General features: G+C 67.8%; 860 protein-coding genes, 10 tRNA genes, 36 pseudogenes and 1 riboswitch (2 of these 907 cut by a window edge). Of the genes and pseudogenes, 427 read left to right on the forward strand and 479 right to left on the reverse strand.

Annotated elements, in window-relative coordinates:
- From ACHMXA_RS25735 to ACHMXA_RS25750, 4 genes are all read right to left on the reverse strand, one after another.
- Positions 1-1,995, reverse strand: the 5' portion of a protein-coding gene (locus ACHMXA_RS25735; RefSeq protein WP_395316843.1) for an alkaline phosphatase D family protein. The gene continues 3,669 nt to the left of window position 1, outside the view; the window shows 1,995 of its 5,664 coding nt (coding positions 1-1,995); the start codon lies at positions 1,993-1,995; its stop codon lies off the left edge, out of view.
- 29 nt (positions 1,996-2,024) lie between these two features.
- The gene (locus ACHMXA_RS25740; protein WP_395316844.1) at positions 2,025-3,803 is read right to left on the reverse strand and encodes an ATP-binding protein; all 1,779 of its coding nucleotides are present in this window, start codon (positions 3,801-3,803) and stop codon (positions 2,025-2,027) included.
- Positions 3,804-3,805: 2 nt separating this feature from the next.
- Entirely contained in the window at positions 3,806-4,489 is a 684-nt protein-coding gene (locus ACHMXA_RS25745; protein WP_395316845.1) for a response regulator, read from the reverse strand.
- A gap of 140 nt (positions 4,490-4,629) precedes the next feature.
- Positions 4,630-5,025 carry a hypothetical protein gene (locus ACHMXA_RS25750; RefSeq protein ID WP_395321429.1) on the reverse strand — a complete coding sequence of 132 codons (396 nt, stop codon included), beginning with the start codon at positions 5,023-5,025 and terminating at the stop codon, positions 4,630-4,632.
- On the opposite strand from ACHMXA_RS25750, the gene ACHMXA_RS25755 reads away from it, so the two are divergent.
- On the forward strand, positions 5,001-6,428 hold the full coding sequence (locus ACHMXA_RS25755; RefSeq protein ID WP_395316846.1) for a phospholipase D family protein: 1,428 nt from the start codon (positions 5,001-5,003) through the stop codon (positions 6,426-6,428). The genes ACHMXA_RS25750 and ACHMXA_RS25755 overlap by 25 nt on opposite strands.
- An 82-nt stretch (positions 6,429-6,510) precedes the next feature.
- Positions 6,511-7,398: a YihY family inner membrane protein gene (locus ACHMXA_RS25760; protein ID WP_395316847.1), complete on the forward strand. Its 888-nt coding sequence runs from the start codon at positions 6,511-6,513 to the stop codon at positions 7,396-7,398.
- Here the strand turns inward: ACHMXA_RS25760 and ACHMXA_RS25765 are convergent.
- Together ACHMXA_RS25765 and ACHMXA_RS25770 are read right to left on the reverse strand one after the other, a co-directional pair.
- On the reverse strand, positions 7,362-7,583 hold the full coding sequence (locus tag ACHMXA_RS25765; protein ID WP_176662840.1) for an oxidoreductase-like domain-containing protein: 222 nt from the start codon (positions 7,581-7,583) through the stop codon (positions 7,362-7,364). The two genes, ACHMXA_RS25760 and ACHMXA_RS25765, sit on opposite strands and share 37 nt — an antisense overlap.
- 13 nt (positions 7,584-7,596) lie before the next feature.
- Complete coding sequence (locus tag ACHMXA_RS25770) at positions 7,597-8,193, reverse strand: sensor histidine kinase (protein WP_395316848.1); 597 nt, start codon at positions 8,191-8,193, stop codon at positions 7,597-7,599.
- Positions 8,194-8,237: 44 nt separating this feature from the next.
- Between ACHMXA_RS25770 and ACHMXA_RS25775 the strand changes: the two genes are divergently transcribed.
- Positions 8,238-8,642 (forward strand): hypothetical protein, encoded by a 405-nt coding sequence (locus ACHMXA_RS25775; protein ID WP_395316849.1) that lies wholly within the window; start codon positions 8,238-8,240, stop codon positions 8,640-8,642.
- A gap of 315 nt (positions 8,643-8,957) precedes the next feature.
- Here the strand turns inward: ACHMXA_RS25775 and ACHMXA_RS25780 are convergent, their stop codons facing one another.
- Positions 8,958-9,641: a response regulator gene (locus ACHMXA_RS25780; protein ID WP_395316850.1), complete on the reverse strand. Its 684-nt coding sequence runs from the start codon at positions 9,639-9,641 to the stop codon at positions 8,958-8,960.
- A 122-nt stretch (positions 9,642-9,763) separates the two neighbouring features.
- On the opposite strand from ACHMXA_RS25780, the gene ACHMXA_RS25785 reads away from it, so the two are divergent.
- Positions 9,764-10,453 carry a phosphatase PAP2 family protein gene (locus ACHMXA_RS25785; protein ID WP_395316851.1) on the forward strand — a complete coding sequence of 230 codons (690 nt, stop codon included), beginning with the start codon at positions 9,764-9,766 and terminating at the stop codon, positions 10,451-10,453.
- A gap of 4 nt (positions 10,454-10,457) precedes the next feature.
- Here ACHMXA_RS25785 and lpxO read toward each other — a convergent pair whose 3' ends face one another.
- From lpxO to ACHMXA_RS25800, 3 genes are all read right to left on the reverse strand, one after another.
- On the reverse strand, positions 10,458-11,354 hold the full coding sequence (gene lpxO, locus ACHMXA_RS25790; RefSeq protein ID WP_395316852.1) for a lipid A hydroxylase LpxO: 897 nt from the start codon (positions 11,352-11,354) through the stop codon (positions 10,458-10,460).
- A 97-nt stretch (positions 11,355-11,451) separates the two neighbouring features.
- Complete coding sequence (locus ACHMXA_RS25795; protein ID WP_395316853.1) at positions 11,452-12,879, reverse strand: sensor histidine kinase; 1,428 nt, start codon at positions 12,877-12,879, stop codon at positions 11,452-11,454.
- On the reverse strand, positions 12,876-13,559 hold the full coding sequence (locus ACHMXA_RS25800) for a response regulator (RefSeq protein WP_176662845.1): 684 nt from the start codon (positions 13,557-13,559) through the stop codon (positions 12,876-12,878). Before ACHMXA_RS25800 ends, ACHMXA_RS25795 begins: the two co-directional genes overlap by 4 nt.
- 243 nt (positions 13,560-13,802) lie before the next feature.
- On the opposite strand from ACHMXA_RS25800, the gene ACHMXA_RS25805 reads away from it, so the two are divergent.
- Positions 13,803-14,864, forward strand: coding sequence for an alpha/beta fold hydrolase (locus ACHMXA_RS25805; RefSeq protein ID WP_395316854.1), 1,062 nt, complete (start codon positions 13,803-13,805; stop codon positions 14,862-14,864).
- On the opposite strand, the gene ACHMXA_RS25810 is transcribed toward ACHMXA_RS25805, so the two are convergent.
- A complete protein-coding gene (locus tag ACHMXA_RS25810) occupies positions 14,848-15,768 on the reverse strand; it encodes an NAD(P)-dependent oxidoreductase (protein ID WP_395316855.1) in 921 nt (306 codons plus the stop codon). The two genes, ACHMXA_RS25805 and ACHMXA_RS25810, sit on opposite strands and share 17 nt — an antisense overlap.
- Positions 15,769-15,896: 128 nt before the next feature.
- Between ACHMXA_RS25810 and ACHMXA_RS25815 the strand changes: the two genes are divergently transcribed.
- Positions 15,897-16,250 carry a helix-turn-helix domain-containing protein gene (locus ACHMXA_RS25815; RefSeq protein ID WP_176662848.1) on the forward strand — a complete coding sequence of 118 codons (354 nt, stop codon included), beginning with the start codon at positions 15,897-15,899 and terminating at the stop codon, positions 16,248-16,250.
- 99 nt (positions 16,251-16,349) lie between these two features.
- Here the strand turns inward: ACHMXA_RS25815 and ACHMXA_RS25820 are convergent, their stop codons facing one another.
- Genes ACHMXA_RS25820 through ACHMXA_RS25830 form a run of 3 tightly spaced genes read right to left on the reverse strand, consistent with a single transcriptional unit; the run spans position 16,350 to position 17,755 of the window.
- Positions 16,350-16,751, reverse strand: a complete 402-nt coding sequence (locus ACHMXA_RS25820; RefSeq protein WP_395316856.1) for an OsmC family protein — start codon at positions 16,749-16,751, stop codon at positions 16,350-16,352.
- Entirely contained in the window at positions 16,748-17,275 is a 528-nt protein-coding gene (locus tag ACHMXA_RS25825) for a GNAT family N-acetyltransferase (protein WP_395316857.1), read from the reverse strand. Before ACHMXA_RS25825 ends, ACHMXA_RS25820 begins: the two co-directional genes overlap by 4 nt.
- A gap of 12 nt (positions 17,276-17,287) precedes the next feature.
- Complete coding sequence (locus ACHMXA_RS25830; RefSeq protein ID WP_395316858.1) at positions 17,288-17,755, reverse strand: winged helix-turn-helix transcriptional regulator; 468 nt, start codon at positions 17,753-17,755, stop codon at positions 17,288-17,290.
- 128 nt (positions 17,756-17,883) lie between these two features.
- On the opposite strand from ACHMXA_RS25830, the gene ACHMXA_RS25835 reads away from it, so the two are divergent.
- On the forward strand, positions 17,884-19,185 hold the full coding sequence (locus ACHMXA_RS25835; protein ID WP_395316859.1) for a D-amino acid dehydrogenase: 1,302 nt from the start codon (positions 17,884-17,886) through the stop codon (positions 19,183-19,185).
- Between the two features lie 12 nt (positions 19,186-19,197).
- Here ACHMXA_RS25835 and ACHMXA_RS25840 read toward each other — a convergent pair whose 3' ends face one another.
- Positions 19,198-20,283 (reverse strand): Rieske 2Fe-2S domain-containing protein, encoded by a 1,086-nt coding sequence (locus ACHMXA_RS25840; RefSeq protein WP_395316860.1) that lies wholly within the window; start codon positions 20,281-20,283, stop codon positions 19,198-19,200.
- Between the two features lie 361 nt (positions 20,284-20,644).
- On the opposite strand from ACHMXA_RS25840, the gene ACHMXA_RS25845 reads away from it, so the two are divergent.
- The 8 genes from ACHMXA_RS25845 (at position 20,645) to ACHMXA_RS25880 (ending at position 28,897) form a co-directional block, all read left to right on the forward strand.
- On the forward strand, positions 20,645-21,685 hold the full coding sequence (locus ACHMXA_RS25845; protein ID WP_395316861.1) for an ABC transporter substrate-binding protein: 1,041 nt from the start codon (positions 20,645-20,647) through the stop codon (positions 21,683-21,685).
- On the forward strand, positions 21,682-22,215 hold the full coding sequence (locus ACHMXA_RS25850) for a nucleoside deaminase (protein ID WP_395316862.1): 534 nt from the start codon (positions 21,682-21,684) through the stop codon (positions 22,213-22,215). Before ACHMXA_RS25845 ends, ACHMXA_RS25850 begins: the two co-directional genes overlap by 4 nt.
- Before the next feature lie 219 nt (positions 22,216-22,434).
- Positions 22,435-23,265, forward strand: a complete 831-nt coding sequence (locus ACHMXA_RS25855) for an urease accessory protein UreD (protein ID WP_395316863.1) — start codon at positions 22,435-22,437, stop codon at positions 23,263-23,265.
- 116 nt (positions 23,266-23,381) lie between these two features.
- Complete coding sequence (locus ACHMXA_RS25860) at positions 23,382-24,266, forward strand: iron-containing redox enzyme family protein (protein ID WP_395316864.1); 885 nt, start codon at positions 23,382-23,384, stop codon at positions 24,264-24,266.
- Positions 24,260-25,207: a methyltransferase gene (locus ACHMXA_RS25865; RefSeq protein ID WP_395316865.1), complete on the forward strand. Its 948-nt coding sequence runs from the start codon at positions 24,260-24,262 to the stop codon at positions 25,205-25,207. Before ACHMXA_RS25860 ends, ACHMXA_RS25865 begins: the two co-directional genes overlap by 7 nt.
- Positions 25,207-26,301 carry a hypothetical protein gene (locus ACHMXA_RS25870; protein WP_395316866.1) on the forward strand — a complete coding sequence of 365 codons (1,095 nt, stop codon included), beginning with the start codon at positions 25,207-25,209 and terminating at the stop codon, positions 26,299-26,301. The genes ACHMXA_RS25865 and ACHMXA_RS25870 overlap by 1 nt, the downstream gene beginning before the upstream one ends.
- 44 nt (positions 26,302-26,345) lie before the next feature.
- Positions 26,346-27,167: a GNAT family N-acetyltransferase gene (locus ACHMXA_RS25875; RefSeq protein ID WP_395316867.1), complete on the forward strand. Its 822-nt coding sequence runs from the start codon at positions 26,346-26,348 to the stop codon at positions 27,165-27,167.
- Between the two features lie 137 nt (positions 27,168-27,304).
- Positions 27,305-28,897 carry a diguanylate cyclase domain-containing protein gene (locus tag ACHMXA_RS25880; protein WP_395316868.1) on the forward strand — a complete coding sequence of 531 codons (1,593 nt, stop codon included), beginning with the start codon at positions 27,305-27,307 and terminating at the stop codon, positions 28,895-28,897.
- A 34-nt stretch (positions 28,898-28,931) separates the two neighbouring features.
- On the opposite strand, the gene ACHMXA_RS25885 is transcribed toward ACHMXA_RS25880, so the two are convergent.
- Positions 28,932-29,810 carry a LysR substrate-binding domain-containing protein gene (locus tag ACHMXA_RS25885; protein ID WP_395316869.1) on the reverse strand — a complete coding sequence of 293 codons (879 nt, stop codon included), beginning with the start codon at positions 29,808-29,810 and terminating at the stop codon, positions 28,932-28,934.
- A gap of 106 nt (positions 29,811-29,916) precedes the next feature.
- On the opposite strand from ACHMXA_RS25885, the gene ACHMXA_RS25890 reads away from it, so the two are divergent.
- From ACHMXA_RS25890 to metC, 4 genes are all read left to right on the forward strand, one after another.
- A complete protein-coding gene (locus tag ACHMXA_RS25890; RefSeq protein WP_395316870.1) occupies positions 29,917-30,507 on the forward strand; it encodes a hypothetical protein in 591 nt (196 codons plus the stop codon).
- A gap of 87 nt (positions 30,508-30,594) precedes the next feature.
- Entirely contained in the window at positions 30,595-32,178 is a 1,584-nt protein-coding gene (locus tag ACHMXA_RS25895) for a rhodanese-like domain-containing protein (RefSeq protein ID WP_395316871.1), read from the forward strand.
- Positions 32,179-32,238: 60 nt separating this feature from the next.
- A complete protein-coding gene (locus ACHMXA_RS25900; RefSeq protein WP_395316872.1) occupies positions 32,239-33,249 on the forward strand; it encodes a Bug family tripartite tricarboxylate transporter substrate binding protein in 1,011 nt (336 codons plus the stop codon).
- 45 nt (positions 33,250-33,294) lie between these two features.
- The gene (gene metC / locus ACHMXA_RS25905; RefSeq protein ID WP_395316873.1) at positions 33,295-34,503 is read left to right on the forward strand and encodes a cystathionine beta-lyase; all 1,209 of its coding nucleotides are present in this window, start codon (positions 33,295-33,297) and stop codon (positions 34,501-34,503) included.
- A 34-nt stretch (positions 34,504-34,537) separates the two neighbouring features.
- On the opposite strand, the gene ACHMXA_RS25910 is transcribed toward metC, so the two are convergent.
- The 6 genes and pseudogenes from ACHMXA_RS25910 to ACHMXA_RS25935 form a co-directional block, all read right to left on the reverse strand.
- Complete coding sequence (locus ACHMXA_RS25910; RefSeq protein WP_395316874.1) at positions 34,538-35,155, reverse strand: phosphoribosyltransferase; 618 nt, start codon at positions 35,153-35,155, stop codon at positions 34,538-34,540.
- A 98-nt stretch (positions 35,156-35,253) separates the two neighbouring features.
- Entirely contained in the window at positions 35,254-35,682 is a 429-nt protein-coding gene (locus ACHMXA_RS25915; protein WP_395316875.1) for a sel1 repeat family protein, read from the reverse strand.
- Between the two features lie 120 nt (positions 35,683-35,802).
- Positions 35,803-37,973 (reverse strand): annotated as a pseudogene (locus ACHMXA_RS25920) (TonB-dependent receptor).
- Between the two features lie 254 nt (positions 37,974-38,227).
- Entirely contained in the window at positions 38,228-39,031 is an 804-nt protein-coding gene (locus ACHMXA_RS25925) for a class I SAM-dependent methyltransferase (protein ID WP_395316876.1), read from the reverse strand.
- A 126-nt stretch (positions 39,032-39,157) separates the two neighbouring features.
- Positions 39,158-39,364: a YbdD/YjiX family protein gene (locus ACHMXA_RS25930; protein ID WP_093058085.1), complete on the reverse strand. Its 207-nt coding sequence runs from the start codon at positions 39,362-39,364 to the stop codon at positions 39,158-39,160.
- 4 nt (positions 39,365-39,368) lie between these two features.
- Positions 39,369-41,445: pseudogene (locus ACHMXA_RS25935) on the reverse strand (carbon starvation CstA family protein).
- 219 nt (positions 41,446-41,664) lie between these two features.
- Between ACHMXA_RS25935 and ACHMXA_RS25940 the strand changes: the two are divergent.
- From ACHMXA_RS25940 to ACHMXA_RS26000, 13 genes are all read left to right on the forward strand, one after another.
- Positions 41,665-42,072, forward strand: a complete 408-nt coding sequence (locus tag ACHMXA_RS25940) for a type IV pilin protein (RefSeq protein ID WP_395316877.1) — start codon at positions 41,665-41,667, stop codon at positions 42,070-42,072.
- On the forward strand, positions 42,066-42,623 hold the full coding sequence (gene pilV, locus ACHMXA_RS25945) for a type IV pilus modification protein PilV (protein ID WP_395316878.1): 558 nt from the start codon (positions 42,066-42,068) through the stop codon (positions 42,621-42,623). The genes ACHMXA_RS25940 and pilV overlap by 7 nt, the downstream gene beginning before the upstream one ends.
- The gene (locus tag ACHMXA_RS25950) at positions 42,620-43,756 is read left to right on the forward strand and encodes a PilW family protein (RefSeq protein ID WP_395316879.1); all 1,137 of its coding nucleotides are present in this window, start codon (positions 42,620-42,622) and stop codon (positions 43,754-43,756) included. The genes pilV and ACHMXA_RS25950 overlap by 4 nt, the downstream gene beginning before the upstream one ends.
- On the forward strand, positions 43,753-44,325 hold the full coding sequence (locus tag ACHMXA_RS25955) for a hypothetical protein (protein ID WP_176662872.1): 573 nt from the start codon (positions 43,753-43,755) through the stop codon (positions 44,323-44,325). Before ACHMXA_RS25950 ends, ACHMXA_RS25955 begins: the two co-directional genes overlap by 4 nt.
- A gap of 43 nt (positions 44,326-44,368) precedes the next feature.
- On the forward strand, positions 44,369-47,440 hold the full coding sequence (locus tag ACHMXA_RS25960) for a pilus assembly protein (RefSeq protein ID WP_395316880.1): 3,072 nt from the start codon (positions 44,369-44,371) through the stop codon (positions 47,438-47,440).
- Positions 47,437-47,973, forward strand: coding sequence for a GspH/FimT family pseudopilin (locus ACHMXA_RS25965; protein ID WP_395316881.1), 537 nt, complete (start codon positions 47,437-47,439; stop codon positions 47,971-47,973). The genes ACHMXA_RS25960 and ACHMXA_RS25965 overlap by 4 nt, the downstream gene beginning before the upstream one ends.
- 122 nt (positions 47,974-48,095) lie before the next feature.
- Positions 48,096-48,920 carry a DUF6502 family protein gene (locus ACHMXA_RS25970; RefSeq protein WP_395316882.1) on the forward strand — a complete coding sequence of 275 codons (825 nt, stop codon included), beginning with the start codon at positions 48,096-48,098 and terminating at the stop codon, positions 48,918-48,920.
- Entirely contained in the window at positions 48,917-50,308 is a 1,392-nt protein-coding gene (locus tag ACHMXA_RS25975; protein WP_395316883.1) for a DUF5666 domain-containing protein, read from the forward strand. The genes ACHMXA_RS25970 and ACHMXA_RS25975 overlap by 4 nt, the downstream gene beginning before the upstream one ends.
- A gap of 108 nt (positions 50,309-50,416) precedes the next feature.
- Complete coding sequence (locus ACHMXA_RS25980; protein ID WP_395316884.1) at positions 50,417-51,700, forward strand: FAD-dependent oxidoreductase; 1,284 nt, start codon at positions 50,417-50,419, stop codon at positions 51,698-51,700.
- Positions 51,701-51,827: 127 nt separating this feature from the next.
- Entirely contained in the window at positions 51,828-52,565 is a 738-nt protein-coding gene (locus tag ACHMXA_RS25985; RefSeq protein ID WP_395316885.1) for a DUF3348 domain-containing protein, read from the forward strand.
- The gene (locus tag ACHMXA_RS25990) at positions 52,562-55,204 is read left to right on the forward strand and encodes a DUF802 domain-containing protein (RefSeq protein ID WP_395316886.1); all 2,643 of its coding nucleotides are present in this window, start codon (positions 52,562-52,564) and stop codon (positions 55,202-55,204) included. Before ACHMXA_RS25985 ends, ACHMXA_RS25990 begins: the two co-directional genes overlap by 4 nt.
- Positions 55,201-55,863, forward strand: coding sequence for an OmpA family protein (locus ACHMXA_RS25995; protein ID WP_395316887.1), 663 nt, complete (start codon positions 55,201-55,203; stop codon positions 55,861-55,863). Before ACHMXA_RS25990 ends, ACHMXA_RS25995 begins: the two co-directional genes overlap by 4 nt.
- Positions 55,856-56,569, forward strand: a complete 714-nt coding sequence (locus ACHMXA_RS26000; protein WP_395316888.1) for a DUF2894 domain-containing protein — start codon at positions 55,856-55,858, stop codon at positions 56,567-56,569. The genes ACHMXA_RS25995 and ACHMXA_RS26000 overlap by 8 nt, the downstream gene beginning before the upstream one ends.
- 31 nt (positions 56,570-56,600) lie before the next feature.
- Here ACHMXA_RS26000 and ACHMXA_RS26005 read toward each other — a convergent pair whose 3' ends face one another.
- The 3 genes from ACHMXA_RS26005 to ACHMXA_RS26015 all read right to left on the reverse strand — a co-directional run bounded on the left by ACHMXA_RS26005 (position 56,601) and on the right by ACHMXA_RS26015 (position 58,141).
- Positions 56,601-57,128 (reverse strand): YcxB family protein, encoded by a 528-nt coding sequence (locus tag ACHMXA_RS26005; protein ID WP_395316889.1) that lies wholly within the window; start codon positions 57,126-57,128, stop codon positions 56,601-56,603.
- Positions 57,129-57,139: 11 nt separating this feature from the next.
- Positions 57,140-57,679 (reverse strand): C40 family peptidase, encoded by a 540-nt coding sequence (locus ACHMXA_RS26010; RefSeq protein ID WP_395316890.1) that lies wholly within the window; start codon positions 57,677-57,679, stop codon positions 57,140-57,142.
- Positions 57,680-57,853: 174 nt separating this feature from the next.
- A complete protein-coding gene (locus ACHMXA_RS26015; RefSeq protein WP_176662881.1) occupies positions 57,854-58,141 on the reverse strand; it encodes an HU family DNA-binding protein in 288 nt (95 codons plus the stop codon).
- A gap of 249 nt (positions 58,142-58,390) precedes the next feature.
- On the opposite strand from ACHMXA_RS26015, the gene ACHMXA_RS26020 reads away from it, so the two are divergent.
- On the forward strand, positions 58,391-59,236 hold the full coding sequence (locus tag ACHMXA_RS26020; RefSeq protein WP_395316891.1) for a HEAT repeat domain-containing protein: 846 nt from the start codon (positions 58,391-58,393) through the stop codon (positions 59,234-59,236).
- A 61-nt stretch (positions 59,237-59,297) separates the two neighbouring features.
- Here ACHMXA_RS26020 and ACHMXA_RS26025 read toward each other — a convergent pair whose 3' ends face one another.
- The 5 genes from ACHMXA_RS26025 to ACHMXA_RS26045 form a co-directional block, all read right to left on the reverse strand.
- The gene (locus ACHMXA_RS26025; protein ID WP_395316892.1) at positions 59,298-59,933 is read right to left on the reverse strand and encodes a DUF938 domain-containing protein; all 636 of its coding nucleotides are present in this window, start codon (positions 59,931-59,933) and stop codon (positions 59,298-59,300) included.
- A gap of 108 nt (positions 59,934-60,041) precedes the next feature.
- On the reverse strand, positions 60,042-60,863 hold the full coding sequence (locus tag ACHMXA_RS26030; RefSeq protein ID WP_395316893.1) for a class I SAM-dependent methyltransferase: 822 nt from the start codon (positions 60,861-60,863) through the stop codon (positions 60,042-60,044).
- A 205-nt stretch (positions 60,864-61,068) separates the two neighbouring features.
- Complete coding sequence (locus ACHMXA_RS26035) at positions 61,069-61,884, reverse strand: ABC transporter permease (RefSeq protein ID WP_395316894.1); 816 nt, start codon at positions 61,882-61,884, stop codon at positions 61,069-61,071.
- Between the two features lie 4 nt (positions 61,885-61,888).
- A complete protein-coding gene (locus ACHMXA_RS26040; protein WP_395316895.1) occupies positions 61,889-62,737 on the reverse strand; it encodes an ABC transporter permease in 849 nt (282 codons plus the stop codon).
- 119 nt (positions 62,738-62,856) lie between these two features.
- Positions 62,857-63,885 (reverse strand): PotD/PotF family extracellular solute-binding protein, encoded by a 1,029-nt coding sequence (locus ACHMXA_RS26045; protein ID WP_395316896.1) that lies wholly within the window; start codon positions 63,883-63,885, stop codon positions 62,857-62,859.
- A 315-nt stretch (positions 63,886-64,200) separates the two neighbouring features.
- Between ACHMXA_RS26045 and ACHMXA_RS26050 the strand changes: the two genes are divergently transcribed.
- The 4 genes from ACHMXA_RS26050 (at position 64,201) to argE (ending at position 67,541) form a co-directional block, all read left to right on the forward strand.
- Positions 64,201-64,614 carry a RidA family protein gene (locus ACHMXA_RS26050; protein WP_019656931.1) on the forward strand — a complete coding sequence of 138 codons (414 nt, stop codon included), beginning with the start codon at positions 64,201-64,203 and terminating at the stop codon, positions 64,612-64,614.
- A gap of 5 nt (positions 64,615-64,619) precedes the next feature.
- The gene (locus ACHMXA_RS26055) at positions 64,620-65,294 is read left to right on the forward strand and encodes a DUF1028 domain-containing protein (protein WP_395316897.1); all 675 of its coding nucleotides are present in this window, start codon (positions 64,620-64,622) and stop codon (positions 65,292-65,294) included.
- Between the two features lie 67 nt (positions 65,295-65,361).
- Positions 65,362-66,354, forward strand: coding sequence for a LysR family transcriptional regulator (locus ACHMXA_RS26060; protein WP_395316898.1), 993 nt, complete (start codon positions 65,362-65,364; stop codon positions 66,352-66,354).
- Entirely contained in the window at positions 66,351-67,541 is a 1,191-nt protein-coding gene (argE, locus tag ACHMXA_RS26065) for an acetylornithine deacetylase (RefSeq protein WP_395316899.1), read from the forward strand. The genes ACHMXA_RS26060 and argE overlap by 4 nt, the downstream gene beginning before the upstream one ends.
- Before the next feature lie 115 nt (positions 67,542-67,656).
- Here the strand turns inward: argE and ACHMXA_RS26070 are convergent, their stop codons facing one another.
- A complete protein-coding gene (locus tag ACHMXA_RS26070) occupies positions 67,657-68,916 on the reverse strand; it encodes a flavin-containing monooxygenase (RefSeq protein ID WP_395316900.1) in 1,260 nt (419 codons plus the stop codon).
- A gap of 269 nt (positions 68,917-69,185) precedes the next feature.
- Here ACHMXA_RS26070 and ACHMXA_RS26075 point away from each other — a divergent pair, with 269 nt between their 5' ends.
- The 5 genes from ACHMXA_RS26075 to ACHMXA_RS26095 are packed head-to-tail and all read left to right on the forward strand — an operon-like array spanning position 69,186 to position 73,399.
- Positions 69,186-70,316 carry an ABC transporter ATP-binding protein gene (locus ACHMXA_RS26075; RefSeq protein WP_395316901.1) on the forward strand — a complete coding sequence of 377 codons (1,131 nt, stop codon included), beginning with the start codon at positions 69,186-69,188 and terminating at the stop codon, positions 70,314-70,316.
- 5 nt (positions 70,317-70,321) lie between these two features.
- A complete protein-coding gene (locus ACHMXA_RS26080) occupies positions 70,322-71,323 on the forward strand; it encodes an NAD(P)H-quinone oxidoreductase (RefSeq protein ID WP_395316902.1) in 1,002 nt (333 codons plus the stop codon).
- A gap of 5 nt (positions 71,324-71,328) precedes the next feature.
- Positions 71,329-71,943: a glutathione S-transferase gene (locus tag ACHMXA_RS26085; RefSeq protein ID WP_395316903.1), complete on the forward strand. Its 615-nt coding sequence runs from the start codon at positions 71,329-71,331 to the stop codon at positions 71,941-71,943.
- Positions 71,944-71,954: 11 nt separating this feature from the next.
- The gene (locus ACHMXA_RS26090) at positions 71,955-72,446 is read left to right on the forward strand and encodes a type II 3-dehydroquinate dehydratase (protein WP_395316904.1); all 492 of its coding nucleotides are present in this window, start codon (positions 71,955-71,957) and stop codon (positions 72,444-72,446) included.
- Positions 72,443-73,399, forward strand: coding sequence for a 2-hydroxyacid dehydrogenase (locus tag ACHMXA_RS26095; RefSeq protein ID WP_395321375.1), 957 nt, complete (start codon positions 72,443-72,445; stop codon positions 73,397-73,399). The genes ACHMXA_RS26090 and ACHMXA_RS26095 overlap by 4 nt, the downstream gene beginning before the upstream one ends.
- Positions 73,400-73,454: 55 nt before the next feature.
- On the opposite strand, the gene ACHMXA_RS26100 is transcribed toward ACHMXA_RS26095, so the two are convergent.
- The 17 genes from ACHMXA_RS26100 to ACHMXA_RS26180 all read right to left on the reverse strand — a co-directional run bounded on the left by ACHMXA_RS26100 (position 73,455) and on the right by ACHMXA_RS26180 (position 95,476).
- Positions 73,455-74,603, reverse strand: coding sequence for a PIN domain-containing protein (locus ACHMXA_RS26100; protein ID WP_395316905.1), 1,149 nt, complete (start codon positions 74,601-74,603; stop codon positions 73,455-73,457).
- 124 nt (positions 74,604-74,727) lie between these two features.
- Positions 74,728-76,158, reverse strand: coding sequence for a toll/interleukin-1 receptor domain-containing protein (locus ACHMXA_RS26105; protein ID WP_395316906.1), 1,431 nt, complete (start codon positions 76,156-76,158; stop codon positions 74,728-74,730).
- 206 nt (positions 76,159-76,364) lie between these two features.
- Positions 76,365-76,988 (reverse strand): hypothetical protein, encoded by a 624-nt coding sequence (locus ACHMXA_RS26110; RefSeq protein ID WP_395316907.1) that lies wholly within the window; start codon positions 76,986-76,988, stop codon positions 76,365-76,367.
- Between the two features lie 49 nt (positions 76,989-77,037).
- Positions 77,038-77,286, reverse strand: a complete 249-nt coding sequence (locus ACHMXA_RS26115; RefSeq protein ID WP_395316908.1) for a hypothetical protein — start codon at positions 77,284-77,286, stop codon at positions 77,038-77,040.
- Positions 77,287-77,655: 369 nt separating this feature from the next.
- Positions 77,656-78,327 carry a response regulator gene (locus ACHMXA_RS26120; RefSeq protein WP_395316909.1) on the reverse strand — a complete coding sequence of 224 codons (672 nt, stop codon included), beginning with the start codon at positions 78,325-78,327 and terminating at the stop codon, positions 77,656-77,658.
- Complete coding sequence (locus ACHMXA_RS26125) at positions 78,324-79,703, reverse strand: cache domain-containing protein (protein ID WP_395316910.1); 1,380 nt, start codon at positions 79,701-79,703, stop codon at positions 78,324-78,326. Before ACHMXA_RS26125 ends, ACHMXA_RS26120 begins: the two co-directional genes overlap by 4 nt.
- Before the next feature lie 38 nt (positions 79,704-79,741).
- Positions 79,742-80,728, reverse strand: a complete 987-nt coding sequence (locus ACHMXA_RS26130) for a hypothetical protein (RefSeq protein ID WP_395316911.1) — start codon at positions 80,726-80,728, stop codon at positions 79,742-79,744.
- A gap of 76 nt (positions 80,729-80,804) precedes the next feature.
- Positions 80,805-82,043, reverse strand: a complete 1,239-nt coding sequence (locus ACHMXA_RS26135; RefSeq protein WP_395316912.1) for an MFS transporter — start codon at positions 82,041-82,043, stop codon at positions 80,805-80,807.
- Between the two features lie 123 nt (positions 82,044-82,166).
- A complete protein-coding gene (locus ACHMXA_RS26140) occupies positions 82,167-83,105 on the reverse strand; it encodes a DedA family protein/thiosulfate sulfurtransferase GlpE (RefSeq protein ID WP_176662903.1) in 939 nt (312 codons plus the stop codon).
- 129 nt (positions 83,106-83,234) lie between these two features.
- Positions 83,235-84,632 carry a heavy metal sensor histidine kinase gene (locus ACHMXA_RS26145; RefSeq protein ID WP_395316913.1) on the reverse strand — a complete coding sequence of 466 codons (1,398 nt, stop codon included), beginning with the start codon at positions 84,630-84,632 and terminating at the stop codon, positions 83,235-83,237.
- The gene (locus tag ACHMXA_RS26150) at positions 84,629-85,324 is read right to left on the reverse strand and encodes a heavy metal response regulator transcription factor (protein WP_395316914.1); all 696 of its coding nucleotides are present in this window, start codon (positions 85,322-85,324) and stop codon (positions 84,629-84,631) included. Before ACHMXA_RS26150 ends, ACHMXA_RS26145 begins: the two co-directional genes overlap by 4 nt.
- 53 nt (positions 85,325-85,377) lie before the next feature.
- Complete coding sequence (locus ACHMXA_RS26155; protein WP_395316915.1) at positions 85,378-88,551, reverse strand: efflux RND transporter permease subunit; 3,174 nt, start codon at positions 88,549-88,551, stop codon at positions 85,378-85,380.
- Positions 88,548-89,768 carry an efflux RND transporter periplasmic adaptor subunit gene (locus tag ACHMXA_RS26160; protein WP_395316916.1) on the reverse strand — a complete coding sequence of 407 codons (1,221 nt, stop codon included), beginning with the start codon at positions 89,766-89,768 and terminating at the stop codon, positions 88,548-88,550. Before ACHMXA_RS26160 ends, ACHMXA_RS26155 begins: the two co-directional genes overlap by 4 nt.
- Before the next feature lie 4 nt (positions 89,769-89,772).
- Positions 89,773-91,260, reverse strand: a complete 1,488-nt coding sequence (locus tag ACHMXA_RS26165; protein WP_395316917.1) for an efflux transporter outer membrane subunit — start codon at positions 91,258-91,260, stop codon at positions 89,773-89,775.
- 198 nt (positions 91,261-91,458) lie between these two features.
- The gene (locus tag ACHMXA_RS26170) at positions 91,459-92,469 is read right to left on the reverse strand and encodes an aldo/keto reductase (protein ID WP_395316918.1); all 1,011 of its coding nucleotides are present in this window, start codon (positions 92,467-92,469) and stop codon (positions 91,459-91,461) included.
- Between the two features lie 101 nt (positions 92,470-92,570).
- A complete protein-coding gene (locus ACHMXA_RS26175; protein ID WP_395316919.1) occupies positions 92,571-94,136 on the reverse strand; it encodes an alkaline phosphatase D family protein in 1,566 nt (521 codons plus the stop codon).
- Between the two features lie 71 nt (positions 94,137-94,207).
- On the reverse strand, positions 94,208-95,476 hold the full coding sequence (locus tag ACHMXA_RS26180; RefSeq protein WP_395316920.1) for a plastocyanin/azurin family copper-binding protein: 1,269 nt from the start codon (positions 95,474-95,476) through the stop codon (positions 94,208-94,210).
- Between ACHMXA_RS26180 and ACHMXA_RS26185 the strand changes: the two genes are divergently transcribed.
- From ACHMXA_RS26185 to ACHMXA_RS26195, 3 genes are read left to right on the forward strand one after another with little or no spacing between them, the layout of a single operon-like run.
- The gene (locus ACHMXA_RS26185) at positions 95,466-95,591 is read left to right on the forward strand and encodes a hypothetical protein (RefSeq protein ID WP_395316921.1); all 126 of its coding nucleotides are present in this window, start codon (positions 95,466-95,468) and stop codon (positions 95,589-95,591) included. The two genes, ACHMXA_RS26180 and ACHMXA_RS26185, sit on opposite strands and share 11 nt — an antisense overlap.
- A 38-nt stretch (positions 95,592-95,629) precedes the next feature.
- A complete protein-coding gene (locus ACHMXA_RS26190; RefSeq protein WP_395316922.1) occupies positions 95,630-96,205 on the forward strand; it encodes a sigma-70 family RNA polymerase sigma factor in 576 nt (191 codons plus the stop codon).
- A complete protein-coding gene (locus tag ACHMXA_RS26195; protein ID WP_395316923.1) occupies positions 96,192-96,875 on the forward strand; it encodes an anti-sigma factor family protein in 684 nt (227 codons plus the stop codon). Before ACHMXA_RS26190 ends, ACHMXA_RS26195 begins: the two co-directional genes overlap by 14 nt.
- Before the next feature lie 4 nt (positions 96,876-96,879).
- Here ACHMXA_RS26195 and ACHMXA_RS26200 read toward each other — a convergent pair whose 3' ends face one another.
- The 7 genes and pseudogenes from ACHMXA_RS26200 to ACHMXA_RS26230 all read right to left on the reverse strand — a co-directional run bounded on the left by ACHMXA_RS26200 (position 96,880) and on the right by ACHMXA_RS26230 (position 104,501).
- Entirely contained in the window at positions 96,880-98,088 is a 1,209-nt protein-coding gene (locus tag ACHMXA_RS26200; protein WP_395321377.1) for an MFS transporter, read from the reverse strand.
- A gap of 174 nt (positions 98,089-98,262) precedes the next feature.
- On the reverse strand, positions 98,263-98,955 hold the full coding sequence (gene urtE / locus ACHMXA_RS26205; protein ID WP_395316924.1) for an urea ABC transporter ATP-binding subunit UrtE: 693 nt from the start codon (positions 98,953-98,955) through the stop codon (positions 98,263-98,265).
- Positions 98,956-98,966: 11 nt separating this feature from the next.
- A pseudogene (urtD, locus tag ACHMXA_RS26210) lies at positions 98,967-99,846 on the reverse strand (urea ABC transporter ATP-binding protein UrtD).
- Positions 99,843-101,069 carry an urea ABC transporter permease subunit UrtC gene (gene urtC / locus ACHMXA_RS26215; RefSeq protein WP_395316925.1) on the reverse strand — a complete coding sequence of 409 codons (1,227 nt, stop codon included), beginning with the start codon at positions 101,067-101,069 and terminating at the stop codon, positions 99,843-99,845. The pseudogene urtD and the gene urtC overlap by 4 nt, the downstream one beginning before the upstream one ends.
- Entirely contained in the window at positions 101,066-102,613 is a 1,548-nt protein-coding gene (urtB, locus tag ACHMXA_RS26220) for an urea ABC transporter permease subunit UrtB (protein WP_395321378.1), read from the reverse strand. Before urtB ends, urtC begins: the two co-directional genes overlap by 4 nt.
- Before the next feature lie 183 nt (positions 102,614-102,796).
- On the reverse strand, positions 102,797-104,065 hold the full coding sequence (urtA, locus tag ACHMXA_RS26225; RefSeq protein WP_019657838.1) for an urea ABC transporter substrate-binding protein: 1,269 nt from the start codon (positions 104,063-104,065) through the stop codon (positions 102,797-102,799).
- A 115-nt stretch (positions 104,066-104,180) separates the two neighbouring features.
- A complete protein-coding gene (locus ACHMXA_RS26230) occupies positions 104,181-104,501 on the reverse strand; it encodes a nucleotide pyrophosphohydrolase (protein WP_395321380.1) in 321 nt (106 codons plus the stop codon).
- A 101-nt stretch (positions 104,502-104,602) separates the two neighbouring features.
- Here ACHMXA_RS26230 and ACHMXA_RS26235 point away from each other — a divergent pair, with 101 nt between their 5' ends.
- Together ACHMXA_RS26235 and ACHMXA_RS26240 are read left to right on the forward strand one after the other, a co-directional pair.
- On the forward strand, positions 104,603-105,181 hold the full coding sequence (locus ACHMXA_RS26235) for a nucleotidyltransferase domain-containing protein (RefSeq protein ID WP_395316926.1): 579 nt from the start codon (positions 104,603-104,605) through the stop codon (positions 105,179-105,181).
- Positions 105,165-105,593, forward strand: coding sequence for a hypothetical protein (locus tag ACHMXA_RS26240; protein WP_395316927.1), 429 nt, complete (start codon positions 105,165-105,167; stop codon positions 105,591-105,593). Before ACHMXA_RS26235 ends, ACHMXA_RS26240 begins: the two co-directional genes overlap by 17 nt.
- Here the strand turns inward: ACHMXA_RS26240 and ACHMXA_RS26245 are convergent.
- Both ACHMXA_RS26245 and ACHMXA_RS26250 read right to left on the reverse strand, forming a co-directional pair.
- Positions 105,590-107,050, reverse strand: coding sequence for an MFS transporter (locus ACHMXA_RS26245; protein WP_395316928.1), 1,461 nt, complete (start codon positions 107,048-107,050; stop codon positions 105,590-105,592). The genes ACHMXA_RS26240 and ACHMXA_RS26245 overlap by 4 nt on opposite strands.
- 64 nt (positions 107,051-107,114) lie before the next feature.
- The gene (locus tag ACHMXA_RS26250) at positions 107,115-107,519 is read right to left on the reverse strand and encodes a hypothetical protein (RefSeq protein WP_395316929.1); all 405 of its coding nucleotides are present in this window, start codon (positions 107,517-107,519) and stop codon (positions 107,115-107,117) included.
- 202 nt (positions 107,520-107,721) lie between these two features.
- On the opposite strand from ACHMXA_RS26250, the gene ACHMXA_RS26255 reads away from it, so the two are divergent.
- Entirely contained in the window at positions 107,722-108,567 is an 846-nt protein-coding gene (locus tag ACHMXA_RS26255) for an AraC family transcriptional regulator (RefSeq protein ID WP_395316930.1), read from the forward strand.
- A gap of 19 nt (positions 108,568-108,586) precedes the next feature.
- On the opposite strand, the gene ACHMXA_RS26260 is transcribed toward ACHMXA_RS26255, so the two are convergent.
- Together ACHMXA_RS26260 and ppk2 are read right to left on the reverse strand one after the other, a co-directional pair.
- A complete protein-coding gene (locus ACHMXA_RS26260; RefSeq protein WP_395316931.1) occupies positions 108,587-109,639 on the reverse strand; it encodes an alpha/beta hydrolase family esterase in 1,053 nt (350 codons plus the stop codon).
- Positions 109,640-109,786: 147 nt separating this feature from the next.
- Positions 109,787-110,716: a polyphosphate kinase 2 gene (ppk2, locus tag ACHMXA_RS26265; RefSeq protein WP_176662922.1), complete on the reverse strand. Its 930-nt coding sequence runs from the start codon at positions 110,714-110,716 to the stop codon at positions 109,787-109,789.
- A 152-nt stretch (positions 110,717-110,868) separates the two neighbouring features.
- On the opposite strand from ppk2, the gene ACHMXA_RS26270 reads away from it, so the two are divergent.
- From ACHMXA_RS26270 to ACHMXA_RS26305, 8 genes and pseudogenes are all read left to right on the forward strand, one after another.
- Positions 110,869-112,500, forward strand: a complete 1,632-nt coding sequence (locus tag ACHMXA_RS26270) for an inorganic phosphate transporter (protein ID WP_395316932.1) — start codon at positions 110,869-110,871, stop codon at positions 112,498-112,500.
- Between the two features lie 18 nt (positions 112,501-112,518).
- Positions 112,519-113,562 (forward strand): transporter, encoded by a 1,044-nt coding sequence (locus ACHMXA_RS26275; RefSeq protein ID WP_395316933.1) that lies wholly within the window; start codon positions 112,519-112,521, stop codon positions 113,560-113,562.
- Between the two features lie 97 nt (positions 113,563-113,659).
- A pseudogene (locus tag ACHMXA_RS26280) lies at positions 113,660-114,518 on the forward strand (3',5'-nucleoside bisphosphate phosphatase).
- Positions 114,515-115,492, forward strand: a complete 978-nt coding sequence (locus ACHMXA_RS26285) for a DMT family transporter (protein WP_395316934.1) — start codon at positions 114,515-114,517, stop codon at positions 115,490-115,492. Before ACHMXA_RS26280 ends, ACHMXA_RS26285 begins: the two are co-directional and overlap by 4 nt.
- Positions 115,493-115,511: 19 nt before the next feature.
- Positions 115,512-116,147 carry an L-threonylcarbamoyladenylate synthase gene (locus ACHMXA_RS26290; RefSeq protein WP_395316935.1) on the forward strand — a complete coding sequence of 212 codons (636 nt, stop codon included), beginning with the start codon at positions 115,512-115,514 and terminating at the stop codon, positions 116,145-116,147.
- 41 nt (positions 116,148-116,188) lie between these two features.
- Positions 116,189-116,860 (forward strand): site-2 protease family protein, encoded by a 672-nt coding sequence (locus ACHMXA_RS26295; RefSeq protein WP_395316936.1) that lies wholly within the window; start codon positions 116,189-116,191, stop codon positions 116,858-116,860.
- An 18-nt stretch (positions 116,861-116,878) separates the two neighbouring features.
- Entirely contained in the window at positions 116,879-118,213 is a 1,335-nt protein-coding gene (locus ACHMXA_RS26300) for a tryptophan--tRNA ligase (RefSeq protein WP_395316937.1), read from the forward strand.
- A 74-nt stretch (positions 118,214-118,287) separates the two neighbouring features.
- Positions 118,288-118,890: a response regulator transcription factor gene (locus tag ACHMXA_RS26305; protein ID WP_093058637.1), complete on the forward strand. Its 603-nt coding sequence runs from the start codon at positions 118,288-118,290 to the stop codon at positions 118,888-118,890.
- Between the two features lie 161 nt (positions 118,891-119,051).
- Here the strand turns inward: ACHMXA_RS26305 and ACHMXA_RS26310 are convergent, their stop codons facing one another.
- The gene (locus ACHMXA_RS26310) at positions 119,052-120,443 is read right to left on the reverse strand and encodes a HAMP domain-containing sensor histidine kinase (RefSeq protein ID WP_256098840.1); all 1,392 of its coding nucleotides are present in this window, start codon (positions 120,441-120,443) and stop codon (positions 119,052-119,054) included.
- Positions 120,444-120,565: 122 nt separating this feature from the next.
- On the opposite strand from ACHMXA_RS26310, the gene ACHMXA_RS26315 reads away from it, so the two are divergent.
- From ACHMXA_RS26315 to ACHMXA_RS26325, 3 genes are all read left to right on the forward strand, one after another.
- Positions 120,566-120,967: a VOC family protein gene (locus ACHMXA_RS26315; RefSeq protein ID WP_395316938.1), complete on the forward strand. Its 402-nt coding sequence runs from the start codon at positions 120,566-120,568 to the stop codon at positions 120,965-120,967.
- Positions 120,961-121,362, forward strand: coding sequence for a phage holin family protein (locus tag ACHMXA_RS26320; RefSeq protein ID WP_176662932.1), 402 nt, complete (start codon positions 120,961-120,963; stop codon positions 121,360-121,362). Before ACHMXA_RS26315 ends, ACHMXA_RS26320 begins: the two co-directional genes overlap by 7 nt.
- Before the next feature lie 148 nt (positions 121,363-121,510).
- Positions 121,511-122,455, forward strand: coding sequence for an alkaline phosphatase D family protein (locus ACHMXA_RS26325; RefSeq protein WP_395316939.1), 945 nt, complete (start codon positions 121,511-121,513; stop codon positions 122,453-122,455).
- A gap of 30 nt (positions 122,456-122,485) precedes the next feature.
- Here ACHMXA_RS26325 and ACHMXA_RS26330 read toward each other — a convergent pair whose 3' ends face one another.
- The 4 genes from ACHMXA_RS26330 to ACHMXA_RS26345 are packed head-to-tail and all read right to left on the reverse strand — an operon-like array spanning position 122,486 to position 127,179.
- Complete coding sequence (locus ACHMXA_RS26330; protein WP_395316940.1) at positions 122,486-123,601, reverse strand: substrate-binding domain-containing protein; 1,116 nt, start codon at positions 123,599-123,601, stop codon at positions 122,486-122,488.
- A 28-nt stretch (positions 123,602-123,629) separates the two neighbouring features.
- Positions 123,630-124,739, reverse strand: coding sequence for an ABC transporter permease (locus tag ACHMXA_RS26335; protein ID WP_395316941.1), 1,110 nt, complete (start codon positions 124,737-124,739; stop codon positions 123,630-123,632).
- Entirely contained in the window at positions 124,736-126,250 is a 1,515-nt protein-coding gene (locus ACHMXA_RS26340) for a sugar ABC transporter ATP-binding protein (RefSeq protein WP_395316942.1), read from the reverse strand. Before ACHMXA_RS26340 ends, ACHMXA_RS26335 begins: the two co-directional genes overlap by 4 nt.
- A complete protein-coding gene (locus ACHMXA_RS26345) occupies positions 126,247-127,179 on the reverse strand; it encodes an SMP-30/gluconolactonase/LRE family protein (RefSeq protein ID WP_395316943.1) in 933 nt (310 codons plus the stop codon). Before ACHMXA_RS26345 ends, ACHMXA_RS26340 begins: the two co-directional genes overlap by 4 nt.
- A gap of 311 nt (positions 127,180-127,490) precedes the next feature.
- Between ACHMXA_RS26345 and ACHMXA_RS26350 the strand changes: the two genes are divergently transcribed.
- Positions 127,491-128,501 carry a LacI family DNA-binding transcriptional regulator gene (locus tag ACHMXA_RS26350; RefSeq protein WP_395321381.1) on the forward strand — a complete coding sequence of 337 codons (1,011 nt, stop codon included), beginning with the start codon at positions 127,491-127,493 and terminating at the stop codon, positions 128,499-128,501.
- A gap of 316 nt (positions 128,502-128,817) precedes the next feature.
- On the opposite strand, the gene ACHMXA_RS26355 is transcribed toward ACHMXA_RS26350, so the two are convergent.
- The 3 genes from ACHMXA_RS26355 to ACHMXA_RS26365 form a co-directional block, all read right to left on the reverse strand.
- Positions 128,818-129,930 (reverse strand): IS5 family transposase, encoded by a 1,113-nt coding sequence (locus ACHMXA_RS26355; RefSeq protein ID WP_395316944.1) that lies wholly within the window; start codon positions 129,928-129,930, stop codon positions 128,818-128,820.
- Positions 129,931-130,199: 269 nt separating this feature from the next.
- Positions 130,200-130,658, reverse strand: coding sequence for a thioesterase family protein (locus ACHMXA_RS26360; RefSeq protein WP_395316945.1), 459 nt, complete (start codon positions 130,656-130,658; stop codon positions 130,200-130,202).
- Positions 130,659-131,004: 346 nt separating this feature from the next.
- Positions 131,005-131,757 carry an IclR family transcriptional regulator gene (locus ACHMXA_RS26365; protein ID WP_395321383.1) on the reverse strand — a complete coding sequence of 251 codons (753 nt, stop codon included), beginning with the start codon at positions 131,755-131,757 and terminating at the stop codon, positions 131,005-131,007.
- A gap of 163 nt (positions 131,758-131,920) precedes the next feature.
- Here ACHMXA_RS26365 and ACHMXA_RS26370 point away from each other — a divergent pair, with 163 nt between their 5' ends.
- The 9 genes from ACHMXA_RS26370 to ACHMXA_RS26410 are packed head-to-tail and all read left to right on the forward strand — an operon-like array spanning position 131,921 to position 140,321.
- The gene (locus ACHMXA_RS26370) at positions 131,921-132,907 is read left to right on the forward strand and encodes a Bug family tripartite tricarboxylate transporter substrate binding protein (protein WP_395316946.1); all 987 of its coding nucleotides are present in this window, start codon (positions 131,921-131,923) and stop codon (positions 132,905-132,907) included.
- 6 nt (positions 132,908-132,913) lie between these two features.
- A complete protein-coding gene (locus ACHMXA_RS26375; protein WP_395316947.1) occupies positions 132,914-133,813 on the forward strand; it encodes an amidohydrolase family protein in 900 nt (299 codons plus the stop codon).
- On the forward strand, positions 133,810-134,796 hold the full coding sequence (locus ACHMXA_RS26380; RefSeq protein WP_395316948.1) for a Bug family tripartite tricarboxylate transporter substrate binding protein: 987 nt from the start codon (positions 133,810-133,812) through the stop codon (positions 134,794-134,796). Before ACHMXA_RS26375 ends, ACHMXA_RS26380 begins: the two co-directional genes overlap by 4 nt.
- Before the next feature lie 50 nt (positions 134,797-134,846).
- Complete coding sequence (locus tag ACHMXA_RS26385; protein WP_395316949.1) at positions 134,847-135,536, forward strand: RraA family protein; 690 nt, start codon at positions 134,847-134,849, stop codon at positions 135,534-135,536.
- Positions 135,533-136,462, forward strand: coding sequence for an NAD(P)-dependent oxidoreductase (locus tag ACHMXA_RS26390; protein WP_395316950.1), 930 nt, complete (start codon positions 135,533-135,535; stop codon positions 136,460-136,462). The genes ACHMXA_RS26385 and ACHMXA_RS26390 overlap by 4 nt, the downstream gene beginning before the upstream one ends.
- 42 nt (positions 136,463-136,504) lie before the next feature.
- Positions 136,505-137,497 (forward strand): Bug family tripartite tricarboxylate transporter substrate binding protein, encoded by a 993-nt coding sequence (locus ACHMXA_RS26395; protein WP_395316951.1) that lies wholly within the window; start codon positions 136,505-136,507, stop codon positions 137,495-137,497.
- Positions 137,498-137,519: 22 nt separating this feature from the next.
- A complete protein-coding gene (locus ACHMXA_RS26400) occupies positions 137,520-138,482 on the forward strand; it encodes a tripartite tricarboxylate transporter substrate binding protein (protein WP_395316952.1) in 963 nt (320 codons plus the stop codon).
- 13 nt (positions 138,483-138,495) lie between these two features.
- On the forward strand, positions 138,496-139,383 hold the full coding sequence (locus tag ACHMXA_RS26405) for an amidohydrolase family protein (RefSeq protein ID WP_395316953.1): 888 nt from the start codon (positions 138,496-138,498) through the stop codon (positions 139,381-139,383).
- Positions 139,384-139,406: 23 nt separating this feature from the next.
- Positions 139,407-140,321 carry an SMP-30/gluconolactonase/LRE family protein gene (locus ACHMXA_RS26410; RefSeq protein WP_395316954.1) on the forward strand — a complete coding sequence of 305 codons (915 nt, stop codon included), beginning with the start codon at positions 139,407-139,409 and terminating at the stop codon, positions 140,319-140,321.
- A gap of 9 nt (positions 140,322-140,330) precedes the next feature.
- Here the strand turns inward: ACHMXA_RS26410 and ACHMXA_RS26415 are convergent.
- Together ACHMXA_RS26415 and ACHMXA_RS26420 are read right to left on the reverse strand one after the other, a co-directional pair.
- Positions 140,331-141,411: pseudogene (locus ACHMXA_RS26415) on the reverse strand (L-idonate 5-dehydrogenase).
- Positions 141,412-141,447: 36 nt separating this feature from the next.
- A pseudogene (locus ACHMXA_RS26420) lies at positions 141,448-142,405 on the reverse strand (2-hydroxyacid dehydrogenase).
- 166 nt (positions 142,406-142,571) lie between these two features.
- Here ACHMXA_RS26420 and ACHMXA_RS26425 point away from each other — a divergent pair.
- From ACHMXA_RS26425 to ACHMXA_RS26440, 4 genes are read left to right on the forward strand one after another with little or no spacing between them, the layout of a single operon-like run.
- A complete protein-coding gene (locus ACHMXA_RS26425) occupies positions 142,572-143,333 on the forward strand; it encodes an SDR family oxidoreductase (RefSeq protein ID WP_395316955.1) in 762 nt (253 codons plus the stop codon).
- A gap of 45 nt (positions 143,334-143,378) precedes the next feature.
- Positions 143,379-143,678 (forward strand): NAD(P)-binding domain-containing protein, encoded by a 300-nt coding sequence (locus ACHMXA_RS26430; protein WP_395316956.1) that lies wholly within the window; start codon positions 143,379-143,381, stop codon positions 143,676-143,678.
- 5 nt (positions 143,679-143,683) lie between these two features.
- The gene (locus tag ACHMXA_RS26435; RefSeq protein ID WP_395316957.1) at positions 143,684-144,283 is read left to right on the forward strand and encodes an NAD(P)-dependent oxidoreductase; all 600 of its coding nucleotides are present in this window, start codon (positions 143,684-143,686) and stop codon (positions 144,281-144,283) included.
- Between the two features lie 50 nt (positions 144,284-144,333).
- Positions 144,334-144,675 carry a hypothetical protein gene (locus tag ACHMXA_RS26440; RefSeq protein ID WP_395316958.1) on the forward strand — a complete coding sequence of 114 codons (342 nt, stop codon included), beginning with the start codon at positions 144,334-144,336 and terminating at the stop codon, positions 144,673-144,675.
- Here ACHMXA_RS26440 and ACHMXA_RS26445 read toward each other — a convergent pair.
- From ACHMXA_RS26445 to fliE, 25 genes are all read right to left on the reverse strand, one after another.
- On the reverse strand, positions 144,638-146,575 hold the full coding sequence (locus ACHMXA_RS26445) for a glycoside hydrolase family 15 protein (RefSeq protein ID WP_395316959.1): 1,938 nt from the start codon (positions 146,573-146,575) through the stop codon (positions 144,638-144,640). The two genes, ACHMXA_RS26440 and ACHMXA_RS26445, sit on opposite strands and share 38 nt — an antisense overlap.
- 102 nt (positions 146,576-146,677) lie before the next feature.
- On the reverse strand, positions 146,678-147,412 hold the full coding sequence (locus tag ACHMXA_RS26450; RefSeq protein ID WP_395316960.1) for an RNA polymerase sigma factor FliA: 735 nt from the start codon (positions 147,410-147,412) through the stop codon (positions 146,678-146,680).
- 23 nt (positions 147,413-147,435) lie between these two features.
- Positions 147,436-148,236 (reverse strand): flagellar biosynthesis protein FlhG, encoded by an 801-nt coding sequence (locus ACHMXA_RS26455; RefSeq protein WP_395316961.1) that lies wholly within the window; start codon positions 148,234-148,236, stop codon positions 147,436-147,438.
- A 10-nt stretch (positions 148,237-148,246) separates the two neighbouring features.
- Positions 148,247-150,772, reverse strand: coding sequence for a flagellar biosynthesis protein FlhF (gene flhF / locus ACHMXA_RS26460; RefSeq protein WP_395316962.1), 2,526 nt, complete (start codon positions 150,770-150,772; stop codon positions 148,247-148,249).
- A gap of 21 nt (positions 150,773-150,793) precedes the next feature.
- Entirely contained in the window at positions 150,794-152,896 is a 2,103-nt protein-coding gene (gene flhA / locus ACHMXA_RS26465; protein WP_395316963.1) for a flagellar biosynthesis protein FlhA, read from the reverse strand.
- Positions 152,893-154,050 carry a flagellar biosynthesis protein FlhB gene (gene flhB, locus ACHMXA_RS26470; protein ID WP_395316964.1) on the reverse strand — a complete coding sequence of 386 codons (1,158 nt, stop codon included), beginning with the start codon at positions 154,048-154,050 and terminating at the stop codon, positions 152,893-152,895. The genes flhA and flhB overlap by 4 nt, the downstream gene beginning before the upstream one ends.
- A 132-nt stretch (positions 154,051-154,182) precedes the next feature.
- Positions 154,183-154,830 carry a protein phosphatase CheZ gene (cheZ, locus tag ACHMXA_RS26475; RefSeq protein ID WP_395316965.1) on the reverse strand — a complete coding sequence of 216 codons (648 nt, stop codon included), beginning with the start codon at positions 154,828-154,830 and terminating at the stop codon, positions 154,183-154,185.
- 1 nt (position 154,831) lies between these two features.
- Positions 154,832-155,227, reverse strand: coding sequence for a chemotaxis response regulator CheY (cheY, locus tag ACHMXA_RS26480; protein WP_164546721.1), 396 nt, complete (start codon positions 155,225-155,227; stop codon positions 154,832-154,834).
- A gap of 40 nt (positions 155,228-155,267) precedes the next feature.
- Positions 155,268-156,293: a chemotaxis response regulator protein-glutamate methylesterase gene (locus ACHMXA_RS26485; protein WP_395321385.1), complete on the reverse strand. Its 1,026-nt coding sequence runs from the start codon at positions 156,291-156,293 to the stop codon at positions 155,268-155,270.
- A gap of 56 nt (positions 156,294-156,349) precedes the next feature.
- On the reverse strand, positions 156,350-156,994 hold the full coding sequence (cheD, locus tag ACHMXA_RS26490; protein ID WP_395316966.1) for a chemoreceptor glutamine deamidase CheD: 645 nt from the start codon (positions 156,992-156,994) through the stop codon (positions 156,350-156,352).
- Positions 156,991-157,827, reverse strand: a complete 837-nt coding sequence (locus ACHMXA_RS26495; protein WP_395316967.1) for a CheR family methyltransferase — start codon at positions 157,825-157,827, stop codon at positions 156,991-156,993. Before ACHMXA_RS26495 ends, cheD begins: the two co-directional genes overlap by 4 nt.
- A 99-nt stretch (positions 157,828-157,926) precedes the next feature.
- On the reverse strand, positions 157,927-159,222 hold the full coding sequence (locus ACHMXA_RS26500; RefSeq protein ID WP_395316968.1) for an EAL and HDOD domain-containing protein: 1,296 nt from the start codon (positions 159,220-159,222) through the stop codon (positions 157,927-157,929).
- A gap of 28 nt (positions 159,223-159,250) precedes the next feature.
- The gene (gene cheA / locus ACHMXA_RS26505; RefSeq protein ID WP_395316969.1) at positions 159,251-161,350 is read right to left on the reverse strand and encodes a chemotaxis protein CheA; all 2,100 of its coding nucleotides are present in this window, start codon (positions 161,348-161,350) and stop codon (positions 159,251-159,253) included.
- 22 nt (positions 161,351-161,372) lie between these two features.
- Positions 161,373-162,248 (reverse strand): flagellar motor protein MotB, encoded by an 876-nt coding sequence (motB, locus tag ACHMXA_RS26510; protein ID WP_176662962.1) that lies wholly within the window; start codon positions 162,246-162,248, stop codon positions 161,373-161,375.
- A gap of 40 nt (positions 162,249-162,288) precedes the next feature.
- The gene (gene motA / locus ACHMXA_RS26515; RefSeq protein ID WP_176662963.1) at positions 162,289-163,149 is read right to left on the reverse strand and encodes a flagellar motor stator protein MotA; all 861 of its coding nucleotides are present in this window, start codon (positions 163,147-163,149) and stop codon (positions 162,289-162,291) included.
- A 76-nt stretch (positions 163,150-163,225) separates the two neighbouring features.
- Entirely contained in the window at positions 163,226-163,822 is a 597-nt protein-coding gene (gene flhC / locus ACHMXA_RS26520) for a flagellar transcriptional regulator FlhC (protein WP_176662964.1), read from the reverse strand.
- The gene (gene flhD / locus ACHMXA_RS26525; RefSeq protein ID WP_371132118.1) at positions 163,819-164,187 is read right to left on the reverse strand and encodes a flagellar transcriptional regulator FlhD; all 369 of its coding nucleotides are present in this window, start codon (positions 164,185-164,187) and stop codon (positions 163,819-163,821) included. The genes flhC and flhD overlap by 4 nt, the downstream gene beginning before the upstream one ends.
- A 336-nt stretch (positions 164,188-164,523) precedes the next feature.
- Positions 164,524-164,802: an EscU/YscU/HrcU family type III secretion system export apparatus switch protein gene (locus ACHMXA_RS26530; protein WP_176662966.1), complete on the reverse strand. Its 279-nt coding sequence runs from the start codon at positions 164,800-164,802 to the stop codon at positions 164,524-164,526.
- A complete protein-coding gene (locus ACHMXA_RS26535; RefSeq protein WP_395316970.1) occupies positions 164,799-166,109 on the reverse strand; it encodes a flagellar hook-length control protein FliK in 1,311 nt (436 codons plus the stop codon). The genes ACHMXA_RS26530 and ACHMXA_RS26535 overlap by 4 nt, the downstream gene beginning before the upstream one ends.
- A gap of 52 nt (positions 166,110-166,161) precedes the next feature.
- Positions 166,162-166,494 (reverse strand): flagellar protein FliT, encoded by a 333-nt coding sequence (locus tag ACHMXA_RS26540; protein WP_218088050.1) that lies wholly within the window; start codon positions 166,492-166,494, stop codon positions 166,162-166,164.
- A 28-nt stretch (positions 166,495-166,522) separates the two neighbouring features.
- A complete protein-coding gene (gene fliS, locus ACHMXA_RS26545) occupies positions 166,523-166,942 on the reverse strand; it encodes a flagellar export chaperone FliS (RefSeq protein WP_176662968.1) in 420 nt (139 codons plus the stop codon).
- 34 nt (positions 166,943-166,976) lie between these two features.
- Entirely contained in the window at positions 166,977-168,419 is a 1,443-nt protein-coding gene (gene fliD / locus ACHMXA_RS26550; RefSeq protein ID WP_395316971.1) for a flagellar filament capping protein FliD, read from the reverse strand.
- A 55-nt stretch (positions 168,420-168,474) separates the two neighbouring features.
- Positions 168,475-168,828 carry a flagellar protein FlaG gene (locus tag ACHMXA_RS26555; protein ID WP_395316972.1) on the reverse strand — a complete coding sequence of 118 codons (354 nt, stop codon included), beginning with the start codon at positions 168,826-168,828 and terminating at the stop codon, positions 168,475-168,477.
- A 169-nt stretch (positions 168,829-168,997) separates the two neighbouring features.
- Positions 168,998-170,653, reverse strand: a complete 1,656-nt coding sequence (locus ACHMXA_RS26560) for a FliC/FljB family flagellin (RefSeq protein ID WP_176662971.1) — start codon at positions 170,651-170,653, stop codon at positions 168,998-169,000.
- Between the two features lie 179 nt (positions 170,654-170,832).
- The gene (gene fliE, locus ACHMXA_RS26565; protein WP_395316973.1) at positions 170,833-171,150 is read right to left on the reverse strand and encodes a flagellar hook-basal body complex protein FliE; all 318 of its coding nucleotides are present in this window, start codon (positions 171,148-171,150) and stop codon (positions 170,833-170,835) included.
- Between the two features lie 284 nt (positions 171,151-171,434).
- Here fliE and fliF point away from each other — a divergent pair, with 284 nt between their 5' ends.
- The 13 genes from fliF (at position 171,435) to fliR (ending at position 182,849) form a co-directional block, all read left to right on the forward strand.
- Positions 171,435-173,183 (forward strand): flagellar basal-body MS-ring/collar protein FliF, encoded by a 1,749-nt coding sequence (gene fliF, locus ACHMXA_RS26570; RefSeq protein WP_395316974.1) that lies wholly within the window; start codon positions 171,435-171,437, stop codon positions 173,181-173,183.
- Entirely contained in the window at positions 173,176-174,174 is a 999-nt protein-coding gene (fliG, locus tag ACHMXA_RS26575; RefSeq protein WP_176662974.1) for a flagellar motor switch protein FliG, read from the forward strand. Before fliF ends, fliG begins: the two co-directional genes overlap by 8 nt.
- On the forward strand, positions 174,161-175,003 hold the full coding sequence (gene fliH / locus ACHMXA_RS26580; protein WP_395316975.1) for a flagellar assembly protein FliH: 843 nt from the start codon (positions 174,161-174,163) through the stop codon (positions 175,001-175,003). The genes fliG and fliH overlap by 14 nt, the downstream gene beginning before the upstream one ends.
- A 5-nt stretch (positions 175,004-175,008) precedes the next feature.
- A complete protein-coding gene (gene fliI / locus ACHMXA_RS26585; RefSeq protein ID WP_395316976.1) occupies positions 175,009-176,484 on the forward strand; it encodes a flagellar protein export ATPase FliI in 1,476 nt (491 codons plus the stop codon).
- Positions 176,481-176,936: a flagellar export protein FliJ gene (fliJ, locus tag ACHMXA_RS26590; protein ID WP_176662976.1), complete on the forward strand. Its 456-nt coding sequence runs from the start codon at positions 176,481-176,483 to the stop codon at positions 176,934-176,936. The genes fliI and fliJ overlap by 4 nt, the downstream gene beginning before the upstream one ends.
- A gap of 34 nt (positions 176,937-176,970) precedes the next feature.
- Positions 176,971-178,416, forward strand: coding sequence for a flagellar hook-length control protein FliK (locus ACHMXA_RS26595; RefSeq protein WP_395316977.1), 1,446 nt, complete (start codon positions 176,971-176,973; stop codon positions 178,414-178,416).
- 162 nt (positions 178,417-178,578) lie between these two features.
- A complete protein-coding gene (fliL, locus tag ACHMXA_RS26600; RefSeq protein WP_176662978.1) occupies positions 178,579-179,082 on the forward strand; it encodes a flagellar basal body-associated protein FliL in 504 nt (167 codons plus the stop codon).
- Positions 179,083-179,118: 36 nt separating this feature from the next.
- A complete protein-coding gene (gene fliM / locus ACHMXA_RS26605; protein WP_176662979.1) occupies positions 179,119-180,117 on the forward strand; it encodes a flagellar motor switch protein FliM in 999 nt (332 codons plus the stop codon).
- A complete protein-coding gene (gene fliN, locus ACHMXA_RS26610; RefSeq protein ID WP_176662980.1) occupies positions 180,110-180,562 on the forward strand; it encodes a flagellar motor switch protein FliN in 453 nt (150 codons plus the stop codon). The genes fliM and fliN overlap by 8 nt, the downstream gene beginning before the upstream one ends.
- A complete protein-coding gene (gene fliO / locus ACHMXA_RS26615; RefSeq protein WP_395316978.1) occupies positions 180,559-180,984 on the forward strand; it encodes a flagellar biosynthetic protein FliO in 426 nt (141 codons plus the stop codon). Before fliN ends, fliO begins: the two co-directional genes overlap by 4 nt.
- Positions 180,985-181,007: 23 nt before the next feature.
- Positions 181,008-181,739 carry a flagellar type III secretion system pore protein FliP gene (gene fliP / locus ACHMXA_RS26620; RefSeq protein ID WP_395321387.1) on the forward strand — a complete coding sequence of 244 codons (732 nt, stop codon included), beginning with the start codon at positions 181,008-181,010 and terminating at the stop codon, positions 181,737-181,739.
- A gap of 13 nt (positions 181,740-181,752) precedes the next feature.
- Positions 181,753-182,022 carry a flagellar biosynthesis protein FliQ gene (fliQ, locus tag ACHMXA_RS26625; protein WP_176662982.1) on the forward strand — a complete coding sequence of 90 codons (270 nt, stop codon included), beginning with the start codon at positions 181,753-181,755 and terminating at the stop codon, positions 182,020-182,022.
- Positions 182,023-182,063: 41 nt separating this feature from the next.
- Entirely contained in the window at positions 182,064-182,849 is a 786-nt protein-coding gene (gene fliR / locus ACHMXA_RS26630) for a flagellar biosynthetic protein FliR (protein WP_395321388.1), read from the forward strand.
- A 6-nt stretch (positions 182,850-182,855) separates the two neighbouring features.
- On the opposite strand, the gene ACHMXA_RS26635 is transcribed toward fliR, so the two are convergent.
- Both ACHMXA_RS26635 and ACHMXA_RS26640 read right to left on the reverse strand, forming a co-directional pair.
- Positions 182,856-183,809 (reverse strand): hypothetical protein, encoded by a 954-nt coding sequence (locus ACHMXA_RS26635; protein WP_395316979.1) that lies wholly within the window; start codon positions 183,807-183,809, stop codon positions 182,856-182,858.
- Between the two features lie 63 nt (positions 183,810-183,872).
- A complete protein-coding gene (locus tag ACHMXA_RS26640) occupies positions 183,873-184,067 on the reverse strand; it encodes a hypothetical protein (protein WP_395316980.1) in 195 nt (64 codons plus the stop codon).
- Between the two features lie 326 nt (positions 184,068-184,393).
- Here ACHMXA_RS26640 and ACHMXA_RS26645 point away from each other — a divergent pair, with 326 nt between their 5' ends.
- Positions 184,394-184,708 carry a hypothetical protein gene (locus ACHMXA_RS26645; RefSeq protein WP_395316981.1) on the forward strand — a complete coding sequence of 105 codons (315 nt, stop codon included), beginning with the start codon at positions 184,394-184,396 and terminating at the stop codon, positions 184,706-184,708.
- Positions 184,709-184,728: 20 nt separating this feature from the next.
- On the opposite strand, the gene ACHMXA_RS26650 is transcribed toward ACHMXA_RS26645, so the two are convergent.
- The 27 genes from ACHMXA_RS26650 to flgB all read right to left on the reverse strand — a co-directional run bounded on the left by ACHMXA_RS26650 (position 184,729) and on the right by flgB (position 220,441).
- Positions 184,729-185,037 (reverse strand): hypothetical protein, encoded by a 309-nt coding sequence (locus tag ACHMXA_RS26650; RefSeq protein ID WP_395316982.1) that lies wholly within the window; start codon positions 185,035-185,037, stop codon positions 184,729-184,731.
- Between the two features lie 390 nt (positions 185,038-185,427).
- Entirely contained in the window at positions 185,428-186,006 is a 579-nt protein-coding gene (locus ACHMXA_RS26655; protein WP_395316983.1) for a tetratricopeptide repeat protein, read from the reverse strand.
- Positions 186,003-190,361, reverse strand: a complete 4,359-nt coding sequence (locus tag ACHMXA_RS26660; protein WP_395316984.1) for an RHS repeat-associated core domain-containing protein — start codon at positions 190,359-190,361, stop codon at positions 186,003-186,005. The genes ACHMXA_RS26655 and ACHMXA_RS26660 overlap by 4 nt, the downstream gene beginning before the upstream one ends.
- A gap of 494 nt (positions 190,362-190,855) precedes the next feature.
- Positions 190,856-191,890, reverse strand: coding sequence for a GGDEF domain-containing protein (locus ACHMXA_RS26665; protein ID WP_395316985.1), 1,035 nt, complete (start codon positions 191,888-191,890; stop codon positions 190,856-190,858).
- A gap of 77 nt (positions 191,891-191,967) precedes the next feature.
- Positions 191,968-193,995, reverse strand: a complete 2,028-nt coding sequence (locus ACHMXA_RS26670; protein ID WP_395316986.1) for an EAL domain-containing protein — start codon at positions 193,993-193,995, stop codon at positions 191,968-191,970.
- Between the two features lie 168 nt (positions 193,996-194,163).
- Positions 194,164-195,375: a flagellar hook-associated protein FlgL gene (gene flgL / locus ACHMXA_RS26675; protein ID WP_176662988.1), complete on the reverse strand. Its 1,212-nt coding sequence runs from the start codon at positions 195,373-195,375 to the stop codon at positions 194,164-194,166.
- 43 nt (positions 195,376-195,418) lie between these two features.
- A complete protein-coding gene (gene flgK, locus ACHMXA_RS26680) occupies positions 195,419-197,383 on the reverse strand; it encodes a flagellar hook-associated protein FlgK (RefSeq protein WP_395316987.1) in 1,965 nt (654 codons plus the stop codon).
- A 115-nt stretch (positions 197,384-197,498) separates the two neighbouring features.
- Positions 197,499-199,214, reverse strand: coding sequence for a methyl-accepting chemotaxis protein (locus tag ACHMXA_RS26685; RefSeq protein ID WP_395316988.1), 1,716 nt, complete (start codon positions 199,212-199,214; stop codon positions 197,499-197,501).
- A 19-nt stretch (positions 199,215-199,233) separates the two neighbouring features.
- Positions 199,234-200,952 (reverse strand): methyl-accepting chemotaxis protein, encoded by a 1,719-nt coding sequence (locus tag ACHMXA_RS26690; RefSeq protein WP_395321390.1) that lies wholly within the window; start codon positions 200,950-200,952, stop codon positions 199,234-199,236.
- 77 nt (positions 200,953-201,029) lie between these two features.
- Entirely contained in the window at positions 201,030-203,078 is a 2,049-nt protein-coding gene (locus ACHMXA_RS26695; RefSeq protein WP_395316989.1) for a methyl-accepting chemotaxis protein, read from the reverse strand.
- Between the two features lie 16 nt (positions 203,079-203,094).
- The gene (locus tag ACHMXA_RS26700) at positions 203,095-204,789 is read right to left on the reverse strand and encodes a methyl-accepting chemotaxis protein (RefSeq protein ID WP_395316990.1); all 1,695 of its coding nucleotides are present in this window, start codon (positions 204,787-204,789) and stop codon (positions 203,095-203,097) included.
- Positions 204,790-204,812: 23 nt separating this feature from the next.
- Entirely contained in the window at positions 204,813-206,414 is a 1,602-nt protein-coding gene (locus tag ACHMXA_RS26705; protein WP_395316991.1) for a methyl-accepting chemotaxis protein, read from the reverse strand.
- 63 nt (positions 206,415-206,477) lie between these two features.
- The gene (locus ACHMXA_RS26710; protein WP_176662993.1) at positions 206,478-206,999 is read right to left on the reverse strand and encodes a chemotaxis protein CheW; all 522 of its coding nucleotides are present in this window, start codon (positions 206,997-206,999) and stop codon (positions 206,478-206,480) included.
- 74 nt (positions 207,000-207,073) lie between these two features.
- Positions 207,074-208,690: a methyl-accepting chemotaxis protein gene (locus tag ACHMXA_RS26715; protein ID WP_395316992.1), complete on the reverse strand. Its 1,617-nt coding sequence runs from the start codon at positions 208,688-208,690 to the stop codon at positions 207,074-207,076.
- A gap of 146 nt (positions 208,691-208,836) precedes the next feature.
- A complete protein-coding gene (locus tag ACHMXA_RS26720; protein WP_395316993.1) occupies positions 208,837-210,555 on the reverse strand; it encodes a methyl-accepting chemotaxis protein in 1,719 nt (572 codons plus the stop codon).
- Positions 210,556-210,571: 16 nt separating this feature from the next.
- A complete protein-coding gene (locus tag ACHMXA_RS26725; protein ID WP_395316994.1) occupies positions 210,572-210,853 on the reverse strand; it encodes a hypothetical protein in 282 nt (93 codons plus the stop codon).
- Between the two features lie 7 nt (positions 210,854-210,860).
- Positions 210,861-212,429: a methyl-accepting chemotaxis protein gene (locus ACHMXA_RS26730; RefSeq protein WP_395321392.1), complete on the reverse strand. Its 1,569-nt coding sequence runs from the start codon at positions 212,427-212,429 to the stop codon at positions 210,861-210,863.
- Positions 212,430-212,471: 42 nt separating this feature from the next.
- Positions 212,472-212,984 (reverse strand): chemotaxis protein CheW, encoded by a 513-nt coding sequence (locus ACHMXA_RS26735; protein ID WP_176662997.1) that lies wholly within the window; start codon positions 212,982-212,984, stop codon positions 212,472-212,474.
- Between the two features lie 34 nt (positions 212,985-213,018).
- The gene (flgJ, locus tag ACHMXA_RS26740) at positions 213,019-214,002 is read right to left on the reverse strand and encodes a flagellar assembly peptidoglycan hydrolase FlgJ (protein ID WP_395316995.1); all 984 of its coding nucleotides are present in this window, start codon (positions 214,000-214,002) and stop codon (positions 213,019-213,021) included.
- Positions 214,003-214,012: 10 nt separating this feature from the next.
- Positions 214,013-215,104, reverse strand: coding sequence for a flagellar basal body P-ring protein FlgI (locus ACHMXA_RS26745; RefSeq protein WP_395316996.1), 1,092 nt, complete (start codon positions 215,102-215,104; stop codon positions 214,013-214,015).
- 116 nt (positions 215,105-215,220) lie between these two features.
- Entirely contained in the window at positions 215,221-215,946 is a 726-nt protein-coding gene (locus ACHMXA_RS26750) for a flagellar basal body L-ring protein FlgH (RefSeq protein WP_395316997.1), read from the reverse strand.
- Positions 215,946-216,728 carry a flagellar basal-body rod protein FlgG gene (gene flgG, locus ACHMXA_RS26755; RefSeq protein WP_395316998.1) on the reverse strand — a complete coding sequence of 261 codons (783 nt, stop codon included), beginning with the start codon at positions 216,726-216,728 and terminating at the stop codon, positions 215,946-215,948. The genes ACHMXA_RS26750 and flgG overlap by 1 nt, the downstream gene beginning before the upstream one ends.
- Positions 216,729-216,774: 46 nt before the next feature.
- Positions 216,775-217,521, reverse strand: a complete 747-nt coding sequence (gene flgF / locus ACHMXA_RS26760; protein ID WP_395316999.1) for a flagellar basal-body rod protein FlgF — start codon at positions 217,519-217,521, stop codon at positions 216,775-216,777.
- A 36-nt stretch (positions 217,522-217,557) separates the two neighbouring features.
- Positions 217,558-218,778 (reverse strand): flagellar hook protein FlgE, encoded by a 1,221-nt coding sequence (gene flgE, locus ACHMXA_RS26765; RefSeq protein WP_176663001.1) that lies wholly within the window; start codon positions 218,776-218,778, stop codon positions 217,558-217,560.
- A gap of 78 nt (positions 218,779-218,856) precedes the next feature.
- A complete protein-coding gene (locus ACHMXA_RS26770; protein ID WP_395317000.1) occupies positions 218,857-219,543 on the reverse strand; it encodes a flagellar hook assembly protein FlgD in 687 nt (228 codons plus the stop codon).
- A 49-nt stretch (positions 219,544-219,592) separates the two neighbouring features.
- Positions 219,593-220,015, reverse strand: a complete 423-nt coding sequence (gene flgC, locus ACHMXA_RS26775) for a flagellar basal body rod protein FlgC (protein ID WP_176663003.1) — start codon at positions 220,013-220,015, stop codon at positions 219,593-219,595.
- 18 nt (positions 220,016-220,033) lie between these two features.
- Positions 220,034-220,441 carry a flagellar basal body rod protein FlgB gene (flgB, locus tag ACHMXA_RS26780; RefSeq protein ID WP_395317001.1) on the reverse strand — a complete coding sequence of 136 codons (408 nt, stop codon included), beginning with the start codon at positions 220,439-220,441 and terminating at the stop codon, positions 220,034-220,036.
- A gap of 231 nt (positions 220,442-220,672) precedes the next feature.
- On the opposite strand from flgB, the gene flgA reads away from it, so the two are divergent.
- The 6 genes from flgA to ACHMXA_RS26810 all read left to right on the forward strand — a co-directional run bounded on the left by flgA (position 220,673) and on the right by ACHMXA_RS26810 (position 224,568).
- On the forward strand, positions 220,673-221,404 hold the full coding sequence (flgA, locus tag ACHMXA_RS26785; protein ID WP_176663005.1) for a flagellar basal body P-ring formation chaperone FlgA: 732 nt from the start codon (positions 220,673-220,675) through the stop codon (positions 221,402-221,404).
- An 89-nt stretch (positions 221,405-221,493) separates the two neighbouring features.
- A complete protein-coding gene (flgM, locus tag ACHMXA_RS26790) occupies positions 221,494-221,829 on the forward strand; it encodes a flagellar biosynthesis anti-sigma factor FlgM (protein ID WP_395317002.1) in 336 nt (111 codons plus the stop codon).
- Positions 221,826-222,284, forward strand: coding sequence for a flagella synthesis protein FlgN (locus ACHMXA_RS26795; RefSeq protein WP_395317003.1), 459 nt, complete (start codon positions 221,826-221,828; stop codon positions 222,282-222,284). The genes flgM and ACHMXA_RS26795 overlap by 4 nt, the downstream gene beginning before the upstream one ends.
- 4 nt (positions 222,285-222,288) lie before the next feature.
- Positions 222,289-222,723 (forward strand): YadA-like family protein, encoded by a 435-nt coding sequence (locus ACHMXA_RS26800; RefSeq protein ID WP_395317004.1) that lies wholly within the window; start codon positions 222,289-222,291, stop codon positions 222,721-222,723.
- 56 nt (positions 222,724-222,779) lie between these two features.
- Entirely contained in the window at positions 222,780-223,598 is an 819-nt protein-coding gene (locus tag ACHMXA_RS26805) for a response regulator transcription factor (protein ID WP_395317005.1), read from the forward strand.
- 181 nt (positions 223,599-223,779) lie between these two features.
- The gene (locus ACHMXA_RS26810) at positions 223,780-224,568 is read left to right on the forward strand and encodes a 4'-phosphopantetheinyl transferase family protein (RefSeq protein ID WP_395317006.1); all 789 of its coding nucleotides are present in this window, start codon (positions 223,780-223,782) and stop codon (positions 224,566-224,568) included.
- Between the two features lie 14 nt (positions 224,569-224,582).
- Here the strand turns inward: ACHMXA_RS26810 and ACHMXA_RS26815 are convergent, their stop codons facing one another.
- From ACHMXA_RS26815 to ACHMXA_RS26825, 3 genes and pseudogenes are all read right to left on the reverse strand, one after another.
- A complete protein-coding gene (locus ACHMXA_RS26815) occupies positions 224,583-225,392 on the reverse strand; it encodes a hypothetical protein (protein ID WP_395317007.1) in 810 nt (269 codons plus the stop codon).
- 361 nt (positions 225,393-225,753) lie between these two features.
- Positions 225,754-228,072 carry an AAA family ATPase gene (locus ACHMXA_RS26820; protein ID WP_395317008.1) on the reverse strand — a complete coding sequence of 773 codons (2,319 nt, stop codon included), beginning with the start codon at positions 228,070-228,072 and terminating at the stop codon, positions 225,754-225,756.
- A gap of 193 nt (positions 228,073-228,265) precedes the next feature.
- Positions 228,266-228,904 (reverse strand): annotated as a pseudogene (locus tag ACHMXA_RS26825) (BTAD domain-containing putative transcriptional regulator); the annotation flags it as partial.
- Positions 228,905-229,045: 141 nt separating this feature from the next.
- On the opposite strand from ACHMXA_RS26825, the gene ACHMXA_RS26830 reads away from it, so the two are divergent.
- From ACHMXA_RS26830 to ACHMXA_RS26850, 5 genes are all read left to right on the forward strand, one after another.
- On the forward strand, positions 229,046-229,435 hold the full coding sequence (locus ACHMXA_RS26830; protein ID WP_176663013.1) for a cupin domain-containing protein: 390 nt from the start codon (positions 229,046-229,048) through the stop codon (positions 229,433-229,435).
- Positions 229,432-230,247: a class I SAM-dependent methyltransferase gene (locus ACHMXA_RS26835; RefSeq protein WP_395317009.1), complete on the forward strand. Its 816-nt coding sequence runs from the start codon at positions 229,432-229,434 to the stop codon at positions 230,245-230,247. Before ACHMXA_RS26830 ends, ACHMXA_RS26835 begins: the two co-directional genes overlap by 4 nt.
- Positions 230,248-230,686: 439 nt before the next feature.
- On the forward strand, positions 230,687-230,881 hold the full coding sequence (locus ACHMXA_RS26840) for a hypothetical protein (RefSeq protein WP_395317010.1): 195 nt from the start codon (positions 230,687-230,689) through the stop codon (positions 230,879-230,881).
- Positions 230,878-231,372, forward strand: coding sequence for a hypothetical protein (locus tag ACHMXA_RS26845; RefSeq protein ID WP_395317011.1), 495 nt, complete (start codon positions 230,878-230,880; stop codon positions 231,370-231,372). The genes ACHMXA_RS26840 and ACHMXA_RS26845 overlap by 4 nt, the downstream gene beginning before the upstream one ends.
- Positions 231,373-231,479: 107 nt before the next feature.
- Positions 231,480-232,007 (forward strand): hypothetical protein, encoded by a 528-nt coding sequence (locus ACHMXA_RS26850; protein WP_395317012.1) that lies wholly within the window; start codon positions 231,480-231,482, stop codon positions 232,005-232,007.
- A 193-nt stretch (positions 232,008-232,200) separates the two neighbouring features.
- On the opposite strand, the gene ACHMXA_RS26855 is transcribed toward ACHMXA_RS26850, so the two are convergent.
- The 19 genes from ACHMXA_RS26855 to ACHMXA_RS26945 all read right to left on the reverse strand — a co-directional run bounded on the left by ACHMXA_RS26855 (position 232,201) and on the right by ACHMXA_RS26945 (position 244,548).
- On the reverse strand, positions 232,201-233,322 hold the full coding sequence (locus ACHMXA_RS26855) for an acyltransferase family protein (RefSeq protein ID WP_395317013.1): 1,122 nt from the start codon (positions 233,320-233,322) through the stop codon (positions 232,201-232,203).
- Positions 233,323-233,675: 353 nt separating this feature from the next.
- Positions 233,676-234,008: a phage protein NinX family protein gene (locus ACHMXA_RS26860; RefSeq protein ID WP_395317014.1), complete on the reverse strand. Its 333-nt coding sequence runs from the start codon at positions 234,006-234,008 to the stop codon at positions 233,676-233,678.
- A 10-nt stretch (positions 234,009-234,018) separates the two neighbouring features.
- On the reverse strand, positions 234,019-235,635 hold the full coding sequence (locus tag ACHMXA_RS26865; protein WP_395317015.1) for a hypothetical protein: 1,617 nt from the start codon (positions 235,633-235,635) through the stop codon (positions 234,019-234,021).
- 95 nt (positions 235,636-235,730) lie between these two features.
- Positions 235,731-236,000, reverse strand: coding sequence for a hypothetical protein (locus ACHMXA_RS26870; protein WP_395317016.1), 270 nt, complete (start codon positions 235,998-236,000; stop codon positions 235,731-235,733).
- A gap of 37 nt (positions 236,001-236,037) precedes the next feature.
- Positions 236,038-237,966 carry a glycosyl hydrolase family 28-related protein gene (locus ACHMXA_RS26875; protein ID WP_395317017.1) on the reverse strand — a complete coding sequence of 643 codons (1,929 nt, stop codon included), beginning with the start codon at positions 237,964-237,966 and terminating at the stop codon, positions 236,038-236,040.
- Positions 237,963-238,220, reverse strand: a complete 258-nt coding sequence (locus ACHMXA_RS26880; protein ID WP_395317018.1) for a hypothetical protein — start codon at positions 238,218-238,220, stop codon at positions 237,963-237,965. The genes ACHMXA_RS26875 and ACHMXA_RS26880 overlap by 4 nt, the downstream gene beginning before the upstream one ends.
- Positions 238,217-238,627, reverse strand: a complete 411-nt coding sequence (locus tag ACHMXA_RS26885) for a DUF5681 domain-containing protein (RefSeq protein WP_395317019.1) — start codon at positions 238,625-238,627, stop codon at positions 238,217-238,219. The genes ACHMXA_RS26880 and ACHMXA_RS26885 overlap by 4 nt, the downstream gene beginning before the upstream one ends.
- 3 nt (positions 238,628-238,630) lie before the next feature.
- A complete protein-coding gene (locus tag ACHMXA_RS26890) occupies positions 238,631-239,086 on the reverse strand; it encodes a hypothetical protein (RefSeq protein WP_395317020.1) in 456 nt (151 codons plus the stop codon).
- The gene (locus ACHMXA_RS26895) at positions 239,083-239,709 is read right to left on the reverse strand and encodes a hypothetical protein (protein ID WP_395317021.1); all 627 of its coding nucleotides are present in this window, start codon (positions 239,707-239,709) and stop codon (positions 239,083-239,085) included. Before ACHMXA_RS26895 ends, ACHMXA_RS26890 begins: the two co-directional genes overlap by 4 nt.
- Positions 239,710-239,798: 89 nt before the next feature.
- Positions 239,799-240,209 carry a hypothetical protein gene (locus ACHMXA_RS26900; protein WP_395317022.1) on the reverse strand — a complete coding sequence of 137 codons (411 nt, stop codon included), beginning with the start codon at positions 240,207-240,209 and terminating at the stop codon, positions 239,799-239,801.
- Positions 240,210-240,257: 48 nt separating this feature from the next.
- Entirely contained in the window at positions 240,258-241,205 is a 948-nt protein-coding gene (locus ACHMXA_RS26905; protein WP_395317023.1) for a hypothetical protein, read from the reverse strand.
- 65 nt (positions 241,206-241,270) lie between these two features.
- Positions 241,271-241,588, reverse strand: coding sequence for a hypothetical protein (locus tag ACHMXA_RS26910; RefSeq protein WP_395317024.1), 318 nt, complete (start codon positions 241,586-241,588; stop codon positions 241,271-241,273).
- Positions 241,589-241,594: 6 nt separating this feature from the next.
- Positions 241,595-241,822: a helix-turn-helix transcriptional regulator gene (locus ACHMXA_RS26915; protein WP_395317025.1), complete on the reverse strand. Its 228-nt coding sequence runs from the start codon at positions 241,820-241,822 to the stop codon at positions 241,595-241,597.
- A 182-nt stretch (positions 241,823-242,004) separates the two neighbouring features.
- Positions 242,005-242,301, reverse strand: coding sequence for a hypothetical protein (locus tag ACHMXA_RS26920; RefSeq protein ID WP_395317026.1), 297 nt, complete (start codon positions 242,299-242,301; stop codon positions 242,005-242,007).
- A complete protein-coding gene (locus tag ACHMXA_RS26925; protein ID WP_395317027.1) occupies positions 242,298-242,930 on the reverse strand; it encodes a hypothetical protein in 633 nt (210 codons plus the stop codon). Before ACHMXA_RS26925 ends, ACHMXA_RS26920 begins: the two co-directional genes overlap by 4 nt.
- 25 nt (positions 242,931-242,955) lie before the next feature.
- Complete coding sequence (locus ACHMXA_RS26930; protein WP_395317028.1) at positions 242,956-243,384, reverse strand: hypothetical protein; 429 nt, start codon at positions 243,382-243,384, stop codon at positions 242,956-242,958.
- A 130-nt stretch (positions 243,385-243,514) separates the two neighbouring features.
- Positions 243,515-243,946 carry a hypothetical protein gene (locus ACHMXA_RS26935; RefSeq protein ID WP_395317029.1) on the reverse strand — a complete coding sequence of 144 codons (432 nt, stop codon included), beginning with the start codon at positions 243,944-243,946 and terminating at the stop codon, positions 243,515-243,517.
- 148 nt (positions 243,947-244,094) lie between these two features.
- On the reverse strand, positions 244,095-244,235 hold the full coding sequence (locus ACHMXA_RS26940; RefSeq protein WP_395317030.1) for a hypothetical protein: 141 nt from the start codon (positions 244,233-244,235) through the stop codon (positions 244,095-244,097).
- Between the two features lie 22 nt (positions 244,236-244,257).
- Positions 244,258-244,548, reverse strand: coding sequence for a hypothetical protein (locus ACHMXA_RS26945; RefSeq protein ID WP_395317031.1), 291 nt, complete (start codon positions 244,546-244,548; stop codon positions 244,258-244,260).
- A 64-nt stretch (positions 244,549-244,612) separates the two neighbouring features.
- On the opposite strand from ACHMXA_RS26945, the gene ACHMXA_RS26950 reads away from it, so the two are divergent.
- A complete protein-coding gene (locus ACHMXA_RS26950) occupies positions 244,613-245,113 on the forward strand; it encodes a hypothetical protein (protein ID WP_395317032.1) in 501 nt (166 codons plus the stop codon).
- A gap of 54 nt (positions 245,114-245,167) precedes the next feature.
- Here the strand turns inward: ACHMXA_RS26950 and ACHMXA_RS26955 are convergent, their stop codons facing one another.
- The 6 genes from ACHMXA_RS26955 to ACHMXA_RS26980 form a co-directional block, all read right to left on the reverse strand.
- The gene (locus ACHMXA_RS26955; protein WP_395317033.1) at positions 245,168-246,385 is read right to left on the reverse strand and encodes a tyrosine-type recombinase/integrase; all 1,218 of its coding nucleotides are present in this window, start codon (positions 246,383-246,385) and stop codon (positions 245,168-245,170) included.
- Positions 246,386-246,560: 175 nt separating this feature from the next.
- Positions 246,561-246,650 (reverse strand) — tRNA-Ser (locus ACHMXA_RS26960).
- 59 nt (positions 246,651-246,709) lie between these two features.
- Positions 246,710-248,041, reverse strand: a complete 1,332-nt coding sequence (gene serS / locus ACHMXA_RS26965; RefSeq protein WP_395317034.1) for a serine--tRNA ligase — start codon at positions 248,039-248,041, stop codon at positions 246,710-246,712.
- A gap of 145 nt (positions 248,042-248,186) precedes the next feature.
- Positions 248,187-249,152 (reverse strand): threonine/serine dehydratase, encoded by a 966-nt coding sequence (locus ACHMXA_RS26970; protein WP_395317035.1) that lies wholly within the window; start codon positions 249,150-249,152, stop codon positions 248,187-248,189.
- A complete protein-coding gene (gene ispH / locus ACHMXA_RS26975) occupies positions 249,149-250,117 on the reverse strand; it encodes a 4-hydroxy-3-methylbut-2-enyl diphosphate reductase (RefSeq protein WP_176663017.1) in 969 nt (322 codons plus the stop codon). Before ispH ends, ACHMXA_RS26970 begins: the two co-directional genes overlap by 4 nt.
- A complete protein-coding gene (locus ACHMXA_RS26980; protein WP_019656687.1) occupies positions 250,114-250,557 on the reverse strand; it encodes a peptidylprolyl isomerase in 444 nt (147 codons plus the stop codon). Before ACHMXA_RS26980 ends, ispH begins: the two co-directional genes overlap by 4 nt.
- Positions 250,558-250,664: 107 nt before the next feature.
- On the opposite strand from ACHMXA_RS26980, the gene radC reads away from it, so the two are divergent.
- On the forward strand, positions 250,665-251,342 hold the full coding sequence (gene radC, locus ACHMXA_RS26985; RefSeq protein ID WP_395317036.1) for a DNA repair protein RadC: 678 nt from the start codon (positions 250,665-250,667) through the stop codon (positions 251,340-251,342).
- Positions 251,342-251,998 carry a Smr/MutS family protein gene (locus tag ACHMXA_RS26990; protein ID WP_395317037.1) on the forward strand — a complete coding sequence of 219 codons (657 nt, stop codon included), beginning with the start codon at positions 251,342-251,344 and terminating at the stop codon, positions 251,996-251,998. Before radC ends, ACHMXA_RS26990 begins: the two co-directional genes overlap by 1 nt.
- 19 nt (positions 251,999-252,017) lie before the next feature.
- Here the strand turns inward: ACHMXA_RS26990 and ACHMXA_RS26995 are convergent, their stop codons facing one another.
- Genes ACHMXA_RS26995 through fabV form a run of 3 tightly spaced genes read right to left on the reverse strand, consistent with a single transcriptional unit; the run spans position 252,018 to position 254,935 of the window.
- Positions 252,018-253,241: an NAD(P)/FAD-dependent oxidoreductase gene (locus tag ACHMXA_RS26995; RefSeq protein ID WP_395317038.1), complete on the reverse strand. Its 1,224-nt coding sequence runs from the start codon at positions 253,239-253,241 to the stop codon at positions 252,018-252,020.
- Positions 253,242-253,291: 50 nt separating this feature from the next.
- Positions 253,292-253,711, reverse strand: a complete 420-nt coding sequence (locus ACHMXA_RS27000; RefSeq protein WP_395317039.1) for a group II truncated hemoglobin — start codon at positions 253,709-253,711, stop codon at positions 253,292-253,294.
- 27 nt (positions 253,712-253,738) lie between these two features.
- Positions 253,739-254,935 (reverse strand): enoyl-ACP reductase FabV, encoded by a 1,197-nt coding sequence (gene fabV, locus ACHMXA_RS27005; protein ID WP_395317040.1) that lies wholly within the window; start codon positions 254,933-254,935, stop codon positions 253,739-253,741.
- A gap of 193 nt (positions 254,936-255,128) precedes the next feature.
- Between fabV and ACHMXA_RS27010 the strand changes: the two genes are divergently transcribed.
- From ACHMXA_RS27010 to ACHMXA_RS27030, 5 genes are all read left to right on the forward strand, one after another.
- Positions 255,129-255,959 (forward strand): ABC transporter substrate-binding protein, encoded by an 831-nt coding sequence (locus tag ACHMXA_RS27010; protein WP_395317041.1) that lies wholly within the window; start codon positions 255,129-255,131, stop codon positions 255,957-255,959.
- Positions 255,960-256,127: 168 nt separating this feature from the next.
- Positions 256,128-256,823 carry an amino acid ABC transporter permease gene (locus ACHMXA_RS27015; protein WP_395317042.1) on the forward strand — a complete coding sequence of 232 codons (696 nt, stop codon included), beginning with the start codon at positions 256,128-256,130 and terminating at the stop codon, positions 256,821-256,823.
- Between the two features lie 16 nt (positions 256,824-256,839).
- Positions 256,840-257,550: an amino acid ABC transporter permease gene (locus ACHMXA_RS27020; protein ID WP_395317043.1), complete on the forward strand. Its 711-nt coding sequence runs from the start codon at positions 256,840-256,842 to the stop codon at positions 257,548-257,550.
- Positions 257,547-258,290: an amino acid ABC transporter ATP-binding protein gene (locus ACHMXA_RS27025; RefSeq protein WP_176663024.1), complete on the forward strand. Its 744-nt coding sequence runs from the start codon at positions 257,547-257,549 to the stop codon at positions 258,288-258,290. The genes ACHMXA_RS27020 and ACHMXA_RS27025 overlap by 4 nt, the downstream gene beginning before the upstream one ends.
- Positions 258,287-259,297, forward strand: a complete 1,011-nt coding sequence (locus ACHMXA_RS27030; RefSeq protein WP_395317044.1) for an isopenicillin N synthase family dioxygenase — start codon at positions 258,287-258,289, stop codon at positions 259,295-259,297. The genes ACHMXA_RS27025 and ACHMXA_RS27030 overlap by 4 nt, the downstream gene beginning before the upstream one ends.
- Here the strand turns inward: ACHMXA_RS27030 and ACHMXA_RS27035 are convergent.
- The 3 genes from ACHMXA_RS27035 to ACHMXA_RS27045 all read right to left on the reverse strand — a co-directional run bounded on the left by ACHMXA_RS27035 (position 259,240) and on the right by ACHMXA_RS27045 (position 261,679).
- Positions 259,240-259,581: a hypothetical protein gene (locus ACHMXA_RS27035; RefSeq protein WP_395317045.1), complete on the reverse strand. Its 342-nt coding sequence runs from the start codon at positions 259,579-259,581 to the stop codon at positions 259,240-259,242. The genes ACHMXA_RS27030 and ACHMXA_RS27035 overlap by 58 nt on opposite strands.
- A 4-nt stretch (positions 259,582-259,585) precedes the next feature.
- Positions 259,586-260,269 carry an HAD family hydrolase gene (locus ACHMXA_RS27040; protein ID WP_395317046.1) on the reverse strand — a complete coding sequence of 228 codons (684 nt, stop codon included), beginning with the start codon at positions 260,267-260,269 and terminating at the stop codon, positions 259,586-259,588.
- 69 nt (positions 260,270-260,338) lie between these two features.
- Positions 260,339-261,679, reverse strand: a complete 1,341-nt coding sequence (locus tag ACHMXA_RS27045) for an MFS transporter (protein WP_395317047.1) — start codon at positions 261,677-261,679, stop codon at positions 260,339-260,341.
- A gap of 188 nt (positions 261,680-261,867) precedes the next feature.
- Here ACHMXA_RS27045 and cyoA point away from each other — a divergent pair, with 188 nt between their 5' ends.
- Genes cyoA through ACHMXA_RS27085 form a run of 8 tightly spaced genes read left to right on the forward strand, consistent with a single transcriptional unit; the run spans position 261,868 to position 269,439 of the window.
- The gene (gene cyoA / locus ACHMXA_RS27050; RefSeq protein WP_395317048.1) at positions 261,868-262,893 is read left to right on the forward strand and encodes a ubiquinol oxidase subunit II; all 1,026 of its coding nucleotides are present in this window, start codon (positions 261,868-261,870) and stop codon (positions 262,891-262,893) included.
- 1 nt (position 262,894) lies between these two features.
- Positions 262,895-264,898, forward strand: coding sequence for a cytochrome o ubiquinol oxidase subunit I (gene cyoB / locus ACHMXA_RS27055; protein ID WP_176663029.1), 2,004 nt, complete (start codon positions 262,895-262,897; stop codon positions 264,896-264,898).
- Entirely contained in the window at positions 264,891-265,553 is a 663-nt protein-coding gene (cyoC, locus tag ACHMXA_RS27060) for a cytochrome o ubiquinol oxidase subunit III (RefSeq protein ID WP_395317049.1), read from the forward strand. Before cyoB ends, cyoC begins: the two co-directional genes overlap by 8 nt.
- The gene (gene cyoD, locus ACHMXA_RS27065) at positions 265,550-265,960 is read left to right on the forward strand and encodes a cytochrome o ubiquinol oxidase subunit IV (protein ID WP_176663031.1); all 411 of its coding nucleotides are present in this window, start codon (positions 265,550-265,552) and stop codon (positions 265,958-265,960) included. The genes cyoC and cyoD overlap by 4 nt, the downstream gene beginning before the upstream one ends.
- Positions 265,960-266,760 carry an SURF1 family protein gene (locus tag ACHMXA_RS27070; RefSeq protein WP_395317050.1) on the forward strand — a complete coding sequence of 267 codons (801 nt, stop codon included), beginning with the start codon at positions 265,960-265,962 and terminating at the stop codon, positions 266,758-266,760. The genes cyoD and ACHMXA_RS27070 overlap by 1 nt, the downstream gene beginning before the upstream one ends.
- On the forward strand, positions 266,714-268,171 hold the full coding sequence (locus ACHMXA_RS27075) for an ATP-binding protein (RefSeq protein WP_395317051.1): 1,458 nt from the start codon (positions 266,714-266,716) through the stop codon (positions 268,169-268,171). The genes ACHMXA_RS27070 and ACHMXA_RS27075 overlap by 47 nt, the downstream gene beginning before the upstream one ends.
- Positions 268,152-268,703 carry a response regulator transcription factor gene (locus ACHMXA_RS27080; RefSeq protein WP_395317052.1) on the forward strand — a complete coding sequence of 184 codons (552 nt, stop codon included), beginning with the start codon at positions 268,152-268,154 and terminating at the stop codon, positions 268,701-268,703. The genes ACHMXA_RS27075 and ACHMXA_RS27080 overlap by 20 nt, the downstream gene beginning before the upstream one ends.
- A gap of 52 nt (positions 268,704-268,755) precedes the next feature.
- Positions 268,756-269,439 carry a hemolysin III family protein gene (locus ACHMXA_RS27085; RefSeq protein ID WP_395317053.1) on the forward strand — a complete coding sequence of 228 codons (684 nt, stop codon included), beginning with the start codon at positions 268,756-268,758 and terminating at the stop codon, positions 269,437-269,439.
- A gap of 113 nt (positions 269,440-269,552) precedes the next feature.
- Here ACHMXA_RS27085 and ACHMXA_RS27090 read toward each other — a convergent pair whose 3' ends face one another.
- Complete coding sequence (locus ACHMXA_RS27090) at positions 269,553-269,687, reverse strand: SlyX family protein (RefSeq protein WP_395317054.1); 135 nt, start codon at positions 269,685-269,687, stop codon at positions 269,553-269,555.
- Between the two features lie 202 nt (positions 269,688-269,889).
- Complete coding sequence (locus ACHMXA_RS27095) at positions 269,890-270,633, reverse strand: SDR family oxidoreductase (protein ID WP_395317055.1); 744 nt, start codon at positions 270,631-270,633, stop codon at positions 269,890-269,892.
- A gap of 125 nt (positions 270,634-270,758) precedes the next feature.
- On the opposite strand from ACHMXA_RS27095, the gene ACHMXA_RS27100 reads away from it, so the two are divergent.
- The gene (locus tag ACHMXA_RS27100) at positions 270,759-271,655 is read left to right on the forward strand and encodes a LysR family transcriptional regulator (protein ID WP_395317056.1); all 897 of its coding nucleotides are present in this window, start codon (positions 270,759-270,761) and stop codon (positions 271,653-271,655) included.
- A gap of 1 nt (position 271,656) precedes the next feature.
- Here the strand turns inward: ACHMXA_RS27100 and ACHMXA_RS27105 are convergent, their stop codons facing one another.
- Complete coding sequence (locus tag ACHMXA_RS27105) at positions 271,657-273,165, reverse strand: MFS transporter (RefSeq protein WP_395317057.1); 1,509 nt, start codon at positions 273,163-273,165, stop codon at positions 271,657-271,659.
- 112 nt (positions 273,166-273,277) lie between these two features.
- On the opposite strand from ACHMXA_RS27105, the gene ACHMXA_RS27110 reads away from it, so the two are divergent.
- The 3 genes from ACHMXA_RS27110 to ACHMXA_RS27120 all read left to right on the forward strand — a co-directional run bounded on the left by ACHMXA_RS27110 (position 273,278) and on the right by ACHMXA_RS27120 (position 274,851).
- Positions 273,278-274,171 (forward strand): LysR family transcriptional regulator, encoded by an 894-nt coding sequence (locus ACHMXA_RS27110; protein ID WP_395317058.1) that lies wholly within the window; start codon positions 273,278-273,280, stop codon positions 274,169-274,171.
- Positions 274,172-274,240: 69 nt separating this feature from the next.
- Positions 274,241-274,531, forward strand: a complete 291-nt coding sequence (locus ACHMXA_RS27115) for a type II toxin-antitoxin system Phd/YefM family antitoxin (protein ID WP_395317059.1) — start codon at positions 274,241-274,243, stop codon at positions 274,529-274,531.
- Entirely contained in the window at positions 274,528-274,851 is a 324-nt protein-coding gene (locus tag ACHMXA_RS27120) for a type II toxin-antitoxin system RelE/ParE family toxin (protein ID WP_395317060.1), read from the forward strand. The genes ACHMXA_RS27115 and ACHMXA_RS27120 overlap by 4 nt, the downstream gene beginning before the upstream one ends.
- 28 nt (positions 274,852-274,879) lie before the next feature.
- Here ACHMXA_RS27120 and ACHMXA_RS27125 read toward each other — a convergent pair whose 3' ends face one another.
- Positions 274,880-276,802, reverse strand: a complete 1,923-nt coding sequence (locus ACHMXA_RS27125) for an AAA family ATPase (RefSeq protein ID WP_395317061.1) — start codon at positions 276,800-276,802, stop codon at positions 274,880-274,882.
- A gap of 98 nt (positions 276,803-276,900) precedes the next feature.
- The gene (locus ACHMXA_RS27130) at positions 276,901-279,417 is read right to left on the reverse strand and encodes an ABC transporter permease (RefSeq protein WP_395317062.1); all 2,517 of its coding nucleotides are present in this window, start codon (positions 279,415-279,417) and stop codon (positions 276,901-276,903) included.
- A 78-nt stretch (positions 279,418-279,495) separates the two neighbouring features.
- Here ACHMXA_RS27130 and ACHMXA_RS27135 point away from each other — a divergent pair, with 78 nt between their 5' ends.
- The 9 genes and pseudogenes from ACHMXA_RS27135 to ACHMXA_RS27175 all read left to right on the forward strand — a co-directional run bounded on the left by ACHMXA_RS27135 (position 279,496) and on the right by ACHMXA_RS27175 (position 289,408).
- On the forward strand, positions 279,496-279,954 hold the full coding sequence (locus tag ACHMXA_RS27135; RefSeq protein WP_395317063.1) for a hypothetical protein: 459 nt from the start codon (positions 279,496-279,498) through the stop codon (positions 279,952-279,954).
- Positions 279,955-280,062: 108 nt separating this feature from the next.
- Complete coding sequence (gene fdnG, locus ACHMXA_RS27140) at positions 280,063-283,140, forward strand: formate dehydrogenase-N subunit alpha (protein ID WP_395317064.1); 3,078 nt, start codon at positions 280,063-280,065, stop codon at positions 283,138-283,140.
- 3 nt (positions 283,141-283,143) lie between these two features.
- The gene (gene fdxH / locus ACHMXA_RS27145; protein WP_395317065.1) at positions 283,144-284,112 is read left to right on the forward strand and encodes a formate dehydrogenase subunit beta; all 969 of its coding nucleotides are present in this window, start codon (positions 283,144-283,146) and stop codon (positions 284,110-284,112) included.
- A 13-nt stretch (positions 284,113-284,125) separates the two neighbouring features.
- Positions 284,126-284,251: a hypothetical protein gene (locus ACHMXA_RS27150; RefSeq protein WP_395317066.1), complete on the forward strand. Its 126-nt coding sequence runs from the start codon at positions 284,126-284,128 to the stop codon at positions 284,249-284,251.
- On the forward strand, positions 284,248-284,748 hold the full coding sequence (locus ACHMXA_RS27155) for a formate dehydrogenase subunit gamma (protein ID WP_395317067.1): 501 nt from the start codon (positions 284,248-284,250) through the stop codon (positions 284,746-284,748). Before ACHMXA_RS27150 ends, ACHMXA_RS27155 begins: the two co-directional genes overlap by 4 nt.
- A 165-nt stretch (positions 284,749-284,913) precedes the next feature.
- Positions 284,914-285,942, forward strand: a complete 1,029-nt coding sequence (fdhE, locus tag ACHMXA_RS27160) for a formate dehydrogenase accessory protein FdhE (protein WP_395317068.1) — start codon at positions 284,914-284,916, stop codon at positions 285,940-285,942.
- The gene (gene selA, locus ACHMXA_RS27165) at positions 285,942-287,390 is read left to right on the forward strand and encodes an L-seryl-tRNA(Sec) selenium transferase (protein WP_395317069.1); all 1,449 of its coding nucleotides are present in this window, start codon (positions 285,942-285,944) and stop codon (positions 287,388-287,390) included. The genes fdhE and selA overlap by 1 nt, the downstream gene beginning before the upstream one ends.
- A pseudogene (selB, locus tag ACHMXA_RS27170) lies at positions 287,387-289,295 on the forward strand (selenocysteine-specific translation elongation factor). Before selA ends, selB begins: the two are co-directional and overlap by 4 nt.
- A gap of 20 nt (positions 289,296-289,315) precedes the next feature.
- Positions 289,316-289,408, forward strand: a tRNA-Sec gene (locus tag ACHMXA_RS27175).
- 147 nt (positions 289,409-289,555) lie between these two features.
- Here ACHMXA_RS27175 and selD read toward each other — a convergent pair.
- The gene (gene selD, locus ACHMXA_RS27180) at positions 289,556-290,623 is read right to left on the reverse strand and encodes a selenide, water dikinase SelD (RefSeq protein ID WP_395317070.1); all 1,068 of its coding nucleotides are present in this window, start codon (positions 290,621-290,623) and stop codon (positions 289,556-289,558) included.
- Between the two features lie 74 nt (positions 290,624-290,697).
- Between selD and ACHMXA_RS27185 the strand changes: the two genes are divergently transcribed.
- Genes ACHMXA_RS27185 through mnmH form a run of 5 tightly spaced genes read left to right on the forward strand, consistent with a single transcriptional unit; the run spans position 290,698 to position 295,147 of the window.
- Positions 290,698-291,555, forward strand: coding sequence for a putative selenate ABC transporter substrate-binding protein (locus ACHMXA_RS27185; protein WP_395317071.1), 858 nt, complete (start codon positions 290,698-290,700; stop codon positions 291,553-291,555).
- Between the two features lie 10 nt (positions 291,556-291,565).
- Positions 291,566-292,393, forward strand: a complete 828-nt coding sequence (locus ACHMXA_RS27190; protein WP_395317072.1) for a phosphonate ABC transporter ATP-binding protein — start codon at positions 291,566-291,568, stop codon at positions 292,391-292,393.
- Positions 292,394-292,416: 23 nt separating this feature from the next.
- Complete coding sequence (locus ACHMXA_RS27195; RefSeq protein ID WP_176663596.1) at positions 292,417-293,226, forward strand: ABC transporter permease; 810 nt, start codon at positions 292,417-292,419, stop codon at positions 293,224-293,226.
- On the forward strand, positions 293,223-294,026 hold the full coding sequence (gene phnE / locus ACHMXA_RS27200; protein ID WP_395317073.1) for a phosphonate ABC transporter, permease protein PhnE: 804 nt from the start codon (positions 293,223-293,225) through the stop codon (positions 294,024-294,026). The genes ACHMXA_RS27195 and phnE overlap by 4 nt, the downstream gene beginning before the upstream one ends.
- Positions 294,027-294,070: 44 nt before the next feature.
- Positions 294,071-295,147 carry a tRNA 2-selenouridine(34) synthase MnmH gene (gene mnmH, locus ACHMXA_RS27205; protein WP_395317074.1) on the forward strand — a complete coding sequence of 359 codons (1,077 nt, stop codon included), beginning with the start codon at positions 294,071-294,073 and terminating at the stop codon, positions 295,145-295,147.
- Here mnmH and fdhD (ACHMXA_RS27210) read toward each other — a convergent pair.
- The 8 genes from fdhD (ACHMXA_RS27210) to modB all read right to left on the reverse strand — a co-directional run bounded on the left by fdhD (ACHMXA_RS27210) (position 295,075) and on the right by modB (position 301,785).
- Positions 295,075-295,998 carry a formate dehydrogenase accessory sulfurtransferase FdhD gene (fdhD, locus tag ACHMXA_RS27210; RefSeq protein WP_395317075.1) on the reverse strand — a complete coding sequence of 308 codons (924 nt, stop codon included), beginning with the start codon at positions 295,996-295,998 and terminating at the stop codon, positions 295,075-295,077. The two genes, mnmH and fdhD (ACHMXA_RS27210), sit on opposite strands and share 73 nt — an antisense overlap.
- Positions 295,999-296,029: 31 nt before the next feature.
- Positions 296,030-296,320: a hypothetical protein gene (locus ACHMXA_RS27215; protein WP_395317076.1), complete on the reverse strand. Its 291-nt coding sequence runs from the start codon at positions 296,318-296,320 to the stop codon at positions 296,030-296,032.
- Positions 296,320-298,680 (reverse strand): FdhF/YdeP family oxidoreductase, encoded by a 2,361-nt coding sequence (locus tag ACHMXA_RS27220; RefSeq protein ID WP_395317077.1) that lies wholly within the window; start codon positions 298,678-298,680, stop codon positions 296,320-296,322. Before ACHMXA_RS27220 ends, ACHMXA_RS27215 begins: the two co-directional genes overlap by 1 nt.
- Positions 298,681-298,771: 91 nt before the next feature.
- Positions 298,772-299,086, reverse strand: coding sequence for a type II toxin-antitoxin system RelE/ParE family toxin (locus ACHMXA_RS27225; RefSeq protein WP_176663052.1), 315 nt, complete (start codon positions 299,084-299,086; stop codon positions 298,772-298,774).
- Complete coding sequence (locus tag ACHMXA_RS27230) at positions 299,083-299,367, reverse strand: YlcI/YnfO family protein (protein ID WP_395317078.1); 285 nt, start codon at positions 299,365-299,367, stop codon at positions 299,083-299,085. The genes ACHMXA_RS27225 and ACHMXA_RS27230 overlap by 4 nt, the downstream gene beginning before the upstream one ends.
- Before the next feature lie 33 nt (positions 299,368-299,400).
- On the reverse strand, positions 299,401-300,189 hold the full coding sequence (locus ACHMXA_RS27235) for an ABC transporter ATP-binding protein (protein WP_395317079.1): 789 nt from the start codon (positions 300,187-300,189) through the stop codon (positions 299,401-299,403).
- Complete coding sequence (modA, locus tag ACHMXA_RS27240) at positions 300,186-300,935, reverse strand: molybdate ABC transporter substrate-binding protein (protein WP_395317080.1); 750 nt, start codon at positions 300,933-300,935, stop codon at positions 300,186-300,188. The genes ACHMXA_RS27235 and modA overlap by 4 nt, the downstream gene beginning before the upstream one ends.
- Before the next feature lie 166 nt (positions 300,936-301,101).
- Entirely contained in the window at positions 301,102-301,785 is a 684-nt protein-coding gene (modB, locus tag ACHMXA_RS27245; protein ID WP_395317081.1) for a molybdate ABC transporter permease subunit, read from the reverse strand.
- Between the two features lie 105 nt (positions 301,786-301,890).
- Here modB and ACHMXA_RS27250 point away from each other — a divergent pair, with 105 nt between their 5' ends.
- A complete protein-coding gene (locus tag ACHMXA_RS27250; protein WP_395317082.1) occupies positions 301,891-302,163 on the forward strand; it encodes a hypothetical protein in 273 nt (90 codons plus the stop codon).
- Between the two features lie 37 nt (positions 302,164-302,200).
- Here the strand turns inward: ACHMXA_RS27250 and ACHMXA_RS27255 are convergent, their stop codons facing one another.
- The 4 genes from ACHMXA_RS27255 to apbC all read right to left on the reverse strand — a co-directional run bounded on the left by ACHMXA_RS27255 (position 302,201) and on the right by apbC (position 306,552).
- A complete protein-coding gene (locus tag ACHMXA_RS27255; protein ID WP_176663058.1) occupies positions 302,201-302,548 on the reverse strand; it encodes a winged helix-turn-helix domain-containing protein in 348 nt (115 codons plus the stop codon).
- A 103-nt stretch (positions 302,549-302,651) separates the two neighbouring features.
- On the reverse strand, positions 302,652-304,349 hold the full coding sequence (locus ACHMXA_RS27260; protein WP_395317083.1) for an OFA family MFS transporter: 1,698 nt from the start codon (positions 304,347-304,349) through the stop codon (positions 302,652-302,654).
- Between the two features lie 147 nt (positions 304,350-304,496).
- The gene (locus ACHMXA_RS27265; RefSeq protein WP_395317084.1) at positions 304,497-305,441 is read right to left on the reverse strand and encodes a LysR family transcriptional regulator; all 945 of its coding nucleotides are present in this window, start codon (positions 305,439-305,441) and stop codon (positions 304,497-304,499) included.
- Between the two features lie 19 nt (positions 305,442-305,460).
- Positions 305,461-306,552, reverse strand: a complete 1,092-nt coding sequence (apbC, locus tag ACHMXA_RS27270; RefSeq protein ID WP_176663061.1) for an iron-sulfur cluster carrier protein ApbC — start codon at positions 306,550-306,552, stop codon at positions 305,461-305,463.
- A gap of 85 nt (positions 306,553-306,637) precedes the next feature.
- On the opposite strand from apbC, the gene ACHMXA_RS27275 reads away from it, so the two are divergent.
- Positions 306,638-307,834, forward strand: a complete 1,197-nt coding sequence (locus tag ACHMXA_RS27275; protein WP_395317085.1) for a patatin-like phospholipase family protein — start codon at positions 306,638-306,640, stop codon at positions 307,832-307,834.
- Positions 307,835-307,891: 57 nt separating this feature from the next.
- On the opposite strand, the gene ACHMXA_RS27280 is transcribed toward ACHMXA_RS27275, so the two are convergent.
- From ACHMXA_RS27280 to ACHMXA_RS27300, 5 genes are all read right to left on the reverse strand, one after another.
- A complete protein-coding gene (locus ACHMXA_RS27280; RefSeq protein WP_395317086.1) occupies positions 307,892-308,392 on the reverse strand; it encodes a hypothetical protein in 501 nt (166 codons plus the stop codon).
- Between the two features lie 96 nt (positions 308,393-308,488).
- Positions 308,489-309,181 (reverse strand): YceH family protein, encoded by a 693-nt coding sequence (locus ACHMXA_RS27285; RefSeq protein WP_395317087.1) that lies wholly within the window; start codon positions 309,179-309,181, stop codon positions 308,489-308,491.
- Between the two features lie 23 nt (positions 309,182-309,204).
- Positions 309,205-309,915 carry a phosphodiester glycosidase family protein gene (locus ACHMXA_RS27290; RefSeq protein ID WP_395317088.1) on the reverse strand — a complete coding sequence of 237 codons (711 nt, stop codon included), beginning with the start codon at positions 309,913-309,915 and terminating at the stop codon, positions 309,205-309,207.
- A 24-nt stretch (positions 309,916-309,939) separates the two neighbouring features.
- Positions 309,940-310,971 carry an isocitrate/isopropylmalate dehydrogenase family protein gene (locus tag ACHMXA_RS27295; protein WP_395317089.1) on the reverse strand — a complete coding sequence of 344 codons (1,032 nt, stop codon included), beginning with the start codon at positions 310,969-310,971 and terminating at the stop codon, positions 309,940-309,942.
- A gap of 179 nt (positions 310,972-311,150) precedes the next feature.
- A complete protein-coding gene (locus ACHMXA_RS27300; RefSeq protein WP_395317090.1) occupies positions 311,151-311,822 on the reverse strand; it encodes a hypothetical protein in 672 nt (223 codons plus the stop codon).
- 292 nt (positions 311,823-312,114) lie between these two features.
- Here ACHMXA_RS27300 and metG point away from each other — a divergent pair, with 292 nt between their 5' ends.
- On the forward strand, positions 312,115-314,214 hold the full coding sequence (gene metG / locus ACHMXA_RS27305) for a methionine--tRNA ligase (RefSeq protein WP_395317091.1): 2,100 nt from the start codon (positions 312,115-312,117) through the stop codon (positions 314,212-314,214).
- Positions 314,215-314,237: 23 nt separating this feature from the next.
- On the forward strand, positions 314,238-314,444 hold the full coding sequence (locus tag ACHMXA_RS27310; RefSeq protein ID WP_395317092.1) for a hypothetical protein: 207 nt from the start codon (positions 314,238-314,240) through the stop codon (positions 314,442-314,444).
- A gap of 14 nt (positions 314,445-314,458) precedes the next feature.
- Here the strand turns inward: ACHMXA_RS27310 and ACHMXA_RS27315 are convergent, their stop codons facing one another.
- Together ACHMXA_RS27315 and ACHMXA_RS27320 are read right to left on the reverse strand one after the other, a co-directional pair.
- Positions 314,459-316,174 carry an enoyl-CoA hydratase-related protein gene (locus tag ACHMXA_RS27315; protein ID WP_395317093.1) on the reverse strand — a complete coding sequence of 572 codons (1,716 nt, stop codon included), beginning with the start codon at positions 316,172-316,174 and terminating at the stop codon, positions 314,459-314,461.
- Between the two features lie 101 nt (positions 316,175-316,275).
- Positions 316,276-316,752 carry an outer membrane protein assembly factor BamE gene (locus tag ACHMXA_RS27320; RefSeq protein ID WP_395317094.1) on the reverse strand — a complete coding sequence of 159 codons (477 nt, stop codon included), beginning with the start codon at positions 316,750-316,752 and terminating at the stop codon, positions 316,276-316,278.
- Between the two features lie 70 nt (positions 316,753-316,822).
- Here ACHMXA_RS27320 and ACHMXA_RS27325 point away from each other — a divergent pair, with 70 nt between their 5' ends.
- The 7 genes and pseudogenes from ACHMXA_RS27325 to ACHMXA_RS27355 all read left to right on the forward strand — a co-directional run bounded on the left by ACHMXA_RS27325 (position 316,823) and on the right by ACHMXA_RS27355 (position 322,420).
- Positions 316,823-317,029 (forward strand): DUF3460 family protein, encoded by a 207-nt coding sequence (locus tag ACHMXA_RS27325; RefSeq protein WP_176663074.1) that lies wholly within the window; start codon positions 316,823-316,825, stop codon positions 317,027-317,029.
- A gap of 79 nt (positions 317,030-317,108) precedes the next feature.
- Positions 317,109-317,945 (forward strand): ScpA family protein, encoded by an 837-nt coding sequence (locus tag ACHMXA_RS27330; RefSeq protein WP_176663075.1) that lies wholly within the window; start codon positions 317,109-317,111, stop codon positions 317,943-317,945.
- Positions 317,946-317,953: 8 nt separating this feature from the next.
- A pseudogene (gene nadB, locus ACHMXA_RS27335) lies at positions 317,954-319,548 on the forward strand (L-aspartate oxidase).
- A 68-nt stretch (positions 319,549-319,616) separates the two neighbouring features.
- Positions 319,617-320,519, forward strand: coding sequence for a 3-methyl-2-oxobutanoate hydroxymethyltransferase (gene panB, locus ACHMXA_RS27340; RefSeq protein ID WP_395317095.1), 903 nt, complete (start codon positions 319,617-319,619; stop codon positions 320,517-320,519).
- A gap of 25 nt (positions 320,520-320,544) precedes the next feature.
- Complete coding sequence (gene panC / locus ACHMXA_RS27345) at positions 320,545-321,384, forward strand: pantoate--beta-alanine ligase (RefSeq protein ID WP_395317096.1); 840 nt, start codon at positions 320,545-320,547, stop codon at positions 321,382-321,384.
- Positions 321,381-322,019, forward strand: coding sequence for a 7-carboxy-7-deazaguanine synthase (gene queE, locus ACHMXA_RS27350; protein WP_395317097.1), 639 nt, complete (start codon positions 321,381-321,383; stop codon positions 322,017-322,019). Before panC ends, queE begins: the two co-directional genes overlap by 4 nt.
- A gap of 38 nt (positions 322,020-322,057) precedes the next feature.
- On the forward strand, positions 322,058-322,420 hold the full coding sequence (locus ACHMXA_RS27355; RefSeq protein ID WP_395317098.1) for a 6-carboxytetrahydropterin synthase: 363 nt from the start codon (positions 322,058-322,060) through the stop codon (positions 322,418-322,420).
- Between the two features lie 118 nt (positions 322,421-322,538).
- Here ACHMXA_RS27355 and nadA read toward each other — a convergent pair whose 3' ends face one another.
- The 6 genes and pseudogenes from nadA to ACHMXA_RS27385 all read right to left on the reverse strand — a co-directional run bounded on the left by nadA (position 322,539) and on the right by ACHMXA_RS27385 (position 327,056).
- A complete protein-coding gene (gene nadA, locus ACHMXA_RS27360; protein WP_395317099.1) occupies positions 322,539-323,660 on the reverse strand; it encodes a quinolinate synthase NadA in 1,122 nt (373 codons plus the stop codon).
- Between the two features lie 7 nt (positions 323,661-323,667).
- Positions 323,668-324,546, reverse strand: a complete 879-nt coding sequence (gene nadC / locus ACHMXA_RS27365) for a carboxylating nicotinate-nucleotide diphosphorylase (protein WP_395317100.1) — start codon at positions 324,544-324,546, stop codon at positions 323,668-323,670.
- A 25-nt stretch (positions 324,547-324,571) separates the two neighbouring features.
- Positions 324,572-325,630: an NAD(P)H-dependent glycerol-3-phosphate dehydrogenase gene (locus ACHMXA_RS27370; RefSeq protein ID WP_395317101.1), complete on the reverse strand. Its 1,059-nt coding sequence runs from the start codon at positions 325,628-325,630 to the stop codon at positions 324,572-324,574.
- Between the two features lie 43 nt (positions 325,631-325,673).
- A complete protein-coding gene (secB, locus tag ACHMXA_RS27375) occupies positions 325,674-326,138 on the reverse strand; it encodes a protein-export chaperone SecB (protein WP_395317102.1) in 465 nt (154 codons plus the stop codon).
- A 119-nt stretch (positions 326,139-326,257) separates the two neighbouring features.
- Positions 326,258-326,518 carry a glutaredoxin 3 gene (gene grxC / locus ACHMXA_RS27380; protein ID WP_126024726.1) on the reverse strand — a complete coding sequence of 87 codons (261 nt, stop codon included), beginning with the start codon at positions 326,516-326,518 and terminating at the stop codon, positions 326,258-326,260.
- Between the two features lie 155 nt (positions 326,519-326,673).
- A pseudogene (locus ACHMXA_RS27385) lies at positions 326,674-327,056 on the reverse strand (rhodanese-like domain-containing protein).
- Positions 327,057-327,161: 105 nt separating this feature from the next.
- Here ACHMXA_RS27385 and gpmA point away from each other — a divergent pair.
- The 3 genes and pseudogenes from gpmA (at position 327,162) to ACHMXA_RS27400 (ending at position 330,256) form a co-directional block, all read left to right on the forward strand.
- On the forward strand, positions 327,162-327,905 hold the full coding sequence (gene gpmA, locus ACHMXA_RS27390; RefSeq protein WP_093302311.1) for a 2,3-diphosphoglycerate-dependent phosphoglycerate mutase: 744 nt from the start codon (positions 327,162-327,164) through the stop codon (positions 327,903-327,905).
- 127 nt (positions 327,906-328,032) lie between these two features.
- A pseudogene (locus ACHMXA_RS27395) lies at positions 328,033-329,476 on the forward strand (S41 family peptidase).
- Between the two features lie 12 nt (positions 329,477-329,488).
- Positions 329,489-330,256, forward strand: a complete 768-nt coding sequence (locus ACHMXA_RS27400; RefSeq protein ID WP_395317103.1) for a HesA/MoeB/ThiF family protein — start codon at positions 329,489-329,491, stop codon at positions 330,254-330,256.
- Here ACHMXA_RS27400 and ACHMXA_RS27405 read toward each other — a convergent pair.
- Positions 330,253-332,289, reverse strand: coding sequence for an AsmA family protein (locus ACHMXA_RS27405; protein ID WP_395317104.1), 2,037 nt, complete (start codon positions 332,287-332,289; stop codon positions 330,253-330,255). The two genes, ACHMXA_RS27400 and ACHMXA_RS27405, sit on opposite strands and share 4 nt — an antisense overlap.
- A gap of 238 nt (positions 332,290-332,527) precedes the next feature.
- On the opposite strand from ACHMXA_RS27405, the gene ACHMXA_RS27410 reads away from it, so the two are divergent.
- Positions 332,528-332,938: a response regulator gene (locus ACHMXA_RS27410; RefSeq protein ID WP_176663086.1), complete on the forward strand. Its 411-nt coding sequence runs from the start codon at positions 332,528-332,530 to the stop codon at positions 332,936-332,938.
- Positions 332,939-332,978: 40 nt separating this feature from the next.
- Here the strand turns inward: ACHMXA_RS27410 and ACHMXA_RS27415 are convergent, their stop codons facing one another.
- Positions 332,979-333,611 (reverse strand): response regulator transcription factor, encoded by a 633-nt coding sequence (locus tag ACHMXA_RS27415; RefSeq protein WP_019656595.1) that lies wholly within the window; start codon positions 333,609-333,611, stop codon positions 332,979-332,981.
- 131 nt (positions 333,612-333,742) lie between these two features.
- Between ACHMXA_RS27415 and ACHMXA_RS27420 the strand changes: the two genes are divergently transcribed.
- From ACHMXA_RS27420 to ACHMXA_RS27445, 6 genes are all read left to right on the forward strand, one after another.
- Positions 333,743-335,062 (forward strand): CHASE3 domain-containing protein, encoded by a 1,320-nt coding sequence (locus ACHMXA_RS27420; RefSeq protein ID WP_395317105.1) that lies wholly within the window; start codon positions 333,743-333,745, stop codon positions 335,060-335,062.
- A gap of 263 nt (positions 335,063-335,325) precedes the next feature.
- Positions 335,326-335,490: a DUF1328 domain-containing protein gene (locus ACHMXA_RS27425; protein ID WP_013543146.1), complete on the forward strand. Its 165-nt coding sequence runs from the start codon at positions 335,326-335,328 to the stop codon at positions 335,488-335,490.
- A 54-nt stretch (positions 335,491-335,544) separates the two neighbouring features.
- Positions 335,545-335,922, forward strand: a complete 378-nt coding sequence (locus tag ACHMXA_RS27430) for a hypothetical protein (protein ID WP_176663088.1) — start codon at positions 335,545-335,547, stop codon at positions 335,920-335,922.
- Positions 335,923-335,958: 36 nt separating this feature from the next.
- Positions 335,959-336,339: a hypothetical protein gene (locus tag ACHMXA_RS27435; RefSeq protein WP_395317106.1), complete on the forward strand. Its 381-nt coding sequence runs from the start codon at positions 335,959-335,961 to the stop codon at positions 336,337-336,339.
- A complete protein-coding gene (locus tag ACHMXA_RS27440) occupies positions 336,329-336,883 on the forward strand; it encodes a hypothetical protein (protein WP_176663090.1) in 555 nt (184 codons plus the stop codon). Before ACHMXA_RS27435 ends, ACHMXA_RS27440 begins: the two co-directional genes overlap by 11 nt.
- Positions 336,880-337,452 (forward strand): bacterioferritin, encoded by a 573-nt coding sequence (locus ACHMXA_RS27445; RefSeq protein ID WP_395317107.1) that lies wholly within the window; start codon positions 336,880-336,882, stop codon positions 337,450-337,452. The genes ACHMXA_RS27440 and ACHMXA_RS27445 overlap by 4 nt, the downstream gene beginning before the upstream one ends.
- Before the next feature lie 111 nt (positions 337,453-337,563).
- Here the strand turns inward: ACHMXA_RS27445 and ACHMXA_RS27450 are convergent, their stop codons facing one another.
- The 20 genes and pseudogenes from ACHMXA_RS27450 to serA all read right to left on the reverse strand — a co-directional run bounded on the left by ACHMXA_RS27450 (position 337,564) and on the right by serA (position 357,548).
- Positions 337,564-338,061 (reverse strand): BON domain-containing protein, encoded by a 498-nt coding sequence (locus ACHMXA_RS27450; protein WP_395317108.1) that lies wholly within the window; start codon positions 338,059-338,061, stop codon positions 337,564-337,566.
- A gap of 95 nt (positions 338,062-338,156) precedes the next feature.
- A complete protein-coding gene (locus ACHMXA_RS27455) occupies positions 338,157-338,354 on the reverse strand; it encodes a CsbD family protein (RefSeq protein WP_176663093.1) in 198 nt (65 codons plus the stop codon).
- Between the two features lie 123 nt (positions 338,355-338,477).
- The gene (locus ACHMXA_RS27460) at positions 338,478-339,302 is read right to left on the reverse strand and encodes a DUF429 domain-containing protein (RefSeq protein ID WP_395317109.1); all 825 of its coding nucleotides are present in this window, start codon (positions 339,300-339,302) and stop codon (positions 338,478-338,480) included.
- A gap of 4 nt (positions 339,303-339,306) precedes the next feature.
- Positions 339,307-340,188 carry an EamA family transporter gene (locus tag ACHMXA_RS27465; RefSeq protein WP_395317110.1) on the reverse strand — a complete coding sequence of 294 codons (882 nt, stop codon included), beginning with the start codon at positions 340,186-340,188 and terminating at the stop codon, positions 339,307-339,309.
- A 104-nt stretch (positions 340,189-340,292) separates the two neighbouring features.
- Complete coding sequence (locus ACHMXA_RS27470; protein ID WP_176663096.1) at positions 340,293-340,715, reverse strand: BLUF domain-containing protein; 423 nt, start codon at positions 340,713-340,715, stop codon at positions 340,293-340,295.
- A gap of 3 nt (positions 340,716-340,718) precedes the next feature.
- Positions 340,719-341,450 carry a GTP cyclohydrolase I gene (gene folE, locus ACHMXA_RS27475; protein WP_176663097.1) on the reverse strand — a complete coding sequence of 244 codons (732 nt, stop codon included), beginning with the start codon at positions 341,448-341,450 and terminating at the stop codon, positions 340,719-340,721.
- 73 nt (positions 341,451-341,523) lie between these two features.
- Positions 341,524-342,294 carry an endonuclease/exonuclease/phosphatase family protein gene (locus ACHMXA_RS27480; protein ID WP_395317111.1) on the reverse strand — a complete coding sequence of 257 codons (771 nt, stop codon included), beginning with the start codon at positions 342,292-342,294 and terminating at the stop codon, positions 341,524-341,526.
- Positions 342,291-342,767 carry a dihydroneopterin triphosphate diphosphatase gene (nudB, locus tag ACHMXA_RS27485; protein ID WP_395317112.1) on the reverse strand — a complete coding sequence of 159 codons (477 nt, stop codon included), beginning with the start codon at positions 342,765-342,767 and terminating at the stop codon, positions 342,291-342,293. Before nudB ends, ACHMXA_RS27480 begins: the two co-directional genes overlap by 4 nt.
- Before the next feature lie 120 nt (positions 342,768-342,887).
- Positions 342,888-344,696: an aspartate--tRNA ligase gene (gene aspS, locus ACHMXA_RS27490; RefSeq protein WP_176663100.1), complete on the reverse strand. Its 1,809-nt coding sequence runs from the start codon at positions 344,694-344,696 to the stop codon at positions 342,888-342,890.
- Between the two features lie 40 nt (positions 344,697-344,736).
- Positions 344,737-345,369, reverse strand: coding sequence for a DUF502 domain-containing protein (locus ACHMXA_RS27495; RefSeq protein ID WP_176663101.1), 633 nt, complete (start codon positions 345,367-345,369; stop codon positions 344,737-344,739).
- 16 nt (positions 345,370-345,385) lie between these two features.
- Positions 345,386-345,715, reverse strand: coding sequence for an FmdB family zinc ribbon protein (locus tag ACHMXA_RS27500; protein ID WP_395317113.1), 330 nt, complete (start codon positions 345,713-345,715; stop codon positions 345,386-345,388).
- A 105-nt stretch (positions 345,716-345,820) separates the two neighbouring features.
- Positions 345,821-347,272 (reverse strand): sodium:solute symporter family protein, encoded by a 1,452-nt coding sequence (locus tag ACHMXA_RS27505; RefSeq protein ID WP_395317114.1) that lies wholly within the window; start codon positions 347,270-347,272, stop codon positions 345,821-345,823.
- 13 nt (positions 347,273-347,285) lie between these two features.
- Positions 347,286-348,851, reverse strand: coding sequence for a ubiquinone biosynthesis regulatory protein kinase UbiB (gene ubiB, locus ACHMXA_RS27510; RefSeq protein WP_176663104.1), 1,566 nt, complete (start codon positions 348,849-348,851; stop codon positions 347,286-347,288).
- Positions 348,848-349,417 (reverse strand): hypothetical protein, encoded by a 570-nt coding sequence (locus tag ACHMXA_RS27515; protein WP_395317115.1) that lies wholly within the window; start codon positions 349,415-349,417, stop codon positions 348,848-348,850. Before ACHMXA_RS27515 ends, ubiB begins: the two co-directional genes overlap by 4 nt.
- Before the next feature lie 82 nt (positions 349,418-349,499).
- A complete protein-coding gene (locus tag ACHMXA_RS27520) occupies positions 349,500-350,510 on the reverse strand; it encodes a Tim44 domain-containing protein (RefSeq protein WP_395317116.1) in 1,011 nt (336 codons plus the stop codon).
- A gap of 35 nt (positions 350,511-350,545) precedes the next feature.
- The gene (gene ubiE, locus ACHMXA_RS27525) at positions 350,546-351,277 is read right to left on the reverse strand and encodes a bifunctional demethylmenaquinone methyltransferase/2-methoxy-6-polyprenyl-1,4-benzoquinol methylase UbiE (RefSeq protein WP_176663107.1); all 732 of its coding nucleotides are present in this window, start codon (positions 351,275-351,277) and stop codon (positions 350,546-350,548) included.
- Between the two features lie 146 nt (positions 351,278-351,423).
- A complete protein-coding gene (locus ACHMXA_RS27530) occupies positions 351,424-351,837 on the reverse strand; it encodes a gamma-butyrobetaine hydroxylase-like domain-containing protein (protein ID WP_176663108.1) in 414 nt (137 codons plus the stop codon).
- On the reverse strand, positions 351,837-352,280 hold the full coding sequence (locus ACHMXA_RS27535) for an HIT family protein (protein ID WP_395317117.1): 444 nt from the start codon (positions 352,278-352,280) through the stop codon (positions 351,837-351,839). The genes ACHMXA_RS27530 and ACHMXA_RS27535 overlap by 1 nt, the downstream gene beginning before the upstream one ends.
- Positions 352,277-356,156: pseudogene (locus ACHMXA_RS27540) on the reverse strand (DUF3683 domain-containing protein). The gene ACHMXA_RS27535 and the pseudogene ACHMXA_RS27540 overlap by 4 nt, the downstream one beginning before the upstream one ends.
- A 159-nt stretch (positions 356,157-356,315) precedes the next feature.
- Positions 356,316-357,548 carry a phosphoglycerate dehydrogenase gene (gene serA / locus ACHMXA_RS27545; protein ID WP_395317118.1) on the reverse strand — a complete coding sequence of 411 codons (1,233 nt, stop codon included), beginning with the start codon at positions 357,546-357,548 and terminating at the stop codon, positions 356,316-356,318.
- Between the two features lie 274 nt (positions 357,549-357,822).
- Between serA and ugpB the strand changes: the two genes are divergently transcribed.
- The 6 genes from ugpB to ACHMXA_RS27575 all read left to right on the forward strand — a co-directional run bounded on the left by ugpB (position 357,823) and on the right by ACHMXA_RS27575 (position 365,253).
- A complete protein-coding gene (gene ugpB / locus ACHMXA_RS27550) occupies positions 357,823-359,136 on the forward strand; it encodes a sn-glycerol-3-phosphate ABC transporter substrate-binding protein UgpB (RefSeq protein ID WP_395317119.1) in 1,314 nt (437 codons plus the stop codon).
- Between the two features lie 101 nt (positions 359,137-359,237).
- The gene (gene ugpA / locus ACHMXA_RS27555) at positions 359,238-360,119 is read left to right on the forward strand and encodes a sn-glycerol-3-phosphate ABC transporter permease UgpA (RefSeq protein WP_395317120.1); all 882 of its coding nucleotides are present in this window, start codon (positions 359,238-359,240) and stop codon (positions 360,117-360,119) included.
- Between the two features lies 1 nt (position 360,120).
- Complete coding sequence (ugpE, locus tag ACHMXA_RS27560) at positions 360,121-360,972, forward strand: sn-glycerol-3-phosphate ABC transporter permease UgpE (RefSeq protein WP_176663114.1); 852 nt, start codon at positions 360,121-360,123, stop codon at positions 360,970-360,972.
- 3 nt (positions 360,973-360,975) lie between these two features.
- Entirely contained in the window at positions 360,976-361,983 is a 1,008-nt protein-coding gene (ugpC, locus tag ACHMXA_RS27565) for a sn-glycerol-3-phosphate ABC transporter ATP-binding protein UgpC (RefSeq protein ID WP_176663115.1), read from the forward strand.
- Positions 361,984-361,986: 3 nt separating this feature from the next.
- Positions 361,987-362,733 carry a glycerophosphodiester phosphodiesterase gene (ugpQ, locus tag ACHMXA_RS27570; RefSeq protein ID WP_395317121.1) on the forward strand — a complete coding sequence of 249 codons (747 nt, stop codon included), beginning with the start codon at positions 361,987-361,989 and terminating at the stop codon, positions 362,731-362,733.
- 84 nt (positions 362,734-362,817) lie between these two features.
- Complete coding sequence (locus ACHMXA_RS27575) at positions 362,818-365,253, forward strand: DUF3772 domain-containing protein (RefSeq protein WP_395317122.1); 2,436 nt, start codon at positions 362,818-362,820, stop codon at positions 365,251-365,253.
- Positions 365,254-365,263: 10 nt separating this feature from the next.
- Here the strand turns inward: ACHMXA_RS27575 and ACHMXA_RS27580 are convergent, their stop codons facing one another.
- A complete protein-coding gene (locus ACHMXA_RS27580) occupies positions 365,264-365,734 on the reverse strand; it encodes an Lrp/AsnC family transcriptional regulator (RefSeq protein WP_395317123.1) in 471 nt (156 codons plus the stop codon).
- 264 nt (positions 365,735-365,998) lie between these two features.
- Here ACHMXA_RS27580 and ACHMXA_RS27585 point away from each other — a divergent pair, with 264 nt between their 5' ends.
- The 4 genes from ACHMXA_RS27585 to ACHMXA_RS27600 are packed head-to-tail and all read left to right on the forward strand — an operon-like array spanning position 365,999 to position 369,149.
- Positions 365,999-366,925 (forward strand): ABC transporter substrate-binding protein, encoded by a 927-nt coding sequence (locus ACHMXA_RS27585; RefSeq protein ID WP_395321394.1) that lies wholly within the window; start codon positions 365,999-366,001, stop codon positions 366,923-366,925.
- A 27-nt stretch (positions 366,926-366,952) separates the two neighbouring features.
- Positions 366,953-367,849, forward strand: coding sequence for an ABC transporter permease (locus tag ACHMXA_RS27590; RefSeq protein WP_176663119.1), 897 nt, complete (start codon positions 366,953-366,955; stop codon positions 367,847-367,849).
- A complete protein-coding gene (locus ACHMXA_RS27595; protein WP_093198297.1) occupies positions 367,849-368,643 on the forward strand; it encodes an ABC transporter ATP-binding protein in 795 nt (264 codons plus the stop codon). The genes ACHMXA_RS27590 and ACHMXA_RS27595 overlap by 1 nt, the downstream gene beginning before the upstream one ends.
- The gene (locus ACHMXA_RS27600) at positions 368,643-369,149 is read left to right on the forward strand and encodes a GNAT family N-acetyltransferase (RefSeq protein WP_395317124.1); all 507 of its coding nucleotides are present in this window, start codon (positions 368,643-368,645) and stop codon (positions 369,147-369,149) included. The genes ACHMXA_RS27595 and ACHMXA_RS27600 overlap by 1 nt, the downstream gene beginning before the upstream one ends.
- Before the next feature lie 14 nt (positions 369,150-369,163).
- Here the strand turns inward: ACHMXA_RS27600 and ACHMXA_RS27605 are convergent, their stop codons facing one another.
- Complete coding sequence (locus tag ACHMXA_RS27605) at positions 369,164-369,442, reverse strand: hypothetical protein (RefSeq protein ID WP_395317125.1); 279 nt, start codon at positions 369,440-369,442, stop codon at positions 369,164-369,166.
- A 112-nt stretch (positions 369,443-369,554) separates the two neighbouring features.
- On the opposite strand from ACHMXA_RS27605, the gene hemA reads away from it, so the two are divergent.
- The 6 genes from hemA to ACHMXA_RS27635 all read left to right on the forward strand — a co-directional run bounded on the left by hemA (position 369,555) and on the right by ACHMXA_RS27635 (position 375,114).
- On the forward strand, positions 369,555-370,826 hold the full coding sequence (hemA, locus tag ACHMXA_RS27610; protein ID WP_176663123.1) for a glutamyl-tRNA reductase: 1,272 nt from the start codon (positions 369,555-369,557) through the stop codon (positions 370,824-370,826).
- A gap of 96 nt (positions 370,827-370,922) precedes the next feature.
- On the forward strand, positions 370,923-372,011 hold the full coding sequence (gene prfA, locus ACHMXA_RS27615; protein ID WP_176663124.1) for a peptide chain release factor 1: 1,089 nt from the start codon (positions 370,923-370,925) through the stop codon (positions 372,009-372,011).
- Positions 372,008-372,862 (forward strand): peptide chain release factor N(5)-glutamine methyltransferase, encoded by an 855-nt coding sequence (gene prmC / locus ACHMXA_RS27620; protein WP_395317126.1) that lies wholly within the window; start codon positions 372,008-372,010, stop codon positions 372,860-372,862. The genes prfA and prmC overlap by 4 nt, the downstream gene beginning before the upstream one ends.
- A gap of 30 nt (positions 372,863-372,892) precedes the next feature.
- A complete protein-coding gene (gene grxD / locus ACHMXA_RS27625; RefSeq protein ID WP_176663126.1) occupies positions 372,893-373,222 on the forward strand; it encodes a Grx4 family monothiol glutaredoxin in 330 nt (109 codons plus the stop codon).
- A gap of 16 nt (positions 373,223-373,238) precedes the next feature.
- Complete coding sequence (locus ACHMXA_RS27630) at positions 373,239-373,748, forward strand: cupin domain-containing protein (protein WP_395317127.1); 510 nt, start codon at positions 373,239-373,241, stop codon at positions 373,746-373,748.
- A 55-nt stretch (positions 373,749-373,803) separates the two neighbouring features.
- Complete coding sequence (locus ACHMXA_RS27635) at positions 373,804-375,114, forward strand: hemolysin family protein (protein WP_176663128.1); 1,311 nt, start codon at positions 373,804-373,806, stop codon at positions 375,112-375,114.
- A 21-nt stretch (positions 375,115-375,135) separates the two neighbouring features.
- Here ACHMXA_RS27635 and ACHMXA_RS27640 read toward each other — a convergent pair whose 3' ends face one another.
- Together ACHMXA_RS27640 and ACHMXA_RS27645 are read right to left on the reverse strand one after the other, a co-directional pair.
- Positions 375,136-375,822, reverse strand: a complete 687-nt coding sequence (locus tag ACHMXA_RS27640; RefSeq protein ID WP_176663129.1) for a lytic transglycosylase domain-containing protein — start codon at positions 375,820-375,822, stop codon at positions 375,136-375,138.
- Positions 375,819-377,564, reverse strand: a complete 1,746-nt coding sequence (locus ACHMXA_RS27645) for a proline--tRNA ligase (RefSeq protein ID WP_395317128.1) — start codon at positions 377,562-377,564, stop codon at positions 375,819-375,821. Before ACHMXA_RS27645 ends, ACHMXA_RS27640 begins: the two co-directional genes overlap by 4 nt.
- A gap of 145 nt (positions 377,565-377,709) precedes the next feature.
- On the opposite strand from ACHMXA_RS27645, the gene ACHMXA_RS27650 reads away from it, so the two are divergent.
- Both ACHMXA_RS27650 and ACHMXA_RS27655 read left to right on the forward strand, forming a co-directional pair.
- A complete protein-coding gene (locus tag ACHMXA_RS27650; RefSeq protein WP_176663600.1) occupies positions 377,710-378,381 on the forward strand; it encodes an RNA pyrophosphohydrolase in 672 nt (223 codons plus the stop codon).
- Entirely contained in the window at positions 378,326-378,922 is a 597-nt protein-coding gene (locus ACHMXA_RS27655) for a CNP1-like family protein (protein WP_395317129.1), read from the forward strand. The genes ACHMXA_RS27650 and ACHMXA_RS27655 overlap by 56 nt, the downstream gene beginning before the upstream one ends.
- Positions 378,923-378,985: 63 nt before the next feature.
- Here the strand turns inward: ACHMXA_RS27655 and proB are convergent, their stop codons facing one another.
- The 4 genes from proB to rplU all read right to left on the reverse strand — a co-directional run bounded on the left by proB (position 378,986) and on the right by rplU (position 381,959).
- Positions 378,986-380,128, reverse strand: coding sequence for a glutamate 5-kinase (proB, locus tag ACHMXA_RS27660; protein ID WP_395317130.1), 1,143 nt, complete (start codon positions 380,126-380,128; stop codon positions 378,986-378,988).
- An 89-nt stretch (positions 380,129-380,217) separates the two neighbouring features.
- Positions 380,218-381,294, reverse strand: a complete 1,077-nt coding sequence (gene cgtA, locus ACHMXA_RS27665) for an Obg family GTPase CgtA (protein WP_176663132.1) — start codon at positions 381,292-381,294, stop codon at positions 380,218-380,220.
- 71 nt (positions 381,295-381,365) lie between these two features.
- Positions 381,366-381,626 (reverse strand): 50S ribosomal protein L27, encoded by a 261-nt coding sequence (gene rpmA, locus ACHMXA_RS27670; protein WP_093057448.1) that lies wholly within the window; start codon positions 381,624-381,626, stop codon positions 381,366-381,368.
- Positions 381,627-381,647: 21 nt separating this feature from the next.
- Positions 381,648-381,959: a 50S ribosomal protein L21 gene (gene rplU / locus ACHMXA_RS27675; RefSeq protein WP_019656543.1), complete on the reverse strand. Its 312-nt coding sequence runs from the start codon at positions 381,957-381,959 to the stop codon at positions 381,648-381,650.
- Between the two features lie 184 nt (positions 381,960-382,143).
- Between rplU and ACHMXA_RS27680 the strand changes: the two genes are divergently transcribed.
- The 10 genes from ACHMXA_RS27680 (at position 382,144) to ACHMXA_RS27725 (ending at position 391,707) form a co-directional block, all read left to right on the forward strand.
- Positions 382,144-383,136, forward strand: coding sequence for a polyprenyl synthetase family protein (locus ACHMXA_RS27680; protein ID WP_395317131.1), 993 nt, complete (start codon positions 382,144-382,146; stop codon positions 383,134-383,136).
- Positions 383,137-383,186: 50 nt separating this feature from the next.
- Positions 383,187-383,263: transfer RNA gene (locus ACHMXA_RS27685), tRNA-Pro, on the forward strand.
- 117 nt (positions 383,264-383,380) lie between these two features.
- Positions 383,381-385,114 (forward strand): type IV-A pilus assembly ATPase PilB, encoded by a 1,734-nt coding sequence (gene pilB / locus ACHMXA_RS27690; protein ID WP_395317132.1) that lies wholly within the window; start codon positions 383,381-383,383, stop codon positions 385,112-385,114.
- 26 nt (positions 385,115-385,140) lie between these two features.
- Positions 385,141-386,370: a type II secretion system F family protein gene (locus ACHMXA_RS27695; protein WP_395317133.1), complete on the forward strand. Its 1,230-nt coding sequence runs from the start codon at positions 385,141-385,143 to the stop codon at positions 386,368-386,370.
- Positions 386,370-387,335 (forward strand): prepilin peptidase, encoded by a 966-nt coding sequence (locus ACHMXA_RS27700; protein WP_395317134.1) that lies wholly within the window; start codon positions 386,370-386,372, stop codon positions 387,333-387,335. Before ACHMXA_RS27695 ends, ACHMXA_RS27700 begins: the two co-directional genes overlap by 1 nt.
- A gap of 7 nt (positions 387,336-387,342) precedes the next feature.
- Complete coding sequence (gene coaE, locus ACHMXA_RS27705) at positions 387,343-387,954, forward strand: dephospho-CoA kinase (protein ID WP_395317135.1); 612 nt, start codon at positions 387,343-387,345, stop codon at positions 387,952-387,954.
- 69 nt (positions 387,955-388,023) lie between these two features.
- Positions 388,024-389,517: an MBOAT family O-acyltransferase gene (locus ACHMXA_RS27710; RefSeq protein WP_395317136.1), complete on the forward strand. Its 1,494-nt coding sequence runs from the start codon at positions 388,024-388,026 to the stop codon at positions 389,515-389,517.
- Positions 389,518-389,678: 161 nt separating this feature from the next.
- A complete protein-coding gene (locus tag ACHMXA_RS27715; protein WP_395317137.1) occupies positions 389,679-390,746 on the forward strand; it encodes a hypothetical protein in 1,068 nt (355 codons plus the stop codon).
- Positions 390,743-391,498: a cell division protein ZapD gene (gene zapD, locus ACHMXA_RS27720; RefSeq protein ID WP_395317138.1), complete on the forward strand. Its 756-nt coding sequence runs from the start codon at positions 390,743-390,745 to the stop codon at positions 391,496-391,498. Before ACHMXA_RS27715 ends, zapD begins: the two co-directional genes overlap by 4 nt.
- A complete protein-coding gene (locus ACHMXA_RS27725; RefSeq protein ID WP_176663141.1) occupies positions 391,495-391,707 on the forward strand; it encodes a DNA gyrase inhibitor YacG in 213 nt (70 codons plus the stop codon). Before zapD ends, ACHMXA_RS27725 begins: the two co-directional genes overlap by 4 nt.
- Positions 391,708-391,710: 3 nt before the next feature.
- Here ACHMXA_RS27725 and ACHMXA_RS27730 read toward each other — a convergent pair whose 3' ends face one another.
- From ACHMXA_RS27730 to secA, 6 genes are read right to left on the reverse strand one after another with little or no spacing between them, the layout of a single operon-like run.
- Complete coding sequence (locus ACHMXA_RS27730; protein WP_395317139.1) at positions 391,711-393,681, reverse strand: acyltransferase family protein; 1,971 nt, start codon at positions 393,679-393,681, stop codon at positions 391,711-391,713.
- A 59-nt stretch (positions 393,682-393,740) separates the two neighbouring features.
- Positions 393,741-395,708, reverse strand: a complete 1,968-nt coding sequence (locus ACHMXA_RS27735; protein WP_395321396.1) for an acyltransferase family protein — start codon at positions 395,706-395,708, stop codon at positions 393,741-393,743.
- A 7-nt stretch (positions 395,709-395,715) separates the two neighbouring features.
- The gene (locus tag ACHMXA_RS27740) at positions 395,716-396,177 is read right to left on the reverse strand and encodes an NUDIX domain-containing protein (RefSeq protein WP_395317140.1); all 462 of its coding nucleotides are present in this window, start codon (positions 396,175-396,177) and stop codon (positions 395,716-395,718) included.
- On the reverse strand, positions 396,174-397,049 hold the full coding sequence (locus ACHMXA_RS27745) for an ATP-binding protein (protein ID WP_395317141.1): 876 nt from the start codon (positions 397,047-397,049) through the stop codon (positions 396,174-396,176). Before ACHMXA_RS27745 ends, ACHMXA_RS27740 begins: the two co-directional genes overlap by 4 nt.
- Entirely contained in the window at positions 397,046-398,275 is a 1,230-nt protein-coding gene (gene argJ, locus ACHMXA_RS27750; RefSeq protein ID WP_395317142.1) for a bifunctional glutamate N-acetyltransferase/amino-acid acetyltransferase ArgJ, read from the reverse strand. Before argJ ends, ACHMXA_RS27745 begins: the two co-directional genes overlap by 4 nt.
- A 40-nt stretch (positions 398,276-398,315) precedes the next feature.
- Positions 398,316-401,102: a preprotein translocase subunit SecA gene (gene secA / locus ACHMXA_RS27755; protein WP_176663147.1), complete on the reverse strand. Its 2,787-nt coding sequence runs from the start codon at positions 401,100-401,102 to the stop codon at positions 398,316-398,318.
- A gap of 173 nt (positions 401,103-401,275) precedes the next feature.
- On the opposite strand from secA, the gene ACHMXA_RS27760 reads away from it, so the two are divergent.
- Both ACHMXA_RS27760 and ACHMXA_RS27765 read left to right on the forward strand, forming a co-directional pair.
- On the forward strand, positions 401,276-401,584 hold the full coding sequence (locus ACHMXA_RS27760; protein WP_176663148.1) for a hypothetical protein: 309 nt from the start codon (positions 401,276-401,278) through the stop codon (positions 401,582-401,584).
- Positions 401,585-401,644: 60 nt separating this feature from the next.
- Entirely contained in the window at positions 401,645-402,631 is a 987-nt protein-coding gene (locus ACHMXA_RS27765) for an ornithine cyclodeaminase family protein (protein ID WP_395317143.1), read from the forward strand.
- 3 nt (positions 402,632-402,634) lie between these two features.
- On the opposite strand, the gene ACHMXA_RS27770 is transcribed toward ACHMXA_RS27765, so the two are convergent.
- On the reverse strand, positions 402,635-403,771 hold the full coding sequence (locus ACHMXA_RS27770; protein WP_395317144.1) for a pyridoxal-phosphate dependent enzyme: 1,137 nt from the start codon (positions 403,769-403,771) through the stop codon (positions 402,635-402,637).
- Between the two features lie 117 nt (positions 403,772-403,888).
- Here ACHMXA_RS27770 and ACHMXA_RS27775 point away from each other — a divergent pair, with 117 nt between their 5' ends.
- Positions 403,889-404,518 (forward strand): transcriptional regulator, encoded by a 630-nt coding sequence (locus ACHMXA_RS27775; RefSeq protein WP_176663151.1) that lies wholly within the window; start codon positions 403,889-403,891, stop codon positions 404,516-404,518.
- 12 nt (positions 404,519-404,530) lie between these two features.
- On the opposite strand, the gene ACHMXA_RS27780 is transcribed toward ACHMXA_RS27775, so the two are convergent.
- Both ACHMXA_RS27780 and ACHMXA_RS27785 read right to left on the reverse strand, forming a co-directional pair.
- Positions 404,531-405,523 (reverse strand): Bug family tripartite tricarboxylate transporter substrate binding protein, encoded by a 993-nt coding sequence (locus tag ACHMXA_RS27780; protein WP_395317145.1) that lies wholly within the window; start codon positions 405,521-405,523, stop codon positions 404,531-404,533.
- Between the two features lie 19 nt (positions 405,524-405,542).
- On the reverse strand, positions 405,543-406,778 hold the full coding sequence (locus tag ACHMXA_RS27785; protein ID WP_395317146.1) for a pyridoxal-phosphate dependent enzyme: 1,236 nt from the start codon (positions 406,776-406,778) through the stop codon (positions 405,543-405,545).
- 93 nt (positions 406,779-406,871) lie between these two features.
- On the opposite strand from ACHMXA_RS27785, the gene ACHMXA_RS27790 reads away from it, so the two are divergent.
- On the forward strand, positions 406,872-407,792 hold the full coding sequence (locus ACHMXA_RS27790) for a LysR substrate-binding domain-containing protein (protein ID WP_176663154.1): 921 nt from the start codon (positions 406,872-406,874) through the stop codon (positions 407,790-407,792).
- 13 nt (positions 407,793-407,805) lie between these two features.
- On the opposite strand, the gene ACHMXA_RS27795 is transcribed toward ACHMXA_RS27790, so the two are convergent.
- The 3 genes from ACHMXA_RS27795 to ACHMXA_RS27805 form a co-directional block, all read right to left on the reverse strand.
- Entirely contained in the window at positions 407,806-408,528 is a 723-nt protein-coding gene (locus ACHMXA_RS27795; protein ID WP_395317147.1) for a hypothetical protein, read from the reverse strand.
- A gap of 82 nt (positions 408,529-408,610) precedes the next feature.
- Positions 408,611-409,600 carry a response regulator transcription factor gene (locus ACHMXA_RS27800; RefSeq protein ID WP_395317148.1) on the reverse strand — a complete coding sequence of 330 codons (990 nt, stop codon included), beginning with the start codon at positions 409,598-409,600 and terminating at the stop codon, positions 408,611-408,613.
- Positions 409,597-413,274 carry an ATP-binding protein gene (locus ACHMXA_RS27805; RefSeq protein WP_395317149.1) on the reverse strand — a complete coding sequence of 1,226 codons (3,678 nt, stop codon included), beginning with the start codon at positions 413,272-413,274 and terminating at the stop codon, positions 409,597-409,599. The genes ACHMXA_RS27800 and ACHMXA_RS27805 overlap by 4 nt, the downstream gene beginning before the upstream one ends.
- Positions 413,275-413,378: 104 nt before the next feature.
- On the opposite strand from ACHMXA_RS27805, the gene ACHMXA_RS27810 reads away from it, so the two are divergent.
- The 7 genes from ACHMXA_RS27810 to ureG all read left to right on the forward strand — a co-directional run bounded on the left by ACHMXA_RS27810 (position 413,379) and on the right by ureG (position 418,430).
- Complete coding sequence (locus ACHMXA_RS27810; protein ID WP_042578881.1) at positions 413,379-413,681, forward strand: urease subunit gamma; 303 nt, start codon at positions 413,379-413,381, stop codon at positions 413,679-413,681.
- Positions 413,682-413,719: 38 nt separating this feature from the next.
- Entirely contained in the window at positions 413,720-414,319 is a 600-nt protein-coding gene (locus ACHMXA_RS27815; protein WP_395317150.1) for a HupE/UreJ family protein, read from the forward strand.
- A gap of 10 nt (positions 414,320-414,329) precedes the next feature.
- Entirely contained in the window at positions 414,330-414,635 is a 306-nt protein-coding gene (locus tag ACHMXA_RS27820) for an urease subunit beta (RefSeq protein WP_176663158.1), read from the forward strand.
- The gene (gene ureC, locus ACHMXA_RS27825; protein ID WP_176663159.1) at positions 414,635-416,353 is read left to right on the forward strand and encodes an urease subunit alpha; all 1,719 of its coding nucleotides are present in this window, start codon (positions 414,635-414,637) and stop codon (positions 416,351-416,353) included. Before ACHMXA_RS27820 ends, ureC begins: the two co-directional genes overlap by 1 nt.
- Before the next feature lie 95 nt (positions 416,354-416,448).
- Entirely contained in the window at positions 416,449-417,093 is a 645-nt protein-coding gene (gene ureE, locus ACHMXA_RS27830; RefSeq protein WP_395317151.1) for an urease accessory protein UreE, read from the forward strand.
- Positions 417,056-417,763, forward strand: coding sequence for an urease accessory protein UreF (locus ACHMXA_RS27835; RefSeq protein ID WP_395317152.1), 708 nt, complete (start codon positions 417,056-417,058; stop codon positions 417,761-417,763). Before ureE ends, ACHMXA_RS27835 begins: the two co-directional genes overlap by 38 nt.
- 16 nt (positions 417,764-417,779) lie before the next feature.
- Positions 417,780-418,430, forward strand: a complete 651-nt coding sequence (ureG, locus tag ACHMXA_RS27840) for an urease accessory protein UreG (protein WP_176663161.1) — start codon at positions 417,780-417,782, stop codon at positions 418,428-418,430.
- Between the two features lie 23 nt (positions 418,431-418,453).
- On the opposite strand, the gene ACHMXA_RS27845 is transcribed toward ureG, so the two are convergent.
- Entirely contained in the window at positions 418,454-418,633 is a 180-nt protein-coding gene (locus ACHMXA_RS27845) for a DUF3606 domain-containing protein (RefSeq protein ID WP_176663162.1), read from the reverse strand.
- A 252-nt stretch (positions 418,634-418,885) separates the two neighbouring features.
- Here ACHMXA_RS27845 and ACHMXA_RS27850 point away from each other — a divergent pair, with 252 nt between their 5' ends.
- Positions 418,886-420,367: an ATPase domain-containing protein gene (locus ACHMXA_RS27850; RefSeq protein ID WP_395317153.1), complete on the forward strand. Its 1,482-nt coding sequence runs from the start codon at positions 418,886-418,888 to the stop codon at positions 420,365-420,367.
- The gene (locus tag ACHMXA_RS27855; protein WP_395317154.1) at positions 420,364-421,944 is read left to right on the forward strand and encodes an ATP-binding protein; all 1,581 of its coding nucleotides are present in this window, start codon (positions 420,364-420,366) and stop codon (positions 421,942-421,944) included. Before ACHMXA_RS27850 ends, ACHMXA_RS27855 begins: the two co-directional genes overlap by 4 nt.
- A gap of 71 nt (positions 421,945-422,015) precedes the next feature.
- Here ACHMXA_RS27855 and ACHMXA_RS27860 read toward each other — a convergent pair whose 3' ends face one another.
- The 3 genes from ACHMXA_RS27860 to ACHMXA_RS27870 form a co-directional block, all read right to left on the reverse strand.
- Entirely contained in the window at positions 422,016-422,495 is a 480-nt protein-coding gene (locus tag ACHMXA_RS27860; RefSeq protein ID WP_395317155.1) for a hypothetical protein, read from the reverse strand.
- Positions 422,496-422,704: 209 nt separating this feature from the next.
- A complete protein-coding gene (locus ACHMXA_RS27865) occupies positions 422,705-423,319 on the reverse strand; it encodes an ATP-binding protein (protein ID WP_395317156.1) in 615 nt (204 codons plus the stop codon).
- A gap of 343 nt (positions 423,320-423,662) precedes the next feature.
- The gene (locus tag ACHMXA_RS27870; RefSeq protein WP_395317157.1) at positions 423,663-424,820 is read right to left on the reverse strand and encodes a porin; all 1,158 of its coding nucleotides are present in this window, start codon (positions 424,818-424,820) and stop codon (positions 423,663-423,665) included.
- A 201-nt stretch (positions 424,821-425,021) separates the two neighbouring features.
- On the opposite strand from ACHMXA_RS27870, the gene ACHMXA_RS27875 reads away from it, so the two are divergent.
- Positions 425,022-425,690, forward strand: coding sequence for a nuclease-related domain-containing protein (locus ACHMXA_RS27875; protein ID WP_395317158.1), 669 nt, complete (start codon positions 425,022-425,024; stop codon positions 425,688-425,690).
- 87 nt (positions 425,691-425,777) lie between these two features.
- Entirely contained in the window at positions 425,778-428,180 is a 2,403-nt protein-coding gene (bamA, locus tag ACHMXA_RS27880; protein WP_395317159.1) for an outer membrane protein assembly factor BamA, read from the forward strand.
- 84 nt (positions 428,181-428,264) lie between these two features.
- Here the strand turns inward: bamA and ACHMXA_RS27885 are convergent, their stop codons facing one another.
- Positions 428,265-428,426: a hypothetical protein gene (locus ACHMXA_RS27885; RefSeq protein WP_395317160.1), complete on the reverse strand. Its 162-nt coding sequence runs from the start codon at positions 428,424-428,426 to the stop codon at positions 428,265-428,267.
- Positions 428,427-428,598: 172 nt separating this feature from the next.
- Between ACHMXA_RS27885 and ACHMXA_RS27890 the strand changes: the two genes are divergently transcribed.
- Positions 428,599-430,218: an ATP-binding protein gene (locus tag ACHMXA_RS27890; RefSeq protein WP_395317161.1), complete on the forward strand. Its 1,620-nt coding sequence runs from the start codon at positions 428,599-428,601 to the stop codon at positions 430,216-430,218.
- A complete protein-coding gene (locus ACHMXA_RS27895) occupies positions 430,215-430,907 on the forward strand; it encodes a response regulator (RefSeq protein WP_395317162.1) in 693 nt (230 codons plus the stop codon). The genes ACHMXA_RS27890 and ACHMXA_RS27895 overlap by 4 nt, the downstream gene beginning before the upstream one ends.
- 12 nt (positions 430,908-430,919) lie before the next feature.
- Here the strand turns inward: ACHMXA_RS27895 and ACHMXA_RS27900 are convergent, their stop codons facing one another.
- Positions 430,920-431,759, reverse strand: a complete 840-nt coding sequence (locus ACHMXA_RS27900) for a helix-turn-helix domain-containing protein (protein ID WP_395317163.1) — start codon at positions 431,757-431,759, stop codon at positions 430,920-430,922.
- Between the two features lie 103 nt (positions 431,760-431,862).
- Between ACHMXA_RS27900 and ACHMXA_RS27905 the strand changes: the two genes are divergently transcribed.
- Positions 431,863-432,852: a Bug family tripartite tricarboxylate transporter substrate binding protein gene (locus tag ACHMXA_RS27905; RefSeq protein WP_395317164.1), complete on the forward strand. Its 990-nt coding sequence runs from the start codon at positions 431,863-431,865 to the stop codon at positions 432,850-432,852.
- 2 nt (positions 432,853-432,854) lie between these two features.
- Complete coding sequence (locus tag ACHMXA_RS27910; protein ID WP_395317165.1) at positions 432,855-434,177, forward strand: PhzF family phenazine biosynthesis isomerase; 1,323 nt, start codon at positions 432,855-432,857, stop codon at positions 434,175-434,177.
- Positions 434,178-434,203: 26 nt separating this feature from the next.
- Here ACHMXA_RS27910 and ACHMXA_RS27915 read toward each other — a convergent pair whose 3' ends face one another.
- Positions 434,204-435,421, reverse strand: coding sequence for an acyl-CoA dehydrogenase family protein (locus ACHMXA_RS27915; RefSeq protein ID WP_395317166.1), 1,218 nt, complete (start codon positions 435,419-435,421; stop codon positions 434,204-434,206).
- Between the two features lie 250 nt (positions 435,422-435,671).
- Here ACHMXA_RS27915 and ACHMXA_RS27920 point away from each other — a divergent pair.
- The 8 genes and pseudogenes from ACHMXA_RS27920 to ACHMXA_RS27955 all read left to right on the forward strand — a co-directional run.
- A pseudogene (locus tag ACHMXA_RS27920) lies at positions 435,672-435,818 on the forward strand (NUDIX hydrolase); the annotation flags it as partial.
- A gap of 754 nt (positions 435,819-436,572) precedes the next feature.
- Positions 436,573-436,884, forward strand: a complete 312-nt coding sequence (locus tag ACHMXA_RS27925) for a hypothetical protein (protein WP_395317167.1) — start codon at positions 436,573-436,575, stop codon at positions 436,882-436,884.
- Between the two features lie 63 nt (positions 436,885-436,947).
- The gene (gene yccS, locus ACHMXA_RS27930) at positions 436,948-439,176 is read left to right on the forward strand and encodes a YccS family putative transporter (protein ID WP_395317168.1); all 2,229 of its coding nucleotides are present in this window, start codon (positions 436,948-436,950) and stop codon (positions 439,174-439,176) included.
- An 84-nt stretch (positions 439,177-439,260) separates the two neighbouring features.
- On the forward strand, positions 439,261-439,656 hold the full coding sequence (locus tag ACHMXA_RS27935; protein ID WP_395317169.1) for a hypothetical protein: 396 nt from the start codon (positions 439,261-439,263) through the stop codon (positions 439,654-439,656).
- Between the two features lie 187 nt (positions 439,657-439,843).
- Complete coding sequence (locus tag ACHMXA_RS27940; protein ID WP_395317170.1) at positions 439,844-440,542, forward strand: Bax inhibitor-1/YccA family protein; 699 nt, start codon at positions 439,844-439,846, stop codon at positions 440,540-440,542.
- A 31-nt stretch (positions 440,543-440,573) separates the two neighbouring features.
- The gene (locus ACHMXA_RS27945) at positions 440,574-441,116 is read left to right on the forward strand and encodes an Rrf2 family transcriptional regulator (protein WP_176663178.1); all 543 of its coding nucleotides are present in this window, start codon (positions 440,574-440,576) and stop codon (positions 441,114-441,116) included.
- Positions 441,117-441,351: 235 nt separating this feature from the next.
- Complete coding sequence (locus tag ACHMXA_RS27950; RefSeq protein ID WP_395317171.1) at positions 441,352-442,488, forward strand: efflux RND transporter periplasmic adaptor subunit; 1,137 nt, start codon at positions 441,352-441,354, stop codon at positions 442,486-442,488.
- Between the two features lie 10 nt (positions 442,489-442,498).
- Entirely contained in the window at positions 442,499-445,624 is a 3,126-nt protein-coding gene (locus tag ACHMXA_RS27955) for an efflux RND transporter permease subunit (RefSeq protein WP_395317172.1), read from the forward strand.
- A 13-nt stretch (positions 445,625-445,637) separates the two neighbouring features.
- Here the strand turns inward: ACHMXA_RS27955 and ACHMXA_RS27960 are convergent, their stop codons facing one another.
- Entirely contained in the window at positions 445,638-446,540 is a 903-nt protein-coding gene (locus ACHMXA_RS27960) for a DMT family transporter (protein ID WP_395317173.1), read from the reverse strand.
- 147 nt (positions 446,541-446,687) lie between these two features.
- On the opposite strand from ACHMXA_RS27960, the gene ACHMXA_RS27965 reads away from it, so the two are divergent.
- The 3 genes from ACHMXA_RS27965 to ACHMXA_RS27975 all read left to right on the forward strand — a co-directional run bounded on the left by ACHMXA_RS27965 (position 446,688) and on the right by ACHMXA_RS27975 (position 448,505).
- Positions 446,688-447,131, forward strand: a complete 444-nt coding sequence (locus ACHMXA_RS27965; RefSeq protein WP_176663181.1) for an Lrp/AsnC family transcriptional regulator — start codon at positions 446,688-446,690, stop codon at positions 447,129-447,131.
- A gap of 143 nt (positions 447,132-447,274) precedes the next feature.
- Entirely contained in the window at positions 447,275-448,066 is a 792-nt protein-coding gene (locus ACHMXA_RS27970) for a fumarylacetoacetate hydrolase family protein (protein WP_395317174.1), read from the forward strand.
- Positions 448,067-448,133: 67 nt separating this feature from the next.
- Positions 448,134-448,505, forward strand: coding sequence for a hypothetical protein (locus ACHMXA_RS27975; RefSeq protein WP_395317175.1), 372 nt, complete (start codon positions 448,134-448,136; stop codon positions 448,503-448,505).
- Positions 448,506-448,557: 52 nt separating this feature from the next.
- On the opposite strand, the gene ACHMXA_RS27980 is transcribed toward ACHMXA_RS27975, so the two are convergent.
- From ACHMXA_RS27980 to ACHMXA_RS28005, 6 genes are all read right to left on the reverse strand, one after another.
- Positions 448,558-448,917 (reverse strand): hypothetical protein, encoded by a 360-nt coding sequence (locus ACHMXA_RS27980; RefSeq protein ID WP_176663184.1) that lies wholly within the window; start codon positions 448,915-448,917, stop codon positions 448,558-448,560.
- A 106-nt stretch (positions 448,918-449,023) separates the two neighbouring features.
- A complete protein-coding gene (locus tag ACHMXA_RS27985; RefSeq protein ID WP_176663185.1) occupies positions 449,024-449,407 on the reverse strand; it encodes a roadblock/LC7 domain-containing protein in 384 nt (127 codons plus the stop codon).
- A gap of 65 nt (positions 449,408-449,472) precedes the next feature.
- Positions 449,473-449,991: an ATP/GTP-binding protein gene (locus tag ACHMXA_RS27990; protein ID WP_093307454.1), complete on the reverse strand. Its 519-nt coding sequence runs from the start codon at positions 449,989-449,991 to the stop codon at positions 449,473-449,475.
- Between the two features lie 54 nt (positions 449,992-450,045).
- On the reverse strand, positions 450,046-450,822 hold the full coding sequence (locus tag ACHMXA_RS27995) for a hypothetical protein (RefSeq protein WP_395317176.1): 777 nt from the start codon (positions 450,820-450,822) through the stop codon (positions 450,046-450,048).
- A 491-nt stretch (positions 450,823-451,313) separates the two neighbouring features.
- Positions 451,314-453,410, reverse strand: a complete 2,097-nt coding sequence (pilQ, locus tag ACHMXA_RS28000) for a type IV pilus secretin PilQ (protein ID WP_395317177.1) — start codon at positions 453,408-453,410, stop codon at positions 451,314-451,316.
- A 164-nt stretch (positions 453,411-453,574) separates the two neighbouring features.
- Entirely contained in the window at positions 453,575-454,732 is a 1,158-nt protein-coding gene (locus ACHMXA_RS28005) for a porin (protein ID WP_395317178.1), read from the reverse strand.
- A gap of 219 nt (positions 454,733-454,951) precedes the next feature.
- Between ACHMXA_RS28005 and ACHMXA_RS28010 the strand changes: the two genes are divergently transcribed.
- From ACHMXA_RS28010 to ACHMXA_RS28020, 3 genes are read left to right on the forward strand one after another with little or no spacing between them, the layout of a single operon-like run.
- A complete protein-coding gene (locus ACHMXA_RS28010; RefSeq protein ID WP_395317179.1) occupies positions 454,952-456,001 on the forward strand; it encodes a hypothetical protein in 1,050 nt (349 codons plus the stop codon).
- Positions 456,002-456,019: 18 nt separating this feature from the next.
- Positions 456,020-456,790 (forward strand): nuclease-related domain-containing protein, encoded by a 771-nt coding sequence (locus ACHMXA_RS28015; protein ID WP_395317180.1) that lies wholly within the window; start codon positions 456,020-456,022, stop codon positions 456,788-456,790.
- Positions 456,791-456,794: 4 nt separating this feature from the next.
- On the forward strand, positions 456,795-457,484 hold the full coding sequence (locus ACHMXA_RS28020; protein WP_395317181.1) for a response regulator: 690 nt from the start codon (positions 456,795-456,797) through the stop codon (positions 457,482-457,484).
- Positions 457,485-457,521: 37 nt separating this feature from the next.
- On the opposite strand, the gene ACHMXA_RS28025 is transcribed toward ACHMXA_RS28020, so the two are convergent.
- From ACHMXA_RS28025 to nac, 12 genes and pseudogenes are all read right to left on the reverse strand, one after another.
- Positions 457,522-458,364, reverse strand: coding sequence for an ABC transporter substrate-binding protein (locus ACHMXA_RS28025; protein ID WP_395317182.1), 843 nt, complete (start codon positions 458,362-458,364; stop codon positions 457,522-457,524).
- A 46-nt stretch (positions 458,365-458,410) separates the two neighbouring features.
- The gene (locus ACHMXA_RS28030; protein WP_176663193.1) at positions 458,411-459,145 is read right to left on the reverse strand and encodes an amino acid ABC transporter ATP-binding protein; all 735 of its coding nucleotides are present in this window, start codon (positions 459,143-459,145) and stop codon (positions 458,411-458,413) included.
- A gap of 44 nt (positions 459,146-459,189) precedes the next feature.
- Positions 459,190-459,951: an amino acid ABC transporter permease gene (locus ACHMXA_RS28035; protein ID WP_395317183.1), complete on the reverse strand. Its 762-nt coding sequence runs from the start codon at positions 459,949-459,951 to the stop codon at positions 459,190-459,192.
- A gap of 12 nt (positions 459,952-459,963) precedes the next feature.
- Positions 459,964-460,665 carry an amino acid ABC transporter permease gene (locus tag ACHMXA_RS28040; protein WP_395317184.1) on the reverse strand — a complete coding sequence of 234 codons (702 nt, stop codon included), beginning with the start codon at positions 460,663-460,665 and terminating at the stop codon, positions 459,964-459,966.
- A 37-nt stretch (positions 460,666-460,702) separates the two neighbouring features.
- The gene (locus tag ACHMXA_RS28045; RefSeq protein ID WP_395317185.1) at positions 460,703-461,455 is read right to left on the reverse strand and encodes an SDR family oxidoreductase; all 753 of its coding nucleotides are present in this window, start codon (positions 461,453-461,455) and stop codon (positions 460,703-460,705) included.
- 167 nt (positions 461,456-461,622) lie between these two features.
- Positions 461,623-462,387: a LamB/YcsF family protein gene (locus ACHMXA_RS28050; RefSeq protein WP_395317186.1), complete on the reverse strand. Its 765-nt coding sequence runs from the start codon at positions 462,385-462,387 to the stop codon at positions 461,623-461,625.
- Between the two features lie 22 nt (positions 462,388-462,409).
- On the reverse strand, positions 462,410-462,793 hold the full coding sequence (locus ACHMXA_RS28055) for an acetyl-CoA carboxylase biotin carboxyl carrier protein (protein ID WP_395317187.1): 384 nt from the start codon (positions 462,791-462,793) through the stop codon (positions 462,410-462,412).
- A gap of 5 nt (positions 462,794-462,798) precedes the next feature.
- The gene (locus ACHMXA_RS28060; protein WP_395317188.1) at positions 462,799-463,788 is read right to left on the reverse strand and encodes a biotin-dependent carboxyltransferase family protein; all 990 of its coding nucleotides are present in this window, start codon (positions 463,786-463,788) and stop codon (positions 462,799-462,801) included.
- The gene (gene pxpB / locus ACHMXA_RS28065) at positions 463,785-464,441 is read right to left on the reverse strand and encodes a 5-oxoprolinase subunit PxpB (RefSeq protein WP_395317189.1); all 657 of its coding nucleotides are present in this window, start codon (positions 464,439-464,441) and stop codon (positions 463,785-463,787) included. The genes ACHMXA_RS28060 and pxpB (ACHMXA_RS28065) overlap by 4 nt, the downstream gene beginning before the upstream one ends.
- Positions 464,438-465,792: pseudogene (gene accC, locus ACHMXA_RS28070) on the reverse strand (acetyl-CoA carboxylase biotin carboxylase subunit). The gene pxpB (ACHMXA_RS28065) and the pseudogene accC overlap by 4 nt, the downstream one beginning before the upstream one ends.
- Positions 465,793-465,805: 13 nt before the next feature.
- Positions 465,806-466,243: an acetyl-CoA carboxylase biotin carboxyl carrier protein gene (locus ACHMXA_RS28075; RefSeq protein WP_395317190.1), complete on the reverse strand. Its 438-nt coding sequence runs from the start codon at positions 466,241-466,243 to the stop codon at positions 465,806-465,808.
- Positions 466,244-466,376: 133 nt separating this feature from the next.
- On the reverse strand, positions 466,377-467,315 hold the full coding sequence (gene nac, locus ACHMXA_RS28080) for a nitrogen assimilation transcriptional regulator NAC (RefSeq protein WP_176663202.1): 939 nt from the start codon (positions 467,313-467,315) through the stop codon (positions 466,377-466,379).
- Between the two features lie 143 nt (positions 467,316-467,458).
- On the opposite strand from nac, the gene ACHMXA_RS28085 reads away from it, so the two are divergent.
- The gene (locus tag ACHMXA_RS28085; RefSeq protein WP_395317191.1) at positions 467,459-468,697 is read left to right on the forward strand and encodes an aspartate transaminase; all 1,239 of its coding nucleotides are present in this window, start codon (positions 467,459-467,461) and stop codon (positions 468,695-468,697) included.
- A 25-nt stretch (positions 468,698-468,722) separates the two neighbouring features.
- A complete protein-coding gene (locus ACHMXA_RS28090; protein ID WP_395317192.1) occupies positions 468,723-469,394 on the forward strand; it encodes an RraA family protein in 672 nt (223 codons plus the stop codon).
- Positions 469,395-469,507: 113 nt separating this feature from the next.
- Here the strand turns inward: ACHMXA_RS28090 and ACHMXA_RS28095 are convergent, their stop codons facing one another.
- A complete protein-coding gene (locus ACHMXA_RS28095; RefSeq protein WP_395317193.1) occupies positions 469,508-470,443 on the reverse strand; it encodes a LysR family transcriptional regulator in 936 nt (311 codons plus the stop codon).
- Positions 470,444-470,559: 116 nt separating this feature from the next.
- Here ACHMXA_RS28095 and ACHMXA_RS28100 point away from each other — a divergent pair, with 116 nt between their 5' ends.
- The 4 genes and pseudogenes from ACHMXA_RS28100 (at position 470,560) to ACHMXA_RS28115 (ending at position 474,426) form a co-directional block, all read left to right on the forward strand.
- On the forward strand, positions 470,560-471,498 hold the full coding sequence (locus ACHMXA_RS28100; protein ID WP_395317194.1) for a dihydrodipicolinate synthase family protein: 939 nt from the start codon (positions 470,560-470,562) through the stop codon (positions 471,496-471,498).
- A gap of 51 nt (positions 471,499-471,549) precedes the next feature.
- Positions 471,550-472,520: pseudogene (locus ACHMXA_RS28105) on the forward strand (Bug family tripartite tricarboxylate transporter substrate binding protein).
- Entirely contained in the window at positions 472,510-473,220 is a 711-nt protein-coding gene (locus tag ACHMXA_RS28110; RefSeq protein ID WP_395317195.1) for an SDR family NAD(P)-dependent oxidoreductase, read from the forward strand. Before ACHMXA_RS28105 ends, ACHMXA_RS28110 begins: the two are co-directional and overlap by 11 nt.
- A gap of 39 nt (positions 473,221-473,259) precedes the next feature.
- Positions 473,260-474,426 carry a mandelate racemase/muconate lactonizing enzyme family protein gene (locus ACHMXA_RS28115; protein WP_395317196.1) on the forward strand — a complete coding sequence of 389 codons (1,167 nt, stop codon included), beginning with the start codon at positions 473,260-473,262 and terminating at the stop codon, positions 474,424-474,426.
- A 123-nt stretch (positions 474,427-474,549) separates the two neighbouring features.
- Here the strand turns inward: ACHMXA_RS28115 and ACHMXA_RS28120 are convergent, their stop codons facing one another.
- A complete protein-coding gene (locus ACHMXA_RS28120; protein WP_395317197.1) occupies positions 474,550-475,536 on the reverse strand; it encodes a tripartite tricarboxylate transporter substrate-binding protein in 987 nt (328 codons plus the stop codon).
- Between the two features lie 190 nt (positions 475,537-475,726).
- Between ACHMXA_RS28120 and ACHMXA_RS28125 the strand changes: the two genes are divergently transcribed.
- The gene (locus ACHMXA_RS28125) at positions 475,727-476,275 is read left to right on the forward strand and encodes a MarR family winged helix-turn-helix transcriptional regulator (protein WP_395317198.1); all 549 of its coding nucleotides are present in this window, start codon (positions 475,727-475,729) and stop codon (positions 476,273-476,275) included.
- 1 nt (position 476,276) lies between these two features.
- Here the strand turns inward: ACHMXA_RS28125 and ACHMXA_RS28130 are convergent, their stop codons facing one another.
- Positions 476,277-476,621 carry a FlxA-like family protein gene (locus tag ACHMXA_RS28130; protein ID WP_395317199.1) on the reverse strand — a complete coding sequence of 115 codons (345 nt, stop codon included), beginning with the start codon at positions 476,619-476,621 and terminating at the stop codon, positions 476,277-476,279.
- Positions 476,622-476,767: 146 nt separating this feature from the next.
- On the opposite strand from ACHMXA_RS28130, the gene ACHMXA_RS28135 reads away from it, so the two are divergent.
- Positions 476,768-477,214, forward strand: a complete 447-nt coding sequence (locus ACHMXA_RS28135) for a universal stress protein (RefSeq protein ID WP_395317200.1) — start codon at positions 476,768-476,770, stop codon at positions 477,212-477,214.
- 20 nt (positions 477,215-477,234) lie between these two features.
- On the opposite strand, the gene arr is transcribed toward ACHMXA_RS28135, so the two are convergent.
- The 6 genes from arr to ACHMXA_RS28165 all read right to left on the reverse strand — a co-directional run bounded on the left by arr (position 477,235) and on the right by ACHMXA_RS28165 (position 484,161).
- Positions 477,235-477,630, reverse strand: a complete 396-nt coding sequence (gene arr, locus ACHMXA_RS28140) for an NAD(+)--rifampin ADP-ribosyltransferase (RefSeq protein ID WP_395317201.1) — start codon at positions 477,628-477,630, stop codon at positions 477,235-477,237.
- 106 nt (positions 477,631-477,736) lie between these two features.
- Positions 477,737-478,597 (reverse strand): oxaloacetate decarboxylase, encoded by an 861-nt coding sequence (locus ACHMXA_RS28145; protein ID WP_395317202.1) that lies wholly within the window; start codon positions 478,595-478,597, stop codon positions 477,737-477,739.
- Between the two features lie 16 nt (positions 478,598-478,613).
- Positions 478,614-479,804, reverse strand: coding sequence for a 2-methylaconitate cis-trans isomerase PrpF (gene prpF, locus ACHMXA_RS28150; RefSeq protein WP_395317203.1), 1,191 nt, complete (start codon positions 479,802-479,804; stop codon positions 478,614-478,616).
- A 27-nt stretch (positions 479,805-479,831) separates the two neighbouring features.
- A complete protein-coding gene (gene acnD, locus ACHMXA_RS28155) occupies positions 479,832-482,441 on the reverse strand; it encodes a Fe/S-dependent 2-methylisocitrate dehydratase AcnD (RefSeq protein ID WP_395317204.1) in 2,610 nt (869 codons plus the stop codon).
- 29 nt (positions 482,442-482,470) lie between these two features.
- Complete coding sequence (gene prpC / locus ACHMXA_RS28160) at positions 482,471-483,634, reverse strand: 2-methylcitrate synthase (RefSeq protein ID WP_395317205.1); 1,164 nt, start codon at positions 483,632-483,634, stop codon at positions 482,471-482,473.
- Positions 483,631-484,161, reverse strand: coding sequence for an acyl-CoA thioesterase (locus ACHMXA_RS28165; RefSeq protein ID WP_395317206.1), 531 nt, complete (start codon positions 484,159-484,161; stop codon positions 483,631-483,633). The genes prpC and ACHMXA_RS28165 overlap by 4 nt, the downstream gene beginning before the upstream one ends.
- Here ACHMXA_RS28165 and ACHMXA_RS28170 point away from each other — a divergent pair.
- Positions 484,145-485,566, forward strand: coding sequence for a short-chain fatty acyl-CoA regulator family protein (locus ACHMXA_RS28170; RefSeq protein ID WP_395317207.1), 1,422 nt, complete (start codon positions 484,145-484,147; stop codon positions 485,564-485,566). The genes ACHMXA_RS28165 and ACHMXA_RS28170 overlap by 17 nt on opposite strands.
- On the opposite strand, the pseudogene ACHMXA_RS28175 reads toward ACHMXA_RS28170, so the two are convergent.
- Both ACHMXA_RS28175 and ACHMXA_RS28180 read right to left on the reverse strand, forming a co-directional pair.
- Positions 485,563-487,114 (reverse strand): annotated as a pseudogene (locus ACHMXA_RS28175) (amidase). The gene ACHMXA_RS28170 and the pseudogene ACHMXA_RS28175 sit on opposite strands and share 4 nt — an antisense overlap.
- 138 nt (positions 487,115-487,252) lie before the next feature.
- Positions 487,253-488,245, reverse strand: a complete 993-nt coding sequence (locus ACHMXA_RS28180) for a tripartite tricarboxylate transporter substrate binding protein (protein ID WP_176663228.1) — start codon at positions 488,243-488,245, stop codon at positions 487,253-487,255.
- 160 nt (positions 488,246-488,405) lie between these two features.
- On the opposite strand from ACHMXA_RS28180, the gene ACHMXA_RS28185 reads away from it, so the two are divergent.
- Positions 488,406-489,320: a LysR family transcriptional regulator gene (locus ACHMXA_RS28185; RefSeq protein WP_176663229.1), complete on the forward strand. Its 915-nt coding sequence runs from the start codon at positions 488,406-488,408 to the stop codon at positions 489,318-489,320.
- A 4-nt stretch (positions 489,321-489,324) separates the two neighbouring features.
- On the opposite strand, the pseudogene ACHMXA_RS28190 reads toward ACHMXA_RS28185, so the two are convergent.
- From ACHMXA_RS28190 to ACHMXA_RS28210, 5 genes and pseudogenes are all read right to left on the reverse strand, one after another.
- A pseudogene (locus ACHMXA_RS28190) lies at positions 489,325-490,567 on the reverse strand (dienelactone hydrolase family protein).
- A 46-nt stretch (positions 490,568-490,613) separates the two neighbouring features.
- Positions 490,614-491,138, reverse strand: coding sequence for a flavin reductase family protein (locus ACHMXA_RS28195; RefSeq protein ID WP_256098885.1), 525 nt, complete (start codon positions 491,136-491,138; stop codon positions 490,614-490,616).
- Positions 491,112-492,347, reverse strand: a pseudogene (locus ACHMXA_RS28200) (styrene monooxygenase/indole monooxygenase family protein); the annotation flags it as partial. The gene ACHMXA_RS28195 and the pseudogene ACHMXA_RS28200, both read right to left, overlap by 27 nt.
- 13 nt (positions 492,348-492,360) lie before the next feature.
- The gene (locus ACHMXA_RS28205; protein WP_395317208.1) at positions 492,361-493,599 is read right to left on the reverse strand and encodes a styrene monooxygenase/indole monooxygenase family protein; all 1,239 of its coding nucleotides are present in this window, start codon (positions 493,597-493,599) and stop codon (positions 492,361-492,363) included.
- A 32-nt stretch (positions 493,600-493,631) separates the two neighbouring features.
- The gene (locus tag ACHMXA_RS28210; protein WP_395317209.1) at positions 493,632-494,423 is read right to left on the reverse strand and encodes an SDR family oxidoreductase; all 792 of its coding nucleotides are present in this window, start codon (positions 494,421-494,423) and stop codon (positions 493,632-493,634) included.
- Positions 494,424-494,642: 219 nt separating this feature from the next.
- Here ACHMXA_RS28210 and ACHMXA_RS28215 point away from each other — a divergent pair, with 219 nt between their 5' ends.
- Entirely contained in the window at positions 494,643-495,653 is a 1,011-nt protein-coding gene (locus ACHMXA_RS28215; RefSeq protein WP_395317210.1) for an AraC family transcriptional regulator, read from the forward strand.
- A gap of 38 nt (positions 495,654-495,691) precedes the next feature.
- Here the strand turns inward: ACHMXA_RS28215 and ACHMXA_RS28220 are convergent, their stop codons facing one another.
- From ACHMXA_RS28220 to ACHMXA_RS28265, 10 genes are all read right to left on the reverse strand, one after another.
- Entirely contained in the window at positions 495,692-496,999 is a 1,308-nt protein-coding gene (locus ACHMXA_RS28220) for a hypothetical protein (RefSeq protein WP_395317211.1), read from the reverse strand.
- 215 nt (positions 497,000-497,214) lie between these two features.
- Positions 497,215-497,871, reverse strand: a complete 657-nt coding sequence (locus ACHMXA_RS28225) for a Crp/Fnr family transcriptional regulator (protein ID WP_395317212.1) — start codon at positions 497,869-497,871, stop codon at positions 497,215-497,217.
- Between the two features lie 53 nt (positions 497,872-497,924).
- Positions 497,925-498,710, reverse strand: coding sequence for a Crp/Fnr family transcriptional regulator (locus tag ACHMXA_RS28230; protein WP_395317213.1), 786 nt, complete (start codon positions 498,708-498,710; stop codon positions 497,925-497,927).
- A 160-nt stretch (positions 498,711-498,870) separates the two neighbouring features.
- The gene (locus ACHMXA_RS28235; RefSeq protein WP_395317214.1) at positions 498,871-503,523 is read right to left on the reverse strand and encodes a beta strand repeat-containing protein; all 4,653 of its coding nucleotides are present in this window, start codon (positions 503,521-503,523) and stop codon (positions 498,871-498,873) included.
- Positions 503,524-503,625: 102 nt separating this feature from the next.
- On the reverse strand, positions 503,626-505,029 hold the full coding sequence (locus ACHMXA_RS28240; RefSeq protein WP_395317215.1) for a CsgG/HfaB family protein: 1,404 nt from the start codon (positions 505,027-505,029) through the stop codon (positions 503,626-503,628).
- Between the two features lie 27 nt (positions 505,030-505,056).
- Complete coding sequence (locus tag ACHMXA_RS28245; protein ID WP_395317216.1) at positions 505,057-505,599, reverse strand: hypothetical protein; 543 nt, start codon at positions 505,597-505,599, stop codon at positions 505,057-505,059.
- A gap of 52 nt (positions 505,600-505,651) precedes the next feature.
- A complete protein-coding gene (locus ACHMXA_RS28250; protein ID WP_395317217.1) occupies positions 505,652-505,936 on the reverse strand; it encodes a hypothetical protein in 285 nt (94 codons plus the stop codon).
- Between the two features lie 2 nt (positions 505,937-505,938).
- Positions 505,939-507,357 carry an EAL domain-containing protein gene (locus ACHMXA_RS28255; RefSeq protein ID WP_395317218.1) on the reverse strand — a complete coding sequence of 473 codons (1,419 nt, stop codon included), beginning with the start codon at positions 507,355-507,357 and terminating at the stop codon, positions 505,939-505,941.
- Between the two features lie 929 nt (positions 507,358-508,286).
- On the reverse strand, positions 508,287-509,390 hold the full coding sequence (locus tag ACHMXA_RS28260) for a DUF262 domain-containing protein (protein ID WP_395317219.1): 1,104 nt from the start codon (positions 509,388-509,390) through the stop codon (positions 508,287-508,289).
- Position 509,391: 1 nt separating this feature from the next.
- Complete coding sequence (locus ACHMXA_RS28265) at positions 509,392-510,255, reverse strand: FRG domain-containing protein (protein WP_395317220.1); 864 nt, start codon at positions 510,253-510,255, stop codon at positions 509,392-509,394.
- Between the two features lie 263 nt (positions 510,256-510,518).
- On the opposite strand from ACHMXA_RS28265, the gene ACHMXA_RS28270 reads away from it, so the two are divergent.
- The 4 genes from ACHMXA_RS28270 (at position 510,519) to ACHMXA_RS28285 (ending at position 514,742) form a co-directional block, all read left to right on the forward strand.
- Positions 510,519-510,941, forward strand: coding sequence for a very short patch repair endonuclease (locus tag ACHMXA_RS28270; protein ID WP_395317221.1), 423 nt, complete (start codon positions 510,519-510,521; stop codon positions 510,939-510,941).
- Entirely contained in the window at positions 510,941-512,155 is a 1,215-nt protein-coding gene (locus tag ACHMXA_RS28275) for a DNA cytosine methyltransferase (RefSeq protein WP_395321399.1), read from the forward strand. Before ACHMXA_RS28270 ends, ACHMXA_RS28275 begins: the two co-directional genes overlap by 1 nt.
- Positions 512,152-512,811: an Eco29kI family restriction endonuclease gene (locus ACHMXA_RS28280; protein WP_395317222.1), complete on the forward strand. Its 660-nt coding sequence runs from the start codon at positions 512,152-512,154 to the stop codon at positions 512,809-512,811. Before ACHMXA_RS28275 ends, ACHMXA_RS28280 begins: the two co-directional genes overlap by 4 nt.
- A 314-nt stretch (positions 512,812-513,125) precedes the next feature.
- On the forward strand, positions 513,126-514,742 hold the full coding sequence (locus tag ACHMXA_RS28285; RefSeq protein WP_126182947.1) for a beta-propeller fold lactonase family protein: 1,617 nt from the start codon (positions 513,126-513,128) through the stop codon (positions 514,740-514,742).
- 108 nt (positions 514,743-514,850) lie between these two features.
- Here ACHMXA_RS28285 and ACHMXA_RS28290 read toward each other — a convergent pair whose 3' ends face one another.
- Positions 514,851-515,918 carry a phage portal protein gene (locus ACHMXA_RS28290; protein ID WP_395317223.1) on the reverse strand — a complete coding sequence of 356 codons (1,068 nt, stop codon included), beginning with the start codon at positions 515,916-515,918 and terminating at the stop codon, positions 514,851-514,853.
- Positions 515,915-517,825 (reverse strand): terminase large subunit domain-containing protein, encoded by a 1,911-nt coding sequence (locus ACHMXA_RS28295; RefSeq protein WP_395317224.1) that lies wholly within the window; start codon positions 517,823-517,825, stop codon positions 515,915-515,917. The genes ACHMXA_RS28290 and ACHMXA_RS28295 overlap by 4 nt, the downstream gene beginning before the upstream one ends.
- 165 nt (positions 517,826-517,990) lie before the next feature.
- On the opposite strand from ACHMXA_RS28295, the gene ACHMXA_RS28300 reads away from it, so the two are divergent.
- The 21 genes from ACHMXA_RS28300 (at position 517,991) to ACHMXA_RS28400 (ending at position 531,193) form a co-directional block, all read left to right on the forward strand.
- Complete coding sequence (locus ACHMXA_RS28300; RefSeq protein WP_395317225.1) at positions 517,991-518,833, forward strand: GPO family capsid scaffolding protein; 843 nt, start codon at positions 517,991-517,993, stop codon at positions 518,831-518,833.
- 61 nt (positions 518,834-518,894) lie between these two features.
- Positions 518,895-519,914, forward strand: coding sequence for a phage major capsid protein, P2 family (locus ACHMXA_RS28305; protein ID WP_395317226.1), 1,020 nt, complete (start codon positions 518,895-518,897; stop codon positions 519,912-519,914).
- An 81-nt stretch (positions 519,915-519,995) separates the two neighbouring features.
- Positions 519,996-520,916, forward strand: a complete 921-nt coding sequence (gene gpM / locus ACHMXA_RS28310; RefSeq protein ID WP_395317227.1) for a phage terminase small subunit — start codon at positions 519,996-519,998, stop codon at positions 520,914-520,916.
- Between the two features lie 126 nt (positions 520,917-521,042).
- Positions 521,043-521,540, forward strand: coding sequence for a head completion/stabilization protein (locus tag ACHMXA_RS28315; protein ID WP_395317228.1), 498 nt, complete (start codon positions 521,043-521,045; stop codon positions 521,538-521,540).
- Positions 521,541-521,542: 2 nt separating this feature from the next.
- Positions 521,543-521,755 (forward strand): tail protein X, encoded by a 213-nt coding sequence (locus tag ACHMXA_RS28320; protein ID WP_395317229.1) that lies wholly within the window; start codon positions 521,543-521,545, stop codon positions 521,753-521,755.
- 11 nt (positions 521,756-521,766) lie between these two features.
- Positions 521,767-522,306, forward strand: coding sequence for a hypothetical protein (locus ACHMXA_RS28325; protein ID WP_395317230.1), 540 nt, complete (start codon positions 521,767-521,769; stop codon positions 522,304-522,306).
- A 7-nt stretch (positions 522,307-522,313) separates the two neighbouring features.
- On the forward strand, positions 522,314-522,934 hold the full coding sequence (locus ACHMXA_RS28330) for a glycoside hydrolase family 19 protein (protein WP_395317231.1): 621 nt from the start codon (positions 522,314-522,316) through the stop codon (positions 522,932-522,934).
- Positions 522,931-523,278: a hypothetical protein gene (locus ACHMXA_RS28335; protein WP_395317232.1), complete on the forward strand. Its 348-nt coding sequence runs from the start codon at positions 522,931-522,933 to the stop codon at positions 523,276-523,278. The genes ACHMXA_RS28330 and ACHMXA_RS28335 overlap by 4 nt, the downstream gene beginning before the upstream one ends.
- Positions 523,279-523,339: 61 nt before the next feature.
- The gene (locus ACHMXA_RS28340; RefSeq protein WP_395317233.1) at positions 523,340-523,465 is read left to right on the forward strand and encodes a hypothetical protein; all 126 of its coding nucleotides are present in this window, start codon (positions 523,340-523,342) and stop codon (positions 523,463-523,465) included.
- Positions 523,466-523,468: 3 nt separating this feature from the next.
- Complete coding sequence (locus ACHMXA_RS28345; protein WP_395317234.1) at positions 523,469-523,954, forward strand: phage tail protein; 486 nt, start codon at positions 523,469-523,471, stop codon at positions 523,952-523,954.
- A 2-nt stretch (positions 523,955-523,956) separates the two neighbouring features.
- Positions 523,957-524,427: a phage virion morphogenesis protein gene (locus ACHMXA_RS28350; protein ID WP_395317235.1), complete on the forward strand. Its 471-nt coding sequence runs from the start codon at positions 523,957-523,959 to the stop codon at positions 524,425-524,427.
- A gap of 93 nt (positions 524,428-524,520) precedes the next feature.
- Positions 524,521-525,276 carry a phage baseplate assembly protein V gene (locus ACHMXA_RS28355; protein WP_395317236.1) on the forward strand — a complete coding sequence of 252 codons (756 nt, stop codon included), beginning with the start codon at positions 524,521-524,523 and terminating at the stop codon, positions 525,274-525,276.
- Positions 525,273-525,617 (forward strand): GPW/gp25 family protein, encoded by a 345-nt coding sequence (locus tag ACHMXA_RS28360; RefSeq protein WP_395317237.1) that lies wholly within the window; start codon positions 525,273-525,275, stop codon positions 525,615-525,617. Before ACHMXA_RS28355 ends, ACHMXA_RS28360 begins: the two co-directional genes overlap by 4 nt.
- An 8-nt stretch (positions 525,618-525,625) precedes the next feature.
- Positions 525,626-526,510 (forward strand): baseplate J/gp47 family protein, encoded by an 885-nt coding sequence (locus ACHMXA_RS28365; RefSeq protein WP_395317238.1) that lies wholly within the window; start codon positions 525,626-525,628, stop codon positions 526,508-526,510.
- The gene (locus tag ACHMXA_RS28370) at positions 526,503-527,081 is read left to right on the forward strand and encodes a phage tail protein I (protein WP_395317239.1); all 579 of its coding nucleotides are present in this window, start codon (positions 526,503-526,505) and stop codon (positions 527,079-527,081) included. The genes ACHMXA_RS28365 and ACHMXA_RS28370 overlap by 8 nt, the downstream gene beginning before the upstream one ends.
- A complete protein-coding gene (locus ACHMXA_RS28375) occupies positions 527,081-528,211 on the forward strand; it encodes a hypothetical protein (RefSeq protein WP_395317240.1) in 1,131 nt (376 codons plus the stop codon). Before ACHMXA_RS28370 ends, ACHMXA_RS28375 begins: the two co-directional genes overlap by 1 nt.
- 16 nt (positions 528,212-528,227) lie before the next feature.
- Complete coding sequence (locus tag ACHMXA_RS28380) at positions 528,228-528,863, forward strand: hypothetical protein (RefSeq protein WP_395317241.1); 636 nt, start codon at positions 528,228-528,230, stop codon at positions 528,861-528,863.
- A gap of 37 nt (positions 528,864-528,900) precedes the next feature.
- Entirely contained in the window at positions 528,901-530,097 is a 1,197-nt protein-coding gene (locus ACHMXA_RS28385) for a phage tail sheath protein (RefSeq protein WP_395317242.1), read from the forward strand.
- Positions 530,098-530,133: 36 nt separating this feature from the next.
- Positions 530,134-530,658 (forward strand): phage major tail tube protein, encoded by a 525-nt coding sequence (locus tag ACHMXA_RS28390; protein ID WP_126182928.1) that lies wholly within the window; start codon positions 530,134-530,136, stop codon positions 530,656-530,658.
- A 53-nt stretch (positions 530,659-530,711) separates the two neighbouring features.
- A complete protein-coding gene (locus tag ACHMXA_RS28395) occupies positions 530,712-531,056 on the forward strand; it encodes a phage tail assembly protein (RefSeq protein WP_395317243.1) in 345 nt (114 codons plus the stop codon).
- A gap of 8 nt (positions 531,057-531,064) precedes the next feature.
- On the forward strand, positions 531,065-531,193 hold the full coding sequence (locus tag ACHMXA_RS28400; RefSeq protein ID WP_395317244.1) for a GpE family phage tail protein: 129 nt from the start codon (positions 531,065-531,067) through the stop codon (positions 531,191-531,193).
- Positions 531,194-531,226: 33 nt separating this feature from the next.
- Here the strand turns inward: ACHMXA_RS28400 and ACHMXA_RS28405 are convergent, their stop codons facing one another.
- Positions 531,227-532,759 carry a hypothetical protein gene (locus ACHMXA_RS28405; RefSeq protein ID WP_395317245.1) on the reverse strand — a complete coding sequence of 511 codons (1,533 nt, stop codon included), beginning with the start codon at positions 532,757-532,759 and terminating at the stop codon, positions 531,227-531,229.
- Between the two features lie 539 nt (positions 532,760-533,298).
- Positions 533,299-533,868 carry a hypothetical protein gene (locus ACHMXA_RS28410; RefSeq protein ID WP_395317246.1) on the reverse strand — a complete coding sequence of 190 codons (570 nt, stop codon included), beginning with the start codon at positions 533,866-533,868 and terminating at the stop codon, positions 533,299-533,301.
- A 32-nt stretch (positions 533,869-533,900) separates the two neighbouring features.
- Between ACHMXA_RS28410 and ACHMXA_RS28415 the strand changes: the two genes are divergently transcribed.
- Together ACHMXA_RS28415 and ACHMXA_RS28420 are read left to right on the forward strand one after the other, a co-directional pair.
- The gene (locus tag ACHMXA_RS28415) at positions 533,901-534,365 is read left to right on the forward strand and encodes a phage tail protein (RefSeq protein WP_395321401.1); all 465 of its coding nucleotides are present in this window, start codon (positions 533,901-533,903) and stop codon (positions 534,363-534,365) included.
- A gap of 7 nt (positions 534,366-534,372) precedes the next feature.
- Positions 534,373-535,536, forward strand: a complete 1,164-nt coding sequence (locus ACHMXA_RS28420) for a contractile injection system protein, VgrG/Pvc8 family (RefSeq protein WP_395317247.1) — start codon at positions 534,373-534,375, stop codon at positions 535,534-535,536.
- A 137-nt stretch (positions 535,537-535,673) separates the two neighbouring features.
- Here the strand turns inward: ACHMXA_RS28420 and ACHMXA_RS28425 are convergent, their stop codons facing one another.
- From ACHMXA_RS28425 to ACHMXA_RS28440, 4 genes are all read right to left on the reverse strand, one after another.
- Entirely contained in the window at positions 535,674-536,516 is an 843-nt protein-coding gene (locus ACHMXA_RS28425) for a hypothetical protein (RefSeq protein ID WP_395317248.1), read from the reverse strand.
- A gap of 71 nt (positions 536,517-536,587) precedes the next feature.
- A complete protein-coding gene (locus tag ACHMXA_RS28430; RefSeq protein ID WP_395317249.1) occupies positions 536,588-538,741 on the reverse strand; it encodes an SEC-C metal-binding domain-containing protein in 2,154 nt (717 codons plus the stop codon).
- Between the two features lie 89 nt (positions 538,742-538,830).
- On the reverse strand, positions 538,831-540,324 hold the full coding sequence (locus ACHMXA_RS28435) for a serine/threonine protein kinase (RefSeq protein ID WP_395317250.1): 1,494 nt from the start codon (positions 540,322-540,324) through the stop codon (positions 538,831-538,833).
- Positions 540,325-540,889: 565 nt separating this feature from the next.
- Positions 540,890-541,231 (reverse strand): helix-turn-helix domain-containing protein, encoded by a 342-nt coding sequence (locus ACHMXA_RS28440; protein ID WP_395317251.1) that lies wholly within the window; start codon positions 541,229-541,231, stop codon positions 540,890-540,892.
- 78 nt (positions 541,232-541,309) lie between these two features.
- Here ACHMXA_RS28440 and ACHMXA_RS28445 point away from each other — a divergent pair, with 78 nt between their 5' ends.
- From ACHMXA_RS28445 to ACHMXA_RS28515, 15 genes are all read left to right on the forward strand, one after another.
- Positions 541,310-541,537, forward strand: a complete 228-nt coding sequence (locus ACHMXA_RS28445) for a hypothetical protein (protein WP_395317252.1) — start codon at positions 541,310-541,312, stop codon at positions 541,535-541,537.
- 47 nt (positions 541,538-541,584) lie between these two features.
- A complete protein-coding gene (locus ACHMXA_RS28450; protein WP_126182919.1) occupies positions 541,585-541,803 on the forward strand; it encodes a hypothetical protein in 219 nt (72 codons plus the stop codon).
- Positions 541,804-541,849: 46 nt separating this feature from the next.
- The gene (locus ACHMXA_RS28455) at positions 541,850-542,059 is read left to right on the forward strand and encodes a hypothetical protein (RefSeq protein ID WP_126182918.1); all 210 of its coding nucleotides are present in this window, start codon (positions 541,850-541,852) and stop codon (positions 542,057-542,059) included.
- The gene (locus tag ACHMXA_RS28460; RefSeq protein WP_395317253.1) at positions 542,056-542,451 is read left to right on the forward strand and encodes an ogr/Delta-like zinc finger family protein; all 396 of its coding nucleotides are present in this window, start codon (positions 542,056-542,058) and stop codon (positions 542,449-542,451) included. Before ACHMXA_RS28455 ends, ACHMXA_RS28460 begins: the two co-directional genes overlap by 4 nt.
- 107 nt (positions 542,452-542,558) lie before the next feature.
- Positions 542,559-543,176 carry a hypothetical protein gene (locus tag ACHMXA_RS28465; protein ID WP_395317254.1) on the forward strand — a complete coding sequence of 206 codons (618 nt, stop codon included), beginning with the start codon at positions 542,559-542,561 and terminating at the stop codon, positions 543,174-543,176.
- Between the two features lie 4 nt (positions 543,177-543,180).
- Complete coding sequence (locus ACHMXA_RS28470) at positions 543,181-543,549, forward strand: hypothetical protein (RefSeq protein WP_395317255.1); 369 nt, start codon at positions 543,181-543,183, stop codon at positions 543,547-543,549.
- 7 nt (positions 543,550-543,556) lie between these two features.
- Positions 543,557-545,611 carry a replication endonuclease gene (locus tag ACHMXA_RS28475; protein ID WP_395317256.1) on the forward strand — a complete coding sequence of 685 codons (2,055 nt, stop codon included), beginning with the start codon at positions 543,557-543,559 and terminating at the stop codon, positions 545,609-545,611.
- Positions 545,612-545,661: 50 nt separating this feature from the next.
- A complete protein-coding gene (locus tag ACHMXA_RS28480) occupies positions 545,662-545,937 on the forward strand; it encodes a hypothetical protein (protein ID WP_395317257.1) in 276 nt (91 codons plus the stop codon).
- Entirely contained in the window at positions 545,934-546,107 is a 174-nt protein-coding gene (locus ACHMXA_RS28485) for a hypothetical protein (protein WP_395317258.1), read from the forward strand. Before ACHMXA_RS28480 ends, ACHMXA_RS28485 begins: the two co-directional genes overlap by 4 nt.
- A complete protein-coding gene (locus tag ACHMXA_RS28490; RefSeq protein ID WP_395317259.1) occupies positions 546,104-546,730 on the forward strand; it encodes a DUF4406 domain-containing protein in 627 nt (208 codons plus the stop codon). Before ACHMXA_RS28485 ends, ACHMXA_RS28490 begins: the two co-directional genes overlap by 4 nt.
- Before the next feature lie 3 nt (positions 546,731-546,733).
- Positions 546,734-547,045 (forward strand): hypothetical protein, encoded by a 312-nt coding sequence (locus ACHMXA_RS28495; protein WP_395317260.1) that lies wholly within the window; start codon positions 546,734-546,736, stop codon positions 547,043-547,045.
- A 95-nt stretch (positions 547,046-547,140) separates the two neighbouring features.
- Positions 547,141-547,536, forward strand: coding sequence for a hypothetical protein (locus tag ACHMXA_RS28500; protein WP_395317261.1), 396 nt, complete (start codon positions 547,141-547,143; stop codon positions 547,534-547,536).
- Positions 547,536-548,330, forward strand: coding sequence for a DNA-methyltransferase (locus ACHMXA_RS28505; RefSeq protein WP_395317262.1), 795 nt, complete (start codon positions 547,536-547,538; stop codon positions 548,328-548,330). Before ACHMXA_RS28500 ends, ACHMXA_RS28505 begins: the two co-directional genes overlap by 1 nt.
- On the forward strand, positions 548,327-549,121 hold the full coding sequence (locus ACHMXA_RS28510) for a DNA cytosine methyltransferase (RefSeq protein WP_395317263.1): 795 nt from the start codon (positions 548,327-548,329) through the stop codon (positions 549,119-549,121). Before ACHMXA_RS28505 ends, ACHMXA_RS28510 begins: the two co-directional genes overlap by 4 nt.
- Before the next feature lie 131 nt (positions 549,122-549,252).
- A complete protein-coding gene (locus ACHMXA_RS28515; protein WP_395321403.1) occupies positions 549,253-549,384 on the forward strand; it encodes a helix-turn-helix transcriptional regulator in 132 nt (43 codons plus the stop codon).
- On the opposite strand, the gene ACHMXA_RS28520 is transcribed toward ACHMXA_RS28515, so the two are convergent.
- The 7 genes and pseudogenes from ACHMXA_RS28520 to ACHMXA_RS28550 all read right to left on the reverse strand — a co-directional run bounded on the left by ACHMXA_RS28520 (position 549,381) and on the right by ACHMXA_RS28550 (position 555,454).
- Positions 549,381-550,619, reverse strand: coding sequence for a tyrosine-type recombinase/integrase (locus tag ACHMXA_RS28520; RefSeq protein ID WP_395317264.1), 1,239 nt, complete (start codon positions 550,617-550,619; stop codon positions 549,381-549,383). The two genes, ACHMXA_RS28515 and ACHMXA_RS28520, sit on opposite strands and share 4 nt — an antisense overlap.
- A 141-nt stretch (positions 550,620-550,760) precedes the next feature.
- Positions 550,761-550,848 (reverse strand) — tRNA-Ser (locus tag ACHMXA_RS28525).
- 32 nt (positions 550,849-550,880) lie between these two features.
- Positions 550,881-552,144 (reverse strand): annotated as a pseudogene (hemW, locus tag ACHMXA_RS28530) (radical SAM family heme chaperone HemW).
- Entirely contained in the window at positions 552,144-552,749 is a 606-nt protein-coding gene (locus tag ACHMXA_RS28535; RefSeq protein WP_176663252.1) for a non-canonical purine NTP pyrophosphatase, read from the reverse strand. The pseudogene hemW and the gene ACHMXA_RS28535 overlap by 1 nt, the downstream one beginning before the upstream one ends.
- Before the next feature lie 3 nt (positions 552,750-552,752).
- Positions 552,753-553,484, reverse strand: a complete 732-nt coding sequence (rph, locus tag ACHMXA_RS28540) for a ribonuclease PH (RefSeq protein WP_395317265.1) — start codon at positions 553,482-553,484, stop codon at positions 552,753-552,755.
- A 51-nt stretch (positions 553,485-553,535) separates the two neighbouring features.
- Positions 553,536-554,441 carry a PP2C family serine/threonine-protein phosphatase gene (locus ACHMXA_RS28545; RefSeq protein ID WP_176663254.1) on the reverse strand — a complete coding sequence of 302 codons (906 nt, stop codon included), beginning with the start codon at positions 554,439-554,441 and terminating at the stop codon, positions 553,536-553,538.
- 4 nt (positions 554,442-554,445) lie between these two features.
- Positions 554,446-555,454, reverse strand: a pseudogene (locus ACHMXA_RS28550) (serine/threonine protein kinase).
- A gap of 91 nt (positions 555,455-555,545) precedes the next feature.
- Here ACHMXA_RS28550 and ACHMXA_RS28555 point away from each other — a divergent pair.
- The 4 genes and pseudogenes from ACHMXA_RS28555 (at position 555,546) to ACHMXA_RS28570 (ending at position 559,711) form a co-directional block, all read left to right on the forward strand.
- A pseudogene (locus ACHMXA_RS28555) lies at positions 555,546-556,470 on the forward strand (YicC/YloC family endoribonuclease).
- A gap of 23 nt (positions 556,471-556,493) precedes the next feature.
- The gene (gene gmk / locus ACHMXA_RS28560; protein WP_093209718.1) at positions 556,494-557,114 is read left to right on the forward strand and encodes a guanylate kinase; all 621 of its coding nucleotides are present in this window, start codon (positions 556,494-556,496) and stop codon (positions 557,112-557,114) included.
- A 44-nt stretch (positions 557,115-557,158) separates the two neighbouring features.
- Positions 557,159-557,362 (forward strand): DNA-directed RNA polymerase subunit omega, encoded by a 204-nt coding sequence (gene rpoZ, locus ACHMXA_RS28565; RefSeq protein ID WP_007835875.1) that lies wholly within the window; start codon positions 557,159-557,161, stop codon positions 557,360-557,362.
- Between the two features lie 93 nt (positions 557,363-557,455).
- Positions 557,456-559,711, forward strand: coding sequence for a bifunctional (p)ppGpp synthetase/guanosine-3',5'-bis(diphosphate) 3'-pyrophosphohydrolase (locus ACHMXA_RS28570; protein ID WP_176663256.1), 2,256 nt, complete (start codon positions 557,456-557,458; stop codon positions 559,709-559,711).
- A 7-nt stretch (positions 559,712-559,718) separates the two neighbouring features.
- Here the strand turns inward: ACHMXA_RS28570 and greB are convergent, their stop codons facing one another.
- From greB to ACHMXA_RS28650, 16 genes are all read right to left on the reverse strand, one after another.
- Entirely contained in the window at positions 559,719-560,294 is a 576-nt protein-coding gene (gene greB, locus ACHMXA_RS28575; protein WP_176663257.1) for a transcription elongation factor GreB, read from the reverse strand.
- Between the two features lie 56 nt (positions 560,295-560,350).
- A tRNA-Arg gene (locus ACHMXA_RS28580) sits at positions 560,351-560,427 on the reverse strand.
- A 117-nt stretch (positions 560,428-560,544) separates the two neighbouring features.
- Positions 560,545-560,621 (reverse strand) — tRNA-Arg (locus tag ACHMXA_RS28585).
- A gap of 81 nt (positions 560,622-560,702) precedes the next feature.
- Positions 560,703-560,779 (reverse strand) — tRNA-Ile (locus ACHMXA_RS28590).
- Between the two features lie 31 nt (positions 560,780-560,810).
- Positions 560,811-561,818: a heat-inducible transcriptional repressor HrcA gene (gene hrcA / locus ACHMXA_RS28595; protein WP_395317266.1), complete on the reverse strand. Its 1,008-nt coding sequence runs from the start codon at positions 561,816-561,818 to the stop codon at positions 560,811-560,813.
- 23 nt (positions 561,819-561,841) lie between these two features.
- Positions 561,842-562,372 (reverse strand): recombinase family protein, encoded by a 531-nt coding sequence (locus ACHMXA_RS28600; RefSeq protein WP_395317267.1) that lies wholly within the window; start codon positions 562,370-562,372, stop codon positions 561,842-561,844.
- Between the two features lie 508 nt (positions 562,373-562,880).
- Positions 562,881-563,714, reverse strand: coding sequence for a zonular occludens toxin domain-containing protein (locus tag ACHMXA_RS28605; protein WP_395317268.1), 834 nt, complete (start codon positions 563,712-563,714; stop codon positions 562,881-562,883).
- 3 nt (positions 563,715-563,717) lie between these two features.
- On the reverse strand, positions 563,718-564,047 hold the full coding sequence (locus ACHMXA_RS28610) for a DUF5455 family protein (RefSeq protein WP_395317269.1): 330 nt from the start codon (positions 564,045-564,047) through the stop codon (positions 563,718-563,720).
- Positions 564,047-565,435, reverse strand: a complete 1,389-nt coding sequence (locus ACHMXA_RS28615; RefSeq protein WP_395317270.1) for a hypothetical protein — start codon at positions 565,433-565,435, stop codon at positions 564,047-564,049. The genes ACHMXA_RS28610 and ACHMXA_RS28615 overlap by 1 nt, the downstream gene beginning before the upstream one ends.
- Before the next feature lie 205 nt (positions 565,436-565,640).
- Complete coding sequence (locus tag ACHMXA_RS28620) at positions 565,641-565,898, reverse strand: hypothetical protein (RefSeq protein WP_395317271.1); 258 nt, start codon at positions 565,896-565,898, stop codon at positions 565,641-565,643.
- Between the two features lie 403 nt (positions 565,899-566,301).
- A complete protein-coding gene (locus ACHMXA_RS28625; RefSeq protein WP_395317272.1) occupies positions 566,302-567,225 on the reverse strand; it encodes a hypothetical protein in 924 nt (307 codons plus the stop codon).
- Positions 567,222-567,374 carry a hypothetical protein gene (locus ACHMXA_RS28630; protein ID WP_395317273.1) on the reverse strand — a complete coding sequence of 51 codons (153 nt, stop codon included), beginning with the start codon at positions 567,372-567,374 and terminating at the stop codon, positions 567,222-567,224. The genes ACHMXA_RS28625 and ACHMXA_RS28630 overlap by 4 nt, the downstream gene beginning before the upstream one ends.
- Entirely contained in the window at positions 567,371-567,517 is a 147-nt protein-coding gene (locus ACHMXA_RS28635) for a hypothetical protein (RefSeq protein WP_395317274.1), read from the reverse strand. Before ACHMXA_RS28635 ends, ACHMXA_RS28630 begins: the two co-directional genes overlap by 4 nt.
- 115 nt (positions 567,518-567,632) lie before the next feature.
- Positions 567,633-567,863: a hypothetical protein gene (locus ACHMXA_RS28640; protein ID WP_395317275.1), complete on the reverse strand. Its 231-nt coding sequence runs from the start codon at positions 567,861-567,863 to the stop codon at positions 567,633-567,635.
- On the reverse strand, positions 567,860-568,051 hold the full coding sequence (locus ACHMXA_RS28645) for a hypothetical protein (protein WP_395317276.1): 192 nt from the start codon (positions 568,049-568,051) through the stop codon (positions 567,860-567,862). The genes ACHMXA_RS28640 and ACHMXA_RS28645 overlap by 4 nt, the downstream gene beginning before the upstream one ends.
- An 11-nt stretch (positions 568,052-568,062) precedes the next feature.
- A complete protein-coding gene (locus ACHMXA_RS28650; RefSeq protein ID WP_395317277.1) occupies positions 568,063-568,374 on the reverse strand; it encodes a single-stranded DNA-binding protein in 312 nt (103 codons plus the stop codon).
- A 144-nt stretch (positions 568,375-568,518) separates the two neighbouring features.
- On the opposite strand from ACHMXA_RS28650, the gene ACHMXA_RS28655 reads away from it, so the two are divergent.
- The 4 genes from ACHMXA_RS28655 to rapZ are packed head-to-tail and all read left to right on the forward strand — an operon-like array spanning position 568,519 to position 572,251.
- Positions 568,519-568,770, forward strand: coding sequence for a hypothetical protein (locus tag ACHMXA_RS28655; protein ID WP_395317278.1), 252 nt, complete (start codon positions 568,519-568,521; stop codon positions 568,768-568,770).
- A 10-nt stretch (positions 568,771-568,780) separates the two neighbouring features.
- Positions 568,781-569,692, forward strand: coding sequence for an NAD kinase (locus ACHMXA_RS28660; protein ID WP_395317279.1), 912 nt, complete (start codon positions 568,781-568,783; stop codon positions 569,690-569,692).
- Position 569,693: 1 nt separating this feature from the next.
- The gene (recN, locus tag ACHMXA_RS28665; protein ID WP_395317280.1) at positions 569,694-571,376 is read left to right on the forward strand and encodes a DNA repair protein RecN; all 1,683 of its coding nucleotides are present in this window, start codon (positions 569,694-569,696) and stop codon (positions 571,374-571,376) included.
- Positions 571,373-572,251: an RNase adapter RapZ gene (rapZ, locus tag ACHMXA_RS28670; protein WP_176663261.1), complete on the forward strand. Its 879-nt coding sequence runs from the start codon at positions 571,373-571,375 to the stop codon at positions 572,249-572,251. Before recN ends, rapZ begins: the two co-directional genes overlap by 4 nt.
- Positions 572,252-572,263: 12 nt before the next feature.
- Here rapZ and mutY read toward each other — a convergent pair whose 3' ends face one another.
- The 3 genes from mutY to mutM form a co-directional block, all read right to left on the reverse strand.
- A complete protein-coding gene (gene mutY, locus ACHMXA_RS28675) occupies positions 572,264-573,298 on the reverse strand; it encodes an A/G-specific adenine glycosylase (RefSeq protein ID WP_395317281.1) in 1,035 nt (344 codons plus the stop codon).
- Positions 573,299-573,335: 37 nt separating this feature from the next.
- Entirely contained in the window at positions 573,336-575,297 is a 1,962-nt protein-coding gene (locus ACHMXA_RS28680; protein ID WP_395317282.1) for a dynamin family protein, read from the reverse strand.
- A gap of 102 nt (positions 575,298-575,399) precedes the next feature.
- Entirely contained in the window at positions 575,400-576,212 is an 813-nt protein-coding gene (mutM, locus tag ACHMXA_RS28685; protein ID WP_395317283.1) for a bifunctional DNA-formamidopyrimidine glycosylase/DNA-(apurinic or apyrimidinic site) lyase, read from the reverse strand.
- Positions 576,213-576,293: 81 nt separating this feature from the next.
- Between mutM and ACHMXA_RS28690 the strand changes: the two genes are divergently transcribed.
- The 8 genes from ACHMXA_RS28690 (at position 576,294) to ACHMXA_RS28725 (ending at position 582,839) form a co-directional block, all read left to right on the forward strand.
- Positions 576,294-578,153 (forward strand): tetratricopeptide repeat protein, encoded by a 1,860-nt coding sequence (locus tag ACHMXA_RS28690; RefSeq protein ID WP_395317284.1) that lies wholly within the window; start codon positions 576,294-576,296, stop codon positions 578,151-578,153.
- A gap of 1 nt (position 578,154) precedes the next feature.
- Positions 578,155-578,691 (forward strand): lipoprotein insertase outer membrane protein LolB, encoded by a 537-nt coding sequence (locus tag ACHMXA_RS28695; protein WP_395317285.1) that lies wholly within the window; start codon positions 578,155-578,157, stop codon positions 578,689-578,691.
- Positions 578,688-579,569: a 4-(cytidine 5'-diphospho)-2-C-methyl-D-erythritol kinase gene (gene ispE / locus ACHMXA_RS28700; RefSeq protein WP_395317286.1), complete on the forward strand. Its 882-nt coding sequence runs from the start codon at positions 578,688-578,690 to the stop codon at positions 579,567-579,569. Before ACHMXA_RS28695 ends, ispE begins: the two co-directional genes overlap by 4 nt.
- Positions 579,570-579,639: 70 nt before the next feature.
- Positions 579,640-579,716 (forward strand) — tRNA-Gln (locus ACHMXA_RS28705).
- 138 nt (positions 579,717-579,854) lie between these two features.
- Positions 579,855-580,829 (forward strand): ribose-phosphate pyrophosphokinase, encoded by a 975-nt coding sequence (locus ACHMXA_RS28710; RefSeq protein ID WP_081269883.1) that lies wholly within the window; start codon positions 579,855-579,857, stop codon positions 580,827-580,829.
- An 83-nt stretch (positions 580,830-580,912) separates the two neighbouring features.
- Positions 580,913-581,593: a 50S ribosomal protein L25/general stress protein Ctc gene (locus tag ACHMXA_RS28715; protein WP_176663268.1), complete on the forward strand. Its 681-nt coding sequence runs from the start codon at positions 580,913-580,915 to the stop codon at positions 581,591-581,593.
- A gap of 86 nt (positions 581,594-581,679) precedes the next feature.
- Complete coding sequence (gene pth, locus ACHMXA_RS28720; protein WP_176663269.1) at positions 581,680-582,315, forward strand: aminoacyl-tRNA hydrolase; 636 nt, start codon at positions 581,680-581,682, stop codon at positions 582,313-582,315.
- Positions 582,316-582,350: 35 nt separating this feature from the next.
- Entirely contained in the window at positions 582,351-582,839 is a 489-nt protein-coding gene (locus ACHMXA_RS28725) for a hypothetical protein (RefSeq protein WP_395317287.1), read from the forward strand.
- On the opposite strand, the gene ACHMXA_RS28730 is transcribed toward ACHMXA_RS28725, so the two are convergent.
- On the reverse strand, positions 582,836-583,123 hold the full coding sequence (locus ACHMXA_RS28730; RefSeq protein ID WP_395317288.1) for a YfhL family 4Fe-4S dicluster ferredoxin: 288 nt from the start codon (positions 583,121-583,123) through the stop codon (positions 582,836-582,838). The genes ACHMXA_RS28725 and ACHMXA_RS28730 overlap by 4 nt on opposite strands.
- A 104-nt stretch (positions 583,124-583,227) precedes the next feature.
- Here ACHMXA_RS28730 and ACHMXA_RS28735 point away from each other — a divergent pair, with 104 nt between their 5' ends.
- From ACHMXA_RS28735 to ACHMXA_RS28765, 7 genes are all read left to right on the forward strand, one after another.
- Positions 583,228-584,178: an ABC transporter permease gene (locus tag ACHMXA_RS28735; RefSeq protein ID WP_132754111.1), complete on the forward strand. Its 951-nt coding sequence runs from the start codon at positions 583,228-583,230 to the stop codon at positions 584,176-584,178.
- Positions 584,175-585,050 carry an ABC transporter permease gene (locus tag ACHMXA_RS28740; protein ID WP_395317289.1) on the forward strand — a complete coding sequence of 292 codons (876 nt, stop codon included), beginning with the start codon at positions 584,175-584,177 and terminating at the stop codon, positions 585,048-585,050. Before ACHMXA_RS28735 ends, ACHMXA_RS28740 begins: the two co-directional genes overlap by 4 nt.
- 14 nt (positions 585,051-585,064) lie before the next feature.
- Entirely contained in the window at positions 585,065-586,054 is a 990-nt protein-coding gene (locus tag ACHMXA_RS28745; protein WP_395317290.1) for an ABC transporter ATP-binding protein, read from the forward strand.
- Complete coding sequence (locus ACHMXA_RS28750) at positions 586,051-586,884, forward strand: ATP-binding cassette domain-containing protein (RefSeq protein ID WP_395317291.1); 834 nt, start codon at positions 586,051-586,053, stop codon at positions 586,882-586,884. The genes ACHMXA_RS28745 and ACHMXA_RS28750 overlap by 4 nt, the downstream gene beginning before the upstream one ends.
- A 120-nt stretch (positions 586,885-587,004) precedes the next feature.
- A complete protein-coding gene (locus ACHMXA_RS28755; protein ID WP_395317292.1) occupies positions 587,005-588,498 on the forward strand; it encodes an ABC transporter substrate-binding protein in 1,494 nt (497 codons plus the stop codon).
- A 237-nt stretch (positions 588,499-588,735) separates the two neighbouring features.
- On the forward strand, positions 588,736-590,223 hold the full coding sequence (locus ACHMXA_RS28760) for an ABC transporter substrate-binding protein (RefSeq protein WP_395317293.1): 1,488 nt from the start codon (positions 588,736-588,738) through the stop codon (positions 590,221-590,223).
- 168 nt (positions 590,224-590,391) lie between these two features.
- On the forward strand, positions 590,392-591,804 hold the full coding sequence (locus ACHMXA_RS28765; RefSeq protein ID WP_395317294.1) for an amidase: 1,413 nt from the start codon (positions 590,392-590,394) through the stop codon (positions 591,802-591,804).
- Positions 591,805-591,813: 9 nt separating this feature from the next.
- Here the strand turns inward: ACHMXA_RS28765 and ACHMXA_RS28770 are convergent, their stop codons facing one another.
- Entirely contained in the window at positions 591,814-592,440 is a 627-nt protein-coding gene (locus tag ACHMXA_RS28770) for a YitT family protein (RefSeq protein WP_395317295.1), read from the reverse strand.
- Between the two features lie 40 nt (positions 592,441-592,480).
- Positions 592,481-593,341 carry a LysR substrate-binding domain-containing protein gene (locus ACHMXA_RS28775; protein ID WP_395317296.1) on the reverse strand — a complete coding sequence of 287 codons (861 nt, stop codon included), beginning with the start codon at positions 593,339-593,341 and terminating at the stop codon, positions 592,481-592,483.
- Between the two features lie 112 nt (positions 593,342-593,453).
- On the opposite strand from ACHMXA_RS28775, the gene ACHMXA_RS28780 reads away from it, so the two are divergent.
- From ACHMXA_RS28780 to ACHMXA_RS28790, 3 genes are all read left to right on the forward strand, one after another.
- Positions 593,454-593,852: a 4-oxalocrotonate tautomerase family protein gene (locus ACHMXA_RS28780; RefSeq protein WP_395317297.1), complete on the forward strand. Its 399-nt coding sequence runs from the start codon at positions 593,454-593,456 to the stop codon at positions 593,850-593,852.
- 197 nt (positions 593,853-594,049) lie between these two features.
- A complete protein-coding gene (locus ACHMXA_RS28785) occupies positions 594,050-595,420 on the forward strand; it encodes a tetratricopeptide repeat protein (RefSeq protein WP_395317298.1) in 1,371 nt (456 codons plus the stop codon).
- 144 nt (positions 595,421-595,564) lie between these two features.
- Positions 595,565-597,160 carry an amidohydrolase family protein gene (locus ACHMXA_RS28790; RefSeq protein ID WP_395317299.1) on the forward strand — a complete coding sequence of 532 codons (1,596 nt, stop codon included), beginning with the start codon at positions 595,565-595,567 and terminating at the stop codon, positions 597,158-597,160.
- 19 nt (positions 597,161-597,179) lie between these two features.
- Here the strand turns inward: ACHMXA_RS28790 and ACHMXA_RS28795 are convergent, their stop codons facing one another.
- Together ACHMXA_RS28795 and ACHMXA_RS28800 are read right to left on the reverse strand one after the other, a co-directional pair.
- A complete protein-coding gene (locus ACHMXA_RS28795) occupies positions 597,180-597,878 on the reverse strand; it encodes a histidine phosphatase family protein (RefSeq protein ID WP_395317300.1) in 699 nt (232 codons plus the stop codon).
- Positions 597,879-597,909: 31 nt separating this feature from the next.
- Positions 597,910-598,554, reverse strand: a complete 645-nt coding sequence (locus tag ACHMXA_RS28800; RefSeq protein ID WP_395317301.1) for a Yip1 family protein — start codon at positions 598,552-598,554, stop codon at positions 597,910-597,912.
- A gap of 125 nt (positions 598,555-598,679) precedes the next feature.
- On the opposite strand from ACHMXA_RS28800, the gene ACHMXA_RS28805 reads away from it, so the two are divergent.
- Complete coding sequence (locus ACHMXA_RS28805) at positions 598,680-599,387, forward strand: alpha/beta fold hydrolase (RefSeq protein ID WP_176663285.1); 708 nt, start codon at positions 598,680-598,682, stop codon at positions 599,385-599,387.
- A gap of 20 nt (positions 599,388-599,407) precedes the next feature.
- On the opposite strand, the gene pcp is transcribed toward ACHMXA_RS28805, so the two are convergent.
- From pcp to ACHMXA_RS28840, 7 genes are read right to left on the reverse strand one after another with little or no spacing between them, the layout of a single operon-like run.
- On the reverse strand, positions 599,408-600,070 hold the full coding sequence (gene pcp, locus ACHMXA_RS28810) for a pyroglutamyl-peptidase I (protein WP_395317302.1): 663 nt from the start codon (positions 600,068-600,070) through the stop codon (positions 599,408-599,410).
- Between the two features lie 24 nt (positions 600,071-600,094).
- Positions 600,095-600,835 carry a 5-oxoprolinase subunit PxpA gene (pxpA, locus tag ACHMXA_RS28815; RefSeq protein WP_176663287.1) on the reverse strand — a complete coding sequence of 247 codons (741 nt, stop codon included), beginning with the start codon at positions 600,833-600,835 and terminating at the stop codon, positions 600,095-600,097.
- Positions 600,836-600,873: 38 nt separating this feature from the next.
- Positions 600,874-601,872, reverse strand: a complete 999-nt coding sequence (locus ACHMXA_RS28820; protein ID WP_395317303.1) for a biotin-dependent carboxyltransferase family protein — start codon at positions 601,870-601,872, stop codon at positions 600,874-600,876.
- Positions 601,869-602,531 (reverse strand): 5-oxoprolinase subunit PxpB, encoded by a 663-nt coding sequence (gene pxpB / locus ACHMXA_RS28825; protein WP_395317304.1) that lies wholly within the window; start codon positions 602,529-602,531, stop codon positions 601,869-601,871. Before pxpB (ACHMXA_RS28825) ends, ACHMXA_RS28820 begins: the two co-directional genes overlap by 4 nt.
- 6 nt (positions 602,532-602,537) lie before the next feature.
- The gene (coaD, locus tag ACHMXA_RS28830; protein ID WP_126025542.1) at positions 602,538-603,041 is read right to left on the reverse strand and encodes a pantetheine-phosphate adenylyltransferase; all 504 of its coding nucleotides are present in this window, start codon (positions 603,039-603,041) and stop codon (positions 602,538-602,540) included.
- Between the two features lie 43 nt (positions 603,042-603,084).
- Entirely contained in the window at positions 603,085-603,762 is a 678-nt protein-coding gene (locus ACHMXA_RS28835) for an RsmD family RNA methyltransferase (protein WP_395317305.1), read from the reverse strand.
- A gap of 35 nt (positions 603,763-603,797) precedes the next feature.
- Positions 603,798-604,436 (reverse strand): LysE/ArgO family amino acid transporter, encoded by a 639-nt coding sequence (locus ACHMXA_RS28840; RefSeq protein WP_176663291.1) that lies wholly within the window; start codon positions 604,434-604,436, stop codon positions 603,798-603,800.
- A gap of 88 nt (positions 604,437-604,524) precedes the next feature.
- Here ACHMXA_RS28840 and ACHMXA_RS28845 point away from each other — a divergent pair, with 88 nt between their 5' ends.
- Positions 604,525-605,439: a LysR family transcriptional regulator ArgP gene (locus ACHMXA_RS28845; RefSeq protein ID WP_176663292.1), complete on the forward strand. Its 915-nt coding sequence runs from the start codon at positions 604,525-604,527 to the stop codon at positions 605,437-605,439.
- Positions 605,440-605,443: 4 nt separating this feature from the next.
- On the opposite strand, the gene ACHMXA_RS28850 is transcribed toward ACHMXA_RS28845, so the two are convergent.
- Both ACHMXA_RS28850 and ACHMXA_RS28855 read right to left on the reverse strand, forming a co-directional pair.
- The gene (locus ACHMXA_RS28850; RefSeq protein ID WP_395317306.1) at positions 605,444-606,820 is read right to left on the reverse strand and encodes a M16 family metallopeptidase; all 1,377 of its coding nucleotides are present in this window, start codon (positions 606,818-606,820) and stop codon (positions 605,444-605,446) included.
- A gap of 15 nt (positions 606,821-606,835) precedes the next feature.
- The gene (locus ACHMXA_RS28855; protein WP_395321405.1) at positions 606,836-608,230 is read right to left on the reverse strand and encodes a M16 family metallopeptidase; all 1,395 of its coding nucleotides are present in this window, start codon (positions 608,228-608,230) and stop codon (positions 606,836-606,838) included.
- Positions 608,231-608,307: 77 nt separating this feature from the next.
- Between ACHMXA_RS28855 and ftsY the strand changes: the two are divergent.
- A pseudogene (ftsY, locus tag ACHMXA_RS28860) lies at positions 608,308-609,568 on the forward strand (signal recognition particle-docking protein FtsY).
- A gap of 228 nt (positions 609,569-609,796) precedes the next feature.
- Here the strand turns inward: ftsY and ACHMXA_RS28865 are convergent.
- On the reverse strand, positions 609,797-611,605 hold the full coding sequence (locus ACHMXA_RS28865; protein WP_395317307.1) for an ATP-binding protein: 1,809 nt from the start codon (positions 611,603-611,605) through the stop codon (positions 609,797-609,799).
- Entirely contained in the window at positions 611,602-612,333 is a 732-nt protein-coding gene (locus tag ACHMXA_RS28870) for a response regulator (protein ID WP_395317308.1), read from the reverse strand. The genes ACHMXA_RS28865 and ACHMXA_RS28870 overlap by 4 nt, the downstream gene beginning before the upstream one ends.
- Before the next feature lie 185 nt (positions 612,334-612,518).
- Here ACHMXA_RS28870 and ACHMXA_RS28875 point away from each other — a divergent pair, with 185 nt between their 5' ends.
- Complete coding sequence (locus ACHMXA_RS28875) at positions 612,519-612,983, forward strand: DUF962 domain-containing protein (RefSeq protein ID WP_395317309.1); 465 nt, start codon at positions 612,519-612,521, stop codon at positions 612,981-612,983.
- Between the two features lie 98 nt (positions 612,984-613,081).
- A complete protein-coding gene (gene rpoH, locus ACHMXA_RS28880; protein WP_176663299.1) occupies positions 613,082-614,023 on the forward strand; it encodes an RNA polymerase sigma factor RpoH in 942 nt (313 codons plus the stop codon).
- Between the two features lie 58 nt (positions 614,024-614,081).
- Here rpoH and ACHMXA_RS28885 read toward each other — a convergent pair whose 3' ends face one another.
- The 6 genes from ACHMXA_RS28885 to ACHMXA_RS28910 are packed head-to-tail and all read right to left on the reverse strand — an operon-like array spanning position 614,082 to position 619,228.
- Positions 614,082-614,906: a DNA alkylation repair protein gene (locus ACHMXA_RS28885; RefSeq protein ID WP_395317310.1), complete on the reverse strand. Its 825-nt coding sequence runs from the start codon at positions 614,904-614,906 to the stop codon at positions 614,082-614,084.
- A gap of 16 nt (positions 614,907-614,922) precedes the next feature.
- A complete protein-coding gene (locus ACHMXA_RS28890; RefSeq protein ID WP_395317311.1) occupies positions 614,923-615,540 on the reverse strand; it encodes an SCO family protein in 618 nt (205 codons plus the stop codon).
- A 10-nt stretch (positions 615,541-615,550) separates the two neighbouring features.
- Positions 615,551-616,456 carry a heme o synthase gene (cyoE, locus tag ACHMXA_RS28895; protein WP_176663302.1) on the reverse strand — a complete coding sequence of 302 codons (906 nt, stop codon included), beginning with the start codon at positions 616,454-616,456 and terminating at the stop codon, positions 615,551-615,553.
- Positions 616,453-617,676: a heme A synthase gene (locus ACHMXA_RS28900; RefSeq protein WP_395317312.1), complete on the reverse strand. Its 1,224-nt coding sequence runs from the start codon at positions 617,674-617,676 to the stop codon at positions 616,453-616,455. The genes cyoE and ACHMXA_RS28900 overlap by 4 nt, the downstream gene beginning before the upstream one ends.
- Before the next feature lie 18 nt (positions 617,677-617,694).
- Positions 617,695-618,375 (reverse strand): SCO family protein, encoded by a 681-nt coding sequence (locus tag ACHMXA_RS28905; RefSeq protein WP_395317313.1) that lies wholly within the window; start codon positions 618,373-618,375, stop codon positions 617,695-617,697.
- Positions 618,362-619,228, reverse strand: a complete 867-nt coding sequence (locus ACHMXA_RS28910; RefSeq protein ID WP_395317314.1) for an SURF1 family protein — start codon at positions 619,226-619,228, stop codon at positions 618,362-618,364. The genes ACHMXA_RS28905 and ACHMXA_RS28910 overlap by 14 nt, the downstream gene beginning before the upstream one ends.
- Positions 619,229-619,255: 27 nt before the next feature.
- Here ACHMXA_RS28910 and ACHMXA_RS28915 point away from each other — a divergent pair, with 27 nt between their 5' ends.
- On the forward strand, positions 619,256-619,486 hold the full coding sequence (locus tag ACHMXA_RS28915; RefSeq protein WP_176663306.1) for a twin transmembrane helix small protein: 231 nt from the start codon (positions 619,256-619,258) through the stop codon (positions 619,484-619,486).
- Between the two features lie 77 nt (positions 619,487-619,563).
- On the opposite strand, the gene ACHMXA_RS28920 is transcribed toward ACHMXA_RS28915, so the two are convergent.
- The 8 genes from ACHMXA_RS28920 to ACHMXA_RS28955 form a co-directional block, all read right to left on the reverse strand.
- Positions 619,564-620,445: a cytochrome c oxidase subunit 3 gene (locus ACHMXA_RS28920; protein ID WP_176663307.1), complete on the reverse strand. Its 882-nt coding sequence runs from the start codon at positions 620,443-620,445 to the stop codon at positions 619,564-619,566.
- Between the two features lie 72 nt (positions 620,446-620,517).
- Complete coding sequence (locus ACHMXA_RS28925) at positions 620,518-620,736, reverse strand: DUF2970 domain-containing protein (protein ID WP_176663308.1); 219 nt, start codon at positions 620,734-620,736, stop codon at positions 620,518-620,520.
- A complete protein-coding gene (locus ACHMXA_RS28930) occupies positions 620,733-621,359 on the reverse strand; it encodes a cytochrome c oxidase assembly protein (protein ID WP_176663309.1) in 627 nt (208 codons plus the stop codon). Before ACHMXA_RS28930 ends, ACHMXA_RS28925 begins: the two co-directional genes overlap by 4 nt.
- 39 nt (positions 621,360-621,398) lie before the next feature.
- A complete protein-coding gene (locus tag ACHMXA_RS28935; RefSeq protein ID WP_019656111.1) occupies positions 621,399-621,512 on the reverse strand; it encodes a cytochrome oxidase small assembly protein in 114 nt (37 codons plus the stop codon).
- A 25-nt stretch (positions 621,513-621,537) separates the two neighbouring features.
- Positions 621,538-623,178 carry a cytochrome c oxidase subunit I gene (ctaD, locus tag ACHMXA_RS28940; RefSeq protein ID WP_395317315.1) on the reverse strand — a complete coding sequence of 547 codons (1,641 nt, stop codon included), beginning with the start codon at positions 623,176-623,178 and terminating at the stop codon, positions 621,538-621,540.
- A gap of 43 nt (positions 623,179-623,221) precedes the next feature.
- The gene (gene coxB / locus ACHMXA_RS28945) at positions 623,222-624,400 is read right to left on the reverse strand and encodes a cytochrome c oxidase subunit II (RefSeq protein ID WP_176663311.1); all 1,179 of its coding nucleotides are present in this window, start codon (positions 624,398-624,400) and stop codon (positions 623,222-623,224) included.
- Between the two features lie 58 nt (positions 624,401-624,458).
- Positions 624,459-624,935 (reverse strand): DUF2244 domain-containing protein, encoded by a 477-nt coding sequence (locus tag ACHMXA_RS28950; protein ID WP_126025562.1) that lies wholly within the window; start codon positions 624,933-624,935, stop codon positions 624,459-624,461.
- Between the two features lie 224 nt (positions 624,936-625,159).
- Entirely contained in the window at positions 625,160-626,077 is a 918-nt protein-coding gene (locus ACHMXA_RS28955; RefSeq protein WP_395317316.1) for a biotin synthase, read from the reverse strand.
- 41 nt (positions 626,078-626,118) lie between these two features.
- Between ACHMXA_RS28955 and ACHMXA_RS28960 the strand changes: the two genes are divergently transcribed.
- The 3 genes from ACHMXA_RS28960 to ACHMXA_RS28970 all read left to right on the forward strand — a co-directional run bounded on the left by ACHMXA_RS28960 (position 626,119) and on the right by ACHMXA_RS28970 (position 627,762).
- Positions 626,119-626,844, forward strand: coding sequence for a ComF family protein (locus ACHMXA_RS28960; RefSeq protein ID WP_395317317.1), 726 nt, complete (start codon positions 626,119-626,121; stop codon positions 626,842-626,844).
- 32 nt (positions 626,845-626,876) lie between these two features.
- Entirely contained in the window at positions 626,877-627,338 is a 462-nt protein-coding gene (trmL, locus tag ACHMXA_RS28965; protein ID WP_395317318.1) for a tRNA (uridine(34)/cytosine(34)/5-carboxymethylaminomethyluridine(34)-2'-O)-methyltransferase TrmL, read from the forward strand.
- A 130-nt stretch (positions 627,339-627,468) separates the two neighbouring features.
- Positions 627,469-627,762 (forward strand): DUF4148 domain-containing protein, encoded by a 294-nt coding sequence (locus ACHMXA_RS28970; RefSeq protein WP_176663314.1) that lies wholly within the window; start codon positions 627,469-627,471, stop codon positions 627,760-627,762.
- Between the two features lie 39 nt (positions 627,763-627,801).
- On the opposite strand, the gene ACHMXA_RS28975 is transcribed toward ACHMXA_RS28970, so the two are convergent.
- On the reverse strand, positions 627,802-628,272 hold the full coding sequence (locus ACHMXA_RS28975) for a MaoC family dehydratase (protein ID WP_093206665.1): 471 nt from the start codon (positions 628,270-628,272) through the stop codon (positions 627,802-627,804).
- A 78-nt stretch (positions 628,273-628,350) separates the two neighbouring features.
- Positions 628,351-628,971 (reverse strand): ParA family protein, encoded by a 621-nt coding sequence (locus ACHMXA_RS28980; RefSeq protein ID WP_395317319.1) that lies wholly within the window; start codon positions 628,969-628,971, stop codon positions 628,351-628,353.
- Positions 628,972-629,072: 101 nt separating this feature from the next.
- Between ACHMXA_RS28980 and ACHMXA_RS28985 the strand changes: the two genes are divergently transcribed.
- Both ACHMXA_RS28985 and kefC read left to right on the forward strand, forming a co-directional pair.
- Complete coding sequence (locus ACHMXA_RS28985) at positions 629,073-629,846, forward strand: NAD(P)H-dependent oxidoreductase (protein ID WP_395317320.1); 774 nt, start codon at positions 629,073-629,075, stop codon at positions 629,844-629,846.
- Complete coding sequence (gene kefC, locus ACHMXA_RS28990; RefSeq protein WP_395317321.1) at positions 629,847-631,715, forward strand: glutathione-regulated potassium-efflux system protein KefC; 1,869 nt, start codon at positions 629,847-629,849, stop codon at positions 631,713-631,715.
- Between the two features lie 87 nt (positions 631,716-631,802).
- Here kefC and ACHMXA_RS28995 read toward each other — a convergent pair.
- Positions 631,803-632,601, reverse strand: a pseudogene (locus tag ACHMXA_RS28995) (amidohydrolase family protein); the annotation flags it as partial.
- A 102-nt stretch (positions 632,602-632,703) separates the two neighbouring features.
- On the opposite strand from ACHMXA_RS28995, the gene ACHMXA_RS29000 reads away from it, so the two are divergent.
- The 6 genes from ACHMXA_RS29000 to ACHMXA_RS29025 are packed head-to-tail and all read left to right on the forward strand — an operon-like array spanning position 632,704 to position 639,472.
- On the forward strand, positions 632,704-633,477 hold the full coding sequence (locus tag ACHMXA_RS29000; protein ID WP_395317322.1) for a crotonase/enoyl-CoA hydratase family protein: 774 nt from the start codon (positions 632,704-632,706) through the stop codon (positions 633,475-633,477).
- Positions 633,474-635,327, forward strand: coding sequence for a feruloyl-CoA synthase (locus ACHMXA_RS29005; protein ID WP_395317323.1), 1,854 nt, complete (start codon positions 633,474-633,476; stop codon positions 635,325-635,327). Before ACHMXA_RS29000 ends, ACHMXA_RS29005 begins: the two co-directional genes overlap by 4 nt.
- A 32-nt stretch (positions 635,328-635,359) precedes the next feature.
- Positions 635,360-636,124 (forward strand): SDR family NAD(P)-dependent oxidoreductase, encoded by a 765-nt coding sequence (locus ACHMXA_RS29010; RefSeq protein ID WP_176663320.1) that lies wholly within the window; start codon positions 635,360-635,362, stop codon positions 636,122-636,124.
- 41 nt (positions 636,125-636,165) lie between these two features.
- Positions 636,166-637,158 (forward strand): Bug family tripartite tricarboxylate transporter substrate binding protein, encoded by a 993-nt coding sequence (locus ACHMXA_RS29015; RefSeq protein ID WP_176663321.1) that lies wholly within the window; start codon positions 636,166-636,168, stop codon positions 637,156-637,158.
- 27 nt (positions 637,159-637,185) lie between these two features.
- Positions 637,186-638,934, forward strand: a complete 1,749-nt coding sequence (locus tag ACHMXA_RS29020; protein ID WP_395317324.1) for an acyl-CoA dehydrogenase family protein — start codon at positions 637,186-637,188, stop codon at positions 638,932-638,934.
- Between the two features lie 46 nt (positions 638,935-638,980).
- A complete protein-coding gene (locus ACHMXA_RS29025; RefSeq protein ID WP_395317325.1) occupies positions 638,981-639,472 on the forward strand; it encodes a MarR family winged helix-turn-helix transcriptional regulator in 492 nt (163 codons plus the stop codon).
- Positions 639,473-639,496: 24 nt separating this feature from the next.
- On the opposite strand, the gene ACHMXA_RS29030 is transcribed toward ACHMXA_RS29025, so the two are convergent.
- Positions 639,497-640,150: a TetR/AcrR family transcriptional regulator gene (locus ACHMXA_RS29030; protein ID WP_176663324.1), complete on the reverse strand. Its 654-nt coding sequence runs from the start codon at positions 640,148-640,150 to the stop codon at positions 639,497-639,499.
- A 134-nt stretch (positions 640,151-640,284) separates the two neighbouring features.
- Between ACHMXA_RS29030 and ACHMXA_RS29035 the strand changes: the two genes are divergently transcribed.
- From ACHMXA_RS29035 to ACHMXA_RS29055, 5 genes are all read left to right on the forward strand, one after another.
- Positions 640,285-640,722 (forward strand): VOC family protein, encoded by a 438-nt coding sequence (locus ACHMXA_RS29035; protein ID WP_395317326.1) that lies wholly within the window; start codon positions 640,285-640,287, stop codon positions 640,720-640,722.
- A 43-nt stretch (positions 640,723-640,765) separates the two neighbouring features.
- A complete protein-coding gene (locus tag ACHMXA_RS29040; protein ID WP_395317327.1) occupies positions 640,766-641,293 on the forward strand; it encodes an SRPBCC family protein in 528 nt (175 codons plus the stop codon).
- A gap of 17 nt (positions 641,294-641,310) precedes the next feature.
- A complete protein-coding gene (locus ACHMXA_RS29045; RefSeq protein ID WP_395317328.1) occupies positions 641,311-641,730 on the forward strand; it encodes a VOC family protein in 420 nt (139 codons plus the stop codon).
- Positions 641,731-641,765: 35 nt separating this feature from the next.
- Positions 641,766-643,232, forward strand: coding sequence for a DHA2 family efflux MFS transporter permease subunit (locus ACHMXA_RS29050; RefSeq protein WP_395317329.1), 1,467 nt, complete (start codon positions 641,766-641,768; stop codon positions 643,230-643,232).
- A 70-nt stretch (positions 643,233-643,302) separates the two neighbouring features.
- Positions 643,303-643,662 (forward strand): DUF1428 domain-containing protein, encoded by a 360-nt coding sequence (locus ACHMXA_RS29055; RefSeq protein WP_395317330.1) that lies wholly within the window; start codon positions 643,303-643,305, stop codon positions 643,660-643,662.
- Positions 643,663-643,879: 217 nt separating this feature from the next.
- On the opposite strand, the gene ACHMXA_RS29060 is transcribed toward ACHMXA_RS29055, so the two are convergent.
- The 3 genes from ACHMXA_RS29060 to ACHMXA_RS29070 all read right to left on the reverse strand — a co-directional run bounded on the left by ACHMXA_RS29060 (position 643,880) and on the right by ACHMXA_RS29070 (position 647,311).
- Positions 643,880-644,638, reverse strand: coding sequence for a sulfite exporter TauE/SafE family protein (locus ACHMXA_RS29060; protein ID WP_395317331.1), 759 nt, complete (start codon positions 644,636-644,638; stop codon positions 643,880-643,882).
- A gap of 87 nt (positions 644,639-644,725) precedes the next feature.
- Positions 644,726-645,571, reverse strand: a complete 846-nt coding sequence (locus ACHMXA_RS29065; protein WP_395317332.1) for an intradiol ring-cleavage dioxygenase — start codon at positions 645,569-645,571, stop codon at positions 644,726-644,728.
- Positions 645,572-645,709: 138 nt separating this feature from the next.
- Positions 645,710-647,311, reverse strand: coding sequence for an ArnT family glycosyltransferase (locus ACHMXA_RS29070; RefSeq protein WP_395317333.1), 1,602 nt, complete (start codon positions 647,309-647,311; stop codon positions 645,710-645,712).
- A gap of 202 nt (positions 647,312-647,513) precedes the next feature.
- Here ACHMXA_RS29070 and ACHMXA_RS29075 point away from each other — a divergent pair, with 202 nt between their 5' ends.
- Positions 647,514-648,443, forward strand: coding sequence for a LysR family transcriptional regulator (locus tag ACHMXA_RS29075; protein WP_395317334.1), 930 nt, complete (start codon positions 647,514-647,516; stop codon positions 648,441-648,443).
- Positions 648,444-648,576: 133 nt separating this feature from the next.
- Positions 648,577-649,050, forward strand: a complete 474-nt coding sequence (locus ACHMXA_RS29080; RefSeq protein ID WP_176663334.1) for a DoxX family protein — start codon at positions 648,577-648,579, stop codon at positions 649,048-649,050.
- 12 nt (positions 649,051-649,062) lie between these two features.
- Here ACHMXA_RS29080 and ACHMXA_RS29085 read toward each other — a convergent pair whose 3' ends face one another.
- Positions 649,063-649,782, reverse strand: a complete 720-nt coding sequence (locus tag ACHMXA_RS29085) for a Crp/Fnr family transcriptional regulator (protein WP_395317335.1) — start codon at positions 649,780-649,782, stop codon at positions 649,063-649,065.
- 66 nt (positions 649,783-649,848) lie between these two features.
- Here ACHMXA_RS29085 and ACHMXA_RS29090 point away from each other — a divergent pair, with 66 nt between their 5' ends.
- Together ACHMXA_RS29090 and ACHMXA_RS29095 are read left to right on the forward strand one after the other, a co-directional pair.
- On the forward strand, positions 649,849-651,558 hold the full coding sequence (locus tag ACHMXA_RS29090) for an adenylate/guanylate cyclase domain-containing protein (RefSeq protein ID WP_395317336.1): 1,710 nt from the start codon (positions 649,849-649,851) through the stop codon (positions 651,556-651,558).
- Positions 651,559-651,678: 120 nt separating this feature from the next.
- Positions 651,679-652,059, forward strand: a complete 381-nt coding sequence (locus ACHMXA_RS29095) for an alpha/beta hydrolase (RefSeq protein ID WP_395317337.1) — start codon at positions 651,679-651,681, stop codon at positions 652,057-652,059.
- Between the two features lie 9 nt (positions 652,060-652,068).
- Here the strand turns inward: ACHMXA_RS29095 and ACHMXA_RS29100 are convergent, their stop codons facing one another.
- The 9 genes from ACHMXA_RS29100 to ACHMXA_RS29140 all read right to left on the reverse strand — a co-directional run bounded on the left by ACHMXA_RS29100 (position 652,069) and on the right by ACHMXA_RS29140 (position 661,702).
- Complete coding sequence (locus tag ACHMXA_RS29100; protein WP_395317338.1) at positions 652,069-653,133, reverse strand: maleylacetate reductase; 1,065 nt, start codon at positions 653,131-653,133, stop codon at positions 652,069-652,071.
- A 172-nt stretch (positions 653,134-653,305) separates the two neighbouring features.
- Positions 653,306-654,343, reverse strand: a complete 1,038-nt coding sequence (gene rtcA / locus ACHMXA_RS29105; protein ID WP_395317339.1) for an RNA 3'-terminal phosphate cyclase — start codon at positions 654,341-654,343, stop codon at positions 653,306-653,308.
- Complete coding sequence (locus ACHMXA_RS29110) at positions 654,336-655,196, reverse strand: nucleotidyltransferase domain-containing protein (protein ID WP_395317340.1); 861 nt, start codon at positions 655,194-655,196, stop codon at positions 654,336-654,338. Before ACHMXA_RS29110 ends, rtcA begins: the two co-directional genes overlap by 8 nt.
- Before the next feature lie 72 nt (positions 655,197-655,268).
- The gene (locus tag ACHMXA_RS29115; RefSeq protein ID WP_395317341.1) at positions 655,269-655,919 is read right to left on the reverse strand and encodes a hypothetical protein; all 651 of its coding nucleotides are present in this window, start codon (positions 655,917-655,919) and stop codon (positions 655,269-655,271) included.
- The gene (locus ACHMXA_RS29120; RefSeq protein ID WP_395317342.1) at positions 655,916-656,881 is read right to left on the reverse strand and encodes a ribonuclease Z; all 966 of its coding nucleotides are present in this window, start codon (positions 656,879-656,881) and stop codon (positions 655,916-655,918) included. Before ACHMXA_RS29120 ends, ACHMXA_RS29115 begins: the two co-directional genes overlap by 4 nt.
- Before the next feature lie 8 nt (positions 656,882-656,889).
- Entirely contained in the window at positions 656,890-657,540 is a 651-nt protein-coding gene (locus ACHMXA_RS29125) for a zinc-ribbon domain containing protein (protein ID WP_395317343.1), read from the reverse strand.
- Between the two features lie 5 nt (positions 657,541-657,545).
- Positions 657,546-658,085, reverse strand: coding sequence for a hypothetical protein (locus ACHMXA_RS29130; protein WP_395317344.1), 540 nt, complete (start codon positions 658,083-658,085; stop codon positions 657,546-657,548).
- A gap of 36 nt (positions 658,086-658,121) precedes the next feature.
- Positions 658,122-659,351, reverse strand: coding sequence for an RtcB family protein (locus ACHMXA_RS29135; RefSeq protein WP_126025610.1), 1,230 nt, complete (start codon positions 659,349-659,351; stop codon positions 658,122-658,124).
- A gap of 797 nt (positions 659,352-660,148) precedes the next feature.
- Entirely contained in the window at positions 660,149-661,702 is a 1,554-nt protein-coding gene (locus ACHMXA_RS29140; protein ID WP_395317345.1) for an RNA-binding protein, read from the reverse strand.
- A gap of 212 nt (positions 661,703-661,914) precedes the next feature.
- On the opposite strand from ACHMXA_RS29140, the gene rtcR reads away from it, so the two are divergent.
- From rtcR to ACHMXA_RS29180, 8 genes and pseudogenes are all read left to right on the forward strand, one after another.
- The gene (gene rtcR, locus ACHMXA_RS29145) at positions 661,915-663,525 is read left to right on the forward strand and encodes an RNA repair transcriptional activator RtcR (protein WP_395317346.1); all 1,611 of its coding nucleotides are present in this window, start codon (positions 661,915-661,917) and stop codon (positions 663,523-663,525) included.
- Positions 663,526-663,541: 16 nt separating this feature from the next.
- Positions 663,542-663,961: pseudogene (locus ACHMXA_RS29150) on the forward strand (2'-5' RNA ligase family protein); the annotation flags it as partial.
- 111 nt (positions 663,962-664,072) lie between these two features.
- Entirely contained in the window at positions 664,073-664,402 is a 330-nt protein-coding gene (locus ACHMXA_RS29155; RefSeq protein WP_395321407.1) for a low molecular weight protein tyrosine phosphatase family protein, read from the forward strand.
- Positions 664,403-664,425: 23 nt separating this feature from the next.
- Positions 664,426-665,727 (forward strand): SMI1/KNR4 family protein, encoded by a 1,302-nt coding sequence (locus ACHMXA_RS29160; protein ID WP_395317347.1) that lies wholly within the window; start codon positions 664,426-664,428, stop codon positions 665,725-665,727.
- Positions 665,728-665,773: 46 nt separating this feature from the next.
- On the forward strand, positions 665,774-666,352 hold the full coding sequence (locus ACHMXA_RS29165) for an exonuclease (RefSeq protein ID WP_395317348.1): 579 nt from the start codon (positions 665,774-665,776) through the stop codon (positions 666,350-666,352).
- Complete coding sequence (locus ACHMXA_RS29170) at positions 666,349-667,224, forward strand: alpha/beta hydrolase (RefSeq protein WP_395317349.1); 876 nt, start codon at positions 666,349-666,351, stop codon at positions 667,222-667,224. The genes ACHMXA_RS29165 and ACHMXA_RS29170 overlap by 4 nt, the downstream gene beginning before the upstream one ends.
- A complete protein-coding gene (locus tag ACHMXA_RS29175) occupies positions 667,221-668,159 on the forward strand; it encodes an ornithine cyclodeaminase family protein (protein ID WP_395317350.1) in 939 nt (312 codons plus the stop codon). Before ACHMXA_RS29170 ends, ACHMXA_RS29175 begins: the two co-directional genes overlap by 4 nt.
- Before the next feature lie 130 nt (positions 668,160-668,289).
- Positions 668,290-668,520, forward strand: coding sequence for a hypothetical protein (locus ACHMXA_RS29180; RefSeq protein WP_395317351.1), 231 nt, complete (start codon positions 668,290-668,292; stop codon positions 668,518-668,520).
- A gap of 23 nt (positions 668,521-668,543) precedes the next feature.
- Here the strand turns inward: ACHMXA_RS29180 and ACHMXA_RS29185 are convergent, their stop codons facing one another.
- Entirely contained in the window at positions 668,544-668,897 is a 354-nt protein-coding gene (locus ACHMXA_RS29185; RefSeq protein WP_395317352.1) for a hypothetical protein, read from the reverse strand.
- Between the two features lie 56 nt (positions 668,898-668,953).
- Positions 668,954-669,628 carry a TetR/AcrR family transcriptional regulator gene (locus tag ACHMXA_RS29190; RefSeq protein WP_395317353.1) on the reverse strand — a complete coding sequence of 225 codons (675 nt, stop codon included), beginning with the start codon at positions 669,626-669,628 and terminating at the stop codon, positions 668,954-668,956.
- 102 nt (positions 669,629-669,730) lie between these two features.
- On the opposite strand from ACHMXA_RS29190, the gene ACHMXA_RS29195 reads away from it, so the two are divergent.
- Positions 669,731-670,243: a DinB family protein gene (locus ACHMXA_RS29195; protein WP_395317354.1), complete on the forward strand. Its 513-nt coding sequence runs from the start codon at positions 669,731-669,733 to the stop codon at positions 670,241-670,243.
- A gap of 31 nt (positions 670,244-670,274) precedes the next feature.
- Here the strand turns inward: ACHMXA_RS29195 and ACHMXA_RS29200 are convergent, their stop codons facing one another.
- Positions 670,275-670,691 (reverse strand): hypothetical protein, encoded by a 417-nt coding sequence (locus ACHMXA_RS29200; RefSeq protein WP_395317355.1) that lies wholly within the window; start codon positions 670,689-670,691, stop codon positions 670,275-670,277.
- 376 nt (positions 670,692-671,067) lie between these two features.
- On the opposite strand from ACHMXA_RS29200, the gene ACHMXA_RS29205 reads away from it, so the two are divergent.
- Both ACHMXA_RS29205 and ACHMXA_RS29210 read left to right on the forward strand, forming a co-directional pair.
- The gene (locus ACHMXA_RS29205) at positions 671,068-671,646 is read left to right on the forward strand and encodes a DJ-1/PfpI family protein (protein ID WP_395317356.1); all 579 of its coding nucleotides are present in this window, start codon (positions 671,068-671,070) and stop codon (positions 671,644-671,646) included.
- 70 nt (positions 671,647-671,716) lie between these two features.
- Complete coding sequence (locus ACHMXA_RS29210; RefSeq protein WP_126025624.1) at positions 671,717-672,127, forward strand: ribbon-helix-helix domain-containing protein; 411 nt, start codon at positions 671,717-671,719, stop codon at positions 672,125-672,127.
- Between the two features lie 9 nt (positions 672,128-672,136).
- Here ACHMXA_RS29210 and ACHMXA_RS29215 read toward each other — a convergent pair whose 3' ends face one another.
- The 4 genes from ACHMXA_RS29215 to ACHMXA_RS29230 form a co-directional block, all read right to left on the reverse strand.
- On the reverse strand, positions 672,137-673,141 hold the full coding sequence (locus tag ACHMXA_RS29215) for a Bug family tripartite tricarboxylate transporter substrate binding protein (protein ID WP_395317357.1): 1,005 nt from the start codon (positions 673,139-673,141) through the stop codon (positions 672,137-672,139).
- Positions 673,142-673,269: 128 nt separating this feature from the next.
- Entirely contained in the window at positions 673,270-674,475 is a 1,206-nt protein-coding gene (gene pcaF / locus ACHMXA_RS29220) for a 3-oxoadipyl-CoA thiolase (protein WP_395317358.1), read from the reverse strand.
- Positions 674,476-674,506: 31 nt separating this feature from the next.
- Positions 674,507-675,160 carry a 3-oxoacid CoA-transferase subunit B gene (locus ACHMXA_RS29225; protein ID WP_126025627.1) on the reverse strand — a complete coding sequence of 218 codons (654 nt, stop codon included), beginning with the start codon at positions 675,158-675,160 and terminating at the stop codon, positions 674,507-674,509.
- Positions 675,157-675,858: a 3-oxoacid CoA-transferase subunit A gene (locus ACHMXA_RS29230; protein ID WP_395317359.1), complete on the reverse strand. Its 702-nt coding sequence runs from the start codon at positions 675,856-675,858 to the stop codon at positions 675,157-675,159. The genes ACHMXA_RS29225 and ACHMXA_RS29230 overlap by 4 nt, the downstream gene beginning before the upstream one ends.
- Before the next feature lie 138 nt (positions 675,859-675,996).
- Between ACHMXA_RS29230 and ACHMXA_RS29235 the strand changes: the two genes are divergently transcribed.
- Positions 675,997-676,782: an IclR family transcriptional regulator C-terminal domain-containing protein gene (locus ACHMXA_RS29235; protein WP_019656176.1), complete on the forward strand. Its 786-nt coding sequence runs from the start codon at positions 675,997-675,999 to the stop codon at positions 676,780-676,782.
- 123 nt (positions 676,783-676,905) lie between these two features.
- The gene (locus ACHMXA_RS29240) at positions 676,906-678,378 is read left to right on the forward strand and encodes an esterase-like activity of phytase family protein (protein WP_395317360.1); all 1,473 of its coding nucleotides are present in this window, start codon (positions 676,906-676,908) and stop codon (positions 678,376-678,378) included.
- A 16-nt stretch (positions 678,379-678,394) separates the two neighbouring features.
- On the opposite strand, the gene ACHMXA_RS29245 is transcribed toward ACHMXA_RS29240, so the two are convergent.
- The 11 genes and pseudogenes from ACHMXA_RS29245 to ACHMXA_RS29295 form a co-directional block, all read right to left on the reverse strand.
- Positions 678,395-679,408: a Bug family tripartite tricarboxylate transporter substrate binding protein gene (locus ACHMXA_RS29245; RefSeq protein WP_395317361.1), complete on the reverse strand. Its 1,014-nt coding sequence runs from the start codon at positions 679,406-679,408 to the stop codon at positions 678,395-678,397.
- Between the two features lie 99 nt (positions 679,409-679,507).
- On the reverse strand, positions 679,508-680,548 hold the full coding sequence (locus ACHMXA_RS29250) for a branched-chain amino acid ABC transporter permease (protein ID WP_395317362.1): 1,041 nt from the start codon (positions 680,546-680,548) through the stop codon (positions 679,508-679,510).
- Positions 680,545-681,408: a branched-chain amino acid ABC transporter permease gene (locus tag ACHMXA_RS29255; RefSeq protein ID WP_395317363.1), complete on the reverse strand. Its 864-nt coding sequence runs from the start codon at positions 681,406-681,408 to the stop codon at positions 680,545-680,547. The genes ACHMXA_RS29250 and ACHMXA_RS29255 overlap by 4 nt, the downstream gene beginning before the upstream one ends.
- A pseudogene (locus ACHMXA_RS29260) lies at positions 681,401-682,130 on the reverse strand (ABC transporter ATP-binding protein). The gene ACHMXA_RS29255 and the pseudogene ACHMXA_RS29260 overlap by 8 nt, the downstream one beginning before the upstream one ends.
- 76 nt (positions 682,131-682,206) lie before the next feature.
- Positions 682,207-682,926, reverse strand: coding sequence for an ABC transporter ATP-binding protein (locus ACHMXA_RS29265; protein ID WP_176663366.1), 720 nt, complete (start codon positions 682,924-682,926; stop codon positions 682,207-682,209).
- A 1-nt stretch (position 682,927) separates the two neighbouring features.
- Positions 682,928-684,181: an ABC transporter substrate-binding protein gene (locus tag ACHMXA_RS29270; RefSeq protein ID WP_395317364.1), complete on the reverse strand. Its 1,254-nt coding sequence runs from the start codon at positions 684,179-684,181 to the stop codon at positions 682,928-682,930.
- Between the two features lie 50 nt (positions 684,182-684,231).
- Positions 684,232-685,215 (reverse strand): tripartite tricarboxylate transporter substrate binding protein, encoded by a 984-nt coding sequence (locus tag ACHMXA_RS29275; RefSeq protein WP_395317365.1) that lies wholly within the window; start codon positions 685,213-685,215, stop codon positions 684,232-684,234.
- A 60-nt stretch (positions 685,216-685,275) separates the two neighbouring features.
- Positions 685,276-686,739 (reverse strand): aldehyde dehydrogenase family protein, encoded by a 1,464-nt coding sequence (locus tag ACHMXA_RS29280; protein ID WP_395321409.1) that lies wholly within the window; start codon positions 686,737-686,739, stop codon positions 685,276-685,278.
- 157 nt (positions 686,740-686,896) lie between these two features.
- On the reverse strand, positions 686,897-687,904 hold the full coding sequence (locus ACHMXA_RS29285; protein WP_176663369.1) for a hydroxyquinol 1,2-dioxygenase: 1,008 nt from the start codon (positions 687,902-687,904) through the stop codon (positions 686,897-686,899).
- 28 nt (positions 687,905-687,932) lie between these two features.
- Positions 687,933-688,466, reverse strand: a complete 534-nt coding sequence (locus tag ACHMXA_RS29290; RefSeq protein WP_395317366.1) for a hydroxyquinol 1,2-dioxygenase — start codon at positions 688,464-688,466, stop codon at positions 687,933-687,935.
- A 204-nt stretch (positions 688,467-688,670) separates the two neighbouring features.
- The gene (locus ACHMXA_RS29295) at positions 688,671-689,633 is read right to left on the reverse strand and encodes a LysR family transcriptional regulator (protein ID WP_395317367.1); all 963 of its coding nucleotides are present in this window, start codon (positions 689,631-689,633) and stop codon (positions 688,671-688,673) included.
- 159 nt (positions 689,634-689,792) lie between these two features.
- On the opposite strand from ACHMXA_RS29295, the gene ACHMXA_RS29300 reads away from it, so the two are divergent.
- The 16 genes and pseudogenes from ACHMXA_RS29300 (at position 689,793) to ACHMXA_RS29375 (ending at position 706,650) form a co-directional block, all read left to right on the forward strand.
- Positions 689,793-690,902 (forward strand): tetratricopeptide repeat protein, encoded by a 1,110-nt coding sequence (locus ACHMXA_RS29300; RefSeq protein WP_395317368.1) that lies wholly within the window; start codon positions 689,793-689,795, stop codon positions 690,900-690,902.
- 327 nt (positions 690,903-691,229) lie between these two features.
- The gene (locus ACHMXA_RS29305) at positions 691,230-692,396 is read left to right on the forward strand and encodes a murein L,D-transpeptidase family protein (RefSeq protein WP_395317369.1); all 1,167 of its coding nucleotides are present in this window, start codon (positions 691,230-691,232) and stop codon (positions 692,394-692,396) included.
- Positions 692,397-692,819: 423 nt separating this feature from the next.
- The gene (locus ACHMXA_RS29310; protein ID WP_395317370.1) at positions 692,820-693,011 is read left to right on the forward strand and encodes a Flp family type IVb pilin; all 192 of its coding nucleotides are present in this window, start codon (positions 692,820-692,822) and stop codon (positions 693,009-693,011) included.
- A gap of 10 nt (positions 693,012-693,021) precedes the next feature.
- Positions 693,022-693,522 carry a prepilin peptidase gene (locus ACHMXA_RS29315; protein WP_395317371.1) on the forward strand — a complete coding sequence of 167 codons (501 nt, stop codon included), beginning with the start codon at positions 693,022-693,024 and terminating at the stop codon, positions 693,520-693,522.
- Positions 693,523-693,603: 81 nt separating this feature from the next.
- A complete protein-coding gene (gene cpaB, locus ACHMXA_RS29320; RefSeq protein ID WP_395317372.1) occupies positions 693,604-694,599 on the forward strand; it encodes a Flp pilus assembly protein CpaB in 996 nt (331 codons plus the stop codon).
- 41 nt (positions 694,600-694,640) lie between these two features.
- The gene (locus ACHMXA_RS29325; protein WP_395317373.1) at positions 694,641-696,029 is read left to right on the forward strand and encodes a type II and III secretion system protein family protein; all 1,389 of its coding nucleotides are present in this window, start codon (positions 694,641-694,643) and stop codon (positions 696,027-696,029) included.
- A gap of 47 nt (positions 696,030-696,076) precedes the next feature.
- A complete protein-coding gene (locus tag ACHMXA_RS29330) occupies positions 696,077-697,360 on the forward strand; it encodes a histidine kinase (RefSeq protein WP_395317374.1) in 1,284 nt (427 codons plus the stop codon).
- A 4-nt stretch (positions 697,361-697,364) separates the two neighbouring features.
- The gene (locus tag ACHMXA_RS29335) at positions 697,365-698,687 is read left to right on the forward strand and encodes a CpaF family protein (protein ID WP_395317375.1); all 1,323 of its coding nucleotides are present in this window, start codon (positions 697,365-697,367) and stop codon (positions 698,685-698,687) included.
- Entirely contained in the window at positions 698,680-699,684 is a 1,005-nt protein-coding gene (locus ACHMXA_RS29340) for a type II secretion system F family protein (protein WP_176663381.1), read from the forward strand. The genes ACHMXA_RS29335 and ACHMXA_RS29340 overlap by 8 nt, the downstream gene beginning before the upstream one ends.
- Positions 699,681-700,644 (forward strand): annotated as a pseudogene (locus ACHMXA_RS29345) (type II secretion system F family protein). The gene ACHMXA_RS29340 and the pseudogene ACHMXA_RS29345 overlap by 4 nt, the downstream one beginning before the upstream one ends.
- Entirely contained in the window at positions 700,641-701,624 is a 984-nt protein-coding gene (locus ACHMXA_RS29350) for a hypothetical protein (RefSeq protein WP_395317376.1), read from the forward strand. The pseudogene ACHMXA_RS29345 and the gene ACHMXA_RS29350 overlap by 4 nt, the downstream one beginning before the upstream one ends.
- Positions 701,621-702,088 carry a DUF3613 domain-containing protein gene (locus ACHMXA_RS29355; RefSeq protein ID WP_395317377.1) on the forward strand — a complete coding sequence of 156 codons (468 nt, stop codon included), beginning with the start codon at positions 701,621-701,623 and terminating at the stop codon, positions 702,086-702,088. The genes ACHMXA_RS29350 and ACHMXA_RS29355 overlap by 4 nt, the downstream gene beginning before the upstream one ends.
- 37 nt (positions 702,089-702,125) lie before the next feature.
- On the forward strand, positions 702,126-702,614 hold the full coding sequence (locus tag ACHMXA_RS29360) for a TadE/TadG family type IV pilus assembly protein (RefSeq protein ID WP_395317378.1): 489 nt from the start codon (positions 702,126-702,128) through the stop codon (positions 702,612-702,614).
- A gap of 53 nt (positions 702,615-702,667) precedes the next feature.
- On the forward strand, positions 702,668-703,108 hold the full coding sequence (locus ACHMXA_RS29365) for a TadE/TadG family type IV pilus assembly protein (protein WP_395317379.1): 441 nt from the start codon (positions 702,668-702,670) through the stop codon (positions 703,106-703,108).
- Positions 703,109-703,122: 14 nt separating this feature from the next.
- Entirely contained in the window at positions 703,123-705,201 is a 2,079-nt protein-coding gene (locus ACHMXA_RS29370; protein WP_395317380.1) for a TadG family pilus assembly protein, read from the forward strand.
- Positions 705,202-705,219: 18 nt separating this feature from the next.
- Positions 705,220-706,650, forward strand: coding sequence for a sigma 54-interacting transcriptional regulator (locus tag ACHMXA_RS29375; RefSeq protein WP_395317381.1), 1,431 nt, complete (start codon positions 705,220-705,222; stop codon positions 706,648-706,650).
- A 127-nt stretch (positions 706,651-706,777) separates the two neighbouring features.
- Here ACHMXA_RS29375 and ACHMXA_RS29380 read toward each other — a convergent pair whose 3' ends face one another.
- The 7 genes from ACHMXA_RS29380 to ACHMXA_RS29410 all read right to left on the reverse strand — a co-directional run bounded on the left by ACHMXA_RS29380 (position 706,778) and on the right by ACHMXA_RS29410 (position 720,707).
- Entirely contained in the window at positions 706,778-708,388 is a 1,611-nt protein-coding gene (locus ACHMXA_RS29380; RefSeq protein WP_395317382.1) for a TolC family protein, read from the reverse strand.
- Positions 708,385-709,701 carry an HlyD family type I secretion periplasmic adaptor subunit gene (locus ACHMXA_RS29385; protein ID WP_176663389.1) on the reverse strand — a complete coding sequence of 439 codons (1,317 nt, stop codon included), beginning with the start codon at positions 709,699-709,701 and terminating at the stop codon, positions 708,385-708,387. The genes ACHMXA_RS29380 and ACHMXA_RS29385 overlap by 4 nt, the downstream gene beginning before the upstream one ends.
- A 40-nt stretch (positions 709,702-709,741) precedes the next feature.
- Positions 709,742-711,565 carry a peptidase domain-containing ABC transporter gene (locus tag ACHMXA_RS29390; protein ID WP_176663390.1) on the reverse strand — a complete coding sequence of 608 codons (1,824 nt, stop codon included), beginning with the start codon at positions 711,563-711,565 and terminating at the stop codon, positions 709,742-709,744.
- 102 nt (positions 711,566-711,667) lie between these two features.
- Positions 711,668-711,961 (reverse strand): hypothetical protein, encoded by a 294-nt coding sequence (locus ACHMXA_RS29395; protein ID WP_176663391.1) that lies wholly within the window; start codon positions 711,959-711,961, stop codon positions 711,668-711,670.
- Positions 711,958-715,044, reverse strand: coding sequence for a glutamate ligase domain-containing protein (locus ACHMXA_RS29400; RefSeq protein WP_395317383.1), 3,087 nt, complete (start codon positions 715,042-715,044; stop codon positions 711,958-711,960). Before ACHMXA_RS29400 ends, ACHMXA_RS29395 begins: the two co-directional genes overlap by 4 nt.
- Positions 715,045-715,156: 112 nt before the next feature.
- On the reverse strand, positions 715,157-715,660 hold the full coding sequence (gene pal / locus ACHMXA_RS29405; protein ID WP_395317384.1) for a peptidoglycan-associated lipoprotein Pal: 504 nt from the start codon (positions 715,658-715,660) through the stop codon (positions 715,157-715,159).
- A gap of 97 nt (positions 715,661-715,757) precedes the next feature.
- Positions 715,758-720,707, reverse strand: coding sequence for a hypothetical protein (locus ACHMXA_RS29410; RefSeq protein ID WP_395317385.1), 4,950 nt, complete (start codon positions 720,705-720,707; stop codon positions 715,758-715,760).
- A gap of 314 nt (positions 720,708-721,021) precedes the next feature.
- On the opposite strand from ACHMXA_RS29410, the gene ACHMXA_RS29415 reads away from it, so the two are divergent.
- Positions 721,022-721,456: a DUF1841 family protein gene (locus tag ACHMXA_RS29415; RefSeq protein WP_019656213.1), complete on the forward strand. Its 435-nt coding sequence runs from the start codon at positions 721,022-721,024 to the stop codon at positions 721,454-721,456.
- On the opposite strand, the pseudogene ACHMXA_RS29420 reads toward ACHMXA_RS29415, so the two are convergent.
- Positions 721,453-722,410: pseudogene (locus tag ACHMXA_RS29420) on the reverse strand (LysR substrate-binding domain-containing protein). The gene ACHMXA_RS29415 and the pseudogene ACHMXA_RS29420 sit on opposite strands and share 4 nt — an antisense overlap.
- Positions 722,411-722,549: 139 nt before the next feature.
- Between ACHMXA_RS29420 and pcaH the strand changes: the two are divergent.
- Entirely contained in the window at positions 722,550-723,275 is a 726-nt protein-coding gene (gene pcaH, locus ACHMXA_RS29425) for a protocatechuate 3,4-dioxygenase subunit beta (protein WP_019656215.1), read from the forward strand.
- 15 nt (positions 723,276-723,290) lie between these two features.
- Positions 723,291-723,899, forward strand: coding sequence for a protocatechuate 3,4-dioxygenase subunit alpha (gene pcaG / locus ACHMXA_RS29430; protein ID WP_395317386.1), 609 nt, complete (start codon positions 723,291-723,293; stop codon positions 723,897-723,899).
- Positions 723,900-723,990: 91 nt separating this feature from the next.
- Here the strand turns inward: pcaG and ACHMXA_RS29435 are convergent, their stop codons facing one another.
- Complete coding sequence (locus tag ACHMXA_RS29435; RefSeq protein WP_395317387.1) at positions 723,991-724,683, reverse strand: c-type cytochrome; 693 nt, start codon at positions 724,681-724,683, stop codon at positions 723,991-723,993.
- A 161-nt stretch (positions 724,684-724,844) separates the two neighbouring features.
- Here ACHMXA_RS29435 and ACHMXA_RS29440 point away from each other — a divergent pair, with 161 nt between their 5' ends.
- The 8 genes and pseudogenes from ACHMXA_RS29440 to ACHMXA_RS29475 all read left to right on the forward strand — a co-directional run bounded on the left by ACHMXA_RS29440 (position 724,845) and on the right by ACHMXA_RS29475 (position 734,966).
- On the forward strand, positions 724,845-725,699 hold the full coding sequence (locus tag ACHMXA_RS29440; protein ID WP_126023576.1) for a MoxR family ATPase: 855 nt from the start codon (positions 724,845-724,847) through the stop codon (positions 725,697-725,699).
- Positions 725,700-725,703: 4 nt separating this feature from the next.
- Entirely contained in the window at positions 725,704-725,949 is a 246-nt protein-coding gene (locus ACHMXA_RS29445; RefSeq protein WP_019656219.1) for a hypothetical protein, read from the forward strand.
- 28 nt (positions 725,950-725,977) lie between these two features.
- A pseudogene (locus tag ACHMXA_RS29450) lies at positions 725,978-726,531 on the forward strand (GNAT family N-acetyltransferase).
- 54 nt (positions 726,532-726,585) lie between these two features.
- Positions 726,586-727,773 (forward strand): VWA domain-containing protein, encoded by a 1,188-nt coding sequence (locus ACHMXA_RS29455; RefSeq protein WP_176663400.1) that lies wholly within the window; start codon positions 726,586-726,588, stop codon positions 727,771-727,773.
- 63 nt (positions 727,774-727,836) lie between these two features.
- A complete protein-coding gene (locus ACHMXA_RS29460; RefSeq protein WP_395317388.1) occupies positions 727,837-729,786 on the forward strand; it encodes an autotransporter assembly complex family protein in 1,950 nt (649 codons plus the stop codon).
- A gap of 11 nt (positions 729,787-729,797) precedes the next feature.
- Complete coding sequence (locus ACHMXA_RS29465) at positions 729,798-733,874, forward strand: translocation/assembly module TamB domain-containing protein (RefSeq protein ID WP_395317389.1); 4,077 nt, start codon at positions 729,798-729,800, stop codon at positions 733,872-733,874.
- A gap of 92 nt (positions 733,875-733,966) precedes the next feature.
- A complete protein-coding gene (locus ACHMXA_RS29470; protein ID WP_395317390.1) occupies positions 733,967-734,395 on the forward strand; it encodes a hypothetical protein in 429 nt (142 codons plus the stop codon).
- Between the two features lie 211 nt (positions 734,396-734,606).
- A complete protein-coding gene (locus tag ACHMXA_RS29475) occupies positions 734,607-734,966 on the forward strand; it encodes a hypothetical protein (RefSeq protein ID WP_395317391.1) in 360 nt (119 codons plus the stop codon).
- Here ACHMXA_RS29475 and ACHMXA_RS29480 read toward each other — a convergent pair.
- The 7 genes from ACHMXA_RS29480 to oxlT form a co-directional block, all read right to left on the reverse strand.
- Positions 734,963-735,268 (reverse strand): formate dehydrogenase subunit delta, encoded by a 306-nt coding sequence (locus tag ACHMXA_RS29480; protein WP_395317392.1) that lies wholly within the window; start codon positions 735,266-735,268, stop codon positions 734,963-734,965. The genes ACHMXA_RS29475 and ACHMXA_RS29480 overlap by 4 nt on opposite strands.
- A gap of 40 nt (positions 735,269-735,308) precedes the next feature.
- Positions 735,309-736,133 (reverse strand): formate dehydrogenase accessory sulfurtransferase FdhD, encoded by an 825-nt coding sequence (fdhD, locus tag ACHMXA_RS29485; protein ID WP_395321411.1) that lies wholly within the window; start codon positions 736,131-736,133, stop codon positions 735,309-735,311.
- A 19-nt stretch (positions 736,134-736,152) separates the two neighbouring features.
- Positions 736,153-739,032, reverse strand: coding sequence for a formate dehydrogenase subunit alpha (gene fdhF / locus ACHMXA_RS29490; protein ID WP_395317393.1), 2,880 nt, complete (start codon positions 739,030-739,032; stop codon positions 736,153-736,155).
- A 46-nt stretch (positions 739,033-739,078) separates the two neighbouring features.
- Positions 739,079-740,638: a formate dehydrogenase beta subunit gene (locus ACHMXA_RS29495; protein ID WP_395317394.1), complete on the reverse strand. Its 1,560-nt coding sequence runs from the start codon at positions 740,636-740,638 to the stop codon at positions 739,079-739,081.
- The gene (locus ACHMXA_RS29500; protein WP_176663408.1) at positions 740,635-741,144 is read right to left on the reverse strand and encodes a formate dehydrogenase subunit gamma; all 510 of its coding nucleotides are present in this window, start codon (positions 741,142-741,144) and stop codon (positions 740,635-740,637) included. The genes ACHMXA_RS29495 and ACHMXA_RS29500 overlap by 4 nt, the downstream gene beginning before the upstream one ends.
- A 241-nt stretch (positions 741,145-741,385) precedes the next feature.
- Positions 741,386-741,874, reverse strand: a complete 489-nt coding sequence (locus ACHMXA_RS29505) for a gamma carbonic anhydrase family protein (RefSeq protein WP_395317395.1) — start codon at positions 741,872-741,874, stop codon at positions 741,386-741,388.
- Between the two features lie 105 nt (positions 741,875-741,979).
- Positions 741,980-743,260 (reverse strand): oxalate/formate MFS antiporter, encoded by a 1,281-nt coding sequence (gene oxlT, locus ACHMXA_RS29510; protein ID WP_371132134.1) that lies wholly within the window; start codon positions 743,258-743,260, stop codon positions 741,980-741,982.
- A 654-nt stretch (positions 743,261-743,914) separates the two neighbouring features.
- Here oxlT and ACHMXA_RS29515 point away from each other — a divergent pair.
- Entirely contained in the window at positions 743,915-744,079 is a 165-nt protein-coding gene (locus ACHMXA_RS29515; protein ID WP_395317396.1) for a hypothetical protein, read from the forward strand.
- 78 nt (positions 744,080-744,157) lie between these two features.
- On the opposite strand, the gene ACHMXA_RS29520 is transcribed toward ACHMXA_RS29515, so the two are convergent.
- From ACHMXA_RS29520 to oxc, 11 genes and pseudogenes are all read right to left on the reverse strand, one after another.
- Complete coding sequence (locus tag ACHMXA_RS29520) at positions 744,158-745,081, reverse strand: LysR family transcriptional regulator (protein WP_395317397.1); 924 nt, start codon at positions 745,079-745,081, stop codon at positions 744,158-744,160.
- 21 nt (positions 745,082-745,102) lie between these two features.
- The gene (gene pyk, locus ACHMXA_RS29525) at positions 745,103-746,521 is read right to left on the reverse strand and encodes a pyruvate kinase (RefSeq protein WP_395317398.1); all 1,419 of its coding nucleotides are present in this window, start codon (positions 746,519-746,521) and stop codon (positions 745,103-745,105) included.
- A 4-nt stretch (positions 746,522-746,525) separates the two neighbouring features.
- Entirely contained in the window at positions 746,526-747,536 is a 1,011-nt protein-coding gene (locus tag ACHMXA_RS29530) for a 2-dehydropantoate 2-reductase (protein ID WP_395317399.1), read from the reverse strand.
- 49 nt (positions 747,537-747,585) lie between these two features.
- Positions 747,586-748,368 (reverse strand): fumarylacetoacetate hydrolase family protein, encoded by a 783-nt coding sequence (locus ACHMXA_RS29535; RefSeq protein WP_395321414.1) that lies wholly within the window; start codon positions 748,366-748,368, stop codon positions 747,586-747,588.
- 44 nt (positions 748,369-748,412) lie between these two features.
- Positions 748,413-749,312 (reverse strand): succinate--CoA ligase subunit alpha, encoded by a 900-nt coding sequence (gene sucD / locus ACHMXA_RS29540; protein ID WP_395317400.1) that lies wholly within the window; start codon positions 749,310-749,312, stop codon positions 748,413-748,415.
- Positions 749,313-749,346: 34 nt separating this feature from the next.
- Entirely contained in the window at positions 749,347-750,525 is a 1,179-nt protein-coding gene (sucC, locus tag ACHMXA_RS29545) for an ADP-forming succinate--CoA ligase subunit beta (RefSeq protein WP_395317401.1), read from the reverse strand.
- Positions 750,526-750,557: 32 nt separating this feature from the next.
- On the reverse strand, positions 750,558-750,875 hold the full coding sequence (locus tag ACHMXA_RS29550) for a hypothetical protein (protein ID WP_395317402.1): 318 nt from the start codon (positions 750,873-750,875) through the stop codon (positions 750,558-750,560).
- A 236-nt stretch (positions 750,876-751,111) separates the two neighbouring features.
- The gene (gene frc, locus ACHMXA_RS29555) at positions 751,112-752,359 is read right to left on the reverse strand and encodes a formyl-CoA transferase (RefSeq protein ID WP_176663418.1); all 1,248 of its coding nucleotides are present in this window, start codon (positions 752,357-752,359) and stop codon (positions 751,112-751,114) included.
- Entirely contained in the window at positions 752,356-752,802 is a 447-nt protein-coding gene (locus ACHMXA_RS29560; RefSeq protein WP_395321416.1) for a PAS domain-containing protein, read from the reverse strand. The genes frc (ACHMXA_RS29555) and ACHMXA_RS29560 overlap by 4 nt, the downstream gene beginning before the upstream one ends.
- Positions 752,803-752,961: 159 nt before the next feature.
- Complete coding sequence (frc, locus tag ACHMXA_RS29565) at positions 752,962-754,233, reverse strand: formyl-CoA transferase (RefSeq protein ID WP_176663419.1); 1,272 nt, start codon at positions 754,231-754,233, stop codon at positions 752,962-752,964.
- Positions 754,234-754,266: 33 nt separating this feature from the next.
- Positions 754,267-756,097, reverse strand: a pseudogene (gene oxc, locus ACHMXA_RS29570) (oxalyl-CoA decarboxylase).
- Between the two features lie 151 nt (positions 756,098-756,248).
- On the opposite strand from oxc, the gene ACHMXA_RS29575 reads away from it, so the two are divergent.
- Positions 756,249-756,857, forward strand: coding sequence for a Crp/Fnr family transcriptional regulator (locus ACHMXA_RS29575; RefSeq protein WP_056595369.1), 609 nt, complete (start codon positions 756,249-756,251; stop codon positions 756,855-756,857).
- A 129-nt stretch (positions 756,858-756,986) separates the two neighbouring features.
- On the opposite strand, the gene ACHMXA_RS29580 is transcribed toward ACHMXA_RS29575, so the two are convergent.
- From ACHMXA_RS29580 to ACHMXA_RS29595, 4 genes are all read right to left on the reverse strand, one after another.
- Positions 756,987-757,823 carry a cytidylate kinase family protein gene (locus ACHMXA_RS29580; RefSeq protein ID WP_395317403.1) on the reverse strand — a complete coding sequence of 279 codons (837 nt, stop codon included), beginning with the start codon at positions 757,821-757,823 and terminating at the stop codon, positions 756,987-756,989.
- 19 nt (positions 757,824-757,842) lie between these two features.
- The gene (locus tag ACHMXA_RS29585; protein ID WP_395317404.1) at positions 757,843-759,375 is read right to left on the reverse strand and encodes a tripartite tricarboxylate transporter permease; all 1,533 of its coding nucleotides are present in this window, start codon (positions 759,373-759,375) and stop codon (positions 757,843-757,845) included.
- Between the two features lie 34 nt (positions 759,376-759,409).
- Positions 759,410-759,931 (reverse strand): tripartite tricarboxylate transporter TctB family protein, encoded by a 522-nt coding sequence (locus ACHMXA_RS29590; RefSeq protein WP_395317405.1) that lies wholly within the window; start codon positions 759,929-759,931, stop codon positions 759,410-759,412.
- Between the two features lie 114 nt (positions 759,932-760,045).
- The gene (locus ACHMXA_RS29595) at positions 760,046-761,077 is read right to left on the reverse strand and encodes a Bug family tripartite tricarboxylate transporter substrate binding protein (RefSeq protein WP_395317406.1); all 1,032 of its coding nucleotides are present in this window, start codon (positions 761,075-761,077) and stop codon (positions 760,046-760,048) included.
- Positions 761,078-761,329: 252 nt separating this feature from the next.
- Between ACHMXA_RS29595 and ACHMXA_RS29600 the strand changes: the two genes are divergently transcribed.
- Together ACHMXA_RS29600 and ACHMXA_RS29605 are read left to right on the forward strand one after the other, a co-directional pair.
- Positions 761,330-761,404 (forward strand) — tRNA-Arg (locus ACHMXA_RS29600).
- 653 nt (positions 761,405-762,057) lie between these two features.
- Complete coding sequence (locus tag ACHMXA_RS29605; protein WP_395317407.1) at positions 762,058-764,838, forward strand: hypothetical protein; 2,781 nt, start codon at positions 762,058-762,060, stop codon at positions 764,836-764,838.
- Positions 764,839-765,115: 277 nt separating this feature from the next.
- On the opposite strand, the gene ACHMXA_RS29610 is transcribed toward ACHMXA_RS29605, so the two are convergent.
- From ACHMXA_RS29610 to ACHMXA_RS29640, 7 genes are all read right to left on the reverse strand, one after another.
- Positions 765,116-765,445, reverse strand: coding sequence for a hypothetical protein (locus ACHMXA_RS29610; protein ID WP_395317408.1), 330 nt, complete (start codon positions 765,443-765,445; stop codon positions 765,116-765,118).
- Positions 765,446-765,505: 60 nt separating this feature from the next.
- Entirely contained in the window at positions 765,506-766,252 is a 747-nt protein-coding gene (locus ACHMXA_RS29615) for a lysophospholipid acyltransferase family protein (protein WP_395317409.1), read from the reverse strand.
- Between the two features lie 106 nt (positions 766,253-766,358).
- Positions 766,359-767,645: a dihydroorotase gene (locus ACHMXA_RS29620; RefSeq protein ID WP_395317410.1), complete on the reverse strand. Its 1,287-nt coding sequence runs from the start codon at positions 767,643-767,645 to the stop codon at positions 766,359-766,361.
- 139 nt (positions 767,646-767,784) lie between these two features.
- Positions 767,785-768,747 (reverse strand): aspartate carbamoyltransferase catalytic subunit, encoded by a 963-nt coding sequence (locus tag ACHMXA_RS29625; protein ID WP_019656265.1) that lies wholly within the window; start codon positions 768,745-768,747, stop codon positions 767,785-767,787.
- Positions 768,748-769,245, reverse strand: coding sequence for a bifunctional pyr operon transcriptional regulator/uracil phosphoribosyltransferase PyrR (pyrR, locus tag ACHMXA_RS29630; protein WP_395317411.1), 498 nt, complete (start codon positions 769,243-769,245; stop codon positions 768,748-768,750). It lies immediately after the preceding gene.
- The gene (ruvX, locus tag ACHMXA_RS29635; RefSeq protein ID WP_395317412.1) at positions 769,242-769,676 is read right to left on the reverse strand and encodes a Holliday junction resolvase RuvX; all 435 of its coding nucleotides are present in this window, start codon (positions 769,674-769,676) and stop codon (positions 769,242-769,244) included. Before ruvX ends, pyrR begins: the two co-directional genes overlap by 4 nt.
- Positions 769,677-769,687: 11 nt before the next feature.
- On the reverse strand, positions 769,688-770,287 hold the full coding sequence (locus tag ACHMXA_RS29640; RefSeq protein ID WP_093205621.1) for a YqgE/AlgH family protein: 600 nt from the start codon (positions 770,285-770,287) through the stop codon (positions 769,688-769,690).
- On the opposite strand from ACHMXA_RS29640, the gene ACHMXA_RS29645 reads away from it, so the two are divergent.
- Positions 770,288-771,787: a cryptochrome/photolyase family protein gene (locus ACHMXA_RS29645; protein WP_395317413.1), complete on the forward strand. Its 1,500-nt coding sequence runs from the start codon at positions 770,288-770,290 to the stop codon at positions 771,785-771,787. It begins immediately after the preceding gene.
- A 70-nt stretch (positions 771,788-771,857) separates the two neighbouring features.
- Here ACHMXA_RS29645 and ACHMXA_RS29650 read toward each other — a convergent pair whose 3' ends face one another.
- The 6 genes and pseudogenes from ACHMXA_RS29650 to ACHMXA_RS29675 form a co-directional block, all read right to left on the reverse strand.
- On the reverse strand, positions 771,858-778,073 hold the full coding sequence (locus tag ACHMXA_RS29650) for an Hpt domain-containing protein (RefSeq protein ID WP_395317414.1): 6,216 nt from the start codon (positions 778,071-778,073) through the stop codon (positions 771,858-771,860).
- A gap of 186 nt (positions 778,074-778,259) precedes the next feature.
- Positions 778,260-780,566, reverse strand: a complete 2,307-nt coding sequence (locus ACHMXA_RS29655; RefSeq protein WP_176663433.1) for a methyl-accepting chemotaxis protein — start codon at positions 780,564-780,566, stop codon at positions 778,260-778,262.
- Between the two features lie 45 nt (positions 780,567-780,611).
- Positions 780,612-781,144: pseudogene (locus ACHMXA_RS29660) on the reverse strand (chemotaxis protein CheW).
- A gap of 19 nt (positions 781,145-781,163) precedes the next feature.
- Positions 781,164-781,529 (reverse strand): response regulator transcription factor, encoded by a 366-nt coding sequence (locus ACHMXA_RS29665; RefSeq protein ID WP_081271090.1) that lies wholly within the window; start codon positions 781,527-781,529, stop codon positions 781,164-781,166.
- Positions 781,529-781,927, reverse strand: a complete 399-nt coding sequence (locus ACHMXA_RS29670) for a PleD family two-component system response regulator (protein WP_093205631.1) — start codon at positions 781,925-781,927, stop codon at positions 781,529-781,531. Before ACHMXA_RS29670 ends, ACHMXA_RS29665 begins: the two co-directional genes overlap by 1 nt.
- An 84-nt stretch (positions 781,928-782,011) precedes the next feature.
- On the reverse strand, positions 782,012-782,182 hold the full coding sequence (locus ACHMXA_RS29675) for a rubredoxin (protein WP_007838397.1): 171 nt from the start codon (positions 782,180-782,182) through the stop codon (positions 782,012-782,014).
- 111 nt (positions 782,183-782,293) lie between these two features.
- Here ACHMXA_RS29675 and ACHMXA_RS29680 point away from each other — a divergent pair, with 111 nt between their 5' ends.
- The 3 genes from ACHMXA_RS29680 to ACHMXA_RS29690 all read left to right on the forward strand — a co-directional run bounded on the left by ACHMXA_RS29680 (position 782,294) and on the right by ACHMXA_RS29690 (position 785,159).
- Positions 782,294-783,256 carry a bifunctional hydroxymethylpyrimidine kinase/phosphomethylpyrimidine kinase gene (locus ACHMXA_RS29680; RefSeq protein WP_176663435.1) on the forward strand — a complete coding sequence of 321 codons (963 nt, stop codon included), beginning with the start codon at positions 782,294-782,296 and terminating at the stop codon, positions 783,254-783,256.
- Positions 783,257-783,381: 125 nt separating this feature from the next.
- Entirely contained in the window at positions 783,382-784,668 is a 1,287-nt protein-coding gene (gene hemL / locus ACHMXA_RS29685; RefSeq protein ID WP_395317415.1) for a glutamate-1-semialdehyde 2,1-aminomutase, read from the forward strand.
- 5 nt (positions 784,669-784,673) lie between these two features.
- On the forward strand, positions 784,674-785,159 hold the full coding sequence (locus ACHMXA_RS29690; protein ID WP_395317416.1) for a hypothetical protein: 486 nt from the start codon (positions 784,674-784,676) through the stop codon (positions 785,157-785,159).
- Positions 785,160-785,177: 18 nt separating this feature from the next.
- On the opposite strand, the gene ACHMXA_RS29695 is transcribed toward ACHMXA_RS29690, so the two are convergent.
- Positions 785,178-785,621, reverse strand: coding sequence for a hypothetical protein (locus tag ACHMXA_RS29695; RefSeq protein ID WP_395317417.1), 444 nt, complete (start codon positions 785,619-785,621; stop codon positions 785,178-785,180).
- Between the two features lie 132 nt (positions 785,622-785,753).
- On the opposite strand from ACHMXA_RS29695, the gene ACHMXA_RS29700 reads away from it, so the two are divergent.
- Positions 785,754-786,476 (forward strand): TetR/AcrR family transcriptional regulator, encoded by a 723-nt coding sequence (locus ACHMXA_RS29700; RefSeq protein WP_395317418.1) that lies wholly within the window; start codon positions 785,754-785,756, stop codon positions 786,474-786,476.
- Between the two features lie 50 nt (positions 786,477-786,526).
- On the opposite strand, the gene purH is transcribed toward ACHMXA_RS29700, so the two are convergent.
- Genes purH through dusB form a run of 3 tightly spaced genes read right to left on the reverse strand, consistent with a single transcriptional unit; the run spans position 786,527 to position 789,468 of the window.
- Entirely contained in the window at positions 786,527-788,134 is a 1,608-nt protein-coding gene (gene purH / locus ACHMXA_RS29705; RefSeq protein ID WP_395317419.1) for a bifunctional phosphoribosylaminoimidazolecarboxamide formyltransferase/IMP cyclohydrolase, read from the reverse strand.
- A 16-nt stretch (positions 788,135-788,150) separates the two neighbouring features.
- Complete coding sequence (locus tag ACHMXA_RS29710; protein ID WP_093205644.1) at positions 788,151-788,387, reverse strand: Fis family transcriptional regulator; 237 nt, start codon at positions 788,385-788,387, stop codon at positions 788,151-788,153.
- A 16-nt stretch (positions 788,388-788,403) separates the two neighbouring features.
- On the reverse strand, positions 788,404-789,468 hold the full coding sequence (gene dusB, locus ACHMXA_RS29715; RefSeq protein WP_176663440.1) for a tRNA dihydrouridine synthase DusB: 1,065 nt from the start codon (positions 789,466-789,468) through the stop codon (positions 788,404-788,406).
- Positions 789,469-789,642: 174 nt separating this feature from the next.
- On the opposite strand from dusB, the gene ACHMXA_RS29720 reads away from it, so the two are divergent.
- Positions 789,643-790,113, forward strand: coding sequence for a YqaA family protein (locus tag ACHMXA_RS29720; protein WP_395317420.1), 471 nt, complete (start codon positions 789,643-789,645; stop codon positions 790,111-790,113).
- Between the two features lie 15 nt (positions 790,114-790,128).
- Here ACHMXA_RS29720 and ACHMXA_RS29725 read toward each other — a convergent pair whose 3' ends face one another.
- From ACHMXA_RS29725 to ychF, 4 genes are all read right to left on the reverse strand, one after another.
- Complete coding sequence (locus ACHMXA_RS29725) at positions 790,129-790,803, reverse strand: glutathione S-transferase (RefSeq protein WP_395317421.1); 675 nt, start codon at positions 790,801-790,803, stop codon at positions 790,129-790,131.
- A gap of 64 nt (positions 790,804-790,867) precedes the next feature.
- Positions 790,868-791,053 (reverse strand): hypothetical protein, encoded by a 186-nt coding sequence (locus ACHMXA_RS29730; protein WP_395317422.1) that lies wholly within the window; start codon positions 791,051-791,053, stop codon positions 790,868-790,870.
- Positions 791,050-791,571 carry a zeta toxin family protein gene (locus tag ACHMXA_RS29735; protein ID WP_395317423.1) on the reverse strand — a complete coding sequence of 174 codons (522 nt, stop codon included), beginning with the start codon at positions 791,569-791,571 and terminating at the stop codon, positions 791,050-791,052. Before ACHMXA_RS29735 ends, ACHMXA_RS29730 begins: the two co-directional genes overlap by 4 nt.
- A gap of 25 nt (positions 791,572-791,596) precedes the next feature.
- The gene (gene ychF, locus ACHMXA_RS29740) at positions 791,597-792,688 is read right to left on the reverse strand and encodes a redox-regulated ATPase YchF (RefSeq protein ID WP_093205654.1); all 1,092 of its coding nucleotides are present in this window, start codon (positions 792,686-792,688) and stop codon (positions 791,597-791,599) included.
- Positions 792,689-792,894: 206 nt separating this feature from the next.
- On the opposite strand from ychF, the gene ACHMXA_RS29745 reads away from it, so the two are divergent.
- The 6 genes from ACHMXA_RS29745 to rbsD are packed head-to-tail and all read left to right on the forward strand — an operon-like array spanning position 792,895 to position 798,987.
- Positions 792,895-793,848, forward strand: a complete 954-nt coding sequence (locus ACHMXA_RS29745) for a sugar ABC transporter substrate-binding protein (protein WP_395317424.1) — start codon at positions 792,895-792,897, stop codon at positions 793,846-793,848.
- A 38-nt stretch (positions 793,849-793,886) separates the two neighbouring features.
- Positions 793,887-795,488, forward strand: coding sequence for a sugar ABC transporter ATP-binding protein (locus tag ACHMXA_RS29750; protein ID WP_395317425.1), 1,602 nt, complete (start codon positions 793,887-793,889; stop codon positions 795,486-795,488).
- The gene (locus ACHMXA_RS29755) at positions 795,485-796,480 is read left to right on the forward strand and encodes an ABC transporter permease (protein WP_395317426.1); all 996 of its coding nucleotides are present in this window, start codon (positions 795,485-795,487) and stop codon (positions 796,478-796,480) included. The genes ACHMXA_RS29750 and ACHMXA_RS29755 overlap by 4 nt, the downstream gene beginning before the upstream one ends.
- Before the next feature lie 37 nt (positions 796,481-796,517).
- Positions 796,518-797,633, forward strand: coding sequence for a LacI family DNA-binding transcriptional regulator (locus ACHMXA_RS29760; protein ID WP_395317427.1), 1,116 nt, complete (start codon positions 796,518-796,520; stop codon positions 797,631-797,633).
- Entirely contained in the window at positions 797,630-798,595 is a 966-nt protein-coding gene (gene rbsK, locus ACHMXA_RS29765; protein ID WP_395317428.1) for a ribokinase, read from the forward strand. The genes ACHMXA_RS29760 and rbsK overlap by 4 nt, the downstream gene beginning before the upstream one ends.
- On the forward strand, positions 798,592-798,987 hold the full coding sequence (gene rbsD / locus ACHMXA_RS29770) for a D-ribose pyranase (protein WP_395317429.1): 396 nt from the start codon (positions 798,592-798,594) through the stop codon (positions 798,985-798,987). Before rbsK ends, rbsD begins: the two co-directional genes overlap by 4 nt.
- Before the next feature lie 22 nt (positions 798,988-799,009).
- Here the strand turns inward: rbsD and ACHMXA_RS29775 are convergent, their stop codons facing one another.
- Positions 799,010-799,897: an MOSC domain-containing protein gene (locus ACHMXA_RS29775; protein WP_395317430.1), complete on the reverse strand. Its 888-nt coding sequence runs from the start codon at positions 799,895-799,897 to the stop codon at positions 799,010-799,012.
- A 117-nt stretch (positions 799,898-800,014) separates the two neighbouring features.
- Between ACHMXA_RS29775 and ACHMXA_RS29780 the strand changes: the two genes are divergently transcribed.
- Genes ACHMXA_RS29780 through ACHMXA_RS29790 form a run of 3 tightly spaced genes read left to right on the forward strand, consistent with a single transcriptional unit; the run spans position 800,015 to position 803,744 of the window.
- Complete coding sequence (locus ACHMXA_RS29780; protein ID WP_395317431.1) at positions 800,015-801,142, forward strand: FAD-dependent monooxygenase; 1,128 nt, start codon at positions 800,015-800,017, stop codon at positions 801,140-801,142.
- A gap of 56 nt (positions 801,143-801,198) precedes the next feature.
- Complete coding sequence (locus tag ACHMXA_RS29785; RefSeq protein WP_395317432.1) at positions 801,199-801,921, forward strand: DsbC family protein; 723 nt, start codon at positions 801,199-801,201, stop codon at positions 801,919-801,921.
- Positions 801,921-803,744 (forward strand): M61 family metallopeptidase, encoded by a 1,824-nt coding sequence (locus ACHMXA_RS29790; protein WP_395317433.1) that lies wholly within the window; start codon positions 801,921-801,923, stop codon positions 803,742-803,744. The genes ACHMXA_RS29785 and ACHMXA_RS29790 overlap by 1 nt, the downstream gene beginning before the upstream one ends.
- 19 nt (positions 803,745-803,763) lie before the next feature.
- Here the strand turns inward: ACHMXA_RS29790 and ACHMXA_RS29795 are convergent, their stop codons facing one another.
- Positions 803,764-804,360, reverse strand: coding sequence for a DUF2325 domain-containing protein (locus tag ACHMXA_RS29795; RefSeq protein WP_395317434.1), 597 nt, complete (start codon positions 804,358-804,360; stop codon positions 803,764-803,766).
- 135 nt (positions 804,361-804,495) lie between these two features.
- On the opposite strand from ACHMXA_RS29795, the gene ACHMXA_RS29800 reads away from it, so the two are divergent.
- Entirely contained in the window at positions 804,496-805,275 is a 780-nt protein-coding gene (locus ACHMXA_RS29800) for an enoyl-CoA hydratase (RefSeq protein WP_176663455.1), read from the forward strand.
- A 15-nt stretch (positions 805,276-805,290) separates the two neighbouring features.
- On the opposite strand, the gene ACHMXA_RS29805 is transcribed toward ACHMXA_RS29800, so the two are convergent.
- Together ACHMXA_RS29805 and ACHMXA_RS29810 are read right to left on the reverse strand one after the other, a co-directional pair.
- Positions 805,291-806,670, reverse strand: a complete 1,380-nt coding sequence (locus ACHMXA_RS29805) for a hypothetical protein (protein WP_395317435.1) — start codon at positions 806,668-806,670, stop codon at positions 805,291-805,293.
- Entirely contained in the window at positions 806,667-807,335 is a 669-nt protein-coding gene (locus tag ACHMXA_RS29810) for a sigma-70 family RNA polymerase sigma factor (protein ID WP_395317436.1), read from the reverse strand. Before ACHMXA_RS29810 ends, ACHMXA_RS29805 begins: the two co-directional genes overlap by 4 nt.
- A 136-nt stretch (positions 807,336-807,471) precedes the next feature.
- On the opposite strand from ACHMXA_RS29810, the gene ACHMXA_RS29815 reads away from it, so the two are divergent.
- From ACHMXA_RS29815 to ACHMXA_RS29840, 6 genes and pseudogenes are all read left to right on the forward strand, one after another.
- A complete protein-coding gene (locus tag ACHMXA_RS29815; RefSeq protein WP_395317437.1) occupies positions 807,472-808,998 on the forward strand; it encodes a VWA domain-containing protein in 1,527 nt (508 codons plus the stop codon).
- A gap of 54 nt (positions 808,999-809,052) precedes the next feature.
- Positions 809,053-809,129 (forward strand) — tRNA-Met (locus ACHMXA_RS29820).
- Positions 809,130-809,253: 124 nt separating this feature from the next.
- Positions 809,254-809,613, forward strand: coding sequence for a DUF2946 family protein (locus tag ACHMXA_RS29825; RefSeq protein WP_395321418.1), 360 nt, complete (start codon positions 809,254-809,256; stop codon positions 809,611-809,613).
- 127 nt (positions 809,614-809,740) lie between these two features.
- On the forward strand, positions 809,741-810,358 hold the full coding sequence (locus tag ACHMXA_RS29830) for an SCO family protein (protein ID WP_395317438.1): 618 nt from the start codon (positions 809,741-809,743) through the stop codon (positions 810,356-810,358).
- Between the two features lie 39 nt (positions 810,359-810,397).
- Positions 810,398-810,878: pseudogene (locus ACHMXA_RS29835) on the forward strand (copper chaperone PCu(A)C).
- A gap of 266 nt (positions 810,879-811,144) precedes the next feature.
- Positions 811,145-811,648, forward strand: a complete 504-nt coding sequence (locus ACHMXA_RS29840; RefSeq protein WP_395317439.1) for a hypothetical protein — start codon at positions 811,145-811,147, stop codon at positions 811,646-811,648.
- A 63-nt stretch (positions 811,649-811,711) separates the two neighbouring features.
- Here the strand turns inward: ACHMXA_RS29840 and ACHMXA_RS29845 are convergent, their stop codons facing one another.
- Together ACHMXA_RS29845 and ACHMXA_RS29850 are read right to left on the reverse strand one after the other, a co-directional pair.
- Positions 811,712-812,023, reverse strand: coding sequence for a hypothetical protein (locus ACHMXA_RS29845; protein WP_395317440.1), 312 nt, complete (start codon positions 812,021-812,023; stop codon positions 811,712-811,714).
- A 464-nt stretch (positions 812,024-812,487) separates the two neighbouring features.
- Positions 812,488-814,128 carry a long-chain-fatty-acid--CoA ligase gene (locus tag ACHMXA_RS29850; protein ID WP_395317441.1) on the reverse strand — a complete coding sequence of 547 codons (1,641 nt, stop codon included), beginning with the start codon at positions 814,126-814,128 and terminating at the stop codon, positions 812,488-812,490.
- A 121-nt stretch (positions 814,129-814,249) separates the two neighbouring features.
- Between ACHMXA_RS29850 and ACHMXA_RS29855 the strand changes: the two genes are divergently transcribed.
- The 5 genes from ACHMXA_RS29855 to ACHMXA_RS29875 all read left to right on the forward strand — a co-directional run bounded on the left by ACHMXA_RS29855 (position 814,250) and on the right by ACHMXA_RS29875 (position 818,028).
- A complete protein-coding gene (locus tag ACHMXA_RS29855) occupies positions 814,250-814,921 on the forward strand; it encodes a nitroreductase (RefSeq protein WP_395317442.1) in 672 nt (223 codons plus the stop codon).
- Between the two features lie 96 nt (positions 814,922-815,017).
- Positions 815,018-815,782 (forward strand): helix-turn-helix domain-containing protein, encoded by a 765-nt coding sequence (locus ACHMXA_RS29860; protein ID WP_395317443.1) that lies wholly within the window; start codon positions 815,018-815,020, stop codon positions 815,780-815,782.
- A 56-nt stretch (positions 815,783-815,838) separates the two neighbouring features.
- A complete protein-coding gene (locus ACHMXA_RS29865; protein WP_176663465.1) occupies positions 815,839-816,756 on the forward strand; it encodes a DMT family transporter in 918 nt (305 codons plus the stop codon).
- Between the two features lie 51 nt (positions 816,757-816,807).
- Positions 816,808-817,668: a dienelactone hydrolase family protein gene (locus ACHMXA_RS29870; protein ID WP_395317444.1), complete on the forward strand. Its 861-nt coding sequence runs from the start codon at positions 816,808-816,810 to the stop codon at positions 817,666-817,668.
- Positions 817,669-817,677: 9 nt separating this feature from the next.
- Positions 817,678-818,028 carry a hypothetical protein gene (locus tag ACHMXA_RS29875; protein WP_176663467.1) on the forward strand — a complete coding sequence of 117 codons (351 nt, stop codon included), beginning with the start codon at positions 817,678-817,680 and terminating at the stop codon, positions 818,026-818,028.
- 6 nt (positions 818,029-818,034) lie between these two features.
- Here ACHMXA_RS29875 and ACHMXA_RS29880 read toward each other — a convergent pair whose 3' ends face one another.
- From ACHMXA_RS29880 to ACHMXA_RS29890, 3 genes are all read right to left on the reverse strand, one after another.
- Positions 818,035-819,204 (reverse strand): GGDEF domain-containing protein, encoded by a 1,170-nt coding sequence (locus tag ACHMXA_RS29880; RefSeq protein ID WP_395317445.1) that lies wholly within the window; start codon positions 819,202-819,204, stop codon positions 818,035-818,037.
- A gap of 113 nt (positions 819,205-819,317) precedes the next feature.
- On the reverse strand, positions 819,318-820,496 hold the full coding sequence (locus tag ACHMXA_RS29885) for an acetyl-CoA C-acetyltransferase (RefSeq protein ID WP_395317446.1): 1,179 nt from the start codon (positions 820,494-820,496) through the stop codon (positions 819,318-819,320).
- A 46-nt stretch (positions 820,497-820,542) separates the two neighbouring features.
- Positions 820,543-821,325 carry an SDR family NAD(P)-dependent oxidoreductase gene (locus tag ACHMXA_RS29890; RefSeq protein ID WP_395317447.1) on the reverse strand — a complete coding sequence of 261 codons (783 nt, stop codon included), beginning with the start codon at positions 821,323-821,325 and terminating at the stop codon, positions 820,543-820,545.
- 102 nt (positions 821,326-821,427) lie between these two features.
- Between ACHMXA_RS29890 and ACHMXA_RS29895 the strand changes: the two are divergent.
- The 4 genes and pseudogenes from ACHMXA_RS29895 (at position 821,428) to ACHMXA_RS29910 (ending at position 826,648) form a co-directional block, all read left to right on the forward strand.
- Positions 821,428-824,110: pseudogene (locus ACHMXA_RS29895) on the forward strand (LuxR C-terminal-related transcriptional regulator).
- 203 nt (positions 824,111-824,313) lie between these two features.
- Complete coding sequence (locus ACHMXA_RS29900; protein WP_395317448.1) at positions 824,314-825,141, forward strand: AP2 domain-containing protein; 828 nt, start codon at positions 824,314-824,316, stop codon at positions 825,139-825,141.
- A 309-nt stretch (positions 825,142-825,450) separates the two neighbouring features.
- Positions 825,451-826,194, forward strand: a complete 744-nt coding sequence (locus ACHMXA_RS29905; RefSeq protein WP_395317449.1) for an AP2 domain-containing protein — start codon at positions 825,451-825,453, stop codon at positions 826,192-826,194.
- Positions 826,195-826,267: 73 nt separating this feature from the next.
- Positions 826,268-826,648 carry a hypothetical protein gene (locus ACHMXA_RS29910; protein ID WP_176663473.1) on the forward strand — a complete coding sequence of 127 codons (381 nt, stop codon included), beginning with the start codon at positions 826,268-826,270 and terminating at the stop codon, positions 826,646-826,648.
- A gap of 16 nt (positions 826,649-826,664) precedes the next feature.
- Here ACHMXA_RS29910 and ACHMXA_RS29915 read toward each other — a convergent pair whose 3' ends face one another.
- Positions 826,665-827,813 carry an acyl-CoA dehydrogenase family protein gene (locus ACHMXA_RS29915; protein WP_395317450.1) on the reverse strand — a complete coding sequence of 383 codons (1,149 nt, stop codon included), beginning with the start codon at positions 827,811-827,813 and terminating at the stop codon, positions 826,665-826,667.
- Positions 827,814-827,917: 104 nt separating this feature from the next.
- Positions 827,918-829,030 (reverse strand): CaiB/BaiF CoA transferase family protein, encoded by a 1,113-nt coding sequence (locus ACHMXA_RS29920; protein WP_395317451.1) that lies wholly within the window; start codon positions 829,028-829,030, stop codon positions 827,918-827,920.
- A 294-nt stretch (positions 829,031-829,324) separates the two neighbouring features.
- Between ACHMXA_RS29920 and ACHMXA_RS29925 the strand changes: the two genes are divergently transcribed.
- Complete coding sequence (locus ACHMXA_RS29925) at positions 829,325-829,570, forward strand: hypothetical protein (RefSeq protein WP_395317452.1); 246 nt, start codon at positions 829,325-829,327, stop codon at positions 829,568-829,570.
- Between the two features lie 28 nt (positions 829,571-829,598).
- Here the strand turns inward: ACHMXA_RS29925 and ACHMXA_RS29930 are convergent, their stop codons facing one another.
- Entirely contained in the window at positions 829,599-830,468 is an 870-nt protein-coding gene (locus ACHMXA_RS29930; RefSeq protein ID WP_395317453.1) for a UDP-2,3-diacylglucosamine diphosphatase, read from the reverse strand.
- 94 nt (positions 830,469-830,562) lie between these two features.
- Here ACHMXA_RS29930 and ACHMXA_RS29935 point away from each other — a divergent pair, with 94 nt between their 5' ends.
- Positions 830,563-832,305 (forward strand): lysoplasmalogenase family protein, encoded by a 1,743-nt coding sequence (locus tag ACHMXA_RS29935; protein WP_395317454.1) that lies wholly within the window; start codon positions 830,563-830,565, stop codon positions 832,303-832,305.
- Between the two features lie 27 nt (positions 832,306-832,332).
- On the opposite strand, the gene dmeF is transcribed toward ACHMXA_RS29935, so the two are convergent.
- Positions 832,333-833,286, reverse strand: a complete 954-nt coding sequence (dmeF, locus tag ACHMXA_RS29940) for a CDF family Co(II)/Ni(II) efflux transporter DmeF (protein WP_395317455.1) — start codon at positions 833,284-833,286, stop codon at positions 832,333-832,335.
- A 5-nt stretch (positions 833,287-833,291) separates the two neighbouring features.
- Positions 833,292-834,356 (reverse strand): Holliday junction branch migration DNA helicase RuvB, encoded by a 1,065-nt coding sequence (ruvB, locus tag ACHMXA_RS29945; RefSeq protein ID WP_395317456.1) that lies wholly within the window; start codon positions 834,354-834,356, stop codon positions 833,292-833,294.
- A gap of 88 nt (positions 834,357-834,444) precedes the next feature.
- Between ruvB and ACHMXA_RS29950 the strand changes: the two genes are divergently transcribed.
- Genes ACHMXA_RS29950 through ACHMXA_RS29980 form a run of 7 tightly spaced genes read left to right on the forward strand, consistent with a single transcriptional unit; the run spans position 834,445 to position 840,902 of the window.
- Positions 834,445-835,071 carry a CDP-alcohol phosphatidyltransferase family protein gene (locus ACHMXA_RS29950; protein WP_395317457.1) on the forward strand — a complete coding sequence of 209 codons (627 nt, stop codon included), beginning with the start codon at positions 834,445-834,447 and terminating at the stop codon, positions 835,069-835,071.
- Complete coding sequence (locus ACHMXA_RS29955) at positions 835,068-836,834, forward strand: bifunctional alpha/beta hydrolase/class I SAM-dependent methyltransferase (protein ID WP_395317458.1); 1,767 nt, start codon at positions 835,068-835,070, stop codon at positions 836,832-836,834. The genes ACHMXA_RS29950 and ACHMXA_RS29955 overlap by 4 nt, the downstream gene beginning before the upstream one ends.
- Positions 836,831-838,174 (forward strand): phosphatase PAP2/dual specificity phosphatase family protein, encoded by a 1,344-nt coding sequence (locus ACHMXA_RS29960; protein WP_395317459.1) that lies wholly within the window; start codon positions 836,831-836,833, stop codon positions 838,172-838,174. Before ACHMXA_RS29955 ends, ACHMXA_RS29960 begins: the two co-directional genes overlap by 4 nt.
- Positions 838,164-838,610, forward strand: coding sequence for a hypothetical protein (locus ACHMXA_RS29965; RefSeq protein WP_176663485.1), 447 nt, complete (start codon positions 838,164-838,166; stop codon positions 838,608-838,610). The genes ACHMXA_RS29960 and ACHMXA_RS29965 overlap by 11 nt, the downstream gene beginning before the upstream one ends.
- A gap of 47 nt (positions 838,611-838,657) precedes the next feature.
- The gene (locus ACHMXA_RS29970; RefSeq protein WP_395321420.1) at positions 838,658-839,350 is read left to right on the forward strand and encodes a lysophospholipid acyltransferase family protein; all 693 of its coding nucleotides are present in this window, start codon (positions 838,658-838,660) and stop codon (positions 839,348-839,350) included.
- Positions 839,347-840,303, forward strand: a complete 957-nt coding sequence (locus ACHMXA_RS29975) for a phosphatidate cytidylyltransferase (protein WP_093205772.1) — start codon at positions 839,347-839,349, stop codon at positions 840,301-840,303. The genes ACHMXA_RS29970 and ACHMXA_RS29975 overlap by 4 nt, the downstream gene beginning before the upstream one ends.
- Positions 840,300-840,902 (forward strand): YdeI family protein, encoded by a 603-nt coding sequence (locus ACHMXA_RS29980; RefSeq protein WP_395317460.1) that lies wholly within the window; start codon positions 840,300-840,302, stop codon positions 840,900-840,902. The genes ACHMXA_RS29975 and ACHMXA_RS29980 overlap by 4 nt, the downstream gene beginning before the upstream one ends.
- A 10-nt stretch (positions 840,903-840,912) precedes the next feature.
- Here ACHMXA_RS29980 and ruvA read toward each other — a convergent pair whose 3' ends face one another.
- Complete coding sequence (gene ruvA / locus ACHMXA_RS29985; RefSeq protein ID WP_093205790.1) at positions 840,913-841,485, reverse strand: Holliday junction branch migration protein RuvA; 573 nt, start codon at positions 841,483-841,485, stop codon at positions 840,913-840,915.
- 20 nt (positions 841,486-841,505) lie between these two features.
- Here ruvA and ACHMXA_RS29990 point away from each other — a divergent pair, with 20 nt between their 5' ends.
- Both ACHMXA_RS29990 and ybeY read left to right on the forward strand, forming a co-directional pair.
- Complete coding sequence (locus ACHMXA_RS29990) at positions 841,506-842,462, forward strand: PhoH family protein (protein WP_395317461.1); 957 nt, start codon at positions 841,506-841,508, stop codon at positions 842,460-842,462.
- A 1-nt stretch (position 842,463) separates the two neighbouring features.
- The gene (ybeY, locus tag ACHMXA_RS29995; protein WP_019656349.1) at positions 842,464-842,931 is read left to right on the forward strand and encodes an rRNA maturation RNase YbeY; all 468 of its coding nucleotides are present in this window, start codon (positions 842,464-842,466) and stop codon (positions 842,929-842,931) included.
- A 21-nt stretch (positions 842,932-842,952) separates the two neighbouring features.
- Here ybeY and dtd read toward each other — a convergent pair whose 3' ends face one another.
- Complete coding sequence (gene dtd / locus ACHMXA_RS30000; protein ID WP_126184774.1) at positions 842,953-843,396, reverse strand: D-aminoacyl-tRNA deacylase; 444 nt, start codon at positions 843,394-843,396, stop codon at positions 842,953-842,955.
- Positions 843,393-844,310: a cation diffusion facilitator family transporter gene (locus ACHMXA_RS30005; RefSeq protein WP_395317462.1), complete on the reverse strand. Its 918-nt coding sequence runs from the start codon at positions 844,308-844,310 to the stop codon at positions 843,393-843,395. Before ACHMXA_RS30005 ends, dtd begins: the two co-directional genes overlap by 4 nt.
- Before the next feature lie 155 nt (positions 844,311-844,465).
- On the opposite strand from ACHMXA_RS30005, the gene ACHMXA_RS30010 reads away from it, so the two are divergent.
- Both ACHMXA_RS30010 and ACHMXA_RS30015 read left to right on the forward strand, forming a co-directional pair.
- Complete coding sequence (locus tag ACHMXA_RS30010; RefSeq protein ID WP_395317463.1) at positions 844,466-845,029, forward strand: FecR domain-containing protein; 564 nt, start codon at positions 844,466-844,468, stop codon at positions 845,027-845,029.
- An 11-nt stretch (positions 845,030-845,040) separates the two neighbouring features.
- Positions 845,041-845,661 carry an OmpA family protein gene (locus ACHMXA_RS30015; RefSeq protein WP_395317464.1) on the forward strand — a complete coding sequence of 207 codons (621 nt, stop codon included), beginning with the start codon at positions 845,041-845,043 and terminating at the stop codon, positions 845,659-845,661.
- Between the two features lie 38 nt (positions 845,662-845,699).
- Here the strand turns inward: ACHMXA_RS30015 and tyrS are convergent, their stop codons facing one another.
- Positions 845,700-846,908 (reverse strand): tyrosine--tRNA ligase, encoded by a 1,209-nt coding sequence (gene tyrS, locus ACHMXA_RS30020; RefSeq protein ID WP_395317465.1) that lies wholly within the window; start codon positions 846,906-846,908, stop codon positions 845,700-845,702.
- Positions 846,909-847,093: 185 nt separating this feature from the next.
- On the opposite strand from tyrS, the gene ACHMXA_RS30025 reads away from it, so the two are divergent.
- Both ACHMXA_RS30025 and ACHMXA_RS30030 read left to right on the forward strand, forming a co-directional pair.
- On the forward strand, positions 847,094-848,440 hold the full coding sequence (locus ACHMXA_RS30025) for a peptidoglycan DD-metalloendopeptidase family protein (protein ID WP_395317466.1): 1,347 nt from the start codon (positions 847,094-847,096) through the stop codon (positions 848,438-848,440).
- A gap of 10 nt (positions 848,441-848,450) precedes the next feature.
- Positions 848,451-849,579: pseudogene (locus tag ACHMXA_RS30030) on the forward strand (anhydro-N-acetylmuramic acid kinase).
- 1 nt (position 849,580) lies between these two features.
- Here the strand turns inward: ACHMXA_RS30030 and mdtD are convergent.
- The 4 genes from mdtD to rplM form a co-directional block, all read right to left on the reverse strand.
- Positions 849,581-851,008 carry a multidrug transporter subunit MdtD gene (gene mdtD, locus ACHMXA_RS30035; RefSeq protein ID WP_395317467.1) on the reverse strand — a complete coding sequence of 476 codons (1,428 nt, stop codon included), beginning with the start codon at positions 851,006-851,008 and terminating at the stop codon, positions 849,581-849,583.
- A 94-nt stretch (positions 851,009-851,102) separates the two neighbouring features.
- Positions 851,103-851,468 carry an iron-sulfur cluster insertion protein ErpA gene (erpA, locus tag ACHMXA_RS30040; RefSeq protein ID WP_019656358.1) on the reverse strand — a complete coding sequence of 122 codons (366 nt, stop codon included), beginning with the start codon at positions 851,466-851,468 and terminating at the stop codon, positions 851,103-851,105.
- A 181-nt stretch (positions 851,469-851,649) separates the two neighbouring features.
- A complete protein-coding gene (gene rpsI / locus ACHMXA_RS30045; RefSeq protein ID WP_019656359.1) occupies positions 851,650-852,042 on the reverse strand; it encodes a 30S ribosomal protein S9 in 393 nt (130 codons plus the stop codon).
- A gap of 12 nt (positions 852,043-852,054) precedes the next feature.
- A complete protein-coding gene (gene rplM / locus ACHMXA_RS30050) occupies positions 852,055-852,486 on the reverse strand; it encodes a 50S ribosomal protein L13 (RefSeq protein WP_093205810.1) in 432 nt (143 codons plus the stop codon).
- 198 nt (positions 852,487-852,684) lie between these two features.
- Here rplM and ACHMXA_RS30055 point away from each other — a divergent pair, with 198 nt between their 5' ends.
- A complete protein-coding gene (locus tag ACHMXA_RS30055) occupies positions 852,685-853,638 on the forward strand; it encodes a 23S rRNA (adenine(2030)-N(6))-methyltransferase RlmJ (protein ID WP_395317468.1) in 954 nt (317 codons plus the stop codon).
- A 24-nt stretch (positions 853,639-853,662) separates the two neighbouring features.
- Here the strand turns inward: ACHMXA_RS30055 and ACHMXA_RS30060 are convergent, their stop codons facing one another.
- From ACHMXA_RS30060 to ahcY, 4 genes are all read right to left on the reverse strand, one after another.
- Complete coding sequence (locus tag ACHMXA_RS30060; RefSeq protein ID WP_395317469.1) at positions 853,663-854,274, reverse strand: septal ring lytic transglycosylase RlpA family protein; 612 nt, start codon at positions 854,272-854,274, stop codon at positions 853,663-853,665.
- A gap of 62 nt (positions 854,275-854,336) precedes the next feature.
- Positions 854,337-855,161 (reverse strand): methylenetetrahydrofolate reductase [NAD(P)H], encoded by an 825-nt coding sequence (metF, locus tag ACHMXA_RS30065; protein WP_395317470.1) that lies wholly within the window; start codon positions 855,159-855,161, stop codon positions 854,337-854,339.
- 10 nt (positions 855,162-855,171) lie between these two features.
- Positions 855,172-855,948: a TlyA family RNA methyltransferase gene (locus ACHMXA_RS30070; RefSeq protein ID WP_395317471.1), complete on the reverse strand. Its 777-nt coding sequence runs from the start codon at positions 855,946-855,948 to the stop codon at positions 855,172-855,174.
- A gap of 12 nt (positions 855,949-855,960) precedes the next feature.
- Positions 855,961-857,400, reverse strand: coding sequence for an adenosylhomocysteinase (gene ahcY, locus ACHMXA_RS30075; RefSeq protein WP_176663504.1), 1,440 nt, complete (start codon positions 857,398-857,400; stop codon positions 855,961-855,963).
- 67 nt (positions 857,401-857,467) lie between these two features.
- Positions 857,468-857,538: riboswitch (S-adenosyl-L-homocysteine riboswitch) on the reverse strand.
- Between the two features lie 249 nt (positions 857,539-857,787).
- Here ahcY and ACHMXA_RS30080 point away from each other — a divergent pair.
- The 6 genes from ACHMXA_RS30080 to ACHMXA_RS30105 all read left to right on the forward strand — a co-directional run bounded on the left by ACHMXA_RS30080 (position 857,788) and on the right by ACHMXA_RS30105 (position 863,722).
- A complete protein-coding gene (locus ACHMXA_RS30080) occupies positions 857,788-859,776 on the forward strand; it encodes a hypothetical protein (RefSeq protein WP_395317472.1) in 1,989 nt (662 codons plus the stop codon).
- Positions 859,777-859,926: 150 nt separating this feature from the next.
- A complete protein-coding gene (locus ACHMXA_RS30085) occupies positions 859,927-860,574 on the forward strand; it encodes a hypothetical protein (protein WP_395317473.1) in 648 nt (215 codons plus the stop codon).
- Between the two features lie 165 nt (positions 860,575-860,739).
- Entirely contained in the window at positions 860,740-861,243 is a 504-nt protein-coding gene (gene phaP, locus ACHMXA_RS30090) for a TIGR01841 family phasin (RefSeq protein WP_176663507.1), read from the forward strand.
- Positions 861,244-861,259: 16 nt separating this feature from the next.
- Positions 861,260-862,180: an alpha/beta fold hydrolase gene (locus ACHMXA_RS30095; protein ID WP_395317474.1), complete on the forward strand. Its 921-nt coding sequence runs from the start codon at positions 861,260-861,262 to the stop codon at positions 862,178-862,180.
- Positions 862,181-862,232: 52 nt separating this feature from the next.
- Positions 862,233-862,652, forward strand: coding sequence for a poly(R)-hydroxyalkanoic acid synthase subunit PhaE (locus ACHMXA_RS30100; RefSeq protein WP_395317475.1), 420 nt, complete (start codon positions 862,233-862,235; stop codon positions 862,650-862,652).
- Positions 862,649-863,722: an alpha/beta fold hydrolase gene (locus ACHMXA_RS30105; RefSeq protein WP_395317476.1), complete on the forward strand. Its 1,074-nt coding sequence runs from the start codon at positions 862,649-862,651 to the stop codon at positions 863,720-863,722. Before ACHMXA_RS30100 ends, ACHMXA_RS30105 begins: the two co-directional genes overlap by 4 nt.
- A gap of 34 nt (positions 863,723-863,756) precedes the next feature.
- Here ACHMXA_RS30105 and ACHMXA_RS30110 read toward each other — a convergent pair whose 3' ends face one another.
- A complete protein-coding gene (locus ACHMXA_RS30110; protein WP_395317477.1) occupies positions 863,757-863,942 on the reverse strand; it encodes a hypothetical protein in 186 nt (61 codons plus the stop codon).
- Between the two features lie 203 nt (positions 863,943-864,145).
- Between ACHMXA_RS30110 and ACHMXA_RS30115 the strand changes: the two genes are divergently transcribed.
- The 4 genes from ACHMXA_RS30115 to ACHMXA_RS30130 are packed head-to-tail and all read left to right on the forward strand — an operon-like array spanning position 864,146 to position 867,017.
- Positions 864,146-864,334, forward strand: coding sequence for a hypothetical protein (locus ACHMXA_RS30115; protein ID WP_395317478.1), 189 nt, complete (start codon positions 864,146-864,148; stop codon positions 864,332-864,334).
- A gap of 25 nt (positions 864,335-864,359) precedes the next feature.
- Entirely contained in the window at positions 864,360-864,830 is a 471-nt protein-coding gene (locus tag ACHMXA_RS30120; protein ID WP_395317479.1) for a hypothetical protein, read from the forward strand.
- A 60-nt stretch (positions 864,831-864,890) separates the two neighbouring features.
- Complete coding sequence (locus ACHMXA_RS30125; protein ID WP_395317480.1) at positions 864,891-866,519, forward strand: peptide chain release factor 3; 1,629 nt, start codon at positions 864,891-864,893, stop codon at positions 866,517-866,519.
- Positions 866,520-866,564: 45 nt separating this feature from the next.
- Positions 866,565-867,017: a hypothetical protein gene (locus ACHMXA_RS30130; protein WP_395317481.1), complete on the forward strand. Its 453-nt coding sequence runs from the start codon at positions 866,565-866,567 to the stop codon at positions 867,015-867,017.
- Positions 867,018-867,041: 24 nt separating this feature from the next.
- Here ACHMXA_RS30130 and ACHMXA_RS30135 read toward each other — a convergent pair whose 3' ends face one another.
- Genes ACHMXA_RS30135 through ACHMXA_RS30145 form a run of 3 tightly spaced genes read right to left on the reverse strand, consistent with a single transcriptional unit; the run spans position 867,042 to position 869,703 of the window.
- Positions 867,042-867,845 carry an ABC transporter permease gene (locus ACHMXA_RS30135; protein ID WP_395317482.1) on the reverse strand — a complete coding sequence of 268 codons (804 nt, stop codon included), beginning with the start codon at positions 867,843-867,845 and terminating at the stop codon, positions 867,042-867,044.
- Positions 867,846-867,859: 14 nt separating this feature from the next.
- Positions 867,860-868,711, reverse strand: coding sequence for an ABC transporter permease (locus tag ACHMXA_RS30140; protein ID WP_395317483.1), 852 nt, complete (start codon positions 868,709-868,711; stop codon positions 867,860-867,862).
- Complete coding sequence (locus ACHMXA_RS30145; RefSeq protein WP_395317484.1) at positions 868,708-869,703, reverse strand: ATP-binding cassette domain-containing protein; 996 nt, start codon at positions 869,701-869,703, stop codon at positions 868,708-868,710. Before ACHMXA_RS30145 ends, ACHMXA_RS30140 begins: the two co-directional genes overlap by 4 nt.
- A 95-nt stretch (positions 869,704-869,798) precedes the next feature.
- On the opposite strand from ACHMXA_RS30145, the gene ACHMXA_RS30150 reads away from it, so the two are divergent.
- Positions 869,799-870,629 carry an HAD-IIB family hydrolase gene (locus ACHMXA_RS30150; RefSeq protein ID WP_395317485.1) on the forward strand — a complete coding sequence of 277 codons (831 nt, stop codon included), beginning with the start codon at positions 869,799-869,801 and terminating at the stop codon, positions 870,627-870,629.
- Between the two features lie 122 nt (positions 870,630-870,751).
- Here the strand turns inward: ACHMXA_RS30150 and ACHMXA_RS30155 are convergent, their stop codons facing one another.
- Positions 870,752-872,017, reverse strand: a complete 1,266-nt coding sequence (locus ACHMXA_RS30155) for an MFS transporter (RefSeq protein ID WP_395317486.1) — start codon at positions 872,015-872,017, stop codon at positions 870,752-870,754.
- Between the two features lie 89 nt (positions 872,018-872,106).
- Between ACHMXA_RS30155 and ACHMXA_RS30160 the strand changes: the two genes are divergently transcribed.
- Positions 872,107-872,676, forward strand: coding sequence for a TetR/AcrR family transcriptional regulator (locus ACHMXA_RS30160; RefSeq protein WP_395317487.1), 570 nt, complete (start codon positions 872,107-872,109; stop codon positions 872,674-872,676).
- Here ACHMXA_RS30160 and ACHMXA_RS30165 read toward each other — a convergent pair.
- From ACHMXA_RS30165 to ACHMXA_RS30190, 6 genes and pseudogenes are all read right to left on the reverse strand, one after another.
- Entirely contained in the window at positions 872,663-873,649 is a 987-nt protein-coding gene (locus ACHMXA_RS30165) for a tripartite tricarboxylate transporter substrate binding protein (RefSeq protein ID WP_395317488.1), read from the reverse strand. The genes ACHMXA_RS30160 and ACHMXA_RS30165 overlap by 14 nt on opposite strands.
- 132 nt (positions 873,650-873,781) lie before the next feature.
- On the reverse strand, positions 873,782-874,825 hold the full coding sequence (locus ACHMXA_RS30170) for a histone deacetylase family protein (protein WP_395317489.1): 1,044 nt from the start codon (positions 874,823-874,825) through the stop codon (positions 873,782-873,784).
- Positions 874,826-874,864: 39 nt separating this feature from the next.
- The gene (locus ACHMXA_RS30175; RefSeq protein WP_395317490.1) at positions 874,865-875,914 is read right to left on the reverse strand and encodes an ornithine cyclodeaminase; all 1,050 of its coding nucleotides are present in this window, start codon (positions 875,912-875,914) and stop codon (positions 874,865-874,867) included.
- A 145-nt stretch (positions 875,915-876,059) separates the two neighbouring features.
- Complete coding sequence (locus ACHMXA_RS30180; RefSeq protein ID WP_395321422.1) at positions 876,060-876,380, reverse strand: M20/M25/M40 family metallo-hydrolase; 321 nt, start codon at positions 876,378-876,380, stop codon at positions 876,060-876,062.
- Positions 876,334-877,284: pseudogene (locus tag ACHMXA_RS30185) on the reverse strand (amidohydrolase); the annotation flags it as partial. The gene ACHMXA_RS30180 and the pseudogene ACHMXA_RS30185, both read right to left, overlap by 47 nt.
- Positions 877,281-878,267 carry a Bug family tripartite tricarboxylate transporter substrate binding protein gene (locus ACHMXA_RS30190; protein ID WP_395317491.1) on the reverse strand — a complete coding sequence of 329 codons (987 nt, stop codon included), beginning with the start codon at positions 878,265-878,267 and terminating at the stop codon, positions 877,281-877,283. The gene ACHMXA_RS30190 and the pseudogene ACHMXA_RS30185, both read right to left, overlap by 4 nt.
- Positions 878,268-878,389: 122 nt before the next feature.
- Here ACHMXA_RS30190 and ACHMXA_RS30195 point away from each other — a divergent pair.
- Both ACHMXA_RS30195 and ACHMXA_RS30200 read left to right on the forward strand, forming a co-directional pair.
- Positions 878,390-879,082, forward strand: a pseudogene (locus tag ACHMXA_RS30195) (LysR family transcriptional regulator); the annotation flags it as partial.
- On the forward strand, positions 879,015-879,344 hold the full coding sequence (locus ACHMXA_RS30200) for a hypothetical protein (RefSeq protein ID WP_395321431.1): 330 nt from the start codon (positions 879,015-879,017) through the stop codon (positions 879,342-879,344). The pseudogene ACHMXA_RS30195 and the gene ACHMXA_RS30200, both read left to right, overlap by 68 nt.
- A 10-nt stretch (positions 879,345-879,354) precedes the next feature.
- Here the strand turns inward: ACHMXA_RS30200 and ACHMXA_RS30205 are convergent, their stop codons facing one another.
- Together ACHMXA_RS30205 and ACHMXA_RS30210 are read right to left on the reverse strand one after the other, a co-directional pair.
- Positions 879,355-883,839 carry an excinuclease ABC subunit A gene (locus ACHMXA_RS30205; protein ID WP_395317492.1) on the reverse strand — a complete coding sequence of 1,495 codons (4,485 nt, stop codon included), beginning with the start codon at positions 883,837-883,839 and terminating at the stop codon, positions 879,355-879,357.
- Positions 883,840-884,074: 235 nt separating this feature from the next.
- A pseudogene (locus ACHMXA_RS30210) lies at positions 884,075-884,800 on the reverse strand (excinuclease ABC subunit A); the annotation flags it as partial.
- On the opposite strand from ACHMXA_RS30210, the gene ACHMXA_RS30215 reads away from it, so the two are divergent.
- The 3 genes from ACHMXA_RS30215 to ACHMXA_RS30225 all read left to right on the forward strand — a co-directional run bounded on the left by ACHMXA_RS30215 (position 884,697) and on the right by ACHMXA_RS30225 (position 887,695).
- The gene (locus ACHMXA_RS30215) at positions 884,697-884,924 is read left to right on the forward strand and encodes a hypothetical protein (protein ID WP_395317493.1); all 228 of its coding nucleotides are present in this window, start codon (positions 884,697-884,699) and stop codon (positions 884,922-884,924) included. The pseudogene ACHMXA_RS30210 and the gene ACHMXA_RS30215 sit on opposite strands and share 104 nt — an antisense overlap.
- A gap of 369 nt (positions 884,925-885,293) precedes the next feature.
- A complete protein-coding gene (locus ACHMXA_RS30220; RefSeq protein ID WP_395317494.1) occupies positions 885,294-886,406 on the forward strand; it encodes an ABC transporter substrate-binding protein in 1,113 nt (370 codons plus the stop codon).
- 176 nt (positions 886,407-886,582) lie between these two features.
- Positions 886,583-887,695, forward strand: coding sequence for an ABC transporter substrate-binding protein (locus ACHMXA_RS30225; RefSeq protein ID WP_395317495.1), 1,113 nt, complete (start codon positions 886,583-886,585; stop codon positions 887,693-887,695).
- Between the two features lie 113 nt (positions 887,696-887,808).
- On the opposite strand, the gene ACHMXA_RS30230 is transcribed toward ACHMXA_RS30225, so the two are convergent.
- From ACHMXA_RS30230 to ACHMXA_RS30260, 7 genes are all read right to left on the reverse strand, one after another.
- A complete protein-coding gene (locus tag ACHMXA_RS30230; protein WP_019656389.1) occupies positions 887,809-887,958 on the reverse strand; it encodes a hypothetical protein in 150 nt (49 codons plus the stop codon).
- A 196-nt stretch (positions 887,959-888,154) separates the two neighbouring features.
- Positions 888,155-889,849: an MFS transporter gene (locus tag ACHMXA_RS30235; RefSeq protein WP_176663529.1), complete on the reverse strand. Its 1,695-nt coding sequence runs from the start codon at positions 889,847-889,849 to the stop codon at positions 888,155-888,157.
- A 189-nt stretch (positions 889,850-890,038) separates the two neighbouring features.
- Positions 890,039-890,686 (reverse strand): 2-hydroxychromene-2-carboxylate isomerase, encoded by a 648-nt coding sequence (locus tag ACHMXA_RS30240; RefSeq protein WP_395317496.1) that lies wholly within the window; start codon positions 890,684-890,686, stop codon positions 890,039-890,041.
- A complete protein-coding gene (locus ACHMXA_RS30245; RefSeq protein ID WP_176663531.1) occupies positions 890,683-890,949 on the reverse strand; it encodes a DUF1289 domain-containing protein in 267 nt (88 codons plus the stop codon). The genes ACHMXA_RS30240 and ACHMXA_RS30245 overlap by 4 nt, the downstream gene beginning before the upstream one ends.
- Positions 890,946-891,434, reverse strand: coding sequence for a YbaK/EbsC family protein (locus ACHMXA_RS30250; RefSeq protein ID WP_176663532.1), 489 nt, complete (start codon positions 891,432-891,434; stop codon positions 890,946-890,948). Before ACHMXA_RS30250 ends, ACHMXA_RS30245 begins: the two co-directional genes overlap by 4 nt.
- Positions 891,435-891,459: 25 nt before the next feature.
- Entirely contained in the window at positions 891,460-892,098 is a 639-nt protein-coding gene (locus ACHMXA_RS30255; protein ID WP_395317497.1) for a LysE family transporter, read from the reverse strand.
- 29 nt (positions 892,099-892,127) lie between these two features.
- Positions 892,128-892,561, reverse strand: partial view of a hydroxymethylglutaryl-CoA lyase gene (locus ACHMXA_RS30260; protein ID WP_395317498.1) — the 3' portion only. Its footprint extends 487 nt past the window's final position; only the last 434 of its 921 coding nucleotides appear in the window; the start codon falls outside the window, past its right edge; its stop codon occupies positions 892,128-892,130.

Consider the following 892,561-nt stretch of genomic DNA (forward strand, 5'->3'; position numbering starts at 1 on the left):
GCTCAACGCGAAGTCCTGGCCGTCGATGTTCACCCGGCCCGTCATCCGCTCGCGCAGGGAGACGCGCGTGGGCGCGGGTGCGCGGGGCCGGGTCAGGTCGCGGCGCAACGGGCGCTCCGACGCCGGGGGCTGCGGCGAATCGGCCAGCGCCAGGCCCCAGTCCGCGGCCAGCACCGGCACCGCGCGCTCGGCCAGTGCAGCGATGGTGAGCGAGGGATTGATGCCGAGCGAGACCGGCACGATGGAGCCATCGAGCACCGCCAGGCCGGGCACCAGCGCAGCGGCATCGGCAGCGGCGCCGTCGTGGACGCGGCCCCAGCCGTCGACCACGCCGCGCTCGCGCCCGTCTGCCATGCGGCACCCGCCCAGCGGGTGCACCGTGAGCACCGAGCCCGCCGCGTCCACCAGCGACTCGAGGCTGCGAAACGGCGGGAGCGGATTCCAGAGCGGATTGGGCAGCACGCGGCCGCCGAGCCCGTCCGCGCTGTCGTGGGCCGCATGCAGCGCACGCATCTGCGCCGCGAACACCGGCAGGGCCGCGACCTTGTTCCATGCGACGCGCACCTGCGCATCGGCCAGCACCGCGTCGCTGCCGCCATGGCCGATCGGTTCGATGGTGCCGGCGGCGCCGTCGTCGCCCATCATTCCGTAGACCGGCGAGCGGCGCAGCATGTCGTCGTCCACGGCCAGCGGATCGCGGCCCTCGTCCGGCGTGTGAAGCTCGAGGTCCATGTGCGCGAGTGCCTGCAGGGCGTCCGTGGTGGTCACCACTTCGGCCAGCAGGCGGCGCAGCGGCGCGGGAATGGCGAACTCCTCGATCACCAGCGGGCGCTCGCCCTGCTTCGCGCGGGTGCGCAGCAGCCCGGTGATGGTCGGCCCGACGCCGCGCTGCGCCGGCGCGTCGCCCTCGGGCGCGCAGGACAGCGCTTCGTCGTGCTGGCCGGCCGCCGCCGCGATCATGTCGCCGTTGGCCGAGAAACCCGCGCCCAGAGCCTGCGAAACCGGCAGGCCGGCGGCCCTGGAGCGCAGCAGCAGCTCGGTGGAGCCCAGCGTGCCGGCGGCCACCACCACCCGGCGCGCGCGCACCACGTAGGGCCGGCTGTTGTCGCTGCGTGCCTTGCGCCGGTCGGTGAAGAAGAACTCGACCGCGAATCCCGCTCCTCCCGGCAGAGCCACGATGCGATGCGCGGTGCCGCCGGTGAACAGGCGCGCGCCCCGCGCATGGGCCAGCGCCAGGTAGTTGGTGTCCAGCGATTTCTTCGCGCGGTGGTTGCAGCCGCTCACGCAGTCGCCGCAGCGCAGGCAGCGGTGCATCGCCACCTGGGCCGGCGTGCGCGTGCCGTCGGCGAAGGCGATCGCAACATGGGCCTTGCCGCGTTCCGCATGCAGCCGCTCGCCGGCTTTCAGCAGGGAGTCGAGCTTCGACACGCTCTCGGGGATCTGCTCCAGGCCCAGCATGGCCTCGGCCTTGCCGTAGCCTTCCGCCAGCGCGGCGAGGTCGAGGCCCGCGGGCCAGGCACCGCCCTCGAAGGCATCGGGCGTGGCGCGTTCCATCACCGCCGCATTGATGAGCGACCCGCCGCCCAGCCCGTTGCCGAGCAGCGCGTTCACGTCGCCGCCCAGGCGCAGGTCGAAGAGGCCCGACGCGTTGCCGCGTGCGGGCCTGCCGTCCTGCAGGCTGAAGCGCACGTGCCCCGGCAGCTCGGCGAAGGTGGCCGGAAATTCGCCCGGCAGGTATTCGCTGCCGCGTTCCAGCACGTAGACCTTGACCGGCACCGCGCCCGCTGCGCCGCCGGTCGATGCATCCACCGGCAGCCCGCCCGCCAGCCGGGCCGCCGCCACCGCGCCGCCGTAGCCGCTGCCGATGACCAGCACCTCGCAATGCTGCGCGTCGGGCGGTGCCGCGAGGATCTCGCGCACCAGCACTTCGGCGCCCTCCGAGAGCAGGCGATCGCCCGGGGTCTGGTCGTGGTGGCGGCCGCCGTCGTCGTCCATGTTCGGCTCCTCGCGGGGTGTTCGCGGATTCAGGAACGTTCGATGGCCGCGGCCAGCGCGCGGCCGAGCGTCCGGTCGTCCACGGGCTTGCGCAGCAGCGGCAGCGCCTGCCGCCGCGCCGCCTCGAGCACCGCCGGGCCGGTATCCGCCGTGACCATGACGACGGGCAGCGCCGGCCGTGCGCAGCGCCGCCCGCGCAGGCGCTCGGCCGCCTCGAAGCCCGAAACGCCGCCGAGCCGGCAGTCGAGCACCAGCGCATCGGGCTCGTCGATCTGCTGCAGCGCCTCGTCGAGCGTGGAGGCGGCGAGCACGCGGCAGCCCATCGCGCCCAGCGCGTTGAGGTAGGCGCCGCGCACCATCGGGTCGTCCTCCAGCACCAGCACGCAGCGACCGTCCAGGCTCCACGGAGCATCTGCGCCGTCTCCCTCGGCGCCCTCGGCTCCGGGCGGTGCGGCCAGCGGCAGCCGCAAACGGAAGCAGGCACCCGCGCCAAGGCTGGACTCGAGCTCGACCGGCACGCCCAGCAGCTCGGCCACCCGTCGCACGATGCCCAGGCCCAGGCCGTGCCCCGGAGCCGCCGGGGCGCCGGGGCCCGCCGCATGGAGCTGCACCAGGTCCTCGAACACGATCCGGTGGTTCTCGGGCGCGATGCCGGGGCCGCTGTCCCGCACTGTCAGCTCGACCTCGGCATTCGATGCGTCCGCTGCTGCGTCCCGCACGCGGGCCCGCACGTCGACCTGCCCGTCCGCAGGCGAGAACTTGATCGCGTTGTCGATGAGGTTGGCCAGCATGCGGCGCAGCAGGTCGGGGTCGGTGCGCACCGCCAGGCCGGGCGGGCAGTCGGTGTGCAGGCCGACCCGGCGCGCCGCTGCCGCCGCGCCGAAGCTGGCCGCCACGGCGGTCAGCAGCCGGTCGACTCGCACGCGCTGGGGCTGGGCTACGACCACGCCGGCATCGAGTTTCGAGACGTCGAGCAGGGCATCGAGCATGGCGCGCAGCTGCTCCAGGCTGCTGTCGACCACCTCGACGATGGCGCGCGCGTCGGGCGCCATCGCCACGTGCCGCAGCGCGCCCACGTTGAGCGCCATCGCCTGCAGGGGCTGGCGCAAGTCGTGGCTGGCGCCGGCCAGGAAGCGGCTCTTGTCGTTGTTGGCGCGCACCGCCTCGTCGCGGGCGATGGCCAGTTGCGTGCGCTCGAATTCCAGCGAGGTGGCCAGCGCCTGGTTCTCGGCGCGGATGCCGAACGACTCCTCGAAGGTCTGCAGGTTGCGCCGGGCAAAGCGCGTCTGCACGCCGAAGAACATCAGCACCAGCGCGCCCACGCCCCAGCCGAGCCAGCCGCCGGCCATCAGCCACATGGCCGCCGTGGGCACGAAGAGCAGCCCCGCGTAGGCCAGGAAGGCGGGCATCACGGTCGCGCTCGTGGACACGGCACCCGCGCCCCATGACACCAGGATCATCGTGAGGACCGCATCCAGCGTCGGATCGAGCCGGGCCATGAACAGCGCCGCGGAGCCGTTGCACGCGCCGATCAGCACGTTCCAGCGCACGGTGGCGCGCAGTCGCGCGGCGATCGGGCGGGTGCGGTCGGCGGCCATGCGCGCGAGCGCGGCGGCACGCCACTCGCGGCTGGCGATCACCGCCGCGAACCAGCCCAGCACCCACGGCGCCGGAAGGTCGCGCCAGACGATGGCCGCGACGACGGCGGCGGTGAGCAGGATCTGCCAGCGCAAGCCCACGGCCTGCTCGGCGACCACCTGCAGGCGCCGTTCGTCCAGCTCGTCCAGTTCGTCGGATGCGGCCGGCATGCTCAGGCAGCCTCGAGCGCCCATGCAGCCTGCGCGTCGAAGACGCGGCACAGGGCATCGGTGCGGTTGCGCGCGCCGAGCGCGCGGTAGACCATCGACAGGTGCACCTTCACGGTGCCCTCGGCAATCTGAAGCTGGCGCGCGATCAGCTTGACCGGCATGCCCCGCATCGCCAGCGCCAGCACCTGGCGCTGGCGCGGCGACAGCTCGACGCGCAGGAAGCCGGCCAGATCCTCGCGCGGCAGCTCGTCGGGCTCGCGCGCGCGGGTCACGTCGTCGGCCAGCACGAACTCGGCCGGCAGGTAGATCCTGTGGCGCAGCACCACGCGCAGGGCGGCCTCCATGTCCTCGAGCCGGTACGACTTGGGGATGAAACCGGCCGCGCCGGCCTCGATGACCTCGCGCACGCGCTGCGGCGAACTTTCCGCGGACTGCATGCACACGGGCGTGGCCTCGAAATGCGACTTCACGGCCTTGAGCGCGGCCAGGCCGGAGAGTTGGGGCAGGTGGTAGTCGAGCAGCAGCAGGTCGGTGCCGGCGGGGTCGAGCCGGCAGGCCTGTTCGGCGTCCCGCACGGCTTCGAAGTGGAAGGGGCGGCCCGGTTCGATCTCGGCGGCCATGCGCTCCAGCAGGAGGCGGGTGCCGTTCCAGACGATCTCATGGTCATCGACCAGCAGAACCTTCATACGGGCCTCTCGTCTACGGTGGCCCTCCCCGTCCTGATGCAGATTAGCGCAAAGCTTCCCAACAAGCGAGCGCACGCACCTACACCAAAGGCCTAGTCGATCGGCCACCCCGGCACCGCGCCGGAGACTAGGCGCTGCGTTCAATTGTTGCGGCGGGCACCGCGCGGAAGACTGGCCGCCTCCGATGCACCAAGGACCGCCATGAACACCCCGAAGCCTTTTGCCATGCTGCGTGCCGCATGGGAGCCCCTTGCGTGCCGGTTGTGCATCCTGGCGCTGCACCACCCGGTGCTCGCCCGCGCGCTGTGTGCCGCGGCCATGGCCGCGATCTCGCTGCTGGCCGGTTGCGCCGCATTGCCCGGCGACGTGCAGCGGGTCGCGTCGCAGGCGCGCACCGACGTCGAAGACAGTGCGCTCGCACGCATCGCCGCCGCGTCGCTGCCGGGCCTGGACGGCGCGATGGCCGAAGCAACCGTGTCTGGGGTGTCGGGCGTACGCCTGCTGCCCGGTGGTGACCAGGCCTTCGAGGCGCGCATCGCGCTCGTGCAGGCCGCGCGGCATACCGTCGACGCGCAGTACTACGTCGTGGCCGGCGACGCCTCGGGGGCGGCAGTTCCTGCGCGAGTTGCGCGACGCGGCTGTGCGCGGCGTGCGCGTGCGCCTGCTGGTCGACGACCTGTACGCGGGCGGAGACGACGAGATGCTGGCAGGGCTGGCCGCACACGCCAACGTGGAGGTACGTGTCTTCAACCCGCTGCCGGTGCGCAGCGGCGGCCTGCGCACGCGCGTGCTGCTGTCGCTGCACGAGATCGGCCGCGTGAATCGGCGCATGCACAACAAGCTCTTCATCGCCGACAACAGCTTCGCGATCACGGGAGGGCGCAACGTTGCCGACGAGTACTTCGGGCGCAGCAAGCCGGCGAACTTCATCGACATGGACGCGCTGCTGGCCGGGCCGGCGGTGCGCGCGCTGTCGGCGAGCTTCGATGCCTTCTGGAACGGACCGCTGTCGTACCCGTTCGAGGCCATCGCGGCCGGCCAGCGCCCGACGCCGGCCCGTGCCCGCGAACGCTTCGCCGAGCTGGTTCGCGACCTCGGGCGCTTCGTGCCTCCCGCGAACGAGCTCGACGCGCTGGGGCGCGGCCCGGTCGGCGCGCAGCTGGCGCGGGGGCTGGTCGAGCTGGTGCCCGCGAGGGTGCGCGTGGTGGCGGATGCGATGGTGCAGGCCCCGTTCGCGAGCGACGCCGGCGGGAACTCGGGGGATGTCGGAAACGTCGGGGATGCCGGAGAACCGCAAGGCCGCGAAGGCGCGGTGATGGCCGCGAACCTCGATCTTTTCCGCACCGCGCGCTCCGAGGTGCTCGTCGTCTCGCCCTACTTCGTCCCCATGCCCCGGATGATCGAGGCGCTCGCCCACGCGAGCCGCGAGGGCGCGAGCGTGTCGGTGATGACCAATTCGCTCGCCACCACCGACGAGCCGCTGGTGCACTACGGCTATGCGCGCTACCGCAGCGCCCTGCTGCAGATGGGCGCCGCGCTGTATGAACTGATGCCGGCCAGCGAACCGCATCCGGCCTGGAGCGACACCGAAAACGGCCGCGGCTCGCTCGGCCGCCTGCACGCCAAGCTGGCGGTGGTCGACCGGCGCTGGTTCTACGTCGGGTCGATGAACATGGACCGGCGCTCGGCACATTGCAACACCGAGCTGGGCCTGATCGTCGACAGTCCCGCACTGGCCGGCGAACTGGCCGACCTGATCCGGCGCGTGCGCGTGCCCGCGAGCTTCGCCGTGAGCGAAGCGCCCCGGCGCGGCGGCCTGCAATGGAGCTTCCTGCGCGACGGACGCCGCTGGGTGCTGCACCGGGAGCCCGAATCGAACTGGGCCCAGCGACTGCGCTGGTCGATGCTGTCCCTGGTGGTGGACGAAGATTTCCTGTAGCAGGGAACCGATGACAATCGGCCGCAGCGGCAGCGGCCATCGCGCCCGCGAAACCGCCCTGTCTCTCCTCCCTCAGCGATACATGTTTGCCCTGACCCGCCTGACCATCGACCGCGCCAGGAATGAACGCCTGCCGCAGGTCGCCGGAAGCCTCGCGTTCACCACCCTGCTGTCCATCGTGCCCCTGCTGGCGGCGAGCTTCGCGCTGCTCACGCGATTCCATGCCTTCGCGCGGTTCAAGGATGCGCTGCAGGAGTTCCTGTTGAGCAGGCTGCTTCCGGTGGACATCGCGCGCACGGTGCTGAAGTATCTGAACCAGTTCGCCACGAACGCCAGCGGCCTGACCTGGGTCGGCTCCCTCCTCTTGCTGGGCACGGCCATCGCGATGCTGCTCACGGTGGAGAACGCGCTCAACCAAATGTGGAAGATCCGGAAGAATCGGCCGTTCTTCAAGAGGGTCGGCCTTTATCTCGCGATGCTGGCGGTCGGCCCGCCCGTCCTGGGCCTGAGCCTGTGGGCCACGTCGTATCTGCTGGGCATCTCCATGGGCCTGATCGGCGCGCTGCCGCCCTCGCTCGCATTCGTGCTCGACCTCGGGCCGCTGCTGCTCGGCACGGTCGTGCTGACGAGCATGTTCTACCTCGTGCCGAACACCAGGGTTCGGCTGCGCGATGCCTTCGCGGGCGGCCTGCTCGCAAGCATGGCTTTCGAGCTCGGCAAGCGCGGCTTCACCACCTATCTCGTCAAGGTGCCGACGTACAAGGCGCTGTATGGCGCATTCGCGGTGCTGCCCATGTTCCTGCTGTGGGTGTACTTCTCATGGCTGGTCACGCTGCTCGCGGCCATGATGACCGCCAACCTCGCGCTCACCCGGCGGCGACCGGCGGGCAAGTCCTCCCGGGCCCGGTTGCCGCGTCGCCCTCGCTCGGGCCTTCAGGCGAGCAGCAGCGAAGCCTCGTCGCGCCAGTAGTTCACCGCGGCGAGCCACCCCTCCCACACACAGCCATTGCAGCCGCGGCCGCAGCAGGTGGTGGGCTCGGGCGGCGGTGGGCGCAGCGTGAGGCCTTGGGCGTCGAGCAGCGCCTGCACGTGCTCGATCAGCGCTTGCGCGCCGGCGAGGTTGGTGGGTTCCGGCAGCTGGTCGATGGGGTTCATGGTGCAGAGGTCTTCAGGCCGCAAGGTTCAGTTCGAGCCGCATCTTCGCCCCGCCCGATTCGCTCGACCCGATGGTGAGCTGGCCGCCGTGCAGGCGCGCCACTTCGGCCACCAGATGCAGGCCCAGCCCCGCGCCGCGCCCTCGCGGCACCAGCCGGTGGAACGGCGCCACCACGCGCTCGCGGTCGGCCTCGGGAATGCCGGGGCCGGAGTCGAGCACCTCGAAGCCCGAGGGCTCCCACAGCCGCACCTGGATGTCGCAGCCCTGCCCGCCGTGCTCGATGGCGTTCTGGATCAGGTTGCTCAGCGCACGCTCCAGTGAGGGCGCGTCGCCGCGCACCCACAGCGGCTTCGGCGCTTCCACCGACAGCGTGCAGCGGTTCATGATGGCCAGCGGCGCGATGTCGCCCGCCACGCGCTCGCACAGCGCCTTCAGGTCGACCTCCTGCTGGTCGTGCGAGGCGATGCGGTCCAGCCGCTGCAGGTCGAGCAGCTGCTCGGCCAGCGTGGCGAGCCGCGCCGAGGCCTGCATGAGCTTCACCTTGAGCGGGCCGTCCTGCAGCCCCTTCGAGATGTATCTGCAGCGTGGTGATGGGCGTGCGCAATTCATGCGCGGCATCGGCCAGGAAGCGCTCCTGCCGGTCGTAGCCTTCATTGAGCCGGTCGAAGGCGCGGTTCACCGCGTTGACCAGCGGGCGGATCTCGCTCGCCACATTGGCCAGCGGCAGCCGCGTGGTGCGCTCGTGCACGTCGATGCTCTCGGCATGCTCGGCCGTGGCCACCACGCCCTTGAGGCCGCGCTTCACGACGAAGGGCGTGGCCAGGATCACGCCGAGGCAGGTCACCAGCGCCATCGGCGCCACCAGGAACAGGAAGGCAATGGCCGTGCCCTTGAGCGTGTTCTTCACCGTCAGCGGGCTGCCGGTCTGCGTCATCAGGGCCACGGGGCCCGCGCGCGTCTCCACCCGCTCGAAGCGGGCCTTGGGGCGCGTGTTGTCGCTCTCGGGGTCGATGGCCATGCGCTCCATGCCGTCAAGCGAATCGAAGAGCCTGGCGTAGACGGGCGGTACCTCGCCGTTGCGCAGCTCCGAGCCGCGGCTGTCGCGCGCGATGAACCAGAAGGGCGGATCGGCCTCCCGCAGGCGCTGCACCTCCGGCGTGGGCTCTATCGCGAGCTTGCCATCGGGCGCCAGCACCAGCGCGCGCTGGATGGCCTTGATGGTCTCCTGCCCGGTCTCGTCGACCACGCGCCCCAGCACCCAGGCAAGGCCGAGAAAGCCGCCCATCACGAGCACGCCGACCACCACCTGCAGCAGGATCAGGCTCCAGATCAGCCGCCAGCGCAGCGAGAGCAGGCCTTGCCTCATGCCGTGGTCATGCCGCCGGACGCGCCGCGCAGATCAGGTAGCCCACGCCGCGGATGGCGTGGATCTCGACCTGCGCGCCGGCCTTGTCGAGCTTGGAGCGCAGGCGCGACACGTGCGTGTCGAGCGCGTTCGACTGGATCTCGTCCTCGTGGCCGTACACGCGCTCCTGCATCGCCTCGCGCAGCACGGTGCGGCCGCGATGCTCGAGCAGCGCCTCGAGCACGAGCAGCTCGCGGCGCGGCAGCGTGATGCTGTGCTCGCCCACGTGGGCCTGCCGCGTGTGGTGGTCGAAGCGCAGTTGCCCGAGCGTCATGACGAGATTGGCGCGCACCGCCGGGCGCCGCGCCAGCGCGCGCACGCGCGCCATGAGCTCGTCCATCGAGAAGGGCTTGGCGAGATAGTCGTCGGCGCCGCCGTCGAGGCTCAGCACGCGCTCGGCCACGTCGGTCATGGCGGTGAGCACCAGCACGGCGGCGGGAATGCCGTTCTCGCGCAGGAAGGCCACCAGCGAGAGGCCGTCGCCGTCGGGCAGGCCGCGGTCGAGCACGATCACGTCGTGCTGCGCCGAGAGCGCCGCGTCCTCTGCCTCGCGCAGCGAGCCCGCCACGTCGACCACCGCCTGGTTCTGCCGCAGCGCCGAGGCCAGGGCTTGCGCGAGGTCGACTTCGTCTTCGACGAGCAGGATTCTCATGGAGCAGGAAGCAGAAGCGGAAGTACGGAGAAAAGGGAGGCCAAAGGCCGGCCATTCTAGGAGAGGCCCTCTCGCGAAAGGCGCAATGTTCACGCAATGCAGTTGCATAAGCTGGGGCGCCAATGAACTCCCGCACGGCGACTTCCTTCCCCGCACCTTGCGTTCCCTGGTACCAGGCATTGGGCAGTCGCTTCGCCACGCTCTGGGTGGCGAAGATGATCGGCACCACCGTGGGCATCTCGGGCTTCTTCGTCATCTACTTCTGGGTCATGCACAACCCGCCCTCGGAGCCGACCGTGATGCCGCTCATGCTGCTCGACCACTGGGTGGGCGTGAGCGACGAAGCGATGCTTCTCTACGGATCCCTGTGGTTCTACATCTCGCTGCCGCCCGCCTTCGCGAAGGACTGGGCCGGGCTGCGCGCCTGCGCGCGCGATGCGGCGTTCATTGCGGGCGTGGGCCTTGCGGTGTTCTGGTTCTTTCCGACGACGGTGCCGGCATTCGCGGTCGACTGGGCGCAATACCCGTCGCTGATGTTCCTCAAGAACGCCGACGCGGGCGGCAATGCCTTCCCGTCGCTGCATGTGGCCTTCGCGGTGTTCACCGCCGTGCTGCTGGAGCGTCAGCTTCGCGAGGTGCGGGCGCCGTCGTGGGTGCGCGTGCTCAACGTGCTGTGGGCCATGGGCATCGTCTACTCGACGCTGGCGACGCGCCAGCATGTGCTGCTCGACGTGCTCGGCGGCACGCTGCTGGCGGCCGTCGTGAGCCGGGCAGGCACCACGCGCGCCCGGCTGGCATGGAACGAGGCCTGAGCCCTTACCAGAAGATCCAGAGTGCCAGGCCACCGAAGATGGCCCACTTCACGAGGTAGTACACCCGCTTGTCCCACGCCTTCAGGCGCTTGCCGACCACGCGGATCTGGTAGATGTACTTGAAGGCGCGGTTGAGGCCGCCGGTCTTGTCGCCGGCATCGTTGGGCGATGCGGCCGCGGCAAGCAGGTTCTTCGCGAACCAGCGGTTCACCGCGCTGGCCCAGCGGTACTTCAGCGGACGCTCGATGTCGCAGAACAGGATCACGCGGTCGTGGTCGGTCGTGTTCTCGGCGTAGTGGATGTAGGTTTCGTCGAACACCACGGCCTCGCCGTCGCGCCAGTGGTAGCGCTGGCCGTCCACGTCGATGTAGCAGCCCTCGACGCCCGGCGTCCACAGGCCCAGGTGGTAGCGCAGCGAACCGGCGAAGGGGTCGCGGTGGCGCACGAGGCGGCTGCCCGGCGGCAGCTCGGCGAACATCGCGGCCTTGATGGTGCCGATGCCCTTGAGCAGCTCGGTGGTGCGCGGGCAAAGCACGGCGGCCGAGGGATGCGCATCGTCGTACCACTTCAGGTAGAAGCGCTTCCAGCCGCTCTTGAAGAAGGAATTGAAGCCCACGTCGTTGAACTGGCTGGAGGCCTTGATGCTGCCGCCGTTGCGCATGGCCAGGGCTTCCTCGCGGATCACTTCCCAGTTTTCCTCGAGCACGCGCATCTCGGGGAACTCCGCCGGAGACAGGTAGGGCGTACCCGGCACCTTCGAGAAAAGGTACATGAAGACGTTCAGCGGCGCCAGGAAGGTCGAGTGATCGGAGAGCTGCCTGAAGAAGCGATGCCGAACCTGGCCGCGGAAATGAACGTAGAGCGCGCTGAGCGCGAAGATGGCAAGAATGACCCACTTCATGGGAAAGCGTCCTGTAAAGCGCCGGCTAGTGTAATTCCTCGCCCCGATTCGGGCCTGACCGCGTTCCTATGCCCTTTGTCCGTGCACCGGGGAGGTCTCAGCTGCACAGCAGGGGTTGGGGCGCTTCGGCCACGGCCAGCGGCAGCCGCACGGTGGCCAGCAGGCCGCCGCTCGCGGTTTCGCCGAGCCTCACCTCGCCGCCGTGCCGGTCGACCACCGACTTGACGATGGCCAGGCCCAGCCCGCTGCCGCTCTGGCTCTGGTCGGGGTTGCGGAAGAAGCGGTCGAACACCCGCTCGCGCAGTGTGTGCGGGATGCCGGGGCCCTGGTCGGCCACCGTCAGCAGGGCCTGCGATCCATCGCGCGACACGCTCACCACCACCGTGCCGCCGGTCGGGCTGTACTTGATGGCGTTGTTGATGAGGTTGTCGATCATCGAGACCAGGCTTTCGCGCTCGCCGAGCACCGGCACGCTGTCTTCGCACTCGAGTTCCAGCTCCACCCCGCGGGCGCTGGCCAGGCTTTCGATCATGGCCAGCCGGTCCTGCACCAGTCCGTCGAGCGACAGCATGACGGGCAGCGCGCTGTCGGACACCGCGTCGCTGCGCATCAGCTGCAGCAGCTGCCCCACCAGCCGCGCCGCGCGGTCGTTGCTGCGCAGCAGGTTGCCCATGAGCTCGCGCTGGCGCTCGTCGGTGCTCTGCTCCTTCAGCGCCTCCACGTTCACGCGCATCGCGGCCAGCGGGGTGCGCAGCTCGTGGGCGGCGTCGGCGATCAGGCTGCGTTCGCGCGAGGTGCTGTCGCGCACGCGCTGCAGCAGGCTGTTGATGCTCTGCACCAGCGGCTGAAGCTCCTTGTGCGGCGGCATGTACGACAGCGGCGTGAGGTCGGCCGGCCCGCGCTCGGCCGTTTCCTGGCTCACACGGCGCCACGGCCGAAGCGCGAGGCGCACCGAAAGCCATGCGGGAAACACCAGGAACGGCAGGCTGATGACCAGCGGCAGCAGGTAGTAGCCGCGATTGAGGATGGTGACGGTCAGCCGCCAGATGCTGGGCTCGGCCAGCATCACACGGGTGTCCGAAGTGGTCGAAACCAGGGTGCGCGCGCGCCATTCACGCCCCCCCGCGCTCACGGTCTCGATGCGATTGGGCATGGTATTGAGAATGACGGGCACGGCGGCCGTCGAGCGGTAGATGAGCCTGTCGCCCTGCCACACCTGCAGGACCGGCGAGGTGTCGGAGGCCGCATTGCCGTCGCCTACGGCCTCCAGCAACGCGGCATCGAAAGCGGCCAGGGTCTCCTGCTGCCGGGCCGGCCGGTCGGCCGTGTTCTGCGCGATGGCGATCACCGTGTGGAAGATCTTGTCGAGCTTCAGCAGTTCGGGGTCTTCGTAGGAGTCGTACAGCAGCAGCGCGATGACCATGGTCCACAGCAGGGCAACCACGCCCGCCTGCGCGAGCAGCAGGCGCCGCATCAGGGAGGGCTGAATCCAGTTCCTCCATCGCCGCGCCAGCGACAGCATCATTTCTGCGTGCTCCGCGCGAGCGATTGCACGTCGATCACGTAGCCGATGCCGCGCACCGTGCGGATGTAGCCCTGGCCGATCTTCTTGCGCAGGTTGGAGATGTGCACTTCGAGCGAGTTGCTGCCATTGGCCTGGCCGCCGGGCAGTACCTGCTCTTCCATCACGCGGCGCGTGACCACGCGGCCGGTGCGCTTGAGCAGGAGCGCCAGCAGGTCGAACTCGCAGCGCGAGAGCTCGACCGGCTCGCCGTCGACGATCACGCCGCGCGTGGGCTCGTGCATCGCCAGGCCGCGCATGCGGATGGTCTCGTCGTTGAAGCCGTAGCTGCGGCGCGCGAGCGCGCGAACGCGCGACAGCAGCTCGGCCAGCGCGAAGGGCTTGACCAGGTAGTCGTCGGCGCCGTCGTCCAGGCTTCGCAGGCGGTCGTTGAGCGCGTCGCGCGCGCTGAGCACCAGCACCGGCAATATCTGGCGGTCGCGGCGCAGGCGGAACAGCAGGTCGAGCCCGTCGCCGTCGGGCAGGCCGAGGTCGAGCAGAACCATGTCGAAGGTGCCGCCGTCGAGGGTGCGCAGGGCGTCGTCGAGTCTGCGGACCCACACCACATCCATGCCTTGATTGGCCAGCGCGATGCGCACGCCATTGCCGAGGTCAAGGTCGTCCTCAACAAGCAAGAGATTCATGAGCCTCCACGTGAACTGACCACTCCGCTTCCGGAATGTGGCGGAAGTATCTGCCAAGCGCCGAAGCCGCACTTCAGGAAATCTTCATGAAGGCCGAAGCAGTTCTTCAGGTGCGGCCGGGACACTGGAACCATTCCCTGCACACGGAAACGGAACACCCCAGTGAATGGCCTGCCCTCGCTACCCGCACGTACTGCCCGACCGGACCGCTACGGCCTCCGGCGGCGGGACCTCTTTCATGCCATGGCACTGACCGGCGTCGCGGGCCTCGCGGCCTGCGGCGGCGGCAGCCATGGCGGCGTCGGGGTTGGCGGAGCCGGTGGGGTCGGCACCGCCGGCGGCAAGCCCGTCGTCATCGATCGCCGGGTGAAGGTCTCGGCCTCGCCCGAAGTCTCTCTGCAGGTGCGCGACTGGCAGCCGCCCGGCAGCAGCACGGGGCCCGTCTTCGTGCTGCTGGCCGGACTCGGGGGCAATGCGCGCTACTTCGACAGCCTCGCGCCCGCGCTGGCCGCGAGATCACGGGTGATCGCCATCAGCAGGCGCGGCTACGGACTTTCGGACAAGCCGCTGCCGGTGAAGACCGCCACGCAGTACTACGAGGTCGACACGCTGGTCGCGGACCTGAAGGCGGTGCTCGATGCGCTGGGCGTGCGACGTGCGGTGCTGGGCGGCCATTCGATCGCGGGCAACGAGCTCACCAGATTCGCGGGCCTGCATCCGGAACGGACGCAAGGCCTCGTCTACCTGGACACCACCTTCGACTACACCGTCGAGGCCGACAGCGCAGGCGAGACAGTGCCCGACAACCGCCTGCTCCACGAGCCCCGGCCGACGCCGGACGACGGCCGGTCCCTGCAAGCCGCCACCGCCTTCTTCCGGCGCAACTCGAAGAACTGGTGGCCTGCGCTGGAAGCGAATCTGCGCGACGCCATCGACATACGCACCGACGCAAGCGTACGCCTCAATACCCCCGATGAAGTGGAGACCGCCATGGATACAGCCGCACACTCTTTCTCACCCGACTACAAGGCCGTGCATGCGCCATCGCTGGTCGTGACCGCCCTGCCCGCCGACAACCGCGACATGTTCCCGTGGCTGGAGCTGCCGCTCGATGCGAAGACACAGAAAGACGCTGCCGACTACCTGCGCATCTTCCGCCGCGTGGCCATCACGAATTCGAACCAGCTCGTGTCGGCGCTCGATACGCCGAACCGCCTGACGCTGGACAACGCCAGCCACGGCGACTTCATCATGGAGCGCGAGGCCGAGGTGCTGCGCGCCATCCAGTTCATGACATGGGCCTGAGCGACGCCGATGCCTCCTTCGTACGCAGCAGCTTGATCAGCGCCGCGAGTTCCTCGCCGCCCAGGCCGGCCTCGTCCGCCCGCTGGAAGATGCCGGCGGCGAAGGCCGGGAAGCCGGTGTCGATGCCCGAGTCCTGCGCCGACTGCAGGATGCGTCGCGTCGCCTCGACCGAGATGCGCATCGGGCTCTGCGAGATGGCGAAGTCGCCCGACTGGATGACGGAGCCCTCGTGCTGAAGAAAGCCCGCGAAGGTCGGCATGATGCCCGCGACGATGCGGCCGTATTCCGCCACGTCGAAGCCTTCGTGCTCGGCGATGCGCGCGCCGTGGATGAAGCCGAGCATCGTGCCGTAGACGGTGGAGAGCGTGGCGAGGTCCATGGCCGCCGCCGCGCTCGCGGCCTCGCCCAGGTAGACGATGCCGCCGGCCAGCGCCTTCAGCCACGGCTGGGCTTCGTCGAACACCGGCCTGGCGCCAGAGACCAGCAGCGGCGTGTCGGGCTGGGCCATCTGGTCGGGTGCGGCCTGGATCGCGCCTTCGAGATACGCGGCGCCCCGTGCGTTGGCCCACGCCTGCGCATCGCGCGCGTCCTGCGGGCTGCCGGTAGTCAGCTGCACCAGCAGGCGGCCGTCCATGGCGGCGGCGACGCCATCGAGCGCGAAGATGGCCTCGGCCGCGCGGTAGTCGTAGACGCACATCACCACGACACGCGCGGCGCGCACCGCCTCGCTCGCGCTGCGCGCCAGCACCGCGCCTTTCGCGACCAGCGCGTCGGCCTTGCCTGTGGTGCGGTTCCACACGGTCACCCTGTAGCCCTGCTCGAGGTAGAGCCGCGCGATGGTTTCGCCCATCGCTCCCAGGCCCAGAACGGAAACTTCCTTGGTGTCGGTGCTCTTGCTGCTCATGACGATTCGCTCGTTGCGTTTTGTGAAGATGCACGCATCGTAGGAATCGGGCTTCCAAACGGTCAAGTACCTACAATTAAGTTAGGTACTTACCAAAATGTATGTATTACCTGCTGACGGGGATGAAGATGAAATCCAGGAAACCCTACAACTGCGGCATCGGCCCGGCCTTCGACGTGATCGGCGGCAAGTGGAAGGCCGTCATCCTTTGGGAGCTGCATGTGCAGCCGCTGCGCTTCGGCGAGCTGAAGCGGGCGCTGCCCGACATCAGCGAGAAGATGCTGATCCAGCAGCTGCGCGAGATGGAGACCGACGGCATCGTCCACCGCGAGGTGTTCCACGAGGTACCGCCGCGCGTGGAGTACTCGGAGACGAAGCTGGGCGCCACGCTCAACGCGGCGCTCGCGCCGCTGGCCGATTGGGGCGACCGCTATGCGAAGCGCGTGGAGGCCGCGCGGACGCGGGCCGAGGCGGCGAAGTGAGGGCGCGGATAAAGGCCGCGCAGTTCCCTCCGTGCGCTGGGCCTGCGCACGGGCGCACTTGCCGGGCGCTGCATTGACCGGCAAAGCCGGCAAACCGAGTCACTCGGCCCAGCCGGTCTCGATCTCGGTCTTCACCTCGGTCATGAGCTTGTGCACCGGGCACTTGCCGGCCACGCGAAGCAGCTCGTCGCGCTGCGCTTCGCTCAGGTTGCCGCTCAGGCGCAGGCCCGACTTGAGGCGATAGATGCCCTTGCGCTCCTCGCTGTCGTCGCGGTCGACCACCACCTCGATGTCTTCCACCGGGATACCCTTGCGGCGCGCGTAGATCAGCACGGTGAGCGCCTTGCAGGCCGCGAGCGATGCGTCGTACAGGTCGTGCGGCTCTGGGCCGGCGTCGCTGCCGCCGCCTGCGGGCGAGGCATCGACCGGGATCTCGTGGTTGCGGATCTTCAGGATGTGGCGGGTGCCGGTGATGCCGTCGCGGCGGATCGTGATGCTCATGCGTGTTTCCTCGGGGAAGTGGTTGCGGTGAGGGGAGAAAGCGTCTTCACGTAAAGGATGGTGGTGAAGCCGCTGTGCCATTCGAGGTCGGGGTAGCGGTCGGCCTCGCGGTAGCCGAGCGCGAGGTAGAAGCCCTGGCTCTGCGTGTTGAAGGTGTCTGTTTCGAGCCGCGCGAGCTCCACGCCGTCGGCGCGCATGCCCTCTTCCGCGAAGGCCATCAGCGCCCTCGCGATGCCCTTGCGCTGGTGCCTGGCCGGTACGTGCAGGGCGTGCACGAAGTCGTGCTCCCAATGCACCATGCCGACCACCTCGCCGTCGATCTCGGCCACGAAGAAGTCCGGGCCCTTCTCGTCGATGTAGCCGACGGGCGCGCCGCTGTCGCGGTAGGCCTGCGCGGCCTCGGGCGTGAGTTGCGGCAGCCAGGTTCCGGCGAAGGTGTCGTCGAGGATGGCCTTCACCGCGTCGAAGTCTTCGAGGCGCCACGGCCGGATCGTGATGTCGGGTACGTCGTTGTTCGTGCTCATCGGTTCGGCGATTCAGCGGTCCACGGCCAGCATCAGCGTTTCCTTGATTTCCTCCATCACCACGTAGCTGTGCGACTCCGCCGCCACCGGCAGCTTCTTGAGGATGTCGCCCAGCAGGTGGCGGTATTCGCTCATGCCGCTCAGCCGCGCCTTCACCAGGTAGTCGAAGCTGCCCGACACCAGGTGGCATTCGAGCACCTCGGGCATGTGCAGCAGCTCCTTGCGGACCTTGTCGAACACGTCGCCCGACTTGGCCGAGAGCTTGATCTCGACGAACACCAGCAGCGTCTTGTCGAGCGCCTCGGGCGATACGTGGGCGTGGTAGCCGGTGATGACGCCGTCGCGCTCCATGCGCTTGACGCGCTCGGCGCAGGGCGAGGCCGACAGGCCGATGTGCTCGGCCAGTTCGGTCATGGAGATGCGCCCCTGGCGCTGCAGGACGTCGAGGATCTTGCGGTCTATGCGGTCGAGTTCGGGCATTTCACTCCGGCGACAGCCTTGGAAGGTTCTCCGCAGTGTATTCCACTGCCGAATCGAATAAATCAGTGGAATCCACTGCCTGGAGAACTTTAGATTCCCTTCATTCCATCTGAATCGGCGAATACACCATGAAAGTCATCGTTCTCGGCGGCGGCGTGATCGGCACCACCACGGCCTACTACCTCGCCCGCTCGGGCGCCGAGGTCACCCTGCTCGACCGGCAGGCCGGACCCGCCGAGGAAACCAGCTTCGGCAACGCCGGCCAGGTGTCTCCCGGCTACTCCACGCCATGGGCCGCGCCGGGCATTCCGCTGAAGGCGATCAAGTGGATGTTCAAGAAGCATGCGCCGCTGTCGATCCGCCCCGACGGCACGCTGTTCCAGCTGCGCTGGATGGCCGCCATGCTGCGCAACTGCTCGCCCGAGGCCTATGCGGTGAACAAGGAACGCATGATGCGCGTGGCCGAATACAGCCGCGGCTGCCTGCAGCAGCTGCGCGCCGACACCGGCCTGCAGTACGAGCAGCGCACCGGCGGCACGCTGCAGCTGTTCCGCACGCAGGCCCAGCTCGATGCGGTGCAGCGCGACATCGCGGTGCTCGAAGAGTGCGGCGTGCCCTACGAATTGCTCGATCGCGACGGCCTCGCCCGCATCGAGCCCGCGCTGGCCGGCGCGCGCGACCGCCTCACCGGCGGCCTGCGCCTGCCCAACGACGAAACCGGCGACTGCCACCTCTTCACGCGCGGCCTCGCAGAGATCGCACACGGAATGGGCGTGGACTTCCGCTTCGGCCAGACCATCGCCGCGCTCGAAACCGACGGCGGCCGCATCACCGGCGTGCGCACCAGCGCCGGCAAGATCCTCACGGCCGACCGCTACGTGATGGCCTTCGGCAGCTACTCGCGCGCCGCCATCGCCTCGTTGGGCCTGGACATTCCGGTATACCCGGTCAAGGGCTACTCGCTGACCGTGCCGCTCGTCGACGAATCACTGGCGCCGCAATCGACAGTGCTCGACGAAACCTACAAGGTGGCCGTCACGCGCTTCGACAACCGCATCCGCGTGGGCGGCATGGCCGAACTCGGCGGCTTCGACCTGCGACTGAACCCGGCGCGCCGCGCCACGCTCGAGAAGGTCGTAACCGACCTGTTCCCCGGCGGTGACGTGCCGAAGGCCACCTTCTGGACCGGCCTGCGCCCCATGACGCCCGACAGCACCCCCATCGTCGGCGGCACGCGCTACCCCAACCTGTACCTCAACACCGGCCACGGCACCCTGGGCTGGACCATGGCCTGCGGCTCCGGCAAGCTCATCTCCGACATGGTGATGGGCCAGCGCCCCGAGATCCGCACCGACGGCCTCGCGATGGACCGCTACGAAACGGGCTCGTCGCGCGCAGCGCGCCCGAACCCCACGACCGCGCCGGCTTGATGCAGGGGCCGCTCAGGCGGCCTTTGCAATGGGAATCACGGTGCTGTCGTCCATCCCGCGATAGACCTCCGCCTCCCCGTGCTTCGCAAGCAGCTGCATCAGGTGCTTGCGGATCAGCATGCCCGGCCGGTCCGACTCCATCGAGTACTCCACGCCGCGCCGGCGCGTGTCGACCAGCGCGTCGGGGTCGGTCGATTCGAGGATGTCCTTGTCCTCGCGCGTCACGGCTTCGTCGAAGTCGATCAGCATCTGCGCGGTGCAGTCGGCCTCGGTGTCGTTGCGGAAGAGCCACTGGCACAACTGCATGCGGCCGTCGTCGATGGGCGTGAAGCAGTTGATGATGATGTGGCGCACGCCGCTCGGGTACTCGATGTCGAGACGGCGCGAGAACGGCAGGAAGTAGGCGTTGCGCATGTGGCGCGTGGTGATCGGGTCGGTCACGCCGCTGATCGCGTGGAACTTCACCGGGTTGGTCGCCTCGATGACCGTCTCGGCGTAGAAGCCCGAATCGTTCTCCACCAGCTCGTACTTGCTCGGCTTCGGGCTCGCGGCCACGCCGAAGGTGGCGCGGTGCACGAAGCTGAAGTGCGAGTTGTCGAAGGAGTTCTCCAGCGCGCGCATCGGGCTGGTCTGCCACTCCTCGTAGAACTGGAAGATGGTGCGGTAGCCCGGGTCGTCGAACTCCGGAATGGCCGGGATGTCGGCGATGGGCTCCTCCAGCGCCACCCATGCGTAGCCGTAGCGAGCGGTGCAGCGGTAGGCCGTGGTGCGGTACTCGGGCGAGATCTTGCGGTCGGCTTCGTACTGCGGGATGCGGATGACCTGGCCGCTGCGGTCGTAGGTCCAGCCGTGGTAGCCGCACTGGATCGCGCCGGTGCCGCAGGCCTGGCCTTCGCTGTCCACGCACCAGCCCTTGGAGAGCTTGGCGGTGCGGTGGCAGCAGCGGTCGCGCAGGGCGGCGGGCTGGCCGTCGGCATCGATGAAGAGGACGATGTCTTCGCCCAGCAGCCTGAAAGGCTTCGGGCCGTTGACCAGTTCGGTGAGCGGCATGACGGCATGCCAGAACTTGCGGAAGACGGGTTGACGGGTGACGAGCATGCGCGGACTCCTTCTGTGGTCGTGTGGGGACGAACGTGAAAGAGCAATTTCCCGCCGGGATGCGTGAGGCACCGCGCGGCTGAACGCTTCTACTCTGCGCAGACTGCCTTGCAAGTTGCGCGCCCGGATTGTGGCGCTTCGGCCGCGCCGCACCAAGCCCCTTCACAAATACCCGACCAATGCACGACCAGAGCCCTTGGCATGCCTCGTGCATCACCGAGCGCAAGAGTAGAAGCGTTCAGCAGCGCACGCACCACGACTGTGCGCCCGCCCGGAAATTGCTCTTGAAATGCCCGCAGCCCTTCTTCCTTCACCGGGAAAAGGCGACCGGATTCAAGACACGAAGCTTCCGAGGCCCCACATGCAACGTCGATCCTTCCTCGCGGCCAGTACCGCGACCATTGCAGCCATCGCCGCCCCCGCCGTGCTCGCGCAGGGCGGCAAGCTCACCCCGCTCAAGTTCACGCTCGACTTCCGCATCAACGGGCAGACCGCTCCCTTCTTCCTCGCACTGGCCAAGGGCTACTACAAAGACGAAGGCCTGGACGTGAGCATCGACACCGGCGCCGGCTCGGTGGCCTCCATCACGCGCATCGCGAGCGGCGTCTATCAGCTGGGGCTGGGCGACATCAGCTCGCTGGTCGAGTTCAACGCCCAGAACCCCGGCACGCCGGTGGTGCAGGCGGTCTACCAGTACTACAACCGCGCACCGTTCGCGATCATCGGCCGCAAGGACCGCGGCATCACCAGCGACTTCAAGAGCCTAGCGGGCAAGAAGGTCGCGGCCGCCGCCGTCGAATCGACGCGCCGCGCCTGGCCGCTGGTGGCGCGCAAGCAGGGCATGCGCGCCGATGCCTTCCAGTGGCAGACCACCGACTTCAGCGCGCGCGACAACGTCATGGTGCGCGGCGACGTCGATGCCGCCACCTACTTCCACGACTCGGCCGTGTCGCTCTTCGCGCGCATGAAGCCCGAGGAGCTGTCGATTCTCAAGTACGCCGACGCGGGCGTGAACCTGTACGGCAACGCCATCCTCGCGGGCAGCAACCTCATCGCGCAGAACCCGAAGGTGGTGGCCGCCTTCCTGCGAGCGAGCAACCGCGCCATCGTCGAGACCTTCGCCAACCCGGCGCCGAGCATCGCGGCCATGCGGCAGCGCGAGCCCATCCTCGATGAGAAAATCGAAATCGAGCGCTGGGGCATCACTGCCCAGTACGTGGGCGCCGCAGACACGCAGGGCCATGGGCTCGGCGACATCAGGAAGCTCACGCTGGAGCACCAGGTCGACGAGGTTGCCGATGTCTTCGGCCTGAAGGTCAAGCCCGCGTCCGACGCCATCTTCAACACTTCGATGCTCCCATCGCGCAGCGAACGCACTCTTTCCAGATCCTCCAAGGCATGAACGACTCCATCGACAGCAACAGCATCGGCACCTTCTATCCGCCGGAGACCGCCCTCGACGAACGCGACGGGCGCTACCTGCGCAAGGCCATCGTGTGGTCGCACGCGGCGCGGCGCAGGGGCAACCGGCCCTTCGGCTGCGTGATCGTCTCGGCCGCCGGCGAAGTGCTCTCCGAAGCCGCCAACAGCAATGCCGAAACGGGCGACTGCACCGCCCATGCCGAGGTCAACGCGCTGCGCGCACTGGCCGGGCGTGGCCTCTCTCGCGAGGAACTGGCGGGCGCCACGCTCTACGCCTCTGGCGAGCCCTGCGTGATGTGCGCGGGCGCGATCTTCTGGTCGAACATCGGCCGCGTGGTGTTCGGTATCGACGCCGAGCGGCTGCGCGTGTTCCGCGGCGAACGGCAGGACCAGCGCGATGCGGAGCTGTCGTGCCGCGACGTGTTCCGCGCTTCGCCGCATCCGATCGAATGCATCGGGCCGGCGCTCATCGACGAGGCCAGCGCCGCGCACGACGGCGCGTGGAAGTAGCTCGCCCCCAGGCTGCGCGCACTTCGTGTCGCTCCGCCACCCCCCTACCGGGGGCAACACCTGCGGCCCGGCAAAGCCGGTTCCGCGGTAGCACTGGGCTCGCCCCCAGGCTGCGCGCACTTCGTGTCGCTCCGCCACCCCCCTCCGGGGGCAACACCTGCGGCCCGGCAAAGCCGGTTCCGCGGTGTTCCACGAAAACACCCCTACTAGACTCGCCGGATGTCTTGGCACGCCCGTCTCCATCTCTCCTACCAGCACGAATCCGAACGCACCGTCGCCCGCTTCCGCCATGACGGGCCGCTGCGCATCCTGCAGAGCCTGTATCCGGAGGGCGATGCGGTCTGCCACAACGTGCTGGTGCATCCGCCGGGCGGGCTGGTGGGTGGGGACACGCTCGACATCGAGGTCGAGGGCGCCGATGGCAGCCACGGGCTGATCACCACGCCCGGCGCATCGCGCTTCTACCGCTCCGAAGGCGACCTCGCGCTGCAGCGCACGCGCATCCGCCTGGCTGCCGGCGCGCGCCTCGAATGGCTGCCGCTCGAAGCCATCTGCTACAGCGGCTGCCGGGCCGAGAACCGGCTCAGCATCGAGGCCGAGCCCGGCGCCGAGCTGATCGGCTGGGACGTGACCGCGCTGGGCCTGCCCAACGCCGGCCAGCCTTTCGAGCGCGGCACCTACCTGCAGCACATCGAGGTGCCCGGCGTCTGGCTGGAGCGCGGGCGCATCGACGCGGCCGACCACCGGCTGCTGCAAAGCCCCATCGGCCTCGGCGGCCAGCGCTGCCTGGCTTCGCTCTTCTTCGTGGCGGGCTCGCCGATCGCGCGGGCCCGGCGCGACGCCCTGCTCGCGCACGCACGCACGCTGCTCGACGCGAGCCCCCTGGCCGAAAGCGCCGGCGCGACCAGCCCGCACGCCGAAGTGGTAGTGCTGCGGGTGCTGGCGCCCGTGGTCGAGCCCGCGATGCTGCTGCTGCGTCAGGTGTGGCAGGCATGGCGCACGGAGCTGTGGCGGCTGCCGCCGGCCACGCCGCGCATCTGGTCCACCTGAGACTGTTTGACCCTGCCCCCGGCACTCGGGGGTGAATCTGTAGGCGCCGTCTGACGGACAGCCGCCGCGCAAAGGCGCACTCTGGCCCCTTGCCCAGCGGATGACGAGGATCGGCCATGCCTGTTGACGACACCCCGGACACCCTTCACCGCCGATTGGCGCGGTTCAACGCCGCACGGCTGAGGCCCGGCATCCCTTCGCCCCGGTGGAAGAACGACCTGGAACAGGAGCATGCGTGCCGCCTGCTTGAAGGCGAATTCATCGAAGGCCTGCGCGCCTCCGTGCAGGCGGCCGCGTCGGCGGCCTGCGGCAACGCGGCGCATTTCCTCGCCTGGTTCGAGTCGCTGGAACGCACCGGGCCGGGTCAGGGCCATCCGCTTTTCAACTGGCTGGCGCAGGAGGCCACGCTGCCGCAGATGCGTTGGTTCCTCACGCAGGAGGCCGCGGGCGAGGCCGGCTTCGAGGACCTGCTGGCCTATGCCCAGGTCAAGCTGCCGCCGCAGCCCAAGCTGGAGTGCGCGCGCAACTTCTGGGACGAGATGGGGCACGGCAAGCAAAGCGCCATGCACGGCCAGATGCTGGAGCAGATGGTGCGCGAGCTCGACCTGCACCCGGCCATCGACACCACGGTGTGGGAGTCGCTGGCGCTGGCCAACACCATGGTCGCGCTGGCCACCACGCGGCGCTATGCCTTCCATGCCATCGGCGCGCTCGGCGTGATCGAGCTCACGGCCCCCGGCCGCGTGAAGCAGGTGGCCACCGGCATGCGGCGGCTGGGCCTCGGTGGCCGTGCGCGCGCCTACTTCGACCTGCATGCGGCGCTCGACGTGTCGCACTCCCGCGCATGGAACCGCGAAGTGATCCTGCCGCTTGTGGAGGCCGACCCGGCTTGCGGCCAGTTCATTGCCGAGGGCGCGCTGATGCGGCTCGCCTGCGGCGAACGCTGCTTCGAGCGCTACAGCGCCGAGCTACGGCAAGCAGAAGAGGTCGCTGCATGCTGAACGCGGCCGACGTGCTGCGACAGGTGGCGGCCACCGGCTACCGCTTCACCGCGGTCACGCCGCTGACGCACCAGCGCGTGCTGGCGCGGCGCGGACGCGAGCCGGGTGCCACGCTGCGCGACATCTTCGGCTGGAACCTGCCGTTCGAAGCGCGTTCGCTGCCGCCGGAACTGCTGGCCGGCATGGAGCGCGCCGGCATCGTGCGGCGCGAGGGATCGCTGCTGCGCAGCACGGTGCGCATCGCCAGCCTGGGCGACGACCTGTTCTTCCACTCGGCCTATCCCACGGTCGAGGAGAACGCGGTGTTCTTCGGCCCCGACACCAGCCGCTTCGCGCGCTTCATCCGCCATGCGCTGGCCTCGCGCGAGGCGCAGCGGCGGTCTCTTCGCGTGCTCGACGTGGGCTGCGGCAGCGGCGCGGGCGGCGTCGCGGTGGCGCGTGCGCTGGCCGCCACCGGTACGCCCGCGACGGTCGTCATGAACGACATCAACCCGCTCGCGCTGCAGTACACGGCCATCAACGCGGAGGTGGCGGGCGTCGAGGTCACGCTCGCGCAGGGCGATGCGCTGTCGGCCGTCGATGGCGAATTCGATCTGATCGTGTCGAACCCGCCCTACCTCGACGACGCTGCGCAGCGCGCCTACCGCCACGGCGGCGCGCGGCTGGGGCGGGCGCTCAGCGTGCGCATCGCGGCGGAGTCGCTGAAGCGGCTGGCACCGGGCGGGCAGTTGCTGCTCTACACCGGCGTGGCGATGGTCGACGGCGAGGATCCGTTCCTTGCGGAGATGCAGCCGCTGCTCGCGGCACCGGGCCTGGAATGGTCCTACGCCGAGATCGACCCCGACGTGTTCGGCGAGGAACTGGAGCGGCCGGTGTACGCGCACATCGACCGCATCGCAGCGGTGGGCCTTGTCGCCACCCGCGCCGCGGAGGCAGCCTGATGGCCGCCGGACTCGATCTCGGCATCGACACCGCCCGGCTCGCCGTGGTGCGCGAGTGCAGCGTGCTGGAGCGCATGCCCAAGTGGCTCATCTGCGTGCCGCTGGTGGTGCAGTGGCTGTGGCTCTCGGTGCGCTACGGCGGCGCCACCGTGCCCACGGCGGCCAATCCGCACATCACCTCCGGCGGGATGGCCGGCGAAGGCAAGCTCGAATACTTCCGGGGCATGGGGCCGCTGGCGCGGTCGGTCACGGCCGAACACTGCGGCGTGCTCAACGACGGCACGGCCACCGAAGACGCGCTGCGGCAGGCCATGGCCGCCAGCGGCCTCGCGTTTCCCGTGGTCGCCAAGCCCGACCTGGGCCTGTGCGGCTACGGCGTGCGCCTGGTGCCCGACATGGCGGCGCTGCGCGCCTACCTGGCCGCCTTCCCCGCGGACGAAACGGTGGTGCTGCAGCGCTACCTGCCACAGGAAGGCGAGGCCGGCATCTTCTACGCCCGCGACCCCGTCACCGACGAGGGCCGCGTCATCGGGCTGGCGCTGCGCTACTTTCCGCGCGTGACGGGCGACGGCCGCAGCACCGTCGCACAGCTCGTGGCGGCCGACGTGCGCGCCCGCCGCATCGCGCGCTCGCCGCGCCACCAATGCAGCGTGCCGCCGGACAGCGTGCCCGCCGCCGGGCAGCAGGTGCGGCTGGCCACCATCGGCTCGACGCGCGTGGGCGGCCTCTACCGCAACGGCGCCGCGCTCGTCACGCCGGAGCTGGTGCGCGCCATCGACGCCGTCGCGCGCGACATGCCCGACTTCCGCTTCGGGCGCTTCGACGTGCGCTACCAAAGCCTGCGCGAACTCGCCGCCGGGCGCGGCTTCACCATCATGGAAGTCAACGGCGCGGGCTCCGAGGCCATCGAGGCGTGGGACCCCGACATCGGCGTGATCCAGGGCCTGCGCATGGTCTTCGCCAAGCAGCGGCTGCTGTTCGCCATCGGCGCGGCGCAGCGCAGGGCCGGCGTTCGGCCCATCGGCCTGCTGGCGCTCGCGCGGCTCAACCGGCGGCAGAACCGGCTGGTCGACCGCTATCCGCCTTCCAACTGAGCACGTTCCAACCGAGCACCTTCCAACCGAGTCATCGCACGCACATGGACATCACCGCCCCGCACGCCTTGCCCCACCGTTCGCTCACGGCTCTCGCGGCCGAGGCGCCCGTCCTGGAAACCCGCTGGGCCGATTGCGAGGAGGACGTGCGCGACGCGCAGCGCCTGCGCTTCCGCGTGTTCGCGCAGGAGATGGGCGCCCGGCTGACGCCGCCCGAGGGCACGCCGCCCGGGCTGGACGCGGACCGCTTCGACGCCTTCTGCGACCACCTGCTGGTGCGTGCCGTCGATCCGGTGCACGGCCCCGGCCCGCTCATCGGCACCTACCGCGTGCTCACGCCGCAGGCGGCGCGCCGCGCTGGCGGCTTCTACACCGACACCGAGTTCGACCTGGCGCCGCTCGCCCCGCTGCGGGCCAGCGCGCTGGAGCTGGGCCGCTCGTGCGTGGACGCCGACTGGCGCTCGGGCAGCGTGATCATGGCGCTGTGGACCGCGCTCGGGCAGTACATGGTCGACCACGCGCTCGACACCATGATCGGCTGCGCCAGCATCGGGCTGGACGACCAGGGCACGGCCGCGGCGCGGCTGTGGCACCGGCTGTGCCGCACCCACCTGGTGGAGGCGCGCTGGCGCGTGGAGCCGCGCATCGCGCTGCCGCTGGACGCGGAGCCCGACACCGATGCAGACACCGACCTGCCCGCGCCCGCCACGCCGCCGCTCATCAAGGGCTACCTGCGCTGCGGCGCGCGCCTGCTCGGGCCACCCGCGCTCGACGTGGCCTTCAACACCGCCGACCTGCCCCTGATGCTGCGCGTGGACGAGGTTTCGCCGCGCTATCGGCAGCATTTCTTCGGCATTCCGGCGTGAATACGGGCACCTGAGCGGCAGCGCGGCAACGACGCGCGGGAGGGCGCGAGGGACGGCACGCGAAACGGCGCCGAACGGGCAGCAGGAGCGCTTCGGATACAGTCCCGCACCACCCCGCTTCAAGACCTGCCGCCAGCGTGACCTTCCGAAAATCCGTCAACAGTCTGGTTTTCCGTCTTCTCGTCATGGGCCTGGCGATGGCGCTCGTGGGCACCGCGGCCAGCTACATCCAGCTCAGCCGCTTCCTGCGGGAGGAACTGACGAAGTCGGTGGCGACGCAGCAGACGGCGCTGGCCGCCTACGTGGCCCGCGACGTCGACAACTACATCGTCGAGCGGCTGTCCTTCCTGGAGCGCCTGGCGCTCGCCCTGCCGCCCGAGCTCCTGTCGCAGCCCCGGCAACTGCATGCGTGGCTGGCGGAGCGCGGCGCGCTCAGCGACCTCTTCCCGCTGGGCCTGGCGCTCGCCGAGGTGGACGGCAAGCGGCTCGACGACACCGGGCAGATCTCGACGGACACTCCGGAATTCGCCGAGGCATCCGCCGGGCGGCGCGCCGTCGGGCGGCCCCGCGCCACGGCCTCGCAGCATTCGGCCCTGCCCATGGGCGTGCCCGTGCGCAACGCCGCCGGCCAGGTCACGGCGGTGCTGCTCGGCATGGCGGACCTCACGGCCGACGGCCTGCTCGACCACCTTCAGGAAGGGCGCGTGGGCCGCAACGGCGGCATCCTGGTGATCTCGCCGCGCGACCGCCTGTTCGTCGCCTCGACGGATGTCTCGATGTCCCTCAAGCCGACGCCCGCCGACGGGGTGAACCTGCTGCACGACCGCGCGATGGCCGGCTTTCGCGGCAGCGGCACGACGCGCAACGCCAGGGGCATCGACGAGATATCCGCCATCGCATCGGTGCCCAGCGCGGGCTGGTTCGTGGTGGCGCGGCTGCCGGTCTCGGAAGCGCTGGCCCCGGTGGCGCGCATGCAGACCTTCATCCTGCAGCAGCGCGCGCCCGCAGTGACCGCGGTGCTGATCGTTATCGGCCTGATCATGGCCTGGCTGTTGCGGCCGCTCTTCCGCGCCGCCGACCAGGCCGACCGCATGACGCGCGGCGAACTCGCGCTGGCGCCGCTGCGGGTGGTGCGCGACGACGAGATCGGGCACCTGACGCAGGCCTTCAACCGCCTGCTGGCCAAGCTTGTCGACAACCAGGAGGCGCTGGCCCACCTCGCCCACCACGACGCGCTGACCGGCCTGCCCAACCGCCAGCTGCTGCGCGACCGGCTGCAGCAGGCGCTGGCCCACGCCGGGCGGCACGGGCACGAGGTGGCCGTGCTCTACCTGGACCTTGACGGATTCAAGAGCCTCAACGACACCTTCGGCCACGAGGCGGGCGACAAGGCCCTGCGGGAAATCGCCCGCCGCCTGCAATGCCTGGTGCGGCAGACGGACACCGTCGCGCGCATCGGCGGCGACGAATTCGTGCTGGTCGCCACCGGCCTCAAGGCGCCCGCGGAACAGGGCGCACAGGTGCTGGCGCAGCGATGCGTCGACGCCATCGCCGAGCCGCTGCCGCAGGAGCTGGCGGGCATGGCCATCGGCGCGTCGATCGGCATCGCCCTGGGCAACGGAAGCGAAACGCCGCAGGACCTGCTCGCCGCGGCCGACAAGGCGATGTACCGGGCCAAGCAGGGCGGGCGCGGCAGCTACGCGATGACGGGCGCCGCGACCGGTACATAGCGGGCCCGGGGCCGCGCTCCCTTTTCCTTCTTCGCTATGCCGGCATGTCCGTGCGCGGCAGCCGCAGGTGTTTCTTCAGCGTCTCGAACACCTGACGGGTGACCGGGTTCACCACGTGGCTGCGCACGTAGAGGTAGTAGGCCAGGTCGGGCAGCCTCGGCATGCCGTCGCCCGCGCCCAGCACGCGCAGGCCGGCATCGAGCTGCTCCACGCCGCGCGCCGTCACGCCGAGCCCGGCGCGCAGCGCGGCCTTGATGCCGATCAGGCTCGACGAGGTGTAGCGCGGCGTCCAGGCCACGCCCGCCGTGTCCAGCGCCTCGTGGCCGATGCGGCGGAAGATGCTGGGCCCGTCGGCCATGATGAGCGGCACCGGCTTGGTCGGATCGTGCACGTAGCTCGCGGCGCACAGCCACACGGTGGGCGAGTTGCGCAGCACCACGCCCTCGAACTGCGACTGCGCGTCGGCGCGGTTGGAGATGATCATGTCGACCTCGCCGCTCTTGAGGGAGGTCATCAGGTAGGGGCTGCGGCCGATGTGGATGTCGAGCTGCAGCAGCGGCGAGGTGCGCGCCACCTCGGCCAGCAGCAGCGGCAGCATGGTTTCGGCCACGTCGTGCGGCGCGCCGATGCGCAGGTTGCCTTCGAGCTGCCCCTGCCGCAGGCTACGCAGCGCCTCGTCGTTCAGCGCCAGCATGTGGTGCGCGTAGCTGAGCAGCCTCTCGCCGTGCTCCGTCAGCCGCTTCTGCCGCCCCTGCTTGACGAACAGCGGATGGCCGATCTGCTCTTCCAGCCGCTGCATCTGCTGCGTGATGGCCGACTGCGTGCGCCCCAGGTGTACCGCCGCGGCCGCGAAGCTGTGGAGGCTGACGACGGCCGCGAAGGAGCGCAGCAATTCGAGATCGAGCGTGGGCATGCATCAATTTTATTAATGTGTTTACTGCGCTGGCTGGATTGTTGCGTCACGCCCCCGTCACTACAGTGGATGCACACCAAACAGGCAACCCCACTGGAGAAACCGCATGAGCACCCCATCCGAGCAACGCAGCCGGGCCGTCGAGGCGTCCATCGCCGAGATGAAGAAAGCCATCGGCGGCGCTGAAGCCACCCGCGAGAAGCTCGACGTGGTGCTCGAGTCGCTGCAAGGCCTGGCCGCGCACACCGAGTACTGGGGCGCCGCCGACTTCCCACCGCCGGAGGCCGGCGAGCACCAGGCCCGCTACCTGATCGCCGAAGACCCCGACCAGAGCTATGCGCTCTACCTGAACGTGATGCGCCCGGGCAAGAAGATCGTGCCGCACAACCACACGACCTGGGCCTGCATCGCGGCGGTGGAAGGCACCGAGCACAACCGCGTGTACGAGCGCACCGACGACGGCAGCGCGCCGGGCGTGGGCAGGCTGAAGCAGACGGAGCTGGTCGTCGTCGCGCCGGGCAAGGGCATCGCGCTGATGCCCGAGGACATCCACTCGGTCGAGATCCAGGGCGAACAGGTCATCCGCCACCTGCACATGTACGGCCGCGCGCTGGAGACGCTGAACAGCCGCACCGCCTACGACCTGGAAGCCGGCACGTACCAGACCATGGGCATCGGCGTGCAGACGCGCCGCTAGCCGCTCTTACTTTCACCCTTTCCCGTTCTTCATGCGGGCCGCGCTGGCGGCCTCGCAGGACTTCGTTCGTCCCAACGACTCGCTCTCATGACTCTCTTCATCGATCCGAAGACCCTCAAATCCTGGCTGCACGACGGCGGCGAGATCGCATTGCTCGACGTGCGCGAGCACGGCCAGTACGGCGAGGCCCACCTGTTCTACGGCATTCCCCTGCCCTTCAGCCGCCTGGAGATCGACGCGCCGCGCCTGGTGCCGCGCCGCGGCGTGCGCACCGCGGTCTACGACGAAGGCGACGGCAGCGAGGTCGCCGAGCGCGCCGCGGCACGGCTCTCGGCTCTGGGCTACACCGACGTGCACGTTCTGCGGGGCGGCGCCCGCGCATGGAAGGCGGCCGGCTACGTGCTCTTCGCGGGCGTGAACCTGCCCTCGAAGACCTTCGGCGAGCTGGCCGAGGAGGTCTATCACACGCCCCGCGTCAGCGCCGACCAGCTGGCCGACATGCTGGCGCGCAAGGACAAGGTGGTGGTGCTCGACGGCCGCCCCGCCAGCGAGTTCCGCAAGATGAACATCCCCGGCGCCACCTGCTGCCCCAACGGCGAGCTGGCCTACCGCGTGCGCCGGCTGGTGCCCGACACCACCACGCCCATCGTCATCAACTGCGCGGGCCGCACGCGCAGCATCATCGGCGCGCAGACGCTCATCAACCTCGGCCTGCCCAACCCGGTGTATGCGCTGGAGAACGGCACACAGGGCTGGTACCTCAACGACCACGAGCTGGAGCACGGCGGCACGCAGCGCTATGCCGACGACAGCGGCAACACCGACCTACGCCCCGCCGCGAAGGCACTGGCCGCGCGCTTCGACGTGCCCACCGTGAACGCGCAGACCGTGCGCCAGTGGGCCGACGATGCGAGCCGCAGCCTCTTCCTGTGCGACGTGCGCACGCCGGAGGAATTCGCGGCCGGCAGCCTGCCTGGCGCGCAGCACACGCCGGGCGGCCAGCTGATGCAGGCCGGCGACCAGTACTTCGGCGTGCGCGGCGCGCGGCTGGTGCTGTTCGACAACGACGGCGTGCGCGCGCCCACCGTCGCGAGCTGGCTGCGGCAGATGGGGCACGACGCGAGCGTGCTCGAAGGCGGGCTGGCGAGCGGGCTCGCTCTCACGCCGGCTGAAACGCCTGCTGCGCCCGTGCTCGGCACCATCGATGCGAAGACGCTCGCCGCGCGCATCGAGCGCAACGACGTGGCGGTGGTCGACCTGCGCGGCAGCATGCAGTTTCGCGCTGGCCACATCGCGCAGGCGCGCTGGTCGATCCGCCCGCGCCTCGCCGCCGACCTGAAGGGCGAAGCGCGCCAGATCGTGCTGGTGGCCGACGAAGCCGCGCTTGCCGCATGGGCTGCCGCCTCCGAACTCGCCAGCGTCTCGCCCGCGCCACTGCTGCTGTCCGGCAGCATGGCCGCATGGAGCGCCGCCGGCCTGCCGGTGGAAGCAACACCCGCGCTGCCCGCCGACGCGGACTGCATCGACTACCTGTTCTTCGTGCACGACCGTCACGACGGCAACAAGGAGGCCGCGCGCCGCTACCTCGCATGGGAGACCGGCCTCGTCGCGCAGCTCGACGCGCAGGAGCGCGCCGCCTTCCGGCTGCCAGGCACTGCATCGCACGCCTGAGCCACCACCCGTTTCGCTTTCCGTTCGTCCTTGTCAGTTCCCAGCCCCAGGAGTTCCGTCATGCCGTTCGCCAGCCGCATCCCGCACATCGCTCGTATCGCCGTCGCAGCCGCCTGGCTCTCCGCGCTCGCGCTGCAACCCGCCACCGCCGACCCGATGGCGCCGCGCAACGGCTTTCCGTCGCAGACGGTGAAGTTCATCTCGCCCTTCCCGCCGGGCGGCGGCAACGACGCGACGGCGCGCCTGGTCACCACCAAGCTGCCGGAGGTCATGGGACAGCCCGCGCTGGTCGACAACCGCGGCGGCGCGGGCGGCAACATCGGCGCCAAGGCGGTGGCCGACGCGAAGCCCGACGGCTACACCGTGCTGACCTCGCAGGTGTCGATCATGGCCGTGAACCCGTCGCTGTATGCGTCGCCGGGTTTCGATCCGATCAAGAACTTCGTTCCCATCACGCAGATCAACGCCGCGCCGCTCGCGCTGGTGGTGGAGGCGAACTCGCCGATCAAGAGCTTCGCCGACCTCGCCGCCAAGGCCAAGGCGAGCCCCGGCAAGGTGACCTATGCGACGCCGGGCAACGGCACGCTCTCGCACCTGGTGGGCGTGGTGCTCGCGAAGGACAACGGCGTGGAGATGACGCACGTACCCTACAAGGGCGCCGGCCCCGCGCTGACCGACCTGATCGGCGGGCAGGTCGACGTGATGGTCACATCCACCGCCTCGGTGGCCGGCTTCGTGCAGAACGGCAAGCTGCGCGTGCTGGCCGTGACCAGCCCGCGCCGCATCGGCGTGTTCGCCAAGGTGCCCACACTGGAAGAGCTGGGCTACAAGGGCGCACGCTTCGAGGACTGGTATGGTTTCTTCGCCCCCGCCGGCACGCCGCCCGAGCGCATCGCCTTCCTGAACGAAGCCATCGTTCGCACCCTGCACCTGCCCGAGGTGAGCAAGCTCGTCACCGACGGCGGCAGCGAGGTGGTGGCCAGCACGCCCGAGGCCTTCGCGGCGCAGCTGAAGCAGGACATCGAGCGCTGGTCGCGCATCGTCAAGCTTTCCGGTGCGCGCGCCGACTGATTGAAGCAACATAGCGGCCCGACCTCCCTTCGCCTCCACCTCACCATGTCCGACTCGCACAACGCTCCCGCCGACCTGAAGCTCGACACCCGGCTCACCCGCACCGGCAAGACCGCGTCGTACGCCGGCGGATCGCCCGTCAACGTGCCCCTGGTGCGCGCAAGCACCGTGCTGTTCGACAGCGTGGGCGCGATGCGCGATGCACGCACGCGGCGCGACGAAGAGCGCATCTTCAGTTACGGCGCGCGCGGCACGCCCACAGCCTTCGCGCTGGAAGACGCGGTGAGCGAGCTCGAAGGCGCCTACCGCACGCGGCTCTTTCCGACCGGCCTCGCGGCCATCGGCATGGTGCTGCTGTCGTACCTGAAGCCGGGCGAACACGTGCTCATGTCGGACAGCGTGTACGAGCCCACGCGCAACCTGGTGCATTCCTTCCTGGAGCCGTACGGCATCCGCAGCACCTTCTTCGCGGCGGACGGCAGCGGCATCGAGGAACTGTTCGAGCCGAACACGCGGCTCGTGTACGCCGAATGCCCCGGCTCGCTGGTCTACGAGATGTGCGACCTGCCCAGGCTCGCCGAACTGGCGCACGCGCGCGGCGCGCTGCTCGCGGCCGACAACACCTGGGGCTCCGGCGTCCAGTACCAGCCTCTCGCGCTGGGCGCCGACATCTCGACGATGGCGGCGACCAAGTACCTCTCGGGCCACTCCGACGTGATGATGGGCACCGTCGCCACCACCGAGGCCGCATGGCGCCCCCTCAACGAACGCTGCGACGCCTTCGGCATGACCGTCAGCCCCGACGATGCATGGCTGGTGCTGCGTGGCATGCGCACGCTTTCGGCGAGGCTGCAGATGCATGAGCGGCATGCGCTCGAAGTGGCGCACTGGCTGCAGGAGCGGCCCGAAGTGGCGACCGTGTTCTGCCCCGCGCTGCCGCAGCACCCGGGGCATGAGATCTGGAAGCGCGATTGCAGCGGCACGAACGGGCTGCTGTCGATCGAGCTGCAGCCGGGCGTCGAGAACGCGGCGGTCGAGCGCTTCGTCGATGCGCTCAGGCTCTTCGGTCGCGGCTCCTCATGGGGCGGCTACGAGAGCCTCGTGGCCTGGACCAACATGCGCGCCGCGCGCAGCGTCACGGACTGGAGCAAGCGCGGGGCGGTGGTGCGACTGCACGTCGGGCTGGAGGCGCCGGCGGATCTGATTGGGGATCTTGAAAGCGGGTTCGATGCGATGAGCGCAGCGTCGCAGTAGCCCTGCCCGCACAGGTAGCGCTCTGGAGAAAGTGTCAGCGCCACTGCGCCAATATCTCGCGCACTTCCTCGTCGGTCGTCGCTCCGAACGACCGGTACCAGTTGCCGACCGCGACGAAGGGCTCGGGCACGTGCATGCACACCACCTCGTCGGCACGGGGCTCCCGGCCCTTCAGCGCATCGCAGGCAGTTGCGCTGCCCACGGGCACGGCCACGACGACCGGCGCGGCACCAAGCGCCCGTGCCGCGATCACCGCCGCGCGCATCGAAAGACCGGTGGCGAGTCCGTCGTCGACCAGCAACGCGGTCATGCCTCGCAGGTCCAGCGGCGCGCAGTGCTCGCGGTACTCGCGTTCGCGCCGCTGCAGTTCGCGCCGCTCCCGCTTCAGGACGCGGGCCATGCCGGGCGCATCCTCACCCGTCACGTGGATGCCGCCGACCGCGATGGCGCCGGCCGCGTACTCCTCATGCCCCGGCAGGCCGAGCTTGCGCACGACCAGCACGTCCAGCGGCAGGTGCAGCGCACGCGCCACTTCGGCCGCCACCGGCACGCCGCCGCGCGGCAGCGCGAGCACCACGCAGCGCTGCGCGTCGCGGTATCGGTCCAGCAACGACGCCAGTTGCCGGCCAGCGTCGGCACGGTCTCTGAACATGGCATGCCCTCTTCGTGCAAGGCCGGGGGCGGCAGTGTCCCCGGCATGCACATTGTGCGACCGGCACCGTCCACGGGATGCCGGCGCGCCCGCCTCGCTCATCCGCAGGCGAGCTTGCCCCCGGGCGCGGTGCGCAGCCTGTTGAGGAAGGTGAGCTGCACCTTCGCCGTCTCGCTGCCCTGCACCGCCGCGCGGCGCATCCATTCGCCGGCTTCGCAACGGTCGGCCTTCACAGCGGTGCCGTAGAGCGCGGGGCCGGTCATCAGCACCATGCCGAGCATCTCCTGCGCCTCGGCATGGCCTTCGACGGCGGCCTGCCGCAGGTGGTCGAGCATCGCGCGGTAGTCGCGCGCGGCCTGCGCCTCGAGGGCGAGCTGGAAGCGCTGCTCGGCCTGCAGGTCGAGCTCGGCACCCGAGGGGCGCGCCGCGCTGATCGCCGCCACCAGCAACAGCGCGCCCGCCAGCAGGACGCGCAGGCGCAGCGACAGGCCGGTCATCTGGTCGAGGTCGAGTTGTTCGGATGGCATCGATGTACTCCACGAATGATGTTGTCGTGAAGGCATCGTCGCGCCGCGGCGCCGAACGGAAAAGCTGGAATTCGCGCAGGCGGACTCAGCCGCAGACTGAGCCCTCAACCGCATCCGGAATCAGAACTTCGCGGTCAGCATCACCTGCAGTTCGCGTCCCGGGCCCGGCATGATCAGGTTGTCCACGCTGCCGTGCGCCGATACGTAGTACTTGCGGTTGGTGATGTTCTTCAGGTTCGCCGAGATCTCGTAGCGCCCGGTCTTGTAGCTCGCAGCCAGGTCGGCCGTGACGTAGGAAGGCAGCGTGACGAGGTTGCTCAGCGACGCATAGCGCGCGGCCACGTAGTTGACGCCGCCTCCGGCGCTCAGGCCGTTGCCCAGGTCCTTCATGAGCCACACGAAGGCCGAGTGCCGCGGCGTGAGCGGCGCGATCTTGCCCTGCACCGGCATCGCCGGGCCGACCGGCAGCTGCAGCGAACTCACCGTGGCCAGCGACTTGGTCATGCGAGCGTCGAGGTACGCATAGCCCGCGCTGATGTCCCAGCGCCCCGGCAGCTTGCCGGCAAGCGCCAGCTCCATGCCGTTGGTGCGCTGCGTGCCGACGTTGATCTGCCGCGCGGGGTTGGTCGGGTCGGTGTTCTTGATGCCCGAGCGCTCCAGGTTGAACACGGCCGCCGTGAGGTTGAGCGCGCCGTCGAGGAAGTCGAGCTTGGCGCCGATCTCCTTGTTCACCGTGATCTCGGGGTCGTTGGCGGTGTTGCCGGCCGACAGCGCGAAGGTCTCGGCAGAGGGCTGGAACGAGCGGCTGTACGACACGTAGTACGACTGGGTTTCGCTCGGCTGCCACACCACGCCCGCGCGCGGGCTGAACTTGCGGTCGGTGCGCGACAGCGGCGCGAGCGTGCGCTCGAAGGAGGTGTCCTGCCCGAACACGTCGTAGCGGCCACCGACCAGCGCCTTCCATTGCGGCGCGAGCGTGATCTGGTTCTGCGCGTAGAGCGCGGCGGTCTTGAAGGTGGAATTGCTCGGGATCGCGCTGGTGGCGGTGTAGCTCGAAAGCGGCAGCGGCGCCGGCACGGCCACCGGGTTCAGGATGCTCACGCGCTCGTAGCCGGTGGCGGAACTCACCGAGTACAGGCGCTTGTCCTGCTGGCCGAACTCGGCGCCGATCAGCCACTCCTGCCTGAAGCCACCCAGCTCGTTGCGCCAGGTCAGGTCGGTCTGGTTGAACCAGCCGCTTTCGTCGCGGTCGACGAAGCCGCGCGTGCGGCCCACGGTGAGGCGCACCGGGTCGGTGGTGCCGCTGGGCAGCGTGTTGAAACGGTCGAGCTTGTAGCTGTAGTAGCGCGTGGTGTTGCGCAGGCTCAGCGCGTCGCTGAAGCGGTGGTTGAGCGTGGCGGTGAACGACTGCACCTTGGTCGTGGTGGTGTCGTCGCGCTTCGCGAAGGCCGAGCCGTAGTAGGTGCCGATGGGCACGTTCACCGGACGGCCGTTGAGCGCCGGAATGCCGAAGTCGGTGAGCCGCTGGTCGTGGGCGTTGGTGTACTGCAGCAGCAGGTCGGTCTGCGGGCTGAACTGATGGCCAGCGAGGGCGCGATGTTGTAGCGGTCGATGAACTGCTGGTCGCGGTAGCTGCCCGATTTCTCGCGCGCCACGTTGAGGCGGAAGGCCATGTTCTCGCCGATGGGCGTGTTGAGGTCGGCGGTGGCCCGCTTGAAGTCGTGCGAGCCCAGGCCGAGCGACACCTCGCCGAAGGGGCGCTCGAAGATCGGCTTCTTGGTCACGCGGTTGACGAGGCCGCCCGACGAGCCGCGGCCGTACAGCACGGCCGCCGGCCCCTTGAGCACTTCGATGCGCTCGGTGTCGGAGAGATCGCGGAAGTACAGTGCGTCGTCGCGCACGCCGTCCACGAACCAGTCGGCGATCGCGGTGAAGCCGCGGATCACGACCTGGTCGCGCTGGCCGTCGCCCGCGTTGAACGACACGCCCGGCGCGTTGCGCAGCGCGTCCTGCATCGAGGTCGCGCCCTGGTCGCGCAGCAGCTGCGCCGGCAGCACGTTGACGGCCTGCGGAACGTCGCGCAGCGGCGCGCTGCCCTTGGTGGCCGTGCTGCCGACGGACGGCGCGTAGCCGACATCCTGCTCGGAGGTGACGGTCACCTCCTTCAGCGTGGCATCGGCATTCTGGGCCTGGGCCGCGCAGTGGGCAGCGGCCAGGGCGGCGACGATCAGGGACGGGTTGCGCAGGCCAAACTGAAGGCGAAGGCGCGGCGCGCGAGAACGGACGGACATGGCAGGAATTCCCTCAAGGCGATTTGTTTTTGAAATCGCGAAGCGCCACGCCGGCGCCTCCGTCGCTTGGACGGGGAAACCGTGTGTGCCCTGCCTTGAATGAATCTGGGTTGGGTGCCTTCGCCGGCCCGCACCGGCACGGTGGCCGGGGCTTCGGGCGAGGGATCGCATCGCGCGACCCGCGGATTCTAAATAAATGCAACGACGTTCCAGGCCGGCCTTCGGGCAGGCTCCTGCCGCCACCGCGGCGCCGCTCAGCGCGCGCGGGCCCGCGTCAGCAGGTAGCTCTGGTGCACCACGTTGTCGACGTAGTACGGCTCGGCGAGCGCGTCGAACTCGGCCCGCAGTGCCGCCAGCTTCTGCGGATCGTCGGCAAGGCCTTCGACCAGCTTGCGCATCGGGCCGACCGAACGCTCCAGGAACAGGCGGAAGTGGCCGATGCTCAGGGCCGGAAAGTGCATGGTGCCGCGGCCGAAGAACGGCGCGTCGAAGTGCTGCCCCAGGCGCTCCGTGACGATCGCCGGGTTGCCCCATTGCGGTGGCGGCGACGCGCCGGCCGGGGGCGGCGGCGAGTTGCGACCGATGAAGGCGAACATGCGGCCCACGAAGTGCTCGGGCGGCCAGGTGGCGAAGGCGATTCGCCCGCCGGGCTTCAGCACGCGGCGCATCTCGGAGATGGCCACCTCGGGACGAGGCGCGAACATGTGGCCGAACTGGCTCAGCACCACATCGAAGGAGGCATCGGCGTACGGCAGGTTTTCGGCGTCGCCTTCGGTCCAGGCGATGTCGCCGTGCCCGGAGATGCCGGCGTTCTCGCGCGCGGCCTCGATCAGTTCGGGCGTCAGGTCAAGCCCCGTGACACGTGCGCCGCGGCGCGCCGCCGTGACGGCCACCACGCCGGTGCCGGTGCCCACGTCCAGCACCGCCTCGCCCTCGGCGATCTGCGCGAAGCCGACGAGATGCCCCGCCACCGGCGTCGTGAACATGGCGGTCGGCGCAAAGGTCGACCACATCTCGCGCTGCCGGTTCTTGAACTCTGCAAAGGGATCCTGCGACATATCACCCTCCATGCCAGCCACCAGGCTGCGGACATGGAGGGGACTCTAGGCCCGGGGGACGGGCCCGTCCATCCCGCGGGGCGGCGCTTCGATCGGAAAGAGCTGTAACGCAATGCCGCGCCGGGCTCAGCAGCAGCGCCCCTTGCCGGCGCCGTAGCGCGCCTCCAGCCGCTCGCGGAAGAAGGCCTCGTAGCTCATCGGCGGCCGGTCGGGGTGGGTGGCCGCCATGTGGGTCAGGTAGGCGTCGTAGTCGGGCAGCCCGACCATGAGCCGCAGCGACTGCTTGAGCGAGCGCGCGAAATAGCGCCCGGCTTCCGGCAATGCGAGGCCCATGGCTTCAGTGGGCGGCCGTCGCGGCGGCGGCGCCCATGGGTTCGAACGGCGTTTCCTGCGTCGTCGGGCGGTTGGCCGCGCGCGCCGCGAAGCAGGCCTTGATGCTGTAGACCAGCACGCTCAGCACCACGAAGATGAAGAGCGCGCACAGCGCGGCGTCGAGACGGTCGTTGAAGACGATGCGCGACATGGCCTCGGGGGTCTTGGCCGGCGCCACCAGCACGCCGTTGGCGATGCCTTCGGTGTACCTGGCCGCGTGCGAGAGGAAGCCGATCTTCGGGTCGGACGAGAAGATCTTCTGCCAGCCCGCCGTGAGCGTGCACGCCAGCAGCCACGCGGCCGGCGCGATCGCCACCCAGGCATAGCGCTCGCGCTTCATGCGGAAGAGCACCACCACGCCCAGCATCAGCGCCACGGCGGCGAGCATCTGGTTGGAAATGCCGAACAGCGGCCACAGCGTGTTGATGCCGCCCAGCGGATCGACCACGCCCTGGTACAGGAAGTAGCCCCAGGCCGCCACGCACAGCGCGGTGGCGACGAGGTTGGCCGGCAGCGAGTCGGTGCGCTTGAGCGCGGGCACGAAGCTGCCCAGCAGGTCCTGCAGCATGAAGCGGCCCGCGCGGGTGCCGGCGTCCACGGCCGTGAGGATGAAGAGCGCCTCGAACAGGATCGCGAAGTGGTACCAGAAGGCCATCATGGCCTGCCCGCCGATCGCCTGGTGAAGGATGTGGGCCATGCCCACGGCCAGCGTCGGCGCGCCGCCGGTACGCCCGAGGATGGTGGTCTCGCCCACGTCCTTGGCGGTCTGAATCAGCATTTCGGGCGTGATCACGAAGCCCCAGCCCGACACCGTGGCCGCCACCTGCTGCGCGGTGGTGCCGACCAGCGCGCCGGGACTGTTCATCGCGAAGTAGATGCCGGGCTCGATGCACGAGGCCGCCACCAGCGCCATCACCGCCACGAACGATTCGGCCAGCATGCCGCCGTAGCCGATGAAGCGCGCGTGGCGCTCGTTGTCGAGCATCTTGGGCGTGGTGCCCGAGGAGATGAGCGCGTGGAAGCCCGAGACGGCGCCGCAGGCGATGGTGATGAACAGGAACGGGAACAGGCTGCCCGACCACACCGGGCCGTTGCCCTGCGCGAACTGCGTGACGGCGGGCATCTGCAGCGTGGGCATCACGAACACGATGCCGATGGCCAGCGCGATGATGGTGCCGATCTTCAGGAAGGTCGAAAAGGTAGTCGCGCGGCGCGAGCAGCAGCCACACCGGCAGGCTGGCGGCGACGAAGCCGTAGCCCACCAGCATCCAGGTGAGCGCCTTGCCGTCGAAGGTGAAGAGCGGCGCCCATTCGGGGCTCTGGCTCACGGCCTGGCCGCCGAAGATGGCGAGCATCAGCAGCACGAAGCCGATCAGCGACACCTCGCCGATGCGCCCCGGGCGGATGTAGCGCAGGTACACGCCCATGAAGAGCGCCACCGGAATCGTCGCGGCCACCGTGAAGGTGCCCCACGGCGATTCGGCCAGCGCCTTCACCACGATCAGCGCCAGCACCGCGAGGATGATGATCATGATCATGAAGGTGCCGAACAGCGCGATCATGCCGGGCACCGGCCCCATCTCCTGCTTGACGAGGTCGCCCAGCGAGCGGCCGTCGCGCCGCGTGGAGATGAACAGCACGATGAAGTCCTGCACCGCGCCGGCGAACACCACGCCGGCCAGCACCCACAGCAGGCCGGGCAGGTAGCCCATCTGCGCCGCCAGCACCGGCCCCACCAGCGGGCCCGCGCCCGCGATGGCCGCGAAGTGGTGGCCGAACAGCACGTTCTTGTCTGTCGGCACGTAGTCCAGGCCGTCGTTGTGGCGGTGCGCCGGCGTCTTGCGGTTGCCATCCAGGCCCAGCACCTTGTCGGCGATGAAGAGGCTGTAGTAGCGGTAGGCGATCAGGTAGGTGCAGATCGCGGCGGCCACCACCCAGAGGGCGTTGACGCTTTCGCCTCGGGTCAGGGCCACGGTGCCCAGCGCGAACGCGCCGATCACGGCCACGACCAGCCACACCAGATGGCGTCGGATGCTGTGCATGCGGATGTCTCCTTGGAATTGAACCCGGGGAGTTTTGCCGGGCAGGGGCGCTGGCGCATCCGTCGGACCGCGCAAGGCAGGCGCGTGGCTTTGCGTAATGGAAAACCCTGGAGCCCTCCGTGGCGGGCACCGCACACCGGAGCTTTCCGGTCCTTGCATTTCCCACAAATGTGATAAATTCACATAATTAACAATGTGAAACATTCCTTTCGAGCCACGATGAACCAGCATTCGCAGGCACGCAGACGCAGCAGCGGCTTCACATTGATCGAGGTCATGGTCACGGTGGCGATCGTGGCTATCCTGGCCGCCATCGCCCTGCCGAGCTACCAGCAGTACGTCATCCGCTCCAAGCGCTCCGCGGCGCAGGCGCAGATGATGGACATCGCCAACCGGCAGCAGCAGTACCTCATCGCCAACCGCAACTACGCCGACAAGGCGGCGCTCACCGCCAGCGGCTACAGCCTGCCCTCCGAGGTCTCGGCGAACTACGGCTACGACGTCACCCTCTCCACCTCCGGCGCGCCGGGCTACACGCTCACCTTCACGCCGACCGGATCGCAATCGGGCGACGGCAACCTCAGCCTCACCAGCGAAGGCGTGAAATCGCCGGCGGGCAAATGGTGACGCGCCGCTCCATCCGCCGCCAGCGCGGCACCACGCTCATCGAGGTGCTGGTCACGCTGCTCGTGCTGGCCATCGGCCTGTTCGGCCTCGTGGGGCTGCAGGCGCGCATGCAGGCCTCCGAGATGGAGTCGTACCAGCGCTCGCAGGCGCTGATCCTGCTGAACGACATGGCCAGCCGCATCGCGACCAACCGGCGCACGGCGGCCAGCTACGTCACCAGCGCGCCGCTGGGTGCCGCCACCACCTGTCCCACCGCCACCGGCACGCGCCAGCAGGTGGACGCCAAGGAATGGTGCAACGCGCTGCAGGGCGCGGCCGAGGTCTACGGCAACAGCAAGCTCGGCACGGTGATCGGCGGACGCGGCTGCGTGGAGGACATGGGCAACAACGAATACCTCGTCACCGTCGCCTGGCAGGGCCTGGGGCCGATCTCCGCCCCGCCCGACGGCGTGGCCTGCGGCAAGGGCCAGTACGACAGCGGCACCACGTGCACGGACGACAAGTGCCGCCGCACCGTGACCACGCTGGTGCGCATCGGGTCGCTTTCATGAACCGCCCACGCGCCCTGCGGCATGGCCAGCGCGGCCTGACGCTGATCGAGCTGATGGTGGCCATCACCATCACGCTCATCGTGGTGGCCGCGCTGCTCGCGCTCTTTCTCAACGTGAGCAACTCCCAGCGCGAGCTGGAGCGGGTCAACCGGCAGATCGAGACCGGACGCCTCAGCACCTTCGTGCTCGAGAACGAGATCTCCCACGCCGGCTTCTGGGAGAACTACATGCCGGAGTTCGACGACCTCACCGTCACCGGCGCTCCCACGCACGTGCCCACCGGCGCGCTGCCCGACCCTTGCCTGCCCTACTCCGCCGCGAACTGGACCGACGACTACAAGCGCCAGCTGCTGGACATTCCGGTGCAGACCTACGACAGCGTGCCCGCCAGCTGCGCCGACCTGCTGAAGAACAAGAAGGCCAACACCGACATCATCGTGGTGCGCCACGCCGAGACCTGCCTGCCCGGCACGCCCAACTGCGATGCCGACACGACCGGCGCGATGTACTTCCAGTCGTCGCTGTGCGGCACGCAGAAGCCGTCGTCCTTCGACCTCTCGACCGCCGGCTTCGGCAACATGTTCCGCAAGGACTGCACCACCCCTTCGCCCAAGCGCAAGCTCGTGGCCGACATCTACTACGTGCGCGACTACGCGGAGACGGTCGGAGACGGCGTGCCCACGCTGGCGCGCTCGCGTTTCGACCTCGCGGGCGGCACGCTGGCGCAGCAGCCGCCCGTGCCGCTGATCGAGGGCGTGGAGGGCTTCCGCGTCGAACTGGGCCTCGACACGCTGAGCAAGACCGGCGCCGCCGTCGACTACACCACGGCCATCGCATGGGCCGATCCCGCGAACAAGTCCACGCCCGCCAACCGCGGCGACGGCAGCCCCGACGGCAACTTCGTGCACTGCGTCGCCAGCCCGGCCTGCACCGCCGACCAGCTCGTCAACGTGGTGGCCGTCAAGCTGCACGTGCTGGCGCGCAGCTCCGAGGCATCGCCGGGCCACACCGACACCCGCACCTACCAATTGGGCGGCGCCACGCTGGGCCCGTTCAACGACCACTACAAGCGCCACGCCTTCTCCACTTCCGTGCGCCTGACCAACGTCACCGGCCGGAGGGAAACGCCATGAACACACGCGCGCCACTCGCCCGCGGCGCCGGCCAGCGCGGCGCCGCGCTGCTCATCGGGATGATCATGCTGCTGCTGATCACCCTGGTGGTCACCGCTGGCTTCAACCTGAGCAACGCCAACCTCAAGGCGGTGGGCAACCTGCAGGCGCGCAACGAGGCGGTGGCCGCCGGCAACCGTGCGATCGAGGAAGTGGCCACCAGCCTGCTGGTGCCCGGCAGCGACGGCAGCCCGACGCTCGCGGCGCCGCAGCAGACCGTGAGCATGGTGGACATCGACAACGACGGCGTCACCGACTACATCGTGACCGTCGCTCCCCCCGTGTGCGTGCGCGCCACCAAGGCGCTGGACACCGGCGGCGGCGGCACCACGGGCCCGGGCGGCATCACCGGCGGCGCCTCCAGCAGCGGCTCGGGACTCTCGACCCTGCCCGACCAATACAACTCGGTGTGGGACATCAGCACCACGGTCACCGATGCCCGCAACACCAACGGCGCCACCACCGCCGTGCGCCAGGGCGTGCGCGCCTTGCTCAACAAGGCGCAGTTCGAGGCGTTCTGCGCTTCCTAGGCATGCCACCCCAAGACAACCCGACGACGAACAGGCCCGCACCATGACCCGGAAACTTCTCGCTTCGCTGTGGACGGCCGCCGCGCTCGCTGCGTTGACGGCGGGCCCTGCCCGCGCCGAGGACATCGACCTCTTCGTGGGCTACAACCCCAGCGCGGCGCAGGCGCCGAACGTGCTGTTCGTGCTGGACAACACGGCCAACTGGAACCAGCCCTTCACCGCCGAGATGACCGCGCTCGCCTCGGCCTTCGAAAGCCTGAAGGCCAACAAGTTCAAGGTCGGCCTGATGATGTTCACCGAGACCGGCCAGGGCAACTCCAACTCGGACGGCGGCTACGTGCGCGCCGCGGTGCGCACGCTGGACGATGGCACCAAGGTCAAGTACGGCGCGCTCATCCGCAGCCTCGACAAGCTCGGCGACAAGTCCAACGGCGGCAAGGCCGGCAAGACCATGGCCGAGGTCTATCGCTACCTCGCCAGCGGCACGCCCATTGCCGGCAACGGCAAGAACAAGGCCGACTACAGCGGCAACACGAGCGGCACGGCGGCGTCGCAGGCCATCTACGCGCTGCCGCGCAACGCGCTCGGCAGCTTCTCCGCCACCACCTACGTCGGCCCCAGCACCGAGAACTGCACCGGCACCTACGTCATCTACATCAGCAACGGCGCGGCGCAGGACAACAACAACGACAGCCAGATCTCCAACGCCGCCCTGCGCGCCGCAGGCGGCGACACCACGCAGATCGCCCTGAGCCCCAGCGGCTCGCAGGACAACACGGCCGACGAGTGGTCGCGCTTCCTGCAGACCAGCATGGGCGTGAAGGTCTACACCATCGAGGCCGCCAAGGCCACCGGCGGCCAGGGGCCCGGCTGGACCTCGCTGCTCAAGAGCATGGCCACCCAGAGCAAGGGCGAGTATTACGACATCTCGGCCAAGCCCGACCTGGGCGGCGCACTGGGCGCGGCGCTGGACGACATCTTCAGCAAGATCCAGTCGGTCAACAGCGTGTTCTCCTCGGTGAGCCTGCCGGTGAGCGTGAACACCCAGGGCACCTACCTGAACCAGGTGTTCGTGGGCATGTTCCGCCCCGACCAGGACGCCTTCCCGCGCTGGAACGGCAACCTCAAGCAATACAAGCTGGGGCTGGACAGCAGCAACCAGCTGATCCTGCAGGACTCGGTGGGCGCCAACGCGGTGAACAACCAGACCGGCTTCGTCGCGCCCTGCGCGCGCAGCTTCTGGACGCCCGCGCCTAGCGACACAGACGTCTACTGGAGCTTCCGGCCTTCCGGCGACTGCCTGGGCAAGGAAGCCGCCGACAGCCCCGACGGCAACGTGGTGGAAAAGGGCGCCCAAGGCTACATGCTGCGGCGCATCGCCGTGGCCAACCGCAACATGAAGACCTGCGCGCCCGGCAGCTGCACCACCCTCACCTCCTTCGCCGACGGCAACACGTCCATCACCAAGGCCGCTCTGGGCGTCACCGCCGACACCGACCGCACCGCGCTCATCAACTGGGCACGCGGCCTCGACAACAAGGGCGACGAGCGGCCCGACGCGCAGGGCAACCCCGTCACCTCCACCTCGATGCGCCCCTCGGTGCACGGCGACGTGGTGCACTCGCGGCCGGTGGCCATCAACTACGGCACAGACGCCATCCCGCAGGTGGTGGTGTTCTACGGCGGCAACGACGGCGTGCTGCGCGCCGTCAACGGCAACCGCACCGACGCCATCGGCTCGGCCGCCGCGGGCGACGAGCTCTGGTCCTTCATGCCGCCGGAGTTCTACGGCAGCATCAAGCGGCTGTACGACGACACCACGCGCATCAACTTCCCCGGCCTGCCGGTCACCGCCGGCGCCGTGGCACCCAAGCCCTACGGCATGGACGGCCCCGTCTCGGCCTACCGCCAGGGCAGCACCGCCTGGCTCTACGCAAGCATGCGCCGCGGCGGCCGGCTGGTCTACGCCTTCGACGTCTCCACCGCCACCGCTCCCACGCTGAAGTGGCGCAAGGGCTGCCCCAACCAGGGCGACGACATCGGCTGCGACACCGGCTTCGAGGGCATGGGCCAGACCTGGTCGGCCCCCAAGGTGATGCGCGCCAGCGGCTACGGCGGCGGCAACAGCCCGCTGCTGATCTTCGGCGGCGGCTACGACAAGTGCGAGGACGTCGACACCAACAGCGCGGCCCAGGCCTGCGGCACCGGCGCGAAGGGCAGCGGCATCTACGTGCTCGACGCCGACACCGGCGCGCGCCTGCAGATGTTCGCCACCGCGCGGCCGGTGGTCGGCGAAGTCACCGTGGTCACCGACTCCCTGGGCATCGCCCGCATCGCCTATGCCGCGGACCTGGGCGGCAACGTCTACCGCATCGCACTCGGCAGCGGCGCGCCTTCGGGCTGGACCATGACGCAGGTCGCCTCGCTGGGCTGCGACACGGTGACCACCTGCACGCCCAACCGCAAGTTCATGTTCGCGCCCGACGTGGTGGAAGACAACGGCTCCTTCGTCATCCTTCTCGGCTCGGGAGACCGCGAGAAGCCGCTGCGCTACTACAACTCCGCGCTCGGCGTGGCCAACCGCTTCTACATGCTGGTCGACAAGCCCACCGACAGCAGCTGGCTGAGCAGCGAGACCAGCAACTGCGGCACCGGCAACGGCCTGCTGTGCCAGGCCTCGCTGCAGCCCATCACCGACACCTCCACGCCGACCTCCTCCGACCTCGCGACCAGGAAGGGCTGGTACCTCGCCCTGGCCGCCGGCGAACAGGTGGTGACCAGCTCGGTCACCGCCTACGGCGTCACCACCTTCAATACCCACACGCCGACCAACCCCAACACGCAGTCGTGCCGCGCCGACCTCGGCACCGCGCGCGTCTACAACGTGTCGTACGTCAACGCCGCGCCCCAGGGACCGGGCGGCCGCTTCCAGAACGTGGTGGGCGGCGGCCTCGCGCCCTCGCCCGTGGTGGGCCGCGTCCAGCTCGACGACGGCAGCATGCGCGACGTGGTGATCGGCGCCAATCCCGACTCCTTCCTGAGCCCCAAGGGCACATCGCCCAAGGCCGCGTTCAAGCAGCCCAAGGGCAGGGTCTACTGGTTCATCCAGAAGTGAGCACTCGGAGCACCGGCCACATGCGCAACCCCGGCACCGCTCGCGCGCGCGGCTTCACGCTGGTGGAGCTGATGGTCACGGTGGCCGTGCTGGTGGTGCTCATTGCCATCGCCGTGCCTTCGTTCGACAGCATCCGGCTGTCCACGCGCCTGAGCGGCTATGCCACATCGCTGGTCTCGGGCAGCCAGCTCGCGCGCAGCGAAGCCATCAAGCGCAACGCCCCGGTCACCCTGTGCGCCTCGGCCAACGGCACCAGCTGCAGCACCAACGGGCAATGGGAGGCCGGCTGGATCGTGCTGAGCGGCACGCAGGTGCTGCGCGTGGAAAGCGCCGCGGCCTCCGGCTACCTGCTGCGCGAAGCGGGCGGCGCCAGTTCCATCGTGTTCCAGGCCACCGGCATGGGCGCGGGCCAGAGCCGGATCAACATCTGCCGCGCCACCCCCAGCGCCAACCAGTCGCGCGCCGTGAGCATCAGTGCCACCGGGCGCACCAACGTCACGAAGTCGAACGACGGGAGCTGCGCTTCGAGCTAGGACGCCGCCGCCGGAAAGGCCGTTGCGGCGGACCGACGACAATACGCCGCAGCGACGGAGTCCGGATGGCGGCCCGGCCCCTTGTCCAAGAACCCACGAACCCAGGAGCAACGACCGCATTCATGGAACACCGGCTGGATTGGGCCCTCGCAGCCTGCGCTCGCATCCTTCGTCCCGTGGTCCGATTGGCGCTTGCCATGGGCGTCAAGCACCCGCACCTCGAGGAACTGCTGCGCGACCTGCTCATCGAGGAGGCGCAGCGCTCCTGGCGCCAGCAGGGCGTGAAGCGGCCCAACCTCAGCCAGATCTCGGTGACCACCGGCCTGAACCGCAAGGCCGTCACCGCCAAGGTCCGCGCCACCGTCGACCCCCTGCCCCACACCGAACTCTCGGCCGCCGCCAAGACCTTCACGCTGTGGCTGCAGCTGACCACCGAGCAGGAGGCCCTGCGCCGCCTGCCGGTCACCACGGAAGACGACGCGCCCTCCTTCGAGCGCGTGGCGCGGCTGGCCAGCCGCGGCAACATCCACCATCGCACCATCCTGGATGAACTCGTGCGCCTGAACATGGTGGCCGAGGACAACGGCACGGCCGAGCTCACGGCCGACGGCTTCGTGCCGGTCGAAGACCTGCAGTCGATGCTCGCCTTCATGGGCGACAACGGCCGCGACCACCTGCTGGCGGCCGTCTCCAACACCCTGGGCGAATCGCCCCGCGTGCTCGAGCGCGCGGTGTACGCGCGGGGCCTCACGCTGGAAGACTGCGAAAAGATCCAGCTCCTCGCGCGCGAGCGCTGGGCCGGCCTGCACCACGAACTGGCCCGCGAGATGACCGGGGCCGTCGAGCGCGCGCCCGCCGGCAGCAAGGCGCGCATCCGCGTCGGCATCTATACCTATTACGAAGACGACGAAGCCACGCCGAAGAAGAGCGGGCCGCCCTCACGATGAACACGATCCTCACCCTCGCTCCCTCCTTCCGGCTCGCGCACCGCTTCCTGCGCGGCCTGCTGCTTGCGGGCGGCATCGCCATGCTCCTGTCCTGCGGAGGCGGGGGTGGCGGCGGCAGCGGTGCGTCCGGCCTGGGCGCGGCCGGCATGGCCGGCTCCGGCACCTCGACGGCGACGGGCGGCGGCGGTGGCGGCGACACCGGCGGCTCCGGCGCCCAGGGCGACACAGGCGGTACCAGCGGCAGCGCAGGCACCGGCAGTGGCGGCGACGGCACCAGCACCGCCGGCAACACCAACGGCGATGGCTCCGGCGTGGGTTCGGGCGGCACCGGCGTGAGCGCGGACGCCGCCGGCATCGGCGCGGCGGACGGCCTCGGCAGCGTGATCCTCAACGGGCTGCGCTACAACACCGACAGCGCCACCTTCAGCCTCGAAGACACGACCGAACTGCAGATCGGCATGAGCGCGCGCATCGCCGGCAAGGTCGATGCCAACTTCACCAGCGGCACTGCCGCGCAGGTGGTCTCGGCCGCCGAGCTGCGCGGCGCGGTCTCCGACATCGACCTGGCAAGCGGCAGCTTCACCGTCATGGGCAGCCGCGTGACCACCGACAACGCCACCGTCTGGGGCGACGCCAGCGGCCCGGCCGACCTGCTCGACGGCGCGGTGATCCAGGTCTGGGGCCTGCCCGCCGCGCCGGGCACGCTGCGCGCCACGCGCGTCCACGTCGCACCGGCCTCCGCCGAGCCGCTGGCGACCGGCACCGTGCAGAACCTCGACCTTGCCGGCCGGCAATTCACGCTCGGCCTGCTCACCGTCGACTTCGGCCCCGGCCTCGACACCGCCAGCCTGGCCGAAGGCGCCATCGTGCGCGTGCGCGGCACCGTGGCGCCGGTGGCCGACCGCTTCACCGCCACCACGGTCAACGGCTGGTACGCCATTCCCACCGCCGACGGCATCGCGCTGCAGCTCGCGGGCGTCGCCACCGACTTCGTCTCGCTCGGCGACTTCCGCGTGCTGGGCAACAAGGTGGACGCGCGCAACGCCCAGATACCCGGCGGCCAGGCCGGCGCCATCGGCAATGGCGTCAAGGTCGAGGTCGACGGTTTCCTCTCGGGACAGGTGCTCGTGGCGAAGAAGCTGCGCGTCCGCTACGTGCCCGGCATGGGCGGGCCAGCGTCGTTCACCGTGATCGGCCCCGTCGCCGGCTACCAGTCGGCTTCCGACTTCATGGTGCGCGGCCAGCGCGTGAATGCCGCCGGCTCCGCTACCATCTTCGAAAACGGCACCGCCGCGGACCTGGGCAACGGCAAGCGCGTGACAGTCGTCGGAGACCGCGTGGTCGACGGCGTGCTCATCGCCCAGCGCGTCACCTTCGCGCAGCCCTGAATCCGGGCTAAATCCGGGCTGAACCCGGGCTGGGCCCGGCACACTGGGCGGCGCCGTGTAACACAGGCCACGCCGTCCGCGGCGCGACCGGATCGATCGATCGGAGCCATGGACACACAAGCCACCCAAGCGCCCGCATCCTCGACGCCACGCTGCTGCATCGCAGGCGGCGGCCCCGCCGGCATGGTGCTGGGCCTGCTGCTGGCCCGCGCCGGCGTGCCCGTGGTCGTGCTGGAGAAGCACCTGGACTTCCTGCGCGACTTTCGCGGCGACACCGTGCACCCGTCCACGCTCGAAGTGCTGCACGAACTGAACCTGCTGGAAGCCTTCCTGCAGCGCCCGCACGACCGCATCGACGAACTGCGCGGCACCTTCGAAGGCCGCACCGTGCCGGTGGCCGACTTCACCCACCTGCCCTCGCACAGCAAGTTCCTCGTGCTGATGCCGCAATGGGAGTTTCTCGATTTCATGTGCGACGAGGCCCGGCGCTACCCCTGCTTCGAACTCTGGACCGACGCCGAGGCCGTCGGCCTGCTGCAGGACAAGGGCCGCGTCAACGGCGTGAAGGTGCGGCGCGGCCGCCGCGCGGGCCAGCCGCAGGAGGTCGAGCTGCACGCCTCGCTGGTGGTGGCGGCCGACGGACGGCATTCGACGCTGCGCGATGCCGCCGCCCTGCCGCACATCAGCTACGGAGCACCCATCGACGTGCTGTGGATGGCCGTGCCCAGGCTCGCCAGCGACCCGTCGTCCACCGGTGGCCACATCGCGGGCGGCCGCATTCTGGTGACGCTGAACCGCGGCGACTACTGGCAGTGCGCCTTCGTCATCCCCAAGGGCGGCCACGACGCGCTGCAGGCGCGGGGCATCGCAGCCTTCCACGAGGAGATCGGCCGCATCGCGCCCTTCCTCGCCGACAGGCTGCCTTCGGCGCTGCCCGGCTGGGATTCGGTGAAGCTGCTCGAAGTGACGGTGGACCGCCTCGAGAGCTGGTCGTGCCGGGGGCTGCTGTGCATCGGCGACGCCGCGCATGCGATGTCGCCGGTGGGCGGCGTCGGCATCAACCTCGCCGTGCAGGACGCGGTGGCCGCCGCCAACCTGCTGGCCGCCGCGCTGGCCGGCGACGCGAGCGAAAAGGAAATCGACGCCCTGCTGCCCCAGCTGCAGCGGCGCAGGGAACTGCCCGTGCAGGTCACCCAGGCTGTGCAGCGCTTCATACAGGACCGCGTGCTCATGGCCGTGCTCGACGGCAGGCCGGCTGCGGGGCCACGGCGCCTGCCCCTGGCGCTGCGGCTGCTCGCGCGCTGGCCGCTGCTGCGCAGGCTGCCGGCGCGGGCCGTGGGGCTGGGCCTGCGGCCCGAGCACGTGACTTCGCCGCGCTCCACGCGCACATGATGAAAAAACTGGCATTTCGTTACATAGCCGGGGACTCGCGGCGCCCGGCGGGAGGGCTCGGACAGAGGGCCCTGTTGTAGACTGCCGGGTTTTTCGGACCACGCGCATTCGGGCGCTTTCAGGGGGCATGGAGCAAGTTTCAAGGCGCACAGGTTTCAACGGCTCGGCGCTCATTCGCTTGCTTTCAAGGCTTTCCAACGTCGACGCCCGGGAGCCCGCGCAACCCACCGCCGACCGGCTGAGCCAGTGGTTCGGCTGGACCGACGCCATCTCGCTGTCCGCCGCTCTCGACGGTGCTCCGGCAACGCCGCAAACCGGCCTCCGCGCGCCCCGCAACAACGAGGAAAGCGAATGCCAGCGCGTGAAAGCCGCGCTGGCCAATGCCATCGTCGAGGACAACACCTTCGGCGCCGGCAAGGAGGCCGCCTCCGACTTCACCCCCTACAAGCGCCGCTACCTGGCCCGGCAACAGGCCATGGAAGCGGGCGTGGGCTCGCTGCGCGGCAAGCTGCGCGCAGCCATGGCGGTCAAATCGCCGGCCATGGCCCGGCTCGCTTCGGTGGACGTGGTCATGGCGCAGGTGCTCGAGGCGCGCGAATACAGCCTGCTGTCGGCCGTGCCGGGCATCCTCGAGCGGCACTTCGAACGGCTGCGCAAGGCCGCCGAGGCGCAACAAGCGCCCGATGCCGAGGCTGAAGCCTCCGAAACAGACGACAAACCCCACAGTGCCCAGCCCACCGACGAGTGGCTGGACGTGTTCCGCAAGGACGCCCAGGACGTGCTGCTCGCCGAACTGGACTTCAGATTCCAACCGGTCGAAGGGCTGCTCGACGCCCTTCGCACCCAGGCCACCAGGACCTCATGACCCGATTCCTCCACTACGCCGTATTTGTCGCTGGCCTTGCCGTCGTGGGCTGGGTGGGCGCCGGATACATCGGCACCAACCCGCTGGCGCTGGCCGTCACGCTGATCATCGGCGCCTTCTACATCATGGGCGCGCTGGAGCTGCACCGCTTCCAGCAGGCCACGACGAGCCTCACGCAGGCCGCGGCCGAGCTCTCGGCCCCGCCCGAGAGCCTGGGCACCTGGCTCGACCGGCTGCATCCCTCGCTGCGCAACGCCGTGCGCCTGCGCATCGAAGGCGAGCGCGTGGGCCTGCCGGGCCCCGCACTCACGCCCTACCTCGCCGGCTTCCTGGTGCTGCTGGGCATGCTGGGCACCTTCATCGGCATGGTGGTCACGCTCCGTGGCACCGGCCTCGCGCTGGAAAGCTCGACCGACCTGCAGACCATCCGCGATTCGCTCTCCGCGCCCGTGAAGGGCCTGGGCCTCGCCTTCGGCACCTCGGTGGCGGGCGTGGCCGCATCGGCCATGCTGGGCCTGGCCTCGGCGCTGAGCCGCCGCGAGCGGCTGCAGGCCGGCCAGGTGCTCGACACGAAGATCGCCACCGTGCTGCGCGTGTTCTCGCAGACGCACCAGCGCGAAGAGTCGTTCAAGCTGCTGCAGCAGCAGGCCCATGCCATGCCCGAGCTGGTCGGCCAGCTGCAGGCGATGGTGCAGGCCATCGAGCGGCAGAACCAGGCGCTCGGCGACCGGCTCGCGGCCAGCCAGGACAGCTTCCACAGCAAGGCCGAGGCCGTGTACGGCAGCCTCGCTTCTTCCGTCGACCAGTCGCTCAAGCAGAGCCTGACCGAGAGCGCGCGCGTCGCCGGCGCCGCGATCCAGCCCGTGGTCGAAGCCACCATGGCCGGCATCGCGCGCGAGACGGCCGCGCTGCACCAGACCATCTCGAACACCGTGCAGCAGCAGCTCGACGGCCTCTCCAGCCGCTTCGAAACCACCACCGACCGCGTGGCCGACACCTGGAAGACCGCGCTCGCCGAGCACCAGCACACCACCGAGGCGCTGTCGAAGGACGTGCGCGGCTCGCACGACCACTTCGCGCAGACCTTCGAGCAGCGCTCCGCGACGCTGGTCGACAGCGTCTCCGCGCGCCTGGAAAGCACCGTCGGCAGCGTGTCCACAACCTGGGGCGACGCGCTCGCGCGGCACCAGCAGGTCAGCGAGAAGCTGTCGGGCGATGCGCACCAGGCCCTCACCTCCGCCACTGCCGCATTCGAGCAGCACACCGCATCGCTGCTGCAGACCGTGGACCGGGCGCATGCGAAGCTGCAGGCCGAACTCGCGGCGCGCGACGAACAGCGCCTCTCGGCCTGGACGCAATCGCTGGCCGACATGGGCGCCGCGCTGCACCAGCAATGGCAGCAGGCCGGCGCGCACAACGCGAGCCAGCAGCAACAACTGCTCGACACCATGGCGCAGACGGCACGCGACACGATGGCGCAGACCGAGGCGCATGCGAAGAGCACCGTCGCCGAGATCGCCCGGCTGCTGCAGGCCGCGGCCGAAGCGCCGCAGGCAGCGTCCGACGCGATGTCGCAGATGGCGCAGCGCGACGAACAGCGCCTCGCCGCCTGGACGCAATCGCTGACCGCCATGGCCGCGTCGCTGCAGCAGGAATGGCAGCAGGTCAATGCGCACCACGCGGGCCAGCAGCAGCAACTCATCGACACGATGGTGCAGACCGCACGCGACACGATGGCGCAGACCGAGGCGCACGCGAAGAACACCGTCGCCGAGATCTCGCGGCTGCTGCAGGCCGCCGCAGAGGCACCGCAGGCCGCGGCCGATGCGATGTCGCAGATGGCGTCGCGCGACGAAGAGCGCCTTGCGGCATGGACACAATCGCTGGGCGCCATGGCCGCCTCGCTGCAGCAGGAATGGCAACAGGCCAACGCGCACAACGCAAGCCAGCAGCAGCAGCTCTTCGACACAATGGCCCAGACCGCGCGCGACATGTCGGCGCAGACCGAGGCGCACGCGAAGAGCACTGTCACCGAGATCGCGCAGCTGCTGCAGGCCGCGTCGGAAGCGCCACGCGCCGCCGCCGAGGTGGTGACGGAACTGCGCCAGAAGCTCGCCGACAGCATGGCGCGCGACAACACCATGCTGGAGGAGCGCAGCCGCATCCTCGAAACCCTCTCCACCCTGCTCGACGCGGTAAACCACGCTTCCACCGAACAGCGCGCGGCCATCGACACGCTGGTGTCTGCATCGGCCGAGATGCTGGAGCGCGTCGGCAGCCGCTTCACCGAGAAGGCCGAGGCCGAGTCCGACAGGATGGGCGCCGTTGCCGCGCAGATCGCCGGCAGCGCCGTCGAAGTGGCCAGCCTGGGTGAAGCATTCGGCCTCGCGGTGCAGCTCTTCAGCCAGTCGAACGACAAGCTCGCGGGCCACCTGCAGCGCATCGAAGGCGCGCTCAGCAAGTCCATTTCGCGCAGCGACGAACAGCTTGCCTACTACGTCGCGCAGGCGCGCGAAGTGATCGACCTGAGCATCATGTCGCAGAAGCAGATCGTCGAGGACATGCAGCAGATCGCCATGAGGCAGCGACAGCAGCACCAACAGCAGCCGCAGCAGGCGCCCGCGGACAGCGAAGCATGATGGGCACCCGCGAAGACATCGAGGCCGGCTTCGACGAGCCCGGCGTGCCGGTGTGGGCGGTGTTCGGCGACCTCATGGCCGGCCTGCTCGGCGCCTTCGTGCTCATCCTCGTGTGCGCGCTGGGCATGCAGCTGGAACTGGCCTCGAAGCTCGAGACCGAGGTGAAGCAGCGGCAGGCCGAGGCCAAGCGCCTGCAAACGCTCGAGCAGGCCCTGGCGGCGCCGCTTGCCGCCGGCCGCGTGACGCTGACCAACGGCCGCATCGGCATCAGCGGCAGCGTGCTGTTCGCCTTCAACTCGGCGGAGCTGCAGCCCGAGGGCAAGCAACTGCTCAAGAGCCTGGCCGCGCCGCTGGCCACGTACCTCAAGTCGCGCGACGAGATCCTCATGGTGAGCGGCTTCACCGACGACCGGCAGATGCGCGACAACGCGCGCCAGTTCGCGGACAACTGGGAGCTGTCGGCACAGCGCGCACTGACCGTGACGCGCTCGCTGATCGAAGCCGGCGTGCCCTCGTCGGCGATCTTCGCCGCCGCCTTCGGCTCCGAACAGCCGGTGGCGTCGAATGCCGACGCGGACGGCCGCTCGAAGAACCGCCGTGTGGAGATGGCGCCCGCACCGCGCCCTTCATCCAACGCGAGCGCAAAGCCTCGTGACTGATCAGGAGGCAGTCACCACCCGCGACACCGGCGCCATGGTCGCCGCGGCGCTCGCGCGTGGCGACCAGCGCTTCGACCCCGTGCGCTTTCGCGTCATCGAGGCGATGGCCCGGCGCGCGGCCGCGCTCGATGGCGAAGTGCGGCGCATCGTCGACGACAAGGTGATCGCGCTGCTTGCGGTGTATGGCGAGGACCTGGAGAAGGCCAAAGCGGCGGAGATCACGAAGCAACAGGTGCAGCCCGAGCGCGACGCATTCGCGGACCTCATCGAGCACATCGCCAGGCACGCGCCGGCTGCAGATGATGTTCCCGCGGATGTATCTGCAATAGCAGCAGCGAAGACAACGGCACCGGGCAAGGCAGCGCCCCGCCCGCGGTCGTCCCCTTCGGTTGCACCTGCGCCAGCCGCCGAGCTGAAGTCGATCCGCTACTTCAAGAGCACCTGGTCCAGGCTCAGCGCCGACCGCCGGCTGAACCAGTCGCTGGCGAAAGTGCCCCAGAACGCCGGCCCGCTCAACTCGCACCAACTCGTGCACCGCTCGCTCACGCTCATGCGCGACATGTCGCCGGAGTACCTCAACCGGTTCATGGCGTATGTCGATGCGCTGTCGTGGGTCGAGCAGTTGAATGGTGGCGGTGCGGCGAGTGCGGCAAGCCCGCGTGCGGAAGGCTCGACCAAGAAGAGCGTGCGCGGCAAGGCCAGCTGAGGCCGAAGTCAGCCGAAGCAGAGCCCTCACCTCAGTGCTTGTTCTTCAGATGCGAAGTCAGGCGCTCGAACTCGTCGGCAAACGACGCAACGGCGGAGCGAGGAAGCACGACCGCCTGCATTGCATCGGTAAAGAGATAGTGGTTCGCATCGTCTTCCTCGCGAGCCATGAAGCCCGCCCATAGCAGCTCTGACCGCATCGTTGCGGACTGGATCGTCAGCGCGCTGTCCGTGATGCTGACAGTCTGGGGCGACAGAAACGTGCCATTCGGGGCGAGCATGTGCTTGCGCCAGATAGCCTGGGAAACATGGGGCAGCGATATCAGCAGCAAGAAAACGATCACAACAAGGTACGCCATGAACCGGAGGTGTGGCAGCTCGGCGTAGTTGTCCAACACGCGCACAAACGCCGCGACCGTCAATCCGACGCCCATCCATACCGCCGCGCGCAACATGAACAGGGTGGACGACAAACCCGGCTTGCGGCCGAGGCGGCGACCGACGACCTTCTGGAAGCGTGTGAAGTCGGTCGGAGTGAGGGTGAACGATGCTGTCGACATGCTTGCTTGCCTCAAGGCCGCCGCGCCTGAACCACCTGGCGCGACCAGTACACGCCATCGAGCCGGTCGAGCCGGACCACGCCGCCAGTCGAAGGCGCATGCACGAATCGCCCATTGCCCACGTAGATGCCCGCATGCGAGGGCGTCGAAGAGCCGAACAGCACGAGGTCGCCGGTGCGGAGCTCCGACATCGGCACCGGGGCACCGAAGCCCGTCATGCGTGCCACCGTGCGAGGCGGCGATTCACCCACGCTGTTGAGGTACACGTAGCCGATGAGCCCGCTGCAATCGAAGCCGCCGTCCGGCGTGTTGCCGCCGTAGCGGTACGGCGTGCCCACGAGGCCGAGCGCATGGATCGCGATGCTGTTCGATTGCTCGGGCGTCAGCGTGCTGGTGCCGCCCATGACGGGCCCGAGGCCACCGCCCTGCCGCGGCCCCGAAGGGCTCGCACAGCCGATGAACAGAAGGCAGGCCCCTATCGAAAGAAGCCGAAGCAGCCACTGCTGCGATGTGGTGGGGGATGGGGGCGTCGGCACAGGCGCGTCGTACATGTCGGATGGCTGGGCTCGTGAACCTGCACGAACTCTAGCGCGGAATGCGACGGTTTCCTGAAGATGCCGCCCCTCCGCGACCCCGCACTGCTGCGCGGGCGCCACGGAGGGAGGTGTGGAAAAGAGGCCTGCGTGTGCCTCTTCCGGGTCTTTTGGGTCTTTTTTCTTGCTTGCTTACTGTGCGGCGGGCGCGTTGACCGCGTCCTTCAGCGCCTTGCCGGCGGTGAACTTCGGCGCCTTGCTGGCCTTGATGGTCATCTTCTCGCCGGTCGAAGGGTTGCGCCCTTCACGCTCGGGACGGGCAGCCACGGCAAAGGTGCCGAAGCCGATCAGTTGCACCGTGTCGCCCTTGGCCAGCGCGCGCGACAGGTTGTCGATGACGGAGTCGAGCGCGCGCGAGGCGTCGGCCTTGCTCAGGTTGGTGTCGGTGGCGATGGCGGCGATGAGGTCGGTCTTGTTCAAAACGGGTGTCTTTCTTTGGTGGGACGGTGGATGAATGGATTGAAATGAAATCGGTGCGCACTCGGCGCACCGGGCTCGAACTTTAAACGCCCCGCCGAGCGAAGAAGACACGCGCACGCGTTTCAAAAGTGAAACATCGTGATCGATGCACGGGGGTGCACGAAACTTGGACGGCGGGTCCGGTGCGCGCGGAGCGGCCAATGGGAATTGCGTCTGCAGGCGTCAATATGGACAGATAACATCCGTCGCATGAAGAAGACAACAAGAAGCGCCAACAAAACGCGAACCCGGAGGCAGCTGGTTCGCGTCGCACTGCGCCATTGGGGCAGTGATCGGCACTCGCGCGCAATTTTCGAGCTGCAGCAGCGCGGATCGATGCAGACACTTGAGTTGGCTCAAAAGTTGTCGCGCAATGCCAGTTGGAGGCGAAGGGCTCTCGGCCTCTACATCGCTTCTCAACTGCAAAAGCGCACGCACAACGCCGATCTCGGCAGCATCGAATATGCAGTGAACGCGACAAGTGCACTGCTGTTTGCAGGGCTACATGACCCGCACGAAGAAGTGGTATGCGCCGCGGCCTCGGGTCTGGGCCACCGACCGCATCCTCAAGCATTGCCGGAGCTGGTGCAGCTTGCATCACACAGCAACAAGCAACTCAGATGGACTGTTGCAGTCACGTTGGGTCGGTACCCCGAGCCTGCAGCCATAGAAGCGTTGCTACAGCTCGCCCACGACCCCGACGACGACGTTCGAGACTGGGCCACTTTCGGGCTGGGAACATCCCAGGAAGCAGACACACCTCAGATTCGCGACCGACTCTGGAAGAACCTGCACGACCATCACGAAGAAGTGCGCGGGGAGGCGTTGGTAGGGTTAGCGGAGCGAGGCGATACAAGGGTGATCGACTATCTGTCAGAGCATCTGAACGCCAAGTGCCGCGTGTACGAGTTGAAAGCCGCGGAGAAGATTGCGAGCCCGAGGTTGCTGGAAGCGTTACAAGCAATTGCTCGCGACTGTCCCGAAACGGGACTCGATGGCTATTGGGTGCATAGCCTGCAGTCAGCCATAGCTGCGTGCGGTGGGAGCTCCGCCTAGATCGTCTTGTCGGCCAGTGTTGGCCGCGAGATGCACCGTGCCCTTGTGCTTGGCTCGCACTTCATCTTTGAAGGCCGAATACCAGCAGCAGATTGTTCGCCGGCATCGCATGCCGCTCCCGCAACACAAGCCCCGCCCTCCGCGCCTCCACGGCCACATCCTTCAGCCACCGAATGCCCCACTGAGGATTCCGCGCGCGCAGGTCTTCATCGAACGCTATGTTGCTCGGCGCCGTGGGCACATCCTCTTCGATGTAGGGACCGTACGTGATGAGCACCCCGCCGTCGCGCAGATGCCGCGCGGCCCCCTGCATCAGCGCGGCGCATGTGGCCCAGGGCGAGATGTGCAGCATGTTGGCGCAGAAGATCGCGTCGAACTGCTTTTCTTCTTCTACTGCTGCGAAAGCGAAGCCCTCCGATGGCCATCGGGGCGCCATCACGTCGAGCAGCAGCGGCGCGCGCAGATTGGGCAGCGCGGCCTCCGCGACGCGGCTTGCCATTGCGGGCAGCATGCGTGCGTCTGCGTCGGTGGGCTGCCAGGTCCACTTGCTCAACGCCGCCGCGAACCACGCTGCGTGCTGGCCGGTCCCGGATGCGATCTCCAGGGCGGCGCCCTCTTCGCCGAGGATGCCGGTCAACGCATCGAGGATCGGCTGCTTGTTGCGGTCGGCGGCAGGGCTGTGGGGAAGGCTGGACATTGGAATTTGAAGATGAGCGACGAGCGAGATCGGGGGAACTGCAGTTTGTACCCGCAGTTGGCTCAACGGCTGCGTCGCGGGGCTGGCAACACCCGCGCGGCTTGCGCCCTACGCCGCCGCCACGATCACATGCGCCTGGATCTTGCCGGCCACCGGGCCTTCGCCATGGCGGCTGGCGATGACCTGCGCCGCGCGGTCCGTCGCCGCCTGCAGCGCCCCGGCATCGCGCGCCTCGATCTCGTTGCGCAGCGGCGTTCCCTGGCAGTAGGCGGTGGCGACGTCGCGCGCCGAGGGTGATGAGCGGCTCGTCTTCTCGCGCGTGTCGATCTCGATGCTTGTGAAGCCCGCGCGGCTCAGGTCGCTGCGGATCAGCGCCACGTCGTGATAACCGTGCGGAGTGCGCGCCAGGAAGCGCGGAGGGTCCTGCGGAAAGATCTCCGCGACGGCGCTGGTGACTTCGTCGGCAAAGGCGTTGTCCTCGATGCGGTCCCACACGGTGAACACGAAGCGCCCGCCCGGCCTCAGCACGCGGCGCGCCTCGGCATAGCCGGCGGGGCGGTCGGGGAAGAACATAGCGCCGAACTGGCAGAGGACGACGTCGAACGAGTCGTCTTCGAACGGCAGCTTGAGCGCGTCGGCCTGCTGCCATTCGATGTCGATGCTGCTGGTGCTGCCCTGACGGGTGGCGGCGTAGTCGAGCATGGGCTGGTTGAGGTCGGTCACCACGTAGCGCGTGCCTTTGCCCAGCCTGGGCGCCAGCGCCCGCGTGACCACGCCACTGCCCGCCGCTGTCTCGAGCACAGCGCTGGGGGAAAAACCCGCGACCAGCTCGGCCGTATCGGCGGCGTAGGCCTCGAAGATCAAGGGGACCATGAGCGTGTCGTAGAGCCGGGGGATCGAGCCTGCGAAGAGCTTGTCGCTTTCGGTCATGGGATGGCTCCTTGAAAGCTGGGCCTGTGTGGTGCCCTTGATCGCCCTTGGGTGCCCTGTTCGAGTTACCCCTACAGCTCAGATGCGAGCCGTGCCGCCTCGACAGGCGCGCCGCCATATCGGGCATCGGCGGCGTCACACCATGGTGGCCCTGTTCGCGGGCCTAGTCAACGCCGCGGCCCTGCCCCGTGCGCAAGGGCCTCCGTCACTCTTCGATGTTCAGTATCTTGCCCAGGCCGAGGAAGTAGTTGGCCAGGGCCAGCACGGTGGCAGTGACTGCGATGTAGACCACCGACAGCGCCGCCAGCGTCGGGTCGGCGAACTCGCGCACGTAGTTGTACATGGCCACGGGCAGCGTCTGCGTGTCCTGCGTCGTCACGAACAGCGAAGCCGTGAATTCGCTGAAGGACATGATGGCCGCGAACAGCCAGCCGCCGAACAGCCCGGGCGCCAGCAGCGGCACCGTCACGGTCAGCAGCACCTTGAGCGGCGATGCGCCCAGGCTGGCCGCGGCCTGCTCCAGGCGCTCGTCGAGGTTCTCCATCGACACGTACACGCTGCGCATCACGAAGGGCAGCACCAGCATCACGTGGCACAGGATGGCGATGCCCCAGCCGCGCTGCACCGAAGCCTGCGACACCAGGATCAGCAGCCCCAGCCCCAGCGTGAAGTGCGGCACCACCAGCGGCGAATGCAGGATAGCCAGCAGTGTCTGCTTGCCCTTGAACTCCATCCGCTTCGCTGCGATGGCCAGGCAGGTGCCGATCAACAGCGCCAGGATCGACGACCAGCCGGTGATGACCAGGCTGGCCTTGAAGCCGTGCTGGAAGTCGGGGTAGCTGAACACCCGCGCGAACCATTGGAGCGAGTACGACTCGGGCGGGAAGCTGAGGATGGCCTTCTCGTTGAACGCGGCAATGGTGACCACCACCACCGGCAGCAGCACGAAGCCCAGCAAAACGGCGATCAGCAAGGGGCCGGCGATGCGCAGCGGAAGCGGCAGGGCGCTCTTGATCTTCATGGTGTCAGTGCCCTCCGACGGCCTTCAGGCGCTTGGTCAGTTGGCCCAGGGCGAGCAGCGCGGCAGCCGTCAGCAGCAGGCCGACCACGCTCAGGCTCGCGGCCAGCGGGAAATTCATCGACGAGAAGCCGAGCTGGTAGACCAGCGTGGACACCGTCGGCACGCGGCCGCCGCCGATCATCTGCGGCGTGGCGAAGGCACTGAAGGTCCAGGCGAATGCCGTGGTGATGCTCGCCAGGATGCCGGGCATCGACAGCGGCAGCGTGACCGTGAGGAAGGTCTTGACCGGGCCCGCACCCAGGCTCTGCGCGGCCTTCTCGTAGTCGCGGTCGATGTGGGAGATGGCCGTGGCCAGCATCAGCACCACCACCGGAATGGTCACGTGCACCAGCGCCACGAGCACGCCCAGGTGCGTGAACATGAGCTCCAGCGGCCACTCGATCAGGCCCAGACGGCGCAGCACGCCGTTGATGAAGCCGTTGCTGCCCAGCACCGCGATCCAGGAGTAGGTGCGCACGATCTCGCCCAGGAACAGCGGCGTGATCGACACCACGAGGATGAAGGACTTGAGCGCCCGGTTGCGCACGCGCACCAGCGCGTAGGCCAGCGGATAGGCCACGAGCAGCGAGAACACCGTCGTCTCCACGCTCAGCAGCAGGGTGTTGGCGAACGCGGCGAGATAGATCGACTTGGTCAGTCCGCTGAAGTTCTCCAGCGTGAGGCCGCCCACGTCCAGCGAGCCGGGCACGAAGGCGCGGAAGCTGAACTGCAGCACGGCCAGCAGCGACACGGCGATGCCCGCCGCAACAATGACGGCCGGAGATACCAGCCATGCCCGTAGATCGGAACGCATTCCTGCCCTTCCCAACAACATCAACAACAACTTCTTCTTCAGATGCTCGATCGTCGCGGGGAGACCGGCGCGGCACCGGCCGCGCGGGTCTCCCCGGCTTGCATGCCCCCGTGGGGGGATCAGTTCATGATGTTCTCGGTGAACCACTTGCGCCATTCGGCGGTCTTCTCGGCGCGCAGCTTGTTGTCGATCACGATGGCCTGGGTGTCCCACTGCTCCTTGGTAGTGAACACGCCGGGCAGCTTGGCGTCTTCGGCCGAGACCTTCGCGTTGGTGACCACAGGGCTGGCCTTCTTGGAGGCGACGATCTTCGACTGCACGTCGGCCGACAGCGCGATGTTCAGGAACTTGTAGGCCAGGTCGGCCTTGGTCGTGCCCTTCATGATGGCCATCGTGTCCACGCCGAGCACCGCGCCTTCCTTGGGCATCACCACCTTGATCGGCACGCCCTGGCTGGCCATGTAGTACGCGTTCATCGACAGGATCACCTCCACGGGCGTCTCGCCGGTGGCGATCAGCTGCTGTGCGTTGGCGTCGTTGGTGTAGAAGGCCTTGAAGTTGGGCTTGAGCGCCTTGAGCTTGTCCTGGCCCTTCTCCCAGGTGGCGGCGTCGCCGCCCGAGAGCATGGCCGACACCGCGATGATGTGGCTGGGGTCGAAGTCGGGCGCGCTGAGCTTGCCCTTGAGCGCCGGGTTCCACAGGTCGTTCCAGCTTTCGAGCTTGATGCTGGCGGGCACCAGGTCGGGGCGGTAGCCGATGGAGTAGACGTACGCCCAGCTGCCGATGTGGTACGGGCTGATCTTGGCGCGGTCCACCAGGTTGGCGTAGTTCGGAATCTTGGCGGTGTCGATCTGCTCGAACAGGTTGCTGTTCACATACAGCCAGCCCACGTGCGAGGTCGTGAAGGTGATGTCGCTCTCGGGCTTGGAGGCCAGCTTGGCCTTGTTCAAGCGGTCGATGGTGCCGCCCGTCACGTACTTCACGGGCACGCCGGTCTGGCGGGTGAATTCCTTGCCGATGTTGTCGTCGATGAGGTCACGGAAGCTGCCGCCCCAGGTGCTCACCACAAGCGCGTTGTCCTGTGCCCAGGCGGTGGTGCCGCCCAGCGTGACGGAGAGCGCGCACAAAGTCAGAAGCTTGCGAAACATTGATTGAACCTCGATCGTAAAAGTTGAACATCTGCCGGTACTGCGGCTGCAGATGCCCTGAAGCACCTGCAACACACCTTCTGCGTGTGCAGCACCTGCATCACGGGGCCGGATCATAGGAATGGCTTACCGCCGCGGCCTAATCGCCTTTTACGTACAGGTGGCTCAAATTTTCCGAGGGCCCCGGCGCGCGTGCTGCTCGGAAATTCCTAAACGGTCGCACGGAAAAAACAAATGGCGCTAACGGCCGGCGCCGACGACCATGCCGGTCCCGGCGCCATCGGCGTCTCATGCCCCCAGCCCCCTGCAGCGACCATGAAGCACACCCGCATCCGTCCTTTCAACACCAAGGTCACCTACCCGGAACAGAAGCTGGACAACGACCTCTGCCAGGCCGTCGTCGCGCGCGGCCGCACCGTGTTCCTGCGCGGACAGATCGGCCAGAACCTGGAAACCTCCGAGAGCGTGTGCATCGGCGACGTCGCCGGGCAGGCCGAGCAGGCCATGTCCAACATCGCGATGCTGCTGGAGGAAGCCGGCGGCGAACTGCAGGACATCTGCAAGATCACCATCTACATCATCGACCCGCGCTACCGCGAGGCCGTCTACCTTGTCGTCGGCCGCTGGCTCAAGGGCGTGTTCCCGGTGTCCACGGGCATCGTGGTCTCGGCCCTGGCCCGCCCGGAGTGGCTGGTGGAGATCGACGCCACCGCCGTCATCCCCGACTGAACGCCATGACCTTCTCCATCGTTGCGCGCTGCCCCGCCACCGGCCAGTTCGGTGCGGCCGTGGCCTCGTCTTCGCCCGCAGTGGCGTCGCGCTGCGTGCGCGGCCGCCGAGGCGTGGGCGCCGCCGCCAGCCAAAACATCACCGACCCCGAACTGGGCCCTCTGCTGCTCGACCTGATGGCCGCCGGCAACACGCCCGCGCAGGCCGTGGCGCAACTGCAGCAGCAGCGGCCCTTCATCGACTACCGCCAGCTCATGGCCATCGACGCGCACAACCCGCCGGTGGTGTTCACCGGGGCAAACGCGCTGGGTACCCTGGCGAGCGTGGTGGGTACGCACGCGGCCTGCGCCGGCAACATGCTGCGCAACCGCGAGGTGCCGGCGGCCATGCTGGCGGCCTTCGAGAAAGCCGAGGGCGCGCTCGCGGAGCGCCTGATGCAGGCCATGCTGGCCGGCCAGGCGGCCGGTGGAGAAGAAGGCCCCGTGCACTCGGCCGGGCTGCTGGTCTACGAAGCGCAGAACTGGCCCGTGGTCGACCTGCGGCTGGACTGGGTCGAATCCGACCCGGTACAGGCGCTGTACGCCACTTGGAAGATCTACGCGCCGCAGCAGGAGGCCTACATCACGCGGGCACTGGACCCGCGCGCGGCCCCCAGCTTCGGTGTGCCCGGCAATCTCTGAAGCAGGGGTGTCGCTACACTGGCGCGGTCGCTTTCGCGCCGCGCGTGGCGCGCCATCCTGTACCGACATGCTCAACCGCGTTTCCCTGCGCCAGATGGAGTACTTCGTCGCGACGGCCAAGCACGGCAGCATCGCCGCGGCCTCCGCGCAGATCCACATCTCCTCCCCTTCGATCTCCGCGGCCATCGCCCACATCGAGAGCGAACTCAACGTCCAGCTGTTCGTGCGCCATCCCTCCAAGGGGCTGGGGCTCACGGCCATCGGCACGCTGGTGCTGAACCAGTGCCAGGACGTGCTCGAACGCTCCTCGCGCCTGTATGAGATCGCCTCCGACACCGGCGACGTGATGCAGGGCCCGCTGCGCGTGGGCAGCTTCCAGTCGCTGACGGCCATGATCGCGCCGGAGGTCATCTTCGGCTTCGCGCGTGCCTTCGAGCGCGTCGAGATGCAGATGGTGGAGGGCGACCAGGAAGTCCTCATGAACAAGCTGCGGTCGCTGGAGATCGACGTGGCCCTCACCTACGACCTGCGCCTGGACGACGATATCGAGTTCGAAAGCCTCGCCACGCTGCCGCCCTACGTGCTGGTGAGCGAACTGCATCCGCTCGCGCAGCAGAAGGCCGTCACTTTCGAGGAGCTCGCACCGCAGCCCTTCGTGCTGCTCGACCTGCCCATGAGCCGCGACTACTTCACATCGCTTTTCGCCAGCGTCGGGCTCACGCCCAACATCGTGGCGCGTTCGCGTTCCGAAGAGGTGGTGCGCTCCATGGCCGCCAACGGCATCGGCTATGCGCTCTTCAACGTGCGGCCCAAGTCCAACCTGTCGCTGGACGGCAAGCGCCTGGTGCGCGTGCGCCTGGCCGGCAAGAACCGCCCCATGCTCCTGGGGCTGGCCACCTACAAGCCCATGAAGCAGTCGCGGCTGACCCAGGCCTTCATGGACCGCTGCCGCGCCTACATCTCCGACCAGTACATCCCGGGCATGAGTGCGGCCAGCTTCTTCGATCCCCATCCCGTGGCGCCGGAGGCCTCCGACGCGCCACCCGCGCAAAAACCATGACCCCTGAACGCTCCATCAGCGTCTCCAGCCTCTCCAGCGTTTCCCTGCTGGAGACGCTGATCGCCTTTCCCTCCGTCTCGCTCCAGCCCAACGACGGACTCATCGCCGCGGTGCAGGAGATCCTCTCGGCCGCCGGCATCGCCTCCACGCGCGCGCCGGACCCCGAGGACCCGCGCCGCACCAACCTGTTCGCCTCGGTCGGCCCCGAGGGCGTGCCCGGCGTGCTGCTGTCGGGCCATACCGACGTGGTGCCCGTGGAAGGGCAGCCCTGGACCTCGCCGCCTTTCGAGGCCACCCACAGGGACGGCCGCATCTACGGACGCGGCGCGGCCGACATGAAGGGCTTCGTCGCCTGCGCGGTCACCGCCATGGTGGCGGCTGCGGAACGGGCTCTGAAAAGGCCCCTGCAGCTCGCTCTGTCCTTCGACGAGGAGATCGGCTGCGTCGGCGTGCGCCATCTGCTGCGCCGGCTCGAAGGCCACTTGCCCGCGCCGTACCTGTGCATCGTCGGCGAGCCCACGCTGATGCGCATCGGCACCGGCCACAAGGGCAAGGCCGCCTACCGCGCGGTCTGCTGCGGCGAGGCCGGGCATTCGGGCCTGGCGCCGCAGTTCGTCAATGCCATCCACATGGCCAGCGACCTCGTGGCCTCGGCGCGCGAGGTGCAGCGCGAGCTGGCGGAAAGCGGCCCGCGAGAAGAAGGCTACGGCGTGCCCTACTCCACCGTGCACGTGGGCACCATCCAGGGCGGCCGTGCGCTCAACATCGTGCCCAGCGAGTGCACGCTGAGCTTCGAGATCCGTAACGTCGCGCAGGACGAGCCGGCGCGGATCCTCGAACGCATCCTGCAGAACCTGGCCGCACGCATGAAGCGCGAGGCCCAGCATGCCGACGCACCGCTGCCCGAGGTCACGCTGCAGAACAGCTACCCCAGCCTTTCGACGCCGGAAGACGCTCCCGCCGTCGGCCTGCTGCGCGGGCTGCTGCCCGAGGGCACGCCCACCACCAAGGTCGACTACGGCAGCGAGGGCGGCCTCTTCAAGCAGAGCTGGCAGCAGACGCCCGTGCTGGTGTGCGGCCCCGGCAGCATCACGGTGGCGCACAAGGCCGACGAATACGTGGAGCTGTCGCAGCTGCAGGCCTGCGACCACATGCTGGCCGGGCTCGTCGACTTCCTCTGCCGCTGACTGGATAGATGGATCAGCCACGCCGCACGATGCTGCGGTCCGCGGCGCGCAATGAATGACAAAGGCCGCCGGATCGCAGGATCCGGCGGCCTTGTCATTCAAGCAGTTCGCGCGATCAGCTCTTCGCGTACGACATGTAGCCCTGCTGCAGAAGGATGTGGTCGGCGATGTACTTCGCGTCGTGCCACACGCCGTAGATGAACGACGAGGCGCGGTTCACCAGGTTCGGCAGGCCCAGGAAGTAGATGCCGCTTTCGGCCGAAATGCCCCGCTTGTGATACGGCTCGCCGTTCTCGTGGAACGCATTCACCTGCAGCCAGCTGTAGTCGAACTTGAAGCCCGTGGCCCACAGCACGGTGGTGATGCCGGCCTCGCGCAGGTCCAGGCTCAGCGTGGGCTCGGTCAGGCATGCGGGGTCGGGCAGAAGCTCCCAGGCCTCGGGCTCGGGCGGGAACGGCAGGCCGTTCTGCTCGATGTACGCATCGGCTTCGCGCAGCACGTCGAAGTAGGCCTGGTCGCCCTCGGCCACGTTGCGGGCCAGGCCCTCGGCGAAACGCATCACGCCGTTTTCGTAAGACTCCGTCAGGCCCACCAGCTCGATGCCCGCGTGCGCCAGGCGCCGGAAGTCCACCGTGCGCCCACCTTCATAGCCGCTCACGGCAAAGGCCACGTGCTTCTTCTTGGGCTTGATGCGCACCTCGTCCCACAGGCCGAGCGCGCCCAGCCACCAGCAGTAGTCGCGTCCGCGGTAGGAGCGCGGCGGGCGGTAATGTTCGCCCACCGACAGGTACACCTTGCGGCCGGCCTGGCGCAGCTCTTCGGCAATCTGCGAGCCCGAAGCGCCCGCGCCCACCACCAGCACGGCACCATCGGCCAGCTGGCCCGGGTTCTTGTAGGCCGATGAATGCAGTTGCTCGACCAGCGCATCGGCCGGCACGATGGAGGGATAGGCCGGTATCTGGAACGGGCCGGTGGCCGCGACCACGTTCATCGCCTCGATCACGCCTTGCGAAGTCGTCACCTTGAAGCCCTGGCGGCCGACATGGCGCTCCACACGCTGCACCTCCACGCCGGTGCGCACGGGCGCCTTCAGCATGGCTGCGTAGTCCTCGAAGTACTGGGCCATGCGCTCCTTGGGCGGAAAGGCTTCGGGCGAGACGCCTTCGAACTTCAGCCCCGGAAAGCGGTCGTGCCAGGCCGGGCCGTTGGCGACCAGCGAATCCCAGCGCTCCGAGCGCCAGCGCTCCGCGATGCGATTGCGTTCGAGCACGAGGTGCGAAACACCCATGGCCGCCAGATGCTCGCTCATCGCGATGCCGGCCTGGCCTGCGCCGACCACGAGGGTGTTGATTTTCTCCACTGACTCCACTGACATTTGATGTTCCTCAGGATGATCCGCGCCAGCGATGTCGGCCGGGCGGGCCGGCACTGCCATGCACCGATTGGGGGGCGAGTCTGATGAAGGGCACCGCGTTTGAAAATCATGTTTTTCAGACGCAAGGCTTAGGAAAAAGCGAAGCGCGGCCGCAACGCTGCGAAGGCGTTGCGCTCACGCCGGAGGAATCGCCTGTTTCGTTTTTTCCGAGGGGCCGCCTCAATATCTGCAAAGGCCCGATGGCAGCCTGTTGGCTTATCGTTTCGGCCATGAATCCTGTCCCTTCCGAGCACGGCCCCGCTGCGGCCGATGTGGCCGTCAGCATCGAAGGCGTGGTCAAGAAGTACCACGACCAGACCGTGCTGCGCGATGTCTCGCTGAAGATCCGGCGCGGCGAGTTCCTCACCCTGCTGGGGCCTTCGGGCTGCGGCAAGACCACGCTGCTGAACCTGATCGCAGGCTTTGCCGAGGCAGACAGCGGAGAGGTCTTCATCGAAGGCCGCCCCGTCACCAGCGACCCGCCGCACCTGCGCAAGATCGGCCTCGTGTTCCAGAACTACGCGCTGTTCCCGCACATGACGGTGGAGCGCAACATCGGCTACGGCCTGCGCATGCAGGGCGTGCCTACCGACGAAGCGGCCAGGCGCATTCGCGAGGCCATGGCCATGGTCAAGCTCGACGGCCTGGGCCACCGCAAGCCGCGCGAGCTCTCGGGCGGCCAGCAGCAGCGCGTGGCACTGGCGCGCGCGCTCGTCATCCAGCCCAAGGTGCTGCTGCTCGACGAACCCTTCTCGGCGCTCGACAAGAGCCTGCGCGGCTCCATGCAGGTGGAAATCCGCGAGATCCAGCGCCGCCTGGGCCTGACCACCGTGTTCGTCACGCACGACCAGGGCGAGGCGCTGGCCATGTCCGACCGAATCGCGGTGATGTCGGCGGGCGTGATCCGCCAGATCGCGCCGCCGGCCGAGCTCTACCAGAGCCCGCAGGACCCTTTCGTCGCGTCCTTCCTGGGCGACGTGAACATCCTGCCGGCCCACTACCACGGCAAGGGCGCGGGCGACGTGCAGCTGCGCCTGGGCTCGGGGCTCATCAGCCTCTCGCAGGACCGGCTCGTGCACGCCTCGCATGAAGGCGAGCGGCTCGACGTCTACGTGCGGCCCGAACACCTGCGGCTGGAGAACCTGCACCCGGCCTCGGCGCTGAGCGGCACCGTGGTCAACCACGTATTCCAGGGCGACCACATCAACACCTTCGTCGACGTCGACCTGCCGATGACAGCGCGCCAGATCGTCACCGTGCGCAGCCCGGGCCTCACGGCCATGCGGCAATGGCCTGTCGGCTCGGTCGCAGGACTGGCGCTGGCCCCTGAAGGCGTGAGCGTCTTCAGCCCGCAGCCATGAGCGCCATGACCGAAGCTCTGCCCTCCACCATGCAGGCCATCGTGGCCCGCGAACCGGGCGATGCCAGCGTGCTCGTGCTCGCCGAGCGGCCCGTGCCGCGCCCCGGCCCCGGCGAGGTGCTGCTGCGCGTGCTGGCCGGCGGCATCAACCGGCCCGACATCATGCAGCGCCAGGGCATCGCCAAGCCCGCGCCCGGCGTCACCGACGTGCTGGGCCTGGAGGTCTGCGGCGAGGTCGTCGCCTGCGGCCCGGGCGTCGACGCTGCGCTGCGCGGCACGCGACGCATGGCGCTCGTGCCCGGCGGCGGCTATGCGCCCTGGTGCGTGGCTGCGGTGGACCATTCGTTCGCAGTGCCCGCCCGCCTGTCCGACGCAGAGGCCGCGGCCCTGCCTGAAGGACTGTTCACCATCTGGCACAACCTCTTCGAGCTGGGCCGGCTGTCCATGGGCGAGACCGTGCTGATTCACGGCGCCACGGGCGGCATCGGCTCACTGGCGGTGCAGATGGCGCATGCGGCCGGCTGCACCGTCATCGCGACCGCGAGCGACGAAGCCCGCTTCGCCGAACTGAAAGCCATGGGCGCCGACCTCGCAATCTGCTGGCCCACCACCGACTTCGTGCAGGCCTGTATGGACTTCACCGGTGGACGCGGCGTGGACGTGGTGCTGGACATCGTCGGCGGCGACTACGTGCGCCACAACCTGCAGGCCATGGCCTTCGGCGGCCGGCATGTGAGCCTTTCTTTCATGCAGGGCTCCGCCGTCACGGTCGAACTGCTCACGCTGATGCAGCGCCAGCTGAGCCTGCATTCGTCCACCATGCGCCCGCAGGCCCATGCCGAGAAAACGCGCATGGCCCAGGCCATCGCGCGCCACGTGCTGCCTCTGCTCGCCAGCGGACGCATCGCGCCGCGCCTGCATGCGCGGCTGCCGGTGGCCCAGGCCGCACAGGCCCACATGCTGCTGGAGAGCGGCCAGGTGTTCGGCAAACTCGTTCTGGAGCCTTGAGCATCATGCGACTGCTTTACGCCCCCACCTCGCCCTTCGTGCGCAAGGTCATGGTCTGCGCCCACCTGAGCGGCCAGGCCGAACGCATCGAATGGCTCGACAGCGCCGCGCATCCGGTGCGCCGCGACAGCCGCATCGCCGCGCACAACCCGCTGGCCAAGGTGCCCACGCTGATCCTCGACGACGGCGAGTCGCTCTACGACAGCCGCGTGATCTGCGAGTACATCGACAGCCTGGGCAGCGCCGGCATCTTTCCGCTGGCCGGCCCCGCGCGCTGGAAGGCGCTCACGCGACAGTCGATGGGCGACGGCCTGCTCGACGCCGCGCTGCTCGCGCGCTACGAACTCACGGCGCGGCCCACTGAAATGCAGTGGCCCGTCTGGCGCCAGGCGCTGCTGACCAAGGTCTCGGCCTGCCTGGGCACCATCGAGGCCATCGCGCCGGAGCTGGCAACGGCCAGCCCCACCATCGGCGAAGTCGCCATCGGCTGCGGCCTCGGCTACCTCGACTTCCGCTTTCCCGAACTGGACTGGCGCGCCAGCCATCCCGCCGCAACGCACTGGTATGCCGAGTTCGCGCAGCTGCCCGCCATGCAGGCCACCCTTCCCCACGAAGCCTGAGAGCACCCATGATGAGCAACACCACCACGCTTCCTCCTCCCCTCAAGGTCTGGTTCCTCAACGGGCCCAACGCCAACCTCTATGGCCTGGATGCCAACAAGACCTACGGCAGCGACAGCTTTCCAGTGCTGCAGTCGCGCTGCGAGCAGAAGGCCGCCTCGCTGGGCGTGAACTTGCGCTTTCTGCAGAGCAACCACGAAGGCCAGCTGATCGACTGGATCCAGGAGGCACGCGGCGTGGCCGATGGCATCGTCATCAACGCGGCCGGGCTCACCTACACATCCATCGCCATCCTCGACGCACTGCTGGCCTTCCCCGGCAAGATCATCGAAGCCCACATGAGCAACATCTGGAAGCGCGAACCCTTCCGCCACCACTCCTTCATCTCCAAGGCGGCCCATGGCGTGATCGCAGGCCTGGGCGGCGACGGCTACGAGTTCGCGATCGAGGCCGTGGCACGCCTGGTTCGCAGTGCCAGCGCACAGCAGCAGAAGAGCGCCTGAAGATGGCACAGCAGCAGCGCCTCGGCACCCTGGTCTTCTACAGCGACTTCGACGACTTCGGCGCCTGGCAGAAAGCACTGCAGGCGCAGCTGCCCGACCTGCAGGTGGTCCACTCCAGCGCCCTCGAGCGGCCCGAGGACGTGCACTACGCGATGGCCTGGAAGCCGCCCGAGGGCTTCTTCCAGCAGATGCCGAACCTGCGCCTCATCGTCAACCTGGGCGCCGGCGTCGACGCGCTGGTCTCGCGCAGCGACCTGCCGGCCGGCATTCCCATCACGCGCATCACCGATCCGAACATGTCTCGCATGATGGCCGGCTACGTGCTGTTCGCTGTGCTGCGCCACGCGCGCGACATTCCCCACTTCGAACAGGCCCAACGGCGCGGCGAATGGGCCTACCGCCACCCGCGCTCGCCCGAAGAGATCACGGTGGCCGTGCTCGGCCTGGGCCATCTCGGCGCCATGGCCGCGACCGAAGTGCAGCGCCAGGGCTTCAGAACCCTGGGCTGGTCGCGCAGCCAGCGGCTGATTGAAGGCGTTGAATGCTTCTGTGGCATGGAGACGCTGGACACCGTGCTCGGCCAGGCCGACATCGTCGTGCTGATGCTGCCGCTCACGCCGCACACCAAAGGCCTTTTCGACCGCGCACGGCTGGAGCGCCTGCGACCCGGCGCCGCCTTCGTGAATGTGGCCCGCGGCGCGCTGGTCGATCAGGCGGCGCTGACTGCACTGCTGCAGAGCGGGCACATCGGCAGCGCGACGCTCGATGTGTTTGAGCGCGAGCCGCTGCCGGCCGATGATCCGCTGTGGGGCATGCCGCAGGTGCTGATCACGCCGCATCTGGCTTCGGTTGCGATTCCCTCGTCTTCTGCGCGGCAGATTGCTGCGAATATCTTGCGTGTGGCTGAGGGGGAAGAGCCGATGGATGTGGTTGATCCGGGGCGGGGGTATTGAGGGTTTGCTTTGCAGGCCCTGGCAGAGTTAGCGTCACGACACGCGACAGCACAGGTCATTCATCGCTGAAATCCATCTCCGCCTCAAAAGGCTTCACGGAATATCTAGCGTTCGCGATCTCCACTTCAATCTGCCAGCTTTCCGGATCTTGATCAAGATGAACATCAGAACAAGTCAAATAGACCTCTACATCAACCTCCTGCACAACGGTGAACGAGTTGCTTCCGATGCCAACCTCCTCGCGGTCGATTGAATCCCATGCAAAAAATTCAACGCTGATGTCGACATTGACTTTTGCAGCAGCGGTCAGTTCAACTACCCAAGTCGCTGGATCGTCCTCCATGGGCCAGATATTTGGAACGTCACTGATCGAATACTCGATCACCTCGGTTTCATAGACTTCTGCGTCTACTCGTCCTGATCCGCTGTAGACCTCGATTGCATCCCACTCGGAGTTTCCAACGTGATGATTTAGTTCCGCCATCAACTTCGCGCGCAGTGGGGAGTCGGGATCATTTATCGCTGCAGCAATCTTGTTCTTGATTTCCTCTGCATGTTCCGTGGTCGCGGCGAAAAGCGCTGCAAGCTCATCGATCGATCGCACCGAATAAAGACGCTCAGAAGATTTGGCGTACTGCTTCCATCCATCGTCTTGCGACGCAACAACGCCCATCGTATCGTTGTCGCTTGCAAAGCGCTCCAACAACCAGAGCGACATTGCATCAGGAAACTCACTCTTATTGTCGCGACGCTCTGCGAACGGCGGATCTTCGGCAAAGTAAGAGGTGAACAGATCCGCAGCGGCGTCTGATCCTGCAATCGGAAGAATCCCGCCCCTGCAGCGCTCCGCGTACTCACGAATCTGTGTCTGAAACTGGGTCTCGGCGAAAGTACCAACATCAAGAGAAATGAATTTCTCTTTAATTTCGGTCAAGTCCGTATCGACCAAACGTGCCAACTTTTCCGAGGCACTCTGAAATTGATGAATCGCTTCTGCCACAGGACGCATCCGGTGATTAACTATCTCCTTCACAACAACTTCGGTCAACTGAAGGCCCATCAGAGCCGGAAGCTGTCGTGGTAGCTGATGAAGTGCGCCTTGCGTGAAGTTAAATCCCGCCGCCTGAATCAGGTCGGTATCAATCGAAAAAAACGTGATCTTTCCTTCCCAAACTTGCGCTGCGGTTGGTGGAGTGTCTGGCATCGTTGATTCTTGCTAGGTAAGGTTCACACCATCGCGGGCTTCGACTGCCCGCATATGCTTTTTTCTTTGGGTCAAGATGACATAAGGTCAAGGCGGTCTCTTGTTGGCCTCTGGTGTAGTCCTTCTATGGTCGGGTGCAAAGCTCATCGAAACCAGTTAGCAGCTTCGGATCTTCTGAGTTGAAACCTTCACCGTACTGCCGCATCTGCGTCACGAAGTCCTTGAACTTGTCTACATCTTCAACACCAAGGACTGGCGCGAATCTCGCAAAGAAGGCGCGCGATGAGGAACGAGCAAAGACTTCAAAGGGTCGGTGTATGCCGCCCGCGAATACGTGTGTGGCTGGATGCCAGCGGTATCCGTCGGTCAGAAGAGAGCGCAGATACAGAACGAAGTCTGCTTGGAGCACGTCGTCTCGGGTGACCAAAGAGCCATCAGCCCTTTCCAGAAGCATGTCGGCCACGAGATTAGCTCGACGAGATGACAGACGGCGTTTTCGATGATCCATCGACTCCATCTCTCTGGCCATCACGCCAAACGAGTACATGGTTCCGCGTCCGGCAATGACCTTGAGGTGATACGCCTGATCAACCAACGCTTGGACAACATCAAAACGTTGAAGCTTTAGCGCGAGCCCGTTCGTCAGCAGAAATAGCTCGCGACAGACGAGTCGAAAATTATCGAAATCGGTCGTCTGATAAGAGCCTGTGTAGCCTGGTGACCGTTCGTTGTAGGTATAAATATTTTCAAAGAAATGGTGAAGGACATTACCCACTTCAGGATCGCGCGAATGCTTGACTACGACGTTCAAAACTTCCAAAAACTCGTCTCGAAACGGCTTGAACGCTTCAAATGATTCGACCACCTGGTCGTCAAACTCCTTACCAGTCTCTCTCGTGATTCTCAATCGCTCGAAGTGTCTCGCCAAAGTATCCAGATACTCAGTGAACGAGCCCAGAGCCTGAGGTTTTCCAGATCGCATCGCTTCTATTGCTCGTCGCGCATATATCGCGGTGCCCAGGTCGGTTGCCGAGTTCTCCTGAAGGAAAGAGGGGGTTGCGCCGAAAGCGGGTCTCACCTCTGCCGGCTTGTCGTAGATCCAGCGCAATAGCTTTTCAAACTCGTCTGCGTAGCGACTTTCTTCGCTCAGATCAATATAGATCCTGGACTTGTAGTACGTCGGCAAATATGGCTTTCCCTCGTCGTCTCGCTCGCAGACGACTAGAGCGAACTTCCCAACGTCAGTCTGGCTGTAGAGCTCTGGCGAGATGATCTGCGTTTCCGTGCCGACGCCACCTTCGCGGCCATTTGCCCGGTCGACGTACTTCTTGTCGGCAAGAATTAGAACCTTACGGACATCCTGATCGTTGACCATACGCTCCATAAAGTGGATCGAATCAGCGCCAGGTTGCAAATCCCAGATGTCTAGGAGCACATGAATGTTTGCCTCAGTGAGGCGCTTCGCTAGATCGAGCACCCACTGCTGATGGTCGGGACTAGTCCATGAATAGGAGATGAAAACCTTGGGTCGTGAGTCTTGGGCTGATTGCGACACTGACGCCTCCGCGAAGAATGCTAGAACCGATTCTGCCGCAGGGGCGGCCTATCCAGCAAAGGAGGACCATAGCGCCATTGCAGCTCGGCCGACTTCTTGTTTTTGCTCGCACGCTGAACGCTCCGCTCGGAATACATTCAATCTTGGCACACAAGAAGAGCGGACGAGTCCCGTGTCGTGGTCCCGTCCGCAGACGCTTCGAGGCTTCAGAGGCGTTGATCACTCGCAATAGCCGAGAGACAAGCTCTGGCCCAAGCTGCACGATCCAGATCCGGGGTCTTTTCCGGATCGAAGAACCACTCGTAAAAATCGATGGCTACCGCAGGAAATCGGTCATAGTCCCAGGCCGAGTCATCCGAATAGATGATCCCGTCTGTCAGCTCAGCGAGCGATGCAGCAATGATCCCGTACGCAAAATTGATGATGGCCGGCTGGCCGGCGCTGCGCCGGAAGGACCAGTAGTGCCCCGTGGAGAGGCAAGCCTCGATGTGAGTCCTGAGCTCTTTGGCCCGCTGCTCTACTTCGAACAGATCATTCCAGAGCCTTTTGGTCAGTTCATCAATGAGCCTGTAGTCGACGTCCGTCCCACCCAATACCCCAGGGACGGTGATCCACGCGTATTGATCTCTTTCCCAGATCATCTGTGCGTCCAGCGCAATCGCTATCTCGTCATGGCTTCTGTTCCGAAGCACCTGAACCTTCAGTTGCGGCTTGGCGGCAATATGGCGACGCTCGAGTTGCTCGGCTAGCCGGATAGAAGCAAGCTCGATCAGCTTACCGAACGTAGGAACTCTTTGCGTTCTGGGATAGACCTCGAATGTCGTTGACATATCTCTTCCTCACATTTCTAGTTCTGTTTGCCAGAGGGATATTGTCATCTCACGCCCCTCGCTCCTGATTCAGCGCTATCGCCTCCCGCGCCAAATCCGAAGCAATCCAAAGCAGATTCTCCCGATGCGCCTCCCCCGCATCCTGGAACCATCCGTCCCCGGCGCCGTAGAAGCACCAGAGCAGCGAGTTCAACTGCTCCAGCTTGTTCTCCAGAAGACCGGCCGGGTCCCGTGTCGTGGTGGTCGTTGCGTCCGCGGATGCCGGCTTTGCTGCGCCGGCCATAATTCGTTTAGCCATTTGGTGTGCTCGCTTTCCAAAGTAGTTGCACGTCATGTGGTCAGACGGTCAAGGTGTTCGCGCACCTTGGCCGTCGCCTTTTGCGCCTCACGTTCGCGTCGATGCACATCGCACCAACAGCCCGCCGCAAGGCAATGCGGTTTCACTCAAGAGAAGTCTTTGTGTGCTCTGCCCTCCATGCCCACTAGGTGGGTCGTTCAACCACAGGGGCATTCACTGTATAGAAGACCAGGCTGCGCAGAAGTGACTTTCTGCCCAGAACTTGCCGATTCCTTCGCTTGATCGCGAGGCGGCAGCGCCAGTCCACAAAGCGCTGACAGTCGCGGGGTCGATCAGCGAAAAAGAGGCTGCAGAAGCGGCTGCATCAACTCAGGAATCGCGCCCGAATTCGCGCGCATGCTCCACCGCGTACTTGATGAGCTCGGCCTGCCCCTCGATGCCCAGGCGGCGCTTGATGCTCTGCCGGTGCGCCTCCACCGTGCGCACGCTCAGGCCCAGTTCGCGCGCGATCTGCTTGCTCGATTCGCCTCGGCCCAGCGCTGAAAGAATCTCGCTCTCGCGCGGGGTGAGCAAGGGCCTGGGCTCCTGCGTGCGGAAGAGTTTCTTCGACACGGCTGGGCTCAGGAATGTGCCGCCGGCCGACACGGCCTCGATGGCCGCGACGATCTCGGCCGCGGGCGCGTCTTTCAGCACGTAGCCGCGCGCGCCCACCTGCAGGGCCTTCTGCACGTACTCGGGGTTGTCGTACATGCTGAGCATGACGACGTGCGGCGCGCCCTGGCGTTGCAGCAGCAGTGCCGCAAGGTCGATGCCGTTCATGTCCTTCATGCCGACGTCCACCAGCATGAGGTCGGGCCGCACGCTCTCTACCTGCGCGAGCGCTTCGGCGGCGCTGCCGGCCTCGCCGACGATCTCGAGGTTGGGCATGGAGCCGAGCCTTGCGCGCAGGCCGTCGCGCACCAGCGGGTGGTCGTCCACCAGGAAGAGGCGAACCGTCGTCGCAACTGTCGAAGGGGTGGTGGGCGTGGGTTCGTTCGTCATGCTGCTGCCTGTGCCTTCGCGCTGCGGGTCGGCACTTCGGCCTCGATGGATGTGCGCCCGGCGTTGCTGCACATGATGAGCCGCCCGCCGATGGCCTCCATGCGCTCGCGCATGTTGCGCAGGCCGATGCCGCGGCGGGCGTCGAGCTGCACGGCCTGGATGTCGAAGCCGGTGCCGTCGTCGCTCACTTCGAGGCGCACGCCTTCTTCTTCGCTGAAGTTCAGCGCAATGTGCACGTGCTGCGCCCTGGCGTGCTTGCGCACGTTGGTCAGCGCCTCCTGCGTGAGGCGGAAGAGCGCTGTCTTCACCTCGGGCTGCAGCTCGAAGGATTCGCCGCCGACCATCATCGATGCATCGACGCCGCCGCCCTCTTCCCTGAACTCGTCGACCAGCCGCTCCAGCGCGGCGGGCAGGCCCAGGGTGTCGAGCAATGCGGGGCGCAGGCGGTGCGAGATGCGGCGCACTTCTATCAGCGAATCGTTGAGCCGGTGCAGCGCCTTCGCGAGCGCGGGCGGCGGGGGGTGCTGCTGGCGGTCTAGCGATTCGACGGCCGACTCGATCAGCAGCTTGGCCGACACCAGCGTCTGGCTGGTGCCGTCGTGCAGCTCGCGCGCGAGGTGGCCGCGCTCTTCTTCCTGCGACTGCACCACACGGCGTGCGAGCAGCCGCAGCTTGGCTTCGGCCGTGCGGTGCTCGCTCAGGTTCAACAGCAGGCCCGCGGCGCTGACCACGCCGAGGCACAGCGCGGCGATGCCCGCGATCCACAGCAGCGTGGCCGTGACGTTGGCGTTCATCTGCCGGTCGAGGGTGTCCATGGTCGACTGGATGTCGTCGAGGTACAGGCCGGTGCCGACCATCCAGTTCCATCGCGGCAGCGCGGTCACGTAGCCGAGCTTGGGCGCCATCTGCGCGCTTGAAGGCTTGCGCCATTCGTACTCGACGAAGCCGCCGCCTTTTTCCTTCGCGCCCTTGATGAGCTCCTGAATGGTGTAGCGGCCGTGCGAATCGCGCAGCTCCCAGAGGTTCTGGCCCACCAGCTCGGGCTGGCGCGAATGCATGAGGGAGTTGCCCTCCAGGTCGTAGACGAAGAAGTAGCCGTCGTCACCGTAGTTGAGCGCGGCCAGCCGTCGCAGCGCCTCGTTGCGGGTGGCCTCGTCGTCCTGGCCCGATTCGTACAGCGGCAGCAGGTTGCTCACGGCCAGGTCGACGTAGCTGCGCAGCTCGCTGCGGCGCTGCGCCATGTAGCTGTTCTCGATGAGGGCACGTTCGCGCTGGGCGAGGTCATGCTCCTGGTGGCGCACCGCAAGGGCCACCAGCACCAGCGCGATGAGCAGCGGTGCGACGGCAAGCGCAACGATCTTGGTGCGGAGGTTCATCGGGGCGCAAGGCTACCACCGCCGCCTGGCAGGCCCTTTCAGAGCTCGGGGTTCGTCAGCGGCAGCAGGCCGCGGTCGTTCAGGGCGTCGAGCAGCGCCTCCTGGTCGGCGCCGCCTTCGAGGATCAGGTCGAGCCTCTTTCCCGACTCCGGGCGAATGGCGAGAAAGGTGAACTCGTAGCCGATGCCGCTGACACGGCGGCGGCTGATGCGGGCCCGGCGCAGGTCGAACTGCCATTCGCCATCGGTGCTGTGCAGCCGCGAGCCATCAAGCTCGAAGGCGCGCACCCGCGAAGGCGAGAAGGTGCTGATCTGCGAGATGGGAATGGCCCAGACCAGCCACGCGACTATCGGCACGAGCACGCAAAGGCCCACCGCGGTCTTCACGAAGCCCGCGTCCCCCGCGTTGAGGAGCAGCGCAATGCCCACCGCGCCCGCCAGTGCGTACCCCGCCCAGATCCAGGCCCTGAAGCACCGCCAGCAGAAAACCATGGCGCGGCTTTGGAGCTTGCCCCAGCGCGTTGCCTCGATGCTGCTTCTGCGGTCAAGGTAGTGGCTGATGACAGGGGCCAGTTCGTCGACGCACACGGTCAGCAGCAGCTTCCTGAACGGCCGGGTGTGAACGATCAGGTAGTTGTCGCTGTCGGGAATGCCTTCGATGGCCAGCACGTCGATCCAGTCGACATGGCCCAGACCCTGCACGGAGAAGCCGGCTTCGCCGGCGTCGACCTGCGTGCGTCCGCTGAAGAGCTTTGCGCGGCGCTTGGCCGATGGCAGCCAATGCGCTTCGACCCAGAGCCACGCGCGCACGACGACCACCAGGCCCACGAGCCACAGCACGAAGAGCACGGCCATGGCCGCCATGTCGCGCGCGATGCGCCAGCCCGTGGCGTCGGGGTCGAGAATCCACGCGCCCCCGGCGAACATCAGGACGGAGTAGGCCGTACAAAGCAGCAGGATGGGCCAGATGCCGCTGGCATCGACCTGCGTGACCTGAATGGATCGCGAGAAAGCCGGAGAACTCATTGAAGGCAATTGAACGCGAAAGCGGGCGAGTCTACGGCCGCATGCGTCGGCTGCCGGCTACCACCGGCTATCACGGCTACTGGCCAACGGCTGCGGGCGACGGCTGCCGGCGGAATTCGGTCGCGTAATACAGCAGTGCCACCAGCACATACCCGCCCCCCAGCAGGCACAGCCCGCTCCATCCATGAAAGGCGTACACCGCAGCCGCAATGCCCGAGGCCACGGCCGCGCAGATGAAGATGAAGGTCATGAACAGCCCGTTGAGCCGGCCGCGCAACTCAGGGGCGAGCATGAAGAGGCTGCGGAAGTTGAGCACCTGGCACAGCTGCACCGCGCCGTCGAGCAGGATGCCCGCCGCGACCAGGCCGGCCAGCGAGTGGTAGTGCATGGCGACCGCGCCCAGCACGAAGGAGAACAGCGCCACCGCGATGGCGATGCCGGTGGCCGGGCGGGTCAGCCCGCGGTCGACCAGCCGGCCGGCGATGGGCGCCATCAGCGCACCGGCGGCACCGGCCAGCGCAAAGGCCGCGATGCCGCCCTGCCCCATGCCGAATTCATGCGCGAGCGCCAGCGGCACGGCCGTCCAGAAAGCCTGGAAGCCGGAGAACATCATCCCCTGGTACAGCCCGCGCCGGCGCAGTACGGGCGTGTTCCAGACGATGCCCGGCAGCGAGGCCATGGTGCGCGCATAGCCCACCGACGCATGCGGCCGGCGCTGGGGCAGCACGCGCCACAGCACGCCGATGAGCGTGGCCATAAGCACGGCCGACAGCCAGAACACCGCACGCCAGCCCCAAGCCGAAGCCACCAGGCTCGCAAAGGGCCGAGCCAGCATGATCCCGCCCAGCAGGCCGGCCATGATGTTGCCGACCACCTTGCCGCGCGTGGCCTCGGGCGCGAGGTGCGATGCAAAGGGCAGCAGCACCTGGGCCGCGACGGCGCAGGTACCGACCACGAAGGAAGCGGCGAGGAAGGTGATGGCCGAGTTCGACAGCGCGATGCCCACCAGCCCGATCACGGCGCCGAAGAGCGCGCCCACGATGAGCCGGCGGTTCTCGACCACGTCGGCCAGCGGCACCAGCAGCAGCAGGCCCGCGCCGTAGCCGAGCTGGGTGAGCGTCATGATGAGCCCGGCCAAGCCGGCGTGCAGCTGCAGCGTGTCGGAGATGGGGCCGATGAGCGGCTGGGCGTAGTAGATGTTGGCTACGCACAAGCCGCAGGCGACGGCGAAGACCAGCGTGAGGGCCGGGCTGAGGCCCGGTGCGGCGGGGTGGGCGGAATGGGCGGCGCGTGCCGCGGAGGATGGAGAGGACACGGAGGAATCCCGGTTGCGAGAGGTCTGCCCTCGGGTTAACCCGAAGGCCGGGCACCATAGCACGCGGGGCATGTTTCTGCAGGCGTGGGCCTTGGGCAGACCCTCGGAACAATGTCGCCGCCTTCAGTCGACCGTGGTCGGCCGGCCCGAGGCCACCCAGGCGTCGAGCCCGCCGGTCAGCGGCAGGGCTCGCCGCGCACCGCGCGCCAGCAACACGCGCGCGGCCTGCGCGGCCGAAACCTCGTTGGGACAGTTGCAGTACAGCACCACGTCGCGCCCAGCCGCGTGCGACAGGTCGAGGCTGCGCTGCTGCAGCGCCTTGAGCGTGTACGACTGCGCGCCCGGAATGCGGCGCGGATCGACCTGCACGCCGGCCTTGCCGCGCACGTCGATCACCAGCGGGGGCTCTTCGCCGCTGAGCAGTTCGTGCAGCTCTTCCACCGAGATGCGGGGCATGCCCGTGAGCCGCATGAAGGCGCGGCGGCGCCAGTAGCGCACCGCCAGGATCACCAGCAGCACCACGCCCAGCGCGGCGGTGGCCACGCCGCCGGCCTGCGCCATGATGGCCAGCACTTCCTGGATCTGGTTGCGGAACACCCAGCCCAGGCCAAGGAAGAGCCCGGTCCACACCAGCGCCGCGCCCACGTCGAAGCCGATGAAGCGCCGCACCGACATGCCCAGCGCCCCGGCCATCGGCGGCGCCACCACCGAAACGCCCGGCACGAACTTGGCTGCCACCAGCGAGAGCCCGCCCCAGTCGGAGATGAGCGATTCGCCGCGCCGCACGCACGAGTCGGGCGAAAGGGAGATGCGGCACAGCAGGCGCATGAAACGGTAGCCGAAGCGCCGCCCGGCATAGAACCACGCCCCGTCGCCCAGCAGGTTGGCGATGACGGCCGCCACCACGACGCCGGCCACGGAGACATCGCCCGCCGCGAGCAGCGCGCCAGTGAGCACCAGCACCGCCGCGGCCGGCACCGGCAGGCCCAGCCGCGCGGCGAAGCTGGCGGCAAAAACCACCAGGATCGCGTTCTGCACGAGCAGGGACATCAGCTGTGCCATGGCTGCCCTTGTGGCCCGGGTGCGGGTGGAAATTGCGGTGGTTGCGTGCTGTTCATGCCGGCAGCGATTCTCCGGCATGGCCCAAGAACGTACCGGGCACAGGCCATTGCCTGGCGCCTTCAGCCATCGTCAGCCGGTGGCTTTCTCGGGGGAGCGCGCTACGCTGAAGCCGAAGGTATTCAGGCCCCCTTCGCTCGATGCAGAGACCTGCCCGCCATGCATGCTCGCCACCGCCTTCACGATGGCCAGGCCCAACCCATGGCCGTGGTGCTCGCCCCCGTCGTTGCGCGCCTCGTCGACGCGGTAGAACCGGTCGAACAAATGCTGCAGATGCTGCGCGTCGATGGGCTCGCCGGGATTCGACACGGTGATCCAGGTGGCGGCGGCTTCCTCGCGCAGCCTCACGGCGATCTGCGCGCCGGGCTTCGAGTGCTCGATGGCGTTCTGCAGCAGGTTCGACATCGCGCGGCGGAAGAGCGCGCTCTCCAGCCGGGCCTCGGCCTGCACGTCGCCCTCGATGACGACCTGGGCACGCGTCTCGTCGAGCACGAACTCGAAGAACTCGATGGTCTTGCGCACCTCCAGCGCCACGGGCGTGAGCACCAGCCCGGTCGCCACCTCGCCGCGGTCGGCGCGCGCGAGAAAGAGCATGTCGTTGACGATGGAGCGCACCCGCTCCAGGTCTTCGAGATTGGCCTGCAGCACCTCCTGGAACTCGCCCGCGCTGCGCTGGCGCGACAGCGCCACCTGCGTGCTGCCGATGAGGTTGGCCAGCGGCGTGCGCAGCTCGTGCGCCACGTCGGCGTTGAAGGCTTCGAGCTGGCCGTAAGCCTCCTCCAGCCGGCTCAGCGCGCCGTTGAACGCTTCGGCCAGCGCCGAGAGTTCGACCGGCAGACGCTCCACCTGCAGCCGCTGCGAAAGCGTCTTGGGCCGCAGCGCCTGTGCCTCCCTCGACAGCCGCTCCAGCGGCCGCAGCCCCAGCTGCGCGATCCAGTAGCCCGCCGCGGCCACCACCAGCACCGCGCACAGCCCGAGCCCGACCAGCGCGGTCAGGAAGTTCCGGCGCGTGCGCGCATAGGGCTCGGTGTTGCGCCCGACGATGAGCCGCACGGCCGGACGCTGCTCGTAGGGATCGATGTGCACCGACAGGGTACGGAAGGGCCGCTCCTGCCCTGGCAGCTCGATCACGCTGGTGTGTCCGTTGGCCTGGCGCGTGAGGCCGTCGATCTCGGCCAGGCCCTTGCCGTACTGGAAGCGCGGGTCGTCGCTGAGAACCCAGAAGCGCACGCTGCCGTCCTCGGGCGTGAGCGCGTCCATGCGCGCCTGCACGCGCGGCCAGCGCTCGGGGCTGCCGATGGCCTTGATCCAGAACTGCAGGCTCTTGAGGGTGGTGTCGAGCTCCTCGTACTGATGCCGCTCCAGCTCGCGCGCCAGCACGTTGTGCAGCGCGAAGCCGGCCAGCGCGAAGGTCGCGAGCGCCACCGCCGCGAACATCAGCACCAGCCGCGCGGTGATGGAGCGCTTCACGGGGCTGCGCCCTCCCCTGCTCCCTCGCGCAGTTCCATCACATAGCCCATGCCCCGGATGGTGTGCAGCAGCTTGGGGCTGAAGGGCGCGTCGATCTTGTCGCGCAGCCGCTTGATGGCCACCTCGACCACGTTGGTGTTGCTGTCGAAGTTCATGTCCCACACCAGCTCGGCGATGGCGGTCTTCGAGAGGATCTCGCCCTGGCGGCGCGCCAGCACGGCCAGCAGCGCGAACTCCTTGGCGGTGAGGTCGATGCGGGTGCTGCCTCTGAAGGCCTTGCGCGCCAGCAGGTCGATCTGCAGGTCTGCAATGCGCAGCTGCATCGGCTCCTGCTTGCGGCCGCGGCGGTTGAGCGCCTGCAGCCGCGCCAGCAGCTCGAGAAAGGAGAAGGGCTTGACGAGGTAGTCGTCGGCCCCTTCGTGCAGGCCCTTGATGCGGTCTTCGACGCGGTCGCGCGCGGTCAGCATGATGACCGGCGTCTGCTTCACGGCGCGCAGCGCGCGCAGTACCGAGAAGCCGTCCTGCCCAGGCAGCATCACGTCGAGCACGATCACGTCGTAGTCGTGCGTGAGCGCGAGGTGCTGGCCGTCGATGCCGTTGTGTGCCATGTCGACGGCGCAGCCCTGCTCGGTCAGCCCCTTGGAGAGGTAGTCCGCGGTTCTCAGTTCGTCTTCGACTATCAGGATCTTCATGGCGCTTTCTGCCCTCTTGTCTTTGTCTCCACCCCCGCGATCTCAGCCGGTGTTCATCCGTGCACCTCGGCGGGCACGGGGGCCTTGCCTTGCTTCGCTGCCTTGCGGGCCTTGCGCGCTTCCTTGCGGCGCAGGTACCAGTAGTGGGCGCGGTCGAGGTACAGGTAGACCACCGGGGTCGTGAAGAGGGTGAGCGCCTGCGAGAGTATCAGCCCGCCGACCATCGCGTAGCCCAGCGGCCGGCGCAGCTCGGAGCCGGAGCCGTGGCCCAGCATCAGCGGCAGGCCCGAGAGCAACGCGCACATGGTGGTCATCATGATCGGGCGGAAGCGCAGCAGGCAGGCCTGGTAGATGGCGTCGTGCGGCGTCATGCCCTGCTCGCGCTCGGCCTTGAGCGCGAAGTCGATCATCATGATGCCGTTCTTCTTCACGATGCCGATGAGCAGGATGATGCCGATCAGCGCGATCACACTCAGGTCGTAGCCGCCCGCCATCAAGATGAGCAGCGCGCCCACGCCGGCCGAGGGCAGCGTCGAGAGAATGGTCAGCGGGTGTATGTAGCTTTCATAAAGCAGGCCCAGCACGATGTACACCGCCACCAGCGCCGCCGCGATCAGGTAGGGCTGCGAGGCCAGCGAATCCTGGAAGGCCTGCGCCGTGCCCTGGAACGAGCCGGTGAGCGACTGCGGCAGCCCCATGTCGGCCTGTGCCTTGTTGATGGCGTTCACCGCGTCGCCCAGCGCGTGGCCCGGCGCGAGGTTGAACGAGATGGTCACGGCCGGGAACTGGCCCTGGTGGCTGATCGAGAGGTAGGCGGTCTTGCTGGTGTCCACCTTCACGAAGGTCGACAGCGGCACCTGCTGGCCGGTGATGGGCGAGTTCAGGTACAGCTTGCTGAAGAGCGCCGGGTCTTGCTGCAGTGCGGGCGTCACCTCCAGCACCACGTGGTAGCTGTTGAGCTGGGTGAAGTACTGCGCCACCTGGCGCTGGCCGATGGCGTCGTACAGCGTGGCGTCGATGGTGGCCGGCGAGATGCCAAAGCTCGATGCGCGGTCGCGGTCGATGGTGAGCACGGCCGAGGCGGCGGCGTTCTGCTGGTCGGTGGCCAGGTCGGTGATTTCGGGCAGCTGCTTGAAGCGCTCCAGCAGCTTCGGCGCCCAGGTGTTGAGCTCGTCGAGGTTGGCGTCGGTCACCGTGTACTGGTACTGGGTGCGTGATGCGCGGCCGCCCACTCGGATGTCCTGTCCGGCCTGCAGGAACAGGTTCACGCCCTGCACCTTGGCCAGCTGCGGGCGCAGCCGCGCGATGATCTCGTCGGCGGTGGCGGTACGGCCCTCGTCCTTGGGCTTCAGGCTGATGTAGAAGTTGCCGGTGTTGTAGGTGGAGGAGCTGCCGTTCATGCCGAAGCCGGTCACGTCCGGGTCCTTGCGCACCACGTCGGCCAGCTCGACCATGCGGGCGTTCATCGACGCGAAGGAAGCGTCCTGCGCCGATTCGGCGAAGCCCGAGATGAAGCCCGTGTCCTGCTGCGGGAAGAAGCCCTTGGGAATGAACACGAACAGCACGCCCGTGGCCGCCACCGTGGCGATGAAGGTCATGAGCGTGATGAACTGGTGGTCGAGCACCACGTGCAGTCCGCGCTTGTAGGCGCCGAGCATGGCGTCGAAGCCACGCTCGAAGAGCTGGTAGAGCCGCCCGTGCTTGCTGCCGTGCTCGTTCTTCAGAAAGCGCGAGCACAGCATGGGCGTGAGCGTGAGCGAGATCACCACGCTGACCACGATGGTGAGCGTGACCGTCACCGCGAACTCGCGGAACAGCCGCCCCACGATGCCGCCCATGAGCAGCAGCGGAATGAACACCGCCACCAGCGACACCGAGATCGAGATGATGGTGAAGCCGATCTCGCCCGCTCCCTTGTACGCGGCCTCGACCGCCGACATGCCCTCTTCCACGTAGCGGTAGATGTTCTCCAGCATCACGATGGCGTCGTCCACCACGAAGCCGACGGCGATAGTCAGCGCCATGAGCGAGAGGTTGTCGAGGCTGTAGCCCAGCAGGTACATCACCGCCACCGTGCCCAGCAGCGCGAGCGGCACCGTCACGCTCGGGATGAGCGTGGCCGGCACGTTGCGCAGGAACACGAAGATCACGGCCACCACCAGCGCGATGGTCAAGAGCAGCGTGAACTCCACGTCCTTCACCGAGGCGCGGATGGTCTGGGTGCGGTCGATGATGGCGTTGACCTCCACCGTCGGCGGGATCGATGCCTTCAGCCGTGGCAGCGCGGCGTTGATGCGGTCCACCGTTTCGATCACGTTGGCGCCCGGCTGCTTGGTGATTGCCAGCACGATGGAGCGGCCGTTCTGCACGCTGCTGCCCTCGGGCGCGGCGGCGCCAGCGTAGGCCCAGCCGGCGATCTTGGCGTTCTCGGGGCCGTCCACCGCCACGCCCAGGTCGCTCACGCGGATGGGCGCGCCGTTGCGGTAGGCCAGCACCACGTCGTTCCAGGGCTTGGCCTTCAGCAGCTGGTCATTGGTGTAAACGGTGAAGCTCTGGTTGGGCCCGTCGATGGTGCCCTTGGGCGCGTTGACGGTGGCCGATGAGAGCACGGTGCGCACGTCTTCCAGGCCCAGGCCCAGCGCCGCGAGCTTGGCCGGATCGAGCTGCACCCGCACTGCCGGCTTCTGCACGCCGCCGATGTTGACGAGGCCCACGCCCGATATCTGCGAGATCTGCTGCGCGAGGATGTTGTCGGCGTAGTCGTTTACCTCGGTCAGCGGCAGCGTCTTCGACTGCACCGCGAGGATGAGGATGGGCGAGTCGGCCGGGTTGACCTTGCGGAAGGTGGGCGGGCTCGGCAGGTTGGCAGGCAGCTGGCCGGTCGATGCGTTGATGGCGGCCTGCACGTCGAGCGCGGCGGCGTCGATGCTGCGGTCGAGGTCGAACTGCAGCGTGATCTGCGTGGAGCCCAGGCCGCTGGTGGAGGTCATCTGCGAGAGGCCCGCGATCAGCGAGAACTGCCGCTCCAGCGGCTGCGCCACGTTCGAGGCCATGGTCTCCGGGCTTGCACCCGGCAGGCTGGCCGAGACCTGGATCGTCGGAAAGTCGACCTGCGGCAGCGGCGCCACCGGCAGCAGCGGAAACACCGCCGCGCCAACCAGCAGGATGGCCAGCGCCAGCAGCGTGGTGCCGATGGGGCGCTTGATGAATGCGGCGGAGATGCTCAATTGCTGCTCCCGCTGGCAACCTTCTTGCCGTTGGCGTTCTTCGCGGCGGCGGCTGGCGGCGGCTCGACGATGGTGGCGCCGGGCTTGAGCTTGTACTGCCCGTCGATCACCACGCGCTGGCCGGCCTCCAGGCCCTGATCGATCACGGCCGTGCCGTCGGCGATCTGCACCACATGCACCGGCACGTTGGCGACCTTGTTCTCAGCATCGACGGCCCAGACGTAGGTGCTGTCCTGGCCGCGCTGCACCGCGGCGGCGGGCAGCGTGAGCGAGTCGGCCCGGCGGTCGAGCTGCAGCCGCACGTTGACGAACTGGCCCGGCCACAGCGTGTGCTGCGGATTGGCGAAGCTGCCCTTGAGCTGCACAGTGCCGCTGGTGGTGTCGATCTGGTTGTTCAGCAAGATGAGCTTGCCGGTGCCCAGCATCTGCGTGCCGCTGCGGTCGTAGGCCACCACCGAGAGCGGCTGGCTGCTCTGCTGCTGCACGCGGTTGATGTCCTGCACGGCCTCTTCGGGCAGCGTGAACTGCACGGCGATCGGATCGATCTGGTTGATGACGACCAGGCCGTTGGCATCGGCCGCATGGACGATATTGCCCGGGTCCACCAGCCGCGCACCCACCCGGCCGTTCATGGGCGAGGTGATGCGCGTGAAGCTCAGCTGCACCTCGGCGTACTGCACCTGGGCCGCGTCGTTCTGCACGGCGGCTTCGAGCTGGTTGACCAGGGCCTTCTGCGTATCGACCTGCTGCTGCGTAGCCGCGTCTTGCGCGATCAGCGTGGTGTAGCGCTTGAGGTCGGCGCGGGCATTCATCAGCGTGGCCTGGTCCTTGGCCCGCGTCGCCTGCGCCTGCGCGAGCTGGGCCTGCAGCGTGCGCGGGTCGAGCTGGGCGAGCAGCTGGCCGGCCTTCACGTCCTGCCCTTCCACGAAGCCGACCTTGTCGAGCTGGCCGTCGATGCGCGCCTTGACGGTGATGGTCGCCATCGACGCGACGGTACCGATGCCCGAACGGTAGACCTGCACGGTCTGCGGCGTGACGCGCGCGGTGGTCACCTGCACGGGCGGGCTCTTCGGCGCATCGGGCTTGGCTGCGTTGGCCGCGTGGTGGGTCAGCGCCCATGCGCCGCCGCCGAGCACGAGCACCAGGGTGGCGGTAGCGAGCCAGGTGGAGCGTCTCTGGAACAAGGAAGGCGTGGTGGTTTCTGCGGTCGTCGTCATGGCATCAATTCCCGGAAGTCTTCGGTGCGGCATCTGCGGCGGTGCTCCAGCCGCCGCCCGTGGCAGCGATCAGCGAAACGCTGGCCGCCAGCCGGCGGCCGAGCACCTGCGCGGCCGTGCGCTGGTTGGTGAGCGAGAGCGTCTGCGCCGTCACCACGCTGAGGTAGGTGGCGGTGCCGGCGCGGTACTGGCTCAGCGCCAAGCGCTCGGCGAGCTGCGCGGCGCGCACCGCATCGGCCTGCAGCGCCGATTCGTTGTCGAGCACACGCAGGGTGGCGAGGTTGTCTTCCACCTGCTGGAAGCCAGCGAGCACGGTCTGCTTGTATTGCGCGACCGATGCGTCGTAGGCAGCCACCGCCTGGTCGGTGTGGGCCTTGCGCAGGCCGCCGTCGAACACGGTCTGCGCCAGCGCCGCGCCCAGCGACCACACGCGGCTGGGCGTGTTGAACAGCGTGCCCAGCGTGGCCGCGCTGAAGCCGCCGCTCGCGCTGAGCACGATCTGCGGGTAGTAGGCGGCCTTGGCGACGCCGATGTTGGCGTTGGCGGCCTGCACACGGCGCTCTGCGCCGGCGATGTCGGGGCGGCGCTCCAGCAGCTCCGAAGGCAGGCCGGCGGGCGTCACGGGCAACTGCAGGTGCAGCGCGGTGGCGGACGAGAGCGATTCGGCGGTCGGCGGGTTCGACGGTGTTTCGAGCGGCGGCAGCGAGAACGATGCAGGCGCCTGGCCGGTCAGCACTGCAATGGCGTGTTCGAGCTGGCTGCGCTGGGCCTCGAGATCGACCGCCTGCGCCTGCGCGGTCTTGAGCTGGCTCTCGGCCAGCGCCACGTCGGAGCGCAGCACGGTGCCGGCGGCGTACTGGTGCTGCGTGAGCTCGAGCGCCTTGGCGTAGGCGGCGGTGGTGCTGGCGTACAGGTCGCGCTGCAGGTCGATCACGCGGATCTGCAGGTAGTCCTGCGCCAGCGTGGTCTGGATGCTGAGCCGCGCGCCGGCCAGGTCGTCCGCGCTGGCCTGCGCGCCGGCATTGCCGGCCTCGACCGAGCGGCGCACCGCACCCCAGATGTCGGGCTCCCAGCTCGCGGCGAGGCCCAGGGTGTCGGTGGTGCCGAGCTTGACGGTGCCGGTGTTGTTGGTCTGGGCGCGCGTGGCGCCGGCGTTGAGGCCCACAGAGGGAAAGAAGCCCGCACGTGCCGCGGAGGCCAGCGCCTGCGCCTGGCGGTACTGCGCCTCGGCCACGCGGATGTTCTGGTTGGCCGCATTGGCCTGCACGATCAACGCGCTGAGCGTGCTGTCGCCGAAGGCGTCCCACCAGGGATGGTCGGCGTCGATGGTCTGTGGGGCGGCGGTCTTCCAGGGGCCGCCGGTTTCCTTGAAGGCGGCGGGAACGTCCAGCTGCGGGCGGACGTAATCGGGGCCGACGGCGCAGCCCGCGAGGAGCAAGACGGCCAGCGCGAGGGCTGCGCGCGGGAGGGGAGATACGTCGGGAAAGGCCATGATGAGGGCACTCTAGGCACCCCCATCAAACCCCTTGCTGTCGACTAACTGACAGTTTTGACAGTTTCGGTCTTCCTCCCTCCCCCCGCTGGGGGAGGGTTGGGGTGGGGGCACGATGGCGCTCAAGAAAGCGCAGCGCCTGTTCGGAGGCCCGCCCCCATCCCTACCTTCCCCCAGCGGGGGAAGGAGAAAGACCGCTCAGCGCGGTGCGTCGCCCTTGCGGTACTCGGCGGTCAGCTCGTCCAGCTTCTGCTTGAGCGCCGGATCGAGCTTGTATTCAGCCGCCGCGATGGTCGCATCGAGCTGGTCGGGACGGCTGGCGCCGAGCAGCGGCGCGGTGATGAGCGGGTTCGCCATCACCCAGGCCACGGCCAGCGTGGCCAGCGGCACGCCGGCTTCGTCGGCGAGCTTGTGCAGCTGCGTGACGGTGTTGAAGCTGCGTTCGTTCCAGTAGCGGTCTTGATACATGCCGCCTGCGGTGCCGAGGGTGAAGCGGGTGTTCTCCTCGGGCTTGCCGCCGGGCTTGTACTTGCCGGTGAGCAGGCCGCCGGCCAGCGGGTTGTAGGGGATCACGCCCAGGCCCTCTTCTGCGGCCAGCGGCAGCAGCTCCCGCTCGATCTCGCGGAACAGCAGGCTGTAGCGCGGCTGCACCGACACGTAGCGCGTGAGCCTCAGCAGGTCGGACTTGCCCAGTGCGCGGGCCAGGCGGTAGGCCAGGAAGTTCGACACGCCGATGTAGCGCGCGCGGCCCGACTTCACGATGGTGTCGAGCGCCTCCAGGCTCTCTTCGAGCGGCGTCTCGCGGTCGTCCATGTGCAGCTGGTAGAGGTCGACGTGGTCGGTCTTCAGCCGCTTGAGCGACGCGTCGATGGCGTCCAGCAGGTGCTTGCGCGATGCGCCCTGATCCCAGCTGTTGGGGCCGACCTTGTTGACGGCCTTGGTCGCCAGCACGAAACGGCGGCGGCCCGCGGGGCCCTGCTTCTCGAGCCAGTTGCCGATGATCTCCTCGGTGCGGCCCGCCGTCTCGATGGTGCCGCCGAGCGGGTAGACGTCTGCCGTGTCGAGGAAGTTGATGCCGCCTTCGGCCGCCTTGTCGAGGATCTGGTGCGACACGGCCTCGTCGGTCTGCAGGCCGAAGGTCATGGTGCCGAGGGCGAGGCGGGAGACGGTGAGGCCGGTGCGGCCCAGGCGGGTGGAAGGAATGCTCATGGTGTTCGGTTCTCGCTTCAGTGAGGGATGAATGAGATGGGGAGGATGCGGCGGCGGCCATCATAGGCACGGCCGCGCGACCCTGCAGGCGGGTGGGCGTTTCAGCCGGCTTCGGCGTGCACGCCGGGCGCGCCGGGCTCGACCGAGAAGCGCGCCATGGTGCCGACCGGCGAATCGGCCGTCTTCTCGTCTTCCACCGCGCGGAACTCGACCGTGCAGCCGCGCGCATCGAGCGTGGCGAGCGCATAACCGCGCCTGTCGGCCCGGCCATAGCGCAGTTGCGGGTTCTTCGTGAGCATGTTCGCCACGTTGGCGGCACTCGGCCCTTCGGAGGTGATGGCGCCGCCGACGAACTCGGTCGCGACCACCGGGCCCTGCTGCGCGTCGCCGCGCCGCAGGTCGGCGGCCCAGAAGGCGTGCACGTCGCCGCTCGCGACCAGCGCATTGCCGCCGCGCGACTTGTGCTCGGCCAGCGCGTCGAGCAGGCGCGCGCGGGCCGCGGCATAGCCGTCCCAGCCGTCCATCCAGTAGCCGTGCTCGGGGCCGCGCTTGCGGTCGGCCTCGGCCAGCAGCGTGGGCTGGGCGAGCACGGTCCAGCGCGCGGGCGGCGCCGCGAGTTCGCGGGCGAGCCAGGCCTCCTGCTGCGCGCCGAAGAGGCTGCGCCCGGGCGCGAGCCGGTCGGCGCAGTCGGCCAGCGGCGAGGCGCTGCGGCCTGAGAGGCATGCATGGTGCGAGCGGTACTGGCGCCCATCGGTCAGCAGCAGGTCGAGCATGCGGCCGAAGCGGTGGCGGCCGTAGATGAGCGCATCGGGGCCGCGCGGACGCATGCTGGCGGGCACGGGCATGTGCTCGTACCAGGCCTGGTAGGCGGCGGCGCGGATCGCGAGGAACTGCGCAGGGTCGGCCGTGCGCGGCGACTCGTCGTTCGTGTAGTCGTTGGCCACCTCGTGGTCGTCCCAGGTCACGAGCCATGGGAAGGCGGCGTGCGCGGCCTGCAGTTGCGCATCGGCCTTGTAGAGCGCGTAGCGGTCGCGGAACTCGGCGAGCTGCGTCGGAATGCCGCCCTCGTGCCGGCGCACCTGGTGCGATTTGCGGGAGCTTTCGTAGATGTAGTCGCCCAGATGCACCACGAAGTCGAGCGGCTGCGCGGCCATGTCGCGGTAGGCGGCGTAGTAGCCCTGCTCGTAGTGCTGGCAGGAGGCGAAGGCGAAGCGCAGCTGTTGCAGGGCTTCGTCGTCGGCCGGCGTGGTGCGCGTGCGGCCGGCGGGGCTGCGCGCGCCGCCGGCCGTGAAGCGGTACCAGTACCAGCGCGCCTGCGACAGGCCCTGCACCTCGACGTGCACCGAATGCGCGAGCTCCGCCGTCGCGACGGCCCTGCCCTTGGCGACGATGCGCCTGAAGCCCTCGTCGTCGGCGACCTCCCAGTTCACGTCGACGGGCGCATCGCCCATGCCGCCGCCATGCAGCGGCTCGGGCGCGAGCCGCGTCCAGAGCACGAAGCCGTCGGCGCGCGGCACGCCGGAGGCCACGCCCAGCGTGAATGGATAGCGGTCGCCCCATGTCGTACCAGACGGCTGCGCATTCAGCAGCAAGAACGGATGGCCCAGCGATGCGGCCGCGAGGCCGCCGCACAACAGGCGGCGGCGCGAGAGTCTTTCTTCCTTCATCCGGCGCAATGTCGTGCGCTTCGCTCGCTCCTGTCAATCGGGCGGCGCGCAGGTCGATGGCGTGAACCCGACTACGGCCCCACCACCGTGACCCGCGCGGTCATGTACGAATGCACCGAGCAGACGTAGTCGTACACCCCCGGCTTGTCGAAGACGCGGGCGAAGGCCTTGCCAGGCAGCAGCAGGTCGATGCCCGCCGAGCCGTCCTTGAAGGCCAGGCCGTGCGGCGCGCCGTCGTCGTTCTGCCAGCTCACGCGCTGGCCGGCCTTGACGGTGATCTGCGCGGGCTCGAAGGCGAAGTTGCGGATGGTCACGTGCGCCGAGCCGCCGGCGTGCGCGCCGTCCGCAGACGCTGCAGGCGAAGCAGCGGTGGCCGCCGTGCGCTGCAGCGCGATCTTGCGCGGCGCATTGCCCACCTGCACCGTGTGCATCGGCCCGCCCGCGAGGTCGACTACGCTGACGTCGTTGGAGCCTTCGTTGCTCACCCAGAGCTTCCTGCCGTCCGCAGACAGGTCGAGCCAGTGCGGCTGCTTGCCCACGGGGATGCTGCGCACGGCCGTACGCGCGGCGGGGTCGAACAGCATGACTTCGCCGGGCCCCTGCACCACCACCACGCCGCTGGCCATGCCCGCGAAGTGCTGCGCGATGTGCGGCGACACGCCCGTGGGAACCGGCGCGCCCCACTGGTTGTTGGCCGGATCGAGCACCTGCACGGCCGCAAGGCCGGCCAGCGTGAGGTAGAGCGCCTTGCCGTCATGGCTGAACTCGAGGTCGCGCGGCGGCTTGTCGAGCGGGATCTGCGTGACCACGGCGCGCGTCGCCATGTCGATGACTACCAGCGCGAAGTGCCCTGGCTCCTGCGACGCGACGTACGCCTGCCGCCCGTCCGGCCGGATGGCGATGGTGTGCGGCTTGGGCACCGGCACGGTGGCGCTCACGCCATGGGCGGAGGTGTCGACGAAGGCCACGCGGTCGTCGCCGTTGACGGCCACCAGCAGCCACTTGCCGTCGGCCGTCATGGCCAAGCCCTGCGGGCCCTTGCCCACATCGATGGCGCGAGTCACGCGGTCGCCCGCGGTGTCGATCTCGCTCACGGCGGCGGCGCCGGAGCCGCTGACGAACACGCTGCGGCCATCGGGCGTGAGGACGATGCCGTCGGGCCCCGCCGCCACCGGCAGCGTGGCCACGACGCGCTCGGAAGCAGTGTCGATCACGCTGACCGTGCTGTCCTTGAAGTTGCCGACATAGGCCTTGGGACCCGCGGCGAGCGACGGGCCGGCCGAGGCCGCCAGGGCCGCGAAGATGACGAGGATGCGTGCGAAGCCGGGCATGGCGATCATGTTGAAGATCTCCTGGAAGAAGAAAGAAGAAGCAGAATCCGCAGAGGGCATGACGCATGGCATGCCCTGCTTATTCCAGCGGCGCAAAAAGAAAAATCGGAAAGAGCTGGAATAAAACGCCGGACTGCCACGTCATGCAGGAAGAAGGAGCACTTGAGCCTGTCGACCGACCGCACACGCCAGTTCGAAGCCGCCGCGCTGCCGCATCTCGATGCGGCATGGAACCTCGCGCGCTGGCTGCTGCGCGACGACCAGCTGGCCGACGACGCGGTGCAGGAGGCCTACCTGCGCGCGTTCCGCTTCTTCGAGGGCTTGCGCGGCGAGAGCGCGCGGCCGTGGCTGCTGGGCATCGTGCGCAACGCCTGCTACGACTGGATGCGGCAGAACCGGCAGCTGGCCGACCAGGTGGAGTTCGACGAGTTGCGAGACAGCGAGGCGGTTTCAGCGCCCTCCTCGCCCGAAGCCGGCGATCCGGCGCGGCAGTGGGAGCAGCGTGTGCAGGGCGAGCGCGTCAACGCCGCCATCGACGCGCTGCCGCCGGTGTACCGCGAGGTGATCGTGCTGCGCGAGCTGGAGGAACTGCGCTACGAGGACATCGCACGCATCGCGGGCGTGCCGCTGGGCACCGTCATGTCGCGGCTGTCGCGCGCGCGGGCGATGCTGCGCGAGAGCCTGCGCGACGAACGTCCCGGCGATGCGGGAGGAAGGACACGCCATGTCAATGTCTGACGAGGAACTGGGAACGCTGATCCGGCGCCACGCCGTGCGGCACATGCCGCCCGAGGGCCTGGCGGCGCGCATCGCGAATGCGGTCCGCACGGAAGAAGCCGCCGCGCCGGCGCCGACGCCCGCTCCCGCGCGACAAGGCCGCGGGCTGTGGCAGGGGCTGGCATGGTTCGGCACCGGTGCCGCCACGGCCTGGGGCCTAGCGCTCGTGTTGCTGGCGACACCGGCGCCGCCTGCCGACGTGCTCGCCGAAGGCGTCACCGCGAACCATGTGCGCTCGCTGATGGCATCGCACCTGGCCGACGTAGCCTCGTCCGACCATCACACGGTCAAGCCCTGGTTCGCCGGCAAACTCAACTTCTCACCGCCGGTGGTCGACCTCGCCACGGAGGGCTTTGCGCTTGCGGGCGGACGACTCGACTACCTGGACGGGCGCACCGTGGCAGCGCTGGTCTACCGCTCGGGGCCGCACGTGATCAACCTGTTCGTATGGCCGGCACCCGATACAAGAGCGCAGGCGCCGGTGGCTTCGGCGCGGCAGGGCTACCAGCTCGTGCACTGGGCCCAGGGCGGCATGCAGGCCTGGGCGGTGTCGGATCTCAATGCGACGGAGCTGCAGAACTTCGCAGTTCTGCTGCGCGAGCGAACCGCGCCGGCGCCTTCGCCGAAGTAGCGGCTCAGCAGGCGACGGCTGCCGGCCGGCGTGCAGCGGCACGCGCACTCGCCACCGCCCAGCCGAAGATGCCGAGCCCCGCCAGCGCCAGCAGCGCGCCGACCCAGCCGGTCGAAGTCCAGCCCAGGCCTGCCGCGATCGCGACACCGCCGAGCCATGCGCCCAGCGCGTTCGCCATGTTGAACGCCGAGTGGTTGAGCGCAGCGGCGAGCGTCTGCGCGTCGCCCGCCACGTCCATCAGCCGGATCTGCAGCGCCGGGCCGATAGCCACGGTGGTACCGATGAGGAACACGTTGATTGCAGCCGCGACCACGTTGTGGGCCGCGAAGGTGAACACCGCCAGCACCAGCGCCGCGTAGACCATCACGCCGCCGATGGTGCGCATCACCGACTTGTCGGCCAGCCGCGAGCCCACGAGGTTGCCCACCACCATGCCGAGGCCGAAGAGCGCGAGCACGATGGGCACGCCGCCCACCGGCATGCCGGCCACTTCGATCAGCGTGGGCTTGATGTAGCTGAACACCGAGAACATGCCGCCGAAGCCGATGGCGGCGATGCCGAGCGTGAACCACACCTGCTTGCGCTTGAGCGCGCCGAGCTCGCGCCAAGGGCTGGCGCCGGCGGCCGGTGCCATGTCGGGGATGTCGCGGCGAAGCAGCGCGATGGCCACCAGCGCGATGAGGCCCACGAACACGAAGGCCGCACGCCAGCCGAAGAACTGGCCCAGCCACGCCGCGATGGGCACCCCCACCAGCGTGGCGCCGGTGAGCCCCAGCATCACGAGCCCCACGGCACGCGCGCGGCGGCCTGGCGGCGCCAGCGTGGCGGCCACCAGCGCGGCCACGCCGAAGTAGGTGCCGTGCGGCAGGCCGGCGGCGAAGCGCAGCAGGTTCAGCAGCAGGTAATTGGGCGCGATGGCGCTGGCGAAGTTGCCGGCCGCGAACACGGCCATGAGCGCGATCAGCAGCGCGCGGCGGCGCCAGCCGGCGGCCAGCACCGCGAGCACCGGAGCACCGATGACCACGCCGATCGCATAAGCGCTGATGACATGGCCGGCCTGCGGGATGCTCACGCCGATGTCCTTCGCCACCTCGGGCAGCAGGCCCATGATGACGAACTCGCCGGTGCCGATGGCGAAGCCGCCGACGCCGAGCGCGAGCACCGCGCGAAGGAAGTTGGCGGGCGCGCCCGACGGCAGCGTGAAGGAAGAAATGTCTGTGACCGCGCTGTCCTGCGCGGGTGGGGGAGGCGTTCAAGGCCAGGCTCCTGGGAGGGGTGCCCGGCGGCAGCGGGCAAGGCACGATTTTAGGGTAAACCCTGAAACCGCCCGATACGCAGATGCCGAAGACCTTGTACTGGCAGGGCCGCGAAGGCCTCGCCCGTGGGCTCAGATGGCCACCAGCTGCCGCACGCCCTGCGCTTCCATGTCCTTGCCGAGGCCGCGCGCGATGACCTCGCCGCGCTCCATCACGAGGTAGTCGTCCGCCAGCTCCTGGGCGAAGTCGTAGTACTGCTCGCACAGCACGATGGCCATGTCGCCCCGGTCGGCCAGCATGCGGATGACGCGGCCGATGTCCTTGATGATGCTGGGCTGGATGCCCTCGGTGGGCTCGTCGAGGATCAGCAGGCGCGGCTTGGGCGCCAGCGCCCGGGCGATGGCCAGCTGCTGCTGCTGGCCGCCGGAGAGGTCGCCGCCCCTCCTGTTCATCATCTGCTTGAGCACCGGGAACAGCTCGTACAGCTCCGCCGGGATGGGCGTGCCGCCGCTCTTGTAGGCCAGGCCCATGCGCAGGTTCTCCTCGACCGTGAGCCGCGCGAAGATCTCGCGGCCCTGCGGCACGAAGCCGATGCCGGCCCTGGCCCGCTCATACGGCGTGGCCTTGTGGATCGGCTTGCCATCGAGCTCGATGCTGCCGCTCTTGATGGGCACCAGGCCCATGAGCGATTTCAGCAACGTCGTCTTGCCCACGCCGTTGCGGCCCAGCAGCACGGTGACCTTGCCCAGCTTCGCCTCGAAGCTCACGTCTCTGAGGATGTGGGAGCCGCCGTAGTACTGGTGGATGTTCTTGACTGTCAGCATGGTTCGTTCCCTCAGCGGCCCAGGTAGACCTCGATCACCCGCTCGTCGGCCTGCACCTCGTCCAGCGTGCCCTGCGCGAGCACGGAGCCGTCGCACAGCACGGTGACGATTTCGGAGATGGTGCGGATGAAGCTCATGTCGTGCTCCACCACCATCAGCGAGTGCTTGCCCTTGAGCGTGAGGAACAGTTCGGCGGTACGCGCGGTTTCTTCGTCGGTCATGCCGGCCACGGGTTCGTCGAGCAGCAGCAGCTTCGGGGTCCTGCATCAGCAGCATGCCGATTTCCAGCCACTGCTTCTGTCCGTGGCTCAGGTTGCCGGCCAGGCGCGAGACGCTGTCGGCCAGGTGGATGGTTTCGAGCACTTCGGCCAGGCGGTCGCTCTGCGCGGAGTCGAGCCTGAAGAGCATCGACGAACGCACGCCTTTGTCGGTCTTCAGCGCCAGTTCGAGGTTCTCGAACACCGTCAGGTGCTCGAACACCGTCGGCTTCTGGAACTTGCGGCCGATGCCCAGCTGAGCGATCTCGGCCTCGCGGTGGCGCAGCAGGTCGATGGTGCTGCCGAAGAACACGGTGCCTTCGTCGGGCCGGGTCTTGCCGGTGATGATGTCCATCATCGTCGTCTTGCCGGCGCCATTCGGGCCGATGATGCAGCGCAGCTCGCCCGGCGCGATGTCCAGCGACAGCTTGTTGATGGCCTTGAAGCCGTCGAAGCTCACGCTCACGTCTTCGAGGTAGAGGATGCGGCCGTGCGTGACGTCGACTTCGCCCGGCGTGACGTGGCGGCCGAAGTCGGCGGCGCGGCCACCCGATTCGGTGCTGCCGCTCACGTAGTGGATGCCGCTGGCGCGTGCGGCGCGCTCGGCGCCTGCTTCCATCAGGTCGGGCGTCATGCGCGTGCTCCCTTCGCGTCCACCGGCAGCGACGCCAGCGCATCGGGCTCGACGCCCTGCTCCGCCGCGACGGCGCGGCGTGCCTCCTGCACCGGTTCAGGCTGCGACTTCTCTTCTTCCTTCTTCTCCCTGGAGAGCCACTTGCGAACCAGCCCCACGATGCCGTTCGGCAGGAACAGCGTGACAGCAATGAACAACGCCCCCAGGAAGTACAGCCAGTATTCCGGATAGGCCACCGTGAGCCAGCTCTTCGCGCCGTTGACGATGAAGGCACCGATGATCGGCCCGATCAGCGTGGCGCGGCCGCCCACCGCCGCCCAGATGGCGATCTCGATAGAGTTGGCAGCACTCATCTCGCCCGGGTTGATGATGCCGACCTGCGGCACGTACAGCGCGCCGGCCACGCCGCACATGACGGCCGAGATCACCCAGATCGTGAGCTTGTAGGGCAGCGGGTTGTAGCCCGAGAACATCACGCGCGTCTCGGCGTCGCGGATGGCCTGCAGCACGCGGCCGAACTTGCTGCCGATGAGCCACTTCGCGAACAGGAAGAAGCCCAGCAGCGTGGCTCCCGTGAGCGCGAAGAGCGTCATGCGCATCTCCTGCGTGGCGATCGGGATGCCCAGGATGCGCTTGAAGTCGGTGAAGCCGTTGTTGCCGCCGAAGCCCGTCTCGTTGCGGAAGAACAGCAGCATGGCCGCGAAGGTCATCGCCTGCGTGATGATCGAGAAGTACACGCCCTTGATGCGCGAGCGGAAGGCGAAGAAGCCGAACACGAAGGCGATGAGGCCAGGCACCGCGACGATCAGCACCAGCGTGGCGATGAAGCTGTCGCTGAAGGTCCAGTGCCAGGGCAGCGTCTTCCAGTCGAGGAACACCATGAAGTCGGGCAGGTCGCTCTTGTAGTTGCCGTCGCGGCCGATCTGGCGCATGAGGTACATGCCCATCATGTAGCCGCCCAGTGCGAAGAACAGGCCGTGGCCCAGCGAGAGGATGCCGGTGTAGCCCCAGATCAGGTCCATGGCCAGCGCGCAGATCGCGTAGCACATGATCTTGCCGACCAGCGCCACCGCGTAGTCGCTCATGTGCAGCGGGCTGTCCACAGGCACCCACATGTTGAGAACGGGCGCCACTGCGCACACGATGATGAGCGCGACGAAGAAGGCCGTCCAGCCCTTGCCGCTCAGCAGCGGCCCCTTGGTTGGCAACGTTACCTTGCTCATGCCTCAGCGCTCCGGCCTTTCATTGCGAAGATACCCTGCGGGCGCTTCTGGATGAAGATGATGATGAAGACAAGCACCGCGATCTTCGCGAGCACAGCGCCTGCCCAGCCTTCGATGAACTTGTTGAGAATGCCCAGCCCCAGCGCCGCGTACACGGTGCCCGCGAGCTGGCCGACGCCGCCCATCACGACCACCATGAAGCTGTCGACGATGTAGCTCTGGCCCAGGTCGGGGCCGACGTTGCCGATCTGGCTCAGCGCACAGCCGGCCAGGCCCGCGATGCCGGAGCCGAGCGCGAAGGCATAGGTGTCGATGCGCGCGGTGTTCACGCCCATGCACGAGGCGATCGGCCGATTCTGCGTAACGCCGCGCACGAACAGACCCAGGCGCGTGCGGCCGATGAGCCAGCCCATCGCCAGCAACACCAGGGCGGCGAAGATGATGATGCAGATGCGGTTCCACGGCAGCGTGACGTTGCTCAGCATGGTGAAGCCGCCGCTCATCCAGCCGGGGTTCTCGACGCCGACGTTCTGCGCGCCGAAGATGGAGCGCACCAGCTGCTGCAGCATCAGGCTGATGCCCCAGGTGGCGAGCAGCGTCTCGAGCGGGCGGCCGTAGAGGAAGCGGATCACGCCGCGCTCCAGCACTGCGCCCACCAGCGCCGATGCCATGAAGGAAACGGGAATGGCGGCCACCAGGTACCAGCCGAACGCCGCCTCGGGCATGTACTTCTGGAAGATGCCCTGCATCACGTAGGTGGCGTAGGCGCCGATCATCATCAGTTCGCCATGGGCCATGTTGATGACGCCCATCAGCCCGTAGGTGATGGCAAGGCCCAGCGCGGCCAGCAGCAGCACGGAGCCCAGGCTGATGCCGCTGAACACGGCGTTGATGCGGTCGCCCCACACCAGCGCGCCGTCGATGCTCGCGATGGAGGCGACGATGGCGGCCTTGACGTCCGCCTCGGTCTCGTCGGAAAGGCGCTGGTTGAGCAGCAGCTTGGTGTCGGGGTTGCGGTTGTAGCCGAGCTCCTTGGCGGCGACGAGACGCTTGGCCTTGTCGGCGCTGGTGAGCATGCTGGCGGCGCGCACCAGCTCGAGCTGCGCCTTGATCTTGGGGTTGGTCTCGGCGGCCAGCGCCTTCTCGACCATGGGCACGCGCGATTCGTCGGGCTCCTTGAAGAGCGCCTGCGCGGCTTCGGCGCGCACCGCGTCGTCCTTGCTCGTGAGCTTGAGCGCGGCCTGCGCGGCATCGAGCGCGCCGCGCATGAGGTTGTTGTTGACGACGTCCTCGGCGGTGTCGGGCACCTTCAGCTCGGCGCCGGTCACCGGGTCGTAGCCTTTGTCGTCCTTCATCACGAAGACCTTGTCTTCGGTGTACTTGACCGCGTCGTCGGACATGGCCTGGATGAATGCTGCCGTCTTCTCGTCGGCCGTGAGCACGGCCTTGTTGAGCGCGGCGATGCGGGCTTCGGAATCGCCGGAGGCGATGGCCCGGGCTTCGTCGGCGGTCAGCGCGTGGGCGGCCGATGCCATCAGCAGCATGGAGGCCAGTGCGCATTGAAGGGTTCGTCGAAGCATCATGAGACTGGAAGTTGGATTGGCTCCCTCCCCTTCCGGGGGAGGGTTGGGGTGGGGGCACTCGGCGCCTGAACAAGCGCAGTGCTCGGATCGACCGCCGTCAGCCCCCACCCCTGCCCTCCCCCAGCGGGGGAGGGAGAAACACACTTACATTGATTTGCCAGCGGGGTAGTCCGGCTTCTTGTCGTTGCCTTCGATGTACGGGCTCCACGGCTTGGCCTTGACCGGGCCCGGCGTCTTCCACACCACGTTGAACTGGCCGTCGGCCTTGATCTCGCCGATGAACACGCTCTTGTGCAGGTGGTGGTTCTTCTCGTCCATCTTCGAGACGATGCCCGAGGGAGCGGTGAAGGTCTGGCCGGCCATGGCGGCGATCACCTTGTCGGTGTCCGTGCTCTTGGCCTTCTCGACCGCCTGCTTCCACATGTGGATGCCGATCCAGGTGGCTTCCATCGGGTCGTTGGTGAGCGGCTTGTCCTTGTGGCCGGCGATGTTCTTGGCCTTGGCGTATTCGCTCCACTGCTTGATGAAGGCGGTGTTGGTCGGGTTCTTGATCGACATGAAGTAGTTCCATGCGGCCAGGTGGCCCACCAGCGGCTTGGTGTCGACGCCGCGCAGTTCTTCCTCGCCCACCGAGAAGGCGACCACCGGCACGTCCTTGGCCTTCAGGCCGGCGTTGCCGAGTTCCTTGTAGAAGGGCACGTTGGAGTCGCCGTTGATGGTCGAGACCACGGCCGTCTTGCCGCCTGCCGAGAACTTCTTGATGTCGGCCACGATGGTCTGGTAGTCGCTGTGGCCGAAGGGGGTGTACTTCTCGTCGATGTCCGATTCCTTCACGCCCTTGCTCTTGAGGTAGGCGCGCAGGATCTTATTGGTGGTGCGGGGGTAGACGTAGTCGGTGCCCAGCAGCACCCAGCGCTTGGCGCCGCCGCCTTCCTTGCTCATCAGGTAGTCGACGGCCGGAATGGCCTGCTGGTTGGGCGCTGCGCCCGTGTAGAACACGTTCTTCGAGAGCTCTTCACCCTCGTACTGCACGGGGTAGAACAGCAGGCCGTTCATTTCCTCGACCACCGGCAGCACCGACTTGCGCGACACCGAGGTCCAGCAGCCGAAGATGACCGACACCTTGTCCTGGCCGAGCAGCTGCTTGGTCTTCTCGGCGAACAGCGGCCAGTTGGAGGCCGGGTCGACCACCACAGGCTCGAGCTGCTTGCCCAGCACGCCGCCCTTCTTGTTGATGTCGTCGATCGCCATCAGCACCGTGTCCTTCAACACGGTTTCCGAGATGGCCATCGTGCCCGACAGCGAGTGCAGCACGCCGACCTTGATGGTGTCGGCGGCGAATGCGGGCGCAGCAGAAATGCTGGCCAGCGCGACGGCGGCGGTGAGCGCCTTGAGGGTGAAACGACGTTGCATGTTGACTCCTGCTCCGGGGTGGTTGAACCTTTTCGACAGCCTTGGCTGGCGTGGGAGGGAGTCTGCGGAATGCACCACAAAGGGGAAATACGCCGGGTGGCGTACACGGATGTACTCAGGAGGGCGGCACAGGGTACTTGCGGGCGTTGACAAGCATCTTGCTCCGCGCCGCCTCGATCACATCGATGCCGAGCTTTTCGGCAAGCTGAAGCAGGTAGAGGAAGACGTCGGCGATCTCGGTGCCGATCTCTGCGCGCTTGTCCGCCGGCAGGTCGCGGCTCTGGGCTTCGGTGAGCCACTGGAAGTGTTCGAGCAGCTCGGCGGCCTCTACGGAGAGCGCGGAGGCAAGGTTCTTGGGGGAGTGGAACTGCTCCCAGTCGCGGGCCTGGGCGAAGTCGCGCAGGGCCTGGGTGAGCGATTGAAGATCGTTGGTCATGCCGGTCATGGAACATCGGGTTGAAAACCCATTTTGGGCATTAAAATGCCCAAAATGGGTAATATCTGCCTCCTCCGCCGGAACAAGACAAGCCCACGGGCTTGGCTAACGCCCTGTTCACGACAACCCAGCAGCGCGTGATGGGCTATCTCTTCGGTCAACCGGACCGGAGCTTTTTCTCCAGCGAACTGATCAAGCTTACCGGCGCCGGGTCGGGGGCAGTGCAGCGCGAACTCAAGTGCCTGAGCGACAGCGGGCTGCTTGCGACCTCGCGCGTGGGCAACCAGAAGCACTATCAGGCCAATGCGGACTCGCCGATCTTCGAGGAGCTGTGCGGCATCGTGCGAAAGACATTCGGGCTCGCCGGTCCCCTGCGCGAAGCCCTGGCGCCGGTGGCCGACAGGATCGAAGCCGCGTTCGTCTTCGGCTCGGTGGCCAGGAAGAGCGACACGGCTGCGAGCGACATCGATCTGCTTCTGATCAGTGACGAACTTGCGTATTCGGATCTCTTTCTCGCACTCGACGCTGTATCGGCACGCCTCGGCCGTACAGTGAATCCGACCATGTTCACGAGGAAAGAACTCATGCGAAAGCACAAGGACGGCGAATCGTTCGTCACGCGCGTCATGGCACAGCCCAAGCTCTGGGTGATCGGCGACGCGCATGTCCTCCCCACTTGAAAACCTGTGCGGCCCGTCGAAGCCGCTGGCTGCCGAAGCTCCCGACGCGCGCGAATTCGCCGGCCTGATGCGCTCTGGCCAGGCACGTCTGGCAGATGCCCAACTGGCGCAGCTTTCCCTGGAAAGCCGCTTCGATCTCGTCTACAACGCGGCGCATGCCATGTGCCTCGCTGCGCTGCGATGGCACGGGTATCGATCGAGCAATCGCTTCATCGTTTTCCAGGTACTTCCTCACACCCTGTCGCTCGGGCCGGAGGTATGGCGCGTGCTCGCCAAGGGACATGAGATACGAAATCTCGGCGAATACGAAGGAGACATGAACATCGACGAACGCATCGTTCGCGACTTGATCGCCGCGTGCGAGCGGGTGGCGGAGAAGCTGTCGGAACTCCCCTCGTTCTCCGGCAGCTAGGCGGTTCGTGTGCCCCGGCGGTGCAAGACAGCCACCAGCAGCGCCGACACCGTCAGGTACAGCAGCGCCACCCCGAAGGCACTCGCATATGCCCCCGAATCCGGCGCATGGCCGAGCCGACCGTAGAAAAGGATGCCGATCAGCGCCACGCCCAGCGCGTTGCTCGCCTGCTGCACCATCGATATCACGCCCGAGGCCACGCCCGCATGCTGCGGCGGCAGGCCGGCCAGCACGGTGGAGACCAGTGGCGCCATCACCATGCCGAGCCCCGCGCCCTGCACCAGAAGCAACGGCACCATCCACGCCACGAGGTGCAAGTGCCCGGGCCAGACGGCCACGTTGACGAACTGCAGCGCGTGCCCTGCGGCGAGCACAAGGGCACCGAGCGCGATGGGGGGCTTGCCGCCGAAGCGGCGTGCCAGGCGCGCACCTGCCATCGACGTCGCGAAGAAACCGGCCGCCAATGACGTGAAGACGATGCCCGAGCTGAGCGGATCGAGTGAGAGGCCCTGCTGCAGATACAGCGCGAGCACGAAGTACAGCGAGGCGTTGCCCACGTAGAAGGCCAGCGTCGTGAGCAGGCCCGTGCCGAAGCGGGCATTGGCGAGCAGCACCGGAGCCACGAGCGGCGTACCGCCACGCACGGCGAGCCGGCGCTGCTGATATGCAAAGGCTGCGAGCAGCGGCAGCGCCGCCGCAAGGCACAGCCAGCTCCACAGCGGCCAGCCCTGTTCGCGGCCTTCCACCAGCGGCAGCACCACTGCCGCCGAGCCCGCGGCCACCAGCAGCATGCCGACGAGGTCGAGCCTGCTGTTGCCGTTGTTCGCCAGCGGCGGAATGACGCGCGGTGCGAGCATCAGCGCCAGGAGGCCGATCGGCACGTTGATGAGAAAGCAGCTGCGCCAGCCGAGACCCGCCAGGTCGGCATGAATGAGCAGGCCGCCGACCAGCTGCCCGAGCGTGGCACCTAGCCCCAGCGTGAGTCCATAGGCCGCGAAGGCACGCGCCCGGTCTTCGCCGGTGTAGGCCAGGCCGATCATCGCAAGCACCTGCGGCTGCAGCAGCGCGCCGGCCAGCCCCTGCAGCACACGTGCCGCCACCAGCAGTTCGGCGTTCGGCGCCATGCCGCAGGCGGCCGAAGCCAGCGTGAACAGCAGCAGGCCCAGCATGAACATGCGGCGGCGCCCGAACAGGTCGCCGAGCCGGCCGCCGGTGATCAGGCCCGCGGCGGTGGCCAGGCCGTAGCCGGCCACCACCAGCTGCAGGGTGCCCGCGCTCGCCTGCAGTTCGCGCTGCATCGACGGCAGCGCGACGTTGACGATGAAGAAGTCCAGCACCACCAGGAAGGTGCCGCTGAGCATGACCCACAGGCCCAGCCGGCCGGGCCTTGTGGCGCCCGGGCTCTGGCTGCCGGTGGAAGAGAGCGATGCTGCCGAAGCGATGTTTGACTGCGTCATGATGAATCCGAGTGTTGGAAGGAAGCGGCACGAAGGCAATGACCTCGGAGGTCATCGGCCAGGGTCAGGCGGCGGGCGTCGGCAGGATGAACTGGTAGTCCGTGGCAATGCGGCCGTCTTCGGCCAGCACCAGGAACTCCAGCCCGAGCGCGGCCACCGGACCGCCCGCGGCCGGGACCATGTGCCAATGGAACATCACCGCGTCGTGCAGGAAGTGCGCGTCTCCCGCGCGGACGAAGCGAAACCCGGCGTCGCGCACGTTCTTCTCATGCGAGCCGGTGACGCGCTGCTGCAGCGCCTCGTGGCCCTTGGCCTGCAGCGTGCGCACGTAGTGCTCGCCGTCTGGCACCCAGAGGCTGGCGATGGCGGCGCGGCGCGCTTCTGCGTCGGGTTCGTTCCAGACGGCGACGTAGCGGTCGGCGAGTTGGGTGAAGTCGGTGAAAACGGTGAGATCGGTCCTGGTGTTCATGGCCTGCTCCTGCTGGTTCTTGAATGAGTGACGCCGCAGTTTCTGCCGCCGACACTGGACAGTGAATGCCCAGGAGGCCGAAAATCTTGTCCATTCGTCCTCCACTGAAGGAGCCTTCGATGGACCCGCTCGACGACATCTTTGCCGCCATGAGGGTGCAGAGCGCCCTGTATGCCCGCCTCGAGGCAGGCGCGCCCTGGGCGTGAGCCTGGCCGGCGGCGAGAGCGCGCGCTTCGGGCTCGTGGTGCGCGGCGGCTGCCTGCTGGAGATCGAGGGCATGGCGCAGCCGGTGGCGCTGGCGGCGGGCGACTGCTATGTGCTGGCGCATGGCACGCCCTACATCCTGCGCGACCATCCGAACACGCCGACCGTGAGCTGTGCCTCCGTCGTGCGCGACCGCATCGGCGGGCTGGTGGAGCTCGGCGGCACGGGCACGGCGGCTTCGGTGATCTGCGGCTGGTTCCACTTCGACCAGCGCGCCGCGCGCCCGCTGCTCGATCTGCTGCCGGTGCTGCTGCACGTGAAGATGGAGCAGGCCCGCGCTCTTGCGCTGCAAGGCACGCTGCAGCTGCTGGCCATGGAAACCGGCGAGCCGGGCCTTGGGTCCAGCCTGCTCGTGAGCCGGCTGGCCGACATCGTGTTCGTTCAGGCGGTGCGCGCGCACGTCGCGGCCAATGCCGAATCGCAGACGGGCTGGCTGGCCGCGCTGGCCGATGCACGCATCGGCCCCGCGCTGCGCGCGATGCACAAGGAAATCTCGCACGACTGGACGGTGGAGGCACTCGCCGCCGTCGCGAACCTGTCGCGCTCGGCCTTCGCACAGCGTTTTCGCGAGCGGGTGGGACAGGCGCCGCTGGAATACCTGACGCAATGGCGCATGTTCAAGGCCGGCAACATGCTGGGGCAAGGCAACGCTGCCATGGGGGCGATCGCCGCGGCGGTGGGCTACGAGTCGGAGGCGGCGTTCAGCAAGGCCTTCAAGCGCAGCAAGGGGATGGCGCCCAGTGCGTGGCGGGCCGCGGCACGCGAAGGGGCGGTCGCCGCATAGAGCCCTTCCCCGCCCTTCTTCAGGCCTTCTTGAGGCTTCCAGCGGCCTTGAACTGCGCGGCGGCAAAAGCCCAGGTCATGCGGGTGGCGTCGGGCCCCTCGGGGTCGCTGAACAGCAGCTTCGGCGCCCCGCCGCTCCACGAATGGCCCAGCCCCGCGATCTCGCACAGCGTGACCAGCGTGCGCCCCTTGCGCCTGAAGTCGGTCACCCGCATCGCACGGCGCTTGCCCCGTTGCACCTCGCGCGTCAACCCGGGCCGCGCGCCCACGGCAGTGGCCCACACCGCGGCGCTGCTGACGGCATTGCTCGGCGCGACCACCGCATCGGCATCGCCGTGCAGCACCAGCATCGGCGGCAGGGTGGTGAAGACGGCTGCCGCGCCCATCGCCTTGCCGACTGCGGTGGTAGGCATGGGCGGCACGTGCTCGCCGCGCATCGCGCCCAGCGCCGTGGCGGGCGACTTCGCCGCGCCGGGCGCCACGCCCGAATGCATCACGACGGCGCGGAAGCGGTTCGGATAGCGCGTCGCGAGCAGCGCCGCCATGCTCGCACCGGCGGAAAGGCCGGCCAGCGCCACCCGATCGCGGTCGACGGGATAGAGCATGCAGGCCTGGTCGACGGCGGCCATCAGCGTGGCGGCCTCGGCGTCGGCCTTGCCGGAGCGGCGCTCGTACCAGTTCCAGCAGCCCTGCGGATGGGCGATGCGGTCCTGTTCGGGGTAGAGCACCAGGAAGCGCTGGCGCACGGCCAGCGCGTTCATGCGGGTGCTCGCGGCGAAGTCGCGCCCGGTCTGGCCGCAGCCGTGCAGCATGACCATGAGCGGCAGGCGCTCGCCGGGTGCGAGTTGCAGCCCGGCCGGTCGGAACAGGTGATAGACCCGGGCTCCGCCCGCCCCTACCGCCACACCGCTGAGCCAGTCGCCGCGGCCCGGCGGCGGCTTGAGCCGCTTCGCGGTCGCGCGCTGCACCTGCCCCGCCACGCGCTTGCTGTTGCTCAGCGTGAGCCGCGTCAGCGCCTTGAGGTTTCGCTCATAAGCACGGGCAAAAACGGAAGCGGTGGAACGACGGGCCATGGCGCAGTGTGAAGGCAAAGGGCCCACCCTCCAAGAACGCCATCACGGCCCGTTCCAGAAACACCGCGGATCCGGCTGCGCCGGTCCGCAGGTGTTGCCCCTGCAAGGGGGGAGGAGAAGCGACACGAAGTGCGCGAAGCCTGGGGGTTAGTAAATTTCAGGAACGATCATGCTCGCCGGCACGGGCTGGCGCAGGTAGTCGGCATGGCGCACGCGCTCGGGCAGCTCGACCGGCGGATGCGGCACTTCCTGGTAGGGCAGCTGCCCCAGCAGGTGGCTGATGCAGTTCAGGCGCGCCTTCTTCTTGTCGACCGCCTGCACCACCCACCACGGCGCCTCGGGGATGTGGGTGCGCTCGAGCATGATTTCCTTCGCCTTGGTGTATTCCTCCCAGCGGCGGCGGCTTTCGAGGTCCATGGGGCTCAGCTTCCACTGCTTGAGCGGGTCGTGGATGCGGCCGAGGAAGCGCATGTGCTGCTCGTCGTCGGTGATGGAGAACCAGTACTTGATGAGCTTGATGCCCGAGCGCACGAGCATCTTCTCGAACTCGGGCACGGTGCGGAAAAACTCCTCGTACTCGTCGTCGGTGCAGAAGCCCATCACGCGCTCGACGCCGGCGCGGTTGTACCAGCTGCGATCGAACAGCACCATCTCGCCCGCGGCCGGCAGGTGCGCCACGTAGCGCTGGAAGTACCACTGGGTGCGTTCGCGGTCGTTGGGCGCCGGCAGCGCGGCCACGCGGGCCACGCGCGGGTTCAGCCGCTGGGTGATGCGCTTGATGACGCCGCCCTTGCCCGCCGCGTCGCGGCCTTCGAACAAGATGACGACCTTCTGCTTGCTGTGCTGCACCCAGTCCTGCAGCTTGACCAGTTCGCCCTGCAGGCGAAAGAGCTCCTTGAAGTAGGCCTGGCGCGCGGCCTTGTCGGCGGAGGACGCCGCGGTGACCGAGGCGGGGTCGAGGCCGTCGATGTTGCGGTCTTCGATCTCCAGCTCGAGCTCTTCGTCGTAGCTGTCGATCAGGTCGCGGGCGATGCGTTGCATCAGGTCTTCATGGTCGGGAAGTGCGCTCGTCAGCATGATGGGTAGCAGAAGAAAGAATTGAAAAGGGTGTCGAAAAGCATGCTGCTCGCCCCGTATGACGACTACGTGACGGTTTTTGCGCCGTTGACATGTAGTCGTCATATACGGCGAACACCATCTGGAGCCATTCCAACACCCCAGAATCCTCCATGAACACGCTCGCTGCCCCGCATGCAGAGGTGCCGTCCGCGTCCGCCTCGCAGCGGCCGAAGCTCGACGCCAAGCCCGGTCCGCTCACGCTGATCACCTTCGTGGGCCTGCTGGCCGCCGGCCTGCTCTTCACGGCCTGGAGCCTGGTCGGCGACGTCACTGCCTCGGGTGCGCCCGTCACCACCTGGGTGCCCTACATACTTCTTGGCGTGGCACTGCTGATTGCGCTGGGCTTCGAGTTCGTCAACGGGTTCCACGACACGGCCAATGCGGTAGCGACAGTCATCTACACCCACTCGCTGCCCCCCAACTTCGCGGTGGTGTGGTCGGGCCTCTTCAACTTCCTGGGCGTGATGGTGTCCAGCGGTGCGGTGGCTTTCGGCATCATCGCGCTGCTGCCGGTGGAGCTCATCCTGCAGGTGGGCTCGGGAGCCGGCTTCGCGATGGTGTTCGCGCTGCTGATCGCCGCCATCATCTGGAACCTGGGCACCTGGTGGCTGGGCCTGCCGGCATCGTCGTCGCACACGCTGATCGGCTCGATCATCGGCGTGGGCGTGGCCAACGCGCTGATGCACGGGCGCGACGGCACCAGCGGCGTCGACTGGGCGCAGGCCACCAAGGTGGGCTATTCGCTGCTGCTGTCGCCCATGGTCGGCTTCGGCTGCGCCGCCCTGCTGCTGCTGGCGCTGCGCGCCTTCGTGAAGAACCGCGCGCTCTATGAAGAGCCCAAGGGCAGCGAGCCGCCGCCGTGGTGGATCCGCGGCCTGCTGATCCTCACCTGCACGGGCGTGTCGTTCGCGCACGGCTCCAACGATGGTCAGAAGGGCATGGGGCTGATCATGCTGATACTGGTGGGCACGGTGCCGATGGCCTACGCGCTGAACCGCGCGATGCCCGCCGACGAGAACGTCAAGTTCGTGGCCGTGGCCGAGATGGCGCAGAACGCGCTGAACCGCAGCGTGCCGGCTTCGCTGCCAGCCATGGCATCCGCTGCCGCGCGCGACACGCTCTCCACCTACGTGCGCACCCGCGAGTTCACCCCGGCCGTGGTGCCGGCCCTTGCCGCGACGGCCGGCAGCATCGGCACGCAGGTGCGCCAGCACGGCTCGCTGGCCGGCGTTCCGGCGGAGGCCGTCGCCAACGTGCGCAACGACATGTACCTGGCCTCCGAGGCCATCCGCCATCTCGACAAGAGCGGCGCGGCCAGGTTCGACGACGAGACGAAGCTGCGCGTGAACACCTTCCGCCAGGAGCTCGACAGCGCCACGCGCTTCATCCCGCTGTGGGTCAAGGTGGCGGTGGCCATCGCGCTGGGCCTGGGCACGATGATCGGCTGGAAGCGCATCGTGGTCACGGTGGGCGAGAAGATCGGCAAGACGCACCTGAGCTATGCGCAGGGCGCCTCGGCCGAGGTGGTCGCAATGATCACCATCGGCGCCGCCGACATGTACGGGCTGCCGGTGTCGACCACGCACGTGCTCTCATCAGGCGTGGCCGGCACCATGACGGCCAGCGGCTCGGGCCTGCAGCTGTCGACACTGCGCAACCTCGCACTGGCCTGGGTGCTGACGCTGCCGGTGGCGATGCTGCTGTCGGGCTCGCTCTACTGGCTCTTCACCCGCATCTTCTGAACTCGCGCACCTACCATCTTGTCGGCATTCCATGATCTCGCAGCCCAGTCGTACGGGGGCGACGAAGCCGGGCTGATCTGCGGCTACCTCTTCGACGCCCGCGCGGCCGAGCCCGCGCGGGCCATCGACTCGGCCCAGGCCGCGGCCTGGCTGGCACAGCAGCGCGAAAGCGAATGCAGCACAGAAGACCCGCCCTATGTCTGGCTGCATTTCAACCTGAGCAATGCGCACGCCGAACGCTGGCTGCTGCGGCACGCGAACCTCTCCGACACCTTCTACGAGACGCTGCACGAGGGCCTGCCCTCCACGCGCATCGAGCGCGACGACGACTCGCTGATCGCCGTCATCAACGACGTGCACTTCGAATTCAGCTTCGAGCCCTCGGACATCTCCACGCTGTGGATCAGCGTCGGCCCGCGCCTGGTGGTCACGGCCCGCACCAAGCCGCTGCGCTCGGTCGATGCGCTGCGCACCGCGGTGAAGGCGGGCGACGCGCCGCGTTCCAGCACCGAGCTGCTCGAGCACCTGCTGCGCGCGCAGGCCGACGTGCTGGTGAAGATCGTGCGCGGCGTCACCTCGCGCATCGACCGCATCGAGGACGAACTGCTCGCCGGCCGCCTCGACCACAAGCGCGCGCGCCTGGGCGTGCTGCGCCGGCTGCTGGTGAGGCTGCAACGGCTGCTGGCGCCGGAGCCGGCAGCGCTGTTCCGGCTGCTGCAGGGACCGCCGGGGTGGATGTCGGAGCCCGACGCGCAGGCGCTGCGCGGCTCGACCGAAGAATTCTCCGTGGTGCTGCGCGACATGCAGGCGCTGCAGGAGCGCATCAAGCTGCTGCAGGAAGAGATCGCCGCCAACGTCAACGAGGACAACAACCGCAGCCTGTTCGTGCTGACGGTGGTCACTGTGCTGGCGCTGCCGATCAACATCCTGGCCGGCCTGTTCGGCATGAACGTGGGCGGCATTCCGCTGGCGGAGCACAAGCACGGCTTCTGGATCGTGGTGGGGATCGTGATCAGCTTCACCGCGGTGGCGGCCTGGGCGGCTTTTCGCAAGCAGCGCTGAGGCGCATGCAGCGGTGCAGTAATGCTATTTATTTAATAGCATCTTGCGCAGTATCCACGCGCCCGCAACGATGTTCCAGACCCCATAGAATGCGGGGGTGTCCTCCATTCTCAATGCCGATCTTCACTGCCACTCCGTGGTTTCCGACGGCACGCTGACGCCGGAAGAACTGGCAGTGCGCGCCGCCGCCAACGGGGTGGAGCTCTGGGCGCTCACCGACCACGACGAAGTCGGCGGCCAGCACCGCGCAGCGGCCGCGGCCCGTGCCAACGGCATGCGCTACCTCACCGGCACCGAGATTTCCGTGACCTTCGCGGGCGAGACGGTGCACATCGTCGGCCTGGGCTTCGACCCCGACGACGCGGCCATCTCGCAGGGCCTCTACGACACGCGCGGCGGCCGCGGCAAGCGGGCGCAGGAAATGTCCGAGGGACTGGCCAAGGTCGGCATCCACGGCGCCTACGAAGGCGCGCTCAAGTTCGTCGGCAACCCCGAACTCATCTCGCGCACGCACTTCGCACGCTTCCTCGTCGAGCAGGGCCACTGCCGCGACACGCCCGAGGTGTTCCGCAAGTTCCTCACCGAGGGCAAGCCCGGCTACGTGCCGCATCGCTGGGCTACGCTGAAAGATGCCGTGCACTGGATCACCGCCGCCAAGGGCCTTGCCGTGATCGCGCACCCGGGCCGCTACAAGTTCACCGCCAACGAGGAATACGCGCTGTTCCTCGAATTCAAGGCGCATGGCGGCAAGGCGATCGAAGTGGTCACCGGCAGCCACACGCCGGCCGAGTTCGTCGAATACGCCGACAAGGCGCTCCGAGTTCGATTTCGCCGCCTCGCGCGGCAGCGATTTCCACAGCCCCGACGAGAGCCACTGCGATCTCGGCAAGCTGCCGCCGTTGCCCGGCGCGCTCACTCCCGTGTGGGAGCTGCTCGGCGACCGCATCCAGCAGTGAGCCCAAGCCCCGGGACCAGCACCGACAGCGCGGCGACCGTTGCGCTGACCGCCGCACGCGTGGCGCAGCAGCGAAGCCGCGCCAAGGAATCCGAGCGCATCCTCGCCGGCATCGGCCTCGTGATACTGGCCGTGGCCTGCTTCGCGACGCTCGACACGGCCACCAAGTACTCGACGCTGGGCGTGCCCATCCTCATGGGCGTGTGGTTCCGCTATGCGTTCCAGGCGGTGGCGACCACGCTGGTGCTGCTGCCGCTGCGCGGCACGGCGCTGCTGCACACGAAGCATCCCCGCTACCAGGCGCTGCGCGGGGCGCTGCTGCTGGCGTCGAGCATCTTCGCCTTCCTGAGCCTGCGCTACATGCCGCTGGCCGAGTTCACCTCGATCGTGCTGATCGCGCCGCTGGTCATCACGCTGCTGGCGGCGACCACGCTCAAGGAGCACGTGTCGCCGCTGCGCTGGACGCTGGTGGCGGGCGGTTTCATCGGCACGCTGGTCATCCTGCGGCCGGGCGGCGGCGCGTTCAGCTGGGCCGTCTTCCTGCCGCTGGGGCTGGTGCTGACCAACGCCTGGTTCCAGGTGCTCACGAGCAAGCTCGCGCAGACCGAGAACCCGCTGACCATGCACTTCTACACCGGCTGGGTGGGCACGCTGATCGTCTCGCTCGTTGTGCCCTTCGTGTGGACCTCGCTGCCGTCGTGGGAATGGTGGGCGCTGCTGTGCCTCATGGGTTTCATGGGCACGGTGGGGCACTTCATGCTGATCCTGGCCTACCAGCGCGCGCCGGCGTCGACGCTCACCCCTTATCTCTATGCCCAGATCGCGTTCGCCATGCTCGGCGGCTGGATCGTCTTTTCCCACGTGCCCGACAGCTTCTCGCTCATCGGCATGGGGATGATCGCGGTCTGCGGCGCGGCAGGCGCGTGGCTCACGGTGCGCGAGCGCCGGGTGCCCATCGAGCCCGCCGAATCCTGAACAGGAGTCCTTCTTCATCATGGCCCAGTACTTCGAAGTCCATCCAGAGAACCCGCAGCAGCGGCTGCTGAAGCAGGCCGTCACGCTGCTGGAGCGCGGCGAGATCGTGGCCGTGCCCACCGACTCCAGCTACGCGCTGGCCTGCCACCTCGACGACAAGGACGCGGTCGACCAGCTGCGCCGCATCCGCCAGGTCGACGAGAAGCACCACCTCACGCTGCTGTGCCGCGACCTGAGCGAGCTGGCCAACTACGCGCGCGTCGACAACAAGCAGTACCGCCTGCTGAAGGCGGCCACGCCCGGGCCCTACACCTTCCTGCTCGAAGCCACCAAGGAAGTGCCGCGCCGCGTGAGCCACCCGCAGCGCAAGACCATCGGCCTGCGCGTGCCCGATCACAAGGTGCTGCTGGAGCTGCTGTCGCTGCACGGCGCGCCGCTTTTGGCCACCACGCTGATCGCTCCGGGCGAGACCGAGGCGCTGAACGACGCGCAGACCATCCGCGAGCGCTTCGAGAAGCAGATCGCCGCGGTCATCGATGCGGGCGCCTGCCCTTCGCAGCCCACCACCGTGGTCGACCTCACGCCCATGGGCACCGGCGACGACCCGGTCGTGGTGCGCCAGGGGCGTGGCGCGCTGGCCGCGCTGGGCCTCTGAAATCGGGGCTGAGAACCACTCCTGTCTGACACAATCGCCCAGTGGATATTTCCAACCTCATACAGACCGTCCTGATCTACGCACTGCCCGTGATCTTCGCAATCACAGTGCACGAGGCGGCGCACGGCTACGTGGCGCGCCACTTCGGCGACAACACGGCCGAGATGATGGGCCGCGTCACGCTCAACCCGATGAAGCACATCGACCCGATCGGGACCATCCTGATGCCGCTGGTGCTGTACTTCGCGACTTCGGGCGCATTCCTGTTCGGCTATGCCAAGCCGGTGCCGGTCAACTTCGGGCGGCTGCGCCATCCGAAGCGAGACATGATCTGGGTGGCTCTGGCAGGGCCGGCCTCCAACTTCATCCAGGCGCTCCTGTGGGCGCTGCTGCTGGTGTCCCTGGTCGCGGCGGGCGTCACTGAAACCTTTTTCATCAAGATGGCGCAAGGCGGCATCCTGGTCAACCTCGTGATGTGGGCCTTCAACCTGTTCCCGCTGCCGCCGCTCGACGGCGGCCGCGTGCTGGCCGGCCTGCTGCCCAGCGGCCAGGCCCAGATGTTCCTCGCGCGCATCGAGCCATACGGCTTTTTCATCGTGATGGGTCTCGTCCTCGCAGGCATCGTCAGCACATACTGGCTGCGGCCGCTGATGGACGTGGGCTACTTCGTCGTCAACCTGGTGATCACCCCGCTCAAGGCACTGTTGCTTTAAGTATTTCTTCGTCGTTCCATGGCTTCGTCTTCCCAAGCTCCCCTGCGCGTCCTGACCGGCATCACGCCGTCGGGCACGCCGCACCTCGGCAACTATGTCGGCTCGATCCGCCACTCGGTGCGGCAAAGCGTCGCGCCCGGTGTGCAGAGCTTCTTCTTCCTCGCCGACTACCACGCGCTCATCAAGGTGCAGGAGCCGGCGCTCATCCAGCGCTCCACACTCGAGATCGCCGCCAGCTGGCTGGCCTGCGGGCTCGATCCCGAGAAGGTCACTTTCTACCGCCAGTCGGACATCGTCGAGATTCCCGAGCTGACCTGGTTTCTCACCTGCGTCACCGGCAAGGGCGTGCTCAACCGCGCGCATGCCTACAAGGCGCAGCTCGACAAGAACGTGGCCAAGGGCGAGGACCCCGACGCCGACGTGACCGCCGGCCTCTTCATGTACCCGGTGCTCATGGGCGCCGACATCCTGATGTTCAACGCCCACAAGGTTCCAGTGGGCCGCGACCAGGTGCAGCACATCGAGATGGCGCGCGACATGGCGCAGCGCTTCAACCATCTCTACGGCGATCACTTCACGCTGCCCGAGGCCGAGATCGACGACGCCGTGGCCACCCTGCCCGGCCTCGACGGCCGCAAGATGAGCAAGAGCTACGGCAACACGATCCCGCTGTTTGCGCCGCGCGCGCAGCTGCAAAAGCAGATCTCCAGCATCGTGACCGACTCGCGCGCGCCCGGCGAGCCGAAGGAAACCGAGGGCTCGGCGCTCTTCCAGATTTATCAGGCCTTCGCCAGCGCCGAAGAAACCGAGTCGCTGCGCAAGGCGTACGCCGACGGCATCGGCTGGGGCGAGGCCAAGCAGATGCTGTTCGAGCGCATCGACCGCGAAGTGGCGCCGCTGCGCGAGCGCTACGAGGCGCTCATGAACGACCCCGCGCAGATCGAGCGCATCCTGCTCGCCGGTGCCGGGAAGGCGCAGGCCCTGTCGAAGCCTTTCATGGCCAGCCTGCGCCACGCGGTCGGCCTGCGGAACCTCGCGGCTGGCAAGGACAAGGGCCAAGCCAAGGCGGCCAAGGTCGCCAGGCCAAGTTTCAAGCAGTACCGCGAGAAGGCGGACGGGCTTTTCTATTTCAAGCTGTTGGATGCGCGCGGCGAAACCCTGCTGCAAAGCCGTGGATTCGCGTCGCCGCAGGAAGCGGGCCGTACCATCGCAATCCTGCAGGCACAACGCGGCGAAGCATTGGCCGCGCTGGCCGGCCAGCTGGAACCCATCGGTACAGAAAAAATACGCGCCGTCGAAGAGGCGCTGGAGGCACTGACGGAAACGACACCCGGCACAACCTGCGGGAGTTGATCCGGCAACGCCCATCGGCTTATCGGCCGGTGAGCATGACGAGAGAAGACGGTGCGATCACAAAGGAAGAAAACATGAGCATTTATGTCATCGACGACCACCCCCTGATGCGCGACGCGATCGTGATGGTCTTGCGGCGCTTGCGCCCGGCCGAGAACATCGTCGAGCTCGAACGCCTCGACAAGCTCGCAAGCTCCGTGCAGCAGCGTGGCGCGCCCACGCTCTTCTGCCTGGACCTGAAGCTGCCGGACACCAACGGCGTCTCGGGCGTGATCGCGGTCAAGCAGGTCTATCCGAACGTGCCGATCGCCGTGTACTCGGCGGCGCCGTCCGCCGACATGGAAGACGCCTGCATCGAGGCGGGGGCCGACACCTACATCGAGAAGTCGGCCAGCTCCAACGAACTGGCGGCGGCCCTGCGCGGCCTGCTGATGGCCGGCTCGGAAGACGAAGCCGACGAGATGCCCGCCGCCAACAGCGGCAAGCTCTCCAAGCGCCAGACGCAGCTGATCGCCATGCTCGACAAGGGCATGAGCAACCGCGACATCGCGACCGACCTGGAGATCAGCGAGCACACGGTGAAGGTTCACCTGTGGCGGCTGTTCCGCAGGCTGGGGGTGAAGAGCCGCACCCAGGCGCTGCACTACGCGCGCACCAACGGCTTGTTGTCTGGCTGAATTGGGCTAACCCCCAAGGCTTCGCGCACTTCGTGTCGCTGCGCCAACCCCCTTGCAGGGGGCAACACCGAGGACCGGCAAAGCCGGATCCTCGGTGTTCCCGAAATAAAAAACCGCGCCTTGGCGCGGTTTTTTTTTCTTGGGATGGGGCTGGTGCGTGCTTAGCCGCCGGAGGCTGTCACTCGCGCCTGTGCCACCGCCTCGTCGGCATCGTGCAGCGCCACGCGGAACACGCTGCCGCTACCCAGGCGGGAACGCACGCTGACCGGGTGACCCAGCACGTGCGAGAGGCGCGCGACGATGGCCAGGCCGAGGCCGAAGCCGTCGGAGGTGCCGGCGTGGTCGGCGACCTTGTAGAACTCCAGGAACACGTCGCGCAGGTGCTCGGGCGCGATGCCGATGCCGGTGTCCCACACCTCCACGCGCAGGCCGTCGCGGGTCTGGCGGGCGGCGAGCAGCACGCCGCCTTCGGTCGTGTACTTGATCGCGTTGGCCAGCAGGTTGCCGATCATGCGGCGCACGCGGATCGGGTCGGTCAGGAACGAGCCTTCGCACATGTGCACGCGGAAATCCAGGCCGCGGCTCTCGGCCACGGGGCGGTACTGCAGCTCCAGGTCGTGCAGAAGCTCGGGCACGTCGACCCGCTCGACGTGCAGGCGCACCTGGCCCGAATCGATGCGCGCCAGGTCGAACATGGAGTCGAACAGCGCATTCACCGCGTGGGTGGCGCGCACGATCTTCGGCGCGAGTTCGAGCACCAGCTCGGGCTCGTTGCGCAGCCAGTCGGCGTACAGCGAAAGCGCCAGCACCGGCTGGCGCATGTCGTGCGCGGCGCTGGCCAGGAAGCGGTTCTTCATGGCCACGGCCGACACCGCCGCCTGCCGCTGCTGGGTCAGCGACTTGATCAGGATGTGGTTGTGGAACAGCAGCTCCAGGCTGTTGCGCGCCGTCTCGTGGATGTGCCGCCCGGCCCGCAGCAGCAGGAACCAGTGAAGGATCGGCAATATGGGCATCAGGTAGCCGTACTGGAACTGCGGGTGATGCATCGTGATGGACACCAGCCGTATCAGCACCGCCCCCAGCATCGTGATGAACAGCGTGTTGACGTAGCGCTTGAGCAGCGGCGGATGCAGCGCCAGCCCGTTGAGCGGGAAGGTGCCCACGCCGGCCACGATGAGCCAGCTCATGAACTGGTTGACCTGCGGCGTGCGCTCGAAGAACAGCAGCACCGACAGCCCCCACACCACCGCGCTGGTGCTCCAGACGAAGCCGTAGCGCTCGGTGAACTGCTGCTGCGCCGCGGCGCTGCGTCCGGCGTAGCGCAGCGCGTAGACCCGCGCGCCCCAGGCCCGGCAGGCTGTGGCGATCAGGCCGGCCAGGAGCCAGATGAGCAGTTCCCAGCGGGGCACATAGGCCCAGTTCAGGCCGACCATGGCCGGCATCAGCGCGGCGGAGACGAGATAGGAGCCCTTCGCCGAGCGCATCAGGCTGCGGATGAGCTCGCCGCGTACCCACGATTCGGCTTCATCGGCCGAAGCCGGGGCGGGGGTCATGCTGGCGATCGACGCATTGGCCATAAGCCGGCGATCTTAACGGGCAGTCCGCCATTGTTTCTTGGGGTAACAATCGAGAATCAGGTCAACAATCGAGTCTTAACCAGGAAGAATTAACGCGCATGTTGTCCCACGTCTACATCGGTGCGAACGACTTCGAGCGCGCGTTCTCCTTCTATTCGGCGCTCATGGGCGAACTGGGCCTGAAGCTGAGATTCCGGGACGACGGCAAGCCCTGGGCCGGCTGGCAAAGCCCCGACGCGCCCCGCCCGCTCTTCCTGGTGGGTACCCCGTACGACGAACAGGCGGCCTCGCCCGGCAACGGCCAGATGGTGGCGCTGATGGCCGCCGACCGCGCCACGGTGGACCGCGCCCACGCCACCGCGCTGGCGCAAGGCGGCACCTGCGAAGGCCCGCCCGGCCTCAGGCCGCACTACCACGCCGACTACTATGGGGCCTACTTCCGCGATCCCGATGGCAACAAGCTCTGCGTCTGCTGCCACACTCCACCGAATCCATGCTGAACAACCTGACTCCCTTCCTCGTCCACTGGGCCATCACCGGCATCTCGCTGTGGGTCGCAAGCCATCTCTTTCGCGGACTGAAGTTCGACAGCACCGGCGCGCTGATCGTCTCGGCGCTGCTGCTGGGCCTGGCCAACGCCATCGTCAAGCCCCTGCTGATCGTGCTCACGCTGCCGCTGACGCTGGTGACCTTCGGGCTCTTCCTGCTGGTCATCAACGCGCTGATGATCCTGCTGGTGGCCGCGCTGGTGAAAGGCTTCAGGGTGTCGGGCTTCTGGACAGCGCTGTTCGCGAGCATCTTCATCTCGCTGCTGAGCATCGTCATCGGCTCGCTCGTCACCGGCGGCGACCCCGCCGAGAAGGTGCAGATGCCGCAGAGCGGCAACTGGCTCTGAACGGGAACTCGCGGCCTGCGCGCCGGCTGAACGAAGAGCGCGCCTGAGCGCGCTGCGCCATCCCATATTCTGCGGAGGCACAGCGCGCGGCGGCTGCCTATGATCCGCCTCACCCCGGCACCGAGACCGGCGGAACGAGGAGCCCCCCATGAAGATCGCCTTCACGTCGTGCATGAACTTCAAGCCCGGCGCACAGGGTTACCAGCGCGTCTGGAACCGCATCGCGCAGGAGCAGCCCGACTACCTGTTCCTTCTGGGCGACCAGATCTACATGGACTACTTTCCGAACCTGGGCGAGCCGGCAGGATGGACCGCCGCCAAGTTCGCCGACGTGATGCAGGGCAAGTACGAAGCGCAGTGGAACGTTGCGAACTTCAAGGCCCTGCGCGACGCGCTGCGCCAGAAGCAGGACAACGGCGGCGGCGTGTACGGCACCTGGGACGACCACGACTTCGCCTGGAACAACGCGCGCGGCTCTGACGTCAGCGCAGCAGTGAAGCAGCAGACACGCCGGCTCTTCACCAAATACATGCAGATCGGGCAACTGGACAACCCCGCGCACCTCGACCCGGCCGTGGACGGCATCTACTACTCGATCCCGCTGCTGCACCAGCAGCAGCGCATCGGCAAGGCCATCTTCCTCGACACCCGCTGGTACAGCGCCGACCCCGGCGACGCCAGCCCGCTGCTCGGGCAGAAGCAGCTCGACTACCTGAAGCAGGAACTCGCCGGCGAACAGGGCTACGTGCTGATCTGCGCCGGCATGCCCATCCGCGCGACCGGCAACGGCTGGCTGCGCTACCGCGACGACTACGCGAAGTTCCGCGCGATCATCCAGGGGCGCAAGTCGATCTTCCTGACCGGCGACATCCACGAGAACGCCTTCCTGCCGCCGGCCGGCGAGACGAAGATGTTCGAGGTGGTCTCATCGGGCGCCTTCGTCACCAAGTACTACCTCACGGGCGAGCGCGAGAACTTCGGCATCCTCGAATACACGCCCGCGAGCACGGACATCAAGCTCTACGACAAGAAGGGGCTGGAAAAGCACAACGTCATCGACAACGCGACCTTCATGCACCAGGAGATCCGCTGAAGGCCCCCTGGCCTTCCCGCGGGCTGCGGCCTACTTGCCCCAGATCGCCTTGTACTGGTTGCGGTAGCCGTTGTCGGGGTCGAACACGTTCCTCGGCCCGCCGTCCTTGCCGACGTTGCCCACGGTCACCAGGTGCACCTTGGGCACGTAGCCCGACCACTTCTCCTTGGCGAAGGCGCGGTTGAGTTCGTCGACGATCTGCCAGCCCTGCATGTTCAACGGCTCAGGCACGGTGCCGGCCTGGAAGCGCTGGGTGCGGATGCGCTGGTAGGCCGCCTCCGAGCCGTCGCCGGCCGACACCGCCTTGGGCGCGCCGTCGCCTTTCTTGCCGGCGGCCGTGAGCGAGGGGCCCATGAAGTCGAAATACAGGTCGTTGATGGCCAGCGAGTGCGTCCACTTGTCGCCGAAGCGCTGCAGCAGCGCGGTGGTGAGCTGCGGCATGCGGGTGGAGCTCTCGGCGATGGGGCTGTCCTCGAAGCTCAGCACGGTGCAGCCGCCGCATTTCTTGATGACGGCCTCCATCGCCCGCGCCTTGTACAGCGCAATGGCGTACTGCGAGTCGGTGAAGATCACCACGCCGGCCTTGCCGCCTGAATCGGCCACCACCCACGAGGCGGCGACGTCGGCCACGTCGTCGGTCACCGTGGTCACGTTGGCGAAGAGCCCCGCCTTCTCGTTCGGGCCGGGCTGCTCGCCCGAGTGCCAGCCGACCAGCGGAATGCCCGACTTGGCCGCGCCCGCGAAGGCGGCCTTCTGCTCGGTGGTGTCGAAGCCGCCGACCACGATGCCCGCGGGCTTGACGGCCAGCGCCTGGTTGAGCGCGGCCGTGCGCCCGCTCACCGTGCCCTGCCCGTCGATCACGCGCACCGTCCAGCCGATGGCGCGGCCGGCTTCTTCCACGCCTTTGCTGACGCCGACGATGCCGCCGTTCTTCATGTCGCCCGCGACGAAGACGATGGTCTTGCCGGCCGCGGCCTTCGGGCCGGCGGTGGGGCCGTCCCACTTCTCCTTGGTCATGGTCGCGACCTCGACCTTCTTCTTCGCGGCATCGAGAAAGTCGTCGGCCATGGCCTTCGACGCCAGCGCGGCGGCGCACAGCGCCAGCACCGCGGCGGCGACGGTGCGCGCGGGAACACTCTTCTTCATGCTTGTCTCCAGTCGTCGTAGTGGGCCGTCATTCCGACGGCGTTGAGGGAACCGGTTGCGCGTGATCGAGCTGCCGCTCGGCGATGCGCCGCTTGATCGAGCGGTTGCGCCGCTTGATCGAGCGGTTGCGCCGCTGCTGCGCCCAGCCCGCGATGCCGATGGACACCAGCAGCGTCAGGCCGTTGAAGAGCGGCTCCACATAAAAGGCACCGCCGAACTGCTGGATGCCCGAGATGCCGATGGCGAGAATCGCCACGCCCACCAGCGTGCCCCACACGTTCACGCGGCCCGGCCGGATGGTGGTGGAGCCGAGAAACGCGCCCACCAGCGCCGGCAGCAGGAATTCGAGCCCCACGCTCGCCTGCCCGATCTGCAGCCGCGAGGCCAGCAGCACGCCCGCGAAGCCCGACAGGAGCCCCGAGGCGACGAAGGCGCCCATCACATGCCTGCGCACCGAGATGCCGTTGAGCTGCGCCGCCTTCGGGTTCGCGCCGATCACGTACAGCGCGCGACCCAGCGGCGTGAACTCGGTCACCACCCACAGCGTGAGGCTCACCGCGAGCACGTAGAACGCGCCCACCGGCAGCCCCAGCAGGCTGCCGCCCGCGATGCCCACGAAGCCATCGGGCAGCTCGCCCACCACCTGCCGACCGCCGCTGTGCCACATGGCCACGGCATAGATCACGGTGCCCGTGCCCAGCGTGGCGATGAAGGAGTCGATCTGCGCGAGCTCGACCAGCAGCCCGTTGAGCACGCCGAACAGCGCCGCGCACAGCAGCACCACCAGCACCGCCGCCGGCCACGGCAGGCCCAGCTGCGTCTGCAGGCTGATTGCGAGGATGTGCCACAGCACGATGCCGTAGCCCACGGTGAGGTCGATCTTGCCGGTGATCATCGGGATGGTCGCGGCCAGCGCCAGCAGCGCGATCACCGACTTGTCGGCCAGGATCGCGCGGAGGTTGAAGAGCGTCGGAAAGGTCTCGGGCAGCAGCACCGAGAACAGCAGCGCGAGCGCCACCGTGAGCACGACGAGGCCGTAGACCGGCATCGCGCGGCCCAGGCTCTGCGCGAGGGAGACGGCCTCGCCGTCCAAGGACTTGTCGGGCTCCAGCGCCGTGGACTTGATCGAGCTGCTCATACGGGATGTTCCTCGCGCGTCGCCGCGCCTGCTGCCAATGCCAGGAGTCTTTCGACGGTGATCGCATCGCCCGTGAGCTCGGCCGCGATCAGCCCGTCGCGAAAGACGAGCACGCGGGTGCACACGGTCGCGATCTCCTCGAAGTCGGTGGATACGACGATCAGCGCCGTGCCGGCTTCGGCGCGCTCGCGCAGCACGCCGTAGATCTGCCGCTTGGCGCCCACGTCGACGCCCGCGGTCGGCTCCTCGAGCACCACCAGCGGCTTGTCGAGATGGAACCAGCGCGCCAGCACCACCTTCTGCTGGTTGCCGCCCGAGAGCTGCTGCACCTCGGCCGAGGGCGCGGGCGGGTTGATGTCGAAGCGGCGGATGAGCGCGAGCGCGCCCTCGTTCTCGCGGCGCGGCCGGTCGAAGGCCAGGCCGCGGTCGCCGTGCAGCGTCGAATTGGGAAAGAGGTTCTCCAGCACGCTCATCGAGCCGGCCAGGTTCTCCTCGAGCCGCTCGCCGGCCACATAGGCCACGCCGGCGCGAATCGCATCGGCCGGGCAGCCGAAGGCGCAGGCCTTGCCCAGCAGTTGCATGCGCCCGGCCGACAGCGGCTCGCGCCCGAAGATCGCGCGGCTGATGGCCTCGTGCCCCGCGCCGCGCAGGCCCACGAGCCCCAGCACCTCGCCGCGGTGCACGGCCAGGCTCAGTGGGCCGGCGTTGCCGCTGGCCGCACCTTCGAGTTGCAGCACGGGCTCGCCGCGCGCGGGCGCCTTCGCCTTCTGCACCGAGGCCGAGAGCGCCTTGCCCACGATGAGCCCGACGAGCTCGCCTTCGTTGGTGCGGGCGGTATCCTTCACCGCCACCAGCCGGCCGTCGCGCATCACGGCCGCGCGATCCGAAATGGCCATCACCTCGTCGAGCCGGTGCGACACGTACATCATCGCCATGCCCTGCCGGCGCAGTTCGCGCAGCACGCCGAACATGCGCTCCACGTCGCTCATCGGCAGGCTGGCCGAGGGCTCGTCGAGCACCAGCAGCCGCGCCTTCACTTCGAGCGCGCGGCCGATGGCGAGCAGCGATTTCTCGGCGCGCGTGAGCGAGAACACGCGGCGGCCGGGGTCGATGTCGCAGCCCACGCGCGCCATCACACGGCGCGCCGTGTCGCTCGCGGCCTTCCAGTCGATCAGCCCGAAGCGGCGCGGGTAGCCCGTGCCCAGGCCCACGTTCTCAGCCACGGTCATCCACTCGACGAGCCCCAGGTCCTGGTGGATGAAGGCCACCGGCTGCTCGCGCCGGTCGCCGCGCCGCCATTCGGACTGCGGCCGGCCGTCGAAAAGAATCTCCCCGTCGTCCACCGCGTGGATGCCCGCGAGCAGCTTGATGAGCGTGGACTTGCCCGCGCCGTTCTCGCCCAGCAGCGCGAGGATTTCTCCGGCGCGCACGTCCAGCGTGACCTTGTCGACCGCCTGCGTGCCGCCGAAGCGCTTGCTCACGGCCTGGAACTGCAGCAGCGGCGTGCTCATGCGCGCACCGCCCCGCTCGTGTTCAGCCGGATGCGGTAGAGCGACGTCGACGCGCACACGAAGAGCTCGTTGCCGTCGGCGCCGCCGAAGGTGAGGTTGCCCACCTTCTCCGGCACCGCGATGCGCGCCAGGCGCGTGCCGTCGGGATGGTAGACCTGCACGCTGTCGGCGCTGCTGGTGTAGACGAAGCCGTGCACGTCGACGCGGAAGCCGTCGGCCAGCCCCGGGTTCACCACTGCGAACACGCGCGGGTTCGCGAGGTCCTGCCCGCCGATCACGTCGAAGGCCACGATGTGGTGATGCCCCGAGCCGTCGGTGCGCAGCGCGGCGGAGGTGTCGCTCACGTACAGGACGCGCTCGTCGGGCGAGAACGCCAGCCCGTTGGGCTCCTCCACGAAGTCGCTCACCGAGCGCAGCGCGCCGCTTGCCGGGTCGAAGCGGAACACGTGGTTGCGGCCCAGTTCGCTGCGCGCTTCGTGCCCCTCGCGGTCGGAGACGATGCCGTAGGGCGGATCGGTGAACCAGATGCTGCCGTCGCGCTTCACGACGATGTCGTTGGGCGAGTTGAGCCGGCGGCCCTGGTAGCGGTCGACCACCACTTCGTCGGGCAGCGGCTGCAGGCCTTCGCCGGAACCCGCGAAGCGCGTGCGCACGATGGCGCGCAGCCCGTGCGAGCAATGCAGCAGCGCTCCGTCGGCCTCGCGCGTGTGGCCGTTGGTGAACTCCACGCCCTCGCGCCACACGCTCGTGCCGTCTTCGGCGTGCCAGCGCAGCATGCGGTTGTTGGGAATGTCGCTCCACAGCACCGAGCCGTCCTCGCGCATCCACACCGGGCCTTCGCTCCAGACGGCGCCGGTGCACAGGCGTTCGAGCGCACCGGCCCCTTGGGCGACGGGAGCGAAACGGGAGTCGAAGACTTCGATGGTCATGGCCACGGCGCTGGTTTCCCTGAACTCGGGCTCGCAGTGTGGCACCGAAAAGATACCGGTAACTTAGGCTTTTCCCGTAGGCGTCCAGGCCACCATTTCATTCTGCTTTCAAGGCCATTAGCGGTATTCTTCGCTCGAAGATTTCGGTACTGATATGGTTATCGGTATCGCACGTCGCCCGCTCCTCGTCGCATATCCTCGAGCCCGCCTTTTCCCGCCTTCCCCGCCTTCCGAGAGAGAAAGAAAGAAGCGCCTTGCCCCCGACCAAAGCCTCCGCCGCCCCCACTCCAGCCCTCACCCGCCCAGCGACGATGGCCGACGTGGCCGCGCGCGTCGGCGTGTCGAAGATGACGGTGTCGCGCGCGCTCAACCGCAACGCGAGCAGCGACCGCGTGACCTCCGAGGCGCTGCGCCAGCGCATCCTGCAGGCCTGCGAAGAGATGGGCTACGTCATCGACCAGACGGCGCGCACCTTCTCCAGCAAACGATCGGGCTTCGTCGCGGTGCTGATCCCCTCGCTCAACAACTCCAACTTCTCGGAAACCGCGCAGGGCATCACCGCGGCCGTGGAAGCGCGCGGGCTGCAAGTGCTGCTGGGCTACACCGACTACCGCGTGGAGACCGAGGAGCGCCTGCTGCGCGCCATGCTCGCGCGCCGGCCGGAGGGCGTGATCCTCACCGGCGGCTCGCACACGCCGGCTGCGCGCGCCATGCTGCAGGCGGCGGGCGTGCCGGTGGTCGAGACCTGGGACCTGCCGGCCGCGCCCATCGGGCACACCGTGGGCTTCTCGAACGCCGAGGCCGCCGCCGCGATGGTGCGCCACCTGCACGCCAAGGGCTACCGGCGCATCGCCTTCATCGGCGGCACCTCCAACCGCGACACGCGCGGCGCCGACCGCCAGCGCGGCTACGCGAACGCAATCCGCGAACTAGGCCTGCCCGACGGCCGCGTCATCAGCTTCGGCCAGCCGCCGATCTCGATGGCGCAGGGCGGCGAGGCCGTGGCGCAGCTGATCCGCCAGTGGCCCGACGTGGATGCCGTGATCTGTGTCTCCGACCTCTCGGCCTTCGGTGCGCTGATGGAATGCCAGCGCCGCGGCTGGGAAGTGCCCGGGCGCATCGCGATCGCGGGCTTCGGCGACTTCGAAGTAGCGCGCGCCTGCCATCCGCGCATCACCACCGTGGCGGTGGATTGCGTGGGCATCGGCAAGGCGGCGGGAGAACTGCTGCTGCGCGTGATCGACGGCACGCGCGAGGGGCATCGGCCGCCCGCGGAGACGGTGCTGATTCCGTTCCACATCGAGCAGCGCGAGAGTTCCTAGATCGGACAAGGAGACCGCCGGCTGCGGTCGCCCGAGACCGTTCGGCTCCGGGTGATTAAGCGCACCTCCGACGAAGAGTTGCCTGCCATACAGACTGCGTGGGCGTAACGGAGAACTCCTCGGCGTCTAGGCTCTGGACTGGGCCCCCGGTCCAGGCGCAGGGGCCCTAGCAGGCTGTTGAATTTCGCCGAATCGAACTGACCGATGCGGCTGACGCAAGTCCGACAGGTCCAGATTGGCGCCTTCGAACGCCGGCTCGGGTCCTGCGGTTAGCTTCTGCGCTGCTTCAGGAGCCATGTACAGGCCGTTTGCCGCCTCATGGCATCGCTCCTGGCGGCACCCCGCACAATATTCGAGCCATCCGCACGATGTTGCTGGCCGTCATGGTCAGCTTGAAGTGCTGGTCAACCCGTCTGATGCCCCGGTAGACCGTCTGGCGGATATGTCCGATCGTCTTGCCCCAGCCGAAGTGCTCCTCGATGCGCTTGCGCATGGTTTGACTGACCCTATAGCTCTCATGGCGCGTGGTACGCCCGTCAATGGCGCTGCCGCCCTGATGGGCGAGGTTGCTCGCCACGTGCGGCGTCACGCCGCGCTGGCGGCACCCAGCGACGAAGTCGCGCATGTCGTAACCCTTGTCTGCACCCAGCGTCTTGGGGCCACCCCTGGGCAGCGTATCCAGCATCGCCAATGCGGCTGCGCGCTCGCCGTACCCATCCGCATGCGTCACCACGGCGCTCACGACCAGTCCAGATCGGTTCTCCATCAGCACATGCCCCTGGTACGCCAGGATCGCCGCCTGGCTCTTGCCCTTGCGGAACAGCCGCGCGTCCGGGTCTGTCGTACTCCTATGCGTGTCGTTGCTGCGCGGCTTGCCTTTCCAGTCGGCCAAGTTGTTACGCCCGCCACTTCCAGCTCCCTTGTCGGGCGGCTCGCTGCCATCCTTGGTCACGAAGCTCTTGTGGCTGGCCCATGCCTGGATCAGCGTGCCGTCCACCGAGAAGTGTTCCTTGCTCAGCAGCTTGCGCTTGTCGGCCAGACGCATCACCTCGGTGAAGAACTGCTCCACCACGGCGTGCTCAAGCAAGCGATCACGGTTCTTGGAGAACACCGAGTGATCCCACACGGCATCGTCGATCGCCAAGCCGATGAACCAGCGGTACAGCAGGTTGTAGCGAATCTGCTCCATCAACTGCCGCTCGCTGCGTACCGAGAACAGCACCTGAATGAGCATGGCCCGCAGCAGCTTCTCTGGTGCCACCGAAGCGCGACCGCTGTCGGCGTAGACCGAGTTGAACAGCCCGTGCAATCCAGCCAGCGCCTCGTTCACCAGATTGCGGATGGCTCGCAGCGGGTGATCGCCAGGCACGAAGTCCTCCAGCTTGGCCACCGTGAACAGCGCTTCCTGCATCCCGTCCGAGCCTCGCATCGTCTGTACCCCTGTCGTTGCGGTATGAGGCAGCTTATTCGCCATCCATCGTTAGCGAATCAGCATTTGCGCGGACGAATTTCAACAGCCTGCTAGAGATCACGCCGCTGATCGCTGCATGCGAGGCACGGCGGCCCGTGCGTGCGCGCCCGGCACCCGCTCCTCGCCATGCCGCGCCGAAAACAGGCGCGATGCGGCAGCGCCGGGTCAAGCCTGCGGCTGCGGATTGAAGGCCGGCTCGCCGCTGCCGCAGGGGCGACGCTCGCAGATCAGCGCTCCCGCCGCAAACGCGCAAGTACGGCCTCAGGCGCCACCACGCCCTCGCGCCCGAGGATCACCCCCTTGGACGTGCCTTCGGCGACGACACGCTCATCCACGAGAAACTGATGCGACATATGGAAGTGGCGCTCGTCCCAGTGGGTCAACTGCATGACAGCCTCGTAACGCTGGAAAAGCTTGAGCGACTTCTTGTAGACCATGGTGTGCTCGGTGACGATCGGCGCCCAGCGCTCCTTGCGCATCACGCCGGTCAGGCCCGTCCGGATGAACAGGTCAAGGCGCGAGAGGTCCGCGATCGTCAGGTAGCGGCCGTTGTTCATGTGCAGGTTGATGTCCAGGTCGGTCGGCAACGTCATCAGCCGCAGCCGGCTCTCGGCGACACCGACCGGCAGGCGCTCGCGGCGTCGCGAGAGCCACCACACCCACAGCATGCGGAAGATCAGGTTCATGGCGGACGGTCCTTCTCAGCCGATGCGCTGACCGGGACGCTGTATCCCGCCCGAGTCCGCGGTAGCCATCGACATGGCCGTCAACTGCAGGCCCAGCGCCTGCACTCGCCCATACGGCCGCGACCTCACAGTCGCGCCCGAATTTCCTCTCTGCTCCATTACTCACTCCCCTTTTTATTGAGTCAGCGCTTCGACATGAAGCGTGGCGGGCCCTAACTCTTCGATCCGTTGCCGCGAGCGGAATTCTGCACGACCAGTGACTGAACGCTTCAGTTCCACACACTAAAAGTGCCTCCCTAAAACTGATTCGCACCGTCCGGTTCTCGGCTCCGAACCGGGTTCTGGCTCAGGGATGCCACGTCGACACCACCGCAGGCGTCTGCGCCGTTGGCCTTCCCGCGAGCGCATAGGAGAGCTCGTTCGCGGCCTTCATGATCGTCTTCGCATGTCCGATCAGCTTCGCCTTGGGCAACCGGTCCGCGGGACCCGAGATGCACACCGAGCCCAGCAGCGCCCAGCGCAGACCGAAGACCGGCGCGGACACCGTCGCCACGTTCTTCTCGCGCTCGCCAATGGAGTAGTGGTGGCCCTTCTTGCGGATGTCCTCGTAGAGCTTTCCAGGCTCGCCCGAGAACGCGAGGATCACGCGCCCCGGTGAGCCCAGGTCCAGCGGGAGCATCGCGCCCATGCGCGCGTGGTGCCGGATGGGCTGCGGCCCTTCCACGCGCGCCAGGCAGGTCCTGGAGTTTCCTTCGCGAACGTAGAAGGCGGCGCTCTCGCCCGTTGCCTTCGAGAGGGCTAGCAGCATCGGCTCCACCACGCCGTTGGCATCGAAGCTGGCCTGGTAGCGCGCGCCCAGCCAACCCGCCGCGGGGCCGAGCCTCCAGCCGCCGTCGTCGCGCTGCACGACGTAGCCGGCAAGCGCCAGCGTGCGCAGCAGGCGCAGCGCGGTCGTCTTGTGCATCTGGCTGCGCCGCGTCAGTTCTGCGAGCGAGAGGTGCTCGTCCTGCATGCCGAAGGCATCGAGCAGTTGCAGCGCGCGGGTGACGGCAGTGACGCCGCCCGAGGCCTCGGCGTCGGCCTCGCGGGGCACCTCGATCACTTCCTTCCGCGTGGATCCGGTCTTCGAACTTTGTTTCACACAGTGGTCCATGGTCCGTTCAGTGGACCACCATTGTATGGAATGGAACGCCTGCCTAAAGTCGCTTCACGCCTCGCAGCACGGGCTGCAGGCACCCAACGAACGATTCGGAGACAGATCCATGCGCACCCCGAGCCTCGGCTCCATTCCTCGCCGCGCGGCCCTCGGCCTCGCCCTTCTTCTGGCCTCGGGCATTGCGGCGGCGCAGGCCTATCCGGCGCGCCCGATCAAGCTCATCGTGCCGTTTCCGCCGGGCGGCGGCACGGACATCATCGCCCGCGAAGTGGCGAACAAGGTCGCGACCTCCGAAGGCTGGACCATCGTCATCGACAACAAGCCCGGCTCGGGCGGGAACATCGGCGTGGACGCGGCGGCCAAGGCCAGCCCCGACGGCTACACGCTCGTGCTGGGCCAGACCAGCAACCTCGCGATCAACCCGTCGCTCTACGCCAAGCTGCCCTACGACCCGGTGAAGGACCTGGCGGCAGTCGGCCTGGTCGCATCGGCGCCGCTGGTGGTGGTCGTGTCCTCCGCCTCGCCCTACAAGAAGCTCGCCGATGTGGTCGCCGCCGCGAAGGCCAAGCCCACGGCGCTCAACTACGCGAGTTCGGGCAACGGCACCGTAGCCCATCTCGCGACCGAGCAGTTCCAGAAGGTCGCCGGCATCCAGCTCACGCACGTGCCCTACAAGGGCGCTTCGCAGGGCCTGACCGACCTGGTCGGCGGGCAGATCCAGCTCTACGTGTCGTCGGTGCCGACGCTGATCGCGCAGATCAAGAGCGGACAGCTGCGCGCGCTGGCCGTGACCTCGCTGCAGCGCAACAGCGACCTGCCCGACGTGCCCACCATGGTCGAGGCCGGCTACAAGGACTTCGAGGCCGTCACCTGGTTCGGCGTGGCGGGCCCCGCGGCCATGCCGAAGGACGCGGTCGCAAAACTCAACGCCGCCTTCAACAAGGCCCTCGCGACGCCCGACGTGCAGAAAAAACTCGCGGCACAGGGCGCGGAAGTGCTGTCCGGCCCGCCGGAGAAGTTCGCCTCGCTGATCCGCACTGACGGCGTGCGCTGGGGCGCGATCGTGAAGGCATCGGGCATCCGGCTCGACTGACGCGGCATGTCCGGCTCCATTGCGCCCTTCTCGGCCGGGCAGGGATGCGCACCGGTCGAGGTGCCGCCCGGCGCCTGCGACTGCCACGTGCACCTGTACGACTCGCGCTATCCGCCGGCACCGGGCGCGAAGCTGACGCCGCCGGACGCCACCGCGCACGACTACCGCCAACTGCAGCAGCGCACCGGCACCGAGCACGTGGTGTTCGTGACGCCCTCCACCTACGGCACCGACAACCGCCCCCTGCGCGATGCGCTCACCGCCTTCGGCGCACAGGCGCGCGGCGTGGCGGTCATCGACGAGAACACCGGAGACGACGAACTGCGCTCGCTGCACGACTGCGGCGTGCGCGGCATCCGGCTCAACCTCTCGCTCGGCGTCGCGAACAACGCCGCGCAGATCGCACCGCTGGCAAGGCGCATCGCGCCGCTGGGCTGGCACCTGCAGCTGCTCGCGCCGGCGCACCTGCTGGCGCAGCTCGCCGACGTGCTGGAAGACCTGCCCGTACCCATCGTGTTCGACCACTTCGTAAGGCTCGCACCGTCGATGGCCGGCAGGCATGCGGCGCATGCGCTGGTGCTGCGCCTGCTCGCATCGGGCCGCGCGTGGGTCAAGCTCTCGGGCAGCTACATCGTGAGCGAGGAAGGCCCGCCGCACTTCGCGGACGTGACACCGCTGGCTAGGAGCTTCCTGCAGGCTGCGCCGCAGCGCGTGCTGTGGGGCAGCGACTGGCCGCACGCCAGCGCCAGCGCCGGCCACCAGGCCATGCCCAACGACGCGCAGCAGATGGCCCTGCTGGCCGGCTGGACCGAAACGGCGGCCGCCTTGCGCCGCGTGCTGGTCGACAACCCGGCCGCGCTCTACGGCTTCGACAGACAGAACAACGCTTCCACGGAGACAACATGATCCGCATGCACAGGCGCCGCTTCGGCGCATTGGGCCTGGCCGCGCTCGCCGCGGCGTCGATGCCCGCACTCGCACAGGGCCAGTGGCCCACCGGCAGGCCCATCACCTGGGTCGTGCCCTACCCGCCGGGCGGCACCACCGACATCCTCGGGCGCGCCATCGCGCAGCGGCTGGGCGCATCGCTGGGCACGACGGTGATCGTCGACAACAAGGCCGGCGCCACCGGCACCATCGGCTCTGCCTTCGTCGCGCGGTCGGCACCCGACGGCTACACGCTGCTCGGCACCTCGATCGGCCCGCAAGCAATCGTGCCGAACCTGCTGCAGAAGATGCAGTACGACCCCGTCGCAGCCTTCGCGCCGGTGACGCTGATCGGGACCATTCCTCACGTGCTGGTCGTCGGTGCCGCACAGCCGCTGCGCACGGTTGCCGACCTCGTCGCGCAGGCGAAGGCGAAGCCCGAGCAGCTGTCGTTCGCCTCGGGCGGCAACGGCACCATCCTGCAGATGCAGGGCGAGCTGCTGCGCCTGCAGACGGGCACGCGTATGACGCACGTGCCCTACAAGGGCGACACGCCGGCCATCCAGGACGTGCTGGCCGGCCACGCCAGCTTCATGTTCGCGCCGGTGGCCGCGGCGCTGCCGCACATCCAGGGCGGGCAGCTGAGGGCGCTGGCCGTCACCTCGGCCGCGCGGCTGAAGGCGCTGCCGGACGTGCCCACCATGGGCGAGGCCGGCTTCAAGGATTTCGTGGTCGAGCAGTGGCAGGCGCTCTACGCGCCGGCAGGCACGCCCGCGGCCGTGGTCCAGAAGCTCAACGCCGAAGTGGTGCGCCACCTGAAGGACCCGGAGATCGCCGCAATGGCCGACAAGCTCGGCGTCACCCTCGTGGGCAGCACGCCGCAGCAGCTCGCCGACACCCAGAAAGCGGACCTGGCCAAGTGGGCCAAGGTCATCAAGGACGCGGGCATCCGGCCCGAGTGAGCCCCGCCTTTTCCATTTACCCCCAATCCACCACCCAAGAAGGTTTTCCCATGTCATCTCCCCTCCCCGACGTCATCCGCGACTTCGAACGCGTGCCCGCGAACATCGTGGCGCAGGCGGCCGAGTTCCAGCCCGCCATCCTGGCCGACGTGGCCGGCCGCCGCGGCGCGCTGGACGGCCGCATCAAGGCACTGCGCCCGCGCATGAAGCTGGCGGGCACCGCGATCACCGTGGAAGTGCGCCCCGGCGACAACCTGATGATCCACGCCGCCATCGCCATGGCCAAGCCCGGCGACGTGCTCGTCATCGACGGCAAGGGCGACCTCAGCTCCGCGCTCATGGGCACGATCATGATGACCGCCTGCCGGCAGATCGGCATCGCCGGCGTGGTGATGGACGGCGCCTGCCGCGACAGCCTCGAGATCGACGAGATGAACTTCCCCGTCTTCTGCGCGGGCACCAATCCGAACGGGCCGACCAAGAGCATCGGCGGCCGCATCGGGCATCCGGTGTCGATCGGCGGCGTGACGGTGCATGCGGGCGACTTCGTCATCGGCGACGGCGACGGCGTAGTGGTGGTGGAGCGCGAGAAGATCGAATCGCTGCTGCCGCTGGCTGCGAAGAAGGTGAAGGACGAAGCCGCGCGCGTCGCCGCCATCAAGCAGGGCGACACCGCCGCCAAGTGGCTCGATTCCGCGCTGCGCGCAGCGGGCGTTCTGAAGGAAGGCGAAAAACTGTGACAGCCATTCTGGTGACGGGCGCCGACCTGGCGCCGCAGGCGGTGAAGCTGCTCGAAGGCCACGAGCTCGTCTACGCCGGCAGGACGCCGACCGAGGACGACCTCGTCGCGCTGTGCCGCGCGCACGACCCGGTGGCCATCATCGTGCGCTACGGCAAGGTGGGCGCGGCCGTCATGGACGCCGCGCCTTCACTGAAGGTGATCTCCAAGCACGGCAGCGGCACCGACACCATCGACAAGGTGGCGGCTAAGGCGCGCGGCATCGAGGTGGTTGCGGCCGTCGGCGCGAACGCGGCGGCGGTGGCCGAGCAGGCGCTCGCTCTCCTGCTGGCCTGCGCGAAGTCGGTGGTGGCGCTGGATGCGCGCATGCACGCAGGCCACTGGGACAAGGCGACGCACAAGAGCCTCGAACTCGGCGGGCGCACCATCGGCCTGATCGGGCTGGGCGCCATCGGGCTGCGCTTCGCGCGCATGGTCGATGCGCTGGGCATGCGCGTGCTCGGGTTCGATCCGTACGCGAAGAACCTGCCGGCCCACGTGCAGGCCGCCGACCTCGCGACCATCTGGGCCGAGTCCGACGTCATCTCGCTGCACTGCCCGCTGACCGACGAGAACCGGGGACTGATCAATGCGGACACGCTGACGCACTGCAAGCGCGGCGTGATCGTGGTCAACACCGCACGCGGCGGCCTGATCGATGAAGAGGCGCTGCTGGCAGCCGTGCGCTCGGGCCAGGTCTCCATGGCAGGGCTCGACAGCTTCGCAGTGGAGCCGATGACCGCGGGCCACCCCTTCCAGGGCGAGAAGAACATCGTGCTAAGCCCCCACATCGGCGGCGTGACCAGCGACGCCTACGTCAACATGGGCGTGGGCGCCGCGAAGAACCTGCTGCAGGTGCTGGAGCGACAGACGGCGGCGAGCAGCTGAAGGCTTCGCCGCCATCCCGACCAAGAACAAGGAGACAAGAGAATGAAGAGCGGCAAGAAGGGCCTCCGGGCCGGGCTCGCGCTCGCGCTTGGCCTGCCGGTCGCACTGGCGGTCCACATGCAGGCGCAGGCCCAGGCCTGGCCGGCCAAGCCGGTGCGCGTGCTCGTCGGCTTCTCCGCGGGCGGCCCCACCGACGTGGTGGCGCGCGCCTTCGCAGACCATGCATCGCGCGCGCTGGGCCAGCCATTCGTCGTGGACAACAAGCCCGGCGCCAACACGATCCTCGCGGCCGAGGCGGTCGCCGCCGCGCCAGCGGACGGCTACACGCTGCTGCTGGGTGCGACGAACCACACGATGATCCCGGCGCTCTACAGCCAGCGCGTCAAGTTCGACGCGGTGCGCTCCTTCGCGCCGGTGTGCTCGCTGGCCGTGAGCCCCACGGTGCTGGTGGTAGGCCCGTCGATGCCGGTGAAGACCTTCGGCGCCTTCCTGCAGGCGGTGAAGGCCGAGCCGGGCAAGCGCACCTATGCCACGCCGGGATCGGGCAGCTCGGGCCACTTCGCGAGCGCGCAGTTCACGCAGCTCACGGGCACGGCGATGAACCACATCCCCTACAAGGGCGCGGCGCAGGCGGTGACAGATCTCATCGGCGGGCAGGTCGACAGCTCATTCGCCACGCTGGGCTCGGTGCTCGCGCAGGTACAGAGCGGCAAGCTGACCGCGCTGGCGGTGGCCGCGCCGAAGCGCTCGGCGCTGCTGCCCGGCGTGCCGACCTTCGAGGAGTCCGGCGTCAAGGGCTACACGGCCGACGCCTGGTACGGCCTGCTCGCGCCGGCGAAGACGCCGCCCGAAGTGCTGGCCATGCTGCGCCGCGTGGCGACCGAGTTCTCCCAGGCGCCGGCCGCGCAGGAAAAGCTGCGCTCGCTGGGCATGGAGGCCCGCAACACCTGCGGCGACGCTTTCGCTGCGCAGCTCGCGGGCGAGGTCAGGCTCTACGGCGATCTGGCCCGATCGCTCGACCTCAAGACCGAATGAACGCATACGAGAGGAACACACCATGAAAGCCATCCGACGCATGCTTGCCGCATGCATCCTCATCGCGGCAGCAGCGACTTCCGCGCACGCCGCCTATCCGGAGCGCCCCATCACGCTGGTTGTGCCCTACGCACCCGGCGGATCGGCGGATGCGCTCGCGCGCGTGCTGGCCGTGCGCGTGGGCATGAAGCTGGGCACCACAGTAATCGTCGACAACCGGCCCGGCGCCAGCGGCACCATCGGCGCGGGCTTCGCGGCCAAGGCCGCGCCCGACGGCTACACCGTGCTCTACGACGCCACGCCCTACTCGATCAACCCGCATCTCTTCGCGCGCATGCCCTATGCCGCCAACGCGCTGCAGCCGCTCGCGCTCGTGGCGCTGGCGCCCAACATCGTGATCGTGCGCGCCGAATCGCCCTTGAAGACCATCAAGGACCTGGCGGACAAGGCGAAGGCCGAGCCGGGAAAGATCAACTTCGCATCGGGCGGCAGCGGCACCGTGCAGCGGCTCGCGGCCGAACTGCTGCGCCAGCGGCTCGGGCTGGACATGGTGCACGTGGGCTACAAGAGCGGCGGCCCCGCCATCACCGACGTGATGGGCGGGCAGGTGGACTTCATGTTCAGCACCATCGCCGCCTCGTATCCGCTCGTGTCCTCCGGCAAGCTGCGCGCCCTGGCGGTGTCTTCGCCGCAGCGTTCGCCGCGCCTGCCCGAGGTGCCGACCCTCGCCGAGACCGTGGTGCCCGGCTACGAGGCCTACGAATGGAACGGCATGTTCGTGCCCACCGGCACGCCGGCACCCATCGCAGAGAAGCTGCACAAGGCCGTGGTCGAGGCGCTGAAGGAAGAGGAAGTGAAGAAGCGCTTCGTCGACGTCGGCGTGCAGCCGGTCGGCTCAACGCCCGCCGAGTTCGCCGACTTCCTGAAGAAGGAAGATGCGAAGTGGGCGGACGTGATCCGCAAGGGCAACATCAAGCTCGACTGAAGACAACGCACGAATGAACGCCACCTCCATCGCGCAGCCGGTTCCCCACTCGGTGGGCCTGGACCGCCCCGCGCCCGCACTGCCCGCGGGCGCGTGCGACAGCCACATGCACATCTTCGATCCGCGCTTTGCCGCATCGCCGCACTGGAAGCGCCAGCCGCCGCGCGCCGAGGTGGCGGCCTATCGGCTGCTGCAGCAGCGGCTGGGCACCTCGCGCACGGTGGTCGTCAACCCGTCGACCTACGGCACCGACAACGCCTGCACCCTCGATGCGCTCGCGCAGCTGGGCGAACAGGCGCGCGGCGTCGCGGTCGTCGCCGAGGATGTGGCCGACGACGAACTCGACCGCCTCGCGGCGCAGCGCGTCTGCGGCCTGCGCGTGAACTTCGTGACGCCGCAGTCCTGGGGCGTCACCACGCCGCGGATGCTGACGACGCTGGCGCGCAAGGTGGCGCGGCTGGGCTGGCACATCCAGGTGTTCGTGCACCCGGAGCAGCTGGTGGAGCTCGAGCCGGTGCTGGCCGCCCTGCCGGTGCCGCTGGTCATCGACCACATGGCGCGCATCGATCCGGCCGAAGGCGCCGATGCAGCGGCGTTCACCGTGGCGCGGCGGCTGCTCGACGGCGGCAAGACATGGATGAAGCTCTCCGGCGTCTACATGCGTTCGCAAGACGGCGCGCCCGCCTACCGCGATGCTTTCGCGCTGGGCAGGGCGCTGGTCGAGGCCGCACCCGAGCGGCTGGTGTGGGGCAGCGACTGGCCGCACACGACCGAGACGCCGGGAACGGTGGACGACGCCGCGCTCGCCAACGTGCTCGCAGCCTGGTGCGGCGACGAGGCCGTTCGCAGGCGCATCCTCGTCGACAACCCGGCGAGACTCTATGGATTCGCGGCCGCCTGATCCGCGCAGACTAGGAGACCCACATGTACTTCCTGCAAGCGCCCCAGGTGCTGGAGCTCCAGACCTTCACCAGCATGCCAGAGCATTTCCGGCGCCGCGAGCCGAGCGGCTGGGCCGATGCCAACCGCGGCGGCCAGCCGACCGACTCATTCCTCGAAGGGCCGGTGTTCGACGACGCCGGCAATCTCTACGTCTCGGACATTCCCTTCGGTCGCATCTTCCGCATCAACGCCTCAGGCGAATGGACGCTGGTTGCCGAGTACGACGGCGAGCCGAACGGCATGAAGTTCATCGATGCGAACACGCTGCTCGTCACCGACTACAAGAACGGCCTGATGCGCGTGGACGTGCGCACCGGCAGCGTCACGCCGCACCTGCGGCGGCGCAACACCGAGAGCTTCAAGGGCGTGAACGACCTGGTGCTGGACACGCGGGGCAACGTCTACTTCACCGACCAGGGCCAGAGCGGGCTGCACGACCCATCGGGGCGCCTGTATCGCCTGCGGCCCGACGGACAACTCGACCTGCTGCTGTCGAACGTGCCGAGCCCCAACGGCGTGGCGCTCTCGCCCGACGGCAAGGTGCTCTACCTCGCCGTGACGCGAGGCAACTGCATCTGGCGCGTGCCGCTGCTCGCGGACGGCAGCGTCGCCAAGGTGGGCCAGTTCTTCACCTCCTACGGCCCGAGCGGCCCCGACGGGCTCGCGGTCGACACGCAAGGGCGGCTGCTGATCGCCAACCCTGGCCTGGGCATCGTCTGGGTGCTCAATGCGCGCGCGGAGCCGGTCGTGGTGCTGCGCGGCCCGGTGGGAGCCTCGACGACGAACATCGCGTTCGGCGGGCCGGACAGGTCCACGCTGTTCGTCACCGATTCGACGCACGGCAATGTGCTGAAGGCCGAGCTCGACGCGCCGGGCACCCTGCTGCACCGGGGCTGAGCCCGATGCTCAGGCGGCGACGGCCTCCGCCTGCGCCGCATCTCCTGCAAAGTCAATCAGCACCTTCATCGCCTTGCGCCTGTCGCTCGCCAGCTCGAAGGCCTGGCGCGCCTGCAGCATCGGGAAGGTGTGCGACACCACCGGGGAGAGGTCGACGCGCCCTTCGTTGATGAGCTTCACCGCCAGCGCGAACTCGGCATGAAAGCGGAACGAGCCGCAGATGCTGAGCTCCTTCGCCACCACCATGTTCTGCGGAATGCTCACGTCGCCGCCCAGGCCCAACTGCACGACCACGCCGCGCGGACGCATCACCTCCAGGCCGTCGCGCAGCGCGCGCTCGTTGCCGGAGCATTCGAGCATCACGTCGAAGGTGCCTTTATCGGCCGAGTAGCGCGAGACCCAGTCCTTGTCCTGCGCGACGTTGATGGCGTTGTCGGCCCCCATGGCGCGTGCGATGGCCAGCGGCTCGTCGACCACGTCGGTGGCGGTAATCTCGGCCGCGCCGTCGCGCGCGCGCCGCCGCGATGGCGAGCACGCCGATCGGCCCGCAGCCCGACACCAGCACGCGCTTGCCCAACAGCGGGCCGGCGCGCGAAACGCCGTGCAGCCCCACCGAGAACGGCTCTGCCAGCGCGGCCAGCCGCAGCGGCACGTGGTCGGCCACCTTCACGCATTGCGTGGCCTCGCACAGCAGCATGTTGCGGAACGCGCCCTGCACGTGCGGCGTGCGCATCGCGCTGCCGTAGAAGCGCATGTCGAGGCACTGGTTGGGCAGGCCCTCCAGGCAGAACTTGCAGGCGCCGCAGGGGCGGCTCGGGTTGACGGCCACCTTGTCGCCGATGCGCACGTTCTCGACGCCGGGCGCCACCGCCACCACGGTGCCGGCCACCTCGTGGCCCAGCACCATCGGTTCCTTGATGCGCACGGTGCCGAAGCCGCCGTTGTGGAAGTAATGCAGGTCGGAGCCGCAGATGCCGCCCATTCCGACCTTCACCAGCACCTGGCCGGGGCCGATCTCGCCGGCATCCTGTTCGTCCAGACGCAGGTCGTCGGGGGCGTGGATCACGAGGCACATGCAACGCAGGCGCATGGTTCTTTTCCTTCTCTCTCTGTCAGGTGTCAGGTGTCAGGCGACGGGGGTGATCAGGGGCAGGCCCGCGAAATCGGGCCTCGAGGTTGCGGCGCACCAGCTCGCCCATGGCGCGGCGCGTCTGTTCGGTGCCGCTGCCGTGGTGCGGCGTGAGCACCACGTTGTCGAGCGCGGCGAAGCGCGGGTCGATGCCCGGCTCGTTGAGGAACACGTCGAGCGCCGCACCGGCGATCGCGCGCGTCTCCAGTGCCTGCAGCAGCGCGCCTTCGTCCACCGTGGTGCCGCGCGACACGTTCACGAGCCAGCCCTTGGGCCCCAGCGCGCGCAGCACCTCGGCATTCACGATGCCGCGCGTGGCATCGCCGCCGGGCAGGATGACGATGAGCACGTCGCACCATTCGGCCATCGCGGCCAGGCTGGCGAAGTGACGGTGCGGGCTCTCCGCCTTCGGCGTGCGGCTGAAGTAGCCCACCTCGACGTCGAAGCCCGAGAGCCGCCGCGCGATGGTGCTGCCGATGCGGCCGAAGCCCGCGATGCCGACGCGCTGTCCGAAGACGCGCGTGGCCAGCGGCATGGCGGCATTGGCCCATGCGCCGCTTCGCACGAAGGCGTCGCCCGCCGGAATGCGGCGCTGCGCCGCGAGCATGAGGCCCACGGCGAGATCGGCCACGTCGCCGTTGAGCACGTCGGGCGTGTTGGTCACGCGGACGCCCCGCGCGCGGCAGGCGGCGAGGTCGATGGCGTCGGTGCCCACGCCGTAGCAGGCGACCAGTTCCAGCCTGGGCAGCGCCGCGATGAGCTCGGCGCTCGCGCCAAGTTCGCCGCGCGTGGCGATCGCGCGGATCTCCTGCGCGTGCGCGGCAATGAAGGCCTGGCGGTCGGGTGCCTCCCACAGGCGGTGCAGGGTGTAGGACTCGCGCATCGGCGCCATGTCCCACTCGGGGTAGGCGCCCATCATCAGCACATGCGGGGAAGCGGCGGCGGTAGCGGTCAAGCGGGTGTCTCCTGCTGGGGGCAGCGGTCCGAGTCAATTGATACCGGTAACTTTAATCGATGCGCCCCTGCAAAGCCAGCGAAGGTTTTACCCATTGACGAAATCAAAAGATACCGGTAACTTTCTTCGCCAGTCACGCCCCTCACCCAGGACCCAGGAACTCCCCTTGAAACTGTTCGACCTCTCCGGGCGCACCGCCCTCGTCACCGGCTCCAGCAAGGGCATCGGCTTCGCGCTGGCTGGCGCGCTGGGCAACGCGGGCGCCCGCGTCGTGCTCAATGCGCGCGATGCCGCCGCGCTCACCGCAGCCCGCGACGCCCTGCGCGCCCGGGGCATCGCGGCCGAAGCCGCGGCCTTCGACGTCACCGACGCCGCCGCGGTGGAAGCCGGCGTGGCCTCCATCGAAGCCGGCATCGGCCCCATCCACATCCTCGTGAACAACGCCGGCATGCAGCATCGCGGGCCCTTCGCCGAATTTCCGGTCGACGCCTGGCACAAGATCACCACCACCAACATCGACAGCGTGTTCCTGGTGGGCCGCGCCGTCGCGCAGCGCATGATCGAGCGCAAGCGTGGCAAGATCATCAACGTGTGCTCGGTGCAGAGCGAACTGGGCCGCCCGGGCATCGCGCCCTATGCGGCCACCAAGGGCGCGGTGAAGATGCTCACCAAGGGCATGGCGATCGACCTCGGCAAGCACGGCATCCAGGTCAACGGCCTGGGCCCGGGCTACTTCAAGACCGAGCTCACGCAGGCACTGGTGGCCGACGAGGCCTTCACCGCATGGCTCTCGGGCCGCACGCCCGCGGGCCGCTGGGGCGACGTGGAAGAACTGGGCGGCGCGGCCATCTTCCTGGCCTCGGACGCATCGAGCTTCGTCAACGGCCACATCCTGTATGTGGACGGCGGTATCACCGCGAGCCTGTAACACCGTGCCGCGGGCCCAAACCGGCCATCCCGTGAAGGCCTTCGCATGACGAAGACGACCGCCCCGACGACGCGCGTGGCCGTGATCGGCGTCGGCATCATGGGCTCGGCCATTTCGCGCCGGCTGCTCGAATGCGGCCACCGCGTGAGCGTGTTCGACCTCGACGCCGCCAAGGTGGCGGCGCTGGCGGAACACGGCGCGACGGCCGCAGCCACGGCACGCGAGGCGGCGGCCGCGAGCGACTTCGTCATCACCAGCCTCAACTCGGCCGCGGTGGTGGAGCGCGCCATCTTCGGCGACGACGGCATCGCCGCCGCCATGCCCGCGGACCGCAGCGGCTGCTGATCGACATGTCGTCCATCGACCCTCCTTCCACGCGCCGGCTCGCGCAGTCGCTGCGCGAGCGCACGGGCATGGGCTTCGTCGATGCGCCGCTTTCCGGCGGCGCGCCCAAGGCGCTGCTGGGCCAGCTCACGGTGATGGCCGGCGGCAGTGCCGAAGACGTGCAGCGCGCACGCGCGGTGATGGACAGCCTGTGCGCCAACTACACCCACATGGGCGCGAGCGGCGCGGGCCAGACGACAAAGCTGGTCAACCAGCTGCTGTGCGCCATCGGCTTCCAGGCCGTGGCGGAAGCGGTGCGGCTGGCCGAGGCCGGCGGCGTCGATGCGTCGAAGCTGCCCGCCGCGCTGTCCGGCGGACGCGCCGACAGCCAGATCCTGCGCGAATTCGGCCCCAGGATGGCCGCGCGCGACTACACGCCCACCGGCCGCATCGACAACATGCTCAAGGACCTCGAGGCGGTGCAGGCCTTCTCGCAGGGCCAGCGCCTGCCGCTGCCGCTGGCGGGCGCTGTCTCGGAGCTGCATCGCGCCTTCGTCGCGGCCGGACTCGGCGCGCGGGACACGGCCGAGATGATGCGGCAGTTCAGCGGCTACGAGCGCGGCTGAACCGCTCTCGCCTCCTCATCACGCGAACACACACAGGAAAGAGAGAACCCATGTTCATCCGCTGCGCATTCTTCAGGGGCCGGGTCAAGGCCGACATGGAAGAAGCCTTCGACCGCCACGTGCACGACAGGCTGGTGCCGCTGTGGACCCGCTTTCCCGGCGCGCTCGAAGTGCGCGTGCTGCGCCAGCTCGAAAGCGACGTGAGCGACCCCGAGCTGGCGATGGTGCTGTCGATCCGCTACGCAAGCCGCGAGGACATCGCCCGCGCGCTCGAATCGCCGGTGCGCCACGAAAGCCGCGAGGTCTCGAAGAAGCTCTTCGAGATGTTCGACGGCACGGTCTTCCACACCGTGTTCAGCGCCGAGGAGTTCGCGCTCGCGAACGCTTCCTGACGGGCGCCTTCGGCGCCTCTTCTCTCTTCCTTTTCTCCTTCTGCTTCCGCACCGACGCCTTGCCGTCGAGGTCCGCCAGCTCCCAGATCCCGCCGGCCGCCGACACCAGCGCGTGCGCGCTGTTGATCAGCCCGATGTGCGAGAAGGCCTGCGGAAAATTGCCCAGCTGCCGGCGCGCCACCGGGTCGTATTCCTCCGCGTAGAGCCCCAGGTCGTTGGCCAGCGCCAGCAGCCGCTTGAACAGCGCCCGCGCCTTGCGCAGCCTGCCCATGGCGACATACACGTTCGCCAGCCAGAAGCTGCACGCGAGGAACGCGCCCTCCCCGCCGCCGAGCCCGTCCACGCCCTTCTCGGTGCGGTAGCGGTACACCAGGCCGTTGAAGATCAGCTCCTTCTCGATGCGCGCGATGGTGCCCTGCACGCGCGGGTCGTGGATCGGCAGGAAGCCGATCAGCGGCATCCACAGCAGCGCGGCGTCCACCGTGTCGGCGCCGTAGTAATGCATGAACGAATTGGACGCGGCGTCGTAGCCGCGAGCGCAGATCTCGGCATGGATCTCGTCGCGCACCTCCCGCCAGCGCGCGACCGGGCCTTCGAGGCCGAACTCGGTGGCGCTCGCGATGACCCGGTCGAAGGCCAGCCAGCACATGACCTTTGAGTGCACGAAGTGGCGCGGCTCGCCGCGCACTTCCCACAGGCCGCAATCGGGCTCCCGCCACAGCTCCATCAGCTGCTTCGCGATGGCGCGCTCCAGCGGCCAGAGCTTTTCCATGTCCGCCAGCCCGGCCTTGCGCGCCGCATGGAAGGCCGCGATGACGGAGCCGTAGACGTCGAGCTGCCGCTGCCCGTGCGCGCCGTTGCCGATGCGCACCGGACGGCTGCCTTCGTAGCCTGCGAGCCAGCCGAGCTCGAGCTCGGTCAGCGAGCGTTCGCCGTGCAGGCCGTACATCACCTGCAGCTCCTCGGGCGAGCCGCCCACCGCGCGCATCAGCCACCAGCGCCAGGCGCTGGCCTCCTCCACGTAGCCCGAGCCGATCAGCGCGTAGAGCGTGAGCGCCGCGTCGCGCAGCCAGCAGAAGCGGTAGTCCCAGTTGCGCTCGCCGCCGGGCAGCTCGGGCAGCGAGGCGCTGGGCGCGGCGACGATGCCGCCGGTGGGTTCGTAGGTGAGCGCCTTGAGCGTGAGCAGCGAGCGCATCACGGGCTCGCGGAACTCGCCGTGGTAGCCGCAGCGTTCGGTCCATGCGCTCCATTCGGCGACGGTGCGCGCCAGCAACGAATTGGCGTCGCGCGTCACCGGCGGCTTCAGGTGCGAGGGAAACCAGTCGAGGCTGAAGGCGATGGACTGGCCCGCCGACACGGTGAAGTCGGCGAAGCTCGCGAAGTTCTCGTTGGTCAGCGGCACGCCGGAGCTGATGCGCACGGAGTCGGGCCCGGCGGTGGCGAACACCGCGCCGTCGCGCCGGTCCATCCACGGGCACCACTCGCCGTAGTTGAAGCGGATGCGGAACTCGGTGTGCATGGCCACCGTGCCGCGCACGCCCCGCACGATGCGCACCACCTCGTGCGTGCCGTCGAGCGCGGGACGGGGCATGAAGTCGGTGACGACGGCGGTTCCGCCGGGCACGCGGATGGTCGTCTCCAGCACCACCGTGCCCGGCAGGTAGCGCCGCGTGACGCGCGCCTTGGGGTCGGTCGCGCGCATCGACCAGTGGCCGTTGCGCTCGTCGCCGAGCAGGCTGGCGAACATCGCCGCGGAATCGAAGCGCGGCAGGCACAGCCACTCGATGTCGCCGCCGCGATGCACCAGCGCCGCGCTGTGGGTCGAGCCGATGAGCGCGTAGTCGCCGATGGGGCGGTCGCCGTGCAGCTTGACGGAAGGTTGCTTGGAGGTCTTTGGCAAGAGCCCGAGCTTTGCCGCCCGCGCGGGCGCGGCGCGCCAGCGCAGGGCGCGCATCGCTGCCGGACAAGGCCCAATCGGGCGGCGACTGGAGGCCGTCGCCGCCTAGAGCAAGTCCTTGAGCTTGGCGCGCAGCCTGGTGATCGCCTGGCTGTGCAGCTGGCACACGCGCGACTGGCTCACCTCGAGGATGGCGCCGATCTCGCGCAGGTTCAGCTCTTCCTCGTAGTAGAGGTTCAGCAGCAGCTGGTCGCGTTCGGGCAGCGCCGAGATGGCGTCCACCAGCTGGTGGCGGAAGCCGCTTTCCAGCAGCTGCTCCAGCGGGTCGTCGCTGCTGCGGCGGTCCTTGCGCGCGTCCTGCGAATGGCTGTCGAGGAAGGCGTTGTCCGCGTCGTCCTTGGAGAAGTCTTCCACGTACAGCAGCTGGCAGCCCTGGATCTCCTGCAGCAGCGACTGGTAGGCCTCGATGTCCATCTTCAGCTCCTTGGCGATCTCCCCTTCGGTGGGAGAACGCCCGAGCTTGTGGCCCAGCGCCTGTATGGCCTTCTCGATGCCGCGCGCCGACTGGCGCAGGCCGCGCGAGCCCCAGTCGGCGGCGCGCAGCTCGTCGAGCATGGCGCCGCGGATGCGCTGGCTGACGAAGGTCTCGAACTGCGCGCCCCGGTTGTCCTGGTAGCGGCTGGAGGCGTCCAGCAGGCCGAGCATGCCGGCCTGGATCAGGTCGTCCAGCTCCACGCTGGCGGGCAGCTTGGCCATCATCTGCAGCGCGATGCGGCGCACCAGCGGCTGGTGCTGCGCCAGCAGGTGAGATTTATCGATGGTTCCCTGTGCGGTGTACACGTCGGTCCGTCCTTCCCCGGGGCTCAGGCCGCGGCCTGCTGAAGCTCTGCCGCGCGCCACGGCCAGCCGTCCATCTCGCCGGCAATGCGCCGCAGGTCGACGGCCGCATGGCTCGCGGGAAAGGCCTCGGCGATGGTCTTCTTCAGCCGCCAGGCATCGGCGACCAGCGGATCGAAGCGCACCCAGCCGGCAGGCTGCAGCGACAGCGCGAGATAGCGGCTGCCGGCGTGGGCGAGGTTGTTCATGATCTGGCGCGCGGCCTGCGCGTCGACCACGCCGTTGACCAGGAAGCGCATCTGGCTCATGCCGTGCGCGCGCTGCAGGTGCTTGATGCCCGCATAGGCCGAGGTGACCGACGCGGGATGCGGCTGCAGCACCACCAGCAGGTCGTCCGCGCCCTGCGCGAGCGCCGACAGCCGGCCCTCGCGGTCGAAGGCCGCATCGACGATGACGAAGCCGTCGTACCAGAACCTGCGCGGATCGCCGCCGGCGCCACGCACCGCGCCGGGCGGTGCCGGCAGCACGTGCACGCCGCAGGCCGCGCGCGCCTCGGCGCCGTCGAGCGTCAGGCGCCCGCCGGCCACGTCGGCCAGGCTGCCGAGCGGATCGATGTCCCAGACCTCGCATGCCGAGCCTTCGGCCGGACAGTGTTCGTCGAGCAGCAGCACGTTGCGGCCCTGCCCCGCCAGCGCCACCGCGAGGTTCATCGCGATGGTGGTGCCGCCCGCGCCCTGCCCCATGCCGGCCACCGCGACCACGCGCGCCTGCGTCGGCGCGAGCAGGCGTCGCAGGCCGTCCGCCTGATCCGCAACCAGCTTGTTCATTGCGCCACCCTCAATCCTGCTTCTCCAGCTTCTGCGGCTGCGCGGACTCGCGCGGCGCCTGCACGGGCGCCGTCGACTCAGTGCCCAGCGCATCGAGCAGCAGGAAGAGCTTGCCCACGCCCGCATACAGCGCGCTGCCGCTCATGGCGCGGCCGTTGCGCGCCGGACGGCCCATCAGCTGGCCCAGCAGCGCGCGCGCACGGTCGGCCCATTCGCCCTCGGCCTGCAGCAGCCGCCACACGGTGGTGCTCATCTGGCCGGCGATCAGAAGCCGTTTCATGATGTCCGGATCGCCCAGCTCGCCGATGCCGCCCACGAGCTGCACGCCGTCGCGCAGCAGGCGGAAGCAGGGCTCGGCGTCCACCGCCCAGCCCAGCCACTGCGCGAGCTGGCGCGCGGAAACCTCGGGGCCGATGTTCGAAAGCGCGTGCACCTGCGCCAGCACGTTGCCGGTGCGCGCATCCACCACGCGCGTGGCAACGCAGCGCAGCGCCGGCATCTCGTCGCGCGCGATGCCCGCGGCCATGGCGGCCGCGTTGAAGCGCAGCACCACGTCGGCCTGCGACTCGGCGAGCAGCGCGGCCTTGCCGCGGAAGCGCACGGGACGCGCTTCGCCGAACTCGAAGTCCATGCGCGCCAGCGTGTCGGGCGCGCCGGTGCGCATGTCGATCACTGCGGTGGAACCCGGCGCGCGCGCCAGCCAGCGCTGGCCCGCGGCCTGCCACTGCACCATCGCCTCGATGCCGGGCAGCCGCGTCAGCAGATGGACCATCGGGCGATGGCCGAAGTCCTGCTGGCGCAGCCAGGGCACCTGGCGTGCGCCAGGCTTGCGTGCGGCGTCCTTGGCGCCGCGCGTGGCCGCCGTCGAGAGCCACTGGTTGGGCGCCGCCAGCGGCAGGCCCGTGCGGTCCGACAGCAGCAGGCTGCCGTGGCATTCGTAGGCGTCCCCGCCCTCGTTCGACCGAAGCCCGACCTGCCCGCACAGCGCGAGCACATGGGTTTCGCAGGCGGCGGCCACTTCGCCGCGCGCGTGCACCAGCAGGTCCTGCAGCACGGCCTTCTGGCCCGCCCGCTCGTCGGTGGCCTGGCGCCACAGCGAACGTGCGCGCTCGAAGCCGATCTGCGCGCCGGCCAGCGCGCTCGCGGTGGTGGCGAGCTCCTGCGCGTCGTGCGCCATGGCGCGGATCAGGTTCTGGTACTTCAGGCGCAGCAGGTCGGTCTCGCCCTGCGCCTTCTGCACCGCCTGCTGCGAGGCGGCGCCAGAAGCGGCGTCTTCCTGCAGGTCGCCCTCGGCGGGCACGAACAGCGGGCTGTGCTGGCGCGGCTGGAACACGCTGTCCACCAGCTGCGCGCGGTCGGCCTGCATCAGGTTCTCGGGCACTTTCTGGCCGCTGGAGATGTAGTGCACCGGCAGGCGGTGACGGATCACGGTGTCGATCAGCGCGCCCGGGTGCGTGGCCTCGTCCACCTTGGTGAAGATGCAGCCGGCCAGTTCGTTGCCGTGGCGGTAGGCGTGCACCACCTCGTTGAGCGTGTCGCCGTGGCTGGTGGCGTTGAGCAGCAGCAGCTTCTTCACAGGACGCGGGCTCTGGCCCAGCATGGCGATCTGCTCCGGCACGGCGCGGTCGCGCTGGCTCATGCCGACGGTGTCGATCAGCACCATGTGCTTCTCGCGCAGGTCCTGCAGCACCAGGTGCAGGTCGGCGGCGTCCTTCACCGCGTACACCGGCACGTTGAGGATCTGGCCGTAGATGCGCAGCTGCTCGTAGGCGCCGATGCGGTAGCTGTCGGTGGTCACCAGCGCGAGCTTGTCGGCGCCGAAGCGCATCACGCAGCGCGCGGCCAGCTTGGCGGTAGTGGTGGTCTTGCCCACGCCGGTCGGGCCCATCAGCGCATAGACGCCGCCCGCGGCGAACAGCGCGTCCTCGTCCTCATGCACGGGCACGGCGCGGATCAGCTCCGAGCGCACGTAGGCCATGCCCTCGGCGTAGGTGCGGCCGGTGGGCAGCTTCTCGAGCATGGCCTTCGAAAGACGCGCGCTGAAGCCGGCGCCCAGCAGCGTGCGCAGCAGGCGGCCGCGCACCGGGTCGCGGCGCTGCCTGTCGTTCCACACCACGCTGGCAAGCTGCTCCTCGATCATGCCGCGCATGGAGTGCAGCTCTTCGAGCACGGTGTCGGCCGGCGCGGCGGCGGGCGCATGGACCTGCACGGGTGCCTGTGCAGGCAGCGGTGCTTGCATCGAGGCGACCGGCGCCGGGGCCGGAACAGGAACTGGAACCGTCGGCAAGGGAGCGGGCGCCACGCGGGCGACCGGCGCCGCAACGGGCATCGAAGGCACCGCGGCAGCCACGGGCTTCGCAGGCGCGCTGCCCTGAAGCACGCCCTGCACCTCGCCCTCGACCATGGCGACGATCTCCACGCCCTCGGCGGTCGCGCGATGCGTGAGCACGATGGCGTCGGCGCCCAGCGCCTCCCTCACCAGTCGCAGGGCTTCGCGGCTGGTGGCCGCTACGAATTTGCGCGCGGTGGTGCGCACGTCTGTCTGTTGGGGGGGAATTCAACCTCGTCCTCCGATGGCGGTGGTGACCTTGATGGTTCGGGAATCAGGAATCTCTGCGTGCGACAGCACCTTGAGCTGCGGCAGGCTGCGCCGCAGGAAGCGCGACAGCAGCACCCGCAGCGAGTGCTGCACGACCAGCACGGGCGCGAGGCCCATCTGCTCCTGGCGGGTGATGGCGGCCTGTGCCTGGCGCAGCAGGTTGTCGGCGATGCCGGGCTCGATGCCGCTGCTGTTGCCCAGGGCCTGCTGCAGCACGCCGTCGAGCGAGCCGTCCAGGCCGATGACCTGCATCTCCGTGTCGCCCGGGAACAGCTGCTGCGTGATCGCGCGGCCCAGCGCCAGGCGCGTTAGCGTGGTGAGCTCGGTCGGGTCCTTGACGGTCGGCGCGTACTCGGCCATCACGTCGAGGATGGTGCGCATGTCGCGGATCGGCACTTCCTCGTCGAGCAGGTTCTGCAGCACCTTGTGCAGCGTGCTGAGCGACAGCACCTTGGGCACCAGGTCTTCCGTGAGCTTGGGCGCGGTCTTGGCGATCTGGTCGAGCAGCTGCTGCACTTCCTGGCGGCCCAGCAGCTCGGCGGCATGCGTCTGTATCAGGTGGTTCAGGTGCGTGGCCATCACCGTGCAGGCATCGACCACCGTGTAGCCGTACACCTGCGCCTGCTGGCGCAGGCTCGCGTCGATCCAGGTCGCGGCGAGGCCGAAGGCCGGGTCGCGCGTGGGCGTGCCGGGCAGCGAGCCCGTCACCTGGCCGGGGTTGATGGCCATCCACTGGTTGGGGAAGGCTTCGCCGCGCCCGATCTCCACGTCCTTCAGGGTGATGACGTAGGTGTTGGGCTTGATCTCCAGGTTGTCGCGGATGTGCACCACCGGCACCAGGAAGCCCACTTCCTGCGCGATCTTCTTGCGGATGCTCTTGATGCGGCCCAGCAGTTCGCCCTGCTGCGACTGGTCCACCAGCGGAATGAGCCGGTAGCCGACCTGCATGCCCAGCGGATCGACCATGGCCACGTCGTCCCACGTGGCCTCGGCCGTCTCGGCGGAAGACGCGGCGATGTTCGCGGCCTGAGCGGCCGCGGCTTCCTGCGCAGCCTGCTGCTTCGGCTTGCGCTGCAGCAGCCCGCGGCCCAGCCACACCAGCCCGCCCGCGATCAGCAGGAAGGCCAGGTTCGGCATGCCGGGGATCATGCCCAGCAGGCCGACGATGCCGGCCGTGAGAAACAGCACCTGCGGGTTGGAGAAGAGCTGGCCCGTGAGCTGGCTGCCCACGTCCTCGTCGGTGGTCACGCGCGAGACGATCACGCCGGCGGCGGTGGAGATCACCAGCGCCGGGATCTGCGCCACCAGGCCGTCGCCGATGGCCAGCAGCGTGTAGGTCTTGCCCGCGGTGGAAAAGTCCAGCCCGTGCTGCACCATGCCCACCACCAGCCCGCCGATGATGTTGATCACCATGATGAGCAGGCCCGCAATGGCGTCGCCGCGCACGAACTTGCTGGCACCGTCCATCGAGCCGTAGAAGTCGGCTTCCTGCGCCACCTCGGTGCGGCGCTTGCGGGCCACGTCCTCGCCGATCAGGCCGGCGTTGAGGTCGGCGTCGATGGCCATCTGCTTGCCCGGCATCGCGTCGAGCATGAAGCGCGCGCCCACCTCCGCGATGCGGCCCGCGCCCTTGGTGATCACCATGAAGTTGATGAGCACGAGGATGATGAACACCATCACGCCCACGGCGAAGTTGCCGCCCACCAGGAAGTGCCCGAAGGCCTCGATCACCTTGCCCGCCGCGTCGGGACCGGTGTGGCCGTTCATCAGCACCACGCGCGTGGAGGCCACGTTCAGCGACAGGCGCAGCAGCGTGGAGAACAGCAGCACGGCCGGGAAGGCGGCGAAGTCCAGCGCCTTCATCGTGTACATGCTCACCAGCAGCACCATCACCGACATCGCGATGTTGAAGGTGAACAGCAGGTCGAGCAGGAACGGCGGCAGCGGCAGCACCATCATGCTCAGGATGAGGATGATGAGGATCGGCCCGGCCAGCCCCTTGAGCTGCGAGCCCGGGAAGAAGCGCGCGGGCAGGCGCATCAGGTTTGTCATCGCGTTCATGCGGCTTGCTCTGCCGCATCGGCGGCGTTGTATTGAAGGTCTGCGGGAACCGGAAGGTCGGTGGGCGCGCGCGGCGCTTCGCCGCCTTCGGCCTTCCAGCGCCTGAGCTGGTAGACCCAGGCCAGCACCTCGGCCACCGCGGTGTAGAGGCCGGCGGGAATCTCGTCGCCCAGCTTCGTGTGCCTGTAGAGGGAGCGCGCGAGCGGCGGCGCCTCCAGGATCGCCACCTTGTTCTCCTTGGCCAGCTCGCGGATGCGCGCGGCCACGAGCTCGGTGCCCTTGGCCACCACGCGCGGCGCGCGCATGCCGCCTTCCTGGTACTTGAGCGCCACGGCGAAGTGCGTGGGGTTGGTCAGCACGATGTCGGCCTTGGGCACCTCGGACATCATCCGGCGGCGCGCCATCTGCTGCTGCTGGCGGCGGATCGCGGCCTTGATGTGCGGGTCGCCCTCGCTCTCCTTGTGCTCCTGGCGCACGTCCTCGCGCGACATGCGCAGCTTGCGGTAGTAGCTCCAGAGCTGGAAGGGCACGTCGATCAGCGCCACCAGGAAGAGCGTGGCGGCGATCAGCGCGCAATGCTTGGCCACCAGCACCATCGCGTGCGGCAGCGCGTACTGCGCGGGCTGGGCCATCAGCGCCATCAGCGCCTCGATGTCGCGCGACACCACCCACCACGCCACGCCGCCGATGAGCGCCGACTTGGCCAGCGCCTTCACCAGTTCCGCCAGCGCCTGCGCGGAGAACATGCGGCCGATGCCGGCCAGCGGATTGAGCTTGCCGAAATTCGGTGCGGCCGACTTGGTGGAGAACAGCCAGCCGCCGAGCAGCATCGGCGCGAGCACCGCCGCGACGACCATCATCGCGAACAGCGGACCGACCGCCGTCATCGCCTGCAGCGACATCAGCCCGGTCTGGGCCAGCATGTGGGAGGGATCGAAGGCGCTCGCGCGGTCGAACTGGAGGCCGCGGCGCAGCGCGCCGCTCATGCTCGTGCCCAGGGACTGCGCCGTGAACCACAGGCCGGCGCATGCCGTGCCCAGCATGACGAAGGTGGTGAGCTCGCGCGAACGGGCTACGTTGCCTTCCTCGCGCGCCTTTTCCAGGCGCCGCTCGGAGGCGGGTTCCGTTTTCTCGAGATCGCTTTCCTCAGCCATTCATGCTCCGAACCGGCACTGGCGCAATGCGCCTTGCCCATGGCCAAATTATTGGATTCGGCCCCTCGGAACAATCTGCCGATCAGGGGCCTGATACCCCTGCAGTTCGGACAATAGAAGCGACCTCCGGAATCAGAAGCCGAGGCTCTCCAGCAGGTCGTCGACCTGCGCCTGGTCGGTCACGGCATCGGGGTTGCCGGGCTTGATCTGCGGGCCGTTCTGCAAGCTCTGCACGGCCTCGTGGCGCTTCTCGGGCGCCGAGTTGTCGATCAGCACCTGCAGCAGCTGCGTCTCGACGTCGTTGACCACTTCCATCATCTTCTTGATGACCTGGCCCGTCAGGTCCTGGAAGTCCTGCGCCATCAGGATCTCCATGAGCTGCGTGTTGATCGCGCTCGCGCGCTCGGGCACGCCGTCGAGGTAGCCGCGCGTGTCGAGCACCAGCTCGCGCGCATGGTCGAGCTCGATGGGGTTCTTGAACCATTCGTCCCAGCGCTTGCTCAGGCCCTTGGCATCGGTGGCCAGCGCTTCCTGCAGCGGCTGCGCCACGTCGATGGCGTTGAGCGCGCGGTGCGCCGCGCGTTCGGTGGTCTCGGCCACGTAGCTCAGGCGGTCGCGCGCATCCGGAATGGCCTGCGCGGCCCTGGCCACCTGCTTGTCGAGGCCCAGCTCGCGCAGGCCGTCGCGCAGCTGGCGCGTGAGCTGGCCGATGCGGCCCAGCAGTTCCTCGGTGGTGTTGGCGGGTTCAGCGACCACGGCGGCGGCAGTGTTCTGGCTCATGTCACGCGGCCTCCTTGGCCAGCTTCTCGAAGATCTTGGTGATCTTTTCCTCGAGCGTCGCGGCGGTGAAGGGCTTCACCACGTAGCCGTTGGCGCCGGCCTGCGCCGCGGCAACGATGTTCTCCTTCTTGGCCTCGGCCGTGACCATCAGCACCGGCAGCTTCTTGAGCTCGGGGTCGGCGCGGATGGTCTGCAGCATGGTCAGGCCGTCCATGTTGGGCATGTTCCAGTCCGACACCACGAAGCCGAAGTTGCCGCCGCGCAGCTTCTCGATGCCGGCGGCGCCGTCCTCGGCCTCGTCGACGTTGTGGAACTCGAGTTCCTTCAGCAGGTTGCGCACGATGCGGCGCATGGTCGGGAAGTCGTCCACAACCAGGATTTTGATGCTCTTGTCCATCACGATATTTCCAGCTCCAACAAGTCGTTTTCTGTTTCTCTCAAACTCGGTTCGCGCGTTCGCCGAACGTGCGAAGGTGTGCGAGCACGCGGCGGCTCACTTCGCCCAGCGGCGACACATCGTCCACCGCACCCAGCGCGATGGCCTCGCGCGGCATGCCGAAGACCACGCAGCTCGCCTCGTCCTGCGCCAGCGTGTGCGCGCCGGCGCGCCGCATGCGCAGCAGGCCCTCGGCGCCGTCCTTGCCCATGCCGGTCAGGATGATCCCGATGGCGTTCTTGCCCGCATGCTTGGCGGCGGAATCGAACAGCACGTCGATGGACGGCCGGTGGCGGTTCACCGGCGGCTCCTGGTCGAGGTGCGCCACGTAGTTGGCGCCGCTGCGCGCGAGCGACAGGTGGAAGCCGCCGGGCGCGATGTAGGCATAGCCCGGCAGCACGCGCTCGCCGTGCTCGGCTTCCTTCACGTTGATGCGGCACAGGCCGTCCAGCCGCTGAGCGAACGAGCGCGTGAAGCCCGCGGGCATGTGCTGCGCGATCATTACCGCGGGCGAATCGGGCGGCAGCGGCTGCAGCACTTCGCGGATGGCCTCGGTGCCGCCGGTGGAGGCGCCGATGATGATGAGCTTCTCTGTACTCAGCAGCGGGCTGCGCAGCAGCGATTCCTGCGGCGCGTCGCCGCCGGGGCGCGCGGCCGCGGCGGGCCGTGCAGGCAGCAGGCGCGCGCTGGCGGCCGTGCGGATCTTGCCGGCGATCAGCTCGGTGTAGTTGAGCAGCCCGTCGCGCACGCCCAGGCGCGGCTTGGTCACGAAGTCGATGGCGCCCAGCTCGAGCGCGCGCAGCGCGATCTCCGAGCCGCGCTCGGTCAGCGACGACACCATGACCACCGGCATGGGCCGCAGCCGCATGAGCTTCTCGAGGAACTCCAGCCCGTCCATGCGCGGCATTTCCACATCGAGCGTGAGCACGTCGGGGTTGGTCACCTTGATGAGGTCGCGCGCCACCAGCGGGTCGGCCGCGGTGCCCACCACCGTCATGTCGGGCTGGCTGTTGATGATCTCCGTCATCACGCTGCGGATGAGCGCCGAGTCGTCGACGCACAGCACCTTGATTTTCTTGACGCTCACTGGATTCCTTTGTTGTCGGCCGCAGGCGCCGCACGCAGGCCGGACAGCCTGCGCAGCAGCTCGCCCTCCTCGCGCTGCACCTGCCGCACTTCTGTCTGCGCACGCAGCTTGCGCACGATGGCCTTGCCCGTCGCCGGCACGAAGCACACGCGGCGCGCGTGCGGCCCGCGCAAGTCCTGCGCGGCGACCTCGATGCGCTCGTTGTTCAGGTAGCGCAGCACGAAGTCGGCATTGCGGTCGCCGATGTTCAGCGTGGTCATGTTGGCCAGCACCGCGCCGCCGCCGAACACCTTGGCCTTGATCCGGTCGCGGCGCGCGCCCGCGCGCACCAGCTCGCGGATGAGCACGTCCATGGCGTAGGCGCCATAGCGCATCGATTCGACGGCGTCGCGCACGCCGGCGCCGGCACCCTGTTCACCGTCGTCGGGCAGCATGAAGTGGTTCATGCCGGCCACGCCGGCCTCGCGGTCGTGCAGGCATGCGGCCACGCAGGAGCCCAGCACCGTGCTGAGCGCGGTGTTGCTCGAAGTCACGTAGTACTCGGAAGGCAGCAGCTTCACGGCCATCATGCCGACGTCGCGGTCGAAGTAGTGATGGCTGGCCACCGAGCCCGGTGCGGCCGCGCTGGAGGCCGCGTTCATGCGGAAGCACCCGCGGCGCGTGTCCGCGCCAGCTCGTACACGGTCTGCCCCAGCGGGCGGAAGGCCTGGTTGACGAGCGACGCGTTCTCCGAATGCCCCGCGAACAGCAGGCCATCGGGCTTGAGAAGCGGCGCGAAGCGGTCGAGCACCTTCTTCTGCGTCGGCTTGTCGAAATAGATCATCACGTTGCGGCAGAAGATCGCGTCCACCGGCTCCTTCACCGGCCAGGTGCTGTCGAGCAGGTTGAGCCGCGAGAACTTCACCAGCGCCGCGACCTCGGGGCGCACGCGCACCTTGCCCGCGTTCGCGCCCGTGCCCTTGTTGAAGAAGCGCCGCAGCCGCTCGGGCGCGAGCCGGCGCACCTGCTCGGCGGTGAACACGCCGGTGGCGGCCTTGGCGAGCACGGCGGTGTCGATGTCGGTGGCGATCACGCGCGAGGCGGCGGCCTTGTCGCCCAGGGCCTCCATCAGCGTGATGGCGATCGAATAGGGCTCCTCGCCCGTCGATGCCGCCGCGCACCACACGGTGACCGGCTGCTTCGCCTTGCGCACATGGTCGGCCAGCGTCGGGAAGTGGTGCGCTTCGCGGAAGAACGACGTGAGGTTGGTGGTCAGCGAGTTGATGAACAGCTGCCACTCGTCGCCGTCCTGGCGCTGCTCGAGCCAGTCGAGGTACGAGGCGAAGTCGGGCAACTGCAGCTCCCGCAGCCGCCGCGAGAGCCGGCTGTACACCATCTGCCGCTTCTGCTCGCCCAGGGCGATGCCCGCGCGGCGGTGGATCAGTGTCCGTATGCGCGAGAAGTCGTTGTCGGTGAAATGGAACTCTGTCGTCACGGCCAGCCTGGAAGCTTGGCTTTCAATGTACATAGTGCCCACCGTTTCCAATGGACCGATCAGACGCGCGAATGCCCCGCACTTCAGGCCTCCTTCGCGTCATGGTCCACCCGCGGCCGGACTCGCGTCCTGCGCCCACACCAGCGCCGCCAGCTGCGCCGCGTTGACCTGCTCCGGGCTCAGGAACAGCGCCTCCGACAGGCGCGCGGCCTGCCCGTCGTCGCACTCGCAGCTCTCGGCCAGCGCCACGAAGGGGCCGTACAGCCCCCCGCGCGAAAGAATGGCCTGCTGCACCGCCTCGGTGAGCTGCACCTTGCGCAGCACGCCCTCCATGGAAACGCCTAGCAGCTGGTCGAGCAGCGAGAACATGCCGGCCACGAACAGGTTGTCGGCCTCCCCGGCCGGCAGCATGCCCTGCCCGATCAGCTCGACGAAGCGCCCGCGCAGGATGGCCTTCTTCATCATGTAGGGCGAACCCGCCTTGTTGCTGGTGGCCAGCAGCAGCGACAGCCAGCGGTACAGCGGCGAATAGCCGAGCATGGCCACGGCATGGCGCAGCGAATGGATCTCCACCGCCATGCCCACCGCGGGCGAGTTGATGTAGCGCAGCAGGCGGTAGGTGAGCGCGGCGTCGTGCTTGAGCGCGGCCTCGATGACGCGCAGGTCTTCGTTGCGCTGGAGCATCTGCATCAGCTGCACGATCAGCAGCGATTCGGGCTGCAGCGCGTCCTCGGTCTCGAGCACCGGCGGATTGCGGAAGGCACCGTCGACGAACACGCTCACGCGGCGGCCGGCGCAGGCGTCGAAGCCGGCCCAGTCATCCACGCGCGAGGCGACGGGCTCCACCGGCGGATGGCCGAGCTGGGCGTCCTGCCGCAGCCGCATCACGGTGTCGACGTCGTGCGCGCCCACCTCGAAGTGAGTGACGATGGAGCGCAGCTCCGGATCTTCGGGCAGGGCGGAAGCGCCGCACAGCATGAAGCCGAAGCCCTGCTCGCGCAGGAACAGCACGATGGAGCGCAGGTCGGCGTCGAGCATCTCTTCCGCGCCCATGCACAACACCACCTGCTGCGGCGGCAGCGACTGCAGTTCGCTCTGGAAAAGCGCATCGACCGTGACGTCGACGAACAGCAGTTGCGAGCCCAGCAGCCAGCCATCGCCGCCCGGGTTGAGATGCATGGCCAGCGTGTCCATGAGCGCCTTCACGCCCGCGGCGCCGGAAGCCTCCGGGCCGCCCGTGGCGCGCCACCCCATGCGATAGCCGATGACGCGCCGCTGCGCGTCGAGCAGCATGGCGTAGGTCACGTGGCCGCCGGAGCCTGCCTCTGCCTGCGCGGGCGAGCCGGCGCCGGAGGCCGCGTCTTCGGAGGTGCGACGGAAGAAATCGAAGCGCATTCAGCTGTCTCCACCCGGTCGTGTGTCGTCAGATCGCAATGGAGTCGGACCTCCGGGCGGCGCCCGCGAGCGCGGCCGTGCTCGCGGCCTGCGCGCGCTGGATCCGCGGCATGGCGCCCACGTCGATGATGAAGGCGACGCTGCCGTCGCCGAGGATGGTCGCGGCTGAGATGCCGGGCACCTTGCGGTAGTTGGTCTCCAGGTTCTTCACCACCACCTGGTGCTGGCCGAGCAGCTCGTCCACCAGCAGCGCGAAGCGGCTGTCGTCGGCCTGCACGATCACCAGGATGCCCTGCGTGGGATGCGTCTGCGCACCCGCCACGTCGAACACGCGGTGCAGCTCGATGAGCGGCAGGTATTCGCCGCGCACGCGGATCACATGGCCGTCGGCGGTGATGGAATGCAGGTGCTCGGGCAGCGGCTGCAGCGACTCGATGACGTAGCTCAGCGGCAGGATGTAGGCCTCGCTGCCCACCTTCACCGACATGCCGTTGAGGATGGCCAGCGTCAGCGGCAGCACGATGCGGGTGGTGGTGCCCTGCCCGCCGCGCGAGTGGATCTCCACGTGGCCGCCCATCTCCTGGATGTTGCGCTTGACCACGTCCATGCCCACGCCGCGGCCCGAGATGTCGGTGACCTGCTCGGCGGTGGAGAAGCCCGGCGCGAAGATCAGCTGCCACACCTCTTCGTCGGGCATCGATTCGCTCACCAGCAGGCCTTGCTGCATGGCCTTGGCCAGGATGCGCTCGCGGTTGAGGCCCGCGCCGTCGTCGCTCACCTCGATCACGATGTTGCCGCCATGGTGCTGCGCCGACAGCAGCAGCTGGCCGGTGGCGTCCTTGCCCTTGGCCAGGCGCACGTCGGGCGTCTCGATGCCGTGGTCGAGGCTGTTGCGCACCAGGTGCGTGAGCGGATCGACGATGCGCTCGATCAGGCCCTTGTCGAGTTCGGTTTCCTTGCCGTAGGTGTCCAGGCGCACCTGCTTGCCCAGCTTGGCGCTCACGTCGCGGATGACGCGCGGGAAGCGGCTGAACACGTAGTCCATCGGCATCATGCGGATGGACATGACCGATTCCTGCAGGTCGCGCGCGTTGCGCTCCAGGTGGCCCAGGCCGCTGAGGAAGCGCTCGTAGGCCACCGGGTCGAGCATGGTCGCGGCCTGCGTGAGCATCGACTGCGTGATGACGAGCTCGCCCACGAGGTTGATGAGCTGGTCGACCTTCTCCACGTCGACGCGGATGGAGCTGGACTCCTTCGCACCTGCTGGGGACGCCGCCGGCGAGGCCCCCGGCGCGGCGGCGGGCGCCACGGCCGGCGCAGCCTGTGCGACCTGCGCAGCCTGCGGTTTTGCGGCTTCCACCAGTGCCGCCACGGGCGCTGGCGCGGGCGCTTCCACTGCCGCCGCGGCTTGCGCGACGGCCTCGCGCGTGATGTCGATCTGCGACTCGTCGATGACGAAGCAACACACCGCGACGATGTCGTCCGGCGAGCAGGTCGTCTCGAGCAGCACGGTCAGCTGGTCGTTGCTGCGCGTGCGCGACAGCACCTTGCCGAGGTTGGCGAGCTCGCCGGCGAGCAGGTCGCATTCGCTGTCGGACAGGCGCGCGAAGCGGATGCGCAAGGCACCGCCTTCTCCGCCCGCATCCGCCGCTGCCGGCTCGGGAGCGGCCGTCGGCGCGGGTGCAGGAACGGGCGCCGGGGCCGGTGCAGGCGCGGCCGCCTGCACGGCCGCGCTGCCGTCGCCGCTTTCGAGCGCGAGTTGCTGGAGCACGCCACAGATGTGAGCGACCATGTCCGCGTCCGGCTCCTTGCCGGCCTGGTAGGCAGTGAGTTGTTCTTGCAAGGCGTCCTTCGTTTCCAGGAATGCATCGATCATCCGGCCGGTCAGGCGCAGCTGCCCGTGGCGGGCGCGGTCCAACAGCGACTCGAGAACATGCGTGGTGTTGGTCAGGGCGGTGAAGCCGAAAGTCGCGGCGCCGCCCTTGATGGAATGCGCCGCGCGGAATATGGCGTTGAGCTGTTCGCTGTCGGGCGCGTCGACGTCGAGTTCCAGCAGGAGCTGCTCCATCTCCGCGAGCAGTTCGATGGCTTCGACGAAGAAGGCTTGGGTGAATTGGCTGAGGTCCATCTGTCGGGTCGTTGTAGTTATGTCATTCCGTCCTGGCGGCTGCCTTGCCGATCCGCATGCCGACGGGCTCGGTGCTGTTCTCGCGCTCGATGCGCTCCTGCGTGCGGTGGTTGAGCAGGATGATGCTGATGCGGCGGTTGATCGGGTTGCGCGGATCGGCCTTGTCCAGGTGCATGCTGTCGGCCAGGCCGATCACGCGCAGCACCTTGCCCTCGGTCATGCCGCCGGCCACGAGCTCGCGCCGCGAGGCGTTGGCGCGGTCCGACGAGAGTTCCCAGTTGCCGTAGGAGCGGTCGTTGGTGTAGACGATGGCGTCGGTGTGGCCCGACAGCGTGATCTTGTTGGGCAGCCCGTTGAGCGCGGGCGCCAGCTCGCGCAGGATGGCGCGCATGTGCGGCACCACGCGGGCGCTGGCCAGCTCGAACATGGGCCGGTTCTCGGTGTCGACGATCTGCAGGCGCAGGCCCTCGGTGGTGATGTCGATCAGGATCTGCGAGCGGAACTGCTGGAACACGGGGCTCTTCTCGATCAGGTCGTCGAGCTTCTTCTTCATCTCGGCCAGGCGGCTGGCGTCGGCATCCTCCTGGCTGTTCGCCTCGGCGAACCTGACCTCGCCCTCGGCGTGCATCGGATCGGCGCCGCCGCCGGGAATCATGCTGGCGCTGAGGCTGGACTTGTCGCCGCCGTTCAGCGCCACGCGCAGCGGCATGCGGAAGTGCTCGGCAATGCCTTCGCGCTGCTTCGGGCTGGAAATGGAGAGCAGCCACATCACGAGGAAGAAGGCCATCATGGCCGTCATGAAGTCGGCATAGGCGATCTTCCAGCCGCCGCCGTGGGCACCGCCGTGCTTGCCCTTGTGGACGTGCTTGAAGATGACCCTTGGCTTGTCGTCGCTCATGATCGCTCGCTGCTCTGTGCTGGCTCGTGCGATGGGCGCGTCAGCGCGCCTTGACCTCGCGGACGTGGTCGTCCAGCTCGGTGAACGAGGGGCGCTCGGTCGAGAACAGCACCTTGCGGCCGAACTCCACCGCGAGCTGCGGCGCATAGCCGTTGAGGTTGGCCAGCAGCGTGACCTTGGCGCACTGGTAGATCTTCATGCCTTCTTCCACCTTCTGCTCGATCAGCGAGGCCAGCGGCGAGACGAAGCCGTAGGCCAGCAGCACGCCGAGGAAGGTGCCCACCATCGCATGCGCGATCAGCGCGCCCATCTCCGAGGGCGGCAGATTGGCCGAGCCCAGTGCGTGCACCACGCCCATCACGGCCGCGACGATGCCCAGCGCGGGAAGCGCGTCGCTCACGCGCGAGAGGCTGTGGCCGGGCACCTCGGCCTCGTGGCGGATGGTCTCGATCTCGTGGTCCATCAGCGCCTCGATCTCGTGCGCGTCGGTGTTGCCGCTGATGACCAGGCGCAGGTAGTCGCACAGGAAGACGGTGATGCCCTCGTGCGCCAGGATGTTCGGGTAGCGCGTGAAGATCTCGCTCTGGGCCGGGTCCTCTACGTCGGTCTCCAGCTTCATCATGCCTTCCTTGCGGGCCTTGGCGAGCAGCTCGTACAGCAGCGCGAGCAGGTCCATGTAGAGCTGGCGGTTGTGCTTGGAGGTGCGCAGCAGCAGCGGCAGCTCCTTGATGGTCGCCTTGATGGTCTTGCCGTTGTTGCCCGCGATGAACGCGCCCAGCGCCGAGCCGCCGATCATGAGCAGCTCGACCGGCTGGAACAGCACGCCGAAGTGCCCGCCCATGAGGCCGTAGCCGCCGAACACGGCGCCTATCACCACGAGATATCCAACCAGAACCAGCACGCGCTTCCCCTATCGCCCCTCGAGGCGTCGAATCAACAAAGCCGAGCCCGCGGTTCGCGCGGGCCCGGCACTTTTCCTAGACGGCGCCGCCGATGTCCATCACGGGCGTGGGTGCGATCGCAGCCAGCCCGTTGCGGCGCACCTCGGCGCCCTTGCCGGGCTTGCGCGCCTTGCCCGCGCGCGAAGGCGGACGGCACAGCACGCACACGTATCCGTTCTTGTTGTCGTGGGCGTGCGCCACGAAGTGGCCGCCGCAACGGCAGCAGGTGCTCAGCTGCAGCATGTCGCTGTCGAAGAAGCGCACCATGGTCTCGGCGCGGGTGAAGTCGAGCACCACCTCGCCGCCATTGGCCTCGACCTGCTCCGTGTAGAGGCGATACGCCTTGATGAGCGCGGGCAGTTCGTTCTCGTCCGCCTCGTCGAGCATGAAGCGGTAGATGTTGTAGAACATCGACGAGTGGATGTTGGCCAGCCACGTCATGTACCAGTCGGTCGAGAACGGCAGCAGGCCCTTGGGCGGGGAAACGCCCTTGAGTTCCTTGTAGAGGCGGATCAGCCGCTCGCGGCTCAGCGCGACGGCGCCCTCCAGGAACTGCAGGCGCGCGCCGAGCCCGATCAGCTCGATCGCGAGCTGCACCTGGCGGACCTCGCCCAGGACGCTCTTGCTGGTCACGCCGCGCCCGCTGCGCGCATCTGCGCCTGCGAATCGACCTGGGCCTGCGCCAGGCGCGCGGCCATCAGTATCGACATGTGCGCCTGCTGCAGCGCGGGCTCCTTGCCCTCGCCGACCACCGCGAACATCGGGCGGTCGTCCAGCCGGAAGCTGCACAGGAGGAAGTTGGAAGCGGCCAGCTTCACGATCTGGCTGAGCGACATGTTCGCCAGCAGATCGGCCAGTTCGCGGCCTACGCCAAGGCGGAACATCGCCTCGGCCCGGTCCTGCTTGACCAGCTTCTGCGCCAGCAGCATATAGGCCAGATTTATCTCGCCGATTTCTCTCGAAATCACGCCGCTTGCGGTGATGTTGCAGTTTTCCACGTCTGATCCCATTTCCGATTCAAAGCTCACTTCGTGCTCCTAACAATCGTGTATACATTATATACACAAAGTTTTACATGTTGAAGTGTTTTGTATGACAAGGGTCCAAAAAAAGTAGGAGGTGGCTGACAAGCTACAGCTGCATCCCCAGTGAAGCGTGTTGTTTACAGGTGTCAGGCTTTACGGTAACAAAGGTTACCGATGCAACTTTTTTCGGCTGTAATTTATTCGCAAACAACATCGAATTAATAAATGCTATGGGCCTAATTCCACTCAATGAAATTCCACAGCCCGAAATATTCCGATCCATGATTTCACATTGGTCCATATGGTCAATTAGTCGCCTTCGCGACCCTCGAGCCCGTAGATCCAGGCCATCACCTCGGCCACCGCGAGGTACAGCTGCGGCGGGATCTGCCGGTCCAGGTCGACCTGCATGAGCAGCTTCACGAGGTCGGCCGACGAGTGCACGTACAGCCCGTGCTCGCGCGCCTCGCGCATGATCGATTCGGCGACCACGCCGTAACCCTTGGCCACGACGACGGGCGCGCGCGTCTTGTCCGCATACGACAGGGCGACGGCGCTGCTGCGGTTGTCGAGCACTTCTTCGCTCATGCGGGCTCCTTCTGCGCGACCAGCACCTGCTGCAATTGCAGGCCCGCGGCATCGAAGCGCCCGGCGAGCCGACCGGTGTCGCCGCGCAGGCGCGCCATGGTCGAAGCCTCGCGAGCGAACAGATGCGCCTGCACGGCAAAGCCGTCCAGGCTCAGCCGCAGGTCGACCTCGCCGAGCTTCGGCAGCGCCAGCGACACCGTGGTCGACCAGCGGCGCGCGTCCTCTTCGCCGGCTGCGGCGCCGTCATGGGAGCCGGGCCGGGCCTGCTCTTGCTCGACGGCCCAGCTCATCGGCACGTCGGGCCAGGCCTGGCCGTTCCAGCGGAAGACCGAGCTGGCCAACAGGTCGAGTTGCTGGTGCACGAGCGTGACAGCCTGCGGATGGATCACTTCGGCAGGGCGCGATGCCGGCAAGGCCGCGGCGCTGTCGGCCTGGCGCGCGGAATCGGCCATGCGATGGGTGGCCATCGAAGACTCGAGCGTGCCGCCGGGCGACGGCGCGCCCTGCGGCTGGCGATAGGCCGCCTGCACCCGCGCCGCGTCGTTCGCCGCCGCCTGTTCCAAAGGCTGCGGTTTGCCTTGCATGAAAGATCCGTCGGCGCTGCGCGATTGCGCATCGCTGGCGGAAGCCTGTGGCACGGCAGCCTTCGCCGCGCCGGCTCCGTCGCCCTCGTGCGCCGGAGGTTGAGCCTGCGCCTGCGCCGCGAGCGAAGGCAGTGCATCGGGCGAGTCGACGATCGCCGCCAGCGCCGCGGCAGCTGCCGCCGACGACGCGGCCGGCGCACTCGCCTGCGCCTTCGCGGCCACGGCCATCGGCATGGCCCACTGCGCCTGCGGTTCCTGCCTCATCTGCGCGAGCGAGCGGCCACCCGCCGCGAACGACGCCAGGTGCGACTCGTAGAAGAGGCCGCTGTCAGACACGGTCTGCGCCAGCACACCAGCCAGCTGGGCCGCATTCACGGGCTGTCCGCTCGACGGCACCAGCGGGGCCGCGCCGCGCACCGGGCCCGGCTGCGCCTGCAGGTCGGCCAGCACGGCACCGATCACGCGTGCCGCCACCGACAGCCGCGCGGCCATCGAGGGCGCGGCGCCCGCGGCGACATGCGCGGTGCCGCCGGCCGCGGCGCCGGGAATCTGCCTGTCGAGCGCGGCATTGGAAGGCAGCCGCACATCGTTCTCGACCTTGCCGATCGCCACCGCCGGGCCGGGCGCGCCGATCGCGGCCTCGGGCTTGATGCCGAGGACGTCGAGGCGCGGCGCCAGCCTTGCGGCAAGCAGCGCGTCGATCAATCCGGCGAGTGCAGTCATGGTTCGGCTGGTTCAGCTTGTTCGGTGCGTCGGGTCCGGGCGGCGGGCGCGCTCAGTGCGGCGGCCCGTAGGCGCGGCCGAGGTTCTTCTGCTGGGTGAGATAGCCCATGCGGCCGATCAGGTCCTCGAGCTGCGGCTTGATGAGCCCCGACACCTCCGCCTGGTCCGAGCGGATGCGCTCCAGCAGATAGAGCACGTGCTCGACCTGCTGCGCATCCAGAGACTCGTGCGGCTCGATGGCGCGCAGGCGATCCACCATGGCCGAGCAGCGTTCCTCGAGCGCGGGGAGCCGGCCCCATTCCTTGGCATGCGCCAGCACGAGCATCGACGCGATGGTCGCAGCCAGCTCTTCGTAGCAATAAACGACCTCACTGCGGAATGCCATGTTGTCTTGTTTCTCTTTAGGTTGCATTTCAGCTGCGGGCCCGTTCGTCGATCTCCCGCCAGGCGGAAGCGATGTTCTCGAGCAGGCGGTCGGCCTCGTCCAGGGCCTGCGCGTCGTTGTGCAGGTTGGCGCGGAACAGCCGCTGCACGACGTAGTCGTACAGCGCCGACAGGTTGCCCACCAGTTCGGCGCCGGCCTCGCCGGCCGCATCGGCGTCGAGCGCGGCCTTCAGGCCGTTGTCGACGATGCCGATGGCCTTGGAGATCGCGTTGCCCTTGGCCTCGATCTCTCCCGTCGCCATGTGGTGGCGGGCCATGGCGATGGCGGTCTTCGCGCCATCGAACAGCATCACGATGAGCTGGTGAGGCGACGCGCTCATCGCGCTGGTCTCCACGCCGAGGCGCGCATAGGCGCCGGCACCGGTTCGCATGTTGTGGGGGGTGTACATCGGCTGGTGCTCCGGGTTCCGCGTGTCCTGCGTCCTACTTGGACTGCTTCGACATCGCATCGAACTGCTGCGTGAGGTAGTTCTTGGTGTTGTTCAGGTTGTTGATCAGCACGTCCAGGGCGTTGAACTGCTTGCGGTAGCGGTCGACCGTGGCGTCCACGCGCATCTGCATCGCGTCGTACTGGGTGTCGAGTTCCTTGATGGTCGCGGTCACGCCGTCGCTCGCCACCTTCAGGGAGCCCTTGGTCACGTCGTCCACCAGCGCGTCGATCTGCTTGCCGTAGCCGGCCGTGCTGCCGGTGGCGCTGGAGAACAGGTTCGCCACGCCCTTGAGGTTGTTGGCGAGGGCCTTGTCGAGCTTGTCCGAATCCACGGCCAGGGTGCCGTCCTTCTGGAAGGACACGCCGATCTCGGTCAGCACCTTCATGTCGTTCGTGCCGCCGGCCTGCGGCGTGATGAGCGCCTGGCGGATGCGCGTCTGCAGGTTGCGCAGCGTGCTGTCGCCCACCAGCGCCGCGGCCGTCTTGGTGTCGGCGTCGTAGGCGGTCAGCGTCTTGGCGGTGCTCTGCAGGCTGTTGTAGGCCTTCACGAAGTCGTTGATCGCCGTCTTCGCGCTGGCCGTGTTCTCCTTCATCGAGAGGCCCGTCTTCCCGGTGCCCACCAGCGTCAGCGTGGCGCCCTGGATGGCTTCCTTCACGGTGTTGGTCGAGCTCGTGATGTCGATGCCGTTGACGTTGAGCTTCGCGTTCTGCGCCGCCGAAGTCTGCTTCAGGTTCTGCGCGCCGGCGGGGTCGTTGTTCAGCAGGCCCTGCAGCGCCGCGTCGCCATCGACCGCGATGCGCATGCTCGACTTCTCGCCGGTCTGCGTGGAAGTCAGCACCAGCCGGTTGGGCGTGCCGCTGCCGTCGTTCACGATGCTGGCGGTCACGCCCGCGTTCGCGCCGTTGATGGCACTGCGAATGCCTTCCAGCGTATTGTTGGTCGAATCGATGGTGATCGACTTGGCGGGCCGGCTCGCGTCGGCGGTGAAGGTGGCGCCGCTGTACTGGCCGGTTGCCGGGTCGAGCGTGCCGCCGGCGATGGCGCCGAAGTCGATGGTGATCTTGCCGGTGCCGATGGCGGCCTTGGCGTCGGCCTGCCCCGCGCTCACCAGCGTCTGCGACTGCGCGATCTGCGTCACGTCGATGGTGTAGTTGCCCGCCGCGCTCGTGTCGGTGGCGGCTGCCGACAGGATGCCGCTGACCGTGGGCGTGCCCGTCACGCTCTGGAAGAACGTCGGGTCGCCGAGCTTCTTGGCCGCCGCCTGCAGCGTGGCGAGCGCGCTCTGGACCGTGCCGTAGGCCGACAGCTTGCTCGTGTAGCTCTTGGCCTTGGCCTGCAGCGCCACCATGGGCTGCTTCTCGGCCGTCTCGAGCTGCGTGAGCAGGGAGGCGAGGTCGAGATTGGCGCCGACGCCGAGGCTGCTGATGGTTGCCATGTGGTTGCTTTCCTGTCTGTCCTTGATTGAGATTGCCGATGCCCGGGCGCAGGCCTCAGGCCGCGTGGTCCACCAGCAGTCCGTTGCCGTCGTTCATCAGCTTCGCGATGCGCACGACTTCCTCGTTGGGAATCTGGCGGATGACCTCGCCGCTGGCGCGGTCCACCACCTTGACGATGACCATGTCGGTCTCCTTGTCGACCTCGAACCGCAGGCCTACCTCGCGCAGCGCGAGCGACTCGTTCACCTGCCGCACCGCCTGCTCGACCTGCACCGGCGTCGCAGCCTCCTTCGCGTCGTCCTTCTCGGCCGTGGCGGCGCCTGCCGCCACGGCACCCGCGGCACCGCCGACGAGCAGCTGCGTCCACTGGTTGTCCTTCACGGAATTCGCCGACACGGGGTTCAACATCTTTTCCACCTTGATGTGCTGGGTTCGCTGTCCTCTGCGGCCTCGCCCGCGGGGGCATGGCCGCAGAGGACAGCGCAGGCGCTCCCGGCTCGCGCCGAAGGCCTGCGTCGGCCGGACCCCATCCCAAGGGAGGGGCCCGGCTTTTCTCCGACTTCTCAGGTCCTTTCGATCAACGCAGGAGCGACAGCACGCCTTGCGTGGTCTGGTTGGCCTGCGACAGCACCGAGGTACCGGCTTGCTGCAGGATCTGGGCGCGCGTCATGTTCGACACTTCGACCGCGTAGTCGGCGTCCTGGATGCGCGAGCGCGACGAGGACAGGTTGACGACCGTGGTGCCGAGGTTGGCGATCACCGAGTCGAAGCGGTTCTGCACCGCACCCAGGCTGCCGCGCAGCGTGTCGACCTTGGCCAGGGCTGCGTCGAGAGCGGCCAGCGGGTTGCTCGTCTTGGTGCCCTTGCTGGTCGTGTCCGTGGTCAGCTTGCCGGCGGAGTTGACGTATGCCACCGCGCCCACGTCGGCTGCGTACTTGCCCGTGCCGGTCGTCGAGGCCACGGTCACTTCGCCGTTGACTGCGTTGACGTTGTAGCTCGTGGTGTACGACGCGGTCTTGGTCATCTCCTTGTCGTTGTCCATGTACGTGTCGCTGGACTGGCCACCGGCAGCTGCGAACGTCACGGTCGAGGCGAAGATGCCCGAGCCCAGGTTCACCGTCGAGGCGGCGCCGGCAACGGCGGTCTTCACGTCGTCCTTCGACACGGTCTTCGTGTAGGTGAAGCCCGAGTTGGCGGCGGCGCCGAAGTCATAGCTCGTGCCGTTGAGCTTGATGCTGGATGCGCTGGCGGTCGTGTCGCCGCTGGCGAACAGGCCCGACAGCGTGGCGGCCGGGGGAGCACCGACGTTGTTGGTCGTCAGGTTGCCGCCCGAGAGGTAGGCTGCCTGGCCGCCGATGGTGATCGCGCCGGCGCTGTCGACTTCGAAGTTGGTGGTGCCGCTGACACCCGTGAAGGTGCCCGAGAACTTGTTGCCGGCGGTCGGCAGCAGCGTGCCGGCGAAAGCCGTGGTGGGAGCACCGGTGGCAACCGCGACGGTGGTCGTGAAGTTGCCGGCGGCTGCGTCGTACTTGTAGGTGGTCGCGCCCACGACAGCCGTGTTGCCGTCCTGCATTGCGTCGACGGCCTGCTCGGCGGTCACCTTGGCGAAGCTGGTGGTCACGACGTACGGGCCCGTGCCGGTGGCGCCGGCCTTGGTCAGGTCGTTGACGTTGGCCTTGGCGTTGGCGGACACGCCCTTGCCGTTGACGTTGAAGCCGTCCAGGCCCAGGGTCTTGGCGCTGATTTCCTGCAGGTCGATGTCGATGGTTTCGCCATCGTTCGCGCCGACTTGCACGGTCAGCTTGCCGGCGTCTGCCGACAGGACCTTCACGCCGTTGAACTGGGTCTGCTGCGAAACGCGGTTGATTTCGTCCATGCGCTGGCCGATTTCAGCCTGGATCGAGTCCAGGTCGCTGGCCGAGTTCGTGCCCGTGCCGGCTTGCACGGCCAGTTCGCGGATGCGCTGCAGGTTGTTGTTGACTTCGGTCAGGGCGCCTTCCGTCGTCTGGGCGATCGAGATGCCGTCGTTGGCATTGCGGGTGGCTTGCGTCAGGCCCTTGATGTTGGCCGTGAAGCGGTTGGCGATGGCCTGGCCGGCTGCATCGTCCTTGGCGCTGTTGATGCGCATGCCCGAAGACAGGCGCTCGATGGCGCTGTTCAGCGCCGACTGCGACTTGTTCAGGTTGTTCTGCGTGAGCAGGGAGAGGCTGTTCGTATTGATGACTTGCGCCATGTTCGACTCCTGATTGATGAAAAAAGGTTGTGGACTCCGGCTTTCGGCCGTAACGCTGGACCCGCTTCCACTTAGAGACTCAAGCCATCGTTGACTTGGTTATCGGCGGACCCCCGAGACACCTTTAGGGGCATGCGGGAAAAAGTTGCACGGCCCCCGCCACATCACCTTTGCATCGCTCAGGCCTGCAGGTTCATCACTTCCTGGTAGGCGGTCACCAGCCGGTTGCGCACCTGCAGCCCGGTCTGGAACGCGACGTTCGCCTTCTGCAGGTCGACCATCACGTCGTTGAGCGCGACGCCGGGCTTGCCCAGCTCGAAGGACTCGGCCTGCGCATAGGCCTGCTGCTGGGCGCCGCTGATGTTGGCGAGCGAGCGCTTGAGTTCGGCCGCGAAGCCGCCGGCCTCGGCAGGCGCTGCGGCCGACGGCCCGATGCCCGTCTGGACCGCGGTGGTCCGCATCTGCTGCAGGACCGATTCGATGGCGCTGATGGACATGGTGATCCTCTTCCTCTTGTTTGTCTGAACACTTCCGCGTGACTTGACACGGAGGAGCGAAGTCCTCCGGCTGGCCTGCAGCGTATCAAGGGAAGACCCCGATTCAAGCGCGCAACTGAGGGCGAAAACCCCGGCTGTTCGACCATTCGAATTCCGGGTGACTGCTGACAATCGTCCGCGAAACGAACAGGCCGTGGACGACATCACCGGCCATCCGGAATGAAATCTCTACATCGAAATTCCTCTCCCAGCATGGCAACGGCCGCGAAGAAGAAGGTGCATCCATGAGCACGGCTGCGCCCGCGGGCGCGCTGCCCGCGGCAGACAACGGCGCCGCCCCGGCCTCGCTCCTCGAACGCATGCGCGCGCAGCCCCGGCTGCCGCTGATCATCGGCGGCGCGGCCCTGGTGGCCGCCGCGGCCGCGTTCACGCTCTGGAGCCGCGGGCCCGACTACAAGGTGCTCTATACCAATGTGTCGGACCGCGACGGCGGCGCGATCATCGCGTCGCTGCAGCAGATGAACGTGCCCTACAAGTTCGCCGAGGGCGGCGGCGCGATCCTGATCGCGGGCGACAAGGTGGCCGAAACGCGCCTGAAGCTCGCGGCCCAGGGCCTGCCCAAGGCCGGCGGCGTGGGCTTCGAACTGATGGACAACCAGAAGTTCGGCACCAGCCAGTTCGCCGAGCAGATCAACTACCAGCGCGGGCTCGAGGGCGAGCTGGCGCGCTCCATCGAATCCATCGGCGCCATCGAGTCGGCCCGCGTGCACCTGGCGCTGCCCAAGCCGTCGCTGTTCGTGCGCGAGCAGAAGAAGCCCTCGGCCTCGGTGGTGCTCGCGCTGGCGCGCGGGCGCGGCATCGACGAAGGCCAGGTCAGCGCCATCGTGCACATGGTCTCCAGCAGCGTGCCCGACCTCGACGCCAAGAGCGTCACCGTGGTCGACCAGCGCGGCAACCTGCTGTCTTCCGCGCGCGGCACCGACCGCGGGCTGGACGTGAGCCAGCTCAAGTACACGCAGGAGATCGAGCAGGGGTACATCCGCCGCATCGAGGCGATCCTGCAGCCGATCGTGGGCGCGAACAACGTGCGCGCGCAGGTGGCGGCCGACATCGACTTCTCGGTGGTCGAGCACACCGACGAGAAATACAAGCCCAACCAGGACCCGTCGCAGGCCGCCGTGCGCAGCCAGCAGAGCAGCGAGTCGGCGCAGCACGGCGGCGGCCAGCCCGGCGGCGTGCCCGGCGCGCTGTCGAACCAGCCGCCGGTGAACCCGACCGCGCCGATCACCGGCCCGCGGGCGCCCAACGCACCCGGCACGCCGCCGGCCCCGGGAACGCCCGGCGCACCGGGAGCACCGGGAGCCTCCACCGCCTCGACTGCAAGCACCGCCGCAACCGGTCCGAGCAGCACGCGCAAGGACACCACCACCAACTACGAACTCGACCGCACCATCCGCCACGTGCAGCAAGCCGCCGGCGGCGTGAGACGCCTGTCGGTCGCCGTGGTGGTGAACAACCGCGACGCCCTCGACGCGGGCGGCAAGGCGACGAGCCGCGCCCTCACCCCGGCCGAGCTGGAGCAGATCCGCAACCTCGCGAAGGAAGCCATGGGCTTCAGCCAGGACCGCGGCGACTCGCTCAACGTGGTGAACAGCGCCTTCGCACGCGATGCCGACAGCGGCCCCGCGCCCGAGGTTGCGTTCTGGCGCGACCGCGAGAACATCGAGCTCGCCAAGATGGCCGGCCAGTACCTGCTGTACGCGCTGCTCGCGCTCTTCGCCTGGTTCGCCGTGCTGCGGCCGCTGATGCGCAAGCACCTGGCGCCGCCGCCCGCGCCCGTGGTGGCTGCCCCGATCGCCGACGCCGAGGCTCCCGCCGAGCCCGACCCGAATGCACCGTCGCCCGACGAGAGCCTGCGCGAACGCGAGGCCAACCGCCGCAGGGCCGACATGGAATACGCCCACCAGGCCGCCGACAAGGATCCGAAGATGGTCGCGGCCCTGATCCAGCACTGGATGAACAACGATGAGTAGCGAACAGGGAACCCGCAAGAGCGCCATCCTGCTGATGGCCCTGGGCGAAGACCGCGCCGCCGCCGCGCTGCACCAGCTGCCCACCTCCGAGGTGCAGGCGCTGGGCCTCGCGATGTCGAAGCTCAGCTCCGTCTCCAAGGACGAGCTGGCCGCGGTGCTCGCCGAATTCCGCCAGGAAACCGAGCAGCTCTCGGCCCTGCACCTGGGCTCGACCAGCTACATCCGCGCCGTGCTCAAGAAGGCGCTGGGCGACGACCGCGCGAGCAACCTGCTGGAAGACATCCTGCAGCCCGACGAGCCGCGCGGCGGCATCGAGCGCCTCAACGAGCTGGAGGCCGGCGAAGTGGCCGAGCTGATCCGCGACGAGCATCCGCAGATCCTCGCGACGCTGGTCGTGCACCTGGACCGCATGAAGGCCTCGGAAGTGCTCGAGAAGCTGCCGCCGCGCCTGCGCCACGACGTGATCATGCGCGTGGCCACCTTCGGCGGGGTGCAGCCCTCGGCGCTCAACGAGCTGACCGACGTGCTCACCGAGATGCTCGCCGGCCAGGGCGTGCGCCGCAGCCGCCTGGGCGGCGTGCGCACCGCGGCCGAGATCGTCAACCTCATGAGCACGAGCGTGGAGGAAGAAGCCATCGCCCACGTGCGCGAGCAGGACGAGGCGCTGGCCCAGCGCATCGTCGACGAGATGTTCGTGTTCGAGAACCTGCTGGGCCTGGAAGACCGCAGCATCCAGCGCCTGCTCAAGGACATCGAGAGCGACTCGCTCATCATCGCGCTCAAGGGCGCGCCGATGGAGCTGCGCGACAAGTTCCTCAACAACATGTCGCAGCGCGCCGCGGAAACGCTGCGCGAGGACATGGAGCTGCGCGGCCCCGTGCGCGTGTCGCAGGTCGAGACCGAGCAGAAGGCCATCCTGCAGGTCGCCCGCCGCCTTGCGGAGGCCGGCGAAATCGTGATCGCAACGCCTGGCACCGATGAGTTCGTCTGACACCACCGCCAGCGCCTTCGGCGATTCGCGCGAGCGCCTCGCCGCCATCCACGCCGCCGCGCGCCATGCGGCCGGCGGCCCGAGGGTCGCGCGCCCTCTGCCCGCCGCAGTGAACCCGCCAGCGCTCTCCGCATGGGAGCGCTGGGAGATGGGCACCATCGACGGCAGCCCGAAGCCATCCGCTGGCCGCAAGGCCGCCGAGCGCAGGAACGCGCCGCTCCAGCCAACCCAGCCGCCCCAGCCGAAGATCGACCTGGCCGACCTCGCGCGCATCCGCATGGAGGCCCGCATCGACGGCGAGGCGGAGGGCCGCGCCGCGGGCCTCGCCACGGGCCTCGCGGAAGGCCGCAGGACGGGCCACACCGAGGGCCTGGCCACCGGCCTCGCCGCCGCCAGCGCGCATGCGGAACGCCTGCGCGCGCTGGCCCGGTCGCTGCCCGACGCGCTGCGCCGCGCGGAAGAAGAGCTTTCCAGCACCGTGCTCGCGCTCGCGCTCGACGTGGCGCGCCAGGTGGTGCACCGCACGCTGAAGGCCGAGCCCGAATGGGTGCTGCCCGTGGTGCGCGACCTGCTCAACACCGAGCCCGCGCTGCGCGGCGAGCCGCGCCTGCTGCTGCATCCCGACGACGTGGCGCTGGTGAGAAGCAGCCTCGGCGAGGAGATCGAGGCCGCCGGCTGGCAGGTGCGCGCCGACGACGCCATCACGCGCGGCGGCTGCCGCGTGCAGTCGGCCACCGGCGAGCTCGACGGCACGCTGGAGACGCGATGGAAACGCGTCGCCTCCGCGCTCGACGGCGACGCCGACGGACAACCGGCCGAGGCACCGTGACGAGCATGCAGGCCCCCACCGCAGACGCCGCGACCGCCGCCCCCAACCCGCACCTTCAGGCGGTGCTCGGCACGCTGGAGAAGGCGCGCGCCAGCATCGCGCGCTGCGAGACCACCATCGCCTCGGGCCGCCTCACGCGCGCCGTGGGGCTGGTGCTGGAGGCCGTGGGCCTGCAGCTGCCCGTGGGCAGCGACTGCCTGATCGAGCTGCCGCCCGGCCATCCGCAACGGCATGCCGAAGCCGAGGTGGTGGGCTTCGCCGGCGATCGGCTCTTTTTGATGTCGCAGACCGAAGTCGCCGGCCTGCTGCCGGGCGCGCGCGTGTACGCACGGCCCGGCGCACCCGAGCCCGACGAGAAGGGATCGACCGGCAACGCCCACACCAAGCGCCTGCCCGTGGGCGAAGGCATGCTCGGCCGCGTGGTCGATGCGGCCGGCCGGCCACTAGACGGACTGGGCCCGCTCGACGTGGCGCGCAAGGTGCCACTGAGCTCGCCGCCGGTCAACCCGCTGTCGCGCGCGCCCATCGACTCGGTGCTCGACGTTGGCGTGCGCGCCATCAACGCGATGCTCACCGTGGGGCGCGGCCAGCGCATGGGCCTGTTCGCCGGCTCCGGCGTGGGCAAGAGCGTGCTGCTGGGCATGATGGCGCGCTACACCAGCGCAGAGGTCATCGTGGTCGGCCTGATCGGCGAACGCGGCCGCGAGGTGAAGGACTTCATCGAGAACACGCTGGGCGAGGAAGGCCTGGCCCGCGCGGTGGTGGTGGCGGCGCCCGCCGACAACTCGCCGCTGCTGCGCCTGCAGGGCGCGGCCTACGCGACCTGCCTGGCCGAATACTTCCGCGACCGCGGCAAGGACGTGCTGCTCATCATGGACTCGCTCACCCGCTACGCGATGGCGCAGCGCGAGATCGCGCTGGCCGTGGGCGAGCCGCCCGCCACCAAGGGCTATCCGCCATCGGTGTTCGCCAAGCTGCCCGCGCTGGTGGAACGCGCCGGCAACGGCGCGCGCGACGCGAACGGACGCGGCGGCTCCATCACCGCCTTCTACACGGTGCTGTCGGAAGGCGACGACCAGCAGGACCCCATCGCCGACTCGGCGCGCGCCATCCTGGACGGCCACGTGGTGCTCTCGCGCACGCTGGCCGAGGCCGGGCACTACCCCGCCATCGACATCGAGGCCTCCATCAGCCGCGCCATGACCGCGCTGATCCCGTCCTCGCAGTTCGACACCGTGCGCCGCTTCAAGCAGATGCTCTCGCGCTACCAGCGCAACCGCGACCTCATCAGCGTGGGCGCCTACGCGCCCGGCCACGACCTGCAGCTCGACCAGGCGATCGCGATGTACCCGCGCATCGAGGGGCTGCTTCAGCAGTCGATGGACGAGCGCGCGGGCTACGAGGAGTCGATCGCGCACCTCGAGAGCCTGTTCGCGCCCGACGCACGCGCCCCCTCAACGCAAAAACTCCAGAAGACATGACACGCAAGCTCCCCCTCGGCATGCTGATCGACCTGGCGCACACGCAGACCGACGACGCCGCCCGGCGCCTGGGCGCGCTGCAGAACGCGCACCTCGATGCCCGCCAGAAGCTCGAACTGCTGCTGCAGTACCGACAGGACTACCACGACCAGCTCGACGCCCTGATGCGCGACGGCCTGGCTTCCTCGCAGTGGCGCAACTACCGCAACTTCCTCGGCACGCTGGACGGCGCCATCGAGCAGCAGCGCGCCATCGCCGCCCAGACCGAGAGCCGGCTGGACCACGGCCGCACCGACTGGCAGCAGCAGAAGCGCCGCCTGAGCTCCTTCGACACGCTGGCCGAGCGCGTGCGCATGCAGGAAATGATGGCCGAGGCCAAGCGCGAGCAGCGCGACAGCGACGAGCGCGCCGCGCGCAAGTTCTTCGACCGCGCCTCGCACCCGACGCTTTGAGCCACGCCGACCGAATCTCCACGCAGGAACCGACATGACTTCCATGATCACGCCCCCCGTCATGACGAACGCCGCCGCCCAGCCAGCGGCGCAGGCCGGCACGCGCAGCCGCGCCGCCGACGAGGACCAGGGCCGCAGCTTCGGCGCGGCGCTGGAGCGCTCGCGCTCGAACAACACCGGCGAAGCCGCGCAGGAAGGCCCCCAGGACGCCGCCGCGCTGGACCGCAAGCCAACGCGCAAGCCCGACGCGGACGAAGACGCGAAGGACGACGGCACCTTGCCCGCCGACCCGAACCTCGCATTTCTCGCGCCGCCGAACTCGCCGCTGCATGCGCTGACCCTCGCGGGACGCGCCGCCCGGAAACAGGGCGGCGACGGCGCGGCGGATGCAACTGCCGCCGCTGCGGCGACCGCCACCACGGCGAAGGACATTGCACTGGACCCCGCCCTGCAGGCTCCCGCCACGAAGACGCTCGCCGGCGATGCGGCCACCACGGCCATCGATGCCAAGGCCGTCCCAGAAGCCGCAGCCGCCGCGAAGGACGCCGCCGCGAAGCCCGCGACATCGGAGGCATCGGCGCTGCCCGGCACCCAGGCCTCCGCCGCGCAGCCCGACGCCGCCCAGGCCACTTCGCTGCACGAACTCGCCCGCGCCGCCATCGCCGCGCAGACCATGAGCACAGGTTTCGCGAAGCCCGCATCCACGCCCGCCGGCGCCCCCGTGGGCACCGCCGCGATCGGCCGCGCCGCCGGCTCTCGCGCTCCCATGAGCGCGACCACCGCCGAACAGCTCGCGAGCGCCGCGCAACCCGCAGCCGCCGCCGACGCCCAGGCCGACAAGGCTGCCCTTGCCGTGGTGACTGCCGCGGCCTCCGGCAGCGCAGACGGCGCGGACAGCCAGCCCGCCGTGCCGCCCGCCGCGCTCCAGCAGCCGGCGCCGGCGACGACGGCTGCGTCGGAGCACGCGAGCGAGGCAAGCGCCACGGCACGCACTTCCGTGCACACCATCGCCCCCGAAGTCGGCAGCGACAAGTGGGCACCGGCCCTGGGCCAGCACCTGGCGCGCATGAGCACCAGCGGCAGCCACACGGCGGAGCTCAACCTGAACCCCGCGGGCCTCGGCCCGCTCAAGGTCACGCTGTCGATGGGCGACAACCAGGCGCAGGCCATGTTCGTCTCCGCGCACGAGAGCGTGCGCAAGGCAGTCGAGGCCGCGCTGCCGCAGTTGCGCAACTCGCTGTCGGAGCAAGGCATCACGCTGGGCCAGGCATCGGTAGGCGCGGAGACGCGCCAGCCCTTCGGCAACGGCGCCGCGTTCGCGCAGCAGCAGGGCCAGCAGCAGCACGGCGCAGCCCGGCAGCAGGCTGCATCGTCCTACCCCGGGGCGGACCGCACGGTCGCAGGTGCGTCGGCGGCCACGGCAGCCGTGCGCCCGGCCGCACCCGACCACGCACGCTCCGGCGTCGACACCTTCGCCTGAGGCCCGCCAACTCACGCCACACCTTCGCCCCGCGCGCAACGAGGCCGCCGCCCGCCCGGCGCCTTGCAATGAATGGATATGAAACGCCTTTGTGCGCTTGTTCGGCCGTTCGTCCGCGCGGGACTTCGCAAAGAATAGATCGGACAAGAAAACCGCTTCACCATGGCTCCCCCAACAACTGTCGCAACCGCCTCCCTGCCGGCCCCGGCCCGCTCATCGAAGCTGCTGATCTGGATCGTGGTCGCCGTCGGCCTCGCCGCGGCAGCCGGTGCCGCCGCCTACTTCCTTCTTCCCCGCTTCACGGGCGGCGGCGCTTCCGCCGCCGAGGCGCCCAAGCCGTCCGCGCCCGAAAAGCCCATCTTCGTGATGCTGGACCCGCTCACCGTCAACCTGCAGGCCGAGGGCCGCAGCCGCTTCCTGCAGATCGGCATGGCGCTGCGCGTGCGCGACGAGCGCGCCAAGGCGCAGATCGTCGAGTTCATGCCCGAGTTGCGCAGCCGCCTGCTGGTGCTGCTGTCGAACCGCCCGCCCGAGTCGCTGGTCACGCCCGAAGACAAGGCCAAGCTGGCCGGCGAGATCCGCACCGCGCTGAACGCGCCGCTCACGCCCGAGACGCCCGAGCTGGGCATCTCCAGCGTCTCGTTCAACATCTTCGTCGTGCAGTGAGCACCACGTCATCTTTCTCCGGACGACAAGCGATCCATGGCGTATGAACAGGTGCTCTCGCAGGACGAGGTCGACGCGCTTCTGCAGGGCGTCACCGGCGACGTCGACCAGGCGGCTCCCCCGCCACCGCCCAAGGACGGCCTGCCCGCCTACGACCTCGGCGCGCCCGACCGCGTGGTGCGCAACCGCATGCACACGCTGGAGGTCATCAACGACCGCTTCGCGCGCGGGCTGCGCGGCGCGCTGCTGAACTTCATGCGGCGCAGCCCCGACATCTCGGTGGGGCCGGTGCAGATCCAGCAGTTCGGCGAGTTCGTGCGGCACCTGCCGGTGCCCGCGAACATCAACATGATCCACATGAAGCCGCTGCGCGGCACGGCCCTCTTCGTGTTCGACCCGAAGCTGGTGTTCCTCGTGGTGGACAACCTCTTCGGCAGCGACGGGCGCTACCACGTGCGCGTGGAAGGCCGCGACTTCACGCGCACCGAGCAGCGCATCATCAAGCGCCTGCTCGACCTGTCGCTGCAGTGCTATGGCGACGCATGGCAGCCGGTGTTCCCGCTCGACTTCGACTATGTGCGCGCCGAGATGCACGGCAAGCTCGCCAACATCGTCGCGCCCAACGAGGTGGTGATCAACACCACGCTGCAGATCGAGTTCGGCCCCGTGGGCGGCTTCCTGCACGTGTGCCTGCCCTACTCGATGATCGAGCCGATCCGCGACCTGCTCTCGAACCCCATCCAGGACGAGGTCGAGGTCGACAAGCGCTGGGTGACGCAGATGTCGCGCCAGATGCAGTCGGCCGACGTCGAGCTGGTGGCCGACTTCGTCTCCATGCCCTCGACCATCGGCGAGGTGATGAAGCTGCGCGTCGGCGACGTGATTCCCATCGAGCTGCCCGAGACCGTCGTCGCCAAGGTCGGCGGCGTGCCGGTCATGGAGTGCGGCTACGGCACCTCCAACGAGCGCTACGCGCTGCGCGTGCAAAACATGATCTCCCATCAAGACAGCGACCTGAAGAACGAACATGACTGACAACACCTCTTCCGCAGGCAGCGACGCGGACGACTGGGCCGCGGCCCTGGCCGAACAGACCGCCGCGTCGGCAGCGCCGGCCCCGGCACCCGCCGTGGCACCGGCCACCGCGCAGGTCTTCCAGCAGATCCAGGACGCGCCGGCCGCCGCTGCGGCAGCCGCTGCAGCCGCCGCCGCACCGGTGGACATCGCGCGCGTGCTCGACGTGCCGGTGCAGCTCACCGCCGAGATCGGCCGCACGCGCATCACCATCAAGAACCTGCTTCAGCTGTCGCAGGGCTCGGTGGTGGAGCTCGACGGCCTGGCCGGCCAGCCGCTGGACGTGCTGATCAACGGCTATCTCATCGCGCAGGGCGAGGTGGTGGTGGTGAACGAGAAGTACGGCATCCGCCTGACCGACATCGTCACCCCCTCCGAGCGCATGCAGAAGCTCGCGCGGGCATGAGTCTTCCCACCGTGCCCACGCCCGTCCATGAAGTGGCGCCGGCCGCCGTCGGCGGCTCGGGCCTGCTGCAGGCCGGCTTCGGCATGGCGGTGGTGGTCGGCCTGATCTTCCTGTGCGCCTGGGCGGCGCGGCGCTTCGGCCTGCAGCGCCTGGGCGGCGGGCAGTTCGTGAAGGTGGTGTCGAGCGCCGCCGTCGGCCAGCGCGAACGCGTGGTCGTGGTGGAAGTGGCCGACACCTGGCTGGTGCTGGGCGTCACGCCCAGCCAGGTCAACACGCTGCATACGCTGCCGGCGCAGGTACAGCCTCACGCCGCGCCGACGGCATTCGCCTCGACTGCAACTTCCGCCGCGCCCCGCGCGGTGGAGCTCTTCGCGCGCAAGCTGCGCGAATCCATCTCCGGCAAGGCCAGTCCCGCTCCATGAAGCATCCCGCATTGCACCGCGGCGTGCGCGCCGCGCTGCTCCTGCTCGCCGCCGCGCTGCCGGCCGCCGCCTGGACGCAGGGCCTGCCCGGCATCACCAGCACGCCCGGCCCCGGCGGCAGCCAGACCTGGTCGCTGAGCGTGCAGACCATGGTGCTGCTGACCTCGCTCACCTTCCTGCCCGCGCTGCTGCTGTCGATGACCAGCTTCACGCGCATCCTCATCGTGCTGGGCCTGCTGCGCACCGCCATCGGCACGCAGACCTCGCCGCCCAACCAGATCCTGGTGGGGCTGTCGCTCTTCCTCACCTTCTTCGTAATGGCACCGGTGCTCGACAAGGCCTACGACGAGGCCTACAAGCCCTTCTCCGAAAACAAGATCAGCGCCGAGAAGGCCCTGGAGCGCGGCATCGCGCCCTTCAAGACCTTCATGCTCAAGCAGACCCGCGAGGGCGACCTCGCGCTCTTCGCGCGGCTGGCCAAGGTGCCCGAGATGCAGGGCCCCGAAGACGTGCCGCTGCGCATACTGCTGCCCTCCTTCGTCATCAGCGAGCTGAAGACGGCGTTCCAGATCGGCTTCACCATCTTCATACCCTTCCTCATCATCGACCTGGTGGTGGCCAGCGTGCTGATGTCCATGGGCATGATGATGGTGCCGCCGGCTTCCATCGCCCTGCCCTTCAAGCTGATGCTCTTCGTGCTGGCCGATGGCTGGCAGCTGCTCATCGGCGCGCTGGCGCAGAGCTTCTACCTCTAGGGCCCGAGCCGAGATGACACCCGAATCCGTCATGACCATGGGCCACCGGGCCATGGAGATCTCGCTGCTCATCGGCGCGCCGCTGCTGCTGGTGGCGCTCGTCATCGGCCTGATCGTGAGCATCTTCCAGGCAGCCACGCAGATCAACGAGACCACGCTGTCCTTCATTCCCAAGCTGCTCGCCGTGTTCGCGACGCTGGTGGTCGCGGGGCCGTGGATGCTCGACCGCATGCTCGACTACATGCGCGTGCTGTTCTCCGGCATTCCGCTGCTGCTGAACTGAGCCCGCCCCGACGCGCGAGCCGACCTGACGTGACCCCGTCGATCATCTCGGTCACCTCGGCCCAGCTCGAGGGCTGGATGGTGGCTTTCCTCTGGCCCTTCGTGCGCATGCTCGCGCTGGTGAGCACCGCGCCCATCTTCGGCGAGGCATGGGTACCGCGGCCCGTGAAGGTGCTCATCGCCGCCATGCTGGCCTTCGTGGTCTCGCCCACCATCGGGCCGCTGCCCGCGGTGCCGGTGGTGTCCGCGGGCGGCGTGTGGATCATCGTGCAGCAGGTGCTGATCGGCGTGGCCATGGGCTTCACCGTGCGGCTGGTGTTCACCGCCGTGCTGGCCGCGGGGGAATACATCGGCCTGCAGATGGGCCTGTCGTTCGCGTCCTTCTTCGACCCGATGAGCCACGGCAGCACCATGGTGGTGGCGCGGCTTCTGAACATGCTCGCGATGCTGATCTTCCTGGCGCTCGACGGCCACCTGCTGATGGTGAACGCGCTGGCCCAGAGCTTTCACACGCTGCCCATTGCCGATGCGCCGCTGGCCGCCGGGGGCTGGATGTTCCTGGTGCTGGCCGGCGCCGAGATCTTCGCGAGCGGGCTGATGCTGGCGCTGCCGCTCATCACCGCGCTGCTCACGCTCAACCTCGCGATGGGCATCCTGAACCGCGCATCGCCCCAGTTCAGCATCTTCGCGGTGGGGTTTCCGCTCACCTTGCTGGCGGGCATCTTCATGCTGCAGCTGCTGATGCCGAACCTCGGGGCGTTCCTGGAGCCGAGGTTCGGGGAGGCGATCGGCAACGCGCTGAGGTTCACGCAGGGCCTGCGGCCCTGAGCGGAATCAGCGCAGGAGTTCGGGCAGTTCCTCCGTTTCGGCCGATGCGGCCGGCTGATCCGGCCAGTCGACCTTGGAGCGGATCTCGCCCCGTCGCCACTGGGCCAGCCTTTGCGTGTAGCGCGGCGCAATGCGGTCGTAGTTCTCCCAGCTGTCCTGCGTCATCGCTTCGCCCGGCTTGCGCCAGTTGTTGCTGTCGCCGAATATCTCTTCCGTGTCGGGGAGAGCGGCTGCCTCGCCCGGCTGCATCAGGCGGTTCATGTAGGCATGGCAGAACGCCGCGTGCTCCGGGCGCACGTCCTTTTCCCAGAGCAGTCCGTCGAGGCTGGAAGACAGGAAGTCCAAGGGCGACAGCTCCCGTTGGCGCAGCGCATCGAGCCGGCCGGCGGCAAGGCGGTCTTCCCGCAGGATGCCGTTCAATGCGCACCAGCTTGCGAAGAAAGCGTCTTCCACCGAATGCTCCGGCTTGCTGCCGGGGTAGATGGTTGCGTAGGTCTCCTCCTCATCGACGCCCAGCAGCATGACCTCCGGCAGCCCTCCCGAATCGACCGTGACCTTGGCCCGAAGGCCCTCGCGCGGCGGCGGCAGCGTGAAGCGCACCTCCTCGACCATGCCTTCGACGCGCCGGATGAAGCGCGAGCTGAGCGCCGCGTCATCCATCTTCCAGTCGAAGCCGCCAGGCAGCGAGCCACGGAAGTTGGGATAGACGAAGGCATGGGAAACCCAGGTCACCCAGGTTCGCCCCTCCTTGCGCGGCGGGAAATGCGAGCGGGTGCTGAGATTCATGCTGGTGCCGACCTCGATGCCGAGCTTGCGATTGACGATGTCGGGGCTGTTGTTCGGCGTCGCGTTCTTGAACGGCTTCTTGCCGAGGGCTTCGGCCAGACGGACTGCGGCGGGGTCGTCGATGCGCTTGCCGAGGGCGTCGAGGAGCAGAGGGGTCAGGTCTTCGGTGGTCATTCAGGAGAGTGATCTGGTCTTCGGTTCCGTGTTTGCGAGCAATGTGTCGACAGACACAACGCCCTACCGGATTCGCAGTATGCCGATCCAGGCAGCTATCGCGCCAAGCAGCGCACATGGCAGGCTCAGTATCCAGAAGTTGTGACCACAGAGCACCGAGTTCGCAACGCCCGATAGCGAGCAAATCAACATCGGAAGCAGCCATCCTCCAAGCAGGAAGGCCCCAATGAGCAAGGCGATCTCGAGCAGTTTTTTCATTGCTTCAGCAGATGGAGTCGCAGGCCAGGCGGGCATCTCGCCAGTTCGAATCGCCGTAGTCTGCATGGCTATACTGCCTTCGTCACGTCCAAACAGGCGTGATCGGGATTGGCGTCCCGCTGAAATCACTGCGACGCAAGCCGCAGTCACCCGCAGGGTCTGCGGCTTCGTCGTTCGTGCCTCCAGTTTTGGCGGCTCGACGGGCGGGCGCGAGCCCGGCCGGTTTCACGCAAGTGGTTTCCCGGTACGCCAACTCGTCGAGCCGCCGCCCTCAATTGGCGTTGAGTGCGGCTGTTTCAGCAAACCGAAACCCTTGGAGGCCTTTCATGGCTGCATCTGCTCGCGCGTCCGCACGCGCCTCTTCCTATCCCGAATCATCCGAAGCCGCCAGCGTTGAATCTCTTGCGCTGCAGGCATGCGATGACATCGACAACTTGCACGAACTGCAGCGCGCGTACGCAGGCCTGGAGAAGCTCATCGTTTCACAGAACGTGAACGATACGGAAGAGATCCATCCGACGCGCACCGAACTCGGAGCGCTGGTGCGGGTGGTCAATGAGGAGTTGAAGCGGCGGATCGAGTCGGCTGACTCTGCGCTTCAGTCGTTGCGTGCTGCCTTGAATGAAGGCGATACGCGATGAACACTTTCAAGGGTACTGATTTATTCAGACGAATGGATCAACCAGCCTACCGATTCAATATCACCAGTTTCAACAAGATCCTGTGCGACTTTTCTGATCACTGCTTGCGAGATTTCTTGTACCACGATCATGTTCTTGGCCCAGACATACAGTCCGCTTGCGCACTCTCCCGTATTCCCCCAGTGAGCCATGAGTGTCACAAGATTGGAGACGGTGAAAAAGGTCAAACTGAATGCACGACCATCAATCAGCTCTATCCGAACATCGATGTTGTCGTCCAGTGTCGGCTCAGTAAGACCAGCAGGGAAATGAAGAGAAAAATCAGTCATCTCCATCCGATCCACGAAGAGAAGAGCTACGCATCCGGCGCGTCACTTCTCGTTCGAATCCACGGCGAGTCAAGATCTTTTCTCTCCGCATCCCAATCCGGCTGAAGGTCCAGTTGTGACCTGAGACTGGGGTCGTCTTCGAGTACATGGCCGATGCCCACCACCCGGTAATTTGAGGCATTGTCTTCGTGGTCTTCTCCGCAAACGAAGCACCAATCCCCGTCTTTTCTGCTGACCAAGAGTACGGGCCTTGTTCCTTCGAAGACATGAATGCAGACGTACGATTTTAAATTTCCGGGAATCATGATCATGTGTGTTCGAGACGACTTCCCGATGAATTGAATAAGCGAAGGTCCTTCTTTTGCTTGGGCAAACTACAACAGCGCTTTCTCAATGCATGTAAGACCGCATCAGGTATTCGGCTTGCTTTAATCCCTTTTCGGCTGCTTGCCTCAATAATCCGATGGCCTCCTCGGTTGCTTGACCATCGCGAAGTATACGGGTCGCGTATAGATAAAGCGTTTCAGGGTGTCCTTGCTCAAAAGCGCGCCGATACCAATTCGCAGCTTCGATTGGGTCGACAGGATATGCGTACTGCCCGGTCTCGTAGTACCAAGCCAAGTGATGCTGCGCTTCGCCGCAGCCACCGGCCGCCGCTCGTTCCAACCAGTAGTTTGCGCGCTCGATATCCAATGGCAGCAGATTGGCAAATCGGTAGTTCTGCCCGACATCCCATTGCGCTTCAAGGCTCCCTTGTTCCGCGAGTTCCTCATGCCGCGCCAGCCATCGAGCGCTTCGCTCCAAGTCCTGCGGTACGCCTTCACCATCGTGGTACCAGAGCGCCGTCATGAAACAAGCTGCCGGCTCACCGCTTTCGGCGCACTCCTCCATCAAGCGCAACGCATCCTCTGGTTTTCCGATGTCATACGCTTGCATCGCGGCGATAAATCGCGCTGAGTGATTTTTCAATCGCTTCCTCGTCCATAGAAGCCCTTCCCCCCTGTTCGGATGCCCAACAAGCGAAGGGATTGATTTGTTGTGGGCAGCCCCCGATGGAAGATCTGCCGATTCACTCGGTCGAAGAACTTCTTTTGGGGCTCTGTCAAGGTATCACACGCCCTTTGCATCTGCTTGCTGCTGTTGAAGATTTCCTTGTCGTCGGGCGCCAACGGCTTCCATGTCTCTGTTGAGATCCGAGCTTCGCGACCTTGCGAGTCACGCAGATGGATGTGATAACTCTCGCCCGGTCCATGCTTGGCATGTTCATTGCCACCGGCCTGCGGCCCGGGGTATGCGTCCATTGTGACGCCACCACTCCTATAGAGCTCATACAGACCAAAAGGATCCATATGGGTCAGCGGATTTGCATCGGCATAGCTGAACCGATTCCAACCTCCGTCGAGTCCAATCGGGTCCGGCTGGCTGTATCGCCCCGTCCTCGCGTCATAGCTTCTGAAGTAGTTGTAGCTCAGCCCCGACTCTTCGTCCGCATACTGCCCTGGGTACCTCAGGTTGAACCTCACCTCTGCAATGTTGGTCGTGCCCGGGTTGGATGTCGTCTCCGTGTTGGCGAACCTGTTCCTTGCCGTTGTGGGCTTGTCCTCCCCGAAGGCGCTGTAGCCCCACTGCCAGACCGCCTGGCCATCGGCGTTGCTCAGCTTCCTTGGCGTGTTCAGGTGATCGCTGTGCACCGCATACGTGGCACCATCGATGACGGCCGCAATCGGCATCGGCCCATTGCCCGTGGGCAGGTAGATGTACTGGCTCTGCCCTGCACTGTTGGTGCCGCCGCTGCCCACCTCGGCGATCAGCGTGCCCTGCTCGTCATAGGTGTAGGCATAGCCCAGCTGCTCGGCCTGGTTGTTGGCCGGGCTCCACAGCTTCGTGAAGAACGCGATCAGGCTGGCCATGAAGCCCGGATCGGCCTCGTCGCCCTGGCTCGGCGGGTACAGCGGCTCCGTCTTGAACACCCGCTGGCCCAGCGCGTTGTGCGCATAGCGCGTGGTCGGGCTCACATCGGTCGCGCCCGTCGTTGCTGCCGCCAGCCTGCCTTCAGCATCGTAGGTGTAGCTGCGCAGGCCATCGGTCAAGAGGTCGCCGTTGGCGTTGTAGCCGTAGGTGACGCTGGTGTTGCTTGATCCGTTTATTGTTTGCGTGAAGCCCGTGAGTTGGTTGCTGCTCGAGCCGACCGTGTAGGTGCGGTTGGTCGTCTGGCCGTTCAGGACCCGGGTGCTGCTGGATCGGTTGCCGTTGGCGTCATAGTCGAACCCAGCCGTGTTACCCGTGGCGTTGAAGCTGATGATGCGCCCCACGCTGTTGTAGCCCACGCTCCAGGTGACGTTCGCATTGGCGATGGTGCTGTGGGTCGGGTCGGTGTCCCCGGGCAAGTACAGGTTCTGCGTCAGGCTCGTGATGCGGCCCGCAGCGTCATAGCCGTAGCTGCTGAACTCGGTGCTCGTGAGCCGGCCCGCGGTGTCGTAGCTGCGGCTGGCTGCGAGTTGCGGGCTGCTGGTGGTGAAGGCCCAGGTCCATGCGGTAGGCTGGCCCAGCGGGTTCCAGGCGATGCCGCTGACCAGCGGGTTGCCGTTCCAGTTCAGGCCCGCGAGGCGGCCCGTGGCGTCGTAGACGTGGGAGAGAGTTCCGCCGTTGGGATAGCCGACGCTCGCCAGGGTGCCGTTGGGGTTGTAGGCGTAGCTGACCTGCTGGACGCTCCCGTTGGCGAGGGTCTGCTTCTTGAGCGTGATGCGCCCGAAGGCATCCCGGGTGTACTCGGTGGTGCCGCTGCGGTCGAGGATCTCCGACAGATATCCCTTGCTGTTGGCCGTGAGGTCGTAGCGCAGGGTGGTGGTCTTGCCGTCGGCGAAGACCAGCCCGGTGGGACGGCCCAGGGCGTCCCGGGTGATGGTCGTGGCCTGGCCCAGGGCATCAGTGACCTGGCTGGGCAGACCGAGGTTGTCGTACTGGGTGCTGGCGCCGCCTGTGTCGGCGCTGCTCTCGGTGGTGGCGTTGCCCTGGGCATCGCGGCCATAGGCGGTGACCACGCCCTTGAAGTCCTTGGCCTCGGTGACGGCGTCCAGGGCGTTGTACTTCAGGGTGGCGCTGGCGTTGGCTGCGTCGGTGACAGAGACCACGCGGCGCAGGTTGTCCCTCGCGAGTTGAGTGCTCTGGTTCAGCCCGTTAGTGGTGCGGCTGAGGTCACCGTTGGCGTCATAACCGAAGGATTTCGCCTGGTTCGGGCCTTCGGTCATGGTGTAGACGCGGTTGAGCAAATTCATGGTGCGCGCGACATTCCAGGCCACGGCGCCAGCACTGTCCTTGATCTGCTCGGCGGTACGGTTGCCCATGCCGTCCAGGGTGTGGGTGCCCGATTCGCCTCGGTTGTTGCTCCAGCCGGTCAGGCGATGGGCGGCGTCGTAGGCGTAGGTCAGTACAAGGCCGCTGGGCAGCGAGACGGTCTCGACGGTGCCGTAGGGCTTGTAGGTGAGGACGGTGGTCTGGCTGCCGATGCTCTGGGTCAAAAGTCGATCGCGAGGATCGTAGGTGTAGGTGGTGATCAGGCCATTCGGAGCGGTCGAGCTGACGACGCGGTTGGCAAGGTCATAGCCATACTGCGTCACATGGCCCAGGGCGTTCGTGGACGTGAGGACGTTGCCTCGGGGGTCGTAGGTGTAGCTCGTCACCGCGCCGTTGGGGTCGGTGGCGGTGTCGACCAGCTGCTGGGCGTTGTACGTCCACTGCCAAGTCTGAGCCTTGTTGTTGATGGTGTTGGTGAGCGTCCGGGTGAGGACATTGCCGACGGCATCGTGGGTGAAGGAGATCCTGCGGCCTGACTCGGTGATCTGTATGGGGAGGCTGAAATCAGGATGCCACTGGGTAGTGGTGGTCTGGGCCTCCGGCCTGCCAAATGCTCGGACCACCGCGAGCGGGAGACGGCGGGTGATGTCCCAGCTTGAAGTGGTTACCGAGCCTTTGAAATCACTCTCGGAAGTGACCAAGCCATTGGCGTCCTGAACTCGGTATGCAGCGTCGTTGCCGCCGCTGCCGGAGGGCCATGAGCCGCCGGTCACGACCAGCTTCCCCTTCGTTGTGCTGTAGCTGTAGCTGCGGCTCCAGCCCAACGGATCAACCACCGTCGCTGAACCCCAAGAGGGATAGCTCACTTGGTAGCGATTGACGGCGCCGGCCAACTGTGTCTCGATGGCACGGCCTTGCGAGTCATAACTGAAGGTGGCGAAACGCGCGCCCGTTTCATCCAGGATGCCCGTCAGGGCCTGTGGGTACGTAGCATTCTCGTAAAGGTAAGTACGAGTCTTTGCGTCTGGGTAGGTCACCACCGAGAGGCGACCTTCGGGGTCGTAGGTGTAGGCGATGCTGCGCAAGTCGGGCGTGACAACCGACACGAGCAAGCCCGCACCGTTGTAGCCCAGTGTCAGCGTGCGCCCAAATGGGTTGGTGACCGTGATCAGCTGTCCGGCAGCATCATAGGTGTAGGAAGTGATCTGCCCATTTCGCTGGGTGAGCGCCTGCAGCTTCCCATCCGCAGCAAACAACAACGTAGCGTCGTCCTCGGCACGCCGATATGCCCAGGTACCGTCGACCGCCTGCACCAGACTGTCCGCACTGTTCGAAGTAGTCCAGACCGACGAGCCCGGAGCCTTGCTGAATGCACGCAGCGTTCCGTCTGCGTTGTTGATGGCTACGGAGATTGGATTGACTGCCGGCGCGAACCGCAGCGCCGTCGTGTGGTTGTGCGCCCACGCCCTGCCCAACGAGCCTGCTGGCCGGCTTGTGTCTGCACCCCAAGTGCTTCGGTACGTGCGCCGGAACGACAGCGGTGCTGGGCCGTTGTCGCCGTAGTCGAGGTCTGACCGGTACTTCTCTGCGGTGGCCGGCAAGATAGGGGCGCCGAATATCTCGCCATCGGCCGCACTGACGACGTCGTTACGGCATAGCGGCGGCTCGGGCGCGGCGGGCTTGCCGGTGATGGGGTCGACAAGGGAGGGATCCGTCGGGGGATCCGATACTTCTCGCCACTGTCTATCCAGATAGAGGGTCGTCTGGCTATAGAACACCCCCGCGGTAGAAGCGTCCCTTTCCACCGCAGTGCATTGGGTGTCGGCACCGGACGCAATCGAACTCACATACGTGTAGACGCTGCCGTTTACGGATGCGGAAGCGCCAACCATCTGCGCGCATGCTGCCGAAGCAGTGCGCTGCACGTCACTGTGCTTGCTGCCAAGCCATCCATTGCCAAAGGCCTGATACGTGTACGCCTGGGCAGCGAACGAATAGGGAGCGCCAAGGCAGCACGCCGCGACGAGCAAGCGGAAAAGATGGGGTAACCCGCCCCAAAGATTGCGAGGCTGCTGACGAGCAGCCCCACATGATTGGCCTCTGCTGAGGGTTCGACGCCATTTGTCCGAAAAAACCTCAAAGGCCCATCTCGTCGATCGAGACGACGTCCGTGAAACTGCGACCAAATCGCAGATTCTTTGCAATGCCCCCTGCAAACACATCACTCACCCCTCCCTCGTGCTTTCTCATTGGTGCGCCTGAACATCTAACGGCACCTTCGCGAGCCGTGACGATCAGCATTTTCCCGAGCAATCGATAACCCGCTCAGGCTCCCCAAGCTGCCCACTCTGTACAGCGACTCCAGGTTAGCGGAAAGGCTACGCGCACACAACGACGGCTTGATGGCATGCGCACAGGCGACACCTGGGAAATGGTCATGCCGGAGGAAGGTTCGACTTCGGGTTCCGTTGAAGGCGACGCACTATGGGGTTCGCGGCATGTCTTACCGCACCACTGTCGAAGGTCAGCCTACGACATGCAGGGCGAACCTGTCCTTCCCCATGCGCTTCGCCTCGTACAGCGCCATGTCGGCTTCGCGCATCAGCTCCGATGGAATGCGATGGCGGCCCAGATCGGATATGCCCACGCTGACCGTGACGAGGCGGCCCTCGATGCGGATGCCGCGCACCTGCTCCAGGATGCGCGCGGCCATCGACTGCGCATGCGCCGTGCCGCCGCCCGTCAGCATGATGCCGAACTCCTCGCCGCCGAGCCTGCCCAGGGCATGGCCGAGCGCGGCCTCCCTGAGCACGGCCGCGACGCGCTGCAGCGCCAGGTCGCCGGCCGCGTGCCCGAAGTCGTCGTTGATCTTCTTGAAGTCGTCCACGTCGATCATCAGGAAGCATCCGTCGCCGAGCCGGCCCTGCTCGTGGAGTTGCTGGACGTCGGCCAGGAGCTTGCGGCGGTTGCACATGCCGGTGAGCACGTCCTTGTATGCGAGCTGTTCGAGCTCCTGCCGCAGCCTCAGGCTCTCGCGGTGCAGCGTCGCGAAGATGACGTTCATCAGCAGCCCCATGGTGATGGTCCCGCAAGGCATCAGCAAGGTCCAGCCGGAATCCAGGCCATGGGGTGTGCCCACCCACTCCCCCCTTCCCATGATCAGCCATGCCCCCGAACTCGCCAGCGCCGACAGGCTCAACCGCGAGAAGAGCGGCGCGCCCACCACAGAGACGATCACGCTCATGGAGACCGCCCACACCTCGCGATCGGGGCTCTGCGCCATGAGCATGGAGAAACCCAGGCACAGCAGCCAGACGGAGATGATCGAGAAGAAAGAGAGGAACCGGGTCGCGCAGCTTCCGGCGATGGACAAGGCCACGCAGCATGCAAGCAGCGCCAGGTGCCAGGTCACGTATTGGTAGCCCGGGTCGGCGAGCCACCATGCCGCGCCCCAGAACACGAATCCGATCACCTGGACGCCCACGGAGATCGGCTTGATGAGCCGGAGAAAGTCTTTCAGCCGGGCCCGCTCGTCGACGGATGGGTAGCAAACGATCATGATCGAAGACCTGCAACCTGTTGGTTCACGCCGCTCGAGCGGTCCGGGGGCAGTGGGAGGGCGACTGCCCGTTCTTCTCAGGCCCGTATGGGTCCCGGGCTCCTGAGCGTTCCGTCCGCGCAGAACGCGCCCCTGCGGCGGGCCATCTGGATCAGCTCCTCCATCGGAATCGCCCTCGAGAACAGGTACCCCTGGCCGAAGAGCACACCCATCTCCAGCAGCACCGCGGACTGGGCCTCGGTCTCCACGCCCTCCGCGACGAGCGCGGCGTTGTAGCGGGTCGCGCTCTCCAGCGCGAGCGCGACGGCCTCGCGCATGCGCGGCTGGTCGATGCGCGCGATCATGCTGTGGTCGATCTTCACTTCGGTGAAGGGAATGGTCGCCAGGGTGGTCAGCGCGGAATAGCCGGTGCCGAAGTCGTCCAGCGACAGGCCCACGCCCGCGCGCTGCAGCACCACGATGTTGGCGCGCACCGTTTCCACGTCGGGCACGTGGCCGCTTTCGGTGATCTCGATGAACAGAAGCCGCGGCGGCACGCTCAGCAGGTCGAGGAAGGCCAGCACGCGATCGCCGAAGCGCGGAAGCGTGAGGGTGGTCGCGGAGATGTTGACGGCCAGCGGTATCGGGTAGCCGGCCGCGAGGCAGCGCTTGATGTCGCGCGCGACCACCTCCAGGGTGCACCACTCGAACTGCGACAGCAGCTGGTGGCGGGTCGCGATCTCGATCACGTAGGGCGGCGCCAGCGGCTGCTCCTTCACCGACTGCGCCCGCAGCAGGGCTTCCGCCCCGCACACGTGGCGCGTCATCAGGTGGAACTTGGGCTGGTACTGCATCGGCGGGTTCGCCGTGTGGATCCAGTCGATCAGCTGGCGGCGCACGTCCTCGTCCTTGTCGGACTGCTCCGCGAACGACGAGTGGAAGTAGCGGACCATCTGTTCGTTGCTCTGCAGCGCCAGGCTCAGGTCGCGCAGGATCGAGGCGACATTGACCTGCGGCCCCATCCGCGCGTTCGAGACGCCGATGCGCAGCTGCAGCTGCATGTAGGCCGCATGGGTGTTGCGCAGCGCCGCCATCGCTTCCGCCTGCACCCTCAGCGCCATCTGCTCCTGCTCCATCCACTCCAGCGACACGCCCTGCAGCACCACGATCAGCGAAGAATCGCTGAACTGATAGCTCCGGGGCTTGAAGCCTTCCAGCATCCGGCCGGCCGGCCCTTGGGTGAGACTGAAGGAAAGCTCGCCCCAGAAGTGGTCGGTCCAGTCATGGCCGAGCGCGCGCACCATCTCCTTGAGATTGGCGACCTGGAAGGTCATGAGCACATGCTGCCTGGCGTCGGCCCTCAGCAGCTCTTCGAGGAATTCCCCGAGCGCGAGCCGGGTCGGAAGCCCGGTCAGCAGGTTGGTGTGCGACATCGAAAGCGCACGGGCGTGGGACTCGCGTTCCCTCGCATCCCTGCGAAGCAGGGCGAGCATGCACCCGATGATCAGCAGCGACAGCGCACAGCCGAGGATGCGGAGCGCGAAGACGCGCGCGTTGATGTGCGCAGGAACCAGCGCGAGCACGTGAACCAGCCCAGTGGAGAGCATCGAGAACGCCACCCGCACCAGCCATGCGTTGCGCACGTCGCGCCAGCCGAAGGAGGTGATCGGCTTGTAGCCGATGCGGTAGTGCATGACGATGCCGCCGAGCACCAGCATGGACATATCGAGCACGAAGGCAGGCGCCTGGTGCGCTCCCCCGAAGAGAAACCGGCCGCCCACCAGCAGCGCCCAGCAGATGCCCCCGCCGCGCCAGCCGCCCAGCAGGCCCGCCATGAAGAGCAGGTCCGAGCCGATGTACGGCTTGGACGGCAGGTTCATCAGCTGGAACGCCATCGCAAGCAGCACGAAGCCGGTGAGGCCCAGCGTCCAGCCGTAGAAGCTGGCGCGCGCGTGCAGCATCGCCTCGGACACCTTCGAAACCCTCGAAAGCATCAGCACCAGGCTGAAGATGCCCAGCATTGCTGCGGACTGCATCAGCAGAATGGGATAGTTGGCCAGCTCGGCCTTCCACGCGGAAAGAACGAATTCCCACACGCTCATGCTCCCCTGGTTTTCTTGCGTCATGCTGCCCGCGCCTTCGCGGACACCTCACCTGCTCCTCGTGCCTGCGCTTGCAGCCCTGCAGCGAGGCACCCGTCTTGCGCCTCCGGCTCCGGCGCTCGAGGACTTGTTCTTGTTTTCCTGTTTCTTCGAACGCTGTCCGGCCGGCTCCTCGGCGGCCCTCTTTCTCCGCTACAGGTAGTTGAACAGCGAGATGCTGTTGAGCCGCGCGAAGGTCATCTGCGTGGCCTGCAGCGAGGACTGGCGCTGGTAGAACTCCGAGATCGCGGTGTACGGGTCCAGGTCTTCGATGGAAGACAGATAGGACTCTTCCTGCAGCTTGCGGCCCGCGCCGCCCGAATCCAGCGAATCGATCTCGGCCTGCCGCGACCCGACCGAGGACAGCACCGTCAGCACGTTGTCGTGCGCGTTCGTCACCTTCACGTTGGCCGTGCTCAGCGCGTTCTGCAGCTTGGCCTGCGCGGCCGCGCCGCCACCGGCCAGCGGCGTGCGAAGCGCGCTCACCAGCTCGCCGATGGCCGCGAACACGTCAGTGCCCGCGTTCTTCGCGGTCGACACGTCGAAGCTGTCGCCAGCGGCCGGCTTGCCCGTGATCTTGACCTGAACGCCGCCGAAGCTGATGGGCGTATCGGGCGAGAAGGTGCCCGTGGCCGCGACCACCGGGGGCGTGTCCTTGGTCATCACCGTGTAGTCGGTGGCGGTGAAGGAGATGGTGAAGTCCTTGCCGTAGTTCGGCGCGGTGGCATCGGTCACGCTGACGGAGCCGAACACGCCGGTGCCGGTGTTGGCCGGGGCGCCGGACGCCACGTAGCCCGCGCTGCCCTGCACCGACTGGAAGACGGTGCGGCCGTCGTCCGAGGTGGGCATCTGCCGCGCCACGTCGACCTGCATCAGGCGCTGGCCCTGGTCGCCCACGTACTGCACGCCGCCGCCGGCCGCCGCCACGAAGGGCGGCGTGCCGCTCTTGAAGCCCGCGAACAGGTACTGGCCGTTGCTGTCGGTCGAGTTGGCGATGCCCATCAGCTGGTCGTAGCTGCTCTGGATGGCGGTGGCGATCGATGCGCGGTCGGCATCCGACAGCGCGGCGCCGCCGGCCTGCACGGTCAGGGTCTTGATGTTCTGCAGGATCGAGGTCACCGAATCGAGGGCGTTCTCCTCGTTGGACAGCGACAGCGAGGCGCGCTGGCGGCTGGTGGCGTACTGCGAGATCTCCGAGAGCGTCTGGCTCACGCCCAGCGCGCGGGCCGCGCCCACGGGGTCGTCGCCGGCCGAGAGGAACTTGGAGTTGGTGGCCAGCTGCTGCTGGACCTTGAACAGCTTCTGCTGCTGCTGGCCCATGGCCAGCACGTTCTGGTCGTAGAAGGATTGGGTGCTGATGCGCATCGCTTTGCCTTGGCTTGGTGGATCTTCCGGACGGACTCCGGGCTCAGCGGCCGATGCCGAGGATGGTGTCGAAGATGGTCGAGGCGGTCTGGATCACCTTCGCGTTGGCCTGGTACATCTGCTGGAACATCAGCAGGTTGGCGGTTTCCTCGTCCTGCACCACGCCCGAGATGGAGTCGCGGCTGGCCTTGATCTGGCTGGTGACGCTGTCCTGCGTGGTGGCGGCCACCTTGATGGCCATGGCACGGTTGCCGACTTCGCTCACGATCTGCGAGTAGGCGCCGTTGAAGGTGGCCGTGCCGTTGGACATGAGGGTCTTGCGCTGCAGGGCACCCAGCAGCAGCGCGTTGCTGCCGTCCGACACGCCGGAGCTGTTCTTGCCGATGGTGAAGGTGTCGCCGTTCGAGGGCGCGCCGGTCATGGTGACGCTGACGCCGTCGAAGCTCATCTTCGCGCCGGCGGTGTAGGGCACGGGCGCGCCGGCCGCATAGGTGGTGCTGGTGCCGTTGGCCAGCGTGACGGTCACGGCCGATGCCGCGGGAAAGCCCGTCAGGCTGCCGGTGGCGGCGTCGAAGCTCAGCGTGAGGTTCGCGGCCAGGGGCGTGGCGGGGTAGCTCGCGTCCACGGTGGCCGCGCCCAGCGCGCCGGTGCCCTTGTTGCCGGCTGCGTTGCCGGTGACGATGGGCGATGCCGCCGCCACCTTGGAGGGGTCGCGCGTGAGCACGTCGAGGTCGCGCGCGCCGGTGCGCGTGGGCTGGATCAGGAACGAATCGCCCGCCTGCGCGGTGCCGCTGGCGGCCGCGAGGCTCACGCCGTCGAAGCTGATCGGGAAGGTGGTGAACGCGCCCATCGACTGCTTGTCCGACAGGCGGGTGACGTTGTAGGTGAGCGTGCCGGCCACGTTGGTGACTTCCACGCTGTAGTCGCTGGCCGTGAGCTGCGAGGCGTTGGAGATCGAGGCGCCGATCTCGAGGTTGCCCGTGTTCCTGGCGTTGGAGAGCGCCGCCGGCACGGACTGCGTGAAGAAGTCCTTGCCCAGCGCACCGCCCAGGTCCACGCCCAGCTTGTGCTGCGCGTTCACTGCATCGGCCACCGACATGGCGAGGCGGCCGATGGCGTTCTGCGTGGGAATGAGCGTGTCGCGGCGGAAGGACAGCAGGCCGCCCAGCACGCCGCCGGTGATGACGCCGTCCGACAGCTCGGCGGTGGTGCCCGCGAAGCCCTGCAGCGCCACGACCTTGCGCGACGGATCGGCCGCGGAGCTCACCGCCGCCATGGTGGATGCGTAGTCGCCCACCACCAGCGACTGGCCGGAGGCGATGAACACGTTGTATTTGCCGTTGTCCTGCTGCAGCACCTTCACGTCGACGACCTGGCTGAGGTCGCTCACGAGCTTGTCGCGCTGGTCGAGCAGGTCGTTGGGCGGCTGGCCGCCGGCCATGGCGCTGATCTGGCTGATCTGCTGGTTGAGGCTGGCGATCTTGCCGGCGTAGGTGTTGATCTGGTCCACGCTGCCGACGATCTGGTCGTTGATCGAGGAGTTCAGGTCGGACAGGTACTGGTCGGTCGAGCGGAACTTGCCGGCCAGCGCCTGCGCCGAGCTGATCATCTGCTGGCGCGCGGCCGGGTCGGCCGGCGTGTTGGCCACGCCCTGGACGCTGGTGAAGAAGCTCTGCATCAGCGGCGCGATGCCCGAGGTCTTGTCGGCCAGCAGCGTGTCGATGCGGCTGACCTGCGTGCCGTTGGTGGCGAGCGCGGCCGAGGCCGACTGCGCCATCGACAGCTGCGCGGTCAGGTAGCGGTCATAGCTGCGCGAGACGGTCGTGACGTTGGCGCCCGAGCCGATGAAGCCCGAGCCGCTGGAGATGGCGGCGCCGGTGGCGACCTCGGCCACCTGGCGGCTGTAGCCGGTGGTGTAGGCGTTGGCGGTGTTGTGGGCGGTGGTCATCAGCGCGGTGCGCGCGACGCCCAGGCCGCTCAGACCCGTGTAGAACAGACTTCCGGACATATGGCTTTACCTGTCGATGCGGTGTGTGGGTTGCAGTGGCACCGGTCGCTCGATCTCTTCGATGCGATCCGACGCCTTGGTGTCTATATCGGCAGGTGCCGCCGAAAGTTGAGTGTCAGAACTCGGTCCAGTCGCCCTTGGCGTCGCCGGCCATGGCGAGCTGCGGCGCGGCCTTGGCCTGCTGCCGCACCGGCAGGGCCTTGGCGGGGCGTTTCGGGGCAGGCTTTGCAGGCTTCGGGATCGGCGTGATGCGCGTGAAGCCCGGGCGCGTGGTGGCGACGGCGTTGGCGTCGAGCTTGAAGACGCTGACCGCGCGCACGAGGCTGCCAGCCTGTTCCTGCAGCGACTGGGCCGCTGCGGAAGCCTCTTCCACGAGGGCCGCATTCTGCTGGGTGACCTGATCCATCTGCGTGATGGCCTGGTTGATCTGCTCGATGCCCGAAGTCTGTTCCTGGCTGGCTGCTGTGATCTCGCCCATGATGTCCGTCACGCGCTTCACGCTGCCGACGATCTCTTCCATCGTGCGGCCGGCTTCTTCCACCTGCTTGCTGCCTTCCTCGACCTTCTCGACCGAGTCGCCGATCAGTGTCTTGATTTCCTTGGCTGCTGCTGCCGAGCGTTGAGCCAGGCTGCGGACTTCCGAGGCCACCACGGCGAAGCCACGGCCCTGCTCACCAGCGCGGGCGGCTTCAACCGCAGCATTCAGCGCGAGGATGTTGGTCTGGAACGCAATGCCGTCGATCACGCCGATGATGTCCACGATCTTCTTGGACGAGGCATTGATCGACCCCATGGTGTCGACCACCTGGGACACCACGTTGCCGCCCTTCACCGCAACCTCGGACGCCGACACGGCGAGCTGGTTGGCTTGACGCGCGTTGTCGGCGTTCTGCTTCACGGTAGAGGTCAGCTCTTCCATCGAAGCCGCCGTCTGTTCCAGCGAGCTCGCCTGTTCTTCCGTACGCGACGACAGATCCTGGTTGCCCGCCGCAATCTGCCCCGAAGCCGTGGCGATCGTGTCCGTGCCCATGCGCACCTCGCCCACCACCTTGGCCAGGCTGGCATTCATCTCGCGCAGCGCGTGCATCAGCTGCCCCGTCTCGTCGCGGCTTTCCACGACGATGTTCGCGCTCAGGTCGCCGGCGGCCACCGTCTCGGCCACCTCCACCGCGTGGCCCAGCGGGCGCACGATGCCCCGCGTCAGGCGCCAGGAGAACAGCGCGCCCAGCACCAGCGCAATGGCCGACAGCACCAGCAGCGTGGTCTCGCCGTTCGAGTGCTCGGCCTCGATGTCCCGCGCCAGCTCGTCGATGCGGTCGCGCTGGTACGACGCGATCTTCGCCACGGCTTCCTCGTAGACGGCGAGCGCGGGCGCGAACTGGTTGTCGGCCATCTCCATGGCCTCGTCGTTCTTTCCTTCGGCCTTGAGCTTGTTGATCTTGCCGATGATGGTCAGCACGAGCCCGCGCGGCTCCGCCACGCCGGCATACAGCTTCTTCTCTTCCGGGGAGTTCAGCAGTTCCTCGAGCTTCTTCTGCACCGGGTTGATCTGCGCCGACTTGTCGGCCCGGGCCTTCTCGAAGTAGGCGACGACCTTGGGGTCGGTGGCCTTGACCATCGCGAAGGAGTTGGCGATGGCCGGCCCGAGCAACACGGACCACTGGTTGGCCAGGCGCTCCTTGACCAGGGCATGCTGCATCACTTCTTCGGTGGCTTTGCCCACGCTCTTCAGGCGCAGCACGCCGGTGGTGGCGATGACCGCCATCAGGAGCAGCACCAGCGCGAAGCCGAGGCCCAGCCGGGTGCCGATTTTCAGGTTGCTCAGGTTCATTTGACTTCCTTCTCCGGTTTCAGAATTCCGTCCAGTCGCCCTTGGCGTCACCGGCCATGGCGAGCTGTGGTGCAGCCTTCGAGTCCTGCCGCTTCGGCAGGGCCTTGGCCGGGCGTTTGGGGGTGGGCTTTGCAGGCTTCGGGATGGGCGTGATGCGCGTGAAGCCAGGGCGCGTGGTGGCCAGGGCGTTGGCATCGAGCTTGAAGATGCTCACGGACTGGACGAGGGTGCCGGCCTGTTCCTGCAGCGACTGGGCTGCTGCGGAAGCCTCTTCCACCAGCGCCGCGTTCTGCTGCGTCACCTGGTCCATCTGCGTGATGGCCTGGTTGATCTGCTCGATGCCCGAGGTCTGTTCCTGGCTCGCGGCGGTGATCTCGCCCATGATGTCCGTCACGCGCTTCACGCTGCCCACGATCTCTTCCATCGTGCGGCCGGCTTCTTCCACCTGCTTGCTGCCCTCTTCGACCTTCTCGACCGAGTCGCCGATCAGCGTCTTGATTTCCTTGGCTGCTGCTGCCGAGCGTTGAGCCAGGCTGCGGACTTCCGAGGCCACCACGGCAAAGCCACGCCCTTGCTCACCAGCGCGGGCGGCTTCAACCGCAGCATTCAGCGCCAGGATGTTGGTCTGGAACGCAATGCCGTCGATCACGCCGATGATGTCGACGATCTTCTTCGACGAGGTATTGATCGCACCCATCGTGTCGACCACTTGCGAGACGACACTTCCACCCTTCACCGCCACTTCCGAAGCGGACACGGCGAGCTGGTTGGCTTGACGCGCGTTGTCGGCGTTCTGCTTCACGGTCGAGGTCAGCTCTTCCATCGAGGCTGCCGTCTGCTCCAGGGAGCTCGCCTGCTCCTCGGTGCGGGAAGACAGGTCCTGATTCCCCGAGGCGATCTGCGCCGATGCGGTGGCGATCGTGTCGGTGCCCGTGCGCACCTCGCTCACGATCTTCACGAGGCTGTCGTTCATGCCCTTCAGTGCGTCGAGCAGTTGCCCGGTCTCGTCCGTCGTGTGTGCCTCGATGCGGCTGGTCAGGTCTCCCGAAGCCACGGACTGGGCGACCTTCACGGCTTCCTCCAGCGGCCGGGCGACGATGCGCGCGATCCACAGCGCCAGCCCCAGGCCGAGCGCCACGGCGCCCACCAGCAGGCCGATCACCCAGAGCCTGGCCTGCGCATGCACCGCGTCGGCGGTCTGGCCCGCGCGGACGGCGCCGGCCAGGTTCACCTGCGTGAGCCTGTCCAGCGCGGCGTTCATCTCGCGGCTGAGCTGCAGCGACTTGCCGCGAATCATGCCGCTCACCTGGTCGGTGTCCTGCGTGTGGGAGACGGCAATGATCTTCTTGTGCTCCAGCTCGTACTGCGACAGCAGCTTCGCGAACACCGGGTAGACCTCGCGCTCCTCGGGCTCCGAGATGAACGACTCGTATTCGGCGCGCTTCTTCTGCAGTGCCGCCCACGAGGCGTCCATCGCCTTCTCGTACTCGGCCATCTCGTTGAACGAACCCGACAGGGCGTGCGCCATCTCCTGGTTGCGGAAGCCCGAAACCATGCCCTTGAGTTCGAGCAGCGAGCGCGTGGCGGGCAGCCAGTTGGTCGAGAGGTCGGTCGACATCTCGTGGACCTTGCCCAGCTGCAGCACGGAAATCGCGCCCAGGCAGGCCGTGAGCACGAGGACCGCGACGAACGACACGAGAAGCTTGGTCGCGATCTTGAGGTTGTAGAAGGTTTTGATGATCTTTCCTTGGGGGCCGCAGCCCGATAGCTTGTTGGCGCGTGTTGGCGTGTGTTGTTCGTGCGTGCTCGCCGGGCTCAGAACTCGCGCCAGTCGCCCGCATCGGCGGCCGCCAGCCGCGGCCGCGCGGACAGCGACGGTTCGGCGCGCGCGGGGCGGCGCGGTTCTTCGTCCAGCTTGAAGATGCTGACGGCCTGCACGAGGCCGCCGGCCTGTTCGCGCAGCGAATGGGCGGCGGCCGAGGCCTCCTCGACGAGCGCCGCGTTCTGCTGCGTCGCCTGGTCCATCTGCGCGATGGCCTGGTTGATCTGTTCGATGCCGGAGGTCTGCTCCTGGCTCGCGGCGCTGATCTCTCCGATGATGTCGGTCACGCGCCGGACGCTGCCCACGATCTCTTCCATGGTCCGTCCGGCCTCGCCCACCAGGGCGGTGCCCGCGTCGACCTTGCCGACGGAGTCGTCGATCAGGCCCTTGATTTCCCTGGCCGCGGCCGCCGAGCGCTGCGCGAGGCTGCGCACTTCGGAGGCGACCACGGCGAAGCCCTTGCCCTGCTCGCCGGCTCGGGCTGCTTCCACGGCCGCGTTCAGCGCGAGGATGTTGGTCTGGAACGCGATGCCGTCGATCACGCCTGTGATGTCCACGATCTTCTTGGACGACGCATGGATCGAGGCCATGGTGTCCACCACCTGACCCACCACCTCGCCGCCCCTGAGCGCCACCCCGGAGGCCGACAGCGCCAGCTGGTTGGCCTGCCGCGCGTTGTCGGCGTTCTGCTTCACGGTGCCGGTGAGCTCTTCCATCGATGCGGCCGTCTGCTGCAGCGAACTGGCCTGCTCTTCGGTGCGCACCGAGAGGTCCTGGTTGCCGGCCGAGATCTGGCCCGAGGCGGTGGCGATGGCATCGGTGCCGGCGCGCACGCCGCTCACCACGCCGGCCAGGCTCTGGCGCATGCTTTCCACGGCGCGGGTGATCACGCCCATCTCGTCGCGGCGCTCGGAAGCCAGCCGCCGCGACAGGTCGCCGCGGCCCAGCGCCTGCACATGCTCGCTCAGCAGGCCGAGCGGCCGCACCGTGCGGCGGATGAAGACGATCAGCGCGATGCCCAGCACCAGCGCCGCCAGCACGATGCAGGCCGCGATCCATGCCATCTGGCGATAGAGCACGGCCAGCACTTCCGACGCAGGAAACTCCGCCACCACCAGCCAGCCCGCCGCTTCGCTCCTGGCCACCGAGGCATAGCGCTGCTGGCCCTCGGCCGGGGCGAGCACCGGGCGCGCGTCGTCGATCCACATTGCGTCGGCGGCCGAGATCCGCGACAGCCAGGCTGCTGATGCATCGTCCTGCAGGAGCTCGGCCATCTTCCTGCCCGCAGCCGTGGGATGGAAGACCAGCGTTGCCGCACCGCCGGCGCCCGCCGGGTCGACGATGTAGAGCCCGCCGGTGTCGAAGATCCGCGTTCCGCTCACGGCTTCGCCGAAGGAGGCCTGCTGCCGGGAGATGTCCAGGCCGATGTAGAGCACCGCCACGACGCGGCCGCCTGCGTCGCGCACCGGCTCGTAGACGGTCATGTAGGGACGCCCGAAGAGCGTGATGCGCCCTACGAAGCGCTTGCCTTCGCGCAGCACGGGATACGCCCCGCTCTTGCGGTCCAGCAGCGTGCCGACGGCGCGCTCGCCGTTCTCCTTCTTCACCGAGGTGGTGACGCGGCGGAAGTCGTCGCCCTGCGCGATGAATACGGTGGCATTGGCGCCGGGGAAATCGCGCGCGAAGGCATCCACTTCGGCGATGCGCGACGCGTCGATGGGCGTGCCGTCGCTGCTCAGGGTTCCCTGCCCCGTGTTGTCGAGCACGAGGCTGGATGCGAACTGGCGCCGGAAGACGCCGAAGGCGTTCTCCGCCGTGAGGCGCATAGTCTGGTCGAAGATGTCCAGCGAACGGGCGATGGCCTCGGCCTTCGCATTGGCGTACTGGGCAGCGCTGCGCTTCTGCTGCGCGGAAGCCATCGCGTAGAAGACCGCCAGCACCAGCGTCGCCACCAGCAGCATGCCGCCGGCCGCGGCCAGGGTCATGGTGCGGGCGAGCGGAACGAAGGCGTGCTCGCGCCTTGCGGGGTTCGCGGTATTCATGAAGAGTGCTCCCGGCTCAGAACTCGCGCCAGTCACCGGCACTGGCGACCGCCAGTTGCGGCGCGGCGGGCAGCGATGGAGCGGCACGCGCGAGGGCCGGCGCCTCGGCCTGCGCGCGGGAAGCGACTTGCTGGTCTTCACCCAGCCTGAAGATGCTGACTGCGCGCACGAGAATGCCGGCTTGCTCCTGCAGCGACTGGGCTGCGGCCGAGGCTTCTTCCACCAGTGCCGCGTTCTGCTGGGTGACCTGATCCATCTGCGTGATCGCCTGGTTGATCTGCTCGATGCCCGAGGTCTGCTCCTGGCTGGCTGCCGTAATCTCGCCCATGATGTCCGTCACGCGCTTGACGCTGCCCACGATCTCTTCCATCGTGCGGCCGGCTTCTTCCACCTGCTTGCTGCCTTCTTCGACCTTCTCCACAGAGTCGCCGATCAGCGTCTTGATTTCCTTGGCTGCTGCTGCCGAGCGTTGAGCCAGGCTGCGGACCTCGGAAGCAACAACTGCAAAGCCGCGCCCTTGCTCACCAGCGCGCGCGGCTTCGACAGCCGCATTCAGCGCCAGGATATTGGTCTGGAACGCAATGCCATCGATCACGCCGATGATGTCGACGATTTTCTTGGACGAGGCATTGATCGAGCCCATCGTGTCGACCACCTGGGACACCACGTTGCCGCCCTTCACCGCGACTTCCGAGGCAGACACGGCCAGCTGGTTGGCCTGCCGCGCGTTGTCCGCGTTCTGCTTGACCGTCGAGGTCAGCTCTTCCATCGAAGCCGCCGTCTGCTCCAGCGAGCTGGCTTGTTCTTCCGTACGCGACGACAGGTCCTGGTTGCCCGACGCGATCTGGCTCGAGGCCGTGGCGATGGTTTCGCTCGAATCCTTGATCTCCACGACGATCGACGTCAGCTGCGACTGCATCTTCTGGATGGAGCGCAGCAGGCTGTTGTCATGCGCGGCGTCGGCTTCGACCGCCAGCGACAGGTCGCCGCCGGCGATGCGGCCGACCACGTCGGCGGCGTATTGAGGCTCGCCGCCGAGCTGGCGTCCCATCAGGCGCGCAACCAGCACGCCCAGCCCGACGCTGACCACGATGCCCGCCAGCGCCAGGCCGAGCATCGTCAGCCTGGAGCTCTTGTAGGTTTCGTCGGCATGCACGGCACGCTCCCGCGCAAGATCCTTGCTGTAGGCGACCATGCGCTGGAGCACTTCCTCCAGGCCGCGCGATTCCTTCAGCAGGCGCGCGCTGTCCTCGCTCACCTGGTTGTCGAACTGGGAGCTGTCCAGCGGCTGCTTGTTCAGCAGGGCCACGAAGTCGTTCATGTGCGCCGTCAGCGGCCCGATCAGCGCCTCGAACTGGCCGAACAGCTTGGCACCCTCCTCGGTTTCTCCGAAGAAGGACTTGACCTCCGCGGCACGCGCCGAGAGGTTCTCGACGGATGCCTTGACCTCGTTCGCACCCGCATTGCGCTCGCCGCGCGTGCCGGCCGACAGCAGCGTCATCTGCGCGCGGCTGGCGTACAGCAGGCGGATGTTGGCGTCCTGCACCGCCTGCAGGGCACGAAGCTCGTTGGCATAGAGCGCCTCGGTCGACGCACTGATGCGCCCCATGTGAAAGATGCCGAGCGCGCTCACCGCTGCGCCGATGGCCGCGACCACGAGAAAGCTGATGATCAGCCGGACGGTGACGCGAAGGTTCTGAAACCACTGCATTGCTTTGCCTTCCATTTCTTCCTTCATGCCGCCGACGCTGCAAACGCCAGCCGCTGTGCCTGGCCTTCGGCATGGCTGCCGCCCAGGCGGAACACGCCGACCACCTGCGACAGGCTGCCGGCCTGTTCCCGCAGCGACTGGGCAGCGGCCGAGGCTTCTTCCACCAGCGCCGCGTTCTGCTGCGTCACATGGTCCATCTGCGTGATGGCTTGATTGATCTGCTCGATGCCCGAGGTCTGTTCCTGGCTGGCAGCGGTGATCTCGCCCATGATGTCCGTCACGCGCTTCACGCTGCCCACGATCTCTTCCATCGTGCGGCCGGCTTCTTCGACCTGCTTGCTGCCCTCTTCGACCTTCTCCACGGAGTCGCCGATCAGCGTCTTGATTTCCTTGGCTGCGGCAGCGGAACGTTGAGCCAGGCTGCGGACCTCGGAAGCAACGACAGCAAAGCCGCGCCCTTGCTCACCAGCGCGGGCGGCTTCAACCGCAGCATTCAGCGCCAGGATGTTGGTCTGGAACGCAATGCCATCGATCACGCCGATGATGTCGACGATCTTCTTCGACGAGGCATTGATCGACCCCATGGTGTCGACCACCTGGGACACCACGTTGCCGCCCTTCACCGCGACTTCCGAGGCAGACACGGCCAGCTGGTTGGCTTGGCGCGCGTTGTCGGCGTTCTGCTTGACGGTAGAGGTCAGCTCTTCCATCGAAGCAGCGGTCTGCTGCAGCGAACTCGCCTGCTGCTCCGTGCGCGAAGAAAGATCCTGGTTGCCCGAGGCGATCTGCCCGGAAGCCGTGGCGATCGTCTCCGTGCCGCTGCGCACTTCGCCCACCACCTTCGCCAGGTTCGCGTTCATGTTCTTGAGCGCCTGCATCAGCTGGCCGGCCTCGTCGCGGCCATGCACTTCGATGCGCGCGCTCAGGTCGCCAGCGGCCACCGTCTCTGCGACCTCCACGGCCTGCGCGAGCGGGCGCACGATGCTGCGCGAGATGAAGAAAGCGAAGATGGCGCCGCACACCACCGTCAGGAAGGTCAGCAGCATCTGCAGGTTGAAGGCGCGCGCGTTCGCCGCGTCGATGGCCTTGCTCATGTCGTCGATGGCCTTGCGCTCCAGCGACAGCAAGTCGAGCACGCGGGTTTCATAGGCCTTGGCGGCCGGCTGGAAGACTTCCTTGAAGACGCGCGCGGTCGCCACCGTGTCGCCGCCGGCCTTGGCCTTGCCCACGTCCTCCTTCGCGGTCTGGTACTTCGCGCGCAGCTCGACGATGGACTTGAGGATCGCTTTCTCTTCGTCCGTCACCAGCAGCTTCTCGACCTTGGCGATGGTCTCGCTGCCCTTCTTCACGCTGTCGGAGATGACGTCGGCAAAGACCACCGGCAGGCTCTCGTCGGTGGTGCGGGCGATCATCGACGTGCGGGCGATGGCCGAATAGGTGAGCACGTACCAGTCGGAGATGAGCCGCTCCTTGGCGAGCGGGCTTTCCATCATGACCCGGGTGGCCTCGGCGTTCTTGAGCGAGGAAACGAGCGCGATGGCGGTCGAGACCACGGTCAGGCCCAGCACGACCGCGAAGGCCAGCGCCAGCCGGTTGCCGATGCGGAGATTGGAGAAGAACTTCATGGTGCAGCCATTCAAGGGTGAAGATTCGGAACCGGTGCCGGCCATGCGGCCGTGGCGCCGGGCTCAGGCGGTGGCGGCCGCTTCGACCAAGCCCATTTCCTCGCTGGACATGAGCCGGTCGATGTCCACCAGGATCAGCATCCGGTCCTCCAGCGTGCCCAGCCCTATCAGGTAGTCCGCGTCCAGCACCGAACCCATCTCCGGCGCAGGCTTGATCTGCTCGGCCGCCAGCGTGATCACGTCCGACACGCTGTCCACCACCATCCCCACCACCCGCCCGCCGATGTTCAGCACGATCACCACCGTGAACTGGTCGTACGTCGGCTCGCCCAGCCTGAACTTGATGCGCATGTCGATGATCGGGACGATGATCCCGCGCAGGTTCACCACCCCCTTGATGTATTCCGGCGCATTCGCGATGCGCGTCACCGCGTCGTACCCGCGCAGCTCCTGCACCTTCTGGATGTCTATGCCGTATTCCTCTTCGCCCAGCTTGAAGGTCACGACCTCCAGGCGCGACGCGCCAGCGGCCGCTGCCGACGTGGATGCGGCTTGTTGCAGGGGATCTTTTGCCTTGTTCAGCATCTTTTCTTCTCCGGATTGAATGGGGTTGGTGTGTTCGCGTGGCTTCGTGCAGGTTCAGGCGGGCTCAGGCCGGCTCATGCGGCTTCGGCGACCGCCTCCGCGGTCTCGGCCCTGAACACGCGCACGGCCTTCACGAGGCCGTCGGCCTGCTCCTGCAGCAGCTGGGCGGTGGCCGAGGCTTCCTCGACCAGCGCTGCGTTCTGCTGTGTCACCTGGTCCATCTGCGTGATGGCCTGGTTGATCTGCTCGATGCCCTGGGTCTGCTCCCGGCTGGCTGCGGTGATCTCGCCCATGATGTCGGTCACGCGCCTGACGCTGCCCACGATCTCTTCCATCGTGCGGCCGGCTTCCTCCACCTGCTTGCTGCCTTCCTCGACCTTCTCCACGGAATCGCCGATGAGGGTCTTGATCTCCTTGGCGGCGGCGGCGGAACGTTGCGCGAGGCTTCGCACTTCGGAAGCCACCACGGCAAAGCCCTTGCCCTGCTCGCCCGCACGCGCGGCCTCGACCGCCGCATTCAGCGCGAGGATGTTGGTCTGGAACGCAATGCCGTCGATCACGCCGATGATGTCCACCACCTTCTTCGACGAAGCATTGATCGAGCCCATGGTGTCGACCACCTGAGAGACGACGCTGCCGCCCTTCACCGCGACCTCGGAGGCGGATACGGCCAGCTGGTTCGCCTGCATGGCGTTGTCGGCGTTCTGCTTCACGGTAGAGGTCAGCTCTTCCATCGAGGCGGCCGTCTGCTCCAGCGAGCTGGCCTGCTGCTCCGTGCGCGAGGAGAGATCCTGGTTGCCCGAAGCGATCTGGCTCGAGGCCGACATCACGCCCGCCACGTTGGCGCCCACGTCCGCGACGATCGCGAACAGGTTCGCGCTCATCTGGTTCAGGGCGCGCAGCAGGCCGGTGATCTCGTCGCCGCGCCGCACCTCGAAGCGCGCGAGGTCGCCGCCGGCGATGGCGCGCGCAACGTGCACCGCCTCGTCCAGCGGGCGGAACACCGTGCGGGCGAGGAACTGGCCCAGCCCCAGCCATGCGAGGGCGAAGACCGCACCGCCGGCGGCCATGGCACCCGCAAGCCAGCTGTGCGTGCCAGCGGATGCGGCCAGCCGCGAGGCCTCCATCCAGCCCGCGATGCCCAGCCCCAGCGACAGCAGCGCCGCGGCGGAGGCCACGGCGAAGACCCGGCGGCGAACCGGAATGCGGCGCAGCCGGGCCAGCGGGCTGGTCCATCCGCGAGAGACCACTTCGCCCTGCAGCAGTTCGATGTCCTTCGCGCGGCCTTCGCGGATGCGGGCGTACAGCGCCTCGGCCTCCGCCACTTCAGTGCGGCCCGGCTTGCTGCGCACCGACATGTAGCCCTGCGTGCGGCCATCGCGGCGGATCGGCGTGACGTTGGCCAGCACCCAGTAGAAGTCGCCGTTCTTGCGGCGGTTCTTGATGAGCCCGGTCCAGGGCAGGCCCTGGCCCAGCGTCTGCCACAGGTCGGCGAAAGCCTCGGGCGGCACGTCGGGGTGGCGCACGATGTTGTGCGCCTTGCCCATGAGTTCGGCCACGGTGAAGCCGCTGGCCTCGACGAAGGCCGGGTTGACGTAGGTGATGCGACCCTTCAGGTCGGTGCGGGACACCAGGGCAGCATCGGGCGACAGTTCGTATTCGATGCCGGTGACGGGCAGGTTGACGCGCATGGTCTTTCGGCTTCCCTGTCAGTCCAGTACCACCAGGCGGGCACCGATTTCCGGATTCTTCAGACTCATTGCTCTCTTTCTTCAACAACAGGTATCGGGGTTCGTCCTGTTATCGGCATCGGAGCGCAAGACTTGAGTCTTTTTTCTCAGAACTCGGTCCAGTCGCCCTTTGCGCCGCCGGCCATGGCGAGCCGCGGCGCGGCCTTGGGCTCCTGCCGCATTGGCAGGGCCTTGGCCGGGCGCTTGGGCACTGGCCTGGCAGGCGTCGGGATCGGCGTGATGCGCGTGAAGGCGGGGCGCGTGGGGGCCACGGCACTGGCATCGAGCTTGAAAACGCTGACCGCACGCACGAGGCTGCTGGCCTGTTCCTGCATGGACTGCGCCGCCGCCGAGGCTTCCTCGACCAGCGCGGCGTTCTGCTGCGTGGCCTGGTCCATCTGCGTGATGGCCTGGTTGATCTGCTCGATGCCCGAAGTTTGTTCCTGGCTGGCAGCGGTGATCTCGCCCATGATGTCGGTCACGCGCTTCACGCTGCCCACGATCTCTTCCATCGTGCGGCCGGCTTCTTCCACCTGCTTGCTGCCTTCTTCGACCTTCTCTACGGAATCGCCGATGAGGGTCTTGATTTCCTTGGCTGCTGCTGCCGAGCGTTCAGCCAGGCTTCGGACTTCCGAAGCCACCACGGCAAAGCCACGGCCTTGCTCACCAGCGCGGGCGGCTTCGACAGCCGCATTCAACGCGAGGATGTTGGTCTGGAACGCAATGCCGTCGATCACGCCGATGATGTCGACGATCTTCTTCGACGAGGTATTGATCGCACCCATCGTGTCGACCACTTGCGAGACGACATTGCCGCCCTTCACGGCCACTTCCGAAGCGGACACGGCCAGCTGGTTAGCTTGACGCGCGTTGTCCGCGTTCTGCTTCACGGTAGAGGTCAGCTCCTCCATCGAAGCCGCCGTCTGTTCCAGCGAACTCGCCTGCTCTTCCGTACGCGATGACAGATCCTGATTCCCCGAGGCGATCTGCCCCGAAGCCGTGGCAATGGTGTCAGTACCCGTGCGCACCTCGCTCACGATCTTCACGAGGCTTTCGTTCATCTCCTTGAGCGCGAGCATCAGCCGGCCGGTCTCGTCCTTCGAGCGCACCTCGATGCGCGCGCTGAGGTCACCGCCGGCGACCTTCTCCGCCACCTGCACCGCCGCGCCGACAGGCCGGGTGATCGAACGCGTGATGAGCCACGCGATGCCTGCGCCGAGCAGGACGGCGATGCCGCCCAGCAACAGCATCAGGTTGCGCGACCATGCATAGCCGTCGATGGCCTCCTGGTTGGCCTCCATCGAGCGCCGCTCCTGGTGTTCGGCCATGGCGTCGAGCTCCGCGAGCAAGGCCCGCGCGGCCGGCTGGAACTTCGAGATGAAGATCGCCGATGCCTCGTCGTTCCTGTTCTGCAGGGCGAGCTCCCCGAGCTGGGTGTTCAGCGGCGCAAGCACCGTGACCTTCTCGTCGATTCGCGCAAGCAGCGCCTTGCCTTCGGAGGAGGCCAGCAGCTTGGCCAGCACGGCTCGGCTTCCGGCGAAGCGCTCCCGTGCCGCGGCGATCTTCTTTATCTCTTCGCGCATGGCGGCATCGTCGACCATGAGGATCAGGTTGCCATCGAGGATGGCGATGTCGCGAATGGCGTCCACCATCTTGTTGACCGAAGCCACCTTGACGTTGTTGTTCGTGACGATGCCGTTCAGCCGCGCCTGGATGTCGGTCATTGCACGGAGTCCGAGGCCGGCAATGCCAACCAGCAGCAAGAGAACAACGGCAAAGCCCGCGCCGAGACGAGTACCTATCTTGAGATTGAGAAACGAGTTCATTGAGAGAGAGTTTTTTTCAGGAATCCGGGGCATTGACGTGCTCGAACACCCGGTCGAGCCGCTCGGAGACCTTCACGGCGTCGTGGGTCGAACGGGTGACCGAGTGCATGACGATCCAGACGATGGCGACGGCGGTGAACAGCGCGGCCACGCCCAGGGCGCAGACCGTCAGACGCGCCCATTCGTAGCCGGCGCCGGCCCCGAAGCCGAGGCTCAGCGCCACGATCAGCATCGTCAGGAGAATGGCGAAGCGCGTGCCGATGCGCAGGGCGCGCCTGGGACTGAGACGTGTGCGCATGGGTGCTTCAGACCGCCTCTGCCTCTTCGATTTCGGCGTCGAGCTTGAAGGTGCTGACGGCGCGTACGAGGTTCTCGGCCTGTTCCTGCAGCGACTGGGCCGCTGCGGAAGCCTCTTCCACCAGCGCCGCGTTCTGCTGAGTGACCTGGTCCATCTGCGTGATCGCCTGGTTGATCTGCTCGATGCCCGAGGTCTGCTCCTGGCTCGCGGCGGTGATCTCGCCCATGATGTCCGTCACGCGCCTGACGCTGCCCACGATCTCTTCCATCGTGCGGCCGGCTTCTTCCACCTGCTTGCTGCCCTCTTCGACCTTCTCGACCGAGTCGCCGATCAGCGTCTTGATTTCCTTGGCTGCTGCTGCCGAGCGCTGGGCCAGGCTTCGCACCTCGGATGCGACCACAGCGAAGCCCTTGCCCTGCTCGCCCGCACGCGCGGCCTCGACCGCCGCGTTCAGCGCGAGGATGTTGGTCTGGAACGCAATGCCGTCGATCACGCCGATGATGTCGACGATCTTCTTCGACGAGGCATTGATCGAGCCCATCGTGCCGACCACCTGCGAGACCACGCTGCCGCCCTTCACGGCCACTTCCGAAGCGGACACCGCGAGCTGGTTCGCCTGCCGCGCGTTGTCCGCGTTCTGCTTCACCGTCGAGGTCAGCTCTTCCATCGAAGCAGCCGTCTGTTCCAGCGAACTGGCTTGCTCTTCCGTGCGCGACGACAGATCCTGGTTGCCCGCGGCGATCTGCCGCGATGCCACCGCGATCGAATCGGTGGACGCCTTGATGCGGGTCACGAGGTCGGTGAGCGTGTCCTCCATCTCGCCCATGCCGCGCAGCAGCCGGCCGAAGTCGCCGCCGCGCTCGGTCTCGAACTCCTGGCTCAGGTCGCCCGCGGCCACCGTTTCCGCGATGAGCAGCGCCTCGCCGATGGGCTGCACGATGCTGCGCGTCAGCAGCCATGCGATCGCGCTACCCGCCACGATGGCGAGCGCGGCCAGCCCGACGATCCACCTGCGGCCCGACCGGTACTGGTCGCCGATGCCGGCGGCGGCCTTGTCGATCTCCTGCTGCTGGTGGCTCACCATGGCACGGATGCTCGCGTCGTAGGCGTCCAGCGCGGGCAGCAGGCGCGTGTCGGTCAGCTGCGCCGCTTCGTCCTTGCGGCCGTCGCCCTTGAGCTTGAGGATCTGGTTGCGCAGCTCTACGTAGTCGCCGCGCTTCTTCTTGATGTCCGCGCTCAGCGCCAGTTCTTCGGGCGAGTCCAGCATCGCCTCGAGCTTCTTCTGCGTCTCGGTGATGAGGGCGCTGGTGGCCGAGATGTTCTTCTGCAGGTACTCCTGCACGGCCGGATCGTCGCTCTTGAGCAGCGAGAAGGTGCGAATGCTGTTGGTGTTGGTGCCCAGCTGCCAGGCGGCCGCCAGCCGCTCCTTGGCGAGCGAATCGCCGGCCATGCCCGCGGTCGCGTCGCCCACGGCCTGCAGGCGCAGCACGCCGATGCCGGCGATGAGCACCAGCAGCGCCAGCAAGCACGCGAATACGACGCCCATGCGCCGCCCCACTGTCCAATTCTTCATCATGCGGAACATTTGCTTGTCTCTTTGTTGTTCTGGTTGGGGCGCTCAGGCGGCGATCTTCTCGACCAGGCCCATTTCCTCGCTGGACATGAGCCGGTCGATGTCCACCAGGATCAGCATCCGGTCCTCCAGCGTGCCCAGCCCTATCAGGTAGTCCGCGTCCAGCACCGAGCCCATCTCCGGCGCAGGCTTGATCTGCTCGGCCGCCAGCGTGATCACATCCGACACGCTGTCCACCACCATCCCCACCACCCGCCCGCCGATGTTCAGCACGATCACCACCGTGAACTGGTCGTACGTCGGCTCCCCCAGCCTGAACTTGATGCGCATGTCGATGATCGGAACGATGATCCCGCGCAGGTTCACCACCCCCTTGATGTATTCCGGCGCGTTCGCGATGCGCGTCACCGCGTCGTACCCGCGCAGCTCCTGCACCTTCTGGATGTCTATGCCGTACTCTTCCTCGCCCAGCTTGAAGGTCACGACCTCCAGGGGGGCGCCTGCGCCCTGTTGCTGGGGCGCCTGCGCGCGTGCTGTTCCTGCTGCGATCTCTGCCATGGGTTTTCCTTGATGCGGTGAGCGCGCTCGCGGCTCAGCCGAATTTCTGCATGATGCGAACCAGCTTCTCGCCGTAGCGCGGATCGGTCGCGTAGCCGGCGCGCTGCAGGCCGTGGGCGGCCTCGGTCGGGTCGTCGGTGGCCAGCACGTTCGCGTAGCGCGGGTTGCGGGTGATGAAGCGGGCGTAGTCGGTGAAGGCTTCCTCGTACGAGCCGTAGGCGCGGAACTTCGCGCGCACCTTCTGGGGCTCGCCATCGACGTACTCGGTGGTGGTGGTCTCGACCGTCGGGCCCTTCCAGCTGCGGTCGGCCTTGATGCCGAACAGGTTGAAGCTCTGCGTGCCGTCGTCGGCGCGGATCTCGCGCTTGCCCCAGCCCGATTCGAGCGCGGCCTGCGCGAGGATCAGCGGCGCGGGCACGCCGCTGGCCGTGCTCGCGGCCTGCGCCGATGCACCCATGCGCCCGACGAACTCGTCGGCCTGCGCCTGCAGCGAGGCATTCGCGCCGGTGCCCGGTGCGCGCCGCTCGCTGTTGACCTGGTAGATGCCGAGGTCGGCCGTGCGCGCCGTCGATGCGACAGGAGCCGAACCGATCGGAATGCCTGCACGCGCGCCCAACGGGAAGCCCGGCATGGCCGGATCCAGCGGCATCGGCTTCACGCCGATCTCCGCATCGGCCTGCGCGTCGGGCGGGCCCGAGGGCATGCTGCGGCGCAGCTGCGCGAGCATCGCCTCGGCCAGCCCCACGCCGCGCCCCGAGAGGTTCTGCGTGAGCTGCTGGTCGAACATCGACAGGTACACCTTCTGGTCCTGGCTGTCGAAGAGCCCGCTCGAAGGCGTCGCCTCGCGCATGCTCTTGAGCACCATGTTCATGAAGAGTGCCTCGAACTGCCGCGAGACCTGCTGCAGGCCTTCCTCCGGCGAGCTGCGCACGGTGTGCCGCAGGGCGTCCACGCCCTGCACGTCGAGCGCGAAGCGCTGGTCGAGCGCGCCGCTGCGGTCGGTGGCGGATACGGTCATTGCACCGGCCTCAGATGATTTCCAGCTCGGCGCTCAGTGCGCCGGCCGACTTCATGGCCTGGAGGATCGACACCAGGTCCTGCGGATTCGCGCCCAGGCTGTTGAGCCCCTTGACCACGTCCGACAGCGAAGCGCCGCCACGCACCATCTGGATCGCGCCGCCGCCCTGGTTCACCGAGATCTGCGAGGTCTGCGCCGCGACCGTGCTGCCGCCCGAGAATGCACCCGGCTGGCTGATGACCGGCTCTGTGTTGATGACCACCGACAGGTTGCCGTGCGCGATGGCGCAGTCCTTCACGCGAACGGCCTGGTTCATCACCACGGAGCCGGTGCGCGCATTCACCACCACGCGGGCACCTGCCTGCGTGGGTGTCACTTCGAGATCTTCCAGCCGCGCAAGGAAGCCCACGCGCTGCTGCGGCTCAGGTGCGCGCACCCGGATCGAGCGCGCATCGATGGCCTCGGCCGTGCCCGAACCGAACTGCCGGTTGATCGCATCCACCGCGCGCTGCGTGGTGCCGAAGTCGGAGCGGTTGAGCTCGATGGAGAAAGTGCCTTCCGCGCCCACGGGCGCTTCCACGGTGCGCTCCACCAGCGCCCCGGCCGGAATGCGCCCCGAGCTGAGCTGGTTGACCTGCACCTTGCTCCCGTTGGCCGACGCACCCGCGCCGCCGACCACCATGTTCCCTTGCGCCACCGCGTACGTCATGCCGTCCACGCCCTTGAGCGGCGTCATCAGCAGCGTGCCGCCGCGCAGGCTCTTCGCATTGCCCATGGAAGACACCGTCACGTCGATGTTCTGCCCCGGCCGCGCGAACGAAGGCAGCGTGGCCGTCACCATCACCGCCGCCACGTTCTTCAGCTGCATGTTCACGCCCTGCGGAATCGTGATGCCCAGCTGCTGCAGCATGTTGTTCAGGCTCTGCGTGGTGAACGGCGTCTGCATCGTCTGGTCGCCCGTGCCGTCCAACCCCACCATCAGCCCGTAGCCGATCAGCGGGTTGTCGCGCACGCCCTGGATGCTCGCCAGCTCCTTGAGCCGCTCCGCATGCGCAGGAACAAACAACAAGGAACCGAGCACCGCCAGCGCCGCGATGCGCAAGCGAGCAGAAAATTTCGTGGGATGCCATGGAACCGGCTTTGCCGGGCCATTGGCATCGCCCCCTGCAAGGGGGGGGAGTAGCGACACGAAGTGCGCGAAGCCTGGGGGTGTTTCATTTAAAACGGCATGACGTTTAGGAAGATGCGCTGCATCCAGCCCATGGTCTGGGCCTCGTCGATGTAGCCCTTGGCCGAGTACTCGATGCGAGCATCGGCCACCAATGTGGAGGGCACCGTGTTGTTGCCCGATACGGTGCGCGGGTTCACCACGCCCGAGAAGCGGATGTATTCCGTGCCCTGGTTGATGCCCATCTGCTTCTCGCCGCTCACCAGCAGGTTGCCGTTGGGCATCACGTCCGTCACCGTGACCGTGATCACGCCGTTGAAGGTGTTGTTGGCGTTGGCGCCGCCCTTGGCATCGAGCTTGTTGGTGCCCGAGAGATTCGTGCCCTGCCCGTCGAGCAGACCGCCGATGAGCTTGGGAATGGCGGAGAACACGCTCGTGGTGCTGCCCGTGCGGCTGGCATTGGCACCCGAATTCTTGGTGGCGTTGACCTTCTCGCTGATGAGGATGGTCAGGATGTCGCCGACGTTACGCGGCCTGCGGTCCTCGAAGAGCGCGTTGGCGCCGGGGCCGTCCTGGAAGATCGCGCCGGGCGAGCGCCGGGACTGCACCGCCGCGTAGCTGTCGGCGCGCGCGGTCATCGGCTGGTGCACCAGCGGCTCGCGCGGAACCTGCGCGCAGCCGGTGGCCAGCACCGCCGCCGCGGCCATGAGCAGCGGCCGCAGCCGTGCCCTCGCACCGGCCGCACAACGGCGAAGAAGACGCAGCGCCTCAAGCATCACAGCTGGGCCAGTCGCTGCAGCATCTGGTCCGAGGTCTGGACCGCCTTGCTGTTGATCTCGTACGAGCGCTGGGTGGCGATCATGTTGACCAGCTCTTCCACCACGTTCACGTTCGAGGCTTCCACGTAGCCCTGGCTCAGGATGCCCGCGCCGTCGACGCCCGGGTTCACCTGGTTAGGTGCGCCCGATGCGTCGGTCTCGGCGTAGAGGTTCTCGCCCTTGCTCTGCAGGCCCGTGGGGTTGACGAAGGTGGCGAGCTGCAGCTGGCCGATCTGCACGGTGTTCGTGCTGCCCGCCTGCACGACCGAAACGATTCCGTCGCGGCCCACGGTGATGCTGGTGGCGTTGGCCGGCACGGTGATGGCGGGCTGCACGGGGAAGCCGCTGGCGGTGACGAGCTGGCCTTCGCGGTCGGTCTGGAACGAGCCGTCGCGCGTGTACGAGGTCGTGCCGTCGGGCATCAGCACCTGGAAGAAGCCGCTGCCGTTGATGGCCACGTCGGTGGGCTTGTCGGTCTTGGTGAGGTTGCCCTGCGAGTGGATGCGCTCGGTGGCGACCACGTGCACACCGGTGCCGACTTGCAGGCCCGAGGGCAGGCGCGTCTGGTCCGACGACTGGCCGCCGACCTGGCGCAGGTTCTGGTAGACGAGATCCTCGAACACGGCGCGGCTGCGCTTGAAGCCGGTGGTGCCGACGTTGGCGAGGTTGTTGGAGACCACGTCGAGCTGCGTCTGCTGCGCGTCGAGGCCGGTCTTGGCGATGTAGAGGGAGCGGATCATTTGAACGAAAGTCCTGCGGAAGAAGTTGCGAGAAGGAGAGCGCGTGTCAGCCGTAGGCCAGCAGCTTGTTGGCCGCCTGCGCGTTGATGTCGGCGGTCTGCAGCGACTTCATCTGCATCTCGAAGCTGCGCGCGTTGGCGATCATGGCCACCATGGTTTCGACCGGATTGACGTTGCTGCCTTCGACCACGCCGCTGACCAGCGTGACTGCCTCGTCGGCCTCGGCCGGCGGCTGGCCGGCGCGCATGCGGAACAGGCCGTCGTCGCCGCGCTCGAGGTCGGTGACTTGCGGGTTCACCAGCTTGAGGCGGCCGACTTCGGCAATGCCCGTGAGCGTGGTGGAGGACGCGTCGCGCGCACCCACCAGGCCATTGGCGGCGATGCTCACCGTGGAGCCGGGCGGCACGGTGAGCGTGCCGTTGTCGCCCACCACCGGGCGCCCGCCCATCGTGGTGAGCTGCCCGTCCGCGCCGACCTGCAGGTTGCCCACGCGGGTGTAGGCCTCGCCGCCATCGGGCGTCTGCACCACCAGCCAGCCCTGGCCGCTCACGGCCACGTCGAGCGAGCGGCCGGTCTCGGTGAGCGGGCCGTGGGTGAAATCGGCGCCGGGCGTGGTGGCCGCCACGAAGGCGCGCGTGGGCGCCTCCTGGCCGACCACGGGCACCGCGCGGAAGTTGGCGATCTGCGCGCGGAAGCCCGGCGTCGACACGTTCGCCATGTTGTTGGCGACGGCGGCCTGCTGCTCCATGACCTGCTTGGCGCCGCTCATGGCGACGTACAACATGCGATCCACTGGGTGCTCCTGCTTTTATCGGTCGGTATCGCCGCGTCAGCGGATGTTCATCAGCGTCTGCATGACCTGGTCCTGCGTCTTCACGGTCTGCGCATTGGCCTGGTAGTTGCGCTGCGCGACGATGAGGTTGACCAGTTCGGAAGTGAGGTCGACGTTGGATGCCTCCAGCGCGCCCGACTGCAGCGAGCCGAGCTTGGTGCCTTCGCCCGGCGTGCCGGTCAGCGGGTTGCCCGAGGCCTGCGTCTCGGCCCACACGTTGTTGCCCTTGGGCTCCAGGCCGTTCGGGTTGGCGAAGGAGGACAGCACCACCTGGCCGAGCAGCTTGGTCTGCTCGTTGGAGAACTTGCCGGTGATGGTGCCGTCGGCGTTGATCGAGAACGAGGTGAGCTCGCCCGAGCGGTAGCCGTCCTGTGCGAGCTTGCTCATGGCGTTGGCGGCGCCGAACTGCGTGGTGCCCGTGATGTCGAGCGTGGGCGTGAGCGCCGCGGCGCCGTTGGTGAGGTTGAGCGTGCCCAGGCTCAGCTGGCCGCTGGCGGGCGCGGTCATCTTGCCGGCGGAGTCGAAGGTCAGGGTGCCGAGCGCGGCACCGGCGTTCAGCGCCGCACCGTCGGCCGTGCCGTACACGCTCCAGGTGTTGGCGGGCGTCGCGCTCTTAACGAAGTAGACGGACACGTCGTGCGGGTTGCCCAGCGAGTCGTAGATGGGGCCGACGGCGTTCGAGTAGTTGAAGGTGTCGGAATCGGTCGCGTTGAAGGGCGTCTTGGTGGGCGCGGTCTTGCGCGCGTCGAGGTTGAACTCGGCGTCGATGCCGGTCGTGGCCTTGGGCGTCATGGGCGTGGTCGGGATCTGGATGGCCGCCGGCGTGCCGCCGCTGATGCCGCCGTTGGCGTTCGCGCCGAAGCCGGTGAGGCGCAGGCCCGAGGCGTTGACGATGTAGCCGTCCTTGTCGCGCGTGAACTGGCCGTTGCGCGAGTACATGACTTCGCCCGTGGCGCTGGTCAGGCGGAAGAAGCCGTCGCCGTTGAGGATGGCCACGTCCAGCGGACGGCTGCTCGACTGGGTCACGCCCTGCGAGAAGTTCTGCGTCACGCCCGACACCGATGCGCCCAGGCCGACGCGCGAACCCGCGTACACGTCCTGGAAGGTGGCGGCGGCCGACTTGAAGCCGACCGTGCCCGAGTTGGCGATGTTGTTGCCAATGACGTCGAGGTTGGCGGCGGCCACGCCGAGCCCGCTGATGCCCTGGGAAAAAGCCATGATCTATGGTTCCTTGCTTGTTGGTTTCGGTGCGATGGATGCGTTCGCTGGATGCGATCGGGAAAGAAGCCCTGCGGCTCAGAGGAACAGGCGCACGTCGGACAGGCCGATGTTGTTGCCCGTCATCAGCTCGAGAGTGACGCCGCTGGCGCCCTGCTTGACGGCCGCGACCTGCGAGAAGGTGAGCGCGGTGGACTTCACCGTCGTGCCGCCGTTGGCGGCGTTCACGCTGAAGCTGTAGGCGCCCGCGGGCACCACGGCGCCCGCGTCGTCCTTGCCGTCCCAGGTGACGGCGTTGACGCCCTCTTTCATGGAACCGGCATCGATGGTGCGCACGACCTTGCCGGTGGCGTCGACGATCTTGATCTCCACGTCGGAGGCGGTGCCCGGAAGCTCCACGGCGAAGGCCTGCGAAGCGGGGTCCTTGCCCGCCTCGGGGTCCTTGGTGGTGAGCGTGTTGCCCGGCGACAGCACGTTGTAGCCGATGAGCGAGGTGGCCTGCAGCAGTTGGTTGGAGCCGGTCTGGCTCACCAGGCCCGAGAGCGTGCTATTGAGCTTCTCGATGCCGCTGACGGTGCTCATCTGCGCGAGCTGCGAAGTGAGCTCGGCGTTCTGCATCGGGTTGAGCGGGTCCTGGTTGTTCAGCTGCGTGACCAGCAGCTTCAGGAAGCGCTGTTCGCTGTCGACATTGGAGGTGCTGCTGTTGCCGCCGGCAGCGGAGGCGGCGTTCTGTCCGGTGATGGACGAAGTGTTGGAGATGGCCATGGCGCGGTCGTGCCTGTTCTTTCTTGTGCGTCTTGCGGGACTTGGGGAGTTACTGGCCGAGGGTCAGCGTCTTGACCATCAGCGTCTTGGCGGTGTTGAGCACCTCCACGTTGGCCTGGTAGCTGCGCGAGGCGGAGATCATGTTGGTCATCTCCTCCACCACGTTGACGTTGGGCATCGCCACGTAGCCTTCGGCGTTGGCGTGCGGGCTCTTGGGGTCGAACACGAGCCGCGGCGGAGACTGGTCTTCCACCACGCCGGCCACCCTGACGCCGCCGATGTCCCCGCCGCCGTACGACGAAGGCGCGACCTGGAACACCACCTGCTTCGCGCGGTAGGGCATGCCGTCGGGGCCGGCCACGCTTTCGGCGTTGGCCATGTTGCTCGCGGTCGCGTTCATGCGCTGCGACTGCGCGGTCATGGCCGAGCCGGCCACGTTGAAGATGTTCATGGAGGTGCTGTTGAAGGGCATGGAACGGGCTCCCGCTGCTTACTGCTGCACCGCGGAGAGCAGCGACTTGATCTTCGAATTGATGACCGTGAGGTTCGACTCGTAGCGCAGCGCGTTGTCTGCGAATGCGATGCGCTCGACGTCCATCTCGACGGTGTTGCCGTCGAGGCTGGACTGGTTGGGCACGCGGTAGAGCAGGTCCTTTTCGGAGACCGCCTGCGCCTGCCCCGCGAGATGGCGCGACGAAGTGGTGGCAAGCGACATCGACTGCGATGCGCGCCCGCGCTCCACGGCTTCGCTCAAGCGTGCGCCGAAGTCGAAGTCGCGCGCCTTGTAGTTGGGCGTGTCCGCATGGGCGATGTTGGCCGCCAGCACCTCCTGGCGCTCCGCGCGGAGGTTGAGGGCTTCGCGATTGAAGCGAAGCGCCGCATCCAGCTTGTCGATCATGTCTTTTCCATCCGTTGAGGCATCGCAGGCGCACGAAGGCGCAGCGACAGATGGAAAGCGAGTCTATGCACGAGCCGCTTTTGCAATCGTCCGAACAAAGGGGGTTTTCGCCTGCTGCTCGCAACTTCGATCGGCCCGCGGATTTCTAGAATTTCCGTGCGGCGCCGTGCCTTCTTCCCGCGTGGCGCACCGCGATCCAGGCCCTCTCATCCACACATATCCGACGACCCGATGACCTCTTCCGAGCTTCGCGATCACGCCCTGCGCGCCGTTGTGCCGGTGCTCGCGGCCATGGCGTGCACGGCATCCGCGTTCGCGTTCGCCGCCGGCATCGCCAACTCCACCGGCACCGCCGACGCCGCCGCCGCGGTCATCGAGAAATACCTGCAGGTGCAGACGGCCGGCATGCCGGGCAAGGTGACGATCAGCATCGAGGGACGCGGCACCGCCGCGCTGCCCGCGTGCGAAGCGCCCGAGGCCTTCCTGCCGCCGGGCGCGAAGCCGTGGGGCCGCGTCTCGGTGGGCGTGCGCTGCCAGGCGGAGCGGCCGTGGACGCGCTTCGTGCAGGCGCACGTGGCGGTGGAAGGCAGCTATTTCGTGGCGGCGCGCGCGATCGACGCGGGCCGGCCGCTGGGCGCGGGCGACGTCGCCGAGCGCACCGGCGACCTCACGCGGCTGCCGCGCTCGGTCATCACCAGCGCCACGGAGCTGGCCGGCGTGGTCACGGTCAACCGCGTGGCGCCCGGCGCGCCGCTGCGCAAGGAGCTGGTGCGCGGCGTCACCGTGATCCAGCAGGGGCAGGCGGTGAAGGTCGTGGCCCAGGGCCAGGGCTTCGTCGTCAGCACCGAGGCCAAGGCCATGACCGGGGCGGCCGTGGGGGCCGTCGTGCAGGCCAGGACCCGCGACGGGCGGCTGGTCAGCGGCGTGGCGGACGAAGAGGGGCAGATCCAGCTGGCGCAGTGAAGCCAGGCACCCGCGCATGCCCGACATTCGTTCTTCCTAAAGTTCTTGCGCCGGCTGCCGATATACGGGTCAGCCCCTGAGGAATCAACTTGAAAATCGATCCCCCCGCCCCTTCGGCCAAGCCCATTACCCGAACGCCCGCGGCCAACGCGGCCCAGGTGAGCGGCGCCGACGCCGCCCAGCGCGCCAGGCAGGCTGCGCCGGCCTCCGCGCAGGTCCGTTCGCTGCCCGGCGCCACCGGTGCCGCCGCGGCGGACTTCGACGCGGCCCGGGTGGCGGCCATTCGCGAGGACATCCGCGCCGGGCGCTACCAGGTCCGCCCCGAGCGCATCGCCGACGGCCTGCTGGCGAGCGTGCGCGACCTGCTCAGCCCGAATGTCCAGGACGCCGCGAACGCCCCGAAACGCGAGGGCGGCAACGAATGAAACCGAGCCTGCTGGGCCACCTGCGCACCGAAACCGCCTGCATCGAGGAATTTCTGTCGGTGCTGGACCAGGAGGCGCTGGCCATGTCGGACCGCACCTTCGCCGACCTGGCCTCCATTGCCGCGCGAAAAACCGTGCTGCTGGAACGCATGGCCGAGCTGGACGCCCAGCGCGAGGCCCTGCAGGCGATGCTGGGCTTCGGCCCCGGCCGCGCGGGGGCCGATGCGGCCGCCGCGGCCGGCGGCGCGGACGCGGAACGGGCCTGGAAAGCACTGCTGCAGGTCGCCGGACAGGCACGGGACCACAACCTGCGCAACGGCTCGATGGTCTACGCGCACCTCGATTTCACTCAACAGGCGCTGCATTTCCTGCAGGCCAGCGCGCAGCTGTTCTACGGACCGGACGGCGTGCGCAAGACACAGGCGGGCTCGGGCAACCGCCTCGCGGCGGGCTGATCGCGTGCGCGCCGGGCTGCTGGTCGCGCTGTGGCTGTGCGCCACCGCCCTGCACGGCGTGGCGGGCGTGGCGGAAGCGGCCGAGGGCGTGCTGGTCACCAATGTGGCGCCGGGCGCGCTGCCCGGCGATGCGATCAACCTCGGGCAGCTCGACCAGGCCGGCGCCGCGCTGCGCGACGTGGAGCGCATCGCGTATTCAGGCACGGCGATGGCCGCGGCCATGACGGCCGCATACGTGCCGGCGCTGCAGCCGGGCGAGAAGGCCATCGGCCTGGCAATGGGCAGCTACAAGGGCTACGCCGCGGCGAGCCTGGGCTTCAGGGCCATGTCGGACGACGGGCGAATGGCCTGGGGCATGACCCTCGCCAACGCGGGGCGGGACTGGGGCTTCAACGCCGGCATCGGCTGGAAGCTCCCGCGCTCCGCGCACGAGCGCTGAGGCCACCGCCGGAATCGCAAACACCATCACGATCACCACACATGGAAGCTCCCGACATGGACAACGATGCTCACGGCGAATCGCGACAGGTGGCCATGGTGGGCTGCGACGAGGCCCAGGGACGGGCATGGGGCCAGAAGCTGCGGCTGATGGGCTGCACGCCGGTCTGCTTCGACAGCAGCGCCGACTTCCTGCGGGCCGCGACCCGGGGCAGCCACTTCGACCTGCTGCTGGTGGTGCTGAAGGACGAAGGCGCGTGGCCGTTGCTCACGGCCATGTGCAAGGCGCTGCGCCTGCCGATCTTCCTGATCGCCAACGCCATGCAGCGCGACCTGCTGGCCGAGGTGCTGTCGACCACCGACCCCGAGTCGCGGGGTGCCGGCGTCGACTTCGCGGTGCTGCCTGTCGACGATTTCGAGGTGGGCCTGCGCGTACGCGAGGCGCTGCGGCGCAACGAGGCCGTGCTCAACACGCAGGCGGTGAGTGCGGCCTTCGGCGACTACCGCTTCATCGGCAGCCGCAAGGTGGTGGCGTTCAAGGGCCAGGAAGTGCGCCTGAAGCCACGCGAGTTCGAGCTGGCGCTGCTGCTGTTCCGCAATGCAGACCGGCTGCTGGAGCGCGAATGGCTGCTGGGCTCGCTGTGGACGGATTCGCGCATCGAGCGCAAGAGCCGCGTGCTCGACTGCTGCGTGGCGAACGTGCGCCGCAAACTGTCGCTGCACAAGGGAAGTGAATTCGTCCTGCACTCGGTGTACGGGCGCGGCTACGAGCTTCGCCACGTGACGGCCGCAGCGCAGGCGGGATCGGTGGACGATTCGGGCTTTCCGGACACGTCGAACGAGCCGCTCTGGCTGGGGGAAGCGGCCCGCGCATGACTCCGGATGCGGGGCCCGGGAAGAAACGTGACGATCGCCGGCCTCGAGGAACCGCCAACATCGAAGGGGGCGGGACCTGATCCAGGCCACCTCTACCAACGCCGGCTGACCGTCCCCTGCAGTATCGGCGGCCAAACTTAAGCCGGGCTGAATGCGGCCGGGGCAGGCCAGAATCCGGGGCATGCAATTGCAGATCGACCCGCACCAGGTGCATCTCTGGCACCTGTACGTTCCGCAACAGGACGACGCCGCCTGCGAGGAGGCCACCATGGCCCTGATGACGCCCGAGGAGCGCGCGAAGCACGGCCGCTTTCACTTCGCCCGGGACCGTCGCAGGTACCTGATGACGCGGGGGCTGATCCGCACGCTTCTCTCGCGCTACGCGCCCATCGCGCCCAGGGACTGGGAATTCGAGAACAACGCCTACGGACGCCCCGCAATCGCCAACGCGCTGCCGCAGGCGCGGCGCCTGCGCTTCAACATCTCGCACAGCGCCTCGCTGGTGGTGGCGGCGCTGACAGTGGAGCGCGAAGTGGGCGTGGATGTCGAACACACGGCAAGGAACGCGCCGCTGGAGATCGCCGAGCATTTCTTCTCCGCGAAGGAGGCGCAGGCGCTGGGCCAGTTGCCCGCCGGGCTGCAGCCGACGCGCTTCTGGGACCTGTGGACGCTCAAGGAAAGCTACATCAAGGCGCGCGGCATGGGCCTGTCGATTCCGCTGGACCGCTTCTCCTTCGGCCTCGATGAGGGCGGAGGCACCGCCATTGCCTTCGGGCACGACCTGGCCGACGACTCCCCGCAGCGCTGGCGGTTCTGGCGCATGCGGCCGGACGACGCCCATGCCGTGGCCCTGTGCATCGAGCGAAAGACGGCCGAAGACGTGCAGATCGTCTGCTTCAGGGCGACGCCGCTGCTTGCGTCGGTCGAGGAGTTCCCGGGCACGGTGACGCGGCAGTCACCAGGCAGCTGACGAGCGCCCGCGGCTCAGCGCTCGTCGCGATGCGCCTCGAATTCGGCGCGATTCCACAAATCGAAATACAGCACATCCGACCACTGAAGGCCCAGCGGGTGCTCCGTGGCGCCGTTGCGGGTGCTGTCGCAGTCGTCGTCGAGGCGGAGGCCGAAGAAGGCATCGAGCGGGGCCGGGCATTTCTGCGCAATCGCCTTTTTCAGCAGACGGCCCGCTTCGGCGGTGTCGGCCGGCAGGGCGTCGAGGGCAGCCCCTGCATGGAGGCATCGGGCGATCTCCTGCTCCACGCAGGTACGCAACGCGTCTTCCGTTTCCTCGGACATGGTGTCGAGCTCGACCGTCTCCAGCAGCAGGTAGCGGTCGCGATGGGCTTCGAGGAACGCGATCGTCTCGTCCAGCCAGATCGGAAGCTGGACCGGGGCGGATGGCGGTGCGGCCAGCGCGGACGCCTTCCTGCCGGGCGAGATCAGCTCCTTGAAGCGCCCCAGCAGCGACTGCGGCTGCGCCTCGGCGGCGGATTGCGGGTCGGTCTCCGGGGCAGCCAGAAGCAGCGGCCGGACGATGTCGATGAAGCGCCGCACACGCTCGAAGCCGGGATCGAAGGAACTGCTGATCGCATGGAGCCTGGTCTTGCTCCCCGGCTCGTCGCCGTCGAAGCCATCGGACACCAGCGAGGCGCACAACTGCGGATCGCCCGACATGAGCAGCCGGAACATGAACGGCACGTCGTACGGCCACTCGGACAGGCCCGAAATGGTTTCCGGGCGGTCGGCATAGGCAACGGGCCTGTTGCCGAGGCTGTAGAGGTAGGAACGGTTGGCCAACTGGAACTCCCCTTCTTGCACGCCTGCCCTTGATCGGGAGGACGCGGGGCATTCTAGGAGGGGGCTGGCGGCCTCCGGCTGGGAGTCCACTCCATCGCACGTACCCGGCCAGTTGGACAGACCAGATAGTCACTTCTTGTCAGTGCTCACCTCAGTCATATGGGTCTGAAAAACTCTGGATTCAGATTCGTTTCCTCGAAATCGGGAAATGAGCACCACTACCCAGAGCCAAAGCCCGAGATTTCCCTCAACACACCTTGCCGACACGGCTAACTGCCCTTAGTCGCGAGCAGACCCGCTCGGCACGGGGCCCGATTACCGAGCCACCATCCGTCCGTCACGCTTGCGCCGCGCGGACTTCCTAGCCGGCCAACTCCCGGCAGCGTGCGGCGTCCAGCGCATGGCCGCAGGCGTGGAACTCCCGCGCCGCCGCGGCGAAGCCTTCGCGCGCGGCAGCGACACGGCCCGAGGCCCGTTCGATGTGCGCCTGCGCCTCGTGCAGCGACGCGTACCAGGCCGGCAGCTTCATCACCACGTTGGCCAAGTATTCGGACTGCTGTTGGTGGCTGGCCGCCAGGTCCAGTTCGTGCGCCCTCGCGGCCGCGATGGTGGCCGGAATGGCGAAGGTGATGCGGCAGCCGGGGCAGCTTTCCAGCGGGCCGCGCACGTTGGCCTCGGCCTCCTCCAGCACGCCCAGCGCGGCGTCGGGCTGCGTGGCCATCGCGATGCGGGTGCCATAGATGCGGTCCAGCAGGTGGAAGCCGACGTCGGACTGGCGCGCGACATCGAGCGCTTCGTCGAGCAGGCCGCGCGCTCGGTCCATCTGCCCACGGTAGATCGCCAGCTCGGAGCGGCGCTGCAGCGACAGCGCTTCGCCCGTCGCACCGCCGATCGCGCGGTGCATGCGCCCGCCGGCCACCAGGTCCTGCTCGGCGGCGTCGAGCTGGCCGCTGAGCAGCCAGGCCTCGCCGCGCAGCGTGACCGCGAACGCATGCCCGCGCGCCGCGCCCAGCCGCTGCGCCTCTGTGGCCAGCGCATCGGCGAACGCGATGACCTCGGCGTACGGCCGCGAGCCGTACAAAAAGCGCTGCGTGATGCACAGGTGACCGTCGAACACGCGCACCGCCAGCTGCGGCAGGTGGCTCGTCTCCTTCAGGTCGGCCCACACGCTGCCGTGCAGGTCGCCGCGCGCGTGCGCCGCCGCGGCTTGCGACCAGGAGGCGATCACGAGCGTGCCTTCGTCGCCGGTCTCCAAGGCGATCCGGCGCACTTCGGCCGACCGGCGCGTGCCTTCGGCGGGGTCCCCGAAGCCCAGGGCCGCCGCGCCGCTGTAGGCCAGCGCTTCGGCGAGGCGCCCCGCCACCGTGGTGGGATGCACATCCTTCAGGTACTGCAGGGCTCCGGGCGGGTCGCTCATCTTCACTTGGGCCAGGGCCCGCTTGGCGCGCAGTTCGTGGGACAGCGCGTCTGGCGCGACGGCGGCGGCCGCATCGTAGGCGGCCAACGTGCCGGGCCGGCCCAGCGCGTCCAGGGACTCGGCACGCAGCGCCAGGGCTTCCGGCTGCGCCGCCCGGTGCGCGAGCAGCGGCTCGACATGGCGCAACACGTCCTCGTAAGCGCCGAGGCGAAAGGCCTGGCGCGCAGCCGCCAGCGCACACGGCATCGCCTGCTCGGCGTCGCCCGCGGCGAGCCAGTGATGGCCCACCAGGCCTGGTGCCGCACCGCCTTGCGCGAGCCGCGCCGCCACGTCGCGATGCCACAGCACACGCCGGTGCGGCGGGATGCCTTCGGCCAGCGCGTCCCGCACGAGGGCGTGGCGGAAGCGGTAGCGGCCATCGGCCACCACCAGCACGCCTGCGGCCAGCGCCTGGTCGAGCCGCGCCAACGCGTCGTGGCCTTCGTCGGCGGCCAGCGCCACGGCCGTGGCGACGTCGAAATCTTCGGCCGACAGCGCCAACCGGCGCAGGGCCTCCGTCGTGCCGGGGTCCAGGTCGCACAGGCGTTCGGCCAGGGCCGACGACAGGCTGCGGGACATCACCGCCGTGGCGCCGTCCGACGTGGCGGCACCGCGCGCGAGCTCGACCACGGCAAACGGCAGGCCTTCGGCACGACGGGCGATGGCGGTGGCGGCCTCGGCCGTCATCGGTGCGTCGGCCGAGCGGGCTGCGAGCAGCGCGGCTTCTTCCTCGGACAGCGGCCCCAGTTCAAGGGCTTCCAGCTGGCCGGCACGCTGCAGGCGCGAGGTGTTCCGGTCCAGCAGCGGCGGCAGCGCGTGCCGGCATGCGAGCAGCACGAACACCGGGGGGCCGCTCGCCGCCAGCTGCGTCAGCGCCTGGGCGCTCGCGTCGTCCGCCGCGTGCGCATCGTCGACGATGAGCAGCACTGGCTTGTGCGCGGCCGTGGCCAGCAGCAGCCGGCGCACCGCGCCCACCATCTGGTGGCGCCCGAGCGGCAGGGCCAGCGGTTTCACGTCGCCCGAGGCGGTCATCTGCGACAGCACGGCCTGGGCGTGCGCACCGATGGCCTGTGCCGCGTCGGGCAGTTCGCCGAGCAAGGGCTCCACCAGGTCGGCCGCGATGCCGTAGGGCCGGGTCCAGTCGCCGGCCTGCAACGAGCGCACCTGCCAGCCCAGGCCCCGCGCTTCTTCGGCGACGCGGCGGCAGAACGCGGTCTTGCCCATTCCCGCCGGGGCGCGCACCACCGCGCCCCCCCGGCCGGCCGGCGAGGCTGGCGCGCAGCCACCCCAGGACACGCACCAGCTCCATGGCACGGCCGACGAAACGCGGCGCGGCGCCCTCCAGGCCCGCCACGCATTCGCGGTACAGCGCTTCGGCCGACGGGCCGGGGCGCAGGTCGAGGGTCTGCTGCAGATGGTCGCGCAGGTGGCCGTACCAGCGCAGCGCCGAAGAGCGTCTCCCGGCCGCCAGTTCCTCGCGCATCAGCTGGACATGGGCCACCTCGTCGGTGGGGTCTTCGCGCACCAGCCGTTCCAGGTCGCCGGTCTGGCGCAGCAGCCGCAGGAACTTGTCGCGCAACCGCTGGCGCGGCGCCTCGGTCCAGGCTTCGTAGCGGGCGTCCGGCAGGAGGTCGCCACCGTAGAGTTGCGCGGCCGCCTTGCAGTCCTGCGGGTCGCCGCTGTGCAGGGCCTCGTCCGCTGCGCGCTCGAACTGCTCGGCGTCGCACGCCACCGCATGGTCGGGCAGCAGGAAAACGCGGCCGCCTCGCAGCACCAGGGCGTCGGGCTGGCCGATGAACTGGCGCGCGTGGTGCGCGGCCTTGCGCAGGTTGGCGCTGCCCGCGTCGGGGTCCAGGTGCGGCCACAGGGCCTCCACCACCTGCTCGTTCGCCAGGCTGCGTCCGGGCTGCAACGCCAGCAGCTGCAGCAGCTCGGCGGCGCGCCGGGTCAGCGGCACTGGTGGAATCTGCGGGTCATCGCCGGCCACGCTCAGGTGGAATGGGCCCAGCAGCCGGATGGACACGGCTTCGGACGACGGAGTCGGTGGGCGCGACATCGCGATTCCTTTCCCCCGGCACGGGCCGGGAACGTTTCAGGAACGCCAAGCGTGGAGCATCAGTATGCCGTCTATCGAATCTGGCGGGTGCAACGAATAGACGCACCACCCTCGCGCCCGCGGACCCTCAAGGAGTACCTCATGCATATCGCAAAAGACGCCGTCGACGTGAAGATGGAAATTCCCGGTGCCCTGATCCGGCAGCGCCTGAATTTCGGCGACGCGACCGGCTACAGCAAGATCAGCGGCGAGTACTTCACGCTGTCGGCGGGCGTCGACACGACGCCGCTGTTCCAGGGCCTGAACAACCACAACTCCTGCCAGTGCCCGCACTGGGGGTTCGTGATCAAGGGCCAGATCACCACCACCGACGACGCCGGGGAGCAGGAGACCGTCCAGACCAATGACCTGTTCTATTGGCCGCCCGGCCACAACGTCAAGGTCGACGCCGACGCGGAGATCGTAATGTTCAGCCCGCAACACGAGCACACGCACGTGATCGACCACATGATCGAGAAGGTGAAGTCATGAACCCGAACAAGGCCCTCTGGGAAAAAGGCGACTTCACCCGCATCGCCGAGAGCATGCGCGAGAGCGGCGAAGACGTCGTGCGCCACGCGCACATCACGCCCGGCATGAAGGTGCTGGACCTCGGCTGCGGCGACGGCAACACCGCCATTCCGGCCGCCAAGCTCGGCGCGCAGGTGCTGGGCGTCGACATCGCCGCCAACCTGGTAGCCGCGGGCAACCGGCGGGCGGCCCAGGCCGGGCTGTCGGCCAGCTGCCAGTTCGAGGAAGGGGACGCCTGCGAGCTGCGGCTGGAGAACAAGTCCTTCGACCTCGTCATCAGCATGTTCGGCGCCATGTTCGCGCCCAAGCCCTTCGACGTGGCACGGGAGATGGTGCGTGTCACGCGTCCGGGCGGCCGCATCCTCATGGGCAACTGGATCCCGAACGATCCCACGTTGGTGGCGCAGATCCTGAAGATCAGCTCGTCGTATGCGCCCCCACCGCCCGAGGGTTTCGTGAGCCCGATGGGCTGGGGCTCGACCCCGAACATCATCGAGCGCTTTGGCGCGGCGGGCGTCGCTTCGGAGGCCATTAGCTGGGAACGCGACAGCTACATCTTCGACTTCAAAAGCTCGGCAGCGGAATTCGTCGACACCTTCCGGCAGTTCTACGGCCCGACCATGCACGCATTCGACGCCGCAGCCCAGGCGGGGCGCACCGACGAACTGCGCACGGAGCTGGTGACGCTGTTCCAGAGCCAGAACCAGAGCCAGTACCCCAACACCTGCCTGATCGCCGCGACGTTCCTGCGGGTGACGGTGGAGGTGGGTTGATCCGCGGCCGTCAAGCAACAGAGAGAGGCAAAACCAATTCTCCGAAGGTTGCGGCGACGCGCCACACGCCCAAATTCGACCATCGGTCGAATTGGTAGGAACGATGGTGTAAGAAATAAAAAAAAGCGCCCCGAAAGGCGCTTGTTTATTGACTTCTTGGAGGGAGGGAGGCGGCTGCATGTTGACCCGCAGACCGCATGAATGCTGGGATTTCCCGATTCGAATTGGTTCCGATGCCCCCACTGATGCCCCCAAATCCGTTTTGCTACTCGTCTCACTGGCTCACGCCACTCTTCGGCTTCATGCCGGTCAGGTAGCGTTGTGTTGAGCGCACATTCTTTCGTAGGCGTGCCACAAGACGGGAGCGAACCCGAGGCGCCCGCCACCCCAGCGAAGTCAAGTTGCGGCAAGATCACGCCCCACAACACCCGGAGGGATCATGGGCTCGTTCAGCATTTGGCACTGGATCATCATCATTTTCTGGCTCGTCGTCGTGCTCGTGCCCGGCTGGCGCATCGCCTCGAAGGCCGGCTTTCATGGCGCCTGGTCGCTTCTGCTCTTGGTGCCGCTGGTGAATCTGATCATCGTCTGGGTGTTCGCGTTCGTGCGGTGGCCGACTGAGCGTTCGGTATGAGGATCGATCGCGAGTTGCAGTTGCACATCCTTGAAGTGCTGCGTGAGGTCTATCCAGACTATGACAAAGGTCAATTGCTCTCAGACAAAGGCGACGGATCAGGGGAGGACGAGCGGATCGTGGCAAACCTCGTCTACTTGGAAGAACATGGGCTTGTAAAAAGTGGGATCACCTTCTCGATCACAGGCGCTGCGCTATACGACGGCGCCCGTATTACCGCGGCAGGCCTAGATTTTCTGGCGGACGACGGCGGCCTTACGGCAGTTCTTGGAACCGTCATCGTGAAACTGCACGCCGACACGATTCGCGACTTGATGCTTGCTAAGGTCGAGGCTGCGCAGTTGCCAGCCGAAGAGAAGTCGCGGCTCAAAAAAGCGATCACAACCCTCTCCACGGAGGCGCTGAAAGAGGCGGCTAAAAAGCTTGTGTCGGCCGGAATGGACAACGCACCCGACGCGATCGCACTGTTGCGCACCCTCCTCGGAATCTAGAGCCCTGCGACTTTGATAGGACTCGGGGCTCCCAGGTCTCCGCTGTGGACGCCGGCGGATCGGCTGGGCTACGCTGCCGGCCAAACAAATCAGCTTGAGGAGAAACCATGACTGCAATACTGGCCGCGCTGATAGCCATGGCGGGGGCCGTGATAGTGGGGTACGCAACGCAATTCGTCGCGGAAGACTACCGTCGCTTCCGCAACGGGTCGGCACTTGCCGCCGGACTGGCAGGCGAACTGGGCTCATATGCCGGCGCGGCGCCAGAATTGCGGAATGGCCTCGTCATGATCGTCGCCATGATCAAGAATGGGCAACGAGACTTGGAAGCACTTCGGCCAGTCGAGCGGCCAGTCGATCTGTATTTTGAAGAAGTGGTGGGAGATCTAGGGCTGCTCGGTGCGTCGCTAGTCGAAGACGTCGTGCTGGTCTACAGCAATCTAAGGGCCTTTCGAATGGCGTTGGAAATAATCGCAACAGGCCACAAAGAAATGAAGGACCAAGAGGTGATCTATCGGTGCCAGAAATGCCTCGAAGCCCTCGACCGTGCCTCCGAAAGGGGGACTACGCTCGTTGAATCTCTTCGTGCGCGAGCCGCAGAACGATTCAAACTCCACCTCCCCTGGGATACCTGACGCCTAGGCTGAGCCGCACTGCCGACGACAGCGAAGTCGCGCTGAAGCAGCCTCAAACACATTCCGACCGCGACCGAAGCAAGGGCTCGGCAAAGCGGTGAGGCCTGACGTAATGGTGGCCGCCGACGACTCCGAGGTGGCGCTGCAGTGAGGGCCAGCCGCCAGCTGCTGCTAGGCGCGCTGCTCGCCCAGCCTAAGCTTTACCAGCTGACTGTCCTTCGCCTGAGGGCAACTCAACCACTGCCGGGGATGTTCGCAGGATGACTGCAGCGAACTTTCGTCCCGCGACGATGCCCAGTCGTTCGACCGGGAAGAACAACGCAGCCGAAAGCAGGCACACAACTACACAGACGAACCCCACGAGTGCCGACTTCGCGAGTGAGAGCCCAGCCCCATCTCCAAGCGCAAGGTACAACCAAGACGCTAGGCTACAGATCACCACGATGTGCACGAGATAGAGCGAGAACGAAACCTTGCCGAGCCACTGCGAAAGTCTCGTGGAAAGCAGTCGCTGCAGCGCAGAGCTGATCAGGACAGCGTAAATCACTGCGACTGAGCAGACGCTGAGAAGCCGGATGTCGTTAGCTTCTTGACGTAGGCCCGCCGCGAGCACGGCTCCGATGGCGAGGATCAGGGCGAGACGGGGGGACCATGAGGACTGACGCAGCGCAACATGGCTTGAGGTACAAGAAAACTCAGCCAATGCGACGCCCAATGCCATCGCGAAGAATGGCGACGAACTCCAGAAGGTCACGCCCAAAAAAGCCACATGTCCGACCACACGCAGCGCGCGTGATCGTCCGACGAGTAGAAGAAAAGCGAACACCAAGATGGAGCCCTGCATCTCCACCGGCATGGTCCAGAGCGAAGAGTTGTAGGAGGTGGTCGCCGACGGGTCGATGTAGACACGCCACAACGAGAAATGCAGCACGTCTGTGATGCTGGGAGTGAACGCATAGAACTGGGCGAGCCAATGGGTACTTCCAGATGCTTTCCCGGCCTCCACGTTGCGCATCCAGCCGACCATCATGAACACCATCGCAATGGTGCTGATGACCAAAATAGGAATCGTCAGTCGCAAGTAGCGACTCAAGGCGAGATCTGCCACAACCATTCGCCGACCTGTGGAGAAAAAGCCGACGCTCAGCACGTAGCCTGACAGAACGAAGAACACGTAGACAGAAAATGTGCCGTCGAGCACCGTTGGTCTGAACGCAGGGCTCCAATGCGGCCAAAGCATTCCAATCAATGTGTGCCCCAGCATCACCACCAGCGCCGCCCACCCTCGCAATCCATCCAAGTACCGCTCTCTCATCCGTGCATCTTATCGGGTAGGGCTGCGTATCCCGTCAGGTGCCGCGCTTTTAGAGCTCACACAAGGTCAGCAGAACAAAGCAAAAGCCTCCGCCGTAAGGCAGAGCGGCGATTCAACCAGGGCGGTGCTACTTCGCCCCCGTCGGGGCTCCTGACCCGGTTACGCCGGCCCGGCGCTCGCAGATGGTGCCGGCGGCGCCACGTTCATCAGCGATGCGCGCCAGCTCTCCCGCCCCCCGCGCGCGCAAGCTCCTCGATCAGGTCGGGTGTACATCGGAAAATCTCAGCGCACTGCTCAGAATCGATGATGTCGGCGACCATCTACCGCACCTCAATCTCAGGCACGCCTGAAGACTAGCCGTTGCTCTTTCTGTCGACTGCAACTTGCGCATCGTCGGAAACGACATCGCCCAGCCTTGAGGTGACGAAAGCACGCATGGCTGCGACCAATGCCGTCGGCCCCTTTGATATATGCCCTTCCGAGCGATCGACAAAATCGGTAACGCCGGCAATCCACTCGCTGGCATTCCAAGCGACCATAATTTTCTCGCGCTCGATGATCGGTCCGCCCTGCGCCCATGCCGTGGATGGCATGAATTTCAGCTGGGCATCAGCAGTTGGGACCGTACCCTCGGACCTGGCCACCCAGTAGTCGAGCAGCGTCCCAGTGAGTTCAGATGTCTTCATGGGGGCAATGCTACTGCCGCACCTCTTTGCAAGAGGGCATGATCTTCGGCAAAGCGACGGGATCCGTTCCAGGCCGTTGAACAACCCAGCGGTCTTGTGACCAGATCACGAATGTCACTGAATCCGCCGCGGCCACGGTCGCAGCTGTCTTCGGATCGAAGAGTGAAGCGTTCAAATTGATCTTCCCGTCTTGTGCCCGGCAAATGTGATCCCAGTTGCTGCGCGCCAAGATCAACGGATACTCAGGAGGAAAGCGCATCTTCAGGCCCAAGGCCACCTTGAATTCGGCTGGCGTCATGCCAGTGAAGTGCTCTCCAAAAAGCGGGCGTTGAGTGTCTCCATCCAGGTAGCCTCCCACCACAATGACAGCCTTACCATTCGTGGCGTCCGGCCCCAGAATCTCCCTGAAGCTCTGGGCGCGTCCGAAATTGGTCTTCACCTGAAAGGTCATCGCGTTGACCTCGGCTCTCAGCGCCAAGGGCGACCATACGGCCAGCACAGCGGCCAGGACTGCGACTGTGGCCCCAGCCAATCGAGAGCGCTGCGACACCGTTTCGGCGAACATTCCCAACGCCAGCGCAAACGCAATAAATGGGATGTAGACCACCCGGCCGGTGTGCCAAGGGATCGGCGTCATGATCGTCGGCACCAGACTCACGGCATATGCGCCAGCAGCCATGATGCCCATCACTGGCCAGAACCACCGCGAGCTTGGCAGCTTCCATTCGGCGACGCCGCCACTCTCACGAGGGACAGACCTCCGTGTTGCGGCGTAACCTACAAGCGCTCCTATCGCGACTACGAGCGCCCAAAACCAGATCGAGCTCGACACCCCAGCAGTCGCGTAGAAGTATGGACCCAGCGGCGTGGTATCTAGCAGGTGGGGCGCCGTGCCAATGTTGCGCCAAGCATTGCTCAAGGTCCCGGCACCTGAGCCCGTTAGCCTCTGGTTCGTCCCCCGCGTTGCGTAGATCATGATGAAGTTCGCCGCGACGATAGCCAACGTTGTAGCGGAGACCAAAACGCGGCCGCGCCGCGGCATGCCCGCGATCAAGATCAGCAGCAGCAGGATGATCAGCGGCCCGACCTGCTCGTGCACCCACACTGCGAAGCCCATCAGGACCGATCCAAACAGCAACTTCCAGGTCGCCTCTCGCGCCGTGAGAATCAGCGACACCCCGCTCAAGACCAGGAAGGGAGCGAACGGATATTGCGTGACGTTCGATGGCCAAGCCACCGCCTCAAGGGAGTAAGGGAAGAAGACAAATAGCGCGAATGCCAGCCAGCGGGCCGGGGCGCCCCAGCAAAACAATCTCGTGATCTGGAAGAGCAGCCACGCATTGATCATGTGAAGGACCAAGCCAAAACAGCGCGTGATCCAAAGATGGTCCCCAAGCGAGTAGAGGGGCGCCATCAGCGTCGTGTAGACGATGCGGTATGCCCCCCACATGCTCTGAAAGGTCAGAGCTGGAGACCAGAAGCCATCCTGCTTCTGCAGCAAGATCAGGTAGTAGTCATCGAGGTACGGGAGGCTGTTGTAGAAGAGCGGCCCGCAGATCAACGCGAACAGCCCTATGCAAGCGAATGCCGAAAGTCGTTGAACATGCGTATCCTGAACAGCCCTCATCACGTCCGATCCTCTTCTGTAGCCGGGCATCATAGACGCCAAAAAGCCCCCCAAGCCTTTCGGCGGGGGGCTTAGACGGGAACAGTTCTGGAAGACTACCTGGTCCCAGCTTGCTCCGCGATCTTGCGCACCGATTCGGCGGCGCGCTTGGATCCTGCAGACGATCTAAGCCAGCAGTTGCAGACCTGCCCCAAGGCGATCGATAGAGCTCCAAACATCACGTTCAGCAGTTGGAACGCGTTCGGCGAAAGATCGGCCGGCACCACGAAGAGCCGGTAGATACAGAAGAAGTACCCGGCGGCAATCAGCGTCGAAACCGCAGGCGCCCCCCAGGCAATCGAAGACTGCTCCTTCGCGAAGTCCACCTTTTGCTGGGTGGCACTCTTCGTCTAGGACGCTACCTCAGTTCTGGATGCGCAGCAATCGGTAGCCCGCACCGGCGCTATCTGCTGCACCGACAGACAAGGCACCGGTGCCGCCGCCAAATCCGCCGGTCAACTTGATGTTCGTCGCAGGCACAAGGAACTCAGACGAATTGGCAACCGGTGCATCGCCACCGATTCGGAGATACATGTACGTGTTGTGAGCCGGTGTGCCGGTATACCCAAAACCGCCGACCGCACCGTTGTTGTAGCCAGTCACCGATATGTTGTTCAAGCCCTGGTCATTGGTGAAATTGATAGCCCCAGCGCGGCACGCATCGATCTTGGTGCTGATGCAGTTGAGCGACACAGGCACACCGGCATCGCCAAGCGTCACGCCGAAAGTGTTCGTCGCGTCGCTCAGGTAGTAGATGTTCCCGCCGATGATGACGTTGCCGCCACTGCGCAGATGCACCTGGTGGACGGTCGACCCCTCGATCACGTTGTTGGCCAGCAGGTTGCCGCCGGAGTCGCAACGCACGCCAGTCCCTGCCTGCCGCGCATCGAACGTAGAACCCCACATGTGGCAATTCGTCACCTTGGTTCCGCTGCCAGCCGGCAGCGCCAGCCACAGGTTGTAGATCAGGTTCCGATAGATGTTGCAGTTGACGATGCTGGCGTCTGCAGGGCCGCCCCAGCGCACGCCGGCGCTGTTGCAGTCGTGGATCCAGCTGTTGTTCATGTTCGACTGCGCGCAATACCCGTGCGGGATCGCGCCAGGCGTGCCGAACTCGGTGCGAATACCCGTGCCGGAGGTATTGCACACCTCGATGTTGTCGATCGAGAACAGCGGAGCGTAGATCGCGAGGCCGTCACCGGTGGCGCCGGTCTGCCGGTTGCCGTCGATGGTCAGGTCGCGGATGTTGATGGCCGGCGGCCCGACGATGCTGGAGGTGCCGAACAGAGAATAAGCGTTCAGCGTCTGCACAGTGGATGAAAGCGCCGTGCTCGCCTTCTGGCGGATGATCGTCGCGCCCAGGCCCGCACCCTGCAGGGTGGTGTTGTCGCGCAACACAAGCGCGGCGCCCACGATGTACACGCCCTTGGGCAGCATCACGGTCGCGCCACCCAGGCCGTAGGCGTGCGTCAGCGCCGCCTGGATCGCCGCAGCATCGTCCGTCACACCGTCGCCCACGGCGCCGAAGTCCTTGACGCTGATGATTTCCGACAGCTTCGCCGCCAGTGTGCGACCCACCGCGCCGGTCGCCGTGGACTTGTAGCCCACCAGCGCGGCGCCCTTGGTGGCGTCGGTCGAATTGGGGATGTCGGCAACGCCCTTCAGGGCAAGGCCGGCAGTGCCAGCGGGATAGCTCAGGGCCGAGCTGAAGCCGATCATGCCGGCGCCGCGGTTTGCGAGGGTCGAATCCCCCAGCAACCCCTGCAGTGCGATGGAATCGGTGCCGGCCTCCACGTTCTCCAGGCCGGTCAGGTCGGAGCGCCAGCGGATGAACTTGCCCGCGCTCGGCGCCGGGAACAACAGCTTGACCGTGGTGCCGATGGCCGCCTGCAGCGTGCGGTCGCTCACCTCCTTCAACTGCTGTATCAGGATGGTGAGCTTGTCGAGCGCGTTCTCGTAGACCTGGGGCAGGAACCGGCCGCTGTTCGTGACATCGGTGGTCTGGTCCAGCGTCATGTTGCCGATGATCGTCAGCGTAGAGCCGGCCGGCATCGGCGACGGGCCGACGAGAATGGGATAGGTGACGGCGCCGCCGGGGTTCGCATCCTGGTCCGCGTTGAGCAGCACGCTGTAGTCGGAGTTCAGCACCAGGTTCGTCGCCGTGCCGAACGAGTCCGTCAGTACCGGCTGGATGTCCGTCTCGGCGAACACCTTGAACGTGAACGGGAAAGAAGTGGTGACACCGTTCCCCGCGTAGGGTCCGGCTTTGCGGGGGGTGGCGGGTACTGTCATCGATCAATTCCTCCATCGTTCTGTTGCGCCCTCAACGCCTGCACAGCCATCTTGTGGCGCAGGCTGTCGGGAGGGCTTGTACGCGTGGTCTCTTCCATCTCATCGCGTGTCGGGGGGGCGGATAGCTTCCCGGAAGCGAGACGATCCGCTTTTAGCGCGAACATGCGTTCTGCCAGACCAATCACTCCGCCCAGGCCGCTGCGAAGTTGTTCGAACTCACGGCGAAGTTCAGCCATGCCACTGCGAACGCTCATTTCTTGTGCCCCCTTACCTCTTGGCGAAGCTCTTCTAGTTCCTTCGCGAGTTGGTCCACTTCGGTGACTCGCGCCATTTGGCCAAGGCCCCCGAGCAACTGCGCGCCGATATCAGGTGCGAGCTCACCCATGGCAATGGCCCTGATTACGAGCGACGCCTGCTCGGTCGATCCGTTGGCCGCCGCCACATTGGGCAGGCTCACCGCCATGGCTTCGGGTTTCAGTGCCGGGAGTACACGTTCGAGCAGAGTGCGTGCAGCCTGCACATCGCCAGCTTTCGCCAGGGTCGTGAGCTTTTTTAAGATCGCAGGCACGTCTTTGCGCAGACTCTCCCGCAACGCAGCCCGCGCCGTCGAATGAGGCATGCGCCCACTTGGGTTGCCAGATTGCCCCTTGACCCAAGCCATCGATCACTTCAGCTTCCCGGCCTTGCGGAAGGCAACGGCCGTATTGCTCATCGCTCGCACCACCGAAGGGTGCGAACCGAGCTGAGTCTTGTCGAGATACGCTTTGAAGGCTGGGTCTTTCGCCAGCAGCTTCTGCGTGTCTGCGAGCACCTGGCCAGCGTTGTCGCCGTACTCCGAGCGCAGATAGTCTTTGCTTTTCGCGGCCCAACCGGCGACCGTTTCGGCATCTGCAGGAGTGCGCCGAACATGCGACACGGCCGCGGCGATATTGGATGCGTCCGTGGGCTGCATGTCGTATCGCGCGAACACAGGAACGAATTGCGCAGCTACTGCTTTTGCAGCCTCGGGCGTCGCAAGACCCTCGATTTCGTTCGTCTCGATCTCGCGCAACGCGGTCGCGTGCGTCTTAGCAGGATCGTAGAGAGATCCGTTGTGCAGTGCGGAGTCGGAATCGCTCATGCCGTCACCTTGGCGGAATTGGCCCGCCCCAGCTCGCGGTCCAAAGCATCAGTCTTGTAAGCGGCGTGCCAGTTGGCAGCGGCCAGCGGAGGCTGTTGATGGGCATGCAGCACAACCGTGCGCATCAGCTCATCGAACAGCGGGATGATCAGACGGCCACTTTGCATATCGGCCTGTTGGAAGAATCGCTCGTGGTCGACCAAAGGCCTGAGCGCTGCGCAGAAGACTTCGTGACATTGCTCGTCCACTTCGTCGTAGGCCCTCTTCTTCTCAGTCAAAGTTGCGATCAGGCCCACGAGTTCCTCGGTGATCTTCACGCGCTTCTGGAAAAGCGCCTTCGCTTCCGAGGCCTTCTCGGCACAGGTATCCAGCATGGAGTCGCGCTCGAGCCCGGCGTCCAAGCGCTCCGCATGGACCTTCGCCTGCGTCATGTCAGCGAGTTCGTTCCGCAGTCGGGCGACTTGCGCGCTTGTCTCCTCGCGCTCTTTCCGCAGGTCCGAGCTATTCGGATCTGTAGCCAGGTCTACGAGGCATTGGCTCAGTGCGCGCTGCTGGGTCTGCAGTTCGTGGCCAAGGCGCTGGATCTGCATTTCGACCGCTGCGGCGCGAGATGTATAGGTCATGGGTGTTTCCTTCCGAAGACCAATCTTCGAAGAGAACATCCCGCCAGCAATGCACGAGCGTCCTACGAGCGTGCCAGGAGCGTGTTTTTCTACGCCACCGTGATTTCGAATACTGGCCCGACTGTCTGTCGCATGACCCGCGCCATGATTCGACCGTCTGGCCAAAGCACGACTTCAAGCCGCTTGAACACCGCGCGCAATTTCGGGCACACGTCCTCAATCTTCGCGGCTGCGCGTTCTAGGGCTTCCTTGATCGACTTGCGCGGATCTCGACTGCCCCGCCCGCCCCAAAGATCCGACACGGGCTCCCAGGCGCCATTCCGTGCGGCGACGCGATGCAGGCAGGCACACGCGGCGGCCGTTGTCGGAGTCGGCGCATAGATCACCCAGCAGTCAGGCGAGCCGACACGGTACACGGCAAGCCCTGTTGCTGAGTCGATGGCACGCTCGAAAAGCACTGTTTCTCGCATTGCTTCGGCATTGCTTTTCAACGGGATCATTCGAAGTCTCCTCCGCTCTTGCCAGTTCGAGTCTCATCAACCCAGGCTTTAGAAAGGGACATCTCGCGCCTCCGCTTCGATCGCATCGTTGGCTCGGTGCCGCGCGTCGGAAAGCGCTGAAAAGATGCCCGGGTTGCCGGCTGCAACGCCGGGCGCGGCTTGATGGGTGCGAGCGCGCTGCTCTGTGCGCCATGCGGGCTCGGCCGCGCGAGCAGCAATGCTCGAGGCTACGGCTTGAACACGCTCACGTGCCTCCCCCGGGGTCTCCGGCGACGGGTAGTCGAAGATGGCCGCGCCAGCGGCCAGCCATTTCGCACCTACCGCTCGATTGCGCTTTTCAAGCAGCTCTTGCGAATTAAGTCCTTGACCTGGCACCTTGGCCCAGTTCCCACGGACCGCGTTCATGAAAGCCTGGTCCCAATCGGCATAGCGCTTGCCGTTGGCCTTGGCGTAACCGACGAAGTGCTCAAGGTGGTCGTCGAGGTCGCCGAAGCCCTTCTCGGCTGCCCAGGCTTGAACACGTTCGGAGATGGCGAAGTCTTCAGGAAGTGAGCGCGACTTGCTCGCGCGTGTCTTCTTCGGTTCACCAACGGTTCTATTACGGTTAATGACGGTTTGGGTCGCACCGGTGCTACCCGTCTGCCGCACGGGTGCTACCCCTCCCATGCATCCATGCGACCCCTCCTGTGCGCAGGCGCTACCCGTCGCATCCAAGCTACCCGTCGCACCGGTGCTACCCGTCAGTTCTTCTTCAACTTGGGGGGGTGCCTTGGCTGTGCGTGAAGGTGCCAAGCGGTCGATGTGAATCTGATAGTGCGGTACTGAACCCGGTGCGCCGCCAGCCCCGTTGGCGACGACCGACAGCAGGCCATCGTCGATCAGCGAGCGGACGTAGCGCTGCGCTTGAGACCGGGACATGTCGCAGTCGACGGCAATACGCGCCATGGAGACGAAAAGCCGGCCGCCTTCGTCGTTGCAGCGGTCGGCGAGATTCAAGGCGACGAGCTTTCGGCCAGCCGGCGTGATGGCCGTGGCCCACATGCGATCACTGACACGCACGCTCATCGAGCCGGCCCGCCGATCTGCGTCAGAAAGGCCTGCAGATCATGTTCATGACTGAACGTCCGCGCATGGCCCCAGCGCCGAACCTCGAAGATGCGCCGGCCGCCTTCGTAGTACTTGACGTGAAGTTCGTGCCCCAGTAAGGCAAACCTGGCAGCAAGCGTCGCGAAGGCCTTGTCAGCCTGCGCGCACTCGTCGACAATAGGAGCAGATTTCAGTGATAGCGATTCCGAAGTAGCCGCCGTACCAGGGCGGCTTTCTTCTTTCTCAGGCGCGTTTTCTCGCGACGCGCCGGCGCCGTTCTCGTTGTGTGACATGGCCGGTCACCTCAGGCTTTCGAGATAAGTGGCCACGTCGCCGGCGCGCCAACGAACCGCGCGCGCGCCGAGCTTCACTGGCGCGGGGAACGTACCCGCCGCCAGGCGGCGATAGAGCTCTGAGCGACTCAAGGTAGTGAGTGCCTTTACGGCAGGGAATGCGAGTAGCGCGGCGGGATGTGCTGCGATGTCGACGGCCCGATCGGCGGGCTGATTGGCTTTTGATGCAGTCATTTGGACCTCGTGATGTGATGCCCTGGATTTCAGCGGGAGTTGGTCTCACCGCGTACCCCTCTGCCTCGCCAATCCTCAGGACGTCCCAACGATCTCACCCCTAAGGCGGGTTATGTAGCCGACAGCAGCACCAAAGAAAAAGCCCCGGCGGTCCGGGGCTTTGGTCGTGAAAGCGAAGCTCGCTACGACGGCGCACGAAAGCATTGGTGCTCGAGGAAATCCTGGAAGCTGCCGTCCGCTCGAGCTCGTTCCACAGCCGCACGATGCGGGCTCACTTCGATCACTTCGGCCTGGTCGAAAAGATCCCAGACTTGACGCATCAAGTCATTCATCTTCTCAGCAGCGTCAGTGCCCAGTTCGAGGTCAGGCAGCGGCCAGTTCGCCCCACGGTGCTCGGATGATGCGAGTCGCCAGAGCATCCAGGAAAGCCGCTTGCCCTGGTGCCTGAATTCTTCTTGTGGGCTCGGCGACCTACTCATGACGCGGCGCCCTCACGCGCGGCCTTCTTCGCTGCCTTTGCAGCTTTCATCCGCGCCGAGAAGTCGCGCTTTGCTGCGGCATGGCGCTCGGCATCATCAGCGGCCCAACGTTCGGACCGCTCGGCACTTTTCTGGAGCCATTCAGGATTGGTGTTTGCAAGCCCGTTCTTGAGGACGGTCCCCAGGATCTCAATGAAACAGGCGACGACGTTGTCTCTCAACGCTACGCCTCGGCGCATGTCTCCTCTTGGAGGTTCAACGCCGAATGCGTCAGCGATCATTGGCCCAAACGACGGCCGGTTGATCTCGTGCGCAGCAAATGTGCGCTGCAGCTCTTCGACCATGCGGAAGGCCTGAGCCCTCGCTGCATAGAAGGGAAGCGCGGGCACGTCAAAGTAGTTGAACGTGGCCTTCCGTGACATCCTCTTGCCTGGCGCCTTCACGTAGGTGAAGTTCTGAAACGAGACGTCCAAGGGGTAGCGGAGGCTCCCGTCAGGAAGTCGGACGCAGGAGTCCGTCATCGCCGCACAGTAGCGGCGGCTCATCACGGCGGTGATGTGATCGGCCAGCGCTTGCAGGGCTTCCTCGCCGACCAGATTTCCAACGCCGTCCACCGTGTCGGCGTTCAACGCTTCAGCAAGATCGCTCCATGCATCAATCGAGCCGTTGCCCAGCAGACTCCTCGATCAGACTGGCCTCCGGGTCGATCTGGATCACGACCTGGTCAATTGGCTTTCCCCATCGGCCTCCGCCGATGGAACGAAACGGCGCGATCAGCTTTCGCGTGTCGTTCGAGATCAGGCCGAGCATCTGCGGGCCAAGCCAAGGCATGCGAAAGCCGCACTGGTCTGCGACCTCGAGGAATTCCGAGTACCCGGGGAATTCCCCCGCACGCGGCTTCAACTGAAGTGTGATGAGCGTGGGGCTCGCCTGATCGATCACGAAGGGATAGCCAGCGTACCTCGGATCGTCCTCAAGCTGGCGAATCGGCCTCCCTCCAGCCGGATCAAAGATGCTGCCTTTTGCAGCTACTCCATTGCCTTCGGGCGATGCCTCACAAGAGGCGATAATCTCTTTGGCCATGATGTGCGGTCCTTTCAAGGTTGTTGCACGTTGTGGTTAGAACGGCTGCAGGGCTCCTACCCCCTGTGGCCGTTCGCTTTTGGTCAGCGTGCTCCTCGGCTGACCAGCGAGCTCATATGCTCAATCGACCCTAGATCAGAGAATGCTTGCGACGCAAGTGCTCATCAAGGTCGGCAATACGCGCTTGATAGACATCACGCTTTCGGGGCGGAATGTCGTCGATGTTGCTGTCGATCTCCCATCGAACCCCCTCAGCCAACGCCATCTGATAAAGCGCGTGACCGTTCACCTCCACCCTATGCCCTCCCGGGTAAATCACTTCCAAGATCCCACTGTCATCCTCCGGGTCAGTTAGATCGCCGACCGGCAACACGCGCACGCCCGTAAGTACATGAGTCAAAGGCCCGCGATGGTCCAGGTTGCTGAAGTACTGCGGCAGTTGCCGCATCGCATTGATGTATCGAGCTGCGAGGTTCATTGCGTGATCTAGATTGATTTCGTCGAGGTAGGCAGCGAGAGACAACTGAGATCGCAACCACTCCGCCCCGCCCAGTTCGTCCAACTTGATGCGGAGCTCGGATGGCAGAAGTAGCTTGTAGGGCCTGGCGTCTTCGGAGATCGGCTTTCGACCTTGGCCTCTGCCAGCTCCGCCTCGACCGGTAAGTTCGTTAGGGGACATGCACACATTGTGCAATTGATTTAATGACCTATCAATCAATTTCCGCACGTACAAACACCAGCTTGCATTTAATTGATTTATAGGGCAAGAATTCAAATTCACCTAGACGCAGGACCTGTGTGGCCATCGAGTAAAGCCAGCGTGCTGCGGTGGCTGCGAAGTTGGCGAACATGAAAGTTGGTGGCGACCGAGTCTCAGAGCATTCGGCAAATTTGCCGAATGGCTCGCAGGTCAGCCAAGCGGATGCCGCGCAGATGCTCAATGTCAGCACGCGAAGCGTCGCTGCGGCCGCGAAGGTGCTTCATGAACGCGACGAAGAATTGGTCCACGCCGTTGAGCGTGGCGAGGTCGCCGTCAGCGCTGCGGCCAAGGCCGCAGCGCTCCCTAAGGACGAGCAGCGCGAAGTTGTGCAGCAGGGTCGGGCTAAGGAGGTCGCCAAGGCTGCCCGCTTCGTCAGCAAGCCCAAGACGGGCCAGCACCCGCACGGCTTCCGCTAGGATGAGAAGGTTGAAAGCGAATTAATAAGTGGCGCAGTCACAAGGAGATGCGATGAGGCGACTTGCGGCGGTAGTACAAGGTGGCTTCGTGCGAATGGGGGGCATCCCCCGCACCGCAATACTCGCCCTCGCCTTGTGGACGCCGTTGGCCGAAGCGCAAACGGCCGATCAAGAACGAACCAAGGGCGCTGCGGCCGCAGCCCTTGTGATGTCGCCTCAAATTTTTCTCTCGGCATGCAACGCCACCGCGAAGAATGACGGCGACTATCTGTTCTGCACAGTGAGATCGATGGCCGCCGAGAAAGGCGCCAAGTTCATGTACGACAGTAAGCTGCGCGAGATCCGCGACGGCCGAGACCGCCGAGTGGCGGCGTTCGTGCTGACGAAGCAGTTCGCAGAGAAGGTCTACGACAACTGCATGATGCGGCACGCCGACGAGATCGAGTCCAGCGGGAGCTTTTCGCAGTCCGACAGCATTTGCAAGCTGGAGAAAACCGACACCTATGAAGGCATGACGCACTTCAACAAGGTGTACCACGACAGCATCAAGTAGCCTCTCGACCTGTGCAACTTCACATTGCGCAGCGATCTGATTCAACCGGTGAGCTCATGCCGCCTTGAGCGCCACCACCTTTGCGCCTCGCCGCAAGTGGTCGAGGTGGTCCGCCCACTCCTGCATCATCTTTCGGCGCTGAGGCAGGTAAGTCGCGAAGTTGTAAGCCGCGCTCACCTCGTCGCGCTCCTGGTGCGCGAGTTGCAGCTCGATGATGTCGTGACGATGCCCTTGCTCGTGAAGGATCGTCGACGCGATGCCGCGGAAGCCATGCCCCGTCATCCGGCCGGCATAGCCCATGCGCTTGAGCGCCCCCAGGATGGTTCCGTTGGACATTGGCTTTTCGTGGTCGCGCTCCCCCGGAAACAGCAGGCCGCTCAAGCCGCGCAGCTCATGGATAGCGCCGAGGATCTCCACCGCCTGAGTCGACAGCGGCACGATGTGCGGCGTCTTCATCTTCATCCGCTCGGCAGGAATGCGCCACTCGGCAGCCTCAAGGTCGAACTCGTCCCAGCGCGCGCCGATCAACTCGCCTGTCCGCACGAAGGTGAGCACCATCAGCTTCATGGCCAGCCTAGTCACGGCTGAGCCTTGGTACGCCTCGATCTTTCGCAGGAGCTCGGGCAACTCCTTGGGCTCGATGCGGGCGAAGTGGCCCTTGGTGCGCGGCTTCAGCGCGTCGGATGGCTTCACATCGCTGGCGGGGTTCCGCTCGATGATGCCGTGCGCGATGGCATACCTGAGGATCTGGCTGCAGGTCTGCCACGCGCGTTTTGCGATATCCACCGCACCGCGGGCTTCGATCTTCTTCGCGACCGCCAATAGTTGAGGCGCGGTGATCAATGCGATCGGCTTCTTTCCGAGATCGGGGAAGACATCCGCCTGAAGCCGGGCCAGGACATAGCCGGCGTGGCGCTCAGACTTACCGGTCTTCCAGTGCTCATGCCAAGCCCTGGCCACCGCCTCGAAGGTGTTGCCGACGCTGACGCGCGCGCTGAGCTTCGCATCCGCCTTGGTCTGGGCTGGATCTGCGCCGTCCTTCAGCACCAGGCGCGCGTCATCTCGAGCGCGCCGTGCCTGCGCCAATGTCACCTCTGGATAGATGCCGATCGCGAGTCTCTTTTCCTTGGCGTTGAAGCGGTACTTCCAGCGCCAGAGCTTGCTGCCCGCGGCGGTGACTTCCAGGTAGAGACCGCCGCTATCGGCGAAGCGTTGGTAAGCGCGGCCTTCAGCGCATTTCGCGTTCTTGCAGGCGGTGTCCGTGAGCGGCATTTGGGGGCATTTCGGGAGAGGGGGCGCGCGAGTCGCGGGTTATGCCCCCAAATGTGCCCCCGTTTTGATCGGGCTGTCAAAGTGCTGCATGGGACAACCGGGCACAAAAAAGCCCCGGCTGGCGGGGCTTTAGTGCTTGTTTCGGTGCCTTGCGGCACTCAGCGGGATGTATCGCTGGAGGAGAGGGAGGGATTCGAACCCTCGGTACTATCGCTAGTACGCCTGATTTCGAGTCAGGTACATTCGACCACTCTGCCACCTCTCCGGTGCTGTCGAGCCTGCGATTCTAGCAGAGAAAAGCGGGGCTTTTGAAGCCCCCTGCGATCAGGCCTTCAAAACTTCGAGTCCGCCGAGGTACGGGCGCAACGCGGCGGGCACGTTGATCGAGCCGTCTTCGTTCTGATGATTCTCGAGCACGGCCACGAGCGTGCGGCCCACCGCCAGGCCGGAGCCGTTGAGGGTGTGCACCAGTTCGTTCTTGCCCTGGGCGTTCTTGAAGCGAGCCTGCAGGCGGCGCGCCTGGAAGGCTTCGCAGTTGGAGACGGAGCTGATCTCGCGATAGGTGTCCTGAGCCGGCAGCCAGACTTCGAGGTCGTAGGTCTTGGTGGAGCCGAAGCCCATGTCGCCGGTGCACAGCAGCACCACGCGATACGGCAGCTCCAGCGCCTGCAGCACGGCCTCGGCGTGGCCGGTCATCTGTTCGAGCGCGTCGTAGCTCTTCTCGGGGTGCACGATCTGCACCATCTCAACCTTGTCGAACTGGTGCTGGCGGATCATGCCGCGCGTGTCGCGGCCCGCGCTGCCGGCTTCGGAGCGGAAGCACGGCGTGTGGGCGGTGAGCTTGATCGGCAGTTGCGACTCGGGCACCACCTCGTCGCGCACGAAATTCGTCAGCGGCACTTCGCTGGTCGGGATGAGGTACAGCGCCGAGTGGTCGGGCGCCGGCTCGCCGTCCTGGCCGCCCTTCTTCGCGGCGAACAGGTCGCCCTCGAACTTGGGCAGCTGGCCGGTGCCGCTCAGCGTGGCGGCGTTGACGATGTAAGGCACGTAGCACTCGCTGTAGCCGTGCTTCTCGGTCTGGATGTCGAGCATGAACTGCGCGAGCGCGCGGTGCAGGCGGGCGATCGGGCCCTTCATCACGGTGAAGCGCGAGCCCGCGAGCTTGGCGCCCGTTTCGAAGTCCAGGCCCAGCGGAGCGCCGAGGTCGACGTGATCCTTGGGCGCGAAGCCCAGCGGCGTGGCGTTGGCGCCCGCACCGCCCTTGGGAGCCCAGCGGCGCATCTCGACGTTGCCTGTCTCGTCCTCGCCGACCGGGACGCTGGCGTGCGGCAGGTTGGGCACCGCCAGCAGCAGCGCGTGCAGCTCCGGCTGGATCTCGTCGAGGCGCTTGGATTGCGATTCCTGCTCGGCCTTCAGCGCATTCACTTCGGCCATCAGCGCGTCGGTCGATTCGCCCTTGGCCTTGAGCGGGCCGATCTGCTTGTTCAGCGCATTGCGGCGGGCCTGGATTTCCTCGGTGCGGGTCTGCAGCGTCTTGCGTTCGGCTTCGAGGGCGGTGAATGCCAAGACGTCGAGGTACGGCTGGTTCTTCTTGCGTTTTTCGAGGCCGGCCACTGCGGAGGCCAGGTCTTTGCGGAGCAGGGTGATGTCGAGCATGGGGGGATTTTAGGTGGGCGTACGTTGGCCGAAGGCGGCAGGCTGACGATGCCCTGCGGCCCACGGTTGCGGGCCAGGGGCTTCGGCATGCCCGCCGACAGGCTGGGCGCAGCCTGGAAGACGAATTGCGAGAAGCAGGAAGCCGTCAGGCGACCGTCGCGGGATCGACGTTCGCCCCGCAGACGATCAGGCAGACCTTCTCGCCCGCGCGCGGCTTGTAGGCACCGGTCTGCAGCGCCGCCAGCGGCAGCGCGGCGGCCGGTTCCACGGCCAGCTTCAGCTCCTTCCAGAGCCACTGCTGGGCCGCGCGGATGGATTCGTCGGACAGCAGCAGCGCGTCCTGCACGTGCTGTTGCGTGATCTCCCAGGCGATGGCACCGATGCGGCGCGCGCCCAGCGAATCGGCGGCGATGCCGCCCACTTCCACGTCGACCGGCTCGCCGGCCTCGCGGGCGCGGCACAGCGTCGGCGCCTTCTCGGGCTCCAGCGCGACCACGCGGGAGCGCTTCTCGAACCAGCCGGCAAGACCGCCGATCAGGCCGCCGCCGCCCACGCTCACGAGCACCGCGTCGGGCAGGCCGCCCTGCTGTTCGATCTCGCGGCCCAGCGTGCCGGCGCCGGCCACCACTTCAGGCTGGTCGTAGGCGTGGGTGAGCAAGGCGCCCGATTCCTTCTGGCGCGTCAGGCAGGCGGCCAGCGCATCGGGATACAGATCGCCGACCACGACCACCTCGGCGCCCAGCGCACGCAGCCGCGCGCGCTTGGCTTCGGGCGAAACGCCGGGCAGGAACACCTGGCAGGGCACGTCCAGCGCTCGCGCCGCGGCCGCGGTGGCGATGCCCGCGTTGCCGCCCGAGGCGACGATCACGCCGCTTTGCGGAATGTCGTTGGCCAGGAGCCGGTTCATCATGCCGCGCGCCTTGAAACTGCCGCTGACCTGCATGTGCTCCAGCTTGAGCCAGATTTCCGCGCCGCTCGCGTCGATGCCGACGGCCGAAGCCGGCAGCTTCCACAGCGGCGTCTGGCGCAGGAAGTGGCCGGCGCGCTCGGCCAGGCGTTGCGATGCGCTATCTATTTGGGAGCGCCAGCCGGCGGTCTGCGTGGTGTTCAAGAGATGTGTCCAGGGGGAGGAATGTCGTCGAGCTTGAGGCCCTTGGGCAGCGGGAACTTGATGGTTTCCTCGATGCCGTCCATCTTGCGGACCGACACCGCGCCGAACGCGCGCACCTGGTCGATCACGTCGCGCACCAGCACCTCGGGCGCCGAGGCACCGGCGGTGATGCCGATGCGCGCCTTGCCCTCGAACCACTCTGGCTTGAGTTCGGCGGCCGAGTCGACCATGTAGCTCTCGGTGCCCAGGCGCTGCGCCAGTTCGCGCAGGCGGTTGCTGTTGGAGCTGGTGGGGCTGCCCACCACGATCACGAGGTCGACCTGCGGGCTCATGATCTTCACCGCGTCCTGGCGGTTCTGCGTGGCGTAGCAGATGTCCTGCTGCTTGGGCTCTCGAACCTTGGGAAAGCGCGCGCGCACGGCGGCGGCGATGTCGGCGGCGTCGTCCACGCTGAGCGTGGTCTGCGTGACCACGGCGAGCTTGTCGGTCTGCCCCGGGGCGACCCTGGCCACGTCTTCCACGTCTTCCACCAGGTGGATGCCACTGGAAAGCTGGCCCATCGTTCCCTCGACCTCGGGGTGCCCCTTGTGGCCGATCATGATGAACTCGTAGCCTTCCTTCGCGAGCTTGGCGACCTCGACGTGCACCTTGGTCACCAGCGGGCAGGTCGCGTCGAAGATCGAGAAGCCACGGTCGCGCGCCTCCTGCTCCACCGCCTTGCTCACGCCGTGCGCGCTGAACACCAGCGTGGCGCCGGGCGGCACGTCGGAGAGCTCCTCGATGAAGATCGCGCCCTTGGCCTTGAGCTCGTTCACCACGTAGGTGTTGTGCACGATCTCGTGGCGCACGTAGATCGGCGCGCCGAACTTCGCGATGGCGCGCTCGACGATCTCGATGGCGCGGTCCACGCCCGCGCAGAAACCGCGCGGCTCGGCCAGGATGACTTCGGAGATTCCGGGATTCATAGCACGCCGATGAGCTTCACTTCGAAGGTCACGGGCTGGCCCGCGAGCGGGTGGTTGAAGTCGAAGCGCACCGCGGTGTCGTTCGACTCGATGACAGCGCCCGCATAGCTGCCCGTGCCGTCGGGCGTGGGGAACTGCACCACGTCGCCCACGGCGTACTGCTCGTCGGGGTCGCCCATCTGCGCGAGCAGCTTTCGGGCCACCCATTGCTGCATGTCGGGGTTGCGCTCGCCGAAGGCTTCGCCGGCGGGCAGCTCGAAGGTGGCATGCGTGCCCTCCTCCAGGCCCATCAGGCGCTGCTCCATGGCGGGAGAAAGCTCGCCGGTGCCGAGCGACAGGGTCGCAGGCTTGTCGGCGAAGGTGTTGATGATGTCGCCCGCCGGACCGGCCAGCCGGTAGTGCAGGGTGAGAAAGGAGCCGGAATTCACGACTTGGGACATGGAGCAGCTGATGTGTGCGAAGACGGGGAGGTGTCCCGATAAACTGGCCTCATTTTAAGGACCGGGGCTTCCACCCGGCTCCGCCAAGGTTTCACCCCCGGGGTTTCATGTCTTTCAAGGATCTCCCTCTCGACGCCCGCCCGCGCGAAAAGCTCATCTCGCGCGGCGCCTCCGCGCTGGCAGACGCCGAGCTGCTGGCCCTGCTGCTGCGCACCGGCGTGGCGGGAAAGAACGTGCTGCAGCTGGCGCAGCAGCTGCTCGAGCGCTTCGGCGGCCTTTCGGGGCTGCTGCATACGGGCCCCGAAGACCTCAAGTCGGTCAAGGGCATGGGCGGCAGCGCCAAGCGTTCCGAGCTCATCGCCGTGCTGGAGCTGGCGCGCCGCGCCATGGGCGAGAAGCTGCGCGAGCGCACGGTGTTCGACTCGCCCGATGCGGTGAAGCAATATCTGCAGCTGCACATCGGCACGCGCCCCCACGAGGTGTTCGCGGTGGTCTTCCTCGACGTGCAGCACCGCATGCTCGCGCTGGAGGAAATGTTCCGCGGCACGCTCACGCAGACCAGCGTCTACCCGCGCGAGGTGGTCACGCGCGCCATCCACCACCATGCCGCGGCGGTGGTGCTCGCGCACAACCACCCCAGCGGCAGCATCGAGCCCTCGCGCGCCGACGAGTCGCTCACGCAGACGCTGCGCGCCGCGCTGGCGCTGGTGGACGTGCGCGTGCTCGACCACATCATCGTGGGCCCCGGGCAGAGCTTCTCGATGGCCGAGAAGGGGCTGCTCTGATGGCCGCGCGCGCTCCTTCGATCAAGAACCTCGCCGACCTCAAGCAGGTGCAGCGCGTACTCGCCGAGACCCGCGAGCGCGAAGCCGCCGAGGCGGCGGCCAAGGCGCTGGCCGAGCGCAAGCGCGCGGCCGAGAAAGACCTGTTCACCCGCGCCATCGGCGCCACCGAGCCGCTGCGCCGCAAGGCCGTGGTACCGCTCGCGCCGGAGCCGCCCGCGCCCATCCCGGTGCAGCACCAGCTCGACGAGCAGCGCGTGCTGCGCGAGTCGCTCTCCGACGAGTTCGACGTGACCACGCTGCTCGACGTGGACGACGCCATGAGCTTCCGCCGCCCCGGCATCGGCACCGACGTCACCGCGCGGCTGCGCAAGGGCGACTGGGCCATCCAGGCGCAGGTCGACCTGCACGGGCTGCGCAGCGACGAGGCGCGCGAGACCCTGGGCGGCTTCATCCGCAACGCCTACAAGCAGGGCCTGCGCTGCGTGCGCGTGGTGCACGGCAAGGGCCTGGGTTCGCCGGGCAAGCAGCCGGTGCTCAAGACCAAGACGCAGCGCTGGCTGATCCAGAAGAACGAGGTGATCGCCTTCGTGCAGGCCAAGCCGGCCGAAGGCGGGGCCGGGGCGCTGGTGGTGCTGCTGGCGCCTTCGCGGCGCTGAGCAGCCTCCCGACACAGGCTCAGGCCAGCAGGTTCTTCAGCGGCACCGAGGCATCCGCCACCGCCGCCGCATCGGGATTGCGCCCCGCTTCGAGCAGCTTGCGGCTCATCATGTGATCGACCGGCGCGTTCACCGATTCCACGCACACGAGCTGGCCGTCGACGTAGTGGAACAGCGAGAACGCATCGGGCTTCGGGCCCGCGCGGCGCACGCTGCTCAGGCCCGGCGTGCCTTCGGCGGGCATCAGGCCCACCATCTGCAGGCGCATGCCGCCCTGGTCGGACCAGAACCACGCGACCGCGTCGTGCGCGCGTGCCTCGCCGGTGAGCGTGGCGACCGCGGTTCGCGCCTGGTCGTTGGCGTTCTGCACCGATTCGAGCCGCAGCGCACGGCCCGCGCGGCGATCGGGGAAGCGCGTGCAGTCGCCCACCGCGAGCACGTCGGCCGCGCTGGTGCGCATGTGCTCGTCCACCACGATGCCGTCCGCGCACTCGATGCCGGCGGCCTGTGCGAGCGCGGTCTCGGGCACGGCGCCGATGCCCAGCAGCAGCAGGTCGACCGGCTGCTTCGCGCCGTTGACCTGCAGCGACACCAGCCGGTCGCCCTCGACTTCGAAGGCACCGGTCTGCGCACCGAGCACGATCTCGATGCCCGACGCGCGATGCGTGGCCAGCACGTGCGCCGACAGCTCGGGCGACACGGCGCGCCCCAGCAGGCGCGGCGCGCTTTCGATGACCTGCACCGTCTTGCCGAGCGCCTTGGCGGTGGCCGCCACTTCGAGGCCGATGAAGCCGCCGCCGAGCACCGTCACCTTCTCTGCCGCCGCGAGCCGCGTGCGCAGGCGATGCGCCTCGTCGGCCGCGCGCAGGCTGGCAACGTTCTCCAGGCCCGGCTTCAGGTCGGGCATCTGGCGAGCACGCGTACCGGTGGCCAACACCAGCTGCTGCCACGGCAGGATCGCACCCGAGCGCAGCGTGACGGTGTGGGCCTCGCGGTCGATGGCCACGGCCGCATCGCCAAGGTGCAGCGTGATGCCGGCCTCGCGATACCAGTCGGCAGCCTTGTGCGGCTGCGTGGTCTCTTCCGCACTCTTCAAAAAGGCCTTGGACAGCGGCGGGCGGTGATACGGCTCGCAGGCCTCCTCGCAGACCAGGTGCACGCGCGCGCCCTGCCCGGCTTCGGCAAGCCCCGCACAGAGCTGGGCCGCGGCGTGGCCGCCGCCGATGATGACGATGGAATTCATGATGGAAGAAGCGTCTTTCGGAAATCGTTGCTCGTGTGTCTGGCCGGCGATCATTCGCCTCTATTGCGCATCCAGTCGGCGGTCTTGAAAAAGGAATCGCGCAGCCTTGCGCGCAAGTCCTCGGGCACGCCCGTCTCGCCCATCGCCTGGTCCATGCAGGCCAGCCACTGGTCGCGCTCCTTGATGCCGATGGTGTGCCCGCCGATGCTCTGCGGCAGGTGGCGCGCGCGCAGCATCGGGTGGCCGAAGCGGTCGGTGTAGTGCTGCGGGCCGCCGAGCCAGCCGCAGAGGAACCAGAACAGGCGCTGGCGCGCGTTGTCGAGGCTGGTGCCGTGCACGGAGCGCAGCTGCGCGTAGGCGGGCTCGAGGTCCATCAGGTCGTAGAAGCGCTCGACCAGCGCCTCCACCTTCGCCTCGCCGCCGATCCAGTCGAAGGGCGTGCCGGCGGGCGGCTTTTCTTGAATCTGCATGGGCGGGAGTATCTCCTCAAGGGCCTGCTAGAGCTGCACGAGGCCCGGAATGCCCACATCGGGGTTCACGTCGGCCTCGTAGTCCACGCCCTCCACCGCGAAGCCGAAGAGCCGCAGGAACTCGGTCTTGTAGCCCGCGAAATCGGTGAGCTCGCCGAGGTTGGCGTCGTTCACCTGCGGCCAGAGGGCCAGCACGCGCGACTGCACCTGCGGCGCCAGCTCCTTGTAGTCGGCGCGCAGGCGGCCTTCGGCGTCGATGTGCGGCGTGGCGCCGTAGAGGCTTTCGGCGTAGAGACCGTGCACCTGCTCGATGCAGCCCTCGTGCGTGCCCTCTTCCTTCATCACCTTGAACAGCAGCGACAGGTACAGCGGCATCATCGGAATGGCCGAGCTGGCCTGCGTGACCACCGCCTTCAGCACCGACACGCGCGCGTCGCCGCCCTTGGCCGCGAGCTGCGCACGGATGCCCAGCACCTTCTGGTCGAGGTCCTTCTTGGCCGCGCCGATGGAGCCGTTCCAGTAGATGTCGTGCGTGATCTTTTCGCCAAGGTAGGTGAAGGCCGTGGTCTTGGCGCCATCGGCCAGCACGCCGGCCTGCTGCAGCGCGTCGATCCACATCTGCCAGTCCTCGCCGCCCATCACGGCCACGGTGTTGTCGATCTCCTCCTGCGTGGCGGGCTCGAGCACCGATTCCTTCACCGTCCCGCTGTCGGTATCGAGGCCGCGCAGGGTCACGGCCTTGCCCACGGGCTTGAGCACCGAGTTGAAGGCCTGCCCGGTCTTCGGATGCGTGCGCCGCGGCGCGGCCAGGCTGTAGACGACGAGGTCGACCTGCCCCAGGTCGGCGCGGATGGTGTCGATGACCTGCTGCTTCATCACGTCGGAAAAGCCGTCGCCGTTGATGCTCTTCGCATAGAGGCCCTCGACGTGCGCGGCGCGCTCGAAGGCGGCTGTGTTGTACCAGCCGGGCGAACCGGGCCTGGTCTCGCTGCCCGGGCGCTCGAAGAAGACGCCCAGCGTGCCGGCGCCGCAGCCGAAGGCGGCGGTGATGCGCGCGGCGAGGCCATAGCCGGTCGATGCGCCGATCACCAGCACCTTCTTCGGGCCGCCCTCGATGGCGGGCCTGGCCTTGACGTATTCGATCTGCTGGCGGACGTTGGCTTCGCAGCCGGCGGGATGGGTGGTGACGCAGATGAAGCCGCGCACGCGGGGTTTGATGATCATGAGGATCTCGCTCGAAGAGATGCTGAGGAAGGCAGGAGGAAGGCGACGGAAGCGCGTTTTTGCGCCGCGAATTTAACCCAGCCCGAAAAAGCGGCCTTCAGCTTGACCATATGCATATGTCGATTGACGATTTAATAATCAGCGGTTTTATTGATATGGTCCCGCCCCTCTGCTTTCCATCAAGGAGAAGAACATGCACATGAAACTGATTGCAGCCGCGGCCCTCGCCGCCTCCACTTTCCTGCTCGGCACCGCCGCCCACGCGGATCAACTGGCCGACATCAAGAAGAAGGGCGAGCTGGTCGTCGGCGTGCTTGGCACGGACGAGCCTGCGACCTTCGTCGACCCGAAGACGCGCCAGATCGTCGGCTATGAGGTGGACCTGGTGAACGCCATCGCGAAGAAAATCGGCGTGAAGCCGGTGCTCAAGCAGATCGCCGTGGCCGCGCGCATTCCCGAGCTGCAGCAGGGCCACGTCGACCTGGTGGCCGCCGGCCTCACGCACAATAAGGAGCGCGAGGCGCAGATCGACTTCTCGCTCACCACCTTCGTCACCGGCCAGAAGGCCATCGTGAAGAAGGACAGCGGCATCACCGAGGTGCCGCAGCTCGCCGGCAAGAAGGTGCTGACCATCCGCGGCGGCACGCAGGAGCCGAACATCCGCAAGGCCGTGCCCAACGTCGAGGTCGTGACCTTCGACACGAGCCAGCAGGCCTTCCAGGCCCTGCAGCAGGGCAAGGGCGTGGGCTACGTGGACGACGAGGCCGCGCTGCTGCGCAGCTACGCCAAGCTGGGTCCGCAGAAGGCGCAGTACGTGGTGCTCAAGCAGAACCTGAGCACCGAGGCGCTGGCCATCGGCATCAAGAAGGGCGAGAGCGGCCTGAAGGCCGTGGTGGACGACACGCTGCGCGAGCTCGAGAAGTCGGGCGACGCCGAGAAGATCTTCGTCAAGTGGTACGGCCCGAACACGGCTTCGGGCTTCCAGTCGCGCGACTTCAAGCTCGACTCCGACAAGATCGACTGAGCCCGGTCTCAGGTCTTTCTCCTTCCCCCGCTGGGGGAAGGCCGGGATGGGGCAAGCGGCCTTCACATGAGCACCGCGTCTTTCCAGACGCCGCCGTGCCCCACCCCAACCCTCCCCCAGCGGGGGAGGAAGCCACCTCCCCTCGCGGCGGTGATACTGTCGCCCCCCATGCCCCTGTTCGACTATTCCTTGCTGCTGACCGGCAAGTACCACGACATGCTCGTCGCGGGCCTGCTGCTGTCGCTGCAGCTGCTCGCGGCCTCGCTGGTGCTGGCGCTGCCCATCGCGCTGGTGGTGGCGCTGCTGCGGCTGTCGCCCTTCGCGCCGCTGCGCTGGCTCGGCTTCGCGTACGTGGAGTCGATCCGCAACATTCCGCTGCTCGCGCACATGCTCTTCTGGTACTTCGGCGCGCCCGAGCTGCTGCCGGAAGACCTCAAGCAGTGGCTCTATGCGGGGCACATCGAGGCCTACAGCGCCATCATCGCGCTGGCGCTCTACACAGCGGCCTTCATGGCGGAAGACATCCGAAGCGGCATCCGCGCGATTCCGACGGTGCAGTTCGAGGCCGGCCGGGCAATGGGCTTCAGCTACCTTGCCACCATGCGCCGCGTGGTGCTGCCGCAGGCACTGCGCGTGACCATCCCGCCGCTCATCTCGCAGACGCTGAGCCTGTGGAAGAACACCTCCATCGCCACCGTGATCGGCGTGGCCGAGCTGATGTACCAGGCCGGCCAAGTCGAGAGCGCGACCTTCCGCAGCTTCGAGTCCTTCGCGTTTGCGAGCGCGGCGTACCTGACGGTGTCGCTGGCGATCACGGGGCTTGCCACCTGGTACCACCACCGTTACCCGGTGCGGACGATCTGAGGAAGGCGACTGCGCGATGCTTCAGATCATCAACGACTACTGGGTCTACTTCCTCATCGGCCAGTACCCGAACGGCCCGCTCGGCGGGCTGGTGCTCACGCTGATCCTCGCCTCCTGCGGCCTGGTGCTGGCACTGCCGCTGGGCATCGTGCTCGGGCTGGCGCGGGTGAGCCCTTGGCGCTGGCTGCGCTGGCCGGTCACGGGCTTCGTTTTCGTCGTGCGCGGGCTGCCGCTGCTGATGGTGATCTTCTGGGCCTACTTCTTCCTGCCCAGCGTCACCGGCGTGAAGACCGACCAGTTCACCACCATGCTGATCGCGCTGGTGGTGTTCGACGCCGCCTACCTCGCCGAGATCGTGCGCGCCGGCATCCAGGGACTGCCGCGCGGACAGATGGAAACCGCCCGGGCGCTGGGCCTGGGCTACGGCGCCGCGATGCGCCTCGTGGTGCTGCCGCAGGCGCTGCGCAGCATGCTGCCCTCGCTGGTGAACCAATTCGTCTCGACCATCAAGGAGACCTCGCTGGGCTACATCATCGGGCTGGCCGAGGTGTCGTTCATCGCGACGCAGATCAACACGCAGGTGTTCACCAAGCCCGCGCAGATCTACCTGATCCTGGGCGGGACTTACTTCATTCTGTGCTTCGGCCTCTCGCGCTTCGCGTACTGGCTCGAACGCCGGCTCGCGCGCCGCGGCATCTCCACCGCCGCCACCAAGGTGTCCGCATGATCGAACTCGAAAAAGTCAACAAGTGGTACGGCAGCTACCACGCGCTGGTCGACGTGACCGAAACCATCCACAAGGGCGAGGTCGTCGTGGTGTGCGGGCCCTCGGGCTCGGGCAAGTCGACGCTGATCCGCACCTTCAACCGGCTGGAGCCGATCCAGTCGGGCCGCATCGTGGTGGACGGGCAGGACATCCATGCGCCGGGGCTCGACGTGAACGAATTCCGCTCGCGCATCGGCTTCGTGTTCCAGCAGTTCAACCTGTTCCCGCACCTCACGGTGCTGCAGAACTGCACGATGGCGCCGATGCAGCTGCGCGGCCTCACGCGCAAGCAGGCCGACGAGCGCGCGATGGCGCTGCTGCACCGCGTGGGCCTGTCGAACAAGGCCAACGCCTGGCCCAGCGAGCTCTCGGGCGGCCAGCAGCAGCGCGTGGCGATCGCCCGCGCGCTCGCGATGCAGCCGCCGCTGATGCTGTTCGACGAGCCCACCAGCGCGCTCGACCCCGAGATGGTCGGCGAGGTGCTGCTGGTGATGCGCGACCTCACGCGCGACGGCATGACCATGGTCTGCGTCACGCACGAGATGGGCTTCGCGCGCGAAGTGGCCGACCGCGTGCTCTTCATGGACGAAGGCAAGGTGCTGGAGCGCGCCACGCCCGACGACTTCTTCAACCGGCCACAGCATCCGCGCGCGCAGCAGTTCCTGGCCGACATCCGCTCCCCTTTCGCGAGAGACGCATGACCAAGACAGAAGACAACGCCCTCCCCCTCATCGACGTGTCCGCGCTCGTCGCGGGCACCGCCGCACGCGATGCCGTCGCGGCGCAGATTGGCGCCGCCTGCCGCGCCCACGGCTTCTTCTACGTGACCGGCCATGGCGTCGACCCCGCGCTGGTGAAGCGGCTCGAAGACCTGAGCCACCGCTTCTTCGACCTGCCCGAGGAAACCAAGATGCAGTGGCGCATGGCCCTGGGCGGCCGCGCCTGGCGCGGCTACTTTCCGCTCGGCGGCGAGCTGACCTCGGGCCGGCCCGACTGGAAGGAAGGCCTGTATCTGGGCACCGAGCTGCCCGCCACGCATCCGCTGGTGCACGCGAAGACGCCGGTGCACGGGCCCAACCTGTTCCCAGACGTGCCGGGCTTTCGCGAGACCATCCTCGAATACATGGACGCCGTCACGCAGCTGGGCCACCGGCTGATGGAAGGCATCGCGCTGAGCCTGGGCCTCGAGGCCGGCTACTTCGCGAAGCGCTACACGGCCGACCCGCTGATCCTGTTCCGTCTCTTCAACTACCCCTCGCAGCCGGTGCCCGAGGGCCTGGACGTGCAATGGGGCGTGGGCGAGCACACCGACTACGGGCTGCTAACGATCCTGCACCAGGACCACATCGGCGGCCTCGCGGTGCACACGCCGGGCGGCTGGATCGACGCGCCGCCGATTGCGGGCTCCTTCGTCTGCAACATCGGCGACATGCTCGACCGCATGACCGGCGGGCTCTACAAGTCGACGCCGCACCGCGTGAAGCGCAACACCTCGGGGCACGACCGGCTGTCGTTTCCGCTCTTCTTCGATCCGAACTTCGAGGCGCGCGTGCAGCGCATCGAGGGCCTCGCGGGCGCGGAGGCACGCGACGACAGCGCCGAGCGCTGGGACCGCGCCAACGTGCACGCCTTCAACGGGCGCTATGGCGACTATCTGCTCGCGAAGGTGTCGAAGGTGTTTCCGCAGCTGCGCGACGAAGTGCTCTGAGGCGCCGGAGACGGCGCCGGCAGGAGGCCGGGCTCTTCGAGGAAGGCGTCCTCCCAGTGCTCGATGTGGGCGTCGGGGTCGGAAATGGGCACGAGCTTGTCGCTGCGGCAGTAGAAAGTCCAGCCCTCGAACAGCACGTCGTAATAGGTGCCGGGCAGGTAGCGCTCGCTGGGCGCCTCGTAGGGCGCGGACACCACCTCCACGATCCGCCCCACGGCCCGCTCGGTGAAAGGCGACGCCAGGCAGCTGTCGACCACGTGGCAGAGCGTGCCGATCTTGATCATGTCGCTACACCTTCTGCATGGCCTGTTGCGGGAACCAGCGCGGCAGGTGCGCCAGTGCGTCGTGCAGCGAATCGAGCACGTGGAAAGCCCGTTCGACGATCGATGCGGGCGGATGCTTGAGGTCGGGAACCACCACCACCCGCAGGCCCGCCGCCAGCGCCGCCTTGGCGCCGTTCTCGCTGTCCTCGAAGGCGATGCATTCGGCGGGGTCCACGCCCAGGCGCTCGGCCGCGAGCAGGTAGAGCGCCGGATCGGGCTTGGCCCGTGCCACCTCGTCGCCGCCCGCGAAGGCCGAGAAATGGTGCAGCACATCGAGGCTGCCCAGGCAGGCCTGGATCTGCACACTGGTCGACGAAGAGGCGACGGCGCAGCGCGTGCCACGCTCGCGCAGCGCCGCCAGGAATTCGGCGGCACCAGGTTTGATGGGAAAGAGCGGCGTGCCGTCGGAGCGCTCCAGCTGCAGGCGCTGGCGCACGAGGCCCACCGCGTGGGTGTAGGCGGCCGGTCCGCCAAGCAGCGAGGCGAGGACGATCTGGGACTCCGCCGTGGACAGCCCCACCACTTGCATGTACTGGCTGTGCGAAAGCTCGATGCCGAGCGTGCGGGCGACCTCGATCCAGGCGGCCATGATGGGGCGCTCCGAGTCGATCAGCAGCCCGTCCATGTCGAAGATTGCAGCGGCGAACATCGGGGCATCGTAATGAAAAACGAAAAAGGGACCTCGAAGGTCCCTTTTTCGTGGTTGCGCGGAAAAGACTCAGTCCCGTGCCAGCGCCCGGTTGAGCCCCAGTGCCGCCAGCGTGGCGATGGCACCCGAGAGCAGGTAAACGCTCACATAGGCCAGGCCGAAGTGGGCCGAGAGGCCCAGGGCGACCAGAGGAGCGAAGGCCGCGCCGATCAGCCAGGCCACGTCGGCCGTGAGCGCCGCGCCGACGTAGCGGTACTTGGGCGCGAAGTTGGAAGTCACGGCACCGGCCGCCTGGCCGTAGGACAGGCCCAGGATCACGAAGCCCAGCAGGATGAAGATGTCCTGGCCGATGCGGCCGCCGTCGAGCAGCGTGGGCGCGAAACCGCTGAAGGCCGCGATCACCGCGGCCAGGCCGCCCAGCGTGAAGCGGCGGCCGATGCGGTCGGCCAGCAGGCCCGAGGCCACGATGCCGGCTGCGCCGAAGGCCGCGCCGATCATCTGGATCACCAGGAACTCGGTGACCGACTGGTCGGAGTACAGCGTGATCCACGACAGCGGGAACACGGTGATCAGGTGGAACAGCGCATAGCTGGCCAGCGCGGCGAAGGCGCCGATCAGGATGTTGCTGCCCTGCGAGCTGACCAGTTCGCCGACGCTGGTGGGTTCCAGTTCGCGCTCTTCGAGCAGGCGCGAGTAGTCGTCGGCGGCCACGAGGCGCAGGCGGGCGAAGAGCGCCACCACGTTGATGGCGAAGGCCACGTAGAAGGAATAGCGCCAGCCCCAGTCGAGGAAGTCTTCCGATGGCAGGCTCGAGTACAGGTAGGCGAACAGCGCGCTGGCGATGAAGAAGCCGATGGGCGCGCCCAGCTGGCCCAGCATGGCGTACCAGCCGCGGCGGTTGGCCGGCGCGTTCAGCGCCAGCAGCGACGGCAGGCCGTCCCAGGAGCCGCCCAGCGCCAGGCCCTGGCCGAAGCGGAACACCGACAGCAGCACGATGGCCGTGAAGCCCAGGCTCGCATAGCCCGGCAGGAAGGCGATGCCGGCGGTGGAGGTGCCGAGCACGAAGAGGGCCGAGGTGAGCTTGGCCTCCCGCCCGAAACGTCGCTGGATCATCATCGAGATGACGGTTCCGAACGGACGCGCGATGAAGGCGAAGGAGAAGATCAGGAACGAATAGAGAACGCCCTCGAGGTGCTGCTCGAACGGGAAGAAGACCGCCGGGAACACCAGCACCGAGGCGATGCCGTAGACGAAGAAGTCGAAATATTCGGAGGCGCGGCCGATGACCACCCCGACCGCGATCTCGCCGGGGGCGATGTGCGAGTGGTCGTCGCCCTGCCGGGCGCCGCCGTGATCGGCCGGGTTCGGCAGCGGCTGTGCGCCTTGCGAAATGATGCTGGACGTCGTCATTGCTTGCTGTAATTCAGATGTAACGCCGCGGCGCGACACCATAAGACCATGGGAGACCCCAGAGCGTCGCACCGAATCACATTTACCGCCATAGGACAAAACGTCCAATAGGCGAAACCCGTCATCAGGCGTAGATTGTGGGGTCTTTTTGCGCCGCCCCCTGCGTCCCTGCATCTCTTTTCCCCGGCATGCACATCCTCAAGAACCTTCGCCGAGCACTCCTGCTGCTCTCCGCCATGCTCCTGGCGGGCTGCAACACGGTGCTGATGAACCCCTCCGGCGACATCGCCCATCAGCAGGGACGCCTGATCGTCGTCTCCACCGTGCTGATGCTGATCATCATCATTCCGGTGATCGCCCTGACCATCTTCTTTGCCTGGCGCTATCGCCAGTCCAATAAAGAGGCCACCTACAGCCCCGACTGGGACCACTCCACCCAGCTCGAGCTGGCGATCTGGGCCGCGCCGCTGCTCATCATCATCGCGCTGGGCGCCATCACCTGGATCAGCACCCACGTTCTCGACCCCTACCAGCCGCTGCGCCGCCTCGACGCCCAGCGCGCCATTCCGGCCGAAACCAAGCCGCTGACGGTCGAAGTGGTCGCCCTCGACTGGAAGTGGCTCTTCATCTACCCCGAGCAGGGCATCGCCACGGTGAACGAGCTGGCCGCCCCGGTGGACCGCCCGATCACCTTCAAGATCACGGCCTCCTCGGTCATGAACTCCTTCTTCATCCCCGCGCTGGCCGGCCAGATCTACGCCATGCCGGGCATGGAGACCAAGCTGCACGCCGTCATCAACAAGCCGGGCGAATTCGAAGGCTTCTCCGCCAACTACAGCGGCGCCGGCTTCTCGGGCATGCGCTTCAAGTTCCACGGCCTGAGCAACGAAGGCTTCGACCAGTGGGTGCAGAAGGTCAAGACGGGCAAGGACGGCGAACTCTCGCGCGACCTCTACAAGAAGCTCGAAGTGCCGAGCGAGCGCGAGCCCGTGCGCCACTACCCCACCGTTGCATCCGACCTGTACGACGCGATCCTCAACCAGTGCGTGGACCGCAACAAGATGTGCATGAAGGAAATGATGGCCATCGACTCCAGCGGCGGCATGGGCAAGCCCGGCGCCTTCAACGTTGCCACCAAGCTGGCATGGGACGTCGAATCCCTCGATACGCCCAAGCGCAAGTACGTCACCGCGATGTGCACCACTGAAGAATAAGATGTTGCAGAACCTAGACCTGACGAAGCTCGTCTTCGGCCGCCTCTCCTGGGAGGCGATTCCCCTACACGAGCCGATCCTGCTCGTGACCTTCGCCGGCGTGATCCTGGGCGGCCTGGCCGTGCTGGGTGCACTGACCTACTTCAAGCTGTGGGGCATGCTGTGGCGCGACTGGATCACCAGCATCGACCACAAGAAGATCGGCATCATGTACATCATCCTGGGCCTGGTGATGCTGCTTCGCGGCTTCGCCGACGCGCTCATGATGCGCGCCCAGCAGGCCATCGCCTTCGGCGACAACGCGGGCTTCCTGCCGCCGCACCACTACGACCAGATCTTCACCGCCCACGGCGTGATCATGATCTTCTTCGTGGCGATGCCGCTGGTCACGGGCCTCATGAACTTCGTGGTGCCGCTGCAGATCGGCGCGCGCGACGTGGCCTTCCCGTTCCTGAACAACTTCAGCTTCTGGATGACCACCTTCGGCGCCGGCCTGGTGATGGCGTCGCTGTTCGTCGGCGAATTCGCCAAGACCGGCTGGCTGGCCTATCCGCCGCTGTCGGGCATCCTCTTCAGCCCCGACGTGGGGGTCGACTACTACATATGGTCGTTGCAGATCGCGGGGGTGGGCACGTTGCTGTCCGGCGTGAATTTGCTGGCCACCATCGTGAAGATGCGCGCGCCCGGCATGACCATGATGAAGATGCCCGTCTTCACCTGGACCGCCCTGTGCACCAACGTGCTGATCGTCGCCGCCTTCCCGGTGCTGACCGCCGTGCTGGCCCTGCTGTCGCTCGACCGCTACGCAGGCACCAACTTCTTCACGAACGACCTCGGCGGCAACGCCATGATGTACGTGAACCTGATCTGGATCTGGGGCCACCCCGAGGTGTACATCCTGATCCTGCCGGCCTTCGGCATCTTCTCGGAAGTGGTCTCCACCTTCTCGGGCAAGCGCCTCTTCGGCTACGCCTCGATGGTGTACGCCACGGTCGTGATCACCATCCTGTCGTACCTCGTCTGGCTGCACCACTTCTTCACCATGGGCTCCGGCGCCAGCGTGAACTCGTTCTTCGGCATCACGACGATGATCATCTCGATCCCGACGGGCGCGAAGATCTTCAACTGGCTCTTCACCATGTACCGCGGCCGCATCCGCTTCGAGCTGCCCATGATGTGGACCATCGGCTTCATGATCACCTTCGTGATCGGCGGCATGACCGGCGTGCTGCTGGCCGTTCCCCCGGCCGACTTCGTGCTGCACAACAGCCTGTTCCTGATCGCCCACTTCCACAATGTGATCATCGGCGGCGTGCTGTTCGGCATGCTGGCGGGCATCACCTACTGGTTCCCGAAGGCCTTCGGCTACAAGCTCGACCCGTTCTGGGGCAAGTGCTCGTTCTGGTTCTGGATCGTCGGCTTCTGGTTCGCCTTCATGCCGCTGTACATCCTGGGCCTGATGGGCGTCACCCGCCGCATGAACCACTTCCAGGACATGTCCCTGCAGATCTGGTTCCAGATCGCCGCCTTCGGCGCCGTGCTGATCGCGCTGGGCATCGCCTCGTTCCTGATCCAACTGGTGGTGAGCTTCATCCGCCGCGACCAGCTGCGCGACACCACCGGCGACCCGTGGAACGGCCGTACGCTGGAATGGGCGACCTCGTCGCCGCCGCCGGCCTACAACTTCGCGTTCACGCCGCGCGTGCATGACAACGACGCCTGGTCCGACATGAAGGCCCGCGGCTACCAGCGTCCGCTGGAAGGCTTCAGCCCGATCCACATGCCCAAGAACACGGCCGCCGGCTTCATCATCGCGGCGCTGAGCGCGGTGTGCGGCTTCGCCCTGATCTGGCAGATGTGGCTGCTGGCCGGCATCGGCTTCGTCGCCATGCTCGCCGCCGTGATCATCCACACCTTCAACTACAAGCGCGACTACTACATCCCCACGGAAGAAGTCGTCCGTACCGAAGAAGCGCGCACGCGCCTGCTGGCTGCCAATGTCTAACAGTACCGTCCTCAATTCCAGCCACACGAACACCGTGGGCAACGCCGCGAGCGTGCCCACCTTCGAGGTGTTCAACGTCCGCAACGAAGACCACCACCCCGAGAACGGCACGCTGCTGGGGTTCTGGCTCTACCTGATGAGCGACTGCCTCATCTTCGCCTGCCTGTTCGCGGTGTACGGCGTGCTGGGCCGCAGCTACGCGGCCGGCCCCTCGGGCGCCGACCTGTTCGACCTGCCGCTGGTGGCGATCAACACCTCTCTGCTGCTGCTGTCGTCCATCACCTACGGCTTCGCCGTGCTCGAGATGCAGAAGCGCCGCATGCGCGGCATGCTGATCTGGCTGGCCATCACCGGCCTGCTGGGCGCGGGCTTCATCGGCCTGGAGCTCTACGAGTTCGCGCACCTGATCCATGAAGGCGCGGGCCCGCAGCGCAGCGCCTTCCTGTCATCGTTCTTCGCGCTGGTGGGCACCCACGGCCTGCACGTGACCTTCGGCATCGTCTGGCTCATCGTGCTGATGATCCAGCTGCCCAAGCACGGCTTCACCGCCGCCAACCGCCGCCGCCTGATGTGCCTGTCGATGTTCTGGCACTTCCTGGACGTGGTCTGGATCGGCGTTTTCACCTTCGTGTATCTGATGGGATCGCTGCAATGAGCGCGCACACCGAAACCGCCGGCCACGGCGCACATGGCCATGGCCACGACGACCACGGGCACGATGACGGCCCGGTGAGCCACAGCACCTTCAAGGGCTACATGACCGGCTTCGTGCTGGCCGTGATCCTCACCGCCATTCCGTTCTGGCTGGTGATGGGCAAGGTCTTCGACAAGCCGAGCACCACCGCGCTCGTCATCCTGGCCTTCGCCGTGGTGCAGATCGTGGTGCACATGGTGTACTTCCTGCACATGGACGCGAAGTCCGAAGGTGGCTGGAACATGCTGGCGCTGATCTTCACGCTCGTGCTCGTGGTCATCACGCTGGCCGGTTCGCTGTGGGTCATGTACCACATGAACACCAACATGATGCCGCACTCGGTGCACGACATGAAGAACATGCCCTGATGGCGCAGCAGGCCGTCCGCCGGCGCTCCACCGCCGCACGGGTGGCGCTGGCGGTCTGCGCCGTCCTCGCCTTCGCCGGCTTCGTCGCACTCGGCACCTGGCAGGTCGAGCGCAGGGCCTGGAAGCTGGATCTCATCGCACGCGTCGACCAGCGCGTGCACGCCCCGGCCACTGCGGCCCCAGGGCGGACCGAATGGCCCACGGTCAACGCGGCCAACGACGAATACCGGCATGTCCGCCTTGCCGGCACCTTCCTTCACGACAAAGAGACGCTGGTGCAGGCCAGCACGAAGCTCGGCGCCGGCTTCTGGGTGCTGACCCCGCTGCGCAGCAGCGCCGACGGCAGCGTCGTGCTCGTCAACCGGGGATTCGTGCCTCCTGAAGCGCAGAAACGCGAGGCGCGCACCGCGACCGAACCGCAGGGCGAGACCACCGTGGCGGGCCTGCTGCGCCTGACCGAGCCCAAGGGCGGCTTCCTGCGCAAGAACGATCCGGCCGGCGACCGCTGGTTCTCGCGCGACGTGCAGGCCATCGCCGCCGCCCGCGGGCTGAGCGATGTGGCGCCCTACTTCGTCGATGCCGAAGCCGCGCAAGCCCCCTCGACAGCCGCCGACACCCCTGCCTGGCCCGCAGCCGGCCTGACGGTCATTTCCTTTCCCAACAGCCACCTCGTCTACGCCCTGACCTGGTATGGCCTGGCCCTGATGGTGCTGATCGCGGCCTGGTTCGTGCGGCGCAGCGAAAATGCGGCCCATGCCGACGCCCGCCCCGCCGACCAAGATGCCCGCCGCGACGGCTGAATCCGCCGCCGTCGCAGGCGAGCTGCAACCGCCCCGCGCCGGCGTCGCGAGCCTCGACAACGCCATCGGCCACCAGAACATGCAGCAGCTGATCCAGCTGCGCTGGTTCGCGGTGGTCGGGCAGGTAGCGACCATCCTCGTGGTGCACTACGGCTTCGAGATCCGGCTGCCGCTGGACCACATGCTGCAGGTGCTGGCCTGCCTCGCCCTCTTCAACATGGTGAGCCTGCTGCGCTCGCGCAGCCACCGGCGCGTGACCAACGGCGAGCTGTTCGTCGCGCTGCTGGTCGACGTGGCCACGCTCACCGCGCAGCTCTACCTGAGCGGCGGCGCGACCAACCCGTTCGTGTTCCTCTTCCTGCTGCAGGTGACGCTGGGCGCGGTGCTGCTGAAGGCCTGGTCGACCTGGACCATGGTGGTCATCACCAGCATCTGCTTCGCCGGACTCGCGCTGTTCTCTCGGCCGCTGGCGCTGCCGCTGGACCATGACCGCGGCCTGTGGAGCCCCTACATCCAGGGCATGCTGGTGTGCTTCGCACTCAATGCGGCGCTGCTGGTCATCTTCATCACCCGCATCAGCCGCAACCTGCGCGCGCGCGACGCGCGGCTGGCCGACCTGCGGCAGCGCGCCTCGGAAGAAGAACACATCGTGCGCATGGGCCTGCTGGCCTCGGGCGCGGCGCATGAACTGGGCACGCCGCTTGCCACGCTCGCGGTGATCCTCGGCGACTGGCGCCGACTGCCGCATTTCAGCTCCGACCCCGAGCTGCTGACCGAGGTGGCCGAGATGGAACTGCAGATCCAGCGATGCAAGAGCATCGTGAGCGGCATCCTGCTGTCGGCCGGCGAGGCGCGTGGCGAGTCTTCGGAGGAAACCACCGTCAGCACCTTCCTCGACGACCTCGTCGAGGAGTGGCGCACCACCCGCCCCGTGGAAGATTTCGAGTACGACAACCGCTTCGGCCGCGACCTGCCCATGGTTTCCGACTCGGCCCTCAAGCAGATGATCTGCAACGTGCTCGACAATGCGCTGGAGGCGTCGCCGCACTGGCTGCGCCTCGAGGCGGCGCACGACGCCGACGCGCTGACGATCACCGTCACCGACGCAGGCCCCGGCTTCCTGCCTGCCATCCTCAAGGAGTTCGGCAAGCCCTACCAGTCGAGCAAGGGCCGCGCTGGCGGCGGACTGGGGCTGTTCCTGGTGGTGAACGTGGCGCGCACCGTGGGCGGACGCGTCGCGGCGGCCAACCGGCCCGAGGGCGGTGCCGTCGTGAAGATCACGCTGCCGCTCGCGGCCATCGTGCTCGAGGAAGAAGAGACGGAAGTGGACGACGACGCGGACGACGAGGAAGCCCTGGCGGCCGCCGGCAGGCCCATCGGAATGGAAGGCAATGAGCGAAACAGAAGCTGAAGCGCAGCGCCAGTTGCTGATCGTCGAGGACGATGGCGCCTTCGCGCGCGCGCTCGGCCGCTCGTTCGAGCGCCGCGGCTATGCGGTGGCGCACGCGAGCAACCTCGGCGAGGTGGAGGCGCTGCTGGCCACCGCCACGCCCGGCTATGCGGTGGTCGACCTCAAGCTCAACGGCGAGGCCTCGGGCCTGGCCTGCGTGCAGATGCTGCACCGGCACAACCCGAAGATGCTGATCGTGGTGCTCACCGGCTTCGCCAGCATCGCCACCGCGGTGGAAGCCATCAAGCTCGGCGCCTGCCACTACCTGGCCAAGCCCTCGAACACCGACGACATCGAGGCCGCCTTCGGCCGCGCCACCGGCACCACCGAGGTGGAACTGACCAACCGCTCCACCTCGATCAAGACGCTCGAATGGGAGCGCATTCACGAAACGCTGGCCGAGACCGGCTTCAACATCTCGGAGACCGCGCGCAGGCTCGGCATGCACCGGCGAACGCTGGCGCGCAAGCTGGGCAAGCAGCAGGTCAAGTAGGCAAGCCCTCTCGGCTTCCAACCCGACACACTTCATTGCGAACGGACAGACGATGACCTTTTCCCCGCCCCCGCAACGCAGCAAAACCGCCGTCCTCGCCGCGCGCGACCAGACGGCGATGGAGGAGCTCTTCAACGCCCTGAGCCACGGCCTGGGCCTTGCGCTGGCGATTGCCTCGCTGCCGATCCTGGTCTACAGCGCCGCACAGAAGGGCCAGGCCGCGGCCGTGGTCGGCGCCAGCCTGTTCGCAGGCACGGCCATCGTGCTGTACCTGATCTCCACGCTCTACCACGCGCTGCCCATCGGCCGCGCCAAGGCCTGGTTCAACCGGCTGGACCACGCGGCCATCTACCTTTTCATCGCGGGCAGCTACATGCCCTTCCTGTTCGGCGTGCTGCGCGGCCCGCTGGGCTGGACGCTGTTCGGAGCCATCTGCGCGGCCGCGGCGCTGGGCGTGGGCGCCAAGCTGTTCAACCGGCTGAAGCATCCGCTGTGGTCAACCGGCCTGTACGTGGCGATGGGCTGGATGGCGCTGATGGCCGCCGTTCCGCTGTACGAGCGCATGTCGGCGGCGGGCCTGGGCTGGCTGGTGGCCGGCGGGCTGTTCTACACGGCCGGTGCGGTGGTGTTCCTGTTCGACAACAAGGTGCGCTTCGCCCATTCGGTGTGGCACCTGTTCGTGCTCGCCGGCAGCACCTGCCACTTCTTCGCCGTGCTCTGGCATGCCCACGGGTGACTCCCCCAGGCTTCGCGCACTTCGTGTCGCTTCGCCAACCCCCTCGCCGGGGGCAGCACCGGCGGCCCGGCAAAGCCGGTTCCGGCGGTGCTCCGCGAACAATCGCCGATCGATCAGTAGTGCGGGGGTAGTTCGTCGCGGGGGTTGCGGGCGGCGCCATCCAGGCCTGTGCTCTGCATCTGTTCCTTCAGCTGCGTCACCTGCAGGATCAGCCGGTCGATCTGCTGCTGTTGGCGGTAGATCGTCATGTTCAGTTGGTCGAGCAGGTCTTCGGCGTAGCTCGACTTGATCTTCGAGCTCGGTCACGCGTTCGGCCATGAGGTCGTGGGACGGGTTTTCCATGCCGCTATTGGACAGGAAGACCGGCCCGCGCTTTGTGACGCCTTGCTTAGCGACGCACCTTCGCCTCCAGCAGGTCGGCCATGCCGATGCGCCTCGTGTCCGATGGACTCAAGCCAGGCCGCCATTGGCGCGCAGGATCTGGCCGTTGACCCAGCCGGCGTCGGGCCCGACAAGGAAGGACACCACCGAGGCGATGTCCTCGGGCTGGCCCAGGCGCTGCAGCGGCGGCATCTTCGCGAAGGCCTGGACCTGCTCCTCGGTCTTGCCGTCGAGGAAGAGCGAGGTTGCGATCGGGCCCGGCGCCACGGCGTTCACCGTGATGCTGCGGCCGCGCAGCTCCTTGGCGAAAACGTGCGTGAAGGCCTCGACCGCCGCCTTGGTGGCGTTGTAGATCGCGTAGCCGGGCATGTTCAGCGCGAGCGTGGTGCTGGAGAAGTTGACGATGCGCCCGCCCTCGTTGAGCCGTGCGGCGGCCTCGCGCAGCGTGTTGAAGGTGCCTCGCACGTTGATGTCGAAGGTCTGGTCGTACTGCGCGTCGCTGTGCTCGGCCAGCGGCAGGGTCTTGAGCACGCCGGCGTTGTTGACCAGCACGTCGACCTTGCCGAGCTGCGCCTCGACCGCGTCGAACATGGCGCGCACTTCGTCGGCGCTGGCCACGTCGGCCTTGACGGCGACGGCCTTGCCGCCGGCGGCCTTCAGCTCGGCGACGAGGGCCTCGGCCTGGGCAGGGCTCGACGCGTAGTTGAGGGCGACGGCGAAGCCGTCCCTGGCGAGGCGCTGGGCGACGGCGGCGCCGATGCCGCGCGATGCGCCGGTGACGATGGCGACCTCGGGGCTGGAAGAGGGGGTCATGGCGGGTGTCCTTTGGTGGAAGTTCGTTGGTGAGGCGAATCTTCGATCGTTCCGCCCAAAAGATAATCATCACCAAATCGCCATTACTATTCCATTTACTTCAACAATAGCTCGACCAACCACCCATGGACCGCTTCCAGGAAATGCAGGCCTTCGTGCGCATCGCCGAGCGCCAGAGCTTCACGCAGGCCTCCGAAGACCTGCAGATTCCCCGCGCAACCGTCACCAACCTGATCAAGCGCGTGGAGCAGCGCCTCGGCACCCGGCTGCTGGAGCGCACCACCCGCACCGTGCGCCTCACGCAGGACGGCGAGGCCTACTACGGCCGCTGCGTGCGGCTGCTGGCCGACGTGGAGGAAGCCGAGGGCCTGTTCCGCGACGCGGCGCCCAAGGGCCTGCTGCGCGTGAACCTGCAGGGCACGCTGGCGCGGCATTTCGTGGTGCCGGCACTGCCTGGCTTCCTGGCGCGCCATCCGGAGCTGGAGCTGCACATCGGCGAGGACGACCGCCTCGTCGACCTGGTGCGCGAGGGCGTCGATTGCGTGCTGCGCGCCGGCACGCTGCAGGACTCGTCGATGGTCGGGCGGCGCGTGGCACTGCTGCCGCAGGTCACGGTCGCGAACCCCGCCTACCTGGCGGCGCACGGCGAGCCCCGCAGCCCGGAAGAGCTGGCCTCGCACCGCGCCATCCACTACGTCTCCAGCGCCACGGGCAAGGCCCTGCCGCTCGAATTCACGGTCGATGGGCGGGTGACGAGCGTGCAGCTCGGCGGCATCGTCTCGGTGACCGGTGCCGACCTGTACACCGGCTCGGCCATCGCGGGACTGGGGCTGGTGCAGGTGCCGCGCTACCGCGTGGCCAGCGAACTGGCGGACGGGCGTCTGAAGGTTCTGCTGCCCGAGTTCGCGCCGCCGCCGATGCCCGTCTCCGTGCTCTACGCGCAGAACCGGCAGCTGTCGTCGCGCGTGCGCGTGTTCACGCAGTGGCTGCGCGACATCTTCGAGGCCGCCGAGGCGGCCTGAATCAGCAGGCCGTCGACTCCAGCGCCACCGCACCGGCCTCGGCATGCGTCTGGCCGCGCAGGAAGGAGAACACGACGAGTGCCGTCAGCACCGTCACGCCCGCCAGCACGCACAGCAGCGTGCCGAACGCCGCGCCATAGGCATGCAGCAGCGCCGCGCGGTCCATGCCGGGCAGCAGCGCCAGAGCCTGCGCGAGGTTGCCGGTGGTCACGCGCTGCGCCGCCTGAGATGCGGTGGCGATGTGCCCCAGCTGCACCGTCACCAGCGCGGTCAGCCCAGCACCGACCAGCGCCAGCGCGATGCCCTCCCCCGCCACCCGCACCGTGTTGAAGATGCCCGAGGCCATGCCCGCGCGCTCGCGCGGCACCACGCTCACGGCCAGCCCGTCCATCAGGCCCCAGGGCAGCCCGATGCCCGCGCCGATCAGCAGCAGCGGCCACGCCATCCCGGCGAGCGGCGTGCCCGGCGCGCAGCGGCTGAGCCAGAAAAGGCCCGCCGCGCACACCAGCAGCCCCACGGCCGAGATCGCGCCGGCCGAGAACCGGTGCGCCAGCGACGCCGCCAGCGTCGGCACCACGAGGATCGGCCCCGAAAGCGCGAACATGAACGCGCCCGCCTCGATGGCGCTGCGCCCTTCGAGCCCGATGAAGCGGATCGGCAGCAGCACCAGCAGCACGACGAATCCGTAGGCCGGCGCCGCCGCCAGCAGTTGCACGCCCACGAAGCGCGGAAAGCGGAACAGCGACAGGTCGAGCATCGGATGCGGCACGCGCGTTTCGATGGCGACGAAGACTGCCCCCATCGCCACCGCGCCCGCCAGCGCGCCGAGCACCCACGGGCTGCCCCAGCCGCTGTCGGGCGCCTGCAGCACGCCCAGCGTCAACAGGCTCAGCGCGGCGGTGAAGCTCAGCGTGCCCGGCACGTCGAGCCCCATCGCCTGCGGGTTGCGCGACTCGCGCATCGCCAGCGAAGCGATGCACAGCGCCGCGAGGCTCACCGCGCCCGGGCTCAGCATCACGGCCTGCCAGCCGAAGCGCTCCGCGAGCCAGCCCGAGAGCATGGCGCCGCAGGACAGCCCCACGCCGAACGAGGTGCCAATCAGGCTGAAGGCCCGCGTGCGCGCCGCGCCGTCGAACACCTGCGCCAGCGCGGCCGTGCCCGCCGCGAAGGCCGCGGCCGAGCCGAGCCCCTGCAGCGCGCGCGCCAGATCGAAGGCCACGATGCCAGGCGCCAGGGTCAGCAGCGAGGCGCTGAGCGCCACCACCGCGAGACCTAGCAGGAAGACGCGCTTGCGCCCGTACGCATCGGCCAGCGCGCCGGCGGCCATCAGCGTGGCGCCGAAGCTCAGCATGAAGGCGTTGGTCACCCAGTTGAGCTGCACCGGGCTGCCGCCCAGCGCGTCGCGCACGGCGGGCAGCACCACCGCCGGGCCGGTGAAGCTCAGCGGCATGCCCAGCGCCGCGAGGCAGACGGCGGCCAGGAGCCAGTTTCTGGAGGAAGAGGCGGACATCGGGAACGTGCTTTCGCGGAAGGTGAAGAGGAAGGCACGAAGATAGGAAGGAATCAATGCGCTGAGAATTGCCCCATTGCTCCACACACTCCCAACCAAAGGTTGCCAATCCATGGACAGCTTCAGCGGACTCGAATCCTTCGTGCGGGCAGCCGACCTGTCGAGCTTTGCCAAGGCCGGCCGGCTTCTGGGCATCTCGGCCTCGGCCGTGGGCAAGAACGTCGCGCGGCTCGAGGAGCAGCTAGGCCTGCGCCTCTTCAACCGCACCACGCGCCACATGCGGCTCACGCAGGAAGGCGCCCTCTTCCACGAGCGCTGCCGCCGCATCCTCGACGAGCTCGACGACGCGCGGGCCATGATGCAGGACGCCGTGGCCGCGCCGCGCGGCCGCCTGCGCGTGAGCCTGCCGACCATCGGCTACCGCTTCCTGCTGCCGATGCTGCCGGCCTTCAGGGAGCGCTACCCCGAGATCGAGCTCGACCTCGACTTCAACGACCGGCTGGTCGACGTGATCGCCGAGGGCGTCGACGTGGCGATCCGCAGCGGCGAGCTGGTCGACTCGCAACTGGTGGCGCGCCGGCTCGGCCCGTTCCGCTTCGTGCTGGTCGCCTCGCCGGCCTACCTCGAGCGCCACGGCGTGCCGCAGACCCCGGCCGACCTCGCGCGGCACACCTGCCTGCGCTACAAGTTCGCCACCGGCGGAAAGATCGAGGACTGGGTCCTGCCCGGCCTGCCCGCGCAGCTGCCGCCCGGACTGCTGTGCAACAACATGGAAGCCATGCTCGGCGCAGCGGTCGCCGGCCTCGGCGTGGCCTACATGCCCGACTTCCTCGCGCGCGATTCGCTGTGCCGCGGCGAACTGCAGCGCGTGCTGGCCACGCACCTCGTGCGCCAGGGCCAGTTCACGGCGCTGTGGCCGTCGAGCCGTCAGCTGTCGCCGAAGGTGCGGGCATTCGTGGACTTTGCGGGGGAGCACATGTTCAGGGAAGAAACCATGGGGCCATGACCTGCCGCGAGCCACCCCGGACTGAATTCAGACCATAATGAGTTCGATCAGAAATCAGGGATGAAAAACATGAATTTCTCGACCCAAGTCAAACCCATCAGTTACCTCAAGAGCCATGCGGCAGACATCGTCAAGACGCTGTCCGACACCCGTGAGCCCATGCTCATCACCCAGAACGGCGAAGCCAAGCTCGTTGTGATGGATGTCCGCTCCTACGAGGAGCACGAAGCCACGCTCGCGCTTCTCAAGGTGCTGGCTCTCGGCAACCGCGAGATCGAGCAGGGCCAGTTCCGCTCCGCCGAGGATGTGTTCGCGGACCTGGACCGGCAAGACGCAGAAGAAGAAAAAGACGCGAAATGAAGGTCGTGTTCCTGCGGTCCGCGGAAGCCGATCTGAAGGACCTGAGGCGCTACCTCATCAAGAACTTTGGAGCCCAGGGCTGGGCGGACTGCTACAGGAAGATCAGGAAGTCCGTCGCGATGATCGAAGCCCACCCGGAGGCTGGGCGAGTTCCCGAAGAGCTCGAGAACATGAACGCAGCTCAGTACCGGCAAGTCATATCGGGCATGAATCGCATCATCTACGAACTTCGAGCTGACACCGCCTACATCCACGTCGTCTGCGACACGCGAAGAGACCTGAAGAACCTGCTCATGCGGCGCATGGTCAGCGCCGCATGAGTTCAGACCGGCACTGACAGCCCCGTCGTCAGGCGACCTCTGCCGGCTGCTCTGCCTGCGAACTCGCAGCGGCCGTCTGCTCATCGGCGCGTTGCACCACCGGTGCTTCGGCGGGCACGGCAACCACCGCGACCGGCGCCACGGGTTCAGCGAGCTTGGCGCTTTCGGCAATCACCGGTTTCGCAGGCTCGGGCGCCACGAGTGCCGGCACTTCCGCAGGCGGGACGGTCGGCATTGCCACCGCTACAGGCGCTGCTTCCGCCGGCTTGACGCTTTCCACGACGGCAGGCTTCATGGCCTCAGCGTTGACTGCCTCCGCCTTTGCTGGGGCGGCGACCTTCGCTGGTTCAGCCATCGCGGGCGCAGGCGCGGCCACCGCGACAGGCGCCGCTTCCACCGGCTTGGCACTTTCCACGACGGCGGGCTTCGCGAGTTCCGGCTTGGCCGTCTCAGCGGACTTTGCCGACTTCGCAGGCTTGGGCGGCGCGGGCTTTACCGGTTCCTGCACCGCCGCCACCGGCTTCGCAGCCTCCTGCTTCACCGGCTCGCTCGCCATCCGGCTCAGCGCGAGCGCGGCCTTCAGCGGGAACAGCGTGCGCTCGTCGCCCTCCGCGGTGTTGCTCACCGTGGTGCCCGCCGTCTCGCTCAGGCTCGCGGTGCGCACGGCGTCGAGGCGGTGCGTAGGCACCATGAACGGCGAATGCGTGGTGTAGATGACCTGGTTGCCGGCGAAGTCCTTTTCGAGGTGGGCCAGCAGGTCGGCCTGCGAATGGGGGTGAAGGTGCAGGCCTGGTTCGTCGAGCAGCAGCACGGCGTCTTCGGCCTGGCCGCCCTGGGTGTCGGCGAAGAAAGCAACGTAGAACGAGAAGAACCACTGGAAGCCGCGGCTGCGCTCCTCCAGGTTCACCTCGACCTCGTAGGCGGCGTTCGGGTCGGACACCAGCGTGTCGAGATATTGGCCGTCGAGGTTGAAGCGCACCTTCAGTGCGCGGTCTTTCCAGAGGCGGCGGATCTCGGCCGTCACCACCGAGCCGGCGCGGTTGACGAGCTGGTTGCGCGTGGCCTGGTCGTTCTTCTCGAGCAGGGCCTGCAGCTGCCGCAGGTCGAGCCCCGCGACCTTGCACAGCCTGCCGAAGCTCTGCTGCTCGGGCGTGAGCTGACCCCAGCCCTCGCGCCCAAGGTATTCGGCGATGTTCTGGCGCCCGGGCAGTGCCGGGTACTCGTCGACGTAGACGAAGCGCGGCAGCTTACCGATCACCCATGCCTGCGCGCGCTCCAGCGCGGGCGCGTCGTTGGCGATGGAAAGCGCGGTTTCCTCCAGCTCGGCGAGCATCTGATCCTGCTTGTCGCTGAGCTCGGCGCCCGCCACGGCCAGTGCCTTGCGCAGGGCCTGGGCCGCCTTGATGGCGCCTGCCGACCACTTGATGTAGTCGGGGCTCATGATCATCGCGGCGTCGAAGACGTCGGCTTCCTGCTCGAGCGCGGCCTTCGCGGCTTCGTCGGTGACCTTCTCGGCCGCCGCCTTGACGGCCGGCACGATCTTGCGGACCTTGGCCTTGGTGTCGCTCACGTCCAGCGACAGGGCGCCGAGTCCTTCGAAGCCGGTCGAGCGGGCGGCGGCATAGCCGCGGCTCGCGGTGACGTGGCGCACGCCGGCCGCGCGCGGCAGGATCGCGGCCAGTTCGGCCTGTTCGCTCTCGTCGAGGCTCCAGCGCGTGAACACGACAGGCGTGTCGCCGGTGCACTCTTCCAGGCGGCGATGGCGCGGGAAGTCCTTGATGGGGCTGAGTTCGGCGACGCCTTCCGCCGGGTTCAGGCTGTGCAGGGCGCGCAGCAGGTTCGACTTGCCGCTGTCATTCCGGCCGAGGATCGCCGTGATCTGCGTGGAATCGATGAGGCCGCTGTCGTTGATCGAGCGAAAGTTGGTGATCTGGAATGACGCCAGGCGCATGCGAGGATTTCTCTCTTCTGAAATGGATACGGGGCCGGGGAATGTATTGCATCCCCGGCCCTGTCTTGCTTCGCATCGCCACGAAGAAAAGAAAAAAATTACTCGGCCGCGCGCCGCAAGGTGTCGACCACCGGCCGGCGCAGCACTTCGCGCAGGCCCCACCACCCGGCGCCGAGCGCCAGTACCGCCCCCGCCAGCGCGCCGGCGACCGGCACCAGCGGCGAAGCGGTCCAGGTGAAATCGAACACGTAGCGCGCGAGCCCCCAGCCGATCAGCGCGGCCACGATGCTCGCGAGGAAGCCCGCGAGCAGGCCCACCCCGGCGAGCTCCGCGCGCTGCACCTGCCGCAGCAGGCTGGCGCGCGCCCCCACCGCGCGCATCACAGCGAACTCGCGCGCGCGTTCCTCGCGCGTGGCCGTCACCGCGGCGAACAGCACCACGAGACCGGCCGCGAGCGTGAAGCCGAACAAAAACTCGACCGCGCGGATCACCTGGTCGAGCACGCGCTGCACCTGATTGATGGTGGCGCTCATGTCGACGTTGGTCACGTTCGGGTAGCTGCGCACCAGCGCGTTGTCGAAGCCGCGCGTCTCGGGCGCGCGGAAGGCGCCCATGTAGGTGGTGGGCACGTCGGCCAGCGAGGCCACCGTGTACATCACGAAGAAGTTGGCGTGCATCGAGCCCCAGTCGACCTTGCGCAGCGAGGTGATGCGCGCGTCGTTCTGCATGCCGCCGATGTCGAAGCGCAGCACGTCGCCCATCTTCAGGCCCAGCGTCTCGGCCAGGCCCTCTTCCACGCTCACCTCGCCGGCCGCGCCGGGCGTCCATTTGCCGGCGGTGATGCTGTTGTGCGCGGGCGCGTCCACGCTGTTGCTCAGGTTGAACTCGCGGTCCACCAGGCGCTTGGCGCGGTCTTCGGTGTAGTCGTCGGGCGAGACCGGCTTGTCGTTGATGGCCACGAGCCGGCCGCGGATCATCGGGTACCAGTCGAACTTGCTCACGCCCGCGTCCCGCAGCGACTTCTGGAAGGCCTCGCTCTGGTCGGGCATGACGTTGATGACGAAGCGGTTCGGCGCGTCGGGCGGCGTGGCCTGGCGCCAGCTCGCCACGAGGTCGGTGCGCAGCAGCACCAGCAGCACCAGCGCCAGCAGCCCCACCGAGAGCGCGCTGACCTGCACCACCGCATAGGCCGGCCGCGCCGATATCTGCCGCGTGGCCAGCACCAGCCAGCGCGGCGCGGTCGCTTCATTGACGCTGCGGCGCAGTACCTTCACCGCCAGCCAGCTCAGGAGCGCGAACACCGCCACCGCGCCCGCGAAGCCGCCGACGGCGATGAGCCCGAGCTTGATGTCGCTGCTCGCCGCCATCAGCAGCGCCGCGAAGCCCGCCACGCCCACGCCCAGCACCGCGAGCGACGCGGGCTTGAGCCCGCCCACGTCGCGCCGGATCACGCGCAGCGGCGGCACGCGCGCCAGCTGCAGCACGGGAGGCAGGCCGAAGGCGAAGAGCAGCGTGAGCCCCATGCCCAGCCCGAAGGCCACGGGCCACAGCGTGGCCGCGGGCAGCGCGGTCTCGACCAGTCCCGCCAGCAGCAGCACGAACACGTAGTGCACCGCGAAGCCGATGGCCACGCCCAGCGCGCTGGCCACGATGCCGATCACCGCGAACTCGAAGGCATAGGCAATGGCGATGGTGCGCTGGCTCTGGCCGAGCACGCGCAGCATCGCGCAGTCGTCGAGGTGGCTGGCCGCGAAGCCGCGCGCGGCCAGCGCCACCGCCACGGCCGACAGCAGCGCGGCGAGCAGCGCGACCAGGCTCAGGAATTTCTCGGCGCGGTCCAGCGTCTGGCGCATCTCGGGGCGGCCGCTCTCGAAGGAGTCGAGCCGCACGCCGCGCAGTTCGCCCTTCTTGATGGTGGCGTCTGCCCAGTCGGTGAAGCGCTTGACCGCGGCGTCGCTGCCGGCCACGGCATAGCGGTAGCCCACGCGGCTGGCCGGCTGCACGAGCCCGGTGCGGGCCACGTCGGCCTGGTTGAGCATCACGCGCGGCGAGAAGCTCATGAAGCCGGCGCCGCGGTCGGGCTCCAGCGTGATGACGCGGCCCACGCGCAGGCCGGTGTCGCCCAGCAGAAGCGTGTCACCGACTTTCAGGCCCAGCGAGTCGAGCAGCGAGGCATCGACCCAGGTCTCGCCCGGCGGCGGGATGTCGCGCGTGACGGCGCCTGTGCCGTCGATGGTGGTGGAGGTCTGCAGGCTGCCCCGCAGCGGATAGCCGGCCGTTACGGCCTTCAGCGCCACCAGCTTGCTGGCGCCGCCCTGCGCGTCCTCGGCGCGGGCCATGGTCGGGAAGCCGTAGGTGGATGCGCCCTGGAGCCCGAGTGACTTCGCCTGCGCCACGAAGGCTTCGGGCGTCGGGTTGTCGCTGACGATCACCGCGTCGCCGCCCAGAAGTTGTCGCGCGTCGCGCTTGAGTCCGCCCTGCAACCGGTCGGCGAAGAAGCCGACGGCCGTGAGCGCGGCCACGGCCAGCAGCACGGCGACGATCAACAGGCGCAGCTCGCCGGCGCGCAGGTCGCGCCAGAGCGTGCGCCAACCCAGGCGGAGGGAGGCATTCATGGCCGCGACGATAGCCGAGCGGGCCCCGCGCGGCCGGATTCAAGGGTTATTGCCGGTTTTGGCCTACTTGCCCGAGTCATGGTGCTGCCGCATGATGCGAGAAAACACCCCACTGCGCCGATCAGGCATTTATTGCAGGCTGCGGCGGGCGAAATAAAAACATTCCACTATCTGGCCGTCCTTTCCCCCGAAGGAGTGTCAATGCTGCGATGTCAGCGTCTGCAAACCCTGGGCCTGTGTCTGGCCCTCGGCATGCTGTTGAGTGCCTGCGATCCCAAACCCTCGGCCGGCGCCGCTGCGCCGGCTTCGCCCACTTCGCCGACCGCGGGTGCTTCGGGCACTTCGGGCGCCCCGGGGGCGAGCCCGAGCAGCATCAAGCCTGCCGATTCCGGCGACAAGGTCGACGAATCCACCGCCCACAAAGGCCCGTCCGAAGGCGGTGCGGCCATCGGCGGCATGAGCGGGCCGAACGGCGGTGGCACGTCCGGGGGCGCGGCGCCCGCGCCGAGCGGCGGCGACGGCTCGGCACCCAAGTAGCACGGCCGGCCCCGTACAGTCGATACAGCCCCTACAGATTTCCCACGCAAGGCAAGAAGAAGAGACCCCGATGAAACACCCAACTTCACCGCCGCAGGAGGTTCCGTCATGGACATGAACCGCCGGCAATTCTTCCGCGTCAGCAGCGCGGGGCTGGTCGGCTCCAGCATCGCCGCGCTCGGCTTCTCGCCGACCGCCGCGCTGGCCGAGGCCCGCAACTTCAAGCTCGCGCGCACCACCGAGACACGCAACACCTGCCCGTACTGCTCGGTGGGCTGCGGGCTCATCATGTACAGCCTGGGCGACAAGGCGAAGAACGTGGTGTCCGACATCCTCCACATCGAGGGCGATGCCGACCACCCCGTGAACCGCGGCACGCTGTGCCCCAAGGGCGCCGGCCTGCTCGACTTCGTGCACAGCCCCATGCGCCTGAAATACCCCGAGGTGCGCGAGCCCGGCGCCACGGAGTGGAAGCGCATCGGCTGGGACGAGGCGCTCGACCGCATCGCCAAGCTGCTGAAGGCCGACCGCGACGCCAACTTCCAGACCACCAACGCCGACGGCAAGACCGTGAACCGCTGGACCAGCTCCGGCATGCTCTGCGCCTCGGCCTCGTCGAACGAAACCGGATACATCACGCACAAGGCATTCCGCTCGACCGGGATGCTGGTGTTCGACAACCAGGCACGCGTCTGACACGGACCTACGGTGGCCAGTCTGGCCCCGACGTTCGGCAGAGGCGCGATGACCAACCACTGGCAGGACATCCAGAACGCGGATGTCGTGCTGATCATGGGCGGCAACGCCGCGGAGGCGCATCCGTGCGGCTTCAAGTGGGTCATCGAAGCCAAGAAACAGAACAAGGCCCGCCTGGTGGTGGTCGACCCGCGCTTCACGCGCTCGGCCGCCATGGCCGACTACTACGCGCCGATCCGCGCGGGGTCGGACATCGCCTTCCTGGGCGGGGTCATCAACTTCCTGCTGACCAACGACAAGATCCAGACCGAGTACGTCCGCAACTACACCAACGCGACCTTCATCGTCGGGCCCGACTACAAGTTCGAGGACGGCCTGTTCAGCGGCTACAACCCCGAGAAGCGCAACTACGACCCCAAGTCGTGGGGCTACGCGCTCGACGAGCAGGGCATGGCCAAGGTCGACATGAGCATGCAGGACCCGAACTGCGTGCTGCAGGTGATGAAGCGGCACTACGCGCGCTACACGCCCGACATGGTGAGCCGCATCACCGGCACGCCGAAGGACAAGTTCCTGAAGGTGTGCGAGTACATCGCGAGCACCAGCACCTCCCAGCGCACCATGACCATCATGTACGCGCTGGGCTGGACGCAGCACAGCCAGGGCTCGCAGATGATCCGCACCGGCGCCATCGTGCAACTGCTTCTGGGCAACATCGGCGTGCCCGGCGGCGGCATGAACGCGCTGCGCGGCCACAGCAACATCCAGGGCCTGACCGACCTGGGGCTGCTGTCGAACTCGCTGCCGGGCTACATGTCGCTGGCGCGTGACAGCGAGCAGACGCTGGAGGACTACTACAAGACCCGCGCGCTCAAGCCCCTGCGCCCCAACCAGATGAGCTACTGGCAGAACTATCCGAAGTTCTTCGTCAGCATGCAGAAGTCGTGGTGGGGCGACGCGGCCACGGCGGAGAACGAGTGGGGCTTCCACTACCTGCCCAAGATCGACAAGCTCTACGACGTGCTGCAGGCCTTCGAGCTCATGAACCAGGGCAAGCTCAACGGCTACATCTGCCAGGGCTTCAACCCGGTGGGCTCGTTCCCCGACAAGAAGAAGATCGTCGACGGGCTCTCCAAGCTCAAGTTCCTGGTCACCATCGATCCGCTGCAGACCGAGACCAGCGAGTTCTGGCGCAACTTCGGCGAGTTCAACGACGTCAAGACCGCCGACATCCAGACCACGGTGTTCCGCCTGCCTTCCACCTGCTTCGCGGAGGAGGACGGCTCGCTCACCAACTCCAGCCGCTGGCTGCAGTGGCACTGGAAGGGCGCGGAGCCGCCGGGCGAGGCCAAGGGCGACATCGAGATCGTCGCGGGCATCTTCAACCGGCTGCGCACCGCCTACGCGAAGGACGGCGGCGCCTTCCCCGACCCGATCGTCAAGCTCACCTGGCCCTACAAGATTCCGCACTCGCCTTCCGCGCAGGAACTGGCGATGGAATACAACGGCCGCGCGCTCGCCGACCTGACCGACCCGAAGGACCCGACCAAGCCGCCGCTGGCCAAGGCCGGCGAGCAGCTCTCGGGCTTCGGCCTGCTGCGCGACGACGGCAGCACCGCCAGCGGTTGCTGGATCTACTCGGGCGCATGGACGCAGGCCGGCAACCAGATGGCGCGGCGCGACAACGCCGACCCGTACGGCATCGGCATGGTGCAGAACTGGGCGTGGGCCTGGCCCGCGAACCGGCGCATCCTCTACAACGGAGCCTCGACCGACCCGACCACCGGCAAGCCGTGGATCGCCAAGCGCGGCCTGATCGCGTGGAACGGCAAGCAGTGGGCCGGCTCGGACATCCCCGACATTCGGCCCGACGCGAACCCGACGGAAGCCGACGCGGTGCGCCCCTTCATCATGACCGCCGAGGGCGTGGCACGCCTGTTCGCGCCCACCGGCATGGCCGAAGGGCCGCTGCCCGAGCACTACGAGCCCTTCGAGTCGCCGCTGGTCAACAACCTGATGCACCCGAACAACGAGAAGGCGCGCGCCAACCCCGCGGCGCGCATCTTCAAGGGCGACCTCGAGAGGCTCGGCGTGCCGAAGGACTTCCCGTACGTGGCGACCAGCTACCGGCTCACCGAGCACTTCCACTACTGGACCAAGAACGTGCGCACCTCGGCCATCATCCAGCCGCAGCAGTTCGTCGAGATCGGCGAAGAGCTCGCGAAGGAGAAGGGCATCGGCCACGGCGACATGGTCAAGGTGTCGAGCAAGCGCGGCTACATCAAGGCCGTGGCAGTAGTCACCAAGCGCATCGTGGGTCTGCAGGTGGACGGGCGCACGGTCCATACCGTGGGCCTGCCCAACCACTGGGGCTTCGTGGGCATCGCCAAGCCCGGCTATCTGGTGAATACGCTCACGCCGTTCGTGGGCGATGCGAACACGCAGACGCCGGAGTACAAGTCGTTCACCGTGAACATCGAGAAGGCCTGAACGATGTCCTCTCTTCAAACCCTAGACATCGCCGCCCGCTCGGCCACGACCACGCCGTCGCCCGAGATACGGCATCGGCCGCAGATCCAGCCGGTCGCGAAGCTGATCGACGTGTCGGCCTGCATCGGCTGCAAGGCCTGCCAGGTCGCGTGCATGCAGTGGAACGACTTGCGCGACGAAGTCGGCACCACGCACGGCACCTACGACAACCCCGTCGACCTCACGCCCGCCTCCTGGACGGTGATGAAGTTCTCCGAGGTCGAGCCCGAGGCCGGCAAGCTCGAATGGCTGATCCGCAAGGACGGCTGCATGCACTGCGAGGACCCCGGCTGCCTGAAGTCGTGCCCCTCGCCGGGCGCCATCGTCAAGTACGCCAACGGCATCGTCGACTTCATCAGCGAGCATTGCGTGGGCTGCGGCAATTGCGTCACCGGCTGCCCCTTCGACGTGCCGCGCATCAGCAAGGCCGACAACAAGGCCTACAAGTGCTCGCTGTGCTCCGACCGCGTGGGCGTGGGCCTGGAGCCGGCCTGCGTGAAGGCCTGCCCCACGGGCGCGCTGCACTTCGGCACCAAGGAAGACATGCACGAGTACGCCTCGGAGCGCATCGTCGACCTGAAGGAGCGCGGTTTCGCCAACGCCGGCGTGTACGACCCGGCGGGCGTGGGCGGCACGCACGTGATGTACGTGCTGCAGCATGCCGACCGGCCGCAGCTCTACGCCGACCTGCCGAAGGACCCGCACATCAGCCCGCTGGTGTCGCTGTGGAAGGGCGTGGCCAAGCCGCTCGCCGTGGTCGCCATGATCGGCGCCGTGGTGGGCAGCTTCTTCCACTACATGAAGACCGGCCCCATCGAGCCCAAGGACAACCACCCCGACGCCGACCGCGACGGCAGGCCCGACGACGTGGTGGTGATCGAGGAGCCGCCGGCTTCGGCCTCTTCGACGCCGCCCACCGCGCCCCGCGCATGAGGAGAAGAACGCGATGACACGCTACTACCTTCGCCGCTACCGCGACGCCACGCGCATGAACCACTGGTTCGTCGCGATCATGTTCTTCGCCGCGGCGCTCTCGGGCCTGGCCTTCTTCCACCCGAGCCTCTTCTTTTGAGCGCGCTCTTCGGCGGCGGACCATGGACGCGCATCCTGCATCCCTTCATGGGGCTGCTGATGGTGCTGGGCTTCGTGTTCCTGTTCTTCACCATGTGGCGCGAGAACATCCTCGACAAGGGCGACCGCGATTGGATCGCCAACGCGCCGAAGATGCTCAAGGGCGACAAGTCGAGCATGCCGCCGGTGGGCAAGTACAACGCCGGCCAGAAGCTGGTGTTCTGGGCCTTCGGCATCAGCCTGCTGCTGCTGCTGGTGACGGGCTTCATGTTCTGGAGCCCGTGGTTCGTCGGCTTCCTCCCGATCCTCCTGCGGCGCATCGCGGTGGTGGTGCACGCGGCCTCGGCCGTGGTGCTGATCCTCTCGGTCATCACGCACATCTACGCCGCCATCTGGGTCAAGGGCACGCTGCGCGCGATGACGCGCGGAACCGTCACCGAAGGCTGGGCCAAGCTCAACCATCCGTTGTGGCACCGCAAGATGACCCGGGGGGAATGAGCTCTTCCCGGGCTTCGTGCACCGCATATCCCGCCCCCATTCCGGGTGCGGTGCCCGCGGCCCGGCCGAGTCGGCCCCGCGGTATCCCGCGAACAGGCCCGGCCCCTGCGGGGACTCGGGCGATCGCGTATCGCGAATCGTGCGAATGGCTGTAGAGTCGTCCGGATGAGCAGTTCCAACGGCAATCCACCGCCGATCCGGACCACCCGCGTCCTCGAGCCGGAGCAGATCGCGATGCAGGCCGGACGGCAGATGCCGTTCCTGCGCCTGCCGGTGCGCTCCGTCGCCTTTTCCGACCGCCAGCTCCGGCTGCGGCAGCTCGCCGCATCGCATCCGATGCGCGAGTACCTGATCTTCATCGCCGACCTCGCGCAGGCGCAGCACCAGGTGCTGCAGGACTACGCGCCGGTCGAACTGCCGGAGACCGAAGCGCTCGAAGCCGCCGCGAGGGTGCTCAAGCCCCCGATGCCCGCCTTCGGCTGGACGCGCGACGCGGTGTGGCTGAAGGAATTGCGCCGGCTGCTCGCGCTCTTTCGCGCCAGGCTGCCCGAAGGCCCCGCGCGCGACACGCTCGACCACGTGGCGGCCGCCGACGACGCCTGGATCGATGCGCAGGCCGACCGGCTCTCGCGCCGCATCATGTTCGGGCTCGACCTCGCCGCCGCGCCGCTGATCGCCGCCGGGCTGCAGGCCTACTGGACGCATCTGGTGCTGCAGGTGGCCGCCCACGCAGGCGAGAACATCTACGGCCGCACCGATCCCGGCAACGAATGCCCCTGCTGCGGCAGCGCGCCCACCGCGAGCATCACGCGCATCGGTGCCGACGAGGCGGGCTTCCGCTACCTGCACTGCTCGCTGTGCGGCACCGAGTGGCACTACGTGCGCATCAAGTGCACGCACTGCGAGAGCACCAAGGGCATCCATTTCGAATCGCTGTCCCCGCAGCCCGGCGTGGACCTGCCCGCCACCGGCGCTCGCGAAGGCGCTGTGAAAGCCGAGTGCTGCGACAGCTGCGGCCACTACCTCAAGCAGGTCGTGATGGAGAAAGACCCCGAGGTCGAACCCGTCGCCGACGACCTGGCGAGCGTCACGCTCGACCTGCTCGTCTCCGAAGCCGGGCATCAACGCAGCGGCCACAACCTGATGCTCCTTTTCGGCGAACCCGAAGTTCCCGACGACGGCGGAGGCGGCTGATGGCGATGCCCGAAGAGTCCGTGGTCCACGGCTCGACGGCAAGGCCCCAGGATCTGCCTTCTGTCGATCAATTGCTGCGCCTCGCCGTGCCGGGCGCATTGCTGGCCGAGCATGGCCACACGCTCGTGGTGAAAGAGGCGCGTGCGCTGCTCGACAGCCTGCGCGCGAAAGCCGTCGTGGGCAAACTCGCTGCTGCAGAGGTGCAGCCTGATGCACTGGGCGACGCACTCGCTGCGCGCATACAGTCGCGCCTCGCGCCGCGCATGAAGGCGGTGCTGAACCTCACGGGCACCGTCATCCACACCAACCTCGGCCGCGCGCTGTTGGCCGATGCCGCGCTGCAGCGGCTGCTGGCGGTGATGACATCGCCCAACAACCTCGAGTACGACCTCGCCACCGGCAGCCGCGGCGACCGCGACTCGCTGGTCGAAGAGCTTCTGTGCACCATCACCGGCGCCGAAGCTGCCACGGTGGTCAACAACAACGCGGCCGCGGTGCTGCTCACCATCGCGGCGCTGGCGCGCGAACGCGAGGTGATCGTCTCGCGCGGCGAGCTGGTGGAGATCGGCGGCGCCTTCCGCATGCCCGACGTGATGGCCAGCGCGGGCGCGCGCATGGTCGAGGTCGGCACCACCAACCGCACGCATCCGCAGGACTACGAACGCGCCATCAACGAGCGCACTGCCCTCGTGATGAAGGTGCACACCAGCAACTACGCGGTGCAGGGCTTCACCTCGGCCGTCGATGAGGCCACGCTCGCCGGCATCGCGCATGCACGCGGCGTGCCGCTGGCCACCGACCTGGGCAGCGGCTCGCTCATCGACCTCGCGCGCTACGGCCTGCCGCGCGAGCCGCTGCCGCAGGAGATGCTCGCCGCCGGCTGCGACGTGGTCACCTTCTCGGGCGACAAGCTGCTGGGCGGCCCGCAGGCCGGCCTCATCGTCGGCAGCAAGGAGGCCGTGGGCCGCATCCGCAAGTTCCCGATGAAGCGCGCGCTGCGCATGAGCAAGCTGCCGCTGGCCGCGCTCGAAGCCACGCTGTCGCTCTACCTGCGGCCGGAGCGCCTCGCGCAGGACCTGCCGACGCTGCGGCTGCTGACACGGCCCGCCGATGCGATCCGCGAGATGGCCGAGGCGCTGCGCGAGCCGGTGCAGGCTGCCGTGGCGCCGTGCTTCGACGTCGAGGTGGTGCCGCTGCTCGGGCAGATCGGCTCCGGCTCGCTGCCGGTCGAGCGGCTGCCCTCTGCTGGCCTCGCGATCGCGCCGGCCGGCACTTCGAAGAAAGGCGTCGGCACCGCGCTCGATGCCCTTGCCACCGCGCTGCGCGGCCTGCCGCTGCCGGTGATCGGGCGCATCGCTGAAGACCGGCTGCTGCTCGACCTGCGCTGCCTCGAAGACAGCGCGCCCTTCACGGGCCAGCTTGCCCTGCTGTACGAGCGGCTGCAATGATCATCGGCACCGCAGGCCACATCGACCACGGCAAGACCACGCTGGTGCGCGCCCTCACCGGCGTCGACACCGACCGGCTGCCCGAGGAGAAGCGGCGCGGCATTTCCATCGAGCTCGGCTATGCGTACCTGCATGCGCCCGACGGCGTGTCACTGGGCTTCGTCGACGTGCCGGGCCACGAGCGCCTGCTGCACACCATGCTGGCCGGCGCGACAGGCATCGACCATGCGCTGCTGGTGGTGGCGGCGGACGACGGCGTGATGCCGCAGACGCGCGAGCACTTCGCGGTGGTGGCGCTGCTCGGCGTGCGCGAGGCGACGGTGGCCATCACCAAGATCGACCGCATCGATGCCGGCGTGCGCGAGGCGCGGCTGGCCGAGGTGCGGGCCGGCATCGCAGCCCTGCTCGCGCCCACACCGCTGGCGGAAGCGCCGATGCTGGCGGTGTCTGCCACCACGGGCGAAGGCATCGACGCGCTGCGCGAGCGGCTGCTCGACGTGGCGCGGCAGCAGCGCGCGCGCGAGGATGACCTGGCCTTTCGGCTCGCGGTGGACCGGTCGTTCAGCCTCTCGGGCGTGGGCACCGTCGTCACCGGCACGGTCTTCAGCGGCACGGTGCGCATCGGCGACGAGCTGCGCATCGCGCCGGGCAGCCGCACGGTGCGCGTGCGCGGCATCCATGCCCAGAACCAGCAGGCCGAGTCGGCGCATGCAGGGCAGCGTTGCGCGCTCGCGCTGGCCGGCGTCGGCAAGGACGAGGTGCATCGCGGCGAGTGGGTCTGCACGCCGTCGGTTGCGCTCGCCTCGGCGCGCATCGACGTGCTGCTCACGCTGTGGCCCGACGAGGCGAGGCAGCTGCGCTCGGGCGCCACGGTGCATGCGCACCTGGGCGCGAGCGACGTGATGGCATCGGTCGCGCTGCTCGACCGCGATGCGCTCGCGCCCGGAGAGACGGCGCTTGCCCAGCTGGTGCTGCGCGAGCCCGTGGGCGCATGGCACGGTGACCGCGGCGTGCTGCGCGATGCCTCGGCCACGCGCACGGTGGCGGGCGTGCGCGTGCTCGATCCCTTCGCACCGGTGCGCTATCGGCGCACGCCCGAACGTCTGCGCACGCTGGCGGCCTGGGCCATCGACGACCGCGCTGCCCGCGTGGCCGCGCTGCTGCACAACGCGCCGCTGGGCATCGACACCGCGCAGGCGGCGCGTGCGCTCTCGCTGGCCCACGAAGAGGCACTGCCGCTGCCGAACGGCGCGGTGCGCATCGGCCATACGGCGATCGCTCGGCCGCACCTGGACGCGCTCGAGGCACAGATCGCCGAGCGCCTCGCGGACTTCCATCGCACCGCCCCCCGACGAGGTCGGCCCCGACGCACGGCGTCTCAAGCGCCTGGCCGGGCCGCGCACCGACGACGCGCTCTGGCGCCACGCGCTCGACGAGCTGGTCGCCCGCGGCACGCTGGTGCGCAGCGGCACCTGGCTGCATCTGCCCGACCATGCCGCACGCCTCAACGAGGCCGAGCAGAAGCTCGCGCAGAAGCTGCTGCCCAAGCTGGCCGACGGCGGCTTCGATCCGCCCTGGGTGCGCGACCTGGCGAAGGACTGCGCGGCGAGCGAGGCGATGGTGCGGCAGACGCTCGCGAGCCTCGCGCGCCGCGGCGAGGCCTTCCAGGTGGTGAAGGACCTGTACTATCCGCTGGCGACCGTGGAGCGCCTTGCGGTGATCGCGCGCGATTGCCTCGACGGGCCGGCGGGCCTGGAGGCCGCGAGCTTCAGGGACGCGACCGGGCTGGGGCGCAAGCGCGCGATCCAGCTGCTGGAATTCTTCGATCGTGTGGGCTACACGCGGCGCGTGAAGGACACGCACCTGCTGCGACCCGACACGTCGTTGTTCGGGGCGAGGCCGTGAACGACAACGAAAGCGATCATGGGAGGGGATCGTCCCTGGTGGGGCGGCCGGGCTTCAAACCCGGTTGGTGGCGCCAGCCGTCGCCGGGAAGGTTCGACTCCTTCCCCCTTCCGCCGTCGAGCGGGCATTCGCCTGCTGCGCGATCCGATCTTGCACCTGCGATGCTCGACGTACCCATGTACGCCTGCGCTTCTCGGCGCAAGCTCGGACCGCTCGCGACGGCGACTGCCCACTCGACGAGTCGGCGTAGAACCGCTGCTTCAGGGCACCACGTGCAGCGACGACTCACCAGCTTCCACACGGCCGATGACGGCCGCGCGCGCGAAGCCTTCGTCGCGGAAGACCTTCAGCACCGCATCGACCGCATCGGGCGCGCAGCTCACGAGCAGGCCGCCCGAGGTCTGCGGATCGCTCAGCAGGTTCTGCGTGGTGGCATGCAGGCCGGGCGCGAGGCTCACCTCGGCGCCGTAGCCGGCCCAGTTGCGGCCCGAGGCGCCGGTGACGAAGCCTTCGGCGGCCATCGCCAGCACGTTCTCGAGCAGCGGCACCTTCGACCACTCGACGACAGCCCTGAGCTTCGCGCCGCGCGCCAGTTCGAGCGTGTGGCCGGCGAGGCCGAAGCCGGTGACGTCGGTCAGCGCGTGCACGCCGTCGAGCGCAGAAAGCGCGATGCCGGGCGTGTTGAGCTTGGTCGTGCTTTCGATGAGCTGGCGGTAGCCGGTCTCGGAGAGCTGTTCCTTCTTGAGCGCGGCGGAGAGCACGCCCACGCCCAGCGGCTTGCCCAGCACGAGCACGTCGCCGGCCTTCGCGTCGGCATTGCGGCGCACGCGCTCGGGGTGCACCAGGCCCATTGCGACGAGGCCGTAGATGGGCTCGACCGAATCGATGGTGTGGCCGCCCGCGATCGGGATGCCCGCCGCGCGGCACACGTCCTGCCCGCCGCGCACGATCTCGGCGATGACTTCCACGGGCAGCTGGTTGATCGGCATGGCCACCAGCGCCAGCGCCATGATCGGGCGCCCGCCCATGGCGTAGACATCGCTGATCGCGTTGGTCGCGGCGATGCGGCCGAACTCGTACGGGTCGTCCACGATGGGCATGAAGAAGTCGGTGGTCGCAATCAGCGCCTGCTGGTCGTTGAGCCGGTAGACGGCCGCGTCGTCGGCGGTCTCGATGCCCACCATGAGCTCGGGCGGAATCAACCCGCCGGCCTGGTTCTTCAGGATCTGCGACAGCACGCCGGGCGCGATCTTGCAGCCGCAGCCGCCTCCATGCGAAAAACTCGTGAGGCGCAGCGGCGCGAGCGGGTTCATGAGAGTCGGGTTCATGGCGCGATTATCGAATCGGGCCCGCTTTCTACAATCCCGTCCCTTCCTATCCCGCACGTCCCAGAGGCGCATCCATGAAAAAGACTCTCACCCGACTGGCCCTTGGCCTGACCTTCTCCGCCGCGAGCCTCGGCGCCTTCGCTCAGGGCGTGCTGCGCGTCTCGGCCATTCCCGACGAGGCGCCCACCGAGCTGCAGCGCAAATTCACGCCGCTGGGCGACTACCTCAAGAAGGAAACCGGCATGGACGTGCAGTTCACGCCCGTGACCGACTACGCCGCCGTGGTCGAGGGCCTGGCCACCAACAAGATCGACCTGGCCTGGCTCGGCGGCTTCACCTACGTGCAGGCGCGCATCCGCACCAATGGCGGCGCAGTGCCGATCGTGCAGCGCGCGGAGGACGAGGTGTTCACCAGCAAGTTCATCGTGCCGGTGGACAGCACCGCGAAGACGCTGGCCGACCTGAAGGGCAAGACCTTCGCCTTCGGCGCGCCCTCCTCCACCTCGGGCAGCCTGATGCCGCGCTACTTCCTGCTGCAGGCGGGCATCAACCCCGAGAAGGACTTCAAGACCGTCGCGTTCTCGGGCGCGCACGACGCCACTGTGGCCTTCGTGGCCGCCTCGCGCGCCGAGGCCGGCGTGCTCAACGCCTCGGTGTGGGACAAGCTGGTGGAGGCCAAGAACCCCAACGCCGCCAAGGTGCGCGTGCTGGCCACCACGCCGACCTACTACGACTACAACTGGACCGTGCGCCCCGGCCTCGACCCCGCCGTCACGAAGAAGCTGACCGACGCCTTTCTGAAGCTCGACCCGGCCAACCCGGCGCACAAGGAAGTCATGGCGCTGCAGCGCGCGAGCAAGTTCATCCCGACCAAGTCGTCGAACTACGACGGGATCGAGACGGCGGGCAAGTCGGCTGGTCTGATCAAGTGAGCCTGCGCGGATGAGTTTTTCGCTGGAAGGCGCGGGCGTCGTCCATCCCAACGGACAGCGCGCGCTGGCCAGCGTGACGCTGGCCGCGCGCGACGGCGAACGCATCGCCGTCATCGGGCCCTCGGGGGCGGGCAAGACCACCCTGCTGCGCGTGCTCGGCGCGGCGCTGCGGCCCACCGAAGGCGATGTGCAGACGCTGGGCTCGAGGCCGTGGCAGCTGACCGCGGCGGCGCTGAAGAAGCTGCGCGCCCGCATCGGCACCGTGCACCAGTCACCACCCATCGCGCCGAGGCTGCGCGTGGTCACTGCCGTGCTCGCGGGGCGTCTCGGCGAGTGGTCGATGCTGCGCGCGCTGGGCTCGCTGCTGCATCCCTCGGACATCGCCGGCGCGCACGAGGCGCTCTCGCGGCTGGCGCTGGAAGACCGCCTGTTCGAGCGCTGCGACCGGCTCTCCGGCGGCCAGCTGCAGCGCGTGGGCATCGCGCGCGTGCTCTACCAGCGCCCTGCCCTGCTGCTGGCCGACGAGCCGGTGTCGGCGCTCGACCCCACGCTGGCCGACGCGGCCATCGGCCAGCTCGTGGCGCAGAGCGAATCGACGGGCGCGACGCTGATGGCCTCGCTGCACGCGGTGGACCTCGCGCTGCGCTGGTTTCCGCGCATCGTCGGCATGCGCGGCGGTGCGGTGATGTTCGACCTGCCGGCCGCGCAGGTCACGCCCGAGATGCTCGATGCGCTCTACGCGAGCGAAGGCGGTGTCGCGACGCAACGGCCACTGCCGCCGGGTGCGACGACAGCTGCGGCAGTGGAGGCGGCCTTCCAGCGGCCCGACTGCCCTTGAGCACGAACGTCGCCTCCCCGGCCATGCGCGACCCGCACGCCGCGCGCCGGCTGGCCGCTTGCGCCGCCGCGCTCGTCGTCGCGTGGCCGATGCTGGCGCTTTCCGAATTCAGGCCCTGGGCGCTGTTCGACGGCGGCAATCTCGCGGTCATCGGCGGCTTCCTGGCGGGCTTCTTTCCGCCTGATGGTTCGCCGGCATTTCTCGCCCTGCTCTTCAAGGCCACGCTGGAGACGCTGGCCATGGCCACGGCAGGCACCGCGCTCGCGTTGCTGATCGGCGCGCCGCTGGGCTTCGTGACGACGCGCGCGCTGTCCATCTCGCGCATCGGGCCGGGGCCGGGCCGCGTGCAGGCTGGCATCGTTCGGCAGGCCGCGCGCTGGCTGCTGATGGTGCTGCGGGCGATTCCGGAGATCGTCTGGGCGCTGCTCTTCGTGCGCGCACTCGGGCTCGGCCCGGCCTCGGGCGTGCTGGCGCTGGCCATCACCTACGGCGGCATGCTGGGCAAGGTTTATGCGGAGATCCTGGAATCGGCCGACACACGGCCTGCGCGCGCGCTGCTCGAGGGCGGTAGCGGCCGGCTCGCGGCGCTGTGCTACGGCCTGCTGCCGAACACGGCGCAGGAGCTGGCCTCTTACACCGTCTACCGCTGGGAGTGCGCGGTGCGCGCGTCGGTGGTGATGGGCTTCGTCGGCGCGGGCGGGCTGGGGCAGTTGATGGACCAGTCGATGAAGATGCTCAACGGCGGCGAGGCCAGCAGCATCCTGCTGGTGTTCCTGGCGCTCGTGCTGCTGGCCGACCTGCTGAGCAGCGCGCTGCGGAGGCTGTTGGCATGACGACGAAGACGCTGCCTCCGCGACCGCCGCCGTGCTGGCGCTGCCGCGTCGCGCTGCTGCTGATCGGCGCGGCCGTCGTGGCGAGCTTCGTCTACCTGGGCATCGACTACTGGGCCCTGGGCTCGGCGGAATCGCTCAGGCTCATGGGCAAGTTCGTCGCCGAGTTCTTCCCGCCCGACATGTCGCCGGACTTCCTCGCCAAGGCCGGCCACGGGGCCTTGCAGACGCTGGCGGTGTCGGCGCTGGGCACCGTGCTGGCAGCCCTTGCCGGCGCGGTGCTGGCCTTGCCGGCTTCGGGGCGCGCCGGATGGATGCCGCGCCACGTGGCGCGCTTCGCGCTCAACTTCCTGCGCAGCGTGCCCGAGCTGGTCTGGGCCGCGCTGATGGTGCTGGCCGCCGGCATCGGGCCCTTCGCGGGCGCACTGGCGCTGTCGCTGCACACCACGGGCGTGCTGGGGCGCCTGTTCGCCGAGGCGCTGGAGAACGCGCCGCGCGAGCCCGAACACGCGCTCACGCTTTCCGGCGCGAATGCGGTCACCGCCTTCAGCTACGCCAGCCTGCCCATCGTGCTGCCGCAATGGGTGGCCTACACGCTCTACCGCTGGGAAATGAACATCCGCATGGCGGCCGTGCTGGGCTTCGTGGGCGGCGGCGGGCTGGGGCAGCTGCTGTACTTCCACCTGTCGATCTTCCAGCAGCAGCAGGCGATGACGGTGCTGATCGCGATGTTCGTGCTGGTCACGCTGGTGGACTTTGCAAGCGCTCGCTTGCGTAGAGGACTTGGGCCAGCCTACGCCTGAGCGCCCCTGTCGCCGACAATCGGGGGCATGAGGTTCCTTCTGCCATGAGTCACCGCCAGCCCGTGCGGGTGGCCGACCGCCACGCCTTCGACACGCTGATCGACGCCCGCTCGCCCGCCGAGTTCGCGCTCGACCACATTCCCGGCGCCATCAACTGCCCGGTGCTGAACGACGAGGAGCGCCATATCGTCGGCACCGTCTACGTGCAGACCGGCGCCTTCGAGGCCCGCCGCATCGGCGGTGCGATGGTGGCTGCCAACATCGCGCGGCACCTGCGCGAGACGCTGGCCGACCGGCCCGAGAACTGGAAGCCGCTGGTGTATTGCTGGCGCGGCGGCATGCGCAGCGGCTCGATGGTGACGTGGCTGCGCCTCGTCGGCTGGGACGCGCAGCAGCTCGCGGGCGGCTACAAGAGCTTCCGCCGGCACGTGATCTCGCAGATCGACACGCTGACGCCGAAGCTCGACCTGCGCGTGATCTGCGGCGCCACCGGCAGCGCCAAGACGCGCGTGCTGCACGCACTGGCTGCGCGCGGTGCGCAGGTGCTCGACCTGGAAGATTTCGCCCGCCATAAGGGCTCGCTGCTCGGCTCGCTGCCGGGCGTGGCGCAGCCTTCGCAAAAGCACTTCGAGACCCTGATCGCGGCGGTGCTTGAAACGGTAGATCTTTCGCGACCGCTGTACGTGGAGGGCGAGAGCATCCGCATCGGGCGCTTGTCCTTGCCCTTGTCGCTGGTGGCTCGGATGCGGGCGGCGCCGTGCATCGAGGTGTGCGCCACGCCAGAAGCGCGGCTCGCCTATCTGCTGCGCGACTACGCCTACCTTGGCGACGACCGCGACGCGCTGGCCGACAGGCTCGGCGCGCTCAAGGAATTGCAGGGCAAGGAGACCGTCTCTCGCTGGCAGCAGTGGGCGCACGATGCCGACCTGCCGCATCTGTTCTCGGAGCTGATGTCGCTGCACTACGACCCGCACTATCAGAAGTCGCAGGAACTGCATTTCCGCGCCTGGGCGCAGCGGCAGCGCGTGGCGGCCGGCGATCTTTCGGATCAGGGCATCGAGGCCGTGGCCGATGCGGTGCTGGCGCTCGAAAGAGCCGCGCCGCCGAGCCCGTCGGCATAGAGCACGCCCCGCGGCGCACGGCACAGCCCCCAGAACCGCAGGCCGCACAACTCGGCCATGCGCACACCCATGGCCGTGGGCGCGGAGATGGTCGCCATCGCCGAGATGCCCACGCGCGCGCACTTGCGCACGAGTTCGTGGCTGCCGCGGCTGGACATCAGCACGAAGCCCGGCTCCTGCAGGCGGCCCGCTTGCGCAAGGCTGCCGATGAGCTTGTCGAGCGCGTTGTGGCGGCCCACGTCTTCCATCAGGTCGGTGAGTTCACCGTCGACGCTGGCCCATGCGGCTGCATGGATCGCGCCTGCCTCGGCGTTGAAGACCTGGCGCGGCGGCATGGCGGCGAAGGCGCGCAGCACGGTCGCGAGGTCGATGCGTTCGATCCAGTCGCGCCGAGGCACGGGCTGCGGAGAGAGGTCGAGCCCCGCGAAGCTCTCGACGCCGCACACGCCGCAGCCGGTGCGGCCGGCGAGGCTGCGGCGGCGGTCCTTCAGGCGCTCGAAGCTGCGCGTGGAAATCTCGAGCTGTACCTCGATGCCGGGCATGCCGGCGGGCAGGCCGGCTTCGGAGGCATCGACGGTGCGCACGTCGATGCCGCGGCAGTCGACGGCGGTGTCGAGGATGCCCTCGCTCAGCGCGAAGCCGAGGGCGAAGGCTTCCATGTCCTGCGGGGTGGCCATCATCACCGCGTGCGAGACGCCGTTGAACACGAGCGCCACCGGTACCTCGGCCGCGAGCGTGTCGTCGCGCAGTTCGCCTTCGGGCGCGACGCCGCGTTCGCCGAACACGCGCACGGCGTGCCGCGACAGCGGCGGCAGGGTGTCTTCGGAATCGTCGTGATCTGGCTTCGACATGTGAGCTCCGGCTGGGCCGGCCATTGTCGGCTCAGTCGCGGTTTTCGTCTTCGTCGGGAGGAAGTGTTCCCACCTGCGCCCGCCCGGCTTCGAGCAGGTGCGCGACCCAGCGGTCGTCGTGCTGCACCACGCGCACCCAGCCCGGGCCGCGCACGCCGCCGATGGCGGCATCGCCCATCATCGTGAGCCGGCGCATCAGCACGCTGGCGCCCTGGCCGAGCCGCTTGCCCAGGCGCGGCAGCGAGACGCCGGTGCCATCGGGCTCCTGCGCGAGCATGCGCAGGATGGCGACGGAAAGGCTGTCTTGCAGCAAGGCACTCATCAGGCCGCCACCATCCCGTCCGCTTCGTCCTCCGCCAGCTTCTGGATCGGCAGCTCATGCGGCACCAGCACCACGGGAATGGACTTGGAGGTCGGCGTGCCCGCGTTCTCGGCCACTGCCGACAGCGGCACCAGCGGATTGGTCTCGGGGTAGTAGGCCGCGAGGTTGCCGCGCGGGATGTCGTAGGCCACCAGCTTGAAGCGGTCGGCGCGGCGCTCCTGGCCGTCGTTCCACACCGTCTGGATGTCGACCCAGTCGCCGTCCTTCATGCCCAGGGCGCGGATGTCTTCCTGGTTGATGAAGACCACGCGGCGCTGGCCGAACACGCCACGGTAGCGGTCGTCCATGCCGTAGATGGTGGTGTTGTACTGGTCGTGCGAACGCGTGGTCAGCAGCGTGAAGACGATGGTGTCGCCCTTTTTCGCGAAGCGTGTGCGGGCGCGGTGCGAAGGCGTGTCCAGCGGCACGGCGTGGGTGAAGAACACGGCCTTTTTCGACGCCGTGTTCCACACCCGCTCGCTCGCGGTGTTGCGCAGGCGGAAGCCGCCAGGATGCGCCACGCGGGCGTTGAAGTCCTTGAAGTCGTCGAACACGGCTTCGATCTTGTCGCGGATGCGCGAATAGTCCTCGATGAGCCAGAGCCACGGCGTCTTGCTGCGCGCGCCCAGCGTGGCAGCCGCGAGCCGCGCCACGATGGCCGGCTCCGACAGCAGGTGCTCCGACGCGGGCGGGTTGATGCCCATCGAGATGTGCACCATGCTCATCGAGTCTTCCACCGTCACGCCCTGCTGGCCGCCGGCCTGCATGTCGATCTCGGTGCGGCCCAGGCACGGCAGGATCAGCGCCTCGCGCCCGTGGATCACGTGGCTGCGGTTGAGCTTGGTGGTCACGTGCACCGTGAGCTCGCACTGCTTCAGCGCCTTCCAGGTCTGGTAGGTGTCGGGCGTAGCGGCCGCGAAGTTGCCGCCGAGGGCAAAGAACACCCGGCCCTTGCCGTCGAGCATCGACTGGATGGCCTCGACGGTGTCCACGCCGTTGCGGCGCGGCGGCTCGAAGCCGAACACCTGCTGCAGGCGGTCGAGCAGCGCGGCGGGCGGCTTCTCCCAGATGCCCATGGTGCGGTCGCCCTGCACGTTGCTGTGGCCGCGCACCGGGCATGCGCCAGCGCCTTCGCGGCCCATGTTGCCGCGCATCATGAGCAGGTTGCCGATCATCTGGATCGTGGCAACCGAATGCTGGTGCTGGGTGATGCCCATGCCCCAGCAGGCGATGACGCGCTCGGCGCCCAGGTAGACGTCGGCCGCGGCGCGGATCTGTTCCTCGCTCAGGCCCGATTCACGCACGAGCACGTCCCACTGCTCGGCGCGCAGGTCGTCCGCCACGGCCTCGAAGCCGGCGGTGTGCTCGGCGATGAATGCATGGTCGAGCACCGAAGGCTCGCCGCGTGCCACGGCCTCGTCCTCGCGCTCGATGACGTGCTTCATCATCCCCTTGATGGCGGCGAAGTCACCTCCCACGCGCAGCTGGAAGTAGTGCGTACTGATGGGCGTGGAGCCCAGGGTCGCCATCTCCAGCTTGTCCTGCGGGTCGGCGAAGCGCTCCAGGCCGCGCTCGCGCAGCGGGTTGAAGCTCACGATGCGCGCGCCGCGCTTCGACGCCGCGCGCAGCTCGCCGAGCATGCGCGGGTGGTTGGTGCCGGGGTTCTGGCCGAAGATGAAGATTGCGTCGGCCTTCTCGAAGTCGTCGAGCGTGACCGTGCCCTTGCCCACGCCGAGCTGCGGGCGCATGCCGCTGCCGCTGGGCTCGTGGCACATGTTCGAGCAGTCGGGAAAATTGTTGGTGCCGTACTCGCGCACGAAGAGCTGGTACAGGAAGGCCGCCTCGTTGCTCGCGCGGCCCGAGGTGTAGAAGATGGCCTGGTCGGGGTCGGGCAGCGCGTTCAGGTGACGGGCGATGCGCGCGAAGGCGTCGTCCCATTCGATCGGCACGTACTTGTCGCTCGCCGCGTCGTAGGCCATGGGGTGGGTGAGCCGGCCCTGGTCTTCGAGCCAGAAGTCGCTCTGCCCGGCCAGTTCGGCCACCGTGTGCTTCGCGAACAGCTCCGGACCGGCGCGGCGCGCGGTGGCTTCGGCGGCCACGGCCTTGACGCCGTTCTCGCAGAACTCGAAGGTGGAGGCGTGGTTGCGGTCGGGCCAGGCGCAGCCGGGGCAGTCGAAACCGTCAGGCTGGTTGGCCGAGAGCAGCGTCTTCGCGCCCTTGATGGGAATGTCCTGCCGCAGCAGCGCGTTCGTCACGCTGCGCAATGCACCCCAGCCGCCCGCCGGGCCCTTGTAAAACTCGATCTTCTGCTCGCTGCTCATGCGAGCGAGTGTTCGCCGCGGGCCGGTAGAGCGTCAAATTGAATCGAGACATGCGGCGATTCAAAAAGGAAATGGACCGGCCGCCGTGTCGTCAGTGATAGTCGTCTTCGCGCTGATGCCTGACGGCGGCCACGACGATCAAGTCGCTTGCTTCTATTTCGAACAGTGCGACATAGCCGCTGGCGCCGAACGGAATCACGAGCTCTCGGATGAAGGGATTTTCGCCCGCCTTACGACAGGTGAAGGGCGAAAAACCGAGGGTCGCTATGCCGTGCTCGATCGCTTCGAGGGCCCGCTCGGCAAGCGCGAGATCGCCGCCCCTGGCGAGCTCCCGTTCGAGGACGAAGTCATACAGCCGCTCCAGGTCTTCGGCCGCCTGACGCGTGAACCGGACCGAGTAGCTCACCGGCGAGCTGCGCCTTGCTGTTTCTTCGCCGCCGATTCGAGCTTGGTCCTGAGGCGCTGCATCATCTCGCCCGCCTCGACATATTCCCCGCTGCGCCGCGCGCTGGCCAGCGACTTCATGCCGCGCGCCACGAACTCGGCCTGGCTCTTGCGCTGCTGAACGCAGGCGCGGACGGCCGCCTCCACGAACTGGGACAGGGTCTCCCCCTCGCCAAGCACCTGTTCGACTTCATCCCGGAATTCGGGCTCGACACGCACGGAGGGGATGGTGGCGGTTTTCATCGCCAAAGTGTATCGCTTATGCGATGCAAAACGTCAGCTGCGCACGTCCCGCATCAGCAGCCCCCTCAGCTTGCGCCGCAGCGGCGTGTCTTCCACGAGGCGAGCGCCGGCCGCCTCGTGCAGCGCGAACTCGCGGCTCTCGGCGTTGTGCAGGTCGATCTCGCGCACCACCCGGCCTTCGCTGTAGACGAAGGCCACGTCGGCCAGGGCGAGAACGTCTTCGATGTCGTGCGTGATCATCAGCACCGGAATGCCCCACTGCCTGCGCACCTGCGCGAGTTCCTCGCGCAGTTCGGCGCGCAGCATGGGGTTGAGGGCCGCGAAGGGCTCGTCGAGAAGCAGCACCTGCGGTTCGCAGGCCAGGGCGCGGGCGAGCGCCACGCGCTGCCGCTGGCCGCCGGAGAGAGTCTGCGGGCGGCTGTCGGCGAGCGCGGCTAGGCCGAAGCTTTCGAGCAGTGCGTGGACGCGCTCGGCGTCCTTCGCGGCGGGCTTGCGGCGATGCCACGCGGTCAGGCCGAAGGCCACGTTCTCGCGCACGCTCAGGTGCGGGAAAAGCGCGTAGTCCTGGAAGAGATAGCCGATGCGCCGCGCCGGCGCGGGCACGTCGATGCCCTGCGCCGAGTCGTACAGCGTGCGGCCGTCGAGCCGCACGTGCCCCGAGCTGGGATGCAGCAGCCCGGCAATGGCCTGCAGCGTGAGCGACTTGCCCGCGCCCGACGGGCCGTAGAGCGCGGCGAAGGGCACGTCCGTCGCGAAACGCACCGCGAGATCGAAGCGCCGGCGGCCGTCGGCCACCGTGAGCTTCAGATCGACATCGATCATGGCTTGCCGAATCCGTAGCGCGCGAGCACTTCCTGCGCGGCGGGCGTCGAGAGGAAGGCGATGAAGTCGCCGGCCAGCGCCTTCTGCCTGCTCTCGGCGACCACCGCGATCGGGTAGGTCACGGGCGTGTGGCCGGTGGGCGTGAAGGCGATCCTCACCTTGTCGCCGGCGATGGCCGCGTCGGTGCGGTAGACGAAGCCGGCCTCTGCCTCGCCGCGGCTCACGTAGTCGAGCACCTGGCGCACGCTGTCGGCCTGCACGAACTTGGGCTCCAGCGCGGTCCAGAGGCTGGCGCCGTCGAGCACCTGCCTGGTGTATCGGCCGACCGGCACGGTCGCGACCTTGCCGATGGCGATCTTCCTGACGCCAGCGCCGGTCAGGTCCTGCAGCGACTTCAGGCCCACGCCCTCCCTGGCAGGCTCGATGAGCACCAGGCTGTTGGTGACGAAGTCCTTGCGTGTGGCGGTGTCGACGAGCTTCTGCTCGGCGCCGCGGTTCATGGTTTCCTGGTCGGCGCTGGCGAGCACGTCCACCGGCGCGCCCTGCCCGATCTGCTGCAGCAGCACGCCCGAGGCGGCGAAGTTGAAGCGCACCGAGGCGCCCGCCTTGGCGGCCTCGAACTTCGGTCCGATCTCCTTGAACGCGTCGGTCAGGCTCGCGGCGGCGGACACGGTGATCTGCTGGGCCGAGACAGCCAGCGGCAAGCCCAGAGCAACGACGAGGGACAAAAGACGCAACGGACGCATGATGATCTCCGGGAAGTAATGGAAAGCTAGAAAGCCGAGAACCAAATAGAAGAGACTGCTTCCCCTTTCGGGAACACCGCGGAACCGGCTTTGCCGGGCCGCTGGTGTTGCCCCCTGCAAGGGGGTTGGCGTAGCGACACGAAGTGCGCGAAGCCTGGGGGTGTGCTCATCTCAGCGAAAAGAAGCGGTTCGACAGCACCAGTACGGCGATCGACAGCAGCGAGGTCACGATGACCAGCAGCAGCGCGAGGTCGTCGTGCCCCGCCTGCACCGCGTCGTAGATGGCCATCGACAGCGTCTGGGTCTGCTTCGGAATGGAGCCGGCCACCATCAGCGAGGCGCCGAACTCGCCCATGGCGCGCGCGAAGGCCAGCAGCGTGCCCGCCAGGATGCCTGGCCACGCCAGCGGCAGCGTGACGCGCAGGAACACCGAAAACGGCGACTGCCGCAGCGTGCTGGCCGCGGCTTCGAGCGAGCGGTCCACGCCCGAGAACGCCGCGCTGGCCGACTTGAGCACCAGCGGCAGCGCCACCACGGCAGAAGCCACCACCGCGCCGTGCCAGCTGAAGATGATGGTGTAGTCGAGATGCTCGCGCAGCCAGGCGCCCAGCGGGCTGCGGCGGCCGGCCGCCACGAGGATGGCGTAGCCGATCACCGTGGGCGGCAGCACCAGCGGCAGCATGAAGACGGCTTCGAGCACGTTGCTGCCGAAGAATTTCTTGCGCGCGAACACCCATCCCAGCGCCACGCCGACGACTAGCGCCAGCACGGTCGCCACGGCGGCGACCTTGAGCGACAGCACCAGCGGGAACCAGTCGGTCGAAGCGATGAGCGAATTCGTCGTGTTCATGAGAATACGGCGGGATTGTTACACGTCCAGCCCCATGGTCCTTCAGGAGTGCGCAAATCGATCATCCTCCATATACTGACGGATATAGCGTAGGAGACACCCGCCATGCGCGCATCCGCCCACGACGCCGTTGTCCGTTCGATCTCGGGCCGGCCGGAGCTTCGCCATCGCGTGACACAGGTACGGGAATGGCGCATCGAACGCACCACGGATGCCGCCGGCTTCGTGCTGTCCATCACCGGCGCGGACGGCGCGAGCCAATCGTTCTTCGTGGGCGCCACCGATGCGGGCGACATCGGCGAAGTGCTGCGCCGCGAGGCGGCGTGGGCCGTGCCGCCGGCCGGAAGAGGCATTCCGGGAGCGATCAAGGAGCAATGAACCGCGCGTGCCGGCAGCTCGATGGTCGCTTGCAGACCTATTGCGCCAGGAGCCGCGTCAGGGCCCGGATGTCCGCCGCGGCGGCAAGGCGCGCGGCGTTCTCGATGGCCCGGTAGTGCTTGACGATCTCCTCGCCGACCGGCGTGAGCGCCGTGCCGCCGCCGCGCGAGCCGCCTGCCGCCGTGTTCACGGCCGGAGAGGCCAGCGCCTGGTTCATCTCGTCGATCAGCATCCAGGCCCGCCGGTACGACATGCCCAGCAGCCGGGCGGCCGCCGAGATCGAGCCTGTCTCGGCCACGGCTTCGAGCACCGCGATCTTGCCGGGGCCGATGGCGATCGCGTCGTCCCGGTAGATGCGCAGGCGGAACTGGACTTTGGATTTCATGTGGGCGCCAAGCGTAAACCAATGCTGGGCGCCATTGTCCGCCTGCCGCGGCCGGCGGCCGGCGCGCGCCGCTGGCGCCGCCGACTGCCGTTGCAGACCGCCTTCAGTTGAAGAACTTGGCGGCGCTCACCAGCGTCTTGTAGACGCCCCAGGCCAGCGGAATGCCCACCGCCAGCCAGGCCAGCGCGACGACCGCCGGGCTCACCGTGTCGGCGCGGCCCGAGCCGCTGCCCACTTCGGCGGCCGAGGCCTTCTCGTGCGCCAGCTTCTTCTCGACGGCCAGCTCTTCATCGCTCATGAAGTGCTTGTCGGCCACCGGGCGCACCAGCAGGTTGGCGATGAAGCCGATCACCAGCATGCCCACGAGGATGTACATGGTCTGGTTGTAGACCTGCTCGCGCGGCAGGCCCAGGCCCAGCTGGTACTCGCGCATGTAGTTCACCACCACCGGGCCGAGGATGCCGGCCGTGGCCCAGGCCGTCAGCAGGCGGCCATGGATGGCGCCCACGAACTGCGTGCCGAACAGGTCCGCCAGGTAGGCCGGCACGGTGGCGAAGCCGCCGCCGTACATCGACACGATCACGCAGCACGCGCCCACGAAGAGCAGCTTGCTGCCCGCGCCGGCGGACGAAGGAATGCTCGCGTACAGGATGCCGCCGAGCACGAAGAACACCGTGTAGGTGAGCTTGCGGCCCAGCTTGTCCGACATGCTCGCCCACACGAAGCGCCCGCCGATGTTGAAAAGCGACAGCAGCGCCGTGAAGCCGCCCGCCACCACGGCGATGGCCGCGAGCTGCGTCTTGTCGAGTTCGCCGTATTTCGCCGGCAGGTCGATCAGCGCGCCGCCGAACACTTCCTGCAGCATGGGCGAAGCCATGCCGATCACGCCGATGCCCGCGCTCACGTTCATGCAAAGCACCAGCCACACGAGCCAGAACTGCGGAATGCCCCAGACCTTCTTCACGTGCACGTGGCGCTGCGTGATCATGGTGTTGCTGGTCTGCGCCGGCGGCGGCGTCCAGCCTTCGGGCTTCCAGCCCGAGGGCGGCACGCGGTAGCCCAGCGCGCCGGCCATCATGAAGACGAAGTAGCCCAGCGCCATCACGACGAAGGTCTGCATCACGCCCACGTCGGTGGCGGTGGAGAAGCGCTTCATCAGGTCGACCGCCAGCGGCGAGCCGATCATCGCGCCGCCGCCGAAGCCCATGATGGCCATGCCGGTGGCCATGCCGCGGCGGTCGGGGAACCACTTGATCAGCGTGCTCACTGGAGAGATGTAGCCCAGGCCCAGCCCGATGCCGCCGATCACGCCGGAACCGAGGATCATCAGCCAGAACTGGTGCAGGTGGATGCCCAGTGCCGACAGCAGCATGCCGCCGCACCAGCACAGCGCCGACACCACGCCGGCCTTGCGCGGACCGGCGCGTTCGAGCCAGCCGCCCCACAGGGCCGCCGAGCAGCCGAGGAAGACGAAGAACAGCGTGTACATCCAGCCGAGGGTGGCCACACGCCAGTCGCAGCTGGTGGCGAAGAGCTCGGCGAAGAAGCTCATGTCCTTGGCGCAGGCCTGCGCGCCGGTGCCCGCGGTGCCCAGCGCCTTCGACAGCGGGAGCCAGAACACCGAGAAGCCGTAGGCCATGCCGATGCACAGGTGGATGGCCAGTGCGGCCGGTGGAACGAGCCAGCGGTTGAAGCCGGGGCCCGCGATGATGCGTTCTTTTTCCAGGAAGCCGGGTTGCGTCTGCGCCCCTCCTCCAGCTACGCGTTCTCCATCGAGAACGCCTGCAGATGAACCTGCCATATTTCTCCTTGTTCGCCGGATGTGTAAGTTTTTGCTAATCCGGGGCGCGGAGTGTCTGCGAATGGTTTAAGCGCCGTCAAATTCGATCAGGGCATGGCCTGATTCAATAACTAAATGACGAGGACTTTGGCGGCAGTGCCGCGACAGTCATTCGCCGAGCGAGCCGTCGTGCTCCCGCAGATGCGCCAGCCACTCGGGCGCCTGCATGAATGAGAGCGCGGCTTCGAGCGCGCGCGAGGCGCGCACGCCCTCCTGCGTCATGAAGCCGATGGGCGTGCGCACGTCCGGCCCCACCAGCGGCAGCGCCTCCAGCTCGCGGTGGGTGCGCACGGCATCCACCATGCCGCCGGGCAGCACGCTGCAGATCTTGCCCGCGCTCACCGCGAGCGCGAGCGCCAGCACCGAATTGGTCTCGATGGCCGGATTCACCGGCGCCCCCGCCTCGCGCAGCGCCTGGTCGACGATGGCGCGGTTGTGCATGTCGGAGGTCAGCAGGCACAGCGGCAGCTTGCCCGCTTCGGCCCACGACATCGGCTGGCCGATGCGAAGCTGGTCGGACGAAGGCTTCTCGGCGCGGCGCAGCAGGAAGTAGTGCTCCACGCTCTGCGGCCAGGCCGCGAGCTTGATGCCTGGCAGATGCATGCGCTCGGTGTAGCCCAGCGCGAGGTCGATGGAGAGGTTCTCCAGCCCCGTCTCCAGGTCCTGCGAGCTCATCGACAGCACCGCCGGCACGATGCCCGGATGCCGCTCCTGCAGCATGGCCGCGAAGCGCGAGAGCATCGGGATCGCGGTGGGCACGGCGGCCATGCGCAGGCTGCCGTGCGGGTTGTCCGCGTCGCTGCGCAGCTCCTGCAGCAGCACCTCGTTGTCGCGCAGCATGCGCTGCGCCGTGGCCAGCACGCGCTCGCCCTCGTGCGTGAGGCCCACGTACACGCGGGCCCGCTTGACGATGACGACGCCGAACTCGGTCTCCAGCGCGCGCAGCGCGTTCGACAGCGCCGGCTGCGTGATGTGGCAGGCCTGGGCCGCGCGGCCGAAGTGCTTGTGCTCGTTCAGCGCCACCAGGTAGCGCATCGAGGCGAGCAGGTTCATCGAGAAAGGCCGTTCTTCTTCAGGTGTTCTTGCTGATCGAGATCGTCGGGAACTTCGCGGAGAAGTCCTTCGCCTTCTCGGCGATGCCCACGGCCACGCGGCGGGCGACCGCCTTGTAGATGCCGGCGGCCTCGCTGTCCGGCGAGGACACCACGGTGGGCGCCCCGCTGTCGGCCTGCAGGCGGATGTTGATGTCCAGCGGCAGCGCGCCCAGGTAGTCCATCTGGTACTCGGCCGCCATCTTCTTGCCGCCGTCGGCGCCGAAGATGTGCTCGGCATGGCCGCAGTTCGAGCACACGTGCACCGCCATGTTCTCGACGATGCCCAGGATCGGCACGCCGACCTTCTCGAACATCTTGATGCCCTTCTTCGCGTCGAGCAGCGCGATGTCCTGCGGCGTGGTGACGATCACCGCGCCCGTCATCGGCACGCGCTGGCTCAGCGTGAGCTGGATGTCGCCGGTGCCCGGAGGCATGTCGACGATGAGGTAGTCGAGGTCCTTCCAGTTGGTCTGGCGCAGCAGCTGCTCGAGCGCCTGCGTGGCCATGGGGCCGCGCCAGATCATGGCCTGGTCCTGGTCGACCAGGAAACCGATCGACATGACCTGCACGCCGTGGCGCTCCATGGGCTCCATGGTCTTGCCGTCGGCGCTGTCGGGTCGGCCTTCGATGCCCATCATCATGGGCTGGCTGGGGCCGTAGATGTCGGCGTCGAGCAGGCCGACGGTGGCTCCTTCGGAGGCCAGCGCCAGCGCCAGATTGGCGGCGGTGGTGCTCTTGCCCACGCCGCCCTTGCCCGAGGCCACGGCGATGATGTTCCTGACGTTGGGCATCAGCTGCACGCCGCGCTGCACCGCGTGGCTGATGACCTTGGTGACGATGTTCACCGACACGTTCTCCACGCCCGGCACCGCCTTGGCGGCCGCCACCAGCTCCTTGCGGATGGCCGCGTGCTGGCTCCTGGCCGGGTAGCCGAGTTCGAGGTCGAACGAGACGTCGCCCTCCGAGACCTGGAGGTTCTTGAGCGAACGGGTCGCCGCGAAAGGCTTGCCGGTGTTAGGGTCCTGGACGGCCTTGAGCGCCTCCATGAGCCCTTCTGGGGTGAGTGCCATTGATCAAACTCCTGAATGGCCGGTAGTCTAAGGCGCTCGCCAAGCCGGCACCCCGAGCCCTTCCAATAGCCCGACAACGAACAAAATGCCCGACACCAGCCCCGTCACCGGCCTTCTGCTCACCGGGGGCGGCGCCCGGGCCGCCTACCAGGTCGGCGTGCTGGAAGCCATCGCCGAGATCCGCCGAGCGGCCGGCACGGCAATCACCGGCACCGCCAACCCCTTCCAGGTCATCACCGGCACCTCGGCCGGCGCCATCAACGCGGCGGCGCTGGCTTGCGGCTGCGACGACTTCGACTACGTGGTCGGCCACATCGCCGATGTCTGGGGCCGGTTCCGGGCCGAGCAGGTGTACCGCGCCGATTCGCTCTCGGTGATCGGCAGTGGCACGCGGTGGCGCATGCTGCTGGGCTTCGGGCGCTTCGCGGCCAACTGGATGCGCATCAAGCCGAAGTCGCTGCTCGACAACACGCCGCTTTCCGAACTGCTGCAGCGCATGGTGCCGCTCGACCGCTTGCCGCAGCTCATGCAGGAAGGCCACCTGCAGGCCCTGGCCGTGACCGCGTCCAGCTACAGCTCGGGCGAGCACGTCACCTTCTTCGAGGCGGCCGTGCCGATGGAGCCTTGGGTGCGCTCGCAGCGCCTGTCGGTGCGCGACAGCATCACGCATGCGCACCTGCTGGCTTCATCGGCCATCCCCTTCGTGTTCCCGGCCACGGCCCTGCCGATGCAGGGCCACACCGAGTACTTCGGCGACGGCTCGATGCGGCAGTCGGCACCCATTGCGGCGGCCATCCACCTGGGCGCGCAGCGCATCGTGGTGATCGGCGCGGGCCGCATGCACGAGCCGCGCGACGCCACCGCGCCCAACACCCACAGCGGCTATCCGACCATGGCGCAGATCGCGGGCCATGCGCTGTCGAGCATCTTCCTCGACGCGCTGGCGGTGGACATCGAACGCCTGCGCCGCATCAACCACACGCTCGGGCTCATTCCACAGGAGGCTCGCGCGGCGAGCACGCTGCGCCCGCTCGATCTGCTGGTGATCTCGCCGTCGGAGCGCCTCGACGTGATCGCGGCGCGGCACGTCGACGCCCTGCCTGGTGCGGTGCGGCACCTGCTGGGCGGCTCGAAGGTCGCGGCCGACGTGAAGGGCGGCGCGCTCGCGAGCTACCTGCTGTTCGAATCGGGCTACACGAGCGAGCTGATGGCGCTGGGCCGCGCCGACACGATGAAGCAGCGCGACGAGGTGCTGCGCTTCTTCGGCTGGAACGCCGCGTAGGGGGCGGCTCCGACGCCCGGCGCTCGCGCCCGCCGGTCACGATGGACCCGCTGAAGCTCAGTCTGGACGTGCCGATGTCCGGGAGCCGAGCGCTGCCGCAGCGGGTGGCACCGGCATCATCGAGCGCAGCAGCAGCGCCACCGCGCAGACGATCGGCGCCAGCGCGAGCAGGCGGCCGGGCTCGAAGGCCAGCCCCGCCGCCACGCCGACGGCGCAGCCGATCTTGATCCAGGGTGCGACAGCCTCCCAGCCGCGCCGATGCATGAAGGCAAAGCCGACGAGCGCGACCCAGCCACAGAGGCCGCCCAGAACGGAAAAGACCCAACTCAGCAGGTAGTAGACGGTGTCCAGGTCCCGGAACGCGAGCGCCGTGCCCAGGCTCTGCCAGGTGTGGCGCCAGCCGTCGAAGAGGAAGAAGCCGGTGGCCGAAGCGGCCCACCAGAAGAAGGCATACAGGCTCGCGATGCCTGCCAGCGCGGCGAGCCATGCGAGCGCGCGGCGCGTGATGTCGTCGAAGGGCATGTGTTCGCGCCATGCGACGGTGTGTCCGTTGTCCATTCGGGGCTCCAGTGGTTTTCGCAATGGAGGCCGAAGTTAGGCACCGGATGTGCGGGCTGCGTGAAGCCCGTGTGAAGTGGCGCGATCAGAGGGCGCTCACCCTGCCTCGGAAATCCCCAGTTCGGAACACACCCGCCCCAGCAGCGCCTTGAGCGACGCCACCTCGGTTTCGAGCCTTGCCACGTTGGCCTTGAGCGCCGCGACTTCGCCCAGCGATACGTCGTGCGACGCCTGAACGGCATCGGACGGGGCCCCTGCAGCCCGCATGGTCTCCTCCGCCGGCGCGCCGCTCAGCAGATGCGCCCAGCGGCTCTCGCGCGCGCCGGGCAGGCGGGGCAGCTTCACCACCAGCGCGCCCGCCGGCCGTTCGGCGAGTTCGTTGAGAAAGCCTTCGACCGAGGAGATGTCCGCGAAGTTGTGCATGCGGTCGCAGGCGATGCGCAGTTCGCCCGCGGTCTGCGGACCGCGCAGCATCAGCACGGTGAGCAGGATCACCGACTGCGACGGAATGCGCAGCACGCGGTCGATGTTGTGCTCGTAGCGGAAGGCCCGCCCGCCGCTGGTCTCGGCCACGAGGCTGTAGCCGCGAAGGCTGTCGATGGCGGCCTGCACCTGCGATTCGGTGAGTTCGAGCACGGGGCTGCGGCTGGTCTTCTGGTTGCAGCCCGACACCAGCGAATTGAGCGTGAGCGGATAGCTGTCGGGCACGGTGCGCTGCTTTTCGGCGAGCACGCCGAGCACGCGGGTTTCGACAAGGGACAGGACGGGCAGCGAGGTAGTGGAAGACATGGCTCGGAAATCGATGATGGAACTCAGGGCGAGGCGACGCCGAGGATAGGCCCCAGCTCCCGCACGAAATCGCTTCGGTGCAGCGCCGGCGAATGCAGCGCCGAGACCGTGCCGTCGAGGTACAGCGCGTCCCGGCAGTGGAGCACGTCGCGGAAGTAGAGCGCGAACTCGTGGAAATTCACCGGCACCTCGCTGATGACGAAGACGGCGGTGTGGCCTGTCACGCCGACGCCGTTTCGGATCTTGCGCGAATCGGAATGGGGAATGAACGCGGGATGCACGACGCCGCGGCGCAGCAGCAGCGGGCCCGACTGGGTCGCCAGCCGCACGCCCTTCGCCAGCGCCGGATACTCCGACGACTCGACCACGCGCGGCCCGGCGTCCGACACGAGGAACACGCCGTTGGGCTTGAGGAAGAAGTTGCCCGCGCCGTCGGCCAGGTTCAGGGGCGACTCCTCGCGGCCGTCGCGCACCAGCAGGCCGACCGGCGAGAAGTCCTCGTGGTACATGCCGGCGTTCATCGCGAAGCCCAGCTGGCGGCCGCGCTCCCTCAGCCAAGCATCGAGCCGGTCGAAGCGCTTGAACGGCACGCCCGCGTCGTCGCGCAGGAACAGCTCGAGCCCTTCCCTGCGCAGGTCGATCTTCACCACGGTGAAGCGCGGGTCGGCCGCGGCAGGGCCGGCCAGGCCCGCGAACAGCAGGGCTCCCAGGAGCAGCGCAAGCCTTCTTCTCATGCAGCGCCCGCAAGCCCGGCGGCTTCAGCCGCCGTTGATGCGGCTGACCAGCGCCTTCGTGAACGCCTCGGTGCCCGCCGTGCCGCCCAGGTCGCCGGTGCGCACCTTGTCGATGTTCAGCGTCTGGTCGATGGCGGTGCGCAGGCGCGTGGCCAGTTCGGGCAGCTTCACGTGGTCGAGCATCAGCGCGGCGGCCAGCAGCAAGGCGGTCGGGTTGGCGATGCCCTTGCCGGCGATGTCGGGCGCGGAGCCGTGCACCGCCTCGAAGATCGCCGCGTCGGTGCCGATGTTGGCGCCCGGCGCCATGCCCAGGCCGCCGACCAGTCCGGCCACCAGGTCGGACAGGATGTCGCCGAACAGGTTGGTCGTGACCAGCATGTCGAACTGCCAGGGGTTGAGCACCAGCTTCATCGCGCAGGCGTCGATGATGACCGTGTCGAGCTCGAACCTGCCCTTGTATTTCTTCTCGTAGAGGTCCAGGCCGGTCTCCAGGAAGATACCCGTGAGCGCCTTCATGATGTTGGCCTTGTGCACCAGCGTGACCTTCTTGCGGCCGGTGGCAATGGCGGTCTCGAAGGCGTATTCGAGCAGCCGGCGGCTGCCCTGGCGGGTGTTGATGCCGGTGGCCATCGCCACGGCGTGCGGATCGCCGTCGATGGGCACGTAGTGCTCGTGGCCGATGTACAAGCCTTCGAGGTTCTCGCGCACGACCACCAGGTCGATCTTGTCGAAGCGCCCGCCCGGGATGATGGTGCGCGCGGGGCGCAGGTTGGCGTAGAGCTGGAATTCCTCGCGCAGCCGCACGTTCGAAGAGCGGTAGCCGCCGCCGGAAGGCGTCTCCAGCGGACCCTTCAGGGCGAGCCGGGTCTTGCGGATGCTGTCGAGCGTGGCCTGCGGCAGCGGGTCGCCCGAAGCCTTGACGCCGCCCAGGCCGGCGATCTGCGTGTCCCAGGCGAAGGGCGCCTTCAGCGCGTCGAGCGCGGCCAGCGTGGCGTCGACGATCTCGGGGCCGATGCCGTCGCCGGGGATCAGGGTTGCGGGGATGGGAGTGGTCATGGTTGGGCGCTCAGGTCGATTGCGGAAATTCTTGCGGAAACCGGCCGCCCTGCGTGGTGCACATCGCTTGCCATCGGATGCGGCACGCCCGCGGGGGCGATCTCCGGCGGGAATCATCCCACGGCAGGGCTCCGCGGCGTAACCAAAGCCTTATTCCCCACCGGCGTCCCGCCAGCGGCTCATCGCTCTTCCAGGCCGTCGAGCTCGTAGCTGAAGAGCGGCTCGCCCTTGGAGGTCTTCACCTGCATCTTGATGATGCCGTACTCCGGCGCGTACCAGGAGTCGACAGAATTGTCCGTTCCGCGCGAGCTCAGGTGGCAGACGTTCTCGAAGGTGCGGGGGTTGTAGTTCGGCTTCAGTTCAAGGTTCTCGAAGCCGACGAAGACATGCTCGGACTGGTACCTCTTGCCGAAGTCGAAAGCCTCGCTGCCGTCCTTCGTGGTCCTGGTGCCCTTGCCCGTCAGCTTGAAGGTGCCGCCCGGCTTGGCATCGGCCGGAACCTCGGGGAACGGCGCCGCGAAGACTTCCTTGATGACCACCTTGCTGGCGTCGCCGCCCAGGCCCGCGATGCCGTACTGCTCGGAACCCAGCCGCTGGCGGCCGGTCTCGTCGAAGTACTTCACGCTCTTGACGCCCTCGTCGATGCTCACCACGCCGATCGCCGCCTTGCCCGCGAACTGGCCCTTGACGATCCGGACCTTCGAGCGGTCGCTCAGCGTGTAGGCCACGCCGGGCTTGAGCTTGAAGCAATCGGCGAAAGACGGTGCGGCGGCGATGGCGCTGCCGGTGGCCGCGGCTGCGACGGCCGTGCCCAGGATCGCCTTGAAAACGAATGGCTTGTTGCTGTGCATGGGTTCCTCCCTGTTTTTGGAGCGCGGATGATGCCATGTACGCTCGACCGGTTTGTCAACTGAATGTGAGGCATCCGGCACCTTCTGGTCGAACAGCGAAGCGCGGCTGACCGCACCGGCCGTGCCATAGCAACTCACCGGCCGCGATCACCGCATAGGAGCCGATACACCCCACTCGTTGCGATGCGGCATGGGGTCGATGCCGCCACCGAACCCACCCGGAAGCCGCGCGACCTGAAAATGCCCGGTTCCCCGTCAGCCACTCCCGACACTCCCGAAAGCGCCCTCCCCGATGTCCGCCCCGCGCAAGCTCTTCGTCACCACCGCCCTGCCGTATGCCAACGGCAAGTTCCATATCGGCCACATGATGGAATACATCCAGGCCGACATCTGGGTGCGGAACCAGCGAATGAACGGTGCCGACGTCAACTTCGTGTGCGCCGACGACGCCCACGGCGCGGCCATCACCATCGCTGCCGACAAGGCCGGCGTGACGCCGCAGGCCTTCGTGGCCGAGATCGCCGCCGGCCGCAAGCCTTACCTCGACGGCTACTACATCTCGTTCGACAACTGGCACTCGACCGACGCGCCCGAGAACCACCAGCTCGCCCAGGACATCTACCGCGACCTGCGCGCCAACGGCCTCATCAGCACCAAGAGCGTCGAGCAGTTCTACGACCCTGAAAAGGGCATGTTCCTGGCCGACCGCTTCATCAAGGGCGAGTGCCCCAACTGCCATTCGAAGGACCAGTACGGCGACAACTGCGAGGTGTGCGGCGCGGTGTACGCGCCCACCGAGCTGATCAACCCCTACTCGGCCCTCTCGGGCGCCAAGCCCGAGCTGCGCAGCTCCGAGCACTTCTTCTTCAAGCTGTCGGACCCGCGCTGCGAGGCCTACCTGAAGGAATGGACCGCCGCCGCCGGCCACGTGCAGCCCGAGGTGCAGAACAAGATCCGCGAGTGGCTCTACAAGGACGACGAAGGCAAGGGCGGCCTCGGCGACTGGGACATCAGCCGCGACGCGCCCTATTTCGGCATCGAGATTCCCGATGCGCCCGGCAAGTACTTCTACGTGTGGCTCGACGCCCCCGTGGGCTACCTGGCCTCGCTGAAGAACCTGCTGGACAAGCGCTGCATCGAGCTGGGCGGCGACGGCATCTCGTACACCGAGTACATGGCCGACCCCGACCTGGAGCAGGTGCACTTCATCGGCAAGGACATCATCACCTTCCATACGCTCTTCTGGCCCGCGATGCTGCATTTCAGCGGCCGCAAGGCGCCCGACGCGGTGTACGTGCACGGCCACCTCACGGTGAGCGGCGAGAAGATGAGCAAGAGCCGCGGCACCGGCATCGACCCGCTCAAGTACCTGTCGATCGGCCTAGACCCCGAGTGGCTGCGCTACTACATCGCCGCCAAGCTCAACGGCCGCAACGAGGACATCGACTTCAACCCCGAGGACTTCGTCGCGCGCGTCAACAGCGACCTCGTGGGCAAGTACATCAACATCGCCAGCCGCGCGGCGGGCTTCATCGGCAAGCGCTTCGGCGGCAAGCTGGGCGAGGTCTCGGCCGACGGCGACGCGCTGCTGTTCACGCTGCGCGACGCGGCGGCGCAGCTGCATTCGCTGTACGACGGCCGCGACTACGCCCGCGCGCTGCGCGAGGTGATGGCGCTGGCCGACAAGGTCAACGAGTACGTCGACCAGAACAAGCCCTGGGAGCTGGCCAAGAAGGAAGGCGCCGAGGCGCGCCTGCACGACGTGTGCACCGTGTGCATCGAGGCCTTCCGCCTGCTCACGCTGTACCTGAAGCCGGTGCTGCCGGCGCTGGCCGTGAACGTCGAAGCCTTCCTGAAGATCCAGCCGCTGGCCTGGGCCGACGCCGCGCAGCCGCTGCCCGTGGGCCACGCCATCGGCGAGTACAAGCACCTGATGCAGCGCGCCGACCCCAAGCTGGTCGACAAGCTGTTCGACGCGCCCGAACCCGCCGCAGCAGCTCCGGCTGCAGCACAGGAGGCCGCGGAGCTGCCGGGCGGCGAGGCCATCGCGCCCGCCATCACCATCGACGACTTCGCGAAGATCGACCTGCGCATTGCGAAGATCGTGGCCTGCGAGAAGGTCGAAGGCTCGACCAAGCTTCTTCGCCTGACGCTCGACGCGGGCGAGGGCAAGACCCGCAACGTCTTCAGCGGCATCGCCTCGGCCTACCAGCCCGAGCAGCTGGTGGGCAAGCTCACGGTGCTGGTCGCCAACCTCGCGCCGCGCAAGATGAAGTTCGGCGTGAGCGAAGGCATGGTGCTGGCCGCCAGCCACGGCGACGAGAAGGCCCATCCGGGCATCCACGTGCTCGAACCCTGGCCGGGCGCGACGCCGGGCATGCGGGTCCGCTGATCGACTTAGAAGAAGGAATCGCCATGATCACCCTGCTGCGCCGCGCCCTCGTGCTCGCCTCGCTTTCAACACTGCTGGGCGGCTGCGCGGTGGTGACGGTGGCCGGCACGGCGGTGAGCGTTGGCGCCGGCGCGGTCGGGCTCGCGGCGGACGCGGCCATCGGCACCGCGCGCATCACGGGCAAGGCCGTGGGCGCGGCGGCCGATGCGGTGATTCCGGACAGCCAGTAAGGCTCTGGCGAAATTCAGCCCGCCATACCCAGGCGGGCTATGTGCGGCGGCGTGTGCAACGCCTTCTCCTTTCGCACGAACGCCGACCTGAGCCCCGCATGCGGCTCGCGCGCGTCGAAGAAGTTGCGGCGCATGTGGACGAGCTCCTCGTCGCGGTAGCGCTGCAGCGGCTTGATCGACTCGTCCTGCTCGCGCATCGCCTTCTTCCGCGCGATGCGATCGCCCAGCTCCGGCGATGCGGCCAGCTCCGCCGCCAGCCGGGCCACTTCAGCCCCCAGTTCCTCCGGCGCGGCCTGCAGCACGCGCTGCGCCATGCCGATCTCGACGGCACGCCTGGCGCTCACCGGCAGCGCCGACTGCGTGAGCCGCAGCGCCTCGCTCTCGCCCACGCGGCGCGGGAGGATGTAAGTCCAGTATTCCGAGCCGTGCAGGCCCATCAGCCTGTAGTGCGGGTTGAGCACGGCGCCGTCGCGGCACCAGACCTCGTCGGCCGCCAGCGCGAGCATCACGCCGCCGGCCGCGGCGTTGCCGCCCAGCGCCGACACGGTGAGCCGGTCGGTGGTGGTGAGCACCGCCTCGACGAGGTCGTTCATCGCGTGGATGTTGGCCCACGACTCCTGGGCCGGATCTTCGGCCGCCTCGATCACGTTGAGATGGATGCCGTTGGAGAAGAAGTCGCGCACGCCGCCCAGCACCAGCACCGAGGTCGCGCGCGTGCAGGCGAAGCGATAGGCCTCGAGCAGCCGCCTGCACTGGGCGGTGCTCATCGCGCCGCCGGGAAAGGAAAAATTCAGCACGCCGACCGCGCCCTGCTCGCTGTAGCGGATGTCGGAAAAGGTACGGCGCCCGGCCGGCAGTTCCAGCGGCGCCGGCACCTCGGGCACGTCGGAAGGCAGCAGGTCGCCGAGCGCTTCGGCAGCGGGCAGCTTGTAGCTGGGCAGCCGCGAGCCGGGCTCGCGCCAGGGCCGCAGCTGCGCAATCCACACCGCGCCGTCGACGGTGGCGCGGCAGATGGCGCCGGCGCGGGTGGCGATCAGCTCGCCGGGATGGTCGCCACGCAGTTCGTCCTCGGGATGGCCGCCGTGCAGGTACCACTGCGCGCCCAGCAGCTCGTCGAGCACGCCGGGCTGCGAATCGGCCGCGCGCAGTTGGCGCAGGATCATCTGGGTGGAGTCGCAAGCCCAGTCGATGCGCCGCTGGGCCTGCTTCATGAAGGGCCGCCAGCCGGCCGCCAGCACCGCGGGCTCCTGCTTCTGCGGCTTGTGCCTGCCCGAGGCGAATCGCTCCACCGCGAGCAGCACCGCGTCGACCGCCGCGTCGGCCACCTCGCTGCGATAGAGGTCGCTCTTGCCGGCCACGGGCGGCACCTTCAGCGGCGACCACGCCCAGACATCGCCCGCGTCCATCTCGGCCACGGCTTCGAGCACGGTGACGCCCCAGCTTTCGGCGCCGCCTTGCAGCGTCCAGTCGAGCGACGATGGGCCCCGGTCGCCGGGCGGGCCAGGATGCACGATCAGGCAGGTGTGGGCACGCCAGATGTCCTCGGGGATCGCGCTGGTGAGCATCGGCGCCACGATGAGCTGGGGCGCCTGCACCCGCACGGCTTCACGCATTTCGTCGTCATTGCCGAGGGCCAGCACCACGCCGACGGTGTGGCCGCGATCCTGCAGCTCCGCCAGGACCCGTTGCGTCAGGCTGTTGAACGCGCTCGCGACAAGCAGGATGTGCATCGGACGGCCCCGGTAAGGTCGGTGACTAAATGTCAATGAATGTCAAAAATGTATCTGCATCCCCCGCTTCGGATAAGTTGATCGAAAGTTCGCACGGGTGGTCAGGGAGCCTCGGCGCCCCTGTCGGGCGAGGAACCGCTGCGCAGCACGCGCTGGTCGTCGTCGAGCGTGGCGGTGAAGACCATGGCGGAGTTGGGCGGCTGCACCCAGCGCCATTCCCATTCGGTTTCGCGGCGCAGCGCATAGGGCGTGACCTTGGCGGGCTTGCCGAGCATCTTGCGCAGGTCTTCCATCATCATCCCGGGCTGCACCTTCGCGAAGTTCTCGGGCGTGAGCACCTGCCGCAGCGCGCTCATCTTTCCATCGGGACCGATGGTGATCATGTAGTTCTTCTGGCCCGCGGGCTGGCGGTTGTACTCGAACACACGGCCGCGTCCGGGGGCGTCCCAGACGTTCTCGGGCTCGCCGAAGCGCGCCCGCACGTCGGCCTCGGTGGAGACGCCTTCCTCCAGCTCGCTGATGTTCTTCGAGTCGCATGCCGCGAGCCCGATTGCCGCCGCCAGGCACCCGATTGCCATGCCGATCCGCCATCCCCGAATTTGCTTCATGCCGTCCCCGGTAAAATTCGCGCCAACAAAGGTCCAGTCTATGTCCATCTTCCGCCGCCCCCACTACACCTCCGAGATCACGAACTTCATCGAGGAGATGAAGGAAAAGAAGCCGACGCTGGAGGCCGAACAGCGCGCCGGCCGCGCCCTCCTCTGGGACAAGCATCTCGACCGCGACCTGCTGCAGGAATACAGCGAAGCCCGCGTGGCCCAGCAGCCCTACGTCTACCAGACCCAGGGCAAGTAAGCCGTTCGCTGATGCCGAACTGGCAGCAAACAAGCGCCTGCGTTGCGTCGGCAGCTACTGAAAAGATAGCGTCACACCGATGAACGGAGACGAGGACAACGGCACGCTGGTGGTCGGCATGCCCGAGGTGGTCGACCAGGTCGCGCTCGCGAGGCTCTACGGAGAGCCGCTCTTCGCGATGCCGAAGGACCTGTACATCCCGCCCGAGGCGCTGCAGGTGTTCCTGGAGGCCTTCGAGGGCCCGCTCGACCTGCTGCTCTACCTGATCCGCAAGCAGAACTTCAACATCCTCGACATCCCGATGGCGGGGCTCACGCGGCAGTACCTGAGCTACGTCGACGAGATCCGCCAGACCAACCTCGAGCTCGCGGCCGAGTATCTGCTGATGGCCGCGATGCTGATCGAGATCAAGTCGCGCATGCTGCTGCCGCCCAAGAAGGTGGCCGACGGCGAAGAGGCCGAAGACCCGCGCGCCGAGCTCGTGCGCCGCCTGCTCGAATACGAGCAGACCAAGCTGCAGGCCGCCGCCATCAGCGCCATGCCGCAGTACGGACGCGACTTCTGGAAGGCGCAGGTCTACATCGAGCAGTCGCTGAAGCCGCGCTTTCCCGACGTGAACGTGATCGAGCTGCGCGATGCCTGGGCCGACATCATGAAGCGCGCCAAGCTCGTGCAGCACCACAAGATCTCGCGCGAGGAGCTCAACGTGCGCGAGCACATGAGCATCGTGCTGCGCCACCTGCAGGGGCAGCGCTTCGTGGAGTTCGAGAAGCTCTTCGACGTGTCGCGCGGCGTGCCGGTGCTGATCGTCACCTTCATCGCGATGCTGGAGCTCGCGAAGGAGACGCTGATCGAGATCACGCAGGCGGAAGCCTTCGCTCCCATCTACGTCCGGCTGGCGTACTCCCCTTCCTGATTTACCCCGTGCGCGACTTCGACGTCCTCATCGTCGGCAGCGGCCTTGCCGGCCTCTCCGCCGCGCTGCACCTGGCGCCCACGCACCGCGTGGCGGTGCTGACCAAGCGCGCGCTGAACGACGGCTCCAGCGCCTGGGCGCAGGGCGGCATCGCGGCCGTGCTGGCCGCGGGCGACAGCTTCGACGCGCACGTCGAAGACACGCTCATCGCCGGCGCAGGCCTGTGCGACCCCGAGGCCACGCGCTTCGTGGTGGAGCACGCACCCGAGGCCATCGGCTGGCTGCGCGAACTGGGCGTGCCTTTCTCCGAAGAGTCCGAGGAGGCTGGCGGCGGCCTGCACCTGACGCGCGAAGGCGGCCACAGCCAGCGCCGCATCGTGCACGTGACCGATGCCACCGGCGCGGCGGTGCAGCAGGTGCTGATCGAGCGGGTGCGGCGCACGCCGAACATCTCGCTCTTCGAGCACCACACGCTGGTCGACCTCATCACCGGCCCGAGGATCGGGCTCGACGACCCAGCCTGCCTGGGCCTGTACGCGCTCGACAGCGAAACCGACGAGGTGCTGGCCTTCCGCGCGCCGCACACCATCCTGGCGACCGGCGGCGCGGGCAAGGTGTATCTCTACACCACGAATCCCGATACGGCTACCGGCGACGGCATCGCCGCCGCGTGGCGCGCGGGCGCCCGGGTGTCGAACATGGAGTTCATCCAGTTCCACCCGACCTGCCTGTACCACCCGCATGCCAAGTCTTTCCTGATCAGCGAGGCGGTGCGCGGCGAAGGCGGGCTGCTGAAGTTGCCTGAATCGGCGGGTGGCACGCGCTTCATGCCGAAGCACGACGAGCGCGCCGAACTCGCGCCGCGCGACGTGGTGGCCCGCGCCATCGACTTCGAGATGAAGAAGCACGGCCTCGACTGCGTGTACCTAGACATCTCGCACCAGCCGACCGCGTTCCTGAAGGAACACTTCCCCAACATCCTGGCGCGCTGCCTGGAGCTGGGCATCGACATCACGCGCGAGCCGATTCCGGTGGTGCCAGCCGCGCACTACACCTGCGGCGGCGTGCTCAGCGACCTGAGCGGGCGCACCGACATCCCGGGCCTCTACGCCATCGGCGAAACCGCCTGCACCGGCCTGCACGGCGCCAACCGGCTGGCCAGCAACTCGCTGGTCGAATGCATGGTGTTCGCCCGCGCCGCGGCCAGCGCCATCGCCTCGGCACCGGCGCGCGAGCTCGCCGAGCTGCCCGCCTGGGACGACAGCCGCGTCACCGACGCCGACGAAGCCGTGGTCATCTCCCACAACTGGGACGAGCTGCGCCGCTTCATGTGGACTACGTCGGCATCGTGCGCACCAACAAGCGCCTGGAGCGCGCGAGCCACCGCATCGCGCTGCTGCAGGCCGAGATCCAGGAGTTCTACGCGAACTTCCACGTCACGCGCGACCTGCTCGAGCTGCGCAACCTGGTACAGGTGGCCGAGCTGATCGTTCGTTCCGCGCAGGCCCGCCACGAGAGCCGTGGCCTGCATTTCAGCCGCGACTACCCCTCGCTCGCCGAGCCCACCGCACCCACGGTGCTGGTGCCTCCGGCAGACCGATAACCCTCACCGTTCGTTTTTCTTCACTCAAGGATGCCCGGCCACCGACGCCCGCAGGGAGAAACCCAACCATGTCGAACATCACGCCCACCCCCGCCGCCACTGAAGCACCGCCGGCCTCGCCCTACGGCACGCTGCCGCCGGCCTCCCCGCCCGCGTCGCGCAAGCCCGTGAGCCTGCCGCGCCTGGCCGACATGCATGCGCGCGGCGAGAAGATCGCGATGCTGACGGCCTACGACGCCACCTTCGCCGCCATGGCCGACGCGGCCAGCGTCGACTGCCTGCTGGTCGGCGACTCGCTCGGCATGGTCTGCCAGGGCCTGAACAGCACCGTGGGCGTGAGCCTGGACACCATGCGCTATCACACCGACAGCGTCTCGCGCGGCCTGCGCCGCGTGCAGGGCACGGCCTGGCTCATCGCCGACCTGCCCTTCGGCAGCTACCAGGAGTCGCGCGAACAGGCGCTGCGCAGCGCCACCGTGCTGATGCAGGCCGGCGCGCACATGGTCAAGCTCGAAGGCGGCGGCTGGACCACCGACACGGTGCGCTTCCTTGTCGAGCGCGGCATTCCGGTGTGCGCCCACCTCGGCCTGACGCCACAGACGGTGCATGCACTGGGCGGCTACCGCGTGCAGGGCAAGGGCGACACGGCCGGCGCACTGCTGAAGCAGCAGGCCCATGAACTGCAGGACGCGGGCGCGGCGATGCTGGTGCTCGAGATGGTGCCGGCCGCGCTGGCCGCCGAGCTCACGGCCGAACTGAAGCACTGCGCCACCATCGGCATCGGCGCGGGCAGGGCCACCGCCGGACAGGTGCTCGTGCTGCACGACATGCTGGGCATCAACCTCGGGAAGATGCCGAAGTTCGTGCGCAACTTCATGGCCGACGCGCCGGGCGTGCTGCCCGCGCTCAAGGCCTACGTGCAGGCCGTCAAGGACGGCAGCTTCCCCGACGACCGCCTCCACGCCTGGTAGGCAGACAAGGAAAAGGAAACCACTCATGTACATCGCGCACACCATCGACGACCTGCGCAGCCACCTGGCCGCCTTCGGGCGCCCCGCCTTCGTCCCCACCATGGGCAATCTGCACGACGGCCACCTGGCCCTGGTGAAGCAGGCGAAGCCGCTCGGCGACGTCACGGTGGCCAGCATCTTCGTGAACCGCCTGCAGTTCCTGCCGCACGAAGACTTCGACACCTATCCGCGCACCTGGGAGAGCGACTGCGAGAAGCTGCGAGCGGCCGGCTGCGATGTGCTGTTCGCGCCCGACGAGAAGGCGCTCTACCCCGAGCCCCAGACTTGCAAGGTGCACCCCGACCCGGCGCTGGCCGACATCCTCGAAGGCCACTTCCGGCCCGGCTTCTTCATCGGCGTGTGCACGGTGGTGATGAAGCTCTTTCAGTGCGTGCAGCCGCGCGTGGCGGTGTTCGGCAAGAAGGACTACCAGCAGCTGATGATGATCCGCCACATGGTCCGGCAGTTCGCGCTGCCCATCGAGATGGTGGGCGGCGAGACCTTCCGCGCCGACGACGGCCTCGCGCTCTCGTCGCGCAACGGCTACCTGAGCGAGAGCGAGCGTGCCGAGGCCGTGCAGCTGTCGAAGGCGCTGAAGGCGATGGCCGAGGCGGTGCGCTCGGGCGAGCGCGATCTGGGCGCCATCGAGGCGCGCGCCGTGCGCACGCTGGCCGAGCGCGGCTGGCAGCCCGACTATCTGGTGCTGCGCCGCCGCTCCGACCTGCAGGCACCTGCCGTCGGCGACGCGCTGGTGGCGCTGGCCGCCGCGCGCCTGGGCGCCACGCGGCTGATCGACAACCTCGAGATCGAGACGGCTGCCCCATGACCTACAGCGTCAAGGAAATCTTCTACACGCTGCAGGGCGAAGGCGGACAGGCCGGCATGCCCGCGGTGTTCTGCCGCTTCGCGGGCTGCAACCTCTGGAGCGGCCGCGAGGAAGACCGCGCCAGCGCCATCTGCCGGTTCTGCGACACCGACTTCGTCGGCACCGACGGCACGCTGGGCGGCAAGTTCAAGACCGCCGACCTGCTCGCCGACACCATCGCCGCCCAATGGCCCGCCGCCGACGCCGACCACCGGCTGGTGGTGCTGACCGGCGGCGAGCCGCTGCTGCAGGTGGACGCGGCCCTGGTCGACGCGCTGCATGCGCGCCGCTTCCGCATCGCGGTCGAGAGCAACGGCACGGTCGAGGCGCCCGCGGGCATCGACTGGCTGTGCATCAGCCCCAAGGCCGGCGCGCCGTGGGTGCAGCAGCGCGGCCAGGAACTGAAGCTGGTGTGGCCGCAGCCAGGCATCGACCTCGACGCCATGGCGCGCACCGGCGAATTCACGCACCGCTTCCTGCAGCCCATGGACGGGCCCGACCGCGTCGCGAACACCGAGCTGTGCATTGCCGAATGCATGAAGCAGCCCGCGTGGCGCCTGAGCGTGCAGACGCACAAGATCACCGGCATCCGCTGAGGCGGACGCCCCTTTTTTCCGAGTTTTTCTTTTCGACGATGCGATTCACGATCAGCCAACGCTTTTTCTTCGACGCCGCCCACACGCTCAAGCGCGAGATCGAAGTGGAAGGCAGCCGCCGTATCCACGGACACACCTACCACGCGGAGGTGTGGCTCACGGGCGAGCGCGACCCTGCGACGGGGATGGTGATCGACCTGGGCCTGCTGCGCCGCCGGCTGGAGGATGTGCGCGAGCAGCTCGACCATCACCTGCTGGACGACGTGGCGGGGCTGCACCCGCCGACGCTGGAGAACCTGTGCGTGTTCATTGCGGATGCACTGCCGGATCTGCGGCCAACGCTTGCGCGGGTGAAGGTGTGGCGGGAGGCGCTGGGGGACAGCTGCACCGTGGATTTCTAGGTTTTTCTCCCTCCCCCGCTGGGGGAGGGCCGGGGGTGGGGGCACGCGGCGCCACCATCGAGCGCTCTGCCTGCCCCCATCCCAACCTTCCCCCAGCGGGGGAAGGAGCGAAGCGGGGTCAGGCCGCGCCGATGCCCGCCACCAGGCTCCCCGGCGCCTGCCCGTTCTTCAGCCCGACCGTGAACGCCAGCATCCGATCGATCGGCACCCGCGCCCGCAGCCCCAGCGCCGGATCGACGTGGATTTCCCCCGCGCCCGTCTCCAGGGCATTCGCAAGCTCCACCAGCCCGTTCATCGCCATCCACGGGCAATGCGCGCAGCTCTTGCAGGTGCCGCCGTTGCCGGCCGTCGGCGCCTCGATGAAGACCTTGCCGGGGTTCAGCGTGCGCAGCTTGTGCAGCATGCCGCTGTCGGTGGCGACGATGAACTCCCTGGCGTCCATGCGCTGCGCGGCGTTCAGGATCGCCGAGGTGGAGCCGACCGCATCGGCCAGCGCGATCACGTCCGAGGGCGATTCGGGGTGCACCAGCACCTTGGCCTTCGGGTGCTCCTTCATGAGCAGCTTGAGCTCCAGCGCCTTGAACTCGTCGTGCACGATGCACGCGCCGTTCCAGCTGACCATGTCGGCGCCGGTCTGGCGGCGGATGTAGTCGCCCAGGTGGCGGTCGGGGCCCCACAGGATCTTCTGCCCCGCCGCATGCAGCGCGTTCACCACGTCGAGCGCGCAGCTGGAGGTGACCAGCCAGTCGGCGCGCGCCTTCACGGCCGCGCTGGTGTTGGCATAGACGACCACGGTGCGGTCGGGATGCTGGTCGCAGAAGGCGCTGAACTGGTCGACCGGGCAGCCCAGGTCGAGCGAGCAGTTCGCGTCGAGGTCGGGCATCAGCACGCGCTTCTCGGGCGACAGGATCTTCGAGGTCTCGCCCATGAAGCGCACGCCCGACACCACCAGCGTCTGCGCGGCGTGGTCGCGGCCGAAGCGCGCCATTTCGAGCGAATCGCTCACGATGCCGCCGGTTTCCTCGGCGAGGTCCTGCAGGTCGGGGTGCACGTAGAAGTGCGACACCATCACCGCATTGCGCTCGCGCAGCAGGCGGCGGATGCGCCCCTTCAGCGCGATGCGCTCGTCGGGCGATGGCTCGGGCGGCACGCGCGCCCAGGCGTGGCGGGTGTCGCAGACGGCGCCGGCCCTGGTTTCGGCGGGCTGCTCGTAGTCGACATCGATGACCGTGGACGACATGGGCGGATCAGCCTTCCTGGAAACGCATCGAGTAGTCGATCGCCTTGACGTCCTTGGTCAGGGCACCGATGGAAATCCGGTCGACGCCCGTTTCGGCCAGGGCGCGCAGGCCGTCCAGCGTGACGCCGCCGGAAATCTCGAGCACCGCCTTGCGGCCTTCGCCGGCCTCGTCGTTGATGCGCACGGCCTCGCGCAGCGTGGGCAGGTCCATGTTGTCGAGCAGCACCATGCGCGCGCCGGCGTCGAGCGCCTCGCGCAGCTGGGCCAGCGTCTCGACCTCGACCTCGACGAACTCCGCCTTCGCGGCCGCGGGCGCCACGGCACGCAGGGCCGCGGCCACGCCGCCGGCCGCGGCGATGTGGTTTTCCTTGATGAGCACCGCGTCGTACAGGCCGATGCGGTGGTTCAGGCCGCCGCCGGTGCGCACGGCGTATTTCTGCGCGAGCCGCAGGCCGGGAATGGTCTTGCGGGTGTCGACGATGCGCGCGCGGGTGCCGCGCACGGCGTCGGCATAGAACGCGGTCTTGGTGGCGACGGCGCTCAGCAGCTGCAGGAAGTTGAGCGAAGTGCGCTCCGCCGTCAGCAGCGCGCGGGCCGAGCCTTCGATCTCGAGCACGGTCTGGCCGGCCTCGCAGCGCTCGCCCTCGGCGCACAGCCATTCGATGCGCACCTGCGGATCGAGCTGCCGCAGCGTGGCCTCGACCCATGGGGCGCCGCACACGACGGCGGCTTCGCGCGCCAGCACGCGGGCGCGGGCGCGGCGCGCGGGGTCGACCAGCGAGGCGGTCAGGTCGCCGTCGGCGACGTCTTCCTGCAATGCACGGGTGGCATCGGACAGGGCCAGCGCGGCCACGGCCGACGCTGAAAAATCAAAGCGAAGGCTCATGGCTCTCTTTGTCTCTGCGTTTTTCTCAGGAGGATTGACGGGGGGAAACGGCGGCGCCCGGCTGCTGGAGCTGCACCGATTCGGGCACCGGCTCGCGGCCGACGAGGGCCGCCACGGCGTCCTGCGGGCTCACGCGGCCGTCGAGCAGCGCGACCACGCCTTCGGCGATGGGCATCTCGATGCCGAGGCCCCGGGCGCGCTGCACCACGGTGCGGGCGCAGTAGACGCCCTCGGCCACGTGGCCCAGGGAATCGACGGCCTGCGCCAGCGTGCGGCCCTGCGCGAGCAGCAGGCCGACCTTGCGGTTGCGCGACAAGTCGCCGGTGGAAGTAAGAACCAGGTCGCCCAGGCCGGAAAGGCCCATGAAGGTCTCGGCACGGGCGCCCAGCGCGAGGCCGAAGCGCGTCATCTCGGCAAGGCCGCGCGTGATGAGCGCCGCCCGGGCGTTGAGCCCGAGCGCGAGGCCGTCGCACAGCCCGGTGGCGATGGCCAGCACGTTCTTGACCGCGCCGCCCACCTCCACGCCGACGATGTCCTCGTTGGCGTAGACGCGCAGCGCGGGGCCGTGGAAGGCGTCGACCAGCATGTCGCGCACGGCGGCGTGCGGGCTGGCGGCCACCAGCGCGGTCGGCCGCCCTTCGGCGACTTCCTGCGCGAAGCTGGGGCCGCTGAGCACGCCCGCTCTCAATTCAGGAGCAACCTGGGCCCAGATCTCGTGGGCCAGCAGGCCGAAGGATGCGGGGGAAGACGCGTCGAGCGCGGGCTCGACCCCCTTGCACAGCCACGCCACCGCGGCGGTGGTGCCGGTGCCTCGCAGCGCCACGAGTTGCGCGCGCAGGGCCGCCATGGGGGTGGCCACGATGACCAGATCGGCGCCGGCCTGCGCTTGGGCAATGTCGCCGGCGCGCACGGCCAGCGAGGCCGGCAGGGCCAGCCCGGGCAGGTAGCGGGAGTTTTCTCGCGCGGCCGACATGGCGTCGGCCTGGGCGGCGTCGCGCGCCCAGAGCGTGACTTCGTGGCGGGCCGCCGCATTGACGGCGACCGCCGTGCCCCAGGCGCCGGCGCCATGAACGCAGATCTTCATCGACGTCGGTGGCTGCTGCGGCTGTTACGGCTTTATGCCGCGATTACTGCGCCAGCGAGGGCGCAGCCTGGCCGGCGGCCTGAGCCTGCTGCTGCTCGTACATGGCCTGGAAGTTGATTTCGGCGAGGTGCACGGGCGGGAAGCCGCCGCGCTGGATCACGTCGGCCACGTTGCCGCGCAGGTAGGGGTAGACGATCTGCGGGCAGGCGATGCCGAGGATGGCGCCCATTTGCTCTTCCGGCAGGTGGCGGATCTCGAAGATGCCGGCCTGCTTTGCCTCGACCAGGAACACGGTCTTGTCGCCGATCTTGGTCTGCACGGTGGCGGCCACAGTGATCTCGAAGATGCCGTCGGCCACGGGCTGGGCGTCCACGCCGAGCTGGATGTCGACGGTGGGCTGTTCCTGCTCCAGCAGGATCGCGGGCGAATTGGGCTGCTCGAGCGACAGGTCCTTGAGGTAGACGCGCTGGATCTGGAAGACGGGATCTTGGGCTTGCTGGTCGGCCATGGCTGAACTTTCGAGGATCAAAACAATGCCCGCCGGGGAGAGGGTCCCGCAGCGGGCTGCAGATGAGTGAACTGGCGATTATGGCCCGGCCGGAAGACGGCTCCGGGGCAGGGCCGGTTTCAGGCGCCCTGCAGCAGCGGAACCAGGCCGCCGCGGCTGTCGAGCGCCATCAGGTCGTCGCAGCCGCCCACATGGGTGTCGCCGATGAAGATCTGGGGCACCGTGCGGCGCTGGGTGATCTCCATCATGGTGTTGCGGGCCTGGGGGTCGGTATCGATGCGGATCTCCTCGATCTGCTCGACGCCCTTGGACTTCAGGATCTGTTTCGCGCGGATGCAGTAAGGGCAAACGGCGGTGGTGTACATCTTGACGGCTTGCATGCGCTCTACCTTGGGGAAAGTTTCATTTATTCAACTCGCTCACCGTCCCTTCGGGGAACGCCGCGGAATCGGCTTGGTCGGGCCGCAGGCGTTGCCCCCGGCAGGGGGTCGGCACAGCGCCACGGAGTGCGCGAAGCCTGGGGGCGAGTCGATGTCTAGGCTTTTTCAACCGGCAGGTTAGCCTCTTTCCACGCCTTCAGTCCGCCGGAGACCGCTTGGGCCTGCTCGTAACCCAGCTTCTTGGCCATGGCCACGGCGCGCTGGGCGCGGGCGCCGGTGGCGCACACCAGCAGGAGCGGCACGTTCTTGTTCTTGACCGCGCCGGCGAGCTTTTCCTCGAGCTGGTTCAGGGGAACGTTCTTGGCGCCGATCATGTGGCCGGTGGCGAATTCCTCGGGTTCGCGCACGTCGACCAGCACCGCGCGCTCGCGGTTGATGAGCTGGACGGCGCCCTGGGCCGTGAGCGTTCCGCCGCCCGCTCCCGCACCAGCGGCCAGGCCAGCATGGCGCCCGAGCTGAGCGCGATCAGGATCAGCATCCAGTTCGCGGTGACGAATTCGATCAATTTCACGGGGGTTCCTTGAATGGCAAACCGGGGATTTTAGAATGCGAGGTTTCGCAAGCGCAGCCAAAGGCCTCCCACATGCACAAACTGGTATTGATCCGTCACGGTGAATCGACCTGGAATCTGGAAAACCGCTTCACCGGATGGACCGACGTCGACCTGACCGAAACCGGCGTCGAACAGGCCAAGCAGGCCGGCCGGCTGCTCAAGGCCGAGGGCTACGACTTCGACGTCGCCTACACGAGCGTTCTCAAGCGCGCCACCCGCACCCTCTGGCACACCCTCGACGAACTCGACCGCACCTGGCTGCCCGTGGTGCATTCCTGGCGCCTCAACGAGCGCCACTACGGCGGCCTGCAGGGCCTGAACAAGGCCGAAACCGCTAAGAAATACGGCGACGAACAGGTGCTGGTCTGGCGCCGCAGCTACAACACGCCCCCGCCGCCGCTGGAAGCCGACGACCCGCGCAGCGAGCGCGGCGACGTGCGCTACGCCAAGCTGTCGCCCGAGCAGATCCCGCTGACCGAGTGCCTGAAGGACACGGTGGCGCGCGTGCTGCCCTTCTGGAACGAATCGATGGCGCCGGCCATCCGCACCGGCCGCCGGCTGGTGGTGGCGGCCCACGGCAACTCGATCCGCGCCCTGGTGAAGTACCTCGACGGGATCTCCGACGACGACATCGTCGGGCTGAACATCCCCAACGGCATCCCGCTGGTGTACGAGCTCGACGACGACCTCAAGCCCCTGCGCCACTATTACCTCGGCGATGCCGCGGCCGCCGAAAAGGCCGCCGCCGCGGTGGCATCGCAGGGCAAGGGCTGAGAAGGCCCGCCAGGAGCGCCCTGAAAAAGCCCCCGTCCGGCGCTCCACCCGTGGAACCCCGGCAAACAATTTGCTTCCAAGCTGTGTATATTGGACTGACAGCCGCCGACAAGGACAACCACTCATGATGGGCCACAAACTCAAGATCACCGGCTGGGTCGCCGCCGGCGCCGTTGCAGGCGTCCTGACCACCGTCTCGCTGCAGACTGTCGCGCGCGGCTCGCTCGCGCCGCTGCCGCTCGAGGAATTGCAGCAGCTCGCCGCCGTCTTCGGGATGGTCAAGAGCGACTACGTGGAGCCGGTCGACGAGAAGAAGCTCATCTCCGACGCCATCTCGGGCATGGTCGCCGGGCTCGACCCGCATTCCCAGTACTTCGACAAGAAGTCCTTCAAGGAATTCAGGGAAGGCACCACCGGCCGCTTCGTCGGCGTGGGCATCGAGATTTCCCAGGAAGACGGCCTGATCAAGGTCGTCTCGCCCATCGAGGGCTCCCCCGCCTTCCGCGCGGGCCTCAAGCCCAACGACCTGATCACCAAGATCGACGACACCGCCGTGCGCGGCCTGTCGCTGAACGAGGCGGTCAAGCGCATGCGCGGCGAAGCCAACACCAAGGTGCTGCTGACCATCTTCCGCAAGGACGAGAGCCGCACCTTCCCCGTGACGATCACGCGCGAGGAAATCCGCACGCAGTCGGTCCGCGGCAAGATGATCGAGCCGGGCTACGGCTGGATCCGCCTGTCGCAGTTCCAGGAACGCACCGTCGACGACTTCGTCAAGAAGATCGACGACCTGTACAAGGAAGACCCGAACCTCAAGGGCCTGGTGCTCGACCTGCGCAACGACCCCGGGCGGCCTGCTCGACGCGGCCGTGGCGGTGTCGTCGGCCTTCCTGCCCGAGAACGTCACGGTGGTCACCACCGACGGCCAGTTGGCCGAGAGCAAGTCGGTCTACAAGGCGGCGCCGGAGTTCTACCAGCGCCGCTCGGGCAGCGACCCGCTGCGCAGCCTGCCGGCCGCGCTGAAGACCGTGCCGCTGGTGGTGCTGGTGAACGAAGGCTCGGCTTCCGCCAGCGAAATCGTCGCCGGCGCGCTGCAGGACCACAAGCGCGCCACCATCATGGGCAGCCAGACCTTCGGCAAGGGCTCGGTGCAGACGGTCCGTCCGCTCGGCCCCGACACCGGCCTGAAGATCACCACCGCGCGCTACTACACGCCCAGCGGTACCTCGATCCAGGCCAAGGGCATCGTGCCGAACGTGCTGGTCGACGAAAGCGCCGAGGGCAGCCCCTTCGCCGCCCTGCGCATGCGCGAGGCCGACCTCGAGAAGCACCTGGCCAGCGGCCAGGGCCCCGAAGTCAAGGACCCGGAACGCGAGAAGGCCCGCGACGAAGCCCGCAAGCGCCTCGAGGAAGAAGCCAAGAAGCCGCCGCAGGACCGCAAGGTGCCCGAGTTCGGCACCGACAAGGACTTCCCGCTCGTGCAGGCGCTCAACCGCCTGAAGGGCCAGCCGGTGCTCGTGAGCAAGACGCAGGTCATCGTCGACAACAAGGAAGAGAAGAAGGAAAACTGAGCCCGGTGGCGCATGGAAGATAGCCAGCTGCTGCGCTATTCGCGCCACATCCTTCTCGAGGAATTCGGCATCGACGGGCAGGCCCGTGTCAGTGCCGGACAGGTTCTCGTCATAGGCGCCGGCGGACTGGGTTCGCCGGTGGCCCTGTACCTCGCTGCGGCGGGGGTCGGCCGCATCGTGCTGGTCGACGACGACGAGGTGGACCTCACCAATCTCCAGCGCCAGGTGGCGCATTCGCATGACCGGGTCGGTCTTCCCAAGGTGGAGTCGGCCGCGCAGGCCATGCGCGCCATCAACCCCGACATCGCCATCGAAACCCACGCGCTGCGCGCCGACGAGACCCTGCTGTCGCGCCTGGTCGCCGAGGCCGACGTGGTGGTCGACTGCTGCGACAACTTCGCCACCCGGCAGGCCGTCAACCGTGCCTGCGTCGCCCATTCGAAGCCGCTGGTGGCGGGCGCGGCGATCCGTTTCGACGGCCAGCTGAGCGTCTACGACACCCGCGACGACGCCTCGCCCTGCTACGCCTGCATCTTCCCGCCCGACGCGGACTTCGAGGAAACCCGTTGCGCGGTGCTCGGCGTCTTCGGCCCGGTGGTGGGAACCATCGGCACGCTGCAGGCCAGCGAGGCGCTGAAGCTGCTGGCCGGCATCGGCCCGTCGCTGGCGGGCAAGCTGCTGATGTTCGACGGGCGCAGCACCTCCTTCGACACGCTGCGCGTGGCACGCGACCCGCACTGCAGCGTCTGCGCGCAGCGCCATCGCCGCCCTTCCAGTTAAGGCTGCTTCGCGCCCTTCGCCCGTGCGGCGCCCTTGGCCGCTGCTCCCGTGGGCTTGTTCGCCTGCGCCACCACGCCCTGGCAGTTCGAATCCTCGCCCGGACCCGGCTCGATGGTCGCCGCCAACGCCAGAAGCGGATTGACCGCGCCCAGCGCCAGCGCGGCCAGCCCGCGTCCGGCCAGCGGACCGACTTCCAGGCCGCCCTTCGGATCGCCGAAGGTGCCGCTCACCACCAGCGGCGTGCGGATCGAGAGGATGTTCTTGCTCTTGGGCTCAGGGCGGATCACGAAATCCAGCCCCTCGGTCGCCAGGTTGGCCTGCCCGGTGGCGATGAAGACAGCGTTGGTCGTATCCACCACGAGGGTGCGGCCGGTCATCAGGCCCTTGTTCACGTCGAAGGCCAGGGCCGCGCAGCGCAGCTCGACGTTGCGATCGCCGCGCAGGATGAACTTGATGATGTCGCCGCCCACCAGCGTCGCGAACACCGGCAGCAGGTTGCCGAACTGCCCGCGCCCCGAGATGACCGCCACGTCGCCCGACGCGCCGCCCAGCCAGTTCGCCACGGTGCTGCCGGAGCCCGAGAGATTGATGCGCCCGTCCAGCCGGCCGACGCTGTTGCCGGTGGTTTCGAGCTTCGGGAAGAGCCGCGCCAGCTGCATGGCCCGGGCGTCGAGCGATGCGCGGATGTCCGCCGGCTTCTTCGAGCCGTCGATGCGGATCGCGCCGCTGAGCCTGCCGCCGGCCACGCCCAGGTCGAGCGGGTCGAGCGTGAGCACGCCCTCGACGAGCTTCACCTGCACGCTGCCGCGCTCCAGCGGCACGTCGCGCACGTTGCGGATGCGGTCGGCGGTGTACTTCACGTCAGCGTTCATGGCGCGCAGGCGATCGAAGTCCAGCGGCGCCGTGGGCAGCACCTTGCCGCCAGGGCGCCTGACCTGCGTGACGGTGGGCGGCGGCGCCACGCCTTCCACGGTGGCGGCGGTGCGCGCCGTGGGCGGCAGGCCGATCAGCGGGCCCAGGTCGTCCATGTCCATCACGTTGGAGCGCAGGTCGCCCGCCAGGTGCGGCAGCTTGCCGGACTGATCGAAGCGCATGTCGCCCGCGATGTCGGACAGGCCCAGCCGGCCCTTGAGACCGGAGGCCTCCCACAGCTTGCCACGCTTGTCGAGCTTGCCGCTCAAGGTGTACGGCGATGTCTGCGGCAGCGCGATGCCCAGCAGCGGGAACAGGGCGCCCAGCGTCTGGCCCTTGATGTCGAACCTGGCGTCGATGCCGTCCAGGTCCGACAGCCGGGCGACCGTGCCGGCCGCCTTCAGCTGCGTCTGGCCTGCGGCGGCGCGGATTTCGATCGGGAAAGGCGGCGCGTTCGTGGTCTCGATCTGCAGCACGTTGCCCGTGCGCCCGCTGGCGGTCAGCGGCTGGCCTTTGTAGCGGCCCTTGATGCGGTAGTCCAGCGGCATTTCGCCGCGGCTGCTGTCGTAGCTCAGGTCGGCATGCACGTCGACGCCCAGGTGCTTGGCCAGGAAGTCGACCGCGCCGCTGTCGACCTGCACCTGGCCGATGGTGGGCACGGTGCCGCCTTCCGAGCTGTCCTTGCCTTCCTTGCCCAGCGCCCAGGTGCGGCGGCCGTCGGCTTCCATCTGCAGCCCCACCGTGGGCGAGGAAAGCGCCAGCCGCGGGATGACGATGCTGCTCGAGATCAGCGGCCAGAGGCGGATGTCGAAATCGGCGCGCTCCGCCTTCACCAGGTACGGATCGCGCGCCCACGGGGGATTGGCGAACTCGATGCCGTCGAGCCTGACGGTGGCCTGCCGCCACCCGAGCCCCACGTCGAGCCGCCGGGTGATCTCGAACTTGCGCCCGGTCTTCTCGCTGACGTAGCGGTTGACCGGCTCTCGCAGCACGTCCCACGGGAAGAAGGCGAGCCCCACGGCCAGCAGCGCGAAGAGCAGCACCAGGCCCGCCAGCAGCTTCTGCCAGAGCGGCCGGCCGCGCAGGATGCCAGCTTTGGTCGGTGCATTCGTCGTTGCCATGGGGCTCCTTTTAACTCGGGCGGTCGCTCGGCCGCGGTCAGCGGCAAGCCGTAGAAATCGTGAGGCATTGCCTACTGGAGGCGCCGGGAATGCGCGCGTCGGAACCCGCCTACAACCGCCAGCCGCCGAAGCTTGCATGATGCGCACAGGAGACGCAGCAAAGTCGCTCCGCAGGCAGTCGTTGCCAACGCAGGCGCGCTGAATGCGTCAGCCAACCTCAGAGGAAGAGTGGTTCGGCATGGATTCCAGATTGCAGACTTATGTTGTCGAAGACAACCTCACGATCCGTGAAAACCTCATTGGCACGCTGGAAGAACTCACCTGCACCACGGTCGTGGGCTTCGCCGAAACCGAAAGCGGCGCGCGCGCATGGCTGCTCGGCCACGACGGCGAGTGGGACCTCGTCATCGTCGATCTCTTCCTCAAGCAGGGCAGCGGCCTGGGCGTGCTGCAGGCCTGCCAGGGCCGCAAGCCGGTACAGAAGGTGGTGGTGCTCAGCAACTATGCGACGCCCGACATACGGCGCCGCTGCGCGGAGTTCGGGGTCGACGCGGTGTTCGACAAGTCGAACGAGATCGACGCGCTGGTCGAATTCTGCCTGGTGCAGGCCCGCGATCGAGCCTCGCGCGCCTCGTCCGGCGCGGGCTGAGGAAGCCGCCTTGGACCCCCTCCCTGCCCGCCGGCCGGCTTCAGTCGATCAGCTTGTTCTTCAGTGCGTAGTACGTGAGGTCGCTGTTGGAGGAGAGATTCATCTTCTCCATCAGCCGCGTGCGGTAGGTGCTCACGGTCTTCACCGACAGCGACAGCGTCTTGGCGATGTCGCCGGCCGTCTCGCCCTTGGCGAGCTTCAGGAACACCTGGAATTCGCGCTCAGAGAGCTGCTCGTGCGGCGCGGCGTCGTCCTTGCGGTCGAGCTGGCGGGCCAGCAGTTCGGCCACGGCCGGGGTGATGTAGCGCCGGCCCAGCGCGATGGTGCGGATGGCGTTGACGATCTCGATGGGATCGCATTCCTTGTTGAGGTAGCCGCTCGCGCCCTGGCGGATCAGGTTCATCGCGTAGTGCTCCTCGGGATAGCCGCTGAGGATCAGGATGCCCACGTCCGGCGCCTTGGCGCGGATCATGGCGAGTGCATCGATACCGCTTTGCCCGGGCATCGAAAGGTCCATGACCAGCACGTCCAGCTCCGTGGTGCGCACCAGTTCGATGGCTTCACGGCCGCTGGCTGCCTCGCCCGCCACGCGCAGGTCCACGTGCTCGGAGAAGAACTGCCGGAGGCCCGATCGCACGATGGCGTGGTCGTCCACAATTCCGATTTTGATCATTTGTTACTTTCGTCGTTGTGTTGCGCACCCGAGGGTCGCAACATGCCAGGTCCCTGATTGTTATCAATTATTCACGAACTTGCGCCACAAGCAGCCTTGAAAGTTTCATGCACTGGTTAGCCCCACCAAGAATGGCCGTGAGCCTGCTGCTCGCGGCACTGGCCGCGCTGGCCCTCGTCGGCATCAACGAGGCCGGCTACCGGCAGTCCACCCGCGCCCTGGCCGACATCGACGAGGCCCAGCAGGTGCGAGGCACGCTCAACAAGATCCTGCAGAACATGCTGGACGCCGAGACCGGCCAGCGGGGCTTCCTGCTGACCGGCGAGGCGAGCTACCGAAAACCCTATGACGATGCGGTCAAGCAGGTCGACGGCCACCTCGCCACGCTGCGCCGGCTGTATGCCGACCGCCCGGCCGAACTCACCCGGCTGGCCGAGCTGTCAAAGCACGTGCTGCGCAAGGTCGCCGAGATGGACATGAGCGTGCGCCTGCGCCAGGACGGCAAGGACGACGCCTGGAAGTTCGTCATCACCACCGACGTGGGCCAGGAGGAGATGGAGGCCATCCGCGCGACGGCGGGCGAGTTGGTGAAGGCCAGCAACGCCACCCTGGGCCAGAGCCAGGCGCAGGTGCTGCGTTCGCTGCAGCTGGCGCGCATCGGTACCGCCATCGTGGCGCTGGCCGCACTCCTTGCCTTCTTCCTGTACCTGCGCCAGACGCACGTGCTGCGCTCCATCGGCGAGCGCCAGCAGGAGTCCCTGCAGCGCGAGCGCAACGCGCTGGAGGACGAGGTGCGCGAGCGCACCGCCTCGCTGGCCGAGCTGGCCACCCACCTGCAGGACGTGCGCGAGACCGAGCGCGGCTTCCTCGCGCGCGAACTGCACGACGAGCTGGGCTCGCTGCTCACCGCGGCCAAGCTCGACGTGGCGCGGCTGAAGTCGCGGCTGGCGGACGCGCCCGACGCGATCCAGCGGCTGCAGCATCTGACCGAGCTGCTCAACAGCGGCATCGCGCTCAAGCGCCGCATCATCGAGGACCTGCGCCCCTCCTCGCTGGCCAACCTGGGGCTGGTCGCGTCGCTGGAGATCCTGGGGCGCGAGTTCGGGGAGCGCTCCGGCCTGCAGGTGGAGATGGTGCTCGAGCCCGTGACCATGGACGAGTCGCGCCAGCTCACCATCTACCGCATGGTGCAGGAGAGCCTCACCAACATCGGCAAGTACGCCGAGGCGAGCGAGGCCACCATCGTCCTCAAGAACTACGACAACCACGTGGTGGTGGAGGTGGCCGACAACGGCAAGGGCTTCGACACGCAGCGCGTGCGGCCCTCGACGCACGGCCTCGCGGGCATGCGGCACCGGGTGGAAGCCGCGCGCGGCAAGCTCACGATATGGTCCGCGCCGGGCAAGGGCACGCGGCTGAGCGCGATGCTTCCGATCGTCAAGCCGGCCTGATCGCCCTCTCGATCGTCCTCTCTCTTTTCTCTTCTCTCTTCGCAGCCGTAGCGCAGCCGGAACTCCTGCACACCGCGCGCCGCGGCCGACTCGGCCATCTCCTACGCACCCCAACCCCGGCCGCTGACAGGTCCGGGACGGCCCCCCGCTTAAGGTTGATACCGTGCCATCCGGTTCTTCCGGTTCTTTCCCGTCGGGGGTTGCCGGATGCGACGTTTGGACGTTTTTCAAAAACAGCGAGGCAAGCCTCGAAGGAGTTCCACATGCTGCATTACGCCGTGGTGTTTCTGGTCATCGCCCTGATCGCGGCCCTCTTCGGGTTCGGCGGCATCGCCGCCAGCGCGGTGGGCATCGCCAAGATCCTGTTCGTGATCTTCGCGGTCCTCGCGATCGCGAGCTTCCTTGCCGGCTTGCTACGACGCAAGTAGCGTCGTTACGATCAACAGGCTTGCGCATTTCACTTTTCCGGAAAGGACTTTCACATGAACACGACGACCAAGACTCCCTCGCAACTCGCCGACGAAGCGCGCCAGACCGCCCGTGACGCGGTCGAAACCACCCGCGCCTATGCTCAGAACGCGGTGAATGCGGCGGGCGAAAAGGTCCGCGACCTGCAGCGCGATTCCGAACCGGCCGTCGAGCAACTCGCAGCCCGCGTGCAGCAAGCCGTTCAGCGCGGCCTGGACGCCGCATCGACCACCAGTGCCCGCGCCCAGCGCCGCCTCGAACAGGCAGCCGACGTCACCGGCCGCTACATCTCCGACCAGCCCGTGCGCTCGGTGTTGCTCGCGGCCGCCGCCGGCGCCGCCATCACGGCGCTCATCGTGCTGGCAAGCCGCCGCAGCCGCGACGACTACTGATCCACGAAGCGTCCGTCGTCGACCGATCCCGGCACCATGCTCCATCCGATTTTTTCCACGGTGCTCGGGCATCCGGAACTCGTCGCTGAACACCTCGCCAACTACGCCGCCCTCCTTCGCCAGGAATCCGCGCAAGCGGGACGCGGCATCGCCGCTCGCATCGTCGCGGGCGTCCTGGCGGTGGCCAGCGCCACGCTGGCGCTCGGGCTGATCGGCGTGGCCGTGCTGCTCGGCGTGATGCACGGCAGCTTTCACTGGGTGCTGGTGGCCGTGCCGGCCGTGGCCGTGGTGATGGCGCTCATCTGCACTTGGTACGCGACGCGGCCTACCAGCAGCTACAGCTTCGACGACCTGCGCTCCCAGCTCGACGCCGACCTGCAGGCGCTGCGCGAAGCCGGAGACCCCCATGGCCGCTGACCGCCACCCTCCTTCGCATCTCAGTCCGGTCCAGCGCCTGGCCCTCTCGCGCCGCGCACTGGTGCGGCAGTTCAACCAGGACGCAGGCGCGCCGGCCGAAGACCAAGAACCGGACGACCTGGAATACGCGCAGTACGACGCGCAAGCCGCCTCCGCACAGGCGGATGACCTGCATCAGGACCACGCTCGAGGTAGAGGAGAACAAGGAGGAGCAAGAGGAGGAAGAAGAGAGAACGTGTGGCTCGCCGTGGGCCGCAGCGTGGCGGAACGCTGGTGGCGCAGGCACCCCGCGCATGCGGTCGGCCAACTGGCGCGGCCGGTGCTCGAACACTACGCGCGCAAAGAACCGGCCAAGCTCATGGCGGCCGCGGCCGCCACCGGCGCCCTGCTGGTGCTCGTCAGGCCCTGGCGGCTGCTCTCGGCCACCGCGGTGCTGGCGGCCGTACTGAAGACATCCGACGTGGCCGACCTCGTCACCACGCTGATGCGGAAGCCCCCGGGCTCCCCTCACCCATCCCGCTCCCCACGAAAGGACACTCCATGAAAACCGACGTTTCCTCTTCCTCCTCTGCTTCTTCTGCTTCCACCGCCCACAAGCACCTGGAACTCGACCAGAGCGGACTCGACGCCGCGCGCAACAGCCTCGACGACGGCGCCGTCACCCCGAGCTACGGCCCCTGGCGCGACGACGTCGTCAAGCTGCTGAACGACGCGCTGGCCACCGAGCTGGTCTGCGTGCTGCGCTACAAGCGCCACTACTTCACCGCCAACGGCGTCGAGTCGCCCGCCATCGCCGACGAATTCCTGGTGCACGCCAACGAGGAATCGGCCCATGCCGACCGCATCGCCGAGCGCATCGTGCAGCTGGGCGGCGAACCCGACTTCGCGCCCTCGCGCCTGCTCGACCGCAGCCATGCGGCCTACGACGAATCGACCGACCTGCAGGCGATGGTGCGCGCCAACCTGATCGCCGAGCGCGTGGCGGTGGAGTCGTACCGCCAGATGATCGCGCTGATCGGCGACAAGGACCCGACCACGCGGCGCATGCTCGAGGACATCCTTTCCGACGAGGAAGAGCATGCCGACGAGCTGAAGGACTGGCTGGGCCACTGATTGACCCGACCCCGGGGCCGCATCGGCCCCGTGCTCTCATGAAAAAGCCCGGCACTAACCGGGCTTTTTCATGGGTGAAGCGAAAACGCGACCGAGACCGGGCGAAAGCGATCAGCCCTTCACCTGAAGCTGGTTGTCCACCGACGTCACGCCCTGCACGCCCTTGGCGATCTCCTCGGCGCGCGCCTTGGCGGCTGCCGTGGGCGCCGGGCCCTTCAGGCTCACCGCGCCGGCCTTGGTGTCGACGTCGATCTTGATGGCGCTCAGGTCCGGGTCCTTGGCAAGGCCCGCGGACACCGAAGCCGTGATGGCGGCGTCGTTCACGGTCGTGCTCACCGCGGCGCCGGCATCCTTGGCTGCCTCCTTCACCTCGGCGGTGGTATTGGACGACTCGATCTTCGCCTTGGCGTCCTTGACGGCCTCGCCGGTCTTGGCTGCCGCGGCGTCGGCGGCCTGCTCGGTCTTGGCCACGGCGCTGTCGAGCTTCTCGCCCGCAGTGCGGTTGTCGGACTTGTCGCAGGCAGCCAGCGTCAGCGCCGCGCCGGCCACGAGCACGGCAAGCCAGGCGCGCGAATGCGGCGTGGCCGTCTGTTGGGTCGATCTGTTCATGGAATCCTCCTGTTGATCGGGGAAATCTCTGGAAATCGGGGGGAGATGAAAGGCAGGGAAGGCTGCCGGATCACCGGCAGCCGGCCTTGCGACGCTCACAGCTTGTCGGCGCCCGACTTGATCGCGTCCTTGGCCTTTTCCTTGAGGTCGCCGTAGGTCTTTTGCACCTTGCCGGCGGCCTGGTCGGCAACGCCCTCGCCTTCGAGCTTCTCGTTGCCGACGACCTTGCCGGCGACTTCCTTCAGCTTGCCCTTGGCTTCCTCGACGCGGCCTGCCACTTGATCCTTGTTCATGTTGCTTCCTTCCTGAGTTATGAAACGAATGCGTGAGCCGCAGCGGCCCACGCATTCAATCTAGGTCCCTGCCCGGGCCGGCTCACGCCGACGGAAGCCCGAAGAGGTGTAGGACAAGGAAGCTCAGGCGCTGACGATCCATCCTTCAAGCGGATCGATGTCTTCCGGCAGGCCATGGCCCGGGCCGGGGCTTCCGGCGCGCAGGTGGCCCCAGGCGGCCTGCATCAGGCACAGCGCCGCGTCGATGTCGTCGCCGCGGGCATCCGCCAGCAGTTCCTTGCGCTGCGCCGGCGTGACGGCCAGCCCGAGTCCGAGGCGGGCCGAGCCGGCTTCCAGCGCCGCCAGCAGATCGGCGCGCGCGGTCCGGCGCTCCGGCGTCTGCTTCACGAGGTCGTCGCTCTTGTAGCTGCGGCGGCCGATCAGCTCGCGCGCCAGCAGGCCGGGATAAGCCTCCAGCGCGATGCGATCGCCGCCCTTGCCTGCGTGCAGCCCCGGAATGCGCGCACCGGCGGCCAGCAGGCGCGGCACGCCCGCATGAAGCATGTACGCCACCGGCGGGTTGACCCATTTCATCGAAGGGCTGGAGCCCGCGGGAGCGTCGGCCGCGCGATGCGCGAACTTGCCGCCCACCGGGCGCGCCGCGCAGAAGGCGGCGAAGGTCCCGCGGATCTCGGCGCGGCTCAGGCCGGCGTAGTGGGCCATCAGCGGCTCCCACTGCAGCGGCCACCGCAGGTGCTCGACGAGCTCGCGCGGCAGGCTGAACGGAAAGTCGAAGCCGCCGGTCCACGCAGGCGTGGCGATGAGCCATTCACCCCATGCGTCGAGCGTCGAGAAGCGCCGCAGGCCGTGCAGCACGACGCGGTCGGCGCCGGCCAGCTCGCCGGTCGCGATGACGATGGGCTTGCGTGCCGTTGGCGCGCTGGAGAAGTCGCAGCCGAACAGCAGCACGGCCTCAGCCCAGCGCGAGCGCCACCACGCCGGCGGCGATGAACATTGCGCCCAGCAGCCTCAGCAGCCGGTCGCCCTCGCGCAGCAGGTGGCCGCCGATGAGCGCGGCAAACAGCATCGAGACCTCGCGCGCGGGCGCCACGTGGGAGATGGGCGCCTGCTGCACCGCGTAGAGCACCAGCACGTAAGACACCGGGCTGATCGCCGCCACCAGCAGCGCGTACTTCCACTGCTCGCGCCACATGCGCGCGGTGGTCGCGCGGTCCTGCAGCGCGGCGGGCATCAGCAACACGATGCGAACGAGATTGCCCATGTAGTCGAGCAGGATCGGCGACATCATGAGGAACTTGACCGCGTAGCTGTCAGCCACCGTGTAGGCCGCAATGAAGGCGCCGGTCAGCACGCCGTAGCGCATGCCCTTGTGCACCCGCGCACGCTGCGCCGGGTCGTGCGCCTTCTGCCACAGGCGCGGGCCGCCGGCGATGAGGAACACGCCGGCCACCACGCCCAGGATGCCGGCCACGCCGACGAGGCTGATCTTCTCGCCAAGGAAGAGCACCGCCACCAGCGACGACAGCAGCGGCCCGGAGCCGCGCGCCAGCGGGTAGACCACGGTGAGGTCCGACTTGCGGTAGCCGCGCAGCAGCACGATGAAATAGAAGACGTGCAGCACCCCGCTGAGCACGACGAAGCCCCACTCGGCCGCGCCCCAGCCCGGCACCACGTTCCAGCCCAGCACGATGCCCAGCGGAGCCCAGATGACCATGTTGAACACGCTGGTCTGGAAGCTGAAGCGCGCGTCGCCGTTGGCCTTCTTGGCGGCGATGTTCCAGCTGGCATGGATGATCCCGGCGAGCAGGATCAGGGCGAATGCGGAGAGCGGCACCTCGAGCTATGCGAGACCGAGCGCCGCCGGGCCGCCCCAAGGCGCGAGCGGCCCCCTCGGGGGGCAGCGAGGACACGAAGTGCCGAGCGTGGGGGCCACCACTTTCAGTGGCGGCCGACGATGGCTGCGGTGGCCATCAGCTCTTCCAGCAGCGCCAATGAGACCTTGCCCGACACCGCGTACGGATTGAGCTCGGGCTTCTCGGAATACTTCAGCAGCGTCGACGCGTTGAGCTTCGACAGGTTGACCTGCCCCATGGTCCAGCCGCCGAAGCGGCGCTCGGAGATCTCTTCGTAGTGCAGCAGCACCACGTCCTTGTGGCGCGCGTCGCGCTGGATGTGGCCGTACAGCTCGCTGATGGCCATGCGGCCGCCTTCGATGGCCTGCAGGAAGGTCCCCGCGCCGTAGCAGAGGATGCCGGTGATGCCGCAGGCGGTGTTGTGCGAGCGCGATTGCGCGAGGATCGACTCGATGGCCTCGGGGCTGGTGTCGACGGCGCGGCTGGCGTAGAGGAGTCGGACCAGCATGGCTCAGCCCTTTCTCGGCAGGAGGGACAGGAATTCGCGGCGCAGGCTCGGGTCTTTCAGGAACACGCCGCGCATCACGGAATTGATCATCTTGCTGTCCATTTCCTTCACGCCGCGCCAGGCCATGCAGAAGTGCTCGGCCTCCATGACGAGGGCGAGGCCGTCGGGCTGGGTCTTCTCCTGGATCAGGTCGGCCAGCTGCACCACGGCTTCTTCCTGGATCTGCGGACGGCCCATGACCCACTCGGCCAGGCGCGCGTACTTCGACAGGCCGATCACGTTGGTGTGCTCGTTGGGCATCACGCCGATCCACAGCTTGCCGATGATCGGGCAGAAGTGATGCGAGCAGGCGCTGCGCACGGTGATCGGGCCGACGATCATCAGCTCGTTCAGGTGCTCGGCGTTGGGAAACTCGGTGAGCGAAGGCGGGGCGACGTAGCGGCCACGGAAGACCTCGTTGAGGTACATCTTGGCGACGCGGCGCGCGGTGTTGTCGGTGTTGTGGTCGTTCTCGACGTCGATCACCAGGCTGTGCAGCACGTCCTTCATCTTGACCTCGACCTCGTCGAGCAGCTTCTCGAGCTCGCCGGGCTCGATGAACTCGGAGATGTTGTCGTTGGCATTGAAGCGCTTGCGCGCGGCGGTGATGCGCTCGCGGATCTTCACGGAGACGGGCGTGCCCTCGTCATCGTCTTTTCGATCGGGGAGCGGTTCGACGTCGGTTTTCCTCAGCATGGCGGGGATCGTACCAGTGAATGGCTCCGGACATTCGGGGCCGCAACGCCCGTCCCTCCTTGGAGCAATGCTATCAATTAAGGAGCGTGAAATCGGCCACCAGCGGAAGGTGATCGGACATGCGGGCCCAGATCGGGCCGCGCGGCACGTTGCAGGCCAGCGGCTCCAGGCCGCGTCCGTAGACGAAGTCGAGCTGGGCCACCGGCAGGCGCGAGGGGTACGTGAGCGTGCGGGGCCCGCGCAGGTCGCTGGTGTCGCGCAGGCCCATGGCATTCATGGCATAGCGCATGCGCGCGCCCCAGTCGTTGAAGTCGCCCGCCACCACCACTGCCTCGCCGGGCGGCACCTCGCGGTCGATGAATTCGCGCAGCCGCGCGATCTGCCGCACCCGGCTGCCCTTGATGAGCCCCAGGTGCACCACGATGGCGTGCACCCGCCGGCCTTCCACGTCGATCACCACGTGCAGCAGCCCGCGCTGCTCGAAGCGGTGGTCGGAAATGTCCTGGTGGTTGGTGCCCAGCACCGGCCAGCGCGTGAGCAGCGCGTTGCCGTGCTCGCCATGGCGCGTGACGGCGTTGGTCTCGTAGACGGCGGTGTAGCCCTCGGGCGCGAGGAAGTCGGCCTGCGGCAACTCGGGCCAGCGCGCGAAACGCGCGGCCGCCTGCCGGTTCATCTTTCGCACTTCCTGCAGGCAGACGATGTCGGCGTCGAGCTGCTCGATGGCATGGCCCAGGTTGTGGATCTCGAGCCGCCGCGTGGGGCCGATGCCCTGCACACCCTTGTGGATGTTGTAGGTGGCGACGCGGAGGTTCTGCACCGCTGCTGCTGCCGGCTGGTTCGTCATCGCGCAAATTCTGGCAGCAACAGAATGGCTTCGGCATTCGACGGGGAAAAGCAGGCGTCCGCCGCTTCCCGGTATGGCAGCCAGCGCCAGTCGGTGTGCTCGCGGGGGTCGAGCGTGGGCACGACGCGTTCGGGCACGCGCAGGCCGAACAGGTGCTCGGTGTTGTGGGTGACGCCCGGCGCATAGCGGGCGCGCCAGCGGGGGTAGATCTCGTAGACGTTGCGCAGCTGCCAGTCGACCAGCTGCGAAGCCAGCGGCGTGCCTTCGCCGCACAGGATGCCGGTTTCCTCGGCCACCTCGCGCGCCGCGGTGAGCGCGAGCGGCTCGTCGGCCACATCCTTGCTGCCGGTGACCGACTGCCAGAAGTCGGTCTCGGCATCCGCACGCCGGATCAGCAGCACATCGAGCGCCGGCGTGTGGATCACGACCAGCACCGACTCCGGGATCTTCCAGGGCCGGGAGTCGGTCGTCATCGGGGGGTGCTCAGGCTTCTTCGCGAAACACCGAGGAACCCGCTTTGCCGGGCCTCTGGTGTTGCCCCCGGTAGGGGGTTGGCGAAGCGACACGAAGTGCGCGCAGCCTGGGGGCGAGCATCATGCTGCTGCCTGGGGATTGTTGCGCAGCTTGATGTGGAGCTCGCGCAGCTGCTTCTCGTCGACCGGGCTCGGCGCCTGCGTCAGCAGGTCTTGCGCGCGTTGGGTCTTGGGGAAGGCGATCACGTCGCGGATCGACTCGGCGCCGGTCATGAGCATGACCAGGCGGTCCAGGCCGATGGCGATGCCGCCGTGCGGCGGGGCGCCGTACTGCAGCGCATCCAGCAGGAAGCCGAACTTGAGCTGCGCGTCCTCGGCGCTGATCTTCAGCGCGCGGAACACCTTGCTCTGCACTTCCTCGCGGTGGATACGCACCGAGCCGCCGCCCATCTCGATGCCGTTGAGCACCATGTCGTAGGCCTTGGCGATGCACTTCTCGGGCGCGGTGTCCATGAGATCTTCGTGGCCGTCCTTCGGCGCGGTGAACGGGTGGTGCACGGCGCTCCAGCGCTGGCCTTCCTCGTCGAACTCGAACATCGGGAAGTCCACCACCCACAGCGGCGCCCAGCGGTCGTCGAACAGGCCGCTCTTCTTGCCAAAGGCGCTGTGGCCGATCTTCACGCGCAGCGCACCGATGGCGTCGTTGACGACCTTTTCCTTGTCGGCGCCGAAGAACAGGATGTCGCCGTTGCGTGCGCCCGTGCGGGCGATGATCTCGGCCAGCGCGTTGTCGTCGAGGTTCTTCACGATCGGGCTCTGCAGGCCGTCACGGCCGGCTTGCGCGTCGTTGACCTTGATGTAGGCCAGGCCCTTGGCGCCGTAGATCTTGACGAACTCCTGGTAGGCGTCGATCTCGCCGCGCGACAGGCCGCCCTCGGCACCGCCGCCAGGCACGCGCAGCGCGACCACGCGGCCACCGGCCATGGTGGCGGCGTTGGAGAACACCTTGAACTCGACGCGCTTCATCAGCTCGGTCAGCTCGGTGAACTCGAGCTTCACGCGCAGGTCGGGCTTGTCGGAGCCGTACTTGAACATCGCGTCCGCGTACGTCATGGTCGGGAACACCGGCAGGTCGATGCCCGCGGCGTTGCGGAACACGTTGCGGATCATGCCTTCGAACATCTCGCGGATCTCTTCCTCGGCGAGGAAGGAGGTCTCGATGTCGATCTGCGTGAATTCGGGCTGGCGGTCGGCGCGCAGGTCTTCGTCGCGGAAGCACTTCACGATCTGGTAGTAGCGGTCGTAGCCGGCCACCATCAGCAGTTGCTTGAACAGCTGGGGCGACTGCGGCAGCGCGAAGAAGCTGCCGTCGTGCACGCGGCTGGGCACGAGGTAGTCGCGCGCGCCCTCGGGCGTGGACTTGCCCAGCATCGGCGTCTCGATGTCGATGAAGCCGTTGGCGTCGAGGAACTTGCGCGTTTCCATCGTCACCTTGTAGCGCAGCATCATGTTGCGCTGCATGGCCGGGCGGCGCAGGTCGAGCACGCGGTGCGTGAGGCGGGTGGTTTCCGACAGGTTGTCGTCGTCCAGCAGGAACGGGGGCGTGACCGAGGGGTTCAGCACCTTCAGCTCGTGGCACAGCACTTCGATCTTGCCGCTCTTGAGCTGGTCGTTGGTCGTGCCTTCGGGGCGCGCGCGCACCAGGCCGGTGACCTGCACGCAGTATTCGTTGCGCAGGCTCTCGGCCACGGCGAAGGTGGAGGCGCGGTCGGGGTCGCACACCACCTGCACGTAGCCTTCGCGGTCACGCACGTCGATGAAGATCACGCCGCCGTGGTCGCGGCGACGGTTGACCCAGCCGCAAAGGGTGACGGTCTGGCCCAGCAGGGCTTCGGTCACGAGACCGCAATATTGAGTACGCATGGCCATAGGGAATCCATTCCGGCGCCTCGAGGGCGCGTTCGTTCTTTTATGAGTTGGAAGACTTCACCGCCACCGTGGTGGGGCCGCCTGGAACGACCACCCCCATCGAGACGATGTACTTGAGCGCTTCGTCCACGCTCATCTTCAGTTCGATGCAGTCGCTGCGCTTGAGCATCACGAAGTAGCCGCCCGTGGGATTGGGCGTGGTCGGCACGTAGACGCTGAGGAACTCGCCCTCGCCGAGATGCGCGGCGACCTCGTTGCCGGGCGCCCCGGTCACGAAGGCGATGGTCCACACGCCTTCGCGCGGCCATTGCACCAGCACCGCGGTGCGGAAGGCGTTGCCGTTCTCGGAGAACAGCGTGTCCGACACCTGCTTGACACTGGAGTAGATCGAGCGCACCACCGGGATGCGCCGGACCACGGCATCGCCCCAGCCGAGCAGGCGCTTGCCGACGAAGTTGCTGGCCGTGGCGCCCACCACCAGCAGGATCGCCAGCGTGAGCAGCACGCCCAGGCCGCGCACCTTGTGCTCGCTCAGCCAGGTCTGCCACTGCTCGGGCAGCAGCCAAAGCGTCTGGTCGAGCGTGCCGATGATCCAGTTCAGCACGCCGAGCGTGATGACCAGCGGCACGATGACCAGCAGGCCGGACAGCAACCATTTGCGCAGGGCGAGCATGGCGGTCAGGGGCGTTTCAGTCGCCGCTCGACGCGGCCGGCGCGGGAGCCGGTGCGGCGGGCGCCGGAGCGGGGCTCGGCGCGGCGGTCGTGGTGGAAGAAGAGGAAGAGGACGAAGATTCGCCGGAGGCGGTCGACGTGGCCGGCTCGGACTTCTTGCCGCCGCCGTCGCGGAAATCGGTCACGTACCAGCCGGAGCCCTTGAGCTGGAAGCCGGCGGCCGTGACCTGCTTTTCGAACGCACTCGCGCCGCACGCCGGGCACACCGTGAGGGGCGCGTCGGACATCTTCTGCAAAGCGTCCTTGGCGAAGCCGCAGGCGCTGCACTTGTAGGCGTAGATGGGCATGGGGAAATGGGGTCTAAAAAAGCGGCGCAACGGCCGCTCGCAAAGCCCTCGATTATAGGGGCGCCCCCGCCGAAGGGCGCCCGGCCCGGCCGCCGGCCCCAGGCTTCAGGCCGGCTCCGTGGCCAGCGGGCGGTGCGGCGTGTGAGTGTTCGCCAACCATTGCGGCAGCAGCGAGCCGATCACCATGCCCGCGAAGGAGCACAGTACGCCCGCCAGCTGGGCCGGGAACACGGCGCCCCAGGACGAAACCCCCAGGAAGAGCAGCCAGACGCCGATGCCCAGAACGATCGAGGCCACCGCCCCCTGCGTGGTGGCCCGGCGCCAGTAGAGGCCGCAGACCAGCGGCACGAAGGCCCCCACCAGCGGCACCTGGTAGGCGCCCGACACCTGCTCGTAGATGGAAGTGCCCTGCATGCGGATCGCGTAGGCGAGCACGGCGGCGCTGAAGAGCAGCACCGTGATGCGCATGGTCATCAGGTTCTGGCGGTCGGTACCGGCCGGGCGGAACTGGCGCCAGATGTTCTCGGTGAAGGTGACGCTGGGAGCCAGCAGCGTGGCCGAGGCGGTCGACTTGATGGCCGACAGCAGCGCGCCGAAGAACAGCACCTGCATCACGAAGGGCATCTTCTCGAGCACCAGCGTGGGCAGCACCTTCTGGGGGTCTTCCTTCAGCAGCGTGGAGGTCTGCTCCGGCATGATGAGCAGCGCGCTGGCCACCAGGAACATCGGCACGAAGGCGAACAGGATGTACGCCAGCCCGCCGATCACCGGCCCGCGCCGGGCCGCCTTGACGCTGTTGGCCGACATCACCCGCTGGAACACGTCCTGCTGCGGGATGGAGCCCAGCATCATGGTGATCGCGGCCGCGAAGAAGAACACGATGTCGTGCAGGCTCGGCTCGGGCCAGAACTTGAAGAGGTCCTTGCTGACCGCAAAGGCCACCACCTTGTCGGCGCCGCCGGCCATGTTGCCCGCGAACATCGCGATCACGGCCAGGCCGACCACCAGGATGATCATCTGGATGAAGTCGGTGACGGCCACCGACCACATGCCGCCGAAGAGCGTATAAGCCAGGATCGAGACCACCCCGATCACCATGCCCACCGGGATGCTGATCACGCCGCCCGAAAGCAGGTTGAACACCAGCCCCAGCGCCGTGACCTGTGCCGACACCCAGCCCAGGTAGCTCAGCATGATGATGAGCGAGCAGGCCACCTCCACGCCGCGGCCGTAGCGCTCGCGGTAGTAGTCGCTGATGGTCAGAAGCGTCATGCGGTAGAGCTTGCCGGCGAAGAACAGGCCCACCAGGATCAGGCAGGTGCCGGCCCCGAAGGGGTCTTCCACCACGCCGTTGAGCCCGCCCTCGATGAACTTGGCCGGGATGCCGAGCACCGTTTCGGAGCCGAACCAGGTCGCGAAGGTGGTCGTGACGATCATGTAGAGCGGCAGGTGCCGCCCGGCGATGGCGAAGTCGGTGGTGTTTTTCACCCGCTTGGCGGCGTAGAGGCCGATCGCGATGGTGACAAGCAGATAGACGATGACCAGCGTCAACAACACGGCACAGACTCCTCTAGAACAGACGCACGCGCACCAGCAATTGCATGGCGAGCAACCCCAATACAAAACCTATGCCACCGTAGACGATGGTCTGCAGCAACCGGTTGGTGCGTTTCTGTTCGGCCAGCAGTTCGAGCAGCTCGCGGCGGTTGTCGACCGGGCGATTTTCCAGGAAATCGTGCAGTAATCGAGGTAATTGGGGCAGCAATTTGGCGTACCGCGGCGCCTCGGCCTTGAGCTGCTGGAACAGCTTCTTGGGACCGATCTGGTCGACCATCCACTTCTCGAGGAAGGGCTTGGCCGTGGCCCAGAGGTCGAGTTCGGGGTCGATGTTGCGCCCCAGGCCCTCGATGTTGAGCAGCGTCTTCTGCAGCAGCACCAGCTGCGGCTGGATCTCGACGTGGAAGCGCCGCGAGGTCTGGAACAGGCGCATCAGCACCATGCCCAGCGAGATTTCCTTCAGCGGTCGGTCGAAATACGGCTCGCACACGGTGCGGATGGCCGCCTCCAACTCGTCGATGCGGGTGCCCACCGGCACCCAGCCGCTTTCGAGGTGCAGTTCGGCCACGCGCTTGTAGTCGCGCCGGAAGAAGGCCACGAAGTTCTGCGCGAGGTATTCCTTGTCCGACTCGGTCAGCGTGCCGATGATCCCGAAGTCCAGCGAGATGTAGCGCCCGAAGGTCTCGGGCTCCAGGCTCACCTGGATGTTGCCGGGGTGCATGTCGGCATGGAAGAAGCCGTCGCGGAACACCTGCGTGAAGAAGATGGTGACGCCGTCGCGCGCCAGCTTGGGGATGTCGACCCCGGCGGCGCGCAGGCGCTCCATCTGCGCGATGGGCACGCCCTTCATGCGCTCCATCACGATGACCTCGGGGTGGCAGAAGTCCCAGAACATCTCCGGAATCAGCACCAGGTCGAGCGCGGCCATGTTGCGGCGCAGCTGGGCCGCGTTGGCGGCCTCGCGCACCAGGTCGAGCTCGTCGTGCAGGTACTTGTCGAACTCCGCCACCACCTCGCGCGGCTTCAGGCGCTTGCCATCAGCTGAAAGGTTCTCGAGCCAGCCGGCCATCATGGCCATCAGCGCCAGGTCTTTCTCGATCACGCCGCGCATGTTGGGGCGCAGTACCTTCACCGCCACCTCGCGCTCCTGGCCGTCGTTGGTGCGGATGGTCGCGAAGTGCACCTGCGCGATCGAGGCACTGGCGATGGGCGTCTCGTCGAACTGCACGAACACGTCGCTCACCGGACGGCGGAATGCGCGCTCGATGGTCGCGATGGCCACGGCAGAGGGAAACGGCGGTACCCGGTCCTGCAGGAAAGCCAGTTCGTCGGCGATGTCGGGCGGCAGCAGGTCGCGCCGGGTCGACAGCACCTGGCCGAACTTCACGAAGATCGGGCCGAGGCTTTCGAGCGCCTCGCGCAGCCGCTGGCCGCGCGGCGCATCGAGGTTGCGCCCGAAGGAAAGAACGCGTGTGACGCCGCGCACCCAGGGCTTCTGGAAGCTCGAGAGCACCAGCTCGTCGAGGCCGTAGCGCAGCGCGACCCAGACGATGAAAAGGCCGCGGTAGAAGCGCCTCATTCGGCGTTGCCTGCCGGGCCGGCAGCCGAACCGCCCGCCTTGGCCGCGCGGTCGCCGACGAACTGGCGCAGCGCACCCGTCACGCGCCGCACGGCGTTGCCCAGCGTGTGCGCGGGCACGTCGCCGATCACGCGGGCGAGGTCGTCCTCGATGTCCCAGCGCACGTGGTCGACCAGCCAGTTGACCTCGGCCGCCAGCTGCACGTCGCCGATGATCTGCACGGCAGGCTTGTCGCCACGGAGCGCGGCGCGGGCGATGTCGAAGGGGGATTCGTCGGTGACGGCGAGCGTCAGCTCGGGCACCGAGCCGGCCGGGGCCAGGTCGAGCAGGCCGGCCGGCGTGGCCACCAGCTCCATGGTCACGAAGCGCCACTGGAAGCGCACCACCCGCCCCTGCTGGCGCAGCAGCCGCTGCTGGGCCTCGGACTCCTGCTGCAGCACGTGGTTGAGGAACAGGACCGCGCGGTTCTGTATCTCGTGGACCGCCCAGTCCGGGGGCTGCAGGCGCTCGCCAATGGTGTTGAAGAGGTCGCCTAGAAAAGAAAATGGGGACGATGGTGTGGCCATGTCCCCATTATCCGCCTGTGTCGCGGCCCAGAGAGGGCCGGGCCGCGTTTCAGGTTTTTCCTGCCTAACCTGCCTGCGTGGCTTATTGCAGCGCCTGCACGCCTGCCACGAGCCAGCCGCTGTTGCCGCTGACGGGCTTGGTCATGTTCCACACTTCGCGGAACGGGCCTGGGCCCGCCGAGGCGTCTTCGCGGATCATGCCGGAGAACTCCACGCTGGCCATGTAGGCATCGGGCAGCTCCTCGATGCCGAGCAGCTTGGCGTCGAGCATCACGACTTCGGTCTTGTTCGAGGCACCGCCGGTGTGGCTGGCGCGGTCGGCCAGCTGCGAGCGGATCTCGTCGACCATGCCGTCGGTCATCATCGAACGCAGCGTCGACACGTCGGCGCGGTCCCACGCGTCCTGCAGGGTCACGAAGTTGCGCTTTGCAGCGCCGAGGAAGCCATCGACGTCGAAGCCGGCGGGGATGCCCCACGACTGCGAACCACCGAGCGCCGAGCCGATCATGCTGCCGCCGGCCGCTGCGCCAGCCGCCGAGAGGCTGCTGCCGTGCGGCGCGGCATCGAAGGCAGCGTTGTTGCGCTCCCACGGACGTGCCGATGCATCGTTGCCCACGTTGTTGGGGCTGTACTGCGCCGGAGCGCTCGCGTTGCTCGGGCTGGCGCCTGCCCCCTGGAAGGCGAAGCCGCCCTGGCGGTTGGCGACGGGCTGCGAGCGCGACTTGATCATGCGCCACACCACCACACCTGCCAGCACGAGCAGGCCGATCAGCAGGATGTTGGCGAAACCGGCGCCGAGGCCCAGCGAACTCGCGAGCCATGCGAGACCCAGGCCGGCGGCCAGGCCGCCGAGCATTGCGCCCCACGGGCGCTTCGGTGCTGCGGCTGCAGCAGGCGCAGGCGTCGCGGGCTTGGCCGCTGCCGCATTGGTCGCATTCTGCTGTGCAGGCGCCGAGGGCGATGCAGCCTCGCGCTGCGTCACGTTGGACGACTGGCGCCCCACCGACTTGCCGCCACCCATGCGGGCAGCCTCGGCCTGGACGCTGACCAGCACCAATGCGGCTGCCAGGAACAAAGAACCCAAACTCTTCATATCGTCGTCTCCTCTTCGAGCGAAAGATCGCTTCATCAACACTTGATTCCAACATGGAGGGCAGCGATTCCCCCAGTCATGTTGTGATAGTCCACATGTCCGAAACCGCCCTCTTTCATGAGGGTCTTGAGCTCCTCTTGCGAGGGGTGCATCCGGATGGATTCGGCGAGATAGCGATAGCTCGCGTCGTCGCCCGCCACGAGCTTGCCCAACCGGGGCAGCACGTTGAAGGAGTACCAGTCGTAGGCTTTCGCGAGCGGCTTCGCGACCTTCGAGAACTCCAGCACGAGCAGCTTGCCGCGCGGCTTGAGCACGCGGTTCATCTCCTTGAGCGCCGCGTCCTTGTGCGTCATGTTGCGCAGGCCGAAGGCCACGGTGACCACGTCGAAGTGGTTGTCGGGAAAGGGCAGCTTCTCCGCGTCGCAGACCATGGTGGGCAGCGCGACGCCGGCGTCGAGCAGGCGGTCGCGGCCGGTGCGCAGCATGGCCTCGTTGATGTCGGTGTGGACCACCTGGCCGCTGGCGCCGACCTTCTTCGCGAAGGCCAGTGCAAGGTCGCCGGTGCCGCCGGCGATGTCGAGGACGCGCGAGCCTTCGCCCACGTTCGCGACCATGACGGTGTATGCCTTCCAGGCGCGGTGCAGGCCGGCCGACATCAGGTCGTTCATGATGTCGTAGCGCGATGCGACCGAATCGAAGACACCGCGCACGCGGCGGGCCTTCTCGCTTTCGTCGACTGTTTCGTAGCCGAAGTGTGTGGTGCTCATGCGACCGATGTTAGGCCGGAAGCCTTCACATCAAGTCGACGACCCCGCGAGCACGGCGGACATTTGTTGCTTTTTCAGCCCCGCCCTTTCTGGGCGTAGGGCTATCTTTTCAATAGCACGCGCGGAGTTTCGGGCACTCCGCGAGTTCAGTGGCTGCCGCAGGCGTGGCCGCCCTTCTCGATCATCGGTGCGTCGCGATCGACACCCGCCTCGGCCAGCCGGCGCTCGTAGTCGGCCCACAGCTCGGCCTGCTTCTCGCCCAGTTCGTAGAGCAGGTCCCACGAGTAGATGCCGGTGTTGTGGCCGTCGCTGAAGGTCGGCTGCACGGCGTAGTTGCCCACCGCCTCGAGGTCGACGAGTTCGACCTCGCGCTTGCCGGTCTGCAGCACTTCCTGCCCGGGGCCGTGGCCCTGCACTTCGGCCGAGGGCGAATAGATGCGCATCAGCTCGAAGGGAATGCGGAAGGTCGCGCCGTCGGAGAAGCCGACTTCGAGCACGCGCGACTGGCCGTGCACGGTGATCGACTGCGGCGTCGGTGCGCCCGGTTTCAAGCCTGCCATCAGAAGCTCCTGTTGCCCAATCGCTCGATCATCGCAGCCTCGATGACCGGCAGGCGCGCGGCGATGTCCGCCTCCAGCGCGACATTGCGCTCGCGCTGCACGGGCGCCCACACCGAGCCCGGGAAATGGCTGTCGTTCGAGAAGCGCGCGATCACATGCCAGTGCAGGTGCGCGACCATGTTGCCGAGCGCGGCGAGGTTGACCTTCGCCGGCTTCAGGTGCTCGCGAAGGCACTGCTCGACCACCGTCACCGCCTCCATGCACAGGACACGGTCGGCCGCGTCGAGGTCGGAGAACTCCGGTGCGTGCTCGCGCCACACCACGCGATAGAAGGCCGGGAAGCCCGCCTCCTCGGCATGGATCACGCGCAGCTTCGCGCCCTCGAACACGAGGCGCCCGCCCGGGCCCTCGCACAGCACGCAGCCCTGCACCTTCGCCGTCACACCAGCACCCGCTCGATGCCGCCGCGGTTGGCGGCTTCCACGTAGTCGGGCATCCAGTCTTCGCCGAGGATCTTGTTGGCCATCTCGACCACGATGTAGTCGGCTTCGAGCAGGCCGTTGTTCAGGTCGTTGCCGTAGCGCGAGAGGCCCTGCAGGCAGCTCGGGCAGCTGGTGAGGATCTTCACGTTGTCCTTCTCGCCGACCTTGCCGGCGTCGCGCAGCGCGGCTTCGCCCTTCTTCAGCTCTTCTTCCTTGCGGAAGCGGATCTGCGTGGAAATGTCGGGCCGCGACACGCCCAGCGTGCCCGATTCGCCGCAGCAGCGATCGTTCTTGAGCACGTTGTCGCCGACCAGCGCCTTCACCGTCTTCATCGGGTCCTGCTGCTTCATCGGCGAATGGCAGGGGTCGTGGTAGAGGTAGCCGCCGCCTGCCGCGCCAGCGAGCGTGATGCCCTTCTCGAGCAGGTACTCGTGGATGTCGACGATCCGGCAGCCCGGGAAGATCTTGTCGAACTGGTAGCCCTGCAGCTGGTCGTAGCAGGTGCCGCAGCTCACCACCACGGTCTTGATGTCGAGGTAGTTGAGCGTGTTGGCCACGCGGTGGAAGAGCACGCGGTTGTCCGTGATCATCTTCTCGGCCTTGTCGAACTGGCCGCTGCCGCGCTGCGGATAGCCGCAGCACAGGTAGCCCGGCGGCAGCACGGTCTGCACGCCCGCGTGCCACAGCATCGCCTGCGTCGCGAGCCCCACCTGCGAGAACAGGCGCTCCGATCCGCAGCCCGGGAAGTAGAAGACCGCTTCGGTCTCGGAAGTGGTCGCCTTCGGGTTGCGGATGATCGGCACGTAGTCCGCGTCCTCGATGTCGAGCAGCGCGCGCGCCGTCTTCTTCGGCAGGTTGCCCGGCATCTTCTTGTTGATGAAGTGGATCACCTGCTCCTTGACGGGAGCCGGCCCCAGCGAGGCCGGCGGCGCCGAGGTCTGCTTCTTCGCGAGGCCGCGCAGCAGGTCGTTGGCCAGGCGCTGCGCCTTGAAGCCAACGCCCACCATGCCCGCGCGCACCGCCTTGATGGTCTGCGGATTGGTCGCGTTGAGAAAGAACATCGCGGCCGCGTTGCCGGGGCGGAAGCTCTTCTGGCCCATCTTGCGCAGCAGGTTGCGCATGTTCATCGACACGTCGCCGAAGTCGATCTTCACCGGGCAGGGCGTGAGGCACTTGTGGCACACGGTGCAGTGGTCGGCCACGTCCTCGAACTCCTCCCAGTGCTTGATGCTCACGCCGCGCCGGGTCTGTTCTTCATAGAGGAAGGCCTCCACCAGCAGCGAGGTCGCGAGGATCTTGTTGCGCGGGCTGTACAGCAGGTTGGCGCGCGGAACGTGCGTGGCGCACACCGGCTTGCACTTGCCGCAGCGCAGGCAGTCCTTCACGCTGTCGGCGATGGCGCCGATGTCGCTCTGCTGCATGATGAGCGACTCGTGCCCCATGAGGCCGAAGCTCGGCGTGTAGGCGTTGGTCAGGTCGGCATGCAGCGTCTCGGGCTTGCCGGCGGGCGCGCGCAGCAGCTTGCCCTTGTTGAAGCGGCCCTCGGGGTCGACCTTGGCCTTGTACTCGGTGAAGGGACGCAGCTCGTCGTCGCTCAGGAACTCGAGCTTGGTGATGCCGATGCCGTGCTCGCCCGAGATCACGCCGTCGAGGCTGCGCGCCAGCGCCATGATGCGCACCACCGCGGCATGCGCGGTCTGCAGCATGTCGTAGTTGTCGCTGTTGACGGGGATGTTGGTGTGCACGTTGCCGTCGCCCGCATGCATGTGCAGCGCGACCCACACGCGGCCCTTGAGCACGCGCTTGTGGATGGCGGCGCACTCCGCCAGGATCGGCGCGAACTCGGCGCCCGTGAAGATGGCCTGCAGCGGCTGGCGCAGCTGGGTCTTCCAGCTCGCGCGCAGCGAGTGGTCCTGCAGCTGCGGGAACAGTGTGTCGACGTCCTTCAGCCAGCCGGCCCACAGCGCGCGCGTTTCCTGCACCAGCGCCACGGCCTGCGCGACGCGGTCTTCCAGCAGCTCGGCCGCGGGAATCTCGTGCGCGTCGTCGGTCTTGCCCAGCGGCAGGTTGCCGCGCGTGAGGAAGGCTTCGAGCTCGTCGGTGAGCGCGAGCTTGTTCTGCAGCGACAGCTCGATGTTGATGCGCTCGATGCCGTCGCTGTACTCGGCCATGCGCGGCAGCGGGATCACCACGTCCTCGTTGATCTTGAAGGCGTTGGTGTGGCGGCTGATGGCGGCCGTGCGCTTGCGGTCGAGCCAGAACTTCTTGCGCGCCTCGGGGCTGATGGCGATGAAGCCTTCGCCGCTGCGCGAGTTGGCGATGCGCACCACTTCCGAGGTGACGCGCGCCACCTCGTCGGCGTCGTCGCCGGCGATGTCGCCGAACAGCACCATCTTGGGCAGCCCGCCGTGCGTCTTCGACTTGGTGGCGTAGCCCACGGCCTTGAGGTAGCGGTCGTCCAGGTGTTCGAGGCCGGCGAGCAGCACGCCCGAGCGCTTCTGCTCGGCGAACATGAAGTCCTTGATCTCGACGATGCTGGGCACCGCGTCCTTGGCGTTGCCGAAGAACTCCAGGCACACGGTGCGCGTGTGCGCCGGCATGCGGTGCACCACCCAGCGGCAGCTGGTGATGAGGCCGTCGCAGCCTTCCTTCTGGATGCCCGGCAGGCCCGAGAGGAACTTGTCGGTCACGTCCTTGCCCAGGCCTTCCTTGCGGAAGGTGCGGCCCGGGATCTCGAGGCGCTCATTGCGCAGCTTCGTCCTGCCGTCGGCAGCGTAGTACTGCAGCTCGAAGACGGCGCTGTCGACGTCGTGGATCTTGCCGAGGTTGTGGCCGATGCGCGTGACCTTCGAGCCATTCGGCCTGAGGCGTGACCATGCGCCACGAGGCGAGGTTGTCGAGCGCCGTGCCCCACAGCACGGCCTTCTTGCCGCCCGCGTTCATGGCGACGTTGCCGCCCACGCAAGAAGCCTCGGCGGAGGTCGGATCGACCGCGAAGACGAAGCCCGCGCGCTCGGCCGCGTCGGCCACGCGCTGGGTGACCACGCCGGCTTCGGTCCAGATGGTGGGCACCGGATCGGCCAGGCCAGGCAGCGGGACGTGCTCGACCTCGGTCATCGCCTCGAGCTTCTCGGTGTTGATGACGACGCTGTTCCAGGTCAGCGGAATGGCGCCGCCGGTGTAGCCGGTGCCGCCTCCGCGCGGGATGATGGTCAGGCCCAGCTCGATGCAGCCCTTCACCAGCAGCGCCATCTCGGCCTCGGTGTCGGGGCACAGCACGACGAAGGGGTACTCCACGCGCCAGTCGGTGGCGTCGGTGACGTGGGCCACGCGCGAGAGGCCGTCGAACTTGATGTTGTCCTTGGCGGTGAGGCGGCCCAGGACGCGGGTGGCCTTGCGGCGCAGGGCGGCGACGTCGCGGAACTTGGTGTCGAAGGCGGCCACCGCGTCGCCCACCAGGGCAGTGAGTTCGCCCACCAGCTGGTCGCGCGGCAGGTCGCTGTCGGGGGTGCGGCGCTTCTGCACCTCGGCCAGGCGGTGCCGGAGGGCATCGACCAGCTGGCCGCGGCGGCGCGGGTTGTCGAGCAGGTCGTCGACGAGGTAGGGGTTGCGCTGGACCACCCAGATGTCGCCCAGCACCTCGTAGAGCATGCGCGCCGATCGGCCGGTGCGGCGCTCGGCGCGCAGGGTCTGGAGCAGTTCCCAGCCGCGTTCGCCCAGCAGGCGAATCACGATTTCTCGGTCGGAGAAGCTGGTGTAGTTGTAGGGGATCTCGCGCAGTCGTACCGGCTCTGCGGCCTGTGCCAATAGCGCGTTCAACGCGGTCGGAGCATTCATCGGGTGGGGCGCCTCGGCCGGGCGCTGCGCGCCCATAGCCGGGCTGGGGATTTTATTGCAGCGCCTGGGGTCTTGCCGCGTGGCGGTTGCTTCGACCTTGTGGTAGACGCGGTAGGCGCTGCTTCCGGGGAGCCCTTCCCCGGGGATCCCCGGAAAAACTCAGAACAGCACGCGGCTGCGGATGGTGCCGCCGACCTTCGCCAGCTTCTCCAGCGCCAGGTCGGACGAGGCGGCGTCGATGTCCATCACCACGTAGCCGATCTTCTCGTTGGTCTGCAGGAACTGCGAGGAGATGTTGATGTGGTTGTCCGAGAAGATCTTGTTGATCTCCGACAGCACGCCCGGCACGTTGCGGTGCACGTGCAGCAGCCGGTGCTTGCCCGGGTGCGCCGGCAGCGCCACCTCGGGGAAGTTGACCGACGAGGTCGAGGTGCCGTTGTCGCTGTACTTGACCAGCTTTTCCGCCACTTCCAGGCCGATGTTGGCCTGCGCCTCCATGGTCGAGCCGCCGATGTGGGGCGTGAGGATCACGTTGTCGAGGCCGCGCAGGGGCGACTGGAACTCGTCCTTGTTGCTGCGCGGCTCCACCGGGAACACGTCGACGGCGGCGCCCAGAAGCTTGCGGGTCTTCAGGGCCTCGGCCAGCGGCTCGATCTCGACCACCGTGCCGCGCGAGGCGTTGATGAGGATGGCGCCGGGCTTCATCGCCGCGATCTCGGCCGTGCCGATCATCCACTGGGTGGCCTGCGTCTCGGGCACGTGCAGCGTGACGATGTCGCTCTGGGCCAGCAGCTGGTGCAGCTCGCGCACCTGGCGCGCATTGCCCAGCGGCAGCTTGGTGACCACGTCGTAGAAGGCCACGTGCATGCCCAGCGCCTCGGCCAGCACCGACAGCTGCGCGCCGATCGAGCCGTAGCCCACGATGCCCAGCGTCTTGCCGCGGATTTCATACGCGTTCTCGGCCGACTTGAGCCAGCCGCCGCGATGCGCCACCGCGCTCTTCTCGGGCACGCCGCGCAGCAGCAGGATGGCTTCGGCAAGCACCAGCTCGGCCACCGAGCGGGTGTTGGAGTACGGAGCGTTGAACACCGCCACGCCATGCTCGCGGGCGGCTTCGAGGTCGACCTGGTTGGTGCCGATGCAGAAGCAGCCTGCCGCCACCAGCTTGTGCGCCGCAGCGAACACCTCGGCGGTGAGCTGGGTGCGCGAGCGGATGCCCAGGAAGTGCACGTCGGCGATCTTTTCCTTCAGTTCGGCGTCGGGCAGCGCGCCCGGCAGCGATTCGATGTTGGTGTAGCCGGCGGCGCGCAGCACCTCCACGGCCGAGGGGTGGATGCCTTCGAGCAAGAGGAACTTGATCCTGCTTTTGTCGAGGGAGGTTTTGCTGCTCATGGAGGTCTCTTGGAAGCCCCGGCCACGGCGACAGGCTAGGCCGAAAAAGGGAGGGCGATGCTAGCATGGTGCAGCGCAGCAAGAGGGGCCGCACCCCGTGCCGGGCCTGCTGCGAACAGGGCCAAATCCAGGGGGAAAGACAAAGAGGAGCCGAAGGGTCCAAAGGGGTTTCCCCGATTGGAAGAAACCCGCCCCCCGTGCGCCAATGTGACGCGGCTGTGTCATGCACATGCCCTAGCATCCGCGCTTTCCATTTTTCCCTTCAGGAGTCTTCATGCGATTCAAGACGCTCGCCTTGGCATCGGCGTTGGCCGCCACCACGTTCTTCAACGTGGCACAGGCCCAGACCGAGATCCAGTGGTGGCATTCCATGACCGCCGTCAACAACGAGTGGGTCAACGACCTGGCCAGGCAGTTCAACGAGAGCCAGAAGGAATACAAGATCGTCCCGACCTTCAAGGGCACCTACGACGAATCGATGACGGCCTCCATCGCGGCCTTCCGCGCCGGCAACGCACCGCACATCCTGCAGGTGTTCGAGGTGGGCACCGCCACCATGATGGCCAGCAAGGGCGCCATCGTGCCGGTCGGCCAGGTCATGAAGGACGCGGGCGAGAAGTTCGACCCGGCAGCCTACATTCCCGCCGTGGCCGGCTACTACACCGCCCCCAACGGCCAGATGCTGAGCTTCCCCTTCAACAGCTCGACCACCATCTTCTATTTCAACAAGGACGCCTTCAAGGCCGCCGGCCTGCCCACCGACAAGGCGCCCGCCACCTGGCCCGAAGTGGTCGCCGCCGCCGCCAAGCTCAAGGCCAGCGGCCACAAGTGCCCGTTCACCACGGCATGGCAGAACTGGACGCAGGTCGAGAGCTTCTCGGCCTGGCACAACGTGGAGTTCGCCAGCAAGGCCAACGGCCTGCAGGGCCTGGACGCGCGCCTGAAGGTCAACTCGCCGCTGCACCAGCGCCACATCGAGAACCTGGCCAGCATGGCCAAGCAGGGGCTCTTCATCTACAAGGGCCGCGGCAACGTGCCCGAGGCCTCGTTCGTGTCGGGCGAGTGCGCCATGATCAACACCTCCTCGGGCTTCTACGGCAACGTGGCCAAGAACGCCAAGTTCGCCTACGGCCTGGCTCCCCTGCCCTACTACCCGGACGTGCCGGGCGCACCGCAGAACACCGTGATCGGCGGCGCCAGCCTGTGGGTCATGTCGGGCAAGAAGCCGGCCGAGTACAAGGGCGTGGCCAAGTTCTTCAGCTTCATCTCGACGCCTGAAGTGCAGTCCGCCAGCCACAAGCGCACGGGCTACCTGCCCGTGACCACGGCCTCGTACAAGCTCACCGAAGAGTCGGGCTTCTACAAGCAGAACCCCGGCACCGACGTGGCCGTGACGCAGATGATCCGCAAGGTCACCGACAAGAGCCGCGGCATCCGCCTGGGCAACTACGTGCAGATCCGCGCCATCGAGGACGAAGAGCTCGAACAGGTCTGGAACGGCAAGAAGACCGCCAAGGAAGCCCTCGACGCCATCGTGACCCGCGGCAACGAGCAGCTGGAACGCTTCCAGAAGGCCAACAAGAGCTGACGCCCGGCCGCCGGACGGCTTCCGTGTCCGGCTGATATCGCCCGCCCCCGTCGGCTCTTGCAAAAGAGCGGGCGCGGCGGGATTTTTTACGTAGAGGGTTCATGGAAAAACGCGTTTTCTTTCGCTCGGGCTGGCTGCCCTGGCTGCTGCTGGCGCCGCAGATGGCGGTGATCTTCGTGTTTTTCTTCTGGCCGGCGGGCCAGGCCCTGCTGCAGTCGCTGCAGCAGCAGGACGCCTTCGGCACCTCCGTCGATTTCGTCGGGCTGCAGAACTTCAAGGACCTCTTCGAGGACCCGGCCTATGCCGAGTCGTTCAAGACCACCGCCGTCTTCTCGGTGCTGGTGGCCACCATCGGCCTCAGCCTGTCGCTGACGCTGGCCGTGTTCGCCGACCGCATCGTGCGCGGCGGCATGTTCTACAAGACCATGCTGATCCTGCCGTACGCCGTGGCGCCGGCCGTGGCCGCCGTGCTGTGGGTCTTCATGTTCTCCCCCTCGCTGGGCGTGGTCGCCTATGCGCTGGGCAAGATCGGCATCGACTGGAACCATCTGCTCAACTCGAAACACGCCATGACGCTGATCGTGATGGCCGCCGTGTGGAAGCAGATCTCCTACAACTTCCTGTTCTTCCTGGCCGGGCTACAGTCCATCCCCAAGTCGCTGATCGAGGCTGCCGCCATCGACGGCGCGCGCCCGTGGCGCCGCTTCTGGACGGTGCAGTTCCCGCTGCTGTCGCCCACCACCTTCTTCCTGCTGGTGATGAACGTGGTCTATGCGTTCTTCGACACGTTCGCCATCGTGCACGCCGCCACCGAGGGCGGCCCGGGCAAGGACACGGAAATCCTCGTCTACAAGGTCTACCACGACGGCTTCAAGGCCCTGGACCTCGGCGGCTCGGCCGCGCAGTCGGTGGTGCTCATGGTGATCGTGATCGCGCTGACCATCGTGCAATTCCGCTACGTCGAAAAGAAGGTGCAGTACTGACATGGTTGAAAGAAGAAGCACCCAGGGCATCCTCGCCCACGTGGTGATGATCCTCGGCGTCCTGATCGTCGCCTTCCCCATCTACCTCGCGTTCGTGGCGTCCACCCACACCGCGCAGGAGATCGTGCAGCGGCCGATGCCGCTGCTGCCCGGCTCGAACATGCTCGACAGCTACAAGGGCGCGCTCTTCGGCCGCGCCAGCAGCGCGGGCTCCAACGCCCCGGTGGCCCACATGATGTGGGTGAGCCTGGTGACGGCGCTGGTCATCGCCATCGGCAAGATCGCCATTTCGCTGCTGTCGGCCTTCGCCATCGTGTATTTCCGCTTCCCGTTCAAGAAGATCTGCTTCTGGGCCATCTTCGTCACGCTGATGCTGCCGGTGGAGGTGCGCATCCTGCCCACCTACAAAGTGCTGTCGGACCTGAGCATGCTCAACAGCTACGCGGGCCTCACGGTTCCGCTGATCGCCTCGGCCACCGCCACCTTCCTGTTCCGGCAGTTCTTCCTGACGGTGCCCGAGGAGCTCACCGAGGCCTCGCGCATGGACGGCGCGAGCCCCATGCGCTTCTTCTTCGACGTGCTGCTGCCGCTGTCGAAGACCAGCATCGCCGCGCTCTTCGTGATCCAGTTCATCTACGGCTGGAACCAGTACCTGTGGCCGCTGCTGGCGGTCACCAACGAGGACATGTACCCGATCGTGGTCGGCATCAAGCGGCTGATCGCCGGTGGTGACGGCCAGAACGAATGGAACGTGGTGATGGCAACCGCCATCCTCGCGATGCTGCCGCCAGCGCTGGTGGTGGTGCTGATGCAGAAGTGGTTCGTCAAGGGCCTCGTGGACACTGAAAAATAAGTTATGGCTTCCCTCTCCCTACGCAACGTCATCAAGCGCTACGGCCACGGGCCCAAGGCCAACCAGGTCATCCACGGCGTGAGCGCCGAGATCGCCGACCACGAGTTCATCGTCATCGTCGGGCCCTCGGGCTGCGGCAAGTCGACGCTGCTGCGCATGGTGGCCGGCCTGGAGGAAATCTCCGCCGGCGAGATCGCCATCGGCAACAAGGTCGTGAACCAGCTCGAACCCTCCGAGCGCGACATCGCCATGGTGTTCCAGAACTACGCGCTCTATCCGCACATGAGCGTGTTCGCGAACATGGCCTACGGCCTGAAGATCGCCAAGGTGCCGCCGGCCGAGATCAAGGTGCGCGTCGACAAGGCCGCGAAGATCCTGGAGCTGGGCCATCTGCTGGAGCGCAAGCCGCGCGAGCTTTCCGGCGGCCAGCGCCAGCGCGTGGCCATGGGCCGCGCCATCGTGCGCCAGCCGCAGGTGTTCTTGTTCGACGAACCGCTGTCGAACCTGGACGCCAAGCTGCGCGCCCAGACGCGCTTCGAGATCCAGAAGCTGCACCGCGAGCTCGGCATCACCTCGCTGTTCGTCACGCACGACCAGGTCGAGGCCATGACGCTGGCGCAGCGCATCATCGTGATGAACGGCGGCGTGATGGACCAGTTCGCGACGCCCGAGGAGGTGTACAACCGCCCCGCCACCACCTTCGTGGCCAGCTTCATCGGCTCGCCGCCGATGAACCTGCTCAAGCACGCGCCGGGCGTGCGTCCGGGCCAGATCCTGGGCATCCGCCCCGAGCACCTGGTGCTCGACGAGAACGGCTGGTCGGTGCAGGTCGAGCACGTCGAGCTGCTGGGTGCCGAACGGCTGGTGTACGGCCGCATCGGCGACGAGCAGATCATCATGCGCACCGACGAGGCGGACCATCCGCCCGTTGCCGGCGACACGGTGAAGATCGCCGCGCGCGAAGACAAGCTGCACTGGTTCGACGCGGGTTCCGGCAAACGCGCGGACTGATCGATGGCCGAGCTGAATCCCTGGCCCTACCCCCGCTGGGTCGCCCACCGCGGCGCCGGCAAGCTCGCTCCCGAAAACACGCTGGCCGCCTTCCGGCTCGGCGCATCGCACGGCTATCGCATGTTCGAGTGCGATGCCAAGCTCAGCGCTGACGGCGTCGTCTTCCTGATGCACGACGCAACGCTCGACCGCACCACCAGCGGCCACGGCACCGGCGGCGCCCAGCCCTGGAGCGCGCTGGCGCAGCTCGACGCGGGCGGCTGGCACTCGCGCGCCTACGCAGGCGAGCCGCTGCCCACGCTGGAGAACCTGGCGCGCTTCTGCCGGGCCAACGAGTACCTGCTCAACATCGAGATCAAGCCCACGCCCGGCACCGAGCGTGAAACCGGCGAGGTGGTGGCGCGCGAAGCGGCCCGGCTTTGGCAGGGCGCGGCGGTGCCGCCGCTGCTCACATCCTTCCAGGTCGAGTCGCTGAAGGGCGCGCAGGCCGTGCAGCCCGAGCTGCCCCGGGGCCTGCTGCTCGACAAGCTCTGGGATGGCTGGCTCGAGGCCGCGCAGCAACTGGGCTGCGTCGCCATCGTCTGCAACCACGCGCTGTGGGACGCGGCCGTGGTGGCTCGGGTGCACGGCGCGGGCATGCGCGCGCTGAGCTACACGGTGAACGACGAGCAGGCCGCGCAGCGGCTGATCGACCTGGGCACCGACGGCATCATCACCGATCGGGTCGACCTTTTCAGGCCCGCCGGCTGAGGCCGCGAAGGCCGGACCGCGCAGGCTGCACTTGCGCACTTGCCTTACCGGTCTTTACGAAATGGCGGCTTCTATGATGCGGCCATGAGTTGGACCCTACGCTTCGCGAGCTTCTGCCTCGCGGCCCTGTTCATCTGCGGCGGCGCCCAGGCGCAGCCTGACCTCGGCACCGGTGGCAACAGCGCCGCCGCGGCCGCGGCAGCCCCTGCCCCCACGGTGGCCGAGCTGCGCGCGCAGTTCACCAAGCTCAGCACCGCCGCCGAGACCGACGAGGACGCGCGCAAGCTGCTCTCGCAGATCAACGACATCGGCGTGCAGGCGGACAAGTTCGTCGCCGCGCGAGCCGGCGATCTTGCCGACCTGAACGCCAAGCTCGGCGAGCTCGGCAACCCGCCCGCCGCCGGCGCCACCGAAGACCCCGACATCACCCGCCAGCGCGCCCGCCTGACCAAGGAGCGCAATGCGCTGGACGCCGACATCCGCCTCGCGCGCCTGCTGTCGGTCGATGTGCGCCAGCGCGGCACCGAGCTGGTCACGCAGCGCCGGGCGCTGTTCGAGGCGCAGCTCACCGAGCGCGCGGCCTCGCCGCTGACCAGCGAGTTCTGGAGCGACCTGCGCGAGGCCTGGCCCGACGACCTGGCCCGCCTGCAGGCGATGGCGTCCTCGGTGAACGACGGCCTGGTGGCCGCCACCCAGCCCGAGACGCGCCTGACGGTGATCGCCGCGCTGATCGGCGCGCTGCTGCTCGCGGTGTTCGGCAACTGGGCGGCCGAGGCCCTGCTCGTGAAGCTGGCCGCGCGCTTCCTGCCGGCGGGGCGGCTGCGGCGCTCGCTGCTGGTGATCGGCATCGTCGCCAGCCACATGCTGCTGGCGGCGGTGGCGGCACACGGCTTCGTCGAGGTGCTCAAGGAGTTCGCCACCTGGGAGCCGCAGGCGCGCAAGGTGCTGAATTCGACGGCGCAGGCGCTGGTGTTCATGGCCTTCGTGATCGGGCTGGGCCGCGGGCTGCTGGCCACGAGCCGGCCTTCGTGGCGCCTGCCGCCGATTCCCGACGCCATGGCCACGCGGCTGGCCGCCCTGCCCTGGCTGGTTGCGCTGGTGGCCGTGCTCGCGTGGACGCCTGCCGAGGTCAATTCGCTGATCGACGCGAGCTTCGCGGCCGTGGTGGCCACGCACGTCCTCACCGCGCTGGTGCTGACGGCGCTGGTCGGCTCGGTGCTCTATCTCGTGAAGCCGCTGCGCGCCGACGCGCCCGAGGCCGGCCTGCCCGAGCGGCCGATGTGGGTCGGCCTGCTGGTGGCGCTGATCGGCATGCTGATGATCGCCATCTGGGTGCTGGTGGGCCTCGGCTACGTGGCGCTTGCGAGCTTCCTGGCCTCGCAGCTCGCCTGGAGCGGCATCGTGGCGGCCGCCTTCTACGTGCTCTTCAAGTTCGCGGACGACGTGTTCATGGCCACGGTGTCCTCGCGCGCCAGCTTCGGCCAGCGGCTGCAGAAGAGCTTCAACCTCGCGCCGCAGACGCTGGACCAGGTCGCCACGGTGCTGTCGGCGATCAGCCGGGTGGGTCTCTTCTTCTACATGCTGATCGCGCTGGCCGCGCCGCTGGGCACCGGGCCGGGCGAGGTGTTCCAGCGCAGCGGCAAGTTCGGCACCGGCGTGAAGGTGGGCGAATTCCAGCTGGTGCCCGGGGCGATCCTCAGCGCCATCGGCGTGGCCGTGGTGGGCTTCGTGGTGCTGCGCATCTTCAAGCGCTGGCTCGCGCACAGCTACCTGCCCAGCACGAAGTTCGAGCCGGGCATGCAGAGTTCCATCACCACGCTGCTGGGCTACGTGGGCGGCATCCTGGTGATCGCCTTCTCGCTGTCGGCGCTGGGCATCGGCATCGAGCGCATCGCGTGGGTGGCGAGCGCGCTGTCGGTGGGTATCGGCTTCGGCCTGCAGGCCATCGTGCAGAACTTCATCTCTGGGCTGATCCTGCTGGCCGAGCAGCCGGTGAAGGTGGGCGACTGGGTGGTGCTGGGCACGGCCGAGGGCGACGTGCGGCGCATCAACGTGCGCGCCACCGAGATCCAGCTGGGCGACCGCTCGACGCTGATCGTGCCGAACTCGGAGTTCATCACCAAGACCGTGCGCAACATGACGCTGGCCAACGCCGAGGGCCGCGTGCTGATCCGCCTGCCGATGCCGCTGACCACCGACGCGCAGCGCGTGCGCGAGCTGATCCTCGCGGCCTGCAAGGGGCACGAGGGCGTGCTGGAGACGCCGGCGCCCTCGCTCACGCTGGAGGGCATCGAGAACGGGCTGCTGATCTTCCAGGCAATCGCCTACGTGGCGAGCCCGCGGCTGGCGGGGGGCGTGCGCAGCGACCTGCTGTTCACCATCCTCGACGAACTCAAGAAGGCCTCGCTGCCGCTGGCAGTGCCGACGATGGTGATGGCCGCGGCGCCGGAAATGCCGGCACCGCCGGCGGCCGTGCCTTCGTCGCCCGCCTCGCCGATCCCCGGCGTGCCGCCGACCTGAGCGGCCCCGCTCACTCCAGCGGCAGCGCGGTGGTGAACTTGATCTCGTTGAGGCACACGCTGGAGCGCACCGCCGATACGCCGGGCATGTGCATCAGCGTGTGCATCAGGAACTGCGAGAGCGACTCGAGGTCCTGCGCGACGACCTTGAGCACGTAGTCGAAGTCGCCGGTCACCGAGTAGCACTCCAGGATCTGCTTCATGTCGGCGATCAGGTCCTGGAACTTGGGCAGTTCGTCGACGTGGCCGCGCGCCATGGTCACGTGGATGAAGGCGGTCACGCCCAGCCCGATGTGGCGCGCGTTCAGCCGCGCCGCATAGCCGTGGATCAGCCCCAGTTCCTCCAGCCGCCGGTGGCGCCGCAGGCACTGCGCGGGCGAGAGATTGGCCACTTCCGCCAGCTCCAGGTTGGTGGCCCGGCCGTGGGCCTGCAGGTGCTCGAGAATTTTCCGGTCGATCCGGTCGAGTGCGATGTCATGCAATTTTTTCTCCCAATGCACCAAGTCGATGCAATTTTATGGCGCAAAGCGGGGTAAGCCCGAGGCTTTGATGCACCTTAATTGTGCAAAGTACGATCTAGACTCCCTGGCGCCCGGACCGCACGACGCGATGTCCAGCCGCTGAATCCCCCGCCGCCGGCACCCGCCTGCGGCTTCAGACGCATCCAAATCCCCATCCGGAGACCCTTTCCCGTGAAAAACGCTTTGCTTCGCACCCCCTTCAGCGCAGTGGCCCTGGCCCTCGGCATGCTGGCCGCCGCGCCGTCGTTCGCAGCCGACACCAAGTCGGTGGCCGTGACCGCCATCGTCGAGCACCCGGCGCTGGACGCGGTGCGCGACGGCGTGAAGGCCGAGCTGAAGGCTTCGGGCTACGAGGAAGGCAAGAACCTCAAGTTCACCTACCAGAGCGCACAGGGCAACGTGGGCACCGCCGCCCAGATCGCCCGCAAGTACGTGGGCGACCAGCCCGATGCGATCGTCGCCATCGCCACGCCGTCGGCGCAGGCCGTGGTGGCTGCCACCAAGAGCATCCCGGTGGTGTATTCGGCGGTCACCGACCCGGTGGCGGCCAAGCTGGTGAAGAGCTGGGAGCCCACGGGCACCAACGTGACGGGCGTGTCCGACCTGTCGCCGCTGGAAAAGCACATCGCCCTCATCAAGCAGGTGGTGCCCGCCGCCAAGCGCATCGGCGTGATCTACAGCCCCGGCGAAGCCAACTCGGTGGCCATCGTCGACTCGCTCAAGAAGGCCGCCTCGGCCGCTGGCATGACCGTGGTGGAAGCCGCCGCCGCCCGCACGGTGGACGTGCCGACGGCCGCGCAGAGCCTGGTCGGCAAGGCCGACGTGATCTACACGCCCACCGACAACAACGTGGTCTCGGCCTTCGAGGGCATCGTGAAGGTGGCGCAGCAGGGCAAGCTGCCGGTGGTGGCGGCCGACACTGCCACCGTCGAGCGCGGCGCCGTGGCCGCGCTGGGCCTGAACTACACCGACATCGGCCGCCAGACCGGCAAGGTCGTGGTGCGCATCCTCAAGGGCGAGAAGCCCGGCACGATCGCCTCGCAGACCAGCGCCAACTTCGAGCTGGTGGTGAACCCCGGCGCGGCCAAGCTGCAGGGCGTGACGCTGTCCGACGAGCTGCTGAAGACCGCCAAGGTCGTGAGCACGAAGTAAGAAGCGGCCGGCTTTCCTCTTTTACCCATGTCGCTCATCGCTTCGCTGGGCGCCATCGAGATCGGCCTGATATTCGGGCTGGTCGCGCTGGGCGTCTTCCTGTCGTTTCGCATCATCAACTTCCCCGACCTCACGGTGGACGGCAGCTTCCCGCTGGGCGCCGCCGTGGCCGCGACGCTCATCGTCGCGGGCTGGAACCCGGTCGCCGCCACCGCGGTGGCCTGCGTGGCCGGTGCCGCCTCGGGCTGGGTCACGGCCTGGCTCAACGTGAAGCTGAAGATCATGCAGTTGCTGGCGAGCATCCTGGTGATGATCGCGCTGTACTCCATCAACCTGCGCGTCATGGGCAAGCCCAACGTGGCGCTCATCACGGAACCCACGGTGTTCAGCATGGCCAGCTTCGGCGGCATGCCCGAGCAGTGGGCCAAGCCGCTGTTGCTGCTCCTGATCGTGGCCGTCGCGAAGATCGTGGTCGACATGTTCTTCGCTTCCGAAGCCGGCCTGGCGATGCGCGCCACCGGCGGCAACGCGCGCATGGCGCGGGCGCAGGGCATTTCCACCGACTTCCACACCATGGCCGGCCTGGCGCTGTCGAACGCGCTGGTGGCGCTGGCCGGCGCGCTGTTCGCGCAGAGCCAGGGCACGGCCGACATCTCGATGGGCGTGGGCACGATCGTGATCGGGCTGGCCGCGGTGATCATCGGCGAGACGCTGATTCCCGCGCGCAGCATGGTCATCACCACGCTGGCCTGCATCGTCGGTGCGCTGCTGTACCGCTTCTTCATCGCGATGGCGCTGAACACCGACTTCATGGGCCTGCAGGCGCAGGACCTGAACCTGGTGACCGCCGTGCTGGTGGCCTTCGCGCTGCTCGTGCCGGCCTACAAGCGCAGGCTGGGTGGCCTGTTCAAGGGGAAGAACTGATGCTGCGCGCCCAACAACTCGAGATGACCTTCAACCCGGGCACGCCGATCGAGAACCGCGTGCTGCGCGGCCTGAGCCTGGAGATTCCCACCGGCCAGTTCGTCACCGTGATCGGCTCGAACGGCGCTGGCAAGTCGACCTTTTTGAATGCGGTGAGCGGCGACCTGATCGTCGACAAGGGCCGCATCGAGATCGACGGCAAGGACGTGACGCGCATGAACGCCTGGCAGCGCTCGGGCATGGTGGCGCGCGTGTTCCAGGATCCGATGGCCGGCACCTGCGAGGCGCTGACCATCGAGGAGAACATGGCGCTGGCCTGGAAGCGCGGCGAGCGCCGGGCCTTCGGCTTCGCGCTCAACCGCAATCTGCGCGAGCTGTTCCGCGAGAAGCTGTCGATCCTGAAGCTGGGGCTGGAGAACCGGCTGGCCGACCGCATCGGCCTGCTCTCGGGCGGGCAGCGGCAGGCGGTGAGCCTGCTGATGGCGTCGCTCAAGCCCTCGCGCATCCTGCTGCTCGACGAGCACACGGCCGCGCTCGACCCCAAGACCGCCGCCTTCGTGCTGGAACTCACGGCCAAGATCGTCGAGGCCGGCCAGCTCACCGCGATGATGGTGACGCACAGCATGCGACAGGCGCTGGACTACGGCTCCCGCACGGTGATGCTGCACGAGGGCCAGGTGATCCTCGACGTGGCCGGGCCGCAGCGCTCGGGGCTCGACGTGCCCGACCTGCTGCGCATGTTCGAGCAGACCCGCGGCGAGAAGCTGGACGACGACAAGCTGCTGCTGGCCTGATGACGACTCCTTCCGTGCGCGCCATGCGCGCCGCCGACCTCGACGCGGTGCTGGCGATCCAGCTCGCCTGCTACGGTGCGGGCTTCGTGGAAGACGGTGCGCTGATCGCTAGGCGCCTTGCTGCCGCGCCGCACACCGGATGGGTGGCGGAGCATGAAGGCGGCGTGCGGGCCTACCTGGCGGGCTATCCGTCGGTGGCCGGCAAGCTGACGCCGCTGCACGGCGAGTTCGAGGAGGCGCAGCGGCCCGATTCGCTCTACCTGCACGACCTGGCTGTGCACCCGGACTCCTCGGGCCTGGGGCTGGGACCGCTGCTGGTGCGCCATGCCTGGGCCCATGCGCTGCAGGCCGGCTGGCGGCAATCGACGCTGGTATCGGTGCAATCGTCGGTGGGGTTCTGGCAGCGGCAGGGCTACGAGGCCACGCGGCCCGATGGCCCGGGGCAAGAGGCCCGTCTTGCCACCTATCCGGGCGAATCGGTCTACATGATCCGCCGGCTGGGCTGAATGAAGACCGGCCTTCAGCGGCGCCAGCCGCGCATCGCCAGCCACTGGACCGTGCCGCAGACCACGACCAGCGCGGCGTAGGTCACCATCGCCCCGTCGCGCCCGAACACCACGAGCCCGGCAACCAGCACCCCGACGCCGGCCGCGAAGGTCAGCGCGAACTGCACCCACCAGCGCGGGACGCCAGCGCGCCCGCCGCCCAGGAACCGCCCGGCAAAGGCCAGCACCAGGGCCAGAAAAGCCGAGGGTGCTACAAAATTAAGCAGGTGGTTGAGAAGGGCCGGCAGGTCCATCGGTAGGGGTTGCGCGAGGGCCGGAACATGCGGCTGGGGTTATGGCTGTCATAGGGAAAGCCATTTGTCCCCTGGCCAGCCTCGTGCGGCTGCTGATTTTATAATCATGGGCATGTCAGTCTGGGCCCTCGGCTTGAACCATACGACCGCGCCGCTCGATCTGCGCGGTCGTTTCGCGTTCGCGCTCGACCAGATCGCCCCCACGCTCCAGAGCCTACGCAGTTCCTTCGCCTCCGGCCGCCATCCTCAGGTCGAGGCCGCGATCATCTCCACCTGCAACCGTACCGAGATCTACTGCGCCTCGGAACACGCCGCGCTCGACCACACCTTCGGCTGGCTGGCCCAGAGCGGCGGCGTGGCCCCCGCCCTGCTGCGCTCGCACGCCTACACCCTGCACGACGGCGAAGCCGCCCGCCACGCCTTCCGCGTGGCCAGCGGGCTCGATTCGATGGTGCTCGGCGAAGCCCAGATCCTCGGCCAGATGAAGGACGCCGTGCGCGCCGCCGAAACGGCAGGCGCCCTTGGCAGCACGCTCAACCAGCTGTTCCAGCGCTCCTTCGCGGTGGCCAAGGAAGTGCGCACCGCCACCGAGATCGGCGCGCATTCCATCAGCATGGCCGCCGCCGCTGTGCGACTGGCCGGCCAGCTCTTCGAGGACCTGCGCAAGACGCGCGTGCTCTTCGTCGGCGCGGGCGAGATGATCGACCTTGCGGCCACACACTTCGCTGCCAAGGAGCCCAAGTCGATCGCCATCGCCAACCGCACGCTGGAGCGCGGCGAGAAGCTGGCCTCGCGCTTCGGCGGCGAGGCGATGCGGCTGGCCGACCTGCCCTCGCGGCTGGCGGAGTTCGACATCGTCGTGAGCTGCACCGCGAGCACGCTGCCGATCATCGGCCTGGGCGCGGTCGAACGCGCGCTCAAGGCCCGCAAGCACCGCCCGATGTTCATGGTCGACCTGGCCGTGCCGCGCGACATCGAGCCCGAGGTGAAGGCTCTGGAAGACATCTATCTCTACACCGTCGACGACCTCGCCCAGGTGGTGCAGCAGGGCCAGGCCAACCGGCAGGCCGCCGTGGCGCAGGCCGAGGTGATCATCGATGCCGGCGTGCAGAACTTCATGCACTGGCTGGGCCAGCGCGGCACGGTGCCGCTGATCCAGCAGCTCAACGCGCAGGCCGACGAGTGGCGCGCCGCCGAGATGGCGCGTGCGCGCAAGCTGCTGGCCAAGGGCGAATCGGTCGAGGCCGTGCTCGAGGCCATGTCGCGCGGGCTCACGCAGAAGATGATGCACGGCGCCATGGCCGAGCTGCATGCGGGCGATGCCGCCTCGCGCGAGCAGACGGCGCAGACGATCTCGCGCCTGTTCCTGCGCAAAGAGCGTTAGCGGCGCTCGTCGGCAGCCCGGCCTGAACGGCTGCGGCTTTCATGCGCCCTGCCCTCGCACGGCAGCACCCTCCCATTTTTTGAACTTCTTTCCCCCGTGAAATCCTTTCTGCGCCATCAACTCGAACGCTACGCCCAGCGCCTGGGCGAGCTCGACTTCCTGCTCTCGCGCGAAGACATCATGAGCGACATGGCGCAGTACCGCACCATCTCGCGCGAGCACGCCGAGGTCACGCAGATTGCGGGCCGCTACGAGCGCTACAGGCAGCGCGAGTCCGACATCGCCGCCGCCAAGGAGATGCTGGACGACCCCGACATGGCCGAGATGGCGAAGGAAGAGATCGCCGGCGCCGAGGCCGAACTGGTGCAGCTCGAAGAAGAACTGCAGCGCCTGCTGCTGCCCAAGGACCCCGACGACGCGCGCAACGCCTTCCTCGAAATCCGCGCGGGCACGGGCGGCGACGAATCGGCCCTGTTCGCGGGCGACCTGCTGCGCATGTACACGCGCTACTGCGAGCGCGCCGGCTGGCGCTGCGAGATCGTCAGCGAGAGCGAGAGCGAGCTCGGCGGCTACAAGGAAGTGGTGGTGCGCATCGTGGGCGACGACGTGTTCGGCCACCTGCGCTTCGAATCGGGCGGCCACCGCGTGCAGCGCGTGCCGGCCACCGAGACGCAGGGCCGCATCCACACCAGCGCCTGCACGGTCGCCGTGCTGGCCGAGCCCGACGAGACGGTGGCGGTGCAGATCAACCCGGCCGACCTGCGCATCGACACCTACCGCGCCAGCGGCGCCGGCGGCCAGCACATCAACAAGACCGACTCGGCCGTGCGCATCACGCACATCCCGACCGGCATCGTCGCCGAGTGCCAGGACGATCGCAGCCAGCACCGCAACAAGGCCAAGGCGCTGCAAGTGCTGTCTGCGCGCATCCAGGAGAAGGAGCGCAGCGAGCGCGCCGCCAAGGACGCCGCCATGCGCAAGGGGCTGATCGGCAGCGGCGACCGCTCCGACCGCATCCGCACCTACAACTTCCCGCAGGGCCGGCTCACCGACCACCGCATCAACCTGACGCTCTACAAGCTGCTCGCCATCATGGAAGGCGACCTCGGCGACGTGCTGGACGCGCTGCGCGCCGCGCGCGAGGCCGAGCAGCTGGCGGAGCTGGAATCGGGCCTGCCGGCATGACCACGATCGAGAACCCGCGGCCGGCCACCGTTGCGCAGGCGCTGGCCGCGTCGATCGCCCTGGGCGTGGACCGGCTCGACGCCCAGCTGCTGCTGCTGCATGCGCTGGGCCGTGCGCCGCACGACCGGGCCTGGCTGCTGGCGCACGATACCGATGCGATGCCCGACGCGGCATGGTCCGCGCTCGCCGCGCAGCTGTCGCGCCGCCGTGCCGGAGAGCCTGTCGCCTACCTGCTGGGCGAAAAGGAATTTCATGGCCTCAGCCTGCAGGTCGACTCCCGCGTGCTCGTGCCGCGCCCCGACACGGAAACGCTGGTCGAATGGGCGCTGCGGTGCCTCGAAGGCCGGGCAGCCCCACGCGTGCTCGACCTGGGCACCGGCAGCGGCGCGATCGCCCTTGCACTGCAGCATGCCCGGCCCGACGCGCAGGTCGATGCGGTCGATGCCAGCGCCGATGCGCTCGCCGTCGCCGCGGCCAACGCTGCGCGGCTCGGGCTGACCGTGCGCTTCGCCCAGGCGGACTGGCTGGCCGGTGCCGGCACCGGCTACGCGGTCATCGCCAGCAACCCGCCGTACATCGCCGCCGGCGACCCGCACCTGCCCGCCCTGCGCCACGAGCCGTCTTCAGCGCTTGTTTCGGGCGCTGACGGCCTCGACGACATCCGCCGCATCGTGCAGGACGCCCCCGCCCACCTCGCCGAGGGCGGCTGGCTGCTGCTGGAGCACGGCCACGACCAGGCCGCGGCCGTGCGCGAGCTGCTCGCCGCGCGCGGCTTCGCCGAAGTGCAAAGCCGCGACGACCTCGCCGGCATCCAGCGCTGCTCCGGCGGAATCTGGCGCACGGTGAAATAATCCCCTCAGCCTATTTTTTCAGGAGTCCCCATGTCCGACGCCCAGCAACGCATCGACGACCTCGTCAAGACCAACGACCTCGTGCTCTTCATGAAGGGCAATGCAAGCTTCCCGATGTGCGGCTTCTCGGGCCGCGCGATCCAGATCCTGAAGGCGGTCGGCGTCGACACCAAGACGCTCAAGACCGTCAACGTGCTCGACGACGACAGCATCCGCCAGGGCATCAAGGAATACAGCAACTGGCCCACGATCCCGCAGCTCTACGTGAAGGGCGAGTTCATCGGCGGTTCGGACATCATGATGGAGATGTACGAATCGGGCGAACTGCAGCAGGTGGTGAACGGCGGCGCCTCCGCCTGAGAACCCGGGAGCGGTCATGAGCCACGATCACGCGGACCACGACCACTCCCACGATGACGGCGAGACCACGGCCTGGAAGCACGACGGCGTGCGCGTGATCCCGGCCAACCAGCTCGACGCCAACACCGCCCAGACGCCCGGCATGAACCGGGCAGCGGCCATCAACTTCGCCCGCGTGGGCGCGCAGAAGCTCTGGGCCGGCACGGTGACCATCCATGCCGACGCCAAGACCGGCGCCCACCATCACGGGCATCTCGAATCGGTGATCTACGTCGTGCGCGGCCGGGCCCGCATGCGCTGGGGCGAGAAGCTCGAATTCACGGCCGAGGCCGGCCCGGGCGACTTCATCTACGTGCCGCCCTACGTGCCGCACCAGGAAATCAACGCCAGCGCGACCGAGACGCTCGAATGCGTGCTGTGCCGCAGCGACGGCGAGGCGGTGGCCGTGAACCTCGACATCGAGCCCGTCGAGAAGCCCGAATCGGTGCTGTGGGTCGACCCCACGCATCCCCGCGGCGGCGTCTGAACGCTTTCCGGGTGCCGAGTCATGGCACCATGGTGGCCGTCTTCGACGTGCCAACATGACCCTCACCCAAAGCCTGCTCATCATCGCGCTGCTGATCGCGCTGAGCGCCTTCTTCTCCCTCGCCGAAATCACCCTGGCCGCCTCGCGCCGCCTGCGCCTGCGCCAGATGGCCGACGAGGGCGATCCCCGGGCCGAGAAGGTGCTGCGGGTGCAGGAGCAGCCGGGCCATTACTTCACCGTGGTGCAGATCGGCCTCAATGCGGTGGCGATCCTCGGCGGCGTGGTCGGCGAGGGCTCGCTCAGCCCGTACTTCGCGCTCGTCTTCGAGAAGTGGCTCAGCCCGGAGGCTTCGGCGAGCGCGGCCTTCCTGTGCTCGTTCGTGATCATCATCGCAGTGTTCCTGGTGTTCGCCGACCTGTTCCCCAAGCGGCTGGGCATGAGCAACCCCGAGCGGCTGGCGATACGGATGGTCGGCCCGATGCTGCTCCTGATCACCACCTTCAAGCCGCTGGTGTGGTTCTTCACGCGCTGCACCGACCTGCTGTTCAAGGCGCTCGGCATGCCGCTGGCGCGCGACGACAAGATCACCTCGGCCGACATCCTGGCCATGACCGAGGCCGGCGCGCAGGCCGGCGTGCTCGCGGTGCGCGAGCAGCAGGTGATCGCCAACGTGTTCGAGCTCGACACGCGCCTGGTCAGCAGCGTGATGACGGTGCGCGACAACATCGCCTGGTTCCTGCACGACGACCCGGAGTCGGTGCTGCGCGCGCGCATCATCGCCGAGCCCTTCTCGGCCTACCCGGTGTGCGACGGCGACATCGACCACGTGCTGGGCTACGTCGACGCCAAGGACATGTTCCAGCGCGTCCTCAGCGGCCAGCCGCTGGCCTTCGACCAGGGCCTGCCGCTGCACAAGGCGCTGGTCGTCCCGGACCGGCTCTCGCTCACCGAAGTGCTCGAGCAGTTCCGGCAGGCGCATGAAGACTTCGCGATCATCGTCAACGAGTACAGCCTGGTGGTGGGCGTGATCACGCTGAACGACGTGATGAGCACGGTGATGGGCGACCTGGTGTCCGCGCCCGACGAGGAGCAGATCGTCCGGCGCGACGAGAACTCCTGGCTGATCGACGGCGTCACGCCCATCCAGGACGTGCAGCGCGCGCTGCACATCGACGAGCTGCCGCACTCGGAGGAATACGAGACGCTGGCCGGCTTCCTGATGGTGATGCTGCGCCGCGTGCCCAAGCGCACCGACAGCGTGAGCTGGGGCGGCTACACCTTCGAGGTGATGGACGTGGACAGCTACCGCATCGACCAGGTGATGGTCACCAAGGGCTCGGGCACCGCGAAGGCGCCTGCGAACTGAGCAGGCAGGAGAAGGAAGGCGTCAGGCCGCCGAGCGGTCCTTGTCCTTTTCCTTTTCTTTTTCGCGTTCCCTGTCGTTGAACACCCAGAGCCGCTGGTTGGCGAACACGGCGTTCGGATACGGCGACTTGCCGCGGCTGCCGTTGTAGCGACCGAGCGTCATGAACAGGTCGCCGTTCTCGCGGTCGAGGTAGTGGCGAAGGATGACGCAGCCGAAGCGCAGGTTGGTCTGCATGTGGAAGAGCTTGGCCGGGTCGCTGTCGCCGATCACGCGCGTCCAGAACGGCATGACCTGCATATAGCCGCGCGCGCCGGCGCTCGACACCGCGAACTTGCGGAAGTTGCTCTCGACCTGTACCAGCCCCAGCACCAGGCTCACCTCCAGCCCCGAGCGCTTGGCCTCGTACCAGGCTGTCTGCAGGAACTCGATGCGCGAAGGGGCGTCGGCGATCTTCTTCTTGAGCCGCTCGCTCATCTCGCCCAGCCAGCGCAGGTAGGCCAGCCGGGCCTCGGTATTCGCGAACTGCGGCACCGGCGGCGCCTTGTTGTGGATGGCGGAGCTCAGCGCGGTGCGCACCGAGTCGATCAGCGGCTCCTCGATCTGCGCGCCGGCCATGGCGGCACGCGGCAGCGACAGCACGGTGAGGGCGCCAGCGGTCACGGCGCCGCCCAGGCACTGGCGTCGCGAGAGGCCGCCCTCCAGGCTCATTTGGCGAGCTTGCCGGCGATGAAGTCGGCGATGCCCGCCGTGGGCACCTTGGTGGCGGCCGTGTCGCGCCGGCCCTGGTATTCGAGCTGGCCTTCCTTGAGACCGCGGTCGGAGATGACCACGCGGTGCGGCACGCCGATCAGCTCCCAGTCGGCGAACATCGCGCCGGGGCGCTCGCCCCGGTCGTCGAGCAGCACGTCGACGCCCTTGGCGAGCAGCTCTTCGTAGAGCGCCTCGGCAGCCGTCTTGACCTCGGCGCTGCGGTCCATGCCGATCGGGCAGACCACCACGGTGAAGGGCGCGATGGCGTCCGGCCAGATGATGCCGCGCTCGTCGTGGTTCTGTTCGATGGCGGCGGCCGGCAGGCGGGTGATACCGATGCCGTAGCAGCCCATCTCGAGGAACTGCGGCTTGCCGGCCTCGTCGAGATAGGTGGCGTTCATGTCCTTGCTGTACTTGGTGCCCAGCACGAACACGTGGCCCACCTCGATACCGCGCTCGATGGCAAGCACGCCCTTGCCGTCGGGAGACGGATCGCCCGCGACGACGTTGCGGATGTCGGCCACCAGGTCGGGCTCGGGCAGGTCGCGGCCCCAGTTGACGCCGGTCATGTGGAAGTCGACTTCGTTGGCGCCGGTGATCCAGTCGGCCAGCACCGCGGCTTCGCGGTCGGCCACGAGCTTCACGGGCTTCTTGAGGTTCAGCGGGCCCAGGTAGCCGGGCTTGCAGCCGAAGTGGTCCTCGATCTCGGCCAGGGTCGCGAAGCGGAAGCCCTGGTTCAGGCCCGGCAGCTTGCCGACCTTGATCTCGTTCATGTCGTGGTCGCCGCGCAGCAGCAGCAGCCAGACCTGCGAGCCCTTGATGTCGCCGGCCTCGTCGAGGACGTCGGTGGCCAGCACCAGCGACTTGATGGTAGTGGAAAGCGGCACGCCCAGCAGTTCGGCCACGTCGGCGCAGGTGCTCTTGCCGGGGGTCGGGGTCTTCTCGACCGCCTTGGCGGGCGCGGGGCGCGGGCCGGCCGGGGCCAGTGCTTCGGCCTTCTCCATGTTGGCAGCGTAGTCGCTGTCGGGGCAGTAGACGATGGCGTCCTCGCCGGTGGCGGCGATCACCTGGAATTCCTCGCTCAGGTCGCCGCCGATGGCGCCGCTGTCGGCCGCCACGGCGCGGTAGCGCAGGCCGAAGCGGTCGAAGATGTTGCGGTAGGCCTGGGCCATGACCTGATAGCTCGCCTTGGCGGCGTCGAGGTCGCGGTCGAAGCTGTAGGCGTCCTTCATGATGAACTCGCGCCCGCGCATCAGGCCGAAGCGCGGACGGCGCTCGTCGCGGAACTTGGTCTGGATCTGGTAGAAGTTCTTCGGCAGCTGCTTGTAGCTGCGGATCTCTTGGCGGGCGATGTCGGTCACCACTTCTTCGCTGGTCGGCTGGATCACGAAGTCGCGGTCATGGCGGTCCTTGATGCGCAGCAGCTCGGGGCCCATCTTGTCGAAGCGGCCGGTCTCCTGCCAGAACTCGGCGGGCTGCACCACGGGCATGGTCATCTCGACGGCGCCGGCGCGGTTCATCTCCTCGCGGACGATGGCTTCCACCTTGCGGATCACGCGCAGCCCCATGGGCATGTAGGTGTAGATGCCCGTGCCGAGCTTCTTGATCATGCCGGCCCGCATCATGAGACGGTGGCTCGCCACTTCGGCGTCAGCGGGCGCTTCCTTGAGGGTGGAGACGAAAAAACGGGAAGCTTTCATCGGATTGCGGTGACGGTTCGCTGGATTCGAGGTTCGGAAGTGGGGAACTGCTCCCCCGGAGAGACCCTGAGAGCCTGGCATCGGCAGCTTGCCGAGGGCACCCCGGCATGCATAATCGACTCAGTTCAAAAATTGGGGTTTGATTATGCTCGACCGGGACGGCTTCAGGCCCAACGTCGGCATCATCCTGCTCAACCAGAGAAACCAGGTTTTCTGGGGCAAACGCATACGCACGCACTCCTGGCAGTTTCCGCAAGGCGGCATCGACCGCGGCGAAAGTCCCGAGCAGGCCATGTACCGGGAACTGCACGAGGAAGTGGGGCTCCACCCGGAGCATGTGCGCATCGTGGCCCGTACCCGCGACTGGTTGCGCTACGAGGTGCCGGATCGGTTCATCCGCCGTGACGCACGGGGCCACTACAAGGGCCAGAAACAAATCTGGTATCTGCTGCAACTCATCGGCCACGACTGGGATCTCAACCTGCGTGCAACCGACCATCCCGAATTCGACGCCTGGCGCTGGCATGACTACTGGGTGCCGCTCGACGTGGTCGTCGAGTTCAAGCGCGGCGTCTACGAGATGGCGCTCACCGAGCTCGCTCGCTACCTGCCCAGGCAGGACTTTCGCAACCGCTTCCTGCGCAGCAACGTGCGCGCCCGAGAATTCGAGCGCCATTCGCCGGACGCCGGGGCTCCGCCCGGACTGGATCTGCCGCCCGGCGGCAGTTTCGATCCGCATCCCGACATTCCTTCTGCGAGCAATGAACCTCCTGTCCAAGACAACAAGGCCCCCCCGCACCTTCCGACGCAGCGCTGAGCGCGTCCTCCTGCTGGCCTGCTTCAGCGTCCTCGCCGGATGCGCATCGGGCCCGCACGACACCGACAACCCCGACTGGGCACAGGCCGGCATGCCGCCGCCGCCCAAGCGGTACGAGACGGACAAGGAGTGGGAGGAAACGGCCACCCCGCCACCGCCGACCTTCAGCGAAAGCCGTCTGCTGCCGATCGAAATGCCGCCCTACATGAGCCTGAAGTTCGGCATCGATCCGCAGACGATCGCGATCACGGGCGACGGCATCGTCCGCTACGTGGTGGTGGCCCAGAACCGCAGCGGCGGCGCGACCAACGCCTTCTACGAGGGCATCCGCTGCTCGACGGCCGAGATGAAGAGCTACGCGCGCTACAACAACGGCACATGGCAGGACGTGGCGAAGCCCGAATGGAAGAAGCTCGGCGACATGAACTCCAGCTACACCCGCAAGCTGGCCACGCAGGCCCTGTGCCGCGGCAACGCACCGCGGCCATCGGTGGGCGACATGGTCCAGAACATCCGCAATCCGGTGCGCGAAGTCCAGTAGGCGATCCGCGCTGAAGGATGAAAAACGGGGCCCGGCGGGCCCCGTTTTATTTCCCGTGGTCTCTCAGCCCGGCATCAGCACCATGTTGTCGCGGTGGACCATTTCCGGCTCCGCCACGTAGCCCAGCAGGCGCTCGAATTCGGACGAGGGCTTGCGGCACAGCAGGCGCGCCTCCACGCTCGAATAGTTGGCAAGGCCGCGGGCCAGTTCGACGCCGTCGGCGTCGCGCACCGCGATCACGTCGCCGCGCGAGAACTCGCCCGAGACACTGGTCATGCCGATCGGCAGCAGGCTCTTGCCCTCGGCCCGCACCTTGGCGGCAGCGCCCGCGTCGACCACGACAGACCCGCGCAGTTGCAGATGGTCGGCCATCCAGCGCTTGCGGGCCTGGTGCTTGGCGGTCTGCGCCACCAGCAGCGTGCCGATGGACTCGCCCTTCGCCAGCCGCAGCAGCGCGTCGGCTTCGCGGCCCCAGGCGATGACCGTGGAGGCGCCCGAGCCGGCGGCGCGCTTGGCTGCGAGGATCTTGGTGATCATGCCGCCCTTGCCGATGCTCGAACCCGCGCCGCCGGCCATCGCCTCGAGCGCCGGGTCGCCGGCAGCAGCCTCGTGCACGAACTTCGCGTCCGGGTCCTTGCGCGGGTCGGCCGTGTACAGCCCCTTCTGGTCGGTGAGGATGACCAGCACATCGGCCTCGACCAGATTGGCCACCAGGGCGCCGAGCGTGTCGTTGTCGCCGAACTTGATCTCGTCGTTGACGACCGTATCGTTCTCGTTGATGACCGGCACCACGCCCAGCTTGAGCAGCGTGACCAGCGTCGATCGGGCATTGAGATAGCGCTCTCGGTCCGCCAGGTCGGCATGGGTCAGCAGCACCTGGGCGCTGCCGATCTCGTTCTCGCGCAGCTTGGTTTCATACATCTGGGCCAGGCCCATCTGGCCGACGGCGGCAGCGGCCTGGAGCTCGTTGATCTCATGCGGCCGGGTACGCCAGCCGAGACGCTTCATGCCCTCGGCGATCGCGCCGCTCGACACCATCACGAGCTCGCGCCCGTCGCGCACCAGCGCGGCCAACTGCCGGCACCACTCGCCGATGGCGGCCTCGTCGAGACCGCGCCCCTCGTTGGTCACGAGGCTGGACCCCACCTTCACGACGATACGGCGGGCATCCCGCAAGGCAGTGGATCCGGAGTTCGGCGAGGTCATTTGGGGTGTTACGGTCTTTGGATGCTGCTCGGGTTGCTGTCTTCGGCCCGTCTCGGGCCGGCCGTCGATGCTGCTGCGGCAGGTGCCGCTCAGGAGCCTTCGGGAGGCAGAGGCACGAAGCGCGGATCGACCTCGACCGTCTGGTGCTCGGCCACCTGCTCCGCCTTGACCTGCTGGTAGATGGCCTGCACCAGGTGCTCGCAGCCTTCGCGCGTGAGCGCGGAAATCTCGAACACCGGGCCCTTGAAGCGCAGGCGCTTCACGAAGTCCTTGATGCGCGCGGCACGCTCGTCGGCGGGCACCATGTCGAGCTTGTTCAGCACGAGCCAGCGCGGCTTCTCGTAGAGATCGGCGTCGTATTTCTTCAGCTCGCCCACGATGGCCTTGGCCTGCGCCACCGGATCGACGCTGTCGTCGAAGGGGGCCATGTCGACCACGTGCAGCAGCAGGCGGGTGCGCTGCAGATGCCGCAGGAAGAGATGGCCGAGGCCGGCGCCTTCGGAGGCGCCTTCGATCAGGCCCGGGAGGTCGGCCACGACGAAGCTCTGCTCGGGGCCGACGCGCACCACACCCAGGTTCGGGTGCAGCGTGGTGAACGGGTAGTCCGCGATGCGCGGCCGGGCATTCGAGATGGCGCTGATCAGCGTCGACTTGCCGGCATTCGGCATGCCGAGCAGGCCCACATCGGCCAGCACCTTGAGTTCGAGCTTGAGGCTGCGCTTCTCGCCGGGCCAGCCGGGGGTCTTCTGGCGCGGAGCGCGGTTGATCGCGCTCTTGAAACGCATGTTGCCGAAGCCGCCGTCGCCACCCTTGGCGATGGTGATGACCTCGCCCTCTTTCAGGAGCTCGAACAGCACTTCGCCGGTCTCGGCGTCGGAAATGATGGTTCCGACCGGCATCTTGAGCGTGATGTCGTCGCCGGCGGCGCCGAACATGTCGGAGCCCATGCCGTGCTCGCCCCGCTTGGCCTCATGGCGGCGGGAGTAGCGGAAATCGACCAGCGTGTTGAGGTTGGAATCGGCCACCGCGTAGACGTGGCCGCCACGGCCGCCGTCGCCGCCGTTGGGGCCGCCGAATTCCTTGTACTTCTCATGACGGAACGACACGCAGCCGTTCCCGCCATCGCCCGCGGCGATGTCGATGAAGGCTTCGTCGACGAACTTCATGGGGGGTGTAGTTTACAAATGAAGAAGCCCCGGCAATGCGGGGCCTCTGAATGGTCGAATGGACTCGGGGCTTAAGCCGCGGGAGTCACGTTGACCGTGTGCTTGTTCAGCGCACCCTTGGTACCGAACGACACGTGGCCGTCGACCAGGGCGAACAGCGTGTGGTCCTTGCCCACGCCGACGTTCACGCCGGGGTGGAACTGGGTGCCGCGCTGGCGCACGATGATCGAGCCTGCGCTGATCAGCTCGCCGCCGAAAGCCTTCACGCCGAGCATCTTGGGCTTGGAATCGCGCCCGTTTCGCGTAGAGCCGCCGCCTTTTTTCTGTGCCATGGAATCTGCTCCTGTGCCGTATTAAGCAGCGATCGCGCCGATTTGCAGTTCGGTGAACTGCTGGCGATGGCCTTGACGTTTCTGATAGTGCTTGCGACGGCGCATCTTGAAGATGCGAACCTTGTCGTGCTTGCCGTGCGACAGTACCGTGACCGTCACCGTTGCACCGGACACCAGGGGCGTGCCAACCTTGATTTCAGCGCCGTTGCCGACAGCCAGAACCTGGTCGATCACGATTTCCTGGCCTACGTCCGCAGCAATCTGTTCTACTTTGATTTTCTCGCCGGAAGCAACGCGATATTGCTTGCCACCGGTTTTTATGACCGCGTACATGTAAACCTCTTAGAAATGAGTCTCCGCAGCGAATTCCGCAGAGCCCAAGATTATAGCGCGGTTTGCGCCCGCTAACCACCCTTGGCGCCAAACGACCCCGGTAAACCACGCCGGCTCCCTATAATTTGCGCCTTCCGGCCCGTTTCCTGACTGGGCTGCCCTTATCTTCAGCAGCGCCTTCGCCTTGCCAGTTCCCGCCGCCGACACCTCCCCCACCGCCACCGTGCTGGACCTGATTGCCGGCGACATGGTCGAAGTCGACCGTGTGATCGCCCGCCGCCTCGATACGGGCGTGCCGCTGGTCAGCCAGGTTTCCAGATACATCATTTCCGCCGGCGGCAAGCGCCTGCGGCCGGCGCTCCTGCTGCTCATGTCGGGCGCACTGGGCTATACGGGCGAGCAGCGGTTCAACCTGGCGGCCGTCGTGGAATTCATCCACACGGCCACGCTCCTGCACGACGACGTGGTCGACGAATCGACCCTGCGGCGCGGCCGGGCGACCGCCAACGAATCCTTCGGCAACCCGGCCAGCGTGCTGGTCGGCGACTTCCTGTACTCGCGCGCATTCCAGATGATGTTGGATGCCAACAACATGCGCGTGATGCAGATCCTGGCCGAAGCTACCAACGTGATCGCCGAGGGCGAAGTGCTTCAGCTGATGAACATGCACGACGCTTCATTGGACGAAGCAGCCTACCTGCGCGTGATCCGATCGAAGACCGCCAAGCTCTTCGAGGCCAGCACGCGCCTCGCCGCCGTGCTGGCGGATGCGACACCGGAAGTCGAAGAGGCCTGCGCCACCTACGGCCAGGCGCTCGGTACCGCCTTCCAGGTGATCGACGACGTGCTGGACTACGCAGGCGACATCAACGAGACAGGCAAGAACGTCGGCGACGACCTGCGCGAAGGCAAGACCACGCTGCCGCTCATCTTCGCGATGCAGCGAGGCACCCCTGCCCAGAGCGACCTGGTGCGAGCCGCCATCGAGGCCGGCGATACCACCCAACTGGGCAGGGTCGTCGAGATCGTTCGTGAAACCGGAGCGCTGGATGCCTCGCGTGCCGCCGCCGCCGCCGAGGCACAACGTGCGATTCACGCATTAAAAGATCTGCCGTCCAATTTGCACGCTTCAGGTTTGCTACAATTAGCGGCTCAGTTGCTTGAGCGACGTGCCTGAACACCTCTTTGAGTTGGCATCTAGGACGACTTCTTCTTTCTTGCAACCATCGGGGTGTAGCTTAGCCTGGTAGAGCGCTACGTTCGGGACGTAGAGGCCGGAGGTTCGAATCCTCTCACCCCGACCAGCCTTTGGCTGGCATAAATAGTCAAATGGCCATGCCTGTTGCTGTGTAGCGATTTACAGCACAGGAGTGTTCAGCGATGATCGTGAAGCAATTTTTCACATCTTTTTCACTCGCTGAATGGCCGCTGCCGAACTTCCTGTTAAAGAACCCTCGCAGATTGCCCTCCCAGGGCTTGCGCGCGCCCTGGTTTCGGCCGGCAAGCTTCCTGCCAAGGCAGCCGAGGACATCTACCAGAAGTCCCTCAGTAGCCGTACCAGCTTCATCGCGGAGCTGACCGGCTCCGGCGCCGTCTCGGCAGCCGACCTCGCCCACACCCTGTCCACGGCCTTCGGCGCCCCGCTGCTCGACCTGGACGCCATCGACCCTCAGCGCCTGCCGAAGGATCTGGTCGACCAGAAGCTGTGCCATGCGTACCGCATCGTCGTCCTCAGCAAGCGCAACAACCGTCTGATCGTTGCAACAGCCGATCCGTCCGACCAGCAAGCGGCGGAAAAGATCAAGTTCGCCTCCCAGATGGGCGTCGACTGGGTCATCGCCGAATACGACAAGCTGTCGCGAATGATCGAGGCCGCCGCCGTCAGCGCCGCGGAAACCATCAACAGCATCGTCGGCAGCGAGTTCGAGTTCGACGATGTCTCGGCCGAAACCCCGAGCGACAGCAACGACCAGGCGATCGCCGAAGTCGAGGACGCGCCGGTCGTTCGCTTCCTGCACAAGATGCTGCTGGACGCCGTCAGCATGCGGGCATCGGACATCCACTTCGAACCGTACGAACACAACTACCGCGTGCGCTTCCGCGTCGACGGCGAGTTGCGCGAGGTTGCGAGCCCGCCCACCGTCATCAAGGACAAGCTGGCCTCGCGCATCAAGGTCATTTCCCGGCTCGACATCTCCGAGAAACGCGTGCCGCAGGACGGCCGCATGAAGCTCAAGATCGGGCCCGACCGCGTGATCGACTTTCGCGTGAGCACCCTGCCCACGCTATTCGGCGAAAAGATCGTCGTCCGTATTCTCGATCCGAGCAGCGCGCGCCTGGGCATCGACGCCCTCGGCTACGACGCGGACGAGAAGGCACGGCTGCTGCACGCCATCGGCCGTCCCTACGGCATGGTGCTGGTCACCGGTCCCACGGGCTCCGGCAAGACGGTGTCGCTCTACACCTGCCTGAACCTGCTGAACCAGCCGGGCGTCAACATCGCGACGGCGGAAGATCCGTCGGAAATCAACCTGCCCGGCGTCAATCAGGTCAACGTCAACGAACGCGCGGGCCTGACCTTCGCGGCCGCGCTGCGCGCCTTCCTGCGCCAGGATCCCGACATCATCATGGTCGGCGAAATCCGCGACCTCGAAACCGCCGACATCTCGATCAAGGCCGCGCAGACCGGCCACCTCGTGCTCTCCACGCTGCACACCAACGACGCGCCGACCACGCTCACGCGGATGCGCAACATGGGCATCGCGCCGTTCAACATCGCCTCGAGCGTGATCCTGATCACGGCGCAGCGCCTCGCGCGCCGCCTGTGCACCGTCTGCAAGCTCCCGGCCGACATTCCGCGCGAAACGCTGCTCGAAGCAGGCTTCAAGGAAGAAGAACTGGACGGCTCCTGGAAGCCCTACCGCCCCGTCGGCTGCTCTGCCTGCAGCAGCGGCTACAAGGGCCGCGTCGGCATCTACCAGGTGATGCCGATCTCGGAGGCCATCCAGGAAATCATCCTGCGCGACGGCAGCGCACTCGACATCGCCGCGCAGTCGGAAGCCGAAGGCGTGCGCTCGCTGCGCCAGTCCGGCCTGCGCAAGGTCATGCAGGGCCTCACTTCTCTGGAAGAAGTGGTGGCCTGCACCAACGAATAACGAACATACCGAACACCGGAGATCGAATGGCTACAGTGGCATCCCCCCGCACCCAGCCCACACACAAGGAATTTGTCTTCGAATGGGAAGGCAAGGACCGCAACGGCAAGCTGGTACGCGGTGAACTTCGTGCCGCCGGCGAGAACCAGGTGCAGGCCGCACTGCGTCGCCAGGGCGTGCTCGCCTCCAAGATCAAGAAGCGCCGCATGCGCTCGGGCAAGGCGATCAAGCCGAAGGACATCGCGATCTTCACGCGCCAGTTGGCGACCATGATGAAGGCCGGCGTGCCGCTGATGCAGTCCTTCGACATCGTGGGGCGCGGCAATGCCAACGCGAGCGTGGCCAAGCTGCTCAACGACATCCGCAGCGATGTGGAAACCGGCACTTCGCTCTCGGCGGCCTTCCGCAAGTTTCCGAAGTACTTCGACAACCTCTACTGCAACCTGGTGGAAGCGGGCGAAGCAGCGGGTATTCTGGAAGAACTGCTGGACCGGCTGGCCACCTACATGGAGAAGACCGAGGCGATCAAGTCGAAGATCAAGTCGGCGCTGATGTATCCCACTTCCGTGGTCGTCGTGGCGTTCGTGGTGGTGGCGATCATCATGATCTTCGTGATCCCGGCGTTCAAGCAGGTGTTCACGTCGTTCGGAGCCGACCTGCCCGCTCCGACGCTGTTCGTGATGGCGATGAGCGAGTTCTTCGTCTCCTACTGGTGGCTGATCTTCGGCGGCATCGGCGGCGGGGTCTATTTCTTCCTGCAAGCCTGGAAGCGCAACGAACGCTTCCAGCGGTTCATGGACCGCCTCCTGCTGAGAATCCCGGTCTTCGGCGTACTGATCGAAAAATCCTGCGTCGCCCGCTGGACCCGCACGCTGGCCACCATGTTCGCCGCCGGCGTCCCGCTGGTCGAGGCCCTCGACTCCGTAGGCGGCGCTTCCGGCAACACCGTCTACGGCGACGCCACTGCGAAGATCCAGCAGGAGGTCTCCACCGGCACCAGCCTCACGTCGGCCATGACAAATGCCAACCTGTTCCCGTCCATGGTGATCCAGATGACCGCCATCGGGGAGGAATCCGGCTCCATCGACCACATGCTGGGCAAGGCCGCCGACTTCTACGAATCCGAAGTCGACGACATGGTCGCCGGCCTCTCCAGCCTGATGGAGCCGATCATCATCGTGTTCCTCGGCACCATCATCGGCGGCATCGTGGTGTCGATGTACCTGCCCATCTTCAAGCTCGGCCAGGTCGTTTGATGCTCGTTTCGCGGGAGTTCGACACCGTCTTCGCCGGTGTCCTGGGGCTATTGATCGGCAGCTTCATGAATGTCGTCATCTACCGCACGCCGGTGATGATGTATCGCGAATGGCTCGCCGACGCCATCGCCAACCTCATGTCGTCGAAGGACGCGCCCTCGTTGTGGTCGCTTGCCTTCGGACCCAAGGTCGCGGCGCCCGCCGGGCTGGAAGCGGCGGCTGACAAGGCGGCCGAGGCCCTCGAGAAGCAGCCGCCCTTCGACCTGACGCGCCCCGCATCGCGCTGTGGTGCGTGCGGCCACAAGATCCGCTGGTACGAGAACATCCCCGTACTGAGCTACGCCGTGCTGCGCGGGCGCTGCTCGTCTTGCAAGACCACGATCAGCCCGCGCTACCCGCTGGTCGAGCTGATCACAGGCGGCCTTTTCGCTTTGTGCGCCTGGCGTTTCGGCATCACGCCTGCCGGGGCGCTGTGGGCCGCGTTCGGCGCCCTCCTGGTCTGCCAGTTCCTGATCGACTTCGACACCCAGTTCCTGCCCGACTCGCTCAACTACCCCTTGCTCTGGCTAGGCCTGATCGGCGCAGCCATGGGCTGGACCGGTGTTTCGCTGAGTTCCGCCGTCTGGGGCGCCGTGTTCGGCTACCTGAGCCTCTGGCTTGTGTACCATGCCTTTCGCCTGGTCACGGGCAAGGAAGGCATGGGCTATGGAGACTTCAAGCTGCTGGCTGCGCTGGGTGCATGGCTCGGCGCCGACTACCTCATCGCGATCATCCTCGTCTCTTCGCTGGTGGGCGCGGTGATCGGCATCTCTTTGCGCATCGCCGGCAAGCTGGCGCACAAGGACATCCCGATCGCCTTCGGCCCCTTCCTGGCCGGCGCGGGCCTCGTCTGCCTGGTGGCGGGCCCCGAAGTCGTGAGGCAGTGGATTCCGTTCGCCTTTCCCCTGGGCGCGCTGATCCACTGACATCCGCATGGTGGTGCGGCGCATTGGCCTGACGGGCGGCATCGGTAGCGGCAAGAGCACCGTCGCCAGCCTCCTCGTGGCCCAGGGCGCGGTTCTGGTGGACACGGACGCCATCGCGCGGTCCATCGCACTGCCGGGCGGCATCGCGATGCCCGCGCTGGAAGCCGCCTTCGGCCCCGGCGTGATCGACGCGGCCGGCGGCCTGGATCGTGCAGCCATGCGGCAGATCGTCTTCGCGGATGCAGGCGCCAAGGCCCGCCTCGAATCCATCCTCCATCCCCTCATCGGCGCTGAAACCCAGCGCCAGGCCGCCGCGGCCGGCGAGGATGCGGTCGTCGTGTTCGACGTTCCCCTGCTGGTCGAGTCCGGGCGCTGGCGCACCATCGTCGACCGGGTGCTGGTGGTCGACGCCACCGAGGAAACCCAGTTGAAACGCGTCGTCGCACGCTCCGGCTGGGCGCCGGAGGCGGTCGAGGCGGTGATAGCCCAGCAGGCCCCGCGACGGGCGCGCCGGGCCGCGGCGGATGCCGTGATCTACAACGAGTCCCTGACCCTGGAGGAACTCGCTCAGGAGGTCCGGGGTTTCTGGGAACAGTGGGCTAAGTCGGGCACGCGATAATTTGGGGTTGACGCCGCGACGGCAAAAGGACGATCACGTCAAACGGCGCATGCCCAAGCGCCCCTCACGATGCTTTTCAATTCGTACCCCTTCATCTTCGTTTTCTTCCCGCTGGTCCTGATCGGCTTCTTCCTGATCGGTGCGCGCAGCCCCCGGTCGGCGGCGGGGTTCCTGGCACTGGCTTCCCTCTTCTTCTACGGCTGGTGGAGCGTCAAGGCGCTTCCGCTGCTGTTGGGGTCGATCTGCGTCAACTACTGGTTCGGGCTGCGGCTCACCCCCTCCCCGGGCCGGGAGGACAAGCACCGCAAGACGCTGCTGATCATCGCGCTGGTGGTCAACCTGGGCGTGCTGGCCGTCTTCAAGTACGCCAACTTCTTCCTCGAGAACGTCGACGCCGGGCTGGCGGCCGCGGGCCTGCCGCAGATCGACCTGGTGCACATCGTGCTGCCGATCGGCATCTCGTTCTACACCTTCACCCAGATCGCCTTCCTGGTCGACTGCTGGCAGGGCAAGGTGCACGAGCGCAGCTTCATCCACTACGTGCTGTTCGTGACCTACTTCCCGCACCTGATCGCGGGCCCCGTGCTGCATCACGCGCAGATGATGCCGCAGTTCAACAACCCGGCCACCTATCGCATCAACGCCAACAACATCGCGCTGGGCCTGGGCATCTTCATCTTCGGCCTGGCCAAGAAGATGCTGATCGCCGACCCGATGGGCCAGTACGCCGACATGATGTTCAAGGGCGTGCACGAAGGCGTGATGCCCTCGCTGTACACGGCCTGGTTCGGGGTGCTGGCCTATACGCTGCAGATCTATTTCGACTTCTCGGGCTATTCCGACATGGCCGTCGGCCTGTCGCTGTGCGTGGGCGTGCAGCTGCCGCTCAACTTCAGGTCGCCCTACAAGTCGACCAACATGATCGAGTTCTGGCGCCGCTGGCACATCTCGCTGTCGACCTTCCTGCGCGACTACCTCTACGTGCCGCTGGGCGGCAACCGCAAGGGCCCGGCGCGGCGCTACATCAACCTGTTCCTGACCATGCTGCTGGGCGGCCTGTGGCACGGCGCCGCCTGGACCTTCGTGATCTGGGGCGCGCTGCACGGCTTCTACCTGATGGTCAACCACTTCTGGAACGCCAAGGTGCGGCGCGGCAGGACCGAAACCACCTGGTACGGCCGCGTGGCCGGCTGGTTCATCACATTCCTGTGCGTGATGATCGCCTGGGTGGTGTTCCGCGCCGACAGCATGGCGGCCGCCATCGAGATCTACAAGGGCATGCTGGGCATGCACGGCGCGCCGGTATCGGCCTTCAGCGAGTTCCGCGTGCCGTTCCGCAAGCCGGAGTTCTTCCAGACTCTCCTGGTCGGCATCGTGATCTGCCTGGCGCTGCCGCCCACCATCACGCTCGACCGCTGGATTCCCGCCGTCGCCGGCCTGGCAGGACGCCCGCGCCTGCAGCGCCTGGCGACCTGGGTCACCGGCCTGGGCTGCGTCTATCTCTTCGGTCTGTGCGTGTCGAAGTTCGGCAGTTACAGCCCCTTCCTCTATTTCCAGTTCTGAAATGAAACTCCCCCAGGCTTCGCGCACTTCGTGTCGCTTCTCCAACCCCCTCGCCGGGGGCGACGCCGGTGGCCCGGCAAAGCCGGTTCCACGGCGTCCCGCGAGCGGAGCACGCTCGGCTCATGCAGCGCAGACCAGGCGGAGCGCAGTGGGGAGCTGAGATGGAAGACACGAAATCGGCCAGGACCTGGCTTCGCATCTTCGCCGCCGGCTACCTGGTGTGCTGCGCCCTGCTGCTGGTCAGCCTGTTCACGCCCATCCCCTACGGCGACCTGACCCGCATCGGGCGCATCTCCGAGCGCGAATTCGGCTGGCACGAGCCGCCGCCGCCCATTCCCGACGCGGATGTGAAGACCTGGCCCATCACCGAATCCGACATCCTCGTGATCGGCGACAGCTTCTCGGTGCGCTACGCATGGCAGTCGAAGCTGGTGGGCGCGGGCTACAAGGTCACGACCACGCACTGGGACAACCTGGGCGGCGTGGTCTGCGACGACTTCTCCGGCTGGCTCCAGAAGTCCGGCTTCAAGGGCAAGGTGGTGATCGTCGAGAGCATCGAGCGCCTGCTGTACGACCGCATCGAGAAATCGCAGTCGTGCAAGACCATGAAGCATGCCTTCAAGCCCACGCCGCCGCCGTTCGAGAACCCGTCCAGGCCTGCCCCGGGCTTCCAGCTCAACTGGGACGCCCAGCTGCTCAGCGGCTGGTTGACATATCAAAACACGAAGGAAATCCTGGCCTCCGACAGCTGGACCAATACGCCCGATCGCTGGGGTCCGCTGATCGACGCCCGCGTGGTGCCCGAGGGCTGCAAGCAGTTCAGCCACCGCGCCTGCGACAAGCTGCTCATGACCGCCGAGGACCGGGTCAATCCGGCGCTCACGGCCGAGTCCGCGCAGTTCATGAAGCGCTTCGAGAGCACCGCCGCGCCCTACAAGGTGGTGTGGATGGTGGTGCCGAACAAGACCAGCGTGTATTTGCAACAAAACCATGCCGATGCGTTCCGCGCCGCGTTCAACCCGCAAAATATCGGGCCTGACCTGTTCGCCCTGGCGGAACAGAACCGCTTCAAGATGAAGGATCTTTCCCCGCCAACGAGACCCACGTGTCCACCCGGGGTTACATTCTTTTCGGGCAGCGTATGCTGGAGGCTGTGCGCGAGGTATTCCCGCCACCGGCCCCCAAGGCGCAATGAGCCCGAACCCGACGTGAAAAACCGATACGCGTGATCCTCTACGAGTACCCCTTCAACGAGCGCATCCGCACGTACCTGCGGCTCGAGCACCTGTTTCGCCGCCTCGGCGAGCTGGTGCCGGCCGAGTCCCCGCTGTCCCACCACTACGCCCTGGTCACGATCTTCGAGATCATGGACGTCGCCGCCCGCGCCGACCTCAAGGCCGACGTGCTGCGCGACCTGGACAAGCACAAGAACGTCTTCAACAGCTACCGCGGCAATCCGGCCATCGCCGAAGCCGTGCTCGACCAGGTCGTCGGCCAGCTCGAAGGCAACTTCGCCACCCTCAACAGCGTGTCCGGCAAGGCGGGCCAGGCGCTGACCGAGAACGAGTGGCTCATGAGCATCCGCAGCCGCGCCGGCATTCCGGGCGGCACCTGCGAGTTCGACCTGCCCGCCTACTACGCGTGGCAGCACCGCCCCGCCGCCAGCCGCCGCGCCGACCTGGAGCGCTGGTCGAACACGCTCTCGCCCCTGGCCTCGTCGATCTACCTGCTGCTCAAGCTGCTGCGCGACGCCGACGTGCCCTACAAGGTGATCGCCGTCAACGGCCAGTTCCAGCAGAACCTGCCCCAGGGCCGCAGCTTCCAGTTGCTGCGCCTGCGCATCGACCCCAGGCTGGGGCTCATTCCTGAAATCAGCGGCAACCGCCTCATGGTCTCTGTGCGCCTCATGCGCCACGACAAGGACGACCGCCTGCACCAGAGCTCGGAAGACGCGCCCTTCGAGCTGACCCTCTGCGCATGACGACGCCGGTGAACAGCAAGGGCGAGCGCATCGTCCGCTGCCCCACCTGTGGGGGCGACAGCGTTTACGCGCCGAGCAACGCCTACCGGCCGTTCTGCAGCGCCCGCTGCAAGGGCATCGATCTGGGCGCCTGGGCCAGCGAGGAATTCCGCATGCCAGCCGAGGCACCGCCGGACGACGAACCCTTCGGCGATCCCAAGATCCAGTAGCTGCTACTTTCCGCCCGGGCTGGCGTCGAGCAGCGCCGGGTCGATGTACGTCGCAAAGCTGCGCGCATAGCGGGGCCGGAGATGGCCGATGTCCTTGTACGCCGGCGACCCGTCGTCGGGCATGCTGCGAAGGCAGCGACCGTCGGCGCACAGGCTGGCGAAGGGCTCGATGACCCGCGCGCCGTTGGCCAGCGCCACCTGCTTCAACCGCTCGTTGAACCGCGCCTGGTCTTCCGGCATCGGCGCCCCGGCTTGCCCGGAGGCGGCCGTCATCCGGCCCAGCCGGCTGCCCTGGATCTGCCCGAGCGGGTCGAAATCCATGCCCACAGGGTTGCCGAGTACCAGGTAGACCGTCTTTTTCTCAGACAGGCGTTTCAGCACTTCGCCCAGCGACCTGAGCGATTGGTCGATGCCGTCCCCGCCGATGAACGGGTGCACGGCCTTCCGGTCGTCGACGAAGAAGTTCACCGTCGGCCCGGCGCCGGTGAAGTAGCAGCTCCAGCAGGCGCCCAGCACCACGGAGTCGATTTCAGGCTTCAGCGCCAGGTCGAGCACCGCCTTGCGCCGCTCGTCGCAGCCGGTGTCCAGGCTGCTGAACAGGCCAGGCACGGGCGGGCACGAGCCCTTGGTCGCGAAGTACACGGTGCGTGCCTTGTCGGGTTGCGTGCGCACGAGTTCGAGCGCGCGCGGCGCGTACTGCTCGACGTGGCTGTCGCCGATCAGCAGCACGTTGTGCTTGCCGCTGCCGGCGCGGTAGACGAACTGGTTGCCCAGCGCGGACTCCTCGAAGCCGTCGTAGTAGTTGTCTTCGCGGGTCGCGTCGGCCACCGCCTGCAGCGCCGGGCTGTCGTGGCGCGGCGATGGCGTGCCCAGGAAGACCAGCACGCCGGCCAGTGCCAGCGCCGCGCCCGCGCCAGCCAGCCCGCGCAGGATCGCCTGCGAGAGGTGCAGTTTCACGAAGCGCTCCAGGAAGCGATACGTGGCCCAGGCCAGCACCACCGATGCCACCACCAGTGCGATGCGCAATTGCAGCGGCGGCTCGCCACCGGTCACGATGCGCGCGTAGGACAGCAGCGGCCAGTGCCACAGGTACAGCGGGTAGCTGATGAGCCCGATCCACACCATCACCCGGTTCGACAGCAGGTACTTGTTGAGCACGCCGTTCGGCCCCGCGGCGATGCAGCTCACCGCGCCCAGCACCGGCAACAGCGCCCACCAGCCCGGAAACGCCTTCGTGCTGCGCGTCATGACCAGGCCGAGCACCAGCAGGGCCACGCCGACGATCGACTGCAGGTGCTTCGTCCACGGACGCGAACCGGCCGCCCCCGAAGCGGCGGCCTGCAGCCGCATCGCCGCCAGCAGCCCACCCGCCATCAGCTCCCAGGCACGCGACAGCGGCGAGTAGAAAGCCGCCGCACGGTGCGCCTGCACCGTCAGCACGTTGACGAGGAAGGAGATCACGGCCACCGCCAGTACCACGCGCAGCATCGGCCAGCGCCTGCGCCAGGCCAGCCCCAGCATCAGCGGCCAGAAGATGTAGAACTGCTCCTCGATGCCCAGCGACCACAGGTGCAGCAGCGGCTTGGTCTCGGCCGTGGCGTCGAAGTAGCCGGCCTCGCCCAGGAAGACGAGGTTGGCGAAGAAGGCCGCGCCGCCCGTGGTCTGCTTGCCCAGCTGCGAGAACTCGCCCGGCAGCAGCACGTACCAGCCGAAGGCCAGCGTCGCCAGCAGCACCAGCACCAGCGCCGGGAAGATCCGCCGGATGCGCCGCGCGTAGAAGTCGCGATAGCTGAAGTCGCCCGCCGCCAGGCTCTGCAAAAGGATGGTCGTGATCAGGAAGCCCGAGATCACGAAGAAGATGTCGACGCCGATGAAGCCGCCCGGCAGCAGGCTCGGAAAGGCGTGGTACGCCAGCACCGAGCCGACCGCGATGGCTCGCAGGCCGTCGATGTCCGGGCGGTACTTGGGATGCATGGTCGCTGCGTCTTCTTCGATCGGTCGGTCGGTCGGTCGGTCGGCTGGCGAACGGCCGCTCAGCGCGACGGCTGCTGCGCCGGGGCGCTGCGCACGGTGCGGTCGAAGTAGCTCGCCTCTTCGCGCGTGTAGCGCGGGCGCAGGTGATCGGCGTCCTTGTATGCGGGGGCGCCGTCGGGCAGCGTGACCAGGCAATGGGCGCCGTCCTTGCACAGCACCGCCATCGCGTCGATCGGCTCCGCCCCGCTCGCCTCGGCGATGGCGCGCAGCCGGTCGTTGAGCTGCTTCTGGTCCGCCGGCAGCGGAACCGTCGGCGAGGAGGTCATCGCCTCCATGTGCGTGAGGCGGCTGCCTTCGATCAGGCGCTTGGGCGTGAACTCGGGACCCCCAGGGTTGTCGAGCAGCAGGAAGACCTTCTTGTGCCGCGCCAGCTCGCGCAGCGTGGCTTCCAGCGAGGCCAGCGAACGCTCGATGCCGTCGCCGCCCTGGAACGGATGGACCTGGTTGTCGGCGCCGCGGAAGTAGTACTCCAGCGCGCCGTGGCCGACGAAGTAGCAGTTCCAGCAGCCACCGATGACGACCGAGTCGACCTCCGGGCCCATCGCATAGGCCAGCATCGCGTCGCGGCGTTCGGCGCAGCCGATGTTCTTGTCGACCTGCACGCCCGGCACCGCCGGACAGGCGCCCTGGGTCACGAACCAGGCCGACTTGTCGGGCATCGACAGCGTGCGGGACAGCTCCATGATGCGCGGCGCGTACTGCTGCACGTGGCTGTCGCCCACGAACAGCACGCGCTTCGGGCCGCTGCCGGTCTTGTAGACCAGCTGCTCGCCGATCTGGTCGAGCTTGAAGCCGGCGTAGTAGTCCGCGTCCAGCGTGGCGTTGGCGACGACCTGCAGCCGGTCGCTGTTGTTCCGTGGGCCGGGCACGCCGAAGAAGATCGCGGCGCCCAGCGCGGCGACCACCACCATGCCCGCACCCAGCGTCTTGAGGACGCCCGTGCCGGGTCGGCTCCTGGTGTGGCGCTCGATGAAGCGGTACGTGCCCCATGCCAGCAGCACGGCGGCCACCATCGCGCCCGCGCGGTAGACCGGCGAAGGATGCAGCGGATCGGCCTCCACGATGCGCACGAAGGCCAGCAGCGGCCAGTGCCACAGGTACAGCGGATAGCTGATGAGCCCGATCCACACCATCACCCGGTTCGACAGCAGGTACTTGTTGAGCACCCCGTTCGGCCCCGCGGCGATGCAGCTGACGGCGCCCAGCGTGGGCAGCAGCGCCCACCAGCCCGGGAAGGCCTTGTTGCTGCGAATCATCACCAGCCCGAACACGATCAGCCCCACGCCCACCACCGACTGCACATGGCTGCGCCAGGCGCTCGGCGCCGGCGGCTTCAGCCGCATGCAGGCCAGGATGCCGCCCACCATCAGCTCCCAGAAACGGGAAGCCGGCGAGTAGAACGAAGCCGCCGGCAGCGGATGCACCGTGGTCACGTTCACGACGAACGAGACCGCCGCCACCGCCAGCACCACGCGCACGATCGGCCAGCCCTTGCGCCAGGCGAGCCCCAGCAGCAGCGGCCAGAAGATGTAGAACTGCTCCTCGATGCCCAGCGACCACAGGTGCAGCAGCGGCTTGGTCTCGGCGGCCGTGTCGAAGTAGCCCGACTCGCCCCAGAACACGAAGTTGGCGACGAAGGCCGCGCCGCCCACGGTCTGCTTGCCGAGTTCGGCGAACTCGTCGGACAGCAGCAGGTACCAGCCCGCGCACAACGTCGTGAAGAGCACCGCGATCAGCGCCGGGAAGATCCGCCGGATGCGCCGCGCGTAGAAGTCGCGGTAGCTGAAGTCGCCCGCCGCGAGGCTCTGGAGAATGATGGTCGTGATCAGGAAGCCCGAGATCACGAAGAAGATGTCGACGCCGACGAAGCCGCCCATCAGCGCCGTCGGGAACGCGTGATAGACCAGTACCGAGCCCACGGCGATTGCACGCAGGCCGTCGATGTCCGGACGGTACTTGGGATGCATCAAGCGATCAGCTGGCCGGCGCGTCGGCAGGCGCGACCACCGGCGGCGCCACGAACGGCAGGCCGCGCTCTTCCGACAGCCACTGCAGCACCGGGAACGCGCCCGGCAGCACCGGCGTCACCTCCAGCGGCAGCTGCTGCCAGGCCATGCGCTGGCCTTCGCGCATCTCGAATTCGCCGCTCCAGGCTGTGACCTTGCACCAGTGCAGGCGCACCAGCGCGTGTGGGTAGTCGTGCTCGGTCACCTTCCAGACCTCGGCGCCGTCGATGGTGATGCCGAGCTCTTCCTGAAGCTCGCGCCGCAGCGCTTCTTCGACCGTCTCGCCCGCCTCGATCTTGCCGCCGGGAAACTCCCAGAAGCCCGCGTAGGCCTTGCCTTCGGGCCGCGTGGAAAGCAGCAGGGCATCGTCGGACAGGCGGATCAGCACGCCGACCGCGACTTCCGTGTGCTTGCGCGTTTGCTCGCTCACGCCTGGCTCCGCCCCGCGTAGTCGCGCGCGAACTGGTAGGCCACGCGGCCGCTGCGCGAGCCGCGCTCCAGCGCCCACACGAGCGCCTCGGGGCGCGCCGCCGCGATGGCGGCATCGTCCACGCCGAACGACGAGAGCCATTGGCCCACGATCGTCAGGTATTCGTTCTGGCTGAAGGGATAGAAGCTCACCCAGAGGCCGAAACGCTCCGACAGCGAGATCTTTTCCTCGATCACTTCTCCGGGATGGACTTCGCCGTCCTCGGTGTGGGTGTACGAGAGGTTGTCCTTCATGTACTCGGGCAGCAGGTGGCGCCGGTTGCTGGTCGCGTAGATCAGCACGTTGGGCGTCGAGGCGGCGATGGAGCCGTCGAGGATCGACTTCAGCGCCTTGTAGCCCGGCTCGCCCTCGTCGAAGCTCAGGTCGTCGCTGAACACGATGAATTTCTCGGGCCGCTGCGACACCACCTCGACGATGTCGGGCAGGTCGGTGAGCTCGGCCTTGTCCACCTCGATCAGGCGCAGCCCCTGCGGCGCATAGGCCTGCAGGCAGGCGCGGATCAGCGACGACTTGCCCGTGCCGCGCGCGCCCGTCAGCAGCACGTTGTTGGCGGGCTTGCCCTCGACGAACTGCTGCGTGTTGCGCGCGATCTTTTCCTTCTGGACGTCGATTTCCTTCAGCGAATCGAGCGACATCGCCGCCACGTGCTTCACCGGCTCGAGCACGCCGTGGCCCGAGCTGCGGCGGCGGTAGCGCCATGCGATGGACGCGTTCCAGTCGGCGGGCTCCGCCAGCGGTTGCGGAAGGATCGATTCGATGCGCCCGATGAGCTGCTCGGCGCGCTCGATCAGCCTCTGGAACTGCTCATTCATGACCGGTAGTCGGCATTGATGGTCACGTACTCGTGGCTGAAGTCGCAGGTCCAAACGGTTTCGCTGGCATTGCCGCGGCCCAGGCCGATGCGCACGGTGATCTCGCTCTGCTTCATGACGCGCTGGCCGTCTTCCTCGCGGTAAGACGGGTTGCGTCCGCCCTTGACCGCCACGTGCACGTCGTCGAGGAACAGGTCGATGCCGGTCTGGTCGAGGTCGGCGATGCCCGCGTAGCCCACGGCCGCCAGGATGCGGCCCAGGTTCGGGTCGCTGGCGTAGAAGGCTGTCTTCACCAGCGGCGAATGCGCCACGGCGTAGGCCACCTGCCTGCACTCCGCGGCGTCCTTGCCGCCTTCGACCTGCACGGTGATGAACTTGGTCGCGCCCTCGCCGTCGCGCACGATGGCCTGCGCCAGCTTGCGCGCTACCTCCTGCATGGCGGCCACGAGCGCCTTGCCCTCGGCCGAGTCGAGCGAGGTGATGGCCGCGTGCGCGGCCTTCTGCGTCGCGATGACCACGAACGAATCGTTGGTCGAGGTGTCGCCGTCAATGGTCACGCGGTTGAACGAGGCGTCGGCCAACTGCCTGGCCAGCGGCTGGATCAGCGAGGGATCGATCTTCGCGTCGGTCGCCAGGAAGCCCAGCATGGTCGCCATGTTCGGGCGGATCATGCCGGCGCCCTTGCTGATGCCGGTGATGGTGACGGTGGCGCCGCCGACCTGCACCCGCTGGCTGAATGCCTTGGGGATGGTGTCGGTGGTCATGATGCCTTCGGCCGCGCGCGCCCAGTTGTCTTCCTTGGCGTCGGCCAGGGCCGCGGGGAGGCCGGCCTCGATGCGGTCGACGGGCAGCGGCTCCATGATCACGCCGGTCGAGAACGGCAGGATCTGCTCGGGCGAGATCTCCAGCTTGCGCGCCAGCGCGATGCAGGTGGAACGCGTGCGCATCAGCCCGTCTTCACCGGTGCCAGCATTGGCGTTGCCGGTGTTGATGACCATCGCCCGGATGCCGTGGTTCGCGGCCAGGTGGTCGCGGCAGACCTGCACCGGCGCTGCACAGAAGCGGTTCTGCGTGAAAACGCCGCCGACGGCCGAACCCTCGTCGATCAGCACGACCGTCAGGTCCTTGCGATTGGCCTTGCGCACGCCCGCTTCGGCCACGCCGATGCGGACGCCGGGCACCGCGAACAAGGCGGCGGGATCGGGGGCTGACAGGTTCACGGGCATGGAGTTCTCTCTCTGGATGAGGTTGTGGCGGACGACGGCTTCAGGTGAGCTTGCCGTGGCACTGCTTGTATTTCTTGCCGCTGCCGCAGGGGCACGGATCGTTGCGGCCGACGCGGGCAAAGGCCGCAGCCTCCGCACTGAGCGCGCCGAGCCCGGCGGCCGCGATGCGGCGCTGGCTCTCCTCGTCGACGCGCACCTCGACCTCGCCCGTCTCGGTCGGTGCCGAGTAGGTGATGTTCGAGACGTTCTCACCGCGGCTTTCCATCGCTTCGGCAGCCTCCTCGAGCTGCTCGCTCGACTGCACGCGCACCGTCATGAGCTGGCGCGTGACTTCGTTCTTGACCGAATCGAGCAGCTGGCCGAAGAGTTCGAAGGCTTCGCGCTTGTATTCCTGCTTGGGCTGCTTCTGCGCGTAGCCGCGCAGGTGGATGCCCTGGCGCAGGTAGTCGAGCGAGGCCAGGTGTTCGCGCCAGTGGGTGTCGATGCTTTGCAGCAGCACCATGCGCTCGAACTGGGTGAAGTTCTCCTGGCCGATCAGCGCGACCTTGGCGTCGAAGGTTTCGTTGGCGGCCTTGAGCACCTTCTCGACGATGTCCTCGTCGGAGACGGCCTCGGAGGCTTCGACTTCCTTCTTGAGCGGCATGTCGATGCCCCACTCGTTGAAGAGCGTCTTCTCCAGGCCTTCGAGGTCCCACTGCTCCTCGACCGATTCGGCCGGCACGTACTGGCGCACGAGATCGGTGAAGCAGCCTTCGCGCAGCGCGGCGATCTGCGCGGTGAGCTCGCCCGCGTCGAGGATGTCGTTGCGCTGCTGGTAGATCACCTTGCGCTGGTCGTTCGACACGTCGTCGTACTCGAGCAGCTGCTTGCGGATGTCAAAGTTGCGCGCCTCGACCTTGCGCTGCGCGCTCTCGATGCTGCGCGTGACGATGCCGGCCTCGATGGCTTCGCCGTCGGGCATCTTCAGGCGGTCCATGATCGCCTTCACGCGGTCGCCCGCGAAGATGCGCATCAGCGGATCGTCCAGGCTCAGGTAGAAGCGCGAGGAGCCCGGGTCGCCCTGCCGGCCCGAACGGCCGCGCAGCTGGTTGTCGATGCGGCGCGATTCATGGCGTTCGGTGGCGATGATGCGCAGGCCGCCGAGCGATTTCACGAACTCATGGTCCTTGTTCCACTCGGCGCGGATGTGGGCGATGTCGGCCTGCTTGGCTGCCTCGTCGCGGCCTTCGTCGTTCTCGATGGCCTCGATCATCTTCTCGATGTTGCCGCCCAGCACGATGTCGGTGCCGCGGCCGGCCATGTTGGTCGCGATGGTGATCATCTTCGTGCGGCCGGCCTGGGCCACGATGTCGGCCTCGCGGGCGTGCTGCTTGGCGTTGAGCACCTGGTGCGGCAGGCCCGCCTGGGTGAGCAGCCCGTCGATGATCTCGGAGTTCTCGATGGACGATGTGCCCACCAGCACCGGCTGGCCGCGCTCGTAGCACTCGCGGATGTCCTGGATGGCCGCCTCGTACTTCTCGCGCGTGGTCTTGTAGACGCGGTCGAGCTGGTCCTCGCGCTTGCTCACGCGGTTGGGCGGGATGATGACGGTCTCGAGGCCGTAGATCTCCTGGAACTCGTAGGCCTCGGTGTCGGCCGTGCCGGTCATGCCGGCGAGCTTGGAATACAGGCGGAAATAGTTCTGGAAGGTGATGGAGGCCAGCGTCTGGTTCTCGGCCTGGATCTCCACGCCTTCCTTGGCTTCCACGGCCTGGTGCAGGCCGTCGCTCCAGCGGCGCCCGCTCATGAGGCGGCCGGTGAATTCGTCGACGATCACCACTTCGCCCTGCTGCACCACGTAGTGCTGGTCGCGGTGGTAGAGGTGCCGTGCACGCAGCGCCGCGTTCAGGTGGTGCATCAGCGTGATGTTGGCCGGGTCGTAGAGCGACGCGCCCTCGGGCAGCAGCTTGAATTCGCTCAGCAGGCGCTCGGCGTTCTCGTGGCCGTCCTCGGTAAGGAACACCTGGTGCGTCTTCTCGTCGACCGTGAAGTCGCCGGGCACCGTGACGCCCTCGCCCGTGCGCGGATCGGCTTCGCCTTCCTGCTTCTTGAGCAGCGGCACCACCTTGTTGATGGCGAGGTAGAGGTCGGTGTGGTCTTCGGCCTGGCCGCTGATGATCAGCGGGGTGCGGGCCTCGTCGATCAGGATGGAGTCCACCTCGTCGACGATCGCGAAGTTCAGGCCGCGCTGCACCCGGTCGCCCGGCTCGTAGACCATGTTGTCGCGCAGGTAGTCGAAGCCGTACTCGTTGTTCGTGCCGTACGTGATGTCGCTGCCGTAGGCCTGCTGCTTCTCCTCGCGCGGCATCTGCGGCAGGTTGATGCCCACGGAGAGGCCGAGGAAGTTGTAGAGGCGGCCCATCCAGGTCGCGTCGCGGTTGGCGAGGTAGTCGTTCACCGTGACCACGTGCACGCCCTTGCCGGACAGCGCGTTCAGGTACACCGGCAGCGTGGCGGTCAGCGTCTTGCCTTCGCCGGTGCGCATTTCGGAGATCTTGCCGTTGTGCAGCGCCATGCCGCCGAGCAGCTGGACGTCGAAGTGGCGCATCTTCATGACGCGCTTGGAGCCTTCGCGCACCGTGGCGAAGGCTTCGGGCAACAGGGCATCGAGGGTTTCGCCCTTGGCGATGCGGTCCTTGAACTCCTGGGTCTTGGCGCGCAGTGCGTCGTCGCTGAGCTTCTCGAACTCGGGTTCGAGCGCATTGATGCGTTCCACCGTCTTGCGATACTGCTTGAGCAGCCGGTCGTTGCGACTGCCGAAAATCTGGGTCAGGAAGTTGGTTGCCATGGGTGGAGATGGGCGGGCGCCTGGTGAGATACGGCAGGCACTTCGACCGGATTCCCTAAGATATGGTGAAAGCAGTTGGGCGCGCTTTCAACGAAAGCAAGCGGCCTTTTTCCGGCGCGAGCGCCGGCAAACCGGGCATTTTAGCTGTCTTGTTTCTGACCCCTGTATTACCCATGTATCGCCGACTCCCCCCCGCCATTTCGCTGCAGGAAGCCGCTGAAGGCGCCCCCACGCTCGGCAGCCTGATGGCGCGCGCGCGCGACACCACCGAGCGGCTGAAGGCCGTCGAAGGGCTGATCCCGCCGGCCATGCGCGCGGCCGTGCAGGCCGGGCCGGCCGAGGGCGACGTCTGGTGCCTGCTGGTCAAGGGCAGCGCGGCGGCGGCCAAGCTGCGCCAGCTGGCGCCCATGCTCGTCACCCGGCTCAGGAACCGGGGCTGGGACGTGGCGACGATACGTATCAAGGTGCACACGGGGCGCTGAGGGCAGCAGCCCGCGGGGCCAGATTTTGATTTTTTGTCTGGAGATAGATAATATTTCCAGATGACATCCTCCACCGCGCCCGCCGACGCCCAACTCCTTCTGCTCGACAAGACCCAGGTCGACGCCCTCCTCTCCCCCGACGAAGTGCTCCGCGCCGTCCGCGAGGCCTTCGTGCTGCACAGCGAGCGCGAGGGCCGCGTGTTCCCCGTCGTGCGCGAGCCGCTCGCCACGGGGGGCGTATTCGGCATCAAGTCCGGCGACGTGCAGGCCCAGGGCCTGCTCGGCTTCAAGGCCGCCGGCTTCTGGCCGGCCAACCGGCAGCGCGGCGGCGAGCCCCATCAGGCGACGATCATGCTGATCGACCCGGCCACCGGCCGGCCGCTGTGCCTCATCGACGGCAACACGGTGACGACCGTGCGCACCGGCGCGGCCGGCGGGCTGGGGCTGCAGCAGCTCGCGCGGGCCGACAGCACGCGGCTGTGCATCTTCGGCACCGGCGTGCAGGCGCGAATCCAGCTCGACTTCGCGCTGCGGCTGCTGCCCTCGCTGCGCGAGGTTCTATATATCAGTGCGAGCGGCGAGCCCAATGCCGCCTTCGAAGCCCATTTCGCAGGACGCTGCCGCATCGCGCCGGCCGGCGACCGCAACACGGCCGTGACCCGCAGCGACATCGTGATCACCGCCACGCCCGGCGGTGGCGCGCTGTTCGACCTCGATGCCGTCCAGCCCGGCACCCACCTGAACTGCGTCGGCGCCGACACCCGCGGCAAGCGCGAGCTCCCCGAAGGCCTGCTGCAGCGGGCGCGGCTCGTGGTCGACGACCGCACGCAGGCGCAGCAGATCGGCGAAACGCAGTGGGCGCCCGGCACCTCGTGCATCGAACTGGGCGACCTGCTCGGCGGCAAGGCGACTTTCGAGCGAGCCCCCGGCGACATCACGGTCTTCGACATGACAGGCCTCGCACTGCAGGACCTGACCGTCGCACGCCTGCTCCACCTGCGCGCAAACGAAACGGGAACGGGCACACGCATTGCGTGGCCCTGGTAGGGTTCAGCCGGCGCCGAACAGCTCGGTCATGAACTGCGTCGACTTCAGCCCGGTGCCTGTCAGCAGCGCCACCGTCGTTTCCGTCGCCCTGATGTCACCGCGCTGCGCCAGCACGTCGATGGCCGCCGCGGCCGATGCGGAAGTCGGCTCCGCATAGAGGCCGCAGGCCGCGAGCCGCCGCACCGCCGCCGCGATCTGCTCTTCGGCCAGCGCCACGGTCCGGCCGTTCGTCTCGCGCAGCGCCTGCATGATTTCCGGCAGCCGCACCGGCCGCTTGATCGCCGTGCCTTCGGCGATGGTCGGCTGCACGGCGCGCTCCACCAGCGTGTCGACGCCAGCGGTGAAGCTCGCGTCGATCGGCGAGCAGTTCAGCGGCTGCGCGACGAAGATGCGCGGCAGCTTCCTGATCTGCCCCGCCGCCAGCAGCTCCTTGAAGCCGATCCAGCAGCCGAGCACGTTGCTGCCCGCACCGGTCGGGATCACGACGTTGTCCGGTGCCACGAAGCCCAGGTCTTCCCACAGCTCGTACGCCAGCGTCTTCGTGCCCTGCAGGAAGAACGGATGCCAGTTGTGGCTCGCATAGAAGATCGATTCCGACTGCCGCACCGCCTCGTATTCCGACTCCTCGCGCGGCCCCGGCACCAGTTGCACCTCGGCGCCGAAGGCGCGGATCTGCGCCACCTTCGGCGCGGGCGTGTAGCTGGGCGCGAGCACTTTCACGCGCATGCCGGCCGCGGCGCCCGCGGCCGCGATGGCGGCACCGCCGTTGCCCGAACTGTCTTCCAGCACCGCGTCGACGCCGATCTGGCGCAGGAAGGACATCATCACCGCCGCGCCGCGGTCCTTGAAGCTGCAGGTCGGGTTGAACCATTCGAGCTTGAAATGCGGCTCGAACCCGCCCCAGCGCTTCTGCACGAGCGGCGTGCAGCCCTCGCCCATGCTCGCGGGACGGTCGATGGCCACCGGCAGCGCCGCGCGATAGCGCCACAGCGAGCGCGTGCGCGAATCGATGTCGTCGCGCCCGATGCCCGGCAGCGGCGTGACCAGCATCGGGTTGCCGTCGTCCGAACGCCAGCGGCGCTCCGACAGCTCATGGTGCCTGCCGGTTCGGGGATCGACGTAGCGTGCGCGTTCAGTCATTCGTGGCTCCTGGATCATCAAAGCGAACAAGATTGGATAATACATCCAACACTGTACTTTTCGTATAAATCAGATTGTTCGTCCAGATCTGGATACGTACCCGATACATTCCCCCGTATGAAGAAGAAGCCGAACAAGCAGCTGCTCGACATGCTCAGCAACGTGGCCGAGGGCCTGGGCCAGACCTTCGCGCCCTTCTGCGAGGTGGTGGTGCACGACCTGAGCAATCCCAAGAACGCGATCCACGCGATCGAGAACAGTCTGAGCGGCCGCGAGGTCGGCGATTCGGTCACCGAGCTGGGTCTGGCGCGCATCCGCGACCCGGAGTTCCCGGCGGTGATCGCGAACTACGCCAACACCTTTCCCGACGGGCGCAAGGTCAAGAGCACCTCCATCGGCATCAAGGACGAGAGCGGCGAGTACGTGGCCGCGCTGTGCCTGAACGTCGACCTCACGCTGTTCCAGAGCTTCCAGGGCGCGATCTCACAGTTCACGCGCATCGACGACAAGGAGGTGCACGAGCACCTCGAAGCCGGCGGCGGCAGCCATTCCGACCGCATCCACGCGCGCATCGACGAATTCGCGGCCGCCCGCGCGACCACGCCGCGCTCGCTGAAGCCGGCCGACCGCAAGCAGCTGGTGCAGGAGTTGAAGAAGGCCGGGATGCTGGAAGTCCGCCGCGGCGCCGAGATCGCGGCGGCGCACATGGGCGTGTCGCGCGCCACCGTCTACAGCGACGCGAAATAGCCCTGCCGGGGCTTACTGCGGCTGCAGCCCGATCTCGTGCGCGGCCTTCTGCCAGCGCTCGGCCTCCGAGCGCAGGAAGGCGCGCAGCTCCGTCGGTGTCGATCCCTTCATCTGCACGCCGAGCACCGACAGCCGCTCCTTCACCGACGGATGCTCCAGCGCGGCGACGGCCTCGCGGCGCAGCTTCTCGATCACGTCCAGCGGCGTGGTGGCCGGCGCCACCAGGGCCCACCACTGGTCGATCTCCAGGCCCCTGAGGCCGTTCTCCGCGAGCGCCGGCACGTTCTGCAGCCCGGGCAGGCTCACGCGCTGCGTGCTGGTCACCAGCAGCGGCCGGATGCGATTGGCGCCAAGCAGGCTGGAGCCGCTGGCCAGCGTCGCGAAGTGGCCCGCCACGGTGCCTGCCGCCACGTCGGTGAGCGCGGGCGCCGAGCCGCGGTACGGAACCATGTTGAACCCGATCTTCGTGCGGCTCGCCAGCAGCTCGGCCGCCAGGTGGCTCACGGTGCCCGCGCCGCTGTGCGCGATGGCCGGCGGCGCGCCCTTCGCCGCGGCCACCGCCGCTGTCTTCAGGAAGGTCTTGAAGTCCTTGCTGCCCTCGTCCATGCCCGCGAAGAACACCAGCGGCGAGGTGCCGATCATGGTCACCGGCGTGAAGTCGCGCAGCAGGTCGTAGGGCAGCTTCGCCGTCACGGCCGGCGCAATGGCATGCGGCAGCTCGACGATGGCAAGCGTGTAGCCGTCGGGCGCGGCCTTGGCCACGGCGTCGGTGCCGATCATGCCGGCGGCGCCGGGCCGGTTGTCCACGATCACCGGGCTGCCGATGGTCTGGCTCATGCGCTGCGCCATGGCGCGGGCGATGGCGTCGGTGCTGCCGCCGGCCGCCCACGGCACGACCAGCTTCACGGGCCTGTCGGGATAGGCGGCCCACGCGGGGGTGACGGAAGACGCGAGCAGGGCTGTAGAGCCGGTGGCCAAAAAGGCCCGGCGATTCATCGTCGGCATGTTGGATTCCTGGAAGGGTTTAGGTCGCGCGATCGGGCCAGCTCGGGTCGCCGGTCGCATTGGCCGTCAGCATCAGCACCACGTGCGCGTCCGCAGCGATGGAGTTGCTTTCTCGCAGTTGGCGCAGCGCGGCAAGGCCGCCGGCCGCGCACAGCTCGGCGCTCACGCCGGCTGCCGTGAGCACGCGCCGTGCGGCGCGGGCTTCGTCGTCGTCCACGACCACGGCGCCGCCGCCGGTGGCCGTCGCAGCCTGCCATTGCAGGTATGTCACCGTGGCCCCCGCGGTGGAGAACTGCGCCGTGTGGCCCGGGTAGCTGCCGTTGATGGCGCCACCCGCGAACACGCGGGCAAGGCGCGGGAACGGCTCCACCAGCCAGAGTTTCGGCAGGCGCGCGATGCGCCCGGCCGCCAGCAGATCGCGGAAGCCCGCATAGATGCCCCACGCTAGGTCACCGCGTGCGGTAGGAATCACGACGTGGTCGGGCAGCCCGCCTTCGTTCACGCACTCCAGCGCGATCGGCTTGTAGCCCTCGATCGCCAGCGGCGCGCTGCCCAGCGCGGGCAGGCGGTAGTTGGTGAGCGCGAAATAGCCGGGGTGCTGCGAGCGCTCGCGCACGAAGGCCCAGCGGCCGGCGTTGTCGGAGAACACGTAGCGCCGCGCGCCCAGCGCGTCGAGCTGCCGCGCGTAGGTGGCCGGCATGCCCTCGTAGGTCGCGACCTCGCAGCCCAGGCCTGCCGCCCAGGCGTAATGCGCAGCGGAGACGGCCGCGTTGCCCGAGGAGGCCAGCACCAGCGTGTGGGCGTCGAAGTCGAGCGCCTGCGCCACGCCCACCGCGGTCATGCGGTCCTTGTGCGAGCCGGTGGGGTTGCACGACTCGTCCTTGATGGCGAGGCGCGCCACGCCGAACTGGCTGGCCAGCTCGGGCATGTCCTGCAGCGGCGTCTGCCCTTCGCCCAGCGCGAAGCTGGAGGTGTAGGGCATGGGCATCAACTCGGCACTGTCGGGCAGGTAGCTCGCGCGCAGGGCCACGTGGATGCCTTCGCGCCGGCATGCCGGGCAGCCGTCGTGCGTCAGCGTGACCGGGTAGAGCGCATCGCAGCGCAGGCACTGCAGGCCGCGCAGGTTCGGATTGCGCACGGGCTTGGGGGTGCGGTCGCGAACCAGCCCGAGGGGATGGGCCAGGGCCGGGGAATGGCCGGGCTCATCTTGCGGAGGAGCGGCGAACTTGAAGTCCAGAACGGGCGATGTCGTCACGGGTCTGCGTCTGATGAAGTTGTGACTAAATCTTATTCAATCGGAAATAAAATTATGCAGCCCCAGATACTCAACCGATAACGAGACTTATCGATGCGATTCGGCGAGATCGAAACCTTCCGGGCGCTCATGCGCAGCAGCTCCACCCGCAAGGCCGCTGCCCTGCTGCATGTGACGCAGCCCGCCATCAGCCAGTCGCTCAAGCGGCTTGAGGCGCAGGCCGGCATGCTGCTGTTCCAGCGCACCGGCGGGCGGCTGGTGCCCACGCCCGAGGCGCGCGCGCTGTGGGTGGAGGTGGAACGGGTCTTCATCGGCATGGAGGCCATCGAGCACCGGGTGCGCAGCCTGCGCGACTTCGGCGTGAGCCAGCTCGAGCTCAGCTGCTTCCCGGCCTACGGCCTGGGCTTCATGCCGCGCGCGCTGGCGCGGCTGAAGGCGCACCGCGGCGCGAGCCCCTGGCCGCAGGTGTCGCTGCAGGTGCTGAGCTCCAAGGACGTGCGCGACCGCGTGGCCATGGGCATCTCCGACTTCGGGCTGATGGCCGACGAGCTCTCGCTCGAGGGCATCGACCATTCCACCTTCTCGCGCTTTCCCGGCGTGGTGGTAATGCCTCCGGGCCACGCGCTGGAGCGCTTCAAGACGATCAAGCCCGAGCAGCTCGCCGAGGCACCCTTCATCTCGCTGAACCCCGAAGACCCCTCGCACCAGCGGCTCGAGGCCGCCCTGGCGCCCCACGGCGTGGCACTGCGCGTGCTGGTGCAGACGCCCTACGCCGCAAGCGTGTGCGAGATGGCGCTGCGCGGCCTGGGCGTGGGTCTGGTCAACCCGATCACCGCGCTCGACTACGTGGAACGCGGGCTGGTGGTGCGCCGGTTCTCGGTCGACGTGCATTTCACCTGCCTGCTGGCGCTGCCGGCGGGCAAGGTGCTTTCGGCCACCGCGCGCGACTTCATCTCGCTCATGCGCCAGCAGCTGGCCGAGGACGAGAAGCGCATCCAGCGCCACCTGCGCTAGGGCCGGCTCGCCTTCACTTCCAGCTGAACTCGTGGTTCAGCCCTATCGCGAAGCCGCGCACACCTTGCGGCCCGGTGCGCGATGCGCTCACGTCGACGCTGATCAGCGGCGTGATGCTGAAGCGCCCGCCCACGCGCGAGGTCCAGACGTTCGACGCGCGGTTGCGCTCGGCGATGAGCGACACCGTGTCGTTCAGCGCCCACTCCACGCCGATGCCGCCGCGCGGCGTGCACACGCCGGTTCCGGTCGCCCAGTCGGCGCCGACGTTGGCGTGGACCTGAAGGCTGTCGAGCGGCCGCCAGGTGACGGGAACGACGAACTGCCCGCCCGCGCGGCCGCCGCGCTTGAAGTCGAACACCGCGCCCATCGACACCGCCGCGCTGAAGGGCGCATCGGCCGCCTGGCCGTAGAAGTTCCACTTGAGCTGCGGCCCGCCGGTGACCGAATGGACGCCGTCCACCGAGCTGCGGTCGAGGTTCAGGCCCAGTTCGAAGGGCCCGACGCGGCAGGCCGGACCGAAGTGGAAGCCCGTGACGGGCTCGACGCCGGTGCGGCCCCACCAGGTCTCGTACTGGCATTGGCCCAGGTCGAGCGTGCTGGCGTCGTCCACGTCGAAATGGCCTGCCGCATGGGCGCCTTGCCCCACGAGCAGTCCCGCTCCGAAGCAGGAAGCCGCCAGCATCCAGCCGCGCGACGTCGGTCGGATCCTTGTCCTGCTGTGTCTGGTGTTCTTCATCGCTCGCGTCCCCGGGGCCTCGAACCATTCTAGGGACGCGGAAAGCAGGCGCCATGACGCCGCGCCGCGGGGTGGGTACCCTTCAGATCTCGAACTGGGGCTGCAGCTCGCGGATGCGCTTGATGGCCACGCCCGCCGCCGCGGTGCGCGTCTCCACGCCCAGCTTCACGTACACCCGCTCCAGGTGCTTCTTGGCTGTGGCCGGGCTGCTGCCGAGGATCTCGCCGATGTCCTTGTTGGTCTTGCCCTTGACCACCCAGTACAGCACCTCGGCCTCTCGCGCGGTGAGCTTCAGGCTCAGGCTCATGGCCTCGATGACCGCCGTGTCGGACACCTCGCGCATGATGATCATCCACTCGTCGCCGTCGTCGTCGCCGCCGGTCTGCTGGTGCAGCCGCAGCGTGAGGCTGCCGGCGCCCTGCACGATGGACAGCGCCGGCGGCTCGATGCCGCGCTCGCGCGCATCGGGCGTGTGGCTGCGCAGCCATTCGAGCACCGCCGGCGGCGTCTCGGGTGCGCGCGTGTCGCAGTAGCGCTGCAGCAGGTCGCGCGCGAGGGCCGTCTGCCAGATCAGCCGGCCCTCGGGCAGCCGCACCGTGATGCTGGCGTAGCCGAAGGCGTCGAGCGCGTTGCGCGCCTGGCCGGCCTGCCGCGCGTCCTGCCTCGCGCGGCGCGCGCCCTGCAGGTGCACGTTCATGCGCGCCAGCACTTCCTTCGGCTTGATGGGCTTGGTGACGTAGTCGACGCCGCCGGCCTCCAGCGCAGCCACCAGGTGCTCGGTCTCGGTGAGCCCCGTCATGAACACGATCGGGATGTGCGCCGTCGCGGCATCGGCCTTGAGCCTCCGCGCGACCTCGAAGCCGTCGATGCCCGGCATCATCGCGTCGAGCAGCACGATGTCGGGCTTGGCCTGCACCGCGCGCTGCAGCGCCTGCTCGCCGTTGGTGGCGATGAGCACGGTGTAGCCCGATTCGTCGAGCGCATCGTGCAGCACCGCGAGGTTGTCGGGCACGTCGTCCACGATGAGCACGAGGTCGCTGTTGCCTGCAATGTCTCTGGCCAGGGTGCTCACTGCTGTTCTTTCGGCAAGGATGTCTTTTCGTGGGAGCCGCCGCGCTCGGCCGCCCGGAGCGGCCGGCTCGCCCCCGGTAGGGGGTGGGCGGAGTCACGAAGTGCGGAGCCTGGGGGGGAGCAATCAATTTTCTCGAACTGGAACTGGCGGGCCAGCACGCGTTGCGCTTCGGTCCATGCCGCGCATTCGGGCTGCGCGGCGTCGATGTCGTCGAGCTGGTTCATGATGCCCCGGAAGTAGCCCAGGCCGACGGCCTCCTCCAGCGCGCGCAGGCGGGCCAGCGAGGGCGCCAGCATCGCGCGCGGCTCGGCCACGGCAGCGGGCTTCGCGGCGGTCTCGGTCCAGCGCAGGCCGAGCCTGCGTTCGAGCCAGTCGAGCAGCTCGGTGTGGCGCACGGGCTTGACGAAGAAGTCTTCGGGCGCAATGCCCACGTCGTTGTCCAGCCCCTTGTCGAAGGCGTTGGCCGAGACGATGGCCACGGCAGCCTCGGTCAGTCCCAGCTTGCGCGCGCGGCGGATGGTCTCCCAGCCGTCGATGCCGGGCATGGCGAGGTCGACGAACATCGCATCGGGCCGGTAGCCGGCGGCGACGAGGTCGAGCGCGTCGTGGCCGCTGGCGGCGCTGCGCAGCTCGAAGCCCAGCGGTGCGAGCAGATGGCCGAGCAGGTCGCGGTCGGCCTCCTCGTTGTCGACCACCAGCAGGCGTCGGCGCGGGCCCTCGTAGCCGCGCCGCGCGCGCGAAACGGGCAGCGCGCGCCCTGCACCGGCCACGGTGTCGTGCACGCGAGGCAGGAACAGGCGCACGCAGAAGAGCGACCCCACGCCCGGCGTGCTGCCCACCTTCATCTCGCCGCCCATCAGGTCGGTGAGCATCTTGGCGATGGTGAGGCCCAGCCCCGCGCCCGGCGCGGCCGCCATGCCCGTGGCGTTGCCGCGCGCGAAGGGCTCGAAGATGCGCTCGATGTCCCCGGCCGGCATGCCGGGGCCCGTGTCCTCGATCTCGATGGAGGCGAACTCGCGCGCATAGGCCAGCCGCAGCGTGACCTGCCCCGCCGCCGTGAACTTGATCGCGTTGCCCAGCAGGTTGATGAGGATCTGGCACACGCGCTTCTCGTCGGCGCGCACCACCTCGGGCAGCTGCCCCGCGGCCTCGAAGCGGAACTGCAGGCCCTTCTCGGCCGCCTGCAGCTCGAACATGTCGGCCAGCTCGCGCAGCGTGTCGGCGAAGCGCATCGGCCGCGCATGCAGCGTGAGCTTGCCGGCCTCGATGTGCGCAATGGCCAGCGTGCCCTCGATGAGCGACAGCAGGTGCTCCCCGCCGCGCTTGATGACGGCCACCGCCTGCTGCCGGTGCGGCGGCACGGAATGGTCCTCGCCCATGAGCTGCGCGTAGCCCAGGATGCTGTTGAGCGGCGTGCGCAGCTCGTGGCTGATGGCGCTGATGTAGCGGCTCTTGGCCTGGTTGGCCTGGTCGGCGGCCTGCTTGGCGAGCTCGGCCGCGAGCTTGGCCTGCTCCGCGATCTCGCGCGCCTCGTCGGCGGACTGCTTGGCGGCCTGAAGCGCGCGGTCGGTCTCGCGGTGCAGCTCGATCTCTCGCACCAGCAGGTGGGTCTGTCGGTTCGACTCCTCCTGCGCCACCTTGCGGCTCTGGTGCGCCAGCACCAGCCACCACGCGACGATGCCCGCGATGACCAGCAGCGCCATGTACGCCTTGAGGAAGCCCGAGCGCAGCGAAGCCTTCTGCACGCCCGCGAGCGCGGCCGCCGCGTCGGGCTCGGTCGCCAGCTCCAGCGCGCCTTCGGCGAAGGCGCGCAGCTCCTGCTGGTAGAGCACGCCGAACACCACCGCCAGCAGCGGCACGATCACCAGCATCAGCAGCAGGAAGTGCCCCAGCCCCGTGTCGAGGTAGCGCCAGCTGCGCCGCGGCAGCAGCCAGCGCAGCACCGCCGACCACTGCGACGACAGGCTCGCGTGCGGCTTGCACAGGTCGCCGCAGCGCGCGTCCAGCGTGCAGCACAGAGAGCAGATCGGGCCCTGGTAGGCGGGGCAGTGGGCCATGTCCGGCCCCTCGTACTCGCGCTCGCAGATCACGCAGTGCTGCACCTTCAGGCGCTGGTAGCTGCCCTCGTGCTCGACCCTGGCCCAGCGCACCGCGCCGGCCCCGGATGAAGGCACGCCGCGCGCCAGGTAGTACTTGCCGCCGGTCGCCCAGGCCAAAAGCGGCGAGGCCACCAGCGCCGTGCCCAGCGCGATCAGCGCCGAGAAGGCCTGCGCCAGCGGCCCGAACACGCCCAGGTGCGCGGTGATCGACAGCCCCGATGCCAGCGCCATCGCGCCCACGCCCACCGGGTTGATGTCCCACAGATGCGCGCGCTTGAACTCGATGCCCGGCGGCGACAGGCCCAGCGGCTTGTTGATGACCAGGTCGGCCACCACGGCCATCATCCAGGCGATGGCGATGTTGGCGAACAGGCCCAGCACGTCGCCCAGCGCCTCGAACACGTTCATCTCCATCAGCATGAAGGCGATGAGCGCGTTGAACACCACCCACACCACCCGCCCCGGGTGACTGTGCGCCACGCGCGAGAAGAAGTTGCTCCAGGCCAAAGAGCCCGCATAGGCGTTGGTCACGTTGATCTTGAGCTGCGAGATCACCACGAACAGCGCCGTGGCCGCCACCGCCCAGCCGTAGTGCGGAAACACGTACTCGTAGGCCGCCAGGTACATCTGGTTGGGGTCGACCGCCCGGTCGGCCGGCACCATGTGCGTGATCGCGAGGTAAGCCAGCAGCGCGCCGCCCAGCATCTTGAGCACGCCCAGCACCACCCAGCCCGGGCCGCCGGCCAGCACCCCGGCCCACCAGCGCCGCGCCGTGGCCGCCGTGCGCGCGGGCATGAAGCGCAGGTAGTCGGCCTGCTCGCCCATCTGGGTGATAAGCGCGATGCCGACCGTGAGGGCTGCGCCAAACAGGTGCAGATCGAAGCCCTTCGTGCCCGAGCGCACGCCGTTGTAGTGCACGATGCCCGCGAACGCACCAGGATCGCGCACAAGCACATAGGCGAAGGGCACGACCAGCATCAGCAGCCACAGCGGCTGGGTCCACAACTGCAGCCGGCTGATGGCCGACACCCCGTGCGTGACCAGTGGAATCACCACCAGCGCGCACACCAGGTAGCCCCAGACCGGCGGAATGCCCAGCGCCAGTTCCAGCGCATAGGCCATCACCGCCGCCTCCAGCGCGAAGAAGATGAAGGTGAAGCTCGCGTAGATCAGCGAGGTGAGCGTGGAGCCGATGTAGCCGAAGCCGGCACCGCGCGTGAGCAGGTCCATGTCGACGCCGTAGCGCGCCGCGTACACGCTGATCGGCACGCCCGCCAGGAAGATGATGAACCCCGTCGCCAGGATCGCCCAGAAGGCGTTGGCGAAGCCGTACTGCACCAGCAGCGTGGCGCCCACCGCCTCCAGGATCAGGAACGACGCCGCCCCGAAAGCCGTGTTGGCCACCCGCCATTCGGACCATTTGCGGAAGCGCTGCGGCGTGTAGCGCAGGGCGTAGTCTTCCAGCGTCTCGCTGGCCACCCAGCTGTTGTAGTCGCGCCGCACCTTGACGATGCGCTGGGGGGCGTCGTCCGAGCTGATGGGGGCGGCTTCAGGGTTCACACCGTTTCGGTGCATCTTCCGTGCCATCCATACGGCTTTTGGCGGACGAGGCACGACTGTTGCAAAGAAGCCGGCTTGCCCATAATGGCCGCCTCCTCCCGCCACCCGATGCCGATCCCATGGAACTGACCCCGCGCGAAAAAGACAAGCTGCTGATCTTCACCGCGGCACTCCTGGCCGAACGCCGCAAGGCGCGCGGCCTCAAGCTCAACTACCCCGAAGCCGTCGCCCTGATCTCCGCCGCCGTCATGGAAGGCGCGCGCGACGGCAAGAGCGTGGCCGAACTCATGAGCGAGGGGCGCAGCGTGCTCACCCGCGCCGACGTGATGGACGGCATCGCCGAGATGATTCCCGACATCCAGGTCGAAGCGACCTTCCCCGACGGCACCAAGCTGGTCACCGTGCACCAGCCGATCGTCTGAAATTCGAAGAACAAGAGAAAGAACAGAAGGACTTTTCCATGCGCCACAGCACCTCCAAGACCCTTGCCCTGATCGCCTTCCTGCTGCCGCTCGCGGCCAGCGCCCACACCGGAGTGGACGGCGGCATGCACCACGGCTTCGTCACCGGCTTCATGCACCCGCTGACCGGCGCCGACCACCTCGCGGCGATGGTCGCCGTCGGCCTGTGGAGCGCGCTGGCCGCGCGCCGCGCCTGGCCCGACCTGCTCTGGGCGCCGCTGGCCTTCGCCGGCATGCTGCTCGCGGGCGCGCTGGCCGGGCTGGCGAGCGTGCAGCTGCCGGCGGTCGAGCCGATGATCGCGGCCTCGCTGCTGGTGCTGGGCCTGCTGGTGGTCACGCGCGTGCGCCTGCCGGCGGTGGCGGCGATGGCCGTGGTGGGCGTGTTCGCCGTCTTCCACGGCGTGGCCCACGGCTACGAGCTGGCGAGCGAGCAAGGCGCCGCCCTCACGCTGGCCGGCATGGTCTGCGCGACGGTGCTGCTGCACGCCGCGGGCATCGCGATCGGCTGGGCACTGCGCAATGCCAACGCGTGGCTGCCGCGCGTGGCCGGCGCCGCGGTCGTCGGCCTGGGCGCAACGCTGCTGGCTCAGGCCATCTGAGGCGGCCGGCATGATCCCCGGAGAACTCTTCACCGACGAGGGCGAGCACGCGCTCAACCCCGGCCGCCGCACCCTCACGCTCGTGGTGCAGAACACCGCCGACCGGCCGATCCAGGTCGGCTCGCACTATCACTTCGCCGAGACCAACGGCGCGCTCGGCTTCGACCGCGAGGCCGCGCGCGGCATGCGGCTGAACATTGCCTCGGGCGCCGCGGTGCGCTTCGAGCCGGGCCAGCAGCGCACGGTCGAGCTGGTCGACTTTTCGGGCGATCGCATCGTCTACGGCTTTCGCGGCCTGGTTCAAGGGAAGCTCTGATGGCGACCATTTCAAGGCGTGCCTACGCCGAAATCTTCGGCCCCACGGTGGGCGACCGCGTCCGCCTCGCGGACACTGAGCTCGTCATCGAGGTCGAGGCCGACTACACCCTGCGCGCCGGCGGCTACGGCGAAGAGGTGAAGTTCGGCGGCGGCAAGACGATCCGCGACGGCATGGCGCAATCGCAGCGCACCAGGGCGCAGGGCGCGGTCGACACGGTGCTGACCAACGCGCTCATCCTCGACCACTGGGGCATCGTCAAGGCCGACATCGGCCTGAAGGACGGCCGCATCGCCGCCATCGGCAAGGCCGGCAACCCCGACGTGCAACCGGGCGTGGACATCGTCATCGGCCCTGGCACCGAGATCATCAGCTGCGAGGGCAACATCGTCACCGCAGGCGGCATCGACAGCCACATCCACTTCATCTGCCCGCAGCAGATAGAGGAGGCGCTGTGTTCCGGCGTGACCACCATGCTCGGCGGCGGCACCGGCCCGGCCACCGGCACCTTCGCCACCACCTCCACGCCCGGCCCCTGGCACATCGAGCGCATGCTGCAGGCGGCCGACGCCTTCCCGATGAACCTGGGCTTCCTCGGCAAGGGCAACGCCAGCCTGCCGCACGCGCTGCACGAGCAGATCGAAGCCGGCGTCATCGGCCTGAAGCTGCACGAAGACTGGGGCACCACGCCCGCGGCCATCAGCAACTGCATGGACGTGGCCGACGCCACCGACACGCAGGTGGCCATCCACAGCGACACGCTCAACGAATCGGGCTTCGTGGAAAACACCATCGCCGCCGTGGGCGGGCGCGGCATCTGCGCCTTCCACACCGAGGGCGCGGGCGGCGGCCATGCGCCCGACATCCTGCGCGTGGTGGGCGAAGAGAACTTCCTGCCGTCGTCGACCAACCCGACGATGCCCTACACCGTGAACACGCTCGACGAGCACGTCGACATGCTCATGGTGTGCCACCACCTCGACGCCGGCATCGCCGAAGACCTGGCCTTCGCCGAGTCGCGCATCCGCAAGGAGACCATCGCCGCCGAGGACGTGCTGCACGACCTGGGCGCGATCAGCATGTTCAGCTCCGACAGCCAGGCCATGGGCCGCGTCGGCGAGGTGGTCATCCGCACCTGGCAGACCGCGCACAAGATGAAGCTGCAGCGCGGCACCCTGCCCGAGGACAGCGCGCGCAACGACAACTTCCGCGCCAAGCGCTACGTTGCCAAGTACACGATCAACCCGGCCCTCGCGCACGGCATCGCGCACGAGGTGGGCTCGCTCGAGGTCGGCAAGTGGGCCGACATCGTGATCTGGAAGCCGGCCTTCTTCGGCGTGAAGCCCTTCACCATCATCAAGGGCGGCAGCATCGCGCTGGCGGCCATGGGCGACCCGAACGCATCGATCCCCACGCCGCAGCCGGTGCACTACCGCCAGATGTTCGGCGCCTACGGCGGCTCGCTCGCGAAGAGCTCGCTCACCTTCGTTTCGCAGGCCGGCCTGGCCGCGGGCGTGGGCGAGCGCTACGGCCTGAAGAAGCAGCTCAGCGCGGTGAAAAACGTGCGCGGCGTGCGCAAGAAGGACCTGATCCACAACGGCTACGCGCCGAGGATGGAGATCGACGCCCAGACCTACGCGGTGCGCGCCGACGGCAACCTGCTGACCTGCGAGCCGGCGAAGCTGCTGCCGATGGCGCAGCGGTATTTCCTGTTCTGAAGAAGCCCCGGGGAACGCGCCTGCTTGACAGGCTGCGTATCCTCGAAGGTATTCATCCAGCCAGCGGGCGCCCTGCGGGGCGCTCCATTTGCACCATGCTCACCGCCAACAAACTCATGCCCCAGGGCCGCGGCCTTGCGCCCGTGCTGCTCAAGCGTGCCGCCACCATCGAACTCGACTGGGACGTCCGCCAGAAGAGCCGCTTCGACGCCACCGACTCGCAGGGCCGCCAGATCGGCGTGTTCCTGCCGCGCGGCACGCTGGTGCGCGGCGGCGACGTGCTGGTGGCCGAAGACGGCTCGCTGGTGCGCGTGATCGCCGCGCCGCAGCCGGTGCTTCGCATCACACACTGCACCGCGCACGGCACGCCCTTCGACCTGACGCGTGCGGCCTACCACCTGGGCAACCGGCATGTTCCGATCGAGCTGAAGCCCGACCACCTGAAGATTGAGCCCGACCACGTGCTGGCCGACATGCTTCGCTCGATGCACCTGATCGTCGTGGCGGCGGAGGAAGCCTTCGAACCCGAGGGCGGCGCGTACGGGTCGCACGAGCATTCGCATGGCGGTCACGGCCACAGCCATGACCATGGGCACTCCCATGACCATGGCCATTCGCACGGAAGCAGCGGCGGGCAGAAGCCGCTGGTGCTCGCGCCGGAACTGCTCGACGGCCACGACGGTCACGACCACTCGCACGGCCATGACCATGGCCACGGACATCACGGCCACTCCCACTGACGTGTCTGCCCAAAGCCTCCTGCAGCTGATCTGGCTCGCCTCCCCGGCGCTGCCCGTGGGCGGCTTCTCGTATTCCGAAGGCGTCGAGGCCGCCGTCGAATGGGCCGGCGTCGATTCAGAAGCGCGCGCGGCCGAATGGCTCTCCGACCAGCTCCACCTGAGCTTCGCCCGCGGCGACCTCGCCGTCTGCGCGCAGGCCATCATGGCCTGGCAGGCCGGCGACATGCCGCGGGTGCGCCAGCTCAACGACTGGGTGATGGCCACGCGCGAATCGGCCGAGTTCCTTTTGCAGACCGAACAGATGGGCCGTTCCTTTGTGGAGTGGCTGAAGCTGCACCACGCGGACACGGCGGAAGTGTTCGCCGACCTGGGCGCGAGCTACCCCGTCGCATTCGCCTTCGCGGCCGGCCGCGCCGGCGCCACGGTGCACGACGGCAGCCTGGCCTTCGCCTTCGGCTGGGCCGAGAACATGGTCGGCGCTGCGGTCAAGGCCGTGCCGCTGGGCCAGAGCGCGGGCCAGCGCATCCTGGGGCGGCTGGCGCAGGAGATTCCCGATGCCGTGACCCGCGCCATGGCCCTCGGCGACGACGAGCGCCAGGCCTTCGCGCCCCTGCTGGCGGTGCTGTCGGCCCGCCATGAAACACAATATTCCCGCCTTTTCAGAAGCTGAACCGGACACCACTGCCATGACTTCCGCCCTCCACCACATTCCCAACCGCACCAAGAGACTTCCGCCGCTGCGCGTGGGCATCGGCGGCCCGGTCGGCTCGGGCAAGACCACGCTGCTGGAGATGCTGTGCAAGGCGATGCGCGACAAGTACGACCTGATCGCCATCACCAACGACATCTACACCAAGGAAGACCAGCGCCTGCTGACGGTGGCCGGCGCGCTGCCGGCGGAGCGCATCATGGGCGTGGAGACGGGCGGCTGCCCGCACACCGCGATCCGCGAAGACGCCTCGATCAACCTCGAGGCCATCGACCGCATGCTGGAAGACTTTCCGGACGCCGACGTGGTGTTCGTCGAGTCGGGCGGCGACAACCTCGCGGCCACCTTCAGCCCCGAGCTGTCGGACCTCACGATCTACGTGATCGACGTGGCGGCCGGCGAGAAGATCCCGCGCAAGGGCGGCCCCGGCATCACCAAGAGCGACCTCTTCGTGATCAACAAGACCGACCTCGCGCCCTACGTGGGCGCCAATCTCGACGTGATGGAACAGGACACGCAGCGCATGCGCCGCCAGCGCCCCTACGTGATGACGAACCTCAAGACGCTCTCGGGCGTGGCCGACGTGGTCGCGTTCATCGAGGAAAAGGGCATGCTGGCTGCGGCCTGAGGCCTGAGGCCGGCCCCGGAAGATCAGGGCAGGCCGAGGTAGACCCGCAGGTCGTCCTTCATCGTGCCGGCCGAAGCCACGGCGGTGCGCAGGCGCTCCTCGCTCACGCCGAACCATTGGGTCCAGTAGTCGACCTCCTTGAGGTCCGTGACGTCGATCCGTTCATCGTCCCGTGGAATGCGGATCTCGGTGTCTGCGCGCATCGTCTTCTCCTGAAGAGCCAGAAATTGGTTGATCGGTTGGTCGATTGACTGAATGAAGGGCCGGGGCTTCGGGGGCCGGTGAGGCAGTTTCTCCGCGCGCCCCGCCGGGGCGGCCGGACGAATCCGCTCCCCCGTGCAGGACAACTTCCATAGTCGCGCGCGGCCGCGCGCCATGCGGTGCCGTCCTGCAAGCCTGCCCGGCTTCGATGCTTGAATTCGGCCGTGACCTTATTCATTCGCGGAGAAGCGACCATGGAACCTCATAACCAGCGGCTGCTGAGCATGGGCGTGCCGGGCCTCGACGACGTGCTCGGCGGCGGCCTCGAGCCAAACCGGCTCTATCTTTTCGAAGGCACGCCAGGTGCCGGCAAGACGACCATCGCGATGCAGTTCCTGCTCGAAGGCGTGGCGCGCGGCGAGTCCGTGCTGTACGTGACGCTGTCCGAGACCGAGCCCGAACTGCGCGGCGTTGCCGACTCGCACGGCTGGGACATTTCCAGAATTCACGTGCGGGAGATGCTGCCCACCCAGGACAGCCTGCAGCCCGAGGAGCAATACACCATGTTCCACCCCTCCGAGGTGGAGCTGAGCGAAACCACGCTGCGCATCCTGAACGACGTGGAGGCCCTCAAGCCTTCGCGCATCGTGTTCGATTCGCTGTCCGAGCTGCGGCTGCTTTCGGGCACATCGCTGCGCTACCGCCGGCAGATCCTGGCGCTCAAGCAGTTCTTCGCGGGGCGCCAGTGCACCGTGCTGCTGCTGGACGACATGACCGCCACCGAGCACGACCTCCAGGTGCAGAGCATCGCGCACGCGGTGGTGCGGCTGGAGCAGTCCAACTCCGACTACGGCGCCGCCCGCCGCCGCCTGCTGGTCGTCAAGTACCGCGGCCAGTCGTTCCGCGGCGGCTACCACGACTACAAGATCGACCGCGGCGGCCTGCAGGTGTTTCCGCGCCTGGTGGCGGCCGAACACGTCAGCGACGTCGCGCTGACCAACCTGCCCAGCGGCATCGATGCGCTCGACGCGCTGCTGGGCGGCGGCCTCGAGAAGGGCACCAGCACCCTGCTCGTCGGCTCGCCGGGCACCGGCAAATCGTCGGTGGCGCTGCAGTTCGCCATTGCGGCGGCCGAGCGCGGCGAGGCTGCCGCGCTCTTCATCTTCGACGAGAGCATCCACACCCTGCGCAGCCGCAGCGCCGGCCTGGGCATGAAGCTGGAGCCCCATCTCGAATCGGGCCGCATCCGCATCAAGCAGGTCGACCCGGCCGAGCTCTCCCCCGGCGAGCTGGTGCACGAGATCCGCCAGGCCGTAACCCGGCACGGCGCGAAGGTCGTCGTCATCGACAGCCTGAACGGGTATCTCAACGCGATGCCCGACGAGCGCTTTCTCATCGTGCAGCTGCACGAGCTGCTCACCTACCTCGGGCAGTCGGGCGTGGCCACGCTGCTGGTCGGCGCGCAGCACGGGCTCATCGGCACGCAGATGCAGACTTCCGTGGACGCCAGCTACCTTGCCGACGCCGTGGTGCTGCTGCGCTACTACGAGGCCGAGGGCGAGGTGCGCCAGGCCATCTCGGTGCTCAAGAAGCGCGGCGGCGCGCACGAGCGCTCCATCCGTGCGTTCTCGATGGACCGGCGCGGCCTGCACGTGGGAGACCCGCTGCACCGCTTCAGGGGCATCCTGACCGGCGTGCCCGTGCCGATCGACGGCGTTTCCAAGCCCCCGCCGTGACCGAGGGCCCGACAATCCAGCTGCCGCAGCTGCAAGACCCGCAGCTGCGCGTGCTCATGAGGCCGGCGACCCCCAAGGACGCCGCGATGACCGCCGCCGTGCTCCTGCGCGCCGGCATCGAGACACACACCTGCGCCGATCTTCCCGAGCTGCTGCGCGAAATGGGCCAGGGCGCCGGCGCGCTGCTGGTGGCCGAGGAGCTGCTCACAGGCAGCGGCGCCGCCCAGCTCGCCGCGGCGGTGGCGGCCCAGCCGCCGTGGTCCGATCTGCCGGTGCTGATACTCGCGCGGCAAGGCGCCGACTCGCGCGCCATCACCACCGCCATGGAGGGCATGGCCAACGTCACCGTGCTGGAGCGCCCGCTGCGCGTGGCCTCGCTGGTGAGCGCATTGCGCAGCGCGCTGCGCGCGCGGCGGCGCCAGTACGAACTGCGCCGCATGCTCGAGGAGCTCAACGAGGCCGACCGGCGCAAGACCGAGTTCCTGGCCACCCTCGCCCACGAACTGCGCAACCCGATGGCACCGCTGAGCACCGCGCTGGCCATTCTCAAGCGCAAGCCGCTGACGTCGGAAGCCGCGCTGCCCTACTACGAACTCATGGGCCGCCAGCTCGACCACATGGTGCGGCTGGTGAACGACCTGATGGAGGTCTCGCGCATCACGCGCGGCAAGATCGAGCTGAAGCTGGAAGAACTCGAGCTGGACAAGGTGATCCGCGGCGCGGTGGAACTCAGCCGCCCGCTGATGGACGCCGGTCGCCACACCCTCGAGGTCCACATCGCCGACACCTCGCTGGCCGTGAGGGGCGACAGCGTGCGCCTCACGCAGGTGTTCGCGAACCTGCTGAACAACGCCGCCAAGTACACGCCCGAGGGTGGACGCATCGACGTATTCCTCGAGCAGGACGGCCATGGCCATGCGGTGGTGCGGGTGAAGGACAGCGGCAGCGGCATTCCGGCCGCCATGCTGGACGCGATCTTCGACATGTTCGTGCAAGTCAGCGGCACCGCGCGCGCCGCGCAGGGCGGCCTGGGCATCGGCCTCACGCTGGTGAAGAGCATCGTGGAGCTGCACGGCGGCTCGGTCGCCGCCTGCAGCGAGGGGACGGACCGGGGCAGCGAGTTCACGGTGTCCCTGCCCCTGCTCGACCACGGCGTGGGCGCCGGCGCGCAGACCGGAGCGCCCGAGGCCACGATCGCGGTGCACCACCGCATCCTGGTGGTGGACGACAACCGCGACGCGGCCGAATCGCTGGAGGCTTTGCTGGATCTGCTCGGCGCGCAAGTCGCGGTGGCGTTCAGCGGCCTGGATGCGCTGGCGAAGGCCGAGCACTTCGAGCCTTCGATCGCCATCCTGGACATCGGCATGCCCGGCATGGACGGCTGCGAACTGGCGCGCCGCCTGCGGGCGCATCCGCGGCTTCATGACATCGGCCTGATCGCGGTCACGGGCTGGGGCCAGCCCGACGACCGGCTGCGCATCGCGCGGGCCGGCTTCGACCATCACCTGCTGAAGCCGGTCGATGTCGACGAACTGGCGGCGGCGCTGCAGAAGCTCGAACGGCGCGGCGCGGGCTGAGGCGCCACGCGAAGGAAGGGCTCAGGCAGCCCTTCTCTCTTCGTTCTTCTCTTCTTTCTTTTCTCTCTTCCTCAGAGCTCGCTGCCGTCGCGCAGCTGCCGCGCCTTGTAGACCAGCCGCACGCTCGCCCGGCGCGGATCGCCCGACTGCTGCTGCACGTAGATGTCGGTGTCGTTGCTCACCCATGCGGCATACGCGCTTCCGGGGTCGCGCGACGACAGCTCGCTGCCGAACGCGCCTCGGCCCCATTGCACCAGCGCCGTGAAGGCCGATGAGCCGGCATCGGGCGTGGATTGCGCGGAGGCCACGTACTCGACGCGCCGCAGCTCTGAAGCCGCGAAGAAGAAGGTCGGCTCGAACAGCAGGCCCGCCATCTCGACCGGCGCCGCGCGCCATGAACCCACGAGGCCGCCGCCCAGGCGCTGCGGCCTCTGCACCCGCTCGGCGGCGGGCAGCGCGGCCTGAAGTTCCTCGGCCGACATGCCGAGCCGCACGCCGGGCGGCAGGGCCTGCGCATGCACGGCTGCCGCAGCGAAAAGAGCAGCGCTCATGGCGAGCGCACGAAGAAGGATCGAGGGAGAAGGAAGTCGCACGTCGGGCATCGGGAGGAAGGAAGGCGGCGGCAGCGTGGGACCGCAAGTATCGCGCGGAGTTCCGATGCGCCGCCGCGCCCGTCCATCAGCCCTCGATGAAGCCCTCTTCATGGAGGCGCAGCCGCTTCATTACCGTTCGTCCATGTTGGACTGCCGGTCGGCCAGGCTCAGGCCCGCAGCAGCGGCAGCCGCAGCGTGAGCCCCAGCACGCCGCCCTCGCGGGGCGCCGAGTAGATGCGCCCGCCGTGGTGTCCCGCGATGCGCTCGCAGGCCCTGGCACTGGCCGCCACGGCGGCGGAGAGCTTGCTGTCGAAGAACCTTGCGAGCGGCGGATGCGCGTCGACGGCGTCGAGGTCGCGCCAGTGGATCACCGCCTGCTGGCCGTCGGCATGCGCCGAGACCTGCAGCGTCGAACCGGTGCGCATCACGCTGGCCGCGTAGTCCGTGACCTTCGCGAGCAGTTCGCGCAGCTCGGCCTCGATCGCGAACACGCGCACCGCTTCCTGCGGCAGCCGGATGTCGACGCGGATGGTCTGGGCATCGGCCCGGGCCTCGGCGAAAGCCGCATCGAGCAGCGGCCGGATGTCCTGCGCCCGGCTCTGGACCAGGCGCTGCCGCGCTTCCTCGTGCGCCTGCTGCGCGGACTCGCGAGCCTTCGCGCCCTGGCGAAGGTTGGCGACGAACAGCGAGAACATCGTGCCGATCACGCCGCCGAGCCCCAGCAGGATCACCCCGGCGATGACGGTCCCGAGGTTGCCCGATTGCAGCTGCGCCCCGCTCATCAGCGCGCTCCCGGAGGCTGCGGTCCGGGTTCGCCCGGCACCCCGCGCGCGCAGCCTTGCGGCACGGGGGCCCCCTCGGCTGGGCACACGCCCCATCCGGGGGGCGGCGGCCTGCGGGCGTCGCCGAAGAGCATCGGCGGGGGCGGACGATAGGGCATGGGCGGCGGAGGAAGCACGATGCAGCCGGTCAGCCCGAAGGACGCTAGTGCGCCCGCGAGGAGTCGGATTCGGTTCATTGGTCGAGGTTTGATGCTGGATGAATGAAGGCGTGGAAAGCGAAAAAGCCGCGCGGAAGAAAAGGGCAGCGCATGCCCCTTTCCTCCCGCGCGGCGCGCGTCCGTCGTCAGAACGCGTGGCGGATGCCGAAGTCGTAGCCGGTGGAAGAACGCGGCAGGCCCGTGTAGCCCGTGCCCGTGCTGCCGTAGCCCGTGGTGCTCGCCGACACCAGGCCACCCGTGTAGTTCACGTCGTTGCGGTTGTTCACCCGCGCCACCGTCGCATACAGCGCCGTGCGCTTGGACAGGTTGTGCACGTAGCCGATCGCGAACTTGCGCGCCAGCGGGTCCTCGCCCGTGATGCCGGCCCCGCCCTCGTTGTAGCGAACCTGCGAGTACGACGCGCGGATCAGCCCCGCGCCCACCGGCACCGTCGCGCCGATCAGGTAGCCGTTGTAGCTGTCGTGCGTGTTCGCCAGCGCCGTGTCGAACTTGTTCTTCACGTTCGACAGCTCCCCGAACAGCTTCACCGGACCGAAGTCGTACGAAGCGCCCAGGTTGATGGTCTGCACCTTGCGCTCCAGCGTGGTGGTGTCCACCGCGATGCTCTGGCCCACGCCCAGCGCGATGTCCAGCGGGCCGTTGGCGTAGCCGAAGCGACCGCCGACGTAGCGCCCGGCGCTGCTGCTGGTCGCTGCCGTGGTGCTGGTGGCGCTGGTGCTGGCGTTCTCGTGCAGGCTGTACTGGAACTGGCCGTAGAAGCCGCCCAGGTTCGGCGGCAGGAAGTAGCCGATCGAGTTGCTCGCGCGCACGTAGTTGGCGTTGTTGATGGTGGTGTTGCCGCTGACGGTGTTGATGACGCTGCTGCCCGAGCCGTTGGTGCCGAACGGGTCGAAGACGGTGTCGTTCCAGAAGGTGGGCGTGTAGTCGCGGCCCAGGCGCAGCTCGCCGAAGCCGCCCGACAGGCTCACGGTGGAGCGGCGCGCGAAGGTGGAGATGCCGGTGGCGCCGTCGTCGTTGGTGATGGGCGCTTCGAGCCAGAAGCTCGCTGCAAGCCCGCCGCCGAGGTCTTCGGTGCCGCGAAAGCCGATGCGGCTGGAGTTGTAGGCGGAGTTGCCCAGGCTGGTCTTGCTTTGCTTGACCGACGCTCCGGTGACGGCGTCGCGCGAGGTCGTCGACTGGTAGGTCAGGCCGGCGTCCACGACGCCGAACAACGTGACTGACGATTGGGCAGAGGCCAGGCCGCAGACGGCCAGGGCAGCGAATGCCGTGAGGGTTTTCTTCATTCAGGGTTCTCCGGTTGCAGCGGCTCTCCATCGAGCAGCCGACACGCATGGTCCCGTTCAAATTCGGAGGAATCTTGTGGTTGCCCACTGCCTTGCGAGAACTGTTGTTTGCACGCAAACCGCATGCACCACCGAAGGAAACACCTCGCACAAGAAGTCTCCGAAAAGCCGCGCGATGCTCGGCGGCCGAAGGAGCCTTCCATGACCATTGCCCTGCCAAGCAATACCGCCACAACGCTGGGTGTGCAGCAACTCGCCAACGCGTTCCGCCCCACCTTTTCGTACCTGCGCATTCTTCGCAACCTCATCATCCCGATGCCCGAGGGACACACGGTGCCCACGGCGCGCATCGACGCGGTGCTGGTGTGCGAGACCGGCGTGTATCTCTTCGAGATCAAGGCATGGCGCAATGCGTTCGTCTACCGAAAGAAGGCGGAGCAGTCGCCGCCGCGCTGGTTTCTGCGCCTGCATGGCGACAAGAGTGCGCGCGAGGTGAAAGACCCCGCGTGGCAGGGCGGACGCAAGACCTCGCAGCTGCGCGCCCTGCTGTGCGACGAGTTGCGGCTGCAGTACTTCGTGCTCCTGCCCTGCGAGGGCATCGAGCTCGAGGGCGTGATGCCGGCGGCCGTGATCACGCAGCAGGACCTGCCCTACATCGCGCGCCTTGTGCGCAACAACGGCCGCCTGGCGCGCAACTACCCGCTGCTGGACGAGCGCGCCGTCGATCGCACCGTGGAGCGCCTGCTCGAGATACAGGGCGACCTGAGGATCGACGACCACCTGCACAACTGCCGCGAAAGAAGCGGCCAGTTGCCGGAAGCCGTCGCGATGCCGGCATGGGCTGCTCCCAACCCAATGGGGTTGCAGTAGGCAAAGCCGAGGCAAAGACCCCGAGCGTTCCGGGGCGGGCGGGGAAAAGTCCCAAATTTCTCCGACATTGGCGGGAACCATGCGCCGATGCAGTTTCCCAAGTCACTCGCAGCTGCAGCCGCGCTGCTTGCCTCCATTGCCGCTTCTCCCGCCTGGGCATTCGATCCGTTCACCATCGGGGACATCCGGCTCGAGGGCCTGCAGCGCGTCGAACCCGGCACCGTCTTCGCCACCATGGGCCTGCGAGCCGGCGACACCTACAGCGACGAGCGCGGCAGCGCCGCCATCCGCGAGCTGTTCAAGCTCGGGCTCTTCAAGGACGTGCGCATCGACGTGAACGGCAACGTGCTGGTGGTGGTCGTGGAAGAACGCCCGACCATCGCCGAGGTCGACTTCGCGGGCACCAAGGAATTCGACAAGGCCGCGCTGCAGAAGGCCCTGCGCGAGATCGGGCTGGCCGAGGGGCAGGCCTACGACAAGGCGCTGGCCGACCGCGCCGAGCAGGAGCTCAAGCGGCAGTACATCGGCCGCAGCCTCTACAACGCCGATGTCATCACCACCGTCACGCCGCTGGAGAAGAATCGCGTGAACCTGACCTTCACGGTGACCGAGGGCGAGCCCGCGCGCATCAAGGAAGTGCACGTGGTCGGCAACAGGGCCTTCAGCGAGAGCACGCTGCTGGACCTGTTCGACCAGGACACGGGCGGCTGGCTCGACTGGTACACCAAGTCCAACCAGTACTCGCGCACCAAATTCAACGGCGACCTGGAAACGCTTCGCTCGTACTACATCACGCGCGGCTACCTGGAGTTCCGCATCGACTCGACGCAGGTCGCCATTTCGCCCGACCGGCAGACGCTGACTCTCACGATCAACATCACCGAAGGCGAGAAGTTCGTGGTGGCCGGCGTGAAGCTCGCGGGCGACTACATGGGCCACGAGGACGAGTTCAAGACGCTCGTGACCATCCGCCCCGGCAGGCCCTACAACGGCGAGGACGTGGCCGCCACCACCAAGGCCTTCACCGACTACTTCGGCACCTTCGGCTATGCCTTCGCGCGCGTGAAGGCCGAGCCGGAGATCGACCGGCAGAACAACCGCGTGACGCTGGTGCTCAGGGCAGAAGCCTCGCGCCGCGCCTATGTGCGGCGCATCAACATCGGCGGCAACGCCAGGACGCGCGACGAGGTGATCCGCCGCGAGTTCCGCCAGTACGAGGGCGCCTGGTACGACGGCAACAAGATCCGCGCCTCGCGCGACCGCGTGGACCGCCTGGGCTTCTTCACCGACGTGAGCGTCGATACCGTCGACGTGCCCGGCTCGCCCGACCAGGTCGACCTGGCGGTGACCGTGGCCGAGAAGCCCACCGGCTCGCTGCAGCTGGGCGCGGGCTACTCCTCCACCGACAAGGTCTCTCTGACCTTCGGCATCACGCAGGAGAACGTGTTCGGCAGCGGCAACTACCTGGGGCTGAACGTGAACACCAGTTCGTACAACCGCACCATCTCGCTGACGGCCACCGATCCGTACTTCACCAAGGACGGCATCTCGCGCACGCTGAACGTGTTCCACACCACCACGCGCCCCTACTACGAGGCCGACGGCAACTACAAGCTCGCGAGCGACGGCGGCTCGGTGCGCTTCGGCTTCCCGGTGGGCGAGCAGGACACGGTGTTCCTGGGCATCGGGCTGGAGCGCTGGTCGTTCACGCCGGGCACCAACGGCACCTACACGCTGGTCGACGGCTCGTACGTGTACACCGCCACGCCGCAGGCCTACCTCGACTACTTCAAGTGCACGGGCACCGCGCCGAGCGTGAGCTGCGCCAAGTCGAGCATGATCGCCATCCCCGCCACGCTGGGCTGGTCGCGCGACGACCGCGACAGCGCGCTGGTGCCCACGCGCGGCCGCCTGCAGAGCGCCAACCTCGAGATGGGCGTAGGCAGCGAGCTGCGCTACCTGAAGACCAACTACCAGTACCAGCAGTATTTCCCGCTGTCCAAGCAGTACACGCTGGCCATCAACGGGCAGCTCGGCTATGCGCGCGCGCTCGGCGGCAGCACTTACCCGATCTTCAAGAACTTCTACGCCGGCGGCCTGGGCTCGATCCGCGGCTTCGAGCAGAACTCGCTGGGCCCGGCCGACTCGGTGACGGGCGGCGCGCTCGGCGGCACGCGCAAGGCGATCTTCAACATGGAGTTCAGCACACCCTTCCCGGGCGCGGGCAACGACAAGACGCTGCGCCTGTACACCTTCCTCGACGCGGGCAACGTGTTCGCCGACCGCACCGCGAGCATGACGGACGCGCAGTGGAAGGCGCAGAACCGCCTGCGCGCCTCGGCGGGCATCGGCATCAGCTGGATCTCGCCGCTGGGACCGCTGCGGCTGGCCTACGCCGTGCCGCTGGTCTACCAGAAGGCCGACACCGCGAACAACATCTCGGCCGACCGCACGCAGCGCTTCCAGTTCCAGATCGGAACCTCGTTCTGAGCCTCGGGAGTCCTGGCCGCGGCCTGCGCGGTCAGCGGCAGCAGGCCGCTGCGCCGGCAAGTGCCGGGGAATCGGCGCAAGCGGTCATGGATTGCGCTTTTCCTTTTCTTCCGCCGCATCGGGCGGCGAGGGCGGCGAGGGCCGCGTGGCCCGGCCCTCCGCCCAGAAGACGATCAGTGCCCAGGCCTGGGCGAGCAGCCAGAAAAACACCGTGATCGCCAGCAGCAGCGGTAGGGGCAGGTCCATGTGCGCAGTCGTGGGTCGCATCGTGCGGGCCGATCGCGGAGAAATGATGGAGAACATTTCTCCCAGATTCCTCCACATTCGGCCGCGATGATCGGCTGCCGACCCACCCGGCCTCTCCCTCGCCCGTCCCGCCATGCATGCCGCAGAATGCGGCAATGCCTGCCCCGAGCCCATGCCTCACCTGACCCTTTCCAGAAAGATCTTCCTCGCGCTGGCCGCGCTGTTGATCGTGCTGCTGATCAGTTTCGCGGGCCTGTCGATCATCGCGCTGCAGCGCGGCCTGGGCTCCTACGTGGCCGAGATCGAGATCCGGCGCATGGACTGGCTCGCGCAGCAGCTGCAGAAATACCACGCCGCCAACGGCGACTGGAAGGGCCTGCACGACAACGACGACGCCTGGCACCGCCTGCAGATGGGCCGAATGGCCGCGGCGCTCGACAACGCGAGCGGCAGTGGCGACGAACGGCGGCTGCCGCCCTGGTACGAGTACCGCACCATGCGCGGGAATCCGCCGCCGGAAGGCGGCGCGGGTGCGGGCGACGGCGGTGCCGAGGGCGGCAGGCCGCCGCCCCCTCCACCGCCGGACTCGGCGCTTTCGTCGCCCCAGCTCGAGCTGACGCCGCGCCGGCTGCCGACCATGCCTCCGCCGTGGTTCTTCCGCGATCCGCGCGACATGCCGGACTCCATCTTCCAGCGGCTGGCCCTGCTCGACGCGTACGGCGCACGCGTGGTGGGCGCCGAAGTCGACCTCGCGAACGCCGCGCGCACGCCGATCCGCCGCGACCGCACCGTCATCGGCTACCTGGCGCTCACGCCCGTGCAAGGCCTGGAGAGCGAGGCCGACCGGGCCTTCGTCGCGCGGCAGTCCGGCGTGATCGTGCTCACCGGGCTGTGCGGCCTCGGCTTCGCGCTGGTGCTCTCGTGGCTGCTGGCGCGCCGCTGGTTCAAGCCCATCGACGAGCTCACCCAGGCCGCGCAGGACGTGGCGCGCGGCCGGCTCTCCACCCGCGTCGCGGTGCAGGGCTCGGACGAACTGGCGCTGCTGGGCCGCACCTTCAACGACATGGCGCAGCGGCTGGACACGATGGAGGCCTCGCGCCGCGCCTGGCTGGCCGACGCGGCCCACGAGCTGCGCACGCCGCTGGCCGCCATGCGCGCGGAAATCGAGGCGCTGCAGGACGGCGTGCGCACCTTCGACGAACGCACCGCCCTGCGGCTGCACCGCCAGGTGATCCGCCTGGGCCAGCTGGTCGACGACCTGCGCAGCAGCATGCGCGAGCCGCACAACGACCTGCCCACGGCCACCGTGTTTCCGCTGTCGCTGCTGAAGGAGGCGCTCGACCACACGCGCGACCGCTTCACGGCGCGCGGCATCACGGTGGACCGCCGCGCCATCGACCGCATCGGCGCGTCCGCGCAGCCCGCTGTCGAGGGCGACGCGCACCGGCTGCACCAGGTCTTCATGAACCTGCTGGAGAACACGCTGGCCTACACCGACCAGGGCGGCGAGCTGCACATCGACCTCATGGTCGAGGGCGCGTGGACCGGCAACCGCCTCACGCTGGTGTTCGACGACAGCGCGCCGGGCGTGCCCGAGGCCGAGCTGCCGCGCCTCTTCGACCGGCTGTTCCGCGGCGAGACCTCGCGCAGCCGCGAGCTCGGCGGCTCGGGGCTGGGGCTTTCCATCTGCCGCGCGACCATCGAGGCGCACGGCGGCACCATCGACGCGTCGCCCTCGCCCCTGGGCGGCTTGCGCCTGACCATCACCCTTCCACTGGCAGCATCGCCATGACACGCATCGTCATCGTCGAAGACGAAACCGACATCGCCTCGGTGGTGCAGGACTACCTGCGCCACGCGGGCTACGAAACCGAGCACTTCGCCGACGGGCAGAGCGCGCTCGAAAGCATCGTCGGCACGCCGCCCGACCTCACGCTGCTGGACATCATGCTGCCGCGGCTGGACGGCATCGAGGTGCTGCGCCGCGCGCGCGAACACACGGCGCACCCGATCATCATGCTGACCGCGCGCATCGAGGAGGTCGACCGGCTGCTGGGCCTGGAGCTCGGCGCCGACGACTACGTGTGCAAGCCCTTCTCGCCGCGCGAACTGGTGGCGCGCGTTCGCGCGGTGCTGCGCCGCACCGCGCCGGGCCCGTCGCAGGGCCCGGGCTCGCAGAGCGACGCGCCGGGGCTGGTGCTCGACGACGTGCACTGGCGCGCCTCGCTCGAAGGCACGCCGCTGAACCTCACGCGGCGCGAGTTCGGGCTGCTGCAGGTGCTCTCGCGGCACCCCGGGCGCATCTTCTCGCGCGCCCGCCTGCTCGAGCTGGCCTACGACGACACGGTGGACGTGACGGAACGCGCCATCGACAGCCACGTGAAGAACCTGCGCCGCAAGCTCGGCGCGGTGACGCCGGGGCACGACTGGATACGGTCGGTGTACGGCGTGGGCTTCGCGTGGGAGGCGCCGGCCGGTTAGGGCCTGTTCACACTATTTCCGGTCCTGCACGGGCCCCGATGCGCGGATCTGCGTCGCGGTCTTCGCCCAGGTCTTCTCCAGCATCCGCGACAGGTACGAGCCCGATTCCCAGCCCACCTGCAGCGCAATGGAAAGCACCGAGTCGCGCGTGTTCCTCAACAGGAACTCCGCACGCTCCAGGCGCCTGCGCTGCAGGTAGGCCAGCGGCGACACGCCGTATTTCGCGCGGAAGACGCGCTCCACCTGGCGGCGCGAAAGGCGGTGCTGCTGTGCAAATGCATCCAGGGACAGCGGCCGCGACAGGTCGGCTTCGATGGCCTCCGCCAGCAATTCGGCCACCAGCAGGGCCGAGGCGGGATCGCCGTCCGACAGCGGCTGGCCGCTGAGCCGCGCAGCCTCCATGACGAGCGCGCCGCACAGCGCATAGTTCTCCGCGGTGCCGGCCCTGGCCGACTCGAACATCCGCTGCGACAGCGCACGCAGCGCCGTGCTGCCGGCGCGCATGCCCTGCGACGGAGCCGAAACGCCCTGCGCCTGCAGCGCGGTGGCCCACAGCGCAGGGTCCACATAGACCGCGATGTGCGTCTGCCCCGCCGTGAGCGTGGTGGTCGAATGCGCGCTGCCTGCCGCGAACCAGAGGAAGTGCCCGGGGCCCAGGGTCTGCGCGCCGCCTTGCGCGTCGCCAACGCTGAAGCGCCCCGCCAGCGGCACGAACAGCATGTCGCAGTCGTGCACGTGCGTGTCGGTGGCGTAGCGCTCGCGGGCGTTCGCGACCATGGTGGCGTGGTGCGACAGCCGCTCGACGAACAGCGACTGGCGCGGCGCCGGTATGCGGGTGTTCGTCAGGTGCATGGCCACTCCTTGTCGCAATTGAACTCGTGCATGTCGCAATCGGCCGCGCGCGTCCGCGCACGCTCAACAGAATCGGGAAACACCACTCCCGCTAGCAAGAAACATGAAACCCCAAGCACTGCGCCGCCGCGCGCTCCTCGGGCTGGCAGCCGCCGGCCTCCTGTACGGCCCTGCCGCCTCATGGTCGGCTCCGGAAACGGGCTACCCGGCCAAACCGGTGACGATCATCGTACCCTTCCCCGCCGGCGGCGGCACCGACGTCATCTTCCGCTCGGTGCAGCAGCGGCTGCAGGCCGCCCTCGGCGTGTCGGTGATCATCGACAACCGCTCCGGCGCCGGCGGCACCGTGGGCACGGGCTTCGGCGCGAAGGCGAACCCCGACGGCTACACGCTGGTGGCGGCCACCACCTCGACCATCGCCTCCGCCGATGCGGTGTACCCCAAGCTGCCCTACGACCCCATCAAGGACCTCGTGCCCATCGGCACCATCGGCACCACGCCCTTCGTGCTGGTGGTGACGCCGTCGCTGGCGGCACGCGACGTGAAGGGCTTCGTCGACTACGCCAAGGCCCATCCGCAGGCGCTCAACTACGGCAGCATCGGCAACGGCAGCCTGAGCCACCTGGCAGGCGAGCTCTTCAAGCAGCGCACCGGCATCGAAATGACTCACGTGCCCTACCGCGGCGCGGCGCCCGCGCAGGCCGACCTGATGGCGGGGCAGATCCAGGCGCTGTTCGACAACCCGCCTGCGCTGCTCGCGCAGGTGCGCGGCGGCCGCATGCGGGCGCTGGCGATCAGCGAACCCTCGGCCGGCTTCGAAGGCCTGCCGACCTTCGAGCAGGCCGGCATCAAGAACTTCAGGCCGCAGCTCTGGTACGGCCTGATGGCGCCCGCAGCCACGCCGCAGCCTGTATTGCAGCGCCTGCGCGCCGCGCTCGACACGGCCATGCGCGATGCGGCGCTGCGCACCGACATGCAGTCCAAGGGCGTGACGCCGTGGATCGTGACGCCCGATGCATTCCAGGCACAGATACGCAGCGACATCCAGCTCTGGGGCGGCATCGCCCGGTCGGTGAATGCAAAGGCCGAATGACGATGACGACGACCCACCCTCCGCACGCCCACAACATCCGCGTCTTCGTGGGGTCCGACCCGAGGATCGGCGGCAACCCCGCACCGGTCTGGCTCGACGCCGACGCGCTCTCCACCGCGCAGATGCAGGAGTACACGCGCCGCAGCGGGCATGAATCGGTCTTCGTGCTGAAGCCCGCAACGCCCGCGCACGCCCTGCGCATGCGCTACTTCGTTCCCAACCACGAAATGGAGATGTGCGGCCACGCCACCGTCGGCGCGCTCTGGTTGCTGCACCGGCGCGGCGAATGGGACGGCTCGCCCATCGCCATCGAGACGCTGAGCGGCACCGTGACGGGCCGCCGCGTCGACGGCACGGTACAGATCAGCCAGCCGCGCGCGGTGGTGGAGGAAGTGACGCAGCAGGCGCTGGTCGAGGAGATCGCGCGCTGCCTGGGCATCGATGCGGCAAGCATCGTCGGGCCCGTGCTCAACGCCGCGACCAGCCGCGTGAAGACGCTGGTGCGGCTGGCGGATACGAAGCAGCTCCACGGCCTGCGCGTGGATTTCGCGCGCGTCGAGTCGCTGTGCGAGCGGCTGGGCTCGACCGGTCTGTATCCGTACGCGCTGTCGGAAGGCGAAGGCTGCACGGTCAGCGCGCGGCAGTTTCCCAAATCCTCCGGCTATCCCGAAGACGCGGCCACGGGCATCGCCGCGGCGGCGCTCGCGTGGGGCCTGCGCCGCCTGGGCCTGGTCGGCACGGACGCGCTCACGGTGACGGTGCGGCAGGGTGAAGCCATGGGGTCGCCTTCCGCCATCCATGTCGGCTTGCCGTCGGAAGCGATGGGGCAGGAAGGCTGCAGGGTCGGCGGCGAATGCTGCGAAGATCCGCCGGAGGATCTGCGCCTGGAGGTGCTCTGCCCGCCGGAAGCGGCGCGCGCGAGCCCTTCCGGAACCTACGCCACCTTCTCTAAGACGGGCAGCCTGTGGCACTCGAGCGGCGTCGTCGGGCGCGAGAACGGCGAAGTCGTTGCCGGGCCGCTGCGGGGGCCGGACGACGTGGCGCGCGGCCAGCGCGCGGCGGTGGCTGCAGTCGCCGCGCTGCTGCGCGCCGCGCGCGAAGAACTGGGCAGCCTCTCGCGCGTCGCCCGCGTCGTCGCGCTGAACGGATACCTCCAGACCGGCGCCGATTTCGCGGAGCACGCGAAGGTGATGGACGCGGCCTCGGAACTGCTGCGGCAGGTCTTTCCGGAGGCACCGCTGCCGGCCCGCACGACCATCGGCGTCGCGTCGCTGCCGCGCGGCGGCACGGCCGAGGTGTCGTTGACGCTGGAAGTACGCGGCTGACCGGCGCGGCGCCTTGCTCTTTTCTTCTACTGGTACGCCGCCAGCTCCTGCTTCGCGATCGCGTTGCGATGCACCTCGTCGGGACCGTCCGCCACGCGCAGGTGCCGCTCGTAGGCGTAGAAGTTCGTGAGCAGCGTGTCCTGGCTCAGCCCCATGGCGCCGTAGGCCTGCATGGCCCAGTCGATCACCTTCACGCAGTTGTTGGGCGTGAGCACCTTGATCATCGCGATCTCCTTCGCGGCGATCTTGTTGCCCACGGTGTCCATGCGGTAGGCGGCGTTGAGCACCATCCAGCGCGACTGCTCGATGAGCATGCGCGACTCGGCGATGCGCTCGCGCCACACGCCCTGCTCCGACAGCGGCTTGTGGAAGGCGGTGCGCGACACCAGGCGCTGGCACATCATCTCCAGCGCGGCCTCGGCCATGCCGATGGCGCGCATGCAGTGGTGGATGCGGCCGGGGCCGAGGCGGCCCTGGGCGATCTCGAAGCCGCGGCCTTCGCCGAGCAGGATGTTCTCGACCGGCACGCGCACGTTCTCGAACACGATCTCCGGATGGCCGAAGGGCGGGTCGTACACGCCGAGCAGCGCCATGTCGCGCACGATGGTCACGCCGGGCGTGTTCTTCGGCACGAGGATCATCGACTGCTGCTTATGCCGGTCGGCGTTGTCGGGGTCGGTCTTGCCCATGAGCACGAAGATCTCGCAGCGCTCGTTCATCGCGCCGGTGATGTACCACTTGCGGCCGTTGATGACGTACTCGTCGCCCTCGCGGCGGATGCTGCAGCGGATGTTGGTGGCGTCGCTCGAAGCCACCTCGGGCTCTGTCATGGCGAAGGAGGAGCGGATCTCGCCGGCCAGCAGCGGCTTTAGCCAGCGCTCCTGCTGCGCCTTGGTGCCGTAGCGCGCCAGCACTTCCATGTTGCCGGTGTCGGGCGCGGAGCAGTTGAAGATCTCCGAGCACCAGTAGCGCCGGCCCATGATCTCGCACAGCGGCGCGTACTCGACGTTGCTCAGGCCCGGGCCGTGCTCCGACTCGGGCAGGAACAGGTTCCACAGCCCGCGCTCGCGCGCCTTGGCCTTGAGGCCGGCCATCATCGGCAACTCAGCGTACGGCCGGCCCGCGCGGGCGTTGGCGGCCAGCTCCTCTTCATGGCGTTTCTCGTTGGGGTAGACGTACTCGTCCATGAACCTGAGCAGTTCCTCGCGCAGCGCGATCACCCGGGGCGTGAATTCGAAATGCATGGTGCGTCCTTCGGCAAGAGTCGATGTGTAGGTGTGGCTTGAAGGTACGTCGCACGCGGCGTTTCGCACGGTCTTCCGGGTGACAGCGTGGGACCGCTGCTGTCACCTTGGCAGCAGTGGCCGGCGCGACAATGCGGGCATGACCGCCAGCCCCACGGACGTTTCTTCTTCTCCCACCTCGCCGCGCCCCGTGCGCATGGCGGCCACGCTCATCGTCGTGCGCGACGGCAACGCCGGCCTCGAGGTGCTGATGCTCCGGCGGGCCGAGAAGGCCAACGACCAGAACAGCGGCGCGAGCGTGTTCCCGGGCGGCGTGATCGACGCGCACGACCGCGGCCTGCACGGCTGCTGCAGCGGCCTCGACGACTGTGCCGCAAGCGCACGGCTCGAAGTGCCCGAAGGCGGCCTCGACTACTACGCGGCGGCGATCCGCGAATGCTTCGAGGAAGCCGGCCTGCTGTTCGCGACCGATTCCGCCGGACGGCCGGTGACGCTCGACGGCCTGCCTGCCGGCCAGCTTGCCGAGATGCGCCATGCGGCGGAGCAAGGCACCGACGCGCTGCTCTCGCTGTGCGCGCAGCACGGCTGGAAGCTCGCAGCCGACCGGCTCGCGTACTTCTCGCACTGGCTCACGCCGCCGGGCATGCCGCGCCGCTTCGACACGCGCTTCTTTCTCGCCGCCATGCCCGAGGCGCAGAGCGTTCGGCCCGACGGCCGCGAGACGGTCGAGCACATGTGGCTGCGCCCCGCCGATGCGGTGGACCCGGCGCGCGAGCTCAAGCTGATGAACGTGACGCGCCGCATCCTGCTGGAGCTCGCGCGATTCCAAAGCGTGGAAGAGCTCATGGCGCATGCGCGCAGCCTCAAGCACATTCCCCGCGTGATGCCCCGGCTGGGGGACGGCCCCAAGGGAAGGCGGCCGGTGAACATGGAGGAGCCTTCGTACGAGGAAGTCGGCTTTGTCGATCCGGAAGGCGAAGGCGGCGGGCGCTATGCGCACGAGGCCGGCCTGGCGATGCGGCTTTCGGCGCGGGTACTCCGGGTGACCGGGGAAGCCGGCGACGGATCGGGCACGCTGGTGCACAGCTATTTCGTGGGAACGGCGGACGGCGATTGCGCGCTGATCGACGCATCGCCCGCAAGCGCCGCGCATGCCGAAGCGCTTGCCGCCGCGGCGCCGGGACGGGTGCGATGGCTTCTGTCGACGCAGGCCGGCCCCGAAGAAGCACTGCGCGAGCTCTGGCCGGATGCGGCCGCCGCGGGTACCGGCACTGGGCGAACAGATCCGCATCGGCAATGCCACGCTGCGCGTGCTGCCGGGCGATGGCGATGCGCGATCGCGGCGGTTCCTGCTGGTCGAGGAAGGGATCCTGTTCACGGGCGCGTCAGATGCGCCGATGACCGGCGAAGAGCAGGTTCGCTGGATCGCGCCGCGCCACGGCTTCCTGCACAGCCGGCGCTGACCACCCCGCAGCACCTCGTCGCGCCACGCGGCCGTGGCATGCATCGTGCAAGATCGGCTCATCATGCTTCCCCTGTCCCCGGACGCGCTGCGCCAGCAGCTGCGGTCATTCGCTTCGCGCGCGCAGCCCGTGCGCATTCTTCTCACGCTCGGCAGTCTCATGGCGGCTTGCGCCTGGACCGGCCATACCGATGCGGTGATTCCCCTCTTCCTCGGCGCCATCGCCAGCGCGCTGGCCGAGACCGACGACAGCTGGCGCGGCCGGCTGCGCGCGCAGCTGGTCACGCTGGGCTGCTTCGCGGGCATCGCGTTCGCGGTGGAGGCAGCCTTCGGCATGCCGCTGCTGTTCATCGCCGGCCTTGCGCTCGCGGCCTTCTGGCTCACGATGCTCGGCGCAGTGGAGGCGCGCTACAAGGCGATCGCCTATGCGACGCTGATCCTGGCGATGTACGCCACGCTCGGCATCGAGAACATGGGTGCGCACGGCGTGGCGCATCGCGGACGCGAGCCCTTGCTGCTGGTGGCCGGCGCGGCCTGGTACGGCGTGTTCTCCGTGCTGTGGTGCGCGGCCTTTCCGGCGCAGCCGGTGCAGGCGCGGCTGGTGACGCTCTTCACCGTGCTGGGCAACTACGTGCGCTACAAGGCGTCGCTCTTCGAGCCGCTGCGCGGCATCGACATCGAGCGCAAGCGGCTCGCGCTCGCGCAGCTCAATGCGGAAGTGGTGACCGAGCTCAACGCGGCCAAGGAGAGCATCTTCCGCCGCATCGGCGCGCGGGCGCCGACGGGGCGCATCTCGCGCTACCGCGGGCTCTACCTGATCGCGCAGGACGTGCACGAGCGCGCCAGCTCCTCGCACGACGACTACAACGCGCTGGCCGACGCCTTCTTCCACAGCGACCTGCTCTACCGCTGCCAGCGCGTGCTGGGCCTGCAGGGGCTGGCCTGCCAGCGGCTGGCCGAGTCGGTCGCGCGGCGCGAGCCCTTCGAGGTGGGCCCGGAAACCGTGCAGGCGCTGGCCGACCTGCGCAGTGCCATCGAGCACGAGCGCGCGCGGGCAGATACCCCCGCGCGGCTCGCGCTGCTGGCCTCGGTGGAGGCGCTGGCGCGCAACCTCGCGCTGCTCGACGGCCAGCTCGCGGGCGCCAGCCAGCCCTCGGCGCGCGCTGGCCGCACGGAGATGGGCCTGTTCGACCGGTCGCCGCGCTCCTGGCGCGACGCCCTCGAGCGCGTGCGCCGCCAGCTCACCGTGCGATCGCCGCTCTTCCGCCATGCGCTGCGGCTGTCGATCGCGCTGGTGGCGGGCTATGGCGTGATGCAGGCCATCCACCCGGCGCAGGGCTACTGGATCCTGCTGACCACGCTCTTCGTCTGCCAGCAGAGCTATGGCGACACCATCGCGCGCATGGGGCAGCGCATTGCCGGCACCGCGCTCGGCGTGGTGGCGGGCTGGGCGCTGCTGCAGCTCTTTCCGCAGCCGCTGGTGCAGTCGGTGCTCGCGGTGATCGCCGGAGTGCTGTTCTTCGCGACCCGCACCACGCGCTACCTGCTGGCCACGGCTTCGATGACGCTGCTGGTGCTGATGTGCTTCAACCAGGTCGGCGACAGCGGCGTGCTGCTGGTGCCGCGGCTGGTCGACACGGCCATCGGCAGCGCGATCGCCGGGCTGGCGGTGCTGCTGGTGCTGCCGCACTGGCAGGCGCGGCGCATCAACGAACTGGCGGCCGCCGCAATGCGCGGCCATGCGGGCTACCTGCGGCAGATCGTCGTGCAGTACCGCACCGGCGCGCGCGACCACCTCGACTACCGGCTGGCGCGGCGCAACGACCACAACGCGGACGCGGCGCTGTCGACCGCGGTGTCGGACATGTTCCGCGAGCCGGGCTACGTGCGGCGGCGCGCGGGGGTGGCGCTGCGCTTTCTGATCCGCTCGCACACGCTGCTGAGCTACCTCTCGGCACTGGGCGCCCACCGTTCGGCGCTGCCCGATTCGGCGCAGATGGCGGTGCTGCACGCCTCGGCCGAAGGCGCGATCGCGGCGCTGGAAGCGCTGGCGGCCGGACTGGAAAAAGGCACGGCAGATGTAACAGGCGGGCTGGAAGCCGAATCGGCCGCACGCGCCGCGCTGGCGCAGGCCGCCGACGGCGGCGGCAGCGGCGACGACGACGACGACGCCCAGGCGCGAACTTTCCATACCGAACTCGGTCTGATCTGGCTGCAGATAGACGCCCTGCGCCTCCACGCACGCGAATGGCTGCAGCCCGAAGGCGGCGAAACCACGACCGCGCCGGCCTGAGGGCGAGTGAACATCCGTGCGATCCGGTCGGTTGAAAGCGCCGTCGCGAGCACCCCTTCGCGCGGAAGGTAAAATTACCCCTACATGTCCCGCTGGTTTGCCGCCACTGTCCTCGCCATCATGTTGTCCTGCTACGGTTTTGCCGTGCTTGCCCACAACATGCTCGGTGCCGGCCATTCGCACGCCGAACCGCAGACCGCCCAGGCGACCCAGACGCTGGTCGTCAGCGTCGCCTTCTCTGACCTCTCCGATCTTTCCGACGCCAGGAAGCCGGCAGGCGATGCCGACAAGGCCTCGGACGACACCCTCTCCATCGACGAAGCCGGCTCCGAACACGCCGAGCTGGTCGATGCCCGCAACGGCGCGCCCGCGCTGCTGCGCTTCACTGAACAGCCGCCGAAACTCGGCCTGACCACCATCGTCTCGCCGTTCCTGGCGCGACCCAAGCGGCCACCCCGCGCCGCAGCCTTCGTCGCCTAGGCCCCAGGGCCTTCGCGACCGGGAGCCGCCATGGCTCCCGCTCCCCCTTGCGATCCGGCACGGCCGCCATCCGGCGGCGCCCGCATCGCACCGCTGCCACTCGCTCTCTCTCATTCACGGCCCTGTGCCCCATTGCGCGCGCCATTGCACGCAGCCGGCATCGGTCCAGCTTCAAGGAATCAACACAATGAACAACAGCCCTACCGCCTATCACGACAGCATCGAGCTGCCGATCGCCTCGCCGCAGGAGCGCAACCGCGTCCTGCGCAACACCTACCTGCTGCTCGCGCTGTCGATGGTGCCCACCGTCCTGGGCGCCTGGATCGGCGTCTCCACCGGCCTCGCGCGCGCGATGTCGCCGGGCATCGGCCTGATGGTCTTCCTGGGCGGCGCCTTCGGCTTCATGTACGCCATCGAGAAGACCAAGGAGTCGGCCGCCGGCGTCCCGGTGCTGCTGGCCTTCACCTTCTTCATGGGCCTGATGCTGTCGCGCCTGGTCGGCACCGTGCTCGGCCTTGCCAACGGCGCCAGCCTGGTGATGACGGCCTTCGCCGGCACCGGCGCGATCTTCCTCGGCATGGCCACGCTGTCGTCGGTCATCAAGCGCGACCTGTCGGCCATGGGCAAGTGGCTCTTCATCGGCGCCATCCTGCTGCTGGTGGCGGGCATCGCCAACTTCTTCATCAAGTCGAGCGCGCTGATGATGACGCTGTCGGTGCTGGCCATCGGCATCTTCTCGGCCTTCATCCTGCACGACCTCAAGCGCGTGAAGGACGGCCTGGAGACCAACTACATCTCCGCCACGCTGGGTGTGTACCTCAGCATCTACAACGTCTTCCAGTCGCTGCTGGCCCTGCTGGGCATCGCCGGCGGCCGGGACGAGTGATTCATTCCCCACGAAGGAAGGAAAACATCCCATGCGTCTCACCACCAAGGGCCGCTTCGCGGTCACCGCGATGATCGACATCGCACTGCACGGCCGTTCGGGCCCCGTCACGCTGGCTTCGATCAGCCTGCGCCAGCGCGTGTCGCTGTCGTACCTGGAGCTGCTGTTCGGCAAGCTGCGGCGAGCCAGCCTGGTCGAATCGACCCGCGGGCCGGGCGGCGGGTATTCTCTGAGCCGCAAGGCGGCCGAGATTTCCGTGGCCGACATCGTCCTCTCGATCGAGGAACACGATGCCGAAACCACCCGCCGGCGCGATGCCGACGCGCCGGGTGAAGCGGGCCGCTGCGAGATCGACGAGCTCTGGGCCACCGTGAACCTGCGGGCGGTCGAGTTCCTCAAGTCGATCTCGCTGCAAAGCCTTGTCGACGAACAGAAGGCCAAGGGCGTACAGGCCGCGGTGCGGACCGAGACCCGGCGCACGCCGGCCGGCCAGCCGGCCACGCGCAAGCCTTTCGTCGTCGATGCGCCGAACTCGGTGTTCGCACTGGGACGGCGCCAGCAAAGCGCCAGCTAGCTCCGAGCCAGCCAGCCGACCGGCCCACGCGGCAGGGCCCGCCGTCACGGATCGACGTGGCGGCGGGCGCCTGCCTGCGTGGGCTTTTTCGTTGGTTCTCATCCCTCGGAAGCCTCAGGAATCCTTCATGTTGCGACGCAACACGGCAGGCACAATGCACCATAACAGTGCAAAACCACAAGCATGCGCGACCCGGACGACTCCGGCTCGCGCCGCATCGCGTTCCCGGACAGCCATGACTCTCAAGCTCCTGTTCCCCCTTTCCCTGCTCGTGCTCGCCGCCTGCGGCGCCCGGCAGGCGCCAGACACCGAAGCAGCGCCGCCCGAAGTCGGCGTGATGGCGCTGCACGCGGGCGACGTGCCCGTGCACACCGAGCTCTCGGGCCGCACGGCCGCCTTCCGCGTGTCGGAGGTGCGCCCGCAAGTCAACGGCATCGTGCGCAAGCGCCTGTTCGAGGAAGGCAGCATGGTCCGTACGGGCCAGGTGCTGTACGAGATCGAGCCCGGCCCCTTCGAGGCGGCGCACGAGCAGGCGCAGGCCGCGCTTGCCAATGCCCAGGCGAGCATCGCGAGCCTGCGCGGCAAGGCCGAGCGCTTCGGCGAACTGGTGAAGGCCAATGCCGTGAGCCGGCAGGAGCACGAGGAAGCACAGGCTGCGCTCGTGCAGGCCGAAGCCGGTGTGAAGGCCGCGAAGGCGGCGCTGAAGGCAGCGCGCATCAACCTCGAATTCACCCGCATCGAGGCGCCGATCTCTGGCCGCATCGGCCGCTCCAGCGTGACCGAGGGCGCGCTGGTGGCGCCGGGCCAGGCCACGGCGCTGGCGACCATCCAGCGCATCGATCCGATCTACGTCGACGTGGTGCAGTCCAGCCTCGAGCTCACGCGGCTCAAGCGCCGCTTCATCTCGGGCGACATGGCGCCCGCGAGCACGCGCGTGAGCCTGCGCATGGAAGACGGCCTGCCGTACCCGCACGCCGGCACGCTGAAGTTCGCCGAAGTGGCGGTCGACGCCGCGACCGGCTCGGTCACGCTGCGCGCGGAGTTTCCGAACCCGCAGGGGCTGCTGCTGCCCGGCATGTACGTGCGTGCGCAGGTCGAATCGGGCGTCGAGCGGCAGGCCGTGCTCGCGCCGCAGCGCGGCGTGGCGCGCAACGAGAAGGGCGAGCCGACCGCGCTCGTGGTGGGCGCGGGCGACAAGGTCGAGCTGCGCACGCTCGAAGTGCGCAGTGCGTTGGGCGACCAGTGGATCGTGACCGGCGGCCTGCACGAAGGCGACCGGCTCGTGGTCGACGGCCTGCAGCGCGCGCATCCCGGCGACAAGGTGAAGCCGGTGCCGGTCTCGGCCGCGGCATCACCTTCCTCGGCAGATTGAGACAACGCAAGTGATCGCCAATTTCTTCATCCAGCGGCCCGTCTTCGCATGGGTCATCGCCATCCTGATCATGCTGGCCGGCGGCGTTGCCATCCGCACGCTGCCGGTGTCGCAGTACCCGGACATCGCGCCGCCCACCGTCGTGGTCTCGGCCAACTACCCCGGCGCCTCTGCGCAGGCGGTGGAGAACAGCGTCACACAGGTGCTGGAGCAGCAGCTCAAGGGCATCGACGGGCTGCTGTACTTCAAGTCGACCAGCAGCTCGGCCGGCTGGGCCGAGATCAGCGTCACCTTCCGCCAGGGCATCAACCCCGACACCGCCCAGGTGCAGGTGCAGAACAAGGTCAGCCAGGCCACGAGCCGGCTGCCGCAGGCGGTGCAGCAGCAGGGCGTGACGGTCGCGAAGTCGCAGAACAACTTCCTGCTGATCGTGGCGCTCTACGACGAGACCGGCCGCCGCACCGACACCGACGTGGCCGACTGGATGGCCAGCAACCTGCGCGACCCCATCAGCCGCGTCGACGGCGTGGGCTCGATGCAGGCTTTCGGCGCTTCTTATGCGATGCGAATCTGGCTCGACCCGCACCGGCTCGCGAGCTACCAGCTGATGCCCTCGGACGTGACCGCCGCCATCGCCGCGCAGAACACGCAGGTGTCGGTGGGCGAGATCGGCGCCCGGCCTTCGCCCGCGAAGCAGCAGCTCAACGCCACCGTGACGGCGCTGTCGCGGCTGCAGACGCCCGAGCAGTTCCGCGACATCGTGCTGAAGACGCAGGCCGACGGCGCCGTGGTGCGCCTGCGCGACGTGGCGCGCGTGGAGATGGGCAGCGAGTCGTACGCCGAGACCACGCGGCTGAACGGCCACCCCGCCGCCGGCGCGGCCGTCATGCTGGCGCCCGGCGCCAACGCGCTGACCACCGCCAGCGCGGTGAAGGCGCGCATGGCCGAGATGGAGCCCTCGCTGCCCCCCGGCCTGCGCGTGGCCTACGCGGAGGACACCACGCGCTTCGTGAAGATCTCGATCAGGTCGGTCATCAAGACGCTGCTGGAGGCCATCGCGCTGGTGGTGGTCGTGATGTACCTGTTCCTGCAGAACTGGCGCGCCACGGTCATCCCGGCCATCACCGTGCCGGTGGTGCTGCTGGGCACTTTCGGCGTGCTCGCGGCCTTCGGCTATTCGATCAACGTGCTCACGCTCTTCGGCATGGTGCTGGCCATCGGCCTGCTGGTGGACGACGCGATCGTGGTGGTGGAGAACGTCGAGCGCGTGATGCACGAGGAAGGGCTCGACCCGAAGGCCGCCACCATCAGGTCGATGAAGGAGATCACCGGCGCGCTGGTGGGCATCGCGGTGGTGGTGTCGGCGGTGTTCCTGCCGATGGCCTTCTTCGGCGGCTCGGTGGGCGTGATCTACCGGCAGTTCTCCGTGACCATCATCGCGTCGATGGCGCTGTCGGTGGTGGTGGCGATCGTGCTCATCCCGGCGCTGTGCGCGCGCTTCCTGCGGGCCAGCGACGCGCCGCGCACGCGCGGCTTCCTGGGCGCATTCAACCGCAGCTTCGACGCGGCGCAGGGCCGCTACGTGGGCCTGCTGGGGCGCATGCTGCGCAAGCCGCTGCGCTTCACGGCCGTGTACGCGGCCATCGTGGCGGGCATGGGCGCGCTCTACCTCGCCCTGCCGGGCGGCTTCCTGCCCGAGGAGGACCAGGGCAGCGCGATGGTGCAGCTCACGCTGCCGGCGGGCTCCACGATCAGCCGCACCGACGCCGTGAACCGCATGGTCGAGAAGCACTTCCTCGAAACCGAGAAGGACACGACCGACACCATCTTCACGCTCTCGGGCTGGAGCTACGGCGGCTCGGGTCAGAACATGGGCATGGCCTTCGTCTCGCTCAAGGACTGGTCCGAGCGCGGCCGTGCCGACCAGCGCGCGCAGGCCATCGTCGAGCGTGCCGGCACCGTGCTGGGCAAGCAGCAGCGCGACGCCGAGGTCTACGGCATGGTGCCGCCGCCCATCGAGGGGCTGGGGCAGTCCAACGGCTTCGAGTTCTGGCTGCAGGACACCTCGGGCATGGGCGCGCAGAAGCTGGTGCAGGCGCGCGAGTCGCTGCTGCGCGACGCGGGCAAGGACGCGCGGCTGCAGTCGGTGCGCGCCAACGGCGTGGCCGGCACGCCGCAGCTGCAGATCGACATCGACCAGCTCAAGGCCTCAGCGCTGCGCCTGTCGCTGGACGACGTGAACACCACGCTGGGCATCGCCTGGGGCGGCAGCTACGTCAACGACTTCATCGATCGCGGCCGCGTCAAGCGCGTGTACGTGCAGGCCGACGCGCCCTACCGCTCCGACCCGGACGACATCCGCCAGTGGTTCGTGCGCGGCGCCACCGGCGCGATGACGCCGTTCTCGGCCTTCGCCACCACGCGCTGGTCGCAGGGCGCACCGCAGCTGGAGCGCTACAACGGCCTGCCGGCGGTGCAGATCCAGGGCGCGGCTTCGCACGGCACGAGCTCGGGCACGGCGATGGCCGCGGTCGAAGCCATCGCGAAGAAGCAGCGCGGCACCGGCCACGCATGGAGCGGCCTCTCCTACCAGGAGCGGCTCTCGGGCGGGCAGGCGCCGCTGCTGTTCGCGCTGTCGATCCTCGTCGTATTCCTCTGCCTGGCGGCGCTGTACGAGAGCTGGTCTGTGCCGTTCTCGGTGATGCTGGTGATTCCGCTGGGCGTGCTCGGCGCGGTGATCGCGGCGTCGCTGCGCGGCCTCTCGAACGACATCTACTTCCAGGTCGGCCTGCTCGCGACCATCGGGCTGTCGGCGAAGAACGCGATCCTGATCATCGAGTTCGCCGAAGCGGCGCTGCGCCGCGGCATGCCGCTGCTCGACGCGGTGGCCGAAGGCGCGCGCCTGCGGCTGCGTCCGATCCTGATGACTTCGCTGGCCTTCCTGGCCGGGGTGGTGCCGCTGGCACTGGCCACCGGCGCGGGTTCGGCGAGCCAGGTGGCCATCGGCACCGGCGTGTTCGGCGGGGTGCTGGCGGCGACGGCGCTGGGGATCTTCTTCGTGCCGCTGTTCTATCTGCTGGTGAAGCGGCTGGCGGCCCGGTTCTACAGGCGCAGCGGCGTCGCGGCGGCGTCCTGAGGAGCTGTCGCCGTCAGCTCTTTCCGGTAGCGGGCGCGCGTCGCGGCAGGCCCGGCAAGGTCCATCCGAAGGTCATGCCCGCCGCGGCGATCAGGATGGCCGCCGCGCCCACCACCTGCAATGCGCCCAGCCGCTGGCCGAAGGCGACGTAGTCGACGCCGATGGCCACCAGCGGATAGATGAACGACAAGGCGCCCGCCACCGGCGTGGAGAGCTTCTGCAGCGCCCCGTACAGCAGCACGAACACCAGCCCCGTGTAGATCACGCCCATCGCGAGGTGCACGCCCCAGGTGGCCGCGTCGGTGGGCAGCGTCTTGAGATTGGCGAAGGGCGCGAGCATCACGATGCCCACGCACACCTGTATGAGCGCGATCAGATGCGGCGCGATGCCGTCGAGCTTCTTCGCGACCAGAGCCGCCACCGCGTAGCAGAAGGCCGCGCCCAACGCCATCAGCACGCCGATGAAATAGGACGAACCGCCGGCGCCTCCGCCTGATTTGGCTTGCGCCACCAGCACCACCCCGGCGAAGGCGATGCACAGCCAGATCGCCTTCATCGCGGTCAGCCGCTCCGAGAGCAGCAGCGCGCCGAGCGCGACCAGCATGAATGGCTGGGTGTTGTAGACCGCCGTGGCAATCGAGATCGACGCGTGCGAGAACGAGGCGAAGATCAGCACCCAGTTGACGACCAGCGCCACGCCGCCGAACGCGGCCAACGCGAATTGGCGCAGCGTCAGGCCGCGCCGCAGCAGCCCCAGCGCGAAGCACACGACCAGCAGCGTGGCCGCGCCGAACACGCAGCGCCAGAACAGCAGGTCGGGCAGCGGCTGGCCGGAGCGCACGACGAACCACCCGATGGTTCCGGAAATCACCATGGCCGCGCTCATCTCCAGCGCGCCGCGAAGCTGCGTCTGCATCTCTGTCCGTTGCCTTCTCTGTTCGCTCTGTTCGGGGAAACAAGAGTGCCATGTATTGCGTCGCCTGGATATGCTTCGAACAAGGCCAGAACCGCCAATGGCCTTCGAAAATTAGCCAGCAAGACCCATTCACCGGAGAACCCTCAAATGCTCGACGCAACGGACGAAGCCATCGTGCTGGCCCTGGCGGACAACGCGCGCATGTCGCTGAAGGAGCTGGCCCATCACGTGGGGCTGTCTTCTCCCAGCGTGTCCGAGCGGCTGCGCCGGCTCGAGGAGCGCGACGTGATACGCGGCTACACGCTCCAGGTGAACCCGAAGGCGCTGGGCTACCAGTTCCAGGCCATCGTGCGCATCCGCCCGCTGCCGGGTCAGCTGCAGGCGGTGCAGGAACTGATCGTGGGCACGCCCGAGTTCTGCGAGTGCGACAAGATCACCGGAGAAGACTGCTTCGTCGCGCGGCTGTTCCTGCAGTCGCTCGAGCAGCTCGACGGCATCCTCGACCGCATCGCGCAGAAGGCCGAGACCAACACCTCCATCGTCAAGGCGCAGACGATCCCCCGGCGGCTGCCGCCCTTCGTGGCGCGGTGAAGCGCGCGGGCCGGTGGCGTGCCCGGCATGGGTTGCGTCCTGTTTTTGCGTAGATGCGTACGGTGGCCCGCTCGCCCGGCATCCCAGAATCGAACGGCCGTGAGGGGCACGGCGCACGCATTCCACAAGACCAAGGAGACTTCATGATCACTTCCCGCCGCGGCCTGCTGGCCGGTTCCGCCGCCATGGCCACGGGCGCCATCGCCGGCTGCGCGCTGCCCGCCGGGGCCTCTCGCGCACAGGCCACGCCGTTCGATGTCGCCGCATCGACCATTCCGATCGTCGGCAGCGAGCAGGTCTATCCGGTGCGCCGCATCTACTGCATCGGGCGCAACTACGAGGCCCATGCGCGCGAGATGGGCTCGGACCCGAGCCGCGAGCCGCCCTTCTTCTTCCAGAAGCCGGCCGACGCGATCCAGGTCGTGACGCCCGGCACGGTGGCCGACCATCCCTACCCCACGCTCACGAAGAACTACCACTACGAGGTGGAACTGGTGGTGGCGCTCGGAAAGGGCGGGCGCAACATCCCGACGAGCTCGGCGCTCGACCACGTCTACGGCTACTCGCTGGGCCTGGACATGACGCGGCGCGACCTGCAGCGCGAGATGGGCGACCAGAAGAAGCCCTGGGAAATCGGCAAGAGCTTCGATCATTCGGCGCCCGTGGGGCCGATCCATCCGGTGGCGAAGGTCGGCCACTTCACCGACGGCGCGATCTGGCTGAAGGTGAACGGGCAGACGAAGCAGAACGCCACGCTCAGGCACATGATCTGGTCGGTGGCCGAGCAGATCAGCCGGCTGTCGCAGGCCTTCGAGCTGAAGCCGGGCGACATCATCTACTCGGGCACGCCGGAGAACGTGGGGCCGGTGGTGCGCGGCGACCTCATAGAGATCCACATCGACCGGCTGCCCGAGCTCTCGGTGCGGATCGTCTGAAGAAGGCTTCGGGGATGCGGGGGCACCGTCGCGGCCGTCCAATTTTTCTCCCCCTTTGAAGTCCACGATGCCGGTCATGACGACTCTTCGGCATCGCAACTCGCACGACGCATTCCGAGCGTTTCGCCTCGACGGCTTCACCCCGGAACCCACCGTTCGCGTCCGAGGCAGCGGCAGGGAGCAGTCGATCTCCCGCGCCTTGCCGCACCACCGCAAGTCCGCATGGCCGCAGCGTCTTGCGGGGCTGCTGGCCTTCGGTGCGCTGGCAGCCGGCATCTTCCTGGCGGGCACCGACACGTGCGCACAACGCGGCACAGCGGCAAGCGGTAACTACGGCCGCTCGACGCTCGCGCAGATCACGGCAACCGGCTCCGGCCCTCGCGCGGGCAGCTGCAAGCGCGCGCCCGGCGGATCGAACCGGCCGAAGACGACGCGCTGAAGCGCTCGGGTCCGGTCCGCTTTCATGGAGCCCGAGCCGACGGCTCGCCGCGTCAGACCGCGAGCGCCTGCCCCACGTCCTGTGTCTTGCGGCGCGCGAGCGCGAGGTTGGACTTCGACTTGTCGAGCACCAGGTAGACGAACAGGCCCTCGTGCTTCTGCAGCGGGCGGATGATGTGGTACTGGCGGCCGAGCGTGATCAGGATGTCCTCGATCACGTCGTTCAGGCCGAGCGCGTTCATGGTCTTGTGCTTGGCGCGCACTACCTCGGTATTGCCCGCGGCGGCAACTTCCAGGTCCACGCCCGAGCCGACCTGCCCCAGGATCATGCCGCTGCCGGAATCGACCAGCGCAGCGCACAGCGCACCGTCGATCGTCATCAGTTCGTCCATGGATTGCTTGATATTTGCCATCGAAGTCTTTCGTAGTGCATCGCCCTGAGAATCGGCCGCCACCCGGGCGAGTGATGAGCGGCGGCCGCTTTTTGAAAGGCTGTGGACGCGTCGGGCGCTCGGGCTCTCAGGCGCGCTGCAGCGCGAGCGTCGCCTGCTTGGAGAAGTACAGGACCTGGCCGATCAGCGCGTCCTTGCCCGTCACCACGCTCACGATCAGGTCGGCCTCTGCGTTGCGGGCCTGCAGCATCAGGATGTGGCCGAGCGCGGTCTCTATCGCCACGTTCTCGCACTGCCCCAGCCCGCTCTCCTCGCCGGCCACGGCGCCGAGCGCGGCCAGCGAGCTCGCGATGGCCGACAGGCGCGCGACCTGCGCGTTGTTCTCGGTGCGCGCGGCCAGCTCCAGGCCGTCTTCCGTGGCGATCACCACGGCCTTGGCGCCCTTGATCTCGCGCATGAGCGTGTCCACGGCAGTCTCGGCGGCGTCCTTGATGCGGGGGGAGATGTTCATGTGGCTCGGGTCCGGCGAAGGAAGAAAGGAAAAGGAAAAAGGAAGGAAAAGAGGCGGCGCGGCGCTCAGGCTTCCAGCTGCAGCAGCAACAACTCGAGCAGCTGCACCACCTGCTGCGGATCGGTCACGTTGGCCGGCAGCACGGGGCGCAGCACGCCCTTGTCCTGCATGCGCTGGGCGTAGGCGTCGAGGCCCGGCTCGGGGTGGGTCTCGGTGCGGCCCACCGCGACCACGCAGGCGGTCCTGTCGATGAGCTCGGAGAAGCCGTCGAGGTAGACCTCGAGATCGGCCAGCGGATCGGGGCGGCTGTTGTCGACCAGGATCACGAGGCCCAGCGCTCCGCGCGCGAGGATGCGCCACATGAAGTCGAAGCGCATCTGCCCCGGCGTGCCGTACAGGCGCAGCTTCTCTCCGTTGTCCAGCGTGAGTTCGCCGTAGTCCAGGCCGACGGTGGTCGTGGCCTTGGCGACCGAGGTGTCGCTGTTGCGAACCTCCGTGCGCACCGGCGCGATCTCGCTCACGGCCGCGATGGCGGTGGTCTTGCCCGCACCCATGGTGCCGGTGAAAAGTATCTTGTGCTCCACGCTCATTCAGGGCCGGTCGATGTCGTCGATGTCATGTGGCGCAGGCCCATCGCTTCAGGCCCTCGGTCCGGAGGCCAGCAGCCCGAGGCGGCTGCGGATGCGCGCCAGCAGGCCCGGCTGCACGGTGTCGCGCGCCACCGTGGGAACAAGGGACGCATCGCTGCCCGTCGAGGCCTGCGAATCGGGCCAGATCGACTCGGGCGCGCGGCTGGCCGCGAAGCCGGTGCCGTCGCTCCTGCTGCTGTTGCCGCTGCTGTTGCTGGCCGTGACGAATCCCGCCTTCTCGAGCGCCGCGATGAAATCCGCGCACTCCTGGGCGCTGGCGCCCGATCTCTGCTGAAGCGCCTGCAGCGACGCCGGCCGGCTCGCGAGCAGCGTGGCGAGCTTCATGTGCATGGTGGTCTCCAGCAGCGCGAGCGAAGGCCAGCGCAGCAGCCGGTATTCCTCGCCACGCTCGGCGGCGCGGTCGCGGGACGCGGCAAGGCCGAGTTCGCGGGCATGGATCACCATCGCACCGAGCCGGTTGAGCATGGTCTCGAGCGCATCGGCATGCAGCGGCAGGCGCAGGAAGGGGCCGCGCGACGGCGGGTTCTCGCCGATCGTCAGCAGCGGCGCCGAGCGGTCGTCGGCTTCGGCGGGCGGCTCCGGAAGCCGGTCGCCCACCACCCGCAGGTCGGCGCCCTCGACCTGCCAGGCCCAGTGCTGCTGGGTGCGGTGATCGAGCAGCCGGACGAGGGATTTGAAGAGGAGCTCGTCGCGGGCGGGCAGGCCTTCGACGCTGAAGCTCAGCAACGGCCGGCGGCCGCGCGGCAAGGTGGCTGGAGAGCTCATCGGCGGCTCGGGCGCAGCCATGCGGTGACCAGCGCCGAGCGCACCAACCTGGGGCTTTCTTGCGGTTTGAACTGCAATTCCGGAGCTCCCATCGGAAAGGCACCCTGCGGAAAGCCTTTACGGCCGCCTCCAATCGAATGCCTAAGTGTTAAATGATTGTTTCTGGGAAAATATAACACTCGTTGCAATTAAAAACACTAGATTACAAAACCCGACTGAGGCCTACGGGAATCGGTAGCGACGAGCTCCGGCCGCTGCCCGCCGCCCACGCTGGTACCGCGGAAAAGGGGTTGTTCGGGCACCTCGTGGAGGGCCATTGGCTGCGGGCCCGGCGGCCCATGGCGCCGGGAGGCATTGGGTGGAGCAGGAGGATCCGGGCACCCGAGATCCGGGTCCAGTGGCAACCGGAGGCGGCGACGAAGGCCCGGAACCACAAGATGGCCATGAAGCGCCTGTAGCGCGCGGGGCTGGCCGGCAGCCTCGCGCCGGCATCAACGCAGCGCAGTCCGGTCGGTGATCATCTTCGGCGTGATGAAGACCAGCAGCTCCGTCTTGTTGTACGTGCGGCTGCGCGAGCGGAACAGGGCACCGACCACCGGTATCTCGCCCAGCACCGGAACGCGCGACTCGTCGACGTTGTCGGTCAGCTCGAAGATCCCGCCGATCACGACCGTGCCTCCGTTCTCGACCAGCACTTCGGTCTGCACGTGCTTCGTGTTGATCGCGTAGCCCGCGCTCGTCGACTGGCCGACCGAGTCCTTGTTCACGTCGAGCGTCAGGATGATGTTGCCCTCGGGCGTGATCTGCGGCGTGACTTCGAGCTTCAGGTTGGCCTTGCGGAACGACACCGAGGTGGCGCCGCTCGACGTCGCCGACTGGTAGGGCAGCTCGGTGCCCTGCTCGATCAGCGCCTTGGTCTGGTCCGCGGTCACCACGCGCGGGCTGGCCACCACCTTGCCCTTGCCTTCGTCCTCCAGCGCCGAGATCTCGAGGTTCAGGATCTTCGACAGGCTGGAGTTGTACAGCGACACGGCGAAGGTGCCGACGCTCGACCCGCTCGAGCTGGTGGCGGGCAGGTTGATGAAGTTGCTGGTCGAGTTGCCGGAGAAGGTGGTGGTGCCGTCGCTCGAGGTGGTCGGCTGCGTGCCGATGGAACTGTTGCTGCCCTTGACCGAGCCGCCGAGCTTCACGCCCAGCGACTTGCTGAAGGTGTCCGACGCCTCGACGATGCGGGCCTCGATCAGCACTTGGCGCACAGAGACGTCCAGCTTCTGGATCAGCTCCGCCACCTGCACCAGGCGCGACGGAATGTCCGACACGAAGAGCTGATTGGTGCGCGGCTCGGCAATCACGCTGCCGCGCGCGCTCAGGATGCGGGTCGCCGATCCGCCGGCTCCGCCCGTGGACGAACCCGTGCCGGTCAGGCTCTGCGCGATGGCCGGCGCCTTCGCGTAGTTGAGCTGGAAGGAGCGGGTCTGCACGGGCTCCAGGTTCTGGATCGCCGCCTGCGATTCGAACCTGAGCTTCTCCTTGGCGTTGAGCTCGTCCTCGGGCGCGATGCGCAGCACGCTGCCGTTCTTGCGCATGCCGAGGTTCTTCGCCTCCAGGATGATGTCCAGCGCCTGGTCCCAGGGCACGTCCTTCAGCCGCAGCGTGAGCGTGCCGTTGACCGAGTCGGAGGTCACGATGTTGAAGTTCGTGAAGTCGGCGATCACCTGCAGCAGCGAGCGGATCTCGATGTTCTGGAAGTTCAGCGACAGCTTCTCGCCGTTGTAGCCGACGCCCTGCGTCAGCTTGGTCGGGTCGACCTTGCGCGGTCGCACCTCCACCACGAACTGGCTGTTGCTCTGGTAGGCGCTGTGCTCCCAGTCGCCGCGCGGCTCGATCAGCATGCGCACGCGGTCGCCGGCCTGCTGCAGGCTCACGGCCTGCACGGGCGTGCCGAAGTCGGACACGTCGAGCCGGCGGTTGAGCCCCTCGGGCAGCGAAGACTTCGTGAACTCGACCACGAGGCCCTTGCCCTGCTGGCGGATGTCGACGCCGACCTGGTCGTTGGGCAATGACACGATCACGCGGCCGGTGCCTTCGGCGCCCAGGCGGAAGTCGACGTCGCGCAGCGGCAGCACGTCGCGGTTGCGGTTCTCCGCAAAGGTGGCCGACGCGGACGCCGCCAGCGCCGGGCCCGCGGCGGGCTGCAGCGTCACGAGCAGCGACTTGCCGCGCACCTCGCTCCTGTAGGCGGTCGCCTGCCTCAGGTTGATGACCAGGCGCGCGCGCTCGCCGGCCTGCACCACGTTGACCGAACGCAGGTTGCCCTGGCTCACGTCGATGGGCTCGCGGCCGAGGCTGCTGGCCATGCCCGGAAAGTCGAGTGCGATGCGCGGGGGCGACTGGATGGCGAAGCCGCTGGGCTCGGCGGCCAGCGGTTCGGAGAAGTCGACACGCAGCACTTCGCTGCCTGCCTGCATGGAACCCGTGACCGATTCGATCCTGTTCTGCGCCTGCGCCGCCGCGAGCGAGCCGAGCGCGAGGAGCAGGAAGGCGCACGCGCGCAACCAGCGCGCGGGCGCGAATGTCTGTTTGTTCATTTCACCTGCCTTGAAACTGCGGCACCTTCTCCTCGCTGCGCCGAGTTCCCTCCCGGATGCAGCGTGTTCCGGAGTCCGCGCAAGCCGTTGCGCGACCGGAACGGGCAGCGCGGCGCCCTTGCGGCGGCCGCGCTGCCCCGTCACATCCTCATGCGGTCAGAGGATCAGAACGCGTGCCGGATACCGAAGTCGTAGCCGGTGGAAGAGCGCGGCAGGCCCGTGTAGCCCGTGCCCGTGCTGCCGTAGCCCGTGGTGCTCGCCGACACCAGGCTGCCCGTGTAGTTCACGTCGTTGCGGTTGTTCACCCGCGCCACCGTCGCGTACAGCGCCGTGCGCTTGGACAGGTTGTGCACGTAGCCGATCGCGAACTTGCGCGCCAGCGGGTCCTCGCCCGAGATGCCGGCCGCGCCCTCGTTGTAGCGAACCTGCGAGTACGACGCGCGGATCAGCCCCGCGCCCACCGGCACCGTCGCACCGATCAGGTAGCCGTTGTAGCTGTCGTGCGTGTTGCCCAGCGCCGTGTCGAACTTGTTCTTCACGTTCGACAGCTCCCCGAACAGCTTCACCGGACCGAAGTCGTACGAAGCACCCAGGTTGATGGTCTGCACCTTGCGCTCCAGCGTGGTGGTGTCCGCCGCGATGCTCTGGCCCACGCCCAGCGCGACGTCCAGCGGGCCGTTGGCGTAGCCGAAGCGCCCGCCGACGTAGCGGCCCGCGCTGCTGCTGGTGGCCGCCGTGGTGCTGGTGGCGCTGGTGCTGGCGTTCTCGTGCAGGCTGTACTGGAACTGGCCGTAGAAGCCGCCCAGGTTCGGCGGCAGGAAGTAGCCGATCGAGTTGCTCGCGCGCACGTAGTTGGTGTTGTTGATGGTGGTGTTGCCGCTGACGGTGCTGATGACGTTGGTGCCCGAACCGTTGGTGCCGAACGGGTCGAAGACGGTGTCGTTCCAGAAGGTGGGCGTGTAGTCGCGGCCCAGGCGCAGCTCGCCGAAGCCACCCGACAGGCTCACGGTGGAGCGGCGCGCGAAGGTGGAGATGCCGGTGGCGCCGTCGTCGTTGGTGATGGGCGCTTCGAGCCAGAAGCTCGCTGCAAGCCCGCCGCCGAGGTCTTCGGTGCCGCGAAAGCCGATGCGGCTGGAGTTGTAGGCGGAGTTGCCCAGGCTGGTCTTGCTTTGCTTGACGGACGCGCCGGTGACGGCGTCGCGCGAGGTCGTCGACTGGTAGGTCAGGCCGGCGTCCACGACGCCGAACAACGTGACTGACGATTGGGCAGAAGCCAGGCCGCAGACGGCCAGGGCAGCGAATGCCGTGAGGGTTTTCTTCATTCAGGGTTCTCCAGTTTCAGGTCTGATGCGGCCGTTCGGTATCGACCGGCTGTACGCATCGTTTCGTCCAATTCAGGAGGAATTTGGTGGTTCGGCTTTACGCTGCATCGAGTGTTGTGCGCGCACATCACACCTGTGCGCGGGGCTGTTTCACTACCACTCAAATTTCTCCCAGATCGCCTGAAAAGATGCGCTCATGAAGAAGCTGGAAGCCCTGGCGTGAAGCGCTCAAGAATCCTGGCGGCAGCGATGTGCGGCACGCTGGCTATCGCGTGCGCCGGCACGAGCATCGCAATGGTCCGCTCGACCTCCGTGCTCGCCGCGGGCATGTTCATCGACCGCGGCGAAGCACGCACCCGCGCCCGCATGGAGCCGCAGTCGTGGTGGGCCGGGTTCGAAGATCCCGCGATGGACAGGCTGATGGCCGCATCGCGCGGAGGCAACGCAGAAGCGGGCATTGCCGCGGCATACATCGCGCTGAAGGTGAAGACGCTGGAGCTCGTCTACCTCGAGAACACGCGCGCGGCCGTCTCGCGGCAGGCGGCGCTCATCAAGAACAGCGCGCTGCCGCACGACGACTTCGCGAAGCAGCTCGCGCAACGGCAGGCCGCCGCGCAATCCGCCATCGAGAAACTGCAGGCCCAGCGCGCGAGCTACATCGCCTACCTGGCCAGGCAGTGCCGCACGTCGGAAGCCGCGCTCGAGGAAATGCTCGCCGACGTGCTGCAGAACAAGCAGCTGCCCCGCTTCGCGGCCGATGTGCCGCGCGAACTGCCGATGGCCGTGCTCGCCAACAGGAGCGACATCAACCTCGCCGCCGCGCTCTACGGCGCGGATCCATCGGCGATGCCCGAGGGCACCATCGACGCCGAGGCCGACGAGACACGCGACATAGAGATGCCCGGCAAGCCCCTCTACGCCCACGCTGTCGCGCAGGCGCGCGAGCAGGTGGCCGAGGCGCTGCAACGGCTGCGGATGCAGAGCGACATCGCCAACGCGGCATACGCGCGCGTCGTGAATGCGCGGGAGGCCTTCGAGGCGTCGAAATTGCGCCGCGACCGGGGCGAAATCTCCGAAGTGCAGCTCATGGAGGACTACCAGGGCCTGCTGCTCGACCTGCACGTGCTGGCCGCGGCCAACGGAGAGCTTGCGCTCGCGTGGGTCGTCTTCATGGGAAGCATCGGAAGCGGTGCATCCATCGACACCGTCGCCGACCTGCAGCAGATGCCGCTTCTGCACAAAGTCTCCCGAAAGTTGCGCAATCCTTGAGATCCGAAGGAGCTCCACATGACCACTGCCCTGCACAAAGTTCCGCCCCGCCCCGTGCTCACGCTGGCCGGCCACGGGCACAAGAAGCCGGACCCCGCCGCGCCCGCGCACCGCATCTGCTCTCCTGAAGGCGAATCCGCGAGCAGCGCGGCAACCACGCTGGCCATCCGGCAGCTGGCCGCCACCTTCCAGCCGGCCTTCGGGCGCATGCACGTGCTGCGCGACCTCGTCATCCCGATGTACCAAGGCAGCGCCGTTCCCACGGCGCGCTTCGATGTCGCGCTGGTGTGCGAGGCCGGCCTGTACCTTTTCGAGGTGAAGGGATGGCGCAACGCAGTGGTGTACCGCAAGACCTCGGCCCACGCGGTGCCGCGCTGGTTTCTGCGCCAGCATGGTCACTCGCTGGCGCGCGAGGTGAAGGACCCGGCCTGGCAGTGCGGCCGCAAGACCACCCACCTGCGCAGCCTGCTGCCGTCCGAGCTGCGGGTGCAGTACTTCGTGCTGCTGCCCTTCGACGGCGTGGAGCTCGACGGCGTGATGCCCAGCGTCGTCGTCACGCCGCAGGACCTGCCCTACATCGCCCGCGTGGCGCGCAACAACGGCCGCAGCGAGCAGGGCTACCCCATGCTCGACGCCGCCGCCATCGACCGCACGCTGCAGCTGCTGACCGACCTGCAGGGCGACCTGACGGTGGACGATCACATGCGCAACTGCCGCGACCGCAACATGCACGCACCCGCACCCTTACCCGTCAGGCAGGCGCACCCCGGTTCGCTGAAGCTGCAATGACGCGATGAGCCGCATCCTGCTGGTGGAGGAAGGGCAAGGCGCCGCATCGGTGCTGCTGGACGAGTTGCGCCGCGCCGGGCACGAGGCCGAGCACATCGAGGACGGCGCGGTCGCGCTGCACCGCATGCTGACTTCGCCGCCCGCGCTCACCCTGCTCGGCGTGGAGCTGCCGCGCGTGAGCGGCCTGCAGATCCTGGAGAAGATCCGCGCGCGCAGCGACCACCCGATCATCATGCTGACGGCGCGCGCGCAGGAGTCCGACCGGCTGCGCGGCTTCGATCTCGGCGCGGACGACTACGTGTGCAAGCCTTTCTCGCCGAGGGAAGTGGTGGTGCGCATCCACACCGTGCTGCGCCGCTGCTCACAGCGCCGCCACGTGGCCCGCCCTTCGATGCCGATCACTTTCGGCGCCGTGCGCGGCTGCGCGATCCTCGACGGGCACTACCTGCCGCTGACGCGCCGCGAGTCGCTGCTGCTGCGCGCGCTCTCGCAGGAGCCGGGGCGCGTGCTCACGCGTTCGAAGCTGCTCGAGGCCGCGTTCCCGGAGGCGCTGGACGTCAACGAGCGCGTCGTCGACACGCACATCAAGAACCTCAGGAAGAAGCTGGCCACCGTCTCGGCCGCGCACGACTGGATCCGCTCGGTCTACGGCGTCGGCTTCGCATGGGAATCTCGGGCCAGGCAGGACGCCTGAGCCGGTCGAGAAAATCCCGCCGCGCGGCGCCGGCGGTTCAGGGCAGCATCTCGAACTTGAGTTCGGCCAGCGGCGTGACCTTCTCCTCGCGCACCATCTTGTATTCGGTGTTCGGGCCCAGCCACTTGGCCCAGATGCGGTCGAGCTCGCCCGACTTCTCCAGCGCATAGAGGGCGGCGTTCACCTTCGACAGCAGCACGGGCTCGTCCTTCTTCATGCCGATGCCCACGGGCTGCAGCACCATCGGCTCCTTGATCATCTTCAGCGCCACGCCTTCGGTCTTCGACTGGTTGACCAGCTTGGTGATGGTCATGGTGTTGGCGACCATGCCGACCGACTTGTTCTGCTGCACCGCCATGAAGGCCGAGCCCGTGTCCTGGAAGGTGACGGGCTCGGAGCCGTTCATCTTGATCGACAGCTCGGAGGTCGAGCCCTTGGTCGAGCTCAGCCGCTTGCCCTTGAAGTCGGCCTTGGCGGTGCCGGGGTCGGAGGCCTTCACGGCCAGCATTTCCTTGGCCACGTAGTACGGGTCGCTGAACTGGATCTGCTCGCCGCGGCTCTTCGTGTAGGCCAGGTTGGCCACGGTCACGTCGACGCGGCCGAGCTTCACCTCGGGCACGCGCGCTTCCACCGACAGCGGCGTGACCTTGGCGGCGAGGCCCAGTTCCTTGGCCAGCGCATTGCACAGGTCGACGTCGTGGCCCACCATCTCGCGCGTCTTGGGGTCGGGTGCGGCGAAGGGAGGAACGTCGGCGAAGGTGCCGCACCTGAGTTCCTTGCGCTGGCTGATGTCGCTCCATTGGTCGGCATGCGCGAGCAGCGAGGCCATGCCAAGACAGGTGCCGATGGCGGCGAGGCGGAAGACGGTTTCTTTCGACATGGTGGACTCCTGGGAGATTGCGGGAACTGGACGAAGAAAGACGGATTCAGTGAGCGCGCAGGTCCGACAGGAAGCGCTGCGCGCGCGGATGCTGCGGACTGCCGAAGAAGGTGGCGGGGTCGGCCTTCTCGAGGATGCGACCCGCGTCCATGAACCAGATGCGGTCGGCCACCTCGCGGGCGAAGTTCATCTCGTGCGTGACGCACATCATGGTCATGCCGTCGTTGGCGAGCCCGCGCATCACCGACAGCACCTCGCCCACCATCTCGGGGTCGAGCGCGCTGGTGGGCTCGTCGAACAGCATGGCCGGCGGCTCCATCGCCAGCGCGCGGGCGATGGCCACGCGCTGCTGCTGGCCGCCCGAGAGCTGCGCGGGATACGCGCCCGCCTTGTTCGACAGCCCCACGCGCTCCAGCAGCTGCCCGGCCTTGGCCTTCGCGTCGGCGCGCTTCACGCCGAGCACGCGCATCGGCGACAGCATGATGTTCTCCATCACCGACAGGTGCGGGAACAGGTTGAAGCTCTGGAACACGAAGCCGATGCGGCTGCGCAGCTTGTTCAGCGCCGCGCCGCGCATCGGCGCGTGGATGTCCTGGCCATCGAACAGCAGCTGGCCAGACTTCACTTCCTCCAGCCGGTTCACGGTGCGGATCAGCGTGGACTTGCCGGAGCCCGAGGGCCCGCAGACCACCACCACCTCGCCCTTCTTCACCTCGGCGTTGATGTCGGCCAGCGCCTGATAGTCGCCGTACCACTTGTTGATGTTGGAGAACAGGATCATGGTGTCGTCCCTGGCGGGCGATGGGTGTGGAACGGACGTGGCGGTCATGGCTGGGGCGCCGCCACCGAAGGCAGCGGCGTGCCGTCTCCGGCCGCGGGTTGCGCCTGCGCCGTGCCGAGCCGCCTGTGCGCGATGCGCCGCTCCAGCCACTGCGTGAGCTGCGTCAGGCTGAAGCAGACCACGTAGTAGGTCATCGCGAGGATGAAGAACACCTGGAAGGGCTTGGTCAGCAGCTGGTTGTTGATCTGGTTGGCCGCGAAGGTGAGTTCCTGCACGTTGATCACGTAGCCCAGCGTGGTCTCCTTGATGGTGGAGATGAACTGGCTCAGCATGCTGGGCAGCATGTTGTAGAGCGCCTGCGGCAGGATCACGAACCACATGGTGCCCAGGTGGCTGTGGCCCAGTGCGCGCGCCGCCTCGGCCTGCCCCTTGGGCAGGGCCTGGATGCCCGCGCGCACCACCTCGGAGAGATAGGCGCCCTCGTAGATCACCAGCGTGCACAGCATGGTGGTGAAGCCCGACACGTCGCGCCCGATGAGCAGCGGCACCAGAAAGTAGACCCACAGGATCACCATCAGGAGCGGCACGCCGCGCACCGCGTACACCAGCACGGTCGCGGGCCAGCGCAGCAGGCGCCAGGGCGACAGCCGCGCCAGCGCGAGCAGCACCGACAGCGGAAAGGCCAGCACGATGCCCAGCACCGAGAGGATCAGCGTGGCGACGATGCCGCCGAGCGGGCCGTTGGGGTACTGGCCGACCAGCAGCAGCAGCCAGTTGTCGCGCAGGATTTCGTAGACGCCGTACATGCGATTCCCCGCTTACCTTGCACCCGCGATGCGGTAGCGCCGCGACAGCCATCCGCCCACGGCCATGATGAGCAGCGAGCACACTAGGTACAGCACGGTGGCCACGCTGTAGGCCTCGAAGGTGCGGAAGCTCTGGCTCTCGATCTCCTTCACCGCGTGCGTAAGCTCGGCCACGCCGATGGCCATGGCCAGGCTGCTGTTCTTGAAGAGCGACACGCTGTGGTTGACCAGCGCCGGCACGGCGTTGCGGATGGCCTGCGGCAGCATCACGTGGCGCATCGAGCCGATGTAGCCGTGGCCGAGCGCGCGCGCCGCCTCGGCCTGGCCCGCCGGGATGGCGCGCAGGCCCGAGCGCATGTCCTCGCTGAAGTAGGCCGCCTGGCACAGCCCGAGCGCGACGATGGACAGCAGCCGCTCCGCGTTGTTGGCCGACAGCCAGCCCTGCAGCGCGTCGGGCAGCAGGCTGAAGATGCCGAAGTACCAGAACATGAGCTGCACCAGCGTCGGCACGTTGCGGTGGTAGGAGATGTAGCCGGCCACCACGCGCCCGGCGATGCGGCTCGGCGTGAGCCGCACCACCAGCAGCACGACGGCCATGGTCATCGCCAGCAGCCAGGAGCCGGCCGCGATCCGCAGCGTCTCCAGCATGCCGTGCAGCAGCATGTCGCCGAACTCGGGTTTCAGCAGGATCGCCAGCAGGTCGAAGTCCTTCATGCGCTGTTCCTTTGGCTGGCGTGCATCGGCCCGGTGCTCAGCCGCGCGGCGTTTCGGGCCGGGTGGTCGAGAGGCCGCCGGGCACCTGCAGCGTGGGCGTGATCTCCATGTGGCCCACGTTCACCGCGATGGGTGCCGAGATGGCGAAGGCGATGGCGTTCGCGATGTCCTCGGCCTGCGGCAGCTCGAAGCCCTCGACGAAGCGCTTGTAGGTGTCGTCGGAGTCGCCGTGCACGTGCGCGAAGATGTCGGTGGCCACGCGGCCCGGGCAGATCTCGGTCACGCGCACGCGCTTGCCGAAGCAGTCGATGCGCAGCTGGCGCGACAGCATGCTCACCGCCGCCTTGGTCGCGTGGTAGGTGCTGTTGCCGCCGAAGTTGTAGGCGCCCGCGATGGAGCTGATGTTGACCACGTGCCCGCGGTCGCGCGCCGCCATGCCGGGCACCACGAGCCGGCACAGGTGCAGCACCGCGCGCAGGTTCACGTCCACCAGCAGGTCGATGCCTTCGGCGTCCGCCTTGAGGATGGAACCCGGGCGGTCCACGCCGGCGTTGTTGACCAACACGTCGAACTCGACTTCCTGCGCGAGCCGGGTGATGCCCGCGATGTCGCTCACGTCGATGGCGTGCGGAATGCAGCCGGTGCGCGCAGCGAGGTCGGCCAGCTTGTCGGCGCTGCGCGCGAGCGCGTGCACCTTCAGCCCTTCCTTGCTCAGGCGCTCGACGACGGCGGCGCCGATGCCCGATGAGGCCCCGGTCACCAGTGCGGTCTTGTAGTCGGAAAACGGCATGTTCGGTTCTTTCGGTTGGGGCAGATGACTGCCTGGATTTCACTGTAGCCAGCGCCTGTGCGCCGCGCCAAGACGGATTGGCTGTGGAGCGATAAGCCCCCCTTATGTCGCCCGCGATCCGTGCATATGACCAAGGGTAAGCACCATGTTCGTGCCCTGGTCGTCGATCAGCTCGCCTGCCTGGAGATCGGCACCACACGCCCCGCCTGCTCGACCACGCCGCGCACGGCGCGCGCCAGCTCGACGGCGCCGGGCGTGTCCCCGTGCAGCAGGATCGAATGCGCGCGCATCGGAATCTTCTTGCCGGTGACGCTGGCGACCGTGCCGTCCTCCAGCAGCTGGCGCACGCGCGCCAGCACCGCCTCGCGCTCGTGGATCACGGCGCCGGGCAGCTTGCGCGGCACCAGCAGGCCATCGTCGCCGCAGGCGCGGTCGGCCAGGAAGGTCCTGCGCACGCGCAGGCCGCAGCGTTCGGCCGCGTCCTCGATGGCCCGGCTCGCGGAGGTGCTGACGGTGAGCGAAGGATCGAAGTCGGCCACCGCGCGCACCAGCGGCCCGGCCAGCGCGGCATCGGCCGCGGCCATGTTGCCGAGCGCGCCATGGAAGCTCATGTGCGTCATGCGGTGGCCCGCCGTGCGGGCCATGCCGTCGAGCGCGGCGAGCTGGTAGAGCACGTAGGCCGCCAGCTCCTTCGTCTCGATCTGCATCTGCCGGCGGCCGAAGCCCATCAGGTCTGGAAAGCCCACGTGCGCGCCCACGTCCACGCCGCGCTGGCGCGCCATGCGCACCGTGCGGTCCATGATGACCGGGTCGCCCGCGTGGAAGCCGCAGGCCACGTTGGCGGAGGAGACGATGTCGAGCAGGGCTTCGTCCTCGCCCATGCGCCAGGGGCCGAAGCCTTCGCCGAGGTCCGCGTTCAGGTCGATGTCCATCGGGGTGTCCTTCTCTTGTTCGTCAGCGCGGGTGCAGGTCGAGCAGTGGCGTGCCGTATCCGACGGCAACACCGTCGGCCACGTGGATGCCGTCGACGACGCCTGCCTGCGGCGCCGTCACCGGCAGCAGCAGCGGGCCGATCTTCAGCAGGCCGAGGGCCTGGCCGGCTTCCACGCGCGCACCGGTGCGCGCCAGCGGCGCCGTTGCGAGCGGGTGGCCGTGCAGGAAGACGCCGAGCGAGGGGGCCTTGATCGGCACGGGCTCGATCTCTTCTTCGTCCTGCGGCAGCTCGACGATTTCATCGCCCTGCCGAGCGAGGCGCAGCGTGCCTTCCGGCGTGCGCAGCTCGAGCAGGCCGATGTCGGTGCCTGCCAGCCAGGCGGCGAGTCGGGAAACGTCCTGCATGCGGGTCAGTTCCTCGCGGCGGGCGCGCCGCGATGCAATCCCACCATGCGCGCCACCTTGTCGAGCCAGGCGCGCGCCTCGTCGAGCGCATCCAGCGCCTCGTCCCAGGTGGTCTCGATGAAGCGGATGCGGCTACCGATCGGCGCCTGCCCGAGGCGCCACATGTCGGCCTCGATCACGGTTCCGAACTTGGGGTAGCCGCCCGAAGGCTGGGCGTCGCGCATCTGGATGATCGGCTGCCCGCTGTGCGGCACCTGGATCACGCCGGGCACGATGCCGTGCGAGCGCAGCTCCATCGGCGCGATGGGCCGCAGCGCCTCGCCTTCGAGCCGGTAGCCGTAGCGGTCGCTGTGCGGCGTGATCTTCCATTCGCCGGCCCAGAAGGCGTCGCGCGAGGCAGGCTCGAAAGCCGTGTACTCGGCCGCGGGCAGCACGCGCACAGCCATCGCGCCATTGCGCTCCAGCGGCAGCGCGAGCGCGGGCGGCACCAGGCCGAAGCCGGTGCGGCAGGCTCTGCCGGCGCCGGCAGCGCGCAACAGGTCGCCCCGGCGCAATGCACGCCCTTCGTGGCCGCCGAAGGCACCGCGCAGCTGCGTGCTGCGCGAGCCCAGCACCTCGGGCACGTCGATGCCGCCGGCCACGCACAGCACCGCGCGGCTGCCGCGCTGCGCGCCGCCCTGCGGCAGGCCCAGCGCGAGCACCTGGCCGGCGCGCGCCTGGTGCACCCACCAGGGCAGCAGGGGCTGGTCGTCGAGCCTGGCGGCGCAGTCGGCGCCGGTGAGCGCGAAGGCGCAGTCCTCGTCGAAGAGCACCTTGAACGGGAACACCGGCACCTCTACGGCGGCCGCGCCGAGCGCGTTGCCCAGCAGCAGGTTGCCGGCGGCCAGCGCGAGGTTGTCCATGGCACCCGAGGTGCCCACGCCCCAACGCAGGCTGCCGGTGCGGCCCAGGTCCTGCACGGTCGCGAGCGCGGCGGAGGAAAGGATCTCGATCATCGGACGATGCCCTCCACGCGGAAGCGGATCATGTCGCCCGGCTGCAGCGTCGCGGGCGGGTCTTTCGCCGGGTCGAAGAACACCATCGAGGTGCTGCCGATGGTGTTCCAGCCGCTGGGGCCGGCCGATGCCGACACGCCCGTCTGCGCCCCGCCGATCGACACCGCGCCGCCCGGGATGCTCAGGACCGGCACCTTGCGCCGGGGCGTGGCGATGCGCGGGTCCATGCCGCCCAGGTAGCAGTAGCCCGGGTGGCTGCCCAAGGCATACACCGGATAGAGCGGCGCGCTGTGCAGCTCGACGATGGCGTCGATGCCCAGGCCGGTGTGCGCCATCACGTCCGCCATGTGCGGGCCGCCCTCGCCGCCGTAGACCACCGGCAGTTCGACGATGCGGCCTTCGCGCCGCATGGCGGTGGCCGCGTCCCAGGCTTCGCACAGGCGCTCGCGCAGCGCGTCGAGGTGGCGCGGCGCGCGGGTGAAGGTGAGCATCAGGTTGTTCATGCCCGGCACCGCCTCGCGTACCTCGGGCCAGCGCTCGGCCTCGTGCGCCAGGGCCCAGATGCGCTGCTGCGAGGGCAGGTTCATGGCGCCGGGTGCCTCGAACAGCAGCGCGGTGGTGCCCAGCAGGCTGATGGATGGTGCCGTGCTCACGCCGCGCTCCTTTGCTGCAGCCAGCGTTCCAGGTGATGGATGTCGACGCCGCCCGCGGCGAAGCCGGCGTCGCGCAGCAGCTCGCGGTGCAGCGGCACGTTGGTGTCGATGCCCTCCACGCGCGTCTCGGCCAGCGCCAGGCGCATGCGGTCGAGCGCGTCGTCGCGGCTCGCGCCATGCACGACGAGCTTGGCGATCATCGAGTCGTAGTACGGCGGCACGCGGTAGCCCGCGCCCGCATGCGAATCGACGCGCACGCCGAACCCGCCGGGCATCTGCCAGCCCGTGATGCGGCCCGGCGCCGGCGCGAAGGTGTCGGGGTTCTCTGCATTGATGCGGCACTCGATCGCATGGCCCTGGCAGCGCACGTCGGCCTGCGCGATCGACAGGCGCTCGCCGCGCGCCATGCGCAGCTGCTGCTGCACGATGTCGATTCCGGCGGTCATCTCGGTCACGGGATGCTCCACCTGCAGGCGCGTGTTCATCTCGATGAAATAGAAGGCGCCCTTCTCGTAGAGGAACTCGAAGGTGCCGACGCCGCAGTAGCCGATCTGCCTGCACGCGGCCGCGCAGCGCTCGCCCACTTCGGCCAGCAGCGCCTCGTCGATGCCGGGCGCGGCGCTTCCTCGATCACCTTCTGGTGGCGCCGCTGCAGCGAGCAGTCGCGGCTGCCCAGCCACACGGCGTTGCCGTGGCCGTCGGCCAGCACCTGGATCTCGACATGGCGCGGGTGCAGCAGGAACTTCTCGATGTAGACCTCGGGGTTGCCGAAGGCCTGTCGCGCCTCCTCGCGCGTGAGTGCGATGGCGTCGGGCAGCGCGGCCTCGTCGTGCACCACGCGCATGCCGCGACCGCCTCCGCCGCCCGCGGCCTTGACGATGACGGGAAAGCCGATCCCGCGCGCCAGCGCCTGCACGGCGGCGGCATCGTCCGGCAGCGCCTCGTCGGGGCCTGGCACGCAGGGCACGCCGGCCTTGCGCATCGCGCGCTTGGCCGAGACCTTGTCGCCCATGGTGCGGATGCATGCGGCGCTGGGGCCGATGAAGACCAGCCCGGCTTCTTCGCAGCGCTGCGCGAAGCCCGCGTTCTCCGAAAGGAAGCCGTAGCCGGGATGGATCGCCTGCGCGCCGCTTACCTCGGCGGCGAAGAGGATGGCGGCCTGGTCGAGGTAGCTCAGGCCCGGCGCGGCGGGGCCGATGCACAGCGCCTGGTCGGCCTGCGCGACGTACATCGCGTCGCGGTCGGCCTCGGAGTGCACGGCCACGGTACGCAGGCCGAGCCCGCGGCAGGCGCGCTGGATGCGCAGCGCGATCTCGCCGCGGTTGGCGATGAGGACGGTGTCGAACGGCATGGCGGGCGCCTCCTCATGCGAAGCGGAACAGCGGCTGCCCCGCTTCCACTTCCTGGCCCGACCGCACGAGCACCTGCCGCACGGCGCCTGCGCGGTCGGCGCGGACCTCGTTGAACATCTTCATCGCCTCGATCACGCACAGCATCTGGCCGGCTTCCACGGCCTGCCCTTGCTGCACGAAAGGCGGTTCGCCCGGCGCCGGCTGCAGGTGCACCACGCCGTGCAGAGGTGCGAAGCACTCGTCGCCGGCAGGCGCCACTGCTGCAGCCGGCTGCGCAACCGCTTCGGGCCGCGCACTGCGGACGGCGCCCGGCCTGCGCGCGGAGGGCGCGGCGCCCAGCGCCGCCAGCTTCACCAGCCGCAGCGTGCTGCCGTTCTCGCTGAATTCCAGTTCCGCCAGGTCCGATGCGGCCAAAGCGTCGATGAGCGTCTTGATCTGTTCCTGCTTCATGCCGGGGCTTCGATGGCCGACGCGTTCCGCGAACGCGTGACGGCATGCATGAAAGGTAGCGGGCCCCGGGCTCGAAGCCAAAGACGGATTGGCTGTGCCGGGATAAGGGCGCCTTATGACGCCCGTTCCGGCTTCACGGTAGCGCAGCGATCTCGGGCTCGGGCGTCGACGCGACGGTATTGGCCAGGTCGGCCACGAGCTCGAGCAGGATGTCCTTCACCGCCTGCGCCGGCTCCGACAGCGGCAGGTGGTCGGACTGGCAAAGCGCCAGCGGCGCCTCGATGACCGGGTCGACGATGGGGAACTGCCACGCGCCGCAACTCGCCACCACCTCGCGCGCCATCGACGCCGGCAGGATGGTCGCGCCCAGCCCGTCGGCAATGGCCGCCGTGAGGGTGAAGGCCGATTCGATCTCCGCCACCACGCGCGGCGCCATGCCCGCGCGCACGAAGGCCGCGTCCACCAGCTTGCGCACCACGTTGTAGGGGCGCGGCAGGAAGAGTTCGATGTCGCGCAGGTCGGCCAGCTTCACCGGCTGCGAGGGCGCGGGCATCGACGCGGGCCCGACCAGGAAGAGCGGCTCCTTCAGCAGCGGCAGGAAGCTCAGCCCGTGGATGGCCTTGTCGCCATACAGCACGGCCAGGTCCATGCGGCCGTTCATGATGAGCTCGCTCAGCGTGGTGCCGTAGTTCTCGTTCAGATAGAGCAGGATGCCCGGGTGCCGCGCACGCACGGTGCGCAGCAGCGGCAGCGAGAGCGCCGACGCCGCCGTGCCCGGCGCGAGCCCCACCGACACCTGGCCCGAGAGCCCCTCGCCGGCGGCTTCCATGTCGACGCGTGCCTGCTCGCACTGGCGCAGGATGATCTGCGCATGGCGGTACAGCACCTTGCCGGCTTCTGTGGGCGTCACGCCGCGCTTGGTGCGCACCAGCAGCTGCTGGCGCACTTCGCCCTCGAGCGTGGCCAGCTGCTGGCTCAGCGCGGGCTGGGCGATGAAAAGAACCTCGGCCGCCTGCGTGAGGCTTCCGATGTCCACGATCTTCACGAAATATTTGAGGCGTCGCAGGTTCACACCTTGTCCCCAAGCAAAAGCCAAGCCTAGCACCGGCCCCGCGCGGCGGATATGGGTGCTCACCATGAGCCATAAGCTGCGCCTATACGACCAGTGCAATCTCGTCTTGGCCTCGCGGGATCGATGTGCGTACCGTTCGGTCCATGCAAGCCACTACCTCCAGCGCCGACTCCAACGTTGCCTCCCGCATTGCCGCCCGCGTGCGGCGCATCAAGCCCTCGCCCAGCACCTCGGCGGCCGACCGCGCCAACGAGCTGCGCAGGCAGGGCAAGTCGATCGTGAACCTCGTGGTGGGCGAGCCCGACTTCGACACGCCGGCCCACATCCGCCAGGCCGCGGCCGCGGCCATCGAGCGCGGCGCCACGCGCTACACGCTGATGGCCGGCACGGTGGAGCTGCGCGAAGCCATCGTCGCCAAGCTGCAGCGGGAGAACGGGCTGAGCTACGCGATGAACGAGATCATCGCCACCAGCGGCGCGAAGAGCGCCATCTACAACGCCTTCGCGGTCACGCTGGAGCCGGGCGACGAGGTGATCATCCCGGCGCCCTACTGGGTGTCGTATCCCGACATGGTGCTGGCCTGCGAGGGCACGCCCGTCACCGTGGCCTGCCCCGAGGCCAACGGCTTCAAGCTGACGCCCGCGCAGCTCGAGGCGGCCATCACGCCGCGCACGCGCTGGCTGCTGATCAACTCGCCGAGCAACCCCACCGGCGCGAGCTACACCGCCGCCGAATACCGCGCGCTGGCCGAGGTGCTGCAACGCCATCCGCAGGTGATGGTGATGACCGACGAGATCTACGAGCACATCCGCTTCGGCAGCGAGCCGCTGCCGCACATCCTGGCGGTGGCGCCGTCGCTGCGCGACCGTACGCTGATCGTGAACGGCGTGTCCAAGACCTATGCGATGACGGGCTGGCGCATCGGCTACGCGGCCGGGCCGGTGGACCTGATCAAGGCGCTGGACACGCTGCTTTCGCAATCCACGGGCAACTGCTGCTCGGTGAGCCAGGCGGCGGCCGCCGCCGCGCTGAACGGCGACCAGCGCTTCGTGGCCGAGAGCGTGGCCGTCTACCGGCAGCGGCGCGACCGCACCCTTGCGCTCGTCAACGAGATTCCCGGCCTGAGCTGTGCCACGCCGCCCGGCGCCTTCTACCTGTACATCGACTGCGGCGGGCTCATCGGCAAGACCACGCCCGAAGGCAAGCGGCTGCAGGAAGACGGCGACGTGGTGATGTACCTGCTCGAAAGCGAAGGTGTCGCGGTAGTGGCGGGCACGGCCTACGGACTCTCTCCCTACTTCCGGCTTTCCATTGCCACATCGCTCGAGACGCTGGAAGAAGGCTGCCGACGCATCGCGCGCGCCGTGGCCGCGCTGCGCTGAAGACTTAAAGACCAGGACGCATCCCATGCCCTACAAAGCCATCCGCAAGAACCCCTCGGCCCCGCAGGCGGCGCCGCACATCATCGCCGCGCTGCACGACATCCCGGTGGCCGCGCTCAGCGACAACATGCACCGCAACATCGGCAGCGTAGGCCTGCAGCCCTACCACCGCCCCGGCCACAAGACCATGGCGGGCACGGCCGTCACCGTGAAGACGCGCGGCGGCGACAATCTCACGCCCATGCGCGCCTTCGAGTTCTGCCGGCCCGGCGACGTGCTGGTGATCGACGCGGACGGCGACGTCGCCAACGCCGTCATCGGCGGCATCCTGTCGTTCTATGCCGCGACCATCGGCACCGTGGGCCTGGTGCTCGACGGCGCCATCCGCGACGTGGCCGAGATCCGCGAGCGCGACTACCCGGTGTACGCGCGCGGCGTGAACCATCGCGGCCCCTACAAGGACGGCCCCGGCGAGATCAACGTGCCGGTGTCGGTGGGCGGCATGATCGTGAACCCCGGCGACATCGTGGTGGGCGACCAGGACGGCCTGATGGCCTTCTCGCCCGACGAGGCCGAGTTGCTGATCGAGAAGGCCCGCGCGCACCTGGAGACGGAGGCGCGCACCATCCAGGCGATGAAGGAAGGCCGGTGGGACCGCAGCTTCCTCGATGCGCTGGAAGCGCGCTGCGCGAACTAGACACCCCCAGGCTTCGCGCACTTCGTGTCGCTGCGCCAACCCCCTCACCGGGGGCGACACCTGCGGCCCGGCGAAGCCGGTTCCGGCGGTGTCCCACGAACAAGCCGTGCCAGTCAGGCGACCGAGGAGCTTTCGCTGACCAGCCCCCACAACGCCTCCGCCACCGGCGCCATCTGCGCCTGCTGGCGGTACAGGCGTATGTCCACCGGCACGCGCCAGCCGCCCGCGCCGGCATCGACCAGCGCACCACCGCGCAGGTCGTCGGCCACCAGGCTCATCGGCAGCCATGCGAGGCCTCGGCCTTCGAGTGCCATGGTGCGCAGCAGCGCGGCATGGTGGGCGGTGAAGACGACCGAAAGCGACGCGCCGAAGTCCTTGCCGAACTCGCTGTCCTGCATCGCCCGCATGATCCGGCCGAGCCCCGAGGCTTCGCTGTAGGCGAGCACGGAGGGCGAGCGGCCCTCGCCCAGCGCATGCTGCGGCGCGCCCCTCGCGTCAGGTGCGCTCACGGGCACGAGCACGTCCTCGCTCAGCCGCAGCACCGGGTACTGCGCCTCGTCGAGCCGGCCCGGCGCATCGGCATGGCCGTGGCACAGCACGAACTGCACGCGGCGCTGCAGCATCAGGTCTTCGCAGGCGTAGGAGCTGTCGGAGATGGTCTGTATCGGCCCCATGCTCAGCCGCGATTCGACGCTCGCCAGCCAGCGCGGAAAGAAGGTCAGCGAGAGCACGTGCGTGGCCGCGAAGCTCAGGCTGGCCGCGGCCAGGTCGTGCGCGGCGCGAGCCTTGATGCGCGCGGCCTCCAGGCCCGCGAGCACTTCCTGCAGCAGCGGCTGGAAGCGCTTTCCCGCGGCGGTGAGCGCGGTGGGGTGCGCGCTGCGGTCGAACAGGTCGACGCCCACCCATTCCTCCAGCGAGCGGATGTGGCGGCTGAAGGCGGGCTGTGCGATGGAGCGCGCCTGCGCGGCGCGCGAGAAGTTGCCGGTCTCGGCAAGGGCCAGGAAGTCTTCCAGCCATTCGAGGTCGAGCGGTCGGTTGCCGGGGCCCATGCGCTGCGCGATCGGTCGGGTTGAATAGTTGTATGCGATTCGAGTATTGGACGGCCCGCACCCCGCCGGCAAAAGATGCACCCATTCCTGCACCTTGAACCACACGGAGACACAGCATGCCTTCCATCGCGAATTATCGCGGGATCATTCCCGCCATTTCCTGCCCCTTCACGGCCGACCACCGCATCGACGAACCCGCCCTGCGCAAGCTGGCCTCGTGGCTGGCGGGCCATGACGGCGTGGTGGCGATCATGACCAACGGCCACACTGGCGAGGTGTTCTCGCTCACGCCGTCGGAGCGCGCCGAGGTGACGCGCATCGTCGCCGACGAGCTGCGCGGCCGCATGCCGGTGATCTCGTCGATCGTCTGCGAAGGCCTGGCCGAGGCCGCCGAGCACGCCCGCGCCGCGCAGGCCGCCGGCGCGGTGGCGCTGGACGTGATGCCGCCGCACCACTGGCTGCGCTTCGGCTTCACGCCCGGCCACGCGCTGCAGTACTTCGATGCCATCCACCGCGCCGCGCCCGAGCTGGACCTGGTCTGCCACGTGTACCCGGCCTGGACGCGCGCCTCGTACTCGTCGCAGCTGCTGGCCGAGCTGGCGCGCCTGCCCTACCTGCAGGCCTTCAAGGTGGGCCAGCGCGACATGAACAAGTACGCCCGCGACATCCAGGCGATCCGCGAGGCCGATGCCTCCAAGGCCATCCTCACCTGCCACGACGAGTACCTGCTGGCCTCGATGGTGCAGGGCGTGGACGGCGCGCTGGTCGGCTTCGCGACCTTCATTCCGCAACTCATCATCGACCTGTGGAACGCGGTGAAGGCTGGCGACCTGAAGAAGGCGATGGCGGTGCAGGCGCTCATCACGCCGCTGAAGGACGCGGTGTACGGCGGCGGCGAACCCACCGGCGAGGCCCATGCGCGCATGAAGGGCGGCATGTACCTGGCCGGCGTGCTGGAGAACGCCACCGTGCGCCCGCCCACCGAGGCGCCGAACGCGCGCGAGATGGACGCGCTGCGCGCCGCCGTCGAGCAGGCCGGCCTGTCGAAGCGCTGACCGCCGGGGGCCGCCGCGCCCCCGCCAAAAGAACACAAGGAGACAAGAGACATGCAACGCAAGCACTTCCTTCGCGCCACGCTGGCCGCTCTCGCGCTGGCCGCCGCATCGACTACCGGCTTCGCCCAGAACTGGCCCGTCCGGCCGGTGCGCATGGTGATTCCCTTCCCGCCCGGCGGCACGCTCGACACCATCGGCCGGCTGCTGGCGCAGAAGCTCGGCGAGCAGACGGGCCAGACCTTCATCGTGGAGAACCGCCCGGGCGGCAACGGCGTGATCGGCGCCGACGTGGTGTCGAAGGCGCCGGCCGACGGCTACACGCTGCTGTTCAACGCATCGACCTTCACGACCGCGCCGATGACCATGAAGTCGGTGCCCTACGAGGTGGTGAAGGACTTCACGCCGGTGGCGCTGGTGGCCAAGGCCCCACTGTCGGTGGCGGTCAACAAGAACCTGCCGGTGAACGACGTGAAGTCGCTCATCGCCTACGCCAAGGCGCACCCCGGCAAGATGACCTTCGCAGTGGGCTCGATCGGCTCGGCCGGGCACCTGTCGACCGAGCTGCTCAAGCGCGCGGGCGGCGGGCTCGACTACCTGATCGTGCCGTACAAGGGCACGGCGCCGGCCTTCCAGGACCTGATCGGCGGGCAGATCGACGGCTTCATCGACCCGATCCTCGGCTCGCTGCAGTACCACAAGAGCGGCATGCTGAAGGTGATCGCCGTGACCTCGGCCACGCGCGCCAGCAGCCTGCCGAACGTGCCCACGGTGGGCAGAGCATCCCGGGCTACGAGTTCTACAGCTGGTACGGCCTGTGGGGCCCGGCGAAGCTGCCGGCCGCCATCACGCAGCGGCTGAATGCGGAGGTCAACAAGGCGCTGGGCACCGACATGCGCGAGACGCTGGGCGCGCAGGGCCTGCTGCTGACGCCGGGCAGCGTCGAGGACTTCGCGAAGTTCCAGGCCGAGGACATGGCGCGCTCGAAGAAGATCATCACCGAGGGCAACATCCATGTCGAATGAGCTCGCCGCAGCGCCCCATGCGGTGGTGACGGGCAGCAGCGGCGGCATCGGCCGCGCCATTGCCGCGCACCTGCTGCAATCGGGCTGGCGCGTGAGCGGGCTGGACCTGGCCGCGCCCACGCTGGCTTCCCACGCGGGCTTCACGCACGTGGCGGTCGACCTGAGCGATGCCGGCGCCATCGCGCGCACGGCCGCGACGCTGCACGACGCCAGCGCGCTGGTGCACGCGGCCGGCGTGCTGCGCGTCGGCCCGCTGGGCGAACTCGATCACGCGGGCGGCGAGCTGATGTGGCGCCTGCACGTGGATGCGGCCACGCGCCTGGCCGACGCGCTCGTGCCCGCGATGGCGGCGCGCGGGCATGGCCGCGTGGTGTTCGTCGGCAGCCGCGTCGCGCAGGGCCTGCCGGGGCGCGGCCAGTACGCCGCGACCAAGGCCGCGCTGATCGCGCTCGCGCGAAGCTGGGCCGCGGAAGTGGCGGCGCGCGGCGTGACCGTGAACGTGGTGTCGCCCGGCGCAACGCAGACCTCGATGCTGCAGGACCCGGCCCGCGCGGGCAGCGCGCCGCGCCTGCCGCCCATCGGCCGCCTGATCCAGCCCGAGGAGATCGCCGCGCTCACCGGCTTTCTTCTTTCGCCATCGGCGGCGGCCATCACCGGGCAGGACATCCCGATCTGCGGCGGCTCCTCGCTGCACCTCTGACCCTCTTTCGCTTCCCTTCTTTCCACCCGGAACCCGACCATGAAAATCGTCAACATCCTCGAATCCACCCGCCCCATCAAGTCGGACATCCGCAACGCCTACATCGACTTCTCGAAGATGACGCTGAGCCTCGTCGCGGTGGTCACCGACGTGATCCGCGACGGCAGGCCCGTCGTCGGCTACGGCTTCAATTCCAACGGCCGCTACGGCCAGGGCGGGCTGATCCGCGAGCGCTTCCTGCCGCGCCTGCTGGAGGCCGAGCCGGCCTCGCTGCTCGACGAGACCGGCGACAACCTCGATCCGCACAGGATCTGGGCCCGCATGATGATCAACGAGAAGCCCGGCGGCCACGGCGAGCGCTCGGTGGCCGTCGGCACCATCGACATGGCCGTGTGGGACGCCACCGCCAAGATCGCGGGCAAGCCGCTCTACCAGCTGCTGGCCGAGCGCTACGGCACCGGCAAGCCGGACCCGCGCGTGTTCGTCTATGCGGCCGGCGGCTACTACTACCCCGGCAAGGGCCTCGAAGGCCTGCAGCGCGAGATGACCAGCTACCTGGAGCGCGGCTATTCGGTGGTCAAGATGAAGATCGGCGGAGCCACGCTGGCCGAAGACTGCGAGCGCATCGAGTCGGTGCTGAAGATCCTCGGCCCCGGCCAGCAGCTCGCGGTGGACGCCAACGGCCGCTTCGACCTGCCCACCGCCATCGACTACGGCCGCGCGCTCTCGCAATACCCGCTCTTCTGGTACGAGGAAGCCGGCGACCCGCTCGACTACGAACTGCAGGCCAAGCTCGGCGAGGTGTACGCCGGCCCGATGGCCACGGGCGAGAACCTGTTCTCCATGCAGGACGCGCGCAACCTCATCCGCCACGGCGGCATGCGCCCCGACCGCGACTGGCTGCAGTTCGACTGCGCGCTGAGCTACGGCCTCGTCGAATACCTGCGCACGCTCGACATGCTCAAGGAGAACGGCTGGTCGCCCTCGCGCTGCATTCCGCACGGCGGCCACCAGATGTCCCTGGCCATCGCCGCCGGCCTCGGCCTCGGCGGCAACGAGAGCTACCCCGACCTCTTCCAGCCCTACGGCGGCTTCCCCGACGGCGTGAAAGTCGACAACGGCTACGTCACCCTGCCGCCGCTGCCCGGCATCGGCTTCGAAGGCAAGGCCGACCTGATCGCAGAGATGCGCGCCCTCGCGGCCTGAGCGATCCCTGCCTTTTCGCGGGACGCCGCGGAACCGGCTTTGCCGGGCCGCAGGCGTCGCCCCCCGGCGAGGGGGGTTGGCGAAGCGACACGAAGTGCGCGAAGCCTGGGGGGAGTACCAGGTTCAAGGATGAAAACCGGAGCGGCGCACCACGGGCTCCCACTGCGCACGGTAGGTCTTCAGCATCTGCGTCGTTTCCGCCGCATTGCTCGCCACCGGCGTGATGAAGAGCGACTCGGCGACCTTGTGCAGGCTCGGGTCCTTCATCACGTCGCGGATCGAGTTGGCCAGCAGCTGCACCTTGGCGGGCGGCATGGCGGACGGCGCGAAGAAGGTGTTCCAGCCGTCGGCGTCGATCTTCATGCCGGCCTCGCTGAAGGTCGGGATGTTGGGCGCGAAGCCCGCGCGTTTCTTGCCGGACGTAGCCAGGATGCGGATCTTGCCGGCCACGTGCTGCGGATAGAGCGAATCGAGCGTGTCGATGGCAATCGGCAGGCTGCCGTTGACGAGGTCGGCCGCCAGCGGCGCGGAGCCGCCATAGCCCTTGATCTGCGGCTGCACGCTCAGCGCGTCGCCCACCATCAGGCCGAAGAAGTGCGGCAGGCTGCCGGTGGCGGGCACGCCGAAGACGGCCTCCTCGGGGTGCGCCCACAGGCGGCCCACCAGGAACATCGCGCGGTCGAGCTGGAGCTTGCTGCCCACGGCCAGCGCGAAGTCGTAGCTGCTGACCTGGGAGACGGGCACGAAGTCCTTGTCGGGGTCGTAGCCGGCGTCCTTGATGACCAGCGGCGCGACCACCATCACGGCAGGGTTGCCGAGCATCAGCACGTTCTGGCCGGCGGGCGCGCGCTTGACTTCCTTGGCCGCGAGGCGGCCGCCCTCGCCGGGACGGTTCTCCACGCTCACCTGCACGCCCAGCTTCGGCGTGAGCCGCTCGGCGATCAGCCGTGCGATGCGGTCGGTGCTGCCGCCGGGCGCGTAGCCGACCACGAGGGTGAGCGGACCGCCGTCCAGCGCGGCGGGCGCCTGGGCGTGGGCCAGGGGCGCGCAAGCGGCGAGGGCCATGCCCCCTGCCATGATGAGCTTGCGCCTGGAAAGAAATGCGGGCATCGGGGATCTCCTGCGGACATTGGTCGTGAACGGGAATGCGCGGGTTTCACGGCGAAAATCGCGCGTCAAGACTGTTTCCGCTCGTTCAAATTTGTTACTGGTTTATACGTATGGGCAAACAGTTGATCTAATCAATCAACTGCCCGCCGAGGCGGGCGAACCACACTCACCGCGCCTTTCCGCCACCCGTATGCAACAAGTTTTTCCCGACGCAGAAGCCTTGCGCGCGCCCCATTCCCTGGACGACCTGCTGCTCTATCGCATGACCCGCGCCGTTCGCGCGGGCAGCGGCATGGCCACCCGGCTGGTCGAGGGCGGCTTCGGCATCACGCGCCGCGAGTGGGGAATGATCGCCACGCTCGCGCAGGAGGGCGAGATGACCTCGTCGGCCCTCGCCGCGCTGCTGCACCTGGACCGGGTGCGCACCTCGCGCGGGCTGCGCAGCCTGGTCGAGAAGAAGCTGGTGCACCGGCGCCAGAACGCGGAGGACCGGCGCGAAGTGCACGTGCGGCTGAGCGCCTCGGGCCAGCAGCTGTTCGGCCGACTCTTCCCGCGCATCGCGGGGCTGAACACCGAGCTGCTGGGCGGCATCTCGCCCGAGGACCTGGACGCCTTCCTGCGCTGCCTGCAGCACCTGGAGCAGCGCGGCGAACAGCTTCTCGCGCAAGGGATGGTGGCGGAGAAGGCCGACCGGCGATCCGGGGGCACGCGGCACCGGTGGCCGGAGCGCGGCGGCTGACTCAGGCCTGCACGTCCACGTTGCCGCCGATCAGGCCGCCGCGGCTGCCGCCGGTGCGCGGCGCGGCGGTGGCGCTTTCCTCCATCGACGCCATGGCGCTCTTCTGGAGGGCGCCCATGCGCAGCGCGTTCATCTGCTGCTGCAGCATGGCGAGCTGGACCGCCAGCGCCTCGAGCTGCTGCTGGATCAGCTTGCGCGCCTCGCCCTCGGGCGTTTTGAGCAGCAGGCCCTGCGTTTCCTCGATCTGCTTCTGCGTCGCCGTGATCTGACGCTGGATCTTCGCGATCTCGGCGTTCGCGTCGGCCCCGCTCCTCGCGCTGCCGGCCGCACCGATGGCATTCACCATTTCGATCCTCCTTGGTCGTGTTCGAACAGGGGTTATCGGCATCCGGCGCGAAAAATGAAGGGTAGCCGCCCGCCTTGCATGACCGCGTTCGCGAACTAGACTGAAGCATGAGGGCACCCGCGGTGCCGGGGGCCAAGGAGCCTGCCATGTACAAGCGTGTTCTTGTGGCAACCGACGGCTCGGCGCTGTCGGAGCAAGCGGTCAAGGCCGCCATCGACCTGGCCCTTCTGACCAACGCGGACCTCGTGGGCGTCACCGTCGCGCACATCGAGCCGGTCGGCTACTTCGAGGGCTCGATGATGCTGAGCCAGCGCGACATCCAGGAATCGCAGGCGCACACCGACCGGGCAGCGCAGCAGCTGGTCGACAAGGTGGCCGCCACCGCACTCGCCAGGGGCGTGCGCAGCGCGCAGGCCATCGTCATGCGCTCGAACCAGGTGGCCGAGGCCATCATCACCACCGCGAAGAACCAGCAGTGCGACCTGATCGTGATGGCCTCGCACGGGCGGCGCAGCCTGGCGCGCCTGCTGATGGGCAGCGAGACGCTGCACGTGCTGACGCACTCGCACATTCCCGTGCTGGTGCTGCGCTGACGGGAGGCCGCAGGAGGGAGTCAGTTGATGATCTCTCCCATGCCGACGCGCACGCGCTCCCTGAGCTGGCGGATGTACTCCTCGTCGAAGGGTTCCCAGGTCTCCAGCTCGCCGACGATCCGCAGCGGCTCCCGGCTTCGGTACGAGCGCGTGGGATTGCCCGGGAACTTCTTGTCGGTGACGTTGGGGTCGTCCTCGTAGGCGCCCGTGGGTTCGACGATGTAGACGCGGCAACGGCCCTCGCCCTTCGCCATTTCTGCAGCCAGCCCGGCGCCCTTGGGCCAGGCGGTGAAGTAGATGTGGTTCATGACGACGCGGCCGTCGTAGTTCGACCTGAAACCGGCCGTGAGCAGGTCTCCCGGCTGAAGATCCGCGCGCGTGCCGTGGAAGAAGGGTCCTGCGTCCGGGATTGCCATCGCGGGTTGTTCCTCTGCGGAAAGGAAAAGCCGTGGAGTCTACTCGTGCCGTTCGTCGCGGACGCCGTCCGGAAAGCAGGCCCGCGCACCCCGGCGCCCGTCTCCGTCAGGTGTACCGCTTCTCCAGCGCATCCCACTCGGGCTTGCCCACCAGCCGCTGCCGCTCCGCAAAGGGCGTGACCAGCCCGCTGGACTCCTGCACTTCCTTCTCGTCGCGCAGCACCGTCAGCGCCTTCTGCATGCCCGCCACCGCGCCTTGCAGCGCGGCGTTGGCATACAGGACGATGCCGTAGCCCAGCTCGCCGAGTTCGGTGGCGTTGAAGATCGGCGTCCTGCCGCCGATCACCATGTTCATGAGCTGCGGCCTGTCCAGGCGCTTCGGCAAGGCCCGCACCTCTTCCTCCTTCGTCACGGCCTCGACGAAAAGAATGTCTGCGCCGGCCTCGGCGAACTTCTGCGCACGCTCGACCGCGGCCTCGAAGCCGTGGACGGCGGCCGCGTCGGTGCGGGCCATGATCAGCAGGTCCTGGTCCTGGCGGGCGTCGACGGCCGCCTTGATCTTGCTCACGGCCTCCTCGGTGGAGATCACCTCCTTGCCCGAGAAATGGCCGCAGCGCTTGGGCGCCACTTGGTCCTCGAACTGGATGCAGTCGGCGCCGGCGCGCTCCAGCGTGCGCACCGTGTGGCGCACGTTCAGCGCATTGCCGAAGCCGGTGTCGGCATCGACGAGCAGCGGCACCGAGACCGCGTCGCGGATGCGCGCGGTGTGGTCTGCTATTTCCGTGAGCCCCATGAAGCCCTGGTCGGGCATGCCGAACCACATGTTGGTGACGCCCGCGCCGGTGATGTAGATCGCCTTGAAGCCCAGGTCTTCGATGACCCTGGCGGACAAGGCGTTGAAGGCACCGGGAACGATCAGGCCGCGGCGGGCCTGCGCGAGGGACTTGAGTTGCTTGCGGGTGGACATTCGGAAAACACTCCAATCAGAAACTGTCGCCGGGCACGCGCACCCAGCCTTCCATCAGCACACGGGCGCTGCGGCTCATCAAAGCCTTCGTCACCACCCATTCGCCGCCGCTCCTGCGGGCCTCGGCGCCGACGCGCAGCGTGCCCGAGGGATGGCCGAAGCGCACCGCCGCGCGTTCGCCGCCGCCGGCTGCGAGATTGACCAGCGTACCCGGAATGGCCGCCGCCGTGCCTATGGCCACCGCGGCCGTGCCCATCATGGCGTGGTGCAGCTTGCCCATCGACAGCGCACGCACGAGCAGGTCGACCTCCGCCGCGCGCACGGCCTTGCCGCTGGAAGCCGTGTAGTCCTTCGGCGGCGCGACGAAGGCCACCTTGGGCGTGTGCTGGCGGGTGGCCGCTTCGGCGATGCTCTCGATGAGGCCCATCTTCAGCGCGCCATGCGCGCGGATCGCCTCGAACATCGCGAGCGCCCTGGCGTCGCCGTTGATGGCGTCCTGCAGCTCGGTGCCGGTGTAGCCGATGGCTTGCGCTTCCACGAAGACGGTCGGGATGCCCGCGTTGATCATCGTCGCGCGCAGCGTGCCGACGCCGGGCACCTCGAGCTCGTCGACGAGGTTGCCGGTGGGGAACATCGCCCCGCCCGCGCCCTCCTCTTCGGCCGCCGGGTCCATGAATTCGAGCTGTACCTCCGCGGCCGCGAAGGTCACGCCGTCGAGTTCGAAGCCACCGGTCTCCTGCACCGCGCCATTGCTCATCGGCACCTGCGCGACGATGGTCTTGCCGATGTTGGCCTGCCAGATGCGCACCACCGCCACGCCGTCGCGCGGCACGCGCGCGGCATCGACCAGGCCGTTGGAAATGGCGAAGGGGCCGACAGCCGCCGAGAGGTTGCCGCAGTTGCCGCTCCAGTCGACGAAGGGCTGGTCGATCGACACCTGGCCGAAGAGGTAGTCCACGTCGTGGCCGGGCCTGTCGCTCTTCGAAAGAATCACCGCCTTGCTCGTGCTGGAGGTGGCGGCGCCCATGCCGTCGATCTGCTTGCCGTAGGGGTCGGGGCTGCCGATGACGCGCAGCAGCAGCGCGTCGCGCGCCTTGCCGGGCACCTGCGCGGCTTCGGGCAGGTCCTGCAGGCGGAAGAACACGCCCTTGCTGGTGCCGCCGCGCATGTAGGTGGCGGGAATCCTGATCTGTGGTGCGAAGGCCATGGTCTTGCGATTGTCGGGATTGTCGATTCAGGCGGCCACGGGCGCTGCCGATGCGTTCGTGGCGAGGAAGTCCTGCGCGAAGCGCTGAAGCACGCCGCCGGCCTCGTAGATCGACACCTCCTCTGCCGTGTCGAGGCGGCAGGTCATCGGCACTTCGAGCCGCTCGCCGCTGCGGCGGTGGATGACCAGCATCACGTCGGCGCGCGGCTCGCGCGCGCCGCTCACGTCGTAGGTCTCGGTGCCGTCCAGGCCCAGCGTCAGGCGATTGGTGCCGGGCCTGAACTCCAGCGGCAGCACGCCCATGCCGATCAGGTTGGTGCGGTGGATGCGCTCGAAGCCTTCCGCCGCGATGGCCTCGACGCCCGCCAGCCGCACGCCCTTGGCCGCCCAGTCGCGCGAGGAGCCCTGGCCGTAGTCGGCGCCCGCCACGATGATCAGCGGCTGCCTGCGCAGCATGTAGGTCTCGATGGCCTCCCACATGCGCATGACCTTCCCTTCGGGCTCCACGCGCGCCAGCGAGCCGGCGCGCACGCTGCCGTCTTCCTTGCGCACCATCTCGTTCTTCAGCGTGGGGTTGGCGAAGGTGGCGCGCTGCGCGGTGAGATGGTCGCCGCGATGGGTGGCGTAGGAGTTGAAGTCCTCCTCGGGCAGGCCCATCCTGTGGAGGTACTCGCCGGCCGCGCTGTCCATCAGGATCGCGTTGGAGGGCGAGAGATGGTCGGTCGTGATGTTGTCCGGCAGGATCGCCAGCGGCCGCATGCCCCTGAGAGTGCGCTCTCCGGCCAGCGCGCCCTCCCAGTACGGCGGGCGGCGGATGTAGGTGGACGCGGCGCGCCACTCGTACAGCGGCGCGACCTTGGCGGCGGTGTCGGGCCGGATGGCGAACATCGGCTCGTACACCTGCCGGAAGTGCTCGGGCTTCACGCTCGACTTCACGATGGCATCGATCTCCGCGTCGTCGGGCCAGATGTCCTTCAGCCGCACTTCCCTGCCATCGACCACGGCCAGCACGTCGCGCTCGATGTCGAAGCGCACGGTGCCGGCAATGGCATAGGCCACCACCAGCGGCGGCGAGGCAAGAAAGGCCTGCTTCGCATGCGGATGGATGCGGCCGTCGAAATTGCGGTTGCCCGAGAGCACCGCCGTCGCGTAGAGGTCGCGCTCGACGATCTCCTGCTGGATCGCCGGGTCCAGCGCGCCCGACATGCCGTTGCACGAGGTGCAGGCGTAGGCCACCACGCCGAAGCCGAGCCTCTCGAGCTCGCCCATCAGGCCGGCTTCCTGCAGGTACAGCGTCACGGCCTTGGAACCCGGCGCCAGCGACGACTTGACCCACGGCTTGCGCGCGAGGCCCAGCCGGTTGGCGTTGCGCGCCAGCAGCCCTGCGGCGATCACGTTGCGCGGGTTGCTGGTGTTGGTGCAGCTGGTGATGGCCGCGATGATGACCGCGCCATCGGGCATGCGGCCCGGCTCTTCGCGCCATGGCGCCGCGATGCCGCGCGCAGTGAGTTCGGTGGTGGCCACGCGCGCATGCGGGTTCGACGGGCCGGCCATGTTGCGCACCACCGTCGACAGGTCGAAGTGCAGCACGCGCTCGTACTCCGCGTCCTTCAGCGTGTCGGCCCACAGGCCGGCGTGCCTTGCGTAGGCCTCGACCAGCCGCACCTGCTCGTCGCTGCGGCCGGTGAGGCGCAGGTAGTCGATGGTCTGCGAGTCGATCGCGAACATCGCGGCCGTGGCGCCGTACTCGGGTGCCATGTTCGAGACGGTCGCGCGGTCGCCGAGCGTGAGGCTGGCCGCGCCCTCGCCATGGAACTCGAGGTACGCGCCCACCACCTTCGACTGGCGCAGAAACTCGGTCAGCGCCAGCACCACGTCGGTGGCGGTGATGCCGGGCCGGGGCCGGCCCGAGAGCTTCACGCCGACGATGACGGGCAGGCGCATCCACGAGGCGCGGCCCAGCATCACGTTCTCTGCCTCCAGCCCGCCCACGCCGATGGCGACGACGCCCAGCGCATCGACGTGCGGCGTGTGGCTGTCGGTGCCGACCAGCGTGTCGGGGTAGGCCACGCCGCCCTGCGCGTGCACCACCGGCGACATCCGCTCCAGGTTGATCTGATGCATGATCCCGTTGCCCGGCGGGATCACCTCCACGTTCCTGAAGGCCCGCTTCGTCCAGTCGATGAAGTGGAAGCGGTCTTCGTTGCGCCGGTCTTCGATGGCGCGGTTCTTCGCGAAGGCATCGGGGTCGAAGCCCCCGCACTCCACCGCCAGCGAATGGTCGACGATGAGCTGCACCGGCACCACCGGGTTCACCTGCGCCGGGTCGCCGCCCTGCTCGGCGATGGCATCGCGCAGGCCGGCCAGGTCGACCAGCGCGGTCTGGCCCAGGATGTCGTGGCACACCACGCGCGCCGGAAACCACGGAAAGTCGTGCTCCCTCTTTCCCTCGACGATCTGCCGCAGGCTGCGTTCGAGGATGGCCGGGTCGCAGCGGCGCACCAGGTTCTCGGCATGCACGCGCGAGGTGTAGGGCAGCGTGGCCCACGCGCCGGGGCGGATGGCTTCGACGGCTTCACGGGCGTCGAAATAGTCCAGCGAAGTGCCGGGAAGGTTCTTGCGGTACTGGGTATTCATGGGGCGGCGCTCGGCCTCTTCTTCGCTTTTTACTTCCGATCCTCGATCGGCGCGAACTCCAGATCTTCCGGGCCCGTGTAGTTGGCGCTCGGCCGGATGATCTTGTTGTCGATGCGCTGTTCGATGATGTGCGCCGCCCAGCCCGAGGTGCGCGCGATCACGAAGAGCGGCGTGAACATGGCCGTGGGCACGCCCATCATGTGATAGCTCACCGCGCTGAACCAGTCGAGGTTGGGAAACATCTTCTTGGCTTCCCACATCACGCCTTCGAGCCGCTCGGCGATGTCGAACATCTTGGTCGAGCCGGCCTGCTGCGACAGCGACTTCGCCACTCCCTTGATGACCACGTTGCGCGGATCGCTCACGGTGTAGACCGGGTGGCCGAAGCCGATCACGACCTCCTTCGCCTCGACGCGGCGGCGGATGTCGGCCTCGGCCTCGTCGGGGGAGCCGTAGCGCTTCTGGATCTCGAAGGCCACCTCGTTGGCGCCGCCGTGCTTGGGCCCGCGCAGCGCGCCGATGGCGCCGGTGATGGCCGAGTACATGTCGGAGCCGGTGCCCGCCACCACGCGCGCGGTGAAGGTCGATGCGTTGAACTCGTGCTCGGCGTAGAGGTTGAGCGAGGTGTGCATCGCGCGCACCCAGGCTTCGGAAGGCACGCGGCCGTGCAGCAGGTGGAGGAAGTGGCCGCCGATGGAGTCGTCGTCGGTCTCCACGTCGATGCGCCTGCCCTGCGTAGACCAGTGGTACCAGTACAGCAGCATCGAGCCCAGCGAAGCCATCAGCCGGTCGGCGATGTCGCGCGCGCCCGGCAGGTTGTGGTCCTCCTTCTCGGGGAGCATGCAGCCCAGCGACGACACGCCGGTGCGCATCACGTCCATCGGGTGCGCGCCGGCGGGCAGTTGCTCCAGCGCCTCCTTCAGGCTCGCGGGCAGGCCGCGCATCGACCTGAGCTTCGCCTTGTAGGCGCGCAGCTCCGCCGCCGTGGGCAGCTTGCCGTGCACCAGCAGGTGCGCGATTTCCTCGAACTCGCAGACTTCTGCGATGTCGAGGATGTCGTAGCCGCGGTAGTGCAGGTCGTTGCCGGTGCGCCCTACCGTGCACAGCGCGGTGTTGCCGGCGGTCACGCCGGACAGGGCCACGGATTTCTTGGCCCTGAAGCCGGGAGCGGTGGGGGTTGCGGTGTCGTTCATGCTTCTTCCTTCTCTCGATGCAGATAAGCGCCGGGAATGCGCGCAGGCCGGCCGTTGCCATCGACGGCGACCATCTCGAACCAGGACCGCAGCACCGCCCGGGGCTCGCGCCCGAGCTGCTGTGCGGTGCCGCTGACGCACACCGTCAGCGAACTGCGGCCGACGCGGCTGATGGAGCCGCGCAGACGCAGCACGCTGCCCACTGGCACCGGCGCGAGGAACTGCGCGTCGCCGCAGCGGGCCATCACCACGTCGGCCTTCGCGAACGCCCGCGCGCACAGGAAGGCCGCCTTGGACATCAACATCAGCGCATTGCCGCCGAAGAGCGTGCCGTAATGGTTGGCGTGCTCGGGAAACACGATTTCCGTGAGTTCGAGCGCGGTGTTCTCGTCAGTCATGGATTCGCAATTTACGCAAATGCATCGCCATAATGAAGGACTGAAACAGCCAATCATTGCGAATGGAAAACGCGAGATTTGCGAATATTGCAAATACGCAAGGAGCCGCACGATGAGCAAGACCTTCATGGGCGTGCGCCTGCGCAAGCTGCGCGCGGAGCGCGGCATGACGCAGGTGGCGCTGGCCCAGGCGCTGGGGCTTTCGCCCAGCTACCTCAACCAGATCGAACAGAACCAGCGGCCGTTGACCGTGGCCGTGCTGCTCAGGATCAGCCGCACGCTCGGCGTCGACGTGCAGCAGTTCTCCGAGGACGAGGAAGCCCGCCTCGTCTCGAGCATGCGCGACGCGCTGGCCGACAACCCCGGCGGCGAAGCCGTCGCGCTGCCGGAGCTGCGCGAAGTGGCCTCGCAGATGCCGGCGGTGGCGCGCGCGCTGCTCGCGCTGCATCGCCGCCACCAGGAAGCCGCGGAGCGGCTCGAGATCATGGCCGCCGGGCTGGGCGACGGACGCGGCGAGCTCACGAGCGCGCGCCCCATGCCCTTCGAGGCCGTGCGCGACTTCTTCTTCGCCCACCAGAACCACTTCGAGGAACTGGACCAGCGTGCGGAAAGGCTCGCCGAAGAAGCGCGCGGCCACGGCGGCCCGCTGTCCGAATGGCTGCAGCGGCGGCTGCTGGAGCAGCACGGCGTGCGCGTGGTGGCCACCGACGACGACGCCATCGAGAGCCAGCGCCGCTACGACCCCGCCAGCCGCGTGCTGCGCCTGTCGGGCAGCCTGGAGCCGGGCCAGCAGTCGTTTCAGCTCGCGACCCAGCTGGCGCTGCTGGAGCAGACGAGGCTGATCGAATCGCTGCTCGAAGGCGCAGGCTTCGACGACGCCCCGACGCACGCACTGGCCCGCATAGGGCTGGCGAACTATTTCGCCAGCGCGGTGCTGCTGCCCTACGAGCTATTCCTGAAGGCTGCGGAAAGCCTGCGCTACGACATCGACCTGCTGGGGCGCCGCTTCGGCGTGGGCTTCGAGACGGTGTGCCATCGCCTGAGCTCGATGCAGCGGCCAGGCGCGCCCGGCGTGCCCTTCTTCTTCATCCGCGTGGACCGCGCGGGCAACATCTCGAAACGGCAGTCCGCCACGCACTTCCACTTCTCCAAGACCGGCGGCACCTGCCCGCTGTGGAACGTGTACGAGGCCTTCGCGCAGCCCGGGCGCGTGCTGCGGCAGCTCGCGCGCATGCCCGACGGGCGCACCTACCTGTGGGTGGCGCGCACGGTGTCGCACGGGCAGCGCGGATTCGGCTCACCGAGCAAGACCTTCGCCATCGGCCTGGGCTGCGACATCCGGCATGCGCCGAGGCTGGTCTATTCCAAGGGACTCGACCTGGCCGACCAGGACGTGCCCACACCCATCGGCATGGGCTGCAAGGTGTGCGAGCGCACCGCCTGCCCGCAACGGGCATTCCCCTTCATCGGGCGGGCGCTGGACGTGAACGAGAACGAAAGCAGGTTCACGCCGTATGCGGTGGCGGATGCCTAGACGGCCGACACGGCTGCCGATGCGGCAGCACGGCCGTCGCCGAAGACGGGTGGCGTCCTGACGATCGAAGTCAGCGCAGGCTCGGCCGCGCGCAGCGCGGCCAGGTCGGGACGCGGCCGCCGCAGCTCGGGGTTCGACGAGAACGCCGCCTCCATCGCATGCGCCGCGCCCAGCACCTGGTGGTCGGCCCTGAACCCGCCCACCACCTGCAGCCCGAAGGGCATGCCCGCCATGGTCGAGGCCGCAGGGCAGCGCGATCGCGGGGTGCGTGGTCAGCGTGACCACGTAGGTCAGCGCCAGCCAGCGGTAGTAGTTGGCCTGCGGCTCGCCGTTGATGGCGGCGGCGTAGAGCTGCGTCCACGGGAAGGGCGAGACGGGCGTGGTCGGCGACAGCACGAGGTCGTAGTCGGCGAAGGTGGCCTGGAAGTGCTTCAGCAGCCGCGTCTGCTCGGCCTGCGCCCAGGCGCTGTCGAGCAGGCTCATCTTCGCGCCCATCTCGTAGTTGGCGCGCGGGTTGGGGCCGAGGCTTTCGGGGTCGCGCTCGTAGGCAGCCTGCATGCCAGCCACGAAGGCCTCGGCGCGCAGCACGTCGAAGCAGCGGTGCGCCTCGCCCATGTCGAAGCTGACCTCGTCGCAGCGGCCGAAGAGGTGCCGCATGGCTTCGATCTTGCGGCGGAAGGTGGCGCGGATGCCGTCGTCCACGGCGCAGATGCCGAAGTCCTCGGTCCATGCCACGCGCAGCCGGCCCAGATCGACCGAAGGCGGCACGAGAAAGGACATCGGGTCGAGCGGATAGCTCAGCGGGTCGCCCGCGCACATGCCGGCCGATGCCGCCAGCTGCAGGCAGGCCTCCTCCACGGTGCGGCCCATGGGGCCGACGACCGAGATGGGCGTCCAGCCCAGCGGCTTGCGCACGCTGGGTACCACGCCCGGCGAGGGCCTGAAGCCCACCACGCCGCACTTGGCCGCGGGAATGCGCAGCGAGCCGCCGGTGTCGGAGCCGGTGCACACGGGCAGCATGTCGCAGGCCAGCGCAGCCGCCGAGCCACCCGAGGAGCCGCCCGCGTTGAGGTTCGGGTTGAACGGGTTGCCCGTGGCGCCCCACACGTCGTTGCGCGAGTTGGCGCCCGCGCCCATCTCGGGCACGTTGGTCTTGCCCGCGACGATGGCGCCCGCGCGGCGCAGTCGCGCCACGAGTTCGATGTCCTCCGTCGGCACATGGTCGCGGTAGATGGGCGAGCCCCAGGTGGTGAGCAGGCCTTCTGTGGGCTCAAGGTCCTTCACGCCCATCGGCAGGCCGTGCAGCAGGCCCAACGCGTCGCCGCGCATCACTGCGCTTTCGGCCGACTTGGCTTCAGCGCGCGCTCGCTCGAAGCAGGTGGCGGTGACGGCATTGACGAAGGGATTCACGCGCTCGATGCGCGCGATGCATGCCTCCAGCAGCTCGACGGGCGAGAGCTGCTTGCTGCCGATGAGGCGGCGCAGTTCGACGGCGGATTTCTCGACGAGTTCGGTGGTGGGATCGTGGGTTGTTTTGGCGGAGGTCATCGATGTCTCTTGTTCTGGGCATGGCGCTGCGCATTCGCAGGACACCACGGAACCGGCTTTGCCGGGCCGTAGGTGTCGCCCCCCGGCGAGGGGTCAGCGCAGCGACACGAAGTGCGCGAAGCCTGGGGGAGAACCAATTCAATCGGCGGTGATGTTGGCTCTTGCGGCGATCGCACGCATCACGGGCAGTTCGCGGTTGATCAGCTCGACGCTCGCCGCGGCGCTGCTGTAGCTCGGCTCCAGCCCCACGGCCAGCAGCTTCGCCTTGGTCTCCGGATCGGCAATCGTCGCGGCCAGCGCCTTCTCCAGCTTCGCCTTCACGTCGGCGGGCACGCCCTTCGGCGCGGCGAGCATGAGCCAGGAATCCATGTCGACCTCGGGATAGCCGCTCTCGGCGAAGGTGGGCACGTCGGGCAGCAGCGCCGAGCGCTTCGCGGTGGTGAGCGCGATGGCCTTGATCTTTCCGCTCTTGAGCTGCGGGACGGCCGCGCTCACGGTGTCGATGCTGAACGGGATCTGCCCGCCCATCAGGTCGGTCATGGCCGGCGCGCTGCCCTTGTAGGGCACGTGCGTCATCTTCAGGCCGGTGGCGCGCAGCATGGTTTCGCCCGCGAACTGGGCGGTGGTGCCGGTGCCGAAAGAGCCGTACGAGTACTTGTCCGGCGCGGCCTTCACGTAGTCGACGAACTGCTTCACCGTCTGCACCGGCACTTCGCTGTTGGCCAGCAGGATCAGCGCCACGCGCCCGGCAATGCCGATCGGCTCGAAGCTCTTCACCGGGTCGTAGGGCAGGTTGCTGCGGATCGCGGGGTTGACGGTGAAGGTGGAGCCCGAGCTCAGCAGCAGCGTGTAGCCGTCGGGCGTGGACTTCGCCACGTAGCTCGCGCCCACCACCGTGCCGGCGCCGCCGCGGTTCTCGATCACCACCGGCTGGCCCAGCTCCTTGCCGAGCTTCTGCGCGATCACGCGGCCGTTGACGTCGGTGGCGCCGCCGGGCGGGAAAGGAATCACCAGCGTGACCGGCCGCGCGGGAAAGCCCGTCTCGGCGGCAAGCGAGGTCAGCGGCACGGCGCCAAATCCTAGGCTGCAGCACAGCAATGCCATGCGCGCCACGAGAGGGAGACGGTTCATCGGGACTCCTGGAATTTCGACTGGATGACTGGGGGTTCGAGGGTGCGAACGAGTTCATCCTAGGATCGTCATGCCGGTGTCACAAGCGCAATGTTTAGAATTCTGCGTTGCCGAATCGGCAATCTTCAGCAACCGTCCGGACCACGTGCAGGAGCGATCCATGGCGCCTCGTGCCTTGCAGGAAACAGCGGTGCGCTACTTTCTCGAGGTCGTGAAGACCGGCTCGGTGAAGGAAGCCGCACTCAAGCTGAACGTCGCGCCCTCGGCCGTGAGCCGGCAGGTGGCGCGCCTGGAGCGCGAGCTCGACACCCTGCTCTTCGAACGCCATGCGCGCGGCATGGTGCCCAACGCCGCGGGCGAGCTGCTGGCCGCGCATGCCAAGCGCGCGCAGCAGGACATCGAGCGCGTGGCGAACGAGATCGCCGGGCTGCGCGGTCTGCGCAGCGGCTACGTCCGCGTGGCGAGCACCGAGGGCTTCGCCTTCGACTTCATTCCCCGGCTGATCGCGCAGTTCCGCCTCAAGCACGCGGGCATCCGCTTCCACCTGGAGGTCTGCGCGCCCGCCGACATCTCGCGGCTGGTGCGCGACGGCGAGGCCGACGTGGGCATCACGCTCAGCGCCCTGCCCGAGCCGGGCATCGAGGTGGAGCTGCGGCATCCGAGCCCCATCCTCGCGGTCATGGCGGTGGACCATCCGCTCGCGCGGCAGCGGCAGCTCTCGCTTCGCCAGGTGGTGGCCTATCCGCTGGGACTGCCGCAGGAGGACAGCTCCATCCGCCGCCTGCTCGATGCGAGTTGCTCACGGCAGGAGCTGCGCTACCAGCTGGCGATGTCGAGCAACCATGCGAATGCGCTGCTGAGCTTCGCGGCCGCGGGCGGCGGCAGCATCGCCTTCTACGGGCCGCTGTCGATCCGCGCGCTGCTGGAGAGCAAGGCGCTGGTCGCGATCCCGCTGAAGGACCGCGAGATGCACGAGCGGCACCTCGCCATAGAGACCATGGCGGGCCGCTCGCTGCCCGATGCGGCGAAGGCCTTCGTGCGCTTCCTGGTGGATGCAGTGAAGGCCTCGGACTAAGGCTTCAGCGCTGCATCAGCGTGTTCGACGGCAGCGTCTCGTCCAGCAGCTTGCGCGCCGTCTCGATGCCGGCCACCGGCAGCAGCTTCGCATCGAGCAGCCCCACCTGCACCAGCACGCTGGCCTGGTCCCAGTAGATGTGCTCGTGGTAGAGCTTGTCGCCGCGGAACTTGATGACCGCGAGCAGCGGGATCTCCACGCGCTTGCCGGTGGGTGCCACGCCCGGCAGCATCCACGGGATCTCGGTGGTGTGGGTGAAGCAGAACAGCATCTCGTCGACCACCTGCGTGGCGCCGATGGTGCGCGAGATCGGCACCAGCGAGGTGTCGGGCGGGTTGCTGTTGACGAAGTGGTTCGAATAGAAGGCGTGCAGGTTCTTGTAGCCCACGCCGCCGGTCATGGTCGGGATGTGGTTGACGTAGGGCTCGGCCACCATGGTGGACATGGTGTCATCGACGTTGCGGGTGCCGAACTCGTACTCGCAGTGCTTGTCCCACAGCGCCGAGAGGTCGTAGTGCGGGCCGATGGCGTCCTTCAGCGTGGCGATGCTGCGCTCGTGCGCCATCAGCGCCGATGGCTTGTGGTAGTGCTCGCCGCCCAGGCGCGCGAAGGCGTGGTCCATGCCCGGGTACACGTGCAGCGAGACGCCGGGGCGGCCCTTCGAGTGCCGCCACGATGCGGTCGCGCGCCTCGGGCGGGCAGAACTTGTCGAGCTCGGCGATGTGCAGCGTGAGGGGGCGCTTGATGTTGTCGGCCTCGTCGAGGGCGGCGTCGATGCCCACGCCGTAGTAGCCGACGGCGACGTCCGCGTCGGTGCGGCAGGCCGCGAGGTAGGCCAGCTTGCCGCCGAGGCAGAAGCCGAGCACGCCGACCTTGCCGCCCTGCACCTCGGGCCGCTGGCGCAGCGCGGCGATGGCGGCCTGCATGTCCTCCATGCCCTTGGCCTCGTCGAAGCCCTGGTAGAAGCCGAAGGCGCGCTGCCAGTCCTCGGGCGTGTACCCGAGTTCGACGTCGGGCTGCTGGCGCCAGAACAGGTCGGGCACGAGCACCACGTAGCCTTCTTCCGCGTAGTAGTCGGCCACCTCGCGCATCGTGTCGTTCACGCCGAAGATCTCCTGCGCGATGACCAGGCCGGGCCCGGTGCCCGAGGTGGGCAGTGCCAGGTAGCCGCTGAAGCTGCCGCTTGCGTCGCTGGCCTCGATGCGGATGCGCTGTGGTGCTGCGGCCTGGGGTGCTTTCTGCTGCATGTGTGTTGCTCCGTTCATGGGGTGGTGGTTGATGCGGGCCGCGCGCTCATTGCATGCATTCCGGATGTCGTGTGGTCACCTGGTAGTAGCCCGAATGAAAGACCAGCGGCTCGCCGTCGAAGCGGTCGTAGCGCTCGACCTCGCCGATGAAGATGAGGTGGTCGCCGCCATCGTACTGCCTGACGTTGCGGCAGACGAATCTTGCGATCGTGCCGTTGAGCAGCGGCACGCCGGCCGTTCCCTCGCAGCAGTCGACGCCGCCGAACTTGTCGGCCTGCGGCGTCGAGAACTGCCGCGACAGGTGATGCTGGTTCGCCGCCAGAACGTTGATCGCGAAATGGCTGGCGCCGGTGAAGTCGCCCACGCTGGGCGCCTGGCGCGCAAGGCTCCACAGCACCAGCGGCGGATCGAGCGAGACCGAGGAGAACGAGTTGGCCGTCATGCCTACGCGCCGGCCGTCCATCGCGCGGGTGGTGATGACGGTCACGCCGGTGCTGAACTGCCCGAGCGCCTTGCGGAAATCGCGCCGGTCGAAGCGGTCGACTGCCGCCTCGCGCGCACGCTCCTCCAGGAAGCGGTCGGCCTGCGCGGCGTCGAACCACCAGGGCGCGAACGCGCGCGGGTCGTCGAAGCCGTTCACGATGGTGCTCGCCACCGCGGGCATCTGCGTGGCGCTTTGCAGCAGCTTCTGCAGGTGGGGCCTGGGCGGCGCGAGCAGGCTGTTGGTCCAGTCCGTGGCCCAGCGGGCGTAGCCTTCCCAGTAGCGGTCGAAGGTCTGCTGCATCCATTCGGCGTCGAAGGGTGCGTCACCGTTCTCGAGGATCCGCTTCAGGTAGATGTCGGCGCACTTGGCTGCGTTGTTCGAGCCCTGTCCGGTGATCGGATCGTTGAGCACGATCGCGTCGGCCAGGCCCAGCACCTTGCGCCCCGAAGGCAGCGTCGCCAGCGGCTTGCGCACCGTCGGCGTGAAGCGGCCCGAGAGGATGCCGTTGTCGTCGGTGAGTTCGATGTTCGCGCACCGCTCGGCCTCCCAGGGCAGGAAGGTTTCGAGGATCCACTTGCTGCGCGCGAGATGTTCCTGCGGCGTCTTCACGTCGGCCCAGCAGTCCATCGGGCCTCCAGGCACGCCTTCGAACACCATGATCTCGCAGGGTCCGTCGATGGTCAGCGCCGGGAACACGAAGTACTCGCCCACGCCGGGAATCAGGTTGAAGCACACCGCCGAGTGCGGCTCGCGCGGCTTCATGCCCCTCACGTAGGTCAACGCGAGTGCGCGCTGCGGCTGCTCGTAGGGCGAGCGTTCGGGGTCGCGCTCGAAGAGCCCCGATATCTCGCCCTTGCCGCTCGCGACGATCACCAGATCGTTCATCTGCGCGCAGGTCTCCAGGTCGTCGATACCCACGTCCTGCAGCACCAGCGTGCCGCCGCGCTTCTCGAACTCGGCCATCCACGCGGGTATCTTGAGCCGCTGGTCGACCGACTGCGCGGGGCCATCGAGCTTCGCGCTCCATTCGACGGCCTTGCCGCCTTCAGGATTGCGCACCGCGACGGCGATGCCTTCCACCGCCGGGCATTCGTCGGTCCACCAGTCGAGCCCGAGTTCGCACTCGGTCTGCAGCGCGTTCTCGAACATGCACTGGCTGGACATCACCGGCCCCTCGGCGATCTCCTGTGCGCTGCGGTTGGAGAACACCGTCACTTCGTGCCCCGCGCGCTGCAGGCCGAGCGCGAGCTGCATGCCGGACTGGCCGGCACCGACGATGGCCACGCGTCGCTTCATGGTGCCGCTCCCGCTACGCGACGGCCGCGCAGGTGTCGATGAAGCGCTGCGACTCGGTCGGGTCCGCGAACCACGGGAAGTAGGTGCGCGGATCGTCGAAGCCGTTGGCGAATGCGCTGGCCAGCGGCGGCATCGCGCCGGCGGCGCCGAGCAGGTTGAGCACGTGCGGCGGCGGCGGAGCGAGCAGCATGTTGGTCCACTGCGTGACCCACTGCGCGTAGCCGAACCAGTAGCGGTCGAAGGTCTGCTGCATCCAGGCCGCGTCGGCAGGGCCGTCGCCGCGCGCGAGGATGCTCTTGAGATACGTGTCGGCGCACTTGGCCGCGTTGTTCGAGCCCTGCCCCGTGATCGGATCGTTGAGCACCACCACGTCGGCCAGGCCCAGCACCTTGCGCCCCGACGGCAGTGTCGCCACCGGCTTGCGCACAGTGGGCGCGAAACGGCCAGCGAGGATGCCGTTGTCGTCGGTCAGCTCGATGTCGTGGCAGCGCTCGGCTTCCCACGGCGTGAAGGTGTCGACGATCCACTTGCTGCGCGCCAGATGCTCCTCGGGCGTCTTCACGTCGGCCCAGCAGTCCATCGGGCCGCCAGGCACGCCTTCGAACACCATGATCTCGCACGGCCCCGTGGTGGTCAGCGCCGGGAACACGAAGTACTCGCCCACGCCGGGAATGAGGTTGAAACACACGGCCGAATGCGGCTCGCGCGGCCTCATGCGCTTGACGTAGGTCAACGCCAGCGCGCGCTGCGGCTTGTCGTAGGTGGACTTGTGGGCGTCGCGCTCGAAGAGCTTCGAGATCTCGCCCTTGCCGCTGGCCACCAGCGTGAGGTCGTGCGTCTGCGTGCAGGTCTCGAGCTCGTCGATGCCCGCGTCCTTGAAGACGAGCTCGCCGCCCTTGTTCCTGAACTCGTCCATCCACGCCGGGATCTTCACGCGCTGGTCGACCGACTGCGCGCTCGAATTGAGCCGCGCGACCCAATCGATGGCCTTCGCGCCCTTCTGCTCGGGGTGCGGCACGGCCAGGCCGATGGCGTCCACCGTGGGGCAGTCGCTCGCCCAGTGGTCCAGGCCCAGGTCGCGCTCGATCTGCAGCGAGGTGTGGAACATGCACTGGCTCGACATGACCTTGCCCTGGCGGATGTCCTCGCCCGTGCGGTTGCTGAACATCGTGACTTCGTAGCCCGCGGCAAGCAGGCCGAGTCCCAGTTGCAGGCCCGACTGGCCTGCGCCGACGATCGCGATTCGCTTCATTTCATGCTCCTTCGATGCTCCGCGTGGAGCGGTCAGTCCATCAGCTTGGGAATGGCGGGAACGGCCTGCTCGGGGCCCATGGCGGAGTAGCCGCCGTCCACCGCGTAGTCGGCACCGGTCACGAAGCTCGCGTGATCGGAGCACAGGAACAGCACCACCTGCGCGACCTCGTCGGGGTCGCCGACGCGGCCCAGCAGGTGGAAGGGAGCGGCCACGCGGTCGGTCTTGGCGCGGTCGCCGTTCGTGAGCTGGTTCATCACGGCCGACCAGGTCCAGCCCGGCGACACGCTGTTCACGCGGATGCGGTCGGGCGCGAGGTCCATCGCCATGTTGCGGGTGAGCTGCGCCATCGCGGCCTTGCTCACCGGATAGAGCCAGCGGCCCGTCTGCGCCACGCTCGACGAGATGCTCGTGAAGTTGACCACCGCCCCGCCGCCGGCCGCCACCATGTGCGGATGCACGGCCTGCAGCATGGCCACGGCGCTGGCCACGTTCACGTTGAACGAGGTGAGCCAGTCGGCGCGCGGCGACTTGAAGCCGTCGTCCACGTACGAGCACGCCAGGTTGACGAGGAAGTGCACCCCGCCGTGATGCTCGGCCGCCTCCGCCACGCAGGCCTTCACCTGCGCGTCGTCGGTGATGTCGGTGCGCACGAAGCGCACGCCGGCGCCCAGCGAATCGGCCAGCGGCTGGCCGTTGGCGGCATCGATGTCGGCGATGACGACCTTCACGCCGGCCGCGTGCAGCGCACGCACCACGCCGGCGCCTATCAGCGTGGATCCGCCGGTGACGATGGCGCTCCTGCCTTCGAGTCCCTTGAACATGACGCTTGCTCTCCTCGGTTGATCGAACATCGGGTACAGGCCGGGCGGCCTGTGGAGCGAACGTTATGGCGGGGAGGGGCCGCGGCGGATCCCGCAAACGCAGGCCGTGTCCCTGGCGCGCAGTTTTCTGGCCCCGGGGAGCGCTCCGGGGAAGGCCTCGGGGGCCGGGACGGTCCGAATTGTGGGCAGGAGCGGTTTTTGCTACGGTGCCTTCGCCCCATGGAAACCGCCGCGAACCCACAGCTGCCGCTGCAGCGCTACCGGCTCTTCGAGAGCCACGACGTGGACGAAGCCCGCGAAAGCGTGGCACGCGTGTTCTGCCCGCACGGCCTGGTCACCCTGCGCCCCCGCGCCGACCTCGACGCCTGCCACCACAGCGCGCGGCTGCACCGGGACGTGAGCCTCAACTACGTGCAGTACGGCCCCGGCGTGCAGATCGACCCCGGCTACCTGCAGGACTTCTTCCTGCTGCAGATTCCGTTGCGCGGCGCGGCCGAGATCCGCTGCGGCGCGCAGCAGGTGGACGCCACGCCCCGCCTCGCGTCGCTGCCCTCGCCCACCGAGCTGCTGTCGATGCGCTGGGCCGACGACAGCCCGCACCTGATCGTGCGGCTGGCGCGCCCCGCCCTGCTCTCACGGCTCGAATCGCTGCTGCAGGCACCCGTCAGGCAGCACCTGGTGTTCGACCTCGGCGTGCCGCTGGACAACCCCGCGCTCGCGCCGCTGGTGCATTTCATCGACTACCTGCGGCTCACGCTCGACGCCGGCAACGCGCTGCAGTCCGGCAGCCCGCTGGCCGAGCACGCCGAGGCGTACCTGATGGCCAGCCTGCTGATGTCGGCCGGACACAACCACTCCCGCGCCCTTGCCGGCGACACCCAGCGGCGCAGCCTGCTGCCGCGCGTGGTCCGCAGGGCGCAGGAGTACATGGAGGCGCATGCCGACCAGCCCCTGTCGCTGGCCGATGTCTGCCGCGAGGTCGGCTGCAGCGCGCGAGCCCTGCAACTGGCGTTCCGCCAGCATGCGGGACAGGGTCCGATGGAGTTCCTGCGCGAGACCCGGCTCGAGAGGGTGCGCTCCGAACTACGGGCGTCGGCCGGGGCCAACGGAGCCGGCGTGCGCGAGGTGGCGCAGAAGTACGGCTTTCTTCACCTGGGGCATTTCGCGGCGCAGTACCGTGCGCGCTTCGGGGAGCGGCCTTCCGAGACGCGGGTGCCGCGCGGGGGCTGACCTGCAAGCCGAGGACAGAGGCGCGCGGCTGGATCCGTCTACTTTTTCTGATAGGAACCAGGCTGCGGTTGAAAGTACTGCGGCGGCTGATGGGGGTAGGGCGGGGGCTGAAATCCGTGCGGCGGCTGCTGCGGGTAGTGCGGCGGGGGCTGAAATCCGTGCGGCGGCTGCTGCGGGTAGTGCGGCGGGGGCTGAAATCCATGCGGCGGCTGCTGCGGGTAGTGCGGCGGGGGCTGAAATCCATGCGGCGGCTGCTGTGGGTAGTGCGGCGGGGGCTGAAATCCGTGCGGCGGCTGCTGCGGATAGTGCGGCGGTGGTTGATACCCGTGTGGCTGCTGTTGTGGATGGTGCGGCTGCTGATAGTGCTGTGGTGGCGGCTGATACACAGGTTGCGGTACCGGCCGCGCTCCATCCTTGTGAGGAAGCGTCATGATGTTCGATGCGCTGTGGGCGGGAGTCTTCAACTCGTCGCACATCGCCTTGATGACAGCCATGGCGTTCAGCCGATGGGTCTTCCAAGACTCGTACGCATCAGCGAGATGACCACTGATCGCAGTGCCCTGAGGTACGTTGTCGTACAGAAGTTGATAGTGTTCAAGGCCTGCCCGGGTACTGCTCTGCATATCCTGCGAGAGCTTCTCGAATTTCTTGAGGGCCTGCCGCCAGTCGTAGTTTCTCGTACGGCTGCCCGCCAACTTGCCCAACGTAGCCTGCATGCGGGATTCCCTGGTTTTCAGGTCGAAGCTATACGCCGAATAGCTTCGCCTGAGTCCTGGTGGGGCGACGCCACCCAGACGCTGTGTGGTGGCTTGCGCATCCACCTGATTCAGCGCACCGGAAATCCTCATGCCCACCGTCGGATTGACCGAGCCTGAAGACGACACTCCATTCAGGTCGCTGGAAATGGACCCATCGAGATGCTCCATCAGCACATGGGGGTCGAGCATCGTCTGGTTGTTCCGCGTGTTGGTCAGCGACCATCCCGCAAACAGGTTCATCGGCTCCGCCGCATAGATCGAGCCCAGTTTGTGAGGCTTCCCGGGGTCCCAGTGCGGCATGACTTGGGCGTGCTCCAGATTGCCCTGAACAGCGTCGAAAAGCGGTCTAAGGTCCTTGTATGCCGAGCCTGCAAACAATTGCAGCGTCAGGACGTAGTAGATCCGGGTGAACGTGTGCGGCTCAGCAGCATTGGCCAGCTTGAACAAGGTCTGGAGATCTGTATCCCGGATCTTGTGCCGGATCTGCAGCGCGCTAGCCAACGTGCCTCGGAGTTCGATCTCCGACTTCAGCGCGGTGGCCGTGCATTCGGCAAGGAACAGATCGAGCGCAGCTTTGTGCATGGACATGACAACCTCCGGCCGGGAGTGGAAAGACCGGACCACAAGGCCGCCCACCGGTTCCCCGCGCCATGCACGCATCTCCCCGGCAGTACCGCTCTCGGGTCCACCGGTTCCAATGTCCGCGCCGCCCGGAATGCGATCAATACCGGGAATTCGGTAGGCACCGCACAGGCGGTAGGCCCTTTGTCTTCATGTCGGGCCCTCGCGCATGCATTCGCGCACTACGCAAAATCGGTCGCGACGAAATCCTCGGCCACATGCACGCCGTCTTCGTCGCGACGCACGAGCCCACGGATTTCCATGGCTCGCATGATCTTGTTGACCATCTCCCGGGAGAGTCCCGAGTACGAGGCGATCACCGACTGCGTGATGCGCTTGTCGTACCCGTCCGGGCCTATGGGCGCGAGGCGTGTGAGCTCGTGCAGCACGCGCAGCACCAGGTCTTCGGCGGGCAGCACGGAGATGCGGCGGAACTGGTCGCGCAGCACGTTCATGCGCTTCATCGTGAGCCCGAGCAGGCCCAGCGCCACCTCGGGACGGCGCACGCAGAGGCCGCGCATCTTCGCGATAGGCACGACGAACACGGACGAAGGCAAGGTGGCGATCAAGGTCTGCTTCGTCCGGTAGCTGTCTTCCCTGATCGAGAGATCGAAGAAGAAGTCGTTCGGGCCGATGAGCTCGGTCGTCATCTCGCTGCCTTCGGCATGGCCCGGCGTGACCACGCGCAGCAGGCCGCTCGCCACGCAATAGATCTGGTCGGTGGTATCGCCGGCTGCCAGCAGGACCTCGTTGCGCTTGTAGGAACGGGGCCGGCTGCATTCGGCGAGCGCCTCACGTTCCGTTGGCGGAAGTCCCGCCATCAGGGGATGCAGATACATCACCGCATGATGCGCATCCGTGCCCGCCGGCGAAACCCATGAACATGGGGGGCTCAGTCGCTTCCGGATTCGCCCGCCCTGCGCATGCGCAGCGAATCGAGCGGCTGCGGCGGCAGCAGCGGAGCGTCCTGCTGCTGCGCCGCGTCGCCTGAAAGGCCCGGCTCGGCGGGCCGCAGCTCGCCGAAGTCGGTGGCGGCGAAGTCGGGCGACACGTGCACGCCGTCTTCGTCCCTGCGGACCAGGCCGCGGTTCTCCATCGCGCGCATGGTCTTGTTGACCACTTCGCGCGAAAGGCCCGAGTAGGAGGCGATCACCGATTGGGTGATGCGCTTGTCGTATCCGCCCGCGCTCGCCGGCGCGAGCAGCGTGAGCTGGTGCAGCACGCGGCTCACCAGGTCTTCGGCCGACAGCGCCGAGATGCGGCGCAGCTGGCCCCTGACCACGGCCATGCGCTTCATCGCGAGCCCGAGCAGGCCGATGGCCACCTCCGGATGCGCGGCGCACAGACGCCGCATGGCGGCCACGGGCACCAGGTAGACAGCCGAGGGCAGCGCCGCGATCAGCGTCTGCGTGGCCTGGTAGCCGTCCTGCGCAAGGGACGGCCCCATGAAGAAATCGTCCCGCCGGATGAAGTCAGTGGTGACGTCGGTGTCTTGCGCGCTGCCCTTGCCGTGGAGGACCACGCGCAGCAGGCCGCTGGCCACGCAATAGATCCGGTCGGTCCGGCTATCGGCGGCGAGCACCGTCTCGTTGCGCCTGAAGGAACGCAGCTCGCAGCTCTGGACGAGCGCCTCGCGCTCGGCCGGAGGCACATTGGCAATGAGGGGATGCAGGTACATGGCTCGTGAACAACCGGCCGTGCAGCCATGCACGCCGCGCCGGAGGAAAAAGCCCCGGCGGGCGCACGGGCGCTCGCCGGGGCATGGATGGCGCGCCGCTCAGCGCGCCGAGGCGATGGTCGACACGGCGGAGTTGCCCACCGCGGTCGCCGTCACCTGGTTACCGGCCGCGCGCAGCGTGCTGCCGGTGGTGGCGCCGGTGATGCCCGTGCCGTAGTTCACGCCGGTCGCCGTCGCGACGATGGCGCCGCTGTTGGTCTGGTAGTTCGCCACCGCCACCGTCGGGCGGTTCGCCACCGTGGCCGCGACGGTCACGGCGTTGGTCGCCGTGTTGCCGTAGGCCTGCGCCGCGACGGTGTTGTCCGTCAGCGCGGCGGTGCCGTTCGTCAGGCCGGCAGCGGTGCCCCCCGGTCACGCCGTTGAGCGCGACCTGGTACGTGCCCGTGGCGCTGGCCGACACGCTTCCGCTGTTGCTCTGCGTATTGAGCAATGCCGCAGTGGCCTGCGTGACGCCGCCCGAGGTGCTGCCCGCAACCGCTGCCGCGGCGGCATAACCGCTGCCCGCCGACACGTTCAGCACATTGGTGGCCGCGTTGCCGCGTGCCAGCGCCGTGGTGCTGTTGCCGTCGACCGTGATGCCGCTGTTCAGAGCCGCCGGCGTGGCCGGGCTGGTGCCTTCGAGCTTGAACGTGGCCGAGGTCGAGGCGCTGGCCGTCACGGCCGCGCTGCTGAGCTGCAGGTTGTTCAGGCCCGCGCTCGCGCCCTGTGCCGCGGTGCCGTTGAGCGCCACGCTGTTGTCGGCACGGTTGGCCGAGGCTTCGGCGGTCGTGCTGTTGCCGCTGATCGTCGCGGTGCTGTTGACCAGGCCCGTCGTGGCCGAGGCCGTCTGGTCCTGGTTGTACAGGCGCGTGGTGGCGGTGCTGCTCACCGAGGTGGACGCGAACTGTGCGTTGTTCAGCACGTGGTCGCCGGTGGCCGAGCCGGACACCAGCATCGCGTTGCCCGTGGCGCCGGCAGGCGTCAGGTTGGAGGCCTTCACGCTCAGGGTGTTGGTCACGTCGTTGATCACGCCCAGCGACGTGTTCTTGTTGCGCGACAGGTCCACCGACGATGCCGAGACCGCGCCCGGCGCGTAAAGCTCGAGATCCGAGGCCGCCGAGACGGCCGCGTTGCCCGACTGCGCCGACGACAGCGCCGAGGTGCTCGCGACGTTGGTGCCGCTCAGGCTCAGGCTGTTGGCCGCGGTGTTCGCCACGGCGGTGCCGCGCTGGCTGTTGTCGGAAACGCTCAGCGCGGAGCCCGAGATGGCTGCGCCCGCGGCAGCGTCTACGGCGAAGGTGCCGTAGACGCTGGTCGACAGCGCCTGCCCGGCCGTGACCTGCTGCACGTTCGACACCGTGTGGTCGGCCAGCGCACCGGTGGTGCCGCCGGCCAGGCCGCTCGCGCTGGCCGTGGTCGCGCCGCCCGAGGCGATGGTGTTGCCGGTGACCGAGGCGCTGTTGGTGGCGCTGTTGCCGGTGACGGCCGCGCTGCTGCTGTTGCCTGTCACGGCGAGCTGCGAGCCGGTGACGTTGCCGGCCACGGCCACCGTCACGCCGCCGCGGTTCGCAATCGCGGCCACGGCCGGCGTGCCCGGGATTGTGGCGTCGAACGGCACCGCGGAGCCGGTCTGCAGCTGGCTGTAGGTCGCGACCGAGACCGGGCCCAGGATGGACGCGGGCGCGGTCAGCATGCCGGCCGTGTTGCCGCTGCCGGCGCTCCAGCCGTTGGCGGTCAGGTAGTTGATCTGGGCCTGCGTGAGGCTGGCGATCTGCACGCCCAGCTCGCCGCTGGTGATCGTCGTGGTGTTGCCGACGGTGTTGCCGCCGAGTACGTCGGTGTCGATCACGTGCGCGCTGTAGCTGAAGGGCGCCGAGGGCGACGCGGGCGTGCCCGGCGTTCCGGCCTGGCCCGCCAGTGCCTCGATCGCGGCGCTGGTCGTCTGCACGTTCTGCACCGCGCTGGAGGTCGACAGGCTGTTGCCCGCGAGCGTCAGGCCGTTGACGGCGCTGTTGCTCGTGGCTGCGGCGCTGGCGCTGTTGCCGTTCGACACCACGCTGGAGGCGGTGACGTCGCCACCGATCTGCGTGCGGATCTGCGAGGCGCCCACGCCCTGGACGGAGCCGTCGCGCAGCGAGGCGCTCAGGCTGCCCGAACCGTTCTGCACGCTCTGCACGCTGAAGGCCGCATCGGTCGTCGCGTTGGCGCCGACGGCCACGGCGCGCGGCTGTTCGGTGACGGTGGCCAGCGTGTTGCCCGACACGTCGAGGGTGTTGCCGCTCGCGCGGTTGCCGTAGGCCAGGGCCTGCAGCTGGTTGCCGGAGGTCGCGACCGTCGATGCCACGACGTTGTCCTCGATCGCCGTGGAGACCACGTTGCCGCCCGGCACCGATGCGGTGATGGCCGAGCCGTTCACGTTCTGCACGCTGGTCACGTTGCCCACCGATGCCGCGCCGGCAACCGTGGCGCCGGTGCCCAGCGCCAGCTTGGCGGCGTTGGAGGCATCGTTGCCGTAGGCGGCGCCGACGAAGGCATTGCCCTGGTTCGAGACGGTGCTGCGGGTGACGTTGCCTTCGATCAGCACCGTCTGCGCGCCGACCGGCCCGACACCGCGGCCGTCCGCCACTGCCGAGACGTCGCCGGACACTGACTGGTTGCTCAGCACGCCGTAGGCGGCATTGACGCTGGCCGTGCCGCCCAGGGGCGTCGCCACCGAGGCGGGCGCTTCCGAGACCGGTACGCTCGCGCTGTTGGCCGACACGTTCAGGCTGTTCGCGCCCGAGTTGCCGTACGCCACCGCGCGCTGCAGGTTGTTCGCCAGCGCGACGGCGCTGTCGGTGGTGTGGGTGCCGAGGTAGGCGCCCGCCACCGAGCCCGCCAGGACCGCGTTGACCGGCGAGCCCTGGTCCACGACCTGCACGCTCGCCACGCCTGCGCCCGAGCCGACAGTGGTGCCGGTCAGCGACAGCGCGTTGTTCGCGCCGTTGCTCACCGCCACGGCTTCCTGCGTGTTGCTGCCCACGGTGAAGCTGCTGCCGTGGATGGTGTCGCCGCCGGTGCCGCGCGAATCGGCCGCCAGGCCGACGATGGAGCCCACGGTCTGGGCGCTGACGGGGGCGGAGTAGCTGCCCTGCAGGTTCGTCATCGTGGCCGCGCCGGCGGCCGTGACGTTCCCGTCGGGCAGGCTGCCGCCGGCGAGCGTGACGTTGGCGCCGGACAGCGGCAGCGCGTTCGCCTGGAGCGCGAGGCTCTGGCTCGCGCTGCTGCCGTAGGCCGTCGCGGCGGAGCGGTTGCCCGTCACGGAGACCGTGCTGGCGTTGTTGGTGCCGTCCTCGCTGCCGGTGATTGCGGCGATTACGTTCGGGCCCGCAATGGCGTTCACGCCGCCGTTGTAGTTGCTCTGCTGGTTGGCCAGTGCCGCAGTGGCGGTGAACGAGGCGGCGTCCTTGCCGCCGAGGATCGCGCTCGACGCGGCATTGCCGGTCGCCGAGGCGGTGGTCGCGTTGTTCGCGACGGTGACGGCGCCGCCGTCGACCGACTGCACGCCCGCGATGATGCCCGAGGCCTGCGTGGCCGCGCTGAGCGAGACGCCCACGTTGCCCTGGCTGTTCGACACGAGCAGGTCGGCCGCGACCGTGCTCGACAGGCTGCCCGCGTTGTAGGTGCTGGTGTTGGAGGCGGCACCGCCGGAGCCGGCGACCGACACGCCGTCCGCCAGCACGATGCGGTTGCCGGCCGTGCCGGTGGTGGTGCCGAGGGCTTCGTTGCCGGTGGCGCTGCTGGAGATGGTGTTGCCCTGCACGGACAGCCCGCCTTGCAGCGTGTTGGTGCTGCCCGCGGCGTCGCTGCCGATGGAAGCGATGATGGAGTTGCCGTTGGCCGAGGCCGTGTGCGTGACGGGGGTGGCCGACTGGTTCAGCTGCTGGTTCGCGACGACGGCCGAGCCGGTGAAGGCCGGCGCGCCGCCGGCCTGGATGCTGGCCGTGCTGTTGGCCGCGTTGCCCTTGAGCGTCGCGGAGACCGTGTTGCCGTCGAGCGCCGGTGCGGCGTCGACCGCGTTGGTGCCGGGTGCCGTCAGCGTGAGCGCCAGGTTGTTGCCGCTGGCCGACGCGGACGAAGCCGCGCCGGTGGCCTGCTGCACGGAGCTGACGACCAGGCTGCCCTGGGCCGTCGCGCTGCCGCCGGCGGGTGTGTAGGCCAGCGAGACCGAGCCCGGGTTGGCAGAGGCGTAGTCCACGGGCACCGCGCCCGAGATGGTCGACGAGCCGCTGTTGAGCGTGGTGCTCGCCGCGAGCGTGTTGTTGGTGTTGGCGGCGCCGCCGCTCGAGAAGCCGTCGAGATCGACCGTCACCGTGTTGCCGGTGGCGAGGCTGGAGACGGCGCCGCTGTTGGTCTGCACGCCTAGTGAGGCCGCGCCTTCGGCGGGCGTCGCGCCCGTGCCGCCGGTCAGCGAGAGGTCGACCGCATTCACGAAGGCGTTGCCCGTGGCGCTTGCCTTCACCGCGTTCTGCGTGACCGTGTTGCTGTTGCCGGTCTGCGGGCCGGCGGTCGTGATGTCTATGGTGGTGCCGGCGGCCGTGGCGTTCACCGGCAGCGTCTTGTCCTGCACCGACTGCACGCTCTGGTAGGCCGTGGTGTTGGCGGCCACAGGCGTGACGACCGTTTCGGCGGCCTGCGCGCCGCTGGCCACGAGCGTGGCCAGCACGGCCATGCCGATGCTGTTGAGCGGTGCGCCGTTGGCGCGGCGGCCCGGGTTCTTGCGATTCTTCTGCATGACGTTCCTTTGATGGATCTGAAAGTAGGACTGACTGACTGGATGGATTGCGGATCGGCGGATTGCCGTTGTTTGCTGCGATGAAGGCCTTGTGTGTCCCGGTTACTTCCCTTCGGTTGCGTTCTCCTCACGGACCGGACGGGCCGGTCCACCCCTCACCGCACCCTGGACACGGAGCTTTGCGATCTCCTGCAGGCCGGGGCCATCGCGATGAATCGACGTATCCGCCTTGTCCGGGCGCCATGTGACGCTGATGCCGCCGGGCGCCAGGCCGCGCGACGCGAGCGCCGTGGTGACCACGCCGATACGCTGGTCGGTCAGCATGTCGCGCTTGCCGGCGTCCCAGTTCTCGGTGTCGCGCGCGACCAGCACGACCTCGGTGGGCGCCTTGGCGGCGGCCGCCGCGATCTGGTCGAGGAGATTCAGCGTGCCGCCCGTGAGCGCGGCCGCGCCGAACTCGAAGGGGATCTGCACGCTCGAGCCCGTGAGGCTCGCGCCGGTCTGGCTGGCCGCGTTGACGGCTTCACCCTGCAGCACGACGGCGCCGGCCGAATCGACGAGCGGGTTGGACACCTTGCGCAGTTCCTCGGCGGGCGTGAGGCGCAGGTCCTCGGTCATGCGCATGCCCAGGCAGGGGTTGGGGTCGACCTTGGCGACCGCGGCCACCAGGCGCACCACGCCCTCTTCCAGCGCGGCGCGCACGCCCATCTGCACCGGCTCCTGGCCCTTGGCGCCGACGTCGATGTCGTAGAGCTTGCTGCCGAAGAAGCGGAAGACGTTGAAGCCGACCTCGTAGCCGTTGAACTGCTTCGTGAGGCTGACGGTCTTCACGATCATCAGCGTCTTGGTGTCGACGATGCGCAGGTCTATGCCCACCGACTGGCTGAAGGTGCGCGCCTTCACGCCCACCTGGTTCACGCCGATCTCGGCGCCGCCGGAGTTGATGTTGTAGTTGAGCTCGGTGATGCCGCCCACGATGAAGTAGTCGGACTTGTTGATGGTGCCGCCGAAGTACGGCAGCCACGGCACGGCCTGCCCGCCGCCCGGACCGGCGAGCTGGTGCGTGCGGCCGTCGCCGAGCTGGCGGCGGTCCGCATAGCCCAGCTCGCGCTCGGCGATGACCGGGTCGAAGCGCTCGGCCACCTGCACCGCGCCGCCGAGCTTGCCCAGTGCCGAATACACCATCAGCGCGCCGCCCTGCGTGATGGCGTTGCCTTCGTTGATGCTGTATTTGCCGGTGTAGTCCTTCACGTCGCCCACGGTGATGACGAAGGGCGGGCGCTGGGTGGCGGCCACGTGGTCGCCGAAGCAGGCGAGCACCGCCTCCATGGGCGTGACGTTCTGGCGCACGGCCGGGCCGAGCACCACCGGTGCCTCCTTGGGCGCCATCTGCTGCTGCGGCGCGACGACGCAGCCTGCCAGGCTCATGACGGCGGCGGACGCAGCCAGTGCGCGCGATGCGGCTTTTCCGCGCGGCAGCGCGCGGATCGATTCGAATGTGGTCATTCCCTTGCTTCTCTGTCGGTTGAGTGGTCAGTTGAGCGCGCCGAAGGCGCAGGCCGAGCTGCCGCTGATGCTTGCGCTCTGGCTGCCGGTGTTGGTCTGGTTGGAATTCAGGGCCTGGCTCGACCAGCCCTGCACGTTGCTGGTGGTGGAGCCGATCACGGCCGAGCCGACCGTGCCGCTGTTGGCCTGGCCGGTGCTCACCGTGCCAGTGCCGCCGATGCCGGTGCTCGAGTTGCCGGTGGAGTTGGCCGACGCGCCGCTGGTGCCGGGCGAGTTGGCCGTGGTGCTGTTGGTGCCCTGGTTGCCCTGCGCGGTCGAGGTGACGTCGCAGTTGTACTGGCGGCCGACGTAGTTGTTGGTGGTGTAGTTGGCCGCGCCGTAGGAGCCGGCCTTCTTGCGCTGGATCATGTCCTGCACCGCCGCCTGGTTGGCCTTGTCGGCGGAGGTCTGGAACTGCCACGCGGCGTTCTCTCCGACGTTGTTGGCCAGCGCGCATGCGCCGGTGGCGGCGAGCAGGCCGAACAGCGCGGCGCGCGTGGTCCTGGAAACCCGGGTGATCTGGATAAGCATGAAAGTCCTACGAAACGAAATGGGAGAAGTTCGGGCCCGATGCGCGACGCGGTCACGCGCGCATCGCCGCCCTTCGCATGGGCGCCGGCTCGGTGAAGCCGGGCCACGCGAGCAGCTCGGCGCCTTCCTCGGCGGCTGGCTTGGCCGGTCTGTCGGGCGCGTGCAGCGCGGCCTCCAGCGCGCGGTACTGGGCGGCGGCGATCAGGTCGCCCTCGCTCATGCCGGGAGGCTGCGGGGCGCACTCGTGCATCAGGTCCTGTACTGCGCGCTGCAGCAGGAGAAGGTCGGTGCTCAGGCGCGCGAGGCGCAGCTGGATGTCGGTGGTCAGCGGGCTCATGGTCAGTCCGCCTCCGTGCGGCCACAGGCATCGCCGCCGACGGGAGAGCCGACGCGCGCGTGCCTCTCCGCGCCTCGCACGCCGAAGCCCTGCATCCACTGCGCGCCGGCCTGCGACGCGATGTGCAGGTCGTCGTCGCGCTCGATGCCGTCGACGACCACATGCGGCGCGAGATGCGCGCACAGCGACAGCATGTCGCGCAGGCTCTCGCGGCCGAATGCGCTCCCGCGTGCGCGGCGCAGCAGGGCTGCATCGAGCTTGACGATGTCCGGCCTGCAGGCCCGGACGGCCGCGAGGTTGTCGGCGCCGCTGCCGAAGCCGCGGATGGCGATGCGGCAGCCGCGCAGCTGCAGCTGCACGCAGAAGTCCCTCGCGGCCTCGAAGTCGGGCAGCGCTGCGCTGTCGACGATCTCGATCACCAGCCGCGAAGCCAGCGCGGGCTCCTTGTCGAGCACCGCGAGCAGCGAGGCCCACCAGTGGTCGACCCGCACGCCCTGCGCCGAGATGCTCACGCCGACATGCGCGGAAGGCTGCATCCGCAATGCGGCGACGGCATGCCGCATGACCGTGCGGTCGAACGCTCGCGTGAGGCCCAGCCGCTGCAGGCAGGGCATGAACACCTCGGGCTCGAGCAGGCCCGCTTCGCCCTGGCCCGACGCGATGCGCGCGCGGCCTTCGCGGTAGAGCACTGTCGCGGCGCTGCCTGGCTGCACGACCGGCCGCCACGAGAACGACAGCTCCTCGGCGCGCGTGGCCTCGCTCAGGCGCACGGCGACGTCCATGTCGGCCCGATAGAGCTGGCGCCAGCCGTCGGCGCGGGTCTCGTGCGCCTCGGGAAAGGGCTGGGCGGTCCACAGCGCCAGTTCGATCTCGGAGGAACCGAGCTGCCCGGGCGGGCATACGTCGATCCAGTCCGCGTGCAGCTGCACCAGCGCGGCGATGCCGCCGGCACGCACGGGCTCGGCGCCCAGCACCGCGAGCAAGGCCTCGATGGAGCGGCTCGCGCGCCGCATCGTGCGGGGAAACTCGCTCGGCGCACGGCCTTCGAAGATCCCGCACTCGAAGGCTTCGTTGTGCCAGAGCAGGAAGCAATCGTCCCGCAGCCTGGCCATGTCGGACGACGGGGACACGACGAAGTTGGCGCAGAGCCGGCGCTGGATCTCCAGGCTCGCGGCCGACGCGAAATCCTGTCCGTATGCTTCCGCGAGGAGCGGAAGGTTCGCGACGAACACGAAGGCGCAGGCCCTGCGCGCCGCCGCACGGCCCACGGGCGCGGCGAAGGCTTGCGCGACGCTCGCGGCGCCCGCGGCGGGCTCGGCGCGCGAGTCGTGCAGGCACACCCCCGTCGAAGCACGCAGGGCCCGCGCAGCGGGCCGGTGCGCGCCTGAGGGCCAGGCGGTCAGTGCTGAGATAGCAGCCATTGCATCCTCGATCGAAAAATCATCTCGAACCCAGTAAGGGAAGACCGGCCGCTCGTGTTGCGGCAACGGTTCTCCATCCCGCGCCGCGGCGCGAGACAAAAAAATCGAAACCCGGAAGCCAGCGCACGAGCGCAAGCCGCCATGCACGAGCCCTCGCAAGGGTCATCGGCAAGCAGTTGTCGGGGCGCTGGAGGCAGTCGCACGGTTCGCGGCGGATCTCCACGGATCGCCGCGATGCGCGTCACTGCAACGAGAAAACTAGGAGTCGGGCTTCATGGTCGCGGCCTTCGATGTGACGGGGCCACGCGCTCGTGCGGCATGCCCACGAACCGCATCGAGCGGCTCGTACGTTCGGAAGAACGAGGGTATGCGGGTCATCACGTGCAAGCTCCGTAGTATGTCTTTGAAACAAAATGAATACTACGGATCGCAGTAGCTCTTGGCATTCGCTTTCGGATCGCGGATGTGTGCCAGTTCACATTTGTCAGCAGCTGGTGCGAAAGATGCGACTACTGCTCACATCAATATGGGAGGTGCCAGGATCGTCGCCGGGCGCGGTGAGTGGCTCGGCTTCCGGCCGGCTCCGCCGCCATTCCTGGTGGATCGGGGCGACGAAGCTGCTGCAGGTCTGCCAGTCATTGCGGCGGGATGAAAAAAGTCCCGTCGCAGGGACTGCGCGGGACTTTTAAAACTTCCAAGATTGATCTTGGCGGAGAGTGTGTCCCCCGAGAATCTAGTAGCCATGCGACCTTTTAGAGAGCCATCGATTCCAACCGGCCATCCCACAGGCCAACAACGAACAGTGGGAGACCGATCAAGGCGCGCAGCAGAGGTCTCGAATCAGCAGTCCCAGACTTACGGCTCCCGAAACCGTAGGGAAGCCCGCCTCGACAACCAACCAACGCTCAGTAAAAAACGCACGCTCGCATCTACCGCCGCCTAGGCCGTCTGTACTCCGAAAACCGCTTCTTAAAAATCTTAAAACGCAACTCCAGACTGGCCTGATCGTTGGTACTCCTTGACGCCAGGTAATAACTATTTAGCTCCGAAGTGCCCGCGTTTGCATTACTCCTTTGTTGGCGCATGTTCTCCAGCAATTCATCCGTAAAATGCAAAACAAAATCGCGCAACTCATTGGCCCAGGTGGGCTCTTCTCGTGCCATCCAATAGTAAATTGGAATTTCTCCTTGGCGAGTTAGTAGCGTATCGCTCTCTACAAACTCCCTATTCAACACTTCCAAAACTTCATAAACCTTGTCGCGAGCGGCATAGTATGGATTATTCGCTGAATCTTGCACCTTCTCTTCGTTCTGCGCATCAAACCACTTGGCCGCAGCACTAGCGAAATCGTCCAGATTTTTTGCTTTGGTATCAGAGAAACCATCCTTGAATTCGAAAAGGAGCAGTTTCACAATAAGGTTGTGCTCCTGCATTCTCGTCTTGTTGAACTTAACTTTATTTACAAAGAAAGGATGCAAGCTCAATTCCCTGGTAATCATCGGGACCGGCCCGCCCATCGCGTTCCTGCGTTCGGCGCCCGTTGCCGCTTCACCCATATTCAAACGGACAAATAGTTCTTCCACCCTGTGCTTGGAATCCGCAGTCACACTCATGACCGTCGGAACATATTCATCAATCTTCTCAGCTATCGCCGGAAATCTGCTAACCAAATCACTATATAACATCCCCCCAAGCTTAATTGAAGGATCGTCATCCAAAACACACGACGGATTGAGCCTAAATTGGTCAGCAAAAAACCCAAATACCGCACCCATGCGCTGCTTCCCGTCAATCATCGCATACGCATTTCTGTGCTCATTTAACTTCTGCGAGATCCCCACAGAGAAGTTGGCAACATAAAATTTCGGTATATCGAAATCGTTGAGCACCGAGTCAATGAGATGTCCACGCTTCCACTTGCTCCAGATATCCGCCTTCCGCTGGTAGGACGGATTCATATCTATTTTTTTATTGAGGTATTGCTCATACCACCAACGCAGGTTCTTGGGTTCGTGTGGGGTTACTTTAAGCATGTTACATCCTGAATCCGCGCAGGCGTTTGATTTCCATTGCCAATCCATGCATATCAGGATATGCGACCGAGTCCGTATATCCGAGATGTAATAACAATGTTAGAAGCGACCCAATTTTGTCTTTCGGTATCACAAATCTTATCAACGACTCCGGAGGGTGTTTGAATTTCTCAAACTGCTTTTCCATAGGTGAAGTATCACGACCAAATACAGTAAACACACCTCGTTGCGCAAACATTCTCGCGTTATTTGCGATACCCAAACAGCATGCGCATTGTTCGTTGAGCGATTTAAGTGCATTAGGCTCTAACTGGTCCCCTACAAACAGTTTTTTAGGCCCGTAGCCTTTTACAGCGTTTCGCGATGAAAGTGCACCGGAATCACCATGACTCGCATGCGAAAGTGCCACACTATTCCACTTCACAGGATTCAACACCCATATAGCGGCATCATTCGAAAATGCACCGGAGGCATCCACGCGAGCCGACGTTAGCGCGAAATAGAGGGCAATAAACGGGTTGTTTGTCCAATCCAGCAAGCGGGTGGGGACGCCGTAGTGCTGCATGTAGACGAGTGTTCTTAAATCGTTGTCATCATCCAGCCCGGATAATTCGTTTGGCATCAAAACGGCTTGCCGCCGAAAATCCTCCAGCATCTTCGCTTCAACCTTTATAAGGTCTTCAATATTCGTGTGGGTTGGGTGTCTGAACAGACTAGGCGCTAGTTCATGTGCGACACTTCCAACACCCCGATACCAGTGACCTTGAAACGTGCCTCCGGCTACTATCGTTTTTTCAACTAGCTGCTCGGTGTTTTTAGCAAACTCAGCAAGAGTGCTAATAGTTATCGTTTTTGGCTTGCTCATCAGAACCTCGACGTCGAAGTTTTGCCAGGATGGCCACGCAAGGTCTTCGTGAGAGCAGGGTTGCGTCGCTCCACAGCGACTGTAGGTCGCGATTGCTCGTTGTTCATCTCCACCTCTGGTTTTTCTTCGAAGCACACATTGTGCTAGATCAGCCGACGCACGCTACGCAGGGAAAAGCGGTCCCGAATCGCTGGCTCGGCGAACCTTTTCGTGCCGATCGAGAGCGCCCGCAGGGTCGCCGGCACCCTCTAGAATCTAGAAGCATGGACACGCTCACTCCGAAGCAACGATCGGAGCGCATGGCGCGCGTTCGTGGCCGAGACACCAAGCCGGAACTAGTTGTGCGACGACTGCTTCATTCTCGTGGGTATCGATATCGCCTTCACGACAAGAAGCTGCCTGGCTCACCCGATCTCGTGTTTCCGCGAAAGCGGAAAGTGATCTTCGTGCACGGGTGTTTTTGGCATCGACATGAAGGTTGCCGGCTTGCCCGCATGCCCAAGTCCAGGATCGATTTCTGGTCTACAAAGCTCAACGGCAACCAAGCTCGCGATCAACGTAAGTTGGCGGCACTTGCGCAGCAGGGTTGGAGTGCGATGATCGTGTGGGAATGCGAGCTGCGCGATCTCGAGGCCCTCGCGTCTAGATTGGAAGGTTTTTTGAATGACGAGAAAGATGCGGAATGATGCGCGCGGTTGAGCTCTATGCGGGTGCCGGTGGCTTGGCCATGGGAGTAAGCCTCGCCGGTTTCGAGTCTCTCGCGGTCGTAGAGTGGGATAAGTGGGCCTGCGATACCGTTCGCGAGAACCAGCGCCGGGGATATCCCTTAGTGGAGCATTGGCCCTTGCGCGAGGGCGACGTGCGCGATGTTGACTGGTCTTCTCTCCCGCAAGATATTGAGCTGCTCGCTGGGGGACCTCCCTGCCAGCCTTTCTCAATGGGCGGCAAGCACCAAGCTCACGACGATAAGCGGGACATGTTTCCCCCGACGGTGCAGATCGTGCGACAGCTTCGCCCGAAGACCTTCATCCTCGAGAACGTGAAGGGGTTGACACGCTCGACCTTCGCGAACTATTTCGACTACATCAAGCTGCAGCTGGAGTTTCCCGAGGCGCCACGCCGGAAGACTGAAACGTGGTTCGACCACTTCATGCGGCTGCAGACCGAAAAGACTTCCGGTCGAATGCACGGAACTGGCCTAACGTACAACGTCACCTCCACGCTGGTGAACGCCGCCGACTACGGTGTCCCGCAGAAACGCGAACGCGTTTTTATCGTGGGTACGCGTTCTGATCTCGACATCGACTGGCACTTCCCCGATGCCACACATAGCGAGGATGCGTTGCTGTTCGCGCAGTGGGTGACCGGAGATTATTGGGAACGCCACGGCATTCCCAAGAAGGACCGGCCCACCATGCCAGAGAAGCTCGTGACCCGCATTCGCCGACTGGCCGACAACCCACCTCGCGAACTGCCTTGGCGTACTGTGCGTGACGCGATCGCCGGTCTACCAGATCCGCAGTCACGGGCAGCGCGAGAGTTCCGTGACCACCGCTTTCAAGCCGGAGCCAAGTCGTACCCAGGCCACACGGGCAGCCCGCTCGATCAGCCTGCCAAGACCATAAAGGCGGGAGACCACGGTGTGCCAGGCGGCGAAAATATGATGGTGCTAGCTGATGGGTCAGTGCGCTATTTCACGGCTCGTGAGACGGCCCGCATTCAAACGTTCCCCGACGGCTATGTATTCCATGGCTCGTGGTCTGAGACGATGCGCCAGCTCGGCAACGCCGTGCCGGTCGCCTTAGGGCGTTTGGTGGCTTCCTCGGTAGGCCAAGCTCTACTTGAATCGCAAGGCCGTCGTCTTTCCTTCGGACGTGGTGACGCAAAGGCGGCCGCGTGACGACCGCCGAGATCATTCCGTTCAACCCGCTGGACAAGAAGAACCTCGGCGCAAGCGTGGCCGAGGCTCTGGTGAGTCAGCCGGCCCATCCGCTCGGCCGAATCAAGCCGTTCATGGGGACTGGCATCTACGCCATCTACTACCACGGTGACTTCGAGGCCTACAGCCCGATTTCGGAACCCAACAAGGCAGATAGGAAAGACCCGATCATCCCGATATACGTGGGTAAGGCCGTTCCTCAAGGCGCTCGAAAGGGCAAGGTAATGGCGGACCCAACGCGCTCGAAGGCACTGTTTAATCGGCTTATCGAACACGCTGAGTCGGTGACGGCCACCAAAACGCTGTCAATTGAGGATTTCTCCTGCCGCTACCTGGTGGTTGACGAGATCTGGATCCCGCTAGGGGAGTCGCTGATGATCGCGAAGTTCTCCCCACTGTGGAATCTTTTCGTCGAGGGTTTTGGCAATCATGATCCGGGCAAGGGCCGTTATGAAGGCCTGCGGCCGCGCTGGGATTTAATTCACCCGGGCCGTGCATGGGCTGAGAAATGCAAGGTAAGGCCGGAGACCGACGCGGAGGTTCTCCGCGATATCCGCACGTATTTGGCTTCCACCGTGCTGCCGCAATCCGCCCATTTCCTGGGGCGCTCCGACTAAGGGCTCGGGCCCCCTAGCTCCAGCGCACATCGGCGGCCGATTCCGTAAAAACGGGCAACAGAAACGCCCTCGGGCCTGCCACCCCAGCCCAGCGTTGCCGCGCCCCCGCAGCCTGCCAACCGTCTCGTAAAAATCGCAACCCGAAGCGAGCAGGCTCGGTGGGGGCTAGACCGCGCGCCGGCGGGGACGGGCGGCCCGCGTCGGGGGGACGGTCGTGGAGGCGGCGGGATCGCTACGAGGCCCGTGGCAGCCCCATGGAGAGGTCGAGCGGCCCAAGGCAAGGGCAAGGGGACCTTTGAGCGAACAAGTCGTGTTTGGAGGCCATCTGCGCGAATCTGCGTCATCCAAACCACCACGGCGGTGCGACGCTGGACGAAGTGGCTGAATTCGACAGCATCTGGCACGAAGTGGCGGCCAGCCGCGGGGCGTGCAAATGGCAGCGCGTCCCGATAACATCGCCGCCACATTTGTTTCCTAAAGTAAAAGAAATGCCGCCACTGCCCTGTCGCACCCGCCTGAGCCTCGCCCTGGCCATCGCCGTGCCCTTGATGCTTACATCGTGCGGCGGCGGTGGAGGCGGAGGCTTCTCCTTTGGTCCCTTTCCTCCGGCCAACAGCGGCGTAGGCGACGCGCCGCCGCCACCCCCGCCACCGCCGCCGCCGCCTCCCCCTGCGCCGCCAGCGGGCGCGCTGAAGTTCACTGTCGGCGGCACCGTCACCGGCCTGGCAGGCAGCGGGCTGGTGCTGCAGAACAACGCAGGTGACGACCTGGCCGTAGCCGCCGACGGGAGCTTCAGCTTCGCTTCTTCGCTGGACGACGGTGCCGAGTACGGCGTGACCGTGAAGACGCAGCCCACGGCGCTGCAGGTCTGTGTTGCGAAACAGGCCTTCGGAACGGTGGCGGGGGCGGCGGTGAGCTCGGTGACGGTCAATTGCTCGGAGGCCGGAGCCGACCGTTTCGGCTTTGCGGCCAATGAGGGATCGAACAGTCTGACTGCATACACCGTTTCTCCGGATGGCAGCTTGTCAGCAGCCACTGCGTACCCCTTGGCAGGCACGCCCCAGCACGTGACCGCGCATCCCTCGGGGAAAAAGCTCTACACCAGCGTCTACGTCGGGACCGAAGGCGTCACTCAATCCACCATCGACCCCGCCGGCACGCTGTCGCAGAATCTCAATCTGACCACCGGCGTCGGCACGAGCCCGGTTTTTGTCGGCGTCGAACCCAAGGGACGTTTTGCCTACGTGATCGGCGATGGGCAGATCCATCGGCTCAATATCGACGCCACCACCGGCGACCTCGACGGCAGCACGGCCGTGGCCGTGGCCGGCGGCAACAGTCGCAAGTTAGGTTTCGATCCCGAGGGGCGATTCGCGTTCGTGCCCAACGGCGCGTCCATCGAGGTGTTCCGCTTGGATCAGGGCACCGGCGTTCCGATCTCGCCACCCGCGTCGGTTGCGCTGCCAGTCAGCGGCATCGTCGACGTCGCGGCTGAACCCAGCGGCCGTTTCGCCTACGTGAGCACTGGCAACAACCCCGGCACCCTGCGCGCTTATTCCATTGACCAAACCACAGGCGCGTTGACTTCGATCGGCTCGGTGCCCTCCGGTAACACGCCCTTTGGCATGGCCATCGATCCGACCGGTCGCTTCGTGTACGTTGCGAACAGGAATTCCCACAACGTCTCGGCCTACGCCATCAACCCACGAACCGGCGCGCTGACGGCCGTACCGGGCCAGCCGTTCTCCGTCGGCGCCAACACGCCCAACTCCGTCACCGTGGATCGCACAGGCCGGTTCGCCTATACGGCGAACCAGGGCGACAACACGATCTCGGTCTTTACGATCGACCGGAGCACCGGCGCGCTCGCTCTGCAAACCGTGCACGCGGCCGGAGCCAACCGGCCGCAGTTCTTCGCGCTCGCCAAGTAGCTCGCACTCTGGATCAGGAGACATTGGGCCTCTCCCATACGCCGCTAGTCGCAACCGTGCAATCGTAGGAAGGCACCCCGAGTCTCTGAGCGCGTAGGTTCACTGGCCTTACGCGGCCTTCCGCTCCGGCACGAGGAACCGCACCAGTTCCTCCCCTGCCCACTCGTTGAGCTCGCGAAAGCGCTGCATCAGCGGCCGGATCTCGTTGTCGATGAACACCCCCAGCGCGTCCGGCGCATTGCCGAACCCGCCGGCGTTGGTCGGCACGATGCCGAGCAGGCCCGGCGGCACGCGGTGGGCGGCGAGCACGTCGTCCTTGCTCACGTTCTTGATCGCCGCGAAGTCGTCCTTCGCAGCCACCTCGCTAACGGGGATCAGCTTCAGGCCATCGGACTTGCCACCAGGCGCATGCAGGAACAGATTCCGGAAATTGCCCGGCCCCTTCGCCCCCTTCAGCGCCTCGCGCAACGCGTCCGCGTCGGTGGTGCTGACCTGCGCATCCGACAGGTACAGGATGAAGCCCGCATGCGAGCCGTTCGCGTAGTACTTGCGCCGGAACATCGTGGCCGACTCGTTGAGCCAGGCCGACTGCAGCGCGCTGATGTACTCGGGCAGGCCATAGACCTCCTGATTGACATCGTCTTCACGCAGATGGAAAACCGAGCCAGCGGGGAACTCGTGCTCCTGATGCCAGCCACGCACGAAGAAGTAGCGGCCTTCCTCTTCCCCGCGCCGCGTGAATTTGGCCAGCGCGTGCTGCAGCGCCAGCGGCCGGCCCGTTGCGGCGCGCGGCTGCTCGACGTATGCATTGCCGAAGACCAAGAAATCCAGCGCCATCGCGCCGAATGTCGCGCTCGACAGCCGTGGGTGCGGGATGAACATCGTCTTAAGCAGATTGCGCTTCAGGAAGATCGCGGAGCCGTGGTGCGGCGACGCCCGGAACGCGCTCGCCAGCCCTTCCCATGGAAGCGGCGGCTCGTACCAACGGCCGTTGAACATGCTCTCGACGTAGTCGAGCAGCTGAATGCGGCTCACCGGCTCGGGGTCGCCGAAGCTGAAAGCCGCGACGGCGCCGCCGCCCGGCTGTGCCATCAGGTTCGCACCCGCTGCGTCAGCGTTAGCCAACGATGCGGCGTGCGTCAATCGGTGGGCGTGGGTGCCCTTGCGTTTACTCATCCAAAAATCTCCATGCGAGAGCTACCGCCGACGACGTCGCCGGCGAGTGTTTCGTTATCGAGCGCGTGCATCGTTGCCCACGCAAGATCCGCGTGCCCTGTCTCTTCCGAGCGGCCCGAGTCGTAGGTCACATTCCGGCCGCTGGCCGTGAGCACGCGTTTGATGGCCATGAAGGAGGCTGCGATGTCGGTCCACCCGGCATCGAATTCGAGCCTGCCCTTGTGAATCACCTGCTGCGCCTTCAGCACGAGGCGTTGCTTCACCTCGATGCTGTACTGGTAGCCCTTCACCTGGGGGAAGAACTTCTCCACGATCTGGAAAACGCCGGCGCCAAGGCCCGTCTTGTCGATGCCGATGTGCACGACGTTGTATTGCTGCGTGACGCGCCGGATCGCCTCGGCCTGGGCCTCGAAGTCGGAGCCCTTGAACTGCTCTCTGTGCAGGATGCGGAACTTGCCGCCGGGCACCCGCGGCGGCGCCACGACCACCAGCGCCGCCGCATCGCCCTTGTCCGAAGGGTCATAGCCGATCCACACAGGGTGATGCGCATAGGGCCGAAGCCATAGCGGCTTGACATCGCTCCACGTCTCCCAGCTGTCGACCATGCAGGCTTGCATCTGCGCCAGCGTGAACAGCGAAAGGCTGTCGTCGATGAACTGGCACATGAACAGGTTCGCGAACTCGTCGACGCTGTATTCCTCGCGCAGCTCGGCGATGTCGAAGAGATCGAAGCCCAGCGCCACAGCGTCTTCCACCGTGACGATGTCGCGCCACTTCCGGTCGAGACCCAACGCCCCGCCGCGCAACGCCTTGTGCGTCGTGTCAATACGGACGTGGTCTTTCTTGGCGCGGCCCTTGTTCCTGTCGTCGCCGGTCCAGAAGCCATAGGCCTCGTGCGACATCGCCGACGGCGTCGAGAAGTAGGTCTTGCGCCAGTGCTTGTGCGAGGCCATGGCGCTCGCCAGCTTGTTGATCATGCGAAAGCGCGGAACCCAAAAGAACTCATCGAAGTAGAAGTCGCCGTGATACGACTGGGCCGTCATCGCGTTCGTGCCCAGGAAGATCAGCTCGGCGCCGTTCCAAAGCTTGATGTTCTCGCCCTTGAGGTCGACATCGACCTCTTTCGCGAAATCCACGATGTAGCTTCGGAACTGGTGGGCCTGCGCCTTCGAGGCCGACAGAAAGAGCTTGTTGCGCCCCTCCTTCGCGGCCGATAGCAGCGCCTCGCGCGAGAAATAGAACGTCGCGCCGATCTGCCGCGACTTCAGGATCGCGCGCAGCCGCTGATACTGCTGATCGAACCATGCCTGATGGAACGGGAAGTTCGACTCGCGCAACTTCGATTCGAGCAGCGCGATCTGGTCTTCGTTGAACTCGTTGCGTTTGGGCTTGCGCTTCGGCGCTGCGTTGCGCGCCGCGATGTTCGGATTCAGGTCGCCCTCGCGCCCCGTCTGCTGGTACTTCTCGACGCGGGCGGTGCGCTCCAGTTGGCGGCCGAGCAGGTCGATTTCCTTGTAGTCGCCGCCGGTCTTCTCGGTCTTCAGAATCAGCTGGATGAGCCGCACTTCGAGCGCGCCGTTCACTCGGTCGAGCGGCTGCGCGTCATCCCACTTGTCGGCCTCCTTCCAGCCGTAGACCGTCGACGCCGGCACGCCCAGGTGCTCCGCGATCTGCTTGACCTTCCAGCCCGTCCAAGCGAGGAACCGCGCCGCGGTGCGGGGTTGCGCCTGCGGCGTCAACGTGGCAATCTGGCCCGCCGCAGTGCTCGCGACGCTGGCCACATCGGCAGCAGGCGCCGCCGCTTTGGCGACGTTCGAAGCCCGTCCACGCTGGTGCGACGCGGACTTCTTCGCAGCGACAGAAACAGTCCGGCGAGTGCGGCCGGACGCAGCGGATTTCAGGGGCATGCCGCCGAGGTTGCCCGCGCGCGCGAAGCATCGCCACCACGTCCAACAGTGCCCGCCGCTGCCACATGCGCAGCGGCTTGAGAGCGGACGGACGCACCGACACCATTGGCTCACCGCATCGCGAACACCACGCGATTCCCCGTTCAACCAGCAGCGAGCCAACCAATGTCCACACCCGCAAAGAAGCCGGTCTCCAAGTTCTTCCGCGTCGCCGTCGAAGGCGCGACCAGCGACGGCCGCGTCATCGACCGTGCGATGCTGGAACAGATCGCCGCCAGCTACGACCCGAACGTCTACGGCGCCCGCGTCAACATCGAGCACATGCGCGGCTACAGCCCGAACAGCGACTTCCGCGCCTATGGCGATGTCACCGCTGTGAAGACGGGCGAAGTCGAGATCGGCGGCGTCAAGAAGCTCGCCCTCTTCGCGCAGATCTCCCCCACCGATGAGCTGATCGACCTCAACAAGAAGCGCCAGAAGATCTACTCGTCGATGGAAGTCCGGCCGCGCTTCGCCGACAGCGAGAAGGCCTATCTCGTCGGCCTGGCCGTCACCGACAACCCTGCGAGCCTCGGCACCGAAATGCTGGAGTTCGCTGCCAAGAACCCGAGCGCCAATCCCTTCTCCGCGCGCAAGGACAAGCCCGACGACCTCTTCACCGCCGCCGAAGAGTTCACCCTCGAATTCGAGGACACGCCCGACGAAGGCGCCCTGGCCAAGTTCCGCGCGGCCGTCGCGGGCGCCCTGGCGAAGTTCGGCGCGAAGACCGCCACCGACGATGCGCGCTTCGCCGCCATCGCGGAAGGCTTCGAGCAGATCGGCGACGCCTTCGCGGCCCACGTCACCGCCACCGAACAGAAGTTGTCCGCTCGCGACAAGACCATCGGCGACCTGCAGACCACCGTAGCCGACTTGAAGGCCAAGTACTCCGTCCTCGACACCACGCCGACCGGCACCACTCGCCCGCTGGCCACAGGCGGCAACGGCACCACGAAGACCGACTGCTGAGCCAAATCGACCAACCGCAAGCAAGCACCTCATCCGCAACACCACACAGGCAGCACACACCATGCGTAAAGAAACTCGCCAGGCCATTGACGCCTACTTCTCTCAGCTGGCCACCCTCAACGGAGTCGCGAGCGTCGTTCAGAAATTCAACGTCGAGCCGCGCGTACAACAGACCCTCGAATCGAAGATGCAGGAATCGAGTGCGTTCCTGCAGCGCATCAACGTCATCGGCGTCACCGAGCAGATTGCCGCCAAGGTCGGCGTCGGTGTGAGCGGTCCGGTGGCCAGCCGCACCGACACCAGCGGCAACGGCACGCGCAAGCCGCGCAACCTCGCAGCGCTCGACGACAACCAGTACCGCTGCGTGCAGACCAACTTCGACACTGCCATCCGCTATGCGCAGCTCGACGCCTGGGCCGGCTTCCCCAACTTCCAGACCCTGCTGCGAGACGCCATCATCCGGCGCCAGGCGCTCGACCGCATCTGCATCGGCTTCAACGGCACCAGCATCGCCGCCACCACAGACCTCGCCGCGAACCCGCTGCTGCAGGACGTGAACAAGGGCTGGCTGCAGCACATGCGCGAGCACGCGCCGGAGAACGTGCTCGCCCAGGGCAGCAAGCAGGCCGGCAAGGTCATCGTCGGCGCAGACAAGGCGACCAGCGACTACGCCAACCTCGATGCAGTCGTGTACGACGCCATCACGCTGCTGGACCCGTGGTATCAGGAAGACCCGGACCTCGTCGCCGTCGTCGGCCGCGGGCTGATGCACGACAAGTACTTCCCGCTGGTCAACAAGGACCAGCCGCCGACCGAGTCTCTGGCCGCCGACATCATCATCAGCCAGAAGCGCGTGGGCGGCCTGCAGGCCGTCACCGTGCCCTTCTTCCCTGCCGGCAAGGTGATGGTGACGACCCTGTCCAACCTGTCCCTGTACTGGCAGCGCGATGCACGTCGCCGAAACATCAAGGACGTGCCCGAGCGCGACCAGATCGAGAACTACGAATCTTCGAACGACGCCTATGTCGTCGAGGACTACGGCCGCGCGGCCCTCGTGGAAAACATCGAACTCGCCAACTAGGCCCGCGCCAAAAGTCTGACGAAAGACCGCGCGCGGGCCGCCCTCGGCCCCGCGCCCTCCCCACCAGCCCGGAACACCACCATGCGCCCACTCAGCCCCGCACAGCGCCACCGCGCGCGCGTTCTGCAAGAACAGGCCCAGGCCGCCAGCCCCTACGGCGTCGAGCTGCAGGGCGATGCCTACGGACTCATGCGCGTCAAGCTCTCGCAGGACAAGAACCGCCTGTCGCAGATCCAGTCGCACGAGCGCCGCGCCGAAATGAAGGCCCGGCTTCTGCCGGAGTACTTCGACTGGATCTACACCTCGCTCGACACGGGCCGGGGCGCCGTGGATCAGGTGCTCACCACGGTGATGGTGTGGGCGTTCGACGCCGGCGCCTACCGCCTCGGCCTGGACATCGCGGCTTACGTCATCCGCCATGGCATGGCCATGGCCGACGACTACAAGCGCAGCCCGGCCGCCATCGTGATCGATGAACTCGCCAACGCCTACCTGAAGGGCCAATGGTCGCCCCTGTTCGTGCTGCTCGACGCCGAGAACGTGCGGCATCTGGCGCCCGTATCGCTCGACGATGACCCAGCCCGCGCGCGGGCGCAGGCGGCTGCGCTGCTCATCGAGGCCGACACCTTGACGGCCGAGCAGGATGCGCCCGACCAGGCCCGCGCCAAGCTGCACAAGGCCATCGCCTACGCGGCGCTCGGTAAGGTGCAGACGGCCGAAGAGCCTGACCTTTCCGCAATCGAACCGGGGGCGCTGTCGCTGGCCCTTGCGCGCCTGCAGCGCGCGCTGGAGCTGGACAGCAATGCCGGCGTGAAAAAGGACATCGAGCGCGTCGAGCGCGCGCTCAACAAGGCCGGCGCGAGCGTCGAGCCGACAGCCGAGGCGTCGACCGCCGCCCCACCCGAACAACCCGCTACGGCCTCGCCGGCCAGCAGCCGCAAGAACGCGGCACCGGCGAGGAAATCCACGGCCCCCGCGCGCAAGCGCGCCGCCGCGAAGTAGCGCAACCGAGCACCCCCGCGTGCCGGGCGGCCCGTGGCGCTGCGTGAAAGGCTGAGCCATCACCACAACGCGCCACGGCCACCGCCCACCTATACCGAGCCAGAGACCTCAAGCCCGAGACCGACAATGTCCCTCATCGCAGCAGCCCCGCCCCTCGTGCGCACCACGCCGCCCAGCGACCCGGCACCGCTGGGCAAGGTGTCCGCCGGCGCATGGTGGCCCGAGATCGACCTCGCAGCCCTGCGCGACGCCATGCGGCTCGACGGCACCATCACGCCCCAGCGCCTGCTACCGGCCGTGCAGGAGGCGGTCGCGGCCACCATCGGCCAGCTCGCCGACTGGGCGAAGAGTCGCGAGGAGGAAGGCCACGCCTCGCTGGCCGCGGTGCCCGCCCTGAAGGTCGACGGCGAGTCGATCAACGTTCAGCGCTTCCGCCGTGCCGTGCACTGCCATGCCAAGGCCAACCTGATCGAGCGTTACAGCGACTACGACACCACCGGGCGCGAGCGCCGCAAGGATCAGGACGAAGCCCGCGAAGACCAGGCCGAGCACCACCGCCGCGACGCCACCTGGGCAGTGCGCGACATCCTGGGCGCATCGCGCCTGACCGTCGAGCTGATCTAGCCATGCCGCGGACCGTTGTCACCCAGCAGCACGACACGGTGGATCTGCTGTGCCTGCGTCACCTCGGCGCAACGGCGGGCGTCACCGAGGCAACGTACCGAATGAATCCCGGCCTCGGGGACCTGGGACCGATCCTGCCGATTGGCCTCGCCGTCGTCCTGCCGGACCTCCCCGCCAATGCTGCCCGCATCGACACCGTGCAGCTCTGGGACTAGGAGACATCGCCATGCCCACTTCAACCCTACGACACCACACCATGACCGAGCCCACCACCACCGCGGCAGCCGCCGGCACCGCTGCAGGCTACAAGCTGGCCCTGCTCTCGCTGCCCGTCATTGCCAGCCTGATCGCCTTCTGGCTCGGCATCCGCTTCGTGCCACTGCGCCCCGGCCAGGCATGGAACGACCTCATTAATCGCGTCATGGGTTGTCTGGCCAGTTCGTTCATTCTGGGCACCATCGCTCTCGTGCTGCTCATGCAGCACAAGCCCGACGTCTTCACCGCCGGCGCCGCGCTCGCCCGGCTCGCCACATTCCCGCCCGAGGCCGGCTTCTTCGTGATTACGGGCTGCGTGTTCGTGCTCTGCAGCATCCCCGGCCCGTGGATCGTGGCCGCGGTCTTTCTGTGGCTGGAACGCCGCAAGGATCGCGACATCGGCGAACTCGCCGCCGAGATCCGCGCCGGCATCGGCGTCCCGCGCGTGTCGGCACCCGTGGCCGCCGCGCCCGAACAATCGGCCAGCGCCGACACCACCGCCAAGACCTGAAGCCGCCATGCTCAACCTGCCCCAGCTCATTGCCGCCGGCATCACGCCGACCGTCGCACGTGTCTTGCTGCCACACCTGATCGTCGCGTTCGATCGGTTCGAGATCGACACGCCCCGGCGGATGGCCGCCTTCATCGGCCAGTACGGCCACGAAACCAGCGGGTTCACTCGCCTGGAAGAAAACCTCTACTACACCGACCCGGCACGCATCGCACAAATGTTCTCCGCGCTGCGCGAAGTCGAGAAGGCGCGAGCCTTCACGCGCCAGCCCAAGGCGCTCGCGAACAGGGTCTATGCCAACCGGAACGGCAACGGCAGCGAAGCCAGCGGCGATGGTTGGAACTACCGCGGCCGAGGCCTCCCGCACCTCACCGGCCGCGGCAACTATCGAACGGCAGCCTCTGCCCTGGGCATTCCGCTTGAACAGAACCCGGACCGTGTCGCGGACCCGGAAGCCGCTGTGCTGGTCGGCGCGTGGTACTGGAAGGCCAATGGCCTCAACGCCCTCGCCGACCGATGGCAGCTCGATGCCATCACGCGCAGCATCAACGGCGCAGCGATGGCCGGCCGCAGCGACCGCGTCGAGCGGTGCAATCGGGCGCTCGAAGCCCTGCTGTCCACCTCATGAAATCAGCGCTGATCGCCCTGGCGGCCGCGGTGCTGATCGCCGCCGCCTCGGCCCTGCCCGCGTACTGGGTCGGCGATGAGCACGGCGCCGCACGGGTACAGCAGGCTTGGGACACCGACACGAAGAGCCGAGCCACCGCCGCTCTCGAAGAGACCAACACCTCCCGAATCAAGGAACAAGGCCATGCCAACAGCGTCACCCGCGCCGTCGACGACTTCCACGCCGTGCAAGCGCCTGCTGCTGCCGACGGCGCTGCTCGCATCGCTGATGCTGAGCGCCTGCAGCGCGCCGCCGAAGGGCGGGCCGCTCGAGTACCTCGCTATGTCCAAGGCCGGCGCAGCTGAGCGCGACCGTCTTGCAAGCCATGCAGCCCGACTCGACGCCAGCCTTGCAGAGGGTCGACGCGTGGCTGAACAGCTCCGCGCGGATCTTGTCGACCGCGATCAGCGAATCCAGCTCCTTGCCGACATCGTCCGCGCCGACCGCGCCCTCTTCGGCGACGCCCCAGCCGCCGAGGCGAACGAGCACTGAACCATGAAGAAGCCGCAGCTGCTGCGCGACCACATCACGCGAGCCTGCCCGGAGCTGGCCACCAATCCGGAAAAGCTCACGGTCTTCATCGAGCGCGGCAACATCGTCCACACGGGCACGCCCGCCCTGTCCTTCGAGTACCGGTACACGCTGAATATCGTCGTGACAGACTGGAACGGCAGCACCGACGTGATCGTCGTGCCCGTCGTGGCCTGGCTCAAGCGCAATCAACCCGACATCTTCGAGAACCCCGAGCGGCGCGCGAAGGCCTTCCGCTTCGAGGTGGAGATCATCGATCACGCGACTTCCGACATCGGCTTCGAGATCGATCTGACCGAGACAGTCGCCGTTCAAGGCGGCACTGTCGATGGCATCAACCGGCTCACGACACGGCACATCGGGGAGCCGGTGCTCGCGGGTGCCGAGCCGGTCGAATCGCTTCTCGACCTTCAGGCGGAGTGGCGCATCCACCCGCTGGACGAAGGCTGATCGTGGCCGACGCGCTCAACCGACTCGCGAACTGGGCCGCTCCCCTGATGGCGGGGCTTTCGCCCGAGCGCCGGCGCGCGGCCATGGTGCAGATCTCGACCTACCTTCGGCGCAGCCAGGTGGAACGCATCGGAGCCCAGCTCAACGCAGACGGCACGCCCTACGAGCCCAGGAAGCCGCGCAAGCAACTGCGAAACAAGAAAGGCGAGATTCGCCGCAAGATGTTCGAAAAGCTGAGGACCGCGCAGTACCTGCGCAAGGCCGCGACGGCCGGTAGCGCCACGATCTACATCGGCGAGAAGTCCGCCCGCATCGCCCGCGTGCACCAGCGAGGCATGCGCGACAAGGTCGATTGGCGCAAGCCGAACAGCCCGACCGTGCAGTATCCGAAGCGCGAGCTGCTGGGCTTCACACCAGCGGACGAAGACGCCGTCACCGACATCCTGCTGCACCACGTCACCGCCAACGGCTGACGTTTGAGGGCGCCGCGCAGCGCCCTTCAGTCCCCGCCGCATGCACCGTTGCGTTCGCTCGCGCACGCGAAAGCCTTTCGGCACATTGGGCGCATGCCCGGACCAACCGAATCGCCGCAACTTTTTGCCGACCTGCAACGCCAGATGGCGAACGTCGTGCGCATGGGCACCATCACCGACGTCGACCACAGCGCCACCCCGCCGCTCGTGCGCGTGCAGCTCACCGAGAAGGGCAGCACGGACTGGCGACCGTACCTCGAATTGCGCGCCGGCAAGACCGGCACATGGAACCCGCCCACCGTCGGCGAGTGCGTCCTGTTCCTCTCACCCAACGGAATGACCGAAGGCGGCTTCGCGCTGCCAGGCCTGCCCACCGAGAGCCACCCCGCGCCCAGCGCCGACCCAAACAAGACCGTCACGAAGTACCCCGACGGCGCCGTCGTGGAGTACGACCACGCCGCCCACAAGCTCAAGGTCACGCTGCCAGCCGCCGGCACCGCGGATATCGAGGTTCCCGACGCGATCACCGTGAAATGCAAGACGGCCGACGTAACGGCCAGCGAGAGCGCGAAGGTGCATTCGCAAGAGATCACGCTTGACGCGGCGAAGACCATCGCCACCGGGCAGCTACTGGTGCAAGGTCTGTTCACCTTTACCGCGGGCATGGCTGGCTCTGGCGCCGGCCCAGGCGGCAAGACTGCCGAGATCGACGGCGACATGACCTTCATCAACGGCCACGGCATCACAACAGATGGCGGCGACATCGTCGCTGGCGACATCAGCCTGCTGGAACACCGCACGTCCGGCGTGCAGGGCGGCGATGAGATCAGCGGGAAGCCCGTGCCATGAGCGGGATCTCCAAGACCACGGGCAAGGTGCTCTCGCGCCGAGATCACATCGGGCAGTCCATCAATGACATCCTGACGACGCCCATCCGCACGCGCCTGATGCGCCGCAACTACGGCAGCTACCTGCCGCAGATGGTCGACCACCCGGCCACCGCGGCGAATCGCTTGCGCCTCATCGCGGCAACCGCCCAGGCCATCATGAAGTGGGAGCCGCGCACGCGCCTGTTGAGCGTGCGCGTGGGCTTCACCGCACAGGGCAAGTGCCAGCTGCACATCGTGCGTCGCGACACCAACAGCGTCGACAGCACCACCTTCACCGTCACCGTTGCGGGAGGCGCATGAGCCTGGACATGTCCCTCCTGCCCGCGCCGGCCGTCATTGAAACGCTGGACTACGAAGCAATCCTCGCCAAGCGCATTGCGCTCTTTCAGGATGAGTGCAGAAAGGTCGGCTTCGACTACACGCTGCTGCTCGAATCCGATCCGGCGATGAAGCTGCTGCAGGTGCAGGCCTACCAAGAGCTGGAAATGCGCCAGCGCATCAACGATGCCGCCAAAGCCTGCATGCTGGCCTACGCCACCAAGTCGGATCTCGACAACCTGGCGGCGAACTATCGGGTTTCCCGGCTGCTGGTCACTCCGGCCGACCCGGACGCGGTGCCGCCGGTCGAGGCCGTCTATGAAGACGACGAACGCTTCCGCGAGCGCATCCAGCTCGCGCCCGAAGGCATCACGACGGCTGGCCCTACGGAGAGCTACCGCTACCACGCCCTCACCGCCAGTGCTGAGGTGGCAGACGCGCAGGTCGACAGCCCGCTCCCCGGAACCGTGCGCGTCACGGTACTTTCCACGTCCGCGAGCGGGGTTGCCTCCGAAGCGCTGCTCAACACCGTGAGCGCTGCGCTCAACGCCGAGAAGATCCGCCCGCTTTGCGACAGCGTGCCTGTGCAGGGTGCGGAGATCTTCGAGACCGCCATCACGGCGAAGGTGTATCGCTACGAAGGGCCTGCGGGCGAGGTGGCCGTCGAGAACGGCGAGGCGGCGCTGGCGAAGTGGCTCAAGCAGATTCGCAAGCTCGGCAAGGGGTTGCCTCACTCCGGCATCGACGCCGCGCTCCATCAGCCGGGTGTCGACCGTGTCGAGATCACGCAGCCGCCGACGGACATCCTGTGCACGAAAACCCAGTGGGTTCGCGTGACGGGCATCAACGTCCTCGAAGAGGTAGTCCGTGCCTAACCTCGCCTCGTCGCAGCGCTTGCTGCCGCCCAACCGCACCCCGCTGGAGCTGGCACTCGCGGGCGCGTCGCCGCTGGATCTGGACACCGATGGTCTGCGGCACCTGTGGACGGCCATGCTGTGCCTCGCGCCGCTGCTGCCATGGCTCTCGTGGACGCTCTCCGTGGAGGCCTGGCAGGACGCCAGGTCCGACGACGCCAAGCGTGCGCTGATCCTGAACTCCATCGAGATCCATCGGCACAAAGGCACGCCCTGGGCGATCCGCCTGCTGATCCGCTCGCTGGGCTTCGGCGAGGTGGACATCATCGAGCGCATTGGCGGTCGCACCCACGACGGCACGTTCCGCCGCAACGGCGTCTATCCGCACGCCTCGCTTGCCAGCTCATGGGCGACCTACATGGTCGCGCTGCAGCGCCCCATCACCAATGCCCAGGCCGAGCGCCTGCGCAAGCTCCTGCCGTCCGTCGCGCCGGCGCGCTGCCATCTGGTCGCGCTGCGTTACGCATCGGTCGCCAACAGCCACAACGGCGCCACCCGACGTGACGGCGCCTACAACCACGGAAGCGCCTGATGGCCAATCTGAACGAAACCGACCAGTGGGAAACCGGCATCTACCAGATCGAGGAAGATGACCCGGTCCTCGGTGGCCCCTCGGGCATCGACAACCGCCCGCCGCGCGAGCTGGCGAACCGCACCCGCTATCTGCGTGTGCGCAACGTCACGCCGTGGGACCCGGCCTTGAGCTATCCCGCCAATGTGGCCTATGTCAGCTACGCCGGCACCACGTGGCGCAGCGTTGGCGACAGCCTCAACGTCCCGCCCGGCAGCGACGCGACGAAATGGACGCGCTGGGGCCACACCGCGGCCGAGCTGAATGCGGCACTCAGCGACTCGACGGCCGCGCACGAGGCCAAGGTCAATCCGCATCCTCAGTACGCCACTGACGCGGATCTCGCCGCCCACTTCGCGGACCCGGACCCGCATCCGATGTATGCGTTCCGCGGTCCCATCGTCGCCGTCCCCGCCGTGAACATCGGCCCCGTCATCACTGTGCAGACCCCGCATATCCGGCAAATGGTCTGGAACGGCACCGCCTACGTGCGCGCACCCTGGCATCAGCCCGGCATGCTGCTGTACAGCTACGACAACCCGTCGAGCATTCCCGGCTATCTCCCCGTGCGCGCCGACGTGAGCTATGAGCAGGCCAACTACCCCGACTTGGTCGCGCGGCTGGGACTCTCCGGCTCCGGAACGTTCTCTCTCGTGGATCTTCGCGGCGAGTTCATCCGATGCCTGGACAACGGGCGAGGCGTCAATGCCTCGCGCGTGCTGCGCTCGGCCGAGGCCGGCAGCAACGCCGCCCACACCCACGGCGTTACGGACCCCGGCCACGGCCACTATGTGAACGATCCCGGCCACGTGCACGGCGGGTGGACCGACTCGCAAGGGGCGCACAACCACGGCATGCAAGTCCCGCAGAACGTGGCGGACTCGGACCGTGGAACGGGGCAGTACTCCGACTTCAGCATCGACTCGCCGAGGCCCATCAACTACGACGGCGCCCATGCGCACAACGTCGGCATCGATTCACGGAAGACCGGCATCTGGCTCAACAACAGCGGCACGGGCATTTCGATCAACTCGGATGGCTCGGAGGCACGCCCCCGCAACGTGGCCTTCCCGGCGTGGATCAGCTACTGACCCGGACACCCACCCCATGACCAAGACCATCTATCTGATCGATCCCGAAAGCGGATTCCTCGTGGGCGAGTCCGTGCACCCGCTCGATCCCGTCGCGACGGAGCGCACTGGCAAGCCGGTCTATGCGCTGCTCAACCCCGCCTTGGCGACCGAAACCGTGCCGCCGCATATCCCCAGCGGCATGCGGCCGCGCATGGTGCGTGGCAAATGGGCGTTGGAGCCGCTGCCGCCTGCACCGGCACCTGAGATCCCCGTCGTACCGCCGCCGCCGCCAGCTCCGGCGCCCAGCACTATCGACGACCGCATCGCGTCCCTGCGCGCCTACGTGCAGGAATACATGGACGCTATGGCCCGATCGCTCGGCTACGACGACATCAGGACCGCAGTCACCTACGCCGAAGAGCCCGCCGTGCCCAAGTTCCAGAACGAGGGCCGCGCACTGCGCGCGTGGCGCTCAGCAGTCTGGGCCGCCTGCTACGAATTGCTCGACCGAGTGAAGTCCGGCGCCATGGCAGAGCCGTCGGAGCGGACCCTGACCGGCTTGCTGCCGAGCCTTTCCGTCCCTCCGCTCGAAACGCCGCCCGCAGGGTCTGCGCAAGAGCCCGCCGAAGCGCAAGCCGCCTCGACCACTGAACAGCTTGCGGCCAAGTAGCCGCAGGCAACCCGAATCACCACAGGAGCACTCCACCATGTCCACCGAATACCACCACGGCGTACGCGTTTTCGAAGTCGACGAAGGCGGCGCGACCATCCGTGTCGTCAGCACGGCCATCATCGGCATCGTGGCCACCGCGCCGCAGGCCGACCCGGCGGCCTTCCCGCTCAACACCCCGGTGCTGCTCACCAACCCCGGCGGCAGCGTCGGCAAGGCGGGTGCGGCCGGCACGCTGGCGAAGACATTGAAGGCCATCTCCCGGCAGGCCCAGGCCGTCACCATCGTGGTACGCGTCGAGCCCGGCGCCACCGACGCGGAAACCACCAGCAACGTGATCGGTACCACCACCGCCAACGGGCAGAAGACCGGCCTTCAGGCACTGCTCGCTGCGCAGGGCCAGGTGGGCTACAAGCCGCGCATCATCGGCGCGCCCTACCTTGACACCGAGCCCGTTGCGGTCGAGATCGGGGTGGTTGCCGAGCAGCTGAAGGGGTTCACTTACGTCGCGGCGCGCAAGGCGGACGGCATGGCGTATGCCACCACAAAGGAAGAGGCGACCGCTTACCGCGGCAAATTCGGCAAGCGAGAAATCATGGTCATCTGGCCAAACTTCCTCGCATGGGACACCGCGACGAACGAAGTCGAGGTCGAAGCGGCCACGGCGTACGCCCTGGGCCTGCGCGCCAAGCTCGATCAGCAGATCGGCTGGCACAAGACGCTGTCGAACATCGTGGTCAACGGTCCGCAGGGCATCAGCGCCGACGTGTTCTTCGACCTGCAGAGCCCGAGCAGCGATACGACGTACCTCAACGCGCTCGAAGTCACGACCATCATCAACCGCAGCGGCTATCGCTTCTGGGGCAACCGCACCACCGAGGCCCAGGGCGGAAAGTTCTTCTTCGAGAACTACACCCGCACCGCCCAGGTGCTGGCGGACACGATGGCCGAGGCGCATTTCACGTTCGTGGACAAGCCCATGCATCCCACGCTCGTGAAGGACATGCTCGAAAACATCAACGCCAAGGGCAAAGACCTCGTGACGGGCGGCTACCTGATCGGCTTCGAGGCCTTCATCAATCCCGACCTCAACCCGAAAGAAGAGCTATTCGTCGGCCGCCTGCGCATCAGCTACCGCTACACACCGGTGCCGCCGCTCGAAGACCTGGGCTTCCGCCAGACCATCACCGACGACTTTCTCGCCAACTTCGCCGCGGCCGTGCAGGCCGCCTGAGTGGCGTCAACCCATCACGCATAGGAGCGCACCACCATGGCACTGCCCAAGAAACTCAAGAACTTCGCCATGTTCGGCGACGGCGAAAGCTGGGTCGGCGAGATCCCCAGCGTCACACTTCCCAAGATCACGAAGAAGACCGAGGAATACCGCGCCGGCGGCATGCATGGCCCGGTCGAGATCGACCTCGGCCACGAAAAGCTCGAGCTGGGCATCAAGGCCGGCGGCCTGAAGACCCAGCTCATCGCGATGCTGGGCTCGCAGACCGTCGGCGCCAACATCTTCCGCTTCGCCGGCGCCTATCAGGACGAAGCCACCGGCCAGGTGACCGCCGCCGAAGTCGTCATCCGCGGGCGTCTGCGCGAGTGGAACCCGAACGAGGCCAAGGCCGGCGAAGACAACGACCACGAGTTCACCATCGCCGCGAGCTACTACAAGCTCACCGTCAATGCCCAGGAGCTGCTGGAGATCGACGTGCCCGGCATGGTGTTCCGCGTCGGCGGCACCGACCAGTACGACGCCATCCGCGCCGCCATCGGCATGGCCTTCGGCGTCAACTGACGCCAGGCCGCAACCTCGCCCCCTGCCCTTCCCATTCGCACCGAGCCACCACCATGAACGACGACGCCCAACAGCCCACCATCGCCAGCACCACCGCCGCGCCCAGCGTGCCCAACACCATCACGCTCGACACGCCCATCCAGCGCGGCGCCACCACCATCGCCGAGATCGTCTTGCGCAAGCCCAACGCTGGCGAGCTGCGCGGCCTCTCGCTGCAGCGGCTGCATGCCGCCGACGCCGACGAACTGCTCAAGCTGCTGCCGCGCATCACCTCGCCCAGCCTCACGCCGCCCGAGTGCGCGCAGCTGGACCCGGCGGACCTGTCCGAAGCGGGAGGCGTGGTCATCAGTTTTTTGTTGAAGAAAGCGGTTCGGGACGCGGTCTTGCAGAGCGCGTAGAGGACGCCATGGCGGATCTGGCGCTGGTCTTCCATTGGCGCCCCCAGGACATGGACGGCCTCCCCCTGGCCGAGCTGATGGACTGGCGCGAGGCCGCCCGCAAGCGCTACGCCCCCAGCAATCACGACGACGACTGACCGCAATCCCATCGAACCACCATGGCCACCGCGCTAACCCTCAAGCTGATCCTGGCCGGCGCGGCCAAAGCGGTCAACGAACTCAAGCCGCTCGACGCCCAGAGCAAGGCCACCGCCGCGAGCCTGAAACAGTCGCGCGACGCACTCAAGCTGCTGAACGGCCAGCTCGGCCAGGTCAACGCTATCCGGAAGTACCAGGCCGAGCTGGCCAAGCAGGGCAACAGCCTGAAGGTGCTGCGCGCCAACCTCGACAGCGTCACGCGCACCTACGGCGCTAACAGCGATCAGGCGCGCACCCTGCAGGGCCAGGTCGACCGCGCGACGGCCGCCTACGACAAGCAGCGCCATGCCCTCGTGCAGCTGCGCACCGCAGCCACCGCCAGCGGCATCGGCAAGCTGTCGGCGGACCAGCACCGCCTGCAGGCAGATATCACGTCGACCAATGCCGCCATCGCCCAGCAGAAAGCGCGCCTCGAAGCGCTGGCCAACGCCGGCAACCGGAAGACGCAGCTGCAGAAGAGCTTCAACGGCACCCGCGCCACGGCCGGGCATCTGGCCATGGCCGGCGCCGCCGGCGTCGGCACCGCCTACGGCATCCGCCGCGCCGTCACCGAGCCGCTGCACCAGATTCGCGAATACGAAACCACGACTGCGCGCATCGAATCGCTGGGCCTCGGCAAGGAAGAGACCACCAAGGCCGTCGACTACGCGAAGCGGATGAAGACCTACGGCACCAGCATGAACGACAACCTCGGGTTGATGCTGGACGCGACCACGGCCTTTGCCGACGTGCATCACGCCGAAATGGTGATGCCAGCCATGGCGAAGATGAAGTTTGCGAACAAGGCCATGTTCGGCGAGGAACAAGGCTCCGAGAACGAACGCAAGTTCATGGACATGCTCAAGGTCATCGAGGCGCGCAACGGCCTGAACAGCAAGGAAGAGTTCACGCAGCAGGCCGACATGGTGCAACGCGTCATAACCGCCACCGGTGGCCGCGTGGACTCCACCCAATGGCTGGACTTCATCAAGCGCGGCGGCATTGCCGCCAAGGGCCTCTCCAGCGAGGCGATGTACTACCAGCTTGAGCCCATCGTGCAGATCATGGGCGGCGCAAGCGCCGGCGTGGCCACCATGTCCGCGTACCAGAACCTCTACCAAGGTCGCACCACCAAGCGCGCCGCGCAGAACCTGATGAAGTACGACCTGATCGGCGACCCATCTAAGGTGAAGCACGACAAGACGGGGCAGGTCTCGTTCCTCGACCCTGGCGCGCTGAAAGGTAGCGACCTCTTCCGCACCAACCAGTTCGAATGGATGGAGAAGGTGCTCCTGCCGGCGCTGGCCGCCAAGGGCCTCACCAGCCAGGACCAGGTGAACGACGCCATCGGCTCCATCTTCAGCAACCGCACGGCGTCGAGCCTCTTCTCTCAGATGTTCATGATGAGAGACCAGATCCACAAGAACGCCAAGCTCAACGCCGGCGCCTTTGGCATCGACGAACTGGATGCGAGAGCGCGAGACAGCCTGAGCGGGAAGGAACTCGAAGCGCAGGCGCGTTTCCACGACGCCATGCAGGAGGCCGGCCGCGCCCTGCTCCCGGCCTACATCAGCCTGCTCAACACCGCGGGCAGCGCACTGCAGCGCATTACGCAGTTCGCGCAGGAAAACCCGGTGCTCGCCTCGTACATCGGCAAGGCCGTGCTGTGGATCGGTCTGCTAGCTGCCGGCTTCGGCGCGCTGAGCCTGGGCGCCGCTGCCCTGCTGGGGCCGTTCGCCGTGGTGCGCTATGGCTTGGGCCTCTTCGGCTTCCAGATGCTTCGCGTCGGTCCGCTGCTGAGTTTCGGCGCCGGGCTGCTCGTGCGCCTCGGGTCGGCGTTCCTGAGTGTCGGCATGGCCGTCGCTCGCGTGGGCCTGCTGCTGCTGGCCAACCCCTTGGGAATCGCCATCGCGCTGCTCGCCGGCGCGGCCTACCTGATCTATCGAAACTGGAGCGGAATCGTCGGTGGGCTGAAGATCATTTGGGACCAGCTCGGCGGCTCGTTCTCGGGCGTGGTGACCACCATCACGCAGACCATCGTCAACTGGTCGCCTCTCGGCCTGTTCTACCAGGCCTTCGCGGGCGTCATGCAGTGGTTCGGCATCGAGCTACCGGCCAAGTTCACGACCTTCGGCGCGCAGATGATGCAGGGCTTGGTGAGCGGCATCACCAGCATGCTCGGCACCGTGCAAGACACCATCAGCGGCGCGGCGGACTCCACCGTCGGCTGGTTCAAGGAAAAGCTCGGCATCCGCAGCCCGTCGCGAGTGTTCATGCAGGCCGGCGAGAACATCGTCGAAGGCGCAGCCATCGGCATCGACCGCACCCGGCCGCTGCTGCGCGCCGCGGCGCTGGGCATGGCCGGCGCAGCGGCCGTGGCCATGCCCGCCATGGCGGCAGAGTTCCCCGCGCCCCCGGCAACTTCGACACCCGCGCGCCGCTCGCCGCCGCGCCGGCCGGCCGAGCCGCCGGCGGCATCGTCGTACAGGGCGACACCATCACCATCCACATCACTGCAGCGCCCGGCGCGGACGCCGCGCAGCTCGCCCGGGCCATCCGCGCCGAACTCGACAAGCGCGACGCAGACAAGCGCGCCCGCGCCCGCGGCGCCTTCATCGACTACGACAACTGACACCCGCCATGCTCTGCCTCGGCCTCTTCGTCTTCATGCTCGACACCCTGAGCTATCAGGAGCTTCAGCGACGCAGCAGCTGGAAGCACGCCTCGCAGCCCCTTGTGGGCGCGCGCAATGCCTCGCAGTACCTCGGGCCGGGCGACGACATCATCACGCTCAATGGCATCGTGGTGCCCGAGTTCGCGGGCACCGCGGCCAGCCTTTCGGTGCTGCGCCTCATGGCCGACCAGGGCGCCGCCTGGGTGCTGGTGGAAGGCACCGGCACCATCTACGGCGCCTTCGTCATCACCGAGCTGCAGGAAACCAGAACCCTCTTCTTCGAGACCGGCGAAGCGCGCCGCATCGAGTTCACGCTTACCCTGCAGCGCGTCGACCAAGACGCGCAGGAAGTCGCCGAGCAGCTCATCGCCGACAGCATGGGCGACCTGGGCGCACTGCTGCAGGACGCGGCGGACAACACGGGTCTGTCACTGGGCGTGGGCGCCAGCGTGGTGTGAACAGACCATGTCCGACGTAGACGCCATCACCGCCACGCTGCCGACGGTCAACGTCAGCGCCAACAGCTGCAGACGCGACACCCGGCGCGCCGCGGCGCACCTCACACCCATCTGGCGCATCACCGTCAACGGCGCCAACGTGTCCGATCGCATCCTGCCGCGCTTCGTGCGGCTCACCATCACCGATGACCGGCAGAACGATGCCGACGAGGTTGAGCTCGTCGTGAGCGACCATGACGGCGCCGTCGAGCTGCCGGACACCGGCGACACCGTCGAAGTGGCCATCGGCTGGCTCGCCGAGCCCAACGCAGCGCCCTACCGCCAGCTCACCACCGAAGAAATGGGCTTCCCCGTCGGGTTGGTGGAGAAAGGCGCCTACACCGTGCAGGCGGTCGAATACGCCGGCACGCCCGACGAGATCACCATCCGCGCCCGTGCCGCCAACCTGCTCGACAGCCTGCGCACCCTGCGCGATGAGTCATGGCACAAGACCACCGTCGGCGCCATCGTCAACAGCGTGGCCAAGCGCAACCGCATCGAGGCCGTCGTCGCCAAGGAAATCGCCTCGCGCAAGGTAAAGCACGCGGACCAGCTCGGCGAATCGGACGCGTCCTTTCTTCGCCGGCTCGCGCAGACCTACGACTGCTTGTGCACAGTGAAGAACGGCAAGCTCCTGTTCAGCCAGGCGCGCGCCGCGCGCACGCCCAGCGGCAAGGTGCTGCCGCCTGTGGTCATCACGCGGCAGGACGGCGACAGGCACCGCTGGAGTCGTGCCGACCGCGATGCGTACAGCGGCGTGAAGGCATGGTGGAACAACATTAAGACCGGGCGTCGCAGCAGCGTCATCGCTGGTCTGAGTGGGCGCGCGAAGGAGCTACGCACGACCTTTGCCAGCGAAGGCGACGCCCTTGCTGCAGCCCGTGCCGAGTGGCTACGCATCCAGCGCGGGATCTTCGATTTCGAGATCACCCTTGCCTACGGGCGTGCCGACATTACGCCGCAGCGCCCCGCCCGCGTGGCCGGCTACAAGAGGAAGATCGACGAGACGCCTTGGATCGTAGCCAGCGTGCGACATACGATCGATCAGACGGGCTACGTCAGCCAGCTCACGCTGGAAACTGAGCAGGCTGAAGGTGTGGAAGGTCAAGAGGGCACGGACACGGGACAATAGCCGCCGGCGTTTCCCAGGAGGCTGCCTCGATATACACAGGCCGGAACGAGCGAATTGCGATGGCCGACGGGTGAAAGCGCTGTGTATTGCGCGCTTATCCAGTTCAGTCCCGCCCCCGACCGGAATCGGATTGGTATTCAGGGGGCGAGCGAACCACTGTCGCCCACTGCGATGTCCACCTGAAACGACAACCTCTTCAGTTCAAGAGGTTCCCCCGCAGCGGAAACTTGGGCTAGCAGTCGGTCAAAAAGTCGAGTGTCTATCGGCACACCGTATACCCAGATGTCGCTGCAGCTGCCACGCTCCTCAACCTCATCGTCATGGCCGCGCCCTTGGAAAATAATGCCGACGATCGAGTATTTTTCATCTTCTCCAACGTCAAAAATGGCCCCGCCAGAAATTCCTCCGAAGCTCATCTCAAAATCAGTCGCAGGAACCTCGTCTTGAAACACGAGCTTTCGATCAGAAGAAAGCATGGCCGTTATGACTATGTGGAAGATCGGATGAGTCGATTGCGCACCTGTCTCTGTTCTAAGTGCGCCGGGGTAGCCGACCGCTAGATACTTACTTGACTCTTGGACCGGACACGACTCATTCGTGAGCTCAATGAAGACTTTTCCTCCTCGCGTGATGCTCTCCTCGTCGAGAAGGAAGACGGCGAGATCAAAAGGAAAGTCGGTGTCCTTGGGAGTCGAAGAAAAGATGAGACGGCCCGGCAACGGCGTGTGTCTGTCGAGCGCCAGCATGAAGGCAGCATCCGCGCGAGGCCGATTAACATCCCCAATTACGTGCTGGTTGGTCAAGCCGAAGCACTTGCCTTGGTACTTCACGAAAGTAATAGTTCCTTGCTCTTGGACCGCTCCCTTGGTGCCATATAGCGAGGCCTTTACCGGATCGACGCGAAAAATGGGGGCTATATGCCTCTTTGTTGACGAGGTGAGCATCTTGGACAGCTCATTGCTATTGGCTTCTTCTGACATATTGGTCCGTTGAGTCAACGATATTGGATTTAGGTCTTACTTGCGGCGAAGAAAATACAGACTTATCGCAATCAAAGGTTCAAGCAACACTTTTTGTACTTGCGTCCACTGCCGCAGGGACACGGGTCATTGCGTCCCAGCTTCATACGACTGACGTTTCGTGCGTACTGAGGAAGTACATCGGAAGCTGGCTGGCCGGTTTTCATGTCAGCTGTGAGCTGATCCATCTCAGTTGACGCTTCCCACGGAAAATCCAAAGTGACACCGAATTGAACCTCGCCTTCAGGGCTCACAGAAACTCCAAACCACTGCGCTGCGCGTTGCCGGTACTTTCGCTTAGCACAATGGTCCTCCAGCTCAGCAATCGCCTGGACCGATGGCTTGGGATTGCAATGAAAACAGACTCCGGCTTCAGACGGATTCGACGCGAGCGTTATGTCGTGCCTCTTCCCATCGAGCTTCGCCTGCCGAGTGATACTCCCGAGCAAGCGATCAACATTCCTGCACGAATCTTCGCTCAGTGAAAGCAAGTGAAAGCCGAGTTCGAGGGTTGCAGGGTCGGCCCTTGTCTCAATGTCCTTGATGAGGCTCTCGTATCGAGTTCCACGCATCTTCGTGAGGATGCCCACTGGCGTGTCGTCCCCTGGTTGGTTGTCCCTGCGAACCATCATTGCAGTGTCCAGGTCCCGCGCGATAGAGTCTTCGAGCATGACCATGTCGTACTTTTCATTTAGCCACAGGTTCTGCTGCAGATGGTAGCCAAGCACAGTCAGCTCGTGCCCACTCATGAGCTTATCTGCCACCGCAACGCGAAGTTTTACGTAGCTCAAGAGCCGCAGCGGAGTCGTCAGCATCTCGGTTAGTGTGTCGAGAAGGAAGACATCCATCACGAACGGGGGTCGAATGACTTCGGTGGTCCTGAATTTCAGCGACTGGCTCACCTGAAAAGCGAGCGCGGGGTAATGCTCTGAAATTAGACTGAACAGGAAGATCTCTTTGATGCTCGGTGGAAGCTCGATTTCCTTTTCGCTATCGTCCACAAGTCGACATCCGCCGGCGAGCATCTCGTTGGCGCACGCCCAGCCTTGATCGTAGGAAGCTTGGATAGCAGCAGCGAAATCCGCCTTCAGTTGGTTGTCGTTGCCCTTCCGGGCAGCAATGGTCAGCTTCTTCGACTTCGCCTGCACGACGATGAGTCGGTCGCCATAGATAACTAGGACATCTACCTCACCAACGATGTCTTTGCCACGATGCAAATTCACGTTCGTGTGGACGTGTCCGCGACCGAATACTCCCGCGAGGCGGCGCGAGGCGAATTGCTCCGTGAAAGCGCCGCGATGCTTAGCAGCGGTGGGTCGATAGGACTTATCGTTCCACATCCAAAAGAACGGGGACTCATACAGGGCCTCAAAGATTGCGTAGGGCGAGAAGAGCAGAACTGTTCCGCGGTCGGTAGGAAGCAACGGCCGGGCGGAAACTTCGTTGAAGTCCCCCACCTCTTTGAATGCTGCGTTGTCACCCGTAAAGATGAACTCGCGAATGAATGCTTCGACAGCGTCCTGCTCTACACCGCTGCGCAGGGCCACCTCATCCCGCGAGAATTCGAAGGAGGGTAGCCAAGTTGCAGGAGAAGTCTTGGCAGCTTGCGCATCCCCAAAGAGTTGAGTCCCCTTTTCGTTCATCAGAGTGCACATCGCCTCTGCGATGGTCTTCGCTTGACCTGAGGTGAAGCCTTTGGCTCGGTGCATCCAGTCGTCATCTGCCCCGTACTTCTCTGGCCCGAGATCCCTGTACTGAAACACGTAGGCAGATTCGGAGCCGTAGAAGATGGGCTCTCGCATCCCCGGGCCGCGCCATGGATTAGGAGTCGGGGAACCCGCCTTGATGCCCTCAAACATGGCCGCAAACATCGGGTAAGACATCGCATCATGCAACTCCCGCATCAGATCATCGGTGCGCTTGACGTAGTCAACGATCACATCGGCCGACTGCTCTGATAGGTTCAATGGATGTTTCGCCATTAGGCCAATGAGCGTCGTCAATTCCGTCCGTAGAAGACGCTCACTACCGAAAACCCGGTCCAGGTCCGACGGTTTCAGCTTACCCTTGAAGAAGATGGCGTTGTCACGATGAGAAAGATGCGCCAAGGCATGAACGTAGCCTGGTGACGCTGCTAGCGCTGAGAGGTCTTCAAGGATTTGCGCCTCTTCACGTGGTTTTTTCATATTTCGTCCACTCAACGGTTCTGCCGATCAGAGCACAAAGTGCGGGCTCTCTTCGGATGCGCTTGCCAGAAGCGGTATTTGTCGTGACGTTAAAAAGAGATTCCGCCCGGTGACTGGCTTGCCCGAGCGTCTGCTTCGGCCTTAAGTGCCACAACCGCTGCCCGCACGGTGGCCGACATGCACTGGCTAGGATCGATTTGCTGGATGAAATAGGTGTCGTGCTGTATCAACACGTCGTGCACGCGCTGACCGAGCTCCTCTTCGTTCACGGACTTGATCATCGCCGCGCAGGTGCCCATGGCCGCGAATCGGTTTTGCCGAACGGCGGCAATGATTGCTAAGCGCAGGCACTCTGCCTTATTGGCCGCCGGCACTGTTGGCGCGTCGAAGATCACCTTCATGTTGTCTGCGATAGTTTCTGCGAAGCTCCATCCGTAATTCGCGTGTTCCGCCATCTCGTGGTAGATCGCAACGAAACGACCAAGGTGCGGCCGGACAAGGTCCTGGGCGAGCAAACCGAATGCTTCCTGGGGTAGCTCCATGCATACCTTGTGCTGAGCTTCCGCAGTCAGCATTCCGAGCTCTTCGACAAACTGCCCAATCTCGTCAGGCTGATATTGTTGGCTGGTCCTTAGCCGATCTAGGATTGCACGCAACAAGCCGTAGACCTTGCCAGGCCCCACGGCACGCCCAAGCAGCGCGTCAAACGCAGCAGTGAGACTTTGCTTGAGCGAGGCAAGAGACTGGTAGCGACTTCCTCTATCGATGGCGCAGCAGCGCTCGAAGATTGGAAACAGCTGAGGCGGTACGCCTTGTGCGACTAAATACATGGGCTCACGTCCAGAAGTGAGCGCATAGAAGGCCTTTCCGAGCATGAAGATGTCCGCCGTGGCGTCCGCATCTTTAAAACCACCTTGCATGAACTCCGGCGGCATGAATCCCAAAGTGCCTGCCCATTGGGTACTTCGAGTGAAAGCAGTTAGCGACTCCTCTTCAGTACAAAGCCCGAAGTCGGATACAACCATTCCGCCGCTACCGATCAGAAAGTTTTGGGGTTTGATATCCCGATGAAAGACCTTCTTATCGTGAAGCTGCGCAATGCAATCGATCATCCGGTTGAAAACCGTTTCAAGGAGAGCTAAGTCCGTCCGGACTGCGGCAGCGTGGCGCCAAAGGTCCCCTTGCTCAAAAAAGGGCATCACGAAATATGGCGGATCGTGATCAAGGTTCGCGTCCAAGATCGGCACCACGAAACTATTGCCTGCGAACTGCTGCATGACGCGAACCTCGCGTCGAAAGCGCGCAAGCATTTCCGGGTCGGCTAGCTTGCACATTTTGAGGACCATCGTCGGTCCCTCTGCGGCGAGAGGGGTCACAAAGTGCAGTGTCCCCATGCCACCCATATTGCTACACAGGCCGCGAACCTGGTATTTGCCGCCAATGATGTTTGGTGGAGCTGTCATCCTCTTCACTTCCCGTTGTATGCGACCGCGTACAGCCTGATTCGTGATCTCAACGGGTCGAACAAGGGGGTGCAGATAGCTCTCGTGATGGCTCCCTCGCTCGCCGTTGAGCAGAAGCATCGTGCGCACCTTTGAGGCAGGCGGCCATCCTATATTTACGGTATGGCTGCGCTCTTTTCCAGATCGTGTCGCGTCCCGGTATGCAAGCCGTCCCTTAGTCCCGCCAGCTTGCACACTTCCCATTTGCCTTGCGCCACCCCGGACCGCCCCGCCCACCGCATCCATCGGAGCTGCGTCCGCTAGGTCGATAGGTCTGACGAGGTGCACTTCGCGCCGCTTCCGCTCGTTCTGACTGCTGACCAGCCCGGCTAGTTCGCTCGGAGACGAGGGCACGCCGCTCGGTTACGCGCTGCTTGGGGACAGCGTCCGCCTCTGCTCGCGCGCGCCGCCGCTCCTCGGCCTCTTCCTCCCGACGCTCAGCCTCATCCTGGGCGCGGTTGCGCCGCGCCATCTCTTCGATGAGCTGATCGACACGGGCGGCCTGTGCCGCTGCAATGGGCACGATGGCTAGCAGCAGTGCCAACCCAACACGTCGCATCTGTCCCCCTACTCCGCCGCCTCGGTCGCGGCGTCTCCCATCGCCATAAACAACCAACGGGCCAGGGTCCAGAGGACCAGACCCAGCCTACCCGTTGGCCCTCTTCGGTTGCGCGAGCGCATCAAGAACGCCACGCGCCGCGGCGCGGCCTCGCTCGTCCGCCGCCTTGTAGTTGTCTAGGAGTGCAGCCTCTTCGGGGGTCAACGTTTGAACTGCAGGAGATCGAGCACCAAAAAGCACATAGCTCACGTCTACGCCGGCTTGAGCAAGCCGGATCAGCACGCTGGCACCGGGCTCAACGATTCCCCGCTCGTACCTGCTGAGCATGGCTCTCTGAATGCCGACGAGATCGGCGAGGCCTTGCTGGGCATGACCCAGCCGGTCGCGCTCCTGCCGCAGCCTGTCTCCGCATTGAGCATCAAATGACACGCAAACCCCTTGACTCCGAGCCTTTTAGTGCTCAGAATCCGCCACACACATTGATTAAACCGTTCGGATATTAAACGCATGGCTCACCCCGCCCGTCGCCGTGGTCGCCCCGAGCTTCCACCCGAGATCCGCCTCGTCAACGAAGCGCCCATCGCCATGCGCCTCGCCCCGGACGAGAAAGAACGCACCCAGCAATACGCAGCGCGCGAGGGCCGTTCCCTCGGCAATTTCGCGCGCCGCGTCTACCTCAAGGGCCTCGCGCAGTACGAGGCCGAACAGGCCGGCGCCGCCACATCCGCCGCCTGACCCACCGCACCAGTCTCTCCCCTCCTTTGCCCGAAGGACTCTCGACGATGTACCCCGATCCCAAGCGCGTGCGCGACAACCGCCAGACCGTCCGGTTTGACGACTACGAAGACGAGCTGCTGCGAATCCTGTCCAAGATGACCGGCGCGCAGACCTCGACGCTCATCCGCGAGCTGGCCATGCGCCAAGCCGAGGAAATGCTGGCCGACGCCTTCTTCGGCCAGGAACCCAAGGCCGACGCCAGTCTGCCCCGCGCCGCGGGCTAAGCCCAGCCGCAGCAACGCGGCTTGAAGCCAGCGCAACAAACGCCGAATGTCTGACGAAAAGATGACGTCCACAGAGATCGAACTCACCGACGCCGAGCACGACGTGTTCGACCGGGTGCGCCGGGAGCAAGGTCTGGCGGACGTCGCCGAAGCCATCGAGTGGCTGGTGCGGACCCGGCTGCGCAAGGGCATCGAACACATCACCGGCCGCCGTCGCGGCCCCCGTCTGGTTGCCTCGGGAGGAAAGCGGCAATGAGCGAGAGCCTTCACGAGCAGGCCGGCGAAGCCGGCAACCGCTACATGCGCATCACCATCGAGTGCCCGCACTGCGGCACCCGCTGCGTGGCCTGCGACAGCCGCGCGATGAGCAAGACCATGCGCGAGATCACCTACCGCTGCCGCAACTGGCGGTGCGGCTTCACGGGCGTGGCCACGCTGGAGTTTCAGCGCGTGCTGGTGCTCTCCAGCATCCCGGCGGCCGACGTTTCGCTGCCGCTCTCGCGCCACGTCCGCCGGGGCCAGCTCGCTCTGGCGCTCGCGGACGAAGGCAACGTCGCTGACGACGAAGCCGCCTACGTCGCGAACCTGCACACGCCCACCAACGACTGGGGCACGGGCGGCGCCATGAGTGGCGCCCCGCCCGACTGATCTAGTCCGCGCCCTCGCGGCGCACCCCCACCGCCCACCCCCTGCCACGCGCCTTTTTCAAGGCGTGCGGCCCTTCTCACGCCTTTTTCAGCACAGGAGCCGAAGTCATGTCCCTCACCGCCCGCCGCTTCGCCGAGAAGCCAGCCCAACGCATTGACGTTCCGAAGGTCTCGAAGCTCTCTCGCGAAGACGCCGCGCGCCTGCCGCTGCTCGACCGCGTGCTGCTGCGGGAGCACGATCGGCACGCCAACCGGCTTGCGGACATTCGCCGCGTGGCCGACAAGCTTGGCGCGCTGGATGACATCGTGCAGGCAGCGCAGGCCGATGGCGCGTACATCGAGATCGACCATGTGCGGCAGAGCTTCTTCAACTACCGCGCCAGCCAGTTCGGCCGGCGAGTCAATGCGGTAGTGCTCCAGGCCGCGGACACGATTTCGAGTTGGCGCAATCCCAAGGCGATCAACGCCGTCGCCAACGCATTGCAGGCGGCCGGCTGGCGCGTAGTGCATGTCGAAGGGGGCAGCTCCGAGGTCTGGCTGGATCGCGTCACTTTCATGCACGGGCATCGCGCCGTAGAGACGACCTGCATGCGGCAGTGGGTCATCGACGCCATCGAGGCCGGGCATATCACCGCCGACACCCCGGGGCGCCACCCGGCGACCGACACCGGCAAGCCCTTGAACGACAGCCTCGACGCGGACGCACAGACCGCCGGCGAACGCTGACCGCATGCCGCGCGATGAGCCACCGCAACACCATGAGAACCCTGGCCTGGCGCAGCCCACCGCCCACATTGCCGATGGCGTTCCCAACCCGTTCTATGCCCGCCACGCGGCGCGGCTCGCCGAGCTGCGCGAAGAGTTCGCCCAGGGCACAAGCCATGCGCGAAACATCACCGCGGCTGAGCGGGAATGGGAAGGCATCTCGAAGCGCTCTCGGGCAATGCTGCTCTTCTGGGCCGGCTACGACGTCAACGGCATCGCCTTCGCCGTGGAGCGTGCCTGGCGCGAGCTGCCGCCTCTTGAGCGCAACGCCGTTGGCGAGGCCATCCGCGAGCTGCAGAACGACCTTCGCACGGTCTTCGCGCTGACCTTGTAGGCACCTCATGCGCATCGTCGCCAAACGCCACGCCAAGCCCGATCCGGTCTTCTGGATGCGGCTTCGCTCCAACCTCCCGCACGACCAGCACGTCGCGCGGGTGGCGCGCGAAATGGACGCCCGCATGCGCGGCGAGCTGCCGCCACAGTGGGAGCCGGCGTTCGACATCATCATGCCGCTCAAGCCCACGGTGCGCGCCGTCGGCGGCGACTGGCTGAGCTGGAATCTGGCGCGTGTCGACGCGATGCGCGCTTTCGAGCACGAGCACAAAGACATCCTGCATTGGGCAGTCGGAGATTCGGAGGTGTGCGCCCGCGCCCGCCGGTGCGCCAGGGCACTCGACGACATGCTCAACGGCCATCCGCTGCCGATGAGCCTGCAGGACAAGCTGGACACGGTGCTCGACTACTGCGAGCGCCTGGGTGTCGACAAGCCGAACTCGAAAACGCCCGAGGGCCTGATCGCCCGAGCCATCACAGAGCAATGGTGGCGGCGCGCGCTGCGCCGCAAGGTGGCGCGCACCGTGGAGCACGCGGCGATCAAGCTGGCCGTTGTCCACCACCGGAATGGCGGCTATGCAAGCGATGAGGCCTGCCGCCGGCGCGTCGACCAGCACAAGCGCAACGCTGATCTGCTGGCCCGCGTGAAGATGCGCAACGAAGCCGGGCAGGTCTACAGCCTGGCCGAGCTGGCCGCGCTGTCGCCCAGCAACCGGGACATCCGCCGCGGCGAGTTGATGACGCGCATTCGCGGGTGTGAGGAGTTCGCCGACGCGAACGGGCACCACGGCCTCTTTCTCACGCTCACCTGCCCGAGCCGCTTTCATGCCGTGCTGTCGGGCGGGAAGTCTCGGTGGGCGAAGCCAACCCGAAACAGCAAATACGAGGGCGCTACGCCCCGCGATGCGCAGCAGTGGCTGTGCAGCATGTGGGCGAAGGCCCGCGCGAAGATGGGCCGCAAGGGCATCGCGGGCTACGGCTTCCGCGTCGCCGAGCCACATCACGACGGGTGCCCGCATTGGCATGCCCTGCTGTGGTTCGATACGCCAGAGCAGGCCCAGCAGGCTCAAGACATCATCAGCGGCTATTGGCTCAGCGACGCGGGCGATGAGCCCGGCGCCGTGCGCAACCGGTGCAAGTTCATCGCGATGGAGCGCGGCGGCGCCGCGGGCTACGTTGCGAAGTACGTGTCCAAGAACATCGGCGCCGAGGATGGCGGCGATGCCGGCGTCGGCCAGCACACCGACACCATGGACGGCTTCGAGCACGTCATGGACACACGCGAATTCAAGGGCTGGCAGCGCGTCGACGCCTGGGCCAGCACCTGGGGGATTCGGCAGTTTCAGCCGCTCGGGCAGCCGCCGGTGTCGGTATGGCGCGAGATGCGCCGGGTCACCAAGGACCAAATCGACCACGCGCAGATGCGCCTCGACCTGGGCGACGCCGCCGCGGTGAAGGCATGGTGGGCCTGCCACAAGCAAGGCGCCATTCAGGCCTCTTGGGAAGGCTACGTCCGCGCCCAGGGCGGCATGTGCCGCAAGCGCCGCGAATGGATGCTGCGCAGCGCCGTGCGCGTCACCAAGGGCACGACCAACAGCTACGGCGAGACCATCGACCGCAAGACGGTGGTGGGCGTCGAAACGCGCGTCGGGCACTGGCTCGTGAGCCGCCGGCAGGCGTGGCGTTCCTGCGCGAGCGAAGCCGCGCAGGACAAGGCCGAGCGCGAAGCGCTGGGCCGCCCTTGGACTCGTTTCAATAACTGTACGGTCCGGCTCAACGAAGAGCCGCAGCGCCTGCTGATGCGAGGCGATCTGCCGTGGCCAAAGGCCCACGACACCCTCGAAATCGAGCCGCCGGCGCCACGCAAGGCCACCCCACCGGCCCCGATCGAGCAAGTCAACCACATCGCCGGCGAGCGAACCACGTTCCGCATGCCCGAGTGCGTCCGGATCGCGCCCGCCACCCCAGCCAAGACACCACCCGCCAACGACCTCGACGCCCTGCTCGCACGCATGAAGGCCTTCGCGCCAGTCATGCGCGAGCTGGCCGCGGCCGGCCGATGAGTTTCCCCATGCACCCAACCCTTTCAACCACCAACCGGAGCCGCATCACCATGCCACGCATCAGCACCGCTGCCGTCGTACAGATCGCGCAGCACAAGCCCTACGCGCCGCCGATGGCGCACAAGGTTCACATCACCGCGCCCTACCTGCCGGCGTGCGCCACCGACGTGCGCGCCACCATCGAGCGCGTGCGCGGCCTGCTCGAAGCCCAGGCCACCGGCCGGCGCAAGCCACGCCGTGCGGACGTGCGGCCAGAACAGCAGGCCGACATGTTCCCGTCGACCGTCGTGCGCATCGCCGCCCTGCAACAACGGAGGGCCGCATGAACGCACACCGCCTCAACCACCACGACATCCAGGCCGTGAAGACCATCGAGGAGCGAGCCAGGCGCAAGGCGCGGGCGGCACGCATCGCCGATCGCATCACGCTGGTGGGCTGCGCGCTCGCCACGCTGGCGCTGCTCGCGCTGAGCCTGACGGGAGGCCTCGGGCAATGAGCGCAGCACACACCTCCCTGCGTGCCGGACGCGTCTACATCGCCGGCCCGATGACCGGCTACGTCGAACTCAACTTTCCGGCCTTCCACGCCGAGGCCAGGGCCCTGCGCGTCGCCGGTCTTGAAGTCATCAACCCCGCCGAGATCAACGTCGACCCGAACATGGGCTGGGCCGCATGCATGCGCGCCGACATCGCGCAGCTGGTGACGTGCGATCGCATTCACCTGCTGCCGGGCTGGTCGAACAGCAAGGGCGCCGCGCTCGAGCACCACATCGCGAGCGCGCTGGGCCTGCTGGTCACGCTGGCCGACGGCGCCGAGAGCATGCCGGAGGAATTCAGCTTCAAGGGTAGTGCCGACGAGTTCGTGAGCCAGTTCCTCAACCGCGTGGTGCTGTCCGCGGATGAGGCAGGGGCCTGGGTCTCGCGCGCCGTGACAAATGTCAGCCACGAGGCCGCGCTCGCCATCTGCGAGAACGTGGCGAACTACCACCAGACCCAGCTGCGGGCGGGGCTTCAAGCCAACGGCTATCACGCGGCGGTGACGCAGGCCCACGGGTACCAGTACCTCGGTGCGCGCCGGTGCATCGAGGCGATTCGAATCGCTGCTCGGGCGGAGGGCTGAACGATGCGGAAGAAGTCCCCCAAGCTGTGCCCGCTCGCGCAGCACATCGTGAAGATGCTGGCCGAGTCCGGCCGCCCCGGCCATGGCCCGAGCTACGCGACCGGCAAGGCGTTCGAACTGCAAGACCTGTCGACCAACGACGCGCTGGTGTGGGCGGGTCGCAACCTCGACAGCCGCAACCAGGGCGAGCTGGTCGACGTCATCAGGAAGGCGTCCGGCCGCGACCTCGACGCTGCAGATCTGACCGCCGCAGCACGGGTCGGAAAGGCTATCGCAGCCCTGCCGACCCTCGACCTGCTGGAGCTGCTGCTGTGAGGCGCGCGCAGAACCGCCTTCGCCGCACCGGTGGCGAGCCCTGCCACAGCCATCCGGTTGCAACCGCGGTCGCCAAAGCGCGGATGGCCAGCCACATGACCACCGTCAGCATCGCCGTCTACATGACGGCCGACGGCGAGCCCGCGCGTGATCTGCTCTCGCACCTGGGATGGGTCATTGGCATCGGTGCCGAGATCGCCGCCGCGGTCGCGCCCGGCCATCCGGAAGCCAAGCGGCTCCATGCCGCGCTGCGCACGGTGGTCCAGCTCAGCATGGACAACGCATGGCAGGCGGCGCAGGCCGGCGTGCTGTCGGACGCGGCCAACGAAGCGAGCGCCCTACTGATCGCGCACCCCGGCATCGGGGTCGAGCAGATCTCAAGCGGCGACTACATCGCGGCGCGGATACGCGATGGCGTAGCGCGACTGACCGACGTGGCGGGCGCCGAGATCTACGCTGACGCCGGCGTCGCCGAGAAAGGCGGTGCGTGATGCGCGTCGAAACCATCGGCGGCGCCACGCTGTACCACGGCGAAGCTCTCGAAGTACTTCAGGCTCTCGTGCCTGGAACGGCCGACGCCGTCATCACCGACCCGCCCTACTCCAGCGGCGGCGCCTTCCGGGGCGATCGCGCGCTGGACACGAAAGCCAAGTACCTCAGCACCGGATCCGGCAACCACGAGAAGACATCGGACTTTGGTGGCGACAACCGCGATCAACGCTCATTCCATTTCTGGTCGACGCTCTGGTCAGCGGCTGCGCTTCGTGCATCGAAGCCCGGCGCCCCCGCGGCGTTCTTCTCGGACTGGCGGCAATTGCCTGTCTCGTCCGACTACCTGCAGGCCGGTGGGTGGGTGTGGCGCGGAGTGGTGCCGTGGGTGAAGAAGTCGCCGCGGCCGCAGATGGGGCGCTTCACGTCAGCCGCCGAGTACGTCGTCTGGGGTTCGGCTGGGCCAATGCCTGTCGATCGCGGCGTGGGGTGCCTGCCTGGCTTCTACGAATACCACGCACCAACAGATCGCGAGCACGTGACGCAGAAGCCGGTAGCGCTGATGGCCGACATCGTCGAGATCTGCGAGCCAGGCGGCTTGGTTCTGGATCCGTTCATGGGCTCGGGCACCACAGGTGTCGCCGCACTCACGCTGGGCCGCCGGTTCATCGGGTGCGAGCAAAAGCTGCAGTACTTCGACATCGCGTGCCGGCGAATCGAGGAAGCGCTCGAGAACATCTTCGCCGAAGAACGAAGCCGACCCGTGCAGCTCGATCTGGGAGGGCAAACCTCTTGATCGCCTACTACAACGAGTTCGACCCGAAGGCCGCAGCATGGCTGCGTGAACTCATCAAGCATGGACACATCGCCCCCGGAGTGGTCGACGAAAGGAGTATCGAGGATGTCGTACCAGATGAGCTTGTGGGATACACCCAATGCCACTTCTTCGCCGGCATTGGCGTATGGAGCTACGCTCTACGTCGAGCAGGATGGCCCGACGATCGTTCGGTCTGGACTGCATCCTGCCCTTGCCAGCCTTTCAGCCAGGAAGGCGAAGGGGCTGGGTTTGCTGATGAGCGGCACCTCTGGCCCCACCTCTACCACCTCGTCGGCCAGCGCCGCCCTGGAATCCTCATTGGTGAGCAAGTTGCGAGCAAGGACGCAAACCCATGGGTCGACCTTGTACAGACTGACCTGGAAGCCTTGGGTTATGCCTTCGGGGCGATCGCGTTTCCGTCTGCGGGCGTCGGTGCGCCGCACATCCGCGACCGGGTCTACTGGGTGGGTCACGCCGACCACGCGCGACTGGAAGGACACGCCGGGGATGTCGGCTCTGCGGGATGGCGCGCAGCGACTAGACCAACTGCCGCGGCAAGCCTACTTGGTGACTGCAACACGGCGGACGGCCCGTGGCGAGACGCTGACTGGCTCCTATGCCGCGACGGAAAGTGGCGGCCAGTTGAACCCGGCACATTCCCGCTGGCTCATGGGGCTCCCGCCCGCGTGGGACGACTGCGCGGTTACGGCAATGCAATCAATGCCGAAGCCGCAAAAGCATTTATCGAAGCGGTGATGGAGGTCGCATGAGCACAAGGCACGCTGTCTCCACAGCCAGCAGTCAGAATCCGCGGATTACCGCTGGCGCGGCCCCGTTGATCTATCGCAAGAACATCGTGCTTGCGAAGTTCGGGATCTCAGAAACCACACTGCGCCGCTGGATGTCCAGTGAAAGTTTTCCACGCCCTCGGCAACTCGGCCCGCGTGCCGTTGGCTGGGTTGCGGCCGAGGTTGACTCCTGGCTCGAAGAACGCCCGGTGGCAGCGTCCACCAGCTCACGTACCGACGACTAGGCCTTTTGGCGCTTCCGCTTCGGCGGGGGCGCCGGCATGCAGTAGTCGGCCCAGTCTTGCATCATCGCAAGGCGTTTGGCGAGCATGTCGCCACGCCGGTAGGCCGCTTCGACCTTGCTTTCGATCGCGTGCGCCAAGGCCATTTCCGCCATCTCAGGCGGATAGTGGGTGTGCTCGGCTGCCCAGTCTCGGAAGGTCGACCGAAGGCCGTGCGGCACACAAACCCGGCCGGCTGCATCTAGAAAGTTCAGCCGCCGCATGCACGCGGTGAGCGACATATCCGATAGCGGCTGCATCTTCCGGCCGGGAAACACCAGATCGCACTGCTCGTAGCGGGGCATCGATTCGAGCAGTTCGATGGCCTGCCGGGAGAGCGGCACCCGGTGCGGCCTCTTTCCCTTCATTCGTTCGGCTGGCACATCCCATTGCCCCGCCTCAAGATCGAACTCTGGCCAGCGCGCGCCCCTGATTTCCCCCGAACGGCCTGCCGTCAGCACCTGAAAGAGAAGGGCCTGCGCGCTCACCCCCTCGACCGCCCGGAGTGCCGCAACCGCGTCGGCCACCTTCGCGACCGGCACGGCGGGGTGATGCTTCACCTTCGCGATCTTCTCTGGCTTGGGCAGCAGCTTGTCCAGGTGCCCGCGCCAAGCGGCTGGGTTCTCCCCCTGCCGATGGCCACGCGTCTTCGCCCAGTCGAGCACCTGCTCTATCCGGCCTCGCAGCCGGCTGGCTGTTTCGGTCTTGGTGCGCCAGATCGGATCGAGCACGCGCAAAACCTCATCCTGTCCGATGGCCGAAACGTCGAGCTGTCCGATCACGGGCTCGGCGTATGTCTCCAGCGTGTTTTCCCACTGCTGCCGATGCTTTGGGTTACGCCATTCAGACTCTTTCGCTGCAATGAAGCGCTCGCAGGCGACCTTGAAAGTCAACGCCCGCGCTTGAGAAGCCAACGCAGCCTTTTTGACGGCGTCGCGCGCTTCGATGGGGTCCACCCCTTCATCGAGGAGCTTGTGGGCCGCCCGTGCACGCTCTCGCGCCTGCGCGAGCGGCACCGCCGGAAAGCTGCCAAGGCCCATGCGCCGTCGTCGTGCGCCGAACTTGAAGCGAAGAATCCACGAGCGCGAGCCGTCGATGATCTGAAGGTACAGGCCGGGGATGCCGCCGACGTTGTGATCGCCCTCTTCCCTCAGGCGCCCCACTTCCATCGCAGACAGTTCACGAGATCGCTTGGGCATTGCTTTCTACCGGCCATCCAACAGGCCATCCCCGAAGCACTTTCACGGCGTGTTACGGTTGCTTGGGGCGGCCAAGTATAGGCATCCCCCAATGAAAAACGCGCCCTGAGGCGCGTTTCGGTGCGTGAAAAAAGCTGTTCCTGGCGGAGAGTGTGAGATTCGAACTCACGGACGCTTTCACGTCGGCAGTTTTCAAGACTGCTGGTTTAAACCACTCACCCAACTCTCCGAAGTCTGCGATTTTAAGCCGACCGCGCGGCCCTATTCCTCGTCGGGCAGGAACATCGCCTGCAGGTCGCTCAGGAAGTCCAGTCCGCGCTCGGTCGGCCACACGCGGAACAGGTCGCGCGCGACGAGCCCCTTGCGCTCCGCTTCCTCGAGGCCGTGCTGGATGGAGGTCATCGCCAGGCCGGTGCGCTCGCTGAACTGCGGCAGCGTGAAGCCCTGCTTCAGCCGCAGCGCGTTGAGCATGAACTCGAACGGCAGGTCTGCCAGCGCCACTTCGTCGCTCTGCGACACCGCGGGCGCCCGCGCGGGCGTTGTCCATGTACAGGCGCGGCTCACGAAAGCGCACCTGGCGCACGATGCGGTGCGCGAAGCTCAGCTTGCTGTGCGCGCCCGCGCCGATGCCGAGGTAGTCGCCGAACTGCCAATAGTTGAGGTTGTGCGCGCACTGGTGCCCTTCGCGCGCATAGGCGGACACCTCATAGCGCGACATGCCCAAGGCGCCGGTGCGCTCGGTGATGCGGTCGAGCATGGCGTAGGCGATGTCGTCCTCGGGCAGCGTGGGCGGGAACTTGGCGAACCAGGTGTTGGGCTCGATGGTCAGGTGGTACACCGAGAGGTGCGGCGGCGCGAGCGCCAGCGCCTGCGACAGGTCGGCGTCGAGGCCTTCCAGGGTCTGGCCCGGCAGCGCGTACATCAGGTCGAGGTTGAAGGTGTCGAAGGTGGCGGCGGCCTCTTCGAGGGCTGCGATGGCCTGCGCGCGGTCGTGCACGCGGCCCAGGGCCTTCAGGTGTTCGTCGTTGAAGCTCTGCACGCCCACCGACAGGCGCGTGACGCCGGCGGAACGGTAGGCTCGGAAGCGGTTGCGCTCGAAGGTGCCGGGGTTGGCTTCGAGCGTGATCTCGCAGTCGGGCGCGAGCTTGAGGCGCGCGCGCATGTCGCTCAGCAGGCGGTCGATGGCCTGAGGGGAGAACAGGCTGGGCGTGCCGCCGCCGATGAAGATGGTGTGGACGGTGCGGCCCCAGATGAGCGGCAGCGCGGCGTCGAGGTCTGCCACCAGCGCGTCGATGTACGCCGCTTCGGGAATGCCGTCGATGTCCGCCTCGCTGGCGGCACGCCATTCGTGCGAGTTGAAGTCGCAGTACGGGCACTTGCGCAGGCACCACGGCAGATGGATGTACAGCGACAGCGGCGGTAGCGCGCTGAGCTGCAGCGGGCCGGGCCGCATCCAGTGCAGCACGTCGTTGGCCTGCGCAGCGCCAGCGGGCTGCGCCGGCTTGATCGGGAAGGTGGTGGCCATCAGGACTGCAGCCAGCGCTCGCGCATCAGCGCCAGCATGGCTTGCGCCGCGCGGCCTCGGTGGCTGTTCGCGTTCTTCACTTCGGGCGGCAGCTGGGCAAAGGTCTTGCCGAAGGCCGGCAGGTACATGACGGGGTCGAAGCCGAAGCCGTTGTCGCCGATGGGCGCGGGCGCGATCTCGCCGACCACGCGGCCCACCGCGATGAGCGGCTCGGGGTCGTCGTGGCTGCGCAGCGCGACCAGCGTGCTCACCAGTGCCGCACGGCGATTCGCGACGCCGTCCAGCTGCTCGAGCAGCGCCTTCACGTTGTTGGCATCGCCCTTGGCGTAGCCGAACTGCGTGGCGTAGTAGGCGGTGTCGACGCCCGGCAGGCCGCCGAAGGCGTCCACGCACAGGCCCGCGTCGTCGGCCATGGCCGGCAGGCCGGTGGCGGCGCTGGCATGGCGGGCCTTGGTCAGCGCGTTCTCGACGAAGGTACGGAAGGGCTCCTCGGCCTCGCCAACGCCCAGCGCCGATTGCGCAACGAGGGTGACGGCCAGCTCGGCAAAGAGTTGCTGGAGCTCGGCGAGCTTGCCCGCGTTGTTGGAGGCCAGGACCAGCTTCATGGATCAGCTCGCGAGCAGTGCCTGCTTCTGCAGCGCCACGAGCTCGCCGATGCCCTTCTCGGCCAGGCCGAGCAGGATGTTCATTTCCTCGCGCGTGAAGGCCACGCCTTCGGCCGTGCCCTGCACTTCGACGAAGTGGCCGGCGCCGGTCATGACGACGTTCATGTCGGTGTCGCAGGCGGAGTCTTCGGTGTATTCCAGGTCGAGCAGCGGCGTGCCGCCGACGATACCCACCGAGATGGCGGCCACGTGGCCCTTGATGGGCGAGGCGGCGATGGCGCCGGAGGCCAGCAGCTTGTTGACGGCATCCTGCGCGGCGACGAAGGCGCCGGTGATGGCCGCGGTGCGCGTGCCGCCGTCGGCCTGCAGCACGTCGCAGTCGAGGTGGATGGTGCGTTCGCCGAGCGCGGCAAGGTCGAACACGGCGCGCATCGAGCGGCCGATGAGGCGCTGGATTTCCTGCGTGCGGCCGGTCTGCTTGCCCTTGGCGGCCTCGCGGCTGCTGCGGGTGTGCGTGGCGCGCGGCAGCATGCCGTATTCGGCCGTCACCCAGCCTTCGCCGCTGCCCTTCTTGTGCGGCGGCACTTTCTCTTCGACGGAGGCGGTGCACAGCACGCGGGTCTGGCCGAACTCGATGAGCACCGAGCCCTCGGCATGGATGGTGAAGCCGCGGGTGATGCGCACCGGGCGCAGCTCGTCGGCGGCGCGGCCGCCGCTTCGTGTGAAAGCAGTCATTGTCGAATCCAAAAAAGAAAAAAGTCGGCCGCTATTGCGCGGCCCGTTCAGCTAGCTCTTGCGCGCTGCCGATCGGCGAATGGCCTCGTTGATCTCGGCGATGGAGCGCTCGATGGCGTCTTCGTCGAGATCGTCGATCTCGTTGTCCGCGGGCATGCCGGCCTGGATGGTCGAGGCGAACACGCCGTCCTCGATGGTCTCGGTGGAAACGCCGCTGCGGTCGTCCGCGCTGTCGGGCATTTCCCATTCGAGCGCGATGAGCGTGACGTTGTCGCTGTGGGAGCCGCCCTTGCGCAGGGCCATCTCGGCGAGGTCGGGCGCGGCGTCTGACACGGGCTTGCCGGAGGAAAGCGTGTGCACGATGAGTTCGTCGTCGAGCACGCCCCAGACGCCGTCGGAGCACAGCATGATGCGGTCGCCGCGCTGCAGCTGCAGCGGCGCCGAGACGTCGAAGAGCGGCGTGGTCGGCGAGCCGAGGCAGGTCAGCAGCAGGTTGCGGTTGACGGGCATGTCGGAGCCGTGCGGCTTCGGGCGCTCGGCATGCGAATGGTCGCGCGTGCGCACCAGCAGGCGGCCGTCGCGCACGACGTACAGGCGCGAGTCGCCGCAGTGCATCCATGTGGCGGTGTTGCCCTGGAGCACCGCCGCGACGACGGTGGTGCGCGGGGTGTCGAGCATGGCCTTGTGGCTCGCGTAGCGCATGATCTGCTGGTGCGCGGCCATGGCCGATTCGGCCAGGAACGACTTCACGTCCTTCACCGTGGGGCGCGCCTCGCGCTGGTAGAGCGCGGCGATGGTCTGCAGCGCGAGCTGCGCCGCCACCTCGCCTTCCGGGTGGCCGCCCATGCCGTCGGCGAGCACGAACAACCCCGATTCCCTCGTGTAGCAATAGCCCATGCGGTCTTCGTTCTTGAGACGCCCGCCCTTGCGGCTGACCTGGAAGACGGAGAATTTCATGATGTCATGCGGGGCGCGTGGTGGGCGCGGCAGCCTTGGGCAGACCCTTCTTGTCGAAGGAGCGGATGTTGTCGATCGACAGGCGCACCTTCTCGCCCACCGTGAGCTTCGTGTAACGGCGCTCGCCCTCGCGGCTGAGCTCCTTCTGCAGCGCGAAGACCGATTGCGGGCGCGACAGCGGGTCGAGCGACATGCACCACTCGACCACCTCGATCAGGTTGTCCGAATACACGCCGCGAAGGCGCGACAGCGACAGGCTGAGGCGGTCTTTTTTCGATGCGCCGGGGTGCGTCGTTGGGCGGATAGCCCTGCATGCAGGCGTAGATGCAGGCGCCGATGGCGTAGATGTCGGTCCACGGGCCCATGGACGAATCGCGCCGGTACATCTCGGGGGCCGCGAAGCCGGGGGTGTACATCGGGCGGATGAAGATGCCTTCCTTGCTGAGCACCTCGCGCGCGGCGCCGAAGTCGATCAGCACGGCGCGGTCGTCGTCGGTGACGAAGATGTTGGCCGGCTTGATGTCCAGGTGCAGCATCTTGTACTGGTGGACGATGCGCAGGCCGCGCAGGATCTCGTCGAAGAGCGAGCGGATGGTCGACTCGCGGAACACCTTCTGCTTCTTCAGGTCGCGCGCGGTGACCACGAAGTCCTGCAGGGTCGCGCCCTCCAGGTAGTTCATGACCATGTAGACGGTCTCGTTCTCGCGGAAGAAGTTCAGCACGCTGACCACCGATGCGTGCGAGATCTGCGCCAGCGAGCGCCCTTCCTCGAAGAAGCTCTTGAGGCCCAGCCGGTAGAGCGACAGCTTCTCCGGCGGCACCTGCGGCGCAAGCTCGCCCGGCCCCCGGGTGGCGAGCGACGACGGCAGATATTCCTTGATGGCAACCTGCTGTCCGCTGGAATCGATGGCGAGATAGACGACACCGAATCCACCCGCGGAAAGCCGGCGTACAACGCGGTAACCACCAATGACCGTATCGGGCGGCAGGGGCGTAGGCTTGACCTTTGACATAATCCGGGAGTTTCGCCCGAAGGCGATGGTGCGGCAAGCGAACGCCGTGCCGACGCCTCGGTGCATGCAAGCAAAACCACAGTGAGGCGCAATGCCAGTTTACAGCATGACCGGCTACGCCAGCGGCCAGAACGGCCCCGCAGGCAGCCACTCCGAAGCCGAGGCACGGCCTTCCGCCACGGGCCGGCTCGGGGTTGAAATCCGCTCGGTCAACAGCCGCTTCCTCGATCTGACCTTCAAGCTGCCGGAAGAACTCCGCCAGCACGAGACCGCGCTGCGCGAGCTGCTCACGGGCAAGCTCAAGCGCGGCAAGGTCGAAGTTCGCGCCGCCATCGAAAGCGCTGCCCAGGGAGGCGTGGTCGAGCCCTCCGTCAAGCTGCTGCAGCGGCTCAACGGGGTGCAGGACAGCATCAAGGCCTGGCTGCCCAGCGCACGCGAGCTCAGCGTGGCCGACGTGCTTCGCCTGGCCGGCGGCGACAGCGCCACCCGCGGCGACTCGGGGCCCCGACCTGCTCGAAGTGACGGGCAAGGCGCTCGAAGGCCTGGTGTCGGCCCGCCAGCGCGAAGGCGCACGGCTGGCCAAGATGCTCGAAGACCACCTCGCCCAGCTGCGCACCCTGGTGCAGCAGGCTGGCCCGCTGGTGCCGCAACTGGTCGAGCAGCAGCGCACCCGCTTCCTGGAGCGCTGGCAGGAGGCCATGGGCCTGACCGCCGGCACGGGCGGCACGCTGCCGGAAGCCGCCCAGGACCGCGCGCTGACCGAGGCCACGGCTTTCGCGATCCGCATCGACGTGGCGGAGGAACTCACCCGGCTGAACTCGCATCTCGACGAGATCGAGCGGCTGCTCAAGAAGGGCGGCGAGATCGGCAAGCGCCTCGACTTCCTGATCCAGGAGCTTCATCGCGAGGCCAACACCCTGGGCTCGAAGTCCGCGGCGCTGGAACTCACGCGCATCGGCGTGGACATGAAGGTCCTGATCGAGCAGATGCGCGAGCAGGTCCAGAACATCGAATGACGACGACGAAGACGAGCGAAAGAATGGATTACCCCGGCAATATCTTCGTGGTGGCGGCACCCAGCGGCGCGGGCAAGTCGAGCCTGGTCAAGGCGCTGATGGAACTCGATTCGGCTGTCCAGCCCTCGGTTTCCCACACGACCCGGTCGCCGCGCGGGCAGGAAAAGCACGGCCGCGAGTACTTCTTTGCCTCGCCGACGGAGTTCGACGCGATGATTGCCGCCGACGGCTTCGTGGAATGGGCCCACGTGCACGGCCACCGCTACGGCACCTCCAAGAAGGCGGTCGAGGACCGCATCGCCCAGGGGGCCGACGTCATCCTCGAGATCGACTTCCAGGGCGCGCTGCAGATCCGCAAGACCTTTGCCAACGCGGTCATGATCTTCATCCTGCCGCCCAGCTGGGAAGAACTGCGCTCCCGGCTCGAACGGCGCGGGGAAGACAGTGCCTCGGTCATCGAACTGCGCCTGAAGAATGCGGCCGAAGAGATGGCCCAGGCGGGGCAATTCGACTTCGTTATAATCAACGAGTTATTTGAGCGGGCACTTTTCGATCTCAAGGCGATTGTCCACGCTCAGCGGCTCCGGTATTCCGCGCAGCGCCGAGCGCGTGCCGACACCTTCGCCGCACTGAACATCCCCTGATTTCCGAGCCCATCCGCTCCCAGACCGACCGAAAGATCCTCATCATGGCCCGCATCACCGTCGAAGATTGTCTCGTCAACATTCCGAACCGCTTCCAGCTCGTCCTGGCCGCCACCTACCGCGCGCGCATGCTGAGCCAGGGCCACGCCCCCAAGATCGAGAGCAAGAACAAGCCCGCCGTGACCGCCCTGCGCGAGATCGCCGAAGGCAAGATCGGCCTCGAAATGCTCAAGAAGGTGCCGGGCTGATCTGACGCTGCCCTGCAACGAAAAGGCACCGCAAAGCGGTGCTTTTTTTATGGCCGGAGGCGTCCACACATCGGTCACGCTAAAGTGATAGGCATGAGCGCGGTCGCCAAATCTCAGTCCCATGCCCCCAAAGGCACGCCGAAGCCGAGCCCGGCGGCGCTGAATGCGGCTGCCGCGAGCTTTGCCGCGCTGACCGCTCGACTGGACTACCTGAGCCCCGAAGACACCGAGCTGGTCCGCCGCGCCTACCGCTTCGCCGACGAGGCGCACCTGGGTCAGCTGCGCAACAGCGGCGAGCCGTACATCACCCACCCCATCGCCGTGGCGGCGCAATGCGCCGAGTGGAAGCTCGACGCGCAGGCGCTGATGGCCGCCCTGCTGCACGACGCGATCGAGGACTGCGGCGTCACCAAGCCCGAACTCATCGAGCGCTTCGGCGCCCCGGTCGCCGAACTGGTCGACGGGCTTACCAAGCTCGACAAGCTGCAGTTCAACACCCGCGAGGAGAACCAGGCCGAGTCGTTCCGCAAGATGCTGCTGGCCATGGCGCGCGACGTGCGCGTCATCCTCGTCAAGCTGGCGGACCGCACGCACAACATGCGCACGCTGGCCGACGCGCCCCGCGAGAAATGGGGACGGATCTCGCGCGAGACGCTGGACATCTACGCGCCCATCGCTCATCGGCTGGGGCTGAACCAGACCTACCGCGAACTGCAGGAACTTTCTTTTCGCCATCTGAAACCGTGGCGCTATGCCACGCTGTCGAAGGCCGTTGCCAAGGCGCGCGGCCGCCGGCGCGACCTGATCCAGAAGGTGCAGAAGGAGGTCGAGGCCGCCTTTTCCGCCGCCGGCATGACGCTGCGCATCGCCGGACGCGAGAAGACGCTCTATTCCATCTACCGCAAGATGGAGGAAAAGCACCTGAGCTTCGCCCAGGTGACCGACATCTACGGCTTCCGGCTGATCGTGCCGAACGTGATCGCCTGCTACACCGGGCTCGGCATCCTGCACCAGATGTACAAGCCCCTGCCGGGCAAGTTCAAGGATCACATCGCGATCGCCAAGCTCAACGGCTACCAGTCGCTGCACACCACGCTCGTGGGGCCGGCCGGCGTGAGCGTGGAATTCCAGCTGCGGACCGAGGCGATGCACGTGGTGGCCGAATCGGGCGTGGCCGCGCACTGGCTGTACAAGGCCGCCGAGCCCAACGCCGCCAGCAACGACCGCCTGGGCACCAAGTGGCTGCAGTCGCTGCTCGACATCCAGGACGAGACGCGCGACGCCGCCGAGTTCTGGGACCACGTCAAGGTCGACCTGTTCCCTGACGCGGTGTACGTGTTCACACCCAAGAGTCAGATCATGGCGCTGCCGCGCGGTGCCACGGTGGTTGACTTCGCCTACGCCATCCACAGCAACATCGGCGACCACACCTCGGCCGCGCGCATCAACGGCGACCAGGTGCCGCTGCGCACCGAACTCAAGAACGGCGACGTGGTCGAGGTGATCACGGCGCCGGTGTCGACGCCCAATCCAGCATGGCTGGGCTTCGTGCGAACCGGCCGGGCGCGCTCCAAGATCCGCCACTACCTGAAGACGCTGGCGCATGCCGAGTCCGAAGGCCTGGGCGAGAAGCTGCTCGCGCAGGCGCTGCGGGCCGAAGGCCTGAGCAAGCTGCCCGAGGATGACGAGGAGCATCAGGCCCTGTGGGAGAAGCTCCTGCGCTTCACCGGCAACCGCACCCGCTCCGAGTTGCTGACCGACATCGGCTTGGGCAAGCGCATCGCGAGCATCGTCGCGAAGCGGCTGGTGTCGATGCTTTCCGAGCTGGGCGAGCGACCTGACGCATTGCTGCTGAGCCGCGAGCGCTTCATCTCGCACGAGACGGTGTCGCAGGGCGCCGTCACTTTGGACGGCAGCGAGAACTCCTCGGTGCGCTTCGCGCTGTGCTGCCGGCCGATTCCCGGCGACCCGATCGTCGGCTATCTCGGCCACGGCGAAGGCCTGGTGGTGCACACCGAAGACTGCGGTGTCGGCCAGCGGCTGCGCCACAAGGACAGCGAACGCTTCTTCGCCGTCGAATGGGCGGACGAGCCGACGCGCGCGTTCGAGACCGGCGTGGTCATCACCGTGCGCAACGACAAGGGTGTGCTGGCGCGTGTCGCAGCCACATTGGCCGATGCGGAAGCCGACATCACGCACGTGGAGATGGCCGACGAAACCCCGCAGGATTCGACCGACCTGCGCTTCGTGATCGCCGTGCGCGACCGCGCGCATCTGGATGCGGTGCTGCGAGCAGCGCGGCGCACGGCATCGGTGCTGACCGCCTCCAGGACGGTTCCCGCGCCCTGAGCTGCCGTCAGTCAGTGGCCGAGCGCGGCGCCGGATAGCTCACGGACAGAATCTCGACCTCGTGCGCCCCGCCCGGGGTGACGAGCTTCACGACGTCCCCTTCGCGCGCCTTCAGCAACGCCCGCGCGATCGGCGAAATCCAGCTGACCTGCGACTTCGCGCTCTCCGCCTCGTCGATGCCCAGGATGGTGACGCTGCGCTCCTCGCCGGCCTCGTCGGCATAAAGGACCGTGGCACCGAAGAAGACCTGGTCGCGGCCATGGTGCACAGACGGATCGGTGACCTCCGCAATCTCGAGGCGCTTGGTGAGGAAGCGGATGCGGCGATCGATCTCGCGCAGGCGCTTCTTGCCGTAGAGGTAGTCGCCGTTTTCCGAGCGGTCGCCGTTCTTGGCGGCCCAATGGACGGTCTCGACGATCTTCGGGCGCTCCTCGTCCATCAGGTGCAGCAGCTCGTCGCGCAGGCGCGCGTAGCCGTCGGGGGTGATGTAGTTCTTGCCGCCCGCGGGAATCGGTGGCAGGGCGCCATCCGCGCCGTCGTCGTCTCCGTCGGAATCCGTTTCCTTGGTGAATGCCTTGTTCACGCTGATCCTCCGAAAAGAAAAAAGCCCGCAACTCGCGTTGCGGGCTTTCTTTATAGTGGTGCGGCTGGCAGGAATCGAACCCACGACCCCTTGGTTCGTAGCCAAGTACTCTATCCAGCTGAGCTACAGCCGCACAGCTAGCGATTATAGCCCGCTTTGGAGCCCTCTCTCGAACTATTCGGGCAAATTGAATAAATCGAAACCCGAAAAAGAAAATGCCCGGAAGACGAATCTCCCGGGCATTTCAAGATGGTGCGGCTGGCAGGAATCGAACCCACGACCCCTTGGTTCGTAGCCAAGTACTCTATCCAGCTGAGCTACAGCCGCTAAGCTCTCGATTATAGCCTGTTTTGGGCTGCTCCCCGAAAGCACGACGAAAGATGCGGGATCGAATCGTCAAGGGAGTGGTGGTAGGCCGTGCTGGGCTTGAACCAGCGACCAACGGATTATGAGTCCGCTGCTCTAACCAACTGAGCTAACGGCCCACGCGCAACGATTCTATGCGCGCCGACGGGCCTACTTGCGATGGCTCAGTGCGTTGGTCACGAGGCGCGACGTGATGTCGACGATCTGGATCATGCGGTCGTAAGGCATGCGCGTCGGCCCGATCACGCCCAGCGTGCCCACGACCTCCCCGTCGACCTCGTAGTTCGCGCTGACGATCGAAAGCTCCTCGAACGGCACCACCTGGCTTTCGCCGCCGATGAAAATCCGCACGCCATCGGCCTTGCTCGACACGTCCAGCAAGCGCATCAGCTGGGCCTTCTGCTCGAAGAGCTCGAAGGCGCGGCGCAGCTGCCCCATATCGCTGGAGAAGTCGCTCACCGACAGCAGGTTGCGCTCGCCGGAAATCACGACGTCGTCTTCCTTTGCCTCGGTCAGCACTTCCGAGCTGACCTGCACGGCTGCCTGCATCAGCGTGGCGATCTCGCCGCGCAGCTTCTCGATCTCGGACTGCAGCCGGTCGCGCACCTGCTCGATGGTCAGCCCGGCATAGTTCGCGTTGATGTAGTTCGAGGCCTCGACCAGTTGCGACTGCGAGTAGTCGGCCTCCGGAAAGATCACCCTGTTCTGCACGTCGCCATCGGGCGAGACGATGATCACCAGCAGCCTGCGCTCCGACAGCCGCAGGAACTCGATCTGCTTGAACACCGACGCGCGCCGCGGCGCCATCACCACGCCGACGAACTGCGACATGTTCGACAGCAGGTGCGCCGCATTGGCGATCACCTTCTGCGGCTGGTCGGGCGCGAGGCTCGGCGCGGTCATCTGCTCGCGCTGGGCGGTCAGCATGGTGTCCACGAAAAGCCGATATCCGCGGTGCGTCGGAACGCGGCCGGCCGAGGTGTGCGGGCTGGCTATCAGCCCCAGCGCCTCGAGGTCGGACATGACGTTGCGGATGGTTGCCGGCGACAGATCGAGCCCCGACGAACGCGAAAGCGTCCGCGATCCCACGGGTTGCCCGTCAGCGATGTAGCGCTCGACGAGCGTCTTGAGCAGCAACTTGGCACGGTCGTCCAGCATTGCAAGATTTTAGTGTTGTACTTTCAAAATCTCACGAAGCGCGGCCGAAAAGACACGCCTTCGCGCACCAACGCCGACCGCACACCCGTGTAGGACACGTCTAGCATTTCGGCAATTTCCCGGATGGTGAAGCCGGCACGATAAAGCATCGCACACGCCGCAGAGTGCTCATCAACCACCAACGGCCGGCGACCAAACAGCACCCCCCGAGCCTTCGCGGCAACCCTCCCAGCCTCACAGCGCTCCCGTATCAGACTCCGCTCAAACTGGGCGAACGCCGCGATCATTTGAAGAGCAAGCTCTCCAAACGAGTGCGATGTATCGATAGGCTCCGTCAGGGATCGGAAGCCGCAACCCCGCCCCTTGAGCACGTCCATAACGCGCAGCACCTCCTGCATAGACCTGGCTATGCGATCCAGCTTCCAGACCACGAGCGTATCCCCCTCCCTCAGAGACTCGAGCAGCCTCTGCAGTTCCGGACGAGGACCAACGCCCGAACCTTTCTCCCAAAACACCTTCCTCACTCCATACCTCTTCAGCGCTCTAAGCTGCAAATCTGCCTCTTGCTCAGCCGTACTCACGCGCGCATACCCAACAAACATTGCTCCCTCCAATGAAAAAGCCACCCCTCCGGTGGCTCGAATGACTCTGCCGCAGCTGTCGAAATGGGGGCGAGATTCCCTCCAGAAACCTGCGGTTTCCTACGGCAATCTCTCGTCGGGGTGCACGTGGGCCGCAGCCTCCGCCCAAAGGGCTACGGAACAGCCAAACAGCCGTTTGCTTTGCAAGCACGAATTCAGCCTTGCCCTTTCGACCCACGCGCATCGCGGCTTGTCGCCTGCGCCTGATCGACCCCCAGACCGCCCCGCCCATACAAGGCCCTTGCCCTGATGACGCCGGATCGCCCCGACCTCATCGACGGGACCGGCCTGATCGACGGTCCCGCCATGGGGTTTCACCCCATACCCCTCCGCTATTCCTCGCCGGTCAGGCCCGTGTAGAGCACCGTGGTGAAGTGATAGACGACGACGGCCGCCGCGATGGCGATGAGGATGATCCAGATCATGACGCCCCCGCCAGTTCGCGAGCACGTGCCCACGCTGCATCGGGCACCAAGGCCGCCAGAGCCTCGATTTCCGGCCTTTTCGGCTTGGGGGTAGGTCTAGGTGCCGGCTTGCCCGAGAACAGGGCTGCAAGCAGCGATTGCTTGCGTTGGCGGGGCTGGTAGCGGCCCTTGAGGTGCCATGCGCTGAGATAGCTGAAGGGCGCGCCCTCCGGATCGTCCTTGAAGATCTGCCGCGTGTCGTAGGCAGCGTGGAGGTGATCGCCTCGAAACCACTCCTGATCGACAGTCACGCCGGGCACGTCAGCCAAGCTGATCTTCGCGATGTGCATGCGCGGAAGCCGGCCCTTCTTGCCGAGAAACGCACCGACGATGGGGATGCGAATTTTGTCGGCGCGGATGCACTTCACCATGTACTCAGCGAGCGCCATCCGGACCTGCTTATCGATCATGTCGGCATGCTGGACGATGAGGTACACGTCCCACCCCTTCTTTCGGGCGTGGATCAGCCAATCGATGAGCGCGGCGCGGTTCTTGTCCTGGAACTGGCGAGCGTTGAGCCACGAGCCGAGTTCATCGAGCACCATCACGCCGTTTTTGTCTTCGTCGTAGCTGTCCGGGTTGCCGTGGCCGATCATGTCCAGCTGCTCGGCCGTGGGCTTGTCGGGCACGCGAATGACGACGCCACGATTCATCGCCGGCACCAGCGCCTCCATGGCGACGTTGAGATTCGTCGCCGTGCGCTTGCCCGCGAGCAGCGCCTCGCGCAGCTTGCCCACCGCGAACTTGGTCTTGCCTGTACCGAGCTTGCCCTGAACCACATAGACCGCCATTGCTCACCCCGCCGTTGCAAAGAGCCGCAGTTGATCGCGCTGCCACACGTAGACGGTGCAAGCCGTCCAGATCGTCACGTAGGCACTGATGCACGGTGCCGCAGCTGGGGGCATCACCATGCCCATGCCCTGCGCGAACATCTGCGGCGTCCCAGTGCTGTACGCGCGCACCGCACCGAGCGTGACGCGCATCAGGACGAAGAGACCGAGCGTGAGCGCGCTGCTCGTGGCGACAGCCGCGAGGCCGAACGCAACCTTGCGCGTCACCCACTGAGTCAACCACGCGACGAAGCCCGAAAACAGGCTGACCAGCAATCCACCAAGCAACGGCATCAGTGCACCCCGCTACCCATCACACGGGCAACCATTCCGACGATGGCAAAGAAGGTGCCAACGACCCATAGGAACGTCATCACAGCGATGACATACGGCTGAATCACACAGATATTCAGCGTCACCGGCTGATTGATGATCGGCAGGGTGCCGAGCTGCCACGGCGTACACGCCTCGGAGTTGAACCATGCAGGAATGCCGCCCCACGAGGTGTCCATGCCGCCCGGGTTCGTCGCCTTCTGCAGACCTTCGACGGCCTTATCCATGGCCTGATCCAGCGCGGTGGTCTTCATCCCATCACCACCACCCTCGGGGGTACCCTTCTCATCAACCTTGACATTGCACTGCGCCTGTCCAGGCGCGCCGCAAGGGTCCTTTTGCTCGGTGCCATCGGCCTTCACGGTCGAACCGGTGCCGGAGGGAGAGCCACCAGCGCCACCACCCTTACCACCGGTAGCTGCTGCAGCAGGCCCGCCATCGTTGCCACCAGTCCCCGAGCTCGGCGTCCTGCCCGCACCCGTTGACGGTCCCACCCCCGATGACGAAGGCGTACCCGCAGGAGGGTTGCCTGCTATAGGCGCAGCCCCTCCCGGAATCGGCTTATCAACAGTCGTCACAGGCTTCTGAGCCGTGCCGTAGCAGCCGAGCTTTCCATCGATTTCGCCGACATAGCCAGGGCACTCCTTGATCGGCGTACTCTTGTCCGTCGCAGCAGTGTTCGCGGTGCACTCCTTGCCCCGCCCGAGCCCTTCAAACGGCGCTGTCACGCGATAGAGCCCGTTCGCGGCAGGAACCTGCGACTTCTGCGGAGGCCCGCTCAGCGTCAAGTTCATATCGACCTCACAGCCCTCGACGCATGCGGTGCTACCGCTACTAGGCACCGACATCTCACCCCCCACCCACCTGGAATCCGTGTCATCGGGCGTGCGTGTCCAACCGAGGGTCCAATTCACAGTGCGCGGCTTATTCATCTGCGCGCTGCATTTGTTCACATGCGGCACACACTGCCCGTTGCTCTCGTCGTAGTTCGCATTGCATTGGCACCCACCAGTGACCGCCGTGCTGTTGGCGGGACATACGCTGGCGTACTCCTGCGTAGGCACGGCCACGTTGTCGAACACCACACCGCCGGTGGCCTTGTTCGTGACGATGTAGACACACTGATTCGTGTAGGCATTCTTCTTAGTCACCGAGTACGACGCGTTCGGCCACGCAGCGAGCCATGCATCGCAGGACGCAACCCAATTGGCACCAGTACCCGCCCACTCACCCGTGGTGTAACCAGCTAGACCGCCCTTCGTTTCCCAGTAGGAGACCTTAGGGACAAGCGCATGCGCAGAGAACGAAGAGATGAGCAGCACGAAGGCTGCAAGCAATGCGCGAATCATCGACCACACCCACTCATGAGCGAACCACAGCGGCCAATGCGCTCGGCGACGGATTCATGAAAGTCGGGCGGCATCCGCGAGGCCCGACCGGCCGCACAGCCGATGAGTCCCAAGATGACGAAGGCGAGCGCGAGGCGATCCATGGTGGCTCCAGACGGTTACCAGTGAACACCCTCGCGGGTGCCCACCAGAAACAGCCCGGGGATCAGGCTGCGCCGCGCATGCGCTTGATGAACTTCACGCCGACGCTCCAGCCCACGCCGGCCAGCGAGATCGAGACGTAGGCAGCACCCGCGATAGCGAGCAGCGCCAGGACCTTGGTGAGGGCTTCACCGATGGACGCCTCAGGCGTGGACGAGGTCTGCGCGAACGCGGCCGGCGCGGACATGAGAGCGACCGCCATCGCGGCGAGACGGTTGCGCAGTGCGGTGTTGTTGCGCAGCGAGAGGGACGAAACTTTCATGATGAACTCCAGAGAAACAAACCGGTGAGCGACCGGCAACGCATCAGGCAGAACTGCCGATTCCTTTGATGAGCTTGACCACGTAGCCGACCTTGAAGCCGGCCCAATAGACGATGAACAAGGCTCCGATGAACAAGCCAATCTCCGCGGCCGTCACAGCGACCTCCCATCGCGATACCCGGCCACGAAGGCGAAGAAGAGACCAACGCACACGATTGCTTCGACCATGGCGACACCTCGCTACACCCGGAGGGCGCCGCTACGCGTCACCCACCGGGAACGCTCGGCGTCTCGATGAGACGAGAGCAAATGGACATGCGCCGGACTCACTGCGGCCTGCGACGAGGCGGTGTCGTGCACGGCGGACGAGTGGCGGACGTGGAGACCGGCTTGCACACGGACCTCAATGCAGCGTGGGCCGCTCTGGCATCCAGCTGAAGGGGCCAGCTGCATCGATGCGGCGCGGCGTGGTCCGCACTCGGATAAAGCTCTGAAAACCGCCGCCTGTTGGTGCGAATTCAGACTGCAGAAGCTCTCCGGTCTCAGCATTGACGTAACCGCCTCCCGGCGCAGGTCTGAAGCGGTCGCTGATCGCAGCATTGCCCTGCACATACGCAGGCCACAAAGCCCACCGACGAATAGCAGCGCCAACAGAGCAAAGCCCTCCGACGCCGTGAATACGTGCCCCACGGGGAAACCCTCCTACGTTCTTGCTATCCGCCTTCTTGGCGTAGCTCATGAGGTAGGCCACCGGTGCGCGGCCCTTCTCGGTGTTGGTGAAACCGTGCGTCCACCAGCCGCGCTTGTCGGCCATGGGCATCGACACGCCGGGCGGCAGGAAGAAGATGGCGTGGTAGTGGATGACGCCACGGCCTTGACCGTCCTCGCGGCGCTTGCCGTCTTGCAGCTCGCCCACCCACACGTACTTCAGCCGCTGGCCGGGGCAGCGGTCCTTGAACCACGCGCGGACCTTGCGCAAGTAGTCGGAGATGTGACGCGGGCGCCAGTCGGCATTGGTGCCCCGGTACGTGAGGGTCACCATCACGTTGTTGTCGCCGACGCCATCACCGAGGTTCAGAAGGCACTTCGCGCCGACGCCTACGGCCTTGCGCAGACGGGTGACCCGCGCTTGCGCGCGGTCGATCTTGATGCAGCGCTCTGCCCAAACCATCACCGTCGGGAGGGAAGGCTTCAAGGCAAAACCACTTGTTGATTCTGAGACAAGCCCGCGCGCTGCGCGCGCTTCCATGGCCTCGCGACGGCCAGCCGTGCGGCGCGAGCGCGCGGCGAAGGCTTCGCCGACTGGCGAGAGCGCGAACATGCTCATTGCGGCCGCTCCTGCTGCTGCGCGACGGCATCGCGAATGATCTGCGTCGTGCGCAGTTCGGCGTGGATGCAGGTGATCGCAGCACAGGCCCACAGGACCCATGCGACGAAGCGGGCGTAGTCGCCCAGGCGGCGCGGCGTGATCGTCATGACATGTCGAGCAGGTGCTGAGCCTGCACGCAGAGAGAGATGAAGAGGCGCTGTTCGTAGGGAGTGAACGACCGAAGCTCGGCACCGTCGAGGCCGTCGAACCAGGAGCGCAAGCGGAGGAAGTTGCGGGCGTACGCGCTCATCGCGTCATCTCCCGCAGCTCACAGCGAACGTCGATCACGAGGTAGGCCACGAGTGCGATGCAGATGAGCACCTGCATCACGAGGACGGGCCAGGGCGAGGGGTCTACCACGCTCATCACAGCCCCGCTTCCGCTTCGAGGTCGAGCAGCACTGCAAGCACGAAGGCGGAAGCCTCGGCTTGCTCGGCCATGACGGTCTCGCGGCGAGCGGCACCGGGCATGCGCAGCACCTCGAAGTACTCCACGCGATCACGATGGCGCTTGGCCTCCGCGAGGTGGGAGCGCAGGAGGTTGACCGCCTCCGCGCCCTCGGGCTCGAACATGGAGAGTTGGGCGGCGGCGTTCACAGCGACTCGCCCGAGAGCGGAACACCGGCCGCGCTGTACGTCACGTCGATCACGACCTGACCATCATCAGCGGATGCCTCGACGCTGATCGCGTCAAGACCGTCCTCCTGCGCAGCACGCAAGAGGGCGAGCAGCGCACCTTCCAACGTGGCGAGGTGCGCGGCCTGCATCGCTTCACGCGAATGCATGGTGCACCCCTTCAGCTCGAAGACTTGGGAGCCGGCGCGACGGCCTTAGCCAGCCTCGGAGCCACCGAGAGGCGGCCCTTGCTGTCGACGTAGATGCTGGAGGGGTGCAGGAGGTAGTCGCCGGGAGCGTAGAACAGCGCGGCGCCGTCCTTGTCCTTGGGCAACGAAACTTCCACCTTGGTGGGATGCGGGTCGGGGTTGCCCTCCCGGTCCGAGAGGAACATCCAGACGTCTTGGAAAGCCATGTCGTACGGCTTGCCGGTGGTCTTGGAATTGCCCTGCATGCGCCGGACGGTGGTGCTGGTGACGGAAACTTTGATCATTGGTGGCTCCTTGTTGCGTTAGTCACATCGACTAACACGGCGGAGCCTAGCTTTATCCAATACGGATAACAAGCCGAGCGTACACTTTCCTCACCTTGCGTAACGGTTACGCAACATGAGGAATTTACTGCTATGCAAACGACTATGAATCTGCTAGCCGAGGCCGAAAAGGTCCAAGACCTCTCGGCCTGGGCCGACAAGCTAGGCCTGTCGAAGCGCGTGCTCTACACCTCGAAGTACCGCGAGCACCTGAGTCCCGCCGTAGCGGGAGCGCTGGCCGAAGAACTCGGCCAGGACCCGAAAGAATGGATCGTCGTCGCAGCCCTGGAATCGGAGCGCGACAGCACTTGCAAAACTCGCATGGTGAAGCGAATAAGCAAGATGCTCATGTTGTAATTTGTGAGATATGACCTCTCGCTTTCGTCACGTAGCCCTGATCGGCAAATACCAGGCTTCCGGCGCCCGGGCGCAAGCCGATGCGCGCGACAGCGTCATGGAGGACATCGGCGCCTTCCTCGAATCCCAGGGCTGCACGGTGTTCGTCGAACGCCCGACGTGCGAAGAAGCCGATGACGCCGCCCCCGCCCATCCGCGCTACCAGGCCCTCACCGTCGAGGAAATCGGCCAGCGCTGCGACCTCGGCCTCGTGGTCGGCGGCGACGGCACGATGCTGGGCATCGGCCGGCAGCTCGCGAGCTACGGCATCCCGCTGATCGGCATCAACCGCGGCCGGCTCGGCTTCATCACCGACATCCCGCTCGACAACTACCAGTCCACGCTGATCCCCATGCTGGCCGGCGAATACGAGGAAGACCACCGCAGCCTGATGCAGGCCAGGGTCATGCGCGACGGCGCCTCGGTGTTCGACGCCTTCGCCATGAACGACGTGGTCGTCAACCGCGGCGCCACCTCGGGCATGGTCGAGCTTCGCGTCTCGGTGGGCCGCCATTTCGTGGCGAACCAGCGCGCCGACGGTCTGATCATCGCCACGCCCACGGGCTCGACCGCCTATGCGCTTTCCGCCGGCGGACCGCTGCTGCACCCCGCGGTGCCGGGCTGGGTCCTGGTGCCGATCGCGCCGCACACGCTGTCGAACCGGCCGGTGCTGCTGCCCGATGCGGACGAGATCGTGATCGAGCTGGTCGGCGGACGCGACGCCAGCGCCAATTTCGACATGCAGTCGCTCGCCTCGCTCGCCATCGGCGACCGCGTGGTTGTGCGCCGCTCCGACTTCCGCGTGCGCTTCCTGCATCCACGCGGCTGGAGCTATTTCGACACGCTGCGCAAGAAACTTCATTGGAACGAGGGAGGCTCCTGAAATGGCGCTGCGACGCATCGCACTGCGCGACTTCGTGATCGTGCGATCACTCGAACTCGACCTGTCCGGCGGCTTCACCGTGCTGACCGGTGAAACGGGCGCGGGCAAATCCATCCTGATCGACGCGCTTCAGCTGGCGCTGGGCAACCGGGCCGATGCGGGCGCGGTTCGCGAAGGCGCCGAGCGCCTGGACGTGAGCGCCGAGTTCGACGCCGACCCGGCGCTGGACAGCTGGCTCGACGAAGGCGGCTTCGAGGCCGGTGACGCGCTGCTGCTGCGCCGTACCGTCGACCTGCAGGGCCGCAGCCGCGGCTGGATCAACGGCAGCCCCGCCACCGCGACCCAGCTGCGCGAGCTCGGCGACCGCCTGCTCGACATCCACGGCCAGCACGCCTGGCAGAGCCTGACGCGGCCCGAGGCGGTGCGCGGCCTGCTCGATGCCTACTCGGGCGCACGCACCGATGCGCTCGACGCCGCATGGCAGGCCTGGCGGCAGGCGCTCTCCGCGCTCGAGCACGCCCGCTCGGCGCAAGACTCGCTGCAGCGCGAACGCGAACGGCTGCAATGGCAGATCTCCGAAGTCGCGAAGCTCGCGCCGGGCGCCGACGAGTGGGAAGAGCTCTCCACCAACCACTCGCGCATCTCCAATGCGCAGGCGCTGATCGACGCGGCCCAGGGCGCCAGCCAGGCGCTGGAAGACGACGACAACGGCGCCCTCTCCGCGCTCCAGCGCGCGGCCACGCTGCTGCAGAACTGCGAGCACATCGAGCCAGAGTTCCGTTCGCTGGGCGAGGTGCTCGCCTCCTGCGTGGCGCAGGCCTCCGACGCGGCGCACACGCTGCACGGCTACCTGCGCGATGCCGACACCGATCCGCAGAGCCTGGCCGAGCTCGACGAGCGCATGGGCCTGTGGATGTCGCTCGCGCGCCGCTACAAGCGACCGCCGGCCGAGTTGCCGGCGCTGCTGGCCGGCTGGCAGGCCGAGTTGCAGGCGCTCGACGCGCAAAGCGACCTCGAAGGCCTGGAGCGTGCCGAAGAGGCCGCGCAGCAGGCCTACATGAAGGAAGCCAAGGCGCTGGGCAAGATCCGCAAGCAGGCGGCCCCCCGCCTCTCGCAGGCCGTCACCGACGCGATGCAGGGCCTGGGCATGCAGGGCGGGCGCTTCGAGGTCGAGCTGCAGCCGCTGACGCAGCCCAGCCGCGCCGGCCTCGAGGACGTGGCCTTTCTCGTGGCCGGCCACACCGGCAGCACGCCGCGGGCCATCGGCAAGGTGGCTTCGGGCGGCGAACTCTCGCGGATCGCGCTGGCCATCGCGGTCACCACCAGCCAACTCGGCGCGGCGCAGACGCTGATCTTCGACGAGGTCGATTCCGGCGTGGGCGGCGCGGTGGCGGAAACCGTCGGCCGGCTGATGAAGCAGCTCGGCCGCGATCGTCAGGTGCTCGCCGTGACCCACCTGCCGCAGGTTGCAGCCTGCGCCGACCACCACCTGGTGGTGGCCAAGCGCCAGACGGCGGCGACCGGCGGCGACGGCCCCCGCACAGAAAGCGGCGTGTCGCGCCTGGACGACGACAGCCGCGCCAGGGAAATCGCCCGCATGCTGGGCGGCGAGAAGGTCTCGCAGACCTCGCTCGCCCACGCGCGCGAGATGCTCGGCCACAAGACCTCGGCAGCCCTGCAATGACCCTCGACCTCGTGCTCATCACGGGCATGTCGGGTTCCGGCAAGTCGGTGGCCCTGCATGCGCTCGAAGACGCGGGCTACTACTGCGTCGACAACCTGCCGCCCGAGCTGCTGACTTCCTTCATAGCGCTGCAGCACGAGCAGCAGGCCACGCGCGTGGCCATTGCCATGGACGTGCGCAGCGGCGTCTCGCTGCCTATCGTTCCGCAGCAGCTGGAGGCGCTGCGCCGCGACGGCGGCATCTCGCTGCGCTCCCTGTTTCTCGACGCGACCACCGACGCCCTGCTGCGCCGCTATTCGGAAACCCGCCGCCGCCATCCACTCTCACGTCAGGAAGGCCGCACCGACGTGCCCGAGCAGCACCGCGTGCTGACCCAGGCAATCGAACTCGAGCGCGAACTGCTGGCCGACCTGCGCGACGGCGCCGACGTGATCGACACCAGCCTGATCCGCCCGGCGCAGCTGCAGAGCTACATCAAGTCGCTGATCTCCGCGCCGCAGACGCCGCTCACGCTGGTATTCGAATCCTTCGCCTTCAAGCGCGGCGTGCCGCTGGACGCCGACTACGTGTTCGACGTGCGCATGCTGCCCAATCCGCACTACGTGCCGGCGCTGCGCCCGCTCACGGGCCGCGACGAGCCGGTGATCGAATGGCTGCGCGAGCACGACGACGTGGCGCGCATGTACGACGACATCGAGCAATTCCTGGCGCACTGGCTCGACGCGCTGGCGCGCGACCACCGCAGCTACGTGACCGTGGCCATCGGATGCACCGGCGGGCAGCACCGCTCGGTGTTCCTGGTCGAGCAGCTGGCGCGCTCGTTCGGTGCGCGTTGGGGTGCGCTGAAGCGGCACCGCGAGCTCGACGCGATCTGATCCGCTGGCGGGCTAGCTTTCGCCGCCTTCCAGCATCTTGCGCATCGGGGCCGGCAGGCCCAGCCGGCTCCATTCCTCCGCCTCGAACCAGCGCGCGGCATCGCCCTGCGGCTGTCCGCCGTCGATCTGCACTGGATGCAGGTGCAGGTCCTTGTGGGTCAGCACGTGCACGAAGGCCGGCAGGTCATGGGCGCCTCGCCGCGCGGCCGCGGGCAAGGCCTCGAGAAGCTCCTCGCGGCTGTCGAACACCGGCAGGCAGTAGAGACCGGCCCAGATGCCCTTCGCCGGCCGCTTCTCCAGCCACACGCGGCCCTGGGCATCGCGCGCCAGCAGCACCCACAGCGACTGCGCGCTGCGCTTGAGCTTGCGCGTCTTGACCGGGTAGCGCTCGGGCGCGCCTTCGCGCAAGGCGACGCAGCTCTGCTGCACCGGGCAGATCATGCAGCTCGGTTTGCGCGGCAGGCACACCGTGGCGCCCATGTCCATCACGCCCTGCGTGTAGGACGCGATGGCTTCCTTGTCGTTCGCAGGCGGGAGCAACTGCGTTGCCAGGTCCCACAAGGCGCGCTCCTGCGCCGTGGAAGACATGTCGCCCGCGAAGCCGAGCACGCGCGTGAGCACGCGCTTGACATTGCCGTCGAGGATCGCCACGCGCTCGCCGAAGCAGAAGGCCGCGATGGCCGCCGAGGTCGAGCGGCCGATGCCCGGCAGCGTGACCAGCTCCGCAGCCGTGCGCGGAAACTCGCCGCCGAATCGCGCGACGACTTCCTGCGCGCAGCGGTGCATGTTGCGCGCGCGGCTGTAGTAGCCCAGTCCGCTCCAGAGGCCGAACACCTCGTCCTCGGTGCCGGCGGCCAGCGCCTTCACGTCGGGAAAGCGCTCCAGAAAGCGAGCGAAGTAGCCGAGCACCGTCGACACCTGCGTCTGCTGCAGCATCACCTCCGACAGCCAAACGCGGTACGTGTCGCGCGTGTTCTGCCACGGCAGCTGGCTGCGGCCGTGGCTGCGCTGCCAGCTCACGATCTGGGCGGCGAAATCCGGGGGCAATGGCAGTGTTGCGGTCGCCGCCGTGGAGGCGGATTTTTCAGGCCGCACGCAGCTCGCCGATGGTGGCCGCTGGCTGCGGCTTTCCGTGCTGCGCGATCAGCGAAGTGAATTCGCGCAGCTGCACATGGAGTTCGGTGAGGTTGCTCTCCTGCGCGGCCAGTTCGACCAGCCGTTCGTCGAGGTTGCCCGCCGCGCTCTGGATGCGTTCGATCGCCTCGATGCGCTTGCTGAAGTTGCGGCGGCGCTCCTTGAGCTGCGCGTCGATCTGCGCGCTCGCGCCCTTGCTCCAGCGCTCGACCTCGGTCATGGCCGCCTCGTTGACCAGCCGCAGCCGGCTGGCGAGCGCGCGGACCAGCTTGTCGCAGAAGTCGGCCTGCGCGAGCTTCAGCAGATTGCCCACGCCGAGGTAGTGGATGTGGCTGCGCTCGATCTGCGCCAGTTCCTGCTCGAAGCCCGTGAGGTCGGGCTCGGCCGGCGCCTGCAGGGTGAAGCCTTGCTCGGCATTGAGCTGGCGGAAGGTGGCGTGCAGCATTGACTGGATCTCGGCCGTGGTCGCCTGCACTTCGCGCAGGTTGTTGCGCAGCGAGTCGAATGTCTCGGCGTACACCTTGCGCACGTTGAACTTGACGCCGGGGCGCTTGAGCGCGGCCGACAGCTTCACCATGTCGGCCTTCAGCGCGGTGCGCCCGAGCACCGCATATACCTCGCGCAGCAGCTTGCCCTGCACCGAGCGCAGCGCCAGGATGCGCGTGTTGCTGCCCTCGAACTCGGCATGCTCCTGGTCGATGCGCGCGCGCATGTGGCGGATCACCGAGACGTTCTTGCCGCGCAGCCCCTGCAGCTCGAGCGCCTGCTCCGACAGGTCGCGCTGGCGCACCTTCAGGATGCGCTCGGCCTCGGCGCGCAGCGCAGTCATGCCCGCATCCACCGCGAGCCGCAGCATGGTCTCGCGCTTGCCGAGCACGCCTTCGGCCAGCAGCGATTCGAGCGCCGGCAGGCGGCTGGCCTGCAGCAGCTGGCCGTCGTGCTGGATCTTGGCCTGCAGGCCCTTCTGCGCGGACACGGGCAGCACCTGCGCCAGCGGCACTTCGAGCAGGCGGGCGGCGCCGTCGCGCTGACGCTCGATCTGCAGTTCGATCTGCGCGGGCGTGCTGAGGGTGTCCCACATGGTGTCGATCTTGTTGAGCACCACGAAGCGCGTGTCGTTGCCTTCGTCCTCGGTGATCAGGTGCTCGCGCCAGATGGAAAGGTCGGAGCGCGTCACGCCGGTTTCGGCGCCCAGGATGAAGACCACCGCGTGCGCCTGCGGGATCAGGCTCACCGTGAGTTCGGGTTCGGCGCCGATCGCGTTCAGGCCCGGGGTGTCGAGGATCACCAGCCCCTGCTCCAGCAGCGGGTGCGGCATGTTCAGCACCGCATGGCGCCAGCGCGGAATTTCGACGCGGCCCTCGGCGTCCTGCACCGGGTTGTCGTCGGGCGTTTCGTCGTTCCAGAAGCCCAGCGTGCGGGCTTCGTCCTTGCTCACCCAGCGCACCTCGGCCACCTTGCCCATGGCCTGCGCCAGCTGCTCGGCATTGCCGACGTCGATGGCGATCTCGGTCCAGCGGGTGGGCTTGTCGCGCCAGTGAGCCAGCGAATGGGGCTCCAGCCGGGTCTCGATGGGCAGCAGGCGCAGCTTGGGTGTATGCGCGGCGTCGTAGCCCAGCTCGGTCGGGCACATCGTGGTGCGGCCGGCGCTCGCGGGCATGATGCGCCGCCCGTAGCTGGCGAAGAAGATGGCGTTGATCAGCTCCGACTTGCCACGCGAGAACTCGGCCACGAAGGCGACCATGACCTTGCTGGTGCGGATCTGCGTCTCGAGCCCGCGCAGGCGCTCGGCCACCGCCTGGTCGAGCAGCTCGTTCTCGGTCAGCCAGCGGGACAGCCACTGCAGCCGGTGGGCGAAATTGCTCCGCCACGCACCGTGCTGATCGAGTTGTTGATTGAAGGAGCGGCTCAAGGGGAATATGTAAGAAACAATTTACAAATATACATCGGCGGGCGGGGCACCGTCGTTTCTAGATTGTTTCTATTTTTCTGTTTCCATCGCGCGAGCCCGCGCCTACTTCTGGCAATTGGGGCAGTAATAGGTGGAGCGCTGCCCCTGACGCAGCAGCCGGATCGGCGTTGCGCAAACCCGACAGGGCTCGCCCGCCCGGCCGTAGACGGTCGCTTCGAGCTGGAAATAGCCGTTCTGTCCGTCCACATTGGAGAAATCGCGCAGCGTGCTGCCGCCCTTCTCCACCGCGCGGGCCAGGATCTCGCGCACCGCCGCATGCAGCTTCGCCGCCCGTGGCCGGCTGATGCGCGCCGCCGACAGCGTCGGCCGGATGCCCGCCTGGAACAGCGCCTCCGACGCGTAGATGTTGCCCACGCCCACCACCACGTCGCCCGCCAGCAGCACCTGCTTGACCGCCGTCTTGCGCTTCTTGAGGCCGGCGTGGAAGGCGTCGAGGTCGAAACCTTCGTCCAGCGGCTCCATGCCAAGGCCGCCCAGCAGCTTGATCGCCCACGGGGCAGACTCGTCTTCCACGTAAACAACGGCGCCGAAACGGCGCGGGTCGTTGAGCCTGAGCGTGCCGAGGTTGGTAACAAGATCGAAGTGATCGTGCGGGCCGGGCGGCGGCAGCGCGGCATCGAAGCGCAGGCTGCCCGACATGCCCAGGTGCAGCAGCAGGATGCCGCGATCGAGATCGATCAGCAGGTACTTGCCGCGTCGGCGCACCTCGCGCACCCGCCGGCCGACCAGCGCCTCGGGCAGCACCATCAGCGCCCATCGCAGCGGCTTGCCGATGCGCACTGCTTCGATGCGTCCGCCTGCGATGCGGTCGGCGAACCCACGGCGGGTGACTTCGACTTCGGGTAGCTCAGGCATGAAAGGTAAATCTTCGGCAAACGCCCGCGGCGGCGAAGCCCCACGCGATGCTCGTTCAAAAGGCTGGATTATTATGGTCAGATGAATCTTTCGCCCCGCCGACACCGCCTTGCGGCGGCCGCGTCTCTCGCCTTGCTGGCCTGCGCCGTGCAAGCGCAATCTTCCGATCCGGCAGCTCCCACCAGCCCCATTCCCGCCATCGAACGGCCGGCGCAGTCGAGGCCCGCAGCCAGGCCCCGTCCGGCCGCGGCGAAGGAAGCCGCCGAGCCGGCGCCGCTGCAGTCCGCACTGACGGCAGACCTGTTCTACGAGATCCTGATGGGCGAAATGACGGCCCGTTCCGGCGACCCCGGCTCCGGCTATGCGCTCGTGCTCGACGCCGCGCGCCGGCTGCGCGACGGCAAGCTGTTCCAGCGCGCGGTCGAGATCGCGCTGCAGTCGCGCTCCGGCGATGCGGCGCTCGCCGCAGCACGGGCATGGCAGGAGAGCCTGCCGAATTCGCGCGACGCACGCCGCATCGAGCTGCAGATCCTGATCGCGCTGAACCGCATCAGCGAAACCGTCGAGCCGCTGCGCGCCGAAGTGGCGGCCACCTCGCAGATCGAGCGCCCGCTGCTGATGGCCGTGATCGCGCGCAATTACTCGCGCGCATCCGACAAGAAGCTGGCCGCCTCGGTGGTCGAGCAGGCGCTGGTCGACGAGCTGAAGAGCCCCACCAGCGGCGGACTGGCCTGGGCCACCGTCGGCCGGCTGCGTCTCAACGCGGGTGATGCCTCCGGCGCGCTGGAAGCCGCGCGCAAGGGCCAGGAGATCGACCCGGCCTCCGACGCGCCCCCCGCGCTGGCGCTCGAGATGATCGACCCCGGCCAGCCGCTGGCCGAACCGATCGTCACCCGTTTCCTGAACAACAACCCGAAGGCGTCGCCCGACCTGCGTGTCGCCTATGCACGCGTGCTGGTCGAGAACCGGCGCTACAGCGACGCCTCCGCGCAGCTCCAGGCGCTGACCACCTCGCGCCCCGAACTCGCGGAACCATGGCTGCTGCTGGGCAGCCTGCAGATGCAGGCTCGGCAGGATGCCGCGGCCGAGACTTCGATCAAGCGCTTCATCGAGCTGTCGGGCAATCCGAAGAGCGGCGCCAGCAAGGATGCCGACGATGCGGCCGACCGCAAGCGCGGCGTGTCGCAGGCGTACTTCGCGCTGTCGCAGCTGGCCGAGCGGCGCAAGGACTACGCGGCGGCCGAGCGCTGGCTCTCGCGCGTCGACGGCCCCGACGAACTGGTGGCCGCGCAGACCCGCCGCGCCACGCTGCTGGCGCGCCAGGGCAAGCTTCCGCAGGCCCGCGAGATCATCCGCGGCCTGCCCGAGCGCACGGCCGACGACAAGAAGCAGAAGTTCCTCGCCGAAGTGCAGCTGCTGCGCGACGCGAAGCAGTTCCAGGCGGCCTACGACATGCTCGCCCAGGCATCTGCGGCGTCGCCGGACGACGGCGACCTCGTCTACGACCAGGCCATGGTCGCCGAGAAGCTCAACCGCCTCGATGACATGGAGCGCCTGCTGCGCCGCCTCATCGAGCTCAAGCCCCAGAACCAGAACGCGTACAACGCCCTGGGCTACTCGCTGGCCGATCGCAAGATCAGGCTGGAGGAGGCTCGCACGCTGATCCAGAAGGCGATGCAGCTGGCACCGGAAGACCCGTTCATCGCCGACAGCCTGGGCTGGGTCGAATTCAGGCTCGGCAACACGGCAGAGGCCATCCGCATCCTCGAGGCCGCCTACAAGACACGGCCCGATCCCGAGATCGGCGCGCACTTCGGCGAAGTCCTGTGGACTTCCGGCCAGAAGGACCGCGCGGTCACGATCTGGAAGGAAGCCCTGCTGAGCGACGCCGAGAACGAGACGCTGCAGGAAACGCTCAAGCGCCTGCGAGTGAAGCCCTGAGATGGCGCAGGCAGGAGCACTCGCGCCGATGCAGGCCGGCCGCCACGGTCGTCGCGCATTTCTGGCGGCAGGTGGCGCAGCGGCCCTGCTGGCCAGCGGCTGCGCGCAGCTGTCCGGCGGCCCCGGCGCGCCGAAGAGCACGGAGAGCTGGAGCGGCCGCATGTCGCTGCGCATCGAGAGCGAGCCCGTGCAGACTTTTGCCGCGCTGTTCGAGCTGCGCGGCTCGGCCGAGGCCGGCGACCTCACGCTCACGACGCCCATCGGCAGCACCCTGGCGCAGTTGCATTGGGCGCCGGGCGAAGCGCTGCTGAAAGACGGCAGCCGGACGCGCCGGTTCGACTCAGTCGACGAGCTGATCGAGGCCGCCACGGGCGCGGCCATTCCGGTCGGCGCCCTCTTCGGCTGGCTGGCCGGCCGCAACGAGCCCGTGCCCGGCTGGAAAGCCGACCTCGCGCAACTCGGCGCCGGGCGGCTGAACGCCGTGCGCGAATCGCCGAGCCCGCGGGCCGACCTGCGCATCGTGTTCGAGCGGTCATGAAGGCGATCTACGACCTTCCCGCGCCGGCCAAGCTCAATCTCTTCCTTCACATCACCGGCCGGCGCGACGACGGCTATCACCTGTTGCAGTCGGTGTTCATGCTGATCGACTGGTGCGACACGCTGCACGTCGAACTGCGGCGCGACGGCCAGCTCAGCCGCGAGGACCTGACGACGGAGCTGCCCGCGGACGACCTGATCCTGCGCGCCGCGCGTGCCTTGCAGCCGTTCGCTGCGCCCGGCCAGGGCGCGCACATAGGCGTCGCCAAGCATGTGCCGGCGCAGGCGGGCATGGGCGGAGGCTCGTCGGACGCCGCCACCTGCCTGCTCGCGCTGAACCGCCTGTGGGGGCTGAACCTGCCGCTGTCTCGCCTGGCCCACATCGGCCTGAAGCTGGGTGCCGACGTCCCTTTCTTCCTTGGCGGGCGCAATGCGTGGGTGGAAGGCGTCGGGGAGGAAATCACACCGGTTACACTCCCATCCGCGCGCTTCGTGGTGGTCAAACCACCCGAGGGACTCGATACCCGATTAATTTTTTCGGACTCAGGCCTTCAACGCGCTACGCCTGTTGCTATAATCTCAGGCTTTGCTGCAGACAGCGAATCGTCGGAAGCGACAAACTTGGGAAACCAGGTTTTCGACTTCGGCCACAACGACCTGCAGCCGGTTGCCCAGCGACTTTGTCCCGCGGTCACCGACGCCATCGAATGGCTCGGCACCCAAGGATTGAAGGCCCGGATGACTGGCTCCGGAAGTTCGGTATTCGCAAGGCTGCCGCAATCGCCGCATGAAGCGGAACTGCTTGAAGCCCCCAAAGGCTGGCAGGTTCGCCAATGCAGCAACCTGGAAGTCCATCCGCTCTTGGGATGGGCAACATGAAGATGATCGGACCGTTCGTTCGGTTCGATGCGACATATATCGGTTGATGGCGAAAGCCGTCGACCCGTGTAGGGGAGTCGCCAAGCTGGTTAAGGCACTGGATTTTGATTCCAGCATGCAAAGGTTCGAATCCTTTCTCCCCTGCCAAATCTTCACGACTGCGGCCCGAGGGCCGCAGTCTTCATTTGCAGCCCACCCGCTGCAATAATCGGCGGCTCACCGGCCGCCACGCATACGAACCTTTTGGCGGCTTCCTAAGCCCACTTGCACTGCCGGGACGCGCTCATGCAGGCTAATCACCCTGACTTCATGGTTTTCACCGGCAACGCCAATCCGGGCCTTGCTGCAGAAATCGCGCACAACCTCGGCACTTCGCTGGGCGCTGCCCGAGTCGGCCGCTTCTCCGACGGCGAAGTCACCGTCGAGATCAACCAGAACGTCCGCGCACGCGACGTGTTCGTGGTGCAGTCGACCTGCGCTCCGACGAACGAAAACCTGATGGAACTGCTGATCATGGTCGACGCGCTCAAGCGCGCCTCGGCCGAACGCATCAGCGCCGTGATCCCCTATTTCGGCTATGCCCGCCAGGACCGCCGCCCGCGCTCCAGCCGCGTGCCGATCTCGGCCAAGGTGGTGGCTAATCTGCTGGAAACCGTCGGCGTCGAGCGCGTGCTCACCATGGACCTGCACGCCGACCAGATCCAGGGCTTCTTCGACATTCCCGTCGACAACATCTACGCCTCGCCGGTGCTGCTGGGCGACCTGCGCGCCAAGAACTACGAAGACCTGATCGTGGTCTCGCCCGACGTGGGCGGCGTGGTCCGCGCCCGTGCGCTGGCCAAGCAGCTGAACTGCGACCTCGCCATCATCGACAAGCGCCGCCCGAAGGCGAACGTCAGCGAAGTGATGAACGTGATCGGCGAGATCGACGGCCGCAACTGCGTGATCATGGACGACATGATCGACACCGCCGGCACCCTGGTCAAAGCGGCCGAAGTGCTGAAGGAGCGCGGCGCCAAGAGCGTGTACGCCTACTGCACGCACCCGATCTTCTCGGGCCCGGCCATCGAGCGCATCACGCAGGGCTCGGCCCTCGACGAAGTGGTCGTGACCAACACCATTCCCCTTTCCGACGGCGCCAATGCCTGCGGAAAGATCCGCCAGCTCTCCGTGGCGCCGCTGATCGCCGAAACGATCCAGCGCATTGCCAAGGGCGAGTCGGTGATGAGTTTGTTCTCGGATCAGGACAACCTGTTCTGACCTGGGCAAAGAGCGGGCTTCACCCCTGAAGCCTTTTGAACCGGAGTCGCACTGGTCGCGGTGGACTCTTACTGGAGCTAGTTATGAAATTCGTCGCTTATGAGCGCGCAAAGCAGGGCACGGGTGCGAGCCGCCGTCTCCGCATCTCGGGCAAGACCCCCGGCATCGTCTATGGTGGCGACACCCAGCCGCAACTGATCGAGATCGATCACAACGCGCTGTGGCACGCCCTGAAGAAGGAAGCCTTCCACTCGAGCGTTCTCGAGATGGAACTGGGCGGCAACGTCAGCAAGGTTCTGCTGCGCGACGTGCAATACCACCCCTTCCGCCAGCTGGTTCAGCACATCGACTTCCAGCGCGTGGACGCCAAGACCCGCATGACCCTGAAGGTGCCCGTGCACTTCAAGGGCGAGGAAGAGTCCGACGCCGTCAAGCTCGACCACAACCTGGTCAACCACGTCACGACCGAACTGGAAGTGAACTGCCTGCCGACCGACCTGCCCGAGTTCATCGAAGTCGACCTGTCGGGCCTGAAGAAGAACGGCACCGTCACGCTGAAGGACATCAAGCTGCCCCGCGGCGTGAAGTGGGTCAGCCACGGCAAGCCGAACCCGGTGCTGGCTTCGGCCGTGACCCCGGCTGCTGAAGAAGAAGCTCCCGCCGAAGGCGCAGCCGCTGCCGACGCAGCAGCCGCCGCTCCGGCCGGCAAGGGTGGCAAGGCCGCGGCCAAAACGCCCGCTGCCAAGGCACCCGCCAAGAAGTAATCCGCTTCTTCGCGATCGTTGCTTCTCGATGAAGGCCCGCCTCGTGCGGGCCTTCTGCTTTTGCGGCGACCGGATAATCCACGACCATGATCAAGCTGTTTGTCGGCCTCGGAAACCCGGGCCCCGAGTACGAAGCCACGCGGCATAACGCGGGCTTCTGGTGGATCGACGCCCTTGCGCGCGAATGGAAGCTCAACCTCGTGCCCGAGCGCAGCTACCACGGCCTCGCCGCGCGCACGAGCATCGGCGGCCAGAGCATCTGGCTGCTGGAGCCGCAGACCTTCATGAACCTGTCGGGCAAGTCGGTGGCTGCGCTGGCGCGCTTCTTCAAGATCGCACCGGAGGAAATCCTCGTGGTGCACGACGAGCTCGACGTGGTCCCGGGCCAGGTCAAGCTCAAGTTCGGCGGCAGCCATGCGGGCCACAACGGGCTGCGCGACATCCATGCGCAGCTGGGCACCGGCGACTACTGGCGGTTGCGCCTGGGCATCGGGCATCCCGGCGTGAAGTCGGAGGTCGTCAACTGGGTGCTCAAGAAGCCGCTCAAGGAACAGCGCGAAGCGATCGACGACGCCATCACTCGCACGCTCCATGCGATTCCCGCGCTGGTCGCGGGCGAGATGGAAAAGGCGACGCTGGTCATTCACACGAGCAAACCGCCGCGGCCCAAACCGCCTCGGAGGGAGCCCGGCGAAGGGGGCACGACGCCTGCCGCCACCTAGCCGGCCATTGAAGTGCAGGGAGGGAGAGAATAAAAATGAGCGAGAAGAAGAGAAAGAAGGACGGAAAGACGGTTTCGAAAACCGCGGCCGCTATCCTTTCAGTAGCAATCGGCGTCTGCTGGACGGGCGCTGCCGCCCAAGGGGCGAACACCTGGCGATGCGGCAACACCTATTCCGACCGGCCTTGCGAAGGCGGCAGGACGGTAAAAGTCGACGACCGCCGCAGCGACGAGGACCGCCGTGCCGCCGATGCGGGCACCCGCAGCGCCCAAACCCAGGCCGACCACATGGAGCGCAGCCGCCTGTCGCTGGAAAAGGCCGCATATGACCGCGACCAGCGCGCCGCGCGGGAGGCAAGAAGCGCGGCCCTGGCGGAGAGGCGGCTCGCCATGGCCGAGCAGAGGGAGCGCGATCGCGCCCGCAAGGAAGCCAATGCACCGCGGAAATCGAGCCTGAGCTTCAGCAGCGGCCCGGGCGCCGACGCACCGGAGCGCAAGAAAAAGAAGCGGAAGTCGACCGATTAGGCGTCGGAAGAGGCTGCCGCCGTCGCTGCAGTCACCTTGATCGCCGTGAGACGCTGGTACTTCTGCATCAGCGTCTCGCGGCTTTCCACGTGCTCGGGGTTCACGGGAATGCAGGCCACCGGGCAGATCTGCACGCATTGCGGTTCATCGAAATGGCCCACACACTCGGTGCACTTGTGGGGATCGATCTCGTAGAACTCCGCGCCCATGTAGATGGCGTCGTTCGGGCACTCGGGCTCGCAGACATCGCAATTGATGCATTCGTCGGTGATCATGAGGGCCATAGCCTCGATTATCGCGGCTCGGGCGGGACGGGCCGCCGGTGAATGACAAAGGCCACATTCGCGGCACATTTGTTGCGGGAGTCAGTTATGCTGCGCCCCGCCCCATGAGCCTGTTCCTAGTCAAGCGCCTCGCCACGCTGATCGGCACCCTGATCGGCGCCTCGGTCATCGTCTTCCTCGTGCTCGAGATCCTGCCTGGCAACGCCGCGCAGATGCTCATGGGCCCCGACGCCTCGCCCGAGGCCGTCGCCGCCCTGGCCACCAAGCTCGGCCTCGACCAGCCCGCCTGGACGCGCTACTGGCACTGGATCGGCGGCCTGCTCACCGGCAACCTCGGCGACAGCTACGCCTACAGCTCGCCGGTGCTCGACCTGATCCTCGAACGCTTGGCGCTGACCGTGCCCCTGGCCGTGCTGGCGATGGCCTTCACGGTCGTGATCGCGCTGCTGGTGGGCGTGACTGCCGCGGCCCGCCACAACAAGCTCGGCGACGTCGGCCTCATGGGCATGGCCCAGGTCGGCATCGCCATTCCGAACTTCTGGTTCGCCATCCTGCTGATCCTGGTGTTCTCGGTGCAGCTGCAGTGGTTCTCCGCCGGCGGCTTCGAGGGCTGGGGCGAAGGGATATTTGCCGGGATCAAGTCGCTGCTGCTGCCTGCGTTGTCCCTCGCGGTGGTGCAGGCGGCGATCCTGGCGCGCATCACGCGCTCGGCCGTGCTCGAGGTGATGCGCGAGGACTTCGTGCGCACTGCGCGCGCCAAGGGCGTGTCGCAGCGCATGGTGCTTTGGACGCACGTGCTGCGCAACGCGATGATCCCGGTCATCACCGTGATGGGCATGCAGTTCTCGGAACTCCTGGCCGGCACGATCGTGGTGGAGAACGTGTTCTATCTTCCCGGCCTGGGCCGGCTGATCTTCCAGGCCATCAGCAACCGCGACCTGATCGTGGTGCGCAACTGCGTGATGCTGCTGGCGGCAATGGTGGTCATCGTGAACTTCGTGGTCGACGTGCTCTATGCCGTGATCGACCCGCGCATCAAGGCCAGCGACATATGAGCACCGTCACCGCTCCCAGCGCGGCCGCGCTCAAGGTGCCGGGCTTCTGGCGCCGCGCATTGCACCACCGCAGCTTCATCATCGGCGGCACGCTCACGCTGCTCCTGCTGCTGGCCGCGGCCATCTCGCTGGTTTGGACGCCATGGTCGCCCTACGAGATGGACATGGCCAACAAGCTGAAGCCGCCGTCGGGTTCGCACTGGCTGGGCACCGACACCTACGGACGCGACGTGGCTTCGCTGCTGCTCGTGGGTGCGCGCGCATCCATCCTGGTGGGCGTGATCGCAGTCGGCATCGGGCTCGTGGTCGGTACGGCGCTGGGCCTGCTCGCCGCCGCGAAACGCGGCTGGGTCGAGGAAGCCATCATGCGGCTCACCGACTTCTCGCTGGCCTTCCCTGCGATCCTGTCGGCGATCATGATGACGGCCGTGTTCGGCGCGGGCATCGTCAACGCGATCATCGCGATCGGCATCTACAACATCCCGACCTTCGCGCGCATCACGCGCGCATCGGCCAATGCGATCTGGTCGCGCGAGTACGTGGCTGCGGCACGCGCCTGCGGCAAGGGCAGCTTCGCGATCACCATGCAGCACGTGCTGCCGAACATCTCGGCGGTGCTGATCGTGCAGATCACCATCCGCTTCGCCATCGCCATCCTTGCCGAGGCCGCCCTCTCCTACCTGGGCCTCGGCACGCAGCCGCCGCAGCCCTCATGGGGCCGCATGCTCAGCGAGGCCCAGACGATGATGTTCCAGGCGCCGCTGCTCGCGGTGTTTCCCGGTATGGCGATCGCGTTCGCGGTGCTCGGCCTCAACCTGCTGGGCGATGGCCTGCGCGACCTGCTAGATCCGCGGCTGGCCCGCGCGAGGTAGGCGAGGTAAGCAAGATGCCCCTGCTCGAAGTCAAGGATCTCCACATCGGCCTGCAGACGCAGCGCGGCCCCGCCGAGGCCGTGCGCGGCATCTCGTTCTCGCTGGAGCGCGGCGAGACGCTGGGCATCGTCGGCGAATCGGGCTGCGGCAAGTCGATCACGGTGATGTCGCTCATGGGCCTGCTGCCTTCCACTGCGAAGGTCGGTGGCAGCATCCGCTTCGACGGCACCGAGCTCGTGGGGCTGCCCGAGAAGAAGATGTGCGAGATCCGGGGCAATCGCATCGGCATGATCTTCCAGGAGCCGATGACCGCCCTGAACCCGGTGCACACCATTGCGCGCCAGGTCGGCGAGCCGTTGCGGCTTCATCGCGGGCTCTCGAAGGCCGACGCGCGCAAGGAAGTGCTCGCGCTGCTGGAGCGCGTGGGCATTCCCGATGCGGCCTCGCGCCTCGATGCGTATCCGCACCAGTTCTCCGGCGGCCAGCGGCAGCGCATCGGCATCGCGATGGCGCTCGCATGCGGGCCCGACCTGCTGATCGCCGACGAACCGACCACCGCGCTCGACGTGACCATCCAGAAGCAGATCCTGGAGCTGATCAAGAGCCTGGTGGCCGAACGCGGCATGGCGCTGATCCTGATCTCGCACGACCTCGGCGTGATCGCGCAGACGGTGTCGAAGATGCTCGTGATGTACGGCGGCAGCGTGGTCGAGAGCGGGCCGACCGAAGCGGTGTTCGCGCGGCGCGCGCACCCGTACACGCAGGGCCTTTTCGCCGCGCGCCCGGTCATCGGCGCGCCGCGCGGCGTTCGGCTCGCCACCATCAAGGGCAGCGTGCCCGAGCTGGTCGACCTGCCGAAGGGCTGCCCTTTCGCGGGACGGTGCAGCTACACCGTCGACGCCTGCATGACCACGCGGCCGCCGGCCACGATGCTGCCGCAGGACCATGCGGTGCGCTGCATCCGCCTCGAAGAGATCGCCGCCGAAGGAGCCATCGCACCGTGAGCGCGAGCGCCACCGCTTCTTCGCCGCTGCTGAAGGTCACCGATCTCGTGCGCCACTACGCGCTGCCGCGCGAGAAGCTCTTCGGCCCGCCGCCGACCGTGAAGGCGCTCAACGGCGTGAGCTTCGAGGTGCAGGCCGGCCAGAGCGTGGGCATCGTCGGCGAGTCGGGCTCCGGCAAGTCGACCATCGCTCGCCTGGTGATGGCGCTCGATACGCCGACCTCGGGCACCGTCTCGCTCGAAGGCCGCAACCTGCATTCGCTCTCGAAGGAAGAGCTGCGCGTGGCGCGGCGCGACTTCCAGATGGTGTTCCAGGACCCGTACGGATCGCTCGATCCGCGCCAGACGGTCGCGCGCATCGTCGCCGAGCCGCTCGAAGCGCTCGCAGCCACGACGCGAGCCGAGCAGCGCGAACGCGCCGCCGAGACGCTCGCCGCCGTGGGCCTTCGCACCACCGACCTCGACAAGTACCCGCACGAGTTCTCGGGCGGCCAGCGCCAGCGCATCGCCATCGCGCGAGCGCTCATCACGCGCCCCAAGCTCATCGTGGCCGACGAGCCCGTGAGTGCGCTCGACGTGTCGGTGCAGGCCCAGGTGCTCAACCTCATGCAGGACCTGCAGCAGCAGTTCGGCATCAGCTACCTGCTCATCAGCCACGACCTCGCGGTGGTCAACCATCTCTGCGACAACGTGTGCGTGGTCTTCAAGGGCCTCATCGTGGAGCAGGGAGCGCCCGCCGAGCTCTTCCGGCATGCACAGCACGAGTACACGCGCACGCTGCTCGACGCGGTGCCGCGAACGCCCGCCGGCGGCACGCTGCTGCCGGGCTGAACTGAGCTGACATCGAAGCGTCGCCCATCCTGCTTAGGATGAGTGGGTCATAAGCATCTGGTTGCGCACGTGCGCGCCGTCGCGGATGATGCCTGCCCCCTGTTTCGAGGACACCGCTTCATGCTCAAACGACGCACCCTGCTCGCCACCGGCGCCGCAGCCCTGACACCGCTGGCCCTGCCGACGCTCGCGCTGGCGCAGAAGAGAAAGGATGCGCTGGTCATCGGCCTCACGCTGGAGCCCACGGGCCTCGACCCCACGGCCAAGGCCGGCGCGGAGATTGCAGAAGTGGTGCTCTACACCGTCTTCGAGACCCTCACCAAGATCAACTCCGACGGCAGCGTCACGCCGCTGCTGGCCGAGAGCTGGGAAGTCTCGCCCGACCTGAAGACGCTCACCTTCAAGCTGCGGCGCGGCGTGAAGTTCCAGAACGGCGAGCCCTTCAACGCGCAGAGCGTGAAGTTCTCGTTCGACCGCGCGGCCGCGGCCAACAGCACCAACAAGGACAAGCGTACCTTCACCAACATCGCGACGCAGGTGGTCGACGATCACACGGTGGTGCTGATCACCAAGGAGATCGAGCCCGACCTGCTGTTCCTGCTCGGGCAGGCCTCGGCCATCATCGTCGAACCCAAGACGGTGGAGACCAATGCCACCAAACCCGTCGGCACCGGCCCCTACAGGCTCGACAACTGGTCCAAGGGCTCGAGCATCGTGCTCGCCAAGTGGGACGGCTGGCGCGGCGCCGACACGGTGCAGATCCGCAAGGCCAGCTTCCGCTTCATCTCGGAACCGGCCGCGCAGACCACGGCGCTGCTCTCGGGCGACATCGACCTGTTCCCGCACGCATCGGTGTCGCGCAGCCTGCCGCAGTTCCAGAACGACAAGCGCTTCCAGGTGGTGTTCAACGCCTCGCGCGGCAAGACCATCCTTGCCATCAACAACAGGCGCAAGCCGCTGGACGACGTGCGCGTACGCCGCGCGATCTCGGCGGCCATCGACCGCAAGGCGGTGATCGAGGCCGCCATCGACGGCCGGGGCATTCCCATCGGCAGCCACTACGTGCCGGGCGCGCCGGGGTACATCGACACCACCGGCATCAACCCCTACGACGTGGAGAAGGCGAAGAAGCTGCTGGCCGAGGCCGGCGTGAAGACCCCGCTCGAACTGGAGCTGGTGCTGCCGCCCCCGCCCTACGCGCGCCAGGGCGGCGAGCTCATCGCCGCGCAGCTCGCCAAGGTGGGCATCGTCGCGAAGATCCAGAACGTCGAATGGGCGCAGTGGATCAGCGGCACCTACGGCAACAAGAACTACGACCTCTCGCTGATCCTGCACGTCGAACCCTTCGACCTGGTGAACTACACCAAGCCGGAGTACTACTGGGGCTACCAGTCGCCGAAGTTCAACGAGATCTTCGAGAAGGCACGCAACGCGGCACGCCCCGCCGACCGCCTGCGCTACCTGGGCGACGCGCAGCGGCTGCTGGCCGAGGACGCGGCCAACGTCTTCCTGTTCCAGCCGCAGTTCATCACGGTGGCAGCGCGCAGCCTGCGCGGGCTGTGGAAGGACGCGCCGATCTTCGTGAACGACATCGCGTCTCTATCCTGGGCCTGATCCTCTGGGCCTGAGCCCAGCCGGGCGTTCCCGCATACGGGAACGTCCCGAGTAAAAACCGCCCCGCGGGCCGCGCGACGGCGCGCCCGCTGCATCAAAATGGCCGGTCGCGCAGGTGGCATCTTTCGTGCTGCGTGCCGTGTCTTTCGCGGCGCCGCGCCTCCCTTCGGGGCACGGCGTGCGCCGCAGCAATCGTCCGCCATTCGAACCTGGCATGTTTTTCCGGAGATCACACGTATGCTGAACCGTCGCACCCTCCTTGCCACCGCCGGCGCCACCGTGGCACTGGCCAGCCCGCTCGCCGCCGTGGCGCAGGGCAGGAAGGACGCCATCGTGATCGGCATGGCGCTCGAGCCGCCGGGGCTGGACCCGACCACCGGCGCCGCGGCCGCCATCGCCGAGGTGGTGCAGTACAACATCCTCGAGACGCTCACCAAGATCAATTCCGACGGCAGCGTCACCCCGCTGCTGGCCGAGAGCTGGGAGATCTCCCCCGACCTCAAGACCTACACCTTCAAGCTCAAGCGCGGCGTGAAGTACCAGAACGGCGAGCCCTTCAACGCGGCCACCGTGAAGTTCTCGTTCGACCGCGCCGGCAGCGAGAAGAGCACCAACAAGGACAAGCGCACCTTCGCCAACCTCAGCACGCAGGTGGTCGACGACTACACGGTGGTCATCATCAACAAGGAGATCGACCCCGACCTGCCCTTCGTGCTGGGCCAGGCCACGGCCGTGATCGTCGAGCCCAAGAGTGCCGACGGCAACGCCACCAAGCCGGTCGGCACCGGCCCCTACAAGCTCGACAACTGGGCCAAGGGCTCGTCGATCACGCTGAGCAAGTGGGAGGGCTTCCGCAGCCCCGCCTCCGCGAAGATCAACAAGGTCACCTTCCGCTTCATCTCCGACACGGCCGCGCAGGCCGCGGCCATGCTCTCGGGCGACATCGACGTGTTCCCGCGCATCGGCACGCGCGTGGTGCAGCAGTTCAGGATGAACCCGCAGTTCCAGGTGATCCTGGCCGGTTCGCGCGCCAAGACCATCCTGTCGATCAACAACAAGAAGAAGCCGCTGGACGACGTGCGCGTGCGCCGCGCCATCCTCGCGGCCATCGACCGCAAGGCCTTCATCGAAGGCGCGGCCGACGGCTTCGGCGTGCCCATCGGCAGCCACTACGTGCCGGGCGCGGCAGGCTATGTCGACACCACCGGCATCAACCCCTTCGACATCGAGAAGGCCAAGAAGCTGCTGGCCGAGGCCGGCGTGAAGACGCCGCTCGAGCTGAAGATGACGCTGCCGCCGCCGCCCTACGCCCGCCAGGGCGGCGAGGTGATCGTGGCGCAACTGGCCAAGATCGGCATCGTGGTGAAGGTGCAGAACGTCGAGTGGGCCCAGTGGCTCAGCGGCACCTACGGCAACAAGGACTACGACCTGTCGATCGTGTCGCACGTGGAGCCCTTCGACCTCGGCAACTACGCCAAGGCCGACTACTACTGGGGCTACCAGTCGAAGGCCTTCGACGCGCTGTTCGACAAGATCAAGACCACCGCCAACGCCACCGAGCGCAACAAGCTGCTGGGCGACGCGCAGAAGATGCTGGCCACCGACGCAGCCAACGGCTTCCTGTACCAGCCGCAGTTCCCAACGGTCGCGAAGAAGAGCGTGAAGGGCATCTGGAAGGAAAACCCGATCTTCGTGAACGACCTCTCCGCGCTCTCGTGGAGTTGATGAGGCTCGCCCCCAGGCTTCGCGCACTTCGTGTCGCTTCGCCAACCCCCTACCGGGGGCAACACCGGTGGCCCGGCAAAGCCGGTTCCACGGTGTTTAACGAAGGGACCGTGGTCAACTCGTGCGCCGTGAATCACGCGAAGTGCGGTTAGGCAAGTGAGTGAAGCAATGTCCGATGTCGCCTTGCTGAGCAGTCTTTCCGCGCAGGAGCTTGCCGCCGCCTACCGCGACCGCAAGCTCTCGCCGGTCGAGGTCACGCAGGCCGTGATCGCGCAGGTGGAGCGCTGGGAGCCGCACCTGCAGGCCACCTGGCTCTTCAGGCCCGAGGCTGCGCTCGAACAGGCGCGCGCTTCGGAGGCGCGCTGGCTGCGCGGCGACGCGCGCGGGCCGCTGGACGGCGTGCCGGCCACCATCAAGGAAAACATCGCGACGCGCGGCGACCCGATGCCCGCAGGCACCGCCGCCGTCGACCTGAAACCCGCGGCTGCGGATGCACCGCCGGCCGCGCGCCTGAAGGAAGCCGGCGCGGTGATCGTGAGCAAGACCACGATGCCGGACTACGGCATGCTGTCTTCGGGGCTATCCAGCTTCCACACGCTGGCGCGCAACCCGTGGGACCTGCGCCTGACGCCTGGCGGCTCGAGCGCGGGTGCCGGCGCGGCTGCAGCGGCCGGCTACGGCCCGCTGCACCTGGGCACCGACATCGGCGGCTCGCTGCGCCTGCCCGCGAGCTGGTGCGGCATTTTCACGCTCAAGCCCAGCCTGGGGCGCATTCCCATCGATCCGCCCTACATGGGCCGTGCGGCCGGGCCGATGACGCGCACCGTGGGCGACGCCGCACTGCTGATGCAGGCGCTGGCCAAGCCCGATGCGCGCGACAGCATGGCCCTGCCGCCGCAGGACATCGATTGGGCCGGCTTCGACGTGCCGCCCGACCATCTGCGCGGCCTGCGCTTCGGGCTGCTGCTCGACGCGGGCTGCGGGCTGGCGGTCGAGTTCGAAATACAGGCGGCGGTCGAGCAGGCCGCACGCCTGCTGGAGAAGGCCGGCGCCGTCATCGAGCCGATGCAGCCCTTCATGTCGCAGGCCATGCTCGACGGCATGGACCATTTCTGGCGCATGCGCTCGCTGGTGGACATGAAGAGCCTGCGCGCCGACCAGCGCTCGAAGGTGCTGCCCTACATCCGCGAATGGGCCGAGAGCGCGGCGGAGTTCAGCGGCGAGCACGTGTTCCGCGGCTTCAGCCAGTTCCATGCGACGCGCGTGGCCGCCGTGAGCGCCTGCGCGCGCTTCGACTACGTGATCTCGCCCGTGTCCCCCAACATGCCGGCCGCGGCCGAGGCGCCCTCGCCCACCAACGACCCGCTGCGGCCGCTGGAGCACATCGGCTTCACGGTGCCGTTCAACATGTCGGAGCAGCCGGCCGCCTCGGTGAACTGCGGGTACTCGGCGTCGGGCCTGCCGATCGGGCTGCAGATCGCCGGCCAGCGCTTCGACGATCTCGGCGTGCTGCGCGTGGCGCGGGCCTTCGAGCAGATCCGCGAACCGCAGCGGCCCTGGCCTTCGCCGCCCGGCCCCTAGCAGAGCACCTCAGGTCGCCGCATAGCGACCGGGCTTGTGGTTGATCCAGAGAAAGAGCCCCATCACCACCGCGGCCAGCACCGACCAACCCACCCGCTGCGGCGGGATCACGCACAGGGCGAGCAGCACCACCGTGCAGTCGATGCCGATCTGCACCTTGCCGGCAGGCCAGCCGCGCTTTTCCTGCAGGTAGAGCGTGAGCACCGTCGCGCCGCCCAGGCTGGCACGGTGGCGGGCGAGGAACAGGCAGCCGGTGCCCAGCAGCAGGCCACCGAGCACGGCCGCGAAGGCCGGGTGCAGCGAATCGATGGACAGGTAGCGCGGCGCCAGGTCGGTCATCACCGAGAGCAGCGCGATGGCCGAGAAGGTCTTGAGCGTGAACGCCCGGCCCATGTGGCGCCAGGCGAACCAGTAGAACGGCAGGTTGACCAGGAAGAACAGCTTTCCGAAGCTCAGCCCCGTGGCGTAGTGAAGCAGGAAGGCGACGCCGGCCGTACCGCCCGTGAGCAGGCCGGCCTGGCCGAACAGCATCATCGCGATGGCGACGAAGAGCGTGCCCGAGAAGATCGCCTGGGCGTCGTCGAAGCGGGAATGGCGTAGCCAGTCTGGCGGGGTGGTGGGAGGTGGCGCGTCCATGGTTGTCCTGACGCAAATCCCGCGCCACCTCGGCGCCCGGCTACACCAGATGGGTGGCCAGCAGTTCCCGGGCCCGGGTCACGAATGCGGTTTCGCCCCGGCGACCGGGCAGGAACTCGAAGGCGACGCGCGGCAGCGCCGGCAGCCCGTGGGGCGCGGCGAGCCGCGTCACCCCATCGCTGATCGCCGACTCATTGAGGCAGGCCACGCCCAGCCCCGCCGCCAGCGCCGACTGCAGCCCCGCCACGCCCGACGCCACATGCGCCAGCGCATAGGGCACGCGCCTGCGCCGCAGCAGCGCCACCGTGAACTGGTGCAGCGAACAGGTGTCGGGCAGCGCCAGCAGGCGCACCGGCTCGCCGCGCACCAGCCGCATGCCGGCCGCGCCCAGCCACACCAGCGATTCGCGCCGGATCACCGACGCCCGTGACTGCGCGGCGGAAACACCGGCGATGTTCATTGCCACCGCCACGTCGAAGTCGCCACGCGCATAGGCGGCGCGCAGGTCGTCGCTCTTCAGGATGGTGACGTGCAGCCGCACCTGCGGATAGCTCTCGCCGAGCCGCCCCAGGAGCCGGGTCAGGTCGCCGGGCCGGAAATAGTCGGTGACGGCGAGCCTCAGCTCGCCCTGCAGCGTCTCGCCGTGCAGGTCGCGGAAGGCCTCGTCGCTCAGCGCCAGGATGCGCCGCGCATAGCCCAGCAGCCGCACGCCCGCCTCGGTGGGCGTAGCGCCGGCCTTGCTGCGCGTGAGCAGCGACTGCCCCGCGCGCTCTTCCAGCTTGCGGATCTGCTCGCTCACCGACGACTGCGAGAGGAAGACGCGCGGCGCGGCCGCGGTGAGGCTGCCCGCGTCGACGACGGCCGCCAGCGTGCGCAATTGCTCCAGGTCGAATCCCTGCATGGTTCATCCATCCGTTTATCCGATGGAAAGAATCATATCTTCCCGCTTTTCCAATTTCCTGCCGATTCCCACAATCACCCCATCGACAACCCGTTCATCCAAGGAGTCCGCCATGCCCCACATCGTCGTCCACCTCTCCGGCCAACCCGACGCCGACCTCACCCGCAAGACCGTCGATGCCGTCGCCGAGCTCACGCAGAGCGTGCTCGGCAAGCAGCTGCCGGTGATCGCCATCACCGTGCAGTACATCGCCGCCGACGCCTGGTTCATCGGCGGCGAGTCGCTGGCCTCGCTGGGCAAGTCGGCCTTCCACCTCGACATCAGCATCACCGACGAGACCAACACCAAGGCCGAGAAGGCCCGCTACCTGCGCGAAGTGCACGCCGCCATGGCGAAGATCAGGCCCGACCTGCACGAGGTGTCGTACATCCACGTGATCGACGCGCGCGGCGCGGCCTACGGCTACGGCGGCAAGACCCAGGAGTACCGGCACCAGCAGGCCGGCGTATAGATTCACCCCCAGGCTTCGCGCACTTCGTGTCGCTTCTCCCACCCCCTCGCCGGGGGCAACACCAGCGGCCCGGCAAAGCCGGTTCCGCGGTGTTCCTGGCTTTGGCAGTCGCAACTTCCTGCGTCGCGGGCCTGGCAATGGCGCGGTAGAGAAACAGTGCGGCGCTGAAGCATTCCGGGGCATGGCACCATGCCGTCATGCCATCCGCAAATTCCCTCGCCGACAGCCTCGGCAACCCGCTCACCCTCGACGATGCCGCCAGCCTGCCGCTGGTCGACGACTTCGTCATGGGCTTCATCTCCAGCGAGGCCCGCGCGGTCAACCTGCTCGCAGTGGCCGATGCCGACGCGAGCCCCATCGTGCAGGCCTACTGCGCCACGCTGCACCTGTTCGCCGAATCGCGGGAAGCCGCGGCCAACGCGCGGCCCTTCCTTGAGAAGGCCCGCGCTGGCGCAGCGCGGGCGACGCCACGCGAGCAGCGCTACATCGCGGCCATCGAAGCCTGGGCCGGGGGCGACATCGCCCGCGCGATCGCGCTGCATGCCGAGCAGGCCCGCGAGCATCCGCGCGACCTGGTGTCGGTCAAGCTCGGCCAGTACCACTGCTTCAACACCGGCGACTGCCCCGGAATGCTGAAGCTCGCGCTGGCGGTGCTGCCGCATGCGGCCGACGTGCCCTATGTGCACGGCATGGCGGCCTTCGGCTACGAGCAGTGCCACCTGATGCGCGAAGCCGAGGCGAGCGCGCGCTGCGCCATCGCCATGTGCCGCAAGGAGCCGTGGGCGCACCATGCGCTGGCGCACGTGATGCTCACCGAGGGCCGGCTCTCGGAGGGGCTGGCGTTCATGGAGAGCGTGAGCGACACCTGGATCGGCCTCAACTCGTTCATGGTCACGCACAACTGGTGGCACATGGCGCTGTTCCTCATCGACCTGGGCCGCGACGCCGAGGCGCTTGCGGTGTACGACGAGCATGCCTGGGGCGTGGTGAAGGACTACTCGCAGGACCAGATCGGCGCCGTCTCTCTGCTCGCGCGGCTGGAGCTCTCGGGCATCGACGTGGGCCGGCGATGGGAGGACGTGGCCGACCACCTGCGCCAGCGGCAGGCCGACCACGTGCTGCCTTTCCTCGACCTGCAGTACCTCTACGGCCTGGCGCGCGCCGGCCGCCCCGAGGCCGATGTGCTGCTGCGCAACATCGTGGCCTTCGCGCCCCACGCGCCGGCATCGACGCGCGCGGCATGGCAGCGTGTGTGCGTGCCGGCGGCGCACGGGCTGGTGGCGCATGCGCGCGGCGATTTCGCAGGGGCCATCGAAGGGCTGGGCACCGCCCTGCCGCGCATGATCGAGATCGGCGGCAGCCATGCGCAGCGCGACCTGTTCGAGCAGGTGTATCTCGACGCGCTGGTGCGCAGCGGCACGCAGGCTTCGCTGTCGGCGGCGCAGGGCATCCTGCAGCAGCAGCTCAACGGCCAGCCCGAGTCGCTGCGCCTGCGCCGGCAGACGGCTGGCGTGTATGCCCGGCTCGGCCTCGGGCAGCTGGCCGGAGGCACCACCGGCCTCGCCTGAACAGGCCGGTGCATGCGACCGGCAGCCCATGCCTTCAGGTCATGGGACATGGTGCAAAAGGAATTGGCGACAGCGTGCGAGCGGCTCCTAGACTGGCCGCTCCAATTCATGCAGACAACACGCCCTTCGCGGGCCGGGCCTTCCATGCACAAGTCCTTCGCCACACTGGCCGTTCTCTCGGCCCTCGCGCCCTTCGCTCCCGTTCTCCATGCCGCCGATGGCGCCCCGGTCGCGCTCGACCTGCTGCTGCGCGGCGGCACGGTCTTCACCGGCGATTCGGACACGCCGGTGGTGGGCGACGTCGGCATCGCGGGCGACCGCATCGTGTTCGCGGGCAAGGCGGTGCCGGCACAGTTCACCGCGAAGCGCGTCATCGACGCCACGGGCATGGTTGTGGCGCCGGGTTTCATCGACGCGCACACGCATGCCGACGTCGACCTGCATTCCAGCGACCCGAAGAAACGGCTGAACATCCCCTTCATCACGCAGGGCGTGACCACCGCGGTGATCGGCAACGACGGCTTCGGCGGCTTCGACATCGCGGCGCAGGCGCAGAAGCTGCGCGCCGCGCCGGTGGGCACCAACGTGGCCATGTACGTGGGCTTCGGCCCGGTGCGCATGAGCGAGCTGGGCGAGGCCAACCGCGCGCCGACGCCCAAGCAGCTGGAGGCGATGAAGAAGCGCGTGAGCCAGGGCATGTGCGAGGGCGCGCTGGGCCTTTCCACCGGCCTCTTCTACACGCCGCAGAACTTCTCGAAGACCGAGGAGGTCATCGAGCTCGCGAAGGTGGCGGCGCGGCACGGCGGCCTCTACGACAGCCACATCCGCGACGAGTCCATGTACAACATCGGCCTGAAGGGTTCCATCGACGAGGTGATCCGCATCGGCCACGAGGCGAAGCTTCCGGTGCACGTGGCGCACATCAAGGCGCTGGGCGTCGACGTGCAGGGCCAGAGCGGCGACATCATCAGGCGCATCGAGAAGGAGCGCGCGGGCGGGCTGGACATCACGGCCGACCACTATCCGTGGACCGCGTCGAGCACCCGCTTCTCGGCCGCGCTGCTGCCGCCCTGGGCCAACGAAGGCGGCCGCGCCGCGACGCTGCAGCGCTTCGACGACGCCTCGCAGCAGGAGCGCCTGCGCAAGGACATGCGCGAGAACCTGCGGCTGCGCGGCGGCCCCGAGGCCATCCTGTTCTCGGCCGGCAGCACGAAGTACGTGGGCAAGACGCTGGCCGATGTGGCCAAGGCATCGAACGCCGATCCGGTGGACGCCGCCATCGCGGTGCTGCGCGACGGCGACCTGATGATCGCCTCCTTCAACCAGAGCGACGACGACGTGCGCGCCTTCATGAGGCGGCCGTGGGTCATGACCTCGTCGGATTCGTCGCTGGGCCATCCGCGCGCCTACGGCACCTTCGCGCGCAAGTACGACCAGTACGTGGTGAAGGAGCACACGATCTCGCTGGCGCAGTTCATCCGCAGCAGCTCGTCGCTCACTGCCGACACGCTGGGGCTGAAGCAGCGCGGCCACCTGCGCCCGGGCTACTACGCCGACGTGGTGGTGTTCGACCCGGCCCGCTATGCCGCCAGGGCCACCTACACACAGCCGACACTGCTGTCGGAAGGCGTGAGCACGGTGCTGGTGAACGGCCAGCTGGCGGTCGACGGCGGCAAGCCCACGGGCGTGGGCGCCGGCCAGCCGCTGCTGCGCACGCCGAAGGCCGGCAGCTGCGGCTGAGCAGGGAATAGGGGCTTGCTCAGCCCTTGTTCTTCAGGTGCCGCGTCTGGTCGTAGGTCGGCTGCGGCGGCAGGTCGGCCAGATGGCGCGTGTCGGCCCATTCGACGATCTCGATGTCGTCGGGCCGCGAGGGATCGGCGATGCGGATGCGGTTGAAGCCCGCGTTGGGAATGTCGCTGCGGCGCGGGCCGCTCAGGCTCAGGCCTTTGGCGGTGCGCCACACCATGTCGAGCACGCCTCCGTGGGTGACGACGATCAGGTGCCGGCCCCGGTGTTCCGAGGCGATGCCGCCCAGCGCCGCGATGATGCGCGCGTGGAACTCGCGCGCCGTCTCGCCCTCGGGCATGGCGTGGTCCTCGCGGAACTCCAGCCACTCTTCCCAGGCACGCGGATGCAGGCTCTGGATCTCCTCGGAGCGCATGCCCTCGACCACGCCGAAGAACTGCTCGCGCAGCGCCGCCGAGGTGACCACCGGCAGCGACAGCTGCTGCGCCCCGGGCGCCGCCGTCTGCTGCGCGCGCATGAGGTCGCTGCTGATGATGTGCTGCACCGCCGTCTCGCTGGCCAGCCTCAGTCCGATGCGGCGAGCCTGCTCGTGGCCGATGTCGTTGAGCGGAACGTCGGCATGCCCCTGGAAGCGGAGCTCGCGGTTCCAGGCGGTCTCGCCGTGGCGGATGAGGATCAGGTCGGTGGTGGTTTCGGGCTTGGGCGTTGGCATTGCCGCCCATTTTCCACCGTGCGCATGACGCTCAGGTATTCGCCCGCGCCGCCTGTTGCAGCACCGCCACCACGGTGTCGGCCACGGGCGCCGCGCCGAGTCGCATCGGCGACGGCGTGAGCAGCGCCAGCACCCAGGCGATCACCACGCCGCCGACGATGGCACAAACCACCACCACGGCGGTGTACGCAATGGCCTTGTCGGGCGGGCATTTCATGAGCACCGGCAGGCCGGTGTAGAGCAGGTAGATGCCGTAGAGGGCCGCCAGCGCGCCCAGCACCGACAGCGAAGGCAGCAGGCTGAAGACGCCGCCCACGAAGGCGGCCGTGCTCGCATAGGCCGAGAGCTTGAGCGCGCCGATCTGGCTCTTCGTGCCCTCGAAGGTGGGCGCCATCGCGTCGATGATGAGCGCGAGCACGAACACCATCACCAGCGACAGCACGTAGCCCACGACCATGTTCGCGAGCCCCGACGCCAGCGGCACGCGAAAGCTCACGCCGAAGGCGCCGATGCCGATCAGCGACAGGCCGATGAAGCTGGCCAGCGCCGGGATCAGCGCGAGGATCATCACGTAGTTCTTGTAGAGCGATGCGGCATCGGCCGGCTCTGCGTCGATCTCGGGCCAGGTGGCCTTCGGCTTGAGCAGGATGGCTTGGACTCGTTCGACAAGATTCATTGCGGGGTTCCTCTGCATTGCCTGCGAGTGTGCCGAGGCACGCGCGCGATGGCTGCTGGCCATGAGGCCTATGCCGCGACCTATGCCGCTGCGCCGCGGGCGGCAATCGCGCAGAATCCCTGCCCATGCCCAATCTGATCCTGCTGCCCGGCCTCGCCTGCGACGAGCGCATCTGGGAAGCCCAGCTGCCCGCCCTTCCCCCCGCCTTCGGCGCCCGCGTGAGCGACGTCCAGCGGCACAACGACACCATCGAGGGCATGGCCGCGGCCGTGCTGCGCGACAACGAGGGTCCGCTGGTGCTGTGCGGCGCCTCGATGGGCGGCATGGTCGCCATGGAAGCCGCCCGCCAGGCGCCGCAGCGCATCGCCGGCCTGGCGCTGCTGGGCACCAGCGCGCGGCCCGAGACGCCCGAGATGTTCACGCTGCGCGAAGGCGCCATCGAGTACTTCGAGCGCGGCGAGCTGCGCGACGTGATCGAGCCCAACGTCTACTTCGCCTTCCACCCCGCGCAGGCCGCCGACGAGGCGCTGGTGCAGCGCTACCTCGACATCGTGCTGGGCGCGGGCGCGCAGCAGCTCATCACCCAGAACCGCGCGGTCATGCGCCGGCCCGACGCACGGCTGCACCTCGCGTCGGTGCGCGCGCCGGTGCTGCTGATGTGCGGCAACGAGGACAAGCTCGCGCCCCCCGAATGCACGACCGAGATGGCGGCGCTGCTGCCGCAGGCCGAGGTGGTGTGGGTGCCCGACTGCGGCCACATGCTGACGATGGAGAAGCCCGGCATCGTCAACGCCGCGCTCAATCGCTGGCTCGCGAAGCACTTCCCCGCCTGAGCCCGGACGCCCGCGGCCGCTCAGTGCAGCTGGCCGCCCGTTTCGGCGATGTCCTTCTCCACCGCCAGCGAGGTGGTCACCGCGATGCGCAGCGCCTTGACCATGGTCTCCAGCGACATGCTCGGCGCCCCCGGAAACCGCGCCGCCTGCTCCGGCAGGTAGGGAATGTGGATGAAGCCCCCGCGCAGCCCCGCCACCGGCTGCGTCGCGATGCGGTGCATCAGCCCGTAGAAGATGTGGTTGCACACGAAAGTGCCCGCGCTGTTCGACACCGAGGCCGGCACGCCTGCCGCGCGCAGCTCGCGCACCATCGCCTTGATCGGCAGCGTCGAGAAGTACGCCGCGGGCCCACCCGGCACCACCGGCACGTCGATGGGTTCCCGGCCCTTGTTGTCGGCCGTACGCGCGTCGTCGATGTTGATGGCGATGCGCTCCGGCGTGAACTCCGCGCGCCCGCCGGCCTGGCCGATGCACAGCACCAGCTGCGGCTTGAGCTTGTCCATGGCCGCCAGCAAGGCGTCTATGGCATCGCCGAAGACGCAGGGCACCAGCCGGGCGTGCACCGTCGCGCGGCCGACCTTCCGGCCATCGAGCGCACGCACGGCGTCCCATGAAGGATTGAGCACCTCCTGCTCGAAAGGCTCGAAGCCGGTGAGCAGGACTTTGACGGCCTTGGCTGCCACGGCACGGCTCGCGCGTTCGGGCCGTCAGGCCATGGCCCCAACGGCTATGCCTTCCTGCTCCAGCCGCTCGCGGATGCGACGCGCGAAGGCCAGCGCATGGGCGCCGTCGCCGTGCAGGCAGACAGTCTGCGCATTGACGGGCACCACGCTGCCGTCGATGGCGGTCACGCGGCGGTCGCGCACCAGCGAGAGGGTCTGCGCGAGCGATTGCTCCTCGCTCTCGATCAGCGCGCCGGGCTGGCTGCGCGGAACGAGGCTGCCGTCGGGCATGTAGCCGCGGTCGGCGAACACTTCCTCCACGGGCTCCAGGCCGGCGCGGCGGGCCGCGTCGATCATGTTGCTGCCCGCGAGCCCGAAGAACCTGAGCGAAGGGTCGAAGCGGCGCACGGCCTCGCACAGCGCGTCGGCGAGTTCGGGCTCCTTCACGGCCTGGTTGTAGAGCTGGCCATGGGCCTTCACGTGCGAGAGCCTGCCGCCCTCGGCCTTCACGATGGCCGCGAGCGCGCCCACCTGGTAGAGCACGTTGGCGACGATCTCATCGGGCGGCAGGTGCATGGTGCTGCGGCCGAAGTTCTCGCGGTCGGGAAAGCTCGGGTGCGCGCCGATGGCCACGCCGTTGCGCATCGCCCAGCGCACGCACTGCTGCATGGTCTTCGCGTCGCCCGCGTGCCAGCCGCAGGCGATGTTGGCGGAACTCACCAGCGCGAGCAGCGCTTCGTCGTTACCGGCGCCTTCGCCGAGGTCGGCGTTGAGGTCGATCTGCATGGTGGGGCTTCCTTTCTTTCTCTCGGTTTCCGCCCAGTCTATGCCCCGACCGGCCAGCCCGCAGCCGCAAGCCCTTGCGCCACCTGCGAGAGGTAGCGCTGCTGGTCGGCCCATACGGCCAGCGCCTGCGGCTGGTCGACCTGCACGAGGCGCAGCCTGCCGTTGAGCGGCGCCTGCGCGAGCTTCCAGAGGTCGGCGCGGATGACCACGCCGATGCGCGGATAGCCGCCGGTGGTCTGCGCGTCGCCCATCAGGATGATCGGCTGGCCCGAAGGCGGCACCTGGATCGTGCCGGGGATCACGCCCGAGGAAAGCATGTCGCCGCTGCGCTTGCGCTTGAGCTCGGCGCCTTCAAGGCGGCTGCCCATGCGGTTGCTCTGCGGCGTGATGCGCCAGCGCTCGCCCCAGAGCTGCTCGCGCGCGGCCAGCGTGAACAGCTCGAACTCAGGGCCGGGCAGCACGCGCAGCGCGATGGCGCCGTCGCCTTCGGGCTGGCCCCAGTCGGGGCCGCGGATGCCGAAGGGCCGGCGTTCGCGTTGCGTGGCATCGAGCGTCGAAACGCCCGTCGGCAGCCGGTCGCCCTTGCGCAGCGCTCGGCCCTCGTGTCCGCCGAAGCCGGCCTTCAGGTCGGTGCTGCGCGAACCGAGGACCGGCGGCACGTCGATGCCGCCCGCCACCGCGAGCCAGCTGCGCACGCCGGGCTTCTTCGTGCCGCCGGCGTTGGCGCCTGCGAGCCTGAGCGTCTGCCCGGCAGCGACCGGCACGCTCCAAAAGGGCCACAGCGGCGCGCCGTCGAGGGTGGCGCCGAAGTCGTCGCCGGTGAATGCAATGCGCGTGTCGGCCTCGAACTGCAGCTCGCAGCCGCCCATGGTGAGCTCCAGCCCCGCCGCGCGATCGGCATTGCCCACCAGCCGGTTGGCCAGCGTGAGCGCGAGCACGTCGAGCGCGCCGCCCGGGCAGATGCCGAGCTTGCGATGGCCATGGCGGCCCAGGTCCTGGACAGAGGCGAGCACGCCGGGTCTGCGGATGGCGATCATGTCTGCACGCTCTCGGCGACGAAGCGCACGCGGTCGCCGGGACGCAGCAGCGTCGGCGGCTCGGCCGCGGGATCGAACAGCTCTAGCGGCGTGCGGCCGATCAGCTGCCAGCCGCCCGGCGACACCAGCGGATAGATGCCGGTCTGCTCGCCGCCGATGCCGACCGATCGCGCGGGCACCGCAAGACGCGGTTCGGCACGGCGCGGCGTGGCGAGTTCGGGCGGCAGTCCGCCCATGAAACTGAAGCCGGGCAGGAAGCCCAGCAGGTAGACGACGTACTCCGCGCCGGTATGGCGCCGCACCACCTCGGCCGGCGTGAGGCCGGTGTGCGCCGCGACATCGGCCAGGTCGGGTCCATGTTCGCCGCCATAGGCGACCGGGATCTCGACCAGCCGGCCGCTGACAGCGCCAGCGGACAGCTTCGGCCAGGCTTCGAGCACCTGCGCGGTCAGCGTGTCCAGATCGACGACCACAGGGTCGAAGGTGAGCGTCAGGTTGTTCATGCCCGGCAGCGTCTCGCCGACGCCGGGCCACTCCCGCGCATGCTCGGCCAGCGCCCAGATGCGCTGCTGCTGCGCCAGCGTGGCGGGTGCGGGGAGGTCGCACAGCAGTGCTGCATCGCCCAGCAGATGCAGGCGGGGCGGTGGGAAGCCGCTCATTGCGGCTTATTCACGTCCGAGGCTGCGGACCTTGGCCGCCAGTTGCTGCTCCACGTTCGGCGAGACGAACTTGTGGACCTCGCCGCCGAGCATCGCGATCTCGCGCACGAAGGTGCTGGAGATGAACTGGTACTTGTCGCTGGGAGTCAGGAAGACGGTCTCGACGTCGGGCATCAGCGAGCGGTTCATGCCGGCGAGTTGGAACTCGTAGTCGAAGTCGGTCACCGCGCGCAGGCCGCGCACCATGGCCTTGCCGCCGCGCGCGACGACGAAGTCGCGCAGGAGGCCCGAGAAGCTCTCGACGGAAACCTGGTCGCTGTAGGGCTTGACGGCCTCGCGGGCCATGTCCATGCGTTCGGACAGCGTGAACAGCGCCTTCTTGTGGTGGCCCGCCGCGACAGCGACGATCACCTTCGAAAAGAGCTGGGTGGCACGGCGCACCACGTCCTCGTGACCGAGGGTGATGGGGTCGAAAGTGCCGGGATAAACCGCGATGACGTTGCTGGCCATGGTTGCTTCTTCCTCATGCTGCCGGTGCGGCTTGTCCGGCGGATTATGCAGTCCCCTGCGCGGCGGGCCTCAGCAGATGTGCATGCACGGCGCCGGCCTTCAGGTAGCGGAACTCGGCGAGGCCCAGGGCCGCGAGCTCTTCGCCGTTCCAGCGGCGCGGCGCCTCCAGGTACACCGAGCCCTCGGGGCGCAGCGCACGCGCAGCGGCGCGAAGCGCGGGCTCGTAGAGCGCGAGGTTGTCGAAAGGCGGATCGAGGAAGACGACGTCGAGGCTGCCCGCGGGCACGCGTTCGAGCGCGGTGACGCCGTTGCCGCGCTCGACGCGAACGGCCTCGGCTTCTAGCCTGGTCTTGATCGCCTGCATCTGCGCGACGAGCGCGGCGTCCTGCTCGCACAGCAGCACGCTGGCCGCACCGCGCGAGGCCGCCTCGAAGCCCAGCGCACCGGTGCCCGCGAAGGCATCCACGCACTGCCAATGGGGAAGCTCGCCGCCACCGGCGCCGGCCAGGCTCGCGAGCCAGTTGAAGAGGGTCTCGCGCACGCGGTCGGGCGTGGGGCGCAGGCCGGGCTTGTCGGCCACGGCGAGGCGGGTGCGTTTCCATTCGCCGCCGATGATGCGCACCTCGCTGGGTTTGGAGGGGCGCTTCACCGCCGGCTTGGGCTTGCTGCCGGCTGGCGCGGATCGGGAGGCGGATGCGGCTTTCTTCTGGTGCTGGGGCATGCGGCGAGCTTAACGCCGCCAAATCCGCGGGACTCTCAAGCCCCTGCCAACGCGCGCCGCAGCAGCATTGCCGCCAGCACGAGCATGGTGCCGCCGATCAGCGCATCGAGCATTTGCCAGGCGCGGGGCCGGGCGAACACCGGTGCGAGCAGCCGCGCGCCGAAACCCAGCGAGGTGAACCACAGCACGCTCGCCATGGAAGCGCCGACCACGAACCAGAGCTTGAGCATGCCCGCGTACTGCGCGCCCGCGCTGCCCACGAGCAGCACCGTGTCGAGGTAGACGTGCGGATTCAACAGCGTGAAGCCGGCGGCCTGCGCCACCACCGCCGCGCGCGACAGCGACGAAGCGCCCTGCGCCGAGGCCTGCAGCGCCGCCGGCTGCCGCGAGCGCCACAGTGCCCTGAGTCCGTAGGCGCACAGGAAGGCTGCCCCCAACGCCGCAAGCACCGTGGCCAGCATCGGCCGCCCGTTCAGCGCCTGCGCCATGCCGGCCACGCCGGCGCTGATCAGCACCGCGTCGCCGGCCGCGCAGAACAGCACCACCGCACCTACGTGCTCGCGGCGCAGGCCCTGGCGCAGCACGTAGGCGTTCTGCGCACCGATGGCGACGATGAGGACCAGGCTCATGAAGAACCCGTTGGCGAGGGCGGTGGTGACTTGTACGGCTTGCATGCTTCGAGGATGCCGTCCGCATCGGATTAACTCAAACTAAACTTTCTTAAGCCGATTCAGTTTTTCTTCATTCTTCGAGGCCCATCCCATGCTCGACTACGCCGCCCTGAACGCCCTCGCCGCCGTGGTGCGCGAAGGCAGCTTCGAACGCGCCGCGCGCGCGTTGCACGTCACGCCCTCCGCGGTGTCGCAGCGCATCCGGCAGCTGGAGGAACGCACCGGCGGCGCGCTGCTGGTGCGCGGCCAGCCCTGCGTGGCGACCGAGGCCGGCCAGCAGCTGTGCCGGCACGTCGAGCGAGTGGGCATGCTGGAGCACGAGCTGCGCGACGCCCTGCCCGCCCTGGGCATGGGCGGCGACGAGGCCGGCGGCGAGCGCGTCACGATCCGCGTGGCGGTCAATGCCGACACGCTCGCGACCTGGTTCGTCGCCGCCGCGTCGGCCTTCGCCGCGCAGGAGCCGGGCGCGCTGCTCGATCTCACGGTGGACGACCAGGACCACACGGCGGAGCGGCTGCGCAGCGGCGCGGTGCTCGCGGCGGTGACGGCGCTGGCCCAGCCGGTGGCTGGCTGCAACAGCGAGGCGCTGGGCACCATGCACTACGTGGCGGCGGCCAGCCCGGAGTTCGTGCGCGAGCATTTCGCAAAAGGCGTAGGCGCCCGCACGCTGGCGGAAGCGCCGAGCCTGGTGTTCGATCGGAAGGACCGGCTGCAGGCGCGCTGGGTACGGCGCATCTGCCACCGCAATGTGGAGACGCCCAGGCACTGGATTCCCTCGCCCAATGCCTTCGTCGAGGCGGCCTGCTCGGGGATGGGCTGGGGCATGCACCCGGTCAGCATGGTGGCCGGGGCACTGAAGGAGGGAAGGCTGGTCGAGCTGGTGCCCGACTCGATGCTGCCCGTGCCGCTCTACTGGCAGCACGCGCGCGCAGCGCCGAAGCTGCTGGAGCGGCTCGGCGCCGCGGTGCGCGCGGCCGCTACGAGCGGCCCGCACGCACTCCAATAGGCTGCTACTGCTGCGCCTTGGCGGTCCTGGCGTCCTTGCCGCCCACCACCACCGTCACCATGCGCTCGGGCTGCAGCTTGCGCTGGAAGGCGGCCTTCACGTCGGCGGCCGTGACCGCGTTCATGCGCGCGGTCCAGGTGTCGAGGTAGTCCAGCGGCAGATCGTGCCAGGCGATGTTGGCGACGTTGCCGATCAGCTTGCGGTTGCTGTCCAGCAGCAGCGGGAAGCCGCCGATCAGGTTGTCCTTGGCGGCCTTCAGCTCGGCAGCGGTCGGGCCCTCGGCCACGAACTTCGCGAGCACCTCGCGCGACACCTTGACGGCCTCCTCGGCCTGGTCGGGCCGGGTCTGGAAGCCGACGCGGAACGCGCCCGCCTCGAGCCCCGGCGCGAAGCCGCTGTAGATGCTGTAGGTGAGGCCGCGCTTCTCGCGCACCTCGTTCATCAGGCGCGAGACGAAACCGCCGCCGCCCAGCACGTAGTTGCCCAGCGTGAGCGCGAAGTGGTCCGGGTCCTTGCGCGGATAGCCGGGCTGGCCGATGAGCACATGGGCCTGCGCCGAGTCGAAGGCGATGCGATCGTCCTTCGGCGCGGTCAGCGCGGCCACCGGCGTAATGGCCGGCAGCGGCGTGCAGGCCTCGGGGCCGGGCAGGCGCGACAGCAGCGTGTTCGCGATGCTCTCCGCCTCCGCGCGCGTGACGGCGCCGACGATGCTGAGCTTCGCGCGGCACGGCACGATGAGCTGCTGGTAGCGCTGGCGCATGGCGGCGGTGTCGATGCGCGCGAGCGTCTGCTCCGTCACTTCCTGGCCGTAGGGATGCACGCCGTAGACGTCGGCCGCGAAAGCGCGGCCGGCCACGGTGGCGGGCTTGGTGTTGGCTTCCTTGATGGCGGCGTTGATGCGCTCGCGCTCGCGCTGCCACACGTCGTCGGGGAAGGAGGGCTCGCCGATCTCGCGCGCGGCCAGCGCCACCGCCTTGTTCAGCAGCGCCGGATCGGACAGCGAGCGCAGCGAATAGCTGGTGCGGTCGGTGCCGGCGCTCACGTCGAAGCTAGCGCCCAGATCGGCCCAGGCTTCGCCCAGGGCGTTCTGGTCGAGCGCGGGCTCGCCGCTCTTGCCGGCGCGCACGCCCTTCTCGACCATGGTCGCGGTCACGCTGGCCAGGCCGGCCTGCGCGGCAGGGTCGCGGCGGCTGCCGGCGTCGAAGTCGAGCTGCGCATCGACGATCGGCAGCGCGTTGGTCGACACCAGGTAGATCCTGGCGCCATTGGCCAGCGTCCATTGCTGGATGGGCAGCGCGGCCTGCGCGCCGGTGATGCCCGCCACGGCGATGGCGCCGGCGAGCAGGGCGCGGCGCGCGGTCTTCATGAAAGTCTTCTGCATGGGAATGGTGACCTTTCAGCGCATTTCGCCCGCGGGGGCGGCGAACCCGCGGCCGCGCGGCTTGGACTCGGGCGGCAGGGGGCGCAGCGTGGCGACGGTGAGCTGGTCGTCGCCGAAGTACTTGGCGGCCACGGCCTGCACCTGGGCGGCCGTGACGGATTGCAGCCGCGCGACGATGCGCTCGCTGGCGTCCAGCGGCAGGCCCTGGATCCAGTTGCTGCCGAGTTCGCGCGCCTGGGCCATCACCGAGTCGCGCTTGTAGGTCTCGCTCGCCACCCACTGGGTCTTGACGCGGGCCAGTTCGGCTTCGCCCACGCCGTCCTTGGCGATGCGCGCGACCTGGGCGCGCAAAGCGGCTTCCACCACCTCGGCGCTCTTGCCGGCAGCCGGAACGCCGTCGAGCACGAAGAGCTGCGGGCCGCGGCCCACGAAGCCCGAATAGGCGCCGGCCGAATCTGCGACTCGGTCGGGGCCCTGGGTCAGCGCGCGATCAAGCCGAGCGCCGGAATAGCCGTCGAGCACGGCCGAGAGCACCACCAGCGCCCAGGCGTCGCTGTTCACGTCGTCGATATTGGCGAGCTGCGGCACGCGGAAGGCGAGCGACACGTAGGCCTGCTCGGCCGGCGCCTTCAGCTCGATGCGGCGGATGCCGCGCTGCGCCGGCTCGATGCGCGGCTTGCGTGCGGGCACCGCGCGCGCGGGAATGCGGCCGTAGTACTTCTCGGCCATGGCGCGCACCTGCGCCACGTCGACGTCGCCGGCCACCACCAGCACGGCGTTGGCGGGCACGTACCACTGCCTGAAGAAGGCGCGCGCGTCCTCGGGCGTCATGGCGTCGAGGTCGCTCATCCAGCCGACCACGGGGCGGTGGTAGGGAGAGGCGGTGAAGACGGCGGCGTTCTGCTGCTCGCCCAGCAGGGCCCGCGGCTGGTCTTCGGTGCGCAGGCGGCGCTCTTCCTTGACCACCTCGATCTCGCGCTTGAACTCGTCGTCGGGCCACTGGTTGTTGGCGAAGCGGTCCGATTCGAGCTTCATCACCTGCTCGAGGCTGCCGACCGGGATCTGCTGGTAGTAGCCGGTGTAGTCGCGGGTGGTGAAGGCGTTTTCCTGGCCGCCCAGGGCGGCCACGCGGCGCGAGAACTCGCCGGGCTTGATGTCCTTGGTGCCCTTGAACATCATGTGCTCGAGCGCATGGGCCACACCGGAGGTGCCGTCGACCTCGTCGATGGAGCCGACGCGAACCCAGACCATCTGCACTGCCGTGGGCGAGCGCCGGTCGGGCTGCACGATCAGCGTCATGCCGTTGGCGAGCGTGAATTGCTGGGGGCCGGGCGCCGCGGCTGCTGCGGCGGCGGAAGACGGATTGGACTGGGCCTGCGCAGGCATGGCCCACGGCGCCAGAAGCGCCATCGCCAGCACCGCACCAGACGCAGCACGGCGTGGCGGGAGGTGTTTCATAGAATGGCTCGGATTGTAAAAAGCTCCCGATGTTCAGTTTCTTCAAGAAAAAACCGCCTGCCGAGGCGACCGAAGCGCCGGCAGCCACCCCGCCGGCCCCGGCTGCGCCTGCCCCTGAACCCGCGCCCTCGCGCTCGGTGTTCTCGCCTTCGAGCTGGTTCGGCTCGAAGCCGGCGGCGGAAGAAACGCCTGCCCCGCCACCCGCGCCAGCGCCCGCCCCCGTTGCCGCTCCTGCACCAGCGCCCGCGCCAGTTCCAGCGCCGCCCCCCGCACCGGCTGCGTCGCCCGCCCCGGCCCCCGTTCCCGCTCCTCCAATCGCAGCTCCCGTTCCAGCGCCGGTCGCAGCCCCAGTTCCAGCGCCGGCCGCCGAGCCCGCCGCCATCGCCACCGAGCGCAAGGGCTGGTTCGACAAGCTCAAGACTGGCCTGCGCAAGACCGGCACCGGCATCCAGGCCGTGTTCGTCAACGCGAAGATCGATGAGGATCTGTACGAGGAACTCGAATCCGCCCTGCTGATGGCCGACACCGGCGTGAAGGCCACCGAATACCTGCTCGACGACCTGCGCGGGCGCGTCAAGCGCCAGATGGCTACCGACGCCTCGCAGGTCAAGGCGCTGCTGGCCGAGACCGTGGCCGACCTGCTGAAGCCGCTCGAAGAAGCCACTGGTCATCGGCCAGTTCACGCCCACCGTGATCATGGTGGCCGGCGTCAACGGCGCGGGCAAGACCACCTCCATCGGCAAGCTCACCAAGCACCTGGCCGACGAAGGCGCCTCGGTGCTGCTGGCGGCGGCCGACACCTTCCGGGCGGCGGCGCGCGAGCAACTGCTGGTCTGGGCCGACCGCAACACGGTCGAGATCGTGAGCCAGGAAGGCGGCGACCCGTCGGCCGTGAGCTTCGACGCGGTGAACGCCGGCAAGGCCCGCGGCAAGGACGTGGTGCTGGTCGACACGGCCGGCCGCCTGCCGACGCAGCTGCACCTGATGGACGAGCTCAAGAAGATCAAGCGCGTCGTCACCAAGGCCGACGGCACCGCGCCGCACGAGGTGCTGCTGGTGATCGACGGCAACACCGGCCAGAACGCGCTGGCGCAGGTCAAGGCCTTCGACGAGACGCTGGGCCTCACCGGCCTGGTCGTGACCAAGCTCGACGGCACGGCCAAGGGTGGCGTGCTGTGCGCCATCGCGCGGGAAAGGCCGATTCCGGTCTACTTCATCGGCGTGGGCGAGAAGCTGGAAGACCTGGAAACCTTCAACGCCCGCGAGTTCGCACAGGCGCTGCTCGGATAAGAAAGAAAAAAACGACCCCGGCTTGCGCCGGGGCCGCTCACTTTTTCTCTCTCCCCTACCTACTCCTGTCGCGGGAACGCGATGCAGTGAAGATAGGCCACGGCGCAGGTATCCACCAGTGCCAAAAGTCATGGGAAGCGCAGAAGACGACGTCTACGCATCGCTTCTGGCGTCAAAAATAATACAAATGAATTCAACTGCAGACTAGCCAACCGAGGCCGGCGCCAGCTATCTGGCGACCGTGAGCCCGGCCATCGCCAGCAGCAGCTGGTCGGCCACCACCGGCTTGAAGAGCACGGGCACCTGCGACTCGCGCACGCGCTGCAGCCGGTCGGGCGAGGTCTCGCCGGTGATGAGCAACAGCGGCATCGCCGCGCCGCCGGACTGGCTCAGGCGCAGGCCGGCATCGAGCCCGTCGACGCCGTCGGCCAGCCGGTAGTCGCACATCAGCAGGTCGAAGGGCCGGCCTTCGCGCGCGGCGTGGCGCAGCGCTGCACCGGCGGCGGCCTCGCTGGCCACGGCATGGGCGTCGATGGAATGGGAGCGCAGCAGGCCCATCATGGCCTCGCGGATCTCCAGTTCGTCGTCAAGCAGCAGCACGCGGCCGGGCAGTGCCAGCGCCGACGCGCTGCGCTCATCGGCGGCGCTCGCCTCGGCCAAGGAGGCGGGCGGCAGTCCGGCCGGCGCCCGCTCGAGGGTGCTCGCGATGGGAACCACCACGCGGAAATGCGTGCCCCGCCCCGGACGCGAGTGCATCTGCACCGGGTGGCCCAGCAGCCGCGACAGCCGCTGCACGATCGACAGCCCGATGCCCAGCCCCCGCGAGCGGTCGCGGCCCGGATTGTTGATCTGGTAGAACTCCTCGAAGATCCGCCCCGACTGCTCCGGCGGAATGCCGATGCCGGTGTCGCGCACCTCGATCCACACCGACTCGCCGCGCTCGCGCGCCGTCACGGTCACGCCGCCGCGCATGGTGTACTTGAGCGCGTTGTCTATCAGGTTCGACAGCATGCGGTGCAGCAGCTGCGGATCGCTGTGCACCCACAGGCCGCTGGCCCGCACGCGCAGTTGAAGCTCCTTCTGCTCGGCGCGCGCGGCGAAGGTGTGGTTGAGCGGCAGGAACAGCGCGTCGAGCTGCACCGGCTGGGGCGCGGGCGTAATGACGCCGGCGTCCAGGCGCGACACGTCGAGCATGGTGTCGAGCGAGGCGCCCAACGCATTCACCGCGCGCATCAGCCGCTCGGCGTTGCGGCCTTCGGGGCGGTCGCGCAGTTCGTTCTCGAGGGCGGCGCCGAAGAGCGCTATGGCGTGCAGCGGCTGGCGCAGGTCGTGGCTGGCGGTGCCGAGGAAGCGGGTCTTTTCCTCGCTCGCGCGCTCGGTGGCGGCGATCTGCTCGCCGAGCCGTGCGGCCAGCGCCTCGTTCTCGAAGCGCAGCATCAGCGATTCGGTCAGCAGCTTGTGCTGGCCGATGCCCGCGTACAGAGTCAGCAGCAGGTAGGCCGCACCGGCGGCCGCCAGGAACAGGTGCAGCCCGTCGCCCTGCCAGGCCAGCGCGGTGATCATGCCCAGCGACATCGGCATGGTGTAGCCGAAGAGCGCCGGCTTCAGCGGCCACAGCGACTGCGCCGCCCGCGCGCAACTGCCGACGATCACCGCCATCAGCAGCGAGGTCATCGGCAGGTTGTTGTGCGGCACGATGAGCCAGGGCACCACCGCCGTGACCATGCTCACAAGCGTGACCACGCGCGAGATCTTGCGCGCCCAGTAGGCGCTTTCGCGCACGGGCCGCGACGGGGTCCAGCGCGGCGTGAAGAACACGTAGATGTCTGCCATCAGCAGGCCGGCGAGCCAGAACAGCAGGCTCGGGTCCTTCAGCTGCGAATAGATGATGCTGCCGAACACGACCACGAAGGCCATGTGCGTCAGCGTCGAGACGCTGTAGGTGCTGTAGACCGAGGCGACGTGCTCGCGCAGCACCCGCTGGCCGAGTTCGTGGTCGGCGACGGGGTTGCTCGGCGCGGCGGGCTGCACGCTCAATGCAGGGTGCTGATCAACTGGGCGCGCGAACGCATGCCGAACAGCAGCAGGATGGTCGAGACATGGTTCTTCACCGTGCCTTCGCTCAGGTTCGCGAGCTGGGCGATTTCCTTGTTGGCCTTGCCTTCGAGCACCCATTGCAGCACCTGCATCTGCCGCGGCGTGAGCTCCTGCCATGCGCTGGCGTGGGCGAATTCGGCATAGCCGGTGAGCGCCCTGGGCACGGGCTGGGTCGGCGCAGCCTGTTGCGGCTGCGACGACGCGTCGGCGCCGCCGTCGAGCAGGCCGCAGGCGCGGATGAAGCTCACGACCTCCTTCAGGTCGGCCGATTTCGGCAGGAAGGCGGCTGCGCCGAGCGCGAGCACGCCCTGCGCCAGCGTGCTGTTGCCCGTGCCGGAGAGCACGACGATCCGCGCGTCGGGAAAGCGCATCCGGAACTCGGCCAGGCCGCTCAGGCCGTGGGTGTCGGGCAGCGCCAGGTCGAGCAGCACGAGGCCGATGGAAGCCTGGTGCGCTTCGTAGAGCCTGAGCGCATCGGCGACGTTGCTGGCCTCAAAGACTTCGATCTTGGCACCCGACGGGCTCGCCTGGGCCTGGACCAGGGCGCAGACGCCGAGGCGCAACAGGTCGTGGTCGTCCACGACGAGAATCGACCGAGGTGCGCGGACGGCCGTACCGGTCTGCGTGACCGGCGACCGGGAGGCGGGTGGAGAGTCGAAGGGAGGCACCTGGCGATCTTAGCGATGTAACCTTCTGGTGACAGTGTAGAAAGTCACGCCAAGCTCCGTGGCTGTAGTGCTTTATGCTACTTATTTAATAGCAATTTCACATGGCATCCGTGCTTGCCATCGGGCTTCTCTGTCGGCACCATGGAAAGTCCCGCCGCATCGCACGGCGTCCACGGAGACCTGCCATGACGCACACCGCCGCCGCCCCTCTGGAATCGAGCGACCGCAAGGTCGACCGGCTGCTCGCCCACTACGAGGAGAGTCACCGCAATCCGACCAACGAGCTGATCCATTTTGTGGCCATCCCGGCCATCATGCTGAGCATCGTCGGGCTGCTGTTCGCGATCCATCCCTGGGTGGCCTACGCCTTCGTGGCCGCCAGCCTCGTCTACTACGTGCTGCTGCGCGCCCCGGCCTTCCTGGTGGCCATGCTCGTCCTGACCGCCCTGGCGCTGGTGCTGGTGCACGCGATGGGGGGACTTGTATTGCCGGTTTCCGCCGCTATCTTTGTAGTGGCCTGGATCTTCCAGTTCGTGGGCCACAAGATCGAGGGCAAGAAGCCGTCGTTCTTCGAAGACATTCAATATCTCTGGGTCGGTCCCCTGTTCGTCTTGTCCAAGCTCTTCCTAAGACTTGACATCCGCTGGTAGCCTTTGGCTATTCCAGCGATAGAAATTCAAGGGAACCCTTGGATTAGCACTCCCTCTAACCGAGTGCTAATATGGCCAACACAAAGGAGTTCCCCCTGATGACAACGCTGTCTGGAGTCTCTGCCAACCAGCTGGCCGTCGCCAACCCGTGGTCGATGGTTCCCCCGCTGGGCAACCTGGACGCCTATATTTCGGCCGCCAACCGCCTGCCGATGCTCACTCTTGAAGAAGAGCAGGGCTACGCACGCAAGCTGCGCGACCACAACGATCTCGAAGCCGCCGGCGCGCTCGTGTTGTCGCACCTGCGCCTCGTGGTCTCCATTTCCCGCCAGTACCTGGGCTACGGGCTGCCGCACGGCGACCTGATCCAGGAAGGCAACGTCGGTCTCATGAAGGCCGTGAAGCGCTTCGACCCCGACCAGGGCGTGCGGCTCGTGAGCTACGCCATGCACTGGATCAAGGCCGAAATCCACGAGTACATCCTGAAGAACTGGCGCATGGTCAAGGTCGCCACGACCAAGGCCCAGCGCAAGCTGTTCTTCAACCTGCGCTCGATGAAGCAGGGCTTCAAGGCCGACTCGGCCATTGCCGACACCGGCACGCACCGTGAAACGCTGAGCCCCGACGAGGTTTCGCAGATGGCGACCCGCCTGAACGTGAAGCCCGAGGAAGTGCTCGAGATGGAAACCCGCCTCTCGGGCGGCGACGTGATGCTCGATCCGGGTCCGACGGACGACGGCGACGAAGCCTTCGGCCCGATCGCCTACCTGGCCGACGCCTCGCAGGAACCGACCGCCCTGCTCGAATCGCAGCAGCGCGACCGCCTGTCGAGCGACGGCATCGCGACCGCGCTCGAGGCACTGGACGACCGCAGCCGCCGCATCGTCGAAGAGCGCTGGCTCAAGGTCAACGACGACGGTTCGGGCGGCATGACGCTGCACGACCTGGCTGCCGTGTACGGCGTGAGCGCCGAGCGCATCCGCCAGATCGAAGTGGCGGCCATGAAGAAGATGAAGAAGGCGCTCGCGGAATACGCGTAAGCCTTTCCTTCTTCCCTTCTGCCCATCACGAACGAAGCCCGGCACCGCCGGGCTTTTTTCATTTCGAGAGCGTTCGCAGCGCCCGCTTCGCGATGTAGCGGGTTTCGGCCGCGTCCGACTCCGCCAGCCACCGCGCGCAGAGCTTGTCGACCCACTCGGGCTGGCTCTTGCTCGCGTCATTGAGCCAGTTCGCCACCGAGTTCTGCACGTAGCGGCTGGTGTCGGCGCGCAGCGGCTCGAGCAGCGGAAGCGCGCGCCAGGGCTCGGCCTTGAGCGCCTCGATCTGCGCACACCACACGCCGCGCGGCCGCGTGAGTTCGCTGGCGAAGCGGCGGATGTTGGGGTCGGCATCGAGCACCCAGGGCTGCAGCAGCACGATCGCTTCGTCGAGCGACCCGACCACCGCATCGCGCACAGCCATCCACGCGATCTCGCGCACGCCGAAGTGCGGGTCGGCGGCAAAGCGCCGCACCGACTCCAGCTGCGCCGCCAGCGGCAAGCCCGAGAGCGTGACCCACTGCGCCGCCCAGCAGCGCGCCACGTCGCTCGCATGCGTGGCCAGCCGGTGCGCGACGGCATCGCGCTCGCCGTGCAGCGCGGCCAGGTCGTAGAGCGCGCGTGCGATGTGACCGTGCCGCTGCATCGGCTTGAAGGCGCCCAGCATCGCGATCGTGTCGGCCAGCCGCTCGCTCTCGCCATCGACCCCGATGTGTCCCGCCACGCTGCGCGCCAGCCGGGGCAGCTCGAGCGCGAGGAACTCGTTGAGGTTGACGGTTTCGATCAGCCCGTCGTTGAGGGCATCGAGCACCTCGGGCGGAATCAGCGCGATGCGGAAGGCGCCCTTGCGCCCTTTCAGGTGCCCGAGCGGATCGATGGCGGACATCAGGCGGCGACCCCCTTCAGGAAGCCAGCAGCGTCTTCAGGTCGGACACCATCGGCGCCACGCCCGCGCCATAGCGCGCGTAGAGCCGCAGCCGGCCCTGCGTGTCGTAGACGTAGCTGGCGGCAGAGTGGTCCATCGAGTAGCTGGTCGGCGTCTTGCCGTCGACCTTCTTGTAGTAGACCTTGTAGTCCTTCGCGACGGCTGCCAGTTGGTCGGCCGTGGGAATCAGCGCGACGAAGCTCGGGTCGAACGCGCCCATGTAGGCCTTGAGCACCTCGGCCGTGTCGCGCGCCGGGTCGACGGTGATGAACAGCACCTGCAGCTTGTCGCCGTCCTTGCCGAGCTGCTGTTTGACCTGCGCCATCTCGGTCATGGTGGTCGGGCAGACGTCGGGGCACTGCGCGTAGCCGAAGAACAGCACGACCAGCTTGCCCTTGAAGTCGGCCAGCGTGCGGACCTTGCCGTCGGCGTCCTTCAGCGAGAAGTCCTTGGCGTAGTCGGCACCGGTGATGTCGACGGCATTGAAGCTCTGCTTGGTCTCGCTGCAGGCCGCGAGGCCCAGGCCGAGGGCGGCGCCGGCGCCCACCCAGCCGGCGCCGGCGGCCATCAGTCGAAGAGCGTTGCGCTTGTTCATGGAAACGAGGTCAGTGAATGTAGTGATCGACCAGCAGCGCAAGGAACAGCACGCTCAGGTGGATCAGCGAGAAGCGGAAGGTCTTGCGCGCCAGCGCGTCGGAATAGCTGCGCCACAGCGCGAAGGCATAGCCCGTGAAGCCGACGCTCACCGCCACGGCCACCGCAAGGTAGAGCCAGCCGCTCATGCCGTAGATGAAGGGCATCAGGCAGGCCGCGAACAGGATGAAGGTGTAGAGCAGCACCTGCAGCCGCGTGAACTCGTTGCCGTGCGTGACGGGCAGCATCGGCAGCCCGGCCTTGCGGTAGTCCTCGACGCGGTAGAGCGCCAGCGCCCAGAAGTGCGGCGGCGTCCACAGGAAGATGATGAGAAAGAGGATCCAAGCCCCCGGATCGAGGCTGCCCGTCATCGCGGCCCAGCCCAGCACCGGCGGCATCGCGCCCGAGGCACCGCCGATCACGATGTTCTGCGGCGTGAGCGGCTTGAGGATCACGGTGTAGATCACCGCATAGCCCACGAAGGTGGCGAAGGTCAGCCACATGGTGAGCGGGTTGACCATGAACCACAGCAGCGCGGAGCCCGCCGCGCACAGCAGCGCCGAGAAAACCAGGGTCTGCCTGTCGCTGAGCTCGCCGCGCGCGGTGGGGCGCCAGGCGGTGCGCTTCATCTTCGCGTCGATGCCCTTCTCGACGAGGCAGTTGAACGCCGCAGCCGCGCCGGCCACCAGCCAGATGCCGATGCAGGCCACCGCCGCGAGCTTCACCTCGCCCCACGACGGCAGCCCCGGAATGGCCAGCACCATCCCGATCAGCGCGCAGAACACGATCAGCTGCACCACGCGCGGCTTGGTCAGCGCGTAGAACTGGCGCAGCACGTTGGTGCTGGCGGTTTGCTGAACGGAAATCGGGGTGCTCACGCGGCGGCCTTCCTCTGACTCTGACTGTTGTTGTGACCTGCCGTATTTTCACCGGCATGCGCAGGCTGCGCTGCCGGGGCGCGCCGGCTCTCGCACAGCGCCCAGGTGAGCACCACGGCGAGCGCCGCGGCACCGCCGGTGTGAAGCACGGCCGCGGCCAGTGGCCAGCCCAGCAGCACGTTGCCCAGCCCGGTGGCAAGCTGGAGCAGCGCCAGGCCCGCGAGCCATCGGGCCTGCGGGCGCAGCGCCTCGATGCGGCGCATGCGCCAGGCCAGCACACCGAGCGCGACGAACACCGCATAGGCCATCAGCCGATGCGCATAGTGGATGGCGGTGAGCGCCGAGAAATCGAGCGGCTGGCCTTCGCCGGTCACGCCCAGATGGCGCCAGATCTCGAAGCCCTGCGCGAAGTTCATGGGCGGCCACCAGCTGTCCTGGCAGGTCGGGAACTGCGTGCAGGCCAGCACCGCATAGTTGGTGCTGACCCAGCCGCCCAGCGCGATCTGAAGCACGAGCAGCACCGAGGTCGCGATGAGGCCGTTGCGCAGCGCGGGCGACACGGGAGTGGGCAGCCGGTCGGCGGCGGCCTGCCGGTAGCGCACTGCCTGGATGCACAGCAGCGCCAGCAGCACCACGGCGCCGAGCAGATGCAGCGTGACGATGGCGGGGAAGAGCTTCCAGGTCACGGTGAGCGCGCCGAACGCACCCTGCAGGCACACCCACACCAGCGTGAAGGCGGGCCACCAGGCGCTCAGCGTGGCATGGTGCCCGGCAGCCTCCGCAGGCGGAATACGGCTCTGCCGGCGTCGCACGATCCAGGTGGCGACCGCGAGCGTGAGGATCAGCACGCCGACGCCGGTGGCCAGGTAGCGGTGGACCATCTCGACCCAGGCCTTGCTGTGCGTCACAGGCCCTGTCGGCTGGGCCGACTGCGCCATCGCGATCTCGTGGCGCGCGCCGTGCGGGCTGGCGTTGCCGTAGCAGCCCGGCCAGTCGGGGCAGCCGAGGCCCGAATCGGTGAGCCGCGTGAAGGCGCCGAACAGCGTGAGGTCGAAGGTGAGGAACAGCGTGAGCACCGTCAGCGCATGCAGCCGCCGCGCCGGGCCGCTGCCCGCATTGCGGCGCCAGACCCACACCAGCGGCCCGAGCGCGATCAGCATGCCGACTGCCATGAGCCAGGCGATGGGCGTCAGATCGTAGAGAGAACTCGTGGCGTCCATGCTGCGTTGCGTATCTCTTCAGCGGCCCGGTTCGTCCCACGACGCCGAGGCGCGCAGCAAGCGGTCGAGGTCGCGCTTGGCGCGGCTGGCGCCGGCGGCGTCCATGCGGGCGGGAAAACGCATCATCCAGTTGCCCATGGGATCGACCACGTACAGATGCTCGGTCAGCGAGTGGCCCTGCGCGGGCGCGAGCCACTTCGCCAGCTGCTCGGCGGGCACGCGCAGCACGGTCGCGCCGTGCAGGCCGTTGTTCAGGCGCTCCGGCACGGGAGCGGCGTCGCTTACGAGCCAGACGCGGTCCATGCGGTCCTTCTCGCGGCCCAGGCTCTCGCGCAGCTGGCGCGCCAGGTAGAGCTGCTGCTCGCACAGCGTGTCGCAAGCTGCATCGGCCACCGTCACCAGCAGCCACTGGCCCTTGAGCGTGGCGAGATCGACCGGCGCGCCGCCGCGGTCGGTGGCGACGAGCTTCGGCAGTTCGCGCTGCGGATCGATCAGCTCGCCGTAGACGCTGCGCCCCTCGGGCCGGATCACGTAGTAAGTGAAGTACGAGGCGATGACGGGCGAGGCGCACATCAGCATCACCGCGATCATCTTCCAGCGTCCGACGGCCGTGCGCCGGCCCTCCGCACCGTCGAGCGCCTGGTTGGGCGACGGCATCGAATGCACCGTCAGGCCCAGCGGCTCGTCAGAAGCGGCCATCGCGTGCGCGGCGCCTTGCGCGGCGGAGGGGCGTGATGAATTGGAACCAGACATAGAGGATGACGACGAGGGCCGACAGGCCGAACCACTGGAATGCGTAACCGTAGTGCCTCTCGAGACCCAGCGCCGGCGCCGGCCAATCGCGCTGCAGGCCCTCGGAAGCCGGCCCGGCCTGCTGCAATGACACGTCGGTGCGCAACGGCAGCTTGGTCTCGGCACGGAAGGCCTCGAGGTCGAGATTCTGCCGGATGGGCGAATACCCTTCGGCGACCGGTGCCGCAGCGGCCGGGGCTGCCGCAGCGGAAGCGGCTTCGGCAGGCGCGGAGGCCGCCGGCGCGGGCACCTGCGCGGCGGCGGCGGAGCCCAGCTCCAGCAGATGGCTGGGCGGCGGCTCGATCAGGCCCGTGACCTCGACGATGCCGGCCGGCGTCTCGACCGCGCCCAGCTTCGAGCGGTCGACGAAATTGCGCTGGATCCAGCCGCGCTGGACCATCACGGTCTGTTCGGTGCCTTCGAGGGCGAAGGGCGTCAGCACGTAGAAGCCCGGTACGCCGTGCATCTGGCGGTTGTCGAGGTACACGGTCTGCGGCGTGAGCCACAGGCCTCGCAGCCGCACCGCGCGGTGCATGGCGTCGGAAGCCTTGCCGAGCGCGAGGAACTCCGCCTGGGTCAGCGGCGGCTTCAGCTTCTCGGCGTCGATGCTGGCCTGCAGCGCTTCTTTCTGCGCAGCGCGCGAGAGCTGCCAGCGGCCGAGGGAAACGGTGGCCGACACGGTCAGCGCGGCGGCGATGGTGAGCACCCAGAAGCGGCCTCGCCGGAGGCGCTTCTCGGGATACAGGGGTTCTGGGGTCACTGGAGGGAACGGGGCGCGCGGCCGATAATGCGGTTCATGAAATACTTCGTCGCCCTGGTGTTCGTGGGCATCTTCGCGAGCCTCGCGTTTGCCCTGTACTTCATGCTGAAGGACGGGCGCAACGGGCGCGCCAAGAGCGGCGGCATGGCGCGCGCGCTCACCGTTCGGATCGGCCTCTCGGTGTTTTTGTTCCTCTGCATGCTGCTCGCCTGGAAGTTCGGATACATCCAGCCAACCGGGCTCCCGCTCGGCAAGTAGATGGTGTTCGTGCCAGGAGAACCAAGAAAAAGGCGCCTTTCGGCGCCTTTTTCTTGTCATGCCGCGAGGTTCTTCGCTCAAAGCCAATAGACCAGCAGATAGAGGCCGAGCCAGACGACGTCCACGAAGTGCCAGTACCAGGCCGCGCCCTCGAAGCCGAAGTGTCGCTCGGGCGTGAAGTGGCCCTTGCGCAGGCGCAGCGTGATGAACAGCAGCATCAGCATGCCGATGAACACGTGCAGGCCGTGGAAGCCGGTCAGCATGAAGAAGGTGGAGCCGTAGGTGCCCGAGCTGAGCTTGAGGTTCAGTTCGGTGTACAGGTGGTGATATTCGTAGCCCTGCACGCCCAGGAAGATCACGCCCAGCAGCACGGTGAGCCACATGAAGCGGATGGTCTGCGCACGGTGCCCAGCGCGCAGCGCATGGTGGGCGATGGTCAGCGTGACGCCCGAGCTCAGCAGCAGCGCGGTGTTGATCGTGGGCAGCCAGAACGGGCCGACGGTCTGGAAGGGCTCGACGATGCCGGCCGGCGAGGCGGTGGCACCGGCGGCGACGCTGGGCCACACGGCCTTGAAGTCGGGCCACAGCAGCGCGTTGTCCAGGCTGCCGAGCGAAGGCAGCGCATGGGTGCGAGCCCACCACAGCGCGGTGAAGAACGCACCGAAGAACATCACTTCGGAGAAGATGAACCAGCTCATGCTCCAGCGGAACGAGAGGTCCACCTTGTGGCCGTACTGGCCGCTCTCGCTCTCGCCGATGGCGGCGCGGAACCATACGAAGAGCGTGCCGAGCCAGATCACCATGCCGGCCAGCAGCGACCAGGCGCCCCACGCATGCCCGTTGATCCATTGCGCGGCACCCAGGATCACGAAGAACAGGCCGATCGCGGCCGAGACCGGATAGGACGAAGGTCCGGGCACGAAGTAGTAGGGCGTGGTTCCGTGGGTGGTTGAACTCATTTCTTCAGCTCCTGGCTTTCTTTCTTCTCTCGATTCAATGGATTCTGCTTGTCGCGGAAGGCTTCTTTTCCGTCAGGCCCCGGCCGACGCGACCACATGGCGCACCAGCAGCACCAGCGCGACCACGAAGACGACCACCGCCACGAACGCCACCGCGATGATGTGCAGCGGGTTCAGCTTGCGCAGGTCGTCCTGGTAGGCGCTGTTCTTGCGCACGCCGAAGAACGACCAGCCCACCGCCTTCACCGTGTCCCACAGCGAAGCCTTCGGCCGGTTCGACGGATCGGTCACGAGCGCGGCTCATTCGCGGAGCTGGTAACGGCGGCCACCGGGGCCGCGGGCGTCTTGCCGCCCACCTCGAAGAAGGTGTACGACAGCGTGATGGTCTTCACGTCCTTGGAAATCTTCGGGTCGATCACGAACGCGACCGGCCACTGCTTCTTCTCGCCCGGATCGAGCGTGTACTGGTTGAAGCAGAAGCATTCGAGCTTGTTGAAGTACGGCGCGGCCTGCTGCGGCGCGTAGCTCGGAATGGCCTGAGCCGCCATGCGGCGGTTCTGCACGTTCTGGAACTCGTACATCACTGTGTTGAGCTCGCCGGGGTGCACCTGGATGGTCCGCTCCGCGGGCTTGAAGTCCCACAGGCCGCCGCGCACGTTGGAATCGAACTCGACCGTGATGGTGCGGGTCTTGTCGACCTGCGTGTTGTCGGGCACGCGCACGTTCTTGCCGCCGCTCGCGCCGCCGGGCACCTCGAGCTCGGACAGCGCGAGGATGTTGATGCCGGTCATCTCGCAGATCGCGCGGTACATCGGCACCAGCGCGTAGCCGAAGGCGAACATGCCGCAGGCCACGACGGCCAGCTTGCCGACCATGCGGACGTTGGCGCGGCGGATGCGAGGACCGAGGCTCATGCGCGTGTGCTCCCGTTCGTTGCCTGCTCGAATGCCCGGTCAGCGGCCGCTGAACCAGACCATGCGGACGATGAAGCCGATGAAGAACACCACGGCGATGGAGGCCAGCGTGAGCCCCATGCGGCGGTTGTTCCTTTTCTGCTCGGGCGTCATCGTGCTGCGTAGGCTGACAGTGCGTTCAACCGATCACCTTGGTGGCGGTCGCGTCGAGCTTGGGCGGGTTCTCGAAGGTGTGGAACGGTGCCGGCGACGGCACTTCCCATTCGAGGCCTTCGGCAGCTTCCCACGGCTTCTGGGCAGCCTTCTCGCCCTTGCCGCGCATCGTGGGCAGCACGATGAACAGGAAGAAATACAACTGGGCGAAACCGAAGAAGAAGGCACCGACAGACGCGACGGCGTTGAAGTCGGCGAACTGCATCGGGTAGTCGGCGTAGCGTCGCGGCATGCCGGCCAGGCCCAGGAAGTGCATCGGGAAGAAGGTCACGTTGAACGAGATCAGCGACCACCAGAAGTGCACCTTGCCGCGCGTCTCGTTGTACATCACGCCGGTCCACTTCGGAGCCCAGTAGTAGAAGCCCGAGAACATGGCGAACAGCGAGCCGGCCACCAGCACGTAGTGGAAGTGGGCCACCACGTAGTAGGTGTCCTGCAGCTGCGTGTCGATGGGGGCGACGGCCAGGATCAGGCCGGTGAAGCCGCCCATGGTGAACACGAAGATGAAGCCGACCGCGAACAGCATGGGCGTCTCGAAGGTCATCGAGCCCTGCCACATGGTGGCGATCCAGTTGAAGATCTTCACGGCCGTGGGCACGGCGATCAGCATCGTCGCGTACATGAAGAACAGCTGGCCGGTCAGCGGCATGCCGGTCGTGAACATGTGGTGCGCCCACACGATGAACGACAGGATGGCGATCGACGAGGTGGCGTACACCATCGAGGCATAGCCGAAGAGCTTCTTGCGGGCGAAGGCCGGCACCACCTGGCTGATGATGCCGAAGGCCGGCAGGATCATGATGTAGACCTCGGGGTGGCCGAAGAACCAGAAGATGTGCTGATACATCACCGGGTCGCCGCCGCCGGCGGGGTTGAAGAAGCTGGTGCCGAAGTGGCGGTCGGTCAGCGTCATGGTGATGGCGCCTGCAAGCACGGGCATCACGGCGATCAGCAGGTAGGCGGTGATGAGCCAGGTCCAGCAGAACATCGGCATCTTCATCAGCGTCATGCCGGGGGCGCGCATGTTGAGGATGGTCACGATGATGTTGATCGAGCCCATGATCGACGAGGCGCCCATGATGTGCATCGCGAAGATGCCGGCGTCCATCGAGGGGCCCATCTGCAGCGTGAGCGGCGCGTACAGCGTCCAGCCTGCTGCAGGCGCGCCGCCGGGCATGAAGAACGAGCCCACCAGCATCAGCGCCGCCGGGATCAGCAGCCAGAAGCTGAAGTTGTTCATGCGCGCGAACGCCATGTCGGAGGCGCCCACCTGCAGCGGGATCATCCAGTTCGCGAAGCCCACGAAGGCCGGCATGATCGCGCCGAACACCATGATCAGGCCGTGCATGGTGGTGAACTGGTTGAAGAGTTCGGGGTTCACCAGCTGCAGCCCGGGCTGGAACAGCTCGGCGCGGATCAGCAGCGCGAGCACGCCGCCCACCATCAGCATCGTGAAGCTGAACAGCAGGTAGAGCGTGCCGATGTCCTTGTGGTTGGTGGCGAACACCCAGCGGCGCCAGCCGGTGGGCGCGTGGTGGTCGTGATGATCGTCGTGTGCGTGATCGCCGTGGGCTGCGTGACCGTGGGGGTCGAGAACTGCGCTCATTTCGTGGTTCCTTGCAATTTCTTCGTCGCGGTGCGCTCGCGCATCACTTGGCGCGCAGGGCCAGCACTTCGGCCGGCTGCACCAGCTGGCCCGTCTTGTTCGACCAGCTGTTCTTGGTGTACGTGGCCACGGCCGCGAGGTCGGTATCGCTCAGTTGCTTCCAGGAGGGCATCGCGCCGTTGTTCTGCCCGTTGAGCAGCACCGTCAGCTGGATCTTGTGGTCGGCGTCGGTCACCTTGGCGGAGCCGTCGAGCGGCTTGATCGGGCCGGCACCCTTGCCGTTGGCCTGGTGGCAGGCCGCGCAGTTGGCGGCATAGACCTTCTCGCCGCGCGCGAGCATGTCGGGCAGGGTCCAGACCTTGGTCGGGTCGTCGAGCTTGGCGGCGGCTTCCTTGCGCTTGGCGGCGACCCAGGTCGTGTAGTCGGCGGCCGAGACCACCTTCACGTGGATCGGCATGTAGGCGTGCTCCTTGCCGCACAGCTCCTGGCACTGGCCGTAGTAGTCGCCCACGGTCTCGGCGCGGAACCAGGTGTCGCGCACGAAGCCGGGAATGGCGTCCTGCTTGAGGCCCAGCTGCGGCACGGCGAAGGCGTGGATCACGTCGTTCGCGGTGGTGATGATGCGGACCTTCTTGTTGACCGGCACCACCAGCGGGTTGTCGACCTTGAGCAGGTAGTCGTCGGGCATCTGGCCCTTGGCGCCGGCGTCGGACATGGCGCGCTGCGAGCTGTCGAGCGTGGAGATGAAGGCCAGGCCCTCGCCTTCGCCGTTCAGGTAGTCGTAGCCCCACTTCCACTGGTAGCCCGTGGTCTTGATCGTGAGGTCGGCGTTGGTCGTGTCCTTCTGGGCCACCAGCACCTTGGTGGCGGGCAGCGCCATGACGATGACAATGAGGAAGGGCACGATGGTCCAGATGACCTCGACCACCACCGATTCATGGAAGTTGGCGGCCTTGTGGCCCACCGACTTGCGGTGCTTCCAGATGGAATAGAACATCACCGCGAACACGCCGACGAAGATGACCGTGCACAGGATCATCATGATCGTATGGAGCAGATGCTGCTCCTGAGCGATCTTGGTCACGCCTACCGGAAGATTCAACTGGCGCACCGAGGGGCCGCCGGGGAGATCGTTGACTGCGTGCGCCGCGCTGCTGAAAGCCGCGCCGGCCGCCAGCAACAGATTCGCCGGCCTGTACTTATTGCGCCAAATGCTCTTCATCGTGTTCACGTTTCTTCAATTTTTCGACAACCAACCGTGCAGCACTGCGCGAGCCCCCTCAGGCGCCGCGTAACGCCATTCGAATCTCGCGGGCCAAGGCCGCACGCAACTCCGGGCGTACATAGCGCCCCACCCTGACCGATCGACCCTGCCCCGAGACCTCGATCAGCGAGCGATCGCCGGTCTGGGGTTCGATCCGCACCTGGTGCGGAAGAAATTCCGTGCGCTCGTAATGCCCGCCGTTCTCGAGCTCCACGACGAGCCGTCCCTCCTGCAGCGCGATCTTTTCGCCGTCGGTCGCATGCCGTGCATAGACCATGAACGCAAACCCGACGGCGGCCAGTTCGAGCCAGGCAAAAGGCAGCACCATGGGCGCACCGTGCAGCCAGAACAGGGTGCCGATGCCGAGCGATACCACGCACAGCGAGGCGTAGAGCCAGCCCAGCTGGCTCGGCGTCACCGAGCAGTTGCGCTTCAGGAACCAGTGGATGCTCTGGCCTGAAACGGTGGCAAATCGAAACACGGAATTCGACACGGGCGAGTTCAGCAAATCGGTGCGTCGACGGTCGCCAAACCCCTCGTACAAACAGGATTCGACACCCCTCGATCGCGGGACAATACCCGCGAGTTTCACGCAACGGCGGATTGTAGCGGGTAGATACCAGCGCCCGAGTGCCCTGTGGGACGCCTACGGGTCACTACTAGTAGGCAAGAAACGCCCTGTGCGACAGGCGTTTTCGCCGAGTCGCCGGCAAGCGATCAGGCGCCCGGTCGGCCCCGTTGCAGCATCGATCGCATCTCGCGCAGCGACACCGCGCTTTCGGCCGCGAGCGACACGCGCGGCACCGGCTTGAACGCGTGACCGTAGACGACTTCGAAGGTCAGCGCGATGCGGCCACCGCCGTCCTCGGCCGGCGCCAGTTCGGGCAGCGCCTTCTTCAGCTCCTGCAGCCAGCCCTTGCCGCGCAATGCGGGAAAGCGCGCCGGATGCAGGTTGCGGCCCAGCGTGCGCAGCTCCGCGAGAGCGGCCTCGGGCGTGGCCCAGGTCAGCACGATGCGCTCCATGTCCATCACCGGCTCGGCGAAGCCGGCGTGCACCAGCATGTCGCCCCAGTCGTGCATGTCGGTGTACTCGTGGCCCGCGGCGGGCCAGCCCATGCGGGCATGCAGCGCACGCAGCTCGCGCACGGTGTCGGGGCCGAGGCAGGAGAACATGAGGAAGCCGTCGGTCGCCACCAGCTTGTGCCAGTGCGCGATCAACGCCTCGGGGTCGGCCGCCATGTGCAGCGACATGTTGGCCCAGAGCAGGTCGACGCCGTCTTCGGGCGGTGCCTCGAAGCGCGCCTTGCCGGCCTGCCAGCGCCGCGCGCTCCACCACGGCGCGGCCAGCACCTGGCCGGTGGCCGCGGCGAGCGCGCTCTCGGGTTCGATCACGTAGGAAGCCGCGTCCTTGTAGCGGCGCGCGACGAGTTCATGCGCCTCGAGCCCGCTGCGCAGCGGCGCCCAGTCGGCCCAGCTGCGGGGCTGGGCCTTGATCCATTGCAGCCTGTCTTCCATGCGGCGGCCGATTTCCTCGTGCAGCCAGGGAGAGGCGCCGTCGGCGGGCGCGAGCCGGCGCCAGCGGGCGGCCGCCGTGGCATCGATGGTCGGCGGTCGTCTTGAGGGGTCGGTGGCCATGGGGCCGTGAGTATATTGAGGCGATGCTCAGCCACCGGGCCATGTGGCCTTTCCCGCCTTCTGGGCCTGCCGGCCTCTTCACCTCGCTGCTCGCGCGGCTGCCCAGCCAGTGCGCGATCTGCCGCGCCTGGCCTTCGCGCCCCGTGTGCGATGCCTGCGTGGCCCGCTTCGCAACCCCCGCTCCTCGCTGCGGCGGCTGCGCCCTGCGCTTGCCCGAAGGCGTCGACCGCTGCGGCGAGTGCGTGAAGAACCCGCCGCCGCTGGATGCCTGCCTCGCGGCCTGCACCTACGCGTGGCCCTGGCCGGAGGCCATCGCGGCCTTCAAGTTCCGCGGCGAGGCCGGCTGGGCCGGGCCCTTCGCCACGCTCTTGCGCAGCGCGCCCTGGGTGGAGCCGGCCCTCGAAGCCGGCGACGTCGTGCTGCCGATGCCGCTCGCGCCCGGCCGGCTGCGCGAACGCGGCTTCAACCAGGCACACGAGCTGGCGCGGCGGCTTGCGCCATCGAAGACCGACGCCACCCTGCTCCTGCGCACGCGCGAGACGCCGGCCCAGAGCGGCCTGTCGCGCGCCGGCCGGCTGCGCAACCTGCACGGCGTCTTCGCGGTGGAGCCGCTGCGCGCCGACGAACTGCGCGGCCGCCGCCTCGTGCTGATCGACGACGTGATGACCAGCGGAGCCTCGCTGTTCGCCGCCGCCGCGGTGCTGCGGCGGGCCGGCGCCGCGCACATCACAGCCATCGTGCTGGCCCGGACCGATCCGCCTCGCTGAGCCGGTTGCGCCGGCCCGCCGACAATCGGCGCATGTTCAATATCGTCCTGGTCCACCCCGAAATCCCGCCGAACACCGGCAACGTGATCCGGCTCGCGGCCAACACCGGCTGCAAGCTGCACCTTGTCGAGCCACTGGGCTTTTCGATGGACGACCGCCTGCTGCGCCGTGCCGGCCTCGACTACCACGAGTACGCCGAAGTGAAGCGCCATGCCGACTGGCAGGCCCTGCTCGCGGCCGAGCAGCCCGCCGCCGACCGCATGTTCGCGCTCACCACGCGCGGTTCGCGCCCGGTGCACGAAGTGCGCTTCCAGCCCGGCGACTGGCTGGTGTTCGGCTCGGAAACCAGCGGCCTGCCGCCAGCGCTGCGCGACGGATTTCCCGAGTCGCAGCGGCTGCGGCTGCCGATGCGCGAGGGCCAGCGCAGCCTGAATCTCTCGAACGCGGTGGCGGTGACGGTGTTCGAGGCCTGGCGGCAGAACGGCTTCGCCTGAGGCGGTGGCCGCCCCTTCCGGCAACAGGGACAGGACACATCCATTCGGCGAATCGCGTCGTATGGAAGACATGCCGGCCGCAAGCCAGTCCGGCATTCATCCCGTCCACCCTGTACCAAGGAGCCCCGCCATGAACGCCAAGCCGATCGCTCTCGCCGCCCTCGCAACGCTCGCCTTCGCAGGCAGCGCGCAGGCCTTCCAGGGAGAGCAGAACCCGCTGCCGCCCGCTCCCTTCCAGTCGACGCTGTCCCGCGCGCAGGTGCAGGCCGACGCGCGCCAGCCGCTTCGCATCGGCAATGGCGGCACCGGCGCGATGCAGGCCAGGAGCGGCGACATCGACCGCGACGCGGTGCGCGCCAGCGCACGGAGCATCACCCGCCAGGGCGCAGCCACCTACGGCGAAGTCACCGACCGCAGGATGTAAGAAGAAAGAAAAAGAAGGAAGAAGGCCGCGGCCGCCGCTTCAGCGGTAGCGGCGCACCACCGACTCGGCCACGCAGGCCGGCTTGGCAGCGCCTTCGAGCTCGATGGTGGTTTCCCAGGTCATCTGGAAACCGTCATCGGCAATGGGCTCCGCCGTCAGCAGCTTCATGCGCGCGCGCAGGCGCTTGCCCACCGGCACCGGCGACATGAAGCGCACCTTGTTCAGGCCGTAGTTCACGCCCATGCGCGACTCCACCACGTCGAGCGCCGTCTCGTAGAAGCGCGGCAGCAGCGACAGCGTGAGAAAGCCGTGCGCGATCGGCCCGCCGAAAGGGCCGGCCTTGGCCCGCTCGATGTCGACGTGAATCCACTGGTGGTCGCCCGTCGCCTCGGCGAACTGGTTGACCTGCTCCTGCGTGATGGCGATCCAGTCGCTCACGGCGACTTCCTGGCCGACGCAGGCGGCGAGATCCTGAAGGGTCTGGAATGTCTTCTTGGTCATGCGGGGCATTCTGGCGTCTGGGGTCGCCGTGCGGCTGTCGGCCTCGCGACATTCGGCGTCAGGGTAAACCGGGAGCCGCCGCGCGGCTCAGGCATCGAGCCATTCGCAGATCGGCTGCCACTGCTCCAGGTCGCGCTGCACGCGCCCGGGCGCGATGTCGAACAGCGTGAGCCCGCGCGCGGCGAGCTGCACGTAGTTCTGCGTGTCGCGCAGCTCGCCGATCACCGGCACGCCCAGCCCCGCGATGAACTCGTGCAGCCGGTCGGCCGCCAGCGTGCGGGCGTTCACGCGCATGCCGACCAGGCCGATCTTCGTCTTCTCGGCGCGGCGGTTCTCCTGCAGCCGGTCGAGGAAGTCGCGCGTCGCGTAGATGTCGAAGATGCTGGGCTGCAGCGGCACGATCACTCGGTCGGCCAGCGCCAGCACTTCCTTGAAGCGCCAGCCGTGCAGGCCGGCGGGGGTGTCGAGCACCGCGTGCGTGGTGCCGCGCGGCGGGCGCACCACGGTGCTCTCGCCGGTGGCTTCCCAGGTGGAGATGGTCCGGGTCATCGGCGGGCGCAGGCCCAGCCAGAGCCGGGAGGATTGCTGGCGGTCCACGTCGCCCAGCATCACGGCATGGCCGCGGCTTGCGAAGTAGCCCGCGACGTTCGTCGCGATCGTCGACTTGCCCACGCCTCCCTTGGGATTGGCGACCAGAACCACCGGCATAGATGCACTCCTCCAGAACGGCAATAGCGGGGATGTTAGTCGCTGGCGCGTTTTTGCCCGGCGAAACGCCCGCCAGCGTGCTCTTGAGATATGTTCGCGGGATGACGACAACAACATCCACGGGAACTCCCGCCGAGCGCACCGACGGCGGCTCCGGCGGCATCTACGTGCTGGCCGCCCACCCCCACTGGCGCGACTCGCGCGTCAACCGCCGCATGCTCGCCGCCGCGCGCGCCGTACCCGGCGTCGACGTCAACGACCTCTATGGCACCTACCCCGACTTCGCCATCGACGTCGAGGCCGAGCAGGCCCGGCTCGCCAGGGCCAGCCTGGTGGTGCTGGTGCATCCGATCCACTGGTACTCGATGCCCGCGCTGCAGAAGCTCTGGGTCGACGACGTGCTCGCCTACGGCTGGGCCTACGGCCCCGGCGGCACCGCCCTGCAGGGCAAGGACCTCTGGCTGGTCGCCACCACCGGCAGCCCCGAGGCCAGCTACCACCCGCAGAACTACCACCGCTATTTCTTCGACGCCTTCCTGCCGCCCTACGAGCAGACCGCCGCGCTGTGCGGCATGCGCTTTTTGCCGCCGATGATCTTCTACGGCGCGCGCAGCGCCGGCGAGGCGGCGGTGAAGGCGCACGTCGAGACCTTCGCCCAACGCCTGGGCAGCTACCCCGACTGGCCCGAGATCGAGGAGATCGACGCCTGCGTCGCCTGCCCCGTGCCCGAGAGCGACCGGCCGGCCGACAGCGACGAGGTCGGCAAGGTGGTCTCCGACGCATTCCGCGCGGCGATGGCCCACGGGCTAGCCAGCACCATAGCCTCCACCACATCCACCGCATCCACTGACGGCGGCAACGGGAAGGCGGCCTGAATGGAACACGCACCCGCCTGGCTGACCAACAGCCTGATCTACCTGAGCGCCGCCGTGCTGGTGGTGCCGCTGTCGAAGGCCCTGGGCCTGGGCTCGATCATCGGCTACCTCGTGGCCGGCATCGCCATCGGGCCCTGGGGGCTGGGGCTGGTCTCCAGCGTCGAGGACGTGCTGCACTTCGCCGAGTTCGGCGTGGTGCTGATGCTCTTCCTCGTGGGCCTGGAGCTCGAACCCAAGCGCCTGTGGAATCTGCGCCGACCCATCTTCGGCTGGGGCACGGCGCAGGTGCTGAGTTGCGCCGCCGTGCTGTTCGCGGTCGGCTGCGCCGTGGGCGCCAGCTGGCGCGTGTCGCTGGTGGCCGCGCTGGGCCTGGCACTGTCGTCCACCGCCATCGCGCTGCAGGTGTTCGGCGAGCGCAACCTGCTGAAGACGCCCAGCGGGCAGGCCGGCTTCTCGATCCTGCTGTTCCAGGACGTGGCGGCCATCCCGATCCTCGCGCTGCTGCCGCTGCTGGCCGGCGCCACCGCGGCCGAGCAGTCGATTACCGGGCTGGAGCGCGCGCTCGAAGCAGCCAAGATCATCGGCGTGATCGGCGGCATCATCCTCGGCGGCCGGCTGCTGCTGCGCCCCATCCTGCGCTGGATCGCGCGCAGCGACACGCCCGAGATCTTCACCGCCGCCGCCTTGCTGCTGGTGGTGGCCATCGCGGCGCTGATGCAGCTGGTGGGCCTGTCGATGGCGCTGGGCGCCTTCCTCGCCGGCGTGCTGCTGGCCGAGAGCGAATACCGGCGCGAGCTCGAGACCGACATCGAGCCCTTCAAGGGCCTGCTGCTGGGCCTGTTCTTCATCGCGGTGGGCATGTCGATCAACTTCGGCGTGCTGATGGCGAGCCCGTGGATCATGGCGATGCTGGTGGTCGGCTTCGTGGCCATCAAGCTGGTGGTGATCTACGCGCTCGCCAAGGCGATGGGCATCGCCTACCAGGAGCGGCCGGTGTTCACGCTGCTGCTCGCGCAGGGCGGCGAGTTCGCCTTCGTGGTGTTCCAGGCGGCGGGCCCCGACGTGCTGCCGCCCGAGGTCACCTCGCTGCTGATCGGCGCGGTGGCGCTGTCAATGCTGCTGTCGCCGCTTCTGCTGGTGCTGCTCGACAGGTTCGTGCTGCCGCGCTACAGCCGCAACACGGGCACGAAGCTGGAAGAAATTTCGGAGCAGCAGGACGCCAAGGTGCTGATCTGCGGCTTCGGCCGCTACGGCCAGATCGTCGGGCGCATGCTGATGTCGCAAGGCCTGCGCGTGACGGTGCTCGACCACGACGCCGACACCGTCGAAGGCCTGCGGCAGTTCGGCTTTCGCGTGTTCTACGGCGACGCGACCCGGCTCGACCTGCTGCGCACCGCGGGCGCGGGCACGGCCAAGGTGATCGTGGTGGCGGTGGACGACATCGAGCAGTCGCTGGAGATCGTCGACCTGGTGAAGGAGAACTTCCCGCAGGCCCGCATCATCGCCAGGGCGCGAAACGTGACGCACCTGTTCCAGCTGCGCGACCGCGGCGTGACGGAGGTGGAGCGCGAGGTGTTCGAGTCTTCGCTGCGCAGCGCGCGCGCCACCCTGGAGGCGCTGGGCTGGCCGGCGCACGAGGCGCGCGAATCGGCCATGCGCTTCCGTCGCCGGAATATCGAACTCAGCAACGAGATCTACCCGCACTACAAGGATCGCGCCAAGCTGATCGCGGCCAACAAGGCGGGCCGCCAGCAGTTCGAGGAACAGATGGCGCGCGAGCGCGAGGAGCGGCAGCGCCGGCTGGGGCGCGACTGGGAAAAGCTCGACGACGACGAGGAAACCGCGCCGAAGGAAGAGGCGGACGCATGACGGCCCGCCCCCGCGCCGTCAGGCCGCCAGCTTCAGCAGCCTGACCGCGTTGCCCTTGAGGATGCCGGGCATCACCTCCGGCTTGAAGCCGGCGTTCTCGAAATCGCGCATCCAGCGGTCGGGCGTGATCAGCGGGTAGTCGCTGCCGAACAGGATGCGGTCCTTCAGCAGCGTGTTGGCGTACTGCACGAGCTGCTTCGGGAAGTACTTCGGGGCTCCAGCCCGACAGGTCGATCCACACGTTGGGCTTGTGCGTGGCCACGCTCAGCGCCTCGTCCTGCCAGGGGAAGCTGGGGTGGGCCATGACGATCTGCATGTCGGGGAAGTCGATGGCCACGTCGTCCAAGTGCATCGGGTTGCTGTATTCGAGCCGCAGCCCGCCGCCGCAGCGCATGCCCGAGCCGATGCCGCTGTGGCCGGTGTGGAAGATGGCCGGCAGGCCGTATTCGGCGATCACTTCATAGATGGGCCAGGCCATGCGGTCGTAGGGGTGGTAGCCCTGCACCGTGGGATGGAACTTGAAGCCCTTCACGCCGTGCTCCTCGATGAGCCTGCGCGCCTCGCGCGCGCCCATCTTTCCCTTGTGCGGATCGACGCTGCCGAAGGCGATCATGATGTCGCTGTTGTTCTTCGCGGCCTCGGCGATCTCCTCGTTGGGGATGCGCCGGCGGCCCATGTTCGATTCGGCGTCGACCATGAACATCACCAGGCCGATCTTCCGTTCGCGGTAGTACGCGACGCTCTCGGCGATGGTGGGCCGGCCGCTGGAGCCGAAGTACTTGTCGGCGGCGCGGTCGTATTCCTCGCCGTAGTTGTCGAACGGGTTCCAGCAGCTGACTTCTGCGTGGGTGTGGATGTCGATCGCGATCAGGTTCTGATGGTCCATGCCTTGTCTCCGGTACGGGTAAATCCCTAGGTCTCTGGGGCTCCAAATTCCTTGAATTGATTATTTCCCATAACCATAATTCGACGCAACCCCGGACTCATCATGACCCATCCAGACCTCCAACTCGACATCCGCGACGAAGTCGCCATCGTCCGCCTCATGCGCGGCTCCAAGCGCAACGCGCTGTCCGACGGACTGATCCTCGCGCTGCGCGACACCTTCGAGCAACTGCCCTCCAGCGTGCGCGCAGCCGTGATCGACGGCGAAGGACCGCACTTCTGCGCCGGCCTCGACCTGAGCGAGCTGAAGGAGCGCGACGCCGGCCAGGGCATGCAGCACTCGCGCATGTGGCATGCCGCGCTCGACCTGATCCAGCATGGCCCGGTGCCGGTGATCGCGGCGCTGCACGGCGCGGTGGTCGGCGGCGGGCTCGAGCTGGCCAGCGCCTGCCACATCCGCGTGGCCGACCGCACCACCTTCTACGCGCTGCCCGAGGGCTCGCGCGGCATCTTCGTGGGCGGCGGCGGCTCGGTGCGCATTCCGAAGCTGATCGGCGTGGCCCGCATGACCGACATGATGATGACCGGCCGCGTCTACAACGCCGAGGACGGCGAGCGCGCCAACTTCGCGCAGTACCTGGTCGACGAAGGCCAAGCCTTCGACAAGGCCTTCGAACTCGCCAAGCGCATCGCCACCAACGCGCCGCTCACCAACTACGCGCTGATGCACGCGCTGCCGCGCATCGCCGAGCAGTCGGCCGACCACGGCTTCTTCACCGAGGCGCTGATCTCCGGCATCACGCAGGCCGCCCCCGAAGCCAAGCAGCGCGTGCGCGACTTCCTCGAAGGGCGCGGCGCGAAAGTGAGCAAGGGATGAGCGCCATCCGATACCGCCCGCTGGTCTTCGGCGTGACGCGCGCCGTGCTGCGCGACGGCGCGCCGGGCACGCAGTACCTGACGGCCGAAACGCAGCTCGAGCCCTACCGCGAGCGCATGACCGACCGCCTCGCCTACTGGGCGGAGCGCACGCCCGACCGCACCTTCATCGCCCGCCGCGAACGCTTGGCCGACGGCAGCACCGGCGACTGGCTGCGCGTGAGCTACGCACAGGCGCTGAAGGAGGCACGCGGTATCGGACAGGCCCTGCTGGACCGCGGCCTGAACGCCGACCGCCCGGTGGCCATCCTCAGCGAGAACGGCATCGAGCACGCACTGATGGCGCTGGGCTGCCTCTACGCCGGCGTGCCCTACTGCCCCGTGTCGCCGCCCTACTCGCTGGTGAGCCAGGACTTCGAGAAGCTGCGCCACGTCTTCGACACGCTCACGCCCGGCCTCGTGTTCGCGAGCGACGCGGCGCGCTTCGCCAAGGCGATCGCGGCGGTCGTGCCGGCGGACACCGAAGTCGTGCTGGCCCAAGGCACGCTGGAGGGCCGGCCCGTGACCGCGTTCGACGCGCTGGCTTCCACGCCCGCCACGCCCGCCATCGACGCGGCGATGCGCGCCACCGGCCCCGACACCATCACCAAGTTCCTCTTCACCTCGGGCTCCACCAAGATGCCCAAGGCCGTCATCAACACGCACCGCATGTGGTGCGCCAACCAGCAGCAGCTGCGCCAGTCGATTCCCGCCCTGGGCGACGAGCCGCCCGTGCTGGTCGACTGGCTGCCCTGGAACCACACCTTCGGCGGCAACCACAACGTGGGCATCGTGCTGGACAACGGCGGCACGCTCTACATCGACGACGGCAAGCCCACGCCCGCCGGCATGGCCGAGACGCTGCGCAACCTGCGCGAGATCGCGCCCACCATCTACTTCAACGTGCCCACCGGCTTCGAGGCCATCGCGCAGGCGATGGAAACCGACGCGGTGCTGCGCCGCAACCTGCTGTCGCGCGTGAAGATGTTCTTCTACTCGGGCGCTGCGCTCTCCCAGCCCGTATGGGACAGCCTGCACCGCACGCAGGAGTCGGAAGTCGGCGAGCGCATCGTGATGGGCACGGGCCTCGGCATGACCGAATCGGGGCCCTTCGCGCTGTACGTGACCGGCCCCGACGTGAAGTCGGGCGACGTGGGCCTGCCTGCGCCGGGCATCGAGCTCAAGCTGATCGAGGTCGACGGCAAGACCGAGGTGCGCTACCGCGGACCCAACATCACGCCCGGCTACTGGCGCGCGCCCGAAGCCACGGCGGAGGCCTTCGACGAGGAAGGCTTCTTCTCCACCGGCGACGCGGTGAAGTGGATCGACGAGGGCAACATCCACCGCGGCCTGCGCTTCGACGGCCGCATCGCGGAAGACTTCAAGCTCGCCACCGGCACCTTCGTGAGCGTGGGCCCGATGCGCGCGAAGATCATCGCGGCCGGCGCGCCCTACGTGCAGGACGCGGTGCTGACCGGCATCAACCTGAAGGAAGTAGGTGCGCTCGTCTTCCCGACGCAGAAGGTGCGCGAGCTCGCCGGCCTGCCGGCCGGCGCCACCATGCGCGAGGTGCTGGAGAGCGCCGCCGTGCAGGCGCACTTCCAGCAGGTCGTCGACACGCTGGCCGCCGGCGCCACCGGCAGCGCCAACCGCATCGCGCGGCTGCACCTGATGGCCGAGCCGCCGTCCATCGACAAGGGCGAGGTCACCGACAAGGGCTCCATCAACCAGCGCTCCGTGCTCAAGCACCGCGCCGCGCTGGCGGAGGCCATGCACGACGGCAGCCTGCCCTTCACCCTGAAGCCGCGCTGAGCTTCATTCCGAACATTCCTGGAGACGAACAAATGAAGATCGAAGGACAAGCCGCACTGGTCACGGGCGGCGCATCGGGCCTGGGCGAAGCCACCGCGCGCGAGCTCGCGCGGCTGGGCGCGAAGGTCGCGGTGCTCGACCGCAACGCCGAACTCGCCGCGAAGGTGGCGGCGGACATCGGCGGCGTCGCCTGCGCCTGCGACATCACCGACACCGACAGCGTGGTCGCCGCGCTCGACAAGGCCGAAGCCGCGCACGGCCCCGCGCGCATCCTGATGAACGTGGCCGGCATCGGCAGCGCCAAGCGCATCGTCGGCAAGGACGGCAGCCCCGCGCCGCTCGAAGACTTCGTGCGCGTGGTCAACATCAACCTGATCGGCGGCTACAACATGGCGCGCCTGTTCGCCGCGCGCTGCGCGAAGCTCGACGCGCTCGACAACGGAGAAAAGGGCGTGATGCTCTTCACCGCCTCGGTCGCCGCCTTCGACGGCCAGGTGGGCCAGCAGGCCTACAGCGCATCCAAGGGCGGGCTGGTCGGCATGACGCTGCCGATGGCGCGCGACCTCGCGCAGCACGCCATCCGCGTGTGCACGGTGGCGCCGGGCATCTTCGCCACGCCGCTGCTGCTGGAGCTGCCCGAACCGGTGCAGCAGTCGCTGGCCGCAGCTATTCCCTTCCCGCCGCGTCTGGGCAAGCCCTCGGAGTTCGCCGAACTGGCCTGCCACATCGTCACCAACGGCCATCTCAATGGCGAGGTGATCCGCATCGACGGCGCGCTGCGCATGGCGCCGCGCTGATCCAGATTCCAGTCAGCCACCGCAAACCAGGAGACAAGACCATGACCAACAGACGCCATTTCGTGGCGGCGCTCGGCGGCACCGCCGCCATCGCCGCCCTGCATCCCTTCGCCGCGCTCGCCCAGGCGGTGCAGCAGGTAGTGAAGATCTACTACGGCTTCCCGGCCGGCAGCGCCGGCGACAGCGTGGCCCGCCGCGTGGCCGAGAAGCTCGGCGACACGCCTTTCACGAAGGTCAACCCGGTGGTCGAGAACAAGCCGGGCGCCGGCGGGCGCATCGCGCTCGACACGCTCAAGAGCTCGGCGGCCGACGGCTCGGTGCTGTGCCTCGCGCAGGCTTCGGCGCTGTCGATCTACCCGCACATCTACACCAAGCTGGGCTACGGCATGGCCGACTTCGCGCCGATCTCCATCGGCGCCGTGATGACGCACGCGCTGACCGTCGGCCCCGCCGTGCCCGCCAGCGTGAAGACGCTGAAGGACTTCATCGCGTGGGCCAAGGCCAACCCCGGCCAGGCCAGCTACGGCTCGCCGGGCGCGGGTTCCACGCCGCACTTCCTGGGCGCGCTGCTGGGCCTGAACAGCGGCACCGACCTGCGCCACGTTCCCTACCGCGGCTCGCTGCCGGCCATCAACGACGTGGTGGGCGGCCAGATCGCCTCGAGCATGACGCCCGCCGGCGACGCCATTCCCTTCGCCAAGGCCGGCAAGCTGCGCGTGCTCGCCATGTCGGGCTCGCAGCGCGCGGCCTACCTGCCCGATGTGCCGACCTTCACCGAACAGGGCTTCCCCGAGATCGTGGCAGACGAGTGGTTCGGCTTCTTCGCGCCGGCGAAGACGCCCACGGCCGTCATCACGGCCGCGAGCGCGGCGATCCAGACCGCGCTGAAGGACAAGTCCGTGGCCGACGGCCTGCTGTCGGTCGGGCTTCTCGCCCAGGGTTCCTCGCCGGAAGACATGCGCAAGTCGCTGCAGTCCGAATACGAACGCTGGGGCCCGCTGGTCAAGAAGATCGGCTTCACGGCCGAGTCCTGATTCACTTCCCCTGGTTTCGCTGCCCCGATGGATTACAAGCCCCGCCCCGAAGACGTCCGGTTCATCCTGAACGAAGTGCTCGACGCGCCCGCGCGCCTGGCCGCGCTCGCCCCCTTCGCGGAGGTCGACGAGCCGCTGCAGTCGCAGGTGCTCGAGGAAGCCGGGCGCTTCGTCGGCGAAGTGGTGGCGCCCATCAACCGTGGCGGCGATGAAACCGGCTGCCGCTTCGCCGATGGCGAGGTCGCCTCGCCGCCGGGCTTTCGCGAGGCGTACCAGGCCTTCGTCGATGGCGGCTGGCCCGCTCTCTCGGCCGCGCCGGAAGACGGCGGCCAGGGCCTGCCGGCGGTGCTCGAGGCCGTGCTCTACGAATGGCTGGCCGCGGCCAACCATGGCCTCACGATGGCGCCGGGCCTGCTGTACGGCGCGTACGCCTGCCTCAAGCACCACGGAAGCGAGGAACTGAAGCAGCGCTACCTGCAGAAGATCGCGACCGGCGAATGGCTGGCCACCATGTGCCTTACCGAAGCCCACGCGGGCAGCGACCTGGGCCAGGTGCGCACGCGCGCGGTCCCGCAAGCCGACGGCAGCCTGCGGGTAAGCGGCAGCAAGATCTTCATCTCCGGCGGCGAGCACGACCTGACGCCGAACATCGTCCATCTCGTGCTGTGCCGCCTGCCCGATGCGCCGGCCGGCCCCAAGGGCCTGTCGCTGGTGCTGGTGCCCAAGCTGCTGCCCGGCGGCACGCGCAACGCGGTGCACTGCGAGCGCATCGAGGAAAAGATGGGCCTGCACGGCAGCCCCACCTGCACCATGCGCTTCGACGAAGCCACCGGCTGGCTGGTCGGCGAGCCCGGCCGCGGGCTGGCCGCGATGTTCGTGATGATGAATTCGGCGCGCCTGCACGTGGCGCTGCAGGGCATCGGCCTGCTCGACGCCGCCTGGCAGAAGGCCGACGCCTATGCCGCCGAGCGCCGCCAGATGCGCGCGCCGGGCCCGGTGCCCGCCAGCCGCGGCGGCGAGAGCGCCGACCTGATCGCCGAGCACCCCGCGGTGCGCCGCATCCTCGACACGCAGCGCGCCTGGATCGACGGCGCGCGCGCCATCGCCTACCGCAGCGCGCTGATGCTCGACGTGGCCGCGCACGACGCCGACCCCAAGGCCCGCGAACGCGCGCAGCGCTGGTGCTCGCTGGTCACGCCGGTGCTCAAGGCCGCGTGCACGCACCAGGCCTTCCATGGCGCGAGCGAATGCCTGCAGGTGTTCGGCGGCCACGGCTACGTGCGCGAGTGGGGCATCGAGCAGATCGTGCGCGACTCGCGCGTGACCATGATCTACGAGGGCACCAACGAGATCCAGGCCATCGACCTGCTGGTGCGCAAGGTGCTGCCCGACGCCGGCGCAGCCATGTCGGCCGTGCTGCTGGAGCTGCGCGACACGCTGGACGCCTCCCGCGAGGCGGATGCCGACGTGCAGCGCCGGCTCGCGCAGCTGCGCTACATGGGCACCACCATCGCAATGGCGGCGCATGCCAACCCGGTGCTGCCCTATGAGGTGGCCGACGATTACCTGCGCGCGACCATGCTTGCGATGATGGCGTGGGCCTGGGCGCGCATCGAGGCGGCATCGCCCGGCAACGCGGAGAAGGCGCGCGTGGCGGCCGCCTTCAGGCGCTGGGTGCTGCCGGAATTCGAGATGCGGATGGGCATCGTCAAGAAGGCCTGCGAAACCGTCGCCCTGACGCATGCGGCCGCGCCCGCCGGCGCTGTCTCCAACTAGCCACTCGAAGCTCTCGTTGCAGCGCGGCCGCGGTTACGCTCGGGCCATGGCCTCCAACCCGAAATCCGCCGCCGCAAAAGGCGAGCAGGCTGCGGCGCCGCAAGGCAAGCCGGAGCGGCTCGACGCACGCATGCTCGAAACCCTGGTCGGCTACAACGCCCGCAGGGCCTGGCTGATCGTCAGCGCCTTCTTCGCCGAGCGCATGGCGCCCTACGGGCTCAAGCAGATCGATTTCTCGGTGCTGTCGCTGCTGGCGCACAACCCGGGCGCCACCTCGCGGCAGCTGTGCAATGCGCTGGACATCCTGCCGCCCAACCTGGTGAGCCTGGTGGCCACGCTCGACAGCCGGGGCCTGATAGAGCGCCGCCCTCATCCGCACGACGGGCGTGCCGTCGGGCTGCATCTCACTGCCGCCGGAGAAGCGCTGATCCGCGAGGCGGAGCAGACCGTAACCCAGCTGGAGGCCGATGCCAGCGCCAAGCTCACCGCGCGGGAGCGCGAGACGCTGATACGGCTGCTGCAGAAGATCTATCTGTAGCAGCGGCTCGTAGCGGCGCCGGCCTCAGAGGCCCCGCTCGACCATGTCGATGAGCTGCTGGCCCAGCTTGTAGGCCGCATCGGGCGGGATCTCGCGCAGCGGCCCGTCGATGATGAGCAGCGCCAGCCCGTGCACCGCGCTCCAGGCGCAGTACTCCGCATTCGGGCGCCGTGCCGGGTCGAGCACGCCGGCGTCCACCAGCCGGTCGACGGCCTTGCCCAGCAGCTGGAACGGATCGAGCCCGCTCTCGCCGGCCTTGCCGGGGCCGAGTTCGCCGCGGCCCTCGTCGGAGATCACGAAGGCGGTGCGGAAGAGGCCCGGCTCGGCCTGGGCGAAGCGCAGGTAGGCGGTGCCGATGGCGCGCAACTGCCCGCGCGCGAAGTCGGCGGGAGGCTGGTCGCAGGGCTGGGCCGCCAATTCCTTTTCCATCGCCTGCGCGGCTGCGGCCAGCGCCGCCTCGCGCACCGCGAGCAGCAGCTCCTGCCGGCTGCCGAAATGCCGGTACGCCGCATTGGGTACCACGCCGACACGCCGGGTGGCCTCGCGCAACACGACCGCGTCGGGACCGCCGTCGCGGGCCAGTTCGATGCCTGCTTCCAGCAACGCACGGCGCAGATCGCCGTGGCGATAAGTGCTGCGCGCGGGCGGCAGGCTGTCGGGGACGTTGTTGAGCTTCATTTCTTCATTCCCATGTGGACACTGTCCATTATCCCTGCTATTCTTTGTGGACGGTGTACACAAAGTAATCCGATTGTTTGCGGCCCAAGACACCGGGGGCCTCCGAGTCACCTCTTCAGTCCAAAGGAATCGTCATGAAAGTCCAGTCTTACTTATCGTTCGAAGGCCGCTGCGACGAAGCGCTCGGCTTCTACAAGAAGGCGCTCGGCGCCGAGGTCACCCAACTCATGCGCTACAAGGAAGCGCCCGCGGGCGCCCCTTCGGAGAACGGGGAAGCCGGCTGCGCCGGCGGCATGCCCGATGCCGAGAAAGTGATGCACGCGGTGTTCCGCATCGGCGAGACCGAGCTGATGGCCTCCGACGGCCGCTGCTCGGGCCAGGCCGAGTTCAAGGGCGTGATGCTCGCGCTCACCGCCAACACCGACACCGAGGTCGTCAAGTGGTTCGACGCGCTGGCCGAAGGCGGCCAGGTCATGCAGCCGCTGATCCCGACCTTCTTCACCTCCAACTTCGGCATGCTCACCGACCGCTTCGGCGTAGGCTGGCTGCTGGTCGTCGCGCAGCCGGGCTGACCGGCCTTTCCATCGCATCCCGATCTCCAGAGAAAGCTCCCCCATGCTCAAGAAAATCGCCCTCGTCGTCGTGCTCGCGATCGCCGCGCTGCTGATCTACGCGGCCACCCGGCCCGACACCTTCCGCGTCGAACGCACCGCGCGCATCGAGGCGCCGGCCGAGAAGATCTTTCCGCTGATCGACGACTTCCACCGCTGGGGCGCCTGGTCGCCCTACGAGAAGCTCGACCCCGCCATGAAGCGCAGCTTCGGCGGCACGGCAAGCGGCAAGGGCGCGACCTATGCGTGGGAAGGCAACGACAAGGCGGGCGCGGGCCGCATGGAGATCGTGGAGTCGGCGCCCTCGTCGAAGGTCGCCATCAAGCTCGACTTCATCAAGCCTTTCGAGGGCCACAACACCGCCGAATTCACGCTGCAGCCCCAGGGCGGCGCGACGCAGGTCACCTGGGCCATGCATGGCCCGAGCCCCTACGTCGCCAAGCTCATGGGCATCTTCTTCAACATGGACCAGATGATCGGCAAGGACTTCGAGACAGGTCTTGCCAACCTGAAGGCCGCCACCGAAAAGTAACCGCTAAAGGAAACACCATGCCCAACATCCACGCCTATCTCACCTTCGACGGCAACGCAGCCGAGGCCATGCGCTTCTACGAGAAGACGCTGGGCGGCACCATGCAGATGATGATGACCGTCGGCGAAGCGCCCGACACCGAGCAGTTCCCACCCGAGGCGAAGAAGCGCCTCATGCATGCCTCGCTCGCCTACGGCGGCGGCATCCTGATGGCCTCCGACTCCATGCCCGGCCAGCCGTACGAAGGCATGAAGGGCTTCGGCGTCGCGCTGAGCATCGAGACCGTGGCCGAGGCCCGCCGCGTCTTCGACGCCTTCGCCGAAGGCGGCCATGTCGGCATGCCCTTCGAGAAAACCTTCTGGGTCGAAGGCTTCGGCATGGTCACAGACCGCTTCGGCACTCCGTGGCTCATCAACGGCGGCAAGCCGCTGGTCTGAGCCGTCCCCTCCTTCCAAAAGAAACCTCGCTTCCCATGACCAACCAACTCGACAGCCGCAAGCGCTGGCTCGCATTGATGGTGCTGTGCCTCGGCGTCCTGATGATCGTGCTCGACACCACCATCGTGAACGTGGCGCTGCCCTCGATCCGCACCGACCTGGGCTTCACCGAGACCTCGCTGGTCTGGGTGGTGAACGCCTACATGCTGACCTTCGGCGGCTTCCTGCTGCTCGGAGGCCGGCTTGGCGACCTGTACGGCCACCGCCGCGTGTTCCTCGCGGGCCTGGTGCTGTTCACGCTGGCATCGCTGGCCTGCGGGGTCTCGACCTCGCAGGGCCTGCTGGTGGCGGCGCGCGCGGTGCAGGGCCTGGGCGGCGCGGTGGTGTCGGCCGTGTCGCTCTCGCTCATCATGAATCTCTTCACCGAGCCGGCCGACCGCGCCAAGGCGATGGGCGTGTACGGCTTCGTGTGCGCCGGCGGCGGCAGCATCGGCGTGCTGCTGGGCGGCCTGCTCACGAGCACGCTGAGCTGGCACTGGATCTTCCTGGTGAACCTGCCGATCGGCGTGGCGGTGTATGCGCTGTGCGTGGCGCTGCTGCCCAGCGCGCGCGGCCATGCGCACGGCGAGAAGCTCGACGTGGCGGGCGCCATCACCGTCACGCTGTCGCTGATGCTCGCGGTGTACGGCGTGGTCAACGGCAACGAGGCCGGCTGGAGCTCCACGCAGACGCTGGGCCTGCTGGGCGCGGCCGTGGTGCTGCTGGTGATCTTCATCGCCATCGAGGCGCGCGTGCAGCATCCGCTGATGCCGCTGGGCCTGTTCAAGCTGCGCAGCGTGTCGGTGGCCAACGTGGTCGGCGTGCTGTGGGCCGCGGCTATGTTCGCGTGGTTCTTCATCTCGGCGCTCTACATGCAGCTGGTGCTGAACTACACGCCGATGCAGATCGGCCTGGCCTTCCTGCCGGCCAACATCATCATGGCGGTGTTCTCGCTGGGCCTGTCGGCGAAGATCGTCATGCGCTTCGGCATCCGCAAGCCGCTGGCGGCGGGGCTGTGGCTCGCGGCTATCGGGCTGGCGCTGTTCGCGCGCGCGCCGGTCAACGGCAGCTTCGTGGTCGACGTGCTGCCCGGCATGATGCTGCTGGGCCTGGGCGCGGGCATGGCCTTCAACCCCGTGCTGCTGGCCGCGATGAGCGAGGTGAGCCCCACCGACTCGGGCCTGGCCTCGGGCGTGGTCAACACCTCGTTCATGATGGGCGGCGCGCTGGGCCTGGCCGTGCTGGCCAGCGCCGCGGCCGCGCGCTCCGCGTCGATGGAAGCTGCCGGCGCGCAGTTGCCGCTGGCACTCACTGGCGGCTACAACCTCGCCTTTCTCGTCGGCGCCGTGTTCGCGGCGGTGGCGGGCCTGCTCGGTGCCTTGCTGCTTCGCTCCGCCATGCCGGGGCAAATGCAGAACAACGAAGAAACAGCGGCACCCCAGGGAACGGCGGCATCGCAATGAGCGGCAACGCGCCATGCAACCGCCGGTCTTCTTTCTTCAACGGTTCCACAGACTCTTCAGGAGAACAAACATGGCTCGCTATGTAGACGGCTTCATCATCGCCATCCCCACGGCCAACGTCGAGGCCTACCGCAAGCTCGCGCGCAAGGCCGGCAAGGTGTGGATGGAATACGGCGCGCTCGAATACGTGGAGTGCATCGCCGACGACGTGAAGCCGGGCAAGCTCACTTCATTTCCGCAGAGCGTGAAGCAGAAGCCCGACGAGACCGTCGCCTTCTCGTGGATCGTCTACAAGTCGCGCAAACACCGCGACACCGTCAACGCGAAGGTCATGGCCGACACGCGCATCGCGGGGATGGACCCGAAGACCATGCCCTTCGACGGCAAGCGGATGATCTTCGGCGGCTTCAAGAGCATCGTCGAGTTCTAGGCTCGCCCCCAGGCTTCGCGCACTTCGTGTCGCTACGCCACCCCCCTACCGGGGGCAACACCTGCGGCCCGGCAAAGCCGGTTCCGCGGTGTTCTAGGCTCGCCCCCAGGCTTCGCGCACTTCGTGTCGCTACGCCACCCCCCTACCGGGGGCAACACCTGCGGCCCGGCAAAGCCGGTTCCGGCGGTGTTCGCGAAAAGGCCTCGCTTCGCCGGCCTCAGGCCAGGAAGCCGTCATAGACGAGCTTGAGGCCTGTCAGGAACATGCCCAGATAGACGAAGCGATAGAACCACGTCGCATCGATGCGCCGCGCGATGCGGATGCCGACCCACACGCCGAAGGGCGCGATCGGCATCAGCACCAGCGAGGTGGCGAGCGTGCGGAAGTCGAGCAGGCCGAGCCACGCGTAGGGCATCCACTTACTGAGATTCACCACGAAGAAGAAATAGGCCATGGTGGCCGTGAAGATCACCGGCGAGAGCCGCAGCGGAATGACGTAGGCGTTGATCGGCGGCCCGCCGGCGTGCGCGATGAAGCTGGTGAAACCCGAGACCGTGGTCAGCACCGCGCCGATGCCGCGCGAGGGCAACGGATCGTCGGGCTTGGGTGGAAAGAGCAGCCGCTGCGCCAAGAACAGCAGCGTGAACACGCCGACGATGCCCGCCACCGTATGCGCCGGGAGCACGCGAAACAGCAGCGTGCCTATCACCGTGCCCAGCAGCCCGAACGGAACCAGGAACTTCAGCAGCGAGCGGTCGAAGTCGCGCCGGAACGCCGCGAGGCCCAGCACGTCCATCAGCAGCAGCAACGGCATCAGGATGGCGGCCGCCTGCGGCACGGTGACGGCCAGCGCCATCATCGGCACCGCCAGCGAGCCGAAGCCCGCGCCGAAGCCGCTCTTGCTGATGCCGAGCAGGAGCACGGCGGGAATGGCGACCGCGTAGAAGTACGGGTCGGTGATCAGGGGAAAAGCCATGGGGAAGGAAGGCAAGAGAAAACCCGCCTGAGGGGCGGGCTTGCCTTTGGAGCGTAGCAGGATGGCACGGGGCGTGCCCGCTACGGGCTACCGGTGAGCCGGCTGCTCCAGCGGATTGAGCACGAAGTCGAAGTCCAGACGCCAGCGGCCGTTGTCCTGCTTCTTCCACGGTGCGACCAGCGACTGGCGCACCGCGAACACCGCATCCGAATCCAGGTACTCGTCGCCGTCGCGGAACACATGCGTGATGAGCCGCTCGTAGCCCGGCGCCTCGATCTTGAAATGCAGGTGCGCGGGCCGCCACGGATGGCGCTTCGTCGCGCGCAGCAGGTCACCCACCGGCCCGTCGACCGGGATCGGGTACGCCACCGCCACCACGCTGCGGAAATGCAGCGAGCCGTCGGGTCCGGTGCGCAGCGTGCCGCGGTTCTCGGCGTGGTCGAGCCCGGCGTGCTGCACGTCGTAGTGGCCGCCCGCGTCGGCCTGCCACACGTCGACGACCGCATTCGCCACCGGCTCGCCGTCGAGGCCGCGCACCGTGGCGAACACGTCGCAGGGCTCGCCCTCGGCGCCGTTCGCCACGTCGTCGCCGTGCTCGTATTCGGGCGCGCCCTCGAAGTAGAACGGGCCGAACACGGTGGCCTCGGTGCAGCCGGCCGGCTTGTCGTTGTTCATCGCGATGGTGAGCATCGACAGCCCCAGCACGTCCGACAGCAGGATGAACTCCTGCCGCTTGTCGTCGCACTTCTGGCCGGTGGCCGTGAGGTACTGGATGCCCTGGAACCACTCGTCCTCGGTGAGCTTCACCTCGCGCGCGAAGGCGTGCAGGTGCTGCACCAGGCTGGTCAGGATCTCGCGCAGGCGCGGGTCGGGCGTGTCGGCGAAGCGCGCGAGCACGGCCTGGGTGATGTTGTCCTGGTTGAGGTTGCGCATCGTGGCTGTCTCCGTGTTGTCCGGTCGAGGATCGACCGGACAGAACTGTAGGGCGGGCGACACGGCGCTTGAAGCGCCACGGTGCAAATGATTTTTCCGTGCAGCGGAAAGGTCGTCGGGCGCCGGGCCCGGGCCCCGTCAAGGCGAAGCCGGCGGCAGGCAGCTGCGCAGCTCTTCCTGCACATCGCTGCCCGGCAGGATCCCCCAGCGCAACCGCACGCTGCGCGCCTCGTCCTCGCCCGCCCAGGGCATGCGCAGGCTGCCGGTGCAGCTGGCGGTGGCAAGCAGCGGCTCCAGCAGGGCGCCTTCGGAGCGGAACTCCGGCGTGTCGAGGATCAGCACCATGCCGCCTTCGCGCAGCAGCGCATCGGGCGGCAGCCATGGCGAGGTGCGCGGGTCGCCATCGATCAGCAGCTGCACGTCCGGGTCCATGTGCAGCACCACCGCGCCGGTGAACCAGGTGTCGCCCACCATGAGCCGCAGCGGGCGGTCGCCTGCGCGCTCGCGCCATACGGCTTCGACCGCCTCGGCGATCTGCCCCGAAGGCAGGTTGGCGCGCGTGATGTAGCCGTTGCGCGCGCTCCAGACACCGTCGATCCAGGCCTGGCCGAACGAGCCGGCAACGTGCAGCACGGCGGCTGCCACGAGCGTGCCGACCCATCGGCGGCGCGTCCAGCGCTCGGCCTCGAGGCCCGGCACGGCCATTACCGCCCACACGGCGACCGGCAGGAAGAAGGTGCTGAGCCACGAAGCTACGAGGCGCATGTTGAAGAGCACCGACATCGCCAGCACCAGGCACACCGGCCCGAAGGTCGCCCAGGCGAGGAAGCGCCGGTCGAAGCCGCCGTGCGCCGTCTTCTGATCCTGCGCCGCGCCGCGTTCACGCGTGAACCAGGCCCAGGCCACGAAGAGGAGCATCGGCGACAGCCGCGCGACCTGCACCAGCAGGATGCGAAGCGGCCGCGGATGCACGTGCTTGAGCAGCGGGCCCGACGGATGCATCGAATGCCGCGCGTAGCCGATGGTCTGGTCGCCGTGCTGCAGCAGCCATGCGAGGTGCGGCGCCATCAGCAGCAGCGCCACGCCGGCGGCGCGCAGCAGGTCGCGGCGCACGCGCGCATCGCGCCACGAGCCCTCCCACGCGATGAAGCCCGCACCCACCGCGAACTGCACCAGGGCGCTGTACTTGGTGAGCATCGACAGCGCCGCGAACACGCCGAGCCAGAGCCAGTCGAAGCGGCCGCCCGCCGAAGGCGTGCGCAGCACGCGCCAGAGCATCCACCAGTAGCCAGCCATCGGCAGCAGCTGCACCGTGTTGTGGTTGAAGATGGTGGCGCGCTGCACGTGGTAGGTCACGAGCGAGCCGAGCAGCACCGCCAGCGCCGCCCGCATCGGCGGCATCATGTCCAGCGACCAGCGCCACATGATGTAGAGCGCGCCCACGCCGCAGCCCACGCCGGCGGCGTAGGTCAGCCAGGGCTGGCGGCCGGCCAGCAGGACCGGCAGGCCCATCAGCCAGCTCGGCAGCGGCGGGTGCTTGTAGTAGCCCCATTGCATGCTGCCGCCCCAGAAGAGTTCCTCGACGTTGTCCCAGGGCGGCGTCTCGTAGAAGCCGGCCATGGGCAGCGTCCAGAGCGCGACCAGCGCCAGCAGCGCGATGACGACCGCGCCGTTCAGGGAAAGATGCCGCGCGAGAGCGGACGCCGGACGGGCGCCGGGAAGGAAGGGCCGGGAATTCATTGCCTGCCTTTGTAAAGCTTCCGGCCTAACGGCACCTGACTGGAACCGGCTTTCGCCCAGCACCCCGGCCCGGCACCACCCGCCCGGTGCGCGCCACATAGAATCGCCAGCCTGCCCGCCCGCAGGCGTCCGGGGCCCGGTTCAGCCCCGCGATCGGTCCGGCGTGAACCGCGCACGGCAGGCAAGCCCGGAGACAAACCCCATGGACCGCTGGACCGAAATCGCCCTGCTCGTGCACATCGCCGATGCCGGCAGCCTGAGCCGCGCGGCCGAGGCGCTGGGCCTCTCGAACGCGGCCGCGAGCCGCCACCTGAGCGCGCTGGAAGAACGGCTGGGCGCGCGGCTGGTCGAGCGCAACACGCGGCGGCTCTACCTCACCGACACCGGCCGCGAGTTCTGCGGCCGCGCCCGCACCATCCTGGCCGACCTGTCGGACGCCGAATCGGCTGTGAACGCCACCGCGCTCAACCCCACGGGCACGCTGCGCGTGACGGCCTCGCTGTCGTTCTCGATCCACCACATCGCGCCGCTGCTGCGCGAGTACACGCAGCGCTACCCGGGCGTGACGGTGCACGTGGAGGCGGCCAACCGCTACTTCGACCTGATCGACAACAACATCGACGTGGCGATCCGCACCCGCGAGTTCGAGCCCGACTCGAACGTGACCATCCGCCGGCTCGGCGAGACGCGGCGCATCCTGGCGGCCTCGCCGCGCTACTTCGCGCAGCACGGCTTCCCGAAGACGCTGGACGAACTGAAGCGGCACAAGCTGCTGATCTACACCCACGCCAACAACCCGAACGAGCTGCGCTTTCGCCGCGGGGAGGAGACGCAGACGGTGTCGGTCACGGGCCTGCTGGAGTCGAACGACGGGCAGGTGCTGCGCGCGGCGGCGCTCGACGGCATGGGCATCCTGGTGCAGCCCACCTACATCGTCTACGACGACATCGTGGCCGGCCGGCTGGTGCCCACGCTGGACGACTGGGACCTGCCGCACCTGACCATCAACCTGGCCTACCCGAGCCGCAAGCACCTGTCGGCCAAGGTGCGCAGCTTCATCGACTTCATGGCGGCGCATTTCCAGAAGATGGAATACGAGCGCAAGTGGACGGCGCACTTCGGCCCCCACTGATCAGCCCCCGGGGGCTTTTTGGCCAAAACATGTGCGTAAACGCACATTCCCCGTTTCCGCAGCTCCGCACACTGGAACCGCAACCGTCGCATCCCGCGGCGGCCCCACCGCTTCCACCCTGCAAGGATCTGCCATGAACACCCAGGCCACCGCCGCCAACACCCCGCGTGCGCCGATCGCGTCGCCGCTGTCCGCCCTCTCCCCTTCCACGCTGGACGATTCCGGCAAGCTGCTGATCCGCGTGACGGTCGGCTTCCTGGTGCTGCTGCACGGCATCTTCAAGATCTCGGCCGGCGTGGGCTTCATCGCCGGCATGCTGGCCAAGTCCGGCCTGCCGGGCGGCATCGCCTACCTGGTGTACGTCGGCGAGATCGTCGCGCCGCTGCTGATGATCGCGGGCCTCTACACCCGTGCCGCCGCGGGCGTGGTGGTCATCAACATGCTGGTGGCCTTCGGTCTGGTGCACATGGCCGACCTGTTCGCGATGACCAAGCAGGGCGGCTGGGCGCTGGAACTGCAGGGCCTGTACCTGTTCGGCGCGCTGACCGTGGTGCTGCTGGGCGCCGGCCGCTTCTCGCTGGGCGGCATCAAGGGCCGCTGGAACTGATCGCCTTCCGGTTCAGCCGGCGTCGCCTCTGACTTGCGAGACCATCGCTTCCAGGCGGGCCACGTCGGCGACCAGCAGGGCCTTGTCGTCCTTGCGCAGCACGCCGCTGCGCGCCAGCACGTTGAGTTCGCGAGTCACCTGCTCGCGGTTGGTGCTGATCTGGCTGGCCAGCGCCGCATGCTTGGGCGCGGGGTCGAGCCGGGCCTGGTTGCCCTCCACGCCGGCAGCGCGGGCCAGGCGCAGCAGCTCGGCATGCAGGCGGTTCTGCACGCCCAGGGTGCTCAGGTCGATCACCCGCTCCGAGAGCTGCCGCACCAGCGTCGCCAGCCTCAGCATCACCCGGCCGGCCACCAGGGGCTCGTCGCGCAGCAGGGCCATGAAGGAGGCGCGGTCGAGGCTCGCGACCACGCTGGGCTCCAGCGTGACCACGTCGGCGGAACGCGGGCCGCCGTCGATGGCGGAGATGTCTCCGAAGTGCTCGCCGGCCTCGGAATCGCGGAAGGTCACCTGCCGGCCGTTGGCCGAGTAGGTCGTCACCCTCACCCGGCCCGAGACCAGCAGGAACACCTCGCCCTGCTGCTCGGCGCGCAGCAGCAGGGGCTTGCCGGCCTCCACGCTGTGCCACAGGCATTGCCGGGCCAGCAGGTCCAGCCGCTGGTCTGAAAGGCCTTCGAGCAGCGCGATCTGGCGCAGCGCAAGGCTGGAACGGGGGGTAGGTTCGGGTCTGGCCATGCCGGGATCGGTGGTCAACAGGGATGGGCGCGCGGATTATGCTCGGGTGCCGCTTCGAACCCGTTCATGGCCAGACGTTCCCCTGAAGCCCCCTCCGACGCCTCCCCCGCCGCCGCGATTTCGCTGAGACCGCCCACCCGGCGCAATCTGCGCTGGGCGAGCGGGCTGGTGCTGATGGCCTACGTCACGCTGCACCTGCTGAACCACTCGCTGGGCATCTATTCGTTTGCCGCCGCCGAGACCATGCTGCGCGGCGTGCAGGCCTTCTGGCACACCATCGCGGGCACCGCCCTGCTCTATGGCGCGGCCGCCACGCACCTGGCGCTGGCCGTGGTCGCCCTGTGGGAGCGGCGCACCCTGCGCATGCCCCCGCTAGAAGGCGTGCGCGTGGCGCTGGGTTTCGCGCTGCCGCTGCTGCTGGCCACTCACCTCACGGCCATGCGCGGCGCCTACCAGGCCTACGGCATCGAGGGCTCGTACGTGCGCGTGGTCTGGGGGCTGTGGGACTGGCAGGGCGCCGCCGCGCAGCTGCTGATGCTGCTTGCGGCCTGGACCCACGGCTGCCTGGGCCTGCACTTCGCGCTGCGGGCCAAGCCGGCATGGCGGCGCTTCTCGCACCTGCTGCTGGCGGTGGCCGTGGTGCTGCCGCTGTCCGCCGCGATGGGCTTCGTCTCGATGGGGCGTGAGTTCCAGTGGACCGGCGTGCCGCCGGTCGCGCTGCCCACGGCCGAGCAGTCCAAGGCGCTGGGTACGGCCGAGAACGCGATCAAGTGGGGCTACGGCCTGGCGCTGATCTCGCTGCTGGCGGCACGCTGGAGCCGCAACGGCTTCTCGCGATGGTCGCGCCAGCCGCAGGTGGCGCTGCGCTACCCCGGCCGCACGGTGCAGGTACCGCGCGGATGGAGCGTGCTGGAAGCGAGCCGCTCCCACGGCATCGACCACGTCTCGATCTGCGGCGGACGCGCGCGCTGCTCCACCTGCCGCGTGCGCGTGGCCGGCCCTGCCGAACACATCGGCGAAGTGGGGCGCGACGAGCGGCGCACGCTCGACCGGGTGCGCGCGCCGGCCGACGTGCGGCTGGCCTGCCAGCTGCGCCCGCGCGGCGACATCGAGGTCACGCCGCTGTTCGCGCCGCTGCCCAACGAGGGCCGGCCCGCGCCGGTGGGCAGCTTCGGGCGCGAGCGCGACGTGGCGATCCTCTTCGTCGACCTGCGGCGCTGGTCGGGCCTGTCGGAGCGGCAGTGGCCCTTCGACCTGGCCTACGTGCTCGACCGCTACTTCGCCACCGTGGGTGCGGCGGTGCGCGAAAGCGGCGGCGTGCCCAACCAGTTCATCGGCGACAGCGTGATGGCGATCTTCGGCCTCGACTGCGACCTGCCCACCGCCTGCAGGCAGGCGATGCGGGCGACGGAGCTGATCGGCCAGCGCATGGACGCGTGGAGCGAAGGCTTCGAGGCGCAGTTCGGGCAGCGGCTGGAGTTCGGCATGGGCCTGCACGCAGGCCGCGCGGCGGTGGGCGAGGTGGGCTACCTGGAGACGACCACCTTCACCGCCATCGGCGAAGTGGTCAACACAGCGAGCCGGCTGCAGGACCACTCGAAGACCGCGGCCTCGCGCCTCGTGGTGTCGCTCTTCGCGGCCGAGCAGGCCGGCGTGGCGGACGCCATGGGCGAGGCCGAAGTGCTGAAGGTGCGGGGCCGCTCGGAGCCCCTGGCGGTGCTGTACGCGCCGCAGGCGACCGCACCAGCGACTTCGGCGACAACGGCCTCCCTCTAGCTGCCAGTTGGCGAAAGCGGTGCGCAAACGCACATCGCGAACCACGATGCGGTTTCACACTGCATCCCGTGGCAACGACGAATGTCCGCCGCCCACACAGTCAGCAAAGGGACTCGCATCATGAACACCAAGCAACGCATCGCCGCTCTCTCCGCCATCGCATTCGCCATGCTCGGCGCAGCGGGCGCGGTCCACGCCGAAGCCTATGAGGGCGTGCAGCCCCTCACCGCTTCCGCCAGCCGCGGCGACGTGAAGGCCGAAGCCGTGGCCGCCACGCGCGAAGGCAACCGCTATTCGGACGCCGCCGCCGAAGGCGCCGTGGCCTTCAACTCCACGCTCGACCGCGCCACCGTGCGCGAGCAGGCCGTGGCCGCCGCCAACAACCCGCTGCAGAGCCTGGACCGCCGCGCCTTCTACCGCGACGAAGTACCCGCGGCCTACAAGAAACCCGGCGTCTCGTTCACGCGGCAGGCCAGCCTGCCGAGCGCGGCACGCCCCTGAGGCAAGGGCTCAGGGCCGCACGCCTTCCCAGGCGTTCCGCAGCAGCGCGCGGATTGCCGCGCGCTCCAGCGGGCGCGGGTTGGGGTACTGGTTCTTGAGCGCGTGCTCGCAGGCCAGGTCGAGATCGGCCTCCTTCATGCCGATGTCGCGCAGGGCGACCGGCGCGCCGTTGTCGCGCGCCAGATCGTACACAGCCTGCGCGGCGCTGCCGCTTCCCGCCAGCGCCTTGGAGATCTTCGCCATGGCCTCGGGCGCCGCCGCAGAGTTGTAGGCCAGCGCGTGCGGCAGCACGATGGTGTGGGTCTCCGCATGCGGCAGGTTGAAGCTGCCGCCCAGCGTGTGGCACAGCTTGTGGTGAAGCGCCATGCCGACATTGCCCAGCACCGTGCCGCACAGCCATGCGCCGTAGAGCGCGTCGCTGCGGGCGGCCGGGTCCTTGGGCGTGGCGCGAATGGCCGGCAGCGCGCGGCCCAGCGCGGCGATGCCCTCCTGCGCCATCAGGTCCATGATCGGGTTCGAGTCGACCGCGTAAAGCCCTTCGGCCGCGTGCGCGATGGCGTTGATGCCGCTGGTCACGCTCATGCCCACGGGCAGGCCGAGCGAGAGCTCGGGGTCGTAGATCACGGTGCGCGGCAGCACGCGGGCGTCCTTGCCCGTCTTCTTCATGCCGGCTTCGGTGATGCCGTAGATCGGCGTCATCTCGGAGCCCGCGTAGGTGGTCGGGATGGCAAGGATCGGCAGGCCCGAATCGAGCGCAATGGCCTTGCCCAGCCCGGTGGTGGAGCCGCCGCCGATGGCCACGGCACAGTCGGCGCCGAGCTTGCCGGCCACCTCCCTCGCCTCTCGTGCGGTCTCGATGGGCACGTGCATCACGGCGCGGTCGAACACCCCCGCCGCATGCGCGCCGAGCATGTCGGCCACGCGCTCGGCCTGCGGGCGCTGCTCGGGCGTGGAGAGCACCAACGCCCGGCGCGCGCCTAGCGCATCGATCTCGCGGGCCAGGTGCTGCAGCGAACCTGCGCCGAAAACCACCCGCTGGGGTGCGCTGGTGTAGATGAACGAGGGTGTGGTCATGGCTTGGTGCCCGTATCTCCGGTGTCTCCGGTATGTCCGATGTCTGCCTGGACGAATCCGTCCGCCCCCGGCCCGTGCCGGGCCACCACGATACGCCGGCTCGCCCGCCGTTCAATGGCGAAAAACGGAAAGGAGTTTTCCGCCAGCCGCGGACACCGGCCTCGCACTCGCCTCAGGCCGGTGCGACTCGCACCGTGCAGGCCTGGCGGCTCTCGGCGATCGAGAAGCGCACCGGCAGGAAGCGCTCGATCACCGCGCAGTTGGTGCGCGTGTGCTCGGTCACCTCGCTGCAGGTGAAGGCGCATTCCTTCCTGCCCTGCCACGCCGCGAGCGCCAGCAGCAGCGCCAGCTGGTCCGCCAAGTGCGGTCCCACGGCCGCCTCGCTCTTCTGGAACGAGCGCAGCTCCTTCACCAGCCCGTGCGCCACCTGCTCGGCGCTCAGCGACTTCTCGCCGAAGGCGGTGAACACCTCGGTCACGTGCTCGTAGGCCAGCGTCGCCAGCAGCGCATTGCCCGGGCCCTCGTTCTGGCGCACCGAGCCGAAGCGCAGCTGATCGCCCGACCAGCCCATCGCGCCGCCCAGCGTTTCGAGCTCGCGCGTCGGCACATGGCGCGGAATGCCGGGCGCCAGGCATTCGGCGTAGTTCGACTGGTGCGCACCGCGCGTCATCAGGTCGAAGGGCTGCAGCGCACCGGCTGCCGGCACGACGACCGCCTCGACCTCGCCACCGCCAGCCGGATAAAAGCCGCAGCGGCGCAGCGTCAGCTGCAGGTCCGCACCCAGTCGGCGCACCAGCGGGGCAAACGCACGCTCCAGGAAATGGAACGGCGGCGCCATCGGGTTGTGCGTGCCGCCGCTCAGGTACACGCGGCTCTGCGTACCGGCAAGCAGAAGCGGCGGCAGCACCGTCTGCAGCACCAGCATGCAGCTGCCCGCGCCCGAAATCGCGAAGCGGTACTCGCCGGCACGCACCGGGCCGGGCACGAAACGCAGCGACTGCGAACCGAGCTCGGCACCATCGACTTCCGCGCCGCTGATGGCAGCAGCCGCGTTCACGCAGGCGAGGTGCTGTCGCATCAGGCCCGGCTTGGCACGGCCGGCGCGGATCTTCTCGATGGCCATGGGTTGGCCCGTGACCATCGACAGCGCGAGGCTGGTGCGCAGGATCTGGCCGCCACCCTCGCCCTGGGAGCCGTCGAGTTCAACCATGCGGAGCCTCCTCTTGCTGCTTCTGCTGCTCGAAACGCAGCACGGTCTCGTAGAGGAAGGCATCGAGTCCTGCCTCCTCGGAGCGCGGCAGTGGCGTCACCTGCTCCGCCGCATTGGCCGCCAGCTCGGATTCGATGAACGCATGGATGCCGCTCCAGCGCGGGCTGGTCGCGGCCTCGCCGGCGCGCATCTTCACTTCGAGCAGCGCGTTGATCTCGGCGATCAGCGCGGCGTCGCGCACCGGGTCGAGCGTGCGCTGCGCCAGTTCGGCGAAGCGCATCGGCGGCACGCCGGGCTGCGTGCGGATCCAGCGCGCGGCCAGCAGCGGACGCAGCACGTAGAGGTACTTCTTGTAGCGCACCTCATCGGCCTGCAGGTGCTCGCGGAAGTTCTTCTTCGCCATCGAGGCGTAGTGATGCCAGGCGCGTGCGTTGGAGAACACCGTCTCCGACAGTTCGCGAAAGCGCGGCATCGCGGTCGCGTCGTCGCGGTACACGACGGGCGAGCGCAGCCATTCGAGCAACGTCGGGTTCGACTCGCGCATCAGGCCCAGGGCCTTGCGCAGGTCCCAGCCGTTGATGTCGAGATCGCCGCTGATAGGCACCTCGATCACGTCGCGGCGCGGCATCACCGTGAGGTACCACGGCAGGCGATTCACGTAGATGAAGCGCACATCGTAGTCGCTGTCGGGCGAGGCGAAGCCCCAGCCGCGGCTGCCGGATTCGCAGGCGAAGAGCACGGTCACGTCGTGCTTCGCCTCGATCTCGCCCAGGGCCTCCATGATCTGCGCGCGCATGGCGGGCTCGATCGGGTGGGCGGAGCGCAGGAATTCGTTGTTGAGGTACTCGGTCATAAATGAAAAAGCAGTTGTCTGCCTCGCTCTGGAAGCCAGCGCAACGACGATCAGGAATAGGGGCCAACGCAGTCAATCTGTGCTGCTTGCAACGAGAGCAGCCAGCGTTTGATGACGTGGGTTCCATACGGTGAGACACCAGATACCCCACCACTCCTTCCCATCTTCAAAATACTTGCTCCAATTGCTACGCTCCGGCTCCATGAAGGGGTCACCTACCCAATCAAGGACTTCGATATCGTGATCCGGCAACAACCCCACAACCGTACAGAACTCAGAGAACAACTCTGGTGGACACCGAAGCGAGCTGGGTGGATTTTGAAAGGCTTGCGACAGTCGCTGAAAGCCGTTCGGCGGCTCCGATTTTCGAAGCGGCGAGGTACGGCAGACAGGTTCGGCTACACAGACTTCAACAACGCTAACAGTATCCCAAGGCATAGCAGACGCGTTGAAGACATCCTCGGGCCCCATCGAGCGCTGCCCGGCCTTCAGATGAGGGTGTTTTGCCATTTGCCATTGCCAGCCTCGATCTGCCATTGCCTGCAGTTCGCTAAACAAGGCCTCCAACAATGAGCGGTGATGTACCTCGTCGACGGAGCCCGCTGCAGTCAGACATTGCCGAACCGTGAAGTAGAACTCACAGCCTGCGGCCTTCATGCGAAGACGCAGGGAGTCCGTGACACTTTCCAACTCCAAGGACTGAGGTAGGAGTTGAACGCTCATGGTCGTGGCCCGTCGGCGCCGCGGGCGAGAGTACCCGCTGCATCGAGTTCAAACACGTCAAGGTCATTGGCCAGATAAGCATTGCCGCCATAGTGCCGCTGCGTCTCTTCCATCAATGCGGCCATGCCCTCTTCGTTCTGATGGCGCGCGCTGAAGTGCGTGAGGATCAGGTTGGGCACTTCGGCCGCCTGTGCGAACTCGGCCAGCAGGCGCGCGGAGCTGTGCATCGGCCCTGGGCCGACCTTGTCGAGTGCCTCCTGCGTGAAGGTGGCCTCGTGCACCAGCAGTTGCGCACCTTTGCAGGCGTCGTGCAGCAATGCGGGTTTGGCGTTGTCGCCGCCCACCACCGCGGCAACCGTTTCGACCTGGGTCTCGGTGTAGTCGGCACTGCGCAGCAAGCCGCCGTTGAAAGGCACATCCTCGCCTTGCTGCAGCGCACGCCATGCAGGACCGGGTGGCAGACCGATGGCGCGCAATGCGTCCGCTTTCAGTCGCACGCGCCGCGTCTCGACATGAACGCGGTAGGCGTGGCTGGGCACGCGATGCAGCAGCGCGTGGCGCTCGATGCGCACGCCGGGCGCCTCGTACACCAGTTGCTGCGCATCGAGATCCACATGCTCGACTTCGTAGGGCAGATGCAGGTCTGTCAGCGTGCGCGTGGCCTCGAACCACTGCCACACCGGCAGCGGTGCGATCAGCTTCAGCGGCTTGGTGCGCTTGCCCATGCCCGCGCTCGCGAGCAGCCCCGGCAGCCCATAGCAATGGTCGCCGTGCACATGCGTGATGCAGACGGCAGCCAGGTCGTTCAGCGACAGCGGCGTTTGCAGCACGCGATGCTGCGTGCCTTCGCCGCAATCGACCAGGAACCAGTCGGCGCCGAGCACCGTCTGCACCGCGAGGCCGGAGACGTTGCGGTGACGCGTGGGGGTACCGGAAGAGGTTCCCAGGAAAGTCAGTTTCATCATCGTCGTCAAGGCCATCGCTCCCTGTTCATCAGCGCACTCTTCGCCGCATCCGCGGCAACGCGCTCCCAGGCAAAGTATCGGCGACCGCCTGCGGGGCGGGCCGTCATCAGTTCATGCAGCTTCGCGAGGTTGGATTCGCCGCCCCATCGCGCCATGGTCTGGATCGCCAAGACACGCAGGCTCCACCATTTGCTTTCGAGCGCGGCCTCGACTTCGGCCACGGCTCGTGCATTCGGCTTCGTTGCACCCAACGCGCGAAGACGATCTGTCTGCTCGCCCAGGAGGTTCGCACCCGGCCCCGTATTCCGCAGACGCTCCCGCCGCGCACGACGACATGCCAGGCATCGAACGGCTCGGCTATCGATATGTCCGTGCACGACCTCGTACCACCACTTCTGCTGCTTGGCCGTCCACAGCTCCTCAGCGCCGCAGTCGCGGCAGGTGAAGGGGCGGGCTACATAGAACGCAGGCAACACACCATAGGTGTTGTTGTATTGCTTGAGGACGGACCGATCCGCCGGCTCGCAACCGAGCGCGAATCCAAAATCGGGCTGCGGCAGACGGACATCCTTCGCACGCAGGCGCGCGGCCGATGCTGCGGCGCGCTCGAGGCGACGCGCCTTGATTTCGGCGCGGCGTTGCTTGTTGCTCTTCATGACTCTCAGCCTCGCTTTATCTTGTCTTGCTCGATGGCATGCAACATCCGTCGTGCTCGACCCCCAGTCCAACGATCCTTGCGGGACGAGATCTCGCGAACGCGAGCGGCGAACTCATCGTCCGCCCATCGAACAGCAAGCCGGCAATCGTGACAAAACCGTCCTGTAGAAGGCCTGCGTGTCAACGACGTCAACAGACTCCTCAACACGCTGCTGCGTTCCTGTTCGGATAGATCGCTCTGCTTCAGCAGATGGCACAGTCGATCGCGCAGGTAGCCGGATCGAAAAAACCGCGGCCCCATTTCGATGTAAAGAATGGCCGATTCGCGCCATGCTCCCTTGCCTTGGAGAACCCCTTCCCGCGCCTCATCACTCCACAACTCGAACACAGGGCTCTCATAGCTGCGAAAGCGTTCGGCTGCCACCTTCCAGGCAGTCCATGCCGATACGGAACGTCCGCGTTGCGTGAAGGCCTCTTGCAACGCCAGCTCCCGACGCTTCAGTTCAGCTTCAGTTTGTCGAATGCACCTGTGATCGATCTTCATCTTGGCCCTCCTGCGCCGGCCTCGATGGACGGCCGGCTATCCCTTCACGCATACGACCTGCTTGAGCGTGTAGACCACCTCCACCAGGTCCTTCTGCGCATCCATCACCGCGTCGATGTCCTTGTAGGCCATCGGGATCTCGTCGATCACGTCGGCGTCCTTTCGGCATTCCACGCCTTCGGTCGCGGCGATCTGGTCGGCCACCGTGTAGAGCTTCTTGGCCTTGGTACGGCTCATCTTTCGACCGGCGCCGTGGCTGCAGCTCATGAAGCTCTCGGGGTTGCCCTTTCCGCGCACGATGTAGCTCTTGGCGCCCATGCTTCCGGGAATGATCCCCAGCTCGCCCGCCTTGGCGCTCACCGCGCCCTTGCGGGTCACGAGCACGTCCTCACCGAAGTGCGTCTCGCGGCTCACGTAGTTGTGGTGGCAGTTCACCGCTTCCACGTGCGCCTCGAAAGGCTTGGTAATGACCTTGCGCGCGGCCGCGACCACGCGCTGCATCATCACTTCGCGGTTCGCTCGCGCGAACTTCTGGGCCCAGCCCACCGCGCGCACGTAGTCGCCGAAGTACTTGGCGCCCTCTTCGAAGTACGCCAGGTCCTGGTCGGGCAGGTTGCGCTGGTGCTGCTCGGCATCCTTCTTCGCGAGTTCGATGAAGTGCGTGCCGATGGCGTTGCCCACGCCGCGCGAACCCGAGTGCAGCATGAACCACACCGAACCCGCCTCGTCCAGGCACACCTCGATGAAGTGGTTGCCCGTACCCAGCGTTCCCAGGTGCTTGTGGTTGTTGGTGTTCTTCAGGCGCGGGTAGTCCTCGCAGATCGCATCGAACTCGTCCACCAGACCGGCCCAGGCCACGTCGGTCTCGTTGGGAGGCGTCTCCCACGAGCCCTTGTCGCGGCCCATGCGCTTGGGGTTGGATCCGTGCGGCACGGCCTTCTCGATCGCCGAGCGCAGCGGTCCCAGGTTGTCGGGCAGGTCGTTGGCATGCAGCGTGGTCTTGCACGCCATCATTCCGCAGCCGATGTCCACGCCCACCGCGGCCGGGATGATGGCCTTGAAGGTCGGGATCACCGAACCCACCGTCGCACCGATGCCGTAGTGCACGTCGGGCATGGCCGCGATGTGCTTGAACACGATGGGCAGGCGGGCAGCGTTCTCGAGCTGCTTCTGCGCCTCGTCTTCCACGGGTACGCCGCGGGTCCACATCTTCACGGGAACGCCGTTGGCGACTTCGTGCAGGTTGTAGTTCTTGCTCTGTTCCATTTTTCTTTCTCTCTCTTTTTGGCTATCTATCTATTCATTCTTCACGAACGACTGGTGGACACGGCGGGATTCGAACCCGCATCAATACGGCGACCGCGGTGTTTCAATCCAGCGGCCCAGTCGACGATTGGAAACGCGCGCCAGTGACAGACCCGTCATCGGAGCCAGCACCTGCATCCTCAACCTTGCTCGTCGACCGACTTTCCCGCCGCATCCGGTGCTACCCGGACTGCCGGCAATATCAACATTTTTGGCAGTGGCGCCCCCTTCTGTGCCTGCGTGCCCGAAATAAAAGTGAGGTGACGAGTAACGACAGGTCGTTGACTGAGCTATCTGCCGAAGCAGACCGGGACTCGGACCCGGGACCTTCATGGCCAAGACCATGACGCTCTTACCTGTAGACCTGCCCGCATTCACCTCGAAACAAAAAACAGCGACAAGAGTCGGCGAAACGTCGTGCTCTGACCACTGAGCTACGGTCTTGCGACCGGCGGGAGTCGAACCCGCGACCACGAGATTAATAGTCTGTAGTTCCGCCAGCATTCGCTGCAAAAAACAGTGCGACAAGGATGGCAAGACATGCCCACCAGTGAACTGGTGTCGGGGCTCGACCCCCGGGCGTCCAGATGTAGTCCTGCCTGCATTCGCACTTCAACTTGGTGTCCCCGTCCGGCGACTAACGATCGATGTGAGGGAAACATGGTTGGATGTACTCACATCTGCATTCGCCGGACGACGACTTCAATCGATTCGTGGGAGGAGTACCGCGAGCCTGGCCCGCGGCACTCTCCTGTCGTTCAGATCGAGGTTTCCTCGATCACACCCACCCAGTGGTCGGCGCCCAGGCCACCCGCGGCATACACCGCCAGCAGCTTGAACACTTCGTCGCTGAAGCCGCCGATGTTCAGCACATCGTCGCGCTCCTGCGCCTGGGCGGTCGCATAAGGCTGGATGTCGATGCACACCATCCGCGCCTTCGGGTTGCGCTTCTTGAAAACCGCCCATTCCTGCATGGTTGCAGTACCGCGGCCGCGTGCAGGGTCTGCCCACGACTCGTTGTCCGACACCAGCACCACCAGATCGGCTTGCGCCTTCTCGCGGTTCAGCAACGCCAGCGGCGCGCTGCACGAGGTGCCGCCACCACCTACCGCCGCCAGCTTGGCCGCGTTGGTCATCACCGAATCGCGAGGATTCAGTTGCAGCGAAACCACCTTCGTTTCGAAGGGCAGCACGCGCGCATCGGCATTGCGGCGCAGCATGGCGGCAGCCACCAGCGCGGCCACGTCGATGCATCGCACCGTCGAGGTCGCCGAACCGCGGTGACCCGTCACTGGCGAGCTCATCGAGCCCGACACGTCCGGACACACCACCACGCGGCCCTCGAACTGCGGCACGTTGGCCAGCGCGAGTTCCATCGCGTCCTGCAGCGCTTCCTTCACCACATGCGGCACATCGGCACCGGCTGCCTTCCATGCGGCCATCAGCTGGTACGGCAATACACGGGCCTTGGCCACCGCCTGCGGATCGCGCAGCTTGGCGGCCACTGCTTCGGCAAGACCGGGCAGCGCGAATACACCGTGGCGGGCGAAGGTGTTCAGGTTCTGACGCACCATCTGCCACGAACCGCGCTGCGCGATCTGCGCCCACGCCTGCGTATCCAGCTCCAGTGCGGTCAGCATCTGGAACGGCACATCCGGAACCTCCTGCGCACGGTCACGCTTGAAGCGCTCGAAGGCCTGCGTCACCGGCGGCAGCGCCTCCAGCGCATACGGACGATCGATCAGCCATGCGAACCATGCGGCGCGCCAGGCTTCCGCGGGCTTGGGGTGAACCATCTTCACCACATCGGCCAGCGACGGCGTGTTGCCCACGGCGGCGTTCAGCAGCTGAGCCTCGGTCGCTTCGAGCAGCCATTGCTGCACCAGCTTCTTCGGACGCGTACCCAGCGACTTGCGGCCCACTGCGCCGGAGCGCAGCATCTGCACGAAGTTGCGCAGCATCTTGCCGTTGTCGACCACGCGGCCGAACACCTTGGCAAGCAGCGACACGTCGCGCACCGCCAGCGTTGCGGCCAGCAGCGCCGGCATGTCCTTCATGTGGCCTGCGCGGCGGGCATACACGGCCGTCTTCGCCACGAACACCGGATCGATCTCGCGAGCGAGGGCCAGCACGGCATCGAGCTGGTCCTGGGCCTGCGCGTAGAACGTGTTGTTCAGGCAGCCCGTGGCAGCGAGCTGCGCCAGGCGATGCTTGGGCGACAGCGCATAGGCGGCGCCGCCGGCTTCGTTGCGGGCATCGGCAGCGGGAGGCAGGGCACCGCGCAGCGTCTGGAAGAGTTGAAGGTTGGCCATGTGACTTCTCCTTGTTCGATTCTTTTGGGTCGATTTTTTTCTTGAGTTGCGATCCTTATTGCAACGGGTGTGCCAGCGCTCGATCCGCCGACGATCCAATCTCACAAGCTATTGATTTGATTCGACTTTTTCTGGATCGACGCAGCCAACCGCTTCCGGCCGAACTTTTCTTCACGCCAATTTCCTATAATTTTGGATAGCCATTTATCCAAATGAAGAAGAAACCCATCGTCGTCATCGGCTTCCTCGGCACCCAGCTCGACGCCGGCCAGGGCGCCGGCCGCTGGAACAAGTGGCGGCCCACCGTCTCGCTCGCGCAGCACGAGGACATGGTCGTCTCGCGCATGGAGCTGCTCTACACGCTGCGGCACAAGGCGCTGGCCGAGGTGGTGAAGGCCGACATCGCCACCGTCTCGCCCGAGACCACGGTCAACCTCGTGCCGCTCGACCTCGCCGACCCCTGGGACTTCGGCGAGGTCTACACGCGCCTGTACGACTGGGCGCGCGGCTACAGCTTCGACACCGAGCGCGAGCAGTACTGGACGCACATCACCACCGGCACGCACGTCGCCCAGATCTGCATGTTCCTGCTGTCCGAATCGCGCGTGGTGCCCGGCGTGCTCGCGCAGACATCGCCGCCGAAGAAGCAGCGCGAGGGCGAAGCCGGCAAGTGCACGCTGATCGATCTCGACCTCTCGCGCTACGACGTGATCGCGCGGCGCTTCGACGCGGAGCAGCGCGACGCGGTCGCCTTCCTCAAGAGTGGCATCGCCACGCGCAATGCACGATTCAACGCGCTGATCGACGAGATCGAGCGCGTGGCCGTGCGCTCGCGCGCGCCCATCCTGCTGGTGGGGCCGACGGGCGCGGGCAAGTCCTTCCTGGCGCGGCGCATGTTCGAGCTGAAGCAGTCGCGCCACCAGATGACCGGGCCCTTCGTCGAAGTGAACTGCGCGACGCTGCGCGGCGATGGTGCGGCCTCCACGCTCTTCGGCCACAAGAAGGGCTCCTTCACCGGCGCCGCCGCCGACCGCGCAGGCCTGCTGCGCACCGCGCTCCAGGGCGTGCTCTTCCTCGACGAGATCGGCGAGCTCGGCCTCGACGAGCAGGCGATGCTGCTGAAGGCGATCGAGGAGAAGCGCTTCTTCCCCGTGGGTGCCGACAAGGAAGTGGAAAGCGACTTCCAGCTGATCGCCGGCACCAATCGCGACCTCCGCAGCGACGTGGCCCAGGGCCGCTTCCGCGAAGACCTGTTCGCGCGCATCAACCTCTGGACCTACGACCTGCCCGGCCTCGCACAGCGGCCGGAGGACATCGAGCCCAACGTCAACCACCTGCTGGCCCTCCACGCCGCCGAGAACAACCGCGTGGTGCGTTTCAACGCCGAGGCACGCGCCGCGTACCTGCGCTTCGCGCAAAGCGGCGAGGCGATCTGGAGCGGCAACTTCCGCGACCTCTCGGCCAGCGTGACGCGGCTGGCCACGCTGGCCGATGGCGGGCGCATCCCGGTCGCGCTGGTGGAAGCCGAGATTGCCCGGCTGCGCTGGCTGTGGAAGCACTCGGGCGCCGCACCGCCCGCTGGCGAAGGCGTGGACCTCGATGCCCTGCTCGGCGAAGAACGCAGCGCAGCGCTCGACCTGTTCGATCGCCTGCAGCTCGAGGCGGTGGTGCGCGTCTGCCGTCAGTCGCGCAGCCTGTCGGACGCCGGACGCCAGCTCTTCCAGGCTTCGCGCGCGCAACGCAGCGTGGTGAACGACGCCGACCGGCTGCGCAAGTACCTCGCCAAGCATGGCCTGGAATGGGGCCGGATCGCGAACGCCTGAGCTATCCTCCGCCGCGATGGCCATTTCCGCATTCGCCGTGAAAGTCCCCGCAGCCGAGCCCCTGGTCGCAGACCTGCGGCATCGCTACGACGCGACGGCGGCACAGGGAGTGCCCGCGCACATCACGGTGCTCGTTCCCTTCATGGACCCCTCGCTGATCAGCGCCGACGTGCTGCAACGCGCGCAGCAGTCATTGAGCAGGACGCCGGCGTTCGACTTCACCCTGCGCGAGGTCGGACGCTTTCCCGAAACCACCTACCTTGCGCCGGAGCCGGCCGCGCCCTTCATCGAGATGACCCTGGCGCTGGCGGAGGCATTTCCCGGCTTCCCTCCTTACGGCGGCGAGCACGAGGGCGTCATTCCGCACCTGACGGTGGCGCACGGCAGTGCGGCCGACGCGGACACAACCGCCATCGCGCTCCAGTCGCGCCTCGTCGCATCAGCCACCGTGCGCGCGGCATGCACGGAAGTCACGCTGATGGAGAACTCTTCGGGCAACTGGCGCGACATGCACGTCTTCCAGCTGCCCCAAGCCCCCGAACGACCCATGCGCAACGTCCTCTTCATCTGCAGTCGCAACCAATGGCGCAGCCCGACGGCGGAGCAGCTCTGGCGCCGGCATCCGCTGGTCTCCGCGCGCTCCGCCGGTACCAGTCCGAATGCGCGGCACAGGGTCTCCGTCGACGACATCGAATGGGCCGACGTGATCCTGGTGATGGAAGAGAAGCACAAGTCGAGGCTCGCGGCCGAGTTCTCGCGGCTGCTGGCGCACAAGCCGGTCCACGTGCTCGACATTCCCGACGAATACAAATACATGGACCCCGAACTGGTCGAAGAACTGCAACGCTCGGTCCAATCGATTCTCGGAATCGAATAGCAACCAAGAGGAATGAGCCCGTCGTGACTGACATCCTTTCCCGTCTTCAAACGCTCAAGCGACTCGACCTGGACTGCAGCAGCTTCGCAGCGAAGGCGCACTGGTACGACCTGAATCCGCCACTTTCCGAAGAGGAGGTCGCGCAGATGGAGGCGAAGTACCGATGCAGGTTTCCCAACGAGTACCGCAGGTTCATCACCGCGATCGGGAATGGCGGTGCAGGCCCGGCCTACGGCGTATTTCCGCTCGGCATGCAGGACGAATTTCATGGGCTCACCAGTTGGGACGCCAAGTTCTCGCTCATCGGCGATCTGTCCAAGCCATTTCCATGGGAGCACGCTTGGAATTTGTCTACAGACTTCTGGGCTCAGCAGCCAAACCCAACAGCTGATACGCGCACTGATGAAGAAGATCGAATGAACGAAGTCTGGGACAGAAAGCTCGAGACGCAGTACTACGCGACGAGCATCATGGACGGCGCCATACCCGTCTGCCACGAAGGCTGTGCTCTGCGCAATTGGCTGGTCGTGACCGGCCCGCTGGCGGGTACCGTCTGGCGCGACCTGCGCGCGGACTACAAAGGTATAGAGCCTTTCATGAACGAGAACGGAACCCGTATGGGTTTCAACGACTGGTACCTGCAGTGGGTAGAGCAGAACATCCAACGAATCACCGAGTCGCAGGCACAGACTCGGTTCTCCAAAGCTTTCTCGCCCAGGGTGTCGAAGCTCTCGAACCCAAAGGCTGCGGCGTTTGCGGTCTTCTGCGCCCAAGCGCTCTATCCCAACCTCGAGGCCTATGCCTCGGCCATCGGTTTCGGCAAGGAGTTCGCGCTGCAGGACCGGCTGGACGAGGTGCTGTGGGCACAGCTGCTGCAACAGCACCTTGAGTTGCCGGTTACCTGCGACGAAATGGTGGATGGCATGCTGCAAGTACAGCACGACTTGGCACGGCACCTGTCATCGACAGGAAAAAGCGGCCCGCACGATGCCGGGATGAAAGCCGCGATTTTTTCGTACATCGCTGCCTGCACGTTCTGGTTCGACCAGGGCGACCCACGGCATTTGCTGGCCGTCACGCAGGGTGCGGTCACCGAGGAATCCATGTTCGACACGGCGGAGTCTGAACTGCAATGGGCGCTCGACCGACTCGAAAGCGAGTCATCAGAATGGGCCAGCGCCAGTGCCGTCGAAAGCCTTCGCGTTCGTGCAAAGGCCTGCAAGGCATTCCTGCCATCGTCGACGCGCCAAGCCAACGCCTCATCGAACATCCCATCGGCGCAACGGCCATGGTGGAAGCGTTTGTTGCCGACACGAGCAAACTGAACAAAGGCGCATTCGATACGTCTGCGGCCAGCCAAGAAGCTAACCCATGCCAGAAATCTACATAAGCACCGACGTCGAATCAGACGGCCCCATTCCCGGCCCGAACTCGATGCTCAGCTTCGGCTCGGCCGCCTACACGGCCGACAAGCAGCTCGTTTCCACCTTCAGCGCCAACCTGCACACGCTGCCCGGCGCGGAGCCCGACCCCAAGACCGCCGCATGGTGGAAGACCCAGCCCGAAGCCTGGGCCGCATGCCGCGCCGACCTGCAGGAGCCGGCTCACGCGATGAAGAGCTACGTGAGCTGGCTCAAGGGCCTGCATGCGCGGCCGGTGTTCGTCGCATATCCGGCGGGCTTCGACTTCCTGTTCGTCTACTGGTACCTGATGCGCTTCGCGGGCGAGAGTCCATTCAGCCACTCGGCGCTCGACGTGAAGTCGTTCGCGATGGCGATGCTCAGGCTCGACTACCGCGACAGCACCAAGCGCGCGATGCCGCGCCGCTGGTTCGACGCCGGCCTGCCGCACTCGCACGTGGCATTGGACGACGCCATCGAGCAAGGCGCGCTCTTTTGCAACATGCTCGCGGAAAACCGCGCGGCAGTCGCCGGCGGGAAGCCCGCATGAAGGGCGGCGCGGTGCGGCGCTGGCTCGGACGACTGGCGATGTGCACGCTGCCGTTCGTGCTCGGCGGCTGCGTGCAGTCGATGTTCTATTACCCCGACAACGTGCGCTACGAGACGCCCGACGCACTGGGCATGCGCTACGAGAGCGTGCAATTCACCAGTGCCGACGGCACGCGCCTGAGCGGCTGGTTCCTGCCGGCGGAGAACCGCCAGAACCCGAAGGAAGCCAAGGGCACGGTGGTGCACTTCCACGGCAACGCGCAGAACATGAGCACGCACTGGCGCTTCGTGGCCTGGCTGCCCAAGCGCGACTACAACGTGTTCGTCTTCGACTACCGCGGCTACGGCCAGTCCGAAGGAAAGCCGGAGCCCAAGGGCGTGTTCGAGGACTCCAACGCCGCGCTGAACTACGTGCGCTCGCGCGGCGACATCGACCCCGAGCGGCTGTTCGTCTTCGGCCAGAGCCTGGGCGGCACGAACGCCATCGCGGTGATGGGCGCGGGCAACCGCGCGGGCGTGAAGGCGGCGGCCATCGAGTCGACCTTCTATTCCTATTCGTCGATCGCGAACGACAAGCTCAAGGGCGCCGGCCTTCTGGTGAGCGACGAGTACGCGGCGTCGAGGTACGTCGCTGCCGTGTCGCCCATTCCGCTGCTGCTGATCCACGGCACGGCCGACCAGGTGATTCCGCTCGCGCATTCGAAGCGCCTGCTGGCCGATGCGCGCGAGCCCAAGCGGCTGATCGAAGTGCCGGGCGCGGCGCACCTTCGAGCCGATGACGGCGCTGCGCTACGGCGCCGCCTACCGCAAGGCGCTGACCGAGTTCTTCGAGTCGGCACAGCATCCGATGCAGCAGTGACGACACAGCCATGAAGCATTTCGACGAAGCCGCCACCCGCGCGCCGCTGGGTTTCGATCGGCTGGTGCCCGCATTGCGCGCGGCCTTCGCGGCCGGAGCCCAGGTGCCGCCGCGCCATGTGCACGCCATCGAAGCCGACGGGAGCAAGGGCACCGTGCTCATCATGCCGGCCTGGAGCGACGCTGGCTTCCTGGGCATCAAGACCATCAACATCTTCCCCGGCAACGGCGCGCAAGGCCTGCCCGGGCTGCATGCGACCTATGTGCTGTACGACGCCCGCACCGGCGTGCCGCTGGCGATGATGGACGGCAACGAGATCACCGCGCGCCGCACGGCGGCGGCCTCGGCGCTGGGTGCATCCTTCCTGGCGCGGCAGGATTCGCGCAGGCTGCTGGTGCTGGGCACCGGACGCATCGCGCGCATGCTGCCCGCGGCGCACGCGAGCGTGCGCCCCATCGACGAACTGTGGGTGTGGAACCATCGGCCGGAAGGCGCGGAGGCCCTGGCGGCGCAATGGCGCGCCGAGGGCTGGAACGCCCGGGCGGCCACCGACCTGGAAGCCGCCGTGCGGGAGGCCGACATCGTGAGCTGCGCCACGCTGGCCACCGCGCCGCTGGTGCGCGGCGAATGGCTGGCACCGGGCTCGCACCTGGACCTGATCGGCAGCTTCACCCCTGCCATGCGCGAGGCAGACGTGCACTGCTTCGCGGGCGCGCACGTCTGTATCGACACCGAAGAGGCACTGCAGAAATCCGGCGACCTGCTCGACGCGATGGCTGCCGGCACGCTGCGCGCCGAGGATGTCCGGGGCACGCTCGCCACGCTATGCCGCCCGGAACAGCTCGGCCGCCCGAACGAGACCGCGCGCACGGTATTCAAGGCCGTCGGCAGCGCCCTGGAGGACCTGACCGCCGCCACGCTGGTGTGGCAGTCGAGCGACATCGACTAATCCTTATGGCCTAGTTTGAATCCCTCCGGAGCGGGTTTTCCTACATCTGGATACGTCGTGTAGCCAATAGCGCACAGGGCGCATCGCGCGTACCGTGGCACCTGACACCATCGACTCGGGGGGTCGCCACATGCTCAGCACCGAACACAAAGCCAACATCCTGCGCAAGGCCGGCTACGCCGTGCCGCCCCGGCCGGGCGATGCCGACAGCGCCTATCAGACGATCCAGTGCTGGCAGAAGGCCGTCGATACGCTCTACGTGACGTACGCCGCCAGCCGCGCCGCCAAGAGCCTGCGCGATGCGGAAGAGGCGCGGATGCTGGCCCTGCTGCAGCTTCGGTCGGCCAAGGCCTACGCCTGAGAACCCTTCGGGCGGGTCGTTCCTCAGGGCTTCTTCTGCTTTTCCGGCGCGTCGTTGCTGCCGCCGCGCGACAGCTGGCCCGCCTTCATCGCCTCGCGGTTCGCCGCACAGCGCTTGGCCGCGGCGGCTCGGCGTTCTTCCCTCGACAGCTTTGGCGCCGTGGTCGCGCGAACTTCGCCTTCCTGCATCTGCGGGCCCCGTGCGGCCGCGGCGCCGTCCACGCGACGTTCCTTGCGCGCCTCGGCGCGCTCCGCCCTGGTGGTAGGCGCCGTAGGCCGCGCCTTTCCTTGTGCGGGGTCCGCTTCGCCGGAAGACTGCGCGGACGCCACCGACACGACCATCATCTGAGCCAGGACCAGGCAAACCGGCACGAGCATTTTTTTCATTGCGACGACCTTTCAGGACGAGTGAAGAAACTCGGCGGGCATTGTGGTCAGGGACAGGGCGCACTGTCCACTCCGGCAGGCGGGTTGCCGGCGCGTCCCCGGCCTGCCTGCCGGCGATCGCGCAGATAGGCCAGCACCAGCCTGACAAGTTCGCTCCTGAGCACGGGCGAGCCCAGGTCGCCACGGCGCGCCGCCGCATGGACGACCCCTTCGACCGCCGAAGACAGCATGCGAGCGGCCGCTTCGCCTTCAGTGCCGTCGTCGCCTTCGCCGGTGGCCGTGCCCGAAACGACCAGCGCCCGGTAGCGACGCTGGTATTCCGCCTCGAACTCGGGATAGCTGGAGCGCGCGGCAAGCGGCACTTCGTCGACCAGCACGCGGTGCAGCGCCTGGTCGACCGAGTGGGCGGCGATGACGCCATCGACGAAGCGCTCCACCCGCCGGTCGAGCGCGACGGCTTCGCCGCCTTCATCTTCTTCTTTCTCTTGCGGACCCGACAGCGCCGCGAGCACCTCGTGGAGATGACGCTCCCGGATCGACTCGGCAATGGCCAGCTTGTCCGGGAAGTACTGGTAGAGCGAGCCGACGCTGACGCCGGCAACCGCCGCGATCTCGTTGGTGGTGAAGCGGGCCCATCCGCGGCGCGCCAGAACGCGAGTTGCGGCCTCGAGGATCACGTCCACCGTGACGCGCGAACGCTGCTGCCGGGGCGCTTTGCGCATGGTCCTGCGCTGTAGGGGAATGCGAGTACCCAAGTTCGAGGCTCCACTCAAGAATAGGACGGCGCGCAAGGCGTGCGTTCAACCGCTCAAGGGGAGATTGTGATGAGTACGCAGATGCTTCTGGCCTCGCTGTTTCGCTACAAGGCCTGGGCCGACGAAGGATTGCTGGCGGGCCTGGCCGAGCTTGCTGCCACGGGGCCGGCCGACGAATACCGCACGGCGGCGCGCGTGTTCAACCACGCGTGCATCGTCGATCGCATCTTCGTCGCGAACCTGCAGCGCATGGCGCACGGCCACACCGCGACAGGCGCGCCAGAGCCACCGGCGCTGGAAGCGCTGGCCGAGGCCGTGCGAGAAACCGACCGCTGGTACATCGACTACATCGCGCGCCTGGACCCGCAGGCGCTGGCGGAGAACATCGATTTCACGTTCACCGATGGAGCGCCGGGCCGGATGTCGCGCGAGGAGATGCTGGCCCACGTGGCGACCCATGCGGGCTATCACCGCGGAGAAGTCGGCCGGATCCTGACCCGGCTCACGGGCTCGTCGCCGCCCGACACCTTCACCGGCTTCCTGCATCAAGCCGAGCCCGGGCGCCGCGCACACAACGCGTAGCGGCGGCGTCCTCGGGCAACGGCCAGCCGGCTTACTTGCCCTGCGCCGACTGCAGCACGGGGTTCTGCATGGTCGAGACGACCTTGCTGTTGACGCGCGAGCCGCTGGTCACGTTTTGATCAGGCGCCGCAGCGGTGGCCATGGCTTCCTGGTAGACCTGCGCCGGGTCACGGCTGGAGGTGAACGGGTCCGGGCCGCGCGAGCCGCGCGTCACGTTCTGGTTGGGCGCATGGGCCGTTTCGACGGCCTGCTTGTACACGGCTTCGGCATCGGCCGTGGAGGTGAACGGATCGGCGCCGCGCGAACCGCGCGTGACGTTCTGGTCCTTTGCGTGAGCGGCGGCAATGGCTTCGGCTTCGACGGCTTCGCGGGTGCGTTGCTGGGCGTTGGCGGAAGCGAGGGAGAGCACGGCAAGTGCTGCGGCAAGAGCGAGTCGGGAGGTCTTCATGATGATTCGGGTCTTTTCTGTGAGTGGTCGGTCCGATGAGGCTTCCCCGGGGATGCGGGAAAACCCTGAACGAGGCTATTCAGGGCAAAAGGCAGATCGATGACGCCCCCGCCGCGCGGCCCGGCTCTTCGAGGCGCCGTGCAACCTCTGCGAACTTCTGTTAGCCCGAACGGCTTGGACCGCCCTGCCGACGCGCTTCGCACTTGCGCGCGGCGCGAGCGCGACGATCATCTGGAACCCATCGCATCGCACCGGGCCGGGCCGCAGTCACAGCCGGCTGCTACCCGCTGCGCCCCGCCCCTTCGAATAATCCGGCGACGGCCCGCGCGCTCCCGTGCAGGGCCGTGTTCCAACCCATTCGAAGGAGACAAGAGACATGGCGCGCAAGATCCTGATGCTGTGCGGCGACTACGCCGAAGACTACGAAACCATGGTGCCCTTCCAGACCCTGCTGGCCGTGGGCCACACGGTCCATGCGGTGGCGCCGGACAAGAAGGCCGGCGACTGGGTCCACACCGCCATCCACGACTTCGAGGGCGCGCAGACCTACAGCGAGAAGCCGGGCCACCGCTTCACGCTGAACGCCAGCTTCGCCGACGTGCGCCCCGAGGCCTACGACGCGCTCGTCATCCCCGGCGGCCGCGCGCCCGAATACCTGCGCATGAACAGCCGCGTGGTCGAGATCGCGCGGCACTTCCTGGCCGCCGACAAGCCGCTCGCCGCGGTGTGCCACGGCGCGCAGCTGCTCGCGGCCACGGGGCTGCTCAAGGGCCGCAGGGTGTCGGCCTATCCGGCCTGCCAGGTGGAAGTGGAACTCGCGGGCGCCGAGTACATGGGCATTCCGGTCGATCAGGCAGTGACCGACCGCAACCTGGTCACCGCGCCGGCGTGGCCGGCGCATCCGGCATGGCTCGCGCAGTTCCTCGCGGTGCTGGGCACGCGCATCGCGCATTGACCTTCGGATGGACGGGCGGCGCTACAGTGCGGCGTCGCCCACCTTCCTTCAAGCAAAGGAGACAGCCACCATGTGCGAAGTCTTCATCAGTGCCGATCCGCAGAGCTACGACGCGCGCACGCGCTCGGTGCGTCTGCACGGCGTGGTCACCAGCATCCGGCTGGAGAACCTGTTCTGGCAGGTGCTGGAGGAAATCGCGCGACGCGACGGCATGGTCGTGGTGCAGCTCATCGAGCGGCTCTACGACGAACTGGTGGCCGCGCGCGGCGAGGTCGGCAACTTCGCCTCGTTCCTGCGGGTGAGCGCCCTGCGCTACGAGGCGCTGCTGGCGCAGGGGCGCATTCCGGCGGACAACTCGGTGGCGATCCGCTCGCTCGACGCGAAGGCGGTGCTGCACGAGTTGCCCGAAGGCTGGGGCAGCCCTCTGCCCGAGCAGGCCCGCGTACACACGCTACACGTGGCAGCGCGGCGGCAGGCTTAGCCGGTTCGATCAGTCGAGCGAAACGTTCGCCTTGCGGATCACGTCGGTGAAGCGCTTGGTCTCGCTCGCCACGAACTCGTCGAACTGAGGGCGCGTGGTCGGGAAGGGCTCGTAGCCGAAGCTCTTGAACTTCTCCAGCACGTCGGGCTCGGCCAGGCCCTTCTCGATGTCGCGCTTGATCTTCTCGGTGACCGAGGCGGGCAGTCCCTTGGGCACGGCGATGGCGTTCCAGCCGATGACCTCGAAGCCCTTCGGGCCGCCCGATTCGCCGACCGTCGGCACGTCGGGGAAGGCGGCCACGCGCTGCGGCGCCGCGGCCGCCAGGAAGCGCAGTTTGTTCGCGCGCTGCAGCGGGCCGGCGGTGGCGCTGCTGCCCAGCGCGAAGGCCAGCTCGCCCGTCGCCACCGAGGTGTACAGCTGCGTGGTTTCCTTGTAGACGATGTGCTCCATCTGCGTGCCGGTGGCCGACTCGAAGAGCTCCGAGCCCAGGTGCACCGGGTTGCCCACCGACCACGAGCCGTAGTCCAGCTTGCCCGGATTCGCCTTGGCGTCGGCGATCAGATCGCCGATGGTCTTGTACTTGCTGTTGGTGGCGACCGTGAAGAAGAAGTAGGTCTTGAACAGTGGCAGCAGCGCGTCGAAGTCCTTGTTCGTGTCGTAGGGCAGCTTCTTGAAGAGCGCCGGGTATGCGGCGAGGTGCACGTTGTCGAGCACGATGATGTCGTGGCCGTCCTTCGCGCCGCGCTTGAAGGCATCGATGGCAATGAAGCCGTTGCCGCCGGGGCGGTTCTCGACCACCACGGGCTGTCCCCAGACGCGCGAGAGCTTGTCCGCCACCAGGCGCGCCACGCCGTCGGGGCCGCCGCCCACGGGGAACGGCGTGATGATCCGCACGGGTTTGCTGGGAAAGGCCTGCTGCGCGGGAGCGGCTGCGGGCAGCAGCGCCGCGGCGGCCAGTGCGAGCGCGGCAATGCCGGCGCCACGGCGCGTTGTCTTCGTCGACGTGTGGTTCATCCTCTGATCCTTCTTTCTCTCTGTCTTCTTGGGTTGAAAAAATGCCATCGGGCCGCTGTTGCCGCGGCTGCCGATGGCCTTGTCTTCTTGCTTCTCTGGTTGTTCTTCGTTTCGCCGCGGTCCGGTCGTCAGACGCGTTCGAGGATCACCGCGATGCCCTGCCCCACGCCGATGCACATCGTGCAAAGCGCATAGCGGCCGCCGCCCTTGTGCAGCTGGTTCACCGCGGTGGTGGCCAGGCGCGCGCCGCTGGCGCCCAGCGGGTGGCCCAGCGCGATGGCGCCGCCGTTGATGTTGACGCGCGCGTCGTCGTCCTTCAGGCCCAGCAGGCGCAGCACGGCGAGGCCCTGCGCGGCGAAGGCTTCGTTGAGTTCGATGACGTCGATCTGGTCGAGCTTCAGGCCGGTGAGCGCCAGCACCTTCTGCGTAGCGGGCGCGGGGCCGATGCCCATCACGCGCGGTGCGACGCCAGCGGTGGCCATGCCGACCACGCGTGCGCGCGGCGTGAGGCCATGCTTGGCGGCGCTGGCTTCGTCGGCCAGCAGCAGCGCGCAGGCGCCGTCGTTCACGCCGCTGGCATTGCCGGCGGTGACGGTGCCGTCGGGACGCACCACGCCCTTGAGCTTGGCCAGCGATTCGAGGCTGGTCTCGCGCGGATGCTCGTCCTTGTTGACGATGATCGCGTCGCCCTTCTTCTGCGGCACGGTCACGGGCACAATCTCGGCGTCGAAGAAGCCCGACTTCTGCGAGGCCACGGCGCGCAGCTGCGAGTTGAGCGCCATCAGGTCCTGCGCCTCGCGCTCGATCTTGTAGTCGGTGGCCACGTTCTCGGCCGTTTCGGGCATCGAGTCGACGCCGTACTGCGCCTTCATGAGCTTGTTGACGAAGCGCCAGCCGATGGTGGTGTCGTACACCGCGTTGTTGCGGCTGAAGGCGCTTTCGGCCTTGGGCATGACGAAGGGCGCGCGGCTCATGCTCTCGACGCCGCCGGCGATCATCAGCCCCGCTTCGCCGGCGCGGATGGCGCGCGCGGCGGTGCCCACGGCATCGAGGCCCGAACCGCACAGGCGGTTGATGGTGGCGCCGCCGAGTTCGAGCGGCAGGCCCGCCAGCAGCGCCGACATGCGCGCGACGTTGCGGTTGTCCTCGCCGGCCTGGTTGGCGCAGCCGTAGAGCACGTCGCTCACAGCCTGCCAGTCGACGTTCTTGTTGCGTTCCATCAGCGCCTTCAGCGGGACCGCGCCGAGGTCGTCGGCGCGAACGCTGCTGAGCGAGCCGCCGTAGCGGCCGAAGGGGGTGCGAACGGCGTCGCAGATGAAGGCTTGGTTGGTCATGTCTGTCTCTCTTTGATGGCTTGGAAGGGGGTCAGGCTGCGATCGGAAGTCCGACGAGCTTCTCGAGTTCTTCGCGGCTCAGGCCGTCGACGAGGTCGACGAGCTTCAGGCCCTGCGGCGTGCATTCGAGCGTGGCGAGGTCCGAGTAAACGCGCTTGACGCAGCCGATGCCGGTCAGCGGGTAGGTGCATTCCTTCACCAGCTTGCTCACGCCCTGCTTGGTGAGCAGGTCCATCATGACCCAGGTCTGCTTGGCGCCGATGGCGAGGTCCATCGCGCCGCCGACGGCGGGAATGGCGTCCTTCTCGCCGGTGTGCCAGTTGGCGAGGTCGCCGGTGGCCGACACCTGGAATGCGCCGAGCACGCAGATGTCGAGGTGGCCGCCGCGCATCATCGCGAAGCTGTCGGAGTGATGGAAGAACGAGCCTCCCGGCAGCAGCGTGACGGGCTGCTTGCCTGCGTTGATGAGGTCGTAGTCTTCCTCGCCGGCTTCGGGCGCGGGGCCCATGCCGAGGATGCCGTTCTCGCTCTGCAGGATGACTTCGCGGCCCTTGGGCAGGTGGTTGGCCACCAGCGTGGGCTGGCCGATGCCCAGGTTGACGACTGCCCCGTCGAAGATGTCCTGCGCCACGCGGGCGGCGAGCTGGTCCTTGGTGCGGCGTGTGTAGTTCGTGCTCATGGTCATGCTGCCTTCTTGAAGCCGCCGGCCTGGGTGGCCACGCGTTCGATGCGCACCACCTGGTGCACGAAGATGCCGGGGGTGACGATGGTCTCGGGGTCGAGAGTGCCGAGCTCGGCGATGTCGTGCACGGTGGCGATGGTCTTCTTCGCGGCCATGGCCATCACCGGGCCGAAGTTGCGCGCCGCCTTGCGGTAGACCAGGTTGCCCCAGCGGTCGCCGCGCTCCGCCTTGATGAGCGCCACGTCGCCGTGGATGGGGTACTCGAGCACGTACTGCTTGCCGTCGATCTCGCGGGTCTCGCGGTTGCCCGCCAGCTGCGTGCCGTAGCCCGTGGGGCAGAAGAAGGCGCCGATGCCGGCGCCCGCGGCGCGGATGCGCTCGGCCAGGTTGCCCTGGGGCACGAGTTCGAGCTCGAGCTTGCCGCTGCGGTAGAGCCCGTCGAACACCTGGCTGTCTGCCTGGCGCGGGAAGCTGCAGATGATCTTGCGCACGCGGCCGGCCTTCAGCAGCGCTGCGAGGCCGGTCTCGCCGTTGCCCGCGTTGTTGTTGACGACCGTGAGGTCCTTGGCGCCCTGCTCGACGAGCCCGTCGATGAGCTCGTTGGGAATGCCGGCGGTGCCGAAACCGCCGATGAGAACCGTGGCGCCGTCGGGGATGCCAGCGAGGGCATCGGCGACCGAGCGCGCGATCTTGTTGATCATGAAGCCTGTCTCCGGAAGTGAGGAAAGGGAACGAAGAAACGAATCCGCCTGAACGCGCCGACCGATTCTGCGAACCGCCGATTTGTTCGTCTAAAGAACATTTGTTCGTATAATGAATTCTAGAGAGGAAGACGAACCATGGCAACCCACGCGTCACAACCCGAGACACCGGCCCCCGGCGACAGCTACGTGCAGTCCTTCGCGCGCGGGCTGCAGGTGATCCGCTCGTTCAGCGCCAATGCGCCGCACCAGACGCTCAGCGAGGTGGCCGCCGGCAGCGGGCTGACGCGCGCGGGCGCACGGCGCATCCTGCTCACGCTGCAGACACTGGGCTACGTGGTGACCGACGGCAAGCTCTTCACGCTCACGCCGCGCATCCTCGACCTGGGCTTCGCGTATCTCTCGTCGATGCCGATCTGGAACCGCGCCGAGCCGGTGATGGAGGCGCTGGTGCAGCAGGTGCAGGAGTCGTGCTCCGCCGCCGTGCTCGATGCCACCGACATCGTCTACGTGCTGCGCGTGCCGACCAAGAAGATCATGCACATCAACCTGGGCGTGGGCTCGCGCCTGCCGGCCTACTGCACCTCGCTGGGCCGGCTGCTGCTGGCGGACCTCGACGACGACGAGGTGCGCGCACGGCTCGAAGCCTCGAACATCGAGGCGCTGACCCGGCACACGATCACCGACATCGACGCGCTCATGGCCAAGGTCGCGCAGGCGCGCAAGCAGCAGTGGTGCCTGGTGAACCAGGAACTGGAGGAAGGCCTGATCTCGGTGGCCGCGCCCGTCGTCGACCGGCAGGGCCGCATGGTGGCAGCGCTCAACATCAGTGGCCAGGCGAACCGCACCAGCGCGAAGGCGATGCAGGAGACCATGCTGCCCGCGCTGCGCGAAGCGGCGGACCGGGTCTCGCGGATGCTCTGATCGCGGCCGATCCGCACTGAACAAGAACGAAAGACGAAAAGCGAAAGGCGAAAGGACATTCACGGACAGGTCACATCGACTTCCTAGATTGCACCCCTCACAACAACACCGGAGGATCCAATCGTGTCCAGTCGCTTCATCCCGCTCAGCCTGCCGCGCCATATTGCAATCGCGGCCGTTGCATCCGCCGTCCTCGCCGCATGCGGGGGCGGCGGCAACGGAAACGGCATCGTCCTTCCGCCCGTGGCGGGTACGCCCGCTCCTTCGCCAGCTCCGGCGCCCGCGCCTGCTCCCGCTCCCCAGCCGTCGCCGGATCCTTCCGCGGGCCTGCCGCACAAGCTCACCGGCTGGGCCTCGCTGCCCGCCACGTTCCGCCAGCCCGGGCCGACCACGGGCCAGTTCATCACCGCCGCGCTCGGCGTGACGCCGCCCTTCGTCGACGGCCAGCCCCTGCCCGGCTTCTCGGCGCTGCTGAAGAACGACGACGGCACCTGGACGGCCATGCCCGACAACGGCTACGGCAGCAAGAGCAACTCCGGCGACTTCGTGGTCGGCTTCTACAACGTGAGCATCGATTTCCGCACCGCATCGAACGGCACGACGGTGCCCGGCACCGTGAAGGTCAACAGCCATGTCGCGTTCAACGACGCCAAGGGCTACCTGAAGGACGGCAAGGGCGTGGACCTGAAGATCACCGCCGACTTCGCCAACTACCAGACGGTCTCGGGCAATAACCTCGTCGACAGCGGCAAGCCCGTGGACACGCGCATCGTCAGCGGCCGGCTGCTGACGGGCTTCGACCTCGACGTCGAGTCGATCGCCCGCGCGAAGGACGGTACGTATTTCGTGGGCGAGGAGTTCGGCCCCTACATCCTGCACTTCGACAAGGACGGCACGCTGATGAGCGACCCGGTGCCGCACCCCTTCCTGCGCAGCCCCTCCAACCCGCTGGTGATGAACGAGGGCGCCACTGCGACTTCGCTCTCCAGCCGCGGCTTCGAGAGCCTGGCCTTCAACGGTGACAAGACCCGCCTCTACGCGGTGCCCGAGGCGGCGCCTTCGCTGGCCTCGCTGCGCCCTGTGGCCGACGACGAGCGCTACCTGAACTTCTTCGAGTTCGATCCCGCCTCGATGCTCTACACCGGCAAGAACCCGGTCTACAGGAAGGACGGCCCCGCCAAGGACAACCAGATCGTCATCGGCGACATGACCAACATCGGCGGCAACAGGTTCGTGCTGATCGAGCGCGACAGCCTGTACGGCTCGAAGGCTGTGGTCAAGCGCCTCTACATGGTGGACCTCGACGTGAAGGACGCCGATGGCGTGCTGAAGAAGACGCTGCTGGTCGACCTGCTGAACATCTCCGACCCGGACGACATCGGCGGCCCGCTGGCCAACGTCGCGAACGGAAAGTTCAGCATGCCCTTCGACTCGATCGAAAGCGTCGAGGTGGTGGACGACTACACGCTCGCCGTCGCGATCGACACCAACTATCCGACGGAAGACGGCCGCGTGCCCGGCAAGCCGGACGACACCGAGATCGTCACGATCCGCTTCGAGCAGCCGCTCTTCAAGCGCGGCACGCCGAAGACCTGAAGAGCCCCGGAAGGCATCAGCCTTCCGAGTGGATGCCCTTCATGATGATCACGCCGCCCAGGCGCGTGGTGTCGGCGCGCATGCGCTTGGCCAGCGTGTCGGGCGAGCCGGGTTGGGCCTGCCAGCCGGTCTTCAGCAGCGCCTGGCTCACGTCGGGCGAGCTGATGACTTCGACCAGCGCGGCATTGAGCTTGGCGATGGCCGCCGGTTTCATGCTCGCAGGCGCAGCCAGCGCGGTCCAGATCTCGAGATCGGCGCCGCGCACGTCGGCGTCGCGGATGGTGGGCAGCTCGCCGGCCAGCGGGCTGCGCTCGGGCGAGGTCACGCCGATGGCCTTGATCTTTCCCGACTTGATGTGCGGCAACGCGAGGCCCGGCGGCAGCAGCGCCAGCTGGATCTCGTTGGCCAGCAGGCCCGCGATCACCTGCGGATTGCCGGTGTAGGGCTTGTGCTGCGCGGTGATGGCCGCGCGGCTCTTGATGAGCTCCATGCCCAGGTGGCCCACGGTGCCCACGCCCGGCGTGCCGTACTTGGCGCCGCTGCCGAGGTTGCGCACCCACAGCAGCTGCTCGGCCGAGGTCTTGCCCGCGGCGCTGCCCGACACGGCCAGCACCAGCGGCGCGGTGCCGATCAGGCCGACCGGCGCGAAGTCCTTCTCCGGGTCGAAGGGCAGCGACGGATTGAGCAGCTTCGCGATCGTCAGGTTGCCGTTGATGAGCGCGCCGATGGTGTGGTCGTCGGTGGCCTTCGCCACCTGGTCGGCCACGGTGTTGCCGCTGGCGCCGGGCTTGTTCTCGACGACCACCGGCTGGCGCAGGATCTTCGACAGCGGCTCCGCGATGGCGCGCGCCGCGAGGTCGGGCGATGCGCCTGCGGGAAAGCCCACGAGGATGTGGACGGGCTTGGTCGGCCAGGCCGCATCGGCGGTGCCGCTGTTGCGTTGCTGCTGGGCCCACGAAGTCTTCGCAAGCAGCGAAGCGGCAATGGCTGCCGCGCCGCCTTCGAGCAGGCGGCGTTTGGTGATCGTCAAGATGACTCCAGAGAGTGAAGAGAACGGGAACTGATTACATTGTGTTTACACAACGTTACAGGACGACGTTGCTTTTCGCAAGTCCGAAGTGCCTTCCCGTCAGGGTCTCTGGTGTAGGAAAGTAGTATTTCCGGCCGATGTTCCCAGCAGTTTTCGCTGCGTGGGGAACAGCGACCAACCCCAGCGCTGCTGCGCGAATCCCCACAGCCCCTGCTTGAAGAACAGCGTGACGAGGATCGCGAGCAGCCCCAGCCCCAGCAGGTACCAGGTGCCGTAGTCGCTCAGGAACTTGTTCAGCGCCCAGAAGATGAGCGCGCCCACCAGCGGCCCCTCGATGCGCCCGATGCCGCCGATGACCACCATGAAGATGGCGAAGGCCGTCCAGTTGACGCTGAAAGCCGCGTCGGGGCTGATGCGCAGGTTGCCCACGAAGTACAGCGCCCCCGCGAGCCCCGCGCCGAAGGCCGCGACCACGTACACCGCGAGCTTCATGCGCGCCACCGGAATGCCCTGCGACTCGGCGGCCACCTCGTTGTCGCGTATCGCCAGCAATGCCAGGCCGCGCTTGCTGCGAAGGAACAAATACACCAGCACGATCGCCGCGACCACGCAGGCCAGCGCCATCCAGTAGGTCGTGCTCTCGCGCGTCGCCTTGTCGATGCCGCGCAGCGCGGTCAGCGTGGTGCCCGAGCCGCCGCCCACCGCCGACGCGTTGGCGAAGCTCAGCCTGAACACCTCCGCGATGACCCAGGTGCCGATGGCGAAGTAGCCGCCCGACAGCCGGAACGCGACGAAGGACACCGGCACCGCCACCAGCCCTGCGGCCAGCGCGGCCAGCGGTATCGCCACGAAGGGATTCACGCCCGCGAAGTTGCCGAGCATCAGCATCACGTAGCCGCCAAAGCCGAAGAAGGCCTGCTGCCCGATGCTCACCATGCCGCCGTAGCCGGCGAGCAGGTTCCACATCATCGCGAAGATGAAGTAGCAGGCGATCTCGACGAACTCGCGCATCCAGCTCGATTCGCCCCAGAACGGCAGGCTCGCCGCGACGAGAACGATGGCGATGCCGGCGAACAGCGCCGCGCGGCTCGCGGCCGTCGCGCGTTCGACCGCGACGATGGAAGGAGGCATGTTGGTCATCCGCGCGTCCTCGGAAAAAGCCCCTGCGGCCGCAGCACCAGCACGGCGAGGAACACGATGTGCCCGAACCAGATGCCCCAGCCCGGGTCCAGCCTGAAGCCGATCTGCTGCGTGACGCCGAGGATCATCGCGCCCGCCAGCGTGCCCCAGAAGGAGCCCATGCCGCCGATGATCACCGCCTCGAAGGCGAAGAGCAGCAGCAGCGGCCCGTCCGAAGGCGACACCGTCGTGCGCATGCCCTGCAGCGCGCCGGCGATGGCGATCAGCACGAAGGCGATGGCAGTCGCGAGCGCGTAGACCTTCTTCGCGTTCAGCCCCATCAGCTCGGCGATCTCGCGGTCGTCCGACACCGCGCGAAACGACCGCCCCAGCGCCGTGCGCGCGAAGAGCCACTGCAGCGCGCCCGTCGCCGCGAGCGCGACGGCCAGCACGACCAGCGGCAGCACGCCCACCGACATCGCCTCGCCGAGCGCAATGCCCTGCGTGCTGAGCCCGCCCGTCTCGATGGCGCGCGGATCGGCCGAGAACAGCTCGAGCAGCAGGTTCTGGATCACGATCGACAGGCCGAAGGTCACGACCAGCGAGGGCAGCGGGTCCTTGCCGAGCGTGCCGTTGAGCACGAAGCGCTGCAGCACGTAGCCAAAGCCGAAGGCCACCGGCAGCACCGCGAGCGCCACCAGCCACGGCGCTTCGCCGCCCGTGAGCGACATGCCCGCGATGACCGCGAACGCGCCGAGGATGATGAAGTCGCCTTGCGCCGTATTGGTCAGCCGCATCACGCCGAACATCAGCGACTGGCCCAGCGCGAAGAGCGTGTAGAGGCCGCCGAGCAGCAGGCCCTGGACGAGGGTCTCAAGCATGGGCCGCCTCCGAGGCCTCGGAGAGGCCGAAGTAGGCCTGCGAGATCTGCTCGCGCGTGAGCTCGGCCGAGCGCCCTTCGAGCGACACGCGGCCTTCCTGGAAGCAGTAGACGCGCTGCGAAACCTGCCGCGCCATGGTCACGTCCTGCTCGACGATGACCACCGTCATGCCTTCCGCCGTGATCGCCGGCATGGCGGCGGTATATTTCCCGGATGACGATGGGCGCGAGCCCCAGCGAGAGCTCGTCGCACAGCAGCACCTCGGGGTTGCTCATGAGCGCGCGGCCGAGCGCAACCATCTGCTGCTGTCCGCCCGAAAGCGAGGTGCCTGGCTGGCCGCGCTTCTCGGCGAGGATGGGAAAGAGCGCGTACAGCCGCTGCAGGTTCCAGGGCCCCTTGCGCGACGGCGTGGCGCCCATCAACAGGTTCTCCTCGACACTGAGGCTCGGAAAGAGCCGGCGGCCCTCGGGCACCATGGCGAGCCCGCGGCGCACGATGTCGCCGGGCGGCAGTCCGCCGATGGGCTCGCCCTTGAAGCGGATCGCATCGAGCGGCGCGCGCACCAGGCCGGTGAGGCTCTTGAGGAAGGTCGTCTTGCCCGCGCCGTTGGCGCCGATGATGGCGACCAGCTCGCCGCGCTCCAGGGAGAAGTCGATGCCGAAGAGGGCCTGGGCGTCGCCGTAGAAGGCCTTGAGGGCGTGGGTGGAGAGCAGGGTGTTCATGGCGTTTGCTCCCTCGGGTCTTGCCCCCTCTCCCGCTTGCGGGAGAGGGAACAAGTCCGAAGACAGGCGTTTGCGCTCATGCTTCCATCCCCATGTAAACCCGCCTCACCTCCGGATCGCCCATCACCGCCCGCGGCGCCCCCTCCGCCAGCTTCTGCCCGAAGTTGATGACGAACAGCCGGTCCGCCAGCGACAGCAGCGCATGCACCACGTGCTCGATCCAGATCATCGTCATGCCGCGCGCCTTGATGCGCTTGAGCTCGCCGACCAGCACGGCGGCCTCGGGCTCCGTGAGGCCGCCCGCGATCTCGTCGAGCAGCAGCAGCTTCGGCCGCGTGGCCAGTGCGCGCGCCAGTTCCAGCCGCTTGCGGTCGAGCAGGGTCAGGCCGCCCGCAGGCTTGTTGGCATGCGCCATCAGGCCCGTCTGTTCCAGCACCTCCTGCGCGGTGTGCCAGGCATCGCGCTCGGTCTGCTGCCCGCCGAAGCAGGCGGCCGTCACGAGGTTCTCGAACACGCTCATGTTGCCGAAGGGCTGCGGCACCTGGTAGCTGCGGCCGATGCCGGCGTGGCAGCGCTGGTGCGGCTTCAGCCGCGTCACGTCGCGGCCGGCGTATTCCACGCGTCCGGCGTCGACGCGTACGTCGCCCGAGATCAGGTTGAAGAGCGTCGTCTTGCCCGCGCCGTTGGGCCCGAGGATGCCCAGCGTCTCGCCCTCGGCCACCGCCAGCGTGATGCCGTCGGTGACCTTGAGCGCGCCGTAGGATTTGCTCACGGCATGCAGTGCCAGCAGCGTCATGTCAGAGCAAGCGCAGCTTGCCGCCAGCGGGAATGTTCGTCGCCGCCTCGTTGTTCACGATGGTCAGTTCCACCTTGTACTTGGTGCCCTTGCCCCACTGGCCGAGCACCAGCGGCGTCTTGCTGACGTTCTTGAAGGGCCCCTGGCCGCCCCACTTCACCGGGCCGACCACCGAGTTGATGGAGGTAGACGCCACCGCGTCGCGCACGTCCGACGCCTTCAACGACTTGGCGCGGCCCAGCGCATTCGCCGCAACCTCGAAGAGCGCATGCGCGAAGCCGATGGGCTGCGTCCACTGCTTCTTCGTGCCGGTCTCGTAAGCCTCGGCCAGCGCCTTTGCGCTCTGCTGCGTGAGGCTCGAGGTGAACGGATGAGAGGGGCTCCACCACACCTCGGTCGACAGGCCGTCGCCCAGGTCGCCCAGCGCCTCGATGGCGCCGGGGAACAGCAGCGCCTTGCCCAGCGTGATGACCTTGGGCTTGAAGCCCTGCTGCCGCGCCTGCGTGAGGAAGGTCTTGGCGTCCGGCGGAATCACCACGCCGGTGACGATCTCCACGCCGTCCTTCTTGAAGGCCGCGATCTGCGCGCTGAAGTCCTGCGTGCCGTTCTGGAAGCGGCCCGGGTCGGTGAGCGTGAAGCCCATCTGCGAGAGCGGCTTGGGAAAGCCCAGCTCCTTGTCGCCCCACGCGTTGCCGTCGCCGTCGTTGGGAAACAGGCCACCCACCTTCTTGTTGGTGGCCAGCGTCTTCCAGCCGTTGGTGAAGTTGGCGATGACGTCCTCCAGGCCCCAGAACATGTGGTACGTCCAGTTGAAGCCCTTGGCCGGATCGCCCTTGCGGCCGAAGAACCACGGCTGCCACGGCACCACGCTGGAGATGCAGGGCACCTCGTTGAGCTCGCAGGCGTCGCTCACCGGGTTGGCGGTCTCGGGCGTGCCCGCGGTGAGCACCAGCGCCACCTTGTCCTTCAGGATCAGGTCGTTCGCCACCTCGCCCGCGCGATTGGGGTTCGACTGGCTGTCCTTCAGCACGATCTGCACCGCGTACTTCTTGCCGCCGACCGTGATGCCGTCCTTGAAGGCCGCCTTCATCTGGTCGATGACCCACTTGTCGGCCTCGCCGAAAGGCGCGAGCGGCCCGGTCTGCGGCGACACGTAGCCGATCTTCAGCGTGTCGGCCGCGAACACCAGCGGTGCCGCGCCCGATGCCACCAGCGCGGCCGTGGCCTGCGTGAACTGCCTGCGATTGAATGCCATGTTTGTCTCCTTCTGTCGTCCTGTCGTCGGACTCTGCGTCGCTTCCACTGCTACTCCAAGCTCAGCTGGCGCTCTCGCACCAGCCGGGCCCACTTGTCCTGCTCGGTGCGCAGCACCGCCGCGAACTGCTCTGGCGTGCCGGCGATGCCCGTCAGGCCCTGCTCCTGCAGGCGCGCGGCGAAGGCGGGGTCGGCAACGATCTTCTTCACCTCGGCCTGGAGCCGGTCGATCACGGGGCGCGGCGTGCCCGCGGGCGTCAGCAGGCCGACCCATGAATTGACTTCGAAGCCGGGATAGCCGCTCTCGGCGACGGTCGGCGTGTCGGGGTAGGCGACCGCGCGCTGCAGGCCGGTCTGGGCCAGCGCGCGCAGGCGGCCCGACTTGACGTGCGGCTGCGCGAGCACGGCGGAGAGGAACATCATCTCGACCTGCCCGCCGAGCAGGTCCTGCTGCGCCGGGCCGCCGCCGCGGTAGGGAATGTGCGTGACGAAGGTGCCGCTCACCGCCTTGAAGTATTCGGCCGTGAGATGGTTGCTCGACCCCGGCCCGACGCTCGCGTAGTTGAGGCGCCCGGGCTGCGACTTGAGCAGGCTCACGAAGCTCCTGAGGTCGCGCGCGTCCACCTTCGGGTTGACCAGCAGCACCAGCGGATTGCTCACGATCTGCGTCACCGGCTGCAGGTCGCGCGCGATGTCGAAGCTCAGCTTCGGGTAGACCAGCGGATAGGTGGCGTAGCTGTCGAACACCATCAGCAGCGTGTGGCCGTCGGGCGCGGCCTTGGCCACTTCGGCCGCCGCCAGCGTGCCGCCGGCACCGCCGCGGTTGTCGACGATCACCGGCTGGCCGAGCGCGGCCTGCAGGCGCGGCTGGAGCTGGCGCGCCACCGTGTCGACGATGCCGCCGGGCGGGAAGCCGATGACGACGCGCACCGGCTTCGCGGGCCAGGCCTGCGCGGCGGCGGGCGAAGCGGCGGCGATGAACAGCGCACCGGCAGCGGCGAGGCTCGCGATGAAGCGGGCGGTGATCGAAGGCATCTCTTCTGTCTCCTCGTTCTTTCTCTTGCTCTTCTCTGTTCTTCTCGATCGCCTGCTTCGTCAGCGCACGAAGTGCGGCGGTATCTGCGCGTCGACGTTCACCCACACGCTCTTGACCTGCGTGTATTCGCGCATCGCATCGAACCCCATCTCGCGGCCGTAGCCGCTCTGGCCCACGCCGCCGAAGGGCGAGCCGGGGTTCACGCGCTTGTAGCTGTTGATCCACACCATGCCGGCGTGCAGGTCGCGAGCCACCTTGTGGGCGCGCTGCAGGTCGCGGGTCCACAGGCCGCTGCCCAGGCCGTAGTCGGTGCCGTTGGCGATCTGCATCGCCTCTTCGTCCGACTTGAAGGTGAGCACGGTGACGAAGGGGCCGAACACCTCTTCCTGCGCGACGCGGTCCTTGTACGACCTGGCGCGCATCACCGTCGGTTCGACGTAGCAGCCTTTCGCCAGATCACCGCCGGGCGACCTGCCGCCCGCGAGCAGTTCGCCGCCCTCGCCCTGCGCCACGTCGACGTAGCTGAGCACACGCTCGCGGTGCTGCGCGCTGGTGAGCGGGCCCATCTCCGTCGCGTCGTCGAGCGGATTGCCCAGGCGGATCGACTTCGCGAGCGGGATGAACTGCGCGAGGAATTCGTCGGCGATCTTCTCGTGCAGCATCAGCCGCGAGCCCGCGATGCAGGCCTGCCCCTGGTTGTGGAAGATGGCCCACGCGCTGCCGTTGACGGCCGCCTGCAGGTTCGCGTCCTCGAACACGATGTTCGGGCCCTTGCCGCCGAGTTCGAGCTGCACCTTCTTCAGGTTGCCCGCGCTGGCCTGCACGATGCGCCGGCCGGTGGCGGTGCTTCCGGTGAAGGCGATCTTGGCGATCTCCGGGTGCTCCGCGATGTACTGCCCCGCCACGCTGCCCAGGCCCGGCAGCATGTTGACGACGCCATGCGGCAGGCCGGCCTCGGCCATCAGCTCGGCGATACGGAGGGAGCTCAGCGGCGTGATCTCCGCCGGCTTCATCACGATGCAATTGCCGGCCGCGAGCGCGGGCGCCATCTTCCAGCTGGTGAACATCAGCGGGAAGTTCCACGGCACCACCTGGCCGACGATGCCGACGGGCTCGCGCAGCGTGTAGTTGAGAAAACCCTCTTCCACCGGGATGGTCTCGCCCTGGAATTTGTCGGCCATGCCGCCGAAGTAGCGGAAGCACGCTGCGGTGCGCGGCACGTCGAGCCGACGCGAGTCGCGGATCGGGTGGCCGGTGTCGAGCGATTCGAGGCGCGCGAGCTCCTCGGCATTGGCCTCGATGAGGTCGGCGAGCTTCAGCAGGATGCGGCCGCGGTCGGCGGCGGCCATGCGGCTCCATTTCGGAAAGGCGCGCTTCGCGGCGGCCACGGCCTTGTCGACGTCGGCCTTGCCGGCGAGCGCCACGTCGACGATGGGCGTGTTGTCGTGCGGGTTCAGCGTGGCGAGGGTCTCGCCGGACTCGGCGTCGACGAAGCGGCCGTCGATGAAGAGCTGATGGCGGATGGGCGTGCGCAGGCCTGCCGAAGCGGCGATGTCATTGGGCTTCATGTCTTTGCATTCCTCCCTCTCCCCATGGGGAGAGGGTTGGGGTGAGGGGGCGTTCAGGGCGCAGCGGCGACCCTCACCCCAGCCCTCTCCCGCTCGCGGGAGAGGGGGCCATTCAGAACTGAACGGGAATTTCCGGCGACTCGCCCTTCTGGATCTCGTAGACCAGGCTCGGCGAGCCGTTCTCCCACACCAGCAGCATCGAGCGCTTGGGGCTGAAGCCCTGGTGGCGGCAGTAGGCGGGCATGGCGGCCATGTCGCCGGCCTTCATGATCACGCGGGCCATCGGGCGGCCGGTGTTCTTGTCGCCGCAGTCCCAGTGGATCTCGTCGGTCATCTGGAAGAACCACTCGACGCGGTCGTTGCCGTGGATGATCGGCAGGATGTGCTCCTCGGTCGTCGGGCACATGTAGCTGTGCTTCACCACCGAGGTGAAGCTCGGGTTCCATGTGACCTGCGAGCGGCTCAGGAAGCCGAAGAGATTGAAGGCGTGCACCTCGTTCTCGAAACCGGGCTCGGGGTGCAGCTCGGGCTGGCCCTGCGGCACGTCGGCGAAGGCGCGGTTGACGGGTGCTCCGCGCTCGTCGCTGCGCAGGTCGAGGTCGCCCTTCAGGCCCACGCAGCGCTTGGCGAGCTCGCGCGCCCTGGTGATCTTGGCGGTGTTGTTGCCGTTCTTGCGGCCGTAGGGCGAGCCGGTTTCCTGCGGCGCGGAAAACGGGTCAAAGCTCTCGTTGGTCCAGTCGTCGAGCATGGCCTCGAAGGTGGCGCGGATCTGCGCTGTCGGGAAGTTCTCCAGCAGGTCGATGCCGGCCTCCTTCATGGTGCCGTTGAAGCTGCCGGCGTACAGGTCGACCGACTCGTAGTGGTTGACCGTGCCGAACACGTCGTCGAAGTTGACCCAGCCGTAGAAGAAGCCCCAGGCCACGTCGCGCATCAGCGCGCGCAGGTAGTTGCCGGCGTCCATGGTGTGGCTCATGGGGCGGCCGTCGCGGGTCTTCCAGCCGATGTGCACGAAGTATTCGTCGCGGCGGAAGCTGAAGCTGCCGAGCGAGAAGTCCTTGTAGCCGAGCGTGGCGTCGGGCTGCGACGCGATCACCTTGGCGAGTTCTGCGGGTGCGTTCATGGTGTGTGGCTCCTGGGTTCGGGTGCGGTCAATGTGCCTGGCAGATTTCTGCCCACTTCTCTACCGAAAGATCGCCCTTGCAGCTCTGCAGCACGATCACGCCCGGCTCGCCGGCATTGCGGAACTGGTAGGCGGTGTTCTTCGGCAGCAGCCCCTGGTGGCCGCGCGAGAGCTTCATCCAGCCCATCTTCCTGCCCCTGGGCTCGCCCTTCACGAGCACGGCGCCGTTCTTGTCCTTGTCGGCCACCGTCTGGCTTTCGTCGAGCTGCACGAGGTGCACCTCGACGTCGCCGTCCATCACGAGCGCGAACTCGTCGTGCGCGCAGGTGTACCAAGGCGAGGTGCCTTCGGCGCGCAGCGTCTCCAGCACGTAGATCTGGTTCTGGCCGAACACGACCTTCTCGTAGGGCTTGCTGAGGCTCGCGATCTCGAAGCAGTTGGAGAAGGCGTAGTGGCGCACGTCGTCGTCGATGGGCTCGACGTGGCCCTTCTCGAAGTGCTTGAGGGAACCGAAGCGCGTCTTGTACGTGGCGTCCGGGGCGGTCGAAGTGGTGGCTGGCATGGCTTGTCTCCTTGGATGAGCGAACTCTAGGAGCCATGCGGCGGCACCGGTAGGGACCAGTTTGGAAGAGGATTATTCGGAGCTTCCGAATAATCGCTGGGGTTTACCCCCTGTCGGACCATCGCTCCGGGCCGCCGGCGTCGCCCCCGGCGAGGAGGTCGGCGAAGCGACACGAAGTGCGCGAAGCCTGGGGGAGTGCTCACCTCATCCGCTGGTGCGGCTGAACTCGATCAGCTCGGCCGGGATCAGGCCTTGCTCGATCAGCGTCGCATCCCACGGCGGCACGCGCGTGAAGCGGGTGGCGATGTGCTCGATGAACAGGCGCAGCTTCAGCGCATTGCGCGAAGTGCCCGCGTACACCGCGCTCAGCGAGAACGACGACAGCTGGTGGTCGGCCAGCACCACGCTGAGCTCGCCCCGCGCGATGGCATCGCCCGCCACCAGCGTGGGCAGGCATACGATGCCCGCATGCTCCAGCGCGTATTCGCGCAGCAGGTGCACGCTGTTGGTCAGGAGCGCCGCCGCGAGATAGATGGTGGTCTGCTCGCCGCCGTGGTGGAAGGTCCAGCGGTCGCGCGTGGGGTAGCCCGAGTACAGGCCCAGCTTGTGGCGGTGCAGCTCGCGCGGCGTGGCCGGCGTGCCGTGCGCCTTCAGGTACGCCGGCGTGGCGCACAGCACCCGCCGCACCGGAAAGAGCGGCCTGGCCACCAGCTCCTGCGAGGCCGCGGGAAAGATCTGCAGCGCGCAGTCGACGCCGGCCTTCACCGGGTCGGCCACCGCATCGCTCACGATCAGCTCGAGGTGGATGTCGGGGTAGGTCGTCTGGAATTCGCGCAGCAGCGAGGCGAAGCGCCCCAGCACCATGCCGGTCAGCGCATGCACGCGCAGCGTGCCCGAAGGCGTGCCGCGCGCATCGCGCATCTGGTCGACGATGCTGTCGGCGCGCGCCACCAGCTCGGTGCAGTCGCGCAGGAAGGCCTGCCCCATGTCGCTGAGCCGCACCACGCGCGTGCTGCGGTGGAAGAGCGGCGCGCCGAGGAACTCCTCGAGCTGCTTGACCCGCGTGGTGACGACCGAGTTGGCCACGCGCAGCTGGCGGGCGGCTTCGGCGAAGCTCTGGGTCTGCGCTACGCGAACGAAAGTTTCAATGCTTTGGAGACGGTCCACGGCGGCACTGTACTGCGGGGCCGTGCGGCGCGGGGGCTTCCAGCGGCGTTGCGGGCAAGCCTAAAGGCCGCGAAAGGCCTGTCATCCCTGTATCGGGGGGTTACCCGCCCCACTTACAATCCCTGCCGCATCACCCACCCCTACGAGGTCTTGTCCGCAATGCCCAAGAGCCCCAGGCCACGCGCCCGTTTCAGCTTCTCCCCCACCGTGCGCGCCCTGCTCCTGGCCGCGGCCACCTGTGGCGTCGCGCTTCCGGCGCTGGCGGCCATCGAGCACGAGGAAGTCGACAAGCTCATGCAGGCCGGCAAGCTCGACGAGGCCATGGTCAAGGCCGAGGCCTTCCTGAAGGACAAGCCGCGCGATCCGCAGATGCGCTTCCTCAAGGGCGTGATCCAGCTCGACACCGGCAAGCGCAACGAAGCCATTGCCGCCTTCACGCAGCTCACGCTCGACGCGCCCGAGCTGCCCGAGCCCTACAACAACCTCGCGGTGATCTACGCGAGCCAGAACCAGTTCGACAAGGCCCGCGCCGCGCTCGAAAGCGCGATCCGCACCAACCCCAGCTACGCCACCGCCCAGGAGAACCTGGGCGACGTGTACGCCCGGCTCGCGAGCCAGGCCTACAGCAAGGCGCTGCAGCTCGACCAGAACAACACGGCCGTGCAGCCGAAGCTCGCCGTGATCCGCACGCTCTTCACGCCGACGCCGCCGGGCGGCAAGCCGACCGCGCTGATCGCCGCTGCTGCGCCTGCTCCTGCCGCCAAGGCCGCGCCCGCACCTGCGCCGGCACCCACTCCCGCCGCACCGCCGCCGCCTGCCAAGGTCGCGGCAGCTCCCGCACCGGTGGCCGCCGCGCCCAAGGCACCTGAAGCAGCTCCAGCTCCAGCTCCCGCGCCCGCTCCTGCGCCCGCGGCGGCAAGCAACACCGCCGCCAATGCCGAAGTCGAATCGGCCGTGCGCGCCTGGGCCTCGGCCTGGGCCAGCCAGGACATGGACCGCTACCTCGCGGCCTACGGCTCCGACTTCGCGCCCGCCGGCGGCCAGAGCCGCAAGAGCTGGGAAGAAGACCGCCGTGCACGCATCGTCGGCAAGTCGAGCATCAGCGTGAACATCGAGAACCTCGCGATCAAGGTCGACGGCCAGAACGCGACGGCCAAGTTCCGCCAGGTCTATCGCGCGGACAACCTGAACGTTTCGAGCCGCAAGACGCTGGAGATGCAGCGCTCCGGCAATCAATGGCACATTCGCAAGGAAAGCGTTGGCGGCTAGTGGCAGACATCGTCCGGCAGGGCCGGCTCCAGACTCCTCCGTTCCGTCTGCGCGGCGGGCAACAGTTCGTTGCGGCACTGATGACCGCGTCGGCGCTGATGCTCGCGGCGCCCGGTGCCGCGCTCGCATCGAACGGCTCCGGCAAGGCTGGCGCAGGCGCCCACAAGGAAAAGGCGGAAAAGGCCAAGGCGAAGGCTTCCGCAGGCAATGCACGCGCCGCGGCACGAGCCGGCGCGGCCGGCCGCCCTTCTTCCATCAAGGAAGCCAGGGAATCCCGGGGCCCGAGGCCGGAAGGGTGTCGCCGCGGCAGCAGCGACTTCGGCGACCGTGGCAACGGCGGCGAGGGCCGGGCGCAAGCCCGCTTCGACGGGCGCCATCCAGGAAGCCAGCAACGCCGAGGCACGCCTGATCGCGGTCTATGAGATGTTCGGCCGCGGCCAGACCCGTCCCGCGCTGGCCAAGGCGCGCGACCTGGTGCGCGACTATCCGAACTTCCAGCTCGCGCAGCTCGTCTACGGCGACCTGCTCGCGGCGCAGGTGCCGCCTTCGAACGCCCTGCCCGACACCGCCAGCATCGCGAAGATGCGCGGCAACCCGGCCATGGCCGAGCTGCACGAGGAATCGAAGCGCCGCCTGCAGGCGCTGCGCGAACGCCCGCCGGCCAACACCGTGCCGTCGCAGTTCCTGGCGCTGTCCACCCGCAGCCGGTATGCCATTGCAGTGGACGCCTCGCGCTCGCGGCTGTACCTGTTCGAGAACTCGGACAAGGGCCTGAAGCTCACGGCCGACTACTACATCTCCGTCGGTAAGTCGGGTACCGACAAGGTCACCGAGGGCGACGCGCGCACGCCGCTGGGCGTGTACTACATCACCAGCAGCCTCGACCCGAAGTCGCTGAAGGACTTCTACGGCGCGGGCGCCCTGCCCATCAACTACCCCAACCCGTACGACGTGCGGCGCGGCAAGACCGGCGGCGGCATCTGGCTGCACGGCACGCCGCCGCAGCAGTTCGCCCGGGCGCCGCTCGCCAGCGACGGCTGCGTGGTCATGGCAAACCCCGACCTGAAGCAGCTTTTGCGAAAAGTGCAAATCGGCGCCACCCCGGTCGTGACCGCGCGCAGCCTGCAATGGATTTCGCAACCGCAGGCGGAAAAAGAAGCACAGTCAATTACAAGTGCTATCACCGGCTGGAAAGATGCGCGTACCAGCGGAAATGAAGCGCAATTGAAGAAATTCTATTTGCCCGATTTCCAGCGCAGCAGCAAAAAGGCAACCGAGGGAATTTCGGTCGTCGACGACGAAGTGAAATACGCGCAGGGCAAGCGCGTGCAGTTCAAGGACCTGTCGTACCTCCACTGGAAGGACGGCGACGACACCATGGTCGTTACCTTCGGCGAAGTGTTCGAAGGCGAGAAGAGCGGACGTTCCCGGCGCCAGTACTGGTTACGCCAGGGTACCGACTGGAAGCTCTTCCACGAAGAAATCCTGGGCTGAGGCCCGGTCGAAGCCCTCCCGCCAACGCGGCCACCCCCTTCAACTTGTGACTTTTTGCTCACGAGCTGGGCCTTTTTTGACCGTTACATCTGGGGCTTGGGACCGCGTGCTACGTAACACGTAACGCGTTTGTTCCCGTAACACCCCCGCCGCGCGCGTTCCCCGCGCCGTTACGCCACATCCCCCCTTCATGGGAGGCGCCATGTGGCCTACAGAGGGAAAAATTCACTTCCGAATCGCTAACTAGCTGGCCAGGCTGCTCCTGGCTCCGGCTGGCTAGAGGCTGGCCGCCATCCTGCTTTACCCCTTTTGGCTAGCACACCCTGACGAAAGTCTTGCGGGTTTGCCTTGTTGATACACGGAGTTACGCTGTATAACATCCACCTCGCAAGCCTTTGTTAACACTTCCTTGAAGGGGAAATCATGCTCAGCTCTATTACTCGTTTTCTGCGCGATGAAGAAGGTGCGACCGCAATTGAATATGGAATTATTGCGGGACTTATTTCCGTCACCATCGTGGCTGTTTTGTCTGGAGAAGATGGCTTGGGCGCCCGGCTGGCTAAAGTTTTCTCGGACATTACCGCGAAGCTGACTTCCACCGTCGCACCGAAGTAAATAGACGCAAGTGCCGGCATTGACCTGCTTGCTCTGGTTGCTTTGTGTCGCTGTCTATGACTTCCGAAAGCGCCGCGTCCCCAACTGGCTGGTTCTGTCCGGAGCCGTCTTGGCCCTGGCGATCCTCGGCCTCGGGGCGCAGCCTTTCGGCGTTGGCTGGGCCGCAGCACTCGCAGGCGCCGCATCAGGTTTCGGCTTCCTCTTACTCTTCTACGCAATGGGGCTTATGGGAGCAGGCGACGTGAAATTCGCCGGAGCTCTTGGACTTTGGGTCGGCGCAGCCGCACTGTTGCCGATCTGGATCATCGCCAGCCTGTTCGCCGGACTGCATGGAGCACTCTGGCTGGTTTTGCAGCGCTGGCCCTTCTTCCCGCGGCTTGCCCTGATCCTTTCGGGCCCGCACTCTCCGACCGCTGGCGACACTTCGCCAAGCCGGGCTCGCTTCATCCCTTACGCGGCCTATCTCTCGCTGGCCACGGTGGCCTGGATGTTCTGGGGGCGACAGAGTTAGCAGCCATCTGCCTCTGTCGCTGCAGGCCATTCATTTCCCACTTTTCATGATCGCTTGCCCTCACCCTTCAGCCCGCCGCCCATGATCAATCTCTCAAAAATCCTCGCAGCCATCCTGGTGCTTCTGGCCATCGCGCTGGGTGTCTACGCATGGATTCTGAGCCGGCAGCCCCCCGTACCGGCGGCCGTGGCGACCAACACTGCGAACGCTCCCGTCAAGACGCAACAGGCTCTCACTTATCCGATCGTGGTGGCCGCCAAGTCCCTGCCCGCGGGCCTGGCGATTCCCGCGGACGCGCTTCGCGTGGAACGGCTGACGATCAACCCCGTCGGCGCCTTTCAGGACGTGACTCTCGCTACGGGTCGCGTCCCAGTGCTCGACCTTGCCGAAGGCACCCCGGTGATCGAGAACCAGCTGGTATCCGGCCTCGCACTGCGCCTTGGCGAAGGCGAGCGCGCCGTCGCGATCAAGGCGGACGAGGTCATGGGCGTGGGCAACAAGATCCAGCCCGGCGATTTCGTCGACGTGTTCATCACCTTCAAGTCCGACGGCAAGGAGGTGGACCGCAGCCAGGCGCGCCTGCTGCTAGCGCGCAAGCGGGTGCTGGCTTTCGGTAGCGTCTCCGTCGACGCACTGCCGTCCAAGTCGCCGGACAAGGCCGCAGCCCAGCAGGCACAACGCAACGAGCAGGCCCGCACCGCCGTACTCGCCGTGCCGGTCGAAGAGGTGAACCGGCTGACCATCGGCGATGCCAGTGGCCGGCTGATGCTTGCCCTGCGCAACCCAACCGATCTGTCGGAGCCCGATCCGAAGCTCTTCGCCGAACTGCCCACGGCCCTGCAGCCTTCGACCAAGGCAGGCGAACCGCGCCGCGCGCCGCTCGAGGGGCTTGATCGCGCCCAGGCCGGCCTGACCGCCGCCGACCTCGTCACTGGCGGCAAGGGCCCCGGGGTCCGCCCGCAAACCGCCGAGGTTCATACCACCGCCGCCGGCGCGCCGCGTGCCTCCGGACCTGCGCGCGGCGGGCTTCAGGTCGAAGTCATTCGCGGCGAACGCAGCGAGACCGTGAGCTACTGAGCAGGCAGCCAGCCGGAATCCGCCATCCAGGAAAACAACACATGCACACCACGCCTCGCGAGCAGTCGACCCGTGCCACTCGCAGCCTCATGAACACTTCCTCGCGGCTGCTGCGCCCGTCCCTGATCGCCCTGTGCGCGATGACACAAGCCGTCTGGTCCCCGGTATCGGTTGCCGCCGACGCGCAGCCAGCGCGCGCGCAACCGCAACGCCCCATTGTGCTCAGCGCGGGAACCCAGCAGGAGCTGGTGATCGACAAGGGCATCGACCGCATGGCCATCGGCGACGAGGCAGTAGCCGGCGTCACCATCACGCGCAAGACGCAGAACTCGCCCGCGGCACGGCTGATCGTGACCGGCAAGGCTGCGGGGCGCACCTCGCTGATGGTCTGGGAGAAGGGCAATTCGGCGGCGACCAGCTATGTGATCGAAGTGCGCCGCCGCACCGCCACCCTGGCCGGCTCGATGGACAGCATGACTGCCCACCAGCAGGCTCGCGACACCGCGCTGGCGAGCACTGGAGACAAGGCTGAGTTGGTGGACCGCTCGTCAGTGAGCGTGCGCAGCAGCACTGTCCAAGTCGAGGTGAAGGTCGTGGAGTTCAACCGCAGCGTGCTCAAACAGGCCGGCCTGAACATCTTCAGCACACGCCCCAATTCGAGCGGTTTCAGCTTCGGGGTGTTCTCGCCATCCTCACTGAAATCCGCGACCTTTGCGTCCGACGGACAGATCAGCGGCGAATACAACAATCCGATGGCACAGGCCTTCAGCCTGCTCTTCAATTTCAGCAAGGCCGGCATTGGCCTGAACGTCGGCTTCCTCGAAGGCAACGGCATGGCCCGCGTGCTCGCCGAGCCCACGCTGGTGGCGCTGTCGGGACAGAGCGCGAGCTTCCTGGCCGGCGGCGAGCTGCCGATTCCGGTTCCGCAGGGCCTGGGCACCACCAGCATCGAATACAAGCCCTTCGGCATCGGTCTCACGCTGACGCCCACGGTGCTGTCGAACGAGCGCATCGTGCTCAAGGTGGCGCCGGAAGCCAGCGACCTCGACTACACCAACTCGCTGAGCATCAACGGCGTCGCGGTGCCCGCGATCACCACGCGCCGCGCCGACACCACCGTGGAGCTGGGCGACGGCGAGAGCTTCATCATCGGCGGCCTCGTGAGCCGCAGCACCACCTCCAACGCCGACAAGGTGCCCCTGCTGGGCGACCTGCCGATCCTGGGCGCCTTCTTCAGCAAGAACAACTACCAGATGAAGGAGAAGGAGCTGGTGATCCTGGTCACGCCGCACCTGGTCAAGCCCATCGCGCGCGGCACCGATCTCACGCCCTACCTTCCCGGCACCGCCGAGCAGCGCGACGGCGCTGTGTGGCGCTCCTATTTCCTGGGCGGCGCGATCGACACGCCAGTGCCCGGCTTCTCCCGCTGACCGATCCGACAACCGATGACACGGACCATGCATCGCAGGCTGGCACCATGAACGCACCACGCGACAGCATTCCAGAAACAGGCAGCGAGACCTATCTCTTCGCGTCGACCAACGGCGGCCACATCACGTGGCTGACCGACGCGCTCGGCACCCTCGGCTCCGTGGTGGTCCTGCCACCGGACACGAAGTCGATCGACGAACGCATCGCCCTGCTGGGGCCAGTGGCGGTCTTCATCGACTTCTCGCCCGACCAGGGCGCCACCGCCAGCCAGCTCCACCAGCGCCTGAAGCGCGACTGGCCCACGCTGCCGGTGCTCGCCACCGGCGTGTCGGCCGAGCCCGCCGCCATGCTCTCGGCCCTGCGCGCGGGCGTGGACGACTTCATCGACATGGCCGCGCCGTCCACCGACGCGGTGGTCACGCTGCGCACCTTGCTCGAGCGCCGCAGCACGCTGCAGGGCGGCACGCGCGGCAGCACGCTGGCGCTGCTGGGGGCGCGCGCCGGCCTCGGCGTGACCACGCTGGCCACCAGCCTGTCGCTCGCTCTGAACGACCAGCTCACGCAGGCGCCGCAACGCCCGCCGGGGCGCAGCTCGCGCCACGGCGTTGCGCTGCTGGACCTGGGCCTGCCCGCGCGCGACGGCCTGCTCTACCTCGACACGCAAAGCGGCTTCAGCTTCGTCGACGGCGTGCGCAACCTGCGCCGGCTCGACCAGACGCTGCTGCACACCGCGCTCGCGCATCACACCAGCGGCGTGGCCATCCTGCCGCTGCCCGCGAGCCTCGCGCAGGTGCGCGAGATCTCGCATGCCGACTCGGTCTCGCTCATCAAGCGCCTGGCCGACTTCTTCGACTTCCAGATCGCGGACCTCGGCGGCTTCTCGACCATCGACTTCATGGCGCAGACCGTGCGCGAGGCGCAGCAGGCGTGGGTGGTGTGCGACCAGAGCATCGGCGGCATCGTGTCCACGGCCAACATGCTCAAGGAGCTGCGCGCGCGCAACGTCGAGACCGAGCGCCTGTCGCTGGTGGTGAACAAGTTCGACAGCCACGTGGGCCTGTCGGCCAAGGACATCGCCGAGCGGCTGGAGCTGCCGCTGCGGCACGTGCTGCCCGCGCGCAGCGCGCAACTGCTCGCCGCCGCCAGCCGCGGCGAGATGCTGGTGCGCACCGCGCGCAGCGACCCCTATTCGCAGGCCGTGACGGGACTCGCCCGCAGCCTGCACCAGGAATACATGTCTGCCACGGGCCAGCCACCGGCCAAGGATCCACGCTGGGTCGCGCTCATGTCGCAGGTCACCGGCCTCTGGAAGAGTTCACACGAAGGTTGAGCCCATGTCCACCGATATCGAATTCGCCGACGACGACCAGGCGTTCATCAACTCCCAGCAGTTCCAGGACATCAAGAGCTGGACGCACGACCACCTGCTCAGCCGCATCGAGGAGCTGGGCGCGGAGTTCGGCCGCTGGTCGCGCGCGTCGATCCAGCAGTTCGTCGAACTGGAGGTCGACAGCTTCGTGCGCCTGCGCCGCGTGCCGATCAACGACCGCGAGATGCAGATCATCTCCGATGCGCTCACCAAGGAGCTCGCCGGCTTCGGGCCGCTGGAAGACCTGCTCAACGACCCGGCCGTGGAAGACATTTTGATCAACGGCTACCAGAACGTTTACGTCTCGCGCCACGGCGTGCTGGAGCGCGAGACGGTGCGCTTCGCCGATTCCGAGCACGTGATGCGCATCGTGCGGCGAATCCTCGCGCCGCTGGGGCGCCGGCTCGACGAATCGAACCCTATGGTCGACGCGCGCCTGCCCGACGGCGGGCGCATCAACGTGATCATCGAGCCGCTGGCCATCGACGGCCTGTCGGTGTCGATCCGCAAGTTCCGCAAGGAGCCGCTCACGCCGGCCGACCTGGTGAAGCTGGGCACCTTCGACGCGGGCATGGCGCAGCTGCTCGAAATCGCGGTGCGCGCGCGCTGCAACGTTCTCGTGAGCGGCGGTACCAGCTCGGGCAAGACCTCGCTGCTGAATGCGCTCGCCAGCTTCATCCCGGCGCGCGAGCGCGTGATCACCATCGAGGACACGGCCGAACTCTCGCTGGGCACCAGCCACGTGGTGCGGCTCGAGAGCCGTCCCGGCGGCTTCGACGGCCAGGGCGTGGTGTCGATCCGCGACCTGCTGCGCAACAGCCTGCGCATGCGGCCCGACCGCATCATCGTGGGCGAAGTGCGCGGCGCCGAAGTCATCGAGATGATGCAGGCCATGAACACCGGCCACGAAGGCTCGATGGGCACCATCCACGCGAGCTCGCCGCGCGAATGCCTCTACCGCCTGGAAATGCTCGCGGGCTTCGCCGGCTACCAGGGCAGCGAGGTGAGCCTGCGCCGGCAGATCGCGAACGCGATCGATTTCATCGTGCAGATCGGGCGCCTCTCGAACGGGCAGCGCCGCATCATCTCGCTGAGCGAGGTCACGGGCGTCAACGACAACGTGGTGGCGATGCAGGAGCTGTACCGCTACGAGCCCATCGTCTCGCCCGACGGCGAGGAGCGCGACCGCTGGGTGTCGCTGGGCATCGCGCCGCACTCGCCGAAGATCACGCGCTTCCGCCAGTCGCTGCAGCGTGCGGCGCAGCACGGAGGAGACGGCCGTGCATGAGGCCCTGCTCGTCGCGCTCTGCATCGCGCTGCTGATGGCGGCCGCGGGGCTGCTGCTGTGGCAGTGGGCGAAGAACCGGCAGGTGCGGCTGGCGACGGAGCGGCACCTCGATCAGCAGATCCAGGCCACCGCGGCGGCCTCGGCCACCGATGCGACGCCGATACCGATGCCGCTGCGGGACCTCGCCAGCGACGGCCTCGCCTCCGGCCTCACCACCGACCCGTGGCTCGGCACCGAGGCTGCGGCCGTCGCCCCCGTGCGCACCAGCCTGATCGAACGCGCCATTCCGGGCTGGATGGTGGGCGTGGTCGAGCCGCGCACCATCGTCTTCGCGCTGGGCATCATCGCGGGCATCTGCCTGCTGGTGGGCGTTCTGGTCGGAGGGCTCGCCGCGCTGGGCGTGCTGTTCCTGCTGGTGCTGATGACGAGCTTCGCACTGTGGCTGCAGCTGCAGAAGTTCCGCCGCAAGCTGATCCGCCAGCTGCCCGGCTACATCGATGCGATGGTGCGGCTGATCACCATCGGCAACTCCACGCAGGCCGCCTTCCAGCTCGCCATCGCCACCACCCAGGCACCGCTGCGCGGCCATCTGGAGCGCTCCGCGGCGCTGGTGCGCGCAGGCGTGGATCTCGACCGCGCGCTGCAACAGACAGCGGAGAACGTGCGCATCGAGGAGATGTACCTGCTCGCCTCCATCCTGGGCCTGGGCGTGCGATACGGCGGCCGCGCCGACCTGCTGCTCGAACGCGTGAGCAACTTCATGCGCGACCGCGAGCAGGCGGAGCAGGAACTGATCGCACTGTCATCGGAAACGCGCCTCTCGGCCTGGATCCTCGGCCTGCTGCCCGTCGGCGTGGGTGCCTTCCTGATCCTCACCAACCCCGGCTACTTCATGGGGATGTGGAACGACGACACGGGCCGCATCCTGATCTTTTCCGCGGTGGGCCTGCAGCTGACGGGTGCGGCGCTGCTCTACCGGTTGGCGAGGCTGGCATGAAGTTGACGCCCAACCTGCTCGCCATCGCCAGCCTCGTGCTGCTTGCGCTGGGCCTGCTGGTCGGCGCCGGAGCGCTCGTCGCGGCCGAGCTGCGCCGCACGCGCAGCGGGCAAGCCATCGGCCGCGCCATCCGGCAGGCAGCCGCCATGCCCGATCTCAAGTCCGCCGTCGAAGCTCTGGCGGACCCCGATGCGCCCTTCAAGCCCGAGCTCGACTTGCCGTTCCATTGGCTCGATTCGCACATCGGCCGAGCCCTCGTGGCGGACGAGGACCGCAACCTCATCGACCAGTGCGGGCTGCCGTCGAAGCGGGCCCAGCTCGTCTTCCTAGTCACCCGGATCTCGCTAGCCTTGCTGCTCCCGCTGCTGGCCTACGTCTTCTGGAGCAGTGGACATGCCCGCAGCACCGTCACCATCGTCCTCGCCACAGCGACGGCCGTCGGCTTCATGGCACCCAAATGGGTGCTCGGCCGCATTGCCGCCGGCCGGCGCGAACGCGCAGCCCAGGAGCTTCCTCTTTTTCATCGACCTGTTGCGGCTGCTGCAAGGCGTGGGGCTGAGTCTGGACCAGAGCCTGCAGGTCATGGCTACCGACTTCTCGCACGTGTTGCGGGTGCTGGGTTACGAACTGGGTATCGCCAACGCGCAGTACAGCCAGGGGCGCACCCGCGAGCATTCGCTGCATCGCCTGGCCACGCTGCACAAGAACGAGAACATGCGCGGCCTCGTCTCGCTGCTGGTGCAGGTCGACCGGCACGGCGGCGCGGTGCAGGAGCCGCTGCGCATCTTCAGCGAGCGGTTGCGGGAAAGTCGCCGTTCCGAGATGAAAGAACGCATCGGCAAGATCACCGTCAAGATGACCGGCGTCATGGTGACCACGTTGCTGCCGGCACTGGTCATCGTCACCGCAGGGCCCGGCTTCATCGCGATATTCCGTTCACTGGGAGCCATCGGCAAATGAAAATCCTCGATCTTCCCGGGCACAGGGACCTTTCCAGCCGTCTGCTGGCATGCGGCGCCTCAGCGGCGATTGCCATCGCCATCACAGGGTGCGGCGCACTCAAAGATCAGTACGCTGCCGCAGCCGACGCCCAGCAGCGCGCGTCGGCGGAAGCCGCCGCCGACACCAAGGCCGGCGCCGCCGTTGACACGAAGGCGACCTATCTCAAGCTCGTCGAGCAGATGCAGAAGGAGGGCCTGTGGTTCGCATCGTTGGCACACATCGACGCGCTTGAGCAGCGTTGGGGCGCGTCTCCCGAATCTACGCGCATGCGTGCCGACGCGCTGCGCCAGACGGGCCAAGCCGAACTGAGCGAGCAGGCCTACAAGCGCCTGCTGGGCACACCGCTCGAAAGCGCCGGATACCGTGGGCTCGGCTTGCTGGCGGGCGCCCGCGGCAGCTACTCCGAGGCGGCGCAACTGCTGAAGCAGGCTCAGCGCCTGACGCCTACGGACGCTCTGCTGCTCAGCGATCTGGGCTATGCCAGCCTGCGTGCCGGACAGATCGCCGATGCCAGGCTTCCGCTGATGCAGGCTTTGCAGCTGCGCCCCGACAGTACCCAGGCCCAATCCAACCTCGCCCTCTACCTCGAAGTCACCGGACAGGGCGAGCAGGCTGAAAGACTGATGGAAGCCAATCGCATGTCCACCGCAGCTCGCGCCGCCGTGCGCGATGCTGCACAGCAATTGCGCGCAGGCGGCACGGTGCCCCTCGCCGAGGCCCGCGCCACGCTCCCCCCGGCTGCGGCAGTGCGCCAGCTTCCCGGCGTCACGGAACAGGCGGCACGTGAAGACACCGTGCCGCAGCAGCCACCGTTGATGCTCAAGGCCTCCCGCTGGTCCGGCAACGGCGGCATCCGTACCGCCAGCCAGCTCAATCCCGTATCCGCGGATGCCGCGGGCTCCGTTTCGCCGACTTCGACCTCACGAGGCACCCAATGAAAAGAAAAGAAGAACAAGCACGCGCTGTTGCCGCCGCGCACGGTTTCTCCGCCCTGTCCGCACTCGGTCTCACGGCAATGCTGATGGCCTTCGTCCCTATAGTGAAGGCGCAACAGCAACAACCAGCGGCCGCGAAAACCCAGCAACCGACGCTGCAGACTGCCGGTTCCGAAAACACGGCCGCGCCTGCGCCGGTGCCCGCGCAGGCTCAGGAGGGAATGGACGAAAAGGAATACGTCATCTATGAGCCACTGCAGGTGGGCGACGCAACTCATGACCTGTTCGCATGGCAGCGCGGCGGCGAGATTGCCTCCGCTACGCCGCGCACCATCGCCGGCAATGTCGCGAACCGAAGCTACGAGCGCTATCTGAAAAGTTTCGAATTCCCGATCCCCGAACGCATGAGCTCGACTGTGAAGCAGACGAGTGGCGGCTCGGGATCCAGCGGCTCCATGTCGAAGTAAGCGGAGATCCAGCCAGCACGGACGCACCAGGCCCAGCATGGAAAGCTCGCCCCGCCTTCGCAACCGAAACCGCGCGCACGGCCAGCGCGGCGTGTACGCGATCGAGTTCGCCTTGGTGTTCCTGATCTCCTTTTCTCTGCTGTACGGGGTGATCGCCTACGGCATGATGTTCGCATTTCGCTTGGGGTTGCAGAACGCTGCGGAAGACGGGGCTCGCGCAGCATTGCGCTACCAGCCCACGCTGGATCAACGCAAGGCTCAAGCCAAAGCGACTGCAGTGCTCAGCAGCAACTGGATGCCGAGCGTCGTGGCTCCAATTCCCGACGCGAAGGTGTGCGAAGTAGCAACCAACAACTGCACCACCCCCACGGACTCCAGCTGTGCCGTATGGGCTACCCGATGCCAGATGGTCGTGACCGTCAAGGCATCCAACCTGCAACTCCTGCTGCCACCATTCCCGACTTTTGCCATGCCTGATCAGATCGTCGGTCAGGCCAGCATGCTCCTCGATGGGAGAGCGCCATGAGCTGCATTCCAATGGCCGGTCGCAGAGCGGGCTCTCGCTTTCTGCAGCGAGGCGTGGCCGCCATCGAATTCGCGCTTGTCTTCGGCGTGCTCTTCAGCGTGCTCTATGCGCTCGCAACCTTCGGCGCCGTGCTCTATACGCAGCAGGCGGTGACACGCGCGGCGGAAGAAGGTGCTCGGACAGCTGGCCAAATTACGTCGCCCGTCGCAGGCGACGGACGAGTCAAGGACGCCGTTTACGCCGCCTTGGCCAACTCGCTCATCGTCCCTGTCTCGGCAAATGCCGACGTGACCACCAGACGCAGCTGGATCGTTTCCAACGTGATTGTCGACCCTGCAAAGAATGGCACGGGCGCAACTTCCAGCTACGTCGTGACGGTGAGCTATCCCTACAGCGCGAACCGGCTTTTGCCATCGATCCCGCTTCTCGATATCAGCACATGGATGCCTGATCAGCTGCGTAGTCGCTCAACTATCGCGCTTCGATCATCCTGAGGAGTTCCATTGCCATGAACGCAGCACTCCATAGCCTTTCTCGTCGCAAGCGGATTCGGGGATCGGTCCTGATCAATACGGCCATTGCGATGAGCCTGATCGTCATCACTCTGCTTGGCACCCAGCTGGGCTACCTCTTTTTCATCAAGCGGGAGCTTCAGAAGACTGCCGACCTCGCAGCGCTATCGGGGGCTCAGTCGCTTCAACCGTTTCTCTGCACCGACGCGAAGACGGCAGCCGTCTCGAATGCTGCGCAGAACATGCCGCCCTTGCTTCCTGCGCTCACGCAGGCGGATGTGGAATGCGGCAACTGGGATCCAGGCAATCCCAACCGAACAGCCCCCCAGTACTTCGGTGCGCCCGACGCCGGCAAGGCTTTCAATGCCATACGGGTCACCATCACGCGAAGTCCAGCACTGCTCTTGCCAGGTATTTCCGGAAGCCAGTCAGCCACCATCAGCGTGCAGGCACTTGCCGCACAGCGACAGCCACTCGCTTCGCTGAGCATTCGAAGCACGCTGCTGAGCATCGACTCCAAGCAGTCGGCATTGCTGAACTCCCTCCTTGGCGGCCTGCTGGGCGGCTCGCTATCCGTCCAGGCCGTGGGCTGGCAAGGGCTGCTCAACACCGACATCCAGTTGTTGAGCTTTCTCGATCAACTCAAGATCGCCCTGAACATCAGCGCCGCCAACTACGACCAGGTGCTCGCTACGAACGTGGACGCCGGCGTCCTGCTCCAGGCCATGATCTCCGTCATGGAACGCAGCGGCAACACTGCCGCAGCCACCATCCAGGCATTGCGCGACCTGCTCGTCACCGTCCAGGCTTCGCCGTTCACTCTCAAGCTCGCCGATCTGCTGAACGTGGCGAGCGGAACGGACGCTGCCGGCCTCAATACCAATCTGCAGCTCTTCCAGCTCGTCCAGGGAATGATCCAGGTCGCGAACGGCAAGAACGGCCTCGCGGCCACCGTGCCGATCAACGTCCCCGGCATTGCCAGCGTCACGGCGAAGGTGCAGGTCGTCGAGCCGCCGCAGGTCTCGGCCGTGGGAAATCCGATGCTCATCAATCCGGCACTCGGGGTTAATGATCCGAACAGGATTTACGTCCGCACTGCACAGGTCCGCATGCTGCTGTCCGTGAACCTTGGCGGCGTCACGAACGCGCTGTCGGACGTGCTCTCTACCGTGACAGGTGCGCTTTCTCCGATCATCAACTTCCTCGACAGCGTCGCGACACTGAACCTCGGCACCATCGTGAGTGATCTGGTCGGTCTGGTCGGCTGCGGAGGGCTGCTTCCAGCGTGCCAGCCGCAGAAGGTCATCTATGCAACAGCACTGCCGGCGCCCATCGACATCGGTCTGAGCTCGGGCAACGGCTCCGCATTGGTAACCGGCAATACATGCGGCGCCACCGACAGCAAATCGCTGGACGTCCAGGCAACCAGCAGCTTGGCTAGGCTCAATGTCGGAAAGGTTTCGAACATCTTCTCGTCCTCGCTGCCCGCGACTGCCGCCCCGGTGAGCATCGTCGAGATCGGGTATCGCGAAGCCAAGTTCGACAGCTGCCTTGTTCTCTCTCTGCTTTGCAGCGGCAAGAAATGGAAAGACCCCAGCGGCGCTTACGTCGTCGACATGAACAGCGCCAAGAAGAACGTGATCTCGGGCCTGGGGCTTTCCGTCAACTCCGACGTGGGCGGCAGCGCCGGCGGCAAGGCGCTCAAGTACGTTGCACCTGCCGCGGCGAATCTTCCCGAAATCGATGCCGCGCCATACGACGGCACAGGCCCGGACCCATCCTACAAGTCCATCAGTTCCACGTCGCTCGTCCAGAGCCTGGGCTCCACGCTGGGCGGAGTGCAGATCCAGCCTTATTCGAGCGACAGCAGCGGTGTCCTCGGAGGCCTGCTAAACGGCACCATCAGCCTGATCAGCAATCTCCTGAACACTCTGCAGACGGTGGTGACGAACGCACTCGGTCCCCTGCTCGACCCCGCCGTCAATGCACTACTGAACCTCCTGGGAATCGACCTTGCGCAAGCTCAGGTCGGCGCTCGCCTCTCGTGCAATCGAGGTGCCCAGCTGGTCTATTGATATGCGCGTATTTCCAACATGAGCTCACCCGCCGCCAATTTCGACGAACTCGACCTCTTTGTCTGGGAAGGCAAGGCAGACATCCTCGACCGCATCGCGCGGTGCATGGCGAGCTTCGACGTGGAGGTCATCCGGGCCGACGGTATGCCGCCTCCGCATCAGGAGCAGGGCGTTGCGCTGCGGCCTTCGGTGGCGATCATCAGCGTCACGGTCATCGACGGCGGAGGGCTGGCGCATGCGACCGAGCTGCTGCAGGGCATGCCGGTGATCTGGGTGGCGGCGGGCTCGCGCGAGCGCGACTCGCGCACCTATCCGCCCGAGTACCTGCACGTGCTGCCCTACGACTTCACCTGCGCCGAGCTGCGCACGATGGTCGCGAAGCTGGTGCGGCAGCTGCGCGCGCGCGAGGTGGCGCCGCAGCCGCCCGACGTGCTGGTGGCGCACTCCGACGCGATGAAGGCGCTGCTGGCCGAGGTGAACGCTTTTTCCGACTGCGACCACAGCGTGCTGGTGCGCGGCGAGACGGGCGTGGGCAAGGAACGCATCGCGCAGCAGCTGCACCTGGGCCACCAGCGCTACGGCAAGGGCGCGTTCGTGGCGGTGAACTGCGGCGCGATTCCCGACGGGCTCTTCGAGTCGCTCTTCTTCGGCCACACCAAGGGCTCGTTCACGGGCGCGGTGCATGCGCATCGCGGCTACTTCGAGCAGGCCACGGGCGGCACGCTGTTCCTCGACGAAATCGGCGACCTGCCGCGCTACCAGCAGGTCAAGCTGCTGCGTGTGCTGGAGGACAACGCGGTCACTCGGCTGGGCGCGACGGCGCCGGTGCGCGTGGACTTCCGGCTGGTGGCGGCCACCAACCGCAACCTGCGTGAGATGGTGGCCAGCGGCGAGTTCCGCGCCGACCTGTTCTACCGCCTCGCGGTGATCGAGCTGCACGTGCCCAGCCTGGAGGAGCGCGGAGAGATCGACAAGATCGCGATCTTCAAGGCGCTGCTGACCAACGTGCTCGGCGACGAGCTCGAGGCACTGGGCGAGACGCCGCACTGGCTCAGCGACGCGGTGGCGGAGACCTACTTTCCCGGCAACGTGCGGCAGCTGCGCAACCTCGCCGAGCGCGTGGGCGTGATCGCGCGGCAGCTGCACAGCTGGGACCAGAATCTGATCCAGCGCGCCATCGCGCTCACGCGCGGCACGCCGGCTCCGGCTGCATCTGCCAGCAACGGGATGAACGGCAGCGGTGGCGGCGTCGGCTCGATCGACGGCAGCGCGGACCGCAAGGGCTGGAACAGCAGCGAGCGCAACCGCATCATCGCGGCGCTGGAGATCAACGACTGGAAGCGCCAGGACACGGCGCAGTACCTGGGCATCAGCCGCAAGGTGCTGTGGGAGAAGATGCGCAAGTACCAGATCCTCGACGGGGAGCCGGGCATCCCCGAAGAACAATAGGTTCTCCCCCAGGCTGCGCGGCACTTCGTGTCCGCTTCGCCAACCCCCTTCCGGGGGCAACACCTGAGGCCCGGCAAAGCCGGTTCCTCGGTGTTCCCGAAATGGCTTCGCTTCGCTTGCCTCGTGTTCAGGGGATGGAGAGGCGTTGCGCTCTGCGCAGGGTTGGCGGCGCGCCGGCTGCTCCGGTTGCGCGTTCGCTTACCACCGGTTCGCTGGCGCAGGCGGTGTTGCTCGAGATGCAGAGCGTGCCGAGCAGGCCGTCTTCCGTGAGCACCTGGCGCCTGGGTGCGCCGAAGAGGCCGTCGATCCAGCCGTTGGGGCCGAGGGGGTCGATGCGCAGTTCGCCGGTGGTGCGGGCCAGGCGCAGCTCGGAGATGCGCAGGTCGAAGACGCCGTCGACGTAGTCGAACAGCAGCGTGTAGTAGTCGAGCTGGGCGTCGAGCACCTTGGGCAGGGTCTCGCGGCCGAATTCCATCAGGCGGCGGCGGCCGCGGAAGGCCTGGCCCGAGGTGCTGACGGCTTCCATCAGCTGCTTCTCGCGCTCGCGGCCGGAGACGGTGCGCGACCACGATGCGGCCGTGAGTTCGAAGAGGTTGAGCTTCACGCCTTCGAGCTTGGCTTCCTGGTTGGCGACTTCGGCCAGCGCCGACTTCAGGCGCAGCTGCCGGTCGAAGCCGTTGCCGAAGTTCCAGTTGAGTTCGAAGGCCGCGCGCGTCGGGTCCTGCGGCGACACGCCGCGCGGGTCCCTGCTCTTCACGAGCACGGCGTCGAGCGTGGGGTAGAGGCTCGCGTCCTGCTGGTCGGCCAGCGCCCTCGCGCGCTCGATGCGGCCCTGCGCCTCGGCGATCTCGGTGCTGCGCGCCTCGGCGCGGCGCAGCGCCTCTTCCTGCGTGGTGATGCGCCACTGCGCGGGCGCCGCGAGCACGGGCAGCGACTCGGCATTGGGCGAGAACTTGAAGTAGTTGCGGAACTTGGCGATCGCCTCGTCGCGCTGGGCCTCGAAGTCGGACTCGCGCGCAGCCACCAGCGCGCGGCGCGACGCGGCCATGTTGAGGTCGTTGTCGCCACTCACGCCCAGCGCCACACGGCGGGCCTCGGCCTTCGAGAGCTCGGCCACCACCTCGGTGGCCTTGTGCGCGATCTGCTTCTTCAGGTCGAAGCGCTGCACCTGCAGGTAGGCGGTGAGCGCGTCCAGCACCACCTTCTGCGAGGTGGTGACGACGGCCTCGTCGTCGGCCTGGTTGCCGGCCTCGGCGGCGCGCTGCGCGGCACTCATGGCGCCGCCGTCGAGCAGGCTCACGCGCGCCTCGGCAGTGAGCACCGTGTAGCTCTGCGTCTTGGCGTTGGCCGCGCCGCTGTTGTAGCTGCCGGACGAGGTGCCGACCTTGAACTTCGGGTAGCGCGCCTGCTTCGCGGCATCCACGCCGTAGCTGCTGGTGTTGGCCGCGGCCTGCGCGGTCTGCACCTCGGGGTACTCCTGCGACAGCGCGATCAGGGCCTGCTTCACCTGCTGCGCGTAGCTGGCGGCGCCCAGCGAAGGCGCGGAGAGCCTGCGCGCAACCATGAGCCTGGTGGCACTTTCCATCTCCTGCTGCTGCAGGAGATGCTCCGGCAGCGGCTGCGGCTGTTGTGGTTCCTGCGCGAAGGCGGCGGGCGGCAGCGCGAAGCCGGCGCACAGCGCCGCGCAGACGGCGCCGGTGCCCACGCGGCGCAGATCGACCGGTTTGCGGTACTTCATGGTTCGCGGAAGGCTTCGCGGCGAAGCTTGAGCACGGGTCGCAGGATGTACCAGATGAACGGGTCGGTGCCCACGCGCAGGTCCACTTCGGACTCCATGCCGGCGGTGATGCGGTTCTCGTCGCGGCCCACGTGCGACTGCGACATGCTGATGAGCAGCCGGTAGTACGGCGCGCCGTTGGAGATGGCCGGGTCGCGGTCGGCGTCGGCCGCCACCAGCTTGACCTTGCCGTCGACCGCGCCGTAGCGCAGGTAGTCGTAGGCGGTGATCTTCACGCGCGCCTGCTGGCCCACCTCGATGAAGCCGCGGTCGTTCGGGTTGAGCCGCGCCTCGACCATGATCTCGTCCTCGTCGGGCACCACTTCGAGAATCGATTCGCCGGGCTTCACCACCCAGCCCGGGCTGGAGTTGCGCAGGCCCTTCACGATGCCGTCCGACGGCGCCTTCACCACGGTGCGCGAGCGCTGGGTGCGTGCGCGCGCCAGGTCTTCGGCCAGGCTCGCGAACTGGCGCTCGACGGTGGCCAGCTCGTCCGACGCGCGTCGGCGGAAGCGCCCCTCGGCCTCGGCCATCTTGGCCTGCGCCTCGGTGATGGAGGCGTTGGCCGAGACCACGCCCTGGCGCGCCACCGCGAGCTCGCTGCGCACGCTCTCGGCCTGGCGGCGCTTCTCCAGCACTTCCACCTGGCCCACCAGCTTCTCGCTGAGCAGCTGCTCGGAGATCTCCAGTTCCTTCTGCATCAGCGCCAGCCGGTCGCTCAGACCCTTGACCTTGGCCTCCTGCTCCAGCTTCTTGCTGCGCGCCTGCTCCAGGCCCGACACGGCGCCTGCCATCACGCCGCGCTGCTCGAGCGCGCGCGCCTGGTAGGCGCCGGTCTCGCCCTCGAGCACGCCCTCGTCGATGTCGGGCGCGAAGGATGCGCGCGTGAGCGGCTGGCCGCGGCTTTCGGCCATGAGCCGCACGCGCGTGGCCTGCGTGGCGGCGTAGCGGGCCGTGAGCTCCTCGAGGTTGAGGCCGCTGCCGCCCAGGTCGATCTCGACCAGCGACTGGCCCTGCTTGACCTTCTCGCCTTCCTTCACCAGCACGTTGCTGACGATGCCGCCTTCCAGATGCTGGATGGACTTGACGCGGTCCGACGGGATCACGCGCCCCGGCGCGACCACCACCGTCTCCATCGGAAAACCCAGGCCGACCAGCGCGAGCAGGCCGATCGCACCGCCGATGATCCACTGGCGCCGCCGGCCCTGCGGCGAGGTCTGTGCCGCGCGCTTGTCGTTCTCGTCCTGAAGAATCTGCGGCAGGTCTATTTTCAAATCGCGTCCCCGGTCACTCTTCGTTCATCGCTGCTGCGCGTCACGCCATCGAGCGGGATGCCGGCGTGGCTCCCGCCGCGCCGTCTTCCGCATCGCCCAGCGCCACCAGCGGTTTCTTCACGCCGAACAGCTTCGGCACCATCACCGCGGCCGTGCCCTGCTCCACGTTGCCCTGGCCGGTGACGTGGTAGACCACGTTGGCGGCCGAGACGATGCGCAGCGAGTGCGTGACCACCACCACGGTGCGCACCTTGGCCACCGCGAGCAGCGTGGCGAGCAGGTTGCGCTCGCTCTGGAAATCGAGGTCGTTGCTGGGTTCGTCGAGCACCAGCACCGAGGGCTTGCGCAGGAAGCTCATGGCCAGCGCCAGCTTGCGCCGCTCGCCCACCGACACGCCGGTGCCGCCTTCACCCACCATGGTGCGGTAGCCGTCGGGCAGCCGCGAGATGAAGTCGTGCGCGCCCGAGAGCTTGCAGGCCGCGACGATCTGCTCGTCGCTCTGGCCCGGCGCATTGCGTCGCATCACGTCGATCAGCGAGCCGCCGAACCAGTAGACCTCCTGCGAGAGGTAGCTGATCCAGCGCGAGAGTTCTTCGCGGCCGAACTGCGAGAGGTCGTACTCGCCGATGCTCACGATGCCGCGCGTGGGCGTGTAAAGGCCCGACAGCAGCTTCACCAGCGTGGACTTGCCCGCGCCGTTGCGCCCCACGATCACGTGCAGGCCGCCCGGGCCGATGTCGAGGTCGACGTTCTCCAGCACCGGCTGCTGCGCGGTCTCGGTGAAGCTGAAGCTCACGTCCTTCAGCGTGATGCGGCCCAGCGGCTGGGGCAGCGTCATGCCCGTGGGCGGCTTCTCGACCGGCTCGCGCAGCACGGTCTCCAGCCGCTTGGCGGCTTCCTTCGCGGTGGCCAGCGAGCGCCAGTTGGACACCAGCCCGGCCACCGGCTGCAGCGCCTTCAGCGCCAGCATGTTCGATGCGACGAGGCCGCCCACCGTCATCCACTGCTCCATCACCGACACCGCGCCCACGGTCACGACGACGACGGAGAACACGGTGAGCAGCACGGTGGTGCCGTCGCGCGCGGTCTCGATCTGGCCGTTCTTGCTGAAGCTCTCGGCGAGCCACGCGTTGTAGGTCTGGCGCCACATCTCGATGGTGGGGCCGTCGTTGGCCTGGGCCTTGAGCGTTTCGCGTGCGTTGCAGATCTCGGCGGTCACGCGCTCCAGGCCGCGCCCGCGCTGCACTTCCTCCACGCGGCCGGAGCGCACTTCGTCGGCCCACCACCACGCCAGGAAGGACATGATCGCGAGGAACAGCACCACCACCGGCAGCACCGGCAGCGCGACGATGCCGATGACCACCAGCGCGAAGACGGCCATGGGCAGGTCGAAGATGGATTGGGCCAGCCCGCCGGTGATGGTGCCGCGCACCGAGGCCACGTCGCGGAAGTACAGGTGCCACACCGACGCGGGCCGCGCCTCCAGCGCGCGCAGCGGGCGGCCCAGCATCGAGTTCAGCAGCGCGCCCGAGACGCCGTGGTCGACGATGGCGCCCGCGTTGCGCAACAGGCGCGAGCGGCGCGTACGCAGCCAGAACTCGATGCACAGGAAGAACAGGATGCCGCTGACCAGCGCGGCCAGCGTGGAGGTGCCGCTGCGCGAGAGCACGCGGTCGTACACCTGCAGCAGGAAGATCGAAGGCAGCAGCCCGAACAGGCTGATGGGCAGCGAGCGCCACGCGGCACTCTTCACGAGCGGATAGGCGGCGCGGAACGCGGCGTTCAGCGCGCCCGCGTAGGGACTGGCACCGGGCTCGTCCGGAGTCTCGGCAACCAGTTGGCTGGGCAGGAGGAACTTGATCATTGGAAAGAGCCGGTTCGTCGTCCAGTGACGCCTGCCTCATTATCAACTGTTACCCAGCTGTTACAAGGCAAATATTCACTCGCGGTGCGCTTCAAACACACATCAGCACGACAGCCTCTGCCCCTTCGCCACATCGGCCCTGATCCCGTGAACCGGCACCGGTTGCGCGGCGCTTCCCGTTACCGCGCAACCGGCCGGCCTCCCTGCACTGACCTCTCCCTTTCGCCCTGACAAATCCTGCGCGAACACCAACGCGATGTTGGCGCACAGCAGCATGCACAGCACCCATGCGCAAAGCAGCTGCAGCCACCCCAGCCACCAGCGGCGCGCGGGCTGCTGTCGCGTGGCGGGGGCCTCGTATCCGAAGGCCGAATGCAGGAGTGCGTTGAATCTCATGGCAGTGCTTTCAAAACCCGGGCAAGCCGTGACAGGCCGATGCCCGCGGAACTCTTCGCCAACACCCAGTCGCCGGGCTGCAGCAGCCCGCCGAGCGCGGTCGACAGGTCGGACACGTCGACGAACCAGTGCGAATGGACCTTGGTGCGGATGCGCGCATGCAGCGCGCGCATCAGCGGTCCGCACAGCAGCACGCGGTCGGGCTGCGATGCGAGCAGCTCGGCCTCGAGGTCGAGGTGGTGGCGTTGCGCGGCGGGGCCGAGCTCCTGCATGTCGCCGAGGATCGCCACGCGCCGCGCCGGCTCGCAGGGCGCCTGCGAGAGCAGCTCCAGCGCAGCGCGCATCGAGCTCGGGTTGGCGTCGTAGGTCTCGTCGATCAGCTTGAAGCTGCCGCCGCCGATGTGGATGGTGTGCAGCGCGCCGCGTCCGCCCGGCGGCTCGAAGTGCGCGAAGGGCTCGACCGCGGCCGCCAGCGGCAGGCGCATCGCCTGCAGCGCCGCGAGCGCCGCGATGGCGCTCGCGCCCATGTGGCGGCCCGGCGCGTTCAGCCGCAGCTGGAAGGGCTCGCCCGCCACCAGCGCCTGCACCTCGCCGTGGTCGAAGGCGAGCAGGCGCACGTCGGCGTCCCTGTGCTCGCCGCAGGTCACGATCTGCAGCTGCTGCGCCATCGCCGCCTCGGCGAAGGTGGCGAACTCGGGCATGTCGCGGTTGAGCACCACGCGGTCGCCGGGCGCCATCGCCTGGAAGATCCGGCTGTCGAGCCGCGCGGCCGCTTCCGAGGGGCCGCGGTGCTTCTGCGACGCGATCGAGAGCCCCGTCACCACCATCAGCGAGGGCCGCACCAGCTGCGCGGACGCCGGCATGTGCGAGGTGCCCATCTCCAGCACCCAGTAGGCCGCATGGCGCGGCATGCAGGTCATGTTCCAGGCAATGCCCGACGGCAGGCTCACGTTGCCCTCGGGCTGGCCGACCTCGCCCCACACGGTGAGGGCGCCGGCCAGCATCGCGGCCACGGTGCCGCTGCCCGCGCCGCTGCCGAGCACGCCGCACACGCGGCCCGCGAATTCGGCGCGCGCATGGTCGCCCAGCTCGAGCACGGCCTGCAGCACGTTCGGCACCTTGAGCACGGGCACGCGCTTGTCGAGATGCGGCTTGGGGTCGGAGCACAGCACGGCCGCGGCGGGCTGCAGCACGCCCTTGAGCGTGACCGCCGCCAGCGGCGTCTTCGAGGGCCGCGTCTGGTGGTCGAACACCACGCGCCCCTTGCGCATGAAGGAGCGCTGCGCCACGCCGGCGGCGCGCCATCCGTCCTCGGGCCTGACCACCCATTCGCCGCCGGTGACGCGCGCCATCTCGCTGGCTGTCCACACGGCGCCGTCGTCCCGCGCGCCGCCCGAACCCGTGCCCGCACCGCCCGGCGCGGCGCGGCGCTCCACCAGGTAGCGGTGGTAGGCGGCGAAGCCCGAGAGGTACTGCTCGACGTCGTCGATGCGCACGCGGAACGAGTGGTGGCGGATGAAGAACGAGCCCACCACGGTCGACGGCCGGCGGAAGTACATCGCCATCTCGGGCCAGAAGAAGCCGTTGAGCAGGTAGTGCGCGCGGTAGTCGAGCGCGCGGTAGAACTTCTCGGTGTCGAGCTCGTCCAGAAGGTGCCGCATCGCGGGCATGCCTTCGAGCCGCTGGAGCATCTGCTGCGCGGCCAGCATGAGTTCGAGCAGCGTCGGGAAGGTGGTCTTCCGGTCGAGCACGAAGTCGAGATACCCCGCCACGTTCTGCAGGCCGAAGCGGAAATACTTCTCCTGCGGACTCCAGTGCGTGAGTTCGTGTACGCAGCAGCTGAGCCAGTGGTCGTGCGCCTGCCAGTGCTGGCTGGCGATGAAATGGTCGAAGGCCTTCTCCACCACCGCGAGCCATTGCGGCTCGCGCGTGAGCGAGTACAGGCGCATGAGCGCGTAGGCCGCCTCTCCGTCGTAGTAGATGACGCGCGAGGCCTGCTTGACCGTGAGGTCGGACGCGTGAAGCACGTGGTTGAAGCGGCCGCTGGCCGGATCCTGCAGCGAGGCGATGCCCACCGCGAGCCTCTCCAGCAGCGGCAGCCAGCGGCGCGTTTCCATCAGCTCGCAGTACTTCACCAGCGCGAGCACGCAGGCCGCGTTGCCGCCGAGCTTGATCTCGCCGCCGGTGTCGACCAGGAAGGCCGCGGCGCGGCCGTCGAGCAGCGTGTAGTCGCGGATCAGCGCGCCGGTGAGATGGTCCAGCGCCCGGTCGATGGCCGCGCGCAGCGTCTCGTCGCGCGTGAGCTCCCACGACTCGAGCATCGCGTACACCGCGCTCGCGTGGCGCATCGCATCGTAGGTCGGGATGCGGCGGTCGAAGCACGGGAAGTAGCCGTACACGAAGAGGCCGTCGCCCTGCACCTGGCGCGCCAGGTACGACGAGCCGCTGCGCACGAGGTCGAGCACCGATTGCGGGTTGAGCGCCGGCAGCTGCCGGCGGCCCGCGTCGAGCCCCGTGCCCACGAGCTTGTGCACCACGCCGTCGGGCTGGCAGAACACGCCCACGGTCGCCAGCAGGTAGACCGGCTGGTCCGAGGACATGTCCAGCGGCGGCGAGCGCTCGAAGCGCGCCTGGCTGTAGACCTCGAAGTTGCGTGCGTTCACCACCGAGTGCGGGATGGTCGAATCGCCGCACAGCATCGCGTTGGCGTTGAGCTCCTGCTCGGTGAAGGCCATCGAGAAGTCCTTGTCGAAGGCCAGCCCGAGGCGGAAGTAGTTGCGCTTGACGGCGGTGAGCTGGGTCTTGAACTGGGCCCAGTCCATCGGGCTCGCGCCCTCGACCCAGTCGATGCGCAGCCAAGGCGACACGATGCCGCGCTCGCGCACCCAGCTCTCCATGCGCCCGGCGCCCTCGCGCCAGGCGGTCTCGAAATCGGCGGCCCGCGCATGCACCACGTGCGCCCGTTGCGCGCCGTCGCTGACGGAGAAGAACAGCGTGAAGGCCGGATACGGTGCCGGCAGCGCCGCGCACACCGACACAAGGCGTTCGTGGCAGGCGTGGAGCTGGTCTGGGAAGGACATCATTCGGCCCCGTTCGGATGCGGGAAACCGGCCACGCCCGTCATCTGCTTTCGCTCTGGTGACGTGTGCGCGGTCCGGGAACTGACACGACCGAAGTCATCGCGGTGATCCGGCTTCAGCGATAGCTGAATTCGGCTCTGCGATTGAGCTGATAGCCCTCCTCCGTGGTTTCGTTCGATGCGGGCTTTTCCAGCCCCCAGCTGATGGACTCGATGCGCTCGGCGGGCACGCCGAGCTGCGTGAGCGCGCGCTGCACCGAATCGGCACGGCGCTGGCCCAGCGCCAGGTTGTATTCGCGGCCGCCGCGCTGGTCGGTGTGGCCCTCGATCACGACCTTGCTCTGCGGCCGGTTGCGCAGGTAGCTCGCATGAGCCTCCACGATGTTCCGGTCGGCGGGCCTGATGTTGTATTTGTCGAAGTCGAAGTAGACGATCTTCGGCACGCCCGCCGGTCCGTTCTGCACCGGCGCCGGCGGTGCCGGCTCCACCTTCGGCACCGCGGTGGCGGCCTTGTTGGAGTAGTAGTAGGTCGCATCGTCACGGCCGGTCTTGGGGGCCACGCAGCCCGCGAGTGCTGCGCCGAGCGCGACGATGGCCAGTGTCTGGAAATTCTTTTTCATATCGGTCCTTTCGCGGGACAGGCCGGTGGCGGCCTGTCCCTGGTGCAGCAAGCTCCCTCGCCCCACTTCCTTCTGTTATCTGTTTCCGGACGATCAATCAGCCCAGCAGGCCGTGCAGGATGTTCGTCACGGGCGACACGGTGTGCTCGACCAGGCTGGTGATCGGCGTCACGACTTCCGTCACCAGCGGGGTGGCGGCGTGTTCGACGCCGCTCACCGCGCTGCTGACGGCATCCGCCACCGGAGCGGCAGCCGTCGTGGCGCCGGCCAGGATGTCGGTCACCGGTGCGGTCACGTCGTGCGCCGCGCTGGTGGCGGTCGACACGACCGGGGCCGCGGTCTCGGTCAGGCTGCCGGCGACGTCGGTCACCGGCTGCAGGATGTTCGCCACCGCGCCGTCGCTGCCGGTCAGGCCGCCGAGCAGGCCGCCCACCAGGCCGTCGTGGCCCAGGAGGCTGCCGACGAGGCCGTCGTTGCCGAGCACGCCGTCGAGCAGGCCACCCGTGCCGCCACCGGTCACGCCGCCGAGCAGACCGCCGACCAGGCCGTCGTCGCCGAGCACGCCGTCGAGCAGGCCGCCAGCATTGCCGCCGGTCACGCCACCGAGCACGCCGCCGAGGAGCCCGTCGCTGCCGAGCACGCCGTCCAGCAGACCACCAGCGTCGCCGCCGGTCACGCCACCGAGCACGCCGCCGAGAAGGCCGTCGCTGCCGAGCACGCCGTCGAGCAGGCCGCCAGCGTCGCCGCCGGTCACGCCACCAAGCACGCCGCCGAGGAGACCGTCGCTGCCGAGCACGCCGTCGAGCAGGCCGCCAGCGTCGCCGCCGGTCACGCCACCCAGCACGCCGCCGAGGAGACCGTCGCTGCCGAGCACGCCGTCCAGCAGGCCGCCAGCGTCGCCGCCGGTCACGCCACCCAGCACGCCGCCGAGGAGGCCATCGCTGCCGAGCAGGCCATCCAGCAGGCCGCCAGCGTCGCCGCCGGTCACGCCGCCCAGCACGCCGCCGAGGAGACCGTCGCTGCCGAGCACGCCATCCAGCAGGCCGCCAGCGTCGCCGCCGGTCACGCCGCCCAGCACGCCGCCGAGGAGACCGTCGCTGCCGAGCACGCCATCCAGCAGGCCGCCAGCGTCGCCGCCGGTCACGCCACCAAGCACGCCGCCGAGGAGGCCGTCGCTGCCGAGCACGCCGTCCAGCAGGCCGCCAGCGTCGCCGCCGGTCGCGCCGCCGAGCACGCCGCCGAGGAGGCCGTCGTCGCCGAGCACGCCATCCAGCAGGCCGCCGGCACCGCCGCCGGTCAGGCCACCCAACAGGCCGCCAACCAGACCGTCGTCGCCGAGCACGCCATCGAGCAGCCCGCCAGCGTCGCCGCCAGTCAGGCCACCGAGCAGGCCGCCAACCAGACCGTCGTCGCCGAGGACACCGTCGAGCAAGCCACCAGCATCGCCGCCCGTCAGGCCACCCAGCAAGCCGCCGACGAGGCCGTCGTCACCGAGGACGCCACCGAGCAGGCCACCGTCACCGCCGAGCACGCCGCCCAGCAGGCCGCCGTCGCCACCCACGAGGTTGGCCACGCCATCGGTCAGGTAGTCGACCTGCGTGTCGACCTGATCCAGCAGGGCGCCGGTTGCACCCGCGCCGAGCAGCTGGTCGGCCAGCGGGCTCAGCAGGCCGCCCACGCCATCCGTCACCTGGTCCACGAGGCCGTCGGCCGGGTCGAGCACGTTGGGATCGTTCGGCAGGAAGCCGGTACCGAGCACCGGGCCCAGCAGGCCGTCGACCGTGTCGGTCAGGCCGTCGGTGACGCCGACCACCGGGGCGAGCGCATCGCCGAGGCCCAGGCTGCCGAGCAGGCCGTTGTTCAGGCTGTTCGCCAGGCCGGCGACCACGTTGTCGGCCGGGTCCAGCAGGGCCTGCGCGCCGGTGCCGGGAGAAGTGCCGCCACCGATGCCGCCGAGCAGTCCGCCCAGCAGGCCGTCTTCGCCGAGCACGCCACCGAGCAGGCCACCGTCGCCGCCGAGAACACCGCCCAGCAGACCGTCGTCGCCGAGCACGCCGCCAAGCAGGCCGCCGTCGCCACCGAGCACACCGCTCAGCAAGCCGTCGTCACCCAGCACGCCGCCAAGCAGGCCGCCGTCACCGAGCACGCCACCGTCGCCACCGAGCACACCGCCCAGCAGGCCGTCGTCACCCAGCACGCCGCCGAGCAGGCCACCGTCACCGCCAAGCACACCGCCCAGCAGGCCGTCGCCGGACAGCACGTTGGCCACGCCGTCGGTCAGGTAGTCGACTTGCGCCGTGACGCCGTTCAGCAGCGCGGCCGTCGTGTTCGTGCCGAGCAGCTGGTCGGTCAGCGGGCTCAGCAGGCCGGAGGCACCGCTGGCCACCTGGCCGACGAGGCCGTCGACCGGGTCGAGCACGTTGGGATCGTTTTCCGAGAAGCTGGTGCCGAGCACCGGGCCCAGCAGGCCGTCGACCGTGTCGGTCAGGCCGTCGGCGACGCCGACCACCGGTCCGAGCACATTGGTCAGGCCGAGCCCGCCCAGCGCGCCTTGGCCCAGGCCGTCCACCAGGTTGCCGAGCACGCCGTCGGCCGGGTCGAGCAGCGCCGCGCCGGTACCGGGGGTGCCGCCACCGCCGATGCCGTCCAGCAGACCGCCGAGCAGGCCGCCGACGATGCCGTCTTCACCCAGCAGGCCACCGACCGGGCCCTCTTCGCCCAGCACGCCGCCGACCAGGCCGCCAGGCCCGAACAGGCCGCCGGCGATGCCGCCGTCGCCGAGCACGCCGCCCAGCAGGCCGTCGTCACCGAGCAGGCCGCCGACAAGACCGTCGTCGCCGAGCAGGCCACCCACGAGGCCGTCGCCGCCCAGCAGGCCGCCGACCAGGCCGTCATCGCCCAGCACGCCGCCCAGGAGGCCATCGCCACCGAGCAGGCCACCGGCGAGGCCGTCGTCACCCAGCACGCCACCGAGCAGGCCGTCATTGCCGAGCACGCCGCCCAGCAGGCCGTCGCCGCCCAGGACACCGCCGAGCAGGCCGTCGCTGCGGAGCACGCCGCCGACGAGGCCGTCGTCACCCAGCAGGCCGCCGACCAGGCCGTCGTCGCCAAGCACGCCATCGAGCGCGCCACCAAGCAGGCCGCCTTCGCCACCGAGCAGGCCGCCCAGCGGGCTGTCGGCGAGGATGCCGGAGATGGCGCCGTCCTGGCCGAGCAGGCTGTCGACCAGGCCGCCGTGGCCCAGCAGTTCGCCGGTGAGGCCGCCGCTGCCGAGCACGTTGGAAAGGGTGCCGTCGCCGCCCAGCAGGCCGCCGACCAGGCCGTCGTTGCCGAGCAGGCCGCCCACGGCGCTGCCGTCGCCAAGCAGGCCGCCCAGCAGGCCGTCGTCGCCCAGCAGGCCGCCGGTCAGGCCGCCCACGGCGCCGTCGCCGAGCAGGCCGCCCACGAGGCCGTCGCTGCCCAGCACGTTGCCGAGCACGCCGCCCAGGGCGCTGTCTTCACCGAGCAGGCCGCCGACGACGCCGTCGTCGCCAAGCAGGCCGCCGACCAGGCCGTCCTCGGCCAGCAGGCCGTTCACGAGGCTGCCTTCGCCCAGCACGTTGTCGAGCGTCCCGCCCAGCAGGCCGTCGTTGCCCACGAGTTGGTCGGTGAGGCCGCCGAGTCCGAGGGCATCGGTCAGGCCGCTGATGATGCCGTGGTCGCCGACGAGGTTGGTCAGGCCGTTGTCCAGCGCGTCGGTCAGGTAGTCGACCTGGCCCGCCACCGTGCCGAGGATGGCGCCGGTCGCGCCCTGGCCCAGCAGGTTGTCGAGCGTCGGGCTCAGCGAGTCGCCCAGCAGGTCGGTGACGCCACTCACGGTGTTGTCGATCGGGTCGAACTGGTTGGGATCGTTCGGCGTGAACTCGCTGCCGACCAGCGGAGCCAGCACGTCGTCGAGCGTGTCGGTCAGGCCGTCGACCACGTTGTTGGCCGGCGAGAGCGAGTCGCCCAGGCCGAGCGCGCCGCCGAGGCTGTCGGTGACGTGGTTGACGAGGCTGTCGCCTGGGTTGAGGAGGGCGTCGCCGTCTGCGTCGGCGTCTGCATCGGCGTCTGCGTCGGCATCGGCATCGGCATCGGCATCGGCATCGGCATCGGCATCGGCATCGGCGTCTGCGTCGGCATCGGCATCGGCATCTGCGTCGGCGTCGGCGTCTGCGTCGGCGTCGGCGTCTGCGTCTGCGTCGGCATCGGCATCGGCGTCTGCATCGGCGTCTGCATCGGCGTCTGCATCGGCGTCTGCATCTGCGTCTGCATCTGCGTCTGCGTCGGCATCGGCGTCTGCGTCGGCGTCGGCATCTGCGTCTGCGTCGGCATCTGCGTCACCATCCGCATCCGCGTCGGCATCGGCGTCCGCATCCGAGTCGGCATCCGCGTCGGAATCGCCGGGGTTGTTCGGGTTGCCCGAACCGACGAGCAGCGGGAACGCGCTGTCGCTGCCGCCGCCACCGCCGCTGAGCGCGGCGCCCAGGGCAGCGGCGCCGAGGGCGCCGAGTGCGAACTCACCCAGCCCGATGCCGCTGCCGGCAGCGAGCTTCTTGGTGACGGCCAGGGCAGCGGCGTCGGCGTCGCTGTCGGGCGGGGTCACCTGCAGGTCGCCCGAGGCGACATCCACATTCACTTGTTCGAGGCCGCCGGGCAGCTTGGTCGAGCCGATAGTGGCGTCGGTGCCGCCGGTGAACACACCAGCGAGCGGGGCCTTGTTGGTGGCCGATCCGGGGAAGAGAACGTTGGCGTGGCCGTCCTGCGGAACGATCACGCGGTCGCCGGCCATCAGCGTCTGATTGCCATCGACGGGAATGCGGACACCGTCACGCATCACCGCGACGCCGGGCGTGGCATTCGATAATGTGCCGATGCCGGCGGGGGCCGCGGTTGCGGCGGGAGCCGCCGAACTCACCATGCCCGGAGTGCCGAGCGGTGTGACGGTAGCCTGGGCGATGACCACAGGAGCAGCGCCAGCGGCGGCAAGTCCCTCGGTCGTATTGGTCGATGCTTGTTGAGCGGTCATGGCAGCCTTCTGTGACAAAAGATGCCTACTCAGGGGCAACTAGCGTGCCGCTTTTCCCGAGCCCCGTGCCAAAGCGGCCCAGAGCATCGCAAGCTGTTGATTCGTATGGAAAATTTTCTTTTCGAGGTGCCTCCGGCAGGCTGTGGAAACAGCTCGTAAGGAGGTCAATCGGCGAATCGTTACGTAACGAAGTAACGTCGCGTACCCGGAACGTCCGACACATCCGAGGGGCCGCGGACACACCTGCAAACGCACTGGCAAACGCACCCGCGATCACCGCACCCACTCTTCTTTTTCTCACCCTCTATATAGATATGTTCAACCCCTCCCAGGAAGACGTGCGCCGCTTCTTCTGCGACGTCTACGCCAAGCACCGGCAGGGCCTGCCGATGGAAGCGCTCGAGACCATCGCCGCCGGCTGGATCGACCAGCACCCCGAGTACCACGAGGACCTGGCCGACGCCGACGCGGCGGTGGCGCGGGTGTACGACGGATCGAACGGGCGCGAGAACCCGTTCCTGCATCTGTCGATGCACCTGTCGATCAGCGAGCAGTGCTCCATCGACCAGCCGCGCGGCATCCGCCAGGCGGTCGAGCTACTGGCAGCTCGGCGCGGCTCGCTGCTGCATGCGCATCACGAGGCGATGGAGTGCCTGGGCCAGATGATGTGGGAGAGCCAGCGCGCGGGCCGGCCGCCGGATGGCGAGGGTTATGTGGCCTGCGTGCAGCGCCGGGCGACGAAGGACTAGCCGCCGCGCTTCCTCTTGGCCATGGGCGGGACCGCGCCCTGCTGCTTCGCCGCTTCACGCAGCAGCGCGGCCATGGCAGCGCGCAATGTCGAGGGCTCGGCGTCGCTGCGCTGCAGCAGGCCGACCGGCTCCTCGGTGCCGGCCGTCTCGATGCGCAGCCGCACGAGGCGCCCATCGTCCAGCTCGCCGCGCGCGGCACCCAGTGGCGTGATCCACACTGCGTCGGACACTGCCGCCAGCGCACGAGCCACCGCCACGTCGAGCGTCTGCAGCGCGTTGGCCGGCAGCACGAGGCCGCGCGCCGACAGGAAGCTCTCGGTGTTGTGGCGCGGGCTGGTGCCCTCGCCGTACACCACCAGCGGATAGGCCAGCACCGCCTGCACCGACGCCGCCTTGTGCGCCAGCGGATGGCCCGCGCGCACCGCGAACACCAGCGCCTCGGTGTGCAGCAGCTCGAAGCTCAGGCCGCCCATCAGGCGCGGATCGCTCATGCGGCCCACCACCAGGTCGAGTTCGCCGGCGCGCAGCTCGTCGAGCAAAGCGGCGTTGGCAGCGCTCTTCACCACGATCTGCACCGATGGCCTGCTGTCGCGCAGCCGCGCCAGCGCCTGCGGCAACAGGGCCGGCGCCACGCTGGGCAGCGCGCCGATGCGCAGCCGCTCGATGCGCTCGCCCGCCGCGGGCGCCACTGCCTGCGCGCTGGCGTCGAGCGCCTCCAGCACGCGCAGCGCATGCGCCAGCAACTGCTCGCCGGCGGCCGTGAGGCCCTGCACGCCGCGCCGCCCGGCGTTGCTGCGCTCGACCAGCCGCGTGCCGGCAATGGCCTTCGAGCTCGGAGAGCGTCTTCGACACCGCCGGCTGGCTCAGCGCCAGCCGCTCGGCGGCGCGCGCGAGGTGGCGCTCCTGGGCCACCGTGACGAAGCAGCGCAGGTGCCGCAGCTGCACGTTGCGCACGAAGTCCTGGCGAAGATCGGTGAGTTGGTTTTTCAATTCCTGCCGGTTATTGAAAACGTAGCAATCTTCAATTTACATCATCGGAAGCCGCTTCTACAGTGGCGGCTTCCGAAGCGTCCCACGACAGGAGACAACGTTCATGCCGACCCATACCAAGGGCGACTCGCCCATCCTCACGCCGCGCGACTGGGATGCCCACCCCAGCTACATCTACCCCGGCTACAAGTCCACCGTGAAGCGCGGCCCGCAGAAGCCGCTCATTCCGCTGAAGGCCTCGCTCGGCGAGCTGCAGCAGCCGGTGTACGGCCACGACAGCATCGGCGAGTTCGACCACGACCTCACGCGCAACGCGCGCAAGAACGGCGAGCCGCTGGGCGAGCGCATGATCCTCACCGGCCGCGTGCTCGACGACCGCCGCCGCCCGGTGGCCAACACGCTGGTCGAGCTGTGGCAGGCCAACGCCGCCGGCCGCTACGTGCACAAGGTCGACCAGCACGACGCCCCGCTCGACCCCAACTTCCTCGGCGCCGGCCGCTGCCTGACCGACAGCGAAGGCCGCTACCGCTTCCTCACCATCAAGCCCGGCGCCTACCCCTGGGGCAACCACCCGAACGCCTGGCGTCCGCAGCACATCCACCTGTCGCTGTTCGGCCAGAGCTTCGCAAGCCGCCTGGTCACGCAGATGTACTTCCCCGGCGACCCGCTGCACCAGTACGACCCGATGATCACCGGCACCCCCGAGCGCTACCGCAACCGCCTCATCGCCGACTTCAGCCTCGACATCACCGAGGACGGCTACGCGCTGGGCTACCAGTTCGACATCGTGCTGCGCGGCGCAGACGAAACCCCCTTCGAGAACCGCTGAGCCAGGAGACACACCATGCTGATGACCGCACTGGAAGCCGACTTCGGCCAGACCCCCTCGCAGACCGTGGGCCCCTACTTCGCCTACGGCCTCACCGCCACGCAATACGGCTACGACTTCGACCAGCCCTTCGACGCGGTGCTCGCGCTCGACAACGCCAAGGGCCAGCGCATCCGCCTCGAAGGCCGCGTGCTCGATGGCGACGGCAACCCGATCAACGACGCGATGGTCGAGATCAGCCAGCCCGACGGCGAAGGCCGCTACCCGCAGACGCCCGAAGAAGCGCGCACCATGGGCTTCCGCGCCTTCGGCCGCGTCGGCACCGGCACGCACGAGGGCAACCGCTTCGTGTTCCACACGGTGAAGCCCGGCGCCGAGTCGCCCGGCGAGGCACCGCACATCAACGCGATCGTGCTGATGCGCGGCCTGCTGCTGCATGCCTTCACGCGCATCTACTTCAGCGACGAGGCCGAAGCCAACGCGAAGGACGCAGTGCTGCAGAGCGTGCCCGCCGAGCGCCGCCACACGCTGATCGCCGAGCGCGTGGAGCAAGGCGGCGCCGTCACCTACCGCTTCGACATCCGCATGCAGGGTGCCGACGAGACGGCGTTCTTCGACGTCTGATCCGCCTGATCTCTCAGGGAAATCCCGGACATGAAAAAGCCCGCATCAGCGGGCTTTTTCGTTTTGGTCGTTTCGGAAGTGCTCGGCTTGCTTATTCGGCGCCGTGGTGGATGCGCGATTCGGGCACCGTCTTCAGCTCTCCCGGCAGCGAGCTGATGTAGCTGGCCAGCGTCTTGAGTTCGGCGTTGGTGAACTTCTTCTCCTCGACCTGCTGGCCCATCACCGCGTTCGAACGGCCCAGGTGCGAGTTGTTCTTCACGCGGTACGACTTGAGCGCGACGAAGAGGTAGTCGGCATGCTGGCCGGCCAGCTTGGGCACGGTGCCGTCGTTCGGTGTGTTGAAGTTGGCGCCGTGGCACTTGGTGCAGCTGTTGTCGGCGTTGCGGGTGATGAGTGCCTCGACGTTGGCGGGCGTGGCCTTGGCCAGCGTGGCGGGAGGTGCGCTGCCGTCCTTCAGGCCGAGCTGGCTGTAGTAGGCGGCGACGTCGGCGATGTCCTGGTCGGTGAGCGTGTCCGCGATGGCGCGCATGGTGGGATGCTTGCGGTCGCCGCCCTTGTACGCGGTGAGCGCTGCCGTGATGTAGGTGGCGCTCTGGCCCGCGATCATCGGCACCTTGTGAATCTCCGGGAAGCTGGCCTGGTAGCCGATGATGCCGTGGCAGCCCACGCACATCTGTACCTTCTTTGCTCCGTCCTGGGCCTTGCCAGTGACTTGTTGGGCTTCAGCCGAGACCGTCACGGAAGCGACAGCAAGGGCAAACATCGTGGTCAACAACTTGTTCATTTTGCGCGCACAATCTCGTGGAGAGTACAGTTTTTCGGATCAACATTCGATTATATGCAGGGGTCCCCTGGAACCCTGTGCAGGCCAACCCTGAGGCTGCACGACGCACATCGGGTGTGTTCTTTTCTCCACCCCAGCCTCCGTCCCACTTCTCATCACTCATGAAATTCCAGGGCTCAGACAACTACGTCGCCACTCAGGACCTGATGCTCGCGGTCAACGCGGCCATCACGCTCAAGCGCCCGCTGCTCGTCAAGGGCGAACCCGGCACCGGCAAGACCATGCTGGCCGAGGAAGTGGCCCAATCGCTGGGCCTGCCGCTGCTGCAGTGGCATATCAAGTCGACCACCAAGGCGCAGCAGGGCCTGTATGAATACGACGCGGTGAGCCGCCTGCGCGACTCGCAGCTGAAAGACCTGGACGGCGGCGAGCGCGTGAGCGACATCAACAACTACATCGTCAAGGGTGTGCTCTGGCAGGCCTTCACTGCCGACCAGCCGGTGGCGCTGCTGATCGACGAGATCGACAAGGCCGACATCGAATTCCCGAACGACCTGCTGCGCGAAATCGACCGCATGGAGTTCTACTGCTACGAGACGCGCGAACTCATCCGCGCCAAGCACCGGCCGGTGGTGTTCATCACCTCCAACAACGAGAAGGAACTGCCCGACGCCTTCCTGCGCCGCTGCTTCTTCCACTACATCAAGTTCCCCGACGCCGAGACGATGAAGCACATCGTCGCAGTTCACTTCCCCGGCCTCAAGCAGGAGCTGCTCGCGGCCGCGATGAAGACCTTCTACGACGTGCGCAACCTGCCCGGCCTGAAGAAGAAGCCCTCCACCTCCGAGCTGCTCGACTGGCTCAAGCTGCTGGTGGCCGAGGACATTCCGCTCGAGGCGCTGCAGAGCAAGGACGACAAGGTCGCCGTGCCGCCGCTGGTGGGCGCGCTGCTCAAGAACGAACAGGACGTGACGCTCTTCGAGAAGCTCGTCTTCATGCAGCGCAACAACCGCTGAAACCATGAGCAGCCAGAAACACTCCACCAGGCAACTCATGAAGCTGGGCATCGCCCAGGCCGTGATGTTCATGGTGGGCGCGCTGCTGGGCCGCGGGCTCGGGCTGCTGCTGGGCCTCGATGCTTTCGGCAGCGGCGAATACAACAAGCGAGAGCTCATCGGCATCGCGCTGATCGGCCTGGGCGGCGGCGCAGGCGCGCAGGCCGCGCGCGTCTGGTACACGGGCAAGTACGGCGACCCGCGCGGCTGAGGCCCGCGAGCGCGGAGGAAAGAGACAGATGGCATTCGTCGAACCCGTCACGCTGAAGGCCCGCGGCATCGCGCTGGTGCCGCTCGCGCTCGATCACGAAGAAGGCCTGCGCACCGCTGCCGCCGACGGCGAGCTGTGGAAGCTGCGCGTCACCTCCGTGCCCGAGCAGGAGAACACCCGCGCCTACATCGAGACCGCGCTCAAGACCGCCGACCGCTTCGCCTTCGCCGTGACCGACGAAGCCACCGGTACCGTGCTCGGCACCACCAGCTTCCACGACATTCTTCCGCGGTGAAGCGCGTGGAGATCGGCTACACGTGGTACGCCGCGCGCTGCCAGCGCACTCACGTCAACACCACCTGCAAGCTGCTGATGCTCGGGCACGCCTTCGACGCGCTGGACTGCAACACCGTGGGCTGGCGCACCGACAACTTCAACTTCGCCTCGCAGCGCGCCATCGAGCGGCTGGGCGCGAAGAAGGACGGCGTGATCCGCGGCCACGCGATGCGCCGCGACGGCACCATCCGCGACACCGTCATGTACAGCCTGCGTTCGGGCGAATGGCCAGAGGTGAAGGCGTAGCTGCTGTACCTGCTCGACAAGCCGCGCGGCTGAACGAAACACAAGGAGCACCCCATGCTCATCGACTTCTTCTACACCCTGCGCTCGGCCAAGCTGCCGGTGTCGGTCAAGGAATACCTCACGCTGCTGGAGGCCCTGCAGGCCGACGTGGTGGGCCCCAACTCCGACGGCGCCTACGGCATCGACGATTTCTACTACCTCTCGCGCACTGCGCTCGTGAAGGACGAGAAGCACTACGACAAGTTCGACCGCGCCTTCGCCGCCTATTTCAAGGGCGTGGAGATGCTGACCGACTTCACCAAGGAAGTGCCGCTCGACTGGCTCAGGAAGACGCTGGAACGCGAGTTCACGGCTGAAGAAAAGGCCAAGATCGAGAAGATGGGCTGGGACGAGCTCATGGAGACGCTCAAGAAGCGCTTCGAGGAGCAGAAGGAGCGCCACGAGGGCGGCAGCAAGTGGATCGGCACCGGCGGCACCTCGCCCTTCGGCAACGGCGGCTACAACCCGCAGGGCATCCGCATCGGCGGCGCGGGCAAGAACAGGAGCGCCGTGAAGGTGTGGGACCAGCGCGCCTACAAGGACTACGACGACACGCAGGAACTGGGCACGCGCAACATCAAGGTCGCGCTGCGCCGGCTGCGCAAGTTCGCGCGCGAGGGCCACGACGAGGAGCTGGACCTCGACGACACCATCCACTCGACCGCCGCCAACGCCGGCTTCCTCGACATCAAGATGCGGCCCGAGCGCCACAACAACGTCAAGGTGCTGCTGCTGATGGACGTGGGCGGCACGATGGACGAGCACATCCAGCGCGTGGAGGAGCTGTTCTCGGCCGTGAAGACCGAGTTCAAGCACCTGGAGTTCTTCTACTTCCACAACTGCGTGTACGACTTCATGTGGAAGAACAACAAGCGCCGCTTCTCCGAGAAGTTCGCCACCTGGGACATCCTGCGCAAGTACAACAAGGACTACAAGCTCATCTTCGTCGGCGACGCGACCATGAGCCCCTACGAGATCCTGCAGCCCGGCGGCAGCGTCGAATACAACAACGAGGAAGCCGGCGCCGAGTGGATCCAGCGCCTCACGCACACCTTCCCGAAGTTCGCGTGGATCAACCCCGAGCCCCAGGGCGTGTGGCAGTACCGCCAGAGCATCGCGGTGATGCAGCAGCTGATGTCCAACCGCATGTACCCCCTCACGCTGCGGGGCCTCGAGGACGCGATGCGCATGCTGTCCAAGTAGGACGATGCCGGCGATCCGGCCGGGCCTTCAGGAACCGGCCGGGCTTGCTGTCAGAATCCGCCCATGGTCAGGGCGGTTCCTGTTTCTTCGCCGGCGTGGTGGCCGGCTTTGTTTTTGTTCGGCGTCCTGCTCTTGCAAGGCTGCAGCCTGCTGCCGAAAAAGGAATCCGCCGAAGAAAACAAACCCGTGACGGGCCTCGTGCGCAGCGGCGCGGCGGGTGCAGGCACCACCGAATCCGGCAAGGACGAGAAGGAAGACGGCGACAAGAAGGCGTCCGACAAGCGCGACGCCTTCACCGTCGACGTGCGCGGCCCCGAGGCCGTGCGCGACTACCTCAAGCTCCATCTTGAAATCCAGCGCTATCGCGAGCTCGACGACCTGGGCGCGACCGAGATCTCGCGCCTCATGGTGGCCGCCGAGGCCAATGCCCGCGAGCTGCTCGGCACGCTCGGCTACTTCACGCCCACGCTGACGCTCGAACTCAACGAAACGCCGCAGGGCGAGAAGGCTCCGCGCGAGATCGTCATCAGCGTGTCGCCCGGCGAGCTCACCAAGGTGAGCAACGTGCAGATCAGCTATGCCGGGCCCATCGCCGACGACCCGGCCGCCGAGTCGCAGCGCGACACCATCCGCACCGCCTGGGCCCTACGGGCCGGCCAGCCCTTCTCCCAGCAGGCCTGGGACGACGCCAAGACCACCGCGCTGCGCAGCCTCACGGGCAAGCGCTTTCCCACCGGCGGCATCGCGATCAGCCGCGCCGAGGTCGACGCCGACCGCAGCGAGGCGCGACTGAGCGTCACCTACCAGTCGGGCCCGGCGTACAAGTTCGGGCCGCTGGTGCTGCGCGGCATCCAGCGCTACGACCCCGACGGCGCGCGCCGCATCGCGCGCCTGCCCAGCGGCCAGGACTACGACCAGCAGAAGCTGCTCGACGCCCAGCAGCGCCTGGCCAGCAGCGGCTACTACGACTCGGTGTTCCTCACGCTCGACACCGACAGCGGCAACCCGCTGGCCGCGCCCGTCATCGCGCAGCTGCGCGAGGCGCCGCTGCAGAAGGTGGTGCTGGGCGTGGGCTTCACCACCGACAACGGGCCGCGCCTTTCGGTCGACCACATCCACAACCAGGTGCCGCTGCTGGGCTGGCGCGCCGTCTCGCGGCTGTCGGTGGACAACGACATCAAGTCGCTGTCGACCGAGCTGAAGGCCATTCCCGACGACCACGGCTGGCGCTGGTTCTCCGGCGCCGAGCTCAAGAGCGAGCAGTCGGGCAGCTACGTGGTCGACAGCGGGCGGCTGCGCGGCGGGCGCAGCAAGTCGGGCGACCACATCGACCGCAGCTACTTCCTGCAGTACGACTACGCGCAGAACCGCGGCACCAACGCGCCGCCCTCTGCCTCGGCCGTGACCGCCAACTGGGGCTGGACCGGACGCTACTTCGACGACAACTCGGCGCCCTCGCGCGGCTACGGCCTCGCGCTCGAGGTGGCGGCCGGCTACACGCTCACCGGCGAGCAGGTGCCCTTCACGCGCACCTACGCGCGCTGGCTCGGCGTGCTGCCGCTGGGCTCGGCCGAGGACAAGGAGCTGCGCGCGCGCCGCAGCCGCCTGCAGCTGCGCGTGGAGGCCGGCGCCGTGTCTGCGAAAGACAGCGCGCAGATCCCCTCCACGCTGATGTTCCTGACCGGCGGCGACACCACCGTGCGCGGCTATAGCTACAAGCAGATCGGCACCGTGCGCGCCGACGGCACCACCGTGGCCGGCCGCTACCTCGGCGTGGCCAGTGTGGAGTGGCAGCGCCCCTTCGTCTACAACAACAAGCTCACCGAATGGGAGAGCGTGGTGTTCGTCGACGCCGGCGCCGTGGCCGACAAGCCCGGCGAGCTCAAGCCCAAGGTGGGTGTGGGCGTGGGCGCGCGCTGGCGCAGCCCGGTCGGGCCGGTGCAGGCCGACCTGGCCTACGGCGTGGACTCGAAGAAGTTCCGCCTGCACTTCCGCCTCGGCTTCACCTTCTGATGCACCGACAGATGCCGACCGAAGACGAATCCACTCCAACGCCTGCCCCGCCAGCGCCGCCCCGCCGCTCGCGCGCGCGGCGTGCGATGCGCGCCCTGGCCTGGACCGTCGCCGGCCTGCTGCTGGCCGTGGCGCTGCTGGTCGCAGGCGCATGGTGGTGGCTGGGCTCGGACACCTCGCTCGCCTTCGCGCTCGCGCAGGCGGCGCAGCGCCTGCCGGCCGGCCAGACGCTCGAAAGCCGCGACGTGAGCGGCTCGCTGCGCACCGGCGGCCGCATCGGCTGGCTCAAGTACCAGAGCGAGAGCATCGCCGTGGAGGTGAACGACGCCACCATCGGTTGGCAGCTCGCGCCGCTGCTGAAGCGCAGGGTGCAGCTCGGCGAGGTGCATGCGAAGCAGGTGCTGATCGAGAAGCGCGGCCCGCCGAGCGACAAGCCCACCGAGCCGCTCGAACAGCTCGCGCTGCCGGTCGAGGTCGAGCTGCCCTTCCGCATCGACGAACTGCGCTGGGCCGGCCCGCCCGTTCTGCAGGCGCTGAACCTCTCCGGCAACTACAGCTACAAGTCCGCCGAGCATGCGCTGGAGGTCAAGGGCGTGGACATCGCCAGCGGCCACTACAGCGCCCGCGTGAAGCTGCAGGGCCCTGCGCCGATGGCGATCGACGCGGCACTCGACGGCCGCGTGAAGGCGCCCGTGGCCGAGGACCACGACATCGACGTGCTGGCAGCCGCCACCGTCAAGGGCACGCTCGCCGGCACCGGCGCGCGCCTGCAGGTGGCGGCCGAGCTGAAGCCCGCCGAGGAGAACGCCGACGCGCCGATGGAAGCCAGCCTGAAGGCGCAGATCGCCCCCTGGCTGCCCCAGCCTGTGATCGACGCGAAGGCCGATCTGCGCAACGTCGATGCATCGAGCCTCTGGCCCGGCGCACCCGAAACGCGGCTCACCGGCACCGTCGAGCTGCAGCCCGACGCCGACACCGGCCCCGCCGCGTGGAAGGCCTCCGCCGACATCCGCAACGCCCTGCCCGGGCCGTGGGACAAGGAGAAGCTGCCGCTCGAACAGCTGCTGGCCAAGGTCGGCTTCGACGGCACGAGCTGGACCATTTCCGAAGCCACTGTGCGCGCGGGCGGCGGGCGTATCGACGCGGCCGGCAAGTGGAGCCCGGCACCCGCGCCCTGGCAAGCGCAGGCCACCGTGCGCGGCGTGCGGCCCGCGGCGCTCTACAGCGAGCTTTCGGGCGCTCCGGTCAGCGGCCAGCTCAAGGCCGAGCAGAAGGACAGCACCATCGCCTTCGACGCCAGCCTGCGCGCCGAAGGCGGCGGCGCGGGCAGCAAGGCCCTGCCCGGCTTCGCGCTCGACCGCGCGCTGGCACAGGGCCAGTGGAAGGATCAGGTGCTCGACCTGCGCACGCTGCGCATCGATGCGCAGCGCGCCAGCGTCGACGGCCGCCTGCAGGTGCGCGTGGCCGAGCAGGCCGCGAGCGGCAAGCTGGCCCTCGCGTTGCCCGGCGGCAGCGCGCAGGTCGAAGGCCGCATCGCGCCCGATTCGGGCGGCGGCGAGGTCAGGGCCTCCATTGACGACGCCGACACCGTGCAGCGCTGGGTGCAGAGCCTGCCTGGGCTGTCGAAGGTGTTCGCGAACGCGGGCGCCAAGGGCTCGGCGAAGCTCGATGCCAGCTGGCAGGGCGGCTGGCGCACCATCCAGCGCCGGCTGGAGAACCCCAATGCACCCGCCCCGCGCGGCGTCGCCGAGCCGAGCCTCAAGGCCGCGCTCTCGGTACCGCGCCTCGAACTCACCCTGCCCTCCGAGCAGCCCGGCGCAACGAACACCGACATCCAGCTGCGCAACCTGCAGGCCGACCTTGCTGGCAGCCTCGCGCAGGCCACGCTCGCGCTGAAGGGCGAGGCCGCCACCGGCACGCAGAAATTCGACATCGACACCCGCGCCAGCGGCGGCATCGCCGGTGCCGGCCAGTGGCGCGCGGCGCTGGCCAGCCTGAAGCTGCAGGTGCAGGACAGCGCCCGCCCCGGCGCGCCATGGGTGCTGGAACTGGGCCGCGAAGTCACCGCGACCATCCGGACCGCCAGCGGCAACGCGCCGCGCCTCGACGTGGAAGCCTCCGCCGCCTCGGCCACGCTGCGCGGTCCTGTGCCCGGCACGGTGCGCATCGACTGGCAGCCGCTGCGCTTCAGCCAGAGCGGCGCGGCGCCCAACCGCGTGTTCCGCGTTCAGTCCAAGGGCCAGCTGCAGGGCCTGCCGATGGCCTGGGCCGGCGCATTCGGCGCCAATACCACGCTCGGCGAATACGGCATCAGCGGCGACCTGATGTTCAACGGCGACTGGGACATCGACGCCGGCGACACGCTGCACGCCAAGGCCCGCCTCGCGCGCCAGAGCGGCGACATCCGCGTGCAGGCCGGCGAGGCCGCGCTGGTCACGCGCATCACCAGCACCGGCACGGGCACCGCGAGCGAGCGCACGATGAACGCTGCATCGGCCAGCGGCGATGCGCCCAGCACGCCGGCCGGCCTGCGCCAGGCCGAGCTGCGCCTCGATGCCGACGGCGACGCGGTGCGCGCCGTTCTCGCCTGGGACAGCGAGCGCGCCGGCAAGATCGACGCCGACATCAACACCCGCGTGCAGCAGCGCGCCGGCGGCTGGCAGTGGGCGCCTGACGCGCCGCTGGGCGGCACCATCAAGGCCGCGCTGCCCAACCTGGGCGTGTGGTCGATGCTCGCGCCGCCGGGCTGGCGCATCGCCGGCACGCTGGACGCCAACGCCACGCTCTCGGGCAACCGCGCCGCGCCGCGCTGGAACGGCACGCTGGGCGCCGACAAGCTCGCGCTGCGCGCGCCCGTCGAAGGGCTGGACCTGCGCGACGGCCGGCTGCGCGCCACGCTCACCGGCGAGCGCGTGCAGATCACCGAATTCACGCTCAAGGGCGGTGCCGGCAGCAGCGCGCGCATCGCCGGCCAGAGCGGCAACCGCAGCACCGCCGCCAGCGAGGCCCGCACCGACGGCGGCACCCTCTCGGCCAGCGGCGAACTCGCCTGGGGCCCGGCCAGCGGCTCGGCCTCCGGCATCCGCATGGCGGTGCAGGGCCAGCTGCGCGCGCTGCGCGTGCTGGTGCGCACCGACCGGCAGGTCACGCTCTCGGGCGACCTGCAGGCGCGGCTGGACAACGGCCAGTTCACCGTGCGCGGCAAGCTCAGGACCGACCGCGCCGTCATCATCCTGCCCGACGAGACCGCGCCCAGCCTGGGCAGCGACGTCGTCGTGCGCTCCGCCGCCAAGGACCGCGAGGCCGCCGAGGCGGCGCAGCGCGAATCCGCCCGCGCCGACGCGCAGGCCGCGAAGCCGCAAACGGCCAAGCCGCCGGACATCACCGTCGAGTTCGACCTGGGCGACGACTTCGCGGTGCAGGGCCGCGGCATCACCACGCGCCTCGAGGGCAACCTTGAAATCCGCAGCACGCGGCTCGATGCGCCGCCGCGCATCACCGGCGAGGTGAAGACGGTGAAGGGCCAGTACCGCGCCTACGGCCAGCAGCTCGACGTCGAGACCGGCATCGCGCGCTTCAACGGTCCCTTCGACAATCCGGCGCTCGACATCCTCGCCATCCGCCCCAACCTCTCGCAGCGCGCGGGCGTGCAGATCACCGGCACCGCGCAGTCGCCGCGCGTGAAGCTGTACTCGGAACCGGCGCTGTCCGATGCCGAGACGCTCTCATGGGTCGTGCTGGGCCGCGCCTCGGCCACCAGCGGCGGCGAATCGGCGCTGCTGCAGCAGGCCGCGCTGTCGCTGCTAGGCAAGATCGGCGGCGCCTCCACCGGCGGCAGCCTCGCGAGCCGCTTCGGCCTCGACGAACTCGGCTTCAAGGGCCCCGGCAGCGGCGGCGACCTGCGCGAATCCGCGGTGACCCTGGGCAAGCGCCTCTCGAAGGACTTCTACATCACCTACGAACGCAGCATCGGCGGCACCTTCGGCACGCTCTTCATCTTCTACGACCTCACGACGCGCCTCACGCTGCGCGGCCAGGCGGGGCAGACCAGCGGGCTCGACCTGATCTACACCGTGAAGTACGACTGAGCCGGAACCGGTCTCCAAGACCAAGGGACTCCGATCTTGACCGGCCCGGATGCGCGGTTAAGAATCATTGACGCCTTCACCGAGGAGCGACGATGAAAAATGATGGAGACAAGGGCGACCGCCACGGCCCGAATCCGGTATCGCACCTTCAGTCGCACGATGCGCCGGCCTCCCCGCGGATCACGCTCGTGCGCAACGCGCTGCATGCGGTGATCGCGGCCATCGCCCTCCTCGCCATCGCCACCTCGATCCCCCATTGGGGCGGCAGCAACTTCCCCGTGCTGAGCCTGGTGATCTACGTGGCGGGCATGGTGTTCATCGCCATGCCGCTGTGTCTGTTCTACGAAGCGCTGCTTCAGTCGCAGCAGCGGGGCACCGGAAAACCGCGGCGTCGGCGCCTGACCCGCATCGCGCTGCTCTCGCTTCGCACCGATGACGTGCGGCGTTGCAGGCCTGTGGAGTCGGATGCGGCTTCCATCCATCGAGCGGCGAAGTTGCGCGCTACCCGCTGGCGCTATTGAAGACCAAGGGACCATGCACAAGATCATCGCCACACTTCTTGCACTCTTCGTGGCGGCGCCCGCGGCAGCCGAGGAGCTTCGCGTCCCTCTGCAAGGCCGTCACGATCTCGTCGTCAGCCTGCCGGCGGGATAGCAGGGCCAGGTGCGGCGGACCCGAGCCGATTTGCCGCCGACCATCGTCATCGCAGGCTCGACCACCGGATCGCTCCAGATGTTGATCACGCCCATCTGGCCGAGCGGATCGGCCACTGCTTCCACGCCCGATGAACTTCGCCGGCTGGTGCGTGGCGCGGCGGACCAGGCGCGCTCGCAGGCCGTGGAACGCGACATCGAGATCAATGAACTGGGCGCGCCTGGCAAGACAGGCTACTACTTCTCCGCCACCGACCGGCAGCCGGAGCCCGGCGGCTACAAGTACATGACACAAGGCGCGATGGGGCTGGACGAGTTGCGCATCACCTTCACCGTCCTGATCAACGGCGATCCCAAGCAGCCACGGGCCACGGCGCTCGATCTGGTGCGGACCCTGCGGAGTGCACAGCCGAGTCCCGACGGCAAGGGCCGCGTCTAGCCCGCATCGCCCCCGCCCTGCGGAAACTGCTCCTTCGCATCGGCCGCCTCGCGCGCTCCGCCCGGCATCAGGTTCTCGCGGTGGCTGCGAACCGCCGACGCGACGATCGGCAGCAGATGCGTGGCCGTGCCTGCCTCGAGCGCGCGGATCAGCTGCACGCGCATGCTCGGCGCCCAGAAAGACTTCAGGTGCGCCGCAATCGCATTCGTGGCCAGGGTCGCGTCGCTCGGCGACTGCGCCTGGAAGAAGGTTCCGATCTGGTTGGCCATCTTGACCAGTTGTGCCGAGTGATCGTGTTCCATGGGGCTTTCGAAGAAGGGTTGCTCGGTCGAGAAGAAAACGTCAGCCGAGCCGCTGCGGATGGCTGTAGACCCCAAGGTCCTGCTGCCGCACGAAGCCCACCAGCGTGAGGCCGGCGCGCTGGGCGGTGGTCACCGCGAAGGAGGTCGGCGCCGACACCGCGGCGAGCAGCGGCGCGCCGGCCATCGCGGCCTTCTGAATCATCTCGAAGCTCGCACGGCTTGTGACGGCAATGAAGCCGGCCGACGCATCGACGTCGTTGGCCGCGAGCGCGCCCACCAGCTTGTCGAGCGCGTTGTGGCGGCCGACGTCTTCGCGCAGCCACATCACCTCGCCGTCGGCCGAGCACCATGCCGCCGCGTGCACCGCGCCGGTGGCCTCCTGCAAGGTCTGCTGCGAGGGCAGCTGCGACATCGCGCGGGCGATGGCCTCGCGATCGAAGCGCACTGCCGCATCGTCGCGCAGCACGGGGATTTCGCGCGACACCTGCGTCAGGCTCTCCGTACCGCACAGGCCGCAGCCGGTGCGCCCGGCCATCGAGCGGCGGCGCTGCTTGAGGCGCGCGAAGGCGGCGCTCGACACCTGCATGTGCACCGTGAAGCCCAGCGCCGACTGCTCGGCCTCCACCGCATAGAGCTCGTGCGCCGCACCGAGGATGCCCTCGCTCAGCGAGAAGCCGAGCGCGAAGTCTTCGAGGTCCAGCGGCGTCGCGAGCATCACGGCGTGCGAGATGCCGTTGTATTCGAGCGCGACCGGCACCTCCTCGGCCACCCAGTCCTGCACGTCGAAGGGCCGGCCGCCGCGCACGCCGTGCACGGGCAGCAGCTGCGCGCCTTCGCAGAAGCGGACGGTGTCGGCGGCCTGCATGGTCATGCGAGATGCGTCCTCACTTGGCCGGCACCGTCCCGTTGCTCTGCTTGCTCTGATGCGAGGCGGCGGCGAGCAGGTCGTTCTGCGTCTGGTTGAAGCGGCTGTACTCCTGCTGCCAGGCGGAAGGCTGCATCACCGGCGACACCTGCACCGCCGTCACCTTGTACTCGGGGCAGTTGGTGGCCCAGTCGGAGTTGTCGGTGGTGATCACGTTCGCGCCCGACTCGGGAAAGTGGAAGGTGGTGTAGACCACGCCCGGCTGCATGCGCTCGGACACCGTGGCGCGCAGCACCGTCTCGCCCGCGCGGCTCTGGATGCCGACCCAATCGCCGTCCTTCACGCCGCGCTCCTCGGCGTCGTGTGGATGGATCTCCAGGCGGTCCTCGCTGTGCCACTGGTTGTTCTCGGTGCGCCGCGTCTGCGCGCCCACGTTGTACTGCGAGAGGATGCGCCCGGTGGTCAAGAGCAGCGGGAACCGGCGCGTGACCTTCTCGTCGGTCGCCACGTACTGCGTGACGATGAACCTGCCCTTGCCGCGCACGAAGCGGTCGATGTGCATGGTGGGCGTGCCTTCGGGCGCGTTCTCGTTGCAGGGCCACTGGATGCTGCCGAGCTCGTCGAGGCGCTTGTAGCTCACGCCGCGGAAGGTGGGCGTGAGCGCGGCGATCTCGTCCATGATCTCCTCGGGGCTCTTGTAGTCCATCGGATAGCCGAGGGCCTGCGCGAGCTTCACCGTCACTTCCCAGTCGGCGAGGCCCGCCTTCGGCGGCATCACCTTGCGCACGCGCGAGATGCGACGCTCGGCGTTGGTGAAGGTGCCGTCCTTCTCCAGGAAGGAGGAGCCCGGCAGGAACACGTGGGCGTACTTGGCGGTCTCGTTGAGGAAGATGTCCTGCACCACCACGCATTCCATGGCCATCATCGCGGCGGCCACGTGCTGCGTGTTGGGATCGGACTGCACGATGTCCTCGCCCTCGCAGTAGAGGCCCTTGAAGCTGCCGCCGATGGCGGCGTCGAACATGTTGGGAATGCGCAGGCCCGGCTCGGGGTCGATCGGCACGCCCCATGCGGCCTCGAACGCGGAGCGCGTGGTGCTGTCCGACACGTGGCGGTAGCCCGGCAGCTCGTGCGGGAAGGAGCCCATGTCGCAGGAGCCCTGCACGTTGTTCTGGCCGCGCAGCGGGTTCACGCCCACGCCCTCGCGGCCGACGTTGCCGGTGACCATCGCGAGGTTGGCGATGCCCATCACGGTCGTCGAGCCCTGGCTGTGCTCGGTCACGCCCAGGCCGTAGTAGATGGCGGCATTGCCGCCGGTGGCGAAGAGCCGCGCGGCCGCGCGCATCTCGGCGGCCGGCACGCCGGTCACAGCCTCGGTGGCCTCTGGCGACTGCTCGGGGCGCTCCACGTACGACTTCCACTCCTTGAACGAAGCGGTGTCGCAGCGCTCGGCCACGAACTCGTCGGCCATCAGGCCCTCGGTCACGATGACGTGCGCCAGCGCCGTGACCACGGCCACGTTGGTGCCGGGACGCAGCTGCAGATGGTGCGCCGCCTTGACGTGCGGCGACTTCACGATGTCGATGCGGCGCGGGTCGACCACGATCAGCTTCGCGCCCTGGCGCAGCCGCTTCTTCATGCGGGATGCGAACACCGGGTGGCCGTCGGTCGGGTTGGCACCGATCACCATGATCACGTCGGCCTTGTCGACCGAGGCGAAGGTCTGTGTGCCCGCAGATTCGCCCAGCGTCTGCTTCAGGCCGTAGCCCGTGGGCGAATGGCACACGCGCGCGCAGGTGTCGACGTTGTTGTTACCGAAGGCGGCGCGCACCAGCTTCTGGACGAGATAGGTTTCCTCGTTGGTGCAGCGCGAGGAGGTGATGCCGCCGATGGAATCGCGGCCGTACTTGGCCTGCAGGCGCTTGAACTCGCTCGCGGCGTAGTTGAGGGCGGTGTCCCAGCTCACCTCCTGCCACGGGTCGCTGATGTTCTTGCGGATCATCGGCTTGAGCATGCGGTCCTGGTGCGTCGCGTAGCCCCAGGCGAAGCGGCCCTTCACGCAGGAGTGGCCCTCGTTGGCCTTGCCGTCCTTCCACGGCACCATGCGCACGACCTCGTTGCCCTTCATCTCTGCCTTGAACGAGCAGCCCACGCCGCAGTAGGCGCAGGTGGTGATCACGCTGTGCTCGGGCTGGCCGAGCCAGATCACCGACTTCTCCTGCAGCGTGGCCGTGGGGCAGGCCTCGACGCAGGCGCCGCAGCTCACGCACTCCGAATCCATGAAGGCCTCGTCCTGCCCCGGCGACACGCGCGACTCGAAGCCGCGACCGCTGATGGTCAGCGCGAAGGTGCCCTGCGTTTCCTCGCAGGCGCGCACGCAGCGGTTGCACACGATGCACTTCGAGGGGTCGTAGCTGAAGTACGGGTTCGACTCGTCCTTCTCGCTCTTCAGGTGATTGGCGCCGTCGAAGCCGTAGCGCACGTTGCGCAGGCCGGTGACGCCTGCCATGTCCTGCAGTTCGCAGTTGCCGTTGGCAGAGCAGGTGAGGCAGTCGAGCGGGTGGTCGGAGATGTAGAGCTCCATCACGCCCTTGCGCAGCTCCTGCAGCTTCGGCGTCTGCGTGCGCACCTTCATGCCGGCTTCGGCGGGCGTGGTGCATGAGGCCGGGAAGCCACGACGCCCCTCGATCTCGACCAGGCACAGCCGGCAGGAGCCGAAGGGCTCCAGGCTGTCGGTGGCGCAGAGCTTGGGCACCTGGATGCCTGCATCCACCGCCGCGCGCATCAGCGAAGTGCCCGCGGGCACTGTCACTTCATTGCCGTCGATCTCCAGCGTCACCTCGCGCTCGGATTCGCGCTTGGGGGTGCCGTAGTCGATTTCCTTGAGATGGTCCAACATGTCTGTCTAGCCTTGCTGATTGCTTCTCTGGATGCGGCCCGGGGGCTCAGGCTGCCTTGCGGTCAGGTGCTTCGATGCCGAAGTCCTGAGGAAAGTGGTCGAGCGCCGAGAGCACCGGGAACGGCGTCATGCCGCCCATGGCGCACAGCGAGCCGTGGACCATCGTGTCGCACAGGTCGCGCAGCAGCATCACCTGCTGCGGGCGGTTCTGGTTGCCGCGGATCTTGTCGATGACCTCCACGCCGCGCGTCGAGCCGATGCGGCAGGGCGTGCACTTGCCGCAGGATTCGAGCGCGCAGAACTCCATGGCGTAGCGCGCGAGCTTCGAAAGGTCGGCCGTGTCGTCGTGCACCACGATGCCGCCGTGGCCCACGGTGCCGCCGACGGCCGCATAGGCTTCGTAGTCGAGCGGCAGGTCCCACTTCGATTCGGGAAGGTACGCGCCCAGCGGGCCGCCGACCTGCACCGCCTTGATAGGCCGGCCCGAGGCCGAGCCGCCGCCGTAGTCGTAGAGCAGTTCGCGCAGCGTGACGCCGAAGGCCTTCTCGACCAGGCCGCCGTACTTGATGTTGCCCGCCAGCTGCATCGGCAGCGTGCCGCGCGAACGGCCCACGCCGTAGTCGCGGTAGAAGGCCGCGCCGCGCGCCAGGATCAGCGGCACGCTGGCCAGCGTGATGACGTTGTTGATGAGCGTGGGCTGCCCGAACAGCCCCTCGATGGCCGGCAGCGGCGGCTTGGCGCGCACGATGCCGCGCTTGCCTTCAAGGCTCTCGAGCAGCGCCGTCTCTTCGCCGCACACGTACGAGCCGGCGCCCTTGCGCACTTCGAGCGAGAAGCGCTTTCCCGAACGCAGGATGTTGTCGCCGAGGAAGCCCGCGGCCTCCGCCACGCGGATCGCCTCGTTCAGCGTCGCGATCGCATGCGGGTACTCCGAGCGCACGTAGATGTAGCCCTGCGTCGCGCCGGTGGCCAGGCCCGCGATGGTCATGCCCTCGATCAGCATGAAGGGGTCGCCCTCCATGGTCATGCGGTCGGAGAAGGTGCCCGAGTCGCCCTCGTCGGCATTGCAGACGATGTACTTCTGCGCCGCCGCCGTGCCCAGCACCGTCTTCCACTTGATGCCCGCCGGAAAGGCCGCGCCGCCGCGTCCGCGCAGGCCCGAGTCGAGCACCTGCTGCACGATGTCCTCGGGCGCGAGCGCCAGCGCGCGGCGCAGGCCGGCGAAGCCCTCGTAGGCCTGGTAGTCGGTGAGCGAGACCGGGTCGGTGATGCCCATGCGCGAGAAGGTCAGGCGCTCCTGCTTCTTCAGGTACGGAATGTCCTCGGTAGGGCCTAGCGCGAGCGGGTGCCTGCCTCCGGTGAGGAAGCCCGCGTCGAAGAGGCCCGCCACGTCTTCGGGCGTCACCGGTCCGTAGGCCATGCGGCCGGCCGGCGTGCTCACCTCGACCAGCGGCTCGAGCCAGAACATGCCGCGCGAACCGTTGCGCACCAGCTCGAGCATCAGGCCGCGCGCCGCGGCCTCCTTCGCGATGCATCGGGCCACGCGGTCTGCGCCGGCGGCGAGCGCGGCCGAGTCGCGCGGAACGTAGACGGTGATCGTGCTCATGCGCGGCCTCCGTCGGCCTGCGCGACCAGCGCATCGAAGCCCTTGGCGGTCATGCGCGCATACGGCTGCTCGTCCAGCGTCATCGCGGGCGACGAGGCGCACAGGCCCAGGCAGAACGCCGGCTCCAGCGTGAAGGCGCCGTCCTTCGTGGTGCCGTGCGCGCTGCAGCCCAGGCGCAGCTCCGCGTGGGCCAGCAGAGCATCGGCCCCCATCGACTGGCATGCCTCGGCGCGGCAGATCTGGATCACGTGCCGGCCCGCGGGCTGGCTGCGGAAGTGGTGGTAGTAGGTGACCACGCCGTGCACCTCGGCGCGCGAGAGGCTCTGCGCTTCGGCGATCACCGCCACCGTGTGCGCGGGGACGTAGCCGAGCGCGTCCTGCACGTCGTGCAGTATCGGCAGCAGCGCGCCGGGCTCGTTCTCGTGCGCCTGCAGGATGCGCTGCACGGCGGCGAGTTCGTTCGCCTCGTGCCCTGGCTGCGCCTGCTGAACGTTTTCTTGTTTCATGGTCCGTCCGATCTGCTCCGTTGCCATCAGCTTGCAAGCGGAGCTGTTCTTCATCGTGGTTCTGTCACGGGTTCGACGTCGTGAGATTCGACGCGAATCCCGTGGTCATCCGCTTGGGATCAATGTCGATGAATCGGGCGTCGGGGGCCTTGACACAAGTCAATTTCCGCCGAAACAAGCACGGTGCCAATGCGCACAAACCCTGCGGGCGCGCAGGGTTTCGGAAGGACCGGAAAGACCGCTACCGGGCGGACGCTTCGCGCGCCCTGCGCAGCTGCGCCTCGGCCTGCGCGTCGTCGACTTCGCCGACCACCTTCGCGGGGCGGCCCGCGATGCGCGAACGGTCGGGAAAGACCTTGCCCTCGGTCAGCAGCGAACCCGTCTCGACAACGCACCCGCGCCCCACCACCGAGCCGTTGAGCGCGATGGTGTGCTCGCCGATCACCGCGCCGTCGCCCACGGTGCAGCCGTGCAGCATCACGTGCGGCTCCACCGTCACGTCGGCGCCGATGGTCAGCGGATAGCCTGGGTCCGCATGCAGCATCACGCCCGCCTGCACCTGGCTGCCGCGGCCCACGGTGATGGGCTCGTTGTCGCCGCGCAGCACCGAGTGCGCGCCGATGCTGCTGCCGGGCGCGAGCACGACCTGGCCGATCACGCTGGCGCTCTCGGCTACGCGGGCGCTGGCGTCGATGTCCGGTTCATGCGCGTCAAGTCGGTAGATCGTCACTGCGGGGGCTCCTGTTCATCGGCAAAAAGCCCCGCCATCTTCATGGCGGGGCTGTGTGGGGAAGGAATATCCGGATGGTACCGGCGATGGCGGCCCGGAGTTGTTCTATTCGGTACGGCTCGCCTCGATGTGCTTGCGGCGCATCGGCCGCAGCACGAACCACGCCATCAGCGCCGCGAGCGCATTGACCGCGCTGGCCGCGATGAAGACGGCCTGCCAGCTGCCGGTGGCGGCGGCCAGCATGCTCGACAGCGGCACCAGCAGCGAAGCCGTGCCCTTGGCGGTGTAGAGCATGCCGGCGTTCGATGCCGCGTACTTCGATCCGAAGGTGTCGGCGCAGGTGGAGGGGAACAGGCTGTAGATCTCGCCCCAGGCGAAGAACACGATGCCGGTGAGGATCACGAACAGCAGCGGGTTCTGGCCGTAGTGATAGAGCATCAGGATGCCGACCGACTCGATCGCGAAGGCGATGAACATGGTCTGCTCGCGGCCGATCTTGTCCGACACCCATCCGAAGAAGGGCCGCGTGAGGCCGTTGAGCACGCGGTCGATGGCCAGTGCGAAGGTCAGCGCGGGCAGCACCAGGCCCATGATGTTGACCGGCACGTCGATGATCTTGAAGTCCTTGGCAATGGGCGCGAGCTGCGCGGTGGCCATCAGGCCGCCGGCCGCCACCATCACGAACATCGCGTACATCACCCAGAACACCGGCGAGCGCAGCACCTCGGAAGGCGCGTAGTCGCGGCCCGCCTGCTGCACGTTGCGGCTGTTCGACGCCTTGGCATGGTTGGGAGCGCGGGTCAGGAGCCATGCGAGCAGGAACACGATGAGTCCCTGCCCGATCCCAAAATACAGGAACGCTGCCTCGTAGCCGCTGGACTTGATCATCGCGGAGATCGGAATGATCGTGAGCGCCGATCCCGCGCCGAAGCCCGCCGCAGTCATGCCCGCCGCAAGGCCTCGCCGGTCGGGGAACCACTTGAGCGCATTGCCCACGCAGGTGCCGTAGACCGCGCCGGCGCCGACGCCGCCGATGGCCGCCGCAACGTACAGCAGCGCGAGCGAATCGGCGAACGAGTTGAGCACCCAGCCCAGGCCGCACAGCACGCCGCCCACCAGCACCACCGGACGCGGGCCGAAGCGGTCGACGAGATAGCCCTCGATGGGCACGAGCCAGGTTTCGGTGAGGACGAAGATGGTGAACGCGACCTGGATCGCCGCGCGGCTCCAGCCGTGCTTGTCCGCGATCGGATTGACGAAGAGCGTCCAGCCGTACTGCAGGTTGGCGATCATCGCCATGCAGACGATGCCTATGAGCAATTGGCCCCATCGGTACGCCTCGGATCGGGTCGCGCTGGCGCCGTAGGTTTCGGACGGGGGATACATCGCGGGGTTGGAACCTGCGATCGTGGAGGTGGGCCGAGTCATGGAGTTGTCCTTGGTGTTTTCGTTGAAATCCGACGGGCTGCAAAAGCAGAGCAATCAGTCGAGCGAACTGTGCGCATCGACGGGCGACGAGGCTTCGTTGACATCGATACACGGCATTGGGATCACCAGTTTTCTGCGCGTGAATGACTGTCGGACCGTGCGACCCAAAAACTCTTGACCTCAGTCAAGTTCACACGAATCGCGCTCTCTCGGAACCCCCGAGGTATCCCTATGAAATTGCGCTTCGTTCGAGGCGTGAAGAGAAGGCTTTGCGAGCAGCATCGGGCGATGCCTTCGCGGTGCATGAAGGAAGAGAAATCGATGGAGGAATTTCGATGATTCCTGCGTGATGCTTGCGCGATGAATGCGGCACCACATGCGACGTTCTTCGATGGATTCGCGGTGCGCCTCGCGCTCGCCCGCCGCGCTTGCGAACGGCTCTGGCAGCGGAACTTCCGGCGTATCCGCAGAACCTGTCGGACGGGGAAAAATTGACCTAGGTCAAGAAACGCAAAAATCGCGTTTGCCCTCGTCTAGGGTAAACCCTAAAATTCAGGGTAATCCCTTCGGACTTTCCGATTCAGTTTCAGATTCTTTTTTTTGGAGCACTCAATGAGCCACGCCACCCTCGATTCCAACGCACTGCGCGCACCTGCCTCTTCCTCGACCGCCGGCAACGTCATGCGCGAGCTGTTCGCCGTGATGCCCATCGTGATCGTCTACAAGGCAGCCCGCACCGCGCTGATGCAGCGCCGTTCGGCGCCCGTGCAGCGTTGAGCCGCAACGCCGCATTCACTCCTCCCGAAGAGCGCGCGCGAGTTGATCGCCGCGCTCTTTTTTCATCGAGCCTTCTTTCTAGCCCTCGAAGGGCACGATCTGCGAGATCAGCGAAGACCCGTCGCTCAGCAGGAAGTCCTTGAAGGCCTGTGCCACGGGCGGCAGCCGCTTGCTGCGGCGATGCACCACGTACCAGTTGAGCATCAGCGGAAAGCCTTCGACGTCGAGCACGCGAAGGCTGCCCGCGCGAAGCTCCTGGCTCACGGTGTGCGCCGACACGAAGCTCACGCCCATGCCCGCGATCACTGCCTGCTTGATGGTCTCGGTGCTGCGGATCTCCATCGCGACGTTGATGCCGCTGAGGTCGCCGCCGAACCCGTCTTCCATCGAATGCCAGGTGTCGGACGCCTTCTCTCGCACCACGAAGGGCTCGCGCATCAGGCGTTGCACCGCGATCCGTTTCTCGCCCACCAGCGGATGGCCCGGCGCCGCGACGATCACGTAGGGATGCGGCGCGAAAGGCTGGTTGATGGTGTCGAGGTCGGTGGGCGGCCGCACCATGATCGCGAGGTCGGTGCGGTTCTCGGCGATGTGGCTCAGCAACTCCGCGCGGTTGTGCACGGTGAAGTTCAGCGTCACGCCCTGGTGGCGGCTCGCGAACTCGACCAGCAGGCGCGGAAAGAAGTAGTCGCCCGCGCTGATCACGCCCACGTTGAGCCTGCCGCCGGAGACGCCCTTGAACTGCATCATCGCGTTCTCGGCCGCCTCGAACTGCTGGATGATCGCACGGCTGATCTGCAGCAGCTCGCTGCCCGCGGCCGTGAGGTAGACCTTCTTGCCGAACTGTTCGAAGAGCGCATTGCCCGCATGCTCCTCGAGCTTGCGCACCTGCGTGGAAACGGCGGGCTGCGTGAGATGAAGCTCCTCGGCTGCGCGCGAGAAGCTCAGCAGCCGCGCCACCGCCTCGAAGACCTTCAGCTGGCGCAAGGTCGCATGCTTCATCGCAGCCGCCTGCAGCAGCGCTCAGCGCGGTATGCGGGCCACGTGCAGCAGGTTGGTGGTACCTGACTGCCCGAAGGGCAGGCCCGCCACCACCACCACGTCGTCGCCCTCGTTCGCGAAACCTTCGGCGCGCGCCGTGCGGCAGGCGCAGTCGATCATCTCGCCCACGTCGTGCACGTCGTCGACCAGCACCGCGTGCACGCCCCAGACCATCGCCATGCGCCGCGCCGCGGCGATGTCGGGCGTGAGGCTCAGGATGGGCACGGCCGGGCGCTCGCGCGCGGCGCGCAGGCTGGTGAAGCCGGACGATGTGTAGGTCACGGTGGCCGCCGGCGCGAGCAGCGAGGCCACCTGGCGCAGCGAGGCGCACACCGCATCGGCCGTGGTCGACAGCGCCGCCTCGTGCGTGGCGTCGATGCCCGCGCGGTACGACGGGTCGGACTCCACGCGCGCGATGATGCGGTCCATCATCGCGACCGCCTCCAGCGGGTACCTGCCCGAGGCCGACTCGGCCGAGAGCATCACCGCGTCGACGCCGTCATACACGGCGGTCGCCACGTCCGACACCTCCGCGCGCGTGGGCACCGGCGAAGCAATCATCGATTCGAGCATCTGCGTGGCCACCACCACCGGCTTGCCGCGCTTGCGGCAGGCGCGCACGATCAGCCGCTGAAGCTCGGGCACCTGCTCCGGCGGCAGCTCCACGCCGAGATCGCCGCGCGCCACCATGATGCCGTCGCACTGTTCCACGATCGCATCCAGGTGCTCGATGGCGGCCGGCTTCTCCAGCTTGGCCATGATCCACGCGCGCGAGCCGATGATGGCGCGCGCCTCCTCGATGTCCTCCGGCCGCTGCACGAAGGAGAGCGCGACCCAGTCCACGCCCATCGAGAGGCCGAAGGCCAGGTCGTCGCGGTCCTTGGGCGTGAGCGGCGAGATCGGCAGCAGCACGCTGGGCACGTTGACGCCCTTGCGGTCGGAGATGACGCCGCCGACCAGCACCGTGGTCTCGGCGAAGTCGGGGCCGTGGCTGTCCACGCGAAGCCGCAGCTTGCCGTCGTCGAGCAGCAGCTCGGTGCCGTCCTGCAGCGCCGCGAAGATTTCCGGATGCGGCAGCGGCGCGCGTCGTGCGCTGCCGCTGGCCTTGTCCATGTCGAGCCTGAAGCGCGCGCCCGCCTCCAGCTGCGCGCGGCCGCCCTCGAAGGTGCCCAGCCGCAGCTTGGGCCCCTGCAGGTCCAGCAGGACGCCGATGGGACGGCCGAATTCCCTCTCCAGGCGGCGGATGGTTTCCAGGCGCCGCGCATGGTCATGCTGCGTGCCGTGGCTGAAGTTGAGCCTGAACACGTCCACGCCGCGCTCGAACAGCGCGCGGATGGCCGACTCCTCGGTGGTGGCCGGGCCGAGGGTGGCGACGATCCTGGCGCTGCGCGTGCGTCTCATGGTTTCACGCCATCTCGTGCAGCTTCACCCGGCCGCGCTGGTCTTCCATGGTGCGCGCGAGCAGCTTCACGAGGCTGTAGACGGTGTCGATGTGCGGCGTGGGCGTCTCGGTGAGCCGTGCCAGTTCGACCACGGCGCCGACCAGCGCGTCGATCTCGGGCGCGCGGCCCGCTTCCACGTCCTGCAGCATCGAGGTCTTGTGCTTGCCGACCTTCTCCGCACCCGCGATGCGCTTTTCGAGCGTCACGCGGAACTCGATGCCGAGCTTGTGCGCGACGGCCTGGGCCTCGCGCATCATCGCGGCGGCCAGCTCGCGCGAAGGCGGGTACTGGCAGATGTCGACGAGCGTGGAATGCGAGAGGCTGCTGATCGGGTTGAACGTCAGGTTGCCCCAAAGCTTGAGCCAGATCTCGGCGCGGATGTTGTCGAGCACCGGCGCCTTGAAGCCCGCGCCGGTGAAGCAGGCCGACACGCGCTCGACGCGCACGCTCGCCGAACCGTCGAGCTCGCCCACCGGGAAGCGGTCGCCCTCGATGTGCTTGACCACGCCCGGCGCGATGAGCTCCGACGCCGGATAGACCACGCAGCCGATCACTCGCTGCGCCGGGATCTTCGCCGCAACGGTTCCCGAAGGATCCACGCTGCGCACCGGCGTGCCTTCGAGCGTGCCGCCGTGCTTGTGGAAGTACCAGTACGGGATGCCGTTCTGCATGGTCACGACCACGGTGTCGGGCCCGAAGAGCTTGGGCACGTCGTTCGCCACGGCCTCCACCTGGTGGGCCTTCATCGCGAGCACGACGATGTCCTGCGGGCCCGCTTCGTCGTAGCGGTCTGTGGCCTTCACGTTGCGCGCCACCTGTTCCTCGCCTTCGGCCGAGACCAGCTTGATGCCGTTGCGCGATATGGCGTCGAGGTTGGCGCCGCGCACGATGAACGTGACGTCCTCGCCGGCCAGCGCGAGTTTCGCGCCGACCAGTCCGCCGATGGCGCCTGCGCCGATGATTGCAATCTTCATGTCGTCGATCCCCAAGAGTTGAAATCCTTGCGCGACCCTTCGGCTGCGTTCAGCCGAAGCGGTTGCTGAGTTTTCCGATGCCGCCGATCTCGATCTCCACGAGGCTGCCGGGCTTCATGGAGCCGACGCCGACCGAGGTGCCGCAGAGGATCACGTCGCCGCGGTGCAGCGTCATGTCCTGCGAGATGAGGCTCACGAGCTGCTGCACCGAAAAGCGCATGTCGCTGATCGGATAGTCCTGGCGCACCTCGCCGTTGAGCAGCGTGGTCACGGTGAGCGTGGCGGGGTCGAGGCCGGTGGCGACCACCGGGCCCATGGGGCAGAAGGTGTCGAAGCCCTTGGCGCGCACCCACTGCGCGAAGGAAGCGTCGCGATGGAGGATGTCGGCCACCGTCACGTCGTTGGCGCAGGTGTAGCCGAACACATGGCCCAGCGCATCGGCTTCCGAGACGGCGGTGGCGGTCTTGCCGATGACGATGCCGAGTTCGCCCTCGAACACCACCTTGCCGTCGCACAGTGGCTTGCGGATGGGCGCGCCGGGCGCGAGGTACGAATTGGGCGTCTTCAGCAGGTACAGCGGCTCGGCGGGCACCGGCAGGTTCAGCTTGGCGCCCAGCGCATGGAAGTTGTTCCACAGCGCGATCACCTTGGTGGGCTCGGTCGGCGTGAGCAGCTGCAGCCCCGCCAGCGCGAACACGCGGCCCGTGGGCTCGGAGCTGCCGAACATGTCGCCCTGCCGCTCGTGCACCGCATCGCCTTCGAGCGTGCCGAAGCCGATGCCGCCTGCGTGCTCGAAGCGGACCCATTTCTTCATCTGCTGCTGCTGTTCCATGTTGTTGTCGTCTTTCTGGATGTTGAGGATCGGGTCCGCCGCGGTCAATCGAACGGCAGGTAGTCGGGTATCACGAGCGAGGCGAGCAGCTTCCCCATGTCCGCCGGGTTGCGCGTGACGTGGATGCCGCACTCCTTCATCACCGCGAGCTTTTCCTGCGCGGTGCCGCGGCCGCCGGAAACGATGGCGCCCGCATGGCCCATGCGCTTGCCGGGCGGCGCGCTGGCGCCTGCGATGAAGCCGACCACGGGCTTGGTCATGTGGTCGCGGATCCAGCGCGCGCATTGCTCCTCGGCGTCGCCGCCGATCTCGCCGACCATGATCACGGCGTCGGTGCGCGGGTCGTCGTTGAACATCTTCAGCACGTCGATATGCCGCAGCCCGCCCACCGGGTCGCCGCCGATGCCCACCACCGTCGACTGTCCGATGCCGAAGCTCGCGAGCTGGCTCGCGGCCTCGTAGGTCAGCGTGCCCGAGCGCGAGACCACGCCGATGCGCCCGCGCTGGTGGATGTGGCCGGGCATGATGCCGATCTTGATCTCGCCGGGCGTGATGAGCCCCGGGCAGTTGGGCCCCAGCAGCAGCGTCTTGCGGCCCTGCATGCGATGGCGCGTGCGGATCATGTCGCGCACCGGGATGCCTTCGGTGATGCAGATGACGAGGTCGAGCTCGGCATCCACCGCCTCGTCGATGGCGGCTGCGGCGAAGGCCGGCGGCACGTAGATCACGGAGACGGTCGCGCCGGTCTCGGCCTTGGCTTCCTTCACCGTGCCGAAGATGGGGATGCCGGCCATCGACTGGCCGCCCTTCATCGGATTCACGCCCGCCACGAAGCAGTGCCTGCCGTTGCCGTATTCGAGGCAGGCCTGGGTGTGGAACTGGCCCGTCCTGCCGGTGATGCCCTGCGTGATGACGCGGGTGTGCTTGTTGATCAGGATGGACATGCTGCAAGCTCCATCGACTTCGGAGATGAGCGCTTCATCGCGGTCGCTCCCAGTTGCTGGCCGCGCCGACGGCGCGCTGCGCGGCCTCGGCCATGTCGTCGGCGTTGATGATCGACAGGCCCGACTGCGCGAGGATGGTCCGGCCCAGGTCCTCGTTGGTGCCCTTCATGCGCACGATCAGCGGCACCCTGAGGCCGGTCTCGCGCACCGCGTCGACCACGCCGTGCGCGATGACGTCGCACTTCATGATCCCGCCGAAGATGTTGACCAGCACGGCCTTGAGCCTGGGGTTGCGCAGCATCAGCCGCACGGCCTCTGCCACCTTGTCGACCGTCGCGCCGCCGCCCACGTCGAGGAAGTTGGCGGGCTCGCCGCCGTAGAGCTTGATCGCGTCCATCGTCGCCATCGCGAGGCCGGCGCCGTTCACGAGGCAACCGATGTCGCCCTCGAGCGCGATGTACGAGAGGTCGAACTTCGAGGCCTCGACCTCGATCGGGTCTTCCTCGTCGATGTCGCGCATGGCCGCGATCTCCGGCTGGCGGAAGAGCGCGTTGGCGTCGAAGTCGAACTTCGCGTCGAGTGCGATCACGCGGTTGTCGCGCGTCAGCACCAGCGGGTTGATCTCGGCCAGCGAAGCATCGCTGCCGTCGAAGGCCTTGTAGAGGTTCTGCATGAACAAGCGCGCCTGCACCAGCGAACGATCGGTGATGCCGATGCGGCGCGCCATGCCGTCCGCGTCGGCGATGCGCAGGCCGGCATCCGGGTCGATGAAGAGCTTGTGGATCTTCTCGGGCGTGCGCGCGGCCACTTCCTCGATGTCCATGCCGCCTTCGCTGGAGGCCATCAGCGCCACGCGCTGCGAATTGCGGTCGACCACGAAGCCGAGATACAGCTCCTTGTCGATCTCCACGCTCTCCTCCACCAGCAGCTGCTTCACGACGCGACCCTCGGGGCCGGTCTGCGGCGTCTTCAGCGTCATGCCGAGCATCTGGGAGGCGTGGCGCCGCACCTCGTCCACCGACCAGGCCGGCTTCACGCCGCCGCCCTTCCCTCGCCCGCCCGCATGGATCTGCGCCTTGACCACCCAGGCGCGCCCGCCGATGCGACTGGCGGCATCGGCCGCCTCTTCGGGCGAACGGCAAACGAAGCCGCGAGGAGTGGCCACGCCGTATTGGCGCAGCACTTCCTTGCCTTGGTATTCGTGGATGTTCATGATCGAAATTACCCGCGGCTTCCAATTGAAAATCAGGCGCCGAGCTCGACGCCGTGGCTTTCGGCCCAATTGAAATAGCTCGACGAAGCCATTTCCCGCTTTCTGTGGATTTCCTTCTTCTGCTCGATGGCGAGCGCCAGGAATTCGGCGTCGTAGGCCTTCAGCAGATGCGGCTGGTGGGTCTTCAGGTAATGGCCGATGCGCTCGTTCGCGTCCTGGCCAAGGCTCATAAGGCGGTCGTAGGTCTCGCCATCCCAGTGCCAGCGCAATCCCAATTCGAAGAATGCGGCGTTGTAGGCATTGCGCTCGATTTCGTCGCGCCAATATTGGACGGGCGAATGGTTTTCCATGATCTTCTCCTTGAATGAATGCCGAAGAGGTTGAATTGATCGAGAAATTCCGGCGAGTTCAAAATGTAGGATCGATGGACGATAAATAAAAATTAAATCAATTTATAAAAACCATTCACCATGAGTTATGGAATGCGGGCGCTCGATTTCGCGGGCGCAGCAACCCTCCGCGCCGCCCGCAGGCAGCGCTGTCGCAAGACTCGAAGATGAAAGAAAAGGCGGGCCTGCGCCGCGCCTCAGATCACGCGCTCGGCCCGCAGGGTTGCCAGGGCATCCGCGTCGTAACCGAGCTGCCTGAGCACTTCCTCGGTGTGTTCACCGAGCAATGGCGAACGCGTCACCACCGTCGGGCTGTCGGACATCTTGATGGGGTTGCCCACCGTCAGGTACTTGCCGCGCACCGGGTGGTCGACCTCGACGATGGTGCCGGTCTCGCGCAGCGACTCGTCGGCGGCGATCTCCTTCATCGAGAGGATCGGCCCGCACGGGATGTCGTACTCGTTGAGGATGTCCATGGCCTCGAACTTGGTCTTGGTCATGGTCCACTGCTCGATGCGCGCGAAGATCGGCTTCAGGTGCAGCAGCCGCGCCGCCGGCGTGGCGTAGGCCTCGTCGGTGATCCAGCCTTCCTCGCCGATGACCTTGCACACCGCCGGCCACACCGCCGCCTGCGTGATGAAGTAGATGTAGGCGTTCGGGTCGGTCTCCCAGCCCTTGCACTTGAGGATGGAGCCCGGCTGGCCGCCGCCCGACGCGTTGCCCGCGCGGGGCACCGCGTCGCCGAACTTGCCGTCGGGGTACTGCGGGTACTCGTGCATGGTGCCGGTGCGCTCCAGCCGCTGCTGGTCGCGCATCTTCACGCGGCAGAGGTTGAGCACCGCGTCCTGCATCGGCGCGAGCACCTGCTGGCCGCGCCCGGTGCTGTTGCGCTGGAAGAGCGCCGCCAGGATGCCCAGCGCCAGGTGCAGGCCGGTGCCGCTGTCGCCGATCTGCGCACCCGTCACCAGCGGCGGGCCGTCCTCGAAGCCGGTGGTGGAGGCAGCGCCGCCAGCGCACTGGGCCACGTTCTCGTAGACCTTGCAGTGCTCGTACTTGCCGGGGCCGAAGCCCTTGACCGAGGCCACGATCATGCGCGGGTTGAGCTTCTGGATGTGGGCCCAGGTGATGCCCATGCGGTCGAGCGCGCCGGGCGCGAAGTTCTCGACCAGCACGTCGCAGGTCTTGATCAGGCTGTCGAGAACCTCCTTGCCCTTGGGGTTCTTGGTGTCCAGCGTGATCGAGCGCTTGTTGTGGTTCAGCATCGTGAAGTAGAGGCTGTCCGCGCCGGGGATGTCGCGCAGCTGGCCGCGCGTGGCGTCGCCTTCTCCGGCGCGCTCGACCTTGATCACGTCGGCGCCGAACCAGGCCAGCAGCTGGGTGCAGGTGGGGCCCGACTGCACGTGGGTGAAGTCGAGGATCCTGATGCCCTCGAGTGCTTTGCTCATTGACTGTCTCCTGCTTTGATCGTGGTGGCTTCGACTTCTACCAGACGTGCGCGAAGTTTGCGCTCCTCGGCGAAGCGGGCTGTCTCGTCGCGCACGATGGCGACGATGCCGGTGACCTCGTGATCGGCGGAGAACAGCATCGACACCGTGAAGGCGATCGACAGCGTGCGCCCGTCCTTGTGCAGCGCGGGAACGCGCAGCAGGTCGGCGCCGTACTTGGTGACGCCGGTTTCCATGGTCTTGTGGTAGCCCTCCCAGTGCCGCTGGCGCTGCCGCTGGGGAATGATCAGGTCGAGCGACCTGCCGAGGGCCTCGGCCTCGCCGAAGCCGAAGATGCGTTCGGCCGCGCGGTTCCACAGCGTGATCGCGCCCATCGCGTCGCACACCATGATCGCATCGCCGGCGCCTTCGACGAGCTGCTTGAAATCGACATTCGCTTGCATGTACACCTCCGGCGCTTCTTTCGATCCAGGCCACGCTCCTGCAGCAGCCTCCCCCACTTCCAGGGACACCGCCGGAACCGGCTCCGCCGGGCCGCAGGTGTCGCCCCCTTGAGGGGGTTAGCGCTGCCACACGAAGTGGGCAAGCCTGGGGGTGGGCTTCTACACTGCCTTGGCCGCGTGCAGGCTTTCGATCTGGTCCTTGCTGTAGCCCAGTTCCGCCAGCACTTCGTCGGTGTGCTCGCCCAGGAGGGGCGAGGCGGTGACTTCGGGCTTGAGGTCCGAGAACTTGATCGGGCTGCCGATGGTCCAGTAGGTGCCGCGCTCCTTGTGCGGCACTTCGACGATAGAGCCGCTCTTGCGCAGCGACTCGTCGTGCAGCAGTTCCTTCATCGACAGCACCGGGGCGCAGGGAATGTCGTGCTTGCGGAAGATGTCCACCGCCTCGAACTTGGTCTTGTCCTTGATGAAGTCCTCGATGGTGGCGAAGATCTGCTCGATATGCGGCTGGCGGGCCTTGGCCGTCATGTAGTCGGGGTCGGTCTTCCACTCGGGCCTGCCCAGCGCATCGCAGATCGGTTCCCAGGCGTGGCCCTGCACCGTGAAGTAGATATACGCGTTGGGGTCGGTCTGCCAGCCCTTGCACTTCAGGATCCAGCCGGGTTGGCCGCCGCCGCCGGCATTGCCGCCGCGCGGCACGACCTTGTCGGCGAACGCGCTCATCTCGTGCGGGTACTGCGGGTATTCCTCGAGGTAGCCCACGCTGTCCAGGCGCTGCTGGTCGCGCATCTTCACGCGGCACAGGTTGAGCACGGCGTCCTGCATCGAGCAGGCCACCTTCTGGCCCTTGCCCGTCTGCTCGCGCCCGATGATCGCCGTCAGGATGCCGATGGCCAGGTGCATGCCGGTGTTGGAGTCGCCCAGCGCCGCGGCCGAGATGGTCGGAACCGAGTTCCCGCCCTTCCACCAGCCGGTGGTGGAGGCGGCGCCGCCGGCGCACTGCGCCACGTTCTCGTACACCTTCAGGTCCTCGTAGTGGTGGCCTTCGCTGAAGCCCTTGACCGAAGCGACGATCATCTTGGGGTTGAGCTCCTGGATGCGCTCCCAGGTGAAGCCCATGCGGTCCAGTGCGCCGGGGCCGAAGTTCTCCACCAGCACGTCGGATTCGCGGATCAGCTTCTCCAGCACGGCCTTGCCCTCGGGCTTCTTCGTGTCCAGCGTGATCGAGCGCTTGTTGCTGTTGAGCATGGTGAAGTAGAGCGCGTCGACGTCCGGAATGTCGCGCAGCTGCGAGCGCGTGACGTCGCCCGCGCCGGGGCGCTCCACCTTGATCACGTCGGCGCCGAACCAGGCCAGCAACTGCGTGCACGCGGGACCGGCCTGCACGTGCGTGAAGTCGATGATCTTGATGCCGTTGAGGGGCTTGTTGCTCATTGGGATATCTCCTTGAATGAAACGGAATGCGGGTTACTTCTTCTTCGCCGTGGCGGGGTTCAGGCTCGTGATGCGGCCGCTCTCGGTGCCCGCCGTTTCGTCGATCACGGCGTTGATGAGGGTCGGGCGGCCCGAGGCGACGGCCTCGGCCAGGGCCTTCTGCAACTCGTCGGCGGTGGTGGCGTGCACGCCCACGCCGCCGAAGGCTTCCATCAGCTTGTCGTAGCGCGCGTTCTTGACGAACACCGTGGGCGCCACGTCGGGCGTGCCGCTGGGGTTCACGTCGGTGCCGCGGTAGACGCCGTTGTTGTTGAAGACGATCACGCAGACCGGCAGGTTGTAGCGGCAGATGGTTTCCACCTCCATGCCGCTGAAGCCGAAGGCGCTGTCGCCCTCGATGGCGATCACCGGCTTGCCCGTGACCACGGCGGCGGCCACGGAGAAGCCCATGCCGATGCCCATGATCCCCCAGGTGCCCACGTCCAGGCGCTTGCGCGGCTCGTACATGTCGACGATGCTGCGCGCGAAGTCCAGCGTGTTGGCGCCCTCGTTCACCACGATGGCGTCGGGCCGGGCCTTCACCTGGTCGCGGATCACGCTGAGCGCGCCGTGGAAGTTCATCGGCGAGGGCCGCGCTGCCAGCGTGGCGGCCATCTTCGACAGGTTCTTGTCCTTGCGCTCGGCGATGGCGCCGGTCCACTCGGCCGGCGGCTTGGCCCACTTGGCGTCGATGCCGGCCAGCAGCGCGGCCACGCAGGAGCCGATGTCGCCGATCACCGGCGCCTCGATGGCGACGTTGCTGTCGATCTCGGTCGGCGCGATGTCGATCTGGATGAAGCGCTTGGCGCCTTTCTCCTGCGCCCCAGGTCTTGCCCTTGCCGTGCGAGAGCAGCCAGTTCAGGCGCGCGCCGACCAGCACCACCACGTCGGCTTCCTGCAGCACGTAGGAACGCGCCGCCGCCGCCGACTGCGCGTGCGTGTCGGGCAGCAGGCCCTTGGCCATCGACATCGGCAGGTAGGGAATACCCGTCTTCTCGACCAGCGCGCGGATGTCGGCGTCGGCCTGTGCGTAGGCAGCGCCCTTGCCGAGCAGGATCAGCGGACGCTTGGCGCCCTTGAGCAGTTCGAGGGCGCGGTTCACCGCGTCGGCAGCGGGGATCTGGCGCGGCGCCGCATCGACCACCTTGATGAGCGAGGCCTTGCCGGCCGCAGCCTCCATGGTCTGCGCGAAGAGCTTGGCCGGCAGGTCGAGGTACACGCCGCCCGGGCGGCCCGAGAGCGCGGCGCGGATGGCGCGCGCGATGCCCACGCCGATGTCCTGCGCATGCAGCACGCGGAAGGCGGCCTTGCACAGCGGCTTGGCGATGGCGAGCTGGTCCATCTCCTCGTAGTCGCCCTGCTGCAGGTCGACGATCTCGCGCTCGCTGGAGCCGCTGATGAGAATCATCGGGAAGCAGTTGGTGGTGGCGTTGGCCAGCGCGGTCAGGCCGTTGAGGAAGCCGGGCGCCGACACGGTCAGGCAGATGCCGGGCTTCTGCGTGAGGAAGCCAGCGGCAGCGGCCGCGTTGCCGGCGTGCTGCTCGTGGCGGAAGGAGATCACGCGCAGGCCTTCGGCCTGGGCCATGCGGGTGAGGTCGGTGATCGGGATCCCGGGCAGGCCGAAGATGGTGTCGATGCCGTTGAGCTTGAGGGCATCGATGACGAGGTGGAAGCCGTCGATGGTCTCGCCTTCGGGCGCGTTGTCTTCCGTCACGCTCTTGAGCGCGCGCACCACCGCGTCGCCTTCGGCGTCACGGGTTTTCGCGGGCTTGAGGGCTTCGCTCAGCGTGGTGGCCGCCTCTTTCTCTGTTCTGACTGAAGACATGTCTCTCCTTCTGCATGGGTGAATGGCCTAGGCCCGAGCCGCGACTATGATTCGGGCCAAACTTTCGGCCGTTGACCTCGGTCAACTTTCCCGAAAACGGCGCAGCCCCCGATGAGCGGCGCCGGCAGCGAACTCGAGCAAGACGGTGACCATGACGTTGTTGGAAAACCATCCGGAGAAGAACATCATTCGCGCCCAGCTGCGGCAGAACGTGCTTCTCAAGGACCTGAGCGAGGCCGACCGCGCCGAGCTGGAAGCCCACCTGGTCATCGTGGACGGCAACAAGGGCGAGTTCCTGCTGCACCAGGGGGTGCGGGAGATGGAGCAGTACTTCATCCTCGACGGCATCCTCAAGCGGGTGGTGAGCAACCCGGAGGGCAAGGAAATGATCCTTCGCTTCGCCGACGAGAACGACATGGAGACGAGCTACGCCGCGCTGCGGCTGGGAACGCCCACGCCCTACGGCATCGTCTGCGTGACCAAGGCGCGGGTGGCGAGCCTGCCGCTGAAGGAGTGGATCGCCTTCCTGAACAAGCATCCTGAAACCAAGGAGCTGTTCGAGTTCCTCGTGATGCGGGGGATGAGCGAGATCATGGCGCACACGATCACGCTGCACCTGCTCGACGCCGCGGGGCGCGTGCACCGGTTCATGCGCAAGCACCCGGAGCTGGAAGATCGGATTCCGAGCAAGGAGCTGGCTTCGTATCTGAATCTGTCAGCGGAAACCCTTAGTCGGCTTCGCAAGCGCGGGAAGATCTGAACCGGTCTTGCCCCCTCCCCGCTGGGGGAGGGTTGGGGTGGGGGCAAGGGGCGCATCAAGGGCTGCCGGCGTGTCCACCGCCCAGTGCCCCCATCCCGACCTTCCCCCAGAGGGGGAAGGAGCAAAAACCTAGGTCTGCTTCGCCGAAGCAAATCGCCGCGTGCTGGCCATCAGCCTCAGCTGGTTGTGCACCCCGCTCACACCCTGCACTTCCGCTGCCACAGCCTCTGCCTGCGCCCGTTCATCCGAGTCCAGCACGATGCCGCGCAGCAGCAGCTCACCCTGGTTCGCGGTGATCGTCACGTTGATATCGCGCGTCGCCTCGTGCTCCTTCAGCGCCGCGCGCACGCGAGCCTCCAGCGCCATGTTGGCGAGCAGCGCACGCGAGGCCGGCGTTTCCGCGAACTCGGGACAGTTCACCATCAGCCTGATCTGCTCGACGCAGCTTTCCACCGACAGCCGGTCGGTGTTGAGCACCAGGTCGTAGAGCACCGGGTCGCCCCAGGTCACGCCGAACTGCGCGTGCATGCGCGCGGCGTGCGCCTGATCGCTGCGGCGGATCTCGGCTTCGGCGAACTCGGCGTCGCCGGTCTCGAGGTCGTCCATCAGCCATTCGACGCGCTTCTTCATCGAGCGCGTGATGCGTACGCACACCACGTGCGGCACCGGCCGCAGCAGGCAGGTGGCGCCCCAGCCGCGCAGCACCACGTTGCCGCGGTCGGCCAGCGCGAAGAGCTCTTCGGCGGTGTAGAGCGCCACGCTGCGTTTGTCGGTGGTCAGGCGCTCCACCAGGCCCGCCTTGCCGGCGCGCAGCCTGCCGATGAGGCTGGTGGAAACCTGCATCCGTTCCGCCACGTGCTCGATGACCTCGTGGCGCATCACGGCGAGGCCCAGCGTCTCGGCGAGCTTGAGCGAAACATCCTTCGCGAGGGAACCCATCTCCTGGGTCAGTGCGATCACTGGCATGTGCTGGCCTCCTTCGTCATCAATCCACCGGCCGCTCGACCGCGAACTCGTCGGCCTTCTTCGGCTTCTTCACGAAGGCCAGCGCCTTGGAGATCAGCGGCCAGAAGAGCAGCACCAGCGCGAGCGTGGTGATGGTGCCGACCAGCGGGTTCGAGAACATCACCATCACGTCGCCCTGCGACACCAGCATGGCCTGGCGGAACGAGTCTTCCGCCTTGTCGCCGAGCACCAGCGCCAGCACCAGCGGCGCCAGCGGAAAGTCAAGCTTCTTGAACAGGTAGCCCAGCACGCCGAAGCCGAGCATGAACCAGATGTCGAGCATCGCGTTGTGCACCGTGTAGGCGCCGATCGCGCAGATCACGATGATCACCGGCGCGATGATCGAGAACGGAATGCGCAGGATCGACGCGAAGAGCGGCACGGTGCTCAGCACCACGATCAGCCCGACGATGTTGCCGAGGTACATGCTCGCGATGAGGCCCCAGACGAAGTCCTTCTGCTCGACGAAGAGCAGCGGCCCGGGCTGCAGGCCCCAGATCAGCAGGCCGCCCAGCAGCACCGCGGCGGTGGGCGAGCCGGGAATGCCCAGCGCCAGCATCGGCAGCAGCGCGCTGGTGCCGGCCGCATGCGCGGCGGTCTCGGGCGCGACCACGCCTTCGGTCTCGCCGGTGCCGAACTTCGCGCCCTTCTTCGACATCTTCTTTGCGAGGCCGTAGGCCATGAAAGAGGCCGGCGTGGCACCGCCGGGCGTGATGCCCATCCAGATGCCGATGAGCGAGCTGCGGATGGATGTCATCCAGTAGCGCGGCAGCTGCTTCCATGTCTGCCACACCACCTTCGGGTCGATCTTCGCGCTCTTGCCCGAGAACTTCAGGCCCTCCTCCATCGACAGCAGGATCTCGCCGATGCCGAACAGGCCGATCACCGCGATCAGGAAGTCGAAGCCGCGCATCAGCTCGGGCTGGCCGAAGGTCAGGCGCAGCTGGCCGGTGACGGTGTCCATGCCCACGCTGGCGAGCGCGAAGCCCAGCGCCATCGACGCGAGGATCTTGAAGGGCGAGCCCTTGCCCATGCCCACGAAGCTGCAGAAGGTCAGCAGGTACACCGCGAAGAACTCGGGCGAGCCGAACTTGAGCGCGAACTTCGCGACCAGCGGCGCGAGGAAGGTGATCATCACCACCGCGAGGAAGGCGCCCACGAAGGACGATGTGAAGGCGGTGGTGAGCGCCGCACCGGCGTGCCCGTTCTGTGCCATCGGATAGCCGTCGAAGGTGGTGGCCACCGACCAGGGCTCGCCCGGGATGTTGAACAGGATCGAGGTGATGGCCCCGCCGAACAGCGCACCCCAGTAGATGCACGACAGCATGATGATGGCCGAGGTCGGCGACATCGTGAAGGTGAGCGGCAGGAGGATCGCCACGCCGTTGGCGCCGCCGAGCCCCGGCAGCACGCCGATGAGAACGCCGAGGATGATGCCGAGGAACATCAGGCCGATGTTCATCGGCGAGAGGATCACCGAGAAGCCCTGCATCAGGGCACTGATTTCTTCCATTTCGCTTGTGCTCCGTGAGTGTTGGGTTCGGTCGTCAGTAGCCGAGGAATCGAAGCGGATCGAGCGCGCCCTTGAAGAGCGGCACCTTGAACCAGACCTCGAACATGCAGAAGAAGAGCGTGTTGACGGCCAGCGCGGCGAACACGCTCTTGAACCACGCGTACTTGCCCAGCACCATCATGAACAGCGCGATGTAGATCGCCGACGCCACGTAGATGCCGAGGATGGCGATCGCCAGCACGTAGACCGTGGCCGGCACCAGCACCGAGAGCACGCGCCTGAGCTGTACCGAGTCGACGAAGACCGCGGTGTTGCGGCTCTTGCCCAGCAGCGACTGGTAGAGGATGCCGGCGCCCGAGATCGTGATGATCACGCCGATGAAGAACGGGAAGTAGCCCGCGCCGGGGCCGTCGGTGGTCCAGCCGGCGCCGAGCTTGCGCGCCTCGAAGACCACCACCAGGCCGATGACCAGCAGCGTGACGGCCACCGCCGCTTCTACGAGGTGCGTGGAGATGCCCGTACGTGCCGGGCCCTCGGATGTTTCGTCGTGCTCCATGGAGCCCCCATCGTGGTTGTTTGGAAGAAGGAAATCGGCGTGCGCTCCTGGCACACGCGCCCGCTGCCGCACGCCGTGCGCGGCAGTCGTCGCAGCCGGCTGGCCCGCGCCGGCCTACTTGTTGCTCGCGAGGAAGCCCGCGTCGGACATCAGCGTGCGGTGCGTGGCCTCGGCCTCGGTGAGCCACTTCGCGAAGGCATCGCCGGTCAGGAAGGTCGGGTTGAAGGCGCCCTTCTCCATGTACTCCTTCCACTCCGGCGTGGCGGCCACCTTGGTCAGCAGGTCCTTGTAGAAGGCGAGCTGGTCGGGCGTGACGCCCGGCGGCATGAAGATGCCGCGCAGCATCGTGTACCTGGTGGGCACGCCCGCTTCCTTGCAGGTGGGGATGTCGTTCCACGACTGCGTGTCGGTGACCTTGGCCTTGAAGGGCATGCGCTCGTCGTCGAACACGCACAGCGCGCGCAGCTTGCCTGCGCGCCACTGCGCCACCGCCTCGATCGGGTTGTTCACCGTCGACTGCACGTGCCCGCCCACCAGCTGCACCGCCACCTCGCCGCCGCCCTTGAAGGGCACGTAGATGAACTTGGTGCCGGTGGCCTTCTCGAGGGCGACCGTGATGATCTGGTCTTCCTGCTTCGAGCCGGTGCCGGCCATCTTGAACTTGTTCGGTCCCGCGGCCTTCACCGCGCCGATGTAGTCGCCGGCGTTCTTGTAGGGCTCGGAGGCGTTGGTCCACAGCACGAACTGGTCGAGCGCCAGCATCGCGACCGGCGTCATGTCCTTCCAGTTGAAGGGCACGCCGGTGGCCATCGGCGTGGTGAACAGGTTCGACAGCGAGATGACGATCTTGTGCGGATCGCCTTTCGCCTCCTTCACCGCCAGGAAGCCCTCGGCGCCCGCGCCGCCGGACTTGTTGACGACGATCAGCGGTTCCTTCATCAGCTTGTACTTGATGACGATGCCCTGCAGCAGCCGGCCCATCTGGTCGGCGCCCCCGCCGGTGCCGGCGGGAATCACGAACTCCACCGGCTTGGTGGGTTCCCATGCGAAGGCGGGCGCGGCGCCGGAGGCCAGCGCCGCCGCGGCGGCAGTGGTGGCAAGGACGGCAGTCGCGCGACTCAGAACGTTCGAGGCGATCTTCTTCATCAGGTTGTCTCCTGTGTAGTGATTTCGCTCTTTTTTGTTCTTGAATCTGAGCAGAGATGCGAACGGGCACGATGGTGCGCGCCGCCGATTCGAGGCGGCTTGATCGCGGTCAACTTTTCGAAGATTTCGTATTCGGGTTAGCCCGCGCTGGCGATGCGCACGGGGTTGCCGATGGCCCCGGCCGGGACTGTCATCGCGAACCCTATAAAATCGCGGGCGCACTGCGGTTTTCGCCTCGTGCATCCCCATCCGGTCTTCGTAGTTCAATGGATAGAACGGGGTCCTCCTAAGACTCAGATACAGGTTCGATTCCTGTCGAAGGCACCAGCAAGCCGTTGATGTTCAACGGCTTTTTTTTGGCTGGGACAAGGCCGGGACACGGTTCAAGAACAGACTGCGAAGGCGGCCATGGACACGTGCCTCTTCTGCGATTGCGACCTCACGCCCGGCAGCGAGGAACACGTCTTTCTTTCAATGAGCAGGCCCGGCGCCGCATATCGAACGAGCTGCGCGAGCTATCCGGTACGGCGCCCCATCCATAGAGAATTTCGCCGGCCGGGATTTCAGCAACTGAAGCAGCGGGGGACGATCCAGCCCGCCGGCAAAGCGCCATCGAAAGCTTCGTAGGGCAACTGGCCGTGATCGAACACTGCGGGTCGTGGTCCACCGAGCTGGAAACCGTGTTCGACGAAGACGCCGGCGCCTTGCGCGGACCCAGGAGCTGAAGCTTTCGCCGGGCTGCCGCGACAACCGGTCCGCGCAGGCGCTTGTTACGGGCCGGGCACGTAGCAACGCTACGTAACAAGCGCCGAAGCGCGCCCGCCGGAAGGCCTTCCGCTCGACCTCCCAGACCCCTTGCACGTCAAAAATCCGCAGGCAAATCAACAACTTGCACGCAAACGGACGCATCGCTGCCGGTTGCACAAAAAAGCGGCACACAAGTTGCCCCGTCAACCAGTCCAACCATCGAGGAGGCTGCCATGACGGATGCCAACACAACGATTTCTTCGACCGCCGGAGGCGCCGACAGCGGTGCCGCGCCGGTGATCCTCGCGCAATCGACAGTCAGGCCCGTCGCTCCCATGGGCACGGCCAGCACCGCCACGGCAGCAGCACCGGCCGGCGTCGGCTCGCTGTCCAACGCCACGCCCGGCACGGTCGTCATGCGCGACGGGGTGGCGATTCCCGTCTCGGGCAGCCAGACGCTGATGGCCGGCGACCGCGTGATCGTTCCGCAGGACGGCCACGCCAACGTTCTCTTCCCCGGATCGGCCACCAACAAGGCCCCGCTGGCCGGTGTGTTCACCGGCGGCACCGACGCCACCATCAGTTCGACCAAGCTGGCCAGCGGGCTCGAACAGGTGAACGTGGACGTGGCTTCCGGCGACCTCGAAGTGACCGCACCCGACAGCGACGCCGAAGCCGCCGCGCTCGCGGTGAGCAAGAAGACCGCCGCCGGCAGCGGCATCGGGCTGGGCGAGTTCGCGCTCGGCGCGCTGGGCGCCATCGGGCTCGCGGCCGCGCTGGGCGGTGGGGGCGGCGGCAGCGACAGCGCGGTTCCCTTCTTCATTCCAGGCATCGGCGAAAGCGATGCCGATGCGGACTCCGACGCGGATGCGGACGCCGATGCCGACGCAGATGCGGATGCCGACGCGGACTCCGACGCAGATGCCGACTCGGACTCGGACTCGGACTCGGACTCGGACTCGGACTCGGACTCGGATTCGGATTCCGATTCGGACTCGGATTCCGACGCGGATTCGGACGCAGACGCCGACGCCGACCACCTGCTCGATCCGGGCGACGGCGCCGTCGGGCATCTGGTCGGCTCCCTCGACAACCTGCTCGGCCTGGGCGGCGGCGGCACGGCAGCCGCAGCGCGCAGCGCCGCGGTCACGCACTCCGCGGGCACGCTGGGCTCGCTGCTGCCCACGACCGACGGCCTCACCGACCTGGTCGACAACGTGCTCTCGCCCATCGCCGGCAACGAGTTCAGGCCCAACGATCCGAACGGGTTCGATCCGCTGGACAACACCGTCGACAACATCACCGCCGACCTCGGCGGCGTGCTCACCCCCGTGGTCGACGGCCTGCTGGGCAACGGATTGACCGGCGCGCTCGTCGGGTCGCTCAACGGCCAGGTCGACTACCTGACCGATGCGCTCAACAACATCCTCGGGAACGTGCTCGGCAGCGGCGGCCTGCTCGGCGGCGTGACCACCGGCCTGGGCATCGACGGCCTGGTGGACGGCCTGGTCGGCGAAGACGGCGTGATCAGCCAGGTGCTCGAGGGCCTGCTGGGCGACGGCAGCCTGGTGGGCAGCGTGCTCGGCGAAGACGGGCTGGTCGGGCAGCTGCTGGGGGATGGCGGACTGCTCGGTGGCGTGCTGGGAGATGACGGACTGCTGGGTGGTTTGCTCGGCGGCGTGCTGGGAGATGACGGACTGCTGGGTGGCGTTCTTGGCGGTGACGGCGGCCTGCTCGGCGGTGTCCTGGGAGACGACGGCCTGCTGAGCGGCGTTCTCGGCGGCGATGGTGGTCTGCTCGGCGGCGTGCTGGGAGACGACGGTCTGTTGGGCGGCGTTCTCGGCGGCGATGACGGCTTGCTGGGAGGCGTGCTCGGCGGCGACGGCTCGCTCGCCGGCCTGTTGGGCAGCGACGGTCTCACCGGCGGTTTGCTCGGCGAAGGAGGGCTGGTCGACAGCGTGCTCGGACCCGATGGCGTGGTCGGCGAGCTGCTGGGCGCCACCCCCTTGGGCGGCCTGCTCGGCGGCGAAGACGGATTGTTGAGCGGCGTACTCGGCGACAACGGCCTGATCGGCGGCCTCCTTGGCGGAGACGGCTTGCTTGGCGGTGTTCTGGGAGACGACGGCCTGCTGGGCGCCGCCGGTCCGCTGGGCAGCCTGCTCGGTGGCACTGGGGGCCTGCTCGGCGGCGTGCTGGGTGATGACGGTCTGCTGGGTGGCGTGCTCGGTGGTGACGGTGGCTTGCTCGGCGGCGTGCTGGGGGACGACGGTCTGCTGGGCGGAGTGCTCGGTGGCGATGGCGGTCTGCTCGGTGGCGTGCTGGGTGACGACGGCCTGCTGGGCGGTGTCCTCGGTGGCGATGGAGGCCTGCTCGGCGGCGTGCTGGGTGACGACGGCCTCGTCGGTGGCCTGCTCGGCGGCGTCACCAACGGCGACGCCGGTGGCCTGGTCGGAGGTCTGCTTGGCGAGGACGGCCTCGTGGGCGGCCTGCTCGGCAGCGTCACCAACGGCGATGCCGGCGGTCTGGTCGGAGGTCTGCTCGGCGAAGACGGCCTCGTGGGCGGCCTGCTCGGTGGCGTGACCGGCGGCGGCAGCACCGGCGGGCTGCTGGGCGGCGTGCTCGGCGAAGACGGTGTCGTGAGCAACCTTCTCGGCGATGAAGGACTCGTCGGCAGCGTGCTGGGTGCGGACGGCCTCGTCGGACACCTGCTCGGCTCGCTCGGTGGCGACGACGGCCCGCTGGCCAACGTGCTGCAGTCGGCAACGAGCGAGGCGACCGCTCCGGCGGCCCACGCGGCCTCCACTGCCGCGGCTCCGGCCACAGACATCCTGGCGGGCACCAGCGGCACCGTGGCGCCGGTGGTCGAGACGGTGGCGCACGTGGCCGAAGGCGCGGCCGGTGCCGTCGCCGCGGGCGTGGGCGAAGTCGTGGCGCCGATCACCAGCCAGGTCGAGCAGACGGTGAGCCATGTCGTGAGCCCGGTCACCAACATCCTGCACGGCCTGCTGGGCTGAGCGGAGCGACCTGCCCGCCCGCACGCGGGCACGCAGGTCCGCGAGGATGGGGACGCTGTAGGCAGGCGCTCACGTACTTGCCTTGCCCTGTCCCGCATGAGCGGGCGGCGCGCGGAGTCAATGTGGAGGTTCAGTGGATTTCGGTTCCGGTTCCTCCTCGCGGCGCATTCGTGCGCCGTTAAGCGCTCCCTCGAGGAGCGCTTTTTTTGCCTGGCTTGCGCTCCATCCGCGCAGCAGCAACACCAACAGCCGGCACGGCCAGCCCGCGGCTGCCGCCTCAGCGGATCAGGCTGATCGGCGCGACCTGCGGCGTGACCTTCGCCTCGGTCGCCGTCAGCAGTTGGCCGTTCGATTCCTTCCAGCACATGAGGTTGGTGATGCCCGATCCGGCCGGGCCCGGGGCCTGTATCGACACCGCCTTCCACCCCTTGCACGCGCCGCCCACGGTGGTGGGCCTGTCGAGGAACACGTAGTCGGTGCCGGCGTCGATGCGCATCACGCCGGCCACGCCGGGCGGCAAAGGCTTGCGCGTCTGGGCGGAGGCCGCGCATGCGGCCGTGATCATGACGAGGCCCAGGAAGAGGGAACGGATACGGATGCGCCTCACGCGTCGCGCTCCGATCCTGCGGCCGGGCTGGACATCATTCGCGAGCCGGCCCATGCCGCGTCAGTGCGTCTCGCGCCTCAGCTGCTGCACGTCTTCATGCAGCGACTGCGCCCACGCACGGCGGTCGCGGCCGTGCGGGTCCTGCGGCTCGCCGAAGCGCACGATGGCCAGCAGCGGCGGCGCGCGCAGCGTGTTCCACAGGGAGACGACGAGGTTGTCGTCGTCGATGTAGCGCGGCGCATGGCTGGTCTCGCCGGTGGCGGCATCGGCGAAGCGCAGCGCGGCGGGCAGCACGGGCGCACCCGAGGAGATCGACGCCTGCAGCAGGTTGGCATGGAAGGGCAGCAGGCCCCGGCCGTCGCTGGTCGTGCCTTCGGGGAACACGCCGATCAGGTCGCCGCTGCGCAGCGCGTCGGTCATGTGGTGCACCACGCGCAGCGCGTCGCGGCGGCGTTCGCGCTCGATGTAGAGCGTGCCCGAGCCGGTGGACAGCGTGCCGATCAGCGGCCAGCCCTTCACGTCCGACTTCGACACGAAGCGCACGTGCTGCGCGGCGTGGATGGTGGTGATGTCCAGCCACGAGAGGTGGTTGCAGATCAGCAGCATCGGCCCCTTGGCGGGCGGCGTGCCCTGCACCACGAGCGTGATGCCCATGAGCTCCAGCATGCGCCGCGACCACGCCTGCACGCGGGCATTGCGTTCAGCCTGCGAGAGCTTCGGGAAGGTGAAGCGGATCGTCCACCAGCCCGAGGCCGCGTGCGCCACCGCGCGCAGCAGGCGCCAGCCGGCTTTCAGCGAATGCCGCATCGGACGGGCGCCCTCTCGGTAGCTTCCATGCATGGTCGCGGAACACCGCGGAACCGGCTTTGGGTAGCGATGCGAAGCGCGCGAAGCCTGGGGGTGAGCTTCATTTCTATTCGTGGACGATGCGGCCCGCAACCAGCGTGTGCCGAGCGCGGCCCTGCAGCGGATAGCCGGCGAACGGCGTGTGCTTGCCCTGGCTCCTGAGCGCGCCGGGCTCCACCTGCCATTCGAGCGCCGGATCGGCGATGCACAGGTCGGCCACGCCGCCTTGCTGCAGGCGGCCGATGCCGGTGGCCGCGTGGTCGGCGCCCAGCAGGCGCGCAGGCGCGGCGGTGACCACCTCGATGGCGCGCGCGATGCCGGCGCCGCTGCGCTCGCCCCAGCGCAGCGCGAGCGGCAGCAGCAGTTCGAGGCCGGTGGCGCCCGCCTCGGCTTCGGCGAAGGGCAGCGTCTTGGCGTCGGCCTCGACTGGCGTGTGGTCGGACACCAGCGCATCGATGGTGCCGTCGGCCAGCGCGGCGGAGAGCGCGTCGCGGTCGCCCTGCTGGCGCAGCGGCGGGTTCAGGCGGGCGCGGCTGTCGAAGTAGCCGATGTCGGTGTCCGCCAGGTGCAGCGAGTTGATGCTCACGTCGCAGGTGATCGGCAGGCCCTGCGCCTTGGCCTGGCGCACCAGCTCCACGCCGCGGGCGCTGGAGATGCGGCACAGGTGCACGCGCGCGCCGGTGCTCTTCATGAGCTCGACGATGGTGAAGATGGCGATGGTCTCGGCCGACACCGGCACGCCACCCAGGCCCAGCCGCGTGGCGAGCGGGCCGCTGGCGGCCACGCCCTTGCCGAGGTCGCGGTCCTGCGGGCGCAGCCACACGGTGTAGCCGAAGGTGCTGGCGTACGACAGCGCGCGCTGCAGCACCTGCGTGTCGGCCAGCGGCACCTCGGCCTGGCCGAAGCCGATGCAGCCGGCCTCGGTGAGCTCGGCCATCTCGGTCAGCACGCCGCCGGCGAGGCCGCGCGTGAGCGCGCCCTGCGGGAACAGGCGCGCGGCCTGCAGCTTCTCGGCGCGGAACTTGAGCATCTCGACCAGGCCGGGCTCGTCGAGCACCGGGTCGGTGTCGGGCGGGCACACGAGGCTGGTCACGCCGCCGGCGATGGCCGCGGCCATCTCGCTCTCGAGCATGCCCTCGTGCTCGTAGCCGGGCTCGCGCAGGCGCGCGGCCAGGTCGACGAGGCCCGGCGCGACGATGCAGCCGGTGGCATCGATGGTGCGCCCGGCCTTGAAGCCAGCGGGAATGCCGTTGCCGATGCCGGCGATCTTTCCGTCGGCGATGGCGATGTCGGCCTTTTCATCGATGCCCGACGCGGGGTCGACGACACGGCCGTTGGTGATGTGGATGTTCATGCGTCTGTACTTCCGGTGACGGTCATGGCCTTTTCGGGAAACACCGTGGAACCGGCTTCGCCGGGCCACCGGTGTTGCCCCCGGCAGGGGGTTGGCGAAGCGACACGAAGTGCGCGAGGACTGGGGGCGAGCAACATTTCTATGCCTCGTTCCCCGCCACGATGCTCATCACCGCCATGCGCACGGCGATGCCGAAGGTCACCTGCGGAAGGATCACGCTCTGCTTGCCGTCGACCACGGCGGAGTCGATCTCCACGCCGCGGTTGATGGGGCCCGGATGCATCACGATGGCGTCGGGCTTGGCCAGCTGCAGCTTTTCCTGCGTGAGGCCGAAGGTCTTGAAGAACTCCTGCGACGAGGGCAGCAGCGCGCCGCTCATGCGTTCGTTCTGCAGGCGCAGCATGATCACCACGTCGCAGTCCTTGATGCCCTCTTCGAGCGTGTGGCACACGCGTACGCCCATGCCGGCCATGTCGCCGGGCACCAGCGTCTTGGGGCCGACCACGCGCACCTCGGCGCAGCCCAGCGTGGTGAGCGCGTGGATGTCGGAGCGCGCCACGCGCGAATGCAGCACGTCGCCGACGATGGCGACCGTGAGATTCGAAAAGTCTTTCTTGTAGTGGCGGATCGTGTACATGTCGAGCAGCCCCTGCGTCGGGTGCGCGTGGCGGCCGTCGCCGGCGTTCACCACGTGCACGTGCGGCGCGACGTGCTGCGCGATCAGGTAGGGCGCGCCCGACTCGCTGTGGCGCACCACGAACAAATCGGCGGCCATGGCGCTCAGGTTGGCGATGGTGTCCAGCAGCGATTCGCCCTTGGTAGCCGAGGAGCGCGCGATGTCGAGGTTAATCACGTCGGCGCTCAGGCGCTTGGCCGCGATCTCGAAGGTGGTGCGCGTGCGGGTGCTGTTCTCGAAGAACAGGTTGAACACGCTCTTGCCGCGCAGCAGCGGCACCTTCTTCACCTCGCGGTCGCTCACGCTCGTGAAGTTGGCGGCCGTGTCGAGGATGTGCGTGACGATGTCCTTGGGCAGGCCCTCGATCGACAGCAGGTGGATCAGCTCGCCGTTCTTGTTGAGCTGGGGGTTTCGCTTGTAGAGCATTTACTTGTTCTCCTCCACCTTGAGGCTGAAGGCACCGTCGTTGGCGCGTGCGAGGGCGAGCAGTTGCGTGTCGGGCAGCGTCAGCGTGGTGGCGGCGAAGTCGGCAGCCACGGGCAGCTCACGGCCGCCGCGATCCACCAGCACCGCCAGGCGCACGCTGGCCGGTCGGCCGAAGTCGAACAGCTCGTTGAGCACCGCGCGGATGGTGCGGCCGGTGTAGAGCACGTCGTCGAGCAGCAGCACGTCGGCACCGTTCACGTCGAAGGGCAGCGAGGTCTGCGCGCTGGCCGAGAGGCCGCGGCGCGCGAAGTCGTCTCGGTGCATGGCCGAGGAGATGACGCCGGGCGCGCCGGGCAGGCCCAGGTCTTTCTGCAGCCGCTCGACCAGCCATGCGCCGCCGGAGGTGATGCCAACCAGCTTGGTGTCGAGGCGCATCAGCGGCTTCACGCCGGCAAGCAGCTTCGTGTAGAGCGCTTCGGCATCGGGAATTGAACTCACGAAAGACTCCTTAGAAATTGCTCCAGGATGATGCAGGCGGAGGCCGCGTCGGCATCGCGGGCGCCTGACGACAACGCCTCGGTCGTGCTGTAGCGCTCGTCGACCTCGAACACCTGGAGATTGAAACGGCCGCGCAGCTGGCGCGCGAACTTCTGCGCGCGGCGGGTGTTCTCGTGCGCGGCACCGTCGGGGTGGTACGGCACGCCGATCACCAGCGCGTCGGGCTGCCATTCCTTGATGCGCGCCTCGACCTGCGCGAAGCGCGCGTCGCCCTCGGCCTTGATGGTCGGCTGGGGCGTGGCTGTGCGCAGCAGCCGGTTGCCGCTGGCCACGCCCGTGCGCTTCAGGCCGAAATCGAAGGCCAGGAAGCTCTGGAAATGGGCGGGAACGGGAACAGAAGAAGAAGCGGTGGGAGCGGGAGCGTCCGGCATGGCGGCTGAGCTCAAGCGTGTCCGGCGTCGGGCGAGAGCTTCCAGGCCTCCAGGCCCAGCAGCATCAGCGCCTTGTCGTAGCGCTGCTCGATCGGGGTGTCGAAGATCACGGCCGGGTCGGCGCCCACGGTGAGCCAGCTGTTCTCGGCCAGTTCGGATTCGAGCTGGCCCTCTCCCCAGGCCGCGTAGCCCAGGGAAACCAGCACCTTGCGCGGGCCCGCGCCGGTGGCCAGGGCCTCCAGCACGTCCTTGGAAGTGGTCATCTCGAGCCCGCCGGGGATGGTCATGGTCGAGGCGTAGACGGATTCCTCGGGCTTCTCGGCCTGGGTGAAGACCGGCTCGTGCAGCACGAAGCCGCGCTCGGTCTGCACCGGGCCGCCCTGGAAGACGGGGGCTTCGCCCAGTTCGGGGCGGGCCAGGTGCAGCTCGATCTTCTCGAAGAGCACCTTGAGGTTGATGTCGCTGGGTTTGTTGATCACCAGGCCGAGCGCGCCGCGCTCGCTGTGTTCGCAGAGGTACACGACGCTGCGGTTGAAAGTTTTGTCTTCCATCCCGGGCATCGCTATCAAAAAGTGATGCGTGAGGTTCATCGGGGCAGAATCGGCGGCCATATGCCCCCGATTTTACTGGCCGTCGACAAGACCTATCCCAAAGGGCTCATGTGGTTCCGCCGCGACCTGCGCGTGGACGACAACGCCGCCCTCTACCGTGCGCTGCGGGCCTGCCGGCAGGTGCTGTGCGTGTTCGTGTTCGACAAGGCGATCCTGGACGCCCTGCCCACGGTCGACCGCCGGGTGGAATTCATCCGCGAGTCGCTGGTGGAGCTCGAGGCCGGGCTGCGCGCGCTGGGCGGCGGGCTGATCGTGCGGCATGCGGTGGCGGCGCAGGAGATACCGGCGCTGGCCCGCGAACTGGGCGTGCAGGCGGTGTTCGCCAACCGCGACGACGAGCCCGACGCGCTGGAGCGCGACGCCAAGGTCTTCGGCGCCCTGGCCAACGCGGGCGTGACCTTCCACACCTACAAGGACTCGACCGTCTTCGACCGCGACGAGGTCATGACCAAGACCGGCCAGCCCTACACGGTGTTCACGCCCTACAAGCGGGCCTGGCTGGCCAAGCTCGATTCCTTCTTCCTGAAACCCTACCCGGTCCGCAATCACGCCGATGCGCTCGCCCCCTCGCCCCAGGCCTACGGCGAGCCGGTGCCCACGCTGCGCGAGATCGGTTTCGAGAAGAGCAACCTGTCGACGCTGGAGATTCCCACCGGCACCAGCGGCGCCGGCAAGCTCTTCGAGGACTTCTTCGAGCGCATCGACCGCTACGACCAGGCACGCGACTTCCCCGCCGTGCGCGGCCCCAGCTACATGGGCATCCACCTGCGCTTCGGCACGGTGTCGATCCGGCAGATGGCGAGCCTGTCGCACCAGCTCTCGCTGCAGGGCAACACGGGCGCGGCGACCTGGCTGAGCGAGCTGATCTGGCGGGAGTTCTACTTCCAGATCCTGGCGCACTTCCCGCACGTGCACAAAGGCGGCGAGTCGAAGAGCTTCCGCCCCGAGTACGACAAGATCCAGTGGCACCACGGCAAGCACGCCGACCAGCTCTTCGACGCCTGGTGCAACGGCCGCACCGGCTACCCGCTGGTGGACGCAGCCATGCTGCAGATCAACCAGAGCGGCTACATGCACAACCGCCTGCGCATGGTGGCCGCGAGCTTCCTGTGCAAGGACCTGGGGCTGGACTGGCGCCGCGGCGAGGCCTACTTCGCGCTGCACCTCAACGACTTCGAGCTGGCCTCGAACAACGGCGGCTGGCAGTGGGCCAGCTCCAGCGGCTGCGACGCCCAGCCCTACTTCCGCATCTTCAACCCGGTGACCCAGAGCGAGCGCTTCGACCCCGAGGGCAAGTTCATCCGCCGCTACCTGCCGCAGCTGGCGGGGCTGTCGAACACGGCGATCCACGCGCCCTGGCTGGCCTCGCCCGTGGAGCTCGAAGCCGCCGGCATCAAGCTCGGCGAAAACTATCCGAAGCCGGTGGTCGACCACGCCGAGGCCCGCGAGAAGACGCTGCAGCGCTACGGCGTGGCGCGCGCGAAGGCGCTGCAGAAATAGGAAGCGCAGGAACCGGAAAAGAAAAAGGGCCGCATGGGCCCTTTTTCGATGGAGCGGCAGGCCAGGCGCGTCAGGCCGCGACCGCCAGCGCCGACTCGCTCGTGTACGCACGCACCAGGCGCAGCAGTTCCTCTTCCGAGTACGGCTTGCCGAGGTAGTGGTTCACGCCCAGCGTGCGCGCGTAGTCGCGGTGCTTCTCGGCGATGCGCGAGGTGATCATGATGATCGGCAGCTCGGCCAGGGCCGCGTCGGCGCGGATGTTGCGGGCCAGGTCGAAGCCGTCCATGCGCGGCATCTCGATGTCCGACAGCACCACCGCCGGGCGCTCCTGCTGCAGCCGCTCCAGCGCCTGCAGGCCGTCGGCCGCGAGCGACACGCGATAGCCTTCGCGCTGCAGCAGGCGCTGCGTGACGCGGCGCACGGTGATGGAGTCGTCCACCACCAGCACCAGCGGAATCTGCGGCACCGCCGGGGCCAGCGTCTGCAACGGCTCCTGCGGCGCGCCCTGGTCGGCCACGGCAGCCGAGGCCTGCACCGCGGGCGCCGCGAGCGCGGCGGCCTGGCGCTCGCGCGCCTGCTCGCCGTGCACCGCCGCCAGCGCCACCGGGTTGTAGATCAGCGCCACCGCGCCCGAGGCCAGCACCGAGATGCCGGCCAGTCCGGGCAGCCGCGCGAGCTGCGGGCCGAGGTTCTTCACCACGACTTCCTGGTTGCCCAGAACTTCGTCCACGTGCAGGGCGACGCGCTGGGCCGCGCTTCGCACGACCACGATGGTGTTGTTCTTGGCCAGGCCCTGCCCGCTGCGGGTGGAAGCCTGCAGCAGCGCGCCGGTCCAGTAGAACGGCACCTGCTCGCTGCCGAAGGGATGGCTGTTGTGCAGGTAGGCGGCCTCGAGGTCGGCCGCGCCCACGCGCTGCACCAGTTCCACCAGGTTCGACGGCACGCCGATGGACACCTCGCCCGCGCGCAGCATCACCACGTGCGTCACGGCGGTGGTCAGCGGCAGCACCAGCTTGAAGGTGGTGCCCTGGCCCGGCGTGCTGTGCGTCTCGATGCGGCCACCGAGCGCGGCGATCTGCGCGCGCACCACGTCCATGCCGATGCCGCGGCCGGCGAGTTCGGAAACCTGCCCCGCCGTCGAGAAGCCGGGCTTGAAGATCAGCTCGGTGGCCTCCTCGGGCGTGAGCTCCTGGTCGGCGCCCAGCAGGCCCAGCGTGCGGGCACGCTCGGCGATGCGCTTGTGGTCGAGGCCGGCGCCGTCGTCGCGGAAGCTCACCGACACGTCGTTGCCCTCGTGGTGCAGGTCGATGACGATCAGGCCGCTGGCGTCCTTGCCGGCCTTCTCGCGCACCGCCGCATCCTCGATGCCGTGGGCCACGCAGTTGCGCAGCAGGTGCTCGAAGGCGGGCGTCATCCGGTCGAGCACGCCGCGGTCCATTTCGATGGAGCCGCCGACGATGTCCAGGCGCACCTGCTTGCCGGTGTCCTTGGAGGCCTGGCGAACCACGCGGTAGAGGCGGTCGGAGATGCCCTCGAACTCCACCATTCGCGTGCGCAGCAGGCCGCGCTGCAGTTCGCGCGTCTGGCGCGCCTGCACGCTGAGGTCGTCTTCCGTCGCCTGCACCGTCTTCTGCAGGGTGCGCTGCACGGTGGCCACGTCGTTCACCGACTCGGCCATCATGCGCGTGAGCTCCTGCACGCGGGTGAAGCGGTCGAACTCCAGCGGGTCGAAGCTCTGCTGCGAGTCCTTGGCCTGTGCGAGGCGCGACTGCATCTGGCTTTCGGCCTGCACCTCGATGTCGCGCAGCTGCTGGCGCAGGCGGTCCAGGTTGCCCGTGAGGTCGGACAGCGAGCCACGCAGCTGGCCGAGTTCGGCCTCCAGGCGCGAACGCGTGATGATGACCTCGCCGGTCTGCGCGACCAGGCGGTCGAGCAGCTGAGTGCGGATGCGCACGGCCTGGCCGGTCGCGGCACGCAGCGGTGCCACCAGGGCGGCCGGCGCGGGGCGCGGCTGCAGCGTGGCAGGTGCCGCGCCGGTTGCCGTTGCCGCCGGCGCCGTTTCGGCGGCGGGCTCGTCGTCGAGGCTCGCCGCGGGCGCGACGGTTTCGTCGTTCGCCGGCACGCCGGCTTCGGGCGCCTGGGAAGCGACGGCGACGGGCGCCGCCGAAGTGGCCGCGGCCACGATCTGGGCCAGCTCGACCTGCGTGGCGTCGTCAGCCGCGCGCAGCGCGTCGAAGGTGGCCTGCAGGGTGTCGAGGCGTGCCAGCAGCTTCTCGATGTCGGCCCGCTCGGCGCCCTGGGAACCCAGGACTTCGATCTCGGACTCCATGCGGTGTGCGCGCTCGCCCAGGCGCATGGCGCCGGCCAGCCGCGCGCTGCCCTTGAGCGTGTGCAGCGTGCGCAGCACCGAGGCGCGCGGCGCGCTGTCGTCGGGGTGGTGCGCCCACTGGCGCAGCGCTTCGCCGAGCTGGGGCAGCAGTTCGGCCGCCTCTTCCTCGAAGATGGGGAACAGGTCGACGTCGACCGCGTCGGCCAGGTCGATGGCGTCTTCGGAGTCGTCCAGCGCCACGTCGGCGACGGGCTCGCTGACCACCACCTGCGGCAGCGGCCGGGCTTCGGCGCGCATGGCGGCTTCGGTGGGCATCGGCGAATTGGCGATGTCGCGCAGCGCCTGCAGCGTGCCTTCGGCGGGGTCGCGCAGCAGGCCGACGGCGAACTGGTGCAGCAGGCGGCGCAGCTCGTCGGCCGCGGCCACCAGCACCATGCCCTGCTCGCGGGTGCCGCTGCCCTGCATCTGCAGGTGCTGCAGCGCGGCCTCGAACAGGCGGGCCATGCCCGAAAGGCTGTGGAAACCGACCGTGGCGGAGCTGCCGGCCAGCGAATGGGCCAGCGCGACGGTCGAGTCGGACAGGCGCTCATGCGACTCGAGCGCCCATTCGCCCACGTCGGTGGCGAGCTGGCGGGACCATTCGTCGGCCTCGTTGAGGTAGACGTTGTAGAGCTGGATGCCGATGCGCAGCGGGCCGATCACCTTGACCTGGTCCTCGGCGCTTTCCTGCGGCGCCGCGGCCACGACCGGCTCGGGCTCGGCGGGCGCAACTGGCACCACGGGCGCAGCGGGCTCGGGAGCGGCGTCGGCGACGAGGATCTGCGCTTCCTCGGGCTCGGCGGGTGCCTCGAAGATGGGCGCGACCACTTCCTCGGCGGCCACGGGGGCGGGTTCGGGCTCGGGTTCAGCTTCGGCAGCCGGCTGCGGCGCGGCCTCGGCGACCGGCTCTTCCACATGCAGCGCATGCAGCGGCTCGGGCGCGGCCTCGACCGTCTCCGGTTCCACGGCGGGCTCGATGACGGGTTCGGCGGCTGCCTGCACGGGCAGCGGCTCGGGCTCCCATTGCAGGTCGGGCAGGCCGGCCGTGGTGGGCACGGAGCTGACGATGGGTTCGGGTTCGGCAGCGGGAGCCGCCGGCTCGGCGGGCTCCGACTTCAGTTCCACGACGGCCGGCGTCCTGGCGGGCGGCGCCAGGAAGTCGAACATCTCGCCGCTCGGCAGCACCAGCGGCGGCGGGGGTTCGTCGGTCTGCTTGGCTTCGAAGTCGATGAAGTCGGTCGAGGCGAAATCGTCGTCGGCCTCGGGCGTCGCGGCGGCCTTCGCGGGCTCCGGCTCCTGCCAGGCCAGGGTTTCGAACGGGGCTTCGGGAACCGCGGGAGCTTCCGGAGCTGCGGCGGCAGGCGCCGGCGCCGGCGCAGGCGCTTCGGCCGTCAGGGACAGGTCCGGCAGGTCGGGCAGCTGGAGCGGGGGCAGCTCCGCCGCCACGGGGGCCGCAACCTCGAGGGGCGCGGGCTCGGGCGTAGAAACGGGCGGCTCGGTCGCGATGTGGCGCGCGGCCACCGCGAGGGCTTCGGCATCGGCCACGCGCACCGGCGGGGGCACGGGCTCGCCCGCCAGCAGCGCGTTGGCCACGCGGCTGAACGGGGCGGACTTCCAGCCATGGGCGGAACCCGAGGCGATGGCCTCGACCCACTCGCCGAACTCCTTCATCGTGCGTTCGGTGCCTGCCAGCAGTTCGGGCGTGGCGGCGCGCTGGTCGGCCAGCCAGGTGTTGAGCACCTGCTCGAGCGACCAGGCGGCATCGCCGAACTCGGTGAGGCCGACCATGCGCGAGCTGCCCTTGAGCGTGTGGAAGGCGCGGCGCAGGATCGTGAGTTCCTCGGTGTCGTCCGGGTAGCTGGCGAGCTCCTCGATGGCGGCCAGGCCGTTCTGCACGACCTCGCGGGCCTCCTCGAGGAAGATGTTCTGCAGGTCGTCTTCCTCGAGCTCGGTGACTTCGGTGTCGGGCAGCGCGGCCGGACCGGAGATCTTGTGGGTCCAGCTGTCGGCCTTGCTGCTGAACTCCTCGATCGGCGAGGGCTTGGCCTTGGGCGCGGCGAGCGCCGCGAGCTTCGAGGCGATCTGGGCGTCGACTTCCTCGATGCTGAGCACCGGAGCGGCCGGTGCCTGGCTGGGCGCGGCACCCTCGCCGGCGGTGGCGTCGGCGGCCTGGCGGCCCATCAGCGGCTTGAGTTCGCCGGCGTCGGCGTCGAACACGAACAGGCGCTTGGCCAGCGCCGGCTGGTAGCCCAGCATGTCGATCAGGAAACCGAGCGCGCCGAGGTTGTTGCCCAGCGCGTCGAAGCCGGCCATTTCCTCGGCCGGCGAGGTGCTGACAAGCATCGCCTCGACGTCCTCGCGCATGCGCTGCACGGTGAGGGCGGCCTGGTCGAGGCCGAGCACGGAGAACACGCCGCGCATCTGCAGGAGTTGCGTCGGCACGGTGCGCAGCAGGCCCTTTTCGGCGGGGCGGCGGAAATACTGGTCGAGCGACTTCTCGAGTTCGGCCAGGTGGCTGCGCAGCTCGTCGACCACGGTGCCCATGGTCTGGCGGTCGCTCACGCGGCGGTAGAGGTCCTCCATCCACGGCTCGAGCGGCTCGGAATGGCCGCCGGCGCGCACGCGCTCGATGCGGCCCGCCAGCTGCAGCGTGCGGGCGGTGAGCTGCGGATCGCTCGGGTCGAGGTCTTCGAGGGCGGCTTCCAGGTAGAGCACCGAGGTGGCGACTTCCATCGCGAGCTCGGTGCCCGGCGCCTGGCCGGAACGCACGGAAGCCTCGACCGCGTGGGTCAGGGCCTGCACCATCGGCAGGCTCGGCGGATGCAGCTTCTGCAGCGATTCGCCCAGCTGCGCGAAGGTGTCGGCCACCTGGCGCGTGCGGGTGATGTCGCCGCCCGAGAGCGCCGACCACATTTCCTTGGCGGTCTCGATGCGCTTGCGCGCCTGCTGCAGCACCAGCGGATCGAATCGGCCGAACTGCTCGACGTTGTAGTCGACGTACTGCTCGCTGGCGATGCCCCAGGCGAGGCGCACGGTGCGCAGCGTGGCGGCGTCGTCGCCTGCCGCGGGCACGGCCTGCGCGCAGAAGAAGAGCAGATCCTGGCCCAGGCGGTCGGACACGACGCTGTCGCCGCGCGCGAGCGTCGCGTACTGCAGCAGCACGCGCGAGGCGGCGCGCTTGACGTAGGCGTCGGGCGTGATCAGCCCGGTGGCCAGGGCCTCGAAGAAGCCGGCGGCCAGCGTCCAGAAGCTCGCAACGCGGGGCAGCAGCGCGCCGCGGCCGAGGCCCAGGCACAGCGCATGCAGCCGGCGTGCGGCCTGCGTGTCGCCGCTCTTGATGAGCTGCAGCACCTCGCGGTCGAGCCGCGAGCGCACGGACGGGTCGTAGGCGATGGCCGCCTGCGTGAGCGCCGGCTTGATCTCGACCCAGCGCCAGGCGGTGCTCCAGAGGTCGGCCGGATGCACGCGCTCGTTGCCGACGAGCTCCAGCACGTCACGGTATTGGGGAAAGAGCGCCACCGACGAGACCGGCTTGCCGGCCAGCAGCGCGCCGAGGAAGTCGGTGACGGCGAAGCCGGCACGCTCGATCTTGTTCACTGCCGCTTCGGTGCAGCGCTGCGGCTCGGCGATGAAGCCCTGCACCGCGAACTCGATGGCGCCCAGCACCAGCGCGGGCGAGGAATGCCCCACCATCTGGAGCGCGCCGACGGCCTGGTGCAGCTGCTGGCGGGCCATCTGCAGCGGGCCGGCCTCGGGCTCGCTCGCGGCGTCCACTTCGCGCACGAAGCGCCGCAACGACTTGCCTACACCGTCGAGGGATTTCTGGATTTCTCCCAGCACCCAGGCCAGCGGCCCGAGGTCTTCGGTGACCGGCGCGTTGCCGGCGTGAGGGGCCGTGGCAGGGGTTTGAATCGACACGTTGGATGCTCGCCGTTTCTTTTGACTGTCAGTTTTTCAATGGGCGCAAAGCGCCCCTAATGCAGGAGGCCGTCGCAGCCGCTTCAAGGAACACCGCGCAACCGGCTTCGCCGGGCCGCAGGTGTTGCCCCCGGAAGGGGCTTGCCGAAGCGACACGAAGTGCGCGAAGGCCAGGGGAGAGCTTCATCACGCAATCTTGAAACGGGCGACCGAGCGGCGCAGTTCCTCGGCCATCTGCGAGAGCTCGCGCACCTGCTGTGCCGTGGTACGCGTACCTTCTCCGGTCTGTTCCGTCACCGCGAAGATGTGCTGGATGTTCGCGGCCACCACGTTCGCCGAATCGGCTTCGCGGGAGGCGGATTGCGAAATCTGCTCGATCAGGTCGGCGAGTCGGCGCGACACGCGGTCGATCTCGGACAGCGCGGTACCCGCGTTGTCGGACAGCTTGGCCCCTTCGACCACACCCTGCGTGGAACGCTCCATGGCGCCCACCGCGTCCTGCGTGTCGGTCTGAATCGCCTTCACCAGCGCCGAGATCTGGCGCGTGGCGTCCGCGGAGCGTTCGGCCAGTCGCTGAACTTCTTCCGCCACCACCGAGAAGCCTCGGCCGGCTTCACCGGCGGACGCTGCCTGGATGGCTGCGTTCAGGGCCAGCACGTTCGTCTGTTCGGTAATGTCCGAGATCAGCTCGGTGATTTCACCGATCTCCTGCGACGATTCGCCCAGGCGCTTGATCCGCTTGGAGGTTTCCTGGATCTGGTCGCGGATGGAGTTCATACCGCCGATGGCGTTCTGCACGGCCTGCAGACCCGACGATGCGGCTTGCAGCGACTGGCGCGCCACGGTGGCGGACTCTTGCGCCTGGGTGGACACGCCGTTGATTCGCTCGGCCATGGTCAGCACCGACTGGCCGGTTTCGCGAATTTCGCGCAGCTGTTCGGTGGAAGCCGCCAGCAGTTCGGTCGAGGTGCTCTCCACCTGCGACGTCGTCTGCGCCACGCGGGTTGCCGTGTTCTGCACGTTGCCCACCAGCAGCCGCAGTTCTTCCACCGTGTAGTTCACCGAGTCGGCGATGGCGCCGGTGATGTCCTCGGTCACGGTCGCTTCCTGCGTCAGGTCGCCTTCGGCCACTGTCTGCAGTTCGTTCATCAGGCGAAGAATGGCGGCCTGGTTGGCGTTGTTCACGCGGCTGGCTTCGTCGGAAGCCTGTTCGGCGGCCAGACGCTCGCGTTCGGCGATGGCGGCGCGTTCGCGGCCTTCGCGCACCTGCACGAAACCGATGGCGCCTGCGAGTGCCAGGGCGGCCAGCGACAGCACGAACAGCAGCACGATGGTGCCGGCGCCCAGGCCGGTGCGGGCGGAGAGCTTTTCCTGCAGGTCGCCCAGCGACTTACGCAGCGGCTCGCTGTCGGTCAGGATGGATGCCTGTGCTTCGCGCGCCGCCACCAGGCCCTGCAGGTTGCCCAGAATGGCCGAAGCCTGCGTGCGCATCTGTTCGTAGGTCTTCAGGATGGCCTCGAGCTGCTGGCGCGTCTGCGGGTCCTTCGAGCCGGGGAAGCGCTGCTGCGCATTGCCGTCGAGCAGGCCGCGGGTGGTTTCCTGGAAGGTGTTCAGGTCCTTGCCCAGCAGGAACACGGCGTCGGGGTTCACGCCCTCGACCGTGAAGAACTCGTTGGTCGACTTGCCGATGCGCTGCGTCAGCATCACGAGCTGGCCGGCGGCCGAGATCTCGGGCAGCGTGGCGTTCTGCTGCATCTTCAGCGAGGCGACGGTTTCCGTCATCTCGAGCAGCGTGGACGACTGCTGGTTGATGTCGCGCAAGGCGGCGCCCACCTGCGTCAGGATCTGGCGCTGGGCCAGCACGGCCTTGGCGCTGGCCTCGGCGCGGGTGACGAGCGGATTGATCTTGCCCATCTCCTCGTCGTACTGGTTGCCGACGGCTTCCAGGCGCAGGGAGTCGTCGCCGTTGGTCAGGCCGTGCACGCGGCGCGAGAGGTCGTCGGCGGCGTCCTTCACTTCGACGAAGGCCGAGGGGCTGCCCACGAGGGCCTGCGAGATCGACTTGGCGAGGCGCTGCGACTGCATCAGCGACTGGCCGGTGGCCGCCACCTGCTGCGCGAGGCGTTCGGCGCGAAGAATGGAGGAGCCGGCGACCAGCAGCAGCAACAGCACCACGACCGCCAGCAGGATGGCCAGGATACGCTGCTGCTTCGCGGGGCTGGAGCCCGCACGGCCGCCGGTGGCGTCGGGCAGGGCCTCGACGTCCGCCGCGCCGGGCTCGTTGGCAGCATCTCCGCCGCCGGGCAGGTCGACATCGCCGAAGCTGGTGTCGGGCGCGGCGCCCTTCTTTGCGAGGCGCACGGTCTTTTCGTCCGGAACCTGGACGGTGTCGACATCGTCGATCGATATCGAACCGGAGCCATCGACGCGGGCCTTGTCGTTGCCGTTGGTCACGGGCAGTAATTTCTTGAACTTGTCGGCGATCGAGCTCACGGTCGGTCCTTCAGGTGGTTTCCGGTACGGCGTGCGGGGGCACTGCTACGCACCAATACTCAAAAACTGGGGTTGCTGCGAAAGCGCCTGCAGGTTGACTTCCTGCCAGCGCTCCCCGCTGCATCGGTAAACAGATGCCCGTGCCAGGCAGGTGCTTCTGCGCCAGGAGGCTCGGACGCCGTGAAGGCCTCCGCCCCCCGCAACCCCGCCAGTCGATCGACCAGCAATGCGCAGTTGACTTCGAGCAGCTCGTTGAAAGCAACGAGCCGCGACTGGATGCGCGCCGCCTCGGTGGCGGCCAGCGCGGTGGGAACGCCGGTGGCGAACGCCGAAAGCTGCACGACGCCGTAGAGGCCGCCGCGCAGGTTGGCGACGCCGAGGAACCACGGCTCCGTGTAGGGCACGGGCTGCGGCGGCGTCCAGGGAAAGATCTCGCCGGCGTGTCCCAGCGGAAAGAGGTATTTGCCCTCGCCCGCCTCGACCGCCAGCCACGTGGCGGCCACGCCCGTCGTGCGAGCGGCCTGCAGCCGGCTCGCCAGCCGGGACTGGAAGGCTCTCAGAGCATCGCGATTCGCCATGGACTCGGCAGGCTTTCGCTCAGTTCAGCGCGCTGATCTTGGACATCAGGTCGGCTGCGTTGACCGGCTTCACGATGTAGTCGCGCGCGCCCTGGCGCATGCCCCAGACGCGGTCGGTCTCCTGGTTCTTGCTGGTGCACAGGATGATCGGGATGGCGGCGTACTTCGGGTCGCGGGCGATGGCGCGCGTGAGCTGGAAGCCGTTCTGGCCGGGCATGACCACGTCCATGAGGATCAGATCGGGATGCTCTTCCTCGAGGCGGCGCATGGCGTCGTCGGCGTTTTCGGCCGTCTTGACGGCAAAGCCGTTCTTCTGGAGGAGGTCGGTCAGGAACACCAGTTCCGTCTTGGAGTCGTCGACGACGAGGATTTTGCGAATAGGCATTACTGCACTTCCTGTTGAACGGTGCCAAACTGCTGCACGGCCTGCAGCAGCTGGTCTTTGGTGAAAGGCTTGGTCAGGTAGTCTTGCGATCCGACCATTCGGCCGCGCGCCTTGTCGAATACACCGTCTTTCGACGACAGCATGACGACCGGGACGTTGGAAAAGTGGGCGTTGCGCTTGATGATGGCGCAGGTCTGGTAGCCGTCCAGGCGCGGCATCAGGATGTCGCAGAAAATCAGATGCGGCTTGTGGTCGTTAACCTTGGAGAGCGCGTCGAAGCCGTCTTCCGCGAGAAGAACCTCGTGCCCACCCTGCTTCAAAAAAATCTCGGCACTGCGCCGGATGGTGTTGCTGTCGTCAATGACCAGCACTTTGTAACCAGATCCATTCGGGCCCATTGCAAACGCTCCTGCTCATGAGACTCGGAAGCCCGCCGCGCCGAACATCGACGCAGACCGCGTAGCTCTATCTATGCCATGCTTTCAGATTTCAACCATTTCGAAGTCTTCCTTGCGCGCACCGCACTCAGGACAGGTCCAGTTCATCGGCACATCGGCCCAGGCCGTGCCTGCCGCGATGCCGTCCTCCGGTACACCAACCGCTTCGTCATAGATCCACCCACAAATCAGGCACATCCAAGTTTTCGTATTCATCGGAGCTTAAAGTCCTTGTTCATTAAATGCAACGAGTGTATCTATGCGTATCTCACTGGCAGACGATAAACGTCGCGCCTATGCCACCATCCAGGGGATTCCGCACGGCGTATGACCATCTTCTTACTTCCAGCAGACAGCGCCCGCAAACCGGGCGATCTTAACGACCCCTCGCAGGACGGCGGCGAACTGGCCGAACGCGACCTGAATCCCCCCTGCGTGCTGGTGTTCAACGCCAGCGATCCCAGCGGGGCGGGCGGCCTGGGGGCCGACGCCCTGGCAATGGGGTCGGTAGGCGCACACATCCTGCCGGTAGTCACGGGTGCCTATGCCCGCGACACGGCTGAGATTTTCGATCACTTCCCCTTCGACGAGGAAGCCATCGCGGAGCAGGCGCGCGCCATCCTGGAGGACGTGGAGGTGCAACTTATCAAGGTTGGCTTCGCCGGCACCACGGAGGCGCTCAGCACCATCGCGGAAACCGCCGCCGACTATCCGGAGGTGCCCGTGGTGGCCTACATGCCCAACCTTTCGTGGTGGGACGAGAACCTCATCGAGCCCTATCTGGACGCTTTTCGCGAACTCGTCCTGCCCCAGACGACAGTGTTGGTTGGAAACCACAGCACCCTGTGGCGCTGGCTGCTTCCGGACTGGAACGGCGACCGGCCGCCCGGCGCGCGCGACATCGCCAAGGCCGCCGGCGAGTTCGGCGTGGCCTACACGCTGGTCACCGGGCTGATGCTGCCGGACCAGTACATCGACAACGTGCTGGCCTCGCCGCAGACGGTGCTCGCCAGCGAGAAATACGAGCGGCTCGAGGCTGTCTTCGCCGGCGCCGGCGACACGCTCTCGGCCGCGCTGGCCGCCCTGCTCGCCAGCGGCACCGACCTGGTGGCGGCGACCACCGAAGCCCTGGCCTATATGGACCGCTGCCTCGACGCCGGCTTCCGCCCCGGCATGGGCCACGTGCTGCCCGACCGCCTGTTCTGGGCCGAACCCGAGGATGAGGAAGGCGGCGAAGACCCCGACACGCCGCCCGACTTCGCCCTCCCTCCCCACGACACCCGACACTGAAATGTTGCTCGCCCCCAGGCTGCGCGCACTTCGTGTCGCCTCGCCAACCCCCTGTCGGGGGGCGGGGCGGCCGCTTCGGGCAGCCGTGCGCGGCGGCCCCCACTGAAAACCCCTGCTGAGTCCCGATGCCAAATACCGATCGCAACGACATTCTTTTCGAGCGCGCCCGCGCCGTGATTCCCGGCGGCGTGAATTCGCCCGTGCGCGCCTTCAAGGCCGTGGGCGGCACGCCCCGCTTCATCCAGCGCGCCCAGGGCGCCTATTTCTGGGACGCCAACGACAAGCGCTACATCGACTACATCGGCTCCTGGGGCCCGATGATCCTGGGCCATGGCCACCCCGCCGTGGTCGAGGCGGTGCAGAAGGCCGTGCTCGAGGGCTTCTCGTACGGCGCGCCGACCGAGCGCGAGATCGAACTGGCCGAAGCCATCCTCGCGCTGGTGCCGTCGATGGAAATGGTGCGCCTGGTCAGCTCCGGCACCGAAGCCGCCATGAGCGCGCTGCGCCTGGCGCGCGGCGCCACCGGCCGCAAGAGCATCGTCAAGTTCGAGGGCTGCTACCACGGCCACGCCGACGCACTGCTCGTGAAGGCCGGCTCCGGCCTCGCCACCTTCGGCAACCCCACCTCCGCGGGCGTGCCGCCCGAGGTGGTGCAGCACACCATCGTGCTCGAGTACAACAACCTGCAGCAGCTGGAAGAAGCCTTCGCGCTGCACGGCAAGGACATCGCCTGCCTGATGATCGAGGCGATCGCCGGCAACATGAACTTCGTGCGCGCCACGCCCGAATTCGCGCGCCGCTGCCGCGAGCTCTGCACGCAGCACGGCGCCCTGCTGGTCTTCGACGAGGTGATGACGGGCTTTCGCGTGGGCCTGCACGGCGCACAGGGCGTGCTGGGCATCAAGCCCGACCTCACGGTGCTCGGTAAGGTCATCGGCGGGGGCATGCCTCTCGCGGCCTTCGGCGGGCCGCGCGCGATCATGGAGCAGCTCGCGCCGCTGGGGCCGGTCTACCAGGCCGGCACGCTGTCGGGCAATCCGGTGGCCACGGCCTGCGGACTCGCCACGCTGAAGGAGATCGCGAAGTCCGGTTTCTACGAAGCGCTGGGCAAGAAGACGCGCTCGCTCGTCGATGGGCTCAAGGCCGCTGCAGCGGCCGAAGGCCGGCCCTTCAGCGCCGACAGCGAAGGCGGCATGTTCGGCTTCTTCCTGATGAAGGAACTGCCGCAAAACTATGCCACCGTGATGACAACCGACAACGCGAAGTTCAATGCGTTGTTTCACGGTCTGCTGGATCGCGGCGTGTATATTGCGCCCGCGCTTTACGAAGCAGGCTTCGTGAGCGCGGCCCACAGCGACGACGACATCGCCGCAACCATCGAAGCCGCACGACAAATCTTCAGGACACCCTAGCCACCATGAACCCCCTGCGCACGCTGCCGGCCCTGAGCATCGCTCTTCTCATCCCCGGCTTCGCGGCGGCGCAGGAGTCGTCCTTCGATCCGAAGAACATCTGGATCAACCCCGGCTTCTATTCGGCTCACTTCGACAGCGGCAAGGGGCTGGAGAACGTCAACCAGGGGCTGGGCTTCGAGTACCCGCTGAACGACACCTTCCGCGTGACCGCAGGCACCTTCCGCAACAGCGACCGCCGGCAGTCGAACTACGTGGGGCTGTACGCCCTGCCCTTCGAGTTCTACGGCGTGAAGTTCGGCGCGGTGGTAGGCGGCTTCGACGGCTATCCCAACTACCGCAACGGCAACTGGTTCCCGGCCATCCTTCCGGTGGCCGCCATCGAGGGCAAGAACTGGGGCCTCAACATCGCCTACGTGCCGACGATCAAGAACCGGCTGTACGGCGCCGTGACCTTCCAACTGAAGTACCGCTTCGGCACGCACGAGTAAGCCGGCCCTTCGGCTTGTCTATCGGGTCGTGACTTTCACGAGCCGGGTCACCGGCTTGCCGTCCACCAGGACAGGTTTGTGCTGGTCGTCGGCCAGCAGGATGCCGATCACGTGCTCTCCCGTCGGCGACGGGCATGGGCCGAAGCGCGCCTTGATCAGCTCTCCGCCGAAGTCACTGTTCATGCTGTTGTAGGGCCGGCCCGGCAGGTTGCAGCTGTCGCCTTCGGGATCGATCTTCATGTGGATGTGGCCACAACGCTTGTCGCCGCCGCATTGACCGGCGGCGAGCAGCCTGTAGTTGCTCTGCACGACCACGCCGATGGCGCGCTCGGCATCGCTGCCCAGTTGCACGACAGCCCCTTCGGGCGGCCAGACGATCTGCAATGTCGGCGCGGATTCCTGGGCCGATGCCGCGCCTGCCCAAAGGGCCGCGGCGAACAGAAAAGCAAGACGGATGCGCATGAGAACTCCAGTCGGAACGATGGATGGAAATGGTTCGGATACCGCGCATGTAATCAATGCATACATCGCAGCGGGGCGCAGTCTAGCGCAAAATAAGCAGCGCTTACATTGAATGCAGCAAGCTCCGTCCCCATGGCCACCCGCACCCCCTCTCCGCCCGCTCCCGAACCCCGCGCCTATCACCACGGCAACCTGCGCGAGGCGCTGATCGAGGCGGCCGTCGAGCTGATCGAGCGCGACGGCCTCGACAAGCTCAGCGTGCGCGAAACGGCCAAGCGGGCGGGCGTGTCGCCGGGCGCGCCGTTCCGTCATTTCGCGACCAAGACCGCGCTGCTGACGGCCGTGGCCGAGCAGGCGACGCAGCGCCTTCGCGCGCATGTGGAAGAAGCCGTGGCGGCCGCCGCCGAAGCACCACCGCTGGCGCGCTTCGGCGCCATCGGCCATGCCTACATCGAATGGGCGCGCTCGAACCCGACGCACTTTCGCGTCATCAGCGAACGCTCGCTGATCGACTACGACGATTCGCCGAGCCTGCGCAGCGACAACGAAACGATCCGCGCGCAAATGCGCAAGCTGTTCGACGAGGCATTCGCGCAAAGCGGCAGCACGACGAATGCCACCGATGCCGCGCACGCGCAGATCGCCGCGCGCGCACTGGTCTATGGCCTGGCACGCATGGCCGTGGACGGACACTTTCCTGAATGGAGCCTTTCGCGCCAGTCGACCGCGAAGACGATGGCGGGCACGCTGGATTTCTTCATGTCGCTGCTCGCGGGCGCAGCGGAGTCCAGTGCCGAAACGGCAGCATCACCCCAAAAGAAAAAGGCCGGGTCGCGCACGCCAGCGAAGAGCTAGCGGACGGCCCGGCCGCGCCCTGGAACGGGCGCCGGTCGATCAGTGATGGATCAGTGACGGAAGTGCCGCACGCCCGACAACACCATCACCACGCCGCGCTCGTCCGCAGCATCGATGACTTCCTGGTCGCGCATCGAGCCGCCCGGCTGGATCACGCAGCTCGCACCCGCGTCCACCACCACGTCGAGGCCGTCGCGGAACGGGAAGAAGGCGTCGCTGGCCACGGCCGTGTCCTTCAGCGAGAGGCCGGCGTGCTCGGCCTTGATGCTGGCGATGCGCGCCGAATCGAGGCGGCTCATCTGGCCCGCGCCCACGCCCATGGTCATGCCGTTGGCGCAGAACACGATCGCGTTGCTCTTCACGTACTTGGCGACCTTCCATGCGAACAGCAGGTCTTGCAGCTGCTGCGGCGTGGGCTGCTTCTTGCTGACCACCTTGAGGTCGCTGGCGGCGAGCTCGTGGTTGTCGGCCGTCTGGATCAGCAGGCCCGAGCCGACGCGCTTGACGTCCATGGCGTTGCGGCCGTTGTCCCAGTCGGTGGCACCACCCTTGGGCAGCGCGATCTCGAGCACGCGCACGTTCAGCTTGGCCTTGGTGGCCTGGAACACCTCGAGCGCCTCGGACGTGTAGCCGGGCGCCATCAGCACCTCGACGAACTGCTTGGCGATCTCCTGCGCGGTCGCGCCGTCCACCGGGCGGTTGAAGGCGATGATGCCGCCGAAGGCCGAGGTCGGGTCGGTCTTGAAGGCCTTGGAATAGGCCTCGGCCGCGTCCTTGCCGATGGCCACGCCGCAGGGGTTGGCGTGCTTCACGATCACGCAGGCGGGCACGTCGAAGCTCTTCACGCATTCCCATGCGGCGTCGGCGTCGGCGATGTTGTTGTAGCTCAGTTCCTTGCCCTGCAGCTGCTTCGCCGAAACGAGCGAGCCGGGCGCGGGATGCAGGTCGCGGTAGAACGCGGCCTGCTGGTGCGGGTTCTCGCCGTAGCGCAGGTCCTGCACCTTCACGAAGCGGCCGTTGCTCTGCGCCGGGAACAGCGAACGCTTGGGCGCGGGCTGTCCGATGCTGGCGTCGAAGTCGATGGCCGAGAGGTAGTCGCTGATCGCGCCGTCGTAGTCGGCGATGCGGTTGAACGCGGCCACCGAGAACGCGAACTTGGTCTTGTCGCTGAGCTTGCCGTTCGCCTTGAGTTCGGCCAGCGCCACCGCGTACTGCGACGAGTCGGTGAGCACGCCCACGTCCTTCCAGTTCTTGGCCGCGCTGCGCACCATGGCCGGACCGCCGATGTCGATGTTCTCGATCGCGTCTTCCAGCGTGCAGCCGGGCTTGGCCACCGTGGCCTCGAACGGGTACAGGTTGACCACCAGCAGGTCGATGGTGTCGATGCCGTGTTCCTTGATGGCGGCCACGTGCGCGGGCAGGTCGCGGCGCGCGAGCAGGCCGCCGTGGATCTTCGGATGCAGCGTCTTCACGCGGCCGTCGAGCATTTCGGGAAAGCCGGTGTGGTCGGCCACCTCGGTGACGGGCAGGCCGGCATCGGCCAGCAGCTTGGCGGTGCCGCCGGTGGACAGCAGCTTGATGCCCAGCGCATGCAGCGCCTGGGCGAATTCGAGGATGCCGGTCTTGTCGGAAACGGAGATGAGTGCAGTCTGGGCCATTGGATATGCCGTGGAGTTATTTCAAAAGTTTGTGCTCGACCAATTTCTTGCGGAGCGTGTTGCGATTCAGGCCCAGCCATTGCGCGGCCTTCGACTGGTTGCCCTCGGCGCGCGTCATCACGACATCGAGCAGGGGTTTCTCGACCACGCGCACGAGCATGTCGTACATGCCGTCGGGTTCGGTGCCGCGCAGATCGCGAAAGTAGCTGTCCAGACTGGTGCGCACGCAGTCCTCGATGTGTTTCTTGCTCATTGCTTCTTCTCTTTTTTCAATCGACGGCGCAGGCCGTCTCCTCTTCACCTGGCAACGCCTCTTCGTCCACCAGGTGCTGCACGGGCATGCGGTCCATCCGGTCCGCGAGCCCGTCGAAATAGTCGCCGACCGCGCGCAGCTGCTCGGCACAGTCCTCGATGATGTTCATGCGTGCGCGGAACGCCTCGCCGTCGGGCAGCGTGCGCACGTACCAGCCGATGTGCTTGCGCGCTGTGCGCACACCGCTGTAGTCGCCGTAGAGCGCATAGTGCTCCACCAGGTGGTCGAGCAGCAAGCGGCGCACCTCCGCCACCAGCGGCGGCGCGCGGTGGGTGCCGGTTTCGAGGAAGTGCGCGATCTCGCGGAAGATCCAAGGCCTGCCCTGTGCGGCGCGGCCGACCATCACGGCGTCGGCGCCGGTGGCCGCGAGCACGTCGCGCGCCTTCTCGGGCGAGCGGATGTCGCCGTTGGCCACCACCGGGATGCGCACCGCTGCCTTCACTGCGGCGATGGTGTCGTACTCGGCGAAGCCCTTGTAGCCCTGCTCGCGCGTGCGTCCGTGCACGGTGAGCATCTGCACGCCGGCCGATTCGAAGTCGCGCGCCAGCTTCACCGCGTTGCGGTGCTCCTGGCTCCAGCCGGTGCGCATCTTGAGCGTGACCGGCACGCCGAAGGGCTGCGCGGCATCGACCACGGCCTGCACGATCTCCAGCGCCAGCGGCTCGTCGCGCATGAGCGCCGAACCCGCCCACTTGTTGCAGACCTTCTTGGCCGGGCAGCCCATGTTGATGTCGATGATCTGCGCGCCGCGCTCGATGTTGTAGACCGCGGCCTCGGCCATCATGGCCGCGTCGGTGCCGGCGATCTGCACCGCAATGGGGCCCGGCTCGCCGTCGTGGTTGGCACGGCGCGACGTCTTGAGCGAGCCCCAGAGCTCCTTGCGCGAGGTGACCATCTCGCTGACCGCGTAGCCCGCGCCGAGCGCGCGGCACAGCATGCGGAAAGGCCGGTCCGTCACGCCGGCCATGGGCGCGACGAACAGGCGGTTTTCCAGCGTGTGGTTGCCGATCTGCAAGGTCATTTGGAAGGGGGAGCTGCGCGTTCGGCTGCTGAAAAATGAGGCACGATTGTAGCCACGCCGCATTTCAGCGACTGAAACGATTTGCGCCTCGGTACCCCGTACAAATACCGGTGCGCGCCGGGGCTTTCTCCCACGCGTCGGCGGTGTCCGCGCTGCCTATACTGCGCCGACCCTATGCAAGCCTGGCTCGACTCTCTCCTTGCGCTGCTGGCGCTGCCGCAGTACGGACTCTCCACGCTCTTCGTGGCGGCCTTCGTCTCCGCGACGCTTCTGCCGGTGGGCTCCGAGCCATTTCTCTTCGGCCTGCTCAAGCTCAATCCCGACATGTTCTGGCCCGCCATCGCGGTGGCGACCGTGGGCAACACGCTGGGCGGCGCGGTCGACTGGTGGATGGGCTACGGCGCGCACAAGGTCGCCGACAAATACTCGCACTCGAAACATCATGTGCGCGTTCTGGGCTGGCTCGAGAAACTCGGCCCCAAGGCCTGCCTGCTGAGCTGGCTGCCGCTGGTGGGCGATCCGCTGTGCGCGGTGGCGGGCTGGCTCAAGCTGCCGTTCTGGCCCTGCGTGGCCTACATGGCGATCGGGAAGTTCCTGCGCTACGTCACGATGACGGTCGCGCTGCTGCACGTGTTTCCGTCCTGAATCCGAAGCCTCGATTCAGTTCAGCAAGGCGTAGGGCCCGCCGCGCTCCAGCGCTCGCTTGTAGGCGGGACGCGCATGGATGCGCTCCAGGTACGCCATCAGCTTCGGCCTCTTCGCATCGAGCCCGCCGCGCGCCCGCGCACCCTCGACCACGAAGCTCATCTGGATGTCCGCGCCGGTGAACGCGTCGCCCGCGAACCACTCGCTCCTGCCGAGCTCGGCCTCCATGTAGTTCAGGTGGCTCGCGATGTTCGGGTTGATGAACGCCGACTTCGTCTTCGCCGCGATCGCCTTGGCCACCGGCCTCGCGAAGAAAGGCATCTTGCCGGTCTCGATGCGGTCGAAGATCAGCTTCAGCAGCAGCGGAGACATGGCCGTGCCTTCCGCGAAATGCAGCCAGTAGCGATAGCGCACCGCCTCCGCAGAGCCCGCGGCGGGCGCAAGCCGGCCATTGCCGTAGCGCTCGATCACCGTCTCGATGATCGCGCCCGACTCCGCAAGCGTCAGTCCGTCATCCGTCGTGACGACCGGCGACTTTCCCAGCGGATGAACGGCTCGCAGCGAAGCGGGCGCCAACATGGTCTGCGGATCGCGCTGGTAGTGCACGATCTCGTAGGGCAGCTCCAGCTCCTCGAGCAGCCAGAGAACGCGCTGCGAGCGGGAGTTGTTGAGGTGGTGGACGGTGAGCATGGGGCTGGCCTTGGGAGGAGAGAAAGGGCGCGCGGAGTCTATCCAACAACCCGACGCCACCGCTTCACTTCACGCCGGCCTTGCGCAGCTCGTCGGCCGTGATGCGAACCGGCTTCTGGCCTCGCTGCACCACGATGGCGGTGTTGGTGCGTACTGCGGCTTCCCGAGCTGCCCTGGCAGCGCGCCGGATCGCGATCAGCGAAGCGGCGAGGTCCTTGTCCTTTGCTTGCGACAGTTGCTCATTGGTCACGCTGCTTCCCCCCATTCGATGAGTGCCGGCTCTTCACCGGCGTTGTCGTACAGAGCCCAGGCATCGACTGCGCCACGATAGCTGTCGTCGAAGTTCCTGCGCCCCGACGCGAAACGGCGGCGAATCACGTCTTCAGGAATGTGATGGCCACCTTGCCGAACACGCTCCGCCACGCGCGCAATCGCAAATTCTGCCGTCGGCAATGCCAGGAAGAAAAGACTCACGTGGTAGCCCATGGCTCTCCATTCCCCGATGTGGCGGAGATAGCCCAAGCCCGACAGGGTGGTCTCGAAAGCAAAGCTCTCCCGGCGGCGCACGCATTCCGCGATCTCTTCCAGCATCAGCCGACCGGCCTTGATGGCTTGCGCTTCCGGCGCGAAAGGAGACAGCCCCGCAGCGATCAAGTCCGCATTGATGAAGCGCGATACCTGCGCCTCCTGGGGAAGGAAGGCACGGGCGAAGGTGGTCTTGCCCGCGCCGTTCGGGCCCGCAATGATGACGATCTTGGGGCTGCTCATCAGAGGGGGCGACAACCGAAAGGAATCAGGAGCTAAACAGGAAGTTCATCACGTCGCCATCCTTCACGACGTATTCCTTGCCTTCCGAACGCATCTTCCCCGCGTCCTTCGCGCCCTGCTCGCCCTTGAAGGCGATGTAGTCCTCGAACGCGATGGTCTGGGCGCGGATGTAGCCCTTCTCGAAGTCGCCGTGGATCACGCCTGCGGCCTGCGGGCCGGTGTCGCCGATATGGATGGTCCAGGCGCGCACTTCCTTCACGCCGGCGGTGAAGTAGGTCTGCAGGCCCAGCAGCTTGAAGGCCGCACGGATCAGGCGGTTCAGGCCCGGCTCTTCCTGGCCGATCTCGGCGAGGAACATCTTCTTGTCCTCGTCGTCCATCTCGGCCAGGTCGGCTTCGATCTTGGCGCAGATGGCGACCACGGGCGCGTTCTGCTTGGCGGCGTATTCGCGCAGGCGGTCGAGGTAGGGGTTGTTCTCGAAGCCGTCTTCCGCCACGTTGCCCACGAACATCGCGGGCTTGGCGGTGATCAGCGTGAAGCTCTTGACCAGCGGCTGCTCTTCCTTGGTGAACTCGAGCGCGCGCACCGGCGTGTTCTCGTTCAGCGCGGCCTGGCAGCGCTCGAGCAGGCCGACGAGCTTCTGCGCGTCCTTGTCGCCCGAACGAGCCACCTTGGTGTGGCGGTGCAGCGCCTTCTCGACCGTGGCGAGGTCGGCCAGGCAGAGTTCGGTCTGGATCACCTCGATGTCGGAGATCGGGTCGACCTTGCCGGCCACGTGCACCACGTTCTCGTCGTCGAAGCAGCGCACCACGTTCACGGTGGCGTCGGTCTCGCGGATGTGGGCCAGGAACTTGTTGCCCAGGCCTTCGCCGGTGCTGGCACCGGCCACCAGGCCGGCGATGTCGACGAACTCGACGATGGCGGGCACCACGCGCTCGGGCTTGACGATCTCGGCGAGCTGGTCGAGGCGGGGGTCGGGCACTTCCACCACGCCCACGTTGGGCTCGATGGTGCAGAAGGGATAGTTTTCCGCCGCGATGCCGGCCTTGGTCAGCGCATTGAAAAGGGTGGATTTACCGACGTTGGGCAGGCCGACGATGCCGCATTGCAAACTCATGGGAGGTCCTCTTGGGTAACCCGCAATTTTAGGCGAGCATGTCCGGATGCCCGTCCGACAGGTCTTCGAGCCGCCGCGAGCCGTCTTTCGCGATCAGGGTTAGCACCGATTCGCAAACGTTTGCGCAAACGTTTCCCTCAGTTAACATCGGCGCCCCGGCCAAGACCGGCGCACCGTTCCGATCAACCATCCCAGGAGACATCCACATGAAGTTCACCCGCCGTACCCTGCAAAGCGCTGCCGCCCTGACGCTGCTGGGCGCCTTGGCCGGAACGTCCGCATTCGCGCAGGAAAAGCCCAAGGTCGCACTGGTCATGAAGTCGCTGGCCAACGAATTCTTCCGCACCATGGAAGACGGCGCCAAGGCGCACCAGAAGGCCAACGCCTCCAAGTACACGCTGGTGGCCAACGGCATCAAGGACGAGACCGACACCGCCGCGCAGATCAAGATGGTCGAGCAGATGGTGGCACAGAAGATCAACGCGCTGGTCATCGCGCCGGCCGATTCGAAGGCCTTGGTGCCCGCGATCAAGGCGGCCATCGACAAGGGCATCCTGGTGGTCAACATCGACAACCAGCTCGACGCCGCCGCGCTGAAGGAAAAGGGCATCCAGGTGCCCTTCGTGGGCCCCGACAACCGCGCCGGCGCCAAGCTGGTGGGCGATGCGCTCGCCAAAGAGCTGAAGTCGGGCGACAAGGTCGGCATCATCGAAGGCGTGTCGACCACCTTCAATGCGCAGCAGCGCACGCTGGGCTACCAGGACGCGATGAAGGCCGCCGGCGTGACGGTGGTGGGCGTGCAGTCCGGCCAGTGGGAAATCGACAAGGGCAACACCGTGGCCGCCGGCATGATGCGCGAGCACCCCGACCTGAAGGCGCTGCTCGCGGGCAACGACAGCATGGCGCTGGGCGCCGTGGCTGCCGTCAAGGCAGCCGGCAAGACCGGCAAGGTGCTGGTGGTCGGCTACGACAACATCGGCGCCATCAAGCCGATGCTGAAGGACGGCCGCGTGCTCGCCACCGCCGACCAGTTCGCCGCCAAGCAGGCGGTGTTCGGCATCGAGACCGCGCTGAAGGCCCTCGCAGAGAACAAGAAGCAGGCCGACATGCCCGTCGAAGTGAAGACCGACGTGGTCCTGGTCACCAAAGACTCCAAGTAAGAAAACGGAAAGAGCAGACGTTGACAGCATCCGCCGCCATGAATCTCACAACGGCCCTGCCCGTGCTCTCGCTGAGCGCCATGGGCAAGGACTACGCGGCGCCGGTGCTGGACGACGTCTCGCTCGTGCTCAACCCCGGCGAAGTGCTGGCTCTCACGGGCGAGAACGGCGCCGGCAAGAGCACGCTGTCGAAGATCGTCTGCGGCCTGGTGCAGCCCACGCGCGGCCAGATGCTGCTCGACGGCAAGCCCTTCGCGCCCGCCTCGCGCCGCGACGCCGAGCGCCTGGGCGTGCGCATGGTCATGCAGGAGCTCGGCCTCGTCACCACGCTGTCGGTGGCCGAGAACCTGCTGCTCGACCGCCTGCCCAACAAGACCGGCTGGATACGCAAGGCCAAGCTGCACGAGCTAGCCGCGCGCCAGCTCGCCAAGATCGGCATGCAGAACATCGACCCGGCCACGCCGGTGGCGCGCCTGGGCATCGGCCAGCAGCAGATGGTGGAGATCGCGCGCAACCTGCAGGACGACACGCGCGTACTGGTGCTCGACGAGCCCACCGCCATGCTCACGCCGCGCGAAACCTCGCACCTCTTCGAGCAGATCGACCTGCTGAAGGCTCGCGGCGTGGCCATCGTCTACGTGTCGCACCGCCTCGAAGAGCTTCAGCGCATCGCCGACCGCGTGGCGGTGCTGCGCGACGGCCGGCTGGTGGACGTGCGGGCCATGGCCGGCGTGCGCGAATCCGAGCTGGTTCAGCGCATGGTCGGCCGCGCGGTGCACGAGCACGAAGGGCGCGACCGCCGCGTTGCCGGCCCGGTGCTGCTGAGCGCGCGCGGCATCGGCCGGGCGCAGGTCGTTCGCGACGTCGACATCGACCTTCGCGCGGGCGAAGTCATGGGACTGGCCGGCCTGGTCGGCTCGGGCCGGACCGAACTGGTGCGCCTGCTGTTCGGTGCCGACCGCGCCGATCGCGGCGAGATCACCCTTTATGAAAACAACCAGCCCGTGCAGCAGGCGCGCAAGGGCTGGCGCTCGCCGATGCAGGCCATCCGCGCCGGCATCGGCCTGGTCACCGAAGACCGCAAGTCGCAGGGCCTGCTGCTGCCGCAGTCGATCCGCGTCAATGCCACGCTCAGCGACCTGGGCGCGATCTCGCACGCCGGCTGGCTGCAGCGCGCCAGGGAGCGCGGCATCGCGCGCAAGCTGGTGGAGCTGCTGCGCATCCGCTCGCGCAGCATCGAGCAGCCGGTGGCCACGCTCAGCGGCGGCAACCAGCAGAAGGTGGTGTTCGCGCGCTGGCTGCACCGCGAATGCAAGGTGCTGCTGCTGGACGAACCCACGCGCGGCGTGGACGTGGGCGCGCGCGCCGACCTCTACGCCGAGCTCGACCGCATGACCGACGCCGGCAAGGCGCTGCTGATGGTGTCGAGCGACCTGCGCGAACTCATGGCCATGTGCGACCGCATCGGCGTGATGAGCGCCGGCCGCCTCGTCGCCGTGTTCGAGCGCGGCGAGTGGACCGAACAATCGCTGCTGGCCGCAGCATTCAGCGACGCGACAGGACGCGCCGCCAACCCGCCGACGGTATCCGCCATCTCCGCCATTCCCGCCCAGTCCCCGGTCACCGCCGACACACCATGAACGCTGCCGCCTCCCCAACCACCACTCCGAAGCCCGCGCCTTCCGCGCTCAAGGGCCAGCTCGGCACCTACCTGGGCCTGACGGTCGTGCTCGTGGGCATGATCGCCCTCTTCGGCTCGCTCAGCGAATACTTCCTGACACGCGAGACCTTCGTCTCCATCGCCAACGAGATCCCGGCGCTGGCCGTGATGGCGGTCGGCATGACCTTCGTGCTGATCATCGCGGGTATCGACCTGTCGGTGGGCTCGGTGCTGGCGCTCAGCGCCGCCGTCACCGCCGCCGCCATCCTCGAATGGAAGCTCTCGGTGCCGCTGGCCGCCGCGCTCGGACTGGCCACGGGCCTGGTGTGCGGCACGGTCACGGGCGCGGTGTCGGTGGCATGGCGGCTGCCGAGCTTCATCGTGTCGCTGGGCATGCTGGAGGCGGTGCGCGGAGGCGCCTACCTCGTGACCGATTCGCGCACGCAGTACGTGGGCGACGCCATCTCGGGCCTGGCCGCGCCGTGGATCGGCGGCATCTCCGCCGCCTTCGTGCTGGCGGTGGTGCTGGTGGTCGTCGGGCAGATGGTGCTCACGCGCACCGTGTTCGGCCGCCACGTGGTGGGCATCGGCACCAACGAAGAAGCGATGCGCCTGGCGGGCGTCGATCCGCGCCCCATCCGCATCATCGTGTTCGCCGTCACCGGACTGCTGGCCGGCCTCGCGGGCCTGATGCAGTCGGCCCGCCTGGAAGCTGCCGACCCGAACGCGGGCGTGGGCATCGAGCTGCAGGTGATCGCGGCCGTGGTCATCGGCGGCACCAGCCTGATGGGCGGGCGCGGCTCGGTCGTCAACACCTTCTTCGGCGTGCTGATCATCGCGGTGCTCGAAGCCGGCCTCGCGCAGGTGGGCGCCAGCGAACCGAGCAAGCGGATCATCACCGGCGCGGTGATCGTGGTGGCGGTCATCATCGACACCCTGCGCCAGCGTCGCGCGGAACGCCGCCTGGCCTGATCGGGCCCGGCCCACACAGGAACAGGAAGAAAAAACCATGGCCACCATCAAGGACGTCGCACTGAAGGCCGAGGTGTCGGTCACCACCGTCTCGCACGTGGTCAACGACACGCGCCACGTGAGCGCCAAGGTGCGCGAGCGGGTGGAGCTCGCCATCCGCGAGCTGGGCTACGTGCCCAACGCGATGGCGCGCAGCCTCAAGAGCAACACCACCTCGACGCTGGGAATGCTGATTCCCAACAGCTCGAACCCCTACTTCGCCGAGATCGTGCGCACCGTGGAAGACCGCTGCTTCGGCGCCGGCTACACGCTGGTGCTGTGCAACACCGACGACGAGCCCCGCCGCCAGAGCGTGTACCTGCAGGTGCTGGCCGAACGACGCATCGACGGCCTGATCGTGGTGTCGACCGGCGAGGGCGACGACGAGGCACTGGCGAAGCAGCTGCACGGCCTGCGCATGCCGGCCGTGCTGGTCGACCGCGAGATCGCCGACCCGGCCTGCGACCTGGTGGAAACCGCGCACATGCAGGGCGGCCTGCTCGCGGTGCGGCACCTGCTGTCCCTGGGCCACAGGCGCATCGCCTGCATCGGCGGTCCGGCGGGCGTGATGCCGAGCGAGCAGCGCATCGAAGGCTGGCGCATCGCGCTGGTCGAGGCCGGCGCCACGCCCAGCCTCGCCAACGGCGATTCGCTGCTGTGGCGCGGCGGCTTCACCAGCCAGGGCGGCTACGAGGCGATGCACGCCATCCTGCGCACCGAGCAGAAGCCCTCGGCCGTGTTCGTCTGCAACGACCTGATGGCCATCGGCGCACTGCGCGCGGCGCATGAGAGCGGCGTGCGCGTGCCCGACGAGCTCTCGATCGTCGGCTTCGACGACATCGAACTCTCGGCCTACACCAGCCCCCCGCTCACCACCGTGGCGCAGCCCAAGGAGCGCATCGGCGCTATGGCCGTCGACATGCTGCTCGAGCGCATCGGCGGCAAGCGCCGCGACGCGCGCAAGGTGGTGCTCCAGCCCGAACTGCGCGTGCGTGCGTCGACCGCGCGGCATGCGAGCTTCCGCGAGCCCGCCGCGCCTGCCGCCGCCGGGGCCGCCGCATCCACCACAGCCGAAACGCCTTCCACGCCAACCCGAAAGTCCCGCACCCCGTGAGCCTGAAGCCTTCATCCAGCAGCCCAGCCCCGGCGCCGCGCATCGTGGTGCTCGGCAGCCTCAACATGGACCTGGTGCTGCGCGTGCCGCATGCGCCGGCCGCGGGCGAAACCCTGCTGGGCCACTCGATCGCCACCATTCCCGGCGGCAAGGGCGCCAATCAGGCCGTGAGCTGCGCGCGCGAAGGCGGCCACGTACAGATGATCGGCTGCGTCGGCGACGACGCGCACGGCGCGGCCCTGCGCGATTCGCTGCAGCGCGACGGCATCGACACGACCGCCCTGCGCACCGTGGCGGGCGAGCCCACGGGCACGGCGCTGATCGTGGTGGAAGACAGCGGCCAGAACCGCATCGTGATCATCCCGGGCGCCAACGCCAGGCTGGAGGCCGATGAAGCCGCGCTGAGGCAGCAGGTGCAAGGCGCCGCCTTCCTGGTGACGCAGTTCGAGACGCCGCTGGAACAGGTCGCGCGCGCCATCGCCGTGGCGCATGAAGCGGGCTGCAAGGTGCTGCTGAACCCCTCGCCGGTGCAAGCCATCGCCGAACCGCTGTGGCCGAAGATCGACACGCTGGTGGTCAACGAGATCGAGGCGCAGACGCTGTGCGGCCAGTCCGCCGACAGCCCGCAGGAAGCCGCGCAGGCCGGCCGGGCGCTGCGCGCCAGGGGCATCGCGCGCGTGGTGGTCACGCTGGGCTCGCGCGGCGCGGTGGCCATCGATGCCGACGGCGCACGCCATCACCCCGCGCCGCAGGTGCAGGCGGTCGACACCACGGCCGCCGGCGACACCTTCCTGGGCGCGCTCGCCGTCGCGCTGGGCGAGGGCCAGTCCTTCGACGAGGCCGTGCGCCTGGGCATCCGCGCCGCGGCGCTGTGCATCCAGCAGCCCGGCGCCCAGCCCTCCATTCCGCAGCGCGACGCCGTGCTGCGCAGCCCCATGCCCCCCGACTGGATCAAGCTTTGAAACGCACCGCCCTGCTGCACGCCGAACTCTCCCACGTGATCGCCTCTCTGGGCCACGGCGACATGCTCGTGCTCGGCGATGCCGGCCTGCCCATTCCCGACGGCCCGCGCCGCATCGATCTCGCGGTGGCCCGCGGCGTGCCGACGCTCGACGAAGTGCTGCAGGCCGTGCTGTCGGAGATGCAGGTGGAAGGCATCGTGATCGCCGAAGAGGCCTTGGCCAGCAACGAAAAGAAGCTGCCGGGCTGGTACCCGCAGTCGCTGGGCATCGAGCCCCAGACCGTGTCGCACGAGGAATTCAAGCGCCGCACGGCCAAGGCCCGCGCCATGGTGCGCACGGGCGAATGCACGCCCTACGCGAACATCATCCTCATCGCCGGCGTGAAGTTCTGAGGCGCCGCCCGGGCGCCGTCATTCATTCGAACTTGTAGTTCGCGCCCACCACCTGACCCACCTTGAGCGTGTGCTCCACGCCCTGGATCACGATGCAGTTCATGCCGAAGGTGATGCCGCCGTCCACGCGCGCGTCGGCACGGTAGGTGCGCAGCGTGTTGCCGACTTCGGGGCTGCTGAGCGCGGTGGCCGGGTCGATGTCGGGGATCGGGCAGCGCGTGCAGGGCTTGACGGGGCGCAGCTCGGCCTCGCCCTCGCCGGTGGTGATGTGCAGCGCCTCGACGCGGTCTTCGTCGTGCGATTCGATGCCCGCGAGCACGATGTTCGGCCGGAAGCGCTCGATGCCCACGGGCCCGTGGCCCTGCGCCGCGAGGCGGTCGTTGAGCTCGGCCAGCGAGCCCTCGCTGGCCACCAGCAGCGCGTAGCCGTCGGCGAACTGCGTCTGCGCCTCCACGCCGTCGGTCCACTTCATGCTCGACAGGCGCCTGTGCTCGGGGTCGAAGCGCACGAGGCGCAGGGTCTGCGGCTTGCCGGGCTCGGAGAGGAAATCGCTGAACCACTGCGCGGCGATGTCGCCCATGTCGTAGGCGGCCACCTCGTCCTTCCACACGCGCACCCGCACCGGCTTCTCGACCCGGTCGAAGGCCAGGTGCAGCGCCAGCATGCCGGGCGCGCGCAGCACCACTTCGGTGTGCTTCATCTGCGGCTTGATCAGCGCCATGCGCGGCAGCTGCCGCTGGGTGACGAATTCGCCCTGCGCGTCGACCACCATCCAGGCGCGGTCGAACTCCAGCCCCGTCTCGGTCAGCAGCATTTCGGGGAGCTCGACGCCGGCGCAGGATTTCACTGGGTAGACGAACAGGCGCGCGATGGTGGCCTGGAGATCGAAGGCGGGCTGGGAAGCGGACACGGTGGGGTTCCTTGGAATTCGGCCGCGATTGTCCCGTATCGCGGCGGCGGCAAGACCTTGGGCCACCGGGAAAAGACCCCGGGTCCGCGCCGGACGGGCAACTCCTACAATCCTTCGATGGCTCTCCCCCCCGAAGTTTGCATTCGCGGCGCCGGCATCGTCGGTCGTACGCTGGCCCTGCTGCTCGCCCGCGAGCGGGTGCGCGTCGCGCTGGTGGTGCCGCCGGCCGCGCAGGGCAAGGAAGACATCCGCGCCTATGCGCTCAATACCGCCTCCCGCGCGCTGCTCGAATCGCTGCGCGCCTGGCCCGACGCGGCCCACGCCACGGCCGTGCGCGAAATGCTGGTGCATGGCGACGAAGGCGGCCGGGTGCAGTTCAGCGCCGCACGCCAGAAGGTCGATGCGCTGGCCTGGATCGTCGACGTGCCCGCACTCGAAAAGCAACTCGCCGACGCGGTGCGCTTCCAGCCCCAGATCGAAGTCGTGACCGAGCCGGTGGCCGCACCGCTGACGGTGGTGTGCGAAGGCAAGTCCAGCGCCACGCGCGAAGCGCTCGGCGTGAGCTACGAGATCACGCGCTATCCGCAGCACGCGATCGCGGCGCGGCTGGAGGCCGCTCAGTCGCACGACGGCATCGCGCGCCAGTGGTTCAACGACAAGGGCGAGGTGCTCGCGCTGCTGCCGCTGGACGGCACACACGGCAAGACGCTCGCGCTGGTGTGGTCGGCCGACCAGCTGCGCGCGCCCGAGCTTCTCGCGCAGGGCGACGAAGAGTTCGCCGCCGCGGTCACCGAAGCCAGCCACAACGCGCTCGGCGCGCTCCGGCTCACCAGCGAGCGCGCCGCCTGGCCGCTGGCCCGCGCCATCGCCGACCGCTGGACCGGCGCCATGCCCGGGCAGCCGGGTCGCTCCTGGGCGCTGGCGGGCGACGCGGCCCACACCGTGCACCCGCTGGCCGGCCAGGGCCTGAACCTGGGCCTGGCCGACGCCGCCGAACTGGCCGACGTGATCAAGAACCGCGACTACTGGCGCAGCGTGGGCGACGCGCGCCTGCTGCGCCGCTACGAACGCGCCCGCCGCGCCGACGTGCTGCAGATGAGCCTTGCGACCGACGGGCTGCAGCAGCTCTTCGCGCACAACCTGGGCCCGCTGCAGGCACTGCGCAACTGGGGCATGCGCGGCTTCGACCGCACGCGCCTTGTCAAGCACTGGATCACCGCGCAGGCCATGGGCCTGAAGGCCTGAGGCCCATCGCCCCAGACGAACTCCGACCGAATTCCGACCGAACCAACGGACACCCGATGACATTCGTACGCAACCTTCTCCTCGCCGCCTGCACGCTCGGCGCGGTCGTGGCCGCCACCGCAGGCGAAGCCGAGATCCGCAAGAACCTGCCGTCGCGCATTCCGCAGTTCCCGGCCATCGACGAGGTGTCGAAGTCGCCGATCCCGGGCGTGTACGAAGTGCGCGTGAACGGCTCGCAGATCTTCTACACCGACGAGCAGGGCAACTACCTCTTCCAGGGCAACCTGATCGACGTGAAGGCGCGCAAGAACCTCACCGAGGAGCGCGTAGAGAAGCTCAGCGCCGTCGCCTTCGACCAGCTGCCGCTGAAGGACTCGATCAAGATCGTGCGCGGCAACGGCAAGCGCAAGCTCGCGGTGTTCGAGGACCCGAACTGCGGCTACTGCAAGCGCTTCGAGAAGGACATGAAGACGGTCGACAACGTCACCGTGTACCTGTTCCTCTACCCCGTGCTCGGACCCGATTCGAACGTCAAGTCGCGCGACATCTGGTGCAGCAAGGACAAGGGCAAGGCCTGGGGCGACTGGATGGAATCGAGCACCCGCCCGGCCACCGCGCCCGCGAGCTGCGACGTGACCGCGCTGCAGCGCAACGTCGACTTCGGCCGCAAGTACAACATCACCGGCACGCCCACGCTGATCTTCAGCGACGGCACGCGCACGCCGGGTGCCATTCCCGCGGAGCAGGTCGAGAAGCAACTCGCCGCGTCGTCCAGCTGATGGCGACGAAGGCTCAGGCGCAGCACGCGGCGGGCGTGCGCTATCGCGTCGAATGCGCGGACCCGCACGCGCACCTGTTCGCAGTCACCCTCACCATCGACGCGCCGGCCGCGCAGCAGCGCGTGTCGCTGCCGGTGTGGATTCCGGGCAGCTACCTGATTCGCGAGTTCGCCAAGAACCTGCAGGGCCTGCGCGCCACGCAGGGCCGCCGCAAGCCGGCGTTGACGCAGCTCGACAAGTGCAGCTGGCTGGTCGAATGCACGCCCGGGCAGCCGCTGGTGCTGAACTACCAGGTCTGCGCCTACGACAACTCGGTGCGCACCGCCTGGCTCGACGCCGAGCGCGGCTTCTTCAACGGCACCAGCGTGTGCCTGCGCGTCGAAGGGCAGACCGAATCGCCGCATGCACTGGAGATCGTCGCTCCCACGCTGGCCGACGATGCCGCGCGCTGGTCGTGCGCCACCGCCCTCGTGCCGCTGAAGGCCGACAAGCACGGCTTCGGCAGCTACAAGGCATCGGGCTACGACGAGCTGGCCGACAGCCCCGTCGAGATGGGCGCCTTCTGGAGCGCCGAGTTCGAGGCCTGCGGCGTGCCGCACCGCTTCGTGGTGGCGGGTGCTGCGGCATCGTTCGACGGCGACAGGCTCATCGCCGACACCAAGGCCATCTGCGAGGCCGAGATGCGCTTCTGGCACGGCGACAAGGTCGGCAAGCGCGGCGGTGCGAAGCCGCCGATCGACCGCTACGTGTTCATGCTCAACGTGGTCGACGACGGTTACGGCGGGCTCGAGCACCGCCACTCCACCGCGCTGATCTGCAACCGCCGCGACCTGCCGCAGCGCGGCGACAAGAAGAAGCAGGCCGAGGGCTACACCACGCTGCTGGGGCTCATCAGCCACGAGTACTTCCACACCTGGAACGTCAAGCGCATGCGGCCGGCGGAGTTCGCGCGCTACGACTACAGCCAGGAGAACTACACGCAGCTGCTGTGGTTCTTCGAAGGCTTCACCAGCTACTACGACGACCTGCTGCTGCGCCGCGCGGGGCGCATCGACGACGCGGCCTACCTGCGCCTGCTGAACAAGACCATCAACCAGGTCATGCAGACGCCGGGCCGGCTGGTGCAGCCGGTGGCCGACGCGAGCTTCGACGCCTGGGTCAAGTACTACCGCCAGGACGAGCAGACGCCCAACAGCACGGTGAGCTACTACACCAAGGGCGCGCTGGTGGCGCTGTGCCTGGACCTCACGCTGCGCCACGAAGGCAAGGGCTCACTCGACGACGTGATGCGCCTGCTGTGGACGAAGAGCAATGGCGGGCCGATCTCCGAGGACGACATCGCCGCCGCACTCGAGGCCGTGGGCGGCCGATCGTACGCGCTGGAGCTGGCGCGCTGGGTGCATTCCACGGAGGAACTGCCGCTCTCGCAGCTGCTGCGCGTGCACGGCATCGCCACGCTCGAAGACCCGTCGCAGCCGGCGCAGGCGCTGGGCCTGCGCGTGGCCGAGGCCAACGGCGGCGTGCAGGTGAAGGTGGTGCTGCGCGGCGGCGCCGCCGAGAAGGCCGGCTTCTGCGCGAACGACGAGTGGATCGGCGTCGAGCTGCCCGCAGCCGGCAGGAAGGGCCAGCAGCGGCCGGCGCAGGCCTGGCGCATCGCCAAGCTCGACGATCTGGCGCTCTACCTGGGCGATGCGGCGAAGTGCACCGCCATCGTGGCGCGCGACCGCAAGCTGATCAGGCTGCCGCTGGTGCTGCCGACCGGCGCGACGACCTGGCGCCTGTTCTCGCACGATGCAGGCAAGGTGACGAACTGGCTGGCCTGACAGGCCGCCAGATCGCTCATCAGGCGCTTTCCGCCGCGGCCGGGTTCCTCACGAACATCATCGGCTGCGGCTCACCCACCAGCACACAGGGCTTGCCGGTGCGCCGGCAGTGGTCCTGCACGCGCCAGTAGGCGCCGTGGCTCACGCAGCCGGTCTGGCAGATCACGAGGTCGGCCGCGCGCAGGCTGGCTTCGAGCGCGGGGTCGTCCGCCGCACCGTCGCCGCCGTCGTGATGCAGGTAGCGGCCGCCGGCGATCTCGACCAGCTGGCGCGCGAGCGAAGGCGTCTGCGCCTCTTCCTCGTGGCCGATGCACAGCACGGCCTTCTCCCGCAGATCGGCCGGTGCCTGAGACTGCGGCGGCACCGCGAGATGGCGCTTGCTGCCCGGCGACAGCAGCGCACTGAGCCGCTTGGGCAGCGCACCGCCTGCCAAGGCGCGCGCCGCGAGTTCCTCGCGCACGATGGCAATGGCCGAATCCCGTGCCACCAGCGCGCCGCGCAGGCGCACGATCTGCGCCTCCAGCCGCTCGACGAGCGCGGCCTGTTCGACCAGCAGGCGCGAGCAGCGCTCCTGCACGCGGGCATAGGCCCGCAGCAACACGGCATGTTCTTGCATCGGGAACTCCATGGCGGGCATTCTAGATGAGAGCAATTCTCAATTGAAGCAGATCGCCGCGGATCACCCCGCCGGCCATGCTGGGTATAGTGAAGCGCGTTTTTCTTCCCCTTTCCCGTTCCCCCCGGAGACACCATGAGCTACGAAAACATCGAAGTGCGGACCGAAGCTGGCAAGGTCGGCATCATCACCCTCAACCGCCCCAAGGCCCTGAACGCGCTGAACGACGCGCTCATGACCGAGCTGGGCCAGGCGCTCAAGGCCTTCGACGCCGACGACGCCATCGGCTGCATCATCCTCACGGGCAGCGAGCGCGCCTTCGCCGCGGGCGCCGACATCGCGGCGATGGCCAAGTACAGCTTCATCGACACCTACAAGGGCGACTACATCACGCGCAACTGGGAAACCATCCGCTCTATCCGCAAGCCGGTGATCGGCGCGGTGGCCGGCTTCGCGCTGGGCGGCGGCTGCGAGCTGGCGATGATGTGCGACTTCATCATCGCGGCGGACAACGCCAAGTTCGGCCAGCCCGAAATCAAGATCGGCGTGATCCCCGGCGCTGGCGGCACGCAGCGCCTGCCGCGCGCGGTTGGCAAGAGCAAGGCCATGGACATGGTGCTCACCGCCCGCATGATGGACGCGGCCGAAGCCGAGCGCGCCGGCCTCGTCAGCCGCGTGGTGCCCTTCGAGAAGCTCGCCGACGAGGCGCTGGGCGCGGCGCTGGTGATCTGCGGCTTCTCGCAGGTCTCGGTGATGGCGGCCAAGGAGTCGGTCAACCGCGCCTTCGAGAGCGGCCTGAGCGACGGCGTGATGTTCGAGCGCCGCCTGTTCCACGCGCTGTTCGCCACGCAGGACCAGAAGGAAGGCATGGACGCCTTCCTGACCAAGCGCCAGCCGGACTTCAAGAACGCCTGACGGCGGAACCGCCCGTCAGCGCTGCAGCAGCGAACGCAGCGCGTCGAGCGCCTGGGCCGGCGGCGTGCCGACCAGCGCGGCGCCGCCGGGCTGCGCCGTCCAGCGCACCTGGCCGCCGGCGATCTCCAGCACCGCGACCAGCGACTTGCCCCGATAGAGTTCGAGCCGCGCCTCCACCGGCGCGGCCAGCGGCTCGTCGGGTGCCGTGGCCGATCGCGCCACGGTGCCGACCAGCGCCGCCAGGCCTTCGATGTCGCCGCGCTCGCGGCGCACGCTCTCGCCGTTGCGCGTGAAGCCCAGGGAAGTCCAACGATCCAGCGCCGAGAAGGGCGCCGCGGTCCGCGGCGCGATGGCCTTGGCCGCTGACGGAGCCGGTGCGGATGGGCGCACCGCGCCGGAGGCACCCGCGACGGCGTTGTCCTGCTGGGCGAGCGCAGGCGCGGAATCCTGGAGCGGTTCGCGATACGCCGGCGCGGCGCCGGGTGCGGGCGCAGGAACGACGGCTGACGGCGGCACTGCCGGGGCCGCTGCCGCAGGCGCGCCCCCCGCGTAGGCGCGGCGCCGCTGTTCGCCCTCCGCCTGCGCTTCACGACGCTCGTCGCGCGCGATGGGCGCGGGCAGCGGTGCCGGCGCAGCTTGCTCGGCCACGGCCGGAGGCGGCGGAGCGGGTGCGATCGACGCAGGTGGTGCGGGCGGCGCGACGGGAGCCGGAGCAACAGGCGCGGCAGGCGCCGCCTGCAACAGCGGAGGCGCCGGCTCTGCTTTCCGCACGGCATCCGCGCTAGCCGTGTTGGCGGCCTCCTTGGGTGCCCGTTTGGCGGACGAGTCGGCCGACTCGCGCGCAATCCTGGCACGCTGTCCCGATTCGGGCGCCGCTGCTGCGGGCGCTCTTGCGGGAGCCGGTGCTGCTGCTGCGGGTGCTGGCTGCGTCTCTGCCTGCGCGGCGGCAGCCTCTGCGGGAGGGTCGGCTGGCTTCGGTGCAGCAGGTGCAGGCGGCGCGACAGGCACTTGTGCCGGTGCCGGTGCCGGTGCCGGCGCAGTCGCTTCCCCCACGCGCGCCTCGCCATCGAGCCGCGCATCGGGCACAGGCTCCTTGTGCCAGAGCACCGTCACGAAAGCCGCCACCAGCACGGTGGCGAAAGCGGCATTCCACGGCATGCGCGCATGCGGCTCGCCGCCGCCGAAGAGGCGGCGCCACCAGGGCGCGGCACTGGGGTTGTTCGCCGCCGATCCCGCGTCGACGGGGGCAGCAGCGAGGTTGTGCGCCATCTTCAGGATCGCCTCGCGCGTGCGCGGATGCGGCGTGGCCTCGCTGTCTGGCGCGTGGTCGAGCGCGCGGCGCAGCGACGGGTCGCGCAGGTCGTCGAATCCGGTGTTGTCGTTGCCGCCGCTCATGCCCGCTTCTCCAGCACCGACAGGTAGCGCTCCATGCAGCCGCGCAGTTTCTGCAGGCCGTAGCGCAGCCTGCTGCGCACGGTCTCGAAGCCGATCTCCAGGCTCGCGGCCAGCGCCTCGACGGTGAGGCCGTCTTCATGGTGCAGCAGGAACGCGGCGCGCTGCTCGGCCGGGAGTTCGTCGAGGCACGCGAGCAGGCGGCGGCCCGCGGCGCGCCAGAACGCGAGCTCCTCGGCCGAGGGATGCGACGCCGCATCGGCTGCCGCGCCGCGCACGCCGTGTTCGAGCGTGGGCACGGGGCTGTCGTCGTCGTCCGCGTGCGCTTCGAGCGCCACTTCGCGCCCGCTCACGCGCAGCCGATCCATCGCCAGGTTGTGCGCGATGGTGAAGGCCCAGGTGCGCCATGCCGCGCCCTGCGGCGAGAAGCTCTCGCGCGCCGAGATGATGCGCACCCAGGTGTCCTGGAACACCTCGTCGGCCTGTGCCACGAGCCGCGCGCCCAGCAGCCGCTTGACGAAGCGGAACAGCCCGCCCTCGTGGCGCGCGTAAAGCACGTCGAACGCGGCGGCGTCGCCCTGGGCGTAGGCCAGCATCAACTGATCGTCGGGCATGGCCTCGCGCTCGGGGGCGTTCTTGGCTGAAGGGGCGCGGGGAAGCGCGGACATCGGAGGATTTTCACCCGAGCTTGTACGGGCCAAGAGGCGCATCGGGGTTCGGGGCGGCAAATAAATTCACCGCCGACCAACCCCGTTCGCGAAGGCCGGCCGTATCAGCCAGCACCCCATCACCCGGAGTGCCTTCATGACCCAGCCTTTCGCTCCCCGCCTTCGCCGCCCGCTCGCCGTGCTGCTGTGCGCCCAACTGCTCCTGGGCGCCAGCGGCGCCACGGAAATGCCCGCCCTCGCAAGCTCCGTGCGCTGGCCGACGCCCGCGCCAGACAGCCGCGCGCTGCCGACGCAGGCCGCGCCGAACTTCGAGGCGCCTTCCGCCACGCACTGCGCACGGCCTGTGCGGACCTACGAGACGCCGGGCATGCCGCGCGTTTCCGGCAATCTGGAAGAACGCCGGTACGCCGAAGCGTCGAAGGAATACAGGGCCAGCCCTTCGGTGAAGCCCTCGCCCATCGCGCCGAAGCCAATGCCGGCACCTGCGGCCAGATCGGCGCCGGCCGGGGCGGCTCTTGCCGACGCCATCGCCGAAGCGCCGCCGGCCTCGATCACGCCCGTCGCACCGGCGATTCGTGCGCCCGCCGAACTTGAAGCATCCGTGCAGGCCCAGCGCCCCGCCAACGAACCCGTCACCGCCGGCATGGTCGACGACAACGCCGACTTCGGCGAATACCTGGCCTTCCACGGCCGCACGCAGGTGCCGCATCGCGAGCGCGACGTGAGCGCGCGCTACCTGCTGCAGGTGCGCGACGCGCGCGGTGCCGTCGTGCCCGATGCCGAAGTGGCGGTGCAGGCCGCCAACGGCGCCGCGATGTGGGCCCGAACCGACGCGGGCGGGCGCGCATGGCTGCACCCCAACGCCTTCGACAAGGCGCAGAGCACGGTCTACGAAGTCACCGTGCGCAAGAACGGCCGTCTGGGCACCGCCTTCCTGCAGCGCGGCCAGAAGAACGCGGTCGACGTGGTGCTCGGCGGCAAGCCGGGCGCCGTGCCCGCGCGTGCGAAGCTCGACCTCGTCTTCCTGATCGACGCCACCGGCTCCATGGACGACGAGATCGCCAAGCTCAAGGCCACGCTGCGCACCATCGCCGACCAGGTCGCCCGGCTGCCGAGCCGCCCCGATACCTGCTTCGGGCTGGTGGCGTACCGCGACCGCGGCGATGAATTCCTCGTGCGCCGCCACGACTTCACCAACGACCTGAACGCCTTCCAGAGCGTGCTCGACGCGCTGCGCGCCGCGGGGGGCGGCGACTATCCCGAGGCGATGAACGAGGCGTTCAACGAAACCGTCCACAAGCTCAGCTGGCGCGGCAACGACACCACCCGCCTTGTGGTGCTGCTGGCCGACGCGCCGCCTCACCTCGACTACGGCGGCCCGCAGTACGACGACGACATGGTCGCCGCGCTGGGCAAGGGCATCAAGGTGTTCAGCGTGGGCGCCTCGGGGCTGGACAAGCAGGGCGAATACATCCAGCGCCAGATCGCGCAGTACACCGGCGGGCGCTTCGTGTTCCTCACCTACAAGGACGCAGCCAACCCGGCAAGCGGCCCGGGAACGCAGACCGTGCACGACGTCGGCAACTACTCGGTGCAGACGCTGGACAAGCTGATCGTTCGGCTGGTTTCGGAAGAATTGGGCAGGTTGCCCTCGGGTGGTTGAGCGGCCGCGAAAGACTGGGCTATAATCGCGGGCTCGGTGAGCAACTCACCGAACGGCTCTTTAGCTCAGTCGGTTAGAGCGATGGAATCATAATCCACAGGTCCGCGGTTCGAGTCCGTGAAGAGCCACCAAAACAACCGAAAAAGCCTTGCAGGTCAACGACTTGCAAGGCTTTTTTCTTTGCGGCGCGGCACTGGCCGATAATCTCCGGCGATGCCTGCGCCGCCTTTCCGAGCCCTGCCCAGCCGCCCCGGCATGGCATTGCCGCGGCCGGGCGTCGGCCTGATCCGCTGGGCGCTGCTGTGGTTCGCGCTCTCGCTCGGCGTGGCCATCGCCTCCCCGCTCGTGCATCCGCAGACGGTAGAACTGGTCTGCTCCAGCGCCGGGTCGGTCAAGGCCATCGTCCACGGCGACGACGGCGCGCAGGAGATGGGCGCGGGCCACATGGACTGCCCGCTGTGCGTGCTCAGCGGCGCCCCGCCCGCGACCACGCCGACCGTCGAGCTGCCGGCGTTCGCGCCGCAGGCCCGCGTGGTGCGGCCGGTTCCGTCGGCGCACGTTGCGGCGGCCGCCACCGCGCCGCTGCCGGCGCGCGGGCCTCCCTCGCTCGTCTGAGGCTTCTTCCCCAGTTTTCGCGCGCGTGAGCCGGTGCCTCAGACGAGGCCTGTCGCTCATCTGCCGCGTGCGTTCCTGCAACGAATCCATCGGCGCCTCCTGCGGGCGCCGGAGCGAGTCCATCCAGATGACCAGAAACGAATCCCTCCCTCCGATGCAGCGGCGGCGCCTGCTGCTCTGCGCGGGCGGCCTCGCAGCCGTCGCGAGCCTTGCCGGCTGCGACAGGCTGCTGCCCGCTCGCTTCAACGGCGTCGACATCACCGGCGCCAACTACGCGCAGGACTTCCGCCTGACCGATGCCGACGGCCGCGAACGCACGCTGGCCGACTTCAAGGGCAAGGCCGTGATGATGTTCTTCGGCTTCACGCAATGCCCCGACGTCTGCCCCACCGCCCTCGTGCGCGCGGCAGAGATAAGGAAGCTGCTCGGCACCGACGGCGAGCGGCTGCAGGTGATCTTCGTCACCGTCGATCCCGAGCGCGATTCGCCCGTCGTGCTCAAGGCCTACACGCAGGCCTTCGATCCGAGCTTCATCGGCCTGTACGGCGACATGCAGCGCACCAGCCAAACCGCGAAGGACTTCAAGGTGTTCTACCGGAAGGTGCCCACCGGCTCCTCGTACACCATGGACCATTCGGCCTTCAGCTATGTGTTCGACCCCAAGGGCAAGATCCGCATCGTGCTGCGCCATGAGCAGAGCGCGCAGGAATGCGCCGACGACCTGCGCAGGATCCTTCAGGCCTGACTTCCATCATTCAAATCCAAGGAGATACCGACCATGACCATGAAGAACCGCATCGCACACATCCTCGCCATCACCAGCGCCGCGCTGCTCACCGCGCACGCCGCGAACGCGCAGGTCACCGTGAGTGACGCATGGGTGCGCGCCACCGTGCCGCAGCAGAAGGCCACCGGCGCGTTCATGCAGATCAGCGCCGCGAAAGACGCGAAGCTGGTCTCCGCCAGCTCGCCCGTCACGCCCGTGGTGGAGGTGCACGAGATGGCCATGCAGGACAACGTGATGCGCATGCGCCAGATCCCCGCGCTTCGAGCTGCCCGCCGGCAAGACCGTCGAGCTCAAGCCCGGCAGCTATCACGTGATGCTGCTCGACCTCAAGCAGCAGGTGAAGGAAGGCGACACCGTGCCGCTCACGCTGGTGTTCGAGGGCAAGGACGGCAAGCGCGAATCGGTCGAGGTGAAGGCGCCGGTGCGGGCGCTGAACGCCTCCGCGCAGCCTGCGGGGCACGGCGGCCACAAGCACTGATCGGCCCGAGTCGGCCACCCCGGCGCTCGGGAGACTGGCCGGAGGAACTACCCTGTTTCGGTGATGGCGCCCGCCCCTGGGACGCACAAGAATATTGACAAATATTCACAATTCACCCCCTCCCCGGCCGGCCCCTTCGTGGAACGGATCGCGCCGGGGCTCATGAGTCGTCCAGGAAGCCGGAAGGCGTTCGCGCCGCTCCTGCCTGGGCTCGACGGCTCTGGGCGGCGTCGATGGCGAGGGAGGTGCACACAGGGGTTTTTTCGGTGCCGCTCAGTTACCTCCTCCATCTGGAGCATGCTCGCCTGCCGATGCACGTGACCGACGCGCAGGACGTGCGTCGGGTCTCCGTCCTGAAGGCGACCGGCCTCATCGAGGCTGCGATCGATCCGGCCTACGACACGGGGCACGGCAGCTACAGGCTGGCGCAGGCCGCGCTGGTGGTCTGCATCACCGACGACGGTCATGCCGAGATCGAGAGGCTGCGCGGCCGCGAAGGCACGGGCGCATCGCCGAAGAAGGCATCGAACTCGAAGCTCGAGCCGCTCGACTACCTGCGCGCCATAGAACGTTCGGCCTTCCCCCTTCGCGTGCAGGACCGCCAGCAGATCGGCTGCGTCGAGGCGCTGAAGCAGGCCGGCTTCGTCGATGCGGTCATCAGCCCTGCGCTGGCCTGGAAGGATGCCGACGGCGGGCCGCAGGAGCTGGCGGTGATCAAGCGCATCACGCCGTTCGGGCGTGCGCAACTCGCGCGCGGCGCAACCAGGTGAGTTCGCGGCATCCGGAATTTCGGTGAACCGGGCCCGAGGCCCGGTCGGTCGCGCGCCGCTTGCCTACATTCGCGCCGTTTGGAGCGCTTCGCACTGGCCTTCGATGCCGGCGTGCAGCATGCCCAGCGATGCGATCAGCAGGCGCTGGATCGACGAGCGATGAGCCTCGTCGAGCAGGGGCTGCGCTGCGTCGCGGCGGCCTTCGTCCCATGCGAGCAGTTGCATCAGCGTGTGCGCGCCGTCGATCACGTCGCGCGCGTCGTTGAGGAACAAGGCACGCCGTCGCTGCTCATGGTCGAGCCCGTGAACGGGGTTCCATGCGAACGGCTTGAACTCCGCGCTTGCGGTTTGCGCGGTACTTGATGAATCGGCCATGTCGGCCCTCCCTGTCGGTTCGGCTTTGCTGCAACCGTCGCATCCGCTGTCAAACGAAGGCGGCGGCTCGAACAGGTTGACAGACCGGGAACCGCTAGGCGAAACCGGCAGGGCGCGAGCCCTCCCATCCGAGCCGCCTGAAAAGGGAAGCCGGAATGGCAAAAGCCGCAAACCAATTGCGGTGTGCGGCTTTCACCGCGGTTCTTTCAGGCTGTCAAACCTGGCCTCGCTGGTCGCGAAGCGGTCTGGAATGTAGCCGTCCGATCTACCCCCGTCAATCGACGGCGACAGGCGTGTGTCCGGCCCCGTTTGTATACATCTGCGCCCGCCTCCGCGCCTCGCGAGCCGCTGCCTATTCAACAGGCAACGTGGTGGGAAGCCACGCCAGTTCTCGCTTCGCCTCTCCACCTCCACCCACAACTCACAGAGTTGTCCACAGAAAAATCGAACAAGTCACCGAACTGTCAAACAGATGTCGTCGCAACGTAACCTTTGAACTGTTCGCGCAGCTTCGTCTTCAGCAGTTTTCCGGTGGCTGTATGCGGCAGGCTGTCGACGAAGACCACGTCTTCCGGTAGCCACCATTTCGCGACGCGCTCCGCAAGGAATGTGAGCAGTTCCTCGCGCGTGGCTTCCATGCCCGCCCGCTTGACCACGATGAGCAGCGGACGCTCCTGCCACTTCGGATGCGCGATGCCGATCACCGCCGCTTCGGCCACCGCCGGGTGCAAACTCGCCGCGTTCTCTAGATCGATGGACGAGATCCACTCGCCGCCCGACTTGATGACGTCCTTCGCGCGATCGACGAGCTGCACGTAGCCGTCCTCGTCGATGTTGGCGACGTCGCCGGTCGGAAAGAACCCTTCGGCATCGAGCACCGATCCGCCTTCGCCCTTGAAGTAACCGCTCGCAATCCACGGACCGCGCACGTGCAGGTGGCCGAAGGCCTTGCCGTCGTGCGGCAGGCGCTGGCCGTCTTCGCCGACGATCTTCAGCTCCACGCCCCACACGCCGCGGCCCTGGCGCATCTTCACGCGCATCTGCTCTTCCTTGGGCATCGACAGGTGCTTGGGCAGCAGGTTGCCGATCACGCCGATGGGGCTGGTCTCGGTCATGCCCCAGCCCTGCACGAAGTCGGCGCCGAAGTCGTGCTCGAAGCGCTCGATCATGCTGCGCGGCGTGGCCGCGCCGCCCACGCCGATGCGCTTCAAGCCGATGGCGCGCGTGTCGATCTCGGGGTGCGCGTCGAAGTACTGGAACAGCATCAGCCAGATGGTCGGCACGGCCTGCGAGAAGCCGACCTTCTCGTCGCGCATCAGCTCGTAGAGGCTCTGGCCGTCCATGTGCGGGCCGGGCATGACCAGCTTCATGCCGCTCATCGCCGCCGCATACGGCATGCCCCATGCGTTGGCGTGGAACATCGGCACCGCGAGCAGCAGCGTCATCTGCGAGTTGACGCCGAAGGTGTCGGGCGCGCACTCTATCAGCGAGTGCAGCACGGTGGAGCGATGCGAATACAGCACGCCCTTCGGGTTGCCCGTGGTGCCCGAGGTGTAGCAGAGCGACGATGCGGTGCGCTCGTCGAAATCGGGCCAATCGTATTGCTCACTCTGCGAACCGACGAGCTCGTCGAAGCACAGCAGGTTGGGCACGTCGATGGACGGCATGTGCGCGCGATCGGTCATCGCGATGAAGGCACGCACCGACTTCAGCGCGGGCGCGAGCTTCTCCACCAGCGGCGCGAAGGTGGTGTCGAAGAACAGCACCTTGTCTTCCGCATGGTTGACGATGTAGTCGATCTGCTCCGGAAAGAGCCGCGGGTTCACCGTGTGCAGCACCGCGCCCGAGCCCGACACGCCGAAGTACAGCGCGAGGTGCCGCCATGTGTTCCACGCGAGCGTGCCCACGCGGTCGCCGGGCTCGATGCCCAGCGTCTTCAGTGCATTGGCCACCTGCTTGGCGCTGCGCTGTATCCGCGCGTAGTCGGTGCGGTGCACCGGCCCCTCGACCGTGCGGCCCACGATTTCCGCGCGCGGATGGAAGGTGGCCGCGTAGTCGATGAGCGACGAGATCAGCAGCGGGCGGTCTTGCATCAATCCGAACATGTCTTGTCTCCTGTACGCTGGGCGGATGCTAGGCAGGGCCATGCCGCGCGGCATCGTCGGAACGGACGATTGAGGCCATCCGAGGGTTGCCCCTAGCATCGATCCCCAAGAGGACTTTGGAATGAACGTTCAGGACGCCATCGCCACCCGCCGCTCGGTGCGCGACTTTCTCGACACGCCCGTCTCCGGCGAAGTCATCCGCCGTGTGATCGAACAGGCGCTGCGCGCACCTTCGGGCGGCAACCTGCAGCCCTGGCACCTGCACGTGGTCGGCGGCGAGAAGCTCGCGGAGCTCAAGGCCATCATGCGCACGCGCGTGATGGAAGCGCCCGCCGGCGAAGGCAGCGAGTACGACATCTACCCGCGCGAGCTGGTCGCGCCCTACCGCGACCGCCGCTTCGCCGTCGGCGAGGCGATGTACGCGCGACTGGGCATTCCGCGCGAGGACAAGGCCGCACGCCGCGAATGGTTCGCGCGCAACTACCAGTTCTTCGGCGCGCCGCTCGCGCTCTTCTGCACCGTCGACCGCCGCATGGGCCCGCCGCAGTGGTCCGACTTGGGCATGCTGCTGCAGAACGTGATGCTGCTGCTGCGCGCCGAAGGGCTCGACAGCTGCCCGCAGGAATGCTGGGCGATCTACCCGCAGACCATCGGCAGCTTCATCGCGCTGCCGCCCGAGCGCATGCTGTTCACGGGCATGGCCATCGGCTACGCAGACCGCAGCCGGCCGATCGACGCGCTGGTGACCGAGCGGGCGGCGGTGTCGGAGGTGGCGGAGTTCGTGGGCATCTGAGTGCGGCGCTCATCTTGCTCGCCTCGCGATTGCGACCGTCGCGCTGGTCGCGGTCTGCTGGCTAAAGGGTGAGCCGGCGCGCAAAATGGCCAAGCCATGGCCCACGACCGCACGCTCCTCTATGCCGGACAAGATTTCACGGTGGAGCACCTGCGCTCGCATGCGAAGGACGAGCCTGGCTGGAGCGGCCCCTACACGATCGAATCGCGCCGCATCATCTTCCCTGCAGGTCGCGCGGTGCTCGACGTGGGTTGGGGCGACAGCACCTGGCAGGTCGACGCACTGACCGCCATGCATCTGGTCGATGCCATGGTCTATCAGCTGCGTCCCGTGGTGCGCGCGATGCGGCAAAGCGTAGTGGTCAGCCGGCACCGGGCGGCGCGTTCCGATGCCACGCCTGCGTTCTGCCAGCTCTCGCCGAGGTCGCTGTACCGTATTCACCTAGCGCAACGCCAGCTGCGCGCAGGCGACGGCGGCGCACCGGCCATCGCGTCGCTGGTCGCCGAACTCGAGACATCGCGCCGGCAGATGCCGCTGACCAGCACGGTCGCGAACGCCAAGCAGTTGCTTGCGCAAACCGCCGATCGCGAGGCACGGCTTTCATTGCACGACCTCGCCGATGCGGTCTCGCGCTCCCCCTTCCACCTGGCACGCAGCTTCCGCCAACAGACGGGCCTGAGCCTTCACCAGTACCGCCAGCATCTGCGCATCGCCTCCGCCCTGGAACGCCTGGCCGATGGCGACACCGACCTCGCCGGCATCGCGCACGACCTCGGCTACTGCAGCCAGAGCCACCTGGGGGCGGTATTCGGGCGCGAAGTGGGCGTGACGCTGGGCGAAGCCCGCAGCGCTCTGGCCTGAGGGCCGGCGCACGAATTTGATAGCCGCCAGCCGGCGCGGTCGCGAAACTCGCCGCGATGCTGGATCGCAACCTCCTCACCGGCCTGCTTGCCGCGCTGGCCGCCTCCTTCATCGGCAGTGCATGGCAGCTCGTGTCGCGGCACGGCGTGACCACCACGCTCGGGCCGATCGACCTCGCGCTGCTTCGCTACGGCATTCCTGCGCTGCTGCTCATGCCGCTGTGGTTCGGCCGCGAGCGCATTGCCCCGAAGGCGTCGCTGCCCGTGCTCGCCGTGCTCGTCGCCGGCGGCGGATTGCCCTTCGGCCTGCTTGTGCTCGCGGGTGCGCAATGGGCACCCGCGAGCCACATGGGCATCTTCATGGCGGGCAGCCTGCCGCTGTTCACGGCCGTTGGCGCATGGCTGCACAAGCGGCAGAAGATCGAAGGCATCAGGCTCGCCGGACTGGCCTGCATCGCGATCGGCATGGCGCTGTTCGCGGCAGACAGCTTTCGCGGCGGCACCGGCTCGACCGGCTGGCGCGGCGACCTGCTCTTCCTCGTTGCGGCCATGCTGTGGGCCGCGCACTCGCTCGCGTTCGCGCACTGCGGACTCACGCCATGGCAGGGCGCGGCATTCGTGAATGGCTGGTCGACGCTGCTGTTGTCGATGCTCGTGCTGCCCTTCGCCGGAGTGCCGAAACTGCTGACGGCCCCATGGCCCGACGTTGCGCTGCAGGCCACGACGCAGGGCGTGGTCGCCGGCCTGCTCGGGCTGGTGGTCTACATGGTCGCCGTTGCGCGGCTGGGCGCGCCGCGTGCCTCGCTCTCGGCGGCGCTGGTGCCGGTTTTGACGACGCTGGGTGCCGCGGCCTGGATGAACGAGCCTGTCACCGGGGCGGCATTGGTGGCACTGTCGCTGGTGGTGCCGGGGATCGTGCTGGCGAGCGGCGCGGCAGGGTGGAGACCGAGGCGGGGAGCGCGCACTGCGGGGTAGCGGCTGGGGGCCGAGGGCAGAATGCGGCAGATCGCCAGGGATGCCCGTGCAATGAAAAAACTCTTCGCTCTCGCCGTCTCGCTCGTCTTCGCTGCCGCTTCCTGCTGGGCGCAGGAACGCAGCACGGTCCGCGTGCCCACGCCATTCGTCGAGGGCGGTGCGCCGGTCACGCTGGAAATGGTGATCTACAAGCCCGAAGGCGCGGGCCCCTTTCCGACCGTGGTGTTCAACCACGGCTCTACCGGCATCGGCAACAACCCGGCACTCTTCAAGGACACCTGGGCACCCGAGCGCCTCGCCGGATGGTTCACCCAGCGCGGCTGGCTGGTCGCATTTCCGCAGCGACGCGGGCGCGGCCAGTCGGACGGACTCTACGACGAAGGCTTCACACCGAAGCGCGAGCACTACAGCTGCGATCCGGGCCTGTCGTTAGCCGGCTTCGAGCACGCACTTGCGGACATCGACGCAGCCGTCGCATGGCTGCAGGCGAATCCGGAGGTGGACACCCGGCGCATGGAGATCGCCGGCCATTCGCGCGGCGGGATCCTCGCCATCGCCTATGCCGGCACCCGGCCGGGCGTGTTCCGCGGTGCGATCAACTTCGTCGGCGGATGGATGAGCGACCAGTGCCCCAACAGATCGGCCGACGCGATCAATCCGGTGAGCTTCAGGCGAGGCGCGGTATTTCCCCGCCCCACGCTCTGGCTGTATGGCGAGAAGGACAGCTTCTACGCAATGGCCCACAGCCGGATGAATTTCGAAGCGTTCACGGCCGCAGGTGGCCAGGGCAGATTCGAGGCCTACACGCTGGCTCCCGGCGTGAACGGCCACATGCTGATCGTGCGACAGGACCTGTGGGGGCCGGCGGTCGAGGCCTACCTGGGGCAATCGAGCGCCATGGTTTCCACCTGAATTCACACCATGCCCCGCACCCTCTACTGCTGGCGCTGCCAGACCGACATGCCGATGCTCACGGAGGAAGAGTGGCAGCTCGCGCATCCGATGAGCTATATCGCGCAGATGAATCGATACCGCGAGGAAACCGGCTGCAGCCTCGCCGAAGCCCGGGAGCGGGGCCTCGGCTACCTGACGGTGGCGGCGTACGAACGCATCACGGGCTTCAAGGAAACCAATCCGAATGCGATCCTGCATCACCGCCTGAGCCTCTACGGCCCGCCATGCCACGTGTGCAACACGCCGCTTCGTACGCCTGCAGCCCGCTACTGTGCGAGGTGCAACGCCGAGCGCATCGACGCCGAAGCCGCGGAATGAAGCCGCTCAGGCCGCCGCAATCACCCGATCCCGCCCCATCGCCTTCGCGCGGTACAGCGCCGCATCCGCCAGCGCCAGCACGTCGTCGATGCTGGAACCGCCTGCGCTGCTCGCGCCGGCCGCCACGCCGATGCTCGCGGCCATGGAGCCGACGACGGCCATGCTCGAGTCCGCCGGGAAGGGCTCGCCGATGGCGTGCCTGAGGCGCGCCGCGATCTCCATCGCCTCGGCCTGGCCGGCCTCGGGCAGCAGCACGACGAACTCCTCGCCGCCGTAGCGGCCGAGCACGCCCTTGTCGCCGATGGCGCGCTGCATGCGGCGCACCGCCTCGCGCAGCACGGCGTCGCCCATCTGGTGGCCGAAGCGGTCGTTGATTTCCTTGAAGTGGTCCAGGTCCACCATCAGCAGCGCGCCGCCGCGCTCGCCCGAGGAAAAGGCGCGCTCGCTCGCATCGAGCACGGCGCGGCGGTTGAGCGCGCCGGTCAGCGGGTCGCGCGTGGCGAGGTATTCGAACTCGGTGTGCACGCGGTCGGTGGCCATCAGGATGACGGCGATGGACAGCAGCAGCACGGTGAACGAGTACATGCTGATGTAGATCGACTGGACCCAGCTGCCTTCCATGAGCCCGCTGCCCGCCATGCCGGCGACCACGGACACGAAGCGCAGCCCCGCCACCACCGCCTGCGCCAGCAGCAGCCCGGTCATGAGGCGCTTGCCGAACACGTGGCCCGTGTGGCGCATGTACAGCAGCGCATGCCGGAAGAACAGCGCCGACACCGCGGCCGTGACGAACAACAGGCGCACCTCGAAATCGGGCTTCAGGATGCCGAACCAGAACAGCACCAGCGCCAGGCCGCAGTTGAGCACTGTCCAGGCCCGCGTGTCGCCGTGGCCGAACAGGAACTTCTGGCTGCCGGCGTAGTACAGGATGCAGGCCTGGTACAGCACGAAGTTGGCGACCACGATGGTCAGGAAGTCAGGGAAGTACCCCCGTGCCGCGAAGAGCAGCGTGCTCACGAAGGCCACCAGCGGCGCGCGCGACCACTCCCCCAGGCCCTGGATGCTGCGCGGATAGCTGCGCCGCATGAAGAACACCACGAGCGCCATCATGACGCCCATGACGCCGGCGAGCAGGATGATGGAACGGGGATCGAGAATGGCTGGCGAGGCGCCCATGGCCCCCGATTATGTTGGCATCCGCCGGGCCTCGCCCTCCCGGGAACGGGCTATGGACTGCGCGGCGCCGCGCCCGCAGCACGGCAGCGGAGCCCCGTCGGCGCCGGCGACGCTCACAGCCGCTCGACGATGGTCACGTTGGCCATGCCGCCGCCCTCGCACATGGTCTGCAGGCCGTAGCGCTTGCCGCGCTGGCCGAGCGCGTGCACCAGCGTGGTCATCAGCTTGGTGCCCGATGCGCCCAGCGGATGCCCCAGCGCGATCGCGCCGCCGTTCACGTTCAGCCGCGCGGGGTCGGCGTCCAGCGTCTGCAGCCACGCCAGAGGCACCGGCGCGAAGGCTTCGTTGACTTCATACAGGTCGATGTCGGAGATCTTCATGCCCGCCTTCTTCAGCGCGCGCTGCGTGGCCGGCAGCGGGGCCTCCAGCATGATCACCGGGTCGTGCCCCATCACGCTCAGGTGGTGGATGCGCGCGAGGGGCTCCACGCCCAGCGTCTTCAGGCCGCGCTCGTTCACCACCATCAGGCCGCTGGCGCCGTCGCAGATCTGGCTGGCGGTGGCCGCGGTGCAGCGCCCGCCCTCGGCGATGAGCTTCACGGCGGCGATGCTCTCCAGCGTGGCGTCGAAGCGGATGCCCTCGTCCACCGTGTGCTGCTCGCCGGGCTCGGTGCCGTCGGCCATGCGCACCGCCACGGGCACGATCTCGCGCTCGAAGTGACCGGCCTTGGTGGCGGCGATGGCGCGTCTGTGGCTTTCGAGCGCGTAGCGGTCGAGCTCATCCTTCTCGATGCCGTAGTTCCTTGCGATCATCTCGGCGCCGGTGAACTGGCTGAACTGCACGTCGGGGTAGCGCCTGGCCATGAGCGGGCTCACGTAGAAGCCCAGGCCGTTCTTCAGCGGCAGCGTGACGGGCATGCCCATGGGCACGCGCGTCATGCTCTCCACGCCGGCGGCGATCACGATGTCCATGGTGCCCGACATCACGGCCTGCGCCGCGAAGTGCAGCGCCTGCTGCGACGAGCCGCACTGCCGGTCGATCGAGGTGGCCGGCACCGATTCGGGCAGCTTCGAGGCCAGCACCGCGTTGCGCGCGATGTTGGAAGACTGCTCGCCGGCCTGGTCGACGCAGCCCATGATGACGTCCTCGACCAGCGCCGGGTCGGCGCCGGTGCGGTCCACCAGCGCGTTGAGCACCTGCGCGGCGAGGTCGGCCGGATGCCAGCCGGCGAGGCGGCCGTTGCGGCGGCCGCCGGCGGTGCGCGCGGCGGCGACGATGAATGCTTCGGGCATGGGGAGTTCTCCTGTCTGTATATATCTGTGTGAGTGCGGGGCCCGCTCAGCGCGGCGCCATCCGGATGGCCCCGTCGAGCCGCACGCTCTCGCCGTTGAAGTAGCCGTTGGTGATCATCAGTTCCGCCAGCGTCGCGTATTCCGCCGGATTGCCCAGTCGCTTCGGGAACGGCACCGATGCCGCGAGCGCGGCCTTCACGTTGTCGGGCGCGCCCTGCAGCAGCGGCGTGTCGAAGATGCCCGGCAGGATGGTGTTGACGCGGATGCCCTCGCTCATGAGGTCGCGCGCGATGGGCAGCGTCATGCCGACGATGCCGGCCTTCGATGCGGTGTAGGCGGCCTGGCCCATCTGCCCGTCCTGCGCGGCCACCGAGGCGGTGTTGACGATGGCGCCGCGTTCGCCGTCTTCCAGCATGTCGAGCGTGAGCATGCCGGCGGCCGACTTGGCGATGCAGCGGAAGGTGCCGACCAGGTTGATCTGGATGATGCGGTCGAAATTCGCGAGCGGAAAGTGCTTGATCTCGCCGGTGGCCTTGTCACGGCTGGCGGTCTTCACGGCGTTGCCAGTGCCGGCGCAGTTGACCAGCACGCGCTCCTGGCCGTGCGCCGCGCGTGCCTTGGCGAAGGCGGCGTCCACCTGCTCTTCCGACGTGACGTCGACCTTGCAGAAGATGCCGCCGAGTTCCTTCGCCAGCGCCTCGCCCTGTTCGGCGTTGAGGTCGAAGAGCGCGACTTTCACGCCGTGGCCCGCGAGCCGGCACGCGGTGGCGGCGCCCAGGCCCGAGGCGCCGCCGGTGACCACTGCGGCAATGCTGGAATCGAGTTGCATCTGCTGGTGTCCTTGAGGTGTCTTCAACGGTTTGTCCCTGTCCAGTTTAGGAAGCAGAATCGGCCGCACACATCGTCGGAAACGACGGGATTTCAGCGCCGCATGCAGCCGCCCACACCCCGGATCCTCGAAACCAAGCTCAATCCCCCGGCCTTCGTCGCCACGCAGGTGCCGCGCACCGCGATCGGGGGAAGAGGTCGCCTCGGCGGCCGTGAAGCTGGTGCTGGTGCGCGCGCCGGCCGGCTTCGGCAAGACCACCGCCATGGCGCAGATCCGCGAGCGCATGGAGGCACAGGGCATCGCCACAGCATGGCTCACGCTGGACCGGGCCGACAACGACGTCTCGCGCTTCCTCGACTGCCTGGCCGAGGCCGTGCAGCGCCTGGGCGTGGAAGACCCGCGCGGCAACGGCGGCAGCAACCCCTTCGACGCGGTGGCCGCGCTGGCGGCGCACGAGTCGCCCTTCACGCTCTTCCTCGACGACTTCGAGCGCGTGCAGGAGCCGGCCGTGCTGGGGCTGGTGCGCGAGATCGTCGAGCACCTGCCGCGCCGGGGGCAGATCGTGATCGGTTCGCGCAGCCTGCCCGACCTGGGCCTGGGCCGGCTGCGCGCGCGCGGGCAGCTGACCGAGATCGACACCGACCGGCTGCGCTTCAGCCTGGAGGAGACCGGCGCCTTCTTCGGCCTGCGCCAGTCGCTGCCGGCCGAGATGCTCTCGCTGCTGCACCGCAAGACCGAAGGCTGGGTGGCGGCGATCTGGCTCGCGTCGATGGCGCTGGAGCGCCACGGCGCGGGCTCGGCGGGCGCCACCGCCACTGCTTTCGTCGAGCGCTTCTCGGGCTCCGACCGCGCGGTGGCCGAGTACCTGGCCGAGGACGTGCTCGCCCACCAGCCGAAGGAGATCCGCGACTTTCTTTTGCGCACCAGCATCCTGCGGCAGCTGGACGCATCGGTGTGCCAGGCGCTGTGCCCACGCATGGACTGCGCAGCCATCCTCGAGCAGCTGGCCACGTCGAACCTCTTTCTCACGCCGGTGAGCGGCGACGGCGATGCATGGCGCTACCACAGCCTCTTCGCCGACTTCCTGCGCGCGCAGCTCGCGCGCGAGATGCCCGGCGAGCCGGCGCGGCTGCATCTTGCGGCCTCGGGCTGGTACGAGTCGCACGGCCGCCCGGTGCCCGCCATCGACCACGCCATCGAGGGCGGCGACCATCCGCATGCGCTGAACCTGCTCGACCACCATGCCGCGCAGTTCCTCGAAGAGGGCCGCATGCGCATGCTGGCGCGCTGGTTCTCGGCCATTCCCGAGCACCAGCTGCGCGAGCACCCGTTCCTGCAGCCGATCTCGCTGTGGGCCACCTGCTTCACCCACGGCCCGTGGGACGCGATGCGGCAGCTCGACGAATCCGGCTGCCTCGACAGCCCCATCGCCGAGGTGCGCGCGAGCGCCCACACGCTGGTGCCGCTGCTGCTGGCCATGCAGGACCGCCACGACGAGGCCTACGAGGCCGGCCGCCAGAGCCTGGTGCGCCTGCCCACCGGCCTGGCCTTTGCCGACAGCGTGCTGCTCAACGCCATGGCGCACATCCTCGCGGTGCGCGGCGACCAGCACGAGGCGCGGCGGCTGCTCGACGCGGCGCGGCGCGAGCAGGGCAACAGCGCCTTCAACCGCATGTACACCGAGTCGCTGGCGGGCCTGTTCGACCTGCACGAAGGCCGGCTGCGGCAGGCCACCGCGCGGCTGCGCATGGCGGTCGATTCGACGCATGCGGTGTCGTACAACCACAGCCACGGCAACGCATGGGCCGGCGTGCTCTACGCGGGCGCCGTCTACGAGACCAACCAGCTCGCGCAGGCCGAGCGCCTGCTGAACGTGTACCTGCCGCTGGCGCGCGACGTGGGCCTGCCCGACCACATGATCCTGAGCCACGTGATGCGCTCGCGCCTGGCCTTCCACGCGGGCGACATCGACGCGGCCTTCCAGGCGCTCACCGAGCTCGAATACCTGGGCCACGCGCGACAGCTGCCGCGCGTGGTGGCCGGCGCCAAGCTGGAGCGCTCGCGCATGCTGCTGCTGCAGGGCAACGGCCCCGCCTCGCACGACGAGCTGCTGCGCGCCGACGACCCTGCCCTGTGGGGGCGCGAGCAGCGCCAGCGCCTGCCCGCGCACGACCTCGACTACCTGGCGCTCGCCAAGGCGCGCTGGGAGATCGCATTCGGCGACGCGCGCGCGGCGCTGGGCGTGCTCGACGCCGAGCTGCACGCCGCGCTTGCCGTGGCGCGCAACCGGCGCGCGCTCAAGCTCAGGGTGCTGCGCGCGCTCGCGTTGCAGCGCGCCGGCGACCCGGCCGCCGCCACCGAGGAGTTCGCCGGCGTGCTGCAGGCGGCGAGCCAGGAAGGCTTCATGCGGCTGATCCTCGACGAGGGGCCCGCCGTGGGCCCGCTCGTCCATCGCTGCGCCGCGGCGATGCAGGAAGGCGCCACCGTCGATCCGATCCTGGCGGACCACCTGCAGCGGCTGCTGCAGGCCGTGGGGCCGATGCCTGTGCCGGCCGAGTCGGAAGCGCCCTCCGGCGGCGACGCCATGAAGGAACCGCTCACGCGCAAGGAGATCCGCGTGCTGCAGCTGCTGGCCGAGGGCTACTCGAACAGCGCGATGGCCGAGAAGCTCTTCGTGTCCGACAGCACGGTGCGCACGCACCTGCGCAACATCAACATGAAGCTGGACGCGAAGAGCCGGACGCAGGCGGTGGCTATCGCGCGCAGGCTCGGTGTAATTCGATAGGCCTACATCCAGTTTTCTCTCCCGCGCCGGCTACCCCCTGAACTACGGATTCCGGTGATACCCCGCCACCGCGGGCGTCCCTAGCATTCCCCCGAAGACTTCCAACTGCTGCGATAGCGCAAGCAGCGCGGCGACGCGGAGAGTCGCGCCCCCGCGCAGGGAGCCATCGAAAGCACCAGAGAGCGGACTCGAGCCGAAGCACCATGCCCAAAGGAATCCCCAATCCCGCAGCCATGTATGGCATCTACCCCCGCAGCTGGGGCTACGAGGTGTCGATCGTGCGAAACGGCACGCGCTACTTCAAGCAGTTCGGCCGCGCCAGCTACGGCGGCGACCGGCAGGCGCTGCTCCAGGCGCAGGACTGGCGCGACGGCGTGGTGCGCAGCGTGCCGCCGGTCCCGCGGCGCGACCGGGCGGAGAAGCTGCGGATCAACAACACGACGGGCGTGTCGGGCGTGTTCTGCCAGGTCGCCCCGGGCGGCAAGGTGCGGGCCTGGGTCGCCAAGACCTACATCGGGCAGGACGAGATCCTGCGCACCGACTTCCCGGTGAACACCGTGGGCGAGGCGGCGCAGACGCTGGCCATCGAGGAGCGCGCGCGCCAGCTCGACCGCATGGACGGGCTGGCCAAGCTGCACCCCGCCGAGGAAACGATCCGCACGAGCCCGCCGGCCTTTGCGCCGGAGCAGCTGTCGCCCAAGCGCTCCAAGTCGGAAATCAGGCGCAGCACCAATTCGAGCGGGGTGAGCGGCGTGCACTTCAAGGCGCCCAACCCGGGCCATCCGGGCTACTGGCTGGCCATCACCTACACCGCCGGCAAGGGCAGCGTGAGCAAGGCCTTCTCCATCAAGGAGCACGGTGCCGAGAAGGCGAAGCTGCTGGCGATCGAGGAGCGCGAGCGCCAGCTCGAGCAGAAGCTGGCGCACATGCAGCAGGCCGCGGCCGGCGCGCTCTCGATGGCCTACCGGCAGGAGCCCCGCCAGGGCGCCCGCCCGCACGGCCTGGCCGCCGGGGCAAGGCCGCAGCAGTGACCATGCGGCTCGCAGGGGCCGGCGCCCTTCGCGCGGCGGCCGGCGGATGCCCGCGCGCCCGCGTCGATGATATTTTTTCAGGCGCGGCCGCACGCGCCGATTTGCCTTCGTGCTTCGGCCAAAATAGCCGCGAAATGCGCGCGCCGAAGAGCAGCGGGCAGGTCGGGGAGCCCATCGGAATCAGCAGCGCTGAGCACCAAAGTAGCAGCATCAAGTCGAGAATGCCCAAAGGTATCCCGAACCCGGCAGCCATGTACGGCATCTACTCCAGGTCCTGGGGTTTTCGAAGTCTCCATCGTCCGCAACGGCGTGCGCCACCACAGGCTGTTCGGCAAGGCCAGCTACGGCGGCGCGGAGCAGGCGCTGCTGCACGCACAGGACTGGCGCGACCACATCGTGCGCAGCGTGCCGCCGCAGACGCGCAGCGAGCGCGCCGAGAAGCAGCGCACCAACAACAGCACCGGCGTGACGGGCGTGTTCCACCATCTCGCGCCGAACGGCCGGGTGCGCGCCTGGATGGCCAAGACCTACATCGCGCCCGACGAGATCCTGCGCACCGATTTCTCGGTGGCCGACCTCGGCGACGACGCGCAGGCGCTCGCGATCCGGGAGCGCGCGCGGCAGCTCGAGCGCATGACGGGCCTGGCGCGCATCCACCCGGCCGAGGAGGCGATCCGCATGGGGCTGTCGGCCCACCCTGCCGGGCCGCGCGAACCCAAGCGCTCGAAGTCGGAGATCACCCGGCGCAACAACACCAGCGGCGTGAGCGGCGTGCACTTCAAGACGCCCAACCCCAGCCACCCGGGCTACTGGCTTGCCATCACCTACACCGCCGGCAAGGGCAGCGTGAGCAAGGCCTTCTCGGTGAAGACGCACGGTGCCGAGGCGGCGAGGAACCTGGCCATTGCCGAGCGCGCGAGCCAGCTCGCCGACAAGCTGCGCGCGGAAGACGACGCCCTGGCCGCCGGACGGGAGCCCGCCTCGCCGGCCCCGCGGCGCCAGTCGCGCGGGCGGGCCGCGACGGCCTCCGGCGCCAAGCGGAACAACGGATGAGTGCATTGCAAGGAAGCGGCTTCGCGGAAGCGGCGAAGCCCGGAAGCGGTCGTCCCGACGGAGAGGGCCGCCCATGAGACACAAGCGGATCCACCATCTGCTGCGCGTGGCATCTCATCTGCTCGACCAGGCCGCGACGGACGTGCGCGGCACCGGCCTCGACCCGGTGGACGAGAACATCCAGCGCATCGGCCGCGCGCTGATCGAGGTGATCGAAGTGCAGCGGCAGATCTACGCCGCGCAACCCGAGCTGCAGCCCAAGACGCTGGCCGCCACCACCGCGCGCGAGCACGACGCCAACCGGCTCTTCACCCAGTTCACGCTGGAAGCGCTGGAGCTGGAAGACGCGGGCGACACCGACGCAGCGCGCGAGAAGTACACGCAGTTCATCGGCCTGTCGCCGTCGTACCACCACCGCGAGATCGCAAGGGCGGAGATCAGGCGGCTGTCCTGAGTTGGCCGGGGCCTGCTCACAGCGCCCTGGCGATCACCTCCTTCATGATCTCGTTGGTGCCGCCGTAGATGCGCTGCACGCGCGCGTCGGCGTACATGCGCGCCACCATGTATTCATTCATGAAGCCGTAGCCGCCGAAGAGCTGCAGGCACTCGTCGATCACCCGGCCCTGTGCCTCCGAGCCCCAGAGCTTGGCCATGGAGGCGGTGGCGGTGTCGAGCCTGCCGGCCACCAGGTCTTCGATGCAGCGGTCGATGAAGGCGCGGCCCACCTTGATCTGCGTGGCGATCTCGGCCAGCTTGAACTTCGTGTTCTGGAACTCGGCCACCGGCTTGCCGAAGGCCTTGCGGTCGCGCACGTAGTCGAGCGTGGCCTGGTAGGCGCCTTCCATGGTGGCCAGCGCGCTCAGGCCGATGATGGTGCGTTCATAGGGCAGGTCGCTCATGAGCTGGAAGAAGCCCTGCCCCTCCACGCCGCCGAGCAGCGCGTCGGCGCCCACGCGCACGTCGTCGAAGAAGAGCTCGGAGGTGTCCTGCGCCTTCATGCCGATCTTGTCGAGCACGCGACCCACGCGAAAGCCCTTGCAGCCTTCGGTCTCCACGATGAGGATCGACGTGCCCTTGGCGCCCTGCGTCGGGTCGGTCTTGCACACCACCAGCACCACGCCGGCCAGGAAGCCGTTGGTGATGAAGGTCTTGGAGCCGTTGACGACGTAGGCGCCTTCTTTCTTCTCGGCGCGGGTGCGCACGCCCTGCAGGTCGGAGCCCGCGCCGGGTTCGGTCATGGCGATGGCGCCGACCAGTTCGCCGCGCGCCAGGCGCGGCAGGTAGTGGCGCTTCTGCGCCTCGGTGCCGTGGTTGAGGAAGTAGTGCGCCACGATGCTGTGCACCGAGGTCGCCATGCCGGTGAGCGCGCGGCGCGACATCTCCTCGTAGAAGACGGCCTCGTGCCGGAAGTCGCCGCCGGCGCCGCCGTACTCCTCTGGAATGTCGGCGCACAGCAGGCCGAGCGCGCCGGCCTTGCGCCACACCTCGTGGCCGACGTGGCCGCGCTTGCGGGCTTCCTCGTCGTGCGGCAGCACTTCGGTCTCGATGAATCGCACCACGTTGTCGCGGTACAGCTCCAGGTCTTCGTCGCTCCAGGAGCGGCGGAAATCGATGGCCATGATGTTTTCTTCCTTTGCTTTCTTTCCTGTCGCGTCCGCCGGACTCGGCCGACGCGGCGTTTCCTGCCGGCCCGCAAGGGCGCGCGGGGCCGGCACTGCCGCGGTCATGCCCCGCACAGCGGCGCGATCGCATCCGCCGCCACGCCCCAGCGGCGCAGCACCGTTGGGCCGTCGTCGCGCGCAACGGGTTGCGGCACCACCGGCGCGGTGCGGCTGAAGCGCGGCGCGGGCGCAGGCTGCACCACGCCGCCCACGCTGGCGAAGGTGCCGCGCGCAACGTTGTGCGGATGCTCGGGGGCCTCGTCCCAGTCGAGCACGGGCGCGAAGCAGGCGTCGCTGCCTTCGAGCAGCACGCACCACTCGTCGCGCGTGCGGGTGCGGAACACGTCGGCCATGCGCAGCTTGAGCAGCGGCCATCGGTCGGCGTCCATCTGCGCGTCGAAGGCGGTGTCGTCGGCGATGCCGCAGCGCTCGCGCAGGAGCGCGTAGAACTGCGGCTCGATGGCGCCCACGGCCACGTACTTGCCGTCGGCGCAGGCGTAGGTGTCGTAGAAGTGCGCGCCGCCGTCGAGCATGTTCTCGCCGCGCTGGTTGCTCCACTGCCCGGCCGACCTGAAGCCGTACATCATGGCCGACAGCAGCGCCGCGCCGTCGGTCATGGCGGCGTCGACCACCTGGCCCTGGCCCGAACCTTTCGCCTCGTGCAGCGCGGCGAGGATGCCGAAGGCCAGCAGCATCGCGCCGCCGCCGAAGTCGCCCACGTAGTTCAGCGGCGGCACCGGCGGCTCGCCCGCGCGGCCGATGGCGTGCAGCGCGCCGCTGATGGCGATGTAGTTGATGTCGTGGCCCGCCGCGTGCGCGAGCGGACCGTGCTGGCCCCAGCCCGTCATGCGGCCGTACACCAGCCGCGGGTTGCGCGCATGGCACTCCGCGGGGCCGAGCCCCAGCCGCTCCATCACGCCGGGGCGGAAGCCTTCGATGAGCACGTCGGCCCTGGCGATGGCGTCGAGCACCGATTGCGCGGCGCCTTCCGCGCGCAGGTCGACCTGCAGCGTGCTGCGCCCGCGCGCGAGGATGTCGTGCGGCGCGGTGCGCGTGCCGGGGCGCTCGATGCGGATCACCTCCGCGCCCATGTCGGCGAAGAGCATCGCGCAGAACGGGCCGGGGCCGATGCCCGCCATCTCGATCACCCGCAATCCCTGCAACGGACCTGCCATGTCTGTCTCCTTCGGCGCTGCCGTGTGGAGGCATCTTGGCGCGGGGGCGCCGGGGGTGCATCGTCGGAAGCGACGAATGCGAAGGGACGCGGAAGGCACGGTGCGGTTCCGGGCCCGGAGCGCCGTCGCCGGATCGGTCGAGCGCTACCCGGCTACCGTGGGCTCATGGATTTATCGCGAACTTTTGTTTCCATTCGGGATAGTCCGATGCATGAGCGCGCCGCTTCCTGCTTCAATCCGCCTGGGGAGTCGTTCGGGGCGCCGGAGAACGCGCCGCGCTGAAGGAGCACAGCAGTGAGCACTGTCATTCCCGGCTTTCCGCACAGCAGCGTCGAGCGCCTGTGCGACTACGAGCTGCCGGAACAGCCCGGCGCCACGCCTGCCCTCGATCCACCCGAACCCGACGGCCCCGAGAACCTCGCGCTGGCCTGGTGGCTGTGGATGGACGAGATGGGCAAGAGCATGCTGAAGCACTACGACGCCTGGCGCGAGCATCTGGACCGGGCCACGAGCACGACAGGCCGCGACCGGAAGGGCTGAGCGCAGCCGCCCTGCTTCTTCTTGCGCTTCAGGCGGCGACGGCTTCGCGCTGCGGCGTCGCCTTCGACGGCACGGGCATGTGTTTGGCCCAGTCGATGATTTCCAGCGTGCCGTCGGCATGCTCGGCCAGCGCCGTGAGGCTCTCGACCCAGTCGCCGTCGTTGCAGTAGAGGATGCCGTCGATGTCGCGCATCTCGGCATGGTGGATGTGGCCGCAGACCACGCCCTGCGCGCCGCGCTTGCTGGCCTCGCGCGCCACGGCATTCTCGAAGTCGCCCACGTAGCTCACGGCCCGCTTCACCTTGCCCTTGAGGTACTTGGACAGCGACCAGTACGGCAGCCCCATGCGCGCGCGCAGCGAGTTGAGGTGGCGGTTGAGCTTGAGCGTGAACTCGTAGAGCGAGTCGCCCACGTAGGCCAACCACTTGGCGCACTGGATCACGCCGTCGAACAGGTCGCCGTGGATGATCCAGAGCTTGCGCCCGTCGGCCGTCTCGTGGATCCACTCGTCGGCCACGTCGATGCCGCCGAAGTTGTGGTGCAGGTACTTGCGGGCGAATTCGTCGTGGTTGCCCGGAATGAAGATCACGCGCGTGCCCTTGCGCGCCTTGCGCAGCAGCTTCTGGATCACGTCGTTGTGCGCCTGCGGCCAGTACCAGTGGCGCTTGAGCTGCCAGCCGTCGATGATGTCGCCGACCAGGAACAGCGTCTCGCACTCGGTGTGCTTGAGGAAATCGAGCAGCGCCCGGGCCTGGCAGCCGGGGGTGCCCAGGTGCAGGTCGGAGATCCAGAGGGTGCGGAATTGCAGTGGCGGACGCCCGCGATCGTCGTCCTCGGGGTCGAGGGCCCGGGTCGCGGTGTCGCGCCATGCGCGAAGGAAAGCGTCGTCGCGTTGCATGGCCCGGTAGGCTCCCACCGCCGGGTGACCGTACGATGGCGGCCCCGTGACGTCCCGGTGACTTGTCGCAGTGCAGCAACGCCACAATCGCGCGATGCGCCCTGGCCAGATCATCGTTCTAGCGACACCCGTCTTCTTCCTGCTGATGGGAATCGAGTTCGCAATCGGCCGCGCCCGTGCGCGCCGCGGCACCGGGCAGGACACCTACCGCCTCGCCGACGCCATCAACAGCGTCGGGCTGGGCATGCTCAGCCAGATCAGCGCGGTGCTCACCGGCCTGCTGCGCATCGGCATCTACACGGCCGTGTACTCGGCGGTCTCGCTCTTTCCGCAGGAAGCGGCCAGGGAGTTCTGGACCACCTGGTACGGCTGGCTGCTGGCGCTCGTGTTCTACGACTTCTGCTACTACTGGCTGCACCGCATGGGCCACGAGTCGGCCGTGCTGTGGGCGGCGCACGTGGTGCACCACCAGAGCCAGCACTACAACCTCTCGACCGCGCTGCGCCAGACCTCCAGCGGCGCGCTGCTGGGCTGGATCTTCTACCTGCCGATGGCGGTGGCCGGCGTGCCGCCGCTGGTGTTCGGCGTGGTGGCGCTCGTCGACCTGCTCTACCAGTTCTGGGTGCACACCGAGCAGGTGGGCAGGCTGGGCTGGTTCGACCGCTGGTTCTGCTCGCCCTCCAACCACCGCGTGCACCACGCGGTGAACGACCGCTACCTCGACCGCAACTACGGCGGCGTCCTGATCGTGTGGGACCGCCTGTTCGGCACTTTCCGCGAGGAGGACGAGCGCTGCGTCTACGGCACGCGCGGCGGGCTGCGCAGCTGGGACCCGCTGTGGGCCAACGCCGAGGTCTACTGGGCGCTCGCGAAGGATTCATGGCACGCGCGCAGCTGGGCCGACAAGCTGCGCGTGTGGATCAAGCCGCCGGGCTGGCGGCCGGCCGACGTGGCGGCGCGCTTTCCGAAGCCGCCCTTCGACATCGCGAAGGTGGCGCGCTACGAGCCGGCTGTGAGCGCGGGCGTGCAGTGGTTCGCGGGCATCCAGTTCCTGCTGCTGGTGGGGTTCGCGGTGGTGTTCCTGTGGTTCTCCGACCTCCTGCCGCTGTCGCATTCGGCCGTGTGGCTGGCCGCGCTGACGGCCATGCTGTGGGCGATCGGCGGCGTGCTGCAAGGGCGGCTGACCGTCACCGAGGTGCTGCTGATCGAAGCCTGCGCGCTCGCCACGGCCAGCGCGGCGCTGGGCATCAGCTGGCTGCACTTCCTGTTCAAGCCGCTGGCCCTGTCGATCGCGATCTTTCTCGCAGCCCGGCGGGCGCTCGCGGCGGGTTCCATCACCGGCTTCGACGGCCTGCTGCTGGCGGGCCTGGTCGCCTCGCTCGGGGGCGACGTGCTGCTGATGGGGCCGGGCGGGATGTTCGTGCCGGGCCTCGTGTGCTTCCTGCTGGCCCACCTGGCCTACATCGCGCTGTTCCGTATTGGCGTCGGCCTGTTCCCGCGGCCCGGGGCGCTGGCGGCCACGCTGCTGGTGGGCGCTGGGATGTACGCCTTCCTCTGGCAGGGCGGGCTGCCTGCGGCGCTGCGGATTCCGGTCGGCGCCTACGTGGTGGTGATCGCCTGCATGGCGGCGCAGGCGATCGGACGCGCGGCAGTGCTGCGCCGGACCGATCCATCGGCGCCATGGGTGGCGGTGGGCGCGTGCTTCTTCATGCTGAGCGACTCGCTGCTGGCGATCAACAAGTTCGTGGCACCGTTGCCGCTGGCGCAGCTTTGGGTGCTGGGGACGTACTACGCGGCGCAGGTGTTGATCGTGCGGCACGCCAGGCCCAAGGCCTGACTTCGGCTTGCTCGCTCCCCGCTGGACCTAATCCACGCAGCGCTGGATTTCCACGGTCGAGTGGCGGATCTCCTCGTGCATCGAGAAGCAGGCCCGCACCTCGTCGGCCGTGAGCGTCGGCGAGTGCGTCACCACGGTGAGCGCGCAAGCGTAGGCGTCGCGGCCGACGCGCCACACGTGCAGGTCGGCCACGCGGGTCTCGGAGTCGGCCAGCAGGGTCTCGACGCCTTCCTTGATCTCCTGCGTGACGGGGTGGTCCATCTCGCGGTCGAGCAGCACCTTGCCGGTTTCCTTCAGCAGCCCCTTGGCCCAGACCGCCACCAGCACCGCGCCGACGATGCCCATCGCCGGGTCGAGCCAGGCCCAGCCGTAGAACCAGCCGCCCAGCAACGCCGCGATGGCGAGCACCGAAGTGGCGGCGTCGGCCACGACGTGCAGGTAGGCCGAGCGCAGGTTCAGGTCGTGGCCATGGCCGTGGTGATCGTGATGGTCGTGCGCGTGTCCGTGGTCATGGCCGTGATGATGGTGCGCCCCACCGAGCAGCCGCGCGCAGACGAGGTTGACCACCAGGCCCAGCACCGCCACCGTGATGGCTTCGGGATAGTGGATGGCCGAGGGCGACCACAGCCGCTCCAGCGAGCCCACCACCATCAGCGCCGCCACGCCCAGCAGCGCCAGCGCGCTCGCGAAGCCGCCCAGCACCTCGATCTTCCAGGTGCCGAAGGCGAAGCGCGGGTCGCGCGCATAGCGGCGCGCGGCGGCATAGGCGAAGGCGCTCAGGCCGATGGCCAGCGCGTGCGAGCTCATGTGCCAGCCGTCGGCCAAGAGCGCCATCGAGTTGAACCACCAGCCGGCGCCGATCTCGACGACCATCATCGCGAAGGTGATCCACATCACGAGGCGCGTGCTGCGCTCGGCGGAGGATGTGTCGGCGCCGAAATGGTGGTCGTGCTGCCAGGCGCTCAGGTCATGGGTGTGCATGGGGATCAGGCTCCAAAGAGATCGGGTCCGTCGTTGCGGCCGGAAGGGGGCGCTACGCCGAGATGGCGGTACGCCGCCAGCGTGGCGATGCGCCCGCGCGGCGTGCGCTGCAGGTAGCCCTGCTGGATGAGGTAGGGCTCGATCACGTCCTCGATGGTGTCGCGCTCCTCGCCGATGCTGGCGGCCACGTTGTCCAGGCCGACCGGGCCGCCGTCGAAGCGGTGGATCACGGCCTCCAGCAGCTTGCGGTCCATCAGGTCGAAGCCCTGCGGATCGACGTCGAGCATGGCCAGCGCACGGTGCGCGATGTCTTCCGTGATGCGGCCGGTGCCCTTCACGTCGGCGTAGTCGCGCACGCGGCGCAGCAGCCGGTTGGCGATGCGGGGCGTGCCGCGCGAGCGGCGGGCGATCTCGAAGCCGCCGGCCGCGTCGGCCTCCACCTTGAGCAGCCCGGCGCTGCGGTGCACGATCAGCGCGAGCTCCTCGGGCGTGTAGAACTCCAGCCGCGCGACGATGCCGAAGCGGTCGCGCAGCGGGTTGGTCAGCATGCCGGCGCGGGTGGTGGCGCCCACCAGAGTGAAGGGCTGCAGGTCGAGCTTGATGCTGCGCGCCGCGGGGCCCTCGCCAATCATGATGTCGATCTGGTAGTCCTCCAGCGCGGGGTACAGGATTTCCTCGACGACCGGGCTCAGCCGGTGGATCTCGTCGATGAAGAGCACGTCGTTCGGCTCCAGGTTGGTCAGCAGCGCCGCCAGGTCCTTGGGCTTCTCGAGCACCGGGCCGGAGGTCTGGCGCAGGTTCACGCCAAGTTCGGCTGCGACGATATGCGAAAGCGTGGTCTTGCCCAGGCCCGGCGGGCCGAACAGCAGCACGTGGTCGAGGGCTTCCTTCCGCTTGCGCGCGGCGCCGATGAAGATCTCGAGCTGCTCGCGCACCTTGGCCTGGCCGACGTACTCGTCGAGCAGCTTGGGGCGCAGGGCCCGTTCGATCGCCTCCTCGTTGGGCGATGCGGGGGCCGCGGACACCACGCGTTGGGGGGCGGGCGCGAAGTCGTCTGTCTGGATGGTCATTTGGGAGGGGTGTGCGCCAATGAGTTTAGTGCCTGCCACAGGCTGGCAGAATGCTCCGGCCATATAACGAACGAGGGGAAGCCAGCACGTGTCGATCTACGAACTGAAGCCGCGTTTCCAGGCCCTGCTGCGGCCTCTGGTGATCCGGCTGCATGCGATGGGCGTCACCGCCAACCAGGTCACGCTGGCGGCATGCGCGGTATCGGTGGCGCTCGGGCTCTGGCTCTTCTTCGCGGCGCCCTCGCTGGCGGCCTTCGGGCTCATCCCGCTGTGGATGTTCCTGCGCATGGCCTTCAACGCCATCGACGGCATGCTGGCGCGCGAGCACAACCAGCAAAGCAAACTGGGCGCCTTCCTCAATGAACTGACCGACGTGGTCTCCGACGCGGCGCTGTACCTGCCCTTCGCGCTGGTGCTGCCTTTCAGCGGCTTCTGGGTCGGCACCGTGATCGTGCTGGCCGGGCTGAGCGAATTCGCCGGCGCGCTGGGCCCCACCGTGGGCGCCTCGCGCCGCTACGACGGCCCGCTGGGCAAGAGCGACCGGGCCTTCGTGTTCGGCGCGCTCGGCCTGTACGTGGCGCTGGGCGGACCGCTGCCGGGCTGGACGGCCTGGCTGATACCGCTGCTGGCCGCGCTCGTGGCCTGGACCACCATCAACCGCATCCGCCGCGCACTGGCGGAGGCAGACCACAAGAATTCCACAGGGACTCAATGACAAACACAACTCAACGCATCGCCGAAGAACTCCACTTCCAGACGCACGACGGCGAATCGCTCTTCTACCGCCGCTGGCCCGCCACGGGGGCCGCGCGGCGCGGTGCCGTGCTGCTGTTCCACCGCGGCCACGAGCACGGCGCGCGCATGGCGCACCTGGTCGACGAGCTCGACCTGCCCGACTTCGACTTCTACGCCTGGGACGCCCGCGGCCATGGCCGCTCGCCCGGCCAGCGCGGCTACAGCCCCAGCTTCGGCACTTCGGTGCGCGACGTGCAGACCTTCGTGCAGCACATCGGCGCGGTGCACGGCGTGTCCGAGCACGACATCCACGTGGTCGCGCAGAGCGTGGGCGCGGTACTGATCGCCACCTGGGCGCACGACTACGCGCCCAAGGTGCGCGGCCTCACGCTCGCCTCGCCAGCCTTCAAGGTCAAGCTCTACGTGCCCTTCGCGCGGCCGGGCCTGGCGCTGATGCACAAGCTGCGCGGGCTTTTCTTCGTCAACAGCTACGTGAAGGCGAAGTTCCTCACGCACGACCCCGAGCGCATCGCCAGCTACGAGAGCGATCCGCTCATCAGCCGGCCCATCGCGGTCAACATCCTGCTGGGGCTGTATGAAGCCGCCGACCGCGTGGTGGCGGATGCGAATGCAATCACGCTGCCGGTGCAGCTGCTCATTTCGGGCGCCGACTGGGTGGTGCACCACAAGCCGCAGCACCAGTTCTTCGAACGGCTGGGCAGCGCGGTCAAGACCAAGGTCGAGCTGCCGGGCTTCTTCCACGACACGCTGGGCGAGAAAGACCGGGCACCTGCCGTGGCGCAGATCCGCGAATTCATCCTGCAGCGCTTCGACGAGCCCGCCGTGCCCGTCGACCGCCGCGAGGCGCACCTGAGCGGCGACACTGCCGACGAATCGCGCGCACTGGCCGAACCGCTCTCGCCCCTGTCGCCGCGCGGCGCCTACTGGGCGATCACCCGCGCCGGGCTGAAGCTGGGCGGCACGATGTCGGAGGGCATCAAGCTCGGCCACGAGACCGGCTTCGACTCCGGCAGCACGCTCGACTACGTCTACCGCAACCATCCGCAGGGCAGTTCGTTCATCGGCCGTTCCATCGACAAGACCTACCTTGAGTCGATCGGCTGGCGCGGCATCCGCCAGCGCAAGATCCACGTCGAGGAGCTGCTGCGCATCGCGATGGAGCGGCTGGCCGAGATGCACCGCGAGGTGCGCGTGATGGACATCGCCGCCGGCCACGGCCGCTACGTGCTCGACGCGGTGCTGGCAAGCCCCGTCAAGGCCAGCTCGATCCTGCTGCGCGACTACAGCGACATCAACGTGCGCGACGGCCGCGCGCTCATCGCCGAGAAGGGCCTGGAAGACATCGCCCAGTTCGTGCAGGCCGACGCCTTCGACCGCATGAGCCTGGCCAGCGTGACGCCGCGGCCCACGCTGGCGGTGGTGTCGGGCCTGTACGAGCTCTTCCCCGACAACGAGATGGTGCGCCGCTCGCTCGCGGGCGTGGGCGACGCGGTGGAAGACCGCGGCTACCTGGTCTACACCGGCCAGCCCTGGCACCCGCAGCTCGAGATGATCGCGCGTGCCCTCACCAGCCACCGCCAGGGCGAAGCGTGGGTGATGCGCCGCCGCACCCAGTACGAGATGGACCAGCTGGTGGAGGAAGCCGGCTTCCGCAAGATCGACCAGCGGGTGGACGAGTGGGGCATCTTCACGGTGTCGCTGGCGGTGCGCGTCACGCAATGACGAGCAACCCACGGCCCTGGAAGCGCGCCGCCGCCTGGCTGGTGCTGCTGGGGCCGCTGTTCTACGCGACCTACGGCTTCGCGAACTGGTGGGCCACCACGCGCGCCAATGTGCCGTCGATGGCCTTCGAGTGGGAGCGGCACGTGCCGTTCTGGCCTTGGACCATCTTTCCGTACTGGACGATCAACGTCTTCTACGCACTGTCGCTTTTCCTCGCGCGCAGCAGGCACACGCTCGACCGGCACGCGCTGCGTCTGCTGACGGCCACGCTCGTCGCCTGCACCTGCTTCGTGCTGTGGCCGCTGCACTTCAGCTTTGGACAGCCGCCGGTCGACGGCGCGCCGGCCTTTCTGTTCAATGCGCTGCGGGGCTTCGACCAGCCTTTCAACCAGGCGCCCTCGCTGCATATCGCGCTGGCGGTGATTCTGTGGGACTGGTACCGGCAGTTCATCCGGCCGCTGTGGGCGCGGCTGGTGCTGCACCTGTGGGCCTTCGCCATCTGCGCCTCGGTGCTGACGACGTGGCAGCACCACTTCATCGACATCCCGACCGGCGCGCTGCTGGGCCTGTTCTGCGTGTGGCTGTGGCCGCTGGAGCGCGTGGCGTCGATGCCGCGCGCATGGCGCACCACGCCCGACCCGCAGCGCTGGAAGCTGGCCGGTTTCTACGCGGTGGGCGCGGCGCTGTTCCTTGCGGCGGCGCTCTACGGCGGCGGCGTCGCGCTGTGGCTTGCGTGGCCGGCCGCCTCGCTGGCTCTGGTGGCGCTGAACTACGCGGGCTTCGGCGCGCGCGGCTTCCAGATGGATGGCCGCGGCCGCATGGGCTGGGCGGCGCGCTGGATGCTGGCGCCGTACCGGCTGGGCGCCGCCGTCAACGCCCGGCTCTGGACGCGCAGCCTGCCGGCGTCGGTCGAGGTGGTGCCGGGCCTGCGGCTGGGCCGCCGGCCCACGCACGCCGAGTGGCTGGCAGCCGGCCGGCCCCGGCTGGTGAGCCTGTGCGCGGAGCTGCAGATGCCCGCCGGCGTGCCGCACGCGCGCTGCGTGCCGATCCTCGACCTGACGGTGCCGCCCGCGATGCGCCTGCAGCGCGCGGCGGCCGTCATCGAAGGCCAGCGCAGGAACGCGGACGGTGCCACAGTGTGGGTCTGCTGCGCGCTCGGCTTCTCGCGCAGCGCGGCGGCGGTGATCGCCTGGCTGGACCGCTACGGCGCGGCCGGCGGCGTCGCCCAGGCCGAGGACACGGTGCGCCGGGCACGGCCGCAGATCGTGCTGCGGGATGCGTGGCGGGTCTCCCTGGAGCCGTTCGAGCCCTTGCAGGAGGTGCCGCCCCATGACCGATGACAACGACAGAACCACCTGCGCCGCGCTCGCGGCGCTGTTGCGCGCCGCGGCGCTGCTGGCCCTCTGGGGCTTCGCGCTCACCTGTATTTCGGCGCTGGTGCTCGCGCTGACGCTGCGCTCGCTCTCGACCACCGCCACCATGGGCTTCGGCGCGGTCGTCATCCTGGGCGCGCTGGAGCGCTATTTCGCGTTCCGGCTGCGCTTCGACGAGGCGCTGTTCGACGGCCTCGCGCGCGGCACCGTCGCCTCGCTCGACGCGCTCGACCGCGCGCTCGCCTCCCTCGGGCTGCGCGAGCCGCCGCCTTCGCAGCACGCGCCCCGCCCGCTCGACGACCGCGTGCAGGGCACCCGCCAGCTGATGCAGCGCCACGCCATCGTGGTGGCCTGCCAGAGCGCCCTGTTCCTACTAGCCTTGATGACACAGGACATCTCTTGAACCCGGAAGAAGAAAACAAGAACAAAGACGACAAGCCCGAAAGCACCGTGCTGCGGCGCGGCCTCGCCATCGTGGTGGGCAAGCTCATCATCGGTGCGGCCGGGCTGCTGACCGGCGTGCGCGCCATCTGGTCGGGCTCCACGCCCAAGGCCGAGCAGACGCTGTACTTCGCCAACCACACCAGCCACGGCGACTTCGTGCTGCTGTGGGCCACGCTGCCGCCCGACCTGCGCGCGCTCACGCGGCCCGTGGCAGGGCAGGACTACTGGATGGCCTCGAAGACGCGCCAGTTCATCGGCATCGACGTGTTCAACGCGCTGATGATCCGCCGCGACGGCTCGGGCCAGGGCGAGAACCCGGTCGAGCAGATGAAGCAGGCGCTGGACGCCGGCGACTCGCTCATCATGTTCCCCGAGGGCACGCGCAACACCGGCGACGAGATCCTGCTGCCGCTCAAGAGCGGCCTCTTCCACCTGGCGCGCGCCTGTCCCAACGTGCGGCTGGTGCCGGTGTGGATCGAGAACCTGAAGCGCGTGCTGCCCAAGGGCACGCTGGTGCCGATCCCGCTGGCCTGCACGGTGCGCTACGGCGCGCCGATCTCGATGGCCGAGGGCGAGGACAAGAACAGCTTCATCGCCCGGGCCCGCGCGGCGATGCTGGACCTGCGGCCCGAGTACGACCGCATCGAGGAGAACGGCACGGCCGGCAGCCAGAACGGCAACGGAGGAGCCGCAGCATGATCGAGCTCTCTCCCTTCGCGTGGACCACGCTCAAGCTCTTCGGCGGCGTGGCGGGCGTGCTGGTGCTGGCATCGGCCATCGGCGCGCTGCTGAAGTGGCGGGTGGCGCACGGCCAGCCGCACTCGGTGATCGACAACCTCAACTCGCGCGTCAACGCCTGGTGGGTGATGGTGGCGGTGATCGGCATTGCCTTCGCCTTCGGCAAGGGCGGCGTGATCGTGCTGTTCTACCTGATCTCGTTCTACGCGCTGCGCGAGTTCATCAGCCTGGCCTACACGCGGCGCGGCGACCACGCGCCGATCGCGCTGGCCTTCTACCTCGCGCTGCCGGGGCAGTACTTCCTGATCTGGATCGACTGGTACGGGCTCTACGCCATCTACATCCCGGTGTATGCCTTCCTGCTGCTGCCCATCCTCGCAGCGGTGAGCGGCGACACGCGGCGCTTCCTGGAGCGCACCTCGAAGATCCAGTGGGGCCTGATGGTGTGCGTGTTCTGCATCAGCCACGTGCCCGCGCTGCTCACGCTGCAGATCCCGGGCTTCGAGGGCCGCAACCTGCTGCTGATCGCCTTCCTGGTGATCGTGGTGCAGGGCAGCGACGTGCTGCAGTACGTGTGGGGCAAGCTCTTCGGCAAGCGCAAGGTGGCGCCCGAACTCTCGCCCTCCAAGACCTGGGAAGGCCTGATCGGCGGTGTCGCGAGCGCCACCGCGCTGGGCGCGGCGCTGTACTGGGCCACGCCCTTCAACCCGTGGCAGGCGGCGCTGATGGCGCTCACCATCTGCCTCATGGGCTTCTTCGGCGGCCTGGTGATGTCGGCCATCAAGCGCGACCGCGGCGTGAAGGACTGGGGTTCGATGATCGAGGGCCATGGCGGCATGCTCGACCGGCTCGACTCGGTGATCTTCGCGGCGCCCATCTACTTCCACGCGCTGCGCTACTGGTGGGTGCCTTGAGCAAGGCGCAAGAGACGACCGAACGCGTTGCGCACGACACGCCTGTCGAGTGCACCAATGCCGCCTCGTGGGCGCGCTGGCTCAAGCGCCACCACGCGAGCGCCGCCGGCGTGTGGCTGCGCATCGCCAAGAAGGACAGCGGCATCGCCTCCGTCGACCACCCCGCGGCGCTCGAAGAAGCGCTGTGCTGGGGCTGGATCGACGGCCAGCGCAAGAGCCAGGACGAGCAGTATTTCCTGCAGCGCTTCACGCCGCGCACCAAACGCAGCACCTGGTCACAGATCAACCGCGACAAGGTGATGAAGCTCATCGACGAAGGCCGCATGCAGCCGGCCGGCCACGCCGAGATCGAGCGCGCCAAGGCCGACGGCCGCTGGGACGCGGCCTACGAAGGCGTCGCCAAGGCCACCGTGCCGCCCGACCTGCAGGCCGCGCTCGACGCCGACAAGAAAGCCGCGAAGTTCTTCGCCACGCTCGATTCGCGCAACCGCTTCGCCGTGCTGTTCCGCACCCAGAGCGCGAAGAAGCCCGAGACCCGGGCGCGCCGCATCGCTCAGTTCGTGGAGATGCTGGCCAAGGGCGAGAAGATCTACCCCTGAGCGGACGGTCTCACTTGGCCAGCGACTTCAGCGCCATCTTGATGCCCTCGCTGACCGTCGCATCCTTCGGCAGCGCCTTGAGCGCGAGCGCGGCTTCCTTGTCGCTGTAGCCCAGCGCGACCAGCGCCTGCAGGATGTCGGCCTGCGCGTCGGAGGCGGCGTGCGCCGGCAGGCCGATGTCGGCGCCGAGCTTGCCCTTGAGTTCCAGGAGCAGCCGCTCGGCGGTCTTCTTGCCGATGCCGGGGATCTTCACCAGCCGGCCCAGCTCCTGCGTGGTGATCGCCTGCGAGAGCTCTCCCACGCTCATGCCCGAGAGCAGGCCGAGCGCGGTGCGCGGACCCACGCCGGTGATCTTGATGAGCTGGCGGAAGGCCGCGCGCTCCTCGGCGGTGCCGAAGCCGTAGAGAATCTGCGCGTCCTCGCGCACGACGAAGTGCGTGAGCAGCGACACCTTGGTGCCGACGTTCGGCAGGTTGTAGAACGTGCTCATCGGCACGTCGACCTCGTAGCCGACGCCGTTGCAGTCCACCACCACCTGCGGCGGATTGCGCTCTGCCAGGGTGCCGGTCAGTTTGCCTATCATGGGTGCCCTTTTTGCTTGAAATGTCCGGCGTGATTCTGCGACACACCTTTACCCCACTGAACAATTCGCGCCTGAGCCACCTGTGCGGCCCGCTGGACGCGCATCTGCGCCGCATCGAGGAGGCGCTGGACGTGAAGATCGCGCACCGCCACGAGCAGTTCAAGGTCGAGGGCCACAAGGCCGCCGCCCAGCGCGCAATGGACGTGCTGCAGGCGCTCTACGAGATCGCGCAGCGGCCCATCGACGCGGCCGTGGTGCAGCTCACGCTGGCCGGCGATGGCGGGATGCTCGATGGCGACGAGGACGCGGCGATGCTCGTCACGCGGCGCGGCGACCTGCGTCCACGCACGCCCACGCAGGCGATCTACCTCGACAACATCGCCAAGCACGACATCACCTTCGGCATCGGCCCGGCCGGCACCGGCAAGACGTACCTCGCGGTGGCCTGCGCTGTCGACGCGCTGGAGCGCGCCGCGGTGCAGCGCATCGTGCTGACGCGCCCGGCCGTGGAAGCGGGCGAGCGGCTGGGCTTCCTGCCGGGCGACCTGACGCAGAAGGTCGACCCGTACCTGCGCCCGCTGTACGACGCGCTCTACGACCTGATGGGCTTCGAGAAGGTGCAGAAGGCCTTCGAGCGCAACGCGCTGGAGATCGCGCCGCTGGCCTTCATGCGCGGGCGCACGCTGAACAACGCCTTCGTGATCCTCGACGAGGCGCAGAACACCACGCCGGAGCAGATGAAGATGTTCCTCACGCGCATCGGCTTCGGCGCGCGGGCGGTGGTGACGGGCGACGTGAGCCAGATCGACCTGCCCAAGAGCCAGCTGAGCGGCCTGATCGACGCCGAGCGCGTGCTCAAGCGCGTGAACGGCATCGCCATGACGCACTTCACCAGCGCGGACGTGGTGCGCCATCCGCTGGTGGCGAAGATCGTCGATGCCTACGACAGCCAGCGCAAGCGCTCGGGGGGCCATTGAGATGGCCGCATCGAAGCTCCCGGCGCTTTCGCTGTCACTGCAGTTCGGCCGCTTCAAGGGCGTGGAGCGCCATCGCGCCGCACTGCCGCGCCACAGCGTGACGCGCTGGATACGGCACGCGCTCGACATCGACGGCGAGATCACGGTGCGCATCGTCGATGCCGACGAAGGCCAGCGCCTGAACCGCGAGTTCCGCGGCAAGGACTACGCGACCAACGTGCTCACCTTCGACTATGCGCAAGGCCCCGTCGTGATGGCCGACCTGGTGCTGTGCGCGCCGGTGGTCGCGCGCGAGGCGAAGGAGAACCGCAAGACGCTGGCAGACCACTACGCCCACCTGCTGGTGCACGGCACGCTGCACGCGCAGGGCTGGGACCACGAGACCAGCGAGGCCGACGCCGACGAGATGGAGGCGTACGAGATCGAGATCCTCGCGGGGCTGGGCGTGCGCAACCCCTACGGCAAGTAACCGGGCGGCAGGGCCTCGCCGCTACGCCGTCATCTGCAGCGGGATCGTGACCGGCCCGTCGTTGAGCAGGTGCACCTGCATGTCGGCGCCGAATTCGCCGGTGGCCACCACCGGATGCGCGGCGCGGGCCTGCGCCACGAAGTATTCGTAGAGGCGCCGTCCTTCGTCGGGCGGCGCGGCCTGCGTGAAGCTGGGGCGGTTGCCTGCGCTCGCATCGGCCGCCAGCGTGAACTGGCTCACCACCAGCAGGCCGCCGCCGATGTCCTGCACGCTGCGGTTCATCTTGCCGGCCTCGTCGGCAAAGATGCGCAGCTTGAGGATCTTGGCGAGCATGCGGTCGGCGAGCGCGTCGACGTCGCCGCGCTCGGCGCACAGCAGCACGAGCAGGCCCGCATCGATGGCGCCGACGGTGCGGCCGGAAATGTCTACGCGGGCATTCGCGACGCGCTGGAGAACGGCTTTCATAGGGGGTGATGTTCGCCGGCCTGGGTGGCGCGGGCTTCCATGGTCAAGGGCAACAGCTGGATGGTGACGCGCAGGCCGGGCACGGCGTCCATGAGCGCCTGCTCGAGCTCGTCGCGCATGTTGGCGGCGTGCTGCAGCGTCCAGTCGCCGGGCACGTGCATGTGCAGGTCGGCGAAGCGGCGCTGGCCGGCGCTGCGCGTGACCATGTCGTCGAAGCGCAGCCGCGTGCCTTCGGGCATGCGGGCGGCGAAGGCGTCGAGCGTGGCGCGCACGGTCGCGAGCGTCTGGGGGTCGAGGGCCTCGTCCATCAGGCCCTGGGAGGAACGCCACACCAGCTTGACGCCCTCTCGCGCGATGTTCAGCGCGACGCCGATGGCCAGGACCGGATCGAGCCAGAGCCAGCCGGTGACCATCACGCCGACGATGCCGATCAGCACGGCCGCGGAGGTCCAGACGTCGGCCATCAGGTGGCGCCCGTCGGCCTCCAGCGCGATCGAGCGGTGGGCGCGCGCCGCGCGGAACAGCAGCAGGGCCAGCCCGGCGTTGAAGCCCGAGCTGAGCACCGACAGCGCCAGGCCCCAGCCCAGCTGCTCCAGCGGCTGCGGAGACAGCAGGCGCTGCACCGAGACCCAGAGGATGGCGATGGCGGCGCCGACGATCAGGATGCCCTCGAAGCCCGAGGAGAAGTACTCGGCCTTGTGGTGGCCGTAGGGGTGGTCGTCGTCGGCCGGCCGCTCGGCGATAGTCACCATCGCGAGCGCGAAGACGGCGCTCGCGAGGTTCACGAAGGACTCCATGGCGTCCGAGATCAGGCCCATGGAATTCGTCATGTAGCCGGCCAGGCCCTTGAGCACGATCGTGATCAGGGCCACGGCAACCGACGCGCGAAGCAGCGTCTTGGGGGTAAACATCATTCGAAAGCCACCGTGAACAGTGCGGGAAGCAACGCTAAAAGCGGTAAAAGAGCGCAGAAAGAGCCTGAATTATCGGCCTCGTGTCCATATGTAACGCCTTCGCATTAATAATGTTTGGCTAACGTTGCGCAACTCTTCTCACAGAGAGCCAGATGATGAAAAACCTCGTGACCGCCCTCGGCAGCCTCGCCATCGCGGGATCCGCCATGCTGGCGCAGGCCCAGACGCCACCGGCCGCTGCCGCGGCGCCTTCCGCTACCGTTGCTCCCACCCCCGCCCCTCCCGCCGCTCCGGCGCCTGCAGCGGCCGCGCCGGCGCCAGCCGTCAAGCCCGATCTCCAGGCCGGGTTCGTGAAGTCGGTGCGCGGCAGCGTCCAGCTGCTCAACGGCGCAGGCGCGGCCCGTGCAGCCAGCCCCGGCGACGCGCTGGGTGCCGTGGACCGCATCGTGACCGGCCCCGACTCCTCGGCCTCCGTGGTGCTGCGCGACGACACGACGCTGGTGGTCGGCCCCTCCTCCCGGCTCGATCTCAAGGAATTCCACTTCGACGGCACCACGCGCGACGGCGGCATGCTGCTGTCGCTGCTGCGTGGCTCCATGCGCATGATCACCGGCCTGATCGGCAAGACCAACCCCGATGCGGTGCGGGTCGAGACGCAGACCGCCACCATCGGCATCCGCGGCACCGACTTCATCGTGCAAGCCGACGGCCAGCCATGATGAAGATGCAGATGCCGAAACTCCAATCCTCCCGTTTCCCGTCCCTTCTCGCGGCCACGCTGGCCGCCGCGCTGCTGGCGGCGTGCTCGACGCCTGGCACGCGGGTGGTGCTGCTACCGCAGGCCGACGGCAAGCCCTCGGCGGTGGTGGTCCGTGCCAAGGACGGCGAGGAAGTGCTTTCCACGCCCTACCAGCGCGCCACGGCCGCGGTGGGCGCCAAGGGCGCGCCGGTGGTCGACAACGTCGATCCGGCCAAGGTGCAGGCGGAGAACAAGCCGCTGTTCGACATGCGCCCGCCCCCGCCGCAGCGCTACACGGTGTACTTCGAACTCGGCGGGACCACGCTGACGCCGGCGTCGCAGCAGATCATGACCGAGGCGCTGGCCGCGGCCCTGGCGCGCAGCGGCGGCGACATCGTGGTCACCGGCCATACCGACACCAAGGGCAGCGGCGAGCAGAACGACGAACTCTCGCGCCGCCGGGCGCAGGAAGTGGTCCAGCTTTTCGTGGAGCGCCAGTTCCCGGCGAACCGCATCGAGGCCGTGGGCCGTGGCGAGCGCGACTTGGCGATTCCAACCGCCGACGAGGTGGACGAGCCGCGCAACCGGCGCGTCACCATCGAGGTTCGCTAATTAAATAGAGCGATCGAGCAGGTCGCCCCGGAGCGCGATCAGCTCAGCGTCACGCGCGCGAACTTGCGCTTGCCGACCTGCACCACGTAGCTGCCCGCAGGCAGCTTCAGCGCCTTGTCGCTGACCACGGCGGAATCGACCCGCACACCGCCGCCATCGATCAGGCGGTTTCCCTCCGACGTCGAGGGCGCCAGATTCGCCTGCTTGAGCACCTGGGCAATGCCCAGCGGTGCACCCGACAGCGACACCTCCGGGATCTCGTCCGGCACGCCGCCCTTGCTGCGGTTGATGAAGTCCTGCTCGGCCGCATCGGCCGCCGCCGCGCTGTGGAAGCGCGCGGTGATCTCCTTGGCCAGCGCGACCTTGGCGTCCTTCGGATTGCGCCCGCCCTCCACCTCGGCCTTCAGCGCCGCGATCTGCTCGAGCGACTGGAAGCTCAGCAGCGTGTACCAGCGCCACATCAGGTCGTCGGAGATCGACAGCACCTTGGCGAACATGGTGTTGGCGTCCTCGCTGATGCCGATGTAGTTGTTCTTGCTCTTGGACATCTTCTCGACGCCATCGAGCCCTTCCAGCAGCGGCATGGTGAGGATGCACTGCGGTTCCTGGCCGTATTCCTGCTGGAGATGACGGCCGACGAGCAGGTTGAACTTCTGGTCGGTACCACCCAGTTCCAGGTCGCTCTTGAGCGCGACCGAGTCATAGCCCTGCATCAGCGGGTAGAGGAACTCGTGCACCGAGATCGACTGGCCGGCCTTGAAGCGCTTGTTGAAGTCGTCGCGCTCCATCATCCGGGCCACCGTGTACTTGGCGGCCAGCTGGATCATGCCGCGGGCGCCCAGGGGGTCGCTCCATTCGGAGTTGTAGCGAACCTCGGCGATATCGACGTTCAGCACCAGGCGCAACTGGTCGAAGTAGGTCTTCGCGTTGTCCTCGATCTGCTCGCGGGTCAGCGGCGGCCGGGTGCTGTTGCGTCCGGAAGGGTCGCCGATGGTGGTGGTGAAGTCCCCGATCAGCGGGATCACCGTATGACCCAAGTCTTGCAACTGGCGCATCTTGTTGAAAACCACCGTGTGACCCAGATGAATATCCGGCGCTGTCGGGTCGAGGCCGAATTTGATGCGCAGCGGGGTTCCGGTCGCTTCGGAGCGCTGGAGCTTGCGCACCCATTCGTCCTGCGGCAGCAGCTCGTCGGCGCCCCGGAGGGAGATTTCGAGCGCGCGTCCTACACTATTCGAGAGGCTCATGGATGTAACAGAATCGGCCTTTACGGGCTTTTTTAGCTGATTTTGGGGGTGCCGAAGCTATACTCAGCCCGACTTTTCAAGCGCCGAATTCTAAGCGGCGCTTCTTTCCGCACCGTCTCCTGCCGCCCTGAACGTGACTGGGCCTTGCAGCACGGACTTGCAGAACCTGAGCTGGAATTCATAGTTTGATCAACGGCATTCTTGCCGCCGAGGAGCTTCTCGCTTCTCGCGTGGCCTATACATTCCGGACGTACCCCAGGCAGATCACCGCGATCATCGCGGGCGCTCTGCTGAGCGCCGGCACCCTCGCGGTGGCATCGCTCGGTCCGGACGCATCCGACCTCCCGGTCCAGCAGATCCTCGAAGCCACGACGCCCGTCTCGTTCGCCGACCAGAGCGAATCGCTGGAGAACTTCAGCTTCACCCTTTTCCGCACCGACGTCACCCGCTCGAGCGACACGGCCGATGCGCTCATGAAGCGCCTGGGCATTTCCGACCCCGCCGCCACCGCCTTCGTGCGCGGCAGCGTCGAGGCCCGCAATGCGCTCTTCTCGCGCGCCGGCCGCACCGTGACGGCCGAGGCCACGCAGGAGAACCAGCTCAAGAAGCTCAGCGCCCGCTGGATTCCCGACGGCGACGGCGGCTTCAAGCGCTTCGTCATCGAGCGCACGCCCACCGGCTTTGCCGGCGTGACCGAGCGCGATTCGCTCACCCCGGGCACGCGCCTGGCGAGCGGCACCATCCGCACCTCGCTGTTCGCCGCCACCGACGACTCGCGCATTCCCGACGCGGTGGCCAGCCAGCTGGCCGACATCTTCGCGGGCGACGTCGACGTGCGCAACCTGCGCAAGGGCGACCGCTTCGCCGTGGTGTACGAGACCTTCGAAGCCGACGGGCAGGCGCTGCGCAGCGGCCGCGTGCTGTCGGCCGAGTTCGAGAACAACGGCAAGATCCACCAGGCCGTCTGGTTCCAGCCCCCGGGCGCGGGCCAGAAGGGCAGCTACTACCGCCCGAACGGCGACAGCCTGCGCAAGGCCTACCTGGCGACGCCGGTCGAGTTCTCGCGCGTGTCCAGCGGCTTCGCGATGCGCATGCACCCGATCCTGAACAGCTGGCGCCAGCACAACGGCATCGACTACGCGGCGCCGACGGGCACCTCGGTGCGCTCGGTCGGCGACGGCACGGTCGACTTCGCCGGCACGCAGAACGGCTACGGCAACATCGTCATCATCAACCACCGCAACAACCAGCAGACGGCATATGCGCACCTGAGCCGCATCGACGTCAAGGCCGGCCAGGCGGTGAGCCAGGGCCAGACGGTCGGCGCGGTGGGATCCACCGGCTGGGCTACCGGCCCGCACCTGCACTTCGAGTTCCGCGTGGGCGGCGTCTACCAGGACCCGACCTCCATCGCGCAGGAAGGCGGCGCACCGATCACCGCCGCCATGCGCCCGGCCTTCGAGCGTGTCGCCGTGGGCGCGCGCACCGAACTGGCCGCGGCCTTCTCCGTCATCCAGGTCAGCGCCGACTGACCTTCCGGCAATGGCGGCCGAGGAGCTTTTCATCGGCCTCATGTCGGGCACCTCGCTCGACGGCGTCGATGGCGTGCTCGCCGACTTTTCGGACGGCCGCATCGCGGTGCGGTCCTACGCGACCGCCTCGTTTCCGGTAGCGCTGCGCGCCGAACTGCTGGCGCTGAACACGCCCGGCGACAACGAACTCCATCGCGCCGCACTGGCCGGCAACGGGCTGGCCCGCGCCTACGCGGGCGTCGTGGCCCAGCTGCTGGCGGACAGCGGCACGGCCGCCAACGCGGTCACCGCCATCGGCGCGCACGGCCAGACCGTGCGGCACCGGCCGCTGGAGTTCGACGAGGTCGGCTACACGCTCCAGATCAACAACCCCTCGCTGCTGGCCGAGCTAACCGGCATCGACGTGGTCGCCGACTTCCGCAGCCGCGACCTCGCAGCCGGCGGCCAGGGCGCGCCGCTGGTGCCGGCCTTCCATCGCGCCCTGTTCGCCCGCCCCGGCGAAACGGTAGCGGTGCTGAACATCGGCGGCATTTCCAACCTGAGCCTGCTGCCGGCCACCAACGTCGCCAGCGGCGCCTCCGTGCTCGGTTTCGACTGCGGCCCCGGCAACGCGCTGATGGATCACTGGTGCCAGGCCCACCAGGGCCAGCCCTTCGACCGTGGCGGCCAGTGGGCGGCCAGCGGAAAGGTGCTGCCCAGCCTGCTCGCGCAGCTTCTGGCGGATCCGTATTTCGCCCCGGACACCGCCCAAGAGCACCGGCCGCGACCTGTTCAACCCGGCCTGGCTGGCCGCTCAGATCGGCACCTCGGCCATGGCGCCGGAAGACGTCCAGGCGACCCTGGCCGAGTTGACCGCGCACGCCTGCGCGGCGGACCTCAAGAGCTACGGAAAAGATAGCAAGCTGCTGGTCGTCTGCGGCGGCGGCGCGCTGAACGACCACCTGCTCGACCGGCTGCGCGCCCTGCTGCCGGGCGTTGCGGTCGCGGCTTCGACAGATCACGGCCTGCCGCCCCTGCAGGTCGAGGCGGCTGCATTCGCCTGGCTGGCCCGCGCCACCGTCCGCCGCGAGGCAGGCAATCTCGCCAGCGTGACCGGCGCGCGCGGAGAGCGCGTGCTCGGCGCGATCTACCCCGCCTGAATCAGCCCTGGCCGGAAACCTCCGGCTGCGCAGGGTGCGGCGCGCGCACTTCCGACGGCAGATGCCAGAAGATCAGCGCGGAAGCGATCGTGATGAGCCCCATGGTCGCAAAAGTCGCCTGAAAGGCGTCCAGCGTGTGGGCCGGCGTGTCGGTGCCGAAGACGCCGTTGTAGCCCGCCAGCACCGCGCCCGCAGCGGCCACGCCCATGCTCATCGCCAGCATCTGCACCATCGACAGCAGGCTGTTGCCGCTGCTGGCCATGCTGCCGTCCATGTCCTTCAGGGTGATCGTGTTCATCGCCGTGAACTGCAGCGAATTGACCGCCCCGAAGGCCAGCAGCTGCAGCACGTGCAGCGCCATCGGCTGGCCCGGCGCCGTGAGCCCGAAGCTGGCCATGGTGCAGCCCACGAGGATGGTGTTGACCACCAGCACCTTGCGGTAGCCGTTGCGCCTGATCAGCGGCGTGGCGAAGCGCTTCATGGCCATGCCGGCCAGGGCGATCGGCAGCATCATCAGCCCGGCGTGCACGGGCGAGTAGCCCATCGACACCTGCAGCAGCAGCGGCACCAGGAAGGGCATGCAGCTGCTGCCCAGCCGAGAGAAGAGGTTGCCGATCAGCCCGATGCTGAGCGTGGGCACATGGAAGAGCGAGGGCGCGAAAAGCGGCTCGGGCGTGCGCGAGGCGCGCAGCCAGTAGCCGGAGATGCTCGCGAAGCCGAAGATCAGCACGACCAGCACGCCGCCCTGGCGCAGGCCCACGCCGTCCAGCGCGAGCGAGATCGCCACCATGCCGAAGGCCAGCATCGCGTAGCCCACGCTATCGAAGCGCTTGATCGTCACGCCGCGCAGGTCGGGCATGTACTTCAGGGTGGCGATGCACCCGGCCAGGCCCACGGGCACGTTGATCAGGAAGATCCAGTGCCAGGAGGCGTACTGCACCAGCCACCCGCCCAGCGTGGGGCCCAGCAGGGGCCCGATGAGCCCCGGAATGGCCACGAAGCTCATCGCCTGGAGGAACTCCCCGCGCGGCACCGTGCGCAGCAGCGACAGCCGCCCCACGGGCAGCAGCAGCGCCCCGCCGAGCCCCTGCACCACGCGCGCGGCCACCAGCTGGCCCAGGCTGTGCGACAACGCGCACAGCACCGAGCCCAGCGCGAACAGCACGATGGCCGAGAAGAACACCCTCCGCGTGCCGAAGCGGTCGGCGATCCAGCCCGAGGCGGGAATCAGCATCGCCATGGTGAGCGCATAGGCCACCACCACCGACTGCATGCGCAGCGGGCTCTCGCCAAGGCTCGCGGCCATCGCCGGCAGCGCCGTGTTGATGATGGTGGCGTCGAGCGTCTGCATGAAGAAGCCGACGGCGACGAGCCACAGCAGGCTCTTGCGGACGGGATCGGCGGTGGCGGCTTCGGCCTCGGATGTCATGGGTGGCAGGGGCGGAAAAAACGGCGGGGAACGAAAAAGCCGCCCGGAGGCGGCTTTTTTCAGAGGGGCTGGGTGAGCAGCATTCGGCCGGAGATCAGGCCGAGAAGCTCGATCCGCAACCGCAGGTGCTGGTGGCGTTCGGGTTCTTGATCACGAACTGAGCGCCCTGCAGGTCTTCCTTGTAGTCGATCTCGGCGCCGACAAGGTACTGGTAGCTCATGGCGTCGATCAGCAGCGACACACCGTTCTTGGTCATGGTGGTGTCGTCCTCGTTGGTGATCTCGTCGAAGGTGAACCCGTACTGGAAGCCGGAGCAGCCGCCGCCCTGCACGAACACGCGCAGCTTGAGGTCGGGGTTGCCTTCTTCGGCGATCAGGTCGGCCACCTTGGCTGCCGCGCTGTCGGTGAAGATGATCGGCTCGGGCATCTGGGTCTGGATGTTTTCGGCTACGGCGCTCATGGACTGATAACTCCTTGGGGGGCCGATTGTGCGGCCAATGAAACGAATCCTACTGCAATGACGCATTCCCGGCAGGCCGGGCTGGCGCGCACCCCATTGCAAGTGGGGTCGGCGCACCCCGCGCCAAGGGCGTTCCAATGAAAAAGCCGCCCGAAGGCGGCTTTTGCTCGCAGGAAGCGGATCAGCGCTTGCTGAACTGCTTGCGGCGACGGGCGGAGTGCAGACCGACCTTCTTGCGCTCGACTTCACGTGCATCGCGCGTGACGTAGCCAGCCTGGCTCAGCACCGACTTCAGACCTGCGTCGTAGTCGATCAGCGCACGGGTGATGCCGTGACGGGTAGCGCCAGCCTGGCCGGATTCGCCACCGCCGTGCACGTTGACCATCACGTCGAAGGTTTCGAGGTTGTTGGTCAGCGCGAGGGGTTGCTTCGCGATCATGATCGAGGTTTCGCGGCCAAAGAAATCCTGGATGTCCTTGCCGTTGACCGTGATCTTGCCCGAGCCCTTTTTCAGAAACACGCGGGCGACGCTCGATTTGCGACGGCCGGTGCCATTGTTCCATTCACCAATCATTCTCAAGGCTCCTTACAGTTCCAGCACTTTGGGCTGTTGGGCGGTATGCGGGTGCTCAGCGCCACCGTACACCTTGAGTTTCTTGATCATTGCGTAACCGAGCGGGCCCTTGGGCAGCATGCCCTTGACAGCCTTTTCCAGGGCGCGGCCCGGATGCTTGTTCTGCATGTCGCGGAAGTTGGTCGCCGTGATGCCGCCCGGGTAGCCCGAATGACGGTAGTACACCTTGTCGATGGACTTGGCGCCGGTGACGCGCAGTTGCGATGCGTTGATGATGACGATGAAGTCACCGGTATCGACGTGAGGCGTGTAAATGGCCTTGTGTTTGCCGCGCAGACGGAGAGCAACTTCGCTGGCTACTCGTCCGAGGACCTTGTCGGTCGCGTCAATCACAAACCACTCGTGCGTCACGTCAGCGGGCTTGGCGCTGAACGTTTTGGTCATGAGTTTTTCTCTTGAAAGAGGGTTTGGCGGGCCCTTTTCCACGGTCGGCGTTCCTCTGTTGGGAATCTCTTAGGTGGGTTTGGAAGTCTTCGCCGCGGGGCCACAAAAACGCTGCGAAGCCCGCGATTATACGAAGAATGACCCCGCCCAGGCAAATTCGTGCCTTCGCGGCCCCAACACCGTTACCATCCTTCCCCTATGTTCAGCTACCGCCACGCCTTCCATGCCGGCAACCACGCCGACGTGCTCGAGCACACGGTGCTGATTGCCACGCTCGACCACCTGCTCGAAAAAGAAGCAGCCCTGACGGTCGTCGACACCCACGCCGGCGCCGGCCTCTACCGGCTGGACGGCGACTACGCCGGCACCAGCGGCGAGGCGGCAGACGGCGTCCTGCGCCTTCTTTCGGACAAGAAAGAGCCCGCCGCACCGGCTCCCGCAGCGAAGTCCGCTACCAAAAAAGTAGCAGCCGAGACCGAAGCCCCGCTGGCCGACGCGATCGCCCGCTACCTGGCCGTGATCGGCGACTTCAACCCCAAGGGCGGCGCCCGCGTCTACCCCGGCTCGCCCTTCATCGTGCAGCACCTGCTGCGCGACCACGACAAGCTCAAGCTCTTCGAACTGCACCCCACCGACGCGCGCACGCTGGACGCCAACATCGCCCAGCTCGAGGCCGGCCGCCAGATCGCCGTGCTTCGCGAGGACGGCTTCGGCAGCGCCACCAAGTTCCTGCCGCCGCCGTCGCGCCGCGCGCTGGTGCTGATGGACCCCAGCTACGAGATGAAGACCGACTACGGCCGCGTGCTCGACTTCACGGCCGAGGCGCTCAAGCGCTTCGCCACGGGCACCTACGCGGTCTGGTATCCGATCATTCCGCGCCCCGAGGCGCACGACCTGCCACGCCGGCTCAAGACGATGGCGACCAAGGCCGGCAAGTCATGGCTGCACGCCACGCTGACGGTTAAGTCCAGCAAGATCACGAAAGATGCCGCCTCGGGCGAGACGCACCGGCCGGGACTGCCCGCCAGCGGCATGTTCCTGATCAATCCGCCCTACACGCTGAAGCCGCTGCTGGCGGCCGCGCTGCCGCAACTGGTGCAGCGCCTTGGCCAGGACCGCAACGCGGCCTTCTCGCTCGATTCGGGCGGCTGAGCCAGCCGCCCTTTTCGCGTCCGCCTATTTGCGGCGACGGGGCGGCACGACCGCCTTGCGCCGTGCCGGAGCCGGCGCACGCACACGCTGCTGCGGCTCGCTCGATGCCGTGGGCGCCGCTGCATCGCCAGCTTCCACCGGCAGCCCGCCGCAGCGCATGCCGTCGCGGTCGACCACCGTCAGCGCCACCTGCTTGATGCCCAGCCCGGTCAGGCCGATCCGGTCGGCCGCCGCGCGGCTCAGGTCGATCACGCGGCCCGCCGCATAGGGGCCCCGGTCGTTGATGCGCACCAGCACCTCGCTTCCGTTGACGAGGCTGCGAACGCACACGCGCGTGTTGAAGGGAAGGGTCTTGTGCGCCGCCGTCATGGCGGTCATGTCGAAGCGCTCGCCGCTGGCGGTCTTGCGCTGGTGGAACTGGATGCCGTACCAGGAGGCGCCGCCGCGCTCGAAGATCTCGCGCGGCCCGTCGTCGGGCACGCCGTCGTCCGGGGCCTGCTCGCCGGTGCCGGAGACGCTGAGGTCATAGCGCACCGCCGGCACGCTGGAGCGCGCGGCCGCACCCGGGGGCACCGCGATGGCGCGCGGCAGGGGCAGCAATTTCGCGTTGCCGTCGGCGTCGGTCGCGGGCGGCATGGCGCATCCCGCAAGAACGCAGGTCGTCGCGACAAGCGCCGCCCGGAGCCCCGCGCGCCCTCTCAATCGAGGCGCTCCAGCACAGCCAGCGTGGCCGCCGACTGGTTCATCGTGTAGAAATGCAGCGCCGGCGCGCCGCCTTCCTGCAGGCGCGCGCAAAGGTCGGTGACCACGTCGAGGCCGAAGGACTTGATCGACGCCGTGTCGTCGCCGAAGCCCTGCAGCCGCAGGCGGATCCAGCGCGGGATCTCCGCGCCGCAGGCGTCCGAGAAGCGCATGAGCTGCGTCGAGCTGGTGATCGGCATGATGCCCGGCACGATCGGCGTGTCGAGACCGAGCTTGCGCACGTCGTCGACGAAGCGGAAGTACGCCTCGGGACTGAAGAAGTACTGCGTGATCGCCGAGTCGGCACCCGCCTTCACCTTGGCGGCGAAGGCCTGCAGGTCGGCTTCGGGCGAGCGGGCCTGCGGGTGGATCTCGGGGTAGCAGGCCACCTCGATGTGGAAGTCGCGGCCGGTCTCCTCGCGGATGAAGCCGACGAGGTCGCTCGCGTACTGGAACTCGCCGCCGATGCCGTAGCCGCTGGGCAGGTCGCCGCGCAGCGCCACCAGGCGCTTGACGCCCATGGCCTTCAGCTCGGCGAGCTGCTCGCGCACGGTGGCGCGCGTGGCGCCGATGCACGAGAAGTGGCTCGCGGCATCCACGCCCTCGGCCAGGATCTCCTGCACCGCGCCGAAGGTGCCCTGGTGCGTGGAACCGCCCGCGCCGTACGTGACCGAGCAGAACTGCGGCTTGCGCGCGTACAGCTGCTGGCGCACGGCGCGCAGCTTGACCGCGCCTTCGGGCGTCTTGGTCGGGAAGAATTCGAAACTCAACGGAAGGCGCACCTGCGTCTCCTTAGGAGCCGTTCGCGCGCACGGCACGCTCGGCGTGAATGAAAAACTCGCGGTTGCCGTCGCCCCCGACGATCGGGCTGTCGAACCACTGCAGCACCTTGAGGCCGAGCGCCTCGCAGGCGTCGCGCAGGCGCTTCTCGACCACCGCGTACAGCGCGTCGTCGCGCACGATGCCGCCCTTGCCGACCTGGCCGGGCTGCAGCTCGAACTGCGGCTTGACCAGCATCAGCAGACGGCCGTCGTCGGCCATGAATCCAACGACCGCCGGCAGCACCAGCGTGAGCGAGATGAACGACAGGTCGCCCACGATCAGGTCGAAGCGCGCATCGCCCTCTTCGCCCAGATCGTCGGCCGACAGCGCACGCGCATTGACGCCTTCGATGGCCACCACGCGCTCGTCCTCGCGCAGCCGCGCATGCAGCTGCCCGTGGCCGACGTCGACGCCCACCACCTTGGCCGCGCCGCGCTGCAGCAGGCAATCGGTGAAGCCGCCGGTCGACTGGCCCACGTCGAGGCACAGCTTGCCGGCGGGATCGATACCACTCGCGGCCAGCGCGCCCTCGAGCTTGAGCCCGCCGCGCGACACGTAGCGCGCCTCCGCCGCATCGACGAGTTCGAGCTCGGCCGATTCGGGCACGTCGTCCTTGTTCTTGACGACATTGCGCCACGCATCGCTCGTGCCCGCGTCACGCCAGCGCAAACCGCCGGCAATGAGCCGCACGGCCTGCGAACGCGACGCGGCCAGGCCGCGCTCCACCAGCAGTTGATCGGCGCGCATGCGCTCTGCCGATCAGTAGCGGTACGTGTCCGGCTTGTAGGGGCCGTTCTTGTCCACGCCGATGTAGGCGGCCTGCGTGTCGGTCAGCTCGGTGAGCATGGCGCCGACCTTCTTCAGGTGCAGGCGCGCGACCTTCTCGTCGAGGTGCTTCGGCAGCACGTAGACCTTGCCGGCCTGGTAGGCGTCGGGCTTGGTGAACAGCTCGATCTGGGCGATGGTCTGGTTCGCGAACGACGACGACATCACGAAGCTCGGATGGCCCGTGCCGCAGCCCAGGTTCACGAGGCGGCCCTTGGCCAGCAGGATGATCTTCTTGCCGTCGGGGAACTTGATGTGGTCGACCTGCGGCTTGATCTCTTCCCACTCGTACTTCTCGATCGACGCGACGTCGATCTCGTTGTCGAAGTGGCCGATGTTGCAGACGATGGCCTGGTCCTTCATGGCGGCCATGTGCTCGTGGCGGATCACGTCGCGGTTGCCGGTGGTGGTCACGAAGATGTCGGCCTTGTCGGCGGCGTATTCCATCGTCACGACCTTGTAGCCTTCCATGGCGGCCTGCAGGGCGTTGATCGGGTCGATCTCGGTCACCCACACCTGCGCCGACAGCGCGCGCAGCGCCTGGGCCGAGCCCTTGCCCACGTCGCCGTAGCCGGCCACCAGCGCCACCTTGCCGGCGATCATCACGTCGGTGGCGCGCTTGATGCCGTCCACCAGCGACTCGCGGCAGCCGTACAGGTTGTCGAACTTGCTCTTGGTGACCGAGTCGTTCACGTTGATGGCGCGGAACAGCAGCGTGCCCTTGGCGGACATCTCGTTCAGGCGGTGCACGCCGGTGGTGGTTTCTTCGGTCACGCCGATGATCTCGGCCGACTTGCGGGTGTACCAGGTGCCGTCGACGGCCAGCTTGGCCTTGATGGCGGCGTAGAGGATGCGTTCTTCCTCGCTGGTCGGGTTGGCGAGCACGCTCTGGTCCTTCTCGGCGCGCTGGCCCAGGTGCATCAGCAGCGTGGCGTCGCCGCCGTCGTCCAGGATCATGTTCGGGCCTTCGCCCTTCGAGCCCTTGGGGCCGAAGTCGAAGATGGCGTGGGTGTAGTCCCAGTAGTCCTTCAGCGACTCGCCCTTGATCGCGAACACCGGCGTGCCGGCAGCGGCGATGGCGGCGGCGGCGTGGTCCTGCGTCGAGAAGATGTTGCACGAGGCCCAGCGCACCTGCGCGCCCAGCGCCTGCAGCGTCTCGATCAGCACGGCCGTTTGAATGGTCATGTGCAGCGAGCCGGTGATGCGCGCGCCCTTCAGCGGCTGCGACTTCGAGAACTCCTCGCGGATGGCCATCAGGCCGGGCATCTCGGTTTCCGCGATCTTGATCTCCTTGCGGCCCCAGGCGGCAAGGGACAGGTCGGCGATCGCCTGGTCGGCGGTCGAAACGGGGGTGGGCTTGAGAACAGCGCTCATGGGAACTCCAACAAAACTGGTTTGAAAGATGCCGCCGGATACGGGGAAAAAGGCTCACCGCAAGAACAGCGGGTGAGCGTCGTTGCGATATGTGGTCCGAGCCTCACGCCTGACGGCGCTGCAACGCTCCTCGGAGGGGCGGATTGTAGACGGGGCCAAAGCCCACGCCAATGCTCGGTCGCCTGGCTGACATTTGTCACCCGCCGCAACAAAGCGACCTCTTGTTACGATTTCTTCGGGTTTGGTTCAGCAGCCAACCGGCCTGCTGTCGAGCCTATTTGAATACAAAAGGGCACAAAAATGAGGATAACGAGGAATCTCGCTGGCTGGTGCATCGCTGCCTTGCTGGCGGCTTGCGGGGGAGGAGGTGGTGGCGGTTCCGGCGGCTTGTCGCTGTCGGCGGGCGGCAGTTCCAAGCCGGAAGCCCGGGCCGCCAAGACCCTGGGCACGCCCGACGCGCGCAACGGCAGCTACCGCGTCTACGCTGCCAACGGCACGCAGCAGCAGCTCTCGGTCGACTTCGACGCCGGCAGCTACACCATGACGGACAACCTCGGCGTGGCCGAGTCGGGCACCTTTGCCGAGGATTTCACCGAGCCGGGCACCTACGTGTTCGCGAGCAGCCGCATCACCACCGCGGCCAACACCTCGCGCTTCCGCGTGACGAGCGACGCCATCGTGGGCGCGTTCCCATTCCAGACCGCGTACTCGAGCCCCGCCGCGTATGCCGCGCAGCCCTTCGTGGCGGCGCGCAACTTCGTGGCCACTGCGGCGCTGATCGACGGCACCTACAACCGCTTCAGCATCACGCGCAGCCCCGGCGGCGTGCAGGACTCGACGATCCTCTCGATGCGCCTGTCGGGCAGCGGCACGGTGCTGGAGATCTGCAACGACGCGATCATCTACAGGATCGACCTCTGCCCCGCGTCCTCGAAGCGCACCTACGCGGTCACGGCCGGCACCGACGATGCCTGGGTCACGACCAACGTGGCCAACAGCAGCGACATCGGCGGCTTCCGCGTCGCGCGCATCGGCGGCCAGAACGTCTACCTGAATGGCGGCATCAGCGTCTCGCCGGCCCAGCAGTTCATGCGCATCGCCCTGCCCGAATCGTCGAACTGGCCGACCACGCGCGGCATCGGCTCGTCGACCACGAGCAGCTGGGGCACGAACCTGATCAGCACGACCAGCACGGTGCGCACCTCCACCGGCACCGACGACACCTACGGCACCCTGACGATGCCGGTGGACAGCACCGCCTACGCGAACCAGCCCCTGGGCATCCGCGGCGTCAACTTCACCGGGGCGAACAAGTACTTCGCGATGCAGGCCGGCGAGCTTTCGGTACTGGTGGGCGCGCGCAGCAACACCGCCACGCAGGGCTACATCCAGCTCAACCTGATCGACAACGGCGCCACGCCCGACGCGCGCAACGGCCGCTACAAGGTCTACGCCACCAACGGCTCGCGGCAGACGCTCGCGCTGAACCTCGACAGCAAGCGCTACCAGATGACAGATGCCGCCGGCACCGTCGCCTCGGGCAGCTTCGCCGAGGACACGGCGGAAGCCGGCAGCTTCATCTTCGACAGCAGCCGCATCACGAGCCCCGCGAACACGGCGCGCTTCCGCTTCACGACGGACACGGTGGTCGGCGCGTTCCCGTTCGCGGTCGCGCAGCTCACGCCCGAGAGCTACGCCGTGCGGCCCTTCGTGGCATCGCGCGCTCTGGTGAAGACGCAGAGTGCGCTCGACGGCACCTACAACCGGCTGGGCATCAACATGACGGCCACCGGCGGCGATTCGTCGATCACGCAGATCCAGATCGCCAACGGCGGCACCGTGCTCTACCTGTGCAACGACAACGTGATCTACCGGATCGACAACTGCCCAGCGGCGTCCGTGCTGACGTACAGCGTGTCGGCTGGCACCACGGTGGACACCTGGCGCATCGTGAACGTGGCCAATCCGTCGGACAACGGCACCTTCGCGGTCGCGCGCGTCGGAGGCGAGAACATCTACCTCTCGGCCGGCAACGTGGCGTCCACGCCCCCGAGGTCGGTGTTCCGCATCGGCCTGCCCGAGCGCGCCGCATGGCCCACCGTCATCGCGCGCGGCGGCGCCACCAACGGCAGCTGGGGCAGCACCGGCGCCGACGCTTCCTACTACACGCGCACGCAGACGCTCCCTGACGGCACCAGCGCCACGCTCGCCGCGACGCTGGGCTCCATGGGCACGAACGGTCCGCTCAACATGCGCGCGGCGACTTTCACCGGGCCGAACTACCACTTCGCCAGCCAAAGCAGCAAGCTCTTCGCGATGGTCGGCTCGCGCAACCCGGCCACGGCCGGCGCGATGGAGATCGGCCTGATCGACTGACGCCGCGAGCGCTTCGCTCCGAATGAAGGCCGCATGCCGCGTTGCGAGGCATGCGGCCTTTTTTCTTGCTCATTCAGGGCTAAGTCGGCCGCCAGCACGATTCGCCGGCGGGACGTACATTGACCAGCCCCATCGTCCCCGAAAGCCCACATGCCGATTCATTCGTCCAGCGCGTCCAAGGCTCCCCTGCTCGCCGCCGTTGCCGCCCTTTGCCTGACAGCCCTCCTGCCGGCCGTCGCCTCGGCCCAGAACGCCGACACCGTCCGCATCCGCGGCACCCTCGTGCGCGTCGACGCCAGCACCCTCGTGGTGCAGGCCCGCGGCGGCGAGGTCGTCTCGCTCGCGCGTCCGGCCGACCTGGCTGTCTCCGAGGTCTATCCGATCAAGCTTTCGGACATCAAGCACGGCAGCTTCATCGGCACCGCCGCCATGCCGCAGGCCGACGGCACGCAGAAGGCGCTCGAAGTGGTCGTGTTCCCCGAGGCCGCGCGCGGCACGGGCGAGGGCCATCGCCCCTGGGACCTGCTGCCCGAAAGCACCATGACCAACGCCACCGTCGCGGACCTGGCCGCGGCGCCGAAGTCGGTGCGCGGCGGCCAGCAACTGCACCTGACCTACAAGGGCGGCGAGAAGACCGTCGTCGTGCCGCCCGACGTGCCGGTGGTCACCTTCCGCCCCGGCACCGACGCGCTGCTGGTGCCCGGCGCACGTGTGCTGGTCAACGCGCAGGAGAAGAACGGCACGCCCACCGCGTTGCGCGTGACCGCCGGGCGCAACGGCTTCGCGCCGCCGATGTAGGCTGGGCCACGAGCGGGAGCCCGGCACCCAAGGGAAATCCCGCAGGCATTTTTGTCGCGGCGGCAACCTGCGGCGCTCCGGCGCGGCGTATCGTGGCGAGGGATTTTTGCCGTCAGGCTTGGTCCCTGCCATCCACACGTCCAACGTCACAGGAGATCCCGCACCATGGCCACTGCCAAGAAAGCCGCAGCGAAGAAGACCACCGCCAGCAGTAGCAGCAGCAGTACCTCCGGCACGAAGAAGGCGGCGCCGAACGCCGCGGACATGCTCAACCCGCTGAAAGGCATGGCCGACCGGCTGCAGAGCCTCAACCTGACCGGCGGCGCCGGCAAGCTGCTGGAGAGCGGCCGCAAGGATCTGGCCGCCCTGATGCAGGCCAACGAGAAGTCCTACCAGGGCCTGCAGACCGTGGTGCAGCGGCAGACGGAGATGATCAAGAGCGCCATTTCCGAGTGGCAGGCCGCCGCCAAGGAAATGCCCGGCAAGGACCCGAAGGAGAACCTCGCCAAGCTCGACGAACTCGGCCGCCAGTCGTTCCAGCGCGCCATCGACGACATCAAGGAGCTGGCCAACCTCGCGGCCAAGTCGCAGGCCGACGCCTTCGACGTGGTGCGCCAGCGCATCCAGGCCAACGTGGACGAAGTGACGAAGCTGCTCCAGCGCAAGTAGGCACGGGGGCCAACGCATGTCCGCAGTTCCGCCCCGCGTGGAGCGGCGCACACACGCCAACGGCATCGAGCTGGCGTGGGACAGCTTCGGCGACCCGGCCGGCTCGCCGCTGCTGCTGGTCATGGGCCTCGGCGCGCAGATGGTGGCGTGGGACGACGCCTTCTGCGCCAGGCTCGCCGAAGCCGGCGGGCACCGCGTGATCCGCTTCGACAACCGCGACATCGGCCATTCGACGCACCTCACGCTGCTCGGCGTGCCCGACATCCAGGCGCTGATGGCGCAGGCGATGGCCGGCCTGCCGCTGCGAGCGCCTTACGACCTGCGCGACATGGCGGCCGACTGCGTCGGGCTGCTCGACGCGCTGGGCATCGAGCGCGCGCACGTCGTGGGCGCCTCGATGGGCGGCGCCATCGGCCAGGAGATGTGCATCCATCACGCGCAGCGGATGCTGTCGTTCACCAGCATCATGTCGAGCACCGGCGCGCCGGGCCTGCCGCCGCCCACACCCGAGGCGATGGCGGTGCTGTTCTCACCCGCGCCGACCACCTTCGCGGCCTACCAGGCGCACCACGCGAAGGTGTGGCGCGTGCTGCGCGGACCGGGGAGCTTTCCGCTCGACGAAGCGCGCGATGCCGAGAAGGCGCAGCTCGTCTTCCTGCGCGGCCTCAACCCGGCCGGCGTGGCGCGGCAGCTCGCCGCCATCCTGGCCTCCGGCAACCGCAAGCCCGCGCTTCGCGAAGTGCGCGTGCCCACGCTGGTGATCCACGGCGACGACGATCCGCTGGTGCCGGTGGCATGCGGCGTGGACGTGGCCGATGCGATCACGGGGTCGCAGCTGCTGCGCATCCCGGGAATGGGGCACGCATTGCCGATCCCGATGTGGCCGCAGATCGTCGAGGCCATCGCGGCGCACACGGCGCGGCACGCCGGCACCTGAGGCAGCGGCGACAGGAACAAGGCGACAGACAGGAAAGAAGGGAGCTTCCGCCATGACGAACAAGTTCTCTCCCCTCGACCCCATGGCCATGTGGCGCGAACTCACGGCCCAGTGGGAAAAGAGCACCAACGAATTCGCCAACGAGACCATGGCCTCGGACCCGTTCCGCCAGGGCATGCACGGCGGCATGAACGCCTCGCTCACCGCCCAGAAAGCGCTGGGCGACCTGATGGCGCGCTACCTCACGATGCTGAATCTGCCGACGCGCGCCGACCTGCAGGCGCTCGGCGAACAGCTGCAGCGCATCGACGACCATCTGGCGCGCATCGCCCGCGCGGTAGAAGGAAGCGGTGCCGCCGTGGCATCGGCCGCGCCCGGACCGCGCCGCACACGCCAGCCGCCGAACCCGCCGCCGGCCGCGGCGACCCGGCCCGCACGCACGCGCAAGCCCGCGGGAAAGCGCCGGTCATGACCGCCGAAGCCGACGCATTCGTCCTGCCCGACATCGCCTCGGAGATCGAACGGGCGATCCAGCGCAACATCAAGGGCCTGGATTTCCTCACCACCACCGCCCCTTCCGTCGGCCAGACGCCCAAGGACGAGATCCACCGCCGCGGCACGCTGAGCCTGTACCACTACCGGCCCATGGCCGACGAGATCTACCGCGTGCCGCTGCTGATCGTGATGGCGACCACCAACCGCGGCTACATCCTCGACCTGGCGCCGGGCCAGAGCATGGTCGAGCACCTGCTGCTGCAGGGCTACGACGTCTACATGATGGATTGGAACGCCCCGCGCCCGCAGGAAAAATACCTGCGCATCGAGGACTACGTGCTCGACTTCATCCCCGATTCCATCCGCCGCGTGCAGGAGCGCTCAGGCGAGGAAGACGTCACGCTCGTGGGCTACTGCATGGGCGGCGTGCTCTCCACGCTGTACGCCGCGCTGCACCCCGGCGGGCCGATGAAGAATCTCGCGCTCTTCACCACGCCCATCGACTTCAGCCGCATGAAGCTCTTCCATGCGTGGTCGGACCGCCGCTACTTCGACGTCGACCGGCTCATCGACACCGTGGGCAACGTGCCGCCCGAGATGCTCTTCGCCTCCTTCGACATGCTGCGCCCCGCCGGCCGCAGCGCGGGCATGGTGCAGCTGTGGGACAACATGGACAACGACGAATTCGTCAAGTCGTACCGCATGTTCGACCGCTGGGGCAACGAGATGCTGCCGCTGGCCGGCGAGTACTTCCGCCAGACCGTCAAGGAGCTCATGTGGGGCAACAAGCTGCACAAGGGCGAGCTGGTGATCGGCGGGCAGAAGGTGCAACTGAAGAACATCAAGGTGCCGGTGCTGCACGCCCTCGCGCAGCACGACCACATCGTTCCCTACGAGGCCGGGCAGCCGCTGGTGGCTGGCATCGGCTCTGCCGACAAGGAGGAAGTGGTGCTCAAGGGCGGCCACGTCAGCCTCGCCGCCGGGCCCAACGCGGTGCGCCGGTTGTGGCCCAAACTGGACGAATGGCTTGGAGTGCGATCGACATGAGCATCACCACCGTGACCGACTCTTTCTCGCGGACCTACCCGCGCACCGTGACCAGCAGCGAGGGCAGCATCGTCCTGCGCCTCATGGCCGCCGAAGACGCCGACGCCGTGCTCGCCTTCGCGCAGGCATTGCCGGCGCACGACCTGCTCTTTCTGCCGCGCGACATCACCCAGCCCAAGGTGATGAGCGCCTGGGTGCGCGCCATCGAGCGCGGCGACATCGACAGCGTGCTCGCGGTGCGCGACGAGACGGTGCTCGGCTGCGCGGCGGTGATTCGCGATCCGCACTCCTGGTCCAGCCACGTCGCCGAACTGCGCGTGCTCGCCGCCCCCCGAGCTGCGCGGCAGCGGCCTGGGCCACAAGCTCGCGCGCGAGGCCTGCGCCCTGGCCATCGAGCGAGGGGCGGAAAAGCTCGTCGCCCGCATGACCGTCGACCAGCGCGGCGCCATCGCCGTCTTCCAGGCCCTGGGGTTCAAGCCCGAGGCGCTGCTGGGCAAGCACGTGAAGGACCGACAGGGCATGGCACACGACATCGTGGTGCTGAGCCAGGATGTGGCGCGGTTCGAGGCGCAGATGCGGGCGTATGGGATGAACGAGGCGCTCGGGGGCTGAGCACTGATCCCTGCACAATGCACTGATGCAGAAGGAGCCCCTCTACCGCAAGGTGAACACCAAGGCGCGCAATGTGCACCATCTTTTTGGGGGCGACTACCGCCACGAACGAAACACCAAGGATTCCATGCGCTCGGATGCCACCCGAAGCGCCATGCATGGGAAACATCAGCGCGGGCTCGACTACACCCCCTTGTTCAGGTTCCTCCTCTCCAAAGTCGGCGCCGACTGGAACTCGGTGCATAGCGAAGCCGTGTCGCGGCTCGATCGGCCCGAGCCCATCTTTTGGCTGGTGGCGCTGCGCGACGACCAGCGGCAGGACGTCGTCAGGGTCGGCGATTCAAGCTATTACAGCGGCCTGTTTGTCGATGACGAGGGCAAGCTGCAAGTAGTCAACCCGGCGCTGGGGCCCGAGCAGATGGTGCCCAGCTGCCCATGCTGCACTCACACCTTCAACGGTGTCCGCTGCACCGGACACGGCGGGCAAGAGGACTGAAATCGGGACTTGTCGAAGCTGCCTTTTAAAATCGCGGATTCCCCCCGCAGATTGCCCATCTTGTCTTTCGTAGCCGAAACCCGCCGCCGCCGCACCTTCGCGATCATTTCCCACCCTGACGCCGGCAAGACCACGCTGACCGAAAAGCTGCTGCTTTTCTCCGGCGCGATCCAGATCGCCGGCTCGGTGAAGGCGCGCAAGGCCTCGCGCCATGCCACCTCCGACTGGATGGAGATCGAGAAGCAGCGCGGCATCTCGGTGGCCTCGTCGGTGATGCAGATGGTCTACCGCGACCACGTCATCAACCTGCTCGACACACCCGGCCACAAGGACTTCTCCGAAGACACCTACCGCGTGCTCACCGCCGTCGACTCGGCGCTGATGGTGATCGACGCGGCCAACGGCGTGGAAGCGCAGACGCGGCGGCTGATCGAGGTCTGCCGCCAGCGCGACACGCCCATCATCACCTTCGTCAACAAGATGGACCGCGAAGTGCGCGAGCCGCTGGACATCCTCGACGAGGTGGAACGCGAGCTCGGCATGCCCTGCGTGCCCATGACCTGGCCGGTGGGCCAGGGCAAGAGCTTCCGCGGGATCATGAACCTGCGCACGCAGGCGATGACCGTGTTCGAGTCGGGCAGCGAGCGCCTGCCGCAGGATTTCGAGACCATTCCGCTTTCCGAGCGCGACACGCTGGTCAAGCGCTTCGGCGCCGACTTCGAGACCGCCATGGAAAGCATGGAGCTCGCCACCGGCGCGTCGCCCGCCTGGGACCGCGAGGCCTTCCTGGCCGGCAAGCAGACGCCCGTGTTCTTCGGCTCCGGCGTGAACAACTTCGGCGTGATGGAAGTGCTCGACGCGCTGGTCGACCTGGCGCCCTCGCCGCGCTCGCGCGTCAGCACCACGCTGGTCAACCGCCAGCCGGTGACCAAGGAGATCCAGCCCGAGGACAAGGACTTCGCGGGCGTGGTCTTCAAGGTGCAGGCCAACATGGACGCCAACCACCGCGACCGCATCGCCTTCGTGCGCATGGCCTCGGGCAAGTACACGCCGGGCATGAAGCTGAAGGTGCAGCGCACCGCGAAAGAACTGCGACCCACCAGCGTCGTGACCTTCATGAGCCAGCGCCGCGAGGCGGTGGAAGAGGCCTACGCGGGCGACATCGTGGGCTTCACCACCCATGGCGGCGTGCAGCTGGGCGACACCATCACCGACGGCGCAAGCCTGCAGTTCACCGGCCTGCCCTTCTTCGCGCCCGAGCTCTTCATGACCGTGATCCTGAAGAACCCGCTGCGCACCAAGCAGCTGCAGCAGGGCCTGGCCCAGCTCGGCGAGGAAGGCGCGATCCAGGTCTTCCGCCCCGAGATCGGCGGCCCGATGCTGCTGGGCGCGGTCGGCCAGCTGCAGTTCGAAGTGGTGCAGCACCGCCTGAAGACCGAATACGACGCCGACGTGCGGCTCGAAGGCTGCCAGTACACCGGCGCACGCTGGATCACGGCCGACACGCCGGCCGAGCTGCGCGAGTTCGTGAACGCCTACCCGCAGCGCATGGCGAAGGACGCGGCGGATACGCTGGCCTTCCTGTGCACGTCGCCTTACGACGTGCGGCTGGCGCAGGAGCGGTTTCCGAAGATCCACTTCCATCCGCTGCGCGAGCATGCGGGGTTGGCGCTGCAGAGCGCGGGGTAGCGCGTGCAAGGCACCTTCTGGTCACGTCTTTGTTTGACGGCAGCAATGACTTTGCCGACCGCATGGGCACAAGGTCCCGTCGAGCACGATCAAAAGCCGCGGCAACTCGCCACGCAGATCGCAGCGATAGAGGCGAACGCCAAGCTTGTTCAAGAACGGATTGGCGTGACCTCGGGCGTTGACTTCAATTTCACGCCGGAGTCCGTGAAATGGCTCGATGGCTTCATCGAGCGCACGCGCACCGGCGTGACGAACCCCGCAGGGCTCACGCAGGTTCTAGGCTCCTATTTCGGCGAGGCCATTCGAAAACAATACAACTGCACATGGATGCTGGGTGGATCGCTCGAATGCGAAGCCGGGTTCTTCGTGCACCCCTTCAACAAGGTTGCCAAGCAGCTTGCCAACGGCAGCGAGGACTCCATTTACTCGCTCTATGAAAACATCCCAGTGCTACTCGCGAAGCACCGGGATGAGAGTGCCGCGACGAAGAAGCAATAAGCCCGTTCTCCGGCTCTCTTCAACTCAACTGCCCGTCGACGCATAGCGGCGCAACCCGACGCGCCACACCCCGAACGCCGCCGCCAGGAACACGAATCCCGCGAGCGGCGACACCAGGCCCACCCACGCCGGAGCCCCCAACGGGTCGGCCTTCCCCAGGATCGCCAGCACCGGGTAGTACGCCACGCAGGCCAGCGGCACGATGAAGGTCAGCACGCGCCGGAACCAGCGCGCATAGAGCGCCAGCGGGTACTGCGCGGCCTGCACGCCGCCATAGGTCAGCACGTTCGCGATCTCGAGGCTCTCGACGGTCCAGAAGGCCAGGGTGCCCTGCAGCACCAGGATGCCGAGGAACAGCGCCACGCCGCCCGCGATGGCGAGCAGCGCGATGGCGATGGCGCCCGGCGTCCACGCGATGCCCGTCTGCTGCGTCGCGAAAGCCACCATCGCCAGCCCCTGCAGCAGCCGGCCCAGTCGGCTGATGCGGAAGTCGTTGCCCATCAGCTGCAGCGCGAGCGGACGCGGGCGCAGCAGCAGGCGGTCGAAGGCGCCGGTGCGCAAAAACTCGGTGCCGAGCACGTCGAAGCCGCGGCCCAGCGCATCGGCCAGCGCGAACATGCAGTTCACCAGGCCGTAGAACAGGGCCACCTCGCCGATGCGCCAGCCCTGCACGTCGCCGAAGCGGTGGAACAGCGCCCACACGGCGATCACCTCGATACCAGTGCCGAGGAACTGGCCGACGGTCAGCATCAGCGCCGAGGCGGGGTAGCGCGCCTGGCCGCCGAGGGAAGCGCCCACCAGCCGGAAGAAGAGCGGAATCGATCCCATCGCCCTCACCACCTTCATCCGCCCTGCACCTGCAGGCCGCGCATGGTACGGCTCATCGCCATGTGTCCCAGCGCCACGAGCACCGCGATCCAGAAGGCCTGCAGACCGAGTCCTCCCACGGCCTGCCAGCCCTGCAGCTGCCCGAAGTAGAGCCGCGCTGGAATGTCCATCAGCCCGGCCAGCGGCTGCAGCAGCAGCGCGGTCTGCCAAGCGTCGGGCAGCATCGCGAGCGGCAGCAGGTTGCCAGAGAACACGATGACCACCGGCGTGGCGACCGCGCTGATGCCGCGTTCGTTGAGCGCGGCGGTGGCGGCCACGTTCAGCAGCATCACCATCGACGTCGACAGCAGCAGCGCGAGCACGGCCGAGAGCACGAAGGCGAGCCCCGCGGCAACGCCCGCCGGAAGCTGCCAGGCCCACTCGCCCAGGCCGAGCAGCGGCAGCGCGACCATCGCGAAGGCCGCCATCAGCGCCACGCGCGGCAGCACGCGGGCGGCGATCCAGCCGGCGCTGCGCGCGAACCACAGCGCGTAGGCGTCGACGGGCCGCAGCCGGTCGTAGGCGACGGCACCGGTGCGCACCGCCTGTGCCACTTCCGGGTCGCCCAGCCAGGGCAGCAGCACGAGCAGCCCCTGCGCGAGCCAGGTGTAGGTGATGGCCTGGGCGAGCGACATCGACGTGCTCGCCCCCGTCGTGGCCGCGTGGCCGTAGAAGGCCGCGAACACCATCACCTTGATGCCGCCCCACCAGCACTGCGTGGCGAAGCCGGCGAGCGCGGCGGTGCGGTACTGCAGCATCTGCTGGAAGCGCGATGCGAAGGCAGCGATGTAGGGCCGCGCAAGGTCGTGCGTGCGCATCGCCGTCATGCTTCGGCTGCTCCGTGCATGGCGTAGAAGCGCGCGATGACGGCCTCGATCGCCAGGCCTTCGAGACGGATGTCCTCCACCGCATGCGCGGCGGCGATGCGCGCGATCAGCGCGGGCGCCGCAGTGCGGGCCGGGTCGAAGTCGAGCACCAGCGTCTGGCCGTCGCGTGAATGCACCCGCGCGCCTTCCACCTGCGCGGGCAGTTCGGCGCCTTGCGCGAAATCGACGACGAGGCGGCGCTCGGCCATCACCTGCGCACGCAGGGCCTCGACCGGGCTGTCGGCCAGCACGCGGCCGTGGCCGATGATGATCACGCGGCGGGCCAGCGCCTCGATGTCGTGCATGTCGTGCGTGGTCAGCAGCACCGTGGTGCCGCGCTCGCGGTTGGCGCGGCGCACGAAGTCGCGCACCGCCAGCTTCGAGGGCGCGTCGAGGCCGATGGTGGGTTCGTCGAGAAAGAGAATATCGGGCTCGTGCAGCAGCGCCGCCGCGATCTCTGCGCGCATGCGCTGGCCCAGCGAGAGCTGCCGCACCGGCTGCGCGAGCACGCGCTCCAGGTTCAGCAGCGCCACGAGTTCGTCGCGCGTGCGGCGATAGCGTGCCGGGTCCACGCGGTAGATGTCGCGCAGCAGGTCGAAGCCGTCGCCCACGGGCAGGTCCCACCACAGCTGCGTGCGCTGGCCGAAGACCACGCCGATGCGCGCCACGTGGCGCTCGCGGTCGGCGAAGGGGTCTCGCCCGTCGATCTCCACGCGCCCGCAGTCGGGCCGCAGGATGCCCGAGAGAATCTTGATGGTGGTCGACTTGCCCGCGCCATTCGGCCCGATGAAGCCCAGCAGCTCGCCGCGCTCCAGCGCGAACGACACGCCCGACAGCGCCTCCACCGTGCGGTGGCGGCGCCGCACGAGGCCGCGCAGCGCGCCGATCACGCCAGGGTCGCGTTCGGAAATGCGGTAGGTCTTGCGAAGGTCGTCGACGAGGATGTGGGGCATGGAGGGCGCCGCACCGGCCTCGATGGCACGGCGGGGGCGGGATGCTACACGAAAGCACCGGTACGATCACCGCTCCCTTTCGCATTCTTTCCGCCATGCCTTCGCAGCCGCCTTCCCTGCCCTCCTCGCCTCATCATCTGCTGCCGCTGGCCGACTGGCCCGAGACTGCGCGCGCCGGGCTCATCGGCGTGTTCACCGACATCGACGACACACTCACGCACGAAGGCGCCATCACGCCCGACGCGTTGCAGGCACTGGGCGATCTCAAGGCCGCGGGCCTCTCGGTGGTGGCGATCACGGGCCGGCCAGTCGGCTGGAGCCTGCCCTTCGTCAACGCCTGGCCGGTCGATGCCATCGTGGCCGAGAACGGCGCGGTCGCGCTGCTGCCTTCGGCCGATGGCAAGGTCGAGAAGCGCTACCAGCAGGACGAGCCCACCCGCGCGGCCAACTTCGCGCGCATGCAGGCGGTGCTGGAGCGCATCGAGCGCGAGCTGCCGGGCGTGGGCCGCGCCACCGACTCGCCGGGGCGCGAGACCGACATCGCCATCGACCACAGCGAGTTCGTGCAATTGAGCGACGCCACCATCGCGCAGGTGGTGGCGCTGATGCGCGGCGAGGGCATGCACGCCACCGTGAGCAGCATCCACGTCAACGGCTGGTACGGCGACAACGACAAGCTCGAAGGCGCGCGATGGATCGTGCGCGAGCTGTGGGGCCGCCGGCTCGACGACGAGATGGACCGCTGGGCCTACGTGGGCGATTCCACCAACGACCAGCTGATGTTCCGCAGCTTCGCGCACAGCATCGGCGTGGCGAACGTCGCGCGCTTCGTGCCGCAGCTCGAGCACCTGCCGCGCTACGTGACGCAGGCCGAGCGCGGGACCGGCTTCGCCGAGGCGGCGCGCGCGATTCTCTCGGCGCGCTGAGGCCTGCTCAAGGGCGAGCGGCGGCTGAAGATGGAGTGCCGGTAGCGTCGTCGTTGGTGATTGGGGCTTCGAGCCAGAAGCCCCAGGCCCGACCATTGCCTGACCCGAACCGATCCCGCCGCTCACTCGCTCACAGGCAGCTCGCGCCGCATCCGACGCAGCAAGGCCCACTGGCTCCAGGTGCCGAAGGCCGCAATCAGCAGCAGCGCCCCTGCATAGCCTTCGGCCGTGTTCAGCAATCCCAGCGGCGCCACCAGGAAGCCCGCGAGCATCGCAGGCAGGCTGAACGCGAGGTAGCTCACCACGAAGATCGCCGCGAACAGCTCGCCGCGCTCGTGCGATTGCGCCATCGGCGCCAGCGTCTGCACCAGCGCCGAGAACGCGCCGCCGAAGCCGATGCCCGCCACCGCCGTGCCGATGAAGAAGAGCGCGAGCGAGCGCGTCGCGAGCGCAGCCAGCAGCAGCACCAGCCCGAGCGCGATGCTGGCCATGCCGGCGATGGCCGGGCGCGGTGCCGTAAGCCGGCCGAGCAGCGTCGGCGCGATGGCTCCCATGCCCGAGAGCACCGCCACGGTCAGGCCGTTGACCACGCCGTTGTCGATGCCGAACACGTGCAGCATCAGCGAAGGCGCCAGCGACAGGTACAGCCCGCCGAGCGCCCACACCACGACGAACACCGGCAGCCCGCGCGCGAACTCGGCGCGGGCCTTGGCGGGAATGGACACGCGCGGCACCAGCGAGGCCAGCGCGCCGGCGCGCGGCGTGACCGTCTCGGGCATCCACAGCACCACGGCCGCGCCCAGCGCGAACACGGCGGCCAGCACGCCGAACACCAGCATCACCGGCTGCACCGAGAACTTCACCGCCACGCCCGTCAGCAGCGCGCCCAGCGCAAGGCCCGCGAGCGGCGACACGCTCGTGATCAGCGCGCCCAACCGCTTGCGCGAAGCCGGCGCGGCCTCGACCACCGCCGCGCTCAGCGCGCCGCTCGCCACGCCCGTAGCGATGCCCTGCACCACCCGCGCGACGATCAGCCCGCCGATGCCGTTCGCGAGCAGGAAGAGCCCCATCGCCACCGCCTGCAGCACCAGCGCCGCCAGCACCACCGGGCGCCGCCCGATGTGGTCCGACAGCGAGCCCGCCACCAGCAGCGAGACCAACAGCGCGATCGCGTAGACCGCGAAGGCCACCGTGAGCAGCGAGGACGAGAAGTGCCAGGCGTGCTGGAACACCACGAAGAGCGGCGAAGGCGCGGCCGCCGCGAAGAAGAAGGCGAACAGCACCGCCGCCAGCAGCGGAAAGGCTGCGCGCTGAGGCAGACGCCACGGCCTGGAGCGGGCAGCGATCTCGGCGGTGGCGGAAGCGAGTTCGGGGCAGGAGGACGGCATGACGAATCCTTAACGCAACTTTTTTTGCTTTTGTGATTCTAGACTGTGAATCCACTAAAGCAAATATCTTTGCGTTAAAGTTCACAGCCATGACCGACACCGCCCTCCCCAACAAGCGCCCCGGCGGCCGCAGCGCCCAGGTGCAAGCGCTCGTGCGCACCGCCCTCGAGGAACTCGTGGCCGAACAGGGACGGGAGCGCGTCACAGTGCCCGCCGTGGCCGAGCGAGCGGGCGTCAGCGCATCGAGCATTTACCGCCGCTGGGGCGACCTGCAGGGCCTGCTGGCCGAAACCGCCACCCACCGGCTCGACCCGAACCGCCCGCTGCCGAACACCGGCGCCCTGCGCGCCGACCTCGAAGCCTGGGCGCGCGAACTCATCGAGCACCTGTCCAGGCCCTGCAACACCTCGCTGCTGAAAGCCGCGGCCGCGCTGGCCAACGGCAACTCCGACACAGACTGCCTGCGCAACCGCCGCAGGGAAGCGCTGACGCTGGTCGCGCAGGCCCGCGCCCGCGGCGAGCCCGCGCCCGAGCCGCAGCAGGTGATCGATCACCTGATCGCGCCTATCGTGTTCCGGCTGGTGTTCGGCGGAGATGGGGTGCAGCCGGAACTGGCGGGCCGGCTGGTGGACGAGTTGTTCGTCCTCAGTTCGTCTTGACTTCCTTCGCCAACCCCAGCTTCTCGATGATCGCCTTCTCCTTCACCACCGTCTCCTGCGCGAACTTGGTGTAGGTGGCCGAGCTCATGTAGTTCGGCAGCATGTCGTAGCGGCCGAGCGAGGCCACATAGCTCGGCTCTTCCATCGCCTGCTTGAAGGCGTCGTGCAGCTTCTTCACCACCTCGGGCGGCGTGCCCTTGGGAGCGCCGATGCCGAAAGGCGAGTTCTGCACCACGTCGTAGCCCAGTTCCTTCAGCGTGGGGGCGTCGGGGAACTTGGCCAGGCGCTTCTCGCCCCAGGTGTTGAGCACGCGCAGCTTGCCGGCCTCGACCTGCGGCGCGAAGCCGGTGCTGTCGGCCGCGGCCATCAGCTGGCCGCTGACCACTGCGAGCATCAGGTCGGCGCTGCCCTTGTAGGGCACGTGCTGCAGCTGGATGCCGGCCTTCTGCGCGACGATCTCGGTGGTCAGGTGCGGGCTGGTCAGCGTGCCGGTGGAGCCGTAGGTGAGCTTGCCGGGGTTGGCCTTGGCGTAGGCGACGAAGTCGGCCCAGGTCTTGAAGGGGCTGTCGGCCGGCACGACGATGCCGAAGGCGTAGCCGGTGACGTTGATGACGTAGGTGATGTCCTTGAGCGGATCCCAGTTGATCTTGGTGGTGTAGCCCAGTCGAAACACGCCCAGCGGGATCTGCGCGACGGTGTAGCCGTCGGGCTGCGCGGTCTGCAGCGCCTGCGCGGGCAGCGTGCCGCCGGCGCCGGGCTTGTTGTCGATGATCACCGGCTGGCCGAGGATCTTGCTCGCGTTCTCGGCGAGCTGGCGCATGGTGATGTCGGTGGGGCCACCCGCCGGAAAGGCGATCACCAGCTTGACGGGCTTGGCGGGAAAGGCCTGCGCGAACGCTGCCATCGGAAGGGCGAGGCCGCCGGCTGCGGCGATGGCGGCGGCGGTACGGAGAAAGGTGGAGCGGCGGAGCATGGCTGACTGGATCCTGACGAGAGAAAAGCGCCGATTGGGCCCCGCCGCATCGGCGAAGGCAATCGGGGCTGCCCTGATTTCCGTGGGAAACCGGGGCGAATTCCGGCGTTCGAGTCGCCTGCGCGTCAGCTGCTAGGCCTGCGCGAAGCCTTCGATCACGTTCACCGCGTTGACGCCCACCTCTGCCACCGCGTAGCCGCCCTCGAAGACGAACACCGTCGGCAGCCCGACGCGCGCGAGGTCTTCGCCCATGCGCAGGTAGTCGTCGCTCTTCAGCTTGAAGCCCGAGATCGGGTCGCCCTCGAAGGTGTCGACGCCGAGCGAGACCACCAGCGCGCCGGCCTTCACTTCGGCAATGCGTGCCAGCGCGGTCTTCAGCGCCGCGCGCCATGCCGTGAAGTCCGTGCCGCGCGGCAGCGGCAGGTTGTGGTTGAAGCCCTCGCCGCGTCCGGCGCCGCGCTCGTCGGCATGGCCCAGGTAGTAGGGGTAGTCGGTCAGCGGATCGCCGTGCAGGCTCGCGAAATGCACGTCGTCGCGCTCGTGGAAGATGGCCTGCGTGCCGTTGCCGTGGTGATAGTCGACGTCGAGCACGGCGACGCGTTCGACGCCCGCGTCGCGCAGGGCCTGTGCCGCCACGGCGGCGTTGTTCAGGAAGCAGTAGCCGCCGAAGAAATCGGCGCCCGCGTGGTGACCCGGCGGGCGCGTGAGCGCGAAAGCGGCGCGCTCGCCGCCGATGACGCGCTGCGCCGCGGTCCACGCGCAGGCCGCACCGTGGCGTGCGGCCGCCCAGCTGCCGGCCATCAGCGGCGTGCCCGCGTCGAAGGAGAAGAGGCCCAGGCGCGCCGGAAAGCTCTTCGGCAGCACGTCGCTGCGCATGCCGCGCGTGGGCCAGTACGAGGGCAGTGCATCGCGCGTCGCGTTGGACGGGTCGAGCGCCACCCACTCGTCCCACGCATGCGCGATGAAGTCCAGGTAGCGCGGCGCGTGCACCTTGGCCAGCAGCGCCTCGTCGAAGGCTTCATCGGGCGCCTGCAGCGGCCCGATGCGCCTGCGCTCCAGCTCGTGCCTCACATGGTCGACTCGGGCGGGCACCTCGAAGCACGGCACGAGCTCGCCGCGGAACATCTCGACTTTGCCCTGATGGAGAACGTGCTGGTCGTTGTAGATGGTGAGCATGAAGATGGAAGGCCGGTGCGGCTGTGGCGAAGCCGCCCATCATGCCGCACGCCGCAGCACCGCCCGGCGCCTTCCGGAGGCCGTGAGCCCGAACAGGTCCTTCGGATCGTCGAGCTCGGGCACCAGCGCGATCTGCCGGCCGATGCCGCGCTCGGTGGCGATGCGCTGGATGTAGCGCAGCGCCGTGTAGTCCTCCAGCGCGAAGCCCACCGAGTCGAACAGCGTGACCTGCGCAGCGCTCTCGCGCCCGGGCACCTCGCCGAGCAGCACGCGCCAGAGCTCCTGCACCGGGAAGTCGGCAGCCACCTGCTGGATCTCGCCCTCCACGCGGGTCTGCGGCTCGTACTCGACGAACACGCGCGCCTTGCCGAGCACGCCGGGATGCAGCTCGGTCTTGCCGGGCGAATCGCCGCCCACCGCGTTGATGTGCATGCCCGGCTCGATCATGTCGGGCGTGAGCACCGTCGCGCGCCCCTGGTAGGCGGTGACGGTGGTGACGACGTCGGCGCCGCGCACCGCCTCGGCCACCGAGCGGGCACGCACGATCTCCAGCGGCGTGCAGGCCGCGAGATGGCGCACCAGCTTGTCGGTGGCATGCGAGTCGATGTCGTACACCCGCACTTCCTCGATGCCCAGCAGCGCATGGAAGGCCAGCGCCTGGAACTCGCTCTGCGAGCCGTTGCCGATCAGCGCGAGGCTGCGCGAATCGGGCCGCGCCAGCGCCTTCGCGGCCATGGCGGAGGTGGCGGCCGTGCGCAGCGCGGTGGTGAGCGTGAGTTCGGAAAGCAGCACGGGGTAGCCCGTGTCGACCTCGGCCAGAACGCCGAAGGCCATGACGGTCGGCAGCCCGACCGATGTGTTGTGCGGATGCCCGTTGACGTACTTGAAGGCGTAGGCGCCGTCGTCGGCCACCGGCATCAGCTCGATCACGCCGAGGTGCGAATGGCTGGCCACGCGCGCCTTCTTGTCGAACTCGCGCCACCGCATGAAGTCGTCGCGCAGCGCGTCGGACAGCGCGGTGAGGAACTGCGGGACACCGGTCTCGTCCACCAGGCGGACCAGGCTGTGAACATCGATGAAGCGGGTCATGACATGGCTCCTTGCGTAGCCCCGCCGCGGCGCTTCATCCCATCACATGTTTACTCCACCATGGCTGATTCAGGATGCGCCTGCGCCAAGGGTTGAGAGCCATTGTGCGCCGCTTTGCATGACCTTGGCGATACCCTCGAAAGGCCTATGCGTTCAGGTGGAAAGGCGCGTTCGCGAACAGTTGCACACCGTGCAGCAGCGCGTCTTCGTCGAAGTCGAAATGCGGATGGTGGTGCGGATGCACGATGCCCTTGGCGGCACTGCGCGCCCCGATGAACACGTAGACGCCCGGCGCATGCTTCAGGAAGGCGCTGAAGTCCTCGCTGTTCGGCAGGGGGGCGGATAGGCTGCAACGCTGCCGTCGCAATGCCCTGCTCCACCACCGCGCGCATCCGCTCGGCCACGGCCGGATCGTTGACCACCGGGCTGTAGCCGCGGATGTAGTCCAGGTCGCAGGAAGCCCCATGCGCCCCGGCGACGCCGTTGGCGATACGCTCCACCAGAGCCGGCACCAACTCGCGCACCCGCTCGTTGAAGCAGCGCACCGAGCCCCACAGTTCCACCGTATCGGGAATCACGTTGAAGGCGGTGCCGCCGTCGAAGCGCGTGACCGAGAGAATCACCGCCTCGTGCGGATCGGCGTTGCGCGAGACCACGGCCTGCAGGTTGCAGACGATCTGCGCGCCGATCATGATCGGGTCGATGGAGCGGTCGGGGTTGGCCGCATGGCCGCCGCGGCCGCGCACGCGCAGCACGAAGCGGTCGGAACTGGCCAGCGCCGGGCCGTCGAGCACGGCGATGCTGCCCGTGTCCAGCGTGGACAAGACATGCGCCGAGATCACCTGGTCGACGCCCTTCATCACACCCGCGTCCACCATCTGCTGGGCGCCGCCCGGATGCTGCTCCTCGGCATGCTGGAAGAAGAAGCGCACCTCGCCCGGCACCTGGCTGCGCAGGCCGGCGAGGATGCGCGCCGAGCCAAGCAGCATCGCCGCGTGGCCGTCATGGCCGCAGGCGTGCATGACGTTGGGATTGCCCGATGCGTAGTCGCAACTCTTCTGGTCCTGCAGGGGCAGCGCATCGATGTCCGCGCGCATCGCCAGCGTGCGCCCTTTCCTGCCGCCCGCCAGCCGCGCCAGCAGGCTGGTCGGCGTGGGCCGGCTCACTTCCAGCCCATCGATGGCGGCAAGTTCGCGCTCGAGAAAGTTGGCGGTGTCCACTTCCTTGAACGACAGCTCGGGGTGGCGGTGCATGTGGCGGCGCCACGCGACCACTTCGGCATGCTCGCGCCGCGATTGCGCATCGATGCTTTCGGCAATGCCGGCGAGCGAGAAACGCGTGCTGAATATGTTCATGGTGTTGTCGCTCATTCGGGGTTGATGCCCGCGGCCTGGACGATGCGCCGGTTGCGCGCCAGCCCGCTCTCGATCTTCGCGCGGAAGGCCTCGGCAGAACCTGCGGCCGCGTCCGCACCCAGTTCCTTCAGGCGTGCGACCAGCGCCGGGTCGCGCAGCGCGGCCACGGCCGCGTCGTGCAGCTTTTTCTGGATGGCGGGCGGCGTCTTCGCCGGTGCGACCAGGCCGAACCACGTCATGGAGAGCTCGTTGAGATCCGGCTGGCCGAGCTCCTTAAGCGTAGGCACGGAAGGCAGCGCCTCCAGCCGCTTCGGCGCACCCACGGCGAAAGGCAACAGCTTGCCGCTCTTGATGTGCGCGGCCGACGAAGGGTATTGGTCGATCGACACCTCGGTCTCGCCCGACAGCGCCGCCGTCAGGGCCGGCCCCATGCCGCGATACGGTACGTGGCGCAGCTTGAACCTGAGATCGGTATTCATCGCCTCGATCAGCAGGTGGCTGATGGAGCCGGTGCCCGCCGAGCCGATGTTGTAGAAGTCCGGCTTGGCGCGCACCTCGGCCACCACCTGCTCGAAACTGCGTCCTGTGAACGACGGATGCACCATGAACACCGTCGGCACGGTCGCCAGCATGGTGATCGGCGCCAGGTCCTTCAGCGGATCGACGCGGTTCGCCTTCAGCAGGATCGGGTTCACCGTCAGCGTGCTCGCGGTGCCGATGCCCACGGTGTAGCCGTCCGCTTCGGCGCGGGCCACGGCTTCGGAGCCGATCATGCCGCCGCCGCCCGTGCGGTTGTCCACAACCACCGGCTGGCCCAGCGTGGCCTGCATCCTGTCGGCCACCAGGCGAGCCACGATGTCGGTCGAGCCGCCGGGCGCGAACGGCACGATCAACTTGACCGGACGCTGCGGGTAGCTGTCCTGCGCGAGAGCCGGAAGCGCCAAAAGGCCCGGCAAGGCTGCCGAGATGGCGGCAAGCCGGCGACGTGTGAACTGCATGGGGTCGGTGATCCGTGTAAGCCGAAAGTGGCCGGATTATGTTGACGCCATCGATCGGCTTCCAATAGATTGATGGCCATTCCGATAAGCAAATCCAATACCCCACGAAGCCCGCGATGTCCATGGTGACGCCCTCCTCTTCCGTCCTCTACGCCCGACTGGTCGCGAAAGGACGCCTGCGCCACCTGCAGCTGCTGGTGTCCGTCGCCGATTCGGGCAGCGTGCGGCGCGCGGCCGAACAGATCGGCATGAGCCAGCCCGCCGCAACACAGGCCCTGGCCGACATCGAAAGCCTGCTCGGCACGCCGTTGTTCGAGCGACACGTGCGCGGCATGCGGCTCACGGCGGCAGGAAGCGCAGTGGCTCCGATGGCGCGCAACACGCTGAGCGCGCTGCGGGCCTCGGCCGACACGGTGCACGCGCTGCAGGCGGGCGCGGGCGGCGTGCTGCGCTTGGGTGCGATCACGGCCGGGGTCGCCGGCCTGCTGTGCCGGATGCTGCCGTCGTTCGCGGCGCGCCACCCGACATTGCACATCGAAGTGCTGGAGGCGCCCGGCGACCAGCTGCTGGCCGACGTGATGTCCGGCCGCGTGGACATGGCGCTGTGCCGCCGGCCGCACGAGCTGCCCGCACCCTGCACCTTCGAGCAGTTCGCGCCCGACGTCCCCTGGATCGTCGCGGGCCGCCGCCATCCGCTCGTGCGCAAGACCCAGCCGACGCTGGCCGACTTGCGTGCCGGCGCGGTGGATGCTGCCGGTCCAGGGCATCGGCATACGCAGCGTGTTCGATGCACTGTTCGACGCACCCGACGCGCCGAAACCCGAGCTTCATCCGGTCTCCAGCACCTCGCTGCCGCTGGTGCTCGAGCTGCTGCGCAGCGACAGCGTGCTGACGCTGGTGCCCCGCAGCGTCATCGGGCCCTTCGTGCAGTGGGGACTGGTCGCGCGCGTGGCCTACGAGTTCGGCGGCGAGCTCGAAGGCATCGGCGCACTGTTGGGCGCGGACAGCGACAGGCCGGCCGTGGCCGCCTGCCTGGAGGCATTGCGCGAGGCCGTCCGCTCGGAAGCCGCCGCCTGAGCGGCAACGCTCAGCGCGCCAGCACCGGCTTCAGCGCCACGCCCGTGTGCGTGCCCAGCCGCACCACTTCTTCCGGCGGCGCCGCCGCGACCACGCGCCCGCCGGCACCGCCGCCCTCGGGGCCGAGGTCGAGGATCCAGTCGGCCTCGGCGATCAGGTCGAGGTCGTGCTCGATCACCACCACGCTGTGGCCGCCGTTCACCAGCCGGTGCAGCACGTGGATCAGCTTCTCGACGTCGGCCATGTGCAGGCCCACGGTCGGCTCGTCGAGCACGTACAGCGTGTGCGGCGCCTTCTGGCCGCGGCGGGTGATGTCGTCGCGCACCTTGCTCAGTTCGGTCACCAGCTTGATACGCTGCGCCTCGCCGCCCGAGAGCGTGGGCGAGGGCTGCCCCAGCGTGAGATAGCCCAGCCCCACGTCCTTGAGCAGCTGCAGCGGGTGGCTGATGTTGGGCATGCTCGCGAAGAACTCCACGGCCTCGTCGACTTCCATCTTCAGCACGTCGCCGATGCTCTTGCCGCGCCAGCTCACGGCCAGCGTCTCGGGGTTGAAGCGCGCGCCGTGGCACACCTCGCAGGGCACCTTCACGTCGGGCAGGAAGCTCATCTCGATGGTGCGCACGCCCGCGCCCTCGCAGCCCGGGCAGCGGCCTTCGCCGGTGTTGAAGCTGAAGCGCGCCGGGCCGTAGCCGCGCGCCTTGGCCTCCAGCGTGTCGGCGAAGAGCTTGCGGATGGTGTCCCAGAAGCCGATGTAGGTGGCCGGGCAGCTGCGCGGCGTCTTGCCGATGGGCGTCTGGTCGACCTCGAGCACGCGGTCGATGGTCTCGTAGCCCTCGACCTTGCGGCAGCCCGCCCACGCCGGGCGCTTGCCTGCAGCGTCGGCGTCGCGGCCCGCCTTGGTCGAGCGCTGCGCCACGATGGCCTGCACGTTGGCCAGCAGCACGTCGCGCGCGAGCGTGGACTTGCCCGAGCCGCTGACGCCGGTGACCACCACCAGGCGCTGCAGCGGCAGCGTGGCGGTCACGTCCTGCAGGTTGTGCAGGCTGGCGCCGTGCACGGTGAGCCATTCGCCGCTCTTCTCGGCCTTCGGATCGGGCGACGGCACCTGACGGCGCGCGTGCAGCGGGTGCCGGATGGCGTCGCGCAGGTAGCGGCCGGTCTGCGAATCGTCGGCCTTCTGGATGTCGGCCACCGTGCCCTCGGCCACCAGGCGGCCGCCGCGCTTGCCGGCGCTCGGGCCGATGTCGATGATGTGGTCGGCGCGGCGGATGGTGTCCTCGTCGTGCTCCACCACCACCAGCGTGTTGCCCTTGTCGCCGAGCTTGTGCAGCGCGTCGAGCAGGATCTGGTTGTCGCGCGCGTGCAGGCCGATGGTCGGCTCGTCGAGCACGTAGCACACGCCCTGCAGGTTGCTGCCGAGCTGCGCCGCCAGACGAATGCGCTGCGCCTCGCCGCCCGAAAGCGTAGGCGCGCCGCGGTCCAGCGTGAGGTAGCCCAGGCCCACTTCCTCCAGGAATTCGAGCCGGCTGCGGATCTCGGGCACCAGGTCGCGCGCGATCTCGGCTTCGCGGCCGCTGAGCGCGAGGCCTTCGAACCACTGGCGCACCTCGGTCACGCTCATGCGCGCGAGCTCGGTGATGCCGATGCCGCCCGAGCCGTCGGCCGCGGTGCCGAAGCCCACGGCACGCGCCGTGGCGTTCAGGCGCGTGCCCTCGCAGGTGGGGCAGGCCACGTCGGCCAGGTCTTCCACCTCGGGTTCGGCGAAGGTCTGCTCGCGGCCCTTGTTGTCATCGGCCAGCACGGAGTCGTCGAACACCTTGCGCTGGTCCTTGCTGAGCTTGACGCCGGTGCCCACGCAGTCGGGGCACCAGCCGTGCTTGCTGTTGTAGCTGAACAGGCGCGGATCGAGTTCGGCGTAGCTGGTGCTGCACACCGGGCAGGCGCGCAGCGTGGAGAACACGTTCACGCGGCCGATGCCTGCGGTGGACACGCCCGCCATCATCGCGGCGCGCAGTCCGTCGAGATCGCTGAGCACATGCACCACGCCCTTGCCGTGCTCGAGCGCCTTGGCAAGCGCCTCGCGCAGCTCGTTCTCCTTCGAGGGCAGCACGTCGAGGCTGGCCACGGGCAGCTCGATGCTGTGCTCCTTGAAGCGGTCGATGCGCGGGAAGCCGGTGGTCGGCAGGAACTCGCCGTCCACGCGCAGGTGCGTGAAGCCGCGCGGGCGCGCCCAGTCGGCCAGCTCGGTGTAGACGCCCTTGCGGTTGGTCACCAGCGGTGCGAGCAGGCCGATGTGCTGGCCCTTGAAGTTGCGCATCAGCTGCGCGGCGATGCTGTCGGGCGTCTGCGGCTGCACGGCCGCGCCGTCGTGGATGCAGTGCTGGATGCCCAGCTTCACGTACAGCAGGCGCAGGAAGTGCCACACCTCGGTGGTGGTGCCCACCGTGCTCTTGCGGCCGCCGCGCGACAGGCGCTGCTCGATGGCCACCGTCGGCGGAATGCCGTACACCGCGTCCACCTCGGGCCGGCCCGCCGGCTGCACGATGCTGCGCGCATAGGCGTTGAGCGATTCGAGGTACCGGCGCTGGCCCTCGTTGAAGAGGATGTCGAAGGCCAGCGTCGACTTGCCCGATCCGCTCACGCCCGTCACCACGCTGAACTTGCCGCGCGGGATGTCGACGCTCAGGTTCTTCAGGTTGTGCTCGCGCGCGTTGACGATCTGCACCGCATCGGCGCCCGGCGCCTTCTGTGCGTTGGCGATGTAGCGGCGCGCGGCGCGCTCGGCCACCTTGTAGGCCTCGGGGCCGATGGCGAGTTCGTAGTCGGCCAGCGCGGCGCCGGTGAGCGAGGCGCGGTTCTCGCGCAGTTGCTCGGGCGTGCCCTCGGCCACCACCTGGCCGCCGCCCTCGCCGCCTTCGGGGCCGAGGTCGATGAGCCAGTCGCTCGCGCGGATCACGTCGAGGTTGTGCTCGATCACGATCAGCGAATGACCGGCATCGAGCAGCTTGCGCAGCGCGCGCATCAGCCGCGCGATGTCGTCGAAGTGCAGGCCGGTGGTGGGCTCGTCGAACAAAAATAGCGTGCCCTTGCGCGCGACCGACTGCTTGCTGGCGGTGGCGTTCTTCGCGGCCTCGGCCAGGAAGCCCGCGAGCTTCAGCCGCTGCGCTTCGCCGCCGCTGAGCGTGGGCACCGGCTGGCCGAGCTTGACGTAGTCGAGGCCCACGTCGGAGATCGGCTGCAGCACGCGCAGCACGTCGCGGTCGGCCTCGAACACAGCCGCGGCCTCGGCCACGGTGAGTTCGAGCACGTCGGCCACGTTGTAGCTTCTGCCCTTGCGCTCCACGCGCACTTCGAGGATCTCGGGGCGGTAGCGCTTGCCGTCGCAGTCGGGGCAGCGCAGGTACACGTCGGACAGGAACTGCATCTCGACGTGCTCGAAGCCCGAGCCGCCGCAGGTCGGGCAGCGCCCGTCGCCCGAGTTGAAGCTGAACTTGCTCGCGGTGTAGCCGCGCTGGCGCGACAGCGCCGCGGTGGCAAAGATCTCGCGGATGGCGTCCCAGGCGCCCACGTAGCTCGCGGGGTTGGAGCGCGCGGTCTTGCCGATGGGCGACTGGTCGACGAACACCACGTCGCTCAGGTGGTCGGCGCCGAGCAGGCGGTCGTGCGCGCCGGGCGTTTCGGTGGCCTTGCCGAAGTGGCGCATGAGCGCGGGCGCCAGCACGTCCTGGATCAGCGTCGACTTGCCCGAGCCGCTCACGCCGGTCACGCACACCAGGCGCGCCAGCGGGAACTCGACCGTCACGTTCTTCAGGTTGTGCTCGCGCACGCCCTCGAGGATGAGCCGGTGCGTGTTCTCGCTCACCAGCCGCTTGAAGCCCATGCCGATCTTCTTGCGCCCGCCCAGGTACTGGCCTGTGAGCGTGTCGGCATCGCGCAGCTGGTCGGTGGTGCCGTCGAACACCACCTGCCCGCCCCGCGCGCCGGGGCCCGGGCCCATGTCGATCACGCGGTCGGCGGCCAGCATCACGGCCGGGTCGTGCTCGACCACCACCAGCGTGTTGCCCGCGTCGCGCAGGCGCAGCATGGCCTCGGTGATGCGGTTCATGTCGCGCGGATGCAGGCCGATGCTGGGCTCGTCGAGCACGAAGAGCGTGTTGACCAGCGAGGTGCCGAGTGCGGTGGTGAGGTTGATGCGCTGCACCTCGCCGCCGCTGAGCGTGCGGCTCTGGCGGTCGAGCGTGAGGTAGCCGATGCCGACGTCGTGGAGGTAGCGCAGGCGGGTGGTGATTTCCTCGAACAGCAGCTTCAGCGCCTGGAGCTCGCCTTCGCTGGCCGGCTGGCCGTTGCCGTGGTGCTCGATGCGGTCGAACAGCTGCCGCAGCCGTTCGATGGGCAGCAGCATCAGGTCGTGCAGGCACAGGCCGGGCAGCGCCTCGAGCTGGGCGCGCGTCCATTTCACGCCCTGGGGCATGAAGCGCTTTTCGGGCGGCAGCACCGCGTCGGCGTCTTCCTTGCTGCCGATGCGCCACAGCAGGCTCTTCGAGCTTCAGGCGCGCGCCGCTGCAGGTGGGGCACGGCGTGTAGCTGCGGTATTTGGACAAGAGCACGCGGATGTGCATCTTGTAGGCCTTGCTCTCCAGGTAGCCGAAGAAGCGGCGCACGCCGTACCACTGCTTGTTCCAGTTGCCTTCCTTGTAGTTGGGCGTGCCCTCGATCACCCAGTGCTTCTGCTCCTCGGTGAGCTTGTTCCAGGGCGTGTCGCGCGGAATGCCCGCCGCCTCGGCGTGGCGCATGAGGTCGTCCTGCGCTTCCTTCCAGGCGGGCGTCTGGATGGTCTTGATGGCGCCGGCGCGCAGCGTGAGCTTGTCGTTCGGAATGACCAGGCCCAGGTCGACGCCGATCACGCGGCCGAAGCCGCGGCAGGTGTCGCAGGCGCCCACGGCCGAGTTGAACGAGAACATCGACGGGATCGGGTCGGCGTAGCGGATGTCGCTCTCGGGGCAGTGCAGGCCGGTGGAGAACTTCCACACGTCCGTTGGCGCGTTTTCCTCCGAGCCCGTGGCATGCACCGTGACGCGCCCGCTGCCGCGCTTGAGCGCAACCTCGATGGCTTCCACCACGCGCGAGCGCTCGGCGCTCGATGCGCGGAAGCGGTCGGCCACCACGTCGAGCACCTTGCGCGGACCGGTGGGCGTGGCCACTTCGCGCTCGGCCTGCACGCGCGTGAAGCCGCTGGCCGACAGCCACTGCGTGACCTCCTCGGCCGTGGTGCTCGCCGGCAGCTCGACCGGGAAGGTGACCACCAGCCGCGGATCGCCCGCCGCGGCCGCGCGTTCGACGATCTGCGCGTAGATGCTGTCGGGCGAGTCGTGGCGCACCGGCAGCGCGGTCTCGCGGTCGAACAGGTCGGCCGCGCGCGCGAAGAGCAGCTTCAGGTGGTCGTTCAGCTCGGTCATCGTGCCGACCGTGGAGCGCGAGGAGCGCACCGGGTTGGTCTGGTCGATGGCGATGGCCGGCGGCACGCCTTCGACCTTGTCGACGGCCGGCTTGTCCATGCGGTCCAGGAACTGGCGCGCGTAGGCGGAGAAGGTCTCCACGTAGCGCCGCTGGCCTTCGGCATAGAGGGTGTCGAAAACGAGGCTCGACTTGCCCGAGCCGCTGGGCCCGGTGACCACCGTCATTTCGCCGGTGCGGATGTCGAGATCGAGGTTCTGGAGGTTGTGCTGGCGCGCGCCGCGAATCCGGATGGAGCCCTGTGTCATGAGTGCCTTGGGGGGTGGGGCAAACATTCTAGGGAGTGGTCCGTGACGGGTTTGCGCACAAGGTCACAAGGGCGATGGCCGCGCAGGGGTTTGTCCTGATGGAATTCGAGACACTTTCAGAAACAAATACCACATTTGTTTTCATGACGCCCCGAGCCGGGCGCCCGCATTGCCCCGAAAGGTTTCCATGACGAAAACGCGCACGCTCTGCGCCGCCGCGCTGCTGGCCTTCAGCGCCCTGGGCGCGTCGGCCCAGATCCTCATCGGGCAGACCGCCGGCATGACCGGCTCGGTGGCCGCGAGCGTGAACGAGACCATCGGCGGCGCGCAGCTCGTGATCGACGCGGCCAACGCGCAGGGCGGCATCCACGGCGAGAAGATCGAGGTGCTGCGCATGGACGACGGCTTCGACGTGAAGCGCGCCAGCGAGAACGCGCGCGTGCTGATCGAGGACAAGAAGGTGCTGGCGCTCTTCATGAGCCGCGGCACGCCGCACTCGCAGGCCATCATCCCCTGGCTCGACAAGCACGACGTGGCGCTCATCGGCCCCTCCACCGGCGCGATGGCGCTGCACAAGCCGCTGCAGAAGCACGTGTTCAACGTGCGCGCCACCTACCAGCGCGAGGCCGAGAAGGCGGTGCAGCACCTGCTGACCATCGGCCTGAGCCGCATCGCGGTGGTGCACGTGACCGACTCCTTCGGCTCGGACGCGCTCGAAGGCGCGATGACCGGCTTCTCCAAGGGCAACGCGAAGCCGACCGTGACCATCCCGGCCGACCGCGACAAGCCCGACTACAAGACCATCGTGCCCGCCATCAAGGACGCCAATGCGCAGGCCGTGGTGTGGATCGGCTCCGGCGTGGCGGTGGTCGACGGCATCAAGGCGCTGCGCGCGGCGGGGTCGGCCGCGCAGGTGGTCACGCTGTCGAACAACGCCTCGTCGGGCTTCATCAAGCAGCTGGGCGACGCGAGCAAGGGCGTCATCGTGACGCAGGTGTTCCCCAACGAGCGCTCGCTGGGCCATCCGATGGTGAAGGAAGCCCTGGCGCTCGCGCAGGCCAAGGGTCAGTCGGAGCTGTCGCCGGCCGCGCTCGAAGGCTTCGCCTCGGCCAAGGTGCTGGTGGAGGCCCTGCGCCGCGCCGGCCCCAAGCCCACGCGCGCCAGGATGGTGGCGGCCCTCGACAGCCTGCGCGGCTACGACCTGGGCGGCGGGCTGGAAGTGAGCTACTCGCCGACCGACCACAGCGGCATCGATTTCGCGGATCTGTCCATCATCAGCGACGGGCGCTTCAAGCGTTGAGTCCCCGCCCCCAGAGGGCGTTTCCACGGCCCGCCGGCGCGAAACCGGCGGGCTTTTTTTCGGCCGTGAAAACCTTGGTCTGACAGGGTTTGCGCGAGCTAGCGATCTGTGACGTTCAGCAACACATTACACACCTGTTGACAGAGGCACCCCGCTTCGTGGAAAGGCTTTGCTCGATGAAGAAGACGCTCACGTCCTGCGCCGTTGCGCTGTTCCTGGCCATGGCGGCGCCGGGCGCATCGGCCCAGATCCTGATCGGCCAGTCGGCCGACCTCTCGGGCCCCGTGGCGGCCAGCGTCAAGGAAACCATCCTGGGTTCGCAGCTGGTCATCGACCAGGTCAACGCGCAGGGCGGCGTCAACGGCGAGCAGATCGAGATGATCCGCATGGACGACGGCCTCGACGCCAAGCGCTCGCTGGAGAACACGCGCGTGCTCATCGAGGACAAGAAGGTGCTCGCGCTGCTGCTGAACCGCGGCACGCCCAACACGCTCGCCGTGATCCCGCTGCTGGACAAATACGGCGTGGCGCTGGTCGGCCCTTCCACGGGTGCGATGGCGCTGCACAAGCCGCTGCAGAAGAACATCTTCAACGTGCGCTCGACCTACCAGCGCGAGGCCGAGAAAGCGGTGCAGCACCTGCAGACCACCGGCATCCAGCGCATCGCCGTCGTGCAGGCCGACGACTCCTTCGGCAAGGACGCGATGGAAGGCGCGAGCAAGGGCTTCGAGAAGGCCAACCTGAAGCCGGCCGTGGTGGCGCTGGCCGACCGCAGCAAACCCGACTACGCGGCCATCGTGCCGCAGCTCACCAAGGCGAACGCGCAGGCGGTGCTGTGGATCGGCTCGGGCACGGCCGTGACCGACGGCATCAAGGCGCTGCGCGCGGCCGGCTCGGCGGCGCAGATCATCACGCTGTCTAACAACGCGGCCTCGGGCTTCATCAAGGAACTGGGCTCGGCGAGCGCGGGCGTGATCGTCACGCAGGTGCTGCCCTACGAGCGCTCCTTCGGCCATCCGCTCATCAAGGAAGCGCTGGCGCTCGCCAAGGCCAAGGGCCAGAACGAGCTCTCGCCCGCGCTGCTCGAAGGCTTCGTCGCGACCAAGGTGATGGTGGAAGCGCTGCGCCGCACGGGGCCCAAGCCCACGCGCGCCAAGCTGATCGCCACGCTCAACAGCTTCCAGTACGACGTGGGCGGCGGGCTCGACATCAGCTACTCGCCGACCGACCACACCGGCATCGATTACGTCGATCTCTCGATCGTGAGCGACGGCAGATTCAAGCGGTAGGGCTCGCCCCCAGGCTCCGCGCACTTCGTGTCGCTTCTCCAACCCCCTACCGGGGGCAACACCTGCGGCCCGGCGAAGCCGGTTCCGGCGGTGTTCCGCATGAATGCCCGGCCTTACTTCGGCGCAGCGGCGGGCGCGGGCTCGTGCGTGGTGGTGTCGCCACCGTGCTTCTCGCCCGACATGTCGACCTTGTCACCGGCCTTCGAGATCACGTACAGGGCAATGGCGGCGAAGATGACGAAGCCGACAACGAGTTTCCACATGGGTTTTGTCTCCTGGATAGTTCAAGAAAAAGGCCTCATGCGGTCGGCATGAAGCCTCTTTGTTCAACAGGCAGGCAGAAGGATTTCGGTATTTCGCGCGGAACACCGCCGGAACCGGCTTTGCCGGGCCGCTGGTGTTGCCCCCTCGGAGAGGGGGTTGGCGAAGCACACGAAGTGCGCGAAGCCTGGGGGTCAGTCAATCATTGGCGTAGATGTCGACGTCCTTCGTCTCGCGGATGAACAGCGTGCCCACCACCAGCGTGATGCCGGCGATGATGATCGGATACCACAGGCCGTTGAACATGTTGCCGGTCGAGGCCACGATGGCGAAGGCGGTGGTCGGCAGCAGGCCGCCGAACCAGCCGTTGCCGATGTGGTACGGCAGGCTCATCGAGGTGTAGCGGATGCGCGTGGGGAAGAGTTCCACCAGCATCGCGGCGATCGGGCCGTAGACCATGGTCACCAGCAGCACCAGCCAGAACAGCAGCACCACCGTCAGCACCTTGTTCATCTTAGCGGGGTCGGCCTTGGCGGGGTAGCCGGCGACCTTCAGGTCTTCGGCCACGCCCTTCTTGAAGGCGGCGATTTCCTTGGTGGAGTTCTCGTCGAACTTGGAATTCACGACGTTGCCGATGGGCGCCTCGATCGACTTTTCGCCGATCTTCACGACGGCCTTCGAGCCCGGCGCGCCGGCCACGTTCTCATAGCTCACCGAGTTCTGCACGAGGTAGCGCTTGGCGATGTCGCACGAGCTCTTGAAGTCGATCTCGCGGGCCACCGGGTTGCCCTGGAACGAGCAGGTCGCCGGGTCGGCCGTGACCGTCACGCCGGCGGTTGCCTGGGCGCGGGCCAGGTCGGGGTTGGCGGCTTCGGTCAGCATCTTGAAGACCGGGAAGTAGGTGACCACGGCCAGCAGGCAGCCGGCCATGATGATCGGCTTGCGGCCGATCTTGTCCGACAGGGTGCCGAAGATCACGAAGAACGGCGTGCCCAGCAGCAGCGCAGCGGCGATCATCAGGTTGGCCGTGGTCGCGTCGACCTTGAGCTGCGCCGTCAGGAAGAACAGCGCGTAGAACTGGCCCGAATACCAGACCACCGCCTGGCCGGCCGTCAGGCCCACCAGCGCCAGGATCACGATCTTCAGGTTCTTCCACTGGCCGAACGATTCGGCCAGCGGGGCCTTCGAGGTCTTGCCCTCGGCCTTCATCTTCTGGAAGGCGGGCGACTCCGACAGCGTCAGGCGGATCCACACCGAGATGCCCAGCAGCAGGATCGACACCAGGAACGGAATGCGCCAGCCCCAGTCGTTGAACACCGCCTCGCCCATGAACTCGCGCACGCCCAGGATCACCAGCAGGCTCAGGAACAGGCCGAGCGTGGCGGTGGTCTGGATCCACGAGGTGTAGGCACCGCGCTTGCCGTGCGGCGCGTGCTCGGCCACGTAGGTGGCGGCACCGCCGTACTCGCCGCCGAGCGCCAGGCCCTGCAGCATGCGCAGCGCGATCAGGATCACCGGCGCCGCGACACCGATGGTCGCGTAGCTCGGCAGCAGGCCGACGATGAAGGTCGACAGGCCCATGATCAGGATCGTCACCAGGAAGGTGTACTTGCGACCGATCATGTCGCCCAGGCGGCCGAACACGATGGCGCCGAACGGACGCACCAGGAAGCCGGCGGCGAAGGCCAGCAGCGCGAAGATGAAGGCGGCGCCCGCATCCAGGCCGCTGAAGAACTGCTTCGCGATGATCGCGGCCAGCGAGCCGTAGAGGTAGAAGTCGTACCACTCGAACACGGTGCCCAGCGAGGAGGCGAAGATGACTTTCTTCTCCTCCGAGGACATGGGCCGGGGGGCCTTGTGCGGCACTCCCCTCGAATCTAGTGTGGCTGCCATTGGTCGTCTCCTGTGTGTATGCGTTCATTCGTTCCCGGAATCCGGGACCGTGAAGGCATTCTTGGAGGCGCGACTGACCCGAGCCTTTCGCGAAACTGAACCGGCGCTTACGGTTTAGGGTGAAACCCGCGGGGCGCGTTTCAGCTTGTAAGAAATCGGCCTGTTACCGGGGCTTGCACGGGTTTGTACTCAGGCCGGCTTGCTGCCCCGCAGCAAGGCCGGGCGCTGGTCCGCAGAAGCCCATTGCGGGCCGTCGAACCAGGCATCGCCCTTCAGGTAGGCGCGCAGCATCTGCAGGCCGTCGAAGCCCCAGAAGAGGCGGCCGTCGACCACATAGGTCGGCGTGCCGAACACGCCCTGCTGCAGCGCTTCGTCGGTATTGCGCTTGAGCAGGGCCTTGCTCTCGTCGCTGTTCGCGTCGCGCTTGGGCTTGAGCTGCGCGGCGAGCGCGGCAAGGCGCGTGGCGTCGCCCGCATCCTCGCCGCCGCGCCACACGTGGCGGAAGATGGTCTCGGCCGCGAGGCGGCTGATGCTGCCGTCGTCGCCGGTGGACACCGCCAGCCGCAGGTGCGGCAGCGGGTTGTAGGGATGCGAGGCCGGCATCTGGATCTCGATGCCGTGCGTGTGGCCCAGCCAGAGCACGTGGCGATAGGTCCAGCTGCGCTTCGACGGGATCTCCGCCGGGCCCAGCTGCCCGTGCTGCTTGAGCAGCGCGCCCAGCAGTACCGGCTTGTAGGCGACGCTGAAGCTCAGGCCTTCCAGCGCCTCGGGCAGGTGCTCGAAGGCGAGGTGCGCATAGGGCGAGATGAAATCCAGGTAGAAGTCGATGTGCTTCATGCGTGCCTGTCTCCTGTGTCGGCTGGAGCCCGCCAGATGCCGGCCTTGGCCCGCAACTCTATCGCGCGCCACACGTGGCGCCGCGTCTCGTCTTCCATCTTGCTCCAGCCCGCGATCTCGGGGATGGTGCGCAGGCAGCCTTCGCAGAAGCCGCTCAGGCGGTCCATGCGACAGACCGACGAGCATGGCGAGGGCACGTCCTGCGCCATGGCCTGCACGGCCACGGCACGTTCGGCAAGCGTCTCGGCTTCCGCGAAATTCACACCACGTCGGCCACCGGCGCGCCGGTGAGCTTCTCGAGGTCATGCGGGCGCAGCTGGAACACCGCATGCGGATGGCCGGCTGCCGCCCAGATCTCCTCGAAGCGGAACAGCTCGCGGTCGATCAGCACCACCGGCGGCGTCACGTGGCCCACGGGCGACACGCCGCCGATGGTGAAGCCGGTGCGCGACTTCACGAAGTCGGCGTCGGCGCGGCCGGTCTTGCCGACCAGCGCATCGACCTTCTTCTCGTCCACGCGCTTGTCGCCCGAGGTGATGACGAGCACCGCCGCCTCGTCGCTCTTGCGCCGGAAGATGATGCTCTTGGCGATCTGCCCGACCGAGATGCCGAGCGCATCGGCCGCCTGCTGCGCGGTGCGGCAGGCATCGTCGAGCATGCGTGGGGAATGGGGATGGCCGGCGTCCTGCAGCACGCGGGAAACGCGCCGGACGCCTTCGGGGAGGGATTGGAGTTCAGAACCGCACATGGATTCGAATCTATCAGGCTGTCGATCAGGTGCTGCGCTTGAACATGAACAGGAACGCGCCCATCGCCATCAGCACGCCGCCGAAGACGCGGTTCTGTGCGCGCCGGGCGCGCACGCTTCGCAGCATGCCCTGCAGCCGCGCTGCCAGCCAGGCGTAGCCGTGCATCACGGTCACGTCGACCGTCACCGTCGTGGCCAGCAGCACCAGCAGCTGCAGCCACAAGGGCCGCGTCGGCTGGATGAACTGCGGCAGCACCGCTGCCATGAATACGATGCCCTTGGGGTTGGTCACGTTGGTCAGGAAGCCGCGCAGCACGCGCTGCGACGCGCTGAGGTCGGGCTCGGCCGCTTCAGTAGCCGCGCCGCCCTCGATCTTCGCGACGGGCGCGCGCCACTGGCGCCAGCCCAGCCACAGCAGATAGCACGCGCCGACCACCTTGACGACCAGAAACGCGCTGGCCGAGGCGGTGAGCACCGCGCCCACGCCGAGGCCAGCCACCAGCAGGATCACCGCGAGCCCCAGCTGGAGCCCGACGATGGTCGCCGTGGTGCGCCGCACCCCATAGCTGAGCCCGTGGCTCATGCTCAGCACCGCGCCCGAACCGGGCGACACGGCGATGACGCAGCTCGCCACCAGGAATGCGAGCCAGACTTGCAGATCCAAAAGAAACTCCTATGAGTGCGCGGGGCGGCTCAGCCGGCCCGCTTGGTGCGGATGGCCTTGGAAGCGCGAGAGTTCGGCTCGCGGCCGAGCGCCTCGCTGATGTAGACACCCGCGTCGATCAGCCGGTCGAGATCGATGCCAGTCTCGATGCCCATGCCGTGCAGCATGTAGACCACGTCTTCCGTCGCCACGTTGCCGGTCGCGCCCTTCGCGTAGGGGCAGCCGCCCAGGCCGGCGGAGGACGACTGGAAGTTCCACACGCCCAGTTCGAGCGCCGCCAGCGTGTTGGCGAGCGCCTGCCCGTAGGTGTCGTGGAAGTGGCCGGAGATGGCGTCGACACCGAAGTGCGCCAGCGTGGCTTCCATTGCCGCCTGCACCTTGCGCGGCGTGCCCACGCCGATGGTGTCGGCCACGTCCACGCGCTGCACGCCGATGCCCTTCATCAGCTGCGCGAGGTAGCCGA

Source organism: Variovorax sp. UC74_104 (genome assembly GCF_044055375.1).
GTDB lineage: Bacteria > Pseudomonadota > Gammaproteobacteria > Burkholderiales > Burkholderiaceae_C > Variovorax.

Bases quoted from the DNA above. Each gene is read 5' to 3' on its own strand.
- ACHMXA_RS25740 (WP_395316844.1), bottom strand. From the start codon at position 3,803: ATGCCGGCCGCATCCGACGAACTGGACGAGCTGGACGAACGGCGCCTG.
- ACHMXA_RS25745 (WP_395316845.1), bottom strand. From the start codon at position 4,489: ATGAAGGTTCTGCTGGTCGATGACCATGAGATCGTCTGGAACGGCACC.
- ACHMXA_RS25750 (WP_395321429.1), bottom strand. From the start codon at position 5,025: ATGCGCGCCTCGAAGGCCTGGTCACCACCGGGCAGCAGGCGTACGCCC.
- ACHMXA_RS25760 (WP_395316847.1), top strand. From the start codon at position 6,511: ATGTTTGCCCTGACCCGCCTGACCATCGACCGCGCCAGGAATGAACGC.
- ACHMXA_RS25765 (WP_176662840.1), bottom strand. From the start codon at position 7,583: ATGAACCCCATCGACCAGCTGCCGGAACCCACCAACCTCGCCGGCGCG.
- ACHMXA_RS25770 (WP_395316848.1), bottom strand. From the start codon at position 8,193: ATGAATTGCGCACGCCCATCACCACGCTGCAGATACATCTCGAAGGGG.
- ACHMXA_RS25780 (WP_395316850.1), bottom strand. From the start codon at position 9,641: ATGAGAATCCTGCTCGTCGAAGACGAAGTCGACCTCGCGCAAGCCCTG.
- ACHMXA_RS25785 (WP_395316851.1), top strand. From the start codon at position 9,764: ATGAACTCCCGCACGGCGACTTCCTTCCCCGCACCTTGCGTTCCCTGG.
- lpxO (WP_395316852.1), bottom strand. From the start codon at position 11,354: ATGAAGTGGGTCATTCTTGCCATCTTCGCGCTCAGCGCGCTCTACGTT.
- ACHMXA_RS25795 (WP_395316853.1), bottom strand. From the start codon at position 12,879: ATGATGCTGTCGCTGGCGCGGCGATGGAGGAACTGGATTCAGCCCTCC.
- ACHMXA_RS25800 (WP_176662845.1), bottom strand. From the start codon at position 13,559: ATGAATCTCTTGCTTGTTGAGGACGACCTTGACCTCGGCAATGGCGTG.
- ACHMXA_RS25805 (WP_395316854.1), top strand. From the start codon at position 13,803: ATGGCACTGACCGGCGTCGCGGGCCTCGCGGCCTGCGGCGGCGGCAGC.
- ACHMXA_RS25810 (WP_395316855.1), bottom strand. From the start codon at position 15,768: ATGAGCAGCAAGAGCACCGACACCAAGGAAGTTTCCGTTCTGGGCCTG.
- ACHMXA_RS25815 (WP_176662848.1), top strand. From the start codon at position 15,897: ATGAAATCCAGGAAACCCTACAACTGCGGCATCGGCCCGGCCTTCGAC.
- ACHMXA_RS25820 (WP_395316856.1), bottom strand. From the start codon at position 16,751: ATGAGCATCACGATCCGCCGCGACGGCATCACCGGCACCCGCCACATC.
- ACHMXA_RS25825 (WP_395316857.1), bottom strand. From the start codon at position 17,275: ATGAGCACGAACAACGACGTACCCGACATCACGATCCGGCCGTGGCGC.
- ACHMXA_RS25830 (WP_395316858.1), bottom strand. From the start codon at position 17,755: ATGCCCGAACTCGACCGCATAGACCGCAAGATCCTCGACGTCCTGCAG.
- ACHMXA_RS25835 (WP_395316859.1), top strand. From the start codon at position 17,884: ATGAAAGTCATCGTTCTCGGCGGCGGCGTGATCGGCACCACCACGGCC.
- ACHMXA_RS25840 (WP_395316860.1), bottom strand. From the start codon at position 20,283: ATGCTCGTCACCCGTCAACCCGTCTTCCGCAAGTTCTGGCATGCCGTC.
- ACHMXA_RS25845 (WP_395316861.1), top strand. From the start codon at position 20,645: ATGCAACGTCGATCCTTCCTCGCGGCCAGTACCGCGACCATTGCAGCC.
- ACHMXA_RS25850 (WP_395316862.1), top strand. From the start codon at position 21,682: ATGAACGACTCCATCGACAGCAACAGCATCGGCACCTTCTATCCGCCG.
- ACHMXA_RS25855 (WP_395316863.1), top strand. From the start codon at position 22,435: ATGTCTTGGCACGCCCGTCTCCATCTCTCCTACCAGCACGAATCCGAA.
- ACHMXA_RS25860 (WP_395316864.1), top strand. From the start codon at position 23,382: ATGCCTGTTGACGACACCCCGGACACCCTTCACCGCCGATTGGCGCGG.
- ACHMXA_RS25865 (WP_395316865.1), top strand. From the start codon at position 24,260: ATGCTGAACGCGGCCGACGTGCTGCGACAGGTGGCGGCCACCGGCTAC.
- ACHMXA_RS25870 (WP_395316866.1), top strand. From the start codon at position 25,207: ATGGCCGCCGGACTCGATCTCGGCATCGACACCGCCCGGCTCGCCGTG.
- ACHMXA_RS25875 (WP_395316867.1), top strand. From the start codon at position 26,346: ATGGACATCACCGCCCCGCACGCCTTGCCCCACCGTTCGCTCACGGCT.
- ACHMXA_RS25885 (WP_395316869.1), bottom strand. From the start codon at position 29,810: ATGCCCACGCTCGATCTCGAATTGCTGCGCTCCTTCGCGGCCGTCGTC.
- ACHMXA_RS25890 (WP_395316870.1), top strand. From the start codon at position 29,917: ATGAGCACCCCATCCGAGCAACGCAGCCGGGCCGTCGAGGCGTCCATC.
- ACHMXA_RS25895 (WP_395316871.1), top strand. From the start codon at position 30,595: ATGACTCTCTTCATCGATCCGAAGACCCTCAAATCCTGGCTGCACGAC.
- ACHMXA_RS25900 (WP_395316872.1), top strand. From the start codon at position 32,239: ATGCCGTTCGCCAGCCGCATCCCGCACATCGCTCGTATCGCCGTCGCA.
- metC (WP_395316873.1), top strand. From the start codon at position 33,295: ATGTCCGACTCGCACAACGCTCCCGCCGACCTGAAGCTCGACACCCGG.
- ACHMXA_RS25910 (WP_395316874.1), bottom strand. From the start codon at position 35,155: ATGTTCAGAGACCGTGCCGACGCTGGCCGGCAACTGGCGTCGTTGCTG.
- ACHMXA_RS25915 (WP_395316875.1), bottom strand. From the start codon at position 35,682: ATGCCATCCGAACAACTCGACCTCGACCAGATGACCGGCCTGTCGCTG.
- ACHMXA_RS25925 (WP_395316876.1), bottom strand. From the start codon at position 39,031: ATGTCGCAGGATCCCTTTGCAGAGTTCAAGAACCGGCAGCGCGAGATG.
- ACHMXA_RS25930 (WP_093058085.1), bottom strand. From the start codon at position 39,364: ATGGGCCTCGCATTGCCGGAAGCCGGGCGCTATTTCGCGCGCTCGCTC.
- ACHMXA_RS25940 (WP_395316877.1), top strand. From the start codon at position 41,665: ATGAACCAGCATTCGCAGGCACGCAGACGCAGCAGCGGCTTCACATTG.
- pilV (WP_395316878.1), top strand. From the start codon at position 42,066: ATGGTGACGCGCCGCTCCATCCGCCGCCAGCGCGGCACCACGCTCATC.
- ACHMXA_RS25950 (WP_395316879.1), top strand. From the start codon at position 42,620: ATGAACCGCCCACGCGCCCTGCGGCATGGCCAGCGCGGCCTGACGCTG.
- ACHMXA_RS25955 (WP_176662872.1), top strand. From the start codon at position 43,753: ATGAACACACGCGCGCCACTCGCCCGCGGCGCCGGCCAGCGCGGCGCC.
- ACHMXA_RS25960 (WP_395316880.1), top strand. From the start codon at position 44,369: ATGACCCGGAAACTTCTCGCTTCGCTGTGGACGGCCGCCGCGCTCGCT.
- ACHMXA_RS25970 (WP_395316882.1), top strand. From the start codon at position 48,096: ATGGAACACCGGCTGGATTGGGCCCTCGCAGCCTGCGCTCGCATCCTT.
- ACHMXA_RS25975 (WP_395316883.1), top strand. From the start codon at position 48,917: ATGAACACGATCCTCACCCTCGCTCCCTCCTTCCGGCTCGCGCACCGC.
- ACHMXA_RS25980 (WP_395316884.1), top strand. From the start codon at position 50,417: ATGGACACACAAGCCACCCAAGCGCCCGCATCCTCGACGCCACGCTGC.
- ACHMXA_RS25985 (WP_395316885.1), top strand. From the start codon at position 51,828: ATGGAGCAAGTTTCAAGGCGCACAGGTTTCAACGGCTCGGCGCTCATT.
- ACHMXA_RS25990 (WP_395316886.1), top strand. From the start codon at position 52,562: ATGACCCGATTCCTCCACTACGCCGTATTTGTCGCTGGCCTTGCCGTC.
- ACHMXA_RS25995 (WP_395316887.1), top strand. From the start codon at position 55,201: ATGATGGGCACCCGCGAAGACATCGAGGCCGGCTTCGACGAGCCCGGC.
- ACHMXA_RS26005 (WP_395316889.1), bottom strand. From the start codon at position 57,128: ATGTCGACAGCATCGTTCACCCTCACTCCGACCGACTTCACACGCTTC.
- ACHMXA_RS26010 (WP_395316890.1), bottom strand. From the start codon at position 57,679: ATGTACGACGCGCCTGTGCCGACGCCCCCATCCCCCACCACATCGCAG.
- ACHMXA_RS26020 (WP_395316891.1), top strand. From the start codon at position 58,391: ATGAAGAAGACAACAAGAAGCGCCAACAAAACGCGAACCCGGAGGCAG.
- ACHMXA_RS26025 (WP_395316892.1), bottom strand. From the start codon at position 59,933: ATGTCCAGCCTTCCCCACAGCCCTGCCGCCGACCGCAACAAGCAGCCG.
- ACHMXA_RS26030 (WP_395316893.1), bottom strand. From the start codon at position 60,863: ATGACCGAAAGCGACAAGCTCTTCGCAGGCTCGATCCCCCGGCTCTAC.
- ACHMXA_RS26035 (WP_395316894.1), bottom strand. From the start codon at position 61,884: ATGAAGATCAAGAGCGCCCTGCCGCTTCCGCTGCGCATCGCCGGCCCC.
- ACHMXA_RS26040 (WP_395316895.1), bottom strand. From the start codon at position 62,737: ATGCGTTCCGATCTACGGGCATGGCTGGTATCTCCGGCCGTCATTGTT.
- ACHMXA_RS26045 (WP_395316896.1), bottom strand. From the start codon at position 63,885: ATGTTTCGCAAGCTTCTGACTTTGTGCGCGCTCTCCGTCACGCTGGGC.
- ACHMXA_RS26050 (WP_019656931.1), top strand. From the start codon at position 64,201: ATGAAGCACACCCGCATCCGTCCTTTCAACACCAAGGTCACCTACCCG.
- ACHMXA_RS26055 (WP_395316897.1), top strand. From the start codon at position 64,620: ATGACCTTCTCCATCGTTGCGCGCTGCCCCGCCACCGGCCAGTTCGGT.
- ACHMXA_RS26060 (WP_395316898.1), top strand. From the start codon at position 65,362: ATGCTCAACCGCGTTTCCCTGCGCCAGATGGAGTACTTCGTCGCGACG.
- argE (WP_395316899.1), top strand. From the start codon at position 66,351: ATGACCCCTGAACGCTCCATCAGCGTCTCCAGCCTCTCCAGCGTTTCC.
- ACHMXA_RS26070 (WP_395316900.1), bottom strand. From the start codon at position 68,916: ATGTCAGTGGAGTCAGTGGAGAAAATCAACACCCTCGTGGTCGGCGCA.
- ACHMXA_RS26075 (WP_395316901.1), top strand. From the start codon at position 69,186: ATGAATCCTGTCCCTTCCGAGCACGGCCCCGCTGCGGCCGATGTGGCC.
- ACHMXA_RS26080 (WP_395316902.1), top strand. From the start codon at position 70,322: ATGACCGAAGCTCTGCCCTCCACCATGCAGGCCATCGTGGCCCGCGAA.
- ACHMXA_RS26085 (WP_395316903.1), top strand. From the start codon at position 71,329: ATGCGACTGCTTTACGCCCCCACCTCGCCCTTCGTGCGCAAGGTCATG.
- ACHMXA_RS26090 (WP_395316904.1), top strand. From the start codon at position 71,955: ATGAGCAACACCACCACGCTTCCTCCTCCCCTCAAGGTCTGGTTCCTC.
- ACHMXA_RS26100 (WP_395316905.1), bottom strand. From the start codon at position 74,603: ATGCCAGACACTCCACCAACCGCAGCGCAAGTTTGGGAAGGAAAGATC.
- ACHMXA_RS26110 (WP_395316907.1), bottom strand. From the start codon at position 76,988: ATGTCAACGACATTCGAGGTCTATCCCAGAACGCAAAGAGTTCCTACG.
- ACHMXA_RS26115 (WP_395316908.1), bottom strand. From the start codon at position 77,286: ATGGCTAAACGAATTATGGCCGGCGCAGCAAAGCCGGCATCCGCGGAC.
- ACHMXA_RS26120 (WP_395316909.1), bottom strand. From the start codon at position 78,327: ATGACGAACGAACCCACGCCCACCACCCCTTCGACAGTTGCGACGACG.
- ACHMXA_RS26125 (WP_395316910.1), bottom strand. From the start codon at position 79,703: ATGAACCTCCGCACCAAGATCGTTGCGCTTGCCGTCGCACCGCTGCTC.
- ACHMXA_RS26130 (WP_395316911.1), bottom strand. From the start codon at position 80,728: ATGAGTTCTCCGGCTTTCTCGCGATCCATTCAGGTCACGCAGGTCGAT.
- ACHMXA_RS26140 (WP_176662903.1), bottom strand. From the start codon at position 83,105: ATGGCACAGCTGATGTCCCTGCTCGTGCAGAACGCGATCCTGGTGGTT.
- ACHMXA_RS26150 (WP_395316914.1), bottom strand. From the start codon at position 85,324: ATGAAGATCCTGATAGTCGAAGACGAACTGAGAACCGCGGACTACCTC.
- ACHMXA_RS26160 (WP_395316916.1), bottom strand. From the start codon at position 89,768: ATGACGACGACCGCAGAAACCACCACGCCTTCCTTGTTCCAGAGACGC.
- ACHMXA_RS26165 (WP_395316917.1), bottom strand. From the start codon at position 91,260: ATGGCCTTTCCCGACGTATCTCCCCTCCCGCGCGCAGCCCTCGCGCTG.
- ACHMXA_RS26170 (WP_395316918.1), bottom strand. From the start codon at position 92,469: ATGAGCATTCCTTCCACCCGCCTGGGCCGCACCGGCCTCACCGTCTCC.
- ACHMXA_RS26175 (WP_395316919.1), bottom strand. From the start codon at position 94,136: ATGAAGGAAGAAAGACTCTCGCGCCGCCGCCTGTTGTGCGGCGGCCTC.
- ACHMXA_RS26185 (WP_395316921.1), top strand. From the start codon at position 95,466: ATGGCGATCATGTTGAAGATCTCCTGGAAGAAGAAAGAAGAAGCAGAA.
- ACHMXA_RS26180 (WP_395316920.1), bottom strand. From the start codon at position 95,476: ATGATCGCCATGCCCGGCTTCGCACGCATCCTCGTCATCTTCGCGGCC.
- ACHMXA_RS26195 (WP_395316923.1), top strand. From the start codon at position 96,192: ATGTCAATGTCTGACGAGGAACTGGGAACGCTGATCCGGCGCCACGCC.
- urtE (WP_395316924.1), bottom strand. From the start codon at position 98,955: ATGCTGACAGTCAAGAACATCCACCAGTACTACGGCGGCTCCCACATC.
- urtC (WP_395316925.1), bottom strand. From the start codon at position 101,069: ATGAGCAAGGTAACGTTGCCAACCAAGGGGCCGCTGCTGAGCGGCAAG.
- urtB (WP_395321378.1), bottom strand. From the start codon at position 102,613: ATGCTGCTGATGGCATCGGCCGCCCACGCGCTGACCGCCGACGAAGCC.
- urtA (WP_019657838.1), bottom strand. From the start codon at position 104,065: ATGCAACGTCGTTTCACCCTCAAGGCGCTCACCGCCGCCGTCGCGCTG.
- ACHMXA_RS26230 (WP_395321380.1), bottom strand. From the start codon at position 104,501: ATGACCAACGATCTTCAATCGCTCACCCAGGCCCTGCGCGACTTCGCC.
- ACHMXA_RS26240 (WP_395316927.1), top strand. From the start codon at position 105,165: ATGTCCTCCCCACTTGAAAACCTGTGCGGCCCGTCGAAGCCGCTGGCT.
- ACHMXA_RS26245 (WP_395316928.1), bottom strand. From the start codon at position 107,050: ATGACGCAGTCAAACATCGCTTCGGCAGCATCGCTCTCTTCCACCGGC.
- ACHMXA_RS26250 (WP_395316929.1), bottom strand. From the start codon at position 107,519: ATGAACACCAGGACCGATCTCACCGTTTTCACCGACTTCACCCAACTC.
- ACHMXA_RS26260 (WP_395316931.1), bottom strand. From the start codon at position 109,639: ATGGCCCGTCGTTCCACCGCTTCCGTTTTTGCCCGTGCTTATGAGCGA.
- ppk2 (WP_176662922.1), bottom strand. From the start codon at position 110,716: ATGCTGACGAGCGCACTTCCCGACCATGAAGACCTGATGCAACGCATC.
- ACHMXA_RS26270 (WP_395316932.1), top strand. From the start codon at position 110,869: ATGAACACGCTCGCTGCCCCGCATGCAGAGGTGCCGTCCGCGTCCGCC.
- ACHMXA_RS26290 (WP_395316935.1), top strand. From the start codon at position 115,512: ATGGCCCAGTACTTCGAAGTCCATCCAGAGAACCCGCAGCAGCGGCTG.
- ACHMXA_RS26300 (WP_395316937.1), top strand. From the start codon at position 116,879: ATGGCTTCGTCTTCCCAAGCTCCCCTGCGCGTCCTGACCGGCATCACG.
- ACHMXA_RS26305 (WP_093058637.1), top strand. From the start codon at position 118,288: ATGAGCATTTATGTCATCGACGACCACCCCCTGATGCGCGACGCGATC.
- ACHMXA_RS26310 (WP_256098840.1), bottom strand. From the start codon at position 120,443: ATGACCCCCGCCCCGGCTTCGGCCGATGAAGCCGAATCGTGGGTACGC.
- ACHMXA_RS26315 (WP_395316938.1), top strand. From the start codon at position 120,566: ATGTTGTCCCACGTCTACATCGGTGCGAACGACTTCGAGCGCGCGTTC.
- ACHMXA_RS26320 (WP_176662932.1), top strand. From the start codon at position 120,961: ATGCTGAACAACCTGACTCCCTTCCTCGTCCACTGGGCCATCACCGGC.
- ACHMXA_RS26325 (WP_395316939.1), top strand. From the start codon at position 121,511: ATGAAGATCGCCTTCACGTCGTGCATGAACTTCAAGCCCGGCGCACAG.
- ACHMXA_RS26330 (WP_395316940.1), bottom strand. From the start codon at position 123,601: ATGAAGAAGAGTGTTCCCGCGCGCACCGTCGCCGCCGCGGTGCTGGCG.
- ACHMXA_RS26335 (WP_395316941.1), bottom strand. From the start codon at position 124,739: ATGAGCAGCTCGATCAAGTCCACGGCGCTGGAGCCCGACAAGTCCTTG.
- ACHMXA_RS26340 (WP_395316942.1), bottom strand. From the start codon at position 126,250: ATGAGCACGCCGCTGCTGCAGTTCCAGGCCGTGAGCAAGCGCTTCGGC.
- ACHMXA_RS26345 (WP_395316943.1), bottom strand. From the start codon at position 127,179: ATGACCATCGAAGTCTTCGACTCCCGTTTCGCTCCCGTCGCCCAAGGG.
- ACHMXA_RS26350 (WP_395321381.1), top strand. From the start codon at position 127,491: ATGGCCGACGTGGCCGCGCGCGTCGGCGTGTCGAAGATGACGGTGTCG.
- ACHMXA_RS26355 (WP_395316944.1), bottom strand. From the start codon at position 129,930: ATGCGAGGCTCGGACGGGATGCAGGAAGCGCTGTTCACGGTGGCCAAG.
- ACHMXA_RS26360 (WP_395316945.1), bottom strand. From the start codon at position 130,658: ATGAACCTGATCTTCCGCATGCTGTGGGTGTGGTGGCTCTCGCGACGC.
- ACHMXA_RS26370 (WP_395316946.1), top strand. From the start codon at position 131,921: ATGCGCACCCCGAGCCTCGGCTCCATTCCTCGCCGCGCGGCCCTCGGC.
- ACHMXA_RS26375 (WP_395316947.1), top strand. From the start codon at position 132,914: ATGTCCGGCTCCATTGCGCCCTTCTCGGCCGGGCAGGGATGCGCACCG.
- ACHMXA_RS26380 (WP_395316948.1), top strand. From the start codon at position 133,810: ATGATCCGCATGCACAGGCGCCGCTTCGGCGCATTGGGCCTGGCCGCG.
- ACHMXA_RS26385 (WP_395316949.1), top strand. From the start codon at position 134,847: ATGTCATCTCCCCTCCCCGACGTCATCCGCGACTTCGAACGCGTGCCC.
- ACHMXA_RS26395 (WP_395316951.1), top strand. From the start codon at position 136,505: ATGAAGAGCGGCAAGAAGGGCCTCCGGGCCGGGCTCGCGCTCGCGCTT.
- ACHMXA_RS26400 (WP_395316952.1), top strand. From the start codon at position 137,520: ATGAAAGCCATCCGACGCATGCTTGCCGCATGCATCCTCATCGCGGCA.
- ACHMXA_RS26405 (WP_395316953.1), top strand. From the start codon at position 138,496: ATGAACGCCACCTCCATCGCGCAGCCGGTTCCCCACTCGGTGGGCCTG.
- ACHMXA_RS26410 (WP_395316954.1), top strand. From the start codon at position 139,407: ATGTACTTCCTGCAAGCGCCCCAGGTGCTGGAGCTCCAGACCTTCACC.
- ACHMXA_RS26430 (WP_395316956.1), top strand. From the start codon at position 143,379: ATGACGAAGACGACCGCCCCGACGACGCGCGTGGCCGTGATCGGCGTC.
- ACHMXA_RS26435 (WP_395316957.1), top strand. From the start codon at position 143,684: ATGTCGTCCATCGACCCTCCTTCCACGCGCCGGCTCGCGCAGTCGCTG.
- ACHMXA_RS26440 (WP_395316958.1), top strand. From the start codon at position 144,334: ATGTTCATCCGCTGCGCATTCTTCAGGGGCCGGGTCAAGGCCGACATG.
- ACHMXA_RS26455 (WP_395316961.1), bottom strand. From the start codon at position 148,236: ATGAACAAGCTGGTTGCGGATCAGGCGGACGGCCTGCGACGCCTGCTC.
- flhA (WP_395316963.1), bottom strand. From the start codon at position 152,896: ATGAACGCGATGACAAACCTGATGCGCCTGCCCGCGCGCTTCTTCCCG.
- flhB (WP_395316964.1), bottom strand. From the start codon at position 154,050: ATGGCTGAGGAAAGCGATCTCGAGAAAACGGAACCCGCCTCCGAGCGG.
- cheZ (WP_395316965.1), bottom strand. From the start codon at position 154,830: ATGAGCCAGAACACTGCCGCCGCCGTGGTCGCTGAACCCGCCAACACC.
- cheY (WP_164546721.1), bottom strand. From the start codon at position 155,227: ATGGACAAGAGCATCAAAATCCTGGTTGTGGACGACTTCCCGACCATG.
- ACHMXA_RS26485 (WP_395321385.1), bottom strand. From the start codon at position 156,293: ATGACGGAGATCATCAACAGCCAGCCCGACATGACGGTGGTGGGCACC.
- cheD (WP_395316966.1), bottom strand. From the start codon at position 156,994: ATGAACGCGGCCTCCAGCGCGGCCGCACCGGGCTCGGTGGCCAGCCAT.
- ACHMXA_RS26500 (WP_395316968.1), bottom strand. From the start codon at position 159,222: ATGCGCTTCGATTTCTTCCGTCGCACCTCCGAAGACGCGGCCTCCGGC.
- cheA (WP_395316969.1), bottom strand. From the start codon at position 161,350: ATGGACCTCAGCCAATTCACCCAAGCCTTCTTCGTCGAAGCCATCGAA.
- motB (WP_176662962.1), bottom strand. From the start codon at position 162,248: ATGAGCGACGACAAGCCAAGGGTCATCTTCAAGCACGTCCACAAGGGC.
- ACHMXA_RS26530 (WP_176662966.1), bottom strand. From the start codon at position 164,802: ATGAGCGAAGAAGTGCTCGACAACCGCAGCAGCGCCGTCGCCCTGTCG.
- ACHMXA_RS26535 (WP_395316970.1), bottom strand. From the start codon at position 166,109: ATGACTGCACTCGCCGGATTGATCGACGCGCTGCTTGCCGCAAGGCTG.
- ACHMXA_RS26540 (WP_218088050.1), bottom strand. From the start codon at position 166,494: ATGGCATTCCGCAGTGAGGTCGTTTATTGCTACGAAGAGCTGGCTGCG.
- fliS (WP_176662968.1), bottom strand. From the start codon at position 166,942: ATGTACACCCCCCACAACATGCGAACCGGTGCCGGCGCCTATGCGCGC.
- fliD (WP_395316971.1), bottom strand. From the start codon at position 168,419: ATGGCAACCATCAGCAGCCTCGGCGTCGGCGCCAATCTCGACCTCGCC.
- ACHMXA_RS26555 (WP_395316972.1), bottom strand. From the start codon at position 168,828: ATGTTGAACCCCGTGTCGGCGAATTCCGTGAAGGACAACCAGTGGACG.
- ACHMXA_RS26560 (WP_176662971.1), bottom strand. From the start codon at position 170,653: ATGGCGCAAGTCATCAATACGAACAGCCTCTCCCTGCTCACGCAGAAC.
- fliE (WP_395316973.1), bottom strand. From the start codon at position 171,150: ATGTCCATCAGCGCCATCGAATCGGTCCTGCAGCAGATGCGGACCACC.
- fliF (WP_395316974.1), top strand. From the start codon at position 171,435: ATGAGCACGGCTGCGCCCGCGGGCGCGCTGCCCGCGGCAGACAACGGC.
- fliG (WP_176662974.1), top strand. From the start codon at position 173,176: ATGAGTAGCGAACAGGGAACCCGCAAGAGCGCCATCCTGCTGATGGCC.
- fliH (WP_395316975.1), top strand. From the start codon at position 174,161: ATGAGTTCGTCTGACACCACCGCCAGCGCCTTCGGCGATTCGCGCGAG.
- fliI (WP_395316976.1), top strand. From the start codon at position 175,009: ATGCAGGCCCCCACCGCAGACGCCGCGACCGCCGCCCCCAACCCGCAC.
- fliJ (WP_176662976.1), top strand. From the start codon at position 176,481: ATGACACGCAAGCTCCCCCTCGGCATGCTGATCGACCTGGCGCACACG.
- ACHMXA_RS26595 (WP_395316977.1), top strand. From the start codon at position 176,971: ATGACTTCCATGATCACGCCCCCCGTCATGACGAACGCCGCCGCCCAG.
- fliL (WP_176662978.1), top strand. From the start codon at position 178,579: ATGGCTCCCCCAACAACTGTCGCAACCGCCTCCCTGCCGGCCCCGGCC.
- fliM (WP_176662979.1), top strand. From the start codon at position 179,119: ATGGCGTATGAACAGGTGCTCTCGCAGGACGAGGTCGACGCGCTTCTG.
- fliN (WP_176662980.1), top strand. From the start codon at position 180,110: ATGACTGACAACACCTCTTCCGCAGGCAGCGACGCGGACGACTGGGCC.
- fliO (WP_395316978.1), top strand. From the start codon at position 180,559: ATGAGTCTTCCCACCGTGCCCACGCCCGTCCATGAAGTGGCGCCGGCC.
- fliQ (WP_176662982.1), top strand. From the start codon at position 181,753: ATGACACCCGAATCCGTCATGACCATGGGCCACCGGGCCATGGAGATC.
- ACHMXA_RS26635 (WP_395316979.1), bottom strand. From the start codon at position 183,809: ATGACCACCGAAGACCTGACCCCTCTGCTCCTCGACGCCCTCGGCAAG.
- ACHMXA_RS26640 (WP_395316980.1), bottom strand. From the start codon at position 184,067: ATGAAAAAACTGCTCGAGATCGCCTTGCTCATTGGGGCCTTCCTGCTT.
- ACHMXA_RS26645 (WP_395316981.1), top strand. From the start codon at position 184,394: ATGGCTGCATCTGCTCGCGCGTCCGCACGCGCCTCTTCCTATCCCGAA.
- ACHMXA_RS26650 (WP_395316982.1), bottom strand. From the start codon at position 185,037: ATGACTGATTTTTCTCTTCATTTCCCTGCTGGTCTTACTGAGCCGACA.
- ACHMXA_RS26665 (WP_395316985.1), bottom strand. From the start codon at position 191,890: ATGATCGTTTGCTACCCATCCGTCGACGAGCGGGCCCGGCTGAAAGAC.
- ACHMXA_RS26670 (WP_395316986.1), bottom strand. From the start codon at position 193,995: ATGACGCAAGAAAACCAGGGGAGCATGAGCGTGTGGGAATTCGTTCTT.
- flgL (WP_176662988.1), bottom strand. From the start codon at position 195,375: ATGCGCATCAGCACCCAATCCTTCTACGACCAGAACGTGCTGGCCATG.
- flgK (WP_395316987.1), bottom strand. From the start codon at position 197,383: ATGTCCGGAAGTCTGTTCTACACGGGTCTGAGCGGCCTGGGCGTCGCG.
- ACHMXA_RS26685 (WP_395316988.1), bottom strand. From the start codon at position 199,214: ATGAACCTGAGCAACCTGAAAATCGGCACCCGGCTGGGCCTCGGCTTC.
- ACHMXA_RS26695 (WP_395316989.1), bottom strand. From the start codon at position 203,078: ATGAATACCGCGAACCCCGCAAGGCGCGAGCACGCCTTCGTTCCGCTC.
- ACHMXA_RS26700 (WP_395316990.1), bottom strand. From the start codon at position 204,789: ATGCAGTGGTTTCAGAACCTTCGCGTCACCGTCCGGCTGATCATCAGC.
- ACHMXA_RS26705 (WP_395316991.1), bottom strand. From the start codon at position 206,414: ATGAAGTTCTTCTCCAATCTCCGCATCGGCAACCGGCTGGCGCTGGCC.
- ACHMXA_RS26710 (WP_176662993.1), bottom strand. From the start codon at position 206,999: ATGCTGAACAAGGCAAAAGATCCCCTGCAACAAGCCGCATCCACGTCG.
- ACHMXA_RS26715 (WP_395316992.1), bottom strand. From the start codon at position 208,690: ATGCGCGTCAACCTGCCCGTCACCGGCATCGAATACGAACTGTCGCCC.
- ACHMXA_RS26720 (WP_395316993.1), bottom strand. From the start codon at position 210,555: ATGAACTCGTTTCTCAATCTCAAGATAGGTACTCGTCTCGGCGCGGGC.
- ACHMXA_RS26725 (WP_395316994.1), bottom strand. From the start codon at position 210,853: ATGCGCACACGTCTCAGTCCCAGGCGCGCCCTGCGCATCGGCACGCGC.
- ACHMXA_RS26730 (WP_395321392.1), bottom strand. From the start codon at position 212,429: ATGATGAAGAATTGGACAGTGGGGCGGCGCATGGGCGTCGTATTCGCG.
- ACHMXA_RS26735 (WP_176662997.1), bottom strand. From the start codon at position 212,984: ATGGCAGAGATCGCAGCAGGAACAGCACGCGCGCAGGCGCCCCAGCAA.
- flgJ (WP_395316995.1), bottom strand. From the start codon at position 214,002: ATGACCGTATCCGCCACCGACCGCAGCGGCGCGCTCGACCAGCGCTTC.
- ACHMXA_RS26750 (WP_395316997.1), bottom strand. From the start codon at position 215,946: ATGCTTGAGGCGCTGCGTCTTCTTCGCCGTTGTGCGGCCGGTGCGAGG.
- flgG (WP_395316998.1), bottom strand. From the start codon at position 216,728: ATGATCCGCTCCCTCTACATCGCCAAGACCGGCCTCGACGCGCAGCAG.
- flgE (WP_176663001.1), bottom strand. From the start codon at position 218,778: ATGGCTTTTTCCCAGGGCATCAGCGGGCTCGGCGTGGCCGCCGCCAAC.
- ACHMXA_RS26770 (WP_395317000.1), bottom strand. From the start codon at position 219,543: ATGGCCATCTCCAACACTTCGTCCATCACCGGACAGAACGCCGCCTCC.
- flgC (WP_176663003.1), bottom strand. From the start codon at position 220,015: ATGCCCTTCAACAGCACCTCCATGAACATCTTCAACGTGGCCGGCTCG.
- flgB (WP_395317001.1), bottom strand. From the start codon at position 220,441: ATGATCGACAAGCTGGATGCGGCGCTTCGCTTCAATCGCGAAGCCCTC.
- flgA (WP_176663005.1), top strand. From the start codon at position 220,673: ATGACCTCTTCCGAGCTTCGCGATCACGCCCTGCGCGCCGTTGTGCCG.
- ACHMXA_RS26795 (WP_395317003.1), top strand. From the start codon at position 221,826: ATGAAACCGAGCCTGCTGGGCCACCTGCGCACCGAAACCGCCTGCATC.
- ACHMXA_RS26805 (WP_395317005.1), top strand. From the start codon at position 222,780: ATGGACAACGATGCTCACGGCGAATCGCGACAGGTGGCCATGGTGGGC.
- ACHMXA_RS26810 (WP_395317006.1), top strand. From the start codon at position 223,780: ATGCAATTGCAGATCGACCCGCACCAGGTGCATCTCTGGCACCTGTAC.
- ACHMXA_RS26820 (WP_395317008.1), bottom strand. From the start codon at position 228,072: ATGGGCAAGACCGCGTTCTGCCGCCGCGTCGCCGAAGAAGCGCGGGGC.
- ACHMXA_RS26830 (WP_176663013.1), top strand. From the start codon at position 229,046: ATGCATATCGCAAAAGACGCCGTCGACGTGAAGATGGAAATTCCCGGT.
- ACHMXA_RS26835 (WP_395317009.1), top strand. From the start codon at position 229,432: ATGAACCCGAACAAGGCCCTCTGGGAAAAAGGCGACTTCACCCGCATC.
- ACHMXA_RS26840 (WP_395317010.1), top strand. From the start codon at position 230,687: ATGGGCTCGTTCAGCATTTGGCACTGGATCATCATCATTTTCTGGCTC.
- ACHMXA_RS26845 (WP_395317011.1), top strand. From the start codon at position 230,878: ATGAGGATCGATCGCGAGTTGCAGTTGCACATCCTTGAAGTGCTGCGT.
- ACHMXA_RS26850 (WP_395317012.1), top strand. From the start codon at position 231,480: ATGACTGCAATACTGGCCGCGCTGATAGCCATGGCGGGGGCCGTGATA.
- ACHMXA_RS26855 (WP_395317013.1), bottom strand. From the start codon at position 233,322: ATGAGAGAGCGGTACTTGGATGGATTGCGAGGGTGGGCGGCGCTGGTG.
- ACHMXA_RS26860 (WP_395317014.1), bottom strand. From the start codon at position 234,008: ATGAAGACATCTGAACTCACTGGGACGCTGCTCGACTACTGGGTGGCC.
- ACHMXA_RS26865 (WP_395317015.1), bottom strand. From the start codon at position 235,635: ATGAGGGCTGTTCAGGATACGCATGTTCAACGACTTTCGGCATTCGCT.
- ACHMXA_RS26875 (WP_395317017.1), bottom strand. From the start codon at position 237,966: ATGACAGTACCCGCCACCCCCCGCAAAGCCGGACCCTACGCGGGGAAC.
- ACHMXA_RS26880 (WP_395317018.1), bottom strand. From the start codon at position 238,220: ATGAGCGTTCGCAGTGGCATGGCTGAACTTCGCCGTGAGTTCGAACAA.
- ACHMXA_RS26885 (WP_395317019.1), bottom strand. From the start codon at position 238,627: ATGGCTTGGGTCAAGGGGCAATCTGGCAACCCAAGTGGGCGCATGCCT.
- ACHMXA_RS26890 (WP_395317020.1), bottom strand. From the start codon at position 239,086: ATGAGCGATTCCGACTCCGCACTGCACAACGGATCTCTCTACGATCCT.
- ACHMXA_RS26895 (WP_395317021.1), bottom strand. From the start codon at position 239,709: ATGACCTATACATCTCGCGCCGCAGCGGTCGAAATGCAGATCCAGCGC.
- ACHMXA_RS26900 (WP_395317022.1), bottom strand. From the start codon at position 240,209: ATGATCCCGTTGAAAAGCAATGCCGAAGCAATGCGAGAAACAGTGCTT.
- ACHMXA_RS26910 (WP_395317024.1), bottom strand. From the start codon at position 241,588: ATGTCACACAACGAGAACGGCGCCGGCGCGTCGCGAGAAAACGCGCCT.
- ACHMXA_RS26915 (WP_395317025.1), bottom strand. From the start codon at position 241,822: ATGACTGCATCAAAAGCCAATCAGCCCGCCGATCGGGCCGTCGACATC.
- ACHMXA_RS26920 (WP_395317026.1), bottom strand. From the start codon at position 242,301: ATGAGTAGGTCGCCGAGCCCACAAGAAGAATTCAGGCACCAGGGCAAG.
- ACHMXA_RS26930 (WP_395317028.1), bottom strand. From the start codon at position 243,384: ATGGCCAAAGAGATTATCGCCTCTTGTGAGGCATCGCCCGAAGGCAAT.
- ACHMXA_RS26940 (WP_395317030.1), bottom strand. From the start codon at position 244,235: ATGTTCGCCAACTTCGCAGCCACCGCAGCACGCTGGCTTTACTCGATG.
- ACHMXA_RS26950 (WP_395317032.1), top strand. From the start codon at position 244,613: ATGAGGCGACTTGCGGCGGTAGTACAAGGTGGCTTCGTGCGAATGGGG.
- ACHMXA_RS26955 (WP_395317033.1), bottom strand. From the start codon at position 246,385: ATGCCGCTCACGGACACCGCCTGCAAGAACGCGAAATGCGCTGAAGGC.
- serS (WP_395317034.1), bottom strand. From the start codon at position 248,041: ATGCTCGACATCACCCTGCTCCGCAAAGACCTGGCCTCCGCAGTGGCC.
- ispH (WP_176663017.1), bottom strand. From the start codon at position 250,117: ATGAATCCCGGAATCTCCGAAGTCATCCTGGCCGAGCCGCGCGGTTTC.
- ACHMXA_RS26980 (WP_019656687.1), bottom strand. From the start codon at position 250,557: ATGTCCCAAGTCGTGAATTCCGGCTCCTTTCTCACCCTGCACTACCGG.
- radC (WP_395317036.1), top strand. From the start codon at position 250,665: ATGTCTTTCAAGGATCTCCCTCTCGACGCCCGCCCGCGCGAAAAGCTC.
- ACHMXA_RS26990 (WP_395317037.1), top strand. From the start codon at position 251,342: ATGGCCGCGCGCGCTCCTTCGATCAAGAACCTCGCCGACCTCAAGCAG.
- ACHMXA_RS26995 (WP_395317038.1), bottom strand. From the start codon at position 253,241: ATGAATTCCATCGTCATCATCGGCGGCGGCCACGCCGCGGCCCAGCTC.
- ACHMXA_RS27000 (WP_395317039.1), bottom strand. From the start codon at position 253,711: ATGCAGATTCAAGAAAAGCCGCCCGCCGGCACGCCCTTCGACTGGATC.
- fabV (WP_395317040.1), bottom strand. From the start codon at position 254,935: ATGATCATCAAACCCCGCGTGCGCGGCTTCATCTGCGTCACCACCCAT.
- ACHMXA_RS27010 (WP_395317041.1), top strand. From the start codon at position 255,129: ATGCACATGAAACTGATTGCAGCCGCGGCCCTCGCCGCCTCCACTTTC.
- ACHMXA_RS27015 (WP_395317042.1), top strand. From the start codon at position 256,128: ATGCCCCTGTTCGACTATTCCTTGCTGCTGACCGGCAAGTACCACGAC.
- ACHMXA_RS27020 (WP_395317043.1), top strand. From the start codon at position 256,840: ATGCTTCAGATCATCAACGACTACTGGGTCTACTTCCTCATCGGCCAG.
- ACHMXA_RS27025 (WP_176663024.1), top strand. From the start codon at position 257,547: ATGATCGAACTCGAAAAAGTCAACAAGTGGTACGGCAGCTACCACGCG.
- ACHMXA_RS27030 (WP_395317044.1), top strand. From the start codon at position 258,287: ATGACCAAGACAGAAGACAACGCCCTCCCCCTCATCGACGTGTCCGCG.
- ACHMXA_RS27035 (WP_395317045.1), bottom strand. From the start codon at position 259,581: ATGATCAAGATCGGCACGCTCTGCCACGTGGTCGACAGCTGCCTGGCG.
- ACHMXA_RS27040 (WP_395317046.1), bottom strand. From the start codon at position 260,269: ATGTTCGCCGCTGCAATCTTCGACATGGACGGGCTGCTGATCGACTCG.
- ACHMXA_RS27045 (WP_395317047.1), bottom strand. From the start codon at position 261,679: ATGACGACGTCCAGCATCATTTCGCAAGGCGCACAGCCGCTGCCGAAC.
- cyoA (WP_395317048.1), top strand. From the start codon at position 261,868: ATGCACATCCTCAAGAACCTTCGCCGAGCACTCCTGCTGCTCTCCGCC.
- cyoB (WP_176663029.1), top strand. From the start codon at position 262,895: ATGTTGCAGAACCTAGACCTGACGAAGCTCGTCTTCGGCCGCCTCTCC.
- cyoC (WP_395317049.1), top strand. From the start codon at position 264,891: ATGTCTAACAGTACCGTCCTCAATTCCAGCCACACGAACACCGTGGGC.
- cyoD (WP_176663031.1), top strand. From the start codon at position 265,550: ATGAGCGCGCACACCGAAACCGCCGGCCACGGCGCACATGGCCATGGC.
- ACHMXA_RS27070 (WP_395317050.1), top strand. From the start codon at position 265,960: ATGGCGCAGCAGGCCGTCCGCCGGCGCTCCACCGCCGCACGGGTGGCG.
- ACHMXA_RS27075 (WP_395317051.1), top strand. From the start codon at position 266,714: ATGCCGACGCCCGCCCCGCCGACCAAGATGCCCGCCGCGACGGCTGAA.
- ACHMXA_RS27080 (WP_395317052.1), top strand. From the start codon at position 268,152: ATGAGCGAAACAGAAGCTGAAGCGCAGCGCCAGTTGCTGATCGTCGAG.
- ACHMXA_RS27085 (WP_395317053.1), top strand. From the start codon at position 268,756: ATGACCTTTTCCCCGCCCCCGCAACGCAGCAAAACCGCCGTCCTCGCC.
- ACHMXA_RS27090 (WP_395317054.1), bottom strand. From the start codon at position 269,687: ATGACGATCTACCGCCAACAGCAGCAGATCGACCGGCTGATCCTGCAG.
- ACHMXA_RS27095 (WP_395317055.1), bottom strand. From the start codon at position 270,633: ATGACCCCCTCTTCCAGCCCCGAGGTCGCCATCGTCACCGGCGCATCG.
- ACHMXA_RS27100 (WP_395317056.1), top strand. From the start codon at position 270,759: ATGGACCGCTTCCAGGAAATGCAGGCCTTCGTGCGCATCGCCGAGCGC.
- ACHMXA_RS27105 (WP_395317057.1), bottom strand. From the start codon at position 273,165: ATGTCCGCCTCTTCCTCCAGAAACTGGCTCCTGGCCGCCGTCTGCCTC.
- ACHMXA_RS27110 (WP_395317058.1), top strand. From the start codon at position 273,278: ATGGACAGCTTCAGCGGACTCGAATCCTTCGTGCGGGCAGCCGACCTG.
- ACHMXA_RS27115 (WP_395317059.1), top strand. From the start codon at position 274,241: ATGAATTTCTCGACCCAAGTCAAACCCATCAGTTACCTCAAGAGCCAT.
- ACHMXA_RS27120 (WP_395317060.1), top strand. From the start codon at position 274,528: ATGAAGGTCGTGTTCCTGCGGTCCGCGGAAGCCGATCTGAAGGACCTG.
- ACHMXA_RS27125 (WP_395317061.1), bottom strand. From the start codon at position 276,802: ATGCGCCTGGCGTCATTCCAGATCACCAACTTTCGCTCGATCAACGAC.
- ACHMXA_RS27130 (WP_395317062.1), bottom strand. From the start codon at position 279,417: ATGAATGCCTCCCTCCGCCTGGGTTGGCGCACGCTCTGGCGCGACCTG.
- ACHMXA_RS27135 (WP_395317063.1), top strand. From the start codon at position 279,496: ATGGTGCTGCCGCATGATGCGAGAAAACACCCCACTGCGCCGATCAGG.
- fdxH (WP_395317065.1), top strand. From the start codon at position 283,144: ATGTCCTCTCTTCAAACCCTAGACATCGCCGCCCGCTCGGCCACGACC.
- ACHMXA_RS27150 (WP_395317066.1), top strand. From the start codon at position 284,126: ATGACACGCTACTACCTTCGCCGCTACCGCGACGCCACGCGCATGAAC.
- fdhE (WP_395317068.1), top strand. From the start codon at position 284,914: ATGAGCAGTTCCAACGGCAATCCACCGCCGATCCGGACCACCCGCGTC.
- selA (WP_395317069.1), top strand. From the start codon at position 285,942: ATGGCGATGCCCGAAGAGTCCGTGGTCCACGGCTCGACGGCAAGGCCC.
- selD (WP_395317070.1), bottom strand. From the start codon at position 290,623: ATGAACCCGACTCTCATGAACCCGCTCGCGCCGCTGCGCCTCACGAGT.
- ACHMXA_RS27185 (WP_395317071.1), top strand. From the start codon at position 290,698: ATGAAAAAGACTCTCACCCGACTGGCCCTTGGCCTGACCTTCTCCGCC.
- ACHMXA_RS27190 (WP_395317072.1), top strand. From the start codon at position 291,566: ATGAGTTTTTCGCTGGAAGGCGCGGGCGTCGTCCATCCCAACGGACAG.
- ACHMXA_RS27195 (WP_176663596.1), top strand. From the start codon at position 292,417: ATGCGCGACCCGCACGCCGCGCGCCGGCTGGCCGCTTGCGCCGCCGCG.
- phnE (WP_395317073.1), top strand. From the start codon at position 293,223: ATGACGACGAAGACGCTGCCTCCGCGACCGCCGCCGTGCTGGCGCTGC.
- mnmH (WP_395317074.1), top strand. From the start codon at position 294,071: ATGAGTCACCGCCAGCCCGTGCGGGTGGCCGACCGCCACGCCTTCGAC.
- fdhD (WP_395317075.1), bottom strand. From the start codon at position 295,998: ATGTCGAAGCCAGATCACGACGATTCCGAAGACACCCTGCCGCCGCTG.
- ACHMXA_RS27215 (WP_395317076.1), bottom strand. From the start codon at position 296,320: ATGAGTGCCTTGCTGCAAGACAGCCTTTCCGTCGCCATCCTGCGCATG.
- ACHMXA_RS27220 (WP_395317077.1), bottom strand. From the start codon at position 298,680: ATGAGCAGCGAGCAGAAGATCGAGTTTTACAAGGGCCCGGCGGGCGGC.
- ACHMXA_RS27230 (WP_395317078.1), bottom strand. From the start codon at position 299,367: ATGAAAACCGCCACCATCCCCTCCGTGCGTGTCGAGCCCGAATTCCGG.
- ACHMXA_RS27235 (WP_395317079.1), bottom strand. From the start codon at position 300,189: ATGATCGATGTCGATCTGAAGCTCACGGTGGCCGACGGCCGCCGGCGC.
- modA (WP_395317080.1), bottom strand. From the start codon at position 300,935: ATGCGTCCGTTGCGTCTTTTGTCCCTCGTCGTTGCTCTGGGCTTGCCG.
- modB (WP_395317081.1), bottom strand. From the start codon at position 301,785: ATGAACACGACGAATTCGCTCATCGCTTCGACCGACTGGTTCCCGCTG.
- ACHMXA_RS27250 (WP_395317082.1), top strand. From the start codon at position 301,891: ATGCGCGCATCCGCCCACGACGCCGTTGTCCGTTCGATCTCGGGCCGG.
- ACHMXA_RS27255 (WP_176663058.1), bottom strand. From the start codon at position 302,548: ATGAAATCCAAAGTCCAGTTCCGCCTGCGCATCTACCGGGACGACGCG.
- ACHMXA_RS27260 (WP_395317083.1), bottom strand. From the start codon at position 304,349: ATGGCAGGTTCATCTGCAGGCGTTCTCGATGGAGAACGCGTAGCTGGA.
- ACHMXA_RS27265 (WP_395317084.1), bottom strand. From the start codon at position 305,441: ATGAACCTGCTCGCCTCGATGCGCTACCTGGTGGCGCTGAACGAGCAC.
- apbC (WP_176663061.1), bottom strand. From the start codon at position 306,552: ATGGCACTCACCCCAGAAGGGCTCATGGAGGCGCTCAAGGCCGTCCAG.
- ACHMXA_RS27275 (WP_395317085.1), top strand. From the start codon at position 306,638: ATGCCCGACACCAGCCCCGTCACCGGCCTTCTGCTCACCGGGGGCGGC.
- ACHMXA_RS27280 (WP_395317086.1), bottom strand. From the start codon at position 308,392: ATGGACAACGGACACACCGTCGCATGGCGCGAACACATGCCCTTCGAC.
- ACHMXA_RS27285 (WP_395317087.1), bottom strand. From the start codon at position 309,181: ATGTCTTCCACTACCTCGCTGCCCGTCCTGTCCCTTGTCGAAACCCGC.
- ACHMXA_RS27290 (WP_395317088.1), bottom strand. From the start codon at position 309,915: ATGAGAAGAAGGCTTGCGCTGCTCCTGGGAGCCCTGCTGTTCGCGGGC.
- ACHMXA_RS27295 (WP_395317089.1), bottom strand. From the start codon at position 310,971: ATGACCACTCCCATCCCCGCAACCCTGATCCCCGGCGACGGCATCGGC.
- ACHMXA_RS27300 (WP_395317090.1), bottom strand. From the start codon at position 311,822: ATGCACAGCAACAAGCCATTCGTTTTCAAGGCGATCCTGGGCACGGCC.
- metG (WP_395317091.1), top strand. From the start codon at position 312,115: ATGTCCGCCCCGCGCAAGCTCTTCGTCACCACCGCCCTGCCGTATGCC.
- ACHMXA_RS27310 (WP_395317092.1), top strand. From the start codon at position 314,238: ATGATCACCCTGCTGCGCCGCGCCCTCGTGCTCGCCTCGCTTTCAACA.
- ACHMXA_RS27315 (WP_395317093.1), bottom strand. From the start codon at position 316,174: ATGCACATCCTGCTTGTCGCGAGCGCGTTCAACAGCCTGACGCAACGG.
- ACHMXA_RS27320 (WP_395317094.1), bottom strand. From the start codon at position 316,752: ATGGCAATCGGGTGCCTGGCGGCGGCAATCGGGCTCGCGGCATGCGAC.
- ACHMXA_RS27325 (WP_176663074.1), top strand. From the start codon at position 316,823: ATGTCCATCTTCCGCCGCCCCCACTACACCTCCGAGATCACGAACTTC.
- ACHMXA_RS27330 (WP_176663075.1), top strand. From the start codon at position 317,109: ATGAACGGAGACGAGGACAACGGCACGCTGGTGGTCGGCATGCCCGAG.
- panB (WP_395317095.1), top strand. From the start codon at position 319,617: ATGTCGAACATCACGCCCACCCCCGCCGCCACTGAAGCACCGCCGGCC.
- panC (WP_395317096.1), top strand. From the start codon at position 320,545: ATGTACATCGCGCACACCATCGACGACCTGCGCAGCCACCTGGCCGCC.
- queE (WP_395317097.1), top strand. From the start codon at position 321,381: ATGACCTACAGCGTCAAGGAAATCTTCTACACGCTGCAGGGCGAAGGC.
- ACHMXA_RS27355 (WP_395317098.1), top strand. From the start codon at position 322,058: ATGCGATTCACGATCAGCCAACGCTTTTTCTTCGACGCCGCCCACACG.
- nadA (WP_395317099.1), bottom strand. From the start codon at position 323,660: ATGTCGTCCACGGTCATCGATGTCGACTACGAGCAGCCCGCCGAAACC.
- nadC (WP_395317100.1), bottom strand. From the start codon at position 324,546: ATGAGCCTTCGCTTTGATTTTTCAGCGTCGGCCGTGGCCGCGCTGGCC.
- ACHMXA_RS27370 (WP_395317101.1), bottom strand. From the start codon at position 325,630: ATGAAGATCTGCGTTCATGGCGCCGGCGCCTGGGGCACGGCGGTCGCC.
- secB (WP_395317102.1), bottom strand. From the start codon at position 326,138: ATGGCCGACCAGCAAGCCCAAGATCCCGTCTTCCAGATCCAGCGCGTC.
- grxC (WP_126024726.1), bottom strand. From the start codon at position 326,518: ATGCAAGCCGTCAAGATGTACACCACCGCCGTTTGCCCTTACTGCATC.
- gpmA (WP_093302311.1), top strand. From the start codon at position 327,162: ATGCACAAACTGGTATTGATCCGTCACGGTGAATCGACCTGGAATCTG.
- ACHMXA_RS27400 (WP_395317103.1), top strand. From the start codon at position 329,489: ATGGAAGATAGCCAGCTGCTGCGCTATTCGCGCCACATCCTTCTCGAG.
- ACHMXA_RS27405 (WP_395317104.1), bottom strand. From the start codon at position 332,289: ATGGCAACGACGAATGCACCGACCAAAGCTGGCATCCTGCGCGGCCGG.
- ACHMXA_RS27410 (WP_176663086.1), top strand. From the start codon at position 332,528: ATGGATTCCAGATTGCAGACTTATGTTGTCGAAGACAACCTCACGATC.
- ACHMXA_RS27415 (WP_019656595.1), bottom strand. From the start codon at position 333,611: ATGATCAAAATCGGAATTGTGGACGACCACGCCATCGTGCGATCGGGC.
- ACHMXA_RS27420 (WP_395317105.1), top strand. From the start codon at position 333,743: ATGGCCGTGAGCCTGCTGCTCGCGGCACTGGCCGCGCTGGCCCTCGTC.
- ACHMXA_RS27425 (WP_013543146.1), top strand. From the start codon at position 335,326: ATGCTGCATTACGCCGTGGTGTTTCTGGTCATCGCCCTGATCGCGGCC.
- ACHMXA_RS27430 (WP_176663088.1), top strand. From the start codon at position 335,545: ATGAACACGACGACCAAGACTCCCTCGCAACTCGCCGACGAAGCGCGC.
- ACHMXA_RS27435 (WP_395317106.1), top strand. From the start codon at position 335,959: ATGCTCCATCCGATTTTTTCCACGGTGCTCGGGCATCCGGAACTCGTC.
- ACHMXA_RS27440 (WP_176663090.1), top strand. From the start codon at position 336,329: ATGGCCGCTGACCGCCACCCTCCTTCGCATCTCAGTCCGGTCCAGCGC.
- ACHMXA_RS27445 (WP_395317107.1), top strand. From the start codon at position 336,880: ATGAAAACCGACGTTTCCTCTTCCTCCTCTGCTTCTTCTGCTTCCACC.
- ACHMXA_RS27450 (WP_395317108.1), bottom strand. From the start codon at position 338,061: ATGAACAGATCGACCCAACAGACGGCCACGCCGCATTCGCGCGCCTGG.
- ACHMXA_RS27455 (WP_176663093.1), bottom strand. From the start codon at position 338,354: ATGAACAAGGATCAAGTGGCAGGCCGCGTCGAGGAAGCCAAGGGCAAG.
- ACHMXA_RS27470 (WP_176663096.1), bottom strand. From the start codon at position 340,715: ATGCTGGTCCGACTCCTCTACGCCAGCCGCGCCGTCGACACCAGCCCC.
- folE (WP_176663097.1), bottom strand. From the start codon at position 341,450: ATGCTGAGGAAAACCGACGTCGAACCGCTCCCCGATCGAAAAGACGAT.
- ACHMXA_RS27480 (WP_395317111.1), bottom strand. From the start codon at position 342,294: ATGACGAACCAGCCGGCAGCAGCAGCGGTGCAGAACCTCCGCGTCGCC.
- nudB (WP_395317112.1), bottom strand. From the start codon at position 342,767: ATGACGACCGACTCCCGGCCCTGGAAGATCCCGGAGTCGGTGCTGGTC.
- aspS (WP_176663100.1), bottom strand. From the start codon at position 344,696: ATGGCCATGCGTACTCAATATTGCGGTCTCGTGACCGAAGCCCTGCTG.
- ACHMXA_RS27495 (WP_176663101.1), bottom strand. From the start codon at position 345,369: ATGCTCGCCCTGCGCAAATGGTTGCTGTCCGGCCTGCTGGTCATCGTG.
- ACHMXA_RS27500 (WP_395317113.1), bottom strand. From the start codon at position 345,715: ATGCCCATCTACGCCTACAAGTGCAGCGCCTGCGGCTTCGCCAAGGAC.
- ubiB (WP_176663104.1), bottom strand. From the start codon at position 348,851: ATGAGGCGCTTCTACCGCGGCCTTTTCATCGTCTGGGTCGCGCTGCGC.
- ACHMXA_RS27515 (WP_395317115.1), bottom strand. From the start codon at position 349,417: ATGGCCACACCATCGTCCCCATTTTCTTTTCTAGGCGACCTCTTCAAC.
- ACHMXA_RS27520 (WP_395317116.1), bottom strand. From the start codon at position 350,510: ATGAAGAGTTTGGGTTCTTTGTTCCTGGCAGCCGCATTGGTGCTGGTC.
- ubiE (WP_176663107.1), bottom strand. From the start codon at position 351,277: ATGAGCACCACACACTTCGGCTACGAAACAGTCGACGAAAGCGAGAAG.
- ACHMXA_RS27530 (WP_176663108.1), bottom strand. From the start codon at position 351,837: ATGGCAGGCTTGAAACCGGGCGCACCGACGCCGCAGTCGATCACCGTG.
- serA (WP_395317118.1), bottom strand. From the start codon at position 357,548: ATGAGCAGCAAAACCTCCCTCGACAAAAGCAGGATCAAGTTCCTCTTG.
- ugpB (WP_395317119.1), top strand. From the start codon at position 357,823: ATGCGATTCAAGACGCTCGCCTTGGCATCGGCGTTGGCCGCCACCACG.
- ugpA (WP_395317120.1), top strand. From the start codon at position 359,238: ATGGAAAAACGCGTTTTCTTTCGCTCGGGCTGGCTGCCCTGGCTGCTG.
- ugpE (WP_176663114.1), top strand. From the start codon at position 360,121: ATGGTTGAAAGAAGAAGCACCCAGGGCATCCTCGCCCACGTGGTGATG.
- ugpC (WP_176663115.1), top strand. From the start codon at position 360,976: ATGGCTTCCCTCTCCCTACGCAACGTCATCAAGCGCTACGGCCACGGG.
- ugpQ (WP_395317121.1), top strand. From the start codon at position 361,987: ATGGCCGAGCTGAATCCCTGGCCCTACCCCCGCTGGGTCGCCCACCGC.
- ACHMXA_RS27575 (WP_395317122.1), top strand. From the start codon at position 362,818: ATGAGTTGGACCCTACGCTTCGCGAGCTTCTGCCTCGCGGCCCTGTTC.
- ACHMXA_RS27585 (WP_395321394.1), top strand. From the start codon at position 365,999: ATGCTGGCCGCCGCGCCGTCGTTCGCAGCCGACACCAAGTCGGTGGCC.
- ACHMXA_RS27590 (WP_176663119.1), top strand. From the start codon at position 366,953: ATGTCGCTCATCGCTTCGCTGGGCGCCATCGAGATCGGCCTGATATTC.
- ACHMXA_RS27595 (WP_093198297.1), top strand. From the start codon at position 367,849: ATGCTGCGCGCCCAACAACTCGAGATGACCTTCAACCCGGGCACGCCG.
- ACHMXA_RS27600 (WP_395317124.1), top strand. From the start codon at position 368,643: ATGACGACTCCTTCCGTGCGCGCCATGCGCGCCGCCGACCTCGACGCG.
- ACHMXA_RS27605 (WP_395317125.1), bottom strand. From the start codon at position 369,442: ATGGACCTGCCGGCCCTTCTCAACCACCTGCTTAATTTTGTAGCACCC.
- hemA (WP_176663123.1), top strand. From the start codon at position 369,555: ATGTCAGTCTGGGCCCTCGGCTTGAACCATACGACCGCGCCGCTCGAT.
- prmC (WP_395317126.1), top strand. From the start codon at position 372,008: ATGACCACGATCGAGAACCCGCGGCCGGCCACCGTTGCGCAGGCGCTG.
- grxD (WP_176663126.1), top strand. From the start codon at position 372,893: ATGTCCGACGCCCAGCAACGCATCGACGACCTCGTCAAGACCAACGAC.
- ACHMXA_RS27630 (WP_395317127.1), top strand. From the start codon at position 373,239: ATGAGCCACGATCACGCGGACCACGACCACTCCCACGATGACGGCGAG.
- ACHMXA_RS27635 (WP_176663128.1), top strand. From the start codon at position 373,804: ATGACCCTCACCCAAAGCCTGCTCATCATCGCGCTGCTGATCGCGCTG.
- ACHMXA_RS27640 (WP_176663129.1), bottom strand. From the start codon at position 375,822: ATGAGCCTGGAGGGCGGCCTCTCGCGACGCCAGTGCCTGGGCGGCGCC.
- ACHMXA_RS27645 (WP_395317128.1), bottom strand. From the start codon at position 377,564: ATGAAAGCTTCCCGTTTTTTCGTCTCCACCCTCAAGGAAGCGCCCGCT.
- ACHMXA_RS27650 (WP_176663600.1), top strand. From the start codon at position 377,710: ATGCTCGACCGGGACGGCTTCAGGCCCAACGTCGGCATCATCCTGCTC.
- ACHMXA_RS27655 (WP_395317129.1), top strand. From the start codon at position 378,326: ATGAACCTCCTGTCCAAGACAACAAGGCCCCCCCGCACCTTCCGACGC.
- proB (WP_395317130.1), bottom strand. From the start codon at position 380,128: ATGACCTCGCCGAACTCCGGATCCACTGCCTTGCGGGATGCCCGCCGT.
- cgtA (WP_176663132.1), bottom strand. From the start codon at position 381,294: ATGAAGTTCGTCGACGAAGCCTTCATCGACATCGCCGCGGGCGATGGC.
- rpmA (WP_093057448.1), bottom strand. From the start codon at position 381,626: ATGGCACAGAAAAAAGGCGGCGGCTCTACGCGAAACGGGCGCGATTCC.
- rplU (WP_019656543.1), bottom strand. From the start codon at position 381,959: ATGTACGCGGTCATAAAAACCGGTGGCAAGCAATATCGCGTTGCTTCC.
- pilB (WP_395317132.1), top strand. From the start codon at position 383,381: ATGGCCGCTGCCGAACTTCCTGTTAAAGAACCCTCGCAGATTGCCCTC.
- ACHMXA_RS27695 (WP_395317133.1), top strand. From the start codon at position 385,141: ATGGCTACAGTGGCATCCCCCCGCACCCAGCCCACACACAAGGAATTT.
- ACHMXA_RS27700 (WP_395317134.1), top strand. From the start codon at position 386,370: ATGCTCGTTTCGCGGGAGTTCGACACCGTCTTCGCCGGTGTCCTGGGG.
- coaE (WP_395317135.1), top strand. From the start codon at position 387,343: ATGGTGGTGCGGCGCATTGGCCTGACGGGCGGCATCGGTAGCGGCAAG.
- ACHMXA_RS27710 (WP_395317136.1), top strand. From the start codon at position 388,024: ATGCTTTTCAATTCGTACCCCTTCATCTTCGTTTTCTTCCCGCTGGTC.
- ACHMXA_RS27715 (WP_395317137.1), top strand. From the start codon at position 389,679: ATGGAAGACACGAAATCGGCCAGGACCTGGCTTCGCATCTTCGCCGCC.
- ACHMXA_RS27725 (WP_176663141.1), top strand. From the start codon at position 391,495: ATGACGACGCCGGTGAACAGCAAGGGCGAGCGCATCGTCCGCTGCCCC.
- ACHMXA_RS27730 (WP_395317139.1), bottom strand. From the start codon at position 393,681: ATGCATCCCAAGTACCGCCCGGACATCGACGGCCTGCGAGCCATCGCG.
- ACHMXA_RS27735 (WP_395321396.1), bottom strand. From the start codon at position 395,708: ATGCATCCCAAGTACCGTCCGGACATCGACGGCCTGCGTGCAATCGCC.
- ACHMXA_RS27745 (WP_395317141.1), bottom strand. From the start codon at position 397,049: ATGAATGAGCAGTTCCAGAGGCTGATCGAGCGCGCCGAGCAGCTCATC.
- argJ (WP_395317142.1), bottom strand. From the start codon at position 398,275: ATGCCCGTGAACCTGTCAGCCCCCGATCCCGCCGCCTTGTTCGCGGTG.
- secA (WP_176663147.1), bottom strand. From the start codon at position 401,102: ATGGCAACCAACTTCCTGACCCAGATTTTCGGCAGTCGCAACGACCGG.
- ACHMXA_RS27760 (WP_176663148.1), top strand. From the start codon at position 401,276: ATGTATCGCCGACTCCCCCCCGCCATTTCGCTGCAGGAAGCCGCTGAA.
- ACHMXA_RS27765 (WP_395317143.1), top strand. From the start codon at position 401,645: ATGACATCCTCCACCGCGCCCGCCGACGCCCAACTCCTTCTGCTCGAC.
- ACHMXA_RS27770 (WP_395317144.1), bottom strand. From the start codon at position 403,771: ATGACTGAACGCGCACGCTACGTCGATCCCCGAACCGGCAGGCACCAT.
- ACHMXA_RS27775 (WP_176663151.1), top strand. From the start codon at position 403,889: ATGAAGAAGAAGCCGAACAAGCAGCTGCTCGACATGCTCAGCAACGTG.
- ACHMXA_RS27780 (WP_395317145.1), bottom strand. From the start codon at position 405,523: ATGCCGACGATGAATCGCCGGGCCTTTTTGGCCACCGGCTCTACAGCC.
- ACHMXA_RS27790 (WP_176663154.1), top strand. From the start codon at position 406,872: ATGCGATTCGGCGAGATCGAAACCTTCCGGGCGCTCATGCGCAGCAGC.
- ACHMXA_RS27795 (WP_395317147.1), bottom strand. From the start codon at position 408,528: ATGAAGAACACCAGACACAGCAGGACAAGGATCCGACCGACGTCGCGC.
- ACHMXA_RS27805 (WP_395317149.1), bottom strand. From the start codon at position 413,274: ATGCACCGAAACGGTGTGAACCCTGAAGCCGCCCCCATCAGCTCGGAC.
- ACHMXA_RS27810 (WP_042578881.1), top strand. From the start codon at position 413,379: ATGGAACTGACCCCGCGCGAAAAAGACAAGCTGCTGATCTTCACCGCG.
- ACHMXA_RS27815 (WP_395317150.1), top strand. From the start codon at position 413,720: ATGCGCCACAGCACCTCCAAGACCCTTGCCCTGATCGCCTTCCTGCTG.
- ACHMXA_RS27820 (WP_176663158.1), top strand. From the start codon at position 414,330: ATGATCCCCGGAGAACTCTTCACCGACGAGGGCGAGCACGCGCTCAAC.
- ureC (WP_176663159.1), top strand. From the start codon at position 414,635: ATGGCGACCATTTCAAGGCGTGCCTACGCCGAAATCTTCGGCCCCACG.
- ureE (WP_395317151.1), top strand. From the start codon at position 416,449: ATGCTCACCGCCAACAAACTCATGCCCCAGGGCCGCGGCCTTGCGCCC.
- ACHMXA_RS27835 (WP_395317152.1), top strand. From the start codon at position 417,056: ATGACCATGGCCACGGACATCACGGCCACTCCCACTGACGTGTCTGCC.
- ureG (WP_176663161.1), top strand. From the start codon at position 417,780: ATGACTTCCGCCCTCCACCACATTCCCAACCGCACCAAGAGACTTCCG.
- ACHMXA_RS27845 (WP_176663162.1), bottom strand. From the start codon at position 418,633: ATGCGCGCAGACACCGAGATCCGCATTCCACGGGACGATGAACGGATC.
- ACHMXA_RS27850 (WP_395317153.1), top strand. From the start codon at position 418,886: ATGGAACCTCATAACCAGCGGCTGCTGAGCATGGGCGTGCCGGGCCTC.
- ACHMXA_RS27860 (WP_395317155.1), bottom strand. From the start codon at position 422,495: ATGAGCGCTGCTCTTTTCGCTGCGGCAGCCGTGCATGCGCAGGCCCTG.
- ACHMXA_RS27865 (WP_395317156.1), bottom strand. From the start codon at position 423,319: ATGAGCGGGGCGCAGCTGCAATCGGGCAACCTCGGGACCGTCATCGCC.
- ACHMXA_RS27870 (WP_395317157.1), bottom strand. From the start codon at position 424,820: ATGAAGAAAACCCTCACGGCATTCGCTGCCCTGGCCGTCTGCGGCCTG.
- ACHMXA_RS27875 (WP_395317158.1), top strand. From the start codon at position 425,022: ATGACCATTGCCCTGCCAAGCAATACCGCCACAACGCTGGGTGTGCAG.
- bamA (WP_395317159.1), top strand. From the start codon at position 425,778: ATGCAGTTTCCCAAGTCACTCGCAGCTGCAGCCGCGCTGCTTGCCTCC.
- ACHMXA_RS27885 (WP_395317160.1), bottom strand. From the start codon at position 428,426: ATGGACCTGCCCCTACCGCTGCTGCTGGCGATCACGGTGTTTTTCTGG.
- ACHMXA_RS27890 (WP_395317161.1), top strand. From the start codon at position 428,599: ATGCCTCACCTGACCCTTTCCAGAAAGATCTTCCTCGCGCTGGCCGCG.
- ACHMXA_RS27895 (WP_395317162.1), top strand. From the start codon at position 430,215: ATGACACGCATCGTCATCGTCGAAGACGAAACCGACATCGCCTCGGTG.
- ACHMXA_RS27900 (WP_395317163.1), bottom strand. From the start codon at position 431,759: ATGCACCTGACGAACACCCGCATACCGGCGCCGCGCCAGTCGCTGTTC.
- ACHMXA_RS27905 (WP_395317164.1), top strand. From the start codon at position 431,863: ATGAAACCCCAAGCACTGCGCCGCCGCGCGCTCCTCGGGCTGGCAGCC.
- ACHMXA_RS27910 (WP_395317165.1), top strand. From the start codon at position 432,855: ATGACGACGACCCACCCTCCGCACGCCCACAACATCCGCGTCTTCGTG.
- ACHMXA_RS27915 (WP_395317166.1), bottom strand. From the start codon at position 435,421: ATGCATTTCGAATTCACGCCCCGGGTGATCGCGCTGCGCGAGGAACTG.
- ACHMXA_RS27925 (WP_395317167.1), top strand. From the start codon at position 436,573: ATGCCGAAGCGCTTGCCGCCGCGGCGCCGGGACGGGTGCGATGGCTTC.
- yccS (WP_395317168.1), top strand. From the start codon at position 436,948: ATGCTTCCCCTGTCCCCGGACGCGCTGCGCCAGCAGCTGCGGTCATTC.
- ACHMXA_RS27935 (WP_395317169.1), top strand. From the start codon at position 439,261: ATGTCCCGCTGGTTTGCCGCCACTGTCCTCGCCATCATGTTGTCCTGC.
- ACHMXA_RS27940 (WP_395317170.1), top strand. From the start codon at position 439,844: ATGAACAACAGCCCTACCGCCTATCACGACAGCATCGAGCTGCCGATC.
- ACHMXA_RS27945 (WP_176663178.1), top strand. From the start codon at position 440,574: ATGCGTCTCACCACCAAGGGCCGCTTCGCGGTCACCGCGATGATCGAC.
- ACHMXA_RS27950 (WP_395317171.1), top strand. From the start codon at position 441,352: ATGACTCTCAAGCTCCTGTTCCCCCTTTCCCTGCTCGTGCTCGCCGCC.
- ACHMXA_RS27960 (WP_395317173.1), bottom strand. From the start codon at position 446,540: ATGCAGACGCAGCTTCGCGGCGCGCTGGAGATGAGCGCGGCCATGGTG.
- ACHMXA_RS27965 (WP_176663181.1), top strand. From the start codon at position 446,688: ATGCTCGACGCAACGGACGAAGCCATCGTGCTGGCCCTGGCGGACAAC.
- ACHMXA_RS27970 (WP_395317174.1), top strand. From the start codon at position 447,275: ATGATCACTTCCCGCCGCGGCCTGCTGGCCGGTTCCGCCGCCATGGCC.
- ACHMXA_RS27975 (WP_395317175.1), top strand. From the start codon at position 448,134: ATGCCGGTCATGACGACTCTTCGGCATCGCAACTCGCACGACGCATTC.
- ACHMXA_RS27980 (WP_176663184.1), bottom strand. From the start codon at position 448,917: ATGGCAAATATCAAGCAATCCATGGACGAACTGATGACGATCGACGGT.
- ACHMXA_RS27985 (WP_176663185.1), bottom strand. From the start codon at position 449,407: ATGAACATCTCCCCCCGCATCAAGGACGCCGCCGAGACTGCCGTGGAC.
- ACHMXA_RS27995 (WP_395317176.1), bottom strand. From the start codon at position 450,822: ATGAGCTCTCCAGCCACCTTGCCGCGCGGCCGCCGGCCGTTGCTGAGC.
- pilQ (WP_395317177.1), bottom strand. From the start codon at position 453,410: ATGAACAAACAGACATTCGCGCCCGCGCGCTGGTTGCGCGCGTGCGCC.
- ACHMXA_RS28005 (WP_395317178.1), bottom strand. From the start codon at position 454,732: ATGAAGAAAACCCTCACGGCATTCGCTGCCCTGGCCGTCTGCGGCCTG.
- ACHMXA_RS28015 (WP_395317180.1), top strand. From the start codon at position 456,020: ATGACCACTGCCCTGCACAAAGTTCCGCCCCGCCCCGTGCTCACGCTG.
- ACHMXA_RS28020 (WP_395317181.1), top strand. From the start codon at position 456,795: ATGAGCCGCATCCTGCTGGTGGAGGAAGGGCAAGGCGCCGCATCGGTG.
- ACHMXA_RS28025 (WP_395317182.1), bottom strand. From the start codon at position 458,364: ATGTCGAAAGAAACCGTCTTCCGCCTCGCCGCCATCGGCACCTGTCTT.
- ACHMXA_RS28030 (WP_176663193.1), bottom strand. From the start codon at position 459,145: ATGATCCTGTTCTCCAACATCAACAAGTGGTACGGCGACTATCAGGCG.
- ACHMXA_RS28035 (WP_395317183.1), bottom strand. From the start codon at position 459,951: ATGTACGGCGTCTACGAAATCCTGCGCGACAACTGGCTGCTGCTGCTG.
- ACHMXA_RS28040 (WP_395317184.1), bottom strand. From the start codon at position 460,665: ATGAAGGACTTCGACCTGCTGGCGATCCTGCTGAAACCCGAGTTCGGC.
- ACHMXA_RS28045 (WP_395317185.1), bottom strand. From the start codon at position 461,455: ATGCCGTTTTCCGACTACAAGACCGCACTGGTGACCGGGGCCTCATCG.
- ACHMXA_RS28050 (WP_395317186.1), bottom strand. From the start codon at position 462,387: ATGGACATCGACCTGAACGCGGACCTCGGCGAAGGCTTCGGCCCCTGG.
- ACHMXA_RS28055 (WP_395317187.1), bottom strand. From the start codon at position 462,793: ATGCAGGACGTTTCCCGACTCGCCGCCTGGCTGGCAGGCACCGACATC.
- ACHMXA_RS28060 (WP_395317188.1), bottom strand. From the start codon at position 463,788: ATGATCGAGATCCTTTCCTCCGCCGCGCTCGCGACCGTGCAGGACCTG.
- ACHMXA_RS28075 (WP_395317190.1), bottom strand. From the start codon at position 466,243: ATGAAGCAGGAACAGATCAAGACGCTCATCGACGCTTTGGCCGCATCG.
- ACHMXA_RS28085 (WP_395317191.1), top strand. From the start codon at position 467,459: ATGCAAGCCACTACCTCCAGCGCCGACTCCAACGTTGCCTCCCGCATT.
- ACHMXA_RS28090 (WP_395317192.1), top strand. From the start codon at position 468,723: ATGCCCTACAAAGCCATCCGCAAGAACCCCTCGGCCCCGCAGGCGGCG.
- ACHMXA_RS28095 (WP_395317193.1), bottom strand. From the start codon at position 470,443: ATGGGCCCCGGCAACCGACCGCTCGACCTCGAATGGCTGGAAGACTTC.
- ACHMXA_RS28100 (WP_395317194.1), top strand. From the start codon at position 470,560: ATGCCTTCCATCGCGAATTATCGCGGGATCATTCCCGCCATTTCCTGC.
- ACHMXA_RS28110 (WP_395317195.1), top strand. From the start codon at position 472,510: ATGTCGAATGAGCTCGCCGCAGCGCCCCATGCGGTGGTGACGGGCAGC.
- ACHMXA_RS28115 (WP_395317196.1), top strand. From the start codon at position 473,260: ATGAAAATCGTCAACATCCTCGAATCCACCCGCCCCATCAAGTCGGAC.
- ACHMXA_RS28120 (WP_395317197.1), bottom strand. From the start codon at position 475,536: ATGCCCGCATTTCTTTCCAGGCGCAAGCTCATCATGGCAGGGGGCATG.
- ACHMXA_RS28125 (WP_395317198.1), top strand. From the start codon at position 475,727: ATGCAACAAGTTTTTCCCGACGCAGAAGCCTTGCGCGCGCCCCATTCC.
- ACHMXA_RS28130 (WP_395317199.1), bottom strand. From the start codon at position 476,621: ATGGTGAATGCCATCGGTGCGGCCGGCAGCGCGAGGAGCGGGGCCGAC.
- ACHMXA_RS28135 (WP_395317200.1), top strand. From the start codon at position 476,768: ATGTACAAGCGTGTTCTTGTGGCAACCGACGGCTCGGCGCTGTCGGAG.
- arr (WP_395317201.1), bottom strand. From the start codon at position 477,630: ATGGCAATCCCGGACGCAGGACCCTTCTTCCACGGCACGCGCGCGGAT.
- ACHMXA_RS28145 (WP_395317202.1), bottom strand. From the start codon at position 478,597: ATGTCCACCCGCAAGCAACTCAAGTCCCTCGCGCAGGCCCGCCGCGGC.
- prpF (WP_395317203.1), bottom strand. From the start codon at position 479,804: ATGGCCTTCGCACCACAGATCAGGATTCCCGCCACCTACATGCGCGGC.
- acnD (WP_395317204.1), bottom strand. From the start codon at position 482,441: ATGAATACCCAGTACCGCAAGAACCTTCCCGGCACTTCGCTGGACTAT.
- prpC (WP_395317205.1), bottom strand. From the start codon at position 483,634: ATGAACGACACCGCAACCCCCACCGCTCCCGGCTTCAGGGCCAAGAAA.
- ACHMXA_RS28170 (WP_395317207.1), top strand. From the start codon at position 484,145: ATGAGCAAGACCTTCATGGGCGTGCGCCTGCGCAAGCTGCGCGCGGAG.
- ACHMXA_RS28165 (WP_395317206.1), bottom strand. From the start codon at position 484,161: ATGAAGGTCTTGCTCATCGTGCGGCTCCTTGCGTATTTGCAATATTCG.
- ACHMXA_RS28180 (WP_176663228.1), bottom strand. From the start codon at position 488,245: ATGAACCGTCTCCCTCTCGTGGCGCGCATGGCATTGCTGTGCTGCAGC.
- ACHMXA_RS28185 (WP_176663229.1), top strand. From the start codon at position 488,406: ATGGCGCCTCGTGCCTTGCAGGAAACAGCGGTGCGCTACTTTCTCGAG.
- ACHMXA_RS28205 (WP_395317208.1), bottom strand. From the start codon at position 493,599: ATGAAGCGAATCGCGATCGTCGGCGCAGGCCAGTCGGGCCTGCAACTG.
- ACHMXA_RS28210 (WP_395317209.1), bottom strand. From the start codon at position 494,423: ATGTTCAAGGGACTCGAAGGCAGGAGCGCCATCGTCACCGGCGGATCC.
- ACHMXA_RS28215 (WP_395317210.1), top strand. From the start codon at position 494,643: ATGGAAACCGCCGCGAACCCACAGCTGCCGCTGCAGCGCTACCGGCTC.
- ACHMXA_RS28220 (WP_395317211.1), bottom strand. From the start codon at position 496,999: ATGTCCATGCACAAAGCTGCGCTCGATCTGTTCCTTGCCGAATGCACG.
- ACHMXA_RS28225 (WP_395317212.1), bottom strand. From the start codon at position 497,871: ATGTATCTGCATCCCCTGATGGCGGGACTTCCGCCAACGGAACGTGAG.
- ACHMXA_RS28230 (WP_395317213.1), bottom strand. From the start codon at position 498,710: ATGTACCTGCATCCCCTCATTGCCAATGTGCCTCCGGCCGAGCGCGAG.
- ACHMXA_RS28235 (WP_395317214.1), bottom strand. From the start codon at position 503,523: ATGCAGAAGAATCGCAAGAACCCGGGCCGCCGCGCCAACGGCGCACCG.
- ACHMXA_RS28240 (WP_395317215.1), bottom strand. From the start codon at position 505,029: ATGACCACATTCGAATCGATCCGCGCGCTGCCGCGCGGAAAAGCCGCA.
- ACHMXA_RS28245 (WP_395317216.1), bottom strand. From the start codon at position 505,599: ATGCTTATCCAGATCACCCGGGTTTCCAGGACCACGCGCGCCGCGCTG.
- ACHMXA_RS28250 (WP_395317217.1), bottom strand. From the start codon at position 505,936: ATGAGCCCGCTGACCACCGACATCCAGCTGCGCCTCGCGCGCCTGAGC.
- ACHMXA_RS28255 (WP_395317218.1), bottom strand. From the start codon at position 507,357: ATGGCTGCTATCTCAGCACTGACCGCCTGGCCCTCAGGCGCGCACCGG.
- ACHMXA_RS28260 (WP_395317219.1), bottom strand. From the start codon at position 509,390: ATGCTTAAAGTAACCCCACACGAACCCAAGAACCTGCGTTGGTGGTAT.
- ACHMXA_RS28265 (WP_395317220.1), bottom strand. From the start codon at position 510,255: ATGAGCAAGCCAAAAACGATAACTATTAGCACTCTTGCTGAGTTTGCT.
- ACHMXA_RS28270 (WP_395317221.1), top strand. From the start codon at position 510,519: ATGGACACGCTCACTCCGAAGCAACGATCGGAGCGCATGGCGCGCGTT.
- ACHMXA_RS28275 (WP_395321399.1), top strand. From the start codon at position 510,941: ATGCGCGCGGTTGAGCTCTATGCGGGTGCCGGTGGCTTGGCCATGGGA.
- ACHMXA_RS28290 (WP_395317223.1), bottom strand. From the start codon at position 515,918: ATGAGTAAACGCAAGGGCACCCACGCCCACCGATTGACGCACGCCGCA.
- ACHMXA_RS28295 (WP_395317224.1), bottom strand. From the start codon at position 517,825: ATGCCCCTGAAATCCGCTGCGTCCGGCCGCACTCGCCGGACTGTTTCT.
- ACHMXA_RS28300 (WP_395317225.1), top strand. From the start codon at position 517,991: ATGTCCACACCCGCAAAGAAGCCGGTCTCCAAGTTCTTCCGCGTCGCC.
- ACHMXA_RS28305 (WP_395317226.1), top strand. From the start codon at position 518,895: ATGCGTAAAGAAACTCGCCAGGCCATTGACGCCTACTTCTCTCAGCTG.
- gpM (WP_395317227.1), top strand. From the start codon at position 519,996: ATGCGCCCACTCAGCCCCGCACAGCGCCACCGCGCGCGCGTTCTGCAA.
- ACHMXA_RS28315 (WP_395317228.1), top strand. From the start codon at position 521,043: ATGTCCCTCATCGCAGCAGCCCCGCCCCTCGTGCGCACCACGCCGCCC.
- ACHMXA_RS28320 (WP_395317229.1), top strand. From the start codon at position 521,543: ATGCCGCGGACCGTTGTCACCCAGCAGCACGACACGGTGGATCTGCTG.
- ACHMXA_RS28325 (WP_395317230.1), top strand. From the start codon at position 521,767: ATGCCCACTTCAACCCTACGACACCACACCATGACCGAGCCCACCACC.
- ACHMXA_RS28330 (WP_395317231.1), top strand. From the start codon at position 522,314: ATGCTCAACCTGCCCCAGCTCATTGCCGCCGGCATCACGCCGACCGTC.
- ACHMXA_RS28335 (WP_395317232.1), top strand. From the start codon at position 522,931: ATGAAATCAGCGCTGATCGCCCTGGCGGCCGCGGTGCTGATCGCCGCC.
- ACHMXA_RS28345 (WP_395317234.1), top strand. From the start codon at position 523,469: ATGAAGAAGCCGCAGCTGCTGCGCGACCACATCACGCGAGCCTGCCCG.
- ACHMXA_RS28355 (WP_395317236.1), top strand. From the start codon at position 524,521: ATGCCCGGACCAACCGAATCGCCGCAACTTTTTGCCGACCTGCAACGC.
- ACHMXA_RS28360 (WP_395317237.1), top strand. From the start codon at position 525,273: ATGAGCGGGATCTCCAAGACCACGGGCAAGGTGCTCTCGCGCCGAGAT.
- ACHMXA_RS28365 (WP_395317238.1), top strand. From the start codon at position 525,626: ATGTCCCTCCTGCCCGCGCCGGCCGTCATTGAAACGCTGGACTACGAA.
- ACHMXA_RS28375 (WP_395317240.1), top strand. From the start codon at position 527,081: ATGGCCAATCTGAACGAAACCGACCAGTGGGAAACCGGCATCTACCAG.
- ACHMXA_RS28380 (WP_395317241.1), top strand. From the start codon at position 528,228: ATGACCAAGACCATCTATCTGATCGATCCCGAAAGCGGATTCCTCGTG.
- ACHMXA_RS28385 (WP_395317242.1), top strand. From the start codon at position 528,901: ATGTCCACCGAATACCACCACGGCGTACGCGTTTTCGAAGTCGACGAA.
- ACHMXA_RS28390 (WP_126182928.1), top strand. From the start codon at position 530,134: ATGGCACTGCCCAAGAAACTCAAGAACTTCGCCATGTTCGGCGACGGC.
- ACHMXA_RS28395 (WP_395317243.1), top strand. From the start codon at position 530,712: ATGAACGACGACGCCCAACAGCCCACCATCGCCAGCACCACCGCCGCG.
- ACHMXA_RS28400 (WP_395317244.1), top strand. From the start codon at position 531,065: ATGGCGGATCTGGCGCTGGTCTTCCATTGGCGCCCCCAGGACATGGAC.
- ACHMXA_RS28415 (WP_395321401.1), top strand. From the start codon at position 533,901: ATGCTCGACACCCTGAGCTATCAGGAGCTTCAGCGACGCAGCAGCTGG.
- ACHMXA_RS28420 (WP_395317247.1), top strand. From the start codon at position 534,373: ATGTCCGACGTAGACGCCATCACCGCCACGCTGCCGACGGTCAACGTC.
- ACHMXA_RS28425 (WP_395317248.1), bottom strand. From the start codon at position 536,516: ATGTCAGAAGAAGCCAATAGCAATGAGCTGTCCAAGATGCTCACCTCG.
- ACHMXA_RS28430 (WP_395317249.1), bottom strand. From the start codon at position 538,741: ATGAAAAAACCACGTGAAGAGGCGCAAATCCTTGAAGACCTCTCAGCG.
- ACHMXA_RS28435 (WP_395317250.1), bottom strand. From the start codon at position 540,324: ATGCTTCTGCTCAACGGCGAGCGAGGGAGCCATCACGAGAGCTATCTG.
- ACHMXA_RS28445 (WP_395317252.1), top strand. From the start codon at position 541,310: ATGGCTCACCCCGCCCGTCGCCGTGGTCGCCCCGAGCTTCCACCCGAG.
- ACHMXA_RS28450 (WP_126182919.1), top strand. From the start codon at position 541,585: ATGTACCCCGATCCCAAGCGCGTGCGCGACAACCGCCAGACCGTCCGG.
- ACHMXA_RS28455 (WP_126182918.1), top strand. From the start codon at position 541,850: ATGTCTGACGAAAAGATGACGTCCACAGAGATCGAACTCACCGACGCC.
- ACHMXA_RS28460 (WP_395317253.1), top strand. From the start codon at position 542,056: ATGAGCGAGAGCCTTCACGAGCAGGCCGGCGAAGCCGGCAACCGCTAC.
- ACHMXA_RS28465 (WP_395317254.1), top strand. From the start codon at position 542,559: ATGTCCCTCACCGCCCGCCGCTTCGCCGAGAAGCCAGCCCAACGCATT.
- ACHMXA_RS28470 (WP_395317255.1), top strand. From the start codon at position 543,181: ATGCCGCGCGATGAGCCACCGCAACACCATGAGAACCCTGGCCTGGCG.
- ACHMXA_RS28475 (WP_395317256.1), top strand. From the start codon at position 543,557: ATGCGCATCGTCGCCAAACGCCACGCCAAGCCCGATCCGGTCTTCTGG.
- ACHMXA_RS28480 (WP_395317257.1), top strand. From the start codon at position 545,662: ATGCCACGCATCAGCACCGCTGCCGTCGTACAGATCGCGCAGCACAAG.
- ACHMXA_RS28485 (WP_395317258.1), top strand. From the start codon at position 545,934: ATGAACGCACACCGCCTCAACCACCACGACATCCAGGCCGTGAAGACC.
- ACHMXA_RS28490 (WP_395317259.1), top strand. From the start codon at position 546,104: ATGAGCGCAGCACACACCTCCCTGCGTGCCGGACGCGTCTACATCGCC.
- ACHMXA_RS28495 (WP_395317260.1), top strand. From the start codon at position 546,734: ATGCGGAAGAAGTCCCCCAAGCTGTGCCCGCTCGCGCAGCACATCGTG.
- ACHMXA_RS28500 (WP_395317261.1), top strand. From the start codon at position 547,141: ATGACCACCGTCAGCATCGCCGTCTACATGACGGCCGACGGCGAGCCC.
- ACHMXA_RS28505 (WP_395317262.1), top strand. From the start codon at position 547,536: ATGCGCGTCGAAACCATCGGCGGCGCCACGCTGTACCACGGCGAAGCT.
- ACHMXA_RS28515 (WP_395321403.1), top strand. From the start codon at position 549,253: ATGTCCAGTGAAAGTTTTCCACGCCCTCGGCAACTCGGCCCGCGTGCC.
- ACHMXA_RS28520 (WP_395317264.1), bottom strand. From the start codon at position 550,619: ATGCCCAAGCGATCTCGTGAACTGTCTGCGATGGAAGTGGGGCGCCTG.
- ACHMXA_RS28535 (WP_176663252.1), bottom strand. From the start codon at position 552,749: ATGAAGCTGGTCCTGGCCTCCAACAACGCGGGCAAGCTCGCCGAGCTC.
- rph (WP_395317265.1), bottom strand. From the start codon at position 553,484: ATGACTGCTTTCACACGAAGCGGCGGCCGCGCCGCCGACGAGCTGCGC.
- ACHMXA_RS28545 (WP_176663254.1), bottom strand. From the start codon at position 554,441: ATGAAATTCTCCGTCTTCCAGGTCAGCCGCAAGGGCGGGCGTCTCAAG.
- gmk (WP_093209718.1), top strand. From the start codon at position 556,494: ATGGATTACCCCGGCAATATCTTCGTGGTGGCGGCACCCAGCGGCGCG.
- rpoZ (WP_007835875.1), top strand. From the start codon at position 557,159: ATGGCCCGCATCACCGTCGAAGATTGTCTCGTCAACATTCCGAACCGC.
- ACHMXA_RS28570 (WP_176663256.1), top strand. From the start codon at position 557,456: ATGAGCGCGGTCGCCAAATCTCAGTCCCATGCCCCCAAAGGCACGCCG.
- hrcA (WP_395317266.1), bottom strand. From the start codon at position 561,818: ATGCTGGACGACCGTGCCAAGTTGCTGCTCAAGACGCTCGTCGAGCGC.
- ACHMXA_RS28605 (WP_395317268.1), bottom strand. From the start codon at position 563,714: ATGGCGGTCTATGTGGTTCAGGGCAAGCTCGGTACAGGCAAGACCAAG.
- ACHMXA_RS28610 (WP_395317269.1), bottom strand. From the start codon at position 564,047: ATGCCGTTGCTTGGTGGATTGCTGGTCAGCCTGTTTTCGGGCTTCGTC.
- ACHMXA_RS28615 (WP_395317270.1), bottom strand. From the start codon at position 565,435: ATGATTCGCGCATTGCTTGCAGCCTTCGTGCTGCTCATCTCTTCGTTC.
- ACHMXA_RS28620 (WP_395317271.1), bottom strand. From the start codon at position 565,898: ATGAAAGTTTCGTCCCTCTCGCTGCGCAACAACACCGCACTGCGCAAC.
- ACHMXA_RS28625 (WP_395317272.1), bottom strand. From the start codon at position 567,225: ATGAGCATGTTCGCGCTCTCGCCAGTCGGCGAAGCCTTCGCCGCGCGC.
- ACHMXA_RS28630 (WP_395317273.1), bottom strand. From the start codon at position 567,374: ATGACGATCACGCCGCGCCGCCTGGGCGACTACGCCCGCTTCGTCGCA.
- ACHMXA_RS28635 (WP_395317274.1), bottom strand. From the start codon at position 567,517: ATGAGCGCGTACGCCCGCAACTTCCTCCGCTTGCGCTCCTGGTTCGAC.
- ACHMXA_RS28645 (WP_395317276.1), bottom strand. From the start codon at position 568,051: ATGCATTCGCGTGAAGCGATGCAGGCCGCGCACCTCGCCACGTTGGAA.
- ACHMXA_RS28650 (WP_395317277.1), bottom strand. From the start codon at position 568,374: ATGATCAAAGTTTCCGTCACCAGCACCACCGTCCGGCGCATGCAGGGC.
- ACHMXA_RS28655 (WP_395317278.1), top strand. From the start codon at position 568,519: ATGAATCTGCTAGCCGAGGCCGAAAAGGTCCAAGACCTCTCGGCCTGG.
- ACHMXA_RS28660 (WP_395317279.1), top strand. From the start codon at position 568,781: ATGACCTCTCGCTTTCGTCACGTAGCCCTGATCGGCAAATACCAGGCT.
- recN (WP_395317280.1), top strand. From the start codon at position 569,694: ATGGCGCTGCGACGCATCGCACTGCGCGACTTCGTGATCGTGCGATCA.
- rapZ (WP_176663261.1), top strand. From the start codon at position 571,373: ATGACCCTCGACCTCGTGCTCATCACGGGCATGTCGGGTTCCGGCAAG.
- mutM (WP_395317283.1), bottom strand. From the start codon at position 576,212: ATGCCTGAGCTACCCGAAGTCGAAGTCACCCGCCGTGGGTTCGCCGAC.
- ACHMXA_RS28690 (WP_395317284.1), top strand. From the start codon at position 576,294: ATGAATCTTTCGCCCCGCCGACACCGCCTTGCGGCGGCCGCGTCTCTC.
- ACHMXA_RS28695 (WP_395317285.1), top strand. From the start codon at position 578,155: ATGGCGCAGGCAGGAGCACTCGCGCCGATGCAGGCCGGCCGCCACGGT.
- ispE (WP_395317286.1), top strand. From the start codon at position 578,688: ATGAAGGCGATCTACGACCTTCCCGCGCCGGCCAAGCTCAATCTCTTC.
- ACHMXA_RS28710 (WP_081269883.1), top strand. From the start codon at position 579,855: ATGCAGGCTAATCACCCTGACTTCATGGTTTTCACCGGCAACGCCAAT.
- ACHMXA_RS28715 (WP_176663268.1), top strand. From the start codon at position 580,913: ATGAAATTCGTCGCTTATGAGCGCGCAAAGCAGGGCACGGGTGCGAGC.
- pth (WP_176663269.1), top strand. From the start codon at position 581,680: ATGATCAAGCTGTTTGTCGGCCTCGGAAACCCGGGCCCCGAGTACGAA.
- ACHMXA_RS28725 (WP_395317287.1), top strand. From the start codon at position 582,351: ATGAGCGAGAAGAAGAGAAAGAAGGACGGAAAGACGGTTTCGAAAACC.
- ACHMXA_RS28730 (WP_395317288.1), bottom strand. From the start codon at position 583,123: ATGGCCCTCATGATCACCGACGAATGCATCAATTGCGATGTCTGCGAG.
- ACHMXA_RS28735 (WP_132754111.1), top strand. From the start codon at position 583,228: ATGAGCCTGTTCCTAGTCAAGCGCCTCGCCACGCTGATCGGCACCCTG.
- ACHMXA_RS28740 (WP_395317289.1), top strand. From the start codon at position 584,175: ATGAGCACCGTCACCGCTCCCAGCGCGGCCGCGCTCAAGGTGCCGGGC.
- ACHMXA_RS28745 (WP_395317290.1), top strand. From the start codon at position 585,065: ATGCCCCTGCTCGAAGTCAAGGATCTCCACATCGGCCTGCAGACGCAG.
- ACHMXA_RS28755 (WP_395317292.1), top strand. From the start codon at position 587,005: ATGCTCAAACGACGCACCCTGCTCGCCACCGGCGCCGCAGCCCTGACA.
- ACHMXA_RS28760 (WP_395317293.1), top strand. From the start codon at position 588,736: ATGCTGAACCGTCGCACCCTCCTTGCCACCGCCGGCGCCACCGTGGCA.
- ACHMXA_RS28765 (WP_395317294.1), top strand. From the start codon at position 590,392: ATGTCCGATGTCGCCTTGCTGAGCAGTCTTTCCGCGCAGGAGCTTGCC.
- ACHMXA_RS28770 (WP_395317295.1), bottom strand. From the start codon at position 592,440: ATGGACGCGCCACCTCCCACCACCCCGCCAGACTGGCTACGCCATTCC.
- ACHMXA_RS28775 (WP_395317296.1), bottom strand. From the start codon at position 593,341: ATGCAGGGATTCGACCTGGAGCAATTGCGCACGCTGGCGGCCGTCGTC.
- ACHMXA_RS28780 (WP_395317297.1), top strand. From the start codon at position 593,454: ATGCCCCACATCGTCGTCCACCTCTCCGGCCAACCCGACGCCGACCTC.
- ACHMXA_RS28785 (WP_395317298.1), top strand. From the start codon at position 594,050: ATGCCATCCGCAAATTCCCTCGCCGACAGCCTCGGCAACCCGCTCACC.
- ACHMXA_RS28790 (WP_395317299.1), top strand. From the start codon at position 595,565: ATGCACAAGTCCTTCGCCACACTGGCCGTTCTCTCGGCCCTCGCGCCC.
- ACHMXA_RS28795 (WP_395317300.1), bottom strand. From the start codon at position 597,878: ATGCCAACGCCCAAGCCCGAAACCACCACCGACCTGATCCTCATCCGC.
- ACHMXA_RS28800 (WP_395317301.1), bottom strand. From the start codon at position 598,554: ATGAATCTTGTCGAACGAGTCCAAGCCATCCTGCTCAAGCCGAAGGCC.
- ACHMXA_RS28805 (WP_176663285.1), top strand. From the start codon at position 598,680: ATGCCCAATCTGATCCTGCTGCCCGGCCTCGCCTGCGACGAGCGCATC.
- pxpA (WP_176663287.1), bottom strand. From the start codon at position 600,835: ATGCAGATCGACCTCAACGCCGACCTCGGCGAAGGCGCCGGTAACGAC.
- ACHMXA_RS28820 (WP_395317303.1), bottom strand. From the start codon at position 601,872: ATGATCGCCATCCGCAGACCCGGCGTGCTCGCCTCTGTCCAGGACCTG.
- pxpB (WP_395317304.1), bottom strand. From the start codon at position 602,531: ATGAGCGGCTTCCCACCGCCCCGCCTGCATCTGCTGGGCGATGCAGCA.
- coaD (WP_126025542.1), bottom strand. From the start codon at position 603,041: ATGGCCAGCAACGTCATCGCGGTTTATCCCGGCACTTTCGACCCCATC.
- ACHMXA_RS28835 (WP_395317305.1), bottom strand. From the start codon at position 603,762: ATGCCCCAGCACCAGAAGAAAGCCGCATCCGCCTCCCGATCCGCGCCA.
- ACHMXA_RS28840 (WP_176663291.1), bottom strand. From the start codon at position 604,436: ATGCAAGCCGTACAAGTCACCACCGCCCTCGCCAACGGGTTCTTCATG.
- ACHMXA_RS28845 (WP_176663292.1), top strand. From the start codon at position 604,525: ATGCTCGACTACGCCGCCCTGAACGCCCTCGCCGCCGTGGTGCGCGAA.
- ACHMXA_RS28850 (WP_395317306.1), bottom strand. From the start codon at position 606,820: ATGCAGAAGACTTTCATGAAGACCGCGCGCCGCGCCCTGCTCGCCGGC.
- ACHMXA_RS28855 (WP_395321405.1), bottom strand. From the start codon at position 608,230: ATGGCGCTTCTGGCGCCGTGGGCCATGCCTGCGCAGGCCCAGTCCAAT.
- ACHMXA_RS28875 (WP_395317309.1), top strand. From the start codon at position 612,519: ATGACGCACACCGCCGCCGCCCCTCTGGAATCGAGCGACCGCAAGGTC.
- rpoH (WP_176663299.1), top strand. From the start codon at position 613,082: ATGACAACGCTGTCTGGAGTCTCTGCCAACCAGCTGGCCGTCGCCAAC.
- ACHMXA_RS28885 (WP_395317310.1), bottom strand. From the start codon at position 614,906: ATGTCCGCCATCGATCCGCTCGGGCACCTGAAAGGGCGCAAGGGCGCC.
- ACHMXA_RS28890 (WP_395317311.1), bottom strand. From the start codon at position 615,540: ATGAACAAGCGCAACGCTCTTCGACTGATGGCCGCCGGCGCCGGCTGG.
- ACHMXA_RS28900 (WP_395317312.1), bottom strand. From the start codon at position 617,676: ATGGACGCCACGAGTTCTCTCTACGATCTGACGCCCATCGCCTGGCTC.
- ACHMXA_RS28905 (WP_395317313.1), bottom strand. From the start codon at position 618,375: ATGGCCGCTTCTGACGAGCCGCTGGGCCTGACGGTGCATTCGATGCCG.
- ACHMXA_RS28915 (WP_176663306.1), top strand. From the start codon at position 619,256: ATGCGGTTCATGAAATACTTCGTCGCCCTGGTGTTCGTGGGCATCTTC.
- ACHMXA_RS28920 (WP_176663307.1), bottom strand. From the start codon at position 620,445: ATGAGTTCAACCACCCACGGAACCACGCCCTACTACTTCGTGCCCGGA.
- ACHMXA_RS28930 (WP_176663309.1), bottom strand. From the start codon at position 621,359: ATGAGCCTCGGTCCTCGCATCCGCCGCGCCAACGTCCGCATGGTCGGC.
- ACHMXA_RS28935 (WP_019656111.1), bottom strand. From the start codon at position 621,512: ATGACGCCCGAGCAGAAAAGGAACAACCGCCGCATGGGGCTCACGCTG.
- ctaD (WP_395317315.1), bottom strand. From the start codon at position 623,178: ATGAGCGCAGTTCTCGACCCCCACGGTCACGCAGCCCACGGCGATCAC.
- coxB (WP_176663311.1), bottom strand. From the start codon at position 624,400: ATGAAGAGCATTTGGCGCAATAAGTACAGGCCGGCGAATCTGTTGCTG.
- ACHMXA_RS28955 (WP_395317316.1), bottom strand. From the start codon at position 626,077: ATGGCCACCGACCCCTCAAGACGACCGCCGACCATCGATGCCACGGCG.
- ACHMXA_RS28960 (WP_395317317.1), top strand. From the start codon at position 626,119: ATGTGGCCTTTCCCGCCTTCTGGGCCTGCCGGCCTCTTCACCTCGCTG.
- trmL (WP_395317318.1), top strand. From the start codon at position 626,877: ATGTTCAATATCGTCCTGGTCCACCCCGAAATCCCGCCGAACACCGGC.
- ACHMXA_RS28970 (WP_176663314.1), top strand. From the start codon at position 627,469: ATGAACGCCAAGCCGATCGCTCTCGCCGCCCTCGCAACGCTCGCCTTC.
- ACHMXA_RS28975 (WP_093206665.1), bottom strand. From the start codon at position 628,272: ATGCCCCGCATGACCAAGAAGACATTCCAGACCCTTCAGGATCTCGCC.
- ACHMXA_RS28980 (WP_395317319.1), bottom strand. From the start codon at position 628,971: ATGCCGGTGGTTCTGGTCGCCAATCCCAAGGGAGGCGTGGGCAAGTCG.
- ACHMXA_RS28985 (WP_395317320.1), top strand. From the start codon at position 629,073: ATGACGACAACAACATCCACGGGAACTCCCGCCGAGCGCACCGACGGC.
- kefC (WP_395317321.1), top strand. From the start codon at position 629,847: ATGGAACACGCACCCGCCTGGCTGACCAACAGCCTGATCTACCTGAGC.
- ACHMXA_RS29000 (WP_395317322.1), top strand. From the start codon at position 632,704: ATGACCCATCCAGACCTCCAACTCGACATCCGCGACGAAGTCGCCATC.
- ACHMXA_RS29005 (WP_395317323.1), top strand. From the start codon at position 633,474: ATGAGCGCCATCCGATACCGCCCGCTGGTCTTCGGCGTGACGCGCGCC.
- ACHMXA_RS29010 (WP_176663320.1), top strand. From the start codon at position 635,360: ATGAAGATCGAAGGACAAGCCGCACTGGTCACGGGCGGCGCATCGGGC.
- ACHMXA_RS29015 (WP_176663321.1), top strand. From the start codon at position 636,166: ATGACCAACAGACGCCATTTCGTGGCGGCGCTCGGCGGCACCGCCGCC.
- ACHMXA_RS29020 (WP_395317324.1), top strand. From the start codon at position 637,186: ATGGATTACAAGCCCCGCCCCGAAGACGTCCGGTTCATCCTGAACGAA.
- ACHMXA_RS29025 (WP_395317325.1), top strand. From the start codon at position 638,981: ATGGCCTCCAACCCGAAATCCGCCGCCGCAAAAGGCGAGCAGGCTGCG.
- ACHMXA_RS29030 (WP_176663324.1), bottom strand. From the start codon at position 640,150: ATGAAGCTCAACAACGTCCCCGACAGCCTGCCGCCCGCGCGCAGCACT.
- ACHMXA_RS29035 (WP_395317326.1), top strand. From the start codon at position 640,285: ATGAAAGTCCAGTCTTACTTATCGTTCGAAGGCCGCTGCGACGAAGCG.
- ACHMXA_RS29040 (WP_395317327.1), top strand. From the start codon at position 640,766: ATGCTCAAGAAAATCGCCCTCGTCGTCGTGCTCGCGATCGCCGCGCTG.
- ACHMXA_RS29045 (WP_395317328.1), top strand. From the start codon at position 641,311: ATGCCCAACATCCACGCCTATCTCACCTTCGACGGCAACGCAGCCGAG.
- ACHMXA_RS29050 (WP_395317329.1), top strand. From the start codon at position 641,766: ATGACCAACCAACTCGACAGCCGCAAGCGCTGGCTCGCATTGATGGTG.
- ACHMXA_RS29055 (WP_395317330.1), top strand. From the start codon at position 643,303: ATGGCTCGCTATGTAGACGGCTTCATCATCGCCATCCCCACGGCCAAC.
- ACHMXA_RS29060 (WP_395317331.1), bottom strand. From the start codon at position 644,638: ATGGCTTTTCCCCTGATCACCGACCCGTACTTCTACGCGGTCGCCATT.
- ACHMXA_RS29065 (WP_395317332.1), bottom strand. From the start codon at position 645,571: ATGCGCAACCTCAACCAGGACAACATCACCCAGGCCGTGCTCGCGCGC.
- ACHMXA_RS29070 (WP_395317333.1), bottom strand. From the start codon at position 647,311: ATGAATTCCCGGCCCTTCCTTCCCGGCGCCCGTCCGGCGTCCGCTCTC.
- ACHMXA_RS29075 (WP_395317334.1), top strand. From the start codon at position 647,514: ATGGACCGCTGGACCGAAATCGCCCTGCTCGTGCACATCGCCGATGCC.
- ACHMXA_RS29080 (WP_176663334.1), top strand. From the start codon at position 648,577: ATGAACACCCAGGCCACCGCCGCCAACACCCCGCGTGCGCCGATCGCG.
- ACHMXA_RS29085 (WP_395317335.1), bottom strand. From the start codon at position 649,782: ATGGCCAGACCCGAACCTACCCCCCGTTCCAGCCTTGCGCTGCGCCAG.
- ACHMXA_RS29090 (WP_395317336.1), top strand. From the start codon at position 649,849: ATGGCCAGACGTTCCCCTGAAGCCCCCTCCGACGCCTCCCCCGCCGCC.
- ACHMXA_RS29095 (WP_395317337.1), top strand. From the start codon at position 651,679: ATGAACACCAAGCAACGCATCGCCGCTCTCTCCGCCATCGCATTCGCC.
- ACHMXA_RS29100 (WP_395317338.1), bottom strand. From the start codon at position 653,133: ATGACCACACCCTCGTTCATCTACACCAGCGCACCCCAGCGGGTGGTT.
- rtcA (WP_395317339.1), bottom strand. From the start codon at position 654,343: ATGGTTGAACTCGACGGCTCCCAGGGCGAGGGTGGCGGCCAGATCCTG.
- ACHMXA_RS29110 (WP_395317340.1), bottom strand. From the start codon at position 655,196: ATGACCGAGTACCTCAACAACGAATTCCTGCGCTCCGCCCACCCGATC.
- ACHMXA_RS29115 (WP_395317341.1), bottom strand. From the start codon at position 655,919: ATGAGCGTTCAACTCCTACCTCAGTCCTTGGAGTTGGAAAGTGTCACG.
- ACHMXA_RS29120 (WP_395317342.1), bottom strand. From the start codon at position 656,881: ATGAAACTGACTTTCCTGGGAACCTCTTCCGGTACCCCCACGCGTCAC.
- ACHMXA_RS29125 (WP_395317343.1), bottom strand. From the start codon at position 657,540: ATGAAGAGCAACAAGCAACGCCGCGCCGAAATCAAGGCGCGTCGCCTC.
- ACHMXA_RS29130 (WP_395317344.1), bottom strand. From the start codon at position 658,085: ATGAAGATCGATCACAGGTGCATTCGACAAACTGAAGCTGAACTGAAG.
- ACHMXA_RS29135 (WP_126025610.1), bottom strand. From the start codon at position 659,351: ATGGAACAGAGCAAGAACTACAACCTGCACGAAGTCGCCAACGGCGTT.
- ACHMXA_RS29140 (WP_395317345.1), bottom strand. From the start codon at position 661,702: ATGGCCAACCTTCAACTCTTCCAGACGCTGCGCGGTGCCCTGCCTCCC.
- rtcR (WP_395317346.1), top strand. From the start codon at position 661,915: ATGAAGAAGAAACCCATCGTCGTCATCGGCTTCCTCGGCACCCAGCTC.
- ACHMXA_RS29155 (WP_395321407.1), top strand. From the start codon at position 664,073: ATGCGCAACGTCCTCTTCATCTGCAGTCGCAACCAATGGCGCAGCCCG.
- ACHMXA_RS29165 (WP_395317348.1), top strand. From the start codon at position 665,774: ATGCCAGAAATCTACATAAGCACCGACGTCGAATCAGACGGCCCCATT.
- ACHMXA_RS29170 (WP_395317349.1), top strand. From the start codon at position 666,349: ATGAAGGGCGGCGCGGTGCGGCGCTGGCTCGGACGACTGGCGATGTGC.
- ACHMXA_RS29175 (WP_395317350.1), top strand. From the start codon at position 667,221: ATGAAGCATTTCGACGAAGCCGCCACCCGCGCGCCGCTGGGTTTCGAT.
- ACHMXA_RS29180 (WP_395317351.1), top strand. From the start codon at position 668,290: ATGCTCAGCACCGAACACAAAGCCAACATCCTGCGCAAGGCCGGCTAC.
- ACHMXA_RS29185 (WP_395317352.1), bottom strand. From the start codon at position 668,897: ATGCTCGTGCCGGTTTGCCTGGTCCTGGCTCAGATGATGGTCGTGTCG.
- ACHMXA_RS29190 (WP_395317353.1), bottom strand. From the start codon at position 669,628: ATGCGCAAAGCGCCCCGGCAGCAGCGTTCGCGCGTCACGGTGGACGTG.
- ACHMXA_RS29195 (WP_395317354.1), top strand. From the start codon at position 669,731: ATGAGTACGCAGATGCTTCTGGCCTCGCTGTTTCGCTACAAGGCCTGG.
- ACHMXA_RS29200 (WP_395317355.1), bottom strand. From the start codon at position 670,691: ATGAAGACCTCCCGACTCGCTCTTGCCGCAGCACTTGCCGTGCTCTCC.
- ACHMXA_RS29205 (WP_395317356.1), top strand. From the start codon at position 671,068: ATGGCGCGCAAGATCCTGATGCTGTGCGGCGACTACGCCGAAGACTAC.
- ACHMXA_RS29210 (WP_126025624.1), top strand. From the start codon at position 671,717: ATGTGCGAAGTCTTCATCAGTGCCGATCCGCAGAGCTACGACGCGCGC.
- ACHMXA_RS29215 (WP_395317357.1), bottom strand. From the start codon at position 673,141: ATGAACCACACGTCGACGAAGACAACGCGCCGTGGCGCCGGCATTGCC.
- pcaF (WP_395317358.1), bottom strand. From the start codon at position 674,475: ATGACCAACCAAGCCTTCATCTGCGACGCCGTTCGCACCCCCTTCGGC.
- ACHMXA_RS29225 (WP_126025627.1), bottom strand. From the start codon at position 675,160: ATGACCATGAGCACGAACTACACACGCCGCACCAAGGACCAGCTCGCC.
- ACHMXA_RS29230 (WP_395317359.1), bottom strand. From the start codon at position 675,858: ATGATCAACAAGATCGCGCGCTCGGTCGCCGATGCCCTCGCTGGCATC.
- ACHMXA_RS29235 (WP_019656176.1), top strand. From the start codon at position 675,997: ATGGCAACCCACGCGTCACAACCCGAGACACCGGCCCCCGGCGACAGC.
- ACHMXA_RS29250 (WP_395317362.1), bottom strand. From the start codon at position 680,548: ATGACCAACATGCCTCCTTCCATCGTCGCGGTCGAACGCGCGACGGCC.
- ACHMXA_RS29255 (WP_395317363.1), bottom strand. From the start codon at position 681,408: ATGCTTGAGACCCTCGTCCAGGGCCTGCTGCTCGGCGGCCTCTACACG.
- ACHMXA_RS29265 (WP_176663366.1), bottom strand. From the start codon at position 682,926: ATGACGCTGCTGGCACTGCATGCCGTGAGCAAATCCTACGGCGCGCTC.
- ACHMXA_RS29270 (WP_395317364.1), bottom strand. From the start codon at position 684,181: ATGGCATTCAATCGCAGGCAGTTCACGCAGGCCACGGCCGCGCTGGTG.
- ACHMXA_RS29275 (WP_395317365.1), bottom strand. From the start codon at position 685,215: ATGCCTTCGATCACCGCCCGCTTCATCGCGAGCCTCGCCGCTGCCGGT.
- ACHMXA_RS29285 (WP_176663369.1), bottom strand. From the start codon at position 687,904: ATGAACGCACCCGCAGAACTCGCCAAGGTGATCGCGTCGCAGCCCGAC.
- ACHMXA_RS29290 (WP_395317366.1), bottom strand. From the start codon at position 688,466: ATGCCAGCCACCACTTCGACCGCCCCGGACGCCACGTACAAGACGCGC.
- ACHMXA_RS29300 (WP_395317368.1), top strand. From the start codon at position 689,793: ATGCCCAAGAGCCCCAGGCCACGCGCCCGTTTCAGCTTCTCCCCCACC.
- ACHMXA_RS29310 (WP_395317370.1), top strand. From the start codon at position 692,820: ATGCTCAGCTCTATTACTCGTTTTCTGCGCGATGAAGAAGGTGCGACC.
- cpaB (WP_395317372.1), top strand. From the start codon at position 693,604: ATGATCAATCTCTCAAAAATCCTCGCAGCCATCCTGGTGCTTCTGGCC.
- ACHMXA_RS29325 (WP_395317373.1), top strand. From the start codon at position 694,641: ATGCACACCACGCCTCGCGAGCAGTCGACCCGTGCCACTCGCAGCCTC.
- ACHMXA_RS29330 (WP_395317374.1), top strand. From the start codon at position 696,077: ATGAACGCACCACGCGACAGCATTCCAGAAACAGGCAGCGAGACCTAT.
- ACHMXA_RS29335 (WP_395317375.1), top strand. From the start codon at position 697,365: ATGTCCACCGATATCGAATTCGCCGACGACGACCAGGCGTTCATCAAC.
- ACHMXA_RS29350 (WP_395317376.1), top strand. From the start codon at position 700,641: ATGAAAATCCTCGATCTTCCCGGGCACAGGGACCTTTCCAGCCGTCTG.
- ACHMXA_RS29355 (WP_395317377.1), top strand. From the start codon at position 701,621: ATGAAAAGAAAAGAAGAACAAGCACGCGCTGTTGCCGCCGCGCACGGT.
- ACHMXA_RS29360 (WP_395317378.1), top strand. From the start codon at position 702,126: ATGGAAAGCTCGCCCCGCCTTCGCAACCGAAACCGCGCGCACGGCCAG.
- ACHMXA_RS29370 (WP_395317380.1), top strand. From the start codon at position 703,123: ATGAACGCAGCACTCCATAGCCTTTCTCGTCGCAAGCGGATTCGGGGA.
- ACHMXA_RS29375 (WP_395317381.1), top strand. From the start codon at position 705,220: ATGAGCTCACCCGCCGCCAATTTCGACGAACTCGACCTCTTTGTCTGG.
- ACHMXA_RS29380 (WP_395317382.1), bottom strand. From the start codon at position 708,388: ATGAAGTACCGCAAACCGGTCGATCTGCGCCGCGTGGGCACCGGCGCC.
- ACHMXA_RS29390 (WP_176663390.1), bottom strand. From the start codon at position 711,565: ATGATCAAGTTCCTCCTGCCCAGCCAACTGGTTGCCGAGACTCCGGAC.
- ACHMXA_RS29395 (WP_176663391.1), bottom strand. From the start codon at position 711,961: ATGAGATTCAACGCACTCCTGCATTCGGCCTTCGGATACGAGGCCCCC.
- ACHMXA_RS29400 (WP_395317383.1), bottom strand. From the start codon at position 715,044: ATGATGTCCTTCCCAGACCAGCTCCACGCCTGCCACGAACGCCTTGTG.
- pal (WP_395317384.1), bottom strand. From the start codon at position 715,660: ATGAAAAAGAATTTCCAGACACTGGCCATCGTCGCGCTCGGCGCAGCA.
- ACHMXA_RS29410 (WP_395317385.1), bottom strand. From the start codon at position 720,707: ATGACCGCTCAACAAGCATCGACCAATACGACCGAGGGACTTGCCGCC.
- ACHMXA_RS29415 (WP_019656213.1), top strand. From the start codon at position 721,022: ATGTTCAACCCCTCCCAGGAAGACGTGCGCCGCTTCTTCTGCGACGTC.
- pcaH (WP_019656215.1), top strand. From the start codon at position 722,550: ATGCCGACCCATACCAAGGGCGACTCGCCCATCCTCACGCCGCGCGAC.
- pcaG (WP_395317386.1), top strand. From the start codon at position 723,291: ATGCTGATGACCGCACTGGAAGCCGACTTCGGCCAGACCCCCTCGCAG.
- ACHMXA_RS29435 (WP_395317387.1), bottom strand. From the start codon at position 724,683: ATGAACAAGTTGTTGACCACGATGTTTGCCCTTGCTGTCGCTTCCGTG.
- ACHMXA_RS29440 (WP_126023576.1), top strand. From the start codon at position 724,845: ATGAAATTCCAGGGCTCAGACAACTACGTCGCCACTCAGGACCTGATG.
- ACHMXA_RS29445 (WP_019656219.1), top strand. From the start codon at position 725,704: ATGAGCAGCCAGAAACACTCCACCAGGCAACTCATGAAGCTGGGCATC.
- ACHMXA_RS29455 (WP_176663400.1), top strand. From the start codon at position 726,586: ATGCTCATCGACTTCTTCTACACCCTGCGCTCGGCCAAGCTGCCGGTG.
- ACHMXA_RS29460 (WP_395317388.1), top strand. From the start codon at position 727,837: ATGGTCAGGGCGGTTCCTGTTTCTTCGCCGGCGTGGTGGCCGGCTTTG.
- ACHMXA_RS29465 (WP_395317389.1), top strand. From the start codon at position 729,798: ATGCCGACCGAAGACGAATCCACTCCAACGCCTGCCCCGCCAGCGCCG.
- ACHMXA_RS29470 (WP_395317390.1), top strand. From the start codon at position 733,967: ATGAAAAATGATGGAGACAAGGGCGACCGCCACGGCCCGAATCCGGTA.
- ACHMXA_RS29475 (WP_395317391.1), top strand. From the start codon at position 734,607: ATGTTGATCACGCCCATCTGGCCGAGCGGATCGGCCACTGCTTCCACG.
- ACHMXA_RS29480 (WP_395317392.1), bottom strand. From the start codon at position 735,268: ATGGAACACGATCACTCGGCACAACTGGTCAAGATGGCCAACCAGATC.
- fdhD (WP_395321411.1), bottom strand. From the start codon at position 736,133: ATGCAGGCCGCCGACACCGTCCGCTTCTGCGAAGGCGCGCAGCTGCTG.
- fdhF (WP_395317393.1), bottom strand. From the start codon at position 739,032: ATGTTGGACCATCTCAAGGAAATCGACTACGGCACCCCCAAGCGCGAA.
- ACHMXA_RS29495 (WP_395317394.1), bottom strand. From the start codon at position 740,638: ATGAGCACGATCACCGTCTACGTTCCGCGCGACTCGGCCGCGCTCGCC.
- ACHMXA_RS29500 (WP_176663408.1), bottom strand. From the start codon at position 741,144: ATGAAACAAGAAAACGTTCAGCAGGCGCAGCCAGGGCACGAGGCGAAC.
- oxlT (WP_371132134.1), bottom strand. From the start codon at position 743,260: ATGTATCCCCCGTCCGAAACCTACGGCGCCAGCGCGACCCGATCCGAG.
- ACHMXA_RS29515 (WP_395317396.1), top strand. From the start codon at position 743,915: ATGAGCCACGCCACCCTCGATTCCAACGCACTGCGCGCACCTGCCTCT.
- ACHMXA_RS29520 (WP_395317397.1), bottom strand. From the start codon at position 745,081: ATGAAGCATGCGACCTTGCGCCAGCTGAAGGTCTTCGAGGCGGTGGCG.
- pyk (WP_395317398.1), bottom strand. From the start codon at position 746,521: ATGAGACGCACGCGCAGCGCCAGGATCGTCGCCACCCTCGGCCCGGCC.
- ACHMXA_RS29530 (WP_395317399.1), bottom strand. From the start codon at position 747,536: ATGAAGATTGCAATCATCGGCGCAGGCGCCATCGGCGGACTGGTCGGC.
- ACHMXA_RS29535 (WP_395321414.1), bottom strand. From the start codon at position 748,368: ATGGAACAGCAGCAGCAGATGAAGAAATGGGTCCGCTTCGAGCACGCA.
- sucD (WP_395317400.1), bottom strand. From the start codon at position 749,312: ATGTCCATCCTGATCAACAAGCACACCCGCGTCATCACGCAGGGCATC.
- sucC (WP_395317401.1), bottom strand. From the start codon at position 750,525: ATGAACATCCACGAATACCAAGGCAAGGAAGTGCTGCGCCAATACGGC.
- ACHMXA_RS29550 (WP_395317402.1), bottom strand. From the start codon at position 750,875: ATGGAAAACCATTCGCCCGTCCAATATTGGCGCGACGAAATCGAGCGC.
- frc (WP_176663418.1), bottom strand. From the start codon at position 752,359: ATGAGCAAAGCACTCGAGGGCATCAGGATCCTCGACTTCACCCACGTG.
- ACHMXA_RS29560 (WP_395321416.1), bottom strand. From the start codon at position 752,802: ATGCAAGCGAATGTCGATTTCAAGCAGCTCGTCGAAGGCGCCGGCGAT.
- frc (WP_176663419.1), bottom strand. From the start codon at position 754,233: ATGAGCAACAAGCCCCTCAACGGCATCAAGATCATCGACTTCACGCAC.
- ACHMXA_RS29575 (WP_056595369.1), top strand. From the start codon at position 756,249: ATGACGTTGTTGGAAAACCATCCGGAGAAGAACATCATTCGCGCCCAG.
- ACHMXA_RS29580 (WP_395317403.1), bottom strand. From the start codon at position 757,823: ATGCCAGTGATCGCACTGACCCAGGAGATGGGTTCCCTCGCGAAGGAT.
- ACHMXA_RS29585 (WP_395317404.1), bottom strand. From the start codon at position 759,375: ATGGAAGAAATCAGTGCCCTGATGCAGGGCTTCTCGGTGATCCTCTCG.
- ACHMXA_RS29590 (WP_395317405.1), bottom strand. From the start codon at position 759,931: ATGGAGCACGACGAAACATCCGAGGGCCCGGCACGTACGGGCATCTCC.
- ACHMXA_RS29595 (WP_395317406.1), bottom strand. From the start codon at position 761,077: ATGAAGAAGATCGCCTCGAACGTTCTGAGTCGCGCGACTGCCGTCCTT.
- ACHMXA_RS29605 (WP_395317407.1), top strand. From the start codon at position 762,058: ATGACGGATGCCAACACAACGATTTCTTCGACCGCCGGAGGCGCCGAC.
- ACHMXA_RS29615 (WP_395317409.1), bottom strand. From the start codon at position 766,252: ATGCGGCATTCGCTGAAAGCCGGCTGGCGCCTGCTGCGCGCGGTGGCG.
- ACHMXA_RS29620 (WP_395317410.1), bottom strand. From the start codon at position 767,645: ATGAACATCCACATCACCAACGGCCGTGTCGTCGACCCCGCGTCGGGC.
- ACHMXA_RS29625 (WP_019656265.1), bottom strand. From the start codon at position 768,747: ATGCTCTACAAGCGAAACCCCCAGCTCAACAAGAACGGCGAGCTGATC.
- ruvX (WP_395317412.1), bottom strand. From the start codon at position 769,676: ATGCCGGACGCTCCCGCTCCCACCGCTTCTTCTTCTGTTCCCGTTCCC.
- ACHMXA_RS29640 (WP_093205621.1), bottom strand. From the start codon at position 770,287: ATGGCCGCCGATTCTGCCCCGATGAACCTCACGCATCACTTTTTGATA.
- ACHMXA_RS29645 (WP_395317413.1), top strand. From the start codon at position 770,288: ATGCCCCCGATTTTACTGGCCGTCGACAAGACCTATCCCAAAGGGCTC.
- ACHMXA_RS29665 (WP_081271090.1), bottom strand. From the start codon at position 781,529: ATGCCTATTCGCAAAATCCTCGTCGTCGACGACTCCAAGACGGAACTG.
- ACHMXA_RS29670 (WP_093205631.1), bottom strand. From the start codon at position 781,927: ATGGGCCCGAATGGATCTGGTTACAAAGTGCTGGTCATTGACGACAGC.
- ACHMXA_RS29675 (WP_007838397.1), bottom strand. From the start codon at position 782,182: ATGAATACGAAAACTTGGATGTGCCTGATTTGTGGGTGGATCTATGAC.
- ACHMXA_RS29680 (WP_176663435.1), top strand. From the start codon at position 782,294: ATGACCATCTTCTTACTTCCAGCAGACAGCGCCCGCAAACCGGGCGAT.
- hemL (WP_395317415.1), top strand. From the start codon at position 783,382: ATGCCAAATACCGATCGCAACGACATTCTTTTCGAGCGCGCCCGCGCC.
- ACHMXA_RS29690 (WP_395317416.1), top strand. From the start codon at position 784,674: ATGAACCCCCTGCGCACGCTGCCGGCCCTGAGCATCGCTCTTCTCATC.
- ACHMXA_RS29695 (WP_395317417.1), bottom strand. From the start codon at position 785,621: ATGCGCATCCGTCTTGCTTTTCTGTTCGCCGCGGCCCTTTGGGCAGGC.
- ACHMXA_RS29700 (WP_395317418.1), top strand. From the start codon at position 785,754: ATGGCCACCCGCACCCCCTCTCCGCCCGCTCCCGAACCCCGCGCCTAT.
- purH (WP_395317419.1), bottom strand. From the start codon at position 788,134: ATGGCCCAGACTGCACTCATCTCCGTTTCCGACAAGACCGGCATCCTC.
- ACHMXA_RS29710 (WP_093205644.1), bottom strand. From the start codon at position 788,387: ATGAGCAAGAAACACATCGAGGACTGCGTGCGCACCAGTCTGGACAGC.
- dusB (WP_176663440.1), bottom strand. From the start codon at position 789,468: ATGACCTTGCAGATCGGCAACCACACGCTGGAAAACCGCCTGTTCGTC.
- ACHMXA_RS29720 (WP_395317420.1), top strand. From the start codon at position 789,643: ATGCAAGCCTGGCTCGACTCTCTCCTTGCGCTGCTGGCGCTGCCGCAG.
- ACHMXA_RS29725 (WP_395317421.1), bottom strand. From the start codon at position 790,803: ATGCTCACCGTCCACCACCTCAACAACTCCCGCTCGCAGCGCGTTCTC.
- ACHMXA_RS29735 (WP_395317423.1), bottom strand. From the start codon at position 791,571: ATGAGCAGCCCCAAGATCGTCATCATTGCGGGCCCGAACGGCGCGGGC.
- ychF (WP_093205654.1), bottom strand. From the start codon at position 792,688: ATGAGTTTGCAATGCGGCATCGTCGGCCTGCCCAACGTCGGTAAATCC.
- ACHMXA_RS29745 (WP_395317424.1), top strand. From the start codon at position 792,895: ATGAAGTTCACCCGCCGTACCCTGCAAAGCGCTGCCGCCCTGACGCTG.
- ACHMXA_RS29750 (WP_395317425.1), top strand. From the start codon at position 793,887: ATGAATCTCACAACGGCCCTGCCCGTGCTCTCGCTGAGCGCCATGGGC.
- ACHMXA_RS29755 (WP_395317426.1), top strand. From the start codon at position 795,485: ATGAACGCTGCCGCCTCCCCAACCACCACTCCGAAGCCCGCGCCTTCC.
- ACHMXA_RS29760 (WP_395317427.1), top strand. From the start codon at position 796,518: ATGGCCACCATCAAGGACGTCGCACTGAAGGCCGAGGTGTCGGTCACC.
- ACHMXA_RS29780 (WP_395317431.1), top strand. From the start codon at position 800,015: ATGGCTCTCCCCCCCGAAGTTTGCATTCGCGGCGCCGGCATCGTCGGT.
- ACHMXA_RS29785 (WP_395317432.1), top strand. From the start codon at position 801,199: ATGACATTCGTACGCAACCTTCTCCTCGCCGCCTGCACGCTCGGCGCG.
- ACHMXA_RS29790 (WP_395317433.1), top strand. From the start codon at position 801,921: ATGGCGACGAAGGCTCAGGCGCAGCACGCGGCGGGCGTGCGCTATCGC.
- ACHMXA_RS29795 (WP_395317434.1), bottom strand. From the start codon at position 804,360: ATGCAAGAACATGCCGTGTTGCTGCGGGCCTATGCCCGCGTGCAGGAG.
- ACHMXA_RS29800 (WP_176663455.1), top strand. From the start codon at position 804,496: ATGAGCTACGAAAACATCGAAGTGCGGACCGAAGCTGGCAAGGTCGGC.
- ACHMXA_RS29805 (WP_395317435.1), bottom strand. From the start codon at position 806,670: ATGAGCGGCGGCAACGACAACACCGGATTCGACGACCTGCGCGACCCG.
- ACHMXA_RS29810 (WP_395317436.1), bottom strand. From the start codon at position 807,335: ATGTCCGCGCTTCCCCGCGCCCCTTCAGCCAAGAACGCCCCCGAGCGC.
- ACHMXA_RS29815 (WP_395317437.1), top strand. From the start codon at position 807,472: ATGACCCAGCCTTTCGCTCCCCGCCTTCGCCGCCCGCTCGCCGTGCTG.
- ACHMXA_RS29825 (WP_395321418.1), top strand. From the start codon at position 809,254: ATGGCATTGCCGCGGCCGGGCGTCGGCCTGATCCGCTGGGCGCTGCTG.
- ACHMXA_RS29830 (WP_395317438.1), top strand. From the start codon at position 809,741: ATGACCAGAAACGAATCCCTCCCTCCGATGCAGCGGCGGCGCCTGCTG.
- ACHMXA_RS29845 (WP_395317440.1), bottom strand. From the start codon at position 812,023: ATGGCCGATTCATCAAGTACCGCGCAAACCGCAAGCGCGGAGTTCAAG.
- ACHMXA_RS29850 (WP_395317441.1), bottom strand. From the start codon at position 814,128: ATGTTCGGATTGATGCAAGACCGCCCGCTGCTGATCTCGTCGCTCATC.
- ACHMXA_RS29855 (WP_395317442.1), top strand. From the start codon at position 814,250: ATGAACGTTCAGGACGCCATCGCCACCCGCCGCTCGGTGCGCGACTTT.
- ACHMXA_RS29860 (WP_395317443.1), top strand. From the start codon at position 815,018: ATGGCCCACGACCGCACGCTCCTCTATGCCGGACAAGATTTCACGGTG.
- ACHMXA_RS29865 (WP_176663465.1), top strand. From the start codon at position 815,839: ATGCTGGATCGCAACCTCCTCACCGGCCTGCTTGCCGCGCTGGCCGCC.
- ACHMXA_RS29870 (WP_395317444.1), top strand. From the start codon at position 816,808: ATGAAAAAACTCTTCGCTCTCGCCGTCTCGCTCGTCTTCGCTGCCGCT.
- ACHMXA_RS29875 (WP_176663467.1), top strand. From the start codon at position 817,678: ATGCCCCGCACCCTCTACTGCTGGCGCTGCCAGACCGACATGCCGATG.
- ACHMXA_RS29880 (WP_395317445.1), bottom strand. From the start codon at position 819,204: ATGGGCGCCTCGCCAGCCATTCTCGATCCCCGTTCCATCATCCTGCTC.
- ACHMXA_RS29885 (WP_395317446.1), bottom strand. From the start codon at position 820,496: ATGCCCGAAGCATTCATCGTCGCCGCCGCGCGCACCGCCGGCGGCCGC.
- ACHMXA_RS29890 (WP_395317447.1), bottom strand. From the start codon at position 821,325: ATGCAACTCGATTCCAGCATTGCCGCAGTGGTCACCGGCGGCGCCTCG.
- ACHMXA_RS29900 (WP_395317448.1), top strand. From the start codon at position 824,314: ATGCCCAAAGGAATCCCCAATCCCGCAGCCATGTATGGCATCTACCCC.
- ACHMXA_RS29910 (WP_176663473.1), top strand. From the start codon at position 826,268: ATGAGACACAAGCGGATCCACCATCTGCTGCGCGTGGCATCTCATCTG.
- ACHMXA_RS29915 (WP_395317450.1), bottom strand. From the start codon at position 827,813: ATGGCCATCGATTTCCGCCGCTCCTGGAGCGACGAAGACCTGGAGCTG.
- ACHMXA_RS29920 (WP_395317451.1), bottom strand. From the start codon at position 829,030: ATGGCAGGTCCGTTGCAGGGATTGCGGGTGATCGAGATGGCGGGCATC.
- ACHMXA_RS29930 (WP_395317453.1), bottom strand. From the start codon at position 830,468: ATGCAACGCGACGACGCTTTCCTTCGCGCATGGCGCGACACCGCGACC.
- ACHMXA_RS29935 (WP_395317454.1), top strand. From the start codon at position 830,563: ATGCGCCCTGGCCAGATCATCGTTCTAGCGACACCCGTCTTCTTCCTG.
- dmeF (WP_395317455.1), bottom strand. From the start codon at position 833,286: ATGCACACCCATGACCTGAGCGCCTGGCAGCACGACCACCATTTCGGC.
- ruvB (WP_395317456.1), bottom strand. From the start codon at position 834,356: ATGACCATCCAGACAGACGACTTCGCGCCCGCCCCCCAACGCGTGGTG.
- ACHMXA_RS29955 (WP_395317458.1), top strand. From the start codon at position 835,068: ATGACAAACACAACTCAACGCATCGCCGAAGAACTCCACTTCCAGACG.
- ACHMXA_RS29960 (WP_395317459.1), top strand. From the start codon at position 836,831: ATGACGAGCAACCCACGGCCCTGGAAGCGCGCCGCCGCCTGGCTGGTG.
- ACHMXA_RS29965 (WP_176663485.1), top strand. From the start codon at position 838,164: ATGACCGATGACAACGACAGAACCACCTGCGCCGCGCTCGCGGCGCTG.
- ACHMXA_RS29975 (WP_093205772.1), top strand. From the start codon at position 839,347: ATGATCGAGCTCTCTCCCTTCGCGTGGACCACGCTCAAGCTCTTCGGC.
- ruvA (WP_093205790.1), bottom strand. From the start codon at position 841,485: ATGATAGGCAAACTGACCGGCACCCTGGCAGAGCGCAATCCGCCGCAG.
- ACHMXA_RS29990 (WP_395317461.1), top strand. From the start codon at position 841,506: ATGTCCGGCGTGATTCTGCGACACACCTTTACCCCACTGAACAATTCG.
- ybeY (WP_019656349.1), top strand. From the start codon at position 842,464: ATGGCCGCATCGAAGCTCCCGGCGCTTTCGCTGTCACTGCAGTTCGGC.
- dtd (WP_126184774.1), bottom strand. From the start codon at position 843,396: ATGAAAGCCGTTCTCCAGCGCGTCGCGAATGCCCGCGTAGACATTTCC.
- ACHMXA_RS30005 (WP_395317462.1), bottom strand. From the start codon at position 844,310: ATGATGTTTACCCCCAAGACGCTGCTTCGCGCGTCGGTTGCCGTGGCC.
- ACHMXA_RS30010 (WP_395317463.1), top strand. From the start codon at position 844,466: ATGAAAAACCTCGTGACCGCCCTCGGCAGCCTCGCCATCGCGGGATCC.
- ACHMXA_RS30015 (WP_395317464.1), top strand. From the start codon at position 845,041: ATGCCGAAACTCCAATCCTCCCGTTTCCCGTCCCTTCTCGCGGCCACG.
- tyrS (WP_395317465.1), bottom strand. From the start codon at position 846,908: ATGAGCCTCTCGAATAGTGTAGGACGCGCGCTCGAAATCTCCCTCCGG.
- mdtD (WP_395317467.1), bottom strand. From the start codon at position 851,008: ATGACATCCGAGGCCGAAGCCGCCACCGCCGATCCCGTCCGCAAGAGC.
- erpA (WP_019656358.1), bottom strand. From the start codon at position 851,468: ATGAGCGCCGTAGCCGAAAACATCCAGACCCAGATGCCCGAGCCGATC.
- rpsI (WP_019656359.1), bottom strand. From the start codon at position 852,042: ATGATTGGTGAATGGAACAATGGCACCGGCCGTCGCAAATCGAGCGTC.
- rplM (WP_093205810.1), bottom strand. From the start codon at position 852,486: ATGACCAAAACGTTCAGCGCCAAGCCCGCTGACGTGACGCACGAGTGG.
- ACHMXA_RS30055 (WP_395317468.1), top strand. From the start codon at position 852,685: ATGTTCAGCTACCGCCACGCCTTCCATGCCGGCAACCACGCCGACGTG.
- ACHMXA_RS30060 (WP_395317469.1), bottom strand. From the start codon at position 854,274: ATGCCGCCCGCGACCGACGCCGACGGCAACGCGAAATTGCTGCCCCTG.
- ACHMXA_RS30070 (WP_395317471.1), bottom strand. From the start codon at position 855,948: ATGCGCGCCGATCAACTGCTGGTGGAGCGCGGCCTGGCCGCGTCGCGT.
- ahcY (WP_176663504.1), bottom strand. From the start codon at position 857,400: ATGAGCGCTGTTCTCAAGCCCACCCCCGTTTCGACCGCCGACCAGGCG.
- ACHMXA_RS30085 (WP_395317473.1), top strand. From the start codon at position 859,927: ATGCCGATTCATTCGTCCAGCGCGTCCAAGGCTCCCCTGCTCGCCGCC.
- phaP (WP_176663507.1), top strand. From the start codon at position 860,740: ATGGCCACTGCCAAGAAAGCCGCAGCGAAGAAGACCACCGCCAGCAGT.
- ACHMXA_RS30095 (WP_395317474.1), top strand. From the start codon at position 861,260: ATGTCCGCAGTTCCGCCCCGCGTGGAGCGGCGCACACACGCCAACGGC.
- ACHMXA_RS30100 (WP_395317475.1), top strand. From the start codon at position 862,233: ATGACGAACAAGTTCTCTCCCCTCGACCCCATGGCCATGTGGCGCGAA.
- ACHMXA_RS30105 (WP_395317476.1), top strand. From the start codon at position 862,649: ATGACCGCCGAAGCCGACGCATTCGTCCTGCCCGACATCGCCTCGGAG.
- ACHMXA_RS30110 (WP_395317477.1), bottom strand. From the start codon at position 863,942: ATGTCGCCGCGCTCGATGGCGCGCACCCAGGCGCTCATCACCTTGGGC.
- ACHMXA_RS30115 (WP_395317478.1), top strand. From the start codon at position 864,146: ATGACCGTCGACCAGCGCGGCGCCATCGCCGTCTTCCAGGCCCTGGGG.
- ACHMXA_RS30120 (WP_395317479.1), top strand. From the start codon at position 864,360: ATGCAGAAGGAGCCCCTCTACCGCAAGGTGAACACCAAGGCGCGCAAT.
- ACHMXA_RS30130 (WP_395317481.1), top strand. From the start codon at position 866,565: ATGACTTTGCCGACCGCATGGGCACAAGGTCCCGTCGAGCACGATCAA.
- ACHMXA_RS30135 (WP_395317482.1), bottom strand. From the start codon at position 867,845: ATGGGATCGATTCCGCTCTTCTTCCGGCTGGTGGGCGCTTCCCTCGGC.
- ACHMXA_RS30140 (WP_395317483.1), bottom strand. From the start codon at position 868,711: ATGACGGCGATGCGCACGCACGACCTTGCGCGGCCCTACATCGCTGCC.
- ACHMXA_RS30145 (WP_395317484.1), bottom strand. From the start codon at position 869,703: ATGCCCCACATCCTCGTCGACGACCTTCGCAAGACCTACCGCATTTCC.
- ACHMXA_RS30150 (WP_395317485.1), top strand. From the start codon at position 869,799: ATGCCTTCGCAGCCGCCTTCCCTGCCCTCCTCGCCTCATCATCTGCTG.
- ACHMXA_RS30155 (WP_395317486.1), bottom strand. From the start codon at position 872,017: ATGCCGTCCTCCTGCCCCGAACTCGCTTCCGCCACCGCCGAGATCGCT.
- ACHMXA_RS30160 (WP_395317487.1), top strand. From the start codon at position 872,107: ATGACCGACACCGCCCTCCCCAACAAGCGCCCCGGCGGCCGCAGCGCC.
- ACHMXA_RS30165 (WP_395317488.1), bottom strand. From the start codon at position 873,649: ATGCTCCGCCGCTCCACCTTTCTCCGTACCGCCGCCGCCATCGCCGCA.
- ACHMXA_RS30170 (WP_395317489.1), bottom strand. From the start codon at position 874,825: ATGCTCACCATCTACAACGACCAGCACGTTCTCCATCAGGGCAAAGTC.
- ACHMXA_RS30175 (WP_395317490.1), bottom strand. From the start codon at position 875,914: ATGACCCGCTTCATCGATGTTCACAGCCTGGTCCGCCTGGTGGACGAG.
- ACHMXA_RS30180 (WP_395321422.1), bottom strand. From the start codon at position 876,380: ATGGGGCTTCCTGCGACCTGGACTACATCCGCGGCTACAGCCCGGTGG.
- ACHMXA_RS30190 (WP_395317491.1), bottom strand. From the start codon at position 878,267: ATGCAGTTCACACGTCGCCGGCTTGCCGCCATCTCGGCAGCCTTGCCG.
- ACHMXA_RS30200 (WP_395321431.1), top strand. From the start codon at position 879,015: ATGCTGCCGGTCCAGGGCATCGGCATACGCAGCGTGTTCGATGCACTG.
- ACHMXA_RS30215 (WP_395317493.1), top strand. From the start codon at position 884,697: ATGCTGTCGGGCGAGTCGTGGCGCACCGGCAGCGCGGTCTCGCGGTCG.
- ACHMXA_RS30220 (WP_395317494.1), top strand. From the start codon at position 885,294: ATGACGAAAACGCGCACGCTCTGCGCCGCCGCGCTGCTGGCCTTCAGC.
- ACHMXA_RS30225 (WP_395317495.1), top strand. From the start codon at position 886,583: ATGAAGAAGACGCTCACGTCCTGCGCCGTTGCGCTGTTCCTGGCCATG.
- ACHMXA_RS30230 (WP_019656389.1), bottom strand. From the start codon at position 887,958: ATGTGGAAACTCGTTGTCGGCTTCGTCATCTTCGCCGCCATTGCCCTG.
- ACHMXA_RS30235 (WP_176663529.1), bottom strand. From the start codon at position 889,849: ATGGCAGCCACACTAGATTCGAGGGGAGTGCCGCACAAGGCCCCCCGG.
- ACHMXA_RS30240 (WP_395317496.1), bottom strand. From the start codon at position 890,686: ATGAAGCACATCGACTTCTACCTGGATTTCATCTCGCCCTATGCGCAC.
- ACHMXA_RS30250 (WP_176663532.1), bottom strand. From the start codon at position 891,434: ATGTGCGGTTCTGAACTCCAATCCCTCCCCGAAGGCGTCCGGCGCGTT.